Here is a 913,922-nt window from a genome sequence, read left to right as displayed (position 1 = left end):
AGATGCCTCGACCAGTGACCGGAGGCTGGCGTCGTCGATGCCGCGCGCTTTCGCCACGCGCGCAATCTGGAAAAAAGCCGCCTCGGGGCTGATGTGGGGGTCCAGCCCCGAGGCGGAGGTCGTCACCAGGTCGGGCGGGACAGGGCGGCCCGGTGCCGTTGCAGTGAGCGCCTTGACGTCGGCGGCGACGCGATCCGCAAGCGCTTTGCTCGCCGGACCGAGATTCGACCCCGAGGAAGCGGCGGCATCATAACCAACGGCGCCGGCGGCCGAGGGGCGCCCGTGGAAATAGGCGTCGGCCAGGAATCGCTGGCCGATCAGCTTCGACCCCACGATCTTTGAACCGTCGCGGACGAGGCTGCCATTGGCTTGCTCCGGAAAGACGAGCTGGCCCATAGCCGTCAGCGCAAGCGGATAGACCAGCCCGAGGAGGAGAGCGAAAAGCGCGGTCAGCACGAGCGCGGGACGAAGGGCGGATTTGAGTTCGGAAAGCATGGAATTGTCCTTACGCAAGCTGGAGGCCGGACACGGCGAGGTCGATCAGCTTGATGCCGACGAATGGCGCGACCAGTCCGCCTAGGCCGAAGATCGAAAGATTGCGCGCGAGCAACGGGCCGGCAGGCATCGGCCGGTAGCGCACGCCCTTGAGCGCAAGCGGGACGAGGCACGGAATGATCAAGGCGTTGAAGATGATCGCCGACAGTACCGCGCTTTCGGGCGTGGCAAGGCGCATGACGTTGAGAACGCCGAGCTCAGGATAGAGAAAGACGAAGATCGCCGGGATGATCGCAAAATATTTGGCGACATCGTTAGCGACCGAAAAGGTCGTCAGCGCGCCGCGCGTCATCAGCAATTGCTTGCCCAGGCCCACAACCTCGATCAGCTTGGTCGGATCACTGTCGAGATCGACCATATTGCCCGCCTCGCGCGCCGCCTGCGTGCCGGTGTTCATCGCGACGCCGACATCGGCCTGCGCCAGCGCGGGGGCGTCGTTGGTGCCGTCGCCGCACATGGCAACGAGCCGTCCCTCGGCCTGCTCGCGGCGAATGAGGGCAAGCTTGTCCTCGGGCGTCGCTTCGGCCAGGAAATCGTCCACCCCGGCTTCGGCGGCGATCGCCGCGGCCGTCAGCGGGTTGTCGCCCGTAATCATGACGGTGCGGATTCCCATTTTGCGCAATTCGCCGAAGCGTTCGCGAACGCCCGCCTTCACGACGTCCTTCAGGTGGATGGCGCCGAGCAGACGTCCGTCCCTGACCACCGCGAGCGGCGTGCCGCCGGCGCGCGCAACTTCGTCCGTTATGCGGCGCAACTCCTGCGCGGCAGGCGAGGATACGGTGTCGGGGTGAGCCTTGAAGATCGAATCGACCGCGCCCTTGTGGATCGTCACCTCGGCGACCGTGACCCCCGAAAGGCGCGTTTGCGCGGTGAAGGGGATGACGTCGGACCCGACCGGAAGCGCCACCACGCGGATCGCATAGCGTTCGCGCGCAAGCGTCACGATCGAACGGCCCTCGGGGGTTTCGTCGGCCAGGCTGGCGAGTAGTGCGGCCTCCGCCAGAGTCTCGTCATCGACGCCCGCCAGCGCGCGGAACTCGCTGGCCTGGCGGTCGCCGATCGTGATCGTGCCGGTCTTGTCGAGCAGGAGAACATCGACATCGCCTGCGGCCTCGACGGCCCGGCCCGACTTGGCCAGCACGTTGAAGCGCACGAGGCGGTCCATTCCGGCAATCCCGATGGCGGAGAGCAGTGCCGCAATGGTCGTCGGGATCAGCGTGATGAGCAGGGCCGCGAGCAACGCGACCGGGATCGATCCGTCGGCATAGGACGCGAAGCCCGGAATGGTCGCGACGGCGATCAGGAAGATGATGGTCAGCCCGACGAGCAGGATCGTCAGCGCAATCTCGTTGGGCGTCTTGCGCCGCTCGGCGCCTTCGACGAGTGCGATCATGCGGTCGAGAAAACCCTGGCCCGGCTCGGCAGTGACGCGCACCTTGACGCGGTCGGAGATGACGCGCGTGCCGGCTGTCACGGCGCTACGATCGCCGCCGGCCTCGCGGATCACGGGGGCGCTTTCGCCGGTGATCGCCGCTTCGTTGACCGATGCGACGCCTTCGATCACCTCGCCGTCGGCGGGGATGAGGTCGCCCGTCTCGACCAGCACGATCTCGCCCTTTTCGAGCTGGCTTGCGGCGACGATTTCATAAGTCTCGCCGACGCCGAGCATCAGCTTGGCGCGCAACTCGGCCTTCGTTGCGCGAAGCGAGGCCGCCTGGGCACGCCCGCGTCCCTCGGCCAGGGCTTCGGCAAAGGTGCCGAAAAGCACGGTGAGCCAGAGCCAGGCGACGAGCTGGATTTCGAAACCCAGCGACAGGCCGGGGTCGCCGAGCGCGAGCAGCACCGTCAGGAGCAGGGCAACGCAGGCGGTGGTGAACATCACCGGGTTGCGCATCAGCTCGCGCGGATTGAGCTTCCTTACCGCATCACGCATCGCCGGAACGACCAGTGCGGGGCTGAACATCGAGGTTGGAGTCGTCATGTTGCTGATCCCTCAGAAGCGCTGGCCGGCCATCATCGAGAGATGATCGGCGACGGGACCTAGCGCGAGGCTGGGAAGGAAGGTGAGGCCGCCCATGATCAGGATGATCCCGATCAGCAGGCCGATCCACAGCCCCCCGGTGGTGGGGAAAGAGCCGCTGGTAGCGGGGGTGTGGCGCTTTGCGGCAAGGCTGCCCCCGATGGCGAGCACCGGCACGATCACGAAGAACCGGCCAAGCCACATCGCGATCCCGATCATGGCATTGTAAAAGGGAGTGCCCGCGCTCAGGCCCGCAAAGGCCGAGCCATTGTTACCGGCCCCCGAGCTGAACGCGTAGAGAATCTCCGAGAAGCCGTGCGGCCCCTTGTTGAGCGGCCCGGCAAGCCCCACGGGGAGCACGCTGGCAATGGCGGTGAAGCCGAGGATGACCAGCGGCAGGATCGCAATGGCTAGGACCGCGAGCTTGACCTCGCGCGCCTCGATCTTCTTGCCGACATATTCGGGTGTGCGCCCCACCATGAGGCCCGCGACGAACACCGCGAGGATGGCAAAAAGCAAAAAGCCATAGATGCCCGCGCCGACACCGCCGACCACAACCTCGCCGAGCTGGATGTTGAGTAGCGGGATCAGGCCGCCGATTGCGGTGAAGCTGTCGTGCATGGCATTGACGGCCCCGCAGGACGCCGCCGTGGTGACAACGGCGAAGAGCGAAGAGGCGGCGATGCCGAAGCGAACTTCCTTCCCCTCCATATTGCCGCCGCCAGCGCCGAGGTAATGAAGTGCGGGGTTGCCGGCAGCCTCCTGCCAATAGGCAATGCTGGCGCCGGCGATGAAAATAAGTCCCATCGCCGCGAGGATTGCCCAGCCTTGGCGCGTGTCGCCAACCGCCTTGCCGAAGCACCACGTCAACCCGGCGCCAATCAGGAAGATCGAGACCATCTGGATCAGATTGGTGAGCGCGGTCGGATTTTCGAAAGGGTGCGCGCTGTTGGCGTTGAAGAAGCCGCCGCCATTGGTCCCCAGCATCTTGATCGCTTCCTGGCTTGCGACCGGACCGAGCGCGATCGTCTGTCGCACGCCTTCGAGCGTCGTTGCGTGGACCGATCCCGCCAGCGTCTGCGGCACGCCGCTCGCGATCAGGAACAGCGCGTAGACCGTGCAGATGGGAAGCAGCAGATAGAGCGTGATGCGCGTCGTATCGGCCCAGAAATTACCGATCGTTCCCGTTTCGCGCCTTGCGAAACCGCGAAACAGCGCGAAGGCAATCGCGATACCGGTGGCGGCGGAGAGGAAGTTCTGGATCGTAAGCCCGAGCATCTGCGACAGGTTCGACAGCGTCGTCTCGCCCGAATACCATTGCCAGTTGGTGTTCGTCGTAAAGCTGACCGCCGTATTAAAAGCGCCGTCGGCGCCGACCGCGCCGAAGCCTTGCGGATTAACGGGAAGTACCCCCTGCAATCGCAGCACCGCGTAGGTGAAAAGCAGCAGCGCGAGGTTGAACAGCAGCATGTGAAGCGCGTAGCGCCGCCAGCCCTGCTCTTCGGTCGGGTCGATCCCGGCCATCCGGTAGAAGCCCCGCTCGACTGGCCCCAGGATGCGATGAAGCGGGGTCGTGCGCCCTTCGTAAAGGGCAAAGAGCCAGAGGCCCATCGGTTTGGCAAGGACGGCAAGGATCGCGACGAAGGTGAAAATGAGCATCCATCCGGACAAGGTCATGGGATTGCCTCCGGTCAGAAACGTTCGGGGCGCAGCAGCGCCACCACGAGATAGACGAACAGCGCCGCAGCGACGGCGCCAGCGAGCATCGACGAAGCGCTCATGGTCAGGCCTTGTCGCAGATGCGCGCGTAGCCGAGCGTGGCTGCGAACAGCAGCGCGGTAAGGGCGAGCCACATCAGATCGGTCATCATAGGTCTCCGGCAAAGGGCGACTCCCGAGGGAGCCGGACTGAATGCGACGCCGCTACGCCCCTTCGCCGTAAAGTTTCGCGGTCGATTTTCGCCGGGCGCATAAGGATTCCATAAAGATCGCCGATTGTCGCTTGGCCCTGTGTCCGCGACCGGGGTAAGCGGGCGCATGGTATCGGCCACCAAGAGACCCTCACCCGAAGCCCTGTTGCGGCAGGCAAAGCGCGAGGCGCGCGGGCGGCTGAAGATTTTTCTCGGTGCGGCGCCGGGCGTGGGCAAAACCTATGCGATGCTCAGCGAAGGTGCCGCGTTGCGGCGCGACGGACAGGACGTCGTCGTCGCCGTGGTGGAAACGCACGGTCGGGCCGAGACCGAAGCACTGCTCGACGGGATGGAGGTCGTGCCGCGCCGCGAAGTCGCCTATCGCGGCCACCAACTGACCGAGATGGACATCGATGCCGTGCTCCGCCGCGCCCCGACACTCGCGCTGGTGGACGAATATGCCCATACCAATATGGACGGCAGCCGGCATCCCAAACGCTGGCAGGATGTCGAGGAACTGCTGAACGCCGGGATCGACGTCTATACGACGCTCAACGTCCAGCATGTCGAAAGCCTGAATGACGTCGTCGCAAGCTTTACCCGGGTGCGCGTTCGCGAGACGGTACCCGACAGCGTGTTCGAAGGAGCCGAAATCAAGCTCGTCGACCTACCGCCCGACGAACTGATCGACCGGCTGCGCGATGGCAAGGTCTATGTGCCGCACGAGGCAAGCCGTGCCCTCGGCCATTTCTTTTCGAAGGCGAACCTTTCGGCGCTGCGCGAAATGGCGCTCCGGCGAGCTGCTTTGAGCGTCGACCGGCAAATGTTGCACGATCTCGATGCGACGGGCGAAGCGGGCACCTTCGCGGCCGGCGAGCGGATCCTCGTCGCGATCAGCGAACAGCCAGGCAGCGATATGCTCGTGCGCACCGCAAAGCGCCTTGCCGACGGGCTGAACGCCCCATGGACGGCGGTGCATATCGAGACGGCACGAAGCGCGGCCTTCGACGACGATGCCCGGCGGCGGATAGCCGCGTCGCTCGCACTGGCCGCTACCCTCGGCGCGACGATCGCTACCGTTCCTGCGGAGAGCGTTATTGCCGGACTGCGCGGCCAGATCGAGGTGATGCGCGCGACCCAGCTTATCATCGGCAGGTCGCAGCGTAGCTGGTGGTTCGAACTTCGCCACGGTTCGGTCGTCGAGGCGCTGATCCACGACGCGGGCGACCTTGCCATCCACGTCATCCCGTCACCCCGCGAATCTCCTGCCACGCGCCGGGGTCTCGACTGGACACGCGGCTGGGGGCGCCCGTCGAGCTATGCGGTCGGACTGGGGCTCATCGCGCTGATGACGGGCGCCGCGCGTCTGGCCGAACCATGGATCGGGACCGGGGCGGTCGACCTGCTGTATCTCGTTCCGGTGATTGTCGCCGCGACGCTTTACGGCTTGCGTCCGGGGCTGTTCGCGAGCCTCGTTGCGGCGCTGGCGTTCAACTTCTTCTTCCTCGAGCCGCGGCATACCTTCACGATCGCCGATCCGCAGAGCGTCCTCACCATGTTGATCCTTACCGGCGTCGCCGCGGTGGTCAGCAATCTTGCCGGCCGGCTGCGGACGCGCGCGCGGATCGGGGTTCGCAGCGCGCAGGAAAATGCGTCGCTTGCCGCCTTCGCGCAGATGCTTGCGCGCGCCTCCGATCGCGAAACCACCGCTGCGGTAACCTGCGAGGAAGTGGCGCGCTTGCTGGGCGTACGCAGCATCATTCTGGCCGAGCAGGGCGGGCTGTTGCGACCGCTGGTCGCGCGGCCCGTCGATGCGGCGATCTCGCCGATCGATCAGGCGGCGGCCGAGTGGGCCTGGACGAGCGGCGAACCTGCGGGACGCGGGACGAATACGCTCGTTGCGTCCGACTGGCAGTTTCATCCGCTCAAGACCGGGCTCGGGGTTCTTGCGATCCTCGGCATCGCGAGCGAGGACGGCCGCGACCCGATTTCGCCCGACCGCGCCGCGCTGCTCGCCACGCTCGTCGGCCAGGCGGCGCTCGCGCACGAACGCTTGCATCTGGAGGACGAGATGCGCAGCCTGTCGGTCCTCGAGGAACGCGACCGCCTCCGCGCCGCGCTGCTCTCGTCGATCGGGCACGACCTGCGCACCCCGCTGACCGGCGTGACCGCCGCGATCGAGGCGCTGGCGAGCGAGCACCCCGGCGCGTCCGCGCTGCCGCTCGCGCGCGCGGAGGTGTCGCGATTGCGGCGTTTTCTCGACAATCTCGTCGAGTTGGTCCGCCTCGATTCAGGCGGTCTCAACCTGGATGTGGCGCCCGTCGATCTGACCGACGCCGTGGCGGCTGTGGTCCACGATCTGAAAGATCTGCTGCGCGGACATCATGTCGATTTCCAGGTTCCCGCGGGTCTTCCGCTTGTCCGGGTCGATGAGCGGCTGCTCCATCACATTCTGCTCAATCTGCTCGCCAATGCGATCCAGCATGGCGGCAGCGCCGGGCCCATCGCCATCATTGGCCGCCGAACGCCCGATGCCGTAGCCCTGACCGTGCGCGACCATGGCGGCGGTCTGGAACCGGGATCGGAAGGCACAATCTTCGACACATTCGAGCAAGGGAAGGGCGGCGACCGGCACGGCGGCAGCGGGCTGGGGCTTGCGATCGTCAAGGGCTTTGCCGACGCGCTCGGCATCGCCGTTTCGGCGAGCAATCATCCGGACGGGGGCGCAGCATTTACGCTGACCTTCCCGTCCGCCTTGATCGCGACCATTTCCGATACCGAATGATCGCATCAAGGCGCGCGGTCGCCATCGCTCATCCTATGCTGTTCTCTAATGGGTCAAGGTCTGGCTACTCGGTCCTGAGCGGATGATGCCTTTGGGTGCCTGCGTTCTCTGCGTGCTCAATATCGGCACTTGATGGGGTCAGCTGGGTGCGAGCGTGGCTTGGTTGAAACCGCAGTCGGTCGACGGGTCGGCCGCATGCTACAGCATAGGCGCCATCATCTGCTCCCTCCCTCGGGCGTTCGCTCCCGCTCGGGAGCTCGGTGCGGCCTCCTGTCTTTGTATTGGGGCCGAAGGTCAGGCCGGCTGGAACTCAGTGCCATTTCGGAGCATGGCGTGCATGATGATGGCGAGGCGCCGGGCGAGCGCGATCCGCGCCATGCGCATGGTCGAGCGCGCGGCAATTGCGAACGCCCAGTTCTTCAGCTTCAATTCGCCTTTGCAGTCCGCCGGTATGGCCGCATCCGGATATTCGCCCCAATGCTGATCCTTCATCACCGCCAAGGCGCGCGTCATTTCCCGTTCCCCATTCGCAAAAGCTGATGCGATAGTGGTGGGGGCGCCTCATTGTAAAGTTGCGGATTTGGTATGCTAATTAAGGGTGGGGAGCAGAGGCCCTTTTTCCCCCGTCCGCCACGCTTGGCGGCCGCGACGGGGGAACAGGTTGTGTGTGCACAAAAAGAACAATAAGAGAACAAATATGGTCGGTCAACCCCCCGTGTGGCGATTTTCCGTCAGCCAGGGGCGGAAGGGCTTGCCATCGCTCGCCGTTGACGTAAGCGTCAACTTAACTGACGGTGCGGCCCTGCCGCCGCCCGCGCATCGCCCGTCCGGCGGCCAGAACAAGGGAGAGAAATATGGCTAGCGAACCGAAATTCGACCTCAGCGGGCGCGTCGCACTGGTGACCGGGGCGTCGTCGGGGCTGGGCGCGGGCTTTGCAAAAGCGCTCGCCGCAGCAGGCGCGAAGGTGGTGCTCGCGGCACGCCGCGCCGACAAGCTTGCCGAACAGGTCGAGACGATCCGCGCAGCGGGAGGCGAAGCGGTCGCGGTCAGTATGGACGTTACTGACGAAGCATCGACCAAGGCCGCCTATGACGCCGCCGAGGCTGCGTTCGGCACCGTCGATACGATCGTCGCCAATGCCGGCGTCGCGACCGAGAAGGTGGCGCTCGGCCTGTCGGTCCAGGATGTCGATTTCCTCCTCGCCGCCAATGTCCGCGGGGTCTTCCTGACCGCAACCGAAGGCGCGCGCCGGCTCGAGGCGGCGGGCAGTCGCGACAAGGAAAATGGCCGCATCGTCATCATCGGGTCGATAACGGCGGAAAAGATCTTTCCGGCGACCTCGGTCTATGGCGCCACCAAGGCCGCGGTTCGCCACATGGGCAAGGCGCTTGCCCGCGAATGGGCGCGGCGCGGGATCAGCGTCAATGTCATCCAGCCGGGCTATTTCGAATCCGAAATGACCGCCGAACTGTTCGCGAGCGAGGCGGGTACCAAATTCGTCGCGAGCTTCCCGCGCCAGCGGCTGCGTCCGCCGAGCGACCTGCACACGCCGCTGCTGATGCTGTGCTCCGACGCGGCGCGCGGCATCACCGGTTCGGTGATCACCATCGACGACGGCCAGACGCTGTGAGCGGCGAACTGCTGATCGAGGCGCGCGGCCAGATCGAGATCGCAACGCTCAACCGGCCCGCGCGGCTCAACGCGCTGAGCGAGGGGCTCGTCGAGGAGCTGAACGATTATTTCGGCGGGCTGGCGGCGCGGCCCGACGTACGCGTCGTCATCCTGCGCGGGGCGGGGCGCGGATTTTGCGCCGGGCTCGATATTCAGGAGGACCGGTCGAGCGACGAGACGCCGGTGCTGCGCACACTGCGCACCCAGACGAGCATCGGCAATATCTATCGCAAGATGCGCGCCTGTCCGCAGCCGATCATCGCGCTGGGGCACGGCGCCGCGGCGGGAGGCGGGCTGTCGCTGATGCTTGCCGCCGACGTGCGCTATGCGGCGCCCGGCTTCCGGTGCAACGCCGCCTACATCCGCATCGGGCTCGGCGGCTGCGACATGGCATCGAGCTATTTCCTGCCGCGTCTCATCGGCGCCAGCCTGGCGTCGGAGATGATCCTGACCGGCCGCTTCATCGAAGCCGAGCGCGCGCTGTCGGCGGGACTGGTGAGCGAGATCGTCGCCGAGGACGAATTGCTGGACCGCGGCCTGGCGCTCGCCGAAGAAATGCTCGCGACCAGCCCCTGGGGACTGCGCCTGTCGAAGCAGGCACTCAACCTCAACATCGACGCCCAGAGCCTCGACGCCGCCATGGCAATCGAGGATCGTCAGCAGGTCATCCTCTCCGCAACCGAAGACCATAAGGAAGCGCTCGCCGCCTTCCTCGGCAAGCGGCCCCCGGCGTATCGCGAGCGGTGAGGGTGTCGGGGTAGACGGGAGGTTGGCAGCTAACGACCGATTGTGGGCGTTCAGCCAAACAACCGGCCGCACAGATACAGCGACAGTTCGCGAGCATGCTGTCCCCAATGGAAGAATTGAAGCCGGAAGGCGAAATGCGCGTCATTGAGACTGACATGGTCAGCAAGCCATAAGACCTCGCGCATATCTAACGTAAGGTCAGCCAAGTCATCGATTGCGTCAGCGACCATCAGCGCGTCGTCTAAAGATCCAGTCGGGTCCACTACCGGATAAGCGCCATAAGTTGGAAAACGTGCCGCTACTTCGGCGTAGAGAGATGCGCCGTTTTGCATCGGCGCGTCCACGTCAGCATCTGACACATCTCCAACTGGGGTTACGTGATAAGCTGCGACTAAGCCGTCCAGCGCAGCGAGGAGCGTTTTGTCGCCTGGCCGATCGCCATCCCATACGACACTTAAGAAGTGTTTGGCGGCGCTGATGGCTGGCGAACTGTTCATCGCGAGCAAGTCGCACGAGCGGGCGGATGAGGCAATCGATCACCGCCGGTGTGGATCGAATGACTGCCAACGACCGATTGCGGAACTTACACCCCAATGCGAAGAGGGTCCGCATGGACCTAATTCACGAAATGATCAGTCCGAACGGTGAGAGGAAGGTGCGCGTCTACAAACGGACGGATGGCTTTTTCGAGTATGAAGAGGTTTTGAAGCGTTCGATCAGATCGCCGGGACCTACTGGTCGTCCGGATATCAATCCGGGATGTTCGGCACAGAAGGCGCCGCGATGGCGGAGATTACTGCAACGACGCCTTGGCTTCGGAGCGGCGCCTGACGACCGATTGCAGACATGTTTGGCCCCGGTAATGTCGATATGGAAATCTTGATCGTAGATCTTGCACAAACGGCCATTGAGCATGTGGACGACCGCCATGGTCGCGCGGCAGCTTGGATCGTCGCAATTTTAAGCATTTCGGTCCTGATTAGCGTACCCGTTTCAATCGTGCTGTATCTCATAAACTAACGTCCGCTGCCACCCCAAAGCGGTCCCTGGTCGATGACGAAAGAAGAAAAGGCCGCCGGTCCTCTCTCATTCTGAAACCACTGCGTGCTTGTCGCCCAGGTTACGCCGCCTTGCCATGAGTCACGTCCATGCTCACCGCGCTGCCGGCGTCGATCGCGGCGGCTTTGGCTTCGACCAGCTTGACGATGTGCGCGATCATGTCGGCGTCTTCGACATGGTGGTCGGTGACGCCCGAGAGATAGACCATATGCTTGCCGTTGCCGCCGCCGGTGATGCCGATGTCGGTTTCGCGCGCCTCGCCGGGGCCGTTGACGACGCAGCCCAATACTGAGAGCGACATCGGGGTCTTGATGTGCTGGAGCGCGTCTTCGAGCGCCTGCACCGTGCGGATGACGTCGAAGCCCTGGCGCGCGCAGCTGGGGCAGGAGACGACGCGGACGCCGCGGGTTCGTAGGCCGAGCGATTTCAGGATTTCATAGCCGACGCGCACTTCCTCTTCGGGTTCGGCCGACAGGCTGACGCGGATCGTGTCGCCGATCCCCGCCCAGAGGAGGTTGCCGATGCCAAGCGCCGATTTGACGGTGCCGCCGATCAGCCCGCCGGCTTCGGTGATGCCAAGGTGGAGCGGACAGTCGACCGCTTCGGCGAGCTGCATATAGGAGGCTACGGCGAGGAAGACGTCGCTCGCCTTTACCGCGACCTTATATTCGTGGAAGTCATGGTCCTGAAGCAGCTTGATATGGTCGAGCGCGCTTTCGACCAGCGCCTCGGGGCAGGGTTCGCCATATTTTTCGAGCAGATCCTTTTCGAGACTGCCTGCGTTGACGCCGATGCGGATGGCGCAGCCGTTCGCCTTGGCGGCGCGGACGACCTCGCCGACGCGCTCCGACGAACCGATATTGCCGGGGTTGATGCGTAGGCAGGCGGCACCCGCGTCGGCGGCCTCAAGCGCACGCCTATAGTGGAAATGAATGTCGGCGATTACGGGCACGCGCGCGGCGCGGACGATTTTGCCGAGCGCGGCGGTGCTGTCGGTATCGGGGCAGGAGACGCGGATCAGGTCGGCGCCTGCATCCTCGCAGCGGCGGATCTGGTCGATGGTCGCGACGGGATCGCTCGTCGGCGTGTTGGTCATCGTCTGCACCGTGATCGGGGCGCCGCCGCCGACAGGGACGTTGCCGACCATGATCTGACGGCAGTCGCGCCGCGCAATGTCGCGCCAAGGGCGCAGGCCGGGATTGTGATCGCTCATGAAACGGGTCCGGTGAGGAGAGGGAGGATGGCCTCCTTTAGCCGCCCGCGCCCGCCTTGGCAAAGCCTGTGGGCGGTGGCCGCGCTTGTGGCGGGAAAGACACAGTGTGGCGGCGAATGTAACATTTGTGCAGTTTTCAATTGTGCGCTGCCGCATATTGCGCGATTTTCGGCGCGTTCCTGACCACGCGCCGGCCGCAAGAGCATCGGGAGAGGATCGGGCGGGGACCGCAGGATGGACGGTTTCGGTTCAATATCGATGAGAGGGGGGGCTCACCCAATGAAATTTCTTACCAAGGCGTGCTTTTGCATGCTGCTCGCGACATCGGCGATGGCGACGCCAGCCATGGCGCAGGACGCGACCGACGCGCCGAGCGGTCCGATCACCGTGTCGGGCGGGGTCGACCTGGTGTCCGACTATCGTTTCCGCGGCATTTCGCTGTCGAACGAAAAGGTCGAGGTCCAGCCGACGATCACACTGACCCACGAGAGCGGATTTTATGCAGGCGTCTGGGGGTCTGGCCTGCCGAAGACCGATGAATATGGCAAGGTCGAGGTCGACCTCTATGCGGGCTGGGGCGGCGAAGTCGCGCCCGGCACGTCGGTGGATATCGGCGCGACCTATTACTGGTATCCCGATGGCAAGGATGCCTTCGGTCCGGTCGACTATGTCGAAATCATCGGCAAGATGTCGCACGACATCGGACCCGTGTCCGCTACGGGGACCGTTGCCTATGCGCCCAGCCAGAAGTCGCTCGGCAGCGATGACAATATTTATCTGAACTTCGGCCTGTCGTCGGGGATTCCGAATACGCCGGTCACGGTCGACGCGTCGCTCGGCTACACCAGCGGTTCGCTCGGCGCGTTGGCGCCCGGCGGCGACTATCTCGACTGGACGGTCGGCGCCACGGTTACGGCGGGCATCTTCAACCTGGGCGTCCATTATGTCGATACCGACATCAAGAAGACCGGGATCAAGGAAGTCGATACGCTGTATGACCCGACCGTCGTCTTCAAGGTCGGCGTCGCCTTCTGATAGCGCGGCCAGATCGAGCCGACGATAAAGCGCGGGCGCCGACCGAGGGTTGGCGCCCGTTTGCGTAATATTGTTTCCGTTGAAACCGGATATGCGCAACGACCTGTTGCATAAAAGTCGCAATCCGCGCCTTATTGTGCCCGATGCGGCTTTTTTGTTTGTGCGCCGCAGCAAATTGTCGGAGAGAGGCGCCACGTACGGCCGACCGGAGCAAAGACTTCGGCTGTCTTGCGGCAGGCAGGGACGATCCATTTTACCTTGTTAAGGGGATCAACCCATGAAGACTCTCTCCCGCGCGTGCTTGGGCCTTGCCCTTGCGGCTTCCGCTCTTCCCGCCACCGCTTTCGCCCAGAACGAAGCACCCTCCGATCCGATCACCATTTCGGGCAGCGTGACGCTGGTATCCGACTATCGCTTCCGCGGTTTCACCCAGAACAGCGAAGACCCGGCCATCCAGGGCGGCATCACCGTGACCCACGAAAGCGGCTTTTACGTCGGCACCTGGGGATCGAGCGTCAGCTTTGCCGGTAACACCGAGGTCGACCTGTTCGCGGGTTACAGCAAGGATGTCGGCGGCGTGACGGTCGACGGCGGTCTGCTGTACTATCTCTATCCGCAGCACGGCGGATCGGGCGCCGACTTCTTCGAACCCTATCTGAACCTGTCGACCGATGTCGGGCCGGTGAATGCGAAGGTCGGCGTCAACTATGCGTGGAAGCAGTCGGCGCTCGGCAATCTGCAGGACCCAAGCCGCGCGCCCGGTGCCAAATCGTCGGCCTTCTATCTGCACGGCGAACTCGCCGCCGACATTCCGGGCACGCCCCTGGCGCTGAACGCCCATGCGGGCCAAGCATGGAGCGACGCCTTCCCCGGCGGTTTCGACGGCAAGGTATTCGACTGGTCGGTCGGTGCGACGGCTTCGTACAAGATGCTGACCTTCGGCGTCAGCTATGTGAATACCGACGAGCCCAAGGCCGGCGGTTACAAGGATGCGATCGGCGCCGACGGCGCGGTGGTCTTTTCGCTCGGCGCGTCTTTCTGATGCCGGGCAGGGGCGGCCTTCGGGGGGAGGCCGCCCCCTCCTTCTTCTTCTATTCGGAATGCCAGCGCAGATTGCCGCGCCCAAGGTCGGCGAGGCTTTTCGCGCCCATCAGCTTCATGCCGCGCTCCATCTCGGCGCGGAGCAGCGCCACCGCGCGCGCCACCCCTACTTCGCCCGCCGCGGCGAGCGCATAGAGATAGAGCCGGCCGCCCGAGCAGGCTTTCGCCCCGACCGACAGCGCCTTGAGCACATGCGTCCCGCGGGTGATGCCGCCGTCGCAGATGACCTCCACCCGGTCGCCGACCGCATCGACGATCGCCGCCAGCGCGTCGAAGGGCGCGATGCTGCCGTCGAGCTGCCGCCCGCCATGGTTCGACACCATGATCGCGGTCGCGCCGATGTCGGCGGCGCGCCGCGCATCCTCGACCGCGACGATGCCCTTCAGGCAGAAGGGACCGTCCCACGCCTTGCGGATCGCCTCGGCGCGTTTCCAGTCGAGGCTCTGGTCGAGCATGGTGGTGAAATATTCGGCGACCGACTTGGGCACGCTCGACCCTTCGGACACGTGGGTCGCAAGGTTGGGCAGGCTGAATTTTTCGCGCAAGACATAGTTGAGACCCCAGCCGGGCTTGATCGCATAGCTCAGCATGTTCGATGCGGTGAAGCGCGGCGGCGAGGTAAAGCCCGAGCGCAGGCAGCGTTCGCGGTTGCCGCCGACGATCGTATCGACGGTGAGCGCGACGGCATCGAACTTCGCCGCGCGCGCGGCCTCGAGCATCGCATGGTTGAGCCCTTCGTCCTTGTGGACATAGAGCTGGAACAGCTTGGGGCCGTCGGTCAGCGCGCCCGCTTCGGCGAGGCCGATCGTCGCGAGGCTCGATATGCCGGCGACGGTCCCCGCATCGGCGGCAGCGCGCAACACCGCGCGCTCGCCCTGCCAGTGGAACAGGCGCTGGAGCGCGGTGGGGGACAGGAAAAGCGGCATCGCGACCTCGCGGCCGAAGAGCGTCGTCTTCATGTCGATCGATTCGACGCCGGCCAGCACGCGCGGGATGAGGTCGCACCGGTCGAAGGCGGCGCGGTTGCGGCGGCGCGTCACCTCATCATCCGCGGCGCCGTCGATATAGTCGAACACCGGCCAGGGCAGCCGCCGCTTCGCCAGCGCGCGGAAATCGTCGATATTGTGGCAGTCGGTCAGCTTCATGTCGTGGTCGCTCCAGTCAGGCGGGCGAGCGCCCAGCGCGGTTCGATCGCGCGCGCGGGGTCGGCGATGTGCGCCGCGATACGCGCGCCGATGGCCGGGGCGAGCGCGAAGGCACGCCCCGTCGCGCCGCCGGCGAGCCAGGCGCGTGCGTGGCCGGGCAGGCGGTCGAGCAGCAATTCGCCGCTGATCGTGCGGCAGTCGTGCGCGGCGGCGCTCGCGACGACCGGAGCCTCGGCCAGATGCGGGACGCGGCCCGCGAGCCACTGGCGCACCGCGGCCAGCGCGGCATCGTCGGCGCGGCGGTCGAAGCTGTCGGGATCGACCGTTGCATCGGGGGCGGTTTTCCACACGCGCACCCCGCGCCCCTCGATGTCGGGGAGCAGGGTGAAGCCGTAGGCGCGGTCGACCAGCGCGGGCATCGCGGGCGGGCGATACTGGACATCGCCCTGACCGGGGCCGACGTGAAAAAGCTGGTAGCGCACCGCCGACAGCCGTGCGGGCGTCAATATCTGCGGAAAAAGCTCGGTCAGCCACGCGCCGGTCGCATAGACGATGCTGCGGGCGGTACCGCCGTCGGGCAGGATATAAAGGTCGCGCTTCTTGTCGAACAGCGGCGCGGGCATGACGACGTCTTCTACATAGACCTGTGCGTCGAGGATGGTTTCGAGAATGGCGCGGCGGCCGGCGAGAAGCGCGGCCTTGTCAGCGACGAGAGCCGCTTCCTCGTCGCGCCAGCCGATCGCGCCGAAGCGGCTGCGCAGCTTGTGCCCGGTCGTGCGGTCGGTCCCCGGCGGCTCGTCGGCGCCGTCGGTCGGCAGCAGTGTGGTGACCGCTGCGCACTGGGTCACGATCGGCAGGCTGGCGCTGTCGGACAGGCGCTGCCACAGCGGCAGGCTGTCGTGCGCGAGGTCGGCGTAGAGCGCGTCGCCCCCCTGTGCGGGATCGTACAGCATGGTCGGGAGGTTCGAGGCGGCGCGGCCGTTCCCGGCGCCATAGGCATCGAACAGCCGGACATCGAGGCCCTGACGGACGAGATGCCACGCGGTCCATGCCCCGACCGCGCCGGCGCCGACGACCGCGACATCAACATGCTTGTCGGGCGATTTGACGCCCTTGCGCCGTTTCGATGCGCGCGGCTGCGGCGGATCCTTGCGCTTCGGTTCTTTCGTCGCCGCGCCGAGCGCCAGCGCGGCGGGCGCCGCGGCGAGCGCGCCGAGCAGACGCCGCCGATCCATCAGCCGCCCTTTTTGTAGTAGCGGTAGCCGCCGATCCAGGTTTCGAGCGGCACCATCTTGCGGATGTCCTCGGGGCTGGCGAGCAGCAGATCGGTGTCGACAATCAGGAAGTCGGCGCGCATGCCGGGCATCAGCGTGCCGAGCCGGTCCTCGGCGAAGGCGGCATAGGCGGCGCTGCGCGTGAAGCCGTCGAGCGCGGTCTCGCGCGATACCGCTTCTTCGGGATGCCAGCCGCCGAACGGCTGACCCTGTGCATCGGTGCGCGAGATGGCGGCGGCGATGCCGGGGAAGGGGTTGGCGCTTTCGACCGGCACGTCCGACCCGAAGGTGAGGCGGACGCCGGCATTTTCCATGCTGCGCCACGCATAGGCGCCCTTCAGCCGGTCGGGCCCGAGGCGGGCTTCGGCCATCAGGCGGTCCGACGGCTGGTGGATCGGCTGCATCGACGCGATGACGCCGAGCTTGGCGAAACGCGGGATGTCGGCGGGATCGACGATCTGCGCATGTTCGATCCGCCAGCGCCGTTCGCCGGGCAGATCGGCAGTGAGATCGGTGATTGCGTCGAGCGCCTCGGCATTTGCGGCATCGCCGATGGCGTGGATCGCGACCTGAAACTTGTCCATCGAGGCGCGGACCATCTTGTTGCGCAATTGCGCCGGGGTCAGCAGCGGCAGGCCCTTCTGGCCCGGCGCGTCGGCATAGGGCGCCTTGAGCCACGCGCCGCGCGACCCGAGCGCGCCGTCGAGATAGAGCTTCACCCCCACCATGCGCAGCTTGTCGTCATAGAGCCACGGCGTGGGCCCCGGACCCGCGATCAGCGCCATATTGTCGATGTCGCCGCCGTAGCTGAGGATACGGATCGCGAGCTGGTGCTTGTCGCCCGCGCGGCGATAGGCCTGCCATTCCTGGATCGTCGTGCCCATGTCGGCGATCGCGGTGATCCCCTGGGCGAGCAACTGCTGCTGCGCGGCGAGGAAGGCGCGGTCAAGGTCGCGCGCGAGCGGCTTGGGCTTGGCACTGTCGATCAGCGCGACCGCGGCATCGACGAAGACGCCAGCGGGCTTGCCATCCGCCATCTCGATCCGGCCGCCCTCGGGCGCCTTGGTCGCGGCGGTGATCTTTGCCGCCGTCATTGCAGCGCTGTTGGCCCATCCGGCGTGGCCGTCGACGCGTTCGAGCCAGACCGGCCGGTCGGGCACGACCGCATCGAGATCGGCCGCGGTCGGGAAGCGGCCCAATCCCCATTTTTCCTGATTCCACCCGCGCCCGATAATCCACGGCAGTTCGGGGTTTTCGTCGGCATATTTCTTGATCGCCGCCTGCGCCTCGGCCAGCGAGCGCGTGTCCGAGAGGTCGAGCAGCATGAGCGACAGACCCAGGCCCATCAGATGGCCGTGCGCGTCGATCATGCCGGGGATCAGCGTCCGGCCCTTGCCGTCTTCCTTGAAATCGGGGCGTTCGGGGCGCTTGTCCTTGCGGTCGAGGAGCTGCTTCACCTTGCCGTCGGTGCCGATCACCATGCCGGTGAATCGCACGACCTTGCCGTCCTTGTCGAGCGTGATGCCGTTGACATTGTCGACGAGCGTATCGGCCTGCGCGGGTGCAGCGAGGAGTAAGGCGATGACGGTTAAGGCTAGGCGCTTCATTTCGGCAACCTCGTCACGAGCGAGCTGGTGTCCAGGCGGCCGCCGCCTGCGCCCTGCACCTCGGCATAAAATTGATCAACCAGCGCCGCGACGGGAAGCGTCGCCCCGTTGACGCGGGCTTCGTCGAGCGCGAGGCCCAGATCTTTGCGCATCCAGTCGACCGCAAAGCCGAAATCATATTCGTCCTTCGCCATCGTGCCCCAGCGGTTGAGCATCTGCCAGCTTGCCGCGGCACCGCCCGACACTGCCTCGAACACCTTGTCGGTGTCGAGGTCCGACGCCTGGGCGAAGCGCAGCGCTTCGGAGAGGCCCTGAAGAACGCCGGCGATCGCGATCTGGTTGACCATCTTGGTCGTCTGGCCCGCGCCCGGTCCGCCAATATGCACGATGCGCGCGGCATAGGCGCGCATCAGGGGCTCGGCGGCGGCGAAGGCGGCGTCGCTGGCGCCGCACATGATCGACAGCGCCCCACTTTGCGCACCCGCCTGACCGCCCGAGACCGGCGCATCGACGCACAGCAGGCCGCGCGCATCGGCCTCTTCGGCCAGGCGCCGGGCGATTCGGGCGGAGACGGTCGTGTGATCGACAAAGACCGCGCCAGACTTCATCGCGCCGAAAGCCCCGTCGTCGCCGAGCGTCACCGCCGCGAGATCGTCGTCGTTGCCGACGCAGGCGAACACCGCATCGGCGCCCGCGGCGGCGGCGGCGGGGCTGTCCGCTGCCTGACCGCCATAATCCGCCGCCCAGGCGTCCGCCTTGGCGCGGGTGCGGTTATAGACGGTGACGGCATGACCGGCCTTGACGAGATGGCCGGCCATCGGGCCGCCCATGATGCCGGTGCCGATGAAGGCGATGCGCAATTTTTCTTCGCTCATGCCGCGGTCCATAACCATGGTTTGCGCGCGGCGCCAGATAGGGTAGGGGGCTTGCCGCTATGACCGATCAATCCATCCTGACCGCCGCCGCCGATTTTCCGGCGATAAACCTCGACGATGTGCGGGCGGCGGCGGGACGAATTGATGGCGCGGTTGTCCGCACCCCGACGCTGAAGTCGCAGACGCTGTCCGAGCTGGTCGGTGCCGAGGTGTGGCTGAAATTCGAAAATCTTCAATTCACCGCGGCCTACAAGGAGCGCGGTGCGCTCAACGCCCTGCTGCTGCTCAGCGACGAGGCGAAGGCGCGCGGCGTGATCGCGGCGTCGGCGGGCAATCATGCACAGGGACTTGCCTATCATGGCAAGCGGCTCGGCGTGCCCGTCACCATCGTCATGCCGAGCACGACGCCGCAGGTGAAAGTGTCGCAGACCGCGAGTCACGGCGCGCAGATCGTGTTGTTCGGCGAAAAATTCGACGATGCCTACGCCCATGCACGCGAGCTCGAGGCGGAACGCGGGCTGACCTTCGTTCACCCCTTCGACCATCCGCACGTCGCGGCGGGGCAGGGGACGGTCGCGCTCGAAATGCTCGAGGATGTGCCCGAACTCGACACGCTGATCGTGCCGATCGGCGGCGGCGGTCTGCTCGCCGGCATGGGCACCGCGGCGCGCGGGATCAAGAATGACATGCGGCTCGTCGGCGTGCAGGCCGAACTTTACCCGTCGATGTATGCCGAGCTGAACGGCGTCGACATGGCGTGCGAGGGCGATACGCTCGCCGAGGGCATCGCGGTCAAGGAGCCGGGAAGCTATACGCGCAAGCTGGTCGCCGCACTCAACGACGATATCGTGCTCGTCGCCGAACGCCATCTGGAGCGCGCGGTCAGCCTGCTGCTCCAGATCGAGAAGACGGTGGTCGAAGGCGCGGGCGCCGCGGGCCTCGCGGCGATGCTCGCGCATCCCGAGGAATTCGCCGGGCGCAAGGTCGGCCTGGTGCTGACGGGCGGCAATATCGACACGCGCCTGCTCGCGAATGTGCTGCTGCGCGACCTTGCGCGATCGGGCCGGATCGCGCGGCTGCGCATCCGGTTGCAGGACCGCCCCGGCGCGCTGTTCAAGGTGATGGAGGTGTTCAACGAAAAGCAGGTGAACATCATCGAAATCTATCACCAGCGCATCTTCACGACGCTGCCCGCCAAGGGCCTGATCACCGACATCGAATGCGAGGCGCGCGACAAGGAGCATCTCGACAGCCTCGTCTCGGCGCTGCGCGATGCGGGCTATATGGTCACGACGGTGGAGCTGGCCTGATTTTTCCGCTCTCGCAAGCGGGAGGGGCGGCGAGGCTTGGCAGCTTGCTGCCTAGCCGCAGCGAGGTGGGCCAGCCACACCGCGTTCTTGCCCACCCCGTTGCGACTAGCGGACAAGTTCGCAAGTCTCACTGCCCCTCCCGCTTGCGGGAGGGGATTGCTATGGTGCCGCGATGAAAGAATTCACCCTCGCCCTTATCGCCACGCCCGACGCCATCGACGAGCTGGGCCATGTCAACAATGCGGTCTGGGTCCAGTGGATCCAGCAGGTTGCGACGGGGCATTGGGACGCCGCGGCGCCGCAGAGCCACAAGGATGCCTATATCTGGGTCGTGGTGCGGCACGAGATCGACTATCTGCGCGCGCTCGGCCCCGGCGAGACGGTGACCGCGCGGACCTGGGTCGCCGACAAGCCGCAGGGCGCGAAGTTCGACCGCTTCATGGAATTCACCGGCGCGGATGGCACGGTGCATGTCCGCGCGCGCACCGTCTGGGCCCTGCTCGACAAGGCGAGCGGCCGCCCGCTGCGTGTCACCGACGCGATCGTCGCCCCCTTTCAGGCCGACCGGTGAGGCGCCCGGCGTTACCGCGCGGTCAGTAGGCGAGGGCGCAGCCGTCGGCGCGCATCTCGCTCGCCGCGGCATAGACGCGCGTGTCGCCGTCCATGCGATGTTCGACGCACTGGTAGCGGCCGAAGCCGCCGTCGGGATTGCCGATCGTCCAGCCGAGCGCCGCAAGCTGGGCCCGCGTCGCGGCGGGAACGCCGCTTTCGAGCCGCAGAAGTCCCTTGGGGCCGAGCCCCGGCGCATCCTCGCCCATCGATTGCGACGATCCTTCATGATGCCAGCGCGGCGAATCGCCGGCGGCCTGGATTTCAAGGCCGTAGTCGATGCGGTTGACCATGATCTGCGTCTGCCCCTGCGGCTGCATGTCGCCGCCCATCACCCCGAAGCTCATCCACGGCGTGTCGCCATGCGCGGCGAAACCGGGGATGATCGTCTGGAACGGGCGCTTGCCGGGGGCATAGATATTCGGGTGGCCGTCTTGCAGGCTGAACAACTGGCCGCGATCCTGGAACATGAAGCCCAGCCCGTCGGCGACAAGCCCCGACCCCATGCCGCGGAAGTTCGACTGGATCATCGACACCATCATGCCGTCCTTGTCGGCGACGCTGAAATAGGTGGTGTCGCCATGGCTCGGCGCCTGCCCCGGATGGACCGGGGTCAGGATGCGGTCGGGGCGGATCAGCCGGGCGCGCTCGGCCGCATAGTCCTTCGAGATCAGCCATTCGACCGGCACGTTCGAAAAATGCGGGTCGGCGTAGTAGCGCGCGCGATCCTCATAGGCGAGGCGCTTTGCCTCGGCCTGAAGATGGATCGACAGCGCCGACTGGAACCCCGCGCCCTTCAGGTCGAAATTTTCGAGGATGTTGAGCATCTGCAGCGTCGCGATGCCCTGCGTGTTGGCGCCGAGTGCATAGACGTCGGTGCCGCGGTAGGATGTGCGGTGCGGCTCGATCCATTCGGAGCGGTGCGCGGCCAGATCCTCGCGGCGCAGCCAGCCCCCGATGCGCCGGAAATAGGCGTCGATCGTCCGCGCAATCTCGCCATCGTAAAAGACGTCGCGGCCGCCCTCGGCGATCAGGCGGAAGGTGCGCGCAAGGTCGGGGTTGCGGAACACCTGTCCCGCTTGCGGCCCCTTGCCGTCGGCCATGCCATAGGTGCGCAGCGCATTGTCGACCTCTTCGATCCCGCGCCCCGGCTGGCGAAAACCGGCGAGGCTGCGGCGGATATAATAAGCGATCATGTCGGGGACCGGCGCGCCCGCCTCGGCATGGGCGATGACCGGTTCGAAAAGCTCCTTCCACGGCAGCTTGCCGTAGCGCTGGTGCATCGTCCACCAGGCGTCGACCGTCCCCGGCACCGACACCGCGATCGCGCCATAAGCCGGGATCGCGCCGCCCGTCGCGCGCGACCGCACGGTGGCGAGGTCAAGCGCGCGGGGGCTTTTGCCCGACCCCGCCAGCCCGACGACCTTCTTTGCCTTCGGATCCCAGATCATCGCATAGGCGTCGCCGCCGATGCCATTGGCGGTGGGTTCGAGCAAGCCGAGGCAGGCGTTGGTCGCGATGGCGGCGTCGACCGCCGACCCGCCGCGTTTCAGCATGTCGATCCCCGCCTGCGTCGCGAGGGGATGCGCGGTGCCGACCGCGCCGCTGAGGCCGTAAGCGGCGGTACGCGAGGCGAAGCTCGCACCGACCGGCCGGTCGCCGGCATGCACGTCGGGTCGCAGGAAGCGTTCGCTGTCCTTGTCCCACGCGGGAGGCAGCGCCGGATCGCCTTTTGGCGCCGGCTTCGCGGACTGGGCAAGCCCGGCGGTCGGTAACAGGGCGACGGCGGGGGCGGCAGCAAGAAGCGTGCGACGGCGCATGGCGATGTCCTTTGGAATTTTCTGTCGTCCCTTTGTTGCGCCATGCGGCAGGCTTGGCAAGGGGCGTGGAGACTCCCTACTCGAGTTCGGTAAGGTCGAGCGCCGCGAGCAGCTGGCCACGGGCGCGGCGGACGTCGGCGGTGAGCGCGGGTGAAGCGAGGTCGCCGGGTGCGATCGCTTCGGGCCAGTGCGCCGCGACGACGGCGGCGATCCGGTCGAGCTTGGCTTCGTCGGCCATGAACCGCGGATCGACGGTCGCCGGATCGGCGACGACGCGGAGGCGCAGGCAGGCGGGGCCGCCGCCATTGGCCATCGACTGGCGCACGTCGACCGGAAACAGCCGCCGGATCGGACCGTTGCCCGCGACATGCGCCTCGAGCCAGGTCCACACGCTCGGCGTTTCGCGCGCTTCGGTGGGGAGGATCAGCCCCATGCCGCCGTCGTCCGGCAGGCTGACGAGCTGCGCGTTGAACAGATAGGATTTGATCGCATCGGGCAGGCTGACTGCGCTCGCTGGGACTTCGACGATCTCGACCTCGGGAAAGGCCGCGCGGATCTGGGCATGCGCCGCCGCGCGGTCCTCGAAAGCGGTTTCGTGCGTGAACAGCACGCGCTCGTTGGCGACGGCGACCACGTCGTTGTGAAAGGCGCCGCCCTGGATCGCGGTGTCCGATTGCCGGATGAACAGCGTCCGGTCGGGATCGAGCCGGTGGTGGCGCGCGATCGCTTTCGAGGCGTCGAGATGCTGGCGCGCCGGGAAGCGTCCGCCGCCGACGCCATAGACGAAAATCTCGACCCCCGGCTGGTCATGGCCGGCGCACAGCCGCATGTGATTGGCGGCGCCCTCGTCGCCGAACGGCACGGGGACCGGACCGTGGACGGCGAAGGCCGAGTGCGCGAAGGCGAGCCGGAGCTGGGCGAGCGTGCCCTGCCACTCATGGCTGCGGTGCGGCATGGTGACGAGATTGGCGACGGTCAGATGGCATTTGCCGTCGCCGCTGTCGGGCGCGGGCGAGACGGTGGCGGCATTGGCGGCCCACATCGACGAGGCCGACCAGGCCTGCGCGCGCAGATGCGCCTCGGCGCTGTCGAGATCGGTCGCCAGCGCCGCGAGCCACGCCGCATCGGGGCGGTCGAGCGGCGCGAAAAAGCCCTGCGGCAGCCCGAGCGCGAGGTTGTGGCGCATCTTGTCGATGCCCTGCAGCGCCGCGGCGCGCGGTTGCGACACGTCGCCGGCATTGCTGGCGGAAGCCATGTTGCCGCGGCTGAGGCCAGCATAATTATGCGTCGGGCCGATGATGCCGTCGAAGTTGATTTCGGTGATCATGGCTCAGCGCCCGATCCAACTGATGGTATCGCCGGTGCCGATCTGCAGCAGCCGTGCCGTCTCGGCATCGATGCTGCCGCCCTCGCCGACCTTGCCGAAGCAGCAGCGGAAATCGGCAAGGCGGCCCGTCGCGATCAGCGCGTCCGCGCCATCGTCCAACCGGTCGGCGACCCGCGTCACCTCGACATGCTGCGCGTCGCGGATGCTCGACACCTGATCGGTGCGCGCGGTCATCGTCGGGCCGCCGTCGAAGATGTCGATGTAATTTTCGAAGGCGAAGCCCTCATTCTCGAGCATCCGCATGGCGGCGCGGCCAGTGGGATGGGGAACGCCGATCACGCTGCGCGCGGTTTCGGGCAGCATCGCGATATAGACCGGATGCTTGGGCATCAGGTCGGCAATGAACTGGTTGCCGTGAACGGCATTGAACTGGTCGGCTTCCTGAAAGCTCATGCCGAAGAATTTGCCGGCGACGCCGTCCCAGAAGGGCGATCCGCCCGCTTCGTCGATCACCCCGCGCAACTCGGCCAGGATGCGGTCGCCGAAGCGCGCGCGGTGCCGCGCGATGAACAGATAGCGCGAGCGTGCGAGCAACAGGCCAAGCCCGCCGGCGCGCGCCGCGGGATGGAGGAACAGGCCGCCGACCTCGCTCGACCCGTTGAGATCGTTGCTGAGCATGAGCACCTGCGCGTGGAAGGTCCGTCCCAATTGCTCGCTGTGCTTGCTGTCGGTGCCGATGCGATAGCTGTAGAAGGGCCAGCGCTGGCCGACCTGGCCGAAAATCTGGCAGGTGCCGCGCACCTCGCCCGTTTCGGTGTCCTCGAGCATCATCAGGTAAAGCTCGTCGGACGGATACTCGCGGTCGCTGGCGAAGCTGGCCTCGGCGCGATCGAGCTTGGCGCGCAGCGCCTTGCGGTCGGGCGGCAGATTGGTGAAGCCGCCCCCCGTCAGTTTCGCCATTTCGTAGATGCTTTGCAGGTCGCTCGGTTTCGCCGAGCGGATCACATAGCTCACACAGTCCCCCGTTCCGCTATTTTCGTTAGGGTCAGCGCTGACAGCTGCGCGCGTTCAGCGAGACTGTCGACGATCAGAAATTCGTCCGACGAATGGATGGCGCCGCCGCGCGGGCCCATCGTGTCGACGACGGGAATGCCGCAGGCGGCGATATTGTTGCCGTCGCACACGCCGCCGGTCGCGTTCCAGCCGATCGACAGGCCCAGCGCCGCGCCGCAGTCGCGGACCAGTTCGAAGAGACGCGTCGCCGCGGCATCGAGCGGCTTGGGCGGACGGTTGAAGCCGCCGTAGAGATGGCAATGGACGTCGTGGTCGTGCTGGATCGCGGCGATGGCGTCGCGCAGCGCCGCTTCGGCGGCGGCCATCGCGTCGGGGGTCATCGGCCGCATGTTGACGCGCAGGATCGCCTGATCTGGGACAACATTATTGGGGCCGCCCCCGTCGATCTTCGCGGGATTGACCTTGAGGTCGGGAGATTTCAGCGCATTGAGGCGGAGCGCGAGATCAGCGGCGGCGACGAGCGCGTTGCGGCCGTCCTCCGGGTTGCGTCCGGCGTGCGCCGAGCGGCCGTGGATCAGCACGGAGAAATTGCCACTGCCCGGGCGCGCGCCGGCGAGCGTGCCGTCGGGCAGTGCGGGTTCGTAGGTAAGCGCCGCGGTCTTGCCGCGCGCCAGTTCGGCGATCAGCGCGGCGGAGGCGTGGCTGCCCGTTTCCTCGTCGCTGTTGATCATCACGTCATAGCCGACGCGCTCGGCCAGCGGCGACGCCTCGAGCGCCGACAGCGCGGCAAGGATGACGGCGATGCCACCCTTCATGTCGGCGGTGCCGGGGCCGTTGAGCACGCCCGGCTCCAGCCATTTGAGCGACTGGAAAGGGTGATCGGCGGCGAACACCGTGTCCATATGGCCGGTCAGCAGCAGCTGGACCGGCGCCTCGGGGCGCACGCGAAGATGGAGATGCGCGCCGCGCTCGATCGTCTGGACGCGGCCCGCGGCATCGACGCTTTCGACAGGATCTGGCGCGACGAGACACAGGGTGCCGGGGAGCGCCGAAAAGGCGTCGCCGAGCAGGCCGGCGACGGTCTTCAGCCCGGCAAGATTACCGGTGCCGCTGTTGACCGCGGCCCAGCGTTCGACCTGCGCCAGCATCGGCGCATCGGCCGCACGCTCCAGCGTGGCGGTTTCGCTTGGCTTCAGGATGGTCATGCGCAGCCTATAGCCGCCCGCGCCCGGCTTTGGCACCCCCGGCGCGAAACAATCTTTCACGCGATACGGTAAATCACTGACATCGCTGGACGAGGCAGGCGATGTCGCGCGCGAAAGCGTCCGAATCGCAACGCGTTAACCGAAACTTCGTCTGCCGGGGCATAGGGCCTTGGCATCGCGCCAACGAGTGGGTCCATGACAGCCGCCTTCGTCCTCGTCATCAACATGTGCATCGCCGGGATTTTCGCGGTGGCATTCGGCGTGATCGCGGCGACCAACCGAATGGCGCGCGGCGCCGCCTTCATGGCGGCGGGCTATGCGCTGGGCATCGTCGATGTCGCGCTGGAATTCCTGCTGCCCTTCCAGACCGATCCCACGCCGGTGGCGGTCAGCATCTTTGTCGTATTCCTGCTCGCGCTCAGTTTCTGCCTCATCGGCATCTCGCGCCACTATCGCGTGCCGACGCCGCGCGGCGCGATGATCGCGATCTGGGCGAGTGCGCTGCTGTTGGCGCCCTTTGCCTTTTCGCTGCCTTACGGGTCACCCGCGCGCGGCATGATCTATCAATTTTCCTATTGCCTGATGCAGGGGCTGGCGGGGGTCGTCATCCTGCGGTCGGGACGGCGCCAGGCGCTCGACCTGCTGCTGATGGGGATGCAGTTCGTCGCGGCGCTGCTGTACCTGGTGAAACCCGCGATCGGCATGCTGGTTGGAACCGCCGCGGCGCCGCAGGCCTATATGGCGACAACCTATGCCGCGATTTCGCAGACGATGGGCGCGGTGACGCTGGTCGCGGTGGCAATGGTGCTGCTGCTCGTGATGATCCGCGATGCGACCGCCGAGATGACCGCGCGGTCCGAAACCGACCCACTGTCGAGCGCGCTCAACCGGCGCGGCTTCGAACTGCATGGGGAATCGGCGCTGGCGGGCGGTACACGCGGCGTTCTCGTCGCCGCGGACCTCGATCATTTCAAGCAGATCAACGACAATTACGGCCATGCGGCGGGCGACGGCGTGATCGCCCATTTTGCCGCTCTGTTGCAGGACGCGGCGCCCGAGGGGGCTATCGTCGGACGCGTCGGCGGCGAGGAATTTGCGGTGCTGCTGCCCGATGCGCTGCTGTCCGACGGTCGACTCTATGCCGAAACGGTGCGCGGCCGCTTTGCGGCGCAGCGGCTTCCGGTGCTCGGCGTCGATCGCTGTTTCACCGCGTCGTTCGGCGTCGCGCAGGCGGGGCGCGGCGACACGCTGCATGACCTGCTCCACCGCGCCGACGCCGCGCTTTACAGCGCCAAGGCCGGGGGACGGAACCTTGTGCGTGTGGCGCTCGGCGAATTGCCGCCGCTGCCCGCGATAGGCGCTGCCTGACGCGGCCCTATGGCGCGATTGGGGCGCGAAGGGCGGTTGCCATCGCGCCCCAATCGCGCCATAGGGCGGCGGCCCTTTCCTCCCCGGGTCCATCCGCGCAATCGCGCTGACCAAAGGGTGCTTGAATGATTGATTTCCTCGACCGCAGCGGCCTGTCCGTCGATTCGCGTCTCGTCTCCTTCCTCGAGGAAAAGGCGATTCCGGGAACCGGCGTCGATACCGCCAAATTCTGGTCGGATTTAGCAACGTTGCTCGGCACCTTCGCGCCCGAAAATGCCGCGCTGCTCGCGAAGCGTGAGGATTTGCAGGCACAGATCGACGCTTGGCATCGGGCTCGCGAGGGGCAGGCGCATGACGCCGCAGCCTATCAGGATTTTCTGCGCGAAATCGGCTATCTCGTCCCCGAACCCGCGCCGTTCGCGGTCGGCACTGTCAATGTCGATCCCGAAATCGCGACGATGGCGGGGCCGCAGCTCGTCGTGCCGGCGCTCAATGCGCGCTTCGCATTGAACGCCGCCAACGCGCGCTGGGGCAGCCTTTACGATGCGCTGTACGGCACCGACGCGCTCGATGCGCCGCCGGCCAAGCCCGGCGGCTACGACCCTGAACGCGGCGCGGCGGTGATCGCGCGGGCAAAGGCGTTTCTCGACGAAGCCGCGCCCTTGGCGTCGGGAAGCTGGGCCGACTGGCAGGGCGGCGATCCGGTGCTGGGCGATCCGTCGCAGCTTGTCGGGCGCCGGCCGGGCGGGCTGCTGCTCCGCCACAACGGGCTGCACATCGAACTCGTGATCGATTCGAAGAGTCCGATCGGCGGCGGCGACCCCGCCGGCATCGCCGACGTCGTGCTCGAGGCCGCGCTGACGACGATCATCGATCTTGAAGACAGCGTCGCGGCGGTCGATGGCGAGGACAAGACGCTGGGCTACACCAACTGGCTCGGCCTGATGCGCGGCGACCTCACCGAAAGCTTCGACAAGGGCGGCAAGACGATGACGCGCCGCATGGCGGACGACCGCGAATGGACCGCGCCCGACGGCACGCCCTTCACGCTGCACGGGCGCAGCGTGATGTTCGTGCGCAATGTCGGCCATCTGATGACGACGCCGATGATCCGTCTCCCCGATGGATCGGAAGCGCCCGAGGGGCTGTGCGACGCGGTCATCACGAGCCTGTGCTCGCTGCACGATCTGAAGGGGCTCGGCAGCCGGACCAACAGCCGGGCGGGCAGCATCTATATCGTCAAGCCCAAGCAGCATGGGCCAGAGGAATGCGGCTTCACCGACCGGCTGTTCGACGCGGTCGAGGATATGCTCGGCCTCGCGCGTCACACGATCAAGGTCGGCGTGATGGACGAGGAGCGCCGCACCAGCGCGAACCTTGCCGCCTGCATCGCGGCGGTGAAGGACCGGATCGTCTTCATCAACACCGGCTTCCTCGACCGCACCGGCGACGAGATCCATACCAGCATGCGCGCGGGGCCGATGATCCCGAAGGGCGAGATGAAGGCCTCGGACTGGATCGCCGCTTATGAGGACCGCAACGTCCGCATCGGGCTGGCCTGTGGGCTTTCGGGCAAGGCGCAGATCGGCAAGGGCATGTGGGCGATGCCCGACCTGATGCGCGGCATGCTCGACGCGAAGATCGGCCATCCGAAATCGGGCGCGAACACCGCCTGGGTGCCGTCGCCGACCGCCGCGACGCTGCATGCGCTGCATTATCATATGGTCGACGTGTTCGCGCGGCAGAAGGACATTGCGGGCGAGGCCGTGCCGTCGCTCGACCGGCTGCTGGCGATCCCGGTCGCGACCGGGCGCAACTGGAGCGAGGCCGAGGTCGCGCGCGAACTCGACAATAATTGCCAAGGCATTCTGGGCTATGTCGTGCGCTGGATCGACCAGGGCGTCGGCTGTTCGAAGGTGCCCGACATCGACGACGTCGGCCTGATGGAAGACCGCGCGACCTTGCGCATTTCGAGCCAGGCGCTCGCCAACTGGCTGCTCCACGGTGTCTGCACCGCCGAACAGGTCGATGCGGCGCTCGCGCGGATGGCGGCGAAGGTCGATGCGCAGAATGCGGGTGATCCGCTGTACGAAAAGCTGACGCCAGAGGGCATCGCCTATCAGGCCGCGCGGGCGCTGATCTTCGAAGGCGTGACGCAGCCGTCGGGCTATACCGAGCCGCTGCTGCACAAATACCGGCTGGCGAAAAAGGCTGCGTAACGGCAGCGCCGCACCGAAAAGCCGCAGCGGTTGAATTGCCTGGCGAGTCCCCTATGCTTGGCGTGGGTCGAGAAGGGGGAATCATGTTTCGATCCATTCTGTCGCTGTGCGCAGCGGCGGGTCTGGCGTCCGCAGCGACGTCGGCCGAGAGCGTGCCGGTCGCCAAGCGCAGTGTTCAAGCGCTCGAAGGCGAATGTTCGGGCGGCGCGGTGCCGAGCTGCGAAGAACTGTATTGGCGGTACTATTTCGGGCGCGTGGTTGCCGCCGATCCGGTGAAGGCGGCGTCCTATCATCTGCGAATGTGCGATCTGGGCGATGCCGCGCAATGCGGGCGCTATGCAGGCAAGGTGTGGCTGAGCAAGCCGGGCTATCCGAAAAATGATACCGCGACGGTCGCTCGTTATGCGAAACGCGGCTGTATGGGCGGCGACAGCATGAGTTGCGGCCTTGCCTACACGATGTCGAAGAAGCCCAATTCCTATGGCGCGGCGGAACGCGCGACCGTCTATCGCAAGCTGTGCCAAGTCGGAAAGCCGGCGGATTGTTCGCTTGCCGCCGATTTCGAGGGCGAGGCGGGGAACAATGCGTTCGCGATGGAATTGGCGCGCAAGGCCTGCGGCCGGGGCGATTCGCGCGCCTGCATCAATGCCGATGTTTATGCCGTGCGGTTGGGCAACAGCCAGCGCCGCTCGGCTGCGGCCGCCAGGCCGACGCCGCCCGTTGCGAACCGGCAGGCACCGCCGAGCGATGCCGGCATGTATCAGCCGAGCAGCGGACGGCGAAGCAACGCACGCGACACCAGCCGTTCGGGCACTGATTCCTGTACCAAGAGCAATGGTACCGCGGGCAAGCGTTATTGGTACTATGGCTTCGACAACCAGAGGAAATACGGCCCCTGTCTCTGATTCACGGGCAGCGCCGGCGCGGTTGCTGCTGCGCAACGAAAAAAGGCGCCGCCTGAGATTGGCAACCCCCGATCCGCGGGTTAAGTAGCCCGCGGGTCGCGATTTTTTCGGGGGAAAATTGCCATGCGTCATTCCGTTTTTTCTGCCTTGCTGGCGTCCGCAGCACTGGCACTAGCAGGGCCGGCTACCGCCGCGCCCGACAGCACGCCGTCGAGCGGCGTGTTCAAGACCGGGCAGGAGGTCCACGATCTGTGCGTGTCGAAGGATGACGCCGATGTGTCCGCGTGCGACTATTTCATCATGGCAGTTCACGACGCGATCAAATTGTACGGCGACACGAAGATGGCCGACAGCAATCTGTGCCCGCCTGAAGGCGTGACCGCCCTCGAACTGCGCAACACTGTTCTCGCGTACTGGAACGGCCGGACGACCAGCCTCAAATATTCGGCGGTCAGTTCGATCCGCAATGCGTTGTTCCAGAAATATGGTTGCAGCGAATAGGAGCCGCCGCGACCGTGGGTGAGGGCGAACACCGGCACGATTTCCTGGGCGCGTCGCATGACGCCAATGCCCGGCGCACGCTGTGGGTGGTGTTGCTGACCGCGGTGATGATGGTCGGCGAGATCGTCGCCGGTTATCTGACCGGATCGATGGCGCTGCTCGCCGATGGCTTTCACATGGCGACGCACGCGGGCGCGCTGGGGTTGGCGGCGATCGCCTATCGCTATGCGCGGACGCACCGGCACGACCCGCGCTTCAGCTTCGGGACGGGCAAGGTCGGCGATCTGACGGGCTTTGCCTCGGCGCTGATCCTCGGCATCTTCGCGCTGGGCATCGCGGTCGAATCGACGATGCGGCTGATCGATCCAGTGGCGGTCGATTTTTCGGCCGCCGCGCTCGTCGCGGTGATCGGGCTGATCGTCAATATCGTCAGCGCGCTGCTTCTGATGGGCGGGCATCACCATCATCACGATCATCATCATGGCCATGACGACCATGCGCACGGCCATCATGCGCACCATGGCGCCGACAATAATCTGAAGTCGGCCTATTTCCATGTGCTCGCCGATGCGCTGACCTCGGTACTGGCGATTGCGGCGCTGCTGGCCGGGCGCTATCTGGGGCTGGGGTGGATGGACCCGATGATGGGGATCGTCGGCGCGCTGGTGATCGCGCGCTGGTCCTGGTCGCTGATGCGCGATACCGCCGAGGTGCTGCTCGATACGACCGATGCGACGATTGCGGCCACGCTGCGCAGCCGGATCGACACAGCCGCGGGCGTGCGGCTGACCGACCTGCACGTCTGGCGCGTCGGCCCCGATGCCTGCGCGGCGATCGTCGAGGTCGAAGGGGCGATGAGCGCGGCGGACCTGCGCGCGCGGCTGGCCGATATCCGCCAGCTCGCCCATCTGACCGTGGCGGTGCGCTGACGGGGGTGTGGCAGGGTTAATGCGGCGGCAATTCGGCGCTTGCCATCGCCGGGTTTTGGCGGATGATCCGGGGCGGCTGAAGCGGGGGACGGGCGATGTCGGCACCTTTCAATTTCGGGCAACTCAAATTTCTGAAGGCGCTGACCGAGGCGCTGTTCCACGGCGCGCCGATGGTCATCTCCGCCGATCAGGTGGTGGCGAACATTACCGAATTGTTCGCGAAGGTCGGCGGCACCAAGCTCGACGAAATTCGCCTGTCGCTGACCGCGACCGAACTGGTGCTCGGCCCGCTGTTCGCGGCGGTCGATGTCGAGACGCGCGCCCACCGCATCCGCAACCGGCTGCAGAACAGTCAGATCGACCTGTTTCAGGACATGGCCCGGCTGCGCGGTATCGTTTACGCCTGCTATTACGGGCATTGGCAGCCGGGGGTCGAGGCAGGCGACCAGCAGGCGAACGCCGCCAATCCGGTGCACCAGCAGATCGGCTTCACGCTGCCCAAATTCCGCGTGCGCGGCCCCGCCGACATGGCGATCACTCGCGTCGAGGGGCGCGAGATCGATCCCGCGCATATATTGGATGCGGATACGCTGGGCGACGAATATGACGTCGTCGTCGTCGGATCGGGCGCAGGCGGCGGGGTCGCTGCGCACAATGTCGCCGCGCGCGGCTACAAGGTGCTGATCGTCGAGGCGGGGCCCTTCTATCCCTCGCCGCGCATCACGCACCACGAACTCGACATGGTGGCGCAGCTTTACAAGCATGGCGCGCTGCAAACCTCGACCAACCGCGACTTCATCGTCTTTCAGGGGCGCTGCGTCGGCGGATCGTCGACGATCAACAACGGCATCTGCCTGCGCGTCAACGAGGCGGGGCGGACACACCCCGATGCGGTTGATGTGCTGGCCCGATGGGCGAGCATCGGCGCGCCGATTGATGCCGACGCCTTTCACGCGAGCTATGACGCGATCCGCGACCGGCTGCATATCGGGACAATCGAGGCGCGCGCCGGGCGGCATAATGGCCCCCATCTGATAAACGGCTGGCACGCCTATGCCGCCGGATCGTCGGACCCCAAGGAACAGCGCGCGGTCGCCGACTGGTTCGCGAAGAATTTCGGGCCGCCGCACACGCCGGAAGCCTGCGCCTATTGCGGCTATTGCAATTCGGGCTGCGCCTATGGCCGGCGGCTCGGCATGGCGCAGACCTATCTGCCCGATGCGTGCCGCGACCATGGCGCGCGCATCGTGCCGGAAACGAAGGTCGACCGGATCGTCTGGCAGACGAGCATCGACGGACGGCGCGAGGCCGAGGGGGTGAAGCTGATCCTGCCCGACGGCAGCCGCCGCACGGTGCGCGCGCGGGTCGGCGTCGTCGTCGCGGCGGGCACCATCGCCTCGTCGAAGCTGCTCGACCGCAGCGACATCGACGGCACCGGGCATAATGTGTCGCTCAACATCGCCTCGCCGGTCGTGGCGCTGATGCCCGAGGGCGTCGGCTGCAATGCCTGGGACGAGGACCAGATGTCGAGCTACGTCGATTGCGGCGATTTCCTGCTCGAAAGCCATTTCCAGCCGCCGATGGCGATGGCGTCGCTGATGCCGGGCTGGTTCACCGACCATAGCGAGCGGATGCGCAACTATGGCCGCGCCCATTCGGCGGGCATCCTGTTCCCCGCCGACCGGCGCGGACGGGTCAAGGACGGCAAGCTGAAATTCGAGCTCGACCGCGATACCGACCTGCCGCTGCTGCGCCGCGCGATGGCGACGCTGACCAAGGTGCATTTCGCCGCCGGAGCGATCGAATGCTATCCGGCGCTGACCAAGGGGCAGCGGCTGACCCCCGACATGGACATCGACGGCTTCTTCGAAACGGCGATCCGCGAATCGGACGATGTGACGCTGTCGAGCAGCCACCCGCACGGTGGCAATGCGATCAACGTCGATCCCGACGCAGGCGTGGTCGATCCCGATTGCCGCGTCCACGGCACGACCAATGTCATCGTCACCGACGCCAGCGTCTTTCCGACCTGCATCCGCGTCAATGCGCAGTGGACGACGATGGCGATGGCGCATTACGCGACCGCGCGGCACGATCCGTTCGGTTAAGGTCTCCTCGCAATGACGGCGGCTTTTGTTTATGGGGCGCGCCGATGACCTTCACTGTTGCCGCTCTCTATCGTTTCGCGCCGTTCGACGACCCCGCCGCGCTGCGCGCGCCCTTGCTTGATCTCTGCGCGGCCCAGGGGGTGAAGGGCACGCTGCTGCTCGCGCGGGAAGGGGTGAACGGGACGATCGCGGGGAGCGCCGAAGGTATCGCTGCAGTCATCGCGCATATCCGCGCGCTGCCCGGCTGCGCCGAGCTCGACGTCAAATATTCATCCGCCGCAGCCATGCCCTTTCAGCGGCTGAAGGTGCGGCTGAAAAAGGAAATCGTGACGATGAAGGTGCCGGGGGTCGACCCGGCGCGCGAGGTGGGTGCCTATGTCGCGCCGGCCGACTGGAATGCGGTGATCGACGATCCCGACACGATCGTCATCGACACGCGCAACGATTTCGAGGTCGGCTATGGCAGCTTCGCGGGCGCGGTGAACCCGCAGACGAAAAGCTTCGGCGATTTTCCCGGCTGGTGGCGCGACCATGCCGCCGATTTCGCCGGGAAGCGCGTCGCGATGTTCTGCACCGGCGGCATTCGCTGCGAAAAATCGACCGCCTTCCTGAAAAGCGAAGGCGTCGCCGATGTCGTTCACCTGAAAGGCGGCATCCTCGCCTATCTGGAGCAGATACCGGAGGCCGACAGCCGCTGGCAGGGCAGCTGTTTCGTCTTCGACGAACGCGTCAGCGTCGGCCACGGCTTGGTCGAGGTCGGCGACAAGGACTGACCGGCCCGGCCGCCGAAGCCTCCCCTGCGGGCCGCAATCAGTCGGCGTCGAGGCCGTAGGCGGTGTGGAGCACGCGCACCGCGAGTTCGGTTTCATCCTCGTCGATCAGCACGCTGACCTTGATCTCGCTGGTCGAGATCGCCTGGATGTTGATGCCGCGATCGGCGAGCGCGCGGAACATCGTGCTGGCGACGCCCGCGTGGCTCTTCATGCCGACGCCGACGACGCTGATCTTTGCGACCTTGTCGTCCGACAGGATGCGGTTGAAGCCGATCTTGTCCTTCGCGGCTTCGAGCAGGTCGATCGACCGCAAGAGGTCGGCGGCGGGAACGGTGAAGGTCACGTCGGTCTCGCCCTTGTCGCGGCCGACGTTCTGGATGATCATGTCGACGTTGATCCCCGCGGCGGCGAGCGGGCCGAAGATGTTGGCGACGCCGCCCGGACGGTCGGGGACGCGCGTCACGATGATCTTCGCTTCATTCTTGTCGTGGGCGATGCCGGTGATCAGCTGCCGTTCCATCTGATGTTCCTCTATTTCCTCGTCGCTGACGATCATCGTGCCTCTTTTGGGTGCCTCGTCGCCCTCGACGAAGCTGGAAAGCACCTGCAAGCGCACGCCCATCTTCATCGCGAGGCCGACCGAGCGCGTCTGGAGCACCTTGGCGCCGACGCTCGCGAGTTCGAGCATTTCTTCATAGGTGACATAATCGAGCTTCCGGGCGCGCGCGACGATGCGCGGGTCGGTGGTATAGACGCCGTCGACATCGGTGTAGATGTCACAGCGATCGGCCTCGACCGCCGCGGCGACCGCGACAGCGCTGGTGTCCGATCCGCCGCGCCCCAGGGTCGAGATGCGACCATCGTCCATCATCCCCTGAAAGCCCGGGATCACCGCGACTTCGCCGCGGCCCATCGCGGCGAGCAGCGCGCCCGTTTCGATATCGAGGATGCGGGCGCGGGCATGCGCCTCTTCGGTGCGGATGGGGAGCTGCCAGCCGAGCCAGCTGCGCGCGGGAACGCCCATCGCCTGCAGCGTGAGCGCGAGCAGACCCGACGTGATCTGTTCGCCCGCCGCTACCACGACATCATATTCCGCCGGGTCGTAACGCGGGTTCGCCTCGCGGCAGAAATTGACGAGCCGGTCGGTCTCGCCAGCCATCGCCGAGACGACGACGGCCACCTCGTTGCCCTGTGCCACTTCGCGCGCGACCAGTTTCGCGACGGTGCGAATCCGCTCGGTGCCCGCCATCGACGTGCCTCCGAATTTCATCACGATCCGTGCCATCTCGTCCCGCCTTTTCGCAAACTGGTTTCGGCCGCAACTTCCAAGGATTTCCGCGGCGACCGCGCTGTTAGGGAAGGGGGAGCGCGATGGCAAGGCCGACAGATTATACCATCAGGATATTTTTTCTTGTCCGTTCGCAACAGGAGCGCCGGTATCCGCCGAACGATTATTCTATCCCGATAAGTCTTGTGCCGCGCCGGACGGGGTGCCAAATCGCGCTCTATGAGCGCTACGACAATCAATCCGCACGAAGCCGCCCATTTCGGCGCGCTCGCCGCCGACTGGTGGGATCCGCACGGCTCGTCCGCCATGCTGCACAAGCTCAACCCGGTGCGCCTGTCCTATATTCGCGACCGGATCGACGCGCATTGGCTGACCGACAGCCGCGATCTGAAGCCGCTCGCCGGCAAGCGCGCGCTCGACGTCGGATGCGGTGCGGGCCTGCTTGCAGAACCGCTTGCGCGGATGGGGGCGGCGGTGACGGGGGTTGATGCCGCACCCGAAAATATCGCCGCGGCGCGCGCGCATGCGGCCGGGCAGGGGCTGGGAATCGACTATCATGCGGGCGAACTGGCGGCACTGCCGCCCGCGACCTTCGACCTCGTCACCTCGATGGAGGTGGTCGAGCATGTGGCCGATCCGGCGGCCTTCATCGCCGAACTTGCCGCGCGCCTGGCGCCCGGCGGACTGATGATCCTGTCGACCCCCAATCGCACCGCCCTGTCGAAGCTGCTGCTCGTCGAGGCGGCCGAGCGGATCGGCGCCGTGCCGCGCGGCACGCACGACTGGGACCAGTTTCTGAAGCCCGAAGAATTGACCGCGCTCCTCGCGGCGGCGGGGCTTGAAGTCGTCGATCGCACCGGCCTCGCGCCATCGGCAGCGCGCGGGTTCAAGCTCGGCGGCAGCGAAGCGCTGAACTATCTGCTCGCGGCGCAGCGCGCGGGCTGATCGCGCGCTTGATCGCGGCGCCGGCGCCTGATAGGCACCGCTGCGATGACCAACGACCGATCCCTTCGATTCAAGGCGTATTGGCGCTCCTTTACCTAAGGAGCGGCATGGCATCATTCATCATGACCATGGCCGCCGTGTCGGAAGGCGAATGGTCATCATCATGAAACCGCACCCCCTCTGTCACGGCGCGCCTTTTAGAAGAGACGCTTGCGATGACAGAGACTTTGATCCGCCTCACCACCCCGCGATGCCGCATCGACCGGCTGGTCGCCGATGATGCCGCCGACCTCTGGGCGATCACCGATGCGTCGGTGACGTCGCAGGTCCATTTCCTGCCCGAACCCTTCACCAAGGACGAAGCCGCCGCGCTGATCGCGCGGTCGCGCGGCGACGATGTCTTCCACGCCGTGCGCGACGCGGCGGGGCTCGCCGGGGTCATCGGCGTCCACCGCCGCGGCGCGGGCGAATATGAGGTCGGATACTGGTTTGCGGCGCGCGCGCGCGGGCAAGGGCTGGCGCGCGAAGCGGTCGGTGCGACGGTGCGCGAGATTGCGGCGGCACGGCGCGGCGCGACGGTCGTCGCCGAATGCCGGCCGGGCAATGCGCGGTCCGAAGCTTTGCTGCGCGCGGTCGGCTTCGTACCGACGGGGACCGCGGGACGGCGCCCCGGGCGCGCGCTGTTCGTGTGGCGCGCGGCGCCGGGCGAGCGGATCGATGTTTGCTGAGGGTGCTGAGGGTGCTGAGGGTGCTGAGGGCCGGTTCGATCAGGATCCGAGCGCGGCAAGGCGGCGGCGGTCGACCCAGCCGGTAGCGCAGGTCGCCCCGCGCGCGGGAACGCAACTGTTGCGGCGGCTGGCATAGGCGACCCACGCCCAGCCGCCCTGTTCGCCGCACACCATGACGCGCGTTCCCGCGCGCAGCCGGTCGGTCTTGCGCGCGGCCAGGCTGGGCGAGCGATAAACGGCGACGCGGGCGCTCTGCGCGTTGCCCGTGACGACCGCGGGCGGACAGGCGGCGGGCGCGGCGGCGCCCTGCATCGCGAGCGCGAGTGTTGCAAAGATCGTCAGCATCGGTGCATTCCTTTGGCTAGCTCTGTCGCCGGCCTATCACACATCAGCCTATCTCTTCGGTTAACGCCTTGGCAATTGCGGCGACCGAGGTCGGGGCATAGGCAAAGCCCATATGTGCGCATTCGACCTCGATCTGCCGGTCGCTTTCGTGCGGCAGGCCGCGCGCGCTGTTCACCGCGACGACGCCGTCATGCTTGGACCATAAGGCAAAGGTCGGCATTTCCGGGCGCGGCGCCGGGTGGAAGTCGATGGGGGGATTGTCGACCGGGTGGCGCGCGATCAGATGATAGAGCCGCCAGGCGCGATTGGCGCGGCGGCTGCCTGAAAAGGGCGAACCGAGCGTGACGACGCGCGCGACCTTGTGTGGGTGATGCTTGGCATATTCGCGCGCATAGATGCCGCCGAGGCTCCAGCCGACGAGTGCGGGCGGCCGCCCGGTGCGCGCGATGATCCATTCGACGCGCGCATCGATACGGTCGATGATGTCGGCGGTCGCGCCGCGGTTGAAGCCGAGGCCCCAGGCATAGCAGCGAAAGCCCGCGCGGCGCAGGTCGGCGCGCAGCGCCTTCGTCGACCAGTCGCCCGACAGAAAGCCCGGCAGCACCATCACCGGCGGGTGGGCACTGTCGGGATTGGGTTCGGGCGGCATCGGCCGGACGCGTCCGCCGAGCGCGCGCAGCAGCGATCCCGCCTCACGCCAGAGCAGCGCCAGCCGCGGCGGGGCGTCGGGGTCGGGCACGCGCGCCGGCCAAAGGGCGCGCCTCGAGAGATAGCTGCGGATCATCGTCGGCGCGGCAGTCAGGCCTTCGGGACCAGCTTCAGCAGCTTGCCGTCCTTGCCGTCGGTCAGCAGCCAGACGCTGCCGTCGTCGCGCACCTCGACCTCGCGGATACGGGCGCCGAAGTCCCAGCGATCGGACTTGTGCAGCGTGTCGCCGTCGATCGCCATACGGATCAGCCCCTCGCCCGACAGTGCGCCCATCAGCATGCTGTTCTTCCAGCCGGGATAGGCGTCGCCGCCGTACCAGACGAGCCCCGCGGGCGACACCGAGGGGTTCCACCACAGCTTCGGCGCGGCAAATTCGGGGCGGGTCGGATGATCGGGAATGTCGCGGCCGTCATAATGATCGCCGTTCGACACGATCGGATAGCCGTAATTGGCCTTTGCCGCGACCAGATTGACCTCGTCGCCGCCCTTCGGCCCCATTTCCTGGTTCCAGAGCCGGCCTGTCCCATCGAACGCGAGGCCCAGGATATTGCGATGACCAAGCGACCAGATTTGCGCGGTCACGCCGCCTGCGGAAGCAAAGGGGTTGTCGGCGGGGACGCTGCCGTCTGGGTTCAGGCGCAGGATCTTGCCGAGATTGGCCTGCATGTCCTGCGCCGGATCGAACTTCTGCCGCTCGCCCGAACCGATGAACAAATATCGGCCATCGGGCGAGAAGGCGAGGCGGTGCGAATAATGGCCGCGGCCGGGCACTTTGGGGTCCTGTTTCCAGATCACTTCCAGCCCGTCGAGGCGCGGCGCGGCGCCCTGGACCAGCTTCGCCCGGCCGACCACCGCGCCGGCGGTGTCGCCGGGGCCGGCTTCGGCCCAGCTCAAGTAAATGGTACCGCTCTGCGCGAAATCGGGGGCGACGATTACATCGCCGAGCCCGCCCTGACCGGCGTAGAGAACCGGGGGTGTCCCCGCGACATCGCGCGCGGCGCCGCCTTCTTCCCAGAGTTTGAGTTTGCCCGACTTTTCGGTGACGAGCGCGAGGCGCGTTCCGGGCAGGAAGGTCATCGCCCAGGGCTCGTTGAAGGCCGCTGCCTCCTGCACCGTGAAGGGCGCATCGGCGAGCGCGGTCGCGGGCTGCGCGCCCGAGGTGTCGAGCGCGGCGCTGTCGGTGGCCGCGTTGCTGGGCGTTCCGGTCGAACAGGCGGCGACGGCCAGTGCGGCCGATAGCGCAAGGGCGGGGATTTTCTGCATGAAAAGGCTCGCTTTGCTGGGGAGGTGGGCGGCCAGTCTGGCGCGCCCGCCCGGAAAAGTCGAGAGGATGCGTGGCGCGCTAGCGGTTCGCGGCTTCGCGGCGCGCGGTGATTTCCTCGACGCTGTCCATGATTGCATCCATCGCCTCGCTCGCCGGTACCGCGTCGGATCGGCGCTGCGAGAATTGACCGCGATCCATGATTTCTTCGAGCGCGGTGCGCGCGCGCGAGACGCGGCTTTTCATCGTGCCGAGCGCGCAGTCGCAAATCTGCGCCGCTTCCTCATAGGACAGACCGCCGGCACCGACGAGGATCAGCGCCTCGCGCTGGTCCTGCGGCAATTCCATCAGCGCGCGCTGGAGATCCGCCATCTCGCCCGAATCTTCCTGCGACGCCGGGGTCGACAGCGTGCGTTCGACGGTTGTTTCGTCATATTCGCCGTGAAATTTGTTGCGGCGCATCTGCGAAAGGAAGGTGTTGCGCAGGATGACGAAGGTCCACGCCTTGATCGAAGTGCCGCGTTCGAAGCGCGCACGCGACGCCCACGCCTTGACCATCGTGTCTTGCGTCAGATCGTCGGCCAAATCGGGATTGCCCGACAGGCTGCGCCCATAAGCGCGCAGATGCGGGATGACGCCAGCGAGAAGCGCCTTGAATTCGCCGTCCGACAGGCTGTGATTTTCCTGCGAACGCGGCGCAGCAGCAGGGCGGGTCATCAGAGTTTAGGGCTTTTCTGATCGAGTTGGGCCAAAAGATCGAGCATCTGGTCGGGAAGCTTTTCGGCGACGACGCTGCCATAGATCATGCGCAGCTTCGCACTCACCGGCTCGGGCGACTGCCGACCGGTCAGCGTGCGATGCCACTGGTCGCTGTCCGTCCCCGGAAAGCTGCCATTCGTGCGGCGCACGACTTCGGCTTCCTCCGCCGGGTGGGGCGGCTTGCCGTTGATCCTGTTGTCACCATGCGTAGCCATGCCGAAGCAACGAGGAAGATCGCCGCTGGTTCCCGGCAATTTCGATTTTGCGACGAATGCGTTGCCAAGGTGCCACACGCGCCCTAAGCAGGCAGGGCAGGCCCGCAGGGGTTTGCGGATGGGGTCACAACGCTCCTTGAATGGGGAAGCCGGGAGTCACGTGACTTGCGATCGATTATTTATGTCAGCGTTGCGGACCCGCTGATAACGCCCGACGACATTGCCGATATTCTGGGTACGGCACGCCGCAACAATGCTCGCGACGCGCTGACCGGCGCCCTGATCTTCAACGGGCATAATTTCATGCAATTGCTGGAAGGTCCGGGCGACAAGGTCGAGGCGTGCCTCGCCGCGATCCGCGACGACCGCCGTCACAGCGGCATGGTCGAGGTGCGGCGGCGCGACATCGACCACCGCGAATTCGGCGACTGGTCGATGCTCTACGAACCCAATTTCGACGGGCATGAGGACAGTCTGAGGCGGCTGGCCGCCAACGGCCGGCTCGACCCCGTCGACGAACAGATGATGGCCAATTTCATCGCGCTTGGACGTCGCCGGCCGGCGGCCGCGGTTCCCGCCTGAGCCATTGCGGCGGGGATCGCCGCTTTCCATCGACGTTTCAACGCGCTAAGCCCGGTGTCATACGCATCGAGAGATTGCCCAGATAAAGGCCCGATTATCAGCGACGACACGCCCCGACCGCTCGACGACGCCAGCTTCAAGCAGGAGCTGGCGGCGATGCTGCCGCATCTGCGCGCCTTCGGCCGCAGCCTGACCGGCAACGCCGACCTGGCCGACGATCTGGTGCAGGAGACGATGCTGAAGGCATGGAAGGCGCGCGCAAGCTATATTCCGGGGCCGTCGAGCATGAAGAGCTGGGCCTTCGTCATCCTGCGCAACTGTTTCCTGTCGCAGATGCGGCGCAAGAAATTCACCGCCGAATATGACGAACTCGCCGCCGAGCGCCTGCTCGTCGCGCCCGACGATCAGGACGACAGCCTGCACCTGTCGGACGTGCAGCGCGCGCTGATGATGCTGCCCGTCGACCAGCGCGAGGCGCTGATCCTTATCGGCGCAGGGCAATTATCCTATGAGGAAGGCGCCGACATCTGCGGCGTCGCGGTCGGCACGATGAAAAGCCGCGTCTCGCGCGCCCGGGCCGCCTTGCAGGCGATCCTCGACGGCGGCGAGATGCCGCTGCGCAGCGAAGACCCGCTGCCCCCGAGCGAAGCCTTCGCGACGATCATGGGCAGCGTCGACCAACTGACAGGCGGGGGACCCTCGCCGGATTGACGGCGCCTGCGTGGCGGTTTGGGAGTGGACGACGCACTTTACTCGCGAATTGCCCTCAATGTGGACGCGGTAGACCGAAAATGTCTCGTTCCAGTCCGTCGGGAAACTTTTCGCGCAAGATTTTTGTGCCACCAAGTTTTTGGACAAGCGCTCGCGCCGCGACGTTATCATCATTCATGTGGGTCTCGACCAAGTCCCAACCCAGCATATCATATCCAAATGCAATGGCTGCACGCGAAGCCTCCAGCGCATAGCCGTTTCGGCGGGCCGATGGAACAATCCACCACGTCAGCTCCGATCTCGGATAGCCTTCAGGCCACCAAAGTCCGCACCCGCCGATCATTAATCCACTCGCGCGCTCTACAACCGACCAGCGGCCATATCCACGCAGTGACCAATGGCCCAAGTCCGTTGCAAGCACACGCCAGGCGCGGTCCGCTTCCATCGGCCCTCCGTAGAAGTGCGATGCCGCGGCATCTGCAAAGAAATCACGATAAACCGGGAAATCCTCGCTTCTCGGACCTCGCAGATCGAGATGTTCTGTTTTCAGGGTGGGGATATGCTCGTGGATTGTCATAACGAGCTGCAGCTTATGACGAACCTCAACTTGCGGGTAAACTTCCGAGAATGGTCGTTTGCCGGATTGCCGGCACATCGGAAGCGAAGGGCTTAGAGGGCGGTTCGGTCTGGAGCGCCGCCCCTCGAGCCGTTCCTCCGACCCAGAGGCCAACGAAGCCTTATGCCGCGAGTTGGGGGGTGAAGAGCAGGCTCTGGCTGATCGCGGCGCGGACCATGTTCTGGCGGAAGGGCTTGGAGATCAGGAAGGTCGGCTCGACGCGGTTGCCGGTGAGCAGGCGTTCGGGAAAGGCGGTGATGAAGATCGCCGGGACGGGGGCGATCGCCAAAATGTCCTGTACCGCGTCGATCCCCGACGATCCGTCGGCAAGCTGGATGTCGGCGAGGACTAGGCCGGCCTCGGTGCGTTCGAACGCCGCGACCGCATCGTCGTGCGTTGTCGCGATTCCGGCGACCTCGTGGCCGAGTTCGCGGACGATCTGTTCAAGCTCCATCGCGATCAGCGGCTCGTCCTCGATAATCAGGACCGAGGTGCGCGATTCGCGGTCGAGGTCGCCGACCGCTTCGGCGAGCAGCGTTTCCACGGTGGGGATGTCGGTGCCGGTGATCGCCGCGGCCTCGTCGGCCGAGAAGCCTTCGAGCGCGGTAAGGAGGAGGATCTGACGGCCGAGAGGGGTGATCCGGCGCAGCCGGTCGTTCGCGGCGCGTAGCACCGGGTCGAGTTCGGCGTCGCTGCCTTCGCCATCGTCGATATAGGCGCTTTCCCAGATGCGGTGAAAGCTGCGGTAGAGGTCGATACGCGTATCGCGACAGGTGCGAAATTCCTGGGGCGCCGCGACGATGACTTCCAGCGTGGTGTGGACAAAATTGTCGCCATGTTGCTGACTGCCCGTGAGCGCGCGCGCATAGCGGCGCAGGAACGGCAGATGGCCACGGATTTCTTCGCCCAAGCTCATGCAGGAACCTCCCTCTTTGAACCGATCATACGCGCCCCGCGGAGGCAGGTTCCCGCATTGAGGCAAAAAAGCACCCCCATTTTCTGCAACCACCACGCGCCTGATGCGTAGAGTCTGCCGGGACGCTACCGGATCGCCGCGTAAGTAGCAGAAAGATGGTCTTTTTCTTGCGCGCTCATTCACAAGCTTTTGCAGGGACCAGATTCATGGCACAGCGCCCCACCACGGCAATCGATGCGACGGCATCGAGCGAGGGCGCTTCGGAGAAGAGCGCGGCGGGAAAAGACGGAGGGCGGGCTTTGGCCGACGGGGGCGACGAAGGGGGTTCGAGGGACATGCGCGAGCGCGAACGCCGCCGACTCGAAACGCTTCGCGAATACCGGATATTGGACACCGCGCCCGAACCGGCGTTCGACCGCGTCACCAAACTTGCCGCCGACTTGTTCGACACCCCGATCGCGCTCGTGTCGCTGGTCGACGATTGCCGGCAATGGTTCAAATCCTCCTATGGCCTCGACGTCCCCGAAACGCCGCGCGAGATCAGCTTTTGCGAAAAGGTGGTGAAGAGCGAGCGGCCGATGATTATCGCCGACACGCTGGAGGACACCCGATTTCGCAGCAATCCGCTCGTCACCGGCGAGCCGCTGATCCGGTTTTATGCCGGTGTGCCGCTGCGCGCCTATAATGGCGCGGTACTGGGGACTTTGTGCATCATCGACCGGCGGCCGCGCGTCGATTTTGCGGACCGCGAGCGCGAACGGCTCGAGGATCTGGCGGCGATCATCATGGCCGAGGCAGACCTGCGGCGCACCGTGATGGAGCGCGACGAGGCACGGCACATGCTGGAACGCGCGCTCGACTTTTCGTGCATTGCGACCTGGCAGTTCGACCCGCGCACCGACGAGCTCAAATGGCGCGGGGCCACCGCCGAGCTATGGGGCGCCGATTTCGAAACCGCATTGAGGAACGGCGAGGGGTTTTTCGCGCGCGTCCATCCCGAGGATCGCGACGCGGTGCGCCGCGTGCTCTATGCCTCTGTCGACAGCGGCGCGCCCTATTCGATGGAGTACCGCATCGACCATCCCGAACGCGGTGTGCGTTGGATCGCGGCGCGCGGGGACTGGGATGTGCGCCGCGACGATGCCATTCTGACCGGGATCAGCGCCGACATTACCGAACAGAAGAGCCGCCAGGAAAATGCGACGCTGCTGATGCGCGAGCTGCACCACCGGATGCGCAACCTGTTCGCGACGGTCGGCGCAATCATTTCGCTCACCAAAAATTCGGCGCGCGATGTTGACGATTATGTCGAGCGGATCAGCAGCCGGCTCGACGCGCTTAACCGTGCGCAGAACGTCCTGCTCGGCGCAAATTTCATGACCGGATCGATACACGCGCTGATGCGCGAGGTCGAAGCTGCCTTTCCGCGCGTGCGCTGGTCGGGCCCCGACCTGCTGCTTCCCGAAAATGCGTTGGTGGCGATGGCGCTGCTGTTCAACGAGCTGGCAACCAATGCGGTCAAGCATGGCGCGTTGACCGGCGCGCGCGGGCAGGTCGATGTCAGCTGGAGCCAGGACCCCGAAGGCAGCGAGCCGCGCCTGTTCCGGCTCGACTGGACCGAAAGCGGCGGCGATGCGCCGATCGGTCCGCCCGATCGCACCAGCTTTGGCACGCTGCTGATGGAACGCAGCGTCCGGAACAATTTGGGGGGCACGATTACGCGGCACTGGAACCCCGAGGGCCTGCGGGTCGAAATCGCGCTGCCCGCCAAATGGCGCGAAGCCTGAAACGCGACGAGGTGATTTGTTCCTTAAATGTTCTCGTGTTAAACGGGTGGCATGTCGGGAAAATCGATTCTGCAAAAGCTCGCGATCCTCGCCGATGCGGCGAAATATGATGCCTCCTGCGCCTCCTCGGGAACGGTGCGGCGCGATTCGACCGCGACCAAGGGCATCGGATCGACCGAAGGCATGGGCATATGCCACAGCTATGCGCCGGACGGCCGCTGCATTTCGCTACTCAAAATCCTGCTGACCAATTTCTGCGTTTATGACTGCCGCTTCTGCATCAACCGGGCGTCGAGCAATGTCGCGCGCGCGCGTTTCGATCCGCGGGAGGTCGTGCGGCTGACGCTCGATTTCTACAAGCGCAACTATATCGAGGGGCTGTTCCTGTCGTCGGGGATCATCCGGTCCGAAGATTATACGATGGAGCAGCTGGTCGAGGTCGCGCGGCTGCTGCGCGAGGAGCATCGCTTTCAGGGCTATATCCATTTGAAGACGATCGCGGGCGCCGATCCCGCGCTGATCGCGCTTGCCGGCATCTATGCCGACCGGCTGTCGACCAATGTCGAACTGCCGACCGAGGCAGGACTGGCGAGCTTTGCGCCTGAAAAGAAGCCCGGCGTCATCCGCAAGACGATGGCATCGGTGCGCACGCGCGAGGCCGACGTCCTCGACGCCGCGAAGGGGCGGCTGATCGGCAAGGCACCGCCGCCGCGCTTTGCGCCTGCCGGGCAGTCGACGCAGATGATCGTCGGCGCCGACGGCGCGCGCGACGACGACATTCTGCACGCGGCGACGAACCTCTATTCGGGCTATCGGCTGCGCCGCGTCTATTATTCGGCCTATAGCCCCATTCCCGACGCGAGCAGCGACCTGCCCCCCGTGCGCCCGCCGCTGCTGCGTGAGCACCGCCTGTATCAGGCGGACTGGCTGCTGCGCTTCTATGGCTTCGAGCGCGCCGAAATCATGGCGGGCGGGCGCTGCGGCATGCTCGACCTGGCGATCGATCCCAAGCTTGCGTGGGCGCTTCAGCAGCGCGAGAGCTTTCCCGTCGACATCAACCGGGCGCCGCGCGAACTGCTGCTCCGCGTGCCCGGTCTTGGCACGCGCGCGGTCGACCGCATCGTGGCGGCGCGGCGGCTGGGCAAGGTGCGGCTCGGCGACCTCGCCAAGCTGACGGCGTCGGTCAAAAAGCTGCTGCCCTTCATCGTCACGCCCGACTGGCGGCCGGGCAAGCTCACCGACAGCGCCGACCTGCGCGCCCGCTTCGCGCCGCCCGCGGAACAACTGACGCTGGCGCTGTGAGGGAGGTCGTCCTCGAAACGCCCGGCGATTTCGGCGAATGGCGCCGCGCCGCGCGCAGCCTGCTGGCGGACGGGATTGCGCCCGAGGACATCAGCTGGCGCGGCGGCGGCGAGGGCGCATCGCTGTTCGGCGAGGCCGCAGCGGTACCACCGCCGTCCGGCGCGCTCAGCCTGCCGCGCGAACTGGTTGCGATCGCCGAGCGGGTGATCTGTTACCGCGATGCTGCGGTGCCCGCACGTCTTTACCGTGTGCTTTGGCGCGCGTTGCAAGACCGTCGGCTGCTTGAACGGCGCACCGACGCCGATGTCGACTGGCTGATGAAGGCCGACAAGGCGATCCGCCGCGATGTTCACAAGATGCACGCCTTCGTGCGGTTCCGGCGGCTGGGCGAGGATGGCGAGCGCGAGCGCTTCGCCGCGTGGTTCGAGCCCGCGCACCGCATCCTGCGGCTGACCGCCCCCTTTTTCCAGCGCCGCTTCACCGGCATGGACTGGGCGATCGTAACCCCCGACGCGCGTGCGATCTGGGAGGACGAGGCGCTGCGTTACGGTCCCGGCGGGACGCGGGACGAAGTGCCGGAGAGCGATGTGGTCGAGGATCAGTGGCGCACCTATTATGGCGCGATCTTCAACCCCGCGCGCGTCAAGATCGCCGCGATGCGCGCCGAAATGCCGAAAAAATACTGGCACAACCTGCCCGAGGCGCAGGATATCGCGCCGTTGCTGGCAGGCGCCGAGGCGCGCGTGGAACGGATGCGCGCGGTGGCCGTTTCGGCTGCGAATGCGCGAACGGAGAAATGGCGCAAACGCGTGACCGACGACGACGCCTCGACCGAAGCCCTTGATACGCTCGACACGATCGCGCGTGCGCTCGATCGCTGCACGCGCTGTCCGCTCTATTGCGACGCGACGCAGGCGGTCGCGGGCGAGGGACCGGCGACGGCGCGGATCATGCTGGTCGGCGAACAGCCCGGCGATCAGGAGGATTTGCAGGGACGGCCCTTCGTCGGCCCGGCAGGGCAGGTGCTGAACGAAGCGCTCGACGAAGCGGGCATGGACCGGCGGCGGCTGTTTCTGACCAACGCGGTCAAACATTTCAAATTCGAACCGCGCGGCAAGCGAAGGCTGCACCAGAATCCGACGGCTGCCGAGATCGATATCTGCCGCTGGTGGCTCGACAAGGAGCGCGCGCTGGTCCGGCCCGACGTGATCGTGACGCTGGGCGGCAGCGCGCTGCGAGGGGTGACGGGGCGAAGCGCGACGATCGCGTCGATGCGCGGGTCGGTGCATGACCTGGAGGACGGCACGAAGCTGATCGCGACGGTCCATCCGTCGTTCCTGCTCCGCCTGCCCGACCGCGAACGCGCGGCGAAGGAGCGCGACATGTTCGTCGCCGACCTGATCCGCGCGCGAAAGCTGGCTGCCTGATGCCCGGCGCTAGCTGGATCGAGCCGCACCCGAGCGGTATCTATGTGAAGCCCGCTGACTTGTGGATCGATCCGTCGCGCCCCGTTGCGCGCGCAGCGGTCACCCACGGCCACGCCGATCATGCGCGCAGCGGGCATGGCGCGGTCTTCGCGACGCCGGAGACGCTCGCGATCATGGCGCTGCGCTATGGCGTCGATGCCGAGGCGAGCCACAATCAGGCCTTTGCCTATGGCGACGGGTTCGAGCGCGGCGGGGTGCGGTTCAGCTTCCATCCCGCCGGCCATGTGCTCGGCAGCGCGCAGATATTGATGGAGTATCGCGGCGAGCGGATCGTCGTCACCGGCGATTACAAGCGCCGCGCCGACCCGACCTGCGCACCGTTCGAGGTGGTTCCGTGCGATATCTTCGTGACCGAGGCGACCTTTGGCCTGCCGGTGTTCCGGCACCCGCCGACTGGGGACGAGATCGCCAAGCTGATCGGCGCGGTGCGTGCCGAGCCCGACCGCGCGATACTCGTCGGCGCCTATGCGCTCGGCAAGGCGCAGCGGGTGATCGCCGAACTGCGCGGCGCGGGCTGGGATGCGCCGATCTATATTCACGGCGCGCTCGAACGGATGTGCGCGCTCTATGCTGCGCACGGCGTCGATCTGGGCGAATTGCGGCTGGTATCCGAAACCGACAAGGCGGCGATGGCGGGGCAGATCGTCATTGCCCCGCCGTCTGCGCTCAACGACCGCTGGTCGCGGCGGCTCCCCGATCCCGTCACCGCGATGGCGTCGGGCTGGATGCGGGTGCGCCAGCGCGCGCGGCAACGGATGGTCGAACTGCCGCTCGTCATCTCCGACCATGCCGACTGGGACGAACTGACGGCCACGATCGCCGAAGTGAACCCCAAGGAGAGCTGGATCACCCACGGCAGCGAGGACGGCCTCTTGCGCTGGTGCGAACTCACCCAGCGCAAGGCGCGCGCGCTGCACCTCGTCGGCCGCGACCTGGAGGAGGAGGTGTGAAGCGCTTCGCCGCCCTGATCGACCGGCTGATCTACACGCGCTCGCGCAACAGCAAGCTGGCGTTGATCGTCGATTATCTGAAGCATACGCCCGATCCCGATCGCGGCTGGGCGCTCGCGGCGTTGACCGAGGCGCTCGACTTTTCGGCGGTGAAGGCGGGGACGGTGCGGACGCTGCTCGCGACGCGCGTGGATGAAGAGCTGTTCCGGCTGTCGCGACATTTTGTTGGCGATACGGCGGAGACGGCGGCGCTGTTGTGGCCCGATGCGCCCGGCAAGAGTGCGGATCTCAGCATATCCGAAGCCGTCGATGCGCTGGCCGCCGCAAGCCGCAGCGATGCGCCCGCGGTCGTCGCCGCACTGCTCGACCGGCTCGACGCCGACGGGCGTTATGCGCTGCTCAAACTGGCCTTGGGCGGAATGCGCGTCGGGGTGTCGGCGCGGCTCGCGAAGCAGGCGTTCGCGCAGGCGTTCGGGGTGCCGGTCGACGATGTCGAGGAGCTATGGCACGCGATCCCGCCGCCCTATGCGCCGCTGTTCGCCTGGGGTGAGGGACGGGCGCCGCGTCCCGACCTTGCCGACGTCGCCTTTTTCCGGCCCTTCATGCTCGCGCACCCGCTCGAGGAAGAGGTTGTCGACCTCGCCGACTTCGCCGCCGAATGGAAGTGGGACGGCATCCGCGTCCAGATCGTCCATGCCGCCGGCGCGACGCGTATTTACAGCCGCGGCGGCGAGGAGATCAGCAGTGCTTTCCCCGAACTGGTCGCGGCCTTCGATCGGGAGGCGGTGATCGACGGCGAGTTGCTGGTGCGGGGCGAGGTTCAGGGCGGCCCAGAAACACAGGGTGGGGCGGCGAGTTTCAATGCGCTGCAACAGCGGCTCGGGCGCAAGACCGTCTCGAAAAAGATGCTTGCCGATTATCCGGCTTTCGTGCGCGTCTATGACCTGCTGGCCGTTGCCGGCGACGATCTGCGCGGGCTGCCGTGGTCCGAACGGCGGCGCCAACTGGAGGCCTTCGTGCCGCGGCTGGCCGCCAGCCATTTCGACCTGTCGCCGCTGATCGCGGCGGCGGATTTCAATGCGCTCGCCGATCTGCGCGCCGGCGCGCGCGACGCCGCGATCGAAGGCGTGATGCTCAAGCGGCGCGATGCCCCCTATGTCGCCGGGCGGCGGGCGGGGCTGTGGTATAAATGGAAGCGCGATCCGCTGAGCGCCGATTGCGTGATGATGTATGCGCAGCGCGGCAACGGGCGCCGCGCCAGCTTCTATTCGGATTATACCTTCGGCTGCTGGACCGAGACGGGCGAATTGCTGCCGGTGGGCAAGGCCTATTCGGGCTTCACCGACGAGGAGCTGAAGTGGCTCGACAAGTTCGTGCGCGACAACACGGTCGATCGCTTCGGCCCGGTCCGCGAGGTCGAAAAGACGCTGGTGCTCGAGGTCGCCTTCGATTCGATCCACGCATCGAAGCGCCACAAATCGGGGCTGGCGATGCGTTTCCCGCGCATCGCGCGCATCCGGCGCGACAAGCCGGCGGAGGAAGCCGACCGGATCGCGACGCTGCGCGGCATGGTGACGTAAAAATAACGCCAGAATTCGTCGTCACGGGGTTGCAACTCGCGTCAAACATACCGAGTTACACCCCCGAACACCAAAAAAGGAGACTGCCATGACAATCGCTTTTCCGCCGCTGCCCTATGCCGAGGACGCGCTGGCGCCGCATATTTCGGCCGACACGCTCGCGACGCATCATGGCAAGCATCACAAGGCCTATGTCGACAAGACCAATGCCGCGATCGAAGGCACCGACCTCGCCGGCAAGAGCCTGGAAGAAATCATCCACCATGCCGAAGGGTCGGGCAACAAGGGGCTGTTCAACAACAGCGCCCAGTCGTGGAACCACGCTTTCTACTGGAACTGCCTGTCACCGACCAAGACCGCCCCGTCGGGCGATCTCGCCGCGGCGATCGACCGCGACTTTGGGTCGCTCGACGATCTCAAGAAGAAGCTGAAGGACACGGCGGTCAACCATTTCGCCTCGGGCTGGGCGTGGCTGGTCGCCAAGGACGGCAAGCTGTCGGTCACCGACACGCATGACGCCGGCACCGAAGTGACCGCGGGTATCAAGCCGCTGCTCGTCATCGACGTGTGGGAACATGCCTATTACATCGACCGCAAGAATCTGCGTCCGGCCTACGTCGACGCGGTGGTCGACGAGCTGCTCAACTGGGATTTCGCCGCTGAGAATCTGGCGCGCGACGGTGCTTGGACTTATCCGGCGTAATTTCCCGTCAAAGAAAAGGCCGTGCGTCCCCGCGAATGCGGGGACCCATCTCCGGTCGGTGCTATTTTTCGCCCACGGATGATGGACCCCCGCCTTCGCGGGGGGACACGGCTTTAGACGTCAAGGCATTGGCTTCTGTCATAAGGCTATTTCCTCGCCTATAGGCGCGGCATGACGATCAGCCTCTTCGAACTTTTCAAAATCGGTGTCGGGCCATCGAGCTCGCATACTGTCGGACCGATGGTTGCGGCGCGGCGCTTCACCGTCTGGCTCGACGAACGCGGCCTGCTCGGCAAGGCGGCGCATGTCGAGGCCGATCTCTATGGCTCGCTTGCGCTGACGGGGAAGGGGCACGCGGCCGATACCGCAGTGGTCGCCGGGCTGGCGGGCGAAATCCCGGCCGAAACCAGCCTCGCCGCGATCAAGGCGCATTGGGACCGCGCCGAGAATGAGGGCTTTCTTTATCTACTCGGCCGCCAGCGCGTCCGCTTTCAGCCGGCGCGCGACCTGCATTTCCAGATGAAGCAGCGCCAGCCTTTTCATAGCAACGCCTTGAGCTTCACCGCGCGCGATGGTGACGGAGAGATACTGGCCAAGCGCATGTATTTCTCGATCGGCGGCGGTTTCGTCGTCGACGAGGAGGAGGCGGGGCGCAACAGCCGCGGGGCCGAGGACGAAGTGGCGCTGCCTTTCGCCTTCACCTCGGGCGCCGACCTCCTCAACATGGGCGCGGCGTCGGGCAAGAGTTTCGCCGAAATGATGCTCGACAACGAGCTGGTGCACCGCAGCCCCGAACAGGTCGAGGCGGGGCTCGACCAGATCGCCGCGGCGATGGACGCCTCGATCGATGCGGGCTGTTGCAGCACCGGCACGCTGCCCGGCGGCCTCAAGGTCAAGCGCCGCGCGCCGCAGATCGCCGCCGACATCCGCGAACGGCACGAAGCCAATTTGTCGGACCCGATGGCGATGATGGACTGGATCAACCTGTGGGCGATGGCGGTGAACGAGGAAAATGCCGCGGGCGGCAAGGTCGTCACCGCGCCCACCAATGGCGCGGCGGGGATCATCCCGGCGGTGATCCGCTATTACCGGCGCAGCTATCGCGGCGACGCGGCGGGGGTGCGCACCTTCCTGCTCGCCGCGGGCGCGGTCGGCGCGCTCTACAAGCGCAACGCCAGCATCTCGGGCGCCGAGGTCGGCTGCCAAGGCGAGGTCGGCGTCGCCTGCTCGATGGCCGCCGCGGGGCTGACCGCGGCGCTCGGCGGCACCAACGCGCAGGTCGAAAATGCCGCGGAGATCGGCATGGAGCACAACCTCGGCCTCACCTGCGATCCGATAGGCGGGCTGGTCCAGATCCCGTGCATCGAGCGCAACGCGATGGGCGCGATCAAGGCGATCGACGCGAGCCGCATCGCGATGATCGGCGACGGCACCCATGTCGTCAGCCTCGATACGGTGATCGCGACGATGCTGCAGACCGGCCGCGACATGCGCGATAAATATAAGGAAACGTCGAAGGGCGGGCTGGCGGTCAGTGTGGTGGAGTGTTGAGCTTCAACTGTTGGCTGCTAGCGCACTGAACCTTTTTTGCTAAAAGGCGAGATGCTCGAAAGGTCAGACTGCCCATTCCTATTGGACGTGCTTGATTGCCTTAAACGCCGTGGAAAAGCGCTCAAGCATCGTAACGCAACTCCGATAATTGAGCGCTTCATCGAGCTTCGCGAGGGAAAGACCGAAGAGCGGGTGGAAGTTACATTCAAGGTGCGCAAACGGCAGATCGTGGCTCTGACGGTCTGGGGTGATCGGTGGATTTCGATCCGCGCCGCAGAGTCAATTCCGCAAGCTGGGTGGAAGTTTCAGTATACGCACTCCGGACGCTTTCTCGGCACCGAGGGCGGTCGCGATCTGGTCAAAGCGACGGAGGCTTCGCTTTCCGAGATGTACGAATTGACCGATACGACCGTCGAAAGGCTCGACCTCATCTGGAGACCATTGTTGGCCAACGGCCCGCAAGTCGCTTGATGGCGGCGGGCTGCCACCTCCCCACGGCTTCGCAGCAGGGAGGATCTGCAGTATCTTGCATTGCCGGGCGCTTTGCCTGATTGGAGCGGCGAGAAGGAGACCTGCCATGAAGACCCGCGCCGCCGTCGCATTCGAAGCGAAGAAGCCGCTCGAAATCGTCGAACTCGATTTGGAAGGCCCGAAGGCGGGCGAGGTGCTGGTCGAGATCATGGCGACGGGCATCTGCCACACCGATGCCTATACGCTCGACGGCTTCGACAGCGAGGGCATCTTCCCGAGCGTACTGGGACATGAGGGTGCGGGCGTGGTGCGTGAGGTCGGCGCGGGCGTGACGAGCGTGAAGCCCGGCGACCATGTCATCCCGCTCTACACCCCCGAATGCCGCCAGTGCAAAAGCTGCCTTTCGGGCAAGACCAACCTCTGCACCGCGATCCGCGCCACGCAGGGCAAGGGGCTGATGCCCGACGGCACGACGCGGTTCTCGTACAAGGGCCAGCCGATCTTCCATTATATGGGCTGCTCGACCTTCTCGAACTTCACCGTGCTGCCCGAGATCGCGGTTGCGAAGATCCGCGAGGACGCGCCGTTCCAGTCGAGCTGCTACATCGGCTGCGGCGTGACCACCGGCGTCGGCGCGGTGATCAACACCGCGAAGGTGCAGGTCGGCGACAATGTCGTCGTCTTCGGGCTCGGCGGCATCGGCCTCAACGTCATCCAGGGCGCGCGGCTGGCCGGTGCGAACAAGATCATCGGTGTCGACATCAACCCCGATCGCGAAGAATGGGGCCGCAAGTTCGGCATGACCGATTTCCTCAATTCGAAGGGCATGAGCCGCGAGGATGTCGTCGCGGCGATCGTCGCGATGACCGACGGCGGCGCCGATTACACCTTCGATGCCACCGGCAATACCGAGGTGATGCGCATCGCCTTGGAAGCCTGCCACCGCGGCTGGGGTACCTCGATCATCATCGGCGTCGCCGAGGCGGGCAAGGAGATTTCCACGCGGCCGTTCCAGCTCGTCACCGGCCGCAACTGGCGCGGCACGGCCTTCGGCGGCGCCAAGGGCCGCACCGACGTGCCCAAGATCGTCGACATGTATATGCAGGGCAAGATTGAGATCGACCCGATGATCACCCACGTCATGGGGCTGGAAGAGATTAACAAGGGCTTCGACCTGATGCATGCGGGGGAAAGCATCCGCAGCGTTGTCGTGTATTGACGCGGAAGGACGCGCAGCATGTTCAGCCATGTCACGCTCGGCGCCAACGATATTGCGGCGACCAAGCGCTTTTACGATGCGGCGCTTGGTGCGCTCGGCATCCCCGTCGGCCGCGTCGATGAGCGTGGCCGGTTGATCTACGCGCATGACGGCGGACGGCTCGTCATCACCAAGCCGGTGAATGGCGAAGCGGCGGCGTGCGGAAACGGCCATACGCTCGGCCTGCTCGCGGCCTCGCCCGAGGCGGTCGATGCGTGGCACGCCGCGGGCCTTGCCAATGGCGGGACGAGCGCCGAGGACCCGCCGGGCATTCGCAACGCGACCGAAGGCCGGGTGCTGTATCTGGCCTATCTGCGCGATCCGGCGGGCAACAAGCTGTGCGCATTCCACAAGATTTCGGGCTGACATGACGACCGAACGTCCGGCCGCTTTCGTCCTGACCTTCAGCTGCGTCGATGCGGTGGGCATCGTCGCGGCGGTGACGGGGCTGCTTGCCGAAACCGACGGCTTCATCCTCGACAGCCAGCAATATGCCGACCTCGATTCGGGGCGCTTTTTCATGCGCGTCGAATTTCGCGGCGCAGGTCCGCGCTTTCCGCAGACGCTGGACGCGGTGCGCGCGGCCTTCGCGCCGATCGTCGAGCGGTTCGCTTTGGAAGCGCGGATCAGCGACGCGGGGGCCAAGCCGCGCTTCGTGATTGCCGTGTCGCAGGGCAGCCATTGCCTCAACGACCTGTTGCACCGCTGGTCGACGGGCAATCTGGCGATCGACATCGTCGGCGTGGTGTCGAACCACGACCATTTGCGCCGCCTGACCGAATGGCACGGGGTGCCGTTCCACTACCTGCCCGTCAGCGCCGCGAACCGCGCCGAACAGGAAGCCGCGATGCTGGACGTCATGGCACGCGGCGGCGCCGATTATCTGGTGCTCGCACGCTATATGCAGGTGCTTTCGGCCGATCTGTCGGCGAAGCTCGTGGGGCGCTGCATCAACATCCATCACAGTTTCCTGCCCGGCTTCAAGGGCGCCAAGCCCTATCATCGCGCGCACGAACGCGGGGTGAAGCTGATCGGCGCGACGGCGCATTTCGTGACGAGCGACCTCGACGAAGGCCCGATCATCGAGCAGGCGGTCGAGCGTGTCGACCACCGCGACGGGATCGACGACCTGATCCGTATCGGCCGCGATGTCGAGGCGCAGGTGCTCGCGCGCGCGGTGCGCTGGGTCGCCGAACAGCGGGTGTTGATCGACGGACGCAAGACGGTGGTCTTCCGTTAGTCACGCGAACAGGATAAGTCCCGATTCGCAACCAAATCAGGAGGAGCCAAGGGCTATGTACAGTCACAATATGGTCGGATCGAACGACCTCGACGCATCGAAGAAATTCTACGACGCGACCTTTCAGGCGATCGGCGGCAAGCCGGGCATCGTCGATGACAAGGGGCGCCTTATCTACATGCACAATGGCGGACTGTTCCTGGTGACGGCACCGATCGACGGCCAGCCAGCGACTGCGGGCAATGGCTGCACCATCGGTTTCGCGATGGAAGGGCCCGAGCAGGCGAAGGCGTGGCATGACGCCGGCGTCGCCGCGGGCGGCACTTCGATCGAAGACCCGCCGGGCGTGCGCGAAGGCGGCTTCGGCAGCCTGTACCTCGCCTATCTGCGCGATCCGTCGGGCAACAAGCTGTGCGCGCTGCACCGCGTCGTCTGACTTTCTGAGGGCTTATGCGCGGTGAGGCGGGATTGCTGGCGGATCTGGATGCGCTCGCCATCCCCTTCACCGCGCACGAGCATGTCGCGGTGTTCACTGTCGCCGAAAGCGACACGGTGAATGCTGCGATTCCCGGCGCGCACACCAAAAATCTGTTTCTGAAGGACACGGGCGGGGCCTTCTGGCTCGTCACCGTGCCGGGCGAAGCGCGCGTCGACCTGAAAGCGCTGCCCGCCGCGATCGGATGCAAGCGCGTGAGCTTCGGCAAGGCCGACGACATGCAGCGGCTGCTCGGCATCGCCCCGGGATCGGTGACGCCGCTTGCCGCGATCAACGCCGCACCGGGAACCATCACGGTGGTACTCGATGCCGGGCTTGCGGCTGCGGAGCGCGTCAACGTCCATCCGCTGCGCAACACGGGAACCATCGGCCTTGCGGGCGCAACGATCCTCGACCTCTTGCGTCATTGGGGGCATGAGCCGTTGATCGCTTCCATACCCGTGCAGGACAATCCATGACCCTCGAAACGCTATCGACCAATCGCAGCCATGGCGGCACGCAGGGCGTCTATCGCCATGCCAGCGACACCACCGGCACCGACATGACCTTTGCGCTGTTCGTTCCCGATCATGCGCCGGGCGCGAAGCTGCCGGTGCTGTGGTATCTGTCGGGGCTGACCTGCACCCATGCCAATGTGATGGAAAAGGGCGAATATCGCGCCGCCTGCGCGCAGCATGGCATCATCTTCATAGCTCCCGACACGAGTCCGCGCGGTGAGGGCGTGCCCGACGATCCGGAGGGCGCATGGGATTTCGGACTCGGCGCCGGCTTCTATGTGGATGCGACCGAGGCGCCATGGGCAAAGAATTACCGCATGCGCTCCTATATCGAGGATGAGCTCCCGTCGGTGGTGCTGCGCAATTTCCCGATGGCCGACATGACGCGGCAGGGGATCAGCGGTCATTCGATGGGTGGCCATGGCGCGCTGACGGTGGCGCTGCGCACGCCCGACCGCTTCCGCTCGGTCTCGGCCTTTTCGCCGATCGTCGCGCCGCTGCAATGCCCGTGGGGCGAAAAGGCGCTGTCGAACTATCTCGGTGCCGACCGCGAGCCGTGGAGTCACTATGACGCCTGCGCGCTGATCGAAGGCGGCGCGCGCGTTGCCGACTTGCTCGTCGATCAGGGAGAGGCGGACAGCTTCCTGGAAGATCAGCTCAAGACGCATCTGCTGGTCGAGGCGTGCGAGAAGGCGGGGCAGAAAGCCGAAATCCGCATGCAGCCGGGCTATGACCACAGCTATTATTTCATCTCGACCTTCATGGCCGAGCATATCGGCTGGCACGCCGAACGGTTGAAGGCTTAGTCGCTCCCCTCCCGCCCGCAAGCGGTAAAGATCAGGGCATCAACAGCGTCGACCCCGTGGTCCGGCCCGCTTCCAGATCTTCGTGTGCGCGAGCCGCGTCGCGGAGCGGGTAGCGCTGACCGATGGTGACCGCGACTGCGCCGCTTTCGAGCATCTCGAACACGCGCGCGGCGCCGGCGGCGCGTTCGCCGGGATCGAGATAATAGTCGAACAAGGTCGGGCGCGTGACGAACTGCGACCCATGCTGCGCCAGGATGCCGAGATTGACGCCGGTCACCGGCCCGCCGGCATTGCCGTAGCTGACGATCAGCCCGCGGCGCGCGGTGGCCTCGAGCGAGGTCGCCCAGGTCGCCATGCCGATGCCGTCGAAAGTGACGGGAACGCCTTGGCCGTCGGTGATTTCGCGGACGTGCGCGGCGACATCTTCGTCCCGGTAGCGGATGACATGGTCGGCGCCGGCGTCGCGCGCGGCCTGTTCCTTGGCTGCGGTGCTGACGGTGCCGATCACGGTGGCGCCGACGGCTTTCAGCCATTGGACGAGGATCAGACCGACCCCGCCGGCGGCGGCGTGGACGAGCACCGGCCAGCCCGCCTCGACCTTGGCGCAGCGTTCGACGAGCGCTTCGACCGTGCAGGCCTTGAGCAGCGCGGCGGCGGCGGTCTCGTCGTCGATCGCCGCGGGCAGCTTGAACAGCGCGGCTACGGGGACGAGCCGCGCGGTCGCATACGCCGTGCGGCGGGGGCCGAAAGTCGCGACGCGGTCGCCGGGCTTTAGCCCGTGGACGTCGGTACCGATCGCCACGATCTCGCCCGCCGCCTCGAGCCCCAGACCGCCAGGAAGGTCGACCGGGTAGGTGCCGTCGCGATGATATGCATCGATATAATTGAGCCCGACCGCGGTCTGGCGGACCAGCACCTCGCCCGGGCCGGGCGCGCCGAGCGTGACGCTGCGCCACTGGATGACGTCGGGACCGCCCTGCTTCTCGATAAAGGCTTCAACCGCTTCCATGCGTCCTCTCCTGCTGCTCGCCCGATTTGGGGCGGCGGCGGAGAGGGCGCAAGGGCTCTACGCCTTAATATTTCCCGGTCTTGCGCGGGTTGCGCTGGCCGTAGGGTTTGGGCTTGTAACGGTCGGTGCCGCCGCCGGGGGCGCCGGGGCCGCGCGGTTTGCGCGGACCGTCGCCGCGGGGGCCGTCGTGGCGCGGGCCAGCGTCGCGGCGCCCACCCTTATGGGGGCGCGTGTCGCGGCGCGGCGGATAGGTGCTGCCTTCGGGCGCCGGGGTGATGGCGACGCCGCTATCGTCTTCGCCATCCTTGTTCGCGGTGCGCGAAACGGCTTCGGCGAAGCGATCGGCGATCGCGAGCGGGATGTTGAACAGCGTTTCGCTGGGGCCGATGCGGATCGCGCCGATTTCGTGCTTGGTCACATGGCCGCGGCGACAGAGCAGCGGCAGGATCCAGCGCGGATCGGCGTTCTGGCGGCGGCCGATGTTGAGCCGGAACCAGACGCTGTCGTCGAACTGTTCGCGGTCCGCCCCACGATCGGCGCGCTCGAGACGCTCACCGCGCTCGGGGCGCTCGCCGCGCGGGCGCGGGCCGTTATCGATCAGATCCTCGGGCGGCGGCATCGTCGCACGGTGCGCGCGGACGAGCGCGGCGGCGATGTCTTCGGCGCTGCGCTCGGCGAGCAGGCGCTGGCCGAGTTCGATGTCATCAGCCTCATGTTCGACCGGCGCGAGCAGCGCCTCGATCAGCCGTTCCTTGTCGCGCGCGCGCACGTCGGTCGCCGTCGGCGCGTTCATCCACTGCGCGTCGATCTTCGCACCGCGCAGCATACCGTCGACGCGGCGGCGGCGCGGATAGGGGACGATGAGCACGGCGGTGCCCTTTTTCCCCGCGCGACCGGTGCGGCCCGAGCGGTGCTGAAGCGTTTCGGCATCGCGCGGGATTTCAACGTGAATGACGAGGCTGAGGCTCGGCAGGTCGATACCGCGCGCGGCGACGTCGGTCGCGACGCAGACGCGTGCGCGGCGGTCGCGCAGCGCCTGCAGCGCGTGGTTGCGTTCGGACTGGCTGTGCTCGCCCGACAGCGCCACCGCCGCGAAGCCGCGCTCGAGGAGGCTGGCGTGGAGGCGGCGGACATTGTCGCGCGTGGCGCAGAACAGCATTGCCGTGTCGGCCTCGTGCAACCGCAGCAAATTGACGACCGCGCCCTCGATATCGGCGGGTGCGACGGTGACGACCTGATAGGCGATGTCGCCATGGCCGCGATCTTCGCCGACGGTCGAGATGCGCAGCGCGTCGCGTTGATAATGTTTGGCAAGCTGGGCGATCGGTTTAGGGATCGTCGCCGAAAAGAGCAAAGTGCGGCGCGCTTCGGGGGTCGCGTCGAGGATTTCCTCAAGGTCTTCGCGAAAGCCCATGTCGAGCATTTCGTCGGCCTCGTCGAGCACGGCGACGCGCAGCGATTCCAGGTCGAGCGCGCCGCGTTCGAGATGGTCGCGCAGGCGGCCGGGGGTGCCGACGACGATGTGCACGCCCTGGCTGAGCATCCGGCGCTCGCGGCTTGCATCCATGCCGCCGACACAGGTCGCGATGCGCGCGCCGGCCTTCGCGTAGAGCCAGCTGAGTTCGCGGCTGACCTGCAACGCGAGTTCGCGCGTCGGTGCAATGATCAGCGCCAGCGGCGCGGCCGCGAAGGGCAGGCGCCCATCCTCGAGCAATTCGCCGGCCATGGCGAGACCAAAGGCAACGGTCTTGCCCGAGCCGGTCTGCGCCGAGACGAGCAGGTCGCGGCCGATGGCTTCGGCCTCGACGACGTGGGTCTGAACGGGGGTAAGTCCTTCATAGCCGCGCGCGGCAAGGGCGTCCGCAAGGACGGGCGAGAGATTTTCAAAGGGCATTTTATTCTTCTATCCTGTGCAGCAAAGGCGCCGCGGTTTGGTCCTCGCTGCCCAGTCTGCGTCCCGGGGTCGGTCGCCCGCGATCGAAACACTGGTCATGGATGCCGAACCCCGTTCGGCATGACGAAGAAATATCTGGGTTTTTTTCCTAAAGGGCCTGACCCGCCGCGTATCCGCTGGCCCAGGCCCATTGAAAATTGTAGCCGCCCAGCCACCCGGTGACGTCCACGGCTTCGCCGACCGCATACAGTCCCGGCACGCTTTTGGCCATCATTGATTGCGACGAAAGATTCGCGGTCGAAATGCCGCCCACCGTCACCTCGGCCTTGGCAAAGCCTTCGGTGCCGTTCGGATGGAAGGTCCAGCGCGCGAGCCGCGCCTCCGCATCGGCAAGCCTGCGGTCGGTTTGCGCGCCGAGCTCGCCGGCCAACTCCAGCCGCTCGGCGAGCGTCTGCGCCAGCCGATCGGGCAGGGGCAGCGTTGCGGCGAGCGTGGCGCGTGGACGCGCGCGCTTTGCGTCGATCAGCCATCCGGGCGTGGCGGCGGGCAGGAAGTCGATCGTCACCGGATCGCCGGGACGCCAATAGCTGCTGATCTGGAGGATTGCCGGACCCGACAGACCCTTGTGGGTGAACAGCGCCGCTTCACGGAACGCCGCCTTGCCCGCGCGCGCCTCGACCGGGGTTGCGACGCCCGACAGTTCGCGGAACAACACATCGTCACCGCCGAGCGTCAGCGGGACGAGCGCGGGGCGCGGCTCGACGATTTTCAGGCCGAACTGGCGCGCCAGATCGTAAGCAAAGCCGGTCGCACCCATCTTCGGGATCGATGGGCCGCCGGTAGCGATGACGAGGTTGGGCGCGCGGACATGCCGGTCGCCGAAGGCGACGGAGAAGATGCCATCCGCATGCTTGACGGCGCGCACCGGCTGGCCGCAGCGGACTTCGACGCCGCCCTTTGCACATTCCTCGAGCAGCATCGCGACGATCTGTTTCGCCGACCCATCGCAGAACAGTTGGCCGAGCGTTTTTTCGTGATGCGCAATGCCATAGGCATCGACCAGCGCGATAAAATCGGCGGGCGTGTAGCGCGCGAGCGCCGATTTGGCGAAATGCGGATTCGCTGAAATATAGCGGTCGGGCGCTGTATGGATATTGGTGAAATTGCAGCGGCCGCCGCCCGAGATCAGGATTTTCTTGCCCACCTGCTCGGCATGGTCGAGCAAGAGAACGCGGCGACCCCTTTGCCCCGCGACCGCGGCGCACATCAGCCCGGCCGCGCCGGCACCCAGCACGATGGCATCATAATCGGTGGCGGTCATGCGGGGTGGTCAGCGCAGCTTTGCGATCGACAGGCCGTCGGCCTTGGCCCGGATTTTTACCGACTCTTCGCTCCGCGTCAGGGCCTTGGCGATGGCTTTGAGCGCCATGCCCTTTTTCGCCAGCGTGTGGAGCTTGTCGATTTCGGCGGCGGTCCACGGCTGCTTGTGGCGTTCGAACTTGTCCTTCATGCCATTTCCTCCGCATCGGGCGCGGCGGCAAGGACGGTGATGGCATCCTCGCGGCCCTGGAATTCGACGTTCTCGCCGACCTCGGCGCCCATCAGGGCGCGGCCGAGCGGCGCGGTGAAGGCAATCCGCCCTGCCGCCGGATCGGCTTCGTCATGCCCGACGATCGTCACGGCGCGCTCGGTACCTGCGAGCCGATAGCGTACCGCGCTGCCGACCCCGACGATCCCGTCCGCGGGCGCGGCCTGCACCTCCGCGGTCGCGTGGCGCGTGGCGACATAGCGCTGGCGGCGCTGCAATTTCTTGCGCGCATCGTCGGTTTCCGCCGCCGCGATGGCGGCTTCGATCTGCGCGAATTCTTCGCCGAGCAGACGGTGTCCGCGCGGGGTTACCAGATTGGCGCCCGGCGGGATCGGCCATTCGAAGACCGGTTCCATATGTTCGTCATCGCTTTCGCGGCGGAACGCTACGCTCACGTTTCTCTCTCGGTATCGGGGAGGGGAAAGGCTCCTTTGCCGTGCGAAGGTGGCGACAAGATGGCGCGCTGTAACCTTGCCGGGCGGCGCGGCGAATTTCCCTTCGATGCCATCCCCCCGCATCCCCCTTTGTTGTGAATGGAGTGAAGAATGAGCAATGTCGTGAAACTGTCGCTGGCCGCTTCGGCCGTTCTGGCCATGGCCGCCGGCGCGATGGCGCCGGGAACCGCTGCTGCGGCTGGAAAGACCGAAAAATGCTTCGGCGTCGCGCTGAAGGGCAAGAATGATTGCGCCGCCGGTCCGGGCACGAGCTGCGCGGGCACCTCGACGGTCAATTATCAGGGCAATGCCTGGAAGTCGGTTCCGGCGGGCACCTGCGTCAAGATGGGCGGCACGCTGACCGCGCATGAGGGCAATGCCAAGCCGGTGCCGCAAAAGAAGAGCTGAGCCCCCGCCGTGTCCGCCTCCACTACCCCCCGGCTGCCCCGACGCGCCGGCATAGGACTGAAATCTCAGCATTATGCCGCGCTTCTTGCCGCGGTGGAGGCGGGCACGGCACCCGCCTGGGCCGAAATCCACCCCCAGAATTATTTCGGCCCGGGCGGGCCCCCGCATCGCTGGCTGACCGCGATCGCCGAGCATATGCCGCTCAGCTTTCATTCGGTCGGCCTGTCGCTGGGGTCGTCGGGCGGCGTCGATCGCGGCGAGCTCGATGCGCTGGCGGCGCTGTGCGCGCGCTATATGCCTGCCATGGTGTCGGACCATCTGAGCTGGAGCAACGGCCCCGGCGACAAATTTCCCGACCTGTTGCCAATCCCCTATACCAGCGCCGCGCTCGCGCATTTTGCGGGTGAAGTGGCGCGCGTGCAGGACCGGCTCGGCCGCGCGATCCTGATCGAAAATCCGTCGCGCTATCTTGCCTTTGCGGCAAGCAATTGGTGCGAGGTCGATTTCCTGCACGAACTGTGCCGCCGGACCGGCTGCGGCCTGTTGCTCGACATCAATAACATTCTTGTTTCCGCCCATAATCTGGGCCGTGACCCCGAAGCCTGGCTCGACGCATTCGACCCGCGGCTGGTCGGCGAAGTTCATGTGGCGGGCCATGCGGTGAAGCCCGATGGCGAGGGCGGCATGGTCGCCATCGACGATCATGGATCGCCGGTCGGCGCGGCCTGCTGGACCTTGCTCGACCGCTTTCTGCGCCGGGCAGGGCCGACGCCGGTACTCGTCGAATGGGACAGCGACGTTCCGGACTATGCGGTGCTGCACGCCGAAGCCGCGCGCGCCGACACGCTCATCGCGGCCTGTTCACCCGTCACCGCCGATGCTTGAGCGCGATCAGGCCGTCATCGCCGCGGCGATCAACGGCGGGCCCGACCATTTGCCCGACTGGCTGTTCGCGGGCGATCCGGCGCAGATTCTGCGCGGGCTGCGCGTCCATGCCAATACGATCTCGCACGCGCGGCTCGTCGCGCTGGAGGAAACGTTTCCGCTGTTCCGCGATCTGCTGGGCGCCGAAACATTCAACCGGCTGTCGCGGCATTATGTCGAAACGAACGGCGCGCGGCGTCGGGCGTTGGCCGATATCGGCGCCGACTTCGCCGACTGGCTGCGCGAAAAAGCACCGCCGCCCGCGCAGGACCTCGCCCGGATCGAATGGGCGTGGCTCGAATGTTATCACGCCGCGGACGCGCCCGCGCTGACCTTGGCCGAACTGGCGGGGCAGAGCGAGGCGGCGCTGCTGTCGCTGGCGGTCCGGCGGCATCCCGCTGCGCGGATCGTCCGCTTGTCGAGCGATGCAGCGGCGGCGCTCGACCCCGCGCTCGCGGCGGCGCGGCTCGTGCTCCTCGCCCGGCCCGATGCGGAGGTGCGCGTTCACGCGCTTGCCCCGGCCGAAGCCGCGGCACTGGCGCTGGCCGATGATTTCGGCCCGCTGCGTAACCTGATCGCGCTTCTTGCCGAAAAGCATCCGGGCGGCGGCGCGGCGATCGCGTCGCTGATTGCCGCCGGGGCGCTCGAGATGGCGCGGGAAGAAGGATAGCATGAAGCAGATTGTCGCATTTTACGATCGCGGCGTGGCGATCGTTTCGGGCCGGTTCGTCGAAAGCGTCGCCCTGCTGCTGCTGCGCGTCGCGCTGGGCGGCGTCTTCTGGCGATCGGGGCAGACGAAGGTGGTCGAAGGGAGCTTCCTTGCCATCGATCCCAACACTTATGACATGTTCCGCAACGAATTTTCCGGCCTGCCGCTCGACGCATCGATCGCGGTGCCGCTGACGACCTGGGCCGAGCATCTCTTCCCCGCGCTGTTGATCATCGGCCTTGCTACCCGCTTTTCGGCGGGCGCGCTGCTGGTGATGACGCTCGTCATCCAGATATTCGTCTTTCCCGACGCGTGGTGGCCGGTCCATTCGCTGTGGACCGCGATGGCCGCGATCCTGATCGTGCGCGGCGGCGGTCTGTTTTCCCTCGACGCCTTGCTTGTTAGGATGCGCGGGAAATGAGCCTCGACGAACCTTCGCTCGCGCGCCTGATGGCCGCTTCGCAGCGGGGGGATCGTGCGGCCTATCGCGCGCTGCTCGGCGATTGCCGGACATGGCTCGCGCGCTATTTCGCGCGGCGGATCGCGCCGCATCAGGTCGATGATCTGATCCAGGAAACTTTGGTGTCGATGCATCGCAAGCTGGCGACCTGGGACAGCGATCGCGCTTTTCTGCCGTGGCTCGCCGCCATCGCGCGCTATCGCTGGATCGACATGTTGCGCCGCCAGCGTGACGAGGCCGAACTCGGCGACAATGACGCCGCCGTGGGCGCCGAGGACGAGGCGGTCCATGCGCGGCTCAGCCTCGATCATCTGCTCGCGCTGTTGCCGCCGAAACAGGCGCAGGCGATCACGCTGGTCAAGATCGAGGGCGCGTCGATCGCCGAGGCATCGCGGATTTGCGGGCAGAGCGAATCGCTGGTGAAGGTGAATATTCATCGCGGCTTGAAAAAGCTCAGCCAATATATTGAAAGCGAATGACATGACGGACGTATCGATCGACGATCTGATCGACGGCCTGGCCGATGATCTGAAGCCGATCCGGCCGCGCCGGCTGCTGCGCGGCGGGGCCTGGACCGCGGCGGCGTGGCTGATCGGCGGCGGCACCCTGCTGTGGCTGCTGGGTATGCGGCACGATCTGGCTCATGGTGCCTCTATGGCGCCGATGCCGATGTTCGCCTTCTGGCTGATCGTCGCGCTGGGATTGGCCGCAACCTGGAGCGCCTTGCGCATGGGGCTGCCCGGGGTCGGGCGCGACTATAGCGGTTGGCGCTGGGCCGGGCTCGCGGCGCTCGCGCTGCCGCTGACTGCGCTCGTCGTCGGGCTGGGCGATACCCATGCGGCGATGCACGGGATGGACCCGCACGGCGGGATGCGCTGCACGCTCGACGGGCTGCTTGCCGGGCTCGGCGTCGGAGCGGCGCTGTTCGCATGGCTGAAGGGTGGGGCGCCGACCTCGCTCGAACGCGCCGGCTGGGTTGTCGGGGTGGCGGCAGGTGCGGCGGGTGCGGCGGTGCTCGCGCTTCATTGTTCGTCGGACAATATGGTCCATATCGCGCTGTGGCACGGGCTTGTCGTCATCCTGTCGGCGATTGCCGGGCGCCTGATCCTGCCGCCGCTGCTGCGCTGGTAGGCCTGACTGGACAGTGTGCCTCCTCTGTGTTAGGCGACTAATACAGAGGAGATTGATGATGCGAAACCGGTTGATTGGCGTTTTGCCGCTGGCGCTTGTGATGGCGACCGCGGCCTGTGGCGGATCTTTCACGATCGACAGCGACAAGGACAGCAAGTCGGGTGCCCGCGATGCGGGTCCGGTTACCTCCCGCGGCTTCGAGCTGAACGGCTTCACCGGCGTCAAGGTCACCGGCCCCGACGACGTCACGATTCGCCAGGGCGACGCCTTCGCCATCACGGCCAAGGGGCCGCAAGGCGAGCTCGACCAGCTCGAGATCGTCACCGACGGTTCGACGCTGTCGATCGGCCGCAAGCGCGACGGTTTCAGCTTCGGCGGGCGCGACCATGAAGGCGTCGAAATCAGCATCACCATGCCGAAACTGTCGATGCTGCGTCTGACCGGATCGGGTTCGATCGACGCCGACAGTGTCGATGGCGACGCGCTGGAGGCGACGGTGACCGGATCGGGCGACCTCAAGGTCGCGAAGATGACCGGGCAGAGCGCGAAAATCGCGATTTCGGGATCGGGCGACGTCGATATCGGCGGCGGTACGATCAATTCGGGCGCGATCAGCGTGACCGGATCGGGCGATGTCGATGCCAAGGGGCTTGCGGCGCAGACGCTCGACGTGTCGGTCGCGGGATCGGGCAATGTCGAAGGACAGGCGAGCGGTACCGCGGCGATTAATATCCTGGGGTCGGGCGATGTGACGCTGACCGGCGGTGCGACCTGCACCTCGCGCGAGATGGGATCGGGCACCGCGACCTGCAAATGATCGCGCGCTGGTGCCGCCGCCGCGAACCGGTTAAGGCGGCGGCATGACCAGCATCATGCGATGGGCCGCGATCGCGGCGACCGCCCTCTTGTCCGCTGCGTCGGCGCACGCCGCCGAAAAGCGCTTCGGCCTCACCAGTTTCGCGGCGATCGAAGTCGGCGCCGATGTCGATGTCGAGGTGGTGACACGCGCGCCGGTGAGCGCGGTGGCAACGGGATCGCAGGATGCGCTCGACCGGCTGACCGTCGAAAATCGCGATGGACGGCTGGTGATCGGGATGCGCCAGTTCGCGGGTGACGACCGCCGCGGCAGTTCGCCGGGCGCGGTGCTGCTCCGCATCAACGCCGCGACACTGCAATCGGCAACGCTGGTCGGCGCGGGGTCGCTTCACATCGACGGGATGAAGGGCCAGCGCGTCGCACTCGGCCTGCGCGGTCCCGGCAAGCTGAGTGTCGATGCGGTCGATACCGACCGGTTGGCGGTTGCGATGATCGGCAACGGCACGCTGACGCTCGCTGGCAAGGCGAAGCAGGCGCAAATGACGCTGTCGGGTTCGGGAGTCGTCGATGCCGGCAAGCTGGCGGTCGACGGACTGATTTCGGACAGCGAAGGGACGGGCGACCATATCTTCAACGCGGTCAAATCGGCCGCGATCACCGCGCGCGGCAGCGGCAAGACCGTGGTGCTGGGGCGCCCGGTCTGCACCGTGCGCAACGTAGGCACCGGCACGGTGGCGTGCGGCAGGGCGCGCTAGGCCGCGCGGCGGAAAGCGGAAGGGAAGCTGGCGTGAGCGATGATTTTCTTCAGGGCACCGTGCATGAGGCGGCCGACGATATGCAGGCCGCGATATGCGCCGATCCGGCGGTCTTCGCGCTATGGCAGGGACTGACGCCGCTCGGGCGCAATGAATTCATCTGCTGGGTGGATGATGCGAAACAGGCGGCGACGCGCGCCCGGCGCATCGGCCGCACCGTCGAGGAGTTGCAGGAAGGCAAGAAGCGCCCCTGCTGCTGGGCCGGCTGCATCCACCGCACCGACAAGGCGCCAAGCCGGTGGCAACAGGCGGTGCTGATCGACGGCAAGGCGAAGGCGCGCTAGGCGGAGCCGCAAGCGACGCGCATTGCGCCGCCACTAGCCCGCCGCCGCGCTCCCTAGCTGGCGCTTTTGAAGCTTTCGGTGCCGGCCCAGCCGCGTTCGGACACGTCCACCATCACATTCTCCGGCCCCGTCATCTTATATTCGGCATTGTCCTTGGCGGGGTTTTTGCCGAGGCCTTGCGCCAGATTGACGTCGTGGCGCGGCGCGTAGCCCGAATTTTCGAAGCGTTCGACCACTTCGGCGATATCGTCGCACTGGAAACCGATGTGGTGCAGCCCGGTATAGCCTTCGGGAAATTCCATTCCCGCGGCGGGGCGGTTCTTGAAACACAGCAGCGCGATGTTGATGTGGCCGTCGGTGACATAATAGCCGCGCGCGTTGCGGCTATCGATCTTGCCCGCGACGGTCCAGCCGAGGACTTCGGTGAAGAAGCCGACCGAATTGTCGGGGTCGGCCGAGGCGATTGCCACATGGCGGAGGCGCGTGGTCATCGGGGAAACCTTTCTATGTTCCGATACGAATGGGGCTGACGAGATCGTGCAACGCCGCGACGATGCTCTGTGCGGTGATGCGGCCGGTGCCGGGATTTTCGTCGGTGGGGATATTCTCGATCGCGAGTTCGAAGCGCGCGCTATCCGAATCGACGACGATGCGGTGCGTGTTGCGCGTAAGGGCCGGGTCGGCCCAGATTTCGAGCCGCGTCTGGTCGGGGCCTGTCCCGGCTAGGCCCAATGCAGCGGCGACATTGACGTTGGCCGGAAAGGCGATGGCGCCCTCGCGCGCGCTGCCTTCGAATATCTTCAGCGGTTCGTCGATTTCAGTGAGATCGATGCCGTTGTGCACGACATGGTCGGCCTTGATGAGTGATTTGACCGGTTTGCGCGTCACCATTGTCACCGAATTGATATGGCCGATCGCCGCCGCGCGCACCGCATCAAGGCCCAGCAACGCGCCGGTCGCAAGGATGATGCGGCCGCCATGGTCGCGTGCGAACTCGGCCGCCCCGGGCCATTGCATCAACGCCGCGCCGCTGACCGTAACCAGCGTCTTGCCTGCGCATAGCGTCGCTTCGGCGATGTCGCGGAACGCCGCGGTCGGCGCGCTGTCGACGATGACATCGGACAAGGCGACGAGTTCAGCGGTATCGACGACGGGAACCGGCCGTGCGAGCTGTGCCATGGCGACTTCGGCGCGAGCGCGATCGCCTGCCGATACCGCGGCAAGCGCCAGCGGCAGATCGCTATTCTCTATATGGCGCGCGACGACGCGGCCGATGGTGCCGAACCCGGCGATGCCAATGCGTTTCATGATCCTGCGCTAAGGGGGCATTGCTATATACGATAATATCGATTTCCCGTTTCGCTATCTGCGAACGGCTATAAAGGTGCTTGCGCCACTGCTATCTATTTTTGATTATAGATAGGCGCATTTTCTATCTTTGACTGCATATCGTCTGCCCCGCACAAGCAGGATCGAACTGTTGGGGGAGGCCATGCAGGCGCTTTTGAATCCGGATATGGCGATGCTTGCGGCGATGATGCTGTTGACCGGCGCGGTCGGCGGCGTGATCGCGGGGATGCTGGGCGTCGGCGGCGGGATCGTGATCGTCCCGGTACTCGACCTCGTGCTCGCGGCGCTGGGCATAGATTCCTCCGTGCGCATGCATGTCGCCGTCGCGACCTCGCTTGCGACGATCATCCCCACCGCTATCTCCTCATCGCGCGCGCACGAAGCCAAGGGCGCGGTCGATCATGACCAGCTCAGGCGCTGGGGCGTCGCGATCTTCCTCGGAGCGATCGCGGGCGTGCTGCTCGCGAGCCGCGTCAGTGGCGACGTGCTGTCGGCGGTGTTCGGCATCGTCGCTTTGCTCGTCGCGGTGAAGATGCTGCTCCCGCTGGAGGGCAAGCATATTGCCGAGACGATGCCGGACGGCGTGGTCGGGCAGGCGATTCCCTTCGCGATCGGCGGCATTTCCAGCATGATGGGTATCGGCGGCGGTACGCTCAGCGTGCCTGTGATGACCTTGTTCAACGTGCCCATTCACCGTGCGGTGGGCACCGCGGCGCTGTTCGGGTTACTGATCAGCGCGCCCGCCGCGGTTGCCTTCGTCGTTACCGGCTGGCACGTCGAAGGCCTGCCGCCGGGCAGTCTCGGCTATGTCAACCTGATCGGCCTCGCCGTCATCGGCCCCGCCACCTTCCTCACCGCGCCGTGGGGCGCCCGCATCGCGCATGCGCTCTCCAAACGCCAGCTCAGCATCCTGTTCGGCCTCTTCCTCACCGTCGTTGCGGTGCGGATGCTGATCCGGGCGTTCGGGTGAGGGCGGCATGGCCTGCGCTCGAACGCCGCACCGTGCTGGCTGCAATCGGCTCCGTCCTGGCCCTCGGTCGCACCGCCCCCGGTTTTGCCCGCAATTTTACAAAGGATGATCGACGCATGACCCGCTTTGCTCTTGCCACCCGCGCCACACCGGACGGTGACCGCCCGACGATCCGGGTCGGCAACGCTTTTCATGATCTGCACGATGCGGCGTCAATGCACGGCTTTGCCGCGGTGGCGGGCGATATGACCACGATCATCCGCGACTGGGATGCCCGCCGCGAAGGGCTGTTCGCGCTCGCCCGCGCTTTGGAAGGTGCAGCGGCTTCCGTAGAAACGCCCGCGCTTGCAGCACCGTTCGAACCGCGGCGCATCTTCGCCGCCGCCTCGAACTTCATCGAACATGCCCAAGAAATGCAGACCAAGCTCGCCGCCAAGGCCGAGAGCGAACCCTATATCTTCCTGAAGACCGTCGAAAGCGTCGTCGGCCCGAACGAAACGGTCGTCGTCCCGCCGCAGGTTTCGCGCCCCGACTGGGAGGTCGAACTCGGCGTCGTACTCGGCCGCGCAGGCAAGAATGTCGCCGCCGCCGATGCGCATGACCTGATCGCGGGCTATACGATCGTCAACGACGTTTCGGCGCGCGACCGCACCCGGCGCAGCGACTTTCCCTTCTCGCACGACTGGTTCCGCGGCAAGAGCTTCGACAGCTTCACGCCGCTCGGCCCGGTCTTCGTGCCGCGCGACTGCCTCGGTGATCCGCACGACATCCGCTTGGGCCTCAAGATCAATGGCGAGGCGATGCAGGACGGCAACACGTCGGAGATGATCTTCAACATCTACGAACAGATCGCCTATCTCTCGACGATCCTTGAACTCAAGGCCGGCGACCTGATCGCCTCGGGAACCCCCGCCGGGGTCGGCATGGGGCGCGGCGTCTTCCTGAAGGACGGCGATGTCATGGACGCTTGGGTCGAAGGGATCGGCGATCTCCGTAATCCCGTCTCGGCACCGCATTTGCCGCGCGCATGACGCAAAGCACCGCCTTTTCGCGCCGCGCGCTGATTGCGCCGCTGCTCGTCGTCGCAGCGATCGCCGCGTTGACCTTGTGGAGCGCGTTCGGCGGCAACGCGCCGCAGGCCGCGAAGCAGGCGGACGGCGCGCGAACCGTGCGCTTCAACATGGCGTGGCTGCCGCAGGGCAGCATGGCGGGCATTTTCGTCGCAATCGACAAAGGCTATTTCGCCGATGCCGGACTCAACGTCGAACCGGTGCGCGGTTTCGGCGGCATGCGAACCGCGAACGAGCTCGACCAGGGCATGTTCGAATTCGCCTATATCGACCCGCTGTCGGTCGCGCTCAGCCGCGCCAAGGGCGGCAAGGTCCGGATGATCGGCGGCATCAACATGCGGCTTCCTGCCGGCGCTTGTTTCGTCAAGGAACGCCATCGCATCTCTGCCCCCGCCGACCTTGCCGGTCTGCGTTTCGGCGCCGGGCAAAGCTCGATGATACAGGCGCTGCTCCCGGCGTGGCTCAAGGATAATGGCGTCGACCCGGCGCGCGTCGAGCAGATCCAGCTCGACCCGGCGATCGTCGTCTCTTCGCTCGTCGAGGGGCGGATCGATGCCGCCGAATGCTGGCTCGGCAATTCGATGGCACTGTTCGACAAGGCGGCGAAGGCGAAGGCGGTGACGATCGGGCGCATCGCCTATGCCGACTTCGGGCTCGACGTTTACGGCAGCGGTTTCGCGACGCAGGACGCGCTGATCGAAAAGCAGCCCGATCTCGTGCGCGCCTTCCTGAAGGCCGCCTATCGCGGCTATGCCGACGCCGCGCGCGATCCGAAGGGCGCGCTCGCGATCATCCGCAAATCCTATCCCTTGCTCGACGAGGCGGTGACCAAACGCCAGATCCGCGAGACTGCCGACCTGATGGCGGCCGAGGGCGGTTCGCATCGCCTGACGCCCGAAAAGGTCGCGCGCACCGTCACCTATCTGCAGGCGAGCGGCCAGCTTCGGGGCTTTGACCAGACGCCGCAGCTCTTCACCAACGTCTTCGTTCCGATGGGGAATCAGCCATGACCGATCCCGCTTCCTACCGCCCGCGCCCGACGCGGCTCGGCCACCTCGTGCTCAAGGTGCGCGACATCGACCGGAGCCTCGCTTTCTATACCGAGGTCGTCGGGCTCAGCGTGTCCGACTGGATCGACCATCATATGGTATTCCTGCGCGCGGGCGAGGATCATCACGACCTCGCGCTGCTCCAACTGCCGCCGGGGCACAGCGCGATCCCCGAAGGCCATTATCCCGCGGTCGAGCATTTCTCCTACCGCCTCGAAACGATCGAGGAGATGGAACAGGTCGCCGAGATGCTCGTCGCGCGCGCCATCCCGATCGACCGCGGCATCGGCAAGCATGGCCCGGGGGCGAACAGCTTCCTCGTCTTCCGCGACCCCGACGGCAACAATGTCGAATTCTACACCGACATGACGCAGATCACCGCCGACAGCCCCTATGAACCCTCGGTTTGGGACGGGAAGGACCTCGAAACCTTCGACCGCTGGCACCTTGATCGCTTCCTCGTACCGCCACCAGCGCGCATCGTCGCCTTGCTGGGCAAGGACGGCGACGCGTGAGCAGGTGGTTCAATCGCGACGCCGCGATCAGCATCGCCTTCTTTGCGGCGCTCGGCCTCGCATGGGAATATGGCGTCCGCTGGTCGGGGGTACAGTCCTACCTGCTGCCGCCGCCGACCGCGATCCTCGGCGAGCTTTGGCAGTCGCGCGGGCCGATCCTGTCGCAGAGCCTCGTCACGCTGACCGAGGTGTTCTGGGGCTTCATCATCGCGGTCGCGCTCGGCGTCCCAATCGCGGCGCTAATCTATTTCTCGCGTACCGCGAAAAGCACGGTCTATCCGCTGTTCGTTGCGTTGCAGAGCATTCCCAAGATCGGGCTCGCGCCGCTGATCGTCGTCTGGTTCGGCTACGGCCTCGCGTCGAAGCTGATCATGGCGTTCCTCTTCGCCTTCTTCCCGATCATCATCGCGACGCTCGGCGGACTGGCGAGCACGCCCGCGCATCTCGAAGAGCATTTCCGCGCACTCCGTGCCTCGCCGATCCAAAGCTTCTGGCGGCTGCGCGTGCCCGCCGCCTTGCCGAGCTTCCTCGACGGCTGCAAGGTCGCGATGCCGCTTGCGGTGATCGGCGCCGTGGTGGGCGAGTTCGTCGGATCGAACGACGGCCTCGGCAACCTCATCCTCACTGCCTCGGGTTCGGGGCATACGACATTGACCTTCGCGGCGCTGATCGCCGTGACGATCCTGTCGCTCCTCCTATTCTACGGCGTCGCCTATTGGGAACGCTTCATCTGGTGGCGCGCGGCATGAGCGCGGTGATCTCCATGGCCGGCGCCGGCAAGGCATTCGATGGCCGCAACGTGCTGACCAATGTCAGCGCCGAAATCGGCACGGCCGAATTCGTCTCGGTGCTCGGGCCTTCGGGCTGCGGCAAGAGCACACTTCTGCGCCTGATCGCCGGGCTCGAGCCCTTCGACGACGGCGGTATATTGTTCAACGGCGCGGTGGTGCAGGCCCCGTCGCCCGATATGGGCTTCGTCTTCCAGACCTCGAACCTGCTGCCCTGGCTCAATGTCCGCGACAATCTGCTGCTCGGGGTCGATCTCGACCCGGCGGCGAAACGTCCCGACGCGGCGGCGCTGGCCGAACTGGTGGAGACGCTGGGGCTGACAGGCTTCGAGGACAGCCATCCGCACCAGCTTTCGGGCGGGATGCGCCACCGCGTCGCGATCGGTCAGGCGCTCGCCCGCGGACCGCAGGTGCTGCTGATGGACGAGCCCTTCGGCGCGCTCGACGCGTTGACCCGCGACCGGCTCAATATGGAGCTGCTGCGCATCTGGCAGCGCGACCGCAAGACGGTGCTGCTCGTCACTCACAGCATTTCGGAAGCCGTACTGCTCTCCGACCGCGTGCTGGTGATGTCGGAGCGGCCGGGGACGATTATCGAGGATGTCCGCATCGACCTGCCGCGTCCGCGCGATCCGAGCATGACGCGCGAGGATCCGGCGTTCGGCGATTATGTCGTGCGGCTCAGCAAATTGATGGGAGTATCGTGATGGACAGCGGTATGCTGGCGACGGCGGGTGCCGAAATATACTGGCAGGCGCTTGGGGAGGGTCCCGCGGTCGTACTTGCGCACGGCATCGGCGGCAATCATGCGATCTGGTATCGCCAGATCGATGCGCTCTCGCGCTCGAACCGCGTTATCACCTTCGATCACCGCGGTTTCGGCCTGTCGCGCGACCTCGACGGGCGCGGACGCGATGCTTTCGTCGAAGACCTGACCGCGCTGCTCGACCATCTGGGGGAAACGAAGGTGGCGCTCGTCGGTCAGTCGATGGGCGCCGGCACCTGCATCGGTTTCGCGCACCGCGCGCCCGAGCGTGTTGCCGCGCTTGCCATCTGCGACAGCCTGCACGGGATCGCCGAAAGCGCCGAGATCAGGACGATCATGGACGCCGCGCGCGCGAACACCGCCGACCTCGCGCAGATCGAGCGCGTGCTTGGTGCCAATGCGCCGCGCGAGCTGGCGGCGCTCTATCGCCAGATCGCAAGCTTCAACATCGCCGATCGCCACAATCTGGCGGGCCGCTTCGACGCGCGTCCCGCGGCCGATCTCGGGGGTAAGGGGTTCCCGATTCTCTTCCTTTGCGGGGTCGAGGATCGGCTTTTTCCGATCGAGGCGGTGCGCGTCGCGCAGGCCGAGGTTGCGGGTTCCTTCCTCGTCGAGATCAACGACGCGGGCCATTCGGCCTTTCTCGAAGCACCAACACAGTTCAACGACACGATCCTGTCGCTGCTCCAGATGGCAGGCCATGTCGGCAAGGCTGGTGCGGCGCACAGCAATGCGGCGGGCTATGTTGCGGTCGGAGGGGCGGCATGAGCGCCTATCCTTTTGCTGAACGCCCAGTGCTGAATTATGTCGATGGCGCTTTCGTCGAGGGCGAAGGCTGGTTCGACAATGTGAACCCGGTCGATGGCAGCGTCGCGGCGCGCGTCTCGCAGGCGAGCCGCGATCTGGTCGATCGCGCCGTCGCAGCCGGGCGCGCCGCGCTCAAGGGACCGTGGGGCAAGATGTCGCAGGCCGAGCGTTGCAAGCTGCTCGTCCGCATCGCCGAGGGGATCGAAGCACGCTTCGAAGAATTCGCGGCCGCTGAGATCGCCGACACGGGCAAGTCGCTGCATCAGGCGCGGACGATCGACATTCCGCGCGGCGCCGCCAATTTTCGCGCCTTCGCCGCACTCGCCGAGGCGCGCGCGATGCCGAGTTTTCGTACCGACCTCGCCGACGGGCGCAGTGCAATCAACTATGCGATCGCGCGGCCGTTGGGGGTCGTCGCGATCGTTTCGCCGTGGAACCTGCCGCTGCTGCTGATGACGTGGAAGGTCGCGCCCGCGCTCGCCTGCGGCAACGTCGTCGTCGTCAAGCCGAGCGAGGAAACGCCCTCGACCGCGACCCTGCTCGCCGAGGTAATGGATGCGGCGGGAGTGCCGCCGGGGGTGTTCAACCTCGTCCACGGCTTCGGCGCCGACTCCACCGGCGAATGGCTGACCGCCAACCCCGATATCGACGCGATCACCTTCACCGGCGAATCGGCGACCGGCGGCGCGATCATGCGCGTTGCCGCGGCCGGGGTGAAACCCGTGTCGTTCGAGCTCGGCGGCAAGAATGCTGCGATCGTCTTCGCCGACTGCGATTTCGACGAGGCGGTCGCGGGGACGGTGCGCTCGGTCTTCTCGAACTGCGGACAGGTGTGCCTGTGCACCGAGCGCATCTATGTAGAGCGGCCGATCTTCGACCGCTTCGTCGCCGCGCTCGCCGAACGCGCGAAGGCGCTGACCGTCGGCGATCCGTGGTCGGGTGCCGACATGGGGCCGCTGATCTCGCATGGCCACCGCGAGAAGGTGCTGTCCTATTATGCGCTCGCGCGCGAAGAAGGCGCGACGGTCGTGACAGGCGGCGGCGTTCCCGAACTCGATGGTGCACTCGCGGGCGGCGCCTTCGTGCAGCCGACGATCCTGACCGGTCTCGCCGACGATGCGCGCTGCGTGCGCGAGGAGATTTTCGGCCCCGTCTGCCACATCGCGCCTTTCGACAGCGAGGAAGAGGCGATCGAACGCGCCAACGATACCGATTATGGCCTTGCCGCGGCGATCTGGACGCGCGACGTCGGTCGTGCGCACCGCGTTGCGGCACAGATGGAAGCGGGCATCGTCTGGGTCAACGAATGGTTCCTGCGCGACCTTCGTACGCCCTTCGGCGGTATGAAGCTGTCGGGCATCGGCCGCGAAGGCGGCGAACATTCGCTGAATTTCTATTCCGAACCGACCAATATCTGCGTGAAGCTGTAAGAGGATCTCATGGCCGACATTGCCGCCATCGCCGCAAGGCTCGACACCGCCGCCCGCGAGGCCAAGGCGATCCCGCAGATCACGGGGGAGGCGGGCGATCTGCCGCTCGCCGACGCCTATGCCATCCAGCGCGCCGCGATCGATCATCGCCTCGCGCGCGGCGCGACGCTGGTTGGCGTCAAGATGGGCTTCACCAGCGAAGCCAAGATGGCGCAGATGGGGCTCAAGGACCAGATCTGGGGCCGGCTGACCTCCGACATGGTCGTCGTCAACGGCTCCACGATCGAGCGCGCACGCTTCATCCACCCGCGCGTCGAGCCCGAGGTCGCTGTGCTACTGAAGGCGCCGCTCGCGGGCGAGGTCACGCGTGCGGAAGCGCTCGCGGCGGTCGATGCGGTCGCCGCAGCGCTCGAGATCATCGACAGCCGCTACGAGAATTTCCGCTTCGCGCTCGGCGACGTGATCGCCGACAATGCGTCGTCGTCGGCCTTCGTCACCGGGCCGTGGCTTGCCGCCCATACCGACGTGTCGGACGTCGCGATGACGATGCGCGTCGATGGCGAGGTTGTGGAGACGGGGACGAGCGCGGCGATCCTCGGCGATCCGATCCGCTCGCTCGTCGCCGCGGCGCGGCTTGCGGGGGCGGCGGGGCTGGTGCTTAAGCCGGGCTGGACCATAATGCTCGGCGGCGCGACCGCCGCGGCCGCGATTGGCGTTGCGCGCAGCGTGTCGCTCGACGCCGGTCATCTCGGCCGCGTCGGCTTCACGATCAAGGGAGGGGCGGCATGAGCGAGAACGCCGAAAATAGAGGGGGCAGGGTGATCCCTGGCAAGGCGCGCCCGCGTGGCCGCTTTCCGCATTATCGCCGCGCCGGCGATTTCGTCTTCGTCTCGGGCACCAGTTCGCGCCGCGCCGACAACAGCTTTGCAGGCGCTTCGGCTGACGAATATGGCACGGTCACCCTCGACATCGCGCAGCAGACGCGCGCGGTGATCGAGAATATCGGCGCGATCCTTGCCGACGCGGGCGGCTCGCTAGCCGACGTCGTCGACGTAACGAGTTTCCTCGTCAGCATGAACGATTTCGGCGGCTATAACGCTGTCTATGCCGAATATTTCGACGAAGCCGGTCCCGCGCGGACGACCGTCGCGGTCCACCAGCTTCCCCACCCGCATCTGCTGATCGAGATCAAGGCTACCGCCTTCATCCCGCGCGCGCCCAAAGGATGACGCCATGCTGACCTATGGACTGCCCTTCAACTTTCGCGAATGGATCGAAGATCATCGCGAGGTGCTGCAACCTCCGGTCGGCAATGCGCAGATCTGGGAGGATGCCGACTTCATCGTCACCGTCGTCGGCGGTCCGAACCAGCGCACGGACTATCACGTCGATCCACTCGAGGAGTTTTTCTACCAGATCGAGGGCGACATGAACCTGCGCCTGTGGACCGATGACGGACCGAAGGACATGCCGATCCGCGAAGGCGACATTTTCCTGTTGCCGCCGAACGTCCCGCACTCGCCGCAGCGCCCCGTCGCGGCCAGCGTCGGCCTCGTTATCGAACGCAAGCGCCCCGACGGGTTGATCGACGCCTTCCAATGGTATTGCGACGATTGCGGCCATATCGTCCATCGCGTCGAGGTGCAGCTCCAGAGCATCGTCCGCGATCTGCCGCCCTTGTTCGAAGCCTTCTACGCCAGCGAGGAACTGCGCACCTGCGGCCACTGCGGCGCCGTCCATCCGGGCAAGGCGCGATGACGGCAACCCACGAAGCCGTCGCCCGTCGCCTGCGCGATGCTTATGGGGGCGGGGTTGTTCCGCCGCTCCGCGATGCGCTGGAACCGATCGATGTCCAGGGCGCCTATGCGGTGCAGACGATCAACACGCGCTTCTGGGAAGCGCAGGGCCGGCGGATTGTCGGGCGCAAGGCGGGGCTGACCGCGAAGGCGGTGCAGGCGCAACTCGGCGTCGACCAGCCCGACTTCGGCGTCCTGTTCGACGACATGCGCGTCGCCGATGGCGGACGCCTCGATCCGGCACGGACGATCCAGCCGAAGGCCGAGGCCGAGATCGCCTTCATCCTTGGCGGCGACCTGTCCGATCCCGATACGACCACCGAACAGGTCGCGGCGGCGGTCGCGAGCGTTCACGCGGCGATCGAGATCGTCGACAGCCGAATCGCCGACTGGAAAATCACCTTCGCCGACACCGTTGCCGACAATGGCTCCTCGGCCTTCTTCGTGCTGGCCGACGAGGGATCGCCGCTCGCCGGACTCGACCTCGAAGGCGCCGCAATGGAGATGACCGTCAATGGCGCGGTCGCATCGACCGGCGTCGGCGCGGCCGCGCTCGGCAACCCGCTCAACGCCGCCGCCTGGCTCGCGCAGACGCTCGCGAGTCGCGGCGAGCCGCTGAAGGCGGGCGATATCCTGCTCGCGGGTGCGCTCGGGCCGATGGTCGCGCTGACCTCCGGCGATCAGGTCGAGGCGCGCATCGCCGGCATCGGCACTTGCAGCTTCACCTATGGAGCCGGACAATGACGAAGACCAAAGTCGCGATCATCGGGTCGGGCAACATCGGCACCGATCTGATGATCAAGATCATGCGCCTGTCGGACGTGCTCGAAATGGGCGCTTTCGTCGGCATCGACCCCGAATCTGATGGTCTCAAGCGCGCAGAACGCCTCGGCATTCCGGTCACCGCCGAAGGACTCGATGGCCTGATCGCGCTGCCGGGATTCGCCGATATCGCAATCGTTTTCGATGCAACCTCGGCGGGCGCCCATAAGCACCATAGCGAGGCACTGATCGCCCACGGCAAGCGCGTCGTTGACCTGACACCGGCGGCGATCGGTCCCTATACGATCCCGCCGGTCAACGGGGTCGCGCACCTCGATGCCGATAACGTCAACATGGTAACCTGCGGCGGGCAGGCGACGATCCCGATCGTCGCGGCCGTGAACCGCGTCGCCAAGGTGCATTATGGCGAGATTGTCGCCTCGATCGCGTCGAAAAGCGCCGGCCCCGGCACGCGCGCCAATATCGACGAGTTCACCGAAACGACGAGCGAGGCGATCGTAAAGGTTGGCGGTGCGACGCGCGGCAAGGCGATCATCGTCCTCAACCCCGCCGAGCCGCCGCTGATCATGCGCGATACCGTCTATTGCCTGTGCGACGACGGCGACCGTGCGGCGATCCGCCAGTCGGTCGAGGACATGGTCGCCGAAGTACAGACCTATGTCCCCGGCTATCGCCTCAAGCAGGCGGTCCAGTTCGAAAGCATCGGCGGCAATGCGCCCTTACGCATTCCCGAAATGGGCGGCAGCTTCACCGGCCTGAAGGTCAGCGTCTTCCTCGAGGTCGAAGGCGCGGCGCATTATCTGCCGGCCTATGCGGGCAATCTCGACATCATGACCTCGGCGGCACTCAAGACCGCCGAGAAGATCGCGCTCCGCATGAACGAAGGAGTGGCCGCATGAGCTTCGACCCGACCACGACCAAACTCTATATCCAGGACGTCACCCTTCGCGACGGAATGCACGCGATCCGCCACCAATATGGGCTCGACCATGTCGGCGCGATCGCGAAAGCGCTCGACGCCGCAAAGGTCGATGCGATCGAAGTGTCGCACGGCGATGGTCTGCAGGGATCGAGCTTCAACTATGGCTTCGGCGCCCACACCGACTGGGACTGGATCGGCGCAGTTGCCGAGGTGCTCGAGCATAGTGTGCTGACGACGCTGCTGCTGCCGGGCATCGGCACGGTTCACGACCTCAAGCGTGCATACGACCTTGGCGTTCGCTCGGTGCGGATCGCGACCCACTGCACCGAGGCCGACGTCGCGAAACAGCATATCGAGGCGGCGCGGGGGCTGGGTATGGACGTATCCGGCTTCCTGATGATGAGCCACATGTCGGAGCCCGACGCGCTCGCGAACCAGGCGAAGCTGATGGAGGATTATGGCGCACATTGCGTCTATGTCACCGACAGCGGCGGCGCGCTGACGATGGACGGTTATGCAGCGCGCCTCGCCGCCTACGACCGCGTCCTCAAGCCCGAGACGCAGCGCGGGGTCCACGCGCACCACAATCTCAGCCTCGGCGTCGCGAACAGCATCGTCGCGGTGCAGAATGGTGCGATCCGCGTCGACGCCAGCCTCGCCGGCATGGGGGCAGGGGCGGGCAATGCGCCGCTCGAAGTCTTCATCGCCGCCGCCGATGTATATGGCTGGAACCATGGCTGCGACCTGTTCGCACTGATGGATGCGGCCGAGGAACTGGTGCGCCCGCTGCAGGACCGCCCGGTGCGCGTCGATCGCGAGACACTGACGCTCGGCTATGCGGGGGTTTACTCCAGCTTCCTCCGACATGCCGAAAAAGCGGCGGCCGAGCACGGCCTCGATACGCGCGCGATCCTCGTCGAACTCGGCCGCCGCAAGATGGTCGGCGGACAGGAAGACATGATCGTCGATGTCGCGCTCGACATGGCGAAGCAATAGGCGCCGGTCGCCGAACTGCGCAGCCGACCTAGGGGCGGGGAGACAGCGCGTCGATCAGCGACGCCGTGCCGCTGCCGCGGCGGGCGGGACGGGGCTGGTCGGGGTGCGGCGCCCAGCCGCTGAAATGGATGATACGGAATTGCTCGGCAATGCGGCCGTCGGGGTCGGCGCCTTCGGCAAAGGCGGCCGCGATGCGCGCGGCTTCGGCGCGTGTGAGCGGCAGCGGCGTCGGCGTGAGGCGGCTCGTGAGGCCCGCCGCGCGCAGATCGCGCACGAGCCCCGGCAGCGCCGCATAGCGCACGGTCAGCGCCTCGACATCGACGACGGGCAACGCAAAGCCGGTGCGCTGGAGCAGATTGCCCATCGCGGCGAGGTCGATCTGCGGATGCATCCGCGCGATGGTGCGCACCCCCTCTGCCATCGTCGCACGGCGCAGGCGCGGCAGGCTGCCGTCGCCGACAAAGGCGCCGAGCAGCAGGCCATCGGGCGCCAGCAGCGCGCGCAGCCGTACAAGCGCACCCGGAACGTCGTTCACGGCGTCGAGACCGCCGGGCCAGAAGATCAGATCATATTGGCCGAGCGGCAGGTCGATTGCATCCACCTCACCCACCATCGCGCCGGTCGCCGCGGCGAGCCGCGGTCCGGCCTCGAAGAGGTCGAGCGCCCGCCCGCGTGCGCGCAACGCGTCGGCAAGTGCGGCATCATGGGCGCCGATCAGCAAGATGCGGTCGAAGTCGCGTGTGACCATTTCCAGCCGGTCGAGCAGCGTTTCGGCCAGGATCGGCGCAAGGAAATTGGCGTCGGGGGGCAGGCGCGCCAGCCGGTCGCGCTGGGCGCGGTGGCGGGCGGCGGAAAAGAGCGGCGGCGGCTGCGACATGGGCGCGCTTGTGCCGCCGGGCGCGATGTTTCACAAGAGGCCGCTGGCGACGATGGCCGAAGACAGCGAGGATGATGCGCCGGCGCCGGCGGCGCCCGTCCTGTCGCGCGGCATTCGGCGACTGGGCACGGCGCTGCTCGATTATGCGCTGCCGCCGCGTTGTCCGGGGTGCGGCCTGGTAGTGGGTGAGGTCGGGCAGTTCTGCCTCGATTGCTGGAATTCGCTGCATTTTCTGGATGGCCCTGCATGCGCCTGCTGTTCGGTGCCGCTGCCGACGGCGCTCCCCGGTGTCGCGAGCGAATGCGGCGCGTGCCTGGCCGATCCGCCCCCGTTCGACGGCGCGCCAGCGGCTTTGGCCTATGGGCCCGTCGCGCGGACGGTGGCGCTACGGCTCAAATATGGACGGCGCTTCGGCCATGCCCGGCTGATGGCGCGCCTGATGGCGCGGCCTTTCGAGGCGCTGGCGGGCGAAGCCGAACCGCTGCTCGTGCCCGTTCCGTTGCACCGCTGGCGGCTCTGGTCGCGCGGCTTCAATCAGGCCGCTGATCGCCGACGAACTGGCGCGGCTGACCGGCGCGGCGCATGATCCGCATCTGCTGGTCCGGCGCAGGGCGACCGCGGCGCTGCGCGGCAAGGGGCGCCGCGAGCGTGAGAAGATCGTCGCGGGGGCCTTCGCGCTGGCGCCCGATGCCAAGGCGCGCGCGGCGGGTCGGCACCTCGTCCTCATCGATGATGTGCATGCGAGCGGGGCAACGCTGCGTGCTGCGGCGCGGGCGCTGCGCCGTAGCGGTGCCGCGCGCGTGTCGGCGCTCTGCTGGGCGCGCGTCGTCCACGATGTGCCGGACAATGCCGCGCCATTTGACTTTGCGGCGCTCGATTCCGATATGCAGCGGTGAAAGGATGAAATCAGTCCCATGGCCAGGATCGAAGTCTATACCAAATTCCTCTGCCCCTATTGCACGCGGGCGAAGGCGCTGCTCGAGAACAAGGGCGCCGCGTTCGAGGAGATCGACGTGACGATGGACCGCGCCGGGTTCGACGCGATGGTCGCACGGGCTGGCGGTCGCCGCACGGTGCCGCAGGTGTTCATCGATGGCCAGCATATCGGCGGCAGCGACGATCTGGCGGCGCTCGATGCACGGGGCGGGCTCGACCCGCTGCTCGGCGCGGGCTGACTCTTGATCGTCTTCGATCTCTGCTGCGACGCCGGGGATCACCGGTTCGAGGCCTGGTTTGCGAGCAGCGACAGCTTCGCCGACCAGCAGGCGCGCGGCCTGATCGCCTGCCCGATATGCGGCGACAGCAGGGTGAAGAAGGCGGTGATGGCGCCGCGCATCGGCGCCAAGTCGAACCAGCAGGCTGTCGCCGCGCCGACACCCGCACCGGCACCCGATGCGCCGCCGTCCGCCGAAATGATCCGCACCGTCCTGGCCGCGATTGCCGCGAAGCAGGCCGAGATGTTGCCGCAATCGCGCTGGGTCGGACGCGATTTTGCCGATGCTGCGCGTGCGATGCACGAAGGCCGCGCGCCCGAAGACCTGATCCACGGGCAGACCTCGCCCGAAGAGGCGCAGGCGCTGCATGACGACGGGATCGCCGCCATGCCACTGCTCGTCCCGATCGCGCCGCCCGACGCCATCAACTGACCGCGCCGATTGACGCTGCGCGCCTTGCCCCGCTAAACGAGCGCCGACGCGCCCGTAGCTCAGCAGGATAGAGCATCAGATTCCTAATCTGGGGGCCACAGGTTCGAATCCTGTCGGGCGCACCACTTCGGAACAAGGCTGGGCACAGTGCGCGCCTTTTTTTGGCGGCTCCCGCGACCAGCGCTTGGAGCAGATTGCTTTTCAATCCGAGATCCGAACCTCGCCGGTATCGACCCACACGCGCTGTGCAAGCGCGCGCGTGTTTATCGACTTTTTGATCGAGAACATGCGTTAATCCGTGCCAGCCAGTGATCGTGAACGAAGCAAGAGCCCGGGGCTGTTTTCGACGAGCCGATCTGGGTCGCTTAACGCTCGCCGTGTCGGCGATGGCCGGTCTGCCAAAATCGAGAGAGGGCCCGCGCCATACCGCCGCGCTGGGAAGGGCGATGCAAATCGGGCGCAGCATGACGCGCCGGCGGGATGGATGGCATCATAATTCGTCAACAAAGTGGTATGACAAAAAGAAGGATATTTTCGCTGCCTTGTTGACAATATAGGTATGAAGATTATGCCTAGCCGAAATACCAAGCCAATTGGGGAGAGGCATGATGCGGGATTATGTTGGGCTGCGCCGCAAGGCGCGGGCGTCGCGGCTGGTGACGGCATGGGTTTCCGGGGTCGCGCTCTGCGCGCTGCTCGCGCCCGCCAGCGCCCTGGCTCAGGAGCAGGTGCAGTCGGACGATGCTGCGGACGACAATGCGATCGTCGTGACCGGCATCCGTAGTTCGCTGCAGAGTGCGCTCACTGAAAAACGTAACGCCGACAATCTGATCGAAGTCATCCAGGCCGAAGACATCGGGAAATTGCCTGACCAGAATCTCGCCGAGGTGCTCGAGAACATCACCGGGGTGCAAATCACGCGCGAAGCCGGGGTCGGTACTGGCGTGCAGATTCGCGGCACCAACGACAATCGCGTCGAGATCAACGGCGTTTCGACCGTCGGCTCCGGGTCGGGGCGGGGCGGCATCAGCTTCGAGGATGTCAGCGCGTCGATCATCGCGTCGGTCGAAGTGACCAAGGCTCCCGAGGCAAAGACGATCGAGGGATCAGTGGGCGGCACCATCAACCTGCGCACCATTCGCCCGCTCGACCTGAAGGAAATGCTGCTCGCGGCGCGCGTTCAGGGCGAGCATAGCGAACTGTCGAAGAGCGTCCGCCCGCGTATCTCGGCAACGTTCGGCGACAAATGGTCGACGGGTATCGGCCAGATCGGACTGGTGGTAAGCGGCAGCTACACCCAGCAGGAGGCGACGTCCTTCCGTCCGCGCGTCGATCGCGACGGCGGGCTCGTCGAAAATGTCAACGCGACCGTCGTCCGCAGCGGCGTCGCTGAAAATCAGCCGACGCGCCGCCCGGCCGCCCAGGACTTCGACTTCGTCGGCATCCAGTTCCTCAACCAGGAGCTCGAAAATTTCGAATATGAGACGAAGAATTTCGCCGGAACGCTCGAATGGGCGCCGAGCGATCATGTGAAATTCTATTTCGATACCATCTATAACGACCAGCAGCGGCGGCAGGACAGCTCGCGCGTTCAGGGGTCGGGGGTCAACGCGCTGCTCGACTACAGCGTTCCGACATCCTTCCAGACCGTGGATTTCGGCTCGCTCGACGGCGTGAAGCTCGGCAGTATCCGGGTCGCCGAGACGGGCACGATCGAGCCCAATATCGCGGTCGATCGCGACGACCCCAATCTGCGCTTCTCGAGCGATGTCGGGGCCCGCCTGACCAAGAGCGAAATCTACCGGCTCGGCTCCGAGTTCGACGCCGGGCGGCTGACCGGACGCGTCGAGGCATCGCGTTCGATTTCGAACACGCGAAATCCCGATCTCAGCACGACGCTGAATTTCCTCAACCCTAATGCTCCGGTCTTTACCGGGAACGACAATGCGGTCCCCTTCATCTACGACCTGTCGGGCGGATCGCTTGCCTTCGGGATCAATTTTGACTCGCCCTTTGCGCCGACGGTCGAACAATTGCTCGACCCCGCCAATGTCGTGTTGCAGCAGGTGTCGATCGGCAATGACAGCACGCGCAACAAGGAAGACGCGGCGCGCATCGATCTGTCGCTCGATGTCGCGGACCTGACGCCCTTCTTCACCTCATTCGACGTCGGCTATCGCTTCAACCGGTCGTCCAGCACCTTCAACGATGTCGGCTCGACGCTCACGCTCAGCAGCCTCAACGACAGTCCGCGCGGCACCTTGTTTGCCGATCTGCTGGTTCGCGGTCCGAACAATTTCGGCGACGCCGACGGCCGGACGCTTTTCTTCAAGGACTTTCTGCTTATCGACCCCAACCGCGCCTTCAGCGATCGCGAGGGTACACTCGACATCCTGCGCGCCGCCTTGCTGGCGGCGCCCGGCCAGCGCGCACTCAACGACGCATCGGCCAATTCGGCGGGCTATTTCTCGATCAACGAGACGACCAACGCGGTCTATGGTCAGGCCAATTTCGAGATCGGCCCGGTACGCGGCAATTTCGGTCTTCGCTGGCTCGACACCAGCCTCGATTCGATCGGCAATTCGATCACCGGCGCCAATGTGACGCAGGTCGTCACCCGGGGCGGCTACAGCAAGCTGTTGCCGCGGCTCAACCTCGTCGCCGATGTTGCGGACAATATCCTGCTGCGCGCCAGCTGGGGCCGCGACATCAACCGCCCCGATTTCGACCTGTTGTCGACCTCGGTATCGTTCGTCACGAGCGAAAACGCGGCGGTCTCGATCGGCAATCCGAATCTGCGCCCCGAAACCGTCACCTCCTATGACGCCTCGATCGACTGGTACTTCGCGCCTTCGTCGGTGCTTAGCGTCGGGGTGTTTCACAAGAAGCGTACTGACCTTTTCGTCACCCAGCTCGAAGATGCGCCGCTTGACGCCAATGGCTATCGCGACATCACCGCGCCGTGCGAGGGCGGCGGCATCTATAATCCGATCGGGTTTCGCAACCAGCTATCGCCGATCGGCGGATCGGGCATGTGCGTCCCGATCCTGACGACGATCAACGACAGCGGCAGTACGACGCAGACCGGCGTCGAAGTCGCGCTGCAATATGATCTGTCGCAGTTCGAGGAAACATTGGGCTTCGCATCGGGCTTCGGGATCGTCGCCAACTACACCTATCAGAAATTCGGCGGCGGCCAGGCGGTCAACAGCTCGGCGACGCGCGGCACGGATATCTTCAATGCTATCAACGGCATCTACGATGATGCCGATTTCGTGCCGGTAACCGCGAAGCAAGGGCTGCTCGACTTTTCCAAGCACGCCTATAATCTGACGCTCTATTACGAAAAATACGGGCTGTCGGCCCGTGCGCGCTACACATGGCGGAGCGCATTCCGGACGCTGGACACCGTCGGCGGCGCGACGCTTGCGAGCACCTTCGGCTTTCCGGTCGTGACCGCGGCGCGGGGACAGCTCAATGCGAGCATTTCGTACGACATCAACAGCTTCCTCAGTGTCGGGGTCGAAGGGGTCAACCTCTCCAAGTCGAAAATCTCGCAATATTGCGTCAATGACGGGGCACTGCTGTGCTTCGAGGGGCTGCCCGATCGCCGGATCACCTTCGGCGCGTCGGTGCGTTTCTAGGGCGCTCGGGGTGACGGCGCAGGGCAAGATAAAAGGATGAGGCATTGAAAATCGGTTCGGTTCTGATCCTAGCGCTTCTCGCGTCCGCCGCGGCGCCGGCGAACGCACGCGACCTGCTCGTGTCCGATCCCGCGCAGTTCCGCGCGGCAGTCAAGGCGGCGAAACCCGGCGACGCCATCCTGCTTGCCGACGGCGAATGGCGCGATTTTCAGGCGCTGTTCGTCGGCACCGGTACCGCGACGAAGCCGATCACCCTCGCGGCGCAAACCAAGGGCAAGGTCGTTCTCACCGGTCAGTCGAACCTGCGACTGGCGGGTCGCCACCTCGTCGTGTCGGGCCTCGTCTTCAAGGACGGCGCGAGCCCGACCGCCGAGGTCATCTCCTTCCGGCGCAATTCGTCCGACCTGGCGCGCGATTCGCGCGTCACCGAGGTGGTGATCGACGGTTTCAGCAAGGCCGACCGCCGTGCAGAAGATATTTGGGTCGCGCTCTATGGGACCGGGAACCGCGTCGATCATTCGCATTTCGAGGGCAAGACAAACAGCGGCGTTACCTTGGCGGTTATCCGCAAGGCGGGCGATCCGCTCGATAACCGGCACCGCATCGATCATAATTATTTCGGACCGCGCCCGCCGCTCGGATCGAATGGAGGCGAGACGATCCGCATCGGGACGAGCGAGGAATCGCTGTCGGACAGTCACACGCTCGTCGAGCGCAACATCTTCGATCGCTGCAGCGGCGAAGTCGAGATCGTGTCGGTCAAATCGGGCGGCAATATCATTCGCGAGAATCTTGTGCTCGCCTCGCAGGGCGCTTTCGTGCTGCGGCACGGCAACGGCAACATTGTCGAACGCAACATCTTCTTCGGCCAGGGGGTTCCCGACACCGGCGGCGTGCGCGTCATCAATCGCGATCAGGTCGTGCGCGACAATTATCTGGAGGGGCTTGCGGGCACCTCGTTCAAGAGCGCGATCAGTGTGATGAACGGCGTCCCCAATTCGGTGATCAATCGCTATCATCAGGTCGCCAATGCGCGGATCGAGGGCAACAGTATCATCGACGCCGCGCGCATCACATTTGCCGCCGGTGCCGATGCCGAACGCTCGGCCCCGCCCGTCGACAGCCGGTTCGATCGCAACCTGCTCGTCGGGGCTAAGGGACAGGACCCCTTCCGGGCGGAAGGCGCAATCGACGGCATTGCGTTCGCCGACAATGTCGAGGCGCGCGTGGCGACGCCGCTGCTTGGCGCAGGGGTCGAGCAGCGCGAGGTCACGCTCGAACGCGGCGCGAACGGCCTGCTGTATCCGACCGACCCGGCGCTCGCCGCCATTGGCGCACCGCGCGATCTTCGTCCGGTGACGCGCGACGAAGTGGGTGCCAGCTGGTATCGAAGCACAGCGCCCGAAGCGGCGTTCGGCGCTGGCGTCACGCGCCGCGTTGCCGCGGGCGCGTCGCTCGCCGCGGCGGTCGCAGGCGCGCAGCCCGGCGACACGCTGACACTTGCGACTGGCACCTATGATATTCCAGCGCCGCTGACGGTGCGCCACCGGCTGACCATCGCCGGCGCCAAAGACGCAAAGCCCGTGCTCCACATCGTCTCGCAGCTTGCGCGGATCGTCGGCGGCGGTGGTTTGCGGGTAGAAAATCTGGCGATCGACGCGCACGCCGCCGAAGGCGCCGGGCCGTTGATCGCGATCGAAGCGGGCGCTGCCCCCAATTATGCGGTCGCCCTCGACGGCGTGTCAGTGCGGGGACCGGCCAAGGGGCGCCTCACCGGGGTCTCGATGGCGCCGGGAACCTTCGCTGACGACATCATCATTGCGAACAGCAGCTTCGCCGACATGGGTGTCATTATCGACGGGACCGGCGAACAGGAGCCGAAAGGCTGGTATCCGATGGAGCGGCTGACGATCGCGGACAGCAGTTTTGCCGCCGTCGGCATGATTGCCGATCTGCTGCGCAAGGGGACGGACGAAAGCACCTTCGGTCCGTGGTTTGCGATGACCGGGTCGAATGTGGTCGACAGCGGCACTGACGGCGTGGCGCTGCGCATTTCGGGTGCGCAGCATGTCCGTATTGCGGCCAATGCGTTCGCGAAATCGGGCGCGATTGCGATCATTCATTCGGTCGGCGCGCCCGACACACGGATCAGCGGCAACAGCTTTGCCGCCACCCCGGCGCCGCGGGTGGAAGAACTTGTTTATAAAGGCCCGCTGCGCGCAGATCTGTCGAACAATGCCATGGAGGCGCGGCCATGATGCGATCCCTTGCGCTTCTGCTCGCCGCTGCCGTCCCAGCCACGGCTGCCGTCGCCGCGCCGCCGCCTTCCGCAGAGCACACCCGATCCTATGCGCCGTTGTTCGCGGCCGAAGTCGAAGCGGCGAAACGCGATGTCGAGGCGTCGATCCGGGCGGGGATCAATGTGCCCGTGCCGAAGGATCCGGGCGGCGGCTTCACCCACGAACAGCATAAGCGCAATTACCGGATCATCTTCGAGGGCGGTCAGCTCTACCGGCATACGGGCGACGTCCGCTACCGCGACCATGTTCGCGACCTGCTGCTCGCCTATGCCAAGCTTTATCCGACGCTCGGGCCGCACCCGGCGGCTGCGAACCAGGCGGCCGGCCGGCTGTTCTGGCAGAGCCTCAACGACAGCGTCTTCCTCGTCAATGCGGTGCAGGGCTATGCGCAGATCCGCGATGCGCTGACCCCCGCCGAGCGCGCGCGCATCGACGATGGCGCGATCCGTCCGATGGCGAAATTCCTGTCCGATGGGTCGCCTGAGGTGATCGGCCGGATCCATAATCATGCGACCTGGGCCTGCGCCGGCGTCGGGCTCGCGGGCTATTTGCTGGGCGACCGTGATCTGGTCGACAAGGCTTTGCTGGGGCTCGACAAGAGCGGCAAGACGGGCTTCCTGCGCCAGCTCGACCTGCTCTTCTCGCCGGACGGCTATTACGCCGAAGGCCCCTATTATCAGCGCTATGCCTTGATGCCCTTCGTGGTCTTCGCTGCCGCGATCGACGCCAACGAACCGCAGCGCAAGATCTTCGACTATCGCGGCGGCATCGTCCTGAAAGCCGTGCGAACCGCCATCGACGTCACCCACGACGGCTATTTCCTTCCGATCAACGATGCGATGCCCGACAAGAGCTTGCGCACCGATGAGCTCTATCAGGCGGTTGCAATAGCCTATGCCGCGACGCGCGATCCCGTCTTTCTGTCGATCGCCGAGCGGCAGGGGCATACGGTGCTGACACCCGCGGGCGAAGCGCTGGCGGTGGACGTTGCGGCAGGCAAGGCAAAGCCGTGGCCCTTTGCCTCGCGGCTGCTGTCGGACGGGCCCGACGGCAAGGGCGGGGCGCTTGTCCTGCTGCGCGATCGGCCGACGGCGACCGGCCCGCTGCTCGTCGTCAAAAATACCGTGCAGGGCATGGGGCACGGACATTTCGACCGCCTGAACTGGCTCTATTATGACGAGACCGGCGCGGTCGTCACCGATTATGGCGCGGCACGCTTCCTGAATGTCGAGGCGAAGCGCGGCGGACGTTACCTCCCCGAAAACGACAGCTGGGCGAGTGCGACGGTGGCGCACAATACGCTCGTCGTCGACGAACAAAGCCATTTTGCGGGCGACTGGAAGGTGGGAGAGAAAGTTCCCACCCAGCAGCTCGCGAGCCGCCTCGATGGTCCCACGCGCTATTCGATCGCGGCGATCGACGGCGCATACAAGGGTGTCGCGATCCGCCGCGCGCTGTTGCTGCTCGACATCGACGGGCTCGGCAATCCGCTTATTCTCGATATCCTCCGTGGAACTGGCGGCGGCAGGCATCGCTTTGACCTGCCGCTGCACTTTTCCGGACAGATTATCGACAGTGATATCGTTTTCGATCGCAAGCTGGCCGAGCGGCCGGTGCTGGGCACCGCAAACGGCTACCAGCATCTGTGGATCGATGGCGTGGGCAGCGCGGCGGACAAGGTGGCGGGCAAGGCAGCGCGGCTCACCTTCATGCAGGGCAACCGCTTCTACAGCTACCATATGGCGCCGCCCGCGGGCGCCCGCTTCATCCTCGCGGAAAGCGGCGCAAACGACCCCGAGTTCAACCTGCGCCGGCAGCCTGTGCTGATCCAGCGTATCGACGGCGCCGATAGCGCGACCTTCGTCAGCCTGCTCGAACCGCATGGGTCCTATGACGCATCGGCCGAGACAGTCGTCGGCAGCCGCGCGCGGGTTGTGGAACTCGACCACCGCCGCCTCGGCAATGTCGACCTCGTGGCCATCACGCTGGCCGGCGGCCGCCGTCTGGCGGTCGCGGTGGCCGATAATGTCGCGGCGGACGCACTGCACAGCGTCACGATCGACGGTGCCGCGCATTCATGGACCGGCCCCGTCGGCCGCTTCGATCTTGCCAAGGGAGGCGCAAAATGAAGGGCGGCCTGCGCTGGTGCGTGATCGGCCTCATCGGCCTCGCCACCGTCATCAACTATATCGACCGTAACGCGCTCGCGGTGATGTGGCCCGAAGTGTCGAAAGACATTGGCGCCACCAAGGAAGATTATGCGCTGCTCGTAACAATCTTCATGATCGCCTATGCCTTCGGTCAGTCGCTGTTCGGGCGCGTGTTCGACGCGATCGGGACACGGATGGGCTTCACCATCTCGATCCTTTTCTGGTCGCTGTCGATCGCGGCGCACGCGCTTGTCCGATCGATGCCGCTGCTCGGCGTGCTGCGCGCGACCTTGGGGCTCAGCGAAGCGGGGAACTGGCCAGGCGCGGCCAAGGCCAATGCGCTCTGGTTTCCCTCGCGCGAACGCGCGCTCGCCCAGGGCATATTCAACGCCGGTGCGTCGCTGGGCGGGATCGTCTCGGCCCCTCTCGTCGCATTGCTTTTCGTCCAGTTCGGCTGGCACGGCACCTTCCTGATCGTCGGTATCTTGGGCTTCGTCTGGCTGGTTCCGTGGCTATGGTTCTACAAAGGCGACCCTGAAAATCATCCCTGGCTCAGCGAAGCGGAGCGTCAGCATATTCTGACCGGCCGTGCCGAGGCCGGGCCGGGCGATGATCGCCGCGTGCCGCTCGGCGAACTTCTCCGCCATCGGCAGAGCTGGGGCGTCATCCTGTCACGCTTCTTCCTCGATCCGGTGTGGTGGTTGTTCGTATCGTGGCTGCCGATCTACCTTGCGGAGACCTTCGGCTTCGACGTGAAGCAGATCGGGCTATTCGCCTGGGTTCCCTTCGTCGGCGCCATGCTGGGCAGCCTGTTCGGCGGTTGGCTGGCGGGGCGGATCATCGCTTCCGGCGGGAGCGTCCACAAGGCGCGCACGCTGACGATCGGCATTGGTTGCGCGATCATGCTCCCCACGCTGCTTGCGACGATCGGTGCGGACGATCCGCTCAGCGCAGTCCTGCTGATCGCGGGGATATTGTTCGGTTTCCAGATGGCGATCGGCAATATCCAGACGCTGCCGAGCGATTATTTCGGCGGCGGGGCGGTCGGTAGCCTTGCCGGGATAAGCGGCACCGCCGCGGTCGCCGGGACGCTGATCACCACCTGGCTCGTGCCGGTCCTCACAAAGAATGGCTATGCGCCGATCTTCGCGCTGTCGGCGGCGATCGTTCCGCTCTCCTTCCTCGCATTTCGACTGATCGGCGGCCGCGTCGAACCCGTCGCGACTGCGCCCCGCAACACCCAAGAATAAGGAAAAGAATTCGATGAATCTCCAAGGGAAAACTGCGCTCGTCACCGGCGGTGGCCGCGATATCGGCCGGTCGGTGTCGATCGCGCTCGCGCGCGCCGGAGCGCGCGTTGCGATCAATTACAACAGCGGCCGCGAAGCCGCGGAAGCAACGCTGCAGGCGATCCGTGACGCGGGCGGCGACGCCTTTCTGGTCCAGGCCGACGTGACCGACAGCGGCGCGGTGCGCGCAATGCTCGACGAGGTCGGCGTCGCGTTCAGCGGCCGCCTCGACATTCTCGTCAACCTTGCCGGCGGCATGGTCGCGCGCAAGACGCTGGGCGAGATGGACGAAGCCTTCTTCGACCATGTCATGACGCTCAACCTCAAATCGGCTTTCCTCGTCCTCCAGGCTGCCCTGCCTTTCCTCGGCGAGGGATCGGCGGTGGTCAATGTCTCGAGCCAGGCGGGACGCGACGGCGGCGGCCCCGGCGCATCGGTTTATGCCACCGCGAAGGGCGCCTTGATGACCTACACGCGGTCGATGGCAAAGGAATTGGGGCCGCAGGGTATCCGCGTCAATGCGGTTTGCCCCGGACTGATCGGTACAAGCTTTCACGACATTTTCTCGAAGCCGGAGGGCCGCGCGGCGACCGCCGGAAACACACCGCTGCGCCGGGAAGGCCATCCCGACGAGGTCGCGGATACCATCGCCTATCTTGCATCGCCTGCGGCGAGCTTTCTTGCCGGCGTCTGCCTCGACGTCAACGGCGGGCTCTATTTTTCGTGACGATGTAATCCATAGCAGAAGGGACAGGATATGCGCTGGTTAGCCATTCCGCTGTTCGCCGCCGCGCTTGCCGGCGGCGCGCAGGCCAAGGAGCGCGAGCGGACCGATGCCGAGCCGCTTTCGCCCTACAAGATCATCCTCGTCGGCGATTCGACGATGGCGCCGCACAGCGGCTGGGGCGGCGCCTTCTGTGCCGGCCATGTCAAATCGTCGGTGGCGTGCGTCAACGCCGGGCGCGGCGGTCGCAGCACGCGCAGCTACCGCCAGGAGGGAAGCTGGGACATCGCGCTCGGCGAAGCGAAGGTGCCGGGTTATCGCGCAACCTATGTGCTCATCCAGTTCGCGCACAATGATCAGTCGAGCAAGGCCGAACGCTGGACAGACGAGACGACCGAATTTCCTGCAAATTTACGGCGCTTCGTCGATGACGTGCGCGCGGCGGGGGCGGTCCCGGTGCTCGTGACGCCGCTGACGCGCCGCGAGTTTCGCGATGGCGAGCTTCGCAACACGCTTGCAAGCTGGTCGGATCAGGTTCGCAACGTCGCCAAGGCGATGGACGTGCCGCTGGTCGATCTCAATGCGTTGAGCGCGGCGCAGGTGCAGAAGATGGGCGCCGAGACGGCGACGCAGCTGGCACAGGAGCCGCCGAGCGACGAGGAGCTTGCCGCAGCCAGAGCGGGGACCACGCTCGCGGCGCGTCCCGCGCCGCCACCGCCGCCGCCGATTACCGGCAAGGGCGCGCGGGGGCAGGTGACGCGCAAGTTCGATTATACGCATCTGGGCGCCGTTGGCGCTGAAGTCACGGCGCGCCTTGTGACGCAGGCCCTCGCTGTCGCGGTGCCGGGGCTGGCGAGCCAGCTCGTCCCCTGACAGGGGTTCGATTGCGGGGCGTAAAATTGGTCATACCAATTTAGCTTACACAATGGTTGACAAAATATATGTAATGTTCGACCATATTGGTCAGAACAGAATCAAGATATTCGAGGGAGAGACGGCGTGAAGGTTCAGCACCAGGTCGATAATCGTGCGCTTCGCGCGGCTTTGCTGGCGGGGGTCGGGCCGCTGCTGCTGCTTGCGGCCCCAGCGGCGGCGCAGGATGCGACCGGTTCTGCTGAAGGCGCGGCGACTGATGATGATGCGATCGTCGTCACCGGCATCCGCGAGACGATCCAGAATTCGATCAGCGTAAAGCGCCGCGAGACGGCGATCGTCGACGCGCTGTCGGCGGACGATATCGGCGACTTGCCGGCGCTGTCGGTGGGGCAGGCGATCCAGACGATCACCGGCGCCACGACGCACCGCGAAAAGGGCGATGCGTCCGAAATCGCGCTTCGCGGCCTTGGCCCTTTCCTGTCCAACGCAACCTTCAACGGCCGCGATGCGACCAATGGCAGCGGTGACCGTTCGGTGAACTTCAATCAGTTTCCGTCGGAACTCGTCAACAATATCAAGATCTACAAGACCCAGCAGGCCAATCTGGTCGAAGGCGGCGTTGCGGGCACGATCGAGATCGGTACGCTGCGTCCGCTCGATTTCGGCAAGCGTCGCATCCAAGGGGAAATCAAGGGGCAATATAATCCCTATGGCAACCGGATCGTCGGATCGGGTGGGACCGGCTGGCGCGGCACGCTTAGCTATGTCGATCAGTTCGCGAACGATACGATCGGCATCTCGATCGGCTTTCAGCGCAACGACACGAACAACCCCGAAGAAACCTATGCTGCGAGCACCACGTGGAGCGCATGCCGCGCCGACATCGTGGTGACGAACAACAACTGCACCGAACTCGCTCGCGAGGATTATGGCAGCGACATCCCCTATTATCTGGTCCCGAACAGCTATATTTTCCGCCAGATCAGCGAGACCGACCAGCGCGACGCCGCTTTCGGTGCGATCCAGTGGCGCCCGTCGGAACGGATCAACGTCAATCTCGACGTCCAATATTCGGACCGCACCTATGTCGAGAGCCGGCGCGATCTGACGCTGTCCGAAGCGCGGCGCAGTCTCGTCAACGTCGAATATGACGCCAACGGTATCGTTCGCTATCTGGAGGGCCAGAGTTCGCTCGAATCCAATGGGTCCGAACTTTCGCGGTCGGAAGAATATCTGGGCGGCGGCCTGTCGGTCGAGTGGAAGCCGAACGACCGGCTGACGCTGACGGCCGACGGCAGCTATTCGCGAACGATCCGCAAGGAAATCGAGCGCAACTTCCGCCTCCGCACCGATCCGACCGACGTCAACGGCGTGCGCACCGTCTTCAACAATATGCGCATTCCCTACACTTATGATCTTGCGCCGGGCAGCTTCGTCCCGACGATCACGATCGATCCGCGCTTCGATCTCGACAACCACGACCTCTTCTGGGACGATGCCCGCTTCCGCCGCGACGAGGCCAAGCGCCGCAACGAGATTGTCGCAGGGCGCGTCGACGCGATTTATGAAATGGACGGCTTTTTGCGGAGCATTTCGGCGGGTGCGCGCTGGGCGCGGCTGACCTACCGGGACTATGATGTCCGCAACGGCGACTTCAACCAGAATCCGGCCCGGACCGAGGATCAGCGGATCAACAATCTCTGCCGTCAGGCCTTTCCGCAGCGCGATTATCTCACCGCCGCCGACGGCAATGACATTCATAGCTGGGCGACCTTCGATGTCGACTGCCTGTTCCGCGAATATCTCGGCACCGAAGATCCCGGGCTTCCCGACGATATCCGTTCGGTCGCGAACCGCGACGTCACCGAACGCACGCTCGCGGGCTATGTGATGGCCGAATATGAAGGCGATCTCGGTAATCTTCCGGTTCGGGGCAATTTCGGCGTTCGCGTGGTCAAAACCGATGTGACCTCGAACGGGCTGCGCAGCGACCTGGTTATCGTCGACAATGGCGACGGCACCATTCGCCTCGACGACAGCGGCGAGTTCGACACGGTCACGATCAAGAGCGGGACGACGCGCATCCTGCCCAGCGTCAACGCGATTTTCGAGGTCGCGCCAAACATGCTGCTGCGTCTCGCCGGCTACCGCGCGATGTCGCGCCCCGCACCCAGTGCACTTGGCGCCGGGCGGACCTTCACGCTCGAGGATGGCGGTAGCTTTACCTCGGTCCAGGATGCGATCGAAAATGCGCGCGCAAACGGCAGCCCGCGCCTCAAGCCGCTGATGTCCTGGAATGCCGATGCGGCGATCGAATGGTATCCGAACAAGGATAGCCTGTTATCGGCGACCGTCTACTACAAGCAGTTCACCGGCGGCTTTCAGCCGGTGGTTTATGACGAAAGCTTCACCGTCGACGGGCAGGACGTGACCGTTCCGGTGATCCAGACGCGCAACAGCCCCGACAAGTCGCGCATCTACGGCATCGAACTGACCGCTGCGACGCGCTTCAGCTTCCTGCCCAAGCCGCTCGACGGTCTGGGGGCAAAGGTCAGCTATAATTATGCCGACGCCAATTTCGAAAATCAGGATGTTCGCCTCGGCGACGTCTATGATCCCGAATCCGAAACGGTATCGCCGGGGTTGATCGCGCCAGCCGGTCTGTCAGGCTATTCGAAGCACGTACTTTCGGCGCAGGCCTATTATGAAATCGGCCCCGTATCGCTTCAGGCAATCTATAATTACCGGTCGAAATATTATCAGGACTTCGTCGGCGGCAACAGCCAGCTGCGCTACGTCGGGCCCAGCGAAACCCTCGATTTCCGCGCTTCGCTGGCGCTGATGCGGGGTGTTTCGCTGCGCTTCGAGGCGATCAATATCTTCAACGAACCGAAGGCGACCTACATGCCGGTCTATGGCAGCAGCCGCCAATATCATTATTACGGGTCGAAATATTTCATCGGCATCCGGGCGCGGATCTAGCTTGTCCCGCCGGCTTGTCCTCTCCGGCGTTGCCGCGATGGCGGCGCTCCTGGCACCGGGAGCGTCGGCCACGGATGAAATCGCGCCCGGTCGCGTCGTCAAGGACGCCGTTTACCGCACGGTGGGTGGCAGGCCGCTGCGTCTCGACCTCTATGTTCATCCAGCCGTCCGCAAGAAGCCGGGCCCTGTCCTCATCTATTTCCACGGCGGCGGCTGGGCCCGCGGCGCGCGCCCCGAAAGCTGGACCGGCTTTCGTCCCTATATCGCCGCCGGCTTTTCGGTGGTTACGGTTGAATATCGCCTCGCCGGCGCGGCGCGGGCACCGGCGGCGGTCGAGGACGCGCGCTGCGCGCTCCACTGGGTCGACGCCAACGCCGAGCGCTATGGCTTCGACCGCGCCCGGATCGTCGTCTCGGGCACGTCGGCGGGTGCGCATCTGGCTTTGATGGCCGGGCTGCTGCCTGACGGAAATGCCATCGATCCTGCCGAATGTCGCGGCGCGGGCCGCGCTGCGGCGGTCGTTGATTTCTACGGCCCGACCGATCTGACAGCGACGAAGGACGCTTCGGGCGCGCGCCACGCCACGGTTGCAAACTGGATCGGGGAGGGGGATGGGGCCGATAAAATGGCGCGTCGCATGTCGCCGATTGCCTGGCTTCGCAGCGATGTTCCACCGGTCTTTATCGGCCATGGCGATGCCGACCCTGTGGTTCCGGTTACACAGTCGATCGACCTCAAGCGGCGGCTCGATGAACTCGCGGTTCCGGCCGACCTCTTCATCGTACCTGGCGGCGGGCACGGAAAATTCGATGCGGGCAGCCAGTGGATGATGACGGCGCGCGTCCTGGCCTTCCTCTGCGGCCGCCGGATTCCCGACCTGCGCGCGTGCGCCGAGAAAAACTGAAACGGCGGACGGTGATGGGCTTCAAACTTGTCCTACCTGATTGTATAGACTTCCTGACATTGGAGCGGGGAGTATTTTGACGATGGCCGAACGCCGCCTTTTCGAAGAGATTGCCGATACGATCCGCCGCCTCATTCACGACGGAACCTATCCGCCGGGAACCCGCCTCCCCGGCGAACGCGAATTGTCCGAACAGTTCGAGGTCAGCCGCGTGACGATCCGCGAAGCCGAGATTGCGCTGCAGGCAACGGGGTGGATTCACATCCGGACGGGCGCGGGGGCCTATGTCGCGACGCCGCTTCCCGACGACAATTCGATCCTGCCCAAGGTCAGCGCGTTCGAACTGACCGAAGCACGCTCGCTGTTCGAAGCGGAGGCGGCGGCGCTGGCCGCCCCGACGATCTCGGCCGAAACGCTGGCGAAGCTCGACGAACTGCTCGCGGCAATGGCCGACGATGGCAAGAGTGAAGAGGAAGTGAGCGCGATCGACCGCGAATTTCACATGACGATTGCCGCGGCGTCGAACAACAAGGCGATCATCCACGTCATCGAACGACTGTGGCGGATGCGTCTGGAACTGCCCGAGGTCAAACAGAGTCACTCGCTCGTCTGCCGCAAGGATGGCAGCGCGCGGCAGGCCGAACATGCCGATGTGGTCGAGGCCTTGCGCCGCCGTGACGCCGCGGGCGCGCGGCTCGCGATGCGCCGGCACTTCAATCGCCTGCTCGAATCGATGCTCGACGAAACCGAAGAGCGCGCGCTCGACGAACTGCGCCGCCGGGCAGCCGAAAGCCGCGAGCGCTATCTGCTGAGCGCGAAGCTCGCCTGACGATGGGACGCCCGCCCGGATGACCGTTCAACTTCGCGCCGACGATGGGACGGCTTCCCTTGCAAACGCCCGCCGGCGCGGGACGGCGCTGCCAGCTTTTCCCCAGCCGCTCCCCGCGTCACTCGACGAAGCCTATGCCATGCAGAACCGGATCCTGATGTCTTTGGAGATGCCGGTGCTGGGCTGGAAAGTCGGTCGTATCCCTGCGCCTATGGTAGCCACGCTGGGCGCCGAGCGTCTCGCTGGGCCGGTTCTGCGCTGCACTACGCTCACAGTATCGCCGGGGGAGGCCCGGGTCTTTCGCGGCGGTGCGGGGGCGATCGAAGCCGAGGTGATATTGCGGCTCGACGCGGTGCCCGGCCATATACCGCCCGCCGATCGCGTGCTCGACTATATCGGCGAGATTCGCGCAGGGTTCGAAGTGGCCAGTTCGCCCGCGCCCGACGTGCATGATCATGCGCCCTGGTCGATCATCGCCGACCTCGGCATCAACAATGGACTGTTGCTGGGGCCATTGCTCGACCGGGGCATATTCGACCAGCTCGACGTCGAAACGATGGTCGCAGGAACGGTGGTCGGCCGCGGGCGCGCGCGCGATGTCCTCGACGGGCCGCTGGGATCGGTGCGCTTCCTGATCGAGCAGCATCTGAAGGGGCGTATCGCACTCGAGCCGGGGCAATGGCTGTCGGCGGGCGCGATAACGGGCGTACACCCGATCCGCGTCGGCGAAACCGCACATGCGACCTTCGGCTGGGCGATTGCCATTGGCTGCACCGCGATAGCCGAAACCGGACTGGAATAATGACAGCAAAACCCTTTACCGTCGCCTGCTTCGGCGAAATCGTGATGCGCGTGTCGGTGCCGGATGGTGAAATGCCGCTGCAATCCCCGCGCTTCGATGCCTTTGTCGGCGGGGCCGAGGCCAATGTTGCCGTGGCGCTTGCATCGCACGGCTTGGCAGTCCGCATGATCAGCGCTTTGCCCCGGGGCCCCATCGGCGACGCGGCAATCCACGCGGTTCGCGCGCACGGGGTCGACACGACCCGCGTCGAACGGCGCGAGGGACGGATGGGCCTTTATTATCATATCCCCGGCGGACCCGTACGGCCGGCAGAGGTGCTGTATGACCGCGCAGATTCCGCCTTCGCGGCGATGGCGGCAAGCGACTGGAATTGGGCCGAACTGCTCGCCGGCGCCGACTGGCTGCACCTTTCCGGCGTGACCCCCGCGCTGGGCCCGCAATCGGCGGAGGCCGCCCTGGCGGCGGTGGAGGCGGCCAGTGCGGCGGGCATCGGCGTCTCTTTCGACGGCAATTGGCGCGGCCGCCTGTGGGAGAAATGGAACGACGATCCGGGCGCGATCCTCCGCCGGATTGTGTGCAGAGCGAGCATCCTGTTCGGCAACCATCGCGACGCATCCCTGCTTCTGGGCCGCGCGTTTTCGGGCGACGGCGAAAGCCGGCGCCGGGCCGCCGCGCTGGCGCTTCTCGAAGAATATCCGTCGCTTCAATATGTCGCATCGACGGCGCGGCGTATCGTCGGCGCGACCGATCACCGCATCGCGGCCCGGGTGGACGCCCGCGACTGTTTCGCAGCGACCCCTGAAATCCGGATCGAACCCATCCGGGACCGCGTCGGCACGGGCGATGCGTTTGCCGCAGGTGTTCTCGATGCGATCTGGCAAGGCAGCGGGGCAGAAGGCGCGGCGCGGTCGGGCCTCATTCTGTCGGCGCTGAAACATGGCGTGCGGGGCGATTTTGCGCCTTTTCCCCGCGCCGTGACGGACGCGACGTTTTTCGAAGCATCCGATGTGGTGCGCTAAAATCGCTAGGTGCCCGCTTTACCGCCTGCTTCGGGCATCTAAAATGCGGATCGAGGCAGTAGCCAACTGACATCCGCTTCCGGATCACCCTCGATCTAGATGCGACGGCAGGAAACGACTGATTGCGGACCTCTGGATATTAAGTAAAGCTCAGGACCTGTGACAGACTTTTGGCCTTTGGGACTGGCAGCCCTTGAGGCGATCGGGACAGAGTCTGCCGAATGGGCAGCGATTGTCGATCAGCTTTCCAAGCGCGGTAAGGTGCGTTCACGGGACAACACAGGTGGCGGGATCTTCGTGGAGATAGAGCCTGGGCCCGGTGGTACTGAGATTGTCCGGAAACTTCAGGCTTCTCAGAAAGATGTGTGGCTCAGCGTCGAGCGGCTGGATCACGGCCTCGGGATTATCCTTCATCTGAAGGGTGATGGCATAGCACTCCTGGAGGGGTATGCGGTCGGTCTCGAGGACACATTGAAGATCGATTTTGAGCGCGCCCGCTTCGAAGTCACTAACAAGCCCGGACCGCTAGCAACGAACGACAGCTAACCACCCCATTTAAGACGCCAAGTAGCGGAGATGGGACGCGAGGCGCAATCGGCGAGCGATAGCGAAACGGCATGGCTCATCATTGCTACGCCGGGCGTGCCATGCCTCCATGCTCATTTCCACGCTGTCAGCCCGATCGAGCGCGTCCCGGCGCAAGGGGTTTGTGCCGCGTGACATGTTGCTTCGATGCGGGCGGGATGGCCGGCATCCGCATATGTCTTTCAAAAAATGGCATCTTCGGGCGCGGGCGGTCGTGTCGTCGGCGGCGGCTGGTGGTCTGCGCAACAAGCGACATCCCTGATATGGCCATTTTGGAATAGTGATGCGTGCATAATCTATTATATCGATATAATGTGGCGACCTATCCATACCCGGCGATCAACAAGGCCAGTGTCGACAGTGCCGCATTTGAAGGCAAAGGCGCATGGCTGCTCGGGAGGTAGAAAATGGGATCTAGGTGGAATCTGCGCTGGGCGCTTCTGGCAACCGCGGCGGCACAATTGACGCCGGCGACGGCATTTGCGCAATCGGCACCCGACGAGGCTGCGGCCGCGGCACCGGGCGACGAAATCGTGGTGACCGCGCGCAAGCGCGAGGAGAGCCTGCAGGATGTGCCCATCTCGGTTCAGGCGTTCAGCAGCGCGGCGCTCGAACGCGCCGGAATCAAGGATTTCTCCGAAGTCGCTTACCGCGTTCCGGGCCTGAAGCTCAGCGCCGAGCGCGCGGTCGATACCGAACTCTTCATTCGCGGCATCGGCTCCGATATCCAGGGCGCGGGCGCCGATGCGGCGGTCGGCATCTTCGTCGACGGCGCCTATCTGTCGCGCGGCACGGGATCGCTGCTCGACCTCTATGACCTTGAACGCGTCGAGGTGTTGAAGGGACCGCAGGCGTTGCGCTTCGGCAAGAGCGTCGTCGGCGGCCTGATCAATTATGTGACCAAGAAGCCCGGCGATACGTTCGAGGGGCGGTTCGAGGCGACCTATGGCAATTACAACCGCCTCGACGTCGCCGGATCGGTGCGCGGGCCGGTGTCCGACACGTTGAGCCTGGGCCTTGTCGGCAGTTCGCGCAGCCATGACGGTTATGCGAAGAATCTGCGCGGCGGCGACGAGGAAGACCAGAATATGCAGTCGGTGCGTGCCCAGCTCCGCTGGCGACCGACGCCATCGCTCGACGTCAATCTGGCTGCCGACTACACCCGCCACCGCGACGGGGCGCGCTGGGTCGATATCCTCATTCCGGGCGACAGCGAGGAAGTGACCTATCTCAGCTATTATGCGCCGACGATCGACAGCCTGCCGGGCTTCGTGCTGCCGGACCGCAACGCGCCCTTCAAGAGCGCCGATCCGCGGTCGGGAAATCATAATTTCACGGGTTTCCAGAACAGCGACATGTACGGGGCCAGCGGCACGATCGACTGGCAGGCCGGCGGAGGGCTCAGCGTCACCTCGCAGACCGTCTATCGCGACAGCTCGCTGAAGGCGCGCGAAGACGGGTCGGGGATGCTTTTCAACTTCCCGATCGATCCCGCGACCAATGCGCCCGACATCACCTCGGCGATGGTCGCCGGGCTCGATACTTATCTCGCCACCGTTCCCGACAGCTATTTCGACAGTGGCAAGGGCGAGGATGTGACGCAATTCTCGCAGGAGCTGCGCCTGCGCTGGGACAATGGCGGTCCACTGCGCGTCGAGGGCGGCGCCTATTATCTGCACGAGAATATCCGCCGCGCCGAGGATGTGAACTTCCTCTTCCCCGACTATCAGGCGATCGAGGAATTCGCCTTCGCCATGGCCTATGGCGGAACGCCCGCGACGCCATCACCGGGATCGAACCACACCGTCACCACCTCGCGCAACGATAATGTCGGCGTCTTCGGCGAGCTCAGCTACAGCATCACCGACAAGCTGACCTTCGAGGCCGGGCTGCGCTATGCCTATGACCACAAGCGCTATTCGAACAACCGCTCCGGCGTGTCGTTCGAGGGTGAGGCGGTCAATTTCGTGGTCGGCGAAACGCGCAGCTGGGATGCATGGTTGCCGAGTGCGACGCTGCGTTTCGAACCGAGCAACGATGTCACGCTCTACGCCCGCTATGCCAAGGGCTACAAGCCCGGCGGCTGGACCGGCGAGGATGCAAACACGCCCGCAGAGGCGCTGGTATCGTTCGACCCGGAAACCGCCAACAGCTTCGAGGTCGGCGCAAAGCTCGCGCTGGCAGGCCGGCGCCTGTTCATCAATGCGGCGGCCTATTACACCAACTATGACAATCTGCAGACCAACCAGTTCCTGTCACCGGGGCCGGGAATGCCGCCTGACAATTTCGTCTTCAATGCGAAGAATGGTACGCGCGCCTATGGCCTGGAACTCGATTTCCAGGCCCGTATCACCGACGCCTTCACCCTGTCGGGCAATTATGCCTATTCGCGCTGCAACTTCACCGGCGAACTGATCATCGACGACGAGGGAACCGATCTCGACGGCAACACCTGCCGCCGGACGCCCAAACATGCCTTCAATGTCGCCGCCAATCTCGACCAGCCGATCGCCGATAATCTGGTGCTCGTTCTAGGTAGCGATTTCCAATACACCGGCGCGAATTTCTTCGACAATCCGAACACGCCAATCCTGAAGTTCGACTCCGAAATCCTGCTCAATGCACGGATCGGCCTGCGCGATGCCGACGACAAATGGGAAGTGACGGCGTGGGCGAAGAATCTCACGAACGAGCTCAATTTCACCAGCAAGCTCGAACTGTTCGGAACGATCTATTCGACCTACATCCCGCCGCGCACCTATGGCGTGACGGCCCGGTTCCGCTTCTAGGGTCGATGCGGACAACAACGATCGTCATTGCGAGGAGCGAAGCGACGCGACAATCCAGAGCTCGCGTAAGCCGCCTTGGATTGCTTCGCTTCGCTCGCAATGACGATGTGGGTCAACGAGAAGGAGGAATCATAATGAAGCGCGGTATCAAGATCATGGCGGGGACCAGTCTGGCAGTCGCCGCTCTGCTCAGCGCGACCGCGCCTATGGCGGCGGATTGGAGCGGCAGTCATGCCGACGCGCCGATCGACGTTCGCGATCCCTGGCTGAAAGCCTGGATCGCGGCGACGCCCGACAATCCTCCCAAGGATCCGGTGCCGGGCGTCGATTATGGCATGAATCCCGACGGCAGCTTCCGGCATCCGGTCGCGACCCGATTGACTAACGATCCGCCGTCCTTTCCGGGGCAGCTCGATCATTGGGACCAGAACAGCTACGCCAAGAATGTGAATGTCATCGCCTTCTATCCTACGGTAACGTCGCCCTGGCATGCGTGGGCGAATGTCGTCGATTTTTCCGGCCGCCGCTATCTTTACACCCACGACCGCGACTATCTGCGCATCCTTGACGTCACCGATCCGCGCAAGGCGAAGATCGTCTGGTCGAAGGGCGGCGTATGGAGCGCCAAGGGATCGAGCGAGGCGTGGGATCCGTCGGCGGTCACCGATTATTTCGGCGGCGTCACGGTGGCTTGGAGCAAGAAGCTGCAACGAAATGTCCTGGTCGCCTCCTACGAGATCGGTCGTTTCGGCCTGATGGAGGACAAGCGCCGCGAGCCCGACAAGGTCGCCGCGCAGCGGCACTATAATTCGCTCAAGGGTTTCAAGGTCTTTGTTATGAACGGGCCGACGCCCGACAAATGGAACCTGATCGCGACGCGCACCACCGACTACAAACATCCCGATGCGCCGGTGGGTGAACAGCAGGGATCGGGCGCGCTCGACGCGGCGACATGGTTCGGGGGAAAATATATGCTTCTCTCGTCGGCGCCCGACGACAGCTATTCGCTCACCGAATATCCCGACTATCTCTATTCGCCCGGCTATCAGGTCTGGGACATGGAGGACCCCGCCGATCCGAAGTTCGTTTCGCAGATCACCGTCCCTGGCCAGCGCCTCGGCGATCCCGAGAGCGAGGCTGCGTACCGCGCCAATCCGCGCGCGGGCAACCGGGCGAGCTGGATGGGCTCGCGCTATCCGATCGTGACGTCGAAGCCGGTCGAGGCGGGTGGCAAGATCGGCTTCGGCGGCATGGGCGGCCTCGGCTTCTACAGCTTCGACCTCAGCGATCCGGCGAACCCGAAGACGCTCGGCCATCTTTCGGTGCCGCCGAGCTACGCGGGGACCGAGTTCGACAATGTCGATGTCAGCCAATATGACCGCACCGGCTTCGTTTTTTCCAACGGCTATCCGATGAACGAAAGCTGTTACGAGCCGTTCAAGCCGATCTATTCGATCGACGTGCGCGATCCCGCGCATCCTAAGATCGCGGCGACTTTCCCGCGCCCGACGCCGCCGCCCGAGGCCTCTTTTACCGATTTTTGCCAGCGGCGCGGCAGTTTCGGACCGAAACGGTCGGGCGGGCTGACCCAGCCCCAGCGCGGCCGGCAGGGCCTTGCCATCTATGCCTTTTACAACGCCGGCATCCAGATTTTCGACGTCAAGGATCCGGCAAAGCCGGCGATCGCAGGCTATTTCGTTCCGCGCTTCGCCAATGAAAAAGAAATGCCAGACTATACGTTCGGCAATTCGACGTTTGCGGTCTACACCGAATATGACCGCAACATCATCTGGGCCTTTTCGGTGAACGGCGTCTACGCGCTGTCGAGCCCGCTGCTCGGCAAGCCGAACCTCGGCGCGCCAAAGAATATCTGGCCCGTGCGGAAATAGAGAGTTGTTCGTCACCCCGGCGAAGGCCGGGGTCTCGCCGGGGCGGTGAGACGCGAGGTCGGGATCCCGGCCTTCGCCGGGATGACGGAAGAAATGTTTTAGAAGGACAAACCGATGCGCACAGCCACGATGGGGCTGGCGGGGGCCTTGCTCCTTGCCGGATGCTCGAACACGCCCGGTGAACAGGCACCGGAGGCTCCCGCCGAACCCGCGGGCGACAATATCCTGCATATCAGTTGGGGCGGCATCGCCGAAGCCGACGGGAATGAGGCGAAGCGCCACTGGTCGACCTGGGCGATCAACCTTGTCGACGGCGGGCCTGCCTATGGCTGGCTGTCGGACAAGGGCGTCACGCTTCCGCACGCGCTGAATTTCGAGCTGGCTGGCACCGCAAAGATCGATGCCGTCGCCCTCGACAACCGGTTCGAGCCGGTGGTGCGCGAGGACGGATCGATGTCGCAGACCGCCGAAGGATCGCCGGTCCGGCGTTTCGCGCTGCTCGGCTCGAACAAGGGGCCGGAGGGACCCTATGAAATGCTGGTCGAGGGGGAAGCGAAAGCGGACGCACGAACCGTCGTGAAATTGCCGACGCCAGCATCGGCGCGCTGGCTCCGACTGCGCATCGACAGCAATTGGAAGGGCCGCGGGCCGACGCGGCTTTCCGATCTTGCCGTGCTCGGCGCGCTCGATCGCCGCGGCGACGCGGCGGTTGCCGATGCCGATGCGAGCGGGGTCTATTCGCACGAATATGGCCCGATCCTGTTGCGGCAGCAGGGCAATGAGATATTCGGTTGCTACAACGACGGGCTCGGCACCCTGCGCGGGACGGTATTCGGGCGCATCATGCGGCTTGCCTGGTATTCGAAGGAAGAGGGCAGCATCGGCGCGGCGACGCTGGTCGCGGCGAACGGCAAGCTCTATGGCTTCTGGTATCGCCCCGAAGACAAGATGGGCAGCCCGTGGAATGCGGTGAGGGAAGGCGGCCTTGCGGGCGCCGACCTCGGCAAGTGTCGCGCGGCGCTCTATCCGTCTTCCTGATATCGAGGACGCCCTTTTCATGACCCTGCCATTTGCCGTTGCAGCACCTACTGCCGAGATTGCCGGCAGCGCCGATCGCTTTCCCGTTCGCCGTATTTTTTGCGTGGGCAAGAATTACGCCGATCATGCGCGCGAAATGGGCGGCGATCCGACGCGTGAGCCGCCCTTCTTCTTTTCGAAGCCCGCCGACGCGCTGGTCGGAGCGACCGCCGACATCGCGATGCCGCCGCGCACCGACAATCTGCATCACGAGATCGAGCTGGTGGTGGCGCTGGGCAAAGGCGGTGCGAATATCGCGGCGGCCGACGCTCTGTCGCACGTCTTCGGCTATGCCGTCGGCAACGACCTGACGCGCCGCGATCTTCAGGCCGAGGCCAAGGCGGACGGGCGGCCGTGGGACATGGCGAAGGGTTTCGACCACAGCGCCGTGCTGTCGCCGATCCGTCCCGCGGCCGCGGTCGGCCATCCGGCAAGCGCGCGTATCTGGCTGTCGGTCAATGGCGAGCCGCGGCAGGAGGGCGACATCGCCGACATGATCTGGCCGGTGGCCGACATCATTGCCGAACTGTCGGCCTATGTCGAACTGCGGCCCGGCGACCTGATCTACACCGGCACGCCCGCGGGGGTGGGCCGTATCGTCGCGGGCGATGTCGTCGAAGGCGGTGTCGACGGCATCGGGACCATCGCCAACCGCTTTCTATAACCGCATCGATATATCATGACGGCCATTCGGTATTTTTTGTGTATGGCTTCGGCGCCTAGGCCGGTCGCGAAACTGGCTCTCGGATGAAGGATCGCACATGACATCGACCACAGTCGCCCGCAACGTCGTAACGGGGCTGCGCGATCTGGGCGTCCGCCATATCTTCGGCGTGCCGAGCGGCGGCTGGGTCGATTATATGGAAGCGATCCGCACGACCGACGGTATCGATTTCGTGCTGGCCAGCCACGAAGGCGGGGCGGGCTTCATGGCCGACGTCTGCGGGCGACTGACCGGCGTCCCGGGAGTGTGTTTCGGCACCTTCGGTCCCGGCGCGACCAATCTTGCGACCGGCGTCGGCGGCGCGACGCTCGACCGATCGCCGATGATCGCGCTGACCGACGAGATGCCGGCGCCGCTGCGCGGCCGCACGGTCCAGATGGGGATCGACCATCAGGCGCTGTTCGCGCCGCTGACCAAGGCGACGATGCGGATCGCGGCGGACAGCGCGGCCGACACGCTGGCCGAAGCGGCGCGTATCGCGCTGTCGGGGCGCCCCGGCGCAGTGCATGTCGGCCTGCCGCAGGGAATGAGCGCGCAAGCGGTCGAAGCGCAGGCGATCGGAACGGTCGAGGCCGACCCGCTGCCGATGCCCGACCCCGCCGCGACCGACGCGCTGGTCGCCGCCTTTGCCGCCGCCGAAAAGCCGGTCCTCGCGATCGGTCTCGGTGCCGTTCATGCCGGGGTGCAGGATCGCATCGCCGCGCTCGCCGAGCGCTTCGGCCTGCCGGTGCTGCTCACCCCGATGGCGAAGGGCATGATCGCCGAGGATCATCCGAATTACGCCGGGGTGCTCTTCCATGCGCTCTCCGATATGGTCGGCCAGACGCATGCCGAGGCTGATCTGGTCGTCGCGATCGGTTACGACCCGATCGAGTTCAATTACGAAAGCTGGATGAAGGACGGGCTGGCGCTCGCCAGCGTCGACGTCGCGCCCGTCGATATCGACCGCGACAAGCATCCGGTCGCCGCCGAGGTCGTCGGAGCGATCGCGCCGGCGCTCGACGCGCTGCTGGCGCTGCCCGCTGCCAGCAAGGACTGGGATCTCGCCGGGCTCGCGGCACGCAAGGCGGAGATGTTCGCGAAGCTTGCGGGGCGGGACGGCGCCTTCGGGCCTTGCGCGGCCCTCGACGTGCTGCGCGACGTGCTGCCTGACAACGGCATCATGACGTGCGATGTCGGCGCGCACACGCATCTGATCGGCCAGCACTGGCGCACGCCGAAGCCCGGCACGCAGATCATGACCAACGGCTGGTCGGCGATGGGATTCGGCCTTCCCGCAGCAATTGCTGCGAAGCTCTGTCGCCCCGATACGCCGGTATGCTGCGTGCTCGGTGACGGCGGTTTCCTGATGACCGCGGGCGAACTGGCGACCGCGGTGCGCGAAAAGCTGCCGCTGGTGATCGTGATCTTCACCGACAACGACCTTGCGCTGATCCGCATCAAGCAGGAAAAGAAATCCAATCCCATCTATGGCACCCCGGTGCGCGCCGAGGGAACGATCGGCGGCCCGTCGCTGTTCGGTGTGCCGGTAACGGTCGCGCGCGATCCGGCGGAATTTCGGGCGGCACTCGACGCGGGCTTTGCCGCGGACGGGCCGGTGATCGTCGAGGCCCTGCTCGACAGCCGCGAATATGACGATCTGGTGCTGCGCAAGGATAAGCCATGATGCACGCCGCCTTGGGCAGCGAACGGTCGCTGCTGATCGGCGGCCGCTGGGAAACGGCGGAGCAGGTGATGCCGGTGTTCGCCCCTTGGTCGGGCGAAGCGCTCGGCGCGGTCGCTTGCGCCGATCCGTCGCACGTCGCGCGCGCGGTGGCGAGCGCGCTGCGCGGCGCCGAGGCGATGCGCGATCTGTCGAGTGGTGCGCGGTCGCGCATCCTCCACGTCGCTGCGACCGCGCTGGAGGCGGAAGCCGAAAGCTTCGCCGCCGCGATCACTGCGGAAACGGGCAAGCCGATCCGTGCCGCGCGGCGCGAAGTGGCGCGCGCGGTCAACACGCTGCGATTGTCGGGCGAGGAGGCGGTGCGGCTCGCTGGCGAGACGCTTGCCTTTGACAGCTTTCCCGGCGGCGAAGCGCGGTCGGGCCATTATGTCCTGGAACCGGTCGGGGTGATCGCGGCGATCACGCCGTTCAACGATCCGCTCAATCTTGTCTGTCACAAGCTCGGTCCCGCCTTCGCCGCGGGCAACGCGGTTGTGCTCAAGCCCGCGGAGCAGGCGCCACTCGTCGCTATCCGGCTCGCGCGCCTGCTGCTCGCCGCCGGCCTGCCCGGCGAAGCGCTCAACCTGCTCACCGGGCGCGGCGGCGATTTTGGCGACGCGCTGACCGGCCATCCGGACGTCGCGATGGTTAGCTTTACCGGCGGGGCAAAGGTGGCGCAGGCGATCTGCCGCGCGGCCGGAATCAAGCGGCTGGCGATGGAGCTTGGCGGCAACGGTCCGGTGATCGTGATGGACGATGCCGATGTCGGGAGGGCTGCGGCCGCCTGCGCGGCGGGCGCATTCGGCGCGGCGGGGCAGAATTGCGTCGGGGTGCAGCGAATCTATGTCCATGATGCGATCCATGACGTCTTTCAGGCCGCGCTCGTCGCCGCGACCGAAGCGTTGCGCGTCGGCGATCCGCTGGACCCGGCAACCGACATCGGGCCGATGATCGGCGGTGACGAGGCGGCGCGCATCATCGCCTGGGTCGACGAAGCGGTCGCGCGCGGCGCCACCCTGCTTACGGGCGGCGAGCGGGCCGGGGCGCTGGTGCGGCCGACGCTGCTTGCCGATGTTCCGGGCGACGCGCCGGTGGTCTGTCACGAAGCCTTCGGTCCCATCGCGAGCCTGTTTCGCTTCACCGATCTGGACGAAGCCATCGACGCCGCGAACGGCGCCGACAACGCGATACACGCGGCGATCTTCACCGAATCGCACCGAACCGCCCGCCATGCGGCGCGGCGCCTGCGTGCGGCGGGGGTGATGATCAACGATTCGACCGACTACCGCCTCGATGCCATGCCGTTCGGCGGTGCCGGACGCGGGAATATGGGGCGCGAGGGGGTGCGCTTTGCGGCGCGCGAAATGTCGCAGACGAAGGTGATTTGCTACCATGACGCTTGATAGTCTCGATCGCGCCGCCTGTGCGGCCATGGATGCCGCCGATCCGCTCGCTCCCTTGCGCGATCGCTTCGATATCCCGACGGGGATGATCTATCTCGACGGCAATTCGCTGGGCGCGATGCCGAAGGGCGCGGCGGCGCGCGCGCACGAATTGGTGACCCGCGAATGGGGCGCTGACCTGATCAAGAGCTGGAACAGCGCGGGCTGGTTCGACCTGCCGGTGCGCCTCGGCGACAAGCTTGCCCCGCTGATCGGTGCGGGGGACGGCGAGGTAATCGTCTGCGATTCGACAAGCCAGAATCTGTTCAAGGTGCTGTCGGCGGCGGTTGCGCTACGCGCCGAGCGACGGGTGCTGATCCTCGAAGGCAGCAATTTCCCGACCAATAATTACATTGCCCAGGGCGTCGCAGCCGCGACCGGCGGGCGCGTGGAGGTGCGGCTCTGCGAAAAGGACGAGATTGCGGGGGCGATCGACGAGGACACGATCGCGGTCGCGATCACCCACGTCCATTACAAGACCGGGCATATCCACGACATGGCAGCGATCACCGCGTCCGCGCAGGCGGCGGGGGCGCTCGCGATCTGGGATTTGTGCCACAGCGCGGGCGCGATGCCGGTCGACCTGGATGGCGCGGGCGTCGATTTCGCGGTCGGCTGTACCTATAAATATCTGAACGGCGGTCCGGGCTCACCCGCCTTCCTGTTCGCGGCAAAGCGGCACCAGGGTCAGGCGCTGCAGCCCGTGACCGGCTGGTGGGGTCATGCCGCGCCCTTCGCTTTCGAGCCCGGCTATCGGCCGCAGCGCGACATTCGCCAGTTCCTGATCGGCACGCAGCCGATCCTGTCGATGGCGCTGGTCGAGGTCGGTCTGGACATCCATCGCGCCGCTGACATGAACGCGATCCGCGCCAAGTCGATGGCGCTGACCGACCTGTTCATCCGGCTCGTCGAGGAGCGTTGCGCCGGCCATGGCTTCACCCTTGCGTCGCCGCGCGAAGCGGCGGCGCGCGGCAGTCAGGTGTCCTTTGCGCACGCCGATGGTTATCCGATCATGCGCGCGCTGATCGCAGCGGGCGTGATCGGCGATTTCCGCGCGCCCGATACGGTGCGTTTCGGCTTCACGCCGCTCTATGTCGGCTATGCCGATGTCTGGGATGCGGTCGACCGGCTGGTGACGATCATGGATGACGGGATATGGAAACGACCCGAGCATCAAATCCGCGACGCGGTGACCTGAGCGCGGGGGCAGGGGGAATGACGATGGACGAACAGGCCTATCTCGACCGTGAGGCGGGGCTCGAGCGCGGACTCAGCAAGGCGCAGATCATCATGATCGGCCTTGGCGGGGCGATCGGCACCGGCCTGTTCATGGGATCGGGCATCGCGATCGGCTACGCCGGGCCGGGCGTCCTGATCAGCTATCTGATCGCGGCACTGGTCGCGGTCATCATGGTCTTCAGCCTGTCGGAAATGGCGGTCGTCCATCCCACCGCGGGTTCGTTCGGCACCTATGCCGAAATCTACCTTGGCCCGATGATGGGATTCATCGTGCGCTATACCTACTGGATCCAGCAGGTGCTGTTGATCGGCAGCGAGGCGGTTGCGGTCGGCATCTATATGGGATGGTGGTTGCCCGACACGCCGGTGTGGATGTGGGCGCTGGGCAGCGCGGCGACGGTCGTCTGGGTCAATACGCGCGCGGTGCATAATTTCGGGTCGGTCGAATATTGGCTGACCGTCATCAAGGTGTCGGCGATCGTCGGCTTCATCATCGTGGGCCTGAGCCGCATCTTCGGTATCGTCGGCGATCCGGTCGGGCTGCACAATGTCACGGGACTCGCTGGCGGTTTCCTGCCCAACGGCTTTTCGGGCGTGTGGATGGCGGTGCTGATGGCGCTGTTTTCGTTCATGGGGCTGGAGTTCGTCGTCGGCACCGCGAGCGAGGCGAAAGACCCGAAAGAGGCGATACCGGCGGCGCTGCGCACGATGGCGGCGCGGCTGTTCCTCTTCTACATCCTCGCGCTGTTCATCATCGTCGCCTTCCTGCCGTGGACGGAGTCGGGGGCGAAGGTCGTTACCGAAAGCCCGTTCGTGAAGATGTTTGCCAGCGCGGGGATCCCCTATGCCGCCGGCATGATGAACTTCGTTGTCGCGACCGCGGCGCTGTCGGCGATGAACACCAGCATCTATCTGGGATCGCGCATGCTCTTTTCGCTCGCGCGCGGCGGCTATGCACCGCGAAAGCTGGGTGAGCTGAATGCCCAGCATGTCCCGATGCGCGCAACGATCGTCACCGGCGTCGGCATCCTCCTCGCCGCCTCGCTGTCGATCCTCACCCCGCTCGCCTATAATTATCTTTTCGGGATCGTGCTGTTCGGTGGTTTGCTCGTCTGGGGTGCGATCCTCGTCAGTCACCTGCGTTTTCGGCGGCGCCATCGCGGCGCCGATTTGCCGGTGCAGACGCCCTTCTTCCCTTATGCCCAGCTTCTGGGGCTGGCGCTGCTGGGGGCGATCGGTGTGACGATGGCGGTCGATGCCGACTGGCAGGTCGCCGTCTTTGCGGGTGGTCCCTGGCTGTTGCTAATCGCTGCTGCCTATTTCGTCTGGCGGCGTGTGTCGCCCTCGGCGGAAGCCGGCTGATCCTGCCCCAGTTCGCTGCGGATCTCCGCGGCGACCTCGTGTACGACGTCCATGAAATAGGCGGCGGCCGCCGACAGTTCGACATTGGCATGCGTCGTCGCGCCGATCCGCGAACTGGCGCCTTCGAGTGTCACGGGCAGCGCGACGAGACCCGCCTGACCGATCCCGACCTGATGCGGCATCGCCGCCACCATGTCGGTGCTCATCAGCAGGGCGTGATTGGTCAGGATCGACACCGATTCGATCACGTCGAGCGGCGGTTCCAGATCTTCGTGGCGAAAGGCCTGGTCGATCTGGCGGCGCAGCGATGTCTGCGTCGGCGGCATCACCCACGCCTGATCGACCAGGTCGGCGAGCGTCAGCGCGTCACGCTGCGTCAGCGGATGGCCCGCGCGCACCATGATCGATACGGTATCGAGGTACAGCACATCCTGCCTCAACCCCTCGCGCTCGCGATATTCGGGCAGGCGGCCGAGCACGACGTCGATGTCACCGGTGCGCAGGCCGGGCATCAAGCGGTCGATCGTGCCTTCGGCGACCGTCACCGCGATCCCGGGACGCCGCTCGCGCAGCCGCGCCAGCGCGCGCGGTAGCAGCGATGTCGATGCCGCAAGCAATGTGCCGACATGGACGCGCCCCGACAGACCTTCTTCCAGCGACTGCAGTTCCTCGCCGGCATGGCGAAGCTGCGCAAGGATCAGCTTGCCATGCTTGATCATGACCGCACCGAAATCGGTCGGGGTGACGCCGCGCGAAGAGCGCTCGAAGAGCTGGACGCCCAAGGCGTCCTCCAACTCCTTGATGCTCTTCGTGGCCGCGGGCTGGGCGATGTTGAGCGCCTGCGAGCCTTTCAGCACCGTGCCTTCGTCGGCGATGGCGGTCAGCAGCCGCAACTGACGCAGCTTCAGGCGTCCGAGCAGGAAATTCTCGTGAAATTTTGGCATGATGTATCTCCCACCCGGTTCGGACTGGATATAGCCATTTTGTAATAGCGAGGGCAAGTCTCGGGATTATTGTTGATAGCTACCCGTCGTTACTCAACCGCATGGCCCGCGCGCTTCGGCGACCCGCGGGGTGTTTGAAGGACAAGGGTGCGGCGACAATCATGATGGACAATCCAGCGCAACGGGCGGCCGTGATCGACATGCACAGCCACTTCTTTCCGGCGATGGATGCCGCCTATCGCGCCCGCGCCGAAGCCGACGGCCTGCCGTGGCTGCGCGATGACGGCGATGGCAGCGGCTTCATCATGTCGGGCGCCAAGATGTTCCGCCCGGTCGACGATATATTGTGGAATCCCGCGCGCCGCGTCGAAGCGCTCGACCAGCAGGGGATCGACCTGCAAATCATCTGCGCGACGCCGATCATGTTCGGCTATAGTCGGCCCGCCGGGCAGGCGCTCGAATGTGCGCAGCGCTTCAATGACGCGGCGCTCGAATTTTGCGGCCACGCGCCGCATCGGATGAAGGCTCTGGCGCAGGTGCCGTTGCAGGATATCGACCGCTCGTGCGGCGAGGTCAGCCGCGCGATGGAATGCGGCCATCTTGGCGTCCAGATCGGCAATCATATGGGGCTGCGCAACCTCGACGATGAAGGCATCCTGACCTTTCTCACCCACTGCGCCGAAGTGGGGGCGGCGGTACTCGTCCATCCGTGGGACATGATGGCGCGCGAACGCATGCCCAAATATATGCTGCCCTGGCTCGTCGCGATGCCCGCCGAGACGCAGCTTTCGATCCTGTCGCTGATCCTGTCGGGCGCGTTCGAGCGCCTGCCGAAAAGCCTGCGCATCTGTTTCGGTCACGGCGGCGGCAGTTTCGCCTTTCTGCTCGGCCGCGTCGAAAATGCCTGGAAATATCGCGACATCGTCCGTGTCGATTGCCCGAACCCGCCCTCGACCTATGTCGATCGCTTTTTCGTCGATTCAGCGGTGTTCGACCCGCGCGCGCTGACCCTGCTCGTCGAAGTGATGGGCGATGACCGTGTGTTGCTCGGTTCGGACCACCCGTTCCCACTCGGCGAACAGGACATCGGCCAGCTCGTTCGCGATCACAGCGGTCTGTCGGGCGCGCAGAAGGCCAAGATATTCAGCGGCAATTCGCGCAGGTTTCTGAATCTGTAGCGCACACCGTCTTTCGCACCCGACCGGCGCGTCAATGCGCCGCCGCGCCGCCGAGGCCGTCGATCTTTTTCGATTGCTTGGCGATCAGGCCGGGGAAGAAGCGCGCGAGGCGGCCGAGGCGGCGCGCCATCTTGCCGACGGGGACATGCACGCGGTCGCCGTGAACGGCATCCCACGCTGCCTTTGCGACATCCTGCACCGGCGAGATTTCGAAGCCGCTCGCCGACAGGCGGTCGCGGGCCGGCTCGTTGCTGTCGGCGCTGACCTGATCGAGCAAAGGCGTGTCGATGAAGCCGGGCATCAGCGAACGCACCTTGATCCCATATTTGGCGAACTCGATCTCCAGCCCCTCGGTCAGCCCGCGCACCGCGAACTTCGTCGCCGAATAGACGGCAAGACCGGCGACGCCATAGAAGCCCGACGCCGATCCGGTGTTGAGGATCGCCGATCCGGGGGTCGCGCGCAGCAACGGCATCGCCATGTAGATGCCGTTGACGACGCCGCCGAAATTGATCGCAATCAGCCGGTCCGCCTCTTCGGGCGGCATGTCGATGAACTGGCCGCCCGATCCGATACCGGCGTTGTTGAACAGGACGTCGAGGCGGCCGTCGCTCGCGGCTGCGAATTCGGCAAGGGCAGCTTTCCATTGGTCGCGGTCGCGTACGTCCATGACGTGGCGCGACGAGGCGCCGTCGGGAAGCAGCGCGGCGGTTTCGTCGATGCCCTGCTTGTTGACGTCGGCGATCCCGACGAACCAGCCCTGCGCCGCGAAATATTGCGCGGTGGCACGGCCGATGCCCGATCCGCCGCCGGTGATGAATATCGCCTTCCGTGCCATCCCGTCCTCCCTGACATGTTTGTCAGTAGAGAACAGGCGAAGTTGACGCGCCCGTCAAGCGCAATCGCGGCGCGCGGCGCAAACGGGCTTTGACAGCGATGCGCGCGGCGATATGGAGCAAGTGGGGTCGCAGGGGAGTATCAGACGATGAACAAGCTGTTTTTGGCCGCCGCACTGGCGGTCGTTTCGATGCCGGCGGCTGCAACCGCACAGGCTCCGAATGCGGCGCCGACGATCGGCGACTATGTCGCGGCCATGCGAACGACAATCGGAACGGTATTCGAGGGCGGTATCCAGATTCAGGCCGTGGATGCCGAGGACAATACGCTGGTGATCACCGTAACCGGTCCCGACGGATGGCGAGCCGACGCAACGCCGCAGCAGGTTTCTGATGCCCTCGTCATAGGCTTCTGCGAAACCTCGCCCGAATTCTTCCGGTCCAGCCACATCACGATGCGTGTCGATTCGATCGATACGAAGGCGAAGCAAAAGGGACCGCTGGTGTCCGACTGTCCTTCGGGCGGCGCGTGAAGGCGGCACGGGCCGTCACGCCGCCTCTGGACCTTCGCCCCTTTTCACCCTATGTTCATGGAGCAGCGCGTTATATGCAGCGCGTTGGATTGGAATAGGGGCGATTCTTGCGGTTATTGCTGACCCTTTTGGCGCTGCTCACCGGCTTCGCGACCGCGGACCGGGCGATGGCGGCGCCTGCCACGCCCGTGGCAATGGGGTCGCTGGTCCTGCTCGCCGAAAGCGCGAACAAGGCCGAGGCGAGCGACAGCGAACGCCGACCAACCACCGCTACCCCGACCCGCCGCACGACGAGCGGCGGCAGCGGCAAGCCGCGCAAGGCGGCTCCGCCGCATCTTCCCGGCCTCCTCACCGGCAGCGACCGCGCGCTCGAATAGCCTTTTGGCGATGCCCTGACGGGCCAGGCTCCGAATGATCGGGGCCTTTTTCTGCATATTCGTGCGGCGCGTCCGCCACCCTTTTCGATAATCCAAGGAAATCCGCCATGTTCGGCAGCATTGCCAAGAGCCTGTTCGGCTCGTCCAACGACCGCTACGTCAATTCGATCCGCAAGACCGTCGCCAAGATCAACGCCTTCGAGCCCGAAATGGAGGCGAAGAGCGACGAGGAATTGAAGACGCAGACTCCGAAGTTCCGCGCCCGGCTCAATGCCGGCGAAACGCTCGACGACATCCTGCCCGAAGCCTTTGCGACGGTTCGCGAAGCGGCAAAGCGCACGCTTGGCATGCGCCATTTCGACGTGCAGATGATTGGCGGCATCGTCCTCCACCGCGGCGAAATCGCCGAAATGGCGACGGGCGAAGGCAAGACGCTGATGGCCACTTTGCCCTGCTATCTGAATGCGCTCGAGAGCAAGGGCGTTCACGTCGTCACCGTGAACGACTATCTCGCCCGCCGCGACGCCGAATGGATGGGCACCGTTTATGGCTTTCTGGGGCTGACGACCGGGATCATCGTTCCCAACCTCAACGAAACCGAACGCCGCGCCGCCTATAACAGCGACATCACCTATGCGACGAACAACGAGCTGGGTTTCGACTATCTGCGCGACAACATGAAATATGACCGCGGCCAGATGGTCCACCGCCCGTTCAATTTCGGCATCGTCGACGAAGTTGATTCGATCCTGATCGACGAAGCGCGTACGCCGCTGATCATCTCCGGCCCGACCGACGACAAATCCGAACTCTATATCCGCGTCAACGAAGTGGTCCTCCAGCTCGGCGAAGAGGATTATGAGAAGGATGAAAAGGCGAAGTCGATCAGCCTGACCGAAGAAGGCACCGAGCATGTCGAGCGATTGCTCGAAAACGCCGGGCTGCTCCAGGGCAGCAACCTCTACGATATCGAGAACACGCAGGTCGTCCATCACGTCAATCAGGCGCTGAAAGCCATCGTGATGTTCCGCCGCGACACCGACTATATCGTCAAGGACGGCAAGGTCGTCATCATCGACGAATTCACCGGCCGCATGATGGATGGCCGCCGCTGGTCCGACGGCCTGCACCAGGCGGTCGAGGCGAAGGAGGGCGTGAATATCGAGCCCGAAAACCAGACGCTCGCCTCGATCACTTTCCAGAATTATTTCCGCATGTATCCCAAGCTGAGCGGGATGACCGGCACCGCGGCGACCGAGGCGGCCGAATTCTTCGAAATCTACAAGATGAACGTCGTCACCATCCCGACGAACCGCCCGATCGCGCGCATCGATGAGGAAGATGAATTCTACAAGAATATCACCGACAAGTTCGGCGCGATCGCACGCACGATCCGCGATGCGAACGAGCGCGGCCAGCCGGTGCTGGTCGGCACGGTGTCGATCGAGAAGTCGGAGCTTCTGTCCTCCTATCTCGAAAAGGAAGGCGTGCCGCACAGCGTCCTCAACGCGCGCTTCCATGAAAGCGAAGCGCATATCGTCGCGCAGGCCGGCCGCGCCGGCGCGGTGACGATCGCGACGAACATGGCGGGCCGCGGCACCGACATCAAACTCGGCGGCAGCGAAGAATTCCGCATCGAGGACGAGCTGAAGGACATGCCCGAAGGCGCCGAACGCGACGCCGCCGAGGCGCGCATCCGCGAGGAAGTCGCCGCCGAGCGTGAGGCGGTGAAGGCCGCCGGCGGGTTGTTCGTGCTTGCTACCGAGCGCCACGAAAGCCGCCGCATCGACAACCAGCTGCGTGGCCGTTCGGGCCGTCAGGGCGACCCCGGCCTGTCGAAATTCTACCTCTGCCTCGACGACGATCTGCTGCGCATCTTCGGTCCCGACACGCTGTTCGCTAAGATGATGAACAAGAATCTCGAGGATGGCGAAGCGATCGGATCGAAGTGGCTGTCGAAGGCGATCGAGACCGCGCAGAAGAAGGTCGAGGCGCGCAACTACGACATCCGCAAGCAGGTGGTCGAATATGACAACGTCATGAACGACCAGCGCAAGGTGATCTACGAACAGCGCGGCGAGATCATCGACAGCGAAACGGTCGATGACGCGATGACGGCGATGCGTGCCGAAACGGTCAATGCGATCGTCGCCGATGCGTGCCCGCCGGGCAGCTATCCCGAGCAATGGGACATCGAGGCGATGAAGGAGCGGGTGGCGAACATCCTCGACCTCAGCCCGCCGTTCGATGAATGGATGCAGGAAGATGCGGTCGATGCCGAAATCTTCGAGGAGCGCATCCAGCAGATGGCCGACGCGGCTGCGGCCGAAAAGGCGGCGCAGGTCGACCAGGAAAGCTGGCGCGGTATCGAAAAGTCCATCCTGCTCCAGACGCTGGACCATCATTGGAAGGACCATCTCGCGACGCTCGACGCATTGCGGCAGGCGATCTTCCTGCGCGCCTATGCGCAAAAGCAGCCGATCAACGAATATAAGGCCGAGGCTTTCGGGCTGTTCGAACGGATGCTGCAGAATATCCGCGAGGATGTAACGCGCACCGTGGCGCGGATCGATTTCCAGTTCCAGGAACCCGAACCGATGCCGCTGCCCGACCTGCCGGACTTCCTGACCACGCACATCGATCCCTTCACGGGCGAGGACAACAGCGCCGATATCGACGGCGGCTCGCTGGGCGTGATCGCCGACACGCTGCCGCCGATGCAGGTGCCGCGCCCCGATCTTCCCGAAGGCGAAAATCCCTATGCCGCGCTGGAGATCAGCCGCAACGCGCCGTGCCCCTGTGGTTCGGGCCGCAAGTACAAGCACTGCCACGGGCAGCTTTGACGGCATAGGACGGCGGGGCCGCGCGCCGATGCGCGCGGCCCTTCGCGCCGTGATGAGGCCGCTTGCCATCGCGCGGCGGCGCGATTAGCATCTTTCCCATAAGCTTGGTGGCCGTGTAGCCGCCGGGCGACGTAGCAGGTCGGAACAGGGCGCCGCGTTTATCGTGCGCGGTTGGCGTGGCTGTTGCGTGGAAAGGGTCGGAGCATTTCCTTCTTCGACGAGATGATAACCGGGGATGGCGGGACCAGGCCGCCCTATCGCGAATATTGCGAATGGTTCGATGCCGAGGATGCCCAGCGCATCCAGCGCAAGACGCAGCAGGCCGAAGCCTTTTTTCGCACCACAGGCATTACCTTCAACGTCTATGGCGAGGCCGACGCCGACGAGCGGCTGATCCCGTTCGACGTCGTGCCGCGGATCATCGCGGCGGGCGAATGGCGGCGCCTGTCGCGCGGGATCGAGCAGCGGGTGCGCGCGCTCAACGCCTTTCTCTACGATATCTATCACCGGCAGGAGATTTTGCGCGCCGGCCGGGTGCCGACCGCGTTGATCGCGCGCAACGATGCCTTCCTGCCAATGATGATGGGCATGGATCCGCCCGGCGGCGTTTATACCCATATCAGCGGCATCGATATCGTCCGCACCGGCGCCGACGAATTCTATGTGCTGGAGGATAATGCCCGCACCCCGTCGGGGGTGTCCTACATGCTCGAGAATCGCGAAACGATGCTCCAGATGTTTCCGGAGCTGTTCGCGAAAGTACCGGTGCGCGAGGTCGGCGACTATCCGATCAACCTCCTGAAATCGCTGTCGGCCTGTGCGCCGCCGATGTGCGGCGGTACGCCGACCGTCGCGGTGCTGACGCCGGGCATCCACAACAGCGCCTATTTCGAGCACAGCTTCCTAGCCGATCAGATGGGCGCCGAACTGGTCGAAGGGCATGACCTGCGCGTCGTCGATGGCCGGGTCGCGATGCGCACGACGCAGGGCTATCGCGCGATCGACGTCCTTTACCGCCGCGTCGACGATGATTTCCTCGACCCGCTGAATTTCCGTCCCGATTCGATGCTGGGGGTGCCCGGGATATGGGACGTCTATCGCGCGGGCGGCATCACGATTGCCAATGCGCCGGGGACCGGGATCGCCGATGACAAGGCGCTCTATAGTTACATGCCCGACATCATCGAATTCTACACCGGCGAAAAGGCGCTGTTGCCCAACGTGCCGACGTGGCGATGCAGCGAGCCCGAACATCTGCGCGAGGTGCTCGACCGGCTTCCCGAACTGGTGGTGAAGGAAGTGCACGGGTCGGGCGGCTATGGAATGCTCGTCGGACCGACCGCAAGCCGGAAGGAAATCGCAGCGTTCCGCGCCAAGCTGGAGGCAAACCCCGGCAATTATATCGCCCAGCCGACCCTGTCGCTTTCGACGGTCCCGATCTTCACCAAAAAGGGCCTTGCGCCGCGGCATGTCGATCTGCGTCCCTTTGTCCTGATGTCGCCGCAGGGCATCACCATCACCCCCGGCGGCCTGACGCGCGTCGCGATGACCAGGGGATCGCTGGTCGTAAACAGCAGCCAGGGTGGCGGCACCAAGGACACCTGGGTGTTGGAGGACTGACGGCGATGCTAGGCAAAACCGCAGGCAGCCTCTTCTGGATGGCGCGCTATCTCGAACGAAGCGAGAATAATGCGCGGCTGATCGACGCGGGCTTTCGCATCGCGCTCACGCGGTCGCAGACGGCGCCCGCCGAATGGCGCTCGATATTGGAGACCGCGGGGGTCGATCAGGCATTCCTGGCGACGCACGATGATTACAGCTCGGCGCGCGTCGTCGATTTCCTGCTGCGCGACCCGGCCAACCCGTCGAGCATCCTGTCGATCGTCAAGCACGCGCGCGACAATGCGCGCACCGCGCGCACCGCGCTGACGCGCGAGGTGTGGGAGGCGGTGAATACGAGCTGGATGACGTTGACCGACCTGCTCAAGCGGCCGGTGCGCGAAGACGATCTGCCCGACGTGCTCGCCGCGATCCGCCAGCAGAGTGCGCAGGTGCGCGGTGCGCTGACCGGCACGATGCTGCGCAACGATGGTTATAATTTCGCGCGGCTGGGCACCTTCCTCGAACGCGCCGACAACACGGCGCGCATTCTCGACGTAAAATATTATCTGCTGCTGCCCTCGGTCGCGCATATCGGCACCTCGATCGACAATGTGCAGTGGGAAACGATCCTGCGGTCGGTCTCGGCGCACCGCGCCTATCGCTGGCTTTACGGGGCCGAGATCAGCGCGCTCAAGATCGCCGAATTCCTGATCCTCTATGGCCAGATGCCGCGCAGCCTCGCCTTTTGCTGCGCCAAGATGCAGGACAATCTTGCCTGGCTCCAGCGCGGCTATGGCGAAGAGACCGAGGCAGGGCGGATGGCCGATGCCCTGTGCCGGCAAAAGCTCGCGGGGCCGATCCAGGCGATCTTCGATGGTGGCCTGCACGAATATCTGACCGATTTCCTGTCCGCCAATTCGGCGCTCGCGATGCAGATCGAGCGCGATTACCGTTTCGTGGAGTGACGATGTTCCTGCGTGTCGATCATACCACCCATTATCGCTATGACGCTCCCGTCGGCTATGCGCTGCAACAACTGCGCCTGACCCCCAAGGACCGGCCGGGCCAGCAGCGGATCCACGACTGGACGATCGAGGTCGAGGGCGGGGAAAAACAGCTCCATTATGTCGATCATCACGGCAATGGCGTCGATCTGATCGCGGTGCACGGCGGCGATGCCGAACTTGTCATCCGGTGCCACGGCGCGGTCGAACTGCTCACCACCGACGGGGTGATCGGGGCGCATCGCGGGGCGATGCCGCTGTGGATATTCCTCCGCCCGACGCCGCTCACGCGTGCGGGACGGGGCGTGCGAGCGCTAACCGCCGGATTAGGCCGCGACTTCGCGAACGATATCGAACGCGCGCATGCGCTGTCGGCGGCGATCCTCGACCGGCTGGCCTATCGCATCGGCGTCACCGATGCCGAGACGACCGCCGAACAGGCGCTGGGGGGCGAGGGCGGGGTGTGCCAGGATCACGCCCATATCTTCATCGCCGCGATGCGCCATCTGGGCCACCCCGCGCGTTATGTTTCGGGCTATCTCAGCATGGACGACCGCACCCATCAGGATGCCACCCACGCCTGGGCCGAGGCGCATTTCGACCATATCGGCTGGATCGGCTTCGACGTCAGCAACGGCCATTCGCCCGACGAGCGCTATATCCGCGTCGCGACGGGGCTCGATTATCGCGATGCCGCCCCGGTTCGCGGCATGCGCTATGGTGCGGCGCAAGAAAATCTGGTTGTCCAATTGCAGGTGCAGCAATAATCGGGACATCACAGGGGCGGGACGGGGATTCGATGACCTATTGCGTGGGCATGCGTTTGAACAAGGGGCTGGTGTTCATGTCGGACACCCGCACCAACGCCGGCGTCGACGACATATCGCAGGTGCGCAAGATGCGCAGCTGGCACGTGCCGGGCGAGCGTGTGATCACGCTGATGTCGGCAGGCAATCTGGCGACCACGCAAGCGGTCGTCAGCCTGCTCGACGAGCGCACCAAGGCACCCGAGGAACGCCAGCCGTCGATCCTGCAGGCGCCGTCGATGTTCCAGGTTGCGACGATCGTCGGGGAAACGCTGCGCCAGATCGTGCTGCGCTACGGCGCCGAAGGGCCGGCCGCCGAATCGATCTTTCGCGCCTCGTTGATCGTCGGCGGGCAGATTGCCGGCGCCGAACCGCGCCTGTTCCTGATCTATCCCGAGGGCAATTTCATCGAAGCGGGGGAGGATAATCCCTTCTTTCAGATCGGCGAAACCAAATATGGCCGCCCGATTATCGTGCGGTCCTACGATCCCGCCATGTCGTTCGAGGATGCGGTCAAGCTGCTGTGCGTCTCGTTCGATTCGACGATCCGCGCCAACGCCGGGGTCGACCTGCCGATCGACCTGAAGGTCCACGAACGCGACGATTTCCACGGCGTCCACGAACGCCGCTTCGAACGCGACGATCCCTATTTCCACAATGTGTCGCACGGCTGGGCCGAAGCGCTGGGCATCGCACTAGCCGAACTGCCGGACTTCCATTTCTAAATCCCCCTCCCGCTTGCGGGAGGGGTTAGGGTTACCGGTTCTTCCGCCCTTCGATCAGCCCGTCGACCAGGCTCGGGTCCGCCAGCGTCGAGGTGTCGCCGAGCGAGCCGAAGTCATTTTCCGCGATCTTGCGCAGAATCCGCCGCATGATCTTGCCCGACCGGGTCTTGGGAAGGGCGGGGGTCAGGTGGATATGGTCGGGCGTCGCGATCGGGCCGATTTCCGTGCGCACCTGCTGCCGCAGCGCGGCGGCAATCTCTTCGGTCGGCTCGACCCCGGCGTTGAGTGTGACATAGGCGTAGATGCCCTGGCCCTTGATGTCGTGCGGAAAGCCGACGACCGCGGCTTCGGCGACCAGATCGTGCAGCACGAGCGCGCTTTCGACCTCGGCGGTGCCCATGCGGTGGCCCGAGACGTTGATGACATCGTCGACCCGCCCGGTGATCCGCCAATAGCCCTCGGCATCGCGGCGGCAGCCGTCGCCGGTGAAATATTTGCCCTTGTAGGTCGAAAAATAGGTCTGGATGAAGCGGTCATGGTCGCCATAGACCGTCCGCGCCTGCCCCGGCCAGCTGTGCGTGATGCACAGATTGCCCTCGGTCGCGCCGCCGACCTGTTCGTCGGCAAGCACCGCGCCATCCGCATCGACGAGCTGCGGCCGAACGCCGAAAAAGGGGCGCCCCGCGCTGCCCGGCTGCATCGGATGCGCGCCGGGAAGCGTCGTGATCATGATGCCGCCGGTCTCGGTCTGCCACCAGGTATCGACGACGGGGATGCGGCCCTTGCCGACGAGATGGTGATACCAACGCCATGCCTCGGGATTGATCGGTTCTCCGACGCTCCCGAGCAGCCGGAGCGTCGAGAGGTCGTGGCGTGTCACATAATCGTCGCCTTCGCGCATCAGCGCGCGGATCGCGGTCGGCGCGGTGTAGAGGATGTTGACCCGGTGTTTGTCGACGACCTGCCAGAAACGGTCGTGGTCCGGATAATTGGGTACGCCTTCGAACATCAGCGTCGTCGCGCCATTCTGAAGCGGGCCGTAGACGACATAGCTGTGCCCCGTGACCCAGCCGATGTCGGCGGTGCACCAGAAGATTTCGCCCGGCCGATAATCGAACCCGTACCAGAAGGTAGACGCGGTCCACACGCTGTAGCCGCCGACGGTGTGCAGCACGCCCTTGGGCTTACCCGTCGAGCCTGAGGTGTAGAGGATGAACAGCGGGTCCTCGGCGCCCATCGGCTCGCACGGGCAGTCCGCGCCGACATCGGCCGACAGCGCGTCGTACCAATGGTCGCGGCCTTCGCGCATCGCGACGTCGCCGCCGGTGTGCGCGATGACGAGCACGCCCTTTACCTCGACGCGCTCGAGCGCCTTGTCGACATTGGCCTTCAATGGGATCGTCTTGCCGCCGCGCAGTCCTTCGTCGGCACAGATCACCCAGTCGCTGCCGCAATCCTCGATCCGCCCGTGGATCGCCTCGGGCGAAAAGCCGCCGAAGATGACGCTGTGGATCGCGCCGATGCGCGCGCAGGCGAGCATCGCCATCGCGCCTTCGGGGATCATCGGCATATAGATGGTGACGCGGTCGCCCTTGCGGACGCCCATCTTCTTGAGCGTGTTCGCCATGCGGATCGTGTCGGCGAGCAGCGCGGCATAGCTGATGTGCCGCACCTCGCCATCGGGGGCGTCGGGTTCGAAGATGATCGCGGTGCGCATCCCATGGCCCGCGGCGACATGGCGGTCGAGCGCATTGTGGCAAAGGTTGAGAACGCCGTCCTCATACCATTTGATGCTGACGGGATCGTAGGACCAGCCCGCGATCTTCGTTGGCGGCGTCATCCAGTCGATGCGCTGTGCCTGATCGGCCCAGAAACCGTCGGGATCGTCAATGCTGGCGGCGTAGAGCCGGTCATAGTCGGCCGCGCTGCAATGCGTGTTCGCGGCGGCATCGGCGGGCACGGGGACGAAGGGTTCGGAGGGGGGTAGTTCGGACACTGCATCTCTCCTCTATTTGCTATCCCCTTAGCCGTTCGCATCGAGCGAAGTCGAGATGCCCTATCGTCCTTGCGCGCCGTCGTGGTGTCTCGACTTCGCTCGACACGAACGGGGGAGGAGTATTATGCGGCTGCCCGATGGCGTGGACGAAAGGACGAAGGATGGCCTGGATCGAGAAAATGACAGCAGGCCTGCTCGATACGCTCGGCGTGGAGCACGCGCTGTACACCCAGGGTTCGATGCCGTCCCATTCGCCGCTGACCGGTGAGCAGATCGCGGCGGTGCGGATCGCCGATGCCGCCGACACCGACGCCGCGCTCGCGGCCGCCGGTGCGGCGTTCCGCGCGTGGCGCGACGTGCCCGCCCCACGCCGCGGCGAGCTGGTGCGGCTGTTCGGCGAAGAACTGCGCGCCGCCAAGGATGATCTTGCGACGCTGGTGACGATCGAAGCCGGCAAGATTCCGTCCGAAGGCGCGGGCGAGGTGCAGGAGATGATCGACATCTGCGACTTTGCGGTCGGCCTGTCGCGCCAGCTTCACGGCCTCACCATCGCGACCGAGCGGCCGGGGCACCGGATGATGGAGATATGGCACCCGCTGGGCGTCGTCGGCGTCATTTCCGCCTTCAATTTTCCGGTCGCCGTCTGGGCATGGAATGCCGCGCTCGCGCTCGTCTGCGGCAACAGTGTGGTTTGGAAGCCTTCCGAAAAGACGCCGCTTACCGCCTTGGCGACGCAGGCGATTTTCGAGCGCGCGTTGCGGCGGTTCGGCGATGCGCCCGCGGGATTGTCGCAGGTTCTGATCGGCGGGCGCGAGACGGGCGAGGCGCTGGTCGACGATACCCGCGTCGCGCTCGTTTCGGCGACGGGGTCGACGCGCATGGGCCGCGCGGTGGCGCCGCGCCTCGCGCAGCGGTTCGCGCGCGCGATCCTCGAACTCGGCGGCAACAATGGCGTGATCGTTGCGCCATCGGCCGACCTCGACCTTGCGCTGCGCGGCGTCGCCTTCGGCGCGATGGGCACCGCGGGGCAGCGCTGCACGACGACGCGGCGGCTGTTCGTCCACGACAGCATCTATGACGGCTTCGTCGCACGGTTGAAGGCGGCCTATGCCAGCGTCGGCGTCGGCAATCCGCTGGAAAGCACGGCTCTGGTCGGCCCGCTGATCGACCGCGCTGCCTATGAGGCGATGCAGGCAGCGCTGTCGGCGGCCAAGGCCGCAGGCGGCGTCGTGCATGGCGGCGAGCGGGTCGGCGACGGCGCGAGCTATTATGTCCGCCCCGCGCTCGTGGAAATGCCCGGCCAGGTCGGCCCGGTGCTGGAGGAGACGTTCGCGCCGATCCTCTATGTCATGCGCTACGACGATCTCGACACCGCGATCCGCCTGCACAATGATGTGGGGGCGGGACTGTCATCGGCGATCTTCACCACCGACCTGCGCGAAGCCGAGCGCTTCCTGGCCGCGAGCGATTGCGGCATCGCCAACGTCAATCTCGGCACATCGGGCGCTGAGATCGGCGGAGCGTTCGGCGGCGAGAAGGAAACCGGCGGCGGACGCGAGAGCGGGTCGGATGCGTGGCGGCAATATATGCGCCGCGCGACGAACACGGTAAACTATTCCGACGCGCTGCCGCTCGCGCAGGGGGTGTCGTTCGACGTCGGCTAGCGCTGTGGAAGCGGCGCAGTCAGGTCGATCCGCGCGATCTCGCGGATCTTGTCGCCGTCGATCCGGGCTTCGACCAGGCTCGTGCCCATGAGGCCGAAGATGCGGCCGTTCAGAAACACCGGCCGTGAATTGCCGTACCAGTCGATGCACGAAACTTCGCATATATAGCTGGCGTCGGTTTCGACCTGATCGGCCGGCGTTGCGGCAAGCGCACCGGCGTCGGCAAGCTGTCCGGTTGGTGATTTGGTCAGGAAGCTGAGGTCGGAGGTATCCGAGCGCCACCACCATCGTCTCGACTCCGCGCTCAGCTTGACGGTCGGCAGGCCGATGATCCCATTGCCCGCTTCGTCGACAATGCTGTTGAAGGCATGGCTGCGGCCTTCGCTTTCGTATCGGTCCGGCAGGAAGGCAGACGAGAGGATATGCGCGTCCTTGCCGAGACCGATCAGCGTCAGATTCAGGCCGCGGTCGTCGCGATAGCCATTGACGATGACGTCATTGCCCACGCGTTCGGTGCGAACGATATTGTGGGGAACGTCGATCACCAGCGCGTCCTTCGGGCGCTTGACCGGCACGGCAACGACCTTGCTCGATTGCGGGGGCGTGTCGGGGTCGGGCGGATCGCCGCTCCAGCCATTGCGTCCGCCGAACACGAGCCAATCGTCGGCAAACCGATTTTCGACAATCGCCTTGCCCGTCGATGGAAGCGGCGTGAAGGCGCTGTCCGCTACGGGTTGGAAGATCGTGTCGAAGACGCTGGTACGGATTTTCAGAAAGGCGTTTTGCGCGGGCTCAGCATAGCCTGAACGGCAGCGGATGCTGCGCCAGTCGACCAAGGCGCGAAATTCCCCGTCGCGTTCATCCATCGAAAGATGATCGTAGGGCGCGCCCGAAACGCCGACGACGCCTGGCGCGCGGCTGCCGATCGGCAGGCGATAGAGCGCGCCCGGAGCAACGTCGCGGCGGTCGGCGCGCGGCCGATCTAGGGGGGCGCCATCCTCGGCCTGATCTTCGTCGCAACCGGGCAAATGCCACCACTCCCGATCGCCGAACGCCGATGTCCAAAGATAGACGGCTTGGGGCGACACGAACATTTCGGCCTTTCGAGGCCCCACAAATCCGGTCGTGCGGCATTCCAGGCTGCGCTTGCTGTCGAAGCCGCCAAGCGGACAGAGCGAGATTGCGTGGACGGTCGGGTCGTCCGTCCGCAACACCGGTTTGTAGATCGATCGCGCATCGAGCAACGGGGTGCCGCGCGCTTGGCGCGTCTTGCGCTCCGCTTCGGGCAGCCACCGCCTCAGTATCGGGCGTGCGTCGCGTTCCTCGAACTGGTCGAGCGCATAGGGCGTGTAGACGACGAGCGTGTCGCCGACGATGCGCGTGGCATAATTGTCGACGTCGTAATAATCGTCGGACGTGATGAGGAAGACGCCTTTGCTTGCCACCTTGCCGCTCGCCTGATCGAGCTTGAAGATCGACATTTCGGTCGCATCGTCCTTATAGCTGTAGGCAGTGACGATGATATGATCGTCCTGAACGAGCATCTCATCGTACCAATCGGCACCCTCGAAATCGTTATCCCACCGCTGTTTCCCGGGCCGGTCCGGCGGCAGGTGCCGATAGACGTCGGCCCGGTCGGTAAGCTGCATCGTCTTCACATTGATCGCAAAGATTCGACCGTCCTGCAAAACGAGCAGATAGTCTCCGATCTGCTTGACGATATCGCCCTCGTCAACGCCAGCGGTCTGGACGTTCGTGATCGACGTCGGCGCCGCGGCGCGCGACCCGGTCACGATAACGTCTCTCACGCCACCTTCGCCGGGGCAGTCCTCGGGCTTTTCGCATAAGGGGTCGCCGCCTTGCATCGCCGCCGCGACGACGATTTCCGAGGATCGCGCGGTATAGCGTTCACGTCGGTCGCGCAGCCGTTCGAGCGACCGGAGATACGCCCGGAATTCGCCTTCGCTCGCATAAGGGGCGAGCTCGGGCGAAGTTATCTGATCGAGCCGCTTGTCGTCGATCGCCGGGAGTGGCGCGGAGGCGGTTTGGGGCGTTGCGGGCGCCGAAGCGCAGGCCGCGAGCGATGCTGCCATGCCGATCGTCAACAGACCACGCACCATATCGCTTCCCCCTTGCCCGGATGAAGGATATCATCAACGCTGGCGAGGGTTTAGCGCAAATATGTACTAGTCAGAGGCTCTGCCAGCCGAAGCGGCCGTCGCCCAGCGCCACGACTTCGCCCGCCGTCCCCACCGGTTCCTTCGCGCCATCGGTCAGGAACGCCAGCATCGCGGTGTCGCCGACATCGACATGCGCCAATGTGCGCCGACCCTCGGGCGTGCGCGCGACCACGACGCCCGCCCTTGGCGCGCCATCGCGGCCGTAGAAGACGGTATAGCTCTCGATCGTTGCCGGCCCCGCATAATCTTCTACCAGATCCGGCACCGGTCCGCGCTTGGCCTCGGCTTCGGCCTGATAGTCGAAATCCTGCGGGAAGCTGGCGGCGGCGATTGGCTCCTTGCCCAGCACGATGCAATGATTGTCGGTGGCGAAGCCGCCATTGGCGAAGAGGAAGCCGTAGCGGCCTTCGCGGCGGAGTTTTTCCACCATCGAGACGATTGCGTGGCTCATATAATTGGCGATCGGGCCGCCGCCGAAGGTCAGCCCGCCGAACACCGTCGCGGGGCGGTCGACCGGCCAGCCGAGCGTGCGGCGTGCCATCTTCGGCACGCAGGGGAAGCAGCTGTAGAGCTCGACGAAATCGAAATCCTGCGCGGTCATGCCGTTGAGCGCTAGCGTGCGGTTGATCGAGGTTTCCATGCTGACGCTGCCGTTATAGCGGTCGCGGCGGAGGATACTCGGCGGCTCCTTCGCGGCGGCGCCCATGCCCACGTAAATCAGCCGGTCCTCGGATATGCCGCGGCGGCGCGCTTCGGCCAGGCTGGCGACGAGGAAACCCGCCCCCTGATTGACCGACGAATTGGCGACCATCAGCTTGGAATAAGGAAAGGCGATCGGCCGGTTGCGCTCGTCAACGCGCAGAATGTCGGCGGGGGTTGCGGGCTTGCGGATCCAGGCGCCTTCGTTTGCCGCCGCAACCTCCGAAAAGCGCGACCAGATTTCGGCGCTCTCGCCCTGCGCTTCGGCAAGGCTCTGGCCCCATGCGGCGCGCGTCGCATTTTCATAGAGCGGATAGACATCGACCGGCGCGGCGAGGCCGTGCTTTTGCGCATAATCGGGCTCGCGCCGCGTCGCGACCTTGCGGATCGCGTTATAGCTCTTGTCCTCGCCGCTCGCGGCCTTGGCGGCGCGGCCGGCGGCGGTGCGTAGCGCTTCGGCGCCGACGATGGCCGCGAGCTTTACCTCGCCTGCGCCGATGCGGTTCGCCGCTTCGTTGAGCAGGCGTACCGGCGTGTCGCCGTGCGGCGCCGCCGACTGGTAATTGATCGCCGGGCTGGCGCCGATGGCGGCGGCCAGCGGTTCGGGCAGTTTGCCGAGGCTGTGAAAGCTGATCTGGTCGACGATCGCGAGGCTGTCGATCTCGGCGAGCGGCACGCCGGCGTCTTCGGCGGCGACCCGCAGCGCCGCGACCATCAGCCCGAGCGAGTCGAGCCCTTCGTCGGGGTCGGCGGGGCGGTCGTTGACCTGGCCAACGCCGATGATGACGGGAATGCGCTCGGGATCGGTCATGGTCATATCAGCGTGCTTTCCATTCGGGCTTGCGCTTTTCGGCAAAGGCGCGCGGGCCTTCGCGCGCGTCTTCGCTGCGCATCAAGGCGCTGCGTTCCAGTGTGTTGTGCTCCCAATAGGGCGCGTCGGCGGCGATGCGGCCGTCCTGGATGCCAAGTGCGACGCGCTTCGATGCCTGCACCGATAGCGGCGCGTTGGCGGCAATCTTGTCGGCTAGCGCAAGCGCGGTCGGCATCAGTTCGGCGAGCGGGACGACATGGTTGACGAGGCCGAATTGCGCGGCGCGCGCGGCGGGGATCGGGTCGCCGGTCAGCATATGCTCCATCGCCAGCTTGCGCGGCATCTGCTGCGCAAGGCGGAAGGCACCGCCCGCAGCGGCGAACAGCCCGACCTTGACTTCGGGCAGGCCGAATTGCGCATGATCGGCGGCGACGATGATGTCGCTCATCAGCGCGATCTCGCAGCCGCCGCCGAAAGCGAAGCCGTTGACCGCGGCGATGATCGGCTTCGAGATCGGGTGCGACACCATGCCCGCGAAACCCCATGCAAGCTGATCGGGGTCCGACGGCGCGAGGCTCTCGCCGCGCGACAGGGCGACGAGGTCGGCACCGGCGCAAAAGCTCTTGTCGCCCGCGCCGGTGATGATGACGGCGCGGATTTCGGGATCGGCCTCGGCGGTTTCGAGTGCGGTGCCGATGCCGACATGGACCGCGGCATTGACCGCATTGCGCGCCTCGGGCCGGTTGATCGTGACGATCAACACATGGCCGCGGCGCTCGGTAAGAATGGTGGTGTCGGTCATCGCGAATCTCTCCCTTTCGGACGAGTATCGCGGGAGGTTGACGTTTACGTCAACTGGAAAGCAGAGCCAAATAACGGTGTGCTCCCGCGAAGGCGGGAGCCCATCTCCGGAAGGTGCCATTTTGAGCCGACGGGAGATGGATCCCCGCCTTCGCGGGGACACACGACTGTTTTGGGTTTTGTAGGGGTCAGATCGACTGCCCGGTCTTGGCCCAGTCGGCCAGGAAGCCTTCGATGCCCTTTTCGGTCAGGACATGCTTGAACAATCCCTTGATGACCGACGGCGGCGCAGTCATCACATCGGCGCCGATCTTGGCGGCTTCGAGCACGTGGATGCCGTGGCGCACGCTCGCGACGAGGATTTCGGTCTCGAAGGCATAATTGTCGTAGATCAGTCGGATGTCGGCGATCAACTGCATGCCGTCAAAGCCATTGTCGTCGTGGCGGCCCACGAAGGGCGAAACGAAGGTCGCGCCGGCCTTCGCCGCGAGCAGCGCCTGCGTCGCTGAGAAGCAGAGCGTGACATTGACCATCGTGCCGTCGCTGGTCAGCGCCTTGCAGGTCTTGAGTCCGTCGATCGTCAGCGGCACCTTGATGCAGACATTGTCGGCGATCTTGCGGAGGATTTCGGCCTCCTTCATCATCGTTTCATGATCGAGCGCAACGACCTCGGCCGAGACCGGGCCATCGACGAGTGCGCAGATTTCCTTCGTCACTTCCTTGAAGTCGCGGCCCGACTTGGCGATCAGCGACGGGTTGGTGGTCACGCCGTCGAGCAGCCCCGTTGCTGCCAGTTCCTTGATGTCGGCGATTTCGGCGGTGTCGGCGAAGAATTTCATGGCGCGGGGTTCCTTGCGGGCAGGGTGATTCGGGTTTGAAGCTGCCGTAAAGCGGTTTGATCGTCATTGCGAGCGAAGCGAAGCAATCTCCCGCCATCGGCCTTGCGCAAAGTCGGGAGCGGGAGATCGCCGCGTCGCTACGCTCCTCGCAATGACCGAGAGGAAAGCGCTGGCGTTCCATCTTTGTTCCGATTATGCGAGCCGCATGGCCAAAGCAAAGCGTCAATATGTCTGCCAGAATTGCGGATCGGTCTCGTATCGGTGGCAGGGGCAATGCGCCGATTGCGGCGAGTGGAATACCCTGGTCGAAGAGGCGAGCGAAACCGTCTTTTCGGCCAAGCACGATCTGTCGAAAGGCGGGCGGTCACTGGCGCTCGAGACGCTGGGCGAGCATAGCCCGATGCCGGAGCGGATGCTGTGCGGCATCGCCGAATTCGACCGGGCGCTCGGCGGCGGCTTCGTCGCCGGATCGGCGACGCTGATCGGCGGCGATCCGGGGATCGGCAAGTCGACCTTGTTGTTGCAAGCGGCCGGGCGGCTCGCGAAGGCGGGCAAGTCGGTCGTCTATATCAGCGGCGAGGAAGCGGCGGGTCAGGTGCGGCTGCGCGCGCAGCGGCTGGGGCTCGGCGACGCGCCGGTCGCGCTGGCGAGCGCGACGTCGGTGCGCGACATATTGGCGACGCTCGACAGCCGCGACGCCGATTTCGTGGTCATCGATTCGATCCAGACGATGCACAGCGACCTCATCGACAGCGCGCCGGGAACGGTGAGTCAGGTCCGCGCGAGCGCGCAGGAACTGATCCGCTATGCCAAGGACGGCGGCGCCGCGATCGTCCTCGTCGGGCATGTCACCAAGGATGGCACGATCGCAGGTCCGCGCGTCCTTGAACATATGGTCGATACGGTGCTGGCGTTCGAGGGCGAGCGCAGCCACCAATATCGCATCCTGCGCGCGGTGAAGAACCGCTTTGGCGGCACCGACGAAATCGGCGTCTTCGCGATGGGCGAGGAGGGGCTGGGCGAGGTCAGCAACCCGTCGAGCCTGTTCCTGACCGACCGCAGCCGCGACGTGCCGGGATCGGTCGTCTTCCCCGCGCTGGAGGGGACGCGCCCGGTGCTGGTGGAGGTGCAGGCGCTGACCGTGCGGCTGGCGAGCGGCGCGACGCCGCGGCGCGCCGTCGTCGGCTGGGACAGCGGGCGCCTGGCTATGGTGCTTGCGGTGCTCGAGGCGCGCTGCGGGCTCCAGATGGGCGGCGCGGAAGTCTATCTCAACATCGCGGGCGGCTATCGTCTGACCGATCCCGCCGCCGATCTGGCGGTCGCGGCGGCGCTGATTTCGGCGTTCAGCGAGCGGCCGGTTCCCGCCGATGCGATCGTTTTCGGCGAATTGTCGCTGTCGGGCGAAATTCGCCCTGTCGCGCACGACGCGCTGCGCCTGCGCGAAGCCGCGAAGCTCGGTTTTTCAAGGGGCTGGGGACCGAAGGGGATGAAGGCTGTGAACGGCATCGGCGTTACTGGCTTCACGCGGCTCGGCGAACTCGTTGACCTGATGCTCGGGCGCGACTAGCGACCGGCAGATGGGAAGTCTGACGGCTCTGGATGTCATCGTGCTGACGCTGGTCGGTGGCGGCGCAGTGCTCGGTTTTTCGCGCGGGCTGGTGCAGGAGGTGACGACGCTGCTCGCCTGGGTGCTGGCGATCGCGGCGGTGCGCTTCTTTCATCCGGCAGTGACCGAGTTCGTGTCGCGTTGGGTCGGGACGGCGGGTGGTGCGGCGATGCTCGCCTTCGTTCTTCTCTTCGGTATCGTCTTCGGCCTCGCCAAATGGGGTTCGCGGGCGATGGGGCAGCGCAGCCGCGCCTCGATCGTCGGCGGTATCGACCGTGGGCTCGGCGCGGGTTTCGGGGCGGTGAAGGGTCTGTTGATCGCCGCGATCGGCTTCATGCTCGTCACGCTTCTCTATGACATCGGCTATGGCAATGCGCAGCGTCCCGAATGGATGGAGCAGAGCCGCACCTATCCCGCACTCAACGCGACGAGCGCCGCGCTGAGCAAGGTGATCGCCGAGCGGCGGGCCGAAGCGCGCGCCGCCGAAAGCACGACCGTGAAGCAGGACGCGCCCGACGCGGCGGCGAAATGAGCGCGCCGCTGTATAACCGCGACATATTGGCACTCGCAGTCGCCAATGCCGATTACCCGCCGCTGCCCGAGGCGCGCCATCATATCTCGGCGCGCGCGCCGCTGTGCGGCAGCGCGATCATCCTCGACCTCGACACCGACGAGCGCGGACGGGTGACGAAGGTCGGCTTGCACGTCGAAGCCTGCGCGCTGGGGCAGGCGTCGGCGGCGCTGGTCGCTCGCCACGCGCCCGGCCGCGCGCTCGATGACATTCGCGCTGCGCGCGCCGCCATCGCCGCCTGGTTCGCGGGCGAGGGCGCGATGCCCGACTGGCCCGGCTTCGACCTGCTTGCGCCGGCGCGCGACTATCCGGCGCGGCAGGGCGCTATACTGCTGCCTTTCGATGCCGCCATCGCCGCGCTTGAGGATGACGAGGTGACGGCATGACTTTGCTCCTCGCGGCAACGGCGCCGGCCGTCACCGAGGTGGCGGCGCGCACCCCGACCGATACGCTGTTGTTCGAAGGCGCGGTGCTGCTGGGCGTCGCGACGTTGTTCGTGTTGATCTTCCGCCGTTTGGGGCTCGGCGCGGTGCTTGGCTATCTGATCGCCGGCGCGCTCGTCGGGCCGCACGGTCTGGGTCTCGTCGGCGGCGGCGAGTCGAAGCTGCAGATCGCCGAGATCGGCATCGCCTTCCTCTTGTTCCTCGTCGGCCTCGAACTGCATCCGCGGCGGCTTTGGCAGCTTCGCCGTGCCATCTTCGGGCTCGGCCTGGCGCAGGTTGTCGTCACCGGACTGATCCTGACCGGGCTGATCTTCGTTACGCTGGGCTTCAGCCCCGCGGCGGCGCTCGCGCTCGGCCTGCCGCTCGCGCTGTCGTCGACGGCGCAGGTGCTGCCGAGCCTCAAAAGCTCGGGCCGGATCAACTCGCCCTTCGGCGAGAAGGCCTTTTCGATCCTGCTCTTTCAGGATCTGGCGATCGTCCCGATGATCACGATCATCGCCGCGCTGTCGCGGGCGCCCGCCGATCCGTCGGCGCCGCCGGGCGCGCTGCTGGCGCTTTATACGCTGCTTGCCATCGCGGGGCTGGTCCTCGCCGGCCGGTTCGTCGTCAATCCGCTGCTGCGCCTCGTCGCGCGCTATGGCGAGCGCGAGCTGTTCGTCGTCGTCGGCCTGCTCGTGGTGCTGGCGAGTTCGGCGCTGATGCACAGCCTGCATGTTTCGACCGCGCTGGGGGCTTTCGTCGCGGGCGTGATGCTCGCCGATTCGCCGTATCGCCACGAGATAGAGGCCGATGTCGAACCCTTCCGCCTGATCCTGCTCGGCCTGTTCTTCCTGGCCGTCGGCATGGTGCTCGACGTCAACGTGATCCTCGCCGATCCGCTGCGCGTCCTGCTGCTCGCGGCGGGTCTGGTCGCGGTCAAGGTGGTGGTGCTGACGCTGCTAGTGCGCGCGTTCGGCAAATCGTGGAAAACCGCGCTCGGCCTCGCGCTGTTGCTCAGCCAGGGCGGCGAATTCGGCTTCCTGCTCTTTACCCAGGCCGCCGACGCGCTGCTTATCGCGCCCGAGGCGGCGAGCCTGTTCAGCGCGGTGGTAACACTTTCGATGGTATCGACGCCTTTCCTGATGCTGTTCGCCCGCAACCTCGAATTCTCGCCCGATCGCGATGGCGACGAACTCGAAGGACCCGACGATGCGCCGCGCGGCTCGGCGCTCGTCATCGGCTATGGCCGCTTCGGCCAGATCGTCGCGCAGATGCTCCACGCCGTCGATTGTTCGGTCACGCTGATCGACAAGAAGCCGAGCCAGATCGAATTGTCCGGCCGGTTCGACACCAAGGTCTATTTCGGCGACGGGCTGCGGCTCGACCTGCTCCGCCGCGCGGGCGCGGAGGAGGCGCGGGTCATCATCTATTGCATCGACGACGCCACGGTTGATGCCGAAGTATTGCGTCCGATCGTGGAAGCCTTCCCGCAGGCCAAGATACTGACGCGCGTTTTCGACCGGCGCCAGTTGATGGCGATCGAGGGCGCGGGAACGGCAGGCGCGGTGCGCGAGGTTTTCGAAAGCTCGATCGCGTTGGGGCTCATGGCGCTCGAAAAGCTCGACGTCGATCCGCGCCAGATGGAAGATGTCGAGGCGGCGCTGCGCCAGCTCGACGCGACGCGCCTCGCCGCGCAGATGGACGAAGGCGACCTCGCGGCGGGCAAGGATCACCGTTTCAAGCCCGGCGGCGGCCGCGAGTCGGCAAGCGTGCTGGAAAAATTACGCCAGCGGCGTCAGGAGGCAAAGGCCGCCGCGCGCGACGAGGAAGCGATGCAGGCGGCCGACCCCGAGTCGGCGTGACGCGTCCGCGGGCAGCGGCGTCTGGCGCCTAAGCCGCCTGCGCGTCGAGAAAGTCCGCCACGCTGTCGAGTCCATATTCGTCGGTGACGAAACTCTGCCCGATGCCGCGCGTCAGGATGAGCGGCAGTTTGCCGCCGCGTACCTTCTTGTCATGCGCCATATGCGCGGCAAGCGCGGCGCCGCCGGTGTTGATGCCCGCGCTGGCCAGGCTGTGCGGCAGGTCGACGCTCGCCAGATGCGCGCGCACGCGTTCGGCATCGGCGGCGGAGCACAGGCCCTTCGCCGCCGAAAAACGATGCGCGAGGACCATGCCCGCCGCAACCGCTTCTCCGTGCAGCAGCCGCGCTGAATAGCCCGTTTCGGCCTCAAGCGCGTGGCCGAAGCTGTGGCCCAGATTGAGCAGCGCGCGGATATCCTGCGTCTCGCGTTCGTCAGCGGCGACGATCCGGGCCTTCGCCGCGACGCTGTGCGCGATGGCATAGGCGCGCGCGGCGGTATCGCCGGCCAGCAGCGCGGCGCCGTTCGCCTCACACCAGGCAAAGAAGTCCGCATCGTCGATCAGGCCATATTTGACGACTTCGGCATAGCCCGCACCGAGTTCGCGGCGGGGGAGGGTGGTCAGCGTCGCGGGGTCGATCACGACCAGCGCCGGCTGATGAAAGGCGCCGATCAGATTCTTGCCGGCAGGGACGTTGATCGCGGTCTTGCCGCCGACGCTGCTATCGACCTGCGCGAGTAGCGTCGTCGGCACCTGGATGAAGGCGCAGCCGCGCTTGACGATGCTGCACGCAAAACCGACGAGATCGCCGATCACGCCGCCACCGAGTGCGATCACATGATCGCTGCGTTCGACGCCTTCGCCGATCAGCCATTCGGTCAGCCGCGCCAGTCCCTCCCAGCTTTTCGTTGCTTCGCCTGCGGGCAGGACGAGCGAGGAAAACGAGATGCCCTCTGCACCCAGCGCGGCACCGACCTTGGCCAGATAGGCATCGGCGACATGGGTATCGGTGACGATCATCGTGCGCGGACGCTTCAGTAGCGGGGCGACATGCGCGCCCAATTCGTCGAGCAGTCCCTCGCCGATCAGGATCGGATAGCTGCGCGCGCCAAGTTCGACGGTCAGTCTGGTCATTGCGGTTTCCATTGCGACAGCGCCTCCAGGATCGCGCGCACCGTATGTTCGTGCGGATTGCTTGCCGAGCTGACGCGGATATGCGCTTCGGCATAAACGGGATTGCGGATCGCGGCGAGTTCGCGCAGCACCTCGCCGGGATCGCGGTCCTTGAGCAGCGGGCGATGGCTGCGGCGTCCGACGCGCTCGACCAGGGTCGCGACGTCGGCATCGAGCCAGATGCACAGGCTTTTGTCCAGGATCAGCGCGCGCGTCTCGTCGTTCATGAAGGCGCCGCCGCCGGTTGCAAGCACCAGCGGCCGGCCGGTGAGCAGGCGCGCGATCACGCGGCGTTCGCCATCGCGGAAATGCGCCTCGCCGAAGCGCGCGAAAATGTCGGATATCGTCATGCCGGCGGCGCGTTCGATCTCGTCGTCGGCGTCGGCGAAGCGCATGCCGAGGCGCTGCGCCAGGCGGCGGCCGATCGTCGATTTGCCCGATCCCATCAACCCGACGAGCACGATCGGCCGCGCGCGAATTGCGGGCGCGATGTCCGGGGCCGGGCTTTTCGGGTTTCGCGACATGGTGCGCGCGGCTATACCGCAGGAACCGCGCGGAACAATGATTTTGCTGCGCCGCGCAAATTTGGGTCGAGCCGGCACGGGTGGCACAGGATATTGCGCGCAACGCAAGGATCGGGAAAAGGGCGCTGGGTCGCCGGGATTTTCGCCCTGGCGCTGCTGCTGGCGTTCGGTCTGTTCCTCTATTGGCTCGGACGACCGATCGAGGCGAAGATGATTGAGGTGGACGTGACCGACAAGATTGCCGAAAGCGCGGCACGATGACAAAGAAAATGCTCGCGCTGACCCTTGGATTGTCGGGAACCGCACTCGCGGCTGCGCTCGTCCTTCCGGCGGTCGCGCAGGAATCGCTCTTGCCCGAAGGCTTTGGCAAGCCCGCCGACACGCCGGCACCGCGTCCAGCACCGACGCCATCGCCGACCCCGGCGCCCTCTTCGACCGCAGCGCCGAAGGGCGGACCCGCTGGTGCGACCACCCTTGCGCCGCCGACCGTCGCGACGCTCGACGGCGGCGACACCGACGCGGGCGATGAGGCCAGCGATGGCGAAGAAGGCACCTCCGGCCAGCTCAAATACGACCTGCCGCCCGGCGCGCGCCGGCTGTTGACGCGGGTCGGGCCGCTGACGCCCGAAACCGGCGGGATGGCGCCCGATGCCTTTGGTGTGCGCGGCCAATATGCGGCGGCGATCATGCGCAGCATGCGCGGTCAGGTCGCCTCGCGCTGGGGTCAGATATTGCTGCGCCGCGCGCTCGCGTCTGCGATCGACACGCCCGATACGATCAGCGGCGCCGACCTTGCCGCCGACCGCGCGGGGCTGCTTTTGCGGCTCGGCGAATCGACCACCGCGCGGATGATCGTGCAGTCGGTCGATTATGACCGCGCGACCCCGCGGCTCGTCGCGACCGCCCAGCAGACCTATCTGGCGAACGCCGATCCGTCGGGGCTTTGTCCTTATGTCCCCGCAGGGCTTGCCCATGGCGACGAACAAAGCTGGCGGCTCGCCGCGGCGATGTGCGCCGGGATGTCGGGCGAGGCCGGACCCGCGGGCTGGGCGATCGGCCGGGTACGGTCAAGCGGCAAGATCAGCAATTTTGACATTCTGCTCGCCGAACGTGTGCTCGGCGCAACGGGCGCCGGCCGCCGTTCGACAACGATCGAATGGGACAAGGTCGCGCGCCTGACGAGCTGGCGCTTTGGTCTGGCGACCGCGACGGGAATCGACATTCCGGCACCGCTGCGCGCCACGGAGGCCGGTTCGATCCGAAGCTGGACGGTACTCGCGCCGATGACGCCGATGGGCGACCGCATCGCTGCCGCTCCCTATGCCGCATCGCGCGGCGTGCTATCGAGCGAAGCCTATGTCTCGCTGCTCAGCGCCGCGTCGAGCGAGGAGGAGCCCCCTGAAGCGCTCGCGGCGCAGACCGATCTGCTGCGCAGCGCGTTCAGCGGCGCCAATGCCGCCGATCGCTATACCGCGATGGCGGAATATTGGTCCGCGGGCACCGGCGCGACGGCGCGCTATGCCGCGCTTGTCGCCACCGCGCGAGCCGCCGCCGCGCTGCCCACCGGCGCCGATGTCGGCGCCGATCCGTGGCAGTTGCTGGGATCGATGCTGACCGCGGGATATGACAATCGCGCGGTGCAATGGGTGTCGAAACTGTCGGTCGGCGGCCACGGGTGGGGCATCATGGCGGTCGGGTCGCCGCGCCCGCTGACCGGTGTCGGCGCCGGGTCGATCGGCAGCTTCGCCAGCGACGACGACAGCGCCGAAACCTTGCGGTCGAAATTCCTGCTCGCGGGTCTCGCGGGCCTCGGCCGCATCGACGCCGGGCAGGCGTCATCGGCGGCCAGCGATTTGGGGGTCGATCTGGGCAAGCAGACGCGATGGACGCGTGCGATTTCCGAAGCCGCCCAGCGGCGCGAACCCGGCATGGTTGCGCTGCTTGCCGCGGCCGGGATGCAGGGCGAATGGGACAAGATACCGCCCTATCACCTCTATCATATCGTCCGGGCGCTCCACGACGTCGGGCTCGACGCCGAAGCCCGGATGATCGCGGCCGAAGCGCTGGTGCGTGTCTGACGCGCGCCTGATCGACCGCTTTCTGGAGATGATGTCCGCCGAACGGGGGGCATCGCGAAACACCATCCTCGCTTATCGCCGCGACCTCGAACAGGCGGCAGAACTGGTGCGCGGTTCGCTCGGCGATGCCGACGCCGCCGCGCTGCGCGCATTGATGGCCGCATATCGGACGCTGGCGGCGAGCAGCGCCGCACGCAAATTGTCGGCGCTGCGGCAGTTCTTCGCGTTTCTGGAGGATGAGGGCGAGCGCACCGACAATCCGGCGCTCGACATCGCGCGTCCCGCCACGCGCCGTCCGCTGCCGCGCATTTTGTCGCACGATGATGTCGACCGGCTGTTCGCGCAGGCTAGCGAGGAGGCAGCGGGGGAGGCAGCGCCCGCGAACGCCATGCGCATGCTGCTGCTGCTCGAACTGCTCTACGGCTCCGGACTGCGCGCGAGCGAGCTGGTGTCGCTGCCGCGCCGTGCGGTTGCGGGCGAGCGGCAATTTCTGATCGTGCGCGGCAAGGGCGACAAGGAACGGCTGGTGCCGCTGTCCGACCGGGCGCGCGAAGCGCTCGATCGCTGGCTGCCGCTGCTCGCCGATGGAACACCCTGGCTGTTCCCGTCGGGCAAGGCGCATGTGTCGCGCATACGGCTGTTCCAGATGCTGCGCGAACTGGCGGCGCGCGCCGGGGTCGATCCCGCGGGGGTCAGTCCGCACGTCCTGCGCCACGCCTTCGCCACCCATCTGCTGGAGGGCGGGGCCGACCTGCGCGCGTTGCAGATGATGCTGGGCCATGCCGACATCGCGACGACCGAAATTTACACCCATGTCGATAGCCGGCGGCTGGTCGAGCTGGTCAACCGGCGCCATCCGCTGGCGCAGATGCGGGCCGTTGACGTTGCGGCGCCTTCGGCCTAGCGCTCCCCTATGACAGCCTTTCTCGATTTCGAAAAACAGGTCGCCGCGCTCGATCGCCAGATTGCCGAATTGCGTGAAATGGGGGACGATCCGTCGCTCAATATCGACGGCGATATTGCCCGGCTGGAGGACAAGTCCTCGAAGATGCTGCGCGATATCTATGCCAAGCTGACGCCCTGGCAAAAGACGCAGGTCGCGCGTCACCCCGACCGGCCGCATTTCAAACATTATGTCGCGGGTCTGTTCGACGACTGGATGCCGCTCGCGGGCGATCGCAACTTCGGCGACGATCAGGCGATTCTGGGCGGCCTCGCTCGCTTTCGCGGTCGGCGCGTGATGGTGATCGGGCATGAGAAGGGCGACGATATTCCGTCGCGCATGAAGCATAATTTCGGCATGGCGAAGCCCGAGGGCTATCGCAAGGCGATCCGCCTGATGCAGCTTGCCGATCGTTTCGGTTTGCCGGTGGTGACGCTGGTCGACACGTCGGGGGCCTTTCCCGGTATCCAGGCCGAAGAGCGCGGCCAGGCGGAAGCGATCGCGCGGTCGACCGAACAATGCCTTGCGCTCGGCGTGCCGATGGTCGCGGCGATCGTCGGCGAAGGCGGTTCGGGCGGCGCCATCGCGCTTGCCGCCGCTAACCGTGTCCTGATGTTCGAACATGCCGTCTATTCGGTGATCTCGCCCGAAGGCTGTGCGTCGATCCTGTGGCGCACCGCCGACAAGGCGCCCGACGCGGCAACCGCGATGAAGATGTCGGCGCAGGATCTGCTCGGGTTGAAGGTCATCGATCGTATCGTGACCGAGCCCGTCGGCGGCGCGCACCGGGTGCCCGAAGTTGCCATCCAGTCGCTCGGCGATGCGCTCGCGCAGGAACTCGACGGCTTGCAGGGCCAGTCGCGTGAGCGGCTGCGCACCGACCGCGAAGACAAGTTCCTTGCGATGGGGCGGGCCTGAACGGAACCGCCCGCGCCTGCTTCGCGTTCGACTCCCGACCGGCGGGCGTCCCATGACCGCTTGTCTTGATCCCGCGACGGGATAAGCCGGCGAGAACGGACCAAAGGGAGGCAAATCGATGACGAAACGGATCACGGCGCGGCTGGCGATGCTGCTGGCGGCAACGGCGCTGGTCGGTGGCGGGGTGGCCGAAGCACAGCTCAAGGCAATCCGCACTGCGACCAGCATTTCGCCCGCCGAGCGCAAGCAGGGCGATGAGGCGCATCCGCAGCTGCTCGCCGAATTCGGCGGTGCCTATGCCGGGCCGCAGGCCGCCTATGTGAACCGCATCGGTCAGAATATCGCCGTGCAGTCGGGCCTGTCGCGCAGCCCGAGCGACTTCACCGTGACGCTGCTCAATTCGCCGGTGAACAACGCCTTCGCGATCCCCGGTGGCTATGTTTACGTCACGCGCCAGTTGATGGCGCTGATGAACGACGAGGCCGAACTCGCCGGCGTGCTCGGCCACGAAGTCGGCCATGTCGCTGCGCAGCACAGCAAGAAGCGCCAGTCGGCGGCGACGCGCAACACCATCCTCGGCGTCCTCGCGTCGGTGCTCGGCGGCGCGATCGGCGACAATGGCGGGCTGCTCGGCGGGCTCGGCGGCCTGTTGCAGAATAATGCAATGCAGGTGGCGCAGCTTGCGACGCTGGGCTTTTCGCGCTCGCAGGAACTCGAGGCCGATCAACTCGGCGTCCAATATCTGAAGCGCGCGGGCTATGATCCGATGGCGCTGTCAACGATGCTGGCGAGCCTTGCGAACCAGACCAACCTCGAGGCGCGACTGTCGGGCGGCGACGCGCGATCATTGCCCGAATGGGCGAGCACCCATCCCGATCCGGCGTCGCGCGTGCGCAATGCGCAAACGCTCGCCTCGCGGGTGGGCACCGGCGGCGTGCGCAACGCCGACGCTTTCCTCGCGTCGGTTGATGGCGTGCTCTATGGCGACGACCCGGCGCAGGGCGTAGTCGAGGGCAGGGACTTTCTGCATCCCGACCTGCGTCTGCGCTTCACCGTCCCGAACGGCTTTGCAATGCAGAACGGCACCAGCGCGGTGTCGATCAGCGGCAACGGTGGGCAGGCGCAATTTTCGACCGCGGCGTATAGCGGTGACATGACCGCCTATATTGCCAATGTGTTCAAGGCGGTTGCGGGCGACGCCAAGATCACGCCCGGCACCGTTCAGCGCACGACGGTGAACGGCATCCCCGCCTATTTTTCGTCGGCGCGCGCCAATAGCCAGTCGGGACAGGTCGATGTGACCGTCTTTGCCTATGAATTTGCACCCAACAGCGCCTTTCACTTCGTGACCTTGGCCAAGGCCGGCGGGTCGGGCGTCTTCAACCCGATGTTCGTAAGCGTCCGGCGGTTGAGCGCAAGCGAGGCTGCTGCGATCCGGCCGCGACGCGTCGATGTGGTGACGGTGAAAAGCGGCGACAGCGTCGCGGCGCTGGCGAAGCGCATGGCCTACAGCAATTATCAATCGGAGCGGTTCCAGGTGCTCAACCGCCTGCCGGCCACGAGCCGGCTCGCTCCGGGGCAAAAGGTAAAGCTGGTCGTCTACGCCAATCGCTGACGATCCGACGCAAAAAAGGGCGGTGGCTTGGCCACCGCCCTTTCCTGTTTGATCTCCATCGCCGAAGCGGTGGATGTCGGCTCGATTAGGTGCCGGCGTTCTTCAGACCGCTGTCGACCTTTTCGAACGTGCCCTTGACGCTCGTGCCGACGTTGCCCATCACGGTGATGCCCGCGACGGCGATGAGAGCGGCGATCAGGCCGTATTCGATGGCGGTCGCAGCCTGATTGTTGCGAACGAGCTTCTTGAAGAATTTCATGTCTGGTCTCCTGACAAGTCACTTACCCTGTTGACGGTCTGGTCGTGGTCAACGGAGCAAGATTAGGATCAATTGGTTTTGAATTTCTTAATGCCGACGCGCCGAAATGCTGTTTCGGGAGTCCCGTTTCAGCACATCAGGCTCCATCCATCGCTGCGACGGATTTTTCCGACACGTTGGTCCACATCGCGTTGGTCGATTTGCCGACGGCGGTGATGGTGACGATCGCGGCCAGAAAGATCAGCGCAAGGATAAGGCCATATTCTACGGCTGTGGCGGCCCTGGTCGACCGCAGCAGCCCATGAAACTTGTTCATTGTTCCGCCCCTGACTGAAGTTATAGTTCCCGAGGATCGGGAAAGTGTCACAGGAAGGTTAACAATTTGGCCGCATCGCATGGCGGAAATACCGCGTCCGACAGCCTCGTGGTGGTCGCCGCGGCGCTGGTGGATCGCGACGGACGCTTGCTGGTTCAGCAGCGCCCCGAAGGCACGTCGATGGCGGGGTTGTGGGAGTTTCCCGGCGGCAAGCGCGAGGTCGGCGAAACGCCCGAGCAGGCGCTTGTTCGCGAGCTGGCGGAGGAACTGGCGATCGACGTCGATCATAGCTGCCTCGCGCCCGCCTGCTTTGCGAGCGACATGCTCGGCGATCGGCATCTGCTGCTGCTGCTCTATGTCTGCCGCAAATGGCGCGGTGCCCCGGTGGCACGGCATGCGACCGCGCTGCGCTGGGTGCGGCCGGTCGAGCTTTACGCGCTCGATATGCCGCCTGCCGACAAGCCGCTTATCGGCCTCCTCGAAGCGCTGATCTAGCGGCTATAGGAGCGGCCGGGCGCCGGCAGTTCGCCGTTTGCCGGTTCGTCCCATGCGACGAAGGCGATATCGTCGATCTGGACCGGCTTTCCATCGATTTGCAGCAGCGGACGCAGGGGCAGTTCCTCGTCACCGGGCGCAAGGTCGACGTCGAAGCGGAAATCGGTCCATGCGCCGCCGGTCAGCGCGGCCGTGCCGATCGGCTGCCGCGGTGCGCTTTCGATCGCCTTGGTCATGCCGCTGCCCTTCGGTTGCAACTGGACGAACGCCGCTAGCGTCGCGGCGCTATCGCTGCGCGCGCGGCCGACCAGCGTGTAGCGGCGCGCATTCCCGTTGCGGAAGAAGGTCGTCGGCGCGACGGTGGCCGATGACGCCGCCGCGTCGGGACGCAGCGCGAGCGCATGTCCGCCGCCAAAGCCGCCGGCGACGAAATCGATGCTGCCATTCTCGCTTGTCCAGCTCCGGTCGGTGGCGTCGTCGTACCGCGCTGCCTCGAAATCGCCGCGCAGGATCAGGTCGCCGCCGGTCATTGCGCCGGTGGCGGCGGCGCATGGAGCGGCCGGGTCGAGCGCATAGCGGTAGGCGATGACCCCGGAAATCGACGTCGCGGCGCATTCGCGCGGCGGCGCGGGCTGCCGCTGCGGGTTGATTACGCCATGTCCGCCGGACAGGGCAATCCGCGTACCGCGCTCTGCCGACAGGTGGATGATGCGGTGAAGCGCTGCTTGGCGGATCGCGCCCGTCGCCGGAACGGGACGATAGTCGAGGAGCTGGATCGGCAGAATTTCGACGCGAAACAAGGTGCCGCCGTCCATCCAGACTTTCAGCGCAAAGGTCGCCTGCGTTTCGGGGAAATATTGGTCGAAGACGAAATTGCCGAGCGAATAGGCGATCAGCCGCCCCTTATAGAGTTCGAGCCCGTGCGAAACATGCGGGTGATGCGATACGACCAGCACCGCGCCCTTGTCGATCGCCAGCTTCATCCGCCGCTCGCTGATGTCGGTGGGGCGGTCGCTATATTCGCTGCTGCCGTGGTACTGGACGATGGGAATGCGCCCGGCTGCGACTTCGCAGGTGACGGCGGTCTCGATATTCTCGTCGCTGCCGAAGGCGGCCCCGCCCTTGGCGCTTTCGGCGACCTGATTGGGTTCGACGCGTCCCTTCCAGCCGACGAAACCGAGCATCGCATAGGGTTGTCCGCCAACCTCGATCCGGGCAGCCTTCAGTGCTTCCGCTTCGTTTCGGCCGGCACCCGACCAGGGGAGTTCCGCCTTGTCGAGCGCCGCCAGTGTCGAGGCAAGGCCCGGTTCGACATAGTCGTAGACATGATTGTTGCCGAGCGTGACATAATCGATCCCGGCATCGGCGAGCACCTGCGCCGCATCGCGGTGGGTATAGAAGACCACCGTCTTGTCGGGTGCGTCGCCCAGATCCTCGGCTGCGAGCACCGTTTCAAGATTGACCGAGGCAAGGTCGGCGCCTGCGAAATAAGGACGCATCGGCGCGAGCAGCCGCGCCATGTCGGCGGCGCGGGTCGCGGGATGGATCAAGGTGCGCTCGCCCCAGATCGGCTTTTCATAGCGGCGCGCCATCATGACATCGCCGCCGAAGAAAAATTCGACACGGCCCGGCGCGCGCGCCACGACTTCGACTTGCGGCAGCACGCGCTTGCCGTCCTTCGTGCCCAGTTCGGCGGCGGCGAAAGCGAAATCGGCATCGAAGATCGCCGGGCCACGCAGGCTGATCCGATAATCGGCGGCGTCGGGCAGCGATGCCGCGAGGCTGCCGTCGCGCGCAATCGGTACCGGCTGGCCATTGATGCGCGCTTCTATCGCCTGGACATCGACCGTGCCCCCGACGACCGCGACCGTTCCGTCGATGCCGCGGATCGACGCGGGCGCTTCGGCGGCTGCAGCGAGAGGTGCGGTGAGCGGCACGCCCGCGGCGAGCGCGGCGGCGGCGCCCAAATGTCCCCAGAAACGCATCGGTCGCGCCATCACAAATCCTTATTTGGCGAAGAGTTGGTCGAGATCGGCAAAGGCCTTGAACTCGAGGGCATTGCCCGCCGGATCATGGAAGAACATCGTCGACTGTTCGCCCGGCTGGCCGGGAAAGCGCGTGTGCGGTTCGATGACGAAGCGGACGCCCTGATCCTGGAGCCGCGCCGCGAGCGCGCGCCATTCGTCGGGCGGCAGGACGACGCCGAAATGCGGGACCGGCACATCATGGCCGTCGACCGGATTATGGCCCGCCACCGCATCGCGCTGCGCGACCCGGTGCGCGACGATCTGGTGCCCATAGAGGTTGAAGTCGATCCAGTCGCTGTCGCTGCGCCCCTCGGGGCAACCGAGGACGGTGCCATAGAAATGCCGCGCCGCGTCGAGATCATCGACGGGAAAGGCAAAATGAAAGGGCGTAAGCTGAGCCATATCACTCATCCTTCAAATTTTTCGCCAGAAAGGCGAGGACGTCGCTTTCCGTCGCCGACTTGGCTGCGGCATTGGCGGCAACCGACTGACGCGATTCGGTGGGGGTGTCATAGCCGTGCGTCGCGCCCTTGAAACTGGTCAGCGTGATGTCGCCGCCCTTGTCGCGGCTGCGCGCGACCAGCTTTTCGCAGGAAGCGGGCGACACCTCCTCGTCGGCGGTGCCGATGAAGACGCGCACCGGCGCGTAGGGGCGATAGCCCTGCTTGTCGAAACGGCGCTTGAGCCCGCAGCCGGGGTAAAGCGCGATGCCGACGCGAAAGCCGATCCTGCGCATGTCGCCCGGCTTGTCGTCGGCCATGGCGGCGAGCGTCGCGCTCGCGCCGTTCGACCAGCCGAGGAGCGCGACGCGCGTACCCGCCACATCGGCGCGCTGCTGAAGATAGCGCAGGGCGCCATAGGCGTGGAGGGGGCGGTAGGTTACCTCGTTCACTTCGGCGGGGCGATCCTTGTAGGTGCCGGCCCGGAAGCCCGTCGGATAACCGAGCGGGCCGAAGTCATCGACCATCAGCGCCACATAGCCGCTACGCGCGAGCAGGCGCCCCCATGCCCGATGCCGCGATGCGAGGGTCGCCGCATCATATTTCCCCTTGGCAAGCGACGAATAGGCGCCGGCGCGTCCGTGCATCATCACGACGGCGGGCGATTGCGCGGGGGCATTGTCCGCCTTGAAGACATAACCCTTGATCATCGTCTTGCCGTCGCGGCTGGGGAATTCGACCGCCTCGACCGACACGCGCTGCGCAGCCGCGGGAACGGCGAGGGTCATGCTGGCGGCAAGCGCCGCGAGCGGGATGAAACGCATCATCGTCATTTCCTTTCGAGCGTGATCGTTCGCGCGACGCCGTCGCGGCGCGGGTCGGCGGCGCCATCGAAGCGGCCATCCCAGATCATGACGCCGTGGAGTCCCGAATCCTCACCCGATCCGGCACGGACTTCGACGCCGCGCCGCGCCATTTCGGCGCGCATTGCGGGCGGAAAGCGGCTTTCCTCACCCGCGAAGGTTGCGCCGCGCGCGACCAGATTGGGGAGCGCGACCGCCTTTTGCAGCGGTAGTCCCCAATCGATTACGCCGACCAGCGCCTTCGATACATAGGCGAGGATCGCGTTGCCGCCCGGCGACCCGATCGCGCCGGCAAGGCTAAGGTCACGGTGCAATATCACGAGCGGGGTCATCGAAGACCGCGGCCGCTTGCCCGGCGCGATGGCATTGGGACCAGTGGGGACGAACGAAAAGTCGGTCATCTGGTTGTTCAGGAAAAAGCCGTCGACCATGCGCCCCGACCCGAAATAGCTTTCGACCGTGGTGGTCATCGACACCGCATTGCCGTCGCCGTCGATGATCACGAAGTGCGAGGTGCCCGGGACTTCATCGGTGGCGTCCGCCGCCGCGACGATTGCACCGGGCGGGGTTCCGGCAGACGGCGGCGGCCCGGCCCGGTCCTTGATGAGCGCGGCGCGGGCAGCGACATAGGCGGGATCGAGCAGCCCCTTGACCGGGACGTTCGGCACATCGCCGACATAGGCGTCGCGGTCGGCATACATCAGCCGGCTCGCTTCGGCATATTCGACCCAGGCGACCGCGTCGTCGGGGCCGCGCGCCGCGATATCGCTATGTTCGATCATCGCCATAAGCTGCAGCAAGCCCACCCCGCTCGACGGCGGCGGCGGCGCGCAGAGCAGATAGACGCGATAGCCATTGCACAGCGCCTGCCGGACCACGGGGCGATAGCCGGCAAGATCGGCTGCGGTCATGCTGCCCGGCAAGGCGCCATCGTGCAGACGCGCGACAATGCGCGCGGCAGTGGCGCCGCGATAGAGGGCGTCGGCGCCCTCGGCGGCAAGGCGCTGGACGAAGGCGGCATAGGCGGGATTGCGCAGCGTGTCGCCGGCGCGAACCTTGCCGCCATGTCCGTCGCTGAAATACCGCACCACATCGGGCGCGCTCGCCTGCGGATAGGGGCCATGAACGAAGCGTTCGAGGCGAGCGGTGACGGTGAAGCCTTCGCGTGCCGTCCGCTCGGCACTGCCGAAGAGGTCGCGCCAAGCCAGTTTTCCGCGGTCGTGCTGCGCCATTGCCAGCATCGCCACCGCGCCCGGCACCCCCGTCGCGCGGCCGCTGAGCACCGCGGTCCGGAAGGGCAGCGGTTTGCCGTCCGCATCGAGGAACATGTCCGAGGTCGCACCGGCGGGTGCGGTTTCGCGCCCGTCATAGACGGTGACGCCGCGTGTGGCGGCGTCATAATAGACCATGAAGGCCCCGCCACCGAGCCCCGAGCTTTGCGGTTCGACCAGCCCGAGCATCGCCTGGACTGCGACGGCTGCGTCGACGGCGTTGCCGCCGCGACGCAGCACGTCGAGTCCCGCTTCGACCGCGAGTGGATGCGCGGCCGCGACGAACGCCTGTTCGTCGGCGGAAGAGGGAGCGGGCGGTGGAGCGACCGTTTGCGGCGGCGCGACCGGCGCGCAGGCCGCGAGCAGGCCGGCGGCGAGCAGGATCAGGCGGCGGCGCATCATGGTTCCACTGCCAGCGCGCCGGGGCGCCGCGGATCGGCGGCGCCGAGGAACAGGCCCTTGTCGATCATGATCGATTGTTCGCTGCCCATTGTCTCATCGCTGGTGATCGGATGGCCCATCGCCTTCAGCGCGGCGACGGTGTCCGGGTTGAAATTGGGTTCGACGCGCAGCGTGTCGCTCGCACCCTGATAGATGCGCGGTTGGTGCGTCGCTTCGGCGATGTTCATGCCATGATCGATGACGTTGACGAGAACCTGCACGACCGAGGTGATGATCGTGCTGCCGCCGGGGGTTCCGGTGACGATCCACGGCTTGCCGTCCTTCATCACGATCGTCGGCATCTGCGTCGACAACATTCGCTTGCCCGGCTCCATTGCGTTGAGCGGTGGCGGTGTGCCGGTTCGCTGTGCCTCCCAGGCCTGTTCGTGGCTGAAATTGTTCATCTCGTTGTTGAGGAGGATGCCCGTTCCCGCGATCATTACCCCCGATCCGAAGTCCGAACCGAGCGTGAAGGTCGTCGAGACGACATTGCCGTCCTTGTCGGCGACCGAGAAATGCGTCGTCGAGGGGCTTTCGTAGCGGAGCGGGTCGCCGAAAGGCATGGCGTCGATCGGCTTGGCGCGCGCAGGGTCGATCAGTTTCGCGCGCTCGGCGGCATAGGCTTTCGAAATGAAACCGCCGACCGGCGCGGTGACGAAGGCGGGATCGCCCAGCGCGCGGTAGCGGTCAACATAGCCGAGCTTCATCGCCTCGGCCATCACATGCAGCGACGCCGCCGAATTGGCGCCCATCGCCTTGATGTCGAAATGTTCGAGCTGGTTGAGGATATTGAGCAGCGTTGCCCCGCCCGCGCTCGACGGCGGCGCGGTGTAGATGGTGTAACCGCGGTAGCTGCCGACCAGCGGGGCGCGCTCCTGCGGGCGATAGGCGGCGAGGTCGTCGAGCGTGATAAGCCCGCCATGCGCCTTCATGTCGGCGGCGATCCGGCGCGCGACTTCGCCCTTGTAAAAGCCGTCGGCGCCATGCTGCGCGATCTCGCCCAGCGTCCAGGCGAGGTCGGGGCGCTTCATAACCTCGTCCTTTTGATACAGACTGCCGTCGGGCTTGTAGAAGGCGGCCTTGCCCGCCGCGCTCTTCGACAGCCGCTCCTTGCCCCAGCTGAAAACGAAAGCCTCGTCGGCGCTCAGCCGCACGCCGTCGGCGGCCAGCGCGATGGCGGGAGCGACAATCTTGTCCCACGACAGCTTGCCCCATTTGCGATGGGCATAGTCGAAACCCGCGACCGTTCCCGGCACCGCGGGCGCCAGATAGCCGTAGCTGGTGACCGCGCGCTCCTTGCCGCGATTGTCGACGAACATGGCGGGGGTCGCGGCGCGTGGGGCGACCGAGCGGAAATCGATCACGCGCACCTCGCCCGAGGCGGCGTCGTAGACGCTCATATAGCCGTCGCCGCCGATATTGCCCGCGCGCGGCAGCGTAACCGACAGGGCGAAGCCGACCGCGATCGCGGCATCGACGGCATTGCCGCCTTCGCGCAGGATCTTCGCGCCGACCTCGCTGGCGATGGCGTTCTGGCTGACCACCATGCCGCGCGTCCCCACCGTCGGCGAATGGATCGACGGATATTCGAGGAGGTGGCGGCTCTGCGCGACGAGCGGCGCCGGAAGCGTCAGCGTCAGCGCGAGCGAAGCGGCGATCAGGCGGCGGAAGATCATCGGCGGACCCTTTTCTTATTCTCTGACGGCCGGTCGGGAAGACGGCGCGGGAGGGGGAGCCCCCACGCCGCCTGTCCCGGCGACCCGGCGGCGGTCAGAAACGCTTGCTGATCGAAGCGTAGAACTGACGGCCGCGGTTGCTGTACAAATCGCCGATATAGCCGAAGCTCTGATCGGCGAGCGGCGCGAGCTCGTTGAACAGGTTGCGCACCCCGATGCGGAAGCGCGTATCCTTGAGCGGGCCCTTCTCGGCCTCATATTGCACATAAACGCTGTGCGACATGTAATCCTTGACGCGGAACAGCGTCCCGTCGGCCAGCGCCGCCGAGGTGTCGTTCACCGGTCCGACATAGCTGCCGTACCAGCCCGCGCCCCAGCCCTTGTAGCGCCAGGTCAGGCTGGCCGATCCGCGCCACTTCGGACGGCCATTCTGTTCGACGAGGCTTTCGGCGCCCGAGATGATGATTGTCGGATCAATGTCGCCCGACGTCTGGGCATCGAGCAGCATCTGCTGCATGTCGCCCGGCACCTGATAGAATTCGAGCAGGCGCGCCGCGTTGACGCGCAGGCTGATGTCTCCGATGCCGGTGTTGCGCACCTGATAATAGAGGCCGAAGTCGATACCGCGGACGCGGCGCGGGCTGAGGTTGGTGTAATTGTCGATCACCTGGATCACGTCGCCGACTGGCGCGATGCCGGTGCCGTCGAAGTCGTCGACATCGGCGGGGGTCGGGTCGGCCCGCTGAACATTGGGGTTCGACGAACCCTGCAAACGGAGCAAATAGTCGAGGATGAGTGCATTGGAGTCGCCAAACAGGCCGATCACTTGCTTTTGCCGGATTTCCCAATAGTCGGTGGTCAGCGTCAAACGACCCGCCGCGCCGAAATTCATCTGGAAAGTTCCGCCGACCGACAGGTTTTGAGCCGTTTCGGGTTTCAGCTCCTTGCTGCCCGACCGGTTGCTGACGATGCCCTGTGCCTGACCGCACTCGTCGAAATTGGCGATGCGCGCCGCGCGCAGGTCTGCCTCGCAGCGGATCCAGTCGGTGCGCGTGTTTGACCGCTGGATACCATTTTCGAACAATTGCGGCAGGTTCGGCGCGCGGAAGCTTTCGGACCAGCTGCCGCGCAGCTGGAAGTTGCGCACCGGATACCAGGACAAGGCGATCTTCGGCTTCGCAACCGATCCGAAGCCCTGATAGGATTCGGCGCGGCCCGCAAGTTGCAGGTCGAGTGCATGGACCAGCGGCACATTCATCTCGGGCGAGACCAGCGGCACCGCAAATTCGAGGAAGGCCGACAGCACATCGCGCGACCCGCTGCTGTCGGGGGTCGGGCTCGCGCCCATCGCGTCGCTGCCGTTCGACGAGCCGTCGGGCGCGACATAGAAGATCGTGCCGTCGAGCCGGTCGTCGCGATCGTCCGCAAAGGTTTCGTGACGGAATTCGACGCCGGTCGCCATCCCGACCCGGCCGCCCGGCAGTTCGAACAGGTCGTTCTTGCTGAGCTTGAAGTCGGCGAGGTAAAGCTCGGTCGTGCTGATGCGGCCGATATCGACCATGAAGCTGTCGATCACCTCCTGCGGATTGGGCGAGGAATCGAGCGTGCCGGGATTGAGCGGATCGCCGCCGTTGAACGGGTTATAGGCGGTCGCATCGGTACGGCTCAGCGCTTCTTCGAACAGCGTCATCGAAATCGTGTGCATGCTGTCCTTGGTCCGGGCGCGCGAGTAAAGCGCCGCGGTGTCGAAATCGAAGCCGAGCAGCTTGCCGCGCAGCCCGCCGAGGAAGCGGGTGGTGTCGTTCTTGACGTTGACGATCGTCGGGCCAGCATCGACGGGGCGATAGTCGATCAGTTCGATCGGCACCCCGGCATCGGACACGCCGGTCAGACCCGGAATCCGGTTCGGGCTGCCGACCGGACCGAAGGGGTTCCAATAGCCGTTGGCGGGGATGATGAGCCGCTGGCTCGACAGGTTGGTTTCGGTATCGCGGTAGGCGCGATAATCCGAATGATACCAGCCTGCCTCGGCGTAGAATTCCAGCCCCGAATCAAATTCATGATTCAGGAAGCCGAACAGGTTGAAGCGATTGTTGCGTCCCAGGATCGTGCGCAGATAGTTGGTGTCGTACCGCAGATTTTCGTCGCTCGAGACGGTCGAGAGCGAGCTGTTGTCCCAGCAGGTGCCGGCATATTGGGTCGGTGCGATGCAGCCGTCGTTGGTGTCGGGCTGGACATGGAAGATGCCGCTGGTGGTCAGCGCGACGCCGTCGATGCGCGCCGTCGTGGTCGAGGGGGCGTAGCTGTTCGTCAGACGCTGGAATTCGCCCCAGATCGTATCGACCGATGTGTTGCGGAAATCGGTATCGCCCTCGAACGCCGTCCCGACGAGCAGCGGCCGCAGATCCGACGAGCGCGAGTTGTAGCGTTCGCGCGCATAAAGCGGGTCGCGGTGGTTGAACGACCCGAACAGCGAAATGTTGGTGCGGCCGTCATTGAACGTGTGGCCCGCTTCGAACGACAGTTCATATTCGCGCTGGTCGCTGTCATCGGTCAGGCTATATTCGCCGGTGACGCGCAGCCCCTTGAAATTGTCCTTGAGCACGGTGTTGATGACGCCGGCAACCGCATCCGATCCATAGATGGCGGCGGCGCCGTCGAGCAGAACCTCGACGCGGCGGACCCCCGTCACCGGGATGGTGTTGGTGTTGACGCTTTGCACCGGCACCAGATTTTCGGACTGGGTGCCGGGGTGCAGCACCATGCGGCGCCCGTTGAGGAGGACGAGCGTGTTGCCCGTGCCCAGCGCGCGCAGGTTGATCGACGCGACGTCGCCGCGCGCGTCGTTGATGCCGCCGGCCTCGCGGCTTTCGTTGAAGGCGACATCGCCCGCCTGCGGAATGGCGCGGAACAGATCGTCACCGCTCGTCGCGGCAATGGCGTCGATATCCTGTTCGTTGAGCAACGTCAGCGGCAGCGCCCCGGCGACGTCGGCGCCCTTGATCTGTGATCCGGTGACGACGATCGCTTCGCCCGAATCCTGTTCGATATCCTCGGCGATTTGCGGTTCGGGTTCGGCGCGGTCCTGCGCCATGGCGGCGGTTGCACTGGCGAGCAGCGAAATGCCGCCCATCAGGCTGATGAATTTTTGACCCCTGTTCATGCTATTGGCCCTTCCCTGAGATTTGGCAGATAAGCGATTGTATTTTTGTATTAATCCTCTCGATCGATAAGCGCGGCGACGCGCGCGGCCGACCCGGCGGCATAGGTCCAGCCCAAGGCCCCATGTCCCGTGTTTGCGATCACCCCCGGCGCGATCGGCCGCGTGATCGGCAGCGAATCGGGGGTCATGGGCCGCAGCCCCGCCCAGCTCGATTCGATCGCGTCATAGGTCGCCGCTTCGGGCAGCGCGGCGCGGGCGCTGGCGATCAACGTGGCGAGCCGCCGCGGATCGACCGCGGCGTCGCGCTGCGCCAAGTCGGCGAGGCCGGCAATCCGCATGCGATTGCCCAGCCGGGCGAAAACGACGCGGTTCGCAGCGTCGGTGATGCTGACCGTCGGCGCCGCGTCGCCCGGCGCGGCGGTGATCGAATAGCCCTTCATCGGCACGATCGGCAGGCGGACGCCGAAACTCTGCGCCAGCGCGAGCGATCCCGTGCCTGAACATAATAGGATCCGGTCGGCGGCGAACCGCCGACCGTCCCGCGCGACGATCGCGGGGCGCCGCGCGTCGGGCTCGATCGCGGCAATGTCGGTGCGGAACCAGCTCGCGCTTCGTCCATGCGCCGCCAAGGCAGCCCGTGCGCCGTTGCAGAAGCGATAGGGGTCGCCCACTTCCTCGCCGCGGTCGAACACCGCGCCGGCGATTTCCGGCCGGATCGCGCCCAGCGCGGGTTCGATCGCCACCGCTTGGCTGGCGTCGATCAGGCTTTGCCGAGCACCATGTTCGGCCTTCATCGCGGCGACACGCGCGGCCGCCGCAAAGCTTTTGGCGCTGCGATAGAGGATGAGCTTGCCGGGGGCGCTGCGCGCGAATTCGATGCCGTGCCGCTGCGTCAGCTGATCGAGCGCCGCGCGCGATTCGATGGCGAGCATCATGCCGGCCAGCGTGTTGCGGCGGAACCGCCCCGCCGAGGCGTTGCGCAGAAAGGCGATACCCCAGCGCAGGAAATCGGGATCGAGCGACGGTGAGAGGCGAAAGGCCGGATCGAGTCCCATCAGCAGCCGTGGCAATTGCGCGACGGTCGACGGGCTCGCGAATGCGTCGGTATAGGCGTAGCTCAACTGCGCGCCATTGGCGAAGGAGGTGCCGAGGCCCGGGCCCTCGGCCGCGTCGACGAGCGTGACCCGGTGCCCGCGGTCGGAAAGGGTCAGCGCGGTCGCCATGCCGACGACGCCGGCGCCGATCACGATCAGCTCCTGCGGCCGCCTTGTCTGCGGCGGTTCGTCCAGTCCGAACGTGGCCCGCATCGATCAACCCGATCCCCCTGTGGCAGGGCGAAAGGGAAAATTTCGCCGCCTGCTCTCGGGGCAGAATATCGAAGGGTCACGCCGCGCAAATATGCAATATTTGTGACATCCATAGCCAAAGGCTATGGGTGGTCGGCACGGATCCCCTCGAGCGTGTCTTCGAGCGTGCGCAGGAACTGGCGCGCGATCTTCGACGGCGGCCGGTCCTCCAGCGTGACGTAGGAGACGGTGAACCCCAGTGGCGGGTCGGTCGGTAGCCAGCGATAGCCGGGCGATTGCCAGGCGCGCGCGGTGAATTCGTCGATCACCGTGACGCCGCCCTCGAGCTGGGCCAGACGCGCCGCGATGAAGAAGGTCTGGACCGACACCGATTCGCGATAGGTAATGCCGCGATCGCGCGCCGCGCGGGTGAGGACGTCGCCGATCGGCCCCGTTGCCGCCACGCCAATGACGTCGCGATCGGCCAGCTGGTCGAGTGCAAGGCGCGGGCCGGCATCGGCGAAGGCGCCGTCGGGGAAGAAGACGACCAGCTCGCCTTCCGCCAGCAGCGAGCGCGTCAGGCGCGGATGGCGCGGCGGCGTATAGGCGATCGCGATATCGGTTTCGCGCTCGATCAGCGATTGCACCAGATCGTCATGATGATGCGTATGCACCTCGAAGGTCACGCGCGGCCATTCGCGGCGGAACTGGGCCATCGCCTGCGGTACGACGTCGAGCGCCAGGCTGGGCACGATGCCGAGCCGGATATGCCCGCCGCCCGCTTGCGACAGATTGCGCGCGGTATGCTGGAGCGAGGTGATGCGGTCGAAAATATCGCCCGCCTCGTGCATGAGCGCATGCGCCTCGTCGGTCGGGACGAGGCGGCCGCGGGCGAGCTGGAACAGCGCAAAGCCCAGGCCGTCCTCGGCGTGACGCAGCGTCTTCGATACCGAAGGCTGCGACACGCCAAGCGCGCGCGCGGCGGCGCTGATCGACCCGTGCGTATAGACGGCGTGAAAGACTTCGATCTGGCGAAAGCGCATGCCGCGACTGTACTCCCGCAAAAGCTGGGGTCCAGTGCCCTTTACGCTCATGCGCGCTGCGCGATCGCCTCGACCTCGATGAGGGCACCGTCGGCGAGCAGTGCCGAGACCACCGTGGAGCGCGCGGGGAAGGGCGCGCCGAAATGGCGGCGATAGGCCGCGTTGAACGCGGCGCCGAACCGCGCGTCGGTCAGCCAAGCCGTCACCTTGACGACATCGGCGGCGGTGCAGCCTTCGGCGGCGAGCACGGCGATCAGATTGGCGAGCGCCTGCTCGGCCTGCGCTTCGATTCCTCCGGCGACGATCTTGCCGTCGTCGCCGCGCGCGAGCTGTCCGGATGTGAAAACGAGCGACCCAGCGCAGCGGGCAGGGGAAAGCGGCGGTCCCGACATGATGATCCTCTCCTGTTTGGTTGCGACAGGTTCCTAGGCGCAGACCATTGAGCAAAATATCGCCGATCGGCGGGTGATCCATAGCTATGGGTTATGGCGTGCAACTTTCGGCGGGAGCGCGGCGCCGATGGCGCAACCGGAAGATTTTGCTGGCGGCTTGTCCGGTCTCGCGAGCGCCCAAACGGTCGCCGTAGCGTAAACTGTTGCTTTTTGGTCACGAATTTCGGGAAAATCCGCCATTGTCACCGCGATGGCGTTGACGCGGCCCGCCGCCGTATTACAGCGACCAGTCACCGCCAGTGCATCCCCTCCTTAGGCCCGATGGGTCACCTCTGGCGGTATGGAGAGAGAGACTATAATGACTTTGCGCAACATTTTGTTGGGCGCCACGATGCTGTGCGCCGCGACCACCCCCGCCATCGCTTTCGCTCAGGACACCGCTGAGGCGCCCGCAAGCGACACCGACTATGGCAATGACATCATCGTCACCGCGACCAAGCGCTCGCAGACGCTTCAGGATACGCCGATCGCCGTTTCGGTGACCTCGGCCGCCGATATCCAGAACGCGCAGATCCGCGACCTTATCGACCTGCAGTCGGCGGTCCCCAGCCTTCGCGTGTCGCAGCTCCAGTCGAGCGCGAACACCAACTTCATCATCCGCGGCTTCGGCAACGGCGCGAACAATCCGGGCATCGAGCCCTCGGTCGGCGTCTTCATCGATGGCGTCTATCGTTCGCGTTCGGCCGCCCAGATCGGCGACCTTCCGAATGTCGAGCGCATTGAAGTGCTGCGCGGTCCGCAGTCGACTTTGTTCGGCAAGAATGCGTCGGCGGGCGTAATCAGCATCGTCACGCAGAAGCCGCAGTATGAATTCGGCGGTTCGGTCGAGGCGAGCTACGGCAATTACGACGCCTTCGTCATCAAGGGCGACATCACCGGCCCGATTAGCGACAAGATCGCCTTCTCGCTCGGGGGCAACTACAACCGCCGCGACGGCTATGCCCGTGACGTCAACCTCGACACCGACGTCAACGATCGCAACCGCTGGGGCGTGCGCGGCCAGCTGCTGTTCGAACCGACCGAGGCGCTGACGATCCGCCTGATCGGCGATTATGACAAGATCGACGAGAATTGCTGCATCGCCGGCAACGTCATCGCCGGCCCGACGGTCGCGATCACCAATGCCCTCGCGGGCGGCCCCAGCGTCGATGCGAACAATCCCTTCTCGTATCGCGTCTACAACAACTTCCTGTCGTCGAACCTGATCAAGAATTACGGTGGTTCGGGCCAGATCGACTATGATCTCGGCAACATGTCGCTGACCTCGATCAGCGCCTATCGCGAGGTTCGCTCCAACACCAACCAGGATTCGGACTTCACCAGCGCCGACCTGATCGGTCAGAAGTCGGACGATACCGCGATCAACACCTTCACGCAGGAACTGCGTCTGGCCTCGGATTTCGACGGTCCGATCAACTTCCTGATCGGCGGCTATTATTTCAACGAGAAGATCAAGCAGCACAGCCAGATCTATTTCGGCGACGATTTCCGCGCCTATGGCAACGCGCTGATCCAGGCGGCAAGCGGCGGGGCGCTGAGCGTTCCGGTGCTTGAAGGTACGCTTGGCACGCTCGAAGGCGACCCGGCCAAATATGTGGGCACCTTCTTCCGCGCCGGTGACGGCATGGACGAATATTACGGCATGAAAAACACGGCTTGGTCGATCTTCGGCACGGTGGATTTCGACGTGACCGATCGCCTGACGCTGACCCTCGGTGGCAACTACACCAAGGACAAGAAGCGCTTCACGACCGACGTGACGAGCACTGACGTCTTTTCGGGCATCAACCTCGATGCGCCGGCCTATGCGCCGTTCCGCAACCAGCTGATCCTCGGCGGCGCGCTGCAACAGGCGGGCGTCAATCCGAACGATCCGGCGGCGGTCCTCGCATTTGCGACCAACCCCGCAACTGCGGCGACCTTCCAGCAGTTCCAGGCCTTCGCGACCGCGAACCAGAACAACCCGGCGGCGAACCCGCTGAACCCGCTGAAGGCGTTCCAGTTCCTGCCGCCCTTCCTGAACGTTCCGAACAGCGTCGAGCCCGGCAAGACCAACGACGGCGACTTCAGCTACAGCGCGCGTCTGGCCTATAAGCTGACCGACACGGTCAACGTCTATGCGACCTATGCGACGGGCTTCAAGGCAAGCTCGGTCAACCTGTCGCGCGACAGCCGTCCGCTCGCCAGCGACCTGCCGGCGATCATCGCAGGCGGTCTCGGCACCGCGAACCTGGTGTCGGGCACCCGCTTTGCGGCGCCCGAGGAATCGACGGTGTACGAAGCCGGGCTGAAGGCGCAGTGGTCGGTCGCGGCCTTGAACCTTGCGGTGTTCAAGCAATCGATCAAGGGCTTCCAGTCGAACGTCTTCACGGGCACCGGCTTCGCGCTCGCCAACGCGGGCAAGCAGTCGACCTGGGGTCTCGAATTCGACGGTTCGGTCCGTCCGGTGCAGGGGCTGAACCTGTCGCTGGCGGTGACTTGGCTCGATCCGAAGTACGACAGCTTCGTCGCCTCGGCGTTCGGCGACCTGTCGGGCAAGAAGCCCGCGGGCATCCCCGATCTGTCGGTTTCGATGGGCGGTACCTATACCTATGAATTCGCGGGCGGGACGAAGGCGATCGCGCACGTCGACTATCAGTATGAAAGCCCGACGCAGATCGTCGACGGCCTGTCGGGCTTCCCCGCCAGCGTCGCGCAGAATCTGAAGCGTGAAGTCAACCAGCTCAACGCGTCGTTCACCGTCGCGCTGACCAACGGCTTCGAACTGGGCGTGTGGGGCCGCAACCTGACCAATGCGCAATATCTGACGACGATCTTCAACGCCGTCGCGCAGGCGGGCAGCGTGTCGGGCTATCCCAGCCAGCCGCGCACCTATGGCGTCACCGGCCGCTTCAAATTCTGATCGGTCCCGGCGGCGCCAAGCGCCGCCGGATCGGCCATTCGGGCAAAAGAAAACCCCGGCCTCTCATGCGAGAGGCCGGGGTCTTTTTTTCAGGCGTTGCCGCCCGCCGGGTTCAGAATTTCACGCCGGCCGCGATGCCGTAGCGACGCGGTTCGAGCGTGAAGATATTGGTGTAGTTACCCGACGACTGGTCGGTCACATACAGGCCGGTCACGCTGTTCGCGTTGAACAGGTTCTGGATGAAGCCCTTGATGAACCATTTGTCGTCGGCGCCGTTGAGCTGAAGCTGGGCATTCACCTGGGCATAGCCTTTGATCTTGTTGACATTGCCGTTGAAGATGTTGCCGTAGCTGTCGCCGGTGTAGGACAGGTCGAAACGCGGGACGAGCGTCATGTCGCCACCCAGATGCACCGTGTGCTGCGCGCCGACGCTGAACTTGACGTTCGGCGCCTGCGGCAGGGCGTTGCCCTTGATGTTGACGGGGATGCCCGCCGAAAAGACCTGGATGCCCGCGGGATCGAAGTTGGTTCCCGCTGCCGAAGCATAGGCCTGGAGCGCCGCGCAAACGCTGAACGCACCGGTCGATGCGATGCCGCCGTCGGCCGGGAAGGCCGTCGTAGGCTGGAGTCCGGCGCCCGCAGCCAGACCCGGAACCGCGCCGGCATTGATCTGACTGTTGACGAAGTTGACGAAGGCATTGCTGCCTGCGGCATTGCCGGCGGTTCCCGGTGCAACAGCGCAGTTGGCCGCATTGGTGATATCTTTGATGATCACCGCGTCCGCCCGTCCGCCGCCGAAGTCGCGCGGATTGCTGAAGAAGGAGTCGCCGGCCACCTTGGTCTTCAGATAGCTGAAGCCCAGGTTGATCATCCAATCCGGATCGGGACGAACGATGCCTTCAACTTCGACGCCGTAGATATTTGCATCGACGTTGTCGTTGACCGAGGTACGGGCAACGATGCGGCTGAGCTGCAGATCCTTGTATTTGTAGTAGAAGCCGGTCACGTTGAGCTGAAGCGCGCCGTTGGCGAAGGTGTTCTTCGAACCGATTTCGAACGCGTCGACCTGTTCGGGCTTGAACGATTCCGGCACCGAGAAGATCGGCGAAAGCGGCGGGTTGATGCCGCCCGACTTGTAACCGCGCGAATAGCTCGCATAGACCAGATTGTCCGGCGTGATCTTGAAATCGAGAACCGCGCGGCCGGTTAGCTTGTTGAAGCTGACCGAACGAGTCTGGAACAGCTGGTTCCCGGCCGTGCCCGGATCGGCGTCATAGGTGACGACGAACGGCGAATCGAAAGCCGTTCCGGTCTGTCCGAACGGCGTCAGGAAGCTGGCCAGCGAGGTGCGGGCGATCACGTCCTTTTCGTCGTGGTTGTACCGCAGGCCGAGAGTCAGCTTCACCCGGTCGTTGAACTCGAAATAGGTTTCGCCGAAGATCCCGTAGGACTTGATCTTCAGATCGTCGGTATTGTTGCGGTAGAAGGGCGTCGCGAGGAACGACGGCGGCAGTCCGTTCGCGTAGGAATTGAACGCACCCAACACGCCCGACAGATAGTCGATCGGGAAGGCGTTCACATAATAGCTGTTCTCGGTCAGGTGATATTTGGCGAAAATGCCGCCGAGCAGGAAGTTGAACGGCCCGTCGAGGTCGCTCGACAGAATGCTTTCGACCGACCAGCTGCTGTTATACTGGTTCGAGCGGTCGAACTGCAGCGACTGGTCGTTGCAGAATTTATTGCCGCCATAAGAGCCGAAGCCCGTATCGTCGGCCATCGAGGTGCAGAGCTGGCCGGTGGGGCCGTTGGGGATGATGGCCGCGGCGACCGGCGCGAGATAATCCGAAAAGCCGGGAAGAACGCCGTCGAAAGCGCCGCCGGCACCCGCCTGCAACGTCGCGAGACCGCCTGCATACAGCGCACGGTTGCCGATATTGCTGTTGTAGTCCTGCATCGAGTCCAGCTTGACCCTCTGGTACTGGCCCGAAATCTGCAGCGATACGGGGCCGAAATTATGCTGGATTTCGCCCTGCAGCGTCAGTTCGCTGGTGAAATATTGCGGCGTGAACGCCGTATTCACCGTCCGCGGGTCCGACGGGATAGTCGTGTTCGCATAGACATCCGGCCCATAGAGGCTGCCGAGCGCGAAAGCGGTCGGGATGCCTTGCGTTGCCAGGAATTCCTTCGACGTCAATGCGGCGGTGAAGGTCGCGTTGCCGTTGAAAGGCGAATTGTCGAGGCGGTTGTTGAGGCAGCCGAGGATGCCGGTCGGATCGCGCTGGCAGAGCTGCTTCTGGATACGCGCGCGATTGTCCTTTTCATGGAAATAGGACGCCATCAGGTCGATGGTGGTGTCGGGCGTCGGTTCCCAGCGCAGCGAGCCGCGGACCGAGTAGAGGTCGCGGTCGTCGATGCGATTGCCGAGATAGAGGTTCTTCGTATAACCGTCGCGATTCAGATAGATGCCCGCGACGCGGATCGCGGCGGTATCGCCGAGCGGGATGTTGACCATCCCTTTGCCCTTGATCGAATTATAATTGCCATATTCGCCTTCGGCCGAGGCTTCGAACGTGTCGAGCTTGGGCTTGGCGGTAATGACGTTGACCACGCCCGATGTCGCGTTGCGGCCGAACAGCGTTCCCTGCGGGCCGCGCAGCACTTCGATGCGTTCGAGGTCGAAAAATTCCGTTTCAAAAAGGCGGGTCGAAAAGAGGGGGTCGCCGTTGAGGTGGATCGCGGTCGCGCTGTCGCAGGTCGTGCCGACGCAAAGATCGCCGATGCCGCGAATCGTAAAGCTGGCGCTGGTGAAGTTCGTCTTGGTGAAGGTGACGTTCGGCAGCGTGAGCTGAAGGTCCGACGGCGTCTTGATCTGCTGCGCTTCCAGCGCTTCGGACGAAAAGGCGCTGACGGCGATCGGAACGTCCTGCAGACGTTCGGACTGGCGCTGCGCGGTGACGACGATTTCGCCATAGGGGTCGGAGCTGGAGCCGCCGCTCTGCGCATGGGCGGGCGTTGCCACCGCCATGGCCAGGACGGACGTTCCAATCAGTGCCTTGAACTTCATCTATTCCTCCCTTTTTCGACCCCGCAATCCACGGGTTCGCCCAAATTCAATTTGTGGTCAGGGGAGGGGATTCGACCGGGCACGCCAGAAGGCGCCGGGCCGCGGGGGCCAAGCGCCAGTGAGTATCCCACCTGCCAGCGATGCTGGTCATCGTCCTCTCCCACCGGCGTCGGGGAAAACGCCGGCCTCTCCGGATTACGGTCCGCTTGAGCGAACTCTGTAATGTTTGAAAACTGCGCTGACTTTACCAAAGCGTCAAGTGGCTTGTTGGCAGGAAAATTCGAAAGGAAATTGCGGCTCTGCACAATCGGAAAAGGGTTGGATTCCGCAACGTAAAGCATCGGCGACCGAACAAAAACTTGCGTGCGCGCTCTTGCTTATCCGGGCAATCGTCCCGAAATGTGCGGCAAGAAAGCAACAGTGAAAGCGGGGATATGACGAGCAGCACGACCGAAATCGGACCCGACGGCAAGGTCGTGGTCCCCGATCATGTCGCCGCGGCGGTGCGGACGCTGATCGAATGGGCGGGCGACGATCCGGCGCGTGAGGGCCTGCTCGACACGCCCAAGCGGGTCGCGCGGGCGTGGAAGGAATATTGCAGCGGCTATGGCGAGGATCCAGCGGTCCATCTGTCGCGCACCTTCGAAGAGGTCGGCGGCTATGACGAGATCGTCCTGCTGCGCGACATCCCCTTTCAGTCGCACTGCGAGCATCATATGGCGCCGATCACCGGCAAGGCGTCGATCGCCTACCTGCCGCGCGAGCGCGTGGTCGGCATTTCCAAGCTGGCACGCGTCCTGAACGGCTATGCCCGCCGCCTGCAGGTGCAGGAACGGCTGACCGCCGAGGTCGCCAAGTGCATCTGGGACAATCTGCACCCGCATGGCGTTGCGGTGGTGATCGACGCGCAGCACGGCTGCATGACCGGCCGCGGCGTGCGTACCCCCGGCGTCGGCATGGTCACCAGCCGCGTCCTCGGCTGCTTCCTCGAAGATCAGCGCAGCCGCAAGGAAGTGCTCAGCCTGATGGGCTATTGATGCGCGTCGCGATCGTCAGCGTGATTGGGAAGGCGGCCGATTAGGACCGATTGCGGACGTTGTTGCACTTTTTCACATCGTCATTCCCGCGAAAGCGGGAACCCAGTGTGGAGTTAGCTGACGCGAGCTTTGGGTTCCCGCTTTCGCGGGAATGACGAAAGAAGGTGAGGACCGCTCCCGACCCCAAAACCGTCGTCCCGTCAGCGGAGCAGCGCTTCCTCGACTTGTCCGAGCCGGTCCTTGCCGAAGAATATCTCGTCGCCGACGAAGAAGGTCGGGATACCAAAGGCGCCGCGCGCGACCGCGGCTTCGGTGTTGGCGGCGAGCTTGGCCTTGATCGCATCCTCCTGCGTGCGCGCCAGCAGCGCGGGACCATCGAAGCCGTTTGCGGTCAGGAAGGCGGCGGCGACCGCGGGATCATCCATCTTCAGCCCGTCTTCCCACATCGCGCGGTTCACCGCATCGATATAGTCGTCGAGCACGCCTTCGTCTTCGGCGACGACCGCGCCGCGCATGATGAGCAGCGTGTTCACCGGAAAATGCGGGTTGAGCCGGAATTTGGTGAGCCCGTGGCGCGCGATGAAGCGCCGCATCTCGAGATTTTCATACGCCATCTTCGCCGGCGCGTCGGCATATTGGATCATCGGCGCCTTGTTGCCGGTGGCCTTGAAAATGCCGCCGAGCAGGCAGGGGGTGATGATCAGATCGGCGCCTGTGCGGTCGAGCAGGTCGGGTAGTATCTTCATCGCCAGATAGGCGTTCGGACTGCCGAAATCGAAGATGAATTCGAGGGACTTTCCTGCGCTCTTGCTCACCATTTTTCTCCCCAGGGGCGAAGGTCGAGTTCGTGCGTCCACGCGCTTTTCGGCTGGCGGTGGAGCATCACATAATTGGCGGCGATGGCCTGCGGGTTGAGGATCAGATCCTGCGCCTTCGCATTGTCGAAATCGGGATGACGTCCCTTGATGAAATCGGTGTCGATCGCGCCGTCGATCACGACATGCGCAACATGGACGCCCTGCGGCCCCAGTTCGCGCGCCATCGATTGCGCCAGCATTCGCAGCGCCGCCTTGGCGCCCGAGAAGGCGGCATAGCCCGATCCGCCGCGCAGGGATGCGGTGGCGCCGGTGAAGATGATCGTGCCGCGGCCGCGCGGCGCCATGCGCTTTGCCGCCTCGCGCCCCATCAGGAAGCCGCCCAGGCACGCCATTTCCCAGACCTTGGTGTAAACGCGCAGCGTCGTCTCGGCGATCGGGAAGTTGACGTTCGCGCCGATATTGAAGACCGCGACCTCGATCGGTCCGACCTCGGCCTCGACTCGGTCGAACAGGGCGATCATCGCCTCTTCGCTACGCGCGTCGCCGGGAAAGGCGCGGGCATCATGGCCGTCTTCGCGGATCGACTGCGCCAGCGCCTCGAGCGCATCGGCGTTGCGCTCCCGGCGGTTGACGCAGGCGGTGAGGCCTTCGGCGGCCAAGGCGCGGGCAATCGCGCCGCCGGTGGCGTCGCCGGCTCCGATGATGACGGCTGCGGGGTTGGGCATGCGCGACTCTCCTCTTGCAGCAGATTGTAGCTATGATAAACATAGTGACAAGAGGTTTTTGTCGGTGGGATGAGAATGCCGATGAAGAGAATGACAAGGGTATAGGGACATCATGCCCAAACGCGCTGATCTTTCGGATACATTTTGCCCGGTCGGCCGCTCGGCCGAAATCCTGGGCGACCGCGCCGTGCTGCTGATCCTGCGCGACCTATTCTTCGGGCGCCGGCGGTTCGAGGCGATCGCCGCGAACACCGGCCTCGGGCCGCAGCTCGTGTCGGCGCGGCTCAAGCTGCTGGTGCACGAGGGTGTGGTCGAGCGTCATGCCTATCAGGATCGGCCCGTTCGCCACGAATATCGGCTGACCGCGAAGGGCAAGGATCTGTTCGACGTGCTGTACGCGATGCGCAATTGGGCCGAGCGCTGGGCTTATGCGCCGGGAGAGACGGGAGGCGGACCGGCGATGCGCTATATTCACCGCGCCTGCGGCGCCGATGTCGGCACCGCGGTCGTCTGTCCGGGGTGCGGCGAAGCGCTCCATTATGGCGATTTGAAGGGCGAGCCTTCGGCGCCGCTTCAGGCCGAGCAGGCGGCGCGGAGCAGTTAGATCAGGCCTTTTCCAGCGTGCATTGCAGCGGGTGCTGGTTCTGCCGCGCGGCGTCCATCACCTGATTGACCTTGGTTTCGGCGACTTCGTAACTGAACACGCCGCACACTCCGACGCCCTGCTGGTGCACATGCAGCATCACCTGCGTCGCGCGTTCGATGTCCATGTTGAAAAAGCGCTGCAGCACCATCACGACGAATTCCATCGGCGTATAGTCGTCGTTGAGCAGCAGCACCTTGTACATCGAGGGTTTTTTGGGTTTGGCGCGCGTGCGCGTTGCAATGCCGACACCGGGGGTACCGGACACGTCTTCGTCCTTGCCCGCCATGGCGCGGACGACGTGAGGGATCGAAGCGGGAAGCATCATGGTCCGGAATATCGCATGCCGCGGCCGATGCGCAAGAGGGCGGCCGCGATGATTTTAACCTGTCGTTCGCCACGAGCGGGCCGAAGCGGGCGTCCGTGAAAACAAGAGCCGCCCGTTTCGCGAAGGAAACGAGCGGCCCTGTATGTGTCGGCGCGGGGTCGGGAGGAGGGGAGAGAGAGCCCGCGCCAACGAGGGAAGAAAAAGGCCCTTAGGCTGCCTTCATCTTCGAGCTGATGACCGACACGCGGTTCGAGATCGGCGCGAAGCTGTCGTTGGCGAGCTTCACGACCATTTCGCTGGTCTTCGAGGTCTGCGCAACGGCGGCGTCGAACGCCTTCTTGCTGTTTTCGGCATAGAGCTTGAAGAACTCGGCCGGCGACTTGACGGCGGTGTAGCCCTTCAGCGCGGCGGTGGTGTCTTCGAAGCTCTTGCGAGCGAAGGCGACGCCTTCCTGGCCGAGCGTTTCGAAACCCTTGGCCGCGATCTTGCCCGATTCAACCATGGCTTCGATGTTCGCCTTGTTGAATTCGACGGCTTCCTCGGCGAGCTTGCTGCTCTTGCTCATGGCTTCCTTCGCCTTTTCGTTGAATTCGGCGGTCATCGCTTCGGCGCGGGTCTTGGCGTCTTCGGCGAACTTCTTGACGGTGTCGTTCATGGTCTTGAATCCTTTGGAGGCGGCGGCAACCGGCTTCGGCGCGGCCTTTGCTTTGGGGGTGATGGTCTTGGCGGCCGCCTTCTTGGGGGCGACCTTCTTGGCGGCCGGCTTTGCTGCCTTCTTTTGGACCGGCTTGGCCTTGGCCTTCACGGTCTTGGTCTTTTCGGGCGCCGGAGCGGCAACCGCAGGCGCCACGGGAGTCGCAACCGGCTTGGCGGCGGTTTCCAGCGTCGCGGCTTCGAAAGCCTTTTCGGCACTATCCATCTTGGTAGCCATCGGAACAACTCCTTTATGTTGCACTGCACAATATAGGAGTGGATCGGCGATTTCAAGGATATTTTTGTGCAGCGCACAAAAATTGTCGATGAACCGCCGCAGCCGATGGATAATCCCGCGATGTTACCGCTGTTTGACGTAGCGTCCGGGCGCGTCCTCGATCGCCTTTTTCTTGCCCTTTCCGGGCACGCGCGCGCCTTTGGCGGGCGTCTTGCCGCCGTCCTGATCGGCGATCCAGCCGATCCAGTGCGGCCACCAGCTTCCCTTGGTTTCGGTCGCGCTTGCCTCGAATTCGGCGAGCGAGGCGGCGTCATTGTCACCGGTCCAATATTGATATTTGCCCGCAGCGGGCGGGTTGACGACGCCGGCGATGTGGCCCGATCCCGCGAGCAGGAAGGTCTTTGGTCCCGACAGATGGTCCATCAGCCGCCAGACGCTGGCCAGCGGGGCGATATGATCTTCGCGTCCGGCCTGGATATAGGCGGGGGTGGTGATCTTCTTGAGGTCGATCGGGGTGCCCATCACCGTCAGGCTGTTCGGAATGACCATCCGGTTGTCGCGGTAGAGGTCGACCAGATATTGCCGGTGCCATTTCGCCGGCAGGTTGGTCGTGTCGCCGTTCCAGTAGAGCAGATCGAAAGGCGGATAGTCGTTGCCGAGCAGGTAATTGCTCACGACATAATTCCAGATCAGGTCGCGGCCGCGCAGGCTGTTGAAGGTTGCGGCCATATAGCGGCCGTCGAGAAAGCCGCCGGCCGACAATTGCTGGAGCAGCGCCAGATAGCCGTCGTCGACGAACAGCTTGAGTTCGCCCGCCAGTTCGAAATCGACCTGCGCGGTGAAGAAGGTGACCGACCTGACCTTGTCGGCATCGCCCTGCGCAGCGAGCATCGCGAGCGTGGCGGCGAGCGTCGTCCCGGCGACGCAGTAGCCGATCGCGTGGACATGCGGCACGTCGAGCAGGTCGCGCACCGTGTCGATCGCATCGACCTGCGCCGCGATATAATCGTCCCACACGACATCCTTCATCGACGCGTCGGCCGATTTCCACGACACCATGAAGACGGTCAGCCCCTGTTCGACCGCCCAGCGCACAAAGCTTTTCGCGGGATTGAGATCGAGGATGTAGAAGCGGTTGATCCACGGCGGGAAGATGACGAGCGGGACGGTGAAGACGTCTTTCGTCGTCGGCTCATATTGGATGAGTTGATAGAGATCGGTTTCGTGGATCACCTTGCCCGGGGTCGTCGCGATGTTCACGCCGACCTCGAACGCATTCTTGTCCACATGGCTCAACTGTCCGCGCGCAAGGTCGGCGAGCATGTGCCGTAGCCCCTTGAGCAGGCTTTCGCCGCGCGTTTCGACCGCGCGCTTGATGACTTCGGGATTGGTGACGGCAAGGTTCGTCGGCGACAGCGCGTCGGCCATCGACTTTGCGGCAAATTCCATCTTGGCCCGCGCATCAGCGTCGAGCCCCTGAAGCTGGCGCGTGGTCTCGAGCAACTGGTCCGACAACAGGCCATAGGTCTGCCGGATCAGCGCGAAGGCGGGGTTTGCGGTCCAGTCGGGGTCGGTGAAGCGGCGATCCTTGGGCGCATCGGCCGCCGCGGAGGGCATGAAGGACGGCTGGATCGCGGCGAGCGACGACCAGAAATGCACGCCCTGTTCCCACATCTTCGCGCCCTGTTCGGCCCAAAGCTGGGTCGCCGGATTGTCGATCCATCTGGCGGGATCGAACAGCGGCCGCGCATCCTTTTCCTCGTCGGCCTGACCCAGCGCGAATTCGAGCATCATCTGCTGCGCGCGCGCCATCACGCTGGCCCAATGCTGCATATCGTGGGGGGACGGGAGAAAGGGATTCGGCGCCTCGACCGCGGCGCCGCCATTCTTGTCTTTTTCGCCCGCGTCGCTCATGCCGGTTCCCGCTGGTCAGCCTCTCGTCCGATGCGTATAACAGCCGCCGACGCGGCTGGCGAGGTGCCGATCGCGTTTCGACCGACTAAACGCTTACGAAAAGGAGTTGTTCTAGTTCCCCATGTCCGACGATGAATTCTACCGCATCAAGCGCCTGCCGCCCTATGTCATCGCCGAAGTGAATGCGATGCGAGCGGCCGCGCGTGCCGCGGGCGAGGACATTATCGACCTGGGAATGGGCAACCCCGACCTGCCGCCGCCGCAGCATGTGATCGACAAGCTGTGCGAAGTTGCGCAGAAACCCGACGCGCACGGCTATTCGCAGTCGAAGGGCATTCCGGGGCTGCGCCGGGCGCAGGCCAATTATTATGCCCGCCGCTTCAACGTCGAACTCGATCCCGAAAGCGAAGTTGTGGTGACGATGGGGTCGAAGGAAGGGCTTGCCAGCCTCGCGACCGCGATCACCGGCCCGGGCGACGTCGTGCTGGCACCGAATCCCAGCTATCCCATCCACACCTTCGGCTTCATCATCGCCGGTGCGACGATCCGCAGCGTGCCGACGACGCCGGACGAAAATTACTGGCGCGCGCTCGACCGCGCGATGGCGTTCACCGTGCCGCGTCCGTCGATCCTGGTCGTCAACTACCCGTCGAACCCGACCGCCGAAGCCGTCGACCTCGCCTTTTACGAGCGGCTCGTCGCCTGGGCGAAGGAAAACAAGGTCTGGGTCCTCAGCGACCTTGCCTATTCGGAGCTTTATTACGACGGCAATCCGACGCCCTCGATCCTGCAGGTGCCGGGCGCGAAGGATGTGGCGATCGAATTCACCTCCATGTCGAAAACCTATTCGATGGCCGGGTGGCGCATGGGTTTCGCGGTCGGCAACAAGCGGCTGATCGCGGCGATGACGCGCGTCAAATCCTATCTCGACTACGGCGCCTTCACCCCGATCCAGGCGGCGGCCTGCGCCGCGCTCAACGGGCCGCAGGACATCGTCGCGAAGAACCGCGAGCTGTACCAGAAGCGCCGCGACGTGATGGTCGAAAGCTTCGCGCGCGCCGGCTGGGATATTCCGAGCCCGCCCGCCTCGATGTTCGCCTGGGCGCCGCTGCCACCCGCGCTGAAAGAGATGGGCAGCCTCGAATTTTCCAAGCAGCTTCTGACCCATGCCAAGGTCGCGGTTGCGCCCGGCGTCGGCTATGGCGAGGATGGCGAGGGCTATGTCCGCATTGCGATGGTCGAAAACGAACAGCGCATCCGTCAGGCGGCGCGCAACGTCCGCAAATTCCTCCAGATGCATGGTGTGAACACGCCGTCGGTCGCGGCAGGATAGACGCGATGTTCGAAGGGGCGCCGACAATCGCCCAGACGATCCAATTGTCCGTCGCGCCGGTGTTCCTGCTGGTCGCGATGGGCAATTTGCTCAACGTCTTCACTGGCCGCCTCGCGCGCGTCATCGACCGGTCGCGCAAGCTGACCGAACGTCACGCGACGACGACGGGCGTCGAACATAGCCGGCTGGTCGAGGAACTGCGCGTGATCGCGCGCCGGATGCGCGTCATCAACACCGCCATCCTGTTCGCCGTATGCGGCGGGCTGGTGGTGTGCATCCTCGTGTCGCTGCTGTTCCTGCAATATGCGGCGGGCTTCCATCTCGGCGTCGCGGTATCGCTGGTCTTTGTGCTGGCGATGCTGTTCCTGCTGCTCTCGCTCGGCATGTTCCTCTACGAAGTGCGCCTCGCGACGCACGCCATATTGATCCCGACCGAATATCTCGAGCGCAACTAGCGTCAGGGCGTAACGCTGGCGCGATAGGTTGGCGCTACGCGTTTGCGGCTTGCCTGTTCATAGGCATATCCGGCCGCCAGAATATCGCCGTCGCTCCATTTGGTGCCGATGAAGGAGAGGCCGACGGGCAGCCCTTCGACCGCGCCCATCGGGACGGTGAGGTGCGGATAGCCGGCGACGGCGGGAAGCTGGCTGACGCCGGGGCCGGTATAATGGTCGCCGTTGACAAGATCGGTGGTCCAGGCGGGGCCATTGGTCACGCCAACCAGCAGGTCGGCGCCGCTTTCGCGCAGCAGCCGGTCGATGCCCTCCGGCCCCGCTAGCCGCGCCGCCTTGGCCTTGGCGTCACGATAGGGCTCGCTGTCGAGGCCGCCCTTGCTTTCGGCAAGTTCGAACAGCGACTGGTCGAACCAGCGCATCTCGGCGGGCGTCGCCTTGTTGAAGGCGATCAGGTCGGCGAGCGAGCGCGGCGCGCCCTTCCCGGGTAGCCCGGCCAGATAGGCGGCCATGTCGGCCTTGAGTTCGGTCATCAATATCTCGAACTCGGCATCGCCCAGGCCGTCGAGGCCGCTACGGCTATCCTTGATCTCGACGATCGTCGCACCGGCGGCGCGCATCGTGTCGAGCGCGGCATCGAACAGCGCGCCGATGTCGGCGCGGCCGCCGATGCGATCGCGCAGCACGCCAATCGTCTTGCCGCGCAGTGCGTCCGGCGACAGCGCGGCGGCAAAGTCACGGCGGTGCGCGTCGGCCTCTGCCGTGGCCGGATCGGTGGGATCGCTGCCCGCCAGCACCGACAACAGCGTGGCCGCGTCGCGCACCGTCAACGTCATCGGTCCCGCCGTATCCTGACTGTGGCTGATCGGGACGACAAAACTGCGGCTTACCAGGCCGACGGTCGGTTTGAAGCCGACCACGCCGTTCATGCCTGAAGGGCAGGTGATCGATCCGTCGGTCTCGGTCCCGATCGTCAGCGGCGCAAGGCTGGCCGCCGTCGCTGCACCGCTACCCGCCGACGAGCCGCATGTGTTGCGGTCGAGCGCGTGCGGATTGCGCGTCAGCCCGCCGACGGCGCTCCAGCCGCTGGTCGCGTCGTTCGAGCGGATATTGGCCCATTCGCTGAGGTTGGTCTTGCCCAGGATCACCGCGCCGCCTTCGCGCAGCCGCGCGACCAGCGGCGCATCGCGGCCGGTGATATTGCCTTTCAGGGCCAGCGAACCGGCGGTCGTCGCAACCGGCCCCGCCGCCTCGATATTGTCCTTCAGCAGCACCGGAATCCCGTGGAGAGGGCCGCGCACATGCCCCGCCTTGCGCTCCTGATCGAGCCGATAGGCCTCGCTCATCGCGCCGGGAAACACCGCGATCACCGCGTTGAGTGTCGGGCCCGCCTTATCGATATTCCGGATGCGCTCCAGATAGGCGGCGGTGATGACCTCGCTGCTCGTTTCGCCCGCGGTCATCTCCGCCTGCAGAGTCGCGGCATCCTTGCCGGCGACATCGGGAAGCGGCGGCGGCATGGCGGCGGCGGGGACGGAGGCGAGCAGAGCGGCTGTCAGCAGCGAAATTTTTTGCATGGCGCGAATGCTGGCAGCCGTAACGGCAATTGCAAGTGCCATTTTACGCTGTGCCGCCCCGGCGTTGACAGGGTGCGGCCGGGTCTGCACCTTCGCCCCCATCGGGAGAGAAAAATGTCGGAAAAGCCAGCTCTTGCCCTTGGTGCAGGGTCGCAAGCATCAACCAGCGTCGCCGCGAAAACGCGCACGATGCTGTGGGTGCTCTTGATCGTCTATATCCTCAATTTCCTCGATCGGCAGATCGTCAACATATTGGCCGAGCCGATCGCACGCGATCTCAAGCTGTCCGATTCCGACATCGGCCTGATGACGGGATTGGCCTTCGCGCTCTTTTACACCTTCCTGGGTTTGCCGATCGCGCGTTATGCGGACCGTCCCTCAACCAATCGCGTCGGGCTGATTTCGGTGTCGCTGGCGATCTGGTCGGGGATGACCGTGCTGTGCGGCATGGCGCAGAATTTCGTCCAATTGCTGCTTGCCCGCATCGGCGTCGGCGTGGGCGAGGCCGGGTGCACACCCGCGGCACACTCGCTCATCACCGATGCCGTCGAACCCGCCAAACGATCGTCCGCCATTGCCTTTTACGGGCTCGGGATTCCGATCGGCAGCCTCCTCGGTCTGATCGTCGGCGGCATCGTCAACGATCTCTGGGGCTGGCGTGTCGCCTTCATGGTCGTCGGCGTGCCGGGATTGCTGCTTGCCTTCATGGTCCCGATGTTCATCAAGGAGGTTCGCGCACGCGGCGCCGATACTCCTGTGACGACGGGCGCGAGCGGCGCCCTGTCGATCGGGCAGGCGCTGCGTGAAGTGTTCAGCACCCGGGCCTTCGTCTACATCGCGATCGCGGCGTCCTTCACCGCCTTCCTGGGTTATGGCAAAGGCGTCTGGGCGCTGATCCTGTTTCAGCGATCGCACGGGCTGAGCGCGGGCGAAACCGGACTGTTGCTGGGCGTAGCGCTGGGCATCGCGGGTATTTTGGGAACCTGGCTCGGCGGCTATTTCGCCGACCGGTTCGGCAAGACCGACCGTCGGCACATGCTCACCACGCCGGCGATCGGCATGGCGGTCGCGGCGCCGATCCTGTTTCTGGGCTACGCCGTCACCGAATGGCACGTCGCGATCGCGTTGCTGTTCGTGCCGACCGTGCTCAACGCCGCTTATTACGGCCCGACCTTTGCCTGCGTCCACGGGCTGGTGCAGCCGGAGGCGCGCGCGATGGCCAGCGCGGTGATGCTGTTCCTGCAGAATCTGATCGGCCTCGGACTTGGGCCGCTCCTTTTCGGCATGGCGTCGGAAGAGCTCAAGCCCACCCTCGGCACCGAAAGCGTCCGCTATGTCCTTTATGGGGCGGCGTGGCTCGGGCTGATCCCGGCCTTCTTCTTCTGGCGCGCCAGCCTGCGGCTCGGGAAGGAGCTCAAATCGGGTTAGAAGGGCGGCGGCGCTTGTTCGCGCTGCGCCTTCGCGGCGTCGGTCCACCAGGCAAGGTCGTCGGCGAAGCGCGGAAAGGCCCGTGCCAGCCGCTCGCCGTCCTCGCCCGCAGGCCCGCCGTCGGCATCGAAAGCACCGCCGATGCGCGCGAGGCTGAGCGGGGTCGCGGTGACCACCATGCCCATCGCGCCAAGCGTCGTGCGCCACGCGGTCGCGGCGCGGATGCCGGCGAAGGGGCCAGCCGAATAAGAGGCGATGGCGGCGGGGCGCCACGCAAATTGGGGAAGATAATGGTCGACCAGATTCTTGAGGCCCGGTTGCAGCCCGCCATTATATTCGCCGGTCACGAAGACGAAGCCGTCCGCCGCGGCGATCCGGTCGGCGAGCGCGTCCATCGCGGCGGGGGCCCCGCCCGCTGCGAAATCGCTGTGCCGCCGGTCGAGCATCGGCAGGTCCACCGCCATCGCATCGACCAGTTCGGCGTGGTCGCCGCGCGCAGCAAGAGAATCGATGATCCAGCGGGCAAGCTTGATGCCCTGCCGATCGCGGCGATAGCTTCCGTAGAAGACCAGGATAGTGCGGCTCATCGGCCGACCGTGCCACGCCGCGCCGCCGAACGAAAGCGCGTCTTGCGCCGCACCGCGCGGCAATTCTAGAGTGATCGGGACCAAGGGGGGGATTATGCGGGTTTATCGTACACCGGACGAATGTTTTGCGGGCCTGACCGACTGGCCTTTCGCGCCGCGATATGCCGAGATCGCGGGCGGCCTGCGCGTCCATTATGTCAACGAGGGCGCCGCCGATGCACAGCCGGTGCTGATGCTGCACGGCGAGCCGACGTGGAGCTATCTCTACCGCCACATGATCGGCCCCGCGGTGCGCGCGGGCTTCCGGGCTGTTGCGCCCGACCTCATCGGCTTCGGTCGCTCCGACAAGCCGCTCGACCGGTCGGCGTACAGCTATGCGCAGCAGGTCGCGTGGATGCGCGCCTGGATCGAGACGCTCGACCTTCGGAACATGATCCTCGTCTGCCAGGATTGGGGTTCGCTGATCGGGCTGCGTCTCGTTGCCGAAATGCCCGAACGGTTCGCGGGTGTCGCACTGTCGAACGGCGGACTGCCCGAGGGGCAGGCGGCGCCGCGTGCCTTTGCGATATGGCGCGCCTTTTCGCGCTACAGCCCGCTGTTCCCGATCGGCCGGATCGTCAAGGCGGGAACGAAGCGCCCGCTCAGCGCCGAAGAAATCGCGGCCTATGACGCACCCTTTCCGACGCGCGCGTCGAAGGTCGCGGCGCGCATCTATCCGTCGTTCGTGCCGCTGGGCGACAATGTCGCGGTGCCCGATCAGAAGCGCGCATGGGCCGCGCTCGAACGCTTCGACAAGCCCTTCCTCTGCTGCTTTTCGGACGGCGACCCGATCACGCGCGGCGGCGATGCCCTGTTCCTCGGCCGCGTGCCTGGAACCGCCGGCATGCCGCACCGCACGCTGAAAGGCGGGCATTTCATCCAGGAGGATGACCCGGCGGGCTTCGTTTCTGCAATCGAAGCCGTCGCCGCGGCGGGGCGCGGGGCGTCAGCCGGGTAGCGGCAACACGCGGCTCTGCTTGACGACGCCGTAGGCGAGGCTGGTGTCGATCGACGCGATGCCGTCGATTGCGTGCAGCCGTTCGCGCACGAAGCGTTCGTAGCCGTCGAGGTCGGGTGCGACGACACGCAACAGATAGTCGATATCGCCCGTCATCAGGAAGCAGTCGAGAATATCGTCGATAGCGCCGATCGCCCGCTCGAACGCCTGCACGGTCGCCTGATCATGCTTGCTCAGCCGGATGCCGACGAAGACGGTGATCGGATAGCCCATCGCCTTTTGATCGACGAGCGCGGCATAGCCGGTGATCACGCCGCGCTCTTCGAGCAGACGAACCCGGCGCAGACAGGGCGACGGCGACAGGTTCACCGCCGCGGCCAGATCCTGATTGCTCAGCCGGCCGTCGTGCATCAAGGCGCGGACGATCTGGTGATCCTTGCGATCCATGGGGCAGTCCTTGGCAGAATATTCCAATATTCGTTCTGCTAGTGGCATATATTGGAAGCACCTGCCACCGGCCATTTGATACAAGCGGCGCTCGTTCACCGCAGGAGTCGCGCCCGTCATGTCGTCCTTTCCGCTTTCGGGTTTTGCGACCCGCGCCATTCATGCCGGCTATGACGCAAAGGCCAATGACGGCGCGCTGGTGCCGCCGCTGCATCTGTCGTCGACCTTCGTGTTCGAAACCGCCGAGGCGGGCGCCGAGATTTTCGCGGGCGAGCGCGAAGGATATTTCTACAGCCGCATCGCCAATCCGACGGTCGACCTGCTCGAACGGCGCATGGCCGCGCTCGAAGGCGCGGAAGCCGCTGTCGCGACGGCGTCGGGCATGGGCGCGATAACGGCGGTTTTCTGGTCCTTTCTGAAGCCCGGCGACGAAATTATCGTCGATCAGACGCTGTACGGATGCACCTTCGCCTTCATGCGCCACGGCCTTGCGCGCTTTGGCGTCCGCGTCACCCATGTCGATCTGACCGATCCGGCCAATCTCGAAGCCTGCATCTCCGCCGCGACGAAGATCGTCTATTTCGAAACCCCCGCCAATCCGAACATGCGGCTGGTCGATATCGCCGCGGTGTCGGCGATCGCGCGCGACCATGGCGCGCGCACCGTCGTCGACAACACCTATGCGACCCCGGTGCTGACGCAGCCGATCACGCTCGGCGCGGATATCGTGGTGCATTCGGCGACCAAATATCTGGGCGGGCATGGCGATCTGGTCGGCGGCATCGCGCTCGGCACCGGCGCCGATATGCAGCAGGTGCGTCTGGTCGGGGTCAAGGACATGACCGGCGCGGTGATGGCGCCCTTCAACGCCATGCTGGTGCTGCGCGGGCTGAAGACGCTGAAGCTGCGCATGGCGGAACATTGCCGGTCGGCCGCCGCGATTGCGACGACGCTGAACGATCATCCCGCGGTCGCCGCGGTCCATTATCCGGGGCTGGCATGTTTCCCCCAGCATGATCTGGCGCGGCGGCAGATGCCGGGGTTCGGGGGCATGATCGCATTCGAACTGAAGGGCGGCTATGCCGCGGGCGTGGCGATGATGAACCGGCTGACGCTTGTCCAGCGCGCGGTGTCGCTCGGCGATGCCGAAAGCCTGATCCAGCATCCGGCGAGCATGACCCATTCGACCTACACTGCAGAAGAACGGCGCGCGCACGGCATCGCCGACGGGCTCGTGCGGCTGTCGGTGGGACTCGAGGAGGCCGACGAAATCGCCGCCGATCTGACGCAGGCGCTCGATGCAGAGGTCAGGGCGTCCGTCGACGCCTGATCGCTTCGCGGGGTCAGTCGCTGAACGGATCGCGGATCAGGATCGTGTCCTCGCGCTCGGGGCTCGTCGACACGAGCGCGATGGGGGTTTCGATCAGTTCCTGAACGCGCTGGATATATTTGATCGCCTGCGCCGGCAGGTCGGCATAGCTGCGCGCCCCTGCGGTCGATTCGCTCCAGCCGTCCATTTCCTCGTAGATCGGTTCGACCTCGGCCTGATCGGCGGCGTGCGCCGGGAAATAGTCGAGGATCTTGCCGCGCAAACGATAACCGGTGCAGATGCGCACCTTGTCGAAGCCGTCGAGCACGTCGAGCTTGGTCAGCGCGATGCCGGTGACGCCCGACACCGCGCAGCTCTGACGCACCAGCACCGCGTCGAACCAGCCGCAGCGGCGCTTGCGTCCGGTGACGGTGCCGAATTCATGCCCGCGTTCGCCGAGTCGCTGGCCCGTTTCGTCCTCGAGTTCGGTGGGGAAGGGGCCGCTGCCGACGCGCGTCGTATAGGCCTTGGCGATACCGAGCACGAAGCCGACCGCCGACGGGCCGAGGCCAGAGCCGCTGGCGGCGGTGCCGCTGACCGTGTTCGAGCTGGTGACGAAGGGATAGGTGCCGTGATCGACGTCGAGCAGCACGCCCTGTGCGCCTTCGAACAGGATGCGTGCGCCCGCCTTGCGGACCTTCTTCAGCCGCTTCCACACCGGCTGGGCATATTCGAGCACGAAATCCGCAATCTCGGCGAGGTCGGCCTTCAGTCGCTCGCGATCGATCGGCGGCTCGCCGAAGCCGGCACGCAGCGCGTCGTGATGCGCGGTCAGGCGGTCGATCTGCGGATCGAGCTTGTCGAGATGCGCAAGGTCGCACACGCGCAGCGCGCGGCGGCCGACCTTGTCCTCATAAGCCGGGCCGATGCCGCGACCCGTCGTGCCGATCTTGCCCGCGCCCGCGGCGGTTTCGCGCAAGCCGTCGAGGTCGCGGTGAAAGGGCAGGATCAGCGCGCAATTGTCGGCGATCGCGAAATTCTCTGCGTTGATCTCGACGCCCTGGCCGCGCAGCTTGGCAATTTCGTCTTTCAGCGCCCAGGGATCGAGCACGACGCCGTTGCCGATGATCGACAGCGTGCCGGTGACGATGCCCGACGGAAGCAGCGACAGCTTGTAGACCTGTTCGCCGACGACCAGCGTGTGACCGGCGTTATGGCCGCCCTGAAAGCGGACGACCGCATCGGCGCGGCTGGCGAGCCAGTCGACGATCTTGCCCTTGCCCTCGTCGCCCCACTGCGACCCGATGACGGTAACATTTGCCATGACGCTGTCCTGCTGAACGGGGCCCTTTCGACCCGGCGCGGCCTTAGCGGATTTGGCTGTCGAGGCAAGGGCGAAGGCCGTAAAATCGTGCCGCGCCGCGCCGATCGCGGCTGTTACATCTTGTCATAACATCGCGGTGCGCGGTCACATCCTCGCGACAATTGCAGGCTAGTGACCCGACGGACAGCATGATGACGGAGGCGATGATGACGCGGCGATTTTCGACCGGATGGGCCGCCATGGCGGCGTTTGTCGCGGCGAGCCTGATGGTGCCGGGCCCCCTCGCCGAGGCGCGGGAACGGCTGCGCGAGCGGATTGCCGAACGCATGGCGGAGCGCATGGGCGCCGATGCCGGGGCAAAGGTCGCGGGCAGCGAAACGATCGCCTATGGCCGCGATCCGCTCCAGACGCTCGACATATGGCGCGCAAAGGGCGCGGCCGGTCCGGCGCCGCTGATCGTCTTCGTGCATGGCGGCGGCTGGAAGCGCGGCGACAAGGACAATGCGACCGGTCAGTTCAAACCCGAACATTATCCTGCCGAGGGCTATGCCTTTGCGTCGATCAACTACCGCCTTGTCCCCGCCGCGACGGTCGAGGAGCAGGCGGCCGATGTTGCAGCAGCGGTGCGGGCGATCGTCGAGCGTGCCGACGCACTGGGCGTCGACCGGCATCGCATCGTGCTGATGGGGCATAGCGCGGGCGCGCATCTGGTCGCGCTGGCCGGCACCGACCCGCGCTATCTGAAAGGCGCCGGCCTGTCCTTTGCCGATATTGCGGGTGTCATACCGATCGACGGGGCGGCCTATGACGTGGCGGCGCAGATGAAGGACGGGCCGCAAATCATGCAGTCGACCTATACGCAGGCCTTCGGCACCGATCCGGCGCGCCAGCGCGCGCTGTCGCCAACGGCGCAGGCGGCCGCGCCCAACGCCCCCGCCTTTTTGCTGCTGCACGTCCAGCGGCCCGACGGCGTGCGCCAGGCCAGGGCGCTCGGCGCCGCGCTCGAGGCCGGCGGCAGCCGCGTCGCGTTCGGCAGCTTTCCGGGCGAAGGATTGAAGGGCCATGCTGAGATCAACCGCCGCCTCGGCGATCCGTCCTACGCGGCGACCGCGACGGTCGACGCGTGGCTGAAGCGGGTATTCGGGCGATAGCTTCTGGGAGGCGACCAACCGCTCACGCCTTCCAACATTTCGTCATCCCGGACTTGATCCGGGATCCACTATTCCGGCGCTGCGTGAATGGATCCCGGATCAAGTCCGGGATGACGAGGGGAGAAGGGGCCGCTATCGGTCGTGGGTTGACTCTGCGCGGAGCCGTTTGTCGCAGGGCCAATGAGGCGGGTCAGCTGATGCCCGCCAAAGAGGCGCCAATGACCGATCCCGACGCACCCTATCACGCGCATATCTATTATGACCCTGCCGAGCGACCGGCAGCGGCGACCTTGCGCGACGCCTTCGGTGCCGATCCTGCAATCCTGTTTGTCGGGGCCATGACCGATGGCGCGGCCGGGCCGCATCCGATCGCGCAATATGAGGTGCATTTCCTCGCGCGCCATCGCGCCGCCGTCGTGGAGGCGATCGAGGCGACGGGGCTGCGCGCGCTCGTTCACCCGCTCACTGACGACGATCTCGCCGATCACACCCGCCTTGCGCACTGGATCGGCGAGCCGATCGAGCTCGACGTGACCGTGCTCGACCCGCCGGGCGTCAACCAGGGGATTCCGCGTTTCGGCGTTTCGGATTTTTAAGCGGCAACCGGCCCTTCGGGGCCGAGCGTGAAGCCGCACCCGAGCCGCACCGCTTCGTCGGCATCGGTGAGCGCCGCGACCGTTTGCCATCCAACCGCGCGCAGGCTGGCGGCGAGCGCCGGATCGTGGCCGAGCGGCAGGAATATCCGCCGATCGCTGTCGCGCTCGACGCCCAATCCTTCGTCGATCAACGGGTCGGGGTAGAGCGAAAAGCCTACCGCTGGTTCTTCCTGATCGTCGCCGACCGGGATCGCATAACCGCCGCCGCGGCCGATTGCGTCGCCCTGGCCGGGAACGAAGATCTGGAAGCCGAACCAGCTTTGATAGGCAAAGCCGTGACGTTCGGTCGGATCGAGGGTCAGATCGGCGCGGCCGCGAATCGGCGCCGCGATTTCTTCCAGCGCATTGATACGACTGGTGAGTACGCCCGCGGTGTCGAACGCGCGCAGATCGGCGATCGCGCGGTCGAAAGGCCCCGTCGCGCGCAGCAACGGCAGGTAGGCTTCGGCTCCGATGCGCGCGAGCGCGCCGGCATCCTTTGCGTCGAGTTCGTCACGCAGCATCTGCAGATCGGCCGTAATGGGCAGCGGACCGGCGGCGAGCAGGTCGACGACATCGGGCAGGGTGAAGTCGATCGTAACCCGGCCGATGCCCGCCGCGTCGAGCGCGTCGATCGCGACCGAGACAATCTCGCGCGCGGCTGCGACGCTGTCGCTGCCGATCAGTTCGGCGCCGACCTGCAGCATTTCGCGCGCCGGGCGGAGCTGGCTCGCGCGCAGCTTGACCACCTGGCCAGCATAGCACAGGCGCAGCGGCCGCGGCGCATGCGCGAGCAGCGAGGTTGCGATGCGACCGACCTGCCGCGTGATGTCGGGTCGCAGCGCGAGCGTGCGCTGCGACACCGGGTCGGTGAAGCGGAGCAGATCGCGCGCGGCGCGTTCGTCATTGCCGCCCAGCGTTTCGCGAAATTCGGCGAGCGGCGGCGAAACGCGGCCATAGCCGTGCGCGCGCATCGCATCGACGAGCGCGCGGGTCACGCGCGACGCGGCTTCGGCCTGCGCGGGCAGGCGGTCGCGGAGGCCTTCGGGCAGCAGGGCAGGGGCCTTGGTCATGGGGGTGGCCTTAGAGCGGGAAAAGCGAGGTTTCAATCAACGCCGTATCCCCGAGCGGAGACGAGGGGCTTTGCCGAGCGAAGTCGAGGCAGCTACCTCGCTGGTTCTCGCGACGCTCGAACGGGTCCCTCGTCTTCGCTAGGGAACACGGATTTCCTTGGAGCGATCAGAACTTCAGTCCCTTCACCATCTTGACGCCGGGCAGCTGGCAGACCTGCCACAACAACGGTTCGGGCATGGCCGAGTCGAGGCTGAGCAGCAGCACCGCCTCGCCCCCGGCGGCGCGGCGGCCGAGGTGGAAGGTGCCGATGTTCAGCCCCGCATCGCCCAGCGTGCTGCCGATACGACCGATGAAGCCGGGCGCGTCCTCGTTGACGATATAGAGCATGTCGCCGTCGAGATCGGCCTCGACCTTGATGCCGAACATTTCGACGAGGCGCGGTTCGTTGTTGCCGAACAGCGTCCCCGCGACCGAACGGTCGCCGGCTTCGGTGGCGACGGTGACGCGGACGAGGGTGTGATAATCGCCCTCGCGATCATGGCGCACCTCGCGCACGTCGAGGCCGCGTTCGCGGGCGAGATGCGGCGCGTTGACCATGTTCACGCTGTCCGAATAACGGCGCATCAGCCCGGTCAGGACCGCGGCGGTGATCGGCTTCAGGTTAAGCTCGGCCGCCGCCCCCTCGACCTCGATCGAGATGGTGGTGAGGTTGTCGTGGGCGAGCTGACCCACCAGACTGCCCAGCTTTTCGGCGAGGCTCATATAGGGGCGCAGCTTCGGCGCCTCTTCGGCCGACAGGCTGGGCACATTGAGCGCGTTGGTAATGCCGCCGGTGAGCAGATAATCGGAAAGCTGTTCGGCCACCTGGATGGCGACATTGACCTGCGCTTCGTCGGTCGATGCGCCGAGGTGCGGCGTGCAGATGAAGTTCGGCGTGCCGAACAGCGGATGATCGGCGGCCGGCGGTTCGGTCTGGAACACGTCGAGCGCCGCGCCCGCGACATGGCCGCTGTCGAGCGCGTCCTTCAGCGCCGCCTCGTCGATCAGGCCGCCGCGCGCGCAGTTGATGATGCGCACGCCCCGCTTGGTCTTCGCAAGATTTTCCTTCGACAGGATGTTGCGCGTCTGGTCGGTCAGCGGCGTGTGCAGCGTGATGAAATCGGCCTTGGCGAGCAGCGTGTCGAGATCGGCCTTTTCGACGCCGAGCTCGATCGCGCGTTCGGGGGTCAGGAACGGGTCGAAAGCAACGACCTTCATGCGCAGCCCCAGCGCGCGTTCGGCGACGATGCTGCCGATATTGCCGCAGCCGATCAGGCCCAGCGTCTTCGACGTCAGCTCGACGCCCATGAAGTCGTTCTTCGGCCATTTGCCTGCTTGCGTCAGCGCATTGGCCTCGGGAATCTGGCGCGCGAGGGCGAACATCATCGCGATCGCATGTTCGGCCGTGGTGATGCTGTTGCCAAAGGGCGTGTTCATCACGACGACGCCCTTCTTCGACGCCTCGGGAATGTCGACATTGTCGACGCCGATCCCGGCGCGGCCGACGACCTTCAGATTGGTTGCGGCGGCGAGGACGTCGGCGGTGACCTTGGTGGCCGAGCGGATCGCAAGGCCGTCATAGGCGCCGATCATCGCGATCAGCTCGTCCTTGGTCTTGCCGGTGATGACATCGACGTCGATGCCGCGTTCCTTAAAGATCGCGGCGGCTTTGGGATCCATCTTGTCGGAAATCAGAACTTTGGGTGCGGTCATTTCGGTAGCTTTCAAAACTCCGTTCGTCCTGAGCTTGTCGAAGGACAGTTCTTCTCTTGGGCGCCGGAAAATAAGAGCGGCCCTTCGACAAGCTCAGGGCAAACGGAAGAGGGGAGGCGTCAGGCCTTGAGCGAGGCGTAAGCCCAGTCGAGCCAGGGCCCGAGCGATTCGATATCGGCGGTGTCGACCGTCGCGCCGCACCAGATGCGCAGCCCCGGCGGGGCATCGCGATAGCCGGCGATGTCATAGGCCGCACCCTCGGCTTCGAGCAGCCCGGCGAATTTCTTGATGAAATCCGCGTCGGCCCCAGCGACCGACAGGCACACCGACGTCTTCGATCGGCTGGCGGGATCGGCGGCGAGATGGCTCAGCCATTCGCGTTCGGCGACGATCTTGTCGAGCGCCGCGGCGTTCACATCGCTGCGCGCCTTCAGCCCGTCGAGGCCGCCCAGCGACTTCGCCCATTCGAGCGCAAAGATCGCGTCTTCGACCGCGAGCATCGAGGGGGTGTTGATCGTCTCGCCCTTGAACACGCCTTCGGCAAGCGTGCCCTTCGACATCAGGCGGAACACCTTGGGCAGCGGCCAGGCCGGCGTATGGCTTTCGAGCCGTTCGACCGCGCGCGGACCCAGGATCAGCACGCCATGCCCGCCTTCGCCGCCGAGCACTTTCTGCCAGCTGAAGGTCGCAACGTCGATCTTGTCCCACGGCAGGTCATAGGCGAACACCGCGCTGGTCGCGTCGGCGAAGCTCAGCCCCTCGCGGTCTGCCGGAATCCAGTCGCCGTCGGGAACACGGACGCCGCTGGTGGTGCCGTTCCAGGTGAAGAGCACGTCGTTCGACCAGTCGACCTGGCCCAAATCGGGAAGCTGGCCGTAATCGGCGCGGATCACCGTGGGATCGAGCTTGAGCTGCTTGGCGACATCGGTGACCCAACCTTCACCGAAGCTCTCCCAGGCCAGCGCCGTCACGGGGCGGGCGCCCAGCATCGTCCACATCGCCATTTCAAAGGCGCCGGTGTCCGATCCCGGCACGATGCCGATGCGGTGCGTATCGGGCAGGCGCAGCATCTCGCGCATCAGGTCGATGCAATATTGGAGGCGCGTCTTGCCGATCTTCGCGCGATGCGAACGGCCGAGCGATTCGGTGTTGAGCTTTTCGGGGGACCAGACCGGCGGCTTCGCGCACGGACCGGAGGAAAAATAAGGACGCGCAGGCCGTGCCTGCGGTTTACGCACTTCAGTCATGTCAGACTCTCCTTGCAGAGAGCTCGCGCGGCGTTGGGACCGCGTGGCCCGGCGCCGCGTTTAAGGCGGTGCGCGCAACTGTCAAACAAAATGCGCGGGACGTGCGAAATTTCCGGCAAGCCGCGCCAAAGCTTTACGCCCTGTTAACCAAGATGTCGGTAAATTGACGCCATGCCGATCCCGCCGTTCCTGAAGCCCCGGATCCTGGTCGCCGCAACCGCGGCGCTGGCGCTCTCGGCCTGTTTCAGCACCCCCGACGTGATGAAACGGAGTGATGCCAAACGCCCCGCCGCGACCAAGCAGCAGCGGCCGCAGCCGATCGGCGCCGCGTCCTTCAGCAGCCCAGAGGCGCAGCAATGCGCCTTCGATCTCAAACAGGCGGGGGTGCGCTTCACGCCGCTGCCCGATCAGGATCATGGCGGCGGCTGTACCTCGATCGATTCGGTCAAGCTGCTCGACATCGGCACCCCGGTGTCGAACCTTGGTCCCATGACCTGTCCGCTGGCGAAGAATTTCGCCGCCTGGGCGCAATATGCTGTCCGGCCCGCGGCGCGGAAATTCTTCGGGCAAGAGGTGGTGAAAATCGAAACCTTCGGCACCTACAGCTGCCGCAACATCTATGGCGGCCGGTCGGGCCGTCTGTCGCAGCACGCCTATTCCAACGCGATCGACGTGTCGGGTTTCGTCCTTGCCGACGGACGCCGGATCATGCTCGATGGCGGATGGAAGGGCGACCGGGCGTCGCAGGACTTCCTGCGTGCGCTGCACAGCTCGGCATGCCGCCGCTTCGGCACGGTGCTCAGCCCCGATTATAACGCCGCGCATTACAATCATTTCCACATGGACATGAGCGGCAACGGCTTCTGCCGCTGACCAAGCCCGCGCGCGGGCGTCTTGGCAAAGTCAACCGAAGCGGCTAGCCGTCCGCTAATGACAAAAGATAAACAGACCCATCGTTCGCGTTTTCACAAAGCCAAAGACGACGCCCAATTCGCCCAGCAGGCGACCTCGACCCCGCAGACCGCAAGCGAAGCCTATAAGCTCGCATTTCAGGATACCGACTTCCTGTTGCGCGAAGACCTGCGTCCGGTGCGCTTCCAGCTTGAACTGCTCAAGCCCGAACTGCTCCTCGACGAAGCGAAGATCGAATCGACGCTCGTCATCTACGGCTCGGCGCGTATTCCCGAACCCGATCAGGCCGACGGCCTCGAAGCAGCGGCGACCGACGATGCGTCGCGCAATATCGCGCGGCGACTGAAGGCCAAGGCGCGCTATTATGACGAGGCGCGCAAGCTGGCGCGGCTGGCGAGCCAGGTTCCCGTCGATGCCAATGGCGACCGCAATTTCGTCGTTTGTTCGGGTGGCGGCCCGTCGATCATGGAAGCCGCCAACCGCGGCGCGGCCGACGAGGGGCGCGAATCGATCGGCCTCAACATCGTGCTGCCGCACGAACAGGCGCCGAACCGTTACGTCACCCCGTCGCTGAGCTTCCAGTTCCACTATTTCGCGCTGCGCAAGATGCACTTCCTGCTGCGCGCGCGCGCCGTCGCGGTCTTTCCCGGCGGTTTCGGGACCTTCGACGAAATGTTCGAGCTGCTGACGTTGATCCAGACCGGCAAGATCAAGCCGATCCCGATCGTGCTGTTCGGCAAGCAGTTCTGGAACCGCGTCGTCGATTTCGAGGCGCTGGTCGAAGAGGGCGTGATCAGCGCCCGCGACCTCAAGCTCTTCACCTTCGTCGAACATGCCGAAGAGGCCTGGGACGTCATCCAGAGCTTCTACGCCAACGCCGATCATCACTAGGACCAGGAACCCCGAGGGCTTGGCCCTCGGGAAGCGAACGCCGAACGGATCGGGCTATTTCGACTGGTCTTCGAGGTAGAGGATCAGCGCCTGGCGATCGGCGGCGTCGATGACCCCGGCAAAGGCCATGCGTGTGCCGGGGACGGTCTTCATCGGATCGGCAAGATAGATATCGAGTGCGGCGGCGTCCCAGACGCCGCCCTTTGCCTTCATCGCGCCCGAATAGGCAAAGCCCGGATGCGACGCGACCGGGCGGCCGACGATACCGTGCAGGTTCGGGCCGATACCGTTCGGGCCATCCTTGTCGATCGTGTGGCAGGCGGCGCAGCGCTTGAAAATCTGTTCGCCCATCGCCGCGGTCGGCGCGACGGCGGGCGTAGCCTGAGCCGCGGTTTCAGCCGCTCGCGCATCGCTCGCCGCCGTGTCCGCCGGCGGTGCGGCCTTGCCGCAACCGGCAAGGGCCAAAACGCCCGCCAGAAGGACGGGCGCGCGGCGCATTATTTCTTGGCTTCGGCGGGCGCGGGAGCCGCGCCTTCGGCCGGGGCGGCGGCCTTGTCGCCTTCGGCGGCCGGTGCCGCGCCATCCTTGCCCTCCGCCGGAGCGGCGGCATCGGCAGCCGGTGCCGCTTCGGGCGCGGGCAGCGGCAGGTTCGAACCTTGCGCGTTCAGATAGACGATCAGGTTGGCGCGATCCTCGGGGCTCGACAGGCCGGCGAACGACATTTTCGTGCCTGCCGCGAACTTGCGCGGGCTGGTCAGCCAATGGTCCATCTTTTCGAAGTCCCAGTTGCCGCCGACGCTCTTGAGCGCGTCGGAGAAGGCGAAGCCGCCCTTGCCCTGACCGATGGCTTCACCCATCGTGCCGTAAAGATTGGGGCCGATGCCATTGGCGCCGCCCTGATTGATCGTATGGCAGGCGGCGCATTTCGCGAACACCGCTTCGCCCTTTGCCGGATCGGCGGCTGCGAGCAGGTTGGGCAGCGGCACCGCCGCCGCGCCGCCGCCGCCACCGGCTTCGGCATCTTCGATAGGAAATCCGGGCTTTTCAGGGGCATGGCTCGCACCCAGCATGCCGGTGCCGATCGTCAGGCCCAGCGCGCAGATACCGGCGAAGAGAGCCCAGCCGGCGATAGTATTGTTGCGGTCGTCCATGTCAGGCCCCGTTCGCTGGCGCCCACCCCGGGCGCATCGATTGATTTGGACGCTCCCTTACTTGGGCATGGGCGGGGGCGCAAGGGGATGAAATGTCCCGGCGGCATGCGCACGTTCGGTTGCCTCCGCATCGCGGGGCCGCTATGCGCCGCGGCGCGGTTTTCTGGAAGGCGTTCATGGGCAGCTATTCGGCTTCGGCACAAAGACTGGTTGACACGATGACGGCGGCGGCGCTCGCCGATCCCGCGCGAGGGCTGGCCTTTCAGGGCGCGCCCGGCGCGAACAGCGACCTTGCGGCGCGCGAATTCGACCCGCAGGCGCTGCCGCTGCCCTGCTACAGCTTCGAAGATGCGATCGAGGCGGTGCGCGACGGGCGCGTCGACCGCGCGATCATTCCGATCGAAAACAGCCTGCATGGCCGCGTCGCCGACATTCATTTCCTGTTGCCCGAATCCGGCCTGTCGATCGTCGGCGAACATTTTCTGCGCATCCGCCACGGATTGATGAGTCGCAATCTTGGCCCCGTCACGCGCGCGATGAGTCACGAACAGGCGCTGGGACAGTGCCGCCACTGGCTGCGCGCGCACCATATCTCGCCGATCGCGCATAGCGACACCGCGGGCGCGGCAGCCTGGGTCGCCGACAGCGACGAGGTCGGGCTGGCCGCCGTCGCGCCGCCGCACGCCGCCGATCTTTACGGGCTGACGCTGCACGAATCGGGCATCGAGGATGCCGATCACAATATGACGCGCTTCGTCGTGCTGGCGCGCGAACCGCTTGCCGACATGCCTGCCGATGTGCCTCGGATGACGACCTTCATCTTCGAGGTGAAGAATATTCCGGCTGCGCTCTACAAGGCGCTGGGCGGCTTTGCGACCAATGGCGTCAACATGACGAAGCTCGAGAGCTATCAGGACGGCGGCAGCTTTGCCGCGACCAAATTCTATGCCGATATCGTCGGCGCGCCGGGCGAGGAAAATATCGACCGCGCGCTGGAGGAACTGGATTTCCAGACCAAGACGCTGCGTCTGCTCGGTACTTACCCACAGGCGCGCGTCCGCGGCTGATCGGCCTCAGGGTTCGCGGCGCGACAGGGTGCGCGCCAGCGTCAGGCTCTGGATCACGAACAGCGTCACCAGAATGCTCGCCACGCCGAGACCAAAGAGGTCGAGCGGCGAGAAATGGCTGCCGAGAACGCGCTCGTCGCCGAGCGCAGGCATCGCGAGCGTCAACGCCATCAGCATCAGCCGCAATTCGGTCGGCCCGCCCGCAAGGTAGGAAAGGCGAAATTCGCCGACGACCTTCGCCGCAAGGAAAGTGTGGATCGACAGCAGGAAATAGCCAACAACCCCAAGCAGCGCGACATCGAAGCGCATGAAAGGGCTCATCCCCATGCTCGCGACCATCAGGAAGGTCGCGATCGCATCGACGCTATGGTCGACGAAATAGCCATAGGTCGGCCGCTCGATCTTGCGCCACCGTGCAAGGCTGCCGTCGAGCGAGTCGCCGAACCAGTTGACGACATAGCCGGCGAGCGACAGCGCCAGCCAGCCGCTGCCGAGCCAGCTCAACAGATAGCCGCCCGCGACCATCAGGGCCCCCGCAAAGCCGAGCGCCGTGAGCTGGTCGGGCGCTACCCAGGCGGGCAAACGCGCGCATAGCCAGTTGAGCAGGCGGCGCTCGCCACGCGCGAGGATATTCTGCTGGATACGCGTTGCCACCGGCGCGCGCTTGTCCGCATTGCTCATTGGATGTCCGCCTTTTCCGGCCCCATCACATATCTGCGCCCTGTCATCAAATTGTCATAGGCTCCGCGCCGCTACGCGCAAGCCTTAACCCGCGCGGCCGGGCGCAGGCGAAGCGCGTTTCGGCGCCCGTATCGCGCGGTCAGTGCAGTCTCAATCCTGCCAAGGGCCGATTTCGCCGACGTCGCCGACGGTGCGAAAGCGCACCGCGCCATCGACCCATGCCACTTCCCACATCGGTGCCGGGCGCGCCCATTCGCCGATCACGAACAGCGGCAGCCGGTTCGCGGCGACGAACGCCAGATCGTCCGCAGTCGGCCCGGGAATGATCGTTTCCATCCGTTGGTGCAGCCGCACCACCGCCAGCGTCCCCGCCGGCGGCGCGGGCAGCGACTGCCGCGCCGGAAAGGCAAGACTCGCCATGACCGCGGGATAGCCTTTGCCGTCGCGCGTAAGGAGCAGGATCTTGTCGGGATTGGCATAGGGCCCGCCGGTCGGCCGCCCTGCCACCTTGCGCCCGTCGATCGCCGCAAATTCGCGCAGATCCTGATCGGCGACGGGGGACGGGGCCGCCGTCTCGACGCCCGGGGCTGCGGCTGCAGGACCGGCTGCCTGCACCGCGAAAAACAGGAGCGCAGCGATCAATGCGCGTCGCCCCAGCTCTTGCCGGTTCCGACCTCCACCTCCAGCGGCACCGACAGCGTCAGGACCGGCTCGGCGGCGGCGGCCATCACGCGGCGGATCACGGCGCCGGCGGCTTCGGCCTTGTCCTCGGGTGCCTCGAAGACGAGTTCGTCATGGACCTGGAGCAGCATCTTCACCTCATCCAGCCCCGCCTCGGCGAGCGCTACGGGCATGCGCGTCATCGCGCGCTTGATGAGGTCGGCGCTGGTGCCCTGGATCGGCGCGTTGATCGCCGCGCGTTCGCTGCCCTGGCGTTCGTTCTGGTTCGCCGCCTTGATGCGCGGGAACCAGGTCTTCCGGCCGAACAAGGTCTCGGTATAGCCGCGCTCGCGCGCGCGCTCGAGCGTGCCCTGGATATAGTCGGAGATGCCGGGGAAGCGCTCGAAATAGCGGCTGATCAGCGCTTGCGCCTCGTCGGGCGTGATTTCGAGCCGGCCCGCAAGCCCCCAGCGCGAAATGCCGTAGAGGATCGAGAAGTTGACCGTCTTCGCCTTGGCGCGGGTGTCGCGATTGACCTCGCCGAACAATTCGATCGCGGTCGCGGCGTGAATGTCCTGCCCCTGCGCGAACGCCTCCTTGAGTTCGGGGACATCGGCCATATGCGCCGCGAGCCGCAGTTCGATCTGGCTATAGTCGGCGGCGATCAGCACATGGCCCGGCGCGGCGATGAAGGCGTCGCGGATCTGGCGGCCGATCTCGCTGCGGATCGGGATATTCTGCAAATTGGGATCGGTCGACGACAGCCGCCCGGTCTGCGCGCCGACGAGGCTGTAGCTGGTATGGACGCGCCCGGTCTTCGCATTGATCTGTTGCTGCAGCGCGTCGGTATAGGTCGATTTGAGCTTGGCGAGTTGCCGCCATTCGAGGATCATGCGCGCGATCGGCACGCCGTCGCGTTCGAGCCTTTCGAGTTCATTCTGGTCGGTCGACCAGTCGCCCGACTTGCCCTTGCGCCCGCCCTTGAGGCCGAGCTTGTCGAACAATATCTCGCCGAGCTGCTTGGGACTGCCGATGGTGAAGGGCTGTCCTGCCTCGGCATGGATCGCGGTTTCCATCCGCGCCATTTCCTGCGCGAATTCGCCCGACAGGCGCGCCAGATAGTCGCGGTCGACCATGATGCCCGCGCGCTCCATCGTCTCGACGACGCCGGCAAGTGGCCGGTCGACCATCTCGTAGACGCGGGTGCCGCCTTCGAGCGGCAGGCGCAGCTTGAGCAGCCGCCACAGTCGCAGCGCGACATCGGCATCCTCCGCGGCATATTCGGTCGCGCGGGCGAGCGGGACTTCGGCGAAACTGATCTGCGATTTGCCGGTGCCGCACACCTCCTTGAACGACAGGCAGACATGGTCGAGATGCAGCTTTGCCAACTCGTCGAGGCCGTGACCATGTTGGCCCGCATCAAGCGCGAAGCTCATCAGCAGCGTGTCGTCATAGGGCGCGACGCGGACGCCATGCTGGGCCAGCACGCCGATATCATATTTCAGATTATGGCCGACCTTCAGCACCGCATCGTCGGCGAACAGCGCGCCGATCCGCGCGACGGCGTCCGCCATCGCAATCTGGTGGGGCTTTTCGGCGAACATGTCGGTGCCGCCATGGCCGAGCGGGATGTAGCAGGCCTGCCCCGGCACGATCGCCATGCTGACGCCGACAAGCTCGCCGGTGACGCTGTCGAGGCTCGCCGTTTCGGTATCGATCGCAACGACATGCGCCGCCTTCGCCGCCGCGATCCAGCGGTCGAGCGCGTCGAGGTCGGTCACGCATTCATAGGCCGCGCGGTCGATCGCCGGCATGGCGGGCAGCACCGGCGTCGTCGGGCCGGTAGGCGCCGCCGCAGCGGGCACGGCGCCGGCGCGCGGCAGCGTGGGCGGCCCACCGGGGGCGACGCCATTGTCGAGCTTGGCGGAAAGCGAGCGAAAGCCATGTTCGTCGAGAAACAGCTTGAGCGGCGCCGGCGGAATCGCGTCGAGCTTCAGACTGTCGAGCGTGTCGGGCAGCGGGCAATCGCGCTTCAGATCGACCAGTACGCGCGACAGTTCGGCCATGGCGCGATGCTCGATCAGATTTTCGCGCAGCTTCGACGCCTTCATCGTCTCGGCCCCGTCGAGCGCCGCAGTCAGATTCCCATATTCCTGGATCAGCTTGGTCGCGGTCTTGGGTCCGACCCCGCGCACGCCGGGCACATTGTCGACGCTGTCGCCCATCAGCGCGAGCACGTCGCCGACAAGGTCGGGGCAGACGCCGAACTTCTCGTGCACCGCGTCGATCCCCAGCCGGACATTCTTCATCGTGTCGAGCATGTCGACATGCGGTCCGTCGGCGGGTTCGCGGATCAACTGCATCAGATCCTTGTCGCTGCTGACGATGGTCACGTCCCACCCTTCGCGCACCGCGGCCTCGGCATAGGAGGCGATCAGATCGTCGGCCTCGAATCCCTCCATTTCGATGCAGGGCAACGAAAAGGCGCGCGTCGCGTCGCGGATCAGCGGAAATTGCGGGCGCAGATCCTCGGGCGGCTCGGGACGGTTCGCCTTATACTGATCGTAAATCTCGTTACGGAACGACTGGCTCGAATGATCGAGGATGACCGCAAGGTGCGTCGGCCCGTCCGCGTCGTGCAGATCCTTCGCGAGCTTCCAGAGCATCGTGGTGTAGCCGTAGACCGCACCGACCGGCACCCCGTTCGGGTTCGTCAGCGGCGGCAGGCGATGATAGGCGCGGAAGATGTAGCTGGACCCATCGACCAGATAGAGATGATTCTTCTGTGACATGGCGCGGGGTGTAGCAGGGGGAAGGAAGGCGGCCTAGCTATGTCGGGGTGCCGGGTTGGGAAAGGTCTGCTTTGGGGTAGGAAGCGGACAAAACTGAAAGCCGGCTGCCTTTAAAAAGAAGCGTGCCGACGAAATGATCCCTCATAACTTTTAATCGCGGCCGATAGTTCGCGCTTCCTTCGCGCCAATGTGCGGCTCCTTAGGAATGCGATTGCGGCGAAAGTCAGCCCTACGCTGCCGAAGGTGCCGTCAAATCGGCCCAGTTTCGAGTAAGAATAGGCTTCGCCGACAATACCGACAAGCGCCGTTGCCCATGCGGCCCAAATCATGAAGCGCTCTCGATGCCACGAAATCGGCTCTTCTGGTCGGCCACTCCGAGGATTACTTACATAGCCCTCGAACCCGAACAATGATGTCACAATCTTGAACATGGCTTTGAATTAACCGGGACCACGCACGTCCGCAACCGGTCACAACCCGCGCCCCACTCACCCCGGATATCGGATCGCCAGCCTGTCCGCCGCCGCGACAGCGGCTGCCCGCGCGTCGTCAGTGGTGCCGCCCGCCACCTTTGCCAGTGCCACCCCCATGCGGCGATAGGGCCGCGTGACGGGTTTGCCGAAGAGGCGCGCGTCAACCGAGGTTTCGGCGTTCGGCGGCGTCAGGGCTTCGGCGAGGCCGGTGATCGCGAAATCACTTGCGTCGCGGTCGGCGAGCAGCACGGCGCTGGCGCTGGGGTGCGGCACGTCGACCGGCGGAATCGGCAATCCCAGTATCGCGCGCGCGTGAAGGTCGAATTCCGAATACTGCTGCGAGATCAGCGTCACCATGCCGGTGTCGTGCGGACGCGGGGAGAGTTCGGAGAAGATGACGTCGTCGCCCTTCACGAAAAATTCGACCCCGAAAATGCCATGGCCGCCGAGCGCATCGACGACCTTCGTCGCCATCGCCTGCGCGGCCTGCAGCGCCGCCGCCGACATGGCCGCGGGTTGCCAGCTTTCGCGATAGTCGCCGCGTTCCTGCCGATGTCCGATCGGCGGGCAGAAGGCGACACCGTCTTTGTGGCGCACGGTGAGCAGCGTGATCTCGTAATCGAAATCGATGAAGGCTTCGGCGATCACACGCAGCCGGTCGCCGCGCATCCCGGCGGCCGCATAATCCCATGCCGCGTCGACCCCGGCGGCGTCCTTCACCGTGCTCTGCCCTTTGCCTGAGGAGGACATCACCGGCTTCACGACAAGCGGAAAACCGATCCGCGCGGCGGCGGCGGCGAGCTCTTCGCGACTGGTCGCATATTCGAAGGTCGAGGTCGTCAGGCCCAGCTCGCTTGCGGCAAGGTCGCGGATCGCATCGCGGTTCATCGTGAGCTGGGCCGCGCGTGCCGACGGGACGATGTGAAACCCTTCGGTCTCGAGTTCGGCCAGCACCTCGGTCCGGATCGCTTCGATCTCGGGCACGACATGATCGGGGCGGTGCTTTTCGATCGCGGCACGCAGCGCGTCGCCATCGAGCATCGAGAAAACCTCGGCCTCGTCCGCGACCTGCATCGCGGGGGCGCCGGCGTAACTGTCGCACGCGATCACATGGCAGCCGAGCCGCTTTGCCGAAATGACAAACTCGCGGCCAAGCTCGCCGGAACCGAGCAGGAGAATCTTTGCGGTAGGGGTCATTCGGGCCAGCTTTCGGTATCGTGGTCGGGATGTTGATGATTGGTCGCCGCGATCGCCGCGACAAGATCGGCCATGGTTTCCTCGGTCGTGCCTTCGGCCTGGATCGGCAGATCGGCAAAGACCGGCAGGCGGGCCTCAAGCCCGAACTGGAACCGCGGCGCGAAACGGCGGGGGTCGTCGAACGACCCCGTGGTCAGATTGATATGCTTACTCTCGAAATAATCATAGAGCAGCGGCGTGCCGCAATCCGCGCAGAAGCCGCGCGCCGCCTTGTCCGAACTGTTGAAGGTCGCGGGCATCCCGCGCGTCCAGACGATGGCATCGCGCGGAACGCCGATCAGCGCGATAAAGAAATTGCCGGCGGCCTTCTGGCACATGCGGCAGTGGCAGATGTGCGACGTGTCGAGCACCGCGCTGACGCGATAGCGCACCGCACCGCACTGGCAGCCGCCGGAGGCATCGACCTCAAGTCGTTCAGGGCTACCCATGATGCGTCACTCCCATGCAAATATTTATCGCTCCGTGAGGCGCCGATAAATATTTGAAAAAAATTGGTCAGAGTTGACCGACAGGCGCCTCGTCAGATTCTTATGCTTTTGAAAATGAGCAAAAATTTGCCGATCTTTAAGTCTCGCTTTCAAGGGCGATCGGTAGAGCTAGATGATGAATCCGGCTTTTTTTTCCGGTCTCCGCCCTTCCAATCGAATCGCTGATGCCGGAGTTATTCTCTTACATCGACCAGTTCAATTGTTGCTTCACTGCCGGACTTGGGCAGCGATACCGCACATACCGTCAGTCGATCTGCCTTCCCCCAACTATTCTGGCATGCAACGTCCGCTTCGTGCCTCATGTCGGCCGTTCCGACATAGATTGGTGAGCGTCCGAAGGTGGACTTTGCACATGCGGCGGATTCAAAAGGTCCCTTCGGTCGGCCATATGAACGAACGAGCCGGTAGTATCTTAAAGCTCCAGCGGCGCCCTCTATGGATGTGCGGAAGGCGCGGCGTACGTTGTCGCAGGCCTGAATCGCAAGGAGATGAGGACGACTTTTGGGGCTGTTCGACCTCACAGGGAAGGTCGCGCTGGTGACCGGCGGCAATGGCTGTATCTGGCTCGGTGATCCACCGCATTGCCGAGGAGGGCTATCGCATCGTGCTGGGCGGAGGGCATGTCAAAACCATTTGAGCAGCTTGTGGCTATCCGGACGAAGACCGGGAGCTTCGCCAAAAGCAGCGGCAGCGCGGCCTTGACGGGGCCTAAGATCAGGGAACATTCGTTCGCCTCGATATTTGCCACGCAATTTTCCTACGTGCCAAGGGGTTGGCGCGCGGTTCGCTGCGACGATCCGCGTGCTCTGCCAATCCACCCGGTGGCGAGGCAAAATTGATCATAATCGCGTGCTGCCTGCCCGCCGATCCAGGTGCATGGCGACAACGTGGCGGGACGCGGTCATGTGGCGCAGCTCCTACCCTACCGATATTATATGGGGAGTCCGGCCTGACGTCTTGCGCGCTGCTGTCAGCCTTGGCGCCCTTGCTTGGTCGCCCCCGCGGCCAGTCCACCGGCAACGGCGCTGCGCAGGCAGCGCTCGATTGTCTCGAGCCCCGCCTCGGTCAGCGAGAGGAGAACGACGCGGGCATCGCTCGCAGCGCGTCGGCGTTCGATCAACCCCAGTTCGGTAAGCTTGCCGATCCATCGCAGCGCCGTCGTCGCGGGTACGGCTGCGGCAATGCACAGGCTGTGCACGCTGACCGCGCGCCGTTCGCCGCGCTGGATATAGAGATCGAGCAGCATGTCCCACGCCGGCTCGGCAAAAATGTCGAGACCGAATATCTGCTCGCGTCGCCGCCTGAAGGCATATTGCGCTTTGGCAAAGGCGAGTAGAGGGGCGTCGATGTCGCACTCGACGAGGCGCAAGGTCGGCGTCTCGCGCTGCCAGCTCATAGCAGCCCCCTTGCGCGCATGCTGACGACACGGCCCCCGCCGACGATCAGATGATCGTGCAAGCGGATGTCGACCGCGGCAAGTAGAGCGCCCATCTTGGAGGTGAACGCCTCGTCGGCAGCGCTCGGCTCGCTCGACCCCGACGGATGATTGTGCGCGAGGATCACCCCGTGCGCTCCGGCCTCGAAGGCATGCGCGAGAAGCGTCCGCAGCGACGGGGAGACATGCGTAATCGTCCCTTCGGCGATCTGTTTGTCAGCTATATAGTCGGAGGCGCTGTCGACAAAGATCGCATGAAGTCGCTCGGTCGGGGCGTTGGCCAGTTGGAGCAGCAAATAGTCGTGCAGTCGTGGATCGCCGGCCTTTACCGGGCTGCGCGCGATTTGTTCGCGCAGCCCGGCCATGACAAGGGCGCGCGCTGCGGCGATCGAGGCGGCAAGGTGCTCGTCACCATCAAGAACGCCTGACAGCTGTCGCGGCGAAGCAGCGAGGGCGCGGCCCAGACCCCCGAAATGCGTGATCAGCTGCTGGGCGGCCGTGGACGCGCGCTCGGCGGCGAAGGGGGCGAGGAGCTCCGCCAGGACGGATACGGCCCGTGGCGCCGCCGCCGCCGCGCGTGGCGCCAGATCCCGAACCCCAGGATCGGCAAGATGATATAAAAGGGGCCATAAATCATCAGACCGTAGGCGAGCTTTGGAAAGCTGCTCGTCAGTTCGCGTGAGAAATGCCCGATCACCGAGACGAGCTGGAAGGCGGCTAGCCATAAAGGATATATCCTATTCGCCCAGAGCGCGACGGCAATGAAGCCCGCCGCCATCATGAGGTCGAATGTCAGGTGACCGAGGTCGACCGATCCGTAGATCGCGCCATGGCCCGCCAGAAGGTGATAGACGGGGTCGGCAAGGGTCACGAAGCCAAGAATCGCCACGCAGATCCGTTCGGGTGCCGCTCCCCAGCGCAGTGCTGCTGCACCGAAGAGAAGCATCATCACCAGATTTGCTATTTGAAGCCGGTCCATCGGCACAGCGTGGCGCGGCGCGGCGGACGGGTCAACGCCCGGGCGGCTGTACGGCGCGCTGACGTCTCGTCGGCGGCGCGAACCTGGTGACGAGACCGCCCCATAAACTGAGTGTTGCGTTCATTGTCTTTCCCCTCGCATCGGCGCCCGCGGCCGATGCATTCCAATAGACAGGGGATCGGTCAGCCGTTCACGATATCCGCAAGCGCTCTGGCGACGCCAAGGCCGACCGCCAGACTGGCAAGGATCGCGAGCAGAATGATCGCGATCGCCGCACCGCGGGATAGCATGGCGTTGCTGCCATCGAGCATCCCCGGGACGACGCGCGGCTGCGGCATCTCCTCGGCCCAGGGCGCATCCACCCGAACGGCGATGCTGTCCCGAAGCCTGGCAGCCGTCTCGCCCGCATCGCTCCCGTCCCCGGTCTTCCCGAATGCAGCGCGTGCGCCTAGCTGTATAAATCCGTCATCATTTTCTACACATGGTACGGAGGCCTCCGCAACTGGCGCGATGCGATCGCGCCAGTTGCGATAGCGCCGCACAAGCTCGTGTCGCGTAATGCCGCCGAGGCGCAGACGCAGCACTTCGATGCGCCGGTTGATCGCGGGCTCGCTGACCGCGAGTGCACCCGCGATCTCCTTGCTGGTACGATTATTGGCGAGCAGTTCGAGCACGGCCCGCTGCTTTTCGGTCGCAAATGTAAAATCGTCTTCGCCGTCGCCCACGCTTTTCCCTCATCGGTGTTGAACCTAGCATAACCATCTGCGCAGATCGCAATCAATGGTCGGGAGTTTTTTGGTTAAATCGGGGCGTCGAAGGGCGGGGATGCCGATTATGAACCGCTGCACCTGTCAGGATATGAAACGCGTTGCGTGAAGGCGCTGGCTGCCTTCGGGTCACGCTTTTTTGTTGGGCGCTTGACGGATAGCCGCCGACGATCCACATTCCCCTTATCGTTCAACAACGGAAAGGAGGTGGTCTGATGTCTCATTGTCATATGCCGCATGCGGCAACGCTGGTGAGCTTGGCCTCCGCCATGGAGCGGCCGCTTATCTGAGCAAAGCCCCTGTTGGCTGACAATGGAAAGGCCGTCCCGCAAGGGGCGGCCTTTCACGTACCGCGATCAGCGAGCACGACCGAGATGGGAGATAGCGCGCGCGGCGCGCGCCGCGAGATCGGGCCCGCGGCCGATGTCGATGATCGCGAGACCGTCAACCGCCGCGACGATCATCGCGGCGACGGCCTGCCGATCGGCGGCCTCGTCAATCGCAAGATGCGCCTCGACCCATGCCAGGAAGCCGGCCAGCATCGCTTCGGCGATGGCGGGGAAAGGGGCTTCGCCGCGGCCCGCCGCTGCAATCATCTGAACCCATAGTCGCATATAGGGCCGGATTTCGGCGCGCGTGACGAGTGCCCCGGCGCGTTCGAGGAGGGCAAGCGGTGCGAGCCTCTCGCCTTCGCCGACCGCTTCGCCAATATGCTCGGCAAGGTCCGCGGCGATCCGCTGCGCGGCGCAGCCCAGCACCTCGGCCTTGTCGGCGAAATAATAAAGCAGCATCCGGTCGCTGACCGCCGCCGCGCGCGCGAGCTCGCGCAAACTCGTCTGCGCGAGCCCATGGTCGAGCAAATGCGCTGCCAGAGCGGCCTCGACCCGTGCACGCTGTTCTTCGCGGCTGACCATCTTCACCTCTTGCGCCCGCTGCTAGCGATCGATATGAATGTAGCAACTGCTACATGGATTCGCATCTGATGATGTACGGACCTGACCATAAGCTGTTCGAGCTTGCGCCCATTGGCGCGGCGCTGGTCTTTGTCGCCTTCATCTTTGTCAAAATCGCGCGCCCGGCCAGAGCGCGCGGTAGCTGGCTGCTGGCGGCGGCAGCGTCATCGCTCTTCGCGATCTGGAGCGGTTACGCTGGGTTTACCGGCGGCTGGGCCGGCTTCTGGCCGCTTCATCAGGCCGGCGTCTGGGGCAATCAGATCTGGTTCGATCTGCTGCTCGCGGTCGGCGCCGCCTGGTCGCTGCTCCTGCCGCGCGCGCGATCGGTCGGGATGCGGGTGGTTCCTTGGACCCTCTTCGTCCTTGCGACCGGCAGCATCGGCCTTTGTGCGATGCTCGCACGCTGCCTTTATCTGGAAGCATCGCCGCAGGGCGAATCGGGAGGGGATTTGGCATGACCTTGTTTCGGCTGTTTCTGGCGATCTGTTTGGTCGTCATCATCGCCTATACCGGCGTCACCATCGCGCATCACGGCTGGAATCTGCTGCCGGTCTTTTTCGGCGACATGGCGGCGATGAGTTGGCCCGGCCAGTTCAATCTCGACTTCTTCTGCTTCCTGCTGCTCTCCGGCCTCTGGACCGCGTGGCGGGGGCATTTCAGCGCGGCGTCGCTTCTGCTGGGCCTCGTCGCGGTTTTTGGCGGGATGCTGTTCCTGTCACTCTATCTCTTGTGGCTGAGCTACCGATGCCGCGGCGATGCGCGGGCGATGCTGCTCGGTCCGGTGCGCGCGCAAGGCTGAACCATGACGCTGATGCTTTACGTCTCGCTCCTGCTCAACGTCGCTGTCCTCATACCGGTTTGCCTGGGTCTTGCGCGCGGCGCCCGCTGGGCCGATGAGGCATGGGGGCCGCCGAGTCCGGCGCGGGGCATATTGCTAAGCATCTATGCCGCGATCCTGATCCTGTCGGTGCTGCTGCTGTTGCTCGGCCAGCCGTTGCTCGCCGCGCCACTGCTCGCAGTGCAGATACTTTACAAGCTGATGGCGCCCTTCATCGTGCGAGACTGGCGCAATCCTGTCATCCTGAGCAATCTCGCTATCGCGGCGGTTCATTGCGTAACGCTTGCCGGGCTTTGGTCTGGCTTGCGCCTCTGAACATCGCTTCACTGTAAAGAGCGCCCCCGCCGCGCGGCGCGCAGCGGGGGGCGCCTCGCTTCACGGCATCAGGACCGCGTCGATGACGTGGATGACGCCATTCGACTGCAGAACGTCCGCGGGACCGATCTTTGCCTTGCTGCCCTTGGCGTCGCTGACATACCAGCTTCCGTCCTTCTGCCAGACGGTAAGGGCTTCGCCCTCGACGGTCGTCAGAACGGCCTTGCCGCCGTTGGCCGCCGCCTTTGCCGCAATGTCGGCTGCAGTCAGGCGTCCGGGTACGACGTGATAAGTCAGGATCCCGGTAAGCTTTGCCTTGTTTTCCGGGAGAAGCAGCGTGTCGACCGTACCGGCGGGCAGCTTTGCAAACGCCGCATCGGTTGGCGCGAAGACCGTGAAAGGCCCTGGCGAGGCGAGCGTGTCGACGAGACCGGCGGCCTTCACCGCCGCCACCAGCGTCTTGTGATCGGCTGATGCCGCAGCATTTTCGACAATATTCTTGGTCTCGTACATCGCGGCGCCGCCGACCATGGGATTTTTGGCGTGGGCGCCGGTGGTCGCGAGCGCAGCAGCGGCAAGGGCAAGAGTGATGTGCGAAACCTTCATCGAACATTCCTTTCCTGAATTTTTCGCCCCGGATGGGGGAGGGGCAGTGAAGCTACGGAATGGCTCGGCGGGCGGATGCACCCGCTAGACAAAAATTATCGCGCCGCGCGCGAGTGGCGGTCCGCTGGGCCGGAGGTGCGGCGTCGTCGAAGGTGCCTCGATCGTGATCGCGAACTCGCTGCCGCTCTGAACGAGCGGCCTGAGCGCGCGCGGCATGATCATTTCCGAACGTCCTTGCGGTGCAAGCTGGCCGAGCGAAACCGGCGCCATGCCGGGCCGCAGGATCCAAAGTTCCGGGCGCCCCGGCCCCGGCAGTGCTCCCGCTATCTCGACGCGCATCCGGCCCGACTTGGCCGCATAGCGCGCTCCGACCACCAGGTCGGGACCGACCAACGTCGCGACCGCAAGGTTCGGTGCACGGCGCGCCTCGGGGGAAGGCCAGACCAGAACGGTCAGCATCAGCAGGGCGGCGGCCCCTACCATCGCCATCGAAGCGCGCGGCCAGCGGCTCTGCGAAGCTTTCCGCGCTTCAATCGCGGCGGCGATGCGGCCCCAGACCTCGCGCGGTGGTAATTGGTCTTCGACCTGCCAGGCAAGCGCGCCGAAATGCTCTTCCCAGGCCGCGACCTCGGCGGCAAAGCGCGCGTCGCTTGCAAGGCGGGCGGCGGCGATTGCCTGCTCATCCCGCGATAACAGGCCGAGCACCAGCTCCGCGGCGAGCACGTCGGTGGTGGCGGAACGATCGTCAGACATCGCCGAGGCAGGCGCGCAAGCGGACGAGCGAGCGCCGGATGATGCTCTTGATCGTGCCGAGTGGCAGCGCTTCGCGCGCCGCAAGTTCGCGGTAGGAAAGCCCCTCGAAAAAGGCAGTGCGCAGAAAGCCGGCCGCGCGCGCATCGAGCGCCGCGAGGCAGCGGTCGATGGTCGCGCGGCTGTCGCGCTGGTCGAGCAGCGCGTCCGGACCTGCGCCTTCGTCGGGGCGCAGGCTCAGCGCATCGTCGATCGGTTGCTGGCGCAGCAGGCCGCGTGCTTCGGCCGAGCGGCGCCAGTCTATCGCGGCATTGCGCGCTATCGCGGCGAGCCAGCTGATCGGGCTCGCGCGCCGCCGGTCGAAACGCGCCGCATTTTCCCAGATCTTCAGATAAGCGCTCTGCAGCACATCTTCCGCCTGCGCCCTTTCGCCGCAGATTCTGAGGCAGATGCCGAACAGCTTCGCCGAGGTCAGCCGGTAGAGCGTGCGCATCGCTTCCTCGTCGCCGCGGCCGACCGCCTCGATCGCACGCACCAGCCGCGCGCGCGCAATATCGACGAGCGTCTCGCGGTCAGCCTGCACCAAAGGGATCGCGGTTGCCACGGCGTCAATCCGCAACCGCGAGTGCGGCGGCATCGAGCATCAGCCCGGCGGTGGCCTTGGCGCTCGCGACGACGCCGGGAATCCCCGCACCGGGGTGGGTGCCCGCGCCGACAAAATAGAGATTGTCGATCGCGTCGTCGCGATTGTGCGTCCGGAACCACGCGCTTTGCGTGAGTGAGGGCAGCAGGCTGAAGGCGCTGCCGTGATGCGCGGCCAGATCGGCCGAAAAATCGCGCGGCGTATAGTGGAAGCGGGTGACGATCCGTTGAGAGAGATCGGGCAGCAGCCGTTCTTCGAGCTTGGCGATGATCTTGCGCGCGAGCGTCTCGCCTTCGCTGTTCCAGTCGATCGCGGCGTGGCCGAGATGGGGGGCCGGGACGAGCGCATAAAATGTGCTGCGCCCCGGCGGCGCGAGCGAGGGGTCCGTCGCGCTTGGGTGATGGAGGTAGATTGCGAAATCGTCGCTAAGCACGCCGCGGCGATAGATATCGTCCAGCAGTTCGCGGTAGCGCTGCGCGAACAGGATCATGTGATGGGGAACGCCGGGATAATGGCCCTCGACCCCGAAATGCAGAACGAACAGGCTCGGCGACCATTTCTTGCGGCCGAGCCGTCGCGCCATCTTTCGCCCCCGCCCGCCAGCGAGCAGGTCGCGATAGCTGTGCATGACGTCGGCGTTCGAGGCGATGGCGTCGGCGCGCAGCGAATGGCCGCTCGCGAGCGTCACCCCCGTGGCCCGGCGGCCTTCGCTGTGAATGCGCACCACCTTGTCGCCGAGACGAAGGCGGCCGCCCAGTCGCTCGAACTGGCGGACCAGTCCCGCGACGAGCGCGTTGGTCCCCCCTTGCGCGAACCAGACGCCGCCGTCTTTTTCGAGCTTGTGGATGAGCGCGTAGATGGCGCTTGTCGCCATCGGATTGCCGCCGACAAGCAGCGTATGAAACGAAAAGGCCTCGCGCAGCCGCGCATCCTTTATATGCGAGGCGACGGTTGCATAGACCGATCGCCAGGCGCGCTGTCTGGCGAGCGCGGGCGCCGCCTTGAGCATCGAGGCGAAATCGAGAAACGGCACCGCGCCCAGCTTCACATAGCCTTCGGCATGAACCGCTTCGGAATAGCGCAAGAAGCGCTCGTAGCCTGCGACGTCGGGAGGGTTGAAGGCGGCAATCTCGCGGCGCAGCGCGGGTTCGTCATTGCCATAATCGAAATGGCTGCCGTCGGGCCATTGCAGGCGGTAGAAGGGAGAAACGGGCAAGAGCGTGACATCGGCCGCCATATCGGCGCCGGTGAGCCGCCAAAGCTCCGCAAGGCAGGCGGGGTCGGTAATGACCGTCGGTCCCGCGTCGAAGGTGAAGCCGTCGCGCTCCCAAACATAGGCGCGGCCGCCCGGCCGGTCGCGCGCTTCGACAAGGTCGACGGCAACGCCGGCCGACTGGAGGCGAATGGCCAGCGCCAACCCGCCTATTCCGGCTCCGATCACGATTGCGCTGCGCACAGATAATCTCCTTGGATGGTCGAAGCCTAGGCCGCGATGGCGCGCCGGGCGACCTGTCCTTTGGGCGGTATGTGCCTCAAAGGGCAGCTTGCCGCCGCGCGCGTCCCATGCTGGACGGCGCGCATGAAGCTGACCGCAATCACTGTGTCGCCTGCTACGCGCCGTCTCGGCTTCGCCGGACTGCTTCCTGCCGCGGCATGCCTGGCGCTCATGCTCGCCGGCGGTGAGGCCTGGCGCTGGACCGCTCTCACCATCGGCTATCTCTATGCCGTGCTTATCTTCTCTTTCCTGGGCGGCGTCTGGTGGGGACTCGCCGTTCTGTTCGCGGACGCGCCGCGCTGGACTCCGCTCGCGGCGGTGATGCCGAGTCTCATCGGGCTCGCGAGCTTTGCCCCGTGGCTTTTCGGCTACCCTTGGCCGCAGCCTTCGCTGATTCTGGTCGGACTTCTGCTGCTGGTTTCGCCGCTGATCGATCGCGCCATCGTCGGCGCCGCGCCCGGCGGTGACGCGTGGATCATTTTGCGCGTCCAATTGTCGACCGGGCTTGGCGTACTCAGCCTGTTGATCGCGCTTCTCTGACCACCTCGGATGTCAACTCGCTGCGCTCGGCGAAGGACGCAGCGATATGGCATCCCAGCCGATCGCCGCGCTCCCACGCGGCTTCGACAAAGCCGTGCGCGAGCCAGTCGCCGCACGCACCGAGGCCGATCGCCGGATTCCACAGATCGACGGGATCGCGGCCGGACGGCTGGCCGAACAGCCAGCGATGCGCGTGGCTATGGATGGGCTGCGGGAGAATGAGGTCGTGCGCGCGCGCGAGGTCAACCAGCAGCGCTTGGCAGATTTGATCGGCCGGCCGCGTCAGATTGGCCTCGCTCCATTCCCAGCTGGCCTGAACCACCCAGCATTCGGCAGAGCTGCGCCCAGGGCGCGTGCCATTGCGCATCGCGAGCGTGATGGGACCGTCGCCGCGTATCAGATCGGTCGCCGCGCCGATCGGCCGCGCGAAAAGGAACATTGCCGACCATATGGGGTGCGAGCGGATCGCCATTGCCGCGCGGGCCATGGTGAAATCGTGCAGCGACAGAAGCGGAGCGGCCTGTTCTGCGGGAATGGCGACGACGGCGGCATCAAAAGGCGCGAAGCGCCTGGTCTCGCTGTGTACCGTCCAACCCGCAGGGCTGCGCGTCAGCGCCGTGACAGGGGTCGACCAATGAATGGCATGTGCGGCGCCATAGGCTTTGAGCGGCGCGTTCATCGTCGGCACCCCGATCCACGCATCGCGGCCGGCCGCCGGCCAGCGGGCGGCAAGCCCGGCGGCCTCCCACTGGCCGACAAGCGCCGAAAAGCCTGCCGACCGCGCAGTAAAATGCGTCGCGCCCTGATCGACCGCGATGGTGCCTTGATCCGTGTCGATGCGGCGCGTCGACATGCGCCCTCCGGCCCCGCGCGCCTTGTCGAACAGCACGGCTTCGTGGCCCGCCGCACGCAGCGCCGCGGCGCACGCCAGCCCGGATATTCCTGCCCCGACGATCGCGACGCGCATCAATAGCCCATCAGGCTGAGCACTTCCTTGCGGCTGCGCTGGTCTTCGAGGAAGCAGCCGAGGACGCGGCTGGTGACCATGCCGACGCCGGGGGTGCGCACGCCGCGGCCGGTCATGCAGCCGTGCTGCGCGTCGATCACCACCGCAACGCCATGCGGGTGCAGATTGTCCCAGATGCATTTGGCAACCTCGGCGGTCAGCCGCTCCTGCACCTGCAGGCGGCGGGCATAGCCATTGAGCACGCGCGCAAGCTTCGAAATGCCGACCACGCGCTCGCGCGGCAGATAGGCGATCGAGGCCTTGCCGGTGATCGGCGCCATATGATGCTCGCAGTGCGACTGAAAGGGGATGTCGCGCAGCAGCACGATCTCGTCATAGCCGCCGACCTCTTCGAACGTGCGCGACAGATGGACCGCCGGATCCTCGCCATAGCCGCTGCAATATTCCTTCCACGCCCGCGCGACCCGCTTGGGCGTGTCGAGCAGGCCCTCGCGCGCCGGATCGTCGCCGACCCAGCGGATCAGCGTTTCGATCGCGCGCGCGACGTCGGCGGGAACCGGAAGTTTGCCATCATCCGAAACCGGAGGCACGTCCGGCGTGTCGAGAAAGGGAGGACGGGCGACGAAGTTCATGATGCGGTACCTCGGGTGGCGGCCCGGAGGGGAGGTGAGGGAAGAGGGCCGCCGACTATGACTTGCATTGCGGCGCTGCTTTGTCGCAACATGTCCATTGGGGCAGGTCGCTCCCCGAAGATGAAAGTCCGAATTGCATGTCCCTCAAAGCGATGATCGCAACCAGCCCGATCGCGGCGGTCATCAGCGATCCTCGGCGCCCCGACAATCCGATCGTCGAATGCAACGATGCCTTTGTCGCGCTGACCGGCTATTCGGCCGCCGAGATCATCGGCCAGAACTGCCGGTTTCTGACCGGTCCGGGAACCGAAGCCGAGCTCAGCCAACAGTTGCGCCGCGCCATCCGCGAACGGCGTCCCGTGCTCGTTGAAATCCTCAATTACAAGAAGGACGGCACGCCTTTCCGCAACGCCGTTCTCGTCGCGCCGATCTTCGGAAGCGATGGCAGCCTCGAATATTTTCTGGGGTCGCAGATGGAAGTTGACGATGGTGTGCTTCTGCGCGGCGAGCGCCAGGCGGAGGCGCGCGCGCGCATCGACGCGCTTTCACCGCGGCAGCGCGAGGTGCTGCTGCTGATGGCCGAAGGCAATCTCAACAAGCAGATCGGCTACAGCCTCGGCCTTTCGGAGCGGACAGTGAAGATGCACCGCGCCGCGCTGCTGAAGGCGCTCGGCGTGGCGACCACGGCCGACGCGATTCGCGTTGCGGTCGAAGCCGGTTTTTGATGACCACAAGGGCAGACTGCACCAAAGGCGGTATCGCCTGAGCGCCGCCATCGTGCAAACCGCCGCGCGATGAACGAAAGAGGCGGGAGAGGGACGCCGCGCCGGGCCTGTGTGCTCGGCGCGAGCGGTGGTATCGGTTCGGCGCTGGTCGCGGCGCTTGAGCGTCGGGGTGTCGAGACAATCTATGCCGGTTCGCGGCGCGCGACCTTGGCGAGAAGCCCGGCGGTGACGTCCTTCACCTTCGACTTCGCCGATGAAGCGAGCCTTGAAGAGGCTGCAACGACAATCGCCGCCGAAGGGCCGCTCGACCTCATCCTGGTCGCGACCGGCCTGCTGCACCGCGCCAATGCCGTAAGGCCCGAAAAATCGATGCGGCAGCTCGACCCAGCATCGCTTGCTGAACTTTTCCACGTGAACAGTATCGGCCCGGCGATTGCGGCGAAGCATTTCCTGCCGCATCTCGCGCGCGATCGCCGCGCGGTCATGGCCTTTCTTTCGGCACGCGTCGGTTCGATCGGCGACAACCGGCTCGGCGGCTGGTACGGCTACCGCGCGTCGAAAGCGGCGCTCAATGCCTTCGTGCGCGGCTTTGCGATCGAGGCAAGCCGTATGAACCGCGAGAGCATCGTCGTGAGCCTGCACCCCGGCACCGTCGACACGCGGCTTTCGATGCCGTTTCAGCGCGGTTTGGCGGCGGGGCAATTGCAACGCGCCGAACAAAGCGCCGATCATCTGTTGCAGGTGATTGAGCGCCTGACCAGCGAAGATAGCGGCGGCTTCTTTGCGTGGGATGGACAGAGGATCGCCTACTGACCCTGATTGTCGTCCATTGCTGCTAGAAACCGGCTTGCCTGATTCCGGATTTGCGCCTGTTCAAATTCGGCAAAACGGCTCCAGCCGCGCAGAACAGGCTGCATGCGGGCATTGGCGCCAAGCCGATCCGCGTGCCGCGCGATGAAACTCCAATAGAGAAAATTGAAGGGGCAAGCTCCCGCACCGGTCCGCTTTTTGACATCGTAGTGGCAGCCGCGGCAATAGTCCGACATGCGGTTGATATAGGCGCCGCTCGCCGCATAAGGCTTGGAAGCCAGCAGTCCGCCGTCGGCGAACTGGCTCATGCCCAGCGTATTGGGCAGCTCGACCCATTCATAGGCATCGGCATAAACGGCGAGATACCAGCGATGGAGCTCGGCGGGATCGATCCCCGCCAGCAGCGCGAAATTGCCGGTGACCATGAGCCGCTGGATGTGGTGCGCATAGGCCTCATCGCGCGTCTGGCGCACGCAGGCGGCAACGCAGGCCATATCGGTATCGGCGGTCCAGTAGAATGCGGGGAGCGGCCGCGTAGCGCCGAGCCGGTTCTCATCGGCATAGCCGGGCATGAAATGCCAATATATGCCGCGTACATATTCGCGCCATCCAAGGATCTGGCGGATGAAGCCTTCGGCGGCGTTGATGGGTACGCGTCCCGCGCGGCAAGCCTCGTCAACGCGCGCGCAAACCCGGCGCGGATCGAGCAGCCCGCAATTGAGATATTGCGCGATCACCGCATGGTAGAGAAAAGGCTCACCTGAGAGCATGGCGTCCTGATTGTCGCCGAAGCGCGCGAGCCGATGCGCGACGAAATCGTCGAATGCCGCTTCCGCATCGGCACGGGTGACGGCAAATCCGAATGGCGATAGCGTACCGAAATTATCGGGGAATCGGGCTTCGACCATCACCATGACATCGCGTGTGATGACGTCGGGTGGGAAAGCGTGCGGGCGGGTCATCAGAAGATCGCGCTCGGCGGGTTTGCGGTTGTCGGCATCGAAATTCCAGCGGCCGCCGAGCGGGGCTTCGCCATCCATCAGGAGTCCCGTCTCGTGGCGCATCATGCGATAGAAATATTCCATCCGCAGTTTCTTGCGGCCTTCGGCCCACGCCGCGAATTGATCGGGCGTAGAGAAAAACCGATCGTCGGCGATGATGGTGCAATTGGTCCACGAACGCATCGTCTCGGCGAGGCGCCATTCGCCCGCTTCGGTCACGCGCAAGGGAAGGTCGCCATGGCGCTTGCGTGCACGCGCAACCTCGCCGCCGAGCGATCCGCTATTGTCCGGATCGTCGAGGCGGACATAGTCGACGCGCCATCCCTGCGCGCGCATCTCCTCGGCAAAATGGCGCATCGCGGAAAAGAGAAAGGCGAGCTTCTTGCGGTGGTGCGGAACGTAACCCGCTTCTTCGGCGACTTCGGCCATCAGCAGAATCGTTTCGGCAGGCGACGCATCGCGCAGCGACGAGATGGCGGGAGTTAACTGGTCCCCCAATATCAGGACGATCTCGCTGGCTCTGGTCATGGCACCGCGCGGCGGCCTTCGCTCGGCCCTCCGGGACGGAACAGGGCTGACGGATGTGGGTGATGGTCCATGAAACAGGCGATGCAGCGCGCTTCGGGCTCCGCCAATATGGACTTTCGGCCAGCCATTTTGGCAGAGCAGCGTGTCTGGTTAGAGGCATCCGGCTAGAGCGCACCAGCCGGTTCTATGACCGGGAAAGCCATCCATTATGCCGTTCGTCGACGGGTGTCAGCCTTCGTCGGCGGCGCTGGTTACGCATTTTTCCGTTCCAAAATGAGTGGATTCTAGCCGAAATCATTTGAGCGGACTGCCTCACCAATTTCCATTTTCCGTCGGGAACTCCGACCCGATAACCCGCGTATTGCCGCCGAGCTTCAAAACAACATTGGGTTGAATGCTTTTCACCGGGCTGCGCCGTCTGGCGCGGTCCGGACTATCTCGTCAGCCCTGCATCGTTATCGATTGCAAAAGGCCATTCCGCCGCGACGTCCAGAGCGACCAAATCGACGGCGGCGCGCGCGCTATGTCGCGGCTGCGATTCCCACCCGAAAACGGACAGACCGCGATCCGCCCCAGGCGGCAACGCCTGTTTCCCCCAGGCCGCCTCACTGCGATCTCGGCTATTTTTCCGAGCGGACTTCGTTGATCGTTTTGCCGGTCCACCTGCGGACGGCGCGGCGCAGGTTGGCGCTGTCGCTGAAACCGACCTTCCAGGCGACATCATCGACGCTCATGCGTGTTGTCTGCAGATATTCGATGGCGAGTTTCCGGCGGACATCGTCAACGATCTCGCCATAGCTCGTGTCTTCGGCGGCCAGGCGTCGGCGCAGCGTACGTTCCTGCAGCCCGATTTGCTCGGCGATCGCCGTCATCGAGGGGAAGTGGTTCGGAGCGAGGAGCAGGAGTTGATAGACTTCCCCCGACAGTCCCGATGATATTCGCGATTGGCCGATCAGCCGGTCGCATGTTTCTTCGAGCATCGTTCGCGTCAACCGATTGCCCAGCTCCGGTGTCTGTTCGAGGATGCCGATCGGATAATGCAGCTCATTGGCATCCGCGGCATAGAGGCAGGGGCAGGACAGTTCGCGTTCGTCCTCCGCCGAGCGCGCCTCTTCGGGCAGCGCGAACCGCGCGCGGACCGGGACATTGTCCGATCCCGCCGCATCGCGAATATGGGTATAGGTCATCTTCATCTGTTGGCGGATGAGGAAAGTGCGCACGTCGTTGCTCATCACGTCGCGATAGATTTCCTGAAATTGCCATACTGCGACCTCACCTTCCGTTCGCCAGCCCAGCCGTACAGTGGGGGTGGCGAGCGGCTGGTAGCGTACGGCGAAGTCGAAGAAATCGCGCATCGTCGGCGAGCACATCAACGCATAACCGTACATCCCATAGGCCGACAGATGCAGTCGCGACCCGATCGCGAAGGCATCCGCGAATCGTGCGCCCGCCGCGACGATATTCTCGCATGCGGTCAGATATTGGCCGATCGAGGTCAGCGTATGCGGATCGCGCACTTCGGCGAGCGTCAACCCCGTCCGGTCAAGTACGGTTGCCGGATCGATTCCGCGCCCGGCGACCGTATCGATGACGGTCGCTAACTTGAACGGGGCGAAGATGCGTTGATTGAGCGAAGGGAAGCCGGCGCGCGGATTGCGGCCAGTCAGCATGCTCTGATCCTCGTCGACGGTCATAGCAGCCCCTTCGTGCGATGCTGTCCTCCAGAGACATAGCGATGTCCGCCAATGCTCTTACCAACGGCTGTGGCAAACCATAAGCATCATGGCAAGCCGGCAACGTCCGGCGGCGGCGATGTCCGTGAGCAAGACAAGAGCAGCAGGGAAGAGGATCATCATGTCGACCAGATTCATTCTTACGGGGAGCCGCGCGCGCATGTTGTGCGGCTCGGCCATCTTCGCGGTCATGCTGGGTGCGGCTACCGCCGCTCAGGCGCAAAGCGCCGGCTCGAAAGATCCGGTGGAGGAAAGCGCGGCGGAGAGCGATTCCGAGATCATCGTCACGGGCTCGAGCATTCGCGGGGTCCCGCCCACCGGCTCCGGCCTTATCAGCGTGTCGCGCGATGATGCCAAGTTGATCGGCGCCGCGAGCACCCCCGAACTGCTCGCGACCGTGCCACAGCTCAACAGCTTCAACACCGCTCCGCGTACAAGCAACGGCGGGCTCGGTTCCTTTGCGCCCGGCCTGCGCGGCCTGCCGCCGGCGGCGACCTTGCCGCTGATGAACGGCCATCGCCTGATCTCGGGCAGCACTCAGCAGACAAATCCGGACTATCCGTTCCTGCCCGAACTCGCGATCGAGCGCGTCGAGATCGTCGCCGACGGCGCATCGGCAATCTACGGGTCGGATGCGGTGGCAGGGGTCGTCAATTTCATCACCCGCAAACGCGTGTCGGGCTTCGAGGCCAATGTTCGCTATGGCTTTGCGGACGATTATCATGCCTTCAACGCCGGCGCGATTTTCGGGCATGCCTGGGACAGCGGTTCCTTCGTCGCCGCGTATCAATATTCCGAAAACAGCAACGTCACCGGGGCCGACCGCCGGTATCGCTCGCTCGATTTTCGTGCTGCGGGCGGCATCGATACGCGCTCGACCGTCTGCCCGGACGCGAACGTCAATCTGTTCACCGGCACCATCTATGCTGCGCCGAGCCTGACGCCGGGGATCAACACTTGCGATCCGCGCGGACCCGTCGACCTGGTACCGCAGAACCGCACGCACAGCCTTTTCGTGTCGGCGCGGCAGGAGCTCTCCTCCGCGGTCACCGTGTGGGCCGATCTTCTCTATTCGGACCGCAAGGATATTGTCCAGGCGGCATTGCCTGGTCAGACGTTCGTTCTGCTGACGGCGGCCAACCCGTTTTTCCGCCCTCCACCGGGAACAGGAACGACCTATGAATATGTCGATTTCAGGCCCGACAAGCTGGTTGGCGACGATCATTTCGACCAAAGCTACCGAGTCCGGACGGGGAATGCGACGGCCGGCCTCGACGTCAAGCTGCCCGGCGATTTCAAGGCCAGCGTCTATGGCACCTTCAATTGGTCGCGGAACGACACGTTCCAGCCGGGCATCAACACCACGGCGCTGGCGGCGGCGGCCGCCGGAACGACGGCCGCGACTGCGCTCGACCCGTTCGGTACCGGAACGAGCCCCGCTGTCGTTGCGGCCATCCTGGATAATCCGACCGACTTCACCAATCACCAACGCACCCGGATCGGCGCGGTGAAAGTCGATGGCCCGCTGGCGGATTTGCCGGGCGGTGCGATCAAGGTCGCGCTCGGCGCCGAATATCGGCGCGAGACATATGATCAGCGCGGATCGAGCGGCGGTGTGGGCTTCCCCGAGGACCTGAAACGCAGCGTCCAGTCGCTTTATGGCGAGCTGTTTGTGCCGATCGTGGGCGAGGGCAATGCATCGCCGATGATGCGCAGCCTCACGCTGTCGCTTTCGGGGCGCTACGATCACTACAGCGATTTCGGTTCGACGACCAATCCCAAGGTCGGCCTGACTTGGGAACCGGTCGAAGGGCTGAATTTCCGGGGTAGCTATGGCCGCTCGTTCCGCGCGCCGGGGCTACGCGATCTGGGGTCCACCGTGGGGTCCTATTATGCCGCGGCGGCGCTGGTCGATGCGTTCGGTGCGCGCGACCCGTCGCGCGGGGCGACGCAAGTAAACACAATTCTCCTCTACGGCGGCAATCAGGCGCTCAAGCCCGAAAAGGCGCGGACCTTCTCCTTCGGCGTCGATCTGCGGCCGCGATTCGCGCCCGATTTCAGCGCGAGCGCGACCTTTTATGATATCAAATATGATGATGTCATCGGAACCCCTTCGGGACTGGGAGCCATCCTGTTCAGCGACCCAACCTTCGCATCGCGGGTCATCCGCAATCCGACTGCGGGACAACTGACCGACGCGATTACCGACACCGTGCCCTTTTTCTACACCTTCGCGGCCATCCCGACGATCGGCAACATCCTCGACCTGCGTCAGGGCAATTTCGGCATCCGCAAGACCAACGGGATCGATTTCGATCTGCGCTATCGGCACACGGCGGGTTTCGGCACCCTCTTCGGCGGCATCGCGGGCAATTATATCCTGAAGTATCGCAACCAGCTCTCGCCGACGTCGGCGGTCAGCAACTCGCTCGAGGCCGGGATACCGCGAACCACGCTGCGCACGACATTGGGTATCGCTGCGGGGCCGGTGACGCTTGCCAATTTCGTCAACCATCGCAGCGGCGTGACGGCCGCCTATGCGACGCCAACCGGGTCGAGCCTCTACAAGGCCAAAGGCTATACGACGGTCGATCTGCGACTCTCGCTGAAGCTTCCCGACCTGCCATTCGCCAAGGGAACCGAGGTCGCGCTGCAGATCAACGATCTGTTCGACAAGACGCCGCCCTTCTTCCCAGGCACCGACGGCATCGGCGGCGCCTATAATGCGATCGGGCGTTATGCCGCGATGAGCCTGCGCACATCCTTCTGATGCGGATGGCAGCGCGTCCGTGAGGTCGCGCTGCCGTTCCTTTTGGTCGATGTTCGTGAGCGCGCGCGAAACTCGGCTTCCTTCCGACATGAATAAGGTTCGCCATTCGATGCCAATTGCCAGCAACAGCGCGGCCATCGCGGCTCCCGTCCCGCAGATCCGCCTGTATCTCGAAGAGCTCAAGGCCACGCGCGACCTTGAGTTCGCGCATTATGACGATTTGCACCGCTGGTCGGTGACCGATCTCGAAGGCTTCTGGCGCAGTATCTGGGACTATGACCGGATCGAATCGCGGACGCCCTTCTCCGCGATGCTCGGCGCAGACACGATGCCGGGTGCGCGCTGGTGCGAGGGCGCCGAGGTCAGCTATGCGCGCCATGTTTTCCGCCACGCCGCGGCTGCGGATTCTGCCGGGCAGCCCGCCATCGTGGCGGTGAACGAACGGGGGGAGCAACGAACCCTCGGTTGGGCCGAGCTCAAGCGGCAGAGCGCCTCACTGGCCCTGGAACTGCGCCGGCGCGGGGTAGGGCGGGGCGATCGCGTTGCGGCCTACCTTCCCAATATAGCCGAGGCGGTGGTGGGCCTGCTCGCGTGCGCCAGCCTGGGGGCGATATGGAGCCTTTGCTCGCCCGACATGGGGACCAATGCGGTGCTTGATCGGCTGCGGCAAACCGAGCCCAAGGCGCTCATCGCTGTCGATGGCGTCTTCTACGCTGGCAAAGCCATGGATCGTAGCGCCTGCGTCGCCGAAATTTGCGCCGCACTTCCCTGTATCGAGGCATTGTTCGTCATCGAAAGCGGGTTCGGCGCTGGGGCGGTGTCGGGGGCGGTGGCGTTCGAAGCGGCCATCGCGCGCGACGATGCCGAGGTCGCCGGCTTTGAGCCCGAATGGCTACCCTTCGACCATCCACTGTGGATCCTCTATTCGAGCGGCACAACGGGACTTCCGAAGGCGATCGTGCACGGGCACGGCGGGGTGCTGCTGGCAACCGCCGCGGGGCGACTCCATTTCGATCTCGGACCGAGCTATGAGTCTAATAATTTCGGCGACCGCTTCCACTGGTTCAGCGCCACGGGCTGGGTGATGTGGAACATTCAGGTGGGCGGACTGCTCAGCGGAACGACGATTTGCCTGTTCGACGGATCGCCGAGCGGTACCAAGGCCGAGCCCGACTGGACCCGGCTCTGGCGCTTTGCGGCAGAGGGCGGAGTGACCTGGTTTGGCGCCGGCGCTGCCTTCTTCGCGAGTTGCCGCAAGGCCGGGCTCGACGTCGCCGGACTCGACGGGTTGCACCGGGTGCGCGCGCTCGGCAGCACCGGCTCGCCGCTACCGCCCGACGTCCAGCGCTGGGGTTCGGCGCAGTTCGCCGCCATCGGACGACCCGATATCTGGTGGTGCAATGTCAGCGGCGGTACCGAGATCGCCGCCGCCTTCCTGGCCGGAAATCCCGAGTTACCCGACACGCCGGGGCGGCTTCGGTGCCGCCACCTCGGCGCCGCCATCGAGGCCTGGGACGGGCGGGGACGGGCTGTGATCGGCGAGGTCGGCGAACTTGTCTGCACCCGTCCCTTCCCCAGCATGCCGCTCTATTTCTGGGGCGACGAAGACGGCAGCCGCTATCGCGACTCCTATTTCGCCGAATGGCCCGGCATATGGCGTCACGGCGACTGGCTCACGATCAGGGCCGACGGCAGTTGCACCATTTCCGGCCGCAGCGACGCAACGATCAACCGCCACGGCCTGCGCATGGGAACCGCCGAAATCTACGCTGCGGTCGAGTGTCTGCCTGAAATCGTCGACACGATGATCATCGACGTCGAGCGTGAAGACGGCGACAGCACGCTGATCATGTTCGTCGTGCCGGCGAAGGGGCGAGCCGTCGACCCTGCGATGGAGCAGGCGATTGCATCGGCCATACGCTCGAGTCTCTCGCCGCGCTTCGTTCCCGATCATCTGATCGAGGCACCCGGCATCCCGCACACGCTTTCTGGAAAGAAGCAGGAACTCCCGATCAAGCGGCTGTTCGCCGGATGGCCCGTCACCAAGGTCATCAGCGCCGACGCGACCGCGACGCCTGAGGTCTTGCCTTGGTACATCGATCGGGCACAGCGCTGGAACGGGGCGGGAGACAGGATGTGATAACGCAAATGGTCTGGGAGAGGACGCGATATGGACAATAGGACATTTGCGGACAGGTCTGACCTGGAACGATCGAAGCCGACCGGGCATCGCGGCCTTGTGCTCGGCATGCTGTGCTTCGTCTACGTGCTGAACTTCCTCGATCGCCAGCTTGTCTCGATCCTCGCCAAGCCGATTCAGGACGGCTTGCACATCACCGACAGCGAACTCGGCCGGATCACCGGTTTCTATTTTGCGCTCTTCTATTGTTTTATCGCGATTCCTGTTGGTTGGCTCGCCGACCGCACCAATCGCGTAAAGGTGCTTTCGATCGCTTGCGGCCTGTGGAGCGCCGCGACCGCGGCATGCGGCATGGCGGCGAACTATGGGCAACTTGTGGCGGCACGTATGGCGGTTGGTGTCGGCGAAGCCGGCGGCGTTCCGCCGTCCTACGCGATCATATCGGACACGTTTCCGCGCGAGCAGCGCGGCACCGCGATGGGCATCTTCAACCTCGGCCCGCCGATCGGTTCGGCGCTCGGGGTCGCGTTCGGCGCGTCGCTCGCGGCCGCCTATGACTGGCGCGCGCCTTTCCTCATCGTCGGCGCGATAGGCGTCGTTACCGCAGTCCTCGTCTATATCATCGTGCCCGAACCCGCGCGCGGTCGCTTCGACCCGCTTCCTGCGGCCGCGGCGGAACCGGCGCACAGCTTCGGGCAGGCGATCCGCGCCTTTTTCGGCAACAGGATATTGACGCTCGCGGCGCTAGCCAGCGGTGCCGCCAATTTCATCACCTATGGCCTCAGCAATTTCGCCACGCTTTTTCTCATGCGCGAAAAGGGCATGACGCTTGAGGAGGTGGCAATATGGTACGCGCTGGCGGTCGGCCTCGGAATGGGGGCGGGCATTTTCGTCTCAGGGCGGCTGATCGACCGGTTTGGCGTTACCAACAAGGCGGCCTATGCGAGCATCCCGGCCTGGTCGCTCGTTCTCGCCTTGCCCTTCTTTCTCGGCTTCGCTGCTGCCGACAGCTGGCAGGTCGCGCTCCCCCTCTTGTTCATGCCGCTCTTCCTCAATTCCTTTTTCCTCCCTGCCACGGTGACGTTCGTGCAGAGCGAGGTCGATCCGGGCGCGCGCGTGATATCGGGCGCGCTGCTGCTGCTGGTCATGAACCTGATCGGCCTCGGCCTCGGGCCAACTTTCGTCGGCATGGCCAGCGACTTTTTCCGGCCGCAATATGGCGAGCACGCACTCCGCATGGCCTTTTATGCGCTGGCGCCAATGTATCTCGTCGCCGCGCTGCTCTTCGCCTGGCTTGCGCGAATGATCAAACGGTCGTCGCCAGCATCCGGCGAGCCGCGGCAGGCCAGCGATTAGACGAAAAATGCGCTTGGCGCGCAGCGGGGGTCGCGCGGCGGACCCGGGCACCGACAAGAAGACGGGAGACAGATATGACGCGGAAATATGGCGCCGCCTTTCTGACGGCCTTGGCGGCCGGATCGCTGGCCCCTGCGACGGCAGCAACAGCGGCGGAAACACCAACGTCCGCCGACGCCGCACGGCGCTGCACCAGCCTCGCCGGATTGCGCCTTGCCGATACGACAATCGAAAGTGCGGCGCTTGTCCCGGCAAAGGCCGCCGAGCTTGGCATAGCGGGCGACAAGCCTGGCTATCGAAGCTTCTGCCGCGTGGTTGCGCGCGTGCGCTCGGCGCCGGATTCCGACATTGGCGTCGAGATATGGCTGCCGACCGAGCGATGGACCGGCGTCTTCCATGGCAATGGCAACGGCGGCTTTGCCGGTGACCTTGCCGGCGGCTATTCGGGAATGGTCGATGGTCTGCGCCGCGGATTTGCGACCGCGACGACCGATGCCGGAACCGCACCGGCGTCGCCGCTGGAAGGTGAGGCCCTCATCGATCACCCCCGCAAATGGAGGGACTGGGGCCGACTTTCGACGCATGTGATGACGATCACCGGGAAGGCGATCACCAAGGCTTTCTACGGCCGCAATGCAAGGCGTTCCTTTTATACCGGATGTTCGACGGGCGGGCAGCAGGGGCTCATCGAATCGCTCTACTATCCTGAAGACTATGACGGGATTCTGGTCGGAGCGCCGGTCATTAACCGCACATGGGGGCACGCCGCGGTGCTCTGGGACTATGCCGCTGCGCACCGCACGCCGGACAGCCTGTTATCTGATGCCAAGCTCAAGCTGCTCAACCGGGCGGCGGTCGCGGCGTGCTGGCGGCAGGGCCATGGCCTCGCGGGCGACCGGTTTGTTTCGGACCCGCTGAATTGCAAGTTCGACCCGGGGGTGCTGCAATGCAGGGGCGCGGCGGGCAACGCTTGCTTGACCGAAGCCGAGGTTGCAACCGCGCGGGCCTTTTATTCGGGGCCTACGAACCGCGCGGGCAAGGCCAATTACTTCGGCTGGTTGCCGGGAAGCGAAATGCCCGACACCTTCGGCTGGTCCTTCCTTCAAAAGCCGATCAGGGATCAGCCACCCTTCGGCGCGCTGTTCAAATGGGTGTTCGGCGCCGATTGGGACTGGAAGGGTTTCGATTTCGACCGCGACATGCCGGCGGTCGATGCGCGCCTCGACCCGATCGTCAACGACGCGACGCGCGGGAGCCTTGCCGATTTTGCCGCGCGCGGCGGCAAGCTGATCATATTCCACGGCCTTGCCGATACGCTCGTGGCGCCCGGCCAGTCGATCGCATTTTTTGATCGTCAGGCGGCCGAGGTCGGCGGCGATCACCGGCTTGCGGAGAGCGCGCGCCTGTTCCTCGCGCCCGGCATGATGCATTGCGGCGGCGGGACCGGGCCGGACAGCTTCAACGCCACGCTCGGGATCCCACCCCAGCCGCCCGGCTATGACGCAGAGCATGATCTATTTTCGGCGTTGATCGAATGGGCGGACGGGGGCGATGCGCCCAACCAGGTCATCGCTACGAAGTTCGCCAGCGACGACGCCGGCAGGATCGAAATGCAACGCCCGCTCTGCGCCTATCCGCGGAAGGCCGAATATCGCGGTTGGGGGTCGACGCTGTCGGCGAGCAGCTTTCGGTGCGTCGCGCCGGACGATCGCTGAGCTGCCCGTTTCCGCCGGGCGTATCGTCTGCCGACAGGAGGTACGGATGCTGAATCGCAGGGAGTTCGCGGGCCTTACCGCCGCAGGGGCGGCCACCTCGCTGGCCACGCTATCGGCTCCTGCACTGGCGGCAGGCACTATCACCTATCATTCGCGCGCATCGTCGCTCGTCCCGGGCGAGGCGCGTGTCGCCATCTACCTGCCGCCGGGCTATGACGCCGATCGAACCGACCCCTATCCGCTGCTGCTGCTGCTCCACGGCGGAAACGGTAGCGAGAAGGATCTCGCCTTCTTCAAGGACGTTTTCGACCGCGAGATTGCGGCGGGTCGGCTGCCGCCGCTCGTCATTGCCACGCCGACCGGGCGTCGCTCGCTCTATATGGATTTCCGGGACGGGTCGGAGCGATGGGAGAGTTTCGTTCTTTCGGACGTCCTGCCGTTCGTGCGCCGAAGCGCCCATGTCTCGCAAGGGCGCGAGCGCACCTTCATCGGCGGCTGGTCGATGGGCGGCCTCGGCTGCCTGCGCATCGCCTTCAAACATCCCCAGCTTTTCGCTGCGGTGGCAGCACTGGAGCCTGCGATCGAGCCTGCCCTTGCGTGGAAGGGTGTGGGGCCACACACGCGCTTCTGGCGGCCCGAAGAGGTTCTCCATCCGATATTCGGGAATCCGGTCGATGCCGAATATTGGGCGCAGAACAATCCCGCATCGCTTGCAAGCCGGGCGCCAGACCGCCTGCTCGGTCTTGGCGTTTATCTCGAGGTCGGCGACCAGGACATGCTCTATCTTTATGATGGTGCGGAGTTTCTGCACCGCGTCCTGTTCGACGCCCGGCTCGCACACGAATATCGGCTGGTTCATGGCGCCGAGCATATCGGCCCTTCGCTGCTACCGCGCATCGCGGATGCCCTGGGCTTCATTGCGCGCCAGATCGCACCGCCCGGCTGGATTGACCAAAATGTCCTGAACGTCCGCGCCATGCTCGATCGTAGCAAGCGATCGGCCGGGCTCCCCGTTGAGCCGATCGACCCTCGGCGCCTCAAGAACAGGTAGGCGGACGTCCGATCTGGGCGGATGACGAGACCTTCATGTCCTGACCGATTCTCTCAGTAGAAAGCCGAAAGCCGCGCGAGCCTGGCGGCCACAAGGCGACAGCGAAAGGCGGTGGCCATTCGCTGTCGCCTTCGATAACCCGGTTCAGAACCGGCGCTGGCCGTTGCCCCAGTTGCCGACGTCGCATCGCCCGGAAAAGTCGGTCATCGCCTTGACCGTGATGAGCCCGGTCCGGCGATCGACGGTGATCTTGGGCTTGTTCATTCCGTTGAGGCGATAGCTGGCGGTGATCTGGTCGCGGCCGACCACGAGATTTTCGAGGTTCCACCAGCCGTGATCGCCGCCCGAATGGATGGGCGGAACCAGCTTCGGGCCGAGGTGGATCCGGCCGTGATCGCCGTAGAGTTCGATCTGAACGTCGCTGTTGAACCCTTCGGTGCCGCTCGTCACCTGGTTGCGCCACTCCCATTTATGACTCGAATCGTTCCAGACGTAATTGGGCTGCGAGTTCACCATGGGGCGGTTGCCCGAGCCATAGCAGACCAGGACCAGCGATTGCGGATCGCTCGCCTCTGCGGCATGCGGCGCTGTACTGTGCTCGGCAGGTTCATTTATACCCGGACTGTCGGAACAATTGGCCTGCGGAACGCCGAGGATCGCGGCGTAACGGCCATCGACGGTCGAAACCGAGATGCAGCGCTGCATTCGCTCGTTCCAACAGAAGGTGAAGCGCTGGTCGCGAACAACGGTGGAGTGGCGCGAGACATAGCCTCGCGAGAGAAGCTGGGTTTCTCCGCCTGCGGCGCGGGCACCGACGAGATCCTCGACGTCGGGGGCGCTCTGCGCGACCGCTGAACTGCTGGCGAACGCTGCGGCGAAGGCGGCAGGGATGAGAGCATGACGCATGTTCGATTCCTCCTCTCGCGGCGCAACGCTCTCATCCCCCGGAGCGCCCGCAAGGTTAAACTATGGTCAACCAGACCCTTCACCTGCCGGCAGTATCAGTGACGAGAAGCGCCTCTTCGAACAGACTCCCGCGCCAAAAGGCTAAGGCAACTGCATAGGACAGGACTCATGAGCGGCGGGGATCGTTAATGGCGTATCGAACATGCCTTGTAAGAGCTTATGCGAGGGCCCATTTATAGATCATCGCTTGCTTACTTTGGCATGCCGGCGACTGAGAGACCAACGCGCTCCCGCTGAACGGGAGCTGGCCATGGATCTCAATCAACTTCTCTATCATCACCAGATGGCGCTGATGGCCGCGAACCGTGCCCACCGCGATGGGCACCCCGCCTCCAATTTCGACCTTCCGCGCTATTATGCGAAGCGGATCAGCGAGTATCGCGCGCGGCGCGGCATCGGCGTCGGTCCGGCACCTATGGCCGATCGAGAGGGCAGCAACCCGCGGTCAGATCCCCCGACCTCGGGACAGCGCAACTCTTATCCGCTCTTTCTTGGTGATACGCTGGTCGCCGAACTTCTCGTCAACAGGGCGCTGGCTATGACCGAGGCCGAGCGCAACGCATGCGCGCTGGACGGCATCGCCGAGCGCTTGGCCGATCTTCACGAAGCGCTGTGGGTCATCGGGCACGATATCTATCAGGCCCTCGATCTTGATGAAGAAAAACTCGCGGTGCTGGCTGCTGACCTGCCTTCGCCTACCTCCGACGCGCGGCAGGCGGTGCATTTGCGGCCGTTACCCTCGCAGTCGGACGAAGGCATCTCCCACAGCTATATCGAGCAGTTCAGCGTAGGCACATTTCGCTATACCAATATCGAGGATGCCCGCGCCGCTCTGCGCCGTCAGCACATTAGCAGTGCGACTTCCGGCAGGCAGATCAATGATGTCTGACAGACAAGAGATGCCGACGCGCGCGCGTACCAATCCGTTCAGGCGACGACGGTCCTTTGCGCCGCTTGCCCCGCAAGAAGCAAGGCGCCAGGGTGCGATCAGCACGCTCGCTTTCCAACTGCTCGGCGGGCGCGATCCAGCGTTGGCGTTCCTCAACGGCGAGTGCGCGGAACTGCTCGGGCGGCCGATCGCCATCGCGACGCTTAGCGACGCGGGCTATGCGATCGTCGAGCGCGAGATACGTTCGCGCGCGATGACTGTCGGAGCCAGGCATGCCGGCTGACCGCGAAGTCGAACGGCATATCATCCGAACCTGGTTCGAATGGGGGATCGACGGGCTGGCGCGCAAAGTCATCCTCATTGTCGAAACCGATCTGCCCATGCAGCCTACGAGCAGGGGTATGACCTGTTGACGCTCGATATGTTGCGGGCCGCGGCGATCGCCCGGTCGCGGGCCTCGCGGGGCGCGATCGACCGGATCCGTATCGTGCCGGTGCGTTACTGAAGCCCGGTGGGGGCAGGAGAAGCGGCGATGGCCGATTATGAAATCACGGGCATCCGGCAGGGCGGTGTCGATGGCCGGCTCCACCATATCGAAGCGGTGAAGGTGGGCGAAAGCCTGTTCCATGTCGATCAGATCATCGAATGGACACGGGACGGCGTCCATCGTTTCTGGATATGGTTTCAGGACGAAAAGATCGGCATTGTGGCGCTATCCCACGGCTCGTCGCGGCGCTTCTATCTCACTGTCGAGGGGGGAGGATTCCCGCCCGTAGCCTTGCTTTCGCTTCCGCGCGTTTAACAAGGAGAGCGTGACTGTCCCGACTTACGGACGGCACCGGAAATTCGCGCAAGGGCAGTCGCGCGGTTCAATAGAACCCCACCGCAAAAGAGCCTCGCATCTGTATGCGAGGCCCTTTCATCCTCTGCGGTCGTGACCAAAGGAAGCCCCATTGGCTTCCCGGGTCGCAGGGAAGCCTTTGTCATGGAGGCATAGGCCAATGCTATGTGATGTCGAGCGTTATCGCAGCCGATCCCGTCTAAATCGCTGTGACCTGCTGCTGTGCATGCGCGCTGCTATAGCCGACAAAATCAGGTTGGAGCCCGCGTTTTTCGCGAAACATATTGATCCGCTGCGCATAATGGTTCGGCAGATCGAAGTGGGCCGGTGCTTCGCCTTTGTGGTGTGCTCGGTCGGCAGCGATCACGGCAAGTTGGTGGTGGTAGAAGAGCTGGTTCATATCCATTGAAATTATCCGGGTTCGGGTTCGTCAGTAATCAGGCGCGAACATCGCGCCTCGATTTTTTGCATCGCGCGACATTATCCGAGGCATTGGGCGCGGACCGCATCTGCGAGCTGCTCTTTGACGGCACGGGCCTGTTCGGATTTGAACTGGCGGTTGGCCAGCGCGTGCCAGGCGGCAGCCGAACGAAGGTTGCGCTCTCGAACCAGCGTCAGGTCCGCTGCGGCCGCTTCGGCCTCGCATCGCTCGGCCTGCTCGCGATAATTGTCGCTGCTTGCTGCCACGGCGTTTTCCTCTCGTTCAATCGACCGCGCGGACGTCGCCGATCGCTGGAGGGACGCGAAAGCATCGCATCCGTCCAGCGGTATGGGCGGTCGGGCGATGCCCATTTTCCAGGGTGACGCGGAAACCGCCGGTCGGGCAGAATTATCGCGATCGAGCCCTCGAAGATGAGACCTTCCTCCATGCCATTGCGGAAGGTCCGGGTCAGGCCGCTTCTAGATTGACCGCGGAGATCTTGCCGTCGCGACCGGTTTCCAGCGCGTACGAGACCCGCTGGTCCTTGCCCAGCGTCGCCATTCCGGCGCGCTCGACCGCGGTCACATGGACGAAGCTGTCGCCCGAGCCGTCCTCGTTCGAGATGAAGCCGTAGCCCTTGTCGCTGTTGAAGAATTTGACTGTGCCGATCGGCATTAGATGTTTCCTTTCACGAAAACAGAGTGTCCGCCGGCACAAGCGCCGACAGAGCTGGAAGCGTGAGAAGGGAAGAATCGCCCCGATTGGGGTATCAAAATTCCGTCGCAGGCGACGTTAGCAACTGGAACATGGGGTATCATTTTTGAAAAGTCAAGGATTTTCAATATATTTCGACATGGACTCTCATAGTATCCGGAATTATCTTAATTTCGAAATAGTGGAAGAGACTTGTCGGATTGGGTTTGACAAATCATTTTATTGATATGTTTGTTCGCGTTATTTCCGATCCGGATAGATCATTCGACGCACATGAGCGCACGCCAGTATTCGCGGCTTATCGGCGAATGGATGAGGGCGAGCCGCCCTGGATCGATCACCGCATTGCGGATCGGAATGGGCGGCGCGGTCGGGCCTCATCCTGTCGGCGCTTAAACATGGTGGGCGAGGTGATTTCGCACCCTTTCCCCGTCCGGTTGCTGAAACGGCGCTTTTCGAAACGTCCGACGTCATGCGCTAAAGTCGCTGGGCACGCGCTTTTTCGTCGGCTGCCGTGCGCGGCGGTAGTTTGACAATCGTCTGCTGCGCGCTGATGTCGTCTAGAGCCGGCGTATTTTCGTGCCCGGAATCATTCCCACTCGATCGTGCCCGGCGGCTTCGAGGTATAATCGTACACCACGCGGTTGATACCCTGCACCTCGTTGATGATCCGCGTCGCGCAGCGGCTGAGGAAGCTTGCGTCGAAGGGGTAGATGTCGGCGGTCATGCCGTCGGTCGAGGTCACGGCGCGCAGCGCGCAGACATGGTCGTAGGTGCGCCCGTCACCCATCACGCCGACGGTCTTGACGGGCAGCAGCACCGCGAAAGCCTGCCAGATCGCATCGTAGAGACCGGCATTGCGGATCTCTTCCAGATAGACGGCATCGGCCTTGCGGAGGATGTCGCAGCGCTCCTTCGACACCTCACCGGGGATGCGGATTGCGAGGCCGGGGCCGGGGAAGGGGTGGCGGCCGACGAAGATGTCGGGGAGGCCGAGTTCCTTGCCGAGCAGGCGGACCTCGTCCTTGAACAGTTCGCGCAGCGGTTCGACGAGCTTCATGTTCATCCGCTCGGGAAGGCCGCCGACATTGTGATGGCTCTTGATCGTAACGCTCGGCCCGCCGGTGAAGCTGACGCTTTCGATGACGTCCGGATAGAGCGTGCCTTGGGCGAGGAAGTCGGCGCCGCCGATCTTCTTCGCTTCCTCCTCGAAGACGTTGATGAATTCGGCGCCGATGAATTTGCGCTTCTTTTCGGGGTCGGTGACCCCTGCGAGGCCCGCCATGAAGCGTTCCTCCGCATCGACGACGACAAGCGGGATGTTGTAATGGTCGCGGAACAGCCGTTCGACCTGCTCGCGCTCGTTCATGCGCAGCAGGCCATGGTCGACGAAGACGCAGGTGAGTTGCTCGCCGATCGCTTCGTGGATCAGCACCGCGGCGACCGCGCTGTCGACGCCGCCCGACAGGCCGCAGAGGACGCGCTGGTCACCGACCTGCGCCCGGATCTCGGCGATTTTCGTCGCACGGAATTCCGCCATCGTCCAGTCGCCGCTGCACCCGCAGACGTGGCGCACGAAATTGGCGATCAGCTTGGCGCCGTCGGGTGTATGGACGACCTCGGGGTGGAATTGGGTGCCGTAATAGCGCCGCTCGTCGTCCGCGATCAGCGCGAAAGGAGCGCCATCGCTGACCGCGACGATGCGGAAGCCGGGAGCGAAGCGGGTAACGCGGTCGCCGTGGCTCATCCACACCTGATGCCGTTCACCGACCTCCCACAGCCCGTCGAAGAGCACGCAGGGTTCGGTGACGGTCAGGAAGGCGCGGCCGAATTCGCCGTCGCGCTCGCCATCGGCGCCGCCCGGTTCGACCTGCCCGCCGAGCTGCTGGCTCATCACCTGCTGGCCGTAGCAGATGCCGAGGATGGGAAGGCCGCTTTCGAATACCGATTGCGGGGCGCGCGGGCTGCCCGCCGCAGGGACCGATGCCGGTGAGCCCGAGAGGATCACGCCCTTGGGCTTCATCCGTTCGAGCGCGGCCTCGGCGGCGTTGAACGGAACGATCTCGCTGTAGACGCCGGCTTCGCGGACACGGCGGGCGATGAGCTGGGTGACCTGGCTGCCGAAATCGACGATCAGGATCGATTCGGGGGCGGCGGAAGAGGCTGGAGTCGGCATGGCTGGCCGATACGGATGCCGGCGCCGACTGTCTAGGGTCAAGCCGGGCGCTCGGGCGCTTCGTCGGTCCAGAACGGGCGTTGGTGGAAGCGCCCTCGCGATGCCATAGTGTTGCGACAATTGGCGAATAGCTGCCCGGCAAGACCGAAATTCGTTTCATCGTCGGTTCAATCGGGTCCGGCATGATGACCAAAAGACAAGATAAAGGTTCTCCCCACCATGTATGTTCGACCGCTCCTTCCCATGCGCGCCCTGTTGCTGACCGGCGCCGCGATTGTGGCTGTCCCGGCCGCGATGGCGCAGGATCAGGCGACCGTCCCCGCTGTTTCGAGCTCGGGCACCCCGACCGACGACGATATCGACTATGCCGACGAGATCGTCGTGACCGCGCCGCGGATCGCGGGGCAGATCGACACCGATATCGCGGCCGAGGCCGAACTCGATGAAGCCGCGATCGCCAGCTACGGCGCCTCGTCGATCGAGGAATTGCTGACGGCGCTCGAACCGATCACGCGGTCGGGACGCGGGCGCGGTAGCGGGCGGCCGGTGATCCTGGTCAACGGGCGCCGGATCGGCGGCTTCGGCGCGGTGCGCAACCTTCCGCCCGAAGCGATCGCCAAGGTCGAGATTTTCCCCGAGGAAGTCGCGCTGCAATATGGCTATGCCGCAACCGACCGCGTGGTGAATTTCGTGCTCAAGCCCGATTTCAAACAGGTGTCGGTGGAGGGCGAGGCAGGCCTGCCGACGCAGGGCGGGCAGTTCAAGAGCGAGCTGGAACCCGCGGTCGTCGCGATCGGACAGAATGGCCGCTTCAACCTCAACGGGGGGTGGGAGCAGCAGACGATGCTGCTCGAGCGCGAGCGCGACCTTGGCGACACGGGGCGCAGCCTGTTGCCCGCCAGCGACACCTATATCATCGACGGCACGATCGTCCGCAATCTTGACAAGGTCACCGACCTGTCGGCAAGCCTGCGGTTCGACCAGACCGACAGCCTCAGCCTCCTTGGCCCTGGCGCGGGCGGTGTCAGCGATCCGCTGCGCCGCGACAGCCGGACGCAGAACTGGACGGGTTCGGCAAGCGCCAACGGCATGCTCGGCGCGTGGCGCTGGTCGGTTACGGGCAATTATGCCGACAGCGATCAGCGCATCTTTACCGAACGCCTGAGTGGCGGGCGCGACCGTTTCGACAGCAGCCAGCAGAGCTTCGGCGGCAATGCCAATATCTCGGGGAGCGTGGTCGAGGGATGGGCCGGCCCGATCCGCGCATCGATCACCGGCGCTTATACCGGCCTGCGTTATGATAGCCGCGCCGACCGCAGCGGCGGCATCACGACGAGCGACCTCGCGCGCGACACGCCGAGCGTTTTCGGATCGCTGACGGTGCCGATCCTCGATCCCGACTATGATGTCGGCAAGATCGGTCGCATTTCGCTGACGCTGAACGGCCAGGTCGAAAACCCCAGCGATTTCGCCGCGCTCAAAAGCTGGGGCGCGACGCTCAATTGGGGGCTGACCGACAATCTGTCGTTGCTCGCAAGCTTCAACCGCGACGAGGCGGCGCCTTCGGTGACGCAGCTCGGCGCGGCGCCGCTGGTTACCGACAATGTCACCTACTACGACTTCCGCACCGGCCAGACGGTGCAGATCCAGACGACGACCGGCGGCAATCCTTTCCTCCTCGCCGAACAGCGCCGCGATGTGAAGCTCGGGCTCAACTGGTCGCCGCCGATGGTCGAGGGGTTGAACCTTTCGATCAACTACAACAGCAACCGTAGCGACGACACCAGCAACGGCTTCCCGCTGTTGACGCCCGAGATCGAGGCCGCTTTCCCGGATCGCGCGACGCGCGTCGGCGGCGTGCTTGTCGCGCTCGACCAGCGCCCGGTGAATTTCGACCGCGCAACCAATTCACAAATTCGCTGGGGGATCAATTTCGGCCGCAGTTTCGGCCAGTCGCAAGCGGGTCCGGGTGCGGGCCGCTTCGGTGGCGGTCGTCCGGCTGGCGGCGCCGAGCGACGTCCGCAGCCGGCGCAGGGCGACGCCCCGCCGCCGCCCGACGGGCAGGCCGCTAAACCCGCCGGATCGGGCGATGCGCCCGCCGCAGCGCCTGCACGCCCGCGTGGCCCCGGCGGCGGCTTTCGCGGCGGGCGCGGTGGTCCGGGCGGCATGTTCGGCGGACCGCAGGGCGGCCGCTGGCAATTGTCGCTCTATCACACGATCAAGCTGACCGACCGCGTGCTGATCCGGCCCGGCGTCCCCGAACTCGATCTGCTGAACGGATCGGCGACCGGCAATGGTGGCGGCAGCAACCGCAATCTGGTCGAACTCGACGGCGGCGTCTTTTACAAGGGCATCGGCGCACGGGTCAGCGCCAAATATGACAGCGGCAGCCGCGTCGTCGGCGGCGCCAACGGCGATCTGACCTTCCACGATCTTGCAACTTTCAATCTGCGCTTTTTCGTCGATTTCAACCAGAAGCCCGAACTGACCAAGGCGCTGCCGATCCTGAAGGGGTCGCGCCTGCGCCTGTCGATCGACAATCTGTTCGATGCGCAGCGCAAGGTCACCGACGCCAGCGGCGTCGTGCCGCTCACCTATGCGCCGGGCTATATCGACCCGCTCGGCCGCTATATCGAGCTGGAGTGGCGCAAGGCCTTCTAGAGTCCTGGCTGACTCTAAACCAGGCGGGCCGAAACCGTGGCCGGCGTCGTCGCGGATTCGGCGGGTACGAAGGTCAGTGCGCGCAGAAACTGCCGCGTGCAGTTCGGCCAGCTGTAGCGTTGGCCCAAGGCCGCGGCGCGGGCCGGATCGCGTGTCAGTGCCAGCGCGATCGCACGATCGAGATTGGTATCGAGAGCGCCAGCGTCGTCGGTGACGATGTCGGCCGGGCCGGCAACGGGATAGGCCGCGACGGGCGTGCCGCACGACAGCGCTTCGATGACGACAAGGCCGAAGGTGTCGGTACGGCTGGGGAAGACGAAGACGTCAGCGCCGGCATAGGCGCTGGCAAGACGCTCGCCGCCGAGCTTGCCGAGGAAACGGACATCCGGGAAGCGGGCGCGCAGATCATCGAGCGCCGGACCGTCCCCTACGATCACCTTCGTTCCCGGATGTCGGGTTTCGAGAAATGCCTCGATGTTTTTTTCGACCGCGACGCGGCCGACATAGAGCTGGATCGGGCGGGCGAGGCCGGCGAAATCGGGATGGGACGTGCGATCGGGATGAAAGAGGGCGTGATCGACGCCGCGTTCCCACATCATCGTCTGCCCAAGACCCTGCTCCGCAAGCTCGCGTTTCAGCGAGCGCGTTGCGACCATGATGTGCTGCGCGGGGCGATGGAACCAGCGGATAAAGCGCCACACGAACTGCGGCGACACGGGGATGCGCGCCGCGACATATTCGGGAAAGCGCGTGTGATAGGCGGTGGTGAAGGGAAAGCCGGTATCGATGCACCAGCGCCGCGCCGCAAGGCCGAGCGGCCCCTCGGTCGAGATATGAATCGCCTCGGGTGCGAAGGCGCGTATGCGCCGTGCGACGGCGCGCTTGCCCGCGAAGGCCAGGCGGATCTCGCCATAGGTCGGGCAGGGGATTGACCGGAACAGATCGGGCGAGATCACCCCCACGACATGCCCCTGCGCGCGCAACTCGGCGATCGTCGCCTGCAGCGTGCGCACGACACCGTTGACCTGTGGCTCCCAGGCGTCGGTAACGATCAATATCCGCATGCGGCGCTCACGCGGCCTTTGCGGCAGCAGGAAGGCCGAGCGGGGCCGGCGCGTCGCGTGCGGCGACCTCTTCGGCCCAGTGCAGGATTTCCATGCGGCCGTCATGATGTTCGACCAGCGCGGTGCAACCCTCGACCCAGTCGCCGTCGTTGTAATAATCGACGCCGTCGATCGCGCGCATCTCTGCGCTGTGGATATGCCCGCACACCACCCCGTCGACCCCGCGTGAGCGCGCCGCATGGGCGACCACCTCTTCATAGTGGCCGATGAACTGGACGGCGTTCTTGACCTTGTGCTTGGCGACCATCGACAGCGACCAATAGGGGAGGCCGAGGCGGCTGCGGATCGCGTTGACGACCACATTGCACTTCATCAGCGCGGTGTAGGCTGCGTCGCCGACAAAGGCGAGCCAGCGGTGCGCGAGCATTACCGCGTCGAACTCGTCGCCATGGACGATCAGCAGCTTGCGGCCATCGGCGGTCTGATGAACCGCCTCGCGCCGGATTTCGACCCCGCCGAAATCGAAGCCGTCGAACGGCTTGACCATCTCGTCGTGATTGCCGGGGACATAGACGACGCGCGTGCCGCGCTTCGCGCGCTTCAGTACGCGCCAGACGACGTCATTATGCTCGGGCGGCCAGAAATGCCGCTTCTTCAGCCGCCAGCCGTCGATGATGTCGCCGACGAGATAGAGCGTCTCGCAATCGACATGGTCGAAAAAGTCGATCAGCAGCCCGGCGTTGCAGCCGCGCGTGCCGAGGTGGATGTCGCTGACCCACACGGTGCGGTAATTGCGCCGCTCGCCGATCACCCGCTCGGGCACATGCGGTTCGGTGGTGAAGGGATCGGGAAAGCGGTTCGGGATCGGCAGGGTCGAGATCGAGGCCATGTCTCACTCCGTAGGCAGCCTTGGCTGCCCACGGCCTAGACACGAGTTTTGTTACATGCGGCGAATCAAAGCCGCGACAGTTTGAAGAATGTTTTGCGGCGGTTCGGTGACTATTGGCCGTTTCCAGACGCAGTTTATCGAGGATCAGACGCGCCGGATCACCAAGTTGCGGATTTCGCTCATATCTTCCATCGCGAAACGGATGCCCTCGCGCCCGAGGCCCGAATCCTTGACCCCGCCATAGGGCATATTGTCGACGCGGTAGGAGGAGACGTCATTGACGACGATGCCGCCGACGTCGAGGTCGTCCCACGCTTCCAATATCTTGTGAATGTCGCGGGTGAAGATCCCGGCCTGCAAGCCGAATTTGCTGTCGTTGACCTCCGCCAGTGCGGCGTTCCAGTCGGTGAAGCGCGACAGGACGACCACCGGGCCGAAGGCTTCCTCGCGCACCACGTCCGTCCCCTCGGGTACATTTTCGAGCAGCGTCGCCTCGAGCATATTGCCCTCGCAGCCGCCACCGGCGAGCAACGTCGCCCCGGCCGCGACCGCGTCGTCGATCCAGCCCTTGAGCCGCTCTGCTTCCTTTGCCGAAATCATCGGGCCGATGAAGGTGTCGCGGTTTTTGGGATCGCCCGATTTGAGCGTCTTCACCTTGGCGGCAAGCATGTCGCGGAAACGGTCGTAGATGTCGGCGTGGATGATGACGCGCTGCACATGGATGCAGCTTTGCCCCGACTGGTAATAGCCACCGAAGATGATCCGCGCGAGCGCATGATCGAGGTCGGCGTCCTTGTCGACGATCACGGCGGCATTGCCGCCGAGTTCGAGCACGACCTTCTTCTTGCCGGCCTTTGCCTTGAGGTCCCAACCGACGCCGGGCGAGCCGGTGAAGCTCAGCAATTTCAGCCGTTCGTCGGTGGTGAACAGATCGGCGCCGTCGCGGCTCGCGGGCAGGATGCTGAACGCGCCTTCGGGCAATATGTCGCACTCGGCGAGGACCTCGCCCATGATAATCGCGCCCAGCGGCGTCATCGAGGCGGGCTTCATCACGAAGGGGCAGCCCATCGCGATCGCCGGCGCGATCTTGTGCGCCGCAAGGTTGAGCGGAAAATTGAACGGCGAGATAAAGCTGCACGGGCCGATCGGCACCCGCTTCCACATCCCCATATAGCCCTTGGCGCGCGCCGATATGTCGAGCGGCTGGATCTCGCCATAGTTGCGCGTCGCCTCTTCGGCGGCGATGCGGAAGGTGTCGATCAGGCGCCCGACCTCGCCCTCGCTGTCGGCGATCGGCTTCCCTGCTTCGACGCACAGCGCATAGGCAAGCTCGTCGAAGCGTTCCTTGAAGCGCGCGACGCAATGATTGAGGACATCCTGCTTCTCGTAACTCGCGAGCCGCGCCATCGGCTCGGCGGCGCGCACCGCGCCGGCGATGGCTTCATCGATGACGTCGGGGGTCGCAAGTGCGGTACGGAAAGCGATTTCGCCGGTGAATTTGTCGATCACCTTGAGGTCGGTGTTCGGCTGCACCGCCTTGTTGTTGAGATAGAGCGGGTAGACGTCCTTGAGTTTCACAATCATTCTCCACCATGCTGGCGCGCGCTCCGCCACCCACCATTGTCATCCCCGCGAAAGCGGGGACCCAGGGGCAGTATGCTCAGCCGTTAATCCGATCATATAGGTCGAGCCATTGCGGATTGCCGCGTTCGATGAGTTCCAGCTTCCATGCCCGGCGCCATTTCTTTACCGCTTTTTCGCGGGCGATCGCCGTGTCCACATCAGCAAATGCTTCGACGTGCACCAGACGAGTAACGCCGTATTTCGTTGTAAAATTTGAACCTTTGCCGTCGCGATGCTGTTCCATCCGCTGCGCCAGATCGCCCGTCACACCAGTATAGAGCGTGCCGTTGCGCCCGCTGGCGAGGATATAAACATGATAGGTTCGGCTCATCCAACTCCTGGGTCCCCGCTTTCGCGGGGATGACAAGAAAAGCGAGTGTTCGCGACCGTCAGAGTTCCTTCGACAGCTTCTTGATGTCGATGTTCAAAATCTGGTCATTCTCCGAATAGTCCACTGGGCAATCGATCAGGTGCACACCGGGAGTATCGCGCGTGTGGGCAAGAAGTTCCTTGAGGTGCGCGGCGCTTGTCACACGGTGGCCGTGCGCGCCATAGCTTTCGGCATATTTGACGAAATCGGGGTTGCCATAGGTCAGTCCCCAATCCTTGAACCCCATATTCGCCTGTTTCCAGCGGATCATGCCATAGCTTGAATCGTTGAGGATCAGCACGGTCAGGTTGAGCCCCAGGCGAACCGCGGTCTCCATTTCCTGACTGTTCATCATGAAGCCGCCGTCGCCGCAGATCGCCATCACCTTGCGGTCGGGGTAGACCATCGCCGACATCATCGCGCTGGGCAGGCCCGCCCCCATCGTCGCGAGCGCATTGTCGAGCAGCACGGTGTTCGGGCGGTAGGCGGTGTAGCCGCGCGCGAACCAGATCTTGTAGACGCCATTGTCGAGGCAGATGATGCCGTCGTCGGGCATCGCGTCGCGGACCTGCTGCACCAGATGCGGCGGAAAGATCGGGAAGCGCGTGTCGGCGGCGAGCGGGGCGGTATGCTCGACCTCGGCCTTGCGATAGGCGAGCATATGGTCGAACGACCAGCCGCCGTTCGGCACGATATCCTCCTTCATCTGCCAGATCGCATTGGCAATATCGCCAATGACCTCGATGCCGGGGAAATAGACCGGATCGACCTCGGCGGTCTTGGTCGATACATGGATAACGGTGGGCCCGCCGGGCTGCATGAAGAAGGGCGGCTTTTCAATCACATCGTGGCCGATGTTGACGATGCAGTCCGACGCCTCGACCGCGCGGTGCACGAAATCGCCGGCCGACAGCGCCGCGCACCCGAGGAATTTCGGATGCCGTTCGTCGATCACGCCCTTGCCGAGCTGGGTGGTCAGAAAGGGTATGCCGGTCTTTTCGATGAACTGCAGCAGCATCCGGCTGGTCATCGTGCGGTTCGCACCCGCGCCGATTACCAGTACCGGCGCCTTCGCATTTTCGAGCGCCTTCACCGCCTCGCGGATCGATTTGACGTCGGCGGTCGGGCGGCGCGAATGGCTGCGCTTCAGCGGCAGGCTTTCGGTATGTTCGTCGGCGATATCCTCGGGCAGTTCGATATGCACTGCGCCGGGCTTTTCTTCCTCGGCCAGGCGAAAGGCCTCGCGCACGCGGCTCGGGATATTGTCCGACGAGGCCATCTGGTGCGTATATTTGGTGATCGGCCCCATCATCGCGACGACGTCGAGGATCTGGAACCGGCCCTGTTTCGATTTCTTGATCGGTTTCTGCCCCGTGATCATCATCATCGGCATGCCGCCAAGCTGGGCATAGGCGGCGGCGGTCACGAAATTCGTCGCGCCGGGGCCCAGCGTGGCAAGGCACACGCCGGTCTTGCCGGTGTGACGGCCATAGGTCGCGGCCATGAAGCCCGCGCCCTGCTCGTGGCGGGTCAGGATCAGCTTGATCTTTTGCGACCGCGACAGACTGTCGAGAAAGTCGAGATTTTCCTCCCCCGGAACCCCGAAGATATATTCGACGCCTTCTTCTTCCAGACATTCGATGAACAGGTCAGATGCTTTTTTCACGGTCACTCGCCCCCTTCAGCAGCGCACCTCCTATCGGTGCGGCCCAAGCCCGTGCCGGCGACCATCGGCCCGTCAATCGGCGCAGCGAGTCCCGTCGTGGGGCTGCGAGTCCCTGCGGCGCCGGCGGCAATGTGTAACCGGCGGCGAAGGGGTTGTCACCTCCACGAAAAACGGCCCCGCAACATATGCGGGGCCGCGATATCGGATAGGGATGGGGCTATTCGGCTTTCGCCGCTTCACCTTCAGGATTCGGCAGGACCGTCGACCCTGCATCGTCGGCATCGACATATTTCAGCTTATGGCTGTCCTTGTCGAATTCGTCCTGCGTCGACGGCGCGATATTGGGTCGGCCGACCATGATCCCCATTTTGATCTTGCACTTCACAAAATATGTTTCGCCGGGTTCGACTTCCAGCGTCAGGAGGTCAGTGGCCTCGCTCTTGACCGTATAGCTGTGCGATCCGGGATCGACTGGCAGGATGAAATATTTTCCTGCGCCCAATGCGCTCAATCGCACGCCATTTTCATTTACTCCGCACCCAAGCGCAAAGCCCATGCCTCCGGGCCGGAAGAAGACGATCTGTCCCTTGCCCTCGGCCGGAGCGGGGATGACCTTCTTAGCGCCCTCGTCGGCCGCGCTCTTCGCTTCCTTGGCCGCCGCGGGTCCCATCGTTGCGGTGCAGGCTATTCCGGTTGCCGCAAGCAGCGCGGCTCCGATCAGCTTTTTCATTGTTTCGGTTCCCCCATTTCCCCTGTCGGGTTCGTGTCGATTGCGTCTCCGGGGGCAGCCGACACCGCCGCCGCCGGATCGACCGTCGCTTGCGCGGCGGTGGATGGCTCGCCGGTCAGGGCAACCGCTAGCTTGGCGGTTGCATACATGCCGGCCGGAATATTGGCATTTTTGCCGTTCAAGGCGAAAACCAGCGGCATCGCCACCAGTCCGCCAGCGATTGTGGCGCCAAAGGCAAGACCTTCATTATTACCGCCGACACCGCCCAACTTCATGCCGCGCAAGGGAATCTGCTGTCCCTGATATTCGAGGTACCGCGCGCCGAGGATCAACTCGCCAGCCTTGCCGCCCCAGCCGGACTTCGCGGCATGAACCACCTGGCCGCGTCCCGGCGTCCCAGCGGGAACGATTGTCCGCTCGCCCAGCATGATCGGCTCCAGCAGGGTGATGGCGTACCAGTCGCCGGTCTTGTGCGTCTTGCTGTTGACGTCCTCGTCGATGCGCAGATGCACGAGTGTCCCGGCCGGCACTTCGTCCGGCGTCGCTGTCGGCACATCTGGCACCCTGTCATCGGTCGCGAGGGCGTCGGGAGCAGGCAATGCCGGCTCGACCTCCTGCGCTGGCGTTATGCCTGCACTCAAGGCAAGCGCCATGGCCCCCGCGCTCGCTGCACGGCGCGCAAATTGCAATATCGACATTGATTGCGACCCTCCCCCAAGCGCGAGAGTTATCGCCGGAATTTTGCTTGGCAAGCAGGAATTTGCACCGGACTCGAGGAGAGTCGAAATCGCTCCGAAGTGCCTATTCTATGTCGAACAACCCCGCCAATTGTTCAACCATCGTGCCGCCCAGTTGCTCGGCATCCATGATCGTGACCGCGCGGCTGTAATAGCGCGTTACGTCGTGGCCGATGCCGATCGCGCACAGCTCGACCGGCGATTTCTTTTCGATCCACTCGATCACCTGGCGCAGATGCTGGTCGAGATAGGCGCCATGATTGACCGACAGCGTGCTGTCGTCGACCGGCGCGCCGTCGCTGATCACCATCAGGATGCGGCGTTCCTCGGGGCGATTGACGATGCGGGTGTGCGCCCACATCAGCGCTTCGCCGTCGATATTCTCTTTCAGCAGCCCCTCGCGCATCATCAGGCCGAGCGACTTGCGGGCGCGGCGATAGGGTTCGTCGGCGGGCTTGTAGATGATGTGCCGCAGGTCGTTGAGGCGGCCGGGGTGCGGCGGGCGTCCGGCGGCGAGCCAGTCCTCGCGGCTCTGCCCGCCCTTCCACGTCCGCGTCGTGAAGCCCAGAATCTCGGTCTTCACGCCGCAGCGTTCGAGCGTGCGGGCCAGAATGTCGGCGCTGATCGCCGCAATGCTGATCGGCCGCCCGCGCATCGACCCGCTATTGTCGAGGAGCAGCGTGACGACGGTATCGCGAAAATCGGTATCGCGCTCGATCTTGTAGGACAGTGAATGGCCCGGCGACACGACGACGCGGGCAAGGCGCGAGGCGTCGAGCTGGCCTTCCTCCTGATCGAAGTCCCAGGCGCGGTTCTGCTGCGCCATCAGGCGGCGTTGCAAACGGTTGGCGAGCTTCGTCACCGCGCCCTGCAGATGCGTCATCTGCTGGTCGAGATAGGCGCGCAGCCGCGTCAATTCCTCTTCGTCGCACAATTCGGTCGCGGCGACGATCTCGTCATGCTTCTCGGTGAAGCGGACATAGTTAAAATCGGGAACGTCGGTGGGCAGGCGGTTGGGCCGCACGGGCAACATGCCCTCGTCGCCTTCGCCGCCCATCTCGGGCTCGCCGTCGGCTTCCATTTCCTGCGCGTCGGGATCGCTTTCGCCATCGTCGGCCTGATCGCCCGACATTTCGGCGCGCGCGTCGACCTGACTCTCGCCGGTGCCGCCGTCCTCGCTTTCCTGTTCTTCCTGGCTCTCTTCGGCTTCGGTCTGATCGTCCTCGCCGCCGTCCTCGGCGCCTTCCTCGAGCGGATCGTCGGCCTGCATCAGGTCGAGGTGGCGTAGCGCAAGCCGCGCGGTTTCGGCAAAGGCGGCCTGATCGTCGATCAGCATCGCGAGCGCGGTCAGGTCGGCGCCGGCATCCTGGCTGATCCATTCGCGCACCAGCGACAGCCCGGTTTCGGTGCCCTGCGGCGCCTGTTCGCCGGTCAGCGCCTCGCGCAGCATCAGTTCGAGCGCGCTCGATATCGGGACTTCGCCGCGATCCTGCGCGCGGCTGATCGGGTCGCTGCGCATCCGCATCGCCAGGCTGGCGCGCAGATTGGCGCGCATTCCGGCCATGTTGCGGGCGCCCAGCGCCTCGACTCGCGCGCGTTCCATCGCATCGAAGGCCGCGGCGGCGAGCGGTTCGACCGGGCGCGCCGCGGCGTGCACCGTGTCGCTGTGATGCTTCATGCGCAGCGCATAGCTGTCGGCAAAGCCGCGCGCTTCGGCCACCTGATCGGCGGGCAGGGTACGCGACGGGGTCGGCACCTTGATCTGCTTGCCGATCTGTACCGGCGCGTCGGCAGTGAACCCCACCTCGACCTCGGCATCGCGCGTCACGGCGCGCGCCACGCTCGACAGCGCGGTCTTGAAATCGTCGAGGGGAGACTGGCCGGACATCGAATCGGCTCTAACGGGCTTTCACCGACGAAGGAAGAGTATCCCCGCTAATCCTTTTCACCATCGGGAATGCGGTTGCAGATCGTCTTGTCGAGGCTGCTTGGCACCTGCGGATCGGGCGGAAGGCGAAAGACATGGGCAAGATGCGTGGGCGTGCGTTCGGGCCGGCTGCGCTTGCCGCGGATCATGTCGACAAAATCCATGCAGGCGAGCGCGCTGCGCAGGAAATCGCTGTGCCCCGTCGATCCACGCGAAATGTCGGTGGTGTCGACGATCGTCAGGCCGGGAATGGCGGCGGCGTAGCAGCGTTCAGGCAGGCCCTTCGCCCGCAAATCGGCCGCCTCGAACGGATCGAAGCAATAGGGCGAGCCGAGCCGCGGATAACCGTGCAGCGCGCGCGACGCCGCCAGCGCCTTGTCGCTGCGCGACACATAGGCGGTGATCCGCCGGTCGCGCGCGACCCGCGCCGGGGACAGCACATCGTTCGCAATATCGCGCTCGAACGTCTCGCGGTCGAAATCGGGCGAGGCGAGGATGATGTTGGAAATGTTGCTGCTGTCCGCGCTCGGCGCCGTCCGGTCGACATAGGCGATTGCGGGTATCACCAGCCGCGCGCCGAGCGAGTGCGAGACGACGACGATTTCCTTCACCCACGGACGCTCCGCGAGCGCCTTCAGGAACAGGCGGAAATTGCGCACGTCATGATACATGTTGGTTTCGTCGACGGCATAGCTCAGCAGCTTGCCCTGCGATGGCCAGCTATATTCGACAATCGGCCCGTCGAATCCCGTCATCCGCGCGATCTGCGCCGCATCCTTCGACGTCGTTTCGAACGTCTCGCGATAACCATGGACATAAAGGAGGACGCGGCCTTGGCGGCGATCGGTTTCGGCCTGCAGACCCGCCCACCAGTCGCCTGCCTCCTGAAACGCAAGCGGGGTCAGAAAGCGCGTCTTGCCGTCGACCTTCCTGTCGTGCGGCGCTGCAAAGCGGCCATAGCGGATGCGGTCGCCGCGATGGTTGGTCAGCCGGATGTCGGGCATCCGGCAATCGGGAAGGCGGCTCGTGACGAAGAAGAGCGGCAGCGCCGCGGTATCGACCGCCGCCCCGGCCTGCGCGGTGCAGCGTGCGTCGGCGACATAGGCCGAATGCGGAACCTTGCCATAATCGACCGCGGTCGCGCACCCTGCAAGCGGGAGGGCGAGAGCGAAAGCGAGCAAGCGCTTGGGGGGGAGGGGCATGCGCGGGAATCGCCGGATCATGGCGGCGACGCTGGCAGAGCGCGGGGGGCTTTGGAAGTGCGAAGTGCGGCTTCAGGCTGTATTGATGAATTAATACACGTTGGTATAGTGGCTCCACTGCGCGCGGTCAGCCGTGCAGCGACAGGGAAGGAAAATGATGTTCGCACTTGCCGCGTTGATGCTTGCTGCAACCGCCGTGCCCGCGGCTCCCGCCTATGAGCCGAGCTTCGACCCCAGCCGGCTCAAGCAGACTGTCGCGGGAGAGGCCGGGCAGGCGCTCGTGCTCGGGTCGCCGCACCTGTCGGGCTTTCCCAAGGATTTCGATGCCAAAGCCCTCGACCCGCTGCTGACCAGGCTCGCCGCGTGGCAGCCGCAGATCGTCACCATCGAAGGGCTCTCGGGTCCCGATTGCGAGATGCTGTTGCGCTACAAGCCGATCTATCCCGGCGTGTATGACGATTATTGCTGGAACCCCGAACCGGCGCGCGCGGCGACGGGGCTCGACGTTCCGGCGGCGACGGTTGAGGCGGCGCGGCTCCTCGCCGACTGGCCCGCCGAGCCCACCGCGGCGCAGCGCCGGCATCTCGCCGCGGTTTTCCTGGCGGGCGGCGAGCAGGCATCGGCGCTGGTCCAATGGCTGCGCTTGCCTGCGACCGAACGGCGCGCGGGCGATGGGCTCGATGCGGTGCTGGTCGAGCGCCTGACGATGCTGACAACACGCCGCAACGAAAATTTCCTGATCGGCGCGGCGCTGGCCGCGCGGCTGGGACTCGACCGGGTCTATTCGGTCGACGATCACAGCGCCGATGCGACGACCAACCGCGTTGCGGGCGAAGCGGGTTATGGCGAAGCGATCCAGCGCGCTTGGGACAATCCGGTGGTCAAGCAGCGCGCAGCGAAGGATGAGGCATTGATGAAGCGGCTCGACGGCGACGGCGTGCTCGCCCTCTATCGCGCCTGCAACAGCCCGGAGGCGATGCGGATGGCGTTCGACAGCGATTTCGGCGCTGCGCTCGCCGAACCCTCGCCGCAGCATTACGGCCGCTACTACACCGGCTGGTGGGAAACGCGGAACCTGCGCATGGTCGCCAATATCCGCGCGGCGATGGCGGCGCAGCCCGGTGCGCGAGCGCTCGTCATCGTCGGCGCGTCGCACAAGGGCTATTTCGAAGCCTATCTGAACATGATGCACGATATCCGGCTCGTCGATGCCGAGGCGGTGCTGCGCTGAATGCGAAGGGAAGGGCGCGGCGCGCGCGCTCGCCTTATTTGCCGACGACGCCTTCGGGCAGGTCTTCGCCGAACACGCGCTGATAATATTCGGCGACGATCATCCGCTCGGCCTCGTCGCACTTGTTGAGGAACGACAGGCGGAAGGCGAAGCCCAGGCTGTGGAAGATCGCCGCATTCTGGGCCCAGCTGATGACGGTGCGCGGCGACATGACGGTCGAGATATCGCCGTTGACGAAGCCCTGACGCGTCAGATCCGCGACCTTCACCATATTGGCGACGGTGGCATCGTCGGTGCCCGGCACCTTCTTCAGGATGATCTCGCTCTCGATCGCCGCGGGCAGATAGTTCAGCGTCACGACGATGTTCCAGCGGTCCATCTGGCCCTGGTTGATCTGCTGCGTGCCGTGATAGAGCCCGCTCGTGTCGCCCAGCCCGACGGTGTTCGCGGTGGCGAACAGGCGGAAGTGCGGGTTCGGACGGATGACGCGGTTCTGATCGAGCAGCGTCAGCTTGCCTTCGGCTTCCAGCACGCGCTGGATCACGAACATCACGTCGGGCCGCCCCGCGTCATATTCGTCGAAGACGAGCGCGGTCGGCGTCTGCAGCGCCCAGGGAAGCAGGCCTTCGCGGAATTCAGTCACCTGCTTGCCGTCGCGCAGCACGATCGCATCGCGGCCGACAAGGTCGAGGCGGCTGATATGCGCGTCGAGGTTGATGCGGATGCACGGCCATTTCAGCCGCGCCGCCACCTGTTCGATATGCGTCGATTTGCCGGTGCCGTGATAGCCCTGCACCATGACGCGGCGGTTATATTTGAAGCCCGCGAGGATCGCGAGCGTGGTGTCGCCGTCGAAAACATAGGAGGGGTCGAGGTCGGGAACCCGCTCGTCGGATTCGCTGAACGCCGGCACCTTCATGTCGATGTCGACCCCGAACAGCTCGCGCGCATCGACCTCGGTATCGGGCGCTGCCAGGAGCGTCGAACCATGATGGTCGGGAAGGCTGTTCGGAATATCGGTCATGTCGCAAGGTCCAGCAAAACGCATCGGGAGAGAGTCGCCGGACGTGCCGACGCTTCGGCTAGCGCGGTATCGCGATGGGTTGCCCCTTGCAACGCCTTATTCAGAACAGATCAAGCGCCTTCATCACCGCCGACTGGTCGTAATAGGGACGCTCGCAGACGATCCGGTCGCTGCCTGGTGCGAATTCGAAACTCGCTGCCATACGGATACGAAAGGCCTTGCCCGTCGGCTCGACGGTGCGCAGCCCCAGCTTCAACGGGCCGAGGTGCGTGCCCGTCAGCCAGAATTCGACGAGCACCGTGTCGGTCGCCGCGTCGGCGGCGATCGCGATGATCTCGTTCGCCTGATCGGGGAAGGGTTCGCGCGACGCGGCGAAATAGGATCGCACCGCCGCCTCGCCGTCAAAGACCGTGCCGGGGCCGAGCAGTTCGTAACGTGGATGATCGAATGTCGCGATCACCCCGTCCCAGTCGTGGGTGATCTCCAGTGCCATATGGCGCTTCACCGTTTCGATCCGCGCCGCGTCGAGTTCGCTCATCCGTTCCTCTCCTATGCAAATGGCCTGGCCTTGCGCAGCAATTGATAGGCCGCGACGACTTCGCCCAGCCGCACCTCATGGCTGCGGTCGCCGCCGTTGCGGTCGGGGTGATATTTGCGCACCAGCTCGCTGTAGCGGCGGCGCAGCGCGGCGCGGTCGGCGTCGGTGGCGAGCCCCATCAGCTGCAGCGCGCGATGCTCCTCGCGGGTGAAGCGCGGGTCGGCGGCTTCGCGCCGCGCCTCGTCCATGCGCTGGCGAAAGCGCGCGCCGAGCGCATCCATCGGATCCTTGAAATCGGCCCAGCGCGGCGGCAGGTCGGCGCTGCCGGCGGCGCGAAAGGTGCGGCTTTCGGTCTCCCAGCCCGCGGTCGGCGACTGCGCGGCCATGATCTGGTCGGCGTTCATGCCCTCGAAATAATTATAGCCCGCGTTGAATTCGCGAACATGGTCGAGGCACAGCCAGCGATAGGGTGGCGGTCCGTCGGGCGAGCGGCGCGGCGAAGCGGGCGCGCGAAATTCGCCGGGCTCTTGGCAGCCGGGAACGGCGCAAGGGGCCTCACGCGGAACGCGGCCGTGGAATCGGGGGGAGCGGGGGCTTGTCATGCTGGGTATCTGCTCCCAACATGGGGGCATGACGCAAAAAGGTCCAGCCCAACGCGAAATGGAAGCGCTGCTCGCCGCGGCTTTCCCCGACGCCGATTTCACCCTGAATAACGACAGCGCCCAGCATCACGGCCACGCCGGCGATGACGGCAGCGGCGAATCGCATTTCAGCCTGACGATCCGATGGGCGGGCTTCGCGGGCCAGACCCGCGTCGCGCGCCAGCGGGCAGTGAACACGGCGCTCGGCGACATGCCGGGCAACCGCGTTCACGCGCTGGCAATCCGCGCGCTCGCGCCGGGCGAATAGGCCGTGCCGACCTGGCCCTGGAGAAAATCGCGTCCGGGGGTCGATAATTATGGGCGCAGCCCCCTATGGTATCAGGCCGCTGAAGGGGACGTCGCGGCGATACAAAAGAGCTTGAAAGCGGGGATGGATGCGACCGCTGCTGACAAGGACGGATTTTCTGCGCTTCATGTGGCGGCCGAATATGGGCATGGCCCGGCGATCAAGACGCTCATCGCGGCGGGCGCGGATGTGAACTGCATCGACCGATATGGCAACGGCCCGCTCTGGGTGGCCAGCCGGTGCGCCAACGCCCCGGGCTACGATCTGGGCATCGTGACGGCATTGATCGAGGCCGGCGCCGACATGAATCACCGTAACCACGTTGGCAAGACGCCGCCGGGTTGGGCAATGAAAGAGAATTTGCAGGCTATCTATCGCGGTGCAGGCTATACTGGAGACTTCGAGTTATGACGATCGGCAAGGTCAACCTCGCCGCAGCCTTTGCGACCTTCCACGATCACTGGAACCCGCGTGTCGCCGGCGACATCAATGATTTTCAGGTCAAGCTGGCGAAATTCGAAGGCAAGTTCGACTGGCATCACCATGAAACGGAAGATGAATTATTCCTGGTGGTACAGGGCCGGATGAAGATGGGCCTGCGCAGCGGCGATGTGATCGTCGGTCCGGGCGAATTCATCATCGTGCCGCACGGAACCGAACATTGTCCCGAGGCGCTGGACGGCGAGTGCCATGTGCTGCTGCTCGAACCAGGCACGACGCGCAACACCGGCACGGTCGAAACCGACAAGACGCGCCACAGGCTGGAAAGGATTGGCTGATGTTCACGGTCATTACCCCCTCGACCCACGATATCGGGGCCTTCGATGTGCGGCGTACGCTGCCGAACAAAGAACGGACGATGGTCGGCCCCTTCATCTTCGTCGATCAGTTCGGACCGGCGCATTTCGACATCGGGCAGGGGATGGACGTGCGCCCGCATCCGCACATCAACCTCGCCACCGTCACCTATTTGTTCGAAGGCGCGATCGACCATCGCGACAGCCTTGGCACTTGGGCGACGATCCGGCCGGGCGCGTGCAATCTGATGACCGCCGGGCGCGGCATCGTCCATTCGGAGCGCACGCCCGCGGCCGAACGCGCGACCGGATCGCCGATCTCGGGCATGCAGACGTGGCTGGCGCTGCCCGACGGCAAAGAAGAGATCGACCCGGCGTTCGAACATGTCGCCAAGGAAGATCTGCCGCTGATCGAGGACGGCAAGGTGTCGGCACGCGTCATCATGGGGACGCTGTGGGGCGCGACATCACCGATCACCCAGCATGCCGCGACCATCTATGCCGATATATTGATGGCGGCAGGGGCAAGCCTGCCGATCGAAGCGGAGGCCGACGAGCGCGCGGTGCTGGTCGCGATGGGCGATGCGACCCTCGATGGCGAAGCGCTCGACCGTTACAGCCTCTATATATTGAAGCCGGGGCAGGCGATGACGCTGCGCGCCGCCACCGACGCACGCGTGATGCTGCTCGGCGGCGAAGCCTTCCGCACCCCGCGGCACCTGTGGTGGAATTTCGTCAGCTCGTCGCGCGACCGGATCAATCAGGCGAAGCACGACTGGAAGAATGGCAATTTCCCGCTGGTCGCGGGCGACAGCGAAGAATTCATTCCGCTGCCCGACGCGCCCAAGACGCCGGGCTATCCGTGATCGATTGCGAGCTTGCAGGGCCTATCTTTCGCGAGTCGCGCCGAACGACTTTTTTCACCGTCATCCCGGACTTGATCCGGAATCCATTGTTCCGACGCTGCGTGAATGGATCCCGGATCAAGTCCGGGATGACGAAAGGCGAATAGGCTCGCCTACCCCACTCCGTTCACCCTTCTACAAGCTCAGGGTGAGCAAATGGGGAAGTGGCAATGTCCGCATTCGGTCCCAAAGCCGCCGTCAGCGCAGCCGTTCCAATATTCTTGCAAAAAGCCAATCCGCGTCGCCGCCAGCGAAGCTGTGCGATGCGCTGTCGAGATGTTCGACCGGGATGTTTGCGGGCCGGCAATGCGCGATGAATGCCTGCGCGGTGCGGTCGCCGGTCGCGAGCAGGATCGTCGCGGAGCAAGCCAGCGCGGTCATCGCCGCGTCGAGCCGCGCGGCGAGGCTGTCGGGTGCGGCGGCTTGCGGCGTCCGTTTCATCGCCGACAGGCCGCGGACCAATTTTCCGAGATCGATCTCGCCCTTCAGCAGGCGCAGCAGGCTTTTGGGATCCTTGAGCCGCGCCAGATAGCGTGCGCGGATCGCCGAGGCCAGGGGCAGTGCCGGCTGCTCGCCCGCATCCCATTCCGCGTCGTCATAAGTCCATGGATTGGCGAGGATCAGACCGTCGAGCGCGAGCGGCTGGTGCAGCAGCAGCGCGCTCGCCGCGTCGCAATTGCCGAAGGCAAGGATGCGGGTGACGTGCGGCGCAGCCGTGCGAAACGCGGCGATCGCGGCGGCGATGTCGGCGCCGCTGCGCGTATAGCCACCATTTTCGCCCTCGCTGTCACCGATCCCGCGGCGGTCGAAGCGAAAGACCGGATGGCCCGCCGCCGCGACCCGCTGCGCCAGCATCGCCATGCCGCGATGCGCGCCGCTGCGGATCTCGTTGCCGCCCGACACGATCAGCAGCCCGGTCGTGCCCGGAGCGTCGTCGAGGCTCGCGGCGAGCGCCGCGCCTTCGCAGGGGAAGCTTAGCTGATGCCGCATGCCCGGCTCCATGCGGCGATGTCGGCGGCCATCGCCTCAGCCATGGCGGCGTCTTCGCCCGGTTCGGCGCGCAGCCACAGCGGCGTACCCCCAATCGCTTCGTCGCCGCTGCCCAGCGCCACAGTGCGCAGCGGCGTCACCGCCTGCGGCTCGCTCGTCGCGAGGGACGCGATCATCGCCGGTGACAGACAATTTCCGGCGAGCAACAAGGGCTCGCTTTTCGCTTGCTCCTGAAGGCTGTCGAGCGAAGATGTCACGCCCGCCTCGCGATCGGCACTGACGCGCGCGCGCAGCAGGGTGCGGAGCAGCGAGCCGCCGCCGACGGGCGCCAGCCGCCACCATGCTGCGGCCGCGGCCTGATGGTCGATCAGCGCGCCGCCGCGCAGCGCGGCGATAATGATCGGCCCCTCTATTTCACCGGCCGTCTCGGCAAAGGCGCTCTGCCACCGGTTCAAATCGACATCGGCGAGCGCGACGGGGCTTTCATTCTGGCCCGGCAGGTCGGGAAGCACGGCGGCGAAACCTTGCGCGGCCAAGGCGCGCATCGCGCGTACGATAGTGCGGCGGCTGCGGTTCGCTTCCTCGAACAAGGGGGCCGCGAACAGGATCGTCGCGCGGGGCGTGCCGTCGGGCGCGATGCGAAGCCTATGCTCGTCCATCCGCCCCTCGCATGCCGGTCAGCCCTGAACCTTGCGTTCGGCGAAGCGCAGCAGATTGCCATAGGTTTCGAAGATTTCGCCGTCGACGTCGTCATCGTCGATCAGGATGCCGAGACGGTCCTCCATCTCGGTCAGCACAGTTGCGACCGCCATCGAATCGAATTCGGGCAGTTCGCCGAACAGGCCGCTGTCTTCGGTCAGCGCCGCCGCGCGTTCGGCGCCAAGGCCGAGGACGTCGGCGAGCAGGGCGCGAAGGGTGGCGTCGACGTTATGGACTTCGGTCATGGGTCTTTCCTGAGCAGCGAACGGGCAAAGGCCTTCAATGCCGGTCCCCATGCCGCGATGCGCCCGCGATTGAAAGCCTCCAATCGCCACAAGGGCTCGTGCCGGTTCATCCAGTCGCGCTTGTAGGCGTCGTTGCCCGTGCCGAAATCGATACGGCGCACGCCATCGACCGCGATGACATGGCGGAACAGAGCCGCCGAAAGCAGGGTGCCGGGCGATGCCTTCAGACTGTCCTCGACATGCGCGAGCTTGTGGATGAAGGCGGTGCCGTCCTCCACTGTCCAATATTGCGCCGCCACCGCTTCGCCGTCGATCCGCGCCAGCCCCATGCGAAAGGTGCCGCGCGCGCTTTCTTCTTCGGCAAAGGCGCGGAGCAGGGCGGGGTTGCCCTCTTCGGGCTTCCAGCTCGCGGCGTAGATATGCTCATAGGCCGCCCAGGCATCGGCGTCGAATGCGGTCAGAATCTCGATCGCGACAATATTCTTTTTCGCCTTGCGCTGGACCGTGCTGCGCAGCGCGCCGGGGCGGGTGGCCCACCAGCCGTCATGATCGAGCCCCGTCAGGTCGAGCCAGTGGCGATCGCCCGCCGGCACCGCGCGCACCCACCAGCCGGCGGCGCGCATCGCGGTTGCGATGCTGTCCTTTTCGGCATCGGGCACGGGATAGAGCGTCAGGCGTGCGGCCTCGGCGCGGGCGCGTGCGAACAGATCGCGCAGCGCCGCCATATGGTCGCCCTGGCCGGTATAAAGCGGGCGGATTGCAAAGCTGTACCAGTTGGCAAGCCCGGAAACCGCGCCCGATTTTTCACGCCGAAGCGGCAGCCACGCCGTGGTTTGGCCTTCGGAGCCCACCGCATCGATTCGGCCTTCTCCGGCAAATCCGTGCGCGGCGAGCAGGTCGAACCATTGGGGACGGTCGAACGGCGAAGCATGGCCCATGCCGCGCGCTGCGGCGGGCAGCTTGGCATCATTAGCGTGATGTTCACCGTTCCCATCCATGGTGCGGCGCTCTATCACCACTGTCCTAACAGCCGATGACCAAAGCCGAAAACCCGCCCTCATACCCCCTCGACCATCTCGCGCTGCGCGGCGCGGCCGATGCGCCTGCGCTGCTCATCGGCGACGCGCCGATGTCGTTTGCCGATCTCGATGCGGGTGTCGGCCGGCTAGCGGCATGGCTGCGCGCCGCGGGCGCCCGGCCCGGCGACCGGGTGGCGAGCTGGAGCGCAAAGACGCGCGCTGCCTGCCTGATGCCGCTCGCCGCGGCGCGCGCCGGGCTGATCCATGTGCCGGTCAATCCGCTGCTGAAGGCACCGCAGGTCGCGCATATTCTGGCCGACAGTGGCGCAGCGCTGTTGCTGACCAATCGCGCGCGGGCCGACATGCTGGGCGACGGCCTTCCCGGCGGCTGTGCGCTGCGCGATCTGACTGCGGTCGAGGCGGCGATCGACGGCCATCCGGAGCGCTTGCCCCCTTCGGCGGGCGATCCCGGCGATCTGGTCGCCATTCTCTATACCAGCGGATCGACCGGACGGCCCAAGGGCGTGATGCTCAGTCACGCCAATCTGTGGCTCGGTGCCGAGAGTGTCGCGACCTATCTGGCGCTTGGCGCCGATGATCGCGTGCTGGCGGTGCTGCCTTTCAGCTTCGATTATGGCCAGAACCAGCTTCTTTCGGCCTGGTATGCAGGTGCGGCGGCGGCGCCGCTCGATTATCTGGCGCCGCGCGATGTGGTGAAGGCGGTGGCGCGGCACGGCGCGACGACGCTCGCCGGGGTGCCGCCCTTATGGGTGCAACTGGTCGAGGTCGATTGGCCGGTGGATGTCGCCGCATCGCTGCGCCGCCTTACCAACAGCGGCGGCGCACTGACGCCGTCGCTGATCGACGCGATGCGCGCGACTTTTGTCGAGGCCGATATTTATCCGATGTACGGCCTGACCGAAGCGTTCCGGTCGACCTGGCTCGACCCGGAGTTGGTCGCGGCGCATCCGACCTCGATGGGCCGTGCCATTCCGCACGCCGAAATTCTCGTCTGCCGCCCCGATGGCAGCATCACCGCCGATGGCGAAGCGGGCGAGCTCGTCCATTGCGGACCCCTCGTCGCGCAGGGCTATTGGCGCGATGCCGAACGCACCGCCGAGCGGTTCCGCGCAGCGCCTGCGGCATCGACGTGGGGCGGCACCGCTGTCTGGTCGGGCGACACGGTGCGCCGCGATGGTGACGGCCTGCTCTATTTCGTCGGCCGCGACGATGCGATGATCAAGACCGCGGGCAACCGGGTCAGCCCGACCGAGATCGAGGATGCCGCCGTTGCCACCGGCATGGTCTATGAGGCCGTCGCCTTCGGCGTGCCCGACGCGCGGCTGGGCGCTGCGATCCAGTTGATCGTGCGCGGCAAGGCCGATGCGGACCGCGAGGCGTTCGCCGCCGAACTGCGCCGGAGGCTCCCCAACTTCATGCAGCCCAAGGCCGTGGAGTGGCGCGAGGCGCTGCCGCGCAACCCCAATGGCAAGCTCGACCGCGTCGCGATCGCGGCCGAATGGGGTGCAGGGGTGGCGGCATGAAGCCGCACGGCCCGATCCCGCCCGGCTTCGCGGCCGACGCCGACGGCATGCTGCGCATCGGGGGCCGGCGTGCCGATGCCCTCGCCGAGGCGGCGGGCGACACGCCGCTCTTTGTCTATGACCGCGCGATGCTGACCGCGCGCGCCGCCGAATGGCGCGCCGCAATGCCCCGTGAGGTGCAGCTCCATTATGCGATGAAGGCCAATCCCTTCGCGCCGCTGCTTGCGCATATGGCGACCATCGTCGACGGGTTCGACGTGGCATCCGGCGGGGAATTGGCGCTGGCGCTCGCGAGCGGCATGGCGGCCGAACACATCAGCTTCGCCGGCCCCGGCAAGCGCGACCGCGAACTGGAAGCGGCGATTGTGGCGGGCGCGACGCTCAATCTCGAATCGGCGGGGGAGGGGGCACGGGCGCTGGCCATTGCCGACCGTATCGGAACGCGGCCCCGGCTCGCAGTGCGCGTCAATCCCGACTTCGATCTCAAGGGATCGGGCATGAAAATGGGGGGCGGCGCCAAGCCGTTCGGGGTCGATGCCGACGCGGCTCCGGCGCTGGTCCGCACGCTGATCGATGCCGGCGCCGATTGGCGCGGTTTTCATATTTTCGCGGGATCGCAGGCACTTGATGCCGATGCGATCGCCGATACGCAGGCGCAGACGGTCGCGCTCGCGGCGCGGCTTGCGGAGGCGGTCGGCGCCACCCCGCCGCTCGTCAACCTGGGCGGCGGCATGGGGGTTCCCTATTTCCCCGGCGACCGCGCGGTCGACGCTGCGACGGTCGGCGCGCGGCTCGCCGAAACGCTCGGCGCGCGAGGCGCCGAGCTGGCTGAGAGCGGCTTTGCGATGGAACTCGGCCGCTGGCTCGTCGCCGAGGCCGGGGTCTATCTCATGCGCGTCGTCGACCGGAAAGTCAGCCACGGCGAAACTTTCCTCGTCACCGACGGAGGACTGCATCACCAGCTCGCCGCGAGCGGCAATTTCGGGACGGTGATCCGGCGTAACTATCCTATCGCGGTTGCCGGCCGGTTCGGCCGCGAGGCCGTCGAAACCGTGTCTGTCGTCGGCTGTCTGTGCACCCCGCTCGATCGGCTGGGCGATCAGGTTGGCTTGCCGCGCGCCGATGTCGGCGATCTGGTCGCGCTGTTCCAGGCGGGCGCCTATGGCGCCTCGGCGAGCCCCGCTGCGTTCCTCGGACAGGGGCCGGCGCGCGAGATGCTCGTCTGAACCTTACCGAACGCGGTTAAATTTTGTGCCGAAGCGGCACAATGTGCGACAAGCGCGGACACAACTTATCCCAATACTAACGGTATGTTCACCCTTTTCCAGCATGGCTGACCCTGACGCATTGGCTGTTGCTGCGGGGATTGGCGCCGCGGCGGCACCCGTCCGCTCGAAAGGTGAATTGAACATGACGTCCTTCCCCTCGCTTCGCGCCGCCCGCGCCGCGCTGATTTCCGGCATCGCCGCGACCGCGCTGACCGGGTGCATGGGGGCCGGCACTACCGCGCCGCAGCTTCCCAGCGCCAATTTCGTCGCGAACCAGGAAGGGCCGGGCGAGGAATATATCATCGGGCCGCTCGACGAGCTGCAGATCTTCGTGTGGCGCAACCCCGAACTTGGCGGCAAGGTCCAGGTGCGCCCCGACGGCCGGATCACCACGCCGCTGATCACCGACATGCCCGCGGTCGGCAAGACGCCGACGATGCTCCAGCAGGACATCAAGCTCGCGCTCAGCCAATATATCACCGACCCCATCGTCAGCGTGATCGTCACCAGCTTCAACAGCACCTTCTCGCAGCAGGTGCGCGTCGTCGGCGCCACCGAAAAGCCGGCGTCGATTCCGTATCGCGCGAACATGACCGTGCTCGACGCGATGATCGCGGTCGGCGGTCTCGGCGATTATGCCGCTGGCAACAAGGCGCGGCTCGTCCGCTTCGACAAGGGCAGCGGCAAGCAGCATGAATATGGGCTTCGCCTCAACGACCTGATCAAGCGCGGCGACATCAAGGCGAACGTCAAGCTTCAGCCGGGCGACGTCATCATCATCCCCGAAAGCATGTTCTGACGGCGTTTGCGCGCCCCCGACCGCCACTGCCCAGCAAGGACTGACGACAAGCGATGAACGGCCTTTACGACGAATTCCGGGTTGCGGTGCACAGCGTCTGGACGCGGCGCTGGCTCGTGCTCGCGGTCGCCTGGGGTATTTGCATCCTCGGCTGGCTGGCGATCGCGTCGATCCCGAACCGCTATGACAGCCGCGCGCGCCTGCTCGTCGATGTGAACCAGATCCTGCCCGACGATGCGCAGGGCGGATCGTTCGGCGGGCGCCAGCAGATCGACCAGATTCGCGAAACTCTGACCAGCGCGCGCAATCTGGAGAAGGTCGCGACGACCACCGGCCTGATCCCGGCGGGTGCGGGCGAGCGCGAGAAAGCGGGCGCGGTCGCGATGCTGCAAAAGAATATCAAGATCGTGCCGCAGCAGGACAATATCTTCGAAATCACGTCGAGCGTCGGCATCGGCAGCCTGTCGGACGCCGACAATGCCAAGCTGGCGAGCGGGGTGCTTGACAGCCTGATCACCGTCTTTCGCGACGATCAGCTGCGCGGGGGCCGCGTCGATGCGCGCGAGGGGCTGAAATTCCTCGATTCGCAGATCGCCGACCGCGAAAAATCGCTGCGCGAGATCGAGGCGCGGCGCGCCGCGTTCGAGGCGCAGAATATCGGTCTGATTCCGGGCGGCGCCGGATCGCCCGCCCAGCGCGTCGATGCGGCGCGCGCCGAACTCAGCCAGATCGAAACACAATTGGTTGCGGCGCAGGCGGCGCTGGCGGCCGCCAACGGCCAGCTCGCCTCGACCCCCGCGACGGTGCCGGGCGCAGGCGGTGTCGGCGGCGGCGTCGCGCGGCAGCAGCTTGCGGGCGCGCAGAACGAGCTTGCATCGATGCGCGCACGCGGGCTGACCGACGCGCACCCCGATGTGATCGCGCTCAAGAGTCAGATCGCCTCGCTCAAGGCGCAAGCCGACCGCGAAGGCAATGGCGGTGGCGGCGGGATGCAGAACCCCGCCTATTCGTCGCTGGCCGCGATGCGCGCCGAGCGGCAGGCCACCGTCAGCGCGCTGTCGGCGCGCAAGGCGCAGCTCACTGGCGACATCGCGCGCATCACCTCGCAGCAGATCCAGAACCCGGGCATTGCCGCGGAATATGACCGGATCAACGGCGAATATACGGCGCAAAAGGCACAGTATGACAAGCTGCTCGCGCAGCGCGAACAGGTCCGGCTGCGCGGCGACGTGCAGACCGAAACCGACGCGATCCGTATCGAGTTGCTCGATCCGCCGTCGAAGCCGACCAGCCCTGCGGCGCCCAATCGCCCGCTATTCCTGACGCTCGTCCTGCTCGCCGGCATTGGCGGCGGCATCGGCGCGGCTTTCGGCCTGGCGCAGGTGCGCACAAGCTATGCCACCGCCGCGAAGCTCGAGCGCGCGAGCGGACTTCCCGTCATCGGATCGATCACCGAGGTCGTGACGCCCGACCGGCACGTCGAGCGGCGCAAGCGGCTTGTCTGGCTTGCCAGCGGGGGGGCGGCGCTCGTCGGCCTCTATGCGCTGCTGCTGGTCGCCGAGTTCGTCCAGCGTGGCATGGTCGCGTGAGCGAGGAAAAGGACATGAACGACCAACGCCCCGTCAAGCGCCAGCCCTCGCTGCTCGAACGCGCGGCCGACATGTTCGGCCTCGATCCCGCGAAGCATGCACCGACGATCGACGTGTCGCAGCTTCCGCCCGAACCCGAGCGCAAGGCGAAGAAGGCGAAGCCCGCTGCCGAAGCGCCGCAGCCCGAAATTCTGCCGCCCGAAGCGCCGGCACCGGCGGTCGAAGCGATGCCCCCATCCACCTCCACGCCCGCGGCAAAGGCATCGCCGCGCAAGGAGGTGGCGCGCGCCGCCCCGGCGATCGTCGCGAACCGGCAGGGCAAGATCGATCGCGAGCGGCTCGCCGCGCGCGGGATGGTGGTACCTGGCGCGCCGGTCACCGGCATCGCGGAAGAATATCGTATCGTGAAGCGCGAGATCATTCGCAACTTCGCGGGCACCGCCAACCGTCCCGTCGTGCCGCGCGGTCACCGCGTGCTGATCGCATCGGCCAATCCGGGCGAGGGAAAGACCTTTACCGCGGTCAATCTGGCGCTCAGCCTTGCGGTCGAGGCCGATCACGACGTGTTGCTGATCGATGCCGACATCGCCAAACCCAGCGTCCTCGAAACGCTGGGGCTGCCCGATGGGCCGGGCCTGATGGACGCGCTCGCCGATCCGCACTTGCCGCTCGGCGACTGCCTGATCCAGACCGATATTCCGGGACTGAAGGTCATGCCTGCCGGTACGCAGCATATGCACGACACCGAACTGCTCGCATCGGCCCGAACCGAGACGCTGCTCGCGCAGCTCGAACAGGGTGCGCCGGGGCGGATCATCATCCTCGATTCACCGCCGGTTCTCGCCGCCTCGCCGGCCGCGGTGCTCGCGGGGCATGTCGGCCAGCTCATCATCGTGGTGCGCGCCGATCAGACGCTCGAATCCTCGCTGCGCGATGCGGTCGGGCTGATGGGCGGTTGCCCGCATATCCAGCTGCTCCTCAACGGAGTGAAATTCTCGCCGGGCGGCCGCCGCTTCGGCACCTATTACGGACAGGGAGGCGCGTCATGATGCGCGACCGGACTTATTTGCGCGGCGTGGCCGCGATCGCGGCGTTGTTGCTCGCCGGCACGGCGACGGGCGCGCAGGCCCAATGGTCGCAGGACAGCGGTTCCGGCTCGGGCTCGGGCGCAAGCGATGCTGCCCCGGCTTCGGGTGCGGCGTCCGGCGAAAGCGACCGCAAGGGCGGCAAGCGCGCCGAGAAGCAGAAGAAGCGCCGCCAGGTCGACGTCAGCCCCTATCTCGAGATCGGCCAGGTACTCACTGCCGAGCTCAAGAATGGCGGCGACGTGCTCACCTACACGACCGTAGCGGCCGGCGTCGATGCGGTGATCGCGACGCGCCGCGCCGAGGCGGCAGCCACGATTCGCTACGAACATCGCTTTGGCGAATCGGGCGGTCTTGGCGATGCCGACGTGCTCAGCGGTCTCGCGCGGGCGCGCCTCGAACTGATGCAGGGCTTCAATATCGAAGGCGGCGCGCTTGCGACCCGTGCGCGCGCCGACGGTCGGGGCGCCGACAGCGGCCTGTTCATCGGCGGCGCGAACAATGTCGCCAATCTCTATTCCATCTATGCCGGTCCGACGCTGACCAAGCGCATCGGCAACCTCGACTTCGGAGCCGGCTATCGTTTCGGTTATACGAAGGTCGACATCGATACGCCCGCGGTGCTCGCACCGGGCGTTCCGGTCGGCGATGCCTATGACAGCTCGACCAACCATGTCGCTTGGGCCAGCCTCGGCCAGCGTCCGGGCGATCTGCCCTTCGGCTGGCAGGTTTCGGGCGGCTATGAGCGCGAGGACAGCAATCAGCTCGACCAGCGGTTCGAGGGCAAATATGCCCGCGCGGACGTTACGGTGCCGATCAGCCCCAGCGTCGCCTTGCTGGGCGGCGTGGGCTATGAAAAGGTCCAGATAAGCCAGCGCGACCCGCTGCTCGACACCAATGGGGTGCCGGTGCGCGATTCGAACGGCCGCTTTGTCACCGACACGTCGCAGCCGCGACAGCTCTCTTTCGACACCGACGGACTGATCTGGGATGCCGGCGTGATGTGGCGCCCGAGCCCGCGCACCTCGCTGACCGCGCGCGTCGGTCGCCGCTATGGCGACACGGTCTATACGGGCAGCTTCGCTTATCGTCCCGACGACAGGACGCTGTTTCAGCTTGGCGTTTATGACGGGCTTTCCAGCTTCGGGCGCGGGCTGACCACCGGGCTGTCGGCGCTGCCGACGCAGTTCGATCCGACACGCAATCCGATCAGCGGCGATGTGAACGCCTGCGTCTTCGGGCAGCAGAGTGGTGGATGCCTCGCGCCGCAGCTTGCCAATACGACGACCGCGCAGTTCCGCAGCAGCGGCGTGCAGGCGATCCTGTCGTCGCGCTATGGCCGCTGGAGCTATGGTGTCGGTGCGGGATACGACCGCCGCAAGCTGCTGGTGCCGACCGGATCGGTACTCGGCGCGATCAACGGCACGGTGGACGAGGCCTATTATCTTTTCGTCTCCGCCGGGCGCCAGCTCGATTCCTCTTCGGACCTCAGCATTTCGGGCTACCTCAACTATTTCGACAATGGTTCGCCCGGTGCGTCCGACGTCCAGTCGGCCGGCATCTCGGCGGCCTATTCGCGGCGCTTCTGGCGCGGCCTGACGGGGACGGCGGCGGCAGGGCTCAATGCCTTCGACCAGGACGGCTTCAACAGCCAGCTTATCGGATCGGCGCTTGTCGGTCTGCGTTACAACTTCTGATCCAGCACAACGGGATTACTGCGATGTACGATCAATTTTACGGCTTCACCGGACGCCCGTTCCAGCTGACGCCCGATCCCGCTTTCTATTTCGAGAGCGGAACGCACCGCAAGGCGATGTCCTACCTTGGCTATGGGCTGGCGCAGGGTGAAGGCTTCATCGTCATCACCGGCGATGTCGGCGCGGGCAAGACGACGCTGGTCGGCCATCTGATGAACACGATCGATCCGAACCGGCTGACCGCCGTCAAGCTGGTGTCGACACAGGTCGAGGGCGACGATCTGCTGCGCCTTGTTGCCGAACAATTCGGCATCGAATGGGAAGGGCAGAGCAAGGCCGAACTGCTGCGCGCGATGGAGCAATATCTGCGCGAACAGGCGCGCGCCGGCCGCCGCACGCTGCTGATCGTCGACGAGGGGCAGAATCTTGCGATCTCGGCGCTCGAAGAGCTGCGGATGCTGTCGAACTTCCAGCTTGGCGGCCATTCGCTGCTGCAGATTTTTCTGCTCGGCCAGCCCGAATTCCGCCAGACGCTTTTCCATTCGCCGACGCTCGAACAATTGCGCCAGCGCGTGATCGCGACGCACCATCTCGATCCGATGGAACCCGAAGAGGTCGAACCCTATATCCTCCACCGCCTCGGCAAGGTGGGCTGGACGGGCAACCCGAGCTTCAGCCCCGACAGTTTCGAGCTGATGTATGATTATAGCGAAGGTGTACCGCGCAAGCTCAACGTCCTCGTCAGCCGCCTGCTGCTGTTCGGAGCGGTGGAGGAACTCAACCGCATCAACGCGCAGCATGTTCGCAACGTGATTGCCGAGATCGAATCGGACCGCGGCATCGACGAGGCGAGCCTTGCGCCGTTGCCCGTCGAGGAAGTGGTGGCGCATGCTGCATCGGCGCGCGCGCCGCACGCCGCCCCACCGCCCGAATGGCCGGTGGCAAGCGCAGAGCGCGCGCCCTTCGCGGCGCCGGCGACGGACGCCGCTGCGCCGGTAGTTGCGGCTCCGCAGGATACGGCGCAGTTCGATGCGCTGCGCGCGCAGATTTCGGCGCTCGAGACACGCATTGCCGAACAGGATGAAGCGCTGCGGCGGGTTCTCGACCTGCTGATCGAATGGGTCGAGCGCGATCCCGAAAACGCCCCCAACCCCGCAAAATCGCAGGTTTGGGCGGCCTGACGGCAGCGCCGATTTCGGCTATGCGACCGGCAGAGGTGATGGACGATGCAGAACGGCCTGTCGGTCGATGTCGAGGACTGGTTCCAGGTCGGCGCCTTTGAGCGCACGATCGATCGCGCCGACTGGCCGGCGCTCGAATGCCGGGTCGAGGCGAATTGCGATGCGGTTTTGCACCTGTTCGCCGAGGCCGGGGTTCGGGGCACCTTCTTCACGCTCGGCTGGGTCGCCGAACGCTATCCCGCGCTGATCCGACGGATCGTCGATGCGGGGCACGAGCTGGCGAGCCATGGTTATGACCACAAGCGCGTGTTCCAGATGACGGCGGGCGAATTTGCCGCCGACCTTGAAAAGACGCGGGCCATCTTGGAAAATCTGGGCGGCCAGCCCGTGCGCGGCTATCGCGCACCCAGCTTTTCGGTCGATATGCGCACGCCCTGGGCGCATGCCGTCCTTGCCGAACAAGGCTATGCCTATTCGAGCAGCGTCGCGCCGGTGGTGCATGATCATTATGGTTGGGCACAAAGCCCGCGCCATGCGTGGCAACCGCTTCCCGACAGCGCATTGATCGAATGGCCGGTGACGACTGCGCGCTTCGCGGGCCGCACGCTTGCTGCCGGCGGGGGCGGCTTCATGCGACTGCTTCCCTATGGTTTCACGCGCTGGGCGATCGAGCGGATGAATCGCGAGGGGCATCCCGCGATCCTGTATTTCCACCCTTGGGAGATCGATCCCGGTCAGCCGCGCGTCGCCGATGCGCCGCTACGGTCGAAGGTCCGGCATTATACTGGCCTCTCGGCGATGGCGGGTAAGTTGAAGAAGCTGCTCGACGATTTCGAATGGACGCGCGCCGATGCATTGCTCGCGGCGCAGCGGAATCGCGCCCGGCCGTGGCGCGCGGCGGCGTGAACGCACCGGTCAAAACGATGAGCGACGCCTTTGCCGGTGCGCCGCTTGCGGACACGGCGGCGTGGGACGCCTATGTCGCCGCGCACCCCGATGCGACGCCCTTTCATACGCGCGCCTGGTGCGAAGCGATCACCAAGGCGACGGGTCACCGCTGCCATCTCGTCACGGCGCGCGATGCGCGCGGCGCGCTGACCGGCCTCGTCCCGTTGCACCACGTCCGCTCGCCGCTGTTCGGACAGGCGCTGGTCGGCAGCGGCTTTGCTGTCGACGGCGGACTGCTGGCGGACGATGCAGCGGTTGCCGACACCCTGGCCAAGGGTGCCGCCGACTTGGCCCGCGCGCTCGGCGTTCCGTCGGTCGAACTGCGCGGCGGCCCGCTGCCCGCAGGCGAGGGCTGGCGCTGCGAAGGCGACGTCTACGCCGGCTTCACGCGCGACCTCGCCGCCGATGACGAAGCCGAATTGCTCGCCGTCCCGCGCAAGCAGCGCGCCGAGGTGCGCAAGGCGCTGGCGGGCGATCTGTCGGTGACGACGGGGCGCGATGCCGCCGAGCGGCGCGATCATTACCGCGTCTACGCGACGAGCGTTCGCAACCTCGGCACGCCGGTCTTTCCGAAGGCGCTGTTCGATGCGGTGCTCGACGCCTTTGGCGAGGATGCCGACATATTGACCGTGCGCGTCGACGGCCGGCCGGTGGCGAGCGTGCTCAGCCTCTATTGGCGCGGCACGGTGATGCCCTATTGGGGTGGCGGGACGGCGGCAGCGCGCGGGCTGCGCGCCAACGAGCTGATGTATTTCGCGCTGATGGGGCATGCCCGCGCGCGCGGCTGCACCCGTTTCGATTTCGGCCGCTCGAAGCTTGGCACCGGTCCCTTCGCCTATAAGAAGAATTGGGGTTTCGAACCCCGCCCGCTGACTTATGCGCGCTGGCTCGCGCCGGGCGAGGCGCCGCGCGACACCAACCCGAACAGCGCCAAATACCGGTTGCAGGTCGATCTGTGGAAGAAGCTACCGCTGTGGGCGGCCAACCGCATCGGGCCGATGATCGCCCGCGGATTGGGTTGACCCGCGCGATGGCCGAAATCCTGTTCCTGGTCCACCGCGCGCCCTGGCCGCCCGACCGCGGCGACCGGATAAGAAGCTGGCACATGTTCGAGGCGCTGCGCAAGTTGGCCCCCGTCCATGTCGCCGCGCTCGCCGACAATGCGGGCGAGGCGGAGACGGCGCGGAAGAAAATGGCGCCGCTTTGTAAAAGCCTGTGCATCGACGCGCGCCGCGCTGCGCGGCCCATCGCGCTCGCGCAGGCGGTGCTGCGCGGCGAGCCGGTGTCGAACCGGCTGTTCCGCAGCGGTGTGGTCGCCTCCTACGTCGATGCCTTGCTGGCGACCGGGCGCATTACCCATATCGTCGCCTTCTCGGGCCAGATGGCGCAATTTCTTCCGGCGCGTTTCGACGGACCGGTCATCATGGATTTCGTCGACGTCGATTCGGCCAAATTTGCGACCTATGCCGAACAGGACAGGCGCCAGCCCATGAACTGGGTTCACCGGCGCGAAGCGGCAAAGCTCGGCGCCTATGAAGCGAAAGTCGCACGTTCGGTCGATACCAGCCTGTTCGTCAGCGAGGCGGAGGCGGCGCTGTTCCGGACGCGCAGCGGCCTTGGCGGCGACATCGCCGTCGCGGTCGAAAATGGCATCGACACCGACCGTTTCGACCCGGCGCAGGATTTCGCGGCGGTGGATGAAGGCGATGGACCGCTGGCGGTGTTCACCGGACAGATGGACTATCGCCCCAATATTGACGCGGTGAGCTGGTTTGCGGCGGCGGTGCTGCCGCTGCTGCGCCAGCGCGAACCGCGCGCACGCTTTGCGATCGTCGGCCGCGCGCCGACCGAAGAGGTGCGGCTGCTCGCCCGGCTGCCCGGCGTCACCGTCACCGGCGAAGTCCCCGACGTGCGCCCGTGGCTCGCCGCCGCCGATGTCGTCGTGGCGCCGCTGCTGCTCGCGCGCGGGGTGCAGAACAAGCTGCTCGAGGCGATGGCGATGGCGCGGCCGGTCGTCGCGAGCGCCGCCGCCGCGACCGGGATCGACGCGGTCGACGGCGACCATCTGCTCGTCGCCGATGGGGCCGCGGCCATGGCGGACGCAATCGCGCGCCTGTTCGCCGATCCGGGACGGGCCGCGCAGATGGGTGCCAGCGCGCGTGACCGAATGATCGCGCGCTATGGGTGGGACGCGCGGCTGGAACCACTCGGCGACTTGCTGGGGCTTCCCGAATGACCGCCCGGCCGATCGCGGCGCTGCACGGCTGGTCGCCGTGGCAGCGGCATCTGGCTGCGCTCGGCGCGCTCGCGGCGGCGATCCTGCTGCTGTTCGCGCGCGATGCCGCCGACATGGCAGGCATCTGGTGGCACAGTTCGACATTCACCCATTGCCTGTTGATGGTGCCGATGATCGGCTGGCTGGTGCAGCAGCGCTGGCCGCAGCTTCGCACTCTGGCGCCGGTCTGGTGGTGGCCCGGCGCCGTATGGCTGGCGGGCGGCGGCTTCGTCTGGTTGGTGGGCGAAGCGGCGGGCGTCGGCCTGTTCAGGCAGTTGGGGCTTGTCCTGATGTTGCAGGGCGCGGTCGGTGCTGCGCTCGGCGAAAACCTCGTGCGCGCGCTTCTCTTCCCGCTTGGCTATGCGCTGCTGCTCGTTCCTTTCGGCGAGGAATTGGTGCCGCTGCTCCAGACGCTGACGGCGCGGATCAGCGTCGTACTGCTTCATCTCTCGGGGCTCGACGCGGCGATCGAGGGCGTGTTCATCACCACGCGCGCCGGCTTCTTCGAGGTGGCGGAGGCTTGTTCGGGGGTCAATTTCCTGATCGCGATGCTCGCCTATTCTGTGTTCGCCGCGAACCTCTGTTTCAAAAGCTGGACGCGGCGGATCGTCTTCGTCGCCGCGGCGCTCGCGACGACCGTCGCCGCCAATGCGCTGCGCGCCTATGGCACGATGGTCGCCGCCGAAATCTGGGGGATCGAGGCCGCGGGAGGCATCGACCATGTTTTCTACGGCTGGATATTCTTTGGGATCGTGATCCTGATCGTGATGCTGGTCGCAAAGCGATGGTTCGACCGGCCGGCGAACGATGTGGCGGTCGACATCACCGGGCTGGATGCGCCGCGGCGCTTTGTCGGTCCGGCGCCGGCGATATTGGCGCTCGCTTTCGCGCTCCCGCTCGCCTTTTCGGGGTGGGCCGCGCTGATTGGGGGCCGCGCAGCGCTGCTGCCCGCGACGATGGCGGTGGCGCCGCCGCCGGGCTGGCACGACGCAGCGAGCGAGGGCGCCGCGTGGCATCCGCGCTTCGACGGTGCCGACCGCCGGTTGGTCCGGCATTTCGTCGATGCCGCGGGACGCCGCGTCACGGTCGCGATCGGAGGCTATGAACGGCAGGCCGAAGGCCGCGAGGTCGTCGGCTTCGGGCAGGGCGCGATCGACCCCGACAGCAAATGGGCGTGGAGCGCGGCGCTGCCCGCTGTCGATGGCGGCAAGACCGAGCGGCTGCTTTATCCCGGTCCGGTGCTGCGCGACGCCGCAACCTGGTATGTCGTCGATGGCCGCGCGACGGGCAGCGCGCGCGCCGCGAAATTGGCCGAACTCAAGGCGCGGCTGCTCGGCGGGGATCCGCGCGCGCTGGCGCTGATTCTGACGGCGGAGGAGCGCGCGGGCGGCCGCGATGCGATCGCCGATTTCCTTTCCGCGTCGGGCGGAGCGCAGGCGATGGCTGACCGCGCGCTGAAACTGCGCTAGGGCTGCTTCCTATATGTGTGGGATCGCGGGCATTTATCATCTGGAGACGGCCAAGCCCGTCGATCCCGCGCGGCTGCGCGCGATGCTGCATCCCATGAGCCATCGCGGTCCCGACGGATCGGGCGAATGGACCGCGCCGGGTGTCGGGCTGGGGCATCTGCGGCTGTCGATCATCGATATCGAAGGCAGCCCGCAGCCGATGGCGAGCGACGACGAGGCGGTGACGATCAGCTTCAACGGCGAAATCTATAATTTCCGTCAGATGCGCGCCGAACTCGAAGACCGTGGCCACCGCTTTCGCACTAGCGGCGATACCGAGGTGATTCTGGCGGCGTGGCGACAGTGGGGTCCGGATTGCCTGTCGCGGCTCAATGGCATGTTCGCCTTTGCGATCCACGACCATCAGCGGGGCTGCCTGTTCCTGGCGCGCGACCGGTTGGGCGTGAAGCCGCTGCATTTCGCGCGGCTGTCGGACGGATCGATCGCCTTTGCGTCCGAACTCAAGGGCCTGCTGCGGCATCCGCTGCTGCGGCGCGAGGCCAATCTGTCGGCGGTCGAGGACTTTCTGGCGCTGGGCTATGTGCCCGACGACAATTGCATCATGGCGGGCGTCAGCAAATTGGGCGCGGGCCATTATCTGCTGCTCGAACGCGGCAAGCAGTTTCCGGCCCCGACCTGCTGGTGGTCGCCCGATTTTTCGAACCGCATCCGCGCCAGCGAAGGCGAGGCGGCCGAGCATCTCGTCCATCTGATGCGCGCCGCGGTCACCGACCGGATGGTCGCCGACGTGCCGCTCGGCGCCTTTCTGTCGGGCGGCGTCGATTCGAGCGCGGTGGTGGCGCTAATGGCCGAGGCGAGCGCGAAGGCGGTCAAGACCTGCACCATCGGTTTCGATCAGGCGGCGCTCGACGAAACGGCCTATGCGGCGACGATCGCGGACCGCTTCGCCACTGACCACCGCACCCGCACCGTCGCGGCCGCCGATTTCGCGCTGGTCGATCGCATCGCCGACATGTTCGACGAACCCTTCGCCGACGCGAGCGCGCTGCCGACCTACCGCGTCTGCGAACTGGCGCGCGAAGAGGTGACGGTCGCGCTGTCGGGAGACGGCGCCGATGAGGCGTTTGCGGGCTATCGCCGGCTGGTCTTCCATCATCAGGAGGAACGGTTGCGGTCGCTGATCCCCGCCGTGCTGCGGCGCAATCTTCTGGGGCCGCTCGCCCGCGTCTGGCCGCAGATGGACTGGGCGCCGCGCCCGCTGCGCGCCCGCGCGACATTAGCCAGCCTGTCGAAGAGTGGCGCCGAAGGCTACGCGGAAGCGGTCGGCGTCACCGGCCCCGACCAGCGCGCACGATTGTTCAACGATGCCGCGATCCGCGCGCTCGGCGATCATGTCGCGGAAACGCGCTATTGGCAGGCGATGGCCGAGGCGCCGGCGCGCGAACGGCTCGACCGCGCGCAATATGCCGATCTCAAGATCTGGCTGCCTGGCGACATTTTGACCAAGACCGACCGGATGAGCATGGCGGTCAGCCTCGAGGCTCGCGAGCCGCTGCTCGATTACCGGCTCGTCGAATTCGCCGCCTCGCTCCCCGCCGCGATGCGGGTGAAGGGCGGGACGGGGAAAGCGATCCTGAAACAGGCGATGGAGCGCTATCTGCCGCACGACATTTTGTACCGGCCCAAGATGGGGTTCGTGACGCCGGTGTCGCACTGGTTCCGCGGCGCGCTGACCGAACAGGCGCGCGCGCTTGCCCATTCGGGAACACTTGCGCGGACGGGATGGTTCGACATGGCGGAGATCGAACGCGTTGTCGCCGCGCACCAGTCGGGCCGCCGCGATCATGGGCGGCTGATCTGGCAATTTTTCATGCTGGAAAAGTCGCTGGCGAAGCTTTTTGGTATCTAGTTTCTCGGCAGGCGCGCGTGGTGCGAAGCCGCTGAATCGCCACCGCTTCTTAACAACTCGCTGCTAGGCTCGCCGCCGATGACGGTGCATCCCGCCTTTCCGACCCATGCCGCCGAAGCCGCGCCGCTGACCGTTCGCGTCGTCGATCCGCTCGCGCTGTCGGACGATCTTGCCGCGGCATGGGACGGCCTGGCCGCGGCGGCGAGCGAGCCCAATCCCTTCGTCGAACGCTGGTGCCTGCAATCGGCGCTGCACCTGCTCGATCCCGAGCGGCAGGCGCGGCTGGTGATGGTGATGACGGGCAGCGACGGGCCGCTGATCGGAGTGATGCCGCTGGCGCCCGCCGCGCGCTACGGCCCGTTGCCGCTCCGCCATGTTGTCGGCTGGGCGCATCCCAATCATTTTCACGGCGCCCCGCTGGTGCGCGCGGGCTGCGAAACGCTTTTCTGGTCGATCCTGCTTGGCTGGTGCGATGCTGCGCCGTGGGCGCAAACGCTGGTTCAGGTGCCGCGATTGACCGAAGACGGCCCGCTGCATCGCGCGCTGGCCGAAGTCGTGCGCGGGCGCGGCGACAAGGCCGAAGCGGTCCACCGCGAGGAGCGCGCGCTGCTCGAAAGCGACCTGTCGCCGGCCGCCTATTGGGAAGCCGCCATGCGCGGCAAGAAGCGCAAGGAATTGCGGCGTCAGGCCAACCGCCTTGCCGAACTGGGGCCGCTGACATTTCGCCAGTGGCGCAGCGGCGACGCGATCGAGGGCTGGATCGATGCTTTCCTCGACCTCGAAGCGCGCGGCTGGAAGGGGCGCGCGGGGTCGGCGCTCGCGAGCCAGAGCGAAACCGAGGCCTGGTTCCGCGCGATCCTTGCCGCAGCGGCCGAGGCGGGCCGGCTCGACATGCGTGCGCTCGATCTTGGCGAGCGGCCGATCGCGCTGCTGATCAATTTCGTGACGCCACCAGGCGCCTTTTCCTTCAAGACCGCCTTCGACGAGGAATATGCCCGCTTCTCGCCCGGGGTGCTGCTTCAGCAGGCGAATCTCGACATCCTCGCCGACGCGCGCGTCGCATGGGTCGACAGCTGCGCGGCGCCCGATCATCCGATGATCGACAGCGTCTGGCGCGAACGGCGCCGGCTGGTGTGGATCAACGCGCCCCTGTCGGGCGCCTCGGACCGCTGGCGCTTTCGCGCGCTGGCGCGTGCCGAGAAAATATGGCGCCGCCTGAAGCGCGCCGCCCCCAAACCGCCGATCGAACAGGATCCGTCATGACCGCGCAATCCACCGACCAAGTTCGTGTCTTTCCGCCCGAAACGCTGGAGCGCATGGCCGCGCTCTATCCGGCGCAGGCGGGGCTGCTGCACCACCACCTGCCCGACCATCCCTTGCTCTCGCTCGATGCGCTGGCGGCGCTCGCCGACACTTTGCCGGGGTCGCAGGTCGAATATAATCCGGGCGATCTGCCTGTCGGTATCCGGCCCGAGGATGTGCCATCGAACGGGCTGTCGATTGCCGAAACGATCCGCACCATCGATAGCAACCGCAGTTGGGCGGTGCTCAAGAATATCGAAACGGTCGATGCCTATCGCGCGCTGTTGATGGATCTGCTCGGCGAGCTGGAACCCGTTGTTTCGCCGCGGACCGGCGCGATGCTGACACCGCAGGGGTTCGTCTTCATCTCGTCGCCGGGATCGATCACGCCCTATCACTTCGATCCCGAGCACAACATCCTGCTCCAGCTTCGCGGCAGCAAGGTGATGCACGTCTGGCCTGCGGGCGACGAACGCTTTGCCCACCGGATTGAGCACGAACGCTACCACACCGGCGGTCACCGCAACCTGCCGTGGGAAGATGGCTTTGAAGGCGCCGAACAGGCGGTCCCGCTCGCGCCGGGCGATGCGGTGCTGATGCCGGTGATGGCGCCGCATTATGTCCGCAACGGCGACGCGCCCTCGATCTCGCTCTCGATCACCTGGCGCAGCGAATGGAGCTACCGCGAATCCGAAGCCCATGCCGCCAACGCCGCGCTGCGCCGGATGGGATTGAACCCCGCAATGCCGCCACGCTGGCCGAGCTATGCCCGGGCAAAGACCGTCGGCTGGCGCGTCGCGCGCAAACTGAAACTCGTGTCCTGACGCCGCCGCGACAGATGGCTTTCAATTGCGCGCATTTGGAGCTATGGGCGCGCATCCTTAAATTTCGAGCCCATAGAGGATAGATGGCGAAAGAAGAACTTCTCGAAATGCGCGGCCAGGTGGTCGAACTTCTGCCCAATGCGATGTTCCGCGTCCGGCTGGAAAACGACCATGAAATTCTGGGCCATACGGCCGGCAAGATGCGCAAGAACCGCATCCGCGTTCTGGTGGGCGACGAAGTGCTCGTCGAACTCACCCCCTATGACCTGACCAAGGGTCGGATCACCTATCGCTTCAAGTGAGCGGGGCGGCGATCTTGCCCGCACCGTCGCTCGTGCTCGCATCGACGTCGCCGCGTCGGCGCGAGCTGCTGGCGCGCATCGGTCTCGAGCCGGCGCGCATTGCGGCTCCCGACATCGATGAAACCCCGCTGAAGGGCGAACTGCCGCGCGCCTATGTCGCGCGCCTCGCCGAGAGCAAGGCCCGCGCCGTCGACCGCTCGGCGGACGAGGTGGTGCTGGCGGGCGACACGACCGTCGCGGTCGGGCGCCGCATTCTCGAAAAGCCAGCCGACGAGGCCGATCTGCGCCGGATGCTCGGCCTGTTGTCGGGACGGCGCCATCATGTCTATTCGGGGGTTTGTGTTGTCGGAGCGGATGGCCGCCCGCGCGTTCGCGTCGCCGATACCGTCGTCGCCTTCAAACGGCTGACGCCCGCCGAGATCGACTGGTATGTCGCGAGCGGCGAGGGGATGGGCAAGGCCGGCGGCTACGCCATCCAGGGCAAGGCCGAGATGTTTGTGCGCTTCCTTTCGGGCAGCCATTCCAACGTCGTCGGCCTGCCGATCTTCGAGACGTGCGCGCTGCTGACGAGTGCCGGAGTGCCACTTGGCTGAGTGGCTATACGAAGCCGGCATCGGCGAGGCGCGGGCCGCATTGATCGAAGACGGTCATATTATCGAGGCGCGGATCGAACGCGAGGGCGAGCGGCCGCGTGTCGGTGCTATTGTCGCCGGGCGGTTGATCGAACCGGGGGTGGTGCGGCTCGACCTGCCGGGCGATCCCGTCGCAACCGTGGCGGCGAAGGGCGTTCCGCTCGGCACGCGGCTGGCGGTCGAGATCATACGCATGGCGCTGCGCGAGCGCGGCCGCGACAAGCCCGCGCGCGGCCGGCTTAGCGACGCCGCGCCAGATGACGGCCCCGACCTGCGCGCGCGCATCGCCGCGAGCGGCCTGCCGGTGACCGACTTGGCGCCGACCGGCCCCGACCGGCTCGAGGACGCGGGCTGGTCCGATCTGATCGATCATGTCCGCACCGGCCACTGGCCGTTCGCCGGCGGCGCGCTGTGGGTCGATGCCACGCCCGCGATGCTGCTCATCGACATCGACGGCGATGGCGATCCGCTGGCGCTGGCACAAGACGGCGCCGCCGCTGCGGCGCATGTGGTGCGCTGCTGCGACATCGGCGGTTCGATCGGCATCGATTTTCCCTCGCTGCCCGGCCGCGCCGAGCGGCAGGCGGTCGATGGCTGGGTCGATGCGTATTTCCCGCAGCCGTTCGAGCGCACCGCGACCAACGGGTTCGGCTTTCTGCAGATCATCCGGCGCCGCGAGCGTCCGTCACTGATCGAGCAGGTTCGCTTCGATCCCGTGGCGACCGATGCCGCGCTGCTCTTGCGTCAGGCCGAGCGCGCGGTTGGTGCCGGACCGCTGCAACTCACGGCGCGACCGGCCGTTGCCCAATGGATCGGCGCGCACCCGCACTGGGTCGCGATGCTCGAACGGCGCGCCGGGCGCGCGGTCGCGATCGCCGCCGATGCGCAAGTGAAAGGAACGGGCCATGCCCAGTAATGCCGCCGCCCGATCGCGCCGCTGCCCCTTGTGCGGCAAGCCGCGCGACGAGACCTACAAGCCCTTTTGCAGCCGCGGTTGCCGCGACCGCGACCTCAATCGCTGGTTCGACGAAGGCTATCGCGTACCGGTCGATCAGGCGCCCGACGGGGGCCTCGACGGCGACCGTTTCGAGGATGAATGACAGGACAAAATTTGCGCAACAAAGGCTCTGGACAGGATCGAAACCCCTGCCTATAGCCGCCGCTCCCGAACAGGCCGCACGGCCTTGTGGAGCCCGTGCCCGGGTAGCTCAGTTGGTAGAGCATGCGACTGAAAATCGCAGTGTCGGTGGTTCGATCCCGCCCCCGGGCACCACGGTCCCTCGGCGACCGTTCCGGAACATCTTGAAACCGGGATAATATTCCTGCGATGGCTCGCGTGGCTCGTCGGCGCGGCGTGGCGCGCCATGCCGCTCGGTTCCGATCCGAAAATTCCCGGCCAGCTTTCTGTGGGCGCGTGCATGGCGCGATATCCCGGGCCGGGGCGGGGTGCCATGCGGCAATCGCTTGCCAAGGCTCTGGCGCGCGGCTAAAGGCCGCCCATTCGGACAGATGCGCCGTTTTCCTTCCGCCTTTCGCCGACATGCTCGGGGAGGGTGGGCGGACTATTGCCTGAAGCCGTGCTTGACGCGGCGGGGGCGGCAACCCATCTGGCCGTGAACTGAGACGCATGAAGGACGGGACGATCGATATGGCGAGGCCCAAAATTGGCGAATTCGTCAACCAGGTAAAGGCGGAAGCCGGCAAGATCGTGTGGCCGACGGGCCGCGAGACGATGCAGACGACGATCATGGTTCTGATCATGACGATCCTGCTGTCGCTGTTCTTCTTCGGCGTCGACACGGTATTCAAGCTGATCGTCGGCTGGCTGACGTCGCTCGCGGGCTGATCCGCGCTTCACACCCAATTTCAGGACAGGACACGCACAGATGGCGCGCTGGTACATCATTCACGCCTATTCGGGTTTCGAGAACAAGGTTCGCGATTCGGTCGTCACCGAAGCCGAGCGCCTTGGACTCAGCGATTTCGTCGAGGCGGTCGAAGTGCCCGTCGAAACGGTGACCGAGGTCAAGCGCGGCAAAAAGGTTCAGTCCGAACGCAAATTCTTCCCCGGCTATGTGCTCGCCAAGCTGACGATGACCGACGATGTCTATCACCTCGTCAAGAATACGCCGAAGGTTACGGGCTTCCTGGGGTCGTCGGGCAAGCCACAGCCGATCAGCGAAGCCGAAGCCGCGCGTATCCTGAACAGCAAGGAAGAAGCCGCTGCGCGCCCGAAGACCGAGATTCGCGTCGATTACGAAATCGGCGATCAGGTCAAGGTGCTCGAAGGCCCGTTCGCGAGCTTCAACGGCGTGGTCGAAGAACTCGATTTCGACAAGGCGCGCGTCAAGGTCAGCGTATCGATCTTCGGCCGTGCAACGCCGGTCGAGCTCGATTTCGAGCAGGTCGAACGGATGAAGTGATGGCCGTCGGCCGTCGCTCTTCGCAGCACGGGATAATCGCATGAGTCTGAGTCAGGACGAGATTCAGGCTCGCATTGCACGCGCACGCGAAATCAACGCTGGTGTTTCGGCCGAGAAGGTCGTCGCGGCGGTCGCGCGGCTGTTCGATCTCGACCCCGTGCCCGGCGTCGAGGACGAATTTACCTATCCCGCCCTTGCGACCACCGCGCGCGACCGGATTTTCGGCGGGCAAGTCATCGCGCAGGCGATGTTCGCGGCTTCGCGCACGGTCGAGACCGGAAAGCAGGTGCATTCGCTCCACGCCTATTTCCTGCGCGGCGGCGACGAAACCAAGCCGCTGCATTTCCGCATCCACCGCGATTTCGACGGGCGCAGCTTTTCGAACCGTCGTGTCGTCGTGCGCCAGGACGGCAAGGTGATCTTCAACCTGACCGCATCGTTCCAGATTCCGGCGAAAGGGCTGTCGCATCAGGTGCCGATGCCCGACCTGCTGCCGCCCGAGCAGTGCTGGGACTTCACCGATTTCATCGCTGCCGATCCCAATATTTCGGACCGCCATCTTGCCCATATGGCGCGGCGGCGGCCGTTTGAGGTGCGCAGCTATCGCCCGCCGGCGTCGGCCAAGGCGACGCAGCATTACCAGTGGTTCCGCGTCGCCGCGCCGATCGGCGACGATCCGCTGCTCCATCGCGGTTTCCTCGCTTTCGCATCCGACATGGGGCTTTTGTCGTCGGCGATGCTGCCGCACGGCGTCAACTTCTGGACGCCTGGCATGGTGTCGACCAGCCTCGATCATGCGATGTGGTTTCATGACGATATTCGTGTCGACGACTGGTTCGTGTTCGTGATGGACAGCCCGTGGACCGGCGGTGACCGCGGGCTGTGCCGCGGGTCGATCTATCGCCAGGACGGCACGCTGATCGCAACCGTGGTGCAGGAAGGCCTGGTGCGCTATCGCCCGGATGCCGTGCGATAGCGATTGCGCGCGCCGCAGAAGGGGGCTGCTTTTCGAATGGGAACGGACGGCACGGCCATCGGGCGACTGAAGCAGCTTGACGGGGTGCGTGGGCTTGCCGCCTGCGCCGTCGCCTTCGGATATCATTCCAAGATATTGTTCGAACGCGCTGTTTTCGAAGACGGCTGGGGCGGTCCGGTAGCAGCGTGGCTGCGTGACAATGGCTGGACTGCAGTCGATCTGTTCTTCCTGCTATCGGGTTTCGTGTTCGCGCATGTGTATCGTTTCGGCGAATCGCTGCAGTCGACGCGCGCTCTTGCCGATTTCACCGTGGCACGCATCGCGCGCCTATACCCGCTTCACCTGTTCATGCTCGTCTGCTGCGCTGCAACCTTCTGGTGGATGCCGTATAACAACGTCGGTACCTTCATTGCGCATCTGTTCATGCTGCAGGTGTTTACGGAGCCGGTCGCGCGCACCTTCGATGGCCCATCCTGGTCGATCTCGGTCGAGGTTTTTTGCTATATTCTTTTCGCGGCGGCGGCTTTCGCGGGGCGACGGGCGGTCCTTACGGTCGCCTGCACCGCGATTCTGGCGAGCGGTATAGTGCTTCTTTTCGACGGGCACGCTGGCCAGCCGCTCACCTCCGCCAACAGCATCGCGCGTGGCGGCTTCGGCTTTTTCATCGGTGTGCTGCTGTGGCGCTACCGCGGCCGGTTTGCGCGCGTTCCGGCGCTGGTGCTCGTGGCGATCGCCGTGGCGGGACTCCTGATCCCGACCGGCACAGCCAATCCGGTGCTGCCGCTCACCGCGCTGACCTGGCCGGCGGCGCTAATCCTGGCGCTGCGGACGCGCTTCATGGGAACAGCGCCGCTCGTGTGGCTCGGCGATCGCAGCTATTCAATCTATCTCGTCAATATTCCCGTCGCGGACGTGCTGTTGCGCGTCGCCGGCAAGTTCCGTGATTGGGACTACGGCCTGTTTTCGGCGCATATCCTCTTCGTCGCGATCGTCATGCTGCTGTCCGAATTCACCTATCGCTACATCGAACGTCCTGGCCAGCGGATGATCCGCGATCGCTGGAAGATCCGGCGCGGCCGGCAGGCGGCGGCCGCCGCCTGATCGCGCCGCGCGGCGCGTCTTTCCTTGCATTTCGGGCGAAAGCCCGCTAACGGCCGCGCTTCGCGATCGCCCTCCTTTGGAAAGGCGGCGTGATTCCGCGCGGGAGGAGGGCTGATAACCCTCTGCTTGACCGCTTATTTTGAGCCCCGGATCCGTCCGGGGCGACAGAAAGAAAGGAGGCCATCATGGCCAAGAAGATCAGCGGCTATATCAAGCTGCAGGTGCCCGCCGGCACTGCCAATCCCTCGCCGCCGCTCGGGCCGGCGCTGGGTCAGCGCGGCGTCAACATCATGGAATTCTGCAAGGCGTTCAACGCCGCGACCGACGGCATGGACAAGGGCACGCCGACCCCGACCATCATCACCGTCTTTGCGGACAAGAGCTTCTCGTTCGTCACCAAGACGCCCCCGGCAACCTACCTCATCAAGAAGGCCGCGAACCTGAAGTCGGGTTCGAAGGAGCCCGGCAAGATCAGCGGTGGCAAGATCGCGCGCTCGAAGCTCGCCGAAATCGCCGAGATCAAGATGAAGGATCTGAACGCCAACGACATCGAACAGGCGACCAAGATCATCGAAGGCAGCGCCCGCTCGATGGGCCTCGAAGTGACGGAGGGCTGAACCGATGGCAAAGCTGACCAAGAAGCAGAAGGCCCTCGAGGGCAAGGTCGACGCGACGAAGCTGCACAGCATCGAAGACGCGCTGAAGACCGTCCGTGAACTCGCTTCGGCGAAGTTCGACGAAACGCTCGAAATCGCGATGAACCTGGGCGTCGATCCGCGTCACGCCGACCAGATGGTCCGCGGCGTGGTCACGCTGCCCGCCGGTACCGGCAAGGACGTCAAGGTCGCGGTTTTCGCGCGCGGCGACAATGCCGAAAAGGCGCTCGCCGCCGGTGCCGACAAGGTCGGTGCCGAAGACCTGATGGAAGACATGCTCGCGGGTAACCTCGACTATGGCCGCGTCATCGCGACGCCGGACATGATGGGCATCGTCGGCCGCCTCGGCAAGACGCTGGGTCCGAAGGGCCTGATGCCGAACCCGAAGCTGGGCACCGTCACCCCGAACGTCGCCGAAGCCGTCAAGGCAGCCAAGGGCGGCCAGATCGAATTCCGCGTCGAAAAGGCCGGGATCATCCACGCCGGCCTCGGCAAGCTGTCGTTCGGCGAGGAAAAGCTCCGCCAGAATTTCGACGCGTTCGTCGACGCGATCGTCAAGGCCAAGCCGGCCGGTGCGAAGGGCAAATATGTCCGCAAGATCGCGCTGTCGTCGTCGATGGGCCCGGGCGTCAAGATCGACACCGCGGACGTCGCCGGCGCCTGATTTTCAGGCAAAGCAATTCAAGGAAAGGGCTGGGGGAAACTCCGGCCCTTTTCTTATGGGCTGAAGGGATGGATTGGGATGGGAAGCGGGCGTTGCCGCTAACCGCATGGTGTTCCCCGGCGAAAGCCGGGGCCCAGGGCTTTACAGTATCAACATCAGCGTTCGACACTCTGGACCCCGGCCTTCGCCGGGGAACACAATGACGACGTGGAGCTCTATTCGTTCGTCATCCCGGGCTTGATCCGGGATCCATTATTCCGACGCTGCGTGAATGGATCCCGGATCAAGTCCGGGATGACGATGAGGATCAGATGCCCCTTTCCGCTCGAAACCCGCTATTCCCGCAAGCCTCGCAATGCCGCCCCCGCCGCGAAGGGGCCTGTCACCGTCAGCAGCAGGCTGGCAGCGGCGAGCAGTTTCACTGCACCGCGGCCCGATGGATCGAGCATTCCGGCGCCGAAGATCAGTAATGGCACCGCGAGCGGCAGGACGAGCAGGCCGCCGATCGCATTGCCGCCCTTGAGGTTCGCCGTGAGCGCGGCGCTGAGCACCGCGAGCGAGGCGAGGGCCGGGATGGCGATGGCGAGGCCGAGGGCAATCGTCGCGACGCGTGCCGCATCCTGTGCAAGCAGCGCCGCGGCTGGCAGCAGTGCAATCAGCAACGGCAATCCGAAGCCGATCGCATGGGCGGCGATCTTGATCGCCGCGACGACTTCGTCGGCGATGCCGCGCACCGCAAGCTGATCGAGCACGCCCGCATCCTTGTCGGGGCGCACCAGCCGGTCGATCGGCAGCAGCGCCGCGAGCAACGCCGCGACCCACAGCATGCCGCCCCCCGTGCGCGCGAGCAGCGGCGCGTCGGGGCCCACCGCGAAGGGAAAGGCGGTCGCGACGAGCAGGAAGAAGACGACGGGCAGCCATAGCGCGCCGCTGCCCCAGGCACGGCGCAGGTCGCGCCAGAAGAGCGCGAGCAAAGCCGTCATGCGCGCGCTCCCATGTCCAGTTCGGCAAGGTCCGGGATGTCGAGCGCGAAGTGCGAGGCAAGCAGCACCGCGCCGCCGTTCGCGCGGTGCGCGGCGATGGCCGCGACGAGACGCGCCCGCGCAGCGTCGTCCATGCCATTGGCGGGTTCGTCGAGCATCCAGATCGGCGCCGCGCTGCCGATGATGCGTGCCATCGCGGCGCGTTTGCGCTGGCCCGTCGACAGCATAGCAACCGGTACTTCGGCAAGAGCGCCGAGCGCCATCGCCTCCATCGCGCGCTGCGTCATCGGGCCGTCGATGCCGTCGATGCGCGCCCAGACGTCGAGTGCCCGGCGCAGCGGCAGTTCGGCATCGAGCGCCGCGGCTTCGTCGATCAGCGCGCAGCGTTCGTGCCGCGTCACCGTGCCCGCGGCGGCGCGGAGCAGGCCCGCGGCAACGCGGATCAGGCTCGATTTGCCGGCACCGTTGGGACCACGAAGCCACAGCGCCTCGCCGCGCGCAAGCGCCAGCGACAGGCCTTCGAAGAGCAGCCGGTCGCCGCGGATGCAGGCAATGCGGTCGAGCTGAAGCAACAGCGTCACGCCATGTCTTCCAGCGCGTGCATATCGTCGTCCGAAAAGCCGAAATGATGTCCGATTTCGTGGATCAGGACGTGGCGCACCAGCCAGTCGAGCCGTTCGCCGCCTTCGATCCATTCGACCAGGATCGGTATGCGATAGAGCGTCACCCGGTCGGGCATGCCGCCGCTCATGTCGATGCTGCGCTCGGTCAGCGGCCGGCCTTCGTAGAGGCCGGTCAGATCATAGGGATGTTCGATACCGAGCGACGCGAGCGTTTCGTCGTCGGCAAATTCCTCGATCGCGACGACCACGCCGCGGATGTGCGGTTTGAAAATATCGGGCAACGCGGCCAGCGCCGCATCGGCCATTGCGTGAAAGGCATCGGCATCGGGGGCGCCGCCGGTCCAGCCGTCGGGCAATCGGGAAAGGGCGGCCTTGTCGCTCATCGCGCCCTTCCTTATGGCGGGGATACGGTCTTTACCAGCGGGAGAAAGCGGATGGTCCAGAAACTCGACGATGCGGCGCGTGCGGCGCTGCTCGCGCGCTTTCCCGAATGGACGCACGAGCCGCAGCGCGACGCGATTACGCGCCGGTTCCGGTTCGACGATTTCGCGCAGGCCTTCGGCTTCATGGCGAGCGTCGCGATTATTGCCGAAAAGATGGATCACCATCCCGAATGGTCGAACGTCTATAATCGCGTCGACATCCTGTTGACCACGCACGACGCCGACGGGCTGTCCGAGCGCGACGCGCGCTTGGCGGAAGCGATCGAAGCCTTGCTCTGATCCGCCAATGATCCGTTTCGATCAGGCTTATCGCACGCTCGCCGTAGGGATCGCGATTCTGGCGGGCTTCGTCGATGCGATCGGCTTCGTCGAATCGGCGGGCTTTTTCGTGTCGTTCATGACGGGCAATTCGACCCGCCTCGCGGTCGGGGTGGCGGAGGGTCATCGCGCCGCCCTGCTTGCGGGCAGCATCATCGCGATTTTCGTCACCGGCGTCGTCGCCGGATCGTTGATCGGCGCGCGCGCAGGGCGGCGGCGCACGCCGGCGGTGCTGCTGTGCGTGACGCTGCTGCTGGTCGTCGCGGCGCTGCTGCGCGTGGCCGATGCCGGCTGGGTCGCCATTCTCGGGCTCGCTTTTGCGATGGGCGTCGTCAATGCGGCGATCGAGGGCAGCGACGGCACTGTGGTCGGCGTCACCTATATGACGGGCACGCTCGTCCAGATGGGGCAGAAGATCGCCAACGCGCTTCGCGGCGAGGGCGACCGGCGGTGGCGTCATCATCTGGGGCTGTGGGCGGGACTGGCGGGCGGTGCCGTCTTGGGTGCGCGCGCCGTTCTGTGGTCGGCGCCGCTGGCTTACGGGCTCGCGATCGCGCTTGCCGCGGGGCTGGGGGGGCGCGCGATGTGGATGGCGCGCCAGGCGCCCTAAGGCGGCGCTTGCCTTCCCCGGCCGACCGTTCCAAAAGTCGGCAATAAAGTAACACGCCATATCGTGACACAGGGGAGTGTGCCGCATGTCCGACAGCCTATTTCGCCGCAAGGCGATCGTTCCCGACGCGCATGAGCACAAGCTCGCGCGCACGCTCGGCTGGCCGCATCTTGTCGCGCTCGGCGTCGGCGCGATCGTCGGCACCGGCATATTGACGCTGATCGGCGTCGGTGCCGACAAGGCTGGGCCCGCGGTTATCCTTTCGTTCGTCATCGCCGGACTGATCTGCGCCTGCGCGGCGCTCGCCTATGCCGAAATGGCGACGATGATCCCCGCGTCGGGCAGCGCCTATACCTACAGCTATGTGGTGATTGGCGAACTGATCGCGTGGATCGTCGGGTGGAGCCTGATCCTCGAATATTCGCTGGTCGTCAGCGCGGTCGCGGTCGGCTGGTCGGGCTATGCCGCGCCGCTGCTCCACGAATGGGCGCGGGTGCCGCAGGAATTGATGCAGGGCCCCGAACTCGGCGGGATCGTCAACCTGCCGGCGATCGCGATCATCGCGGTGGTCGCCGGCATGCTGCTCTATGGAACGCGCGAGAGTGCGACCGTCAACGCTATCCTCGTGCTCGTGAAGATCGTCGCCCTCGCGGTGTTCGTGGCGGTCGCGCTGCCCGCCTTCGACGCCGCCAATCTCGAACCGTTCAGCCCGTTCGGCTTTGCCAAGCATATGGGGCCTGACGGCGTCGAGCGCGGTGTAATGGCGGCGGCGGCGATCATCTTCTTTGCCTTCTATGGCTTCGACGCGATCGCGACGGCCGCCGAAGAGGCGAAGAATCCCGACCGCGACCTCAAGATCGGGATCGTCGGATCGATGATTGCCTGCGTCCTGATCTACATCGCCGTCGCGGTCGCCGCGGTCGGCGCAATTTCCTACAGCCGGTTCGCGAACAGCCCCGAGCCGCTGGCGCTGATCCTGCGTGAACTCGGCCAGCCGCTCGCTGCCCATTATCTGGCGATTTCCGCAGTCATCGCGTTGCCGACCGTGATCCTGGCCTTCTTCTACGGTCAAAGCCGTATCTTCTTCACCATGGCGCGCGACGGCCTGTTGCCCGCCAGCCTAGCGAAGCTGTCGGCGCGCGGGACGCCGGTGCGGATCACGATCTTCACCGCCGCGGTCGTCGCGGTGCTGGCGGGCTTCATCCCGCTCGGCGAGCTGGCGGCGCTGGCCAATGCGGGAACGCTCGCGGCCTTTACCGCGGTGTCGGTGTGCATGCTCATCATGCGTCGCCGCGCGCCCGACGCACCGCGGACCTTCCGCGCGCCGATGCCGTGGGTGGTCGGCGGCATCGCGGTGCTGGGGTGCATCTATCTTTTCTTCAGCCTGCCGGCAAAGACGCAGCTGTGGTTCCTCGTCTGGAACATCGGCGGTCTGGCCGTCTATTTCCTTTATGCGCGGGGCCGCGCCGTCGCCGGCTGACCAATAGATCCATGCTGGCATGGAATGGCGGTTGCATCGCGCCGTCAGCCCATGCAGGCTGGAATTTATTTTGGGGCATTTGATTAGGGGAAAAGGCCGATGGCCGGATGGGGACGTGTTGCTGGTGTAGTTTTACTGATTGGTCCGGCCGGGTCGGCGTTGGCGGGCGAGCAACCGCTCTATCAGCCTGCCCCCGACTGGGCGCAGGCCACGACCTTGCCCGACGCTGCACCGGGCGGTGGGTTGCAGGTGCTGGATATCGAACAGCGTGTCGATGGCGCGACGGTCTGGAACTACACCGACACCGTCATCAAGCTCAACACACCCGAAGAACTGGCGCAGAACAGCAATGTGACGGTCGGCTGGGCGCCGGACAAGGGCGATCTGATCGTCCACGAACTGTCGATCATCCGCGACGGGCAGGTGATCGACGCGCTGGCGGGCGGCCAGAAGTTTACCGTATTGCGCCGCGAAGAAGCGCTCGAACAGCGCGAGCTGACCGGCATCCTGTCGGCCAATCTGCCCGTCGAGGGACTGCGCGTGGGCGACATGTTGCGGCTGCGCATGTCGATTACCAACAAGGATGACGCGCTGGGCGGCCGCGCGCAGCTGGCGGTGCCGCTGATCGCCGAACCCGCGCGCATCGGATCGGGCAGCTACCGCCTGTCCTGGCGCGCCGACGACAAGCTGCAATGGAAATCCTTCGCCAATGGCGTCACGCTGAAGCCGGTGCGCAAGGGCGCCTATTACGAGCTGCCGGTCACCCTGCCGATCGCGAAACAGGCGGAAATGCCGTCGGACGCGCCGATGCGCTTTCGCAGCCCGCCGCTGATCGAGGCATCGACCTTTTCGGGCTGGTCCGACGTGTCGAAGGTGATGGCGCCGCTGTACGCGACGGCCGGCACCATCGCGGACGACAGCCCGCTCGCCGCCGAAGTGGCGGCGATCAAGGCGGCGACGACCGACCCGCTCGAACGCGCCGCCAAAGCCTTGCAACTCGTGCAGGACAAGGTCCGCTATCTGGCGGTGGGCATGGACGGCGGCAATTATGTGCCGCAGACGCCCGCGAAGACATGGGACGTCCGCTATGGCGACTGCAAGGCGAAGACGCTGCTGCTGCTCGCGATGCTGCACGCGATGGATATCGACGCCGAACCGGTGCTTGCGCATGCGCAGCTCGGCGATGCGGTGGCGAGCCGCCTGCCCACCGCGCTGGCTTTCAATCATGTCATCGTCAAGGCGACGATCGGCGGCGAGCCGCTGTGGCTCGACGGGACGGGCCTTGGCACGCGGCTCGCCGATATTCGCGATACGCCGGCCTTTGGCTATGTCCTGCCGGTGCGCGCCGAAGGGGCGGAGCTCGAGAAGATCGCGCTGCGCCGTCCGGCGCGTCCGACGATCGACCTCGCGCTCAATGCCGACGAAAGCACCAGCATCGACCTGCCGTCGGTTATCAAGGTCGACATGGTCGTGCGCGGCCAGCTCGCGAGCCTGCTTACCCTGTCGACCGCGCAGCTCGGTCCCAAGGAGCAGGAGGATATGCTGAACGGCCTGCTCCAGAATTTCGTCGGGCAGGCACAGTTCGACAAGCTGGAAGCCAAACCCGACGCCGCGGACGGCAGCGTGACGATCACCGCGCGCGGCGTGTTCGGATCGGGGTGGGAGCGCGAGGATAATCACAGCGAGCGCTGGCTATCGCGCGTCGGCAATCTGATCGAATTTTCGCCCGACCGCGCGCGCGCTTCCTGGGCGAATATCCCCGTTGCGACGGGCGCGCCCGACTATGCGCATTATCGTTTGCGCGTCCGGCTGCCCGACGGCGGCCGTGACTACAAGATCGAGGGCGAAGGTGCGCTCGACGCGCGGCTCGCCGGCGTCGATGTCAAACGCAGCGTGACGATGGCCGACGGCTATGTCGTCGTCGACGAGGTGCTGGCGAGCAGCGGCGTCGAAATCGCGCCGGCGGATGTCGCGGCCGAGCGCGACCGCGTTGCCACCGTCATCAGTCAGACCCCGCGACTGGTCGCGCCCGAGGATGCGCGGCGGCGCTGGAACCTGAAAGGCGCACCATCGACGTCGCAGCTCGACGCAGTGCGGTCGATTTATGCGGTCAACGCCGCCAAGGCCGATGAGGAAAATGTGTCGGCGCTAATCAGCGAAGCGTCGTTCCAGCGCGGCATCGGCGATTACAAGGCAGCCGAGCAGACGCTGACCCGCCAGATCGCGCTGCAGCCGTCGGAGGACGCCTATCTGTCCCGGTCTGGGGTGCGCAAGGAATTGGGGAATATTGCGGGCGCGCTTGCCGATGCCGAAGAGGCGCGCAAGCTTGACCCCTCGTCGCTGGGCGCGATCGGGGCTGTCGCGATGCTGACCGCCGAAAAGGGCGATGTCGCCGCGGCGACGCGGATGTTCGACGATCGCATCGCGCTTGGCGGCAAATCGAAAAGCGACCTCCGGCTCGCCAAGGCTGCGATGGTGGGCGAATTCGGCGATCCCAAGGCCGCGATCGACGAACTCGATGCGCTCGTTGCGACAAAGCCCGGGTCGCCCGACCTGCTCAACGCGCGCTGCTGGGTGAAGGCATCGCGCGAAGTCGCGGTCGACAGCGCCCTCAAGGACTGCACCTCGGCGATGGAGCTGGCGGACAGCACGGCGCATATTCTGGACAGCCGCGCGCTGGTGTGGCTGCGCCTCGGCCGCAACGACGATGCGCTGCGCGATCTCGACGCGGCGCTACTGCAGGTGCCGTCGCTCGCATCGAGCCGCTTCCTGCGTGCGATCGTCTACCAGCGGCTGGGCCGCGCCACCGATGCCGCGGCCGATCTTGCGATCGCGCGCCAGCTGTCGCCGTCGACCGAACGCGATTATGCGCGCTTCGGGCTGAAGCCGTAACAACAGCGAAATCGATGCGGGAAATGCATCCGGGGGGCGGGGCCTGAAGGCCGCTCCGCCCCCCGTCTGCGTCGGGGGCAAGTGGGGATGTCCCGGTGGGGGCAGGGGGCATCAGGGACCAGACCGATGCCCCCCACCGCTCCATTGAGCGGAACACTCGGGAACATATCTTACTATACAAGTGCCGTGCCATTTTCGGGCCGGCGCGCAAATCGGCGGGTTGCGCTGGTTAGCGATTTCTTACCGCGCCGCAGACTTGTCAAAAATCCCGACACCGGCCGTAAAAATCCCGTTCATCGACCGTTCAGTCAATTGACTACATTTGTAGTCGCATAGATTGTCGCAGCCGAAGGGAGGGGTTCACCGTGGCGGAACGACCAAGCGAATCCGAAATGCAGGTGCTGGCCGCACTGTGGGACGACGCCCCGCAGACCGCGGCCGATCTGACCGCGCGCGTCGGCCGGGCGAATGGCTGGACGCAGGCAACGGTCAAGACGCTGCTCGCGCGGCTCGTACAGAAAGGCGCCGTTGCGGCGGAGGCCGACGGCCGGCGTTATCTCTATCGTCCGGCGGTCGATCGCGACGCGGCGGTGGGCGACGAGTCGCAGCGTTTCGTCGACCGCCTCTTCGGCGGCCGCGTCAGCCCGCTCATCGCGCATCTCGCCGACCGCGAAGCCCTGACCGACACCGACATCGCCGAGATCGAGGCGCTGCTCCGGAAGCTCAAATCATGAGCGGCGCGACCATCCTCCAGATATGGGGCGACACGCTCGTCACCACCGCTCTGCTCGTCTTCGCGGTGCTGCTGGTGCGCAAGCCCTTCGCGCGCCAGTTCGGTCCGCGCCTGACCTATGCGCTCTGGCTCGTGCCGGCGCTGCGGCTGGTGCTGCCGCCATTGCCCTTGGCCGATCCGGTGGCAGCGCCGGCCGCGGCCAACGTCCCGGCCGATGTGATGCTGATCGAGGCGGCCGACGCGGCGCGGACAATCGGGACGCCGGCGGCGATGCCGCAGCCGAGCTGGGGGCTGGCCGACGCGCTGCCGCTGCTGTTCACCTTGTGGATGGCGGGCGCGCTGTTGCTGATCGCGACGGCGATCGTGCGGCATATGCGCTTCCGGCGGCTGGTACTGGAGCAGGCGGTCGCGCTCGAACCGATCGGATCGATCCGTCTCGTCATGAGCGGCGCCGTCGATGGTCCCGTCGCCTTTGGCCTTTTCAGCCGATATGTGGCGGTACCCCACGACTTTTTCGCCCGCTACGCCGCCGAAGAGCGCGCGCTGGCGATCGATCATGAACTTGCGCACCATCGCCACGGCGATCTGTGGGCAAACAGCGCCGCGCTGCTGCTGCTCGCCTCGCAATGGTTCAACCCGCTCGCGTGGCGCGCGATCCGGGCGTTTCGTTTCGACCAGGAGGCGGCGTGCGACGCGCGCGTGCTGACGATAGCCGATACCGCCGAACGCCGCGTGCGCACCGCCCATTATGCCGCCGCGATCGCCAAGGCGGCGGTCGGTGCGCGCCTGTCACTTGCCGCCCCGATGGCGGTTCACGATAATCTGCAGGAGAGGCTGACCATGTTGACGCAGCAGGATATTTCGAAAAAGCGACGCCTTGCCGGAAAGCTTCTCGTCGGCAGCGCGACGCTGGCCGTGCTCGGCGCGACCGCGACGCTCGTCCCCGCCGGGACCGCCACCGCGCATATCCAGGACGCCGGCGTGATCGCGCCGCCCGCGCCGCCGGCTCCGCCCGCCGCGCCCGAAGCGCCGCCGGCCCCTCCCGCACCTCTTGAACCGGTTGCGGACGGTCCGCACCATATCATGATCGTCACCACCAAGGGCGATGGCGAGAGCGAAACCGTGACGACCTCGGCCGACGGCACGCGGCGCGAAGTGAACCGCGTGGTCGTGCGCCAGATCGCGGATGGCGACGGCAAGGCGGCGCGTGTCACGCTGGCGCCCGGTACCGGAGAGGGACGGCGGTTCGAGCTTCACTTGCCGGGGAATCTGTCGCGCGAGGACATTCTGGCGACGCTGAAGGAACAGGGCATCAGCGGCGCGCGCGCCGAGGCCATAGCGGACAAGCTGGAAGCCAAGCGCACCGAGCGCTTCCGCACCGCGCTGGCACCGATGCCGCCGATGCCGCCACTCCCGCCGATGCCTCCGATGGGCGAAGGCGCCTGGCGCTCGAAGGATGGCAAGGCGATGGCGACGGCCACCTGCAAGGACGGGCAGAAATCGGTTCGGCTGTTTTCCAGCGACGAACAGGAACAGGGCGGCCGCAACCGCATGGTGATGATGGTGTGCGGCGATGCCGGGGCGAGCAAGGCCGATCGGGTCGCGGCGCTCAAAAAGGCGCGCGACCGGTTGGCGGCCGACAGCCGTAGCGCGATGTCCGGCGAAATGCGCGCCAAGGTGATCGCCGACATGGATCGCGCCATAGCCGAGGCCGAAAAGGGCCAATAACCGGATCAGCTTTGACGCCGGTCTTTGCTCCCCGGTTGGGATCGGCGGCAGGGGCGGGGAAAGGGAGCGCGGTTCTTCCCCGCTTCCTTTCTCCGCCCCCCCTTTGCCCTTCTTTCGGCGGGCGCGGGCTTTTCCTTTCGCCCGCGCGATGCCACATGGGAAGGGTGAGCGAAGAAAAACCCTGGCCCGACACGATCCGTGCCGGCGACTGCGAACAGCATGAGCCGCTGGTGCGCCGCGTGCTTGCGCCCAATCCGTCCCCCTATACCTTCACCGGCACCCAGACATGGATCGTCGGTGCCGGGCGCGATGTTGCGATCATCGACCCCGGCCCCACGGGATCGGGGATGAGCATCGGCGATCCGCCCGACGCGAATGGCGCGGGCCATGTCGATGCGATTTTGCGCGCTGTTGAAGGACAGCGCGTGGCGGCGATCCTCTGCACCCACACGCACCGCGACCACAGCCCGGCGGCAGCGCCGCTGAAAGAGGCGACGGGTGCGCCGATCATCGGCTGCGCACCGCTCGCGCTTTCGGACGATGGCCCGCGCGCCGATTCGGCCTTCGATCCCGATTATGCGCCCGACCGGGTGCTGACCGACGGTGAGCATATCGCGGGCGACGGCTGGACGATCGAGGCGGTGGCGACACCGGGCCATACGTCGAACCATTTATGCTATGCGCTTGTCGAAAGCGGCGCGCTGTTCACCGGCGACCATGTCATGGCCTGGTCGACGAGCGTCGTCAGCCCGCCCGACGGCGACATGGCCGCCTATATGGCGAGCCTTGCCAAGCTCTATGACCGCGACGACCGCGTCTATTATCCGGCGCACGGCCCGGCGGTCGCAAAGCCCAAACAGCTCGTCCGCGGCATGCTGGGGCATCGCAGGCAGCGCGAGCGCCAGATATTGCGGGAACTGGAAAAGGGGCCGCGCGTCGTCCCTGATATGGTGAAGCATATGTACAAGGGACTCGACCCCCGCCTGACCGGCGCCGCGGGCCGATCGGTCCTCGCCCATCTTCTCGACCTCGAAAGCCGCGGCCGGGTGGCGCGCGACGCGGACTGCTGGCGTCTGGTGGCATGACCAGGGGATCGTTCCGCGTCCTGATCGTCGCGCTGCTGGCGCTCGCCATCTTTCTGGGATGGCGCGCGTGGGATGGGTGGCAGAAGAGCTATGATCCGCAAACCGTGGTCGCGGCGAGCCTGCAGGGGCTTCAGGAGCAAAATGTCCTCGTGCCCTTCACCGCGCGCTATGTCGCGGTCGTGACCTCGACGCAGAACCGGCTGGGGCTGGAGGCCAAGAAGACGCTGATCATGCCGGGGACGGTGCGGTACGAGGTCGATCTTGCCAAACTGAAGCCCGCCGATCTCGACTGGGACGCGGCGACCAACGCGCTGACCGTCACCTTGCCGCCGCTGCGCCTAGCAGGGCCGGAAATCGACATCGATGCGATCAGCGAATATCGTGACGGGCTAATCCTTCTGACGCTCACCGATGCCGAACAGGCGCTCGATGCCGCCAATCGCAAGGCGGGGCAGGCCGAATTGATCAAGCAGGCGCGCGGCGACACGCCGATGCGGCTCGCCGAAAATGCTGCCCGGACGGCGATCGAACAAAGCTTTGCGATGCCGCTCAAAGCCGCGGGGATCGACGCCAAGGTCACGGCGCGCTTCGGGCGCTGAGCCTCACCGAAATTTCGGCTTTCGTCCGCGCGGGCTTCACGCTAGCTTCCGCCGCCTGTCCGGCCGGAGGGGGGTATGGCATGGCAACGACCGCAAATCGCGCGCTCGCCGGCGAGCGTTTCTGGCAGCGTATGGCAATCGGCCTCGCGCTTTTCATCTTCGTCGCATTCGCCCAGTTCGCATTTCGCGGGCTGGCCGATCCGGTAGCCGCACCGATTTGGGTGCATCTGCACGCGCTGGCGATGTTCGGCTGGCTCGGGCTTCTCGTCGTCCAGCCTCGCCTGGCGGCGGCGGGCAACCGGACGCTGCACCGCCAGCTCGGCTGGACCGGCGCCGCGCTGGCGACGATCATCGTCGGGCTTGGCATCTTCACCGGCTTTGCCGCGGTGATCCTGCACCGCCAGCCGCCCTTTTTCACCGCACCCTATTTTCTCGCGCTGACCGCAATCGAAGCGATCGCGTTCGGGTTGCTTGTCTATGCTGCGATCCGCCGCCGCCGTGCCACCGACTGGCACCGGCGCCTGATGCTGGGGGCGACGATCATCGTCCTCGAACCGGCGCTTGGGCGCGTCTTGCCGCTACCGCTGATGATCGGCTGGTCCGACATTCCGATCGGCCTCGTCGAACTCGCGGTCGTCGGCCTGATCGCGTTCCATGACCGCCGCACGATCGGGCGCGTGCACCCGGCGACGATCCGGGTCGCGCTCGCGGTGGTGCTAACCCGCATTGCGGTCTACTCGCTCGCATTGGCACCGCCGGTCGAGGAGCTTGCGCGGCGCCTTGGCGGCGGCTGACCAGCCGCGGCCGGCATAAGCCGCGGCGGGCGCGTTTGCCCTCGCGCTGACGGCGGTGTAGGGAGCGCCCGACAAGCACCGACAAGGAACCGCCATGACTGCTCCCGTCCGCGAAAATCTCTCCGGCCTCGACCTGCGCGCCGAGATCGATCGTCTGCGCAAGGAGCGCAATGCGGTGATTCTGGCGCATTATTACCAGAAGCCCGAAATTCAGGATCTTGCCGATTTCGTCGGCGATTCGCTCGAGCTTTCGCGCAAGGCGGCCGAGACCGATGCCGATGTCATCGCCTTTTGCGGGGTCAAGTTCATGGCCGAGACGGCGAAGATTCTCAGCCCCGAAAAGATCGTGATCCTGCCCGATCTCGACGCCGGGTGCAGCCTGGAGGACAGCTGCCCGCCCGAACAATTCGCGCGGTTCCGCGCCGCCCATCCCGACCATATCGCGCTGACCTACATCAACTGCTCGGCGGCGGTGAAGGCGCTCAGCGACGTTATTGTGACCTCGTCGAGCGCCGAGACGATCATCAGCCAGATCCCGCCCGAACAGAAGATCATCTTCGGCCCCGATCGCCACCTCGGCGGCTATCTGAACCGCAAGTTCGGGCGCGACATGCTGCTCTGGCCCGGCGTGTGCATCGTCCACGAAGCCTTCAGCGAAACCGAGCTGCTGAAGCTGAAGGCGCAGCATCCGGACGCGCCGGTCGCGGCGCACCCCGAATGTCCGCCCTATATCGTCGATCATGCCGATTATGTCGGATCGACCAGCGGCATCCTGCAATTCGCCAAGACCTTCGACGGCGATACGCTGATCGTCGCGACCGAACCGCATATCATCCACCAGATGCAGCTCGCGCTGCCCGGGAAGAATTTCATCGGTGCGCCGGGTGCGGACGGCAACTGCAACTGCAACATCTGCCCCTATATGGCGCTCAACACGATGGAAAAGCTCTACATCGCGCTGCGCGACCTGAAGCCGCAGATCGAACTCGACGAGGACCTGCGCCTTGCCGCGCGCAAGAGCCTCGACCGGATGCTCGAAATGGCGTCGGGAACCGTCGGCAAGGGCGATCTGGGCGCTCGCTGAGTCGCGAGTCGGCGTCGCGCGGGGCGAGTCGGATCGGCGAGTCGTCGCTCAAACCGCCTCTAGGCGAATCCGAAAATGCTGCAGCGCTGTTACAAAAATGCTGCCCCGAATCCGCTTGTTGCTAATGCCGGACTTATCCACAGAAGGCGGCGTGTGCTGCGCGCGAAAGCGCGTTTTTTATTTGGCGCTCCGCGGCCTTCATGTCAGCTTCAAATCATCGGACGACAGAGACGTCGGACCGCCGGGACACGAAGGGTGGTTGCAAGACTAGCCAGAAGAGAACGGGCCGGTTGACGAGGAAATTGACCGATAGCTCGATCACGGAACGCCGCGATTCCCACGAGTTGAGGCGAACCTGATCGGGTACGGGAAAGCAGACCGTCGCTTGGACGGCGACCGCTTCGGCGGACGCGCAGACCGGATGACGAAGGGCTTTCCGGGTGAGGCCGGCCCCCGAAAGGGGGCCGACCGAACCATCGCCGGATCGAGCCGGCGCGCGCCGCGACGCATCGTTTGGCGGGCTGCTGGTCGCCAGGCCAGCGGTTCGGGATGAAGCGGAACGGACGCGCAACGATCGAAACCGGATAGTGGGGGTTGGCAGCGATGTCGGCCCCCATTTCGTTTGCGCGGTGCGCATTTCGCTGCCGCTGCCTGCCTTCGGCACTTTTTTTGGCGCCTGTGATGTCTGTCACAACCGCGGCGCACCAATCCCCCTAAATCCCGTCCTGCGACCCGGAGCAGTTCCCCGACCGGAACTGATCCCACTGTCCCGGCCGTGACCTTTCGGGGAAGCGGCCGGGAACTTTTCGCCCTCCATCGACATTATGATCGCATCGTTGAAGCGATGTCGCACCGCGACCGGCCGAGCGTCGGAACGGGTGCCGCATCGATGTTCGACTGTGTCCAAGGAGGAGATTGCAACATGATCGGCATTATCATCTGGCTCGTTGTCGGCGGTGTGGTCGGCTGGCTGGCAAGCATCGTCATGCGCACCGACGCGCAGCAGGGCATCCTGCTCAATATCGTTGTAGGCATCATCGGCGCCTTCATCGGCGGCCTGCTGATCGGTGGCGGTTCGATCAACAACGCGATTACGCTGTACAGCTTCCTCGTGTCGCTGCTGGGTGCGATCATCCTGCTGGCGATCGTGAATCTGGTGCGCCGCGGCAGCGTCCGCTGATCCCTATGGCGGCGTCCTTCGGGCCGCCGCCAATTCGTTAGGCAATCGGGGCTGTTCGCGTTATCAAGCACATACCCGCAGACTGGCGGGCAACAATGATCGTAGGGGGTCAATGTCATGATCGATTTCATCATCGCTATCGTCGTGGGCGGCATCATCGGCTGGCTTGCCAGCATCGTAATGCGTACCGACGCACAACAAGGCATTTTCCTGAATATCATCGTGGGCTGCATCGGCTCTATTCTGGGTCGGTTTCTGCTCGGCGGTCTGATCGGCGGCGGCCATTTGCGTGGTGACGCGTTCGATCCGAAGACGTTGCTGACGGCCTTTCTGGGCGCCGTGATCCTGCTTGCCATCGTCAATCTGGTCCGGCGGGGCAGGGTGCGCTGAAGCGCTGAAACCGACATAGCTCCAAAGCGGAGCGAAGGCTCGAAAAAGGGTGGTCTGCGGCAGCAGGCCGCCCTTTTTCATGGGCATAAACGCTGGAAAAGACGGATGATTTCGCCTAGTCGCGCGCAGCTGTGTGCGGGGTGTGCACGGGCTCAATCGCCTCTTGTATGTGGTGATGTAATAGGGTAATACACCTTCGACATATTTGTCCTGCCGTTCGGAAGAGGGGGCGGTCGTCGTTGACGGCTGCGGCACACGCCGGCGCGGAGGGATGGGGAGTTCGATGTGAACTACGAGCGGAAAGTGGATTCGATGGATAGCCTGGCGGGTTCGACCCAAAGCTTTTACGAAGAGGCGGACAATCGCCGCAAGCGTACGATCCTGATCGTCGCGCTGGTGTTGACCGCGATCGTGCTTGCCGTCGCCTGGTTTGCGTTCGGTTCGGGCAAGGCCGGCGACGGCGCGGCCTCGGGCGGCGCCGCGGGCGCCGCTGCGGGCGCCAGCACGCCGACCGTGACGGTGATGATCCCGGGCCGACAGTCGGTCGAAGCGGTCATCGCCGCCAATGGCACCATCGCCGCACGGCGCGAGATGCCGGTCGGTGTCGCGGGCGAGGGCGGCCAGGTCGTCAGGGTTCTGGTCGAACCCGGTCAGTGGGTCGGCGCGGGCCAGACGCTCGCGGTGATCGACCGCTCGGTGCAGGCGCAGCAGGCCGCAAGCCTTTCCGCATCGATCCGCGTCGCCAGGGCGGACGCCGATCTGGCGCAATCCGAGCTCGATCGCGCCGAAGCGCTGATCAGCCGAGGCTTCATCTCCAAGGCGGATCTCGACCGCAAGCGCGCGACGCGCGACTCCGCGAATGCGCGGGTTCGCGTTGCCGAGGCGCAGTATAAGGAAGCCGTTGCGCGCAACGGCCGTCTGAACATCGTCGCGCCTGCGGCGGGTCTGGTGCTTACGCGCCAGGTCGAACCGGGTCAGGTCGTCGGCGCCGGCAGCGGCGTGCTGTTCCGCATGGCCAAGGGCGGCGAGATGGAAATGCTCGCGCAACTGGCCGAGGGCGATCTCCAGCGTGTCCGCTCCGGAACGCGCGCGACCGTGACCCCGGTCGGCACCAATCTGCAGATTGCCGGACAGGTGTGGCAGGTGTCGCCGGTCGTCAATCCCGACACGCGGCAGGGCACCGTGCGCATTGCCGTCCCCTACAGCGATGCTCTGCGTCCCGGCGGCTTCGCCGACGCCCGCCTGGTCTCGGGTTCGGCCGAGGCGCCTCTGCTTCCCGAAAGCGCGGTGCAGAGCGGTCCCGAGGGCAATTATGTCCTGATCGTCGGCAAGGACGACAAGATCGAACGGCGCCCGGTCAAGGTCGGCACCGTCACCGATGGCGGCGTGTCGATCGCGTCGGGTCTGACCGGCAACGAAAAGGTCGTCGTGCTGGCGGGCGCCTTCCTCAACGTCGGCGACAAGGTGAAGCCGACGATCCAGAAATCGTCGCAATAAGCCTCTCCCCGGACCGACTGCGCACAAGGGCGTTTGAATCATGAGCTTTCGCAACATCTCCGCCTGGTGCATCCGCAATCCGGTGCCGCCGATCGTCCTGTTCGCGCTGCTGCTGCTGGCGGGGATCGTCAGCTTCAACCGGATGGACGTCAACGACAATCCCGATATCGAATTCCCGGCGGTGCAGGTCATCGTCGCGCAGCCGGGCGCTGCGCCAGCGGAACTCGAAACGCAGGTGACGCAGCGCGTCGAAGCTGCGGTGCGCAGCGTCAGCGGCGTCGACGAATTGTCCTCCTATGTCAGCGAAGGCAGCAGCCGTACGATGGTGCAATTTGCGATCGGGACACCGATCGACCGCGCCTATAATGACGTCAATCAGGCGATTTCGCAGATTCGCAGCAATCTGCCCGACGGGATTCTCGAGCCGCAGGTGATCCGTGTCGATATCGCCGGCGGTCCGATCACCTATTTCTCGGTCGAGGCGACCGACATGACGCTCGAGCAATTGTCGTGGTTCGTCGACAATACCGTGGCTAAAGAGCTGCTGTCGGTCCCGGGCATGAGCCAGGTGCGCCGTTCGGGCGGGGTCGACCGCGAAATCCGCGTGATCCTCGATCCCGCGCGGATGCAGAGCTATGGCCTGACCGCGAGCCAGGTGAACCAGCAGCTCCGTCAGGTCAATCTGAACGCGGCGGGCGGGCGCACCGAAATTGCCGGGTCGGAACAGGCGGTCCGCGTCCTCGGCAACGCGCAGAATGCATTCCAGCTCGGCGAAACGCGCATTTCGATCGGCAACGGCCGGACGATCCAGCTTTCCGACGTGGCCAAGGTGACCGACGGTTATGCCGAACAGCGTAATCTGGCGAAGATCAACGGCCGTCAGGTGCTGTCCTTCTCGATCGAAAAGGCGAAGGGCTCGTCCGACGTCAGCGTCCATGACGAGGCGATGAAAAAGCTGGCGGAGATCGAGAAGAACAACCCCAAGGTGAAGTTCAAGATCCTCTTCACCCGCACCGAATATACGAAGGAACAATATCGCAGCTCGATGGCCGCGATGATCGAAGGCGCGGTGCTCGCCGTCGTCGTCGTCTTCCTGTTCCTGCGCGACTGGCGCGCCACGATGATCAGCGCGATGGCGATCCCGCTGTCGGCCATTCCGACCTTCTGGTTCATGGATCTGATGGGCTTTTCGCTCAACAGCCTGTCGCTGCTGGCGCTCAGCCTTGTCGCCGGGGTGCTGGTCGACGACGCGATCGTCGAGATCGAGAATATCGTCCGACATATGCGTATGGGCAAGACGGCCTATCAGGCTTCGATCGACGCCGCCGACGAAATCGGCCTCGCGGTTGTGGCGACGACGATGTCGATCGTCGCGGTCTTCCTGCCCGTCGCGTTGATGCCCGGCATCTCGGGCCAGTTCTTCATCCAGTTCGGGATGACCGTGGTGTTCGCGGTGCTGATGAGCCTTGCCGTCGCGCGTATGATAACGCCGATGATCGCGGCCTATTTCCTGGCCGCGCACGGCGAACAGGCGCACGCCGAAGGGCCGTGGATCGATCGTTACGAGCGCGTGCTGCGTTGGACGCTCGACAATGGCAAGCATCACGCGGTGCGCGCCCGCTACGAAGCGGTTCCGACCCGGCTCGCCTTCCTCGCTGTTCCCCTGATCCTGTCGGGCATCTTCGTCCTCTATTCGGCCTACGCCTATTTCCAGCCGGTGCCGGTCGGTCAGGATGCGCCGAATACCGCGCTCTATTTCCTGCTGCGCACGCCGGCGCTGACCGTGATCGTCTTCCTTGCGACCAGCTTGCTTGCGATCTTGCTCGGTGCGCTCGCCTGGTTTGTCGGTATGCGCCAATGGGCCTTTACCGGCTGGGCCAAGTTCATGCTGCAGCGCGCCTGGGCACGGCTGTTCGATCACCGCGTGTGGATCGTCGGCATCGGCGCCGCGGCCTTCGTGCTGAGCATCGTCCTGTTCGCCACGCTGCCGCAGCAGTTCCAGCCGACGATCAACAGCGATTACAGCCAGATCAAATATGAACTGCCGCCGGGATCGACGCTGGCGCAGAGCGAGCATATCGCGAACCAGGTTTCGTCGATCCTCAGCGCAAGCCCCGCCGTCGATACCGCCTTTTTCGACGTCAATGTCGGCGGCGGCAATGCCTTCCTGACGCTCAAGAAGGACCGCGATATCAGCAGCGTCGAATGGGAACGCAGCCTGCAGCCGAAGCTGACGGCGATTCCCGATGCGCGCGTGTCGTTCCAGAGCCAGTCGGGCGGCTTTTCGGGCCGCGACATCACGATGATAATCGGCGGCGACGATCCGGTCGCGCTGGAAAAGCACGCGCTCAAGATCGTCGACGAAATGAGCAAGCTCAAGGAACTGCGCGCGCCGCGGATCGAGGGCGACATTCCGCGGCCCGAGATCATCGTCAATCCGCGCATGGATCTGGCCGCCGAGCTCGGCGTGACCACCGCGGCGCTCAGCCAGACGATCCGCATCGCGACGCTGGGCGATATCGATCAGAATGCGGCGAAATTCTCGCTGTCCGATCGCCAGATTCCGATCCGCGTGCTGCTGTCAGAAGATTCGCGCCGCAGCCTCGCGACGATCGAGAATCTGCCGGTGCCGACCTCGCGCGGGACGACCGTGCCGCTGAAATCGGTGGCAGAAATCGGCTTCGGCGCCGGTCCGACCGAATTGCGTCGCTACAATCAGACGCGGCGTATCGTCATCGGGGCGGACCTTGCGCCCGGCCTTGTCACGGGCAATGCGCAGCAAAAGATCGATGCGCTGCCCGCGGTCAAGAACATGCCGCAGGGCATCCGCAAGGTCATCCAGGGCGACCAGAAGTGGCAGGCCGAGCTGATCAAGAACTTCCTGATCGCGGTCGTGTCGGGCCTGATGCTCGTGTTCTCGACGCTCGTGCTGCTCTATCGCCGCTTCCTGTCGCCGCTGGTCAACATGTCGTCGCTGCTGCTGGCACCGCTCGGCGGGTTGCTCGGCCTGCTCGTGACCGGGATGCCGATCTCGATGCCCGTCTATATCGGCCTGCTGATGCTGCTGGGGATCGTCGCCAAAAACTCGATCCTGCTCGTCGATTTCGCGATCGAGGAAATGGACAAGGGGATCGGCAAGGTCGAGGCCCTCGTCGATGCAGGGCGCAAGCGTGCGCAGCCGATCATCATGACGACCGTCGCGATGGTCGCGGGCATGGTGCCGACGGCGCTGTCGCTGTCGGGTGACGGTGCATGGCGCGCGCCGATGGGCGTCGTCGTCATCGGCGGCCTGATCCTGTCGACGATGCTGACGCTGCTGATCGTGCCCGCAGGCTTCAGTCTGGCCGACAGCATCGAAAAGCGCCTCGGCCGCTTCTTCTCGAGCAATCTGCTCACCTACAAGAAGGGCGACGATACGCGGCCGCACGGCGATGCCGCGCCGCAGCCCGCCGAGTAACCGGACGCGACCGGCGACCGCGCGCGCGGTCCGTCGGTTGCAACCTTTGGCGGGCTGCCCCATTTGAACGGCATGACCAGCGTATCGCCCCCGACCGAAAGCAGGCGCGCCCACCCCGCCGGAGTGGGCGTCGCCGTTCCGACCGGCGGCATCAATGTCCGCATTGTGGCAACCGGACTGCTGCTCTTCATGGCTGCGGTCTTCGTGACCGCGAAATATTATCAGGATGTGCATCCTGCGGTCGGCTTCGTCCGCGCCTTTGCCGAAGCGGCGATGGTCGGCGGGCTGGCCGACTGGTTTGCCGTGACCGCGCTGTTCCGTCACCCGATGGGGCTGCCGATTCCGCACACCGCGATCGTGCCGCGTAACAAGAATCGCATCGGCGACACGCTGGCGCGCTTTCTACTCACCAATTTCCTGTTGCCGCGCCTGATCGCGCGCAAGATGCAGACGGTCGATGTTGCGGGCGCGGTCGGCAAATTCCTCTCGCAGCCTGCCGAGGGCGGCGGGCGGCTGAGGCTCGGCGCGTCGCGAATTATCGCCGACGGGCTCGGCGCGCTCGATCAGCAGCGGCTCGGCGGCATGGTCAAATCGGCGATCGCGGACCGGCTGCGCGAACTCGACGTCGCGCCGCTGCTCGGGCAGGCGTTGCAGGCGGCGCTGGCCGAGGGGCGGCATCAACCGTTGCTCGATGCGATGGTCAAATGGGGGTCGAAGACGCTCGACCTCAACGAGCATCTGATCCACCAGATGGTCCACGACAATTCGGGGGCCATCGTCCGCTTCACCGGCCTCGACGAGAGCATTTCGAACCGCATCGTCGCCGGCCTGTCGAAGCTGCTCAGCGAAATGGCGGTCGATGAAACCCATCCGATCCGCATCCGCGTCGAAGAGGGGCTCGCAAAGCTGGCGCTCGATCTGCAGCATGACCCGGAAATGCAGGAAAAGGTTGCGCGGGTGCGCGACGAACTGCTCGATAACCCGGCGGTCAAGCGCTGGCTCGACGGATTGTGGGAACAGGGGCGGGGCGCCTTGCTGCGCGCGGCGCGCGATCCCGAGACGATGCTCGCGGGCCGGATCGGCGAGCTGGTGACGCAGTTCGGCGCGATGCTGGGCGAGGACCAGGCGATCAAACGCACGCTCAACCGCTACGCCCGCCGCGCCGTCGTCGGCGCGGTCGACAGCTATGGCGAGACGGCGCTGAAGCTGGTGTCGGACACGATCCGCGGCTGGGATGCGAAGACGATCACCGACAGGCTGGAGAATGCCGTGGGCGACGATCTGCAATATATCCGCATCAACGGCACGCTGGTCGGCGGACTGGTGGGCGTTTTGATCCACGCGATCGATATCTGGATTTGACCGTCGCCCCTCGAAGGGTGGAGCCGCTGGCTTAAAGACAGGCCGCCAGTCCCTCGCGAAAACTCGGGTAGCGCGGAATCCACCCCAGCTGCCGTTTCGCCTTGCCGTTCGCAACGCGGCGATTCTCGGCATAGAAGGCACGCGCCGCGGGCGACAGGCCGGCGGCGTCGAGCGACTGCAGCGGCGGCAGCGGCGCCCCCAGCAGCGCGCAGCCCCATTCGACGAGGCGGTTCTGGTGACAGGGCGCATCGTCGGCGAGGTTGTAGACGCCCGCCGGGCCGCGGAAGGCGGCGATCACGCCGCCCGCGATATCGTCGACATGGACGCGGCTGAAAACCTGGTCGGGTAAATCGATCCGGTGCGCGCGGCCTTCGCGGATACGATCGAGGATGCTGCGGCCGGGACCATAGATGCCCGGCAGCCGAAAGACGCACATGTCGCCGCGCAGCGCGGCCCACGCCGCATCGGCGGCGTTGCGGTCGGGACGGCGGCCCTTCACCGGTGCGCTTTCGTCGACCCACGCGCCGCCGGTATCGCCATAAACGCCTGTCGAGGAAAGATATCCGGTCCAGGCCGCCGGCGCGAGCGCCACCGCCTCGCCATAGCGGGCGAGCACCGGGTCGGTGCCGTCCGCCGGGGGAACCGACGACAGGATATGCGTCGCCGATCGCAGCGCGCCCAGCACCGCGGCCTCGTCGGCGAAGGCGATGCTGTCGCCGCGTCCGTCGCGCGTCGTCCCGCTCACCTCCCACCCGCGCGCGCGCAACCGGTCGGCGATATGGCCCGCCGCATAGCCCATTCCGAAAATCAGCATATGTCCCATCGCCGCCCTTATTGCGCGGCGCGCGGCGCAAGCCTAGACCCGCATTATGACCGACGCTTCTTCCTCCCCCGTTCCGCCCGTCACCATCCACCGCAGCGATTATCGCCCGCCCGAATGGCAGGTGCCCGACATCGCGCTCGATTTCGCACTCGGCCTTGACACGACGCGCGTCGGTGCGGCGCTGTCGGTCGTGCGCCATGCCGATGCGCCGGCGCCGCTGACGCTGCGCGGCGACGGCCTGACCCCGCTCGCGGTGCGCGTCGATGGCGAAAGCTGGAACGATTGGCATATGGAGGGCCCCGACCTGATCGTCGATCTCGGCGACCGGGCCCGCGCTATCGTCGAGGTCGATACCGCGATCGATCCCACGGCCAATACCCAGCTCATGGGCCTTTATGCCTCGAACGGCATGCTCTGCACCCAGTGCGAGGCCGAGGGGTTCCGGCGGATCACCTTCCATCCCGACCGTCCCGATGTCCTCAGCCGCTACAAGGTGCGGATGGCGGGCGACAAGACGGCCTTTCCCATCCTGCTGTCGAACGGCAATTGCGTTGCAAAGGGTGCGGGTGACGACGGCAGCCATTGGGCTTTGTGGGAAGATCCCTGGCCGAAACCTTCCTATCTTTTCGCGCTCGTCGCGGGCGATCTTGTCGTCAACCGCGACAGCTTTACCACCATGTCGGGGCGCAAGGTCGAACTGGGCATCTGGGTGCGCGCGGGCGACGAGGGCCGCACCGGCCACGCGATGCAGGCGCTCAAGGACAGCATGGCGTGGGACGAGCGCGTCTATGGCCGCGAATATGACCTCGACCTGTTCAACATCGTCGCGGTCAGCGATTTCAACATGGGGGCGATGGAGAACAAGGGCCTCAACATCTTCAACACCCGCTATATCCTGGCCGATCCCGACACCGCGACCGACCTCGACTATGACGGGGTACAGGGGGTGGTCGCGCACGAATATTTTCACAATTGGTCGGGCAATCGCGTCACCTGTCGCGACTGGTTCCAGCTCAGCCTGAAAGAAGGCTTCACCGTCTATCGCGACCAGAGCTTTTCGGCGGACATGGGATCTGCACCGGTCAAGCGGATCGAGGATGTCCGCCTGCTCCGCGCGGCGCAGTTTCCGGAGGATGCGGGGCCGCTTGCGCACCCGATCCGGCCCGACAGCTATCAGGAGATCAGCAACTTCTACACGGCGACCGTTTATAACAAGGGCGCAGAGATCATCCGGATGATGGCGACCCTGCTCGGTCCGCAGCGCTTCCGCGCCGGCACCGACCTCTATTTCGACCGCCACGATGGCGAGGCCGCGACGTGCGAGGATTTCGTGCGCGCGATGGAGGAGGGCGGGTCGATCGACCTGACCCAGTTCCGCCGCTGGTACGAACAGGCGGGGACGCCGCGGCTCAAGCTGACGCTTTCAGAGGATCAGGGGCAATGGGCGCTCGATGTGGTGCAGACCGTGCCGCCGACCCCCGGCCAGCCCGAAAAACTGCCGATGATGATGCCGCTGCGTATCGCGGCCTTCGATAGAAGCGGCGGTGCATCGCTGCCCGATACGCTGGTGACGCTCACCGGTGCGACGCAGCGGATCGCGCTCGGCGCCTTCGACGGGCGCCCTGCCTTGTCGGTCAACCGCGGCTTTTCGGCACCGGTCATCGTCGATTTCGATCGCGCGCAGGGGGAACTCGCCTGGCTTGCGGCGCATGATGACGACCCCTTCGCGCGCTACGAAGCCTTGCAGCAGCTCATGCTCGACACGCTTGTCGCGGCAGCGGCGGGGAATGAAGTCGATCATCGGGCGGTGGTCGATGCGGTGGCGCAGACGTTGCGTGGGCGCGGCGAAGATCCGGCCTTCGTTGCCGAGGCGGTGCTGCTGCCCAGCGAGGCGTTCATCGGCGACCAGATGCTCACCGTCGATCCCGACGCAATCCGCCGCGAACGGCTGGCGCTGCAGGCCGCGATCGGCCGCGCGCTCGAGGAGGAATGGCGCGCGATACTGGCGGGCAAGGCACCGCCGGCGACCGACCTGTCGCCGCACGCCAAGGGCGAACGGCGCCTGCGCGGCGTCGCGCTCGCCTATCTTGCCGCGACGGGGATCGCCGATATCCCGGCGCTTGTCTTCGGGGTGTTTTCGGATGCCGACGGCATGACCGAGCGTCAGGCGGCGCTGGCGACGCTCGCGAATGGCGACAGCGACGAACGCGCCCATGCGCTCGACATCTTCTATCAGCGCTACCGCGACAATCCGCTCGTGCTCGACAAATGGTTTCAGGTGCAGGCCTGGTCGATGCGCCCCGACACGGTGGAGGCGGTGCGCCAGCTGGCCGAGCATCCCGATTTCACCCTGTCCAATCCGAACCGGGTGCGATCGCTTTATGGGGCGTTCACGGGCAATCAGGCGGCCTTTCATCAGGCCGATGGCGCGGGCTATCGGCTGATCGCCGACCTTGTCATCGCGCTCGATCCGCGCAATCCGCAGACCGCGGCGCGAATGATCCCGCCGCTCGGGCGGTGGAAGCGCTTCGACGAGGCGCGCGCCGCGATGATGCGCGCCGAACTCGAACGCATCCTCGCCCAGCCTGGCCTGTCGCGCGACACGACCGAGCAGGCGTCGAAGAGCTTGCTGGGCTGAGCGATCAGGCCGGCGCCGACAGCTTCGTGCCGACGACGCCGATCACGATCAGCGCCATGAAGCCGATCTGCACGGTGCCGATTTTTTCGCCGAACAGGACGATACCGCCGATGATGACGCCGACCGCGCCGAGGCCGGTCCAGATTGCATAGGCGGTGCCGGCTGAAATCTCGCGCATCGCAAAGGCGAGCAGCGCCATGTTGAGGAAGCTGAGCGCGATCGGCACCGTCGAGGCCTGCCACGTGCCCAGCGTTGCAGCCCATTTCAGGCTGAGTGCCCAGCAAATTTCGGTGAAAACGGCGATTGCCAGGATGAACCATCCCATGCGCGAGTCCTTTCGTCAGGCGGGCTCGTGCGGGAGGCGCACGCCGGAAACCCGAAAGAGGCGATGCGCGAAAGAGGCGGCTATCGCGGCCGCGGCTCGCCCCTAAGGGGCAGGAGCGCAAAGCGCAAGAGCGGAGCGGCCGCGAGCCGGCGCGGCCCGCGTCAGCCGGCGAGCCAAGCGGCGACGTCGGTAGCGACCTTGTTGGCGGCGCGGGTCAGCGCCTCGCCGACCGGCTTTGCCTCGATCTTGCCGCCGATCGGTTCGCGCACCTCGAAGCGGCGCTGCGTCACCGTCTTGCCGCCCGCCGCGACGCGCATCGCCTGGAGCGAGACGACCGCTTCGTTGGTGCGCGCATCGACGCCGAATTCGAGCAGCTGGCTGGCAAGCTGTTCGCCCGGTGCGGTCAGATACTGACCTTCGTCGAGCACAACCAGCGGGGTTTTTGCCGCGACGGTTTCCGACAGGAGCCGCTGGAACAGGCGCTGCGGCGCCTCGACCCACTGGGCGTCCTTGACATAGGCGACGCTCGCATCGTCCTGCTGCACGGGGATGCGCGTGGTGCGCAGCTTTTGCGGCGCATTCGGGATCAGGATCGTCAGCGTCTGCGCTTCGCCCGCCGAGCGCGCCTCGCCGACGACCGGGGCGACATCGGAATCGAGCGTGAGCAGAAAGGGCGGCGCCTTGCCGCCGAAACTGACACAGGCCGAGAGCGACAGCGCGCCCAGCGCGAGCAGCGCGGGGGTGCGAAGACGGCGAAGCGGGTGGGGCATGGCGGTCGTCATCCTCATTTCTTGTAATCGGGCAGCTTGCTGCCGCCGAGCACCGCGCCCGCGCCTTGCTGATCGAGCTTGTCGGTCAGGCTCGAAAGCGAGGAGGAGGTGCGGCGCAGGTCGCGGATCAGCGCATTCGCTTCGGGGATCGTCGTTTCGCTGAAGGTCTTGAGGCCGGGCCGGGCGTCCGAAATCGCCGATTCGAGCGTCTGCATCGACTTGTTTGCGGAGGCGAGCGTGTCGCGCAGATTGCGCATCGCAGGATCGACATTGCGGTCGATCGTGCCCTGCGTCGCGGCGGCAAGATTGCCGATCTGTTCGGCCGCGGTCCCCGTCTGCTGGATCGCAACGCGCGTGTCGGCGAGCGCGGCTTCGATCGCCGGTCCGTTGCGCGCGAGGATCGCGGTCGATTGCTCGACATTCTTCAGGATCGCCGCGAAGCTCGCCTGATTCTTGTCGTCGGCCAGTTCGGCCAGCCGCTCGGTCAGCGTCGACAGGCGCTGGAGAAGCTGCGGCGCGGTGTTGAGCAGTTCACCGAGCCCACCGACGCGCGTCGGGATGACCGGTTTGCCGGCGGGGCCCTTGTCGGCGATCGGCGGCGCGCCCTTGACCGCGCCGTCTAGCGAGATTTGCGATACGCCGGTGAAGCCGACGCCTTCCAGCGCCGCGGTCGTCCCCTGCAGCACCGGCACATGCTCGTCGACTTCGATACGCACGCGGACGAATTGCGGATCGTCGGGCCACAGCGCGATCTGCCGCACCTGGCCGACGGGGACACCGGAGAATTGCACCTGTGCGCCTTTGTTCAATCCGTCGACAGACTGTTTGAAAAATATATCATATTCCTGACGCTTGCCGCCGCTGTCGTTCGCCAGCCAGACCACGAACAGCGCGAGCGCAACGGTGAACAGCAGGACGAAGGCCCCGACCAGAACATTGTTCGACCGCGTTTCCATCAGCTCTTCCTATCTGCCCGCGTCAGCGCGTCGTTGCTCCCAGAGGCGGCGCGTCCGCGCGGTCCGTTGAAATATTCCTGTATCCAAGGATGCTCGGTGGCAAGAAGTTCCGGAATCGTGCCGACCGCGATCACTTTTTTCTCGGCCAGCACCGCGACCCGGTCGCAGGTCGCGTAGAGCGAATCGAGGTCGTGGGTGATCAGGAACACGGTCAGCCCCATCGTGTCGGCCAGTTCGCGGATCAGCTCGTCGAACTTCGCGGCGCCGATCGGGTCGAGCCCCGCGGTCGGTTCGTCGAGGAACAGCAGCGCCGGATCGAGCGCCAGCGCCCGCGCCAGCCCCGCACGCTTGACCATGCCGCCCGACAGCTCGGCCGGATATTTGGGGCCGGCATCGTTTGGCAGGCCGACCATCGCGACCTTGTAGGCCGCGATTTCGTCGAGCAGCTCTGAGTCCATGCGCGGATAGAACTCGCGCAGCGGCACCTGGATATTCTCCGCAACGGTGAGGGTCGAGAACAGCGCGCCGCCCTGGAACATCACGCCCCAGCGACGGCGCAGGTCGCGCGATTCCTCTTCGTCGACGATCGTGTCGAGCGTCTTGCCATAGACTTCGACCTCGCCCGCGGTCGGGATCTGCAGCCCGATGATCGACCGCATCAGCACCGACTTGCCAGTGCCCGATCCGCCGACGACTCCCAATATCTCGCCCGACCGCACGTCGAGATCGAGGTCTTCGTGGATCACCGCATCGCCGAACTGGTTGCACAGCCCGCGCACCTTGATCGCAATGTCGAATTTTTCTGGTTCGATCAGCTCGGCCATCAGTTCCAGCCCAGCGAGGTGAAGAAAACGGCGAAAAAGGCGTCGAGAACGATGACGAGGAAGATGGCGGCGACAACCGCCGAGGTCGTCCGCTTGCCGACTTGCTCGGCATTCTGGCGCACCTGCATCCCTTCGTAACAGCCGGTGACGCCGATCAGGATGCCGAAAACCGGTGCCTTGATCAGCATGATCCAGAAATCGGTCATCGGGATGATTTCACGGATGCGCTGGACATAGGTCAGCGGCGGGATTTCCAGCCCGACCCAGCAGAAGATGCCGCCTCCGATGATCGCGCAGATGCTGGCATAAAAGCCGAGCAGCGGCATGGTGATCGTCGACGCCGCGACACGCGGCAGGACGATCGCCTCCATCGGCGACACGCCGATCGTGCGCATCGCATCGACTTCCTCGGTCAGCTTCATCGTTCCGATTTGCGCGGCGAAGGCCGAACCCGACCGGCCGGCGACCATGATCGCGGTCATCAGCAATCCCAGCTCGCGGATCGACGCACGGCCGACGAGGTTGATCGTGAACACTTCGAGCCCGAATTGCTTGAGCTGCACCGATCCCTGCTGCGCGATGACGATGCCGATCAGGAAGCTCATCAGCCCGATGATGGGCAGCGCGTCGACGCCGACGGTCTGGAACCGCGTGACGATCGCATTCCAGCGGATCGCGCGGCGGGCGCGGATCTGGTTGAACAGCGCGACGACCATCGCGCCGAAAAAGCCGATGATGCCAAGCAGTTCGTTCCAGATCGCCACACTTGCGGTGCCGAGCTGTTCGAGCATACGCACCCAGGCAGGGCGCCGGTCGCCATGGATGCGATACTCGCTGGTGTCGTTCGCCAGCGCGTCGAGCAGCCGCTGCGCATCCTGGCTCGCGCCGACGACCTTCGCGTCGTGGCGATGCATCGTGCGCGTCACGATCCACGCCCCGACGGTGTCGATGCGGGTAATATTTGAAAGATCGAGGAGCGAAATCGGTCCAAGCTCGTCGAGCCGCTGCGGCAGGTCGCCCATCCGGGCGAGCGTCAACCGGCCCGAGAAGCGGACCTCTGCGCCGTCAGCGCCATCGTTCGTTTCGAAGTCCGCCCAAACCGCCATGACGCGGGCGACATTGGATTATTTGCCAGGGCACGGCAAGCGAATTGGCCGCGCTTGCGGCAGGCTGCGCTCTTGGCCGGCGGTGGGCGCGCGGTTATAGCGGGAGTATGGAGGTTCCGACGCTCGATCCCGTCCGCGACTATGCGCATCGTGTTGCGATGTACGACATGGACCGCACGATCACGCGGTCGGGGACGTATAGCGGCTTTCTGATGCACGTTGCGCGGCGGCGCCAGCAATGGCGGCTGCTGTTGCTGCCGCTGGTGGCGCTTGCCGCCGCTGCCTATTCCTTGCGCCTGATCGACCGGTCGCGGCTGAAGGCGATCAATCTGCGGCTGCTGGTCGGAAAGAGTTTCAACCGCGCCGAGATCGCTCCGCTCGCTGAAAGCTATGCCGATCAGGTCATTGCGCGCGGCGTGCACGCGGCGGCGCTCGACCAGATCGCGGCCGACCGCGCGGCGGGTTACCGCGTCCTCCTCGCGACCGCGTCCTTCCATCTCTATGTCGATGCGATCGCGCGGCGGCTGGGCATCGACGATGTGCTGGCGACCCGCCTCGACGCACCCGACGGCGCCGATCATATCCACGCGCGGCTGGCGGGCGACAATTGCTATGGCGCGGCCAAGTTCGCGCGCATCGGCGAATGGCTCGCCGATAATGCCATCACCCGCGAAGACGCGCACATCCGCGCCTATTCGGATCACGTCTCCGATCATCCGATGCTGGGCTTCGCCGACGAGGCGGTGGCGACGACGCCGTCGCGCGCGCTGAAGAAGCTGGCGCCGCAGCGGGGATGGGCCGTCGTCGACTGGCGGCAGAAGACATAGCCCTCCCGGCGGTGCGGGAGGGCTTGCCTCGCTTCCGCTCAGACCGCGTCCAGTGCCTGCGCGAAGTCGGCGATCAGATCGTCGGCATCCTCGATCCCGATAGAGATGCGGACGAGATTGTCGGTGATGCCCAACGCTTTCTTGCGTTCGTCGGGGACCGACAGATGCGTCATCGCCGCCGGATGGCTCGCGAGCGTTTCGGTGCCGCCGAGGCTGACCGCGAGCTTCGCGATCTTGAGCGCGTCGAGAAAGCGGAAGCTCTCTTCCTCACCGCCCTTGATGAACAGCGAGAAGGTCGATCCCGCGCCGCTGCAGTGGCGGTCGAAGATGTCCTGCTGGCGCGGGTCGGCAATGAAGCCGAGATAGCCTAGTCCTTCGACCTTGGGATGATCGCGCAGGAAGGTGCAGACCTTCAGCGCATTCTCGCCCGCCCGGCTCATGCGCAGTTCGAGCGTCTCGAGGCTGCGCAGCAGCATCCACGCCGTGTTGGGATCGCAGATGGTGCCGATCGTGTTCCGCATCGGCCGGATGATGTCGATCAGCCGCTGATCGCCCGCCACGCCGCCCGCGACCAGGTCCGAATGACCGCCAGCATATTTGGTCAGGCTGTAGACGACGAGTTCGGCGCCCTGCTTGAGCGGCTGTTGCCAGAGCGGGCCGAGGAAGGTGTTGTCGATCGCGATCGCGGGCTTGTGGTCGCCGGGGAAGGCGGCATCGCGTGCGCCGCGCACCGCCTCGACATCGACGAGCGCGTTGGTCGGGTTGGCCGGGCTTTCGAGATAGACGAGCGCGACCTTGCCGCCCTTTTCGTCGGCGAGCGCCTGGGCGCGGGCGAGCACGTCGTCGATCTGCTCGCGCGTCGCGCCGGCCGGAAAATCGACGAAGCCGACGCCGAAGCGCGAGAGGATGCGCGCGATCAGCGTCTCGGTCGCGGCATAGAGCGGCCCCGAATGGACGACCACGTCATTCTGTCCGACGAGCGCCAGCATCAGCGTCGCGATCGCCGACATACCGCTTGAAAAGACGAGCGCATCGTCGGCGCCGTCCCACAGCGCCAGCCGGTCCTCGACGATTTCCTGATTGGGGCCGTTGAAGCGCGAATAGACAAGGCCATCGGCGGGCCCCTGTCGTTTGCCGGTGATATGTTCGAAGAAGCGCTTGCCCGCCGCTGCGCTTTCGAACGCGAAGGTCGAGGTCAGGAAGATCGGCGGCTTCAGCGCGCCTTCGGACAGAAAAGGGTCATAGCCGTGCCCCATCATCTGCGTCGCGGGGGTCAGCTTCTTGCCGCCGACTGCTTCGATATTCGCCTTGTTCTTGCCGCGCGTGGCCATGACATGCTCCTGAAAATGATCACGCAGCTATAGCAAGGCTGGTTACGATTGAAACCGGTTCGCGGTCAGCCGGGTCAGGCAAGCGCGGCGATGGCCCAGATAATGCCGATGAGCAGCGGTACGCCGAGCAGATCGAGCGCCAGCCCCGCCTTGAGCATACGCGGCAGAGCGATGTTGCCCGTCGCCCAGGCAAGCGCGTTGGGGCCCGTTCCCGATGGCAGCATGAAGCCCCAGCTTGCCGCCATCGCGACGGGCAGGGCAAGGAGGACGGGATCAGTGCCGGTGGCCGCGATCAGCGCGGCGAGCACGGGCATGATGCCGCTCGCCGTTGCGACATTGCTGGCGAATTCGGTGATCAGGATCGTCAGCGCGACAATCACCGCCGCAAGGAGGATTGTCGGGATCGAACCGAGCGGTGCGAGAACCGCGCCCAGCCAGGCAGCAAGTCCGCTCTCGGTGATTGCGGCAGCGAGGGCAAGCCCGCCACCGAACATCATGATGACGCCCCAGGGCGCGCGATCGGCTTCCTTCCAGACGAGCAGCGGTCGGCCGGTGCCGTCGGGCACGACGAACAGCAGCAGGCTGCCCGCCACCGCGACGGTGCCGTCGGTCAGCGCGCCCTTCGGGAACAGCGGTTCGAGCCAGGGCTGCATCACCCAGGCGATCAGCACGAGCAGAAACACGGGCACGACGCGCCGCTCGGCGGTCGACCAGATTGCCTGGTTGCCGAGCGCGGCCGCCGCCGCGCGCCCGTCGAACGGATGCTCGGCAAGCCGCTGCACCCGCGCAAGGACGATCATCGCAAAGGGCACCGACACAAGCACCACCGGCACGCCATAAATCGCCCAGTCGAGGAAGGATATGTGCAGCCCGAGCGTCCGCTCGATCAGGCCCGCGGCGATGGCGTTGGTCGGGCTGCCGACCAATGTGCCCAGTCCGCCGAGCGAAGCGGCGAAGGCAATCCCCATCATCACGGCGCCGGGGAAACCCTCGGTATCGCCCTCGCGGGCGCCGGCGGCTCCGACGACCGCCAGCGCGATCGGCACCATGATGAGCGCGGTCGACGTGTTGGAAATGAACATGCTGAGCAGCGCGGTCGCCGCCATGAAGGCGAAGAGCAGCCCGGTCGCGGTCGGCGACGCGCGCTTGAGCAGCGCCAGTGCGAGCCGGCGGTGCAGCCCGACGCGCTCGATCGCGAGTGCGAGGAAGGCACCGCCCAGGATCAGAAACAGGATCGGCGAATAATATTCCTTGGCGATGGCATTGGCGTCCATCACCCCGAAGGCCGGGACGGTCAGGAAGGGAAGGAGTGCGGTGACGGTCAGCGGCATCGCTTCGGTCATCCACCAGATTGCCATCAGGACGGTCAGCGCCGCAACGCGCCACGCCGTCGGTTCCATGCCCGCGGGGGCCGGCAGCGCCAGCATCGCGACGAAAGCCAGCAAGCCGCCGATCAGCCCGAGCAGGCGCGTGCGCGTCATCCGTCCCCCAATCCGATCACCGAAAGCTGCCGGCCATAGCTGTTCTCGCTTTTATGGCAGGCGCGGCGATAGCTGAAATATTCCTCTGCTTCGGCGTAGGTGTCCTGCCCGCCGATGGCAACCTTGGCGACGCCCGCGGCCGCGAGGCGCGCCGCGACATAGGCGGCGATGTCGAACATGGCGTGTCCCGGCTTGCCGGCCGCGAAGAAGCGTTCGTTGGCGGGATCGTCGGTGACGAAGCGCTGCACGAAACTGTCATCGACCTCATAGGACGCGCGGCCGATACAGGGGCCGATCGCGGCGACGACATTTCTGCGCCGCGCGCCGAGGCTTTCCATCGCGCCGAGCGCCGCGTCGGTGACCCCCGCGATTGCGCCTTTCCACCCGGCATGGGCCGCCGCGACGACGCCGGCCGAGCGATCGGCAAACAGCACCGGGACGCAATCGGCAGTGAGGATGCCGAGCAAGATGCCCGGCGTGCGCGTCGCCAGCGCGTCGGCTTCGGGTCGGGCGGCAAGGTCGCTGTCCGCATCGACGATATGGCAGCGATTGCCATGCACCTGATAAAGCCCTGTCAGAGTAGCGCCGGGCAGCACGGTGGCGCCGACGCGGCGGCGATTTTCCGCAATCAGCGCGGCATCGTCGCCCGATCCGACGCCGCAGTTGAGCGAGGCAAGGTCGCCGGTCGACATGCCGCCGCGCCGTCCGAAAAATCCGTGCGCGACCCCGGCGAGCGGGGCGGCGGTGGTGAAAGGCGGGGTCACAGGTCGAGCCTCCAGATCCGGTCTTCGTCGATATGATTGCCGACGCGGAATGCGTTGCGGCCGACATCGACGAAGCCATAGCGGCGGTAAAAAGCCTGCGCGCGCGGGTTCTCGGTGAAGACCGACAGATAGAGGATCGATGCCCTTTGGCGCGCCCAGTCGATGCCCCATTGCATCAGCGCCGCGGCAACGCCCGTCCCTTTGGCTTCGGCGGCGACATAAAGCTGGTGGAGTTCGGTCGCGCCCTCCGCCGGCTGCCCATCGGGCAGATCGAAATCGATGGGGCCAAGCTTGATATAGCCGAGGATCGCCTCGTCGGCGCCGCGGACGAGCGCGACTACCATCGCGGGATCGGCGATCTGCGCGCGCAGTTTCTCGGGCGGATTCCAGTCCGCGAGAAAGCTCGCCAGGTCGGCGGGATCGTAGATATGACCGAAGGTCTGCACGAAGGCGGCTTCGGCAAAGCGCGACAGCGCGTCGGCGTCGGCAGCGGTGGCGAGCGTGACGTCGGTCATGCAATCTCTCCCGAACTATCGAATCCGGCGGGCTGCGGCCAGCCGGCGCCGGTCAGCGCCATCGCCTGGAACAATGTTCCCATCTGATCACCCGCGACCAGCCGGTCGCGCTGTCTCTGCAAATCGCCCGCGCGTGCGGGCGAGGCAGCGACCAACGTCTGCAAGCGGGCGTCGATGCCCATCGCCTGCAACCACGCGCCCTGATCAACGGGGCCGAAGACGTTCGTGCCGGGGCGCCGCGCGGCATGGGCAAGCGCCGCGAAGTCGACATGGGCGGTCAGGTCGACCTCGCCCGGATCGGCGAAGGGATCGGCGAAACGATGCGCCTTTACCGCCTGCAGCGTGTCGCCGGTGGCGGGGCCGCAATAGCCATAGTCGATTGCGAGCAGCGCACCGCCCTGCCGTGCGAGCCTCGCGCTGCACCGATGGATCACCGCGGCGGCGGCGGGCGCGGTTTCGACGATCGTGCCTTCGGTGCGGTCGCGCAGCGCTGGCGGTATGGCCTCGTCGGCTGGAACCGTGTCCGGAGCAGCAGTTATGCTGTTGCCCCCACGCACGACGATGCGCTCGCGCCAGCCGTCCTTCGTTGCCACATATTGATGGACGGGCAGCGCGTCGAAAAATTCATTGGCGATGACGATCAGCGGCAGGTCGTCCGGCAGGCTGTCGATCTCGTCATGATGCTCTGCGTCCGGCAGGCGCGCCGATTGCGCCGCGCGCAGCGCGGGGCTCGTCTCGACGAGGTGGAGGCCCTGCGGCTTGCAGTCGAAGCGGGCGGCGGTGCGCAGCGCGTCGGCGGCGAGTGTGCCGCGCCCCGGCCCCAGTTCGACATAATGAAAGGCGGGGCCGCCCGCACGGGTCCACAGGTCGGCGATCCAGATGCCGACCATTTCGCCGAACATCTGGCTGATTTCGGGCGCCGTGGTGAAATCGCCCGCGGCGCCGAGCGGGTCGCGCGTCGCATAATAATGCGCGTTCGCCGCCGCCATATAATCGGCGACCGTCACCGTCCGCGCCGCGGCAATTTCCCTCATCAAATCGTCGGGGGTCGGCGGTCCGTCAGGCAATGCTGTCGGACCCCGCGACGGGTTCGACGCGCTGGCGCCGGCCCTTGGCGGTGGCAACGAGCCAGATGCCGGCGAGCAGCATCGGCACGGTCAACCACTGGCCCATCGACAGGCCGGTCATATCGACGACCCACTGGCGCTGGACATCGGGCTCGCGGAAATATTCGACGACGAAACGGCTGACGCCATAGAGGATCGCGGCCATGCCGAACAGGAATCCGGGCTTGTAGCGCGCATCGGTGCGCCAGAAGAACCAGGCGAGCACCGCCATCATGACGATGCCTTCCAGCCCGGCTTCGTAAAGCTGGCTGGGATGTCGCGGGTCCATCGTCCCGCTTTCGGGAAAGATGATCGCCCACGGCACCGTCGTGGCGCGACCCCACAGCTCTCCGTTCACGAAATTGGCGAGGCGGCCGAAGAAGAGGCCGAAGGGCACAACGCACGCAACATAGTCGCAAAAGCGCAGAAAGCTGAGCTTCTCCTTGCGCGTCACATACCAGATCGCGACCAGCACGCCGAGCACGCCGCCGTGCAGCGACATGCCGCCGTCCCAGAGGCGAAAGACCGCGGCGGGGTCGCGAATGTAGGATTCCAGATTGTAGAACAGGACATAGCCGATGCGTCCGCCCAGGATGATTCCCAGCATCGCATAGAAGATCATGTCGTCGGCGTGACGGGGCGCCATCGGCGAGCCCGGCTGGTCGATCAGCTTGGTAAGATACCAATAGCCGACGAAAATGCCCGCGAGATAGGCGAGGGCGTACCAACGGATCGGTAGCCCGAATACCGAAAAGGCAATCGCGCTATTGTCTCCCATCAGGTCATGGAAGTTCACATATTGCGTTGCTTCGGCTAGGGTTGCAAAAAGAAACATATATTCTCGGAACCTTCCCCAGGAGAGGGCTTCCCCATAAGGGGTAAGCGCCACGAGACCAAGAGGAGAGATACAGGATGCCATCCGCGCTCGATCTGCGCCTGGACGCCGCATATGAACTGATCACCGGCCCGGGCGGGCCGATCCAGGTCGGATCCATCGAAAAGGACGGGCGTTCGCTGCCCTTCATCACCAATGCGCCGACGAATCTGGGCGACTATGTTGCGTTTTTTTGTGCGCAGCATGGCGACGCCACCTTTCTGGTCGAAGGCGATGAAAGGCTGAGCTTCAAACAGGTCTATGCCGCCGCGCGGAAAGTTGCGGCGGGACTGATCGAAACGCACGGCGTCGCGCGCGGCGACCGTGTCGGGCTGGCGATGCGCAATGCCAATGTCTGGTGCGTCAGCTACCTCGGCATCCTGCTTGCGGGCGGCTGCGCGACCCTGCTCAACGGCTGGTGGCAGGGCGGCGAGCTGGCCGCGGGAATCGAGGATGCGGAGGCGAAGCTGGTGATCGCCGATCCGCAGCGCGCGGCGCGACTGGCCGAACCCGGCGTGACGCACAGTGCCAAGGTCGTGACGCTCGACATCACGCGCCCGATCGCCGAAGCGATCGCGCCGGTCAGCGGCAGCGCCGACACCGCCTTGCCCGCGCTGACGGGTGATGATCTGGCGACGATTCTCTTTACCTCCGGTTCGACGGGTCAGTCGAAGGGCGCCTATTCGCGTCACCGTTCGGTGGTCCAGGCGATCTTCAACTATGTCACCCAGACCGCGAGCATCGTCCATCTTCTGACCGAAGACGGGCAGATGTCCGATATTCAGCCCGCGACGCTGATCTGCACCCCGCTGTTCCACGTCACCGCCGAAATCCCGGTGTTCCTGCAAAGCTTCGCGCTCGGCCGGAAGCTTGTGCTGATGCCGAAGTGGAATGCCGAAGAGGCGATGCGGCTGATCCAGGACGAACAGGTCAATTATTTCGTCGGCGTGCCGCTGATGAGCTACGAGATTCTCGTCCATCCGAACCGCAAGAATTACGATCTGTCGACGTGCAAGAGCTACGCCGGCGGCGGGGCGCCGCGCCCGCCCGAACATGTGAAGCGCCTGGCGACCGAAATGGGCGAGGGCAAGCCGCTGCTCGGCTATGGCCTTACCGAAACCAACGCCGTGGGCTGCGGCATCATCAACGAAAATTACGTCGAAAAGCCGCTTTCGACCGGCCCGGCGTCGAAACCGCTCGTCGATCTTGCGATCCTCGACGACAATGGCGCGGCGCTCGCGCAGGGACAGGTCGGCGAAGTATGCATCCGGTCGATCTGCAATTTCGAAGGCTATTGGAACAATCCGGCGGCGACCAAGGCGGCCTTTTTCGACAATGGCTATTTCCGCACCGGCGACCTCGGCTATCTTGATGCCGACGGCTATCTGTTCATCGTCGATCGCAAGAAGGACATCATCATCCGCGGCGGCGAGAATATCAGCTGTCAGGAGGTCGAGGCGGCGATCTACGAACATGCCGACGTCAACGAATGCGCGGTGTTCGGCCTGCCCGACGAGCGGCTGGGCGAAGTAGTCGGCGCGGTCGTGTGGCTGAAACCCGAGAGCAGCGTCGATGCAAACGAACTGACGGCCTTCCTGCAGGAGCGGCTGGCGGCGTTCAAGGTGCCCTATCGCATCTGGATGGCAACCGATGCGCTGCCGAAGCTGGGCAGCGAAAAGATCGACAAGGTCAGCCTGCGCAACAAATATCGCGAGGAATTTGCGGCTCAGCCCGCGGCATGATCGCAACGACGGCGTAACCGGAGAGGGAGCGGGAGCGAATGAGGGATATGGAAGAGGACCAGTCCCCCGTCGCCCCCGCGGCCGCCCCGCCGCCGCGCGTCTATCGCCATCGGCTGCCGACGCGGCTTTGGCACTGGATCAACGCCGCGACGCTGCTCGTCATGCTGATGAGCGGGCTGATGATCTTCAACGCGCACCCGCGCCTCTATTGGGGGCAATATGGCGCGAACTACGACCAGCCGTGGCTGTCGATCGGGTCGAAGGCGAATCGCGGCTACCTCCGCATTGCCGCGGTCGAGATCGACACGACGGGTGTGCTTGGCCGCTGGACCGACGCCAATGGTGCGACGAAGACCTGGGCCTTTCCGGGCTGGGCGACGATTCCCACCAGCTACAGCCTTGCCGACGGGCGGCGCTGGCACCTCTTCTTCGCCTGGGTGCTGGCGATCAGCCTGACGCTCTATATGCTGTGGACCGCGATCGGCGGGCATTTGCGCAAGGATCTGCACGTCCGGCGCCCCGAATGGTCGCCGGGGCATATCTGGCAGGATATCAAGGATCACGCCCGGCTGCGCTTTCCGACGGGCGAAGCGGCGGCGCGGTACAATATCCTGCAAAAGCTCAGCTATATCGGCGTGATCTTCGTGCTGCTGCCGCTGATGATCGCAACCGGGCTGACGATGTCGCCGGGGATGAACGCCGCGGCGCCGTGGCTGCTCGACCTGTTCGGCGGGCGCCAGTCGGCGCGCTCGATCCATTTCATCCTGGCCTGGGCGCTCGTCGCCTTCTTCCTCGTCCATATCGCGATGGTGCTGCTCGCCGGGCCGGTCAACGAACTGCGCTCGATGCTTACGGGCTGGTTCCGTCTGCCGGCCGACAAGCCTCGCGTGGGAGAAAACGCATGACCGGCCTGATCCTGCCGCGACGCGAACTGATCGTCCGCGCGGGCGGTATGGCGGCCGCGCTGCCGCTGCTCGCTGCGTGCGATCGGGTCAACGAGGCGCCCGCAGTGCGCAAGATCCTGTCGATGGGCGAGGAGATGAACCGCGCCAGCCAGCGGGCGCTGACGGATCGCGACGCCCTCGCCCCCGAATATGGCCGCGCCGACCTGTCGCCCGTCTTTCGCGCCAACGGCACCCGCCTGCCCGAAGGGGCAGACTATGCCGCGCACGCCGCGAACGGCTTTGCCGACTGGCGTGTTCGCGTATCGGGGCTGGTCGCGCGGCCCTTGTCGCTGTCGCTCGCCGATTTGCGGGCGATGCCGCAACGTCGGCAGATCACCCGCCACGACTGCGTCGAGGGCTGGAGCGCGATCGCCGAATGGATGGGGCCGCAACTGCGCCAAGTGTTGGCAGCGGCAGGGGTGCGCGATGCGGCGCGCTATATCGTCTTTCATTGTGCCGACCGGATCGGAGGCGCGGCTTATTATGAAAGCTGCGACATGGTCGATGCGCTTCATCCGCAAACCATCCTTGCGTGGGCGCTCAACGGATCGGTATTGCCGATCGCCAACGGCGCGCCGTTGCGGCTGCGGATCGAGCGGCAGCTCGGTTACAAGCATGCCAAATATCTGACCGGCATCGAAGCGGTCGCCAGCCTCGAAAAGGTGGGGGCGGGGAAGGGCGGCTTCTGGGAAGACCGCATTGATTATGAATGGTATGCGGGTATTTAGGGGGCCGCAGGGGGCAGGCAAGACGCAAAAAAAGGTCGCACCCATGTCCATTCTCCGCCCGTTCCTGGCCCGCGTCATCCGTCACGGCCAGCTGACCGTCCTGTCGCCGGACGGGAGCAGCGAAAGCTTCGGCGCGCCAGCCGCCGGCTATCCCGAAGTGACGGTGCGTTTTACCACGCGAAAGGGGATGCGCCGCATCATCCTCGATCCGCGGCTCGGCGCCGCCGAAGCCTTCATGGACGGCGAGATGGAGATCGTTCAGGGCGATATCATGGAGCTGATCGGCCTGCTGCGCGCGAACACGCCGTGGGACCGCGGCGCAAAGCTCAAGGACAAGACCGCGCTCGGCGAATGGATCGAGGGGATGAAGACGCGGCTCAATTCGATCAACCGCCGGCGCTCGTCGCGCGCGAATGTCGCGCATCATTACGACATCGGCAACGACCTCTACCGCCTCTTCCTCGACAGCGACATGCAATATAGCTGCGCCTATTGGCCGCGCCCCGACATGACGCTGGAGGATGCTCAGGCGGCGAAAAAGGCGCATATCGCGGCCAAGCTGGCGCTCGCGCCGGGGCAGCGCGTGCTCGACATCGGCTGCGGATGGGGCGGCATGGCGATCGCCCTCGCGCAGCTCGAACGGGTCGAGGTGCTGGGGATCACCCTGTCCGAAGAACAGCTCGCGCTCGCCCGCGAACGCGCCACGGCGGCGGGTGTGGCCGACCGGGTGCGCTTCGAACTGATCGACTATCGCGACCTTGCCGAGCGCGAGGTCGGGGGTTTCGACCGGATCGTGTCGGTGGGCATGTTCGAACATGTCGGCGCCGCCAATTTCGAAACCTTCTTTCGCGCCTGCGCCAATCTGATGACCGCCGACGGCGTGATGCTGCTCCACACCATCGGCCGTTTCGGTAAACCCGGCGCGACCGACGCCTTCACGCGCAAATATATCTTCCCCGGCGGCTATATCCCCGCGCTCAGCGAAACGGTCGCGGCGAGCGAAAAGAGCCGGCTGATCGTCACCGACGTCGAAACGCTGCGGCTGCATTATGCGCTTACGCTGCGCCAATGGTATGCGCGCACGCTGGCGCATCGGGGCGAGATCGTCGCCATGATGGACGAACGCTTCTATCGCATGTGGACCTTCTACCTGGCCGGCGCCACCGCGGCCTTCGAAAGCGGCGGGATGGGCAATTACCAGATCCAGTTCGCCCGCAGCCGCCACGCCCTGCCGCTGACCCGCGACTATATGGCTGAAGCCGAGGGGCATTATCTTTAGCCTCGCGATGGGAAGGGCGACAGGGGTCTGCTTCGGGGTGGAAGGGGACTTCGCCGCTCACCGCTTCGTGTTCCCCGGCGAAAGCCGGGGTCTAGGGCGTCGAACGCTGACGTCGGTGCCGTAAAGCCCTAGGCCCCGGCCTTCGCCGGGGAACACATATAGATGCTGGGCTCCACCTCAGTCGTCATCCCGGACTTGATCAGGGATCCATTATTCCGACGCTGCGTGAATGGATCCCTGATCAAGTCCGGGATGACGAAGGAAAATAAGTCCGCAACCGGTCGGATGCCGCCATTTCATCCCAGAAAGTCGCTGTCCTACAAAACCGGGTCGCGCTAGCCTCCTGTTTATGCCGTTTATTTCCACCCATATTGATCGCTTCGCCGCTTCGCCGCTTCGCCGCTTCGACCCGATCGCCCCTAAAGCGAAGAGGGAGATAGTTTGACCCTGCGCCTCGGTTCTCTTGTCGCGTTTGGGCTGCCGTTGAGGCCGCCAGCGGCTGCGCGACTATGATTTGCGCGTGAAGTTTCGCAGTTTTCCGTCTCTTTTTCCGATCGGGCCGTTGCGCCGCGTCGGCAGTCCTGCTAGCCGCGCCCGCGTCATTTCCCGCCAGAAGGTGCTGCCATGTCCGAATCCATCAAGCGCGTCGTCCTTGCCTATTCAGGGGGACTCGACACCAGCGTCATCCTGAAATGGCTGCAGGTCACCTATGGGTGCGAGGTGGTGACCTTCACCGCCGATCTGGGACAGGGCGAGGAACTCGAACCGGCGCGGGCCAAGGCCGAGCTGATGGGGATCAAGCCCGAGCATATCTATATCGACGATGTGCGCGAGGAATTCGTGCGCGACTTCGTTTTCCCGATGATGCGCGCCAATGCGCGTTATGAAGGCGATTATCTGCTCGGCACGTCGATCGCGCGGCCGTTGATTTCGAAGCGGCTGGTCGAAATCGCGCGCGAAACGGGCGCCGACGCGGTGGCGCACGGCGCGACGGGCAAGGGCAATGACCAGGTGCGCTTCGAACTGTCCTGTTATGCGCTCAACCCCGACATCAAGGTGATCGCGCCGTGGCGCGAATGGGATCTGACGAGCCGCACCGCGCTGATCGACTTCGCCGAAAAGAACCAGATTCCGGTGCCGAAGGACAAGCGCGGCGAAAGCCCCTTCTCGACCGACGCGAACCTGCTGCACACGTCCTCGGAAGGCAAGGTGCTCGAGGATCCGTGGCAGGAAACGCCCGATTACGTCTATTCGCGCACCGTGAATCCCGAGGATGCACCCGACGCGCCCGAATATATCACGATCGATTTCGAACGCGGCGATGGCGTCGCGCTCAACGGTCAGGCGATGTCGCCCGCGACGCTGCTTGCGGCGCTCAACGACCTTGGCCGCAAGCATGGCATCGGCCGCCTCGACCTCGTCGAAAACCGCTTCGTCGGCATGAAGTCGCGCGGTATGTACGAAACGCCGGGCGGCGAAATCTATGCCCGGGCGCATCGCGGGATCGAAAGCATCACGCTCGATCGCGGCGCGGCGCACCTAAAGGACGAGCTGATGCCGAAATATGCCGAGCTCATCTACAATGGCTTCTGGTTCGCGCCCGAGCGCGAGATGCTGCAGGCCGCGATCGACCACAGTCAGGAAAAGGTGAGCGGCACCGTCCGCCTGAAGCTCTACAAGGGCAATGCCAGCGTCGTCGGCCGCAAGTCGCCGAACAGCCTCTACAGCGAAGCGCATGTAACGTTCGAGGATGATGCCGGCGCTTATGACCAGAAGGATGCGGCGGGCTTCATCAAGCTGAACGCGCTGCGTCTCAAGTTGCTCGCGAAGCGCGATCGGTGACGCAGACGGGCAAGACGGCGATCCGGCGGGCCCGGGTGCCGTGGCGCTTTGTGCTGTTCACCGTCCTGCTCGCCGACATACTGCTCTTTCATCTGCGCTTCGCTTGGCCCGAGGCGGCGCTGCTCGGCTTCGTCACCGCAGCACTGGTCTTCTTCGCAACGCTGGTGCCGCTGTTCCGCGACGGCAATGGCGCGATCCGCGAACAGGCCCAGCGCAACGATCCCGATCAGCTCATCTCGCTCGCGATCACCGTCGCGGTGCTGATGCTTGTGCTGTTCGGCGTCGGCTTCATTCTCCACGGCCGCGCCGACGCGCCGCTGCTCTGGCAGAAGATTTTGGTGCTCGGCACGCTGCTCGTCGCCTGGCTGTTCTTCAACATGGTGTTCGCGCTGCACTATGCGCATCTGTTCTACGCGCCCGATCGCAAGGGCGAGTATCGCGGCGGCATCGAATTTCCCGGCGAGCGCCAGCCCGGATATTGGGATTTCGCCTATTTCGCCTACACGCTGGGGATGACCTTTCAGACCAGCGATGTGGAGATCCACAGCCCGCATTGGCGCCGCATCGCGCTGGTCCAGAGCTTTGCCGCTTTCGTCTTCAACATCGGCGTCATCGCTTTCACGATAAACAGTCTCAGCGGCGGTTGAACCGGATTGCCGGGCCGATGGTCGCGCGACATGCCGTTTCCGGTCTTCATTTCCGGTCGCCTATGCTAATTTGCGGCATGGGGCGGACTCGGAGAACAGCATATGGATGCGCCGCCCGCCCATGATTCCGCCCGTCACGAATGGATGCCCTCCCTTGTCTGGCTGCCACGCTTTGCCCTGATCGTAACGACGCATGGCATCGCCACGCGCCTGCTACTGCCCGGCGCTTATTATGTGCGCTGGTCGCGCTCGCTGGGCCGGAAAATCTATCGCCGTCGCCATTAACTTCCTTTGGAAAGTATATTGTCTCGATTTCGCGAACGAATGGCACTGAATTTCACAAATAACGGCTTAGCATGACGTCACATCCTGCGCTAAGGGCGACGTCATGACCGCCATGCGCTTTTTTTCGGACAATGCCGCCGCCGTCCATCCCGCCGTAATGGAGGCGCTCGTCGCCGCCAATCATGTCGACACCGCCTATGACGGCGACGCGATCAGCCGGTCGCTCGACGCGGCCTTTTCAGACCTGTTCGAAACCTCTTGCGAGGTGGTGTGGATCGCGACCGGCACCGCGGCGAACAGCATCATCCTCGCCCATTTCGTGCGGCCGTGGCAGGGCATCCTCTGCTATGAAGAGGCGCATATCGAAGTCGACGAATGCGGCGCGCCGACCTTCTATTCGGGCGGCGCCAAGCTGATGACGCTGCCGGGCGCGGGCGCGAAGATCGACGCCGATGCGCTGAAGGCGCGGATCGCCGGTATCCGCAGGGATGTGCATCAGGTGCAGCCCGCCGCGATCAGCATCACCAACGCCACCGAATATGGCCTGGCGTGGCGGCCGGACGAAGTGCGCGAAATCAGTGAAATAGCGCGCGCCAATGGCATGAAGCTGCATATGGATGGCGCGCGTTTTGCCAATGCAGTCGCCTTCGCCGGCTGTTCGCCCGCCGATGTGACGTGGCGCGCGGGAGTCGATGCGCTGTCGTTCGGTTTCACCAAAAATGGTGCGATGATGGCCGAGGCACTGGTTTTCTTTGGTGGCAGCGGCGGGGCGGGGGTGCGCGAGCTCAAGAAGCGCGGCGGACATCTGCTCAGCAAGGGACGCTTCGTCGCAGCGCAGATTCGCGCGATGCTGAAGGACGATCTGTGGCTCGCCAATGCGCGCGCCGCCAACGCCGGCGCGCAGGCGCTCGCGCAGGCGTGCGGCGACCGGCTGATGCACCCCGTCGAGGCGAACGAACTCTTCGTGCGGCTGAGCGCCGAGGAAGCCGCCGACCTGCGCGCCCGGGGCTTCGACTTTTACGATTGGGGCGAGGGCGCCGCTCGTCTTGTCACGAGCTGGGACCAGGATGCCGCCGCAGTGGCGCCGCTCGCCGCCGCGATCGCGGCGCTATGACCGCACCGTCGGCGTCGCTGCTCAGCCCGCGCGTCCTGCTTCCCTTTGCGCTGGTAACGCTGATCTGGGGGTCGACCTGGATCGTCATCAAGGGACAGCTTGGCATCGTACCGCCGAGCTGGTCGGTCACCTATCGTTTTGCGGTTGCGGCGGCGGCAATGTTCGCCTTTGCCGTCGTCCGCCGTGAGCAATTGATGCCGGGTCCGCGCGCGCTGGCATTTGCCGCCATGCTCGGCGTCGCGCAATTCGCCTTCAACTTCAATTTCGTCTACCGCGCCGAACAGCATATCACGTCGGGGCTGGTGGCGGTGCTGTTCGCGTTGCTGATCGTTCCCAACACGTTGCTTGGCCGCCTGTTCCTCCGCACGCCGGTCGAGGGGCGCTTTCTGGCGGGGGCGGGGATTGCGATCGTCGGGGTGGCGATGATGATCCTGCACGAATATCGCGCCGCCGCGCTCGACGCGCACGCCGTGCTGATCGGAACCGCGCTCACCCTGTCGGGGGTGCTCAGCGCCTCGATTTCCAATGTGATGCAGGGGACGCATTTCGCGCGCGCGCAGTCGATGATCGTGATGATCGCGTGGGCCATGCTGTTCGGCGCGCTTGCCGACGGCGCCTTTGCGTGGATCACCACCGGTCAGCCGCAGATCGAGGCGACGCCGGCCTATATCGGCGGCGTCTTCTATCTCGGCGTCATTGCGAGCGCAGTGACCTTTCCGCTCTATTTCGGCGTCATCCGCGCGGTGGGGCCGGGCCAGGCGGCGTGGTCGAGCGTGCTCATACCGATCATCGCGATGGGCTTTTCGACCGCGCTCGAGGGGTATCACTGGGCGCCGCTGTCGATCGCGGGCGGCGCGGTCGCGCTTGTCGGACTGGTGATCGCGGTCGCGAAACGGCCTGCCAAACCCTCCGTCAGCGGCAATATGGTGTCGATGCCGGTCGAGAGCGACTAGCCCGCGCTGATCCGTTCGATATCGGCGCCGACCGCCTGCAGCTTTTCCTCCAGCCGCTCATAGCCGCGGTCGAGGTGATAGACGCGGTTGACCTCGGTCTGGCCCTGCGCCGCCAGCCCCGCGATGATCAGGCTCATCGATGCGCGCAGGTCGGTCGCCATCACCGGCGCGCCGACCAGATGATCGACGCCGCGGACGATCGCGGTGCGGCCCTTGACCTGGATGTCGCAGCCCATGCGCGCGAGTTCGGGGACGTGCATGTAGCGGTTTTCAAAGATCGTCTCGGTGAACAGCGAGGCGCCCGTACCGAGCGTCGCCATCGCCATGAACTGCGCCTGCATGTCGGTGGCAAAGCCGGGGTAGGGCGCGGTCGATAGCGTGACGGGCTCGGCGCGGCCGTCCATAGCGACGCGGATCCCGGCCTTGGTCGTCTCGACCGTCGCACCGGCTTCGCGCAGCGCGGCGAGCGTCGCTTCCATCTCGTCGGCCTTGGCACCGACCAGTTCGACATCGCCCTGGGTGATCACCGCGGCGCAGGCGTAGCTGCCCGCCTCGATGCGGTCGGCCATCACGCGATAGGTCGCGCCATGCAGGCGGTCGACGCCTTCGATCGTCAGCGTTTCGGTCCCGATGCCGTCGATATGCGCGCCCATCGCGACCAGGCAGTTGCACAGATCGACGATCTCGGGCTCGCGCGCGGCGTTTTCGAGAACGCAGGTGCCCTTGGCGAGAACTGCCGCCATCACCGCATTTTCGGTCGCGCCGACCGAGACGACGGGGAAGGTGAACTTGCCGCCGGCAAGGCGCCCGCCGGGGGCGACGGCCTTCACATAGCCCGACGCGAGCTCGATCTCGGCGCCGAACGCTTCCAGCGCCTTCAGATGCAGGTCGATCGGGCGATTGCCGATGGCGCAGCCGCCCGGCAGCGACACGGTGGCTTCGCCCGCGCGCGCGAGCAGCGGGCCGAGCACGAGGATCGACGCGCGCATCTTGCGGACGATGTCATAGGGTGCGACGGTCGAGGTCAGCGTCGTCGCGCGCGCGGTCATCACGCGGCCGAAATCCTCGGGCCGCGATCCTTCGATCGTCGTCGAACAGCCGAGCTGGTTGAGCAGATGCCCGAAGCCATCGACGTCGGCGAGCCGCGGCAGGTTGCGCAGGGTCAGCGGCTCGTCGGTCAGCAGCGCACAGGGTAGAAGGGTGAGCGCGGCGTTCTTGGCGCCCGAGATGGGGATACGGCCCTTGAGTCGCTGGCCGCCGCGAATGACGATCTGATCCATCGGGCGTCTTTAGCGGATGCGTGGGTGCGTGCAAGCGGATGCGGTGGTCGGGTTGCGACCGAAGTACGATATTTACGGCATCGTCATCCCGGACTTGCACCCCGGCTTGCGCCGGCGAACGCAAGGCGATTTGCCGCAACGTCCGCTCTCCAACCCAATGCCGCCAATCCGCCAAACGCCGCCGCAGTCGCCACCGACCCGCCATTTGTTGCAGCTTGCCAGCGGCGCCGCGCTCGGCCAGACGGTTTTGAAATGAAACCAGAGGAGCGATGCATGAGCGGCGATTTCGATCAGGTGCGGGTCAGGCTGGCGACGGGGGTCGAACTCGACGTTGTTGATATGGGGCCGCGCGATGCGCCGGTGCTGATATTCCTCCACGGCTTTCCCGAATCGCACCGCACCTGGCGCTTTCAGCTGCCGCATTTCGCGCAGCATTTCCGCTGCATCGCGCCCGATCAGCGCGGCTATCGCGGGTCGTCGAAGCCGCAGGACGCCGCCTCCTACACCCCCGACAAGCTGATCGCCGATATCTTTGCGCTCGCCGACGCGCTGGACGTCGGCGATTTTACGGTCGTCGGGCATGATTGGGGTGGGGCGATCGCGTGGGGCGTGGCGCTCGGCGGTCAGCCAGGAGGGCTGCATCCCGAATGGTCGGGCCGCGTCACGCGGGCGGTCATCGCCAATGCGCCGCACCCTGCGATCTTTCAGCGCCTGCTGCTGACCAATGCCGAGCAGCGCGCCGCGAGCCAGTATATCCGCACCTTCCGCGATCCTGCCAGCGATGCGATTATCGAGGAGCATGGCATCGCGGGCATCCTTGCCCATGCCTTTGCGGGCAGGGTGCCGAGCGGCGGGATCCAGCCGCCCGACGAGATCGCCCGGCTGCTCAAGGATTGGGAGGATCGCGACACCTGCCGCGCAATGATCAACTGGTATCGCGGTTCGCCCGCCAATGTGCCCGCAATGGACGACCCCTATGCCGAGCCGCCCGCGATGCCTTTTCCGAAGCTGACGATCCCGACGCTGGTCGTCTGGGCGCTCGACGATGTCGCGCTGCCCCCGTGCAATCTCGACGGGATCGAAGAACTGGTGCCCGATATCTCCATCGTGAAGGTGCCGGGCTGCGGCCATTTTGTGCCTTGGGAAGCGCCCGATGCGGTCAACGCCGCGATGGACGAATTTCTCGCCGCAAACTGACCCGCGTCGCCGTTTAGCGGAGCCCGAAAAACGGCGGACGACTATAACAGTCGCCCGCCGGAGGGGTCGGTTTTGGGGTGCACCTTCAGTCCGTCCACTGGTTTGCGACCCAAAAACTGAAGGTGCGATTTAACCATAGATTTGGCCTATATTGCAGGCTTTCAGATTCTCCCGCATTCGGCATATTCGCTGGATGAACGCGGGAGAAGTCAGGGCAATCGCCAAGGTCGACCGGATCGACGGCCCGAGCAGTTGGACGGTGTCTGGCGATTGTCACATGCTGATCCTTTACGAAGCGGGCAGCTACCACTGGCTCGAGACCTGGCTCGACGGACGGCGAACATCGCTTGGCGATCCGATCCCCGGCGAAATGTGGCTGGCGCCCTTCGGTCACGAATATCGTGCGACGGCGCAGGGCGGCGCGGTGCGTAGCATCGAGGTCGAAATTCCGCACCACCGGCTCGCCGTTTCGCCCCATGCGCGGGCGATCGCGGGGCATGACGATCCGGCGATGGCGGCGCTCGCCCGCGCGCTCGCGGCGGGCGATGCCCAGGCGGGCGACGCGCTCATCGCCGCGATCGCCGAACGGCTCGCAACCACGGCAACGCTTCCGGTACAGCCGGGCATCGCGCGGCGCATCGACGATCTGATGCGTTATATCCAGAAGGGCCTCGAAACCCAGCTGTCGGTGCACGAACTTGCCGAGGAAGCCGGCATGTCGGTCAATAATCTGATCGTCCAGTTCGCGCGCGCGACGGGGCGCACGCCGGCGCAATATGTGCTGCATCAGCGGCTGCGCCGCGCCTGCTGGTTTCTGCTTAACCGGCCGCTGAGCGTCGCCGAAATCGCCTTTGCAACCGGCTTTTCGAGTCACGCGCATCTTTGTTCTGTGTTTCGGCGCAGGCTTGCTATGTCTCCCGGCCAGTGGCGCAAACTTATGAAGGGGAGGGCGAGCGTCGATGGCGAGGACCAATCTGTTTCGGGCGCGTGACGCGCACGGCCATGCGCCAGTCACCTATATCGAGCTGTTCTTCGACCTCGTTTTCGTCTTCGCGATAACCCAGCTTTCGCACGGTCTGCTCGCGCATCTGTCGCTGATGGGGGCGTTGCAGGCGCTGATCCTGCTGTTCGCGGTCTGGTGGGTGTGGATTTACACGACCTGGGTTGCGAACTGGCTCAACCCCGACCGCGCCAATGTCCGCCTGATGCTGATCCTGCTGATGCTCGCGGGGCTCGCGCTGTCGAGTGCCATTCCCTACGCGTTCGGCAAGAATGGCTGGCTGTTCGCCGCCGCTTATTGTTCGATGCAATTGGGGCGGTCGCTTTATGTCGTCTGGGCAAGCTGGGGGATCCACGACGGGCGCGCACGCAATTTCGCGCGCATCGCCTTCTGGTCGCTGCTCACCCTGCCCCTGTGGATCGCGGGCTGCTTCGCCGATGCCGAGGTGCGGATGCTGTGCTGGGCGGCGGCGCTCGCCATCGAATATGCCGGTCCCTTCGCCTTTTTTGCGACGCCAGGGCTGGGCCGGTCGAACGCGGCTGACTGGGACATCGCCGGGGCGCATATGGCCGAACGCTGCGCGCTGTTCATCATCATTGCGCTGGGTGAGGGGGTGCTCGTCACCGGCGCGACCTTTGCGACGTTGCCACAGGACGCGCTCCACTGGACGGCTTTCGTGACCTGCTTCCTGGGCAGCGCGGCGCTGTGGTGGCTCTATTTCGACACCGGCGCGGTGCGCGGGAGCAAGCTGATCGAGGTGAGCGGCGACGCCGGCCTTCTCGCGCGCAACGCCTATACCTATTGGCATATCCCGATCGTCGCGGGGCTCGTCGTCTCGGCGGTCGCCGACGAAATGCTGCTCGCCCACCCCAAGGGGCATATCGAGCCGGCCTATCTCGCCGTTGCCGTCGGCGGCGCGCTGCTCTTCCTCGTCGGCAATATGGGGTTCAAGCGCGCGACGAACGATCGGCCGCTGCCGCCCTTTTCGCATATGCTCGGCTGCGCGCTGCTGCTCGCGATCGGCGCCGCGGCCTGGTTCGGCCATTGGCAGCCGCTGACGCTCGGCATGGGAATTTTCGGCGCGCTGTTGTTCACCGCGATCTGGGAATGGGGATCGCTCAACGGCGGCTGGCAGCGCTGGGCGCCCGGGCTCGGCCGCTTGTTCGGCGCCGATCCCGATGCCTAGCCGGATGTTTCAGGGGAGGAATCCATGTCGCACACCATGATCATGCTCATCGCCGCGCTGGCCCTGCTGGTCCTGCTACGCCTGTCCATTCGCGATGCCGCCCGCGCGACCCGGCTTTTTCTGGTCCTGTGGTTGGTCGTATCGGTCGCCAATCTGCTCTTCGGCGTGCTTTCCGCCGGCTATGGCTGGGACGAGGAGGCGACGGTGTGGCTGCTCGTCTTCGGCGTCCCCGCGGCTTTCGCGCTGATCACGAAGCGGTTCAGGGTGCGGGATTGATCAGGCAGCCATTGGCGCCGGCATAGCGCGCGCTGCGTGATGCGAGCAGCGGCACGCTGCCCGTCACCGTCTTCGTCGCCGGATCGTCGCTGAGCGACACCAGTTCCATGCCGGGTTCGAAGTCCGTCTGGCAACTGTCGAGGCTGCGTCCCTGGACATAGCGGCACGAACAACCGACGCGCGCGGCATAGGCCGAGCCGAGTTCGGCCTGCGCCTTGAACGACGGAAATTGCCAGATTAGGAAGATCAGCAACAGGGCGCCGAACCCCGCAGCCCACGGCAGGCAGCCGCCCCAACGGCTCGCCCGGCGCTTGCGGCCGCGCAGGCGGCGCGGCACGTCGGGGCGCTCGCCGGTCGGTGTCGGCGCCGCGGCAGGTTCGCCCGTTGCCGTTTCGGGTGGGTTGGTGTTACTCACGGGCGGCCATGATCACGAAAAAACTCTTGCTGGCAAGTGCCGCGCTCGCGCTTCTGGGTGGCTGGTCGCTGACGCACGCCGCCGGTCAGGGCAGCATGGCGCCGCCCGCACCAGCACCGCGGCTGGGCGCGTCGATCGACGATGTCGTGCCGGTCGCTGCGTCGCCCGCGCTCCCGGCGCTCGATCCGGTGGTGAAGGCGAAGGCCGATGCGCTGTTCGACGATGCCGGCGATGTCGGCGAGACGCGCGCGCTGTTGGTCCTGCGCGACGGCAAGCCAATCTACGAACGCTATGGCGCCGGCTTCGGCCCCGATACCAAGCTTATCAGCTGGTCGATGGCCAAGAGCATCACCGCGGTGCTGACCGGTTTTCTGGTCGCCGACGGCCAATTGTCGCTCGATGGCCCGGCGCCAGTCGCGGCGTGGCAACGCAGCGGCGATCCGCGCGGCACGATCGCGCTCAGGGATCTGTTGCACATGTCATCGGGCCTTGAGCATGTCGAGGAAGGCGACCCGGTGTGGCGCGGCGACACGGTCGACATGTTGTTCGGCAAGGGCGCGCAGGATATGGCCGCCTTTGCCGAGGGCAAGCCCGCTATCGCCAAACCGGGTGAAGTCTTCAACTATAGTTCGGCGACCAGCGTCATCCTTGCCGATATCCTGACCGATGCACTGACCCCGTCCTCGAACCCCGACGCGCGGCGCGACGCGATGCTCGATTTCATTCACGGCCGTTTGACCGAGCCGCTGGGGATGACCAGCCTGACCCCCGAATTCGATGCGCATGGCACGATGGTCGGCGGATCGATCATGCACGCGACCGCACGCGACTATGCGAAGTTCGGCGAATTCCTGCGCAATCATGGTGTTGCGAACGGCCAGCGCCTGCTCCCCGAAACCTGGATGCGCTTCATGCTGACGCCGTCGCCCAACGATGCCGGCTATGGCGGGCACATCTGGCTCAATCGCGCGCGGCCCGCGGGCGTGGGGGCAGCGCTATGGCCCGATCGCGGGCCGAACGACCTGTTCGCCTGCATCGGGCATCAGGGGCAATATATCATCGTGTCGCCGTCGCAGCGGATCACGATGGTGCGGCTCGGCATAACGAAGGACAAGCAGTTCCCGGCGCTCCGCCGCCATCTCGCCGATCTGACTGCCGCGCTCTAAGGCGCTACGCCGCGATCGTCAGAGCAGGAATTCGCCGGTCAGCGTCGTGACGCAGCGACCCGAAAGCTCGACCTGATCGCCGTCGATATGACAGCCGACTCGCCCGCCGCGCTCGCTCGCCTGCCAGGCGGTAAAGCGGTCGCGCGCCAGTCGGCGCGTCCAATAAGGGGTAAGGACGCAGTGCGCCGACCCGGTGACGGGATCTTCATCGATCCCCGCGCTTGGCACGAACACGCGGCTCACGACATCGGCGCCTGCTGGGTCGCCCGCGCCGTCGGCGGTGGCGATCGCCTGTACGTCGCCCAGCGCCTTGAGCGCCGCCATGTCGGGCGCCAGCGCGCGCACCTCGCGCGGATCGGCATAGACGAGCAGCGCATAGCGCCCCTCATGCCACAGCGTTTCGACCGGCGACCCGCCGACCGCGGCCGCGATCTTCGCCAGCGGCTTGGGTTCGGGGCGATAGGCGGGCAGGCGCATGCGATATCCGTCCTCGTCATCGCGCGCGACAACGAGGATGCCCGCGTGGCGCGTGCGAAAACGCATGTCGCCGCGCCACTGGGCGGTGGTCAGCAGCACATGTCCGCTCGCCAGCGTCGCGTGGCCGCACAGCGCGACCTCTTGCTTGGGCGTGAACCAGCGCAGTTCGTAATCGGCCTCGCTCGTTTCGTCGGGAACGACGAAGGCGGTTTCGGACAGATTATTCTCCGCCGCGATCGCCTGAAGCATCGCGTCGCTCATCCACTCATCAAGCGGCATGACGGCCGCCGGATTTCCCTCGAACGCCCGCTCGGCAAAGGCGTCGACGCGCGTGATCGGCAGGCGGCGCCAGCTCATGGGTAGAGCAGTCCGCTCGTCCAGCCATCGCCCGCGCGCACGAACAACGTGCGTTCGTGCAGGCGATGCGCCCGGTCCTGCCAGAATTCGATTCGCTCGGGCGTCACGCGCCAGCCCGACCAGCGTGGCGGACGCGGCACGTCCTGTCCTTCGAAGCGCGCCTGCATTTCGGCAAAGCGGCTTTCGAAGCTTTCACGCGCGTCGAGCGGACGCGACTGCTGGCTGGCCCAGGCGCCGAGCTGGCTGTCGCGGCTGCGCGTCGCGAAATAGGCATCGGCGGTTGCGTCGTCGACGGTCGATACCGGGCCTTCGATGCGAATCTGTCGGCGCAGCGACTTCCAGTGAAAGAGCAGTGCGACATGCGGGTTCGCCGCAAGTTCGCCGCCCTTGCGGCTGTCGAGATTGGTGTAGAAGACGAACCCGTCGGGGCCATGCCCTTTCAGCAGGACCATCCGCACCGACGGATGGCCGTCCGCCGTCGCGGTCGCCAGCGCCATCGCATTGCTGTCATTGGGTTCACTCGCGCGTGCCTCGCCATACCATAGGTCGAATAGCGCGAAAGGATCGGTCGTCGTCATGCCGGCTCAATACTCCGCGTCGCGCCTCTGGTCGAGCAAAAGCGTCGGGAACTTGACCCTCTGCGCGGCCATTACCACATGGCTCGCAATCGGCCCTTCACGGCCAGTCACTTATCGGGCTACAGGAGACAGATGGCAGATCCCTATTCCACCCTCGGCGTGGCGAAAAACGCGAGCGAAGCGGAAATCAAATCCGCTTATCGCAAGCTTGCAAAAGAGCTGCATCCCGACCGGAACAAGGAAAATCCGAAGGCGTCGGAGAAATTCTCCGACGTCACCAAAGCCTATGACCTGTTGTCCGACAAGGAAAAGCGCGCGCAGTTCGATCGCGGCGAAATCGATGCAGAGGGCAATCCCGCCATGCCGTTCGGTTTCGGAGGTGGCGGCGGCGGCTTTCGGGGCGACCCGCGCGGCGGGCCGCAGGGGGGCTTCGGCGGTTTTGGTGGCGAGGGCGCCGACTTCGGCGACATATTCGAAGGCCTGTTCGGCGGTCGCGGTGGTGGCGGCGGATTTGGTTTCGGCGGGGGACGCAGCGCACCGCCGCAAAAAGGCGCCAATGTCGCCTATCGGCTGAGCGTTTCGTTCGTCGACGCGGCGACCCAGGCGATGCAGCGGATTACGCTTGCCGACGGCAAGACGATCGACCTCAAGCTGCCGGCCGGGGTCGAAACCGGAACGCAGATGCGCCTCGCGGGCAAGGGGCAGCCGGGGCCCGGGGGCAATGGCGACGGCATCGTAACTATCAGCGTCAAGGATCATCCCTTCTACGAACGCGATGGCGACAATATCCGGCTCGACTTGCCGATCACGCTGAACGAAGCGGTCAAGGGCGCGAAGATCAAGGTGCCGACCGTCGACGGACCGGTGATGTTGTCGATCCCAGCGGGTTCCTCGTCGGGCAAGGTGATGCGCCTCAAGGGCAAGGGGTTCAGCAGCAAGGGCGGCGGCCGCGGCGACCAGCTCGTCCGGTTGATGGTGGACATTCCTTCGGGCGACACCGCGCTCGAAAAGGCGCTCGAAGGTTGGACCGATACGCGGCCGGTGCGGGCCGATCTTGGCGTGTGATGTGTGGTTGAACGTCCCGGGCAGCAAGACGCCGCAGCGCTCGAACGTCAGGTCGCCGAAGAGGTCGGCAGGGAATTTCTGGCCGAAGGCCACTCGCCCCATTCGCCCGAGGCACGCGCCGAGCGCGCCAAGCGCATGCACCTTCGCGGGCGGGCGCAGGGCGTCATCGAACGCGGACGCGAAACGCTCGGCCCCGGGACGCGTATCTTTCGCGTCGCGCGCCGGGTGGTGGTCGGCACATACACCGACGGGTTCATCCACGCCGGAAATCTTGCCTATCTTGCGCTGATCGCGCTCTTTCCCTTCTTCATCCTGCTCGCTGCGGTGCTCAGTCTCGTCGGTGGCGCTTATGGCAGCGAGCGGGCGATCGAAGCCGTCTTTTCGACGATGCCGCCGTCGGTTGCGCGCGCGCTCGCGGGGCCGATCGCCGAGGTGATGAGCGCGCGGACGGGCATTTTCCTCTGGCTCGGCGCGCTCGTCGCGCTGTGGACCGTCGGCAGCCTGATCGAAACGATCCGCGACATCTTGCGCCGCGCCTACGGCACCCATTTTTCCAAAGGCTTTTTCCACTATCGGCTGGTGTCGATCGGCATCATCACCGGCGCGGTCGTGCTGATGCTGATCTCGTTCAGCTTGCAGGTACTGATTGTCGGCATCGAACAGTTCGTCGAACGCGTCCTGCCCTCTGCCTATCAGTCGGCGGGCGTCGTCGCCATTTCGCGCGGCGTATCGGGGCTGGGGCTGTTCGCCGCCATCTATTTTCTCTTCCTGTCGCTGACGCCGTCGAAATATCGCGGGCGACAATTTCCCAAATGGCCCGGCGCGCTCTTCACCACCCTGTGGTGGATGGCGGTCACTCTGGCGCTTCCGCCTTTGCTCGCCAGCCTGTTCCGCTATGACGCGACCTACGGCAGCCTTGCCGGCGTCATGATCGCGCTGTTCTTTTTCTACCTCGTCGGATTGGGTATGGTGATCGGCGCCGAACTCAATGCAGCGCTCGTCGAGGTTGAGGATTTGGGCCACGACGCTATTGGGCGCGTCGATGATATTGTGGTCGGTAACGACAAGACCGGAGAATGACATGGGGCTGATGAAGGGAAAGCGCGGGCTGATCATGGGGCTTGCGAACGACAAGTCGCTTGCCTGGGGCATCGCGAAGGCCCTGCATGCGCAGGGCGCCGAACTTGCCATTTCCTATCAGGGCGAGGTGATGGAAAAGCGGGTGAAGCCGCTCGCCGACCAGCTCGGCTGCGATTTCCTGATCGATTGCGACGTCAGCGACATGGCCAATCTCGACCAGGCGTTTGCCACGCTCGCGGCGCGTTGGCCGACGATCGATTTCATCGTCCACGCGATCGGCTACACCAACAAGGAGGCGCTGCGCGGTGCCTATGCCGATGTCGGGCTCGAAGATTTTCTGATGACCATGAACATCAGCGTCTACAGCTTCACTGCGGTCGCCAAGCGCGCGGCGGCGATGATGACGCCCTATGATCCCGAAACGGGGCAGGGCGGCGGCGCGATGCTGACGCTCAGCTATTATGGCGCCGAAAAGGTCATTCCGCATTACAATGTGATGGGCGTCGCGAAGTCGGCGCTCGAAACCAGCGTCAAATATCTCGCCAACGACTATGGGCCGCAGGGCATTCGCGTCAACGCGATCTCGGCGGGACCGATCAAGACGCTGGCGGCGAGCGGAATCGGCGATTTCCGCCTGATCCTGAAGTGGAACGAATATAACGCGCCGCTGCGCCGCAATGTGACGATCGACGACGTCGGCGGCTCGGCGCTCTATCTGCTCAGCGACCTGTCGAGCGGCGTCACCGGCGAAACGCATCATGTCGATGCGGGCTACCACACTATCGGCATGAAGCAGGAAGACGCGCCGGACATCGCGCTTGCCTGATGCAATCGCGGTCCGCCGCGCCCGCGCTAAGGACGCGGCGGCAATCGCGGCGGTGCATCGGGAGGCTTTCACCGCAACCGGCTTCGGCTATCAGGACGAGGCCGAACTCGTCGCGATGATCGAGGCCGATGGCGATGCGCTCGTTTCGCTCGTTGCCGAGCGTGCTGGTACGGTCGCCGGGCATATCCTCTTCAGTCGCATGAGTGCGGTCGCAGACGACCGGCCTCTTGCTGCGGCCGGACTCGCGCCGGTAGCTGTGCTTCCCGATTGGCAGGGACAGGGCGTCGGCGGCCTGCTGATCCGCGGGGGACTCGCGGCGCTGCGCGATCAGGGGATAGCGTTGTGCGTCGTGCTTGGCGATCCGGCCTACTACACGCGCTTTGGCTTTTCCGCCGATCTTGCGGCGCGCTTCGCTTCGCCGTTCGCGGGCGAGCATCTGATGGCGACGATGCTCGATCCGGCGGCTGTCTGGCCGGTCGCGGGCCGGGCCGATTATGCCCCTGCCTTTGCGCGGATGGGCTGAGCGCGCTTGAATTGCGGCGCGATTCCCGCCATCGGCGGGGCATGGATTTCGCGCTTGCCCTCGATCATGTCCAGATCGCCATTCCGGTGGGCGGCGAAGCGCGGGCGCGCGCTTTCTATGGCGCGCTTCTCGGCCTCGCCGAATTGCCCAAGCCCGCCGACATGGCGGCGCGCGGGGGCTGCTGGTTCGCGCTTGGCGACCGGCAATTGCATCTGGGGGTCGAGGGCGATTTCCGGCCTGCCAGAAAGGCGCATGTCGCGCTCGCCACCGACGGGCTCGACGCGTTGCGCGCACGGGTCGGGGCGCATGGGCATCCGACGAAGGATGACAGCCCCGTCGATGGGCGTTACCGTTTTTTCACCGAAGATCCTTTCGGCAACCGCATCGAGTTCATGGACAGGACGCCGCGCACATGAGTTTCAACAGCTTCGGTCGCGTTCTGCGCTTCACCACCTGGGGTGAGAGCCACGGGCCGGCGCTCGGCGCGGTGGTCGATGGCTGTCCGCCGCGCCTCGCGCTGTCTGAAGCCGATCTTCAGCCTTGGCTCGACAAGCGCCGCCCGGGCCAGTCGCGGCACACGACGCAGCGGCAGGAGCCCGATCAGGTGCGCATCCTGTCGGGGGTGTTCGAGGGCAAGACCACCGGCACGCCGATCAGCCTGATGATCGAGAATGTCGACCAGCGGTCGAAAGATTATGGGGAGATTGCCCAGGCCTATCGCCCCGGCCACGCCGATTATGCCTATGACGCCAAATATGGCATCCGCGACTATCGCGGCGGTGGCCGGTCGAGCGCGCGTGAGACCGCCGCGCGCGTCGCGGCCGGCGGGGTCGCGCGGCTGATCCTGCCCGAGGTGCAGATCCATGCGTGGGTCGCCGAAATCGGCGGCGATGCGATCGACCCGGCGAACTTCGATCTCGAAGAGATTGATCGCAATCCCTTTTTCTGTCCCGACCCGGCCGCGGCGCAGCGCTGGGAAGGGCTGATGGACGCCGCGCGCAAGTCGGGCAGTTCGCTCGGCGCGGTAATCGAATGTGCCGCGAGCGGCGTTCCGGCGGGCTGGGGCGCGCCCATCTATGCCAAGCTCGATGCCGACCTCGCCTCTGCGATGATGGGTATCAATGCCGTCAAGGGCGTCGAAATCGGTGCGGGCTTCGGCGCGGCGCGGCTGCGCGGCGAGGAAAATGCCGATCCGATGCGCCCCGCGAGCGACGGCAGCAACCGCCCCGATTTCCTCTCGAACAATGCCGGCGGCATTGCGGGCGGCATCTCGACCGGCCAACCCGTCGTGGTGCGCGTCGCCTTCAAGCCGACCAGTTCGATCCTGACCCCTGTGCCGACGGTGAACAAGGCGGGCGAGGCGACCGACATCGTCACCAAGGGGCGCCACGATCCCTGCGTGGGTATCCGCGGTGCGCCGGTGGTCGAAGCGATGATGGCGCTCGTCCTCGCCGACCACAAGCTGCTCCAGCGCGCGCAGTGCGGATAGTCGCCGAATGATCGCCGCGGCGCAGGCCTTTATCGCCCAGCATCAGGCGATCATCGGCCTTGTCGTACTCGCCCTGATGTTCGTCGGCTTCGTGATGGAGCGCTTCCCGGCGACCGTCGTCGCGATCCTCGGGACCTGCACCTTCCTCTTCCTCGGCATCCTGTCGGGCAAGGATCTTTTTTCGGTCTTTTCCAATTCGGCGCCGGTGACGATTGGCGCGATGTTCATCCTATCGGGCGCCTTGCTGCGCACCGGCACGCTCGACGCGATCGCGAACCGCATCATCGCCCGGGCGCAGCGACACCCGAAGCTGGCGCTCGCGGAGATGTTCTTCGGCGTCTATGTCGCCTCGGCCTTCCTCAACAACACGCCGGTCGTGGTCGTGATGATCCCGATCATGCTCAAGCTGGCGAGCGCGCTGGGGATCAGCGCCAAGCGGCTGCTGATGCCGCTGTCCTTCGTCTGCATCCTCGGCGGCACGACGACGCTCATCGGCACCTCGACCAACCTGCTCGTCGCCGCGGTGGCACAGGATAATGGCCTCGATCGCTTCGGCATCTTCACCATCACCCCGGTCGGGCTCGTTGCGGGGGTAGCGGGGACGCTGGCGCTGCTGCTGATCGCGCGCCGCTTTCTGCCCGACGATTCACCGTCGCAGATCGCGCTCAGCCAGGAACATCGCACCTTCCTCTCCGAAGTGCGCATCCTGAAGGACGGCAATCTGGTCGGGCGGCGTGTCGGCGACGTGCCCTTCGTCAAGCGCGCCAATGTGAAGCTCGTCGCGATGAAGCGCGGTGCGACGCTGCGCCGGTCGAACCTTGCCGACGATATATTGGAGCCCGACGACCGCCTCGTCCTGCGGCTTGAGCTTGCCGAACTCCTGTCGCTGCGCGCGAACAAGAATGTCGCTATCGGCCTGACCGCCGGGCACGACAATGCCGACCAGAATGACGAGGCGATCGTCGAGGCGATGATCGCCCCCAGCCACCCGGCGATCGGTCGCCGGCTGATCGAAATACCCTTTCTCTCGTCGCTTAAGGTCCGCATCCTCGGCATGGCGCGCTTTCGCAAGACGCCGGGCCCCGACCTCCCCAATGCGCGCGTTCAGGCGATCGATCGTGTGCTGGTAACGGGGCCGGCGGACCAGATCGAACAGCTCTACGGCCATCCGCACCTCTATGGCGTGGGCTCGACCAGCGAGCGCGAGTTTCGCCGCAACAAGGCGCCGATCGCCATCGGCGCGCTCGTCGGCGTCATCCTGCTGGCGACCTTCAATGTCATGGACATCGGCGTCGCCGCGATCATCGGGGTCGGGCTGATCTTGGTGACGCGCTGCATCGACGCCGACGAGGCGTGGGATTCGATCGATGGCAATGTCCTTGTCCTGATCTTCGCGATGCTCGCGGTCGGGCTGGCGCTCGAAAATTCGGGTAGCGTCGAACTGGTCGTCGGCGAACTGACGCCGTTGCTGCGCAGCGTACCGCCGTGGGGGCTGGTCGTTGCGACCTATATCCTGTCGGTGCTGCTCACCGAAATCGTCACCAACAACGCGGTCGCCATTCTGGTGACGCCGCTGGCGATCGCGGTGGCGCGGCAATTGGGGGTCGATCCCTATCCGCTGGTGATCGCGGTCATGTTTGCCGCATCGGCCAGCTTCGCCACACCGATCGGCTATCAGACGAACACGCTGGTCTATGCGGCGGGCAATTACCGCTTCATCGATTTTTTCCGCGCGGGCATTCCGCTGACGCTTGCCGTCGGCGCCGCAACCTGCGCAGCCATTACTTTTCTTGTGTAGGCTCTGAAGATTCTGGCGATTGCTCCGCGGGCACCGGGCTGTTAGGCCCCCCATTTACATTCGGCGGGGACCGGAACAGGGGAGCGAATTGATGGCGAAACGCCTCACAATTTACATTTTGATCGGCATGGTTCTGGGGGTCGTCGCCGGCTATCTGGTGCGCGTTATGGTGCCCGCGGGCAGCGAGGCCTTCGATAATTGGCTGCGCGGCTTTTCGATGCTCGCCAATATTTTCCTCAATCTGATCAAGATGCTGGTTGCGCCGCTGATCCTGGGCACGCTTATCGCGGGGATCGCGCATATGGGCGACAGCTCGGCGCTCGGCCGCATCGGGGTCCGCGCCATTTCGTGGTTCATCATCGCCAGCTTGATCTCGATCAGCCTCGGCCTGATCATGGTCAATGTGCTCGAACCGGGCGCCGGGCTGCATCTGACCGTCGGCGCCCATTCGGCGGCCGAAGTCGGCGAGGTCAAGAAACTCGACCTGTTCGAATTCGTCGAACATATCTTTCCCAAGAATATCGTCGCCGCGATGGGCGAAAATAACGTCCTCCAGATTCTGGTCTTTGCGCTGTTCGCGGGCGTCGGCCTGTCGGCGATCGGCGAGAAGGGCGCGCCGCTCGTCCGCGGGGCCGAGGCGCTTGCCGAGCTGATGCTCCAGATCACCGGCTATGTCATGCGCCTCGCGCCGCTCGCGGTGTTCGGCGCGCTCGCCAAGGTGGTGGCGCAATATGGGCTCGGCATCCTTGCGACCTACGCCGAACTGCTCACCGAATTCTACATGTCGCTCGTCGTGCTGTGGGCGCTGCTGCTCGGCATCGGGGCGATCTTCCTCGGCAAGCGGATCGTCGAACTGATCCGCTATATCCGCGAACCGATCCTGATCGCCTTCTCGACCGCCTCATCCGAAGCCGCGATGCCGAAGCTGTTCGAACAGCTCGACCGCTTCGGGGTTCCGCGCCGCATCTCGGGCTTCGTGCTGCCGCTCGGCTACAGCTTCAACCTCGACGGATCGATGATGTACGCCAGCTTCGCGACCATCTTCATCGCGCAGGCCTATGGCATCGAACTGTCGATCACGACGCAGATCCTGATCCTGCTGACGCTGATGGTGTCGTCGAAGGGGATTGCCGCGGTGCCGCGCGCCAGCCTGGTCGTCATCACCGCGACGCTCGCCATGTTCGATCTTCCGGTCGAGGGGGTCGCGCTCGTCTTCGCGATCGACCAGTTCCTCGACATGGGGCGCACCGCGACCAACGTCGTCGGCAATGCGGTGGCGACCAGCGTCATCACCAAATGGGAAGGCATGCTGGAGGTCGAGGATCCGGCGTTCGACGACCGTCCGCATGCGCCGGCGCATACGTCGCATCACGGGATGCGGGGGCTGGACCTTCAGGAAGATATGGTCGAGGATAGGACCACGCCCCCGGCCGACCGCGCCTGACGCCCAGCTTTTCGGCCGCTCCCACCCACGGGCGCGCAAGGAGCTGAGCCATGACCGAAACCAAAGCCCCGCCCGGCGGGGATGAGGAGGCGCGCGCCAAGCAATTGCAATGGCGTATGCTGTTCGGTTTCGTCGGTGGCCTGATCGCCGGACTTGCCGCCCATTATGGTGCGGCGGGCGCCGGCTGGGTCGACAGTGCAACGACTTACGTCACCGGTCCGATCGGCCAGATTTTCCTGCGCCTGCTGTTCATGCTCGTGATCCCGCTGCTGGTGTCGGCGCTGATCGTTGGTGTCGCCGAAATGGGCGAGATGCGGGCGTTGAAATCGGTGGGCATCCGGACGCTGCTCTACACGGTCGTCGTCTCGTCGATTGCCGTCGCGATCAGCCTGCTGCTCGTCAATCTAATCCAGCCCGGGGCGGGGGTCGATCCGGCGCTGGCCCGGAATCTGATCGCCGAGGGCGCCGAAGGCGCCAGGGCGATTACCGACCGCGCGGGCGAGGCGAAGTCGGGGATGGATGCGCTCGTTGCGATCGTGCCGAGCAATTTCATCGGCGCGATGAGCGAGAATGATGTGCTCGCCGTGATGTTCTTCGCACTCTTTTTCGGTATTGGCCTGATGCTCGTCCGGACGCCGCAGACGGCGGCCCTCAAGACCGCGATCGAGGGCGTGTTCGAAGTGTCGATGAAGCTGATCGGCCTCGTCATCCGGCTCGCACCGATCGCCATCTTCTGTTTCATGTTCAATCTTGCCGCCCAGTTCGGCTGGGATCTGATGGTGCGCCTGTCGGCTTATGTCGGGGTCGTGCTGCTGGCGCTCGGGCTCCAGATGTTCATCGTCTTTCCGGTGATGTTGCGGCTGCTTGCGAACAAGTCGCCGACGGCCTTCTTCCGTCAGACGCAGGAAGCGTTCGTGATGGCGTTCGCGACATCGTCGTCGAACGCGACGCTGCCCACCGCGCTGCGCGTTGCGCACGACCGGCTGCGCCTGCCCGACCAAGTGGCGCGCTTCGTGCTGACGCTCGGCGCTACCGCAAACCAGAACGGCACCGCCATGTTCGAAGGCGTGACCGTGATCTTTCTTGCGCAATTCTTCGGCATCGACCTGACACTTCAGCAGCAGCTGATGGTGATGCTCGTCTGCATCCTCGGCGGTATCGGCACCGCGGGGGTACCGGCGGGGTCGCTGCCGGTGATCGCGCTCATCCTCGCCTCGGTCGGGGTGCCGCCCGAAGGGATCGGCCTCGTGCTCGGCGTGGACCGCTTCCTCGACATGTGCCGCACGACGCTCAACGTGATCGGCGACCTCGTTGCGGCGACCGTGGTGTCGGCGGGCACGAAGGACGAAGCGCGGCCATCACCCGCCTGATCGGGGCCGGCAGCCCGGCATCGGTCAGTTTTCGCGAACGTGTCCGGACCGGTCGCCACGGCTCCGGCGCGGTGCATCGCCTGTGGGACGCGTCGGCGGCGGTGCGCTTACCGCAGGCGGCCGCGGGGGCGGCGTCCGCAAGGCAGGTGAAGGTCGCTGCGGAGCCGGGGTCGTGCGGTTGGCAGGCGGCGCGGTCACAACCGGAGACGAGCGTTGCCTGCTTCCTGTCCATTCGCCCGTAGGCGCCGGTCGCGTGCGGATTACACCCGGGCCACCCGCGGGGCGCCGCGGTACAGTGAATTGATCGCCAGGCTCTGTCGTCGGGGGGCTGCCCACCGGCGGACGCGGGCGGATGACGCCCGGACCGCGATCGGGGCGTCCGGGGTTGCCGCTGGTCGGCGGGGTACCGGCGCCGGGCCGACCGCCGGGCGGGCGCGTCCCATGCTGGCCATGCTGGCCGTCGCCGTCCCGATCATGCCCCTGCCAACCGCCGGGGCGATGGGGGCGTCCACCGTGATCGCCGCCGCTCGACGGCGGGCGGCCTTGCCAGTGGCCGTCGCCGCGGTCGCCGCGATGCTTCCACCAGGCGCGGCGCCCGCCCCAATAGTTCAGATACTGGCCGCGCAGCGGGTAGCGGTTGCGATAATTGTCGAACATCCACATGCCGTAGCCGGGGTAATAATAATTGTCGTACCAGCCGCCGCCGAAACCGATCTGGACGAAGCCGCCGCTATAGTCGGTCGGATCGTAACAGTCGTAGCCATAGCCGTCCGAATAGGCATAGGGATCATAATCATAATAGTCGTTCGCGCAGACCCCCGCCGAGGCATAGCTCGGGCCATAGAGATCGCCGTCATAGTAGCAGCCGCCGAGCGTCGCGGTGGCGAGAGCGCCGAGCGCGAGGGAGAGGGGCTTTTTGAGGCTGTTGGGCATGATGCCATCCTTCCTTGGCGCCGCGATGGAGGCGCCATATCGGAATCGAAACTGCACGAAGCGAGTTGAATTTGCGGTGAATGGTCGCCGCCGCCGGAATAAGACTTACTTGCAACAATGTCAGTAAGCCGATAGTCTGCGCCGACATCGGACAAAATGAAGGATTTGCCGCGATGAATGCCCCCACGACGATCGAATGGTCGGAACGCCGCTTCGGACCCGAGACCGCGCACTGGATGCCGCGTAACGCGGAGACCGCGCTCGATCATATTCCCGGCGACGACGGGATTCCCGTGCTCGGCACGACGCTGGCGCAGCTCAAGGATCCGGTCGGCTTCACCAACCGCATGGTCGCGCAGCACGGCAAGGTCTATCGCGCCAAAAGCTTCGGCGGCCGCGGCGTGTCGCTCGTCGGGCCCGAAGCGAACGAGCTTGTCCTGTTCGATCGCGAAAAGATCTTCTCGTCCGAACAGGGGTGGGGGCCGGTGCTCAACCTCCTGTTCCCGCGCGGCTTGATGCTGATGGACTTCGAAAAGCATCGCGCCGACCGCAAGACGCTGTCGGTCGCCTTCAAGCCCGAACCGATGCGGCATTATGCCGGCGCACTGAACGAGGGTATCGGCAGCCGCATCGGCGCATGGAGCGGCAAGAGCTTCAAATTCTATCCGGCGATCAAACAGCTGACGCTCGACCTGGCCGCGACGAGCTTTCTCGGCATCCCCTGGGGGCCGGAGGCGGAACGGATCAACAAGGCGTTCGTCGACATGGTGCAGGCGTCGATCGGCATCATACGCGTGCCGATGCCCTTCACCGCCATGGGCCGCGGGGTCGCCGGGCGCAAATTCCTCGTCGATTATTTCACGCGACTGGTGCCCGAACGCCGGGCATCGGAAGGCGAGGATATTTTCACCCAAATCTGTCACGCCAAGGACGATGACGGCGAATATCTCAGCGTCGAGGCGATCGTCGACCACATGAACTTCCTGATGATGGCGGCGCATGACACCATCACCAGTTCGATCACCTCGCTCGTCTGGCTGCTCGCCCGGCATCCCGAATGGCAGGACCGGCTGCGCGACGAAATGCTGTCCGTCGCGCCGGCGGGCGAGGGTGTAGGGCACAACAGCCTCGGCGAGCTTGAACTGACCGAAATGGCGTTCAAGGAAGCGTTGCGACTGATCCCGCCGGTGCCCGCCATCCCGCGCCGCGCGCTCCGGGATTTCGAATTCGGCGGCTACCATATTCCCGCCGGCACCAATGTCGGGATCAACCCGAGCTATACGCATATGATGGCCGAATATTGGCCGGACCCCGAACGCTTCGACCCGCTGCGCTTCGCGCCCGAAGCGGTGCGGGGTCGCCACAAATATGCATGGGTTCCTTTCGGCGGCGGCGCGCATATGTGTCTGGGGCTGCACTTCGCCTATATGCAGGCGAAAATCTTCTTCCACCATGTGCTGACGACGCATCGCATCCGTATCGCCGACGGCTATGCCCCCGACTGGCACATGTGGCCGATCCCGCGCCCGAAAGACGGGCTGACGGTCACCTTCGACCCGCTCTGATCTTGCTCCGCAGGGCGCGGTGCCCCACCCTGCGGTAGTGACAGCTTTCCGCACCTACCTTGTCCGCTTCTGCGTGATGATTTTGCTCAGCATCGTTGCAATTCGCGCGATGATGTGGCTGCGCGCGCATCCCGAACATGATCCCTTTGCGCCCTTCGACCTCGCGCAGCCGAGGGGCTGGGCAACGCATCGTAAGCTCGTGCGGCTGGCGGGCGAGGATGAGGCCTGTTTTGCGGTGTTCGACCGCGCGGGCGAGCGATACGCGCGGCGCCCTGCGGTCGGCGAGGGGCAATGCCTTGCGAGCCAGCGCATGATCCTCGCCGGCAATCGCCTTGTCCCCTCGATGCGTCCCGCGAACGCCGCACCCGGCTGCGCCATGACCGCGGCGCTGGCGCTATGGACGCGCGATGTGGTTCAGCCCGCGGCGCAGGATCATTTCGGACAGAAGGTTGTCGGCCTTGAAAATCTGGGCAGCTATAATTGCCGCAAAATTGCCGGGCGACGGGCGCAAAGCGAACATTCGACCGCCAATGCAATCGACATTTCGGCCTTCATCCTTGCTGACGGGACGCGTGTGGCGCTGCGTGCCGACTGGGACGATCGCGGTGCGAAAGGAGCTTTCCTGCACGCGGTGCGCGATCGGTCGTGCGGGCTGTTCAGTACGCTGCTGTCGCCCGATTATAATCGGGCGCACGCCGACCATTTCCACCTCGATATGGCGGCGCGGACGGCGGGGTGGACGGTCTGCCGCTAGGGTCCCTGACCCTAAGATCGACCGTCAGACCGTAAAGCTCTCGCCGCAGCCGCACGCGCCCTTGGCGTTGGGGTTCTCGAATACGAAACCCGCTGCGAAATCATCCTCTACCCAGTCCATGGTGCTGCCGATCAGATAGAGCACCGATGCGCCGTCGATGTAAAACACGCCGCCGGGCGTTTCGATCTTCTCGTCGAATTTCTGCTCTTCGGTCACATAGTCGACCGAATAGGCAAGGCCTGAACAGCCGCGCCGCGGCGTCGACAGCCTGACCCCGATCGCGCCGTCGGGCGCGGCCGCCATCAGCTTTGCGATGCGCGCTTCGGCGCCGGGCGTCAGCGTGACGGCGGCGGGGCGGGCTGTCCGCGTCTTCTCGGGTGTCTTGGCTTCAGTCATCACAGCATTCCCAATTCGAGCCGCGCCTCGTCGCTCATATTGGCGGGCGACCAGGGCGGATCCCAGACAAGGTTCACTTCAGCATCGCCGACGCCGGGCACCGCGCCGACGCGCAACTCGACCTCGCCAGGCATCGATTCGGCGACGGGGCAGTGCGGGGTGGTCAACGTCATGGTGACGACGACATGGCCTTCGTCGATCTCGACATTGTAGATCAGGCCAAGGTCATAGATATTCACCGGAATTTCCGGATCGTAAATATCCTTGAGCGCCGCGACGACGGCTTCGTACAGGTCGCCGCCGACGCCGTGCGGATCGACCGCGGCGGGCTTGGCGGCCAGAAAGCCCTCCAGATAATCGCGCTTGCGCTCCAGCTTCTCGGGCGCGGTTTCGGCATCCTCGACGCGCGCCTTGGGCGGCGGCGCGACGCTTTCCACTTCCTCGATCCTGATGCTGTTTTCTTCGCTCATCCGAAAATCCTCTCGACGCGCGCCAATCCTTCGACCAGCGCCGTCACATCGTCTGCATTGCTGTAGAGCCCGAAGCTCGCGCGGGCGGTCGCCGGTACGCCCAGATGCGCCATCAGCGGCTGCGCGCAATGATGCCCGGCGCGGATCGCGACCCCGCTTTTGTCCAAGATAGTGCCGATGTCGTGCGGATGAACCCCCGCCATCGCGAAACTGACGATCCCGGCGCTGCTGTCGGGGCCGAACAGCGTGATACTGTTCTTGCGGGCGAGCTGCTCGCGCAAACTGCCGACCAGCGCACATTCATGCGCGTGGATCGCCTCGACACCGATCGCTTCGACATAATCCACCGCCGCCGCGAGCCCCAGTGCCTCGACAATCGCGGGCGTGCCGGCTTCGAAACGCGTCGGGGCGGGTGCGTAGGTCGTCCTTTCGAACGTGACCCGGTCGATCATCGACCCGCCACCCTGCCAGGGCGGCAGCGCGTCGAGCTTGTTGCTCCACAGCACGCCGATGCCGGTCGGTCCGTAAAGCTTGTGCCCCGAGAAGGCATAATAGTCGCAGCCGAGCGCCGCGACATCGACAGGCAGGCGCGGCACGGCCTGGCACCCATCGATCAGCAGTTCGGCACCGAAGCGATGCGCAAGATCCGCGGCGCGCGCGGCGTCGAGCGGGCTGCCGAGCACGTTCGATACATGGGCAAAGGCGACCATAGTGTGATCGGGGGTCAGCAGCTTTTCGGCGGCGTCCAAGTCGATGCAGCCGTCGGCGGTCAGCGGGCAGACATCGACCTGCCAGCCCGCGAGCTGCCAGGGCACGATATTGCTGTGATGCTCGAGCGTGGAGAGCAGCACGCGCCCCTTCTTAGGGTGCGAATAAGCGACCAGATTGATCGCCTCGGTCGCGCCGCGCACGAAGGCGATCTGATCCTCCTTCGCGCCGATGAACCCTGCGATCCGCCGCCGTGCCGCCTCATAGGCGAGCGTCATGTCGGCCGAGCGCGCATAGACGCCGCGGTGCACGGTCGCATAATCGCGGCCCATCGCGTTTACCGTCGCGTCGATCACCGCCTGCGGCTTTTGCGCGGTCGCGGCGGTGTCGAGATAGTGCCAGCCGGGCGTCAGGCCGGGAAACTGATTTCTAATCCCGTTCGTGTCGAGCGAAGTCGAGACACCGTGAGGGCGCGCATGACCGATGGGCATCTCGACTTCGCTCGATGCGAACGGGGAGGAGGGATTGCTCACACCAATTCCCCCAATTTCGTGAGCGCGAGCGCTTGCAGCTTTTCCTCATCCTCGGCGCCGTCGAAAACGCCAGCCACGAAAGCCTGCAGCAAGATCTTCTTCGCCTCGGCCGGGGGCAGTCCGCGCGACTGGAGATAATAGAGGCTCATCGCGTCGAGTTCGCCGATCGCACAGCCGTGCGCACATTTGACGTCGTCGGCGAAGATTTCGAGTTCGGGCTTGGCATTGGCGGTTGCGCTGCGCTCGAGCAGCATCGCCTTCACATCCTGTTCGCTGTCGGTCTGCTGCGCGTCGCGCGCGACGGCAACCTTTCCGAGATAGGTGCCCGTCGCGGTACCGCCGAGGACCGAACGCACCATTTGCCGCGACGTCGCGCCGGGTTGGGCGTGGGTGACGGTAGTGACGATCTCGAGCGTCTGTGCACCCCCGCCGATCTGCGCCGCGCCGAGATTGAAGTCGGCGCCCTCGTGCAACGTCACCGCGAGTTCGATACGCCCATAGGCGCCGCCAATGTTGAGCACATGCAGCGACGCTGTCGCGCCCTTGCCGACGCTCATCTCGATCTGATGGATCGCGCCTGCATCCTGCACGATCGCACGCTTGAAGTCGCCGCCCGCGGGCACCATGATGCTTTCGGGCGCGGGCAACGGCCACGCCTCGGTCACCGCGTCGATGTCGCTGTAGCGCCACGCTTCGTCGCGCCGGGTGGGAAGGGCGGTGGTCGTCACTCGGCGACCTCCCACACTTCATCACCCCGGACTTGATCCGGGGTCCACGCGGTCATGGATGCCGGATCAAGTCCGGCATGACGAAGAAAGGAAAGGGGCGTATGGATGCTCACGCCGCGATCTCCGCATAGCCTTCGCGTTCGAGCTCAAGCGCGAGTTCGGGCCCGCCCGATTTGACGATTCGGCCGCCGGCGAGGACGTGGACGAAATCGGGCCGCACATAGTCGAGCAGGCGCTGATAATGGGTGATCAGCAGCACCGCCTTGTCGGGGCGCCGCATGATCGCGTTGATCCCGTCGCCGACGATGCGCAGCGCGTCGATGTCGAGGCCGCTGTCGGTCTCGTCGAGGATCGCGAGCTTGGGGTCGAGGATGCCCATCTGCACCATCTCGTTGCGCTTCTTCTCGCCGCCCGAAAAGCCGACGTTCACGGGGCGCTTGAGCATGTCCATGTCCATCTTGAGCAGCCCTGCCTTCTCGCGCGCCAGCTTCAGGAAATCGCCGCCCGACAGCGGTTCCTCGCCACGCGCCTTGCGCTGGGCGTTCAGGCTTTCGCGCAGGAACTGGACGTTCGACACGCCGGGGATTTCGACAGGATACTGGAAGCCAAGGAACAGGCCAGCGGCGGCGCGCTCGTGCGGGTCCATATCGAGCAGATCCTGTCCGTCGAAGGTCGCCGAACCCTCGGTGACTTCATACCCCGGCCGCCCGCCGAGGACATAGGAGAGCGTCGACTTGCCCGCGCCATTAGGCCCCATGATCGCATGGATCTCGCCCGCATTGATGGCGAGCGACAGGCCTTTCAGGATCGGCTTGTCCGCGACGGTGGCGTGGAGGTTATCAATATTGAGCATCGGTTTCTCTAAGTTTTGGAGAGTGTGTTGCCAGCCGGAATAGCCCGAAAGCGAACAACGGAAGGCCATAGACTCTAAAAAGGGCGCCAAGATGCACAGTCCCATCGACCATTCCAGTCCACGGGATGCCGTCGCCGAGAACGGACATTAACCAAAGGCCGAAAAGCCAATAGCCGAGCACGATTAGAATGGCGACAGCCAGAAGATAGCGCCACCAACTCACCCCACGCTCCCCTCAAGGCTGATTCCGAGCAGTTTCTGCGCTTCGACGGCAAATTCCATCGGCAGTTGCTGCAGCACTTCCTTGGCGAAGCCGTTGACGATCAGCGCCACGGCTTCTTCCTGCCCCAGTCCGCGCTGCATCGCGTAGAAGAGTTGGTCGTCGCTGATCTTGCTCGTCGTCGCTTCATGCTCGACGGTCGCGGTCGGGTTGCGGACTTCGATATAGGGGACGGTGTGCGCGCCGCACTGGTCGCCCAGCAGCAGGCTGTCGCACTGGGTGAAGTTGCGCACCCCTTCGGCATTGGGCGCGACGCGGACGAGGCCGCGATAGGTGTTGTTCGACTTGCCCGCGCTGATCCCCTTCGAAACGATGGTCGAGCGCGTGCGCTTGCCATTGTGGATCATCTTGGTGCCGGTGTCGGCCTGCTGGAAATTGTTCGTGACCGCCACCGAGTAAAATTCGCCGACGCTGTCGTCGCCGTTGAGCACGCAGCTCGGATATTTCCACGTGATCGCGCTGCCGGTTTCGACCTGCGTCCACGACACCTTGCTGCGCTTGCCTTGGCACAGCGCGCGCTTGGTGACGAAATTATAGATGCCGCCCAGCCCCTCGGCATTGCCGGGGTACCAGTTCTGCACCGTCGAATACTTGATCTCGGCATCGTCGAGCGCGACCAGTTCGACCACCGCGGCGTGGAGCTGGTTCTCGTCGCGCATCGGCGCGGTGCAGCCTTCGAGATAGGAGACGTACGCGCCCTTGTCGGCGACGATCAGGGTGCGTTCGAACTGCCCTGTATTCTCGGCATTGATGCGGAAATAGGTGCTGAGCTCCATCGGGCAGCGCACGCCCTCGGGAACGTAGACGAACGTCCCGTCCGAGAAGACCGCGCAATTGAGCGTCGCAAAATAATTGTCGTGCATCGGCACGACCTTGCCGAGCCACTTCTTCACCAGCTCGGGATATTCGCGGATGGCTTCGCTGATCGACAGGAAGATCACGCCCGCGCGCTTCAATTCCTCGCGGAAGGTCGTCGCGACGCTGACGCTGTCGAACACCGCATCGACCGCGACCTTGCGCGCGCCCTCGACGCCCGCGAGCACCTTCTGCTCCTCGATCGGGATGCCGAGCTTCTTGTAGACCTCGAGAATCTCGGGATCGACCTCATCGAGGCTCGCGAGCTTCGGTTTCGCCTTCGGCGCTGCATAATAGTACGCGTCTTGATAGTCGATCGGCGGCACGTTGAGTTTCGCCCAGTCGGGCGTCTCCATCGTCTGCCAGTGGCGAAACGCCTTCAGCCGCCAGTCGAGCATCCATTCGGGCTCGTTCTTCTTGGCGCTGATGAAACGTACCGTATCCTCGGTGAGCCCCTTGGGCGCGAAGTCGGTCTCGATCGCCGAGGACCAGCCATGCTCATAGTCGGCAACGCGCAGCGCGGCGTCGCGGGCTGCCTGATCCTTGACGGGGGTTTCGCTGTTATCGGTCATAATCTTATCTCGTCGCTCCCGCGAAGGCGGGAGCCGTTGGAGGGGGCAATCCGGCGCTGCCGCCCGGACGTCCAGCGCCCGGCGCGGGGGCACCGCTCAGGCTCGCGAGGCTGATCTGTGCCAGCGCGCCGCGCACGGCATTGTTGACGACGCCCCAATGCGGCTTGACGCGGCAATTGCCTTCGAGCGCGCAATCGTGGCGACCGTCCTCGACGCAGGTGGTGAGGGCGATCGGGCCTTCGACGGCTTCGATAATATCGGCGATGCTGATCGCCGCTGCGGGCCGCGCGAGGCGTACGCCGCCGCCAGTGCCCCGCGTCGACACCAGCAGGCCGGCGCGGGCGAGCCCGCTCACCAGCTTCTGCGCCGTCGGGCCGGGAATGCCCGTCTGTTCGGCCAGCATCGCCGCATGCAGCGGTACCGATCCGCACTGGCGCGCGGCGGCGCTCATCAGCACGACGGCATAATCGGCAAGGTTGGACAGGCGCATGGCTCTTTCCGGCGGAACTGCGAACGATTCTTAATTGGAGTAATTCGTTCCAATTAGATAGTCGCTGAGCGCCCTAGGCGCAAGGTCGCGGACCGGCAATAAAAAAAGGCACCCATCCAGCCGGAGCCGAATGAGTGCCGAGATGAAGGTCTCAGTCCTCGTCAAAGGAAGAGCTCTTCTGGGTCGCAGGTTCCGGATAGGTCGCGGGCCTGATTCGCGATTGTATCAAAACGCCAAATCGTCGCTCGGCGCCGAAAAAGACCGTCCCGTCGTGGGGCAGGGCGAATGGACTCAGGTTTCGGAAACGATCGGGCTGACCTTGCCCGCAAGCTGTTTGCGGCCCTTCGTCGTCGCCTCGGTATAAAGCGTGGGCTTGCCGAGCTGTCCCGGGGTTGCCCCGGCAAAGCGCTTGATCTCGCGGATCAGGTGCGACTGGTCGTAAAAGGCGTCGCCAAGCTGCGCCTGGTCGAGTGTCTCGCCGCGCGCCAGTGCCGCCGCGGCGCGCACGGCGCGATATTTGCGCGCCAGCATGCGCGGCGACAGGCCGTAATAATGTTTGGTCATCCGCTCGACCGAGCGGATCGACATGCCGGTTGCTTCGACCAGGTCATGCACCTGCGGCGACGCCGATCGCGTCAGCCATTCATCGACGGTGCGGATGAACCACATCGCGGGCGCCTCGGTCTGTTTCAGCACCGCGCGGACGAAATTATTACCGATAATCAGCCGCTCTTCGTCGTTCGCGGCGCCCAGTATCGCGTCGGCGACCTCGTTGATCCAGTCGCCGAACAGATCGGCCGCGTCGATCGCGCGGTCGGTCAGTTTCTCGCCATGGCTGCCCATCAGCGCGGCCCAGCCGGCGGGCAGCATGCCGAAGCCAAAGATGCGCGTCGGGCGGTTGCTGATCGCGCGGACGCGCCCGCTCGTCGGCCCGACGATATTGGCGCGCCGTACCGTGCTGCTGTGCCCGTCCGAAAAGACATATTCGCCGTCGGCGACGGTGATGAAGCGAAACTGCGGGCGGTCGGCGCGCTCATATTCGTCGAAGCGCGGCATGTTGATGCGCGCACAGTAAAAGCTCGACACCATGTCCGCCAGATCGGGATCGGGCGGAAAATAGTGCAGCTCGAACGGCTGCTCGCCGCTCATCTGCCCGGATGAGGCTGACGTATCCGACATGACGAGACCGACCCTTCGGTGGCTTTGTTGCCGCCTTTTGCTTCCCCGCCATAATTTCAGAACGCCCGGCTGCGTCAAGGCGCAATTTTGATTCGCACTATCAACGGCTGGCGGCGATCCAGGCATCGACGCGGCGCTCAAGGATGTCGAGCGGCACCGGCCCCGATTTGAGCACCACGTCATGGAAGTCGCGATAGTCGAAACGGTCGCCGAGCGCCGCCTGCGCGCGCGTCCTGAGTTCCATGATCTTGAGCTTGCCGATCAGATAGGCGGTCGCCTGCCCCGGATAGACGATATAGCGTTCGATCGCCTTTTCGATGTCGCCGTCGGGGTTGGGCGTATTGTCCTTGAGATACTGGATCGCCTGCTCGCGGCTCCAGCGCTTGTCGTGAATGCCGGTGTCGACGACGAGGCGGCACGCGCGCCACAATTCCATGCCGAGCCGCCCGAAGTCACTGTAGGGGTCGGTGTAAAAGCCCATGTCCTTGGCGAGTTCCTCCGAATAGAGGCCCCAGCCCTCGGTATAGGCGGTGAAGCCGCCGAAACGGCGGAAGGGCGGCAGGCCGGTCAGTTCGGTCTGCACCGCGCGCTGCAGGTGGTGTCCCGGAATACCCTCATGATAGGCGAGCGCCTCGAGCTCGGTCTTCGACATGTCGCGCAGGTCATAGAGGTTCACATAATAGGTGCCGGGCCGCGATCCGTCGGGCGAGGGCGACTGGTAAAAGGCTTTGCCCGCCGACTTTTCGCGGAACGCTTCGACCGCTTTCACCTGCAGGTGCGCCTTGGGCAGCGTATGGAAGAAGGCGGGCAGCCGCGCCTCCATCGCCTTCACCTTGGCATCGACATCGGCCAGATAATCCTCGCGGGTCGTATAATAATATTGCGGGCTGGTGCGCAGATGCTCGAAAAACTCGCGCAAAGTCCCTTTGAAGCCCACCTGCGCCATGATCTTCTTCATCTCGCCGTGGATACGCGCGACTTCGGAGAGGCCTAGCGCGTGGATCTGCGCCGCGCTCATGTCGGTGGTCGTGTAATTGGCGAGCAGCGCTGCATAATAGGCTTTGCCGTCGGGCAGGCGCCAGATGCCGTCCTGCGTCGGCGCGACCGCCTGCTGGCGCTTCATTTCGGCGAGCAGCCGGCCATAGGCGGGGCCCGCGCTTTCGGCCCATGCCGCCTTCGCGGCATCGGTCAGCCGTGTCTTTTCGCCGGCGTCGATGTCGAGCTTGCCGACCTTTGCGCCGATATCCTCGATCACCGCATTGTCCGGCTTCATCAGATTTTCGATGTCGCTGATGACATAGGCATAGACCCACTTGGGCGGCTGGACGCCCTTTTTGGCGCGCCGCGCCGATTCGGCCGACAGCGCGTCGAGCACCGGACCCATGCCGCGAATGCGCTCCACATAGGCTTCGGCTTCGGCAACATTGGCAACGCGGTGGATATTGATCAGAAAGGCGGGCATCTGGCTCTGCGCGCCGTTCATCTGGTCGAAGATATATTCATCGTCGCGGAACGGGAACAGCCGCTCTGCGCGCGCCGCCTGCGCGTTGAACAGCTCGAAGGACAGCGCCTCCTCCGGCGACAGTTTCGCGGGGTCGAAGCTCGCGCGCATCGCGGCGGCGGTCGCCTGTTGCAGTGTGTGGCTGGCAACCTCGGCATCGTCGCTCGGGTCGTTCCACTTGCCGTAATCGGCGTCGCGGATGCCGCGATAGGCCTTGCCTTGCGGGCTCAGCGACAGTTGCGCCTCGTCATAATTGTCGAAGAATTGCGCGAGGTCGGCGCCGGCCGGTGCGCTCGCCGCGGGCGATTGCGGTGCGGTCGCCACGGTCGCCGGCGTGCAGCCCGCTGTTGCCAGCAGCACAAGCGCGGTGGACAGGATCGCTGTGGACGGGCGGGCGGCGAAACGGCGATGCGACACAAATGTCTCCCTCTGTTGGCCGGCTGACTGAGGGTCCGGCAAGGCCCCTCATTTTGCAACGATTTCCGGCTGATCGGCAGGGGGCTTGCCATAGCCGCCGCCCCGGCGCAATGGCGGGGGCATGTCGCTTTTTGCCTCCGCCGCCGATGCCGCCTACGGCCTTGTCCGCCCCGTCGTTCACGCGACCGATGGCGAGGCGGCGCATAATCTGACGCTCGCCGCGTTGCAGCCCTTGCCGCGCGCACGCCGCGCGCTGACCAGCCCCGTGCTGGCGACCGAACTGGCGGGGCTGCACTTCCCGAATCCGGTGGGCCTCGCCCCCGGCTTCGACAAGGATGCGCGCGTGGCGCATGCGATGCCCCATTTCGGTTTCGGCTTTGTCGAGGTCGGGACGCTCACCCCGTTGCCGCAGGACGGCAATCCGCGCCCGCGACTGTTCCGGCTGGTCGAGGACCGCGCGGTGGTCAACCGCATGGGCTTCAACAACGGCGGACAGGCAAAGGCGGCCGACCGCATCGCCTGCCTGCGCCGCTACGGCCTGCCGGTGCCGCTCGGCATCAATATCGGCGCGAACAAGGACAGCGCCGACCGTATCGCCGACTATGCGAAGGGCACGGCGGCCATGGCGCCGCTCGCCGACTATCTGACCGTCAATATTTCTTCACCCAACACGCCGGGCCTGCGTGCCTTGCAGGATCGCGGCGCGCTCGAGGCGCTGCTCGACGGCGTCGCGGCGGCGCAGCCCGCGGGAGCGGCCAAGCCCGTCTTCCTGAAGGTTGCGCCCGATCTCGAACCCGCCGACATCGACGATATCGTCGCGGTGGCGATCGACAAGCGCCTCGCCGCGATCATCGTGTCGAACACCACGATCACGCGCCCGCCGCTCGCCTCGCGCCACGCGGACGAAGCGGGGGGGCTATCGGGCGCGCCGCTTCACGATCTTGCGCTGCAGCGCCTGCGCGACTTTCGCCGGGCAAGCGGCGGAACAGTGCCGCTGATCGGCGTCGGCGGTATCGCCAATGCCGATCAGGCCTGGGCGCGCATCCGCGCAGGCGCCAGCCTGATCCAGATCTATTCGGCGATGGTGTTCGAAGGGCCGGGGCTGGCCGCACGCATCGCGCACGGCCTCGAAGCTCGCGCCGCGCGCGACGGCTTTGCGCGGGTGAGCGACGCGGTGGGCGCCGACGCCTGACGCGCTCGCGCCGACGGGCGAGGGGAGACGGGCGGGGGGAACAGGGCTTGCACTCGACAGACCCCCGCGCCAATGTCGCGCCCATGCTTAAACGACTCTTTGCTGTCTTCAGCCTCTTCGTCCTTGCCGTTCCGTCGCTTGCCGCGGCGCAGGGCGTCACCTCGTCGGCCGACCCGCGCGCGACCGAGGCGGGGCGAGAGATATTGCATCAGGGCGGATCGGCGGCTGACGCCGCGATTGCCATGGTCGCGGTGCTCACCCTCGTCGAACCGCAATCGAGCGGCATCGGCGGCGGCGGCTTCATGGTCTATCACAATGCCAAGGACGACAGCATCTCGACCATCGACGGCCGCGAAAAGGCGCCGGCGGCGGCGAAGGGCGACCGCTTCCTCGGCCCCGACGGCAAGCCGCGCGGCTTCATGGACGTCGTGCCGGGCGGCTTGTCGGTCGGCGTTCCGGGCAATGTCCGCCTGATGGAAATGGCGCACAAGAAATGGGGCAAGCTCGAATGGAAGGCGCTGTTCCAGCCCGCGATCAAACTGGCCGAGGACGGGTATAAGGTCACGCCCGCGCTCTACACCTGGCTCGAGCAATTCCAGCCGGTGTGGAAGGATTTCCCGGCCGCCCGCGCCATCTATTATGTCGACGGCAAACCCGCGCCCGTCGGCACCGTGATCCGGAACCCCGCCTATGCCGCCATCCTGCGCGACATTGCGGCGCGCGGCCCCGAAGCCTTTTATGCGGGCGCCAATGCCAAGGCGATCAGCGACGCGGTGGCCAAGGCGCCGCGCAATCAGGCGCAGCTCACGCTCAAGGATCTCGCCGCCTATCAGGCGAAGGAACGCCCGGCGGTCTGCACCACCTATCGCATCTACAAAGTGTGCGGCATGGGGCCGCCCTCGTCGGGCGCGACGACCGTCTTCGGCATCCTCGGCATGCTCGAGGGTTATGACATGAAGGCGATGGGCAAGGATAATCCGATGAGCTGGCACCTGCTGGCCGAAGCGATGCAACTCGCCTATGCCGACCGCGCGGCCTATCTCGGCGACGCCGATTTCGTCGATGTGCCGGTGAAAGGCCTGCTCGACAAAGGCTATCTGGCCGAACGCCGCCAGCTCATCTCGCCCTATGGCGCCGCTGGCCATTATGAACCCGGCACGCCGCCGGGCGCGAAGCCGCGCGCTGCCGCGCCGCCGATTCCCGAACATGGCACGACGCATTTCGTCGTCGCCGACAAGGACGGCAATGTCGTCTCGATGACCTCGACCGTCGAAAGCATCTTCGGCAGCCAGCTCATCGCCAACGGCTATTTCCTCAACAATGAACTCACCGATTTCGACTTCGTGCCGGTCAAGGACGGGCAGCCGACCGCCAACCGCGTCGAAGCGGGCAAGCGGCCGCTTTCCTCGATGTCGCCGACGATCGTCTATGGGCCCGACGGCAAGGTGATCCTCGCGGTCGGCTCGGCGGGCGGCAAGCGGATCATCATGCATGTGACCAAGACGCTGATCGGCGTCCTCGACTGGGGCCTCAGCGCGCAGGACGCGATGGAACTGCCCAATATCTTCTTCGGCCAGCAGGGCGTGCTGATCGAGAATGACGATCTCGGCAAGGCGATCGCGGCGAAGATGAAGCCCTTTGGCTACAGCTTCACGCCGACCGATCTGGGCTCGAAGCTCAACGCGATCGAACGCGTCGGCGATGGCTGGCGCGGCGCCGCCGACCCGCGCGGGCCCGGCACCTCGTCGGTCGATGGCGCCCCGGCCCAGAACTGACCCGGAAGGGGGCTTCAACCGGAACGCCGTTCACCCTAAGAACGACCCAACGACAATAACCTCCCGAGGAGAGCGAGAGGCATGAAGCTGGACAACCCGCATCTCGACCATTTTCCCAGTCTGGTCGCGATGTTTTTCGACCGTGCCGAACGGGGCGGCGAAAGCCCCTTTCTCTGGCACAAGGCCGATCGCGCGTGGCAACCGCTGAGCTGGCGGCAGGTTGCGAACCAGGTCGCCGCGCTCGCGCATAATCTGCGCGCGCTGGGGCTGAAGGAGGGCGACCGCGTCGTCCTCGTCAGCGAAAACCGGCCCGAATTCTGCATCGCCGATCTCGCCATCATGGCGGCGGGGTGCATCACCGTGCCGACCTACACCACGAACACCGAACGCGATCACCAGCATATCCTCGACAACAGCGGCGCGCGCGCCGTCATCGTCTCGACCGCAAAGCTCGCGCGCACCCTGATGCCCGCGGTAATGCGGTCCGACGCGCATATCGTCATCAGCATGGAAAGCCTGCGCGTCGGCCAGCAGGGCGAGGTGGCGGTCCACGACTGGGCGCCGCTGGTCGAAGGCGGCGAGGCGCATCTGGCGGACGCGAAGGCGCGCGGGCTCGCGATGACGCGCGATGATACCGCCTGCCTTATCTACACCAGCGGCACCGGCGGCGCGCCGCGCGGAGTGATGCAGCATCATGGCGCGATCCTGCACAATGCGGCGGGCGCGGCCGAGGTGCTGGTCAATGATTTCGGAATCGGCGACGAAGAGGTGTTCCTCTCCTTCCTGCCCCTGAGCCATGCCTATGAGCATTCGGGCGGGCAGTTCCTGCCGATCATGGTCGGCGCGCAAATCTATTACAGCGAGGGCCTCGAAAAGCTCGTCTCGAACATCGAGGAAACGAAGCCGACGATCATGGTCGTCGTCCCGCGGCTGTTCGAAGTGATCCGCGCCCGGATGATCAAGTCGGTCGAAAAGCAGGGCAAGCTTGCGAACTGGATGCTCAGCCAGGCGCTGCGCGTCGGCGAAAAGGATTATGAGCGCCGCCTCGGCGTGCTCGACCGCCCGGTCGACCTCATCCTCAACAAGCTGTTCCGCCCCAAGATCCAGCAGCGCTTCGGCGGCCGGATGAAAGCGCTCGTTTCGGGCGGTGCGCCGCTCAACCCCGAAATCGGCGTTTTCTTCCACTCGATCGGCCTGACGCTGCTTCAGGGCTATGGGCAGACCGAGGCGGGGCCGGTGATCAGCTGCAACCGTCCCTCGGTCGGCCTCAAGATGGACACCGTCGGCCCGCCACTGATGAACACCGAAGTGCGGATCGCCGACGACGGGGAAATCTGCGTCCGCGGCGAACTCGTCATGAAGGGCTATTGGCGCAACAAGGAGGAAACGGCACGCGTCCTCGTTCCCGATCCGGCCGAACCCGACAAGGGGCCATGGCTCCATACCGGCGACATCGGCCATATCGACGATCAGGGCCGCATCGTCATCACCGATCGCAAGAAGGATCTGATCGTCAACGACAAGGGCGACAATGTCTCGCCGCAGCGGGTCGAAGGGATGCTGACGCTCCAGCCCGAAATCCTGCAGGCGATGGTCTATGGCGACAAGCGCCCGCACCTCGTCGGCATATTGGTGCCCGATCCCGAATGGATGGCCGAATGGGCCGAGGTCGAAGGGCTGCCCAAGGATCTGAAACTGCTGCGCGAGCATGAAAAATTCCGCACCGCGATCCGCGAGGCGGTCGACCGCGTCAACGGCCAGCTTTCGGTGATCGAGAAAGTACGCAAGTTCGACTTTGCCGACGAACCCTTCACGATCGAGAATGAACAGATGACCCCGTCGATGAAGATCCGCCGCCACATCCTGCGCAAGGTCTATGAGGACAAGATCGCGGCGCTCTACAAGGGGTAGGTTCGCGTCAGGATACAGGCGGGGGCGCGACCCGAAAAGCTCGGCGCAAACCGGAACCCCGCCTGTGACCGAACCTTTGGTTCAGCCGCCGTCCCCCGCCGGTTTGCGATAGGGGACGAATTCGCCAAAAACGCATGTCGGACCGCGAATGCCGCTGCTGCGATCAACCAGGTAAAAGAAGTCGCCTTCGCAGGTCGACGATCCGAACTGGCGCACGACCATGATATCGCTGTCGCGCGCGAGGCCGGGGCAACTGCCCTTCAGCGTGTTGCGGTAAACCAGATTGCGCCCCGATCGATAGAGCAGGATGTCGTCCGACACGCGAATGGTGTCCGACGTCCGGTAATTGGGCAGGCATCTAACCGGGGTGCCGGGCGTCTTGCCCGCGAGCTGCTTGTCGAGCGTCGCCGCCTGCTTGGGCGTCAGCGCTGCGGCACCGGGGGTGCCGCTTCCCGACGGCGCACAGCCGGCAAGCGAGGCGGCGGCGCCGATCAGTACGGTGCAAAGGGCAAAACGGGGCATGGTCATCATAGGGATCCTGACGGGCGTTGTTTGGCGGACGGACGCTGAACGAGGGCTGAAGCAACCCATGTCAGGCCGCGTCCTTCAGCGCGCGGATGCGGCCGAGTTCCGCTGCGCTGGGCGCGCGCAGAAAGGGGTTGGTCGCGCGCTCGTCGCCGATCGTCGTCGGCACCGTCGCCATGCCTTGCGCGCGCGCCGTTTCGACCGCGCTCAGGCGCTCTGCCAGTGCGCGGTTGTCGGGATCGACCGTCACCGCGAAGCGCGCGTTCGACAGCGTATATTCGTGCGCGCAATAAACGCGCGTCGTATCGTCGAGGGTGGCGAGGCGCTGCATGTTCGCGAACATCTGGTCGGCGGTGCCTTCGAACAGGCGCCCGCATCCCATCGCGAACAATGTGTCGCCGACGAAGATCACGCCGTCCCCGGCAAAATGATAGGCGATATGCCCGGCGGTGTGCGCGGGGACCGCCCAGACGTCGGCGACATGCGCGCCGAGCAGGACCCGGTCGCCGTCGGCGACGAGGCGGTCGGCGGTCGGAATGCGCTCGCGCTCGGCCGCCGGCGCGATGATCTCGCATCCGGTCTTTGCCTTGATGTCGGCGTTGCCGCCCGTATGGTCAGGGTGCCAGTGGGTGTTCCAGATCGCGGTGATCGGCCAGCCGCGCGCGTCCGCCTCGGCCAGCACCGGCTCCGCCACGGCGGGGTCGACGACCATCGTTTCGAAGCTCGCCGGATCGTGGACCAGCCAGACATAATTGTCGTTGAGGACGGGGATGCGGACGATTTCCAGCGCGCTCACGCTCTTCTCCTATGTCTCGCCGGCCTCATGCCTTCCAAGACGGACACGCGCGCGCGCCGCCTTGGTTGCACGATCTACCAGCTTCCCGTGTTGGGCATCGAGGCCCAGGGTTCGGCAGGTTCCAGATGGCCGTCCTGCAACAGCTCGACCGAAATGCCGTCGGGCGATCGCACGAAGGCCATATGGCCGTCGCGCGGCGGGCGGTTGATCGTCACGCCGGCGTCCATCAGGCGCTGGCAGGTTTCGTAAATATTGTCGACGCGATAGGCGAGATGCCCGAAGTTGCGCCCACCCGAATAGCTTTCGGGGGCGCTGCCATCCTCGGGCGGCCAATTATAGGTCAGTTCGACCTCGGCAATGCCGGCCTGTCCCGGCGGGGCCAGAAAGATCAGCGTGAAGCGGCCCGCTTCGCTGTCGAAGCGGCGGACTTCCTCAAGCCCGATCAGCTTGAAGAAGTCGATGGTGGCGTCGGGATCCGAAACGCGGATCATCGTGTGGAGATATTTGGTCATGCCCCCATATTAGGCACGAAGCGGGCGACCTTCAAACGCTTCGAACAGATTTACGAATTCATCGGGGACCGGGCTCGGCGCGCCCTGCGCTTCGGCGACATGGACGTTGACCAGAACGCCCGTCGCGCGCAGATCGTCCACGCCCGCGCCGTGCAGTTCGAAATGAAAGACCATCGAACTGCGCCCGACCCGCGCCGCGCGCACGCAGATGTCGATTTCCTCGTCGAGCAGGATGGGCGCACGATAGTCGATCTCGGCGCGCGCAACATGGAATTCGGGGCTGTCGTGGCCGGGCCAGCGATCATATACACCCGCCGCGCGCCAATATTCGGTGATGCCGATGTCGAAATATTCAAGGTAGCGGCTGTTGAATACGACGCGCTGCGCGTCGATCTCGGCATAGCGAACGCGTTTGCGCACATGGAATTTATAGTCGCTGCGGGCCATGATTGTCCTTCAGTCCGGATGGGTCGCGAGGCGCGCGACGGTATCGATCAACAGGGCGATGTCGCCATCGCGCGAAAGGCGGTGGTCGCCGCCCTTGACCAGCGTCACCTGCACATCGTCGCTGGCAAGCGCCGCGGCAAGGCGCAGGCTGATGTCGGGCGGCACGTCGCCATCCTCCTGGCCGTGGAGCAGTCGCACCGGACAGGCGAGGGGGATTTCACCGTCGAGCAACAAGTTCGCCTCTCCTGACTGGAAGAAGCCGCGCGTCGTCACATAGGGCTGATCGCCATAGGGCGTTTCTTCGATCAGCGCGCCTTCGGCGAGGATGATCGCCTTTTCTTGCGGCGAGAAACCCCAGCGGGTGAAGTCGGGCGCGGCGGCGATGCCGACCAGTCCCGCCACCCGCGCCGGCCCGTCGCGCGCAACCAGTTCGCGCGCCGCAAGCAGCATCAGCCAGCCACCCATCGACGATCCGACAAGGATCACCGGCCCCTCGACCTTTGCGTCGATCAGGTCGAGGACGTCGCCGCGCCAGTCGAGCAACGTCTGGTCGGAAAACAGTCCGTCGGACAGGCCGCAGCCCGCATAATCGAGCAGCAGGCAGGCCTGCCCTTCGGCCGCCGACCATTCGAGCAGCGCGGTCGCCTTGCCGCCGGCCATGTCGGACATATAGCCGGGCAGGAAAATGATCGTCGGCCCCGCGCCGCTGGCATGGCGATAGGCAAGCCGCGGGCGGCCGGGACGGTCCAGATAATCGGGCATTGCGGGTTCACTCATCGAACCGACCTCTCATTCCGTTCGTGTCGAGCGAAGTCGAGACACCCGTTGGGGCGACGCTTGGCCGAGGGGCATCTCGACTTCGCTCGATGCGAAGGGTATTTGGGTGCCAGATCGCCCCCACCGACGTCAGATCACCCAATCGACCGTGTTCATCTGCGCCACGGCCTGGCCCTTGGCGCGGCGCTGTTCGACCATGATCTTGTTGAGCCGCTGGATGGTGTCGCTGCCGGTGGTGATGCACCAGCCGGGCACGACCGCGTGGACCAGCGCGCACAGACCGCCCCAGATCATCGTGAAGCCGAAGCGCGCGGCGACCCCGAAATGCTCGACGTAATTTTCGTCTACGCTTTTCGGATGATCGACAAACAGGCGCTTGAACATTTTGGCGGCTCCTTTTGGGTTGCCGCCGCCCTAGCGAGCGGCCGAGGCGCAGGCAAGGGCGGTATCCGGATACTCCTCGCGGGGGAGCACTTACTTGTTCCAGCCGGAGATATGCCGACCTTGTGCTGAGCGCCTACCAGGCAGCCGAAGCCCGCTGCCGCCTCCCCAGGCCGCCAGCACAGGGAGGATCAACTTAATCTGAAAGGAACTTGTCGACCGCGTCGGCAAAGGCCTCGGGTTGATCGAGCATGATGAAATGGCGGCTGCCGTCGATACGCTTCAGCGTCACGGTCTTGGCCGCTGTAAAGGCGCCCTTGTAGAGTCCATCGACCATCGCTTCGGGCATCACGCTGGCATCCAGCGGATAGAGCATCGTGAACGGCGCAGCGATCGCGCGCAGCTCGGGTCGAAGATCGGTGGTCATGTCGTCATACATCAACTGCGCCGCGACCTTCGCGTTCGCCGCCTGCGTCCACGCCTTGACCTGCGCGCGGCCGGCATCGGTCGCCGACATCATCTGCAGCGTCCGCTCGTCGGCTTCGGCGCTATCCCTTGCGGCGAGCATCGTCTGCATCGCGGCGGCCTGCGGCTCGACGCTCGCGACGGTCGCGGTCGGGCCAAACAACATGCCGAAGAAGGACAGGCTGTCGACGACCATCAGCCGGCCGACTTCCTTGGGGGCACGGGCGGCGATCATCATGGCGGTCAGGCCGCCGAGCGAATGGCCGATGACCGCCGGAGCGGGGCGTCCCTGATCGACGATGCAATCGTCGATATAGTCGGCAATCTCGCGCATCATCGGCTCGAGTATCGGGCCCTCGGCATTCAGGCCCGGCGCATCGCCGCCGAATCCGCGCACCTCGACAAGGTGCAGGCGATGCGTCGTTTTCAGCCGTTCGGCAGTGGGCGCCCAGACCGCGCGCGGCGAGGAAAGGCCTGGGATCAGCACGACGTCGGGACCGTCGCCTTCGACCTCGACCGTGATCCGCTTGCCTTCGAGCAGGCCGGTACCGCATCCGGCGCCGGCCTCGGCGGCATTGGCGCGCGGTGCGATGGTGGCGATCAGGAGGACGAACAGCGCGGCGATGGAAAGTCGTTTCATGGGTTCAGTCTTTCAGGAATATGGCTTCAATCGGCAGGCCGAACAGGTCGGCGATGCGAAAGGCGAGGGGCAGCGACGGATCATATTTTCCCGTCTCGATCGCGTTGACCGACTGGCGCGATACCTCGAGCCGGTCGGCCAGGTCCTGCTGGCTCCAGTCGCGCTCGGCGCGCAGAACCTTCAGGCGGTTCTTCACAGGCCGCGAACCTTGCCGATGAAATGTCCCAGCCCCAGGCCAAGGCACCACACCGGGACGGCGGTCCACATCGGCACCGCCGGCGCAACGCCGAAGGTCGTCATGAAGCCCCAGAAAGTCGCCACCGCGAGCAGCAGGCCGGTGGCGATCAACGCCGCGTTGACCGTCCGCGCGCGCAGATATTCATCGTTCTCCTCGATGACATAGCGCGCCATCGCCCAGATCATCCCGAACACGGGCAGCGTCGGCAGCAGCGCGAGCAGCGCGGCGAAAGGCTTGGCTGCCTCCTGCTGTCGAAACAGGAGCAGCGCCCCGCCCAGTCCGATCACATATGCGAAGGAGGCGACCAGCATCCGGCGGTTGTAGCGGGTGGCGACGACCGATGCGCAGCCCGTTTCGCGCTGCATGCGCTCGGTTGCGCGCACCATCGGGATCAGCAGCAGCATCGGGAGGATCATGATCGCCAGCCCCCAGGGTGCCGCGATGGCCTTGCTCGTTTTCAGCAGCCACGCGGTTCCGAACATGCCGATCAGAAAGGCGATCGCCCAAAATCCTGCGGCACGCCGGGCGGAGGTTTCGGTTGCGCTTGCCACGGTTCAGGTCGCCGTCCGCTTGGCGCAGGCGCGGCCGTCGCGCGGCGTCGTTGCAATCATGATCGCGGGCAGCACGATGATCAGCATCGTCGCGATATTCTCGGGAATGATGTCGAGGATATGCGCAAAGGCGACGCACATGATGGCGAGGGCCCAGCAAAGAGCACGGAAAATCGGCGGCATCGGTCAAGCTCCCTTGTTAAACAGTAAAGGAACATTGACACAGGGATTCGCTCTTGTCAAGCGACATTGACACAATGACAAGCGAGCCAATCGCCCGCCGCGCGTCAGCCTTGCGCGTGCCGCAACCGCCAATTGACGATGTGTGCGCTGGCGAGGGCGAGCGCGCCCATGGTGGTGAACAGGCGGTCGCCGGTTTCGGGATCGAGGCCGCCGACCCAGCCTTCGTGCGCAGCCAGCCCGGCGGCGAGGAGGGCAAGGCCGATCGGTGCCGCGGCGACGGGATAGCAATGGCGGTGGTGTCGCCGGCCCTCGGCCAGCGCGAGCGCCGCCGCGGGCGCGGCGAGCAGCAGGATCACCGCATGAAAGCTCTCGGGCAGCGAGAGCCAGGCGCTCAGCGCGGGCGCCGCGAGCAGGAGCAGCGGCAGCGCGAGGCAATGGACAAGGCAGGCGAGCGACAGCCCGACGCCGATCAGGTCGGCGGCGCGCGAACGCAACGAGGGGCGGGCGGGGAGGCACATGGATCGGACTTTCGGCAGAGGGTGGCGCGGTTCACATAATGATACATTGTATCATTACAAGCCCTCGCGGTGAAAACGGCCCTTGCCGCTGCTTTCGCGCGCTGGCAAAGGGGCGCAGTTTATTCCGCCAGAAAGGCCCGATTTCCGATGTCCGAGATGATCCGCGTCACCCTTCCCGACGGCTCTGCCCGAGAAGTCGCGCGCGGCACTACTCCGGCGCAGATCGCGGCGGACATCGGCCCCGGCCTCGCGAAGGCCGCGCTCGCCGCAAAGGTCGACGGCGAACTGCGCGACATCATGCGTCCGCTGGAGGCCGACACCAACCTCGCGCTGGTCACGAGCCGCGACGAGGCCGATGCACTCGAACTCGTGCGCCACGACTATGCGCATGTGCTGGCGGAGGCGGTGCAGAATCTGTTTCCCGGCACGCAGATCACCTTCGGTCCCTCGACGAACGACGGTTTCTATTATGATTTCGCGCCGACCGCCGAGCATGGCGCCTTCCGCGATGACGAACTGCCGCTGATCGAAGAGGAGATGCGCCGTATCATCGCCGCCGACCTGCCGCTGACGCGCGAAGTGTGGCAACGCGACGATCTGATCGCCAAATGGCGGGCCGAGGGTGAGACGTTCAAGGCCGAATGGGCCGCCGAACTGCCCGAGGGCGAGGAACTGACCGTCTACCGCTCGGGAGACGGCTGGATGGACATGTGCCGCGGGCCGCACTTGGCCTCGACCGGCAAGCTCGACCCGGCGGCGTTCAAGCTGACGCGCGTCTCGGGCGCCTATTGGCGCGGCGACCAGAAAAATGCCCAGCTTTCACGCATCTACGGCACCGGCTGGCTTAACAAAAAGCAGTTCGCGGAGCATCTGGTGCGGCTCGAAGAGGCCGCGAAACGCGACCACCGCAAGATCGGTCGCGAGATGGACCTCTTCCACCTTCAGGAAGAGGCGCATGGGAGCGTCTTCTGGCACCCCAAGGGCTATCGCATCTACCGCGAGCTCGAGGCCTATATGCGCCGCGCGATCGACGGCGCCGGCTATCAGGAGGTCAAGACGCCGCAGGTGATGGACGCGCGCCAGTGGGAGCAGTCGGGCCACTGGGGCAAATATCGCGAGAATATGTTCGTCATCCCCGACGAAGTGCCGAACATCGAGGACGACGGCCCGCTCGTCTCGGACGATGCCGAGTGGATGGCGCTGAAGCCGATGAACTGCCCCGCGCACGTTCTCATCTTCCGGCAGGGGATCAAGAGCTATCGCGACCTGCCGCTGCGCATGGCCGAAATGGGCTGTTGCCACCGCAACGAACCGCATGGCGCGCTGCACGGCATCATGCGCGTGCGCCAGTTCACGCAGGACGACGGCCATATCTTCTGCCGCGAGGACCAGATCGTCGAGGAAGTGCGGTCTTTCTGCGAACTTCTCAACCGCGTCTACAAGCAGCTCGGCTTCGAAAAATATGCGGTGAAGCTCGCGCTGCGCCCCGATATGCGCTTCGGCACCGACGCCATGTGGGACAAGGCCGAACAGGAACTGCGCGATGCGGTCGCGCGCGCCGGCATGGCGAACGACGATTATGGTTGGGAAGAATTGCCCGGCGAGGGCGCCTTTTATGCGCCCAAGCTCGAATTCCACCTGACCGACGCGATCGGCCGGACGTGGCAGTGCGGCACGATCCAGTCCGACCGCGTGATGCCCGAACGACTCGATGCGTCCTACGTGGGCGAGGATGGCGAGCGCCACCGCCCGGTGATGCTCCACCGCGCGATCCTCGGCACCTATGAACGCTTCATCGGCATATTGATCGAGCATTTCGCCGGCCGCTTCCCGACCTGGCTCGCGCCGGTGCAGGCGGTCGTCGCGACGATCGTGTCCGATGCCGACGACTATGCGAAGGACGCCGCGGCGCAGCTCGAGGCGGCGGGCATCCGCGTCGAAACCGACCTGCGCAACGAAAAGATCAACTACAAGGTGCGCGAGCACAGCCTGCAGAAAGTTCCCTATCTGCTCGTCGTCGGCAAGCGCGAGGCCGACGAGGGCACCGTTGCAATCCGCACCCTCGGCCAGGACGGCCAGCGCATCCTGCCGCTCGCCGAAGCGATCGCGATGCTGAAGGGCGAAGCGACCCCGCCGGACCTGCGCCCCGCTTGACCGGCATCAAGGCTCTCGTCGGCCTGGCGCCGCTCACCTTTGCGGGCGCTGCGGCGATGACGTTCGGCGCGGCCTATGTGCGCGGGCTGACCGGCTTCGGCATGGCGATCATCCTCGTGCCGCTGCTCGGGATGATCGTGCCGCCGGGGCAAGCGGTCGTCGTGGCGATCATCCTGCAATTGCTGATCGGTCCGGTCGGGTTGCGCGTCATCCTGGCCGATGCCGACCGTCATACCGCGGTGCCGATCGGGCTGATCGCGATGGCGACGACGCCGCTCGGCATGCTCGCGCTGAAAGCGATCACCCCCGATGTCGCGCGCCTGATGATCACGCTCGTGGCGGTCGGTGCCTTCCTTGCGATCCTGATGCCCAAACAGCCCGAGGGACACCGGCCCGGCCGCGTCGCCATCGGCGGGACGGGGATTGCGTCGGGCCTGCTCACCGGCTTTGCCGCGATGCCGGGGCCGCCGGTCGTGCCCTTTTACCTGCGCCGCCGGCTCGATCCGCGGACCGCGCGCGCGTCGATGATGCTGATCTTCTTCGCCACCGCCATCGCGGGCACGCTCGCGGCGCTGTGGACCGGGCTCGCGACGCACCGCCTGCTCATCCTCGCGCTGCTGCTGTTCGTGCCGATGTGGCTCGGCAATCATCTAGGCGGCCGCCATTTCGGTCGCGTTCCGGCGCATCTGTGGCAGGCGATGGTCGCGGTCGTGCTCGGCCTCTCGGCGATTTCGGCGGTGGTGCGGATCTTGAACTAGAGGCTGCGCAGCGCCTGCGCGGGTTTCGCCGACAGCAAGGGCCAGCTTCCGGCGATGCCGATCAGGAAGGCGAGGCCCGCACCGCCGACCAGCGTCGCGCCGACGACCAGCGGATCGGGTGCGAAGCGGAAGTCGAACAGTTCGACCACCACATAATGCGCCGCGACCAGCCCGAGGCCGAGCGCGAGCAGCGCGAGGATTGCGGCGAGCAGCGCATATTCCAGTCCCTGCGCCCCCAGAATCTGGCCGCGCGTCGCGCCGAGCAGTTTCAGGATCACGCTGTCATAGACGCGCCGCTCGCGGCTTGCGGCAATCGCGCCGATCAGCACGGCGATGCCGGCCAGGATCGCGATGCTCGCCGCCGCAGCGGTCGCCTGGCTCATCTGCGTCAGCAGGCTCGTCACCTGGCTCACCACATCGCGCACCTGAATCAGCGAGGCTGAGGGGAAGGCGCGGGGGATGCTGCGCGCCAGCGCGGTTTCGGCCTGCGGCCCGACCGCGACGGTCGCGACCATGTTATGCGGCGCCGCGTCGAAAGTGCCGGGCGAAAAGACGAGTGCATAGTTGAGCCCGAAATTGTCCCATTCGACGGAGCGGAAAGAGGCGACGCGCGCCTGCACCTCCACCCCCAGCACATTGACCGACAGTGTGTCGCCGATTTTCAGCGCCAGCGATTTCGCGACATCAGCCTCTACGCTGACCAGCGGCGGGCCGTTGTAATCGGGCGCCCACCACTGGCCCTGGGTCAGGCTGCTGCCCTTGGGCAGCACGGGGCTATAGGTCAGACCGCGGTCGCCGCGCAGCACCCACGCGCCTTCGGGCAGTTCGGCAAGCTCGTCGACGCGCTTGCCGGCAAATTCGGTGACGCTGCCGCGCAGCGCGGGGATCATGTTGATTGCCGCCTTGTCGTCCGCCCCGGTCACCAGCGTGCGGAACGCGGCCGCCCGGTCGCGCGGAATATCGAGGACGAAAAAGCTCGGCGCGCGTTCGGGTACGGTGCGCGCGATTTCGGCGGTGATGCTCGTCTGGATCGCGGCGAGGGTGACGAACAGCGTCAACCCCAGGCCTAGCGCGACGACCAGCGCGCCGGTCGCGGCGCCGGGGCGATGCAGATTGGCGAGCGCAAGGCGCAGCAGCGGCCGCTTCGGGCGCGGCACCCGGCTCGCGATGCGGCGCACCAGCCAGCCAAGCGCGACAAGGATCAGGAGCAGCAGCACCGCCGCCCCGATGAAGCCCAGCGCAAACAGCGGTTCGCGCGCCGTGCCGACCGCGAGGGCGACGATGGCGGCGAAGGCGAGGGCAACGGCGGCCAGCACACGCTTTTCGATCCGGCCCGCGCCGTCGACCGTCGCGCGATAGAGGCCCGCGGCCGGAATATGGCGCGTCGCGGCGAGCGGTGGCAACGCAAAGGCAATCGCGATGAGCAGCCCATAGGCGGCGCTGACCGCGAGCGGCAGCGGATAGACGGCCAGTCCCGGCTTGACCGGCAGGACGTCGCCCGCGATTGCGCCGATCGCCGCGGGGGCCAAGGCGCCCGCGATCAATCCGGCGGCAATCGCGGCGGCGGCAACCGCCAATATCTGCAAGCCATAGATGCGCAGCACCGCCGCGCTGTCGGCACCGAGCACCTTCAGCGTCGCGAGCCCCGGGCGCTTGCCCGCAAGATAGCTGGCGACCCCGTTGCCGACCCCGATCCCGGCGATCACCAGCGCGGCGAGGCCGACGAGCGACAGGAACTGCCCCATGCGCTCGATAAAGCGCCGCGTGCCCGGCGCGCCGTTACTGCGGTCGGTCACCTCCCAGCCTGCGTCGGGGAAAGCCGCGCTCAGCCGCTTGCCCGCGGCCACCGGATCGGCACCCGCGGGCAGGCGGACGCGATATTTGCTTTCATAGAGGCTGCCGGGCTGGATCAACTGCGTGGCGGCAAGATCGCCGAGGCCGATGATTGCCACCGGGCCCAGCGTAAAGCCTTCGCCCAGCCGGTCAGGCTCGTCGGCGATGATGCCGTCGATGCGGAAGGATTTGTCGCCGAATTTCACCGCGCCGCCGACCGTCAGGTCGAGCCGTGACGCGAGAGCCTTGCCGATCCAGATCGCCCCCGGCGGCGGCGGGCCGCGGCGCGCGCCGCTTTCGAGCCGCATCGTGCCGTAAAGCGGATAGGCGGCATCGACCGCCTTGAGCTCGGAGAGCAGCGCGCTGCCGTCCGGCGCGTTCGCCATCGCACGCATCCGCACCGTCGCCGATGTCGCGCCGGCACCGCGCAGCCCGGCGAGTTCGGCCTCGCTCGCCTGCCGCTGCGGCAGGCCGAACTGCAGGTCGCCGCCCAGGATCGTCTGCCCCCGCGACGCCAGTTCGGCGGTGATGCCGCTCGTCAGGCTGCCAATGGCCGCGAGCGTCGCGACGCCGAGGAACAGGCACACCGCCAGCAGGCGCAGCCCGCGAATCCGCGCCGCCAGATCGCGCCGCGCGATACGCCACAGGGTCGCCAGCGGGATCATCAAATCCTCCCTGCCGCGTAGCGGTGGGGAGGGGGACCATCGGCGCTCATGCAGCTCGTTCCTCGATCCGCCCGTCGTGCATCACGACGACGCGGTCGCAATGGTCTGCCAGTTCGGGATCGTGGGTGATGATCAGCAGCGTCGCGCCGAGCGCCGCGCGCCGCGCGAAGATCAGTTCGATGATCGCATGACCGGTGGCGGTGTCGAGATTGCCGGTGGGTTCGTCGGCGAAGATGATCTGCGGCTCGCTCGCCATCGCGCGCGCGATCGCGACGCGCTGCTGCTCGCCGCCCGAAAGCTGCGCGGGATAATGAGTCATCCGGTGGCCGAGCCCGACCGCCTCCAGCTCGCGCGCGGCGCGCCCGAACGGGTCGTCGATCCCTGCCAGCTCCAGCGGCACGGCGACATTTTCGAGCGCAGTCATCGTCGGCAACAGGTGAAAGGCTTGCAGGACGATACCGATCCGCCCGCGCCGCGCGCGCGCCAGCGCATCCTCGTCCATCGTCGCAAAATCGAGCCCCGCGACCATGACCGTTCCGCCGCGTGCGCGTTCCAGCCCGGCGAGCACCGCCATCAGCGAACTCTTGCCCGATCCCGACGGACCGAGCAGCGCGACCGAGGTGCCGGCCGCAACCTCCAGATCGACGCCGCGCAAAATTTCGACGGGGGCCTTGTCGCTCCCCAGCGTCAGCGTCACATTATGGGCGGCAATCGCCATCGTCGGCGCGACGGGCGGTCGGGGGCTGTCGGTCAAGAAAGGACCCTTTGGAAATGAGAACGGCCGGATGGCGCTCTTTCGCCCTATATGGTTTTGCAATCGCCCTTTGCCAACCGCTTGCCGGATGCGGCTCGGCGGAGGCCCCCGCGGCGCCCGCAGCGGGCAAGGAAAATCCGGCGAAGGCGGTGCCCGTGCTTCCCGCCGACGCACCGCTCGTCATTGCCTTCGGCGATAGCCTCTACGCCGGCTACCAGCTTGGCCCCAGGGAAGGCCTCGCGCCGCAGCTTCAGGCGGCGCTCGCGGCGGACGGTCGCATGGTGCGCGTCCAGAACGCCGGGGTATCGGGCGATACCACCGCGGCGGGGCGGCAGCGGCTGTCCTATGTTCTCGACAATGCGAAGGCGAAACCCGCGCTCGTGCTGCTCGGCCTCGGCGGCAACGACATGCTGCGCGGCATCGGCCCCGATCAGACGCGCGCCAATCTCGACGCGATGCTTGCCGAGCTCAAGCGGCGCGGCATCCCCGTCCTGATGACCGGGATGATGGCGGCGCCCAATCTGGGCAGCGATTATGCGAGCAAGTTCAATCCGATATTTCCCGAACTTGCCGAAAAATATGGCGCGAGCCTCTATCCCTTCATCCTCGACAATGTCGTCACCGACAAATCGCTGATGCTCGGCGACAATATGCATCCCAATGCCAAGGGCGTGAAAATCGTCGCCGCATCGCTGGCGCCGCTCGTCGAACAGGCGCTGCCGACGCCGCGCTAACCCAGCAGCTTGTCGGCGCGGGCGCGCCAGTTGGCGGCGAGCAGGTCCATCGCGGCGAGCGCGCGCAGCGCCGCCGGTTCGCGCTTGCCCGCCCCGCCGATCAGCAGGTGAAAGACGCGCTCGACGCTCCAGTCGGGCAGCGGACGCTCCATCAGCTCCAATGCGTCGCCTGCGCCGACCGCACCATCCTCGATGACACGGTAATACCAGCCGCCGCGGCGAGAGCTGACGACGGTGGCAGGCAGCGTCGCGATGCCGAACCGGTGGCCGAGCTTCCAGCGCGGCTGGCGGCCCTGGCTGATCTCGACCAGCGCGCTGCCCAGGCGATAGCGGTCGCCGATGCACGCCGCGCTCTCGGTCAGGCCCGATGTCGAGATATTCTCGCCGAACGCGCCGGCGTCCTGCAACAGCGCATGGTCGCCGATCGTCTCGGCCCACCAGCCATAATGATCGCGCGGATAATGGTGGATCGCCTTGTCGGGGCCGCCATGGACCGAAAGGTCGGCCTGCTCGTCGCCCGCGATGCCCAGCGCGTCGACCACGCGCCGGCCTTCGACCGCGCGCTTGTCGATCGCGCTCGGCTCGCCCTTCGCGCCGAAGCGGCGGGCCTTGCCGGTCAACAGGGCGTCGATCGTGTAGCGCATCGCCCTGCTGTGGCGGCTTCCCGCGCAAAAGAAAAGGGGCGACCCCGCGGGGCCGCCCCTTTCCGTTCTTCTCGCTGACCGAAGGATCAGAAAGCGAAGCCGACGCCGACCGCGAACGCGTCGGTGTCGTCGAAGTTGTTGATGAACTGGTGGCGATATTCGACCTTGCCATAGACGTTCTGGGTCAGCTTGTGCTGATAACCGGCGCCAACATAGGGATCGTCGATCTGGCCGAAGGTGTAGCCGCCGGTCGCGTAGAGCTTGCCGTTCGTGCCGAGGTTGGCGCCCAGGCGCGCACCCGACGAGAACTGGACCTTGGCGCCGTCGATCAGCACCTTGTCGCCCGCGATTTCGACGCCGGCAAAAGCCTTGTCGCCCAGGTTGTAATCATAGCCGCCCGCAACGCCCAGGGTGGCGTCGTCCAGGCCGCTGCCGGTGATGTAACCGCCGCGCACTTCGACATGACCTTCGCCGTTCTGGGCGAGGGCAGGCGTGGCAACGACAGCCGAGAGGAGAGCGGCAGCAACTGCGAACTTCTTCATTGTCTTTTCCTTTTCTTTGACAGGGGGCGCCCTTTGGGTCGCGTCCCATGTGCAAAGATGGCGTTCGCACCTGTCGTTTCAATGAACGCATCGTTCAGAAAATGACAATTTTATTACCTGTGTTGTTTTTGCAACACAGCATAGCTATGCAAGCCGGCCTTAGCCCAGCGCCGCCTGCTTTTCTTCGGCGATACGGTCGAGTTCGGCGCGCGAGGGTTTGGTCGCCGCGCTCTTGAGCTGGCCGCACGCCGCCATGATGTCGCGCCCGCGCGGGGTGCGAATCGGCGCCGAAATTCCGCTTTCGAAGATGATGTTGCTGAACGCGCGCACCCGCTCGGGCGACGAGCATTCATAGATCGCGCCGGGCCAGGGGTTGAACGGGATCAGGTTGACCTTCGCCGGTAGCCTGTACTGCTTGATCAGCCGCACCAGCTCGCGCGCGTCGACGTCGCTGTCATTCTTGTCCTTCAGCATCACATATTCGAAGGTGATGCGCCGCGCATTGTTCGCGCCGGGGTAGGCGGCGCAGGCGGCGAGCAGCTCCTCGATGCCGTATTTGCGGTTGAGCGGCACGATCTCGTCGCGGATTTCCTTGTTCACCGCGTGGAGCGAGACGGCGAGGTTGACCCCGATTTCCTCGCCCGCGCGCGCCATCATCGGCACCACGCCGCTCGTCGACAGGGTGATGCGCCGCTTCGACAGCGCCAGCCCGTCGCCGTCCATCACGATCTTCAGCGCGCCCTTGACCTCGTCGAAATTGTAGAGCGGCTCGCCCATCCCCATCATCACGATATTGGTCAACATGCGGCCGTCCGCGGTATAATGGCCCGCGTCGTCATCCTCGTCGTCGACATCGGCGGTCGATGCCATCGTGCCCTTCGGCCATTCGCCCAGCGCATCGCGCGCGAGCAGGACCTGGCCGACGATCTCGCCGGCGGACAGGTTGCGGACGAGCCGCATCGTACCGGTGTGGCAGAAACGGCAGTTCAGGGTGCAGCCGACCTGGCTGGACACGCACAGCGTTCCCCGATCGGCGTCGGGAATGAACACCATTTCATATTCCTGGCCGTCCGCCGCCGCGAGCAGCCATTTGCGCGTGCCGTCGGTCGAAACCTGCGCGGTAACGACCGTCGGGCGGCCAACGATGAAGCGTTCGGTGAGCCAGGGGCGCATCGCCTTGGCGATATCGGTCATCGCGTCGAATTCGGTGACGCCGCGATGATAGATCCAGTGCCAGATCTGCTTGGAGCGCAGCTTCGCCGCCTTAGCGTCGAGCCCCGCGTCCTCGAGCGCGGAACGGATGCCCTCGCGCGTCAATCCGACAAGGTCGACGCGGTTGCCGCCGCGCAGGGGAACGGTGCCCGTCGTAACGGGATCGATGTGGCCGGGGATCTGCATGATGCGCGGCCCTATAGTCGCGATGCGCGCTTTGCGCAATTGCGCGCGTCAGCGCGGCCCTTCACGCGCCGTGATAGGGGTCCATCGCATCTTCGAAATCTTCGAGCGTCCCGACATGCTCCAGCGGCGGTTCGCCGGGGGCGGCGGGAAAGATCGCATCGATCCGACGGCGCAGCGTGTCGTCGAACGCGGCATGGTTCGAAATGCGCGCGTTGCTGCTGACCGTCAGCTCGGTGCGGATCGCGCCCTTGATGCGCTCCAGCCCCTCGGGGCTCAGCACCCCGCTGTTCAGCAATTCCTCGCAAAGCTGGATCAATCCGACCGTCGTCGCATGGGCACGCAGCCCGATGAAATCCAGCGCCCGGTGCCGCTCGCGTGCGGCGGCATCGCATCTGCCAATGGCATTCATTGGCCCATCTCCTCATCCCACTAACCTCGCCGTCGGGCGCGCCTCTGTCGGGCGTCGTCCTTTCGGGCCGGTCGATCATGCGCGCCGGGCGCCGCCTCGGCAAGAGCCGATGTGGCGTCCGGCGCATCATTTCGGGATGAGCGCGCTGGCGGCGATCAGAGGGTGGCCATCAGAGGGTGGCGAGGAACGCCAGCCGTTCGGCTACCGCGCCTTCGGCTTCGGCGTGCCGCAGCGGAAGGACATTGCGCACCAGAATCTCCGCCGGCGTCGGCGTTTCGGCGAACAGCGCCATGACCTCGTCGGCAAAGGCGTCCAGCGGCATATAGGCGTCGCGCGTCGACTGGCCGGGGGTCAGTTCGGTCCGCACCGCGGGCGGCGCCAGTTCGATCACGTCGACGCGGCCGGCAAGCTGGACGCGCAGCGCCTGCGTATAGCTGTGCAGCGCCGCCTTGGTCGCCGAATAGGTCGGCGCCTTGGGCAGCGGGACGAAGGCCAGCCCCGAGGTTACGTTGATGATCGCGCCATCGCCGCGCGCGACGATATGGTCGATCAACGCATCGGTCAGCCGGATTGGGCCGAGCAGGTTGGTGACGACCGTCGCTTCGGCGTCGCTCAGGTTGCGCTCGCCGTCCAGCGCTTCGTACATCATCACGCCGGCATTGTTCACCAGAACGTTGAGATCGGGGAAGCGCTGCACGACGTCGGCGGCAAAGGCGGCGATCGCGTCGGCATCGGTGACGTCGAGCGGCATCGCGTGCATGTTGGCCCGGCCTTCGATCGCGGCGTCCAGCTTGGCGCTATTGCGTCCGGTCACGATCACCACATTGCCTGCATCGTGCCAACGCTGTGCGAGTGCCAGACCGATGCCCGATCCGCCGCCGGTGATCAGGATGGTGTTGCCTGTCGTTTTCATCGTTTGTCCTTCGTTTCGGGGTTGGGGAGACGCTCAATTTATGCCAATACTCTCCAATGGAAAGTAGGCACCTGAAAGTGCTATACTTACTTGATAGAGACTATTGGGATTTCAGCCGTGCCCGCGATGCAAAATTATTCGGCCGCCGCCGATCCCGCGCCAGATCCGCGCGTCGAGCTGCTGGTCAACGACCTGATCGGTCGAGTCGCCGACAAATGGACGCTGCTCGTGCTCGAGGAATTGGAAGAGCATGGCACCTGCCGCTTCACCCGGCTGGCGAAGCTTGTACCGGGGATCAGCCAGAAGATGCTGACCCAGACGCTGCGCGCCATGGAGCGCGACGGGCTCGTTCGCCGCACGGTCTATCCGGTGGTGCCGCCGAAGGTCGAATATGCGCTGACCGATCTCGGCCACAGCCTGGGCGAAGCCTTTTGCGGCGTGTGGCATTGGGCCGAAGCGCATCTCGCCGCGGTCGAGGCGGCGCGCAGCGCGTTCGACGCTCGCGCCTGACCGCGGCGGCGGTGCGCTGCGCGCTTATTTGGCGCCTATTTGGCGCTTATTTGGCGAGCGTCACCCGGATCGGTTCGCCGCGCGTTGCGGCGCTGGCGATGACGCGGTCGGCGTCGGCCGATGCCTGCCGCATCGTGTCGCGGCGGCAATGGCGAACGTCATTCTTGCCTTTCAGGTCATAGTCGGGCGCGCTGCCGCACACAGTGACGACCGCGCGCCAGATACGGCGTTCCAGCTTGTCGGCGCCGCGTGCGGTGCTGAGGTCGAGGTCCGAATGGACGACGGCGACGCTGCGTGGCGCGGGCGCCGGTTCGGCGTGGGCGGGCAGGGCGGGCGCGACCGCGGCGAGCGCGGCAAGGGTCAACATCATCTTCATCATATGTCTCCGTTGACCGGCGGGTTGGGGGAGGGGAGGAAGCCGGTAAGGCCTAGATACGCCTGCGCGCGCCGCCGCAGGAGCAACGATGTTGCGCGATCATTCTGCATAATTGCAGAATGAAGCGTGGGCGATTATTCCCCACAAGACGCCATGTTCGACTGGAACGACCTTAAATATTTCCTCGCGGTCGCCGAAAGCGGCAGCACGCTTGCGGCGGCGCAGGCGCTGCGCGTCAGCCAGACGACGGTGGCGCGCCGCATCGCCGCGCTGGAGACGGCTACCGGCGTCAAGCTATTTGAACGGCGCCAGGCTGGCTATGCGTTGACGCCGACGGGCGAGGCGATGCTGGCAAGTGCGCTTGCGGTCCGCGACTCTGCGGACCGGTTCGGCGAAGCCGTGGGCGCCCAGTCGCGCGACGCGGGCGGGACCGTCAGCCTGACGACGATGGAGATTATTGCGATCACCCTTCTGCCGCCCATCCTGCGCGACCTGCGTGCGGCGCATCCCGGCATCCATATCGACCTCGACACCTCGGACGAGCCGCGCGACCTTGCAAGCGGCGCCGCCGATATCGCGATCCGCAGCAGCAAGCAGCCGACGGGGGCGGGTCTCGTCGGACGCCGCGTCGCCGATAATCCGTGGACGGTCTATTGCAGCCGCGACTATGCCGGACGCCACGGCATTCCGCACAGCCGCGAGGAACTGGCGACGCATCCCTTCATCGGCGGCGGCGGCCATATCTGGGAGCCGTATCGGGCGTGGCTGAAGCAATACCGGCTCGAGGATTCGGTGGTCATGCGTTACGATACCGCATCGGGGTTGCTCGCTGGCGTGCGTTCGGGAATGGGGCTGACGATCCTGCCGGCCTTCCTCGCCGACCGCGAACCCGATCTCGTCCGCTGCATCCCGGCACGGGAGGATGACACGACCGGCCTGTGGCTGCTCACCCACGAACGCCTGCGCCACGTCCCCCGCATCCGCGTCGTCCTCGATTTTCTGGCCGAGGCGCTGACGCGGCTTGCGCGCAATTGACCCGGCGGAGGCGCGGACCGGAAAGGCCTTTCCTACAATCGTTGGCTGTGGTTCAAACTGGCCGATGACGACCGGCGCCCCTCCACAACATGAAACGCGAGTGAAGTTGCGCGGTTTTCCGCGATTTTTCGATCGCACAAAATCTTCCACCTTCGTCACCCCGGACGTGATCCCGGGTCCATTCGCGCCGCGTCGAAGAAGTCCACCACGGATCAGGTCCCGTGCAGCGTGCTACCGTGAATCGCGAATGAAGTTCGGCAGTTTTCTGCCATTTTCCAAAACGGCATCAGCGGATGCTGGCGCACCCCAGCGCTGCCGCGTCGATCGCCGTCGCGGCGCCGCGCAGGCGATAGGTGTCGGCAATCGCGCCGCCGGTCGTCGACCGGCTCTCGACACTCATGCTCGGCGCCGCGCGCATCGCGGCGATGATCGCGGCGTCCATGCGGGCATCGCTGGCCCAGCCGTGGACGCCATTGCCGGTCAGCACGAAGCGGCGGCTGCCGACCGTCAGCCGCAATTCGCTCTGCGGTGCGCGCGGCTTCGACAGGCGGATGTAGAATTGACCGCGGATGCGCGCCTTGGGCCAATATCCGATACTGGCATAGGCTTTTTCCTGCGCCCGCCCGATCGTCGCGGCGGGGCTGGCGATCGCGTAGCAGCGGGGGGTCGCCGGATCTCGGAAGGCGCCCCAGCCATCGAAGATGCCGAGCGCGGTCGGCGCCGCCCAGGCGAGCGCGGGCAGGCCGATGCACAGCAATAGAAGGAATAGCGCCCGCCGCATCGCGCTTCCGTTGCGCGAAAGCCGCCGGAATGCAAGCATGGCTTGCGCGGCGCGGTGCGCGCGTTAAGGAAGGAAGACATTTCCAGGGGCAGGGAATCGGGGCGTCGCTGCGTCCGCGGCGCCGGCTCCATCAGGGACTTCTCCCGCAGAACACAGGATGGCGGATAAGAATGAAAGCGACGATTGAACGCGCAGTGCTTCTGAAGAGCCTCGGCCACGTCCAGTCGGTGGTCGAACGGCGCAACACGATTCCGATCCTGTCGAACGTCCTGATCGAAGCCGATGCGAGCGGCCAGCTCAAGCTGATGGCGACCGACCTTGATCTGCAGGTCGTCGAAACTATCGCGGCAAAGGTCGAAACGCCGGGTACCACGACCGTCTCGGCGCACACCCTGTTCGAAATCGCGCGCAAGCTGCCCGAAGGCGCTGAAGTCAGCCTCGCCGCCGCCGAAGGCAAGATGCAGGTCAAGGCCGGCCGCTCGAACTTCAATCTGCCGACGCTGCCGCGCGACGACTTCCCGGTGATTGCCGAGGGCGATTTGCCGACCAGCTTCGAACTGCCGGTCGCCGAACTCATCCAGATCATCGACAAGACGCGCTTCGCCATCTCGACCGAAGAAACGCGCTATTATCTCAACGGCATCTTCCTGCACGTCGCCGAAGATTCGACGGGTCCGGTGCTCAAGGCCGCGGCGACCGACGGCCACCGTCTCGCGCGCTATACGGTGACGCGTCCCGAGGGCGCCGCGGGCATGCCCGACGTTATCGTGCCGCGTAAGTGCGTCGGCGAAATCCGCAAGCTGCTCGACGAGGCCGAAGGCAATGTCGAAATCAGCCTCTCGGCGTCGAAGATCCGCTTCCAGCTCGGCAACGCCGTGCTGACCTCGAAGCTGATCGACGGCACCTTCCCCGACTATAGCCGCGTTATCCCGACCGCGAACGACAAGCTCCTGAAAGTCGATCCCAAGAGCCTGTTCCAAGGCGTCGATCGCGTCTCGACCATCGCCAGCGAAAAGACGCGCGCGGTCAAGGTCGGGCTCGACAAGGATCGCATCACGCTCAGCGTTACCAGCCCCGAAAACGGTACCGCGGCCGAAGAACTTCCCGCCGGCTACGACGCCGACGCGATGGAGATCGGCTTCAACGCCCGCTATCTCAGCGATATCCTGGGACAGGTCGACGGCGACACCGTCGAACTCCATCTCGCCGACGCGAACGCGCCGACGCTGATCCGCGAAAGCGAAAAAAGCCCGGCGCTCTACGTGCTGATGCCGATGCGGGTGTAGGTCGGCGTCCGCTTGATCTGGCGGATCAGCCCGCCTTCGCGACCCGCCAGATAATCCCGCCGGTATCGTCGGCGACCAGCGCGCTGCCGTCCTTGGCGACCTTGACATCGGCCGGGCGGCCGCGGGTCGTCTTGCCGTCCTTGGCGACAAACTGGTCGAGCAGGGTGACGGGCAGGGCGTCGAGCGGCTTGCCATTGTCGCCGAACTTGACGAACACGACGTCATATCCCGACACCGGATCGCGGTTCCACGACCCGTGCAGCGCGATCAGCGCGCCGTTTGCCCAGCGGTCGCCAAGGTCCAGACCGTTGGTGAAGGTCATGCCCAGCGGCGCGACATGGGCGCCCAGCGCATATTGCGGCCGCTTGACATATTGCCGCCGGTCCTCGGCTTCGGGGGCAACCCGCGGATCGGTGAAACCGCCCCAATAATACCAGGGCCAGCCGAAGAAATCGCCCTCGTCGACGTCGGTGAGATAGTCGGGAACGAGATCCGACCCCAGCATGTCGCGTTCGTTGACCACGGTCCACAGCGTGTTGCTGCCCGGATAGAAGGCCAAGCCCACGGGATTGCGGATACCGGCGGCATAGGTGCGCATATATTTATTCTCGGGCCGCACCTCCAGAATACGGGCGCGGCGGACCTCGTTGCCCATGCCCTTTTCGCCGATGTTCGAATCGGCGCCGACGCCGATGTAGAGCCACCCGTTGGGCGCCGCGACCAGGCTCTTCGTCCAGTGGCGGTTGGTGCCCTGGGCGGGCAGATCGACGATCTTGGTCGGCTTGCCGGCCATCGCCGTTGCGCCCTCGACGAACGGAAAGGCGAGCAGCGCGTCGGTGTCGGCGACGTAGAGCGTCTTTCCGACCAGCGCCATGCCGTAAGGCGAGTTCAGTCCGGTGATATAGGCGGTCTTCACTTCCGCCTTGCCGTCGCCATTGGCGTCGCGGAGCAGGGTGATGCGATTGGCCGACGGGCCGCCGGCGCCGGCCTTGCCCATCAGTGACTTCATCACCTTGCCTTCGATGCCGCTGTCCTTTCGCGGGGGGCTCTGCGCCTCGGCGACCAGTACATCGCCATTGGGCAGCACGAGCATCGAACGCGGATGGTCAAGCCCTTCGGCAAAGCGCGCGACGGTCAATCCCTCCGCGGCCCGAGGCGCTTCGCCGGCCGGCCAGCCCGTGGCTTCGAGCACCTTCATCGTCGGAAATTGTTCGGGGCGCTGCGATGCCATCACCGGCACCCGGCCGCTGAGTTCGGCAGTCGAAAAGCGCGCAATGTCGGGACGTGACGCGACGTAAAAGGCGATCCCGCCCGCAACGATCAACACGACAAGGGCGATGGCGACATATTTCAGGATCTTGCGCATGCCCCCTGCTTACACGCGCAGTGCCGCGCGGCAAAGAGGCGAAAGGCGAAGGCTATGGTTAAGCGCCAAGCCGCTTGCATTAACCTTACCCGATTGTTCATCACGGTTGGGAACGGCGCGGTCAGGCGTGCGCGCTAGGGGGGTGTTTCGAGGCAACGGACGGGGACTCCATGCAGCTTCCAGCACCATTTCTTGCCGACCGCGGTGCGGTCGACGACGCGTATGCGCTGATGACCGAGCATGGCGAGGAAGCCGGCTTCGCTGCGGCCGCGCGCGCCGAACAATATCGGGTGCTCGGCAATCATGTCCATTTCGCGCGCTGGCGGCAGATCGAGCGGCTGATCACCTATCTGTCGATCGATGCCGCGCTCGATACGGTGCACTGACGCCTAAAGCCGCAGCCCCGCCGTTTCGGGCAGGCCCGCCATGATGTTGAGGTTCTGCACGCAAGCGCCGCTCGCGCCCTTGCCCAGATTGTCGAGCCGCGCGACGAGCCGCGCCTGGCTGCCGTCGGCATTGGCGAAGACGAACAATGCGATGCGATCGTCGCCCTGGTCCGATGCGCGCAGCAGCATTTCGCCGTCCGCGGGGGCGTCGCCCATCACGACGATCGGGCTTGCCGCATAATAGTCGGCGAGCGCCGCGCGGAGTTCATCGACCGGCGCGGCGCCGGACATCGCGCCAAGCGGCAAAGGCACCTCGACCACCATGCCGCGATGCGCCGGCACGACAGCGGGGGAGAATAGCGGGGCGACCGTCAGCCCGCAGCGCGCCTGCATTTCGGGTACATGCTTGTGTCCCAGCGACAGCGCATAGCCGCGCCAGGCAATGTCGGGGTCGGCCTTGAAGCGCTCGATGAGGCTTTTGCCGCCGCCCGAATAGCCGCTGACGGCGTTGCAGCTATAGGGCCAGTCGGCGGGGAGGAGGCCATCGCGGACCAAGGGGGCGAGGAGCGCGATGAAGCCGGTCGAATAGCAGCCGGGGTTGCTCACGCGCATCGCTTCGGCCACCGCACCATGGCCGACGACCTCCGGAAAGCCATAGACCCAGCCGGGCGTGACGCGGTGCGCGGTCGACGCGTCGATGACGCGCGTGCGGCCATTGTCGATCATCGCCACCGCTTCGCGCGCCGCATCGTCGGGCAGGCAGAGGATGACGAAATCGGCGGCGTTCAGAGCTTCGCGCCGCGCGCCCGCATCCTTGCGCCGCGCCTCGTCGAGCTGGAGTAGTGAAAATTCCTGGCGCCCGGCCAGCCGGTCGGCGATTTCAAGCCCGGTGGTGCCGGCGGCACCATCGATAAACACGCTCGTCATGGCTCAACGCGGCCGCTTGCAGCCGGTGACGGCTGGTTCATGCCCCTTGGCGGCCGACCGCGCCACGACATCGGCGAGCGGCTCGGCCTGGACCGCCATCCAGCGGCGGCTCGAGTGGATGATCGTGTCGGCGTCGGCCATGATCCCGACATGACCGGGAAAGAAGACGAGGTCGCCGCGCCGCAAATCGCCCTGCGCTACATCCTTGTCGGCGCCGAGCGCAGAGAGTTGCAGGTCACTGTCGCGCGGAAGCTGCACCCCCGCCGCCGCCCAGGCGAGCTGGACGAGACCCGAGCAATCGATGCCCCGCTTTGTGCGACCGCCGAACAGATAGGGCGCCCCGATCATCGCTTCGGCGACCGCCGCGGCATCGGCAACCTGGCTGTCTGCATCGACCAGCGCGCCGAGCGGGAGGTAGCCGTGCGCGGTAGCGAGCCACTCGCCGGCAATTTCGCCCATCACGAGCGCGCCCATCGGCAGCACCGCTGAACCGCCGCTCGCGGCATCGGGGGCGGAGTGGAAGATTGCCTCGGTCGCGGCGACGCGGTGCGTCGGCGCAATCGGCGCGCCGAGCGCATCGGCGGCGAGATAGCCGACATAATGATCGGCTAGACTATAACCCCAGGCCCAGCCCCCGGTCAGGTCGAGCAGCGCGAAACCCTCGCCATAGAGCAATTCGCTCGTCTGTTCGGCATCGGGCGACGGCGTGCCGCGCAGTACGGCGGCGGGCAGGATGCTGCTCATCATCATCGGCGCCGCATAATGCGGTGCGAAATACTTGCCGGCGACCGCGATGTCGGCAAGGTCGGGACGGATCGCGACGATGCGCGGATCATAGCTTTGCGAGGTGCCTGCGAGCCCGAAGCGGTCGCGGCCCGCGCCCGCAACGCCGGGGCGCCCCATCCGCACGCGATTGGTCGCTAGATTGTCACCACTGTCAGCGTTCACTGGCTATCCTGTTTTCCGGTCGATCCGCCCACCGCGGACAATCGCGCGCCATTAGCGCAGCGCGCGGCGTTTTATCAAGGATGTTCAACCTTTGGCGCGCCGGTCATAGCGCGCCTGCAACATCGCCCAGGCTGCGCGCAGCCCCAGCGCCGCGCCACCCTTCGGCCGCCCGGGCTTTGCAGAAGGTCGCCACGCGAAGGTGTCGAAATGCGCCCAGGCGGCGCCGTCGGGCACGAAGCGCTTGAGAAACAAGGCCGCCGTGATCGAACCGGCAAACGACGAGGAACCGGCATTGCCAAGATCGGCGATATCGGTTTCGAGCAGATCGGCGTAGCCGTCCCACAGCGGCATGCGCCAGACGGGATCGTCGCGATCGATACCGCCGGCAAGCAGATCGTCGGCGAGTGCATCGTCATTGGCATAGAGCGCGGGCAGGTCGGGGCCGAGTGCGACCCGCGCCGCGCCGGTCAGCGTCGCGAAATCGACAAGCAGTTCGGGCGCTTCCTCACCCGCCTTGGTCAGCGCGTCGCCGAGCACCAGGCGGCCCTCCGCATCGGTGTTGCCGATTTCGATCGTCAGCCCCTTGCGGCTCTTCAGCACATCGCCGGGCCGGAAGGCATCGCCCGAGATGGCGTTTTCGGCCGCGGCGACCAGACAGTGGAGGCGCACCGGCAGGCCACTTTCCATAATGAGCTGCGCCAGGGCGAGCACATGCGCAGCGCCGCCCATATCCTTTTTCATCAACCGCATGCCCGATGCAGGTTTGATGTCGAGCCCGCCGCTGTCGAAGCTGATCCCCTTGCCGACCAGCGCAACGCGCGGGTGATCCGCCTTGCCCCAATGAATTTCGATCAGCCGCGGCGCATGATGCTTTGCCGCGGCGCGCCCGACGGCATGAATCATCGGATATCCCTGTTCGAGCGCTTCGCCCTTGGTTACGGTCAGCTTGCCGCCATGCGCCTTGGCGATCCGTTCGGCCACCTTTTCAAGCTCGGCGGGCCCCATGTCGGCACCAGGCGTGTTGACCAGATCACGGACGAGCGCGGTCGCGCGCATTTCGGCCACCATCGGCGCGATTGCGCCGACATCGGCGGTCAAAAGCACGCGCGGGCCGCTGCCTGCCTCTTCCTTGCTGCGATAGGCATCGAAGCGATACTGACCGCTCATCCAGCCGAACAGCGCCTTGCCGGGCTGGCGTCCGTCGAGCCGGTAGCGCCCCTCGGGCAAGAGGGGCGCCAGCTTGGCGAGGCACCAGGCCGACAGATTGTCGACATTGGCGACCGCAGTGACGACCGACCAGCTTTCGGCGTCGTCGCCCGGCAGGATAGCATGGGCGTAACCATCGGGCGTGTAACGGACGGCGGCGAGCGCGGCGCGTTCGCGCGCGCTGCGGCTCTTCAGCCAGTCGTCATAGCTCTTCTTGTCGACAAGGTGGATCGTGCGCGCATCCTGCCCCTTGTCGGGCTGGATCAGGTCGGAATAATCGGTCATGCAAATTCTGCTAGGCTTCCCCGGAAACTTTGTCGATTCCCCGCGTTGGAGCTGTCATGACAAGCAAAAGCCTTCCGATCGTCCTGATCGCCGCCACCCTGTGTTCCGCCTGCTCGAAGGAGCCCGAACCGACCCCGGCCGAAAAGGTCGCGGCGGCGTCGGTTCCGGGCGCGCCGCCGGGCGCCGCCGACGATGTGGCGGCGAAGGCTGCGACCGCCTCGGACGTCAAGGAAAGCAGCGACCTCATCGAATTCGCTTATAGCTATCCGCGCGAAGCCGCCGCGATTCCGGACCTTGCGAAATGGCTCGACAACGATCGCGCCAAGAAGCGCGAGGCGCTGATCGACGATGCGACGCGCGACCGCGACGCGGCGAAGAAGGAGGGCTTTCCCTATCACGCGCACAGCCATTTGCAGGCGTGGGAGCGGGTCACGAACACGCCGCGCTTCCTGAGCCTGTCGAGCGATATTTCGACCTATACCGGCGGCGCGCACGGCATGACGAGTTTCGACACGCTGATCTGGGACCGCAACCGCGCGATCCGACTGAAGCCGCTCGACCTGTTTACCAGCGGCGAAGCGTTCGACGCGGCGATCCGCAAGCCTTTCTGCGATGCGATCGTGCGCGCCAAGGCCGCGCGCGGCATTGCGCCTTCAGACGATCCCGACGGCATCTTCGAAAAATGTCCCGCCGCTTCGACTCAGACGGTGTGGCTCGGATCGTCGGACGGCAAATATCTCGACCGGCTGACGATCGGCATCGCGCCCTATGAGATCGGCCCCTATGCCGAGGGCAATTACAAGATCAACGTCCCCGTGACCGGCGCGCTGGTGAAGGTGGTGAAGCCCGAGTATCAGCGCGATTTTCTGCCGCTGAACTGAAACCGCCGGTCACGCGTTTGTCGGACGAGGGGGCAGGCAGGAGACATGTGATGCCAGCCAAGTCCAAGGCCCAGCAAAAGGCCGCCGGCGCCGCGCTGAGCGCGAAGCGCGGCGATACGCCGAAATCGGAGCTTCGGGGTGCGTCGAAGGAGATGTACGATTCGATGAGCGAAAAGGAACTCGAAGACTTTGCGTCGGGATCGACCAAAGGGAAGCCGGATCACGTCGATTAGAAGGCGCTCAAGGGGGTTCTGGAAGCGGCCGACGGCGGCTTTGGGGTCAGGAGGCGGACGCTGCCACTTCCTCAAGGTGGCGCTGTATGGTCCTTCTTTCGTCATCCCGGACTTGATCCGGGATCCATTCACGCAGCGTCGAAACAATGGATCCCGGATCAAGTCCGGGATGACGATGAAGAAGGTGACTGCAACCGGTCGCCACCAATCCTTTGATATGGCGAAAACCGAACCCGCCGATTACTCCGCGGCTTCGAGGGCCGGGGCCGATGCCTCCTTCGATACCGACGCCGCCTTGCCGAACTTGAGCACGCCGTCATCGACCGGGCCGGTGCGCATGTCGATGCGGTCCTGGACATAATTCTGGCTGAGCCGCCACGGCAGCTTGTCGGCATTTTTGGGCATGATGTGGAGCGCGCGCTGGATATAGCCTGACGAGAAGTCGAAGATATTCTCTTCGGTCAGGCTCGTCGGATCGGCGAGCAGCGGCGTCGCGACCGTCGTGCCGGTATCGCGCATATGGTTGAGGACGCGGCAGACATATTCGGACACGATGTCGGCGCGCAGCGTCCAGCTGGCGTTGAGATAGCCGAAGACGACCGAGAAATTCGGCACGTTCGAGAACATGCACGCCTTGTAATAGAAATGCTCGTTCCACGCGACCGGCTCGCCATCGACGCGGACGGGGATTTTGCCCGCGACCGCGAGCTTGAGGCCGGTGGCGGTAATGATGACGTCGGCGTCGAGATGCTGACCCGATTTGAGAAGGATGCCGGTCTTGTCGAAGCGTTCGATATGATCGGTGACGACGGAGGCCTTGCCCGCCTTCATCGCTTCGAAAAAGTCGGCATCGGGGACGAGGCAGAGCCGCTGGTCCCACGGATTATAGGGCGGGGTGAAGGCGACCGGATCGTAACGGTCGCCGAGCGCCTGCTTCAGCTTCTTGGTCAGGAAGTCCGCAACCTTTTCCGGCTTTTCGCGCGCGCGGCGGAAAACGATGTCCTGCAGGCGGATATTCTTGAAGCGCGTCAGCCGGTAGGCGGTCTTTTCGGGCAGGATCTTGCGCAGGAAATTGGCGAATCCGTCCTTTGCCGGACGGATGGCATACCAAGTCGGCGTGCGTTGCAGCATCGTCACATGCGCGGCCTTGTCCGCCATTGACGGGACGATCGTCACCGCGGTGGCGCCCGATCCGATGACGACGACCTTCTTGCCCGAATAGTCGAAATCCTTCGGCCAGAATTGCGGGTGGATGATTTGCCCCGCAAAATCCTCGCGCCCCGTGAAATTGGCGTCGAACGGCTCGTCATAATCATAATAGCCCGAGCCGAGGTAGAGCCAGCGCGCGGTCGTCGTGCTGACCGCGCCCTTGTCGTCCTCCATCGTCACCGTCCAGCGCGCGGCGGCGCTGTCCCAGTCGGCGCCGACAACCTTGTTGTTGAAGCGGATATGCTCGCGGATGCCGCGCTCGTCGACGATGCGGTTGAGATATTCGAGGATCGAAGGGCCGTCGGCGATCGACTTTTCGTGCCGCCACGGTTCGAAGACGAAACCCAGCGTGTGCATGTCGCTGTCCGACCGGATGCCGGGGTAGCGGAACAGATCCCAGGTGCCGCCCAGATTGGCCCGCCGTTCGACCAGCGCGAAGCTGCGGCCGGGACTGTGCATCTGGAGATGCGCGGCCATGCCGATGCCCGAAAGGCCGGCGCCGACGATCAGAACGTCCTGATCCACGGGGCTGTCCATGCCTGCCATCATTTCGTCTCCCATTTGTCTTTAAGGTCGCAGCTTACGCACAGCGTTGCATTTTGCAATCGAATTGACGTTTACGGAAAGGGCATCGCGGCCAATGCGCCATTGCCGCTGTCACAATATTGTCATAGGGGCGTCACCGAATGGCAATGAAACACCGCGGCTCCGGCGGTAGTTTAGGATTTCGGCCGGTTTATGCGTCAAATTGCGGTGCTTCCTTATCGATTCGCGGGCGTGGGCAAGGATGGCCCCACCGAGATCATGCTCATCACATCGCGCGGCACGGGCCGCTGGGTGATCCCGAAAGGCAATCCGCTGACCGGGATGGACCGCCACGCTTCGGCGGCGGTCGAGGCCGAAGAAGAGGCGGGGGTGATCGGCGCGGTCTGCCCGACCTCGATCGGCAGCTATGAATATCGCAAGCGCCGCGCGAACGGCGCCGCGATCATGTACAATGTCGAAGTGTTTCCGCTCGCCGTGACGCGGGAGCTTTCCGAATGGAAGGAAATGGACGAGCGCGAGCGGCGCTGGTTCACTTTCGACGAGGCCGCGGGGGCGGTCGACGAACCCGATCTTCAGGCCCTTATCCGGTCGTTCGGCGACAGCGGCTTTCGCGTCGCGGCGCAGCGATCGGGGGTCATGTTCAACGTTGCGGAAAAGACAGGGGTCAATCGCATGTTTGCCTGGTTCCAGCGCCTGCTCCCGAGGCAGGGCAATTTCTTCGACCTGTTCGAAGCGCATGCGGCGACGCTCGCCGCGGGATCGGAAGCGCTGGCGCGGCTGCTCCAGGGCGGCGAGGGCATGGCCGACCATATCCAGGAGATCGTCGAGCGCGAGCATGACGCCGACGCGATCACGCGCGAGGTGCTGCAGACCGTTCGCCGTACCTTCCTGACCCCCTTCGATCGCAGCGCGATCACCGACCTCATCGCCTCGATGGACGACGCGATCGACGAGATGCAGAAGACCGCAGGCGCGATCGACCTTTACGACGTCAAGGAGTTCGACCCCGAAATGCGCGACATCGCGGCGATCATCGTCGATGCCGCGCGGCTGACGGTCGAGGCGCTGCCGCTGCTGCGCAATGTCGCCGCGAACGGCACCCGCCTGCACGAACTCACCGAGCGGCTTGTCCGCATGGAGGGGCATGCCGACGAGATCCACGCGGCGGGGCTGAAGCGATTGTTCAAGGAACATGGTGCGTCGAACACGATCCACTTCATGATCGCGCGCGAACTCTACAGCCACCTCGAGCGCGTCGTCGACCGGTTCGAGGATGTCGCGAACGAAATCGACGGTCTGGTCATCGACCACGCGTAAGCGGGGCGGGCGCTCATGCACGAACTGGCATTTCCTCTTCTCGTCGGGCTGGTCCTCCTCGCGCTGGCGTTCGACTTTCTGAACGGCCTGCACGACGCCGCAAACAGCATTGCGACCGTTGTCGCGACGCGGCTGCTGAAGCCCGTGCAGGCGGTGATGTTCGCCGCCTTCTTCAACTTCGCGGCCTATTTCCTGAGCCTCGCTTTTCCGCAATTGCACAAGGTGGCAGAAACGATCGGCGCGGGGCTGATCGACAAGGATCTGGTCACGCCCGCGGTGGTGTTCGGCGCCTTGGTCGGCGCGATGTTCTGGAATGTCGTCACTTGGCTGAAGGGCATCCCGTCCTCGTCGAGCCATGCGCTCGTCGGCGGCATCGTCGGCGCGGGCATCGCTCATTCGGGATTCGAGGGCATCCAGTGGTCGGGGCTCAACAAGACGGTCATCGCGATCTTCTTGTCGCCGCTCCTCGGCATGCTGCTCTCGATGCTCGTGATGCTGCTCAGCAGCTGGGCGTTCCGGCGTTCGACCGCGAAATTCGCCGAGGTCACGTTCCGCCGCCTGCATCTCGTTTCGTCGGCCGCCTATTCGCTCAGCCACGGGCTCAACGATGCGCAGAAGACGATGGGCGTCATCACAGTGCTGCTTTATTCGACCGGCTATCTGACCGGCGATTTCCATGTGCCGCACTGGGTGGCAATCAGCTGCTATATCGCGATCGGTCTCGGTACCTTGTCGGGCGGGTGGAAGATTATCGAGACGATGGGCGGCCGCATCACCAAATTGTCGCAGCATCAGGGCTTTGCCGCCTCGACCGGCGGGTCGATCATGGTGTTCACCGCCAGCCTGCTCGGCATCCCGGTGTCGACGACCCATACGATCACCGGCAGCATCATCGGCGCCGGTGTCGCGCGCCGCGCCAGTGCAGTGCGCTGGGGCGTGGCGAGCAACGTCGTCGTCGCCTGGTTCATCACCATCCCGGCGAGTGCGATCGTTGCAGCACTCTTCTATTCGCTTACGCGCCTGTTCTGATCATTTTGCCGGGCGATAGTCGATGCTCGCCGCCCCGACCATGCGGACGGGGAGGTAGAGGCCGTTGCCATACGCCTTGATCTCGCCGGTTTCGAAATTGTCGATGCGGGTCCGGATGACGAAGTCGCCTTCGCGCCGCTGGTCGATCGCGCGGCGGATCTTGGCTTCGAGTTCGGTGAGATCGCGGGTGAAATTCTGGGTCAGCGCGTCGGCGATCATCGGCGCGAAATCGGGTTGCTGTGCCAACAGCACGAAGATGTCGCCCTTGATCCCGTTGGTGTCGCCCTCGACGTGCAGATCGGTGAAGCGAACCTCGGCCGATCCGGGCTTGTTCACCGGACGCGCGGTCAGCCAGACGCGGCCGCGGGTGGGCGCTTGCTTCGCGCCGACCGGTAGCACGTCCATGTCGATGCCTACCGCGATCTTGTGGTCGGGAGCGCCATAGACGGCGAGCTTGCCAAAGCGGGCATCGACGGGGCCGACGGCGGGCAGGTCGAACGGCCGCAGCGATCGTTTGGCGAGCGACCGCGCGATCACGGGTTCGAGCTGCGCATAATCGGCGATCACCGGCACGCGCACGTCGAAATGGGGCTTGGGCATTTCGCGCACCAGCTGCGGCAGCGGCGTCGGCGCCGGATTCTGCGGCCGGTTCGACACGAAGCTTTCGGTCACCGCCTCGACCCCGAGATTGAGGTCGAGCCGCAGGCCGTTGACGCGGAACCCGCCGAAGAGGATCCGCTGCGGCGTGACCCGCATCCACACCGGGGGATTTTCGCGGTTGAGCTCGATTGTCGTAAACGCCTGGCGCCAGATGTCGGCCGCCTGGGCGCGGATGTTGATGCGGGCGATCTCGCGATTCACTTCGCGCTCGACGTCGCGGATCACCGGACGGAGCTTTTCGTCGGCTTCGTCGGTGAAGGTGATACGCTGGCCCAGAAAGTCGATGCCCGGCGGATTGGTCCAGCCATAGCTGATCCGCGCCTTGCCCTGCATCCGCCAGTCGCTGGTCAGATCGACGCGGACGCGCGCATGCACCATCGCCGATCCGGTCGCGGTTTCGCCCTTCAGCACACCGCCGACATCGCGCGCGCTGATCCGCGCATTCAGGGGCACATCGACGACGATCTCGTTTCCTTCGCCCCGCATACGCAGTGCGCCGCGCGTGACCCGCCCGACGATGGTGCAGGGGATCGCCGGCGTCACCTTTACCTTCTTGCCGAACAGCTTCACGCGCTGCGGTTCGACGCAGGCCTTTTCGCGCCGGTTGATCGTCCACAGCGTCTTTGGAATCGCGCGTTCGAGTTCGCGTTTCAGTGGTGCGATGTCGGCATTGACCGGAACCGCTATCAGCGACGTCTGCGACGGGCTGGGCGCCGTGTCGGTGGCGTGCGGCGGCGCTTCGTCGCCGCCCTTCGCAGGGTCGCAGCCGGCGAGCGTAGCCGCCAGACATGATGCAACAATCAGCCCCTTGATCGCGTGCATGGCCCCATCCCGATCGTTATCTGTCAGATAACATCGATCGGCGAAAGCCGTTCCAACAATTTGTGCGCATCAGGAAGAGGGTGATCAGCCTGCGATGACCCCGAACAGGTCGTGCTCGTCGGCATCTTCGACCACCACATCGACGATGTCGCCGGCTTTCAGCGTCGCGGCGACGTCGCGCAGATAGACATGCCCGTCGATTTCGGGGGCGTCGGCCTGGCTGCGGCCGGTGGCGCCGATGCTGCCTTCTTCGTCGGCTTCGCCCACTTCGTCGATGATGACGGCAAGCGTGCGGCCGACCTTGGCTTCAAGCTTTGCGGCGCTGATCGCTGCGGTCTTCGCCATGATCCGCTGATAGCGTTCTTCCTTGACCTCTTCGGGGACCGGACCGGGCAGGGCGTTAGCCTGCGCGCCCGCGACGGGTTCGAAGCGGAAGGCGCCGACGCGGTCGAGCTGGGCCTCGTCGAGCCAGTCGAGGAGATACTGGAAATCCTCTTCGGTTTCGCCGGGGAAGCCGACGACGAAGCTCGAACGGATCGCGATGTCGGGTGCGATCGCGCGCCATGCCTTCAGCCGTTCGAGCACCTTGGCTTCGTTCGCCGGGCGCTTCATCGCCTTCAGAATCTTCGGGCTCGCGTGCTGGAAGGGGATGTCCAGATAAGGCGTCAACAGCCCCTCGGCCATCAGCGGGATCACCGCATCGACGTGCGGATAGGGATAAACATAGTGGAGCCGTACCCACGGCGCGCGACCTTCGCCGGTCTTTAACTGACCGAGCTCGCGCGTGAGGTCGGTCATGTGCGCACGCACCTCATGGCCTTTCCATTCGCGCGGCTGGTGCCGGATGTCGACGCCATAGGCCGAGGTGTCCTGGCTGATCACCAGCAACTCCTTCGTCCCCGCCGCGACGAGCTTTTCGGCCTCGCGCAGCACCGCGTCGATGCGGCGGCTGACGAGCTTGCCGCGCAGATCGGGGATGATGCAGAAGGCGCAACTGTGGTTGCAGCCTTCGCTGATCTTCAAATAGCTGTAGTGGCGCGGGGTGAGCTTCAGCCCGCCTTCGGGGATCAAATCAACGAATGGCCCCTGCGTCGGGGGCGCCGCCTCGTGGACCGCATCGACAACCTGTTCATATTGATGCGCACCGGTGACCGCGAGGACGTTGGGGAAACGCGCGCGAATGACCTCCGCCTCGTTGCCCATGCAGCCGGTGACGATGACGCGGCCATTCTCCGCCATCGCTTCGCCGATCGCCTCCAGGCTTTCCTCCTTCGCGCTGTCGAGGAAGCCGCAGGTGTTGACGAGCACGACGTCGGCGCCGGCGTAATCGGGCGACAGGCCATAGCCGTCGGCGCGCAATTTGGTCAGAATCCGTTCGCTGTCGACGAGTGCCTTCGGACAGCCGAGCGAAACCATGCCAACTTTCGGCTGGGCGGGGAGGGTCTTGATTGTCATGATCGGCCGCGCGCATAGGCGATTTTTGCGCCCTTGTCACGCGCCGGCTGCTTGGGCTTAAAGCCTAATCGGCTTCGCACGCCTCGCACGGGATGACTTCGACCAATATGTCGCCGCTCTGCAGGGATTTTGCGCCCGCTTCCCAGAAACCGATCGGCTGACCGCCGCGATAGATGCGCAGGCCGCGGCCGCCGCTGGCAAGTTCGTCGATGCTCTTGCCGATTTCTTCGGGGTGCACCGGACGTTCGTTGAGCTGCACCTTGCCCGATACCGAGGCCAGGTCGGCCATATAGTCGGCGATGTGCGCACCCTGCGCCGATCCGGCGAGCAGCAGTCCAGTGAAGCTGACCGGGTTAATGACGTCGTTCGCGCCGGCCTGGCGCGCGAGCAATTCATTGTCCTGGGTCCGGATGACGACGCTGATCGGTACCTGCGGTGCAAGATGGCGGACGGTCAGGACAATCAGGATCGAGGTGTCGTCGCGTCCCGCCGATACCAGCACCGAGCGGGCCTGGGCGATCCGCACATCAAGCAAGGTTTCGTCGCTCGACGCGTCACCCTCCAGCACGTTGCAACCCATCGCTTCGGCGGCATTGATGCGCTGGTGCGACGGATCGATGACGACAATGCAAGCGGGATCGGTGCCGCGCGCGATCAGTTCGTGAACCGCCTCGCCGCCGCTGACGCCGAAGCCCAGAACGACGATGTGATCGGTGAGTTTTGCCTGGATGCGAGCCATGCGCCATTTTTCCCATGTGCGTTTGATGACGAAACTATAGGCCGTGCCGACGAAGATGAAGAGCACGGCGATGCGGATCGGGGTCACGATCAGCGCCTCGATCAGGCGCGAGCGGTCCGATACCGGCGCAATATCGCCGAACCCGGTGGTCGTGACAGAAATCATCGTGAAATAGACGACGTCGAGGAAGCTGATGTGGCCGTCGTGGCTGTCCTTCAGTCCGGCGCGATCGATCCAGTGCACGAGGACGACGAAGGCGATCAGCAAGAAGGCGAGGCCGAGCCGCGCGGTGACATCCGCCCAGACGGGCCATTTGCTCGCGCGGCGCAGCGGTTGAAACCGGTGCTGGAGCTTCAGTCGGTCGGACGGACGACGGCTCATCGCGGCGGCAACTGCTTCATCGGATCGACGGGTATCCGATTCTTGCGGAGCTGGAAATGGAGTTGCGGCGATTGCACCTGCCCGGTGGCGCCGGCGAGGCCGATCACCTCGCCCGCCTTGACCGCCTGTCCGCGCTGGACGTCGATCTTGGCCGCATGGCCATAAGCGCTCATCCAGCCGCCGCCATGATCGATGAGGATCAGGCCGCCATAGACCGCAATCTGATCGCCGGCATAGGCGACGACCCCGGCCGCCGCGGCATGGATCGGCGTCCCGCGCGCGGCGGCGATGTTGATCCCGTCATTGACCTTGCCGGGTGCAAGCGGACCGAAACGTGCGATCAGCTTGCCCTGCAGCGGCCATTGGAAACGGCCCGAAAAGGCGGCGGGCGGCGCGATGGCGGTGGTGACGGGCGCGCGCGGCGCGGCGCTGGCGGCGGCGGGGCGCGTTCTGGCGGCGAGCGCGGGCTGGCTGCCGGTCATGATATCGTCGATGTCGAGACGGAAGGCGGCGGCGCGCGCGGCGACATCGACCTGCTCAGGGGTCAGCGGCCGGGCCGAAGCAGGCAGGCGCAAGCGCTGACCGACGCGCAGGATATAGGGCTCGGCAAGCGCGTTGATCGTCACCACCTCGCCCCAATCGACGCCATAGGCAAGAGCGATGCCGATGCCGGTCTCGCCCGCGGCGACGCGGTGGTAGCGACCCGCCGGAATCCGCAATTGTTGCCCCGGGTGCAGCGTATAGGGCGGCGCAAGGTCATTCTCCATCGCGATGCCCTCGGACCCCGCGCCGGTCATCGCGCCGATCGCGCGCAGCGTGTCGCCGGGACGCACAACATAGGTCGAGGCGGCAATATCGCGGGCGTTGGCCGCGACGCGCTGAAGCGCCCAGGTCGGGCGCGCGTCGCCGCCGACAACCTCGCCAAGTGAACCGCGCTCGAAGTCGGAAGCTCGGGCCTGCTGCGTCGGTGCAGCCGCACGCGGAGCCGGAGCGGTGGTGGCCGGAATACAGGCCGACAAGGCGAGGGCGCCGGTCAACGCGCCGATATAATGATGAATTTTCCCCACCGCGGTCCTTTGGCAGAGCCGCGCCGGGAAATCTACTATGGTTAATCCGACGCCAATCGCACGGCATAGGCGCCGCGCAGCGCGGCGAGCGAGGCGTCGTGGGTGAGGTCGAGTTGCAGCGGCGTCACTGCGATATAGCCGTCGTCGATCGCCTCGAGGTCGGTGTCGTGGCCGGGCGAATGTTCGATCCCGTGCAGCCCGAACCAGTAATAGCGATACCCGCGCGGGTCGGTGCCCTCGACGATCGAGCCGCGGCTGTAATCGTGGAAGCCCTGCCGCACGACGCGGATGCCCTTCACCGCTTCGGCGGGGATGGCGGGGAAATTGACGTTGATCAGCGTTCGCGGCGTCATCGCCATGGCGACGAGCGGGCGCAGCACCTTGGCGCCCCATGCCTCGGCCGCCTCGAACGGCACGGCGTCACCCATGCCTTCGCGCGCATAGACCTGGCTCAGCGCGATGGCGGGGATGCCGGCCAGCGCACCCTCGATCGCCGCCGAAACGGTGCCCGAATAGGTGATGTCGTCGCCAAGGTTCGCGCCGCGATTGACGCCCGAGAGGATCAGGTCGGGCTTTTCAGGCATCAGCTTGCCCATCGCGATCATCACCGAATCGGTCGGGGTGCCGGTGCACGACCAGCGCCGTTCGCCATGCTCGCGCACGCGCACCGGGCGCGAGAGGGTGAGCGAGTGGCCGGCGCCCGACTGCTCCTCTGCCGGGGCGCAGACCCAGATGTCGTCGGAAAGCTGGCGCGCGATCGCTTCGAGCACGGCCATGCCGGGGGCGTGATAACCGTCGTCGTTGGTCAGAAGGATGCGCATGTCTTTTCCAGGCTTTGTGTCATTGCGAGGGGCGCAGCGACGAAGCAATCTCCAGCGGAATATCTGCGCTTGGTCGAAGGCTGGAGATTTCTTCGCTGCGCCCGCAATGACGGATCAGGGCACCAGCCGCGTGATCCCGCCCATATAGGGCAAGAGCGCGGGCGGAACATCGACGCTGCCGTCGGCTTGCTGATAATTTTCCAGGATGGCGACGAGCGTGCGCCCGACCGCAAGCCCCGACCCATTGAGGGTATGGACGAATTCATTCGCCTTGACGCCGTCGCGGCGGAAGCGGGCGTTCATCCGGCGCGCCTGGAAATCGCCGCAGTTCGAGCAGCTCGAAATCTCGCGATAGGCGCCCTGGCCCGGCAGCCAGACTTCGAGGTCATAGGTCTTGCGCGCGGCAAATCCCATGTCGCCCGCACATAGCAGCATCTTGCGATAGGGCAGGCCGAGCGCTTCGAGCACGGCTTCGGCGCAGCGGGTCTTACGTTCGAGTTCGGCGTCCGCATCCTCGGGCCGGACGATCGAGACAAGCTCGACCTTCCAGAACTGGTGCTGGCGGATATATCCGCGCGTGTCGCGCCCCGCCGATCCAGCCTCCGACCGGAAGCAGGGCGTGAGCGCGGTCATGCGGACGGGAAGGTCGGCCTCGGGCAGGATCTCTTCGCGCACCGCATTGGTCAGGCTCATCTCGGAGGTCGAGATCAGCCAGCGACCGTCGGTGGTCTGGAACAGGTCTTCACGGAATTTGGGCAACTGCGTGGTGCCGAACGCCGCCTCGTCGCGCACCATCAGCGGGGTCGCACATTCGAGATAGCCCGGCTCGCCCGTTTGCATGTCGAGCATGAACTGGCCGAGCGCGCGTTCGAGCCGCGCCATCTGCCCTTTCAGAAAGGCGAAGCGCGCGCCCGACATCTTGGCCGCGGTCTCAAAATCCAGCCCCAGCGCGGGACCGAAATCGGCATGTTCGCGCGGCTGGAAATCGAAGCTGCGCGGGGTTCCCCAACGCGCGATTTCGACATTACCCTCTTCGTCGAGGCCATCGGGGACGTCGTCGGCCGGCAGGTTGGGCAGCGCCGCCAATATGTCTTGCAACGCGGCCAGCCGGTCGCGTTCGGCCTGTTCCTCTGCCGGGAGCTTTTCCTTGAGCGCGGCGACCTCGCTCTTGAGCGATTCGGCACGATCCTTGTCGCCCTTTGCCATCGCCTGGCCGATCAGTTTCGACGCTTCGTTGCGGCGCGCCAGCGATGCCTGGATCGCGGTCTGGAGCGCACGCAATTCGGCGTCGGCGGCGAGGATCGTCGCGGACATGGGTTCGAAGCCGCGGCGCGCGAGGCCGGCGTCGAAAGCTTGCGGGTTTTCCCGGATCAGGCGGATATCGTGCATCGCCGCGCTATGGCGTTGCTGCCTTCGCGGCGCAACCCTGCGCGGATATCATCGGGACGCAAAAAAGGGGGCCACCCCTAAGAGTGGCCCCCAGAAGGTGGTCTGGGTCTCCCCCCCCATGACCTCCAGTGGATCCGTTAGGCCGCGTCAGCTTCGTCGCCGTTGCGATTCGCGGCGCGGCGGCGCGCGACGAGCGCGGCTGCTGCTGCACCGAACAATAGCATCATCGGAGGCGCAGGAACAGGGGTTGGATCACCGGACGATCCGCTGCTCGTGCTGCCGCCGGAACTGGACGAGGAGGATGAGCTCGACGAGCTGCTGCTCGACGAAGATGACGACGACGAGCTGCTGCTCGATCCGCCGAAACTGCTGCTGCCACCGGTCGCGCCCGACGAGGTCGCGCCGCTCGACGAACTGCTGCTCGATGAAGAGGAACTGCTGCTCGACGACGAGCTTGAAGAGCTGCTGCTGCCCGAACCGCCCGAGCTTCCGCCGTGCGACGAGCTGCCGCCTTTCGACGAGCTGCCCCAGCCAGAGCTGCCATGCGAGGAGCCGCCTTTCGACGAACTGCCCCAACCAGAGCTGCCGTGCGAGCTGCCACCGCCCGACGACGACGAGCTCGACGACGAAGAAGAAGAGGAGGACGAGGAACTCGACGACGAGCTGCTGCTCGACGAAGAGGAGCTGACATTGCCCGATGAGGTTGAAACGCCGCCGGTCGAGGTGCTCACGCCGCCCGTGGAGGTCGATACGCCGCCCGTCGAGGTGCTGACGCCACCGGTCGAGGTCGAAACGCCGCCGGTGGAGGTGCTGACGCCGCCCGTCGACGTGGTCGAGCTGATGCCGCCCGTGGAGGTTGAAACGCCGCCGGTCGAGGTCGAGGTGCTCACCCCGCCCGTCGACGTCGAAACGCCGCCCGAGGTGCTGCTGGTAGTCGAGCTGAGGCCGCCGGTGGTGGTCGAGGTAACAACCACGCTGCCGCTGCTGCCACCCGAGCTGCCGCCGAAGAAGCCACCGAAGAAACCGCCGCCGAAGCCGCCGCCAAAGCCGCCGCCGATAACGGTCACGCCGCCGCCGCTGCTGCCGCCGCCAAAGCCTTCGCCGCGCGGGGGGAAGGGGGCATAGGGGATCGGGGGCAGGGGGATCGTTTGCGTGACGACCTGCTGCTGCGGGGTCACGGTACGGATCACGCGCTTGGTCGTGACGACGCGGCGGACGCGCTTGACGGGCTTCTTCGCCACGTAACGCTTGCGCACGACCTTCTTGCAACAGGAGCCCGATTTCTGGACCTGCGCAGCCGCCGCCGGCACGTCGGCGATCTGCATCGCGCCGCTACCGATGATCGCGCCGCCGCAGGTGCAGGCACAAAGCTTGGCGAGGGCCATTCGGACAGACATAGGTTACTCTCTCTTTCCCGTTGCAGGTGCGCCCCTTGTCGTTGACCGACACCCGTGCGCGCCTTCGCTAGCGCCAAAAGGCCAAAGCTTTGTGAACGCGGCAATTGCGTTAACCGCGTTTGACTGTCCGACAGCGGGAATTGATATGCGAAATCAACCGAAATGCGCGTAACTGTCCCAAAACAATACGTGTTTCACGCCAAATGGCCTCAACCGGTTAATTTGCAGCGGCATGCGGCGGTCGAGAGAGCTGGGGCGCGGCTTGTCGTGAGTGCGCCTCCGCCGGGCCGGTTCAGCACCGCTTCAGCCGCGCGCGGGCAAGCGGTCCGCTTCGCGCTTGTATCGCATCGGAGGGCTGGTTATAGGCCCGGCGCAATCCTTGGTTCGCCAAGCTCGGCGAGCCAGGCGATCAGGAAAGGACTTGGACGCTCCTCATGCCGACCAATGTTGCCGAAGTAGGCGCCGACGCTCTCCGCGAAGCCAAGTCCAATCTCGATTCGGATTATGTTCCCAGCGACGACGAGCCGTTCATGAACGAGCGGCAGCAGGAATATTTCCGTAACCTGCTGCTCGCCTGGAAGAAGTCGATCCTCACCGAATCCGAATCGACGCTGGCCCATTTGCAGGACGGTCCGCTGCGCGAACCCGATCTTGCCGACCGTGCATCGAGCGAGACCGACTGGGCGATCGAGCTGCGGACGCGCGACCGTCAGCGCAAGCTGATCGCGAAGATCGATTCGGCGCTGCGCCGCATCGACGAGGGCGAATATGGCTATTGCGCGGTGACGGGCGAACCGATTTCGCTCGCCCGCCTGCAAGCGCGTCCGATCGCGACGATGACGCTGGAAGCGCAGGAACGCCACGAACGCAACGAGCGGATCTCGCGCGAAGACTGATCCCAATCGGGACAGAAGCGCCGCTGTTTACGATTCGGTAAAGTACCGGGCCCTAGGGTCGCTCCGAACGCAATTCGGGGAACGGGTCGCCATGGAATCGCGCATACCATCAACGCTGGACGAAGAGGTCGCTTCGCTGTCGCGCAGCGCCGACCGCGACAGCCTGTTCATGCAGGCCAATCTTTTATTTCCGGGTCAGTCCAGGCCCGTAACGGTGCGTGTGCGCAACCTGTCGGCGGGTGGCATGCTGGCCGAGGCCGTCGTGCCAAGGCTCGCGCAAGGCGCAACGGCCGAGATCGAACTGCGCAATATCGGCTTTGTGCCGGGGCATGTCGTCTGGGTGGGCGAAGGCAAATTCGGGGTGGCTTTCGAGCGACCGATCGATCCGCACGCGGTGCGGCGGCAGGTGGTTCAGAAGATGGACGTCCCGGCCTATATTTCGGCGCTTGACAAGAAGGCTTCGCTCTACCGCCGACGCTGATGCGTTTCGCGTCGAAAGGCATCAGCGGGCGATAGCGCTCTGCTCGCCTCAGGTTTCGGCGAGCAGCTCTTCCTTGATCTTGAGTTTCTGCTTCTTCATTTGCGCCAGCAAGGCCATGTCCGGTGCGGGGCGGCGCTCTTCATTCGCAATTTTCGCGTCGAGGTCCGCGTGGCGGGACTTCAGGGCGGAAAGGTGCGAGCTGCTCATAGGCCATTCTCCTTTTCGACTCGGTTGGCAGCTCCGAGTAAAACATGATTCGACCCGCTTGTCCCGCCCGGATGGTCGCGTTTCGGCCAGATGGTCCCCGTTGCGGACGGGCCGTGATCGTGGCAGGGAAGCGGCGTGAACGCGGAAGAAATCGCCCAGCGCCTGGAACTGCTTCGGCTCGAGCATCGTGATCTCGACGCCGCGATCATCGCACTGGGCGACGCGACGGTTCCCGATCAGCTCCAGCTTGCCCGGATGAAGAAGCGCAAGCTCAAGCTGCGCGACGAGATCAGCTGGTGCGAGGATCAGTTGCTGCCCGACATAATCGCCTGATTCAAAACGGGACGCTCCCTAAATTCATGGTTAGCGTCCTTGCGGCGGCGCTGCGTGGCGTGGCATTCGATGCCGATGTTCAGGGGACCGATCCGGAACGGCATGGCGACGCAGCCGGTGCAGCGCGCGCAGGTCGAAAATCTCTATGTCGAGGCGATGCTGCTCGCCGACGAGGCGCATGCCGCCTTCCGCGCGCATCGCGATTTCGAGGCGGTGGCGCGCGATCCGATCCTGCAGGTCGGGCTGGCGTGCGAATCGCTGAAGACGACAACGCGGCTGATGCACATCATCGCCTGGCTGCTCCACCGCCGCGCCATGTTCGCGGGCGACCCCGGCGCCGGTCCCGAGGACAGCGCAGCGCACATCGGCGCGCCAGTTCCTGCCGACCATGCGCTGTGCGCGCATTTTGACGATAATCTCCAGAGGATCGTCGCGGCGAGCGAGCGCCTGTTCGACCGTATCGCGCGGATCGAGGCGGGATGGACCGCCGACGAAGCGGCGCGGCCGGTGCAGGCGCTGCTGGCCCAACTCGAAGCAAGGCTTTGATCGAACTGGTCCCGACCAAGCATTGACGCGGCGTTAACCAATGTGCGCCAAGGTTCGCCCGGAGTCAGAAGTGGGTGCGCCAATGAAATTCGAACCGATCAGTTCCGCCGCGCAGAATCTCGACCAGTCGGTTGCCAGCGACTGCGGCGAGCTTGCCGTCGGCTGCAGCGATGCCGCGGGCCAGATCCAGCGCGCCACCGACCAGATGCAGCGCCAGATTTCGGAGCTGGGCCGGCTGGAGGATTATGTCGTCAGCCTGGAGGCCGACCAGCGCCAGATTGCCGATTCGACCGACGAGGCGAAGCTGTTGTCGGCGCGCGCGTGCGAACAGCTCGACGCCGGGGCCGAGCGCGTCAACAGCGCCGTCACCGAATTCCGCTCGGTCATCGATCTGGTCGCGCGGCTGGGCACGCATGTCACCAATTTCGCGTCGGTGATGGAGCAGGTGCAGCAGGTCAGCCAGTCGATCGAGCAGATTGCCAAGACCACCAACATGCTCGCGCTTAACGCCGCGATCGAGGCCGAGCGTGCGGGCGATGCCGGCCGCACCTTTGCCGTCGTCGCCGCCGAGGTGAAGAAGCTGGCGCAGAATACGCGCAGCGCAACCGATGAAATCCGCCGTTCGATCGGCAGCCTGTCGACCGAAGCCGCCGGTCTCGTCACCGAAATCCAGTCGGGGGTCGAGCAGTCGGGGCGGGCGGAGGCGCAGTTCGAGACGATCACCGATGCGCTGCACGACGCGACGCATCTCGTCGCGCTGCTCGATGATCAGAGCGACCGTATCGCGCAATCGAGCGCGATGGTTCACGCCAATGGCGCCAAGGTACGCGAGGCGCTCGACCGCGTCGTCGGATCGGTGCGCGACAATGGCGCGACGCTGAACAGGACGCGCGATTCGATCCTGACGATGGAAAATGTGTCGAACCGCATGTTCAACGCGGTGATTTCCGCCGGCGTCAGCCCCCAGGACAGCGCGATCGTCGATCTGGCTGCGTCGGTCCGCGACGAATTCGTCGGCCTGGCCGAAGCAGCGCTCGCGCGCGGCGAGCTGACGATGGAGCAATTGTTCGACACCAATTATGTGCGCGTGCCGGGATCGAACCCCGAACGCTTCCGTACCAGCCTTTGCGACTGGGCCGACGCCCATTGGCGGCCACTGTTCGACCGCACCGTGGCGCAGCATCCCGAAATCAAGATGTCGTCGGCGGGCGACATGAACGGCTTTCTGCCGACGCATATCACCGAATGTTCGCGCGCGCCGACGGGCGATCTGGAACATGACACCGCGCATTGTCGCAACGGCCGCATCCTGTTCGACGATGTAGACGCGGCGGCAAAGCGCAGCAGCGCGCCCTTCTTCATGTCGGTGTATCGCCAGGAAGGCGACGGCACCAACTATGTGACGGTGCGCAACGTCTATATGCCCGCGGTCATCAACGGTCGCCGCTGGGGCGACGTCGAGGTTGCCTACCAGCTGTAACGGCGGTCTTTGCGAGCGAGGCTGGCTCAGCTACCCTGCCGGCGCGCCATGAAGGCAAGCTTTTCGAACAGCATCACATCCTGTTCATTCTTGAGCAGCGCGCCGTGCAGCGGCGGAATCGCTTTGCCGACGTCGCGGTTCTGCAGCACCTCGAGCGGCATGTCCTCGGCGAGCAGCAGCTTCAGCCAGTCGATGAGCTCGCTGGTCGAGGGCTTTTTCTTGAGCCCGGGCACGTCGCGCACGTCGTAGAAGATGTCCATCGCGCGGCTGACCAGCGTTTTCTGGATGCCGGGGAAGTGGACCTCGACGATTTCGGCCATCGTGTCGCGGTCGGGGAATTTGATGTAGTGGAAAAAACAGCGGCGCAGGAAGGCGTCGGGCAGTTCCTTTTCATTGTTGGAGGTGATGACGACAATCGGGCGTTCGCGCGCGGTCACCGTTTCGTTGGTTTCATAAACGTGGAACGCCATGCGATCGAGTTCCTGAAGCAGATCGTTCGGAAATTCGATATCGGCCTTGTCGATCTCGTCGATCAGCAGCACCGGAAGCTGTTCGGAGGTGAACGCCTCCCACAGCTTGCCCTTTTTGATATAGTTGCGGATGTCGTGGACGCGCTCTTCGCCGAGCTGTCCGTCGCGCAGACGCGCAACCGCGTCATATTCATAGAGGCCCTGCTGCGCCTTGGTCGTCGATTTGATGTTCCAGGTGATCAGCGGCGCACCGAACGCCTTGGCGACTTCCTCGGCCAGCACGGTCTTGCCAGTGCCGGGTTCGCCCTTCACGAGCAACGGGCGGCGCAGCATCGTCGCGGCATTGACCGCGACCTTCAGGTCGTCGGTTGCAATATAGGCGCTGGTTCCTTCGAAGCGCATGGCGGCTCGCCCTTTCCCTTAACGTGAACGTCAACCGGGATGGGCATAGCGAGCGCGAGGGAAGGGTGCAAGCGGAGCGTCGCCACGGCTGCCGCGGCGTGGACGTTCCCGGTCAGGCGTGCGTGCGGCTGGCGGCGCGGGCGGCCATCAGATCCCACAGGCCGGTGTGCTGTGCGATGAGCTGCTGCGCGCCAAAGGCCATCGCGCGCTCGACCGCCGGTGTTTCGGCGACGGCATTGGCAAGACGAGCGGTTTCGCGCAGGTCGGGCAGGGTGCAGCGTGGGACTTTCATGTCAAGCCGCTGGGCACTGATGTCGAGCAGGACGCGGATCGTCCGCCAATCGAGTGTCAGCGCGATCGCCGCGCCAATCGCGCAACCATTGCGATCGGATTCAGCGAGCATGTCGAGCGCCTTGCGCTGCGCGGCGACCGCCGCCTCGCACTGGGCTTGGCCTTGCGTGCTCGGCACCGGACCGACCGCGGCCGCGATTTTCGACAGGAAGGCGCGTTCCTGCGCAAAGGCTTGCGCGGTTTCGTCCATCCATTTGCGCGATGCCGCATCGACCGCCTTGCGCGCCGCGCTGTCGACGATGCCAGGATAGCGGCCGTGGAGCAGGCAGAGAAAATGGACCGCGTCGGCAAGGTTGCGCATCGCGTCGGGGCCGCTCGACAGCGCACCCGATTTGACATGGCCGTGCGCGCCCGTTCCCTCGCTCGCGACGAGCGTGTCGAGCAGTTCGGCAATGCCGCGCGGCTGGGCCTGGGGCTGGGGCGACTGGCTCAAGGCTGCATCCTCGTCTGTTGCGGCGGCTCTTGCGACCGGCGCCGTTGCAAATCAGGGATCAGCATTAGCCGAACGTCGTAAACGTCGCGTTTATGAGGGGCGAGCGATTTCAGGCGCTTCTGTCCCACTCCTGCACAGCGGGCCTCGGTTCGACGCGCAAAGGGACCGGCAGCGGGTTAAGCTGCCGGTCCCTGCGCTGTTGCGGTCAAGTGGAGCGCCGCAACATGGGCGGGGCCGGTGCAAGGGAGAGGGAGAGCCGGCCCCGGTTCGAATCAGGCGGCGAGCGCGAGTTCCTCGGCCTTTTCGGCCTTGGCTGCCGGCGCCGCTTCGGTGAGCGCCGGGGCGTCGGCCGTATCGGCAGCGCGCTGCGACGGGAAGAAGAAGCGCGACGCGAGCACGATCAGGCCGAGGCCGAAATAGGCCGCGAAGGTCTGCACCGGGAAGAAGAAGAGCGGTGCGACGAACGCGAGACGCAGATACAGGGGGTTGAAGCCGAAATCCTGGCCCACCGCTTCGCAGATGCCGAAGAAGGTGTCCTGGCGGGAGAAGATATTCTGGTTTTCGTTTGCCATCGTTCGGTCTTTCCTCTTGGCGGCGGTGGGGAGGCCGCTCCTGCCCATGACTAAGCAATGGGCGTGCCAATTGGTCATTCTCTCCATTTTCCGGGCTTTTTTGCATCCCTGCTCGAGGAATACGCCCGTATTTGTTGAAATTATTCCCATCAATCGGGACAATGTGCCAATCGGCGTGATCGCCTGAACCGAGGCTGAAGCGATACGCCAACGGCGTCTCATCTGGTTGGGAAAGATGAAAATTTTAAGATGCTGTGCCAGATTTTTGTGCGGTGCAGCAAAAATGTCACGCCGAGGCCGAAGCAAAACACCCCGCCGGTTGGGGCGGGGTGTCTGATTTTTCGGTACGGATCGACCTATTGGTCGAGGAAGCTGCGCATCTTGCGGCTGCGGCTCGGATGCTTGAGCTTGCGCAGCGCCTTCGCCTCGATCTGGCGGATACGTTCGCGCGTCACGCTGAACTGCTGGCCGACCTCTTCTAGGGTATGGTCGGTGTTCATGCCGATGCCGAAGCGCATGCGGAGAACACGCTCCTCGCGCGGCGTAAGCGAGGCCAAAACTCGCGTAACCGTCTCCTTGAGGTTCGACTGCACTGCGGCGTCGACCGGGATGACCGCGTTCTTGTCCTCGATGAAATCGCCGAGGTGGCTGTCTTCCTCGTCGCCGATCGGCGTTTCGAGGCTGATCGGCTCCTTGGCGATCTTCATCACCTTGCGGACCTTTTCGAGCGGCATCGACAGACGCTCGGCCATTTCCTCCGGCGTCGGCTCGCGGCCGCTTTCGTGGAGGAACTGACGGCTGCAGCGCACCAGCTTGTTGATCGTCTCGATCATGTGGACCGGGATGCGGATCGTGCGCGCCTGGTCGGCGATCGAGCGGGTGATCGCCTGCCGGATCCACCAGGTCGCATAGGTGCTGAACTTGTAGCCGCGGCGGTATTCGAATTTGTCGACCGCCTTCATCAGCCCGATATTGCCTTCCTGAATGAGGTCGAGGAACTGCAGGCCGCGGTTGGTGTATTTCTTCGCGATCGAGATCACGAGACGCAGGTTCGCCTCGACCATTTCCTTCTTGGCGATGCGCGCTTCGCGCTCCCCCTTCTGGACCATGTTCACGACGCGGCGGAACTCGGGCAGGCTCATACCCGCCGCCTGGGCGATTTCCGAAATCTCGGTCCGGATGCGGTCGACCGCCGCGCCCTCATTCTCGGCGAATGCCGCCCATTTCTTGTCGAGCTTGCCGACTTCGTCGAGCCAGTTTTCTTCGAGCTCGCGCCCGACATAATGGTCGAGGAAGGCCTTGCGCGGCACCTTGTGGCGTTCGGCAAGACGCAGCATCTGGCCGCCGAGCGCAGTCAGGCGCCGGTTGTAGCTGTAAAGCTGGTCGACCAGATATTCGATCTTGGTACCGTGGAACTGCACGCTTTCGACCTGCGCGGTAAGTTCCTCGCGCAGCTTGTGATATTTTTTTTCCTGCGCGTCGGGGAAGTCGCCCGCCGTCGACAGCGCCTCAAGCCGGGCGTCCTGAAGCTTCTGGAACGCCTTGAAGCTCTTGGTGATATTGGCGAATTTCTCGAGAGCGTCGGGCTTGAGCAATTCTTCCATCGCGGCGAGGCTCAGCGTGTTGTCCTCGTCGTCTTCCTCAAAGCTTTCGCGCTTGCCCGACGAGCCTTCGCCGTCCTCGTCATCGCCGTCGGCCGAAGGTTCTTCCTCGACCTCGTCCTCGTCCTTGAACGAGACGCCGGCGGTCTTTTCGCTGATTTCGCCGTCGTCGCCTTCGCCCTCGTCATCAAGGTTTTCGGGCGCCGGATCCTTTGACAGCATCGCTTCGAGATCGACGATCTCGCGCAGTTGCATGTCGCCGTTGTTGAGCGCGTTCGACCATTCGATGATCGCGTTGAAGGTCAGCGGGCTTTCGCACAGGCCGAGGATCATCGTGTCGCGGCCCGCCTCGATGCGCTTCGCGATCGCGATTTCACCTTCGCGGCTCAAAAGCTCGACCGCGCCCATTTCGCGCAGGTACATGCGCACCGGGTCGTCGGTGCGATCGACCGTTTCCTTCTTCTTTTCGATCGCGGGATTGGACACCGAACCGGTGTTGGCGCTGACGTCGATATCGTCATCGCTTTCCTGTTCGGCTTCTTCCTGCACATCCTCATCGCTTTCGACGATGTTGATGCCCATGTCGGAGATTGCCGACATGATATCCTCGATCTGCTCCGAAGACATCTGATCCTGCGGCAGGGCTTCGTTGAGCTCGTCGTAGGTCAGGTAGCCGCGCTTCTTGCCGCGCGCGATCAGCTTTTTGACGTCGGCCTCGTTGAGGTCGATCAGCGGCGCGTCGGTGTCGGCTTCGGTGTTCTTGGTGGCCATATGCTTCAGTCGTTCCTGCCTTGGGGCAATATATGTCAGCTCTGGCTGCTGTCGGACAGCGCGGCCAGGCGGCGGGTCAGTTCCTCATCCATCGCGCGCAGCTTTTGCTGTCGGGCATGGCCCTCGTCGTCCATCGTGCGCATATAGTCCGCGGTCGCCTCGGCAAGCCGAGCGCGGATTTCGGGCTGCGTCACGAGCACGCCGATATATTCGTCAAGGTCACGCAGCGCGATTTCCCGAGCCGCTTCAACCTCTTCGCCTTCGAGCCTTCGATTGAATGAGAAGTGCATTCCGTCGGCTCTGAGCAATGTCGTCGCCCTATTATACACTTTCATCGGCTCCAATATGGCAAGCAACCCCTCGGTATCAAGCCCTTCTTGCGCTGCCGCGCTGTCAAGTATTGCGCGGAGCAGTTCGGCGTCGGCAGAATCGGGCACAGCGAGCCGTATGAGCGCCTCTTCATTGCGGGCGATCGCCTGCGGATAGCGGAGCAGTCCGCCGAGCAACGCCGCGGCGAGCGGCGCCGCGATTCCGGCCTTGCCGATGGAACGCGTCTCGTCGGCCGGAGGTTGCAGGCGCGGGTCGGGCGCGAAGCGGCGCCCGCCCCCGCGTGATGCCTGCGGCGCCCAGGGCACGCGCCCGCCACGCTCGGCGCGCGGGCGCGCGAACAGCGCGTCGAGCCGCTCGCGAAACGCTTCGCGATAATGGTGCCGCACGTCGGCATCCTGGATCGCGTCGGCATGGGCGAGCAGCCGCGTCTTGAGCGCCGCGCGCTCTTCGGGGGTGGTGAGCGGCCCCGCCGCAACCTCATGCGCCCACAGCCGTTCGACGAGCGGCTGCGCTTCGTCGAGGATGGCGGCAAAGCCTGCGGCGCCCTTGGCGCGGACAAGATCGTCCGGATCCTGCCCCGCAGGCAGGGTCGCGAAGGCAAGGCTGAAGCCCGGGCGGAGCAGTGGCAGTGCCCGCGTTGCCGCGCGCATCGCGGCCTTTTGCCCGGCATTGTCGCCGTCGAAGCAGAGCAGCGGCACCGGTACCATCCGCCACAGCATGCCTAGCTGGTTCTCGGTCAGCGCGGTGCCGAGCGGCGCGACGGCGTCGGCGATCCCCGCCTCGGCAAGCGCGATGACGTCCATGTAGCCTTCGACGACGATCACCCGGTTCGTCTGCCGCGAGGCGGGGCTTGCCTTGTCGAGATTGAAGAGCGTGCGCCCCTTGTCGAAGAGAGGCGTATCGGGCGAGTTCAGATATTTGGGCTCGCCGTCGCCCAGGATCCGGCCGCCGAACGCGATCACGCGCCCGCGTGCATCGCGGATCGGGATCATCAGCCGGCCGCGGAACCGGTCATAGGGTTCCTTGTCGTCGACCGCGATGAGCATGCCGGACTCGACCAGCATCGCGGTGGGGAATTTCTTGAGCGCCTCTTTCAGCGCGCTGCGACTGTCGGGTGCGAGGCCGAAGGCAAAGGCGCGGCGGGTGGAGTCGGAAATGCCGCGCCTCGCCAGATAGTCGCGCGCTGGGGCGCCGTTGGTGCTTTCAAGCTGCTGCGCGAACCAGTCGGCCGCGCCCTGCACCACGTCGCGCAGACTCGCCTGCTCCTCTGCCTTTTTCGCGGCGCGCGCGTCGGGGGCGGGGACTTCCATGCCGACCTCGGCAGCGAGTTCCTTGACCGCGTCCATGAACGACAGGCCGCGCTGGTCGGTCATCCAGCGGATCGCATCGCCATGCGCCGAGCAGCCGAAGCAGTGGTAGAAGCCCTTTTCGTCGTTGATCGTGAAACTGGGGGTCTTTTCGTTATGGAAAGGGCAACAGGCCTTATACTCGCGCCCCGCGCGCGTGATCTTCACCGTCCGCCCGATCAGGGTCGACAGCGTGATCCGCGAGCGCAATTCGTCCAGCCATTGCGGGGTGAGGGTCATTCTTCTCCCCTCACTTGGCGAGCCATCATCCCAATCCCGTTCGTGTCGAGCGAAGTCGAGACACGTTTGCGCCCGGCCTCACGTCCCTCGACTTCGCTCGGGGCGAACGGAGTGGGAGAGTGTGTCTCGGCAGAAGCCGGCAGGGGAGGACGTTCTTTAGGCGGTTTGGCGAAATGCCCCACCATAGCCCAGTCGCCGCGGATCAGCGCTTCCTTCTTGGCTCGCGACCAAGGCTTGATGCGCCGTTCTGCCTCCAGCGCTTCGACGCGCGTCGCAAAATCTTGCGACCAAGCCAGAGTCACGGGCTTCCGTCGCGAGGTAAAATCGCAAAATCCGCCATGTTGATGCTCAGCGATGCGGCGTTCCAAATTATCGGTGTGTCCCGTGTAATAGCGACCGTCGGAGCAGCGCAGCATGTAGGTCCAGAACACCATCCCGCCACATAACCGTTCGTCCCGAGCGAAGTCGAGACACGTTGGCGTGGCGCAAGGTAGAACGTCCGTCGACTTCGCTCGGGAAGAACGGAGAAAAAGGCCGTCTTTGAGGTTTAACTCAGCGCCGCCTTCACCCATCCGCTTGCCTTGCTCATGTCGAGCTGGCTGCCGTGGCGGTCTTTCACCGCCGCCATCACCTTGCCCATGTCCTTGACGCTGGTCGCGCCGAGTTCGGCGACGATCGCGCGGATTGCGGCGGTGGCGTCGGCTTCGGAGAGCTGCGCGGGCAGGAAATCCTCGATCACCACGACCTCGGCGGCTTCGGCGTCGGCGAGTTCCTGGCGGCCGCCCTGTTCGTACATGGCGATCGATTCGCGGCGCTGCTTGACCATCTTCTGGAGGACGTCGGTGACGAGCACATCGTCGTCGGCCGGCGCCGTCCCGGTGCGCAGCTCGATGTCGCGGTCCTTGATCTTGGCCAGCATCAGCCGGATGGTGCCCAAACGCGCCTTGTCGCCGGCCTTCATCGCGGCAACCTGCGCAGCCTTGATGTCATCGCGAATCATGCGTGTCCCCATGTGCTGCAAATTTCGGAAAGAGCCTCTCTAGCGGGAAGATTCCAAATCCGATAGCTTGTGAATCACTTTTTTGCCGCCTACTTGGTCGGCCGTTTAGCCCCCCGTCCGGAGCAGTTTAAATGGCACCAGCCAATCCATCCGCCGCGCCTTCTGGAGCGACCGGCGTCCTCGTTCTTGCCGATGGCACGGTCCTGTGGGGCGTGGGCTATGGCGCCGCCGGGGCGGGTGTCGGCGAAATCTGTTTCAACACCGCGATGACCGGCTATCAGGAAATCCTGACCGACCCGAGCTACGCGGGCCAGATCATTACCTTCACCTTTCCGCACATCGGCAATGTCGGCGCGAATCCCGAGGATATCGAACGCAGCGCGCGGGCGGCCATCGGCTGCATCACCCGCGAACTGCCGACCGCGCCGAGCAATTTCCGCAGCGTCCAGACGCTGCCCGAATGGATGGCCGAACAGGGCCTGATCGGGCTGGCCGGCATCGACACGCGCGCGCTGACCCGCCGCATCCGCGATGCGGGCGCCCCCAATGGCGTGATCGCGCACAGCCCCGACGGCAAATTCGACATCGACGCGCTGCTGGCGATGGCGCGCGGTTGGCCGGGGCTGGAGGGCATGGACCTGGCGAAGGAAGTCAGCCGCACGGATGCCGGCGATTGGGATGCGGGGACATGGGCGCTGGGCCAGGGCTACGCTTCTCCCCTCCCGCATGCGGGAGGGGCCGGGGATGGGCCGACGTCTGCACCGGCATCTGGGAACATGCCCACCCCTAACCCCTCCCGCGAGCGGGAGGGGGATAGCAGACCCCATGTCGTCGCGATCGATTATGGCGCGAAGGACAATATCTTCCGTAACCTCGTGAAGGCCGGCGCGCGGGTCACAGTGGTCCCCGCGACTGCGACCCTCGACGAGGTGCTGAGCCACCAGCCCGCGGGCGTGTTCCTGTCGAACGGCCCCGGCGACCCCGCGGCGACCGGCGAATATGCGGTGCCGGTGATCCAGGGGCTGCTCGAACGCAATGTGCCGATCTTCGGCATCTGCCTTGGCCACCAGATGCTCGCCATCGCGGCGGGGGCCAAGACCATTAAGATGCACCAGGGGCACCGCGGTGCGAACCATCCGGTGCAGCGCGTCGGCGGCGACTTCGCCGACGGCGTGGTCGAGATCACCAGCATGAACCACGGCTTCGCGGTCGATGCCGCGACGCTGCCGGCGGGCGTGGTCGAAACGCACAAGAGCCTGTTCGACGGATCGAACTGCGGCATCGCGATCACGGGCAAGAACGCGTTCAGCGTGCAATATCACCCCGAGGCGAGCCCGGGGCCGCAGGACAGCTTCTATCTGTTCGAGAAATTTGTGGGCGGGCTGCGCCATGAATGAAAAGATAATTCCTTACTTAACGACATTTTACTTCTTAAATTCTAAAGGTTTTACTGACTTTCCTCCAGGATACAGTCGAGATAAAAAGATTGTGGAATATATAAGGTCGAAACTTTTGGAATATTATAGTGATTTTGTTGATGATTTCGGTTCTGAGATAGACAGAATTGCGCATATTCAATTTGAAAAGATGGTATCTACAAAATGCCTAAAAAAAGTTGAAGATGATTTCGCTGGATCATACTATAAATATCTGTCGGGTAATTATGATGGCTACCGGTCGTCCTCATTGAATCAGGCCATTGCGTCTAGGTATAATGAAATTGGCCCATCATTCATGACGGATGTTTTGTCTGCAATAATAAGAGAAGATAATTCGCAGGTTGTGGAGGCTGCGCCGGCGGCTGATCGAGTTGTTCCATTGAATCATAATGATCCCGCTGCATCTTCCTTAAAACAGCAGGCCGCTCAATTTGTCGAAGATCTCAAGTCTGCAAATGATTTGGGAAACTTAAACGCAGTTGAGCGGGATGTCGCCATATACGAGGCATTTCAATTAAGCGATTTGTTGCATCAGCCAGCGGTCCGAGCGAGCGAAGTTGAGGCTCGGTCGATAAGATTATTGAAATGGGTTGCTGAAGCTGCGGGAAGTGGGTTGATCGGAGCGGCCGCCTTGGCGCTTCTTGCTGCGATTGCAGCGTTCTTTGGCTTCCCGCTGTGAATCTCGCTCGTCACTTGACGCGGTGCAAATTGCACTCTGAACCAAAAAGAAACTGATCATGCCAAAAAGAACCGACATCCAATCCATCCTCGTCATCGGCGCCGGCCCGATCGTGATCGGTCAGGCGTGCGAGTTCGACTATTCGGGGACGCAGGCGATCAAGGCGTTGAAGGAAGAGGGCTATCGCATCGTCCTCGTCAACTCCAACCCGGCGACGATCATGACCGATCCCGAGCTGGCGGACGCGACCTATGTCGAGCCGATCACGCCCGAGATCGTCGCGAAGATCATCGAGAAGGAGCGCCCCGACGCGGTGCTGCCGACGATGGGCGGGCAGACCGCTCTGAACACCGCGCTGGCTTTGTTCAACGACGGCACGCTGACCAAATATGGCGTCGAGATGATCGGCGCCGATGCCGAGGCGATCGACAAGGCCGAGGACCGGCAGAAATTCCGCGACGCGATGGACAAGATCGGGCTGGAGAGCGCACGCAGCGGCGTCGCGCACACGCTCGACGAGGCATTTGCGGTGCTCGAACGCACCGGGCTGCCGTCGATCATCCGCCCGAGCTTCACGCTCGGCGGGACCGGCGGCGGCATCGCGTATAATCGCGAGGAATTCGAGCATATCGTCCGCGGCGGCCTGATCGCCTCGCCCACCACCGAAGTCCTGATCGAGGAATCGCTCCTCGGCTGGAAAGAATATGAGATGGAGGTGGTGCGCGACCGCAAGGACAATTGCATCATCATCTGCTCGATCGAGAATGTCGATCCGATGGGTGTGCATACCGGCGACAGCATCACCGTCGCCCCCGCGCTGACGCTGACCGACAAGGAATATCAGATCATGCGCAACGCGAGCATCGCGGTGCTGCGCGAGATCGGGGTAGAGACGGGCGGGTCGAACGTCCAGTTCGCGGTCAATCCGAAGGATGGCCGCCTGATCGTGATCGAGATGAATCCGCGCGTGTCGCGCTCGTCGGCGCTCGCGTCGAAGGCGACGGGCTTCCCGATCGCCAAGGTCGCGGCGAAGCTCGCGGTCGGCTACACGCTCGACGAAATCATGAACGACATCACCGGGGTGACCCCGGCGTCGTTCGAGCCGACGATCGACTATGTCGTCACCAAGATCCCGCGCTTTGCCTTCGAAAAGTTCAAGGGCGCCGAGCCCTTGCTGTCGACGGCGATGAAGTCGGTCGGCGAGGTGATGGCGATCGGCCGCACGATCCATGAATCGATGCAGAAAGCGCTGCGTGGGCTGGAGACCGGATTGTCGGGCTTCAACTTCGTCGACCGGCTGGTCGGCGCGAGCCACGAACAATTGAAGAGCGAACTGGCGCAGCGCACCCCCGACCGGCTGCTGATCGCGGCGCAGGCGATCCGCGAGGGCGTATCGCTCGCCGAGATCAACCGCATCGCGGGTTACGACATGTGGTTCCTCGATCGCATCGCAGAGATTGTCGAGGCCGAGAACGGCGTGCTCGAAAATGGTCTGCCACGCGATGCCGAGGGGCTCCGCCGGCTGAAGGCGATGGGCTTTTCGGACAAAAGGCTCGCCTATCTGGCGCTGCAGTCGGCGCATCTGCGGCCCGGCACCGGCGCGGCAGCGGCGCGCGGCAGCGGGCTGATCCACGAGGCCGTAAAGGCGATGACCGGCGGCGTCACCGAAGGCGAGGTGCGTGCGCTGCGCCACAAGCTCGGCGTGCGGCCGGTGTTCAAGACCATCGACACTTGCGCCGCCGAATTCGCCGCCAAAACGCCCTATCTCTATTCGACCTATGAAGCGCCGACCTTCGGCGAGCCCGAGAATGAGGCGAACCCGTCGGACCGCAAGAAGATCGTCATTCTCGGCGGCGGGCCGAACCGGATAGGGCAGGGTATCGAGTTCGATTATTGCTGCTGCCACGCCTGCTTCGCGCTCGAGGATGCGGGCTATGAAACGATCATGGTCAACTGCAACCCCGAAACGGTGTCGACCGACTATGACACGTCGGACCGCCTCTATTTCGAACCTCTGACCGCCGAGGATGTGCTCGAAATCTTGCACGTCGAGCAGTCGAAGGGCGAGCTTGTGGGCGTGATCGTCCAGTTCGGCGGCCAGACGCCGCTCAAGCTTGCGCAGGCGCTCGAGGAAGCGGGCATCCCGATTCTCGGCACCTCGCCCGACGCGATCGACCTTGCGGAAGACCGCGAGCGCTTTGCGGCGCTGGTCAACAAGCTGGGCCTCAAGCAGCCCGAGAACGGCATCGCGCGCAGCCGCGAGGAAGCCGTCGCGGTCGCGGCGCGCATCGGTTACCCGGTGCTCACGCGCCCCTCCTATGTGCTCGGCGGCCGCGCGATGGAGATCGTCGACGATCAGGCACAGCTGGAAAATTATATCGAGACCGCGGTGCAGGTGTCGGGCGATTCGCCCGTGCTGATCGACCGCTATCTGCGCGATGCGATCGAGGTCGATGTCGATGCGCTGTGCGACGGCACCGATGTCGTGGTGGCCGGGGTGCTCCAGCATATCGAGGAAGCGGGCGTCCATTCGGGCGACAGCGCCTGTTCGATCCCGCCGTACAGTCTGCCCGCCGACATCGTTGCCGAAATCGAGCGGCAGACCGACGCACTGGCGCGCGCCCTCAACGTCCGCGGGCTGATGAACGTGCAATATGCGGTGAAGGATGGTGAGGTCTACCTGATCGAGGTCAACCCGCGCGCGAGCCGCACCGTGCCGTTCGTCGCCAAGGCGGTGGGTTCGCCGATCGCCAAGATCGCGGCGCGGGTGATGGCGGGCGAGAAGCTGGCCGATCTGCCGAAGATCAACCGCGACATCGACCATGTCGCGGTCAAGGAAGCGGTTTTCCCCTTCGCGCGCTTCCCCGGCACCGATCCGGTATTGTCGCCTGAAATGAAGTCCACCGGCGAAGTCATGGGAATCGATAGCGATTTCAATCTCGCCTTTGCCAAGGCACAGCTCGGCGCGGGCGACCGCCTGCCGACCGACGGGCGGCTCTTCGTGTCGGTGAAGGACAGCGACAAGCCGCGCATCGTCGCGTCGGTGAAGCAGCTCGCCGCCTGGGGGTGGCAGGTGATCGCGACCGGCGGCACCGCCGACTATCTGGCGGGGCAGGGCATCGACGTCGAACGAGTGAACAAGGTCGCCGAAGGGCGCCCGCACATCGTTGACCGGATCAAGGACGGCGATGTGCAGCTGATCTTCAACACGACCGAGGGTTGGCAGTCGCTTCAGGACTCGCAGTCGATCCGGGCCTCGGCGCTCGCGGCCGACGTCGCCTATTATACGACGGCGGCGGGCAGCGATGCCGCAACCCATGCGATTGGCGCGCTGCGCTCGCACTCTCTTGAAGTAAAGCCGCTTCAGGACTATTATTGAGGGACCGCTTCATCTCCCTACATTGACGGAAACAGCGGCTCAGCCGCCCCGGCGAAGTTTCGCTGGCGGTGGATTATTGACGAAGGACAACAGGATAATGGCAAGCGTTGAAAAGGTTCCGATGCTGCAGGAAGGCTATGAGAAGCTGAGCGCACAGCTCGCCACTCTCAAAGCCGAACGCCCCCTCATCGTCGATGCGATCGAGGAAGCGCGCGCGCATGGCGACCTTTCGGAAAATGCCGAATATCACGCCGCGAAGGAACGCCAAGGCCAGGTCGAAGCGACCATCGGCGATCTGGAGGACAAGCTGTCGCGTGCGCAGGTCATCGACCCGACGACGCTGTCGGGCGACCGCATCGTATTCGGTGCGACGGTGACGCTCGCCGACGAGGACGACAAGCCGGTCAAATATCAGATCGTGGGTCAGGCCGAGGCCGACGCCAAGGTGGGCAAGATCAGCTATAATTCGCCGCTCGGGCGCGCGCTGATCGGCCGCAAGGTCGATGACGAGATCGAAGTCACCGTTCCGGCGGGCGACAAATATTATCTCGTCACGAAGATCGAATTCATCTGACGATCGCGCCGAAATGAGACCGCAGGACGCACCGCTGGTCACGGGAGTTTCCGTGCTATGCGCGGTGATCTTCATCCTGCTGTCGATCAGCGGCTATCAGGTCGAGGCGATCGTGCGCGCGGGTTTCATTCCCGCGCGCTTTGCGATGGAGCCGATTGCGGCGCCGGGCTTTTTCGTGCCCTTCGCGCTCACCCCGTTGACCTCCGCCCTTCTGCACGGCGGAATCCTCCACCTGGTGTTCAATCTGGTCGTCTTGCTGTTCATCGGCCGCCAGCTCGAAGCACCGCTGGGGTCGAAGGCGATGGCGGTATTGCTCGTCGCCGGCGCCTATGCGGGGGCCTTCGCGCAATATCTGGCCGATCCGCAATCGCCGGTGCCGATGATCGGCGCCTCGGGCGCGATTTCGGCGCTGATCGCGGTGTTCGCGCTGATTTTCAGTCGCTCCGAGACGCAGGCGCTGGGACCGATTCCGGCGCATTGGGTGCGCGCACTGTGGCTGGCGGCAGCATGGATCGGGGTGCAGGTCCTGATCGGCTTTGCGGGCGGCGCAGGATTCGGCCTCGTCGCGATCTGGGCACATGTCGGCGGCTTCCTCGCGGGGATCTTGCTCGCGCGGCCGTTGCTGCGCTGGCGCTTCGGCGCGCGCTGACCGTCAGGACAGCGCGAGCAGCCCGCCCGCGAGCAGCATCGCGACGCGCACGTCGATACCGCAGCCTTCGGCGCGCTTTGCGGCGATAAAGGCGGCGATTTCGGGCAGCGGGACGCGGTGGACCGCAATGTCCTCGCCATCGACGCCGCCGCCTTCGCCGACCTTGGTCAGCCCGGTCGCGCGGAGCAGGGTGAAGCTTTCGCTGACCATGCCGGGCGAACTGTAGAATTCGCCGACGGTCAGCCACTCGGCCGCGCGGTAGCCCGTTTCCTCTTCGAGTTCGCGCACCGCGGCAAGCTCGGGCGCCTCGCCCGCGCTGTCGTCCCCGACAAGCCCCGCGGGCAGTTCGAGGCAATATTTGCCGAGCGGGACGCGATATTGTTCGACCAACAGGATGTGCCGCCCGCCGGGGTCCTCGTCGATCGCCAGGATCACCGCGGCGTGAATGCCGCGCGACCGCGACACATATTCCCAATTGCCTTGCTGTTTCACCGTGATGAAGCGGCCTTCCCAACGCGTTTCGACGGGCGTGCCGGCTGCAGGGCGGGTCATATCGTCTCCGTCGGCGAAAGGGTAGGGATCAAAGCTCGATCAGCCGGTCGGGCAGCTCGTTGGGGTTGCCGTCGCTCTTCGGGAAATGTTCGGCCAGCACGATACCCATGCGGCGGACCGCCTCGGCCATGCCGTGGCCGGGGCGACCGGCGCGCACCTCGTCGATCAGCGCCTCCATCGCTTCGCCCCAAATCGAGGGCGCGACCTTGGCGGCGATCGCTTCGTCGGCGACGATGTCGGCGCGATGTTCGCGCAGGCTGACATAGAGCAGGATGCCCGTGCGGCCCATCGTCTTCGCCTCGGTCCCGACCTTGAACAGGTCGATGGCGCGGGCGCGGACGCGCGCGGCGCGGATCGCGCGCGGCGTCAGCCACAGGCGCAGCGGACGCCACAGCAGGACCAGCCAGACGCCGATCCATTTGAGCACCCCGACCGCGATGACGGTTCCGAGCCATTGATTGGCGGTCAATTCATGCCCCCAGCCGCCGCTCAGCCGGTAATAGAGACCCTGATAGAAATCGGGAAAAAGCGCGATCACCGACATGGCGATAAAGGCGATGACGCTCGCCCAGACGAGCGCGACATCGTCATAGTCGTTCGACTGCGCGGCGATCACCGTGACGATCTCGCCATCGGTGTGTCGTTCGGCCTCGGCGACCGCGGCGGTCACGATGTCGTGATCGGCTTCGCTGACATGGCTGACTTTCATTGCGCGTCCCCCTTACCAGCCGCCCGAGGCGCCGCCGCCGCCGAAGCTGCCGCCGCCGCCCGAAAAGCCGCCTCCGCCGCCGAAGCCGCCCCCGCCGCCCCAGGAACCACCGCCCCAGCCGCCACCCGAACCGCCGCCCCAGTCATTGTCGCCCCAGATGATGATCGGGGCGCCGCCCCATGGGCGATGCTTGCGATGCCGCCGTCCGCGACGCCCGAAGGCGCCGAGCATCGGCAGGATGAAAAAGAAGAAGATGATGAAGGCCACGAAGATCAGCCCGCCGATATTTCCATTGTCGGCGCGGTCGCGCTCGGCCTTCGCGGCCTTCGCGGCGCGCGCCGCGGCTTCCTCCGGCGGCAGCTGGATCTGCTCGGCGATCGCGTTCACGCCGTCCTGGATGCCGCCGGGCATGTCGCCGGCCTTGAATTTGGGCGTCACCACGTCGCGGATGATCCGGCCCGACAGCGCATCGGTCAGCACGGGTTCAAGCCCATAGCCGACCGAGATGTTCATTCGCCGTTCGTTGGGGGCGATCAGGAAGACGACGCCGTCGTTATTCTCCTTGCCGCCGATGCCCCACGCGCGGCCGAGCTTGTAGCCATAGTCGCTGATGTCATTGCCATCGAGGCTGTTCACCGTCGCGACGACGAGCTGATGCCCCGTGGTCTTTTCCAGCTGTTCGAGCTGGACCGTCAGATTGGCTTCCTCGGCCGCCGGAATGATATCCGCCTGATCGACGACGCGCCCGCTGAGCTTGGGGAAATCCTGCGCCGCCGCGGGAAGGGCAAGCAGTGAAAAGCCCAGCGCCCAGCCGAGCAGGAGCGATTTCATGGCTTGTCTCCCGTCTCTGCGGCGATGGCGTCGATGCCCACGGATAGGCCGCCAGAATAGTCCGCCTTGGCAAAATAGGGCGTCATCCGGTGCACGATCGCGAGCGCCTTGTCGTCGGTCAGTATTTTTTCCATTCCAAAACCGGTGGCGATCCGCATCTGCCGTTCATTCGGTGCAATCACGACGATCACGCCATCGTCATGACCCTGCCGCCCAATCTTCCAGCGATTGCCGAGGCAGGTGCCAAAATTGTCGATGCGGACGCCGTGAAGACTCGGCGTGGTCACGATGACCATCTGATGCTGCGTATCTCTTTCGTAGCGAGCAAGGCGCCCGGACAGGCGCGCCTCGTCTTCGGCGGGCAATATATTCGCCGCATCGGTCACTCGGCCGGCCAGCGCCATTTGAGGAACGCCGTCGCATGCCGCCGTTTCCTTCGCAGCCGCTGGGCCGGATCCACCGTTGCAGCCGCCCACGATGATCAGCATCGTGAGCGAAGCTGCGATGGCGGCTGCGCGCATATTATTGACCGAAATCGACCTTGGGCGCGACGTTCGCGTTGGGATCGACCGCCTTATAGGGGGTCATCGGCTTGGCGCCGTGGACGATCTTGGCACCGATTATGTCGGGGAAGGTGCGGATCGTCGTGTTATAGTCCTGCACCGCGGCGTTATAGTCCTGGATCGTGACGTTGATGCGGTTTTCGGTTCCCTCGAGCTGGGTCATCAGGTCGGCAAAGCGCGCCTGGCTCTTGAGCTCGGGATATTGTTCGACGGTAACGAGCAGGCGGCCGAGTGCGCTCGACACATTGCCCTGCGCTTGCTGGAAGGCCTGAACCTTCGCGGGGTCTTCCAGGTCGTCGGTGCTCAGCTTCACCTGCGTTGCCGATGCGCGCGCCTGGATAACGCCTTCGAGCGTCGATTGCTCGATCTTCGCGGCACCCTTGGCGGTTTCGACGAGGTTGGGGATCAGGTCGGCGCGGCGCTGATAGGCGGCTTCGACATTGGCCCATTTGGCCTTCGCGGCTTCTTCCTTGGTCGGAACGCTGTTGATGCCGCAGGCCGACAGGCTCATCGCGGCGGCCGGAACAATCAGCCAGCGGGCGGAACGATAGGACATGGTCATCAGGCTCCCTCAGGCGGCGTTTTGCCGCAACAATACACATAATAGGATGCCCCTTGCTTTTGCGCAATGACCGGCGCACCACCATGACGGCAGGATCAGCAGTTCGGGGAGCAATAAGATGCTGAACGAGTTCAAGGAATTTATCGCGCGCGGCAATGTCATCGATCTGGCCGTCGGCGTCATCATCGGCGGCGCGTTCGCGACGATCACCGGATCGCTGACCGAGGACGTCATCATGCCGATCGTCGGCTGGCTGTTCGGCGGAGTCGATTTTTCGAGCAAATTCATCCTGCTCGGCAGCATTCCCGACGGCATCGCCGCGACCGACTATGCGGCCTTGAAAAAGGCGGGCGTCGCGATGATCGGCTATGGTGCCTTCATCACCGCGGTGATCAACTTCCTGATTTTGGCATGGATCATCTTCCTGCTCGTGCGCGCAGTGAACAAGGTGGTACGCAAGGAAGCGCCGGCCGAAGCGCCCGCGGGACCGAGCGAGGTCGATCTGCTTACCGAAATCCGCGACGAACTGCGCAAGAAATAGCATTTCATCGCGCGCCGGCGTGGGTCCGGTGTCGATTCAGGACGAAAGGCCCGCCTGCGCTCTTCCAAAGTGCGGGCGGGCTTCCTATATGGGAAGGGCCGGTTTCGACCGGCTATGAGGATAAATGGTGTCGTGGAATAGACACAGCGGACCCGGGGGCAGTACCCGGCGGCTCCACCACAAGCCCGCGTCCTTTTCGAAGGGGTGCGCGGGCTTCTGACGGGGCCGAACCAGGATCGACGTGTGTTCAAAGACGATGTTTTCTTCCGGGCTGAGTAACCCGTTAAAGGCTCAAAACCAATAGGTGCTAACGATAACGAAGCACTCGCTCTTGCTGCCTAACCGATAAGCCTCACGGCCTAAGGTTAGACAAATAGAACGCGGTTCGGACCGAACCGGGCAACAGAATCGGATACCAGCGGCTGGGGACGAGCCGGGCAACAGAATCGTCCCACCTTTCCCTTTTTCAGCTGCCGCCTCTCGCGTCGCCCCTGCGACCGTGTCTCATCAATGCGCGCCGTCGCATTGACCATGATCGCCCAGCGCCTCGATCACCCGGCAATCGCCCGCGAGCCCGCCGCGGCAGCGGCCGACGATGCGGGTCAATTCATCGCGTAGCGCCGAAAGCTGTGCGATCTTCGCCTCGACCTGTTCCAGATGCGCGGACGCGATGCGGTCGGCGTCGGCGCAGTCGCGTTCGGGATGATCGGAGAGGTCGAGCAGCGAGCGGATTTCGTCGATCGTGAAGCCCAGTTCGCGCGAATGGCGTACGAAGCGCAGCCGCGCGCGATGCGCGTCGCCATAGCTGCGGTAATTGGCATCGGTCCGCGCCGGGGCGGGGAGGAGGCCGATCCGCTCGTAATAGCGGATGGTTTCGATGTTGGTGCCGGTGGCACGCGACAGTTCGCCGATCTTCATCGCTTGACCCTGTAGTTGCTACAGGGTGCATATAGGATGCCGACTCGAAGAACCAAGCGGCCGCCCGGCAATTCCTGCGGCGGCCGAGACGGAAGGAGATGCAGGCGATGGCCGATCAATGCTGCGCCGGAAAAAGCGGAGCGACCGCGCTGAACGACCCCAAGTGGCGGCGCATCCTGTGGATCGCGCTGCTGATCAACGGGGCGATGTTCCTCGTCGAAATCGTCGCGGGCGTCGCAGCCGATTCGCGCGCGCTGCAGGCCGATGCGCTCGATTTTCTGGGCGACAGCGCCAATTATGCGATCAGCCTGACGGTCGCCGGCATGGCGATCGCCTGGCGCGCACGCGCGGCGATGCTGAAGGCTGCGACGATGCTGGCGTTCGGGCTGTGGATATTGGGCTCGACGATCTGGGGCTTCATCGGCGGCAGCGCGCCGCACGCCGAAACGATGGGGATGATCGGCGTCGTCGCGCTCGCCGCCAATGTCGCGGTTGCGCTGATGCTCTATCGCTACCGGACCGGCGACGCCAATATGCGCTCGGTCTGGATATGCTCGCGCAACGATGCGATCGGCAATCTGGCGGTGATGGGGGCGGCGCTCGGCGTGTTCGGCACCGGGCAGGGTTGGCCCGACCTTCTGGTCGCCGCGATCATGGCATTGCTCGCCATATGGGGCAGCGCCGAAGTTTTCCGCCACGCGCGCCGCGATCTCGCCGCCGCCTGACGCGCGCCGCCCTATAGGTGCCATTCGTATGCGCCGCGCGGAACCGAACTGGCGGCAAAGCATTTCCCCGCTTTGCCTTCGCCGGTCAGGAGCATATTGTGGCGCACAGGATGCGGATCAGGGGCGCCTTGCACTTCGGCCCGGCGCGCGCGTGCCGACGGCCGCGCGCGGGATGGAGGCACGCGCGTGGCTGATCCCGCAGCGCCCGCGGCAGCTGGCGGCGCCTATGTGTTCAAGCCGCACGAACGCCCGATCATGCCGGGGTCGCCCGCGTCGCCGGACCATCCCGTCGGGCGCAAGATCGGCTATTTCGTCATCGGCCTGTATCTCGCGATCGTCGGCGGTTTCCAGAATGGCCTGCTCATCGCCAATCTGACGGTGCTGCAGGGGCATCTCGACCTGACGCCCGCAGATGCGGGCTGGGTCACTGTTTCCTATAACATGACCAATGCGTGCATGAGCATCCTGCTCTACAAGTCGCGCCAGCAATTCGGCATTCAGCGTTTCGTGCGCGCGACGATGATCGCGCTCCTGATTGCCAATTTCGTCCAGCTTTTCGATGCCGGTTACCGCATGGAACTGATCGCGCGCGGCGTGTCGGGGATCGCCGCGAGCGGGCTGTCGACGCTTGCTGCCTTCTACATGATGCAAGGCTTGCCGGCGAAGATGCGGATTGCGGGCTTCCTGCTCGGCATCGGGCTGGGACAGGTAGCGATTCCGCTCGCGCGCGCCATATCGCCGCTGTTGCTCGCCGACGGGGACATCGGCAATCTGTTCGTACTGCAATTCGCGCTCTCGCTCGTCGCGGTCGGCGCGGTCAACATATTGCAGCTCCCGCCGGGCGAAACGATCCGTTCGTTCGAAAAGCTCGACCTTATCACCTTTCCGATCCTGGCGGTCGGCGTCGGGCTGCTCTGCGCCTTTCTGGTGCAGGGGCGCATCATCTGGTGGTCGACGCCGTGGCTCGGCGGCGCGCTGGCGGCGTCGGTGGTGCTGATCGGCACCGCCTTTCTGATCGAACATTACCGGCGAAATCCAATGCTCCACACGCGCTGGATCGGCAGCCGCAACCTCATTAAATTTGCGCTGACCGGTGCGCTCGTCCGTGTGCTGACGTCCGAACAGAATTTCGGGGCGAGCGGGCTGCTGTCCGCCACCGGCCTCGTCAACGATCAGCTTGTCACCTATTATGCGGTGCTGTCGTTCGCGACGCTGATGGGGGCGGTGCTGTCGATCGCGCGGCTCGATCCGACCGACCTGCGGCGGCCGATCCTCGTCGCGCTTGCCGTCATCACCGTCGGCGCGTTCCTCGACACCCATTCGGGTCTGCGCACCGGGCCGGTGAACCTGTATTTCTCGCAAGGCGCGATCGCCTTTGCCGCAGTCTATGTGATGGGTCCATTGCTACTCGAAGGGCTGCTGCGCGCCATTTCGCGCGGCCCGGCCTATATGGTCAGCTTTCTGGCGGTGTTCAGCCTGTCGCAGACGATCGGCGGGCTTGCCGGGGTTGCGGCGTTATCGGCCTTTCACACGCTGCGCACCAAGGCGCATCTGATGACGCTGGGGCAAAGCCTGTCGACGACCAACCCCGAACTGGCGCAGGGGATCAACGCGATCGCGGCGAGTCTGACCGGCAGCATCGCCGACCCGGCGCTGCGCAGCGCGACCGCCGCGGGGCAGGTGGTGCGCGAGGCGGCGCGCGAAGCGACGATCCTGGCATTCAACGACGTGTTCGTCGTGATCGGCAGCCTGTCGGCGATCGCCTTCGTCGCGATGTTCGCGCGCTGGGTTTATGATCGACGCCGCGGAATCAATCCATTGGCACGGGAACTTGAAGTCTTGCAGAAACTGAGGGCGCAAAATCAATGAGCGACGACAAACAGGAAGGCGCGCCGCCCGCGCCCGAAACGCCGGCACCGGCTCCGACGCCGGACCCGATGCCGACCCCGGCACCGGCTGCTGCCGATCCGACCCCGGCGGAACGGCCCGCCGACGCGCCGGCCGATGGCTGGGCGCCGCCGCGTTCGCGCGGACGGATCATCCTGTTCGGCGCGATCATCCTCGTCGGCGCGCTCGCCATTCTCTACGCCTGGGGACTACCGCCCTTCCGCGCGAACAGCCAGACGACCGACAATGCCTATGTGCGCGGCCAGACGACGATCATCGCGCCGCAGGTGGGCGGCTATGTGACCGCGGTGCTGGTGCAGGATTTCCAGACTGTCGCGGCGGGGCAGGAACTGGTGCGGATCGACGACCGCATCTACCGCCAGCGCGTTGCGCAGGGCAGCGCCAATATTGCCGCGCAGACCGCCTCGCTCGACAATAGCGCGCAGAGCAGGCGCTCGGCCGAAGCGCAGGTGAAGGCGCAGGAGGCGGCGGTCGCCAACGCCCGCGCGCAGCTCGCCCGTGCCCAGGCCGATATGCGCCGCGTCAACGATCTGGTCGGCGAAGGATCGGTGTCGATCCGCGAACGTGACCAGACGCTCGCGGGGCTCCGCCAGGCCGAAGCGGCGGTGCGGCAGGCCGAGGCGCAGCGCGCGATCGCCGAGGAGCAGGTGCGATCGGTGAGCGTTGGGCGCGGCGGTCTGGAGGCCGGGGTAGCCAATGCAAAGGCGGCGCGCGGGCTGGCCGACATCGATCTTCAGAACACGATCGTTCGCGCCCCGCGCGCGGGCAAGCTGAGCGAAGTGTCGGTCCGCGTCGGCCAGCTCGTCAGCCCGGGCACCCAGCTCATGTATCTCGTGCCCGAGAAACATTGGGTGGTCGCCAATTTCAAGGAAGCGCAGACCGCGAACATCCGCGTCGGCCAGCGCGCGACGCTGCGCGTCGATGCGCTGGGCGGCGCCGAGCTGAAGGGGGTGGTCGAAAATATCGCCCCCGCGGCGGGCAGCGAGTTCAGCATCATCAAACCCGACACCGGATCGGGCAATTTCGTCAAGGTGCCGCAGCGGATCGCCGTGCGTATCCGCATCGATCCGAAGCAGAAGCTTGCCGAGCGGCTCGGCCCCGGCATGTCGGTGGTGGCGACGGTTCATACCGGACGCGGCGAATGAGGCCGCTCCCCTTGCCGCTTGCCGGTCTGGCGCTGGCATTGGCGGGCTGCGCGCCCGCGCTGACGCCGCCGCCCGCCGCGAGCGCGGTTGCGCCGCCCGCCGACTGGCGCACTGCGCTGTCGACGGACGGTGCGGCGATCGACGGCCGCTGGTGGTCGGCATTCGGCGACCCGCGGCTGACCGCGCTGGTCGAACAGGCGCGCGCGAACAACAGCGACCTTGCCATCGCGGCCGCGCGCGTTGCCGAAGCGCGGGCGCAGGAGCGCGTCGCACGGTCGCTGCTGTTGCCGAACCTGTCGCTGAGCGGGCAGGGGGCCGAGGCGCGCAACGTCAACGCCTTCGGCCAGCCGACCGAAAGCTTCGCCGCGCAGCCGGTGTTCCAGGCGAGCTACGAGATCGACCTGTTCGGCCGCAATGCCGCGACGCGCGAGGCGGCGCGGGCCCATGCGGCGGCGGTTGCGGCGGCGCGCGAGGCGGCGACGCTGTCGGTCAGTGCGGCGGCGGCGAGCGGCTATATCACGCTGCTCGCGCTCGACGCGCGGCGGCAGTTGCTCGCCGAGACGCTGACCTCGCGGTCGGAGGCGCTACGGCTCGCGCGCAGCCGCGCCGAGGCCGGCTATACCTCGCAGCTCGAACTGCGACAGGCCGAGGCCGAATATCAGGCGACGGCGCAGCAGATCCCGGCGATCGAGGCGGCAATCGCGCGGCAGGAAAACGGCCTGTCGCTGCTCGTCGGCGATACGCCGCATGCAATCGCGCGCGGCGAAGGTTTTGCCGCGCTCGCGGTGCCGCCGGTGCCTGCGGTGCTGCCGTCTGAACTGGTGCGGCGGCGGCCCGACATCGCGCAGACCGAATATGCGCTGGCGGCGACCGACGCCAATCTGCGTGCCGCGCGGGCACAATTCCTGCCGCAAGTCCGGTTGGCGGCGTCGGCCGGGGCGGTAATTTCGTCGGCTTTGGGCGATCCGATCAGCATATGGTCGGTCGGCGGCAGTATATTGGCGCCGATCTTTTCGGGCGGGCGACTGCAAGGCCAGTTCGACGCCGCGACGGCGCAGCGCGATCAGGCGGCTTTCGCCTATCGCAAGACGGTTCTCACCGCCTTTCGCGAGGTGGAGGACCAAATGGCGGTGATCGACCGGTTCAACGCGCAGGAACAAGCGCTGATGGCGCAGCGCGCGGCGGTGGCCGATGCGCTGCGGCACGCGACCAACCGCTATCGCGCGGGCTATTCGCCCTATCTGGAACAGCTCGACGCGCAGCGGTCGCTGCTCGGCGTCGATCTCGCGCTGATCCAGCTCCGCGCCGACCGCCTGAACGCATATGTCGCCCTCTATCAGGCGCTCGGCGGCGGCGCCCCGGCGGTTTAATCGCCAGCGAGGATCTTCTCGATCCCCGATGCCACCGCCGGGTGATAGGTGGCGCGCGAGCGGGCGAACAGGTCGCGCGCGATCGTATCGCCCCACGCGCCCTGACGCTTGAGCCCGGTATAGAGCGGCCGGATCAGCAGGCCGCGCCCGACGGTGCCCGCGAACTGGCGCAGCGACGGCAGCGCGGGTTCGTAGCGGTTGGCAATGGCAAGCTCGAGCCAGGCCGAGCGGACATAGGCGTTGGTCGACGCCGACAGACCCAGCGTTTCGTCGAGTTCCTTGAGCCGCGCCGCGCTCTGCGCCCGCGGGATGCCGTTCAGGAAACGCAGCCATTGCTGCGTCGTCCATCCTTCGGGCGCGATGGCGCGCGCCGGACCGCCGGCGTTGAAGGCGGCAAGCTTGGCATCGACCGCGGCCAGCGTCGCGCTCTTGTGGTGCACCGCATTGTCGGGCAGGCCCGCGGCATAGGACCAGCGGTCGAGTTGCAGCGACAGTTCGAGCGCCGGGTCGCCCTTCAGCAGATTTTCGCGCAGATCGGTCAGGAAACCCGCGGTCGTCTGTGGCTGAAAGGCATGGCGGTTGAAATAGGATTTGAGATAGGCGTCCCAGCGCGCGCGGCCGACCGTCGTTTCGATCATGCGCAGGAAGTTGGACCCCTTGGTATAATCGAGCGTGCCGTCGCCGGGTGCACCGTGCAGCCGGGTCTTGGCGCCGGTCTGGCCGCCATTGGCGTCGATGTCGCGCATCATATTGTCCCAGTCGAGATCGGCATACATCGCCGCGCGCTCCTTGCCGTAGAGCGCCTCCATGATCCGGTTCTCGAAATAGGTGGTGAAGCCTTCGTTGAGCCAACTGTCGGACCAGGTCGCATTGGTGACGAGGTTGCCCGACCAGCTATGCGCCAGTTCGTGCGCGACGACGTCGGTGTTCGACCGGTCGCCGGTGATGATCGTCGGCGTGAGAAAGGTCAGCATCGGGTTTTCCATGCCGCCATAGGGAAAGGAGGGCGGCAGGACGAGCATGTCGTAGCGGCCCCAGCGATAAGGGCCATAGAGCGCCGAGGCCGCGTCGATCATCTTTTCGACATCGCCGAATTCGCGCGCCGCGGCGTTGAGCATCGTCGCTTCGGTCCACACGCCCGAGCGTGGGCCGAGCGAGCGGAATTTAAGGTCGCCGACCGCGAAAGCGATCAGATAGGGCGGCACCGGCTTGTCCATGCGAAAGCGAAAACGGCGGCGACCGTCGGGCAGCGCTTCGCCCTTGTCGCCGCTCAGCTTCTCGCCGCTCATCACCGCGACGAGATCGCCCGGAACGGTCAGCGTCGCATCCCATGTCTGACGGATACCGGGGCTGTCCTGCGTCGGAATCCAGCTCCTGTTGAGGATCGCCTGGCCTTGGCTAAACAGATAGGGCTTGGTCTTTCCCGCAGTCATTTCGGGCGGCAGCCATTGTAGCGCATTGGCTCCCGGCCGGCTGCGATAGGCCAGGACGATGCGCTGCGCGCCATCGAGTTCCACCGTCAGCGCCGAACCGAGTTCGGGATCGGCATCGCCGACCGCCCATTTGAGCGGCTTGCCATTTGCATCGGTGACCGACGAAATCGCCAGATTGTCGGCATCAAGAACGATCGACTGCGCATTGTTGGCGGTGAGCAGATCGAGCGTCGCGGTGCCGCCCAGCGTGCGGGTCGCGAAATCGACATCGAGGTTCAGCGACACGTGGGTGACGCGGGCGACCTCGGGATCGGCGTGGGTCCACACGTCCTTCGCCTCGGGCGTCGTCAATATGGGGGCAGGGGCGGTCGCCGTCTGTGCGGCGAGGGGCGAGGCGCCGGCGAGCAGCGCGGCGGCGAGCAGGATCATACGCATGGGAAGGCGGCGTAGGCGGCGGCGCACGAAACTGCAACCGGCAGGTGGCCCGAAGCAATCTTGGAGAACGCGAAATTGTCGGTGGAGATTGCGGCCGATCCGGCGCAAGGTGCGCGCCGTTCCCGCACGGCCATTCTCCGCGCGGGATGTCGATGATTCAAATGATGGATTTTGCCAATGACCCAATATCGCCCCATTTCATTCGCCGCGGCCGCGCTCGCCGGCGCTGCTCTGCTTGCCCCTCCCGCCCTCGCCGAAGAGGGGATGTGGACCTTTGATGCCTTTCCGGCGCAGCAGGTGAAACAGACGTATGGCTGGGCGCCCGACCAGGCGTGGCTGGGCAAGGTGCAGGCGGCCGCGGTGCGTCTGACCGGCGGCTGTTCGGCAAGCTTCGTATCGGCCGAAGGCCTGATCCTGACCAACCACCATTGTGTCGCAAGCTGCCTGTTCGACAATTCGAAGGCGGGCGCCGACTATCTCAACGACGGTTATGTCGCCGACCGCCGCGACATGGAACTCAAATGCCCCGGTCAGCAGGCCGAGGTCGTCACCAGCATCGGCGACGTCACCGGGGCTATCAAGGCGGCGATGGGATCGCTCGCGGGTGAAGCGCTGACCAAGGCGCGCGACGCGAAGATCGCCGAAATCGAAAAGAGCGGTTGTCCCGACACCGACAAGACGCGCTGCCAGGTCGTCACCCTGTTCGGCGGCGGTCAGTACAAGCTCTACAAATATCGCAAATATTCCGACGTGCGGCTGGCATGGGCGCCCGAGGATCGCGCCGCGACCTTCGGCGGCGATCCCGACAATTTCAACTTCCCGCGCTATTCGCTCGATGCAAGCTTCCTGCGCGCGTACGAGAATGGCAAGCCGGTCGCAACGCCCGCGCACCTGCAATGGAACCCGCGCGCGCCGCGTGAGGGCGAGATGACCTTCGTCGTCGGCAACCCCGGTTCGACCAGCCGACTCTACACGACCAGCCAGCTTGCGTTCGAGCGCGAACTGCGCCTGCCGATCACGGTGACGACCTATTCCGAACTGCGCGGGCGCCTGCTGCGCGCGATGGAGGAAAGCAAGGATCATGAGCGCGAAGGGCTCGATCTTCTCAATGGGCTCGAAAACAGCCTGAAAGTCTATATCGGCCGCCAGAAGGCGCTGAACGACCCGGCCTTCACCGCGACATTGGTCGCCAAGGAGGACGAACTCAAGGAGAAGAGCGCGGGGAATGCCGCGATCGGCGATCCCTGGGCGTCGGTCGACAAGGCGGTCGGCGCCTATCGCTCGCTCTATTTGCCGGCGCGCTTCACCAATCCGATGAGCGATCTTTATGGCTATGCCGAAACGCTCGTCTATGCGGCGCAGGAGCGCTCGAAGCCCAATGGCGAGCGGCTGCCGGGCTATACTGACAGCGCATTGCCGCTTACCAAGAAGAGGCTGCTCGATGCGAAGCCGGTCTATCCCTGGCTCGACGAACTGACGCTCGAATGGAGCCTGTCGAAGGCGCGTGAATATCTGGGTGCCGACGATCCCGACACCAAATTGCTGCTCGGTCAGGAAAGCCCCGAGCAGCTTGCTAAGCGGCTCGTCGAAGGATCGAAGCTCGCCGATCCCGCCTATCGCCAGACATTGTGGGACGGCGGACTTGCGGCGATCGAGGCCAGCGACGATCCGATGATCCGCTTCGCGCTGCGCCTCGCGCCGCGCCAGCGCGCGCTAAAGAAGGCGGTCGACGAGGCCTATGGTGGTCCGCTCGCCATCGCCGGCGGCAAGATCGCCGACGCGCGCTTCGCCGCCTATGGCGACACGCTCTATCCCGACGCGACCTTCACGCTGCGCATTTCCTATGGCCAGGTGAAGGGCTGGATCGAGCGCGGCAATGCGGTGCCGATCGCAACCACGATGGGTGGCACGTTCGACCGCGCGACGGGCAACCCGCCGTTCGACGTCGCCCCGGCTTTTGCGGCGAAAAAGGCGGCCATCGATCCGGCGGTCACCTATGACTTCGTGACGACCAACGACATCATCGGCGGCAATTCGGGCTCGCCGGTGATCGACAGGGCCGGTACCGTCATCGGCGCCGCGTTCGACGGCAATATCCACTCGCTCGGCGGCAATTACGGTTACGACGGCACGCTCAACCGTACCGTGGTCGTTTCGACCGCTGCGGTGCAGGAAGCGCTCGAAACCATCTATCCGGCGCCGGCTCTGGTGAAAGAGCTTGCGGGCAAATAGCGGCGCCCGCTTCGCCGCGGAGGTGATGCAGACAGGTTGCGGCGGGCGGCGGACTAACCGTCGCCCGTCGCAGCGGACTCATCTCGATGGTCGGGCTTAAGCGCGACAACAATGGCCGAAAGCGCCGACGCTAACGGCGCCCCCCGCGGGGTAATTCCAGGTGAATGCCAATTTTTGAAGTCCCGCAGGACTGTATGGTGCGGTCGAGAAGACTCGAACTTCCACGGCCTTTCGGCCACAACGACCTCAACGTTGCGCGTCTACCAGTTCCGCCACGACCGCACATCATGATGGTCCGGATCGGGTCCGGCACCAGGTAGGAGCGGGCGCCTAGCAAAGCTTTGTTGGCGATGCAAGCGAGCACCGCGCAATTATTTTTCGGGATCGCGCAATCGGCGCGGCGGCGCAGAGGCGCAGGTTCGCGCCATGTCATCGAAACGACTCCGAAGAGTCACTCAACTGTCATGGCTCTACCGTCAGACCGTCATCGAATCACCCTAGTGGCGGCGTCACCGGGGGCGAGGGTCGATTCCTTTTCTCGTTCGCGGATGAATGTTCAGCAGCGTGCCGAGGGCGCGCACACGGGGAACGGAGATTTTCATGGCGGCTTTTGCGCGCGTTCGTTTGGTCATGCTTAGTGGCGTGGCCTGTTCTGTCCTGGCAGCCTGCGGCGCCGACAATATTGCGTCGCCGGGCGAGGGCGGCACCATCATCATCAATCCCACGCCCACCCCGACTCCGACCCCCACGCCGACGCCGACCCCGACGCCCAGCGTGACCCCGGCCGCGGGCTGTCCCACGATTTCCGATCCGCAGGGCCTGACCGACAGCGGCACGATCAAGAATCCGACCGTCGGCGAATTCCGCGTCTGCACGCTGCCGTCGCGCATCAACAAGAGCGTTACGCTGCCCAAGATCGCCGGTCTCGTCTATCGCATGAACGGCCGGGTCGATGTCGGCACCGATCAGGGCGCGGCGACGTCGGGCACGACCAACGTCGTGCTGACGATCGAGCCGGGCGTGATGCTGTACGGCGAATCGGGACCGTCGTGGCTCAACGTCAACCGCGGCAACTCGATCCAGGCGGTCGGCACCCCGACGCTGCCGATCATTTTCACCAGCCGCGACAACGTCCAGGGCCTGAACACCGAAAATTCGTCGGGCCAGTGGGGCGGCGTCGTGCTGAGCGGCCGCGCGCAGATCACCGATTGCGGCACCAGCGGCGCGACCCCGGGCACGACGGCGTGCGAACGCCAGACCGAAGGCGCCGTCGATCCGGCGCTCTATGGCGGTGCGAGCAACAGCGAGAGCAGCGGCCGCATGAGCTATGTCCAGATCCGCTATTCGGGCTACATCCTGTCGTCGAACAGCGAGCTTCAGTCGCTGACGCTGCAGGGCGTCGGTTCGGGCACCCAGCTCGACCATATCATGTCGTACAACAGCTCGGACGATGCGGTCGAAGTGTTCGGTGGCCACGCGCACATGAAATATTTCATCGCGATCGGCGCCGAGGACGATAATCTCGACACCGACGTCGGGACCAAGGCGAACTTCCAGTACGGGATCGTCGTCCAGCGCGCGAACATCGGCGACGCGATGATCGAGGCTGATACCGACAACGCGCTCGACGGCGACAATCCGCGCCAGAACACGCGCGTTGCCAACTTTGTCTTCTACCAGAATTCGCCCAACGCCTCGGCCGACCAGGCGTCGATCCTGCTGCGCGGCGGCACCGACTATGGCATCTACAACAGCGTGCTGCTCAGCCCGAACAACCCCTGCCTGCGCATCAGCCGCGCGCAGACCGCTTCGGCGACGCAGAATGCGGCGATCGACGAATTTGGCGCGCCGGTATTCCAGTCGGTGCTGATGCAGTGTGCGGCGACCAAATATATCGGCAGCGGCGTGACCGCGGCCGAGGTGCAGGCGATCTTCGGTGCCGGCAGCAACGGCAACAGCGACACCTATGTTCCGACGCTGACCAGCCTGTTCGTCAACGGCGCGACTGAAACGGCGGTGACGCCGTTCGATATGTCGACGCTGAACGGCCAGACCTTCAACAGCATCGAACTGACCCGCGCCGGCTTCTTCGACAAGACGACCTATATCGGCGCGGTCAAGGACGCCAACGACACCTGGTACCAGGGCTGGACCTGCAACAGCGGCACCGCCAGCTTCGGCACCGGCAACAGCGGACTCTGCACCTCGCTGCCGACCAGCTGAGATTGAAACGTCGACCAGGAGGGGGCGGCGTGTGCCGTCCCCTCCCGCATATCTGATCCGGATTCTGGGGAAACCGCCATGTCCAAGCCGTACCGGCTCGCCAGCCTGCTTTTGATCACCACGGCGCTCGTCGCGCCCGCCACGGCGATGGCGCAGACCGACCCCGCTCCGGCCGAACCCGCGGCCGAAGTTGCCTCGGACGCGGCGCCTGCGGATGCCGCCGAACCGGCGCCACAGGACGATACCGACATTTCGATCCCCGGCGCGGAGATCGTCGTCACCGGCCGCCGCAGCGCCAATATCGAGCGCACCGCGCCGCAGGTCGTCTCGGTGCTCGGCGCCGCCGACATCGCGCGTACGGGTGAAGGCAATATCGCCGGCGCGCTCGGCCGCGTCACCGGCCTCAGCGTTGTCGGCAACGGCTTCGTCTATGTTCGCGGCCTTGGTGATCGCTATTCGCTCGCACTGCTCAACGGTTCACCACTGCCAAGCCCCGAACCGCTCAAGCGCGTCGTCCCGCTCGACATTTTCCCCAGCAGCATCATCGCCTCGTCGCTGGTGCAGAAAAGCTATTCGGCGAATTTCCCCGGTGAGTTCGGCGGCGGCGTGATCAATTTGACGACCAAGGCGGTTCCGCGCGAGCCGTTTCTGACCATCGGCGGCAGCATCGGCGGCAATTCGGAAACCACCGGGCAGCTCGGTTACACCTATTATGGCACCGGCAGCGACTGGACCGGCTTCGGCGACGGTGGCCGCAATCTGCCGCCCGCCTATGCGGCGTGGCGCGCATCGGGGCTGCGCATCAACGATCCCAGCGTCAATCAGCAGGCGATCGCCGGCCAGTTCGTCAACGCCAGCAATGCGGTGCTGCAACAGAACAACAATATGCCGGTCAATTGGGGCGTCAACGTCACCGGCGGCAAGTCGTGGACGATCGGCGACGCCGAGCTCGGCCTGATCGCGACCGCGGGCTACACGACCAAGTGGCGCACGCGCGATATTGCGCAGCAGACCGCGAACGCGCTCGACCTGTCGTCGCTCAACACCAATGTCCGCCGCGTCGTCACCGACAACCGCATTGTTGCCAACGCGTTGCTCGGTCTCAGCCTCGAATTCGGCGATAACAAGATCCGCTGGACCAACCTTTATATCCGCGACACGATCAAGCAGGCGCGCCTCGGCGCCGAAGACCGGCCCGACACCGCCGACGCCAACCCCGGCGTCAGCTTCCAGTATCAGGACACCGCCTGGTACGCCCGCCAGCTGATCGACACGCAGTTCGTCGGCGAGTTCAAGCCGATGGACGGCCTTGATGTCGATATCCGCGCCGGCTACGCCAATTCGCAGCGCGAGGCGCCGTTCGAGCTGAGCTTCGTGTACAGCCGTTCGAACAGCCCGACCGATCCCTATGGGCAGTTCTTCACCAACACGCTGAACACGGGCCAGCGCCCGGGCAGCGCGACGATCGCCTTTTCGGATCTCAACGAAGACCTCTATTCGGCCGGTATCGACGTCACCTACGATCTGGCGGCGCGGGTCAAGCTTATCCTCGGCTATGCCTTCAGTGATACCAACCGCGTCACCGAACGCCGCGACTTCCTGTTCCAGGGCAACAACAACATCCCGCTCGGCATTTCGCTGCTGCGCCCCGACCTGCTGCTCTCGCAGGCGGTGATCTGCTTCCCTGGCGTCGATGCGACGGTTGCGCCCGATTGTCCGGCGAACCCCGTTGCGACGGGGATCGCGCTCGTCGACAGCACCGGGTCGAACCCGACTTTCAAGGCGACGCTGCGCAACCATGCGGGCTATGTTCAGCTCCAGGCCGATCTGACCGACCAGCTCAATCTCAACATCGGCGCCCGTTACGAAAGCGCCAATCAGGGCGTGAGCGCGGTGCAGGTCTATACGGTCAACCCGACGCTGCCGCCGGCGACCAACCTCAAGCGCGACTATCTGCTTCCTGCCGCGACGCTGACCTACGAAATCTCGCCGCAGCTGCAATTCCGCCTGAGCGGGTCGAAGACGATCGCGCGGCCGCAGTTCCGCGAGCTGGTATTCCAGACCTATTATGATCCGGACAGCAACCGCACGTTCCAGGGCAATCCGCAGCTCGTCGACAGCCAGCTCTATAACGCGGAAACGCGCCTCGAATGGTATTTCGCACCCGAACAGCGCGTGTCGCTCGGCGGCTTCTGGAAAAAGATCAAGAATCCGATCGAAACCTACGCCAGCTTCGACGGCAACAGCGTGACGACACGCTTTGCCAACGCGCCCGAGGCGACGCTTTATGGCGTCGAGTTCGAGGCGCAGAAATATTTCGACCTCAGCGGTATGAACGGGGCTTTCTGGGCCAGCCGCCGCGCGGTGCTGATCGGCAACTACACCTGGTCGCAATCGAAGCTGAAGGTCGGGCCGAACGATCCGGTTCAGGCTTATCCGTTCACCGGTGCGACGCTGGCGAGTCAGTTCTTCCGCGACGGCGCGCCGCTGACCGGCCAGTCGGATCATCTGGTCAATCTGGAATTCGGCCTCGAAGACACCGACAAGCTGTCGCAGCAGACTTTCCTGATCTCTTATGCATCCGATCGCGTCACGCGGCGCGGCCCGTCGGGTCAGCCCGACATCTTCGAACGGCCGGGCATCCAGGTCGATTTCGTCGCGCGCCAAGGCATCCCGCTGTTCGGCAAGGAACTCGAACTCAAGTTCGAGGCTCGCAACATCTTCGGCACGAAATACAAGGAAATGCAGGAAAGCGGCGACAACCGCATCTATTATAACCTGTACAAGACCGGCACGACCTTCTCGCTCGGCGGGTCGCTGAAATTCTGAGGCATCCCTTGCCAGCCGCCCCGGCCGCAGCGCCGGGGCGGCACTGGCGGGTGCCGGCGCCAGCCCGGACTCGCCCCTCTGACAAAAAACTGTAATCTTCCCGTCAACTGATTGTCACGGACGGCGCCTAGGCGATTCGCGAGACATGTTTCAGCTGGGGGACAGATAGGGTCATGGCGACGCTGATGAGGGGATCGGCCGTTCGGCTGCCGCGCTGGCTGCGCGCCGGCAGGCGGGCGCCGCGCGATGCCGCGCCGCTGATCGGCGTCGTCATCCTCGGCGCGCTGCTGATCTGGCAATGCGTCAATCTCCTCTGGGCGCTGATCGTTCCGCTCGCCCCGCTCGGCGCGTGGCAGCCGCAGACCGCGGTCATCGCATCGCCGGCCGAACGCCGCGCGATTTTCTCGAGCTTCGACCCCTTCTTCCGCAGCGGGCCGCAAGGGCCGGCCAGCGCGACGGTCACCTCGCTCGGCCTGACGCTGTTCGGGATCAATCTCAACGAAGCGACCGGCGGGGGCTCCGCGATCATTGCGGGCGATGACGGTCTGCAGAACAGCTATGCCGTCGGCGACGAGATCGCGCCGGGCGTCAAGCTGGTCGGCGTCGCCTTCGACCATGTGCTCCTCGACCGCGGCGGCACGCGCGAAAGCCTGTTTCTCGATCAAAGCGGCGACGCGCCGGTCGCCAATCCCGCGACGCCGCTGCCCGCCCCGACGCCCGAGGTTGGATCCCCCGGTGCGGCGGCCAACGGCACCACGGCGAGCGGCGAGATGTCGCCCGCCGCGCTCAAGGCCGGCATCGGCTTCGCGCCGCGCACCGAAGGCGGCAAGGTCACCGGCCTTTCGGTCCAGCCGCAGGGCGACGGCGCCGTCTTCCGCGCCGCGGGCCTGCGCCCCGGCGATGTCATTCGTTCGGTGAACGGCCGTCCGATCGGATCGGCCGCCGATGCCGCCGCGCTCGCCAGCCAATTTGCGCCCGGTGCGCGCGTTTCGCTCGAGGTCGAGCGCGGCGCGAGCGTCGTTCCCGTCGCCCTGTTCCTTTCGAAACAATAGGTTTTATGCGCCTCAAACTCTCTCTCATGCTGGCCGCCGCCCTTGTTTCGGCGACCCCCGTGCCCGTGCTGGCCCAATATACGCTGAACGTCCGCGACGCCGACGTTCGCGCCTTCATCCAGGATGCGGCGCGGATCACGGGGCGGACGTTCGTGATCGACGGGCGTGTCAACGGCAAGGTATCGGTCGTCACCGACCGGCCACTGTCGCGCAGCGAATATTTCGAAATTTTCCTCTCGACGCTGCGTGCCAACGGGCTGGTCGCGGTGCCTAATCCCAACGGCAGCTATCGCATCCAGCCGATCGACGGCGCGGCGACGCAGCCGACGCGCATCGGCAGCGGCGGCGCAGCGCAGAACCAGTTTGTCACCGAAATCATCCGGCTGCGCCATATCGACGCGATGGCGGCTGTCGAAACGCTGCGCCCGCTGGTCAGCCCGCAGGGCTCGCTGACCGCAAACCGCAATGCGAACAGCCTCGTTGTCGCGGATTTCGCCGACAATATCCGGCGCATCCGTGCGCTCGCGTCGAGCATCGACCGCGACACCTCGACCAGCGAGGTCGTTGCGCTGAAGAATGCCGGCGCGCGCGAAATTGCCGCCGCGCTTCAGGCGCTGGTCCCGACGGCGGGCGAGGGTGCGCAGGCGCCGGTCGCGATCGTTCCGATCGACAGCAGCAACGCGGTGGCACTGCGCGGCGATCAGGCAATGGTGGCGCGCTTCGTATCGATGGCGCGCGACCTCGACATGCGCGCAGCGGGCGGCACCGAATTGCGCGTTTACTGGCTGGAACATGCCAATGCCGAAACGCTGCTCCCGACGCTGCAACAGCTTGTCGGCGGCGGCAGCGACCCGGCGCAGAAGGCGGGATTGCCGCCGGCATCCTCATCGTCTTCGTCGGGTGGCAGCGGCGGCACTCCGGCCCCCGCGGCCACGACCACCGCCAGCGCCGCGCCGACCACGGTCAGCGGGGCAGGCGGCAGCATCGCGACGCGCGGTCCGGCGATCGTCACCCGCTACGAAGGCGCGAACGCGATCATCGTCGCCGCCAATGCCGATGTGCAGCGGATGCTCGGCGAACTGATCCGCCAACTCGACGCGCGCCGTCCGCAGGTGCTTGTCGAGGCGATCGTGGTCGAAATCGGCGACGATGCGGCAAAGCGCCTCGGGGTCCAGTTCCTGCTCGGTGGCAAGAATATCCCCTTCGCCGCGACGAGCTATGGCAATGCCCAGCCCAATATCCTGACGCTGGGGGGCGCTTATGCAGCAACCAAGCTGACGCAGGATTCGACGACCGTCGACGGCACGACCGTCGTCACCCAGACGTCGAGCGCGCTCGGCAGCAGCCTGCAGGAAGCCGCGGCGGCGTCGCTGCTCTCGGCCACCGGCGGCTTTGCCGGCTTCGCGGGCGACATCGGCAAGAACACGGTGTTTGGCGCGATCATCAATGCGGTGAAATCGGACACGACGTCGAACCTGCTCGCGACGCCGCACATCGTCACGCTCGACAATCAGGCCGCGAAATTCCTGGTCGGGCAGGAAGTTCCGATCACCACGGGCGAGGCGCTGAGCAAGAATTTCGACAATGCCTTCCGCACCGTCCAACGCGAGGAGGTCGGCATCAAGCTGGAAGTCACGCCGCAGGTCAACGGCGCGGGCGAGGTCAAGCTGTTCCTGCGTCAGGAAGTGTCAAGCGTCGCCGGCCCCGTGTCGTCGCGCAACAGTGACCTCATCCTCAACAAGCGCTCGTTCGAAACGACGCTGACCGTCGACGACGGCCAGATCCTCGCGATCGGAGGGCTGCTCAACGACGACGAACGCAAGACGATCGAGCGGATTCCGCTGCTCAGCGACATCCCGCTGATCGGCGAACTGTTCAAATCACGCAGCCGCAGCCGTGCCAAGACCAATTTGATGGTCTTCATCCGCCCGACGATCCTCAAAAATGCCGAGGACAACGCCGCACTGACGGCGCGCCGCTATGGCTATATCCGCGACTTCCAGCTGCGCCGGAATCCCGGCGAGGAACCCGCGATCGACACGCTGGTGAGGGATTATATGGGCACGACGCCGCCGCTGCCGAGCGCGGCGACGGCCGCCGACGTGACGGTCGGGCCGGGCGAGCCGCCTGCGCTGCGCCGTCCGGACGGCAGCGTCACGCCCGTCGATGTGCCGCCGTCCGAGGGAGGCCAGCCGTGACCGACGCTGTGCCGGCCGCCGCGCCGCAGACGGTGCCGGTCGACATCCCCTATGGCTTCGCGCGCGGTCACGGCGTCGTTATCGCACCCGACGGTGAAGGCTGGCTCGCGACGCTGCGCGAGGGGAGCGACCCGGCGGTGCTGATCGAGGTGAAGCGCTACCTTGCCGCCCCGCTGCGGGTCGTGACGGCAAGCGTCGCCGATTTCGACCGGCTGCTCTCGGACCATTATGCGGTCGACGCGTCGGCGGCGGCAATGGCGGGCTCGCTCGATGGCGGCGACATCGATCTGATTGCGAGCGGCATGCCGAGCGCCGAGGATCTGCTCGACAGCGCCGATGATGCCCCCGCGATCCGCCTCATCAACGCGATCATCGCCGAAGCGGTGCGCCAGGGGGTCAGCGATATCCATATCGAACCCTATGAAAGCGGCCTTGTCGTGCGGATGCGCGCCGACGGCGTGCTGCGCGAACATCTGCGCATGCCCCCGCATGTCGCGCCCGTCGTCGTCAGCCGCATCAAGGTCATGGCGCGGCTCGACATTGCCGAACGCCGAGTGCCGCAGGACGGTCGCATCGCGCTGACGCTGGCGGGCAAGGCGATCGACGTCCGCGTGTCGACGCTGCCCAGTCGCGCGGGCGAGCGCGTCGTCATGCGCATCCTCGACAAGGATACCGCGGGGATCGATTTCGACGTCCTCGGCCTGTCCGGCGAAGCCGACCGCATCCTGCGCGAGGCGCTGGCCGAACCCAATGGCATCATTCTCGTCACCGGGCCGACGGGTTCGGGCAAGACGACCACGCTCTATGCAGCGCTGAAGCAACTCAACGACGGTCAGCGCAATATCCTCACCGTCGAAGATCCGGTCGAATATGCGGTCGAGGGCGTCGGTCAGACGCAGGTCAATGCGAAGGTCGGACTTGATTTCGCGGCGGGACTGCGCGCTATCCTGCGCCAGGATCCGGACGTCGTGATGATCGGCGAAATCCGCGACCGCGAAACCGCCGATATTGCGGTGCAGGCATCGCTTACCGGCCACCTCGTCCTGTCGACCGTCCACACCAACGACGCGGTCGGCGCGATCACGCGCCTCAAGGATCTGAAGGTCGAACCCTTTCTGCTCGCTTCGACCCTGCGTGCCGTGCTCGCGCAGCGTCTGGTGCGCAAGCTGTGCCCGACGTGCCGCGAGCCGGTGCAGGCCGACAATGGCATTGCCGCGATGCTCGGCCTCGACATCGGCACCGTGATCTGGCGGCCCAAGGGCTGCGACGAATGCGGACATACCGGCTTCAAGGGCCGGATCGGCGTGTTCGAGGCGATCAAGGTCGATGAGACGGTGCGCCGCTACATCTATGCCGGCGGCGACGAGTCGATGATCGCGAAGCACGCCTTTCTGAAGGCGCCGACGCTCGCCAGCGCGGCCCGCGCGATGGTCGCAAAGGGGATCACGACGCCGGAGGAAGCGATCCGCATCGCGCGGCGCGAGGATGTCGATGCCTGATTATCGCTATGTGGCGATCGATCCCCAGGGCCGCGAGCGCAAGGGACGATTGACCGCCGCCAACGACGACGCTGCGCGAGCCAACCTTGCCGCGCGAAAATTCCATATCGTCGCGGTCGAGGAAGCGGGTACGCGCGCCGCGCCCGCGCGGTCGCTTTTCGCCTTTCGCAGCGCGCGGTTGAGCGCGAAGGAACTGGCGCTGTTCACGCGCCAACTTGCGACGCTCGCCGAAGTCGCGCCGCTCGAAGAGGCGCTGCGCACGTTGACGCGCCAGAGCGAGGCCGAAAGCGCGCGCGCGGTGATCGGCGACGTTCACGCAGGCCTGCTCGAAGGCCGCCGCCTTGCCGACGCGATGGCACGGCAGCCGGCCAGTTTCCCGCCGCTCTACCGCGCGATGGTCTCGGCGGGCGAAACCACGGGGAGTTTGACGACGATCCTCGCACGGCTGGCCGACCTGCTCGAACGCCAGGCGCAGGTGCGCGGCAAGCTGATCGCCGCGCTTGCCTATCCAGTCGTGCTCGCGATTGTCGCGGTCGGGGTTGTCGCGGCGCTGATGATCTTCGTCGTCCCGCGCGTTGTCGAACAATTCGACGACGTCGGGCAGCAACTGCCTTTCCTGACCCGCGCGGTCATCGCGGTTTCAAGCGTTGCGGCAAACTGGTGGTGGCTGATGCTGCTGCTGATCGCGGGAGCGATTTTCGGCTGGGTCAGCGCGATGCGCCGCCCGGACTTCAAGGCCGGGGTCGATGCCCGGTTGCTCCGCCTGCCGCTGCTCGGCCGCCTGCTGCGCGACCTCTATGCCGCCCGCTTCGCCCGGACGCTCGCGACGATGGTGTCGAGCCGGCTGCCGCTGGTCGAAGGGCTGCGGCTCACCGTGCCGACAATCCGCAACGCCGCGCTTGCCAGTGCAACCGACCGCATCGTCGATCAGGTGCGCGCGGGCGGCAGCCTGTCGTCGGCGCTGCGCGATGCCGGGGTGTTTCCGCCACTGCTCGTCTACATGACCGCAAGCGGCGAAAGCGCGGGTCGACTCGAACAGATGCTCGAACGCGCCGCCGATTATCTCGAACGCGAATTCGACCGTTTTACCGCCGCTTCGATGGCGCTACTCGAACCTGTCATAATTGTCATTATGGGGTCTTGCGTCGCGCTTATCATCCTTTCCATCCTGCTTCCGATCCTCCAGTTGCAGAACCTTGCAGGGCTATAATAGATGTCGCTGATGCAGCTTTTCCTTCGCCTGATGCTCGATCCCTCACGCCCGCCGCGGCGCCGCCGCAAGCGCGACGAGCGCGGCTTCACGCTTACCGAATTGATGGTCGTCATCTTCATTATCGGGCTGCTCGCAACGGTCGTGCTGATCAACGTCCTGCCCAGCCAGGACAAGGCGATGGTGACGAAGGCTAAGGCCGATATTGCGACGCTGGAGAATGCACTCGAACAATATCGGCTCGACAATCTGACGTATCCGGCGACGACCGACGGGCTGAACGCGCTGTCGACGCCGCCGCCGTCGCTGGCGCAGCCCGAACGCTACCGCCGCGGCGGCTATATCAAGAAACTGCCGAGCGATCCTTGGGGACGTCCCTATAATTATCAGGCACCCGCCGCGAACGGAAAGCCGTTCGACGTCTGGTCGCTCGGCGCCGACGGCGCGCCCGGCGGGACCGACGAAAATGCCGACATCCACGGGGACAGCTGACCGCGGTCGCCTCCGGCGCGGCAAGGCGCGTGGCTTCACGCTGGTCGAACTGATGGTCGTTCTGACGATATTGGCGCTGGCCGCGACCGCCGTCGTGCTGACCATCCCGGGCGAGGAACGCAGCGTGCGCAGCGAGGCCGACCGGCTGGCGGCGCGGCTCGCCGCGGCGCGCGACGTCGCGGTGGTCGAGGGACGCAGTGTCGCGGTCAATTTCGCGCCGTCGGGCTATGGTTTCGAACGCCGCGTCGACGGCGCCTGGACGCCCTTGCCCGGCCGGGCCTTTGCGCAGCGCAATTGGCCCGCCGATATCCGCTTCGCCGCTGGCGACGGGCAGGGTGCGGCGCGCATCCTATTCGACCGTGTCGGTACCAGCCCGACGCCGCAGGCGGTGGTGCTGGCGGGCGGCGAGGCGCGCGAAGTGGTCCGCGTTTCGGCAACCGGAGAGGTCAGCCGTGATCGCTAGGCCGTCGATCGCCGGCCAGCGCGGGTTCACCCTGCTCGAAATGCTCGTTGCGCTCAGCATCATCAGCATTGCGGCGCTGACGCTTGTCCGGCTCGATGCCTATGCGGTGCGAACCGCGGGCGATCTCGACGAAAGCACCGTCGCGGGCATCGTCGCGCAAAATCGTGCCGTCGAACTCTGGACCGATCCGGCGCCACCGACGATCGGCGCCAGTACGACCAGCGTGACCAATGCCGGGCGCAACTGGCGGATCGAACAACGCGTCGCCCCGACCGCCGACGACAGCCTGCTGCGTATCGACCTGATCGTCCGGCCCGAGGCGGGGCGCGGGCAGGCGGCGCTGACGATCATCCGGGTAGCGCGATGAGGCGCATTCGCATTTCTTCTCCCTTTGCCCTGAGCTTGTCGAAGGGTCGCCCTTTCTTCGGCGTCAAAGAAAAGAGCGGTGATTCGTCAGGCTCAGCACGAACCGAGGTTGCGATAGGTCAGCACGGCTTCACCCTCGTCGAAATGCTCGTTGCGCTCTCGCTCTTTGCCGCGATCGCGGCGATGGGGGTGAGCCTTCTACGCAGCAGCGTTGACACACAAGAGGCGGTGCAGACGCGGCTCAAGGCGATGAGCGGGATGAACCGCATCCGCGCGGTCATGGCGAACGATCTGGCGCAGGCGGTGCAGCGGCCGACGCGCGGCGCGGCGGGCGAGGCGGTTCCGGCCTTCACCGGCTCGGCGAACGGCTTCGCCTTCGTTCATGCGGGTACGGCTACGATCGAGGGGGGCGCGCGGCCCGATGTCGAACGCGTCGGCTATGCCCTGATCGGAGGTGAGTGGCGCCGCGCGGTGCAGCCGACGCTCGACGGCACGACGCTCGGCGACGGTGACCGGCTGGTCGGCGACGTTTCGGCGGCTGCGGTGCGCTACCGCGACGAGCGCGGCAACTGGAGCGAAAGCTGGTCGAGCGATCCCGACGACCGTTTGCCGCGCGCGGTCGAGGTGCGATTGACCCGAGCCGGACGGCCGCCGCTGACGATGCTGTTCCTGACCGCGCCGACGCTCCCACCGCCGCCGCCTTCGCCCACTGGGGCGACGCCATGACCGGGCCAACACGGGACGATCGCGGGGCGGCGCTGCTCAGCGTGTTGCTGCTCGTCGCGGTCATGGCGGTGATCGCAGCGACCGCGCTCGACCGGTTGACGCTTGCAACGCGGATCGCGGCCAGCGCCGCGACGGTCGATCAGGGACGCGCCTATGCCTTTGCCGCCGAACAGATTGCGCTGCGGCGCGTCGCCAATCTGGTGGCGCGCGATCCGTCGCGACTGTCGAATGACGGCGATTGGCTCGACCGCGATTTTATCCTGCCGCTGCCGGGCGGGCAGGGGAGCGCGCGGCTGAGCGATGCCGACAATTGCTTCAATCTCAACAGCCTGGCCGCCGAAACCGCGCCGGGAAAGCTCAGCCAGCGGTCGGGCGCTACCGCGCAATTTACCGAGCTGATGGTGCTGCTCGGTATCGACCGCGGACAGGCGATGGCGATTTCCGGCGCGGCCGCGGATTGGATCGACAGCGACGGCAACGACGGGCCGCTCGGCGCCGAAGATGGCGTCTATCGCGCGCTCCCCGGCGCCTACCTGCCCGCAAACCGCAAGATGGCCGATGTCAGCGAATTGCGCGCGGTGCGCGGCGTGACGCCCAAAATCTATGCGCGGCTGAAGCCGTGGATATGCGCCTTGCCGCGCGCCGAACCGGTGAAGCTGAACGTCAACACGCTGCGTCCCGAACAGGCGCCGCTGATCGCGATGCTGATGCCGGGGCAGATCAGCATCGCCGATGCGCGGGCGGCGCTGGCGGCCCGACCCGCTGGCGGCTATGGCAGCAGCGTGCGATTCTGGGAGGCGCGCTCGCTCGCCCGGCTTGATCCGCCCACCGACGTGGGCGAACAGGCCGCGGTGACCAGCCGGTGGCTCACGCTGACGACGCAAGTGACGATTGGGGACGGGTTTTTGACGGCACATTCGCTTATCGACGTCAATGGCGGCGCGCCGGGCGCCGGTCAGGCGCCGCCGGTCATCGTCCGCCGGGACTGGGGCGAGGCCGACTGACGTGGCGCGGACGCTGATCCTCTGGCTGCCGTCGGCGGCGGCGCTCGGTGGCGACGAAGCCGCACGGCCTGCCTGGCTGCGCGTCGACGATGGTGTGATCGTCGACAGCGGGCAGGACGACGGCTGGATCGACGCCTGGGAAAAGCCGCAGGACGACGCGGGCGACGATCGGCTCATCGCACTCGCCCCTGCAGGCGACGTGCCGATCCATTGGCGCGCCTATCCCGATGCGGCCCCCGCGCAGGCGGCAGCGGCGGCGCGGGTCGACGCGCTGCGCGACAGTCTGGGGGACGCAGCGGGGCTGCACATCGTCGCCGGTGAACCGGCCGAGACCGGACAGGCGGTGCCGGTGGCGGTCACCACCCACGCCGCGATGACGGCCTGGACCGGCTGGCTCGCGGCAGAGGGGCTGACCGCTGCGGCGATCCTTCCCGCCGCCGCCATCTTGCCGCCGCCCGACGCCGATCATTTGTGGACCGCCGAACTTGGCGGCGAAGCGATCCTGCGCTCGGCCGATCGGGCATGGCGCTCCGATCCGGAAATCGACGCGCTGATCGCGCAGGAGCGAACGATCGTCCCGCTGGGCGCCGATGCGGCGCGGGAAGCGTTGCTGATCTCGCTCGCCGCGCCGCCGCTCGATCTGCTGAGCGGAAGCTGGAAGCCGAAGCGCCGCTGGGCGGCCGATCCGGATCTGGTGCGGATCGGCAAGCGCCTGCTCGCGGCGTTGCTGATCGTCAGCCTGCTGGTCCCGGTCGTTTATGCGGTGCGCCTTGCCGCCGACACCCGCCGCGCCGATGCCGCAGTTGTTGCGGCTGCGGCAACGCTGGGGATCGAAGCTCCCGATGCGACCGCGGCGGAGGCCGAAGTCGATCGCCGGCTGGCCAGCGCGGGCGGCGGGCCGCTCGCCTTTTCGGTTCCGGCGTCGGCTCTGTTCGATGCGATGCGCGACACGCCGGGAGTGACGCTCAAGACGCTGTCGCACCGCACCGACGGGACGCTGACGACGACGCTGGCGGGGCCGCGCGTCGATGATCTTAACAAGGTGCTGCTGGCGCTGCAGGCGCGCGGCTATCGCGTGACCGCGCAGCCGATGGCGGGCACCGACGGCCAGCAGATGGCAAATATTACGGTTCGGGCGGTGCCATGATCGACAGGATGCGCAATTGGTGGGCGGGTTTGTCGCGGCGGGAGCATTGGCTTGTCGGCGTTGCCGCGGCGCTGGCGCTGACGGTGCTCGTCTGGGCGCTCGGCCGTCCGGCCTATGCGGCGCTGGTCGATCTTGGCAGCGACCATGCCGCGGCAATCGAGCGCGAAGGGCGCGTCGCGGCCAAGGTGCATCTTTTGTCGCAGCGTCCGGCGAAGGCGGTCGCCGCGGCCACCGATGCGGTAGCGATCGACCAATTTCTGGCGCAATCCGCGGGCGAGATCGGCCTGACCCTCGACCGTAACGAAGCGCGCGGAACGGCGCAGGCAACCATCGCCATCGCGACTGCGAAGGCGCCCGTCCTCAACGACTGGCTCGCGGCGCTCGAGACGCAGGGGTTCGTTGTCGATCAGCTCACCGTCACCCCCGCCGCCGACGGCACGGTGGGCATGACCGCCGAACTGCGCAAGGGCGGACAGTGATGGCCCGCTCGCACCGTCTCTGGATCGCCGCCGCGGCACTGCTCGCGCTGCTGCTGATCGCCGCGACCTTTCCGATGCGGCTGGCATTGTCGCTCGCCGGGGTCGCCGACGCGGGCTTCAGCGCGCGGACGGTGCGCGGCTCGGTCTGGTCGGGCGAACTTGTCGACGCGCGATTGGGCGCTCTCCCGCTCGGCACGGTCAAGGCCAGGTTGTCGCCGCTCGCGCTGCTGACGGGCGGCACCGAACTCGCCTTTGCGCGCCAGGACGATCGGCTGGGCGCCTTGTCGGGCCGACTCTACGGCACAAACCCGCGCGGCGCCGCCGACGTCAACGGCGTCACAACGCTCGCGGGCGGCCTCGGCGCGATCCCCGTCGACACCATCCGCTTCGAAGGCGCCACCACACGCTTCGACAATGACGGGAAATGCGTGGAGGCAAGCGGGCGGGTGCAGCTTTCGATCGCGGCGCCGATTGCCGGTCTGGATCTGGCGCGCGGGCTGTCGGGACCGCTGAGCTGTGCGAACGGGCGTGCACAGGCGGCGCTGAGCAGCCAGTCGGGGATGGAGCGGCTGACGCTGGGGTTTGACGGTCGTGGCGCGTGGCGCGCGCAGTTCGCGATCACCGTCGACGACGATCCGTCGATGGCGGCGGCGTTGACGATGCTCGGCTTCCGTCCGGCGTCGGACGGCTACGTGCTGGCGACCACGGGCCGATTCTGACATGGCGGCGTTCGACGCCTTGCCCTTTGGCATGGGCGTCGGCCTGGCCGCTTTGGCGGGGTTGCTGCTCGGTAGCTTCCTGGCGACGCTGGTGCTGCGCTGGCCGCTGGGGCGGCCGGTGTTGCGCGGGCGTTCGCAGTGCGATGCGTGCGGCACGGCGCTGACCGCGCGCGACCTTATACCCCTGCTGTCGGCCATCGCGGCGCGCGGTCGCTGCCGTCATTGCGGCGCACCGATTGACGCGCTGCATTGGCGGGTCGAATTGTTGTCGGCGGCGATCGGGGCAGCGGCGCTCGCGCTGATGCCCGGCACCGCGGGCTGGCTCTGGGCGCTGTTTGGCTGGCTGTTGCTGCCGCTCGCGCTGCTCGACGCGCGGCATATGTGGCTGCCCGATCCGCTCAACGTGGTGCTGGCGCTCGCCGGACTGCTGCTCGCCGGGCCGCTGCTCGAAGTAAGTCTGCTCGATCGCTGGATCGGCGCGGTGGCGGGTGGGCTGGTCCTTGCAGCCATCGCTGCCGCCTACCGGCGCGTGCGTGCGAGCGAGGGGATGGGGGGCGGCGATCCCAAGCTGGTCGCGGCGATCGGGTGCTGGATCGGGTGGCAGGCACTGCCGCTGCTGTTGCTGCTCGCCAGCCTGGGCGGGCTGGTCTGGGCGTTTGGCGCGCAACGAAAAGGGGACGGCCCGCTGTCGATGCGGGCCGTCCCCTTCGGTGTGTTCGCTTGCACCGCCGCTTGGGCGACGGTGCCGCTTTGGCCGTTGATCAGCGGCCGATAACGACCGTCACCGCGCGGCGGTTCTTCGCCCAGGCTTCCTCGTTCGATCCGAGTTCGGCCGGCCTTTCCTTGCCATAGCTGATGACATTCATACGGCTCGGGTCGATGCCGAGCGAGGCGAGATAATTCTTCGCAGCGTTGGCGCGGCGTTCGCCGAGCGCGATATTATAGTCGCGGGTACCGCGTTCGTCGGCATGACCTTCGATCGTCACGCGCACCGCGGGATTGCGCTGCAGCCATTGCGCCTGGCTTTGCAGCGTCGCCATATCCTCTGCATCGACATTATATTGATCGAAGCCGAAGAAGATGCGGTCCGAGGCGACGTTGGCGATGAAGTCCTGCTGCGAACCCGGAACGACCGCATTGGGATCAGTTCCCGTGCCGGTCCCGGTGTCGGTCCCTTCGGGGGCCGGCGGCAGCGTTTCGGGGGCTTTCTTCGAACAGGCACCCACAGTCAGCATGGTGATCGCCGCGATCATCGCGGTGGTTTTGCGTATCGTCATGTCGTCTGTCCTTTTTGTTGCGTTTTCAGTCGTGGCGAAATGCGATGAACGTCAATTTAACACAGGATTGAACCCCGCGGTTTTCCTTTGGTTCCGCGCGCGTCGGCGCGCCTCAGGGCAGGATCGGGCCCCAGCTCGGGTCGGACCCGTCCTGCGGCGTAGGCAACCGGCGCAGGTTCACGCCGGTCAGGTCGACCTGCCAGATCGTCGATTTGCCCTCGCGGCCCGATGTGGTGCGGAAGAACTGAATTACGCGGCCGTTGGGCGACCATGTCGGCGCTTCGTCCTGCCAGCTGTTGGTCAGCAGCCGCTCGCCGCTGCCGCTGGGCGTCATCACGCCGATGCGGAACTCGCCGCCGCCCATGCGGGTGAAGGCGATCAGGTCGCCGCGCGGCGACCATTCGGGCGTCGCATAGCGACCACCGCCGAAGCTGATCCGGCGCTGATCGGACCCGTCGACATTCATCGTGTAGATTTGCTGGCTGCCCGACCGGTCGCTTTCGAAGACGATCTTCTTGCCGTCGGGCGAAAAGCTGCCGCCGACGTCGATGCCCGGTGCGTTGGTCAGCCGCACCGGCGTGCCGCCTTCGGTCGAGATGCGATAGATGTCGGTGTTGCCGCCGACCGCCATCGAAAAGAGGATCTGCCGGCCATCGGGCGACCAGCGCGGTGCGAAGGTCGCGTTGCGGCTTTCGGTCACCAGCTTCTGCGTGCCCGCATTGACGTCATAGATGAAGACGCGGACGCGGTCGTTCAGATAGCTGACATAGACGATCTTCCTGTAATCGGGCGAGAAACGGGGGGACAGCGCCAGCGCTTGGCCGTTGGTGATGAAGCGGTGGTTGCCGCCGTCCGAATCCATGATCGCAAGGCGCTTGATCCGGTTCCCCTTCGGCCCGCTCTCGGCGATATAGGCGACGCGGCTGTCGAAGAAGGGCGATTCCCCCGACAGGCGCGAATAGATGGCGTCGGCGCATTTGTGCGCGGCGCGGCGCCAGTCGCCCGGCTGGATTTCGAAACCCTGCCGCACCAGCTCGCTGCCGAGCTGGGTGTCATAGAGATAGCAGCCGACGACGAAGCCGCCGGTGCTGTTCGTCTGGACGAAGCCATGGACGACATTTTCGGCGTTGCGCGCCTGCCAGTCGGCGAAGCGCGGCGCGCGTACTTCGGCCATGCTGATCGCGCGAACGCTGCCGGGGCCGAGCGGCGCGTAAAGCCCGCTGCGTTCAAGATCGGCGGCGATCACATCGGCGATCTGCCGCCCCAGATTGTCGGTGCGCAGCCCGGCGACGGTGGTGACGGCAGGCGTGGCGAAAGCGGGAACCGCGATGACCGTGCGGTCCTGGGACAGCGTGCCTTCGATCGTTTCGCGCGGTTCGGTGGGGATCGCAGGGGCGGGTGTGGGCGATGCGACCTGCGCCAACGCCGGGGCGACGGACAGCATGAGCGCGAGCGGGAGGGCGATGGAGCGAAGCGGCATCTCTCTTACCTCTTGATGAAATCGAGCGTGTAATTCTGCCAGAAGCTGTAATTTTCCTCGGGCAGGTCGAAGGGGGCGGCGAGTTCGATGGCACGCTTGGCGCATTCCTGATGCCGCTGGACCTGGAATTTGTTGCTGTCGTTCTGGCCGCTCGTCTCGACGCTGGTAAATCCGGCGAGCGCCCCCGACTGGGTCAGGCGGAATTTGACCACGGTCTTGAGTTGATCGACCTCGACGCCGCTGATGCGGCACCCGTTCCAGCGCGGACCGACGGCGGCCTTGATGCTGACGTCGATTGAGCGCTTGACCTCGGCCGCCGTCGCGGCGGCCGGTGTGCCCTTGGAAGCCGGTTCCTTTGGCTGTGATCGGCTCAGCCCGTCGACGATGCCATCGAGACGGCCAGTGGGCCGCGACGACTGTTTTTTCGGTTCGGCTTTTGGTGTCGGCCGCGGCGGCGCCTTTTGGGCCGCTGGCGGGGATTTCTTGGGCGTTGCCGGTACGGGTTTCGCGACCTGCTTTGGTGCGGGGGCGGGGGTCGGGCGGACGACGGGTTCGGGCAGCGGCGGGGTCGGCACCGGTTCGGGCGGCGCGGCGATATCGGCCGCATCCTCCTCGCCCAGCCGTGCGGCGGGGGGATTGGTGCTGATGACCGGCGCGGTCGATTGCGGCGCCGTCTCGGCGATCAGGTCGACCTCCATCGGCGGATTGTCGAAGCGGCGCTGGCCCGCGGTCCATTGCACTGACAACAGTACGATAATCACGACATGCGCGGCGACGGCCACGGCGATGCCGCGTCCCTGTGTTGCCCCATATGCCCGTGCTTCGGCCATGATCTTGACCCTATGGCTGCGTTTCTGAACCGTCCGTGACCGCGCTTTCGGCGGCAGCGGCGGTATCGGTGTCGGCGCCTGTCGTCACCAGCGCGATACGCGACAGGCCGGCGCGGTTGAGTTCGCCCATCACCCGCATTACCCGGCCATAGTCGAGCCCCTTGTCGGCGCGCAGCATGATCTGTCGCGGCTTGTCGCCGTCCTTCGTCTCGCGCGCGATGGCATCGAGACGGGCCGGCAGTTCGGCCTCGGGGACGACCTGATCGCCGATATACAGCGTGTCGTCGGCATTGATCGACAGTTGCACCGGCTCCTGCTCTTCGGTCTCGATCGGCTTGGCCCGGCTTTCGGGCAGGTCGATGGGCACCGCCGAGGCAAGCAGCGGCGCGGTGATCATGAAGATGATCAGCAGCACCAGCATAACGTCGACGAGCGGGGTGACGTTGATCTCCGACATCGGCGCCCGGCGCCCGCCGCGCCCGCGACGCCGGCCGCCGACGCCGCCCGAAGGTCCGGTCATCGCCATCAGGCTTCGACCTCCAGTTCGCGGCTGAAGGTCGCGTGCAGGCCATCGGCAAAGCGGCCGAGCCGCGATTCGAGCCGGTTCAGCCGCTGCGAAAAGGCGTTATAGGCAATCACCGCGGGGATGGCCGCGAACAGCCCGATCGCAGTTGCGAAAAGCGCCTCGGCGATCCCCGGCGCAACGACGGCGAGGCTGCTGTTGTTCGACGCGGCAATCGCGGTGAAGCTGCGCATGATCCCCCACACCGTCCCGAACAGGCCGACGAAGGGCGCAACCGAACCGATGGTGGCCAGCGTGCCGATCTTTTCGGCGAGGCGGTCGACCTCACCGGCAACGGCGCTGTTCATCGCAATGCCCAGCCGTTCGCGCGTTCCTTCACGGTCGATGACCTTGCTCCGCGTCGAACGGCGCCACTCGCCGATCCCCGCAGCCAGCACCTTCGCGCTCGGCAATTCTTCATTGCCATTCTTGTCATAGAATTTGTCGATATTGTCGGCGCGCCAGAAATCGCGCTCGAAGCTGTCCGACGCCTTCATCATTTTGCCGACGCCGCGGCCGTGGGTGAAGATCACCGCCCACACATAGATGGACGCGGCAAGCAACCCGATCATTACCGCCTTCACGATGATATCGGCCTGCAGGAACAGCGCGATGGGGGACAAGGTCGCCGCGTCGGCGGCCAGCTTGATATTGTCTAGCAAGGGATGGTCTCTCCATTCATGATCGCGGTAAAGCGGCTGGCCCACCCGGCGGGCTGGCGGCGCGGCCGGCCCTCGGGCGACAGAAAGGCTGCGGTAACACGCCCGTTGGTTAACTCGTCCTGACCGCGAAGGATGCGTTGCGCGATAATCACGCTCGTGCCGCGCACCGCCTCGACGGTGCTGATAACCAGCAAATCGTCGTCGAGCTTGGCCGGGCGTACATATTTGATCGCAAGGTCGGTGACGGCCCAGGCGCCTTCGCCCGCTTCCATCGCCGCGCGCTGGTCGATCCCGGCGATGCGCAGCATGTCCGATCGGGCACGCTCCATATAGCGCAGATAATTGGCGTGATAGACGATGCCGCTGAGGTCGGTGTCCTCGAAATAGACGCGCAGCCGGTAATGATGCGCGGCCCCGACAAAGGCGCCGGGGATGAAAGGAGGCGGAACGTCAACCATAGTTGCGAGCGATAGCGATGCTTCGACTCGTCGCAAAGCCCTCTTGAACGGTTCGTCGCAGCGCGGGGTCGGTTGACGGATTCAAAGCCGCACTTTTCCGTCCTATTTTGCCGCGCCGCCGCCAGAATCGAATAGTCCGTCCTGCACGCCCGCGGGCGGATTGAGGCCCAGATGCTTCCACGCGCTGGCGTTGAGGCAGCGGCCTCGTGCGGTGCGGGCGATCAGGCCGATCTGGAGCAGATAGGGTTCGATCACATCCTCGATCGTGTCGCGCGGCTCGCTGAGGCCCGCCGCTAGCGTTTCGACCCCCACGGGCCCCCCGCGATAGATGTCGGCGATCATGGTGAGGTAGCGGCGGTCCATCGCGTCGAGGCCCAGCGCATCGACCTCCAGCCGGTTGAGCGCCGCGTCGGCCACCCGCGCGTCGACGATCTGCGCCCCCGCCACTGTCGCAAAATCGCGCACGCGGCGGAGCAGGCGCCCTGCGATGCGCGGCGTGCCGCGCGAACGCTTCGCGATTTCGAGCGCGCCGTCGGGCGCGATGCCGAGGCCGAGCAGGCGGGCGGCGCGGCCGATCACCTGTTCGAGTTCGGCATGGGTGTAGAAATTAAGCCGCACCGGGATGCCGAAGCGATCGCGCAGCGGCGTCGTCAGCAGCCCCTGCCGCGTGGTCGCGCCGACGAGCGTGAATTTGGGCAGGTCGATCCGCACGCTGCGCGCCGACGGCCCTTCGCCGATCATGATGTCGAGCGCGCGATCTTCCATCGCGGGATAGAGGATTTCCTCGACTGCGGGCGACAGGCGGTGGATCTCGTCGATGAAGAGGACGTCGCCGTCCTCGAGATTGGTGAGCAGCGCGGCAAGGTCGCCCGCCTTGGCGATGACCGGGCCGCTGGTCGACCGGAAGCCGACGCCCAGCTCCTTCGCGACGATCTGCGCCAGCGTCGTCTTGCCCAGACCCGGCGGGCCGAAGAAGAGCACATGGTCGAGCGCGTCGGCGCGCGCCTTTGCCGCTTCGATGAAGATGCGCAGATTCTCGCGCGCCGCCGCCTGACCCACGAACTCGGCGAGCGACTTCGGCCGCAGCGCGGCGTCGGCATCCTCTGGGGTGCGGATCGGCGTCGTCAGGGCGGGCTCAGTCATAATGCTCTATTGCCTCGCCGGTGATCGAAACCCAAGGCTCCTTGCGCTCCTCATACACCGAATAGTCGGGGACGAAGCCGTGGCCGGGCGCGAAATTGCCGAGCGGGATGGCGTAGGCGTCGTGATAGGGGCGCGCGCGATACCAGACGCCCGAACCGCAGGTGCCGCAAAAGAAGAAGTCGGCGGTGTTGCCGCTCTCGCCGGTATATTGCCACATCTTCGCGCTCGCTTCGCCCTCGATGCGGACCTGCTCGGCGGGAAAGCGGACCTGTGCGGCAAAGGCGCTGCCGCTGCGCGCTTTGCACTCGCGGCAATGGCACACCGACACGCGGATCGGCTCACCCGTGCAGGCAATTCGGATCTGGCCGCAGCGGCAGGAGGCGTGGTGGGTGAGGGCGGTCATTTCGCCGCCTTTTTGAGCGCGACGCGAACCAGCGCATCCAGAGTGGCGCCCGCGCCCAGTTCCTCGCTCGCCGCGGCGACGGCGGCGCTCGCTTCGCCAGGTTTGAAGCCGAGGCCGGTGAGGGCGGTCACGGCATCGCCGAGCGGGCCGGCGGCCGGGACGGCCGCGGGACCGGTGCCGGCGATCCCGCCCAGTGCGCCCGCCTTGTCCTTCAGTTCATGCGCGATGCGTTGTGCGAGCTTCGGTCCGACGCCGTTGGCGCGCGCGATCATTGCGCTGTCGCCGCTGGCGAGTGCGCGCTGCAGGTCGGCGACTTCGAGCGCGGAGAGGATCGCGAGCGCGACCTTTGCGCCGACGCCCTGGACGCTGGTGAGCAGGCGGAACCAGTCGCGTTCCTCGGCGCGGGCGAAGCCGAGCAGGCGCAGGAAATCCTCGCCCACCAGCATTTCGGTGTGGATGGTGACATCGCCGCCGACCGGGCCGAGCGCGTCGAGCGTGCGTGCCGATGCCTCGACCAGATAGCCGACGCCGCCGACGTCGATCACCGCATGGCCTGCGCCGCTTGAATCGAGCCGTCCGGTGAGTTTTGCGATCATGGCGATGTGCTAGCGTGATAGGAATGAAAAGGGAACAGATTTGGTTCACGCGAAGACGCGAAGGCGGGAAGATGTTGCATTTGCCGCAAAGCGGCATTCATCGTCGGGTGGTGCGCGATGACGCGGCGTCAAGGAGAAAGGGGCCTGACGGTCCGAGCCAGCCTCTTCGCGCCTTCGCGTCTTCGCGTGAACCCTTCAAATACGCGGCCGGTGGTTCGCATGGCAGATCGCGACCGCCAGCGCGTCGGCCGCGTCGGCGCCCGCGACCTTCGCGCCCGGCAGCAGGATACGCAGCATCGCCTGCACCTGCTCCTTCGCCGCGCCGCCGGTTCCGACGATGGCCTTCTTGACGAGGCGCGGCGCATATTCGGCGACGGTCAGCCCGCCGCGCGCGCAGCCGAGCAGGACGACGCCGCGCGCGTGCGCGAGCTTCAGCGTCGATTGCGGATTGTCGTTGACGAACACTTCCTCGACCGCTGCCTGCGCCGGGGCATGGTCGGCGATCACGGCCGCGAGTGCAGTATCGAGATACGCCAGCCGGTCGGGCAGGGGCGCCTTTGCGTCGGTCTTGATCTGCCCGTTGGCGATGTGGCTGATCCGGCTGCCCTCGACGCGGATGATGCCCCAGCCGGTACAGCTGAGCGAGGGGTCGAGGCCGAGGATGATCATGTTAGAAGCCCCTCCCGCTTGCGGGAGGGGTTTGGGGTGGGCAAGCGGCGCGCCGTGCATCGGCCCACCCCCGGCCCCTCCCGCAAGCGGGAGGGGAGGGGTTTGTCATCCGAGCTTTTCCATCACCGCGTCGGGGATTTCATAATTGCCCCACACGGTCTGCACATCGTCGTCATCGTCGAGCGTGTCGATCAGCTTGAACAGCGTCTGCGCGACGCTTTCGTCGGCGACTTCGCTTTTCAGCGTCGGGCGCCACGCGAGTTTCACCCCTTCGGCTTCGCCCAGCTTGGCTTCGAGCGCCTTTGCGACTTCGTGCAAGGAATCGACGCTGGTCCAGATGTCATGGCCATCTTCGGTCGATTCGACATCGTCGGCGCCCGCATCGAGCGCGGCTTCGAAGACGGTGTCGGCATCGCCCGCGCTTGCCGCATAGCTGATCATGCCGAGCCGGTCGAAGCCGTGGCTGACGCTGCCCGACGTGCCGAGGTTGCCGCCATTCTTGCTGAACGCGGTGCGGACATTGGTCGCGGTGCGGTTGCGATTGTCGGTCAGCGCTTCGACGATCAGCGACACGCCGCCGGGGCCATAGCCTTCGTAACGGATTTCCTCGTAATTCTCGCCGTCATTGCCCGCGGCCTTGTCGATCGCGCGCTGGATATTGTCCTTGGGCATCGACTGCGCTTTGGCGGCGTTGACCGCCGCGCGAAGGCGGGCGTTGGCGTCGGGATCGGGCAGGCCCATCTTTGCCGCCACCGTGATTTCGCGGCTGAGCTTCGAAAAGAGGCTGCTGCGCTTTTTGTCCTGCGCACCCTTGCGGTGCATGATGTTCTTGAATTTGCTATGGCCGGCCACGGCCTACCTCCCTTAACGGAAAAATCTGGGGCCGCCCCTAGCGCGAAGCGCGGTCGCAGACAACTACGGGCGGCGGCGCCGATCAGACAACCACGGCGGTTCCCGAAGCGCTGACCATCAGCATCGACCCGTTCTGGCCGAGCACTTCATAGTCGAGATCGACGCCGATCACGGCATTGCCGCCAAGGCGCGCGGCTTCGGCTTCCATTTCCTGAATCGCTTCCTTGCGCGCGCGGGCGAGGACATCTTCATATTTGCCCGAGCGGCCGCCGACGATGTCGGTGATGCTGGCGAACAGGTCGCGGAACAGGTTCGCGCCGACGATCACCTCGCCGGTGACGATGCCCAGATATTCGCGGACCGGATGGCCTTCGACAGCGTTGGTCGTGGTGCTGAACATCGTCACTCTCCTTGGCTTGGGGCGGGCTCAGACGATGCCGAGCGCCGATTTGTAAACGTCGAGGATCGCTTCCATTTCCTTGCGGTCGTGGACCGGCATTTTGCGCAGGCGCACGATCTGGCGCATGATCTTGGGATCATAGCCCTGCGACTTCGATTCCAGATACACGTCGCGGATATCGTCGGCGATGCCCTTTTTCTCTTCTTCCAGCCGCTCGATACGCTCGATGAAAAGGCGCAGTTGTTCGTCGGCAGTCGTGGCTTCGCTCATTTTATGCTCCGATGGATTGGAATGGTTGTGGCGAGAATCGCCTTGGGCGTCCGATTAGCGGGGTCAGGGATTCTTGGCCATGCTTTCTTCCATGCGGGCAAGCTGCTGAGGTGTGGCGGCAACGTGAAAGCGCGCCTTCCATTCGGCGGTCGGCATGCCGTGGACGATGGCGCGGGCGCTTTCCTTGTCGAGGTCGCCCGCTTCGGCGATCCAGTCGCCCAGGCAATTGCGGCAAAAACCCGCGAGGCCCATCAGGTCGATATTCGCCGCGTCGCTGCGGTGGCGGAGCAGGCGGACAAGGCGGCGGAAGGCCGCCGCGGCGACGGCATCGTCGATGCTGTCGAGGGGGTCGGCGGTCATCGGTTGGTCATCGCTGCACGACATGACATTCTCCGGTCTGTGGATGAATAGCTATACGGCGGTTGCGCTTCGGCAGGCAACGCGCCATGCCACGCGGCCGTAGCGATATTGTAGATCAAGAGACAAGCGGAGCAATCGTGGTCCAGAGCTTTACCCCCCGCCAGCGCAAGGTGCGTATTCTTGCCACGCTCGGTCCCGCGAGCGCCAATGCCGAGATGATTGCGGCGCTGCACCGCGCCGGCGCCGACGCCTTTCGCGTCAACATGAGCCATGGCGACCATGAAGGCCATGCCAAGGTCATCGCGGCGATCCGCGCGCTGGAAAAGGAAACGGGGCGGCCCACGACGATCCTGGTCGACCTGCAGGGGCCGAAGCTGCGCGTGGGCACCTTTCGCGACGGGCCGGCCGAACTGGCGACCGGCGCCACCTTCGTTCTCGATACCGACAAGGCGCCGGGTGATGCCAGCCGCGTCCACCTTCCGCATCCCGAACTGTTCGCCGCGCTCGAACCCGAGACGCGCCTGCTGGTCGATGACGGCAAGCTGGTGCTGCGCGTCAAGAGCGTCGCGCCCGACCGCATCGAGACGCTGGTCGAGGTCGGCGGCAAGATTTCGGATCGCAAGGGCGTCAACGTCCCCGACGTGGTCGTGCCGCTCGCCGCGCTGACCGAAAAGGATCGCCGCGACCTTGCCTTTGCGCTCGACCAGCATGTCGACTGGATCGCGCTGTCCTTCGTCCAGCGGCCCGAGGATGTTGCCGAGGCGCGACGGCTGATCGGCGGCAAGGCGGCGCTGCTGGTCAAATTCGAAAAGCCCGCGGGGGTCGCGCGGCTGGAGGAAATATTGGAGATTGCCGACGCGGCGATGGTCGCGCGCGGCGACCTGGGCGTCGAATTGCCGCCCGAGGCGGTGCCGCCGCTGCAAAAGCGGATCGTTGCGGCGGCGCGGCGGATGGGCAAGCCGGTCGTGGTCGCGACCCAGATGCTCGAATCGATGATCGTCTCTCCGACGCCGACCCGCGCCGAAGTGTCCGACGTCGCGACGGCCATCTATGACGGCGCCGACGCGATCATGCTGTCGGCGGAAACGGCGGCAGGGGCGTGGCCGGTCGAAGCGGTGACGATGATGGATTCGATCGCGCGCTCGGTCGAAAGCGATCCCGACTATTACCGGCGGTTGCACTTCACCGAGACGCAGCCCGATGCGACCACCGCCGATGCGCTGGCCGAGGCCGCGGGCAGCATCATCGAGACGATCGCCGCCGATGCGATCATCTGTTTCACCGCATCGGGATCGACCGCGCGCCGCGTCGCGCGCGAGCGGCCGAATGCGCCCTTGCTCGTGCTGACCCCGAAGCGCGATGCGGCGCGGCGCATGGGGCTGCTGTGGGGGGCGCATGCGGTGCCGACCAAGGATATTGGCAGCTTCGAGGAGATGATCGCCAAGGGTAAGCGCATGGCGCTACGCCACGGCATCGGCAAGGCGGGGGCCAAGCTGGTGATGATGGCGGGGGTGCCCTTCGGGACGCCGGGTTCGACCAATGTGCTGCACGTCGCGACGCTGACCGGCGACGAACTGCGCGGCTATAGCTGAACCGGACGCCGGTGCGGCCGAGTCGATTCAAATCGAGACAAGAGTTAGCGGCGGATTCAGAAAATTTTCGCGCTGATTCAGTTCGAGACGCTTTAAAATGGTAAATGGACTTTGCACCATTGACCGTGCGCGGCATAGTCGCTGGAACGAAGGCGACGGCGCACCGCGGTGGGGGCGCTTCTGCAAATCCGGAGGTTGAGCCCGCGTGTCCGCACCGTTCCGTTTTCCGCGCTTTTTCGTGACCAGCCCGGCGCCGTGCCCCTATCTGGCCGGCAAGACCGAGCGCAAGGTTTTCACCGAACTGAGCGGCAATAATGCCAATGAGCTGAACGACGCGCTCGGCCGGATCGGCTTTCGCCGTAGCCAGTCGGTCGCCTATCGCCCAAGCTGCGCCGATTGCACCGCCTGTGTGTCGGTGCGCGTCTGTGCAGGCGAGTTCAAGCCGAGCGGATCGCAGAAGCGGACGATCCGCCGCAACGCCGATCTGGTTGTCACCGCTTGCAAGCCCTGGGCGACCGAAGAGCAATATGCGCTGCTGCGATCCTATCTCGGCGCGCGCCACCCCGATGGCGGCATGGCCGATATGGACGAACAGGATTTTGCCGACATGGTCGAGCAGACTCCGGTTGACAGCTATATGATCGAATATCGCGAGCCGACGACCGATGGTTCGCGCGGCCGGCTCGTCGGCTGCTGCCTGACCGACCGTCAGGGCGACGGCCTGTCGATGATCTACAGCTTCTTCGATGCCGCCCATCCGCTGCGCGAGGGGCTGGGCACCTTCATCATCGCCGACCATATCCGCCGCGCGTCCAAGGCGGGGCTGCCTTACGTCTATCTGGGCTATTGGATCGAAGGGTCTGCCCGCATGGCGTATAAGGCGCGCTTCCGCCCGCTGGAAAAGCTGGGCCCGGAAGGCTGGACGCGGTGCGAGCCCGTGGCGTCCGATCGCATTGCCGCGATGTTCGAGATCGCCTGACCGACCAAGACGCGTCTTTAGCGCTTCAATATCATGTTCGCCGGCCGCGGTGCGCGCGTCGCCGGTCGACCTTTTCCCGCATTGACCTTTTCCCGCATTCAAGGGCATAGCTACGCCTTCCAGGACATAAGTCCGGGTCGCATCCGTAAATTGATCGCCAAATGGGGCCGGCGAGAGGGGGAAGGGATGCTGGTGCGCATGGTCATCTGCAGCGACGGCGACGGGCGCGACGACGGGTCGCGGAGCCATCGCGCATGAGCGACGCGGTCAAGGTCGCGATCATCGGATCGGGGCCCGCCGGCCTGAGCGCGGCGGCGCGCGCGGCGCAGCTCGGGATGGCGCATGTGCTGCTGGAAAAGACCGACCATCTTTCGGATACGATCTTCAAATATCAGAAGGGCAAGCGCGTCCTTGCGACGCCCGAACGGCTCGATTTGCGGTCCGACTGCCGCTTCGCCGAGGGCGCGCGCGAAACGATCCTGGGCAATTGGGATCAGGATGCCGCGAACAACGGCGTCAATGTCGCCTATCAGGCGGAGGTCGTCGAGGTATCGGGGCAGAAGGGTGCCTTTTCGATCAAGACCGCCAAGGGCGCGGTGATCGCGGCGGAAAATATCGTCCTCGCCATCGGCACGCAGGGCAATCCCAATCGCCTGCGCTGCGACGGATATGATCTGCCGCACATCATCTATCAGGTCGACGATCCCGAGGATTTCAAGAACCAGCATATCACCGTGGTCGGATCGGGCGACGCGGGGATCGAGAATGCGCTCGGCGTTGCCGAGGAAGCGCTGGAAAACACCGTCACCATTCTGAACCGGTCGAAGGATTTCGCGCGCGCCAAGGCGAAGAATGTCTCCGACATGATGGAGGCGGGCGAGAACGGCTTTCTGTCGATCCGCACCGAAACGCAGCCCAAGCTGGTCGAGCCCGGCTGGCTGACGCTGGAAACGCCGAACGGCGACGAGCGGATCGAATGCGACGTGATCGTCGCGCGGCTGGGGTCGGTTGCGCCGCGCGGCTTTGTCGAATCGATGGGGATCGAATTCACCGGCCCGGACCGCGAAGCCTTTCCAAAATTGTCCCCGACCTTTGAATCGACCGTTCCGGGCATTTTCGTGATCGGCGCGCTCGCGGGCTATCCGCTGATCAAGCATTGCATGAACCAGGGCTATGACGTCGTCGAGTTCATCAACGGCAACAGCGCGCTGACCCCGGCCGACGAAAAGGATCTGGCGGCGATCTTTGCCGATTTGCCGCAGAAGAAATCGGTCAGCGAATGGCTCGACTATCTGCGGACGCGGGTCCGCATCTTCGCCGATGTCTCGCCGCTGCAGATGCGCGAATTCATGCTCGATTCGAAGGTTGCCTTCTATCGCCGCGGCGAGGTGGTGTTCGAAAAGGGCGAGCCGGGATCGTCGCTGTTCGCGATCGCCGACGGTCACGCCGAGGTGGAAGTGGCGCCCGGCGTCACGGTGCCGATCGAACAGGGGTCGATCTTCGGCGAGGTCGGGCTGATATCGGGCCGCAAGCGCGGCGCGACGATCCGCGCCGGCGAGGACAGCATCTTCGTAGAGGTGTCGCGCACCGCCGCGCTCAAGCTGATGGCCGCAGTGCCGGGGGCGAAACGCGTCATCAATCGCATCTCGCTCGAACGCCAGTTGCTGCAAATCTTCAAGGGCGGGCTGACCGTCGACGATCTGCAAGAGGTCGTCGATCAGGCCGAGGTCGTGCGCGTACCGGCGGGCAAGGTGGTCGTGACCGAAGGCGAGCAAGGCGACGATGTCTATGTCATCCGGTCGGGTTCGATGGTCGTCGAAAAGGATATCGGCGGCAAGCCGATCTTCCTGCGCTATCTGCCCGCCGGCAGCTATTTCGGCGAAATGGGCGTGCTCAGCGGCGAGCCGCGCAATGCGACGGTCAAGGCCGCGGTCGGCAGCGAGGTCATCAAGCTGACCGGCGAAAGCTTTCGCAAGATGCTCGCCGCGCGGCCGCAGGTGCGCGCCGCCACCGAGGCGGCGGTCGCCGAACGCGCGGCGATGAACGCCTTCATCGAATCGCGCAAGGCGAGCTATTCGAGCGCGGTCGACCTTTATTCGGACACCGCCAGCTTCATCATGAAGGAAGGGCTGGGCGAGGCGACCGACGCGCTGCTGATCGACGAAAATCTGTGCGTCGGCTGCGACAATTGCGAAAAGGCCTGCGCCGACAGCCACGAGGGACTGTCGCGGCTCGACCGCGAGGCGGGCAAGACCTTCGCGCATCTGCATGTACCGACAAGCTGCCGCCACTGCGAACATCCGCACTGCATGGCCGACTGCCCGCCGAACGTGATCCACCGCGGCCCCGACGGCGAGGTGTTCATGGAGCCGGGTTGCATCGGCTGCGGCAACTGCATGCGCAACTGCCCCTATGGCGTGATCCGCATGGAGGCCGCGCCGCCGCCGAAGCCGGGGCTGCTTAGCTGGCTGCTCTTCGGCAAGGGGCCGGGGCCGGGCGAACCGTCGCCCAAATGGACCAAGAAAAAGCTCGGCGACGAAAAGCCCAAGAAAATCGCGGTGAAGTGCGACATGTGCAAGGGCATTGCCGGCGGGCCGGCCTGCGTGCGCGCCTGTCCGACCGGGGCCGCGATCCGCGTGTCGCCCGAGGAGTTTCTGTCGATCGCGCGGCTCGAGGAGGATGCGGGCTGATGGCGAGTCTGTTTCCCAGAAGGCTTTTGGGCCGCCGCAACCGGGCCACCCAGACCGAACGCGTCCGCGAGCGCAAGCATGAGGGCTTTCTGCGCTACGCCAATTTCCGCTGGGCAAAGATTTCGGGCGGGCTCTGCCTGCTCGTCATCACCTCATATGCGCTGATCGATGTGACGCCGCGGCCCAATGGCGGAAGCTGGTACGGCTATACGCTCGGCACCATCGGTGCGCTGCTGATCCTCTGGCTCACCGCGCTCGGATATCGCAAGCGCAAGATGACGCGCGACGCCTGGTCGCTGAAGGCGTGGACGTCGGCGCATGTCTATCTGGGTCTGAGCCTGGTCGTCATCGGCACCTGGCACACGGGTTTCCAGCTCGGCTGGAACGTCCACACGCTCGCCTGGGCGCTGATGATGCTGGTCATCCTGTCGGGCCTTTATGGCGTGATCGTCTATGCGACGCTGCCCGCCGCGCTGTCGAACAATCGCGACGAGATGACGCAGATGCAGATGCTGGAGGCGATCCGCGCCTTCGACCGCCAGTTGCACGCCGCCGCGCAGCCGCTGTCGCCGGAGGACACGGCGCCGGTGCTCGCCTCGCTCGACGAAGATCCTTTCTCGGGGGGCATCAGGGCGCGGCTGACCGGGCGCTATCCGAAGGACGCGACGGCGGCGGCGCTGCGCGCGCTGTCGCTCGCGCACGGCGGTAACGCCGACGCGCGGCAGAAGGTCATCGGACTGCTTTCGCAAAAGGAAGCCGCACTGGCGCGTCTGCGCGCGCATTTGCGCATCCGGGCGATGCTGGAGATCTGGCTCTATGTGCATGTGCCGCTGACCTTCGCGCTGATCGCGGCGCTGTCGGCACATATCATCAGCGTCTTCTTTTACTGGTGAGGCGGGGATCATGAGCTTCATCCTGCGCCGCATCTCGACGACCAAGACGGGCAAGCAGATCGTTCGCGATCAGCCGCTGCCCGGTGCCAGCATCACGCTGGGCCGCGACGGCGGCAACACGATCCATGTCGCCGATCTGGCGGTGAACCCGCAGCATGCGACGATCAGCAGCGCCGACGGCCGCCATGTGCGGGTGCAGGCGAGCGAGGGGCTGGGGTTCGACCTCAACGGCCGGACGCTCGACATCGCCGACATCGACAGCGCGGCGGGGGCCGAACTGCGCTTTGGCGGCCACCGGCTGACGATCGCGCGCGAGGGGGAGAATATCATCCTGCTCGTCGAGCGGATCGACGAACTGTCGCAATCGTCGAAGGATGTCGACGAGGCCCGGGCCTTTTCGCTCGCCGCGGTAATGCCGGGGCGCCGCATGGGCGCCTGGGCCTTTGCGCTGGTCGTGCTGCTCGCCTTTCTGGTCGGGCCGATCTGGGCCTGGCACAGCTATCGCAGCGTCGATGTCCGGCCGCAGGGCTATCATGCCGACAAGGCGTGGCTGTCGGGGCCGCTGTCGAGCGCGCACGCCAGCCTGAAGAATGATTGCCAAGCCTGCCATGTCGATGCCTTCGTCGCAGTAACCGACAAGGCGTGCGTCGGATGCCATACGGGCGAGCATAAGGCGATGAGCGCGAGCCACGCCGATGCCTCGACCGCGATGCTGCTCGCCGCACGGCACCCGCCGGGTGTCGGCGAGAAAGTCCTCGCCGGCTTCGCCAAGGCTTTCAACAAGCCGCAGGGGCGCTGCGTCGAATGCCATACCGAACATGAAGGCGCGGGGCCGATGCCGCCGACGCCGCAAAAATTCTGCGCCGATTGCCACGACGGCATGGCTTCGCGGCTCAAGGCGGCGGGGTTCAAGGTCGATGTCGCCGATGCCGGTGATTTCGGCACCGCGCATCCCGAATTCCGCCCGCTCGTCCGCGCGGCGCCGGGCGCCAAGCTGGCGCGGGCGATGCCCGGCACGGGGCCGCTGGTCGATTATGACGGCCTGAAATTCCCGCATGACATCCATCTCGCCGCGAACGGCGGGGTGGCGCGGATGGCGGCAAGTTTCCGCGGTCAATATGACTTCGGCAAGAAGCTCGAATGTCAGAATTGCCACCGCCCCGATGCCGACGGGGTGCGGATCAAACCCGTCGTGATGGAACGCGACTGTGCGATGTGCCACAGCTTGGCCTTCGAAACCGTCGGCGGCGTCACCCGCACGCTCCGCCATGGCGAGCCCGATCAGGTCGTGGCGGACCTCTACGCCTATTATCGCTCGACCCCGCCGAGCCGGCCGCTGCAACTCGGCGGCATGGAACGGCGGCGGCCCGGCCAATATGCCGAGGGTCAGCTCTACAATATCTATTTCCGCGAGGTCGCGGTGCGGCCCAATCGCGCCGCCGATGCGGTGCGCGCGGTCTTTTCCAAGGGCGGGGCCTGTTACGACTGCCACACCATTTTCGCCCCCGTATCGGGCAACAATTGGCGGGTGATGGCGGTGAATCAGACCCCGCGCTATCTGGAAAAGGGCTGGTTCGATCACGATGCGCACAAGGCGACGAAATGCGCCGACTGCCATGCCGCCGCGCCGGGTTCGAAGGCGGCCAGCGACCTGCTGGTGCCGGGGCTGCGCCAGTGCCGCGACTGCCATGTGGGCGAGGGCGGCGCGCGGCTGGTGAAGGTCGAGACCGCGACCCAATCGCCGTGCGCCATGTGCCACGAATATCATTCGGACGGCGGCAAACCCTGGATGCCCGCCCGTCAGCGGAAGGTTAACAGCGCGGCAATCACGCATAAACCTCTGGCTGCTATCTATGATGTGAGCCTGATCACAGGCACCGAGGGGCGGGGCCTTTATGATGTGACGTGGCGCACACCTTCCTTGCACGGGGCAAGGCGGGGCGGGTGAGATATTGAAGGCCGCCAGAGGCCGAGCAGGGGACGGATATGCTGATCGCCCAGATCACCGATATCCATATCGGGTTCGATCCGGACAATCCGGCCGAATATAACCGCAAGCGGCTCGACGATGTGCTCGACGTGCTCATCGAGGGCCCGAACCGGCCCGACCTGTTGCTCGCGACCGGCGATATCACCGATCGCGGCGATGCCGACAGCTATCGCCGGCTCGCCACCGCCTTTTCGCGCTGCCCCTTTCCGGTCTGGCCGAGCGTCGGCAACCATGATTTGCGCGACAATTTCCACGCGCAGTTTCCGGGCTTCGACGACGGCAATGGCTTCGTGCAATATGCGATCGACCTGCCTGACGTGCGGCTGGTCACGATCGACACGCTGGAGGAAGGGCGCCACGGCGGCGCCTTTTGCGACGCGCGCGCCGCATGGCTCGACGCCGAGCTCGGCCGCGATACTGCCAAGCCGACCTATATCGTCATGCATCATCCGCCGGTCGAGAGCGGCATCGAGTGGATGAACACCCATCCCGACGAACCATGGGTGCATCGCTTCACCGATGTCGTGCGCGGCCATCCCCATGTCCGCGGCCTGATATGCGGCCATTTGCATCGCAGCGTTACCGTGGCGTGGGAGGGGCGAACGGTCGCGATCTGTTCGTCGACCGCGCCGCAAGTGTCGCTCGACCTGCGCCCTATCGACGAAAATCATCCCGACGACCGCCCGATGATCGTGGCCGAAGATCCGGCCTATGCGCTCCATCGCTGGAACGGCCGTGAGCTCGTCAGCTTTTATGACCATGCCGGCGCGCACACGATGCTCGCCAAATATGACGCGCGGCTGCAGCCGCTGGTGCGCGAGTTGAAGGCGGAAAGGCCGGCTTAGGCGAGGCCGGCAAGGGCAAGCACGCCCTCGATCCCCCGGCTCGTGATCGCCGGTTCGACGCCCAGCGGTTCGGCGGGGACGCCGAAGCGGTTGACCCAGGCGGTGCGATAGCCGAACCAGGTCGCGCCCACCGCATCCCACCCGCCGAACGCCGCAAAGCCGATCTGTTCGCGCGAAATGTCCCACGCGTCGAGCGCCATCGCATAGGCCTTGGGCGACGGTTTGAAGGCGCTCACGCGGTCGGTACTCAGCGGCGCGTCGAAATAATGGGCGATGTCGTTGCGCCGCATATTGGCGGTGAGCGAGTCGGCGCCGAGGTTCGACAGAAAGGCAAGTCGAATTCCGGCGCCGCGCAGCGTTTCGAGCGCCGGACGAACATCGGGCCAGACGTCGAGTGCATCGTACGCGCCGACAAGCGTCGCGCGTTCGGCGTCGCTCAGCGTTACCTGCATCGCTGCGGCGGTGTGCCGCAGCGCTGCGTCGGCGGTCGTGCGGAAATCGCGGTAACGGCCGGCGGCGGTTTCAAGCCAGCTATAGCCGAACAGCTTGGCCGACCATTGGGCCGCAAAGGCCTCTCCCTTGTCACCCACGATGGCTTTGACGCGCGCCGCAACGCCGCGCGGATCGAATATCGGAAAACCGTCGAAGCCGATCGCGCGGATCGGCGCGGCGGCTGCGGCGCGCGCGGGAAGCGCGGCCGCAACGGTCGAAGCCGCGGCGCCGATCAGCAACGTACGGCGAGGAAGAAGGGGAAACATGGCAATCCTTTGCGCGACGGGAGAGGTCTCTTCCCATTCGCGCGAAAGGATCGAAAGGTGACGGCGCGGGCGATCAATAACCCAGGGTCAGGTCGACCTGCGGTTCGACCGCTTCACCCTTGTGCCAGCGATCCAGATTTTCAAGGAAGCGCTGCGCCGAGCGGACGAACATCTTATCCTGCGCGCGGCCCGACAGGTGCATCGTTACATGCGCATTGTCGAGGCTCCACAGCGCATCGTCGGCTGGGAGCGGCTCGGGAGTCGTCACGTCGAGGAAGGCGGCGGCGATCTGCTTCGCGTCGAGCGCCGCGACCAGCGCATCCTGATCGACCACGCTGCCGCGGGCGATGTTGACGAGCGTGGCGGTCGGCTTCATCGCGGCAAGTTCGGCGGCGCCGATCATGCCATCGGTTTCGGGCGTCGCCGGAACCGCCAGAATCACCCAGTCGAAGTCGCCCAGTTTCGCGCGCCACTGGTCGGGCGTCAGCGTGTTGGGGTCACCTGAGTCTTTAGGGGGCGACCGGCGCACGATGGTCACATCGACCGCGAAGCCCTTCAGCCGCTCCTCGATCAGCTTGCCGATCGCGCCATAGCCGAGCAGCAGCGCCTTCGATCCGAACAGTTCGACCTTGCCCGGCGAATCCATCAGCCATTCGCGGCGATCCTGCGCCCGCACGACCTCACGATAGCCCTTGGCCACGGTCAGCATTCCCATCACGACATATTCGGCGATGGTGATCGCGTTGATCCCGGCGCCGTTGGTGACGACCGTCCCGCGCTCCGCGAGCAGATCGAGCGGCATGCCATCGACCCCGGCATAGATGGAGTTGAGCCATTTCAGCCGCGTCGCGGCGGTGATCGTTTCCGCCATGTCGTCCTTGTCGTACATATCGAACCAGCCGATTTCGGCCTCGGGCGCCATCGCCATCGCCTCGTCCTTCGTCGTGAAGAAGCGCGGCTCGACCCAATCGGGCAGGCGGCCTTCGACCAGCGGGCGGATCAGGCCGGACAGGACGGTGACGGTCTTGGTCATAGAATCTCCCCTCCCGCAAGCGGGAGGGGCCGGAGGTGGGCCAGTCCTGCACTGCGGGCGGGCCCTTCATGCCCACCCCTAACACCTCCCGCAAGCGGGAGGGGGACTTAATTTTCCAGCCGCCAGTCCCAACCGAGCGGATCGCCGTCCATGACCTCGACGCCCGCGGCGATCAATTCGTCGCGCAGCTTGTCGGACGTGGCGAAATCCTTTGCCGCGCGCGCTTCCTTGCGGCGGGCGAGGGCGGCTTCTATTTCCTCGTCCGTGATCGTCGCCGCTTTGGGGCGGATGCGCAGATCTTCGCGCAGCAGATCCAGAAGACCGATGCCCAGAACCGCGTCGATGGTCCCGATCGCGGCGCGCTTTTGTCCGGCGTCGATCTTTTTCATCGCGATGACGTCTTCGAGCAGCGTCAACGCGACCGAGGTGTTGAGGTCGTCCGAGATGGCGGCGTCGAACTTGTCGAGCAGGTCGGTCAGTCGGCGATCTTCGACCGCTGCGGCGGGAATGTCGCGCACGGGAGCGACGCCCATCACCAGCCGTTTGAGCCGTGTGAGCGCCGCGCCCAAACCCTCCCACGAAAATTCCAGCTCGCTGCGATAATGCGCCTGCAGGCACATCAGGCGGTAGGCGAGGGGGTGATAGCCCTTGTCGATCAGCAATTGCAGACGCAGGAATTCGCCCGAACTCTTCGACATCTTGCCGCTGCGTTCGACGAGGAAATTATTGTGCATCCACATCCGCGCGCCGCTGTCGGCCGAGCAGCTATGCGCCTGGTTCTGGGCGATTTCGTTCGGGTGGTGGATTTCGCGATGGTCGATGCCGCCGGTGTGGATGTCGAACGGAAAGCCGAGCAGCGCCTCCGACATTACCGAGCATTCGAGGTGCCAGCCCGGCGCGCCGCGGCCCCAGGGCGAATCCCATTCCATCTGGCGCGTTTCGCCCGGCGGCGTCTTGCGCCAGATGGCAAAATCGGCCGGATGCCGCTTGCCGTCGACGGGGTCGATCCGGCTTTCGCCTTCGTCAGTGCCGTGGCGCGCGAGGCGGCCGTAGTCGGCCACGCTCGTGGTGTCGAAATAGAGACCGCTGTCGAGTTCATAGCAATGCTTGTCCGCGATCGCCTTCGCGAAGTCGATCATCTGCGGCACGTAATCGGTGGCGATCGACCAATGCGCCGGCTGGCGGATGTTCAGCGCCTTGATGTCGGCCCAATAAGCCTCGGTATAATGGCGCGCGATGTCCCAGATCGACTGGGCGCGTTCGGCCGCGGCCTTTTCCAGCTTGTCCTCGCCCGCATCGGCGTCGTCGGTCAGGTGGCCGACGTCGGTGATGTTGATGACGTGGGTGAGCTTGTAGCCCTTGTAGGTCAGCGTCCGGCCCAGCGTGTCGGCGAAGACATAAGCGCGCATGTTGCCGATATGCGGATAATTATAGACTGTCGGCCCGCACGAATAGACGCGCGCTTCGCCGGGGTGGACGGGCGCGAAGGGCTCCAACTGGCGCGTCAGGCTGTTGAACAGCCGCAGCGGTGCGCCGGAAGCGGGGGCGGGGGTATCGGTCATGACCGCGCCCATGCCCCGGCCCGCCCGTCGACGTCAACTGTGCACACGCGCGTCAGGGCGTCGTTGGCGTCCACAGATCGTCGTTGCCCGCGCCGGTAACCGGATCGTCGAGCAGCGGCGCGCCGCTCAGCGGATCGATGCCGCGGATCGTGATAAGCGGCACGGGCAAGCCGGTGCCGCCGCCGTCGCCATCCTCATCGCCGCCGACTTCGTCCTCGACGACATCCTGCACGGGGAACTGATTGCCCGGATCGACGAAGGTGCAGCCGCCGGTACTGATGATCAGACAGCCGTTGAAGGTCGACCGCATGTCGATCGTGCCGCTGGTCGGGGCCGAACCGTTGACGGTGAGGAACGGGATGGTGTCGAGCCCGGTGACTTGCCCGTTGGCGCCGAGCCGGACGCCGTTGATGACGATCCGCACGCCCGAAGACGGCGCATCGACGTTCAGCCCGCCCGCGGCGAAGGTCAGCCCGCGCCGCTGTGCGTAGTCGGTCCCGGCACCGCTGTTCTGGACATAGAAGCCGCGTGACGTCGTGACGTTGATGCCGCCGGCGAACAAAGCGCCTTCGTCGCTGGTGACGCCGTCATTCTGTGCGAGGCGCGTGTCGATCGCGCTGGTCGAGGTCGCGGCTTCGACATCGGTGATGGCCGCCGCGGTGGCGACGAAGATATCGTTTCCGCGCAGATCCAGCACGCCTTCGGGAGCGCCATTCGCCGAAAGACGGATGCTGCCCTGACCCAGAATGATCTCGACTCGATCGTCGCCCGAAAGCGTCAGCCGGTTCGCGCTCGTCAGACCGGTCAGTTCGACCGCGCCGATCACGCGTGCCCGCCCGGGCGTCTGCAGCGTCAGCGAGCCCGCCGCGCCCAGATTGGAATTGCCCGCCAGCGTGAAGCTGTCGACGATCAGGTCGGTCGCCGCTGCACCGTTGGGCGCGTTGACGATGATGTTCGTCGCGAACAGCCGCGTCATCTCGGTCGCGTCGGCGTGATAGCCGTTCTGTGTGCCGTTGCCGCCGACGAAGGTGGGCGCGGCGCCATTGTTCGTTAGCGTCAGGCTCTGCGTGGTGCCGGCGGTCCCGACGCGGCCTTGTCCGGCAATCACGATGTCGTTCGACGCTAGCGCGATGCGCGGACCGCTTACGATGCCATCCACCTGAATGGCGCCGCTTGCGGTCGCGTTGAGGTCGCCGCCCGCCGACAGGTCGGTCAGGGCGATGCTGCCGCCTGTCGCCGCGAGATCGGCGCTGCCCGCCACGCTGCCGCTTGCGATCGAAAGATTGCCGGTCGAGCGGATCAGCGCGTTGCCGACATTGGCGGTAAGCGACGCAAATTGCATCGCGCCGCCGCGAATGTCGATGCTGTCGCCGCTTGCCGTGATCGGCCCGGCGGCGTTGAGCGCATCGACGCCGACCGCGCCGCCGCTGCTCGTGAGGGTGGTCGTCCCGCCCACGGTGATGGCGCCGAAATCGATGGCATCGACGGCCGTCAGCGCGAGATTGCGGCCCGCAGCGATGGCGTCGCCGCTGATCGCACCCGCCGAAGTCGCGACGATGTCGTCGAACGCGTCGAGGTTGGTGAGGACCGTATCGCCTCCCTGCGTGCGGATGCTGCTGTCGCCGCCGGTGATGCCGAGGCCCAGCGTCGTGCCGCCGTCAACGGCGATCGTCGTCGCCGCCGACAGCAGGATATCGTCGCCCGCCGAAAGGTTGGTGGCGTCGATCGAGGCCGCCGACGATGTGATATCGATGTCCGACCCGTCGATGCTCGACGTGCCTTCGCCCTGACCGATGGTAAAGCCGTTGCCTGGCACATAGTTGATCGTGAAGCCGTCGAGCCCGGCGCCGGTCGCGTCGAGCCCGTTCGCGATGATCGCGCCAGTGGCGCGGACGTCGATGTCGTCACCCGCCGTGACATTGGTCAGATTGGCGGTCGTACCGGCAAGGACGAGCAGATCCTCGCCGGCGGTCGCATTGGTGACCGTGGCCGCCTGTCCCGCGTTGACGCCGAACATGCGCGCCGCACCGCTGTCGGTCAGCGTGGCGTTGCCCGCCGCATCGGCGAAAACATTGCCGTCGGCGATCGCGCCGGTTGCCGGATCGGTATAGCCGCCATTGGCCGTCGCCGATGCGTTGATGTCGGCGTCCGAGGTGAGCCGGATATCGCCGCCCGAGACATAGCTGCCGCCGATATTGCCCACCGCATCGACGACGATCGAGCCGGCGACATCGGCGCCGCTGATGCTTACCGCACCGCCGGTGCCGGTCGCGAACAGCGGCCCGGCGCCAGTGACGGGACCGGTCAGTGCGATGCTGTTGCCGGAGAGGTTGATCGAGCTGCCCGCATCGATCGACCCGCCGGCGATCCCCTCCGCCCCCGGCGCGGTGCCCGAGGCGTTGAGCGTGACGAAGCCGCCCGCGCCGATATTCGCGAACTGGATCGACTCCCCGTCGACCGAGACATAGCCGCCCGCGGTGGAATTGCCGAGATCGACCGCGCCGGGCGCGGTGACGATGATATTGCCGCCGGTGATGATCGAATTGAGCCCAGTGCGGAAACTCGCCGCGCTGGCGATGAAATCATTGTCCGCTTCGGCATGTTCGACGGATCCCGCACCGCTCGCGGTCAGGAAAATATTGCTGCCCTGCAGGCGATCGACGCCGATCGGGCCATCGGTCGCGGTCAGCGACAGGTCGCCGCCCGCAACCAGGAACGAGCCGATGGCGCCGCTGATGCTCGATCCTGCGGTCGCAGTGAAGTCACCACCGGCGCGGATAGTCGGCGGCGTGCCTTCGCCGAAATCGTGGCGGATATCGATCTGGTCGCCAGCTTCGATGGTCAGATCGCCCGTGATGTCGAACAACCCCGCCGCCTGCCCATAGACGCCGACCGAGCCGTCGCTACGCAGCGATGCGTTGCCACCGACATTGATGGCGCCATCGGTCGTCGCGACGAAGATACCGCTTGTCGCAACGTCGGTGTCATTGTTCGTCGGATCGGAGATGCCGTAGGTTTCGGCGTCGAGGCTGGCGAAGTCGATGGTGCCGTCGGTGCGGATCTCGATCCGCCCGGCCAGCGCGCCGCTTGCGACCAGCGTCGTATCGCCAAGGTCCATCGCGCCGGGGCCCGACTGGGTTGCCAGTGCCTCGATGACGATACGCCCGCCGCGGTCGGCGAAGATCGCGCCGTTCGCGCCGTTGCCACCGTTGCCGCCCGCGTCGACATTGCCGTCGCCGCCGATGCCGCCGTTGCCCGATGTGCCGGCCACGCTGATGTTCACCGGCGCACCCGCCGAACTGACCGTGCCGCCATTGGCAAGCAGATGGACGACGCCGCCCGAACCCGCCCCGCCATCGCCGCCATCGCCGCCGGTGCTGCCCGGTATTTCGCCATTGAAAGCGCCGGTGCCGCCATCGCCGCCGGTGCCGCCGCTCGCGAGCGTGACCGGCCCGCCATTCGCGCCGGCGAGGGTGAGCGTCGCATTTTCGCTCGCGATGGCTTCGATCGTGCCGCCGGTGCCATCGCCGCCCTTGCCGCCATCGGGGCCGACGGGGTTCAGGAAGAAGGTGGAATTGCCGTCGCCGCCGCGTCCGCCGGTGCCGCTGGCCAGGAAGTTGGCCTGGGTGATCGACGCCGCGCCGTTGGCGCCCGTCGCCTCGACGCGCGCGGTGCCGCCGGTTGCCGCGCCGCCGTCTCCGCCCGCGCCGTCATAGCCGGTTCCGCCGCCGCCGCCGAGCGCCGTGGCGTCGAGCACGACGCCGAGCGGTCCGGCGTCGAAATCGGTCACGATCAACTGGGCAAGGCCGCCCGTCGCCGCGCCGCCGTCGTTACCGACCGAGCCATAGCCGCCAAGCCCGCCCGACGACGCCGCGCGCGCCGTCAGCGTGTCCGCGACCCCGGCCACCGAGGCGAGGTTGATCGTCGCCGTCCCGCCGGTGCCCGATCCGCCGCGGCCGCCGACGCTGATACCCGCAGGGGCGCCGAAGCTGCCCGAATCGTAACTGTTGCCGCCATTGCCGCCGATTCCGCCAGCGTCCGCGATCAGGTCGCCGGTGTCGATCGATCCGTCGGTTATGGTGATCGATGCCTGACCCCCCGTACCCGCGCCGCCATCGCCGCCGTTGCCGACCGCGACGCCGATGCTGCTGAAATCGCCGCCACTGCCGCCGCGGCCACCCGCATAAGCCGCCAACGTGCCGGTATCGATCGCGATCGGTCCGTCGATGACGATCGTCGCGGTGCCGCCCTGTCCATCGCCGCCATTGCCCGCAGGCTGAACCGGGTTCGAGAAATCGTCGTAGCCATAACTGCCTTCGCCGCCGAAACCTTCGGCGTAGGCGGCTGCGGTCGATGCGCCGAAGCTGCCGCCCGACAGGGTCATGGTCGCGGTGCCGCCGATACCGTTGCCGGTGCCGGTCAGCGTCGAGCCGCCATATCCGTTGGCGGTGATCGACATGTCGCCGAAGCTCGCGTCGCCGCCGGTCTGCGTATAGCTGATTGTGCCGCCCCGGCCGGTGCCGCTACCGGACCCGGGTTGGCCGCCGAAACCGTTGGCCGACAGGGCGAAGCGGCTTGCGCTCAGCGTGCCGTCGCTCAGCGTGATGACGACATCGCCGCCGACGCCATTGGCCGCGCCAGTGCCCGCTCCGCCGGGCGATTCGACATTGCCATAGCCGCGCCCCTCGGCATCGGCCGCAAAATCGCCGAGGGTCATCGTGCCGCCGTTCAGCACCTCGATCAGCGCATAGCCGCCAAGGCCCACCGGGATCGCGCCACCGGCGGGGTCGGTGTTGCCGCCCGAATAGCCGCCCATCGACAGCCGGATCGTTCCGGCCAGATCGATCGTCCCGCCGTCGGCGTGAAGCCCGATGAAGCCGCCGAAACCGTTCGCGCCGCCGACGCTGTAGCCGCTCTGTCCATCGGCATTGAAGCTGCTTAACTGGCTGGGGTCGGTGGCGCTGATGCTGCCGCCGCCCAGCGCAAAAAGGTCGATATTGCCACCTTGTGCGGCGCCGGTCGCGCCCGCCGAATTGGCCGAGCTGCCGTTGGCGGTCAGATAATAATAGCTCGCACCGACCGATCCGCCGTCGGCGTTGATGAGGATGTTGCCGCCGTCGCCCGTTCCGCCGCTCGTCGCCACCGTGAAGCCGCCGAAGCTGCCGCCGTCGGCGGTCATCTGCAGCATGCCGTCGGTGGTGATCGACCCGCCACTCGTCGCGTCGATGCGGACGCCGCCGCCCTGGCCGTTGCCGATATTCTCGCTGCTCGAAACGATGCCGCCGGCGTCGAGCTGGATATAGAAGGTGCTGGCGATCGTCGCGCCGTTACTTGCGGACAGGCTGACGGTGCCGCCCTGCGAGTCCCCCGAGACGCCCGTATCGCCGCCCGAACTCGAGGCGCCGCCATTTTCGCCGTTGGCGAGAACGATCAGCGAGTTGAGATCGAGTGTGAAGGCGCCATCGGCCGACACCGACGCGTCGCCGCCGGTGCCGTCGCCGCCCTGCGGCCCCGTGGCCGCATTGGCGCCCCCGCCGAGGCCGCTTGCCGACAGATAGAGGTTCCCCGGTGCGATCTGGGTCGAATCGTCACCGCTCGCGCTGAAGGACGCGGTGCCGCCGACGCCGTTTCCGGCGGAGGCGGAGAAGATCGATCCGCTAGAACTCGACTGGCTTCCGCCGCCAAAACCCTGAGCATTGATGTCGGTCGAACTCGATATGAAGGTCGTGCCAGGCCCACCAGCGGTGATCCGCGCCGTCCCGCCTGCGCCGTCGCCCGAGCGGACAAGGCCGGTCTCGCCCTGACCATCGGCGGTCACGCGAACGAAGTTGCTGGCCTGAACCGTGGCGCCGTCGGATATATCGAGCGTGGCTGTCCCGCCCTGACCGTCGCCGCTGTCGTCGGTGACGGTCGGGCCGCTTTGCCCGACATAGGCGCCGCCGCCGAGCGCGCCGGCATCGACGATCAGCGAGCCGACATTCAACGTGCTGCCGGGGCCGCTGACGCTGACGCTGGCGGTTCCACCGATCCCGGTTCCGCCGTCGCCGCCGTCGGTAAATCCGCCGAGGCCGCGCGCGCTGACCGTCACGCTGTTCGCCGAAACGCCGCCGCCGTTGAGGATGGTCAGACTGGCATTGCCGCCCTCGCCAACGCCGTTCACGTTATTGGCATCGCGCGAGGCCGTCACGAGGATGTCGGTGCCCGCGGCTAGCTGTCCGCCGTCGACGGTGATTGCCGAGGCCGCTTTCGAACGGACGATGAACTGACCGGTTGCACCGACCGCCTGAACCGCGCCGACGTTGATCGTCGCGCTGTTGTCGCCCTCGAACAGGGCATTGCCCTCGACGAGAATCCGGCCAAGCTGAGGCGGCGGGACGAAGGCTCCGCCGACCGGCGGAATCGTATCGATGGGCTGGCCCAGGAAATCGCCACTCGCGCGCGCGATCGTGCGGCTGCGGAACAGCGTGTCATTGACCGTGATATTGGCCCCGACGCTGTTCGCCGGTGCCGTGTCGATCGCGCCCCCGGTGATGTTATAGCCCGCCGACAGGATGACGGCGCCGTCGGAATCGGTCACCGCCGAAACGGCGTCCTGATAGCCGATCTGGCCCGACACGAGCATCGACACGGCGTCATTCTTGGGAATGGCGACCATATAGATGCGCTGGGCGCCGCCGCTGACCTGCTGTTCCGGCCCCGTGGTGATGCCGCTGTGGCTGATGACCTGACCGCCTTCGGCGCCGGTCAGCACGTTGATGTCGAACAGGCCCGCATTGATGCGGATGTCGGCCTGTTCGGCGGCGACATAGGCCGCTGACCCGTTGACGTTGACGATGCCGTCCTGGACGATGCGTGGGGCGACGAGCGCGACATAGCTGCCGCCCGCCGCGCCCATGTCGGCGGTGATCGAGGCGCCTGCGTCGATGCGGATCGCGGCGGTGCTGCCCGACGCGCCGCGAAAGCGAATTTCGCCCCCCGGTCCGAAAAGACCGCCGGTCGTGTCGATATCGTTGGCGGTGAGGAGAAGGCTGCCGACGTTGATCGCGCTGCCGCTGTTCAGCAGGATGCCGCCGGCGTTGTAGAACCAGATGCTGCCGCCCGGCCCGCTGACGGATGAATCGAAACTGTTGATCGTGCCGCTCAGCGCGATCTGCCGGCTCAGCGACCCACCCGATCCGTTCACGAAGCGGTTGAGCACGACATAATTGCCGTTGCCGCTGAAATTCCAGACGTTGCCGGCCGGCAGGAAGTCGATGTCGCCGCCGGTCGGAGCGTTGTCGGTCGGAACCCAATTGATGATCGTCTGCGATCCGCCGGTGGTCACGGTTGTCGCACCGGGTCCGGGCGGCGAGATGGTCGCACTTCCGCTCACGACGGTGCCCGTCCCGGCGACCTGCGCCAGCGCCGGCCCGCCATAGGCAAGCGCGGCAAGGCCCGCGGCAATCGCGCAGCCCTGCAACAAGTGGCGCTTCGCCGTCCGTGCGGCGGGAAGGCTGGTGTTTGCGGTTTTGCGCATGGCGGTCGTTTCCGGTTCGAATTGCATGATCAACGAGCCCTCACACCGAATTGCGTCGTCAGGGACAGCAGGAAGCGCGGGTCGGGCTTTTGCGCCATCAGCGCCGGCCGGTTCAGCGGCACCGCGACGGTCATGTCGAGCCGGCCGAGCGTGCCATAGGCAAGCCGCACGCCGCCACCGGCGGAGAACAGCTTTTGCGGATTCAGGCCGTTGAAGCTGCTGTCCTTGTTCCAGACCCATGCCGCATCGAAAAAGGCGAAGGGCTGGATGGCAAGCGCCTTGGTATTGGCGGGGACGAACGAGCCGTAGCGGGCCTCGGTCGTCACCGCGACGCCGCTGTCGCCGATCACCGTGCCGGGGTCGAAACCGCGTCCGACGGTGAAATTGCCGCCCGAAAATTCTTCATAGGCGACGAGCGGATCGCTCGCCCATTGCGCGCGCGGCGCCACCGACAGGGTGAATTTGGGCGTCGGTCGCCAGTCGGCCTGTGCGTTGGCGCGCAGCACGAAGGCATCGGGTTTCGCCTCGATCCGGGTAAGCGGAACCGCGCCGGGCAGGAAGCAGGCCGTGCCGCCGGGGCCGCAGTCCTTGCTGGCGCCCAGGAAATCGACGCCCTGGCGCGCTTCGAGCGAGGCGCCGAAGGCCCAGCGCGGCTCGGCCGGGGTGTAGCCGTGCCGGCCCGCGATCGATGCCGGATCGGTCCAGTTGCCATCTATGTGAAGGTTGAAGACGCGCACGCGATCGCGGTTGAGGGCGACGCCGCCGATGGCGATGTCCTGATCGATGATGTCGAGCCCGCCGCCGATCTGAATTCGCTTCGCCTGCGTCAGCACGAGCGGATAGCCGGCGAACAGGCTGATGATCTGCGTATGCGATTTCAGCGGCAGCGTCGCGACATCGGGGCGCGTCCAGGCATAGGTATAGCTGCCGCCAAGCCGCAGACCTTCGCCGCCGACACGCATTTCGTGCGACAGTTGCAGCACCTGCTGCTCTTCGAAATCGGCGGTCGAATACAGGCTGACGGTCGTCAGGTCGCCCAAGCCGGTCAGGCCGGCGGCGCGCGCGCGGACCATGCCGCCCCAGCGGCCGACGTCGTGCGACCCGAAATTCTGGATATTGGCGTCGAAAGCGAACGGCGTGCGCGTGACCGTGACCTCGCCGATCACTTCGCCGGGCGCATTGCCGGGACGCAAGGTCAGCCGGGCATCGAGGCCGGGGATGTCGCGCGCGAGCAGCAGATAGCGCTCGGCATCCTCGACGTTGAAGATCGGCGCATCGTCGAGATGCGCGAGATAGCGTTGCAGCAGCCGCTCGTTGCTGCCGGCATCGCCGCGCACTTCGACGCGCGCAAGGCGTGCCGAGAGAATGTCAAAGCGGACGATGCCGTCGCTGATTGTCTGAGGCGGGACGCGCACCGCGGCGAGATAGCCCTTGGCGCGCAGCAGCGTCGCGGCGCGGTCGCGGATGTCGCACACGACCGCGATCGGCAGATCCTGGCCGACCTTGTCCGACCAGGCGGGCGCCAGCATGGCGGTGTCGATCCCCGGCGCGGCGGAGAATTCGGCGCTGCGCAGCGTCACCCGGACATTGGCGAATTCGGGCGCGGCGAGCGGGCAGGGGGCGTGTTCGATGCTGTCGTCGGCCGACACGACGCGCTCGCCCGTCGGTGCAATCGGCGGCGGCGCGCTGCGGTCGATTTCCTCGCGCGTCGGGACTGGCGGCGCGCTTTGCGCCGATGCGGCGGCCGGCGCCATCAAGGCGGCAATCGCCACCGAACCGGCGAGCGCCGCACCGAAACCTGTCCTGTCGCCCTTGACCGTCATATTACCCCCAACCCCGAGCGCAGGCGTTTTCGAACGCGCTCCAGCGATCCTGCCGCCCCCACGGGCAGCTAGACCAATTTATCGACCCAAGGAAAGGACTTGCGGCTCTATCCGGCCGCATAGTCTGCAACAAATATCAGACCGGCGCGGCCCCTTCAATGCCCGCCAGCCGTGCGTTCAGCCGCCGCTCGCTTCGGCTTCCGCCATCGTGTCGACGAGCCGGTTGAGCTGCGGGGCGCAGCCCTTTGCCATCAGCGCATCGACCGACGCGTCGGGGGTCGCGGGCACCTCTCCCATCGGCTTGAAGCGGATCGTGACGGGGGCGCTGAGCCCACCGCCCGACAGGCGATAATCGACATCATATTTGACCGGCATCGCATCGGACGGCCATTTGCGGAAATTGGCGCCGACGACGAAAGCAACGGTCTGCGTCTTGCCGTCCTGTTCGATCTTCAGAAGCTCGTCGGTGTCCATATAGGGGCGCCACAGCATCAGCGTCGCGGGATCGGCGACGCAGAACGTGCCGGCTTCGCGATAGTCGATGAACCACAGGTTCGGCGCACGCAGTTCGGCGGGCTTGGGTTCGTCGGGACCGCGCGAAAACCCGCCGCGCGATCGCATCGACGGGCCGCTGGCGAGCATCCGCGTCACCGCGCTGCCCATCGTCTGGTTCGACTGGATCGGGCCGCTGGCGCCATAGGTGCCGGGCCCCGACAGGGTGCGCGTCTTGCCGCCCTGCATCAGCACGATCTTGTCGCCCGCCACCAGGGTCAGCTTGTCGCTGGCCTTCAGCTTTGCGCCGGTCGGATATTTGGACGCCGACGGACCGGTCGATCGCACGACCATCGATTGCGCTGCGGCGGTGCCGGCAACCGCGAAGGCAATGGCGGCTGCGGCGGTGGTCAGGCCCAGGCGGCGGGTCCGGAAGTCAGGAAAGGACATAGCTTTCTCCCTTGTCGGTATCGTTCAGGCGTTCGATCAGGAACATGATGGACAAATCCTTACCCCATTCGGCCGCCAATGCTGTGGCGCAGGTCACATAGGCCTTTTTATCGCCCGCCGCATGCGCGGCAACCAGCGCGGCGATCGCGGCGCGCTGATCGGGGCTGAGGTCGGCGCGCGGCGTGAAGACGTCGACCGGCTGCGCCCGCCCGCGCAGCGTCACCCGGCCCATCGGCACCAGATCGTTGCGCCCCGAACGCTCGGCGGCTTCGGCCGAGATGAGGACGCCGGTCTTCAGGCTCTTGTTCGCCGCCTCCAGCCGCGAGGCGGTGTTCATGCTGTCGCCGAGCGCGGTATATTGGATGCGGTCCTCGCCGCCGAAATTGCCGACGATTGCGTCGCCGACGTGCAGGCCGACGCGCGTCATGCCGATCGGCGGCACGCCCTCCGCCATATCGACACGAAAGGCTTCACCCGCCTGGTACATGGCGACCGCCGCCGCCGCGGCGCGCGCGCCATCGTCTGGGCGGCTGATCGGCGCGCCCCAGAAGGCGACGACCGCGTCGCCGACGAACTTGTCGATCGTCCCGCCATGTTCGAGGACGATGTCCGACAGGCGGTCGAGATATTCGTTGAGCAGCCGCGCCACCGTCTCCGGCGTCACCGCATGGCTGAGCTTGGTAAAGCCTTCGAGGTCGGTAAAGACGCAATAGATGTTGCGCCGTTCGCCGTGCAGCGAAAGCTGGTCGGGATCGCGCATGATCTGCGCGGCGACATCGACAGGCAGATATTTGCCGAGCGCCGACTGCGCGAAGGCGCGCTGACGCGAGCCGATGGTGCGCGCCGCGGTGCCGACCGCCGCATAGCCGAGCAGCCAGCCGACCGCCCAGCCGAAGGCCGGCAGCGTCGTCGTGTCGATGCCGTGGCGATGCAGCCAGAAAGGGAAGGCGACGAAGAAGGCAAGCTGCCCCAGAAAGGCGAGCGCGACCCAGCGCGCACGCATGTCGATCAGGCTGGTCAGTCCCCCGGCGACGACGACGAGGATGGCCAGCACCCACAGCGACGGCCCCGGCACCGGCGCTGGCCAGTCGCCGTCGAGTTGCTGCGCCAGCATATGCGCATGAACTTCGAGCCCGATCATCGTTTCGTGCAGCCCGGTGATCGGATCGACAAAGCGGCTCATTGGCGTGTTGAACTGGTCGTTGTCGATGATGTCGCCGCCGATCAGGACATAGCGTCCGCGCACCAGCTCGGCGAGGCCGGCGAGCATTTCATCGTCCATCGGCACCGCAAATGTGTCGATCGGGATGTTGGCGAAGACCGGCTCCTCCTGTCCGGCATTAGCGCGGGCGGGCAGGAGGAAGCGGATATTGCCCTGATAATCGGCGTGGGCGGCGTCGACCGGCGCCAGCGCATTCGCCATCAGCGGCGGCAGATTCTTCGGCCGGTCGGGCCAACGGCGGATCACGCCGTCGCCGTCGGTGCGGAACAGGACGCTCGTCGGCCGGGTCTTGTCGGTGCGCACGTCGGCGATGAAGGACTGAAGGAATCTCTGCTGTTCGTAGAAGATGGTGTTCGGATTGCTCGCCTGTTCGGCATAGGCGAGCCATGTCGGCGTCGTCATGGCGCGCAACTGCGTCTTGAGCAGATCGTCGTCGGGGCGCGGCGAATCGAAAGCGATATCGATGCCGATCGCTTTCGCGCCCATGCGGTCGATATTGGCGAGTGCGCGCGCAAGCAGCGTCCGGTCGAGCGGCGAGCGGATGCCGGTATTGAACAGCGTTTCGTCATTATAGGTAATCATGACGATGCGCTGATCCTGCGCGACGTGCGGCGCCATCAGCGTCGCGCGCGCATCGTAGAGCGCGCGTTCGGCATCGTTGACGAGCGGCATGTCCCAGCTGAAGCGCGCGAACAGCGTCGCGACGATCAGGAAGAGGATCGTCGCCGCCATTCGCGACGGGCCGAGCTGCATGACCAGCCGCCGGAGCCGCTTGCGCAGCGGGATCGCCGCCGGGCCGTTGGCGGCCGGCATTGCGTCGGGCGCGGCGTCCGGGGCGATGCTCGCGGTCATCGGGTCAGCGCGCCGCGCGTCGGGTCGAAACTCTGGTGGCGGGGGCGGTGGCCGTCGTCGTGGGGAGGCCGTGCAGCAGCGGCTGCGCACCATCGCCGATGATGGCGAACCCGGCCCAATAATAGGGATGCGAGGTTTGCTGGTCGTTCATCAGCTGGCTTTGCGTCGTCCACAGCGCATCGGCGACGCTTTCGCCCTGAGGGGCCGCGAACAGGCCGCCGATCAGCCGCTTGGTTGCGTCGAAATCGTCGGGCGCCGGCCAATGGCTTGCGATGACCGAACGCCCCCCGGCGCCGATGAACGATCGGACGAGACCGTCGAGCGCGCTGCCGCCGCCGCTGGCGACGCCGGCTTCGCGCGTTGCGGCGACCGAGGCGGCGCCCGCGGTATCGCAGGCCGACAGGATCACCAGGTCGGCATCGAGCTTTAGGTCGAAGATTTCCTGGAACGTGAGCAGGCCGTCCGAATCCTTGTCGCCGAACGAGGTGACGAGTGCGGGGCGCGCCGGGCAGGACGGCTTCGGTGCGGTGACGAGACCGTGGGTTGCAAAATGGATGATGCGATAGTCGCTAAGGTCGCCGCGTTCCTTAACCGCGGTATCGGTGAAGTCGCCGCCGGTGAGCAGGGTCGAGCTGTCGCGCCCGATGGTGCTGCTTGCGGTCACGAGTTCGGCGGCCGAGATCGGACGCGCCCATTGCGAGGCGCTCCACTGGCAGGTGCCGTCGACGCTGTCGCTCGCCGCGCCGCGGGTGCCGAGCGAGGGCAGGAAACCGCCGGCGAGCGGCAGATTTTCGCCAAGCCCGAAATATTGCCGCCGTGCGGTCGATGGCGGCGCCTGGCGCGCGTTGCGAAAAGCGAGCGCCGATACCGCGGTGCTCGGCCGGGTCGAGCGACCGAGCCAGGCGATGCCGCGCATGTCGAAGGGGTCGGCGGCGGGATCATTGACCCGCTGTTCATAGGCGGCGAGCCCGGTGTCGGAAGTGATGAGCAGGTTGACGGGAAGTTTCAGCATCGCGCCATCGGGTTCGAAGACAAGGTGCTTGATCGCCGGCAGGTGATCGGCGGCCGGGCCGAACAGCTGGACATAGAGTTTGCGCGCGGTGGCCGCGTCGAACGGATAAGTGACGCGGCGTCCGTTTTCGACCGTCGAAATCGTGGAGCGGATCGCATCAACGGCGTTTTCCAGGCCGTCGGCGTCGATGTCGGCGCGCCAGAGCTGCGCATTGCCCGGCTCGATCAGCATCGCATAGACGGCGTCGCCGACGACCAGCATCTTCAGATAGGCTTCGTCGGGGCGCAGTACCTGCTGCAATTCGCCGAGATCGAGCTTGCCCGACGATACGACGCGATATTGCGGGAACGCCGACAGTTTGGCGACGGTTTCGGCCTGCTGGAACGACAGATTGTCGATCTGTGTCTTCACATCGGCGAGCCGTGCGACGACCTCGCCGGTCGCGGGGAGCTGGATCAGGCGCGCTTCCTCGATCCGCGCGCGTTCGATGTCGCGATTGAGCGTCGTCGCCTGACGGAACAGCCGGGCGCCGTCGCCGTCGCCGCCCGACAGTTCGCGCGCCAGCACAGCCTGCGTATCGGCGACGCCGGGACGAACCTGGAGCTGGCTGGCGACGAAGAAATCGGCGACGGCGGCGGGATCGGTCGGCGCGCGTGCCGCAAGCAGGCGGTAATAGGGCGCCATGATATTCGCCATGCCGGTCGACGACCGCTGCGTGTCGGCGAGCGCCTTTACCACCGCGTGATAGAGGGCGAGCGCCTCGTTGTCGCGGCCCTGGCGGGTCAGGAAGGCGGCGTAGCGCGCGCGCGCCGAAGCGAGCGCATTGGTTTCGGGATATTCGATCGCGAGCGCATCGACCGATTCGCGGAAGCGCGCATCCGCCGCGCCCATGTCGCCCAGTGCCTCTTCGGTCAGTGCAAGCTCGCCGAGCATCTGCGAACGCAGCCGGACGATCGAAGTGACACGCCCCTGCCGCACGGCCAGCGCGTCAGTCAGACCCTTGAGCTGGAGCTGCTTGGCGGTTTTCGCATCGCCGCGGAGGCGATCGACGGTGCCGAGCAGATGCGTCGCCTGTGCGTCGATGATCTGCGCGCGCTCGAGCGGGCTCAGCCGCTCGCTGTCCGATGTCTGGCGGATGGCGCGGGCGTTGCTACCGCTGTTGACGCCGGCGGTGATCGCAGGGGTTAGCGTGACGCCGCCGTCGGCGGCTTCGATCGATGCGGTGGTCGGCGGCACCGGACGCTGCAGGATTTCGGCGGCGCGCGCATAGTCGCGCTGGTTGAGCGCATCGATCGCCTGAAAATTGCGCCGCAGCCGCAATTGCACCGGATCGCTCGTCGGGATCGCATCGACATTGGCGAACAGGCGCGCGGCTTCGGCAAATTCGCCGAGGTTCGATTTCTGGAGCGCGCGGTTAAGCGTGAATTCGCTCGGGTCGATGTCGCCGGTCGACGCATCGTTCCCGGTGCGGCGCGACAGCGCTTCGAAAAATTCGGCCGCTTCGGCATAGTCGCCGCTGTGGTTGCGGCGATAGCCTTCGGCGAGCGCCCGGTCGAGGTCGATCGTCCCGGCGAGCGTGCGCGCGAAGCCTTCGTCGCCGCCGCCAACCGATGTCGTTGCGACCTTGATGACGCCCGGTGCGACCTTGTGCTGGCGGATCGACTGGAGCGCGAGCGTCAGCGCGTCGCCATAAGCGGCAAAGCCTTCGGCGGTGTAGGCGGTCGCGCCGTCCATTTCGATGCGGCTTGCCCATTCGACGCTGCTGCCCTTGATCGTGCAGCGACCGTCGGCGCCGCAGACAATGTTGGGATCGCGCGCCGCCGCCAGCCGCTGCACCGCGTCGGCTTCGCTGGCACGCAGCGCGCGGATATAACCGACGGGCTGGCTCGCGTCGCGGCAGACGATCACCCAGGCGCGGTCGAACATGCCCTTGACGACGGCGTCGCGGACCGTTGCCTGCACTTCGCACAGCGAGCCGCCCTGGCTGCCGATCGAAAAGCTGTCGCGGAGCGTCGGGTCTTCGCCTTGCGCCCAGGCCGGGACAGGCGCCGATGCGGCGAGCAGCGCCAGCAAGGACAGGCGAAACGCAGGTCGTACGGTCATCACGATATTCCCCCAGGGTCACGGCATCGGGCACCTGGCCATCTGGTTGGCGGCAAGGCGCAGTCTGTTGCTGCGGTACGACCCATTCCCGTTGCGGCGGACCCTAAACCCCTTGTGGCGAAAAGGGAAGTGATCTGCCGCACAGGCGGCTTGCACGCCGGGGCGCGGCCACCTATCTGCCATCCCGACAGGGTCAATTTCCAAAAGAGGGTGAAATGAGCGGATTCGACGATCGTGAACGGGCTTTCGAGGCGAAGTTCGCCCGCGACCAGGAGGTGCAGTTCCGCATCACCGCACGCCGCAACCGCCTGCTCGGCGAATGGGCCGCCGAGCGCATGGGGCTGACGCCCGAGGAAACCGACGCCTATGCCAAGGCGGTCGTGCAGGCCGATTTCGAGGAGGCCGGCGACGAAGATGTGATCCGCAAGCTGGCTGGCGACCTGACCGCCGCCGCGGTCGAGATCAGCGACGCCGAAATCCGCTCGATGCTCAACGAAAAGACGGCCGAGGCGCGCCGCCAGTTCATCGACACGCAGAACTGATCGCGGAACCAGGCAGGACATCCGGCATGGGCATGCGCGAATCCGATTTGCGGGCGATGATCGAGGCGGCGCTTCCCGACGCGGAGGTGACGATCACCGATCTTGCCGGCGACAATGATCATTATGCGGCGCATATCGTCAGCGAATCCTTTCGCGGATTGAGCCGCGTCGCGCAGCACAAGGCGGTCTATGCCGCGCTCGGCGGGCGCATGGGCGGCGAACTTCACGCCTTGCAATTGACCACCGCCATCCCTTCATAGGGGTATGACCCCAATGCGGCGCGCCCGCGCCCGTGCCGGAGACCTGTTATGACCGAAGCCACTCACGACCGCATTGCCAAGCTGGTCGCCGACAATCCCGTCCTGCTCTTCATGAAGGGCACGCCGCTTTTCCCGCAGTGCGGCTTTTCGTCGCGCGCCATTGCGATGCTCGACCGGCTTGGCGTCGAATATGCCAGCGTCGATGTGCTGCAGGACATGGAAATCCGGCAGGGCATCAAGGAATTTTCGGACTGGCCGACGATCCCCCAGCTCTATGTGAAGGGCGAATTCGTCGGCGGCAGCGATATCATGATGGAAATGTGGGAAGCCGGTGAGCTGCATCAGCTCGTCAACGGTCTTCCCGCGCGCGCCGACTGACATGACGCAGGCCATCGGCTGACCGGCCGGGCCGGCGGTATAGACCGCGCGCCCGGCTCGACCTTGCCTATTGCCAGTCGAACGCAGCGGCGCTTCGCGAAAGGCGAAGCGGTCGAGATGACGCGCGACCGCGCCCTTCAGTGCCTCGAGCTGGCCTTCGGCGCTCGCATCGATGCGAACCGACAGCGCGGCTTCGCCGGCGTCGAAGGTCACCAGCCCGTCGCCGGGCCAGTCCGCTCCGCGCGCGTCGCGCGGAAAGGTGACGGTGCCGTGATCGGCGGTGAAGGCGACCGCCAGATTATGCTGCCAATGCTTGCAAAGCTGCTGCAGATATTTGCTCGCATGCGCCGTGGGGACCTGCGCGGTGGCGGTATGGGTCATCTGAGCCTCCATCAAAGCCGCTCGATCTTCTGTGCCGCTTCGTCGATCCGCGCCACAATCTCGTGGAGCGTGGCTTCGTCGAGCTCGCGGTCGCGCAGCCGGTTCATCAATACGGCACGCAAATTGCCCATCGCCCGGCGCACTGAAGCGCTGTCGGTGCGCTGCTGCTCATCGCCGACTTCCGCCAGCCGCGCCAGCAGTTCGTCGACGAGCGCGGCATTGGCGTCGAGTTCGGCCTGACCCTCCGGCGTGATCGCGAAGAGCTTCTTGGCGCCCTCGCTGTCGGCAGCGGCAATCTGGCCCATGTCGTCGAGCAAGGTGAGGGTAGGGTAGATCACGCCGGGGCTGGGCGCGTAGGCGCCGCCTGTCAGTTCCTCGATCCGCCGGATCAGGTCGTAGCCGTGGCGCGGTTCGTCGGCGATCAGCCGCAACAGGACGAGGCGCAGTTCGCCGCTGTCGAACATCCGGCGACGCCGGCCGCGGCCCTCGTCATCGTGGCCGTGACGGCCGCCAAAGCCGCGCCCGCGGCCGAAGCCGGGTCCGAATCCGCGCCCGCCGTGTCGCATGCCATGGCGCATGCCGCATCCGCGATCGCCTCTATGTCCATGAAAGTGCATGTCTTTATCCTTTAGACTGTTTTTAGATAGCTCTAAGATATATCTTAAATGAAATTGCGCAAGGGGATTTGCGCGATTTTGTGCGCGAACGCTCTGTGGCCGGAGCGGCTATTTTCCTTGACTCGCGGCGGCTCGCCGCTATTAGGCGCCCCCGTGTTGTCAGGGTTCCGATCCTGGCAATTCCGTCCGAGACAGTTGGTGCGGGGGATTTGCTCCGCTTAATTTCCAGCCTAGACGGGGAACAGTCTTTTTCGGTCGCCCGCCTGTATCCAGGCGCCCGCGGCTTGACCGACCCCATCGGACATCGCCACGCAACGGACAGACGGGATGCGTCCTTTCTGGCCTTTGCGTTCGTTAGCCGCCCGGCGGCGCGCCCTGTTGCGCGCATCCGGGCACAGAGTGGAGAAACAGGCATGGATCGTGCTCAAAAAGCCGATGCCGTATCCTCGCTGAACGCTACGCTGTCGAATGCGGCTTCGGTTGTGATCGTTCGCAACCTTGGTCTTACCGTCGCCCAGTCGACGGTGCTTCGCCAGCAGATGCGCGACGCGGGCGCGAGCTTCAAGGTCGCGAAGAACCGCCTGGCCAAGATCGCGCTCGAAGGCACGCCCTACACCGGCATCAGCGATTATCTGACCGGTCCCACGGCTATTGCCGCTTCCACCGATGCGGTGGCGGCTGCGAAGATCGCCGTGGAATTTGCCAAGACCAACGACAAGCTTGAAATCGTTGGCGGCGGCATGGGGGATGTTGTCCTCGACGTGGAAGGCGTGAAGGCGCTCGCTTCGCTGCCGTCGCTCGACGAGCTGCGCGGCACGCTTATCGGCCTGCTTCAGGCTCCGGCCACCAAGGTTGCCCAGATTGCGGCAGCCCCGGCTGGTCAGCTGGCGCGGGTCTTTGGTGCCTATGGCGCCAAGGAAGCGGCATAAACCCTACCTACCCTTACCAATTCACCGGGCTATCCCGGTTCTGATGGAGAATGAAAATGGCTGATCTTGCTAAGATCGTTGAAGACCTGTCGGCGCTGACCGTTCTGGAAGCTGCTGAACTTTCGAAGATGCTCGAAGAAAAGTGGGGCGTTTCGGCCGCCGCTGCTGTCGCTGTTGCCGCTCCGGCTGCTGGCGCTGGCGCTCCGGCTGCTGAAGAAAAGGACGAATTCGACGTCGTCCTGACCGGCGACGGTGGTCAGAAGATCAACGTCATCAAGGAAGTCCGCGCGATCACCGGCCTGGGCCTGGGCGAAGCCAAGGCGCTCGTCGAAGGCGCGCCGAAGGCCGTCAAGGAAGGTGTCAACAAGGCCGAAGCCGAAGACATCAAGAAGAAGCTGGAAGCTGCCGGCGCGACCGTCGAACTCAAGTAAGTTCGCTGTCGTTCGCAGCGGTTGCCGCCGGCTCCCGGCGGAACCATGGCGACAAGAAAAAGGGCGGTGCCTTGCGGCGCCGCCCTTTTTCCTTGCGCGACGAACGAACCGGACGCGCGCGGCTGGTCAGCCTCTGGCTCAGCCCTTGGCGAAACCGGGGCGCAGGCCCGGGCGCGCGGGGCGGGTGTCTGGACGATGCACGTCTTGCTGCGCCGGGGCCGGTTCGGGACGCTGGGCGATATCCCACGCGCTGGCGGGCTGACGGCGCATGTCCTTCTGTCCGGCAAGCAGCGCATCATAATCCATCCGTTCGCGGCGATCATAGAAGCGCGCACGCTTCAGCCGCTTCTTGAGCGTCAGGAACGGATTGTCTTCGCTCGGCCCGGCCATGGCCAGCGCCTCATGACGGCCCATGCTGCCGTGCGGCGCGGTGGCGAATGCGGGCGCCGAGCGCGGCTTGGCGGGCGGCACCGTAATGACGGGCGCGCGATAGGCTTCGGGCGCAGGGGCCGCGACCGGACCATCTTCGTAGCGCGTTTCCTCGGCGACACCATCGGTGCGACGGCGGCGCATCAAGGCGAAGGCTGCGCCGCCCGCGAGCAGCAGAGCGGCGGCGCCGCCAGCGATTTCCCAGGGGAAGGCGTCGCCGCCGGCATCGGCGCGCTGCGCGACCATAGGATCTGCGGGTTCGGCGACCGGCGTCGCAAGCGGCGGCGTCAGCGCGCTATCTTCGGCGAGCGTCGATGCGGTTGCGCTAGTCGGTGCGGCCGGTTCGGTTGCCGGGCTTGCCGGGGCGGCCGCGGGCTCGCGGGTCCGCTCGGCCGGCGCGGCTTTCGCCTGACGTTCGGCGCGCGGCGCGGGGAGCGCCTCGGCCTGCGGTTCCGCCACCTTCGGCGTTGCTTCGGTAGCGGGGGGCGCGACGTCGAGCGGCACGCGGATGACCGGCGCAGGTGCGGTCGTCGCAGGCTGCGTCGTCTGCGGAGCCGGTGCGGCGACCGGCGGGACCATCACAACCGGCGGCGCGACGGGTTCGGGCGCCATCGCGGGGGGCGTGGTTTCGGCCGGCGCGGTCTGCGCAAAGGCGGCCGGGGTGGACAGGACCAGGAACGCGGCCATCGCGCTCGTGGCAGGGCGGAGGAGGGGGAGCTTCTTCGTCATAGTGAAAGGAAAACGAACCGCGCGTGAAAAGCGCTGCCAAATGACAGCGCTTTTCACGACGAGCCGTGGCGGCCCGGCGATTGGACGAAGATTCGGCGCGTCGGCGAACCGAGTCGGGGTTGCGACCGGCCGCCGCGCCGTGGCTCAGTCAGCGATCCAATTGCCATGAAAGCCGGGCGGGATCCGGTGCGGCAGATGGATTACCGCTTGCGGCGCGCCGGTAAAATCGTCGGCGTTGAGGATGACGAGCTCGCTCGTCTCGTTGGTCATGTCGACCACCAGGCCGATCAGCCAGCCGTCATCTTCGGCCCCGGCGGCGCTGCGGGGGACGAAGACAAACTCGCCGGGATGGCGGCCGGGGCCGAAATCACGCGCCTCGGTCGCGCCCCTTTCCAGATCGTGGCGGAACAGCCGGGTATCGGCGATCGCCATTTCGACCGCGTCACCGCCCGGAATGGCGACGCTGTAGATATAGCGATAGGGGCGGGTGGTCAGGCGCTCGTCGTAGCGCGGAAATTCCTGCGGATGATCGTGTACAACTGCGCGCGTCGTGGTCCCCGCCACCGGGTCGATGGTCCAGCGTTCCATGCGCGACCGTTCGCTGTCGGGGCCGCGCTTCGAGCGCGCGAACATCGTGTCGTGCGCGACGACATCGACCACCACCTTGCCGTCGGTGGTTTCGAACGCATTGGCGGGGTGAAAGACATAGCAGGGATCGACCGGCACCCACACCACCTCGTCGCCACGGCCTTTCCTGGGGAGGAGGCCGACGCGCGCGGGATGGGCTTCGTTCCACGCATAGGGAAAGCGATAGCCGGCGAGCAGCGATTTCATCGAAAAGGTGACGGGCAGATCGAACACCAGCACGTAATGTTCGGTGATAGCGCAGTCGTGAATCGACGGACCGTCGCTCACTGCGACCGCTTCTTCACGGATCACCTGCGCCTTGTCGTCGAGCACGACGTGCCAGACCTTATTCATTTCGTCGCCGCGGTAGGTGATCGCATGCGTCTCGCCGGTGAGCGGGTCATGATGCGGGTGCGCCGTGTAAGGGCCAGCGAGGGTGCCGTCGAAGGGGTTGTGGGCGATCGTCATGAGTTGATCGTCGAGTTCGACGGGCTTGCCGCCCGCCTCGACGATCGCAAAGGTACGTCCCGCCAATCCGACGACATTGGTGTTGGGGGCATCGAAGCCGTCGGTGCGCGGGCCGGGGGGGATCGGCTCGCCGAGCTTTGCGCACGCCTCGGTCCCGCGCACCCAGCGGTTGCGATACCAGTGCGCCTTGCCGTCGCCGATGCGCAGCCCGTGGACCATGCCGGCGCCCGTGAACCAGTGGTAGCTCGCGGGATCGGGGGGGAGAGCCGGGTTGGGGCCATTGCGCAGATAGCGCCCCGAAAGCGCCGCGGGAATGTCCCCGTCGACGCGCAGGGCCTCGATCGTCAATTCCTCGGTCATCGGTTTGTGGATGCCGGTCAGATAGGGATGCGCTTCGGTGGGGCGGGGCAGGCGCTTGCGGTTGAAATCGGCGACCTTGCCGATGCCCTTGGTGACCGCGCCGCGGATCAGCGTTTCCATATTGCTCGCCATGCCCTTCTCCTTTCGCTTGCGCGACCGACTCGCGATGTTTACAGTGCAAACATGATCGACGAAGATAACAGTGTCAACATGGAAAATGTCGATGCGGTGGCGACGCCGCGTGGCAAGGGCTATCATCATGGCGACCTGCGCGCTGCGGTGATCGCCGCCGGGATGAAGCGGCTGACCGAGGGCGACGATGCGGAACTCGGCCTGCGCGCGCTGGCGCGCGACGTCGGCGTCAGCGCGACCGCGCTTTACCGGCATTTCCCCGACAAGGAGGCGCTGCTCGACGCGCTGGCCGACGAAGGATTGCGGCGGCTGGGGGCGTTGCAGGCGCAGGCGTGGCTCAAGGCGGGCGGCGGCAAGGCGGGCTTTCTTGCGATCGGTATCGCCTATGTCCGCTTTGCGCACGAAGACCCCGCTATCTTTCGGCTCAGCTTCACGCGCCAGATGCCCGAACGCTATCGCGAAGCGGGGACCGATGGCGGCGAAACCGCCTTCAACCTGCTGCGCGTCGGGGTGTCGCAGGCGCTGCCGCAGCTCGATGCGCCCGACGTCGCGGCGCTCCACGCTTGGTCATTGGTGCACGGGCTGGCAATGCTGATTCTCGACCGCCGGATCGAATGGGACGAAGCGCGGGTCGAACAGGTCGTCGCAATGACTTTCGGCGGGTTCGACTAACGCGATGATTTGCAGAGATTTCGCGCCCGTTCCCGGCTAAACAGGTGGCGATGTTAGCCATTTGTTTTCCAGTTTTTGCCAGATAACGGGCATGACGCGGACACTCCCCCCACGAGTAGAAGCGACGTTCTGGTCGCTGCTGATGGCGCTTGGCTATTTCATGCTCGCCAGCCTGTCGCTGCATGCGACGAAGGGGGAGGACAATATCGCCGCGATCTGGCCGCCGAGCGGCTATTTCCTGGCGTTGCTGCTGTTGATGCCGGGGCGCGCACGACCGGCGGCGATCGGCGCCGCAGCGGCGGCCAGCCTTGCCGCGAACATGCTGAGCGGGGCGCCCTTCCTGATGGCGGCGATTTTCACGCTCGCCAATTCGGTCGAGGCGGGGCTCGCCTTCTGGATCGTTCGCCGCCGCGAGGGCGAGGACCTCTCGTTCATGGTGCCGCGCGCCGTCGCCAGCTTCTGCCTTGCGGTGATCGTGGCCAGCATGGCCAGTGCCTTGATCGCGGGGGGCGGTACGATGCTGGCTTTCGGCGGCATCGGCCTCGACTTCTTCCTCTCGTGGATGACGACCGTGGCGCTCGGCATGCTGATCGTGGCACCGCCGTTGATCATGCTGACGCGGCTTGTCGCGTCGAAGGCGCTCGACAATGCGACCATGCGCATGAAGAGCGAAGCGATCTCGGTGCTCGCGCTTGCGGCGCTGATTACTGCGGTCAGCTTCGAACAATCGTACTTTCCGGCGACATTCCTTCCGGTCATCGCGGTGATCGTCGCCGCCTATCGCGTCGGTCCGTTCGGCGCCGCGGCCGGCATGCTCATCATCGCCGGCATCGCGGCCTGGCTGACCGGGCAGGGGCACGGGCCGGTCGCGGCGATGGAGGCCAGCGTCAAGGAGCAGGTCTTCTTCCTGCAATTCTATCTGCTGGCGCTTCAGTCGACCGCGCTGCCCCTCGCTGCATCGCTCGTCGTCCAGCGCCGGCTCGCCAAACGGCTCGAGCAGAGCAATCGCTGGCTGGTGCAGGCCGAAGCGGCTGCGCTGGTGGGCCATTGGCGCGTCGATCTGATGCGCTGGACGATCCACTGGTCGGACCAGACCTATCGCATCCACGGACTGGAACCCGGCGCGCCGGTCAGCGTGACGACCAGCGTCGAGCAATATGTCGAAGAGGATCAGCCCGCGGTGAGGGCGATATTGGAAGAGGCGGTGCGCACCGGCGAACCCTTCGAATATCAGGGACGGATCATCCGCGCCGACGGCGCGATACGCTATGTCAAATCGCACGGTTCGATCGAGCGCGGGCGCGGCGGGCGCAGCGTCGGCATTTTCGGTACGGTGCAGGATGTCACAGCAACGGTCGAAAATGCCCGCAGCCTGGAAGCCGCGCGCAGCATCGCCGAGGAAGCCGCGAACACCGACATGCTCACTGGGCTGCCCAACCGGCGCTCGACACTCGCGCTGCTCAATCGCGCCTTGCTGGCGGCAGGCGAGGGGCGGACGCAGCTCGCGGTGGCGATTTTCGACATCGATCATTTCAAGCAGATCAACGATCGTCACGGTCACGCAGTGGGCGACGAGGTGATCCGCTGGGTCGGGCAGCGCGCGAAGGCGACGCTGCGCGAGGAAGATGTCGTTGGCCGTTATGGCGGCGAGGAATTTGTGTGCATCTTTCAGGGGCCGAGCGCCCGGTCGGCGGAACTGGTCGCCGAGCGCATTCGGGCATCGATCGAAAAGGCCGATGTCGAGGCCGAAGGCCCGGCGCATGTCACGATCAGCATCGGCCTTGCGGCGTATGCCGCCGACGCCAGCGTCGAGGAATTGCTGCACCGCGCCGACAAGGCGCTCTATCTCGCCAAGCGCGAAGGGCGCAACCGGCTGCGCATGGCAGCCTGATCCGCGGACAAAAAGAAGGGCGCGAGGGATGTCCCTCGCGCCCACCTTTAACCAATCGTGCTGCGATCAGTTGGCTTCTTTTGCCGTCGCTTCCGCGGGCGCCGGATCGGCTGCCGCTTCGGCGGTCGCCGCGGGCTGCGCTGCAGCCTTGGCTTCGGCAATCGCCGCCGCAAACTGCTCGGCGGTGAAGCTCGTGGCCAGACCCTGCTGCGACTGGAAGAAAGCCGACTTCGGCAAGCGCATGTCGCCTTCGGCGGTCGTCAGAACGACAGCGTCGGCTTCGACAACCTTGACCTTGCCGACGATGGCGGTTCCCTTGGCACTGCGGATGTCGGCGCCGGGGACGAGCGCGGCGTTCAGCGCCGCCGTGGCGGCTGCGGCCTGCTGATCGAGCCAGGCGGTGAGCTGTTCGAGGGTCAGCGTGATCGCCGGGCCCTTGTCGGTTTCCATGAACGACGTTTTGGGCAGTGCGACCGACTTGCCATCGACAGTGATGACGACGTTGGGGTCGGCGACACTGGCAATCGGGCCGATCGCCTTGCCAGCAGAGTCATAGACCGTCGTGCCGGGCGCGAGGTTGATGGTCGGCGCCGCGGCGGGCGCGCTCTGCGCGAATGCCGGCGTGCCGGCGGCCATCGCGAGGCCGAGAGAGAGGGACGTGACAATGCCTGCGATCTTGCGCATAGCTTCTTTTCTCCTTGGTGGTTTTCGGATTGACATGGACCTTGAACGCATGCCGTGACGCGAAGGCCATGCCAAAGCTGCCGAACCGTGGCAGAGCCGGGACGAAGCGAGCCGCGGCGCGCAATCGGCACGGAATATTCGCTGATGGGCGACGTCATGGAGCCGGCGGGCCAGATGCAAAGCTTATATTGGGGGCCGCCAATTGACAGTGGCCAGCCCCGATCCTATATCCGCCTCACACCTTTCCGTCCGGGAAGCGGCCTGACTTTGCGCGGCAGGCAGCACGAATAGGGCGGTCGGGATTTCGAGATGCGTTGGAAAGCTGCGGTAAACCGGCAACGGTTGCCTGCGGCTTTTTTGCGTCTCTATCGCGCTCGCGAGTCGAATTTTTACAGGCGAGACAATCCTTTATGGCGACCAAGGCGAAGTCGGTGGGCAAGGCCCTCGAAGCAACCGCAACCAAGCGAATCCGCAAGCTGTTCGGCAATATCCACGAAGCCGTGGAAATGCCCAACCTCATCGAGGTGCAGCGCGAATCCTATGAACAGTTCCTGCGTTCCGATCCGTCGGTCGGTTACGTCTCGGGCCTTGAAAAGACGCTGCGCAGCGTGTTTCCGATCCGCGACTTTGCCGGGACCGCGGAGCTGGACTTCGTCCATTACGAGCTCGAAGAGCCCAAATATGACGTCGAGGAATGCCGTCAGCGCGGCATCACCTATGCGGCGCCGATGAAGGTCACGCTGCGCCTGATCGTCTTTGAAGTCGACAGCGAAACCGACACGCGTTCGGTTCTCGATATCAAGGAGCAGGACGTCTACATGGGCGACATGCCGCTCATGACCGAGAACGGCACCTTCTTCATCAACGGCACCGAGCGTGTCATCGTCAGCCAGATGCACCGTTCGCCGGGTGTGCTGTTCGACCATGACCGCGGCAAGACCCACTCGTCGGGCAAATATCTCTTTGCCGCGCGCGTCATTCCGTATCGCGGTTCGTGGCTCGATTTCGAATTCGACGCCAAGGACATCGTCAACGTTCGTATCGACCGCAAGCGCAAGCTTCCGGTGACCAGCCTGCTGTATGCGCTGGGCATGTCGGGCGAAGAAATCCTGAACTTCTTCTACGATCGCATGATCTTCGAACGCGCGGCAGATGGCTGGAAGATCCCGTTCGTCCTCGAAAACTGGCGCGGCGCGAAGCCGGCGTTCGATATCGTGGACGCCAAGACCGGCGAAGTCGTGTTCGCCGCGGGCCACAAGATCAGCCCGCGCCTCGCCAACAAGGCGGCGAAGGATGGTCTTGAAACGCTGCTGATCCCGACCGAGGAAATCTTCGGCCGTTACAGCGCCTATGACCTGATCAATGAATCGACCGGCGAGATCTACATCGAAGCAGGCGATGAAGTGACCGCGGAAAATCTGGAAAAGATGGACGCCGCCGGCATCGACAAGCTGGTGCTGCTCGACATCGACCACAACAACACCGGTCCGTGGATCCGCAACACGCTGAAGGCCGACAAGGCCGAGGATCGCGATCAGGCGCTGAGCGACATCTATCGCGTCATGCGCCCCGGCGAACCGCCGACGCGCGAAACCGCCGACGCGCTGTTCGCGGGCCTCTTCTTCGATCCCGAACGCTATGACCTGTCGGCGGTGGGCCGCGTCAAGCTCAACATGCGCCTCGGCCTCGACGCAGAGGACACGGTGACGACGCTGCGCAGCGAGGACATTCTCGCCGTGGTCAAGGAACTGGTGAACCTGAAGGACGGCAAGGGCGAGATCGACGATATCGACAATCTCGGCAACCGCCGCGTCCGTTCGGTCGGCGAGCTGCTCGAAAACCAGTATCGCGTCGGCCTGCTGCGCATGGAGCGTGCGGTCAAGGAGCGCATGTCGTCGGTCGACGTCTCGACGGTGATGCCGAACGATCTGATCAACGCGAAGCCGGCGGTTGCTGCGGTGCGCGAATTCTTCGGCTCGTCGCAGCTTTCGCAGTTCATGGACCAGACCAACCCGCTGTCGGAAGTCACCCACAAGCGCCGCGTCTCGGCGCTCGGGCCGGGCGGTCTGACCCGCGAACGCGCGGGCTTCGAAGTCCGCGACGTCCATCCGACGCACTATGGCCGTATTTGCCCGATCGAAACGCCGGAAGGCCCGAACATCGGTCTGATCAACAGCCTCGCGACCTTCGCGCGCGTCAACAAATATGGCTTCATCGAAACCCCGTACCGCCGCGTCGTCGACGGCAAGGTGACGAGCGAAGTCGTCTATCTGTCGGCGATGGAGGAATCGAAGCACACGGTCGCGCAGGCGAACGCCGATCTCAACCCCGACGGCAGCTTCGTCGAGGAGCTGATCTCGGCGCGTGAAGCCGGCGAATTCCTGATGGCGCCGCGCGAACAGATCACGCTGATGGACGTGTCGCCGAAGCAGCTTGTTTCGGTTGCGGCCTCGCTCATTCCGTTCCTGGAAAACGATGACGCCAACCGCGCGCTGATGGGATCGAACATGCAGCGTCAGGCCGTGCCGCTGCTGCGGGCCGAAGCGCCCGTCGTCGGCACCGGCATGGAAGGCACCGTCGCACGCGATTCGGGCGCGGCCATCGCGGCACGCCGCGGCGGCATCATCGACCAGGTCGATGCGACGCGTATCGTCATCCGTGCGACCGACCTTGTCGAACCCGGCAAGTCGGGCGTCGACATCTATCGCCTCCAGAAATTCCAGCGGTCGAACCAGAACACCTGCATCAACCAGCGTCCGCTGGTGAAGGTGGGCGACGTGATCCGCACCGGCGACATCATCGCCGACGGTCCGTCGACCGAGCTTGGCGAACTGGCGCTCGGCAAGAATGTGCTCGTCGCGTTCATGCCGTGGAACGGCTACAATTATGAGGACTCGATCCTCATTTCCGAACGTATCGTGAAGGACGACGTCTTCACCTCGATCCACATCGAGGAATTCGAAGTCACCGCCCGCGACACGCGCCTCGGGCCGGAGGACATCACGCGCGACATTCCGAACGTCGGCGAAGAAGCGCTCCGCAACCTTGACGAAGCGGGCATCGTCTACATCGGCGCCGAAGTCGGCCCGGGCGACATCCTGGTCGGCAAGATCACGCCGAAGGGCGAAAGCCCGATGACGCCGGAAGAAAAGCTGCTGCGCGCCATCTTCGGCGAAAAGGCCAGCGACGTGCGCGACACCTCGCTCCGCCTGCCGCCGGGCGTGTCGGGTACGGTCGTCGAAGTCCGCGTCTTCAACCGTCACGGCATCGACAAGGACGAACGCGCGATCGCGATCGAACGCGAAGAAATCGAGCGTCTGAAGCAGGACGCCGACGACGAGCGCGCGATCCTCAACCGCGCGACCTTCTCCAGCCTCAAGGAACTGCTGGTCGGCCAGGCCACCAGCGCAGTGCCCAAGGGCATGAAGAAGGGCGACGTGCTGACCGAAGATCAGCTCGCCGAACTCGATCGCGGCGACTGGTGGAAGCTCGCGGTCGTCGACGACAAGGCGCAGGCCGCGCTCGAAGCGATCAAGGCGCAGTATGACGACGCGATCAAGCGGATCAACGCGAAGTATGAAGACCGCGTCGAAAAGCTGCAGCGCGGCGACGAACTCGCGCCGGGCGTGCTCAAGATGGTCAAGGTCTTCGTTGCCATCAAGCGCAAGCTGCAGTCGGGCGACAAGATGGCGGGCCGCCACGGGAACAAGGGTATCATCAGCCGCATCCTGCCGATCGAGGACATGCCGTTCCTCGAAGACGGCACGCATGTCGACGTGGTGCTCAACCCGCTGGGCGTGCCGTCGCGTATGAACGTCGGTCAGATCCTCGAAACGCACCTCGGCTGGGCATCGCGCGGTTTCGGCCGCCAGATTACCGCGGCGCTCGAAGATTGGCGTGCGGCAAACCCGAACCCCGAAGCGGGCGCGCCGCCCGAAGCGGTACGTGAGGCGCTGCTCACCGCCTATGGCGACGATTATGCCGACGACATCAAGGGTCGCAGCAATGATCAGATTGTCGAGATGGCGGGCCACCTGTCGCTCGGTATTCCGTTCGCGACGCCGGTGTTCGACGGCGCGCGCGAAGGCGATGTGTCGACGATGCTGGAACGTGCCGGTCTCGACCGGTCGGGTCAGGTCGATCTGTACGACGGCCGCACGGGCGATCGTTTCGACCGCAAGGTGACGGTGGGATATATGTATATCCTGAAGCTCCATCACCTAGTCGACGACAAGATCCACGCGCGCTCAATCGGGCCGTACAGCCTCGTAACCCAGCAGCCGCTGGGCGGTAAGGCGCAGTTCGGCGGCCAGCGCTTCGGTGAAATGGAAGTGTGGGCGCTCCAGGCTTATGGCGCCGCCTACACGCTGCAGGAAATGCTGACGGTGAAGTCGGACGACGTGATCGGCCGCACCAAGGTTTACGAAGCGATCGTCAAGGGCGACGACACCTTCGAGGCAGGCATTCCCGAAAGCTTCAACGTGCTCGTCAAGGAAATGCGCTCGCTGGGCCTCAACGTCGAACTGTCGTCCTATACGGACGAAGACGACAAAGATGGTCCGGACGCTCTTCCCGAAGCCGCCGAATGATTTTCCTCACCCCCTTCCGCCGGCGGTGGAGGGGGAAGAGTGGAGCTAGAATATGAACCAGATTACCAACTTCATGAACCCGGTCGCGAAGCCCGAAACCTTCGACATGATCAAGATCGGCATCGCGAGCCCGGAGCGCATCCGCTCGTGGTCGTTCGGTGAGATCAAGAAGCCCGAAACGATCAACTACCGCACGTTCAAGCCTGAACGCGACGGCCTGTTCTGTGCGCGCATCTTCGGTCCGATCAAGGATTATGAATGCCTGTGCGGCAAGTACAAGCGCATGAAATACAAGGGCATCGTCTGCGAAAAATGCGGTGTCGAAGTCACGGTGACCAAGGTCCGCCGCGAGCGCATGGGCCATATTGAGCTCGCCGCGCCCGTCGCGCACATCTGGTTCCTGAAGTCGCTGCCCTCGCGCATCGGCCTGCTGCTCGACATGCAGCTGAAGCAGCTTGAGCGCGTCCTCTATTTCGAAGCCTATATCGTTCTCGAACCCGGCCTGACGCCGCTCGAGAAGTTCCAGCTTCTGACCGAGGACGAACTGCTCGACGCGCAGGACGAATATGGCGAGGACGCCTTCTCGGCCGGCATCGGCGCCGAGGCGATCCGCGTGCTCCTCGAAGGGCTCGACCTCGAACAGGAACGCGTCGATCTGATGGAAGAGCTGGCAACGACCAAGTCGGAGCTGAAGCCCAAGAAGATCATCAAGCGTCTGAAAGTCGTCGAAAGCTTCATCGAATCGGGCAACCGTCCCGAGTGGATGATCCTCGAAGTCATTCCGGTCATCCCGCCCGAACTGCGCCCGCTGGTGCCGCTCGACGGCGGCCGCTTCGCGACGTCGGATCTCAACGACCTGTATCGCCGCGTCATCAACCGTAACAACCGTCTGAAGCGCCTGATGGAGCTGCGTGCGCCGGACATCATCGTCCGCAACGAAAAGCGCATGCTGCAGGAAGCCGTCGACGCGCTGTTCGACAACGGCCGCCGCGGCCGTACGATCACCGGTGCCAACAAGCGTCCGCTGAAGTCGCTCAGCGACATGCTCAAGGGCAAGCAGGGCCGCTTCCGTCAGAACCTGCTCGGCAAGCGCGTCGACTATTCGGGCCGTTCGGTCATTGTGACCGGTCCGGAACTCAAGCTGCACCAGTGCGGCCTGCCGAAGAAGATGGCGCTCGAGCTGTTCAAGCCGTTCATCTACGCGCGCCTCGACGCCAAGGGTCTGTCGATGACCCTCAAGCAGGCGAAGAAGTGGGTCGAAAAGGAACGCAAGGAAGTCTGGGACATCCTCGACGAAGTCATTCGCGAGCACCCGGTCCTGCTGAACCGCGCCCCGACGCTCCACCGCCTCGGCATTCAGGCGTTCGAACCGGTGCTGATCGAGGGCAAGGCGATCCAGCTTCACCCGCTGGTCTGCGCCGCGTTCAACGCCGACTTCGACGGCGACCAGATGGCCGTGCACGTCCCGCTGAGCCTCGAAGCGCAGCTGGAAGCCCGCGTGCTGATGATGTCGACCAACAACATCCTCAGCCCCGCGAACGGCAAGCCGATCATCGTTCCGTCGCAGGACATGGTCCTCGGCCTCTATTATCTGTCGATGGAACGCGAAGGCGAACCGGGCGAGGGCATGCTGCTGGCCGACATGGCCGAAGTGCACCAGGCGCTTTACACGGGCGCGGTTACGCTGCACTCGAAGATCACCAGCCGCGTTCCGCAGACCGACGAAGCCGGCAATGAATATCTGCGCCGCTTCGAAACAACGCCGGGCCGCATGCTGATCGGCGAATGCCTGCCGAAGTCGCACACCGTGCCCTTCGACGTCGTCAACCGCCTTCTGACCAAGAAGGAAATCGGCGACGTGATCGATCAGGTCTATCGTCACACCGGCCAGAAGGAGACGGTGCTGTTCGCCGACGCCATCATGGCGCTGGGCTTCCGCCACGCGTTCCGTGCCGGCATCTCGTTCGGCAAGGACGACATGATCATCCCCGACGCCAAGGAAAAGCTGGTCGACGAGACCCGCGCGCTGGTGAAGGATTTCGAGCAGCAGTATCAGGACGGCCTGATCACGCAGCAGGAAAAGTACAACAAGGCGATCGACGCCTGGTCGCAGTGCGGCGACAAGGTCGCGAACGCGATGATGGACGAAATCCGGGCGACGCCGAAGCTCGACGACGGCCGGCTTGCTCCGGTCAACTCGATCTACATGATGGCGCACTCGGGCGCGCGTGGTTCGCCGGCGCAGATGAAGCAGCTTGCCGGCATGCGTGGCCTTATGGCCAAACCGTCGGGCGAGATCATCGAAACGCCGATCATCTCGAACTTCAAGGAAGGCCTGACCGTTCTCGAGTATTTCAACTCGACCCACGGTGCCCGTAAGGGTCTGGCCGACACCGCGCTCAAAACGGCGAACTCGGGTTACCTGACCCGCCGTCTGGTCGACGTGTCGCAGGATTGCGTCGTGATCGAGGATGATTGCGGTACGACCCGCGGCATGGAAATGCGCGCGATCATCCAGGGCGGTTCGACGATCGCCTCGCTGGGCGAGCGCATCCTGGGCCGCACGACGCTCGAGGATGTTGTCGACAAGGACGGCAATGTCATTGCCCCCGTCGGCACGCTGCTCGACGAACCCACGGTCGCCAAGATCGAGGAAGCCGAAGTGCAGGCGGTGAAGATCCGCTCGCCGCTGGTCTGCGAAGCCAGCCTGGGCGTCTGCGCCAAATGCTACGGCCGCGACCTTGCGCGCGGTACGCCGGTGAACATCGGCGAAGCGGTCGGCGTCATCGCGGCGCAGTCGATCGGTGAACCGGGCACGCAGCTGACGATGCGGACCTTCCACATCGGCGGTGCGGCGCAGGTCAACGAACAGTCGAACCTTGAAGCGATTTCGGACGGTACGATCGAATATCGCGACATGGAAACGATCGTCGACCAGCGCGGTCGCCGTCTGGCGCTGTCGCGTTCGGGCGAAATCGCGGTCATCGACAGCGAAGGTCGCGAACGCGCGACGCACAAGCTGCCCTATGGTGCGCAGATCATGCACAAGAATGGCGAGAAGGTGAAGAAGGGCGACCGGATTGCCGAATGGGATCCGTTCACCATGCCGCTCATCACCGAAAAGAACGGCATCGTGAAATATCAGGATCTGGTCGATGCCAAGACGCTGACCGAACAGGTCGACGAAGCGACAGGTATCGCCCAGCGCGTCGTGATCGAATATCGCACCACCGGTCGCGGCAAGAAGGAAGACCTTCAGCCGCGCCTGACCCTGCTCGACGATGCGTCGGGTGAAGCCGCGCGCTATCTGCTCGCGGTCGGCACGATGATCTCGGTCGAAGACGGTCAGGAAGTGAAGGCGGGCGACGTTCTGGCCCGTGTCACCCGCGAAGCGTCGAAGACGCGCGACATCACCGGCGGTCTGCCGCGTGTTGCCGAGCTGTTCGAAGCGCGCATTCCGAAGGACAATGCGGTCATCGCAAAGCTTTCGGGCCGCATCGAATTCGTCAAGGATTACAAGGCGAAGCGCAAGATCGCGATCGTTCCGGAAGAGGGCGATGCGGTCGAGTATCTGATCCCGAAATCCAAGGTGCTCGAAGTGCAGGAAGGCGACTATGTGAAGCGCGGCGACGCGCTGATCTCGGGCTCGCCGAACCCGCACGACATCCTCGACGTGATGGGTGTCGAAGCGCTGGCCGAATTCCTCGTCGCGGAAATCCAGGAAGTCTACCGACTGCAGGGCGTGAAGATCAACGACAAGCACATCGAGGTGATCGTTCGCCAGATGCTGCAGAAGGTCGAGATCACCGACGGCGGCGACACCACGCTGCTGCCGGGCGAACAGCTCGATTATCTGGAGATGATGGAATATAACGCCAAGCTGCCGAAGAACGGCAAGCCCGCCGAAGGGCGCCCGGTTCTGCTGGGCATCACCAAGGCGAGCCTGCAGACGCGCAGCTTCGTCTCGGCGGCATCGTTCCAGGAGACGACCCGCGTCCTCACCGAAGCGTCGGTGCAGGGCAAGGTCGACTCGCTGATGGGCCTCAAGGAAAACGTCATCGTCGGCCGCCTTATCCCGGCGGGTACCGGCGCGGCGATGAACCGCATCCGCGTCACCGCCTCGTCGAAGGACGCGGCGCTGCGTGCCGCCATGCGCGCCGCCAATGAAGCGCATCTCATCGCGCCGCAAACCGCGGCCGAAGAGCATGCCGCCGAACTGGCGCAGGGCCCCGAAGCGGCGATGGGCGACGATCCGCTCGGCGCGGTCGAAGGGGAAACCCACGGCACCGACGCCGATGCCGGCGATTATCTGATCCAGAGCGACGAGGACTAAGTCCTCGCGCCCTGGGGCTGCAGATACGCCACCGAAGAAAAGCCCCGCCGGAGCGATCCGGCGGGGCTTTTTCTTTATCCTTGAGGGTTTAGGCCGGGTGCCGCCTGCGCCGCTATCAGCTCGCGCCGACCTCCAGCCCGCGCTGGACGGCCGGGCGCGCAAGGCCGCGGTCGAGCCATGCCTGCACATGTTTGAAGCGATCGAAACCGACGATGTCGGCCGCATCATAGAAACCGATCAGGTTGCGCACCCATCCGAGCATCGCAATGTCGGCGATACTGTAATCGGCGTCCATCACCCAGCTCCGGCCGTCGAGCCGCGCGTCGAGGACGCCGAGCAGCCGCGCCGATTCCGCCGCGTAGCGATCGCGCGGACGCTTGTCCTCATAATCGCGGCCGGCGAATTTGTGGAAGAAGCCGAGCTGGCCGAACATCGGTCCCATGCCGCCCATCTGCCACATTACCCACTGGATCGCTTCGTAACGCCGGCCCGCCTCGGCGGGTAGAAACTGGCCGGTCTTGTCGGCGAGATAGATCAGGATCGCCCCCGATTCGAACAGCGCCAGCGGGGTGCCGTTCGGTCCGTCGGGATCGTAGATCGCGGGAATCTTGCCATTCGGATTGAGCGCCAGAAAGGCCGGGTCGTGGCTTTCGTTAGCCATGATGTCGATGCGATGCGCTTCATAGGGCAGGCCGCATTCCTCGAGCATGATGCTGGGCTTGACCCCGTTCGGGGTCGGCGCGGTGAAAAGCTGCAGCCGCTCGGGATGCTGTGCGGGCCATTTGGCGAAGACGGGATGCGCAGCGGTCATGCGCCGGCCTCCCGCTTCAGATGTTCGTGGTGGCGGATCACCTCGTCGATGATGAAGCGCAGGAATTTCTCGCTGAATTCGGGATCGAGGTCGGCCTCGCGCGCCAGTGCGCGCAGCCGTTCGACCTGCCGTGCCTCGCGGTCGGGGTCGGCGGGGGGCAGGTCGATCTTCGCCTTGAGTTCGCCGACCGCCTTCGTCACCTTGAACCGTTCGGCGAGCATATAGACGAGCGCCGCGTCGATATTGTCGATGCTCTGGCGGTAGCGGCTGAGTTGATCGTCCATGCGCGGCTCCTCTTGCGTCGGGCACGCTTGGCACCGGCGGGGGGCGGGTGGCAAGCCGAAAGTCGTTGCAAAATTGCAGGCGCACGGCCAAGGCAGCCCGTGTCATGACTGCCGAAATCCATCAGCTCCACGGCGACCGTCCGCCCTCGCTCGATCCGATGATGGCGCTTGTCGCCGCCGACATGAACGAGGTGAATTCGGTCATCCTCGACCGGATGCAGTCCGAAATTCCGCTCATTCCCGAACTCGCCGGACATCTGATCGCGGGCGGTGGCAAGCGGATGCGCCCGATGCTGACGCTCGCCTGCGCGCAGTTGCTCGACTATCCCGGGCGCCGCCATTGCAAGCTCGCCGCCGCGGTCGAATTCATCCATACCGCGACCCTGCTCCACGACGATGTCGTCGACGGATCGGACCTGCGCCGCGGGCGCAAGACCGCGAATATCATCTGGGGCAACAGCGCGTCGGTGCTCGTCGGCGATTTCCTGTTCGCGCGTTCGTTCGAACTGATGGTCGAGGACGGCTCGCTCAAGGTGCTCAAGATCCTCAGCCATGCTTCGGCGGTGATCGCGGAAGGCGAAGTGAACCAGCTTTCGGCGCAGCGCCGTGTCGAAACCAGCGAGGACCAATATCTCGCGATCATCAACGCCAAGACCGCCGAACTGTTTGCCAGCGCGTGCAAGATCGCCGCGGTCGTTGCCGAGCGCGACGAGGCGACCGAGGCAGCGCTCGACGCTTACGGCCGCAATCTGGGCATCGCCTTCCAACTCGTCGACGATGCGATCGACTATGTTTCGGACGCCGAAACGATGGGCAAGGGGGTCGGTGACGATTTCCGCGACGGCAAGGTCACCCTGCCGGTCATCCTCGCTTACGCGCGCGGCAGCGCCGAGGAACGCGAATTCTGGAAGCAGGCTATCGTCGGCCACCGCGCTTCGGACGACGATCTCGCCTATGCGACCTCGCTCCTGCTCAAGCACGACACGATCGCCGACACGCTGGCGCGCGCGCGGCATTATGGTCAGCGCGCGGTCGATGCCATCGGGGGGTTTCGCAGCAGCCAGGCCAAGGCGGCGCTGACCGAAGCCGTCGCCTTTGCGGTCGCCCGCGCCTATTGACGCGGCGATGACGACCGCCGGGCCCTTCCTGCCCATCGACGCGGTGCTGCCCGACATCATGGCGGCGCTGCTCTTGAAGCCCAACGCCGTCGTCGTCGCGCCGCCGGGCGCGGGCAAGACGACGCGCGTCGCGCCGGCCTTGCTGCGCGAGCCATGGTGCAAGGGCGCGGTGTGGCTGCTCTCGCCCCGGCGCCTCGCGGCGCGGGCGGCGGCCGAGCGCATTGCCGAGGAAATGGGCGAAGCGGTCGGCGGGACGGTCGGCTATGCGACGCGGCTCGACAGCAAGCAGTCGGCGGCGACGCGCCTTCTGGTGATGACGCCGGGGCTGTTCCGCAACCGCATTCTTGCCGATCCTGAACTGCAAGGCGTGTCGGCGGTGTTGTTCGACGAAGTCCACGAACGCAGCCTCGACGGCGATTTCGCGCTCGCGCTCGCAATCGATGCGCAGCAGGGGCTGCGTGACGATCTGCGGCTCGTCGCAATGTCGGCGACGCTCGACGGCGCGCGCTTCGGAGCGCTGCTCGGCGATGCGCCGGTGGTCAAGAGCGAAGGCAAGAGCTGGCCGCTCGATCTGCGCCATATCGGGCGCCGCGCCGAGGATCGGCTGGAAGCGAGCGTGCTTGCGGCGGTGCGTCAGGCGCTGGCCGACGAGAAGGAAGGCGACATGCTCGCCTTTCTGCCCGGCGCCGCCGACATCGAGCGCGCAGCGGCGGCGGTCGAGGCGGCGGGTCTGCCACTCGTGGTTCATCGCCTTCATGGGCAGATCGACCCCGCGATGCAGCGCAAGGCGCTGGTCCGCGACCCCGGCGGCGCGCGCAAGCTGATCCTCGCAACGAGCATTGCTGAAACCAGCCTGACCATCGACGGCGTGCGAATCGTGATCGATGCCGGCCTGTCGCGGCGTCCGCGCTTCGACAAGGCGGCGGGTATCGCGCGACTGGTCACCGAACGCGCGAGTCAGGCGTCGGCGACGCAGCGCGCGGGGCGCGCGGCGCGGCAGGGGCCGGGGGTTGCCTACCGGCTGTGGGAGGCGGCGGCGACCGCCGGGATGCCCCCCTTCGATCCGCCCGAAATCCACGAGAACGACCTGATGCCCGTGGTGCTCGACTGCGCGAGCTGGGGGATCGTCGACCCGCGCCAGCTCGGTTGGCTCGATCCGCCATCGCCCGCTGCGATCGCAGAGGCGAAGGCGCGGTTGCAGGCGATCGGTGCGCTGGGTGAGGATGGGCGAATTACCGCGCATGGCAAGGCGCTCGCGGCGGTGCCGCTGCCGGTCCCGCTCGCGCATATGCTGCTCGACGCGGCGGCGGCGGGCGAGGGCGATCTGGCAGGGGAACTGGCGGTCCTGCTGACCGAGCCGGGCCTCGGCGGCCGCGGCGCCGATGTCGAGGCACGGCTGGGGCGCTGGCGGGGCGTCAGGGGCGAGCGTGCCGAGGGTGCGCGGCGGCTCGCGCGACGGCTCGCCGGGGCTGGCGGGCGATTGGCGTCCGGCCCGCGAACGGACGAAACACGCTCGATCGGCGGCTGGATCGCCACCGCCTGGCCCGACCGCGTTGCGCGCCAGCGCGCCGGCCAGCGCGGCGAATATCTCAGCGTCGGGGGACGGGCCTACAAGATCGATCCCGTCGACCCGCTCGCCAATGCCGAATGGCTCGCCATCGCCGATGCGCAGGGCCATGCCGCCGGCGTCCGCATCCTCGCCGCTGCGCCGATCGCGGCGGCCGAGGTCGAGGCGATCTTCGCTGATCGCATCGTCCAGCAGAGCGCCAGCGTCTATGACGCCGCGAACGACCGCGTCGATCACCGGCGCGAGCGGAGACTGGGCGCGATCGCGCTGTCAAGCGGCAAGGCCGGGCGCGATGCGGGCGCGGAGGATGATGTGGCGGTCCGGCTTGCCGCGGTTCGCGACAAAGGGCTGGGGCTGATCGGCTGGGGGTCCGCGGCGCAGGCGCTGCGCCAGCGCGCGTCCTTTGCCGGGCTCGACGCGTTGTCGACGGGCGCGCTCGCCGACAGCCTCGACCTGTGGCTTGAACCGTTGCTCGATGGCGCGCGCGGGCTGCGCGATATTGGCGATCGCCGGCTTACCGATGCGCTGATGGGGTTGCTCGACTGGCCGGCGCGGCAATTGCTCGAAAAGCTCGCTCCCGCCGATTACACCACCCCTGCCGGCAGCCGTCATGCGATCGATTATGGCGCCGAGGGCGGCCCGACGGTCAGCGTGCGGGTGCAGGAAATGTACGGGCTGGCGCGCCATCCGACCGTCGGCGATCCGCCGATACCGCTTGTCCTGGCGCTAACCTCGCCCGCGCACCGTCCGATCCAGACGAGCCGCGACATCGCGTCGTTCTGGAGCGGAAGCTGGCGCGAGGTCGCGAAGGAAATGCGCGGCCGCTATCCCAAGCATAGCTGGCCCGACGATCCGGCGACCGCGCGCCCGACGTTGCTGACCAAGGCGGCACAGGCGCGGCGCGATGCGCAATAGCCCCCTTTTCGCGGCGCGACAGAGCCGCTAAGGCGACGGCATAGCAATCCAGTCAGGGACTCTCCGATGAAAGCGCGTATTTTCCAGAAGCCCAAGAATGCGATGCAGTCGGGCCGTGCCGGCACCCAGCGCTGGTTCCTGGAATATGCCCCCGCCGAAGCGCGGAAGGCCGATCCGCTGATGGGATGGGCGGGTAGCGGCGATACGCAGCGGCAGCTTCGTCTGAGCTTCGCAACGCGCGACGAAGCGATTGCCTATGCGGCGAAGAACGGGATCGAGGTCGAGGTCATGCCGACCCCGGTGCGCACGCTCAAGATCCAGGCTTACGCCGACAATTTCCGTTGATCGGTCGTCGTCCCCGGGTTTGCGGGGGCGACGCGGGCCATTCGCCTGTCGGCGCTTATTCCGCGTCGGGCTGCAAGAGCTTGTGCAGGTGGACGACGACATATTTCATCTCGGCATCGTCGACCGTGCGCTGCGCGGCGGCGCGCCATGCCTTTTCGGCCGACTTGTAATCGGGAAACAGGCCCACGACGTCGAGGTTTGACAGGTCGACGAAATCGAGGCCCTGCGGATCGCTGACGCGCCCGCCGAACACCAGATGCAGTTTGCTCATTTTCAGGTTCCTTGCCGCTACGGCGTGGGGAAGGGAGAGGCCGAGGCCCCTAACAGCACCGCGCCGTCCGGGCAAGTAGGCCCGGCATAGGCTTTAGTCGGATTTGCGACCCTTCGGAAGCAGCGAACCGAGCAGCGCGCCGACCGCGGCGGCACCGGCAAGCAGCGTCAGCGGCTGGTCCTTAGCGATGTCCTTGAGCTTGCCGTTGGCACGGGTCGCCTGCGCCTTGCCCTTTTCATAGGCGTGACCGGCGGCTTCGCGCGCGGCGTCGGCCTGTTCGTGTCCCTTTGCAGCAAGCTCGCTCGACGCGGCGCGGGTGCGGTCTGCGAGGTCGCTCGTCGCAGCACGGGCGCGGCCATAGCCTTCCTGGATGCGCGCCTTGGCCGCCTCGGCGGTCGCACGCGCATTTTCGGCGGTTTTCTCCGCAAGTTCACTCGCTTTTGCCTGCGCGTCGCGGGCGGTTTCACCGAAGGGCTTCATCATCTTCCTCCATTTGTTCGATATCTTCGGCCGCGCCCGCGGTAGCGGGACGCAGCCGGTCGGCAAGATCGCTCGCCACATTCTGGATGCGCCGCGCGAGGCGGGGGGCATGCTCCTTGATCGGCTCGCGCAGGAGCCACAGCGTACCGGCGACCGCGGCCAGCGCGATCGGCAGGCGGTTGCTGCGAAATTCATCGCGGACCGCCTGCGCGGTGTCGTCGACCTTTGCCTGCAAGCGATATTTGCCGCGATCGATGAGCGCACTCGGTTTGAAGGCGGCGCGCGCCGTGTCGGCCTGACGCCGCAAGGCCGTGCGCTGCAGCATCGACCGGCGCAGCGCGTTGACGAGGCGGTTGCGGGCGGCGGACATCAATCGTCACTCCCTTGCGGTGACAGGTCGCTGCGCAGGGCAAGCTTCACATCGCCCGCACTGCGCTTCGCGCGCCAGCCGGCGAAGCCCGCGAGCCCGATGAGCGCCGCGACCACGATCAGCGTCGCGAGCAGCGGGCCGACGTGCGGCGCGAGCACCAGGATCGCGCCGAAGGCAACCGCGAGCAACGCCACGAGCAGCGCGCAGGCCGCGACGAAGCCCCACGCCGACGCCCATTTGACCCCGTGCGAGGCCAGCGCACCGCGCGCTTCGAGAAGCGCCAGTTCGGCCTGCACCGTCTGCTTGGCATCGTCGACGAGATCGCGGACGATATCTTCGAGCGGTACCGGCGGCGGCGTGCTCGGCGGCCCGTCGGGCGCATAGCCGTGGCTGACGCCCCCGAAGCCGTGCGGATCGGACGCCGATGCAGAGGTCGGTGGAGGGGTCGGTTTCTGTGCGGGCAAGGGGCGATCAGTCGTTGCTCGACCCGCCCTTGAGCATACGGGCCAGCACGAAGCCGATCACCGCCGCCGCACCAACCGCGACCGCCGGGCTCTTCTTGACGAAATCGCGGGTCGCACCCGCCAGTTCGTCGAGATCCTTCTGATCGAGGGACGAGGCAAGGCCGGCCACCGTGGTCGCGGCGGAGCGGGCATAATCGCCATATTGCTTGCCGAATTTCGAATCCACCGTGTCGGCGCTATCCTCGAGCATCTTGGCCAGGCTGCCGACGGTTTCGGCCGCCTTGTCCTTGCCCTTGGTCGCGGCTTCGCGCGCCTTTGCCGATGCCTGATTGGCAAAGCTCGTCGCATCTTCCTTGATCGATGCGGCCTTCTTCGACGCTTCAGCCTTGATCGTGTCGCGGGTCACGGCGAGCTGGTCGCGGATCGGATGATCCTTTGCCGCCGCCTTCGCCTTCGCGGCCGGCGCTGCCTTGGTGGCGGCGGGCTTTGCGGGTGCCTTGGGGCGGGGAGCTGCCTTCTTGGTCGCGGGAGTAGCGGCTTTGGCCATCACATCGTCCTCTTCATTCTTGTTGGGGGCGCGCACACGTCGCGCCGTCCGCGGTCCTACCTCAATCTATATAGCAAGCGCGGCGATTTGGTTCCATAGCGCGCCGAAAATCCCGTGAAATTCCTATGCGACGTGTTGCTTTGGCGGCGGGGCGCCGATAACAGGCGGGCGCCTTTCCAATCGGCCGCCCTTCGGCCCCGCAGCAGGACCCGACCCATGACCGCCATCATCGACATTCACGGCCGCGAAATTCTCGACAGCCGCGGCAATCCGACCGTCGAAGTCGACGTGCTGCTCGAAGACGGCAGCTTCGGCCGCGCCGCGGTTCCCTCGGGCGCCTCGACCGGCGCGCACGAGGCGGTCGAACTGCGCGACGGCGACAAGGCGCGCTATCTCGGCAAGGGCGTGACGAAAGCGGTCGCCGCGGTGAACGGCGAGATCGCCGACGCGCTGATCGGCCTCGATGCCGAGGATCAGCGTGAGATTGACATGGCAATGATCGACCTTGATGGCACGCCCAACAAGGGCCGCCTCGGCGCCAATGCGATCCTCGGCGTCAGCCTGGCGGCGGCGAAGGCCGCGGCCGACGCGCGCGGCCTGCCGCTCTACCGCTATGTCGGCGGCGTCTCCGCCCGCACGCTGCCGGTGCCGATGATGAACATCATCAACGGCGGCGAACATGCCGACAACCCGATCGACGTCCAGGAATTCATGATCATGCCCGTCGGCGCCGGCAGCATCGCCGAAGCCGTGCGCTGGGGCAGCGAGATTTTCCACACGCTGAAAAAAGGCCTGTCGGCGAAGGGCCTTGCCACCGCGGTTGGCGACGAAGGCGGCTTCGCCCCGAACCTCGCGTCGACGCGCGACGCGCTCGACTTCATCGCCGCGTCGATCGATCAGGCAGGCTTCAAGCTCGGCAGCGACGTGGTGCTGGCGCTCGACTGCGCCGCGACCGAGTTCTTCAAGAACGGAAAATATGAGATCAGCGGCGAAGGCCTGTCGCTCAGCCCCGAACAGATGGCCGACTATCTTGCCGCGCTGGTCAAGGATTACCCGATCAAGTCGATCGAGGACGGGATGAGCGAAGATGATTTCACCGGCTGGAAGGCGCTGACCGACCTGATCGGCGACAAGTGCCAGCTCGTCGGCGACGATCTGTTCGTCACCAATCCGGTGCGGCTGGAGGAGGGCATCAAGACCGGCCTCGCCAACTCGCTGCTCGTCAAGGTCAACCAGATCGGCACGCTGTCGGAAACGCTCGACGCGGTCGATATGGCGCACCGGGCGCGCTACACCGCGGTGATGTCGCACCGCTCGGGCGAGACCGAAGATGCGACGATTGCCGACCTCGCGGTCGCGACCAACTGCGGCCAGATCAAGACCGGCAGCCTCGCGCGTTCGGACCGGCTAGCAAAGTACAATCAGCTCATCCGCATCGAGGAAGAACTGGGCGACATGGCGCGCTATCCGGGGGCGGCGATTTTCGGGTAAAGGGAGCCCGATCAGTCACCAGTCACGCGTCGTCCCGATTTTTGTTGGGATGGCGCGCCGGGACGACGCGAATGCGGCGATGCCGCCTTGACGCCGCGAATCAACTCTGATTCAAGAACCGAAATGACGCAGCGCCACAAATTCCGTAAATCGATAAGCCGGGCGGTCGGGCCGACGGTGGCGCTGATCGCGGTGCTGGCGATGATCGGCTATATCATTTTCGGGCCCACCGGCCTTTATGCGTGGGGCGATTACGGCCAGTCGGTCGAAAAGAAGCGCGTCATCCTGTCCGAGCTCACCAAGAAGCAGAACGAGCTGCAGAACCGGGTGAACCTGCTCGGGCGACAGCGCGTCGATCCCGATCTGGCCGACGAATATGTTCGCGAAAAGCTGGGCGTGATGCACCCCGACGAGATCGCCATTCCGATGGACCCCGCGGAAAAGCCCGCGGCCCCCGCGCCCAAGGCCGACGGCCAGCGCTGACCGGCGCTTTCCCAACGATAAATGCATAGGTAGCCACGCAGTCGCGCCATGCCCGCGGGGCGTTGCCAAGCGGGGCGTCGCTCTCCTATAGGGGCCTTGCCGTAACGGCCAAACGCAAAGGATATCGCCTTGGCAAAAGCACCCGCGCGCAAGACTGCCGCGCCAAAAAAGACTGCATCCACCCCAGCTGCCGCGAGCAATCGCGAAACTCCGCGCGAGCCCGTCCCCTATGCGGCGACGCCCGAAGAGCTCGAGAAATTCTATCGCGAGATGCTGCTCATCCGCCGCTTCGAGGAAAAGGCGGGCCAGCTTTACGGCCTCGGCCTGATCGGCGGCTTTTGCCACCTTTATATAGGGCAGGAAGCCGTGGCGGTCGGTCTGCAGTCGGCGCTCGACGGCGACAAGGACAGCGTGATCACCGGCTATCGCGATCATGGCCATATGCTCGCCTATGGCATCGATCCGAAAGTCATCATGGCCGAACTGACCGGGCGCGCGGCCGGCATCTCGAAGGGCAAGGGCGGCTCGATGCACATGTTCAGCGTCGAGCATAAATTCTACGGCGGACACGGCATCGTCGGCGCGCAGGTCGCGCTGGGCACCGGGCTTGCCTTCGCGCACAAATATCGCGGGGACGGCGGCGTTGCGATGGCCTATTTCGGCGATGGCGCCGCTAACCAGGGCCAGGTGTACGAAAGCTTCAACATGGCCGAGCTGTGGAAGCTGCCGATCATCTTCGTGATCGAGAATAACCAATATGCGATGGGCACCAGCGTCAACCGCTCGTCGGCCGAGGACCAACTCTATCGCCGCGGCGAGAGCTTCCGCATTCCGGGTATGCAGGTCGATGGCATGGACGTGCTCGCGGTGCGCGGCGCGGCCGAGGCGGCGCTCGAATGGGTGCGCGCGGGCAAGGGACCGATCCTGCTCGAACTCAAGACCTATCGCTATCGCGGCCATTCGATGTCGGACCCCGCCAAATATCGCAGCCGCGAGGAAGTGCAGGCGGTGCGCGACAAGAGCGACGCGATCGAGCATCTGAAAAAGGCGATGATCGACGCCGGCATCGGCGAAGATCGCATCAAGGACATCGACAAGGAAATCCGCGCGGTTGTCGCGGAATCGGCCGACTTCGCCGAAAGCGCGCCCGAACCCGATCCGTCCGAACTTTATACCGACGTGCTGGTGGAGCAATATTGAGATGGCCATCGAATTGAAGATGCCGGCGCTGTCGCCGACGATGGAAGAAGGCACGCTCGCCAAGTGGCTCGTCAAGGAAGGCGACGCGGTCAAATCGGGCGATATTCTCGCCGAGATCGAGACCGACAAGGCGACGATGGAATTCGAAGCGATCGACGAAGGCACGATCGCGCAGATTCTGGTTCCCGAAGGGACCGACAATGTGAAGGTCGGCACCGTGATCGCGACGATTTCGGGCGAGGGCGAAGAGGCCACTCCGGCTCCGGCGCCCGCGCCTGCTGCCGCTCCGGCGCCCGCCGAGGCTCCGGCTCCGGCCGCCACGCCCGCTCCGGTGGCCGAAAAGCCGGCGCCGGCCGTGCGCGCCGCCGATCCGTCGATCCCCGCGGGCACCGCGATGGTCAAGCTGACCGTTCGCGAGGCGCTGCGCGATGCGATGGCGGAGGAAATGCGCGCCGACGACCGCATCTTCGTGATGGGCGAGGAAGTCGCCGAATATCAGGGCGCCTACAAGGTGACGCAGGGCCTGCTCGACGAATTCGGCCCGCGCCGCGTGATCGATACGCCGATCACCGAATATGGCTTTGCGGGCCTTGGCGCCGGCGCGGCGATGGGCGGGCTGAAGCCGGTCATCGAATTCATGACCTTCAACTTCGCGATGCAGGCGATTGACCACATCATCAACTCGGCGGCCAAGACCAACTATATGTCGGGCGGCCAGATGCGCTGTCCGATCGTCTTCCGCGGCCCCAATGGCGCGGCGAGCCGTGTCGGGGCGCAGCACAGCCAGAATTATGCGCCCTGGTACGCCAGCGTCCCCGGCCTGATCGTGATCTCGCCCTATGACGCCGCCGACGCCAAGGGGCTGCTCAAGGCGGCGATCCGCAGCGAAGACCCGGTGGTGTTCCTTGAAAACGAACTGCTCTACGGCCGCAGCTTCGAGCTTCCCGACGTCGAGGATTATGTCCTGCCGATCGGCAAGGCGCGCATCATGCGTGAGGGCAGCGACATCACCATCGTCAGCTATTCGATCGGCGTCGGGCTTGCGCTCGAGGCCGCCGACGCGCTGGCGGGTGAGGGGATCGAGGCCGAGGTGATCGACCTGCGCACGCTGCGCCCGCTCGACACCGAAACCGTGCTCGCCAGCCTCAAGAAGACGAACCGCATGATCGTCGTCGAGGAAGGTTGGCCGACCTGCTCGATCGCCAGCGAACTTGCGATGGTGGCGATGGAGCAGGGTTTCGACGATCTCGACGCGCCGGTGTTGCGCGTGACCGACGAGGACGTTCCGCTGCCCTATGCTGCCAATCTTGAAAAGGCGGCGCTGGTCGATGTCCCGCGCGTGATCGCGGCGGCGAAGACGGTTTGCAATCGCGGCTGACATCCCGAACCTGCCCGAACTCCGCTCGTGCTGAGCCTATCGAAGCACCGTTCTTCGTTCGCAACGTCGAAGTGAAGAACTGCCCTTCGACAAGCTCAGGGCGAGCGGTTCTTATTTGGCGCCGTCTGTTCTATCGCGCGATCGCATGACGACCGAAACCTCGCCGATTCTCTACGGCTACCCCGACATCCGCGACCCGCGCGTGATGGTCGCGGTGCCGCGCGCGCGGCGCGAGGCGCTGGCGGCGCTGTGGGCGCTCGCGGAGCGGTTGACCAAATTGCTGGCAGACGCGCGCGAGCCGATGATCGGCCAGATCAAGCTTGCCTGGTGGCGCGACATGGCGGGGCTGCTCGCGTCCGATCCCGCCGCGCTACCGAAGGGTGAGCCGCTGCTCGCCGAATTGCAGCAGAGCTGGGCGGGGCAGGACGGGCTCGATGCGCTGGTCGATGCCGCCGAAGCGGTGCTGCTTGCCGAAGACGCCGCCGCACGGATTGCGGCAGGTGCAGCGTTCGGTGAGGCGCTGTTCGCGCTGTCGGGCGGCGCGGGCGGGGCGCGTTGGGGGCTGGTCTGGCTGGCCGGGCGGCAGGACACGGCAGACGCCGCGGCGCAGCTTTTTCGCGATGCCTGTAACCGGGCGGCACCGCCGCGCGGATTGCTCGGCAGCAAGGCTTTGCTGATGCTCGATCGCTGGTCGGCGGCCATCGCGGCGCGCGGCGGCGAACGACGCTGGCGCAGCGAAGGCTTGCTGCTTTTCCGGATCGGCCTGACTGGCCTTTGACGGGCCTTACCGGCCTTTGACCGGAAAGTGTTGTGGCGGGGGTGGAAATGCCGCCCCCGAGCCTCTATCTTGGCGCAAACGAGATAGGGTCGCAGGGGAAATTGCGATGTTTAACGGGCTCGTCGCCTATCTGGACTCGATCAAGGCGCGCGATCCCGCGCCGCGTTCGCGCTGGGAAATTCTGCTCTATCCGGGGCTGCTCGCCGTCGGCATGCACCGCATTGCCCACTGGTTGTTCGAGGCGGACCTGTTCTTCCTCGCGCGCTTCGTCAATCATCTGTCGCGCTGGCTGACAGGCATCGACATCCATCCCGGCGCCACGATCGGCCGCCACCTGTTCATCGATCATGGCTTTGGCGTCGTCATCGGCGAAACCGCCGAGATCGGAGACAATGTATCCATCTATCAGGGCGTGACGCTGGGCGGCACCGACCCCGCGAACGGCATCGGCGGCAAACGCCACCCGACACTGTGCGACGATGTGATCGTCGGGTCGGGCGCGCAGATCCTAGGCCCGGTAATCGTCAACCCGCGCGCGCGCGTAGGCGCCAATGCGGTGGTGACGAAGGATGTGCCCGAAGGCGCGGTGATGGTGGGCATCCCGGCGCGGTCGACCTTGCTCGACGCGACCGAATATGCGCGCGACTTCGTGCCCTATGGCACCCCGTGCAATGAAGCCTTCGACCCGGCGACGCAGAAGCTCGAAATCCTGCAATGTCAGCTCGAAGTGTTGCAGAAGCAGCTCAAGACGCTGCTCGATGAGCGCGCCACATCGGGTGAGGGCGATGATGCGCCGCGCCGCAAGGGAGGCCGGAAAAGCGCCTGATGGGGACGGTGACGCCCCTTCCATATGCGGGGCGGGCATTGCCGCAACAGACCGGCTTCGACCGCGACGAGCTGATGCGCATCCTCGATCTCTATGGCCGCATGGTCGCAGCGGGGAAGTGGCGCGACTATGCGATGGATTTCCACCGCGACGTCGCGATCTTCTCGGCTTTTCGGCGCACCGCCGAACGCCCCGAATATCGCATAGAAAAACGCCCCGCCTTGCGGAGCCGTCAGGGCATGTGGGCCCTTGTCTCCGAAGGCGGGGCAGTGCTCAAGCGCGGGGACGAGCTTTCTAACGTGCTCGCCCCCGTCGAGCGCAAGCTTATGAAGCTGGTTGGGGACGGATCGTAGCGGGCAACTGGTTCGCCACGTCCGCCGGCAGCATGCCGACGACCATCGCCCGCGCATTCTGCCAGAAGGCCGACAGCATGAGCAGCGCCGAACCGATGACGAAGGCCGTGAGCGCGACGTTGAGTTCGACTGCGCCGAAGGTGCGGAACAATTCGGTCATCGCGAACAGCACATAGGCGAGTGCCGAGACGAGCAGCGCGCGGCGATCGATCGCGAGCGCGATCAGCCCGAAGACGATATAAATGCCCACGACCATCACCGCGGCGCCGCTGGTGATATTGTCGCCGCTCGTGACGCCGAGCAGATGGAACACCGGGTGCGCGATCATCGGCGCGGCGAGCAGGTGAAGCCAGAAGGCAACGTCGCTGCGCCGCGTCGTGCGCGTCCGATCGCTGCGGTCCCACCACATGGCGAGCGTAAAGACGCCGACACCGGCGACGAGGATCAGTGCCATCAACAGCGTCTGCGACGGATCGGGCATTCCGACGGCCGAGAGGATCAGCCCGACCGCGGTGGCGGCAAGCGCGGCGGTGCCGGCGGCAATCGTCACGGGTACCATGAACCGCCTCCAGTGCAGCCATGTCGCGCTCGCGGTGACGAAGGCGATGACGCTGGCGATCAGCGCGCCGGTCGTTTCGCTCAGATGATTGCCGAAGATCGCCTCGCCATGCTTGACGAGGAAGCCGATCATCGTTGCGGCAACGCCGCCCGAAAAGGCGAGGACGAGCAGGATGCTGGGCAGCGCCATGCGGCGGCGGCGGGTGAAATATTCGGCGAGCAGCCACGCCGACCCGGCGACGAAGACCCCCGCGAGCGCCGGATGGATCGATTCGCCGATCCACGCCACGGCGACCAGCAGGATCACCGCGGCAATGCTGACGAAAATATCGTTGAAACCGGTAATGAGCCGGAAGGATTCCTCATCCGCTCCGGGGGCGTCGCGCCGCGATGCAATATGCGTCCGAAAGGCGGTGGCCGCCTCCGGCGTCAAGACTTTTGCATCGACCGCAGCTTGCAGGTCGCTTTCGCTATACATCGGGGTCGTCCTTCTTAGACCGATCCCCTTGCCCCATGCAGGGCATAGCGAAAGCGTATTGCTGTGTCAATACAGTGGGGCGCCATATCCTCCCTGTCGCTAAGCGATGGGGAGGGGGACCGCCCGAAGGGTGGTGGAGGGGCCGATGCGCCCTCGCCCCTCCGTCAGCCCTGCGGGCTGCCACCTCCCCACCGCTGCGCGGCAGGGAGGAGCAACCACTCAGCCGAGCGCCTGCAAGGCCTTCATCACCACCATCGACTGTTCGCTGCCCGACTGGGGCACGATTTCGCCGGTGCGGTCGATGATCTTGTCCCACGCCGCGGCGACGCCTTCGGGCGTGCGCTGGTCTTCGGGCAGGGCGACGCCGGGGGTCGCGGTGATATAGGCGGCGTGATAGGCGCCTGCGCCCGCGCCGACGATCATGTTCGACGGCGAATCTTCGCTCACCAGGAACAGCGCGGCCGGCGCAACATTTTCGGGGGTGAATTTCTCGAACAGTTCGGGCGGGAAAATGTCTTCGGTCATGCGCGTGCCCGCGACCGGCGCGATCGTGTTGCAGCGGATGTTATATTTCGCGCCTTCGAGGTGCAGCGTCTTGGTCAGGCCGGCAAGGCCGAGCTTCGCCGCGCCGTAATTGGCCTGGCCGAAATTGCCGTAGAGGCCGGTCGACGAGGCGGTCATCAGGATGCGGCCATAGGCCTGGTCGCGCATCAGATCCCAGCATGCCTTGGTGACGTTGGCGCTGCCGAGCAGATGGACCTGCACGACGAGGTTGAAATCCTCCATCGTCATCTTGGCAAAGCTCTTGTCGCGCAGGATGCCGGCGTTGTTGATCAGGATGTGGACGCCGCCCCATTCCTCTTTCGCCTTGGCCACCATTTCGACCATATGCTCATATTCGGTGACGCTGCCGCCGTTCGACATGGCGGTGCCGCCCGCGGCGCGGATTTCCTCGACGACCTGCAGTGCGGCGTCCGAATGGCCGGTGCCATCGCGCGCGCCGCCGAGGTCGTTGACGACGACCTTCGCGCCGCGCCGGGCGAGTTCGAGCGCATAGGCGCGGCCCAGGCCGCCGCCGGCGCCGGTGACAATGGCAACGCGGCCGTCAAATTTGATCGTCATGCTGATCTCCTATCGGGGGCATCCCGCAAAAGGTTGCCCAAGAAAACTGGCACGTCCTTAACCGCTCGCGGCGGGCAGGCAAGGGGGGAGGGGCAATTTTGGCGGGTGCAACAAAATGTCATCTGTCATCGAAATGTAACCGAAATGACGTGCGACTGTCATCTGACCGTCATAACAGCGCCACCGGATCGTCACCTTTTCGCAATGGAGCCTTCTGCATGCGTCCGACCCTGACCGCCGCCCTGTTGGCGACGACGATGTTCTGCATCCCCACGACCGCGCATGCGCAGGCGATGAGTGCGGAGGAAGCCGCCGCGCTGCGCGCCGAACTGGCTGCCCTCAAGGCCAAGGTCGAGACGCTCGAAGACCGCCTCGATGCCGCGACCGCGCCGGGCGCCGTTCCATCGGGCACGGTGACCGCAGCGACGCCAGCACTCGCCCCGGTAACGGCCGCGGCAGCCCCCGCGAAACCCGGCCCGGACATCGCGTGGAAGGGCGCGCCCGAGATCAAGACCGCCGATGGCTGGAGCTTCAAGCCGCGCGGCCGCATCCAGCTCGATCTTGCCAGCATCGACGCGCCGCCGGGCGTTACCGACACGCATGGCGGCCTCGCGACCGAATTCCGCCGCGTCTATCTGGGCGTCGACGGCAAGATTCCGGGCGGAATCAGCTACCGCGTCGAGGCCGATGTCGCGAACAGCTCGGTCGAACTGACCGACGTCTATCTGACCTATGGCACCGGCCCGCTCTCGATCACCGCCGGGCAGATCAAACCTTTCTGGTCGCTCGAGGAAATGACGAGCGACCTCTTCACCAGCTTTGCCGAGCGCGCCGCCTTTACCCAAGCGTTCGGATTCGAGCGGCGCGTCGGCCTGTCGGGCCAGTATAAGGGCAAGGCGCTGCTCGTGCAGGGCGGGGTGTTCGGCGACAATGCCAACGACCTGCTGAGCGATTCGGACAATAGTATGAGCGTCGACGGCCGGGTAGTGTGGATGCCCCGCTTCGGCGATACCCAGCTTCACCTCGGGGCATCGGCGCACTGGCGCAAGGCGAACGACGGACCGAGCGCGGTGCGCTATGCCGCGCGGCCCTTTGTCCACACGACGAACAGCCGGCTTGTCGACACCGGCACATTCACCGCGACGAGCGAGCGCGGACTGGGGCTTGAGGGGGCGCTGATCGCCGGCCCCTTCCACGTCGCCAGCGAAGGCTTCTGGCAGACCGCGCGCCGTCCGGGCCTTGCCGACCCGACCTTCTTTGGTGGCTATGCCGAAGTCGGCTATGTGCTGACGCGCGGCGATCGCCGCGGGTATAAGGACGGCAGTTTCGACCGGCTCGCACCGTCGCGCCCGATCACCGCGGGCGGCCCCGGCGCGATCGAGATCAACGCCCGGTACGACCATCTCGACCTCAGCGGTGCGGGCATCGCCGGCGGGCGCCAGCGCACGCTGGGCGTCGCGGTCGTGTGGGCACCGATCCCCTATCTGCGCCTGACCGCCAACTACGGCCATCTGATGTACGACGATGCCGCGATCGGCAGCACGAGCGGCGACCGCAACTATTCGGCCGACGCCTTCGGCCTGCGGACGCAGATCGACTTCTGATTGGGAGAGTCTGCTTTGGGGTGATGGGGTGGACGCCCCCCGGCGGCATCGATGTGCCATAGTGGAGGTGTTATCACACCACTAGAGGAGGCGTCCGTGTTGGAAGTTAGCATAATCGGATTGGATATCGCGAAGAATGTTTTTCATGCGCACGGCGTGGATGCGAGCGGGCGAGCACTGTTCAGCCGCAAGATCGGCCGAGGGAAGCTGCTGGAGTTCTTTGCTGGGCACCAGCGTTGTACGGTCGCGCTGGAAGCCTGTGGGGGCGCGCACCATTGGGGCCGAGAGCTGACACGGCTGGGATACAAGGTGAAGCTGATCCCGCCGGCGTATGTGAAGCCGTTCGTGAAGCGGAACAAGAATGATGCGGCGGATGCGGAGGCGATCTGCGAGGCCGCCCAGCGCCCGAGCATGCGGTTCGTGGCGATCAAGAGCGAAGAGCAGCAGGCGTCAGGCCTGGTGTTCCGGACCCGTGACCTGCTGGTGCGGCAGCGCACCCAGCTGATCAATGCCATCCGAGGTCATCTTACCGAATATGGCTGGGTAGCGCCCAAGGGTCCCTCGCATGTCGCGATGCTCGGCGATCTGCTTGAGGACGAGATGGCCTCGTCGCTACCCGAGGCAGCCAGGGCGATGTTCCGCACGATGCTCGACCTGCTGGAGGAGCTGAACGAGAAGATCGGCGATCTCGACAAGGAGATTGCGCGGCGGGCTCGTGAGGATGCCGTCGCGAGGCGGCTTATGACGATCCCTGGGGTTGGACCGATTACGGCCACCGCATTGGCGGCTCTGGCACCGCCGGCAGAAAGCTTCACCAAGGGACGGGACTTTGCGGCGTGGCTAGGTCTGGCGCCAAGGCAGATGTCGACGGGCGGCAAGCAGAAGCTGGGCTCGATATCCAAAATGGGCGAGCGCACACTGCGGCGATTGCTCATCATCGGTTGCAGTGCGGTGGTCCTGCAGGCCAGCAAGCGAGGCGCGCCTCAAGGCTCCTGGCTCGAGCAGATGATGGCGAGGAAACCGCGTATGCTGGTCACGGTTGCCCTTGCCAACAAGACAGCGCGGATCATCTGGGCCGTGCTCGTGAAGGAAGAGGATTACAGAGCTCCGGTCGCAGCCGCGGCGTAAGCCAAGGCGGACCAGAGGTCGCCGGAAGGCGTAGTCGGTCGAAGGAGAGTATGGCACAACAGTCGGCGAGACGGGGCCGGAAGAACCAGGGCTTTCCACTGTGCCGCGAGCACGCTGTGGGTGATGTGGTTCCGGTCCGCGAACTCCCATACGGGCCCGCAGCCTCCGATGCTGCATTGCAAGGCCGGACAGATGGCCGCATCCGACTACGTGCACTACCTCCAAAAATCGCTTGCGTCTTTTGGGGCGTCCACAGATGGGAAGCTGCCACCCTCTATTTTCGTCATCCCGGCGAAGGCCGGGATCTCTCCGGTGCGCTATTCCGTTAGGTAGAGATCCCGGCCTTCGCCGGGATGACGATGAAAGAAAGATCGGCCGACAGCCGCAACCGGCCGTTAGCCGTCAATCACAGAGCCGCCCCGCAAGCGAATCTTCTGCCCGATCAGACGCTTTTCCCCGCGTCGAGTGCGTAGCCTGCGGAGCGCACGGTCCGGATGATGTCGGCGGTGCCGGGCAGATTGATCGCCTTGCGCAGCCGCCGGATATGGACGTCGACGGTGCGCAGTTCGATGTCGCTGTCCTGGCCCCATACGCTGTCGAGCAACTGTCCGCGCGAAAAGACGCGGCCGGGATGCTCCATGAAGTGGCGCAGCAGGCGAAATTCGGTCGGCCCCATGCTCACCACCTGACCGCTGCGGACGACCTTGTGCGCCACCGAATCGAGTTCGATGTCGGCATAGGCCAGGATCTCGCCGGCCAGCGCCGGGCGCAGGCGGCGCAGCACCGCGGAAACGCGCGCCACCAGTTCGCGCGGGCTGAACGGTTTGGTGACATAATCATCGGCACCGGTTTCGAGGCCGCGGATGCGGTCCTCTTCCTCGCCGCGCGCGGTCAGCATGATGATCGGCACATTCGCCGATTTCGGGTTGCGGCGCAGGCGGCGGCACACCTCGATCCCCGGCAGGCTTTCGATCATCCAGTCGAGCAGGACGATGTCGGGCACGCGTTCCTCGACGAGGACGAGCGCTTGCTCGCCGTCGGGGGTCTGGCGGACCGAAAAACCTTCGCGGGCGAAATGCCAGACGATGAGTTCGGCGATCGCCTCGTCATCCTCGATCAGCAGCAGGTCGGGCTGCGGCATCAGCCTTGCTCCTTCTCCGCCGTCGCGCTGTCTTCGGGCGTTTCGCCGCGTTCGCGCTCCTCCATCCGCTCACCGGTGACGACATAATAGACCATCTCGGCGATGTTGGTCGCATGGTCGCCCATGCGTTCCAGATTCTTGGCGACGAACAGCAGATGCGCGCTCTCGGTAATATATTTCGGATTTTCCATCATGAAGGTGACGAGCGTGCGGAAGATGCTGTTGTAGAAATCATCGACATTCTTGTCGCGCACCGTGACCCGCACCGCGAGGTCGGCGTCGCGCGCAGCGAAGCTGTCGAGCGCGTCGTGGATCAGCTCGGCGACGATGGCCGACATCGACATCAGCACCGGGATCGATTCGATCGATCGCGTCTGGTCCATCAGCGCGACGCGCTTGGCGATATTCTTCGCATAGTCACCGATCCGTTCGACGACCGACACGATCTTGAGCGCCGCGATCATCTCGCGCAGATCGTCGGCCATCGGGGCGCGGAGCGCGATCGTCTGCACCGTGAGCTGTTCGACTTCGGCCTCGAGCGCGTCGATCTTCTTGTCGCCCTCCACCACCTGTGCCGCGAGGGCGAGGTCGCCCTTGCTGAGCGCGGTCATCGCCTGGAGCAGCGCCTGTTCGGCGCGCCCGCCCATTTCGCTGATCAGGCCGCGGAGGCGATTGATGTCCTCGTCGAACGCCTTGACCGTATGATCGTTCACAACTGCCATCGCTCTCGTTCCTGTCCTTCTTCGCCCGCGCCTTAACCGTAGCGGCCGGTGATATAATCCTTGGTGCGTTCCTGCTTCGGGTTGGTGAAGATGTCGGTCGTCTTACCGTATTCGACCAGCGTCCCGAGGTGGAAAAAGGCGGTGCGCTGCGACACGCGGGCCGCCTGCTGCATATTGTGCGTGACGATCACGATAGCATATTTGCCGCGCAGTTCGTGGATCAGTTCCTCGATCTTGGCGGTCGCGATCGGGTCGAGCGCCGAGCAGGGCTCGTCCATCAGGATGACTTCGGGGTCGACCGCGATCGCCCGCGCGATGCACAGGCGCTGCTGCTGGCCGCCCGACAGCGCGGTGCCGCTTTCACCCAGCCGGTCCTTGACCTCGTCCCACAGGCCGGCGCGGGTCAGCGCGCGCTCGACGATGACGTCGAGGTCGGCCTTGTTCGCGGCAAGCCCGTGGATGCGCGAGCCATAGGCGACATTGTCATAGATCGACTTGGGAAAGGGGTTCGGTTTCTGGAACACCATGCCGACGCGCGCGCGCAACTGCACAACGTCCATCGACGGCGCGTAGATGTCCTCGCCGTCGAGCTCGATCCGGCCGGTGACGCGCGCGCTGGCGACGGTATCGTTCATGCGGTTGAGCGACCGCAGAAAGGTCGACTTGCCGCAGCCCGAGGGGCCGATGAAGGCGGTGACGAGGTCGGTGCCGACGTCGATCGACACGTCCTTGATCGCCTGCTTGTCGCCATAGAAGACGTTGACGCCCTCGGCGCGCATCTTGGGATCGGCGATGATCAGATCGTCGTTGGTCATGGTCAGGGAGCTCATTTTCACCAGCGTTTTTCGAACTTGTTACGGAGATAGATGGCAAGCGCGTTCATCGACAGCAGCACGAACAGCAGCACGATGATCGCCGCCGAGGTCTTTTCGACGAAGCCGCGGTCGACCTCGTCCGACCAGAGGAAAATCTGCATCGGCAGCACCGTCGAGGGCGAGCAGAGGCCGCCCGGAACGTCGCCGATGAAGGCGCGCATCCCGACGAGCAGCAGCGGCGCCGTCTCGCCCAGCGCGCGCGCCATGCCGATGATCGTGCCGGTCAGGATGCCGGGCAGGGCGAGCGGCAGGACATGGTGGAACACCACCTGCACGGGACTGGCCCCGACGCCCAGTGCGGCGTCCCGGATCGACGGCGGCACCGACTTGATCGCGTTGCGGCTGGCGATGACGATGACCGGCATCGTCATCAGCGCCAGCGTCAGCCCGCCGACGAGCGGGCTCGCCTGGCAGAGGCCGAACCAGTTGATGAACACCGCGAGCGCGAGCAGGCCGAAGATGATCGAGGGCACCGCGGCCAGATTGTTGATCGACACTTCGATCAGGTCGGTCCAGCGGTTCTTCGGCGCATATTCTTCCAGATAGAGCGCCGCGAGCACGCCGGTGGGGAAGGCGATCAGAAAGGCGATGAAGATCGTCATCAACGATCCCTTGAGCGCCCCCCAGATCCCCGCGACGGCAGGATCGGTCGCGTCGGCATTTTTGAAGAAGGGCGTGTGAAAGCCCGTCGACAGCTTGCCTTCCGTTTCGAGCGCATCGACCCGTTCGCCCAGCGCGCCCTTCGCGCCTTCCTTGGCGGCGATGTCGACCGCGCTCGATGCGGGGAGTTCGAACAGCGACTTGCCGACGAGCAGTTCGGGATCGGCCTTGATCCGGGTGCGGACTTCCTTCCACGCATTTTCGCTGATCAGCTGCGACCCGTCCTTGCCCAGCGCCTCGTCGGCGGCAAAGGCGACGATGTCGGCGAGCCCGGCGTTGGCGATCACCTGATCGGCGTCGGCGTCCGACAATCGCGCCTTGTCGACCGTCAGCGGCATCGCCTTGAAGTCGATCGGCACCGCGACATGGGTGTAGGTAAAGCCGCGCGCGCCGTTGCCGACCATCACGAACAGCAGGAAGGCGAGGAAAAAGCCCGACAGCAGCACCGCGCCCAGCCCCATCGCCTTGAACCGGCGTTCGGCGGCGTAGCGGCCCGCGATGCGCTTTTGCATCGCCGCGCCTTTCCAGTCGGTCGGGGCGGTGTCTCTATTCATAGGCTTCGCGATACTTTTTGACGATGCGCAGGGCGACGATGTTGAGCAGCAGCGTGACGATGAACAGCACGAGGCCGAGCGCGAAGGCCGCGAGCGTCTTGGCGCTGTCGAATTCCTGGTCGCCGGTCAGCAGCTTGACGATCTGCGCCGTCACCGTGGTGACGCTGGCGAAGGGGTTGGCGGTGAGGTTGGCGGAGAGGCCCGCGGCCATCACCACGATCATCGTTTCGCCGATCGCGCGGCTGACCGCGAGCAAGATGCCGCCCATCACGCCCGGCAGTGCGGCGGGGATCAGCACCTGGCGGATCGTCTCGTTCGGCGTCGCGCCCAGCGCGAGGCTGCCGTCGCGCATCGCCTGCGGCACCGCGTTGATACTGTCGTCGGCCATCGACGAGACGAAGGGGATGATCATCACGCCCATCACGATACCCGCGGCGAGCGCGCTTTCGGTGCTCGCGTTCGGCACGCCGAGCATTACTGCGAAATTGCGCAGCGCCGGCGCGACGGTCAGTGCCGCGAAATAGCCGTAAACGACCGTCGGCACGCCCGCCAGGATCTCGAGGCACGGCTTCACCCATTTGCGCACCGTCGGCGCCGCATATTGGGTGAGGTAGACCGCGGTCATCATGCCGATCGGGATCGCAACGATCATCGCGATGATCGCGCCGATCAGTACCGTGCCCCAGAACAGCGGGATGCCGCCGAAGGTGCCGGGCTGCGGCGCGCCGCTCTGCGGGTTCCAATAGGTGCCGAACAAAAGCTCGGTCGCAGGGACGAGGCGGAAGAAGCGGATCGATTCGAACAGCAGCGACAGCACGATGCCGAAGGTCGTGAGGATCGCGACGAGCGAAGCGATGAGCAGCAGCGCCATCACGATCCGTTCGACCCGCGTCCGCGCGCGGAAATCGGGCTTGATCCGCGTAAAGGCATAAAGTCCGCCGGCAAGCGCCAGCGCGAGCATTGCTGCGATGCCGATCCACGCATAGCGGTGCGTCGCATCGGCATAGGGTTTGACGAGCGGTGCCGCCTCGGCGATGCGCACCGCCGCCTGCTTGCCCTGCGCGACGGCGCGCGCGTCGGACAGCATCGCGCCGCGTTCGAAGCCGAAGGCGGGCAGGCTCTGCGCCTCGGGGCTGGCGAGCACGGCGTTGGTGATCAGCGCCGGCGACATGCTCGACCAGACGGCAAGGAAGATCGCGGCGGGCGCGAACAGCCACAGCGCGACATACCAGCCATGATATTGCGGCCGCGAATGCAGCCGGGTGCCCGCGCGGCCCGCGAGCAGCGCCGAGCGCGCCCGGCCAGCCAGCCAGCCGATCAGCGCAAGCCCCCCGATCAGGAGCAATAAGGCGGCGGCGTTGAAAGTCACATCGTCCCCGTTATCGTCTGGCCCGCCGCAACCCAAAGCGGCCGCGCGTGGCAATTTGATGACTCGGCGTCATAATTTCCGATCCGCTCGCATTCTGGTCCGTTCGCATCGAGCGAAGTCGAGATGCCCCTCGACCATGCGCTTACCCGACGGGTGTCTCGACTTCGCTCGACACGAACGGGATGGGAGCGACCCAAAAAGCGGCGGCCGGGGGCAGGGGGATGTGGCCCCCCGCGTCCCGGCCGCCGGCGGGGGAGATTATTTAAGCTCCGAACCGTCGAGCGGCGTCATGTCCTTCGCCGCGGCGGCGGCCTTCGCCGACACGTCGGGGGGCGAGATCACCAGGCCCTTGGCGGCCAGATAGCCGTCCTTCGCCGCACCCTTCAGGAATTCGGCGACATATTCGGCCAGGCCGGGGATCACGCCGACATGCGCCTTCTTGACATAGATGAACAGCGGGCGCGCGCCGGGATAGCTGCCGCCGGCGATCGTGTCATAGGTCGGGCTGACGCCCTGCACCGGAACCGCCTTGATCTTGTCCTTGTTCGCATCGAGGTACGAAAAGCCGAAGATGCCCAGGCTGTCGGGATTCTTGTCGAGCTTCGAGATGATCAGATTATCATTCTCGCCCTGTTCGACATAGAAGGGCGCGCCGCGCAGGCCGGTGCACACCGCTTCATGCTTGTCCTTGTCGCTGTCCTTCAGCGCCTTCATCGCGGGGTCGGCGTCGCAGCCCTTGCCCATGATCAGTTCCTTGAACGCGTCATAGGTGCCGCTGGTCGACGGCGGGCCGAAGACCGAAATGCCGACCGCGGGCAGCGCCGGGTTGACGTCTTTCCACGTCTTGGCGGTGTTCGGCTTGCCATAGGGGTTCGCCGCGAGCGCCTTATAGACATCTTCCTCGGTCAGCTTGAAGCCGGGGCCGCGCTGCGCTTCGCCCAGCGCGATGCCGTCGATGCCGACCTGGATTTCGACGATGTCCTTGACGCCATTCTTGACGCAGGTGTCGAATTCCTTCTTCTTCATGCGGCGCGAGGCGTTCGAGATGTCGGGGGTGTCGCCGCCGACGCCCTGGCAAAAGCGTTCGAAGCCGCCGCCGGTGCCGGTCGAATCGATCTTCGGCGTCTTGTTGCCCGTCGCTTCGGCGAATTTTTCGCCGACCGCGGTGGCAAAGGGATAGACGGTCGAGGAGCCGACGGCGCTGATATAATCGCGCGCGGCGCCGCCCGAGGAGGCCTGATCCTGACACGCCGAAAGCGCCAGCGCGGCGGTCGCGGCGCAGGCGAGCAGGCCGGTGGTGCGGGCAAATTTCTTCACCATGAAATGATCCTGTCGGGGGTCGTTACCGAACCAAGCCGCCACCCCCGCGGCGACTCGCTGAGCCGCCAATGGGGGTTTTGTGTGACGCGTTTGTGACAGGGAGTGTCATGGAAGTGTCATGGGAGTCAGTCGATTAAGGCCGATACCTCTCAAAATCGAATTCTTCGGTCAACGCATCCAAGTCGTTGCTAGATATTGCGCTCTCTTTATAGAGAGCAGCTATAAATTCCTTAAACTTGTGACTACCCGGCAAGTCTGCGTTGCCATTTCTGGCTTGATCGAATATGTATCGTATGTGTTCAATATTGAATGTAGCAGCGAATGGTATTGCTACCATGTCGCAAGTTCATTTGCTTTATCCCAGTTTCGTGCCTCACAATAGAGATGTGCAGCTTTTTCTAGCATTTCGTCCGGCATTGCGGGATTGGTTCTGGAAAAATCCACAGCTGTCAGTGTACCTAACCGGGTTCGAGCAACCTCTTCGAGCCAATCAATTCTTAGGCCTTTTCTAACGGCATTTCCTACGTTCGTCGTGTCAGTGTGAAGAACCCAATTTCTGATAGCCGTCCTCGATGCTTGATCCGTCGCGGGCGGTAGGTCAGGACAGCGTAGAACAACGTATGAGGCAGTCTCAATTGCTTCATCAGAACCGGATGAAAGAAGTTTTCCGAGGTTTTGCGCGGCACGGCCTACGACAATGTCTTTATGGAGCTCAATCATTCCTTCGAGAGCAACGTACGGATAAATCTTCCTATAAAATATGTGATTGTTATCAACCAATCCAAAAACGATTTCGTCAACAGTGCCGCGAACCAAAGAATCTCTCGCATTGTCCAAACCGATGCCGGACAATGATACCGCTGCTTCTGTGCCATTTTTAGGAAAGTATTGAGAAGAAATAGTCTGACGAAATAGCTCTAGTGCTGCCTTTTCTTGGCGAGGTCGCTGCGTAAGTACAAGCAGAAGGGAATTACTAATATGAAGACGAGCTAACTCCGCAGTCGGCAAGTAGTTCTGCTCAGCAGCCAGAAATGTGGGATGAGCGCATCTGTTTCTATCTTCTCGGAGTCTCGCTAAATCGCGAAACTCGCTCGCGCCAAAAAATTCTAAGCTATCTCGAAAAAATTCGAGCAAGTCTCGTTCAAAATTCAGAAGGCCGGAAATCGCTTGAGCATTACCTCGATCATATTGCCCTTGATGTTTCGCTAGGTCGGCCAGCTTTGTCTGACAAGCACCATCGCCAATAGCCGCTAAGGCGCGCATCTTCTCGATTAAATCATAGCACACAGCAATATAGGCCATTAGGCCGTGTTGACAAAAGGGATTCCCAAGCCCGCCTCCTTCTGATTCAAGACTGCTTTTTGAGGAGCAGTCATGGGTCGCGGGGATTTGTCGGATGCGGAGTGGGAACTGATCGGGCCACTGCTGCCGCCTGAGCGCGGCCGTTGGGCGCGGCCCGCGGGCGATAACCGGCTCTTCCTCAATGGAATGCTTCACGTGCTGCGGGGCGGCTGCCCCTGGCGCGACATGCACGAGCGGTACGGCAAATGGAACTCGGTCTATGTGCGCTTCCGCCGCTGGGCCGAACAGGGTGTCTGGGATGCCTTGCTGCAAACGCTGGTCGATCTGGGTCTAACCGACGACTGGCAACACATGATCGACAGCACCAGCGTTCGCGGCCACGTCTCGGCAGCGGGCGGAAAAGGGGGGCTTGTGCGAACGCTCTTGGTCGATCACGCGGCGGCTTTACGAGCAAGATCCACGCCCGCTGCGACAATCAAGGACTGCCTGTCGGCTTCATCCTGACCGGCGGCGAGGCCTCTGATTACACGGCCGCCGAACCGCTGATGGCGATCCCCGTCGCCACACCCAAGGCGCTGCTCGCGGACAAGGGCTATGATGGTAATCGCTTCCGCGACAGCCTGCTCGTCCGGGGCATCCTGCCGATCATCCCGCCCCGCTCGAACCGCAAGGTGCCAGAGCATCCCGACTATCGACGCTACCGGGACCGCAACCGCGTCGAGCGAATGTTCGGCAAGCTCAAACAGCAACGACGGATCGCCACCCGATACGACAAGACACTTCTCTCGTTCGAGAGCTTCCTCAACCTCGCCGCCTCGCGCCTATGGCTGAAGTCTTTTGTCAACACGACCTAGGATCGCGGCGCGGTACGACCCAGCTTCGTAACATTTGATGGCCTCGATGATTTGACTTTTGCTCTCATCGTTTTGGCATTTCATGGAAAGTTGTTCGAAGTTTGCGAGCATATCCATCACTTCAATGAAAAAAGACGCAATTGTCTGACCATATATTCCTGCCGTCATAATCAGAATCATCCCTTATGGAAGGCGAAAGAATAATGATCCTCATCACCGGCCACGTCATCCTCACCCCCGAGCATCGCGAGCGCATGATCGCGCTCGGTGTCGAACATAGCGCGCGCTCGCGGGCTGAGCCGGGGTGTCTGGCGCATCATTGCCATATTGATGCCGTGCCTCGACAAGCTGAGGATGGCTCGGCTTATGAATGTCTGACGTTCGTCGAAGAGTGGGAGAGCGTCGATGCGGTGCGCGCCCATTTCGCGCTGCCCGCCGCGCGCGCCTTTCGTCGCCGACATGCGCGCCCTCTCGCCGCAGCCGCCCGCGATCCGCATCTATGCCGCCGAGGATATGACGGCGAAGCTGATGGGGTAAATCTCCCCTCCCGCTTGCGGGAGGGGTTGGGGGTGGGCCGCGCTTGGGTGCGCGCATCCGATGTTGATTGCCCACCCCGCTGCGACTAGCGAACGGGTTCGCAAGTCTCGCAGTCCCTCCCGCAAGCGGGCGGGGAGAGATCAGGCCGGGGGGCATATGACGGGGTTCGAATTCAGCTTTTCCTTTTTCGGCCTGATCCTGGGCCTCGCGCTGGCCGAGGGGCTGGGCGGGTTGGCGCGCGCGCTCAAGGCCAGCCACCGCGTCCGCATCGGCTGGCCGACCGCGCTGCTCGGCCTGTTCGTGTCGTGCGATGTCGTCACCTTCTGGATGTACGGATGGAGCCTGCGCGAGCTGTTGCCGCTGAACTGGCCGATCCTGTTCGGCGGCTTCGTCGTCACCGCGGTCTATTTCGTCGCGGCGAGCCTGGTCTTTCCCGACGATCCGGAGGCGTGGGACGACCTTAACGCCCATTTCGACAAACAGCGGCGGCTGGTGATCGGCAGCGTGTTGCTGTGCAACGTCGCATTGCTGGCCACCGTCGGCTGGCTGCACGGCGTACCGGCGCCCACCAGCGTTCGCACCTTCATTGTCGCATGGTCCTTCTTCCCCGTCGCGGCGCTCGCGATCGCGGCAAAGGACCGCCGCATCGTCGTCGCCTGCCTGATCTGGCTCCTAGCGCTCTATCCGCTGTCGGCGGTGTGGCATTGATTTCCCTCCCTCTTCCGCTTGCGGGAGGGGCAGCGAGACTTGCGAGCTTGCTCGCTAGTCGCAGCGGGGTGGGCATAGGCAAGGGCAAGGCTTGCTTCGCTCGCACCCACCCCTAACCCCTCCCGCAGGCGGGAAGGGGACGGGTCATTTTCCCAGCAACGGCGCCAGATATTGGCCGGTGAAGCTGCGCGGTTCCTTCACCACCTGTTCGGGCGTCCCCGCCGCGACGATCTCGCCGCCCTTGACCCCGCCTTCGGGGCCGAGGTCGACGATCCAGTCGGCGGTCTTGATAACGTCCAGGTTATGCTCGATCACCACCACGCTGTTGCCCTGATCGACCAGCGCCTGCAGCACTTCGAGCAGCTTGCGCACATCCTCGAAATGGAGGCCGGTGGTCGGTTCGTCGAGGATGTAGAGCGTCTGTCCGGTCGAGCGGCGCGAGAGTTCCTTGGCGAGCTTTACCCGCTGCGCCTCGCCGCCCGACAGCGTCGTCGCCTGCTGCCCGACCTTGATATAGCCGAGGCCGACGCGGACGAGCATCTCCATCTTGTCGCGGATCGCGGGCACCGCCTTGAAGAACTCCGCCGCATCCTCGACCGTCATGTCGAGCACGTCGGCGATGCTCATCCCCTTGAACTTCACCTCGAGCGTTTCGCGGTTGTAGCGTTTGCCGTGGCACGTCTCGCACGTCACATAGACGTCGGGCAGGAAGTGCATCTCGATCTTGATCAGCCCGTCGCCGGTGCAGGTTTCGCAGCGCCCGCCCTTGACGTTGAAGCTGAAGCGGCCGGGCTTGTAACCGCGCGCCTGCGCCTCGGGCAGCCCCGCGAACCAGTCGCGGATCGTCGTGAAGGCGCCGGTGTACGTCGCCGGGTTCGAGCGCGGGGTGCGGCCGATCGGCGACTGGTCGATGTCGATCACCTTGTCGCAACGCTCAAGGCCGGTCAGGCTGTCGTGCGGCCCCGCGACCATCCGCGCGCCGTTGAGCGTGCGCGCCGCGCTGGCGTAGAGCGTGTCGATGACAAGGCTCGACTTGCCCGATCCCGACAGGCCGGTGACGCAGGTGAAGGTGCCGAGCGGGATCGTCGCGGTGACATTCTGGAGGTTGTTGGCGCGCGCGCCCTTCAGCACCAGGTCGAACCCGTTGCCGGGGCGGCGGTGCGTCGGCACCTCGATCTTCTTCGCGCCGGTGAGGTAGGCCGCGGTCAGGCTCTTCTTGTTCGCCAGCACCTGTTTCAGCGTGCCTTCGGCGACGATTTCGCCGCCATGGACGCCCGCGCCGGGGCCCATGTCGACGACATAATCGGCGTGGCGGATCGCATCCTCGTCATGTTCGACGACGATCACCGTGTTGCCGAGGTCGCGGAGGCGCTTGAGCGTTGCGAGCAGCCGGTCGTTGTCGCGCTGGTGCAGGCCGATGCTGGGTTCGTCGAGGACATAAAGCACGCCGGAGAGGCCGCTGCCGATTTGTGACGCAAGACGGATGCGCTGGCTTTCGCCGCCGCTGAGCGTGCCGCTGGTGCGGTTGAGGTTGAGATAATCGAGCCCGACATTGTTGAGGAAGCCGAGCCGCTCGTTGATCTCTTTCAGAATCGCCTTCGCGATCTGGCGCTGCTGATCGTTGAGCTTCTCGTCGAGCGCGCTGAACCAGGCGAGCGCGTCGGCGACCGAGCGCTGCGCCGACATGCTGATGTCCTCGCCCGCGATCTTGACCGCGAGCGGTTCGGGGCGCAGGCGCGCGCCGTGGCACGTCTCACACGGCTGTGCGGTCTGATATTTGCCCAGTTCCTCGCGCATCCACGCGCTTTCGGTCTGGAGCATCCGGCGGTTGAGGTTGCCGATCACCCCCTCGAACGCTTTGTGCGTGGTATAGGTGCGCCGGCCGTCCTTGAAGGTCAGCTCGACCGGCTTGCCGCCGCTGCCGTAAAGAATGATGAGCTGCACCTCGCCGGGCAGATCCTGCCACGGCGTGTCGAGGCCGAAACCATAGGCTTTGCCCAGGCTTTCGAGCACCTGCATATAATAGGGCGAGGGCGGGTTCGATTTCGCCCATGGCACGACGGCGCCTTTTTTCAGGCTGAGCGCATGGTTGGGGACGACCAGCTCGGGGTCGAATTCCAGCCGCTCGCCAAGGCCGTCGCATGCGGGACAAGCGCCCTGCGGCGCGTTGAAGCTGAACAGCCGCGGTTCGATCTCGGCAATCGTGAAGCCCGAAACGGGGCAGGAAAATTTCTCGGAAAAGATGATGCGGTTGGCAGGGATGCCGGCGCCTTTCATGGCGCCGCCGACTTCGCCGTCGCGCCCCGGAACGTCGCCGTCGGCAAGGTCGACATAGGCGAGCCCTTCGGCGAGTTTCAGCGCCGTCTCGAAACTGTCGGCAAGCCGCGTCGCGATCCCCTCGCGCACGACGATCCGATCGACCACGACCTCGATGTCATGCTTGTATTTCTTGTCGAGCGCCGGAGCGTCCTCGATCTCGTAAAATTCGCCGTCGATGCGGACGCGGGTGAAGCCGTCCTTCTGCCACTGCGCGAGTTCCTTCTTATATTCGCCCTTGCGTCCCCGCACGACGGGCGCGAGCAGATAGGCCCGCGTTCCTTCAGGCAGGTCCATCACCCGGTCGACCATCTGGCTGACCGTCTGCGCCGAAATCGGCTCGCCGGTCGCCGGTGAATAGGGAATGCCGACACGCGCCCAGAGCAGGCGCATATAGTCGTAGATTTCGGTGACGGTGGCCACCGTCGAGCGCGGGTTACGGCTCGTCGTCTTCTGTTCGATGCTGATCGCCGGCGACAGCCCGTCAATATGTTCGACGTCGGGCTTCTGCATCATTTCCAGGAACTGGCGCGCATAGGCCGACAGGCTCTCGACATAGCGCCGCTGGCCCTCGGCATAGATGGTGTCGAAGGCGAGGCTCGACTTGCCGCTGCCCGACAGGCCGGTGATGACGATCAGCGCATCGCGCGGCAGATCGACGTCGACGCCCTTCAGATTATGCTCGCGCGCGCCGCGCACCGAAATATGGGTGAGACTCATGGGGTGGGTATGTTCCAGATTTGTTCCGGCCGCGCAAGAGGGCGCCGCTCGCTCGAACGCCTAGATAGGAAGCGGCTGCTTTGCGCGCAACGGGGCGTCGATTCCACCAACGAACGAGTGCGTTCGACCAGCGGCCTGCATCTTGCTTGACCTGCGATTGGCGCGGGCGGACAAGTCGCCATGGCCTGCGGCGGATCGGCCCTTGAACCGTGCGCGGGGGTAGGAGACTGGGGAATGAAGATGTTTTTGGGCGGCACCGCTGCCGTCGCTATCGCCGCCGCGCTGATCGCAGCACCTGTTCTGGCCCGCAATGCTGGCGCTGACGCTTCCTTGGTCGCTGCGACCGATGCTGCGGCCGGCGCGGAAGACGGGTCGCTCAAGCCGCTGACCTTCGGAAGCTGGGGCGTCGATCTGGGCGCGCGCGACACGTCAGTAAAGCCGGGCGACGATTTCGACAAATATGCCAATGGCGCATGGTTCGCGCGCACCGAGATTCCGGCCGATCAGGCATCGGCCGGCGTCGATTACGATGTCTATAATCTGACGCAGCGTCAGCTCCGCCAGCTCGTCACCGGCGCACCCGCGACCAGTCAGGTCGGCGGGCTTTATCAAAGCTTCATGGACGAAAAGCGCGTCGCACAACTCGGCACCAAGCCGCTGATGGCGGATATCGCAGCCGTCGCGGCGATCAAGGACAAGAGCGAGATGGCGCGCTTTATGGGCGCGTCGCAGGGAAGCTTCGGCGCCTCGATCGTCGGTGGCGGTCCCTATGCCGATCCCGACACGCCGACGGTCAACGTCCTGTGGCTCGGGCAGGGCGGGATCGGGCTTCCCGACCGCGATTATTATCTGAACGACAGCTTCAAGCCGCAGCGTGAGGCCTATCGCGCCTATATCGCGCGGACGATGAAAATGATCGGTAACCCCGATCCCGAAAAGGCCGCCGATGCGGTGCTGGCGTTCGAGACCGAGATCGCCAAGGTGAGCTGGGCGATCGCCGAGCGCCGCGATCTGGGCAAGATCAACAACCCGATGTCGTCGGAGGCGCTGGCCGCCTATGCGCCCGGGCTCGACTGGAGCGCCTGGTTCGCGGGCGCCGAAATTCCGGCGCAGAAGCGCATCATCGTCAACGAAAATACCGCGATCCGCGACATCGCAGCGCTCTATGGCAAGACGCCGCTCGACACGCTGAAGCTGTGGCAGGAATTCCATGTCGCCGACAATGCGGCCAATTATCTGTCCGATGACTGGGTCGACAGCCGCTTCGAATTCTCGAAGGCGCTGAGCGGCGTGACCGAGATGCGGCCGCGCTGGAAGCGCGGGCTGCGCCTTGTCGATAGCAGCCTGGGCGAGCTGGTCGGCGAGGAATATGCGAAGCAATATTTCCCGCCGAGTGCCAAGGCCAAGATGGAATCGCTCGTCGCCAATCTGAAGCTGGCGATGGGCGACCGCATCCGCGGCAACAGCTGGATGGCGCCCGCCACCAAGGAAGCCGCGCTCGCTAAGCTGGACAAGATGGACGTGATGGTCGGCTACCCCGACAAGTGGCGCGACTATTCGGGGCTCAAGATCGATCCCGCCGATCTCTACGGCAATGTGAAGCGCAGCGCGGCGTTCGAATATGCCTATCAGCTCGCCGACCTGGACAAGCCGGTCGACCGCAAGAAATGGTCGATGAACGCGCAGGAAGTGAACGCCTACAACGGCGGGCTTGAAAACAAGATCGTTTTCCCGGCCGGTATTCTGCAGGCGCCCTATTTCAGCGAGACGGTCGACGATGCGGTCAACTATGGCGCGATCGGCGCCGTGATCGGCCATGAAATCACTCATGGTTTCGACGATCAGGGGCGCAAGATTGATGCGAGCGGCGCCGTGCGCGACTGGTGGACCAAGGAAGATGCCGCGCGCTTCGATGCGCAGGCCAAGGGCTTCGGCGCGCAATATGCGACCTATGAGGCGGCGCCGGGTGCGTTCATCAACCCCGATCTGACGATGGGCGAGAATCTCGCCGACCTTGCGGGGCTCGAGGTTGCCTATGACGCCTATCACCGGTCGCTGAACGGCAAGGAAGCGCCAGTGATCGACGGGCTGACCGGCGATCAGCGCTTCTTCCTCGCCTTTGCGCAGGCGTGGCGCGACAAGGCGCGCGAGGATGCGACCAAACAGCAGGTGGCGAGCGACCCCCACAGCCCGGCGCGCTGGCGCATCATCGGTCCGCTGCGCAACGTCGATGCGTGGTACAAGGCGTTCAACGTCGCACCGGGGGCCAAATATTATCTGAAGCCCGAGGATCGCACGCGCATCTGGTAAGCCGGCGACGTCCCGTTACCCATCCCACGCAATGCCGCTGGCTGCGGAACGCATCTTGCGGCAAAGCGTTGGACGGGCAGGGTGCTCGGATTTAGGAGATTTCTCGATGACCAGATCGATTTTTGCCGCCGCGGTCGTCGCGGCGCTGATGAGTTCGGCGCCGGCGATGGCTCAGAAGCTGCCAGATGGCACGACCGTTCAGGAACGTGCGGATACTGCCAAGCTCAATGCCGAACAGCTTGCGAAGGCCGATGCCGAAACCGCGCGCTATCAGCAGAGCGTTTCGCAATATGAGCAGCAAAAGGCTGCGATTGCCGAGCAGACGGCCGCGGCGCAGGCGAAATATGCCGATGAAACCGCCGCTTATGAAGCGGAAAAGGCTCGCGTCGCGGCGATGGCCGCCGAAGAACGCCAAAAGTGGGAAGCCGATGTCGCGGCCTGCAAGGCGGGCGACACCAGCCGCTGTGCCAAGCCGCAGCCCAAGGAATAGTGCTGCCAATCGGCACGCGATCCCGTGAGATTAAAGGGGCTCCGACGACAAGTCGGGGCCCCTTTTTATTGGCGCGCTTCCGTTCGTCCGTTGGTCGCACTTTGTAGGCGCTTCATCTTTCAATCGACTCGTCGCTGGGGCTGATCGAAGCGCGTATGAATGGCGCAGAAAATTGGCGCATTCCGTGGGTTGCGGGATGCGAGGCGACCCGACTTCCCCGGTTACGGCGCAGCGTGTCTCGCATCCCATAACGGATGAGAGGACTCCCCCATGTCACACCGTATTGCCAAATATTTGCTCATGACAGGCGCCGCTGCATTGTCGGCAGGCGCCGCCGCGCCGGTCGCGACTGCCGCCGAGGCGCGCGTCGCGGATACCGATGATGCGCCGACGGTCATCGTGCCGTACGGCGATCTCAATCTGAGCAGCGTCAAGGGCCGCGCTCGGCTGGAAACGCGCGTACGCATCGCCATTCGCGGCATGTGTCGTACCGATCCCCGAGCGACCCTGTCTCAGCGGGCGCAGGAACGCGACTGCATTGCCCATGCGCGTCGCAGCGCCGAACCGCAGATGGCGGCGTTGTTCGGTGGCAGCGATATGAAATTGGCACTTGAACGTCCGGCGGAGGTTGCCGTTCGCTAACCGGCGGTAGAGGCGGTCATGCGCCGTGCATGATCGCCTTTACGTCGTGCAGGTAAGTGCGACCGATCCGGTGCTGTCCGCCTTCGCCCAAGTCCACGCTCCACGCCCCGTCGCCATGATGCTTGAGGCCGACGATGCCGTCGCGCCGGACCATCTTGGACCGGTGAATGCGCATGAACTGATCGGGGTTCATCCGCTCTTCCAGTGATTTGATCGTCTGGTGGATCAGCCAGCTTCGGCTGCCGACATAGAGGCGCATATAGTCGCGCTCGGCCTCGATCAGATCGACTTGCGCCGCATCGATGCGCAGCATCTCACCGCGGTTCTGAACCCAGAATTCGTTGATCCACCGGCTCTTCGGCGGGGCAGTTCGCCCAGCGCTGCGCCATTCGCGCACGCGCGCCAGTGCCTTGGCAAGACGATCGGGCGACACGGGCTTGAGCAGATAGTCGACCGCGGCGACGTCGAAGGCTGCGACAGCATAGCGATCGAACGCCGTGACGAAGACGATGGCTGGCGGACAATCGAGCTTTTCGAGCGCGGTCGCCACCTCCAGCCCGTCGAGGTCGGGCATGGCGATATCGCAAAGCAACAGATCGGGCGCGAGCGCCTCGACCATGCGCAGCGCCGATGCGCCGTCGCTGGCGGTACCGACGAGCGAAACCCCGTCCTGCTGCCCCGCCAGAATCTGAAGCCGTTCGATCGCGAGCGGCTCGTCATCCACGATCAGGGTGCGCAGCGTCTGCAGCATGTCAGTGTCCTTCCCCTGCGATCGGCAGCCACAGCGATACCGCGAAGCCGCCGCTGTCCGACCGTCCCCATTCGCAGCCTGCCACCGGGCCGTAGCGTGTGATCAGCCGTTCGCGGACGTTGCCGAGGCCGAGGCCGGTGCCCGATTCGGGCGCCGGTGCGGCCGGATCGATGTCATTTTCGATCCGGATCACGAGCAGCCCATATTCGCTGCTCGCCGACAGGCGGATCGCAATCTTTCCCTTGCTGGGGGCAACACCATATTTGATCGCATTTTCGATGATCGGTTGCAGGATCAGCACCGGAACGCGCGCATTTTCCAGCGCTTTCGGCATCGTCACCTCGACCTGCAGGCGGTCGGGAAAGCGCGCCTGCTCGATCTGCAGATAGAGGCGCTGAAGCGCCATTTCCTCGTCGAGGCTGACGAGTTGTTCGGGATCGATCGCGAGGCTCGATCGCAGGAAGGACGACAGATTCATGATCATCGTCTCGGCCTCCGCCTGCGATCCGCGCATGACGAGCGTCGACAGCGAATTGAGCGTGTTGAACAGGAAGTGCGGGTTCACCTGATAGTGGAGCGCGCGCAGCTGCGCCGCCTGCGCCTCGACCCGGTAGCTGTTGGCGCGGCGCTCGACCGCGCGCATTTCGTTGGCATAGCCGAAGGCGACATAGAGCGCTGCCCATACCGCGAAGAAGAAATACCAGCGGATCGAGCTGTCGAGGATCAGCACCGTTTCCCAGGCAATGGGGAATTTGGACTGCACCTCTTCGATGATCTTCTGGGTATCGCCTGATGGAAACCAGTAGAAGAAGACGAGCAGATTGATGCTCGCGTAGATGACGACAAGGGGCACCGCGGCTCCCATCGCGACGGCGAGCCGCGCGCCAAAGCTTTTGGGCTGGACCCGCTGGATGAGCTGATAAAGGGCGAAGGTGCACAGGATGCCGGCGATGACGACGATCGCGCGGCGGCCGATCGCACCCCATTGCTCGGCGGCCCCGGCCAGCAAGGCCAGCCCGGTCGTGATCAGGAAATAGATCAGCCACATCGCGATGATCGAACCGATCGCGACGCGGGGATTGACGCGGGCGTCCGACGCGCGCCAGCCCGGCGATGCGGCCAGCATGTGCGCTCGCTGGTCGCGCAGCGTCTCTTTGCGGATGGTCATGTTCATTGCCGTCGCTTTTGCGCGAATATGGCGCAAAAAACTAGGTGCGCGCGCTGCGTCAGTCGAAGCCGCGCGCCTTTTGGTCGAAACGCGGCCGGTCAGGCGCCGCGGGGTTGCGGCAGCGTGCGGCGCCAGTTGCCGCGGCGATAGACGATCCACGCCATGGTCAGCGACGCGAACGAGGACAGCGGAAAGCTCCACCAGATCGCATCGCCGCCGAGCGCCGGGTAACCCAGATAATAGATGCCGAGGCGGATCGGGAACATCGACAGGAACAGGATTACGAGCGGCGGCACGACCGATCCGTTGGCGCGGAGCGTTCCGATCAGCACGATCGTCGTGCCGAAGGGCAGGAAGGTCCAGGTCGCGAGCAACTGGATATGGCGCGCGGCATCGATTGCCGCGGTATCGCTACCGAGGAAAAGGGCGAGCGCAGCTCGGTCGAAAAGGAGCAGCAGCGCGATCAGCACCCCGGTCATCATCAGGTTGATCGCGATGCCGCTATTGGTGATGGTGGTGACGCGGTTCCACTTTGCAGCGCCGATATTCTGCGCGACCATGGCGCTGACCGCCGCGCCGACCGCGAGCGCGGGCATCTGGACATAGTTCCACAATTGTAGCGTCGCGCCATAGGCAGCGGCGGTGACGAGCCCTTCGCGATTGACCAGCCCGACCATCACCAGCCCGGCGCCCGAAATGACGAGCATCTGCGCGCCCATCGGCAGCCCCTTGCCGATGATGAAGCGCAGTTCCTCCATATTGGGGAGGAGATATTTGAGTTCGGGTCCGCGCAGCCGCAGCACATGGTCGCGGGCATAGAACCAGCCGAGCATCGCGATCAGGCTGATCGTCCCGGCAATCGCCGTCGCGAGCGCGCTGCCCGCGATGCCGAGGCGCGGGAAGGGGCCGATGCCGAGGATCAGCAGCGGGTTGAGCGCGATGTCGAGGACGACCGACAACAGCATGAAGCGCAGCGGCGTCACCGCGTCGCCGGCGCCGCGCGACGCCATCATCAGCGTCACCGCCAGCATGCTTGCCGGGATCGCGATGAAGGTCACGCGCAGATAATCATGTGCAAGGTCAAAGGCTTCTGGCGGGGTCTTGAGCCAATGCAGGATGGTGGTCGAGGCGAACCAGCCGACGACGGCGATGACGAGCGAGAAGATCAGCGCGAGGCCGACGACGGCACCGGTGGCGCGGCGCGCCGCGTCGGTATCGCCGCGCCCGATCGCCTGGCCGATCAGCACCGTCGCGGCCATGCCGAAGCCGAAGAAGGTCGCGAACATCAGGAACATGATGATGTTCGCATTGGCCGTTGCGGCGAGCGCGCTGCCGCCGAGGAACTGGCCGACCCACACCGAATTGATCGACCCAGACAGCGTCTGCAGCACGTTCGATGCGAGCGTCGGCAAGGCGAAGAGGATCAGCGACTTCGCGATCGGCCCTTCGGTCAGGTTCATGCGTCCGGCGCCGCGCGCGGTCTGGCGCGGCGGAACCGGCGCGGCGGCGGGGTCGGCAGCGGCGGCGACCGGCGTAACGGACGCGTCTTCGCTCACCCCAGCCGCGCCAGCGCGGCGGTCAGGCGGTCGGCCTCGGCCTCCTTGGCGGCATGGTCGGCGCGCGCTTTGTCGACGGCTTCGGGTTTGGCGCGTTCGACGAACGAGGGGTTGTTCAGTCGGCCGGCAAGGCTGTCGCGTTCCTTGGCCGCGGCGGCGAGCGCCTTGGTCAGGCGTTCGCGCTCGGCCGCAATGTCGATGACGCCTTCGAGCGGGACGGTGATCGTCTCACCTTCGACGACGAGCTGCGCCGAGGCGCCTGCGGGCGCGGGATCGAAGCTGATCGCTTCCAGCCGCGCGAGACGGTCGAGCTGTGCCGCGAGCTTGTCGGTGCGGCCCTTGAGCGACGCCGGGAAATGCGCGGTCAGGCGCGCGCCTGGCGGCAGGCCGAGCTCGGCCTTGGCGGTACGCAGCTCGCTGACGAGCTTGATCAGCCAGTCGATATCGGCGCTGGCGCCAGCATCTTTTTCAGCCGCCGGAGCGGGCCATTTGGCCGTGATCAGCGGATAGTCGGCGCGGTCGCCGAGACCCGTCCACAGCTCTTCGGTGATGAAGGGCATGAAAGGGTGGAGCATGACAAGGATCTGGTCGAGCACCCAGCCCGCGACCGCCTTTGTCTCGTCGTCGATCGCGCCTTTGATCAGTTCCAGATACCAGTCGCAGAAACGGTCCCAGGCAAAGCTGTAGATCGCATTCGCGGCCTCGTCGAAGCGATAGGCGGCGAAGGCGCTCTCCATCGCCGCGACGGTCGCGGCGACTTCGCCGATGATCCAGCGGTTGACGGGCAGCGTTGCGGCGGGCGCCTCGAAACTGGTCGAGGCCGAAATGCCATTCGCGTCGCAGAAGCGCGCGGCGTTCCACAGCTTGGTCGCGAAATTGCGATAGCCCGCGAGGCGCGCATCATCCATCTTGATGTCGCGGCCCTGGCTTTCCATCGCCGCCATGAAGAAGCGCAAAGCGTCGGCGCCATATTGGTCGATCAGCCCGAGCGGATCGACGACGTTGCCCTTCGACTTCGACATCTTCGCGCCGTCGGGCGCGCGGACGAGGCCGTGGAGATAGAGCGTCTTCCACGGCACGTCGCCCATGAACTCCATCCCCTGCATCGCCATGCGCGCATCCCAGAAGAACAGGATGTCGAAGCCCGAGATGAGGACGTCGTTGGGGTAGTGGCGTTTCAGCAGGTCCGTATTCTCGGGCCAGCCGAGCGTTGCGAAGGGCCAGAGCGCCGAGGAGAACCAGGTATCGAGGACGTCCTCGTCGCGGGTCAGAGCGACGCCTGCGCCAGCCTGTGCCTGCGCTTCCTCTTCGGTCTCGGCAACGAAGATACGGCCATCCTCGGCATACCACGCTGGAATCCGGTGCCCCCACCAGAGCTGGCGCGAGACGCACCAGGGCTGGATATTCTCCATCCAGTTGAAGAAGGTCTTTTCCCACGTCTTGGGGACGATGTTGATCCGCCCGTCACGCACTGCCTGCATCGGGGGCTGCGCGAGCGTTTCGGCGTCGACATACCATTGGTCGGTCAGCCACGGCTCGATCACCACGCCGCCGCGATCGCCGAAGGGGGTCTGGATCGTGCGCGGTTCGGCGTCGTGTTCGTTGCCGTCCTTGTCGACATGCGGGATCAGGAAGCCAGCTTCCTTCATCCGCGCCACGACCAGTTCGCGCGCGCCATCGACGCCATCGCGCTTGAAGCGGTGGAGGCCGAGATATTCCTGCGGCACCAGCCCGTCGGCGGTCTGGATGACGTTCGCATCGCCATCGAACATGTTGAGCATCTCGGCGGGCTTGAACCCCGCGCGCTTGCCGACCTCGAAGTCGTTGAAATCATGCCCCGGCGTGATCTTCACCGCGCCCGAACCGAGTTCGGGATCGGCATGTTCGTCGGCGACGATCTTGAAACGGCGGCCGGTGATCGGCTGGAGGATGTCCTTGCCGATCACGCTCTTGTAGCGCGCGTCATCGGGATGCACCGCGACCGCCATGTCGGCGAGCATCGTTTCGGGGCGCGTCGTCGCAACCTCGACATAGTTACGCCCGTCATCGAGCGTCACACCGTCGGCGAGCGGGTATTTGAAGTGCCAGAAGCCGCCCTTCACCTCGACCGTTTCGACCTCGAGGTCGCTGATCGCGGTCTTGAGCTTGGGGTCCCAGTTCACCAGCCGCTTGTCGCGGTAGATCAGACCCTTTTTGTGCAGGTCGACGAACACCTTGACCACCGCGCGGGTGAAGTGCGGGTCCATCGTGAACTGTTCGCGCGACCAGTCCATCGAGCAGCCGAGGCGGCGGAGCTGGCCGGTGATCTGGCCGCCGCTTTCCGCTTTCCACTGCCAGACCTTCTCGACGAAGTCCTCGCGGCTGTAGTTGGTGCGCTTGTCCTGCCGCGCTTCCATCTGGCGTTCAACCACCATCTGCGTCGCGATGCCGGCATGATCCATGCCTACGACCCACAGCGCATCCTTGCCGCGCAGCCGCTCATAGCGGACGAGAACGTCCTGCAGCGTGTTGTCGAGCGCATGGCCGATATGCAGCGCGCCGGTAACGTTCGGCGGCGGGTTGACGATCGTGAAGGGCTGCGCATCGGGGCGGGCGGGGCGATAGAGCCCGCGGCTTTCCCATTCGTGAGACCATTTCGCCTCGATAGCGGCGGGATCGAAGGTTTTTTCCATCGGCATAGCCGGGCGCCTTTGCCAGCCGGGACGCGCAGCGGCAAGGGGGGACACGCACTTACTGCAAGCCATCGCGTGCCCCCGCGAAGGCGGTAACCCATCTTCTGCCGGTTCCAACTTGCACCGGCCGGTGATGGGCTCCCGCCTTCGCGGGAGCACGCGGTCTTGCCTATTTCTTCAGATAGCTGTCCAACCAATTAAACACGGTCTGGTGCCACTGGACGCTGTTCGCGCCCTTCAGCACCCAATGGTTTTCATCCGGAAAGACGAGCAGCTGCGACGGAACGCCGCGGCGCTGAAGCGCGGTGAAGGCGGCGAGGCCCTGCGTGTAGGGGATGCGGAAATCCTTCTCGCTGGTGATCACCAGCATCGGGGTTTTCCATTTGTCGACATGGTTCACCGGGTTCCATTTTTCATATTCTTCGGGAACCTTGAAATAGGGGCCGCCATGCTCCCATTCGTCGAACCACAGCTCCTCGGTTTCATAGGCCATCGCGCGTGCGTCGAAGACGCCGTCGTGCTGGACGAGGCATTTGAAACCGTCGGTCCACTGGCCGGCGATCCAGTTCATCATATAGCCGCCATAGGACGCGCCGAGCGCGCACGCGTTGGCGATGTCGAGCTGTGCATCCTGCTTGCCCGCCGCCGCGAGGCCGAGCTTCAGATCTTCGAGCGGCTTGCCGCCCCAATCCTTATTGATGCTGTCAGTGAAGGCTTGCCCGTAACCCGTTGATCCGTGGAAATCGACGGTGACGACGCCATAGCCCTGCTGCGCGAACAGGCGGGGGTTCCAGCGCGTCGACCAGCTGTTGCCGAAGCTGCCCTGCGGACCGCCATGGACGATGAAGGCGACCGGCAGCTTCGCGGCGGCGGCGTTCGCGGGCTTCAGGATCATCCCCCACACCTTGTCGCCATTGGCGCCGGCGAACTGCATGCGATCGAGCCGCACCGGGTCGAATTCGGCCATGCGGTCGGCGTTGACCGCGGTGAGCTGCGTCACCTTGCCCTTGGCATCGCGGACATAGACGTCGGTGGGGGCTAGGGCGGTGTTGCGCGCATAGAGCAGCGCGCCGCCGGGCAGCACGCTGACGTCGCCGATATTGCCGTCGAAGGCTTCGTTCGACGCCTTCAGCCGTTCGACCTTGCCGGTCGCCGCGTCGACGCGGAACACCGGGTGATCGAGGACATCGTCGGCGGTGACGTAGAGCGCTTTGCCGTCGGGCGCCCAAGCGATCGAGGCGACCGAGCGATCCCACGCATCGGTCAGCTTCTTCGTCTCGCCGCTATCGAGGTTGCGGAGCATCAGCACCTGCCGGTCAGCCTCATAACCCGGCCGCGCCATCGCGACATAGGCCAGCCATTTGCCGTCGGGCGACGGGGTGGGCAGGGTGTCGGTCGCCTGATTGGCCTCGGTCAGATTGACCGGCATCACGCGGCTGTCGACGAGCCAGCGATAGATGTCGAGGTTGGTCGAGGTCGGCTCGTGGCGATCGGCCTTGCGCAGCGTGAAATAGACGGTGCGGCTGTCGGCGCCCCAGGCAAGCTCTTCGCCGCCGCCAAAGGGTTTCGACGGCGTGTCGCCGACCAGTCCGGCCGCGACCGGCCGCGCCGCGCTCGCCTTGCCGTCCGCCAGATTGAAGACGAAGGGGCGGCTGTGGGTGCCGGGGGTTTCCCATGTGTCCCAGTGACGGACGAAGCCGGTGCCGTCCTTGTAGAGCCGCCCGCTGCCGGGGCCGACGAGCGCGCCCTTGTCCTTTACGTCCTTCGCTTCGCAGCCGAAATCGGCGCACTCCATCGGAATGTCGCCCCATGCGAGCAGGCGCGCGCCATCGGGCGAAATCTTGAAGCCCGCGACATCGGCCTTGGTATCGGTAACCTGCGTCGCGGCGCTGCCTGCGCTGGGATTTATCCGCCAGACCTGATCGCTGCCCGAGGCGTTCGAGATGAAATAAAGGCTGCCGTCGGGCGCAAATGCGGGCGACGATTCATTCTTGCCGGGGGCATCGGCGATTTGTGCGGGCTCGGCCTCCTTGGCCTTGCGATCGACGAGCCAGAGCCCGGTCGAGCGCTTGTAGGTTTCGGGCGCTGTCTCGGTCATCTGGAACACGACCCACCGCCCGTCGGGCGAAGCCGTGGGCGCAGCGACGCGGTTGAGCGTCGCAAGATCGACCTCGGTCATCGGCCGGGCGAGAGCGGGCGTGCAAAGGGCGGCGGCGAGCGCGAGCGCGCCAGGGACGAGAATGTTACGCATGCCGTCGGTGTAGCGCTGCGGCGGGAAGGTTCAAGCCCCGAAGGCGGGTTTCAATATCTGCAATAAAATCCTCATGATGATCAAGGAGCATAAATAGAAAAGTGGCAATAATTTCCCAAGATAAACTATAAAATTATTCTTGCGCCGTCATTTTCTCTTCTATGTTAACTTTATAAATATCATAACTCATATAAAAATTTATTTTGCGGCATTTCTGATGAATTATGCGAATTCGACATGTCTACAAGTGCAATCATCATCTGTTTCAATGCGCGCAATGCTCTTGCGCAATAAGCTTTGAAGCGGTTCAGCCAGATTGAATCGCAGATTTTCACTTAAATCCGTACTGTCTGCCGCGATCCGAACGATTGGCGGAGCAGGCGCCTCGCCTGCTCTTCTAAGCATATGTTCTGCATCGACCGCGAGAATAAGCGCAGCTGCCGAGGCTAGATCCGGCAGCGTCGCCGGATTTGCATGGCCGCTGGCTCGGCAAAGTTGAAGATTGGAGAAGCGGGTGTGCAGCGTCCAGTGCGACGAGCTGATCTCGATTTCACGGTGAAGGATAAGGCCAGTTTTCAGCCGTTCGGTTGCGTTGACAAGCGCGACGGCCTTTCGGCCATCGAGTCTCGGCCTTTTCAAAAGCGCCGGCACCGACGGAGAGTGAAGCAAGGCGTCATCATCGGCGACAATGCGCAGACCGTCAGGAAAGTGGGGGAACAAGGCGCGCGCGTCGCGCGTCCAGCCTCGGAATATATGATATGGCGAAACCATGCCTGTTTCCGAGAAACCCGCAACCCAACGCGCGTCCATGGGTTGGATGGGGGCAGGCTCAAGATTCGGCATCTCAAATGGCGGACTGACATTATTGCTTCGACCGAGAGATTCAGGATGTCTGGGAAGGACGGGATCATCAACTCTTCCGCCTCGCGCTCGATCGTAGATCAGGCGGCAGGGTACCCCCAATGCCTGCAGATCGGCGGTACCGTATTGCGCTCCGGCGAGAAGGGGATGGCGCATTGCGCCATAGATCGCCCGCTTGAACAGCCACTCTTCCTTCGACCATGGCCCAGCCCAGTCGTGGGGGGCATCAGACATTTTTGCCACGAGCTGATTAACATGCCTCTGCCTGCCGTCATGATCATTCGCAAAGTGGGGGCTGCGCGACCTCGTCACCGCCACGTCAATGTCGCCAACGCTATCCGCGCCTCGCATGAGGCTGCCAAATAGCCAGACTTGATCGACGTCCTGCACGCCATCCGGATTGCACCTGAGAGCTTCTATCCGATCCAGAAAGCTGTTCAGAACTGCCTGCGCCTTCGCCAAGGGCGTTCGCGGGTTTGCCTTGGCGAGGGCGAGCGCCTCGCCGGTCTCGGTAAGTTTCGTTATCGTGGGATCGATCAACCCTCTGTCGAGGCATTCCTCGAATACGATGGCACCGTCGCTGCGTTCGGGAAACACGGTCTTCAGATCTATTGTCTTGCCTGGCGAGCGCGTTCGCGAGAAGCTGAGCAGCGCGCGCTTGAAAACCGAGGGCCGATAACCTGCTATCCGTGCGCTCCTGTCAAAGCTAATCCCCATGTCTTCAACTCCGGAGCTGCAACGCGTTCAGGGCAGATTGTTTTAACGATGGTCGCAAGGTGTTCGACCTGTCGCCGACGTGACGGCTGGAAGCATTGCCGTCCCGTCGCCTGATTATCCAGAACTGCGCTGGGCCTTTCCACACGACGTTTGTACGCCAAGGCCTGTTTTTCTACGCCAGTCTGCCGCAACTCGGCCCAGTGGAGGCTCTGCGTCGTGACCGGCCGGCTCAGCATGCGGGAGTATGGCCACGCGTTCTCAAACGCCGGCGGTGTGTCGAGAGATGTCGGCTATCACCCGGAGCGCGGGTCTACACGTCACCCCGACACCGGTTCAGCGCTTCCATTTTGCGCTCGACCGATCTGCCGCTCACGTCATTTTCGTCCGCCATATTCTCATCCGTCAAGAGGGCGGTGCGCTGCCTCGAAAAGTGTTAGATAGTCAGGGGCGAACTGAGGCGTTGGCTTCGAGTTCGGCAATCCGTTCTGAGCAAACCGCGTGAACCGCGCGACCGAGTTCCTCGACGCAGCCGCCGAGCCACGTCAGCTCCTCTTCGGTGATGCGGTAATGCTTCGAATAGCGGGCCTTCACGTAGGCCTCTTTCAGCTTCTCAAACCGCGCCCGATCTACGCGGTGGTCGCGCGGCCAGGCATCAACCAGCCGCATGTCAATCCGCTCGGCCTGGGTGCGCAGGAAGGCCAAGTTGTGGACGTGTGGCGTGTAGAAGGTGCAAACCAATAGGACGCAGTGGTAAAGGCGCTCCGTGGCTTGATGCGTGTCGAAGGCGGCGTCTTTCAAATAGCCCTTTTCGAGATCGAACTTGGAGATTTCGAACCGCTTCATCGCGGACGGAAACCACTCGTCGAAATACTCCCGCGCCATCGCCAACGCCTGCTCGGGCGTCTTCGGTTTGGGAGTGTGAAGCGGTTTGTTGTCGTATTCGTAGAGCGCGATGCCGTCGCGCGCGACGTCCATGAAGAAATAGCGGCCGTGGGCCAGCCCGTCGTTCACCTCCTGCAGGGTGTGGACGATGAAGTTGACGGGCGTCTTGAGCGTCTTGTCGATCGCGAGTTCGCGAATGAGCCGGTCTTCGAGCTTACCCCAGAAATCGACCTTCTCGGTTAGCCGCTTGTCGTTAACGATGATGAGAAGGTCGAAGTCCGAGCGATAGCCCTTGGCGGTATGAGGCTCATCGACCCAGCCGCCGCGCGCATAGCTGCCATAGAGAATGATCTTGTCGATCCGCCCCTTCTTCTTCCAGCTCATCGTACCGAGCGCCAATGCATCCTCGAACTCTTCGAAGATGATCTGTTTCACGCGATCGAGCTCGCGCTGCTTGTTGGCTGGAAGATGGTCGAGGTCGGTTTTCATCGCTGGCGGCACCCTGTCGGTGCGGCGGCTGCTTGGCAAGGTCGAAGCGGCGCTAACGCCGACAGAATTGCCGCCACCTGCGGTTCTTTCTGTGGGCGGCCTGCGCGGTGACCCGCAAACTGAGGTTCATCGCTTGCGCGCGCGACCTTGGCAACGCTGACGTCATGACGCTTGGTAAGCTCGATGACGCTTGGTAAGCTCGCGATAGCTCAGTTCCCCGACGCCCTGGCCGAGAAAGATCGCGCGATCCTTCTCGTCAATCCGATCGACGGCGCGCTCATATTGGTCGAGCAGGTGGCGCCGCGCGCGGGTGTAGCGGCTCCCTGCTTTCGCTCGTCGCGGTAGTTCGCCCAATCCGCCATCATCACCCGGAGCTTCTCACGGACCTTGCCCAGCCGGTAAGCCGCCTCGACCTTGTTGGCGACCGTGTCGGCGAGCGCGGCTTCGGCAACATCGCTCGGGCGGTTGGTTTCTTCGTTCACCCAATCCCCGAAGGACGAGCGGATACGAAGCGCCCCTCAAACCCGCAGCTAAGCTGGGGCTTTGGGGGCGGTTCGGCAGAGAGTGGGATTAGAACTTGGCGGAGCGGGAGGGATTCGAACCCTCGATACGCTTTTGACGTATACTCACTTTCCAGGCGAGCGCCTTCGACCACTCGGCCACCGCTCCGCATCTTGCACTGGAAGGCGCGCCCTAATCGCTTGGCGGGGCTTTCGCAAGTCGCATGGCCATGGCAGACAGGCGGCATGAAATATCTTCTGCTCGCCGCGGCTGCGGCATCGCTCGCCATTCCCGTTCAAGCCCAGGAAGCGACTGAGGTGCCGTCGCCGGGCGAGATTGCGGCCGCGGCGCCCGCGAAGGACTGGATTGCGATCCCGGCGTCGGACCTGCTCGTGATGGACCTTACGCCCGACGCCAAGGGCAAGGCGCGCCGCGTGGTCATCCAGCTGATACCCGCGCCGTTCAGCCAGGGCTGGATCGGCAATATCCGCAAGCTCGCCGCCGCTCACTGGTGGGACGGCACCAGCGTCAACCGAGTGCAGGATAATTATGTCGCGCAGTGGGGGGAGGCGACCGAGAAGAAGCCTTTGCCCGAGGGTTTGGTAACGGTGCCGGAGAGTGAATATTCGGTACTGCCCCACATCTTGGTGGCTCATGAAACCCGTAGTCCGGCCTTGCCGCCGTCCCCGCACCGACCGCGCGGCGATACGTACGCAGAGTTCACCGGTTTTGTCGCAGGCTGGCCTGTCGCCTATGATCATCAGAGCGAATGGCCTGTTCATTGCTATGGCATGGTCGGCGTCGGCCGTAACATGTCGCCCGATACCGGTTCGGGCGCCGAGCTTTATGCCGTCATCGGCCACGCGCCTCGCCACCTCGACCGCAATATCGCGCTCGTCGGCCGCGTGATCAGCGGGATCGAATATCTGTCGAGCCTGCCGCGTGGCACTGGACCGCTGGGTTTTTACGAGGATGAAGCCGAGCGCGTCGGGATCCGCTCGATCAGGCTTGTCAGCGACCTTCCGGCGGGGGACCAGCCGCGCTTCGAATATTTGTCGACCGACAGCGATGCCTTCATTAACTATGCCGACGCCCGCGCGAACCGGCGTGATCCCTTCTTCATCCGCCCTGCGGGCGGCGCCGATATCTGCAATATCCCCGTGCCGATCCGGCCCATCGCGGCTAAATAGGCGCGCGTGGAAGATTTCACCGTCACGACGCCGCTCTGGCGCTGGCAGTCGGCGACCGCGCCCGCAGCCTGGTTTTTCCTGACCATCGCGGGTGAGGCGGCAGACGGGATCCGCTTCGCAGCGATCGGCGGACAGTGGCTCGACGGCCGCAAGGGATTCGGGTCGGCAAAGGTGCGCGCGACCGTCGGTGATACCTGCTGGACTACATCGGTCTTCCCGCACAAGGAAAGCGGCGGCTGGCTGCTGCCGGTCAAAGCGGCTGTGCGCAAGGCAGAGGGCTTGGCGGAAGGCGACGCGGTAACGGTGACGGTCAGTCTTTAAGTGAGTCGCCGGACTTTTCGTCGTGCGTCCGGGCTTCGCGCGTCTGCGCCTTGCGCTTGCGCAGGTTCGCGCGCAGCGCTTCCGCAAGGCGGCGTTCGCGCTCCAAATCGGCGGGGGAAGGCGTCTTGGACATTGCCGCGTCCATGCCCCCGAATTCGGTAAAAGGTCAAGCCTCGCACCTTGACAGGCGCGGGCCACCCCGCCATAGGCCGCGCCTGCCCAGCGAGCGTGACGCCGCGATGGGCCCGGATGCTGCTGTAGCTCAGTGGTAGAGCGCACCCTTGGTAAGGGTGAGGTCGAGAGTTCAATCCTCTCCAGCAGCACCATTTCTTCCTGAGACTGATAACTGAGACCCGGTGCAAACCGGCGTCCGATAATCCCACCTATGCGGATGACCGCGTCGTCGCTAGGGAAGAGGGAAGCGCGGCAGGGGGTGATGGATCATGGCGAGTGAGGGTGAAGGGCGGGGCGCGGACGGGCGTTGGTCCTTTCTGGTCATCCTGATCGCCATTTCGGCCGCCTTTGCGCTTGTTTTGTGGCCGTTTCTGACGGCTATCCTCTGGGCGATAATCGCGGCGATCCTGTTCACGCCGGTCTATCGCCGCTTGCTCGCGCGCATGCCCGGCTGGCCGAACAGCGCCGCCCTGCTGACCCTGCTACTGATCGTCGGGATCGTCATCCTCCCGGCGGCTATCCTGAGCGTGGCGCTGGTCGGGGAGGCGACGACGGTCTATCTGCGCATTCAGTCGGGCGATATCGACATTGCGCGTATTTTCGCGACCTTGTTCGCCGGACTGCCCGGTTGGGCGACGACCCTGCTTGCCAATCTGGGAGTCAAGGATCTCGCCGACGCGCGCGACATCTTCGGATCGGGCGCGGCCGACGGCGTGCGCGCGGTGCTGGGGCAGGCGCTCCTGTTCGGCCAGAGCATCTTCGGGCTGCTCGTGAAGCTGAGCGTCGTGCTCTATCTCGCCTTCTTCCTGCTGCGCGATGGCGATGCGCTGCAGCGCCGTGTTGCGGCGGCCGTGCCGCTGCGCGCCGACCAGCTTGGCCTGCTCGTCGATCGTTTCATCGTGGTGGTGCGCGCGACGATTAAGGGCAGCATCGTTGTCGCGATCATCCAGGGGATGATTGGCGGGACGGTGCTGTGGATGCTGGGGATCGAGGCACCGTTGCTCTGGGGTGTGCTGATGGGCGCAGCATCGCTGATCCCGGCGGTCGGAACCGGGCTCGTCTGGGTGCCGATGGCGCTCTATCTCTTTTTCAGTGGCGCGATCTGGCAGGGGGCGGTGCTGGTCTTTTGCGGCCTCTTCGTCATCGGGATGGTCGACAATCTGCTGCGCCCGATACTGGTGGGGCGCGAGACGCGCATCCCCGATTATGTCGTGCTGATCACGACTCTGGGCGGCCTGCAATTGTTCGGGTTTCACGGCATCGTGATCGGTCCGGTGATCGCGGCGATGTTCATCGCGGTTTGGGACATCGCGGCGCAGATGCGTGGAGAGGCTCTGCCGCCGCCGGCCTAAATCTTCGCTTCGAGCAGCCAGTCGTGAAACAGCTTGACCGCGGGCTGGCGCAGCGCGCGGGGGCGGCAGACGAACCAATAACTGTAAGGGCTGTCGACGTCGAAATCGAACAGACGCACTAGCCTCGGATCCTGTGCGTCGTCGAAATGATGACCGTGCATGAAAGCGACGCCGATCCCCTGCGCCGCGGCCTCGAGCATCAACGGACCCGAATCGAAGAAGTCGGTTCCCATAGGTTCGAGATAGGGCATGCCGATTGCACTGCGCCATTCGTTGAAGGTTTCCGGCATTTCGCGGTGCAGCAGGATCGTCGCGCGCTGCAGCTGTTCGGGCACCGCAATCGGGCGCTCGCCATCGGTCAGCCCCCGCGCCGCGATCGGGAACACTTTGTCCTGATCGAGCCTGGCTGCATAAAGCGCCGGATCAATTGCGCGGGCAAGCGCGATCGCGGCGTCGATGCCTTCGCCGAGCCGCGATTCCCCGTGCGACAGCGTGTCGATGTCGATGTGCAATTCGGGATGCGCGCGGCGCAGTTCCGGCAAGCGCGGGAACAGGCGTTGCTGCGCGAAGAGCGGCAGCACATTGAGGTGCAGCCTTACCGACGCGTCGGGACTCCCGACCTGGCCGATAACGCTGCGTAGCTCGTCGAGGATGGGCGACAACTGGTCCTGCAGGTCGCGCCCTGCCTCGGTCAGTCGCAGCCCATGGTGATGCCGATCGAACAGCGGTCGACCGACCGCGTGTTCTAGCGTCTGGATACGGCGCGATAGGGCAGGCATCGAAAGGCCAAGCTCGCTCGCGGCGGCCTTCACCGTGCCATGACGGGCAACCTCCAGAAAGGCTTCCATACTGCTGAGGGGAGGAAGGCGTGGCATGATCTGTCTCGATGGCGATGATGACATGCGTGTCAATCCCGCGCCAGACTTTTGTGCAGTGCGGCATGATTGGTTGGGGCCCAGGGTCAGGACCCGCTAATTCCGCGATCGAGGTTTGAAGCGATTCTGCTCAGGGCGAGGAGAAAAGGCGAAGGAATATGTCGATATTTCGAGACTTTTCGACGACGCCATGGGCAAAATCGGTCAAATCCCGCAGGGACGCCGAAATGGCTTCGATCTCAGGCCCGTGCGGCCTTGCGGGTAGCGATGCTACCCGCTGCACCCGCCCAGACCCAATATCTTCGCCATTTCGACGCCTCGAACGTGGAATTAGTGGGTCCTGACCCTAGGGGTCGTAAATCTGGAACCGCCATCCTATCTTCGCCGTTCTGAACTCTTTGTGGGAGATTGGCGTTGGCCGACGCACCGGTAAAAGAAAAGCAGGTCAAGCTTCAGGTGGCGACGCTGCGGGCGGAAGAGAGCGGGGCCGGCATCGCCCGGATTCCGCGCACTGCAATGGCCGAGCTCGGTGTGACCGAGGGCGATGTCATCCAGATCAGCGGCAAACGCGACACCGCGGCGCGTGTCGTAACGCCCTATGCCGAGGATGAGGGGATCGAGGTAATCCGCCTTGACGGCTTGCAACGCGCCAATGCGGGCGCCGGCGCCGGCGATATGGTGCATCTGAGCCGCGTCGAGATGCGGCCCGCGACGCGCGTGGTTTTCGCACCTGCTCAGGAAAATCTGCGGCTTCAGGGCTCGGCCAATGCGCTCAAGCGCAGTTTCTTCGGCCGTCCGCTGGTCGCCGGCGACACAGTCGCGACCGCCGGGCAGCAGCGCGTTCCTGCAGGCGATATGCCGCCGCAACTGCGCCAGATGCTCAACGCGCCAGCCTATGCGCTCGCCGAGGTGCGCCTGCTTGTTGTCTCGGCGAATCCGAAGGGCGTCGTGTTCATCGATGAAAGCACCGAAGTCGAACTGCTTTCGGAATATCAGGAGCCGCAGGACGCGCGGCGCACCGACGTTACCTATGACGATCTGGGCGGGCTTGGTGACACGATCAATCAGCTGCGCGAGATGGTCGAGCTGCCGCTGCGCTATCCCGAACTGTTTCAGCGGCTCGGCGTCGATCCGCCTCGCGGCGTGCTGCTCCACGGCCCGCCGGGAACCGGCAAGACGCGGCTTGCGCGCGCCGTTGCGAACGAAAGTGATGCACAGTTTTTCCTGATCAACGGGCCGGAGATCATGGGCAGCGCCTATGGCGAGTCCGAGAAGCGCCTGCGCGAGATTTTCGAGGCCGCGACCAAGGCCGCGCCGTCGATCGTCTTCATCGACGAGATCGACTCGATCGCGCCGAAGCGCGGACAGGTAACCGGCGAGGCCGAAAAGCGCATCGTCGCGCAGCTTCTGACGCTGATGGACGGGCTCGAACCGCGCACCAATCTGGTGGTCATTGCGGCAACAAACCGCCCCGACGCGATTGACGAGGCGCTGCGTCGTCCGGGCCGCTTCGACCGCGAGATCGTGATCGGTGTGCCCGATGAGAGCGGGCGCCGCGAGATACTCGCGATCCATACCCGCGGCATGCCGCTGGGTGACGACGTCGATCTGGGCGAGCTTGCGCGCACAACCTTTGGTTTTGTCGGGGCGGACATGGCCGCGCTGACGCGCGAGGCGGCCATCGAGGCGGTGCGGCGGATCATGCCCAAGCTGAACCTTGAGGAAGGAACGATCCCGCCCGAAGTTCTCGCGGAATTGCGCGTGACGCGCGACGACTTTCTGAATGCGCTGAAGCGCGTCCAACCGTCGGCGATGCGCGAGGTGATGGTGCAGGCGCCGAAAACGCGCTGGAGCGACATCGGAGGGCTCGACGCGGCGCGCGACAAGATGATCGAAGGCATCGAACTGCCGCTCAAACATCCCGAGGCGTTCCGGCGGCTGGGTATCCGCGCGGCGAAGGGCTTTCTGCTCTATGGTCCGCCCGGTACGGGCAAGACCTTGCTGGCAAAAGCCGCAGCGCGCGAATCGGACGCGAATTTCATTGCGATCAAATCCTCGGACCTTCTGTCCAAATGGTATGGCGAGAGCGAGCAGCAGATTGCCCGGTTGTTTGCACGCGCCCGCGCCGTCGCGCCGACGATCATCTTCATCGACGAACTCGACAGCCTGGTGCCGGCGCGCGGCAGCGGAACGTCGGGTGAGCCGCAGGTGACCGAGCGCGTCGTCAACACGATCCTGGCCGAGATGGACGGAATCGAAGAGATGCAATCGGTGATCGTCATCGGCGCGACAAACCGCCCGAACCTGATAGATCCCGCGCTGCTCCGCCCGGGACGGCTCGACGAGCTGATCTATGTCTCGGTTCCGAATGCCGAGGGACGGAGGCGCATTCTGGAGATCCATACCGCCAAAATGCCGCTCGCCGACGATGTGTCGCTCGACACGCTCGCCGAGCGCAGCGACCGCTTTACGGGCGCCGATCTGGAGGATCTGGTGCGCCGGGCGGGGCTTGCCGCGCTCAAGCGATCGATCGCGAGCGATCTCGTCACCATGGCCGATTTTGAAGCCGCGCTGAAGGATACCCGCGCTTCGGTCACGGAGGCGATGGAGCGCGACTATGAAAAAATCCAGGGCGAGATCAAGCAGCAGGCGATGAGCATCGATCCGATCGGCTTTTTCGCGCCCGGCATGCTGAAACCCGTTCGCGAGCAGAAGCACGCCGATGATGCGAAGGGCTGACGCGAAGCGCTAATGCTCAGTTTGCGGGCTGGTCCTGTCGCAAGGCGGACCAGCCCCAGAGGACGAGCCAGCCGCAAAAAGCGGCCATCAGTCCATAGCTGATCATCGGGTGCCAATTGTAGAGCAGGACGCCGATGGCGGGCGAGATGATATAGGCCGATCCATTGATCGACGCGGTCATCCCGGCGACGCTGCCCTGGTCGCGGCGCGGGACGGAGAGCGAGGCGCCGGCGGTAAATCCGGGCCGGAACAGTCCGAAGCCGAGCGAGGCGAGGGCGAAACCGATGACGATCGCGTGCAGATCCTGCGCCAGCCCGGTCATGAGGATGCCGACGCCCCCAAAAGCGGCGCCGTACAGGACGGTGGTGCGCGGGGTCATCTTGAGCAGCGGGATCAGCCCCCATTGCGAGAGCAGCGTCGCAAAGGCGCCGGCCATCAGCACGATACCGGTAATAGCCGCGCCTTCGTCGGGCCGCAGACGCAGATGCAGCCGGTCGAGAATGAGGAAGCCGATGACGCCGAGCATCATCGCCTGCGCCTGGCCGCCGAAAAATCCCGCGAGCAGCCAGGGGCGCACGCGCCGGTCGCGCCAGCCGAGCGATTCCTGCTCGGCGGGGTCGAGTTCATTCTCATCCTCGGCGGTCGGTTCGCCCGGTCCTGCAGAGAGCGGATAGGAGGCGATCGCACCGCGTGCCGCGAAGCGCGGCATATCGTCGGGAAGCCGCCAGCGCAGCATCACAAGCACCGTGAGGCCGATCAGGGCAAAGACGAGCAACGGCCCTGCAAGGCCGAAGATCGGGAGGATGAAGAAGGGCGCAACCGCGGGGCCGATCACCGTGCCGAGCCCGAAGGAGGAGGAGACCAGCGACAGCGCCTGCGTGCGCTCCTCGGGATCGGTGCGTGCGGCAACATAGGCCTGGACCGCGGGCGGCGCGGCCGATCCGAAACCGCCATAAAGACTGCGGAACAGCGCGAAGAGAATGAAGGTCGCGCCGGCGGCGAGCCAGCCCTGGAGCCCGGCCCACAAGGTCACGCCGCACAGCGCCATCGACAGGAAAAAACCGATGATTCCGCGCGCCATCAGCACCTTGCGCCCGCGCTTGTCCGACTGGCGCGCCCAATAGGGAGCGGTAAGCACCCAGAGCAAGGCCGACCAGCTGAACGCCAGGCTGACCCAGACATCGGGGATGTGAAGCTTGGCGCCGATGGCGGGAAGGATCGACTGCATTGCGGTATTGCCCGCGGCGGCGACGAGCATGATGGCGAAGAGGACGGCCATGCGATCGGCCGGAATCGAGCGCGTCATATTGCTCAATTCGTCCTCCCCCTGTTTTCCAACCATTTACCGCAAGTGCCTGTTTCCCTACACGCCGCCGGGCGTCTGTCCAGTGTCAAGACAGACTCTTTTCTTGCGCCGCCGCCACGATTTTGCCACTCCACCAAGAACCGCAACAACGCGAAAGCCATCATGACCAATCCGCGGGCGCAGGCCCAAGAATCGAAAATCGCGATGTCCCGTCGGATCCGCGAGAGGCTGAAGCGATTTTTTGGCCCTTGGGGTATGTTCGTGAAGGGATTCATCAAGCATCCCGTCATGGTCGGGTCGATCGTGCCCTCCTCACCGACGCTGATCCGCCACATGCTGCGGCCCGTCGACTGGAAGAATACCAAGCTGTTCGTCGAATATGGCCCCGGCGTCGGCACCTTTTGCCGCCCGGTCCTTGAACGGCTGGCGGGCGATGCGATGCTGATCGCGATCGACACGAACGAGGATTTCATCGCCTATCTGCGCAAGGAGATCCGCGACAGCCGCTTCGTCGCGGTGCATGGCTCCGCGGCAGACGTTGAGGAAATCGTCAAGGCGCACGGATTCGACAAGGCCGATTATGTGCTGTCGGGTCTGCCCTTTTCGACGCTCCCGGCGGGCGTCGGGCCGGCAATCGCGGCCGCGACGCACCGCGTGCTGCGCCCGGGCGGGGCCTTCCTCGTCTATCAGTTCCGCGCCCGCGCGCGCGATTTTCTCGCGGCACATTTCAAGCGCATCGACAACGCCTTCGAATGGGTCAATGTCCCGCCCTGTTTCCTGTTCTGGGGCTGGAAAGACTGAGCCCTCAAAGCTCGGGATCGGGTTCGGCGAGCCCGAAATTCAGCCGCCGCGATACCGTATAATCGGCCATGCCCACCACGAACCAGGCAAGCGTCCAGCGCAGGCGGGTCAGCCAGCCGGCGCGGGCTTTGTGCGTTTCGGCGGTGATTATGTCGCAATCCTCTTCGAGCCCCGCAACGAAACCGCGCATGCGCTGTGCAAAGTCCGCATCCGCGATCCGCACCATGATCTCGACATTCACGAACAGGCTGCGCACGTCGAAATTGGCCGATCCGATATAGACGATGTCGTCGATGACGATCAGCTTCATGTGCAATTTGCACGGCCGATATTCCCAAACTGCGCCGCCTTTGCGCAGAAGATAGCCGTAGAGAAGGCGCGAGGCACCGATCGTCGCGGCATTGTCAGATTTGCTCGCCATGACGAACCGCGCGCGCCCGAAGCGCGCGACGCGTCCGAGCCGGCGCAACATCCCCTGCGTCGGCGAGAAATAGGCCATCGCCATGTCGAGTTGCCGCGCCCCCCCGAGATCGGCGCGCACGGCGCGCGCCCATGGTGAGAGGCGCTGCGTCGGTCCGCCGACAAGCCAGGTTACGGCGCTATTTTCGACCGGCCATTCGCGGATCAGCCGCCGGAGCATGAGGAGTTTGCCGTCGTGGTTGACGGCATAGTCGCGGATTTGCGCGAACCACTGGACGCCGCGTTCGACGCTCGGCCCGCGCAGGATCATCCCCAGATCGAACCAGCAGTCGGCACGCGGCGCGCTCAGATAGTCGTCGGATATGTTGAAGCCGCCGGTGATCGCGATTTCGCCGTCGATCAGGATCAGCTTTTGATGGTTGCGGATCAGATAGCTCGAACGCCAGCGGCGCGAGAAATAGGTCACTTCGCCGCCCGCGTCGCGCAGCGGCACGAAGATGCTGTCGGACGTGTTCGACGATCCGAAACTGTCGATGACCGCGCGCACGCGGACGCCGCGCCGCGCCGCGCGGGCAAGCGCGTCGAGCACGTCGGTCCCCGCGCTATCGCCCTCGAAGATATACATGACGAGGTCGATGCTGCGGATCGCGCCATTGATCAGGGCGAGCAACCGTTCGAGCCGCGCGGCGCCGTCGAACAGCAGTTCGATCCGGTGCCCCTCCACATCGGCGCTCCAATGCAATCGCTCGCGGGCAGGGGCAGGGGGCTCGGTCATCCTGCCCCTGTCATAAGCAGGAGCCGCGAAGCGCCGCAAGCACCCCGGTTTTGTTGACATATCGGGCGCTGCCTGCTAGCGCGCAGCGCTTGCCGCCATGCCCATCGGGCTGGCCTCTCCTCATCTAAGGAAACAAGATGGCCCGCGTTACCGTCGAAGATTGCGTCGACAAAGTCTCCAACCGTTTCGATCTGGTGCTGCTTTCGGCGCATCGCGCCCGCGAGATTTCGGGCGGCTCGGAGCTGACCATCGATCGCGATCGCGACAAGAATCCGGTCGTCGCGCTGCGCGAGATCGCCGAACAGACGATCCGCCCCGTCGACCTCAAGGACGCGCTCACCGGATCGCTGCAGAAGGTTGTCGTCGACGATGACGATACGCCCGATGAAATCAGCTCGATCGCCCGCTCGGCCGAGGCGCTTCGCCTCACCGCGGCTGCGCCGCCGCGCAGTCCCGCGGGTGGCGGTGCCGATTTCGACTAAGGTCGGCGAAAGCACTACCGAAAGGGGCTGCGGGAAACCGCGGCCCCTTTTCGTTTCCGGGGCGCCTTGGCGGCGCGCTCAGGGAAGCTGCGTGAGTTCGGCGACGCGGATCGCGCGCGAGGCGAGCATCGGTTCGATAATGATGCCGATGCGCCGTGCACGCGGTGACGCGACCTCGACATTATAGAGGCTGTTCGCGACGACATCGGCGATCTGCACGCCCTCCGAGCGGCGGCTGTCGGCGAGCGACGCGCGGCCCCAGCCGCCGAGCCCGGTCTGGATTGCCTCGCGGACATTTTCGAGAATTTTGGGATCGTAGCGACCGTCGTCGATCACCACGTCGCTGCACACGCCGCCGGTTTCGGGAAGCCAGCTTCCGATCGCGAGATCGAGAAGCGCCGCGTAGAGCGCAAGATCGCTTGTCGGCTGACCGTTGACCGGCGGCTGGAGCCGCGCGCGTTTGGCGACGGCTACCCAGGCGCGTCCGCCCGCCCGGTCGAAAAGTTCGAGCAGGTAAGCGCGCTCGGTCAGGCTGATACGGCTGCCCTTGAGTTCGCCGCGCAGGCCCGTCACGGCGCGAAAGCGGGCATGGATTTGCGCCGCGGCTTCGGGGGTAAGCATCACAGCGGCAAAAGTCATCGCGCCGGCGTTGAGGCCGCCCGATTCGTCGCAATATATGGTCATGCCTGCGCCGCGCCCCGTACGTCGATCATTTGACGCGGCCGAAAAAGGCAACCGAGCGCGATCCGCCTGCCGGTACGGCGGTGCTCCAGAGCCAGCGGACATGGGTTACGTCGGCATCGGTCGCCGCGCGCGGCGTTCCATCGGCGCCGGGGAGGGTGAGTCCCGCAAGATCGCCGAAAATCTTGCCGCCGTCGACCGAGACGCTGAAATCGGCGCGGTCGTCAGTGCCGTCGAAGACCAGCCCTGCGGGGATCGGGTTGACGATGCGAACCCCCGTCGCCGGGCTGGACCCGGGATTGGCGAACAGCAGCGTGACGCGCACGCGGTCGCCGGGAACGACGACGTCCGGGGCGACATAGGATTTGACGGGCTTGCCGCTGTCGGCGCCGCTGATCTTCTCGAGTTCCACCGTAGAGGTCAGCGCGCCCTGTTCCTGCGCGGCGGCCATGGGGCCGGCGGCGCCAAGGCCTGCCGCGAGAATATATGCGAAAAGCCTGCCGCGCATCATCTGGTCCTTCGAAAGGTGAAAATTGACCTGCTCAAGCAGGGCAGGGATAGCGTTTCCGCATCAGCCCGTCGAACGCCATGTTGATCGTCGTGCGGCTGCGGCTCTGCGGCGGATAGGTGCGAAGATGCGCGAGCCATTGCTCGGGGGTCAGCGTGCCGCTTTTCGGCGGACAGCTCGCCGATTTGCGTCCCGCTTTGCGGTCGGCCTCGATCCGCGCCTGATAGCGTTTGCCCGCCGCGATGACTTCGCCCTTGAGCTGGTCCGTCTCGGGCATGGCGAGTGCGAGCGGCCCAAGCCGCTGCAACGCTTCGGCGCGCTGCAGGAAGGTTGCGATGCTCATGTCGCCGGGCGACGCTGCGGTCAAAACCAGCCCGGCGGCCAGAGCCGCCGAAACCAGTCCCATGCGCCGCATCCTGCCGTTGATCATGTCGCCGAAATTCCTTCGGCGCCCTGAATACCGGCTGAATCGACGGTCGTCACGCGCCCTGAGGATGCGTGTCGCCGAAGGGGCGCGGCTTGCGCTTGATCTGCGGCAGGCCGCCGGCGTGACCCTGAATGGGGGCGCCGGGCTTGTTCGCATCGCTGTCGCGGCCAATGTCCTCGCCCTTGATCGCGCGGCGCGCCTCCTCGCCCGAGAGCGTCTCATATTCGAGCAGCGCTCCTGCAAGCAGATGCAGCTCGTCGAGATGGTCGGTGAGCACCTTGCGCGCCGTCTTCTCGCCGTCCTCGACGAGGCGGCGAACTTCGGCGTCGATCAGCTTGGCGGTCTCCTCGGACATATTCTGCGCGCGCGAGACGCTGTGGCCGAGGAAAACCTCGTCCTGATTGTCGCGGTAGCGCAGCCAGCCGAGCTTGTCGGACATGCCATATTCCATGACCATCGAGCGCGCCATGTCGGTGGCCTGCTGGATGTCGTTCGACGCACCGGTATTAAGCTCGTCCTTGCCGTAGATGAGCTGTTCGGCGATGCGGCCGCCGAAGCAGAGCGCGAGGCGCGCCTTCATCTGCTTCATGCTCATCGAATAGCGGTCGCGTTCGGGTAGGTTCCACGTCACGCCCAGCGCGCGGCCGCGCGGGATGATCGTCACCTTGTGCAGCGGATCATTATGCTCGACATGGATCGACACGAGTGCGTGGCCCGCCTCGTGATAGGCGGTCGCCTTCTTTTCGTCCTCGGTCATCACCATCGAACGGCGTTCGGCGCCCATGAGCACCTTGTCCTTGGCTTCCTCGAATTCGCCCGACGCGATCAGGCGCTTGCCCTTGCGGGCCGCAAGCAGCGCGGCCTCGTTGGCGAGGTTGGCAAGGTCGGCGCCCGAAAAGCCGGGCGTGCCGCGCGCGATGCGGCGCAGGTCGACGTCGGGCGCGAGCGGCTTCTTGCGCGTATGGACCTCGAGGATCTTCTGGCGGCCTTCGATGTCGGGGCGCGGGACGACGACCTGGCGGTCAAAGCGGCCCGGACGCAGCAGCGCGGGATCGAGCACGTCGGGACGGTTGGTCGCTGCGACGATGATGATGCCCTCGTTCGCTTCGAAGCCGTCCATTTCGACGAGCAACTGGTTCAGCGTCTGTTCGCGCTCGTCATTGCCGTTGCCAAGGCCGGCACCGCGATGGCGACCGACCGCGTCGATTTCGTCGATGAAGACAATGCACGGCGCATTGCGCTTGGCCTGCTCGAACATGTCGCGGACGCGGCTGGCGCCCACGCCGACGAACATTTCGACGAAGTCCGAACCCGAGATGGTGAAGAAGGGGACGCCCGCCTCGCCCGCGATCGCGCGAGCGAGCAGCGTCTTGCCGGTCCCCGGCGAGCCGACGAGCAGTGCGCCCTTCGGAATCTGACCGCCAAGCTTTGAAAATTTGGTGGGATCCTTCAGGAATTCGACGATTTCCTGCAACTCCTCGCGCGCCTCGTCGATGCCCGCGACATCGTCGAACGTCACGCGGCCCTGCTTCTCGGTGAGCATCTTCGCGCGGCTCTTGCCGAAGCCCATCGCGCCCGACCCGTTATTTTTCTGAACCTGGCGGAAAACGAAGAAAGCGATGCCGAGGATCAGCATGAAGGGCAGCGCCTGGATCAGCAGATAGACCCAGATATTGCCCTGATCGGTCGGCTTGCCGTCATATTTGACGCCATTGTCGTTGAGCAGCTTGAGCAGTTCGGGATCGCGGACGATATTGGCCGAAAAGCTTTCGCCGCTGTTCAGCTTGCCGGAAACGCGGTCATCGGAGAGGACGACTTCCTTCACGGCGCCTTCCTGAACCTTCTCACGGAATTCCGAATAGGCCATCGGCGAACCGGTGCCCTGCGAGGCGCCGCCGAACATCGACGCGACAAGGAGCATGGCAAGCAGGATGCCGCTCCAGATCATCACGCTCTTCATCCAGGGGTTGCCCTGCGGTTCCTTGTCGTCCTGCATTCGGAGAATATCCCAATCAACGCCAGCATCGCGAGAAGCCGCGACCATAGGCTGCAAGATAGGAATATCCGGTTAAATGACAATGCGCCAAGCGCGATAAATTCAGCTTTTCCGCCGCGGCGCCGAGGAAATGCGCCAGATTGAGCCGTCGCGCTCGCCCGCGGCGTCGATCAACAGGCTGCCGACCATTGCGCGCCGGCCCTCGCGCATCGCCGCGATGACCGTGTCGAGGGTGACGCCGCGCAGCACGAGTCGCGGGTCGGCATGCGACAGGCGGCGCATGACGATGCGGCGGAAAAGCTCGGGCGGATAGCCGAGATCGCGGATGACGGCCGTGTCGTCGACCTCGGGCCAGCTCGTGATCGCCTGGTCGACAGCCCAGTCGAGCGCCTCGTCGGCTTCGGCGAGCCAGCGCGCCGAGCGCGCGGCGGCTTCGGCGTCGATCGTCGACTGATAGCGCAGCGCATGGCGCAGCCGCGCCCGGTCGAAGCGCTCGTCACTGTTCGACGGGTCGTCGACGAACGGAATGTCCTGGTCGAGCGCGAGCCGAGTCAGATCCATGTGCCGCCAGCCGAGCAGCGGGCGCAAAACCTGGCCGTTGCGGGCGCGGATCGATGCGAGGCCGCCGACGCCGCTGCTGCGGTTGAGCCGCATGATCATCGTTTCGAGCTGATCATCGGCATGGTGCGCGGTGACGATGAAGTCGATTCCCTGTTCGCGGCGCCAGCCGTCGAGCAGATCATAGCGCGCCGTTCGCGCCGCGGCCTGCAGCGAGCCCGCGATTGGACGATCCGGCGTCAGCGTCGCGTGGGGAATATGTTCACGCGCGCAGAAGGCAGCGACCATGCGCGCCTCTTCGGCCGAACCGCTGCGCAATCCGTGATCGACCGTTGCCGCCCGGACCTGCCCGGGCAGCAGCGAAGCCATCAGCCAGAGCAGCGCCATGCTGTCGGGGCCGCCCGATACGGCGACGCCATAGTCACGGCGATGCCAGTCGGCGCCGACGAGCGCGGCGAGTTCGCCGCCGAGCCGCTCGACGGCGTCGCTGTCAACAGCCTGCTTTTGCTTTTGCGGCGGCAGCATCGTCGCGGACATCCTTCGGTGCCTTGTCGCCATAGACCTCATCCAGTTCGCGGAAGGCCTTGCAGGCGTCGGCTTTGCGCCCGAGCTTGTCGAGCGCTACTCCCATATACATCAGGCTGTGCGGCGCGCGGGGCCCGCTCGGCCGATCCTTGTAATTATTATAGAAAGCGACGGCGGCAAGGCTGGGCTTGCCTTCATCGAGATAGGCGCGCCCGAGCAGGTTCTGCGCATAGCTTGCCTGGTTGCTCTTCGGCCATTTTGCCACGACCTGTTTGAGCTGCGCCTGCGCCTCGGGATAGAGTTTGGCATCCCACAGGCGGAAGCCGTAGGTATAGGCATCTTCGGCTTCATTGCCGGTCGCCGGAATTTCGACCTTCTTGACGAGCGCGAGCCGGTTGGCGTCGGGTTTGCTCGCGGCGGGCGTCGTTGCAGGTTTCTTGGTCGTCGTGGTCGTCGACGCCTGTGTCACCGTGGCGGGCTTGGTGGTCCCCGATGTCGAGCTGAGCGGCAGGCTGGCCGGCGTTTCACCGCCGATGGCGGGGGCGGCAAGGCGCTTTTCCATTTCGGCCTTATAGGCAGTGAATTGTTTTTCGAGCTCGCGAAGCTGATAGCTGTTCTGCTCGGTCTGGCCGGTGAGCGTTTGAAGCTGGGCTTCGAGCGCGTCGACGCGCGCGGTGAGGTCGATGACGGGGGCATTGCCCTTCGCGCGTTCGCCAGGCTTGTTGTCGGGCGCGATCTCGCCCTCGAAGAAGGCGGGGCTGCCGCCCGGGAATACCGAGCGCTGGACCGCCCGCATTTCCTTTTCCAGTCGCTCGACGCGCTTGTCGATCCCGGCGTCCTGCGCCTGAGCAACAGGCGCCACTGTCAGCGCGAGCATCGCCGCGCCGATCAAAGACCCGTGTACCTTCCTCATCTGCCGTGCGGCCCCCACCAGTTAACTATCTTGTCTCTATGCTCTCATAACGCGGCAAACGGCGGATACGCAAACCCATTTCGGCGCGGGGCCGCGTCGATCCGTCGGGAACCGAGGGGAATCAGGGGCGCTCGGGGGCGCCTTTCGCCTTGGGCAGCGGCACCGTCGCGGTGCCGCCGCTTCCTTCGGCGCGTGCCACGAGGTCAGCGGGTTTGAGCGAGATTCCCTTGACGAGCGTATCGGCGGGGCCGGTCGCGCCGACGTCGCGGCCGCCGACGGTGATCTTGAGCGCCTGCGGGCGGCTCGTGCGCAGCGTGAACTGCTCGATATAGGCTGCGGGAACCTCATAGGTCTCGCCGGCGTCGAGCGTGCGCCAATTTTCGGTCTTGCCCGCGGCATCGTCGAACCCGATCCACACTTCGGAAAGGCCGGTAAGAACGACGGGGGCGTTCGCCGGCACTGCCGCGTTCGGCGCGCCCGCCTTGGGAGCGCCTGCCGCCGGAGTAGCGGCTGCAGGAGCTTCTGACGCGTCGGCGTCGGCATTTTGTGCAGCGATCAGCGCCTCGTCGGGTTCGACCGACAGGAAGCGCCACACGCCATAGGCCGAGACCAGCAAGAGCGCGACGATGACGAGCGTCCAGGTCAACCGTGCGGTCGGCAGGCGGGCGGGGTCGGTCGGCTCATAGGCTTCGTAGAGCGGCCGCGCGCCATATTCATCCTCGTCGAGTTCGCGGCGAAGCTCGGCGGCGATTTCGGCCTCGGGCAGATCAAGCGCGCGAGCGTAGGCGCGGGCGAAGCCGGTGACATAAGTTCGGCCCGGAAGTTCCGAAAATTCCGAGTTTTCTATGGCTTGAAGATGCCGCTGGGTCACGCGCGTACGCGTCGCGATGTCGGCGAGCGAAAGCCCTGCCGCCTCGCGCGCTAGGCGAAGCCGGTCGCCGGTGCGCGTGATCGCCAACTCGCCCTGCTGCGGGGCGACGTCCTCATCTGCCATTACTGTCTCCGTGCCGGTCGCTTGCAACCCGTTTCGACCGTGTCGCCTCGTTCTCGCATTGTGGACGCGCGAAAGTCAAATGAAGTTCCGCAAACAACAGGCCGAAAGGAAGCGGATTCCGGATTGGCGGAAAAGCCGACGTGCGGACGCGAGGACGGGGCGCGGAACATTCGCTGCCGCTCATTCGTTCAATTCTCAGTTCCCGCGAAACAAAGCGCGCGAATCCGGATGATTAGGTGTCGAAAGGAATTCAGCATGTTCAAATGGGCGTTGATCTTCGCCGTGATCGCATTGCTCGCGGCCGTTCTCGGTTTCTCCGGCGTGGCCGGTGCGGCAGCCGGGATTGCCAAAATTCTCTTCTTTGTCGGCCTTGCGCTGGTCGTTCTGTTCCTCGTTCTCGGTTCGGCCGCGGCGAAGAAGATCAGCTGACAGGTCACGACATAAGCGACAAAAGAGCGGGCGGTTTGAAACCGCCCGCTTTTTTCCGCGCAATTACGAGGGGCGGCTCCTGCCGCCATCCGACGGTGGGCAGCTAGTCGTCAAAGCACATATTTGCTGAGATCGGTATCGCCAACGACATCGGCGAGTTGCTTGTCGACATAGGCGGCGTCGATTTCGAGCGTGGTGTCGGGCATGTCTTCGGCAGTGAAGCTCACTTCTTCGACAAGCCGTTCCATGATCGTCTGGAGTCGGCGGGCGCCGATATTTTCAACCTTTTCGTTCACCTCGGCCGCGAGCCGGGCGACGCGTGCGATTGCATCGGCGGTGAAGCTCAGCGTGACCCCTTCGGTTCCGAGAAGCGCGGCATATTGCTCAGGCAGACCCGCTTTGGTTTCGCTGAGGATGCGAACGAAATCTTCCTCGCTGAGCGCGCCCAATTCGACGCGGATCGGCAGACGGCCCTGCAATTCGGGGAGAAGGTCGCTGGGCTTGGCGACGTGGAACGCGCCGCTGGCGATAAAGAGGATATGATCGGTCTTCATCGGACCATATTTGGTCGCAACGGTCGTGCCCTCGATAAGCGGCAACAGGTCGCGCTGGACGCCCTCGCGGCTGATCGAGCCACCGCGCACGTCGCTGACCGCGATCTTGTCGATCTCGTCGAGGAACACGATCCCATTGGCCTCGGCATCGGCGAGCGCGACGCGCGCGACATCGTCCTGATCGAGCCGCTTGTCCTGCTCTTCCTCGATCAGCCGGGTTGCGGCGTCGATGACCTTCATCTTGCGGCGCTTCTTGGGCAGGCCGCCCATCGCTTTGCCGAGCATGTCGGACAGATTGATCATGCTCATCTGGCCGGGCTGGCCGGGCAGATCGAAGGGCATGCCCGGCGCGTCGGAGACCTCGATCTCGACTTCGCTGTCGTCGAGATGACCTTCGCGGATGCGCTGGCGGAAGCTCTGGCGCGTGGCTTCGCTGGCGCCTTTGCCGGTCAGCGCGTCGAGGAGGCGCTCCATCGCGGCTTCCTCGGCGGCCGCGCGCACCGCGCCGCGGCGGCGATCTTTCTCGAGCCGCACTGCTTCTTCGACCAGGTCGCGCGCGATCTGCTCGACGTCGCGGCCGACATAACCGACTTCGGTGAATTTGGTCGCCTCAACCTTGATGAAGGGAGCATCGGCGAGCTTGGCCAGGCGGCGCGAAATCTCGGTCTTGCCGCACCCCGTCGGGCCGATCATCAGGATATTCTTGGGACTGACCTCATCGCGCAGATCGGGGGCGAGCTGCTGGCGGCGCCAGCGATTGCGCAGCGCGACGGCGACCGCGCGCTTGGCATCCTTCTGGCCGATGATGTGCGTGTCGAGCGCGGCGACGATCGCCTTCGGAGTCAAATCCTTGTTCATGATATTATGCCTGAATTTCGATGGTTTCGAGCGTGGTCTGGTCGTTGGTGTAAACGCAGATCTCGGCGGCGACCTGCATCGCCTTTTTTACCAGCACCTCGGGGTCATTTTCATAATCGGCGAGTGCGCGCGCGGCCGACAGCGCGAAATTGCCGCCCGAGCCGATCGCTGCGGTGCCGCCGAGCGGTTCGAGGACGTCGCCGTTGCCAGTTATGACGAGCGTCACTTCCTTGTCGGCGACGATCATCATCGCTTCCAGATTGCGCAGATATTTGTCGGTGCGCCAGTCCTTGGCGAGCTCGACAGCGGCGCGCAGCAACTGACCATTGTGGCGCTCGAGCTTGGCCTCGAGCCGTTCGAACAGGGTGAAGGCATCGGCGGTCGCACCCGCGAAGCCGCCGATCACACTGCCGTCGTGAAGGCGGCGGACCTTGCGGGCATTGGGCTTCATCACCGTCTGGCCCATCGACACCTGACCGTCGCCGATTACGACAACCTTTTCTGCATTGCGGGCGGAGAGGATGGTGGTTCCGTGCCAGGGCGCGTCACGGTGCGTGATCGATTGGGTCATGCGGCGCGATATGGGTAAAGCGGCGCCGGGCCGCAAGGGGAGGGGGCGATCAGGCGGCCCAGCAGAGCAGCGCGCGGGCGCCGGGCGCCATTTCGAGCGAAGATAAGTCTTCGAGCAGGCCGACTTCCCCGAACGGCAGCGGTTCGTCGCCTATCCGGCAGCCGTCCGCCAGCGGCACGAGCGTCAGGCTTTGCCCGGTCGGTCCCACAAAGTCGCGATCGAAAGGCGCCGCCAGATGCAGGAGATGGAAGTGGGGGCCATCGACAAGGCGCTTGTTCGCCGCCGGGTCGATCGCGCAGTGCGGCGCGCCGTGCGATGGCGCAGCGTCGACAACCGCAAGCCCGTCATCGAGGTGCAGTTCGCGCGGCCGGCCGTAATCGAAGAGGCGGTAGGTGCAGTCGGCATTCTGCTGCACCTCCACCAAGGTCAGCCCGCCGCCGATCGCATGGATCGTGCCCGCCGCATTATAGAAGAATTCGCTCGCCTGCGCCGGCCGCCAATCGATCATGTCGACGATCGATCCATCCTGCGCCGCGGCGCGAAGTGCGGCCACGTCGGCGGGGGCTTTCAGGCCGAGGCCAAGTTCGGCGTCCGGCTCGGCGCCCAGGATCAGCCAGCATTCGTCCTTGCCGCGCGCATAACCGGCGGCGCGCGCGCGGACATCGTCGGGGTGAACCTGAATCGACAGCCGCTCGGAGGTGAACAGGAATTTGATCATCAACGGCGCCGCATCGCCGTCGGGATGCGCGAACCATATCTCACCGATGCGCCGTTCGCCGAAGTCGCCGAATGCCGCGGGTATGTCGGTCCGTCCCCACGGCTTTTCTACGATATGCGGGGGAAGGCGGGTCAACATGACGATGTCATGTGTCGCGTGCGCGAGGACGTCAAGCGACCGCGCGCATCAAGCGGCGCGATTGAGCCGGTTAGGGGTGCTCCCGCCCGGCTGGTCGAGCCAGAGACCGCGCGTGTCATAGACAATCTTGTCCGACCGTTCTTCGAGCGGGATCGATTTGAACAGGTCGTGATCGACGAGCACGATCAGCAGGTCGCACTTCGCGAGTGCGGTATCGAGGTCGATGAGTTCGGATCCGGTACCGGCGAATTCGGCCGGCAGGCCGCGCGCATAGGGCTCGACGATGTCGACCTGCTTGCCGAAGCGGCGAGCGAGGGCTGCCGCCACCTCGACCGCGGGACTTTCGCGGAAATCATCGATGTTCGGTTTGAAGGCGAGGCCGAGGCAAGCGACGCGCGCCTGAGGGTGCTGCGACACCAGCATTTCGGCGGCACCGATGACATGCGCGGTCTTCGCTAGATTGACCTCGCGCGCGGTGCGGATCAGGCGGCTGTGATTGGGCGCGCCGTGGACGAGGAACCAGGGATCGACCGCGATACAATGGCCGCCGACGCCGGGGCCAGGCTGGAGGATGTTGACGCGCGGGTGGCGGTTGGCGAGGCGGATCACCTCCCAGACATCGACACCCATTTCCTCGGCCATCATCGACAGTTCGTTGGCGAAGGCGATGTTGACGTCGCGGTAGCTGTTTTCCACGAGCTTGACCATTTCGGCGGCGCGCGCCGAGGTCGTGATGCAGGCACCCCGCACGAACTGGCGGTAGAAGGTCATCGCACGGCGCGCGCATCGCGGCGTGATACCGCCGATGCAGCGGTCGTTGTCGACCAGCTCGACCAGAATCCGGCCGGGCAGGACGCGTTCCGGACAATAAGCGATGAAGATGTCGGCGGCACCGGCGCACGCGCCGGGCACCTTCAGGTCGGGGCGCAATTCGGCGATCAGCGCGGCAACCTTTTCGGTCGTGCCGACGGGCGATGTCGATTCGAGGATGACAAGATTGCCGGCTTGCAGTTTGGGCGCGATCGCGCGAGCTGCTGCCAGCACATAGCTGATGTCGGGGCGATGATCGGCGTCGTGCGGCGTCGGCACGGCGATCACGAAGCTGTCGCCGGGAGCGACTTCGGTCGAAGCGATGAGTGCACCGCGTGCAACGACGCCCTGGACGAGACCATCGAGATCGACTTCCTCGATATGCACCTTGCCGCTGTTGACCGTTTCAACGACCTTTTCGCTGACATCGACGCCGGTGACCTGGCAGCCCGATCGCGCGATCAGCGCCGCGGTCGGCAGCCCGATATAGCCGAGGCCGAGGACGGTAACTTGCTGGTCGGTATCAATGGGCACGCGCGACAATCTCCGCAATTCGCTGGGCAGCGAGGCCGTCGCCGAACGGATTGTGCGCTCGGGCCATCGCCGAATAGGCTTCGCTATCGTCCAAAAGGCTGAAAATTTCGGTAACGATACGGTCCTTGTCGGTGCCGACGAGCTTTGCCGTGCCTGCCGTAATGCCTTCGGGTCGCTCGGTCGTCTCGCGCATGACGAGCACTGGTTTGCCGAGAGAAGGCGCTTCCTCTTGCACGCCGCCGCTGTCGGTCAGCACGAGATCGGCTTCGGCGAGCAGGCGCACGAAATGCGGATAATCGAGCGGGTCGATCAGCGCGACGTTGGAAAGCGCGGCGAGCAGCGGCTCCATCGCGCTGCGGACCTGCGGGTTCGGGTGGACGGGAAAGATCACCGCGACGTCGGGGCGCGCGGCGATGGCTGCGATCGCCTCGGCGATCGCGCGCATCCCCTCGCCGAAATTCTCGCGCCGATGCGAGGTGACGGCGATGATCCGCTTCCTCGCATATCGTTTTACCAGCGGATCGAGGCCAGCTGCGAGCGACGGGTCTTCGTTGATGCGCGCGTTCGTTGCGAGCAGGGCATCGATGACGGTGTTGCCGGTGATGTGAATCCGCTCGTCCGGCACATTCTCCGAACGCAGCGCAGCGGCGGCGGTCTCGGTCGGGGCGAAATGCAGGTCGGCGACCGAGCCTGTGACCTTGCGATTTACCTCCTCGGGCCAGGGATGATAGATATCTCCGCTGCGCAGCCCCGCCTCGACATGGCCGACAGGTATCTTGCGGAAATAGGCGGCGAGCGTTGCTGCCATTGTTGTCAATGTATCGCCATGAACGAGAATGCGGTCCGGCCTTTCTGTGTCGAAAGTCTCGCCGAGTCCGGTGACCAGTCTCGCGAGAAGGGCATCGAGCGACTGGCTCGGGGTCATGATGTCGAGATCGACGTCGGGAATGATTCGGGCTATTGCAAGAACCTGGTCGAGCATCTCGCGGTGCTGGGCGGTCACGCAGACACGAACGTCGATGCCGTTGGTGCGCTGAAGCGCGTGAATCACGGGAAACATCTTGATAGCTTCGGGTCGTGTGCCGACCACGACAACGATTTTTCGCGCCGCTGAATGCTGTGATGAACGCAATTCCGGACTCATAAGGCAAAGGCTTTCTCGGCGATTCCTTCGCCCGCCTTAGCGCAAAGCTCTTGCCGCTGGCTTAACTTGCCACTATTCGCCCGGCCGTTCGCGGAATTCTGGTTCGAAACGATCGGATACGCCTCCCGTGGGCCGTAACACATGCCATCGAGGGGGGCGGCAGGTGATGCATTTGTCTGTAATTTCAGAGTTCTACTCGTAAAGCCCCATATGTCCTTACTTGGTTTTCTGAAGCGCCGGCGAGGCGAAGAGCGCGGTTCGCGCGCGGCGGAGCCGCGTGTGCCCGCTGGCGAGCGAGTTTATGCGATCGGGGACATTCATGGTCGTGACGATCTGTTCGAGCAATTGTTGGCGAAGATCGAGGCCGACAACGCCGGCCGAGGCCAGGCGAAAACGACGCTAATCCTGCTCGGCGACCTCGTCGATCGCGGACCCGATTCTGCATCTGTCATCGAGCGCGCGATCCGCCTCGGGGCTCCGTTCGACAAGGTGACTCTTCTCATCGGAAATCATGAGGAATGTTTTCTGTCCGCGCTTTCGGGCGACTTGCGGCGCGTGCGCTATTTTATCCGGATCGGCGGCGATGCGACCATAAGAAGCTATTGGTGCGACGATGCCGCCTATGCCGCAGCGGACTTTGAAGAGGTTGCCGAGCGCCTGCCGCATCTGGTTCCCCAATCGCACATCGATTTTCTGGGGCGCGGCGAAGATATGGTTCAGATCGGAGATTATGTGTTCGTCCATGCCGGCGTCCGGCCTGGCATCCCGCTCGATCGGCAGCAATTGTCGGATTTGCGTTGGATTCGTGACGAGTTTATCGATGGCGAGCATGATCATGGCGCAACCGTAGTTTACGGCCATACGATTTCGGATGGCGTCGATGAGGCGCGTGGACGCATCGGCATCGACACCGGCGCATATCTAACGGGCCGCTTGACAGCCGTTGGACTGGAGGGAAGCGAACGCTGGTTTCTCGACACCGCGGATATTGAACGCGAATAGTCTTTTGCCTGCTTTATTATGAAGCGATAGACTCTGAACCGGCTGGATCGCTCTTCCGGTTGCGCTAAGAACATTGGGACAGGATTTTAATGAGGCCGACCAAGTCGATGAAGCCGGTATCGGGCAATTTGCTGCGGAACCAATTGTCTCCAGCAGCGAGTGCTGTCATTCTCGCCCTATTCGTCTTTGCCGTCGCGCTGACCGGGGGGGGGTCGCGCAGCGATATTGCCTCGCTGCCTCTGCTGCGCGGGCTCGCCACGTTGACACTTTTCGCTATGCTTGCGTTCGTGCCGACCTATGCATGGAGGGGTATTCGTGTCCCGCTGATCCTACTCGGCCTGCTGGCGATGTGGATGCTCGTCCAGTTGATTCCGCTGTCTCCCAACATCTGGAGCGTGCTTCCGCTCCGCGATCGCATCTTTGCGATCGATGAGCTGCTCGGCACGGCAGAACGGTGGCGACCGATCAGTCTGACCCCGACCCAGACGGTGAATAGCTTGCTTGCGCTCATCGTTCCTGCGGCGGGTCTGCTCGTGGCTGCTGCGGTTCCCAACGACGAGCGGATACGCTTGTGGTGGGCGATTTGGTCCTTCGGCGTGGCGTCGGCGCTTTTCTGCCTGTTTCAGTTCGTCGCAGGGCCCCGAAGCCTGTTTTATCTCTTTCGTATTACCAACGAGGGCTCGCTCGTTGGCCTGTTCGCCAACCGCAACCACAATGCGCTGCTGCTGTCGCTGTCGATCCTCTCGGCCGGCTGGCTCGCCGCAAACGAGATTGCGAGCCGCACGAAGCGGCCACTGATCCTGCCTATGCTGGCCGGCAGCGTGGTCTTTTTCCTGTTGCTGATTCTGATCATCGGGTCGCGCTTCGGCTTGGTTTTCGGGTCTGCAAGCCTCCTTTTCTCGTATCTGCTCGTTAGGTGGAGCTATCGTTTCGAGCCCAAACCGCTAAATCAGGCGCGGGATCGCGCGCATCGCCGCACGTCGGCTGCTGCGCAAACAGCGAGGCCCTCGCGACGCATTCTTCTGAGCCTGTTTCCTTTCCTCCTTATCGCGGGGCTGGTTGCGGTCTTTTACTTCTCTGGGCGTGACAATACGGTCGGGCGCCTCGTGGATGGGGACGGTGCGGAAGAAATCCGAATCGCCGCGCTCGGGACTGTTGCTTCGCTCGCGAAGGGGCAGTGGCTGCTCGGTTCCGGTTTCGGGTCGTTCGCGAGCGTGTACCAGATAGTTGAACCCGACGCGCTTCTGCGGCAAGATTATTTCAATCAGGCTCACAACGATTGGCTGCAGTTGCCGATCGAGGGCGGATTGCCCGCTGTACTGATCTTTCTCGCCGGAGCGCTGTGGATCGTCGCAGGTCTGGTCGGTGCGTTGCGGCAACGCTCGCGACCGCTCGGGGTTGAATTTATCGAGCCGCTCGTTCTTGCCGGCGCCTTCTCACTGATCGCACTGAATTCCATCGTGGATTATCCCTTGCGAACTCAATCGCTTGCAATGGTCGGGGCGTTTTTGCTTGTCATTCTCGCTCGCCTTCATCCCATGAGCGGAGGTCAGGCCCGGCAGGGCTAAAGAAGCTTTCGTAACCTCGATTTTCTTCCTATGGCCGCTCAGTCCCCCCCCAATATTCTTGCTTGGAACTTTCTAATATGACCGGCCTGCGTTCCCTTGTTGTTTTTGTCTGCCTTGGCCTTGCAGCCTGCGGCGGGAGGGCTCCCGTGGCGAATGTCCCGACCAGCGGCGTCACCGTGCTTGAAGCTCTGCCAGAGCCGACCGGTGTCGATGTCCAGCAGGCGTCGCGCCAGACATTCGTCGGTCCTTTTAGCGAGCTCACAGTCGAAGTGTATGGGGTTCCCGATCTCACGCGCGAAGTGCTGACTGACGGCAACGGCCGCTTTTCCTATCCTTTCGCGGGGATAATTGACGGCGCAGGCAAGACGACGGCCGAGCTCGCCACCGAAATTGAAAGCCGGCTCGCTGGACGCTACGTCCGCAATCCACAGGTCACTGTTAATCTAAAAGCGTCGAGCAACCCGGCCTTGTTAATGTCGCAGGCGGTGACCATCGACGGCGAAGTGACCAAGCCCGGCCAATACCCCCTCGTTGGCAAGCAGACCCTCATGCGCGCGATCTCGCTTGCGGGCGGGATAACTGAGTTTGCAAAGCTCGATGATGTGCTTGTCTTCCGCAAGGTCCAAGGCAAGCAATATGTAGGAATCTATAATCTGAAGGCGATCCGCCGTGGTAACTATTCCGATCCCGAGATTTTTCCGAACGATGTGGTGGTAGTGGGCGATTCTCCGCAGCGCCGCCTGTTCGAGGACGTCATCAAGGCGGCGACTTTGCTCAGTACGCCGCTCGTCGTGATTAGCAATCTCTGAGGCGATCTCGGAGCACCCGCAATTTCTGAACGGATGAAGCTGAATATGGATAGCGTGAAAGACCGTCGACCGGTCGCGAATGCGGTGACCCTGGATGTCGATGCGGACGCACCGGCGTATCGAAGCGGCTTTTTTGACATGCATACGCTTGAGCGGGCCTTTGTAGCGGTCCTCAATTACAAGGTCTGGGTCGCGGCCGTGATTCTGTCCTGCCTTTCGCTCGGCCTGATTGCGACTTTCCTCATGACCCCGCTCTACACGAGCACATCGCGGATCGAGATTTCGCCGCAGGCGCCTGTGGAAACCGATGTCGAGGGCGCGCGCGAAAAGACAATTGCCAACGAAATCGCTTTTTTCAACACGCAGTACAGCTTGCTGGAATCGCGCTCGCTCGCTGCTCGAACTGTTCGAGCCGGAAATTTGTTGAATGACAAGGAATTCCTCGCGGTTTATGATTTGACCGAAGGAGATGAGGGCCGCGCACCTAACAGCGCGCAACGCACACAAATGGCCGAGCGCGCCGAGAAGATTCTGCTTGAAGCCGTGAGCATTTCACCCGTGCGCCAGTCGAGCCTTGTGGACATCAGCATCTCGACGCCCTCTCCAGGGCTCTCCGCGAAGCTTACCAACCTATGGGTGCAACAGTTTGTTGCTTCGAACCTCGACCGGCGTTTCGCCGCGACGAGTGACGCGCGCAAATTCCTCGAGCAACGCATCTCCTCGCTCCGCCGCAATCTTGAGGATTCTGAGCGCGAATTAATCACTTATGCTACGAATAGCGGCATCATTACGATTGAGGGGCGTGTAGATCCGGTTAGCGGCCGTACGGTTTCAGAGCGAACGCTTGCATCGGCCGATGTCGAAAAGATTAGCGAAGCGCTGGCCAAGGCGCGTGACGAGCGCATTCAAGCGGAAAGCCAACTCAACAACTCGACATCGTCAGCGGATAGCTGGAGCAACAATGCGGTCAGTGGGCTCCGGCAGAAGCGCGCCGAGCTGTCTGCCGACATCGCGCGACTTAGTGCCATTTTTGGCGACGATTATCCAGAGCTCGTATCGAAGCGGGAGCAGCTCGCGACCTTGACCCGCAATGTCGAAATGGAAACGAGCCGAGCAAAAAACATCAATCGTGAAACCTATTCTGCAGCGGTGAAGCGGGAAAATGATCTTATCGACGAACTCGACAAGATTACCGGAAAGTACCGCGATCAGCAGCGGAAATCGATTGAATATGCTATCCTCCAGCGCGAGGTCGACACGAACCGCCAGCTCTATGACGGCTTGCTTCAGCGCTACAAAGAAATCGGCGCGGCGGGCGTCGGTACTAACAATATCGCAGTTGTCGATACAGGCATTCCCGCTCGCAAACCGTCGAGCCCCAATCTATTCCTGAACCTTGCGCTTTCGCTGCTGGCAGGGATTGGTTTAGCTGCCGCACTCGTTTTCCTACTCGAGCAACTCGACCAGTCGATCCGCGATCCGAGCGAGGTTGTCGACCGATTCGGCCTGCCGCTGCTCGGATCGATTCCAAAGGTGGACGCGGACGCTTTCGAGAAATTACTCCTCGACAAGAAATCAATGATCTACGAAGCTTATCTCGCGGCGCAGACCAACCTAACCTTCCTGACGAACCATGGTGCCCCGCGCAGCTTTATGCTCACCTCTACGCGACCGGCGGAAGGCAAGAGCAGCTCCGCGATTAGCTTGGCGAGCGTATTCAGCCAGACGGAAAAGAAGATAATTCTCATCGACGCCGACATTCGCAGTCCTTCGCTGAACGAGTTACTAAAGATTGACAACAAGATTGGCCTCAGCAACTATCTGACTGGTTTCGACGATATTGAAAAGTTGGTCGAGAAGGCGCCAAAGTTCGGATTCGACTATATGCTCGCTGGCCCGATGCCGCCGAATGCCGCCGAACTTTTCAGCTCATCGCGTCTTGGTCAGCTGATTGAGGTCCTGCTGCGCGACTATGACCATGTAATCCTCGACGCGCCGCCCGTGCTCGGCCTTGCCGACGCGCCGCTCCTCGCGAGAGCTGTTGAAGGCGTTATGTTCACTGTGGACGCGTCGAGCAACAGCTCGCGGGCGATCAAGTCGGCGCTTGCTCGCCTGCGTCAAACTGGCGCGCAGATCTATGGCGCGCTCGTCACCAAGGTGGGTCGCCGCAACGAGATCTACGGATATGGCTACGGCTACGGTTACGGCTACGGCTATGGTTACGGTGCTGAACAGAAAAGCGGCGGCGAAAGCTGAGCGGTTTGGTCAAAGAAGATGCGACTGTCAGGCAAATCCTATCTGCTCCTTGGCATCGGCCTCGTCACAGGCGTGGCCGCCGCCCTACAGAGCTTTGCTATCGTCAATCAGAGGCGGGCGCCGGCGCGCTCCTTGGCGCTGGGCATGCCTTTCGACGGCGCTGCCCGTGCGTCGCTTGCAAGCCTGCTGCAGGCTGTGCGTATCGCGAAGAATCCTAACTCAAAGCCCTCGAGGCGTGAAGTCGAGCTGGCCAGTCAGGCTTTCGCTTCTGAGCCTCTCGCAAAAGGATCCTTGCCGATTCTTGTCCAATCGGAGGTGAGGCAGGGCAAAACAGGGCAGGCCGAACTGTTGCTCGGCTCCGCCGGCAGACTGACGCGGCGCGACAATCTGGTCAACGCGATGCTGATCGACGATGCCATGAAGCGCAACGAGCCGAAACGAGCCATTCTGCTGCTGGGACGGGCGATGGCGGTCAGCTACAAGGTTCGAGATCTTTACGTTGGACGCATGGCGGCGGCGACGGTGAACCCCGGCGCGCTTAGCGCGCTGCCGCCGCTGCTTGGTCGTAGACCCGAATGGGGACGGGAATATTGGACGACCGTTGCGGGCAACAGCGCGCTCGTTCTCAACGGCGCGAGGGTTCGTCAGAAGATTGCGGGCTCGCCTTGGAACCTTAACACACCGGAAGAGAGCGATTTTCTCCTGATACGCGAGCTGGCCAATCTTGATCCCGGCGCCGCGTTGAAGCTCTCGCAGGCGCTGGGTCTCAAGCGGGGATCGACCAGCGAAATCCTTGCAAATTCGGATTTCAGGCATGAGCCGCGCTTCGTCCCTCTAGATTGGGAGTTGCTACAATCGGGCGACATCGGTGCCGATATCGAACCGGAGGCGGGACGGCTCGTGCTGTCAAGCCTTCCGGGCTCTTCGGGTATCGCTGCGCGCCAGCTCGTTCAAATTGGTGCTCCCGGTCGCTATCGCCTGCGATGGAAGGTGTCGGGGCTGCCAGCAAATACTGATGCATCTCTGAAATTCCGACTTGCTTGCGCCGAACGGTCGAAGACTGCTGCGTCGATTGCTCCAGCTTCGCTTGGACGAGCAACGGGGAACGCGACGTTAGACGTTCGCGTTACCAGCTGTGGCTGGTATTGGGCGACGCTTGAATTCGACACGTCTACGAGCACGGAGGGTGTCGACGTGGAGGTCCACCAGTTGAGTCTACGTCGTGTGGGCGCCGCACCGACTGCAGCGGACTCTCTACGATCCTAGTTCTGATTTTTTTGCTGTGGAGAAACGCGTGGGCCGCAAAATTTTCGTGACCGGCACGGCCGGCTTTATTGGATTCCATCTGGCGAAACTACTTCTCGCCGAAGGGTTTGAGGTCGCCGGTTTCGACGGCATGACCGACTATTATGACGTCAATCTGAAGCGTCGCCGTCACCAGATCCTGCTTCAGAGCCAGGCGTTCCAGGCGACCGAGGCGATGCTTGAGGATCGCGAGCGGATCGACGAAGTCATCGATGCCTTCCAGCCCGACGCGATCGTCCATCTCGCGGCGCAGGCCGGCGTGCGCTATTCGCTCGAAAATCCGCATGCTTATCTGCAGGCGAACGTCATCGGGACCTTCAACGTCATGGAGGCGGCGCGCCGGAACAATGTCGGTCACCTGCTCATGGCGTCGACCTCGTCGGTCTACGGCGCAAACGAGGACATGCCGTTTCAGGAAATCGAAAAGGCTGATACCCCGCTCACCATCTACGCCGCGACCAAGAAAGCGACAGAATCGATGGGGCATGCACATGCGCACCTTTGGAACGTGCCGACGACGATGTTCCGTTTCTTCACGGTCTATGGGCCGTGGGGCCGCCCGGACATGGCGCTCTACAAGTTCGTCGATGCAATCCTCGATGGCCGTCCGATCGACCTCTACAACGGCGGCGACATGTATCGCGACTTTACCTACGTCGAGGATCTGGTTCGCGGTATCCGGCTGCTGATCGATGCCGTGCCGCAGCGCCCGGCGTCGGCCGGTGATGTCGAGGAAGGCGACAGCCTGTCGCCGGTCGCGCCGTTCCGCATCGTCAATATCGGTAACAACGACAAGGTCCGCCTGCTCGACTTCGTCGCCGCGATCGAAGAATCGCTGGGCCGCAAGGCTGAACGTAATCTGATGCCGATGCAGATGGGTGATGTGCCCGCAACCTGGGCCGACGCCAGTCTGCTTGAAAAGCTGACCGGCTATCGTCCGCAGACAGATTTCCGCGACGGCGTCGCGCAGTTCGTCGCTTGGTACAGGGATTATTTCCAAAAATGACCGCCATATCTTCCCTGCCTGATTTTGCCTCGGCGCCGATCGCCGTTATCGGCCTCGGCTATGTCGGCCTGCCGCTTGCAGTCGAATTCGGCCGTTTGCGCGACGTTACCGGTTTCGACATCAACCAGGAGCGCATCGCGGCGCTTCGCGAAGGTCGTGACGATACTCTGGAGACGACAGCCGAGGAACTCGCCGCAGCGGCGCGCCTCGGCTTTTCCTGCGACGCCAACGATCTGTCGGCGGCGCGCGTTTTCATCGTCACCGTTCCCACCCCGATTGACGCGCACAAGCGCCCTGACCTGACCCCGCTCGTCAAAGCATCGGAGACAGTCGGCAGGGCGCTGAAGCGCGGCGACATCGTAATCTATGAAAGCACGGTCTATCCGGGCTGCACCGAAGAGGATTGCGTGCCGATCCTCGAACGCGTGAGCGGGCTAAAGTTTAACGAGGATTTCTTTTGCGGCTACAGCCCCGAGCGGATCAATCCCGGCGACAAGGAGCATCGCCTGGCGACCATCCGTAAGGTCACGAGCGGTTCGACGGCGGAGGTCGCCGAGTGGGTCGACCGCCTCTACGCGGAGATCATCACGGCCGGAACCTTCAAGGCAGAGAGTATTCGCGTCGCCGAAGCGGCAAAGGTCATCGAGAACACCCAGCGCGACCTCAACATCGCACTGATGAACGAGCTGTCGATCATCTTTGGCAAGCTTGGCATTGACACGCACAGCGTCCTTTCCGCAGCGGGGACGAAGTGGAATTTCCTGAAATTCACACCGGGGCTTGTCGGCGGACACTGCATCGGTGTCGATCCCTACTACCTGACGCATAAGGCGCAGGCGGTCGGTTATCACCCCGAGGTCATTCTGGCCGGGCGGCGCGTCAACGACGGAATGGGGGGCTATATCGCTAGCCAGACGGTGCGGCTGATGATCAAGCGCGGGCTGCCGGTGCAGGGTGCACGCATCCTGCTGCTCGGCCTTGCATTCAAGGAGAATTGCCCCGACATCCGCAACACGCGGGTTGTCGACGTGATTAGCGAACTTGCCGAGTATGGGGCCGAGGTTGACGTTTACGACCCGTGGGTCGACGCCGAGGAAGCGCGGCACGAGTATAGCCTCGACGTGATCACAAAGCCGGGTGCCGGCTACGACGCGGTCGTCCTCGCTGTGGCGCATCGCGAATTCATCGAAGGCGGCGCCGCGGCGCTCCGCGCATTCGGTAAGGATGATGCGATCCTCGTCGACGTGAAGGGCGTGCTTCCCCTCGAAGATGCGGACCTGCGGCTTTAAGAAGCGGCTTGGCGCATTCTTCCTAGCGGCGGGAAGGGAGGGCATTTCGTGATCCGGGCTAGCGGTATCTACATGGTCGGTCGGGCACTCGCCGCCCTTCTCACTATCGCTTCGATTGCCATTTTCTCGCGGCTTCTCGGGCCTGCGGACTATGGCGTCTACACTCTGACGATCACGACCTCGGCGCTGTTCAACGCCCTGTTCTGCACCTGGGTGATCCAGTCGGTGTACCGCATGTACGCCGAAGTTCCCGACCGCGTACGGTTGCAGAGCAGCGGATTGTTTGCGCTGTTGCTGTCGGGAGTGCTGTCCGCGTCGGCCGCACTTGCTGTCATCCTGCTCTCAGGACGGTCGATTACAGCGGAGATGACGATCGGCATGCTGATGCTGCTGAGCGGTTATTCGGTGTACGAATACAGCAATGTGCAGCTGACGTTACAGCGCCGTCCCGCGCTGTTCGTCCAGCTCCAGATCGCCAAGCTGCTGCTGACGCTCGCGCTGCCGCTGGCGGCCTTTTTCGTGTCACGGCGCTTCGATCATTTCATGTTCGCGCTCGGACTCGCCTATTGGTTACCACTGCTGATTCCGCGCTTTCTGACGTGGGCCGACGGCGTACGCCCGCGCCATGTCGACCGCACGATCCTCGGGCATCTCGCGCGCTATGGTCTGCCTTTGTCCTTTTCGATCCTGCTGGTTCAGCTCGGAACCAGCCTCGATCGCTATATTCTTGGGGCCAAACAGGGCGTCGACGCTGTGGCAGGTTACGCTGCGGGCGCCGATCTTGCGATCTTTTCGATCGGAATGATGGCCTCCTCACTCAGCCAAGCCTTCTACCCCCGGCTGCTCGAACTGCATTCGGCGCAAGAGGGCCGGGAAGAGCGGAAACTCTATTCGCAATATATCCTGCTGTTCGTCGGTTTACTGTTGCCGAGCGCGGTCGGCCTGCATTTCGTCGCCGATGATTTGGCGTGGATGATCACCGGCAAGGCGATCCGCGCCGACGCTGCGATATCGCTCGGCCTGTTCGCGGCGACCGCATTTTTCATGAACCTGAAGTCGTTCGTTGTCGATCTCAGATACCAGATCGCCAAGCGCACGGTGCTGCCGATCGTCAACGCCGGGGTGATGATCGGCCTGCTCGTTGCCGGGTGTTTCGCGCTGATTCCCGCCTATGGCGGTGCAGGCGCGGCGTGGGCCAGCCTGATCGCGGCGGCGGCCGGCTGTACCATCGCGGCGCTCGTTTCGACCCGGTTGCCAGGGACGGTCTCGCTGCCGATTGCCGATCTCGGAAAGATAGTGGTGGCGGTAGCCGCTATGGCCGCAATCCTCCAGGGCATTGATCGATGGTCATATGGCGCCACCGGCTGGACTGTGGCATTGGTACGGCTCGGAGTTCAGATTTTCGCAGGGATAGCCGTCTATTGCGCGATCCTCGTCGCAATGAATTTCGGGCCCGCGCGTCTCGCGCTGAGCCGCGTTGTCGTTTTTCGGGCCCGCAGGCGCCCGCTTTGAGCTGATTTGAATCGTCTGCCTGCAAATGCGCGGGCCATGGAGCTTTTTTTAGAATGTCTGCAAGCCTGACCGATGTTTCGACCCACTTTGAATTCGGTGCAAACTGGAAGGATTATTCGGAGAAGATCGACGACGAGGCGATCCGGCACGCCGAAGCGGGTGTCCTCAAGCTGATCCCGAGGGAAGATATCGAAGGGCGGACCTTCCTCGACATCGGCAGCGGATCGGGGCTCCACAGCCTTGCGGCGCTGCGTCTCGGCGCCAAGTCGGTGATGGCGGTCGATATCGACGCCAACTCGATCGAAACGACGCGCAAGGTCTTGGCGGCGAACTGGGCCGGAAAGAACGTTGAGGGGCGGCTCGTGTCGATCCTCGATCCCCAAGCGCGCGATCTTGGAACGTTCGACATCGTCTATTCTTGGGGTGTGCTGCATCACACCGGCGCGATGTGGGATGCGATCGACAAGGCGGCTACTCACGTCGCCGCGGGCGGCCAGTTCGTCCTCGCCATCTATCGCAAGACGCCGCTATGCTGGGCGTGGAAGGTCGAGAAGAAGATTTTCACAAATGGTCCATCGATTTTCCGCTCGCTCATCCGCGTGCCTTATGTCGCGGGATACAAGCTACGCCTGCTGTTGACTGGAATACGTCCGTCGAAGTTCATCGCCGAGTACAAGAGCCAGCGCGGGATGAACTTCTATAATGACATCGACGACTGGCTCGGCGGCTATCCCTATGAATCGGCCTCCGAGCAAGAAATCATCAAATTCATGCGCGCGCGTGGTTTCGAACCTGAACTTGTGCTCGAACTCCATCCAAAGCTCGGGCTGTTCGGCACTGGTTGCTCAGAGTTCCGTTTCCGTCGCCAATCCTGAACGGACGACCTTCGCAAACAGGTCGTCCCACATCGCGAGAACATGATTCCTTGAATAGTCGGTGGCGGTTTCGAGCGCTGCGCGGCCAAGTTCGGCGCGCTGCTCTTCGTTAGCTAGCAGAGTCGAAAGTGTGGATGCGAGCGCGCTGATATGATTGCGGTCGGGCAGGAGGATGAGTCGCCGGCCGCCGGCGCTTAGGTCTGCTGGGCCAGTTAGCACATCGAAGGCTATCGAGGGCAACCCATGCGCCATCGCCTCCAGCAGGGCATTCGGAAAGCCTTCGTAGGAGGATGTCATGACGAACGCGCCCGCGCGCGCGTACCAGTCGATCAGGTTTCCCGCGAAGCCGGGAAGATGGATTCGGCCTTCCAGTGCATGACGCCTTGCGAGCGCAATAGCTGAAGAGCGCGCCGGACCGTCTCCGAGCAGGACAACGTCCCAGTCGGGTAAAGCGCAGGCGATGCGCGCAAAGGCATCGATCAGAACGTCGGCGCGCTTCGATTCCTCGAACCGGCCGGCCCAAAGGACGACCTTTCGGTCTGGGGCCAGCACCTCGTTCGGCCGAACTTCCGGGGGGCTCGAAGGAAGCGGATCGGCAACAGGATTTGGAATGACGCAAATTAGGGCTCGCCCACCGCGTGCGCGCAGCCATGCAGCGGTTGCTTCGGTTTGCCCAACAAGCGCGGTCGCAAAAGGATAGGTTAGTCGGCGTGCGATCCGATACAGCAGCGGGAGGGGCGGCAGAAGTTTGGGAGGATAGGTTCGCTCACAGGCGATAACGGGAATCCTGAGCCCTGCTGAAGCGGCGAGCGCGGCGCTATTCACGTGCGGCAGAAATGAGAGAATGACTTCAGGGCGCGCGCTCTTTATGAAGCTTCGGAGCGCTCTAAGGCGCGCAAGTTTGCTAGGATTTGAACCGACAACGTCGGATAAAAAACGTAGTTTTACCGAGGGAGAAAGCGGATAGGCGCAATTGCCGCCGCCCGAAAATGTCGGCATGAGGATCACATCGTCGCCGCGGTCGGCCCAAGCGCTGGCAAGTAGGGCTGCAACTCTCTCGGCACCGCCGGCCTCCATGGATGACAGAAGGAAGAGGATTTTCATCGGAAAAGAAGTGCCACAGTTTCAATCTTCGTCACAGCGGTGATATTCCCGCCATCCGGTCCTTCGTAGCGAGTCGCTTGGCGTGATGCTGCGATTCGGAACATCGGCGCCACCTTGTCTTGACCACGCTCCTATATTTCTGAGAAATGCGAATTGATGTCAATGCCGCTAGCGCAACAAGTGTTTATAGCTGTCGTCATTTTTGGCGCTATATTTCATATTTTTTCGCGGCGTGCGGTAGATTTTCTTTCGGCGTCCTTCTTTGGTCTCACGCTATATTTTCTACCCGGCTTCATCGGTTTCGTACTTGATCCCTATCTGCCCGATACGCCCCCTCTGGTACCGCTGATCCCCGAAACATACTGGGTCTTTTGCGCTGCGCTGGTCGGAAATATCGTATTTTCGATCATCTACCGGCCCAATTCGCATATTGTGGCGAAGCCGATCGAGACCTCGGCAACCTTCGATCTAGTGCTGTCGTTCGCCACGATTGTTTCGCTGGCGCTCGCATTCGCGGAATCAGGAAGTGCTCTGCTCGACCCGGACAAGAACAATGTCCTAGCATCACAGGGCCGATTCTGGATCCTATTCAGCGCCCTGTCGCAGATATGCGCCTTTGTCGGCGTCGCGTCTCGCCGGACTATCCCGCTGATATGCGGCTTGGGAACGGTGGCATTCGCCGTTTTCGTAGGTTTTCGTTCCTACCTAGCCGTCACGGGCGTCGCCATGATTCTTTATTATGTATCCATCATTGGAACGAAACGAATTTTTTCTCTCAAGACCGTCGTGCCGGCGATTATTCTCATCTTCTTCGTTTTCATCTATAAGCAAGTTTATATCGACATCAAATATGGCGAATATGCCCGCGCCCTGACGCGATTGTCGGATCCTGAGGTCTATGTGGGCTCGATCAAGAATTCGGAGCCATTTGCAACGCAGGCGATCCTTAACACCGTGCTGATGTACGACTATCGTGTGCCGTTTGAGTCGCTCATTAGCGTTCTTCTGTCGCTGGTTCCCTTCTTGTCGATTTTTTTCGATCTGGATCCGCGACTCGTTGGCTTCAATTTCCAGGAAATCCTCTTCCCGGGTCTTGAATATGGCCTTGCCTCCAACATCTATGCTAACTTCTATGGTCTGTTCGGTATGTTTGGGATATTCTTGTGGATAATTCTCCACAACGCGATACTGATGTGGTTCTCAAAGGCTATCTATCGCTGGAGCGGATATAAGCGGATACCGCTTTTCCTTTGTGGATCTCTCATGTGCTTCTATGTTATCCGGAGCGACCTAGTTTACAATATTTCATCTTTTAATCGGATAATTTATACTTTCTTGGGTATATTTATTGCGTACAGGCTAGTTGCTATCGTGACCGATGACGCACCGCGCGCGCGCATTCGGGTTCGCGGTCCTCAGTCCTGATGTGGTTAGGCTACACGGCAAGACGCCTTCCCTCGTGAGCGCACGCATTCTCCACATAATCACTGGGCTCGGCCAGGGGGGCGCCGAGCGTTCGCTGGTCAACCTGCTCGAAAGCGATCTTGGTCGAAGGTTCGACCATCGCGTCCTGTCGCTTGGAGGCGCTGGCCATTATGGGCCAGTACTGCGCAAGCAGGGAATTGCGGTTGATACGCTAGAGCTTGCGGGCGCAGGGTTCGCGATTTCAAGCATTGCGCGCTTGCGTCGCCTGATGCGCGATTTTCGGCCTAACATTGTGCAAGGATGGATGTACCACGGCAATCTCTTTGCGGAGCTAGCGGTAGGAATTTTCGAGCGTTCGGCGGCGACGTCGTGGAATATCCGACAGTCTCTTTATGATATCGGTACCGAGAAGAATGGAACGCGGGCTGTAATCCGTTTGCTCAGACGGCTGTCTTCGCGACCGCGTGCAATCATCTACAATAGCTATCAGTCGCGGGCACACCATGAGGGCTTCGGCTTTGTGGCCCCGCCCGGACGGGTGATTCCGAACGGGTTCGATACGACGCGCTGGCGTCCGGATGCGGCGGCGCGGTTGGCATTCCGGGCGGCGCTGGGGGTCGGGCCCGGGACGCCGGTACTAGGCTTCGTCGGTCGTCTCCACCCCCAAAAGGATGTTCCGACTTTTCTGGCCGCGGCGTCAGCTGCAATGGCAAAACAGCTGGACATGCATGTCGCTATGGTGGGCGAAGGGCTGGGACCGGACAGCGAAGCGCTCGCGCCTTGGCGGGAAAATCTTCCGCGCGCGCGTCTCCATCTGCTGGGCCGACGCAGCGATATCGAGGCGATCCTGCCCGGGTTCGACCTCTTCTGCCTGTCATCAACGAGCGAGGCGTTCCCGAACGTGATTGGCGAGGCGATGGCTACCGGCCTACCGTGCATCGCCACCGACGTGGGCGACTGCACGCGATTAATGGGCCAGACCGGCCGGATCGTCCGACCGGGCGACCCGTGCCAAATGGCTGCGGCGATATGCGAAATTGCCGCGATGGACCTTGCGCGCCGTGGCGAAATGGGCGAAGCGGCGCGCGCGAGGATTGTCGCCAAATACGAGCTCGGCGCCACTGTGGAAGCTTATGCCGAACTCTACGAATCGATGCTGAAAAGAGACGATTGATGTGTGGCTTTACGGGGTTCCTCGATCGGACGGGCTTTGCCGACGGTGAAGCGCAGCTGCGGCGAATGGCGGACACCATCGTCCACCGCGGACCCGACAGCGACGGCTATTGGGTCGATAGCGATGCGGGGATCGCGCTGGCGCATCGCCGCCTTGCGATCATTGACCTGTCGCCCGCGGGACACCAGCCGATGCTCAGCACCGACGGCCGCTATGTGCTGAGCTACAATGGCGAGATCTACAATCATCTCAACATGCGCCGCGAGCTCGAGACCGCGGGTGCTGTCGCGTGGCGCGGCCATTCGGACACCGAAACATTACTCGCGGGCTTTTCGGTGTGGGGTATGCTCGGCACGCTGCAACGCGCAAACGGGATGTTCGCCTTTGCACTGTGGGACCGCGCAGAACGCAAGCTCTACCTCGCCCGTGACAGAATGGGCGAAAAGCCACTTTATTACGGGATGCAGGGTTCGACACTTCTTTTCGGGTCTGAGCTAAAGGCGCTGCGCCAGCATGCCGCGTGGCGGGGCGGTGTTAACCGCAATGCGCTGGCGCTGTTTCTGCGGCACAATTATGTGCCAGGCCCCTATTCTATCTACGACGACATCCTGAAACTGCCGTCCGCGCATTATCTGGAAATCGGCCCCGACGACCGTACGCTTCCCGAGCCGGTCGCCTATTGGGACATCGCCGAAAAGGCGCGCGCGGCGCGCGCCAATCCCTTCGCGGGTTCGGCCGAAGCATCGGTCGATGCGCTCGACAGGCTGCTAAGCGATGCGGTCAATATCCGCATGGCCGCCGACGTCCCGCTCGGTGCCTTCCTGTCGGGCGGCTATGATTCGAGCACGATCGTCGCCTTGATGCAGGCGCAGTCGCGGCGGCCCGTGAAAACCTTCTCGATCGGCTTTTCGGAAGCCGAATATGACGAGGCCCATCATGCGAAGCGCGTCGCAGCGCATTTGGGCACCGACCATACCGAGCTTTACGTTACGCCGCAGGACGCGCTCGACCAGATTCCGTTGTTGCCGCATCACTGGGATGAGCCCTTTGCCGATTCTTCCCAAATCCCGACGCTGCTAGTCAGCAAGCTGGCGCGGACCGAAGTGACCGTCAGCCTGTCGGGCGACGGCGGCGACGAACTGCTCTGCGGCTATAATCGCTATGCGCAGGGTTATGATATCTGGCGCCGGCTCGGAAAGCTGCCGCGCGGGATGCGCAAGGCGGCAGCTGCTGCACTGCGACTGACCCCGGGGCGGGCAATCGACGCGATCATGAAGGTTGCCCCGTCGAAACTGCGGACGCTTGCGGTCGGCGACCGTCTACTCAAGCTTGCCGACGTCCTCGACGTCGAGCGCTCGGATGATTTCTACCGCTCGTTAATTTCGCATGCGAAGCACCCAGATCGGCTCGTTCCCGGCGCGCGCGAGCCAGAGACGCTCCTCACTGCCCACGACCCGGACTGGGAGGGTAGCGATTTCCGCGATCGCATGATGTATCTCGACATGCGGACCTATCTGCCCGACGACATCCTCGTGAAGGTCGACCGCGCGAGCATGGCGGTTAGCCTCGAATCGCGCGTGCCGCTTCTCGATCACCGGGTTGTCGAATTCGCTCTCGCGTTGCCGCTCGACTACAAGCTTCGAGAAGGGGCGTCGAAGTGGCCGCTGCGTCAGCTTCTATACCGTTACGTTCCACGCGAAATAATGGAGCGACCCAAGATGGGGTTCGGCGTGCCGATCGATCACTGGCTGCAGGGTCCGCTGCGCAACTGGGCCGACGATCTGCTCGCTGAAGACCGGCTGCAGCGCGAGGGCTTCTTCGACGTCGACGAGGTACGCCGTCTGTGGAGCGAGACGCGGAGCGGCCGGCGGCGCTGGCATTACCATGTCTGGGACATATTGATGTTCCAGGCGTGGCTCGACGCGCAGCGGGCGAATTGAGCGCGGCGCGATGCTGAAACGCGGGTTCGACCTGGTGATGTCGGCGCTGCTGTTGGTACCGGCGGTCTTCGTCTGCCTTCTCGCGGCGCTGTTTTCGGGGCTGGAGTTCCGCGCCAACCCGCTGTTCGTGCAATGGCGCGTCGGCCGCGATCAGCGACCATTTCGCCTCTACAAGATCCGCACGATGGCGCCGACGACCGGAGACCGTCCGTCGCACGAAGTCGCGGTCACGCGCATTTCGTGGTCCAGCGCGCTGATCCGCAAGCTGAAGCTCGACGAATTACCGCAGCTCATTTGCGTGCTGCGCGGCGACATGAGTCTGGTCGGTCCGCGGCCGTGCCTCCCGATTCAGCACGAACTGATCGATGCGCGCGAGCGTCATGGCGTATTTCGCGTCCGGCCCGGGGTGACTGGGCTGGCGCAGGTGCAGGGGGTCGATATGTCGGAGCCTGAGCGACTTGCGGCGATCGACGGCGATTATGTCGCGAACCAGAGCCTCGCGGGCGATATACGGATCCTGCTCCACACATTCGGCGGCGGCGGCCGCGGAGACGCCGCGAAGCGTTAAGGCGCGACCGCACGCTCGATCAGCGAATCCGCGGGGACGGGCCAATCGAGTGGACAGTCCTTGGCGAAACGCTCTCCCGAAAAGGCGGCGTCGCCGAACAGGCTGTCGCCGCGCTGGCCGATGAGCCGTCGCAGGAGCCCGCGTCCGACCCCGCCGATCGAAAACACCCGGGGCTTGCGGCCAAGCGCGCGCGATATGCGCGCATAGAATTCGGCGGTCGAGATCGGCGCGGAGTCGGTGACGATATAGGGTCCCGCGAGACCGGCTTTAGCGGCCGCGAGCAGCGCGGCGGCGAAATTGTCGACGTGGACGATACTGCGCCGGTTGTTCATGCCGCCGACCGGCAGCGGCAGGCCGCGCCGCGCCGCCGCACGCAGCATTGCAAAGGGGCCGCCCGCGTCGGCTCCGATGAGGATCGGCGGGCGTAGGATCGTAAGCCGCGTTGCGGGATGACAGGACGCGAGGTGCAAAAGTCTGTCGTCACCACGACGTTTGCTGATCCCGTAGGGTGTCGTCGGCCGGCCCCGATACTCGTCGGACACCGTCTCTCCGGCGCGCGTCACACCGGTCAAGGCGGCAACGCTGCTGACATGGACAAAGGCCGGAACGCTGGCAGCGGCGGCGGCGAGAAACAAGCTTTCGGGCAGCGCGACATTGGCGTCCTCGGCTGCGGGCCCGATTCCGCTCTTTTCACCGGCGCAGTTTATCAGCACATCGCATCCGGCAAGTTTTTGCCCAAGCGTCGCGGCATCCTCAGTACGCCCGAGCGGCACCATGCCGACATCTTTCGCCGCAAGACGACCGACCAGATGTCGTCCGAGAAAGCCCGTGGCGCCGGCGACCGCAATACGCATTATCTTTCATACCCTTGCAACGAGCCGCGAGTTCGCGTGCCGGCTCAAGTCCGCTCTTGACGCGTCGTGCGGGAAGGCGTCAAGCGGGCGCGCAGGACGAAACGGAAATATGGCCAGAATTCTGATCAACGGGTCCCACGCCCACTATCTCTACAACTTCCGGTCTGCGCTCGCCGAGGAGATGATCCGACGGGGGCACGAGGTGCATGTAGCGTCGCCCGAATTGCGAGGCGAATTCGCCGACCATTTCCGGCGGATGGGAGCAATCCCGCACGATATCGCGCTCAAGCGGACCAAGGTCTCGTTCACCGGCGACATTCTCTATTACCGCAGCATGGTCCGACTGATCCGCGAGCAGCGGATCGATTTCGTGCTCAACTATACGATCAAGCCCAATATTTGGGGCAGCCTCGCCGCGCAAAAGGCGGGCGCACGGTCGGCGAGTATGGTGACGGGCCTTGGCTTCGCTTTCATCGAGCGGAGCGGCGTGATTCGCAAACTGACGCAGAAAATCGCGCAGGGTCTGTACCGGCTGGCGACCAATGCCAACATCCATGTCATTTTCCAGAACCCCGACGATCGCGACGATTTCATCGCGGCGGGTTGCCTGAACGAAACCGCGAAGGTGGTGATGGTCAACGGATCGGGGATCAATCTCGATCAGTTCGCGCTGACCGCGCTCCCCGATCGACCGGTGTTCCTGACGATCGCGCGGCTGCTTCACAGCAAAGGGCTCTATGAGCTAGCCGAGGCAAGTCGGGCCGTGCGGGCAGCGGTTCCGGGCACGCGGATACGGATCGCCGGAATGCTAGATACCGGGCCAGATGCGGTGACGCGCGCCGAGCTCGACGAATGGATCGCCGACGGGATCGAATATCTCGGCCTGCTCGACGACGTCCGGCCCGCACTCGCCGAGGCGTCGGTCTTCGTTTTGCCGTCCTGGCGCGAAGGCACGCCGCGCACTGTGCTGGAGGCGATGGCCATGGGTCGGCCGATCGTCACGACCGACGCGCCCGGCTGCCGCGAAACGACGGTCGACGGGCTCAACGGCCGGCTGGTGCCCTTGAAAGATCCCGACGCGCTGGCGCGGGCGATGATCGAGCTGGGATCGGATGCAGGGCTTCGCGAGCGCATGGGCGCTGCAAGCCGCAAGATCGCGCAGGATAAATATGACGTCCATCAGGTGAACGCCCGGCTGCTCGATCAGATTGGGCTTTAAGCGCTGATCTTTCCGGTCTTCTCGGGTGCGAATTCGGGAACGAGTCGCGCGATGATCCGAACTGCCGCATCGGCATCGCCGAACTGGCGGATCGCTCCGTCGAGCTGGGCGAGCGCCTGCTCAAGGTCGGCCCAAGGCCACAGGATTTCACGCGCGCGCATGATTCGGGGATGATTCGTTGACTGCGGATTGTCGCCGATCAGCAACTCCTCATAGAGCTTTTCGCCGGGCCGCAGGCCGGTTTCTACGATCTCGATATCACCGTCGGGATTGTCGCTGTCACGGATCGAAAGTCCCGACAGGCGAATCATGGTGCGGGCAAGCTCGATGATCTTCACCGGCTGGCCCATATCGAGCACGAACACTTCGCCGCCCTTCGCCATCGCGCTCGCCTGTATGACGAGCTGCGCGGCTTCGGGGATCGTCATGAAATAGCGGGTGATCTCGCGGTCGGTGACGGTGACCGGGCCGCCGGCGGCAATCTGCGCCTTGAAGCGAGGGACGACCGACCCACTCGAACCGAGGACGTTGCCGAACCGGACCATGCTGAAGATCGTTTTCGAGCCCGGCTGTTCGGCACGCGCCTGAAGGATCAGTTCGCACACGCGCTTCGAGGCACCCATGATGTTCGTCGGGCGCACCGCCTTGTCGGTACTGATCAGGATGAAGTTCGAAACCCCTGCGGCCTCCGCCGCCTCGACGCTGTGAAGCGTCCCCATGATATTGTTGCGCAATCCTGACAGCGGGTTCGCCTCCACGAGCGGCACATGTTTGTAGGCCGCGGCGTGGAAGACCGTATCAGGCCGGTAGTGTCGATAGATGCGCGTCATCGACGAGCGTTCGGACACATTGGCAAGCTCAGGGATCAGCGGGACATCGACGCCAAGCTCTTGCATCAACTCGCCGAGTTCCTGCTCGATCGCGTAAAGCCCGTATTCGGACTGTTCAAGCAGGATCAATCGGGCAGGGCCGCAACGGACAATCTGGCGGCAAAGCTCACTGCCGATCGATCCCCCGGCGCCCGAGATCAACACAGTCTTGCCGACGATCGTCTTGCCCATCAGCAGCTCGTTCGCGGCGACGGTTTCGCGACCGAGCAGCTCCTCAATCTGGATTTCGCGTAGATCGCTTACGGTGATGCTGCCGTCGATAACGTTGGTCAGATTCGGCAGCGAGCGGACATAAATCCCTTCGTTCTGGAGGGTTTCGATAATCTCGCGCCGCCGCGTGCGCGACGCGCTGGGGATCGCAAGCAATACTTCATCCACATGCGTATCGTCGAGCAGACGCTCCAGCCGGGTGGAACCGAAGACGGGCGTACCGTCGAGGCGCTGTCCGTCGAGTCGCAGATCGTCGTCGATGAAGCCTACGAGATGGACCTTCGGTTCGTGTCGCAGCGACAGTGCGAGCTGCTGCCCGGCGCGGCCGGCTCCGTAGACGAGCACACGGCGGGCGTCGACATCGACGACCTTGAGCAGGTCGAGCAGGGCGAAGCGGACAAAGATACGGCTCGACGCCAGCAGCAGGAGGAAGATAATCGGGTGCAGGACGCCTAGTGTGCGAGGTACGTCGTGGATGCGGAAGGTTACGAGGATCGCGACCAGCGGCAGAGTAAGCAGACCGCAGGCGATAACGAGATCGGCAACAGTGCGAGCACCTGAATAGCGGACGAGTGAACGATAGACACCCGCTCTCCAGGCCATGGGATACCATAATGCCAGCGCGATGGCGCTAAAGATCAGGATCGGCCTTGACGCAAGGTCCCAGACGCCGAGCCGCAGCGAAAAGGCGATCACCACCGCTGCGAAGCAGAGCATCCCGTCAACGGCCACCGCCGTGAGCTGGCGCTGACGACGGGGCCGATCAACAATGAAGTTCAGGATGGCGGCGCGAAAATGACGCCAGTATTTATCGTCGGAGATCATCATTTATTGACCAATTTCAGATGAATATCCAACACCTCGAAGCACCCGATAGGTGCTAGCGAGGTTGCGCTCAAGGGAGCAGTTACGCTTCAGCAATCTGAAAGTCCCCGCTCCGGAGGAAAATATTAGGCGCATCGCGAAACACTCTCCGCTCCAAGAACGCAAACTCGGCCCGGATGCATTGGTTCCCGCTGTTAGGCTGTCAGTTATTTTCAAACCCACCCGGATTCTCCGACTGCCACCGCCAACTACTAGCACACATAGCGTCCGCAGCGAGGTAAGCGCGCCACCCGAGCCGGTCGAAAGCCTTTGTCGTTGCGGCAACGCTGCTTGCGACGTCACCTGGTCGACGCGGGGCGATTTCGAGGGCGATGGCGTGGCCGCAGGCGCGCTCGTAGGCGGCGACGAGTTCCTTGACGGTGATGCCGGTACCGGTTCCCACGTTGATCGCCTCGCAGCCGATGGCGCGCCCACTGTAGTCGATCGCCGCGAGATGCGCGGCGGCGAGATCGACGACGTGGATATAGTCGCGCTCGCCGGTGCCGTCACGGGTGTCATAATCGTCGCCGAAGATCGCAAGCTTTTCGCGCCGGCCCACCGCCACCTGCGCGATGAAAGGCATCAGATTATTGGGGATGCCCTGCGGGTCTTCGCCGATCCGGCCCGATTCATGCGCGCCCACGGGATTGAAATAGCGCAGCAGCACCGCCGATGCGTCCGGGGTCGCTTTGGCCCAGTCGCCTATGACACCCTCGGCCATCGCCTTGGTCCGGCCATAGGGGTTGGTGGGGGCGATCGGATGATCCTCGTCGAACGGCAGATAATGTGCCTCGCCATAGACGGTTGCCGATGAGGAGAAGACGATCCGCTTGCACCCGGCCGCATCCATCGCCGCAAGCAGATTCATCGTGCCGCTGACGTTGGTCTGATAATAGAGGAGCGGGAGATCGCTCGATTCCCCGACGGCCTTGAGCCCGGCGAAATGCACGACGGCGTCGGGCGCAAATGTGGTCACCGCATCGCACAGCGCGTCGGCGTCGCGAATGTCTGCTTCGACCAGCCCCATGTCGCGGTTGGTCAATTGCCGCACCCGGTCAAGCGCGACGGGCGAACTGTTCGCGAAATTGTCGAACACGCACACCTCATGCCCCGCCGCCAAAAGCTGAACGAGCGTGTGGCTGCCAATATAGCCGGCACCGCCGGTAACAAACACCTTCACCCATCGCCTCCTTGCACCGCCTGCCTAGCGCTTAGCGCGGCGCGGTCAATTCTGAAGGGCTTAGGCGCCAGAAGCAAAGGGTGCGTTACGTGCTTTGGCTGCGACGAAAATAGAGCGCGCTCGATCCGTCGCTGGCAAAGACGGGCTCGCGGATGAAGAGCGCCGGGACATGCTGCGCAAAAGCATCGTGGGTTGCGGGCGTTAGCGCAGCAAGCTGGCCGCCGCCGATCCACAGCACCGTGTCGGCAAATTGTGCGACCAGCGACAGGTCATGGAGCACCGCGACCACCGTGCGGCCATCGGCGGCAAGCGCGGCGAGGCATTCCATCACGCGATATTGATTGGCGGGATCGAGCGCCGCGACGGGTTCGTCGACGAGCAGGACCGGCGTTTCGGCGGCGAGGACGCGTGCGAGGCAGGCGAGGGCCGCCTCGCCGCCCGACAGGCTGGTAACGCCGCGGTGGGCCAGATCGGTGCAGCCCGTTGCCGCCATTGCGCGGTCGACGGCTGCCTTGTCCTCGGCCGAGAGCCGTCCCGGTGCGGCGCCATAGGCGAAGCGGCCGAGCGCGACCATGTCTGCAACGCTGATGTCCCAGGCGAGTTCGTGCACCTGCGGCAGATAGGCAAGCCGCCGCGCGCGTTCGGCGGGGCGCAGTGAAGTGACGTCGGCGGCGCCCATGCGAATCGTGCCCTGCGCTGGCACGACGCCCGCCACCGCGCGAAGCAGCGTCGATTTGCCTGCGCCATTGGGGCCGACGATCGCGGTCAGCTGCCCCGGGTGGAAGCGGGCACTGATATCGTCGATTAGGGGCGTTCCTTGCGCCTCGACGCGCAGCGCCTCGATGATCAGGTCGTCAGTCATGCGCACCTCCACGGCCGCGGCGCAGCACGATGAGCGTGAAGACGGGCGCGCCCGCGAGCGCGGCGACGACGCCGAGGCGCAGCTCGTTGTCTGTCGGCAGGATGCGCACAACGAGATCGGCAAGCACGAGGAGCAGCGCGCCCAGCCACGCCGACGGCGCCAGTGTCCGCCCCGGATCGTGCCCCGTCCACGGGCGAACCAAATGCGGCGCGACGATCCCGACGAAGCCGACCGCGCCGGCCAGCGCCACCGCAGCGCCGGTCGCGATTCCGGTTCCGGCGACGATCGCGATGCGGGTGCGGCGGACGTCAAGGCCGTGCGCCGCGGCAGCAGTCTCGCCAAGCGTGAGCAGCGACAGGTTCGCGCGCTGGGCGAACAGGAACAGCGCGCCGACGAGGATCAGCGGCGCGGTCATCGCGAGATCGGCGAGCGACCGGTTGGCGACCGACCCGAGCGTCCAGTTGACGAGATCGGAGAGCGAAAAGGGATTGGGCGCGAAGTTGAGGATCAGCGCCATCAGCGCGCCCGCGAGGCTCGAGAGGCCGACGCCGACGAGGATCAGGCTTGCCATGCCTTGTGTCCGCACCGCCGCCGAGGCGAGGAGCAGGGTCGCGAGCGCGGCGCCCGCGATGGCGCCAAGGGGAAGCGCCCAGGGGAAGAGTGCCGCGAGCCCGAAATAGAGCGTCAGCGTCGCCCCGAGCGTCGCCGCCGCCGAGACGCCAAGGATGCCGGGTTCGGCGAGCGGGTTGCGCGTCAGCCCTTGCAGCGCGGCGCCGCATAGGCCGAGCGACGCGCCGACGACCGCGGCGCTGAGCACGCGCGGCAGCCTGATGTCGGCAAGGATGATTGCCGCGGCGGGGTCATGCCCGCCGAGCCAGCCGGCGAGCAGCGATGGCGACACGCCATCGGGGCCGGTTGCGAGCGCGAGCAGCGCGGCGAGCAGCAGCAGCGCGGCAAGGGTCAGGTTGAGGCGCGTCATCGCATATCCCTTCGCGCATCGGCGAGCGCCCTGACCGCGTGCCCCGTCAACCAATTGCCACACGAGAGCCAGCCACCGGGCACCTCGACATCGCGGGCATGGCGCGTGGCTTCGGCTACGACGGGGTGGCGCGAGGCGGTCCAATAATCCTGCCGATAGCGCGCGCTGTCGAAAAAGGCACGGAACACCAGATCGGGCGGGCGGCGCACCATCGCCTCGATCGGCAGACTGCCCCAGCCGGGGCGGGTGCGATAGGGGGTGAAGCCCGCCGCCGCCATGACCTCCGCGACCAGCGAGCCCGGACCGGTCGTCACATCGCCCGGGGTAATGTAGAGCGCGGTTCCCGCGTGCCCGCCGCCTCGGCGCGCGGCGGCGACCTCGGCATCGAAGGCCTTGACCAGCCCCGCGGCGCGCGGGTCGGCGCCGAGCGCCTCGCCTGCCTGGAGCATCTGGCTTCGGACATCGGCGAGCGTGCCGGCATAGCCGAGCTGCACGACCTTTATCCCCATCGCCTCAAGCTGGCGGTCGAGCTTCGCGCTGCCGCCATAGGAGCGCACGACGACCGCGGGGCGCAGCATCGCAATATCCTCGAGCTGCGGGCGCAGCCGCGGCAGACCCGCGGCGCGCGGCGCGGCAAAGGCGCTGTCGCTCGCCGCCTCGAAGGAAACGGCGCGGATGCGCTCCCGGGGCACGAGCCCGAGGAGCATCTGGTCGGCGCAATAATCGATGCTGACGATGCCGTGAAGGGCGGGGAGCGGCCCGCGCGGCTGGCAGGCCGAAAGGGCCGCCAGCATCGCAAGGGCCGCTCCCGCGCGCATCAGAAAGCCCAGCGGACCCCGACATAGGCCGAGCGGCCCACAGTGCCATAGCCCGCCACAGTCTGATAATCGGTGTCGAACAGATTTTCGATGCGGCCATAGACTTCGATTCCGGCAACGAGCGGGTAGCTTGCGCGCAGATCGACCAGCCAATAATCGTCCAGCGTCACATTGTTCGCGCGATCGTCGAAGCTTTTGCCCGCATAGCGCGCGGCGACCGACAGGTCGGCGCCAGCAAAGGCGCCGCCGGGCGTCCAGCCGAGTTCGGCATTGGCAAGATGCTTGGGGCGCCGCGCCAGCCGGTTGCCCTCGTAGACCGAACCGGGGGTGCGGTCGGTGGCGACGACGAGGCTGTAGTTGGCGCTGAAGCGCAGTCCCGGCGACAGCTGTACCGCGCCTTCGACCTCGACCCCTTGGCCGCGCGCGCGGTTGATATTGTCGTAGGTGCCGAAAGGACGGTTGCCCGTCGCGCAGATGGGGGGCAGGGGATTGGGGCCGGCGGGGCAGCTCACGAAATCGATAAGATTGCGCGTGTCGCGGCGATACCAGGCGATGTCGATGACCGCGCTCGGAGCGGCAGCGATGCGCACCCCGACTTCATAGGCGCGGGCGCGTTCGGGCTGCAGATCGGGATTGCCATAGGCGCCTGCGGTGTCCGAAAGCTGGAACAGCGTCGGCGCCTTGAAGCCTTCGCGGTAGCTCGCGCGCAGCGCGACATGATCGCCGAGCTTCTGCCCCGCATCGAAGGCGAGGCTGGTCGCGCCGCCAAAGTCGCGGTGATCGTCGCGGCGCACCCCCGCGGTCAGCGACAGCGTCTGGGTCGGCTTGCCGACGATCATCGCCCAAAGTCCCGTGGTCGCGGTGCGGCCGCGGTCGCTCGAAAAGGCGTCGGCGGTCAGCGAGCGCGTCCATTCGCGCTCGGCGCCCGCGATCAGCCGCACTTGCTGTCCGCTCGCGTTGCCCGCGGTCAGCCAGTCGATGCTGTACGAAAGCCGCTCGCTGCGTCCGCGCGCCTTGAAGCTCGGATCGCTGCCGGCCGCCGGGTCGTAATTGTCGCGGTTGATGTCGGCAAAGCCGAAGGCGAGCTTGTGCGAAAAGCCGGTCGTGCTCGCGTTGCCGCCCGGGCGGTGTTCGACCGAGGCGGCGGCATAATGCTCGCGCGTCTTTTGATATTCGGCGGTGTCGCCGAAGCTGTAGGTCGGCGGCGCGAAGCCGTCGAGATCGACGCGGCTGTCGGCGTAAAGGCCGAAGGCGCGGACGGTCAGCGTATTGCCGATCACGGTCCGGTTGGTGAGGTTGAGCGCATATTGGCGGTAGCCGTCGCGTTCGGTGCCGACCGCGGCATTGCTGATCCCGTCGGTGCGGACATAGCCGCCGCCGAGGCCGAATTGCGACGCGCCGAGGTCGGCGCGGAACTGGCCGTTGACCCGCGCCGTATCGCGCGCGCCATATTCGGCGCCGATCCGGCCGCTTGTCGCGCCGCCGACCGCGCCGGGCTCGGTGGTCGAGATGGCGACGACCCCGCCGATCGCCTGGCTGCCCCACGGCAGGCTGTTCGCGCCGCGCAGCACCTCGATGCGGTCGATCGCGCCGAGCATCAGATTGGCGAAGTCGAAGCCGCCGCCCGGCGAGGAGGGGTCGCCGACGCGCACCCCGTCGATGACGACGAGCGTCTGTTCGCCCTCGGCGCCGCGGATGCGCACATTCGATACGCTGCCGAGCGTGCCATATTGGGTGATGCTGACCCCGGGCAACCGCGCGATCAAATCGGCGGCGGTGCCGTTCTGGGCGCGGCGGATGGCGGCGGCGTCGATGATCGAGACCGAGGCGTTGCTTTGGTCGGCGCCGAGCAGATCGCCGACGACGGTGATCGTCGAACCATCGGGATCAGCGTCCTGCGCCCATGCGGGCGAGGCTGCGGCAACGGCCACGAGCGACAAGGTGGATTTCCAGAAAAATGACTTCACGAGTACCTCCAGCGTAACGGCTTGCCGTCACGCGAGGATCCTCGCCTGCGCCCGGTACACCCCGCCCGCGTGCAGATAACGGCGACGCCCTGGCAGGTCTCCTGGCTCGCCGGGTCAGCGGTGGGATGCGGCCTTCCCGGAAGACAAGCTTCCAGTGGCATGATTGCATCCACCTCGCCGGACTACAGTTGCGGGGGCAGCGCCGGATCGACCGGTCTTCCCTTTTCATGCCTGTTTCCAGGCAACCCGAGGTCACGGTGCGGGCCGCTAGCAAAAGCGGAAGCGCGCTGCAATCGCCAATTCGCAGGCCGGGGTTGGACCGGCGCGCCGTGTTTCAGGTGAAGTCGGGGTTGGCCGCGGCCGGCTCGATAGCGGGCTCGGCCGGGACTTTCCTGTCGGCGGCGCCAGAACGGCGGCCGCGAACGGCCCGGGCAACGAGGAGGGTCGCGAGCGGCCAGACGATCGTGTGGAACAGGTCCATACGCGTGTCGGGCCAGTTCCAGTTGCCGAGATTGATCCGGTCGAGCACTTCGTTGCCGCAGGCGGCGATGATGACGATGCCCAGCGGCAATATGTCATCCAGGCCCCGGCGCATCACGAGCGCTGTCGCGAGGAAGATGAGCATTCCCGCATGCAAGTGCAGCATCGCATCGGGGAGGCCTGTCGTCGCGCCGATATCGAGAATGAGGCCGTGATAATCGGCGGCGGCTTGCTGCAGAATTTGCATTGATCTCTTTCAAATTGCGCGGAATTTCGAATCGGGCTGCTGCCCCTTGCCGCGCGCTGTCTGAACCTTGCTTGTATGCGTCGAGCTTGCGCGCATTGGCAGAAAAGTTGAAGGCCCCGCCATCCGGCGGGGCCTTCGAGGCTGGTGCAGTCCTATCCACTGGAGGTGCCCGGCCCTTGTTCAAACTTCGATCGGCAAGAGCTTTTTCACCGCTACAAATATTTGTCAACGAACGATAATTTATTTCGAGCCAAATTGGATGCTATTATGCATTCGTCGATCGACGAGGATTCAGCATCGCTTTCGCTGACGCGGAAATGGACTCCGTTTCAATATACTATCTTTTTGGCGATCACTGGCTGTGCTTTTGCAACTCGCTGCAAGGATTGAAATCCGCTGCGCGGCGAGTGGACGCTGCTTCGCGATATATCGCGTGGGGCGACGGATGCTGGCGTTCATCCTGTATTGGTCCGGGTTGCAATCGTTGGCGCTTCGACCGACATTGCTACCCTAGGATCCTGACCCTAGGGAGCCGGCCATGGATTTTGCGTTCGACAATAGTTTTCACGACGCCATGCCGGGCTTTTATGCGCCCGCGGAGGCGGCGAAGCCGTCGGCGCCGAAGCTGTTGATCTTCAACCATGCGCTTGCCGAACGGTTGGGGATCGATGCGGCGGGCGTGAGCGATGCGCAGCTCGCCCGGATCTTTTCGGGCGAGGAAATGCCCGGCGGCGCCAACCCGTTGGCGCTCGCCTATGCGGGGCATCAGTTCGGGCATTTCTCGCCGCAACTGGGCGACGGCCGCGCGCTGCTGCTCGGCGAGATCGTCGCCCCCGACGGGGCGCGGTTCGACGTCCAGCTCAAAGGCTCGGGGCCGACGCCCTTTTCGCGCAACGGTGACGGCAAGGCCGCGATCGGTCCCGTGCTGCGCGAGTTCCTCGTGTCCGAGGCGATGGCGGCGATGGGCGTCGCAACGACGCGCGCGCTCGCCGCGGTGGCCACCGGCGATCGCGTCCAGCGTGAGCAGGCACACCCCGGCGCCGTGCTGACGCGCATCGCGAGCAGCCATATCCGCGTCGGCACCTTTCAGTTCTTCGCCGCGCATTTCGGCGCCGACCATGTCGCGCAACTGTCGGACTATGCCGTGCGCCGCCATTTTCCCGAGCTTGCCGAGGCGGCCAATCCGCATCTGGCGCTGCTCGACCGGGTGATCGGCCTGCAGTGCGATCTCGTCGCAAGCTGGCTCGGCGTCGGCTTCATCCACGGGGTGATGAACACCGACAATGTCGCGATCAGCGGCGAGACGATCGACTATGGCCCCTGCGCCTTCATGGACCGCTTTGCGGTGAACACCGTCTTCAGCTCGATCGACGCGAACGGACGCTATTCCTATGGCCGCCAGCCGCAAATCTTGCACTGGAACATGGCGCGCTTCGCCGAGGCGCTGCTTCCGGCGATCCATGCGGTCGAGCCCGGCGATGTCGAAGAGGCGAAGGCGCTTGCCAACGCCATTCCCGAACGCTTTCGCGCGGCCTGGTTTGCGCGGATGCGCGCGAAGCTCGGGCTGACGCAGCCGGGCGAGGGCGATGCGGAGCTGATCGACGGCTTGTTCGATCAGCTAGAGGCGCATCAGGTCGATTTCACGCTGTTCTTCCGCGCGCTCGCCATGCTGCTCCGCGGCGAGGGCGATATGCTGCAGGCGCTGCTTCCCGCGCCCGATGCCATGGCGCCGTGGATCGCCGAATGGTGGGCGCTGATCGAGCGCGAGCCCGCAGGGCCGCTTGAATGCGCCGACGCGATGGACCGGGTCAACCCGCTCTATATCCCGCGCAATCATCTGGTCGAGGCGGCGCTCGCCGGCGCCGAGGCCGGCGATATGACGGCGTGGCTCGAACTGCTCGATGTCGTGCGCCAGCCGTTCGTGCCGCGGGGCGAGTGGGAGGCTTTTGCCCACCCGGCGCCCGAAGGCTTCGGACCCTATACGACCTTTTGCGGAACCTGACCGGCGTGCCGGCCGCTGTTGAGCGGTCGCCCGGCACTTGCTAGAGCGGCCGCCAACCCAATCGAGGATCGCATCTTTGTCCCAGACTGAATCGGCGGCGACCAGCTCGCCCAAAATCACCGTGGTCGGTACCGGCTATGTCGGCATATCGAACGCGGTGCTGCTCGCGCAGCGCAACCGCGTCGTCGCGCTCGATATCGATCAGCAGAAGGTCGGCCTCATCAACGCCCGGACCTCGCCGATCGCCGATCCGGAGATCGAGGAGTATCTGGCGAACCGTCCGCTCGACCTGGTCGCGACGACCGACAAGCAGGACGCCTATCGCGACAGCGATTTCGTGATCGTCGCGACGCCCACCGACTATGATCCGGACAATAATTATTTCAACACGAGCACGGTCGAAGCGGTCATCGCCGATGCGCTGGCGCTCGCGCCGCGCGCGCTGATCGTTATCAAATCGACGATTCCGGTCGGCTTCACCGACCGCATGCGCGCCGAATTCGGCAGCGACAATATCGTCTTCTCGCCCGAATTCCTGCGCGAAGGGCGCGCGCTTTACGACAATCTCTATCCCTCGCGGATCATCGTCGGCGACACGAACCCGCGCGCCGCCGATTTCGCGCGGCTGCTCGAGCAGGCGTCGCTCAAGGACAAGACCGATGTGCTGCAAACGGGCAATACCGAGGCCGAGGCGATCAAGCTGTTCGCCAACACCTATCTTGCGATGCGCGTCGCCTTCTTCAACGAACTCGATACCTATGCCGCGATGCACGGTATCGACAGCCGACAGGTGATCGACGGGGTGGGGCTCGACCCCAGGATCGGGCAATTCTACAATAACCCGTCCTTCGGCTATGGCGGCTATTGCCTGCCCAAGGATACCAAGCAGCTGCTTGCCAATTATCAGGATGTGCCGCAGAATTTGATCCAGGCGATCGTTGCATCGAACACCACGCGCAAGGATTTCATCGCCGCCGAGGTCGTGCGCCGCAAACCGCGTGTCGTCGGCATCCACCGGCTTGCAATGAAGGCGGGATCCGACAATTTCCGCGCGAGCAGCATCCTGGGCGTGATGAAGCGCGTCAAGGCCAAGGGGATCGAGGTTATCGTCTATGAACCGCTGATCGAGGAGGATCGGCTGTTCAACTCGCGGGTCGTGCGCGATCTTGATGCCTTCAAGGCCGAGGCCGACGTGATCATCGCCAATCGCGTCGCCGACGAACTCGCCGATGTGGCCGACAAGGTCTACAGCCGCGATCTGTTCGGCGCCGATAGCTGAGCGGTTGCCACGGGGCCGCCTTTTCGACGGACCGAGCCGGTTTCCCCGAAAACCGGGTTGCGTGCGTGCGGCAGGCAAGCCACAAGTGCGCATCGGTTGTGGACAGATGGCCAGCGAAAAAAAGCGTCACGAATTGAACGGCTTTGGCGTCGATGCTCGGCGGCGGTGGGGACTATTGTCCGCGTCGCTGCTCTCGCTCGCCTGCGCCAATGCGGTCGCGGCGCAGGAGCGCGAACCGGCCGCGCCGCCGGCTGCAGAGGCTGCGACCGCGGAGCCCGCTGCGGCCGATGCGCCTCTGCCTGACGATGATGCCCCGATCGCGAGCCCATCGCCGCCGCCCGAAGGGGTCGTCTTGCCCGAGGTGGCGCCGATCATTCCCGATGACGAATTCAGGAAGGCGATCCCTCCGATCAGTGCGGAGGATGATCCCGAACTCGACAAGCCGCTCGAATCGATTGCCGATTTCGAAAAGCGCGTCGCCGATGCGGCGAAGCAGAAGGCGAACGGTACCGCCGACGCCGTGCCGCAGGTCGATGGCACGCCCGTTCCCGCGCTCGCCGACGGGCAGACGGTCGAGCCGATCGGCGATGCGCCGATAACCGATGCCGAGCTCGCTGCGCCCTTGCCGCCGCTCGAAAGCTTTGACGTTCAGCCCGTCCAGTTCGTCGATGCCGAGCCCGAGGGCGAGAACCGGCAGGTCGCCTATTCGGTGCAGGTCAATGGTCTTGCCGCAGCCGACGACAGCACCGATGCCGACCTCTCGGGGTTGTTCGGCGACCTCTCGGCGCTCTATGACGGCGATGGCAAGGCCGACAATTTCGCGATGCTGCGCGCCCGGCTGAGCAACGATGCCGAGCTGATGCAGCGCATCTTGTCGTCCGAAGGCTATTATGACGGCAGCGTCGATACGCGTATCGATCGCGCCGGCCGCGAGCGCGGGCAGCCGGTTTCCGCGGTGATCGATGTAAAGCCGGGTCCGCGCTACAGCTTTTCGGACATCATCCTCGATGCCAAGCCGACGGTGCCGCCGGGGCTGATCGCCGACAATTTTCCGCTCGCCGTCGGCGAGCCGATCGTCGCCGAACGGGTTCAGGGCGCCGAAGCGGCGATCTCGCTCAAACTTCCCGAGGAAGGCTATCCATTCGCCAAGGTCGGCCAGCGCGACATCCTGCTCGATGGCGACAAGGCAACGGGCGTCTACACGCTGCCGATCAACATCGGCCCGCGCGCCCGTTTCGGCGGCTTTGCGAGTAGCGGCGAGGAGGCCTTTGGCGCCGACCATGTCGCGATCATGGCACGGTTCAAGCGCGGCGATCTCTACGACAGCCGCAAGGTCGACGATCTGCGGCAGGCGCTGGTCGCCACCGGCCTGTTCGCGACCGTGTCGGTCGAGCCGCAGGCGACGGGCGAGAGCGCGGGCGACGATACCGAATATGTGACGATGCTGGTCAACCAGCAGGCGGGACCGCCGCGCACGCTCGCCGCCAGTGCCGGCTATGGCACCGGCGAGGGGATTCGCGTCGAAGGAAGCTGGACCCACCGCAATCTCTTTCCGCCTGAAGGCGCGTTGATCGTGCGCGGCGTCGCGGGGACGCAGGAGCAGGGGCTGGGGGTCACCTTCCGCCGGTCGAATGCGGGGCGGCGGGATCGCACCTTTGAACTGGTCGGTGAGGCGACGCGGAGCAATTATAACGCGTTCGAGGCGCTGACGGGGCGCATTGCGGCGCGGGTCAGCTATGATTCGACGCCGATCTGGCAGAAAAAGCTGACCTATGCCTATGGCGTGCAGCTTATCGCGACGAGCGAGGATGATTACAGTTTCCTGCTCGCCGATCGCGAACGCGACCTATATTATATCGTCGGCCTGACCGGACAGATCGGGATCGATCGCACCAACAGCCTGCTCGATCCGACCAAGGGATTTCGCGTCACCACGCTGATCGAGCCCGAAGGGTCGATGAGCGGGCGCTTCTCGCCCTATGCGCGCGCGCGCGTCGATGTCAGCGGCTATTATCCGGTGGCCGAGAATATCGTGCTCGCGGGCCGCGTGCGCGTTGGCTCGATCCTGGGCGCCGCGCGCGAGCGGCTGGCGCCGTCGCGGCGCTTCTATGCCGGCGGCGGCGGGTCGGTGCGCGGTTTCGGCTATCAACAGCTTGGCCCCAAGGATCCCAACAACGATCCGATCGGTGGGCGCAGCGTCAACGAAGCGGCGTTCGAGGCGCGCTACCGGTTCGGTAATTTCGGGATCGTCGGCTTCGTCGATGCGGGACAGGTCTATACCGGATCGACCCCCGATTTTTCGAACCTGCGCTTCGGCGCCGGCATCGGCGGCCGCTTTTACACCAATTTCGGCCCGATGCGGCTCGACGTCGCGACGCCGATCGACCGCAAGCCGGGTGAATCGCGGATCAGCGTCTATGTCTCGATCGGGCAGGCTTTCTGATGGCCGGGGGCGCAGCCGAGCCGATGGAGGACACGCCGCCGCAGCGGAGCAATCCATGGCCGCGCCGCGTGCTGCGCTGGACGGGGATCGTCGTCGGCGGGCTGCTCGCGCTGATCGCATTGTTCGTCGTCGGTCTCAACAGCGACGCCGGGCGCCGCTTTGTCGTCACCCAGATCGAGAAATATGAATTTTCGAACGGGCTGAAGATCGGCATCGGCCGGCTCGACGGATCGCTCTATGGCGCGATGGTGGTGCGCGATTTCACGCTTTCGGACCCGAAGGGCGTGTTCCTGCGCTCGCCCGAGGTCAGGGTCGACTGGCGACCCTTTGCCTATCTCAATAACCATGTCGATGTCCGTTCGGCGACCGCCTCGACGATCGTGCTGCAACGGCTGCCCGCATTCCGTCCGACGCCCGACACTGGCGAACCCCTGCTTCCCGACCTCGATATCGACATCGGGCGGCTGCGCGTCGACCGTTTCGTTGTCGAGCCTGCGGTGACAGGAGCGCGGCAGGAACTCCGCATCGATGGCAAGGTCGCGATCGCCGACCGGCGCGCGCAGGTGACGGCGAAGGCCGAGACCATCGGCGGCAAGACGAAGGGCGACCGGCTCGCGCTGCTGCTCGACGCGGTGCCCGAAAAGAACCGACTGGCGCTGACGCTCGACGTCAACGCTCCCGCCGGTGGGGTGCTGGCGGCACTCGGCGGGTTCAAGGAGCCGCTGACGGCCAAGCTTGCCGGCCGCGGCGACTGGACGCGCTGGGACGGGCGCCTCGACGCGACGCTGGGCGCGGCGCCGCTTGCCGGGCTGGCGCTGAGCGCGCGCGACGGCACGTTCGCGGTCAAGGGTACCACGCAGGCGGCGCGGCTGTTCGCGGGCACGCCGGCGGCGCTGCTCGGCCGCGAGACGGCGGTCGATGTCACGGCGCGGCTCGCCCAGCGCAAGGCCGATCTCGACGGTCGGGTTTCGTCCGATGCGATGCGGCTCGGGATCAGCGGCGGCCTCGATCTCGGCGCCAATCGCTATGATGGCCTGCAACTGACGTTCGTGCTGCTGCGCCCCGCCGCGATCGCGCCGGCGCTTCGGGCGAGCGGCGGCCGGGCTTCGGCGCGGCTCGATGGCGCCTTCGCGACGCCGACGGTCGCGTATCGCGTCGATGCGGCGAGCCTTGCGGTCAATGATATCGTCGTCGAGGCGCTGAACCTGTCGGGCAAGGCGCGCGTCGATGTCGACCAGATCGTCATCCCGGTGACGGGGCGCGCGGCGCGCATCCGCGGGCTCGATACGGTAGCGGGCGGAACGCTCGTCGCGGTGCGGCTCGACGGTGATCTTGCTTACAAGAATGGGCGGCTGCTCAGCGATAACCTCCGCCTGCGGTCGCCGCGCATCGACGCCAAGGCGATCATCGTCGCCGACCTCAACCGCGGCTTCTACACCGGCGCCATCGACGGGCGGGTCAATAATTACCGCATCGAAAGCGTCGGCATCTTCGACATCGGCACCGAGGTCGATCTGAAGCGTGTCGGTACCGACGGGTTCGAGATTGCCGGCCGCATTCGCGCGCGATCGACCCAATTGTTCAATTCGGGCGTTCGCGACCTGCTCGGCGGCAATGCCGTGGCGACGAGCGACATTCGCTATGGCACCGACGGCATCGTGCGCTTCGCCAATCTGCGCCTCACCGCGCCGCGGCTGCGGGTGACGAGCGGGCAGGGCAGCTATGCGCCGGGCGGCCAGCTCCAGCTCGTCGCGCGCGCCACTTCGGTCGATTACGGGCCGCTTGGCGTCGAGGTGGCGGGCACGATCAGCGACCCGCGCGCGACGCTGCGCGCCGAGCGCCCCGGCCTCGGCATCGGCCTCGCCAATCTGGAAGCGCGACTGACGGGCGCCCCCAACGGATACCGGCTCGCGGCGAAGGGGGAGACGGATTACGGTCCGCTGACCGCCGATGTCGTCCTGCTGACCGCCGCCGGCCCGCTGACCATCGATGTCGAACGTGCCGACCTGTCGGGGATCGGCTTCAAGGGACGGCTGCAGCAAAGCGCGGCGGGGCCGTTCGTCGGCCGGCTCGACGCATCGGGGCAGGGGCTGGGCGGTATCGTGCGGCTGAGCGCCGACGGTCAATATCAGGCGGTCGCGGCGAACATCCGCGCGAATAATGTGGTGCTGCCCGGCGCCGCGCGGCTCGCGGTCGGCAGCGCGATCGTCGATGCCGACATGATCCTTTACGACAAGCCGCGGATCATCGCCGACATCCAGCTCGCCGACACGCGCATCCGCGATTATGACATTGCGGTCGGGCGGGTGAAGATCGACTATCGCGACGGGCGCGGCAAGGCGCAGGCGCTGGTCGAGGGGACGAGCGGCGTGCCGTTCCGCATCGCCGCCAATGCCGATCTGACACCCGAGCTGTGGCGCGCATCGGTGCAGGGCCGCGCCAGCGGCATCAACTTCCGCACCGCGTCGCCGGCGCGCATCGTGCCGCATACCGACGATTATGAACTGCTGCCGACAACCATCGACCTCGGCCGCGGCAGCAGCGCGCGCCTCGCGGGGCGCTTCGGCAAGGGCGTCGTCCTCCAGAGCCGCCTTGAGCGCGCCAATATGACGATCCTCAACGCCGTCTATCCGGGACTGGGGCTCGGCGGGCGCGCGACCGGCAGCCTCGACTTCGCGCAGGAAAATTCCGACGCTTTCCCGCGTGCCGACGCGCGGCTGACGATCAACGATTTCACGCGCACGACCGCGGCGGCGGTCAGCCAGCCGGTCGACGTCAATTTCGCGGGTAAGCTGCTCGCCGACGGGGGTGAATTGCGCGCCGTGGTGCGCAAGCGCGGCAGCGTGATCGGACGGCTGCAGGCGTCGCTGCGCCCGCTCGGGCCGGGCGCGGGCGACTGGATGACGCGCCTGCGCGCCGCACCGCTCGGCGGCGGGCTGCGTTATAATGGTCCCGCCGACACGCTCTATTCCTTCGTCGGTCCCGCCGATCAGGGGCTCGCGGGCCCGGTTGCGGTGGCGGCGGACTTCAGTTGCCAGCTTGCCGATCCCTGTCTGCAGGGCGTGCTCAAGGGCAATGGCATGACCTATGAGAACCAGACCTATGGCACCAAGCTGACCGACATGGTGGTCAGCGGCCGCTTCACCGGAAACCGGCTCGAAATCGATCAGCTTACCGCCAAGGCCGGCACCGGAAGCGTCGCGGCAAAAGGCTATGTCAGCCTGTCGTCGGCCGATGGTTATCCGATGAACATCGTCGCCACGCTCGACAATGCGCGGCTGGCGCGCAGCGAGAATATCGGCGCGCGCGCGACCGGCACGCTGACCCTCACAAAAGCAGCGGGAGAGGCAGCGCTGCTGTCGGGCGACCTGCGCCTGCCCGAAACGCGCTATCGCATCGTGCGCGAGGGCGCGGCGAGCGTTCCCGTGCTCACCGGCGTGCGCCGCAAGCCGCCGAGTGGGCGCCGCCGGATCAGCGGCGACGGGCTGGCGGCGGTCGGCGGCAGCCTGTTCGACCTGATCCGGCTCGACATCCGCCTGCGCGCCGGCGAACAGATTTATGTGACCGGCATGGGGCTCGAATCCGAATGGCAGGCCGACGTCACCTTGAAGGGAACCACCGTCGCGCCGCGCGTGACCGGCGAGATCGAACTGGTGCGCGGCACGCTCGATTTCGCGGGGCGCTCGTTCAACCTCGAACAGGGCAAGGTGACCTTCCCCACCGGCGATGCCTATGATCCCGCGATCAACCTCCTCGCCACCGACACTTTCGACAATGTGACCGTCAATGTCGCGGTGACCGGGCGCGCGAGCAACCCGCAGGTCGCCTTTTCGAGCGTGCCCGGACTGCCGCAGGACGAAATCGTCTCGCGCATCCTGTTCGGCGATTCGATCACCTCGCTGTCGCCGCTCCAGGCGGTGCAACTCGCGGCGTCGCTCAACACACTGCGCGGCGGTGGCGGGGGGCTCAGCCCGCTCGGCGCGCTCCAGTCGGCGGCGGGGATCGACCGCCTGCGCATTCTGGGGCCCGACGATACGACCGGACGCGGCACCGCGCTGGCGGCAGGGCAATATATCTCGAAGGACATCTATCTTGAGGTCATCACCGATGCGCGCGGTTATACCGCGACGCAGCTCGAGATCAGCCTGACGCGCGCGCTGTCGATCCTGAGCCAGGCGGGCGGTTCGGGGCAATCGAACTTCTCCGTCCGCTACCGCAAGGATTATTGATGCACCGCGCGCTGATGCTCTTGCCGCTGTTCGCGCTGGCGGCGTGCAAACAGCCGCCCGATTTCGACCAGCGGTACGACAAGGCTGCATCCGACATCGAAGCGCGCGCGCGGGCGATGGACAAGGATCTGTCGGAGGCGGACAAGGCCGCCGCCGCGGCCGCGCCGGGCAATGGTTCGCAGACGAAGGGCTTGCCAGCCGCCTCGACCGCGTCTAACGCACCCCCGTCATCTGGGGAGTAGCCAGCCGTCCTGCCGGACGGGCCGCAGCGTCAACATACTCGGTCGAGAGGCCGTGGCGCCGCGGAAGCGCGAAAGCGTTTGGGCGAGACCAATGGCGTCGCACCTTCGTCCGGGCCGGGCGGCGGGCGCGATCGCTGTTGGAGTTCGCTTGCCGCTCGGCCCCGGAGTAACTCATGGAAGCCTTGTTCACCTCGACCGCGGTCGTCGCGCTCGCCGAGATCGGCGACAAGACGCAGCTCCTCGCGATTCTGCTCGCGACGCGCTTCAAACGGCCGCTTCCGATCATCCTCGGCATTTTGGTCGCAACGCTCGCCAATCATGCGCTCGCCGCGCTGCTGGGGGCGCAGGCGGCCGCCTTCCTCGACAGCGATATCTTCCGCTATGTCATTGGCGCCTCGTTCGTCGCGATGGCGGCGTGGACGCTGATCCCCGACAAGTTCGAGGATGATGATGCGCCCAAATCGCATGCGGGCGCGTTCATGACGACGCTCGTCGCCTTCTTCCTCGTCGAGATGGGCGACAAGACGCAGGTCGCGACAATCGCGCTCGGCGCGCGCTTCCACGATGTCTTCACCGTGACGGCGGGTACGACGCTGGGGATGATGATCGCCAATGTGCCCGCAATCTTCCTTGGCCACGAACTGCTCAAGCGCGTCGATCTGAACAAGGTCCGCATGATCGCTGCGGCGCTGTTCCTGGTCATCGGCCTGTGGGTTCTGGCGCAGACCGCGGGACTGTTCGGCGCAGGTTGAACGCCGCGATCAGAACGGCTTGCAGGGCTTGCCGTTGTCGTCGAACCGGGCGGCGAGATCATATTCGCGGCCGTTCCAGCGCAGATAGGGGAAACAGAAGCCGGGAAGGCCGACCTGGATATCGGGATAATTGTCGACGCCGTGGCTTTTGAGGAAGTTTGCGAAGCCCTGGGTGGTCAGCATCACTTTCCAGCTTCCCGCCGGCGTTTTGGTCAGGACGATCGAATTGACGCCGGCCGATCCGTTGCAGAAGATGCCATTGTCGTGGATCATCGCTTCGGGTCGGCCGTCGCCATTGACGTCGCCAATGAAATCGACCTGTGCCTCCGAATGGCCGCTGTCGTCGTCGGTGCAGGCTGTCCAGCGGCCGCCCTTGACCGGCTTGATCTCGGCGGCGCGAAACAGCGCGAGGCGCTCGGTCGCCGGAAGCGCCTTGGCTTCGGGGGTTTGCGAGCCGTCCCAATCGAACAGATAGTCGCGCGAAATCGGCATCGGGCCGCTACGCGGCGGCGCGGCGCTTGCCGGGGCGGCTGCGGCCTTCCCGTCCTGGCTGCACGCCGTCGGCGCGCCGTAGCTGCCGCCCGCGAAATGGCGCGTGCCGGGGCAGGCCGAATAGCGCGCCTCGAGCGTCAGGTCGCGCCAGCCACCGGTACGCGTCTTGGCGAAGCCGACGATGCCATCCTCGGCGATCAGGCGGCGCCAGCGCCCGTCGGTGCCGAGCGTCAGCACCGCGAAATAGGCGCCGGGCTTGCCGTAGCATTTGGGATCGACATCGGCGACATGCGCCTCCGCCCGTCCGTCGCCGTTGAGATCGGCAAAGGCGACGCGCGGGTTCGACGCGCCGCCGCAGCGGTTGATCGCGCGCCCGTTTTCGACCCGGAAGCCCGCAGCTTCGAACAACTGGATGCTCTGTTCCCTGGTCAGGCTGGGCTGCGCCGTACCCTGCGCCGCGCTCTGCGCCGGACCGGCAAGCGGCAGCGCGGCCAGTGACAAACCCAACAGCATCCGGATGTCCGCCATGGTGGTCCCTCCCGTCGGGCCGAAGGCTATCACGAACCGGCCCCGCCTTGCCAACGCAAAACGCCGACGTCTTCTGCCCGGCCTCGCTTGCAATCGGGTGCGGTTTCGCGGAAGGCTGAAAGCGACAAGGCAAGCGACGACCCGCCCGGACGAGGCCGGCGCGCTTCGAGGAGAGGCTTATGGACTTCGATCTGGTCGTGCGCGGCGGGCTGGTTTTCGACGGGAGCGGCACCGCTCCCTTCGTCGGCGACATCGGCCTTCGCGATGGAAAAATCGCCGCAATCGGGCAGATAACGGGCCGCGGGGCCGAGGAGATCGATGCCAGCGACCGCATCGTAACCCCCGGCTTCATCGACATTCACACCCATTATGACGGGCAGGCGACGTGGGAGACACGCATGGCGCCCTCCTCGAATCATGGCGTGACGACGGTGCTGATGGGCAATTGCGGCGTCGGCTTCGCGCCGTGCCGGCCGCACCAGCGCGACATGCTCGTCAAGCTGATGGAGGGGGTCGAGGATATTCCCGAGGTCGTGATGGTCGACGGGCTGCCTTGGAATTGGGAGAGTTTCCCCGACTATCTCGACGCGCTCGATGCGCGCGAACTCGACATCGATATCGCGGCGCAGGTGCCGCATTCGGCGCTGCGCATCTTCGTGATGGGCGAACGCGGCGCGCAGCACGAGGCCCCGACCGCCGACGATCTGGCGCAGATGCGCGCGCTGGTCGCCGATGCCGTCGCCGCCGGAGCCTTCGGGGTCACGACGTCGCGCAACATGATGCACCGGACCAAGGCGGGCGAACTGGCGCCGAGCCTTTATTCCGAGGCCGACGAGCTGCGCGCGCTGATGGACGGCCTCGGCGATGCCGATGCAGGGGTGTTCCAGATCATCCCGGCACCGGCCAATGATGCCGAGAGCGAATTCGCCTTGCTGCGCGCGCTTGCCGAACATGGGCGGCGGCCCTTGTCCTTCACCCTGCTCGATGTGCCCAACCAGCCGGGGGCGGGGTGGCGATCGATGCTCGCGGGGCTCGAACAGGCGCGCCGCGACGGGTTGCAGATGCGCGGTCAGGTCGCGCCGCGTCCGGTCGGCATGTTCTTCGGCCTCGACCTCAGCCTCCATCCGTTCAGCTCGCACCCGAGCTACAAGGCGATCGCCGACCGCCCGCTGGCCGAGCGCGTGGCGGCTATGCGCGATCCGGTCTTCCGCGCGCGCCTGCTCGCCGAGACGGCCGAGGACAGCAATCCGGTGACGCTGGCGCTGATCGATGCGTTCCGCGCCGCGCATGAATGGAGCGACGGCCCCGACTATGAACCGCAGCGCGAGACGCGGATCGAGGCGCGCGCCGCGGCGGCGGGCCAGTCGGTTGCCGAATTCGCCTATGAGCTGCTGCTGAAGGACGAAGGGCGGCGGCTCTTCTATCTGCCTGCCGCCAATTATTCGGAAGGCAATCTGAACGCGGTGCGCGAAATGCTGGGTCATCCCGATACGGTGATGGCGCTCGCTGACGGCGGCGCGCATTATGGCTTGATCTGCGACGCGAGCTTTCCGACCTATTTTCTCCAGCGCTGGGTCCGCGATGCCGATCCCGGCGACCGGATCGCGCTCGCCGACGCCATCGCCGAGCTGACCGCGCGTCCCGCCGCGACCGTCGGCATGACCGACCGCGGTCGCATCGCCGAGGGGATGAAGGCGGACCTCAACATCATCGATTTCAACGCCTTGCGCCTGCATGTTCCGACGATCCGTTACGATCTGCCCGCGGGCGGGAAGCGCATGCATCAGGCCGCCGACGGCTATGTCGCGACCATCGTATCGGGCGCGGTCACCTATCGCGACGGGCAGCCGACGGGCGTGCTGCCCGGCCGGCTCGTGCGGCGGGGACGGGATGCGGCGCCAGCCGGCGCGGGCGATCCGGCGATCCCGCGTGCCGCCTAGGGTCAGCATGAAGGACGATACCGACTTCACCGGAAAGGCGGTGCTGGTGGTTGGCGGATCGAGCGGGATCGGCAACGGCATCGCCCATGGCTTTCGCGCGCGCGGCGCGGCGGTCCATGTCTGGGGGACGCGCGCGCAGGCGGCCGATTACGACCCGGACGATGGCTCCGATCTTGCGGGGCTCGGCTATAGCTGCGTCGATGTCGGCGACCCCGACGCGATCGAGGCGGCGGCAATGCCGTTCGACCGGCTCGATGTGCTGATCCTGTGCCAGGGCACGGTCGTCTATCGGCGCGGCGAGTTCGAGCGCGAGGGATGGGACCGGGTGATGGCGGTCAACCTCGACAGCCTGATGCATATATCGCGCAAGTTCCGCGCGCAGCTGTCGCAAAGCGCCGGATCGATCGTCATCGTCAGTTCGATTTCGGGGCTGAAGGCCAATATCGGCAATCCCGCCTATGCCGCGTCGAAGGCCGGGGCGATCAGCCTGACCAAGACGCTGGGGCAGGCCTTCGCCGCCGACGGTATCCGCGTCAACGGCCTCGCGCCGGGGCTGGTCGATACCAAGCTGACCAAGGTGACGACGCAGAATCCCGACCGGCTGGAGGGCGCACTCGCCCATATCCCGCAGCGACGGATGGGAACGCCCGAGGACATGGCGGGGGCGGCGATCTTTCTTGCCTCGCCGCTTGCCTCCTATGTCACCGGTCATACGCTGATCGTCGACGGGGGCCTCTCGCTCTGATCGGGCGCCCCATCAATTCCTGCAGGTGACGCGCCGCGATTTTCGCGGCAGGAGAGGGCGGCTACGCGATTTTGCAGAGTCGGTGCGGGAGAGACTATTGTGTTCGACACGCTGGAACCGAGCAGCCTGCCGCCCGAGGATGAGGCGCTGCGCAGCCGCGTCCGCGCGCTCGCCGCGGCGGCGACTGCGGCGCGGCCCGCCGACGTCCGCGCCCGGTCGTGGCAGGGCTTCGATGCCGATTTCAGCCGCAAGCTGGGCGCCGCAGGGCTGCTCGGCCTGACGCTTCCCACGGTCTATGGCGGCGGCGAGCGCGGCCCGTTCGCGCGGTTCGTCGTCGTCGAGGAATTGCTGTCGGCCGGCGCGCCGGTGGCGGCGCACTGGATCGCCGACCGGCAAAGCGCGCCGCTGATCCTGAATTACGGGACCGAGGCGCAGCGCCAATTTTATCTCCCGCGCATTTGCCGCGGCGAATTGTTCTTCTGCATCGGGATGAGCGAGCCGGGATCGGGATCGGACCTTGCGAGCGTTCGCACCCGCGCCGAGCGCACCGCGGGCGGCTGGCGGGTCAACGGGCAGAAGATATGGACGACCGGCGCGATGCACTGCGACTATATGATCGCGCTGCTCCGCACCTCGGGAAGCGCCGAGGATCGTCATGCCGGGCTGTCGCAGCTTATCATCGACCTGAAGGCGCCGGGGATCACCATCCGTCCGATCGTCGATCTGACCGGCGATGCGCATTTCTGCGAAATATTCTTCGAAGATGTCGATCTGCCCGCCGACGCGCTGATCGGCGCCGAAGGCGAGGGGTGGAAGCAGGTCACCGCCGAACTCGCCTTCGAGCGCAGCGGCCCCGAGCGTATCTATTCGAGCGTCGTGCTTCTGGATGCCTGGGCGCGGCATTTGCAGCATATCGGGCGCGACGATCCCGCGGTGCGCGCGCTGGTGGGGGATTTCACCGCGCGGCTCGCAACGCTGCGCGCGATGTCGATCGCCTGCACCGCGCGGCTTGCGGCGGGCGAAAGCCCGGTGGTCGAGGCATCGCTGGTCAAGGATCTGGGGACGGCGTTCGAACAGCACCTTCCGGTCGCGATCGGCGACGATCTTGCCGCGCATCCCGATGAGCCCGTCTCGGACGAGCTTTACCGCACGCTGACCTATGTCACGCATGTCGCGCCCAGCTTTTCGCTGCGCGGCGGTACCCGCGAAATATTGCGCGGCATCATCGCCCGCGGCATGGGCCTTCGGTGAGGAGCCATAGATGACCGATTTCCTCGACCCTTTCGAACGGATGATCGCCGCGCTTTTTAGCCCCGCCGCGGTGCGCGCGGCGGAGCGCGGCGAGCCGGACGACAGGGCATGGTCGGAGCTCGCGGCCTCGGGTTTCCTGGACGCGCTGGTTCCCGAAGACGCGGGCGGCGCGGGGGTGTCCTTTGCCGATATCGTCCCGCTGTGGCTGGTGCTTGGCCGCCATGCGGTACCCTGTCCGGTCGGCGAAACGATGATTGCGCGCGCGTTGCTCGCGCAAGCGGGGAGGGCCGCGCCCGATGGACCGATCGCGATCGCCGCGCAGGCGCCGGGCGCCGCCGGGCGGGTGATCGGCGCCGCGCTGGGGCGGCATTTGCTCGTCGAATGGGAGGGCAATCTCTATCTTGCCGCCGTGCCGGGCGAAGCGGATGGCGGCGACAGGGAACTCGCGGCATCGGTGCGCTGGGATAGCGAAGCCGCGACACCGGTGGGGCCGATAGTCCCCGGCGGATTACGCCGCGCGGCGGCGGTGCTGCGCGCCGCGCTGATCGCGGGCGCCGCCGACCGGCTGACCACGATGACGGCGGGCTATGCGAACGAGCGTATCCAGTTCGGCAAGCCGATCGGCAAGCAGCAGGCGCTGCAACAGCAGCTTGCCGTGATGGCGGAGGATATGGTCGCGGCGCGCATTGCGGCGCATATCGGCGGCGCAGGTTCTTTCCCGCCTGCGCTCGCGGCGGCCGCGACCGCCAAATCGGTTGCGAGCGGCGCAGCCGCGCGGGTCGCGGCGATCGCGCATGCGGTGCATGGCGCGATCGGTATCAGCGAGGAATATGATCTTCAGCTCTATACGCGCCGGCTTCAGGCCTGGCGGCTCGCCGACGGATCAGAAAGCTATTGGAACCGCCTGCTCGGCGCCGAACGGCTGGCGGCGCCGTCGGGTTCGGTCGATTTCGTCCGCACGGCGCTGGCACCGGCCTGACCGCCTGGCGCCGCCGAAGCAAGGCCGATAGGAGCCCGATATGAAGCGCCTGCCGCGGCTCGACCTCAACCTGCTCCAGATATTCGACGCCATCTATACCAAGGGCGGCGTGTCGGCTGCCGCGTCGCACCTCAATCTGTCGCAGCCCGCGATCAGCCATGCGCTGGCCAAGCTGCGCGCGATGCTGGACGATCCCTTGTTCATCCGTCAGGGCAATCGCCTCGTCCCCACCGGGACTGCACGGGCGGTCGCCGAACCGATCCATACGGCGCTGCGCGAACTGGTCGCGGCGCTCGACGGGGCGGGGAGCTTCGATCCCGCACAATCGACGCGCGAGTTTCGCATCGGGATAAGGCTGGCGGGCGAGATGTCGCGCTTTCCAGCGCTCGCGTCGCGCGTGCTGGAAGAGGCGCCGCATGTCCGGCTGACGTCGACCGCCTTTCGGCGCCGCGATCTGGTCGCTGCGCTGGCCAACGGCGATCTCGACGTCGCGATCGACGTCGACCTGCCTGTCGAGGATCGGCTGTGCCGCGAACCGCTCGGCGTCGAGCCGTTGCTGGTGGCGGCGCGGATCGGCAATGGCCGCATCGCCGGGACGCTCGACCTCGATCGCTATCTCGCGCTTGATCATGTGTTCGCGACGCCGCGTCCGCACGGGCCGGGGATCGAGGATATGGCGCTGGCGCGGCTCGGCTTGCAGCGCCGCGTCGCGGTGCGCTGCCAGCATGCGATCACCGCTTGGCAGATCGTGGCGAAGACCGACATGCTCTGCACCCTTCCGCGCAGCCATGTCCGCATGTTGCAGCACATCTGGCCGATGCAGTTGTTCGACCTGCCGATCGCGGTCGCACAGAGCAGCAGCTATCTCTATTGGCATCGCGCGGTTCAGGCGGATGTCGGCCTCGCTTGGCTGCGCGCGATCATCCTCGAGGTGATGCGCGACGAATAGGCGCCTATTCCTCAGACGAATAGACTTTATTCGAAGTTATCATTTTTCCTGATGCCGCAGGGGCACTAGCCTTGGCCCCAACCAAGGAGAATAGCGATGACGCCGATCGAACTCGAAGCCGAACTCAACGACCTCAGAATGTCAAAGGAGGCGCAGCCGCTGTTCGATGCGGTGAAACGCCACATCGCCGAAAATGTCGATCCCATCACCGAGGAGTTTTTCCGCTTGGGCGAAGGGCGCGCCGACCGCTGGAGCTGGGCGCCGGGGCAGCTTGAGCTGCTTGAAGGCGCGAAGGCCAAGGCGAAGGCGGCAGGGCTGTGGAATTTCTTCCTGCCCCACGGCGATACGGGAACCCCGCTCACCAACCTCGACTATGCCTATATTGCGGCCGAACTCGGCAAATCGCCGCTGGCATCCGAATCGCTCAACTGTTCGGCGCCCGACACCGGCAATATGGAGGTGCTGGAAATGGTCGGCACGCCCGAACAGAAGGACCGCTGGCTGAAGCCGCTCCTTAATGGCGAAATCCGCTCCGCCTATGTGATGACCGAACCCGGCGTTGCCTCGTCGGACGCGAGCAATCTGGAAACCAGCGCGACGCTCGAGGGCGACGAATGGGTCATCAACGGCGAGAAATATTTCATCAGCGGCGCCGGCGATCCGCGCTGCAAGATCCTGATCTGTATGGTCAAGACCAACCCGGAGGCGCCGCGAAAGGCGCAGCATTCGCAAATCCTGGTGCCGATGGACACGCCGGGGGTGCAGGTGCTCGGGCCGATGCGGGTGTTCGGGGCCGACCATGCGCCGCAGGGGCATATGCATATGCGGTTCGAAAATGTCCGCGTGCCGCGCGACAACATCCTGCTCGGCGAGGGGCGCGGGTTCGAGATTTCGCAGATGCGCCTCGGGCCGGGCCGCATTCACCACTGCATGCGCACCATCGGCAAGGCCGAGGTTGCACTCGACCTGATGGTCAAGCGCGGCAATTCGCGGACCGCCTTCGGCCGGCCGCTGTCGCAGCTCGGGAAGAATCTGGAAGTCATCGCGCGGGCGCGCTGCGATATCGAGGCGATGCGCCTGATCGTGCTCAAGGCCGCGAAGGCGATGGACCTGCTCGGCAATCGTGAAGCGCGCGTGTGGGTGAGCATGGCGAAGGCGATGATCCCCGAGCGCGTGTGCCAGATTATCGATCAGGCGATCCAGATCCACGGCGCGACCGGCATCTCGCACTGGACGCCGCTCGCCGAGCTTTATGCCGACGTGCGCCATCTGCGCTTCGCCGACGGCCCCGACGAGGTTCACTATATGGTCGTGGGCCGCGACGAACTCGCGCGCCACTAAGTCGCCGAAGGGCGGGGTGGGCGGCGCCGGAGCGCCGCTCGCCCCGCACCCGCCGACGTTCGCTTTCCGCGCCGCGACCGATCAGCTTTCGAGATAGCGCGCCCAGATGCGCTTGCCCAAGCGGTCGTAGCGCGTCATCGCGGCAATCAGCGCCGCGAGCGCATCGCTTGGACAAAGCCTTTCGGGTAGCAGCGGATCGCGCATGATGGCGCGGATGGCCTGCCGCCCCAGGAGCAGCGTTTCGGCCGCCGCCGCGGGCAGCCGGCTTTCATCGATGCTCGCCGCGCTCTCGTCGAGGCGGGCGGCGAGCCGCTGGTGCGACGCGCGCAGGGCATCACTCTGCCACAAGGTCCGGAACCGGGCGTCGCGGGCGGCGTCCAGCCCGCTCGCTTCGACGACGAACAGCGATGGCGCGGCATCGAGTTCGATCAAATCCTGCCGCATCCCCGCGGCCCCACGCTCCAGATTGTCGGGGCGCACCCAGATATTGGCGTCGGCGTCGGCAAATCCCTCAAGATGAAGCGCGCGCAGAGTCCGGCGCCAAGTGGTGCGGTCGGCGCGCTCCTGCGGCCCCGCGACCGCGACGAGCCAGCGTCCCTCCCAGGGCTGCCGCCGCTCAAGCCGGGAGCGCCAGCCGAGGATCCGCTGCTTCAACACCTCTGCATTCGCGCCGATCGTATAGCGACCGCGCGCGATTACCTGAACCCGGCCTTCCGACTTGAGGCGCGTCAACGCCGTCCGGATGCCCGGCGCCTCGATCCCGAAGGCCGCGCCGGCGCGCACCAGTTCGGCGACGGTGAACGCCGGCGGAGCGCCAGTGTCGAGCAGATCGAGAATGAGCATCCGCGCGCTCATCCCTCCGGCATCGGCCGAGTTTACTATATTGCGTTCTGTGTCCATATCCGACAATATATGCAACAAATAAGATGGGAGAGGAAGATGCTGCCCCTTGACGGCGTGACCGTAATCGATCTTACCAGCGTTGTCGCGGGGCCACTGGCGACGCAGATCATGGCGCAGCAGGGCGCCCGGGTATGGAAGGTTGAGCCGCCCGAAGGCGACCGCGCGCGTTTGCTCGGTGCGGTTGCGGCGCCGGGGTTCAGCTCGGCGCATGTCGCGCTCAACGCCGACAAGCAATCGGTCGCGATCGACCTTGCGCGTGCCGATGGGCAGGCGCTGCTGCGCCGCATGGTGCCACAGGCCGACCTCCTCATCCACAATTTCCGGCCCGGGGTGATGGAGCGGCTGGGGCTTGGCACCGACGTGCTACATGCGCTGCGCCCCGATCTCGTCATCGCGCGGATCAGCGGCTTCGGTCAGGACGGGCCGATGGCGGGCGGGCGCGCCTATGATCCGATCGTGCAGGCCGAATCGGGGATGGTCAGCTGGACCGCCGAAGGGCCGCTGCTCGCTCCGCAATGGATTTGCGACAAGACCGCGGGGCTTTACGCGGCGCAGGCGGCGACCGCCGCGCTCGTCGCACGGGCGCGCAGCGGAAAGGGGGCGGTCGTCGATATTTCGATGCTGGAGGCGGCTGTCGCTTATGGCTGGATCGACCTCCACGGGGCGCAGGCCTTTCCCGATGCCACCTCGCGCATGCCTGACATCGCCGCCGTCTATCGCCCTTGGGCGACCGGCGACGGCTGGATCGTCGTTGTCATGCTGTCGCAATCTGAATTCGAAGGCTGGGCGCGCGCGATCGGCGCGCCCGACCTGCTCGCCGATCCGCGCTTTGCCGACATGACGACGCGATTCCTCAACTGGGACGATCTGCGCGCGATTTCGGCGCCCCGCATTGCCGCGTTGACCACGCGCGAGGCTGTGGCCCGGCTGGCCGACGCGGGCGTGCCGTGCGGCGTCGCCAACCGGTCGGCGGCGCTGCCCGGCCACGCCCAGATCGTCCATGACGGCTTCGTCGCGCTGACCGACCACCCGCAGGCCGGTGCGGTGCGCCGGACCCGGCCCGTGGCGCGCTTCGACGGCGCGCGGCCGGGGTTCGAGACGCATGCGCCGCGCGTCGGTGAACATAGCCGGACGGTGCTCGCCGCGGCCGGCCTGACCGCCGAAGAGATCGAAGCCGCCATCGCAAACGGTGCCGCCTGCTGCCCTGAGGAGACCCTATGGCAACCTATCAGACCTTGACCTATGCCGCCGAAAATCGGGTGGCGACGATCACGCTCAACCGTCCCAAACATTTCAACGCGATCGCGCACGGCATGCCGCGTGAGATCCGCGCCGCGGTAGAACGGGCGGAGGCCGATGCGGACGTCCATGTCATCGTCGTACGCGGCGCGGGGCCGGGTTTTTGCGGCGGATACGATCTTAAACATTATGCCGAGCGCAAGGGCGAGATCAGCGGGTCGCAGGACATGCCGTGGGACCCGACGCTCGATTTCCAGATGATGTGGCGCAACACCCAGGATTTCATGGCGCTCTGGCGCGCAACCAAGCCGACCATTGCGCGCGTCCACGGCGCGGCGGTCGCCGGCGGGTCCGACATCGCGCTGTGCTGCGACTTTCTGATCATGGCCGACGATGCCCGCATCGGTTATCCCCCCGCGCGCGTCTGGGGCGTGCCGACCCCGGCGATGTGGGTCTATCGTCTGGGGCCGCAGATGGCGAAGCGCATGATGATGACGGGCGACCTGATCGACGGGCGCGAAGCCGAACGGATCGGGCTGGCGCTCGAGGCGGTGCCCGAGGCCGAACTCGACGATGCTGTCGAGCGGCTGGTCGGGCGGCTGCGCGGGGTGCCGCGCAACCAATTGATGATGACCAAGACGGTGGTCAATCAGGCCTATGACAATATGGGCCTCAACAATACCCAGATGTTCGCGACGCTGTTCGACGGGGTATCGCGCCATTCGCCTGAAGGCATATGGTTCCGCGACCGGGCGCAGGAGGTCGGCTTCAAGCAGGCGGTGGCCGAACGCGACAGCGGCGATCCGATCGCGAGCCAGGTGTCGAAGCGCCTGCCCGCCGACGATTGAGGAGACGAAGCATGACCGCACTCCAGCCGATCGACCGGCTCGACACGCATGATGTGTTCAACCAGGCGCCGCCGTTCGAGAATATGAACCTGTTTACCGGCGACCGGGCGCTGGTCGATGCGGTGAACAGCGCAGGCGCGGGCGCGCATGGCGCCCGGCTCGCCGCGCTCGGGCAGCGCTGTGGTTCGGCCGAGGTGATCGAATGGGGCGTCGAGGCGAACCGCCAGACTCCCGTGCTCGAAACCTATGACCGCTATGGTCACCGCGTCGACGAGGTGCGCTTTCACCCCGCCTATCACGACCTGATGCGGCTCGGGCTCGATAGCGGCTTTGCGGCATCGGCTTGGGACGGCAGCGCACGCGGCCATACGCTCCACGCGGCGATCCTCTTCCTGACCGGGCAGGCCGATTCGGGCACAAGCTGTCCGATGACCATGACCTATGCCGCCGTGCCGGCGCTGCGAGCCGAGCAGGCGGTCGCCGACGTCTGGGTGCCGCGCATCGCGGCGGGCCGTTACGATCCCTCCGTCCGCCCGGCTGCGGACAAGGCCGGGGTGACGATCGGCATGGCGATGACCGAAAAGCAGGGCGGCAGCGACGTACGCGCCAACACGACGCGCGCCGAACCGACCGGCGAAGCGGGCTGGTACAGCCTGACGGGGCATAAATGGTTCTGTTCGGCGCCGATGTGCGACGCCTTCCTGACGCTGGCCTATGCGCCAAGCGGACTGACCTGTTTCCTTGTCCCGCGCTGGCTGCCCGACGGCACCCGCAATGCGGGGTTCCGCGTTATGCGCCTGAAGGACAAGATGGGCGACCGGTCGAACGCCTCGTCCGAAATCGAATATCATGGTGCGCTGGCCCAGAGGCTGGGCGCCGAAGGGCGCGGCGTCGCTACGATCATCCAGATGGTCCAGCATACGCGCCTAGACTGCGTGATCGGTTCGGCGCAGCAGATGCGCGGCGCGCTTGCCCAGGCGCTGTGGCACACGGCCCATCGGTCGGCTTTTCAGAAACGGCTGATCGACCAGCCCGCAATGGCGGCGGTGCTCGCCGACCTTGCCGTCGAAAGCGAGGCGGCGACGGCGCTCGGCTTCCGGCTGGCGCAGGCGTTCGACGAAGAGGATGCGCTGACGCGGCTGCTGACGCCGATTGCCAAATATTGGGTATGCAAACGCGCGCCGGGGCTGGTTTACGAAGCGATGGAAGCGCATGGCGGCGCCGGCTATGTCGAGGCGGGGCCGATGCCGCGGCTGTTCCGCCAATCGCCGCTCAACGCGATTTGGGAAGGATCGGGCAATGTCATTGCGCTCGACGTGCTGCGCGCCATCGCGCGCGAACCAGAAGGGGTGGCGGCGCTTCAGGATTTTCTGGCGGCGCAGCGCGGACGCGACGCCCTTTATGATCGCTGGGTCGAGGACATCGACCTAACGCGCGCCGACGAAAGCAGCGCGCGGTTGCTCGTCGAGCGGCTGGCGCTTGCGGCGCAGGCCGCGATCCTGATCGGACAGGATAGTCCGATTGCCGAGGCCTTCTGCCGCCTTCGCCTGAGCCCACGTGGCAGCGCCCATGGCGCGTTCGATGCAGCCGTCGATGCGCGCGCGATCGTCGACCGTGCGATGCCCGCGGCATGAGCGTGCGGATCACCAACGACGGCGCGGTGCGCACCGTCACCATCGACCGCCCGGACTGCCGCAACGCGGTCGACCCGGCCACCGCCGACCTGTTGCGGCAGGCGTTCGCCGACTTCGACGCCGACGACAGCGCCGCGGTCGCGGTGCTGACCGGCGCGTCGGGCCATTTTTGCGCAGGCTTCGATTTGAAGGCGGTGGGCGCGGGCAACGAGCGATACCAACCCGAAGGCGTCGGGCCGATGGGGCCGTCGCGCATGTTGCTTTCCAAGCCGGTGATCGCGGCGGTCGAAGGCTATGCGGTTGCGGGCGGCCTTGAACTCGCGCTGTGGTGCGATCTGCGCGTGGCGTCCGCCAGCGCGATGTTCGGTGTCTTCTGCCGCCGGTGGGGCGTGCCGCTGATCGATGGCGGGACGGTTCGCCTGCCGCGCATCGTGGGACAGGGGCGCGCGCTCGACATGATCCTGACCGGGCGCCCGGTCGATGCGGCCGAAGCGCTCGCAATCGGGCTTGCCAACCGGGTCGTGGCGGACGGGCAGGCGCTGGCAGCCGCGCAGGCGCTCGCCGCCGAGATCGCGCATTTTCCGGCGCTGTGCATGCGTACCGACCGCATGTCGGCCTATCGCCAATGGGATTTCGACCTTGCCGACGCGCTCCGGTTCGAAGGGCGCGAAGGCGCCGCGCCGTTGCGCGCCGAAGCCCGGAAGGGGGCGGCGCGCTTTGTCGACGGGGCAGGGCGGAGCGGACGCTTCGACTGATCGCGTGACGGTCCGCCGCGCCTGCTATTTCCGGCATCCACAAAGCGACCGCACCGGTATAGATTGCCGCCGACGGCTATTCCGGCGCGGGAGGGTGAGCGATGCGGTTTCGGGTCTTTGCAGGTGCGGCGTTGAGCGCTGCCGTGATTCTGGCGGTGCCGGCGGCAGGCAAGGCGCCGCGCAAGGGCAAGGCGGTGGCCGACTGCCCCGCCGACCCCGCGCTGCCGCCCGATCTGGCCGATTGGGGGCGGATGAGTTCGGCCAAGACCATCTATGCCTATGGCGAGGCGCGCGCCGCCGACTGGCCGTCGCTCGGCGCGGCGCGAACGGGCCTGTTGCTCCATAAGGCCGAAAGCCTGCGCTACTGGATCGCGCCCGAGCGGCGGCAGGATGTGTTCAAATTCGGCGGCATGATCCCGGTCGAGGTGAAACGGGCCGGCCGGCTCGTGATCGCGCTCGACGCGGGCGCCTGGATCGATCTGGTACGCGACGGCAAGGCGCAGCCGGCGGCGGCGCACGGCCATGGCCCCGCCTGCTCGGGCATCCGCAAGATGGTCGAATATGACGTGACGCCGGGCCGCTACCTCGTCCAGATCGTCAATGCACCCGAACAGTCGATCCGCGCGATGGCGGTGCTGCGCGACTGATCGGGCATAGCGGAACCGGCGCGCGCGGTTTCGATCGCGTTTCGCAGATCAGCGTTGCGGCGCAAGACTTTCGAGCAGCGTGCCGCGCGCATCGCTTGGCAGCGGCTTGACGCCGATCAGGCGCATCAGAAGCGGATAGACTTCGATATTGTCGACCAGCCCCACGTCGCCGCGCAGGCCGCTGCCATAGGCGATGAACAGGGCGCGCATGTCGGGGTCGTCATTGTCATAACCATGCGCTCCGCCCATCACCGGGTAGGCCGGCTTGCCCGCGACGATCGTCCAGCCGTTCTCCGCGATGCAGATGATCGCCGCGACGCGCGGATTGTGCCCATAGTGAAGGCGTTCCGGCAGAGCCTCGCGGCGGCGGCAGGTCATATGGTCGTGCGGCTTCAGCAGCGCGTCATAGACCCGGTCGTCGGTGCCGGCGGCGGGTTCGATCGCGGCATAGGGGCCGGTCTCCACCGCGATGATGCTCGGCAAATCGATCAGGTCGGCAAGGTCGACGATCCGCGCGTCGCTGATCGCGTGCATGCCATGATCGGCCACGACCAGAAGCCGAACGGGCTGGTCGAGGTCTTTCAGCCTCGACAGCAGGTCGCCGATGCGGGCATCCACCTCGGTCACCGCGGCATTGAGTTCCGCCGAGTCCGGGCCGAAATGATGCCCGGCAGTATCGACGGCGTCGAAATAGAGCGTCACGAAGGCCGGGCGGATCGCGCGCGGGCGGCGCAGCCAGTCGAGGACCGCGTTGACGCGCTGCACATTGCTGATATTTTCATCGTAGCGCAGCCAATCGGCCGGACGCACCTCGTGGATCGCGACCTCGCTGCCCGGCCAGAACATCGTTGCCGTTCGCACCCCGGCCTTTTGCGCCGTCACCCACGCGGGTTCGGCCTCGTCCCACCAGAAGGGGTCGAGCGCCTGCTTCGCATTGCCCAGGCTGAAGCGTTCGGCGGGACGCCGCGGGTCGATCATGTTGTTGCCGACGATGCCGTTGGTGTCGGGGCGTTTGCCGGTGACGATCGCATAATGGTTGGGGAAGGTCTTGGTAGGGAAGGAGGGGCGGAGCGCGCCCCGCGCGCCCTCGGCGGCGAGCTTCGACAAATTGGGTGTGATTCCGCGGTCAAGATAGTCGGCGCGGAAGCCGTCGATCGAAATCAGGATGGTGACGGGCGCGCGCTGTTCGGTGTTCGCTTCGGCGGCATGGGCATAGGGTGACGCCAGCGAGCAAAGTGCGGCGATCAGGATCATCAGGCGAGTCATGGTCATCGCGCTAGGATGGCCGCGTGACAACCGCGCGACAAGCTCATTGCGCTTTGCCGCGCCGGTTCGGCCACATCCATGCTTGCAATCGCGCTCTTGCCATGGTGCACCCGGTTTCATCCGAAACCACGGACGAAATGAAGGGGACGCGTTCATGAACAGGGGTTTGATGGCGGCGCTGCTGGTCGGCGCAGCATGTCTGGCCGTGCCGGCGACCGGGCAGGGCGGCGACGACACCAATCGTATCATCGACGAAGGCTATAATCGCAGCCAGGTGATGCAGACGGCACAGGAAATGACCGACGGTATCGGTCCACGCCTGACCAATTCGCCCGCCATGCGCCGGGCCGAAGCCTGGGCGATCGGAAAGTTCGAAGGCTGGGGCCTGTCCAATGTCCGCCGCGATGGCTTTGAATTCGGCCGCGGATGGGAAATCCTGTCGGTCAGCGCACGTATGGTCGCGCCGCGCCCGCTCGCGCTGACCGCCATTCCGATTGCCTGGACGCCGTCGACCAACGGACCGGTGACCGCCCCGATCATCGTCGCGCCGATGTCGAAGGAAGAACATTTCGCCGAATGGAAGGGCAAGCTCGCCGGCAAGATCGTGCTCGTGTCGCTGCCGGGCGATGGTGACGAGCCCGACAAGCCGGCCTTTCGCCGCCTGAGCAGCGACGACATCGGCAAGCTCGACGAGTTTCGCCAGCCCAAATATGATCCCGATGCGCTCAATCGCCGGCTGGAGCGCGTGACGTTTGCCGAAAAGCTCGATGCCTTTCTGAAGGCCGAAGGCGCGCTGGCGATGGTCCGGCAATCCTATCGCGACGGCAAGCTCGTCCATGGCGAGGGCTATAATTACCGCGTCGGCCATTCGCCGACGCTGCCCGGCATCGAACTCGCCGCAGAGGATTATCGCCGCCTGGCACGGCTCGCGAAAAGCGGGGCGCCGCCGCAGCTCGAGATCGATTCCAACGTCCGTTACGACGACAGCGACACGCGCGCCTATAATATCATCGCCGAAATTCCGGGGACCGACCCCAAGGCCGGCTATGTCATGGCCGGCGCGCATTTCGACAGCTGGGTGGCGGGCGACGGCGCGACCGACAATGGCGCCGGCAGCGCCGTCGTGATGGAGGCCGCGCGCATCATTCGCAAGCTCGGCATCCGGCCCAAGCGCACGATCCGCTTCGTCCTGTGGAGCGCGGAGGAGCAGGGGCTGCTCGGGTCGCTCGCCTATGTCGACAAATATATAGCGGCGCGCCCCGGCCCGACCGAGGGCGAGGACGGCAACGCGCTCTATTATGGCTGGCCGAGCCGGTACCCGATCACGCCAAAGCCCGGTTACGGGGACCTCAAGGCCTATTTCAACATGGACAATGGCTCGGGCAAGCTGCGCGGCATCTATGCCGAGGGCAATGTCGGCGCGGTTCCGATCCTGCAATCCTGGCTCGCACCCTTTGCGAGCATGGGCGCGGGCAAGGTCGTTGCGGGGCCGACGAGCGGCACTGATCATGTCTATATGCAGTCGGTCGGGGTGCCTGGGTTTCAGTTCATCCAGGATCCGCTCGATTATGGATCGCGCACGCACCACAGCAACGCCGATACCTTCGACCATCTGAAAGCCGACGATTTGCGCCAGGCTTCGGTCGTGATGGCGGGGATGCTCGTCACGGCGGCGAACAGCGACAAGACGCTGCCGCGCTTCCCGGTGCCGACGCAGCCGACGCCCTATGATCCGTTCAAATACAAGGACCCCAACGACTGAGCGACGGGTATCCGCCGGGGTCAGGCCATCTTGATCCCGGCGATGCCGTTGTCGACGACGCCCGTCGCGCGTTTCGACAGCGTGCCCAGCGGCACCGTCACCTTGTCGACGACCATGAAGTGCGTCTGCCACGCATCGCGGTTCACATCGCACACGACATAGCCGCGCTGGTCATTGGCGAATTTGAGTTCGGGATTGAGCTTCAGAAACTGGTCGGTGCCGGCGCGCAGATCGCTGCCGTCGCCGCCGCTGCTGATCGAGGTGGCGACGAATTCGGCGCCGACGACCTTGTCCTTGAGCACCAGATCGCCGCAGAAATTCTGATGCTCGTCGCCCGTCAGTACGACGCAGTTCTTGAGACCGGCGAAGCGCGACAGGATGCGTTCGCGCGGCGCCTCATAGCCCGCCCAGCTGTCGAGATTGACGATCTTTTCGGGCTCGTCGGCCTTGCGCCGCCGGTCGAGCGACATCATCGTCACCTGCTGCGCGATCGCGTTCCACGTCGCGCCGCCATGCGCGAGATTTTTGGCGAGCCACTCTTCCTGGGCCTTGCCCAGAATCTGCGCATTCTTTGCAAAGACGTCGGGGCAGGCGGGCTTGAACCCGTCGCCGCACGGCTGGTTGTCGCGATACTGGCGGGTGTCGAGCACCTGCATCGCCATCAGGTCGCCATAGCGGAATTCGCGGTTCGCGGCGATGAAGCCGCCGCGCGGCAACAGCGCCTTGCGCACCGGCATATGTTCGTACCACGCCTGGAACGCGGCCTGCCGGCGCAGCATGAAGACTTCGGGCGGCGGGGCGTCGGGATCGTTGCCGTCGAGCCCCATCTTCCAGTCGTCATAGACCGATACCCAGTCGTTGCGGATTTCATGGTCGTCGAAGGTCGAGATGAAGCCATGCGCCGAGCGTGCCGCCTGCATGTCGATGTCGAGCAGCGTCTGGGTATAGGCGGTGCGGAAATCGCTCAGATCCTGAAGCCCGCGGAGCGCATATTTGCGTACCGGCCGGATCGGCAGGCCGCTGTCGTAAAGATAGTCCTGCTGATATTCGTAGATGAAGTCGCCATAATGGTAGACGAAATCCAGCTCTTCGCGGGCAAGATGGCGATAGGCGCCATAGAAGCCCGATTCATAATGCTGGCAGCCGCAAACCCCGAACTTGACCTGATCGGTGCGCGCGCCGGCGGCGGGCAGCGTGCGGGCGCGGCCGCGCAGGCTGCGTTCGCCGCCAGCGGTGAAGCGGTAATAATAGGGGCGGCTGGGCTGTAGCCCGGCAACCTCGACATGGACGCTATGGCCAAGCTCGGGGCGCGCCAGTTCGGTGCCGTGCGCGACGACCTTGCGAAAGCCGCCGTCCTCTGCGACTTCCCATTCCACCGGGATATTGACCAGCGGCATGCCGCCATGCGGCGCCATCGGGTCGGGTGCGAGGCGGGTCCAGATGACGAAGCCGTCGCTCGCGGGATCGCCGGCGGCGACGCCGAGGCTGAACGGGAAATCGCGAAAGAAACCGGCCTCGGCGCGCAATATCGCCGGGGCGGACAAGCCGGCAAGCGTGGCGGTGGCAAGGAAATTGCGGCGCGAGAACATGGCGGGACTCCGGGGGGAAACGAATCGTGCTCCCCAGATAGACTAGTCATGCGTCACATCAATGATCTTGGCAGCGGGATCAGAACCAGAAGCGGATCCCGGCAACGACGCTGGACCGCGACGGGTCGTTGCCGACGGCGCGCGCGAACTGCGCAGAGCGGCCGATCTTGCCTTCCCAGACATAGCCCAGATAGGGCGCGAATTCGCGGGCAATCTCATAGCGCAGGCGCAGGCCCAGTTCGGCACTCGACAGCCCGGCGCCAATGCCCTGTTCGCGCACGTCCTGAAGCGCGAAGTTCATCTCCGCCGTCGGCTGCAGGATCAGGCGCTGGGTGATGCGCTGGTCGTAGCTGCCTTCGATGCGGGTGGTGACATCGCCCTTGTCCGACAGGAACAGCGCCGCTTCGACGTCGAACCAATAGGGGGCGAGTCCTTCGACGCCGACAACCGCGTAAGTGGGCGAGGGGCCGGGGCCGACATCCTGACGCAGCCCGGTCTGGAGATCGAAATAGGGGCCGATGGCGCGGCTCCACAATAGCTGCCCCTCGCCGCGGTCGAACGCGCCGCCGAAGGCGCCTTCGCCCTCGCTTTTGATGACGAGCTTGTCGATGTCCCCCCCGAAGCGGGCTTCGCCGTCCCAGCTATAGGTGGTTTCGCCGGAGCCGACGCGGACTTCGGCTTGATCGAGCATGACCTTGGAAATGCTGCCGCCGCCATGCTCGGCGTAGAGCCGGGCGCGGACCGGTGCCATCGCGTCGGCGCCGAAGATCGCATCGGCGGCATCGACGCGCGGCGCGGGCGGCGGCGGCGCGTTGTCGACGGGCGGCGAGGGGGGTGGGGCTGTCGTGGGCTCGTCTGGCATGCAGTGCCCCATCGCGGCGTGTTCGGGCGGGCAGGCGGGGGACGGGGGCGGCGCAGGGATTGTGCAATGGCCCATCGCCGCATGCTCGGGCGAGCAAGGCGGCGATGGGGGCGGCGGCGGAGGTTCCGCCTTCGGCATCGTGCAATGGCCCATGGCGGCATGTTCGGCGGTACAGCCGGGCGCGGGGGCGGGATGCGCCATCGCGTCGGGTTGCGCGGCCAGCAGGAGAAGGGCGATCGGAATCATGCCACATCCTCCGCCGCGCGCACCGTCACGACCTGCATCATCCCGGCGTGCATGTGATAGAGGAGGTGACAGTGAAAGGCCCAGTCGCCCGGCGCATCGGCGGTCAGGTCGAAGGTTACCTTGCCGCCTGGCTGGACATTCACCGTATGCTTGCGCGGGGCATGGTCGCCCTTGCCCGTGACCAGTTCGAAGAAATGACCGTGCAGATGGATGGGGTGCGTCATCATCGTGTCATTGACCAGCGTCACGCGCACGCGCTCGCCCAGCGTGAAGGGAATGGGGGCGGTGACCTCGTTCATCTTCACCCCGTCGAACGCCCACATATAGCGTTCCATATTGCCGGTCAGATGGATCTGCATCTGACGCGACGGCACGCGGGTATCGGGGTTACGATCAAGCGCGACGAGATCGCGATAGGTCAGCGCGTCCGCGACATCCTCCAGCCCCTGTCCGGGCTCGCCGGTGCGATCGACCGGCATCGGCGAGATCGACTGGACGGTGGGCGTGTCCTTGACGGTCGGCGCGCTTTTCATGTCGCGCATGCTGTGCCGCATCGGTTCGCCCGGCGCGGTCATCCCATGCCCCATCGCGCCATGATCCATACCCATATCGCCCATACCCATATCGCGCATCGTCGCGAGCGGGCGGGCGCGCAGCGGCGGAACCGGCGCGGTCATGCCGGGGCGCGGCGCGAGCGTTGCGCGCGCCATACCCGATCGGTCGCTGTTCTCGGCGATGATGCTGTAGGCGCGGTCTCCCGGCTCGACGATCACGTCATAGGTTTCGGCGACCCCGATCTGAAATTCGCCCACTTTCACGGGACGGACGTTCAGGCCGTCGGCTTGCACCACGGTCATCGCAAGATCGGGCACGCGGATGTTGAAGGTCGTCATCGCCGATGCGTTGATGACCCGCAGCCGGACGCGTTCGCCCGCAGCGAACAACCCGGTCCAATTGTCGGCGGGGCCGTGGCCGTTGACGAGATAGGTATAGGCCGCCGCGGTCACGTCGCTGATGTCGGTCGGGTCCATCCGCATCGCGCCCCAGGCGACACGGTCGTTCAGCGGCTGGTCGCGGCCCGCGATCAACCCCGCAAGCGTCTGCTTGTTGTGGTTGAAATAGCCGCCCATCTGCTTGAGCTTTTTGAAGATCGCGTGCGGGTGCAGCGCGCTGTGGTCGGACAGGACGATCACATGCTCGCGGTCATAGGCGACGGGATCGGGCTCGGCGGGGTCGATGACGATCGGGCCGTAATGGCCCATCTGTTCCTGCAGCCCCGAATGGCTGTGATACCAATAGGTCCCCGACTGCCGCACCGGAAATTCATAAGTAAACGTCGCGCCCGGCGCGATCCCGGGAAAGCTGATGCCCGGCACGCCGTCCATATGAAAGGGCAGGATCAGCCCATGCCAGTGGATCGAACTATCCTCGTCGGGCAGGGCGTTGGTGACGTGCAGCCGCGCCGTGGTGCCTTCCTTCAGCCGCACCAGCGGGCCCGGGATCGTCCCGTTTATGCCGATCGCATGGCTGGTCTTGCCGTCGGCGGTCAGCATCCGGTGTGCGATGGTCAGGCGGATATCGGCGCCGCCGACCGTCGGCAGCCCCGACGCGATCGGTTGCGCCCAGGCTGGCAGCCACGGGACAAGCGCCGCCGCTCCGCCTGCCGCCAGCAGCGAGCGCCGGTCGATCGCGCCGCTCATGCGATGGCTCCGCGCAGCATCCAGAGCGCCATCGCGATCATCATCAGATTTTCGGTCAGCGACACGAAGCCCAGCGGAACCTTACTGCTGCCGCCGACGCAGGCGCATTTGATGTCGCGGCGGTCGATATAGACCGCCTTGAAGACCGACACTGCGCCGATGATGGCGATGAACAGCGCGACCGGGATCGACAGCCAGGGGAGGGCGTGCGCGGTCATCAGAACCCCGGCCAGCCCCTCGGCAAAGGGGTAGACATACGAATAGGGAACCCAGCGCCGCGCGAGCAGGTCATAATTGAGGAACATCGTCGAGAAGCTCTCGACGTCCTGCAGCTTGAGCAGCGCCAGAACGATCATGCTGAACGAAATGAACCATTCGGCGGCGCGCAGGGTGAAGGGGCTGCCGTAGGCGGCGAAGCTCGCGGCGAGCGCCATCAGCGCGGTCATCGCGAACAGTGCGATCACGGGCGTATAGCTCGTCGCTCCCGGATCGCGGACGGCAAGGCCGAAATGGCGGCGCAGATCGTCATAGCCGCCGATCCGGCGGCCATCGATAAAGGTCTGCGGCGTCGTCTTGACGCCATGTTCGGCCTTGAACGCGTCGGTTTGCGCGCGCGTCTCCAGCCAATGATCGTCGACGGTGAAGCCCTTTCGTTCGAGGAGATGCTTCGCTTTCAGGCCATAGGGACAGATATGCTGTGGCATGACCATGCGGTAGAGGGTTGCTGTCTGTGTCATGCCGCCTGTATAACCTCCGTACCATGGTACGGAGTCAAGCGATGCAGCTTTCGATCGGAAAACTGGCGGAAGCGGGCGGCGTCGGGGTCGAAACGGTCCGTTATTATCAGCGCCGCGGGTTGATGACGACGCCCGCGCGCAGTGGCGGCGAGGGGTGGGGCGCCGGCATCCGTCGCTATGATGCCGACGATGTCCGCCGGCTGAAATTCATCCGGTCGGCACAAGGGTCGGGCTTCACGCTCGAGGAAATCGCCGAGCTGCTGGAGCTTGAACAGAGCGACGATCGTGCGCGGGTCCGCAGCCTCGCCCGCCAGCGCATCGCCGCGCTCGACGCCAAGATTGCCCAGATGAGTGAAACCCGCGCCGCGCTCGCGCGGTTGGCGGACCAGTGCGCCGCGACCGACAAGGGTCCTTGCCCGATACTGGCGGCTTTCGAGCCCTGACGTCATCGCGCGGAGCGCAGCGACGACGCAATCGCCCGCTGTCGTCCGTACGCAGGGTCGATGGCTGGAGATTGCCTCGCTTAGCCCGCAATGACGAAGTTTCAGGGCGCAGCGCGGCCTAGCTGTGCAGGAAGTGCATGACGTCACCGTCGTGCACGACATAGGCCTTGCCTTCGGCGCGCAGCTTGCCGGCTTCGCGCGCCTTGGCTTCACCGCCCAGCGCGACATAATCGTCATAGGCGATGGTTTCGGCGCGAATGAAGCCCTTCTGGAAATCGCTGTGGATTTCGCCCGCCGCCTCCGGCGCGGTCGCGCCGGTATGGACGGTCCAGGCGCGCGCTTCCTTCGGGCCGACGGTGAAGAAGGTCAGCAGGTGGAGCAGCTCATATCCCGCGCGGATCACGCGCGCGAGGCCCGTTTCGTGCAGCCCCATTTCCTCGAGGAACATCATGCGTTCTTCGCCGTCCATGCCGACGAGTTCGCTTTCGATCGCTGCCGAGACGATCACCGCCTGAGCGCCCTCGGCCTTGGCGCGCGCGAAAACGGCTTCGCTGTGCGCGTTGCCGGTCGCGGCATTCGCTTCTTCGACATTGCAGACATAGAGGACGGGCTTGCTGGTCAGCAGCTGCGCCTGCCGGAGGATGCGCTCTTCATCGGCATCCTTCGGATCGGTCAGACGCGCGGGCTTGCCGTCGCGCAGCAGATCGAGCGCCTGGCCGAGCACCGATGCTGCGGCCTTGGCTTCCTTGTCGCCCTGCGCGGCCTTTTTCGCGAAAGCGGGAACACGCTTTTCCAGGCTTTCGAGGTCGGAAAGCAGCAGTTCGGTCTCGACCGTCTCGGCGTCGGCGACCGGGTCGACCTTGTTCTCGACATGCTGGATGTCGTCATCCTCGAAACAGCGCAGGACGTGGATGATCGCGTCGACTTCGCGGATGTTGCCGAGGAACTGGTTGCCGAGTCCTTCGCCCTTCGACGCGCCGCGCACGAGGCCGGCGATATCGACGAAGGCGAGCTGCGTCGGGATGATCTTCTGACTGCCCGCGATCGCCGCGAGCTTGTCGAGCCGCGCGTCGGGCACCGCGACATTGCCGATATTCGGTTCGATCGTGCAGAAGGGATAATTCGCCGCCTGCGCCGCCTGCGTCTCGGTCAGCGCGTTGAACAGCGTCGACTTGCCGACGTTCGGCAGCCCGACGATCCCGCATTTGAAACCCATTTTCCTACCCTTTTAATCAAGCCGGCGGGCAAAGACCCGCACCGGCTGCAAATCCCAGTCGAGGCGCTCATAGAGCCCCGCGGCGGGATTTCCATCCCGAACCATCAATTCCACCTTCGGACAGCCCCGCGCCCGCAGCCAGTCGCAGCCGGCATCGAGCAGACCGCGCGCGATCCCGCTGCCGCGCCGGTCGGGCTGGACGCCCAGATAATAGACCCAGCCGCGGTGGCCGTCGAAGCCGACCATGATCGTGCCGACGATCGCGCGTCCGGCTTCGGCGAGCAGGATCGTCGCGGCGTCGTGGCCGAGCGCGCGATCGAAGTCGGCGTCCGGGTCGTTCCAGGGCCGGGTGAGGTCGCAGCTTTGCCACAGGGCGACCGCGGCGTCGCGATCGGCGGGCGTCGCGGCGCGGATCAGCGTCATGGTTGCAGCCGCAGCGCCAGATCGTTCTGGAACCGCACGTCGTCGCCCTCGGCAAGCCAGCTCGCTTCGGCGGCGATCGCGCCAAGCAGGTCGGTCAGCGGTTCGATCTCGGTCTTGTGGTAATTGCCGAGGACATGGCCCGTCACGCGGTCCTTGTGCCCCGGATGACCGATGCCGATGCGGACGCGGCGGAAATCGTCGCCGATATGCTGGATCATGCTGCGGATGCCGTTATGTCCGGCCGCGCCGCCGCCCTGTTTGACCTTCACCTTCATCGGCGCAAGGTCGAGTTCGTCGTAGAAGGCGGTCACGTCCTGCGGCGCGAGCTTGTAGAAATCCATCGCGGCGCGCACGCTGCGACCGCTTTCGTTCATGAAGGTGCCGGGCTTGAGCAGCAGAATGCGGGTTCGGCCGATGCGGCCGTCCTGCAGCCAGCCCTGAAATTTCTTGGCGGGCGGCGCGAATTGATGAATGTCGGCGATTACGTCGATCGCCATGAAGCCGACATTATGCCGGTTCATCGCATATTGAGGCCCGGGATTGCCGAGGCCGACCCAGAGCTGCATTGCGGTGCCTTTCCCGGGTCCGATGGAAACGCCCCTCCCGCCGGGGAGGGGCGCATCCGGTAAGCGTTAGGCTTCGCCTTCGGCGGCTTCGCCTTCGTCCTTCGTCGTGTCGCCGTCGCTCGACTTGAGCGCCGACGGAGCGACGATGGTCGCAATCGTGAAGTCGCGATCGCTGATCGCGCTCTCGACACCCTTGGGCAGAGCGACGTTGCTGATGTGGATCGAATCGCCGACGTCGAAGCCGGTGACGTCGATGCTGATTTCGTCGGGGATCTTGTCCGCTTCGCAGACGAGTTCCAGCTCGTGACGAACGATGTTCAGCACGCCGCCGCGCTTCAGGCCGGGCGAGGCTTCTTCGTTGGCGAACACCACCGGCACTTCGACATGGACCTTGGCGTCCTTCGAGATGCGCAGGAAGTCCGCATGGATCGGGCGATCCTTGACGGGATGAAAGGCGACGTCCTTGGGCAAGGTGCGGACGGTCTTGCCGCCCACTTCGATCATCACGACCGAGTTCATGAAGTGACCCGTCATCAGCTGCTTCATCAGCAGCTTTTCTTCGACGTGGATCATCAGGGGTTCTTCGTTGCCGCCATAGACGACGGCGGGGACGCGGCCATTGCGACGCAGGTCACGCGAGGCTCCCTTGCCTGCACGTTCGCGCGTCTCGGCCGTCAGCGTCAGCTGATCGCTCATATCATTTCTCCGAGAAACAGTTGCACATATCCGTCACGCCTCCAGGGATGACCATGGCGGAAGCGGGGGCGCATAGCCGGGAACCGGCGGAAAGGCAAGCGCGATGCGGGAAAAGGGGATCGGGTCGGCGAAAAGGCGAATGTCGGTATCGCATCCCGTCTTGCCGCCCGGCTATTGCATCCTCACCACCCGGTATCCGGCCGCTTCCAGATCGGCGGGAACGCCGTCAGCGCCCACCAGATGTCCCGCACCGACCGCGATCAGCACCGTGCCGGGTTTCGCCATGCGCTGCTCCACCCACTTGGTCCAGCGCCGGTTGCGATCGGTGATGATCGCGGCGCGCGCGGCCGGGACCGCGTCGACGTCCTCGTTCACCACCTTTTCGAGTGCGGCGACGTCGCCGCGCGCCCAGGCGGCGTTCATCGCCTTCACGTCGGCGACGCCGCTTGCCGAATTGGCGAGCGCGCGCGTCAGCAGGCGGCGCTGCGTTGCGGCGTCGAGCGTTTCGAACAGCGTCAACTGCCCCCGCGCCGTCTCCAGCCCGCCGATCGGCTTTCCGGCGTCGGAAAAGCGCTGCGTCAGCCGGGCTTCGACGCCATTTTCGGGCGACAAATCGGCCTGCTGCGCGACACGCTGGCCCATCAGCACCAGGATTGCCCAGTCGTCGAGCGCATCGCCGCCGAAACCGCTGCCCGCGCCTTCTATCTTGCGATAGGCGGCAAGCGCCGCCGGATCGAGCCGGCGCTCCATCGCCAGCGGCGTGCTGCGCGGTGCGAGTTCGCGGAACACCGCGCCTGCAGCCGCGAGTTGATCGGGCGCCAGTTCGAGGACCAATTCGTCGGCCGCCGCAATCGCCGCGCCGACCTTCCCGCCGTCCCAGCGCGTGCCGGCGGGAAGCGCGTGCATCGAGCCGAGCAGGAAGATGCGCGTGTCGGCGTCTTCGACCAGCCACATCGCCGGATGCGCTTCGGTAACTGGCGTCGCAGCTTTGCAGGCGAGCAGCAGCAACGGCAAAAGGGCCGCCGCGGCGCGGCGACCCCAGGACCGAAAGGCAAGGGCGCCCCGCTGCCTCACTGGATGCGCGTCACCTTCAACCCGCGCTCCTTGAGATAATCCTGCACGCTCTTTGCTCCCGCCAGATGGCCCGCGCCGACTGCGACGAAAACCGTGCCCGGCTGCGCCATGCGCGCCTCGATCTGTTCGGCCCAGCGCGCGTTGCGAGCCCACAGCAACGTCTTGGCGACGTCGGGCGTTTCGGCAAGCCCCTCGTTCATCGTTTCGGCGAGCGCAGCCGGATCGCCGGCCCCCCATTGCCCGACCATCGTGTCGAGCTGCGGCCCCAGCTTGTCGAGATCGTTGACCATGACGTTGAGGAAGGCGATCTGGCTGGACATGGGCAGGGCATCGAAAAAGCCGAGCTGTTCGCTGAGCGTTTCGAACCCGGAGATCGGCTTGGCGGCCGCCTTTGCCGCATTGCTCAACTGCTTTTCGGCGCCCTCTTCGGGGTTGTAGCCCATTTTGGTCAGCGGCAGCACCGACAGGGTGATCCCCGCAAACCACGGCTTGAAGCCGTCGAAGCTGGCGGGCGGCAGGCCCAGGCTGGTCATCGCCGCCTGATAGGCCGCAAGCGCTTCCGGATCGAGCCGCGACGAAAGCGCCGTTCCGCTCTGGTCCAATGCCAGCGCCATGGTTTCCTTCGCCACCTCATTCTGATCTTCGGGCAGCACGAGTTCGAGTTTGAGTTCGTCCGATTTGTCGAACGCGTCTTTCACGGCGCCGTCGAACCAGCTCAATCCGGGCTTCAGCACATGCACGGTGCCGAACAGATAGACGGTGGTGTCGTCGTCCTTCACTGCCCACAGCGCGGGTTTGATCGCGGTCGTCGTTGCCGCGGCGGGCGCGGTGGCATCCTGCGCCGCGGCGCTATTGTGTCCCGGCACGACCGCGCATTGGGCGAGGGGAATGATCGCGCAGCTGAGCGCCAGTTTGCGGAAGAAGGAGGTCATCGGGCCTGCTTTCGTTTCAAAAAGGGGAGGGGCAAGAGGTTCGCTGATAATCAGCGATATTTGAACCAGAGATAGACGATCAGGTTGACGGCGAGCGTCAGGACAAAGAGCGCCATGGCATCGACCGGCGGCGCGAGGCTCGCTCGGGCGGCGACCCACCACACGGGGCAGGCGATCACAAAGGCATGGAAGCCGGCGACGCTTCCCAGATAATAGGCGTGGCGTTCATGATCGTCGACTGCGCGGAAATAGAATAGGCTGGCGACGCTCATCCCGACAACCCAGATCGCCGAGACGATGATCGCGGTTGCAGGGGTCAAGGGCGCATTGCTCGCCAGATCGCCCGACCCCTGCGCAACCTGGAGCGTCAGCGCAACCCCCGCGCCAAGGCTCATCGACGCGACCATCGTCACCCAATAGAGGCGCTTGCGCGGCGACCAGCCGGCCCAGGCTTCGCGGTTCAGGCGGATATAGAGCGCCATGCCGGCCAGTGCGAGGACGAGCGCCGCCACCGGGCCCGCCCATATCGGCAACGGCTGGCCGCCGGTTTCGGCCAGGCCGTCGCTATAACCGGCGAAAGCGCCAGCAACGGCTCCGGCTATCATGATGATGGCAACCGGCCACAGATAACCGGGACCGGCGCGGCGTTCCTTCGGCATGTTCGTCATCATTCCTGTCCTGCAAAGCCGTCGTCGAAAATGTCTTCGATCGGCATTTCGAATAGTCGGGCCAGCTTGAAAGCGAGCGGTAAAGACGGGTCGTATTTCCCTGTCTCGATTGCATTTACTGCCTGCCGCGACACGTCGAGCCGGTCGGCCAGTTCGGCTTGGCTCCAATTGCGCATTGCGCGGAGGACTTTCAGTTTGTTGTTCATCGGCGCCTCGCCAATAGGATCCCTTCGGGCCTGCATATAGTCACAATCGCTATCCTTTTGTCAGCCGATCGAAACGCGATGCTTGGCCGCCGGGATTTTCGGGATCAAGAGGCTGGAGCGCCGCCGCGTCGGCCGCGCTCCAGCTCAAGTCGCCTGCCGACACCGGGGAGCATCGACGCGGACGAAGCCCGAAGGAGGGGATCAGCGGCCGGGCTTGATCATCAGCAGCGCCAGCTGGGTACCGCCGTCGGCGCGGGCAATGGCGCGTTCAATCTGCGGCTTTGCGGCGGCGAGGGCAGTCGCCATGCAGGCATTTTCCGAATTGCGCGCGGCAAGACCGCGAGCCGAGGTAGCGCAAATCTGGCGGGCAGCGCTGTGAACGCGCGATTCCAGCCGCTCGCGCCCCTTGGCGCTCGTCAGCTTGAGGTCGTGGATGCGGACGGTGGCGGTGGGCGCTTCATCGGCGGTCGCGGCGAGCGCGGGCGTGCCGACCAGAGCGAGCGAGAGGGCGAGGATGATGGTGCGAGCGATCATAATGGGTCTCCTTGGATCATGTCCTGGTCACGTCAACCTGTCTTCATGTCAGGTATGCATGACTATATGTCGCAATTCGCTGACCATGTCAACAAAACATGACAAAAAGTTTTGTGACCGTGACAGGGCGCGCGATTTGATCGTCGACCAAATGGTACCGAGCCTTGACCCTGCGCGCCCGCTGCGCCAAGGGCGGCGGCGATTGTTGCACCTGCGAAAGATGTGGACTCGTGGCCGATACGGCAGAAAAGAAACCACTCAGCTTTCAGGACATGATCCTGACGCTTCACGATTATTGGAGCGCGCGGGGCTGTGCGATCCTGCAGCCTTATGACATGCGGGTGGGCGCGGGGACGTTTCACCCGGCGACGACGCTGCGCAGTCTGGGGCCGGAGCCGTGGAATGTCGCCTATGTCCAGCCGAGCCGCCGGCCTACCGATGGCCGCTATGGCGAGAACCCGAACCGCCTTCAGCATTATTATCAATATCAGGTGATCCTGAAACCGTCGCCCGCCGACCTGCAGGAGCAATATCTCGGCAGCCTTGCGGCGATCGGCATCGATCCGCTGCTCCACGACATCCGTTTCGTCGAGGATGACTGGGAATCGCCGACGCTTGGCGCATGGGGGCTGGGCTGGGAAGTCTGGTGCGACGGGATGGAAGTCACCCAGTTCACCTATTTTCAGCAGATGGGCGGCTTCGACTGTAAACCGGTTGCGGGCGAGCTGACCTACGGGCTCGAACGCCTCGCCATGTATATCCAGAATGTCGACAATGTGTACGACCTGCGCTTCTCCGACCCCGTCGGCGACGTGCCGGGTTTGAGCTATGGCGACGTCTTCCTCGAAAACGAGCGCCAATTCTCGAAATGGAATTTCGAGGTTGCCGATACCGATACGCTGTTCGCGGGCTTCAAGGCGGCCGAAGACGAATGCAAGCGTGCGATCGCGGCGAATGTTCCGCTCGCCGCCTATGACCAGGCGATCGAGGCGAGCCATTTGTTCAACCTCTTGCAAGCGCGCGGCGTGATCAGCGTGCAGGAACGCGCCAACTATATGGCGCGCGTCCGCGATCTTGCGAAGGGAAGCTGCAAGGCGTGGATCGATAGTCAGTCGGAACGATGGACCGAAAAATATCCGGGGTGGACGCTGTGACCGATTTTCTTCTCGAACTGCGCAGCGAGGAAATCCCGGCGCGGATGCAGGCGGGTGCGCGCGCCGAGCTGGAAAAGCTGTTCCGCGCGCAGATGGCGGCAGCGGGCATCGATGTCGGCGATCTGACCATCTGGTCGACCCCGCGCCGCCTTGCGCTGATCGCCAGGGGGCTTCCGCAAGCGACCGCTGCGGTCAGCGAGGAGCTCAAGGGCCCGCGCAGCAGCGCGCCGCCGCAGGCGCTCGAAGGCTTTTTGCGCAAGACCGGGCTGACGCAGGATCAGCTCGAAGACCGCGACGGCGTGTGGTTCGCCGTCATCGACAAGCCCGGCCGTGCGACGACCGAAGTGCTCGCCGAGGCGATCCCCGCGATCGTTCGCGGCTTTGCCTGGCCCAAGTCGATGCGCTGGGGGAAGGAAAGCGCGAGCAGCGAAAGCCTGCGCTGGGTCCGCCCGCTGTCTGGGATCGTCGCGATCTTCGGCGACGAGCTTGTGCCGTGCGAGATAGGCGGGATCGCCAGCGGTTTCGTGACGCGCGGCCACCGCTTTCATTGCCCCGGCGAAATCACCATCGGCTCGGCGGCGGATTATGCCGAAAAGCTGCGCGCGTGCCACGTCATCGTCGACCATGAGGAGCGGCAGGCGATCGTTCGCGAAGGTGCTGCGAAAGCCGCGGCCGACGCCGGGCTGAGCCTTGTCGAGGACGAGGCGCTGGTGATCGAGAATGCCGGCCTCACCGAATGGCCGGTGCCGCTGCTCGGCCGCTTCGACGAAGCGTTCCTGGAGGTGCCGCCCGAGGTCATTCAGCTGACCGCGCGCGTGAACCAGAAATATTTCGTCGTGAACGGCGCCGACGGCAAGCTTGCCAACGGCTTCGTCTGCACCGCGAATATCGACGCCAAGGACGGCGGCGCGGAGATCGTTGCGGGCAATCGTAAGGTACTGGCGGCGCGGCTTTCGGACGCGCGCTTCTTCTGGGAACAGGACCAGAAAAAGACGCTCGCGCAGCACGCCGAGAAGCTGGCGAACATCACCTTCCACGAAAAGCTCGGCACGGTTGCCGACAAGGTAGAACGCGTCGCGAAGCTGGCGCGCTGGCTGGTCGAGGAAGGAATCGTCGCCCCCGCGAAGGCGGGAGCCGCTGTAGGTAATGCGCCAAACGCAACGGCCCCCGCCTCCGCGGGGGCGACGGGGGAGTTGGCCGACCAGGCTGAACTTGCCGCGCGGCTGGCGAAGGCCGACCTCGTCACCGAAATGGTCGGCGAATTCCCCGAATTGCAGGGCCTGATGGGCGGCTATTACGCCCGCGCCCAAGGCCTGCCCGACGCGGTCGCCGACGCAATTCGCGATCATTACAAGCCGGTCGGGCAGGGTGACGACGTGCCGACCGCGCCGGTGACGGTGGCTGTGGCGCTGGCAGACAAGCTGGATACGATTTCTGCCTTCTTTGCGATCAGCGAAAAACCCACCGGATCAAAGGATCCTTTTGCCCTTCGCCGCTCGGCACTCGGTACTATCTCGCTAATCTTAGCGAACGGAATCCGGGTGCGACTGAGCCACCTAGTTGGGCAGGCCGCAGTGGGCTTGTCGGCAATCGCTGCCGTAAAGCAGCTGCTTGATGCTGCGGGCGAGTATAATGGCAAGCCAATCGATGCCCGGGAGGCCGGTGTTGGCGTTATTGATTTCTTCGCCGACCGCCTCAAGGTCCAGCAACGCGAAGCCGGCGTCCGCCACGACCTGATCGACGCGGTGTTCGCGCTTGGCGGCGAGGACGATCTCGTCCGCCTGCTCGCTCGCGTGAAAGCGCTCCAAGCCTTCATGGCGACCGAAGACGGCAGCAACCTGCTCGCGGGTTACAAGCGTGCGGCGAATATCCTGAAGCAGGCGGGCGAGGTGAGGGGTACCGCCGCCACGACGCCGCCGACCGAAGCCGACGCGGCATTGCTCGCCGCGCTCGACGTGGCCGAGCCCGCGGCGTCCGCTGCGGTCGCTGACGAACGCTTTACCGACGCTATGGCGGCGCTCGCCAGCCTGCGCGCGCCGATCGACGCCTTTTTCGACGGCGTGATGATCAACGATCCCGATGAAGCGGTGCGCGCCTATCGGCTCGGCCTGCTCGCGCGATTTACCGGCGCGGTGCATGGCGTTGCCGATTTCTCGAAGATCGAGGGCTGACGCGCCAGCTATCCGCCAGAGCTTATAACGAACGAAGTAAAACTGAATCGACCAACCGCGATTGCATACCTATCCAGCCGCGACCTCCTCCCCGGGGCAGCAGGAGTAAGACATGACGAAGATGGTGCATTTGTTCGGCGGCGCGGCCACGACGGCCGAGCGTTCGAAGGAATTGCTGGGCGGCAAGGGATCGAATCTTGCCGAAATGGCGTCGATCGGCCTGCCGGTCCCGCCGGGCTTTACGATCACCACCGACGTCTGCACCGCCTATTACGCCAATGGCGAAGCGTTTCCCGACGGGCTGACCGCCGACGTCGAAAGCGGCATCGCGCATATCGAGGGGATCACCGGCAAGCGTTTCGGCGACGCGGCGAACCCGCTGCTCGTTTCGGTCCGGTCGGGCGCGCGCGTGTCGATGCCGGGGATGATGGACACCGTCCTCAACCTCGGGCTCAACGATGCGACCGTCGCGGGGCTTTCCGAAGCCTCGGGCGACCCGCGTTTCGCGTGGGACAGCTATCGCCGCTTCATCCAGATGTACGCCGACGTCGTCATGGGCCTGGACCATGCCGAGTTCGAGGAAGCGCTGGAAATCGCCAAGGAAGACAAGGGCTTTTTCCTCGACACGGAGATGTCGGCTGAAGACTGGCAGGCGCTGGTCAAGGAATATCAGGCGATCGTCGAGCGCGAGACCGGCGCACCCTTTCCGCAGGAACCGAAGGACCAGCTGTGGGGCGCGATCGGCGCCGTCTTTGCGAGCTGGGAAAGCGACCGGGCGAAAGTCTATCGCCGCCTGAACAGCATTCCCGGCGAATGGGGCACCGCGGTCAATGTGCAGGCAATGGTGTTCGGCAATATGGGCGACACCTCGGCGACCGGTGTGGCGTTCACGCGCGACCCCGCGACGGGCGAGCGCGCCTGGTACGGCGAATGGCTGATCAACGCGCAGGGAGAGGACGTCGTCGCCGGCATCCGCACCCCGCAGTATCTGACGAAAATCGCGCGCGAAAAGGCGGGGGCCAAGCCGCTGTCGATGGAAGAGGCGATGCCCGAAACCTTCGGGGAACTGGGCCGCGTCTTCGACACGCTCGAAACCCATTACCGCGACATGCAGGATATCGAATTCACCGTCGAACGCGGAACGCTGTGGATGCTGCAGACGCGCAGCGGCAAGCGCACGGCCAAGGCGGCGCTGCGCATCGCGGTCGAAATGGCGGCCGAAGGGCTGATTTCCGAAGAGGAAGCGGTCGGCCGTGTCGATCCTGGCGCGCTCGACCAACTGCTCCACCCGACGCTCGATCCCAAGGCGCCGCGCGACGTTCTGACCAAGGGGCTGCCCGCCAGCCCCGGCGCCGCGTCGGGCAAGATCATGTTCGACGCCGACAGCGCCGAAAAGGCCGCTGGCATGGGCGAGGCGGTGATCCTCGTCCGCGTCGAGACGTCGCCTGAGGATATCCACGGCATGCACGCCGCCAAGGGCATCCTGACCGCGCGCGGCGGGATGACGAGCCACGCGGCGGTGGTTGCGCGCGGCATGGGGCGCCCCTGCGTCTCGGGCGCCGGCGGGCTGGCGATCGACGGCAATGCGCGCGTGCTGCGCGTCGCGGGGCGCGAGCTTCGCGAAGGCGATGTCATCACGCTCGACGGGTCGACCGGCGAAGTGATGGCGGGCGAGGTTCCGACGCTCCAGCCCGAGCTGGTCGGCGATTTCGGCACGCTGATGGGCTGGGCCGACAAGGTGCGCCGCATGAAGGTGCGCACCAACGCCGAAACCCCCGCCGACGCGCAGGTCGCGCGCGATTTCGGCGCCGAGGGTATCGGACTTTGCCGCACCGAGCATATGTTCTTCGACGCCGCGCGGATCACCGCGGTGCGCGAGATGATCCTGGCCGACAGCGAGGACGGCCGCCGCGCCGCGCTCGCCAAGCTGCTGCCCGAACAGCGCGGCGACTTTGCCGCAATCTTCGGCGTGATGGCGGGGCTGCCGGTCACGATCCGGCTGCTCGACCCGCCGCTGCACGAATTCCTGCCGACGCGCGAGGAGGATTTTGCCGATGTCGCCGCCGCGGCAGGGGTGGGGGTCGAGGCGCTGAAGGCGCGGGCGAACGAACTCCATGAATTCAATCCGATGCTCGGCCACCGCGGTTGCCGCCTTGGCGTCACTTACCCCGAAATCTACGAGATGCAGGCGCGCGCGATCTTCGAGGCGGCGTGCGACGTCGCCGCCGAAACCGGCGCGGCGCCGATCCCCGAGGTGATGATCCCGCTGGTCGCGACGCGCCGCGAATTCGATCTGATGAAGGCGGTCGTTGACGCGCAGGCAAAGGCGGTGTTCGCCGAAAAGGGGCGCGAGATCGCCTATCTTGTCGGCACGATGATCGAGCTGCCGCGCGCCGCGCTGATGGCGGGCGAAATCGCGGAAACGGCCGAATTCTTCAGCTTCGGCACCAATGACCTGACCCAGACGACGATCGGTATCAGCCGCGACGACGCCAGCCGCTTCCTGACGCAATATGTCGACAAGGGCATCTTCCTGACCGATCCGTTCGTCAGCCTTGACGTCGAAGGCGTCGGACAGCTGATCGAGATCGCCGCCAAGCGCGGCCGTGGTGCCCGCGCGGGGATCAAGATGGGCATTTGCGGCGAGCATGGCGGTGATGCACCGAGCATCCACTTCTGCGAACAGACCAGGCTCGACTATGTCAGCGCCTCGCCCTACCGTGTGCCCATCGCACGTCTGGCAGCGGCACAGGCGGCGCTGAAGAGGGGATAACGCCATGAAGAGCTGGCACCGCTATGCGATCACCCTGGTGGGCGGGATAGCGGTGGGGCTTGGCGGCGCCTGGGGTCTGACCCGTGGCGGGCTCGGCGATGGCGCGATCCGCAACGGCCCGTGGACGACCTCGCTCGGCTATGGGACGAAGGCGACCGATCCGCTGACGCGCGCGATGGTCGCGCGGTCGGGGCTGCTCGCGCTGCCGGCAAAGGAGACGCTCTACTGGATGGCGCGCACCGACGCCTCGGGCGCGCGGCTTGACGGCAATTGCCGCTACCGTCTGTCGGGAAAGCCGCTCGATGCGCGCTGGTGGAGCGTGACCGTTTATGATGCCAAAGGCTATCTGGTCGCCAATCCCGCGAATATCTGGTCGGTCAATGGCGCCAGTGTCCCGCTCGACGACAAGGGCGAATGGCACGTCACCATAGCGCCCGACCGGTCCGCCGATGGCGCTTGGCTTCCCGGGATCAAGGGGCAGCCGTTCGACCTGACGCTGCGCATGTACAACCCGGGCGCGGACTTCCGCGCCGCGCCATCGGCGGCCGCGCTGCCCGCGATCGTCAAGGAGGGGTGCTGACATGCGCCGCTGGATCGGACCGCTCGCTTTTGGCCTGATCGCCGCGCTCGCGGTCGGCTATGCGGCCATCGCCGCCATCCCCTATGGCATGATGAAGATCGCGATGAACCGGCTTGGCCGCGGCGGCATCAACCAGATGTCGCAGGGACCGCTCGCGACGCCCGCGCGCCAGCCTGTCGTGCGGCCGAGCCCCGATCTTGCCTATTCCAGCTGTCCGTTCGACCTTGCGGCGGGGCCGCTCGAGATTATGGTCGTGCCGGTCCCTGGGCGCTATTCTTCGCTCAGCATCTTCGATGCCGCGACCGACGTCGCCTACGTGCGCAATGACGTCGAAGCGGGCGGAAAACCCTATCGAATCATCGTCGCGCGCGACGGGCAGGCGGTGCCGCCGGGCGCCGAGGTGGTGCGCGTCGGCCACGATCGCGGGATTGCGCTGATTCGCCTGCTGCTGAAGGATCCTGCGGAAATCGGTTCGCTCGACGCAATTCGCCGTCAATCGACCTGCCGAACCGTCACAAAGTCGAAATAGGGGGTTGCACGCCCCGCCGACTGCTCCTAAAGGCACCGCTCCACGCACCCGTAGCTCAGCTGGATAGAGCATCAGACTACGAATCTGAGGGTCGGACGTTCGAATCGTTCCGGGTGCGCCATTTCCCTTCGGCATCGAAATTCAGGCTTCGCGGGCGCGACCGTGCATAGCTATGCCCTGTTGCATCGCTGCCGGGCCTGCGACATTCCGGACGCGATCCGGCCATGATGGACCGGCAAGGGAGAGTCATGAGCGAAGCCATCGTCACGGTCGATATCGGCGGCACGCACGCACGTTTCGCGATCGCCGAGGTGGCGGCCGGCCGCGTTGTCTCGCTCGGGCCCGAGACGACGCTGCATACAAAAGACCACGCCAGCTTTCAGACCGCCTGGCAGGATTTCGAGCGGCAGCAGGGCGGTGCGCTCCCGCGCGCCGTCGCCATTGCGATCGCGGGGCCGACGCGCGGCGAGATCATTCGCTTCACCAACAATCCCTGGATCATTCGCCCGGCGCTGATCGGCGAGAAGCTGAATGTCGACCGCTATACGCTGGTCAATGATTTCGAGGCGGTCGGCCATGCGGTCGCGCAGGCCGATGCGGGGTATTTCGAGCGGCTGACAGGTCCTGACGAGCCGCTTCCCGCAATGGGAACGGTCAGCGTTATCGGCCCCGGGACCGGGCTTGGCGTTGCGCATGTATGGCGCGACGGGACCGACTATCGCGTCCAGGCGACCGAAGGCGGACATGTCGATTTCGCGCCGCTCGACAGCATCGAGGACGCCATCCTCGCGCGGCTGCGCAAACGCCATCGCCGCGTGTCGGTAGAGCGTATCGTATCCGGTCCTGGCATCGTCGATATTTATGAAACGCTGGCGGCGATCGAAGGGCGACCGATTGCGCCGCTCGACGACAGGACGATATGGGGCCGGGCGATAGGCGGCGAGGATGCGCTGGCGGCTGCGGCCGCGGATCGCTTCTGCCTCTCGCTCGGCAGCGTTGCAGGCGACCTTGCGCTTGCGCAGGGCGCCAGCGGCGTCGTGATCGCGGGGGGGCTTGGCTTGCGTATCCGCGACCAGCTCGTCCGGTCGGGTTTCCCCGAACGCTTCGTCGCCAAGGGGCGGTTCGAGAATTTCATGGCGGCGATCCCGGTCAAATTGATCACCCACCCGCAGCCCGGCCTTTTCGGCGCCGCCGCAGCATTCGCGCGCCAGCATCGCTGAAAAAATCCGCTGGCGCGAGGACGCAAAACGCGGCAGCAAGGGGGCATGTCCGCGCGCCCCGTCCTCGGTATTATCGCCTGCAACCGCACCGTCGGGACAGAGGTCGCGCAAACGGTGATCAACCGCTATGCGACCGCCGCGATGCGCTACGCAGATTGCGCGGCGCTCATCATCCCGTCGCTTCCCGATCATATGCAAGCGCGCGAGATCGTCGGGCGGCTCGACGGCGTGCTGCTCACCGGAACGCCGTCGAATGTCGCGCCGGCGCTCTATGGCGATCCGGCGGAAGGCGAGGGGCCGTTCGATCCCGATCGCGACCGGATGATGATCGAGCTTGTCGAAGCGACGATCACCACACAGCGCCCGCTCTTCGGCATCTGCCGCGGTTTTCAGGAGATCAACGTGGCGCTGGGCGGAACGCTGCGCCGCGATACGTCGGCGAGCGACGAACTGCTGCACCATCACGCGCCCGACGATGCCGCTTTCGACGCGATGTTCGATCATCGGCACAAGGTCGATCTCGTCGAAGGCGGCCTGCTTGCGTCGGCCTATGCCGCGCCCTCGCTCGAGGTCAATTCGGTTCATTATCAAGGCATCGGTGCGCTCGCCGACAGCCTGGCGGTCGAGGCGCGCGCGCCTGACGGGCTGGTCGAGGCCTATAGCGCGCGGCCGAACGGCGCGCCGCTGCTCGCGGTGCAATGGCACCCCGAATGGGCGACCGACGGCAATGATCAGAGCCAGACCTATTTCCACCTTCTCGGCCGCGCGCTAAGAGGCGAACTATGAACCGCCGCGTCACCCGATATGATCGCTATCTCGCGCGGATCAGCTTTTCGCCCTGATTGGAGAACTCCCCTCCCGCTGGCGGGAGGGGCGGGGGTGGGGTGAGCCACAGGCGAACGTCCATCCTCTCGTCCTTCGGAGCGCGCTTGCGCGTGCACACCCTCAACCCCTCCCGCCTGCGGGAGGGGAGTTTCAGGATCAGAAACATGCCCCGTAATCACGACATCGCCGAACTGCGCCGTCTCGACGTCGCGCACCATCTTCCCGCGCAGGCCGACTGGGCCGAAATCGAAAAACTCGGCGGCAGCCGCATCATCACCCATGCCGAAGGCTGCACGATCGTCGATGGCGACGGCCACCGTATCCTCGATGGCATGGCGGGCCTCTGGTGCGTCAATGTCGGCTATGGCCGCGAGGAACTGGTCGAGGCTGCGGCAGCGCAGATGCGCGAACTGCCTTTCTATAATACCTTTTTCAAGACCGCGACGCCGCCGACGGTGACGCTCGCGGCGAAGATCGCCGAGCTCACCGGCGGGCGCCTGCCGCACATCTTTTTCAACGCCTCGGGCAGCGAGGCGAACGACACGGTGTTCCGCATGGTGCGCCATTATTGGAAGCTGAAGGGCGAGCCCAAACGGACCGTCTTCATCAGCCGCTGGAATGCCTATCACGGTTCGACCGTCGCGGGCGTATCGCTCGGCGGGATGAAGGCCATGCACGCGCAGGGCGACCTGCCGATCCCCGGTGTCGAACATGTCCGCCAGCCCTATTTCTACGGCGAAGGGCAGGGGATGACCGAGGAGGAATTCTGCGATGCCTGCGTGGCTGCGATCGAGGACAAGATCTTGGAAGTCGGTCCCGAAAATTGCGCCGCCTTCATCGGCGAGCCGATTCAGGGCGCCGGCGGGGTCATCATCCCGCCCAAGGGCTATTGGCCGAAGGTCGAGGCGGTGGTGCGCAAATATGGACTGCTGCTCGTGGCCGACGAAGTCATCTGCGGCTTCGGGCGCACCGGGAAGATGTGGGGGCATGAAACGATGGGTTTCACGCCCGACCTGATGCCGATGGCGAAGGGGCTTTCGTCGGGCTACCTTCCGATCTCGGCGACCGCGGTGGCGAGCCATGTCGTCGACGTGCTCAAGACCGGCGGCGATTTCGTCCACGGCTTTACCTATTCGGGCCATCCGGTCGCTGCGGCGGTCGCGCTCAAGAATATCGAGATCATCGAACGCGAAGGGCTGGTCGAACGCACCGGCAGCGTGACGGGTCCGCATCTGGCGAAAGCGCTTGCGCCGCTGGACGATCATCCGCTCGTCGGTGAAACGCGCTCGATCGGCCTCCTTGGTGCGGTCGAGATCGTCGCTGACAAGGAGACGCGCGCGCGGTTCGGCGGTGCCGAAGGGACCGCCGGCCCGATGGCGCGCGACGCGTGCATCGCGAACGGGCTGATGGTGCGCGGTATCCGCGACAGCCTGGTCATGTGCCCGCCGCTGGTCATCACCACCGAACAGATCGACGAGATGGTGACGATCATCCGCAAATCGCTCGACGAGGTGATGCCGAAGCTGCGGGCGCTCTAGCGATTTCTTGCCATTCCCGTTCGTGCTGAGCTTGTCGAAGCACTGTTTTCTTCTCTAGACGTGAAGAGAAGAACGGTCCTTCGACACGCTCAGGACGAGCGGGTTGAGGGCATATATATCCAGTAAAAGGATCGACCCCCATGCCATCCGGCCTTTTTGCGCTGCTCGATGACGTTGCCACGATCGCCAAGGTTGCTGCGGCGAGCATAGACGACGTCGGCGCCGCGGCGTCGAAGGCCGGCGCCAAGGCCGCGGGGGTGGTGGTCGACGATACCGCGGTGACGCCGCGTTACGTCACCGGCTTCACGCCCGATCGCGAATTGCCGATCATCTGGCGGATCACCAAGGGATCGCTGTTCAACAAGCTGGTGCTGATCTTGCCGGCGCTGCTGCTGCTGTCGACGTTCCTGCCCTGGGCGATCACGCCGCTGTTGATGATGGGCGGCGCCTATCTCTGCTTTGAGGGTGCGGAGAAGGTCATCCACGCACTGCAGAAGGACAAGACGAGCCTTGCCGAGGACGCCGAGATCGTGGCCGACAAGGATCATGAAGAGACGATGGTGAAGGGGGCGGTGCGCACCGATCTCATCCTGTCGGCCGAAATCATGGTGATCGCGCTCAACGAAGTGCTGGACGAACATCTCGTGATGCGCGGCGCCACGCTTGCGCTGGTTGCGGTGCTGATTACCATCGCGGTCTATGGCGTGGTCGGGTTGATCGTGAAAATGGACGACATCGGCCTGCATATGGCCAAGCGCGGATCGGCGGCGCGGCAGGCGATCGGGCGCGCGCTGGTTAACCTCATGCCCAGTCTGCTGGCGGCGCTCGCGACGATCGGCACGGCCGCCATGTTGTGGGTCGGCGGGCAGATCGTGCTGCACGGCCTGCACGAATATCATATCGGCGGCATCGCCGAAGCGCTCGAATCGCTGGCTCATTCGGTCGCGGGCGGACTTCCGCTCGAAGGGCTTTGGACGTGGCTCATCAAGGCGACCGGCGACGGTATCTTCGGATTGCTGCTCGGCAGCGTGATCGTCGGAGTGCTGCACTTCGTGCCGGGCAAGAGGGCCCATTGATTTCGTCATCCCGGACTTGATCCGGGATCCACCGCGGCGCCGGAAGTCATGGACCCCGGATCAAGTCCGGGGTGACAATGGTGCAAGGGTTGCCGTCAGCCCAGCAAAACCACCGGACTGTCGGCGCGCCAGTGCATGCTGACCTTGTCGTCCCAGGTGAAATCCTCCTGGTCGTGGCGCGACAGATTGGGGCGCGACACGCGTAGCCGCGCGCCCGATTCGAGTTCGATGTCGTAAAGGGTGATATCGCCGAGATAGCTCATGCCCTTGATCGTGCCGCGCGCGAAATTATGCCCCTCGGGGGCGTCCTGCGCCGCGGCGCGCACCGCTTTGCCTTCGCCCGGAACGTGCAGATAGATCTTCTCGGGCCGCAGCGCGACCCAGACGTCGGCGCCATGCGGGCCGGTCACGCCATGATTCAGATAGACGCGCCCCAATCCGGGGCAGTCGACCGCGGCGCGATCGGGTTCGTCGAGCGTCAGCTTGCCTTCGAAGATGTTCACCGAACCGACGAAATCGGCGACGAAGCGATTGGCGGGATATTCGTACAGGTCCGAAGGCCCGGCGAGCTGCGCCACGTCGCCCTTGTTGATCACCGCGATGCGGCTCGCCATCGACAGCGCTTCGTCCTGGTCGTGCGTCACGGTGACGAAGGTGATGCCGACCTGATCCTGAAGATCGGCGAGCTCGAACTGCATCTGCGCGCGCAATTTGGCGTCGAGCGCGGACAGCGGTTCGTCGAGAAGCAGCACCTTCGGCCGCATGATGAGGCTGCGCGCCAGCGCGACGCGCTGCCGCTGGCCGCCCGACATCTGGTCGGGCATCCTGTCTTCGAAGCCGCCGAGCTTTACCAGCTCGAGCGCTTCGGCAACGCGGTCCTTGACCTCGCCGCCGCGCACGCCAGCGATCTTGAGGCCGTAGGCGACATTGTCGGCGACGCTCATGTGCGGAAAGACGGCATAGCTCTGGAACACCATGTTCACCGGCCGCTTGTTCGGCGGGATACCGGCCATGTCCTGCCCGTCGATCAGGATATGGCCTTCGGTCGGCAATTCGAAGCCGGCGATCATGCGCAACAGCGTCGTCTTGCCGCAGCCCGACGGGCCGAGCAGCACGAAGAATTCGCCCGCCATGATGTCGAGGCTGACGTTATCGACCGCAGTCACCTTGCCGAAGCGTTTGGAGATATTCTGGATCTGGATGATCGGCTTGGGCGCGTCGGTCATGGTCAGTGGGTTTCCGCAATGGCTTTGACGCCCTGAAGTTTCAGCGCGACGGCGGTGAGCAGGATGGTGAGGAGGATGAGCAGCGTCGATGCCGCGTTGACTTCGGGCGTCACCGAGAAGCGGACCATCGAATAGACCTTTACCGGGAAGGTGATCGTGTCGGGGCCGCTGGTGAAATAGGTGATGACGAAATCGTCGAGGCTGAGCGTGAAGGACAGCAGCGCGCCCGCGATCAGCGCCGGGCGCATGTGCGGGATCAGCACATCGCGGAACACCGCCCATTCGCCGGCGCCGAGATCCTTTGCTGCTTCCTCCTGCTCGCGGTTGAAGGTGGCGAGGCGCGATCGCACCACCATCGTCACGAACGGAAAGCAGAAGGTGATGTGGGCAATGATGATCGCGCCGAGATTGAAGGGCCAGATCAGGTCGGTCGGCCATTCGAGCCATTTGGCGAAAAAGATCAGGAAGGCGACGCCCATGCATATTTCGGGAACGATGATCGGCAGCGAAATCGTTCCGTCCACCGCGCCCTTCAACGGGAAGCGGAAACGCCAGAGCATCACCGCCGCGACGGCGCCGAGGATCAGGCTGATAAGCGTCGCGAGCGCCGCGATGGTGAGCGAGTTGACGAGCGCTTCGACCAGCACGTCGTTGCCGAGGGCCTTGTCATAATATTTGAAGGTGAAGCCGCGCCAGACGACGTTGCGCTTGCTGTCGTTGAAGCTGAAGATCATCAGCACGACCAGCGGCGCGTAGAGAAAGACCATGACCGCGCCGACCCACAGCCGCATCCATAAGGTGCGGCTATATTCGAGCGGCGCGCGCGGGGTGCGGGAAAAGATCGCCATCAGCGCGCCTCCGGCACCTTGCGCCGCATCGATTGCAGCGCGATCAGGATGAACATCGCATAGATGAGGATGAAAGAGAGCGCAGCGCCGAACGGCCAGTCGTTCGCCTTCTTGAACTGCCGTTCGATAACGTTTGCGATCATCTGGCTGTCGGTCCCGCCCATCAGGTCCGGCGTGAGATAGGCGCCGAGCGCGGGGATCAGCGTGATCATCACGCCGGCGACGATACCCGGCGCGGCGAGCGGCACGACGATGCGCATGATCGTGCGGAAATGCCCGGCGCCAAGGTCGAGGCTTGCCTCGATCAGGCTGCGGTCGAGCCGGTCAAGCGCGGCGTAGAGCGGCAGCACCATGAAGGGCAGATGGACATAGACCAGCCCGAAGACGACCGCGAAATTGTTGAAGAGCAGTTGCACCGGCTCCCATGTCGGAAGCGGCTGCATCCCGACGAGCGTCTTGAGCCAGCTCGCACCGTCCCACAGCGCGCCGAGCCCCTTGTTGGCAAAGCCCTGGGTGCCGAGTAGCATCATCAGTGCGTAGGTGCGGATCAGCAAATTGGTCCAGAAGGGCAGCATGATGCCGAGCAGCAGCCATGGCCGCCATTTCTCGCTTGCGAAGGTGATCGCCATCGCCACGGGAAAGCCGACGATCAGGCAGATCAGCGTAACGAGCGCCGCAACCGCGAAGCTTTTGCCGAAGATCGACAGATAGAGAAATTCGGTCGCGCGCTTGTAATTTTCGAGCGTTCCCGAAAATTCGATCTCGGTCAGGCCGCGGTTCTCGCCGAAGCTGTAGAACCAGACGATCGCCATCGGGATGACGAAGAACAGGAGGGTCCACAGCAGGGTCGGAACCGACACCGCCGCGAAGACCCGCTTGTTCGCTTTCCAGTCCTGCTCGGCCATCCCCCCGATGCCCCTTTCAGACCGTTACGACGCCCGCACCTTCGTAAAGGCTTCCTCGTAGAGTGGCTGAAGCTTTTCGTTGAACTTCGCATATTCGCACTTGGCGAGCACGTCCGCGGGCGGGAAGATGACCGGATTGTCCTTGTAGCTGTCGGGCATCAGTGCCTTGGCGGCGGCATTGGGGGTCGGGTAGAGGATCGTTTCGGTGATCTTCTTGTCGACCTCGGCATCGAGCATATAGTTGATGAAAGCGTGGGCGTTCTTCGGGTGCGGCGCACCTTTCGGAATGCACAGCGTATCCGAATTGAGCTGGCTGCCTTCTTTCGGCACAACGAAATCGAGATCAGGATCCTCGGTCATCGCCTGTGCGATGTCGCCATTATATTCGAGCACGACATCGACGTCGCCCTTGAGCAGCAGATCCTGCCCGTCATCCTCGTGGAATTTCTTCACATAGGGCTTTTGCTTGATCATCATCGCCGAAATGGTCTGAATATCCTCCGGCGTCAGCGAATTGACCGATTTGCCGAGATATTTGCCATAGAGGCGGAACATGTCGCCGGCCTCCGACAGCCAGGCCATGCGGCCCTTATATTCGTCGCTGTCGAACAGGACCTTCCAGCTGTCGGGCGCGGTCTTCACCTTCGACTTGCGATAGCCGATGCCCAGAACCAGCCAGGTGTAAGGCATCGAGAATTTGCGGCCCGGATCATAATCGACGTTCAGGAAGCTGGGGTCGATATTCTTCATGTTCGGGATCTGCGCATGATCGAGCGGCATCAGCATGTCGGCGCGCGCCATGCGTTCGACAAAGTCGTTCGACGGCACGATGACGTCATAGCCGGGATTGCCCGCCTTGAACTTCGCGAACAGCGTGTCGTTGCTGTCGAACAGGTCCATCGTGACATCGACGCCCGTCGACGCCTTGAAATCGTCGAGCGTCGTTTCGCCGATATAGGTGTCCCAGTTGTAGAAGTTGAGCTTGGCCTCTTCGCCGTTGGCAAGTTTCTTGTCGCTGCCCTTGCTGCACGCGACGAGGCCGCCGAAGCTGATCCCGATTGCGGCGACGCCCATCGCCTGAAGCAGCGAGCGGCGATTGCGGCCCTGCGCGAGCAGTTCGTTCAAATCCATGGCTGGCCTCCCTGATTGTGACCGCAAGCTGACTCATTAATGTCGGCTTGAAAAGAGGCTTTTTTGCACCGCAACACGAATCCGTGACATTTTCGTGCGTCGTGGCCCAGGCAAGTCGCTATGCGTTGCGCAGATACCAGTCGTAGTCGATCGTCGGCACCGTCCCGAAATAGCGATCCTGTTCGACCCGCTTCACGATGCTGAACATGTCGACTAACCGGTCGCCGAGATAATCGCGCATCAGCGCCGAGGCGTGGAAGCGGTCGACGGCCGCGAACCAGTTCGACGGCGGCTTGTCGTCGCCCGAGGCGTCGCGATCATAGCCGTTGCCGACGACCGCCGGACCCGGGTCGGTCCGGCTTGTCATTCCGTGATGCATGCCGGCGAGCACGGCGGCTACCGCGAGATAGGGATTGGCATCGGCGCCGCAGGCGCGATGCTCGACATGCCGGCTTGGCGGCGGCCCGGCCGGGATGCGGAAGGACACGGTGCGATTGTTGACCCCCCACGTCGGCGCTACGGGGGCGTAGCTGTTCGCCTTGAACCGGCGATAGCTGTTGGCGTGCGGGGCAAAGAGCGCAAAGCCGTCGCCGACGCTGCCGATCATGCCGCCGATCGCGTGGCGCAGCGCATCGGTGCCCTCCGGATCGTCGCTCGCAAAGATATTGCCGCCCGCGGCATCGTTGACCGAGACGTGGATGTGCATCCCGCTCCCTGCCTGTTCGGCGAAAGGCTTGGCCATGAAGGTCGCTTCGAGCCCATGTTGCTGCGCGATCGCCTTGACCAGGCGCTTGTACATGATGGCGTCGTCGCAGGCGCGCAGCGCGTCCGGCTTGTGGCGCAGCGTCAGCTCGAACTGGCCCGGCGCAAATTCGCTGATCGCGCTTTCGAGCGGCAGGCCCTGCACGTCGGTCGCCGCATAGAGGGCGTCGAAGAAGGGACGAAAGTCGTCGAGTTCACGCAGGCCATAGACTTCGACATTGCGCGGCGTGTCGCGGCTGTAGCCGGGGCGGGCGGGGCGCACAGACCCGTCGCGCGCGCGGCGCGGGTCGAGCAGGTAGAATTCCAGCTCGACTGCAAGCACCGGGGTCAGGCCGTCGGCGGTGTAGCGGTCGATCACGCGGCCGAGCACATGGCGGGGATCGAGGTCGTGCGGCGTGCCGTCGAGTTCATAGAAATCGACAAGGAACTGCGCGGCCTGATCGCCGCCCCACGGGGTGCGGACAAGGGTGCCGGGGATCGGCTTCATCGATCGGTCGGCGTCGCCATCTTCCCAGACAAGGCCTGTTTCGACGGTGTCCTGCCCAGTGATGTCGACGACGGTGATCGAGCCGGGGAACATGCGTCCGCTTTCATAGACAGCGAGCACTTCATGTTGGCGCAGCCGCTTGCCGCGCGGGACGCCGCCCATGTCGGTATAGATCATCTCGATCGAATCGATGTCGGGATTGGCCCGGAAGAATTCCTCGGCCTCCGCCCGCGGCGCGATCACGCCCGACGACTTCGCCATTGCCCCACTACTCCTTCAGCGCCTTGATGCAGTCGGCGAAGCCGCCGACCAGCCGGTCGATCTGGTCGTCGCCGGTCACCGGGCTCACCAACATCATATTGTGAAATGGCGCCAGCAAAATTCCCCGGTTGGCGAGGAAAATGTGGATCGCGGCCTCCAGCGCGGGGTGCATCGCCGCCCTCGCCTCGCCGCCGCTGCGGGGCGGGACGGGACAGGTCAGAAACTCGACGCGGGCGCCGACCTGCGTGACGTGCCAGTCGAGCGACGCAGCGGCGATTTCGCGCTCCAGCCCCGTGACCAGCCGCGCGGCACCGCGCAGCATGGCGTCATAGGCGGTGGGGGTGATGACCTCGCCGAGCATGACGTCCATCGCGGTGATCGCAAGCGCGTTGGCGGAGAGCGTCGTGCCGATGCCGCTATGCCCCGGCGGGCGCGCCCGGTTGAGCGCCGCCATGCGATCCGCGACCGCGACGCTGAAACCATAGACGGCGCACGGCACGCCGCCGCCGATCGACTTTCCGACGACCATCAGATCGGCCATCGGGCCATGCGTGCGGGCATGGCCGCCATAGCCCGACGAGATGCTGTGCGTTTCGTCGAAAACCAGCAGTGTGCCCGTCTCGTCGCACAGGCTGCGCAGCGTTTCGAGGAAGCCCGGCGCGTCCTGCACCATGCCGACGTTGGTCATGACGGGTTCGGCGAGGACGCAGGCGATATCGCCGCCGCGCAGCGCGGCGGCAAGCGCGCCCGCATCGTTGAACTCGATCACCGTCGTCGTGCCGCGAAGATCGTGGACCTGGCCGATCAGGCTGGCGCGCATCACCGGCGCGCCGTCTTTCAGATCGACGAACACATCGTCGACGGCGCCATGATAGGCGCCGTTGAAGGTGAGGATTTTCGGGCGCCCGCTGATCCCGCGGCACCAGCGGATGACGGCGCGATTGGCTTCGCTCGCCGTGGTCGTCACCTGCCATTGCGGAAAGCCGAACATGGCCGAAAGCTTCGCGGCCAGCGCGGCACCGCGGGCGGTGGGCAGCATATAGCTCAGCCCCTCGGCCGCCTGCCGTGCGAGCGCGGCCGCGAGCGCGGGCGGCGAATGGCCGAACAGGCTGGCCGTGTCGCCAAGGCAGAAATCGTCATAGGTCCGCCCGTCGATGCTGGTCAGCGTCGCGTCCTTGGCCGAGGCGGCGACGATCGGGGCCGGGCTGGGCCAATCCTTCATCCAGTGGAAGGGCACCGACTGGAACCAGCCGGTCGCCGCGGCCTGATGCGCGAAAGCGTGCGGGTTGTCGGCGCGGAAACGATCGGCCTCGCGCGCGGCGACGCGGGCGATGGCGGCGTCGGCGATCATCCCAGCCTGTCTTTCAGTGCGTAATAGAGAAGGCCCAGCGTCGCGAGCGGGCGGCGCAGCCATTTGCCGCCGGGGAAGGGGCGCGACGGCAGGCTCGCGAGCACGTCGAAGCGTTCGGCGGTCCCCGCCAGCGCCTCGGCGATCAACTCGCCGACGGTCGTCGTGATCAGCGCGCCATGCCCCGAAAATCCGTGGGCGAAAAAGACGTTCCCGCGCCGCCCGATATGCGGCAGCCGGTTCATCGTCACCGCGACCGCACCGCCCCAGCCATAGTCGATCTTGGTATCGGCGATCTGCGGAAACACCGCGACCATGAACGGACGCACGAACGCGGCGATGTCGCGCGGCGGCGTCTGCGAATAACGCTCGCCGCCGCCGAAGATCAGGCGCTTGTCGGCCGACAGGCGGAAATAGTTGAGCACGAAACGGCTGTCGGCGACCGCGGCGTCGCTGGGCAGCAGTGCATCGGCGTTCGCGAGCGGCGCCGTCGCGATATTATAGTTCATGATCGGTACCGTGTAGCGCCCGAGGTCGGGCTCGACCTCGCCGATCCAGCTATCGGTGGCGTCGATGACGTAACGAGCTTCGATGATGTCCCGTGTTGTGAACAGCCCGCTCGATCCGTCGCTGAAGTTTACAATTTGTTCGACGCGTTCATTCTCCAGGATGCGCACCCCCATGGCCTCCGCCGCCTTCGCTAGGCCGATGGCATAATTAAGCGGGTGGAAATGGCCGCCCTGCGGATCATGGATTCCACCATGATATAAGGGGCTCGAGATATGCGCGCCCATCGCGGATTTTGTGACGACTTCGGTTGTATAACTGAAGCGTGTGTCGAGAAAGGCGGCTTCGCGTTGCATGGCGTCGAAGTCTTTCGGCGTCCACGCTGCCTCCAGATGGCCCGCTTTTAGGTCGCAATCGATGCCATGGTTTTCGATCCGCGCTTTGACGCGATTGTTGCGCCAGCACAGGTCGAACAGTGCATCGGCGCGCTCGCGGCCGAACTCTTCCTCCAACTCGGATGTAGTCCAGCGCAATCCCGGTATCAGCTGCCCGCCGTTGCGCCCCGAGGCCCCGAAGCCGACATGCTCGCGCTCGATTAGGATCACCGAAAAGCCGCGCTCCGCGCAGGCCAAAGCGGCCGAAAGGCCTGTGAAGCCGCCGCCGATCACAGCGACGTCGCACTCCAAATCGTCCGCCGTTGAACGAAGCGGCCGCCACGGATTCGCCGTCGCGGCATAATAGCTGTGGCTCAGCGGGTCGGTCATGGCGTCGCGCGCGTCAAACGCGCATCAGCAGATGTTCGCGCTCCCAGCTCGACACCACCGACTGATAGTTGAACAGCTCATAATCCTTCACGGCGTAGAAGATTTCGAAAAAATCGTCGCCGAGCAGGTTGCGGACCTTCTTGCACGAGCTGAACCGGTCGAGCGCGGCTTCCAGCGTGCGCGGCAGGGTGCGGGCGCGGTTATAGGCGCTGCCGGTGATCGGCTTGGGCGGAACCATGCGGTCGATCATGCCGATATAGCCGCAGACGAGCGAGGCCGCGATCGCCAGATAGGGATTGCTGTCGGCGCCGGGCAGGCGGTTTTCGACGCGGCGGTTATTCTTGTCGGACACTGGGATGCGAAAGCCGCATGACCGGTTGTCGACGCCCCACTGGACGTTGATCGGCGCCGCGCTGTCGGGACGCATCCGGCGAAAGCTGTTCACATTGGGCGCCCACATGGGCGAGATTTGCGGCATGAAGCGGATCAGCCCCGCGACATAGGATCGAAAGGCCGCGCTGTCGCGGCCGTTGGCGGTCGCGAACAGGTTGCGCCCCGTCTCGGCATCGACGACCGATTGGTGAATGTGCATCGCGCTTCCCGGCTGACCGGCCATCGGGTTCGCCATGAAGGTGGCATAGACGCTGTGTTGTTTCGCGACGTTGCGGACGACGCGTTTGAAGAGAAACACCTCGTCGGCGAGCCGCAGCGGATCGCCGTGCATGAAATTCACCTCGAGCTGTGCGGCGCCCATTTCGTGGATCATCGTGTCGATATCGAGCCCCATGAGCTCGCAATCGTCATAGATATGATCGATGATATCCTCATATTCGTTCATGGCTTCAAGGCCATAGGGCTGGCTCGCGGTTTCCGCCCGGCCCGACTGGCCGGTCGGCGGCGTCAACGGAAAGTCGGGGTCGGTGTTCTGCGAGACGAGATAGAATTCGACCTCGGGCGCGATGATCGGCTTCCATCCCTTGTCCTGGTAAAGGCCCAGCACCTTTTTCAGGATCGTCCGCGGCGCGATATCGACCTCGGTCCCGTCGCCATTATAGGCATCGGCAATGACGAAGGCCGTCGGCGAGGTGAAGCCCGGCGCGACGCAGATGGTATCGGGGTCGGCAAGCAGGATCTTGTCGGGATCCTTGTCCCAGATATCGTCGATATCCTCGGGATAATGGCCGTCGATCGTGCAGATGAAGACGCTGCCGGGGATACGCAGCGACTTGTCCTTGACCGAAGCGAGGAATTTCTTGGCGGGCAGAACCTTGCCGCGCTGGACCCCGTTGATGTCGGGAACGATACATTCGACTTCGTCGATATTATGGTCGCTGATCCATTGTTCCAGATTGACTGACATGCGCCCCCGATTGGGCCGAGGAGCCGGCCCGTTTGTGGAAGGTGCAGCGTATAGCGAAGTCCGCCGGAGCGCCAGAGGGGCCGTTATCGGTCATTTCGGGCATTGCCAGTCGCACGGTAGCTCGCCAGATTGCGCCCAGATTACGCATCGTCATTGCGAACGGATTGCCGCGTCGCCTTCGGCTCCTCGCGATGACGATTCTTGGGAAGAGGAACATGACGATGCAGGGTGACAACGACCAGCTGGCAAGCTTCTGGATGCCCTTCACCGCGAACCGTTCCTACAAGGCCCATCCGCGCCAGCTCGTCGCAGCGAGCGGGATGTATTATCAGTCGGGCGACGGGCGCCGGATCCTCGACGGCACCTCGGGCCTCTGGTGCAGCAATGCCGGCCACTGCCGGCCCGAAATTGCCGAAGCCATCGCCAAGGCGGCGACAACGCTCGATTTCGCGCCGACCTTCCAGCTTGGCCATCCGCTGCCCTTCGAGCTGGCGCAGCGTCTCGCGGCGCTGATGCCCGAAGGGCTCGACCGGATATTCTTTACCAACAGCGGGTCCGAATCGGTCGATACCGCGCTCAAGATCGCGCTCGCGGTGCAGCGCGCGAAGGGGCAGGGGACGCGCACGCGGCTGATCGGGCGCGAGCGCGGCTATCATGGCGTCGGTTTCGGCGGAATCAGCGTCGGCGGGATCGTCAGCAATCGCCGCACCTGGCCGGGGCTGCCCGGAACCGATCATCTGCGGCACACGCACGATCTGGCGCGCAACGCCTTTACGCGCGGTTTCCCGGCACACGGCGCCGAACTCGCCGACGACCTTCAGCGGCTCGTCGACCTGCATGGCGCCGAAACGATCGCGGCGGTGATCGTCGAGCCGATGGCGGGATCCACCGGCGTGCTGATTCCCCCGGCCGGTTATCTCCAGCGGCTGCGCGAGATCTGCGACCGGCATGGCATCATCCTGATCTTCGACGAGGTAATTACAGCATTCGGCCGGGTCGGCGCGGCGACCGCTGCCGAGGCGTGGGGGGTGACCCCCGATATCATCACCATGGCGAAAGGGCTCACCAACGCGGCGGTGCCGATGGGCGCGGTCGCGGTGAAGAGCGAGCTGCACGACGCGGTGATCGAAAGCGTGCCGGGCGGGATCGAGCTGTTCCACGGCTATACTTATTCGGGCCATCCGCTTGCGAGCGCGGCGGGGCTCGCGACGCTCGATCTTTATGCGCGCGAGGGGCTGTTCGAACGGGCGAACGAACTCGCCGGCTATTGGGAGGATGCGGCGCACAGCCTGAAGGGGCGGCGCCACATCATCGACATCCGCTCGATCGGGCTTGTCGCCGGCATTGAGCTCGAACCGCGACCCGGCGCCCCGACGGCGCGGGCGATGGAGTTGTTCCACGCCGCCTTCGACAATGGGCTTCTGGTCCGCGCGACGGGCGACATCATCGCGCTGTCGCCGCCGCTGATCGTCGAAAAGGCGGAGATCGACGCGATGTTCGGCAAGCTTGCCGAGCTTCTGGAGCGCATCGATTGACGGCTCCGCTCTGGCGGGCGCACAAAAAAGGGACCGCACATGCGGCCCCTTTCTGCAATCGGTTCTGAACCGGGACAGGCTCCCGGTCCGTCCTCAGCGCTTGTCGACCGGGACGTAGGCGCGCTGCGTCGGGCCGGTGTAGAGCTGGCGTGGGCGGCCGATCTTCTGCGCGGGGTCCGAGATCATCTCGTTCCACTGCGCGACCCAGCCGACGGTACGGGCGAGCGCGAACAACGCGGTGAACATCGTGGTCGGGAAGCCGATCGCCGACAGGATGACGCCCGAATAGAAGTCGACATTGGGGAAGAGCTTCTTTTCGACGAAATAATCGTCGTTGAGAGCCATTTCCTCAAGCTGCAGCGCGACGTCGAAGACCGGATCGTTGACCTTGAGCGCGGTGAACACCTCGCGCACGGTTTTCTGCATCACCGTCGCACGCGGGTCGTAATTCTTGTACACGCGGTGGCCGAAGCCCATCAGGCGGAACGGGTCATCCTTGTCCTTCGCGCGCGCGATATATTCGGGGATGCGTTCGGGGCGGCCGATTTCGCGCAGCATGTTGAGCGCGGCTTCGTTGGCCCCGCCATGCGCCGGTCCCCACAGGCAGGCGATGCCCGCCGCGATGCACGCGAAGGGATTGGCGCCCGACGAACCCGCAAGGCGAACGGTCGAAGTCGACGCATTCTGCTCATGGTCGGCATGCAGGATGAAGATGCGGTCGAGCGCGCGGACGACCGCCGGATCAACCTCATATTCCTCGGCCGGAACGCCGAAGGTCATGCGCAGGAAATTATGCGTGTAGCTGAGGTCGTTTTGCGGATAGATGAAGGGTTGACCCACCGAATATTTATAGGCCATCGCCGCGATCGTCGGCATCTTGGCGATCAGGCGGTGGCTCGCGATCATGCGCTGGTGCGGATCGTGGATTTCGGTCGAATCATGATAAAAGGCCGACAGCGCGCCAACGACGCCGCACATGATCGCCATCGGGTGCGCGTCGCGGCGGAAGCCGCGATAGAAGGTCGCAAGCTGTTCGTGCAGCATCGTGTGGCGCGTGATCGTGGTATCGAACTTCGCCAGCTCGTCGCCGCTCGGCAATTCGCCGTTCAGGAGCAGATAGGCGACCTCCATGAAGGTCGAATGTTCGGCAAGATCGCCGATCGCATAACCGCGGTGGAGCAGGACGCCTTCGTCGCCGTCGATATAGGTCAGCTTCGACTCGCAGCTCGCGGTCGAGGTGAAGCCCGGATCATAGGTGAAGGCGCCGGTCTGGCCGTAGAATTTGCGGATGTCGACGACGTCGGGGCCGACGGTGCCCTTCAGCACCGGACTCTCGACAATCTTGTCGCCCAGGGTGATTTTCGCGGTCTGGTCGGTCATATTTTTTCCCCTGATCTGCGGGCGGGAGAGTGAGTGGCTACGCCCCTGCCGGATAATTGTGCGCTGCGTCAAGTCGCGCCAGGCTCTCGTCGCGCCCCAATAGCAGCAAGACGTCGAAAATGCCCGGAGAAACGGTGCGGCCGGTCAGCGCGGCGCGCAGCGGTTGAGCCAGCTTGCCAAGGCCAACTCCGGCCGACTCGCTCGTCTCGCGCACCGCCGCCTCGATGGCATCGTGCGACCAGTCGCCGAGCGCGCGCAGGCGGTCGGTGACATTCGCCAGCAAGCCTTCCGGGGCTTCGGCGATCAGCGCGGCAGCTTTCTCTTCGACCGCCAGCGGACGCACAGCAAACAGGAAGACGGCGCCCTCGGCAATCTCGTCCAGCGTCTTGGCGCGCGGCTTGAGCACGTCCATCGCGCGCGCCAGCAATGCGCGGTCGTCGCTGTCGAGCGCGCGGCCGACCAGCGTCTCGATGCGCGGCGCCACCAGGCCCGCAAGCCGGGCATCGTCGGCCTCGCGGATATAATGACCGTTCAGATTCTCGAGCTTCTTGAAATCGAAGCGCGACGGCGAGCGGCCGACATTGGCAAGATCGAACCATTCGACCGCCTGCTCGCGGCTGATGATTTCGGCATCGCCATGCCCCCAGCCGAGGCGGAGCAGATAATTGTTCACCGCCTCGGGCAGATAGCCAAGCTCGTCGCGATAAGCATCGACGCCGAGCGCGCCGTGGCGTTTCGACAGCTTTGCGCCATCGGCGCCGTGGATCAGCGGGACGTGCGCATAAACCGGCTCGCGCCACGCCATTGCACGGATCAGCGCGAGTTGGCGGAAGGCGTTGTTCAGGTGATCGTCGCCGCGGATGACATGGGTGATCCCCATGTCGTTATCGTCGACGACGACGCTGAGCATATAGGTCGGGGTGCCGTCGCTGCGGAGCAGGATGAAATCGTCGAGCTCGGCATTCTGGACCGTCACCTCGCCCTGCACGCGGTCGTGGATCGTCACCGCACCGTCCTGCGGCGCGCGCAGGCGGAGGACGTGCGGCGCGGCGGGATCGCCGTCGTCCCGGTCGCGCCACGGGCTGCGGACGCGGAAGGGGATGCGCTTTTCCTGCGCTTCGGCGCGCATCGCGGCGAGTTCATCCTGCGTCAGATAGCAGCGATAGGCCGCGCCTTTGGTGAGCAGCTCGTGTGCAACCTCGGCATGGCGTGCCGCGCGCGCGAACTGATAGACGGTCTCGCCGTCCCAATCGAGGTCGAGCCACTGCATCCCGTCGAGAATCGCGTCGATCGCGGCGTCGGTCGAGCGTGCGCGGTCGGTATCCTCGATCCGCAGCAGGAACTTGCCCCCGTGATGGCGTGCGAAAAGCCAGTTGAACAGCGCGGTCCGCGCGCCGCCGATGTGCAGATATCCCGTGGGGGAGGGGGCGAAGCGGGTGACGACGGCGGCGCCCGTCGCTTCGGGGGTCGCTTTTGCCAATTCGGTTTTGTTTTCGGTTGCCACTCTGGCCTCTTTCACTCAGGCTGCCGGCCGCGAACAGGGACCGCGGCGGATTTCGGGGCTGCCCCTAGCATGGCGACAAGCACGCTTCAAACGCCCATTGCCGCGCAAACGCTTTCATGGTTCGGCGCCTTGCCGGCGGCGCTCGAGAGGCGCCTGGAGACCGAGTGCGAGCGGCTGCCGCTCTGGCTTCCCGTGGCCTTCGGCGCGGGGATCGCGCTGTGGGTCGCTTTGCCGACCGCGGCGCAATGGATCGGGCTTCTTTGTGCCATGGCGGGGATGGCGGTGCTGCTCGCACAGCCGCGCCCCGACCTGCTCGTGACCGGCGACGGGCGGCATATCGCGGCCGCCGTGCCGGGCGGCGGCTATGCCATGCTGCGCGATCGTGCCGGCGATTTCGTACGCGACGCGATGGCCGAAGCGGCGGGGATCGACACGCCGCTCGTTGCGCTCGGCGATCTCGACCATGTCGATTGCAATCGCGATTTCTGCCGCTGGACACAGGGCAGAGGCGATGCGCCGCGCGTCATCCTCGCCGCGCACGGCGCGACCGGATCGCGGGTGAGGAGATGGCGGCCGCCTGCGCCGCCGCCGATGTGGTCATCAGCGAACGCTGGCTACCGCGCGAATGCGTCGCGCGCTGGCTGACGATCGACCGCGATACGCTGGAACAAAGCGGCGGCCTTGTGCTCTATCTGGGCACAAAGCCGCGGCTCGTTTCGGCGCTGCGCGCGGGCGATACGCATCCATGGCGTCGCCCGCACGAGCTTAGTGGTAACGACGAAGCAGTCCCGACAGCCGACCTTGCACCATAACGCGATCGGCTTCGTAACGCTGCGGTTCATAGGCGCTGTTGGCGGGATCGAGGCGCACCATCCGGCCTTCGCGGTGGAAATATTTGAGCGTTGCGTCCTGTCCGTCGACGAGCGCGACGACGATATCGCCCTCGCGCGCGGTACTCGCCTTCTGGATCAGCGCATAATCGCCGTCGAAAATCCCCGCCTCGACCATCGAGTCGCCCGATACTTCGAGCGCATAATGTTCGCCCGCGCCGAGCAACGCGGCGGGAACGGCGAGCCGGTTATAATCCTCAAACGCCTCGATCGGGACGCCGGCGGCAATCTTGCCGTGCAGCGGCACTTCGATAATGTCGTTCGCGGCGATGGGCTTCAGCGCCGGTGCGGGCTTGCGCAGCGGCACCACATTGTCACTGTCGCTCCGCGTTTTGGGCTTGGCCGCATCGGGCAGCTTCAACACTTCGAGCGCACGCGCACGATTGGGCAGGCGGCGCAGGAAGCCGCGTTCCTCGAGCGCGCTGATCAGCCGGTGGATGCCCGATTTCGACTTGAGGCCCAGCGCCTCCTTCATTTCCTCGAACGACGGCGAGATGCCGCTGGCGTCGAGCCGTTCCTGGATGAAGTGGAGCAGTTCATGCTGCTTCGCGGTCAACATCGGTCGTTCTCCATTATGGCGTTGCCGGACATAAGGGGAACGATAGTGGAACAGACCGGAACTTGTCAAGCGATCGCGATATAGTTTGCAAGCTCCCCCGCCGCGCGGGGTGCTGCGCCGATATCGCGGACGATCAGCGCGTTGGCAGAGATCAGCGGTTGCGTCTGGCCGCTGTCCTGTCCGTCGCAGGGGGTGAGCAGTCCCTTGTCGAGGCGCGCGCGCAGATAATCGCGCCTTGCCCCGCCGGGCCCGAGTGGAACCGCGAGGGGGGCCTGGCTGACCTCCGGCAACGGCGCGGCCGCCCCGGCAAGGTAGCGGACGAGCGGTAGCAGAAAGAGCGTCGTGGTCACGAACGCCGAGGACGGATTGCCCGGCAGGCCGAGCAGGATCGCGTCGCCGATCCGGCCGGCGATCAGCGGCTTGCCGGGGCGCATCGCGATCTTCCAGAAATCGAGCAGCCCGCCCGCATCGTCGAGCGCGCCGCGGACATGGTCGTGATCGCCCACCGACGCGCCGCCAACGGTAACGATGACATCGTGCCGCCGCGCCATATCGCCCAATATATTGGCGAGAACGCCGCGATCGTCGCGCGCGCGCAGTGGCGGCGTGACGTCCGCGGGTTCGGCGGCGAGCATCGCGGCGAGCATGGTGCCGTTGCTGTCGGGTATCTGGCCGGGCGCGAGCGCACGCCCGGGCGCGACCAGTTCGTCGCCTGTCGTCAGGATCGCGACGCGCGGGCGTCCCCCGACGATCAGGTCGCCCGCACCGCCCATGATGGCGGCGGCGAGCGCGCCGGGAGAGAGGAGACATCCCGCCGTGAGCAAATGCGCTCCCGCTGCAAAATCGCTTGCCCGGGCGCGGACATGGCGTCCACGCGACGCGGGGCCATCGCCGGTGAGCGTCAGGCGCGCGCCATCGGCGATGACATCCTCTTGCACCACCACGGTATCGGCATTGGCCGGCAGCATCGCGCCGGTGAAGATGCGGATCGCTTCGCCGGGGCCGAGCGCGTGGGCGGGCGCGGTGCCGGCGGCGACTTCGCCGGCGATCGTCCACGGACCGGGCAGATCGGCAAAGCGGATCGCATAGCCGTCCATCGCCGACAGCGCCGCGGCGGGCTGGTCGCGCCCAGCGACGACGTCCTGTGCAAGATAGCGCCCGGCGCATTGCGCCACGCCGATATTGTCGGCGCCGAGCGGCGGCTTCAGCGCCAGCAGCCGCGCCTGGGCCTCTTCGACCGCGAGCAGCGCGCTCATGCGGCGCGCCAGTCGCCCGACCGGCCGCCGCTCTTTTCGAGCAGGCGGATATCGCCGATTACCATGGCCCGGTCGAGCGCCTTCGCCATGTCGTAGAGCGTCAGCAATGCGACGGACGCGGCAGTTAGCGCCTCCATCTCGACCCCCGTCGGCCCGGTCGTCGCGGCGGTCGCACGGACCGAAATGCCATCGGCCTCCCAGTCGAAGTCCACGGCGACGCTGGTCAGTGCCAGCGGGTGGCAGAGCGGGATCAGCTCGGCGGTTCGCTTGGCCGCCATGATGCCGGCGATGCGCGCGGTCGACAGCACATCGCCCTTGGGCGCGTCGCCAGCGCGGATCGCGGCGAGCGCTTCGGGCGTCATCGTGATGCGGCCGCCGGCGACGGCACGCCGACCGGTCGCGGCCTTCGCGCCGACATCGACCATATGCGCCGCGCCGCTTTCGTCGAGATGTGTTGGTCGGTTCGTCATCGATGCGGTCCTTTGTCAGTGCGCTTCGGACAGCGGGAAGGACACGGACACGCGTGTGCCCTTACCAACTTCGCTTTGAATATCGAGCTGGCCGTTATGCCGTTCGCTGATGTGCTTGACGATCGCCAGCCCCAGCCCGGTGCCGCCGACCGAGCGGCTGCGCGCTTCGTCTACGCGGTAGAAGCGTTCGGTGAGGCGCGGGAGGTGATCGGGCGCGATCCCTTCGCCTTCGTCCTGGACCGACAGACGGACGCGGCGGCCTTCGCGCGTCAGTTCGACCGTCACCGGGGTGCCGGGGCGGCCGTATTTCATCGCGTTGGAGACGATATTGTGGACGAGCTGGCCGAGCTGCGCCGCGTCGCCCAGCACCGGCTGTGCAGCGTCGCCGAGGCGATCGACAATGTCCTGCGGCCGCGCCTCCGCACTGTCCTTCATCTGGGCGAGCGTATGGCGGACGATGGCGGCGAGATCGACCGGGGTGGTCGGGCGGCGGAAGCGATCGGCTTCGACCCGCGAGATCGACAGCAGGTCGATGACGAGCTGCTGCATCCGCCGCGCCTCGCGCTCGATGATCGCGAGGAAACGGTTGCGCGTCGGGGCATCGGCCTCGTCGTTCATGTCCTGCAATGTCTCGACATAGCCGAGGATCGCGGCAAGCGGCGTGCGCAGTTCGTGACTGGCGTTGGCGACGAAATCGGACCGCATGCGGTCGGCGGCATCGATCGCCGAACGGTCGGACAAAAAGATGATGCGGCCGCCGTGCGACAGCGTCGCGATCCGCATTGTCCAGCGCTGGCCGGGCCGCGGATAGTCGGCGAGATCGACGGTCATCGCGCCCGTGTCGACGTCGCCAGCCGACAGCCATTCGGCCGCCACCGGATGGCGGATCGCGGTGCGGATGTCGGCGCCGACGATGTGGCGTCCGAGCAGGCGGACCGCTGCATCGTTGGCGATGGCGACGACATTGTCGATTACCCCCAGCACCGGTTCGCGCTCCTGATCGGCCCAGCGGGTGAAATCGGGATGGCGCAGCAGCAGCGGCGGTTCGGCGGGGACCGGAGAGGCGGCGGCAGGCGGCGTCGCGGCGGGCGGCGGCTGCGCGCCATAAACAAGGACAGCGCCGAGCGCCCCTGCGAGTGCCAGGATCGCGATCGAGGCGAGGTCGCCGCCGACAAGCGCCGCGAAAATCGCCGCGACGGCGACAAGCGTCAGCGCCGCAACCAGGCTGGACAGGCGGTCGAACATCGACGCTGCGCCTCGCACGAAGCGGCGCGGCGCGCAAGGCGCTTCGCGGGCCGGTGCATCGGGTTACCATCGCGGCGCAGCCTGTCCCAAAGCGGGAAGGGCGCGGGAGGCGGCCGGTCTTTTGCTTTTCCTAAAGGCTTCACTGGTTTAATGCGCGGCCATGGAAGACAGCGACATCCCGAACGAAGCGCCGGCGACCGGCGACGAAATCGTTCCCTCGCGGCGCAAGATGCTCGCGCTCGGCGCGGTCGGCGTGTCGGCGGCGCTGACCATCCGCCCCGCCTTTGCACAGACTGCGGTATCGGTGATGAACTGCCAGATTCCGGTGCCCGACGCATCGGCCGCCGGCCGCTATATCGACGCCGCCGGCAAGCTTGTCCCACCGGGGACCCAGGGGGCGTTTCCGGGCGCGCCGCGGCCGTTCACCGGCGAGGAAGTGAAGCGCGCCTTTCGCGGCCAGACGCTACCGGGCACCAGCTACAACCAGTCGCAGGCCTATCTGCAATATATCCGGCGCTTGCAGGCGGGGCAGAGCGGCTTTACCTGTTTCGCATCCATCCAGATGCCGCGCTGATCGTCGCTCCCCCCTTTGCGATGATGGTTCGCCGGCATCGCAGACAAAGGGACAGATGTGAAACTAGCTTCGCTGAAAGCCGGGCGCGACGGCCGGCTCGTCGTCGTTTCGGACGACCTCGCCTGGTATGCCGATGCGGCCCATATCGCGCCGACGCTGCAGGCGGCGCTTGACGACTGGGCGGAAACGGCGCCGCGGCTGAAGGCGCTCGCCGAGGACATCAATCACGAGGCGATCCCGCGCGAGCGCTTTCACGAGCGCGACGCTGCTTCGCCGCTGCCGCGCGCCTATCAATGGGCCGATGGCAGCGCCTATGTGAACCATGTCGCGCTGGTGCGGCAGGCGCGCGGCGCCGAAATGCCCGAAAGTTTCTGGCACGATCCGCTGATGTATCAGGGCGGCAGCGATGCCTTTCTGGCGCCGCGCGATCCGATCCCGCTCGGCGATCCGGCGTGGGGCTGCGACATGGAGGCCGAGGTGGTGGTCGTCACGGGCGACGTGCCCATGGGCGTCGATGCCGAAACGGCGCGGAGCCACATTCTGCTCGTCGGCCTGACCAACGACGTGTCGCTGCGCGGGCTGATCCCCGGCGAACTGGCCAAAGGCTTCGGCTTTTTCCAGTCGAAGCCGTCGAGTGCGATGTCGCCGGTGTTCGTTACACCCGACGCGCTCGGCGACCGGTGGCAGGACGGCAAGCTGCACGGCACGCTGTGCGTCGACCTCAACGGCCAGCCGCTCGGCCGCGCCGATGCCGGCGTCGACATGACCTTCGACTTCGGCCAGCTGATCGCCCATGCCGCAAAAACGCGCGACCTGCGCGCGGGGACGATCATCGGATCGGGGACGGTGTCGAACCGCGAGGCCGATGGCGGACCCGGCAAACCGATCAGCGAGGGCGGGCTCGGCTACAGCTGCCTTGCCGAGGTGCGGACGGTCGAGACAATCCGCGACGGCGAGGCGAAAACGCCCTTCATGCAGGCAGGCGATACGGTGCGGATCTGGATGGACGACGAGCGCCACCACAGCATCTTCGGCGCGATCGAACAGACGGTCGCCTGACGCGCCGGCGGCAAAAAAAAAGGGGCGGGAATGATCCCGCCCCTTTTTTGTTGGGTTTGCGATGCGGCGTTCGTCAGGGCTTGCCGCCGCCGAGGCTGCCGCCCGACATCGCATCGCTGAGCGAGCAGGCCGCCGGGCCCAGGATAACGATGAACAGCACCGGAAGGATGAACAGGATCAGCGGTACCGTCATGATCGCGGGCAGGCGCGCGGCCTTTTCTTCGGCGCGCATCATGCGTTCGTTGCGGAATTCCGCCGACAGGACACGCAGCGCGCTGGCAAGCGGCGTCCCGTATTTTTCGGTCTGGATCATGGTGGTGACCACGCCCTTCACCGATTCGAGATTCACGCGATACGCCAGATTTTCGAACGCTTGCCGCCGTTCGGTCAGGAAGCCGAGTTCGATCGAGGTCAGCGCGAATTCCTCGCCCAGTTCGGGATAGGCACGGCCGAGTTCCTTCGAAACGCGGGAAAAGGCCGAGTCGACGGTCAGACCGGCTTCGGCGCAGATGACCAGCAGGTCGAGCGCGTCGGGAAGGCCTTTGCGGATCGCGTCGGTGCGCTTTTGCCGCTTGTTCTGGATGAACAGGTCGGGCGCCTTGTAACCGAGGATGAGCATGGCCATCGTCGCGCCCGAACGCTTGAACGGCGTCAGGTCGGGCCACATGTCGACCCAATAGATGAGCAATGCCGCGATACCGCCGAAGACGATCGGCAGGACGAGGCGGCCGAAGATGACCGCGACGGCCAGATCCTTCGACCGGATGCCGGCCTGCGCCAGCTTTTGCTGCACTTCCTTGATCTGGCTGTCCTGCAGCACCTGCAGCTTGCCGAGGAAGGTGCGCATCTTGTCGGCGGTATGGTTCTTGCGGACGAGGCGCGCGCGGCGCTTGGCGGTCGAGGCGGTGATGCCGGCCTTCAGCTGTTCGCGGCGATCGTTGAGCGCCTTCACGCGCTTCGCCATCGGGTCGCGAACGGTCAACGCGCCGTAAATGGCCACCATGACCGCGAAGATGCCGACCGCAACGAGCATGGTCGAGGCCCAGACGACGTCGACGCCCAATAGCGTCGGGCCCTGCTGCGCTCCGGAGAAGGCGGTGAGGAGGAGGGTGCTGTTCATGCTGCGTCCTTCCTCAGATTTCGAACGAGATCATGCGCGACATGATGAAGGCGCCGATGCTCATCCACACCAAACCGCCCAGGCCAGCGACGATCAGCCGCTGTTCGAAGAAGAAGCCCTGCAGATAGCCGGGGTTCATCGACCAGACGACGCCGAAGACGAAGAACGGCAGGGCGCCGACGATATAGGCCGAAGCCTTGGCTTCCGAAGACATGGCCTTGATCTTCAGCTTCATCTGCGCGCGCTTGCGCAGCACGTCCGACAGATTGGCCAGCGTTTCGGCAAGATTGCCGCCCGTTTCGCGCTGGATCGCAATGGTGATGCAGAAGAACTGGAATTCGGGCGTGCCCAGCATTTCTGCCGATTCCTGCAACGCCTGTTCCATCGTGTTGCCGATGCGGATGCGTTCGACGATCCCGCGAAACTCCTCGCCGACGGGGCCGGGCAGTTCCTGGCTCACCACCTGAAAGGTTTCGGTCACGGGAAGCCCCGATTTCAGGCCGCGAACGAGCAGGTCGATCGCGTCGGGAAAACGCGCATTGAATTTGAGGACGCGCTTTTTGATGATCCGCCCGACCACCATATGCGGAAGCCCAACCCCGGCGAGCAGCCCGAACATCAGCGCCAGCATGAAAGGCGCACGCACGGACAGCATGCCGCCCGCAACGACGACGAACAATGCCATCGACGCAAACATATATTTGCTGAGCGTCCAGCCCTTGCCGGTCCGGCGAAGGCGCAGTTCCATCAATTCGCGCCGCGGCATCAGGCTGCTGATGCTGGCGTTGCCGCTATTGCCAGCGGCAGCGATCGTCTTGCGCATCTGGGCCGCGACGACCGCCTCGGTCGAGGCCGCGTGGCGATCCTTCACCGACGACAGGCGGCGGCTCTTGGCCTTGCCGGCAGAAGGTCCGGCGAAAGCCAGCGCCAGCATGCCGACCGCCAGCAACGCGGCGCCGAATGTTAGGATGATTGGCAGGTTCATGATCGCCCTTTGCCCCGTTCCCGCTGTGGTCGCGGCGGCGGCCGGCCTGCGCCGGCCCCCGTCACGTGCTTATTTCGCGCCTTTTTTGACGAGCGTACCCAGACCGCCCAGCTTGCCGAGCAGCGAGCCGCCCGATTTTGCTTTCGCCGGTGCCACCTCTTCGGCTTCGGCATCGGCCCCGTCGAGGACGACGCGCGTCAGATTGGCCCAGACCTGGCCGGCCTTGGTTCCCTTGCACACCTCGGCATAGGATTTGCCGAGCTTGGCCGCCTGCGCGACAAGCTTGGGGTCGAAGGGGACCACGATATCGATCGCGCGCTCGATCGACGATTCGAACTCCTTGCGCGACAATTCGCCGATCGTGGTCTGGAACTTGTTCGCGACGAGCACGACGCGCGCGCCCGGCACATTCTGCTTGAACCACGACAGGAGACGGATCGTATCGCGCGCCGAAGCCAGCGTGACGTCCGTGACGAGCAGGATCGTCCCGCATTCCGACACCAGGTGCGGGAAGGGGATGAGAACCTGACGCGGAATATCGACGATCGTCATCTCGAACGCGTTCCGCAGCTCTTCCTCGAGCTGATAGAAGGCCGAACCGTCGGTCATCACCGGCTGGTGGATCGGCGCTTCGGCCGACAGCAGGCTGAGCTTGTCCGAGGCGCGCACCATGGCGCGTTCGATGAACAGCCCGTCGATACGGCTGGGATTGTCGATCGCGTCGATCAGCCCGCGGCCGGGTTCGAGATCGAGCGTCAGCGCACCGGTGCCGAAATGCACGTCGAGGTCGAGCAGCGCGGTCTGGCGGTCGGCCTGTTCGCTGATCGCCCAGGCGAGCGAGGTCGACACCATCGAGGCGCCGACGCCGCCGCGCACGCCGACGACCGCCATCATGTGGTGCGGCTTGTCGTCATGCATGTCGGCATGCTTGGGGGCCGAAAGGATCGCCTGCGCATTGGTCAGCGCGTCGCGGACCTGATCGAGCGACAGCGGTTTCAGGAGGTAATCCTGAATGCCGCTCGACAAGAGATCGCGATAGAGGCGAACGTCGTTGACCTGGCCCGCCGCGATGACGACGGTGCCGGGTTCGCAGACCTCTGCCAGCGCGTTGATGTCGTTGATCGGATCGCCCGACTCGGACATGTCGACGAACAGGATGTTCGGGCTCGCCGAGACCGACAGCGACTGCACCGCGTTGCGCAGGCCGCCCTTGTTGCACTTCTCGATGGGCCAGCCCATGTCGGCGGCGGCGACGCGGATCAGCTCCAGCGTATCGTCGTCGCACACAAAGGCGTTGAACGGGTCACGCAGCCCGGCTGCTTTGAAAGGCGCGTTCACTGGCTTCCTCCGCTGTTGCTGGTCGCCTGTCCGCGCAGGTCGCCTGCGCCCGTCGGCGGTTTGTCGCGATAGGTCTTGATCGCTCGGGTGGCGGTCGTCGGATCATTGTCGCGCTCGCTGGTGCCCTTGATCAGATCGTTGGGATCGGCGACCATCGCGGCCAGATTGCTGTTCGTCGCGCAGCCATAGTTGGCCGAGGTCGCGTTGTTGACGTTGATCGCCGAACGGCTCGACCAGTTGGGGCAGCTCGGCACCGAGGCCGAAGCGCGCGTCACGATCACGCGAACATAGCCCGGCGCGACCGCGCCCGTCGTCACCGGTACATCGCCGCTGAGCAGCAGGCCGCGGCGTTCGACCATCTCGCGGATCGTTTCCTTCGCGCCGATGCTGCCATAGGCCGACGGGTCTTCGATCGCGATGCGGTCGCCGTAGCGGACGTTCATGGCATCGAGCCAGCCCTGCAGACGGCCTTGCTCGCTGGGGGCGAGGTCACCGCCTGCCGCCGCGACGTCGAACTGGTAGATATCGTTGCGCACGACCGGCTGATGTACCGATTCAAGGCTGCGATTGCTGTTCGCGGCGCCTGCGCAGCCGGCGAGAGTGGTTGCCAGCGCCAGGACGGTCCAAGTTGCGATTTTCTTCATCACGTTGCTCCTGTTTGCCAGCATCACTTCTTGAGGTTGAAGCCGGGCGCCGCATCGGGCGAGCCCGCGCGCGGCCGGTCGGCATCGTTCACCGACGTGTCGAGGCGCGGTTTGGGACGATCGCCGCCCGTCACGCCATCGGTCTGCTGATTGAGCAGCAGGCGCTGAAGGTCGCTTGCGTCCTGATAGCCATCGGTCGGCAGCTTGATCTCGTTCGCCGACACCGGCTTGACGAGATAGGGTGTGACCACGATCACCAGTTCGGTTTCGCCGCGGCGGAAGCTGTCCGATTTGAACAGCATGCCCAGGATCGGCACGTCGCCGAGGCCCGGCACCTTGTCGATGGCGCCGATCGAACGGTTGTTCATCAGGCCCGCGATCATGAAGCTTTCGCCCGAACCGAGTTCGACCGTCGTTTCGGCGCGGCGGATGGTCAGCGCGGGGATCTGGAAGCCGTCCATTTCGATCGCGCCTTCGGTCGACAGTTCCGACACTTCCGGACGGACGCGCAGGCTGATGCGGCCGTTCGACAGCACCGTCGGCGTATAGGCCAGGCTGACGCCATATTTGCGATATTCGATCGTCGTGCCGGCGAAGTTGCCGGGGATCGGGATCGGGAATTCGCCGCCCGCCAGGAAGTCGGCGGTTTCACCCGAAATCGCCGTGAGGTTCGGCTGTGCCAGCGTCACGACCATGCCCGAGCGTTCGCCGAGATCCAGCGAAGCCATCAGGTCCATGCCGAACAGACGGCCGGCGGCCCCAAAGCTGTTGGTGCCCGTGGGAACATTGAAATTATAGGCGGTCGTGCCAGGCGCAACCGGCGGTTCGCCTTCGCCGGGATATAGGATCGAGCCCGGCGAGCGACCGCGCACGATGCTGCCGAGGAAGCCGTTGCCCATCGCCCCGTCGCGATCGCGCGACAGCACGTTGCCGCTGATTTCCTTGACGAGCGTGCGGTTCACTTCGGCGATGCGGACCTGCAGGTTGACCTGCAGCGGCGTCGCGGTGCGCAGGCGCGAAAGCACCTTCGTCTGTTCACCGACAAACGCCTGGACGAGGCGTTCGGCCTCGGCCGCATCGTCGGGCGACTGGACGGTGCCGGTCAGCAGGACGAAGCCGTTCATCGTGTTCGACTGGATCTTCGCGTCAGGCATTGCGAGCGCGAGCATCTGGTCGATCGTTTCGATATTGTTGCCGACGCGGGCGACCGTCGAATAGACAACGCGGCCGTTGCCGTCGGTCGCATAGATGCTCGTTTCACCCGGCGCCTTGCCGAAGATGTAGAGCTGGCGCGCCGAGCGGACCTGAACGTCGGCAACCTGGTCGTTGGCGACGAAGACGTCCGACATGGCGGCCGGCAGGCTGACCAGGCGGCCGCGGCCGACCGACAGGTCGATGCTGCTGCTGGCGTTCTGAATGGCCTGCGCAACGGCTTGCTGCGCGGGGGCGGAGATCAGCGTCGCTGCAACCAGGCCGACGGCCAGGGTGCGGGCGAGGGCCGCCGCCTTGAAATTGGCTTTGCTGTGCATCTTACTTACCCCCAACCGGAACTGCGGTCACTTTATCGCCACGGGTCACGCGGACCACCGGGCCGATCGGCACGGCGGCGGCCTGCGGGCTGCCGGCTGCGATCGGCATGCCGGCGGGCGGACGCGGCGCCGAGACCCGGCCGCTGACCGGAATCCAGAAGCGCGAGACGTCGCCGCCCGTGGTAGCGGTGCGCGACGGGGTCGGACGACCGGCGGCATCGGCCATCATCCGGCGCTCGGCCGCGCTGCCGCCCTTGGTCGGCACGTTCACGTCGCCCGACGCGATCGCCGCTTCGAGTTCGCCGGTGTTTTCGGCGAGCGGACGCAGCGCGAGCGAGAGCTTGCCCATATTTTCGGCGACCGCGATGCGTTCGGCGATGTCGGGCGTTGCTTCCAGCGTCACCGAGCCGAAGGTGCGCACCGGCGTCTTGCCGGTTTCGTCTTCGGCGTCGTAGCGCTGGTCGGTGGCAAGGACGCGGACGTTCCGCACGATGGTTTCGGCGGTGTAGAGCTGGTCGTCGGGATAGGAACTGCCTTCCTTGACCGCGATCGTCTGCGCGAGCAGCACGTCGACGCGGTCGCCCGGGAAGACGAAGCCGGCAACGCCCTGTTCCTGCGAAACCTTGACCGTGACGGCGCGCATGCCCGGTGCGAGAGCGGCGGCGAGGAAGCCGCGGTCATCGGGATGGACGAGCGAACCCTGGGTCAGCGGCTGGCCGGCGGTGATCGGGTAGCGCACGACGGTGCCCACCAGCGTATTCACGTCGGTCTTGTCCTTCAGGAAGTAGGCCTTCTCGACCAACTCCTTCGGCCACGGCTGATAGCGGAAGCTGTCGGGGCCGATGATGGTGCCCGTCGGCAGCTGCCGCGTCGCGACGAGGATCATGGGGCCGTTGATTTCGGGCGCCGCTGCTGCGCGCGCCGTCGGTGCGGAGGAACCCCGCATCATCTGGTTGACCCCGAACGCCGCGCCGATCGCAATGATCAACGCGCCGACGATCAGCATAATCTTTCGCGTATCCATGACGGTTTTTCGCCTCCTACACCCACCGGACGCGGGGATGCTTGCCCTCAGGTCGATCCGATAAACTGAAACTGGTTAAGATAGTGTTGGTGAAGCGCCCAAAGGCCCCCGACGGCGATCGCAAGCCCGTAGGGAACCTCTATCGCTTTGTCCGTAGGACGAATTTTGGACTGAATCAGCATCACAGCCGACAGGATTCCGCCCCCGATCGCCATGATGGTCAGCATGGGAAAGTACAAATAAAGTGGAATCCAGAGCATCACGGCGCCGATCATCTTCACATCACCGCCGCCCATCGCTCCCAGAGCGAAGAGACCGGCGAACACCGCGAAGACAGCAAAAGCGGCGCCGAACTGCATCGGCATGTCGGGCCAGAATGCCATGCCCGACACGATCCAGAAGGGGATAGCGAAGAGGGCGATGGTCGCATTGAGGCCGTTCGAGATGGTGCGCGAGCGCAGGTCGCTGACCGCCGCGGCGATCATCAACAAGGCGAGCAGCGCCATCAGGCCCAATGCGATGATTTTCTGGTCCATCCCGCCGCTGTAGCGACTATGGCTTATCAAATAGTAACCATGAGCGTGCGCCCGCCGGGTTGCATTCCGCGGGCCAGCGGATATGCGGCGTCGCATGTCCGACCCGCGCCCATCCTCCACCGACGTGCTGATCGTCGGCGCGGGCATAGCCGGTGCAAGCCTGGCCGCCGCGCTGGCGCCGCACCGCCGCGTGCTGATGGTCGAGGCCGAGGAGGTGCCCGGCTATCATGCGACAGGCCGGTCGGCGGCCTTCTGGCACGAAAGCTATGGCGGCCCCGGCGTGCAACCGCTGTCCGCCGCGTCGTTCGAGGCGCTGGCGCGGCCCGCCCCCGATTTTTCCGACAAGCCTTTCCTGACGCCGCGCACCGCGCTGACCATCGGTCGCGGCGGTGCGGAGACCGCGGCGGTCGATGCCTTCGTCGCCGAATTTCGCGCCAAGGGGGTGGCGGTCGACCGCATGGGGGTCGACGCGATGGCGGGGCTGGTGCCCGGTCTGCGACCCGAATGGACCGCCGCCGCCTATGAAGCGGCGTGCAGCGACATCGACGTCGGTGCGTTGCACGCGGCCTATCTGCGCGCGGCGAAGCGCGGCGGCGCGGTGCTGGCGCCGCGCGCGCGCTTCGATGGGGCGCGCCGGGTCGCCGGCGGCTGGGAGGTGAGCGTCGGAGGCGAAACGCTGCGCGCCGAGCTGATCGTCGATGCGGCGGGGGCGTGGGCCGATATGGTCGCTGCGCGCTGCGGGATCGCGCCGGTCGGCATCCAGCCCTATCGGCGGACGGTGGCGCAGCTTCGCCTGGGCGTGCCCATCACCGCTGACTTGCCGCTGATCGTCCACGTCGGCGGCGACTTTTATTTCAAGGGCGCCGGAGAGGGGCGTGTCTGGCTGAGCCCGCACGACGAGACGCCGTCCGAGCCGTGCGATGCCGCGCCCGAGGAGTGGGACGTAGCGGTCGCGATCGAACGGATGCAGTCGGTGGTCGACTGGCCCGTCGCCGCGGTCGAGCGCAAATGGGCCGGGCTGCGCAGCTTCGCCCCCGATCGCCTGCCGGTCTTCGGCGCCGACCCGGCGGAGCCCGCTTTCGTCTGGTGCGCGGGGCAGGGCGGTTTCGGCATCCAGACGTCGCCCGCGATCGGCGCGCTGCTCGCCGCACAGCTTGGCGCGCCGGCGCCGGGCGGAGCGATCGGCGCGGTGGATGCCGCCGCCTATGCGTCGGGCCGGTTCGGCGCGCGCTGATACTCGGCGCTTGCGCGCGCAAATCAGGGGTTTAGGATGCGGGAGCCGCGTCGCCCGTGGCGCGGCTGACCAGTGGAGGTACCCGTGGCCCATTATTTCGAGATCAAGAAGAACAAGGCTGGCGAGTTCGTCGCCTATTTCAAATATAACAGCGAAACGATCTTCTGGACCGAAGGCTATAGCAGCAAGGCATCGGCGAAGAACGCCATCGAGTCGATCAAGAAGAACGGCCCTGCCGCGGAAACTCGCGAAGCCGAATGATCCCGGCGGCGCGGGCGCACGGTGCGCCCGCGCCAGCTGCTACGCTCGAGCGATCTACAGCTTGGGCAGCGTCACGCCCTGTTGCCCCATATATTTGCCGGCGCGGTCGGCGTAGCTCGTCTCGCACGGCTCGTTCCCCTGCAGGAACAGGAACTGGCAGGCGCCTTCGTTGGCATAGATTTTGGCGGGCAGCGGGGTGGTGTTGGAAAACTCCAGCGTCACATGGCCCTCCCAACCGGGTTCGAGCGGAGTGACGTTGACGATGATGCCGCAGCGCGCATAGGTCGATTTGCCAAGGCAGATGACGAGGATGTCGCGGGGGATGCGGAAATATTCGACCGTCCGGGCGAGCGCGAAGCTGTTAGGTGGAATGATGCAAACATCGGTTTCGCGGTCGACGAAGCTGTTCGCGGCAAAATCCTTGGGATCGACGACCGCGCTGTCGACATTGGTGAAAATCTTGAATTCGGGCGCGACGCGCGCGTCATAACCGTAGGAGGACAGGCCGTAGCTGATGCAGCCGTCACGCCGCTGCGCCTCCACGAAGGGTTCGATCATGCCCTGCGTCCGGGCGGCTTCGCGAATCCATTTGTCGGAAAGAATTGCCATGGCTAAGCCTCTAATCATTTCCTGCATGCATTGGGAAGATGGCTATGCCGATCCAATCCAAAGGTATTCCTGCATTGAGTGCAATGGTCCGTCAAAATGGGGCCGATCGGGCTCAGGCCATTCTGCATTTGTTTCTGTCCAGCGCGGGCTTTGAGATGGAATTTGTCGAAAACGACACAGGAAAGACCGAGGCAAAGTTTAAGCGAGATGGTGCTTGGCCATATGCTTTCATTGTCAACAGGGATAATCTCTTGTTTTATCTGAGAGATGTGACGGCGGGTGTTGTACCCAATCCGCCGTCTGTTCCTGTGGAGCAAGGCAAAAGTAAGGAGAGGTTGGTCAGGATCGCAACACTCCATGAAGCCGAACAGCTTACCGGTTTTCTTGCTCCGTTTATCAAATGAGCCCCAGATCCTTCGGCCCGAAGGCGGCGGGGAGCAGTTCGCTCAGGCGATAGGTGGCGACCGCGCTGCCGTCGCCCGAAGCGCAGTGGACGAGGATATCGGTTTTCGACCGTTCGGCGGCTTCGTTCAATATCTGGCGGCAGCGGCCGCAGGGGTTTACCGGATCGCTGCCGATCAGTGCATCGCCCTCGGGACGCCCGCCGATGATGGCGACCTCGGCGAGTTCGCCGATCCAGCCTTCGTTGGCGATCTTGGCGATGGCGGACGTTTCGGCGCAGAGCGTCAGACCGTAGCTCGCGTTTTCGACATTGGCACCGGTCACGACATCGCCGTTTTTCAGCAGCAGCGCAGCGCCGACATGAAAGCCCGAATAGGGGGCGTAGGCGCGGCTCGCGGCATCGCGCGCGGCATCAATCAGGGCGTCGCGGGTGTCGGTCATTGTTCCTGTCCTTCGGGTCGCAACACGTTCCAGCCCACCGTTCCGCCGGCGCCGGTCAGCCGGACATAGTCGTTCGCCTGCCACATCGCCCAAGGGTGGGCGCCATATTCGGGTTCGAAAAAGTCGCGGCGCAGCCAGGTGGTGCGCGCAATTCCAGCGGTGACGCGATAATCGGCCTCGAAGGCGGGGCCGGGCGCGATCACGCTGCGCTTGCCCGTATGCGCCTCGATCTGCGCGAGGAAGGTCGCGAGTTCGCTGAGCAGCAGCGCGCGCGTCGGCCGGTCGGGGCAGCGGTCGTCATAGTCGAGCCATACCACCGGCGGCAGCGCATCGGCGCGGCGCGCGACGTGGCGGATGAAATTGGCCGCCTGGTCGGTTGCCAGCTTGCACAGGCTGTAGCGATGGATCGCGCCGACCTGCACCCCGACGACGCGCGCCTGCGCGGCGTTGCGGGCATATTGCGGATCGATGCCGTCTGCGCCGTCGGTCGCCATGACATAGGCGAAATCGGCGCCCGCCGCCTTGATCGAGCCCCAATGGACCTTGCCATTGTCGGCGGAAATGGTGACGCCCTGAATCGGATAGAGCGCGCGGTCGGGCGTCCAGCGCGCCGCCCACCACAGTGCGAGACCGGCGAGCAGCAGGACAAGGACGAACCCGCCGCCGATCCGGCGCGCCAGCCGGGCGGCGCGTGCCCGCCAGTCGGACAGGCCTTTCGTTGCGGTTTTGCCCTTCGTTTTTGCCCCCGCGCGCATCGTCATCCCTTGATGTGAAGGACGCAGATCAGCGTGAAGAGACGGCGCGCGGTGTCGAAATCGACCGCGATCTTGCCGTCGAGCCGGTCCATCAGCATTTCGGCGGCCTCGTTGTGCAGCGCGCGGCGCGCCATGTCGACAGTCTCGATCTGCTGCGCGGTCGAGGTCTTGATCGCCTGATAATAGCTGTCGCAGATCGCGAAATAGTCGCGGATCGGACGGCGGAAGCGCCCGAGGCCCAGGATTACCGCTTCGAGCGGCGAGCCGTCCTCGCGGCTGATCTCGAAGATCAGGCGGCCGTCCTCGACGCGGAGCATCAGGCGATACGGGCCGGCATAGCCATCGGGGTGGCCGCGCTGCGGCACGAACTTGTTGTCCTCGATCAGGTCGAAGATTGCGACGCGCCGCTCCTGTTCGACATCGGGGTTGCGCCAGACGATCGAACCCTCGTCGAGCTCTACCGAGATGATGCGCTGTTTCGATGGGTCGGCGTCGGTCATGCTGTCCGTGCTTCTACTTGGCCGGGCGCGAAGGGCAAGGGCGACTTATTCACAGCATTCCACAGTTATGATAGGTTGATCGGTATCGTCGATTGCGCTGTGCCCTCCTTCGACGCATGAAAGCTGTTATGCCCGAGCTTGCCCTTTTTCCTGCCCCGGTCCCGACCGGGAACGAACGCCAATTGCCCCGCAATATCGAGGCTGAGGCCGCCTTTCTGGGCGCGATCCTGATCGACAACCGAGTCGTCGAGGATCTGCCGGTGCAATTGACCGCGGCGCATTTCTTCGAACCGCTGCACGGCCGCATCTATGGGCAGGCAATGGCGCTGATCGAGCGCAACAGCATCGCGACGCCGGTTACGCTGAAGCCCTTTTTCGAAAATGACGAGGCTATGAAGGCCGTCGGCGGGGTCGGCTATCTGGCGCAGCTGACCGGCAGCGGCGCGGGCCTCATCGGCGCGCGCGACTTCGCGCGGCAGATTTTCGACCTGGCGCTGCTGCGCGAATTGGTCGGCGTCGGGCGCGGATTGGTCGAGGGGGCGCTCGACACCAGCGAAAGCGTCGACCCGCATGCGCAGATCGAGGAAGCCGAAACCGCGCTTTACCGGGTCGCGGGCGGCGAGGCCGAAATGGGGTCGGTCAAGAGCTTCAGCACCGCGAGCCTCACCGCCTTGCAGGCCGCCGAGCGCGCGCTCAATTCGGGCGGTCACCTGTCGGGGATCACCACCGGCATTTCGAGCGTCAACGCCAAGATCGGCGGCATGCACAATTCGGACCTGATGATCCTCGCCGGGCGTCCGGGGATGGGCAAGACCTCGCTCGCGACCAACATCGCCTATAACGCCGCCGAACGCTGGCGACGCGACGAGGAGGACGGGATTCCGCCCGAAAAGAATATGGGCGCCAAGGTCGCCTTCTTCAGCCTCGAAATGTCCGCCGACCAGCTCGCGACGCGCGTGCTGGCCGAACAGTCGGGTGTATCGGGCGAAGCGCTGCGCATGGGCAAGATCAGCAAGGAGCAGTTCCAGCAATTGTCGCGCGCCGCGCAGGCGCTGCAAACGCTGCCGCTGTTCATCGACGACACGCCTGGCCTGACGATCGCCAGCCTGCGCACCCGCGCGCGCCGCCTGCAGCGCCGCCACGGCATCGGTTTCATCGTCGTCGACTATTTGCAGCTGCTGCAGGGCTCGTCGAAGAGCGGCGACAATCGCGTGCAGGAAATTTCGGAAATTTCCCGCGGATTGAAGACCTTGGCGAAGGAGCTTCACGTTCCGGTAATGGCGCTGTCGCAGCTCAGCCGTCAGGTCGAAAGCCGCGAAGACAAACGGCCGCAGCTCTCCGACCTTCGCGAATCGGGCTCGATCGAGCAGGACGCCGATATGGTGCTCTTTGTGTTCCGCGAGGATTACTATGTCGCGGCGCGCGAGCCCAAGCGCCCGGTCGAGGGCGACGACATCAAGATTCACGCGGCGCATGAGGAATGGGCCGCCGAAATGGAACGTGTCTTCGGCCTCGCCGAACTGATCGTCGCCAAGTCGCGTCACGGCTCGACCGGCAAGGTGCGCCTCCACTTCGACGCCAAGACGACGAAATTCCAGGATCTGGCGGACGAGAGCATGGCCTATGCGGATTATGAGTAGATAGCCGCGCCCTGTGCCCCTGCGAAGGCAGGGGCCCATCACGAGGTCTTGCAATCAAAAGCCTGCGTCTGACGAAGAGGCAGGAGATGGGCCCCCTGCCTTCGCAGGGGCACGCGGGTCTGTTCTCAGAACGCCGGATCGTTCGCCGGATTGTCGTCGATCGGCGTCACGGCTTCGTGGATGCCGCATTCGGTCTTGTCCCAGCCGCGCCAGCGGCCCGCGCGCGGATCTTCGCCCGGTTTGACCTTCGAAGTGCAGGGCGAGCAGCCGATCGAGGGATAGCCCTCGGCCTCGAGCGGATGGCGCGGCAAGTCGTGCTCGGCGAAATAATTGTCGAGCATTTCGCGCGTCCAGTTGGCGAGCGGGTTGAATTTCAGGCGGCCGGTGTTGCCGTCGAGCTCGAAGCGCGGCAGGCCGGTGCGCGTCGACGATTGGAAGCCCTTCCGGCCAGTGATCGACGTGTCGAAATCGGCGAGCGCCTTTTCGAGCGGTTTGACCTTGCGGATTTCGCAGCAGCCGTCGGGATCATACGACCAGCGCAGTTCGGTCGCGTCCTTTTCGGTGAGTTCGGCGGCATCGGGCGAGAGATTGACGAGATTGAGGCCGAGCCGCGCGGCAAGTTCGTCGCGATAGGCCAGCGTTTCGGGAAAGTGCTTGCCCGTGTCGAGGAACAGCACCGGCATGTCGGGCGCGACGCGCGTCACGAGATGGAGCAGCACCGCACTTTCGGCACCGAAGCTCGACACGATCGCAGTGTCGCCGATCAGCCCCGCGCCGATCACGCTTGCAACCGCCTCGCCCGCGTCCTGGCCGCGGAACAGGTTGTTGAGACGGATGACATCGGCCTGCGTGAAACGCGGCGCGACGTCGATCCGGTCGCGGGTGCGGGGTTCAGCCTTCACCTCAGCCATGCCGCAGCTTCCAGATCGGCACGGCGCCGTCGGCTGCTCCCTGATAATGTTCGGGCCAGCGGGTCAGCGCCGCCTCGACATCGGCATTGTTGAGCGGCTTTTCGGGCGCGAAACTGTCGAAGCCGCAGCGCTTCATATAAGCGATTTGATCGACCAGCACGTCGCCCTGCGCGCGCAACTCGCCGGTATAGCCCGCCTCGCGCAGGATGCGCGCCGACGAATAGCCGCGGCCGTCGCGGAACTTCGGGAATGCAATTTCGATCAGCGTCAACCGGTCGAGGTGCGGGATCAGCGCACGCGCATCCTCGTCGGGTTCGAGCCGCACCGCGGTCGCGTTCGATTGCGACAGGAAGGCGTCGAGCGTGACGCAGGGCTCTTCGCCGTCGGTGTGCCACCCTTCCGCTTGCGGAAGGGACTGATTATCGGCGCGTTCAACCATAGATCGCCTCCTTGAAGGGGGCCATGCCGACCCGGCGGAAGGTGTCGACGAAACGTTCGCCCTCGCTCCGTTCGGCCAGATATTTGTCGGTGACGCGCTCGATCGCATCGACGATGCCATCCTCGTCGAAGCCGGGGCCCGTGATCGTGCCGAGGCTGACGTCCTCCGCGCCCGATCCTCCGAGCAAAAGCTGGTAGTTTTCGGTGCCCTTGCGGTCGACGCCGAGGATGCCGATGTGGCCGGCGTGGTGGTGCCCGCAGGCGTTGATGCAGCCCGAAATCTTGAGCTTGAGTTCGCCCAGTTCCTTCTGGCGGCCAAGGTCCGAGAAGCGCGCCGCGATCTTCTGCGCGACCGGGATCGAGCGCGCATTGGCGAGGCTGCAATAGTCAAGGCCGGGGCAGGCGATGATGTCGCTGATCAGGTCGAGGTTCGGCGTCGCGAGTCCCGCTGCGTCGAGCTTTTGCCAGATCGCGTAGAGATCGGCCTTGCGAACGTGCGGCAGCACGATGTTCTGCGCGTGGGTGACGCGCAGTTCGTCGTGGCTGTAGGCTTCGGCGAGGTCGGCCATCAGGTCGATCTGCGCCGAGCTGGCGTCGCCCGGGATGCCGCCGACGGGCTTCAGGCTGATGTTCACGATCGCATGGCCAGCCACCTTGTGCGCGGCGACATTCTGGTCGACCCAGACCGCGAAGTCCGGGTCACTGCGGTCGATTTCGTCGGGCGCCGATGCATCGAGCGCAGGCGGCGCGAACTGCTTGGCGATGCGATCGAACTCGGCCTTCGGCGGATCGATGCCCAGCGACTTTACATGCGCGAATTCTTCCTCGACCTGACGACGATATTCGTCGGCGCCAAGCTCGTGGATCAGGATCTTGATACGCGCCTTGTAGATATTGTCGCGGCGGCCGTAGCGGTTGTAGACGCGCAGGCACGCCTCGGCATAGCTCAGCATGTCCTCGAGCGGCACGAAATCCTTGATCAGCGGCGCGATCATCGGCGTGCGGCCCATGCCGCCACCGACGTAGAATGCGGCGCCGTGGACGCCGTCCCGCTCGACGATCTGGATACCGATGTCGTGCAGCCGCATTGCGGCGCGATCTTCCTCGGCCGCGATGACGGCGATCTTGAACTTGCGCGGCAGATAGCTGAATTCGGGGTGGAAGCTCGACCATTGGCGCAGCAGCTCGGCCCACGGACGCGGATCGGTGATCTCGTCGGCGGCGGCACCGGCCCACTGGTCCGAGCTGATGTTGCGGATGCAGTTGCCGCTCGTCTGGATCGCATGCATCTCGACCGACGCGAGATCGGCGAGGATCGCGGGCGCGTCCTCCAGCTTGATCCAGTTATACTGAATATTCTGGCGGGTGGTGAAATGGCCGTAATCACGGTCATATTTGCGCGCGATATGCGCGAGCATCCGCATCTGGCGGCTGTCGAGCGTCCCGTAAGGCACCGCAACGCGCAGCATATAGGCGTGGAGCTGGAGATAGAGGCCGTTCATCAGGCGCAGCGGCTTGAACTGGTCCTCGGTGATCTCGCCGGCAAGGCGGCGTTTCACCTGATCCGAAAATTCGGCAACGCGGGCATCGACCATCGCTTGGTCATATTGGTCATATTTATACATGTCAGATCACCCAGTCGCCGGCATTGGGATCGGCGGGTTTCAGCGTCAGGTCGGGGCGCACGGTGGGGCCGAGCGCGCGGATTCGGTCCTTGATATGCGCGGGGCGCGGACCTTCGGGCGTCGCTTCGCCCGCGATGATATAGGGCGCGTTGACACGGCGCGCGCCTTCCTCGGCAGCGAGGATTGCCTCCCCATGCTCGCCGACATCGACGGCGTCTTCGATATGGAGCGACCAGTCGGCGCCGGTCCACCAGGTGACAAATCCCGTTTTCAGGTCGTTGCCGGTGAGCAATTTCATGTGAAGTCCCTTATCTGTTCGGCGATCCCCGGCGCGCCGAGGCAATCGAGCGCATCGGCGCGCGCCGCGACCATGCCCACGACGATCAGCGCCGGGCTTTGCACCGCCTCACGCGCTACAAGGTCGCCAAGGTCGGTGAGGAGGGTGCGCACAACGCGCGCATCGGCGGTCGTGCCGCGTTCGATCACCGCGACGGGCAGGCCCGGTGAAACGCCGTCGGCGATCAGCTTGTCGGCAATCGCATGCGCGGTCGCGAGGCCCATGTAGATGACGAGGGTGCGGCCGTGGCCGGCAAGCCCCGACCAGTCCTGATCGGAGAGATCCTTGCACTGGCCCGCAACGAAGCTGACCGCGCTCGCATCCTCGCGGTGGGTGAGGGGGAGGCCCGCCTGCGCGGCGCAGCCCGCCGCGGCGGTGATGCCGGGAACGACCTCGACTGCGATGCCCGCCGTGCGCGCGGCGTCAAGCTCTTCGCCGCCGCGGCCGAAAATGAAGGGATCGCCGCCCTTCAGCCGAACGACCTGCTTGCCGCTCTGCGTCTCGCGGACGATCAGCGCGTTGATCAGGTCCTGCTTCATCGTGTGGCGGCTGCGCTGCTTGGCAACGCTAATCCGTTCGACATGCGGCGGGATCAGCGCGAGCACGCCCGCCCCGACCAGCCCGTCATGAACGACAAGGTCGGCGCTTGCCAGCAGTCGAGCGGCGCGCAGCGTCAGCAATTCGGGATCGCCCGGCCCGGCGCCGACGAGCCACAGCTTGCCCGCCAAAGAAGGTTGCTTTTCCATGCCATCCTAATTGGTCGAGGGGCGCCGGAATCGCAAAGCAGGCTTTGTTGGCGAGGGTGAAGCTAAAATTGCCTCCGACTTGGCGGTCAGAGATATTTCTTCGTCACCAGCTTCGGCGTGTCGTCATCGCGCAGGCCGACCCCGATCGAGGCGCGCAGCGCATCGCTTTCGGAACTGGCAACCGGATAGGCGCAATAGTCGGCGGCGTAAAAAGCGCTCGGCCGATGGTTGCCCGACAGGCCGACGCCGCCAAAGGGCGCGGCCGACGAGGCGCCGTTGGTCGGCCGGTTCCAGTTGATGACGCCGGCGCGGGCATTGGCCCAGAACTGGTCGTAGAGCTGGGGCGTCCCGCCGATCAGCGCCGCCGAGAGGCCAAAGGCGGTGTTGTTCGCCTCGGCAATGGCGGCTTCGAAACTGTCGACGCGGATCACCTGGAGCAGCGGTCCGAACAGTTCGATATCGGGGCGTTCGGGCATCGCGGTGACGTCGATGATGCCGGGGGTGAGGAAGGGGCGGTTTGCATCGGGCCGCGTCATGTGGCGGATCACCTGGCCGCCGTTTGACATCAGGATCAGAAAGCTTTCGGTCAGGCCGTCGGCGGCCTCGTTATCGATTACCGGCCCCATATAGGGCGCAGGGTCGGCGTGGGGATGACCGACGATCAGCCGTCCCGAGAGCGTCTTGACCTCGGCGAGCAGTTGGTCGGCCAGATCCTGTTTGACGATCAGCCGCCGGGCATTGCTGCACCGCTGGCCCGCGCTCAGGAAGGCGGACTGGACAACGATCGTTGCCGCGGTCGCGATGTCGGCGGTGTCCCAGACGACGATCGGATTGTTGCCACCCATTTCGAGCGCGACGATCTTCCCCGGCTGTTCGGCGAACTGGCGGTTGATCGCGACCCCGGTGCGCGCCGACCCGGTGAACAGCAATCCGTCGATGCCGGGATGCGCGGCCAGCGCCTTGCCCGCGTCGGGTCCGCCGATGACGAGCCGCACGACTTCTTCGGGAACGCCGGCGCCGTGGAGCAGTTCGACAAGTCGCGCGCCAACCGCAGGGGTTTTTTCCGACGGTTTGAACAGCACCGAATTGCCGGCGATCAACGCCGGCACGATATGGCCGTTCGGCAGATGCGCAGGGAAATTATAGGGGCCAAGGACGGCAAGCGCGCCATGCGGCTTGTGGCGCACCGCGTTGCGCAGCCCCATCGCGCCTTCGATCCGGCGGTTGGGGGTGCGTTCGGCATAGGCCTTGATCGAGATATCGACCTTGTTCGCGACCGATTCGACCTCGGTCCGGGCTTCCCACAAGGGTTTGCCGGTCTCGCGCGCAATCAGATCGGCGAGCTGTTCGCCATCGGCCTTCACCCGGTCGGCAAAGCGGCGCAGCGTTTCGGTGCGGAAGGTGACGGGCTTCGCGGCCCAGGCGGGCCAGGCGGCGCGCGCGGTTGCAACTTCGGCGTCGATGTCACTGATACGGCCGCGCCATAATTCGGCGCCGGTTGCCGGCTCGAAGGACAGAAGGTCTTCGCTCATCCCCGTTCCCCCGTCGATTTGGGCGCGCAAAGGCGCCAGTGCGCTCGATCATTGGGGGGCGGCAAAAGCATTGTCGCCCTCTTATCTGCGAAAGCGTACGGCGGCAACCGCGATAGGCCCCGCAACAGCGAAAGCGGGCCGATTGTCACGGGCGCGACAGGGTGACTTGCACCGGCGCGCGCGGTTCGCGATAGAGGCGGATAGTATCGGCTTAAGGGGACGGGCAATTTTGGCGCGACAGGATGCACAGCGCGAATGGAGCGATCATTTTTGGTGGTCGGCCGACGGCGTTCGCCTGCACGCGCGCATCTATGACGGACCCCCGACCGCGGCGGAGGCGCCGCCGATCCTGTGTATGCCCGGCTTGGCGCGCAACGCCCGCGATTTCGAGGCGCTGGCACCGCATATAGCGGCGCAGCGGCGCGTGATTGTGATCGAGTTCCGCGGGCGAGGCGAGAGCGCCTATGCCAAGGATCCGATGACCTATGTCCCGCTGACCTATGTCCAGGATGTCGTCGCGTTGATCGACGAGCTGGCGATCGCGCGCTTCGCGACGGTCGGCACGTCGCTCGGCGGGCTGGTGTCGATGTTCCTTGCCGCCAGCCTGCCGGGTCGTCTCGTCGGCGCCGTACTCAACGACGTCGGCCCTGAACTCGAGGTGGCAGGGCTCGATCGCATCCGCGACTATATCGGAGCCGGCGGCAGCCAGCCGACGTGGATGCACGCGGCGCGCGCCTATGCCGAGCTCAACGCCGCGGTTTATCCGGACTATGACATTCACGACTGGCTGCGCATTACCAAGCGCACCCACCGGCTGACCCCCGAAGGACGCATAGTCACCGATTACGACAAGCAGATTGCGGCGCCGCTGCGCCTTGCCGGCGATCAAGAGGGTATCGACCTGTGGCCCGCCTATCGCGCGCTCGGCGATGCACCGGTGCTGATCCTGCGCGGCGCGCTGTCGGACATTCTCGCTGGAACGGCTGCCGCAAAAATGCAGGCCACGCTGCCCCATGCGACGCTGGTCGAGGTTCCGGGCGTCGGTCATGCGCCGACGATGGACGAGCCCGCGGCGCGCGCGGCGATCGACGCCTGGATCGCGGCGCTTCCCGCCGCGTGACCGAAGTCGGCGCGATCGAGGAGCGGGAGCATCCGGTGCGCATCCTTCACCTTCACTCGAGCTTTTCGCTCGGCGGCAAGGAGGCGCGGTCGGTTCGCCTGATGAACCTGATGGGCGACCGGGCGCAGCACACGATCCTGTCGGCGGTCCCCGATGCGCTCGGCGCGCGCGATGCGATCGATCCGGGGATCGACGTCAGCTTTCCAACCGATGCGCCGCCGCTCGCCGGGCGGCCGTCGCTGGCGCGTTTCCGCGATCTTGCGACCTATATCTACCGCTTCGACCTGGCGCTCAGCTATAATTGGGGCGCGATGGACGGGGTGATGGCGCACCGGCTCTACTGGCATCGCTGGTGGTATCAGATGCCGCCATGCCTGATTCATCACGAGGATGGGTTCAACGAGGACGAAAGCGTCCGGCGCAACTGGAAGCGCAACCTCTATCGCCGCTATGCGCTGCGTACTGCCGCGGGCGTCGTCGTTCCCTCGACACTGCTCGCCGGGATCGCGGCGGACGAGTGGAAACTGCCGCCCGATCGCATCCATCTGATCCGCAACGGGATCGACGTTGCCGCCTATGCCGCCGCGCCATCGGTGCCGATCCCGGGCTTCGTCCGCAGGCCGGGCGAGGTGGTGATCGGGACGGTGGCGGGGCTGCGCAAGGTCAAGGATCTGCCCCGCCTCGTGCGTGCGCTTGCGGCGCTGCCGCCGCATGTGCGGCTGGTAATCGTCGGGGAGGGGCCAGAGCGCGCTGCGATCGCCGACGAGGCGGCGGCGTGCGGCATGACCGACCGGCTGGTGCTTGCGGGGTTCATGCCCGAACCGGCGCGCTGGATCGGTCATTTCGACCTGCTCGCGCTCTCGTCGCGTGGCGAACAGGCACCGATTGCGGTGATCGAGGCGATGGCGGCGGGCCTGCCCGTCGTCAGCCCGGCGGTCGGCGATGTGACGGCGATGGTGGGCGAAGCGAACCGCCCGTTCATCGCGGCGGATGAGGCGGGTTTTCGCGCCGCGCTGGCGCGTCTCACGGGCGATGCGGCGTTGCGCGCAGCGGTCGGTGCGGAGAATCGGCGCGTTGCCGCCGAGCGCTTCACTGAATCCGGGATGGTCGCGGGCTATCAAAGCCTCTATGCTCGTGCGATGGAAGGTTATGACGTTTTTACGGGGCGTTTCCTGGGTTTCGACCCCGCCTTCGATTGACAAAGGCGGCCAGGTTCCGCTTACGGAAACGGCAAATGGGGGCTGGCGCGCGGCTGCGCAGCCGGCGGAGAGAAAGAGGTTTATAGTGTTCAAAGGTTTGAAGCCCATCCTTTACGGCGGACGCGAAGTCTGGCCGCTGGTCGAGGGCGGGAAGGGCGTGTCGGCGACCAACCATATGTCGAGCGGCGCCTGGGCCGCGGCCGGCGGGATCGGCACCGTTTCGGCGGTCAACGCCGACAGCTACGACGCCGAAGGCAAGATTGTACCGCAGGTCTATCGCGCCGCAACGCGCCGCGAACGGCACGAAGAACTGGTCCGCTACGCCATCGACGGCGCGGTCGAACAGGTGAAGCGCGCCTATGATCTCGCCAGCGGCAAGGGCGCGATCAACATCAACGTCCTGTGGGAAATGGGCGGAGCGCAGCAGGTATTGGAAGGCGTGCTCGAACGCACCAAGGGGCTGATCACCGGCGTCACCTGCGGCGCGGGGATGCCGTACAAGCTCAGCGAGATCGCGGCGCGGCACAATGTTCATTATCTGCCGATCATCTCGTCGGCGCGCGCGTTTCGCGCGCTCTGGAAGCGCGCCTATCACAAGGTCGCGCATCTCATGGCGGCGGTCGTCTACGAAGATCCGTGGCTCGCCGGCGGGCACAACGGCCTGTCGAACGCCGAAGACCCGCTCAAGCCCGAAGATCCCTATCCGCGCGTCAAGGCGCTGCGCGACACGATGCGCGCCGAGGGGATTTCGGACGAGGTGCCGATTGTGATGGCGGGCGGCGTCTGGTATCTGCGCGACTGGAACCACTGGATCGACAATCCCGAATTGGGCTCGATCGCCTTTCAATATGGCACGCGGCCGCTGCTGACGCAGGAAAGCCCGATCCCGCAGGCGTGGAAGGACCGGCTGCGCACGCTCGACGAGGGCGATGTGCTGCTCCACCGCTTCTCGCCCACCGGCTTTTATTCGAGCGCGGTGCGCAATCCTTTCCTGCGCGATCTCGAAGCGCGGTCGGAGCGGCAGATTCCCTATTCGAAGCAAGAAGCGGGCGACCATGTCGCGCAACTCGATGTCGGCGTGAAGGGCCGCAATTTCTGGGTGACCCCCCACGACCGCGACCGCGCGCGCGACTGGGTGGCCGAAGGCTATACCACGGCGCTCAAGACGCCCGACAATACGGTCGTCTTCGTCACCGAAGAGGACAAGGCCGTGATCCGCAAGGATCAGGCCGATTGCATGGGCTGCCTGTCGCACTGCGGCTTTTCGGCGTGGAAGGACCATGACGATTATTCGACCGGTTACCTCGCCGATCCGCGCAGCTTCTGCATCCAGAAAACGCTGCAGGACATCGCGCACGGCGGCGACGTCGACCAGAATCTGATGTTCGCGGGCCACGCCGCGTTCAACTTCAAGACCGATCCCTTTTATTCCAACAACTTCACCCCGACGGTAAAGGAACTGGTCGACCGGATTCTGACGGGGGATTGATGGACCCCGTCGCCCCCGCGCAGGCGGGAGGCGACGGGTCCTCTAAGCCCACCCCTCCAGCACCTGATCGGGCGGCCGGTGCCCGTCGCACCAGGCGCGGATGTTGGCGATGACCTTTTCGCCCGACGCCTCGCGGCCCTCGATTGTCGCCGAGCCGAGGTGGGGTAGCAGCACGACATTGTCGAGCGCGAGCAGGTCGGGGTCGACCGCGGGCTCGTGCGTATAGACGTCAAGCCCCGCGCCCGCGATGCGACCGGTCTTGAGCGCCGCGATCAGCGCCTTTTCGTCGATGATTTCGCCGCGTGCGGTGTTGATCAGATAGGCGGTCGGCTTCATCGCGCCGATACGCGCCGCGCTGACCATTTCATGGGTTTCGGCGGTGTGTGGGCAGTGGATCGTGACCACGTCGCTGATCCGCAACAGCGTGTCGACGCTCGCATGATAGCTCGCGCCCAATTCCTCTTCGATTGTTTCGGGTAGGCGGCGACGGTTGTGATAGTGGATCGACAGGCCGAAGGCGCGAGCGCGCCGCGCGACGGCGAGGCCGATGCGTCCCATGCCGACGATGCCGAGCAATTTGCCGCCAACGCGGTGGCCCAGCATCGCGCTCGGCGCCCAGCCCTGCCATTTGCCCGAGCGCATCAGCTTTTCGCCCTCGGCCAGCCGGCGCGGGACCGACAGGATCAGCGCCATGGTCATGTCGGCGGTGTCCTCGGTAAAGACTCCGGGGGTGTTGGCGACCATGATGCCCTTCGCGCGCGCCGCGGCGAGGTCGATATGGTCGACCCCGGCCCCGAAATTGGCGATCAGCTTGAGCCGATCGCCCGCCGCGCCGATGATCTCGGCGTCGATCTCGTCGGTCACGGTCGGCACCAGCACGTCGCAGTCGGCGACCGCGGCCTTGAGTTCGTCCTTGGTAAAGGCGTGATCGTGTGCCGACAGGGCGACGTCGAACAATTCGGCCATGCGCGCCTCGACCGCCGGCATCAACTGGCGGGTGACGATGACGCGCGGGCGTTTGGGGCGGGATGAATCGGGCATGGCGCCGATAGAGCGCGGCGGCGCGTGGGGGTCAAGAGGGCCAAGCGTGCGCCGACGCGAAAGCCGCTGTGGACGAACGGGGCGAAGGCTGCGGCGAACGGTTGAAAAGCGCCCCCGATTTTGACAAGGCAGGTGGATGACCAGCCGCACAATATTCGCCCTCCTGACGCTGGCCGTGGCGACCGGACCCGCCGCGGCGCAAAGCGACCCCGAACTGCCCTATTGGGCATCGATCAGCGTCGACGAGGCGCGGATGCGCAAGGGGCCGTCGCCCGATGTGCCCGTGGTGTGGGAATATCGGCGCAAGGATCTGCCGGTCAAAGTGGTCGCGCGCCACGATATCTGGCGCAAGATCGAAGATCCCGACGGGACGCAGGGATGGATGGCGGCGCGGCTGCTCAGCCGCACGCGCACCGCGATCGTCACCGGTGGCATCCGTCCGATGCGCGAAAAGCCCGACGCCGCCGCGGCGATCGCCTTTCGCGCCGAGGCCGGTGTGGTCGGCCGCATCACCGACTGCAAGGACGGCTGGTGCCTGTTCAACGTGAAGGGCCGCAAGGGCTGGATCGAAACCGACCACATATGGGGCGATTGATCACCCGCAACGCATGACCCCCGCAACGCATGACAAAGGGGCCGGCAATCGCCTGCCGACCCCTTCTCTCGTCACCATTGGCATTTAGCGCCAGCGGAAGTGGTTATAATAGACGCGAACCACCTTGCCCGAGCGCACATTGACCAGCAGCAGGTCGTTATAGTGGCGGACATAGGCCAAGTTGCGGCCCGCCTTCGGCACGCCCCAGCGCGCATCATAGTTCAGGCGATAGGTCGGGGCGTAATAGGTCGAACGCAGCGAATTGCCGACCGCGAAGCGGTGATAGCTGAACGGCGCACGCCAGTTCTGGTAGCGATTGTCGCGGCGCCAGTCGCGCTTGTCCTCGCGATATTCACGCTTCGCGTCGCGCACGTCGCGGTGGGCATCGCGCACATCATGGCGATCGCCATAGCGCTTCGCCTGGTTGAGGTCGCGCTGTTCCTGGCGAATATCCTGTCGATCGCGGGCGAGCTCGCGCGTCTGGGCCTGCGCCACGGCGGGGACCATCATCGCGGCGATCAGGCCGGCGGTGAGAATTTTGCTCTTCATAATGCCATTCCTTGTCTTGCCGTCAGGGGAGGGGATCTGCCCGATGACAGGGAAAGGATTAGGCGAGTCGAATTGAACGGAGCCGGAATGCCGCGTTTATTTTGAGGACATTAGTGTCGCAAAGTGTCGCGCGGGTTGAAAATGGCCGCGGCGCGACCGTCGTCATTGCGAGCGGCGGAGCCGCGCGGCAATCCAGAGCTGGCATAAACCGCTCTGGATTGCTTCACCCGGCTTTCGCCGGGTTCGCAATGACAGCATGGAGCTGCCTTAAACCAGCTCGACCGCGACCGCGGTGGCTTCGCCGCCGCCGATGCACAGGCTGGCGATGCCGCGCTTCTTGCCGTGGCGCTGAAGCGCGGCGATCAGCGTAGTGATGATGCGCGTGCCGCTGGCGCCGATCGGATGGCCGAGCGCGGTCGCGCCGCCGTGGACATTGATCTTGTCGTGCGAAATGCCAAGGTCGTGCATCGCGAACATCGCGACGCAGGCGAAGGCTTCGTTGACTTCGAACAGGTCTACGTCGCCGATCGACCAGCCGGCCTTCGCCAGCACCTTGTTGATCGCGCCGACGGGAGCGACCGTGAAATCCTTGGGTTCCTGCGCGTGCGCGGCATGCGCGACGAGCTTGGCGACCGGCTTCTTGCCCTTCGCTTCGGCGACCGACCGGCGCGTCAGCACGACCGCGGCGGCGCCGTCGGAGATCGACGAGCTGGTCGCTGCGGTGATCGTGCCGTCCTTGGCGAAGGCAGGACGCAGCGTCGGGATCTTGTCGGGGTTGCCCTTGCCGGGCTGTTCGTCGGTGTCGACGACAACCTCGCCCTTGCGGGTGGTCAGCGTGACGGGCGTGATTTCGGCGGCGAAGGCGCCGTCGGCGATCGCTGCCTGGGCGCGCTTCAGCGATTCGATCGAATAATCGTCCTGCGCCTGGCGGCTGAGCTGATAGGCGTCGGCGGTGTCCTGTGCGAAAGTGCCCATGGCGCGGCCGGCGTCATACGCGTCCTCCAGCCCGTCGAGGAACATATGGTCATAGGCGGTGTCATGGCCGATGCGCGCGCCCGAACGATGCTTCTTGAGCAGATAGGGGGCGTTGGTCATCGACTCCATGCCTCCTGCAACGACGAGGTCGATGCTGCCTGCGGCAAGGGCTTCGGCGCCCATGATGACGGTCTGCATGCCCGAACCGCAAACCTTGTTCACGGTGGTCGCCTGCACCGACTTGGGCAGGCCCGCCTTGATCGCCGCCTGACGTGCCGGCGCCTGGCCGAGCCCGGCGGGCAGCACGCAGCCCATATAGATGCGTTCGACATCGTCGCCGGCAACGCCCGCGCGCTCGACCGCCGCCTTCACCGCGGTCGCGCCGAGATCGGTCGCGCTCGCGTCCGACAACACGCCCTGCATGCCGCCCATCGGGGTGCGGGCATAGGAGAGGAAAACGACGGGATCGGTGGCGGTCATGGCAAAAGACTCCGTAGGGGAAAGGTCATCGGTGGCCCGATTAGCGCCTTTGCTGCACTTGCGAAAGGGGGTGGGGTAGGGGGATCGCCCTAAACAATGCGCGTTTCAACTTGAAACCCGCTGCAGAGCGTGGTCAAACAGGCGCAATCATATGGGGAGACGGGTCATGGCCACCGCCATCAAGGAAGATATCGCCAGCGAAACCGCGCGGATGCGGCGCGTGCTCGAAACGCAGCGGGCCAGCTTTACCGCCGCGATGCCCGAAAGCCTGTCGGTCCGCACCGACCGCATCGACCGCGCGATCGCGCTGCTGGTCGATCATGCCGAGGATTTCGCCAAGGCGGTGAGCGAGGATTTCGGCCATCGCAGCCGCGAACAGACGTTGATGACCGACATCATGCCGTCGGTCAGCGCCCTCAAGCATGCCAAGAAGCATATGGCGGCCTGGTCGCGCGGCGAAAAGCGCAAGCCCACCTTTCCGCTCGGCCTGCTCGGCGCGAAAGCCGAAGTCGTCTATCAGCCGAAGGGGGTCGTTGGCGTCGTGGCGCCGTGGAATTTCCCAGTCGGCATGGTCTTCGTGCCGATGGCGGGGATATTGGCGGCGGGCAACCGCGCGATGATCAAGCCGAGCGAGTTTACCGAGAATGTCTCCGACCTGATGGCGCGCCTCGTCCCCGACTATTTTGACGAGAGCGAAATGGCGGTGTTCACGGGCGGGGCCGACGTTGGCGTCGCTTTCTCGAAGCTGGCTTTCGACCATCTGATCTTCACCGGGGCGACCAGCGTCGGCAAGCATATCATGCGCGCGGCGGCGGATAATCTCGTGCCCGTGACGCTCGAACTGGGTGGCAAGTCGCCGACGTTCATCGGACGCAGCGCGAACAAGGATCTTGTTGGGCAGCGCGTCGCGCTCGGCAAGATGATGAATGCGGGGCAGATCTGCCTGGCGCCCGACTATCTGCTCGTCGCCGAGGATCAGGAGGGCGAGGTGATCGACAGCGTGAGCAAGGGCGTCGCGTCGCTCTATCCCACGCTGCTCAAGAATGATGACTATACGTCGGTCGTCAACGGCCGCAATTTCGACCGCCTGCAGGGCTATCTGGCCGACGCGCGCGAAAAGGGCGCCGAGGTGATCGAGGTCAATCCCGCGAACGAGGATTTCGCGAGCGCCAACGGCCACAAGATGCCGCTTCATATCGTGCGCGGCGCGACCGACGATATGAAGGTGATGCAGGAGGAAATCTTCGGCCCGATCCTGCCGGTCAAGACCTACAAGACGATCGACGAGGCGATCGATTATGTGAATGCGCATGATCGTCCGCTCGGCCTTTATTATTTCGGGCAGGACAAGAGCGAGGAGGACCGCGTGCTGACGCGGACGATTTCGGGCGGCGTCACGGTCAACGACGTGCTGTTTCATAATGCGATGGAAGACCTGCCCTTCGGTGGGGTCGGGCCGTCGGGAATGGGCAATTATCACGGCGTCGACGGCTTCCGCACCTTCAGCCACGCGCGCGCCGTTTATCGCCAGCCCAAGCTCGACGTCGCCGGGCTCGCCGGCTTCAAGCCGCCCTATGGCAAAGCGACCGCCAAGACGATCGCGAAGGAATTGAAGAAATAGCTTGGCAAGCGGCGGCGCTTCGCCCTAGGGGGAGCGCCGCGCTTTCGGGCGATGCGCCCGTGGCAGGCCCCTGTGGTGAAATTGGTAGACGCGCTCGACTCAAAATCGAGTTCCGCAAGGAGTGCTGGTTCGAGTCCGGCCAGGGGCACCATAACCCATAATCGACCTTCAGACGCGTAACGGCTCCGGCGGAACCCGCATGGCAGGCCGCGCATTGCATTCGCATTCCGCTATGGAGGTTTGCAGATGGTGCAACGCGCCTATTGGAAGGGTCAGATCCGCCTCGCACTGGTGTCGATCCCGGTCGAAATCTATCCGGCAACCAAATCGGGGGCCAGCGTCAGCTTTCGCCAGATCCACGAACCGAGCGGCAAGCCGGTCAAATATGAAAAGGTCGTGCCCGGCATCGGCGCCATCGATACCGATGATATCGTTAAGGGCTATGAGGTGTCTAAGGGCCAGTATGTCCTGCTCGACGAAGAAGAGATTGAGGCGGTCAAGCTGGAGAGCAAGCGGACGCTCGAGCTTGTCCAATTCGTCGACGCGAGCGACATCGACATCCTCTATTATGAAAAGCCCTATTATGTTGTCCCCGCCGACGATCTGGCCGAGGAAGCCTATATCGTCCTGCGCGAAGCGCTGCGGCGAACGAAGAAGGTGGGGCTGGGACAGCTTGCGCTGCGCGGTCAGGAACAGCTCGTTGGGCTGCGTCCTTGCGGCAAGGGGCTGGTGCTCGAAGTGCTGCGCTATGCCGAGGAAGTGAACAAGGCGGCCAGCTATTTCCGCGACGTGTCCGCGAGCAAGCCCGACGCCGACCTTCTCGATCTCGCCGAAACGCTGATCGACAAGAAGAGCGGCAAGTTCGACGCCGCCGACTATCACAATCACTACGTCGATGCGCTGAAGCGCGTCATTTCCAAGAAGGCGAAAGCCAAGGGCAAGCGCGTGCTCGAGGATGTCGGGGAACCCCCCGATGTGCGCGAAGGATCGAATGTCATTGATCTGATGGCAGCGCTCAAGGCGTCGGTCGACGGCAAGAAAACGGCCGCCGCTGCGACGAAGAAGAAGGCGCCAGCCAAAAAGGCGCCGGCAAAGAAGCGGGCATAGTCTCGTGAGCGCCGGATTGCCGCCGGCTGTTTTGTGCCCCTGCGAAGGCAGGAGTTCATCATCCGGCCTCGCGCCATTTTCCTACGGTTCGGCTCGCGTTGCCCGCATCGGTGATGGGCCCCTGCCTTCGCAGGGGCACAGCCAGGGTGGAACGCGATGACCCGTGCCGACCCTCTCGCCCGATATAACAAGAAACGCGATTTCACGCGGACGTCCGAACCTGCGGGCAAGGTTGCGAAGGGGGGCGGCAATCGCTTCATCGTCCAGAAGCACGACGCAACGCGCCTCCATTACGACTTCCGGCTCGAAGTCGATGGCGTGCTGAAAAGCTGGGCGGTGACGCGGGGGCCGAGCGCGAACCCCGACGACAAGCGGCTCGCGGTACGCACCGAAGATCATCCGATGGCCTATGCCGATTTCGAGGGGGTGATTCCCAAGGGCGAATATGGCGGCGGTTCGGTGATGCTGTGGGATCGCGGCACCTGGGCGCCGGTCGCGGGCAAGAGCACGAAAGATCTGGAAAAGGGCCACCTTCACTTCGCCCTCGACGGCGAGCGGATGAAGGGCGAATGGCTGCTCGTCCGCATGAAACCGCGCGCCGGCGAAAAGCGCGAAAACTGGCTGCTCCGCAAGATCGACGACGCCTATGCGGGGGGCAGCGACGACTTGACCGGCCGCTACCTCACCAGCGTCCTCACCGGCCGCCCGATGGCCGAGATTGCGGGCGACGAGGACGGCGAGCAATCGCTGAAGGGCGCGAAGGGCGGAGCCTTTGCCAAAAAGATGGCCGCCGCCGCCGCGCATAACCGCAAGGTCGCCAAAGGCTCAAAAGCAGGCGCCAAGCCGCCCAAATTCCGCAAGCTGCAGCTGGCGACGCTCGTCGACAGCGTGCCGGCGGGCAACAACTGGTTCCACGAGATCAAGTTCGACGGCTATCGCGCGCTCGTCGCCGCGGCGGGGAATCAGGTCGTCGTCTATACGCGCAGCGGGCTCGACTGGACCGACAAGTTTGCCCCGCTCGCCCGCCATATCGCCGCGCTCGACCTGCCGCCCTGCCTGATCGACGGTGAGATCGTCGCCTATGGCAAGGACGGCAACCCCGACTTCTCCTCGCTCCAGGCGGTCCTGAAACGCGGCCACGGCGCGCAGGACGAGGCGACCGACCTCCACTTCTTCGCCTTCGACCTGCTCGAAGAGCGCGGCAAGTCGCTCACCGTGCTCGGCAATCTCGAACGCAAGGAGCGTCTCGAGGCGCTGCTCCGCGATGCGGCGCCGCCGATTGCTATCGCCGATCATGTCATCGGCGCGGGCGAAAAGCTCTATGAGGCGATGTGCGGCGCAGGGCAGGAGGGCATCATCGCCAAGCGCGCCGATGCACCCTATGCCGGCCGCCGGTCGAAAAACTGGGTGAAGGTCAAATGCACCCGTCGCCAGGAATTCATCATCGTCGGTTGGAAGGAGAGTTCGGCGAAGACACGCCCCTTCGCCTCGCTCCTCCTCGCGCAGCGCGAAAAGGGCGAATTCGTCTATAAGGGCAATGTCGGCACCGGCTTCGATGCCGATACGATGGCGATGCTCGCGGCGAAATTCGCGGGCCGCGCGCGCAAGACTGCGCCGGTCGAGGTCGACAAGGAGGCGGCGCGCAAGGTCCATTGGGTAAGGCCCGACCTTGTCGCCGAGATCGCCTTCGCCGAATATACCGCCGGCGGCTCGGTCCGCCACGCGAGCTTCGTCGGGCTGCGCGCCGACAAGGAGGCGAAGGACGTGAAACCCGAAACCAAGGCCAAGGCTCCCGCCCCGGTCGGCGACGTGAAGATCAGCAGCCGCGAGCGCGTCATCTTCCCCGAGGCAAAGGCGACGAAGGGCGACCTCGCCGACTATTATGCCGCGGTGGCGCCGGTCATGCTCCCTCACCTCGCGCGCCGCCCGGTCAGCCTCGTCCGCTGCCCGCAGGGGCGCGCGAAGCAATGTTTTTTCCAGAAGCATGACTCGGGCAGCTTCGGCCCGCACGTCCGCCACGTCCCGATCGAAGAGAAGGACGGCGGCGTTGAGGATTATCTCTATGTCGAGGATGCGGACGGCATCCTCGCCTGCGTCCAGATGGGGACGATCGAATTCCATGGCTGGGGCAGCCACGCAGACGCCGTCGAACGGCCCGACCGCATGGCATTCGACCTCGACCCCGACGAAGGCCTCGATTTCGCCGACGTCAAAAAGGCCGCGGCGGATTTGAAGCGCCAACTCGCCGACATCGGCCTCGTCAGCTTCGCGATGCTCTCGGGCGGCAAGGGCGTCCATGTCGTCGTGCCGCTCGATCCGGGGCACAGCTGGGACGCGCACAAGGATTTCTCGAAACGCTTTGCCGAGGCAATGAGCCTTGCCGAACCCGAGCGCTTCGTCGCGACGATGAGCAAAGCAAAGCGCAAGGGAAAGATCTTCATCGACTGGCTGCGCAACCAGCGCGGCAGCACCGCAATCATGCCCTATTCGGCGCGCGCGCGGGCGGGGGCGCCGGTGGCGGTTCCCATCGATTGGGACGGGCTGGCCGCCATCGACAGCGCGCGTCACTGGACCATCGCAGACGCCCGCGCCTTGCTCGATCGCGCCGCGAGCCCCACGCTGAAGGGATGGGGATTTGCGCGGCAGGCGCTGCCCGCGATCTGACCCCGCATCGGCGCTGCGATCCTCCCGCTTTCGAGGCCCGCAAAATAACGATGCTTAGCCATTTAATGTTGCAATTCTGGCACCGTTAAAATGGGGAAAATGTGCAAATTATTCATAATCGGGATGCATGCTTATCGGGTGGTTCCGTCAACTTGTTGAAAGCAGGTTAACCTTACTCGGGACATGTTTGAATATTTTGCAGAATTCGGATATTCTTGCCCGACTAGGCGTGAATATTCTCCGTTAGTTCGATGCCATTTCCTTCCATCGGGATGGCATTGTGGATCAGGAGGATGGAATGATCGAACCCCGCTTTTCGGGCACGGCGCACGAACCCAGGGCCGCGACCGATGGCGATCGTCGTGGGGGGGACCGTTACCGGACGGTCTGGCGGATCGCAAAAGTCGTGCGCGACAATGATGTCGGGCTGTGGCGCGTGCGCAATATTTCCGATCGCGGCATGCAGCTTGCGGCCGACGTTCCCGTCCATGTCGACGAAAATCTGGACATCTATCTGTCCGACAGTGTCGTGCTGAAGGGCAAGATCGTATGGGCCGACGGTGGCCGCTGCGGCGTCGCCTTTCACGAGGAGATCGACGGCGCCGGCCTGCTCAAACAGCTTGCTGCCGAACAGCGCGCTTATGGCTATCGCGCCCCGCGCATCCCGCTCCACTCGCGCGCCAAGGCGCAGGTCGATGGGGTCGAAAGCATCATCGAGCTTGTCGACATGTCGCAAAGCGGCGCGGGCTTCGTCCATGGCGGACATCTTGAGGTCGGGCGCCATCTGCACCTGACGCTGGCCGACGGGCTGGAGCGCAAGGCGATCGTGCGATGGGCGCGCGGCGGCCGCGGGGGACTCTGGTTTACCGAACCGCTGAACCGCGTCGATCTGGAAAGCATTCGCCGCTTCGAGGGCTGAACCGTTCAGGCGATCGCCTTTGCCGTGCCGTCGCGGACGATCTTCGCCCAAGGGTTGAGATCGGCTTCGGCAACCTTGACCAGCCGGTTGTGGTCGCGGTGCCGGAAAGGCTCGTCGCGGCCATGCACCATCAGCATCGTGTCGGAGACATAGCTCCACGATCCGTCAGCATGGAATTCGACGTCGAGCTGATAGCTGTCGGTACGGAACGCCGCTTCCAGAAACGCGGTCGAGCAGATGCCATATTCGGTCTGGCCGCGCTCGGCGCGGACCGACAGCTTGCGCGCATCGGGCACCGCGTGCCCCGCCGCAATCGCGATCTGGCCGCGCGGGATCGCCAGCGTCTGCAGGATCAGCCCGGTCGCCGGTTCGTAGAGCCAGTAACCGACCTGGTCATGGAAGGTGATATCCTCTTCGGGCGTGTTGATGTGCAGATGGTAGCGCAGGCCATAGAATAGCTGCGGCCCGTTCGCTTGCGGGTCGATCGGCTGCATTTCGACCCGTTCGTAATAGTTGCGGGTTTCGGGGCCGTCGGCCTTCGGATTGACATCGACGCCGCGCTTTCCTTCCCAGATACCGGCGAAGTGGCGCAGCGGGCCGAGATTGGCGAGCGTGTCGGGATCGACATTCTCGGGCTCGGTGAAGATGTCGTTCGGCACGTCCATGCGTTATCCCCCCAATCCGCGCGGTCAGATGTCCTCGGCCAGCCGTCCGTAAAGCTGGGGCCGGCGGTCGCGGAAAAAGCCCATGCCCGCACGATGCTTCGCCGCGCGGTCGAGATCGATCGTTTCGACCAGCACCCCCGTTTCGGCGGCGCCGAACGCCTGCGTCAGATCGCCCCATTCGTCGGTTATGAAGCTGTGGCCATAGAAATTCGCGTCACCCTCTGCGCCGATGCGGTTGGCGGCGATCACCGGCATGCAGTTCGACACCGCATGACCCTGCATCGCGCGGCGCCACATGTGGCGGGTGTCGAGGTCGGCGTCATAGGGCTCGCTGCCGATCGCGGTCGGGTAGAAAAGCAGTTCGGCGCCCATCAGCGCCATCGCACGCGCGCATTCGGGATACCATTGGTCCCAACACACCCCGACGCCGATGCGGGTGCCAAAGACGTCCCACACCTTGAACCCCGTGTTGCCGGGGCGGAAATAATATTTCTCTTCATAGCCCGGCCCATCGGGGATGTGGCTTTTGCGATAGATACCCATGATCGCGCCATCGGGGCCGATCATTGCGAGCGTGTTGTAATAATGCGGCCCGTCCTTCTCGAAGAAGCTGGTCGGGATCGCGACCTTCAGCTTCGCGGCGAGCGCCTGCATCGCCTTGACGCTCGGATGCTCGGCGGTCGGGTGGGCGCTAGCGAACAGCGCCTCTTCTTCGACCTGGCAGAAATAGGGGCCTTCAAACAGCTCGGGCGGCAGGATGACCTGCGCGCCCTTGGCCGCCGCCTCCTCGACGAGCGCCGTGACCGCGTCGATATTGGGTTGCACGGGTCCGGGAAGGGGGAGCTGGAGCGCGGCGACGGTGATGGTACGGGTCATGAGGCGGATATAAGCAAGCCAGCGCATCTTGCCACCGCAAAAGCGGATGAGCGGTTGGCGTTGTTAGGATCGGGGGCGTCGGCTAGCGACCGATGGCGGTCATCGGGCCATCAAAGCTGTGACGCGTCCCACGGCGACAGCCGTAAAGGTTCTCTTTGTTGCACGATCGTCGAAGCCGCTTCCTGCCTTAACGTTGCCGCGTCCGATGCGAGGTTGGACATGCGCTCGGCCTTTAGACGAAGCACCGATGTTCGATCCCCGGGGCCATTCAACACACGCCCGAACATTTCGGCTGCTTCATCGTTACGCCCGACTAGCCCTGCTGCGACCCCGGCGTTGTAGAGCATCCAACTTGGGTGCGCCGGTGCCTGTCGCGCTTCGGTCCGTCCCTGTTCCAGGAGAATCTCGGCCGTATCGGGTAGGGAACTAAACATTGCCGCAAGTCGCCGTGCTCCATCGGCCGCTCTGTCGGCGAGGCGCGCGACTGCCACCGCAAATTGTTCGTCCGATAAGTATTCCTCGAAGCCTTCCAAGCGTCCGCCGAAGTCGAAGCTGATCGGCGCAACGTCCATCCCAAGCCAGTGTGCTCCGACGTTAAGATAGCTGCCCTTGCTCCAAGAGCTTGGCTGGAACTCGACAACAGTGAGCCACCAAGAATGATCGAAGAACCATAAGCGCGATTGCCCTTTGCGCTGAAAGCCTAAGGGCCTCAGCGCCGCTGTTGCGGCGTTGGCAATGATCTTGTCGTGTGGGCCCGGTATTCGTCCTCCGCGCCAAAACCTATTCGCGCTTTCGTCGGTTTCCTACCCCAACACCGACGCTTGCACCACCATCCGTGCCCACGCGTCGCCTCACGCCGGCACCTGCTGGCTCGAGCAATGGAAGCTGCCGCCGCCGGCGATGATTCCGCGCGCTGGAACGCCGACGGCGCGGCGATCGGGGAACAGCACCGCGAGTGCCTCGACTGCAGCAGCATCGTTGGCGACGCCATAGGTCGGGACGACTACAACCGTGTTGCCGATGTAGAAGTTCATATAGCTCGCCGCGACGATCTCGCCGTCCATCTCGACCCGGCCGGGCGAGGGGAGGTCGACGATCTCGATGCCACCGAACGCCGCGGCGCGCACGCGCGCATCCTCGTAAATATCGGCGTTGGGGTCGTCGCTGCCCGCCGCCACGGGCAAGGCAAGCCGCCCCTCGCCCACGAAGCGGGCGAGATTGTCGACATGGCCGTCGGTATGGTCGCCGACCAGCCCCTTGCCGAGCCACAGCAGGCGGTCGATACCGAGGGACTGGTGTAGCCTTACGGCAATGTCCGTGCGCGTCAGAGACGGGTTGCGGTTGATGTTGAGCAGGCATTCCTCGGTCGTGACGCAAAGTCCGGTGCCGTCGACGTCGATCCCGCCGCCTTCGAGCACCCAATCCTGCTCATCGACGGGCAGGCCGCTTTCGGTCGCCAGCGCGGCGCCGACTTCCTGATCGCCCGGCATGACGAATTTCTCGCCCCACCAGTTGAAACGAAAGTTGCGCGCGCGCCTTTTCAGGCCCGCTCCCACGATGATCGGTCCCGTGTCGCGCAGCCAGATGTCGCCGAGCGGCTGCACCAGGATGCGCACCCCGTGGTCGACGAGAGCCGCAGCAATCTGCGCCTGCCGCTCGTCATTGACCACTAGCCGCACCTCCTCGCCGCGGCCGCCGTCGTGGACAACGTTGGCAAAAGCAGCGACATCGGCACGCGCCGCATCGATTTGCCCCGCCCACTCGTCATCGAGGTGCGGAAAGCCGATCCACACTGCGGCGTGCGGCGCCCATTCGGCGGGCATATGGAGCGTCATGGGCGCCGCCTCGCTTATTTGCCTTCGCGCGATTTGTCGCGCGCGGCGCGGAACTCGTCGCCTTCGTTCCAGTTGGGCCAGCTATCGGTCGATGCGAGCATCCGGCCGGCGGCATAATAGAGGCGGAGATCGGCGAGCATGCCGTCCCAATTCTTTATCGCAGCATATTCGTCGCCGGGCGCGTGGTAACGGTTCTTCTCATAATCCTCGGCGGCTTTCTTGCCGGCGTCCTTGCCGCCCGCGAACAGATCCTCGCCGGCGCCGAAGTTGAAGAAGGGCACGCCGCGCTTGGCGAAGCTGAAGTGATCCGAGCGATAGTAGAAGCCCTTTTCGGGGGTCGGTTCATCGACAATCGTCACCTTCGCCGCCTTGGCGATCTTCTCCAGATAGGCGTCGAGCTGCGACTTGCCGCGGCCGACGACGACGATGTCCTTCGCGGGCCCATTGGGGTTGAGCGCGTCCATATTCACGCCGCCAACCGTTTGCGCGAGCGGAAACACCGGGTTCGCGGCATAATATTCCGATCCGAGCAGACCCGATTCCTCCGCCGTCACCGCCAGGAACACGATGCTGCGGTCGGGCGCGCCCGCCTTCTGATAGGCCTGCGCCAGCGTCACCAAGGCGGCGGTGCCGGTCGCATTATCGACGGCGCCGTTGCAGATGTCGTCGCCGTTCACCGGCGTGCAGCGGCCAAGATGGTCCCAATGCGCGGTATAGAGCACATATTCGTCGGGCCGCTTCTTGCCAGGCAGAATGCCGATGATGTTATGCGACAGCTTCTTGGAAATCTGATTGTCGAAGCTGAGCGAGGCCTTGACGCCGGTGAGCGGGACGGCCTTGAAACCCCTCTTGCCCGCCGCTTCGCGCAGCGCGTCGAAATCCTGCCCGGCGCTTGCGAACAATTCCTTCGCCTTGTCGAGCTGTATCCAGCCGTTCGCCGCAGTCTGATCGGCGCCGCCATCCTTCTTTTCGGCGAGATATTGGGTGCCGGTGTTGCTGCTTTCCACGACGTTCCAGCCATAGGCGGCGGGTTCGGTGTCGTGGACGATCAGCGCGGCGGCGGCGCCCTGGCGCGCCGCTTCTTCATATTTATAGCTCCAGCGGCCGTAATAGGTCATCGCGCGGCCGTTGAATTCGCCTTTGGTTTCCGGGGTTTGCCAGTCGGGGTCGTTGACGAGGATGACCACCGTCTTGCCCTTCACATTGAGCCCGGCATAATCGTTCCAGCCCTTTTCAGGCGCGTTGATGCCATAGCCTACGAAGACGACGTCGCTGTCCTTGATTTCGGTCTTCGGCTGCACGCGGTAGCTGAAGGCGACATAATCCTTCGCATATTGCAGCGTGACCGGCGCCTTGCCGCCGGTGAAGCGCAGCGGCGTCGCATTCTTCGCTGTGATCTCGACAAGCGGGACTTCCTGCGTCCACTGGCCGTTGTTGCCGGGCTTCAGCCCTGCCGCCGCGAACTGGCTCGTCAGATAAGCGATCGTCTTTTCCTCGCCCTTCGTCCCGGGTGCGCGGCCCTCATAGGCGTCCGATGACAATTCCTTGGTCACATCCTGCAAAGTCTGGAGCGACAACTCGGGGAACTGGACATCGGGCAGCACGGCAACAGCGTCGGCCGCCGTGGCCCCGGTCGTCGGCGCATCGGCATTGCACCCGGCAACGCCGAGCAGAACCGCAAGAGCTGCGGTGGTTCGGGGGAAGCGAAGCATGGAATTTCCTTGGGTTTTCGTGTTTGACGGGAGGCTTTTGCCAGCCGGGCCGCCCCGATGCAAGAAGGGCGGCCCTTTCGGACCGCCCCCTTGATGTCGCTTCGGTGGAAACCGGATCAGCGCGAATAGAATTCGACGACCAGATTGGGTTCCATCTTCACCGGATAGGGTACTTCGTCGAGCGTCGGCACGCGGACGAAAGTCGCCTTGGTGCCGTCGAGCGCCAGATATTCGGGCAGGTCGCGCTCGGGCAGGCTCTGCGCTTCGGCAACCAGCGCCATTTCCTGCGCCTTCTTGCCGAGGGTGACTTCGTCGCCCGGCTTCACGAGGCGGCTCGCGATGTTGCACTTCACGCCGTTCACATAGACGTGACCATGGCTGACGAGCTGGCGCGCCGAGAAGATCGTCGGCGCGAACTTGGCGCGATAGACAAGCGCGTCGAGGCGGCGTTCGAGCAGGCCGATCAGATTCTGGCCGGTGTCGCCCTTCATGCGCGCGGCTTCGATATAGTTCTTCTTGAACTGCTTTTCGGTGATGTCGCCGTAATAGCCCTTGAGCTTCTGCTTGGCGCGGAGCTGGATGCCGAAGTCCGACATCTTGCCCTTGCGGCGCTGACCGTGCTGGCCGGGGCCATATTCGCGGCGGTTGACCGGGCTCTTCGGGCGACCCCAGATGTTTTCGCCCATCCGGCGGTCGAGTTTGTACTTGGCGCTCTGGCGCTTCGACATATGTCGTCTCCAATTTGCTGTGTGCCGAAGGATTTCGGCGGATCCCGGATCGCACCACAGGTCCGCTGTCCTGTGCGACCGCCGCTTCACCGGGGTGCGGGGTCAATTTGCGAAGGCGCGCGGTTAGACCGTAGGCGCGGCCGAGTCAAGTCGTGCCGGACGCTGGACGGCGCGCAAAAAGGCGCTAAAGGCAGCGCGCATGACCTCTGCCAAACTTCCAGACCAATGCGAAACCATGGCCGACGTGCGCGCCGGCGTCGATCAGGTCGACCGCGAGCTTGTCGCGCTGCTGGTGCGCCGGTTCGGCTATATGGACGCGGCGGCGCGGATCAAGACCGAGCGGAGCGCCGTTCGCGACGAGCCGCGCAAGGCGCAGGTGCTCGACAATGTCGCGCGCGAAGCCGAAAGCGCGGGCCTCGATCCGCAGCGTATCCGCGCGGTGTGGAACGAACTGGTCGAACAGTCGATCGCCTATGAGGCCGTCCGCTGGGACCGCCTGCGCGCCGACTAACCGTCGCTCAATTGGTGGCGGCGGTACCGGGCTTGTCGCCATCGGCGTGGGCATCGTCCTTTGGCGGTGCCGATTCGACGACGGTGCGGCAGATGCGCTTCGGCACCGCGCTGCCGGTGCTTTCGACCTTTTCGCAAATCTTCTTCGGCTTGGCCGACTTTGCCGGCGGAGGGGCTTCGGTTCCCGCCGCTGCAAAGGCGAGCGAAAGCATCAGGCTCATCATCTTCAGTCTACTCCCGGGGAGAGCCGCGTCGCAATTCTGCGGCGGCGGGCCAACGATGCTGCACCGCAGCACGATGCGAAGAAATTGTCAATTCCGTTGCGGCGGACGACTTACCGCGCGCGGGGCGTGCGGCCCAATATGGTCACGATCCCGTGCATCATCCGGATGTCGTTGTGCGACCAGCCGGTCTTCGTCAGCGCGGTGCGCAGCGTCCGCAGCGTTGCCTCGGTCCGTTCCTCGGGAAAGAAATAGCCGGCCTTGTCGAGGTCGCGGACGAAATGCTGGATCAACTCCTCTAGCTCGCCGTGCGGGGCGGGGGGATCGAGCGGGACGTCCGGCGGGCTGGCGAGCGCGATGCCTCCCTTGCCCCCGCTCGGGACATGCTTCGACCATTCATAGGCGAGCAGGATCACCGCCTGCGCCAGATTGAGCGATCCGAACTGGGGGTTGATCGGCACCGTGACGATGCTGTGGGCCAACGCGACGTCGTCGGTTTCCAGTCCCGAGCGCTCGGGCCCGAAGATATAGGCCGACCGTCCGGCGCTGGCATGAACCTGCCTTGCCGCCTCTTCGGGCGTGAACACGGGCTTGGAAACCCCGCGCTTGCGCACGGTGGTCGCATAGATGGTCTGGCAATCGGCGACCGCATCGGCCAGCGTATTGAATACCTGCGCCTCGGCCAGCACCACGTCGGCCCCCGATGCGGCGGGCCCCGCATCGGGGTTCGGCCAGCCATCGCGCGGCGCGACAAGGCGCAGTTCGGTCAACCCGAAATTGAGCATCGCGCGCGCTGCCTTGCCGATATTCTCGCCAAGTTGGGGGCGCACGAGAACAATGACGGGGGGAGGGGCCAGATCCGTCACGGTCAGCCCTGCTTCGCTGCCTCGGTGATCGACGAGGCGAATTCCTCGAAATCCCGGGCTTCGGTAAAGTCGCGATAGACGCTGGCGAAGCGGATATAGGCGACATTGTCGAAGCCCTTGAGCGCCTCCATCACCATCGCGCCGATCTGCGTCGCCTGGACCTCGTTGTCGCCCGAGGTTTCGAGTTGGCGCTGGATGCCCGACACCAGTCGTTCGATCCGCGCGCCGTCAATCGGGCGTTTGCGGCACGCGATCTGGACGCTGCGCATCAGCTTTTCGCGGTCGAAGGGTTCGCGCCGCCCGTCGGCCTTGAGTACGGCGACCTCGCGCAGCTGGATACGCTCGAAGGTGGTGAAGCGCGCGCCGCAATCCTCGCACTGGCGGCGGCGGCGAATGGCGGCGCCGTCCTCGGTCGGGCGGCTGTCCTTCACCTGGCTGTCTTCATGTCCGCAATAGGGGCAGCGCATGGGCTATCGCTTCACCCGCGTATAGAGTGCGATGGCTGCGCCCGCGAACAACCCGACCGGCCAGGTCACGACGGGCAGCACCGCACCCGCGATCGCACCCACGACGCCGCCGGTGATGACCGGCCGCGTCGAGGGATGGTCGATCCCCTGCTTGCCCATCGCCTTGACCTCTTCGATCGTCAGTTCGACCAGCGTCGGTTCCTCGGGGTGCTGCCGCGCCATCGCCCTTATCCCTGATAGATGGGGAAACGTTCGCACAGCGTGCGGACGCGGGCGCGGACATTCGCTTCGACATCGGCATCGCCATGCTCGCCCTTGTCGCGCAGCGCTTCGAGCACGTCGGCGACCATGTCGCCGATTTCCTCGAACTCGGCGATCCCGAAGCCGCGCGTCGTTCCCGCGGGCGATCCGACGCGGATGCCGCTGGTCTTGACCGGCGGCAGCGGATCGAAGGGCACGCCATTCTTGTTGCAGGTGATCGCCGAGCGTTCGAGCGCCTCGTCGGCGTCGCGGCCGGTGATGCCGAGCGGACGCAGGTCGATGAGGGCGAGGTGCGTGTCGGTGCCGCCCGCGACGACGTCGGCGCCGCGCGCCTTGAGCCGATTGGCGAGCGCCTGCGCGTTGGCGATCGTCGCCTTCGCATAGTCCTTGAACTCGGGGCGCAGCGCCTCGCCGAATGCCACCGCCTTGGCCGCGATGACGTGCATCAGCGGGCCGCCCTGCAGGCCGGGGAACACCGCCGAGTTGATGCGCTTCGCAATCGCCTCGTCATTGGTCAGGATCATGCCGCCGCGCGGGCCGCGCAGCGTCTTGTGCGTCGTCGTGGTGACGACATGGGCATGTTCCATCGGCGAAGGGTGGGCGCCGCCGGCGACGAGGCCCGCGAAATGCGCCATATCGACCATCAGCAGCGCGCCGACATCGTCGGCGATGGCGCGGAAGCGCGCGAAGTCGAGCGTACGTGGATAGGCCGAGCCGCCCGCAATGATGAGCGCGGGGCGATGTTCCTTCGCCAGTGCCTCGACCTGGTCGAAATCGACCAGATGATCGTCGGCGCGCACGCCATATTGGACGGCGTTGAACCATTTACCCGACATGGCAGGCGCCGCACCGTGCGTGAGGTGGCCGCCGGCATCGAGGCTCATGCCGAGGATCGTCGCGCCGGGCTTGGTCAGCGCCAGCATCACCGCCCCGTTCGCCTGCGCGCCCGAGTGTGGCTGGACGTTCGCGAAGTTGCAGTCGAAAAGCTGCTTCGCGCGATCAATCGCGAGCTGTTCGACTTCATCCGACGGCGCGCAGCCCTGATAATAGCGGCGCCCCGGATAGCCTTCGGCATATTTGTTGGTGAAGACCGACCCCTGCGCCTCGAGCACCGCCTTGGAGACGATGTTTTCCGAGGCGATCAGTTCGATCTGATATTGTTCGCGTTCCAGCTCATGCTTCATCGCTGCGGCGACTGCAGGGTCGGTGGCGGCGACGCCGTCGGTGAAATAGCCGGCCGATTTGATGGGCTTGTCGAGCGTGTCGGTGGTCATTGGCTGTTCTCCAGGACGGGCGGGTGGGAAAGCTTGTCGACGCGGCGCGCGTGGCGGTCGCCGGCGAAGTCGGTGGTCAGGAAGGCGGTGACGCAGGCCTTGGCCATGTCGATGCCCGTCAGCCGCGCACCCATCGCGATGACGTTCGCGTCATTATGTTCGCGGGCAAGCTTCGCCGACAGCGGCTCGGACACCAGGGCGCAGCGGCACGCCGGATTGCGGTTGACCGAGATCGAGATGCCAATGCCCGACCCGCACAGCGCAATGCCTTTATCGGCGCTGCCATTGGCGACCGCAGCGGCGAGGCGGTAGCCATAATCGGGGTAATCGACGCTCTCGGGACCATGGGTGCCGAGGTCGGCAACCTCATGCCCTTCGCCGCGCAGCCAGTCGGCGAGCAGCGCCTTCAGGTCGGTGGCGGCATGGTCGGATGCAATGGCGATGCGCACGGCGCGTCTCCCGCTGGGGCGTTGAGGGAATCGGATGAGCGCGCTTTAAGCGAAGCGCCGCGGATTGGCCATAAGCGGCAGCGGCTTTTTCGCCGCTATTTTGTCACAAAGCGGGTTTGACCGGCCGGCCTGCCGCCCGTAGAGCGCCGGGCATGGGCGACCTATTGCTTTCTATCGTCATGTTGGGCGGAATCGCGCTGCTGGGCGGTGGGGTCATGGTGTTTCGCAGCGGCGACCGCCGCCGCGCGCTGCTGATGGTTGTCGCGGCGCTGATCATGTTCGCCAATGTCGCCATCTGGCTGGTTCCGGTGAAATGATATCGGTCCTCCCTGTCGCGTAGCGATGGGGAGGGGGACCGCTCGCGAAGCGAGTGGTGGAGGGGCGGCGGATTCGCGCTATTTGCCCCTCCGTCAGCCCTTCAGGCTGCCACCTCCCCATGGCTTCGCCACAGGGAGGATTTGAAGCTCAGCGGATCGGTGAATCGGGCGCAAGCCGCATGTCGAGATAATTGTCGAGCGACTTCATCAGCTGATCGAGTTCATGCTCGAAGAAATGGTTGGCGCGCGGAATCTCGTCGTGGTGGATGGTGATGCCCTTTTGGGTGCGCAGCTTGTCGACGAGCTTCTGGATCGCGCCTGGCGGGACGATTTCGTCCTGGCCGCCCGCGACGATGATACCCGACGACGGGCAGGGCGCGAGGAAGCTGAAGTCGTACATGTTCGCCGGCGGCGCGACCGACAGGAAGCCGCGAATTTCAGGGCGCCGCATCAGAAGCTGCATGCCGATCCAGGCGCCGAAGCTGAAGCCGGCGACCCAGGTCGTCTGCGCCTCGGGGTGGATCGACTGGACCCAGTCGAGCGCTGCCGCGGCATCGGACAATTCGCCGATGCCATTGTCGAACGTGCCCTGGCTGCGGCCGACGCCGCGGAAGTTGAAGCGCAGCACGGCGAAGCCGCGCGCGACAAAGCTCTTGTACATCGCCTGGGTGATGCGGTCGTTCATCGTGCCGCCACCCTGCGGGTGCGGGTGAAGGATCAGCGCAACCGGTGCGCGCGGACGCGGCGGGGGCGAGAAACGACCTTCGATGCGGCCCTCGGGGCCGGGGAAAATGACGTCGGGCATGGAAGCACCTCTTATCTTTTTTGAGCTCCCGGCCGAATCGCCGGTTGGCGGGGTGGCGGAGCGAAGGTCGCGCCTATATAGAAAATAGGTCTCAACTTGCAACTTTTGCGAATCGTTCGCAATAGAAGGCGATTCCTACTCTTGTTGGTCATCCGACGAGAAAGAGAGAGCGTCGCTCGACACCAACGCGATTAGCGGGCAAATGCCGCAAATGATCTACCTCGACTATCAGGCCACGACCCCGCTCGCTCCCGAAGCGCGCGAGGCGATGCTGCGATGGCTTGGCGATGACGGCGACAGCTTTGCGAACCCCGCGAGCACGCACAAGGCAGGGCGCGCGGCGGCGGCGGCGGTCGAGGTTGCGCGCGATCAGGTGGCGGCGCTGTTGCCGCGCGGGGGGCGCGTCATCTTCACGTCGGGCGCGACCGAGGCGCTGAACTGGGCGCTCTTCTGCGGTGCGCGCGCGATGCCCGGCGGGGTTGCGGGGCTCAGCATCGAACATGCCGCATCGCTCCAGTGCCTCGAGCGGCTGGACGCGGCGATCCTGCCGGTCGATGCGGCGGGGCTGGCGCTGCCGCCCGACGCGGCGCTGATTCCTGAAGGCGGTATCGTCGCGACGATGCTGGTCAACAACGAGGTCGGGACGATCCAGCCGGTCGCCGATTTCGCCGCGGCGGCGCATGCGAAGAACAGCCTGCTGCTGTGCGACGCGGTACAGGGGTTCGGCCGCATCGCGATCCCCGAAGGGCCCGACCTGATCGCCGTATCGGCGCACAAGATTCACGGGCCCAAGGGGATCGGCGCGCTGTGGATTCGCGACGGCGTCGATCTGCCGCCGCTGATGCTGGGCGGCGCGCAGGAACAGGGGCTGCGATCGGGGACCGTCTCGCCCGCGCTCTGTGCCGGGTTCGGTGCGGCGGCGGCGCTGGCGGCCGACCGTCTGGAGGTCGACGCTGCGCATGTCGAGCGCCTGTGGTCGCTCGCGATGGACATGCTGCCCGAGTGGACGATCAACGGCGCCGAAAGCCAGCGCTATCACGGCAATCTCAATATCCGACGCGAAGGGGTCAACGGGCTGCGGCTGATGTCCGATGCGCGCGGCGTCGCCTTTTCGCTGGGCAGCGCCTGTGGCAGTGGATCGGGCAAGGTCAGCCATGTGCTGCGCGCGATGGGCATCAGCGAAGCCGACGCGCGCGCCTCCATCCGTCTCGGTTGGGGACGCTATACGTCCGAACAGGCGTTGCGCGACGGGCTGAATGCCATCAAGGATGCGGTCCGCTTGCAGGGAGTGAATTGATGCGCGTCACCTTCATCCATGCCGATGGCAAGGGACGCACCGAAGTCGTCGCGGAACCGGATTCGATCCTGCTCGACGTGGCGCAGGCGCATATGATGCCGCTGGAAGGGACGTGCGAGGGGCAGATGGCCTGTTCGACCTGCCATGTCATCGTCGCGAAGGAGGATTTCGGCCGCCTGCCGCCCGCCAGCGAGATGGAGGAGGATATGCTCGATCTTGCCGCCGGGGTGCGCCGGACCAGCCGCCTGTCGTGCCAGATCGTACTGACCGAGGATCTCGACGGTCTGACCGTTCATATCCCGTCCGAAAGCCGCAACATGCAGGGGCCGCGCTGATGCGTCGCCGGCGCGCTGTGGGCTTTGCCCTGACGCTCGCCGCCGTCGTCACGCTGGCCGGGTGCGCGTCGTCGCCTGCCGCGACCAACAGCGCCCGCGACAGCGCGCAGGCGAGCGTCGCGAACCGGATCGCGGCACTGGAAAAGAAAAGCGGCGGTCGGCTGGGCGTTGCCGTTACCGACCAGTTCGGGAAGCTGATCGTCGGCCACCGCGCCGACGAGCGTTTTGCGATGTGCTCGACCTTCAAGCTGCTGCTCGCGGCACAAACGCTGACCGCGGCGAAGAACGGTGTGTCGCTGCGCACGCCGCTGCCCTTCACGCGCGCCGAACTGCTGCCGTACTCGCCGGGCGCCGAGCGCCTGCTCGATGCGGAGGGGAAGGGCGAATATCGTATCGGCTTCGCCGCCGAGGACGCCGTGGTGCTCAGCGACAATCTCGCCGCCAATCTGCTGCTCGATCATTTCGGTGGCCCGACCGCCTTCACCGATCATGTTCAGGCGACCGGCGATCTGGTCACGCGACTCGACCGGATGGAGCCCGACCTCAACGCCAATATTCCGGGCGATCCGCGCGATACCACCAGCCCCGCGGCGATGGCGAAGAGCGCGGCCGCCTATATCTTCGGCGACAAGCTCGACACCGCCTATCGCACGATGCTGCGCGATTGGCTGGTCAAGAGCGAGACCGGGCTTGCACGCATCCGCGCCGGGCTGCCCAGGACCTGGCATGTCGGCGACAAGACGGGGTCGTGTGGTACCGCCTATAATGACGTGGCGTTCGTCGAGGAGCCGGGGGGCGACAAATATATGATCGCCGTCTATCTCGACCGCCCCGCGCTGAAGGGCGACGCCGCCAACGCGATCATCGCCGATGTGGCGCGCGCGGTGACGGGCGACCGCACCGAATAGCCGCGCCGCTTGCAATTCGCGCCCACCGCCGCCATATGTGCGCCGGGAGTCGGGCGGACGCAGTCTTCGCCAACCCGGTCAGGTCCGGAAGGAAGCAGCCGCAACGAATTCGCTGCGGGTCGTTCCGACTCCCACCCCTCATGAAATTCAGAGCTGTCCGGACTGGCTTTATTCGTCCTTGCTCTTGTCGAAATGGCCCGCCAATCCTCTGTAGATTGGGGGAGGAATATATGCACCTGTGGGCAGCGATCGCGACGATTTTGGCGATGGCGACGTCTGGACAGACTTTCGCCGCGGAACCCGCGGCCACCGGCGCCTCCTTGTCGCGATTGTGCGGACTCCAGAAGGCCGGGCCATATCGGTTCGGAGTGCCGAGGTATGAAGCGCGATTGGGCGAATCTAAGCCGGGCGGCGAATCTTTTCCCGCCCCGTTCAGCCGCGTAAACCTTGTCACGACCAACTGGTCCGGCCGTGTGATGCTGGTCGAGTTTCGGGGCCCGATCGCCGATTCGGACGCGGGATCGGCAGCCGAGACGATGATGGTAGCGGGGTTCCAACGCGATGGCTGGCGTCCTCTGTTCGATGCGGCCGACGAGTCCGTGCCGACCGCTCCTGAGATCGCGGATGCCGATTATATTTTCACGCGGACAACAGACGAAAAGGGGATGTCGGGAACCCTATACGCGGGGTTGAGCTGGCGCGCCGGCCAACTCACGCTTGCTTGCGGGCGTGCCGATCTGCTGGCGCTCGACAGGCTCGAAGCTGAGGGGGTGCTGCCCGAGGATGCACGGCGGCCCCAGGAACCGGCGCCGGTTACAGCGGCACCGCTTACGTCTGCCCGATGCATCGATCTGGAGACGCAGGCGCAGGCAGCGGCAATGTTCGATGGCGGGACCGACGCCTATGTCGATCAGGTCGGCGATCAACAGGATTATTGGGATAGGCTGGCGCGGTGGCAGCGCTGGCGCCTTGAAAAGTCGGGCAAGGTCGATGCGGCTCGTCTCGACGAGCTGCAATATGCGGCGGAGGACGCCCGTAACGCAGCTGCGCAAGAGGATCCGCTGGCGGCTATGACCGGTGCACTTGAGGCGATGCCGGAGCTGGAAGAGGCCCGGAAATCGCGTGAGCCGCGACGGATATGCGAAGCCTATGCGAGGGTTGCAAATTTCGTGGCGAATGATCTGTGGCAGCGCGCGGAGCGTTCAAAGGCCGTGAGCGCGGCATGGGCGGCGGAAGCTGCGCGACTGGATATTCCGCTGGATTAAGCTCTTCGTTTTTCCTCCGGTCATAGCCAAGACTACGGCTTGACCGCCCGCAATTGCCCGCACACCCTGCGCGTCGCAGCAGGGGAGGATGGGCATGAGATATCTTGTTCCGGCCGGACTGGGCATGGCGGTCTTGCTCGTAATGGGGGCGGTGCAGACCTCGACGGCGTATGAGATCAAACCGAAACAGCCCAATCATGAGCGGCTGACCGCGCTGGCCGAGCGGTGCCTTGCTGCCGCCGCCGGTGCCTTGCCCAGCCATTGCCCGCTGCCCCGCACCGCGGCCGAGTTTGCGGCGACCGACATTGGCGGGTCGGTCTACGCCAATGCCGTCCGCTGGCCGGACGATCCGACGCGCCAGATCAGTGCGACGGGCCTGGGCAAGATTGCGGTCAATCTTGGCGCCGAACGCTGCAAGAGGCATGTCGGGCCGGGCAAGCCCTTTGGCGGCCTGATGTGCAACAGCCATTATGGCGCGCTGCAATTCCTGCACGCCATGCGCCCGACGGCGGGCGAGGCGCCATCCGAAACCCGCGCCAAGATCCTCGGCTGGACGCGCGCGGCCTTTGCCATCGCAACAGGGCAGGGCGTTGATGCGACGACGGGATATTGCACCTATTTCCGAAGCCAATCTCCCGCACTTGCCGAAGCTTTTGCGCCGCCCGGCTTTCCCTATTGCGACGACCGGACCGAAGGCGGGAAAAGCTATAAGGCGTGGCGCGTGCATACGCTGTTCACGCTCGAATGCCGCAATCCCTTCGCGTCGACCAAATGCAGCGAATTGACCGGCGATGTCGCAGCCGATCTGGCACGCAAGCGCGCGGCCGGGGCTTTGCTGCATCTCATCCAGGACAGTTTCTCGCAAAGCCATACGGCGCGGGGCGGCGTTTTTCCCGCCGGCCCCTACAGCGCCCGCGTCGTGTGCCTGCCGGTGCGCGAATATTATGATTATGCCCAGAATAGCGGCGTCCATCCGGCGGCCGACAAGGCGCCGACCTTCGACCTTGCCGGCTGCGCCGACGGGCCGGTGGCCGATCCGATCACCGCGTCGGCGCAGATGCTCTGGTTGATCGAGCAGCGCGCGAATCCCGATGCGGCGGTCAAGCTGATGGCGGAGGCGGTTCTGGGCGCGGCGACCTGACGCGCGGCGGCGCGCGCATACCCTTCGACAATCGGCGCGGCGCATCCTAAAGACCGGCTATGGACGATTCCGCCGACGACACTCCGATGCTGGGCATGGACTTGCCAGAGGCGCCGCCCGCGTCCGCCTCGAACGGGCCATACCGCGTCCTTGCCCGCAAATATCGGCCGCAGACCTTTGCCGAACTGATCGGGCAGGATGCGATGGTGCGCACGCTCGGCAATGCGATCGCGCGCGATCGGCTGGCGCATGCGTTCCTGATGACCGGGGTGCGCGGGGTCGGCAAGACGTCGACCGCGCGGCTGATCGCCAAGGCACTCAACTGCATCGGCCCCGACGGGCAGGGTGGGCCGACGATCGACCCGTGCGGGGTGTGCGAGCCGTGCCGCGCGATCACCGAAGGGCGTCATATCGACGTGATCGAGATGGACGCGGCGTCGAACACCGGCGTCGACGACGTCCGCGAGATTATCGAGGCGGTGCGCTATGCCGCGGTGTCGGCGCGCTACAAGATCTATATCATCGACGAAGTGCATATGTTGTCGCGTAACGCGTTCAACGCACTTCTGAAAACGCTCGAAGAGCCGCCGCCGCACGTCAAATTCCTCTTCGCGACGACCGAGGTGAACAAGGTGCCGGTGACGGTGCTGTCGCGCTGTCAGCGGTTCGATCTGCGGCGCATTACCCCCGACATGCTGTTCGCGCATTTCAGTTCGATCCTGCAGAAAGAGGGCGTCGAGGCCGAGGCGCCCGCCATCTGGCTGATCGCCAATGCCGCCGAAGGATCGGTGCGCGACGGGCTTTCGATCCTCGACCAGGCGATTGCCCACGCCGATCTGGAGGCCGATGGCGCGGGCGGCGGGCGGATTTCGGCCGACCAGGTCCGCACGATGCTGGGCCTGTCGGACCGCACGGCGATTGCGCAGTTGATGGCGACCGTGCTTGGCGGCGATGCGGGTGCCGCGATCGACCTTGCGCGCGCGCAATATGCGCTTGGGATCGAGCCGGTCGCGATGGTGCGTGGGTTGATGGACCTGACGCATGCGGTGACGCTGGCCAAGGTGGCGCGCCACGACGATCCGGCGCTGGCCGCCGCCGACCGCGAACGCATCGGCGATTGGGCGCAGAAGCTGGGCTTCGCACCGCTCAACCGGCTGTGGCAATTGCTGCTCAAGGGGCATGACGAGGTGCTGCGCGCGAACAATCCGCTCGAGCATCTGGAAATGCTGTTGCTGCGCGTGATCTATGCAGCGTCGCTGCCCGATCCGGGCGAACTGGCGAAGCTGCTCGAATCGGGCGGCGTTCCGGCGATGCCGCTTGCGGCGCCGCAGCCTGCGCCCGGCGGCGATACGCCCGGCGCGCCGGTTGCGGCCGCCACGCCGCCGGCGACGGTCGAGGCGGTGGAAGCACCGCCCCCTGCGGCGCTGACCATCGCGCAGATTCACCAGCTGCTCGAATCGACGGGCAATCATCGGCTTGCGGTCGACGTCTATGACCATATGCGCCTGATCGCGCTCGAACCGGGGACGCTGACGTTCGCGCCCGTGCCGGCGCTCGGCGAAGGCTTTGCCCGCGATCTGGCCGACGCGCTGCTCGCGGCGACGGGCAATCGCTGGTCGGTGCGCGCGGGCGAGGGTGAAGGCCGGCCCAGCCTGGCGCAAATGCGCGCCGCGAAACTGGCCGACAATGATGCGCGAATCCGCGAACTGCCCGTGGTAAGGGCCGTTTTGGCGGCATTTCCCGACGCAAGACTTGTCGAGGATGGCGACAATCGCCATAAGTCCGCCCCATGAAATCGATCGAAGAAATGATGAAGGCGGCGCAGGAAGCGGCTGCCACGGTGCAGGCCCAGATGCAGGAGGCACAGGCGAAGCTCGACAATGTCGAGGTCGAGGGCGTTTCGGGCGGCGGCCTGGTCAGGATTACCGCGACCGCCAAGGGCCGGATCAAGGCGATCGCGATTGACGACAGCCTGATGGTTCCTGGCGAAAAGCAGATGCTCGAAGACCTGCTTGCCGCTGCGTTCAATGACGCGCGCGAAAAGGCCGATCAGGCGAGCAACGAGGAAATGGGCAAGATGACCAGCGGCCTGCCGCTGCCGCCCGGGTTCAAGCTGCCGTTTTGACGAATTGATCCTCCCTGTGGCGGAGCCATGGGGAAGGGGGACCGCCGCCTCAGGCGGTGGTGAGGGGCGACGACATTGCGTCATTGGCCCCTCCGTCAGCCCTTCGGGCTGCCACCTCCCCATGGCTTTGCCACAGGGAGGAGAGATGCCCATTCACTGCACCGTCATTGAATGCGCGCCAAGTTACGCCATATTAGCGATAACCACCCTATTAAAAGGGCGGCGCGCGGTCTTGCGCCCGCTCAGGAGCCCTGATGAACCAGTCTTTTCCCCTTCTGCCCCTGCGGGACATTGTCGTCTTTCCGCACATGATCGTGCCGCTGTTCGTCGGCCGCGATCGCTCGGTCGCCGCGCTCGAAGCGGCGATGGAAGCCGATAAGGAAATTTTTCTCGTCGCCCAGCTCGATCCGGGCGAGGACGATCCTGTCCGCGACGATCTGTACGATACCGGCGTGATCGCGACGGTTCTGCAATTGCTCAAACTACCCGACGGCACCGTCCGCGTGCTGGTCGAAGGCAAGCAGCGCGCCAAGCTTCAGTCGCTCGACGATGACGGCAAGGCCGTGATGGCAACGGTCGAGCCGATCGCTGATGCCGTCGACGACAGTGTCGATACCGCGGCGCTGATGCGCTCGGTCGTCGACCAGTTCGAAAGCTATGCCAAGCTCAACAAGAAGATGCCGGCCGAAACCGCGGTGCAATTGTCGCAGATCGACGATTCGTCGCGCCTCGCCGACTCGGTTGCCGGCAACCTCAACATCAAGGTCGCCGACAAGCAGGCGCTGCTCGTCGAGAATGCGCCCGCAAAGCGGCTCGAAATGGTGTTCGCCTTCATGGAAGGCGAGCTCGGCGTGCTGCAGGTCGAAAAGAAGATCCGCGGCCGCGTGAAGCGCCAGATGGAAAAGAGTCAGCGCGAATATTATCTCAACGAGCAATTGAAGGCGATCCAGCGCGAACTCGGCAACGACAATGGCGAGGGCGGCGACGATCTCGCGGAACTGCAGGCCAAGATCGACAGCCTGAAGATGTCGAAGGAAGCCAAGGCCAAGGCGAACGCCGAGCTCAAGAAGCTGCGCGCGATGGCGCCGATGTCGGCCGAGGCGACCGTCGTTCGCAACTATCTCGACACGCTGATCGGCCTGCCCTGGGGCAAGAAGTCGAAGCTGAAAAAGGACATCGCGAAGGCGCAGGACGTTCTGGATGCCGATCATTTCGCGCTCGAAAAGGTCAAGGACCGGATCGTCGAATATCTTGCGGTCCAGGCGCGCACCAACAAGCTGAAGGGGCCGATCCTGTGCCTCGTCGGTCCTCCGGGCGTCGGCAAGACTTCGCTCGGCCGCTCGATCGCGAAGGCCACGGGCCGCGAGTTCGTGCGCCAGTCGCTCGGCGGCGTGCGCGACGAGGCCGAAATCCGCGGCCACCGCCGGACCTATATCGGCTCGCTGCCGGGCAAGATCGTGACCAACCTCAAAAAGGCCGGCACGATGAACCCGCTGTTCCTGCTCGACGAGATCGACAAGCTGGGTCAGGATTTCCGCGGCGATCCGGCGTCGGCGCTGCTTGAGGTGCTCGACCCCGAACAGAATGCGAAGTTCCAGGACCATTATCTGGAGGTCGACGTCGACCTTTCGGACATCATGTTCGTGACCACCGCCAACTCTCTCAACCTGCCGCAACCGCTGCTCGATCGCATGGAGATCATCCGGCTCGAAGGCTATACCGAGGACGAGAAGGTCGAGATCGCCAAGCGTCATCTGATCGCCAAGCAGGTCGAGGCGCACGGGCTGAAGGCCGGCGAGTTCGAGCTGACCGACGAAGGTCTGCGCGACCTGATCCGCTATTATACCCGCGAAGCGGGCGTCCGGACGCTCGAGCGCGAGATTGCGCGTCTGGCGCGCAAGGCGCTGCGCAAGATCCTCGAAGGGAAGGCGGAAAGCGTCGTGGTGACGCCCGAAAACCTCTCCGAATTTGCGGGCGTGCGCAAATTTCGCCACGGCGTTTCGGACCGCGAGGATCAGGTGGGCGCGGTTACCGGCCTTGCCTGGACCGAGGTCGGCGGCGAACTGTTGACGATCGAAGCCGTCACTGCGGCGGGCAAGGGGCAAGTACGCACCACCGGCAAGCTGGGCGAGGTGATGACCGAGTCGGTGCAGGCCGCGCTGTCCTTCGTCAAGGCGCGGGCGCCCGCCTATGGCATCAAGCCCAGCCTGTTCGCGCGCAAGGACATCCACATCCACCTGCCCGAAGGCGCGGTGCCCAAGGACGGGCCCTCGGCCGGCGTCGGCATGGTCACGGCGATGGTGTCGACGCTGACCGGCATCGCGGTGCGCAAGGATGTCGCGATGACCGGCGAGGTTACGCTGCGTGGCCGCGTGCTGGCGATCGGCGGCCTCAAGGAAAAGCTGCTTGCGGCTCTGAGGGGCGGCATCACGACCGTTTTCATTCCCGAAGAGAATGAAAAGGACCTGGTCGAGATTCCGGCGAACATTACCGCGGCGCTGAAGATCATTCCGGTGAGTCATGTCGATCAGGTGCTCGCCGAGGCGCTGGTCAGCCCTGTCGAGCCGATTGAATGGACCGAAGCCGACGAATTGGCCGCTTCGCCGCCGATTTCGGCGGGTGGAGACCCCGAATCGGCGATTCGGCACTGACCGGACCGCCGACGGGGCTTCCGCAAGAGCCTTTTCATCGCAAAATCGGCATTTTGGCCGGTTTCGCGCCGCTTTTTGCTTTGACAAGGCGGGGCGAAACATCGTTAGTGGCGCGCCATGGCTTCGGGCCATGAGAATCATTCAACAACCACACACAGGGGTTCCTTAGGCATGAACAAACAAGACCTGATCGCCGCCGTCGCTGACTCGAGCGGCCTCACCAAGGGCGATGCGAGCAAGGCTGTCGAAGCTGTGTTCGATTCGATCACCGGCGCGCTGAAGAAGGGCGGCGAAGTCCGTCTCGTCGGCTTCGGCACCTTCGCGGTCAGCAAGCGCAAGGCGTCGACCGGCCGCAACCCGCGCACCGGCGAAACGATGACCATCGCGGCGTCGAACCAGCCGAAGTTCAAGGCCGGCAAGGCCCTCAAGGACGCCGTCAACTAATCGCTGGCGCTTCTTGACGAAGAAACATCTCGGGCCGTGGCGCAAGCTGCGGCCCGATTTGCATTTCGGGGGTGCCGAGTCGCAAATCGGCGTTGCAATCGCGGCGCGAGCGGTTATGGACGACCCGCTTTCGGACGCGGCGCAGCCGCTTCGGTCCGGGACGGGCGCGTAGCTCAGCGGTAGAGCACACCCTTCACACGGGTGGGGTCACAGGTTCAATCCCTGTCGCGCCCACCATGGCCCGGTGGCATGGTCGGTGGTTGTCGCATTGCGACACATCGGCTGACGGGGCCATTCATCGCCTATTCAATGCATAGGGGCTAAATCTCCCGGCATGATCCGCACCCTAACCCTCTCGATCGCCTCGGCGCTGCTGCTTGCTGCAGCCGGCCCGGCGGCTGCGCGCGGCGATCGCAACCGCGACCAGGACAATTTGCGCGAAGCGGCGGCACAGGGGCAGGTGATCCCGCTCAACCGCCTGATCGCCGATGTCCGTTCGCGCGCGCCCTACAGCAATATGACCTATCTCGGCGGCCCACAGTTCGATGCGCGCCAGATGGTCTATGCCCTCAAGTTCATGGACGGCAGCCAGGTGGTCATCGTCTATGTCGACGCGCGCACCGGCCGGATCGTCGGCCGCAGACCCTGACATTTTTCGCTGCAACGACATTTTGCGATGATCGTTGCGTCTTGGTAGAGAGGCGTTCGGCCCGCCCTGTCCGGTGGGTTCGCAGACGAAAGGTGCCTGAATGCGGATTTTGATTGTCGAAGACGAACCCACGCTGGGTCCGCAGCTCAAGGCGACGCTGGAGGGGAACGGCTATGCCGTCGACCTTGCCACCGATGGCGAAGACGGGCACTTCCTGGGCTCGACCGAAGATTATGACGCCGCGATCCTCGACCTCGGCTTGCCCGAAGTCGACGGGCTGACCGTGCTTGATCGCTGGCGCCGCGAAAAGCGCAACTTTCCCGTTCTCGTGCTGACCGCCCGCGACAGCTGGTCGGACAAGGTGGCCGGGCTCGACGCGGGTGCCGACGATTATCTCGCCAAGCCGTTCCAGACCGAGGAATTGATCGCTCGTCTGCGCGCGCTGATCCGCCGCGCCTCGGGCAATGCGTCGAGCGAGTTGATCGCGGGCAAGGTGCGGCTCGATACGCGCTCGGGCCGCGTCACGCTCGATGGCGAGCCGGTCAAGCTGACCGCGCAGGAGTATAAGCTCCTGTCGTACCTGCTGCATCACAAAGGCAAGGTCGTGTCGCGCACCGAACTGATCGAACATATCTATGATCAGGATTTCGATCGCGATTCGAACACGATCGAGGTGTTCGTCACCCGCATCCGCAAGAAGCTGGGTGCCGACATCATCACGACGATCCGCGGCCTCGGATATCAGCTCGACGATCCGCAGGGCTGATCATGGCCGAGGCCGACGCCGCCTCGCCGATCGAGCCCGGCACCGGAACCCGCACGGAGCCGGCTGCGCTGGCGAGCCTGACGACGGGTTCGCTCGCGCGGCGCATGATTGCGATCGCGGCGCTGTGGATTTCGGTGCTGCTGATCGGCGGCGGCTTCGCGCTCGACCGGGTGCTGACCGGCGCGATCACGCGCAACTTCGATTCGAGCCTCGAATATGTGCTGATCGCGATGATCCGCTCGTCGGAGATCGGCCCCGATGGCGAGGTGCGGCTGATCGAGCCGTTGGGTGACCAGCGCTTCCTCGAACCCTATAGCGGCCTTTATTGGCAGATCAGCGGCGGCGGGCAGGAGCCTTATCGCTCGCGCTCGCTGTGGGAACGGACACTCAAATCGCCCAAACCGCACGTTGATACCGGGCTTCATACCTATGACAGCACGCAGTTTCCCGACGAACAGCTGCGCATATTGGAGCGCAACGTCATCCTCCCGGGCAGCAAGACCAACTGGCGTTTCCAGATCGCACAGTCGCGTCAGGCACTCGACGAGCAAATCCGCGCGGTGCGCGCGACGCTGATTCCCAGCCTGGGGCTGCTTGGCGTCGGGCTGATCGTCCTCGCCGCGCTGCAGACCTTTTACGGCCTCTGGCCGCTGCGCCACATCCGGCGCGCGATCGCGGCGATGCGCGGCGGTGAAAACCGCCGCGTCATCGCGCCGCTGCCGCTGGAGGTGCAGCCGATGGTCGAGGAATTGAACGCGCTGCTCGCGCATAACGAAAAGCAGGCAGAGGAGGCGCGGCTGCACGCCGGCAATCTGGCGCATGCGCTCAAGACGCCGCTGACCGTGCTGCTCAACAGCGCCGCGGGGTCGGACAGCGAACTCGCCGAAACGATCCGGCGCGAGGCGGCGACGATGCGGCGGCAGGTCGATCATCATTTGGCGCGCGCGCGGGCGGTCGGGCGCCGCGGGGCGGCGCAGGCGCGCGCCGTTGTCTGGGACAGCGTCGACAGCGTGCTGCGCGCGCTGACCCGCCTCCATCCCGACGTGCGTTTCGACGAGGCGGGCGACAAGACGCTGGTGGCACGGGTCGAGCGGCAGGATCTGGACGAATTGATCGGAAACCTGCTCGAAAATGCGGCCAAATATGGCGGCGGGAGCGTTTTCGTGACCGTGCAGCGCGCGGGCGGCATGGCCGAGATACTGATCGAGGACGACGGCCCCGGCATTTCGCCCGCCGACCGTCAGCGTATCTTCGACCGCGGCGTCCGGCTCGACAGCGGCAAGCCGGGGACGGGGCTTGGCCTCGCCATCGTCCGCGACGTTGCTGAAATCTATGGCGGCAGCGTCGCGCTCGAAGAGAGCGAGGATCTTGGCGGGACGCTCGTACGGCTCAAACTGCCCGCCGGCTAGGTGCGCCGCGCAAAAGAAAAGGCCCACCGGCGGACCGGCGGGCCTTCGATTGTGGAAATATGCGGGGCCGGTGCGACATGCCTGAAAGGCGGCCGGCCCGTGGCTGCGTTACGGCGCGAGGATCGCGACGGTCAGATAGACCAGCAGCGGCAGGCCGAAGCCCAGCAAAGTCAGTGCCACAAAGGCGACGCGCGTCCACAAGACGTCGAAGCCGAAGTGGTCCGCCATGCCGGCGCAGACGCCGAAGACCATGCCATCGCGACGATTCTTGCGAAAACCCTGTTTCATTTCTTTCCTTTCCGTCCCGGTCCCTCCGGGACCGGCGTTGTTCATGGGTGGGGGCGGCTGGTCAGATGACCAGCCGGCCGAGTTCCGCACCGTTCGGGCCAGCAGCGGCCAGGAACATGATCGAGCAGTAGAGCGTGGCAACCGCCGCGATGGCGTAGCTCTTGAGCGATTCGGTGTTGAAATGAGCCATGATATAATCCTTTCGTTCCTCCCACCCGGACCATCCGGTGGATGCCACAAGTAATGCAGGAGGCGTGCCAATTTCATTCATTGGCGGTTAACCGCGGTTTTTTCGACATTGAAACTATATTTCAGCGGGAAAAAATCAATGATGTGGTGAAAATTGCCTCAAATTGGAATTTTTTGCGTTTCCTCTTTGCCGGACAGCGATGATGCGCGGGACTCGCATCGCACACAGGGCTGGGGTAGGCGCAACGCAGATGACGCTGATCCGCCTTTCGTTGACCGATTTCCGCAATCACGCGGGGGCCGATCTGGCCGCCGGGCCCGGCCTTGTCGCTCTTCACGGCGACAATGGCGCGGGCAAGACCAATATATTGGAGGCGATATCGCTGCTCGCGCCGGGGCGCGGGATTCGGCGCGCGGCGTTGCCCGATATGGTGCGCGACGGCGCCGCCGGCGGCTTCGCAGTGTTCGGCGAGGTGCAGGGTGATCCCGCGCTCGCCCCCGTGGCGCTTGGTACCGGGGTCGAACCCTCGGCGCCGGGGCGCCGGATCGTCCGGATCAACGGCAGCGCCGCGGCCGCGACGGCACTCGGCGACTGGCTCGCCATCCTCTGGCTCACTCCGGCAATGGACCGTTTGTTCGTCGAAACGGCGGGCAATCGGCGGCGCTTCCTCGACCGCCTCGTCCTTGCCCTTGACCCGCGCCATGCCCAGCATGGCAATCGTTATGAAGCGGCGATGCGCGCGCGGGGAAAATTGCTCGCGGACCTTCCCGCCGCCGATCCGCAATGGCTGGCGAGCTTGGAGGCGCAGCTGGCCGAGCATGGTGCGGCGATCGATGCGGCGCGCCAGCGGACGCTCGCGGCACTGTCCGCCGAACTGGCGGAACAGCCCGAAGCGCCCTTCGCGCGTCCGCTACTCACCCTTGTCGATGCCGATGGCGCCCCGCGCGGCGCGGCGCACGACGCCGCGGCGCTGCGCGATCTGTTTGCGGCGCGGCGCCGGATCGATGCCGCCGCCGGGCGCGCGACGGCCGGCCCGCACCGCGACGATCTTGCCGCCGTCCACGCGGCGAGCGGCCGCGCCGCGGCGCGCTGCTCGACCGGCGAGCAAAAGGCGATGCTGCTCTCGCTCGTGCTTGCGCACAGCGATTGCGTGGCGCGCGACCGGGGACAGCGGCCGATATTGCTGCTCGACGAAGTCGCCGCGCATCTCGACCCGCTGCGCCGCGCCGCGCTTTACGCGCGCCTTGCCGGTCAGGGCGGGCAGGCGTGGCTCACCGGAACCGAGGCGGGGCTGTTCGTCGCGATGCCGGGTCAGGTGTCGCGCTTTCGGGTTGCGGGCGGGCGGATCGCGCCGGGCTAGGGCGTCGCCGCGCCGCGACGAACACTGCGCCTTTCCACGCTTCGCCCGCTTGTGCGGCCCGTCGTTCGTCCGTAACGCTGAGGCGAATCTCCGGCGCCCGACCGGACGGATATGGGAGCAATGCGCGTGACGAGTGACGTGATGATAGAGCCGCTGGTGGCGCTCGATCCGGCCTGGCCGAAGATGTCGATGGCCGATGCAACCGCGGTGCTGACCGCGCCAGGCGCGCGCTTCGAGATGGAGACGGTAACGATCCGCGGCGTCCCGACGCGCGTCTGGAAAAATGCCCCCAACGATCTGGGCGTCCTTCTGGACCTGTCGCGCACCCATGGCGCGCGGCTATTCTCAATTCTCGACGACGACCGCGTCAGCTTCGAGGCGAATTGGCGCGCCACCGCGGCGCTGGCGCATGCGCTGCAGGAGATGGGCGTCGGCAAGGGTGACCGCGTCGCCTTTGCGATGCGCAACCTGCCCGAATGGCCGATGGTCTTTTTCGCGATCACGACGATCGGCGCGATCGCAGTGCCGCTCAACGCGTGGTGGACCGGCGCCGAACTGGCCTATGGCATCCGCGATTCGGGGGCGAAGGTCGTGATCGTCGATGGCCAGCGGCTGGAGCGGCTGCGCGATCATCGCGAAGAACTGGGCGGCGTATCGCGCTGGATCGTCGCGCGCGGCGGCGCTGAAGGGGACACGACGGCGATCGAGGATATCGTCGGCGCACCCGCAAGCTGGGCGGCGCTTCCCGATATTGCGCGGCCTGTCGTTGCGATCGATCCCGATGACGAGGCGACGATCTTCTACACCAGCGGTACGACGGGCAATCCCAAGGGCGCGCTCGGCACCCATCGCAATCTGATGAGCAATATCCTCTCGGGCGGCTTTTCGGCGGCGCGCAGCTTTCTGCGCCGCGGCGAAGCGATCCCCGATCCGCAGCCGCGCACGACGCTGACCGTCATTCCGATGTTTCACGTCACCGCCTGTTCGGCCAGCCTGATGGGCAGCATGGCGGCGGGCAACACGACGATTTTCATGCGCAAATGGGACGTGGTGCAGGCGATGGAGATCATCGCGCGCGAAAAGGTCAATGTGACCGGCGGCGTGCCGACGATCGCCTGGCAGCTGATCGAGCATCCCGACCGCGCCAATTACGACCTCTCGTCGATCGAAGCGATCGCCTATGGCGGCGCGCCGTCGGCGCCCGAACTGGTCAAGCGCATCTACGAAGAATTCGGGGCGCTGCCCGGCAACGGCTGGGGGATGACCGAAACAATGGCGACAGTGACGTCGCATTCGTCGGAAGATTATCTCAATCGTCCGACCAGCGCCGGGCCGGCGGTTGCGGTCGCCGACCTTGAAATCCGCGACGATGACGGCGTGACGGTGCTGCCGACGGGAACGGTCGGCGAGCTGTGGGCGCGCGGCCCGATGATCGTCAAAGGCTATTGGAACAAGCCCGAGGCAACGGCCGAAACCTTTGTCGACGGCTGGGTGCGCACCGGCGATCTCGCGCGCCTCGATGACGAAGGCTTCGTCTATATCGTCGACCGGGCGAAAGACATGGTGCTGCGCGGCGGCGAGAATATCTATTCGTCGGAAGTCGAAAACGCGCTCTACGAACATCCGGCGGTCACCGATTGCGCGATCATCGGCATCCCGCATCGCACGCTGGGCGAAGAACCCGCGGCGGTCGTCCATCTGGCGCCGGGGATGACGGCAAGCGAGAGCGAATTGCAGGATTGGGTGCGCGCGCGGCTCGCCGCGTTCAAGGTGCCGGTGGCGGTGCATTTCGTCGCCGACACGCTGCCGCGCAACGCCAATGGCAAGATATTGAAGAAGGATCTGAAGGCGCTGTTCGCCGACCGCGCAAGCTGACGGACGTTTTGGGACGAGCGGGGAGTGCGGCTTTGCCGCCCCCGCGACGTCTTCCGGGCAAAGGATAGGCCTTTGCCAAAACTTCTATACGATTTTCCGCTCCATGTTCGCTCGCCGCGCGGCGCGATGATCCTGCCTCTGCTGACTCTCGCAGCCTGCGGCGCACCGCATTCGCCCTCCGATCAGGCGATTGCGACCTTCTCGCTGACGACGCGCGCGGGCATTACCGATTATGCGGTCGATCCCGATCCGCTCAAACATGCCGCTGCCGGCTATTTTCGCGATGTCGCGGTGGCGGCGCCGGACGAATCGGCCGGGCAGTTTCGCGCTCGCGTCGCTACCGCCATCTATTCCGAAAAAGGCGTCCACGCGTCGCTCGGGGCAGCGGCGCAGCAGGCGATCGTGCCGCGGCTCGCGGCGCTCGATGCCGCCGCGCGGCAGGACGACCGGCAGGGTGCCGGACTCGCCGCGCTCGAAATCTATCGCGCGCTGGTCGAGGATATGGCGACGGTGTCGAAGGCGACAACGGCAATGGCGCTGATTGATTATGCGCAATTGGCCGGGGCCGCGCGTCTTGCGGCGGCGCGGCCGGACTGGTCCGGGGTCGATGCCGCGATGACAATGGCCGGCCAGCATTGGGATGACATTGCGGGCGACGTCGGCGACCCGGCGCTGGCGGGCCAGATGGGTGCAGCACTGAAGGCGGCACGGGAGGGCGCGGCGCGGCGCGACGATGCCGCCACCGAGCAGGCGTTACAGGCTGCGCGGCCGTCGATCGATCGCCTGATCGCCTATTTCAAACGGACATAGCCGAGCGGGCCGCGTGCGGCGGTCGGCGCGAGCGGCCTCGCAAGGGGCGCGAGGCGATAGCGCGCGACATAGCCGATATGGTCGGACAGCATGCGGCCGTCGGCGCCGCGCCCGAACGGCACCGATATGGCTTCAGCGGTGAGCGCGGCAAAGCGTGTCGATGCAAATAATTGCCAGTCCTTCGAGCGGCGAAAGCTTTCGAGCGCGGCGCGGGGGAGGCCGCTTGTGCTGCGCGAGCAGGCGTGCATCGCATCGTCGAGCGCGCCGGTGCGGCCATTTCCCCACCAGCCGTCCGTTGCCGACGCGAAGGCGCGGGCGCGCGGCGCGATCTTGCCGACGTTGAAGTCACCGGCAAAGATGATCGGATAGCGATGCCATGGGCTTTGCGCCATGAACCGTCCGGCAGCGTCGAGCTGGCGGCGATAGGCATAGTCGGCGCGCTCATCCGAAACCCCCGACGCGCCGCGCGAATTGAAATGTGCGGTGGTGACGACGACCGGCGTTGCCGCGCCCGGCACCGCGACGAGCGCCATCAATATGCCCTTGTTGGCAAGGCAGTCATAACCGGCACAGGCATAGGCCGGAAAGGGCGCGCGGCGTACCGCGAGGATCGGATAGTCCGACAGCAGTTGCAGCCCGCTGCCGAGCAGCTTGCCCGACCGCTCGCCCTTGAACCACGATGCCGCGGCAGCGAAGCGGCGGTCGGCGTCGGTTGCGGGCAGGCTGCTTCGATCGGCGGCGGCCGGGCCGTCCACGACATAGCGATAGCCGCTTTCTGCGCCGATCCGCTGGGCGGAGCGGGTGAAGGCTTCCTGCAGCACGACGATGTGCGGCTGGATTCCCGCCTGCCGCATCGCGCGCAGCCGCGCCGCGATCTGTCCGAAATCATCGCTGCGCCCCCAGGCAAGCGGCCAGGGAAGACCATGGATATTGTAGGTGAGGACACTGATCGGCGTTGCGGAGGCTGGCGACGGCGCGGCGGTGGCGGTGCAACTTGCGGCAAACGCCGCCGCCAGCGTAGCGATCCGGAGCGCGCGGCGGGACAGGATTTGGGACATGGGGCAAGACTCCCGCTACGCAATTCGACCATCGCCCCTGTCAAATGGACGGCGCCGCGCGCGATTTTCCGCATCGGCACGAAAAAAGCGTCGCATTGCCGATCGATGGGCGCGATCCGATTGCGGCTTGCGCGCGGCATTGGTATGGGGCGGCGCATGATCGCCGACGGTCTGGATGGGGCGTTCCTGGCCCACCGCGCAGCGCTGGAACGTTTCGTGCGGGCCCGCTGCGGCGACGCGTCGGACGCCGAGGATATTCTGCAGGATTTGTGGATCAAGATCGGCGGGATCGCGGCGGTTCCAGACGATCCGTTCTCCTATCTCTATCGGGTCGCCGACAATCTGGTGATCGATCGCCGCCGCTCGGCGCAGCGCCGCGAGCGGCGCGACGATGCGTGGAGCGCGCTGGCAACGGGCGACGCGGGCGAGGCGTCGCCGGCTCCATCGGCCGAGCGCACGGCGATCGCGAAGAGCGAGCTTGCCCGCGTCGCGGCGCTGTTTGACGAACTGGGCGAGCCGACCACCGGCATCTTCCGCAGCTACCGCATCGACGGCACACCGCAGCGCGATATTGCCGCGCATTTCGGCCTCAGCCTGAGCGCTGTCGAAAAACATCTACAAAAGGCCTACAAGGCCGTATTGCAATTACGTGACAAACTCGATGCGGAAAATGACTGACCATACCGTCCTAGCTGCGAAGGGACGGTTTTAGGCATGGCAAACGGCGCGGCAGAAAAGGAAGCGGTGGGCTGGTTCGTCCGGCAGCGCGACCCCGCGCATGCCGATTGGCCCGCCTTCACCGCGTGGCTGGAGGCCGATCCGGCGCACGCCGCAGCCTATGACCGGGTAGCGATCGCCGATGCGGCGATGACCGAGGCCCTCGCCGCGCGCCCCTTGGCCGCGGATCGCCCCGACGCCGCGCCTGCCAACGACAATGCCCCCGGATTCTTCCGCCGCTCTGGTGCAGTCGCCGCCGCGCTGCTTGTCGCGGTGAGCGCATGGCCGGTCTACCGCGTCGCGGTGCCGACCTATGCGGTCGAGACCGCGCTCGGCGAGCAGCGCAGCGTGACGCTGGACGACGGGACGGTGATAGACTTAAACGGCGGAACGCGCGTGACACTCGACCGCCGCAATCCGCGCATCGCCACGCTCGAAAGCGGCGAGGCGGTGTTCCGCGTCACCCACGATCCGGCCGATCCCTTCACCGTCGTATCGGGCGATATGCGGCTGCGCGATATCGGCACGGTCTTCAACGTCGCGCGCGAGGACGGACGTGCCGAAGTGAGCGTTGCCGAAGGTGCGGTGATGTTCGATCCCGATCGCGCGGCCCTGCTGCTCCGCGCGGGGCAGCGGCTGCTCATCGCACATAGCGGCGCGGCGCCGGTCGTCACCCGCGTCGATCCCGCAACGGTGGCGGGGTGGAAGACGGGCCGGCTCGATTTCACCGCGACACCGCTGTCGGATATTGCACCCGACCTGTCGCGCGCGCTTGGCGCCCCGATCGCCGTCGATCCCGCCATCGCCGATCGCACCTTTACGGGCACGATCCTGATCGACGGCAAGGATAGGGCCGCTATAGAAAAGATCGCGATCCTGATGGGCGTTTCGGCCCGCAAGGTCGGCGAGGAGTGGCGACTGACCGCGAACTGATGGTGCAGCGTTACAGGCAATGGGCGGCGGCCAGCCTCGTGGCGGCTCTGGCCCCCGCGTCGGTCCATGCCGCCGAGACGCATCGCTTTGCCATCGCTGCCGGCCGGCTCGACCAGGCGATCCTCGACCTCGGGCGCCAGGGCGGCGTCAGCGTCGCGCTTGCCGATCCTGCGATGGGCGAGATCCGGGTGCGCCGCGTCGCCGGCACGATGGACGTCGAAACCGCGCTCGCGCGGCTGCTGCGCGGCACCGGGCTGGGCGTGACGATCATCGACGCGCGCAGCTTTCGCATTGTGCGCGTCCCCGTCCGGGCGCGCCCGGCACCGCCGCCGCGCCGCCCGGCGCCGCGCCCCGCGGCTCCGCGCCCGGCCGACTCCGCGCCGCCCGAAGAGATTATCGTCACGGCCAGCAAGCGCGACACCTCGCTCGCCGACTATCCCGCTGCGGTCACGGTGATGCGCCTCGATGACAGTTTCGCGGGCGCGCCCGGGCAGCATGGTTCGGACGTCATCGTGCGCCAGCTTCCGTCGGTCAATTCGACCAACCTCGGCCCCGGCCGCAACAAACTGTTCATTCGCGGCGTCGCCGATTCAAGCTTCACCGGCCCGACGCAGGCGACGGTTGGGCAATATTTCGGCTACGCGCGGCTCAACTATAACGCGCCCGATCCCGACATCGCGCTCTATGACATCGACAAGATCGAGGTGCTGGAAGGGCCGCAGGGGACGCTTTACGGCGCCGGATCGCTCGGCGGCATCATCCGCATCGATCCGGCAAAGCCCGATAGCGGCGGTTTCGCGGCGCGGATGCAAGCGGGCTATGCACTGACCCAGCACGGCGCCGACAGCCACGATGCGGCGGCGACGCTCAACCTGCCGCTGTTGACCGACCGTGCTGCGCTGCGTGTCGTCGGCTATCATCGCATCGATGGCGGCTATATCGACGACAGCGCCCGCGGGCTGAGCAACGTCAACCGCAGCCGCATCTTCGGCGGGCGCGCGGCGCTGCGTGTGACACCGGGCGACGGCTGGACGATCGATGCGGGCTGGGTGCGGCAGGACATCCAGACGCGCGACGGTCAATATTCGGAGGCCGGGCTGCCCGACCTGACGCGGCAGAGCCTGATCGCGCAGCCCTTCGACAATGATTATTCGCTGCTTTACGCGACGGTCGAAAGAAGCTGGGGTCCGCTGGTGCTGCGATCGACTGGTGCGATCGTGTCGCACGATCTGGCGAACCGCTTCGATGCGTCGGCGCTCGGCGGCGGGAACCCCTTGGCCTTTACGCAGGATATTGGGATCCGCCAGCACGCCAATGAAACCACGCTGTCGCGGCAGGGCGCGCACGGGCATGGCTGGATCGCGGGGATCGGCATCACCGACGGGAAGGACCGGACCCGGCGCGCGCTTGGCGACCCCGCCGCGCCCGCCCCGATTGCCGATATTCTGAACGAACGCAGCGAGGTGGCGCTGTTCGGCGAATGGACCTTCGGCCTGGCGCCGCGGCTCAGCGCCAGCCTCGGCGGCCGCTATGCCCATACGCGTTTTTCGGGCGAGTTGATCGATCCCGCCAACCCGAACCCGCCCGAACCGCGCCGCGCCGTCGACTATTTCGTACCCGCCGCGTCGCTGCGCTGGAAGCCGGGGGGCGGGTGGCTGATCTACGGGCGCTATCAGGAGGGATTCCGACCCGGCGGCTTGTCGGTGAGCAGCCCGGGAAGCGCGGTCGCCTTCCAGTCGGACACCATTGCGACGTTCGAACTCGGCGCGCGGCGGGGCGCGCCCGATCATGATCCGCTCAGCGTGGCGCTGTCGGGCTCATACGCGCGCTGGGAATCGATCCAGGCCGACCTCGTCGATGCGCAGGGTTTTCCCTACACGGACAATATCGGCAATGGTTCGATTCTCGGATTCAGCGCGTCTGCGACGTGGAACGCCACCCCGTCGCTGCGCCTCGACGGCAGCGCCTTTCTCAACCACAGCAGCCTGACCCAGGCCGCACCGGCCTATGCGCGGGCGGAGGACAATGATCTGCCCAATATCGCGCAGTGGGGCGCGCGGGTGGGCGCGCGCTGGGTGCAGAGCGTCGGCGCCGATGCCCGCCTGTCGATTGCCGCCGATGCGCGCTATGTCGGCAAATCCTATCTCGGCGTCGGCAATCTGCTCGACATCAGCCAGGGCCGCTATGTCGACACGGCTCTGAACCTGCGTCTCGAGCGCGGGCGTTTCGGCTTTGCGCTAGGTGTCACGAACCTGTTCAACGCCGATCGTAACCGCTTTTCCTATGGGAACCCCTTCACTGTGGTCGCCGGTCGGCAGGAAACGCCGCTGCGGCCCCGCACCGTTAGGATTGGCCTGGATGCAGCCTTTTGAACGGAGGTTCAGCCGCGCGCGGCGGCGGCGCCTTTGCGGGCGCGGCGCGGGTGCGAGGCGCCTTGTCCGCGTTGCGGCTGCCCCAGACGAGCAAGCGATAGACCATCGCCATCAAGGACATGTCAGTCATGCGGCCCTCCGATAAATCCTCGCGCAAATTCCTCGCCTCGATCCACGACGTCAGCCCGCGCTTCGCCGACGAGGTCGATCGCCTGCTCGATCAACTCGTCCGCCACCTTGGTGGGCCGAAGGTCGCGATGCTGGTCGTTCCCGACCATTGGGACAGCGCGCCGATCGCCGAAGACCGGGGCTTTCAGAGCCGCCTGCGCGGCTGGGCCGACGCGGGTGTTGAAATGTTTGTGCATGGCTGGGCGCATCGCGACGACAGCCGGCACAGCGGAGCGCTCGACGGCTTCCGCGCGCGCCACATGACGGCGGGCGAGGGCGAGTTCCTCGGCCTTGACCATGCCACCGCGCTGGCGCGGATGACGGCGGCCAAGAAACTGGTTGAGGACGTGACAGGGGTTGCCGCAACCGGTTTCATCGCGCCCGCGTGGCTCTACGGAGCTGGGGCTCTGTCCGCTTTGCCACAGGCCGGATTTACGATGGCCGAGGATCATATGAAGGTGTGGAATCCGCAAACCGGCGCGGTGCTCGCGCGCGGTCCGGTCATCACCTGGGCAAGCCGCAGCAGGGCGCGGATTGCCAGTTCCTTGTTGTTTTCTGCGCTCGCGCGGCATGCGCTGAAGCCGATGCGCGACGTGCGCGTCGCGTTGCATCCGGGCGATGCGCATGTGCCCAGCCTTGTGACCAGCATCGACAAATGCTGTGCCGCGCTGCTCGCCGGACGCCGGGTCGCCCGCTATGGGGATCTCGCGGCCGATCATGCCGCCACCCGCGACGAACGCGCGGCGATCAGCGCGTCATAATGGCGGAGCAGGTCCGCGACATGGTCGCGGTCCGACCGGACGGCGATGGCGGCACGGCGCGCCGCCTGACGGACCGCCGCGCGATCGCGCGCGCAGAAGCGGGCGATGGCCTGCGTCGCTGCGGCGGCATCGCGTGCGGCATAGGTTTCCGCAAAATCCTGGCGAGCGATCTCGGCACAGCCGCCCTCGTCGGGGACGATCAACGGCAGGCCCGACGCCAGCGCTTCCGACGCCACCAGGCCGAAGGTTTCGCCTTCGCATCCGTGGATCAGCGCGTCGCAGCTCGCCATCAGCGTTGCCAGTTGCGGCCGGTCATAGATTGGCTGGAACATGCGGATATGCGGATTGCCGCCGACCTGCTTGCGCAGCGCGGCGCTCGCCGGTCCCTTGCCGATCAGGATCAGGCCGACGGGTTCGCGGGCGGCGGCCGCCTGCACCGCGTCGATCACCATGTCCCATCGCTTTTCGCCATGGTGCCGCCCGATGCCGACCAGCAGCGTGGCGCTTTCGGGAAGGTCGCATTGCGCCAGCAGGTCGGCGCGCAGGCTGGCGTCGCGCAGGGTCGGTGAAAAGGCGGCGCGATCGATGCCCAGCGCGACGCAATGCGCCGGACCGATGTGGCGGTCGCTCAGCCGCTTGCCCAGCGAATCGCCGCAGACCACCAGACTGTCGAACAGCGGCATCGCGCGGCGCAGATAACGATTGAACCATTCGAAGGCGGCGTCGATCTTTTCGCGCGAGGCGATCCGTCCGAACCAGCGCTGCGGATAGGATACGACCGGGTCGCTGTGCAGGAAAAAGACCTTCGCGGCGTCGCCGGCCCATTTTCCGACGATCCACGCGGGGCGCCAGGGCGAAGAGGCTTCGACGACATCGGGGTGCAACCGGTCGAGCCAGGCATGGATCGGCGCCGCATCCCAGAACATGCGATAATTGGCATCGAACGGCAGCGGCGGCGCCTTGACCCAGATGATCCGGCCGCCGGTCGCGCGCACTTCCTCGCGATCCTCGGCGCCGGGCGCGAGGACGATCAGTTCGTGGCCGGCTTCGGCAAGCAACTGCATCTTGCGGTCGACATAGGAGCGGATGCCGCCGCCGGTGGGGGAATAGAATTCGCAGACGTCGACGATCCGCATCACCTCAATCCTTCTTGACCGGCGAAAAGCCCAGGCCGTGGAAATAATTCATCATCACGTGCATTTCCGTGACACCGCTGCCCAGCGTCACCGCGGCCTTTGCCGATTTGGGTTTGCTCCACCCCAATTTGGGATTGCCGGGAAAGCCGACGCCGTCGGAGGAAAAGCTGAACTTGTGCTTGCCGTCGCGGTCGTGGATCATCGCGAAGCTGAAGCGGCCAGGCCGCGGCGCCCGGATGCACACCGCGACCGGACCGGCGGCGGGGGCCGCAAATTCGATGCGGCGGAAATCCTTGCCCGCTTTCTGAAGGACGAAATCATCCTCCAGAAAATCCTTGTCGTTGCTCGGGAACAGCTCGACCCGGATCCGTCCCTTGCGGTCCTTCAGCCCGTCGAGCCAGACGAGCAGCGCCGGCGTTGTCGAACCCGCGGCGCAGGCGGGCGCGTCGCCATAGACCGCGGCGCGTGCGGACGGCACCATTGCGGCTGAAGCCAGCATGGCGGCGGCGAGGGCAGGGAAGCGGAAGCGGGTCATGCGGCCGCTCCCTTGCGCAGCGGCAGCCAGGTCAGCGCAAAGACGATGACGTGGCAGAGCAGGGTCAGCGCGACTGTCAGAGCCACGAGCCGCGTCACCGCGGCGTCGTTGCCGACCAGAAAGACCGCCAGATTGGCAAAGACGATGTCCTTGTTGGGGACGAGCGGCAGGCGCGCGACGAGTTGGCGTCCCGTCACGAGCAGCATCCAGAGCGCGAGCGGCACGAGCGGCAGCGCAAGATGCCAGCACAGCGCGAGCAGCCCGGTGTAGGCGATGGTGCGGACGAGGTGGATCAGGAACACCCAGCGCAGTTCACTCGCAGGAAGCGAGAACAGGCGGCCGCGGAAGAGCAGGATGGCGAGCGACAGGGCGAGCATGACCCCTACCGACCCCAGGATCGGGCGGATATGCTCGGCGGGCAGCAGCGAATAGGCGAAGGGCGTGGCGATAGCGAGCAGTGCCAGCGTGAAGATGTTGCCGACGACCGCCGACAGGATGCTGACATCCTTGATCGCCGCGAAAGGCGCCGCGACCATGTTGAGCCGCGTCCGGGCCCAGGCGTAGAAATAGGCTTCCCCCGAATAGCCGAGCAAAATCTCGTTCGCGACCAGCTTGCGCAGGATCGGCACGATGCCCGACAGCGGCAGGCCCCACAGCCGCCGGAAAATCACCAGATCGGACAGCGGCTGCACCGCATAGATGGCAAGGAAGACCAGATAGAATAGCGGGTTGGTGGGCAGCGCCTCGTGCAGCGCGGCCAGTCCGCCGCCCAAAAGCTCGCGTATCAGTCCGGCGAGCAGCGCCAGGCTGAGCAGGCCGCTGACCAGCGCCGGCCAGCGGCTGCGGATTGGTGTCAGCGGCTCAAGTGCGGCGAGGGGGGGCGTCGGTGTGGGGGCTGTGGCAACCGTCAATCCGTTCACGCTTTTATCCCGTTAGTATCGTTTCCAGCGATTTTTCGCTTCTTCAGCTTCAGACGCCGCGGCGCGGCCGATCCCGCATCGGCGCGGTGCGGAAAATCGACGCGCGCGGCGTCTTGTCGATGGAAGGGCGTCCGACACGGGCGCCGGTATGGCATCGGAAAGGCCTGCGGCGTGGCGCGAGCGCAGCACATCGTCATCATTTTCCACGATTTTTCGTTCGGAGGGACCGAGATGATCGCGCTGCGGCTGGCGCGCGAATGGGTGGCGCAGGGGCGCCGCGTCACCTTGCTTTGCGGCACATTCGATGGTCCGCTGCGCTCCGCCGTGCCGCGCGGGGTACACACCGAACGCCTCGAACCCGAAATTCCCAGAACGCCGCTTTCGCGCCTGCGCCTGCGGCGTGCGCTGTCGGCGGCGATCGCTCGCCTGCGGCCGGACGTCCTCTTTCTGCCGGGCAATTTTCATCATGTGCTGGCGGGCGCCGTGCGCGATTTGCCGCGGCGGCCGAAGGTCGTGGCGAAGATCAGCAATCCGCTGGCGCCTTCGGCGATCCCGGCGCTACGCGCGCTGCTTGCGCGGGCCTTTCGTTGGGCGGCGCGCGATGTCGACTGGTTCGCCGCCATGTCGACCGGGCTCGCGGACGATGTGCGTGCGCTGACGGGACGCGCGGAGGTCAGCGTGATCTTCGATCCCAATATCGACACGATCATAAATTTGCCGGCAGCCAGGAAGGTGCCGGGCACCGGGCCGCTGCATCTGCTGGCGGCGGGGCGACTCGTCGAGCAGAAGGATTTCGGTCTCGCGGTGCGCGTTGTCGCCGAACTGGCCAAGCATCGCGACGTGCGGCTGACCATTGCGGGCGACGGGCCCGACGCGCCGCGGCTGGCGCGGCTGGCGCGGCGTTTGGGCGTTGCGGACCGGATTGCGCTACCGGGGCGCCTGGCATCGATCGGGCCGGCGCTCGACCATGCCGACCTGCTGCTGATTACCTCGCGCTACGAAGGCGGGCCTGCCGTTGCGGTCGAAGCGCTCGAACGCGGCGTTCCGGTTATCGCCACCGACTGTTCGCATTTCCTGCGAGATTTGCTCGCGGACGGTGATTGCGGCGCGATCGTCCCCAGCCGCGAACCGGCGGCGATTGCCGAGGCGATGCTCGAATGGATCGACCGGCAGGATCGCCGACCCTTTTCTCCGGCGGTCGTTACCGAGCCTTTCGGCACGGCTTTCGCTGCGCGCCGCTATCTCGATCTTTTCGACCGTCTGGCCGGGGCGGGCGGTTGCGCCGCGGCGGTCAGCAGGTCAACGCCGCCGCGAACAGGCAGCGAAAGCGCTCGACGCACTCGGCCCCTTCTTCGGCATCGAGTTCGAAATTATCGACCTTCATGATCGTCCGCAGGACGCCGACGCCCATCAGGATCGCCAGCAGCATATTGGCGCGCATCTCGCCCTGATCGCCGCCGATCGTTCCGGCGAGCGGCTCCAGAACGTCGCGGTTCACCAGTTCGCGGATGATATCGCCCGCCTTGGGAGACGAGGCCGAGCGCAGCATGATGACGAACATCTCCATGCGATGATGGCGGTCGGCGTCGTCGTCTTCGGCGACGAGTTGCGCCAGAAAACCGGGTAATTCGTCGATGCTTTTGGGCTCGCGGAACAGATGCGGCTTTGCTTCGTCGCTGACGACTTCGCGGAACAGCCCTTCCTTGCCGCCGAAATAGCGGCTGATCAGCGCGACATCGACCCCGGCATCACCCGCAATGTCGCGCAGTCCGACATTTTCATACGCCTCGCGCAGAAAGCGTTGGTGCGCGGCCGCCAATATCGACGCGCGGGTTGCAACGGCATCGCGCCGCTTGATGGTTGAGCTTCTCTCCATTTTTGCGTCCATAATGGTGAATGAGAATAAATCAACAACTGTTGACTTACGATGAACGGCCCACTAGTTGACAGCGACCGTCATCGCGCAACTTCCCCCCTCCCTGTGGCGCGATGGCGGAACGCTTCAACAGAAAAGACAAGATCATGCAAAAGCGCTTTCTCCTCGCGCCCGTCCTGTGCCTTTCGTTCGCGCTGGCTGCCTGTTCGGGCGGCGGCGACCAAGGACAGGGCGGTCCGCCGTCGCTTCCCGTCACCGTGTCTCAGCCCCTCGTCCGCGACGTGACGGAGTGGGATGATTTTGTCGGCCGTTTCGAAGCGATCGACAGTGTCGAAGTGCGGCCGCGCGCCTCGGGATATTTGCAGCGCGTACACTTTGCCGACGGCCAATATGTGCGGGCCGGGCAGCTTCTCTTTTCGATCGATGCGCGCCCGAACCAGGCGGCGCTCGATCAGGCGCGCGCGCAGTTGGCGCGCGCCAACGCGACCTTGGCGAACGCAAAAACCGAATTCGCGCGCTCGGCGACACTGGCCGCATCGCAAGCGGCGAGTACCGAGGAGGTCGAGCAGCGCCGTGCCGCGGTGCGCGCCGGCGAAGCCGATGTGGCGGCGGCGCAGGCCGCGGTGCGATCGGCGCAGCTCAACGTCGGCTTCACGCGCGTGACCGCACCGATTTCGGGGCGTATTTCGCAGCGGCTGGTCGATCCCGGCAATGCGGTCACCGCCGATCAGACGGTGTTGACGACGATCGTGTCGACGAGCCCCATCCATTTCAGCTTCCAGGGTTCCGAGGCGAGCCTGCTCGGCTATGAACGCCGCGGCGACAAGCTCGACGGCGCGCCGGTGCGTATCCGCCTGCAAGGACAGCAGGATTATGCGATTTCGGGCCGGATCGACTTTGTCGACAACGCACTGTCGAACGGATCGGGGACGATCACCGTCCGCGCCGTCGTGCCCAACCCCGATGGCAAGCTGCGCCCGGGCATGTTCGGCCAGCTTCAGCTTGCGGCTTCGGCGCCGCACGCCGCCGTCATGGTTCCCGACACCGCCATCGTCACCGATGCGGCGCGGCGCCTGGTCTATGTGATCGGCGACAAGAATGTGGTGCAGGCGCGCCCGGTCGAGCTTGGCCCCGTCATCGACGGGCTGCGCGTGATCCGTTCGGGCATCACCGCCAAGGATCGCGTCGTCGTCGGCGGCATCCAGCGCGCGATGCCGGGCAAGCCCGCGAAGATCGAGGCGGGCCGGATCGGTGCCGATGGCAAGGTCGTGCCCGCCAAGGCGGCCGCGAAGCCTGCCGCGGCGGGCGCTGCAGCGGGCAAGGGCGGCGCACAGTGAATTTCAGCCGATTTTTCGTCGACCGCCCGATCTTCGCGGCGGTCATCGCCATCTTCATCACGCTGATCGGCGCCTTTGCCTATCCGCAGCTTCCGCTCGCCCAATATCCGGAGATCGCGCCGCCGACGATCAGCATCACCGCATCCTATCCCGGCGCCTCGCCCGACACGATCGCCGAAACGGTGTCGTCGACCATCGAGCAGGAGGTCAACGGCGTCGAGAATATGCTCTATATCCAGTCGTCCTCGACGCAGGGTCTGGCGCAGATAACGGTGACATTCCAGCCAGGCACCGACCTCGATGCGGCGCAGGTGCTCGTTCAGAACCGCGTTGCGCTCGCCGAACCGCGCCTGCCCGAACAGGTGCGCCAGATCGGCGTGCAGGTGAACAAGCAGGAAACCGGCTTCCTGATGATCGTCGCGCTGACGACGACCGATCCGGCGATCGACCTCGATTATGTCGGCAACTATGCCAATTCGACGCTGCGCGACCGGCTGCTGCGCCTGAAGGGCGTCGGCGGGGTGCAGATTTTCGGCGGCGGCTATTATTCGATGCGCGTGTGGATCGACCCCGACAAGGCCGCCGCGCGCAACCTGACCGCGACCGAGATTGTCGCGGCGCTGCAGAGCCAGAATGTCCAAGTCGCCGGCGGCTCGGTCGGCGCGCCGCCCTATGGCAAGGGCAATCCCGCGTTCGAGCTTCCGGTCGAAGTGCCGGGACGCCTCGTGACGCCCGAACAATTCGCCAATGTCGTGATCAAGACCGATACGCAGAATGGCGCGATCACGCGGCTGAAGGACGTCGCGCGGGTCGAGCTTGGCAGTCAGGATTATGGCGTGCGCGGCGTTTTCAACGGCCAGCCGGGCGTCGGCATGGCGGTGATCCAGCAGCCGGGCGCCAACGCGCTCGATGCCGCGAAGCTGGTGCTCGACGAGGTCAAGGCGGCGTCGAAGGACTTCCCGCCGGGGCTGGAATATCAGATCCCCTTCAACCCGACCGAATATGTGCAGGCGTCGGTGAGCGCGGTGCAGGAAACGCTGATCGAGGCGATCATCCTCGTCGTCATCGTCGTGCTCGTCTTTCTGCAGACCTGGCGCGCGGCGATCATCCCGATCATCGCGATTCCGGTGGCGCTCATCGGCACCTTTGCGGTGCAGCTGGCGCTCGGCTTTTCGATCAACTCGCTGTCGCTGTTCGCGCTGGTGCTCGCGGTCGGCATCGTCGTCGACGACGCGATCGTGGTCGTCGAGGCGGTCGAGAAGCATATTCGTCAGGGCCTCACCCCGCGCGAAGCCGCGCACCGGACGATGAGCGAAGTGTCGGGCGCGCTGATCGCGATCGGCCTCGTCCTTGTCGCGGTGTTCGTGCCGACGGCCTTCATCCCCGGCATCCCCGGTATCTTCTATCAGCAATTCGCGGTAACGATCGCGGCGGCGACGGTCTTTTCGCTGCTGACGTCGCTTACCCTGTCGCCCGCGATGGCGGCGCTGCTGCTAAAGCCACACGAGGAGCATCACGCCGAACCGAAAAACCGGATCATGCGCGTGGTCCGCCGCGCCGCGAACAGGTTCAACGACGGGTTCGACCGACTGTCCGAACGCTATGGCACCACCACCGCGTCGCTGATCCGCAAGACGGCGCTGATGCTGGGCATCTATGCGGTACTGCTCGCCGCGACCGGCTGGCGCCTCGCAGATACGCCGACGGGCTTCATCCCCGATCAGGATCAGGGCGTGCTGATCGGCGTGGTTCAGCTTCCGCCCGGCGCGTCGCTCGATCGCACGAGCGAGGTGCTGGCGCGCGCGCAGAAGACGGTGTCGCAGATCGACGGCGTCGAGAGCATCGCGACCTTTTCGGGGCTCGACGGCGCGAGCTTTTCGACCGCATCGAACGCGGGCACGATGTTCATCCGTCTGAAGGACTGGAGCGAGCGCGGCAGCGATCTGAGCGCCAGCGCATTGTCGGGCAAGCTGTCGGGCGTCCTCGCGATGGCGCTCCCTGAAGCAAACGCCTTCGTCATCGCGCCGCCCGCGGTGCAGGGCCTCGGTAACGGCAACGGCTTCACCATGATGCTGCAGGCGCGCGAGGGGCAAAACTATCGCGACCTTGAAAAGGTGACGCAGGCGATGATGGGCGGGGCGCAGCAGGTGCCCGACGTCACGCAGGTCTTTTCGCTGTTCAACACCGGAAGCCCGCGCATCTTCGCCGATGTCGATCGTGACAAGGCGCAGATATTGGGCGTCGACCCGAGCCAGGTCTACGCCGCGCTCGGCACCTATCTTGCCTCGACCTATGTCAACGACTTCAACTTCCTTGGCCGCACCTTCCGCGTCACGGCTCAGGCCGAACCAAGCGCGCGCAGCCGGATCGAGGATGTGGGCCGATTGCAGGTGCGGTCCTCGTCGGGCGAGATGGTTCCGCTCTCGTCGGTCGCGACCTTCCGCGACGACAGCGGTCCGACCCGCGTCGTGCGTTACAATCTGTTCCCCGCGGTCGAACTGCAGGGACAGGCGGCGCCGGGCGTCTCATCGGGTGCGGCGTTGACCTCGATGGAGGGACTGGCCGCGAAGACGATGCCGCAGGGCTTTTCCTATGAATGGACGGGCCTTGCCTATCAGGAAAAGCAGGCGGGGAGCAGCGCGGTGCTGATCTTCCTGCTCGCGGTGGTCTTCGTCTTCCTGGTGCTGGCGGCGCAATATGAATCGCTGCCGCTGCCGCTCGCGGTGATCCTGATCGTGCCGATGTGCATATTGGCGGCGATGCTTGGCGTGAACCTGCGCGGGATGGACAATAATATCCTGACGCAAGTCGGGCTGGTCGTGCTGATTGCGCTCGCGGCGAAGAACGCGATCCTGATCGTCGAATTCGCCAAGCAGGCGGAGGAAGAGGAGGGGATGGCTCCGCTCGACGCCGCGGTTCACGCCGCGCAGTCGCGCCTGCGTCCGATCCTGATGACCAGCTTTGCCTTCATCTTCGGCGTCATTCCGCTCGCGGTGGCAAGCGGGCCGGGGCAGGAAATGCGCCAGGCACTCGGCACGGCGGTGACGTTCGGCATGCTCGGCGTCACCATATTCGGGCTGATCTTCACGCCGATCTTCTACGTCGTGTCGCGCAAGCTGGGCTATCGCGTCCAGCAATGGTTCGCGCGCGGCCGCACCAACAAGGGCGGCGATGCGCCGCTGGAGATGCCATGATGAGCCGTAATGTCCTGCTGGCCGGTGCCGCCGCGCTTGCACTGTCGGGCTGTGCCGTCGGTCCGGCCTATGTGTCGCCGACCCCCGCCGCTCCCGGACAGACGCCTTTCCTCGAGGCAGGCAAATCGCCCGCCTTCACCGGCGAGCAGCCGGCGGGGCATTGGTGGAGCCTGTTCGGCGACCCGACGCTCGACGCGCTCGTCGAAGAGGCGCTCGCCGCCAATACCGATCTGCGCGTCGCCGCCGCCAATCTGGCACAGGCGCGCGCGGTGTTGAAGGAATCGCGAGCGGGGCGCCTGCCGACCACCGGAATAAGCGCCAGCGGCACCTACGCCCGCCAGCCGGGCAGTGTCACCGGCATCGGCCCGGTCGAGGGCGAAAGCTATGATGTCGGGCTCGACATCGGTTATCAGGTCGATCTGTTCGGGCGCGTCGAAAGTGCGATCCGCGCGAGCCGCGCAGATGCCGACGCGGTGCAGGCGGCCTTCGACCTGACGCGCATCACGGTCGCGGCGGAAACGACGCGCGCCTATGCTGACGTCTGCGCCTACAACCGCCAGCTTGCGGTGGCGGAGGAAACGCTGCGCATTCAGGAACAGACCTTCGACCTGACGCGCCGGCTGTTCGAAGGCGGGCGCGCGACGCGGCTCGACACCGGGCAGGCAGGGGCGCTGTTGGAACAGACGCGCGCGACCCTGCCGACCTTGAAGGCGCAGCGCGCCGGGGCGCTCTATCGCCTTGCGCTGCTGACTGGCAAGCCGCCCGCCGAAGCGCCGCAGGCCGCGTTGCAATGCCAGGCGCCGCCCGAACTCGACCGTCCGATTCCGGTCGGTGACGGCGCCGCGCTGCTCGCCCGTCGCCCGGATATTCGCCGGGCCGAGCGCCAGCTCGCCGCCGCCGCGGCGCGCGTCAATGTTGCGACCGCCGACCTTTATCCCAGCATCAGCATCGGCGGGTCTGTGGGATCGACCGCCGACGCGGTGTCGGGGCTGGGCAAGTCCGACAGCTTCCGCTTTTCGATCGGGCCGCTGATTTCGTGGAGCTTTCCGAACATCGCGGTCGCGCGTTCGCGGCTGAAGCAGGCGGAGGCCGGCGCCGACGCGGCGCTGGCGACCTTCGACGGCACCTGGCTCGGCGCGCTTCAGGAAACCGAAAGCGCGCTCGCCAACTATGCCGGCGAACTCGACCGGCTTGCCGCGCTACGCCGTGCAGCGGACGAAGCGGGCGAGGCGGCGCGGATCGCGCGGCTTCGCTATCAGGCGGGGCGCGAGAATTTTCAGGTCGTACTCGATGCCGAGCGCTCGTTGGCGCAGATCCAGGCGAGCATCGCCCAGTCCGAACAGCAGCGCGCGACCTATCTGGTCGCGCTGTTCCTGGCGCTGGGCGGCGGCTGGCAGGACGGCGCCGCCTAAGGCGCCGATCTCGTGAAAGAAAAAGGCCGGTGCAGCGTGGGCTGCGCCGGCCTTTTTCATGGCTGCTTTGCCGGTCAGAGCGTCGCGTCGTCGTCGGCGGGCGAGTGGAATTCGTGCCACAAGCCGTTCAATATGCCGAAGCCGACCGCGAGGCCGAGGCCGAGTACCCAGGTAAAATACCACATGGCGTGTTCCTCCGGTCAGTAGAAATCGAGGTTGGTGCGAACGTCGTCGAGCGTGACGCGGCCGAACAACACCTTGAGCACCCACGCCGTGTAGGCGAGGACGATGGGCAGGAAGATCAGGGTCACGACGAGCATGATCCACAAGGTGAGGTGGCTCGACGAGGCATTCCAGACCATCAGGCTCGAATGCGGGTCGATCGAGCTGGGCAGGATGAAAGGGAACATCGACAGGCCGACCGTCGAGATGATCCCGACCACCGCGAGCGCCGAGCCGACGAAGAGCAGGCTCTGCTTGCGCCCGGCGATCGCGACATAGGCGAGGATCGGGCCCAGGAAGCCGAGGATCGGCGCGAGCAGCATCCACGGGTGGCGCCCATAATTGTCGAGCCATGCGCCCGCCGCCGGGACTGACGTTGCCCACAGCGGGTTCGAGGGGCCGGCGGGATCGAGTTCGCCCTCCAGCCGGTAGCCAATGTTCGTCGTGGCGACCATCGCGCCGCCGATTGCGAACAGCGCGATGACGAGCAGCGCGGCGATCTTGCCCCAGCGGCGCGCCCGGTCCATCACGACGCCGTCTTCGGCCTTGAGCGCGAGCCAGCCGGCGCCGTGCAGCACGACCATCGCCACCGACAGCAGGCCGGTGAGCAAGGTGAAGGGCGAAAAGAGGCCGAGCAGCGAGCCTTCGTAAAAGGCGCGCAGGTCGCTATCGAGGCGGAAGGGTGCGCCCAGAAGGACGTTGCCGACCGCGACCCCGAACACCAGTGCGGGGACGAAACCGCCGACGAACAGCGCCCAATCCCAGCGGCTGCGCCAGGCGGGATCGTCGTGCTTCGAGCGATATTTGAATGCCACGGGGCGCAGGATCAGCGCCGCGAGGACAAGGAATATCGCGAGATAGAAGCCCGAAAAGCTGATCGCATAGACAAAGGGCCATGCGGCGAAGATCGCGCCGCCGCCTAGGATCAGCCAAACCTGATGCCCCTCCCAAGTCGGGGCGATGCTGTTGATTGCCAGCCGCCGTTCCTCGTCGGTCCGCGCGATGAAGGGCAGCAGCGCGGCGACGCCGAGGTCGTAGCCGTCGGTGAGCGTGAAGCCGATCAGCAGCACGCCGAGAAGCAGCCACCAGATCAGGCGGAGCGTTTCATAGTCGAAGGGAATCGCCATCGTCTGATCCTCCTTATTCGGCCGGCAGCGGGGTATAGCCCGCGTCGGTGGGTTCGATGCCCGAGGCAAGGTCGCGGCCGCGCTTGGACTCGGGGCCCTTGCGGATCGCCGCGAGCATCAGCCGCACCTCGATGAAAGCGAGCGCGCTGTAGAGCAGGGTGAAGGCCGCGATGGTCGTCCAGACCTGCGCCACCGTCAGGCTCGATGCGCCGAGGAAGGTCGGCAGCACGCCCTCGATCGCCCATGGCTGGCGGCCATATTCGGCGAGCACCCAGCCCATTTCGGCGGCCAGCCACGGCAGCGGCATGATGATCACCGCGGCGCGCAGGAACCACTTCACATCGAAGCGCCGCACCGTCGCATAATAGAAGGCGAGGGCGAAGAAGCCGATGAAGAAGAAGCCGAGCCCCGCCATGAAGCGGAACAGCCAGAAGGTGACCGGGACGTTGGGCACCGTGTCCCACGCCGCCTGCATGACCTGGTCGGCGGTCGCGTTGCGCGGATCGGGGACATAACGCTTGAGCAGCATCGCATAGCCGAGGTTGCTGCGGTTCGCCTCGAAGATCGCGCGCGCGGTTGCGTTGGTGCGATCGGCCTTCAGATCCTCGAGCGCGCCATAGGCGAGCTTGCCGCTTTCGATGCGTTCCTGCGCGTGGAGGACCAGTTCGTTGATCCCCTGGACCTGCCCGGTCAGGCTGCGCGTCGAAATCAGGCCGAGGACATAGGGTATCTTGATTTCATAGCGCGTCTCGCGGTCCTTGACCGACGGCAGGCCGAAGAGCGTGAGCCCGGCGGGCGCCATTTCGGTGTGCCACATTGCCTCGATCGCGGCGAGTTTCATCTTCTGATGATCGGTGAGCGCATAGCCCGATTCGTCGCCGAGGACGACCACCGACAGCGAGGAGGCGAGGCCGAAGGCCGCGGCGACGGTCAGCGAGCGCTTCGCGAGCGCGGTGTAACGGCCGCGGAGCAGATACCAGGCCGAAATGCCGAGAACGAAGACCGAGGCGGTGACATAGCCGGCGCTGACCGTGTGGACGAACTTCGCCTGCGCGACGGGGTTGAACAGCACCGAATAAAAGTCGACGACTTCCATGCGCATCGTGTCGGGATTGAAGCGCGACCCGACCGGATTCTGCATCCAGCCGTTGGCGATCAGAATCCAAAGCGCCGAAAGATTGGAACCCAGCGCGACGAGGAAGGTGACGAGGAGATGGAGCTGCTTGGACAATTTGTCCCAGCCGAAGAACATCAGCCCGACGAAGGTCGCCTCGAGGAAAAAGGCCATGAGCCCCTCGATCGCGAGCGGCGCGCCGAAGATGTCGCCGACATAGTGCGAATAATAGGACCAGTTCATCCCGAATTCGAACTCCATCGTCAGGCCGGTCGCGACCCCGAGGACGAAGTTGATCCCGAACAGGCGGGCCCAGAAACGCGTGATGGTACGCCAGATTTCCCTTTCGGTGATGACATAGATGCTCTCCATGATCACCAGCATGAAGGAAAGCCCCAGCGTCAGCGGAACGAAGAGGAAATGGTACATCGCCGTAAGGGCGAATTGCAGGCGGGATAATTCGACTACGGCCAGGTCCATGGCGCCACTCCTGAACAGCGACTCGGCGGGGTGCCGCACGGCTTGCGGCATCGTCATTTAATGAATATGGGAATGTGTGAATATTAGAAAAATGTCAAGTAGAGATAACGCCACATCTGCAGCACCCGCCGCCAGCCGCGGTGCCTTGGCCGCTTGGCTTGGCGATGCCGTTGCCGCGGTGCTCTTCGCGCTCGCGCTCGCGCAATTGCTGGCGCTCCACGTCGCGCGCGACCTTCGCGGCGGCGGAGGGGGCGACGCGGGATTCGGCATTGCGGGCTGGGCGTGGATGCTGCTGCTGATTGGCGCGGCGCTGGCACGCGGCGCTTTGCAGGGCGGCGCCTTTGCGATCGGCCTGCGCCACGCCGCGCGCTTTGCCGCCGAGCTGCGCGCGCGCGTCGCGCCCGCGCTCATGGTGAGCGCGGCGGGGCGCGGACGCCTGATCGGTGAAGATGCCGAACTAGCGGTGACCGCGATCGACCGCATCGAGCCCTATGTTGCGCGTTTCCTGCCGCTGCGCCGCGCCGCGATGCTTTCGCCGCTGCTGATCGCGCTGGCGGCGCTGCTCGCAAGCAGCGTCGCCGCGGCGATCCTGTTCGGCACGCTGTTGCCCTTCGCGATCGGTATGGCGCTCGCCGGCAGCGCCGCGGCGCGGGCGAGCGAGGCGCAATTGGGGGCGCTGTCGCGGCTCGGCGGCTTGTTCGTCGACCGGGTTCGCGCGCTGCCGCTGATCCTCTCCTATGGCGCCGAGGATCGCGTCACGCGTCAGATCGGCGGGGCGGCGCGCGATCTGGCGGAACGGACGCTGGGCGTGCTGCGCATCGCCTTTGCATCGAGCGCGATCCTCGAATTTTTCAGCGCGCTCGCGGTCGCGCTCGTCGCGGTTTATTGTGGCTTTTCGCTGCTCGGCCTGCTGCCCTTTCGCGCGCCCGAAAGCCTCGACTTCGCCGAAGCCTTTTACGTTCTTGCGCTCGCGCCCGAATTTTATCTCGGCATGCGCCGCCTGGCCGCGGCCTATCACGACAAGCAGCAAGGCGAAGCGGCGCTGGCGGCGCTTGCCGCCGCGGAGGCACCGATCGCCGATCACGCAGTCGCACCGCCGTTACCCGGCGCACCGGCGGCTCTTGTCGTCGATGCGTGGGTTGTTCGGCACCCCGAAGGCGCGGCGATCGGACCGATCAGCGCGCGCTGGATCGGCCCCGGCCTTCACCTGATCGTCGGGCCGAGCGGATCGGGCAAGACCAGCCTCCTCCGCGCGTTGATCGGGCAGGTGTCCGTCGAGTCGGGGCGCCTTTACGCCGACGATGCCGCGGTCGACCCACGCGCGCTCGCCTCGCTGTGCGGCTGGGCGGGTCAGCGGCCCTTGCTGTTGCCCGGGAGTCTCCGCGCCAATCTGCTCGTAGGAGAGGCGAAGGCGCGCGATGCTGCGATCATTGCCGAACTCGACGTGCTCGGTCTTTCGGCGCTGATTACCGCGCGTGGCGGCGGGATCGACTGGGTTGTCGATGACCGCGGCAGCGGGTTGTCGGGCGGCGAACGGCGACGGATCGGGCTGGCGCGCGCGCTGCTGTCGCCCCGCCCGCTGCTGCTGCTCGACGAGCCGACTGCCGACCTCGACGCCGCGAGTGCGGCGCGCGTCGTCGCGGTGTTGCAGGCCGCTGCGACGACCCGGACGATCGTCGCGGCGACGCACGATCCGGCGCTGATCGCCGCGGCGGACAGCGTGGTGGAAATCGGATGATCGCGGCATTGCTCCGATCCGCGCGCGCGGGCCAGCGCCGCGCGGTGTTGCTCGGCATGGCGGCAGCTGCAGTCGCTGCGCTGTCGGCGATCGGCCTGCTCGCGGTGTCGGGCTGGTTCCTGACCGGTGCGGCGATTGCCGGCCTGACCGGCGCGGCGGCGGTCAAGGCGTTCAATTATCTGGTGCCCAGCGCCGCCATCCGCGGGCTGGCGATCTTGCGCACGCTGTCGCGCTATGGCGAGCGGCTGTTCAGCCATCAGGCGATGCTGTTTGCCCTTGCCGAGGTGCGTGCCGTGCTGTTTGCGCGGTTGATCGCGGCACCGCCGGCGACGGCGCTTCTCCACAATCGCGGCGATGTCACGGCGCGGCTTGGTGGCGACGTCGAAACGCTGGAGGAGGCACTGCTGCGCACGACGCTGGTACCGTCGGGCATCGCAACGCTCGCGGGGACGATGCTGTTGATGGCACTCGCGGGCTGGGCTGCTGCAGCGGCCTTGCTGGGCGCAGCGGGGGCAAGTTTTGCAGTCGCGCGCCGGATCGGGCGCGACCGGATCGCCCCGGCGCTCGACGCCGAAAGCGCAGCGCTCGGTGCGCTCAAGCGATGCTATGTCGAACTGGCGGCCGGGGGCGACGATATTGCGGTCTATGGGCTTGCCGCCGACGTGCGAGCGGCAATCGCGGCGGCCGAAGCGCCGCTCCACCGCGCCCGCGCGGCGATGGCCGGCGCCGACACGCTGGTGTCGATCGTGCATTGGGGGCTGACCGGTGCGGCGGTGGCCGCGATCGTCGCGCTGTCGCCCGCTAGCGCCCCGGTTGTCGCGCTCGCAGCGCTTGCTGCGACCGCTGCTATGGAGATCGTCGGCGGCCTCGCCCGGCTCGACATTCAACGCTGGAAGAGCCGCGGTGCGCGCGCGCGGCTCGATGCGATGTTTCCGGACGTCGCCGCCCCGGCGAGCGATGGTGCGCCGGCGCAGCCGATCGTCGAACTGGCGGTCGCGGGCGCCCTGTACCGCATTGTTCCGGGCGACCGCGTTCTGCTCGCCGGGCGGTCGGGGAGCGGCAAGACGCGGTTGCTCGAAACGCTGACGGGGCTGCGCGACGATGCGCCCGAAGATGTGCGGATCGGCGGATTGCTTGCGGTAGGCTTGCCGCTCGCGGCGCGGCGGTCGCTGTTCGCGCTCGCGGCGCAGGACGCGGCGATGATCGCGGGCAGCGTGGCCGACAATCTGTCGCTCGCACGGCCGGGCATCACGCGCGACGAGATGCAGGCGGCGCTGACCGTTGCCTGCCTTGACGATGTCGTTGCGCAATTGCCCGGTGGGCTCGACTGCCGGCTGGGCGACGACGGCGCGCGGCTGTCGGGCGGACAGCGCAAGCGGCTGTCGCTGGCGCGAGCGCTGCTGGCGCAGCGGCCGTTCCTGCTGCTCGACGAACCGAGCGAAGGGCTCGACGGGGCGACCGAAGCGCGGCTGATCGTGCGACTGGGCGACTGGCTTGCGGAGGCGGGAAGCGGGTTGATCCTCGTCAGCCACCGCCCCGCAATGCGGGCGCTTGCCACGCGGCAGATCGAGATGGACGGCGATCCCGGCTAGCGCCAGGATCCTAGCGCAAGATTCTCGCGAAATGGGCGGCGCTGGCGGAGGCGTCGCGGGTGCTCGTCGTCGCGGCGGGACTGACGCCGAACTGGTCGGCGAACGCGCGGACGGGCGCGAGCGCTTCGGGTTTCAGGCGGTAGAAAATCTGCTTCGCCTCGCGCCGCGTTTCGACGATCCGCGCGTTGCGCAGCACGCCGAGTTGCTGGCTGAGCAGCGGCTGGCCGATGCCGGTCGCGCTTTCGATCTGCCCCACAGCAAGTTCCTGATCGCGCACGGCGAAGATCAGCTTGAGCCGCACCGGATGCGCCAGGACGCGCAGCAGTTCGACCAGATCGTCGTCGATGAGCGCCTCACCGGTCATTGCGCCCTGGCATCCTTCGCGAGCGTGTAGAACCAGCCGGTCGGATTGTCGGCCGCGAGCACGCCTTCGGTGGCGAGTTCGGGCGGGACGAGGAGGTCGTCGCCGGGCTGCCAACCCGCGGGCGTCATCGCCGACCCGTCGCTCGTGCGCTGGAGCGCCGCGACGGTGCGCACCATCTCGTCGACCGAGCGGCCGACGGTCAGCGGATAGATGGTCAGCGCACGGACGACGCCGTCGGGATCGATGAAAAAGGCCGCGCGCACCGTCGCGGCGCTGAAGGACTGGGCGTCGACCATGCCGAAAGCGTGCGCGATTTCGAGCGAGGGGTCCTCGACGATCGGAAAGGGGATGGCGACGCCCAAGTCGTCGCGCAGCGCGCGGATCCACGCGAGATGCGAAAAAAGGCTGTCGACCGAATGGGCGAGCAGCGCGCAATCGAGCGCGGCAAAGCGGTCGGCGGCACGTGCGATGGCCAGAAACTCGCTGGTGCAGACAGGGGTGAAATCGCCTGGGTGCGAAAAGAAGAGCAGCCACCGGCCGCGATAATCGCTGAGCCGCACCGGTCCGGCGGTGCTGCGCGCGATGAAATCGGGCGCGGTGTCGCCGATGCGGATCGGGCGCGCAGCGGGCCGGTTGTCGCTGTTGTCGGGCATCGGGATTCCTCTGGGAGCTTCCTCTCGCTCGACAGCGATCATATATAATTCATAATATCGTGTAAATGTGATATGCGCTCAGCCGAGCATGGCCCCGGCGCTGTGGTAGAGCATATAGGCGGCCACGACGAGAACGAGCAGCGCGAACAGCGTGTTGAGCCGTCCAGTTCTGGCCGACAGGCGCTGCGCACCCTTGAGCCCCAGCCAGCTTCCCAGCGCGCCGCCCGCGATGAACAGCCCGGCAAGCTGCCAGTCGACGAGGCCCGACCAGGCATAGTTGGCGGCGGTGGTGAGCCCGAAGGCGGTTACCGCGACCAGCGAGGTGCCGACCGCGTTGATCATCGGCATTCCCGTCGCGGCGACGATGCCGGGGACGATCAGAAAGCCGCCGCCGATGCCGAAAAAGCCGCTGAACGCTCCGCTGCCGAGGCCGTAGCCGAGCAGGCGCGGCGCATTTTCCCGGCTGATCCGCACCGCGGGATCGCCGATCTGGCCGCGCTTGCGCAGCATGATGACCGCGATGACGACCATCAGCAGCGCGAAGAGAAAGAGCAGCTTGGCGCCGTCGAAGCTCTTGCCGAGGGTCGATCCGGCGAAGGCGCCGACGATTCCGGCGCCGGCGAAGGTCAGCCCGCACGGCCAGCGCACATTGCCAGCGCGCGCATGGTTGGTCAGCCCAACCGCCGCATTGGCGGCGACGGCGAGTGCTGCGGTCCCGATCGCGACATGCGGCTGCGGCACCCCGACGAGATAGACCATCAGCGGCACCGCAAGGATCGACCCGCCGCCGCCGACGAGCCCGAGCGTGAAGCCGACGAGCACGCCGGAGAGCGCGCCGAGGATCATCTGGGCGAGGCTGATCGTCATGGGATCGGTCATCGCGCGCGCTATCCTACAGCTTATCGAGCGGCAGCTTCAGATATCGGGTGCCGTTCGCTTCAGGTTCGGGGAAATGACCCGCGCGCATATTGACCTGGATCGACGGGAGGATCAGCCGCGGCATCGACAGCGTCTTGTCGCGCGCCTCGCGCATCGCGACGAACTGATCTTCGTCCACGCCTTCGTGGACATGAACGTTGGCGGTGCGCTCGGCCGCGATCGTCGTTTCCCAAGCAAAGCTGTCGCGATCCGGCGCCTTGTAATCGTGGCAGAGGAACAGCCGCGTTTCGCCGGGAAGCGACAGCAAGCGCTGGATCGAGCGATAGAGGGTGCGCGCATCGCCGCCGGGAAAGTCGGCGCGCGCGGTGCCATAGTCGGGCATGAACAAGGTATCGCCGGTGAACAGCGCATCGCCGATGATCCACACCATGCACGCCGGCGTGTGGCCGGGGGTGTGGAGGACCATCCCCTCGATCTCGCCGAGCATGAAGCGCTCGCCGTCGGCCATCAGCCGGTCGAACTGCGAGCCGTCGCGCGCGAAGCGCTCATCTTCGTTGAAAATGGCGCCGAACACCGTCTGCACCGTTTCGATATGCCGACCGATGACGATCTGGCCGCCGAGCTTCGCTTGCAGATAGGGGGCAGCGGAGAGGTGGTCGGCATGGGCGTGGGTTTCGATCTGCCATTCGACGGTCAGCCCTTCGCGGCGGACATAATCGACGATCGCGTCGGCCGACGCATGGCCGGTGCGGCCCGAAGGCTGGTCGAAATCGAGTACCGAGTCGATGATTGCCGCCTTGCGCGTCGCGGGGTCGTGGACGACGTGCGTCGCGGTGAAGGTAGGTTCGTCGAAGAAGCTTTTGACGACGGGGATAAGGCCGGTTGCCCGCGCCTTGTCGATCAGCGCGGCGGCGGAATCGCGGTGAAGGTCGTCCATGCGATCATTCCTTCGTTTAAAATATTAGATAAAACTAATATAGTGAGGCGGCGCCGTTTGTCCAGTGGAGGAGGAGGCCTATTCGATACCGCAGAGCAGGCGGAGGCGCCACGCCGCGGTCTGCACCGATGCCTGCGCTTCGGCGAGCCGCGCGGTCGCGGCGATCGCTTCGCGTTCGGCATCGAGCTCGGCGAGCGGGGGGCGGGCGCCCGAGCGCACTTCGAGGCGGGTGCCGCGTAGCGCCTCGCGCGCCGCGGCGTCGCCATCGCGCGCGGCATCGAGCGCGCGTTCGGCGCTGTCGAGCCCGCTCCACGCCTCGATCACCGCCTGGGTGACGTCGTCGCGCGCCTGACGCAGCCGCGCTTCGCTGGCCGAGAGTTTCGATTGCGCCTCGCGGACGCGCGCGCTGCCCGCGCCGCTGTCGAAGAAGGTCCAGCGCCCGCGCAGCCCGACGGTGACACTGTCGGCGCGATAGTCGGGGAAAAATTGGTCGCGGATCCGCGCGCCCTCGGCAAAGACGCCGAGCTGCGGGCGGTTGGTCGCCTTGGCGGCGCGCACTCCCGCGGCGGCGCCGTCGACGCCGGCATCGGCCTGCGCGAGCAGGACATTCGCGGCGACGGCGGCCTCGACCGCTTCGCCGAGCGTCGCGGGAACCTCGGGGCGCGGGGGCAGGGGGGCGAGATCGCCGACAGGCTTGCCGGTCAGCCGCTCGAGGCGGGCGAGCGCGGCGGTGAGGCGGCCCTGGGCCTGGACAAGACCGGCCTGTCCCTCGGCGCGGCGTGCTTTCGCCTGGGCGACCTCGCTGCTCGTCGCATCGCCGACGTCGTAGCGCAGGCCGGTATGACGAACGATCTCGCCCAGCGCATCGACTAGCTTGCCATAGCTCGCGACAAGATCGCGCGCGGTGAGCACTTCGGCATAGGCGCCGACAGTCGCGAGGGTCAGATTCTGGCGCGCCATATCCTTGCCAAGCGTCGCAGCGCGGCTGCCCGCTGCGGCCTGATCGATCGCGGCGCTGATCCGTCCACCGGCGTAGAGCGGGTATTCGCCGACCAGTTGCACGGCGCTGGGGGTCACGTTTTGCGCGGTTAGACCGAAATAGCCGCCAGGGTCGAGCCGGCCGGTGCCGACGCTGCCCTCGACACTGGCGGTGGGACCGGCGGCGGCGCGCGCCTGCGCGAGCCGCGCAGCGGCGGCATCGGCATCGGCTGCCGCCGCTTCGAGCGCGGGCGAGTGCGCGCGCGCGTCGGCGATGGCGGTCGCCAGATCCTGCGCCGCCGCGGGGTGCGGCAGCGCGAGCGCGGCAAGGCATGCCGCCGTCAGCAGGGTCGCGGCGCGCTTCACTTAAAGGCGGCTCCCTGCCGCACGCCGAGACGCTTGAAAATGGCCGCCGCGGGACAGAAGCCGGTGAAGCTTGCCTGGATCATGTTGAGCCCCGCAAAGGCGGCGAGTCCGATCCACCAAGGATGGACGAACCAGGCGAGCAGCACGCTCGTCAGCACGACGAGGCCCGCGAAGCGCAAAACGGCACGATCGAGGTTCATGGGTCTTCCTTTCGTCAGAAGCGGAGTTTTTTGATCCCGAGCGCATGCATCGCGAGCTTTTCGTAAAAGGGCTCGCTCTCGCCCTTGCGGACCTTGCGCAGGAAATATTTTTCGAAGCCGATCTTCGCGAGATGGACCCACTTGCCTGACGACGACCAGTTGAGGTTGCGTGGCGGGATCTGTGGCTGCGCGACAAAGGCAACGCCGCCGTCGCCGAAGTCGGCGAGGCAGACGGCGTTCCACGTCGCCTCATGCTTCGGTGGCTGACCGGCGAGTTCGAGTTTCAGATTCTGCGCGATCGCGGTGACCATCGATTCGATCATGAAGCCCGTCTTGGGCACGCCCACCGGGACCGGGGTCGGGCCGACCGGCGGAATCGCGACGCAGACGCCGAGCGAATAGATGTTGGCGAAGGTCGGATTGCGCTGATGCTTGTCGGCGATGATGAAGCCGCGCGGATTGGTCAGTCCTTCGATGCCGAAGACGGCATCGACGCCGCGAAAGGCGGGCAGCAGCATCGAATAGCCGAAGGGCAGGTCGTGCTTGGCCTTGACGCTGCCGTCCTCGGCGACTTCCTCGACATGCGCCATGCCGGCCTCGAAGCTGGTGACGCGCGCATTGGTGATCCATTTGATGTGACGGTTGCGCAGCTCGCTTTCGAGCAGGCTCTTGGTATCGCCGACGCCATCGAGGCCGAGATGGCCGATATAGGGTTCGGCGGTGACGAAGGTCATCGGCACCCGGTCGCGCAGCTTGCGGCGCTTGAGTTCGGTGTCGAGGATCAGCGCGAATTCATAGGCCGGCCCATAACAGGAGGCGCCCTGTGCGGCGCCGACGACGATCGGCCCCGGATTTTCGCAGAAGCGGTCGAAGGCATCGGCCGCGGCGGCGGCATGATCGGTGGCGCATACCGATACGGTGTTCGCCTCCGGCCCGAAGCCCTCGATCTCGTCGAAGGCGAGTTTCGGCCCGGTTGCGATGACCAGATAATCATAATCGATGAAGGCGCCGTCGTTCAGTTCGACCCGATTTTCCTTGGGGTGGACGCGCTTCGCGCCGACCGCGGTGAAATCGATGCCCTTGCGCTTCATGACGGGGGGCAGGTGAACGCAGATCGCTTCGGGTTCGCGCCAGCGGACCGCGACCCAGGGGTTGGAGGGGACGAACCAGTAATTTTCCTGGTCGGAAATCACCATCACCTCGGCCTTGCCCTTGGAAACCTCCCGTATTTCGTAAGCGGCAATGGTGCCCCCGAGTCCGGCGCCCAGAACGACGATCCGCGGTAACGACATGCTTTCTCTCCTTGTTCCGGCGCTGGCTGGCTCCGGCTTTTTCAAATGGTTCGGTGTGCGGCCAGTTCGGTGAGTCGGACCCGATTGCTGTCGGCATAATATTAGATATTGCGAATATTACAACTAAGTAATATTATCAGTGTCGAAATCTGGCCGCGCCGGTTAGCGTGCCGGTCAACCGAGGAGTTTCGTCATGCTGAGCCTATTCCGCAAACCGCGCCATAAGGAGATTCCCGCACAGCAGCTTGCGGCTTTGCTTGACCAAAAGCGTGCGATTCTGGTCGATGTCCGCGAATCGGACGAATTCGCGAGCGGCCATGTCGCGGGCGCGCTGTCGATGCCGCTGTCGCGGTTTCAGGCAAGCGCGCTTCCGGCGGGCGACAAGCCGGTCATCCTGACCTGCGCCGCGGGTCGCCGTTCGGCGATGGCGCTCGACAAGGCGGCGGCGGGGCGGCCCGACATCGACACCCATCTTGCGGGCGGCATGGGCGCCTGGCGCGCGGCCGGCCTGCCGGTCGTGACGGGGAATTGACGATGCGCCCATCATCCCTGCTCACCTCTGCGCTGCTCAGCGCCGCCCTGTTTGCGGCATCGCTGTCGCTCGCCGGCTGTGGCGGCGAGACGACTGCGCCCGCCGAAAAGAGCGCGGCCGTGACGGGCGAAAGGCTGGCGTTGCAGCCGGTGACGATCACCGACTGGAAGGATGTTGGCGCGCTGGTAACGAGCGTCGATATGGCCGACGCCCGCGCGCGTATTCCCGGCATCCTCGACAGTCTGAGTGTTCGCGAAGGCGACATGGTGCGCAAGGGACAGGTGATCGGCCGCGTCGTCGACAGCCGCCTCGGCTATGAAGGCGCGGCCTATGGCGCGCAGGCGGCGGCGGCCCAGGCGCAGGCTGCACAGGCCGATGCCGAGCTGGAGCGCGTGCGCTACCTCCATGCCAATGGCGTCTATGCGCAGGCGCGGCTCGATCAGGCCGAAGCGCAGGTGCGTGCGGCGCGGGCACAGGTTTCGGCGGCGCGGGCGCAGCAATCGGCGGTCGGTGCGGTCGCCGGGCAGGGCGCGGTGGTCGCCCCCTCGACAGGGCGCGTGCTGATCGCGCAGGTTCCGGCGGGTTCGGCGGTCGCGCCCGGCACGTCGATCGCGACGATCACCTCGGGACCGATGGTCCTGCGCCTCGAACTGCCCGAAACCTTGGCCGACAAGGTTCATGTCGGAAGCGCGGTGCTGGCGACGGGGCTTTCGGACGACAAGGGCGCGGCACCGCCGCGCGCCGGCGTCGGCCGCGTCTATCCCGCGGTCAGCGGCGGGCAGATGTCGGCCGACGTTCCGATCCCCGGACTTGCCAGCACGATGGTCGGTCGCCGCGTCGCGGCGCGCGTTGCGGTCGGCGAGCGGCAGGCGCTCGTCGTTCCGCGCCGCTTCGTCGAAACCAGCTATGGCATCGACTATGTGACGATCATCGTCGGCAAGGATGCGACGTCGCGGGTGCCGGTCCAGATCGCGCCGACCGACGATCCGGCGCGGGTCGAGATATTGTCGGGCGCGGGCAAGGGCGACACGCTGATCGCGGTGGCGCGCGGGGCGGCAGGCAAATGAGCCTGGGCCTGTCGGGGCGGCTGACGCGCGCGACGATCCGCAGTCCGCTGACGCCGCTGATGCTGCTCGCCGCCATAATGGTGGGGCTGCTCGCGATCATGACGATCCCGCGCGAGGAGGAGCCACAGATCAGCGTGCCGATGGTCGACCTGATGGTCGCCGCGCCCGGCCTGTCCGCGAGCGATGCAGTCGAGCTGATCGGCAAGCCGCTGGAGACGATCGTCAAGAGCGTCGACGGCGTCGAACATGTTTATACCCAGGCCGAAGACGACGGGGTGATGGTCACCGCGCGCTTCCTGGTCGGGTCCGATCCCGACGACGCCGCCATCCGTATCAACGAGCGGCTGTCGGCGAATATGGACAAGCTGCCGCAGGGCATCCAGCCGCCGCAGGTGACGGTGCGCGGGATCGGCGATGTGCCGATCGTGGTGCTGACGCTGTCGCCCAAGGCCGGCGCGCGCGGCGACTGGAACGAGCAGGCGCTGCGGTCGCTCGCCGCCCGGTTGCGGACCGAGGTTGCGAAGGTCGACAATGTCGGCCTGACCTTCATCACCGGCGGACAGGAGGAACAGCTTCGCGTCGTTCCCGATCCGGCGAGACTCGCCGCGCATGGCGTCTCGCTCGGCGCGCTGATGGACGCGGTGGGACAGGCAAACCGCAGCTTCCCGCTCGGAACGGTGCGCGAAGGCGGCGCGGCGACCGCCGTCGTTGCCGGACAGACGGTCCGCAGCGCCGAGCAACTGGCGACGATCACGGTGCGCGCCGCCAACGGCAATCCCGTCTATCTGCGCGATGTCGCGACGGTCACGCAGGGGCCGGGTGAGGATCAGGCGCGAGCATGGCGCTGGGCCAAGGGCGCGGGCGATCGCTGGTCGATGGCGCCCGCGGTCAGCCTGGCCATCGCGAAGCGTTCGGGGGCCAATGCCGTCAATGTTTCGGACGCTGTGGTCGCGCGGGTCGAGGCGCTGCGCGGCAGCCTGATCCCGCCGGGCGTCGAGGTCGCGGTGACGCGCAATTATGGCGAAAGCGCCAATGAAAAGGCGAACGAGCTGATCTTCCACCTCGGACTCGCGACGGTGTCGATCGTCATTCTGATCGGCTTCGCGATCGGCTGGCGCGAGGCGGGGGTGACGGCGGTGGTCATCCCGACCACGATCCTGCTCACCATGTTCGCGTCGAACATCATGGGCTTCACGATCAACCGCGTCAGCCTGTTCGCGCTGATCTTTTCGATCGGCATCCTGGTCGATGACGCGATCGTGATGATCGAGAATATCGCGCGCCACCGGGCGATGGCCGACGGGCGCAGCCGGATCGACGCGACGGTCGATGCGGTCGCCGAGGTCGGCAATCCGACGATCATCGCGACGCTGACCGTCGTCGCGGCGCTGCTTCCCATGCTGTTCGTATCGGGACTGATGGGCCCCTATATGGCGCCGATCCCGATCAACGCCTCGGCGGCGATGCTCTTTTCCTTCTTCGTCGCGGTGATCATCGCGCCGTGGCTGATGGTGCGCTTTGCGCGCGATACGCTGGCGCAGGGCGCGCACGACCATGCGGGCGGGGGCAAGCTCGGCGCGCTCTATGGCCGCGTCGCCATCCGCGTGATCCGCGATCGCAAGAGCGCGCGCAATTTCCTGATTGCCGTCGGCGCCGCGACGCTCGTCGCCTGCTCGATGTTCTATTTCAAGGCGGTGACGGTGAAGCTGCTGCCCTTCGACAACAAGTCGGAGGTGCAGCTTGTCCTCGACATGCCCGAGGGCACGTCGCTCGAGACGACGGGGCGCACGCTCGACGCCGCCGCGGCGGTGGTGCGGCAGATTCCCGAGGCGCGGTCGATGGAAGCCTATGCGGGCACCTCGGCGCCGTTCAATTTCAACGGCCTCGTGCGGCACTATTTCCTGCGCAATCGGCCCGAGATGGGCGATTTGATGGTGACGCTGACGCCCAAGGGCGAGCGCGACCGGTCGAGCCACGCCATTGCGCTCGATCTGCGCCAGCGGCTGAAGAAAGCGCTGCCGCTGCCCGCCGGTGGGTCGATCAAGGTCGTCGAAACCCCGCCGGGACCGCCGGTGCTCGCGACGCTGCTCGCCGAAATATATGGTCCCGACGAAGCGACGCGGCGCAAGACCGCCGCGCAGGTCGAGGCGCTGTTCCGCACCGTCCCCTATGTCGTGGATGTCGACAACAGCTTCGGCGTCCCGCGCCCCCGCCTGCGGCTGATACCCGATCGGGCGCGGATGGACGCCTATGGCATTTCGGAGCGCCAGCTTTTCGACAGTATCGGCGCGCTGCTGGGCGGGCAGACCGTCGGCTATGCGCCGCGCGGCGACGGGCGCGATCCGCTGCCGATCCGCATCGCGCTCGATCAGTCGCAGCGCAGCTGGAGCGCCGACCTTGCCGCGACGCCGGTTGCGACGATGGGACCGGGCGGGCGGCTCGTCCAGCTCGGCGAGATCGTCGATGCGCGCGAGGAGGCAGGATCACCCGCGCTGTTCCGCCGCAACGGCCGCGCCGCCGATATGGTCACCGCCGAACTGGCGGGCGAATATGAAGCGCCCATCTATGGCATCTTCGCGGTCGACGATGCGATCGAGGCGTTCGACTGGAAGGCGCACGGGATGGAAAAGCCGGTGGTCCGCTTCAACGGTCAGCCCGACGATGAACAGGTGCCGACCCTGCTGTGGGACGGCGAGTGGGAGATCACCTGGGTGACCTTCCGCGACATGGGCGCCGCCTTCATGGTTGCGCTCCTGGGCATCTATGTCCTGGTCGTCGGGCAGTTCCGCAATTTCAAGATTCCGCTCGTCATCCTGACGCCGATCCCGCTGACGCTCGTCGGTATCGTGCTGGGGCATATGCTGTTCGGCGCGCCCTTTACTGCGACGTCGATGATCGGCTTCATCGCGCTGGCCGGGATTATCGTCCGCAATTCGATCCTGCTGGTCGACTTCATCAACCATGCGAAGGGCGAGGGCAAACCGCTGCGCGATACGCTGCTCGAAGCGGGGATGATCCGCTTCAAGCCGATCGTGCTGACGGCGGCGGCGGCGATGATCGGGGCGGCGACGATCCTGACCGACCCGATCTTTCAGGGCCTTGCGATTTCGCTGCTCTTCGGACTCGCCTCCTCGACACTGCTCACCGTGCTCGTTATTCCCGCGATTTACATCGTCCTGCGCGACGATGGCCGTGAAGGAACTCTCTCCCCATGACCAAGCCGACCGACCTTTCGATCCTGAAACGCGATGCGCGCGAGATGGCCGACTATTTGAAGCTGCTCGCGCATCCCGAGCGGCTGCTGATGCTGTGCCAGATGGACGAGCGCGAAGTGTCGGTCGGCGAACTCACCGAACTCAGCGGGCTGTCGCAATCGGCCGTGTCGCAGCATCTGGCGCGCTTTCGCGACCAGGGCATCGTGTCGGCGCGCGGCGAGGCGCAGACGCGCTATTACAGCCTGTCCGACGCCAAGATGCAGCGCATCATCGCGGCGCTGTGCGAGGCATGTCACGGGCACGAAGCGGCTTAACACTTGACCCGGAGCCGCCGCCGCGCTTGGAGCGCCGACGTGTTCCGGATACGCAAAACCCGTCTGCTGATCGCCGCCGCGCGGCAACGCCGGCGGCTGCGCGAGAGCGAAGCCGCGTTCATCCTGCTCGCCGCGCTGGCGGGGCTGGCGGCTGGGGTGCTGACCAACATCCAGCAATTTCTGGCGCATGGCATACAGCAGCTTCTTTACGGCGTCACGATCAACCGGCTGAGCGCGCTCGGTGAGATCCATCATCCGTGGAAGCTGATCGCGCTGCCCATCGGCGGCCTTCTGCTCGTCCTGCTCGCGCGCGGCCTGCGCAACCGCAAGCGCATGCCCGTCGACGTGGTCGAGGCGAACGCGCTGCACGGCGGACGCATTCCCTTTGCCGACAATCTGGTGATCGCGTCGCAGACGATTATCTCGAACGGTGCTGGCGCGTCGGTGGGGCTCGAAGCCGCCTATGCGCAGATGGGCGGCGGCTTCGCCTCGCAGCTCGGCCAGTGGTTCGCACTGCGCCGCAACGATCTGCGCACGCTGGTCGGCGCCGGGGCGGGCGGGGCGATCGGCGCGGCCTTCGGCGCCCCGCTGACCGGCGCCTTCTATGCGTTCGAGATCGTCATCGGCAACTATACCCCCGCCGCGATCGCCCCGGTGATGGTCGCGGCGCTGTCGGCCGTGTTCGTCAGCCGCGCGCTCGGCGTCGATCCCTATCTGATCGCGACGACCGTCGACCGCGCTTTTTCGACCGCCGACTATCTTGCCTATGCGTTGCTCGGGCTGGTTGCCGCGCTGTTCGGCATCCTCATCATGCGGCTCGTCACCTTCGCCGAAATTCGCGTTCAGGGATGGCAAAGGATCGCAGGCTGGCGGCCACTGATCGGCGGCTTGCTGCTGATCCCCTTGGCGCTGGTGTCGCCGCAGACGCTGTCGGCGGGGCATGGCGCGCTGCACCTTGATCTGGTGCTCCGCCCGGCGCTGTCCTTCCTCGCCATCGTGCTGCTGCTCAAGATCGCGGCGTCGGTCGTGTCGCTCAGCTTCGGCTTTCGCGGCGGGCTGTTCTTTGCCTCGCTGTTCCTGGGGTCGCTGATCGGACAGATCTTTGCGGGACTCGTCAACATGAGCCCCCTCGGCATCGCACTCGATCCCAATGACGCGGCGCTGGTCGGCATGGCGGCGCTCAGCGTCTCGGTCGTTGGCGGGCCGATGACGCTCGCGGTGCTGATGCTCGAGACGACGCATGATTTCGCGCTGATGGGCGTGGTGCTGACCGCGACGCTGGTGTCGAGCGCGCTGACGCGCGAATGGTTCGGCTACAGCTTCTCGACCTGGCGCCTGCATTTGCGCGGCTCGAAGATCCGCAGTCCGCGCGACATTGGCCGGTTGCTGACGCTCACCGCCGGACGGATCATGCGCACCGACTGGACCGCCGTCCCCGCCGCCATGACCGTCGCCGATTTCCGCCTGCGCGTGCCGCTCGGTTCGACGGCCAAGGCCGTACTCACCGATGGCGAGGGCCGCTATGGCGGGATCGTCGTCACAGCCGCGGCCTATCATCCCGACATTGCGGGCGACGCGCCGATCGCCAGCCTTGCGACGCTCACCGACGACACGCTGCACCCCGCAACCGGGGTCGAGGCGATGATCGCAGCCTTCGATGCCGCCTCGGCCGATGAACTCGCGGTGGTCGACGATGGCGGAAAGGTGATCGGCGTCGTCACCGAAAAACATGCACGGCGCCGCTATTTCGAGGCGCTCGAAGAGGCGCAGCGCGACCTGTTCGGAGAAAGCTGAAAAATTTGCGCCGGCGGATGGGGCCGCCGGTGCACCTCCCTAAGGGGGGAGGGAGAGGAGAACAGCGTATCGTGCTTTGCCCCGCCGCTGTGGGCGCAATCGGCGGTCGGCGCGCCTGCGCTGCGCCGAAACGCGATTATCGCGCCACGAAGGTTGCGGGAGATAGTGCGGGAGGCCGGGGGGCGCCGCGCCGGTGTTAGCGGGTGGCGCTCGCCGCCATCACCTGCCGCCCGTCGCTCGCGAAAGCCCCAAGAACGATATCGTCGCCGTCTCCGCGCAGCGCCAGATGCAATTGCTCGCCGCAGATCGCCGGAGACGTGCCGCGGAAATCGAAGCGGGTGAGGGCGTTGTCGCCAAAGTGCCGCGCCGCGAGGTCGAGGAGCAGCGTTGCGGTGAGCGGGCCGTGGACGACGAGGCCGCGATAGCCCTCTTCTTCGGTCGCATAAGGTAGGTCGTAGTGGATGCGGTGGCTGTTGAAGGTCAGCGCCGAGTAGCGGAACAGCAGCGCCTCCGACGGAACGAGCATGCGGTTTGCGTCCCAGCCCGTCGGATCGAAGCGGCCCTCGCCCGGCGGCGGCGGGGCTGGTGGGGCGCCGGCGGGCGCGGGTTCGCGGAAAACGATGGTCTGCGTCTCGCGCACCGCGAGTTCGCCGTCGCCATGCGTTTCGTGCGCGACCTCGGCAAAGACGAGCGCGCCGCTGCCGCCCTGCTTTTCGGTGATCGCGGCGACGCGCGAGCTGCGCATTACCGTCTGGCCGGGGCGCAGGGGATTGAGGAATTCGATCTTGCTTGAGGCCCACATGCGGCGCGGGAGGGGGATGGGGGGCAGGAAGCTGTCGTCGCTATCCTCGCGCACGGGGTGGCCGTCGGCGCCCAGGATCGCCGTCGGTGCACCGGGGAGGCAGAGGCACCAGTGATAGGCTTGCGGAACGCTATCGTCGGCGGGCGCGGAGCGGTCGAGCGTCGCGAGCCAGCGCTTCACCGCGCCGCCATCGACATGATCGTGGCGGATATCCTCGCGGCCGATCCAGGCGCTCCAATCATTCATCAATTGCGTCCTCCGGTCAGCCCGCGCGCGATCACCTGCGCCTGAATCTCGGCCGCGCCCTCGAAGATGTTGAGGATGCGGGCATCGCAGAGCACCCGGCTGATCTCATATTCAAGTGCATAGCCGTTGCCGCCGTGGATTTGCAGCGCGGCGTCGGCGTTCGCCCAGGCGGCGCGCGCGCTGAGCAGCTTTGCCATACCGGCTTCGATGTCACAGCGTTTGCCGCTATCCTTGGCGCGCGCGGCGGCGTAGCTGAGTTCGCGCGCCATCACGAAGTCGACAAGGCTCATCGCCAGCTTGTCCGAAACACGCGGAAAATGGAGGATCGCCTTGCCGAACTGCTTGCGGGTGCGCGCATAGTCGAGCCCGAGTTCGAGCGCGCGGCGCGCGACGCCGACCGCGCGCGCGGCGGTCTGGATGCGCGCGCCCTCGAAGGTGCGCATGAGCTGCTTGAAGCCCTGACCTTCCTCGCCGCCGAGCAGCGCGTCGGAGGGTGCGGTCATGGCGTCGAATTGCAATGCATATTCGCGCATCCCGCGATAGCCGAGCACCTCGATCTCGCTGCCGGTCATGCCGGCGGCGGGGAAGGGATCGGCCTCGCTCCCGCGCGGCTTCGGGACGAGCAGCATCGACAGGCCGGCATAGCCTTTCGCGTCGGGCAGGGTGCGCGCGAGCAGGGTCATCAGGTCCGATCGTGCGGCGTGGGTGATCCAGTTTTTGGCGCCGTCGATGACCCAATGGTCGCCGTCGCGGCGGGCCCGGGTTTGCAGCGCGCCGAGGTCGGAGCCGACATCGGGTTCGGTGAACACCGCGGTCGGCAGGATTTCGCCGCTCGCGATCCGCGGCAGCCATTCGGCCTTCTGCGCATCGGTGCCGCCATGAACGATCAACTCGCCCGCGATCTCGGACCGGGTGCCGAGCGAACCGGTACCGATCCAGCCGCGCGATAGTTCCTCGGTGACGATGCACATGACGAGCTTGCCGAGGCCGAGGCCGCCAAATTCCTCGGGAATACAGACGCCAAAGGTGCCTAGCTCAGCCATCGCTTGAACCGTCGCATCGGGGATCAGCTCATTGGCGAGGTGCCAGCTATGCGCGTGCGGGATGATCGCGGCGTCGGTGAAGCGGCGATACTGGTCGCGGATCGCGTCGAGGTCGGCGTCGTGGAGCGTCTCGCTTGGCCATTGATTTTCGGCTAGCGCGGTGGCGACTTTAGCGCGGGTGGCGGCATGGTCGGCGTCGAGCAGGTTCGCGCAGGCGTCGGCGAGCACGCGCGCCGCAGCGCTGAGGCCAAGATCGGCGGGGCGGAAAATCTCGTTCTGGCCCATCGGCAGGCCGCCGGTGAGCTGGCCGATGCTCTCGGCGAAGGCGAGGGTGGCGATCTGCGCGTTGAGCGGGATCGAGTCATTGCCAGCGCCAAGCCAATCGAGCGTCGCTTCGAGCGCCGCGACCGTCGTTGCGACCCACGCGAAGCCATGCGCGGCGCGCTGCTCGCTGTCGATTGGGGTGGCCGCCAGCCGCTCGGCGAGCGCGGCTTGCGCCGCACCGCGATACGCCTGCGCGGCAAGCAGCGCGGCGTTCAGATTAGCGTGCATCACCAAAAATCCGTTCGCCCTGAGCCTGTCGAAGGGCTGTTCTTCTCTTCAACGCGGCGAAGGAAGGACGGTGCTTCGACAAGCTCAGCACGAACGGCTTTTTGCGGAGAGGCCGCTCCAATGTTCATTGGTCGGATATCCTTCAAGCCGCGCGCTCGAAGATCGCGGCGATGCCTTGGCCGCCGCCGATACACATGGTTTCAAGGCCGTAGCGGCCATTCCTGCGAACGAGTTCGCGCGTCAGATTGGCGAGGATGCGGCCGCCGGTCGCGCCGATCGGATGGCCGAGCGAGATGCCCGAGCCGTTGACGTTGAGGATTTCGTTCCGGCTGTCGTCGTCGGACCAGCCCCAGCCCTTGAGCACCGCGAGCACCTGCGGCGCGAAGGCTTCGTTGAGTTCGACAAGGTCGATGTCGCCCCAGCCGAGGCCATTGCGCGCGAAGAGGCGTTCGACGGCCGGGACGGGGCCGATGCCCATGCGGCTGGGGTCGCAGCCCGCCGCAGCCGAGCTGTGATACCAGGCGATGGGGGTCAGCCCGAGTTCGTCGAGCTTGTCTTCGGCGACCACGAGGCACGCGGCGGCGGCGTCATTCTGTTGGCTGGCGTTGCCCGCGGTGACGACGCCGCCTTCGAGTGCGCGCAATTTGCTCAATGTTTCCATCGTCGCGTCGGCGCGGTAGCCTTCGTCGTGGGCGAAGACGACCGGGTCGCCCTTTTTCTGCGGGACCGAGACGGGGACGAGTTCGTCATCGAACAGGCCATTCGCCCAGGCGGCGGCGGCGCGCTGGTGGCTGCGCACGGCATAGGCGTCGCAGGCCTCGCGGCTGATGTCATAATCCTTGGCGAGATTTTCTGCGGTCTCGATCATCCCGGTGATGACGCCGAAGCGTTCGACGGGCTGCGACATCAGCCGCCCGCGGGTCAGCCGGTCGTGGAGCGTGAGGTTCCCCGCCCGCACGCCCTTGCGGATATCGGTCGAATAATGCTCGACGTTCGACATCGATTCGACGCCGCCCGCGACGACGACGTCGGACATGCCGGTCTGGACCATCATTGCGGCGTTGACGACCGCCTGCAGTCCCGAGCCGCAGCGGCGGTCGAGCTGGTAGCCCGGCACGTCGAGCGGCAGCCCTGCTGCAAGCCACGACCAGTGGCCGATCGCCGGCGCTTCGCCATTGCCATAGCCCTGCGAAAAGACGACGTCATCGACGCGCGCGGGGTCGATCTTCGTGCGCTCCATGAGCGCCTTCAGAATGACCGCGCCGAGGGCGCCGGCGGTCATGGAGGACAGCGAGCCGCCGAACTTGCCGACGGCGGTGCGGATCGGGGCGACGATGGCGGCGCGGCGAAGGGTCATTTGGGGTCTCCGGTTTGTGTTCGTTCAAAATGCCACGTGCCCCCGCGAAGGCGGGGGCCCACAGAGAGAAGAAGGGAAGGCTAGGCGACACCGACGATACCGGCATCAATCAGGCGGGCGATTTCGCCCGAGGAGAGCGAAAGGCGCGAGGTCAGCACTTCTTCACTGTGCTGGCCGTTGAGCGGGGCAGGGCGCGGGGGTTCGCGTTCCGCCTGCGGGATGGTCGCGAAGGCGCCCGCGGCGGGGTAGGCGAAGCCGCTGGGGTTCTGCGCCGCGCCGAAGATCGGGTTGTTCGCGACGAGCGCCGGGTCCTGAACCGCATCAAGCATCGTGCGGTAGAGCGAATAGACGATCCCGCCCGCATCGAAGGCGGCGGCGAGATCGGCATGGTCGCGATTTGCGATGGCTTTCTCGAACAAGGGGTAGAGCGCATCGCGGTGGTCGAAGCGGAGGCCGTCGTCCTTGGCGAACGAGACGCCGCGCGCCGCCTCGATGCTCGCGATGGCGTCGCCGAGATTGAGCGCCGCAATCAGGTTCGCCCATTGGCGCGGCGTGACGACGACGATCATCGTCCGCTGGCCGTCGCGGGTCACGAAGTCGCGACCGAACAGGCCGTAAACCGCGTTGCCGAGCCGCGGGCGGCTTTCGCCCGAATAGAGGACTTCGGCGACACCGCCGAGGTTGGCGACGGTGCCGATCGCGACGTCCGACAGGGGTATGCGGACCTCGCCGCCTTCGCCGCTGACGCTGCGCCGCTGGATCGCGGCGAGCAGCGCAAAGGCGGCATAGGCACCGGTGAGCAGGTCCCAGGCGGGCAGGACATGGTTGACCGGCTCGGGCCCGGCGCCGGTTAGCATCGGATAGCCGACGCTGTTGTTCACCGTATAATCGAGCGCGGGCGAGCCGTCGGCCCAGCCCATGACGCGGACGGTGATGAGGTCGGCGCGGCCTTCGGCGAGCGTGTCGTGCGACAGGAAGCCGCCCGCCGGAAAGTTGGTGATGAACTGGCCGGTCGCGCGGACCAGTTGCTGCAGCAACTCGCGTCCCTCTGGCCGGGACAGATCGAGCGCCACCGACTTTTTCGCCCGGTTCAGATTTTCCCAATAGAGCGAATTATTCTCTGCGGTCACCGGCCAGCGGCGGAAATCGGGGCCGCCGCCGATCTGGTCAACGCGGATCACCTCGGCGCCGAACTGCGCGCAGTAGAGCCCGGCCGTGGGCGAGGCGACGAAGGAGGACGCCTCGATGACCGAGAGGCCGGAGAGGAGGTTATACATGGCGTGTTCCGTCGTCCCCCGCTCCCGTCATCCCGGCGAAGGCCGGGATCTCGCCGGTGCATTCAAACGCTACGGCGAGATCCCGGCCTTCGCCGGGATGACGATAGGGTGTGAGGCGGCGCTCCACCCTCAATTCGCCGCCGCAAACTCGCGCAGCATATGCTTGGCGATCTGGAGCTGCAGGATCTGCGTCGTCCCTTCGTAGATGCGATAGATGCGCGCATCGCGGAAGAAACGCTCGGCGTCATATTCGGCGAGATAGCCCGCGCCGCCATAAACCTGCACGCACGCATCGACGACGCGGCCGCACATTTCGCTGGCGAAGACCTTGAACGCCGCCGCCTTGCGCAGGACATTCTCGCCCGCGTCGGCGCGGCGGGTGACGTCCTCCATCATGCATTCGGCGCCATAGATATCGATCTCGCTCTGCGCGAGCATCTGCTGGATCAGCTGGAAATTGGCGATCGGTTCGCCGAACGCCTTGCGTTCGGTCGCATAGCGTACCGCGCTGTCGAGCGCGCGGCGGGCATAGGCGGTCGCCGCGGCGCCGACCGACATGCGGCCGTTGTCGAGGCTCATCATCGCATAGGCAAAGCCTTTGCCGAGCTCGCCGCCCAGCAGCGCTTCGCCGCCAACGCGAACATCCTCCATGATCACGTCGGCGATGTGACTGCCCGCCTGGCCCATCTTCTTGTCCGACTTGCCGATCGATACACCGGGGGCGTCCATTGGCACGACGAACGCCGAGACATGGGCGTTCTTCGGCAGATTTTCCTTGCTTGTCCGCGCCATGATCAGGCCGACCTTGGCGAAGGGCGAGTTGGTGATGTAGCGTTTGGTGCCGTTCAAGACCCAGCCATTGTCGGTCTGCGTCGCGGTCGTCTGGAGCCCCGCCGAGTCCGATCCCGAGCCGGGTTCGGTGAGGCCGAAGCAGGCGATCTCGCCCGCCGCGACGCGCGGCAGCCATTCGGCCTTCTGCGCCTCGGTCCCGCCATTCTTCAATGCCGAGGCGAACATGCCGATGTTGATCGAGATGATCGAGCGGAACGCCGGCATCGCATAGCTGATCGTGTGGATCGTGCGGATATACTGGCTGACGTTCATCCCCGCGCCGCCAAATTCCTCCGGGATCGTCAGTCCGAAGAGGCCCATGTCGCGCATCTCGGACAGGATATCGTCGGGGATCGCGTCGCTCTCGATGATCTCCTTCTCGGCGGGGAGAAGGCGATCGCGGACATAGCGTTCGAGTTGTTCGATGAACTGTTCGAAGACGTCCGCGTCCATGCCGGGATTGCTCATCTTGAAGTCCTCAGATCGGGTCGTAAGGGAAAACATGCGCCGACACCTCGTCGGCGCGCGCGAAAGCTGGGCGGAAGGCGGGGATCAACTCGTCGGCAATCGCTTCGGCGGTCCAGCCTTCGAGCTTCGCCATCGAGCGGACCGGGCGCGGCTTCGAGAAAAGCAATATCTCGTTCTTGCGCACGCTGAAGATCTGGTTGGTCACATCCTTCGACAGGTCGGACGCGAGATAGGCGACGAGCGGCGCGATCTTGTCGGGCGACATTTCCTGCAACCGCTTGACGCGCTCTTGCTCTGCCGGGGTCGTCGCCGGGATCGAACTGGTCATGCGGCTCCACGCGAAGGGCGCGATGCAGTTCGAGCGCACCCCGACGCGCGCCATGTCGAGCGCGATCGATTGCGACAGCGCGACGACGCCGAGCTTGGCGGCGGAATAATTGGCCTGGCCGATGTTACCGATAAGCCCGCTGGTCGAGGTGAAGTGGATAAAGCTGCCCGACTGCTGCTCGCGGAAGTACGGCGTCGCGGCCTTCGAGACGTTGAAGACGCCGGTGAGGTTGACCTCGATGACGCTCTTCCAATCCTCGTAGCTCATCTTGTGCCAGATGGTGTCGCGCAGGATGCCGGCGTTGTTCACGACGGCATCGATGCGGCCGAACTTTGCGACCGCATCCTCGATGATGCCGGCGGCTTCCTTGGGATCGGCGACATTGCCGAAATTGGCGGCAGCCTTGCCGCCCGCGGCGACAATGTCGTTCGCGGTGGTCTCCGCCGGGGCAGCGTCGCCGCCATCGCCCGCCTGCGCGACGCCGGGGTCGTTGACGATGACCGCTGCGCCTTGCGCGGCGCAGTGGAGCGCCAGTTCGCGCCCGATGCCGCGTCCCGCGCCGGTAATCGCGACCACTTTGCCGTCCAGACAACCGCTCATGTCACTCTCCCGTCGAATCAATCGATAGCGCGATAGGGCGGGCAATGCATCATTTCAACATTGGGAATTGTTCTTTCATATATATGAAAATATAGAAGAGCCATGACTGGTCCCGTGCGTTCCGTTTCTCTGGCTTTCGCGATTCTGCGCCTGCTCGCCGACGCGGGACCGCTGACGCTGTCGGACATCGGGCGTAGCCTCGGCCTCAGTCCGTCCAGTTGCCTCAATCTTCTCAAGACGCTGGCGGGTGAAGGCGCGATCGAGCGCGCCGAGCCGGGCAAGCGGTACCGGCTGACGGCGGCCTGGCAGGCGGCTGCGCTGCTGCGCGACAATGGCGGCGCCGCGGCGCTTGCCGAACGCGCCCGCCCCCTGATGCTTCGCTTTGCGCAGCGCAGTGAGGCGGCGGTCGGCCTGTGGGCGGCGGTGTCGCGCGAGCGGATGCAATTGCTCGCGCATGCCGAAAGCGATGCCGGAATGCGGCTGCGCCTCGCCGACGAACAGCGCCAGCCGCTCGGCGGGGGCGCGGCCGGCCGGGCGCTCGCGGCGGCGCAGGGCGTCGATGCCCCTGAACTTGCGCGTCGCTTTGCACCGGTGCGCTGGCAGGCCGCGCTCGATTTCGAGACCTATGCCGCGCAGGTGCGCGAGGCGGCGGCGAAGGGCTTTGCCGTCGACGAGGGCTTCGCGCATCGCGGCGTCGTGACCGTGGCCGCAGGGCTGGCCGAGCCACGCCCCGGCTTTTGCCTGTCGGCGTCGATCGTCGCGGGGTCGCGCAGCGCGGCAGAGATCGAAGCGCTTGGGGATGCGCTGCGGCAATTGCGCGATGCGCTCGGCGCAGGCGGGGTCGCCGACGCAGGGCGATAAGCTCTGGAGTTCATGCAATGGCGGGACCATAGTGGGCGTCCAATCGCTCGGGATACGACCATGGCCGAAGGCAAGCCCCGCTACACCCCCTACAAGCAGCCCGCGGGCGGATGGGGCGCCGCCGCGGCCACCGCAAAAGTGCTGCTCGAACAAAGCGTCGTTACCAAGGGATCGCGCGCGCTGCTGTCGATGAACCAACCGGGCGGTTTCAAATGTCCGAGCTGCGCCTTTCCTGATGCGAGTTGCACCAAGAAGCTGGAATTCTGCGAGAATGGGGCCAAGGCGCTCGCGCATGAGGCGACGAAATTCCGGGTCACGCGCGACTTCTTCGCGGCGTACAGCGTCACCGAGCTCATGGCGCAGTCGGACTATTGGCTCGAGATGCAGGGGCGGCTCACCGAGCCGATGCGCTATGACGCCGCGACCGACCATTATGTGCCGGTGAGCTGGGACGACGCCTTTGCGCTGATCGGCCGGCACCTGCGCGCGCTCGACGATCCCGACCAGGCCGAATTCTATACCTCCGGTCGCACTCCGAACGAGGCGGCGTTCCTTTATTCGATCTTCGTGCGCGAGTTCGGCACCAACAATTTTCCCGATTGTTCGAACATGTGCCATGAGCCGACGAGCCGCGGCCTGCCGCCCGCGATCGGGGTGGGCAAAGGGACGGTGATCCTCGACGATTTCGACCATGCCGAGGCCATCTTCGTGATCGGACAGAACCCCGGCACCAACGCGCCGCGCATGATGACCTGCCTCGTCGAAGCGCGGCGGCGCGGGGTTCCGATTGTCGCGGTCAATCCGATGCCCGAACGCGCGCTGATCCGCTTCACCGAGCCGCAGGACATCGCGCAGATGGCGACCTTCGGCTCGACGCCGATCGCCAGCGAATTCGTGCATGTGAAGATCGGCGGCGATCTTGCGCTGATCAAGGGCATGATGCGCGCGATGTTCGAGCGCGAAGCCGCGGGCGAAACGATCTTCGACCATGATTTCATCGCCGAGCATACCGAAGGCTTCGAGGAACTGCGCGACGATATCATGGCGCAGGACTGGGGCGAGATGGTCGCGGTGTCGGGCATTTCGGAAGAGCAGATTCGCCGATGCGCCGAAGTCTATATCCGCTCCAACGCCACGATCATCTGTTACGGCATGGGGCTGACCCAGCATCAACTTGGATCGCGGCTGCTCCAGCAAGTTGCGGCGCTGCTTCTGCTCAAGGGCAATTACGGCAAGCCCGGCGCCGGCATCTCCCCGATCCGCGGCCATTCGAACGTGCAGGGCGATCGCACCGTCGGCATCGACGAAAAGCCGACCGAGGCTTATCTCGATCGCGTGCGCGATGTCTTCGGCTTCGAGCCGCCGCGCGCACACGGCCATCACACCGTCGAATCGGTCGAGGCGATGATGGCGGGCACCGCGAAGGTCTTCATCGGGCTGGGCGGCAATTTCGTGCGCGCGGTGCCCGATACCGACCGCGCCTATGACGCGATGCGCAAGCTGGACCTGACCGTCGGCATCGCGACCAAGCTCAACCGCGGGCATCTGGTGCATGGCAAGGATGCGCTCATCCTGCCGGTCATCGCGCGATCCGAACGCATCGAAACCGCGGCGGGCGAGCAATTCGTCACGATCGAGGATTCGATGTCGAACGTCACCGCCTCGGGCGGGGTGCTCGATCCGGCGAGCGAACATCTGTTGCCGGAGGTCGAGATCGTCTGCCGCATGGCAATGGCGGCCTTGCCCGACAGCAAGGTCGATTGGGCGAGCTATATCGACGATTATGCCCGCATCCGCGACCGGATCGCCGATGTCTATCCTGCCGTCTACGCCGATTTCGGCGAGCGCATCAAAGCGCCCAAAGGCTTTCATCTCGACATCGCGCCGCGGCGGCGCGCGTGGCTGACCCCGAACGGGAAAGCCAACTTCCTGCCGCTGCCCGGACTGCACGTCGATGCGCCGGTCGAGGATCCCGGCATGCTGCGGCTGGCGACGGTGCGATCGCACGATCAGTTCAACACGACGATCTACAGCTATAATGATCGCTATCGCGGCGTGTACAACGACCGGATGGTGGTGTTCATGAATGCCGAGGACATGGCGGCGCGCGGCTTGGCCGAAGGCGCGAAGGTCACGCTGGAAACGATCAGCACCGACGGCATTGTGCGGCGGGTCGAGGGGCTGACCGCGATCGACTATCCGATGCCGGCAGGTTCCATCGCGGGCTATTATCCCGAACTCAACCCGCTGCTGCCGCTCGCCTATTATGACCCGATCAGCGGCTGTCCGGCGGCAAAGTCGATCCCGGTGCGGGTCGTCGGCGACTAAGCGAAACGATCGAGATCGGACGGGTGGTTGATGTTCGGCAGATCGACATCGCTCTCGACCGCACGCGCACCGATGCGGCGGGCGAAGCCGCGTACCGACCGGTCGTCCTCTTCGCTGAGGAGCGCGTCGAGCAGCAGAAGTGCCCGCACCGGCCACAGACCGATAACCGGCTGCGCGGCGAGAAAAGCCGGCGGCGGGGCGAGCAGATCGCGCATATTCGCGGGCAGCCGCAAGCAGTCGACCGGCACCGTCAGCACCGCATCGAAGCCTTCGTTTGCGGCATAAGCAAGCGCCCCGGCGATGCCGCCGAGCGGGCCGAGGCCGGGCCGCGGCCGGTCGAGTATCGCGGCGACGGGCCCGTTTTCGCGCCCGACGATGACGATCCGGTCGCATTGGGGCTTCAGCGCCGCGACGGCATGATCGAGGAGCGTTGTGCCGCCCAAGCGCGCCTGCGCCTTGTCGGAGCCGAAACGGCGCGACTGCCCGCCGGCGAGCACCGCGCCGAGCAGCCTCATGCGATCATGCCGTGCGCGTCGCAGATGATGAGGGCATTGTCGGCGCGCGCCAGCGAGACGAGCGTCAGCCCTACCGACGCGGCGCGCTCGGCGGCCAGGCTGGTGGGCGCCGAGATGGTGACGAGCATCGGGCAACCCGCGCGCACCGTCTTTTCAACCAGTTCGTAGCTACAGCGCGCCGACAGCAGGATGAAGCCGCCCGCCGGATCGGTAGCGCCGCGTGCGAGCGCACCGACAAGCTTGTCGAGCGCATTGTGCCGGCCGACATCTTCACGAACGAGCAGAATGTCGCCATCGGGGTCGCAGAAAGCGGCGGCATGGGCGGCGCCGGTCGCACGCCCGAGCGGTTGCCGCTCTGGAAGCGCCGCAAGCGCGCGCGCGATCGCCGCGCGCGGCACGGTGACGCGCGCGGTCACGGGGGGCAGCGGGCGCAGCACCGCATCGATATTTTCGAGGCCGCACAGGCCGCAACTGCTCTCGCTCACGCGCGTCCGGGCGCGGTCGAGCGCGCGCGCAGCGCAAGCGGGGGAAAGCCAGAGCCGCAGCGCATGGCCGCCGGGAACGGGCTGCGCGTCGATCCGGTCGATCTGCGCTGCCGTATCGACGAACCCCTCGGCCAGCGCGAAGCCGACGCCGAAATCTTCGAGATCGGCGGGCGTCGCCATCATCACGGCATAGGCGAGCCCCTGAACCTCGATCGAGACCGGCATTTCGACCGCGATCATGCGCTCGATGTCGGCATCGCCCGCCACCCCCAGACCCATCCGGCGCACCGGGCGCGGAAGGAAGGGCGGGGTATCGGCCATCAATAGGACCGCGGCATGCCGAGGACATGCTCGGCGAGGAAGGAAAGGATCAGGTTGGTCGAGATCGGCGCGACCTGATAGAGTCGCGTCTCGCGGAACTTGCGCTCGACGTCATATTCCTCGGCAAAGCCGAAGCCGCCGTGGGTCTGGATGCAGACATTGCCGGCTTCGACCGATGCGTCGGCGGCGAGCATCTTTGCCATATTGGCCTCCGCGCCGTTGGGCTGTCCCGCTTCATAAAGCCGGGCGGCTTCGTGAACCATCAATTCGGCGGCGCGCATATTGGCATAGGCGCGCGCGATCGGGAAGGAGATGCCCTGGTTCTGGCCGATCGCGCGGCCGAAAACATGGCGTTCGTTCGCATAGTCGGCGGACTTCCGGATGAACCATTTGGCGTCGCCGACACATTCGGCGGCGATCAACGTCCGTTCGGCGTTCATGCCCGAGAGGATGTAACGGAAGCCTTTTCCTTCCTCGCCCAACAGGTTGGCGGCCGGAATGCGCATATTGTCGAAGAAGACCTCGGTCGTCGCATGATTCATCATCGTGCGGATCGGACGGATGGTGAGCGACCCGTCGGCGAGCGCCTTTTTCATGTCGACGATGAAGGTCGAAAGGCCGTCGGTCTTTTTCGCCGCCTGATCTTTCGGCGTCGTGCGCGCGAGCAGCAGCATCAGGTCGCTATGCTCGGCGCGGCTCGTCCAGATTTTCTGGCCGTTCACGACATAATCGTCGCCATCGCGCACCGCGACGGTGCGCAGCGCGGTCGTGTCGGTGCCGCTAGTCGGCTCGGTGACGCCGAAGGCTTGCAGGCGCAACTCGCCGGTTGCAATTTTGGGCAGATAGGCTTGCTTCTGTTCTTCCGACCCGTGGCGCAGGATCGAACCCATGATGTACATCTGCGCGTGGCAGGCGCCGCCGTTGCAGCCTTCGGCCTGAATCGTCTCGAGGATCGCCGCCGCCGCCGACAGGCCGAGCCCCGATCCGCCATATTCTTCGGGGATCAGCACCGAGAGATAGCCCGCGTCGGTCAGCTCCTTGACGAATGCGGTGGGATATTCGCGCCTTACGTCGAGTTCGCGCCAATATTCGCCCGGAAACTCGGCGCACAGCCGCCGCACGCCCTCACGAATCTCGGGAAAATGCTCGCTGTCATAGGGGCTGAGCTGCATCGTCGCTGGTCCAATCCTCTCTTTGCTTCGCGCCGCTTATGCCGAAGCACCGCGCCGCCGCAACCATCAAGCGTGAGAGCGCGGGCGGCCGATCACTCGGCCTCGGTGCTCAACCCCAGCGCCGGGATGCCGATCGACCGGCGTCCGCCGAAATCGGACCGCACCACCACCGCGCCCTGCCGCTCCATATATTCGACGAGGCGGCGGACCCGGCCCGGCGAGCGCGTGCCATAAGCCGCGCCGAGCGCATCGTCGTCGGGGCAGGGCGATCCCTCCATCGCGGCGCGCCCGATCAGCAGGAAGGGCGCGAGCATGTCGTCGGGCAGGCGCGCCGCCGCGTCGAGCAGGTCGTGCCATTGCGGCTCGGCGGGATCGAAGATCCCCGCCTTGGCGAGTGCGAAGCGGCGCCGGAACTGCGCAAGGTCGAGCGGCACCTGCCGCAGCTTCTGCATCCGGCAGCGCACCGAAAAATCCTGATAGAGAAAGGATTCGGCATGGAAACCGCACGCCGGGTCGGCGAGCATGTCGCGCAGCGCCGCGATGACCACGGGTTCGGGATCGATCGCCGGTGCCGGCTCCGACGGCGGGCCGTCGTCGATGGGCGATGTGGCGGCTTCGGCGGGGACGACGAAGCGCTCCATCAACTCCTGCGCCGCGACCGGGCGTGGGGCCGGGGCGGGGGACGGCGCGGGTTGGGCGTCGAGATTGGCGAAGAGCATCGTCTGCATGTCGGCCGGTTCGGCGCTTGGCAGCGGCAACAGGCTGTGCGTGCCCGCGCGCGTGGCGGTACGGGTCGACCCGATGCGGATCGATACCGGCCGCCGCGTGATCGCGGGACCAAGGCCGAGGAAGCAGCCGCGGTCGAGGTCGCGTATCTGCTCGGCCTGGCGGCGCTCCATGCCGAGCAGGTCGGCGGCGCGCGCCATGTCGATGTCGAGGAAGGTGCGCCCCATCAGGAAATTGCTCGCCTCCGCGGCGACATTCTTGGCGAGCTTTGCGAGCCGCTGCGTCGCGATGGCGCCGGCGAGGCCGCGCTTGCGGCCGCGGCACATCAAATTTGTCATCGCCGACAGCGAGGCGCGCCGAACCGCGTCGGACACTTCGCCCGCCGCGCTCGGTGCGAACATCTGGGCTTCGTCGACGACGACGAGCGCCGGGAACCAGTGCGCGCGCGGCGCATCGAACAGGGCGTTCAGGAAGACCGCGACGCAGCTCATCTGCGCCTCAATCTCCAGCGTGTCGAGGCTGAGGACGACCGAGGCGCGATGTTCGCGGATGCGCGCGCCCATCGCCGCGATTTCGGCCTCGCTATAATCGCCTGCGTTGACGACGATGTGCGAATATTGGTCGGCGAGGGTGACGAAATCGCCCTCGGGATCGATCACGATCTGTTGGACGAGTCCTGCGCTTTCTTCGAGCAGGCGGCGGAGCAGGTGCGATTTGCCCGATCCCGAATTGCCCTGGACCAACAGGCGCGTCGCCAGCAATTCCTGGACATTGACATGAACGGGCCGCTGCGCGCCGTCGATTCCGATTTCGATGCTGTTGTCCACTGCGCAGCCCCTAACGAGGCGTCCGCGCCGTGACAACCGGGCTCGGCGCTCCGCGACGGCGCGCGCCGCGTCAGCGGATGATCGTCCCGCCTTTCATCACATGATCGATCCGTTCGAGGACGCGGATATCGGTCAGCGGATCGGCCTTCACCGCGATCAGGTCGCCATAGCGGCCCGGTGCCACCGCGCCGACATCGCTACGGCCCATTTCTTCCGAAGCGCGGCCAGTCGCGGCCTGGATCGCCTGCATCGGCGTCATGCCATAACGGACCATATAGGCGAATTGCCGCGCGTTGAGCCCGTGCGGATAGACCCCCGCGTCGGTCGCGAAGCCGATCTTGATCCCCAGCTCGACGGCCCGCTTGAACGCCGCGCGCTGCGTGTCGGTGGTTTCGCGATTCTTGCGCAAATATTCCTCGGGCCAACCCTCTTTCGTCCCGATGTCGTTGATGTAATCGCCGTTGTAGATGTCCATCGCGAGCCAGGTGCCGTGCGCCTTCGCCATTTGCAGCGCTTCTTCGTCGGCGAGGCTTGCATGCTCGATGCTGTCGACCCCGGCACGGATCGCATTTTTGATCCCTTCGGCGCCATGCGCGTGAGCCGTGACGCGTTTGCCGCGTGCGTGGGCGACCGTCACGACGGCGCGAAGCTGATCCTCGGTGAGTTCGGGTGCACCGGGTTCGGTGCCGATCGCCAGCACCGCCCCGGTCGCAATCGTCTTGATGAAATCGGCGCCATGATCGAGCAGAAAGGCGGTCTTGGCCGCCGCCTCTTCGAGCGTCGCGGCGACCCCCAGCCGCATATCGGGCGGGAGCTGGTCATTGGGGACCACGCCGTTGAGTTCGCCGCCGCCGCCGGGGATGGTGATATAGGCGCCCGCGACCCACATGCGCGGCCCCGGTATATCGCCGCGGTCGATCGCATTGCGGAGTGCGACATCGGTCAGCCCGCGATAGGTGCCGACGTCGCGCACGCTGGTGAAGCCGGCGTCGAGCGTCACGCGTGCGTTGCGCGCGCCGACGAGCGCTGTTTCGGCGGGCGAGGCCTTCATCGGTGCGGCAAGATCGGCGCTCTGCCCCAGATCGGCGAGGTGCGTGTGCAGGTCGATCAGCCCGGGCAGCACGGTATAGGCCGACCAGTCGACGACCTGTGCGCCGTCGGGCGCCTTGCCGCACGGCGCGACCGCGACGATATGCTCGTCGGCGATGGTGATGCACTGGCCGGTGCGAACGGTGTCGGTCAGCCCGTCGATCAGGCGCCCGGCCTTTACATAGATGCTTGCCGCCGAAGCGGGCGCGGATGCCGCCGCCAGCGCGGCGATCAGCGCGAAGCGTTGAAGGTGTCGCACTGGCGCGGATCTCCGGTTTCCAGGCCGCGGCGCAGCCAGCTCATGCGCTGTTCGCTCGTGCCGTGGGTGAAACTTTCAGGAACGGGACGCTGCCCGGCCGAGCGCATCAGCGTATCGTCGCCGATCGCGTTGGCGGCGCGCATCGCTTCTTCCATATCGCCGGGTTCCATCACCGGCTGACCGTCCTTCGTCCGCGCGCGATTGGCCCAAACGCCGGCGTAGCAGTCGGCCTGCAGCTCCATGCGAACCTGCAGTGCATTGCCCTCGGCCTGCGACGATCGCGCCTGCATCTGGCGAACCTTGTCCGAAATGCCGGTCAGCGTCTGGATGTGGTGACCGACCTCGTGCGCGACGACATAGGCCTGCGCCGCATCGCCGGCGGCGCCGAAACGGCTGGCCAGTTCGTTGAAGAAGTTGGTGTCGAGATAGACGCCCTGATCGGCGGGGCAGTAGAAGGGCCCCATCGCCGCCTGCGCCGCGCCGCAGCCCGACCGGTTTTCGTCGGTGAAGAAATTGAGCGTCGGCTTGCGATAGCCGTCGACGAGCTGACCCCAGACCTGATGCGTCGAGCCGAAGACGTTGCAGGCGAATTTCTCCGCCGCCGTGTCGCAGGCAACCCCCTGCGGTGCGCCGCGGCTTTGTGCCATCGGGTCGGCGCTTCCGCCCCCGGTGCTGAGCAGGCTGGCGCCGGGACCGAGAAAGACGAAGGCGAGCACGCCGAGCAGCAGGATGGTCCCGCAGCCCATCTTGCGTCCGAGCAGCATCGGCAGCAGGCCGACGAGCAATCCGCCCATGCCGCCGCCCCCGCCGCCGAATCCGCCTCCGCCGCGACCGAGATCGCGAATGTCGTCGCCGGGATCATAATCGTCGAGGCGCATGCCTGTCTCCGCCGTCAAAGCCTTGTCGTAAAACGGTTGTGGCAGCAGCACCCCGCAATTGGAAGGGGATTCGCGCTGCACAGCACCCTTGCATTGTTCGCTGTTGCGGCGCACAAAAGACGCGGGTGCCGACCCAGAAGAGGATCGTTTCCGAGTCCATGCCTCGCCGCGCTGCCCGAGCCGCCCTGCCGCTTCCCGACCTTGTGGTGCTTGTCCTGCAGGGGGGCGGTGCGCTTGGCGCCTTTCAGGCGGGCGTTTACGAAGCGCTGATCGATCTGGGGATCGAACTCGATTGGGTCGCGGGCATTTCGATCGGGGCGATCAACGCCGCCATCATCGCGGGCAATCCGCGCGACGAGGCGGTCGGAAAGATGCGCGCCTTTTGGGAGGGCGTGTCGTCGGCGCTGCCCTCGCTACCGGTGGTCGACAATGATGCGGTGCGTGAGTGGGTGCATCTGGGCGCTGCCGCGCAGGTCGCGAGTTTCGGGGTGCCGGGATTTTTCGTTCCGCGCATCCCGCCGCCGCTTTTCGCCGAACGGCAAACGCCTGCCGCGGTCAGCTATTATGACACGACGCCGCTGATCGCGACGCTCGACCGGCTGATCGACTGGGATCGGCTCAACACGGGCAATGTCCGGCTTTCGGTCGGCGCGGTCGCGGTCGAGACGGGCAATTTCCGCTATTTCGATACCCGCACCGACCGGATCGACGCGCGGCATATCATGGCGTCGGGCGCCTTGCCGCCGGGACTGCCGCCGATCGAAATCGACGGGCATTGGTATTGGGATGGCGGGCTGGTGTCGAACACGCCGCTCGAGCATGTGGTCGAGGCGGCGCACGAGGATATGCTCGTCTTTCAGGTCGATCTTTTCCCGGCGCGCGGCGATCGTCCGCACGATCTGGAAGAGGCCTGGTCGCGCGAAAAGGATATCCGCTATTCGAGCCGTACGCGGCGCATTTCCGACGGTCTGGTACGGCGGCGCAAGGAGCATGCGTTGATCGATCGGATGCTGGCGAAGCTGCCGCCCGAGGCGCGCGATCTGCCCGAGGTCAAGGCGGTCCAGAAGATGGTCGATTGCAAGGCGCTGAACGTCGTGCAGCTCATTCATCAACCGCCCGCCTGGCAAACCGGTGCGCGCGATTTCGAATTCTCGCGCTCGACGATGGAGGCCAATTGGGCGCTCGGCCGCGCCGCGGTCGAAGCGGCGATGAAGGACGGGCATCTTCTTGCCGAAAGCATCGCCGAAGGGCGATCGGACAGTTTCGCGGTGCAGGCCGACCTGCTGCGGCCCAAGGCCGGCTGACCGCCATCATTATCTCCCCCCGAAGAAAGGATTATTTATGCGACTGCAAGGCAAGACGGCTCTCGTCACTGGATCGACGTCGGGCATCGGCCTCGGCATTGCCAAGGCGCTCGCCGCCGAGGGCGCGAACATCATCATCAACGGCTTCGGCGAAGCGGCGGCGATCGAAGCCGAACGCGCGGCGCTGCAGGTGCTGAACAGCGGCAAGGCCGCCTATGATGGTGCCGACCTGACCAAGCCCGACGAGATCGAGGCGATGTTCAAGCGCGCCGACAAGGACATGGGCGGCGTCGACATCCTCGTGAACAATGCGGGCATGCAATATGTCGCGCCGGTCGAGGATTTCCCGGTCGAAAAATGGGACATGATCATCGCGCTCAACCTGACCGCGGCTTTCCACACGATCCGCCATGCGGTTCCGGGGATGCGCAAGAAGGGATGGGGGCGGATCATCGGGACCGCATCGGCGCACTCGCTCGTCGCCTCGCCGTTCAAATCGGCCTATGTCACCGCGAAACATGGTCTGGCTGGCCTGACCAAGACGGTTGCACTGGAAGTTGCCGATGCGGGCATCACGGTCAATTGCATCAGCCCCGGCTATGTCTGGACGCCGCTCGTCGAAAACCAGATCCCCGATACGATGAAGGCGCGGCATATGACGCGCGAGCAGGTCATCAACGACGTGCTGCTCGCTGGTCAGCCGACCAAGCAGTTCGTGACGGTCGAGCAAGTGGCCGCGATCGCCGCCTTCCTGACCCGCGACGAGGCCGCGAACATCACTGGCGCCAATCTGAGCGTCGATGGCGGCTGGACCGCCGCCTGAGGGCGCTTGCGCGCGTCCCGCCCTTGAGCATTCGTCCGTCGCCTCCTAAGGGTTAACCAAAGCCGATCAGGAGAGACGGAGAATGCGGGGTCGCACTACGCTTGTTTCTACCCTGGCGCTGGGGTTGACCCTTGGCGCCTGCCAGACCGTGCCCGCCGTGCCGCCTTCGGCGGCCGACGCCCTTGCGTCCGCAGGAACGTGGCGCGCGACGGCGACCGATCAGGACAAGGAACGCATACGCAGCTGGTACAAGAGCTGGCAGGCGGCGCTGACCGATGCGCGCGCGAAAGGCTACGGCGCCGAAATCGAGCGCGAGGGCGTTTTGCTCGAGCCGATGGCGGCGCTGCCCAATCCGCACATTCCCGCCGGCGATTACCGGTGCCGGACGATCAAGCTCGGTACGCAGGGGCGCAGCACGCTCGCCTATATCGCTTATGACCGGTTCCGGTGCCGCATCGCCGACGAGCAGGGCATCGCGAGCTTCGTCAAGCTGACCGGATCGCAGCGTCCCGTGGGCCTGATCTTTCCCGACAGCCTGAACCGGCAGGTCTTTCTGGGCACGTTGCAGCTTGGCGACGAACGGCTGGCCATCGATTATGGTACCGACCGCATGCGCGATATGGCGGGGCTGCTCGAACGGATTGGCGACAATCGCTGGCGGCTGGTGCTGCCGGCGCCGGCCTATGAATCCTTGCTCGACGTGATCGAGCTGGTTCCCGCAAACTGACGGAAAAATTTGACGGACGAGATTGACGGACAAAGGGGGATTTATGCGGATTTTGTGGACGGGCGTTGCGGCACTGGCGCTGACGATGCCGGCGGCGGCGCAATCGCTGGGCGATCAGGTGCAGCAGCAGATGCCCTCGTTGATGGCGATCTACAAGGATCTGCACGCCAACCCCGAACTCAGCTTCATGGAGGTGCGCTCGGCCGGTATTCTCGCCACCGAAGCGCGCAAGCTCGGCTTCGATGTCACCGAAAAGGTTGGCGGAACCGGCGTCGTCGCCGTGATGAAGAACGGCCCCGGTCCGGTGGTGCTGGTGCGCGCGGACATGGACGGATTGCCGGTGACCGAACAGACGGGCCTGCCCGGTGCGTCAAAGGTTCGCGTGACCACCAAGGAAGGCGTCGAAACCGGCGTGATGCATGCGTGCGGCCACGATACGCACATGACGTCGTGGATCGGCACCGCGCGGCTGATGGCGGCGAACAAGGATAAATGGTCGGGAACGCTGGTGATGATCGGCCAACCCGCCGAGGAGCGCGGCGCGGGCGCGCGGATGATGCTCGAGGATGGGCTCTATACCCGCTTTCCGAAGCCGGAATATGCGCTCGCCTTCCACGACGCAGCGCAGTTTCCGGCCGGAGCGATCGGCTACACGCCGGGCTATGCGCTCGCCAATGTCGATAGCGTCGACATATTGGTAAAGGGCGTCGGCGGTCATGGCGCCTATCCGCAGGCAACCAAGGATCCGATCGTGCTGGCGAGCCGGATCGTCACCGCGCTGCAAACGCTCGTGTCGCGTGAAATCAGCCCGCTCGACAGCGCCGTCGTCACCGTCGGCAGTTTCCATGCCGGCGCGAAGCATAATATCATCCCCGACGAGGCGCGACTGCAGTTGACGGTTCGCAGCTATACCGACGAGGTGCGCAACCATCTGCTCGACGGCATTGCGCGCGTGGCCAAGGGCGAAGCGATCGCCGCAGGCCTCCCCGACGACAAATTGCCGGTGGTCAGCGTCGAAAAGGACGAATTCACGCCCTCGACCTTCAACACCCCCGATTTTACCGAGGATATGGCGGCGTTCCTGACGACGCGCTTTGGCGACAAGCGCGTCATCAAGATGCCGCCGGTCATGGGCGGCGAGGATTTCGGCCGCTTCTCACGCGATGACAAGGACATCAAGAGCCTGATCATCTGGGTCGGCGGCGTGCCGCAGGCCGAACTCGATGCGGCGAAGAAGGAAGGGCGGACCCTGCCCAGCCTTCACTCGCCCTTCTGGGCGCCCGACGCGCCCGCGGTCATCTCGACCGCGACCGAGGCGCTGACGTCGATGGCGATGAAGCTGATGCCGAAGGGGTGATCGGCGGATTGGGGCCGACGCGCTGACCTGATTCGGGCGGCTCGGTCGCAGGCATGATCGGCCTGGCCCTAGCGCCATTTCCCAAATAAATTGGGATGGACCTGTCGGTGGCGCTGTGGTGAGCAAAATCCATGTCTGCGAATGACCCGTTTCCCGGCTTGTCTGCGCGTCTTACCGACCGGGAAGTGGAGGTTTTGCGCCTGTTGGTCGCCGGGCATACCGTCAAGACCATCGCGGCGCGCCTGGGGCGTTCGGAAACCTCGATCAATGAGCGCCTGCGCTCCGCCCGCCGCAAGACGGGGGTCGGCAGCAGCCGCGAATTGGCGCGCCTTCTCGACCTCCAAGAAACTTGTGACGAAAATATCGATCTTCCGAAACCGCCCTCCGATGTGGAGCCGTTGGCGCACACCGCAACCATCGGGGTTCGCGGTTCGAAAGGATTGATCGCCATGCTCTTTGCAATATCCCTGGCCGCCGCCGGGTTGATGTTTGCGGCCGCCCCGTCCGATGACCAGCCGGGTTCATCGAACGCCGCCCATGATACGGCATCGCGTTCCTTGCCGCTGGTCGGAAGCTGGTCGCTGGACGCATCGCAGTTGCCCGAAAAAGAACGGCCCCGGCGAGTGACGATCAGCTTCCGGCCGGCGCAGGACGGCAAGTGGACAACGCGCGTCGAAATCGTCGCGCCCGACGGCTCGGTCAAATATTCGGAATCGACCGCCGCGCTCGATGGCGTCGCCGTGCCGATCACCGGCAATATGGGGTTCATCGACACCGTCGCCCTGCGTCAGCCGGCACCGGACACATTGGTCATGACATTGGGAAAGGCAGGCACCCGGGTATCGACGCGGGTCTATACCGTCGCCAAGGATCTGAAATCGATGACCGAAACGATCGTCTGGTCGAGCGACAATAGCCAGAAGCTGGAAACCACGCATTTCAATCGCGTCGAGTGATCGACGCGTAGCGTCCCGTCGCCGGCAGGCGTTCTCCCAAATGTCCCCGGGAGGACTTGCAAGCGGCGGGGCGCTATCCTACATTTGAAAAGTGCGGGCCGGGCCCCTCTGGCGTCGGCGGGATATTTCCCGCCACGTGATGTCGGACCGCATCGGGTGACACCGATGCCTTGGCGGCCCATCCTCCCCCCTACCAAAGGGCCCGGCATCGGCGTCACCTGTTTTGAGCAATCTCAATCAGGAGGCGCCTTATGTCCATGAATACCCACATTTATCGATTGACCGTGCTGCACCGCAAGCTCGACGACGCCGTGCGTCGCGAGCGCGGACGGCGTGGCGGCGATCCGTTTCGCCTGTTGCGGCTGAAGAAGCTGAAGCTGGCGGTCAAGGATCGCCTTGCCATGCTCGCGCGGCGCCCGGCCTTCGGCCGCTAACCATCGATAATCCATGATATGGGCGCGTCGCTTGCGAGCGGCGCGTCCCTTCTTTTGGGACGGACGCATATGGAATTTCTGTTTTCCGACTGGCTCGGCACGCCGGTCTGGTTCTGGGCCGCCTTCATCGTCCTTGTCGTCGCGCTGACCGCATTCGACCTTGGCATCCTGCACAAGGAGAACAAGGAGATGGGGATCGGCGAGAGCCTGAAGCTCTCGGCGCTCTATATCGGCATCGCGCTGGCCTTCGGCGCCTGGATCTGGGCGGAGAAGGGCGGCGAGGCCGGCCTGCAATATTATACGGGCTTCTTCATCGAGAAGGCGCTGTCGATCGACAATATCTTCGTTATCTCGCTGATCTTCGCGACTTTTGCCATCCCCGCGCGCTATCAGTATCGCGCGCTGCTGTGGGGCATCGTCGCGGTGATCGTGCTGCGCGGGATCATGATCGCGGGCGGCGCGGCGCTGGTTACCGAATATGAATGGCTGCTCTATGTCTTCGCCGCCTTTCTGGTCTTCACCGGCGTCAAGATGCTGTTCGCGAGCGACAAGCCGATGGACGTTGCGGGCAATCCGGTCGTCCGCTGGCTGTCACGGCACATTCCGATCACGCCCGACCTGCACGGCGAAAAATTCTTCGTCCGCACGATCGACAAGAAGAGCGGCAAGCTCGCGCTCGCCGCGACGCCGTTGTTCCTGGCGCTGGTGGTCATCAATCTGGCCGACCTCGTGTTCGCGTTCGATAGTGTGCCGGCGATCTTCGCGATCACGACCGACACCTTCATCGTCTATACGTCGAACATCATGGCGATCCTCGGTCTTCGCGCGCTCTATTTCGCGCTCGCCGCGATGGTGCACCGTTTCCACTATCTGAAATATGCGCTGGCGCTGGTGCTCGTCTTCATCGGGTCGAAGATCTTCGTCGCCGACTTCCTGCTCGGCGGGGCCAAATTCCCGCCGCTGATCAGCCTGGGCGTCACGGTCGCGTTGATCGCCGGCGGCGTGCTCTGGTCGCTCGTTAAGACGAAGGACGGCGACGCATCGGCATCCACATAGGAAGCGTGCGGGCCGTCTTTACCTCCCGACAGGGTGGAGGCGGCCCGAACTGCAGCCTGCATGGGAACTCCAGCAGAAAATGCCGGAGCGGCCAGCGGACCGGATTAGATCGACAGGACGAGCGTGTCTTCGTCCTTCGGCGCCACGGGCTCAAAGGCCGGGAGCGGGTCGAAGCCTTCGTCGACCAGCTCGGTCTGCGCCAGTCCATCGAGCTTGAAATGGCCGAGCCGGCGCTCGTCGTCGGAACGCCAATTCTTGTCGAGGTTGAGCGCGCTGACGAACAGCGCGCCGTGGCGTTCGAACATCAGATGCGGCGCGAGGCGCATCACATTGCCATTGTAGCGCGCAGTCACGGTTCGCTTGCGCGCGATGGCTTCCATCAGTTTCAGTCGGGTATCGTTCATGGGGAGATGCCGTTTGTGGGGAGAGGGATTTTTCTATTTCCCCCATAATGCACGCAAATCGGCGGGATACAAGGCCAATGGGGTAAGTCACCGTATCCAGACAAAAATGCCCGCCGGACATCGATCGACGTCCGGCGGGCAGGCTTTCCTCCCCAGGAAAGCTCGGAAGGCGCGGGGGGCAACGAAAACCCCCGCGCCAAACTGGGTCAGGCGGCGAACTGGTTCATCGTATTGTCCTTGCCCGCGGCCTTCAGAGCCGCTTCGCCGGCGAAATATTCCTTGTGGTCGTCGCCGATGTCGCTGCCCGACATGTTCTGATGCTTCACGCAGGCGATGCCCTGGCGGATTTCCTTGCGCTGGACGCCCTTGACGTAGCCGAGCATCGCTTCGTCGCCGAAATATTCCTTGGCGAGATTGTCGGTGCTGAGCGCCGCAGTGTGATAGGTCGGCAGCGTGATGAGGTGGTGGAAGATGCCCGCCCGCTTCGCCGCGTCGCGCTGGAAGGTGCGGATGCGGTTGTCGGCTTCGATCGACAGCTCCGTCTCGTCATAATCGGCGCTCATCAGCTTGGCGCGATCATAGGCGCTGACGTCCTTGCCTTCGGCCTGCCAGCTGTCGAACACCTGCTGGCGGAAGTTGAGCGTCCAGTTGAAGCTCGGCGAATTATTATAGGCGAGTTTCGCATTGGGGACGACTTCGCGGATGCGATCGACCATGCCGGCGATCTGTTCGATGTGCGGCTTTTCGGTTTCGATCCACAGCAGGTCGGCGCCGTTCTGAAGGCTGGCGATGCAGTCCATAACGCAGCGATCCTCGCCAGTTCCGGGGCGGAACTGATAAAGGTTCGAGGGCAGGCGCTTCGGGCGCATCAGCTTGCCGTCGCGGTTGATCAGGACGTCGCCGGGGTTGCCCGCGCCTTCGACCTCTTCGCAGTCGAGGAAGCTGTTATACCGGTCGCCAAGGTCGCCGGGTTCCTTCGAGAAGGCGATCTGCTTGGTCAGGCCCGCGCCGAGGCTGTCGGTGCGCGTCACGATGATCCCATCCTCGACGCCGAGTTCCATGAAGGCGTAGCGGCAGGCGCGGATCTTCGCGATAAAGTCTTCGTGCGGCACGGTGACCTTGCCGTCCTGGTGACCGCACTGCTTTTCGTCCGAAACCTGATTTTCGATCTGCAGCGCGCAGGCGCCGGCTTCGATCATCTTCTTGGCGAGCAGGTAGGTCGCCTCGGCATTGCCGAAGCCCGCGTCGATGTCGGCAATGATCGGCACGACATGCGTTTCATAATTGTCGATTGCGGCCTGAACCTGCTTGGCCTTGAGTTCGTCGCCCTCGGCGCGCGCGGCGTCGAGATCGCGGAACAGCATGCCGAGTTCGCGGGCGTCGGCCTGACGCAGGAAGGTGTAGATTTCCTCGATCAGCGCCGGGACGCTGGTCTTTTCGTGCATCGACTGGTCGGGCAGCGGACCGAATTCGCTGCGCAGCGCCGCAATCATCCAGCCCGACAGATAGATGTAGCGGCCCTTGGTGGTGCCGAAATGCTTCTTGACCGAGATCATCTTCTGCTGCGCGATGAAGCCGTGCCAGCAGCCGAGCGACTGGGTGTAGTTGGCGGGATCGGCGTCATAGGCGGCCATATCGGCGCGCATGATCCGCGCGGTGTAGCGGGCGATGTCGAGGCCGGTGCGGAACTTGTTCTGGGCGCGCATGCGCGCGACGCTCTCGCCGCTGATGCCGTCCCAGGTGCCATCATAGTCGCGGATGAGGCGGCCAGCCTGTGCCATGTCTTCCTGATAACCCATCGTCATATCCTTGTGAGAGGTGATGGGTGGATGGTGGCGAAAGTGCCGCCGAAAGTGAAAATCTTTGTCAATAATATTTGTGAAATATGGCCATCAGGTGTAAATCAGCATGTAAATCAGTAAAGAAAGTTACAATTATGGCGGAGCGGCGGGTGTTTGCGGGGCCGGCGGTGCGCAAGGTCCGGCGCGAAGCGGCGATGACGCAGGCGGCGATGGCCGAGGCGCTCGATATTTCGCCGAGCTATCTCAACCTGATCGAGCATGGTCAGCGGCCGTTGTCGGCGACGGTGATCGTGCGCCTGGCCGAGCGTTTCGGCTTCGATGCCGCAAAATTGGGCGCCGAGGACGTGCTCGGCGGGCTTGCAGGCCTGCGGCGGCGGCTTGCCGATCCGCGTTTCGCCGATCTCGGCATCGGCGCGCAGGAGGTCGATGAATGGCTGCAGACTGCGCCCACGACCGCCGCGGCCTTTGCACGGCTGTTCGACGCGGCGCCAGAGGGGCGCGCGGACGTGGAGGGCGATGCCCCCGAAGTGGCCGCGGTGCGCCGCGCCATCGAGAAATGGCGCAACCATTTCCCCGACCTCGACGCCCGCGCCGAGGAACTGGCCGATGAATTGCGCCTTGCGGGCGGTGACCTTTACGGCACGATTTCGGAGCGGCTGCGTACGCGCCACCAGCTCGGCATCCGCATCCTGCCCGCCGATGTCATGCCCGACCGGCTCCGCTGGCTCGACTGGCATGCGCGGCAATTGATGCTGAACGAACTGCTGCGCCCGGCAAGCCGGACCTTTCAGGCGGCGGCGACGCTGGCGCAGATCGAGGCGAAGGACGAGATCGATGCGCTGATTGCCGGCGCGGAATTTGCCGAAGCGGCAGCGGCGCGGCTGTTCGAGCGGCACCTGATCCAATATTTCGCGAGCGCGCTGATGATGCCCTATGGCCGCTTCCTGCGCGCCTGTGATGCGACGGGTTACGATCTGCTGTTGCTGCAGCGCCGCTTCGGGGCGAGCTTCGAGCAGGTGGCGCATCGGTTGACGACGCTGCAGCGCGTGGGTGCGCGCGGGCTGCCCTTCTTCATGCTGCGCATCGACCGCGCGGGGCAGGGGAGCAAGCGCTATGCCGGCGCGAGCCAGTCGCCGCTCGTCGACGGCGATGCGCGCTGTCCCTTGTGGGGCGTCCACGAAGCGTTCGCGCGCCCCGGCGAAGTGGTCGCCGATCTCGTCGAACTGGAAGACGGATCGCGCTGGTTCACGCAGAGCCGCAACGTGGCGGCGCCCGGCGCGACGGGGGGCGGGACGCCGGCGCGGTTCGCGGTGTGCGTCGGCGTCGATGCCAAGGTTGCGGCGCCGCTGATCGCCGCGCGCGGTCTGGACCTGATGCGCAGCGCCGCGACGCCGATCGGCCTTGGTTGTCGTCGCTGCACGCGGACCGGCTGCGTCCAGCGATCGGCGCCGCCGATCGGTCGCCCGCTGCGCTTTCGCGATGGCGAACGCGGCGTGAGCGCCTTCGATTTTGCGGGCGATTGAGTTTCCGTCCCAAAACGGGGCAGCGCATATACCCGCTTTTAAGAAAGTCTATGTAGCGCCGGAGGTTGGCATCGGGGGGATGCCAAGGACCTGTTGGGACCGCGCGTTATGTTGGTTCGGATAAAGCCCGAAGAGGCTCAGATCGGGATGTTCGTCCACGGCTTTGAAGGCTCGTGGTTCGATCACCCATTTTGGCGTCGGCATTTTCGCGTCGAAACGATGGAACAATTGCTGCGTATCCGCGCCTCCGCAATCGACGCGCTGATCATCGACAAGAGCCGCAGCGACATCGATGAAGCGACAGACGCGCCGTGGCCCGAGTCGGTCGCGGCGAAACTTCCTGCGCGTCCCCAGCCATCGCGCGCCGCGGCACGGCCGATCGCCTGGCCCGAGCCCATGGTGCCCCCGCCTCCGCCGCCGCGCGACGAACCGCGCCAGCGCAAGGGCTATGCCGCCGAATGTCGCCGCGCGCGCCGCGCCATCGAACGGTCGCGCGAAGCGGTCAGCGAAATGTTCGAGACGGCTCGGCTGGGCCGCGCGGTCGAGGCCCGGCGGATGGTGCCGCTCGCCAAATCGATCGGCGCGTCGATCGAACGCGATCCCAAGGCGCTGATCAATCTCGTCCGCCTGAAGGAAAAGGACCAATATACCTATCTCCATTCGGTGGCGGTGTGCGCGCTGATGATGAATTTCGCGCGGCATCTGGAACTCGATGAGCGCGTCGTGCAGGATCTGGGCGTCGCCGGACTGCTTCACGATGTCGGCAAGATTGCGATTTCGGACGACATTTTGACCAAGTCGGGGGCGCTGTCGGATCTTGAGCGCGATTCGGTGCGCGGGCATCCGGCGGCTGGCCACCAATTGCTCGCCAATTCGAAGGATGTTCCCGAGGCGGCGCTCGAAGTCTGCCTGCGGCACCATGAGAAGGTCGATGGCGCCGGCTATCCCGATGGCCTGTCGGGCGAGGCATTGTCGCTGTTCGCGCGGATGGGTGCCATCTGCGACGTCTATGACGCGGTGACGTCGGAGCGTCCCTACAAGGATCCGTGGACGCCGTGCGAGGCGCTGACCGAAATGCAGCAATGGCACGGGCATTTCGATAGCCGTCTGCTCGAACAATTCGCCGACAGCCTGGGCATTTATCCGGTCGGGACGCTGGTGCGGCTGTCGTGCGGCGAACTGGGCGTCGTGACGGGCAGCGCGGGCGACTATGCTGAGGATGTCATGGTGCGCATCTTCTTCGACTGCGAGACGCTGACCGAGATCGCGTTCCACGACCGCGCCATCGGGCCATCGGCAGATAATCCGCGTATTGTCGGACGCGACAGCCCGACCTTCTGGCGCTTCGCCGACTGGGACGCGATGCGCCAGCGGATATTGGCAGCGCAGGTCGATATCCTGCCCGCGGAGGAGAATGGCGCGCGCCTCGCGCCCTAACCGCGTGCCTTGGCCGCGGCACGGACGTCCTGCGAGCGGTCGAGCGGCATGACGAGAATGTCGTCGCCGTCGACGATGACCGCGACGCCTTCCATCCCGACGAGCGACACGCGCTTGCCGCCGGCACGGACAAGATTGCCGTGACTGTCGTGCAGGAACGCGTCGCCGCTGACCGCATTGCCGTCGGCATCCTTGCCGCCAGCCAGAGCGTGGACGGCCTGCCAACTTCCGAGATCCGACCAGCCCATCGCCACGGGAACGACGGCGACGAGGTCGTCCTTTTCCATCACCGCATAGTCGATCGAATCGGAGGGCGCGGCGGCAAAGGCGTCGGCGTCGGCATAGAGCGCGTCGCCGTCATATCGGCCCGCGGCGACGGCGCGGTCGGCGGCTTCGAAGATCGCGCGGCAATGGGTGAGCATCGCATCGCGCATGCGGCCAGCGCGAAACAGGAAAATGCCCGCGTTCCAGCTATAACCGCCTGCAGCCAGCATATGTTCGGCCTCGGCCAGGGGCGGCTTTTCCACGAAGCGGGCGACCGCGAAACCATCGTCGCCGAGCGCGGCGCCGCTGGCGATATAGCCGAAGCCGGTTTCGGGGCGGTCGGGGGCGATGCCGAAGGTGACGAGCCAGTCCTGCTGCGCCAGATGCGCGCCCTTGGCGATGGCGGCGTGGAAGGCGGAAACGTCGGCGATGATATGGTCGCTGGGCATGACGAGCAGCAAGCTGTCGGCGTCGGCGCGCGCCACCGCAAGCGCGATGGCGGCGGCGGTGTTGCGCGGCATCGGTTCGACGAGCAGCGCGGCCTCATGATCGCCCATCTGGTCGCGCACGGTCGCGACATGGCCTGTCCCGCACAGGATCACGGGCGGCGTGAAATGCGCCCCGGCTGGGGTGCGGGCGACGGTCTGCCGGAGCAGGCTTTCGGAGCCGGTCAGCGGCAGGAATTGCTTGGCGCGATCACCGCGCGATTCGGGCCAGAGACGGGTACCCGCGCCGCCGCACAGGATGATCGGTTGAATTTCGGTACTCATCCCCTGGCTCTATCCTCTGTCGGTCGCGCGGTCATCCCCGAATAGGGTCCGGCGCGAGTGTAAAATTAACCGACACTTCACGCCTCGACCTTAGGATGTCAGCCCGAAAGGGCCAGGCGCAACATGTTCCGTTTGTTCAAACATTATGTCCCGCACGCGGTCGTCTGGCTCGCGCTGCTGGAATTTGCGGCGCTGTTTGCGTCTGCCAATGCGGCGTGGGCGCTTTATGCGCATATCGCCGGCTTCGATGCCGGTGACTTCAGCGATCGCTGGTTGCCGCTCACCACCTTTGCCGTCGCCAATTCGCTCGCGATGATGGCGACCGGCATGTATGGCGCCGAAGCGCTGCGATCGATGAAATTCGCGACGGCGCGCCTGCTCGCCGCGGTGTCGCTGGGCGTCATTTTCCTTTCGGTGGTCGGCTTTCTTCTGCCGACCGCGACGCTGTGGCGCGTCAACAGCTTTTACGCGATGGGATTGGCGATCGCGGCGCTGTTTCTCATCCGGCTGGCACTGACGCAAAGTGCGGGCGCCGATGCGTTCAAGCGGCGCATCCTCGTGCTGGGCGCCGGCGCGCGCGCGGCGCGGCTGCGCGCGCTGGCCGAGGCGCCGGGAAGCGGCATCGACGTCGTCGGCTTCGTTGCGATGACCGGGAACGAGCGCACGATTGCCGAGGCGGTCCCACGCGAAGCGATCGCCAACCTGTCCGACCATGTCGTTGCGCTGCGCGCGGGCGAGGTCGTGCTCGCGATGGAGGAGCGGCGCAATGCGCTGCCGCTCGCCGATCTGCTGCGCGTCAAGACCACCGGCGTGCATGTCAACGACATCGCCAGCTTCATCGAACGCGAAACGGGCCGCGTCGATCTGGCGACGACAAACCCCAGCGTTCTGATCTTTTCCGACGGTTTTTCGGCGGGGCAACGCATCTCCAAGGTCGGCAAACGGCTGTTCGATATCGTTGCCAGCCTGATCGTGCTGGTGATCGGCCTGCCGCTCGCGCTGATCGCGGCGCTTGCCGTGAAACTCGATAGCAAGGGGCCGGTCCTCTATCGCCAGCCGCGCGTCGGTTTGTTCGGCGAACCTTATAATATCTTGAAGATCCGTTCGATGCGCACCGATGCCGAAGCGGCGGGCAAGGCGGTGTGGGCGGCGGAAAACGACCCCCGCATCACGCGCGTCGGCCACATCATCCGCAAGCTGCGCATCGACGAACTGCCGCAGCTCTGGTGCGTGCTGAAAGGCGAGATGAGCTTCGTTGGCCCGCGCCCCGAACGGCCGAGCTTCGTCGACGAACTCGAACGCCAGCTGCCCTATTATGCCGAACGCCATATGGTGAAGCCCGGCCTGACCGGCTGGGCGCAGATCAACTATCCCTATGGCGCGTCGGTCGAGGATGCGCGGGTGAAGCTGGAATATGATCTTTATTATGCAAAGAATTATTCGCCCTTCCTCGATCTTCTGATCCTGCTCCAGACGGTGCGCGTCGTGCTGTGGCCGGAGGGCGCGCGCTGACGATGACGCTTCTCGCCGGCCTTACGCATTTGTTCGCCGGGCTTGGAACCTTGGGCTTTTCGGGCGCCGCGATCTGGCTGCTCGTGCGGCCGCGCGCGCGCATGGCGGCCTTGCTCACCGCACCGCGCGCCACGATTGCGGCGGCGGCGGCGATGGCCGTGTGGTGCGGCGCCTTGTGGCTCGCGGGGCCGGACAGTGCGGCCGCGCTCGTCGTGCAACCGCTGCGCGATGCGGCGATCCTGCTATGGCTCGGCGCCAGTTTCTGGAGTGCGGCGGCGCCGATGGGGCGGCCGTTGCGGCTGGTTCAGCGACTGCTGCTGACCATCTGTTTCCTGATGTTCGGTATCGGCGCGCTGTCGATCTGGCAGGGCGGCGATGCGGCTGAATCCTGGGCGGCGCCGACGCTTGCGATTTCGGTGATGATCGTCGCGACGGGCGGGTTGATCGTCGTCGATGGCGGCGTGCGCCGCGCGAGCGCCGCGATCCGCACCCCGGTGCTGGCAATCGCCGGCGGCTTCGCGATGCTGTGGACCTATGAGCTCAATATCCAGTTCATCGGGGCGCTGACCGGCACCCGCGCGACGACGCTGATCGCGCTGCTTCCCGCGGTCGCGCTGTTGATCCTGCCGCTGTTCGTGCTCGCCGCGATGGACGTCGGGCGCGAGCGTATCCGCCTGTCGCGCAGCGTCGCGGCACGGGGGATGCTGCTGCTTGCGGCGGCCGCCTATCTGGTGCTGATCGGCGTCGTCGGGGCGGTCACGCGGCTGATCGGCGGCGATTATGGAGAGGCGGCGCAGGGGATCTTCCTGATCGCGGCGCTGGGTATCGGCGGGCTGCTGCTGCTGTCGGCGCCGACGCGTGCCTGGCTGTCGGTGATGATCTCCAAGCACTTCTTCGAGCACCGCTATGATTACCGCGCCGAATGGCTGCGCTTCACCGCGACGCTGGGCCAGTTCGGTGAACGCGCGGGCGATGGCGTGGAGGGGGGCGAGGATGGGGGCGATCTCCACCGCCGTGTCGCCAAGGCGCTCGCCGAACTGACCGGCAGTCCTGGCGCGCTGCTGCTGGTACCCGACGGGCAGGGCGGCTTTCGGGCCGCCGACCGGTGGCGCTGGACCGACGCGGGCGAGGGCGAGGGGCAGGGCGATGCGTCGCTGTCGCCGCGATCGGCCTATATGCTTCAGGAAACGCGGCACATCGTCGATCTCGACGCCGAACGCGCGGGCAAGCGGCAGGGGGCTGAGGATCTGGCGTTTCCCGACTGGCTGCTCTCCGACCCGCGGGCGTGGGTGGTGGTGCCCGTGCTGCATTTCCAGCGAATGATTGCGGTCGTGGTGCTCCACCGCCCGCCGGTGTCGCGCGCGCTCGACTGGGAGGATCTCGACGTGCTGCGCATCGCGGGCCAGCAGGCGGCGAGCTATCTGGCCGAAGCGCAGGGGCAGCAGGCGCTGTCGGAAGCCAAGCGCTTCGACGAATTCAACCGCCGCTTCGCCTTCATCATGCACGACATCAAGAATCTGGCGAGCCAATTGTCGCTGCTCGCGCGCAATGCCGAGCGCCATGCCGACAAGCCGGAGTTTCGTGCCGACATGATCGAGACGCTGCGCATTTCGGCGGGGCGCCTGTCCGATCTGCTCGAACGACTGTCGCCGCGCGGCCGCGGACCCGCGGGCGAGCGCGGACGCGTCCTGATCGAGCCGGTGCTAAACGACGTCGCAGCCGAAGTGCGCGCGCGCCGCGCGCTGTTCGTCGGGTGTCAGGCGGGGCTGACGGCGTGGGGCGATGCGGCGTCGATCCGGCAGATCGTCCAGCATCTCGTCACCAATGCCATCGACGCCTCGCCGTCCGATACGCCAGTGCAACTGATCGCAGTCGCCGAACAGGGCCGGGTGCGGATCGATGTCATCGACCAGGGCAGCGGCATGACGCGCGCCTTCATCCGCGACGAACTGTTCAAACCCTTTGTGTCGACCAAGGATGGCGGCTTCGGGCTGGGGGCGTTCGAGGCGATGGGGCTGGCGCAGGCGATGGGCGGGCGGATCGAGGTGACGAGCGAGCCGGGCAAGGGCAGCGATTTTTCGCTGTGGCTGCCGCTCGCCGACGGGCGCGACGCGGTGAATGACGATCAGGACGACAGGAAAGCAGTAAATCAATGAGCGACACCGGCGCGCCCCGCCCGAAACTGCTGGTCGTCGAGGACGATCCGGGGCTGCAGACGCAGCTCAAATGGGCCTATGAAGATTATGAGGTGCTGGTCGCGGGCGACCACGACAGCGCGATCGACCTGCTGCGCGCGGAAGAACCTTCGGTGGTCACGCTCGACCTCGGCCTTCCGCCCGATCCCGACGGAACGCGCGAGGGCTTCCGCATCCTGCAGGCGATCCTCGAGCTGAAGCCCGATACCAAGGTGATCGTCGTTTCGGGGCATGGCGAGCGCTCCAGCGCCCTTGCCGCTATCGCAAGCGGGGCTTGGGATTTTTATCAGAAACCGATCGACATCGACGAACTGGGCCTGATCGTCCGCCGCGCCTTTCACGTCCGCGCGCTCGAGGTCGAAAATGCGCGGCTTGCCGAGGCAGGGACGGGCGACAACCGCGTCCTCGGCGGCATGATTACCGGCGCCCCCGAAATGCAGAAGGTTGCGCGCACGATCGAGCGCGTCGCCAACCTCGACGTGTCGGTGATGCTACTCGGCGCCAGCGGCACGGGCAAGGAATTGCTCGCGCGCGGGCTGCACGAGGCGAGCGGGCGGCGGGACGGCGCTTTCGTCGCGATCAACTGCGCCGCCATCCCCGAAAATCTGCTCGAAAGCGAATTGTTCGGGCATGAAAAGGGCGCGTTCACCGGCGCGGTCAAGACCACCGAGGGCAAGATCGAGCTGGCGCACGGCGGCACGCTGTTCCTCGACGAAGTCGGCGACATTCCGCTCCCGCTGCAGGTGAAGCTGCTGCGTTTCCTGCAGGAACGCACGATCGAGCGCATCGGCGGCCGCAAGCCGATCGCGGTTGATACGCGCATCGTCTGTGCAACGCACCGCGACCTCGACGCGATGATCGCCCAAGGTGCCTTCCGCGATGACCTTTATTACCGGCTCGCCGAAATGGTGGTGAAGATCCCCGCGCTCGCCGAACGGCCGGGCGACGCGGTGCTGCTCGCACGGCATTTCCTGCATAAATATGCGCCCGAAATGAACCCGGCGGTGCGCGGCTTTGCACCCGATGCGTTGCAGGCGATCGATGCGGCCCGCTGGCCGGGCAATGTGCGCGAGCTGGAAAACCGGATCAAGCGCGCGGTCATCATGGCCGACGGCAAGCTGGTGACGAAGGACGATCTCGACATTGCGGGGCGCGGCGACGAGCCCGGGGAAAGCCACCTCAATCTGCGCAGCGCGCGCGAAGCCGCCGACCGCGTGGCGATCCGCCGCGCGATGACGCAAAGCGAGGGGAATATCTCGCTTGCCTCCAAATTGCTCGGGATCAGTCGCCCCACGCTTTACGACCTGCTCAAGCAATATCGGATTCAGGCCTGAATGGCATGGCGCGGGCCTTGGCTGGCCGTGCTGGTCGCGGCGTCGGCGCTCGCCGGCTGCGCCGCGCCGCAGCCGCCGGGTTCGCGCGCCGACCTGCAGGAGCGCCGCGCCGAACTGCAACGGGCGGTCGCTGACGATCCGCAATCGTTCGAACCGCGCATCCGGCTGATCCGCATATTGTTCCGGCTCGGCGACGGAGTGGCGGCCGAGGCCGCGGTCAAGGCGACGATCGATGCGGGCGGCAATCGCGCCGTGCTGCGCCCGCTGCTCGCGCGCGCCTATGCGATGCAGGGCGACGGCCGCCGCGCCTTCGAGGAACTCGACGGCGGTCCGATCGCACCCGAAATGATGGGCGAGGCGGCGTGGGTCGCGGGCAACGTCCATCTGGACAATGGCGACCTTGCGTCGGCGCGCGACGCCTATGACCGCGCGGTGCGCGAACTGCCCCGCGATTCAATGCTGTGGGTCGATGTCGCGCGCTTCCGCAATGCCAATGCCGATATCAAGGGCGCCCGCGATGCGGCCGACTATGCGATCGAACTCGATGGAACGAACAGCGCAGCGCTGGCACTCAAGGCCAATCTCGTCCGCACCGAGGAGGGGCTGCGCGCATCGCTGCGCTGGTACGACGCGGCGCTCGCCGCCGATCCCGACAATGCCGGGGCGCTGATCGATCAGGCCGCGACGCTCGGCGATATCGGCCGCTATCGCGACATGCTGGTCGCGTTGCGCCACGCCGCGACGCTGATCCCCGGCGATCCGCGGATCTATTATCTGCAGGCAGTGCTCGCGGCGCGCGCCGACGATTATCAGCTCGCGCGCAGCCTGCTCCAGCGCACACGCGGGCAGATGGACGACGAACCGGGCTTCATGCTGCTAAGCGCCATCGTTGAGCTGCAACTGGGCGGCGAGGCAGTCGGCGCGAGCTGGGCCGAGCGGCTGCTTGCCGAACAGCCCGACAATTTCACCGCGCGGCGCGTGCTGGCCGCGGCGAACTGGGCCGATGGCGACGACGACGGCGCGATGGCGGCGCTGCAACCGATCGTCGATCGCGGCGATGCCGATAGCTGGTCGCTGCTGCTTGCTGCACGCGTCGCTGCCGAAGAAGGCCGAGGCGGCGTATCTGCGGATTATCAGGCGCGCGCCGCCAGCCTGGCGCGCGGCGAGGCTGGACCCTTTGCGGTCGATAACGACTATGGCCTGGTCGCGATGGCGGCCGATGCCGCCCCGCTCGATCCGGCAAAGGCGATCCCGGCGATCGCGGCCGACATGGCAAGCGGCCAATATGCCCGGGCCATCGCGCGCGCGACGCGGCTGCGCGACGCCAATCGCGGCGTCGCCGACGCGCATATCCTGCTCGGCGACGCGGCGCTGGCGGGCGAGCGCTATGATCTTGCCATCGCCGCCTATCGTGCCGCGCGCGACCTCGACGCGGGGGAGCGCACGACGCTGCGGCTCGCCAACGCGCTCTATCGCTCGGGCGATCCGGCGGGATCGGGCGCGGCGATCCTCGCGCTGCGCAATCGCCAGCCATCGAGCCTCGCCGCCGAACGGCTGGCGGGGCATCTGGCGATGGACTTGCGGCATTGGCATCAGGCGATCGCCCATTTTGACCGGGTGCGGCAACGGATCGGCAACCGCGACGTAGTCATCCTGCGCGAACTGGCGCGCGCCTGGGCCGCAAAGGGCGACGACGCCCGCGCACTGCCGATGATCGCGCTCGCCTATCGCCTGCAGCCGCTGAACGCCGACATCATGCGGCTCTATGCCGATCTTCTCGAACGGCGGGGGAAGGATCAGGCGGCAGCCGACCTGCGCGACAAGGCCGATCAGATCGGGCGGTGATGCAGGGGAAGTTGGAGCGGGTAGCGGGAATCGAACCCGCCTAGCTAGCTTGGAAGGCTAGAGCATTACCACTATGCTATACCCGCTTCGCCAAGGTGCGCGCGATTGCCAGTTTGGGGCGGGGTCGTCAAGCGGAACGCGCAGCGGTGATTGAGAACATCGTGGCAACATGCTAGGAATCGGCGTGTGAGCGAGACCGGCGACAGTGAAGCGGACGGCGGCGAGGCGCCGGTTCGCAAAATCATCCATGTCGACATGGACGCCTTTTACGCCTCGGTCGAGCAGCGCGATGATCCGGCGCTGCGCGGCAAGCCCGTCGCGGTCGGCGGATCTTCGCGGCGCGGGGTGGTCGCCGCCGCATCCTATGAAGCGCGCAAATTCGGCGTCCGGTCGGCGATGCCGAGCATCACCGCGAAGCGCCAGTGTCCCGAGCTGATTTTCGTGCCGCCGCGGTTCGACGCCTATCGCGCGATATCGCATCAGATCCGCGCAATCTTTCACGACTACGCCGACGATGTCGAACCGTTGTCGCTCGACGAAGCCTATCTCGACGTGACGCGCGACAAGGCGGAACTGGGCAGCGCGACGGCGACCGCGCGGCTGATCCGGGAACGCATCCGCGCCGAAACCGGCCTGACCGCGTCGGCCGGCGTGTCGTACAACAAGTTCATCGCCAAGCTGGCATCGGATCAGAACAAGCCCGACGGGATGACGGTGATTCCGCCGGGGAAAGGCGCGACGTTCGTCCAGACGCTGTCGATCCGGCGGTTTCATGGCATCGGCCCCGTGTCCGCCGCGAAGATGGAGGGGCTCGGCATCTTTTCGGGCGCCGATCTGGCGGCGCAGGACCGCGCGTGGCTGGCGGCGCATTTCGGCAATAGCGCCGAATGGCTCTATAACCTGGCGCGCGGGGTGGACCATCGCCGCGTCCGGTCGAACCGGCCGCTCAAGTCCCTCGGCGGCGAGCGGACCTTCTTCAACGATCTGGTCAGCGACACCGAAATTCGCGAGGCGCTCGCCCATGTCTGCACCGTGGTATGGGACCGGGCGGCGAAGAAGCGCGCGCGCGGGCGGACGGTGACGCTGAAGCTGCGCTATGCCGACTTCCGCACGATCACGCGCGCAAAGTCGGTGGCAGCGCCGATCGCCGACGGGGCGGCGTTGCTCGCGGCGGGGGAGGCGATCCTTGCCCCCTTGCTGCCGGTCGAGCAGGGGATCCGGCTGCTCGGCGTGACGCTGAGCAAGTTCGAGGGCGAGGAAGAGGAGAGCGACGCGGCCGCTGCGCCCGCAGATTTGCTGAGCCTGCTCTGATGTAGGTCGCCCCAGCCTTCGCGGGGGCGGCGAGATTATTGGGCCGGTGCGAACACCCGTTCCTTGGTCGCGGTGAAGCGGATTGACGGGTTGCGCTGCGTCACATAGCCGACTTCCCACGCATCCTTGGCCATGAAGACCGGCGCGCCGTCACGGTCGGTGGCGGCGGCGCCGCGATTGTCGGCCTGGAACTGCTTGAGCGCGGCGGCGTCATCGCTGGCGATCCAGCGCGCGGTATCCCACGGGCTGGCCTCGAGCTTTGCCTCGACCTTATATTCGGCCTCGAGCCGACTGATCAGCACGTCGAGCTGGAGCTGGCCGACGACGCCCACGATCATGTTGGCCCCGATCTCCGGATAGAAGACCTGGATGATCCCTTCTTCGGCCATGTCGTCGAGCGCCTTGCGGAGCTGTTTGGTCTTGGTCGGATCGACGAGCGCGACGCGGCGTAGGATTTCGGGGGCGAAGTTCGGCAGGCCGGTGATCATCACGTCGCTGCGTTCGGAGAGGGTGTCGCCGACGCGCAGCGTTCCGTGGTTGGGGATGCCGATGATGTCGCCGGGCCAGGCTTCTTCGGCCATTTCGCGGTCCTGCGCGAGGAAAAGCATCGGGCGGCTGATCGCGATCGCCTTGCCGGTGCCGCCCTGCGTCAGTCGCATCCCGCGCTCGAACTTGCCCGAACACAGGCGCATGAAGGCGATGCGGTCGCGGTGCGCGGGGTTCATATTCGCCTGTACCTTGAAGACGAAGCCGGTGACGGCATCGTCGTCGGGGCGTACCGGCGCGGGTTCGGCAGGCTGCGGCTGCGGTCCCGGCGCATGCGCCGCGAGCCCGGCGAGCAGATCGACGACGCCGAATTCCTTGAGCGCGGAGCCGAAATAGACGGGGGTGAGGTCGCCGTTCCGATAGGCGTCAACGTCGAAGGACGCATAGCCCGCGGAGGCGAGCTCGATTTCTTCGTTGAACTGATCGAGCGCACGCGAATCGACCGCCGCCGCCAGCTTCGGATCGTCATGGCCGGTGAGCGCGATCCATTCGCCCTCGAACGCCCGCGAGGCTTCCTTGCCGGGGACCGCGAGCGACGGTTCGACCAGATCATAGAGGCCCGAGAAGGTGCCGCCCATCCCGACCGGCCAGTTCATCGGACAGACGTCGAGCGCCAGCCGGTCGGCGACCTCGTCGAGCAGTTCGAAGGGCGACTGGCCTTCGCGGTCGACCTTGTTGATGAAGGTGATGATCGGCACCGAGCGCAGGCGGCACACCTCGAACAGCTTGAGCGTCTGCGGTTCGATCCCCTTGGCGGCGTCGATCACCATCACCGCGCTATCGACCGCGGTGAGCGTGCGATAGGTGTCCTCGCTGAAATCCTCGTGCCCCGGCGTGTCGAGCAGGTTGAAGACAAGGCCCTGATGTTCGAAGGTCATCACCGACGAGGTCACCGAAATGCCGCGCTGCTGTTCGATCTTCATCCAGTCGGAGCGGGCGCGCCGCGCCTGTCCGCGTGCCTTGACCTCGCCCGCCATATGGATGGCGCCGCCCGCAACGAGCAGCTTTTCGGTCAGCGTCGTCTTGCCCGCGTCGGGGTGCGAGATGATGGCGAAGGTGCGGCGGTCTGGGTGGTTCTGGGACATGGCGCCGGGCGCCTAGCAGGTGGCGGCGTCAGTGGAAAGGGCTGACGCAGCATCGTGTCTTCCCGCAGCGGCGGCGCAGCGGCCCCGCTCGTCGCGTTCGGGAATGACGATTAGGCGTCGGTGAGGTCGAGCAGCGTCCGCGCGTCGAGGCCGATGCGGCGCATCTGCTCGGCGACCGGCGGCCAGACGTTGGTCAGGAAATCTTCGCGCATCAGCGTGCGCAGGCGATCGGTTGCACCCTCGGCGACGAACATGCCGACCCCGCGCTTTACCGTGACCAGACCTTCGTCCTGAAAGGTCTGATAGGCTTTGGCGACGGTCAGCGGGTTGGCGCCTTCCTCGGCAGCGAGCGACCGGACCGACGGGAGCATGTCGCCGTCGCGAAAGGTGCCGTCGAGAATCGCATTGGCGATCACGTCACGAAGCCGTTGATAAACGGGTTTGGTCTGATCGAGCATGCCGCCTTAATGCCATAAGACAGCAGCACAGTCAATTGAAGAAAATTAGTTTCTGCTGATATTAAGCGACACTAAATGTCCCAGGCGCTGACGATTTCGTCATAATCTGGACGCGGGCGTTCCGACAGGTCGGCGCAGGGGGTGCCGATAAAGAAATAGCCGACGATCGCGTCGCCTTCGCGCAGCCCGAATGCGGCGCCGACGTTCGGGCTGAACGCCGCCCAGCCGGTGAGCCAGCTGCCGACATAGCCGTGGGCGTGCGCGGCGTGGAGCAGGTTCATGCCGACTGCTCCCGCCGACATCTGCTGTTCCCACAGCGGGATCTTGCTGCCCGCGACGGGCGCCGAGACGAGGAGCAGCAGCGTCGGCGCCTGATGCGCAAACTGGTCGAGCGCAGAGAGATCCATGCCGGCCGCGCCGGGATTTTCGGCAACCCATGCCTGCTTGAGCAGCGCGGCAAAGGCATCGCGCTGTTCGGGCGCGATCGTGATGATGCGCCAGGGGGCGAGCTTGCCATGATCGGGCGTGCGCAGCGCGAGTTCGATGATCGCGCGCAATTCGTCCGCGTCGGGCCCAGGGGCGACCATGTCGCGCGCCTTGCCCGAGCGGCGCGTGGCGAGGTGGCTTTTCAGCGAAGAGGTGTCATTGAACATCGCGCGCCATGTGGCGTCTCGCCCGCATCCGCGCAACCCCGCCGCGTCGGGCGCTTTGGTTTCATGCGCAATTAGATTCTTCCCATACGCAATTTTCGCGCTAGGTTGCCCCATTCGCGCGGCAGAAGTCCGCGGCAAAACCATCCGGGAAAAGGGACGCATATAGATGAAAAATATGGCCTTATGGGACGAGGGGGACTGGATCGCGGTTATCGCGCTGGTCATCCTGGGGGTCTTTTTGAGCATCGGCGCTTTGGTCGCCGCCAGCAAGAAACCTGAATTCGCCGGCCATCCCAAGGGCCTCTACATGCTGTTCTTTGCCGAGATGTGGGAACGCTTCTCCTACTACGGCATGCGCGCGCTGCTGATCTTCTACCTGACGCAGCATTGGCTGTTTTCGGACGGCAAATCGAACCTGATCTACGGCGCCTATACCGCGCTCGTCTATATCACCCCCGTGCTCGGCGGATATCTTGCGGATCGCTATCTGGGGCAGCGCAAGGCGGTGCTGTTCGGCGGTGTGCTCCTCGCCTTCGGCCATTTGTTCATGGCCTTCGAGGGCGATCACGGCATCACCGATGCCGCGACGAAGCAGGCCGATCCCGCGATCAACATCTTCTGGCTCGCGCTCGCGCTCATCATCGTCGGCTCGGGTTTCCTCAAGGCCAATATCTCGGTGATGGTCGGCCAGCTCTATCGCCTGACCGACATGCGCCGCGATGCGGCCTACACCATCTTCTACATGGGGATTAACGTCGGCGCGGCGCTCGGCACGATCCTCGTCGGCTATCTCGGCCAGAAGATCGGCTGGGCCTATGGCTTCGGTCTTGCCGGCATCGGCATGGTCGCCGGCCTGATCGTCTTCGTGCTCGGCAAGAATGTCCTGCTCGGCGCCGGCGAGGCACCCGCACCGCTCGCGAAATCCAAGGAGTGGAGCATCTATGGCGTCGGCCTTGTCGCCGTCGGCGTGATGTGGGCGCTCGTCCAGTATCAGGACGTGATCCAGACGTTGCTCGTCATTTCGGGCCTCGGCCTGCTCGGCTGGGTGCTGTTGCAGGCCTTCAAGCTCGAGAAGGAACCGCGCGAACGCATTTTCGCCATTCTGTTCCTGATCGCGCTCAACCCGCTGTTCTGGGGTCTGTTCGAACAGGCCGGCGGCAGCTTCAACCTCTACACCGACCGCTATGTCGACAAGGGCGGCGTTCCCGCTTCGGTGTTCCAGTCGATCAACCCCATCTACATCATCCTCTTCGCGCCGGTCTTTGCGGCGCTGTGGCAGTGGCTGGGCAAGCGCGGGCTCGAACCCTCGGCGCCGGCGAAGTTCGCGCTGGCGCTCGCGCAGGTCGGGGCGGGCTTCCTCGTCTTCGTGTGGGGCGCGAGCAGCGTCGGACCCGAAGTCGCGACGCCCGTCCTGTTCGTCTTCCTGCTCTATCTTCTCCACACGACCGGCGAGCTGTGCCTGTCGCCGGTGGGGCTGAGCGCGATGAATCGCCTCGCGCCGTCGTTCATGGCCTCGCTCATCATGGGCGCCTGGTTCTACATGACCGCGGTCGGCAATTTCGTCGCGGGCAAGATCGGGGAAGCGACCGGCGGAGAAAGCGGCAACATGACCAAGGAGGCGACGCTCGCCATCTATCAGGAAATCGGCATCATCACGATCGGCGTCAGCGTCGTCGTGCTGGCGCTGTCGCCTATCGTGAAGAAGTGGATGCACCTCGACACGCTGCGCGACCGCGACGACAGCGTTGCCGGAGCTGGCGAACTTGCCGAACCGCAAGCGGCGGGGACGCATCCCGAACCGAAGGGGGCATAAGCACATGATCAGGGGCGTGAAGGGCAGTCTGCTGGCTGCCGTTTCGCTGGCGTTCGCGGGTTGCGCGGCGTCGGGCACCTCGGCGCAGTCGGCGGGCGACAAGCCCGCCGCGAGCGCCGAAAAGCCGGTGAAGTTCAACAAGGATCCCTATCCGTCGACCTATCACGCCTATGCAGGCCGCCCCACGGCGGTGCGCGGCGTGACGATCTTCGACGGCGAAGGCGGCCGCATCGACAATGGCGTCGCGCTGTTTGCCGACGGCAAGGTGGTGAGCATCGGCGGCCCTGATACGGCGACCCCCGCGGGTTATGACGTCGTCGACGGCAGTGGCAAATATCTCACCCCCGGCGTGATCGATATCCACAGCCACCTCGGCGTCTATCCGAGCCCGTCGGTCGATGCGCATTCGGACGGGAATGAGGCGACCAGCCCGACGACGCCCGAAGTCTGGGCCGAGCATAGCGTCTGGCCGCAGGATCCGGGCTTCAGCCGTGCGCTCGCCAATGGCGGGGTGACGAGCCTCCAGATTCTGCCGGGCAGCGCCAATCTGATCGGCGGCCGCTCGGTCGTGCTCAAAAATGTTCCGGCGCGCACGGTGCAGGGGATGAAATTCCCCGGTGCCCCCTATGGTATGAAGATGGCGTGCGGCGAGAATCCGAAGCGCGTCTATGGTAGCAAGGGGCGCATGCCCTCGACCCGCATGGGCAATTTCGCGGTCGATCGTGCGACCTGGGCCAAGGCCGCAGCCTATAAGAAGAAGCTCGACGAAGGAAAGCCGGTCGATCGCGATCTGGCGATGGAAACGCTCGCCGGCGTGCTGTCGGGCGAAATCCTGGTTCAGAACCATTGCTACCGCGCCGACGAAATGGCGCAGGTCATCGATATGAGCCACGAGTTCGGATATAAGGTGTCGGCGTTCCACCATGCGGTCGAAGCCTACAAGATCGCCGACGTGCTGGCGAAGGAAGGCATTTGTGCCGCCATCTGGGCCGACTGGTGGGGCTTCAAGATGGAAGCCTATGACTCGGTGCCCGAAAATATTGCGCTTGTTTACAAGGCGGGCGCCTGCACGATCGTCCATTCGGACGACGAAAACCAGATCCAGCGCCTGAACCAGGAAGCGGCGAAGGGACTTGCCGCCGGGCGGCGCATGGGGATGCAGATCAGCGACGAACAGGCGTGGACCTGGCTGTCGTACAATCCCGCCAAGGCGCTGGGCATCGCCGACAAGACCGGCAGTCTGAAGCCGGGCAAGATGGCCGACGTCGTGCTGTGGAACGGCAACCCGTTCAGCGTCTATACGCGGCCCGAAAAGGTCTGGATCGACGGCGCGCTGATGTTTGACGCGACCGATCCCAAGCGGCGACCGGTGAGCGATTTCGAGCTGGGGCAGCCCGGCGAGGGAGATGTGAAATGATGCGCGCGCTTCTGCTTTCCGCCGCCGCGCTGATCGCGGCCCCGGTCGCGGCACAGGATGTTGCGATCACCAACGCGCGGCTCGTCATCGGCGACGGCAGCGCCCCGATCGAGGGCGGCACAGTCGTCGTGCGCGGCGGCAAGATCGTCGCCGCCGGCGCGGGCGTTGCGGTCCCCGCAGGGATCGAGCGCGTTGACGCCGGCGGCCATTGGGTAACGCCCGGCATCGTCGCGGCGTTCAGCCGCGTCGGACTGGTCGAGGTCGATGCCGTGCAGGGCAGCAACGACCGCTCGGCGCGTCGTTCGCGCTTTTCGGCGGGTATCGACATCGCGCCCGCGCTCAACCCGATGGGCTCGCCCGTCGCGGTCAACCGCGCCGCCGGCGTCACCCGCGCGATCGTTGCGCCGGGCGACAGCAGCGGGCTGTTCGCGGGCCAAGGGGCGGTCGTCGATCTGGGCGACGACAATGACATGGTGACGCGCCCGCGCGCGCTGCAGTTCATCGAATTCGGCGAGGGCGGATCGTCGAACGCGGGGGGAAGCCGCGCGGCGACCTTCCTGATGTTCCGCGAACAATTGCTGGCGGCGCGCAGCTATGCCCGCAATCCCGCGACGCTTGCCGAATGGGGCAGCGACGCGCTGATCCAGCGCGCCGACGCCGACGCACTGGTCCGCGTGATCAACGGCACGACCCCGCTGTTCGTGCGCGTCGATCGCGCCGCCGACATATTGAACGTGCTGAAACTGAAGGGCGAATTTCCGGCGCTGAAGCTCGTGCTCGTCGGCGCGACCGAGGGCTGGCTCGTCGCCCGGGACATCGCTGCGGCGAAGGTGCCGGTGCTGGTCTCGCCGCTGAGCGACCTCCCCGCGAGCTTCGAACGGCTGGGCGCGACGCAATCGAATGCCGGGCGGCTCGAAGCCGCCGGCGTCGATGTTTCGGTTGGCGTGTTCGACGACGATGACGCGCACAAGATGGGTTATACCACGCAATATGCCGGCAACCTGGTTGCCCTGACGAAGCTGCCGGGCGCCAGCGGGCTGAGCTGGGATCAGGCGTTCGCCGCCATCACCAGCGCCCCTGCGCGGGCGGTCGGCATGGACGGCACGATCGGATCGCTGCGCGCCGGGCGCGTCGGCGACGTCGTGATCTGGGACAATGATCCGCTCGAACTCGGCAGCCGGCCGACCGCGGTGTGGATCGACGGCAAGCGCCAATCGCTCGTGACGCGACAAGACCGCTTGCGCGATCGCTATGCGACGCCGCAAGAAGGCGCATTGCCCAAGGCCTATGACCGGTAAGCGCCAGAGAGGCTGAGCGCGCCGCGAGATGAAGGAGGCGAGCCGATGAACCCCATGTCGCTGTTGATCGCAACCGCGGTGCTGTTTGTCGGCTCGCACCTCCTCCTGTCGCACCCGCTGCGCGACGGGCTGGCCAGCCGGCTCGGCGAGCGAGGGTTCCAAATCGTCTATTCGATCGTGGCCTTCGCCACGTTCATTCCGCTCGTTCAGGCGTGGCGCGCGATGCCGCCCGAACCGCCGCTGTGGATGGTCGACGATCCGCTATGGGCGCTCGCGACCTTGATCGTCCTCTTTGCGAGCATCCTGTTCATGGGGTCATTGATCGGCAATCCGGCGCTGCCGTCGCCGAAGGCGGCGTTCGCCGCCCAGGGGGCGCCGCGCGGGGTTTTCGCGATTACCCGTCATCCGATGATGTGGGGCTTTGCGCTGTGGGCGTTCGCCCACGCGCTCGTCATGCCGACGGGCGCGCAGTTGCTGCTGTCGGCGACGATCGCCTTCCTCGCGCTTGTCGGATCGGCGGGGCAGGATGCGAAGAAGGCGCGGTTGATGGGTGATGCGTGGCGCCACTGGGCGGCGCGGACGAGCTTCGTGCCGTTCGGGCGCCAGGTTGCGGGGGCGGCGCCGTGGGGCGATGCGATCCCGCGCGGCCATGCGCTGTTCGGCGGCATCCTGCTGTGGCTCGCGGCGACCTGGGGGCATGGCGCGCTCGGCTATATGGCGGCGGGCATCTGGCGCTGGATCGGCTGACCGTCATGAATGACGAAGCCCGGATCGCGGACATGGCGCTGCGCCTGCTCGGGCGCGCGTTCAACGAACTCGACGAACAGGAGCAGCGCGTCATCTGCGCCATCGCCGAACGCGCACCGACCAGCCGCAACGCGGGCGAGATCGACGATGAGGAAGCGAGCTTCGGTGACCGGCTGGCCGACCGGGTGGCGGCGGTCGGCGGTTCGTGGGGTTTCATCATCGCCTTCGGCGTCGTGCTCGTCGCGTGGATGCTGCTCAATTCGAGCGTCCTCGCGCGTGCGGGGCTCGTCTTCGATCCCTATCCCTATATCTTCCTCAACCTGATGCTCTCGATGCTCGCGGCGATCCAGGCGCCGGTGATCATGATGAGCCAGAACCGGCAGGCGGCGAAGGACCGGCTGTCGGCCCGGCTCGATTATGAAATCAACCTGCGCGCCGAACTGGAAATCATGCGCCTGCACGAAAAGATCGACCGCATGCGCATCGCCGACCTGGTCGAGAAGGTCGAAGACTTGAGCAAACGGCTCGATCGGAACGGGTAGGGGACGGTGGCGTTGGGGTGATGGGGTGGACGCCCCCCGGCGGCATCGATGTGCCATAGTGGAGGTGTTATCACACCACTAGAGGAGGCGTCCGTGTTGGAAGTTAGCATAATCGGATTGGATATCGCGAAGAATGTTTTTCATGCGCACGGCGTGGATGCGAGCGGGCGAGCACTGTTCAGCCGCAAGATCGGCCGAGGGAAGCTGCTGGAGTTCTTTGCTGGGCACCAGCGTTGTACGGTCGCGCTGGAAGCCTGTGGGGGCGCGCACCATTGGGGCCGAGAGCTGACACGGCTGGGATACAAGGTGAAGCTGATCCCGCCGGCGTATGTGAAGCCGTTCGTGAAGCGGAACAAGAATGATGCGGCGGATGCGGAGGCGATCTGCGAGGCCGCCCAGCGCCCGAGCATGCGGTTCGTGGCGATCAAGAGCGAAGAGCAGCAGGCGTCAGGCCTGGTGTTCCGGACCCGTGACCTGCTGGTGCGGCAGCGCACCCAGCTGATCAATGCCATCCGAGGTCATCTTACCGAATATGGCTGGGTAGCGCCCAAGGGTCCCTCGCATGTCGCGATGCTCGGCGATCTGCTTGAGGACGAGATGGCCTCGTCGCTACCCGAGGCAGCCAGGGCGATGTTCCGCACGATGCTCGACCTGCTGGAGGAGCTGAACGAGAAGATCGGCGATCTCGACAAGGAGATTGCGCGGCGGGCTCGTGAGGATGCCGTCGCGAGGCGGCTTATGACGATCCCTGGGGTTGGACCGATTACGGCCACCGCATTGGCGGCTCTGGCACCGCCGGCAGAAAGCTTCACCAAGGGACGGGACTTTGCGGCGTGGCTAGGTCTGGCGCCAAGGCAGATGTCGACGGGCGGCAAGCAGAAGCTGGGCTCGATATCCAAAATGGGCGAGCGCACACTGCGGCGATTGCTCATCATCGGTTGCAGTGCGGTGGTCCTGCAGGCCAGCAAGCGAGGCGCGCCTCAAGGCTCCTGGCTCGAGCAGATGATGGCGAGGAAACCGCGTATGCTGGTCACGGTTGCCCTTGCCAACAAGACAGCGCGGATCATCTGGGCCGTGCTCGTGAAGGAAGAGGATTACAGAGCTCCGGTCGCAGCCGCGGCGTAAGCCAAGGCGGACCAGAGGTCGCCGGAAGGCGTAGTCGGTCGAAGGAGAGTATGGCACAACAGTCGGCGAGACGGGGCCGGAAGAACCAGGGCTTTCCACTGTGCCGCGAGCACGCTGTGGGTGATGTGGTTCCGGTCCGCGAACTCCCATACGGGCCCGCAGCCTCCGATGCTGCATTGCAAGGCCGGACAGATGGCCGCATCCGACTACGTGCACTACCTCCAAAAATCGCTTGCGTCTTTTGGGGCGTCCACAGATGGGAAGCGCCACCCTCCATTTTCGTCATCCCGGCGAAGGCCGGGATCTTTCTGGTGCGCTACCGCGATAGGGTGAGATCCCGCCCTTCGCCGGGATGACGGAGTGTGATCGAAATCCGTTTTTTTCCCGTTCGTGTCGAGCGAAGTCGAGACACCCGTCGACACGGCGCCTAGTCCGAGGGGCATCTCGACTTCGCTCGATGCGAACGGGTTGGGGGAAGCATGAGTGTCCGCTTCAGGGTCGTTAGCGGACGTTGCTTCAGAACGTCGCCCCCGCGCAGGCGGGGGCCGCAATCGGCCTTTTTTTGCGGCGCTGCGTAAACCGACAGCGGCCCCGCCTTCGCGGGGGGCGACGGGACTTGTTCCGGCCGAAACCCGAAACCCTACAGCCGCACCATCCGCATTCCCTGTTCGCCATAGCGCGGGCCGCTGGTGCCGCCCTTCGGCGCTGCTGCGTCGATCGCCGCAATATCGTCGGCGCTGAGGGTCAGGTCGGCGGCGGCCATGCTGTCTTCCATCGTGGCGCGGCGCTTGGTGCCGGGAATGGGGACGATGTCGTCGCCCTGCGCGAGCAGCCACGCGAGTCCGACCTGCGCCTTAGACACGCGGTGCCGGTCGGCGACTGCGCCGATCGCATCGACGATGCGCAGGTTGGCGGGCAGATTTTCCTCCGAATAGCGCGGGTCGTTGCGGCGCCAGTCATGCTCGGGCAGCTCGTCGCGGCTGCGCACCGCGCCCGCAAGGAACCCGCGGCCGAGCGGCGAATAGGGGACGAAGCCGATGCCGAACTCGCGGCAGACCGGCAGGATTTCATCCTCCACGTCGCGCTCCCAGATCGAATATTCGCTCTGCAAGGCGGTGATCGGTGCGGCCTTGGCGGCGCGGCGCAGCGTCTCGGGGCCGGCTTCGGATAGCGCGATGTGGCGCACCTTGCCTTCCTTGACCAGTTCCATCATCCCGCCGACGGTTTCCTCGATCGGTACCGAGGGGTCGACGCGGTGCTGGTAGAAGAGATCGATCGTGTCGATGCCAAGGCGCTGGAGCGAGCCTTCGCAGGCGCGCCGCGCGTTGTCGGGGCTGCCGTCCACGCCGACGATCTGCTTGCCGTCGAAGCGGAAGCCGAACTTGGTCGCGATGACAAGACCGTCGCGCTTGCCCTTGATGGCTTCGCCGAGCAGTTCTTCATTGGTGAACGGGCCATAGATTTGCGCGGTGTCGAAGAAGGTGACGCCCATGTCGATCGCGCGGTGGATCGTCCGCGTCGCCTCGTCCATGTCGGCGGCTTCGCCATAGAGGATATTGCCGCCCTTGATCATCGGCATACAGCCGACGCCGATCGCCGAGACTTCGAGGCCGTGGCCGAGCTTGCGATATTTCATGCTGCTTCTCCTTCTGGTTCGTCGCGAACGCCGTCGGCGGCATATTTGGTCGCGGCGACGTCGGCGATAACATTGCCCAATGTCCGGAATATGTCGGGAAAGGTCTCGACCGCGACGAGCAGCCCCAGCGGCGCGACGGGCACCCCCATCGATACGGCAATCGGCGCGATCGATGTGACATAGCTGATCGATCCGGGCAGGCTGACCGAACTCAGCGCCGCGGCCATCGCGACGGCAAGGCCGACCGCCATCGTCCACGGCGACAGCGTCAGGCCGAACAGCCAGGCAATATAGACGACCACCGCCAGGTTCATCGCCGGGCTGGTAAAGCGGAAGAGCGCCACCGCGAGCGGCAGGACGATATCGGCCTTTTTGGGATCGACGCCCAGATCCTCGGTCGCGCGGAGCATCGCGGGCAGGCTGGCGAGCGAGCTTTGCGTTGACAGCGCGACGGCGAGCGTGGGCACCATCGCCCGGACGAAACGCGCCGGCGCGACGCCGACGACCAGCCAGGCGAGCGCGAGGCCGAGGAGAATACAGCAGACGCCAACGCCGGAGACGATCAGCACATAGTGGAGAAGGCCGCCGAACGCCGCGAGCCCGGCCTTGATTGCCAGCGCATAGCCGAGTGCGAACACCCCGATCGGGGCGAGCGCAAGCACCCAGCCGATGACGACGAGCATCGTGTCGCCCAATGCCTTGAACAGGCCCGACAGGCTGGCGCGCGCGTCGGGGGCGATGCGCGTCATGGCGAAGGCGAAGATGGTGGTGAAGACGATCAGCGGCAGGACAGTCGTCTCCGCCGCCGCGGCGATCGGGTTGGCGGGGATCAGGCCGAGGATGAAATCCGAAAAGGTCGGCGAGGGCGGCGCTTCGGTCGCGCCGCCGAGCCCGCCGCGCAGCGCCGCCGCGGCGCCCTGCGACAGCGGAAACAGGCGGAGCAACAGCGGCGTGACGAGCAGCGACATCAGGCCGGTGAGAAAAATCGATACCATGAAGATGCCGACCGACCGCGCCGCGAGCGTTCCCGCGCGCGCGGCGTCTGCGGTCGCAGTGATGCCGGTGATCAGCAGCGCGACGATTAGCGGGATGATCGTCATCGTCAGCGCCTTCAGCCACAACAGGCCGACGGTTTCGACATAGGGAAGCGACGCCGTGCCCGCTGTCGGGGCGGCCATGTCGAGCAGGATGCCGAGCAGCATGCCTGCAATCAGCGATGACAGGATGATCCATGCCGATTTCAAGTTCAAAACCTCCGGCCTGCTTGCCAAGCAAATATGGGTGACTTAGTGCCGTCCGGACTGCCGGGGTGGGCGAGCGTGAACCCCGAGGATTAGGAAGCGGAGACGGCATGCGCAAGTTTTTCGGAACCGACGGGATCCGGGGCCTGACCAACAAGGTGCCGATGACCGCCGAAGTGGCGATGCGCGTCGGCATGGCGGCGGGCGCGCATTTCCTGCGCGGCGGGCACAAACATCGCGTCGTGATCGGCAAGGATACGCGCTTGTCGGGCTATATGCTCGAAAATGCGCTGGTCGCGGGGTTCACCAGCGTCGGCATGGACGTGGTGCAGGTCGGCCCGATGCCGACGCCTGCAGTGGCGATGCTGACGCAGTCGATGCGCGCCGATCTGGGCGTGATGATCTCTGCCAGCCACAATCCCTTCCACGACAATGGCATCAAACTGTTCGGGCCCGATGGCTACAAGCTGTCCGATGCCGATGAAATGCAGATCGAGGCATTGCTCGAAGCGGCGCCGGCGCTTGCCGAACCCGCGCATATCGGCCGCGCCAAACGGATCGAGGACGCGCGCGGGCGCTATATTCACGCGGTAAAGCAGAGCCTGCCCGGCTCGGTGCGCCTCGACGGGCTGAAGCTGGTGCTCGATTGCGCCAATGGTGCCGCCTACAACAGCGCGCCGACCGTATTCTGGGAACTGGGCGCCGACGTGATCGCGATCGGCGTCGAACCCAACGGCACCAACATCAACGACCGCTGCGGATCGACCGCGCCGGCGCTGCTTCAGGAAACGGTGGTGGCGAGCGGCGCCGACATCGGGGTCGCGCTCGACGGCGACGCCGACCGGTTGATCGTCGTCGACGAAAAGGGCAACATCGTCGACGGCGACCAGATCATGGCGCTGATCGGGGCGAGCTGGGCGCGGCAGGGACGGCTCAAAGGCGGCGGCGTCGTCGCGACGGTGATGTCGAACCTTGGCCTCGAACGCTTTCTCGAGAGCGAGGGGCTGCGGCTCGAGCGGACCAAGGTCGGCGACCGTTATGTCCTCGAACGGATGAAGGCGGGCGGTTTCAACGTCGGCGGCGAACAATCGGGGCACATGATCCTGTCGGACCATGCGACGACGGGCGACGGGACGCTCGCCGCGCTTCAATTGCTTGCCGAACTCGTCCGCGCCGGACGACCGGCGAGCGAGTTGCTCCACCAATTCGACCCGGTCCCGCAGCTTTTGAAGAATGTGCGCTTCGCCGGCGGCAAACCGCTCGACGCGCCAACGGTGCAGGCGGCGATCGCCGAGGGTGAAACCATGCTCGACGGCCGCGGCCGCCTTGTCATCCGGGCCTCGGGCACCGAACCCGTCATCCGCGTCATGGCCGAAGGCGACGATGCGGGTGAGGTTGAACAGGTGGTCGACATGATCTGCGACGCGGTGCGCGCGGCGGCGGCGAATTGACAACCGAATAGTCTCATCCCGTTCGTGCTGAGCTTGTCGAAGCACCATTCTCTTCTCTATGAACCGAGCAGGAAGAACGGCCCCCCTTCGACAAGAGCAGGGCGAACGGCTTTTAAGGAATTTGTACATGCTTGAAATGCGACCCGATTGCGAACGCTGCGGCCGTGATTTGCCCGCGGACATTCACGGCGCCTTCATCTGCTCGTTCGAATGCACCTTTTGCGCGACCTGCGCCGACAAGCTCGACGAACGCTGCCCCAATTGCGGCGGCGACCTGCTCGACCGTCCGCTGCGCGAAGGCGCTGCGCTGGCGAAATTCCCCGCTTCGACGGAGCGAAAGTTCAAGCGTTGACCGCACGCGTTCTGATTATCGCCGGCTCCGATAGCGGCGGCGGTGCGGGCATTCAGGCGGATATCAAGACCGTCACCATGCTCGGCGGCCACGCGATGACCGCGATCACCGCGATCACCGCGCAGAATACGATGGGCGTGCAGGGCGTCCACGCGATCCCGGCCGAGATGGTGCTGATGCAGATCGACAGCGTCGTCGCCGACATCGGCGTCGACGCGGTGAAGATCGGCATGATCGGCAGCGCGGCAACCGCGGCGGCGGTCGCCGAACGGCTTCGCCGGCCCGACATGGCCGGGGCCGCGGTGGTGTTCGACCCGGTAATGGTCGCCACCAGTGGATCGGTGCTTGCCGACGCCGACACAATCCGCGCGTTCGAGGCGCTGCTGGACCGGGCGGCGGTGGCGACGCCCAATCTCGGCGAACTGGCGGCGCTCGGCGGCGAGGCGGCGGTGCTGGCGCATGGCTGCGCGCTGCTCGCCAAGGGCGGGCATGGCGAAGGCGACACCGTGGTCGACCGGCTGATCGAGGCCGATGCGGGCGAAGTGGCGCGCTGGGAAGCCCCGCGTATCGCGACGATGAACACCCACGGTACCGGCTGCACGCTTGCCAGCGCAATCGCGACCGGGCTGGCGCAGGGTATGCCGCTCGAGCCCGCGGTGGCGCGCGCGCGCGACTTCGTGCGGTTGGCGCTAATGGATGCGCCCGGATTGGGCGAGGGGCATGGTCCGATGGGGCAACAGGGGGTGCGGAACGACGGGCTGTTTACCGGCCCTGCACTCAACCAGATCACCCTGCCGGCGACCGATTATGCGGCTTCGGTGGCCTTCTACAAACAAATGGGGCTGACCCAGATCGTCGATAGCAACGCAAAGGGCTATGCCCGCTTCGAGGCTGCGAACGGCGTCACCCTCTCGATTCATGTCGGCGACGGCGACGCGGGCGGGACGACCACCTATCTGGAAAGCGGCGCGCTCGACGCCTGGGTCGCCTATCTCGCGCGGCGCGGGGCGCGCTTCGACCAGATGCCGCGCGACGAGGAATGGGGCTGGCGCGAGGCGCGGTTGACCGATCCCGCGGGCAATCGTCTGTGCCTCTATCAGGCGGGCGAATATCGGCGTTATCCGCCGTGGCGGATATGATCGTCGTCGGCGTCGACGAGGCGGGGCGCGGACCGCTCGCGGGTCCGGTGGTCGCGGCCGCGGTGATCCTGTGCGACGACGGGATCGACGGTCTCGACGACAGCAAGAAATTGAGCGCGAAGCGCCGTGCCGCGCTGGAGATCGAAATCAAGGCGCGTTGCCGCTGGGGCGTCGGCGAAGCGAGCGTGACCGAGATCGACAGCATCAACATTTTGCAGGCGACTTTCCTTGCGATGACGCGCGCGGTCGAGGCACTGGGGGTCGAGCCCGGCGAGGTGCTGGTCGACGGCAATCGCCTGCCCAGATGGCGCTGGCGCGCGCAGGCGATCGTCGACGGCGATGCGCTGCACCCTTGTATTTCGGCGGCGAGCATCATCGCCAAGGAGCATCGCGACCGCTTCATGGCCGACGCGGCGCGCCGCTTTCCCGGTTTTGGCTGGGAGACGAATATGGGCTATGGCACCGCGCAGCATCTGGCGGCGCTGCGGCAATTGGGGCCGACGCCGCTCCACCGCGCGAGCTTTGCGCCGGTCGCACAGCTGACGCTGATCTGACGGACGGGAGAGGGCGATGAGCGGATTTACGGCAGAGCATGTATCCGCGCAGACCGGTCGCCGCTTCCTCGTCACCGGCGCCAATGCCGGCATCGGTTTCGAAGTTGCGCGCATCCTGGCGGCGCGCGGGGCGGCGGTGGTGCTTGCCTGCCGCGACGCAGCGCGCGCCGAGGCGGCAATGGCGCGCATCGCGGACGATGTTCCCGGCGCCGACCTGTCCTTCGTGCGGCTCGATCTCGCCGATCTCGATCAGGTTCGCGAGGCGGCGGCCGTGGTACGCGCCGGGCCGCGCATCGATGTCCTCGTCAACAATGCGGGCGTCATGATCCCGCCGCGGTCGCTGACCGCGCAGGGCTTCGAATTGCAGTTCGGGGTCAATTACCTCGGCACCTTTGCCTTTACCGGCTTGATACATGGTCATGTCGACGACCGGATCGTCGTCACCGCCAGCCTGGCGCACAAGAGCGGAACGATCGACTTCAGCGATCTCGATGCCCGGCGCGGCTATCATGGCTGGTCGCGCTATCAGGCGAGCAAGCTCGCCAATCTGTCCTATATGTTCGAGCTCGATCGCCGGCTGGGCGCGGCGAGGCGGGCGACGCAGGCGATCGGTGCGCATCCGGGTGTCGCGCTCACCGAGCTGACACGCCATCTGCCGTGGCCGCTGCGGTCGATGACGCCGCTGGCCACGCCCTTCTTCAACAGCGCGGCGCAGGGCGCCTGGCCGACCTTGCAGGCGGCAACCGGCGCCCATGTGCAGGGCGGCGACTATCTGGGACCGCAGGGGCTGGGCGAGATCAGCGGCGCGTCGGGACCCGCGCGCGCGACCAAGGCGGCGCGCGACCCGAAGCTGGGGCGCGAATTGTGGGAGCGTTCGGTCGACCTCACCGGGGTCGATCCGGGAATTTGAACACGAATGGCGCTTGGTTGGGCGCCAAATCGAAAAAAATCTGCCGCTGAGTCCTGACGGCCACACCACCAGTGGTTGAGTCCCCGAGTCGCGCGAGACTCCATATGTCGTGGCAGACTCCTTTCGTTCTCGGCGCGTTAACCATTTCGAGAGGCGGAATCCCTAGAATCCTGCGCTTGACGGCGGACTCCGCCGGACTCATCAGGGGCTTCTTTCGGACAAGGACAGGGGCGAAACATGGGTGTTATGGAACGGGTCAAGGCGCCGGCCGCAAAACAGCGGACGCCGAAAGCGGCCCCGCTCGATCTGCCACTGGACAGCATCCTGCAAGGCGACTGCATCGCCATGATGCGCAGCCTGCCGGCGGCATCGGTCGACATGATCTTCGCCGACCCGCCCTATAACCTCCAGCTCGGCGGGGATCTGCATCGTCCCGACGGCAGCCAGGTCGACGCCGTCGACGATGATTGGGACAAGTTCGACAGTCTCGCGGCCTATGACCGTTTCACCCATGCGTGGCTCAAGGAAGCGAAGCGCATCCTGAAACCCAATGGCAGCATCTGGGTGATCGGCAGCTATCACAACATCTTCCGCGTCGGCACCGCGCTTCAGGACAATGGCTATTGGATCCTGAACGATATCGTGTGGCGCAAGGCGAACCCGATGCCCAATTTCAAGGGCACGCGCTTCACCAATGCGCACGAGACGCTGATCTGGGCCTCGATGGGCGAAAAGTCGCGCTACACCTTCAATTATCGCGCGATGAAGACGCTCAACGACGAGCTTCAGATGCGCTCCGACTGGCTCATCCCGATCTGCGGCGGTCAGGAACGGCTCAAGAAGGGCGGCACGAAAGTACACCCGACCCAGAAGCCCGAGGCGCTGTTGTATCGCATCCTGCTCGCCTGCTCGAACCCCGGCGACGTGATCCTCGACCCGTTTTTCGGCACCGGAACCACCGGCGCGGTCGCGAAGCGCCTCGGCCGCCGCTTCATCGGCATCGAACGCGAGGACGGCTATATCGAAGCGGCAAAGGAGCGCATCGAAATGGCGCTGCCGCTCGACGAAAGCACGGTGCGGACGATGATGGCGCCTAAGGCCGCAACGCGCGTCGCCTTCGGCACGCTGGTCGAATGCGGCATGATTGCACCGGGAACGACGCTCACCGATACGAAGCGCCGCTGGAAGGCGGTGGTGCGTGTCGACGGCAGTCTGGAATGCGAGGGGCAACCCGCGGGGTCGATCCACAAGGTCGGCGCGGGCGTGCAGGGCACGCCGAGCTGCAACGGCTGGACATTCTGGCACGTCGATACGGGCAAGGAATTGCGCGTGATCGACACGGTGCGGCAGGACTGGTTGCTCGCGAACGAGGCATAAGCCTCGCCGCCCCCGCGAAGGCGGGGGCCGTGGGCTAGATCGCACTGCCGCGCCGCGGAAGGCCGACTACGGTTCCCGCCTCCGCGGGGGCGACGGGAAAGGGATTGCATGTTCGTTCCACTCACCAAGCCGGACTTCGGTACGACATGGGAGGATGCGCGTGTCTACCTCCGCCCGACCTGCTTCGTCGATCGGCCGCATGAACTTGACAAGCATTGCCTGCGGCTTGCCGACGCGATGATCTGGTTTGCGGCCTGGCATGTCAGCCTGCGCGATAATGACATGATCCGCTCGGCGGTGGTGCCGGTGGCCGAACTCGACGACTGGATTGCCGCGATGCCCAGCCGGCTCGCCGATGCAGCGCGCGCGCAGCGGGCCGCGACGGCACGACCGCGCGGCGCGCTGACGCTGGGCGCGCGGACAGTTCGGCTCGGCGAGCCGCAGATCATGGGCATCCTCAACGTCACGCCCGACAGTTTTTCCGACGGTGGCAAGACAATCGACGAGGCGGCGGCGATCGAGGCCGGTTTCGCCATGGCCTCGGCAGGGGCGGCGATCGTCGATGTCGGCGGGGAATCGACCCGGCCCGGCGCGCCGCTGGTCTGGGAAGGCGACGAGGTCAAGCGCGTGGAAAATGTCGTGGCGGCGCTCGCGCGCGGCGGAACCGCGGTGTCGATCGACACGCGCAAGGCGGCGGTCATGGAGGCGGCGCTCGCCGCCGGGGCGACGATCGTCAACGATATTTCGGCGCTGCGCTACGACGACCGCGCGACGGAGGTCGTGGCGCGCGCAGGCTGCGCCGTCGTGCTGATGCACGCGCCGTCGGCAAAGAGCGATCCGCACGAAGGCGGCACCTACGCGCATGTCCTGTTCGACGTTTACGACATGCTCGCCGAGCGTGTCGCGGACTGCATCGCGGCGGGCATCGACCCCGCAAAGATCATCGTCGATCCGGGCATCGGCTTCGGCAAGGGGGTCGCCGACAATCTGGCGCTGATCAATGGCCTTGCGCTCTTCCACACCCTCGGCTGCCCGCTGCTCTTCGGGGCGAGCCGCAAGCGCCTGATCGGGGCACTGGACAACGAAGCCCCTGCAGACCAGCGCCTTGGCGGCACAGTCGCGCTTCATTATCAGGCTGCGACGCAGGGCGCACAGTTGCTGCGGGTGCATGATGTGGCCGAAAACCGGCAGGCGCTGCGGGTGTGGCGCGGGCTGCGGGATGCGGCGCTGACCGCCTGAGTTCCTCCATCGGTCGCGGGAGAGGAAACCCTGCAGCACTGTCATGCGTCCCCTTCCTGAAGGCCCGCTCCGATTGCGGGCTCCGAAGGAGACTTCCATGCAGCTTCCCCATGGCACCCATGTCGCCGTCGCCGACGGCAACCGCTTCGTTCTGTTTCGCAACGATGGCGATGCAGACCTTATCAACCTTGTCGATGCGGCCAGCCCGGAGGTCGACGCCGGAAACCGTGGCGGCGCGAAGCCCGAACCCCGCGACCTTGACGAGCGTGGACACGCCGCGGGTGTCGCGGCGCTTCTTAACAAGCGCATCCTCGACAACGAAATCGAAAAGCTGCTCGTGATTGCCGATCCGCACACGCTCGGCGTGATGCGCGGGCATTATCACCGCGAACTTGAAAAGCGGCTGGTCGGCGAACTCGCCAAGACGCTGACCAATGCCGATACGGCGCAGATCGAGCAGGCGATCGGCGCGGCTTAGGCCGCGGTGTCGATCCCCAGATCGCTGAGCTTGCGATACAGCGTCGAGCGCCCGATCCCGAGCCGGCGGGCGACTTCGCTCATGCGGCCGCGGTAATGGCCGATGGCGAGGCGGATGACATCGGCTTCGATATCCTCGAGCGGACGAAGATTGCCGTCCGGGAGGTAGAGGGTGATGCCGATCGCCTCGCCGTTGATCGCGACATTGGCGTCTCCGCTCACGCTGCCACCGAGCGCAGCTTCGATCGCCTTGAAGTCGGCACTCGTCAGCACGTCGGTCTTGCTTTCGACCGCCGCGCGGAACAGCACGTCCTGCAACTGACGGACATTGCCCGGCCAGGCATAGGCGGCGAGCAGGCGTAGGGCATCGTCGGTGATGCCGATCGGCCCCATGCCGGGCAGGCCGCCGATGCGCGTGAGCAGATGGCGGGCGAGCGGCCCAACATCGCCGCGCCGTTCGGAAAGCGAGGGCAGGGTGAATTGCGCGGTCGACAGCGCGTAGAACAGGTCTTCGCGGAAGTGTCCTGCCTCGATCAGCTTGTCGAGCGGGCTGGCGCTGGTCGCGATGATGCGGACGTCGACGGTCTGGCGGATCGAGCCACCGATCATCTGCACTTCGCCGCTGTTCAGAAATTCGACGAGTTTTGCCTGCGTGTCGAGCGGGATACATTCGACATGGTCGATGATGATGCTGCCGCCGTCGGCCTGCACCAGCCGGCCGACCTGCCGGTCGAAGGCGCCGGGAAAGGCACCGCGTTCGTGGCCGAACAGTCCCGATCCGATAAGCCCCGGCGATACCGCCGAACAATCGACCATCACCAGCGGGCCGCGCGCACGCGGACTGGCGCTGTGGATCGCGCGGGCAAAGACTTCCTTGCCGGTGCCCGGCTTGCCGTTGATCATCACCGGCACGCGGGCGCGCGCGGCCTTGGCGGCGATCGCCAGCGCGCTACGGAAATTGGGCGACGAACCGATGATTTCTTCGAAGGCGAGCGGCGCGCGCAGCTTTTCGGTGAGCGGGCGCAATTCGCCCTGCGGGCCGGTCTGCGAGACGATGCGGTCGAGCGCGCCGAGCAGCCGGTCGGGCGCGATGGGCTTTTGCACGAAATCGCTCGCGCCAGCGCGCATCGCGGCAACCGCGACTTCGACGCCGTTGCGCATGGTGATGACGATAAGCGGCAGCGCCGGGCGCCAGCGGCGCAGTTCGGCGATGAATTCGGGGATCGGCACGCCCGGCGCGCCCTGATCGACGAGCACGGCGTCGAGCGCCATGCCTTCCTGGGTGCCGAGCTTCGCGAGCGCGGTGTCGGTGTCGGCGGCGACGATGCTGCGCCAGCCGCCCCGCGACACCAGCGCCGAAAGGAATCGCTGCTGCGCCGGTTCGCTGTCGACGATCATCACCATTCGCGTGTCGCGCGCGTTCGCCATCGCTTCCCAGTTGCCCCTTTTGTCGGCACGCAGGGTGCCGGTATCCGCGGTAGCCGCCATGTGTAACCGGGATGGGTAAAGGCCGGATTAAGGCCACCAGGCTTTTGCCCGCCGTGCGCCGCGGCGCAAAACGGGCTATTGAGCATCGGGGGGCGCATGGCTAAGACCGGCGCGATATCCGATTCTGGCGGGCGCCCGGCGCAGCGCCGGCGGGCAGGAAACAAGCGGATACAAGGCAAAGGGGAATGGCCATGGCGGAACAGGATATGAAAACGGCGAACCAGACCTATGAAGGCTTTCTGGGCCTTTTGAAGGTCGGCACGATCGCAACCGTGATCGTCGCCGTCGTCGTCGTCCTTCTGATCTCTTCCTAAGCGGCGCCGGTCATGCGCATCGCCGTGCTGAAAGACCTCGCCGCGGGCGAGACCCGTGTCGCTGCGACCCCGGAAACGGTGAAGAAATTCATCGGCCTGGGCGCTGAAGTCGCCGTCGAGAGCGGAGCAGGGGTTACGGCCTCGATCGCCGACGCCGATTACACCGCTGCGGGGGCGAGCCTGGGCAGCCGCGCCGATGTGCTGAAGGGTGCGAACATCATCCTCGGGATTCAGGGCCCCGATCCCAAGAGCCTGTCGGGCTTTGCCGACGGGGCGTGGCTGGCGGCGGGGCTCAACCCGTTCGGCGAGCGCGCCCGCGTTGACGACTATGCCAAGCTTGGCATCGAGGCGCTGGCGATGGAATTCATGCCGCGCATCACGCGCGCGCAGTCGATGGATATCCTGTCCAGCCAGGCAAATCTCGCGGGCTACAAGGCGGTGCTGATGGCGGCAAACGCCTATGGCCGCGCCTTTCCGATGATGATGACCGCCGCCGGCACCGTCAGCGCGGCCAAGGCGTTCATCATGGGCGTCGGCGTCGCCGGGCTCCAGGCGATCGCGACCGCGCGGCGCCTGGGGGCGCAGGTCAGCGCGACCGACGTGCGCTCCGCGACCAAGGAACAGATCCTCAGCCTCGGCGCCAAGCCGATCTTCGTCGAAAGCGTCGCGGGGATCGAGGGCGAAGGTGCGGGCGGCTATGCCACCGAAATGTCGGACGAATATCAGAAGGCGCAGGCCGAGCTGGTGTCGGGACATATCGCCAAGCAGGATATTGTCATCACCACCGCGCTGATCCCGGGGCGCCCCGCGCCGCGGCTGATTTCGGACGCGCAACTCGCGACGATGCGCACGGGCAGCGTGATCGTCGACATGGCGGCCGAAAGCGGCGGCAATGTCGAAGGCTCGGTGGCCGGCGAAACGAAGCAGATCCACGGTGTCACCGTGATCGGCGCAAAGAATATCGCCGCGCTGATGCCCGCCGACACGAGCGCGCTGTTCAGCCGCAACCTGTTCAATTTCCTGTCGGCCTTCTGGGACAAGGAAGCCGGCAAGCCCGTGCTCGACGAGGAAATCGGCAATGCCGTGCGGCTGACGCAGGGCGGCAAGGTCGTGAACGAGCGGCTGCTGGGGTAGGCGTTTCGCTGGACGCGTCCGGCTGACTTTCTTCTGAAACTTTCGCGCGCCAATGGCGTTGCGAATCGGGGTGCGGCGCGATGTGGCACGGGGCCGTTCAGGCCGTTTCAGCAAGGAGATCAGAGGTGACGAAATCCGGCTTGTTCATGAGTGCCATGGTAGCGGCGTTGGCGCTCGGCGGCTGCAACAAGACTCCCGAGCCGCCCAAGGCCGATACCGAAAGCGGCGCGATGAACGATGTCGTAACCGCGAGCGCCAATCCGCAGGTCGGCGGTGCCGCGATGGCGCCTGACAAGACGATCCTCGCCAATGCCGCTGCCTCTCCGATACTGAGCCAGTTGACCGCGGCGGTGAATCAGGCTGGGCTGGCCGATACGCTCTCGGGGCCGGGGCCTTTCACGCTGTTTGCGCCCAATGACGCCGCCTTTGCGCAGGTTCCCGCGGTCACGCGCGACGGCTGGGCGCGTCCGGCGCAGACGGTGGTGCTTGCCGGCGTGCTCAAATATCATGTCGTGCCGGGCAAGCTGACCGCCGCCGATCTCGCCGCGAAGATCGATGCGGGCGGCGGCAAGGCGGTGCTCAAGACGCTCGACGGGCAGGATCTGACCGCGACCAAATCGGGCGAGGCGATCATCCTGACGAGTGCGAGCGGCAACAAGGCCGCGGTAACGCAGGCGGACGTTGGACAGGCGAACGGTATCGTCCATGTCATCGACGCGGTGCTGCTGCCAAAGATGTAAATTGTCCTGACGCGTAATTATGTTTCACAAAGCGCCCGCCATTTCCGGCCTGGAGATGCGCGGGCGTGACTTTTTGACAGCTTTGGAGTCGACAGGCCTTCGCTCCCACGGCAAGAGGTGCCGACGCGGAATCAGCAGGGGAGCGCGCCGTGGATTTCATTTCCATCTTTTCGATTTTCGTCCTGGCCTGTTTCGTCGGCTATTTCGTCGTCTGGTCGGTGACGCCGGCGCTGCACACGCCGCTGATGAGCGTGACCAACGCGATTTCGTCGGTCATCATCGTCGGCGCGCTGATCGCCAGCGCGGCGGCGGGCTCGGCAAGCTCTAAATGGCTCGGCCTTGCCGCGGTCGTGATGGCGAGCATCAATATTTTCGGCGGCTTTGCGGTCACCGGGCGCATGCTCGCAATGTACAAGAAAAAAGAGCGTTAAGGCGCTGCGAACCAAGGATTTGACGGGCCATGGACGGATGGCCCGACGGGGGAATTAGCATGCACGAAGTAGCACCGATCAATCCCTGGGTGGCGCTGGCCTATCTCGCCTCGGGCATCCTGTTCATCCTCGCGCTGCGCGGCCTGTCGAGCCCGGCATCGTCACGGCGCGGCAACCGTTTCGGCATGATCGGCATGACGATTGCGGTCGTCACGACGCTGATTACCCACGCGCCGTGGAAAAGCGGCGACGCCGCGAACAGTTATGTCGGGATCAATGTCACGGCGATGGCGGAGATATTGGGCGCGATCGCGATCGGCGCCATCATCGGCATCGTCATGGCGCGCCGGATCGCGATGACCGCGATGCCGCAGCTTGTCGCGGCCTTTCACAGCCTCGTCGGGCTTGCCGCAGTCGCGGTGGCCGCGGCCGCCTACCTCAATCCCGGCGCCTTTCATATCGCCGACGAAATGGGTCAGATTTTCGCGGTCAGCCGGATCGAAATGGGGCTCGGCATCGCCATCGGCGCGATCACCTTTTCGGGCTCGGTCATCGCCTTTCTGAAGCTCAACGGCAATATGTCGGGCGCCCCGATCATGCTGCCCGCGCGGCACGTCATCAACCTCGGCACGCTCGCCGCGATCATCGGCCTTGTCGCCTATTTCCTGACCGACCAGTCGCCGTGGGTTTTCTGGACGATCACCGCATTGAGCTTCCTGATCGGTTTCCTGCTGATCATCCCGATCGGCGGCGCCGACATGCCGGTCGTCGTGTCGATGCTGAACAGCTATTCGGGCTGGGCCGCGGCGGCGATGGGCTTCACGCTCGGCAACACCGCGATGATCATCACCGGCGCGCTCGTCGGTTCGTCGGGCGCGATCCTTTCGTACATCATGTGCCGCGCGATGAACCGCAGCTTCATCAGCGTCATCGCCGGCGGTTTCGGCGCCGACGATTCGGGCGGCGGTGCGGGTGGTTCGAAGGAACAGCGCCCGTGGAAGCCTGGCAGCGCCGAAGACGCGGCCTTCCTGATGAGCCAGGCGGAAAATGTCATCATCGTTCCCGGCTACGGCATGGCAGTGGCGCAGGCGCAGCACGCGCTGCGCGAAATGTCGGACATGCTCAAGAAAGAGGGCGTGAACGTCAAATATGCGATCCATCCGGTCGCGGGCCGCATGCCCGGCCATATGAACGTGCTGCTCGCCGAAGCGAATGTTCCCTATGACGAAGTGTTCGAGCTTGAGGACATCAATGGCGAATTCGCGCAATGCGACGTCGCCTTCGTGATCGGCGCCAACGACGTGACCAACCCGGCGGCCAAGACCGACAAGTCGTCGCCGATCTATGGCATGCCGGTGCTCGACGTCGAAAAGGCGAAGACCGTGCTGTTCGTGAAGCGGTCGATGGGCGGCGTCGGCTATGCCGGCGTCGATAACGACGTCTTCTACATGGACCAGACGATGATGCTGCTCGGCGACGCCAAGAAGATGGCCGACGACATCGTCAAGGCGCTGAGCGGCAGCGGGCACTAGGGTCGAACGCGGCAAGCCGGCGCGCGACGGTGCCGATCGTCGCGATGCCATAGCCGTCGGGATCGGGCGCGGCCGCGCGAAAGCGGTTCGCGACATCGTCGAGATCGGCGAGCAGGCGGCCCAGATAGATGTGCGCATCCTCCTCGCCGGGGCGCGGATCGAGCGCGATGGCCTTCATCGCGCCGATCGCCTGCAGTTCGTCCAGCCTGACGTTGCGCCCGGTGCGGCTGTCGGTCCAATAGCCGTCGCCAAGGTGCCGGGCCGCTTCGGCTTCCTGCTCGGCGAGCTGCGCCAGAAAATAGTGCCGGATCGCGTCCATCGCGCCGGTCTGCCGCGTGCGGCGGGCCGCGTCAAAGAAAAGCAGGTGCGATGCCGCGGCGCGCCCGCCGCCTCCAGCCCTGCGGGGCATTGACCCGAATCGTCATCCCGGCGAAGGCCGGGATATCAACCTCGCGTCGGAAATGGACGGCGAGACCCCGGCCTTCGCCGGGGTGACGATGAAGGGATAGACGTCACCCATGCGCAAAATCGGTTTGATCGGAGGAATGAGCTGGGCATCGACCGAGCTTTATTATCGGCACCTCAACAAGGGGCTGCAAATGCGGGTCGGCACCGGCTGTTCGGCGCCGATCCTGATGGAAAGCCTGAATTATTGCGATCTGTCGCGGCTCTCGACACCCGAGCAATGGGATCATGCGAAGGAGGTGCTGATCGCATCGGCGCGGCGGCTCGAGGCGGCGGGGGCGACGGCGCTGATGATCGCGGCCAATTCGATGCACAAGGTGGCGGACGACGTCGCCGCGGCGATTTCGATCCCGCTGCTCCATATCGTCGACGAAACGGGCGAAAAGATGCGCGCCGACGGCGTGAAGGCGGCGGCAGTGGTCGGCACCCGCAACGTCATGACCGAACCCTGGTTCCGCCAGCGGCTCGTGCGCCACGGCCTGACGCTCGCCCCCTATGACGCGAGCCGCGCCGAGGAGATCGACCGCATCATCTATGACGAGCTGATGCAGGGCAAGGTGACCGAGGATTCGCGCCGGACGATGCGCACCTTCATCACCGACATCGCCAAGCAGGATATTCAGGCGCTCGTCCTGGCCTGCACCGAGCTGGTGATGCTTGTCGATCCCGACGCGAACCTGCTGCCGGTGTATGATACGGCGCGCATCCATGTCGCCGCAGGTGTCGACTGGATATTGGGCGACGCACCCTGATTGCCGGAGGCGCGCGCCGTTACGCGGCGACGCCGTCCGCCACTTTCATCCACTCGGCCAGCGCCGCGCCCGCGCGCTGCGTGTAGGCGAGCTTGCGGTCCTTCTTGCGGACATCCTCCGCAACCGGCGGGAACAGCCCGAAATTGACGTTCATGGGCTGATAGGATGCGGCGTCGGCGCCGCCGGTGATATGGCCGAGCAGCGCACCGAGCGCGGTTTCGGGCGGCGGCGGCGGTAGCGAACGACCGCCGAGCTCGGCGATCGCGAAGCGCGCGGCGACAAGCCCGATCGCGGCGCTTTCGACATAGCCTTCGCAGCCGGTAATCTGACCCGCGAAGCGGATATGCGGCGCCGATTTCAGGCGAAGCTGGCCGTCGAGCAGTTCGGGCGACCGGATGAAGCTGTTGCGGTGAAGACCGCCCAGCCGCGCGAACTCGGCCTTTTCGAGCCCCGGAATGGTGCGGAATAGCTCTACCTGCGCGCCATGCTTCAGCTTGGTCTGAAAGCCGACCATATTCCACAAGGTGCCGAGCGCATTGTCCTGGCGGAGCTGGACGACGGCATAGGGCCAGCGCCCGGTGCGCGGATTGTCCAGCCCGACGCCCTTCATCGGTCCGAAGCGCAGCGTTTCGATGCCGCGTTCGGCCATCACCTCAATGGGCATACAGCCCTCGAAATAGGGCGTGTCCTTTTCCCAGTCCTTGAATTCAGTCTTGTCGCCGTCGATCAGCCCCTGGACGAAGGCATAATATTGATCCTTGTCCATGGGGCAGTTGATATAATCCTTGCCGTCGCCGATCGGCCCGGCCTTGTCCCAGCGGCTCGCCATCCAGGCGATGTCCATGTCGATGCTGTCGCGGTAAACGATGGGCGCGATCGCGTCGAAAAAGGCAAGCGCGTCCTTCCCCGTTGCGACGCCGATGCTCTCCGCGAGGCTGGCGGCGGTGAGCGGTCCCGTCGCGACGATCGTCATGCCCTCGGTCGGCAGTGTGTCGACGCGTTCGCGCACGATCGTGACATTGGGATGCTCGGCAAGCGCTTTGGTGACGCCGCCCGAAAAGAGATCGCGGTCGACCGCGAGCGCCGATCCGGCGGGAACTTTTGTGGCATCGGCTTCGCGCATGATGATCGAGCCCAGGCTGCGCATCTCGCGGTGGAGCAGGCCGACGGCGTTGCTGTCGCCATCATCGCTGCGAAAGCTGTTCGAACACACCATTTCGGCGAGCGTGTCGCCCTGATGCGCCGGGGTCATGTCGCCGCCCCCGCGCATTTCGGACAGACGTACGCGGTAGCCCGCTTCGGCAAGCTGCCAAGCCGCCTCCGACCCCGCGAGGCCGCCGCCGATGATATGAATGTCGTGAGCCACTATACGCTATCCGTTGACTTGTACCTGATCCGCCGCGCAGTAGGCGCCTTGTGAGGAAGATGCAAAGGGGTGGGCGATGAGCGATGAACGGGGGCGGGATCGCGCGCGGTGGATTTGGTGGCTCGCGCTGGCCGGCGGTGTCAGCTTTTTCGTCGCGGTTCATCAGCATTGGCACGGCCCCGCGATCTGGGCGTGGAAGACGAGCGGGGTTGCGCTGCTCGCCTTGTGGGCCGCCGCGAACGCGCGCGGGACCGATGGCCGCCTGATCGCGCTGGCGCTCGGTTTCGGGGCGCTCGGCGACTATCTGCTCGACGCCAGGGGGCTGATCGTCGGCGCGCTGGCCTTTGCCGCGGGGCATGTCACCGCGATCATCCTTTACTGGCGGAACCGGCGCCCGGCACTGTCGGCCCCGCAGCGCGGGCTCGGCTGGCTGACCGTTCCGGCGGCGCTCGTCATCGCCTGGGGGCTGACGCGCGGTGCGCCCGACGGCGCGGCGGCGGTCGGCTATACCGCGCTCGTCGCGGCGATGGCGGCTGCGGCGTGGACGAGCCGTTTTCCGCGCTATCGCACCGGGATCGGCGCGATGCTGTTCCTCGCGAGCGACCTCTTCATCTTCGCCGGGGAAGGCGGTGCGCTTTCGAAGGACGTCACCCTGTGGCTCGTCTGGCCGCTCTACTTTGCGGGACAGGCGCTGATCGCCTGGGGCGTCGTATGGACGCTGGTCAAGGAATAGACGCGGTCACGAGGGCGGTGCCCCATCGCCGATAAGCAGCGCCTCGATATCCGACACCGGACGGTCGGTCATTTCCTTGACATGCTCACCCGCGAGGCGGCGCTGCACTTCCTTGTGCCACAGCGGTCGCAACTCGCCCATCGTGCGCGCGGGCGCGACGATGACGAGATCGTCGAATTCGCCCGCGAGCGCCATCGCGTTGACCTTTTCGCTAAGATCGCGCGCAAAGCGATCTTCCTCCTGCTGGTGGAAATCCGTTTCGTGCATCGTGTCCTGAAACGCCCCAGTAGCCGGAGCGCGGCCCGAGCGGCCCGCGGCGTCGGTCTTGATGTCGCTGTCCTTACGATCCTCGCGTTCGCGATGCGATGCGGTGCGCAGGTCGATCTGATGCTCATCGCCGCGATTGCGCAAAAATAATGCCTTGCGACCGTCTGCGACGAGGACGAGCGTGTCGTGGGGAATTGTCATACCATGGCTCCCTTCTCGGAAAAGCCAACTCATGGGTCTGCGGCGAAGATTCGCCAATCGGGGATATTCCCTAGGCGCGCGAACGGTGCGCGCCGGGCTCATCGCCGTCCCACGCAGCGATCGTCGTGCGGTGGAGCAGGCGGTCGTGACCGTCATAGCCGCCGGTCGCGCGGTGAAGCAGCGAGCGATTGTCCCACATCAGCAGCGTGCCCGCGTCCCACCTGTGACTGTAGCGAAATTCCTCGCGCCCCTGCCAGTGCAGCAGTTCGACGATCAGCGGCAGTGCCTCCGCGTCGTCCATATCCTCGATCCCGATGATATAGCCGGCGCAGCCGAACAGGCCCTCGCGGCCCGTTTCGGGGTGCCTGCGGATGATCGGGTGGGCCTGCGTCGCCATCGCCGCTTCGCCGGGGCGGATGTCCATGCTGCGGCCCTTGTCGTTCGCGCCATACATGCCGGAGGGGGCGTAGCCGCCGCGCGCGCTGTGGATCGCGCGGCGCCCCTCGATCCCGGCTCGCAGCGCGTCCGGCATCGCGGCGAGAGCCGCATGCTGGTTCGCAAATTCGGTGTTGCCGCCAATCGGCGGGATGGTGATGCCGTAAAGACAGGTTCCGGCGGGCGGCCTTGCCTGAAAGCTCCAATCGCTGTGCCAGTTTTCGGCGAACAGCGGCGCGGTTTCGTCGGCGCGGCGCTTGACCGCGATGACGTGCCGGCGCCCCGGAACCGGTGCGATGAAGGGATCGTCGCCGAAGCCGCCGAAATATTGGGTGAACCGCTCCAGATCATCGTCACCCAGCGACTGGCCGGGAAAGGCGAGGACATGATGGTCGAGCCACGCCGCGCGGATGTCGGCCACGACGTCGGCAGAAAGCGGCTGCGTCAGGTCGATGCCGGTGATCGCGGCGCCGCACGCCTGACCGCTGGGGGTGATCGTGAAAGCCATGGCGCGATGCTGCGCCGTTCGCCCGCCGCCGTCAATCGGTGTGCGAAACCGGTGCGCCATCGATCAGCGCGACGGCGCGGATCCAGCCGGCGCTCGCGCGCTCGATCTTCACCGGGAAGCAGGACAGCGTCCAGCCGGTCGGGGGCAGGGCGGCAAGGCCCGTCAGCTTCTCGATCTGGTAATAGGGCCGGATCCGCCCTGCCTTATGGCCTTCCCAGATGATCGTCGGATCGCGCGTTTCGGCCCAGCGTTTCGCCGTGTGGCTGAACGGTGCGTCCCAACTCCACGCGTCGGTGCCGACGACCTTCACGCCGCGCTCGGTGAGATAAAGCGTCGCCTCGGCACCCATGCCGCAGCCCTGATCGGTGAAATTGTCGGTACCATAGATCGCGCCCGACTGGACGAGCACGATGTCGAACGGCTGAAGGGTGTGGCCGATCCGCGCCAGTTCGGCCTCCACCTCGGCCGCGCTGACGACATGGCCTGCGGGACGATCCGAAAAGTCGAGTTTGACGCCGGGCCGGAAAAAGAGGTCGAGCGGCGCCTCGTCGATGCTGGGTGCAGGCGTGGCGCCCGCATCGGTCGTCGAATGGAAATGCCACGGCGCATCCATATGCGTGCCGTTGTGCGTGCTCAAAGTCAGGCTTTCGACCGCCCAGCCTTCGCCATCGGGAAGGTCCTCCTTCACGAGTCCCGGAAAGAACATCGCAATCTGTTCCCACGTCGTCTCGTGGGTCATGTAGCTGATTTGCGGGCGCATCACCGGCGGGTCGGAGATGACGTCGTTGGTGATCGGGATCGAAAGGTCGATGAACTGCATGGCCCGCAATCTGCCACCGATAAGCCGCCGCGCCAAGCGAAGGCTTGCGCGCCGTCGGACGCCCGCTAGAAACGGTGGCAAGCCCGAACCGGGGCAGGGGAGAGTATATGACCGACGCAGCCGCCGTCGCCGATCATGGTGCGGTCTATGAGCCGACCGCGAAGGATATTCGCATGGTCATCGCCGCATCGTCGGCGGGCACCATTTTTGAATGGTATGATTTCTTCATCTACGGTACGCTCGCCGCGATCATTGGCAAAGCCTTTTTCCCCAGCGACAACGCCACGCTGGAGGTGCTGCTGGTGTGGGCCGGCTTTGCCGTCGGCTTCGGCTTCCGGCCGCTCGGTGCGGTGCTGTTCGGCTTTCTCGGCGACCGGCTGGGGCGCAAATATACCTTTCTCGTCACCGTCACCCTGATGGGGATCGCCACCGCCGGGGTCGGCATGATCCCCTCGGCGGCAACGATCGGCATCGCGGCACCGATCATCATCATCCTGCTGCGCATATTGCAGGGATTGGCGCTCGGCGGGGAATATGGCGGCGCGGCGGTCTATGTCGCCGAACATTCGCCGCCCGAACGGCGCGGTTTCTATACCAGCTTCATCCAGGCGAGCGTCGTCGGGGGTTTCGTGCTCAGCCTGATCGTCGTGCTATCGTGCAAGGCGGCGATGCCCGCCGATGTCTGGGAAAGCTGGGGCTGGCGCGTGCCATTCCTGCTGTCGCTGCTGCTGCTCGCGATTTCGCTGTGGATGCGGCTCAAACTCTCCGAAAGCCCGGTGTTCCAGGCAATGAAGGAAGAGGGGGAGATCGCCAAGAATCCGCTGAAGGAATGCTTCACCTATCCCGGCAACCCCAATCGCATCTTCGTTGCGCTGTTCGGGATTGCGGCGGGGCTGACCGTCATCTGGTACACTGCGATGTTCTCCGGCCTCGCTTTCCTGAAGGGCCCGATGAAGGTCGACGATACCGCGGCCGAGGTCATCGTTGGCCTAGCCGCCGCGCTCGGTATGGGATTTTTCATCTGGGCGGGCAAAATGTCGGACCGGATCGGGCGCAAGAAGCCGATCGTCTGGGGCTATGCGGTGACGCTGTTCGTGCTTTTCCCGCTCTTCTGGATGATGGGCGCAGTTGCCAATCCTGCGCTCAAGGAGGCGGCGGCAAAGGCGCCGGTCGTCGTGACCGGCAGCCAATGTTCCTACAATCCCTTCGAACAGAAGCAGCAGACGACGGCTTGCGGCCGCACGATTGCCGAACTCACCAAGCTGGGCGTGCCCTATAAGGTGCAGCCGTCGGGAAGCGGCTTCGACAGCGTGAAAATCCATATCGGCGGCCGCGAGGTCGCCAGCGAAGATCCGGCGCTACTGCGGCCAGCGCTCGAGGCGATGGGCTATAGCTTCGACAAGCAGGTACCGGGGGTCGGCAGCCTCGCGGTGATCCTGCTCGCGCTGCTCGGCCTCAGCGCGCTGTCGGGCTTTACCTATGGCCCCGTCGCCGCCCTGCTCGCCGAGATGTTCCCGCCGCACGTGCGCTATTCCTCGCTGTCGATCCCCTATCATATCGGCACCGGCTATTTCGGGGGCTTCCTCCCGTTCATCGCCAGCCTGATCGCCGCAGTGACGGGCAATGCCTATGCGGGCCTGTGGTACACATGGGGCGTCGTGCTCGTCGCTTTCCTGGTCGCCGCCTTCATGCTCAAGGAGCCCGTGCCCGGCGAATGGGACAAGCGCGCCGCCGACGCCTGAACGGGCATTGGCGGCGGGTTCGTTCCGGGCTAGGGCGAAGCGATGATCGACATTGCTTCGCCGCTCCGGCTCCGTCTCGATTCAGCCGCGCTCGTCCATAACTGGCGCTGGCTGGCCGATCGCAGCGGCCCGGCGGCGTGCGGCGCGGCGGTGAAGGCCGATGGCTATGGCCTCGGTGCCGGCGCCATCGTGCGCCATCTTGCGGTGGCGGGATGCCGGCATTTCTTCGTCGCGACCTGGGCCGAAGCGGCGGCGCTGATGCCCTTGCCTGCGGGCGTGTCGCTATCGGTGCTGCACGGCGTTGGCGCGACCGACATGGTCGCCGCGCGCACGCTGCCCGCGCGTCCTGTGCTGGCGAGCGTCGAACAGGTGACGCGCTGGCGCGCGGCAGGCGAAGGCCGTCCGTGCGACGTGATGATCGACACCGGGATGAACCGGCTCGGCCTGCGTGTCGAAGAGGCGCTGGGCGGGGCGCTCGACGGGCTCGGCATCGTCAATCTGCTCAGCCATCTCGCTTCGGCGGACGAGGACAGCGCGCAAAATGCGCGGCAGCTTGCGGCCTTCCGCGCGGTGCGCAGCCAGATTCCGGCGCAGCGTTATAGCCTTGCGAACAGCGCCGGCATTTGCCTCGGCCTCGACTATGCCTTCGACCTGACGCGTCCCGGTCTTGCGCTCTATGGCGGTTTACCGCGCGGCGAGGCGGCCGGGCACATCCGGCAGGTCGCCTATCCCGAAGCGCGCGTGCTGCAGGTGCGGATTGTCCCGGCGGGCGAAACGGTGGGCTATGGCGCCACCTGGACCGCCCCGCGGCCCACGCGGGTGGCGGTGGCGAACCTCGGCTATGCCGACGGCTATCTGCGCTGTCACGCCGGAACCGGCGGTGCGACATGGGAGGGTAGCGCCCTGCCACTGATCGGCCGCGTCTCGATGGATCTCACCGCCTTCGACGCAAGCGCCGCCGAAGGCATAGGCGAGGGCGACTGGCTGGCGCTGGACTATGACCTGCCGGCAACCGCCGCCGCGAGCGGACTGTCGCAATATGAACTGCTGACGGGGCTGGGCGCGCGGTTTGCGACAGCTTAGGGGCATCCGTCGACGCTCGGAAGCATGCCCGGTGCTTATCTAAAAAAGGCTCCCCGGTGTAGCCGGGGAGCCTCATTGTTTACGGAGAAGGCGATCAGAACTTTACCGTCGCGCCTGCCCGCACATAGCGTCCAAGAAGCCCGCGGAAGTAAGTAATCGTACCGCCGCTCGCTGGATAAGGGTACGGCGGCTGCTTGTCGAACACGTTATCGACGTTCACCTGAAATTCGAAACGCTCATCCACATCGAAGTTGACGCCCATATTTACGAAGATCACGCTCGGAATGTTGTTGAGGCCATCCGGATAATAATCATCCGGTACCTGCGTATCGATCTTCGCCTTGCCGATGTATGACAGCTGTGTGAACAGGTTGAACGCCGGCTCCGAATAATTGATGGTCAGAACACCTTTGTGCTTCGAATAGCCGATGCTGCCGTCCGTACGCGACTTGGCCGAATTGGCGTCCGCGCGGGTACTCAACTCGTCAAGATATTGATACGACAGGTTGATCCCGATTTGACCGTCCGACGAGATCGCAGGGACTGGGAGGCGATAATCGATAGCTGCCAGATAGCCTTTGTAGCGAAGCTGCGCGGAATTGAAGTAGCCCGTCTCGATAAAGGTGATCTGGCCGTCGTTCTGCGATCCATCGCCAACGAACGGATTACGAGTGACGCGGTCGCAGAACTCATTGCTCGGAAAATCGGCCGAATCGTAGCAATTTGCAACGACTTGGTCACCCGACAACTCGCTGATCACGTCCTTGAGCTTGATATCGACATAGTCAACGCTCGCACGAAAACGCGGGATGAAGGAGGGTTCGAGAACGACGCCGACAGTCCAGCTGTTCGCTTTCTCGTTGTTGAGCGACGGATTGCCGGCAATCGCTTGCTTGAACGATCGGCTGCTCGACAACGAGCTGAAGTCGCCCGGCAGGCCTAGCGCAGCGCAATTTGCTGCGCGGGTCGCCGGATCCGGGCCGTTGTTCACATTGGCTTCGTCGCACGGATCATCAGCAAAACCGAAGAAATCACTCGACGGATTAAAGGCCTCGGTGATTGCGGGCGCGCGGATCGACCGCGTGAAGTTGCCGCGGATCGTGAAATCCTCGATCGGCTTTACGCGACCGCCAAGCGTCCACGTGAAATCACCGCCCGCGATCGAGTGATCGACCCAGCGGCCTGCCGCTTGAACTTCAAGCAGGTTAATAAAAGTTCCGGTCGAAGGGCTGATCAACTCGGCACGGATTTCACCGGAAACTTCGTCGGTATTGAATTTACCGATAACGGGCTGGATCGGAACCGAACGGCCGTAGCTTGCATAGGTGCCATCGCTCTGAAGCTCGCCACGGAAATAGGCTCCTGGATCGAAATTCTGTGACTCCTCGCGATGTTCATAGCCAACGGCGATTGAGAAATCGCCCCCCGGCAACCTGAACAGCGGACCCGAAAGAGAGGCGCTGAACACCTTCTGCTTGTTGAGCGAAACCGGTCGCGCGATCGCCGACACATAGTCCAGCGCCTCCTGAGATATACGTCCCGTGCCGAACAGATTCAACGGAGCGCAGGTGCTGCTGACCGTTTGGATAGTCGCATTGGTATAGCCCGGACGACAGACGATGTTGCCGCTACCATCAAGGACGGCATCGACAGCGTTTTCGAAATTCTGCTGCACGAGCTCTCGCGAATAGCCGGAGGTCTTCGACCGGCCGTAATTGCCAACAACTTCCCAGTTCCAAGTGCCTGCAAGCGCGTCGAACGATCCGTCGAAGCCAGCGACGAAGCGCATGACTTCGACCTCGCCGGTGGAGTTGCCGGTGGCCAAATCAGTATTTGCACGGCCGAGATAGAAATAATTCTGCGTCACACCCAGGAAATTTTGATCAGAGAACGGGTTGTTATCGATCGAGTTCTGGATTGCCGCGCGGGCCGCATCCGAAAGGAACGGGTTGTTGATGCTAACGATGATGTTGCCGTCGGGGGTGCCCGCCGCATCGAACAGTGCCGAGTTGTAGACGGGTTGATCGCGCAGGTTGCGACCCTTGCTATTCGAATACCACGCCTCACCGAAAAAGCGGACCGAATCGGACATCTGATACTTCGTCGTAGCGATACCGCTATAACGACGCGTTTCTGACAAGAGGTTCGAGGTGGGAACGAGGCTGAAGCCGTTGCCGCCCGCAAAGTCGATGCCAAACGAGCCCGGGCGACCGGCGTATGTACCGAAGTTGATCGGGATCAAGTTCCCGTTTTCGTCGAAGCGAAGCTGGTCGCCTGCACCATTCGAAACAGCACCGTTAAAACCGGCGGGCAGGCCGAACAACGGACCCTGATAATCGGGGAAATTGAAATCAAGGCCATAGTCAGCAAGGCCGACAATGGGCGTACCCGATTCCGAAATGGATGGAAGTCGACGATCGGCGTAAAGCTGCTGTGAGAAGCCCCGGCTGGGATCGCTGGCGTTGCGGAAGAAAAGGCCACTTGCAAAAAGCGGGCGGTCAACGCCGGTTAGGCCTTCACCCTTATTGTATTCCCCCGAAAGCGTGATGTTGCCGCGACCATCGGCAAAATTATATCCGGCAAGAGCGCGGAAGCGATAGTTGGCCGCGTCGCCACGCGTGGTCAAACCGTATTGGCCGTCGATTTCGAGGCCTTGGTAATCTTGCTTTAGGATAACGTTGATCGTGCCAGAGATGGCATCCGAACCATAAATTGGCGCGCCTCCGACGGCGATCGTTTCAACCCGCTCGATCAATTTGGTCGGGATTACGTTAAGGTCGACTTGGCTACCGGCGCCGGTCGGACCGAAAATGGAAGCGGTGTTCGAACCGACGAAACGACGACCATTGACGAGCGTCAGGGTGCGTTGCGATCCGAGCCCCAGGAAGTTTACAAAGCTTTGGCCTTGGCCGAATCCGGACTGGCCGCCGACAGGCGATGAGCCTGGAACACCGAAGGAGGGTTGTTCGTTGAGCGCTTGGCCCAGCGTTTCGAATCCGCGAGCCTCGATATCCGCAGACGAAACGACAACCGACGGTTCTACGGTGTCGAAATTAGCGCGCGCAATGCGCGAACCAGTAACGATGATCGCGCCGCCGTCATTGGCTGGCGTCGACGCCTCATCCTTGTCGCAGACTCCGTTATCGTCGGTGTCAGCGCAATTGGTGGACGTTTCCTGTGCGAAAGTGGGCTGGCTTGCAGAAATGGCCACTGCAAAGGCAGCGACACCCATAAGCAGGTGCGACTTATTCATAGATAACTCCCCGGTTGCCCGTTCACAAAATTTCGATGAACGGCTTGCGATCAAGAAAGACGGAAAGAGCAGCATGCACAAGCCCTTGAAGGCAATTTTCTTACACCCGCGGGGGGGAACATCATTAGTTGTGTCTTTTCAGCAACAGGCGCGCACGCATACACGATCCCGTTGATACTAATTTGCGTATCCGCGAACGAAATTTATCCCGCGCTTGCGGGAGCAAATTGGCGAATGATGACGAAAAATACGTAACTTTTGAAACTAAGTTGCCAATGGCGATCACGCGATGGATATAGGCGTAGTCGCACAATGCTGCGTTCTGTATCGATTTTTCAGCTATTAGAAACGGTGATGCGGCACCCTGACCTCGCGGCGTGTGACCGAATCATCCCCACCGACTGCACTTATGTTGCGGCGCGTCATGGATTGATGCTAATGCCGGACTTTGTCACATCGGTGCCGCGGCAAGCGATCGCGCGCCGCGCCGGAAGAGGAGCCGCCGCAGCATGGCCAAGTCCAAAACGACCGCCGAGGGCGACGTCGTTACGATCAAGAAATATGCGAACCGGCGGCTCTATGACACCGAACGCAGCTGTTACATCACGCTCGACGATCTGGGCGCCATGGTGCGCGAGGGGCGCGAATTTCGGGTCGTCGATGCCAAAAGCGGCGACGATATCACGCATAATGTGCTCACCCAGATCATCATGGACACCGAAACGCGCGGCGAAACGCTGCTGCCGGTCAATTTTCTGCGCCACCTGATCGGCATGTACGGCGACAAGATGCAGTCGATGGTGCCCCAATATCTGGAAGCGTCGATGACCGCGTTCCGCAAGAACCAGCAGGATGTGCGTGCCGCGTTCGAGGGCGCGCTGGGATCGAGCCCGCTCGCCGAGCTGACGCGCCGCAACATGGAAATGTTCCAGCAGGCGGCGGGCGCCTTCATCCCGGGTGTCGGCGGCGGCAAGGCCAGGGATGCCGAAATTGCCGCGCTCAAGGCCGAAATCGCCGACCTCAAGGCCGAGCTCGCCAAAAAGAAGTGACACATCGGGGCCTCTCCCGCCCCCAGCACAGAAAACAGGACAGATGATCAAGCATGCGCTCAGCGTAACCCGTCAGGCCGACTTCGCGGCCTGGTATCAGGATGTCATTGCCGAAGCCGACCTTGCCGAGGAATCGGGCGTACGCGGCTGCATGGTCATCAAGCCGTGGGGCTATGGCATCTGGGAACGGATCCAGACGGTAATGGACGCCGCGATCAAGTATGCGGGGGTTCAGAACTGCTATTTCCCGCTTTTCATTCCCTTGAGCTTCTTTGAGAAGGAAGCCGACCATGTCGATGGTTTCGCGAAGGAAATGGCGGTCGTCACGCATCACCGCCTGATCGGTGACGGCAAGGGCAAACTGGTCCCCGACCCCGAGGCGAAGCTCGAGGAGCCGCTGATCGTTCGCCCGACCTCGGAAACCGTGATCGGCGCCGCGATGAGTCGCTGGGTGCAGAGTTGGCGCGATCTGCCGCTCAAGGTCAATCAGTGGGCGAATGTCGTGCGCTGGGAAATGCGCACGCGCATGTTCCTGCGCACCAGCGAATTTCTGTGGCAGGAAGGCCATACGGCGCACGCCGACGAAGGCGATGCGATGGCCGAGACGCTGCGCGCGCTCGAAATGTATCGCAGCTTTGCGGAGGACGTCCTCGCCATGCCGGTGATCGCGGGTGAAAAGCCTGAGAACGAACGCTTCCCCGGCGCCGTCGCGACCTATTCGATCGAGGCGATGATGCAGGATGGCAAGGCGCTGCAGGCCGGCACCTCGCATTATCTCGGTACCGGTTTCGCCGAGGCGGCAAATATCCGCTATCAGGACAAGGACGGCGGCCACAGCCTTTGCCATACGACGAGCTGGGGTGTGTCGACGCGCATGATCGGTGGCGTCATCATGACGCATGGCGACGACGATGGCCTCCGCTGTCCGCCGCGCATCGCGCCGCACCAGATCGTCATCGTGCCGATGCTGCGCGACAATGAAGAGGATGCCGCGATCCTTGATTATTGCCGCGACCTCGAGATGAAGCTGAAGGCGCTCGACGCGTTCCGCGAACCGGTGCGCGTGCTGCTCGACACCGGCGCGAACAAGGCGCAGACCAAGCGCTGGGGCTGGGTCAAGAAGGGCGCGCCGATCATCGTCGAGGTCGGCCCGCGCGACGTCGCGGGCGGCAATGTCGCGGTCATCCGCCGCGACCGATTGTATCAGGAGAGCGGCAAGCTCGACACCGCCTTCGTCGCGAAAGACGCCTTCGTCGCCGAAGCCGCGACTATACTTCAGGCGATCCAGCAGGGGCTTTATGCCGACGCGAAGGCGCGCCTCGACGCCAACATCCGCCGGGACGTCACCGACCTTGCGGCGCATTTCGGCGGTGACGACAAATTCGTCGGCTGGGCCGAGGTGCAATGGTCGCGTCCGACGGGCGCCGCGCTCGAAGGGATCGTTGAGCAGTTGAAAGCGTTGAAGCTGACGATGCGTAACACTCCCCTCGACGCCGCGCCCGCCGACGGCGCCTGCTTCTTCACCGGCGAGCCCGCGGTCGAACGCGTGCTCATCGGGCGGACCTATTAATTGGCAAAGGCGCCGAAGCGGCCGCAGCCGACAGGTCTGCCCTCGCGCGAGCAGATATTGCGTTTCATCGAGGACAGCCCCGGTGCGGTGGGCAAGCGTGAGATTGCCAAGCATTTCGCGCTGCGCGGTGCCGACAAGATCGCGCTGAAGGCGCTGCTCAAGGACATGACCGACGAAGGCGTCGTCGACATGGCCCCGGGGCGGGCGTTCCACAAGCATGGCGGCCTTCCCAAAGTCACCGTGCTGCGCGTTGCCGCGGTCGAGGGCGATACGGTCTGGGCGGTACCCGACCGCTGGGAAGGCAGCGGCCCGGCGCCGCGCCTGCGCGTGATGGAAAAGGGGCGCCCCAATCGTTCAGGAACGCGCGCGCTCGGCGTCGGCGACCGTATCCTTGCCCGAACCGAGGAGCGTGGCACCGGTCATGTCGCGCATCCGATGAAAAAGCTCCAGTCGGGCGGTGAAAGCGTGATCGGCGTGCTCGTTGCCGATACCGGCCCCGGCGGCAAGCCGATGACCTGGCTGCGTCCCGCCGACAAGCGCGCGCGGTTCGACTTCGCCGTGGCCGACATGGGCGATGCGGCAATCGGCGACCTGGTCCGGGCGGAACTGTCGGGACGCGGCCCGGCGACCAAGGCGCGCGTGATCGACCGCATCGGCGACCCTTTCGCGCCGCGCTCGCTCAGCATGATCGCGATTGCGAAGCACGATATCCCGCATCTGTTCGGCGACGAGACGCTTGCCGAGGCCGAGCGCGCCGCGACGCTGCCACTGACGCCCGAGGGGCGCGAGGATCTGCGCGATCTGCCGATCGTCGCGATCGACCCCGCCGATGCGCGCGACCATGACGACGCGGTGTGGGCGATCCCTGACGAGGATCCCGGCAACAAGGGTGGGTGGAAGGCGATCGTCGCGATCGCCGACGTCAGCTATTATGTCCGCCCCGACGGTGCGCTCGACCGCGAGGCGCGGCGCCGCGGCAACAGCGTCTATTTCCCTGATCGCGTCGTTCCGATGCTGCCCGAAACACTGTCGGCGGGCGTCTGCTCGCTGAAAGCAGGGCAGGACCGCGCGGCGATGGCGTGCCACCTGACCGTCGACAAGCATGGCAAGGTGACGTCATGGCGTTTCACCCGCGCGCTGGTGCGGCTGCGTGCCAACATCGCCTATGAACGCGCGCAGGCGGCCTATGATGCGGACGCGCCCGACAAGGACTGGGACGCCGACGTGATGCCGGCGCTCCGCCACCTCTGGGGCTGCTGGACCTGGCTCGCCAAGGCGCGCGCGGCGCGCTCGCCGCTCGACCTCGATCTGCCCGAACGGCAGGTGATTCTCGACGCGCAGGGCAATATCGCCGAAATACGCGTGCGCGAACGGCTCGACGCGCACCGGTTGATCGAGGATTATATGATCGCGGCCAATGTCGCGGCGGCGAAGGCGCTCGAGGCGAAGAAATCGCCGGTGATGTATCGCATCCACGAACCGCCGAGCCGCGAAAAGCTGGTCAGCCTGAAGGAATATCTCAAAAGCTTCGAACAAAGCTTCGCGCTGGGACAGGTGATCACGCCGGCGGTGTTCAACCGCCTGATCGACGGCTTTTCGGGCGACGACCGATTGCCAGAAATCATGGAGGCGATCCTGCGCAGTCAGACACAGGCCTATTATGGCCCCGCCAATGCGGGCCATTTCGGCCTCGCGCTTGGCAGCTACGCGCATTTCACCTCACCGATCCGCCGTTATGCCGATCTGCTCGTCCACCGGGCGCTGGTCGACAGCTATCGTCTCGAAGTGCCCGGCAAGCCCAAGGGCCTGCCCGAGCGCAGCGGGCTCGGCGAGGCCGACCAAAAGGGCTTTTCGCGCATCGGCGAGGCGATCAGCGGGCTCGAACGCCGCGCGATGGAGGCCGAGCGCGAGACGGTCGACCGCTATGTTGCCGCCTATCTTGCGGGCAAGGTGGGCGAAATCGTGCCGGCGCGGATAACCGGGGTGCAGCCGTTCGGCTTCTTCGCGACCGTCGATGGCCTCGGCGGCGACGGACTGGTGCCCGTCTCGATGCTCGGCAGCGAGCGGTTTTTCTACGATGAAGCCGCGCGCACGCTCGACAGCGAGCATGGACGGGTCAGCTATAGCGTCGGCCAGCGGCTCGATCTCAGGCTGATGGAGGCGAACCCGGTCAGCGGCGCGCTGCGTTTCGAATTGCCCGACGCGCCCGAAGGCGGCTTCCGCAATCGACCGCCGCGCCGCGACGGTGTGAAGAAGGCGGGCAAGCATGCGGTCGGTAAACGCGGACGGCCCGGCAATATCCGCCATCAAGGCAAGCGCCGATAATCGTCCCTCGTCATTGCGAGGAGCGCAGCGACGAAGCAATCTCCAGCGTGCCACCTTCCGCAACGCGGAAAGCCGGAGATTGCCTCCTTGCCTTCGGCTTCTTGCACTGACGAAGCTTATGGCTCCGTCGCCAGTCGCTGCAGCAACGCCGCGCTCTCGGCATCGGCAGGAAAAAAGGCCTCGATCGCCAGTTCGGACAGGGTGATATCGACGGGCGTTCCGAAGATCGTCACGGTCGAGACGAGGCCGATCCGCCCGGCGGCGGTGTCGACGATTAGCGGGACCGCGATGCTGCTTGCGGGCGGGGCGGGCTGATCGCCCGGCCGCGCGGGGTAGCCGGCGATTTCGTCGCGCAGCGCGGCGAGCTCCGCATCGGCGCTCGCCTCGATCTGCTGATCCAGCCGGTGCAGGATATGCGCGCGCCATTCGGCATGGTTGACGATCCGCGGCGCCAGCCCTTCCGGATGGAGCGCGATGCGTAGCACGTTGACCGGCGGCTCGAGCAGGGCAGGGGACACGGCGGCGGTCAGGATCGCGATGGCATCGTTTGCGGCGACCATGTTCCAGTGCCGGTCGACTGCGAGCGCGGGATAGGGCGCGTGCCCTTTCAGCACATGGTCGACAATGGCCTTCATCCCGGTCATTTCGGGGCTGTCGAGCGGGCGCTCGCGATAATCGGGGGCGTATCCGGCGGCGAGCAGCATCGCGTTGCGCGCTCGGTGCGGCACCTCCAGACAATCGGCGATGCGCTGGATCATCGCGGCGCTCGGCTTCGAGCGGCCCGTTTCGATGAAACTCAGGTGGCGGGTCGAAATCTCGCTGTCGAGGGCGAGGTCCATCTGACTCATCCGGCGCCGCGCGCGCCATTCGCGAAGCTGCTCGCCGAGCGGCACCATCTGCATCGCCTGTCTCCTTTTGCCTCTGGTTAGCGATGGCAGTGCGCGATTTCCATTACCTGACGCATAATCGACGCGATGACGTCGCGGCGCCATTCAGGAGGGGTTCGAAAGGAGAATCCGTCATGTCCTATTTCAATCTCAAGAACAGCCTCGTCATCGATGCGATTACCTGCAGCATCCTGTTCCTGGCGTGCGTGTTCGCGACCGCGCCGGTCGCGGCGCTGCTCGGTCTGCCGACCGGGCTTGTCGCGGCCGCGGGCTGGATCGGGTTGCCGTCGGCGGCGCTGATGCTGTTCGTTGCCGGGCAGAAGAACCCGAGCCGCGCGCTCGCCAATCTAATCGCCATCGGCAATCTCGGTTGGGTCGCGGCGAGTTTTGCGGTGCTGGCGATGTTCGCGGGCCAGATGAGCTGGACCGGTATCGCAATCCTGATCGTGCAGGCGATTGTCGTTCTCGAACTCGCGCTGTTCGAAGCGAAGGGCGCAGCAGCGCTCCCGCGCGCTGCTGCGGCCTAACTAAGCGCGTCGAGCCGGGCGAGGTCGATCGCGCCCGGAACCAGCATCACCGGGCATGGCAGCGTTCCCGCGTCGTGCCCGGTGAAATGCGCCACCAGCGGGCCCGGCGCTCCGCTCGCGGCGGTGGCAAGGACGAGCGCCGCTATCTCGTCGTTCGCGCCGATCACGTCGCGCACGATCTCGGCGGGCTTGCCTGATTTGACCATGATCTGGGGCGTCACATTCGCTTCCTGCGCGATCGCATCGGCGGCGGCGGCGACCAGTTCTTCGGCATGTTCGCGCGCTTCGGCCTCGATCGTCGCCTGGACCCCGCCGAAAGCGACGAAATCCTGCGGCGGCACGATCGCCAGCACCATCACGCCGCCGCCCGTGCGCGCGGCGCGCCGCGCCGCAAAGCGCAGCGCCAGCGTCGCCTCCGGACTGTCGTCGATAACCACCAGATAGGTGCGCATGCCCCGGCCCCCGCTATGCCTTTTGCGGGCGGACAGTGCGTCACATTCGTATGAAAGGCAAGTTCCGCCCGATAGACCTTGACCCGCGATGCGCTTATGACGAGGACGAATCCGTAGCGGCAGGCCTGCGCCTGCGAGACTGACAGGGACAAAAGCGACGATGCCGATTGAACTGAAGATGCCCGCCCTTTCGCCGACGATGGAGGAAGGGACCCTCGCCAAATGGCTGGTGAAGGAGGGGGACAGCGTCCAGTCAGGTGACCTTTTGGCCGAAATCGAAACCGACAAGGCGACGATGGAATTCGAAGCGGTCGATGAAGGCACGATCGCGCAAATCCTGATCCCCGAAGGCACCGACAATGTGAAGGTCGGCACCGTGATCGCCGTTATCTCCGGCGAGGACGAGGATGCGGGCAGCGCCAAGGCTGCGCCTACGCCTGCACCTGCACCGGCGCGCGCCGCCAAGGCCGACCCCGCGCCTGCTCCCGCGGCTGCACCCGCCCCGGCGCCGACTGCCGCCCCGGTCCCTGCCGCGCAGGGCGAGCGGATCAAGGCGAGCCCGCTCGCCAAGCGCATCGCCGCTGACAAGGGCATCGATCTCGCTGCGCTGACCGGCAGCGGACCCGGCGGCCGCATCGTCAAGGCCGACCTCGAAGGCGCTGCTGCGTCGGCCGCCGCCCCGGCAAGCGCGGCCGCGCCCAGCCCCGCGCCCGCCGATGCGCCCGCCCCCGCGCAGCCGTTCGAAACCGACATTCCGCACAGCGCCGAAAAGCTCAGCAATATGCGCAAGACGATCGCGCGCCGCCTGACCCAGTCGAAGCAGGAGGTGCCGCACATCTATCTGACGGTCGATGTCCAGCTCGACAAATTGCTCAAGCTGCGCGGCGAACTCAACGCGGCACTCGAGCCGCAGGGCGTCAAGCTCAGCGTCAACGACCTGCTGATCAAGGCGCTGGCAAAGGCGCTGATCCAGGTGCCGAAATGCAATGTCAGCTTCGCCGGCGATCAGCTCATCAGCTACGAACGCGCCGACATCTCGGTCGCGGTCAGCGTGCCGGCTGGCCTGATCACCCCGATCATCGTCGGCGCCGACGACAAGTCGGTCAGCAAGATTTCGACCGAGATGAAGGAACTTGCGGGCCGCGCCAAGGAAGGCAAGCTCCAGCCGCACGAATATCAGGGCGGCACCGCCAGCCTGTCGAACATGGGCATGTTCGGCATCAAGCAGTTCGAGGCGGTCATCAACCCGCCGCAGGGCATGATCATGGCGATCGGCGCGGGCGAGAAGCGGCCTTATGTGGTCGACGACGCGCTCGCCATCGCGACCGTGATGTCGGCCACGGGCAGCTTCGACCACCGCGCCATCGACGGCGCAGACGGCGCGCAGTTGATGCAGGCGTTCAAGCAGATCGTCGAAAACCCGCTCGGACTGGTGGCGTAACATGGCTGAAAATTACGACCTCATCGTTCTAGGCTCCGGCCCCGGCGGCTATGTCGCGGCGATCCGCGCGGCGCAGCTTGGGTTGAAGACCGCGATCGTCGAGCGCGAGAATCTGGGCGGCATCTGCCTCAACTGGGGCTGCATCCCGACCAAGGCACTCCTGCGCTCGGCCGAGATCTTTCATTATATGAGCCACGCCAAGGATTATGGCCTCGCCGCCGCCGGCATCAGCGCCGATCTCGATGCGGTGGTCAAGCGGTCGCGCGGCGTCGCGAAGCAGCTCAATCAGGGCGTCACGCACCTGATGAAAAAGAACAAGATCGCGGTTCATATGGGCGACGGCAAGCTCGCCGGCGCGGGCAAGGTCGAGGTGAAGGGCGACAAGGGCAGCGAGACGCTGACCGCCAAGCATATCATCGTCGCGACCGGCGCCCGCGCGCGCGACCTGCCTTTCGCGCCAGCCGACGGCAAGCGCATCTGGACCTATCGCCATGCGATGACCCCGGCCGAAATGCCCAAGAAGCTGCTCGTCATCGGATCGGGCGCGATCGGGATCGAATTCGCGAGCTTCTACAACGATATGGGGGCCGAGGTGACGGTCGTCGAAATGCTCGACCGCATCGTCCCTGTCGAGGATGCCGACGTGTCGAGCTTCCTCGAAAAATCGCTGAAGAAGCAGGGCATGACGATCCTGACCGGCGCCGGCGTCGAGGAGTTGAAAGCGACCGCGAGCGGCGTTTCGGCGAAGATCAAGACGAAGGACGGCAAGGTTCAGGCGGGCGACTACAGCCACGCGATCGTCGCCATCGGCATTGTTCCCAACACCGAAAATATCGGCCTCGAAGCGCTCGGCGTCAAAACGACGAAGGGGCATATCGACACCGATCCCTATTGCCGCACCAATGTGAAGGGTCTGTGGGCGATCGGCGATGTCACCGCGCCGCCGTGGCTCGCGCACAAGGCCAGCCACGAAGGCGTGATCGCGGCCGAGGCGATTGCGAAGGAACTCGGCAACAAGGACGCGCACCCGCATCCGATGGACGCGAAGAACATCCCCGGCTGCACCTATTGCCACCCCCAGATCGCAAGCGTCGGGCTGACCGAGGCGAAGGCCAGGGAAGCGGGCTATGACGTCAAGGTCGGCAATTTCCCTTTCATCGGCAACGGCAAGGCGATCGCGCTCGGCGAAGTCGAAGGGTTCGTGAAGACCGTGTTCGACGCCAAGACCGGCGAACTGCTCGGCGCGCATATGGTCGGCGCCGAAGTGACCGAAATGATCCAGGGCTATACCGTCGGCAAGACCGCCGAGCTGGTGGAACAGGATTTCATGCACACCGTCTATCCGCACCCGACGATCAGCGAGACGATGCACGAAGCGGTGCTTGGCGCCTATGGGCGGGCGCTGCATATCTGATCGCGCTTGAACCCGTCGATCCTTCACTATGCGCGCGGCGGCAATAGCGGGAAGGCTCTGCTCTTCCTTGCCTTTGCGGTCGTGGCTTTCCTTGTGGCCGGGTTGATGTACGACGACGCCCACGCCCCGCCGCCGCCGCCAGTGCCTCTCGCCGGCGGCTTGTGGCCCGCGTCGGCGCCGCGGCGCGATCCGCTGGCACCGTTCCATATGATCGTGCTGATCGGGGCCGGATGCGGCTGCCTCTTCTATGCGGCGCGGCATGGGGGGCGGGCGGCCGCGGCGCGCGTTGCGGCCAGGATCGAGAACGGGCGCCTCTATTCCGATCTGCTGCACGATGCCGGGATCGGGTCGCTCGATGCGCGCGACATCACGCAGCTTCTCGTCGAACGCGCCGATCGCCTTCCGGGCGACCTCTCCGTATCGGTTGGATTGGGCGCGCGTTTCCGGCACGGACTATATCTCGCCTATCGCACCGATCAGGGGCCGGGCGTGCTGCGGTTGATGGACAATGACGTCGACGGCGGCACCGAGCAACTGCGCCGTTTTGCCGCCTATCTCGAGGCATGGCGCAAGCCCGCCGGCGACCGGATCAGGCAAGCCTGATCGTGGCGCAACCACCGGCGCGTTTGCGGAACAGGGCGGTCATCGTCGTGATGCTTGCTGTCGCGGTGCTGATGCTCGGCCTGCTGACCCGCGCTGATTATGGCGCGGCCCTCGACGCCGCGATCGCGCGGCATCTTACGTGGCCCGACGGCGCCGGTCCCGCACCGCTTATCGCCTTCATGCAGGCGATAAGCTGGATCGGCGGCGGCACGCCGCGTTGGGTACTGGTCGGCCTGATCGCGGCGGCGGTGCGCTTTTGGGGCGGGCGGCGTCCGGCGCTCGCGATCGTGGCCGCAGTGCTGTTCGCCAACATTGCGTCGAGCCTGCTCAAGGCGGCCTTCGACCGCCCGCGCCCCGACCTGATCGCGCATCTCGATCATGTCAGCAGCGCCTCCTATCCCAGCGGCCACGCCACCAGTGCAGCGGCGCTCTACCTGACGCTGGCGTTGCTCGCGCCAGTGCAATGGCGGCGGGCGACATGGACCCTCGCGGTGCTGATGATCGGCTTTACCGGCCTGTCGCGCATCATGCTCGGCGTGCATTGGCCGAGCGATATCGTGGGCGGCATCCTGCTCGGCGCGGCCTTCGCGCTGACGGCGGCGTGGTGGGCGCAACCGGAGCGCGCCGGGCTGGCATGACCGCTCGACAGCGCCGGCCAAGCAGCTAGGGTGGGGTGATGACACATGGCACGCATGACTTCGTCCCCGATCCGCGCAACGACGCGATCCTAATCAACGTCAACGGCGCGCTCGTTCCGCGCGCCGAAGCCAGCGTGTCGGTCTTCGACAGCGGCTTCATGCTCGGCGACGGAGTGTGGGAGGGGATCCGCGTCCACCGCGGCCGCATGGCCTTTCTCGACCAGCATCTCGACCGGTTGTGGGAGGGCGCGAAGGCGATCGCGATGGACATCGGGATTTCGCGCGAAGCGCTCGAACGGCGGCTCTACGACACGATCGATGCCAACCGGATGGACGCGTGCCATATCCGCCTGATGGTGACGCGCGGTATCCGCTCGACCCCTTATCAGGATCCGCGCGTGATCGTTTCACCCGCGACGATCGTCATCATTGCCGAACATAAGGACCCACTGCCCGCGACGGTCGAAAAGGGGCTGTCGCTCTTTACCGTCCACGTCCGCCGCGGCGATCCCGCGGTGCAGGATCCGAAGCTCAATTCGCATTCGAAGCTCAACTGCATCACGGCCTGCATCCAGGCGGCGCAGGCGGGCGCCGACGAGGGGCTGATGCTCGATCCGCACGGCTTCGTCGCGACCTGCAATTCGACCCATTTCTTCATCGTCCGCAAAGGCGAGGTGTGGACGTCGACCGGCGATTATTGCCTGGGCGGGATCACGCGCGGCAACGTCATCCGTATCTGCCGCGACAACGGAATAGCGGTCCATGAACGGAACTTCTCGCTGACCGATGTCTATGGCGCCGACGAGGCGTTCGTGACCGGCACCTTTGCGGGCGTCGTGCCTGCGCACACGATCGACGGGCGCACGCTGACCGATGGGCGCGGGCCGATGGTCGAGCGCCTGCAGGGCCTCTATCGTGCGCTGATCGAGGCCGATATCGCGGCGCGGGGACGACCGTGACCGATTGCATCCGCATCGCCATGTGGTCGGGGCCGCGAAACCTGTCGACCGCGATGATGCGCAGTTTCGGCAGCCGCGCCGACAGCATCGTCACCGACGAACCTTTTTACGGTGCCTATCTGCGGCAAACCGGCGACCCGCAGCCGATGAGGGAGCAGGTCATGGCGTCGATGGACTGCGATTGGCGCAGCGTCGCGCGCACCCTGTCGGGGCCGAATCCCGCCGCCACGCCGATCTGGTACCAGAAGCATATGGCGCACCATATGGTCGGCCCGATTGCGCATCACGATCTGCCCGGCCTTCGCCACGCCTTCCTGATCCGCGACCCGGCGCGCGTCGTCGCGAGCTATGCCGCCAAGCGCGTGATGGTCCGCCCCGACCATCTCGGCACCGCGCGTCAGGTCGAGTTTTTCGACCGCGAGGCCGACCGGCTCGGCCATGCGCCGCCGGTGATCGACAGCGCCGACATATTGCGCGATCCGGCGGCGATGCTGCAGAAATTGTGCGCAGCGCTCGGCATCGACTGGGATGCCGCCATGTTGCGGTGGCAACCCGGAATCCACGCCACCGACGGTATATGGGCCTCGCATTGGTATGATGCGGTCGCCGCCAGCACGGGCTTCGGTGCGCCCGACAAGCCGGCGGCGCCGCTGTTGCCTCAGGCCCAGGCCGTCGCGGACGCGTGCCGCGCCGACTATGCCTATCTTGCGCAGCATAAAATCGCCGCCTGACGCAATTTTCGCTGTCCTACACGGGCGCCTTTTGCCATCAAGTCTGCGGGCAGCAACAGAGGGTGGACGCGTGATGCAATCCAGTGTGAAGTTCGGCAGTTTTCTGCGGGGAATCGCGATCGGCGCGGCGGCGCTTTTCGCCGTTGGTACGGCATCGGCGCAGGACGCGGCGGCGACGCAGAAGACGGTGATTACCGCGGCGCGCTATCTCGACGTGCTGACCGGCAAGACCGTCGAGCATCCCGCGATCTTCGTCGGGCCAGACGGGCGCATCACCGGCATCGCCGATGCGCGCACCGTGCGCTGGGGCTCCGACGTCCGGCAGATCGACCTCGGCGATCGCACGCTGTTGCCCGGCCTCATCGACATGCACGTCCATCTGACCTCGCTCGCCGAAGTCGGCGGCTATCAGGGGCTGCGCTACACCGACAGCTTCTGGACCGTCGTCGGCGTCGCCAATGCGAAGAAGGTGCTCGACGCGGGCTTCACCACCGTGCGCAATGTCGGCTCGGCCGATTTCGAGGATGTCGGGCTGAAGCAGGCGATCGAGGGCGGTTTCATTCAGGGACCGCGCATCATTCCGGCGGGTTGGGCGATCGGCGCGACCGGCGGCCATTGCGACAGCGGCGGGCTGCCGCCCTCGATGGACCGCAAGGAGGCGTCGGTGATCGACAGCCCCGAAGAGGCGCGCGCGAAGGTGCGCTGGCTGCACAAATATGGCGCGCGCGTCATCAAGATCTGCGCGACCGGCGGCGTCTTTTCGCTCGGCGACAGCGTCGGCGCGCAGCAACTGACCTTCGACGAGATGAAGGCGATTGCCGACGAGGCGCATATGCTGGGGCTGAAGGTCGCGGCCCACGCGCATGGCGACGACGGGATCAAGACGGCGATCCTTGCCGGCATCGATACGATCGAACATGCCAGCCTTGCGAGCGATGCGGCGATCAAGCTCGCCATCGAGCACAAGACCTGGTTCGACATGGATATCTATAACGACGATTATATCCTCGCGACCGGGACCGCCAACGGCACCGAACAGGAAAGCCTCGACAAGGAAAAGGCGATCGGCCTTGCCCAGCGCCAGACCTTCCAGCGCGCTGTGAAGGCAGGAGTGCGGATACTGTTCGGCACCGATGCCGGCGTCTATCCGCACGGCGATAACGGCAAGCAGTTCGCAAAGATGGTCGAGTGGGGGATGACCCCGCTCCAGGCGATCCGCGCCGCGACGGTCAGCGGCGCCGAAGCGCTCGACATGACGAACGACCTCGGCGCGATCGCGGTCGGTCGCTACGCCGACATCATCGCGGTCGATGGCGACCCGCTCACCGATGTAACCCGGCTCGAGCATGTGGCCGCGGTCGTGAAGGGCGGGGTGGTGGTGAAGGGCGAATAATCTGCCCTTGAGGAAAGGGGCTAGACGACCAGCTTGTCGATCAGGGCCTCGCGCATCGCGGGGGTGAAATTCAGCACCGCCTCGGCATAGCTTGGAATATCCCCATGATCGCGGCGCACCGTCGCCAGCGCGGCGTCGAGATAGGCGGGATTGACCGACATCAGCGCGCGCACCGCCTCGTCCTTGATCTCCGCCCCATAGCGGGCGCGGATGTGCGCGGCGCCCTGCGCGATGCGTTCCTCGATCTTGCCCGCCGTGTTGGTGAGCAGATAGTCGTGCATCAGGTCATCTTCGTGCACGCCGACGAGCCGGTGGACGATCGCGACCGCAAAGCCGGTGCGGTCCTTGCCGGCGACGCAGTGCACCAGGCTCGGCGCGTCATATTCGGCGAGCGCCGCCAGATAGAGGCGCAGCGTCGCGACGAGCGCCGAGCGATAGGGCATGCCTGCATAGGTGTCGATCATTCGCGCCCGTGCCGTCTCGACATCGATCGCGCCGCCCGCCGCCTGAAGATGCGGTGCCAGGCCGGCGGTGACGCCGCCCGCGAACAGGACGCGCGCCGAAAAATTGTCGGAACGGCGACAGGGATGCATTTCGCGCTCGTCGTCGCCGCGCAGGTCGATCACGGTTTCGAGGCCCAGCGCATCGACCGCGCCCAGATCCGCGTCGGTCGCCTGTTCATGGTGCGCCGAACGCCAGAGCAGTCCCTGCCGTAGCCGCCCGCCATCCTCGACCGCATAGCCGCCATAGTCGCGGAAATTGTGGATGCCCGAAAGCGGCAGGACGCGGTCGGCGATCATGGCTATTCTCCGGTAAAGACGGGTGGGCGCTTTTCGACGAAGGCGTTGATCGCCTCGCGGTTGTCGGCGGTTTCGTGGACGATCGCCTGATAGGCGGCGCTGAGTTCGAGGATGTCGCTCATCCGGCTGTGCTGCGCCTCGCGGAGCAGCCGCTTGGTGAGCCGCAGCGCGCGCGGCGGGTTGCACACGATGCGCTCGGCGATCGCCACCGCACGGTCGAGCAGTTCGGCGTCGGGGACGACTTCGGTGACAAGCCCATAGTCCTTTGCCGTCTGCGCATCGAAGCGGTCGCCGGTCAGGAAGAGTTCGGCCGCGCGCGGATAGCCGAGGACGCGCTGGAGAAGCCAGGCGCCGCCGTCGCCGGGGACGATGCCGACCTTGATGAAGCTGCAGGCGAATTTGGCGCTCTCCGCCGCGATACGGATGTCGCAGGTGCAGGCAAGGTCGCAGCCGAGGCCGACGGCATGGCCGTTGACCGCGGCGATCATCGGGATTTCGCAGTCCATCAGCGCGCGGATCACCGCCTGCACGCCGCGGCGATAATTGGCGCGGGTTGAATCAGGCTGATCGAGCACGCCGATCCCCTTGCGATCCTGCATCGACTTGAGATTGCCGCCCGCGCTGAACGCCTTGCCGCTGCCCGTAAGGATGATCGCGCTGACGCTGCGATCCTCGCCCAGCGCGCGGAGCGTGTCGACGATATCGTCGCAGTCGGCATGGGTGCCGATGGCGTTCATGCTCTCGGGCTTGATCATCGTCAGGATGGCGATCTTTCCCCGCCGCTCGACACTCAGAAATTCGCCCATCATCACGTCTCCTGTACCGCGCACAGGCTATGCCCCGCGGTCTGTTCTGGCAAGTTGCAGATGGCGTTGCCGGGCGCGGATCGGCGCCCGGTCGCCGTATCGGTTCAGCGGACCGCGCCTCCGCTGCGCAGCGCAGCGATTCGCTCGGCGTCGTAGCCGAGCGCGGCAAGCACCGCGTCGCCATCGGCGCCCACCGCCGGAGCGGGACGCGGCGTGTCGGCCTTCGTCGCCGAATAGCGCGGAGCGGGGGCGGGCTGGGTGGCGCCGCCGACCGAGAGGAAGGTTTCGCGCTCGACATTGTGCGGATGCTGCGGCGCCTCGGCGAGCGAAAGGACGGGGGCAAAGCACACGTCGGTCATTTCCATCAGCGCGCACCATTCGTCGCGCGTCCTGGTCGCGAACAGCGCTGTCAGCTTGTCCTTGAGCGGTTCCCACTGCGACGGGTCCATCTGCGCATCGAAGGCGGGATCGGCGTCGAGCCCGGTCTTTTCGCGCAGCAAGGCATAGAATTGCGGCTCGATCGAGCCGATCGAGATGAACTTGCCGTCGGCGCACGCATAGGTGTCGTAGAAATGGGCGCCGGTATCGAGCATGTTCACCCCCGGCTCGTCGCGCAGCCGACCCATGGCATAAAAGCCCCAGCTCATCCCCGCGAGCAATGCCGACCCGTCGGTCATGGCGCAGTCGATGACCTGACCCTCGCCGGTCTTCGCGGCGTGCAGCAGCGCGCTTGCCATGCCGAAGGCCAGCATCATGCCGCCGCCGCCGAAATCGCCCACATAATTGACTGGCGGCACCGGCTTTTCTCCAGCGCGGCCAACGGTATGGAGGACGCCCGACAGCGCGATATAGTTGATGTCGTGTCCGGCCGCCTGCGAATAGGGGCCATATTGGCCCCAGCCGGTCATGCGTCCGTAAACAAGCCTGGGATTGTCGGCGAGCAGCACATCGGGGCCGAGCCCCAGCCGCTCCATGACGCCCGGACGATAGCCTTCGATGATGCCGTCGGCGCTCTTGCACAGATCGCGCGCGATCGCGACCGCATCGGGATTTTTCATGTCGAGCGCGATCGAGGTGCGGTTGCGCGACAGCGGATCGCGCGGGTCCATGAAACCGCCGGGACGATCGATGCGGATCACCTCCGCACCATGGTCGGCGAGCATCATCCCGCAATAGGGGCCGGGACCGATCCCCGCAAATTCGATGATCCTGATGCCCTTGAGGGGTCCGGCCATGTCGTGTCTCCCATGCCTGCATCGTCATTGCGAGGACCCCGGACTTGATCCGGGGGACGCTGCAATCCAGGGGGGCGTAAACCGCCCTGGATTGCTTCCCCCGGCTTTCGCCAGGGTCGCAATGACGATGATTGTCTTAGATGCGTTCGATGATGATGGCCGGTGCCATGCCGCCCGCGGCGCACATGGTGACGAGGCCATAGCGGCCACCCGAGCGTTCGAGTTCGTCGAGCGCGGTGCCGATCAGGATCGAACCGGTCGCGCCGATCGGATGACCGAGCGCCATCGCGCCGCCATTGATGTTCACCTTTTCGCGATCGAGGTCGAGGTCGCGGATGAACTTTTCGGCGACCACCGAAAAGGCTTCGTTGATTTCCCAGACGTCGATTTCGTCCTTGGTCAGTCCCGCTTTTTCGAGCACCTTCTTGGCCGCCGGAACCGGGGCGTTGAGCATCAGCGTCGGATCGTCGCCGATATTGGCATAGGCGACGACGCGCGCGCGGGGCTTCAGGCCATGCTTGTCGGCATAATCCTTGGATGTCAGCAAAATCGCGGCGGCGCCGTCGACAACGCCCGACGAATTGCCTGCATGATGGAAATGCTGGATTTCAAGGTCGGGATAGCGGCGGTTGATCTGCTTCCGGAAGGTGAAGCCGCCGCCCATGTCGAAATCGGCGAGCGCGGCAAAGCTGGGCTTGAGTGACGCAAGGCCCTCCGCGGTGGTTTCGGGGCGCGGGAATTCTTCATGGTCCAGCGCAACGCTGCCGTCCGGGTTCAGGACGGGCACGACCGACTTGTTGAAGCGGCCTTCCTTGATCGCCCTGTCGGCGCGCTGTTGGCTGACGAGCGCGAGCGCGTCGAGCGCTTCGCGGCTGATGCCCTCGATCGTTGCGATCGCGTCGCCGCAGATGCCCTGGTGCGATTGCGGGTGGATTTCGTCGAGCGCTTCATGGCCCGATCCCATCAGGCGCGGCGGCAGTCCCGCGTTCGCCTGCTCGGCGGCAAAGGCGGTGGTGTAGCTCATCATCTCGGTGCCGCCGGCGATGACGCAGTCTTCCATTCCGCTCATCACGCTCGCCGCGGCGAAATTGACCGAGCTGATGCCGCCGCCACAGAAGCGGTCGAGCGTCGTTCCACTGGCCTTGGTGTCATATCCTGCCGACAGCGCCGCCATGCGGCCAAGGTCGCCGCCCTGCTTGCCGTTCTGCGACGAGGTCGACCAGACGATATCGTCGACCGTTGCCGTGTCGAGATGATTGCGGTCGCGGATCGCCGCGAGGACGGTCGCGGCGAGATGCTGTGGGTGAAGATGCGACAACGCGCCCTTGCCGGGCTTGCCGATCCCGCGCGGGGTGCGGACGGCGTCGATGATATAGGCTTCGGCCATGATGATGTTCCTTTTTTGAAAGTCTTGACGCGGGGCCATGCGGCCACCCCGAGGTTTACCGAGGGGCCATGCGGATCGCGCCGTCGAGGCGAACGGCCTGGCCGTTGAAATAGGTGTTGCGGATCATTTCCATCGCCAGGCTGGCATATTCCTCGGCCTTGCCGAGCCGCTTGGGGAAGGGGACCGACGCTTCGAGGCTTTCCTTGACCTTGGGGTTCATATTGCCGAGCAGCGGCGTACCGAACACGCCGGGCATGATCGAATTGACCCGGATGCCGAGGTCCATCAGATCGCGCGCCATCGGCAGGACGAGGCCGTTTACCCCGGCCTTGGCCGACCCGTAGATGACCTGACCGATCTGCGCGTCCTGCGCCGCGACCGAGGCGGTGAAGATGATTGCGCCGCGTTCGCCGTCTTCGAGTTCGGGCAGGGTCGCCATGCCTTCGGCCGCGATCGATCCGATGCGGTAGCTTGCGGTCAATATGCCCGCGACACCATATTCATAATCCGCGGTCGGGGTCCGGCGAAATTTGCCCGTTTCCTTGTCATGGGCGAGCGTCTTACCGCGGCGCGACGTCATCGCGCAGTGGACCGCGATGCGTTCCTGACCATGAGCGGCGCGCGCCTTGGCAAAGCCGTCGAGAACCGACTGTTCGTCGGTGATATCGACATGGACGAACAGGCCGCCGATCGAATGCGCCACCTCTTCGCCCAGCGCGTCGTTGATATCGAAGATCGCGACCTTCACACCCGCGGCGGCAAGTGCTTCGGCGGTTGCGCGGCCAAGACCGGACGCGCCGCCGGTGACGACGGCCGCGGTCGAGGAATCGAGTTTCATGGGGAGGCTCCTCAGGCTGGAATCTGGTTGAAGGGGACGCCCTTGTCGGGGCGATGATCTTGCGGCAGGCCGAGGATGCGCTCGGCGATGGTGTTGAGCAGCGTTTCGTCCGAACCGCCGGCGATGCGTCCGGTCGGCGCATTGATCCAGCTCGATGCCCAATCGTCCTTGGGCGAGGCATGCTCGTCGAAGTGGAATCCGCCCACGCCTTGCAGGTCGATCGCGAGTTCGGACAGCTTCTGGCGCGAGCGCACCGCGACCAGCTTGTTGAGCGAGCCTTCGGGGCCCGGCGTCATACCCGCCTGCATCATCAATCGTGCGCGGACATTGATCGAATCGAGTCCCGAACGCATCGCATAGTTGCGGGCGATCTGCTGCCGGATGCGGCCATCCTCGATCGCCGGTCGGCCATTGATCATCAGGTCTTTCGCCAGATCGACGAACAGGTCGAGGTGCGGGCCGAATCCGGCGCTGTCGGTCGCGACATAGCGTTCGATCATCAGGGTCGCGAGCGCGACCGAGAAGCCGCCGCCGACCGGAGACATGCGGTGGTCGTCGCTGATCTTCACATCGTCGAAGAAGACTTCGTTGACGTGATTGTCGCCGCCGGCGAGCTTGATCGGGCGCACGGTGACGCCGGGCGCCTTCATGTCGACCCAGAAATAGGTAAGGCCCTTGTGCTTGGCGACGGTCGGGTCGGTGCGCACGACGATGACGCCATAGTCGCTATATTGCGCCCAGCTCGTCCAGACTTTCTGGCCGTTAATCTTCCATCCGTTGCCATCGGTTTCGGCGCGCGTGCGCAGGCCGGCAAGATCGGTGCCGCCCGATGGTTCGGAGAAAAGCTGGCACCAGATTTCTTCGCCCTGCAGGGCCTTGAGCACGCGCTCCTTCACAAATTCGCGGTCGGAGCCGAACTGCATCAGCACCGGCACCGGCATGCCGAGCGAGATGCCGAAATAGACGATGGGGAAGCCGTGCTTCATCTCCTCGGCTTCGAAGGTGATCTTCTCGATATGGCCAAGGCCCTGTCCGCCGAGGTCGGTAGGCCAGTTGATGCCGGCGAAGCCCGCATCGAATTTCGCCTTTTGATAGCGGCGTCCGAGCGCGAGATCCTCTTCGACGCTCAGGCCCTTGCGGGCCGCCTTGCCGAACGTGGGCGCGACGGATTCGCACCAGGCTGCGGCCTTCGCGCGATAGGCTTCGAGATCGCTCATGCTGCTTCTCCTGCCAGGCGGTCGACCAATATATCTTCCCAGAACAGGCTGCTTCCCTGTTCAAGCGCCAGCGTGCGGGCGCGGCGCATATGAAGGTGCAGGCCGATTTCCCAGGTCACGCCGATGCCGCCGTGGATCTGCACGCAATCGCGCGCCGCGGTGTCATAGGCTTCGGTCGCCGAAAGCCGCGCCGCGGCGGCCGCCGTCACGAAGTCGCTCTGCCCCTCGCGCGAGGCCGCGTGGATGCAATTGGCGCGCGCGAGTTCGACGAGGCCGTAGAGTTCGGCGATGCGGTGCTTGATCGACTGGAAGGCGCCGATCGGTTGCCCGAACGCCTTGCGCGTGACGGCATAGTCGCGCGCGATTTCCATCAGCGCCTCGGCTCCCCCCGTCTGTTCGTGCGCGGTGATGACGGCCTGCAATGCCAGAATGTGCAGCGCCGCCGCGCGCGCGGCGCTTCCGCTGACGAGCGTCTCGGTGGGCGTATCGGCAAAATGCAGGTCGGCGAGGCAGCGGCTGTTGTCGAAGCTGTCGGTCGCCGTCTTTTCGACCTTGGCAAGATCGACCAACGCGAGGACCGGCATACCCGGGCCATTGGCGAAGACAATGGCGACGTCGGCATGTAATGCGCCCGAAACGCCGTCCTTCACCCCATCGAGGCGATCATTGGTCAGCGTGACTTTGGGATGGGCGGGCAGGGCGTCAGGCCCCGATGCAATCGCGACCGCCCCGATGACGTCACCGCTTGCCAGTCCAGGTAGCCAGCGGTGTTTCTGATCATCGCTGCCGTATAGTTCGATCGCTTTTGCCGCACCGAAATTCGAGGTCAGAAAGGGTGCGCCGCTGAGCGTGCGGCCCGCCTGGTGCGCGATCAGGCCGAGTTCGACTAGGCCGAGCGCAAGGCCGCCATAGGCTTCCGGCAAGGCCAGCGCGGTCCAGCCTTGTTCTTTCGCGGTGGCCCAGAAGGCTTCGTGATAGCGCCCGCTTGTCTGGAGCAGCGGGAGCAGATCGTCCTTGTGCACGCGCGCTTCCAATATGCGGCGCGATTCGGTGGCGATCGCCTGTTGTCCTTCGTCGTACAAAATCGACATCGGTCCGAGTCCTCTACCCTTTATGTTTTCACCCATCATCCGGACGTTAACGTAAACGTCAAGTCGTTTTGACGCTACGGCTGGAGGATCGGGCGGCAAAGTGCAACTGACAGGGGCATCAGGTGCGTCCGGCCTTCCAGTCGCGGCGGATCTTCTTGGCAAGGCTCCATTTGTGGACCTCGGTCGGACCGTCGTAGATGCGGAAGGCGCGCACTTCGCGGAACACCTGTTCGACGATCGTGCGGTCGGTGACGCCGGTCCCGCCCATCACCTGAACGCAGCGGTCGGCGATCCGCATCAGCGCTTCGGAGACCGCAACCTTTGCCATCGAGCTTTCGACCGTGCCGAGCGATCCGGTGTCGAGAACGCCGGCGCACCAGTCGATCATCAGTTCGGCCTGCTTCAGATCGATCATATTCTCGGCGAGCATAAAGCCGACGCCTTCATGCTCGATCAGCGGCTTGCCAAAGGCTTCACGCCGGTTGGCATAGTCGGTCGCGATTTCGTGCGCGCGAATGCAGCAGCCGAGCCAGCGCATGCAGTGTGACAGCCGGGCAGGGGACAGCCGCGCCTGCGCATAGCGAAAGCCTTCGCCTGCCTGTCCCAGCATCTGATCGGCGGGGATACGCAGATTGTCGATGGTCAGCGTCGCGTGCCCGCCGGGCATCGAACTGTCGATCGTGTTCGGAATCTCGTCGATGCAGATCGCCGGATCGGGCAGATCGACGAGGAACATGCACGCGCCTTCTTCGGCCTTCGCCATGACGATGCCGACGCGCGCGCCTTCCGCGCCGGTGATGAAGGTCTTGCGGCCGTTCACCACCCAATGATTGCCGTCGGGGCGGCAGGTCGTCTTCATCATCGAAGGATCGGACCCCGCGCCGCCTTCTTCGGCGGGTTCGGTCATGAAAAAGGCCGATCGGACGCGCCCCTCCACCATCGGTTTCAGGAACCGTTCCTTGAGCTCCGGGCTGCCCTCCTTGCCGAGCAGGTACATATTGCCTTCGTCGGGCGCCATCGTGTTGCACGCGAGTGGACCGAGCGGCGACAGCCCTGACTTGATGAGGACGACCGCCGTCTCGCGCTGATTGAGGTGACTGCCGTCGGACAGGATATGCGGCGTTAGCACGCCCGCCGCGCGGGCATGGTCGCGCATTTCCATCACCAGCTCGTCGGTCGGCGCGCCATGATGGTCGCGGCGCGGATCTTTTTCATAGGGGACGACCGTTTCGCGGACGAAAGCCTCGACCTTCGCTGCAATCGCGAGCGCCCGATCCGATATGCCTTGGTGCGTCGCCGCCATTCCGATTCCCTTCGCTATCTAACTACCTACTCTCAACCCGACGTTGACGTAAGCGTCAAGTTAATTCAAGGGAGAAGCAACGGTGCCGTAACGGCAGAGACAGAAGGGAAGGATGGACCATGGCTTTCAAGACGCGCATCACCGAAATGCTGGGTGTCGAGCATCCGATCGTGCAGGGCGGCATGCAGAGCGTCGGCTATGCCGAACTGGCGAGCGCCGTCTCGAACGCCGGCGGCCTCGGCATCATCACCGCGCTGACCCAGCCAAGCCCTGACGCTCTGCGCGACGAAATCGAACGCTGCCGGTCGATGACCGACAAGCCCTTCGGCGTGAACATGACGGTCTTTCCGACGATCAACGCCCCCGATTACAAGGCCTATGCGCAGGCGATCATCGACGGCGGCGTCAAGATCGTCGAAACGGCGGGCACCCAGGCGGTGCGCGAGATATGGGAAATGCTCAAGCCCCATGGCGTTACCATCCTCCACAAATGCACCGCCGTGCGTCATGCGCTGTCGGCCGAAAAAGCGGGCTGCGATATCATCTCGATCGACGGCTTCGAATGTGCAGGCCATCCCGGCGAGGACGATATTCCGGGGCTGATCCTGATCCCGGCCGCCGCCGACAAGGTGAAGATCCCGATGCTGGCGTCGGGCGGCTTCGGCGACGGACGCGGGCTGGTCGCAGCGCTGTCGCTCGGTGCCGAAGGCATCAACATGGGGACGCGCTTCTGCGCGACCAAGGAAGCGCCGATCCACGACAATGTGAAGCAGGCCTATGTCGACAATGACGAGCGCGGCAGCTTCCTGATCTTCCGCAGCCTCAAGAACACCGCGCGCGTCGGCAAGAGCGCAGTGTCGGAGGAGGTGGTGCGCCGCCTTGCGCAGCCCGATGCGACCTTTGCCGACGTCGCCGAACTGGTCAACGGCAAGGCCGGCCGCGAACTCCTCGAAACGGGAGATCTGACGAAGGGGGTATTCTGGGCCGGGATGGTCCAGGGCCTTATCCATGATATTCCGAGCTGCCAGGAATTGATCGACCGCATCATAGCCGAGGCGGAGGCTGTCCTCGATCAGCGACTGGCCGGGTTTCGCGCCTGAACGGCCTTCCCAAAGAAATGCCCCGCCGGTGGGACGCCGGCAGGGCAGTTGGGGGAGGTGATCTGGGTGGCAACTGGTGCAGGGTTGCCGTGAACGCAGGTTCGATCACCGGAACCTGCCATCCGCTTTTGGCAATGGTGCGGTTCCCCGACTTTGACTTGCATCAACAAGCGAAAATAATCATGCCCGACCGGTCGCCGCCGCGGCACCGGACGAAAGAGATTTTCACGGCATGAGCATCGTTCATTATCAGGGCTTCGCAGGAATCCGCCTCGAAGCCGACGTCATCGGATCGGACAATGATCCGGCGGTGCTGTTGCTTCACGGCGCGGGCCAGACGCGCGCGATCTGGTCGAATGTCGCCGACGCGCTCGAACAGGCCGGCCGCCGCGTCATCAGCCTCGACCTTCGGGGTCATGGCGGTAGCGAGTGGCCCGAGGATGGGCGCTATGATTTCGATGCGTTGGTCGGCGATCTGCGCGCGGTGCTGGCACAGCTCGGCACGCGGCCGGTCGTCGTCGCCTCGACCCTCGGAGGATGGATCGCCGCTGCCGCGCTCGAACGCGACGCGGCGGTGCTCGCCTCGGGGTTGGTGCTCGTCGACCTGCCGGTCAGCGACGATGTCACGATGGCGCAGCGCATCGGCGACCGCCTGCGCGAAGCGGCCAATCGCGCGCCCGGCCAAGCGGCATGGGACGCCCGCCTGTTCGAGGCTTTCGACGCGGCGACGGTGACCGAGCGGCTTTCGGATATCGCCCGCAATATAGCCTTGCCGACGCTCTACGTCCGCGGCGCGATGAGCGAACTCGTCTCGCGCGCCTCGGCGGCGGCGTTCGTCGGCCAGCTCCCCGATGGCGAACTGGTCGAGGTGGAGGACGCCGCGCTGGTCGTCACCGAAGACCGGATCGATGCGCTTGGCGCGCATCTGATCGACTTTCTCGAGCGTCGCGCGCCGCGCGGCTGGCCCGAATATCGCGCTGGGTCGGATGCGCGGACCTTTCGCGACGCACTCGGCTGTTTCGCGACCGGCGTTACCGTCGTCACAGCGATCGATGCGGCGGGCCAGCCGATCGGCCTCACCGCCAACAGCTTCACCTCGGTATCGCTCGACCCGCCGCTCCTCCTGGTTTGCATCGCCAACAATGCCGGCAGCGCGGCGGTGCTGCGCGAAGCGGAGCATTTCGCGGTCAATGTGCTCCAGATCGGCCAGCAGCCGACGTCGAATCGCTTTGCGGGCAAGGGCGAGGACCGCTTCGCGGCAACCGGGTGGGAGATCGGCGAATTCGGTACGCCGGTGCTGTCGGGATCGCTCAGCAGTTTCGAATGCGCGCGCGAGGCAGTGCATCCGGGCGGCGATCATTTCATTCTTGTCGGCCGCGTCCTGAAAGCGATCTTCGAACCGCGCCGCGATCCCTTGCTCTACTTCCGCGGCAAATATCGCAAGCTGCACTTCGCCTGAGGTAAGGCGCCAATTCCGGCGGTTATGGTGAGCCCTGCTGGGTTCGAACCAGCGACCTACTGATTAAAAGTCAGTTGCTCTACCGACTGAGCTAAGGGCCCATCGCGGACCGCCGGGGGGGCAGTGTGCGAAAGCGAGCCGTCGCCCTAGTGCGCCGAAGCGCCGTGGTCAACCGGCTTTGCCCGCGAAAGACGCGCGGCGAGTTGGCGGACGCTTTGGCCGCTGAGTGGATGGCGCCAGGCGGGTGCGATCATGCGGAGCGGGCCGAGCACGAAATCGCGCATGGTCATCGCCGCGTGCGGCACGGTGAGCGCCGCATCGCTCCATGCGCCCTCCGACCACAGCAATATGTCGAGGTCGAGCGTGCGTGCGCCCCAGCGCTGGCCGCGCCGCCGTCCGAAAGCAGCTTCGATGGCTTTCAGCCGATCGAGCATCTCGGGCGGGCTGAGCGGCGAGGCGACGAGCGCGACGGCATTGGCGTAGCGGCGGCGCGAAGGGCCGATCGGCGCACTCGCGACGATCGGGCTCGCATCGACGGGTTCGATATCGTCGCTTTCGAGCGCGGCGAGTGCTGCGAGCAACACGCGCCGCGGATCACCGAAACGGACGTGGCGGCGGTTCGAACCAAGGCCGATGGCATAGAGGGGGAGGGGCGTTGCGCTGGTCATGCCCATGCGCCTATCGCAGCGGGGTGAAGATTGACAGCCCCTTGCCCGGTACCGAGCCGCCGCGCGATTGCCGGCGTTGCCCGCGCCTTGTCGGGTTGCGCGCCGCCTGTCGCGCCGAGCATCCCGATTGGTGGAATGCGCCGGTCTATGCTTTCGGCGATCCCGATGCGTGGCTCGCCATCGCCGGGCTCGCGCCGGGAAAGCACGGTGCCAACCGCACCGGGCGGCCGTTTACCGGAGATTATGCGGGCGACCTGTTGTTCGAAACGCTCGCCGCATTCGCGCTCAGCCGCGGCGTCTATGACGGGCGCATCGACGACGGGCTGCGCCTGAACGGAACGATCATCGTCAACAGCGTCAAATGCCTGCCGCCGCAGAACAAGCCGACGCCCGCCGAAATCGCCGCCTGCCGACCCTATTTCGAGGGACAGCTCGCGGCGCTGCCACGGGTCAGGGTGCTGATCGCACTCGGCCGAATTGCGCATGACGCGGCGGTTCGGGCTGTGGGCGGGCGGCTCGCCGCCTATCGGTTTGCGCATGGCGCGGTGCATCGCCTGCCCGACGGGCGCCATCTGGTCGATAGCTATCATTGCTCGCGCTACAACACGAACACCGGGCGACTGACGCCGGCGATGTTCGCCGACGTCTTTCGCACCGCCGTCGCTTTGCGCGATCAGACCAGTGGGCGGAATTCGTCGACGACGGCGCGGTAAAGCTGGCGCTTGAACGGGACGATCAGCCGTTCGAGCTCGTCGAGTTCGGCCCAGCGCCAGGCGCGAAATTCCTGATGCCGGGTCGCGATATCGACATCGCTATCCTCGCCCATGAAGCGCATCAGGAACCACGACTGGCGCTGACCGCGATATTTCCCGCCCCACATCTTGCCCATCAGATGGTCGGGCAGGTCGTAGAAATGCTCGGTCTTGCTGCGCGCGATGATATCGACCAGTCCGGCATGGACGCCGGTTTCCTCGCTGAGTTCGCGGATTGCGGCATCTTCGGCATCCTCGCCGGGATCGATGCCGCCTTGCGGCATCTGCCACGCGTCCTCGGCCGAATCGAGTCGCTGGCCGACAAAGACACGGCCATGACGATTGGCGAGCATCACCCCGGCGCAGGGGCGATAGGGAAGGGCGCTGGCGTCGATCATGCGGTCGCTTCGGCGACGATCGCCTTGAGGACGGTCAGATTGCCGCGGATGTCGTCCTTGGCACTCGGGATGCCCTGCGCCAGACAGATATAGCCGTGGATGGTGCCCGCGGCCTCGCGGTAGGTCGTCGGCACCCCGGCGGCGATCAGCTTGCCGGCATAGGCGCGGCCCTGATCGCGCAGGGGATCGAGCCCCGCGGTCACAAGCAGGGTCGGCGGCAGGCCGGCGGCGTCGAAATCGATCGGCGATGCGCGGCGATCGGCGGGATCGGCTGCATAATGATCGCCGAACCAGGTCATGCCGCCTTCGGTGAGCAGATAGCCATCCTTGAAATCGCGGTAGCTTTGCCAATCCTGATGCGTCGTGACCGCCGGATAGATCGGATGGATCGCGACCACGGACTTCGCGGCTGGCGTATCGCGCAGCGCGAGCGCGGTCGCGATGGTCAGATTGCCGCCCGCGCTGTCGCCCGACAGGACCAGCCCGGTGCAAGGAATATTGTCGGCGACCCAGCGCGTCGCCGCTTCGCAATCCTCGGGCGCCGCAGGGAAGGGGTGTTCTGGTGCGAGGCGATAGTCGACGGCGATCACCGGCATGTCGAGCTGACGCGCCGCTTCGGCGCAATAGGGATCGTGCGTGTCGAGATCGCCGATCACCCAGCCGCCGCCATGGTAGAAGACCATGACCGGGCCGGGCTCGCGATCGGGACGGTTGTCATAGATGCGGATCGGAATCTCACCGGCGGGTCCGGGAATGGTGCGATCCTCGACCTTCGCGATCGCGCCGCGCGGCACGTCGGCCATCTGGCCCATCACGCGCATCATCTCGCGCCCCGCCTCGGGCGGCATCTCTTCCATCTTGGGGCCGTCCTGGGCGTTGAGGAAAGCGAGAAAGGCCGCCACATCGGGGCGAACATAAGGAGTCGTGCCGTCGGTCATCCGTCAAATCCCTTGCTATGTTGTTGCCGCTGCTATTCGCCATCGGGCGGCATAATTCAATGGCAATTGGAAACTGATTGCGGCAGGCGCGCGCCGATCCGCTTTGCAGCGCACAAATTTTTCTGAATTGCGGGCGGCGTAAGACGGGCCTAGGCCCATTCCGGTAATTCGCAGGACTCTAAAGGCAGAACAGAAAATGGCGACAGTGGTCGAGGACCGGGCCGAAGATCGGCAGTCCCCCCTTTCCGACGCAGTGGTGGTTCGTTTCGCAGGCGACAGCGGCGACGGGATGCAGCTTACCGGTGGTCAGTTCACGCTTTCGACCGCGCTCGCGGGCAATGACCTGGCGACTTTCCCCGATTTTCCGGCCGAAATCCGAGCGCCGCAGGGGACGTTGTTCGGTGTTTCGGCGTTCCAGATCAATTTCGGGTCGAGCGAGATCACGACCGCGGGCGACGCCCCCGACGTGCTCGTCGCGATGAACCCCGCGGCGCTCAAGACCAATGTCGGCGTGCTCAAGCTGGGCGGCCTGATCATTGCCGACGAAGGCGAATTCAACGACCGCAATCTCGCCAAGGCGAAATATGACGCCAATCCGCTCGAGGATGGCAGCCTTGCGAAATGGCAGCTGCTGAAGCTCAACATCAGTCAGGCGACGATGGATGCCGTCAAGCCGTTCGGGCTCGGCAACAAGGAAGCGCTGCGCTGCAAGAATATGTGGACGCTCGGCCTTGCGCTGTGGATGTTCGACCGCGACCGCCAGCCGCTGACCGAGTGGCTGAAGGTGAAATTCGCCAAGGATCCCAATCTTGCCGAAGCGAATATCGCGGCGCTCAATGCGGGCCATGCCTATGGCGAAACCGCCGAACTCGCGGGACCGCTCAAGCAGCATCATGTCGCGCCGGCGCCCGCCGAACCCGGCCTCTATCGCACGCTGACCGGCGCCGAGGGCATCGCGCTCGGTCTTGTCGCCGGGGCGCAGCTTGCGCATCTGCCGATGTTCTTCGGCGGCTATCCGATCACGCCCGCATCGGCGATCCTCCACCATCTGTCGCGGCTCAAGGAATATGACGTCACGACCTTCCAGGCCGAGGATGAAATCGCCGCCATCTGTTCGGCGATCGGTGCGAGCTACGCAGGGTCGCTGGGCGTCACTAGCTCGTCGGGGCCGGGCATCGCGCTGAAGGGCGAGGCAATGGGCCTCGCGATCATGACCGAGCTGCCGCTCGTCATCGTCAATTCGCAGCGTGGCGGCCCGTCGACGGGCCTGCCGACCAAGACCGAACAGTCGGATCTCTATCAGGCGGTCTATGGCCGCAACGGCGATGCGCCGATGCCGGTGATCGCCGCGCGCTCGCCGGGTGACGCGTTCGAATGCGCGATCGAGGCGTGCCGGATCGCAGTGCAATATATGACGCCGGTGATGCTGCTGACCGACGGCTATATCGCCAACGCGGCCGAGCCGTGGAAAGTCCCCGACCTCACCGCCTATGAAGCCTTCCCGGTCGAATTTCTGACCCAGGTACCGGAAGGCGGCTTCAAACCCTATGGCCGCGACGAAAAGCTCGCGCGCCCCTGGGTGAAGCCGGGTACGCCCGACCTGCTGCACCGGATCGGCGGGATCGAGAAGGAAATCGACACCGGGCACATCAATTATGCGCCCGAAAATCACCAGGCGATGACCGACATTCGCAAGGCGAAGATCGACGGGGTCAAGGTTCCCGACCAGATCGTCGAACTCGGCGCCGAGGGCGGCAAGCTTGCGATCGTCGGCTGGGGATCGACCTATGGCCCGATCCATCAGGCGGTGCGCCGCAAGCGCGCCGAAGGGAAGGACGTCAGCCAGATTCACCTGCGCCATATCTGGCCGCTCCCCGCCAATCTGGGCGAATTGCTCAAAAGCTATGACAAGGTGATCGTGCCCGAAATGAACACGGGCCAGCTCAAGACGGTGCTGCGAGACCAGTATCTGGTCGATGCCAAGCCGCTCAACAAGGTGTCGGGCCAGCCCTTCCGGATTGCCGAAATCGAAGCTGCCATCGAGGAGGCGCTCCAGTGAACGAGATGACGACCATCGCCCGCACGACGACGCTCAAGGATTGGGAAACCGATCAGGAAGTGCGCTGGTGCCCCGGCTGCGGCGACTATGCGATCCTGAAGGCGGTGCAGCGCACCCTGCCGGAAATCGGCGCGGTGCCCGAAAGCACCGTGTTCATCAGCGGGATCGGCTGCTCGTCGCGCTTTCCCTATTATGTCGAAAGCTATGGCTTCCATACGATCCACGGCCGTGCGCCGGCGTTCGCGACGGGGCTGAAGCTTGCCAATCCCGAACTCGACGTGTGGATCGTCACCGGCGACGGCGATGGTCTGTCGATCGGCGGCAATCACACGATGCACCTCATCCGGCGCAACCTCGATTGCCAGATCATGCTGTTCAACAACGAGATTTACGGGCTGACCAAGGGCCAATATTCGCCCACCAGCCGCGTCGGCACCAACAGCCCGTCGACCCCGTTCGGCTCGGTCGACCGCCCGGCGCAGCCCTGCGCCTTCGCACTCGGCGCGGGCGCCCGCTTCGTTGCGCGCGGCTTCGACGTGTCGAAGGAACTGCCGAATGTTCTGAAAGCGGCCCATGCGCACAAGGGCGCGGCCTTTATCGAAATCTTCCAGAACTGCATCGTCTATAACAAGGACGTGTTCCAGGATTTCGCCGCGCCGAAGGGCGCTGAAGACCGCCAGCTCTGGCTCCAGAACGGGGAACCGATGCTGTTTGCCAAGGGCGCGAAGGGCATCGCGCTCGATCAGGAGGCGCTGACGCTTAAGGTCGTCGATGTCGTCGATGGCGACTGGCAGGCAGCGGGCGTGATCGTCCACGACGTCACCAACCGCAGCGTCGCGCACATGCTCGTGGAAATGCGCTTCGGCGAATTCCCGATGGCGCTCGGTGTCCTCTACGATGATCCGCGTCCGACTTTCGAAGCCGACGTATGGCGCCAGAACAAGGCGGCGGCTGAGGGCAAGAAGGCCGATCTGCAGAGCCTGCTCAAAAAAGGGCAGACCTGGACGGTCAGCGAAGGTGGGCCCGATCTCTGATCGCTTGCGGTCGATGCGCGCGTCGGCTTTATAGGGGCGCATGGACAATCTGACCCACAGCCTCGTCGGCGCGGTACTTGGGCAAATGGGACTCAAGAAAAAGACCGCGCTGGCGATGCCGACGCTGATCCTCGCCGCGAACCTGCCCGATATCGACGCAAGCTGCGCCTTTTATGGCGTCGAATCGCTCGCGATGCGCCGCGGGATCACCCATGGGCCGATCGCGCTGCTTTTGCTGCCGGTCCTGCTCTGGGCCGCGATGATTGCCTTCGACGGCTGGCAGACGCGGCGGGGAACGCGGCCCGCTACAAGGCCGCCCTTGCATCGCGGCTGGTTGCTCGCGCTCGCCTATATCGGGTGCCTCAGCCACCCGGCGCTCGACTGGCTCAACAACTATGGCGTGCGGTTGCTCGAACCGTTCAGCCACCGCTGGTTCTACGGCGATACACTGTTTATCATCGACCTGTGGATATGGCTGGCGCTCGGCCTGTCGGTCTGGCTGTCGCTGCGACGCGAACGTCGCGGGGCGCCTGACTGGCAACGACCGGCTTGGATCGGTTTCACCGCCGTTTGCGCCTATATCTTCGCCAACGGTGTCATGACGGGGCAGGCCGAGGCGCAGGCATCCGACCTGCTGCGGCGGAGCGGACAAGACGGCGCGCTGGTCGTCGCGAGCCCGCCGCCGATCGCCTTCTGGCGGCGCGATATCTTTTGGCGCGGCGGTGGACGCTATGGCAGCGGCGCCTACGCGCTGGGGCAGGGGAGCACGGTGGAGCCGGGGGTTCCGACGGGCATGGACGACATGCGCCTCCGCGAGTGGCTGAAGTCCGATCCGCCCGCGCGCGCCTTCCTTTTCTGGGCGCGGATGCCGGTCGCGACGCGCGACGGCGATGCGATCGTCCTGCACGATCAGCGCTATATGCAGCCGCTGGCGCGCGACCAGTTCACGGTGCGCGTGACCGCACCCGATACCGCCAGCTATCCCTGATGGCGCCGCCGACGATCCTGTGGTTTCGCCGCGATCTGCGGCTCGCCGATCAGGCGGCGCTTGTCGCTGCGGCGACGTCGGGTCCGGTCATTCCCGTCTATATTCTCGACGACGAAACGCCGCGGCACCGCGCGATGGGCGGCGCGTCGCGCTGGTGGCTGCATCACAGCCTCGCGCGGCTCGACGAAAACTTGTGCGCGCGCGGCTCGCGGCTGATCCTGCGGCGCGGCAAATGCGAAGAGGAACTGGCGAAGATTGCCGAGGAGAGCGGGGCCGGCGCCGTCCATTGCCTCCGTCATTACGAGCCATGGTGGCGCAATGCTGAGCGCGCGGTCGCGAAGCGGCTCGATCTTAGATGTCACGACGGCAATTACCTCGCGCCGCCGGGCTCGGTGAAGACCGGCAGCGGCGGTCTCTATAAAATCTACACCCCCTTCTGGCGCGCGCTGCGCGATCATATGCCGCCGCCTGCCCCCTTGGATGCGCCCGAAGGCCTCGATGCGCCCGACCGCTGGCCCGCCTCGGACCGGCTGGACGATTGGAAACTGCTGCCGTCCCGGCCCAATTGGGCGACTGGGTTCGAAGGCGAATGGACGCCGGGCGAAACGGGCGCGCAGGTGCGACTCGGCGCTTTTGCCGAGATCGCGGCGCGTTATGACGAGCAACGGAACCTGCCCGCGATCGAAGGCAGTTCGCGCCTGTCGCCACATCTTCACTTCGGAGAGGTTTCGCCCGCCGCGATCTGGCATGCCGTCGCAGACGCGGGGGGATCGGTCGATGTGTTCCTCGCCGAGATCGGGTGGCGCGACTATGCGCAGACGGTGATCTTGCAATATCCCGATTACGGCGGCCGCAGTGCCCGCGAAGCCTTCGATACCGCGCTGCCTTGGCGGAGCGGCAAGGAGGCCGACGCCGATTTCGCCGCCTGGCAACAGGGACGCACGGGCTATCCGATCGTCGATGCCGGCATGCGGCAGCTCTGGGCAACCGGCTGGATGCACAATCGCGTCCGGATGATCGCCGCGAGCTTCCTCATCAAGCATCTGCTCATCGACTGGCGGCGCGGCGAACAATGGTTTTGGGATACGTTGATCGATGCCGATTACGCGTCCAATGCGGTGAATTGGCAATGGGTCGCGGGGTCAGGTGTCGACTCGAACATGTTTCCGCGGATCATGGCACCGCTTACCCAGACGGAGAAATTCGATGCCGCCGCCTATATCCGCCAATGGGTGCCCGAACTGGCCGATATCGGCGATGCCGCAATCCACGATCCCGACGAATTCGGTCGCCGTCCGCGAAGCTATCCCCCGAAAATCATTGGGCATCGCGAAGCCCGCGCGCGGGCGCTGTCGGCATATGACGTCATGAAGGCCGACGACAACTGATTGTCATGCGGCGGGTTTTGCGGCAGGGAATGCTAATGAACACCCATGTCAGCCCCCGTCGCGGCAAAGCGCTTCTTCGCGCCGACAGGGCTTTTCGGTCGGGTGGTTTTATCGCGCGCCTCGTCGGCCGCGCCCCGGCGGGGCAGTTCCATCGCCTGCTCGACCGCATCGATGCGGGGCTGGGCAAGGGGACGCTCGAGGGCCATCTGCCCGACGGCAGCGTGCGCATCCTGGGCGGGCGTGGCAAGGGACCGACCGCGATCGTTCATCTGAAAAGCTGGTCGGCGTTGGTGCGCCTCGCGATGTCGGGATCGGTCGGTTGGTACCGGGCCTGGGACCTGGGCGAATGGAGTTCGCCCGATCCGGTCCCGCTGTTCGATCTGTTCATGCGCAACGGTGAAACACTGGGCAATGTCGCGCGCTCGCGCGGGCCGCTGCACTGGATCAATCGCGCCGCCCATATCGTCAACCGCAACAGCCGCAGCGGTTCGAAGCGCAATATTCTGGCGCATTACGATCTGGGCAATGATTTCTACCGGCTGTGGCTCGACAGCGGACTTAATTATTCGAGTGCCTTGTTCACCGACCTTAGCATGACGCTGGAAGAGGCGCAGGAGGTCAAGGTCGATGCGATCCTCGACAGGCTCGACCTGCGGTCGGGGACGCGGCTGCTCGAAATCGGCTGCGGCTGGGGCGCACTCGCCGAACGCGCGGTCGAGCGCCACGATGTTCTCTACACCGGTATCACCCTGTCTCCGTCGCAGGCGGAGGTGGCCGAGGCGCGATTGCAGGCGGTCGATCTTTCGGGACGCTCGCGTGTCGAAATCTGCGATTATCGGGACGCCAAGGGCCCCTATGACGCGATTGCGAGCGTCGAAATGGTCGAGGCGGTGGGGCAGGCCTATTGGCCCGCCTATCTCGACGCGATCGCGCGGCTGCTCCGCCCCGGCGGGAAGGCGGCGATCCAATATATCGCGATCAACGACGCGCTGTTCGAACGCTATGCGGCGAGCAGCGACTTCATTCAGGCCTATATTTTCCCCGGCGGTTGCCTGATTTCCGAAAGTCGCTTCCGGGCCTTGGCCGAAGCGCGCGGGCTGGCATGGGGCAATGTGCGTCATTTCGGCGGCGACTATGCCGAAACGCTGCGCCAGTGGCGCGAACGTTTTGACGAGGCGGTGTCGGCGGGGCAACTCCCGTCGGGCTTTGACGAACGCTTCATCCGTCTGTGGCGCTATTATCTGCAATATTGCGAAGGCGGCTTTCGCGGCGGTGGGATCGACGTCGCGCAGGTCACGCTGGAAAAGATCGACGGATAGTCGACTGTAATCGAGAAGAGGGAGAGGGGAATGCGACGACGATTGGCCGCCTTGCTATTGCCCGTGGCGCTGGCCGGCCTTGCCGGAACAGCCGCGACACAGACCACCGACGCCATGCCAAAGGATCAGAATGTGCTGTTTTGGAGCCAGGATCAACGCGACGCCGCTTTCCGTACGATGGAATCGGTGCCCAAGGTCGTCGTGCACACCATTGCGGCGGGCGGCCCGGTCTATCCGCTGCCCGAAGGACAGCCGCTCGATGTCGGGGTCGACATCGACGCGCATATGGCGCGCCAGCGCAATGCGGGGCTGATCATCGTTCAGGACGGCAAGATCCGGCTCGAAAAATATGCGCTCGGCTATGGTCCTGCGGGACGCTGGACGAGCTTTTCGGTCGCGAAGAGCTTTACCTCGACGCTTGTCGGTGCGGCGGTCAAGGATGGCTATATCAAGAGCCTCGACGACAAGGTGACGCAGTATATCCCCGGACTGCGCGGTTCGGCCTATGACGATGTCAGCGTGCGGCAGCTGCTCACGATGACGTCGGGCGTGCGATGGAACGAAGATTATACCGATCCCAAATCGGACGTGGCGCAGTTCAATCTGCAAAAGCCAGTCGCGGGCGAGGATATTACCGTCAGCTATATGAAGACCTTGCCGCGCGAGGCGCCCGCGGGGTCGAAATGGGTCTACAAGACCGGCGAGACCAATTTGATCGGCGTCCTCGTGTCGAGTGCGACGGGCAAGACACTCTCATCCTATCTGTCCGAAAAGATATGGAAGCCGTTCGGCATGGATCAGGACGCGGTCTGGATGCTCGGCCCGACGGGGCACGAGATCAGCGGTTGCTGCGTATCGGCCAGCCTGCGCGATTATGCCCGTTTCGGTCTGTTCATTCTCGGCGGCGGCGTGGCTGGTGGGGAGAAAGTTCTGCCCGATGACTGGCTCGCCGCCGCGACGACCAAGCAGGCCGCGATCGATCAGCCGGGGCGCGGCTACGGGTATCAATGGTGGACCAACGACGACGGCAGCTTCGCCGCGCAGGGCATCTTCGGGCAGGGCATCTTCATCGACCCCAAACGACGGCTCGTCATCGCATCGAACGGCAACTGGCCGACCGCAACCGACCCCGAAGGCGTGGGCGCGGCGCGCGAGGCCTTTTACAAGGCGGTGCAGGCTGCGGTCGACCGGGAAAGCAGCCGCTGATTTGTTGATGCGTCTAGCGCCACAGTGCCGTTCAGACGACCGGCGTAGCGGTAGCGCGCTGAGCGAGCCAGGCGGCTACAACCGGGATCAGGACGCCCAGCGCCATCACCCACCAGGCATCAGCCAAGGTGATCGAACGATAGATGGCTGCGCCCAGAATCGCTCCGGCAACAACCCAGCCGGCGCCGGTGCCGTCCGAAATGCGCATCGCGAGCCAGCTTCCGGCGAAGGTGCCGACGAACCAGCCGACGAGCAACGCAATTGTCGCGCCGAGCGGGATCAGGATTTCGCCGGTGTCGAGGTCATAGACTTCGGGAGCGAATTCGCCGCCCGCATATTGGGCGATCCACAACAGGCCGAAGGCAACCGCAATGCCGATAACCGCCGCGACCCCGGAACGCAGAATATTGCCGCCCATTTCCATGCCCTTGCTTCTCGAAACGCTTGAGAGCGCGTGATAGCCCGGGAAAGCAAATATCGCGTTAAGCCTCTGCCATCATCTTCGGCAGCGCGTGATAGGCGGTGCTGTCGAAGCCATCGACCATCATCCGAGCGACGAATTCGCCGACGACTGCCGGATCCTTGATGCTCTGCGGGTCTTCGCCGGGATAGGCGCGTGCGCGCATCTGGGTGCGCGTGCCGCCGGGGTCGAGAATTGCGGTGCGGACGTTCGAGATATTGCGCATTTCGGCGCCATAGCTCGACACCAGCACCTCAAACGCCGCCTTCGACGCGGCGTAGGCGCCCCAATAGGCGCGCGGCGTTCGTGCAACGCCGGTCGATAGCGCGACGAGGCGCCCTGCGGGCGCGCGGCGCAGCAGCGGATCGAAATTGGCGATCAGCGCCTGCTGCGCGACAAGATTGAGCGTCAGCAGCTTGTTGAATTCCTTGCTGTCGATCGCGCCAACCGGGGTCAGCGTGCCGAGCATCGCGGCATTGAGCACGAGCATGTCGAGTTGCTGCCACCGTTCGGCGATCGCGCTCGCCAGCCGGGCGATGCTGTCGCCGTCGGTCAGGTCGAGCGGCGCAATGGTCGCGCTGCCGCCCGCGTCGTGGATGCGGTCTTCCAGTTCCTCGAGCCCGCCCGCGGTGCGGGCGGTGATCACGACATGCGCGCCGCGTCGTGCGAGCGATTCGGCGATCGCAGCGCCGATGCCGCGGCTCGCGCCGGTGACGAGCGCCGTCTGGCCCGCCAGTTCTTCAGATTTCATCGTCATTTTGTCAGACAACCCGTTCGGCAAGCAGCGAAAATTGATCTTCCAGGCTGTTCTCGTCGAAATCGGTCAGCGTGGTCGGATAGTCGCCGGTGAAGCAGGCATCGCAATATTGCGGACAATCGTCGTTGCGTCGCGCCTCACCCAGCGCGCGGTACAGACCGTCGATGGTCAGGAAGGACAGGCTGTCGGCATTGATGAAATTGGCCATCTGGCCGACCGTCATCTGCGCCGCGAGCAGCTTGGCGCGTTCGGGCGTGTCGACGCCGTAGAAGCAGCTATGCGACGTCGGCGGGCTGGCGATGCGCATATGCACTTCGGCGGCGCCCGCGTCGCGCATCATCTGCACGATCTTGAGGCTGGTTGTGCCGCGCACGATCGAATCGTCGATCAGCACGATCCGCTTGCCGGCGATCAGGGCGCGATTGGCATTGTGCTTCAGCTTGACGCCGAGGTGGCGAACCTTGTCGCCCGGCTGAATGAAGGTACGGCCGACATAGTGCGAACGGATGATGCCGAGCTCGAAGGGAATGCCCGATTCCTGCGCATAGCCGATCGCCGCGGGGGTTCCCGAATCGGGGACCGGGATGACGAGATCGGCGTCGACCGGATTTTCGCGCGCCAGTTCGGCGCCGATCGCCTTGCGCACCGAATAGACGCTGGTGCCATCGACGATCGAATCGGGGCGCGAGAAATAGACATATTCGAAGATGCACGGCCGTGCCGCGCGATCGGCGAAGGGGCGGTGCGACGAAAGCTGGCCGTCGCGGATGATCACAAGTTCGCCGGGATCGACCGAGCGGACGAATTCGGCGCCGACGACGTCGAGCGCCACGGTTTCGGACGCGAGGATGTACGCATCGCCCAGCTTGCCGATGACCAGCGGACGAATGCCGAGCGGATCGCGGCAGCCGATCATGCCTTCCGCGGTCAGGCAGATCAGCGAATAGGCGCCCTCGACCTGTTTCAGCGCGTCGATGAAGCGATCGAGCAGGGTGCGATAGTTGGACGTGGCGACGAGGTGGATGATGACCTCGGTATCGCTCGTCGACTGAAAGATCGATCCGCGGCGCACCAATATCTTGCGCAGCGCCATCGCGTTGGAAATATTGCCGTTATGCGCGACTGCAAAGCCGCCGGTGGCCAGGTCGGCGAACAGCGGCTGGACATTGCGCAGCGCCGTCTCGCCGGTGGTTGAGTAGCGGACATGGCCGATCGCCGACGCGCCCGCGAGCTGGCGGATGATGTCGTCGCGGTCGAAATTGCCCGCAACATGCCCCATCGCGCGGTGGGTATGGAAATCCTTGCCATCGAAGGCGGTGATGCCCGCGGCTTCCTGACCGCGGTGCTGCAGGGCGTGAAGCCCCAGCGCCGCGACCGCAGCGGCACTTTCGGCGCCGTGAATACCAAAGACGCCGCACTCCTCGCGGAGCTTGTCGTCGTCAAAAGGATGGGTCGTCAGCATGTCAATCCAGGGGCAGGGGGCTGGGACTGCCGCGCATATAGGAGTGCCGAACCCAAATGTCGCCCCCCATATTTGACCTTTTGATGTCAACCCCACCCGCGCGGGGGGTGACAGCCGCTCTCGACCTGCTCTAAGGCGCGGACCATGGATGCTTCGCGCGACACCACCGACCGTTTCCTGCCGCGTTTCGACGCCGCCGGGCTGGTGACCGCCATCGTGACCGACGCCGACAGCGGCGTGCTGCTGATGGTCGCGCATATGAATGCCGACGCGATCGCGCTGACGCAGGAGACGGGGCAGGCACATTTCTGGTCGCGGTCGCGGGCCGCGCTGTGGCGCAAAGGCGAAACCTCGGGCAACGAGCTGGCGGTCGTCGAAATGCGCGTCGATTGTGATCAGGATGCGCTGCTCTTGCGCGTGAAGCCCGCCGGTCCCGCCTGTCACACCGGGCGCCGGTCCTGCTTTTATCGCCGGATCGAGCGCGACGGCAGCCTGACCTTCCTCGATACCGATGCCTAGCCCACGCGTCGCGGGCCTCCTCGTCGCGGTTCTGCTGCTCGTCGGCGGCTGCGACCGGGCGAAGCGCGACGGCGCCGATGCCGCGATCGATACGCGCAATCCGTTAGAAATCGCGGCGCGCGAACGCGGGGTGGTACGCGCCGATGCAAGCGATCCGACCGGCCTGTTCGAACGCACGCACGAGCTTGGCCGCGATGCGATGTGCGTTGTCCCCGATGGCGCCGGGCAGTGGCGCTTTGCGGTGAGCGCGTCTTTCGGTCCCGGCCTGTCGTGCAATGCGCGCGGCACCATCGTCCGCGACGGGGATGACTGGCGGATGCGCTTCGCCGGGGTCGAGGGATGCGAGGCACTTGTCCACGAAGAGGATGACGAACTGCGCCTGCCCGGACGCCTGCCGTCGCAATGCGACAGCCTGTGCCCGTCACGCGCCTCGCTCTCGGGCCTGCGCCTGCCGCGGGCGAGCTGGTCGGCGGACGATGCAAAGGGCTTGCAGTTGCGCGATGGACGCGGCAATATGGTTCGGCCTTGCGGATCGCCGTAAGCGGCGCTTTTCCTTATCTCCGACGGCCTTGACGTTCACGTCAACGGAAACTAGTCTTTCGGGATGACCGAAGAATACGGCCACGCCCATATCGACACGCCCGATCATCTGGGGCGCGAGCAATATAGCATCACCGATCTGTCGACCGAATTCGGCGTCACCGCGCGCGCGCTTCGGTTCTACGAGGACGAAGGGCTGATCAGCCCCTCGCGCAAGGGGCTGTCGCGTATCTATTCGAAACGCGACCGCGCCCGGCTGGCCTGGATTCTGCGTGCCAAGCGCACCGGATTTAGCCTGGCCGACATTCGCGAGATGATCGACCTTTACGACGTCGGCGATGGCCGCAAGCTCCAGCGCCAGGTCACGGTCGAAAAATGCGAGGAGCGCATCGCGCTGCTCCAGCGTCAGCGCGATGACATCGACAGCGCCGTCGAGGAACTGACACGTTTCATCGATATGGTGAAAAAGGTCGACGCTGGCGAAAAAGTCGGCTGAGCTTCGGCAACCAGAACCTCCCCGGGCAAGTTTGATTGCCAACACCTGATTTATCGGAAAGATTTCGCATGCCTGTCTACCGCGCCCCGATCCAAGATACGCTGTTCCAGCTCAATGATGTCCTCGGTATCGATCGCTACGCCGACCTGCCGGGCTTCGCCAATGCGTCGCCCGATATGGTCGAAGCGGTGCTGACCGAGGCCGGCAAATTCTGCGAAGAGGTGCTGTTCCCGATCAACCGATCGGGCGACCTCGAAGGCTGCACGCGGCATGAAGATGGTTCGGTCACCACGCCCGAGGGGTTCAAGGAAGCGTATAAGGCCTATTGTGAAGCGGGCTGGACGCTACTCAACCAGCCCGAGGAGTTCGGCGGTCAGGGGCTGCCCCACGTCCTCGGCTTTCCGGTCGAGGAATATCGCATGGCGGCGAACCAGGCCTTTGCCATGTATCCGGGGTTGACGCAGGCCGCAGTCTCGGCGCTGTTGGTCAAAGGGTCGGACGAGCAGAAAAGGCTCTATGTCCCCAAGATGGTGTCGGGCGAATGGGGCGGCACGATGAACCTGACCGAGCCCCAGTGCGGCACCGATCTTGGGCTGATCCGCACGCGCGCAGTTCCGAACGCCGACGGCAGCTATTCGATCACGGGGACGAAGATTTTCATCTCGTCGGGCGAGCATGACCTCACCGACAATATCATCCATCTCGTGCTGGCAAAGACCCCTGACGCACCCGACAGCGTCAAGGGAATTTCGCTGTTCATCGTCCCCAAATATCTGGTGAACGACGACGGTTCGCTCGGTGAGCGCAACACGCTGTCGTGCGGGTCGATCGAGCACAAGATGGGCATCCACGCCAATGCGACCTGCGTGATGAACTATGACGGCGCAAAAGGCTGGATGGTTGGCGAGGAGAACAAGGGCCTTGCCGCGATGTTCGTGATGATGAACGCCGCGCGGCTCGGCGTCGGCATACAGGGGTTGGGTCAGGCCGACATAGCCTATCAGAATGCCGTCCAATATGCGCAGGACCGCCGGCAGGGCCGGGCGCTGACCGGGCCTCAGGATCCCGCCCAGAAGGCCGACCCGCTGTTCGTCCATCCCGACGTGCGCCGCATGCTGATGGATGGCAAGGCGGTGGTTGAGGGGCTGCGCGGCCTGTGTCTCTGGGGCGCGCTGCAGGTCGATCTGGCGCATGGCGCCGCGTCCGAAGAGGAGCGGCAGCAGGCCGACGACCTCGTCAGCCTGCTGACCCCGGTGATCAAGGGCTATGGCACCGACAAGGGCTATGACGTCGCGACCAACGCGCAGCAGGTGTTCGGCGGCCACGGCTACATCGAAGAGCAGGGCATGAGCCAATATGTCCGCGATGCCCGCATCACGATGATCTACGAAGGCGCCAACGGCGTACAGGCGATGGACCTCGTCGGGCGCAAGCTCGCGCAGAATGGCGGCCGTGCCATCCAGGCCTTTTTCGCGATCGTCGACGCCGAATGTGCGGCGGCGAAGGACAAGCCGGCCTTCGCCGATTTTGCGGGGCAACTCGAAAAGGCCAATGGCGAACTCAAGGCCGCGACGATGTGGTTCATGGCCAATGGCATGACCAACCCCAATAATGTCGGCGCGGGCGCGCATCATTACATGCACATCATGGGTATCGTCGCGCTGGGCCTCATGTGGCTGCGCATGGCCGAAGCGGCACAGAAGACGCTCGACGAAGGGCGCGGGAACAAGGCGTTCCTCGAAGCCAAGCTTGTTACCGCGCGTCATTTCGGCGAACGCTTCATCCCCGATGCGGGCGCGTTGCGCCGCAAGATCGAGGTCGGCAGCGAAGCGATGATGGCGCTGACGCCCGATCAATTCTTCGCCGCCTGACGTGCAGGCTCGCAACCATCGCCGCCGCCCGTGCGTGTAGGCGGCGATGAGCGAGGATGCGCTGACCCCGATCGTTGAGGAAGGCCGCAATTGCTGGCGGATCGAACGCGCCAACAAGGCGCGGATGATCGTCGATGCGGCCGACTATTACGCGCTGCTCGTCCGGCTGATGGAGCGCGCGAAAGAGCGCATCCTGCTGATCGGCTGGGATTTCGACCCGCGGATTGCCCTGACGCCCGACGATGCGGGCAAGGGCGAATCGCTGGGGCATTTTCTGCTGCGTCTGGCCCATGCGAAACCCGACCGCGATATCGACATTCTTCGCTGGAATTTCGGCGGTCTGAAACAGTTTCTCATGCCGCGCATCGTCTCGATGGTGCTGCGCTGGAAGGTGACGCGCTCGATCAGCTTCCGGCTCGACAGCGCGCACCCCACTGGATGCAGCCACCACCAGAAGGTCGCGGTGTTCGACGATCATCTGGCGGTGTGCGGCGGCATCGACGTGTCCTCATCGCGCTGGGATACGCGGGGCCATCGCGACGGCGATCCGCGGCGCACCAATCCCGACGGCCAGCCCTATATGCCGTGGCACGATTCGACGATGATCCTGGCCGGGCCGGTCGGCGAAGCGCTTGCCGATCTGGGCAACGAACGGTGGCAGCGCGCAACGAACAAGCAATTGCGCGACGTAAAGGGCGACGGCGAAAACTGGCCCGAAAATCTCGAACCCGATTTTACGAACGTCGATGTCGCAATATCGCGCACGCGCGCCGAATATGACGGCTATCCCGAAATTCGCGAGATTGAGCAGCTCTATCTCGACATGATCGCCTCGGCGAAGCGCTTCGTCTATTTCGAAAATCAATATTTTACCTCGGCCAAGATCGCGGCGGCGATCGCCGAGCGGCTGGACGAGGACGATCCGCCCGAATTCGTCATGGTGATGCCGCGTACCGCCGACGGGTGGCTCGAACAGATGGCGATGGACGCGGCGCGCGTGAAGCTGGTGCGCGCGATTGCCAAGGCGCGGCACGGCGACCGCCTGCGCGTATATGTCCCGCACACCGCGGGCGGCGATCCGATCTATGTTCATGCAAAGACTGCGGTCGTCGACGATCGCCTGCTGCGTATCGGATCGTCGAACATGAACAATCGATCGCTGGGGCTCGACAGCGAATGCGATGTGACGATCGATGCCGCTTTGCCCGCGAACCGCGGGGTGGAGCCGACGATCCGGGCGCTGCGCGAATCGCTGATCGGCGAGCATCTGGACGTCGATCCGGCCGATGTCGGCCGCCTTTATGAAACAACGGGGTCGCTTATCGATGCGATCGAGGCGCTGCGCGGGCCGGGCCGCTCGCTCGAGTTACTCGATCTCGTCGAGCCCGGGCCGTTCGACGATTATATCGCCGAGCATGAACTGCTCGATCCCGAAAATCCCGACGCGATGTTCGAAGGGATCGCCGAGCGCGGGCTGCGCCGGAACTGGCACCGCGGCAAAGCCTGGATGAAGCGTCACCGCCCGTTCCGGCGGAGATGATAGCGCGGCCTCAGTCCGCCAGCGACAGGATATGCCGCGCCTGTTTGAGGTGCGGGGCATCGACCATTTTGCCGTCCACCTGAAGCACCCCCGAGCCCGGATTGGCGGCGAAGGCATCGACGATCGCCTGCGCACGCTGAACCTCGTCGGCCGACGGCGTGAAGGCGCCGTTGATCGGCGCGACCTGCGATGGATGGATCGCCATCATGCCGGTAAAGCCATCGCGCCGCGCGCGTGCGGCATAGGCGGCAAGTCCCGCCTCGTTCTTGATCGCAGGGAACACCGTATCGATCGCCGCGGCACCTGCGCCATGCGCGGCAAACAGCGTCAGCGCGCGCGCGACCTCATAGGGTTGGGTATAGCTGCCGTCGTCGTTCCGGCTTGTCGTCGCGCCGATCGCGGCGGGAAGGTCCTCGGCGCCCCACGTCAGACCGATCAGCCGGTCTTTCACTTCGCGATAGCTGCCGAGCGTGAAAATCGCCGCAGGCGTTTCGGTCGCGATAGGCAGGATCGGCGGCAGCGAGGCGTCGCGAGCAGATTCGCTGCGGAGGATCGTGTCGAGCTGCTGAATGCTCGGCGCCCCTTCGGCTTTGGGTAGCATGATCGCATCGGGCCGGGCATCGGCAATGGCGGCCACATCGGCCGCCGTCATATGTCCGTCGAGCGGATTGACACGGACCAGCGTGATGACTTCGCGTGTTCCTGACAGATATTCGGTCACGGCCGCGCGCGCAGCTTCCTTGTTCGCCAGAGAGACCGAATCTTCCAGATCGAGAATGATCGCATCGGCGCCCGATGCGGCCGCCTTGGCGAAGCGCTCGGGGCGGTCGCCGGGAACGAAGAGAAGCGAACGCAGGCGCATCAGGCAGCCTTTCCCTTGATCAATGCCGCCCGCTCGCACTGGCATACAATCTCCCCGCGCTGATTGATACAGCGATGGAGGAAGGTGACGATTCCCGAGCCCGGGCGAGATTTCGATTCTTTGAGGCCGATCACTTCGGTTTCGGCGCGCAGCGTGTCGCCGATGAACACAGGCTTCGGCATCACGAGCTTGTCATAACCGAGGTTCGCGACGAGCGTGCCGAGCGTCGTGTCGCCGACCGACAGCCCGACCATGAGGCTGAAAGTGAAGGTGCCGTTGACCAGGATCTGGCCGAACTCGGACGCCTTCGCCGCCTCGGCATCGAGGTGCAGCGGCTGCGGGTTATGCGTCATCGTCGAAAAGAGCAAATTGTCGGTCTCGGTCACCGTACGCCGGATTTCGTGCGTGATCGTCTCGCCGATTTGCCACTCGTCGAAAAACTTGCCTGCCATTTTCAGTCCCTCAAATGCAATTTCATGCCGACATGGCTCTGCACGAAGCCGAGCCGGGCGTAAAAGCGGTGCGCGTCGGTGCGTTTAGCCGAGGATGTGAGCTGAACAAGCTTGCAGTCGCGCGCGCGGCACTGCTCGACCGCCCACAGGATCATCCGCTCGCCCAGCCTTTGCCCGCGCAGGTCGCTCGCGATCCGCACCGCCTCGATCAACCCGCGCCAGCTTCCGACAAAGGAAAGCCCGGGCAGGAAGCTCAGCTGCATCGTCCCGACAACGCGGCCGCCCATTTCGGCTGCGATCAGATGCTGGTTCGGATCGGCGTCGATCGCCTTGAACGCCGCGAGATAGCGCGGGTCCGACGGATCGGCCTCGCGGTTCGCCGGAATCGTATCCTCCGCGAGCATGGCGAGGATGGCGGGAAGGTCCGCCACCGTCGCGTCGCGAAGGATCAACTCGCTCACTCGGCGGCCTCGATCTTCGCGAGCAGGGCTTCGACCTGCACCTGCGCGCCGGCGGTCGCGTTGAGTTCGGCGACGATACCGTCGAACGGCGCGGTCAGGCTATGCTCCATCTTCATCGCTTCGAGGGTGAGCAGCTTCTGGCCCTTGGTCACCTTGTCGCCCGCGGCGACGTCGACCGCTATGATCTTGCCGGGCATCGGCGACAGGATCGCCCCGTCGCCCGCTGCGCCGCCGGCACCGCCCGCGGCGCGCCAGGGCGTGAGCTGCCACACCGCGCCACTTTCGGCGACGAGCATGGCGGGGGCGGGCTCCTCGGCGCCGGGGCCGTGCAGCGTGACATCGACGCGCTTGCCGTCGAGCAGGAAGGGCGCGGTGCGCACATCGGGCGCGTTGAGACGGAAACCCGACTGCAGCGAGCGGGGAACCATCGCCATCGCGGCATTGGTCAGCGCCTGATCCGAGGGCATCGGCTCGGCCGTCATGCTGTCGCCATCGCGGCCGATCAGCCCGGTGTCGACCGTGCCTGCGACGAAATCGGGGTGATTGAGGGCGGCAATCAGGAACGCCGAATTGGTCTTCACCGGCCAGATCGCGCTGTCCTCCAGCATTTCGGCCAGCATTTCACGGGCTTCGCTACGATCGTCGCCGTAAGCGATGACTTTGGCGATCATCGGATCGTAGAAGGGCGACACCTGCGCGCCTTCGTAGACGCCGGTGTCGATGCGGCCGAGATGTTCGGGAAGCTGGAACAGTTCGAGCGTGCCGATGCTGGGCAGGAAACCCCTGGCCGGATCTTCGGCATAGAGCCGTGCTTCCATCGCCCAACCGTTGATCGCGAGCTCGTCCTGTGCCAGCGGGATCGGTTCGCCCGACGCGACACGGAGCTGCCATTCGACCAGATCGACCCCGGTAATCTCTTCGGTTACCGGATGCTCGACCTGCAGGCGCGTGTTCATTTCCATGAACCAGATGCGGTCGGCGCGCAGGCCTTCGCTGGCGTCCGCGATGAATTCGATCGTCCCTGCACCGACGTAGTCGACGGCCTTTGCGGCACGGACTGCTGCGGCGCAAAGGTCCGCGCGCGTCGCCTCGTCCATGCCGGGGGCAGGGGCTTCCTCGATCACCTTCTGGTGGCGGCGCTGGAGCGAGCAGTCGCGCTCGAACAGATGGACGACATTGCCGTGCGTGTCGCCGAACACCTGCACCTCGATATGGCGCGGGGTCAGGATATATTTCTCGATCAGCACGTGATCGTTGCCGAACGACGCCGCCGCCTCGCGCTGGCACGAGGCAAGCGCGTCGAGGAAGTCCGCCGCCGCATCGACCTTGCGCATGCCCTTGCCGCCGCCGCCGGCGACCGCCTTGATCAGTACGGGATAGCCGATCTGCGCGGCCTGTTCGGCGAGGAAGGCGGGATCCTGATTTTCGCCCATATAGCCCGGCGTCACCGGCACTCCGGCGTCGGCCATCAGCTTCTTCGCGGCGTCTTTCAGCCCCATTGCGGTGATCGACGAAGGCTTCGGCCCTACCCAGACGAGTCCGGCATCGGCGACCGCCTGTGCGAACTCGGCGTTCTCAGAGAGGAAGCCGTAACCGGGATGGATCGCCTCGGCCCCGGTCGCCTTGGCGGCGGCGATAATCTTCTCGCCGACCAGATAGGATTCGCGCGCCGGCGAAGGCCCGATATGCACGGCCTCGTCGGCCTCGCGCACATGCAGCGCCTTGGCGTCCGCGTCCGAATAGACCGCAACGGTCCGGATGCCCATCTCGCGCGCGGTACGGATGATACGGCAGGCGATTTCGCCACGATTGGCGATGAGGAGGGACTTAATCATTCGGGCGCGCTTCCATTGTCTCGCGGACTATCTGCCATTCCGGCCAAGGGTTCTCTAAATCTATGTCGGCATAGTCACGTTGGGCGGGGAGCTGCTCTCTCATGCTGATCGGCATCGCCATGCATACCGCGCCGTCGCGAACATCGATGACCTCTGCTTCGGTCAGAGGCGTTCCCTTCTTCGCTTCGAGATCGAAAAGAAGATTGAACAGCGGCGGAATGGGCACTGGCACAACCGGCTCCGCTGGTTCGTGAGGAGAGATGGCGGCGTTGCCATCTTTGCCGAAAATTTTCTTCAGAAAATCCATCGCCGCTACATCCTGAACACGCCGAACCCGCGGTCTTCAACCGGGGCGTTCAGCGTTGCAGCAAAGGCCAGCCCCAGCACGTCACGCGTCTGCGCGGGGTCGATGATGCCATCGTCCCACAGCCTCGCCGTCGCGTGATAGGGATTGCCCTCATCCTCATATTTCTGGCGGATCGGCGCCTTGAAGGCTTCGGCCTCCTCGGGCGTCCATTTGTCGGCGTCGCGGTGGACGGTCGCCAGCACGCTTGCTGCCTGCTCACCGCCCATCACGCTGATCCGGCTATTGGGCCAGCTGAACAGGAAGCGGGGGCTGTAGGCGCGCCCGCACATGCCGTAATTGCCCGCGCCGAAGCTGCCGCCGATCAGCACGGTGATTTTCGGCACCGTCGCGGTCGCTACCGCCGTCACCAGCTTTGCGCCATGCTTGGCGATCCCTTCGGCCTCATATTTGCCGCCGACCATGAAGCCGCTGATATTCTGGAGGAAGAGTAGGGGAATGCGCCGCTGCTGCGCCAGCTCGATGAAATGCGCGCCCTTGACTGCAGACTCACTGAACAGCACGCCGTTGTTCGCGAGGATCGCGACCGGTATACCCCAGATATGCGCGAAGCCGCAGACGAGCGTGGTGCCATAGTTCGCCTTGAACTCGTGGAACTCGCTGCCGTCGACGATGCGCGCAATCACCTCGTGCACGTCATAGGGCGCGCGGACATCCTCGGGGATGATGCCGTAGAGCTCTTCGGCGTCATATTTGGGCGGACGCGGGTCTTTCATCGCGACGTCGAAGCCATCGTCGGCCCCGAAGGTCGACACGATATCGCGCACGATGGTCAGCGCATGTTCGTCATTCTCGGCCAGATGATCGACCACGCCCGACTTCTTCGCGTGCAGGTCGCCGCCGCCCAGATCCTCGGCGCTGATCTCTTCGCCCGTCGCGGCCTTCACCAGCGGCGGGCCGGCGAGGAAGATCGTACCCTGGTTGCGCACGATCACCGTCTCGTCGGACATCGCGGGAACATAAGCACCGCCCGCGGTGCAGCTGCCCATCACGCAGGCGATCTGCGGGATGCGTTTCGCCGACATATTCGCCTGGTTGAAGAAGATGCGCCCGAAATGGTCGCGGTCGGGAAAGACCTGATCCTGATGCGGCAGGTTCGCGCCGCCGCTGTCGACAAGGTAGATGCAGGGCAGGCGGTTCGCCTCGGCAATCTCCTGCGCGCGAAGATGTTTCTTCACCGTCATCGGATAGTAGGTGCCGCCCTTCACCGTGGCGTCGTTGCACACGATCATCGTCTGCTTGCCCGACACACGGCCGATGCCGGCGATCATCCCGGCGCCCGGAACCTCGCCCTCATACATGTCGCCCGCCGCGAGCTGGCCGATCTCGAGGAAGGGCGAACCCGGATCGAGCAGCCGCTCGACGCGCTCGCGCGGCAGCAGCTTGCCGCGGCTGGTATGCCGCTCGCGCGACTTTTCGTTGCCGCCGAGCGCCGCTTCGGCGACGCGGGCATAGAGCGCGTCGCGCAGGCCGCGGTTGTGCGCGGCGCGTGCCTGGGTCTGCGGATCGTCGGGATTATATTGCGTCGAAAGGACGGGGGCGCTCACGGTTCACTCTCTCCCTGAAACTGTCTGCGCCCTAGCCGGTCGCTCGTCGATTGGAAAGCACCGCAGGCCGAAAATGGTTGGTATTGAAACGGGATTGTCACAGGCGTATCGCCGTCCGACACCCCCCAGAAAGCAAGGCAACGCCATGAAAAAGACCGTCCTCGCCATCCTCCTGTCCACCGCGACGATCATTGCCGGGCCGATCGCCTGCACCAGCGCCAACGGCGACAAGGCTGCTTACACGCTCGGCACCGACCTCGGCATCAGCAAGGAAGCGATGGACACCAGCGTCAAGCCGGGCGACGATTTTTACGCCTATGCGAACGGCAATTGGCAAAAGGCGACCCAGATCCCCGCCGACCGCTCGTCGATCGGCGCCTTCTACACCGCCTTCCTTGAAACAGAGAAGCGGACGCGTGAACTCGTCGATGCGATCGTCAAGAGCGGCGGCGATGCGGGCACCGACGACGGCCGCATTGCTGCCTTCTACAACGCCTATATGAACACCAAGGCGATCGACGCCGCCGGGATGAAACCGGTCGAGGCCGATCTGGCGCGCTTCGACACCATCGCCGACAAGGCGGCGCTGTCGACCATCCTGGGCGAACAGACGCGCGCCGACGTCGATCCGCTCAACGCCACCGACTTCAACACCGAGAATCTCTTCGGCATCTTCGTTTCGCAGGGACTGGCGACGCCGGGCGAGGTTATTCCCTATATGCTGCAGGGCGGGCTCGGCCTTCCCGAGCGCGAATATTACCTGTCGGCCGACCCGAAGATGGCGAGCATCCGTGACGCCTACAAAGCCTATATCGCCAAGCTGCTGACTCAGGCGGGGATCGCCGATGCCGATGCCAAGGCGCAGCGCATCTTCGATCTGGAAACCAAGATCGCCCGCGCCCATGCGACGCGCGAGGAGAGTGAGGATTTCACCAAATCGGCCGACGTCTGGACCAAGGCCGACTTTGCCAAAAAGGCGCCCGGGATCGACTGGGACGCTTATTTTGCCGCTGCCGGGCTCGACAAGGCGGCGAAGTTCGGCGCCTATCATGCGCGGGCGATCACCGGCCTGTCGGCGCTCGTCGCATCGCAGCCGCTCGAGGCGTGGAAGGACTGGCTCGTCTTCCATCAGATCAACAGCCATACCGATGTGCTGCCTAGCGCGCTCGACGATGCGCATTTCGCCTTTTACGGCACCACCCTGTCGGGTACGCCGCAGCAGCGCAGCCGCGACAAGCGCGCGCTCGACGCGCTCAACACCAATCTCGGCGATGCGGTCGGCCGCGTCTATGCCGAGAAATATTTCCCGGCGTCGGCCAAGGCCGAAGTTGGCGACATGGTGAAGGGGATCAAGGCCGCCTTTGCGAAGCGCGTCAACACGATCGACTGGATGGCGCCCGAAACGAAGAAGGAAGCGATCAAGAAGGTCGAAACCATCGTCGTCGGCGTCGGCTATCCTGAAAACTGGCGCGACTATGGCAGCTACACGATCAGCGCCGACGACGCCTATGCGAACGAAGTCGCCGGCGAGAAGGCCGAATATGCGCACCAGCTCGCCAAGATCGGCAAGCCCTTCGACAAGGGCGAATGGTGGATGACCCCGCAGACGGTCAACGCCGTCAATCTGCCGGTGCAGAATGCGCTGAATTTCCCCGCCGCGATCCTGCAGCCGCCCTTCTTCGACGCCAAGGCCGATCCCGCCTATAATTACGGGGCGATCGGCGCCGTCATCGGCCACGAAATCAGCCACAGCTTCGACAATAATGGCGCCGCCTTCGATTCGACCGGCGCGCTGCGCAACTGGTGGACGGCCGAGGATCTCAAGAAGTTCGAGGCGGCGGGGGCGGCGCTAGCCGCGCAATATGACAGCTACAAGCCGTTCCCCGATCTTGCGGTCAACGGCAAGCTGACGCTGGGAGAGAATATCGCCGACGTCGCGGGCCTGCAGACGGCTTATGACGCCTATCGCGCTTCGCTGAACGGCAAGGAAGCGCCGGTGATCGACGGCTTCACGGGCGATCAGCGTTTCTTCATCGCCTATGCGCAGACCTGGGCCACCAAGATGCGTGACGAAGCGATGCGCGCGCGGATCGCGACCGACGGCCATGCGCCGGGCAACTACCGCGCACTCACCGTCCGCAACCTCGACGCGTGGTACAAGGCGTTCAACGTTCAGCCGACCGACAAGCTGTATCTCGCCCCCGATCAGCGCGTCCGCGTCTGGGGGTGATGTCCGCTTCTCCTCGTCGCGAGGAGCGGAGCGACGAAGCAATCTCCAGTCATCGGCCCGAGGTTAACTCGGGACGCTGGAGATTGCTTCGCTGCGCTCGCGAAGACGCTATTTTTCTGATGCCTGCGGCGCCCCCGGCTTTTCCTTGAGGATCAAGTACCGGTAAACGCCGACGCAGTTGATGCACAGCAGCGCGATATTCTGCCAGCCGATGCCTTCGCTGTCGCTTTGCAGAAAGCCCCACGCGACGAGCGCGATGCTGCTGGTCACGAAAATGACGAAGGCCCAGCCGGTCGGGCGCCGCCCGAGATTGAGCGATACGATCAGCGCCGCGAGCGTTCCGGCCCCGGCGCCATAATATTGCAGCGCGTCGAGCAGCGTATCGCTCATCCGCCGGTCGCCCCGAACACGAACTCGAGCTTCAACCCGTCAGGGTCGGCAAAGAAAAGCGCATAATAGGTCGGTCCGTAGCGCGGATAATCGGCGGGGGCATCGAGGATCGTCGCGCCTATGCTGCGCAGCAAATCATGCAGCGCATCGACGTCGGCGCGGCTTTCGGCAGTCCAGGCAAGATGATGCAGTCCGGGCGAAAAGCGGTCGTGGCTCCGTAATGCGCCGGCCCCCTGCGCTTCGACGATCCCGATCGAATGGAACGGTTCGCCGTCGCGGTCCCAATCGCTGCCATGATCATAATCGGCGGCGCGCCGGTAGCCGAGAAAGCCCAGCACCGCATCATAGAAAATCCGCGACCGCGCCGCGTCGCGAACCGTCAGGTCGATATGATGGACAAGGCCGCGCGCGCTCATAAGGCCCCGGCAATCGCGAGCAGTCCGGATGCAGTCAAAAACGGCCAGCCGATGTGTCGGCCGCGCGTATATACGGCATCGAACAGACCGGTCGCCGTCCACGAGGCCCCGATCAGCAGGATCAGACCGCGCGGCGTTCCGGGCCACAGGACCGACGCGGCGGACACCAGCATCAGGAGCGAGAGCGCATGCCATGCCAGACGAAACACCCGGCGCGCCAAGTCGATCCCCATGATTCCGCTGTCGAGCGACATCAACGGCCTGACAAGTCGTCTTTCGCCCAGCAAGCCGTGCACCAGGGCGGTCGCCACCATGAAGGTGGCCGACAGCCCCAGCCAGATCACGCGCCTGCGCCAATCAGTTCGCGGCCGATCAGCATGCGGCGGATTTCGTTGGTGCCCGCCCCGATGTCGAGCAGTTTGGCATCGCGCCAATAGCGCTCCACCGGCCAGTCCTTGGTGTAGCCCGCGCCGCCAAGCGCCTGGATCGCTTCGCCCGCGACCCTCACCGCGCTTTCGCTGGCCAGCAGGATGGCGCCCGCGGCGTCGAACCGCGTCGTCAGCCCGGCGTCGCATGCCTTGGCGACATTATAGACATAGGAGCGCGCCGACTGGAGCGCGACATACATATCGGCGACCTTGGCCTGCATAAGCTGGAACGAGCCGATCGGCTTGCCGAACTGCTTGCGCTCGCGAAGATAGGGGATGACCGTGTCGAGGCAGCCCTGCATGATGCCGAGCTGGAGCCCGGCGAGCACGACGCGCTCATAGTCGAGGCCCGACATCAGCACGCCGACGCCGCCGTTGACCGGCCCCATCACCTGGTCCTCGCTAACTTCGCAGTCGGTGAAGACGAGTTCGGCGGTCGGGGATCCGCGCATGCCGACCTTGTCGATCTTCTGACCGATGCTGAAGCCCGGCATATCCTTTTCGATCAGGAAGGCGGTGATGCCGCGTGACCCCGCTTCGGGCGTCGTCTTGGCATAGACGACCAGCGTGTCCGCACAGGTGGCGTTGGTGATCCAGAATTTGGTCCCGTTGAGGACATAGCCGCCCTGAACCGGCTCGGCCTTCAGTTTCATCGAGACGACGTCGCTCCCGGCGCCGGCTTCCGACATCGCAAGGCTGCCGACATGCTCGCCCGAGATCAGCTTCGGCAGATATTTCGCCTTCTGCTCTTCATTGCCCCAGCGGCGGATCTGGTTGACGCACAGATTCGAATGGGCGCCATAGGACAGGCCGATCGCGCCGCTCGCGCGGCTGACTTCCTCGACCGCGAGAACATGTTCGAGGTAGCCGAGACCGAGGCCGCCCCATTCCTCCTCGACCGTGATGCCGTGCAGGCCCAGCGCGCCCATCTGCGTCCACAGCTCGTCGCGAGGGAACCAATCCTCGCGGTCGGCCCTGTCGGCCAGCGGCGCAATCTGCTCGTCGGCGAAGCGGGCCGTGGTGTCGCGGATCATCTCGGCGGTCTCGCCAAGGGCAAAATCGAAATCGGGTGTGGCGCGCATATCGTCCTCTGTTTCTGGTTTCGGATGCGACTAGCAGGAAGCGGGCGCGGTTTGAAGCGCAGCGGACAAGTCTGGCTTGCAAGGCGAAAAGGCCATACAGCTTGCGTGCCGCCATGGGGGTCGGCAAGGGCGGGGCATGATCGACACGCTTACCCATCTGGACCGTCTCGAGGCCGAGAGCATCCACATCATGCGCGAAGTGATGGCCGACGCCGTCAACCCCGTGATGCTCTATTCGGTCGGCAAGGACAGCGCGGTGATGCTGCATCTCGCGCGCAAGGCTTTCTATCCCTCGCCGCCGCCCTTTCCGCTGCTCCACGTCGATACCACGTGGAAGTTCCGCGCGATGTACAAACTGCGCGACCGCATGGCCGCGGAATCGGGCATGGACCTGATCGTCCATCAGAACCCCGAGGCGAAGGCGCGCGGGATCAATCCGTTCGACCATGGGCCGCTGCATACCGACATGTGGAAGACCGAAGGGCTCAAGCAGGCGCTCGACCTTCACGGATTCGACGTGGCCTTCGGCGGTGCGCGGCGCGACGAGGAAAAGAGCCGCGCGAAGGAGCGCATCTTTTCCTTCCGCACGGCGAGTCACGGCTGGGATCCCAAGCAGCAGCGCCCCGAGCTGTGGAATCTCTACAATGCGCGCAAGGCGAAGGGGGAAAGCATCCGGGTCTTTCCGATCTCCAACTGGACCGAACTCGACATCTGGCAATATATCGCGCGCGAGAATATCCCGATCGTGCCGCTCTATTTCGCCGCGCCCCGACCGACGGTGATACGCGACGGGCTGTTGCTGATGGTCGATGACGACCGCTTCCCGCTACGCGACGGTGAAGAGCCGGTGATGCGCTCGGTGCGTTTCCGCACCCTCGGCTGCTATCCGCTCACCGGGGCGGTCGAAAGCGAGGCGACGACGCTCAGCCAAGTCATCCAGGAAATGCTGTTGGCGACGACCAGCGAACGGCAGGGACGCATCATCGACAAGGATGGCGGCGATGCGTCGATGGAGAAGAAGAAGCAGGAGGGGTATTTTTGACCCGCCGCGTCAATCTTCAGATTGACGAAGGGTCAACCCCCGCGAAGGCGGGGGCCTCTTTCTGTATCAACGGACGAAGCGGGATTCCCGCTGTCGCGGGAATGACGAAGTAAGAATATGACCGACCCCATCTATGTCACCGACGCTCTGATCGCCGAGGATATCGACGCCTATCTCGCGAGTCACGAGCGGAAGTCGCTGCTCCGCTTCATCACCTGCGGCAGCGTCGATGACGGCAAATCGACGCTGATCGGACGCCTGCTCTACGACAGCAAGATGATCTTCGAGGATCAACTCGCCGCGCTCGAGGCCGACAGCAAGCGCGTCGGTACGCAGGGCGGTGAGATCGATTTCGCGCTGCTCGTCGATGGGCTTGCCGCCGAGCGCGAGCAGGGCATCACGATCGACGTCGCCTATCGTTTTTTCACGACCGAAAAGCGCAAGTTCATCGTCGCCGACACGCCGGGGCACGAGCAATATACGCGCAACATGGTCACCGGCGCGTCGACCGCCGACCTTGCCGTGATCCTCGTCGATGCGCGCAAGGGCGTGCTGACGCAGACGCGCCGCCACAGCTTCCTCGCGCACCTGCTCGGCATCCGGCATATCGTGCTTGCGGTGAACAAGATGGACCTTGTCGGCTATGACAAGGCGGTCTTCGATCGCATCACGCTCGCCTATCGTGCCTTTGCGAGCGAGATCGGTATCACCAATTTCACCGCCATTCCCATCTCGGGCTTTAAGGGCGACAATATCACCGCGCTATCGGCGAACACGCCCTGGTTCAAGGGGCCGGCGCTGGTCGACCATCTTGAAACGGTCGAGATCGGCGGCACCGCCGACCAAGCCAAGCCTTTCCGGATGCCCGTTCAATGGGTCAACCGCCCGAATCTGGATTTCCGGGGCTTTTCGGGCCAGCTTGCAAGCGGCAAGGTCAAGCCGGGCGACGCCGTCCGTATCCTGCCGAGCGGGAAGACGACGACGATCGACCGGATCGTTACGCTTGATGGCGATCTGAATGAAGCAGTCGCGGGCCAGTCGGTGACGCTGACGCTGGCGGACGAAGTCGATTGTTCGCGCGGCGATGTCATCGCGGCCGCAGATGCGCCCCCCGAAACCGCCGACCAGTTCGAAGCGACGCTCGTCTGGATGGCCGACGAGGCGATGATACCCGGCCGCGCCTATTGGCTGAAGCTCGCGACGCAGAGCGTTTCGGCGACCGTCCAGGCGCCGAAGTACGAGATCAACGTCAACACGCTCGACCGGCTGGCGGCAAAGACGCTCGACTTGAACGGGATCGGGGTGGTCGAGGTGTCGACCGACAAGCCCATCACCTTCGAAGCCTATGCCGACAACAAGACGCTCGGCGGCTTCATCCTGATCGACAAGCTGACCAACGCGACGGTGGCCGCCGGGATGCTGCACTTCAGCTTGCGCCGGGCACAGAATGTCCATTGGCAGGCCGGCGACATCGATCGCGATATGCGCGCGAACCTCAAGAACCAGCGGCCGGCGCTGCTGTGGTTTACCGGCCTGTCGGGGTCGGGCAAATCGACGATCGCGAACCTTGTCGAGAAGAAGCTGCACCGGATGAACCGGCACAGCTTCCTGCTCGACGGCGACAACGTCCGCCACGGGCTCAACAAGGATCTGGGCTTCACCGAAGCCGACCGGATCGAGAATATCCGCCGCGTCGGCGAGGTTGCCAAGCTGATGACCGACGCCGGGCTGATCGTCATCACCGCCTTCATCTCGCCCTTCCGCGCCGAGCGCGAAATGGTGCGCGCGATGCTGCCCGAGGGCGAGTTTCTTGAAATATTCATCGACACCCCGCTGGCCGAGGCGGAACGGCGCGACGTCAAGGGCCTCTACAAGAAGGCACGGGCGGGTCAGCTCAAGAATTTCACCGGCATCGACAGCCCTTACGAGGCGCCCGAGGCGCCGGAGGTTCGCATCGACACGACCGCGATGACGGCAGAGGAGGCCGCCGACCTCATCGTCGAACGGCTGCTGGGCTAACCGGTGCTGCTGTTCCGGGGCCGCGAGGCGCACAGCCGATCTTTCGCCAAGGCGGTCAGCTGGCGCGCTCTGGGCAGCATCGACACCTTCATCCTCAGCTACATCTTCACCGCCAATGTGAAGGCCGCCGGCGCAATTGCGAGCACCGAAGTGCTGACCAAGATGCTGCTCTATTATGTCCACGAACGCGCGTGGAGCCGGGTAACCTGGGGCATGGACAAGACGCCGCGCGATACGGGAACCGAAGGGCTTGACGAACGCGGCGGCGAGGGCTCTGGCACGCAGCCATGACCGAGAATGACGAACAATTGGCGACGCGGCTCGCCGATGCCGCCGGCCGCATCCTGCTCGACCTGCGCGCAGCGGGCGACCTCACGGGCAAGGCGCTGGGGCAGGCGGGTGACGAGGCTGCGAACGCGATGCTCTGCCGCGAGCTTCGCGCGGCGCGTCCCGACGACGCGCTTTTGTCCGAAGAGGAAAAGGACAATCCGGTGCGCCTCGCCAGCCGCCGGGTTTGGATCGTCGATCCGCTCGACGGCACGCGCGAATATGGCGAGGGCCGGTCCGACTGGGCGGTGCATGTCGCGCTCGCGATCGATGGCGTCGCCAGCGTCGGCGCGGTCGCGTTGCCAGGGCTCGGGCTGACGCTGACCTCGGGCGCGCCGACCGCATTGGCGCCTGCCAACGAGCCGCTGCGGATGCTTGTCAGCCGCACCCGCCCCGCTGCCGAGGCGGTTCAGGTCGCCGAACGGATGGGCGCGGAACTGCTTGCGATGGGCTCGGCCGGAGCGAAGGCCATGGCCGTGGTGCGCGGCGAGGCCGACATCTATCTGCACACCGGCGGCCAATATGAATGGGACAATTGCGCGCCCGTTGCGGTTGCGCAGGCTGCGGGGCTGCACGTCAGCCGCGTCGATGGCTCGCCGCTGCGCTACAACAATGCCGATACCTATCTGCCTGACCTGCTCATCTGCCGCCGCGAACTGGCAGACGAGGTGCTGCGCCTCGCGTCGGAATATTCGCCCGGCTGAACCGGGCGGCATTGCCAGCGGCGGCCCTTCGCCCTAACCCGTTGCATCGAGAAACCAAATTACGCCAAGGGAGACGTGCGATGACCGATTTGCCCGAAACCAATCTGACGATGCTGACGCTCGCCAAGCCGGAGGGCGAACTCGAAGTCTATTTCGAACGCCGCCCGATGCCCGAGCCCAAGCCGCACGAGGTGCTGGTGAAGGTTCTCACCACCCCGATCAATCCGTCCGATCTCGGCCTGCTGTTCGGCGGTGCCGACATGAGCAGCGCGCGCGCCGGCACCCGCAACGACTTGCCGATGATCACGGCCGATATTCCGCCGCCCGGCATGCGCGCGATGGCGAGCCGGATCGGCGATGCGCTCCCGATCGGCAACGAAGGGTGCGGCGTCGTCGTCAAGGCGGGGTCCTCGCCCGAGGCGCAGGCGCTGATGGGCAAGACCGTCGCGCTGCTTGGCGGCGAGATGTATGCCGAATATCGCTGCCTTCCAATTCAGATGACGATGCCGCTGCCCGACGGCACCGATCCGGTCGATGGGGCCTCCTGCTTCGTCAATCCGCTCACCAGCCTTGCTTTCACCGAAACGATGCGGATGGAGGGGCATAGCGCGATCGTCCACACCGCCGCGGCGTCGAACCTCGGCCAGATGCTCGTCAAGATCTGCGCCAAGGACAATATCCCGCTGGTCAATATCGTGCGCAGCGCGGCGCAGGTCGAATTGCTGAAGGGCATCGGTGCGACGCATATCGTGAATAGCAGCGACGATGATTTCGTCGACCAACTCGTCGCCGCGATCACCGAAACCGGCGCCACGATCGGCTTCGATGCGATCGGCGGCGGCAAGCTTGCGGGCCAGATTCTCGCCGCGATGGAAGCGGCGGCGGTCAAGCGCATGACGAGCTACAGCCGCTATGGCTCGGACACTTTCAAACAGGTCTATATCTACGGCGCGCTCGACCTCGGCCCGACGCTGCTCAACCGCAGCTTCGGCTTCAGCTGGTCGCTCTCGGGCTTCCTGCTCACGCCCTTCCTGCAAAAGGCGGGGATGGAGACGGCGATGCGAATGCGTCAGCGTGTCGTCGACGAGCTGACGACGACCTTCAAGAGCCATTACAGCCACCAGATTTCGCTGGCCGATGCGCTCAACCTCGACGTCGCGAACGCCTATAATGCCAAGCGCACGGGCGAGAAATATCTGATCCGCCCGCACGGTTGAGCGCTGGAGCCTTCAAACGGGCTGCAGCACTGCGAGCGAAGTGATCCGGGGTTAATTGAACCAAGCTGGATCGCTTCGCTCAGCGCTTCATGCACTGCCGCGTGTCGTCGCGCGCATATTCGCTGCAGTTCCACAGCGCCTTTTCAAAGCCCGATTTTTCGTCGCGCAGATAGGAAAAGCTCATCGCCGCGCGCTGCATGTCGTTCATCGCGTCGCTGTCGGGCTTCATGACCGGGTTGGTCCAGCCCATGAACTTACAATAGGGGCGTTCGCCGCAAAGGCGCAGCGCGAGCGTGACGAAACTTTCGGGCGTCGCGCGGCGGTCGAGCTGGACATAGATGGTATCGCGCCCGACCGCGTCTCCGGCGCCCGTTACCAACTTGACCGGGCCAATGATGGCGGCGCCTTCGGCCAGGTCGCTTGGCGGCGCGAGGGCAAGCGCATGGGCGGGGGACAGGCCCGCCATCTTCGCAATCGGCGCGTCGTTCGCCGAAACCGCGCCGCGGAACGCGCCGGGCGTTCCCCAGAAACCGGGCCAGCGGAAAAAGAGGTGCGTGCCCTCGCTCGCGATCTTTTCCAGACTGTCGCTCCAATAGGGGCGCACCCAGTCGGTGTGATAATGCGTCGCCAGCCCGACTTTCGGATCGATCAGTCCGGCGAGCATGCGATCGGCATTGCTGCGTGCGCGCGCCCATGCGGCATCCGGATAGCGGCGATTGAGTGCGCCGTCGCAGGTGAAGGTGAACTGACAGCCCGTGGTGCGCTCCGATCCCTGGAATACGACGCCGCAGATCGTCTTGGGGAAGGCGGGATGGCGGACGCGGTTGATGACAACCTGACCGACCGCAAGCTGTCCCTTGCTATCGTCGCCGGCCTCGTAAAGCATCGCCGCTGCCATGCAGTCGCGGGCGCGGTCGCGTGCCTTGCTTGCGCCGGGATAGACGAATGGGCGCGCTGCAACGAAGCCCTTGGTCACAAATGCTATGCGCGCATTTTCGGCACGCGCGTCCTGCTCGGTAACCGGGGCGAACTCCATCGGCTGGACGTCGGGCACGACGTTGGCGGGCGGCGCAACGGGGTGCGGCATCACCGGCAGCGGGCGGCTCGTCTGTCCGCTGAAATGCAGCACCGCCGCAATCGCCGCAAAGCTCAAAAGCGCGAACAGCCAGCCGCGCCATTCGCGCGGGTTCTGCGTCGTATCCGGATGCTCCATTGGGAGCATGGCTGCTGCTCAGATCTCCGGCAGGAAGTCGGGCACCGACAGATAGCGCTCGCCGGTGTCATAGTTGAAGCCGAGGACGCGGCTGCCCGCCGGAAGCTCGGCGAGCTTCTGCTTGATCGCCGCCAGCGTCGCGCCCGACGAGATGCCGACGAGCATCCCTTCCTCGGTCGCCGAGCGCCGCGCCATCTCCTTCGCATCGGCGGCATCGACCTGGATCACGCCGTCGAGCAGATCGGTATGCAGGTTACGCGGGATGAAGCCGGCACCGATGCCCTGGATCGGATGCGGAGCAGGCTGGCCGCCCGAGATGACCGGCGAAGCAACGGGTTCGACGGCATAGACCTTCAGATTGGGCCAATGCTGTTTCAAGAATTGCGCAACGCCGGTAATGTGTCCGCCGGTGCCGACGCCGGTAATCAGCGCGTCGATCGGCGTGTCCTTGAAATCGTTCAGGATTTCGGGGCCGGTGGTCCGGACATGGACGTCGATGTTCGCCTCGTTCTCAAACTGCTGCGGCATCCAGGCACCGGGGGTGGTCTCGACCAGTTCGATCGCCCGCTCGATGGCGCCCTTCATGCCCTTTTCGCGCGGCGTCAGATCGAAGGTCGCGCCATAGGCCAGCATGAGGCGCCGGCGTTCGAGCGACATGCTTTCGGGCATGACGAGGATCAGCTTGTACCCCTTGACCGCGGCGGCCATCGCCAGGCCGATGCCGGTGTTGCCCGATGTCGGCTCGACGATGACGCCGCCCGGTTTCAGGCTGCCGTCGCGCTCGGCCGCTTCGATCATCGCCAGCCCGATGCGATCCTTGATCGACCCGCCCGGATTGGCGCGTTCGGACTTCACCCAGACTTCGGCGTCGGGAAACAGCTTCGCGACGCGAATGTGCGGCGTGTTGCCGATGGTTTCGAGGATCGAATTGGCTTTCATCGTCTCTATGCACTTTCCTTGAAGTCGAAGCGCGGATCGCGGCGCACCCGGTTCGGCCAGTCTCCGGCGCGGACCCACAGCCTTTCGTCGGCCAGGGCGGGCGTCGGAGCGGGTTGTAACGACGCCAGCAGATACTGTCCATAAGGCCAGTCGCCGATCGCCGAGTCGGCGTTGATATGCCCGAAGGGGCCGGCATTGACGAAGCGCGCGTCCCACTTGCGCGACAGGCGCCAGACATGCGCGGACTTGGCGTAGGGATCATTGTCGCTCGCAACCACGATCATCGGAGCTCGCGCAGAAAAGGCCGGGGTATCATCGAATCCGGTGATGCGATTGCTACGGCGCAGCAAAGCGAGGTCGGGCGGCGCAACGAGCAGCGCGCCGACAATCCGCGTCCGCGCGAAAGCGCTGGCGCCGGCGAACCAGTGGGCGAAGGCATGGCATCCCAGGCTATGCGCCGCGACAAGCACGGGGGCGTCCTCGGTCGCGATCGTGTCGGCGATGCGGCGGACCCATTCGCCCTTGGTCGGCGCGTTCCAATTGCCAAGGTCGATGCGTTCGCAATCGGGGAATTTCTGTTCCCACAGGCTTTGCCAGTGACCCGGCCCGCTGTTGTCGAGGCCCGGGATGGTCAGAATTTTGTGGCGGATTGTCGAGCTGTGCATGGCGGTCGTTCCATCGAGAGAGGGAAGGGAAGCCGCGGTGACGGGTGCGTCCGTTTTAACTCAATTAAATACATTGACAATAGGTGCTGGACAAAGCGGGGCGATTTTGCGCCGAAACGCCATCAACAGCGCTCAATCATTCGCCGGATCGAACCGCGCCTCGAAAGTCCGGGCGTGCCTCAGTTCGGGGAATATCCTGGCCCACAGCGCAGTAACACCGATCGCCGCGACGCCGCCTACGACCACCGCACTCACCGGGCCAAGCACCGCCGCCATTGCGCCGGCGCGCATTTCGCCCAATTCGTTCGACGCGGAGATGGCGAGCCCCGACGCCGCGCTGACGCGGCCGCGCATATGGTCGGGCGTGTTGAGCTGAATCAGCGTCCCGCGCACGAAGACCGAGAACATGTCCGCGGCGCCCATGACCACGAGCAGCGCGAGCGACAGCAGGAAGTTGGTCGACAAGCCGAAAGCGACCGTCCCGGCGCCGAATGCCGCGACAGCCCACAGCATCTTGACCCCGACATTGCGCTCGATCGGCCGCCACGCGAGGCCCAATGCGATGATCGCGGCGCCGACCGCGGGGGCCGCGCGCAGAAAACCCAACCCTTCGGACCCCGTGTGCAATATGTCGCGGGCATAGACGGGCAGCATCGCCGTCGCGCCCGACAGGATCACCGCGAACAGGTCGAGCGTGATGGTGCCCAGCAGAAAGCGCTCGGTCCAGACGAACTGCAGCCCGTCGACCATCTCGCGCAGCGGGTGCCGGCGCACTTCAGCGGGCGGCGGTAGCACCGGGCGGACCCTGCTGACCATGAAGGCCGAAAGGACGAGCAAGGCGGCTGCGAAGATATACACCGATGTGGGATGGACGGCATAGATCAGGCCGCCCGCCGCCGGTCCGACGACCGACGCCGATTGCCAGGCGATGCTGCTCATCGCGATCGCGCGCGGCAGCACTGCCGGCGGCACGATATTCGGCGCGATCGCGCTCATCGCCGGGCCGGAAAAAACGCGGGCGACGCCGTGCAGTGCCGCGAGGGTGAAGAGCAGCGGAAGCGTCAGTCCCTCAGTCCAGGTGAACCAGCCGAGCGTCGCGGCGATCGTCAGGTCGATCATGTTGGAAAAGATCGCGACGCGGCGCCGTTCGAACCGGTCGGCGGCCCAACCCGCGACGGGGGTCAGCACCGCAAGCGGAATGAACTGGACGAGGCCGAGGAGGCCGAGCTGGAACGACGCTTCCTTGATCGACATGCCATAGCTGGAGCGCGCCGTATCATAGAGCTGATAGCCGATGACGACGACCATCGCGATCGTCGCCATGACCGCGGTGAAGCGCGCGAACCAGTAATAGCGATAATCGGCGAAGCTGAGCGGGGAGGGGGGCTTCGACGGGCCGTCGATGGAGGAGGAGGAGGCCATTGCGATTTGCCCTAACCGTCTTTTGGCGCCTGTCCAGCATGCTTTGTCGCCGCCGTTCGTCGATTATCGAGTGCAGCCCGTTGGACGCGGTGGCAGACAGTCGCCATCGATCAAGGGAGACGCATCGAATGACACGTAAATTTGCCCGCTTCGGCGGCGCGGCTATGGCCGGCGCGCTGCTCGTGCTTGCCGCATGCAGCGCCGAAAAGGCGCCGCAATCCGCCGGATCTGCCGCCAACTGGACCGAATTTCGCGACCAGTTCCTTGCCGGCTATTTCCCGCTGAATCCCAATTTTGCGGTCTATCAGGGCAAGCATGAGTTCGACGGTCAGCTTCCCGACTGGTCGGCGGACGGATTGCAGAAGCAGATCGCTTTCCTCGAAAAAACGATCGCCGATGCCCAAGCATTCGATGGCAAGATGAGCGATGCCGAGAAATTCGAGCGCGACTATCTCGTCCATGTTGCCCAGGGGCAGCTCTTCTTTTTGAAGGACGCCGATTTCCCGCATAAAAACCCGGCCTTCTACGTCGGGCAGCTCGACCCCAACGTCTATATCTCGCGCCCCTATGCCGATCCGGCGACGCGCATGAAGGCGTTCATTACCTACGCCGAAAAGGTTCCGGCCGCCGCTGCCCAAATCAAGGCCAATCTGAAACTGCCGATGCCCGCAACCTTCGTCAAATATGGCAGCGCCGGCTTCGGTGGCTTTGCCGACTATTACACCGGGGATGCCAAGGCCGCCTTTGCCGATGTGAAGGACCCGGCGCTGCAAAAGCAGTTCGATGAGGTCGCGGCCAAGGCGGCCGCGGCGATGAAGGATCTTGCCGCCTATGTGGCGTCGCAGCCGGGCAGCGCCGACGGCTGGGCGCTCGGCGCCGACAAATTTTCGAGGATGCTGCTCACGAACGAAGCGGTGGACACGCCGCTCGACGAACTCGAGCGGATCGGCCAGGCCGACCTCAAGCGCAATCAGGATGCGTTGAAGGCCGCGTGCGCGACCTATGCCGCGGGCATGACGATCGCCGATTGCATGAAGAAGATGGGGTCCGACAAGCCCGCCGATGGTCCGGTGGCCGAGGCGCGGCGCCAGCTTCCGATGCTGCGCGCCTTCCTCGTCGAAAAGGATCTGGTATCGATCCCGGGCACCGAACAGGCGCAGGTGGAGGAATCGCCGCCCTACAACCGGCAGAACAGCGCCTATATCGACATCCCCGGACCCTATGAGAAGGGCCTGCCGTCGGTCTATTACATCTCGCCGCCCGACCCGAGCTGGGACAAGCAGACGCAGCTCGACTTCGTGCCGGGCAAGAAGGATCTGCTCTTCACCTCGGTCCATGAAGTCTGGCCGGGTCACTTCCTCAATTTCCTGCACTCGAACCGCGCGGAGAGCATCTTCGGCAAGCTGTTCGTCGGCTATGCCTTCGCCGAGGGCTGGGCGCATTATACCGAGGAAATGATGTGGGACGCAGGGCTCGGCGATGGCGACCCCGAAACGCACATCGGCCAGCTGTCGAACGCGCTTTTGCGTAACTGCCGCTACCTGTCGGCGATCGGTCTCCACACCAAGGGAATGACGGTCGCGGATTCGGAAAAGCTGTTCAAGGAGCAATGCTATCAGGACGAGGGCAACGCGCGGCAGCAGGCGGCGCGTGGTACTTATGATCCGCTCTATCTCAACTACACCATGGGCAAGCTCATGATCCGCAAGCTGCGCGAGGATTGGACCAAGGGGGACAAGACGAAGTGGAAGGCCTTCCACGACGAATTCCTTTCCTACGGCGGTCCGCCGATCCCGATGGTGCGCGCAGCGATGATGAAGGAAGCAAGCCCGAAGGCGGTTTTCTGATCGCATTCAGCGCATAAGGTGTCGGCCGACCGTTGGTTGGCCGGCACCGACCTGCCCCAATTTGGGGCTGTCCGGTCATGGTTAAGCCAAATTGACGGCCCTGCCGGGCGCGGATAATGGCGAATCGATATCGTCCCAGCAGTTGCCCCAATCAGCTGACTGGCTTTTTGAAAGTCGGTCCACATGTCTGCATCGCGGCTCAGCGTCGTCATGCCCATGTATAATGCGGCACGCTTCGTCGAAGCGGCGATCGACAGCATTTTGGCCCAGACGACGGGCGATTTTATCTTTTACATCGTCGATGACGGTTCGACCGACGCGTCGGGGGACATCGCCGCGCGCAAGGCGGCGACCGATCGGCGGATCAGACTGATTCGCCAGTCCAATCAGGGCATCGTTGCGAGCATGAACCGGATGCTTGGGCTGGTCGAAACGCCCTTCGTCGCGCGTATGGATGCCGACGACATCTCGCTGCCCGACCGTTTCGCGCTGCAGCTGGCGCATTTCGATCGCACGCCGACACTCGGTGCGCTCGGTGGGCAATATGTCGAGATCGACAATGGCGGGCGCCGACGGAGCGGTCATTTCCGGCAACCGGTGGGCTGCGATGACGTGCGCGCCGAACTCGAACTGCGGCCTGCGGTCGCCAATCCGACCGTGATGTTCCGCACCGATGCGCTGCGAAAGGCCGGGCTCTATCGCCCGGCGTTCGGCTATTGCGAGGATTACGACCTCTTTCTGCGGCTCTCCGAGATCGCTGATATCGACAATTTGCCGGACACGCTGCTGCTCTATCGCCGGTCGCCCGAACAGATGAGCGTCGCCAACAACGCGCAGCAGACCGAACAGGCCGCCTATGCCCGGCTCGCGCATCTCGTGCGCAAGACGGGCGCCCCCGATCCCTTCCGCGACATGGCGCGGCTGCCGGCGCTCGCCGATCTCGATGCGCTGCTCAAAAAGCCCGGTATCGGACGGATGGTGGAGACCGATATCATCGCCGCGCGCCGCTATGCTGTCGCCAGCATGGCAGACAGTGAGTTCGTCGACTATTGCAAGCGGCTGGCGAGCGGCGTGCGGCTGGAGGCCGCGACGCGTACGGTGGTGCGCTGCCTCGTCAGTCGGCGCGTCGATCGGGCGTTCCGGCTGGCGAGTTCGCTCGTCGCCGGGGTTTTCGTCTGACGCGCGTCAGGTTGACGGCGCGCGCAGCCGCGCTACGAAAAAGCCGTCGAGCCCGCCTGCGTCAGCCAGCATCCCCGGCAAGGTTCTGACGCAGCTCATCGCATCCGGCGTTACGCCCTGCGGCAGTTCGTCAGGCCGTACGGGGTCGATCTGCCATGCCGGGTGGGCGTCCAGAAACGCCTTGATCTGCTCCTCACCCTCGGCGCGCTCCAGCGAGCAGGTCGCATAGACGAGCGACCCGCCCGGCTTGACCCAACCGGCGGCGCGCGCGAGCAACTCGCCTTGCAGCACCGCAAGCTCGTCGATCTGGCGGTCTTCGACGCGGTGCAGCACATCGGGATGGCGACGGAAAATGCCGGTTGCCGAACAGGGGGCGTCGAGCAGCACGGCATCGGCCTGTGCGTCCGGCTCCCAGCGCCGGATGTCAGCCTGAATGATCTCCGCGGTCTGCTGCGTCCGGCGCAAATTGTCGGTCAGTCGTTCGAGCCGGCGCGCGCTGGTGTCGACAGCCGTCACCGCCCAGCCCGCCGCCGCGAGCTGCATCGTCTTTCCGCCCGGCGCGGCGCACAGGTCGAACACCGATCGGCCATTGCCCTGACCAAGCAGGCGGGCCGGGATGCTGGCGGCAAGATCCTGCACCCACCAGCCGCCATCGCGGAAGCCGGGCAGGTCTTCGACCGCGCTGCCCCGCGGCAGGCGATAGTGCCGCGGTGCGAGCGATCGGGCTTCGGCCCATCCCGCGGCGTCGGGCTCGGCTGCAAAGCTCAGGTCGATCGGCGGCGGTGCGCTCCAGCCATGTTCGGCCGCGGCAACCGTCTCGGCGCCCCAGGCATCGTGCCAGCGCGCCGCCGTCGCGGGCGGCAGGCTCGCGCGCTCGGGTAGTTTCCACGCGTCTTGTTGTGCGCGCGACAGAAGCGCGTGAACCAGTCGCCGCGGCCCACCCGCTACGAGCGGCAGCGCGGTGGCAACCACCGCATGCGGCGGACTGCCGAGCGCGAGCAATTGGGCGAGCGCGAGCCGCAGCACGGCGCGCGACTTCACGTCCTCGGGTAGCGGCTGGGGCGTTGCGCTATCGATCAGCGCATCGAGGTCGACCATCCAGCGCAGCGTTTCCGACGCGATGGCAATGGCAAAGGCCCGATCGGACGGCGGGAGGCCCTGCGTGGCGGCATGCGCCGCAACGTCGAGCGCCTCGCCGCGGCGCAGCACTGCGTCGAGCAGGCGGAGGGCGGCGCGGCGCGGCGCGGTGCCGGCGGGCTCACTTTCGCCGCCTCGTGGCCGGCGTCCGCGGCGCTCGGGCATTTTCGGTCGGCTATCATTGGCGTTCTTCATCATAACGTCCTATATCGGATCCATCATGGCGCACGATCCTCAATCCGACCACATCGGCGGCACGCCCCGAGCGACCAAGCGTCCCGGCGATGTTAGACCGCCCGCAAACTGGACCAACGAACCGCTGCCCAAGCCGCAGCCGATTATCGAAGACGCCGCGGAGGCGCAGCCCGGCGGCCGCAACCCGGTACGCTATGGCGACTGGGAATTGAAGGGTCTGGCGATCGACTTCTGATCGGCCGCCGTGCGCAGGTCAGAAGGGGGTCATCCGGCCCATCAGGCGCGTACGGTCGACATATTGATGCTTCAGCACCGCCAATATGTGGATGACGACGAGCACGAGCATGGTGATGCCCAAAAGTTCGTGCCGTTCGTGCAGCGTGTCGGCGAGCGCTTTTGACGGCGCGGCGATCGACGGCACGGTGAACAATCCGAAGAAGTCGATCGGCCGATCGGCGGCGGACATCCAGACCCAGCCCGACAGCGGCAGCAGGATCAGCAGCAGATAGAACAGGAAATGCAGGATCTTGCTGACCGGACGCTGCCATGCGGGCGTTCCGGCGGGCAGCGGCGGGGGCTTGTGGCCGAGGCGCCACAATATGCGCAGCGCGGTCAGCACGAGGATCGTTATCCCCAGCGCCTTGTGGACGTTCATCGCTTCGCGGTGCGCTTCGCGCGGCAGACCTTCGGTCAGCATCGCAAGGCCGATATTGACGATGACCGAAAGGCCGATCAGCCAATGCAGCCATATGGCCACCTTCGTATAGCGCGGGTCGGCGGTCGATCCGGCATCGGCGAGGGTGGCCATATCGGTTCTCCTTAGGCGACGGGGGCGTCCGTCATTGCCGGCACCTTGCCAGCTTTTACCTGTTCGGCAAAGATGTCGCGCATCAGCTGGAGCGAAAGCAGGTGCGCATAGATGAGCGGCAACGTGCCGTTCTGCATCAGCTTGCGCAGCACATCGCCGCGCAGTTCGCGCAGCTTGTTTTCGTCGACCATCTGGAAACCGCGATAGACGAAGGGCTTGTCCGAACCGTCGGGCTGGATGGCGACTTCGCCGTCCATCAGCAGGTCGGCCTTCTTGAGTTCGTCGACCAACATGCCGGTGCGCTGCCCGGCTTCTTCGAAGTTGCGGCAGAAATCGAGCACGGCTTTGGTCTGCTCGCTCGGCTGGCCGTCAACGAACAGGGCGTCGCCCTCGTCGAACTTGCCGACCGCGCCAGAGGTCGGGTCGAAGCAGAGCGACAATTCTTCGCTGCCCGGGTTGAGGCGCGCGAGAAGGAAGGGGTAGCGGCGAATATATGCCGGAACATAAACCGGATTCTTCAGCTTGCCTTCGTCGTCAACGAAGACGTTGACGCCTTCGTTGAGGCCCATGAGCGCCAGCGGAACCGGATTGTCGCCAGCCGAAAAGATAATCGGAAAGAAGCGGCAAGCCGAGGTGAATTCGTCGGCGGTCAGCGGAATCGCATGCTGGCCGACGAGAAACTTCGCTTCGGCGAGCGGACGGGCGTGGAAATCGACGTGATCGACGCTCGAAAGCGGAACGAGGTCGCCATAGAAAAGCGGGAGGTTGTTGGCGGGCGCTGTGGCCATGATGAAACTCCGGATTGGCGCCCCCAAAGGGATCGAGGGCGAAAGGAATAATCGCGCGCCTTATTGGCAGGCGCGGCGCGGCGCAAGGGGCGTTAGGCCAAGGGCGCCTTCTGGGCGACCAACTTGCCGGGATTGAATAGCCCCCGCGGATCGAGTCCGTCTTTCACCGCACGCAGCGCGGCGAGGCGGGCGGGGCTGTCGAGTTCGGCGAGCATGTCGCGCTTCATCTGCCCGATACCATGTTCGGCCGAGATCGAGCCGCCGAGTTCGAGTACGTGGGTGTAGACGATCCGGCTTGCGTCCTCACCATGCGCCGCGAGCCATGCACGACCGTCGACGCCCATTGGTGGCTGGACATGATGGTGGACGTTTCCGTCGCCAAGATGGCCGAAGGACAGCGCCCGGGTACCCGGAAATGCGGCATCGAGGCGCGCGGGGTTTTCCGCAATGAACTGCGGCATCCGGTCGACTGGAACGCTGACGTCATGCTGGAGGGCCGGACCTTCGGCGCGCTCGGCCTCCGAGATCGAATCGCGCAGACGCCAGAATTGCTCGCTTTCGCTTTCGCTCTTGGCAATCGCGACGTCACGGATCAGCCCGTCCTCGAGTGCCTTTGCAAGCGATGATTCCAGCGCTTCGGTCAACGCATCACCATCATCACCGGCCAGCTCGACGAGCGCATACCAGGGATCGGAGGCAACGAGCGGCGCGCGGGTCTGTGGAATATGGCGCAGCACGGCCTGCAGGCAGGCGTCGGGGATGAGTTCAAAGCCTTCGAGCGTGCGACCGAGCGCGGCGCCGAGCCGGCGCAGGAGGCGCAGCGCATCGTCGGGCGAAGCAAGGCCGGTCCACGCCGTGCAGCGCGCGGCGGCGGCGGGGACGAGGCGCAGCGTCGCGGCGGTGACGACGCCGATCGTGCCCTCGGCGCCGCAAAACAGATGCCGCAGGTCATAGCCGCGATTATCCTTCTTGAGCGGGGCCAGCGCGTCGAGAAGCTCGCCGTCGGGCAGAACCGCCTCAACGCCTTCGACCAGCGCCCGCATCGTTCCGAACTGCAACACCTGCGTTCCGCCGGCATTGGTCGAAACCAGCCCGCCGACCGTCGCTGACCCCTTGCCGCCGAGGGTGAGCGGAAAGCGCAGTCCGTGCGCAAGGGCTGCACCATGCAGATGTTCGAGCACGACCCCCGCTTCGACGATCGCCAATCCGGCGGCGACGTCGATATCACGGATCCGGTTCATGCGCCGCAGGCTGAGCAGAAGCTGGTTGCCCGTCGCGTCGGGCGTTGCGCCACCAACCATGCCGCTGTTTCCGCCTTGCGGGACGATGGCAACCTGCTCCGCGGCGCAGAGCCTGACGACTGCGGCGACCTCGTCACGATTGGCCGGGGAAAGCATGGCGGCCGCTTGGCCTCGATAACGGCCGCGCCAATCCGTGAGCCAGGGTGCCATATCGTCCGGATCACGGCTGAACCCCTTGGGGCCCAGCAGATCGGCGAGGTGGTTGAGCAGGTCGGCGGAGGGCGGTTGGGTCATGCAGGGCGTCTCGTTGGGGCGCGGGCGCGCAATAGGGGTCGACATCAATTCATTTGCTGTTCAATCATGGTCGTTAAAGGGTTGGCAGATGAATTGCCACCTTATGGGGCTTTGCAGCGAACGGGAGTATCGGGTGAACGCCATGGCCTGGCACAGTGATGCGGAGCGGGCGCATCCATGGTGACGGCGCTGGCCGTGCTGGTCGCGGCGGCTGCGCCCGCGTCGGACGTGCCCATTGCGGCAACGCTGCCGCCGGTGGAGGCGTCCATGCCCGCCATTGTTCCCCCTGATGTCGGCTTTTTCCAGGTCGTGATCGAGCAGCAGATCATCATCCGTGTTCCGGCACAGCGTAGTCCGATCAATAATTTCGCAGCCCCCGCCCCGCCGCCACCGCCCGTTCGTCCGCGCGAAGCGCAGGTGGTCTGGAAGGAAAAGAAGGGGCCGCGCTGCGTCGCGATGAAGAACATCGTGCGGATGGAGGCGGTGCAGCGCGACAGCATCGACCTCATCACCCGCCAGAAGCAGTTGCTGCGTGCCCAGTTGAACCGTGGCTGCCGGGCGCTCGACTTCTATGCCGGATTCTACATGAAGGGAAACAAGGACGGGCAGCTGTGCAAAGGCCGTGACGAAATCCATGCGCGGACCGGCGCAAAGTGCGAGGTAGACGAGTTTCGCTTGCTCGTCCCGGTGGCGCGCGACGACGACTGAGCGGGGCGGCGCGCGATTTTTCGGCCAGATCGGTCGGCTTTTCTTGACTTTTCACCGCCACTTCCCCTAGGGGCGCGGCAGCAACGGCTGGCGTGGGAAGCCGTGCTACAACATTTTTCCGGACATGATGACCTTATGAAATTTGCCGACATCGGCCTTTCCGACGAACTTTTGCGCGCTGTGACCGAAGCGGGCTATGACGAACCGACACCGATCCAGGCGGGCGCCATCCCTTCGGTTCTGATGATGCGCGACATTATCGGCATCGCGCAAACGGGCACCGGCAAGACAGCATCCTTTGTGCTGCCGATGATCGACATTCTGGCGCATGGCCGCGCCCGCGCGCTGATGCCGCGCTCGCTGATCCTCGAACCGACGCGCGAACTTGCGGCGCAGGTGGCCGAGAATTTCGAAAAATACGGCAAATATCACAAGCTTTCGATGGCGTTGCTCATCGGCGGCGTCCAGATGGGCGATCAGATCAAGGCGCTCGAAAGGGGCGTCGATGTGCTGATCGCGACGCCCGGCCGCCTGATGGACCTGTTCGAGCGCGGCAAGATATTGCTCACCGGCTGCGACCTCCTCGTCATCGACGAGGCGGACCGGATGCTCGACATGGGATTCATTCCGGACATCGAGAATATCTGCACCAAGCTGCCGGCGAATCGCCAGACCTTGCTCTTTTCGGCGACGATGCCGCCGCCGATCAAGAAGCTCGCCGACAAATTCCTGTCGAATCCCAAGACGATCGAAGTCGCGCGGCCCGCGAGCACCAACGTCAATATTACCGAGTTCCTGGTCAAGACCAGCGAGCGCGGCAAGCGCGAAACGCTGCGCGGGCTGCTCGAGGAAGAGGATATCAGCACCGCGATCATCTTCTGCAATCGCAAGACGACCGTGCGTGAGCTCGCCAAATCGCTCCAACGCTACCGCTATCGCGCGGGCGAGATCCATGGCGACATGGATCAGTCGAGCCGCATTGCCGAACTCGATCGCTTCAAAAAGGGCGATATCAACATCCTCGTCGCGTCCGACGTCGCGGCCCGGGGTCTCGATGTGAAGGGCGTCAGCCACGTCTTCAACTTCGACGCGCCTTGGCATCCCGACGACTATGTCCACCGCATCGGACGTACCGGGCGGGCAGGGGCGAAGGGCCGGGCCTTCACGCTCGTCAGCCCGTCCGATGCGGAGGCGGTTGACAACATCCAGAAGCTGACCGGCCACAAGATCGATATCTTTGCGGGCGGCGAGCGTCAGGAACCCACCGAAGAGATTGAGGAAAAGCAACCGCCGCAAGCGAAGAAGAGCCGGCGCGGCGGTGCGAAACCGAAATCGAAGGACGATGCACCCCGCGCGGAATCCAAAAGCAGCGTATCCAGGCGCCCCGAACGCAAGACACCTGATGCGCCGCGCCAGAAGCCGGTTCGCGACGACGAACCCGACGACGGCTGGAACGGCCCGATGCCGGGCTTCCTTTCGGTCGGTTTCGGTAGCTAAAACCGGGCCCGGATCGGCGGTGCGTTCGCGTCAGACGCGGACGAGCATCTTTCCGATATTCGCGCCGGAAAA

The 913,922-nt window shown here is 65.3% G+C and carries 845 protein-coding genes, 10 tRNA genes, 2 other RNA genes, 4 pseudogenes and 2 riboswitches (2 of these 863 only partly in view); of the genes and pseudogenes, 457 read left to right on the top strand and 404 right to left on the bottom strand.

Going from position 1 to position 913,922, the window contains the following annotated elements; all coding sequences use genetic code 11:
* The 4 genes in view from kdpC to kdpF are tightly spaced (at most 14 nt apart) and all read right to left on the bottom strand, a layout consistent with a single transcriptional unit that may run on beyond the window.
* A protein-coding gene (gene kdpC, locus ACT17R_RS15245) for a potassium-transporting ATPase subunit KdpC (RefSeq protein ID WP_444809748.1) crosses the window boundary here: on the bottom strand, positions 1-495 show its 5' portion. Its footprint begins 93 nt before the window's first position; only the first 495 of its 588 coding nucleotides appear in the window; it begins with the start codon at positions 493-495; its stop codon lies beyond the left edge, outside the window.
* A gap of 10 nt (positions 496-505) precedes the next feature.
* The gene (gene kdpB / locus ACT17R_RS15240; RefSeq protein ID WP_186401053.1) at positions 506-2,536 is read right to left on the bottom strand and encodes a potassium-transporting ATPase subunit KdpB; all 2,031 of its coding nucleotides are present in this window, start codon (positions 2,534-2,536) and stop codon (positions 506-508) included.
* 12 nt (positions 2,537-2,548) lie between these two features.
* A complete protein-coding gene (gene kdpA, locus ACT17R_RS15235; RefSeq protein ID WP_234180975.1) occupies positions 2,549-4,252 on the bottom strand; it encodes a potassium-transporting ATPase subunit KdpA in 1,704 nt (567 codons plus the stop codon).
* A 14-nt stretch (positions 4,253-4,266) separates the two neighbouring features.
* A complete protein-coding gene (kdpF, locus tag ACT17R_RS15230; RefSeq protein WP_040590286.1) occupies positions 4,267-4,356 on the bottom strand; it encodes a K(+)-transporting ATPase subunit F in 90 nt (29 codons plus the stop codon).
* Between the two features lie 255 nt (positions 4,357-4,611).
* Here kdpF and ACT17R_RS15225 point away from each other — a divergent pair, with 255 nt between their 5' ends.
* The gene (locus tag ACT17R_RS15225; RefSeq protein WP_062900900.1) at positions 4,612-7,269 is read left to right on the top strand and encodes a sensor histidine kinase; all 2,658 of its coding nucleotides are present in this window, start codon (positions 4,612-4,614) and stop codon (positions 7,267-7,269) included.
* Positions 7,270-7,563: 294 nt separating this feature from the next.
* Here the strand turns inward: ACT17R_RS15225 and ACT17R_RS15220 are convergent.
* Positions 7,564-7,710 (bottom strand): annotated as a pseudogene (locus tag ACT17R_RS15220) (IS110 family transposase); the annotation flags it as partial.
* Between the two features lie 413 nt (positions 7,711-8,123).
* Between ACT17R_RS15220 and ACT17R_RS15215 the strand changes: the two are divergent.
* Both ACT17R_RS15215 and ACT17R_RS15210 read left to right on the top strand, forming a co-directional pair.
* Complete coding sequence (locus tag ACT17R_RS15215; RefSeq protein WP_444809747.1) at positions 8,124-8,900, top strand: SDR family NAD(P)-dependent oxidoreductase; 777 nt, start codon at positions 8,124-8,126, stop codon at positions 8,898-8,900.
* The gene (locus tag ACT17R_RS15210; RefSeq protein WP_186401050.1) at positions 8,897-9,688 is read left to right on the top strand and encodes an enoyl-CoA hydratase/isomerase family protein; all 792 of its coding nucleotides are present in this window, start codon (positions 8,897-8,899) and stop codon (positions 9,686-9,688) included. Before ACT17R_RS15215 ends, ACT17R_RS15210 begins: the two co-directional genes overlap by 4 nt.
* A gap of 50 nt (positions 9,689-9,738) precedes the next feature.
* On the opposite strand, the gene ACT17R_RS15205 is transcribed toward ACT17R_RS15210, so the two are convergent.
* Positions 9,739-10,185: a hypothetical protein gene (locus ACT17R_RS15205; protein ID WP_186401049.1), complete on the bottom strand. Its 447-nt coding sequence runs from the start codon at positions 10,183-10,185 to the stop codon at positions 9,739-9,741.
* 623 nt (positions 10,186-10,808) lie between these two features.
* Positions 10,809-11,960, bottom strand: coding sequence for a flavodoxin-dependent (E)-4-hydroxy-3-methylbut-2-enyl-diphosphate synthase (gene ispG / locus ACT17R_RS15200; protein ID WP_444809746.1), 1,152 nt, complete (start codon positions 11,958-11,960; stop codon positions 10,809-10,811).
* A gap of 279 nt (positions 11,961-12,239) precedes the next feature.
* Here ispG and ACT17R_RS15195 point away from each other — a divergent pair, with 279 nt between their 5' ends.
* A complete protein-coding gene (locus ACT17R_RS15195; RefSeq protein WP_062900894.1) occupies positions 12,240-12,995 on the top strand; it encodes a TorF family putative porin in 756 nt (251 codons plus the stop codon).
* Between the two features lie 277 nt (positions 12,996-13,272).
* A complete protein-coding gene (locus ACT17R_RS15190; protein WP_444809745.1) occupies positions 13,273-14,037 on the top strand; it encodes a TorF family putative porin in 765 nt (254 codons plus the stop codon).
* Between the two features lie 49 nt (positions 14,038-14,086).
* On the opposite strand, the gene ACT17R_RS15185 is transcribed toward ACT17R_RS15190, so the two are convergent.
* From ACT17R_RS15185 to ACT17R_RS15170, 4 genes are read right to left on the bottom strand one after another with little or no spacing between them, the layout of a single operon-like run.
* Positions 14,087-15,241 carry an alpha-hydroxy acid oxidase gene (locus tag ACT17R_RS15185; RefSeq protein WP_444809744.1) on the bottom strand — a complete coding sequence of 385 codons (1,155 nt, stop codon included), beginning with the start codon at positions 15,239-15,241 and terminating at the stop codon, positions 14,087-14,089.
* Positions 15,238-16,476, bottom strand: coding sequence for an NAD(P)/FAD-dependent oxidoreductase (locus ACT17R_RS15180; RefSeq protein WP_444809743.1), 1,239 nt, complete (start codon positions 16,474-16,476; stop codon positions 15,238-15,240). Before ACT17R_RS15180 ends, ACT17R_RS15185 begins: the two co-directional genes overlap by 4 nt.
* Positions 16,476-18,122, bottom strand: a complete 1,647-nt coding sequence (locus ACT17R_RS15175; RefSeq protein ID WP_444809742.1) for an amidohydrolase — start codon at positions 18,120-18,122, stop codon at positions 16,476-16,478. Before ACT17R_RS15175 ends, ACT17R_RS15180 begins: the two co-directional genes overlap by 1 nt.
* A complete protein-coding gene (locus ACT17R_RS15170) occupies positions 18,119-18,997 on the bottom strand; it encodes an NAD(P)-dependent oxidoreductase (protein ID WP_444809741.1) in 879 nt (292 codons plus the stop codon). The genes ACT17R_RS15175 and ACT17R_RS15170 overlap by 4 nt, the downstream gene beginning before the upstream one ends.
* Positions 18,998-19,056: 59 nt before the next feature.
* On the opposite strand from ACT17R_RS15170, the gene ACT17R_RS15165 reads away from it, so the two are divergent.
* Together ACT17R_RS15165 and ACT17R_RS15160 are read left to right on the top strand one after the other, a co-directional pair.
* On the top strand, positions 19,057-20,307 hold the full coding sequence (locus ACT17R_RS15165) for a threonine ammonia-lyase (protein WP_444809740.1): 1,251 nt from the start codon (positions 19,057-19,059) through the stop codon (positions 20,305-20,307).
* A gap of 172 nt (positions 20,308-20,479) precedes the next feature.
* Positions 20,480-20,878: an acyl-CoA thioesterase gene (locus tag ACT17R_RS15160; RefSeq protein ID WP_062900887.1), complete on the top strand. Its 399-nt coding sequence runs from the start codon at positions 20,480-20,482 to the stop codon at positions 20,876-20,878.
* 22 nt (positions 20,879-20,900) lie between these two features.
* Here the strand turns inward: ACT17R_RS15160 and ACT17R_RS15155 are convergent, their stop codons facing one another.
* The 4 genes from ACT17R_RS15155 to ACT17R_RS15140 all read right to left on the bottom strand — a co-directional run bounded on the left by ACT17R_RS15155 (position 20,901) and on the right by ACT17R_RS15140 (position 26,282).
* Positions 20,901-22,736, bottom strand: a complete 1,836-nt coding sequence (locus ACT17R_RS15155) for a gamma-glutamyltransferase family protein (RefSeq protein WP_444809739.1) — start codon at positions 22,734-22,736, stop codon at positions 20,901-20,903.
* Positions 22,737-22,812: 76 nt separating this feature from the next.
* Positions 22,813-24,063 carry an N-succinylarginine dihydrolase gene (locus ACT17R_RS15150; protein ID WP_444809738.1) on the bottom strand — a complete coding sequence of 417 codons (1,251 nt, stop codon included), beginning with the start codon at positions 24,061-24,063 and terminating at the stop codon, positions 22,813-22,815.
* A 3-nt stretch (positions 24,064-24,066) separates the two neighbouring features.
* Positions 24,067-25,077, bottom strand: coding sequence for an arginine N-succinyltransferase (locus tag ACT17R_RS15145; protein WP_062900884.1), 1,011 nt, complete (start codon positions 25,075-25,077; stop codon positions 24,067-24,069).
* Complete coding sequence (locus ACT17R_RS15140) at positions 25,074-26,282, bottom strand: hydrolase (RefSeq protein WP_444809737.1); 1,209 nt, start codon at positions 26,280-26,282, stop codon at positions 25,074-25,076. Before ACT17R_RS15140 ends, ACT17R_RS15145 begins: the two co-directional genes overlap by 4 nt.
* 195 nt (positions 26,283-26,477) lie before the next feature.
* On the opposite strand from ACT17R_RS15140, the gene ACT17R_RS15135 reads away from it, so the two are divergent.
* The 7 genes from ACT17R_RS15135 (at position 26,478) to trhO (ending at position 35,085) form a co-directional block, all read left to right on the top strand.
* A complete protein-coding gene (locus tag ACT17R_RS15135; RefSeq protein WP_444809736.1) occupies positions 26,478-27,650 on the top strand; it encodes a GGDEF domain-containing protein in 1,173 nt (390 codons plus the stop codon).
* Positions 27,651-27,775: 125 nt separating this feature from the next.
* A complete protein-coding gene (locus ACT17R_RS15130) occupies positions 27,776-29,869 on the top strand; it encodes a malate synthase G (protein ID WP_062900882.1) in 2,094 nt (697 codons plus the stop codon).
* Between the two features lie 83 nt (positions 29,870-29,952).
* Positions 29,953-30,774 (top strand): hypothetical protein, encoded by an 822-nt coding sequence (locus tag ACT17R_RS15125; RefSeq protein WP_062900881.1) that lies wholly within the window; start codon positions 29,953-29,955, stop codon positions 30,772-30,774.
* A gap of 123 nt (positions 30,775-30,897) precedes the next feature.
* Positions 30,898-31,275, top strand: coding sequence for a Rap1a/Tai family immunity protein (locus ACT17R_RS15120; RefSeq protein WP_062900880.1), 378 nt, complete (start codon positions 30,898-30,900; stop codon positions 31,273-31,275).
* Between the two features lie 14 nt (positions 31,276-31,289).
* Entirely contained in the window at positions 31,290-32,204 is a 915-nt protein-coding gene (gene dmeF / locus ACT17R_RS15115) for a CDF family Co(II)/Ni(II) efflux transporter DmeF (RefSeq protein ID WP_234180517.1), read from the top strand.
* A 95-nt stretch (positions 32,205-32,299) separates the two neighbouring features.
* Positions 32,300-34,312: a GMC family oxidoreductase N-terminal domain-containing protein gene (locus ACT17R_RS15110; RefSeq protein WP_062900879.1), complete on the top strand. Its 2,013-nt coding sequence runs from the start codon at positions 32,300-32,302 to the stop codon at positions 34,310-34,312.
* Between the two features lie 44 nt (positions 34,313-34,356).
* Positions 34,357-35,085, top strand: coding sequence for an oxygen-dependent tRNA uridine(34) hydroxylase TrhO (gene trhO / locus ACT17R_RS15105; protein ID WP_186401035.1), 729 nt, complete (start codon positions 34,357-34,359; stop codon positions 35,083-35,085).
* 37 nt (positions 35,086-35,122) lie between these two features.
* On the opposite strand, the gene ACT17R_RS15100 is transcribed toward trhO, so the two are convergent.
* Positions 35,123-36,370: an aspartate kinase gene (locus ACT17R_RS15100; RefSeq protein WP_444809735.1), complete on the bottom strand. Its 1,248-nt coding sequence runs from the start codon at positions 36,368-36,370 to the stop codon at positions 35,123-35,125.
* A gap of 222 nt (positions 36,371-36,592) precedes the next feature.
* Here ACT17R_RS15100 and ubiG point away from each other — a divergent pair, with 222 nt between their 5' ends.
* Both ubiG and ACT17R_RS15090 read left to right on the top strand, forming a co-directional pair.
* Positions 36,593-37,318, top strand: coding sequence for a bifunctional 2-polyprenyl-6-hydroxyphenol methylase/3-demethylubiquinol 3-O-methyltransferase UbiG (ubiG, locus tag ACT17R_RS15095; protein WP_062900878.1), 726 nt, complete (start codon positions 36,593-36,595; stop codon positions 37,316-37,318).
* A 215-nt stretch (positions 37,319-37,533) separates the two neighbouring features.
* Entirely contained in the window at positions 37,534-38,046 is a 513-nt protein-coding gene (locus ACT17R_RS15090) for a GNAT family N-acetyltransferase (RefSeq protein WP_062900877.1), read from the top strand.
* A gap of 39 nt (positions 38,047-38,085) precedes the next feature.
* Here ACT17R_RS15090 and ACT17R_RS15085 read toward each other — a convergent pair whose 3' ends face one another.
* The 5 genes from ACT17R_RS15085 to ACT17R_RS15065 all read right to left on the bottom strand — a co-directional run bounded on the left by ACT17R_RS15085 (position 38,086) and on the right by ACT17R_RS15065 (position 41,412).
* A complete protein-coding gene (locus ACT17R_RS15085; RefSeq protein WP_062900876.1) occupies positions 38,086-38,391 on the bottom strand; it encodes a hypothetical protein in 306 nt (101 codons plus the stop codon).
* A gap of 43 nt (positions 38,392-38,434) precedes the next feature.
* Positions 38,435-39,130, bottom strand: coding sequence for an esterase/lipase family protein (locus ACT17R_RS15080; RefSeq protein WP_238929723.1), 696 nt, complete (start codon positions 39,128-39,130; stop codon positions 38,435-38,437).
* A 59-nt stretch (positions 39,131-39,189) separates the two neighbouring features.
* Complete coding sequence (locus ACT17R_RS15075) at positions 39,190-40,362, bottom strand: PQQ-dependent sugar dehydrogenase (protein ID WP_444809734.1); 1,173 nt, start codon at positions 40,360-40,362, stop codon at positions 39,190-39,192.
* A gap of 79 nt (positions 40,363-40,441) precedes the next feature.
* Entirely contained in the window at positions 40,442-41,077 is a 636-nt protein-coding gene (locus ACT17R_RS15070) for a sigma-70 family RNA polymerase sigma factor (protein ID WP_062900873.1), read from the bottom strand.
* The gene (locus ACT17R_RS15065; protein ID WP_062900872.1) at positions 41,077-41,412 is read right to left on the bottom strand and encodes a NepR family anti-sigma factor; all 336 of its coding nucleotides are present in this window, start codon (positions 41,410-41,412) and stop codon (positions 41,077-41,079) included. Before ACT17R_RS15065 ends, ACT17R_RS15070 begins: the two co-directional genes overlap by 1 nt.
* Positions 41,413-41,499: 87 nt before the next feature.
* Here ACT17R_RS15065 and ACT17R_RS15060 point away from each other — a divergent pair, with 87 nt between their 5' ends.
* Entirely contained in the window at positions 41,500-41,916 is a 417-nt protein-coding gene (locus tag ACT17R_RS15060) for a BLUF domain-containing protein (protein WP_003038631.1), read from the top strand.
* Positions 41,917-42,012: 96 nt separating this feature from the next.
* On the top strand, positions 42,013-42,627 hold the full coding sequence (locus ACT17R_RS15055; protein ID WP_412072836.1) for a sigma-70 family RNA polymerase sigma factor: 615 nt from the start codon (positions 42,013-42,015) through the stop codon (positions 42,625-42,627).
* Positions 42,628-42,682: 55 nt separating this feature from the next.
* Here the strand turns inward: ACT17R_RS15055 and ACT17R_RS15050 are convergent, their stop codons facing one another.
* Both ACT17R_RS15050 and ACT17R_RS15045 read right to left on the bottom strand, forming a co-directional pair.
* Positions 42,683-43,204: a GNAT family N-acetyltransferase gene (locus tag ACT17R_RS15050; protein ID WP_082819813.1), complete on the bottom strand. Its 522-nt coding sequence runs from the start codon at positions 43,202-43,204 to the stop codon at positions 42,683-42,685.
* A 160-nt stretch (positions 43,205-43,364) separates the two neighbouring features.
* Positions 43,365-44,159: a response regulator gene (locus ACT17R_RS15045; RefSeq protein WP_062900871.1), complete on the bottom strand. Its 795-nt coding sequence runs from the start codon at positions 44,157-44,159 to the stop codon at positions 43,365-43,367.
* Positions 44,160-44,365: 206 nt separating this feature from the next.
* Between ACT17R_RS15045 and ACT17R_RS15040 the strand changes: the two genes are divergently transcribed.
* The 14 genes from ACT17R_RS15040 (at position 44,366) to fghA (ending at position 58,287) form a co-directional block, all read left to right on the top strand.
* A complete protein-coding gene (locus tag ACT17R_RS15040) occupies positions 44,366-45,946 on the top strand; it encodes a GAF domain-containing protein (RefSeq protein ID WP_238929722.1) in 1,581 nt (526 codons plus the stop codon).
* Between the two features lie 51 nt (positions 45,947-45,997).
* Positions 45,998-47,248, top strand: coding sequence for a putative DNA modification/repair radical SAM protein (locus tag ACT17R_RS15035; RefSeq protein WP_062900870.1), 1,251 nt, complete (start codon positions 45,998-46,000; stop codon positions 47,246-47,248).
* Positions 47,245-48,675: a UdgX family uracil-DNA binding protein gene (locus tag ACT17R_RS15030; protein WP_062900869.1), complete on the top strand. Its 1,431-nt coding sequence runs from the start codon at positions 47,245-47,247 to the stop codon at positions 48,673-48,675. Before ACT17R_RS15035 ends, ACT17R_RS15030 begins: the two co-directional genes overlap by 4 nt.
* Complete coding sequence (locus ACT17R_RS15025; RefSeq protein ID WP_062900868.1) at positions 48,675-49,685, top strand: ligase-associated DNA damage response exonuclease; 1,011 nt, start codon at positions 48,675-48,677, stop codon at positions 49,683-49,685. The genes ACT17R_RS15030 and ACT17R_RS15025 overlap by 1 nt, the downstream gene beginning before the upstream one ends.
* Positions 49,682-51,265 (top strand): cisplatin damage response ATP-dependent DNA ligase, encoded by a 1,584-nt coding sequence (locus ACT17R_RS15020; RefSeq protein ID WP_062900867.1) that lies wholly within the window; start codon positions 49,682-49,684, stop codon positions 51,263-51,265. The genes ACT17R_RS15025 and ACT17R_RS15020 overlap by 4 nt, the downstream gene beginning before the upstream one ends.
* An 88-nt stretch (positions 51,266-51,353) precedes the next feature.
* Positions 51,354-51,968 carry a superoxide dismutase gene (locus ACT17R_RS15015; RefSeq protein ID WP_062900866.1) on the top strand — a complete coding sequence of 205 codons (615 nt, stop codon included), beginning with the start codon at positions 51,354-51,356 and terminating at the stop codon, positions 51,966-51,968.
* Between the two features lie 171 nt (positions 51,969-52,139).
* Positions 52,140-53,519, top strand: coding sequence for an L-serine ammonia-lyase (locus ACT17R_RS15010; protein ID WP_062900865.1), 1,380 nt, complete (start codon positions 52,140-52,142; stop codon positions 53,517-53,519).
* Between the two features lie 81 nt (positions 53,520-53,600).
* The gene (locus ACT17R_RS15005) at positions 53,601-53,990 is read left to right on the top strand and encodes a hypothetical protein (protein WP_444809733.1); all 390 of its coding nucleotides are present in this window, start codon (positions 53,601-53,603) and stop codon (positions 53,988-53,990) included.
* Between the two features lie 106 nt (positions 53,991-54,096).
* Complete coding sequence (locus ACT17R_RS15000) at positions 54,097-55,209, top strand: S-(hydroxymethyl)glutathione dehydrogenase/class III alcohol dehydrogenase (protein ID WP_062900863.1); 1,113 nt, start codon at positions 54,097-54,099, stop codon at positions 55,207-55,209.
* Between the two features lie 18 nt (positions 55,210-55,227).
* Positions 55,228-55,614 (top strand): VOC family protein, encoded by a 387-nt coding sequence (locus tag ACT17R_RS14995; RefSeq protein WP_003052594.1) that lies wholly within the window; start codon positions 55,228-55,230, stop codon positions 55,612-55,614.
* A gap of 1 nt (position 55,615) precedes the next feature.
* The gene (gene purU, locus ACT17R_RS14990) at positions 55,616-56,488 is read left to right on the top strand and encodes a formyltetrahydrofolate deformylase (protein ID WP_062900861.1); all 873 of its coding nucleotides are present in this window, start codon (positions 55,616-55,618) and stop codon (positions 56,486-56,488) included.
* Between the two features lie 55 nt (positions 56,489-56,543).
* Entirely contained in the window at positions 56,544-56,924 is a 381-nt protein-coding gene (locus ACT17R_RS14985) for a VOC family protein (protein ID WP_003052600.1), read from the top strand.
* Positions 56,925-56,938: 14 nt separating this feature from the next.
* Positions 56,939-57,442, top strand: coding sequence for a prolyl-tRNA synthetase associated domain-containing protein (locus ACT17R_RS14980; RefSeq protein WP_062900860.1), 504 nt, complete (start codon positions 56,939-56,941; stop codon positions 57,440-57,442).
* On the top strand, positions 57,439-58,287 hold the full coding sequence (fghA, locus tag ACT17R_RS14975; RefSeq protein WP_062900859.1) for an S-formylglutathione hydrolase: 849 nt from the start codon (positions 57,439-57,441) through the stop codon (positions 58,285-58,287). Before ACT17R_RS14980 ends, fghA begins: the two co-directional genes overlap by 4 nt.
* Before the next feature lie 31 nt (positions 58,288-58,318).
* On the opposite strand, the gene ACT17R_RS14970 is transcribed toward fghA, so the two are convergent.
* The 5 genes from ACT17R_RS14970 to ACT17R_RS14950 form a co-directional block, all read right to left on the bottom strand.
* Positions 58,319-59,296 (bottom strand): quinone oxidoreductase family protein, encoded by a 978-nt coding sequence (locus ACT17R_RS14970; protein WP_062900858.1) that lies wholly within the window; start codon positions 59,294-59,296, stop codon positions 58,319-58,321.
* A gap of 64 nt (positions 59,297-59,360) precedes the next feature.
* Positions 59,361-61,190 carry a DEAD/DEAH box helicase gene (locus tag ACT17R_RS14965; protein WP_062900857.1) on the bottom strand — a complete coding sequence of 610 codons (1,830 nt, stop codon included), beginning with the start codon at positions 61,188-61,190 and terminating at the stop codon, positions 59,361-59,363.
* A gap of 148 nt (positions 61,191-61,338) precedes the next feature.
* Positions 61,339-62,511, bottom strand: coding sequence for an NAD(P)/FAD-dependent oxidoreductase (locus tag ACT17R_RS14960; RefSeq protein WP_444809732.1), 1,173 nt, complete (start codon positions 62,509-62,511; stop codon positions 61,339-61,341).
* 9 nt (positions 62,512-62,520) lie between these two features.
* Complete coding sequence (locus ACT17R_RS14955) at positions 62,521-62,700, bottom strand: hypothetical protein (RefSeq protein WP_003052619.1); 180 nt, start codon at positions 62,698-62,700, stop codon at positions 62,521-62,523.
* Positions 62,697-63,173 (bottom strand): GreA/GreB family elongation factor, encoded by a 477-nt coding sequence (locus ACT17R_RS14950; RefSeq protein WP_062900855.1) that lies wholly within the window; start codon positions 63,171-63,173, stop codon positions 62,697-62,699. Before ACT17R_RS14950 ends, ACT17R_RS14955 begins: the two co-directional genes overlap by 4 nt.
* A 150-nt stretch (positions 63,174-63,323) precedes the next feature.
* Here ACT17R_RS14950 and ACT17R_RS14945 point away from each other — a divergent pair, with 150 nt between their 5' ends.
* The 9 genes from ACT17R_RS14945 (at position 63,324) to ACT17R_RS14905 (ending at position 68,759) form a co-directional block, all read left to right on the top strand.
* Positions 63,324-63,620, top strand: coding sequence for a BufA1 family periplasmic bufferin-type metallophore (locus tag ACT17R_RS14945; RefSeq protein WP_062900854.1), 297 nt, complete (start codon positions 63,324-63,326; stop codon positions 63,618-63,620).
* A 9-nt stretch (positions 63,621-63,629) separates the two neighbouring features.
* The gene (gene bufB, locus ACT17R_RS14940; protein WP_062900853.1) at positions 63,630-64,505 is read left to right on the top strand and encodes an MNIO family bufferin maturase; all 876 of its coding nucleotides are present in this window, start codon (positions 63,630-63,632) and stop codon (positions 64,503-64,505) included.
* Complete coding sequence (locus ACT17R_RS14935; protein WP_062900852.1) at positions 64,498-65,214, top strand: HvfC/BufC N-terminal domain-containing protein; 717 nt, start codon at positions 64,498-64,500, stop codon at positions 65,212-65,214. The genes bufB and ACT17R_RS14935 overlap by 8 nt, the downstream gene beginning before the upstream one ends.
* Position 65,215: 1 nt before the next feature.
* Entirely contained in the window at positions 65,216-65,674 is a 459-nt protein-coding gene (locus ACT17R_RS14930; protein ID WP_062900851.1) for a DoxX family protein, read from the top strand.
* On the top strand, positions 65,671-66,192 hold the full coding sequence (locus tag ACT17R_RS14925) for a sigma-70 family RNA polymerase sigma factor (RefSeq protein ID WP_003052645.1): 522 nt from the start codon (positions 65,671-65,673) through the stop codon (positions 66,190-66,192). The genes ACT17R_RS14930 and ACT17R_RS14925 overlap by 4 nt, the downstream gene beginning before the upstream one ends.
* 1 nt (position 66,193) lies before the next feature.
* Positions 66,194-66,844, top strand: a complete 651-nt coding sequence (locus tag ACT17R_RS14920; protein ID WP_062900850.1) for an NrsF family protein — start codon at positions 66,194-66,196, stop codon at positions 66,842-66,844.
* A 100-nt stretch (positions 66,845-66,944) separates the two neighbouring features.
* A complete protein-coding gene (locus tag ACT17R_RS14915; protein ID WP_444809731.1) occupies positions 66,945-67,661 on the top strand; it encodes a head GIN domain-containing protein in 717 nt (238 codons plus the stop codon).
* Between the two features lie 43 nt (positions 67,662-67,704).
* On the top strand, positions 67,705-68,415 hold the full coding sequence (locus ACT17R_RS14910; protein WP_058812416.1) for a head GIN domain-containing protein: 711 nt from the start codon (positions 67,705-67,707) through the stop codon (positions 68,413-68,415).
* Positions 68,416-68,447: 32 nt separating this feature from the next.
* Positions 68,448-68,759: a YdeI/OmpD-associated family protein gene (locus ACT17R_RS14905; protein WP_062900847.1), complete on the top strand. Its 312-nt coding sequence runs from the start codon at positions 68,448-68,450 to the stop codon at positions 68,757-68,759.
* A 53-nt stretch (positions 68,760-68,812) separates the two neighbouring features.
* On the opposite strand, the gene ACT17R_RS14900 is transcribed toward ACT17R_RS14905, so the two are convergent.
* Positions 68,813-69,250 carry a VOC family protein gene (locus ACT17R_RS14900; RefSeq protein ID WP_003052658.1) on the bottom strand — a complete coding sequence of 146 codons (438 nt, stop codon included), beginning with the start codon at positions 69,248-69,250 and terminating at the stop codon, positions 68,813-68,815.
* Between the two features lie 13 nt (positions 69,251-69,263).
* Positions 69,264-70,067 (bottom strand): aspartate dehydrogenase, encoded by an 804-nt coding sequence (locus ACT17R_RS14895; RefSeq protein ID WP_062900846.1) that lies wholly within the window; start codon positions 70,065-70,067, stop codon positions 69,264-69,266.
* A 208-nt stretch (positions 70,068-70,275) separates the two neighbouring features.
* On the opposite strand from ACT17R_RS14895, the gene ACT17R_RS14890 reads away from it, so the two are divergent.
* From ACT17R_RS14890 to dmpG, 14 genes are all read left to right on the top strand, one after another.
* Positions 70,276-71,079 carry a sulfite exporter TauE/SafE family protein gene (locus ACT17R_RS14890; RefSeq protein WP_444809730.1) on the top strand — a complete coding sequence of 268 codons (804 nt, stop codon included), beginning with the start codon at positions 70,276-70,278 and terminating at the stop codon, positions 71,077-71,079.
* Between the two features lie 116 nt (positions 71,080-71,195).
* Positions 71,196-72,110: a fumarylacetoacetate hydrolase family protein gene (locus ACT17R_RS14885; RefSeq protein ID WP_062900845.1), complete on the top strand. Its 915-nt coding sequence runs from the start codon at positions 71,196-71,198 to the stop codon at positions 72,108-72,110.
* Positions 72,107-73,159, top strand: a complete 1,053-nt coding sequence (locus ACT17R_RS14880) for an ABC transporter substrate-binding protein (protein WP_062900844.1) — start codon at positions 72,107-72,109, stop codon at positions 73,157-73,159. The genes ACT17R_RS14885 and ACT17R_RS14880 overlap by 4 nt, the downstream gene beginning before the upstream one ends.
* Positions 73,156-73,713: a VOC family protein gene (locus ACT17R_RS14875; protein WP_062900843.1), complete on the top strand. Its 558-nt coding sequence runs from the start codon at positions 73,156-73,158 to the stop codon at positions 73,711-73,713. Before ACT17R_RS14880 ends, ACT17R_RS14875 begins: the two co-directional genes overlap by 4 nt.
* Positions 73,710-74,462, top strand: a complete 753-nt coding sequence (locus tag ACT17R_RS14870) for an ABC transporter permease (RefSeq protein WP_062900842.1) — start codon at positions 73,710-73,712, stop codon at positions 74,460-74,462. The genes ACT17R_RS14875 and ACT17R_RS14870 overlap by 4 nt, the downstream gene beginning before the upstream one ends.
* A complete protein-coding gene (locus ACT17R_RS14865) occupies positions 74,459-75,208 on the top strand; it encodes an ABC transporter ATP-binding protein (RefSeq protein ID WP_062902988.1) in 750 nt (249 codons plus the stop codon). Before ACT17R_RS14870 ends, ACT17R_RS14865 begins: the two co-directional genes overlap by 4 nt.
* On the top strand, positions 75,208-76,035 hold the full coding sequence (locus tag ACT17R_RS14860; RefSeq protein ID WP_444809729.1) for an alpha/beta fold hydrolase: 828 nt from the start codon (positions 75,208-75,210) through the stop codon (positions 76,033-76,035). The genes ACT17R_RS14865 and ACT17R_RS14860 overlap by 1 nt, the downstream gene beginning before the upstream one ends.
* Complete coding sequence (locus ACT17R_RS14855; RefSeq protein WP_062900840.1) at positions 76,032-77,504, top strand: 2-hydroxymuconic semialdehyde dehydrogenase; 1,473 nt, start codon at positions 76,032-76,034, stop codon at positions 77,502-77,504. Before ACT17R_RS14860 ends, ACT17R_RS14855 begins: the two co-directional genes overlap by 4 nt.
* A 9-nt stretch (positions 77,505-77,513) precedes the next feature.
* Positions 77,514-78,293: a 2-keto-4-pentenoate hydratase gene (locus tag ACT17R_RS14850; protein ID WP_062900839.1), complete on the top strand. Its 780-nt coding sequence runs from the start codon at positions 77,514-77,516 to the stop codon at positions 78,291-78,293.
* Positions 78,290-78,733: a RidA family protein gene (locus ACT17R_RS14845; RefSeq protein WP_062900838.1), complete on the top strand. Its 444-nt coding sequence runs from the start codon at positions 78,290-78,292 to the stop codon at positions 78,731-78,733. Before ACT17R_RS14850 ends, ACT17R_RS14845 begins: the two co-directional genes overlap by 4 nt.
* A 4-nt stretch (positions 78,734-78,737) precedes the next feature.
* Positions 78,738-79,262: a 3-hydroxyanthranilate 3,4-dioxygenase gene (locus tag ACT17R_RS14840; RefSeq protein ID WP_062900837.1), complete on the top strand. Its 525-nt coding sequence runs from the start codon at positions 78,738-78,740 to the stop codon at positions 79,260-79,262.
* Positions 79,259-80,044, top strand: a complete 786-nt coding sequence (locus ACT17R_RS14835; RefSeq protein ID WP_062900836.1) for a 2-keto-4-pentenoate hydratase — start codon at positions 79,259-79,261, stop codon at positions 80,042-80,044. The genes ACT17R_RS14840 and ACT17R_RS14835 overlap by 4 nt, the downstream gene beginning before the upstream one ends.
* Entirely contained in the window at positions 80,041-80,982 is a 942-nt protein-coding gene (locus tag ACT17R_RS14830) for an acetaldehyde dehydrogenase (acetylating) (protein ID WP_062900835.1), read from the top strand. Before ACT17R_RS14835 ends, ACT17R_RS14830 begins: the two co-directional genes overlap by 4 nt.
* A complete protein-coding gene (gene dmpG, locus ACT17R_RS14825; RefSeq protein ID WP_062900834.1) occupies positions 80,979-82,001 on the top strand; it encodes a 4-hydroxy-2-oxovalerate aldolase in 1,023 nt (340 codons plus the stop codon). The genes ACT17R_RS14830 and dmpG overlap by 4 nt, the downstream gene beginning before the upstream one ends.
* A gap of 28 nt (positions 82,002-82,029) precedes the next feature.
* Here dmpG and ACT17R_RS14820 read toward each other — a convergent pair whose 3' ends face one another.
* The gene (locus tag ACT17R_RS14820; RefSeq protein ID WP_062900833.1) at positions 82,030-82,878 is read right to left on the bottom strand and encodes a methyltransferase domain-containing protein; all 849 of its coding nucleotides are present in this window, start codon (positions 82,876-82,878) and stop codon (positions 82,030-82,032) included.
* A 52-nt stretch (positions 82,879-82,930) separates the two neighbouring features.
* Between ACT17R_RS14820 and ACT17R_RS14815 the strand changes: the two are divergent.
* From ACT17R_RS14815 to ACT17R_RS14700, 24 genes and pseudogenes are all read left to right on the top strand, one after another.
* A pseudogene (locus tag ACT17R_RS14815) lies at positions 82,931-83,774 on the top strand (double zinc ribbon domain-containing protein).
* Positions 83,775-83,792: 18 nt separating this feature from the next.
* The gene (gene grxC / locus ACT17R_RS14810; protein WP_062767121.1) at positions 83,793-84,053 is read left to right on the top strand and encodes a glutaredoxin 3; all 261 of its coding nucleotides are present in this window, start codon (positions 83,793-83,795) and stop codon (positions 84,051-84,053) included.
* A gap of 3 nt (positions 84,054-84,056) precedes the next feature.
* A complete protein-coding gene (locus ACT17R_RS14805) occupies positions 84,057-84,524 on the top strand; it encodes a DUF1178 family protein (protein WP_062900831.1) in 468 nt (155 codons plus the stop codon).
* A gap of 48 nt (positions 84,525-84,572) precedes the next feature.
* A tRNA-Arg gene (locus ACT17R_RS14800) sits at positions 84,573-84,649 on the top strand.
* Positions 84,650-85,129: 480 nt separating this feature from the next.
* A complete protein-coding gene (locus ACT17R_RS14795) occupies positions 85,130-88,168 on the top strand; it encodes a TonB-dependent receptor (protein WP_202988241.1) in 3,039 nt (1,012 codons plus the stop codon).
* Positions 88,169-88,212: 44 nt separating this feature from the next.
* A complete protein-coding gene (locus tag ACT17R_RS14790; protein WP_444809728.1) occupies positions 88,213-90,426 on the top strand; it encodes a chondroitinase-B domain-containing protein in 2,214 nt (737 codons plus the stop codon).
* Positions 90,423-92,597 carry a heparinase II/III domain-containing protein gene (locus ACT17R_RS14785; RefSeq protein ID WP_444809727.1) on the top strand — a complete coding sequence of 725 codons (2,175 nt, stop codon included), beginning with the start codon at positions 90,423-90,425 and terminating at the stop codon, positions 92,595-92,597. Before ACT17R_RS14790 ends, ACT17R_RS14785 begins: the two co-directional genes overlap by 4 nt.
* A complete protein-coding gene (locus ACT17R_RS14780; protein WP_202988243.1) occupies positions 92,594-93,868 on the top strand; it encodes an MFS transporter in 1,275 nt (424 codons plus the stop codon). Before ACT17R_RS14785 ends, ACT17R_RS14780 begins: the two co-directional genes overlap by 4 nt.
* Positions 93,869-93,881: 13 nt before the next feature.
* Positions 93,882-94,634, top strand: coding sequence for an SDR family NAD(P)-dependent oxidoreductase (locus ACT17R_RS14775; protein WP_444809726.1), 753 nt, complete (start codon positions 93,882-93,884; stop codon positions 94,632-94,634).
* 30 nt (positions 94,635-94,664) lie between these two features.
* Complete coding sequence (locus ACT17R_RS14770; RefSeq protein WP_444809725.1) at positions 94,665-95,504, top strand: rhamnogalacturonan acetylesterase; 840 nt, start codon at positions 94,665-94,667, stop codon at positions 95,502-95,504.
* Positions 95,505-95,630: 126 nt separating this feature from the next.
* Complete coding sequence (locus ACT17R_RS14765; protein ID WP_444809724.1) at positions 95,631-98,489, top strand: TonB-dependent receptor; 2,859 nt, start codon at positions 95,631-95,633, stop codon at positions 98,487-98,489.
* A 37-nt stretch (positions 98,490-98,526) separates the two neighbouring features.
* Positions 98,527-99,393 (top strand): alpha/beta hydrolase fold domain-containing protein, encoded by an 867-nt coding sequence (locus ACT17R_RS14760; RefSeq protein WP_444809723.1) that lies wholly within the window; start codon positions 98,527-98,529, stop codon positions 99,391-99,393.
* An 82-nt stretch (positions 99,394-99,475) separates the two neighbouring features.
* Complete coding sequence (locus ACT17R_RS14755) at positions 99,476-100,222, top strand: FadR/GntR family transcriptional regulator (protein ID WP_062767146.1); 747 nt, start codon at positions 99,476-99,478, stop codon at positions 100,220-100,222.
* A 19-nt stretch (positions 100,223-100,241) separates the two neighbouring features.
* Positions 100,242-101,024, top strand: coding sequence for a 2-keto-4-pentenoate hydratase (locus ACT17R_RS14750; RefSeq protein ID WP_444809722.1), 783 nt, complete (start codon positions 100,242-100,244; stop codon positions 101,022-101,024).
* A complete protein-coding gene (locus ACT17R_RS14745) occupies positions 101,024-102,043 on the top strand; it encodes a sugar kinase (protein ID WP_217373226.1) in 1,020 nt (339 codons plus the stop codon). The genes ACT17R_RS14750 and ACT17R_RS14745 overlap by 1 nt, the downstream gene beginning before the upstream one ends.
* A gap of 159 nt (positions 102,044-102,202) precedes the next feature.
* Entirely contained in the window at positions 102,203-102,589 is a 387-nt protein-coding gene (locus ACT17R_RS14740; RefSeq protein ID WP_062901879.1) for a hypothetical protein, read from the top strand.
* Between the two features lie 446 nt (positions 102,590-103,035).
* Positions 103,036-105,417 (top strand): TonB-dependent receptor, encoded by a 2,382-nt coding sequence (locus tag ACT17R_RS14735; RefSeq protein ID WP_444809721.1) that lies wholly within the window; start codon positions 103,036-103,038, stop codon positions 105,415-105,417.
* Positions 105,418-105,551: 134 nt separating this feature from the next.
* A complete protein-coding gene (locus ACT17R_RS14730; protein WP_444809720.1) occupies positions 105,552-107,306 on the top strand; it encodes a hypothetical protein in 1,755 nt (584 codons plus the stop codon).
* A 114-nt stretch (positions 107,307-107,420) separates the two neighbouring features.
* Complete coding sequence (locus ACT17R_RS14725; protein ID WP_444809719.1) at positions 107,421-108,344, top strand: discoidin domain-containing protein; 924 nt, start codon at positions 107,421-107,423, stop codon at positions 108,342-108,344.
* 19 nt (positions 108,345-108,363) lie between these two features.
* Positions 108,364-109,047 (top strand): fumarylacetoacetate hydrolase family protein, encoded by a 684-nt coding sequence (locus ACT17R_RS14720; protein ID WP_062901883.1) that lies wholly within the window; start codon positions 108,364-108,366, stop codon positions 109,045-109,047.
* 97 nt (positions 109,048-109,144) lie between these two features.
* Entirely contained in the window at positions 109,145-110,773 is a 1,629-nt protein-coding gene (locus ACT17R_RS14715; protein WP_217373228.1) for a thiamine pyrophosphate-binding protein, read from the top strand.
* Positions 110,770-112,212, top strand: coding sequence for an aldehyde dehydrogenase family protein (locus ACT17R_RS14710; RefSeq protein WP_444809718.1), 1,443 nt, complete (start codon positions 110,770-110,772; stop codon positions 112,210-112,212). The genes ACT17R_RS14715 and ACT17R_RS14710 overlap by 4 nt, the downstream gene beginning before the upstream one ends.
* Entirely contained in the window at positions 112,202-113,449 is a 1,248-nt protein-coding gene (kynU, locus tag ACT17R_RS14705; protein WP_444809717.1) for a kynureninase, read from the top strand. Before ACT17R_RS14710 ends, kynU begins: the two co-directional genes overlap by 11 nt.
* A 17-nt stretch (positions 113,450-113,466) precedes the next feature.
* Complete coding sequence (locus ACT17R_RS14700; protein WP_202988246.1) at positions 113,467-114,852, top strand: amino acid permease; 1,386 nt, start codon at positions 113,467-113,469, stop codon at positions 114,850-114,852.
* Here the strand turns inward: ACT17R_RS14700 and ACT17R_RS14695 are convergent.
* Positions 114,807-115,796: a LysR family transcriptional regulator gene (locus ACT17R_RS14695; RefSeq protein ID WP_217373229.1), complete on the bottom strand. Its 990-nt coding sequence runs from the start codon at positions 115,794-115,796 to the stop codon at positions 114,807-114,809. The two genes, ACT17R_RS14700 and ACT17R_RS14695, sit on opposite strands and share 46 nt — an antisense overlap.
* 161 nt (positions 115,797-115,957) lie before the next feature.
* Between ACT17R_RS14695 and ACT17R_RS14690 the strand changes: the two genes are divergently transcribed.
* Positions 115,958-116,974, top strand: coding sequence for an amidohydrolase family protein (locus ACT17R_RS14690; protein ID WP_444809716.1), 1,017 nt, complete (start codon positions 115,958-115,960; stop codon positions 116,972-116,974).
* Positions 116,975-117,005: 31 nt separating this feature from the next.
* Here ACT17R_RS14690 and ACT17R_RS14685 read toward each other — a convergent pair whose 3' ends face one another.
* Positions 117,006-117,812, bottom strand: coding sequence for an SDR family oxidoreductase (locus ACT17R_RS14685; protein WP_444809715.1), 807 nt, complete (start codon positions 117,810-117,812; stop codon positions 117,006-117,008).
* A gap of 147 nt (positions 117,813-117,959) precedes the next feature.
* Between ACT17R_RS14685 and ACT17R_RS14680 the strand changes: the two genes are divergently transcribed.
* The 7 genes from ACT17R_RS14680 (at position 117,960) to ACT17R_RS14650 (ending at position 125,700) form a co-directional block, all read left to right on the top strand.
* Positions 117,960-118,343, top strand: coding sequence for a hypothetical protein (locus ACT17R_RS14680; RefSeq protein WP_440513253.1), 384 nt, complete (start codon positions 117,960-117,962; stop codon positions 118,341-118,343).
* 116 nt (positions 118,344-118,459) lie between these two features.
* Positions 118,460-118,720, top strand: coding sequence for a hypothetical protein (locus tag ACT17R_RS14675; RefSeq protein WP_003052741.1), 261 nt, complete (start codon positions 118,460-118,462; stop codon positions 118,718-118,720).
* A 107-nt stretch (positions 118,721-118,827) separates the two neighbouring features.
* Positions 118,828-121,563: a preprotein translocase subunit SecA gene (gene secA / locus ACT17R_RS14670; RefSeq protein ID WP_444809714.1), complete on the top strand. Its 2,736-nt coding sequence runs from the start codon at positions 118,828-118,830 to the stop codon at positions 121,561-121,563.
* Between the two features lie 222 nt (positions 121,564-121,785).
* Entirely contained in the window at positions 121,786-123,183 is a 1,398-nt protein-coding gene (locus ACT17R_RS14665; RefSeq protein ID WP_058813207.1) for a circularly permuted type 2 ATP-grasp protein, read from the top strand.
* Positions 123,184-123,188: 5 nt separating this feature from the next.
* Positions 123,189-124,130, top strand: coding sequence for an alpha-E domain-containing protein (locus ACT17R_RS14660; RefSeq protein ID WP_058813208.1), 942 nt, complete (start codon positions 123,189-123,191; stop codon positions 124,128-124,130).
* Positions 124,131-124,132: 2 nt separating this feature from the next.
* Complete coding sequence (locus ACT17R_RS14655; protein ID WP_186403483.1) at positions 124,133-124,936, top strand: transglutaminase family protein; 804 nt, start codon at positions 124,133-124,135, stop codon at positions 124,934-124,936.
* A 32-nt stretch (positions 124,937-124,968) separates the two neighbouring features.
* Positions 124,969-125,700, top strand: coding sequence for a proteasome-type protease (locus ACT17R_RS14650; protein ID WP_003052754.1), 732 nt, complete (start codon positions 124,969-124,971; stop codon positions 125,698-125,700).
* A gap of 31 nt (positions 125,701-125,731) precedes the next feature.
* On the opposite strand, the gene acs is transcribed toward ACT17R_RS14650, so the two are convergent.
* Complete coding sequence (acs, locus tag ACT17R_RS14645; protein ID WP_444809713.1) at positions 125,732-127,696, bottom strand: acetate--CoA ligase; 1,965 nt, start codon at positions 127,694-127,696, stop codon at positions 125,732-125,734.
* A gap of 179 nt (positions 127,697-127,875) precedes the next feature.
* Between acs and amaB the strand changes: the two genes are divergently transcribed.
* Positions 127,876-129,360, top strand: a complete 1,485-nt coding sequence (amaB, locus tag ACT17R_RS14640) for an L-piperidine-6-carboxylate dehydrogenase (protein ID WP_444809712.1) — start codon at positions 127,876-127,878, stop codon at positions 129,358-129,360.
* Here the strand turns inward: amaB and ACT17R_RS14635 are convergent.
* The 4 genes from ACT17R_RS14635 to fsa all read right to left on the bottom strand — a co-directional run bounded on the left by ACT17R_RS14635 (position 129,357) and on the right by fsa (position 134,690).
* Positions 129,357-131,480, bottom strand: coding sequence for a beta-propeller domain-containing protein (locus ACT17R_RS14635; RefSeq protein WP_444809711.1), 2,124 nt, complete (start codon positions 131,478-131,480; stop codon positions 129,357-129,359). The genes amaB and ACT17R_RS14635 overlap by 4 nt on opposite strands.
* Before the next feature lie 70 nt (positions 131,481-131,550).
* Complete coding sequence (locus ACT17R_RS14630; protein WP_444809710.1) at positions 131,551-133,056, bottom strand: acetyl-CoA acetyltransferase; 1,506 nt, start codon at positions 133,054-133,056, stop codon at positions 131,551-131,553.
* Between the two features lies 1 nt (position 133,057).
* Complete coding sequence (locus ACT17R_RS14625; protein WP_058813214.1) at positions 133,058-133,852, bottom strand: enoyl-CoA hydratase-related protein; 795 nt, start codon at positions 133,850-133,852, stop codon at positions 133,058-133,060.
* A 187-nt stretch (positions 133,853-134,039) separates the two neighbouring features.
* Complete coding sequence (gene fsa / locus ACT17R_RS14620; protein ID WP_086456122.1) at positions 134,040-134,690, bottom strand: fructose-6-phosphate aldolase; 651 nt, start codon at positions 134,688-134,690, stop codon at positions 134,040-134,042.
* Between the two features lie 205 nt (positions 134,691-134,895).
* Here fsa and radA point away from each other — a divergent pair, with 205 nt between their 5' ends.
* From radA to ACT17R_RS14600, 4 genes are read left to right on the top strand one after another with little or no spacing between them, the layout of a single operon-like run.
* Positions 134,896-136,257, top strand: coding sequence for a DNA repair protein RadA (gene radA / locus ACT17R_RS14615; protein ID WP_058813236.1), 1,362 nt, complete (start codon positions 134,896-134,898; stop codon positions 136,255-136,257).
* Positions 136,258-136,267: 10 nt separating this feature from the next.
* On the top strand, positions 136,268-136,828 hold the full coding sequence (locus tag ACT17R_RS14610) for a CvpA family protein (RefSeq protein ID WP_444809709.1): 561 nt from the start codon (positions 136,268-136,270) through the stop codon (positions 136,826-136,828).
* Positions 136,825-137,253 (top strand): iron-sulfur cluster assembly scaffold protein, encoded by a 429-nt coding sequence (locus ACT17R_RS14605; protein ID WP_444809708.1) that lies wholly within the window; start codon positions 136,825-136,827, stop codon positions 137,251-137,253. The genes ACT17R_RS14610 and ACT17R_RS14605 overlap by 4 nt, the downstream gene beginning before the upstream one ends.
* Positions 137,250-139,151 carry a cation:proton antiporter domain-containing protein gene (locus tag ACT17R_RS14600; protein ID WP_444809707.1) on the top strand — a complete coding sequence of 634 codons (1,902 nt, stop codon included), beginning with the start codon at positions 137,250-137,252 and terminating at the stop codon, positions 139,149-139,151. Before ACT17R_RS14605 ends, ACT17R_RS14600 begins: the two co-directional genes overlap by 4 nt.
* A 28-nt stretch (positions 139,152-139,179) precedes the next feature.
* Here the strand turns inward: ACT17R_RS14600 and aroB are convergent, their stop codons facing one another.
* Positions 139,180-140,283: a 3-dehydroquinate synthase gene (gene aroB / locus ACT17R_RS14595; RefSeq protein WP_444809706.1), complete on the bottom strand. Its 1,104-nt coding sequence runs from the start codon at positions 140,281-140,283 to the stop codon at positions 139,180-139,182.
* Complete coding sequence (locus ACT17R_RS14590) at positions 140,280-140,846, bottom strand: shikimate kinase (protein ID WP_444809705.1); 567 nt, start codon at positions 140,844-140,846, stop codon at positions 140,280-140,282. The genes aroB and ACT17R_RS14590 overlap by 4 nt, the downstream gene beginning before the upstream one ends.
* Before the next feature lie 93 nt (positions 140,847-140,939).
* On the opposite strand from ACT17R_RS14590, the gene ACT17R_RS14585 reads away from it, so the two are divergent.
* The 5 genes from ACT17R_RS14585 to ACT17R_RS14565 all read left to right on the top strand — a co-directional run bounded on the left by ACT17R_RS14585 (position 140,940) and on the right by ACT17R_RS14565 (position 146,400).
* Positions 140,940-141,107, top strand: coding sequence for a hypothetical protein (locus tag ACT17R_RS14585; protein ID WP_288989316.1), 168 nt, complete (start codon positions 140,940-140,942; stop codon positions 141,105-141,107).
* Entirely contained in the window at positions 141,104-142,924 is a 1,821-nt protein-coding gene (locus ACT17R_RS14580) for a hypothetical protein (RefSeq protein ID WP_444809704.1), read from the top strand. The genes ACT17R_RS14585 and ACT17R_RS14580 overlap by 4 nt, the downstream gene beginning before the upstream one ends.
* Positions 142,917-143,828: a tyrosine recombinase gene (locus tag ACT17R_RS14575; protein ID WP_062768955.1), complete on the top strand. Its 912-nt coding sequence runs from the start codon at positions 142,917-142,919 to the stop codon at positions 143,826-143,828. The genes ACT17R_RS14580 and ACT17R_RS14575 overlap by 8 nt, the downstream gene beginning before the upstream one ends.
* A 9-nt stretch (positions 143,829-143,837) precedes the next feature.
* Positions 143,838-144,785: an acetyl-CoA carboxylase carboxyltransferase subunit alpha gene (locus tag ACT17R_RS14570; protein WP_444809703.1), complete on the top strand. Its 948-nt coding sequence runs from the start codon at positions 143,838-143,840 to the stop codon at positions 144,783-144,785.
* 118 nt (positions 144,786-144,903) lie between these two features.
* On the top strand, positions 144,904-146,400 hold the full coding sequence (locus ACT17R_RS14565) for a M48 family metalloprotease (protein WP_444809702.1): 1,497 nt from the start codon (positions 144,904-144,906) through the stop codon (positions 146,398-146,400).
* A gap of 85 nt (positions 146,401-146,485) precedes the next feature.
* Here ACT17R_RS14565 and ACT17R_RS14560 read toward each other — a convergent pair whose 3' ends face one another.
* Together ACT17R_RS14560 and ACT17R_RS14555 are read right to left on the bottom strand one after the other, a co-directional pair.
* Positions 146,486-146,659, bottom strand: coding sequence for a Flp family type IVb pilin (locus tag ACT17R_RS14560; protein ID WP_062901905.1), 174 nt, complete (start codon positions 146,657-146,659; stop codon positions 146,486-146,488).
* Positions 146,660-146,795: 136 nt separating this feature from the next.
* Entirely contained in the window at positions 146,796-146,975 is a 180-nt protein-coding gene (locus ACT17R_RS14555) for a Flp family type IVb pilin (RefSeq protein ID WP_062901906.1), read from the bottom strand.
* A gap of 66 nt (positions 146,976-147,041) precedes the next feature.
* Here ACT17R_RS14555 and ACT17R_RS14550 point away from each other — a divergent pair, with 66 nt between their 5' ends.
* Positions 147,042-147,470, top strand: a complete 429-nt coding sequence (locus ACT17R_RS14550; protein ID WP_444809701.1) for a (deoxy)nucleoside triphosphate pyrophosphohydrolase — start codon at positions 147,042-147,044, stop codon at positions 147,468-147,470.
* On the opposite strand, the gene ACT17R_RS14545 is transcribed toward ACT17R_RS14550, so the two are convergent.
* The 9 genes from ACT17R_RS14545 to ACT17R_RS14505 all read right to left on the bottom strand — a co-directional run bounded on the left by ACT17R_RS14545 (position 147,467) and on the right by ACT17R_RS14505 (position 160,072).
* Complete coding sequence (locus tag ACT17R_RS14545; protein WP_444809700.1) at positions 147,467-149,467, bottom strand: CapA family protein; 2,001 nt, start codon at positions 149,465-149,467, stop codon at positions 147,467-147,469. The genes ACT17R_RS14550 and ACT17R_RS14545 overlap by 4 nt on opposite strands.
* Positions 149,468-149,476: 9 nt before the next feature.
* Entirely contained in the window at positions 149,477-149,899 is a 423-nt protein-coding gene (locus ACT17R_RS14540) for a VOC family protein (protein ID WP_062901909.1), read from the bottom strand.
* 1 nt (position 149,900) lies between these two features.
* Positions 149,901-150,764: a dienelactone hydrolase family protein gene (locus ACT17R_RS14535; protein WP_444809699.1), complete on the bottom strand. Its 864-nt coding sequence runs from the start codon at positions 150,762-150,764 to the stop codon at positions 149,901-149,903.
* Between the two features lie 2 nt (positions 150,765-150,766).
* Entirely contained in the window at positions 150,767-152,473 is a 1,707-nt protein-coding gene (locus ACT17R_RS14530; protein ID WP_444809698.1) for a gamma-glutamyltransferase family protein, read from the bottom strand.
* A complete protein-coding gene (gene ggt / locus ACT17R_RS14525; RefSeq protein WP_444809697.1) occupies positions 152,470-154,188 on the bottom strand; it encodes a gamma-glutamyltransferase in 1,719 nt (572 codons plus the stop codon). Before ggt (ACT17R_RS14525) ends, ACT17R_RS14530 begins: the two co-directional genes overlap by 4 nt.
* A 94-nt stretch (positions 154,189-154,282) precedes the next feature.
* A complete protein-coding gene (locus tag ACT17R_RS14520) occupies positions 154,283-157,351 on the bottom strand; it encodes a TonB-dependent receptor domain-containing protein (protein ID WP_444809696.1) in 3,069 nt (1,022 codons plus the stop codon).
* Between the two features lie 50 nt (positions 157,352-157,401).
* Complete coding sequence (locus tag ACT17R_RS14515; protein WP_444809695.1) at positions 157,402-158,658, bottom strand: FAD-dependent oxidoreductase; 1,257 nt, start codon at positions 158,656-158,658, stop codon at positions 157,402-157,404.
* Positions 158,659-158,780: 122 nt separating this feature from the next.
* Entirely contained in the window at positions 158,781-159,680 is a 900-nt protein-coding gene (locus ACT17R_RS14510) for a LysR family transcriptional regulator (RefSeq protein WP_444809694.1), read from the bottom strand.
* A 47-nt stretch (positions 159,681-159,727) separates the two neighbouring features.
* Positions 159,728-160,072, bottom strand: a complete 345-nt coding sequence (locus ACT17R_RS14505; protein WP_003052835.1) for a RidA family protein — start codon at positions 160,070-160,072, stop codon at positions 159,728-159,730.
* A 358-nt stretch (positions 160,073-160,430) separates the two neighbouring features.
* Here ACT17R_RS14505 and ACT17R_RS14500 point away from each other — a divergent pair, with 358 nt between their 5' ends.
* Positions 160,431-163,034, top strand: a complete 2,604-nt coding sequence (locus ACT17R_RS14500) for a TonB-dependent receptor (protein ID WP_058813232.1) — start codon at positions 160,431-160,433, stop codon at positions 163,032-163,034.
* A 112-nt stretch (positions 163,035-163,146) separates the two neighbouring features.
* Here ACT17R_RS14500 and ACT17R_RS14495 read toward each other — a convergent pair whose 3' ends face one another.
* Entirely contained in the window at positions 163,147-166,098 is a 2,952-nt protein-coding gene (locus ACT17R_RS14495) for a TonB-dependent receptor (RefSeq protein ID WP_444809693.1), read from the bottom strand.
* A gap of 434 nt (positions 166,099-166,532) precedes the next feature.
* On the opposite strand from ACT17R_RS14495, the gene folE (ACT17R_RS14490) reads away from it, so the two are divergent.
* Entirely contained in the window at positions 166,533-167,135 is a 603-nt protein-coding gene (gene folE / locus ACT17R_RS14490) for a GTP cyclohydrolase I FolE (RefSeq protein ID WP_062768919.1), read from the top strand.
* 200 nt (positions 167,136-167,335) lie between these two features.
* Here the strand turns inward: folE (ACT17R_RS14490) and ACT17R_RS14485 are convergent, their stop codons facing one another.
* Complete coding sequence (locus ACT17R_RS14485; protein WP_058812793.1) at positions 167,336-167,953, bottom strand: 2-hydroxychromene-2-carboxylate isomerase; 618 nt, start codon at positions 167,951-167,953, stop codon at positions 167,336-167,338.
* Positions 167,947-168,678 (bottom strand): SDR family oxidoreductase, encoded by a 732-nt coding sequence (locus tag ACT17R_RS14480; protein ID WP_444809692.1) that lies wholly within the window; start codon positions 168,676-168,678, stop codon positions 167,947-167,949. The genes ACT17R_RS14485 and ACT17R_RS14480 overlap by 7 nt, the downstream gene beginning before the upstream one ends.
* A gap of 112 nt (positions 168,679-168,790) precedes the next feature.
* Here ACT17R_RS14480 and ACT17R_RS14475 point away from each other — a divergent pair, with 112 nt between their 5' ends.
* Positions 168,791-169,282, top strand: a complete 492-nt coding sequence (locus ACT17R_RS14475; protein WP_444809691.1) for a winged helix-turn-helix transcriptional regulator — start codon at positions 168,791-168,793, stop codon at positions 169,280-169,282.
* Position 169,283: 1 nt separating this feature from the next.
* Here the strand turns inward: ACT17R_RS14475 and clpS are convergent, their stop codons facing one another.
* The 3 genes from clpS to ACT17R_RS14460 form a co-directional block, all read right to left on the bottom strand.
* Positions 169,284-169,649 (bottom strand): ATP-dependent Clp protease adapter ClpS, encoded by a 366-nt coding sequence (gene clpS, locus ACT17R_RS14470; protein ID WP_381386995.1) that lies wholly within the window; start codon positions 169,647-169,649, stop codon positions 169,284-169,286.
* A gap of 208 nt (positions 169,650-169,857) precedes the next feature.
* Positions 169,858-170,580 carry a phasin family protein gene (locus ACT17R_RS14465; protein WP_003048931.1) on the bottom strand — a complete coding sequence of 241 codons (723 nt, stop codon included), beginning with the start codon at positions 170,578-170,580 and terminating at the stop codon, positions 169,858-169,860.
* Between the two features lie 123 nt (positions 170,581-170,703).
* On the bottom strand, positions 170,704-172,494 hold the full coding sequence (locus tag ACT17R_RS14460) for a PHA/PHB synthase family protein (protein ID WP_444809690.1): 1,791 nt from the start codon (positions 172,492-172,494) through the stop codon (positions 170,704-170,706).
* A 121-nt stretch (positions 172,495-172,615) separates the two neighbouring features.
* Between ACT17R_RS14460 and ACT17R_RS14455 the strand changes: the two genes are divergently transcribed.
* Positions 172,616-173,827 carry an LL-diaminopimelate aminotransferase gene (locus ACT17R_RS14455; protein WP_058812797.1) on the top strand — a complete coding sequence of 404 codons (1,212 nt, stop codon included), beginning with the start codon at positions 172,616-172,618 and terminating at the stop codon, positions 173,825-173,827.
* Between the two features lie 5 nt (positions 173,828-173,832).
* Positions 173,833-174,282, top strand: a complete 450-nt coding sequence (locus ACT17R_RS14450; RefSeq protein WP_003048937.1) for a DUF2721 domain-containing protein — start codon at positions 173,833-173,835, stop codon at positions 174,280-174,282.
* 2 nt (positions 174,283-174,284) lie between these two features.
* On the opposite strand, the gene ACT17R_RS14445 is transcribed toward ACT17R_RS14450, so the two are convergent.
* Positions 174,285-175,856 (bottom strand): amidase, encoded by a 1,572-nt coding sequence (locus ACT17R_RS14445; RefSeq protein WP_444809689.1) that lies wholly within the window; start codon positions 175,854-175,856, stop codon positions 174,285-174,287.
* Positions 175,857-175,970: 114 nt separating this feature from the next.
* On the opposite strand from ACT17R_RS14445, the gene ACT17R_RS14440 reads away from it, so the two are divergent.
* Entirely contained in the window at positions 175,971-177,284 is a 1,314-nt protein-coding gene (locus ACT17R_RS14440; RefSeq protein WP_444809688.1) for a spinster family MFS transporter, read from the top strand.
* Here ACT17R_RS14440 and ACT17R_RS14435 read toward each other — a convergent pair.
* Positions 177,281-177,871 carry an NADPH-dependent FMN reductase gene (locus tag ACT17R_RS14435; protein ID WP_444809687.1) on the bottom strand — a complete coding sequence of 197 codons (591 nt, stop codon included), beginning with the start codon at positions 177,869-177,871 and terminating at the stop codon, positions 177,281-177,283. The genes ACT17R_RS14440 and ACT17R_RS14435 overlap by 4 nt on opposite strands.
* Positions 177,872-177,965: 94 nt before the next feature.
* On the opposite strand from ACT17R_RS14435, the gene ACT17R_RS14430 reads away from it, so the two are divergent.
* Positions 177,966-178,868, top strand: a complete 903-nt coding sequence (locus ACT17R_RS14430) for a haloalkane dehalogenase (RefSeq protein ID WP_444809686.1) — start codon at positions 177,966-177,968, stop codon at positions 178,866-178,868.
* Here the strand turns inward: ACT17R_RS14430 and ACT17R_RS14425 are convergent.
* Positions 178,857-179,315: an Lrp/AsnC family transcriptional regulator gene (locus ACT17R_RS14425; protein ID WP_003048946.1), complete on the bottom strand. Its 459-nt coding sequence runs from the start codon at positions 179,313-179,315 to the stop codon at positions 178,857-178,859. The two genes, ACT17R_RS14430 and ACT17R_RS14425, sit on opposite strands and share 12 nt — an antisense overlap.
* A 118-nt stretch (positions 179,316-179,433) precedes the next feature.
* Here ACT17R_RS14425 and ACT17R_RS14420 point away from each other — a divergent pair, with 118 nt between their 5' ends.
* On the top strand, positions 179,434-180,645 hold the full coding sequence (locus tag ACT17R_RS14420; protein ID WP_444809685.1) for a methionine gamma-lyase: 1,212 nt from the start codon (positions 179,434-179,436) through the stop codon (positions 180,643-180,645).
* Positions 180,646-180,658: 13 nt separating this feature from the next.
* On the opposite strand, the gene ACT17R_RS14415 is transcribed toward ACT17R_RS14420, so the two are convergent.
* The gene (locus tag ACT17R_RS14415) at positions 180,659-181,948 is read right to left on the bottom strand and encodes an adenylosuccinate synthase (RefSeq protein ID WP_003048950.1); all 1,290 of its coding nucleotides are present in this window, start codon (positions 181,946-181,948) and stop codon (positions 180,659-180,661) included.
* A 188-nt stretch (positions 181,949-182,136) separates the two neighbouring features.
* Between ACT17R_RS14415 and ACT17R_RS14410 the strand changes: the two genes are divergently transcribed.
* The gene (locus tag ACT17R_RS14410; protein WP_444809684.1) at positions 182,137-183,099 is read left to right on the top strand and encodes an alpha/beta hydrolase; all 963 of its coding nucleotides are present in this window, start codon (positions 182,137-182,139) and stop codon (positions 183,097-183,099) included.
* 218 nt (positions 183,100-183,317) lie between these two features.
* Entirely contained in the window at positions 183,318-183,695 is a 378-nt protein-coding gene (locus ACT17R_RS14405; RefSeq protein ID WP_440515238.1) for a DOPA 4,5-dioxygenase family protein, read from the top strand.
* On the opposite strand, the gene ACT17R_RS14400 is transcribed toward ACT17R_RS14405, so the two are convergent.
* From ACT17R_RS14400 to ACT17R_RS14390, 3 genes are all read right to left on the bottom strand, one after another.
* Positions 183,692-184,807, bottom strand: coding sequence for an ATP phosphoribosyltransferase regulatory subunit (locus ACT17R_RS14400; RefSeq protein WP_444809683.1), 1,116 nt, complete (start codon positions 184,805-184,807; stop codon positions 183,692-183,694). The two genes, ACT17R_RS14405 and ACT17R_RS14400, sit on opposite strands and share 4 nt — an antisense overlap.
* Positions 184,808-184,973: 166 nt before the next feature.
* A complete protein-coding gene (serA, locus tag ACT17R_RS14395; RefSeq protein WP_444809682.1) occupies positions 184,974-186,560 on the bottom strand; it encodes a phosphoglycerate dehydrogenase in 1,587 nt (528 codons plus the stop codon).
* A gap of 119 nt (positions 186,561-186,679) precedes the next feature.
* Positions 186,680-187,807 carry a phosphoserine transaminase gene (locus ACT17R_RS14390; RefSeq protein WP_444809681.1) on the bottom strand — a complete coding sequence of 376 codons (1,128 nt, stop codon included), beginning with the start codon at positions 187,805-187,807 and terminating at the stop codon, positions 186,680-186,682.
* A 171-nt stretch (positions 187,808-187,978) separates the two neighbouring features.
* On the opposite strand from ACT17R_RS14390, the gene ACT17R_RS14385 reads away from it, so the two are divergent.
* Both ACT17R_RS14385 and ACT17R_RS14380 read left to right on the top strand, forming a co-directional pair.
* Positions 187,979-188,680 carry an extensin family protein gene (locus ACT17R_RS14385; protein WP_003048959.1) on the top strand — a complete coding sequence of 234 codons (702 nt, stop codon included), beginning with the start codon at positions 187,979-187,981 and terminating at the stop codon, positions 188,678-188,680.
* Between the two features lie 57 nt (positions 188,681-188,737).
* Positions 188,738-189,610: an LOG family protein gene (locus ACT17R_RS14380; protein WP_003048961.1), complete on the top strand. Its 873-nt coding sequence runs from the start codon at positions 188,738-188,740 to the stop codon at positions 189,608-189,610.
* A 54-nt stretch (positions 189,611-189,664) separates the two neighbouring features.
* On the opposite strand, the gene ACT17R_RS14375 is transcribed toward ACT17R_RS14380, so the two are convergent.
* Both ACT17R_RS14375 and ACT17R_RS14370 read right to left on the bottom strand, forming a co-directional pair.
* Complete coding sequence (locus tag ACT17R_RS14375) at positions 189,665-190,108, bottom strand: c-type cytochrome (RefSeq protein WP_234180623.1); 444 nt, start codon at positions 190,106-190,108, stop codon at positions 189,665-189,667.
* Positions 190,108-190,761 (bottom strand): c-type cytochrome, encoded by a 654-nt coding sequence (locus tag ACT17R_RS14370; protein WP_058812808.1) that lies wholly within the window; start codon positions 190,759-190,761, stop codon positions 190,108-190,110. Before ACT17R_RS14370 ends, ACT17R_RS14375 begins: the two co-directional genes overlap by 1 nt.
* A 176-nt stretch (positions 190,762-190,937) precedes the next feature.
* Between ACT17R_RS14370 and ACT17R_RS14365 the strand changes: the two genes are divergently transcribed.
* Positions 190,938-191,828, top strand: coding sequence for a prephenate dehydratase (locus ACT17R_RS14365; RefSeq protein ID WP_062768893.1), 891 nt, complete (start codon positions 190,938-190,940; stop codon positions 191,826-191,828).
* Between the two features lie 6 nt (positions 191,829-191,834).
* Here the strand turns inward: ACT17R_RS14365 and ACT17R_RS14360 are convergent, their stop codons facing one another.
* The 11 genes from ACT17R_RS14360 to ACT17R_RS14310 form a co-directional block, all read right to left on the bottom strand.
* Positions 191,835-192,509 (bottom strand): CDP-alcohol phosphatidyltransferase family protein, encoded by a 675-nt coding sequence (locus tag ACT17R_RS14360; RefSeq protein ID WP_444809680.1) that lies wholly within the window; start codon positions 192,507-192,509, stop codon positions 191,835-191,837.
* A 150-nt stretch (positions 192,510-192,659) separates the two neighbouring features.
* Positions 192,660-193,151 carry a hypothetical protein gene (locus tag ACT17R_RS14355; protein ID WP_444809679.1) on the bottom strand — a complete coding sequence of 164 codons (492 nt, stop codon included), beginning with the start codon at positions 193,149-193,151 and terminating at the stop codon, positions 192,660-192,662.
* A complete protein-coding gene (gene polA, locus ACT17R_RS14350; RefSeq protein WP_444809678.1) occupies positions 193,148-195,961 on the bottom strand; it encodes a DNA polymerase I in 2,814 nt (937 codons plus the stop codon). The genes ACT17R_RS14355 and polA overlap by 4 nt, the downstream gene beginning before the upstream one ends.
* Positions 195,962-196,071: 110 nt before the next feature.
* Positions 196,072-196,392 (bottom strand): hypothetical protein, encoded by a 321-nt coding sequence (locus ACT17R_RS14345; protein WP_444809677.1) that lies wholly within the window; start codon positions 196,390-196,392, stop codon positions 196,072-196,074.
* A gap of 57 nt (positions 196,393-196,449) precedes the next feature.
* On the bottom strand, positions 196,450-197,631 hold the full coding sequence (purT, locus tag ACT17R_RS14340) for a formate-dependent phosphoribosylglycinamide formyltransferase (RefSeq protein ID WP_444809676.1): 1,182 nt from the start codon (positions 197,629-197,631) through the stop codon (positions 196,450-196,452).
* Entirely contained in the window at positions 197,628-198,119 is a 492-nt protein-coding gene (locus tag ACT17R_RS14335) for a GFA family protein (RefSeq protein WP_444809675.1), read from the bottom strand. The genes purT and ACT17R_RS14335 overlap by 4 nt, the downstream gene beginning before the upstream one ends.
* A gap of 1,030 nt (positions 198,120-199,149) precedes the next feature.
* Positions 199,150-199,575 (bottom strand): winged helix DNA-binding protein, encoded by a 426-nt coding sequence (locus ACT17R_RS14330; RefSeq protein WP_353846158.1) that lies wholly within the window; start codon positions 199,573-199,575, stop codon positions 199,150-199,152.
* Positions 199,572-199,979 (bottom strand): JAB domain-containing protein, encoded by a 408-nt coding sequence (locus tag ACT17R_RS14325; RefSeq protein ID WP_444809674.1) that lies wholly within the window; start codon positions 199,977-199,979, stop codon positions 199,572-199,574. The genes ACT17R_RS14330 and ACT17R_RS14325 overlap by 4 nt, the downstream gene beginning before the upstream one ends.
* Positions 199,980-200,095: 116 nt before the next feature.
* Positions 200,096-200,566: a hypothetical protein gene (locus ACT17R_RS14320; RefSeq protein WP_444809673.1), complete on the bottom strand. Its 471-nt coding sequence runs from the start codon at positions 200,564-200,566 to the stop codon at positions 200,096-200,098.
* A gap of 209 nt (positions 200,567-200,775) precedes the next feature.
* Positions 200,776-201,267, bottom strand: coding sequence for a LuxR family transcriptional regulator (locus tag ACT17R_RS14315; protein WP_444809672.1), 492 nt, complete (start codon positions 201,265-201,267; stop codon positions 200,776-200,778).
* A 449-nt stretch (positions 201,268-201,716) separates the two neighbouring features.
* A complete protein-coding gene (locus ACT17R_RS14310; protein WP_444809671.1) occupies positions 201,717-202,274 on the bottom strand; it encodes a TetR/AcrR family transcriptional regulator in 558 nt (185 codons plus the stop codon).
* A 68-nt stretch (positions 202,275-202,342) separates the two neighbouring features.
* Between ACT17R_RS14310 and ACT17R_RS14305 the strand changes: the two genes are divergently transcribed.
* From ACT17R_RS14305 to ACT17R_RS14295, 3 genes are read left to right on the top strand one after another with little or no spacing between them, the layout of a single operon-like run.
* Positions 202,343-202,771: a hypothetical protein gene (locus ACT17R_RS14305; protein ID WP_156416793.1), complete on the top strand. Its 429-nt coding sequence runs from the start codon at positions 202,343-202,345 to the stop codon at positions 202,769-202,771.
* Positions 202,768-203,112, top strand: a complete 345-nt coding sequence (locus ACT17R_RS14300; protein WP_058812931.1) for a hypothetical protein — start codon at positions 202,768-202,770, stop codon at positions 203,110-203,112. Before ACT17R_RS14305 ends, ACT17R_RS14300 begins: the two co-directional genes overlap by 4 nt.
* A 3-nt stretch (positions 203,113-203,115) precedes the next feature.
* The gene (locus tag ACT17R_RS14295; protein WP_444809670.1) at positions 203,116-203,466 is read left to right on the top strand and encodes a hypothetical protein; all 351 of its coding nucleotides are present in this window, start codon (positions 203,116-203,118) and stop codon (positions 203,464-203,466) included.
* Between the two features lie 60 nt (positions 203,467-203,526).
* Here ACT17R_RS14295 and ACT17R_RS14290 read toward each other — a convergent pair whose 3' ends face one another.
* The 4 genes from ACT17R_RS14290 to ACT17R_RS14275 all read right to left on the bottom strand — a co-directional run bounded on the left by ACT17R_RS14290 (position 203,527) and on the right by ACT17R_RS14275 (position 206,921).
* On the bottom strand, positions 203,527-204,072 hold the full coding sequence (locus ACT17R_RS14290; protein WP_444809669.1) for a fasciclin domain-containing protein: 546 nt from the start codon (positions 204,070-204,072) through the stop codon (positions 203,527-203,529).
* Positions 204,073-204,156: 84 nt separating this feature from the next.
* The gene (locus ACT17R_RS14285) at positions 204,157-204,825 is read right to left on the bottom strand and encodes an anti-sigma factor (protein WP_444809668.1); all 669 of its coding nucleotides are present in this window, start codon (positions 204,823-204,825) and stop codon (positions 204,157-204,159) included.
* On the bottom strand, positions 204,818-205,426 hold the full coding sequence (locus tag ACT17R_RS14280) for a sigma-70 family RNA polymerase sigma factor (protein WP_444809667.1): 609 nt from the start codon (positions 205,424-205,426) through the stop codon (positions 204,818-204,820). The genes ACT17R_RS14285 and ACT17R_RS14280 overlap by 8 nt, the downstream gene beginning before the upstream one ends.
* A 4-nt stretch (positions 205,427-205,430) precedes the next feature.
* Complete coding sequence (locus tag ACT17R_RS14275) at positions 205,431-206,921, bottom strand: phytoene desaturase (protein WP_444809666.1); 1,491 nt, start codon at positions 206,919-206,921, stop codon at positions 205,431-205,433.
* 123 nt (positions 206,922-207,044) lie between these two features.
* On the opposite strand from ACT17R_RS14275, the gene ACT17R_RS14270 reads away from it, so the two are divergent.
* Entirely contained in the window at positions 207,045-207,500 is a 456-nt protein-coding gene (locus ACT17R_RS14270) for a DUF3429 family protein (RefSeq protein ID WP_231737386.1), read from the top strand.
* On the opposite strand, the gene ACT17R_RS14265 is transcribed toward ACT17R_RS14270, so the two are convergent.
* Together ACT17R_RS14265 and folE (ACT17R_RS14260) are read right to left on the bottom strand one after the other, a co-directional pair.
* The gene (locus tag ACT17R_RS14265; protein ID WP_444809665.1) at positions 207,475-208,467 is read right to left on the bottom strand and encodes an NAD(P)/FAD-dependent oxidoreductase; all 993 of its coding nucleotides are present in this window, start codon (positions 208,465-208,467) and stop codon (positions 207,475-207,477) included. The two genes, ACT17R_RS14270 and ACT17R_RS14265, sit on opposite strands and share 26 nt — an antisense overlap.
* Positions 208,467-209,099: a GTP cyclohydrolase I FolE gene (folE, locus tag ACT17R_RS14260; protein ID WP_062901947.1), complete on the bottom strand. Its 633-nt coding sequence runs from the start codon at positions 209,097-209,099 to the stop codon at positions 208,467-208,469. The genes ACT17R_RS14265 and folE (ACT17R_RS14260) overlap by 1 nt, the downstream gene beginning before the upstream one ends.
* A 137-nt stretch (positions 209,100-209,236) precedes the next feature.
* Between folE (ACT17R_RS14260) and ACT17R_RS14255 the strand changes: the two genes are divergently transcribed.
* Entirely contained in the window at positions 209,237-209,824 is a 588-nt protein-coding gene (locus ACT17R_RS14255) for a PAS domain-containing protein (protein WP_444809664.1), read from the top strand.
* A gap of 69 nt (positions 209,825-209,893) precedes the next feature.
* Positions 209,894-210,637: an SDR family NAD(P)-dependent oxidoreductase gene (locus ACT17R_RS14250; RefSeq protein ID WP_444809663.1), complete on the top strand. Its 744-nt coding sequence runs from the start codon at positions 209,894-209,896 to the stop codon at positions 210,635-210,637.
* Here ACT17R_RS14250 and ACT17R_RS14245 read toward each other — a convergent pair.
* Both ACT17R_RS14245 and ACT17R_RS14240 read right to left on the bottom strand, forming a co-directional pair.
* Positions 210,631-212,163: a cryptochrome/photolyase family protein gene (locus ACT17R_RS14245; protein ID WP_444809662.1), complete on the bottom strand. Its 1,533-nt coding sequence runs from the start codon at positions 212,161-212,163 to the stop codon at positions 210,631-210,633. The two genes, ACT17R_RS14250 and ACT17R_RS14245, sit on opposite strands and share 7 nt — an antisense overlap.
* 620 nt (positions 212,164-212,783) lie before the next feature.
* On the bottom strand, positions 212,784-213,857 hold the full coding sequence (locus tag ACT17R_RS14240) for an AraC family transcriptional regulator (protein ID WP_444809661.1): 1,074 nt from the start codon (positions 213,855-213,857) through the stop codon (positions 212,784-212,786).
* A 160-nt stretch (positions 213,858-214,017) separates the two neighbouring features.
* Between ACT17R_RS14240 and ACT17R_RS14235 the strand changes: the two genes are divergently transcribed.
* The 5 genes from ACT17R_RS14235 (at position 214,018) to ACT17R_RS14215 (ending at position 222,928) form a co-directional block, all read left to right on the top strand.
* Entirely contained in the window at positions 214,018-216,666 is a 2,649-nt protein-coding gene (locus tag ACT17R_RS14235; protein ID WP_444809660.1) for a TonB-dependent receptor plug domain-containing protein, read from the top strand.
* Positions 216,667-216,775: 109 nt separating this feature from the next.
* Positions 216,776-218,806, top strand: a complete 2,031-nt coding sequence (locus ACT17R_RS14230) for an acetoacetate--CoA ligase (protein WP_444809659.1) — start codon at positions 216,776-216,778, stop codon at positions 218,804-218,806.
* A 30-nt stretch (positions 218,807-218,836) separates the two neighbouring features.
* Complete coding sequence (locus ACT17R_RS14225; RefSeq protein WP_444809658.1) at positions 218,837-220,162, top strand: spinster family MFS transporter; 1,326 nt, start codon at positions 218,837-218,839, stop codon at positions 220,160-220,162.
* 74 nt (positions 220,163-220,236) lie between these two features.
* Entirely contained in the window at positions 220,237-221,877 is a 1,641-nt protein-coding gene (locus ACT17R_RS14220; protein WP_444809657.1) for a tannase/feruloyl esterase family alpha/beta hydrolase, read from the top strand.
* 46 nt (positions 221,878-221,923) lie between these two features.
* Positions 221,924-222,928 carry an alpha/beta hydrolase gene (locus ACT17R_RS14215; RefSeq protein ID WP_444809656.1) on the top strand — a complete coding sequence of 335 codons (1,005 nt, stop codon included), beginning with the start codon at positions 221,924-221,926 and terminating at the stop codon, positions 222,926-222,928.
* A gap of 144 nt (positions 222,929-223,072) precedes the next feature.
* On the opposite strand, the gene ACT17R_RS14210 is transcribed toward ACT17R_RS14215, so the two are convergent.
* Complete coding sequence (locus ACT17R_RS14210; RefSeq protein WP_444809655.1) at positions 223,073-223,834, bottom strand: hypothetical protein; 762 nt, start codon at positions 223,832-223,834, stop codon at positions 223,073-223,075.
* Between the two features lie 310 nt (positions 223,835-224,144).
* On the opposite strand from ACT17R_RS14210, the gene ACT17R_RS14205 reads away from it, so the two are divergent.
* From ACT17R_RS14205 to ACT17R_RS14190, 4 genes are all read left to right on the top strand, one after another.
* Positions 224,145-224,783: a hypothetical protein gene (locus tag ACT17R_RS14205; RefSeq protein ID WP_444809654.1), complete on the top strand. Its 639-nt coding sequence runs from the start codon at positions 224,145-224,147 to the stop codon at positions 224,781-224,783.
* Between the two features lie 10 nt (positions 224,784-224,793).
* Positions 224,794-225,066, top strand: a complete 273-nt coding sequence (locus ACT17R_RS14200; protein ID WP_444809653.1) for a hypothetical protein — start codon at positions 224,794-224,796, stop codon at positions 225,064-225,066.
* Positions 225,056-225,196 carry a hypothetical protein gene (locus tag ACT17R_RS14195; RefSeq protein ID WP_444809652.1) on the top strand — a complete coding sequence of 47 codons (141 nt, stop codon included), beginning with the start codon at positions 225,056-225,058 and terminating at the stop codon, positions 225,194-225,196. The genes ACT17R_RS14200 and ACT17R_RS14195 overlap by 11 nt, the downstream gene beginning before the upstream one ends.
* Positions 225,197-225,315: 119 nt before the next feature.
* Positions 225,316-225,585 carry a hypothetical protein gene (locus ACT17R_RS14190; protein WP_186401751.1) on the top strand — a complete coding sequence of 90 codons (270 nt, stop codon included), beginning with the start codon at positions 225,316-225,318 and terminating at the stop codon, positions 225,583-225,585.
* Positions 225,586-225,823: 238 nt separating this feature from the next.
* On the opposite strand, the gene ACT17R_RS14185 is transcribed toward ACT17R_RS14190, so the two are convergent.
* The 4 genes from ACT17R_RS14185 to guaA all read right to left on the bottom strand — a co-directional run bounded on the left by ACT17R_RS14185 (position 225,824) and on the right by guaA (position 228,935).
* Positions 225,824-226,024, bottom strand: a complete 201-nt coding sequence (locus tag ACT17R_RS14185) for a hypothetical protein (RefSeq protein WP_186401750.1) — start codon at positions 226,022-226,024, stop codon at positions 225,824-225,826.
* Positions 226,025-226,104: 80 nt separating this feature from the next.
* Positions 226,105-226,311 carry a hypothetical protein gene (locus ACT17R_RS14180; RefSeq protein ID WP_440512165.1) on the bottom strand — a complete coding sequence of 69 codons (207 nt, stop codon included), beginning with the start codon at positions 226,309-226,311 and terminating at the stop codon, positions 226,105-226,107.
* 202 nt (positions 226,312-226,513) lie between these two features.
* Positions 226,514-226,720 (bottom strand): cold-shock protein, encoded by a 207-nt coding sequence (locus ACT17R_RS14175; protein WP_186401748.1) that lies wholly within the window; start codon positions 226,718-226,720, stop codon positions 226,514-226,516.
* A 628-nt stretch (positions 226,721-227,348) separates the two neighbouring features.
* Positions 227,349-228,935 carry a glutamine-hydrolyzing GMP synthase gene (gene guaA / locus ACT17R_RS14170; RefSeq protein ID WP_186401747.1) on the bottom strand — a complete coding sequence of 529 codons (1,587 nt, stop codon included), beginning with the start codon at positions 228,933-228,935 and terminating at the stop codon, positions 227,349-227,351.
* Between the two features lie 243 nt (positions 228,936-229,178).
* On the opposite strand from guaA, the gene ACT17R_RS14165 reads away from it, so the two are divergent.
* Positions 229,179-231,596: a TonB-dependent receptor plug domain-containing protein gene (locus ACT17R_RS14165; protein ID WP_444809651.1), complete on the top strand. Its 2,418-nt coding sequence runs from the start codon at positions 229,179-229,181 to the stop codon at positions 231,594-231,596.
* A gap of 14 nt (positions 231,597-231,610) precedes the next feature.
* On the opposite strand, the gene ACT17R_RS14160 is transcribed toward ACT17R_RS14165, so the two are convergent.
* From ACT17R_RS14160 to ACT17R_RS14120, 9 genes are all read right to left on the bottom strand, one after another.
* Complete coding sequence (locus ACT17R_RS14160) at positions 231,611-232,660, bottom strand: glycosyltransferase family 4 protein (RefSeq protein WP_062765698.1); 1,050 nt, start codon at positions 232,658-232,660, stop codon at positions 231,611-231,613.
* Positions 232,661-232,667: 7 nt separating this feature from the next.
* Positions 232,668-233,549, bottom strand: coding sequence for a UDP-2,3-diacylglucosamine diphosphatase (locus ACT17R_RS14155; protein WP_444809650.1), 882 nt, complete (start codon positions 233,547-233,549; stop codon positions 232,668-232,670).
* Between the two features lie 144 nt (positions 233,550-233,693).
* On the bottom strand, positions 233,694-235,133 hold the full coding sequence (locus ACT17R_RS14150; RefSeq protein ID WP_444809649.1) for an aldehyde dehydrogenase family protein: 1,440 nt from the start codon (positions 235,131-235,133) through the stop codon (positions 233,694-233,696).
* A 76-nt stretch (positions 235,134-235,209) separates the two neighbouring features.
* Positions 235,210-235,503, bottom strand: coding sequence for a GIY-YIG nuclease family protein (locus tag ACT17R_RS14145; RefSeq protein ID WP_086456084.1), 294 nt, complete (start codon positions 235,501-235,503; stop codon positions 235,210-235,212).
* A 58-nt stretch (positions 235,504-235,561) separates the two neighbouring features.
* On the bottom strand, positions 235,562-237,208 hold the full coding sequence (locus tag ACT17R_RS14140) for an acetolactate synthase large subunit (RefSeq protein WP_444809648.1): 1,647 nt from the start codon (positions 237,206-237,208) through the stop codon (positions 235,562-235,564).
* A gap of 217 nt (positions 237,209-237,425) precedes the next feature.
* Positions 237,426-237,938, bottom strand: a complete 513-nt coding sequence (locus ACT17R_RS14135) for a DUF2846 domain-containing protein (protein WP_444809647.1) — start codon at positions 237,936-237,938, stop codon at positions 237,426-237,428.
* A complete protein-coding gene (locus tag ACT17R_RS14130) occupies positions 237,935-238,591 on the bottom strand; it encodes a hypothetical protein (protein ID WP_444809646.1) in 657 nt (218 codons plus the stop codon). Before ACT17R_RS14130 ends, ACT17R_RS14135 begins: the two co-directional genes overlap by 4 nt.
* Positions 238,592-238,739: 148 nt before the next feature.
* Positions 238,740-240,563, bottom strand: a complete 1,824-nt coding sequence (gene cobT / locus ACT17R_RS14125; RefSeq protein ID WP_444809645.1) for a cobaltochelatase subunit CobT — start codon at positions 240,561-240,563, stop codon at positions 238,740-238,742.
* A 47-nt stretch (positions 240,564-240,610) separates the two neighbouring features.
* Positions 240,611-241,804, bottom strand: coding sequence for an alpha/beta hydrolase (locus tag ACT17R_RS14120; protein ID WP_444809644.1), 1,194 nt, complete (start codon positions 241,802-241,804; stop codon positions 240,611-240,613).
* A gap of 154 nt (positions 241,805-241,958) precedes the next feature.
* Here ACT17R_RS14120 and ACT17R_RS14115 point away from each other — a divergent pair, with 154 nt between their 5' ends.
* Entirely contained in the window at positions 241,959-243,035 is a 1,077-nt protein-coding gene (locus tag ACT17R_RS14115; protein WP_444809643.1) for a DUF5694 domain-containing protein, read from the top strand.
* 34 nt (positions 243,036-243,069) lie between these two features.
* On the opposite strand, the gene cobS is transcribed toward ACT17R_RS14115, so the two are convergent.
* The 3 genes from cobS to ACT17R_RS14100 all read right to left on the bottom strand — a co-directional run bounded on the left by cobS (position 243,070) and on the right by ACT17R_RS14100 (position 245,199).
* Complete coding sequence (gene cobS, locus ACT17R_RS14110; protein ID WP_444809642.1) at positions 243,070-244,059, bottom strand: cobaltochelatase subunit CobS; 990 nt, start codon at positions 244,057-244,059, stop codon at positions 243,070-243,072.
* A 100-nt stretch (positions 244,060-244,159) separates the two neighbouring features.
* Positions 244,160-244,597 carry a nuclear transport factor 2 family protein gene (locus ACT17R_RS14105; protein ID WP_003049016.1) on the bottom strand — a complete coding sequence of 146 codons (438 nt, stop codon included), beginning with the start codon at positions 244,595-244,597 and terminating at the stop codon, positions 244,160-244,162.
* Between the two features lie 11 nt (positions 244,598-244,608).
* On the bottom strand, positions 244,609-245,199 hold the full coding sequence (locus ACT17R_RS14100) for a DnaJ domain-containing protein (protein ID WP_086456078.1): 591 nt from the start codon (positions 245,197-245,199) through the stop codon (positions 244,609-244,611).
* Positions 245,200-245,227: 28 nt separating this feature from the next.
* Between ACT17R_RS14100 and ACT17R_RS14095 the strand changes: the two genes are divergently transcribed.
* Genes ACT17R_RS14095 through ACT17R_RS14080 form a run of 4 tightly spaced genes read left to right on the top strand, consistent with a single transcriptional unit; the run spans position 245,228 to position 247,208 of the window.
* Positions 245,228-245,506, top strand: a complete 279-nt coding sequence (locus ACT17R_RS14095) for a BolA family protein (protein ID WP_444809641.1) — start codon at positions 245,228-245,230, stop codon at positions 245,504-245,506.
* A gap of 3 nt (positions 245,507-245,509) precedes the next feature.
* On the top strand, positions 245,510-245,956 hold the full coding sequence (locus ACT17R_RS14090; RefSeq protein WP_086456076.1) for an ankyrin repeat domain-containing protein: 447 nt from the start codon (positions 245,510-245,512) through the stop codon (positions 245,954-245,956).
* Complete coding sequence (locus ACT17R_RS14085) at positions 245,953-246,324, top strand: cupin domain-containing protein (protein ID WP_207558942.1); 372 nt, start codon at positions 245,953-245,955, stop codon at positions 246,322-246,324. Before ACT17R_RS14090 ends, ACT17R_RS14085 begins: the two co-directional genes overlap by 4 nt.
* Positions 246,324-247,208, top strand: a complete 885-nt coding sequence (locus ACT17R_RS14080; RefSeq protein WP_440514279.1) for a pirin family protein — start codon at positions 246,324-246,326, stop codon at positions 247,206-247,208. The genes ACT17R_RS14085 and ACT17R_RS14080 overlap by 1 nt, the downstream gene beginning before the upstream one ends.
* Positions 247,209-247,445: 237 nt before the next feature.
* Here ACT17R_RS14080 and ACT17R_RS14075 read toward each other — a convergent pair whose 3' ends face one another.
* From ACT17R_RS14075 to ACT17R_RS14060, 4 genes are read right to left on the bottom strand one after another with little or no spacing between them, the layout of a single operon-like run.
* Positions 247,446-248,237 (bottom strand): hydrolase 1, exosortase A system-associated, encoded by a 792-nt coding sequence (locus ACT17R_RS14075; protein WP_444809640.1) that lies wholly within the window; start codon positions 248,235-248,237, stop codon positions 247,446-247,448.
* Positions 248,222-248,896: a hypothetical protein gene (locus tag ACT17R_RS14070; protein WP_444809639.1), complete on the bottom strand. Its 675-nt coding sequence runs from the start codon at positions 248,894-248,896 to the stop codon at positions 248,222-248,224. Before ACT17R_RS14070 ends, ACT17R_RS14075 begins: the two co-directional genes overlap by 16 nt.
* A gap of 18 nt (positions 248,897-248,914) precedes the next feature.
* Complete coding sequence (locus ACT17R_RS14065; RefSeq protein ID WP_058812843.1) at positions 248,915-249,181, bottom strand: acyl carrier protein; 267 nt, start codon at positions 249,179-249,181, stop codon at positions 248,915-248,917.
* On the bottom strand, positions 249,178-250,179 hold the full coding sequence (locus tag ACT17R_RS14060; RefSeq protein ID WP_444809638.1) for a GNAT family N-acetyltransferase: 1,002 nt from the start codon (positions 250,177-250,179) through the stop codon (positions 249,178-249,180). The genes ACT17R_RS14065 and ACT17R_RS14060 overlap by 4 nt, the downstream gene beginning before the upstream one ends.
* 35 nt (positions 250,180-250,214) lie before the next feature.
* On the opposite strand from ACT17R_RS14060, the gene ACT17R_RS14055 reads away from it, so the two are divergent.
* The 25 genes from ACT17R_RS14055 to rplA all read left to right on the top strand — a co-directional run bounded on the left by ACT17R_RS14055 (position 250,215) and on the right by rplA (position 274,844).
* Positions 250,215-251,744, top strand: coding sequence for an acyl-CoA ligase (AMP-forming), exosortase A system-associated (locus ACT17R_RS14055; RefSeq protein WP_444809637.1), 1,530 nt, complete (start codon positions 250,215-250,217; stop codon positions 251,742-251,744).
* Complete coding sequence (locus ACT17R_RS14050) at positions 251,741-252,970, top strand: pyridoxal-dependent decarboxylase, exosortase A system-associated (RefSeq protein ID WP_444809636.1); 1,230 nt, start codon at positions 251,741-251,743, stop codon at positions 252,968-252,970. The genes ACT17R_RS14055 and ACT17R_RS14050 overlap by 4 nt, the downstream gene beginning before the upstream one ends.
* Before the next feature lie 184 nt (positions 252,971-253,154).
* Complete coding sequence (locus tag ACT17R_RS14045; RefSeq protein ID WP_058812850.1) at positions 253,155-253,811, top strand: XrtA/PEP-CTERM system exopolysaccharide export protein; 657 nt, start codon at positions 253,155-253,157, stop codon at positions 253,809-253,811.
* A gap of 53 nt (positions 253,812-253,864) precedes the next feature.
* Positions 253,865-255,400 (top strand): XrtA system polysaccharide chain length determinant, encoded by a 1,536-nt coding sequence (locus ACT17R_RS14040; protein ID WP_186403344.1) that lies wholly within the window; start codon positions 253,865-253,867, stop codon positions 255,398-255,400.
* A gap of 14 nt (positions 255,401-255,414) precedes the next feature.
* Entirely contained in the window at positions 255,415-256,449 is a 1,035-nt protein-coding gene (locus ACT17R_RS14035; protein ID WP_444809635.1) for an AAA family ATPase, read from the top strand.
* Positions 256,446-258,182, top strand: a complete 1,737-nt coding sequence (locus tag ACT17R_RS14030) for a hypothetical protein (protein ID WP_062765647.1) — start codon at positions 256,446-256,448, stop codon at positions 258,180-258,182. Before ACT17R_RS14035 ends, ACT17R_RS14030 begins: the two co-directional genes overlap by 4 nt.
* A 23-nt stretch (positions 258,183-258,205) precedes the next feature.
* The gene (locus tag ACT17R_RS14025) at positions 258,206-259,363 is read left to right on the top strand and encodes an XrtA/PEP-CTERM system-associated ATPase (RefSeq protein WP_444809634.1); all 1,158 of its coding nucleotides are present in this window, start codon (positions 258,206-258,208) and stop codon (positions 259,361-259,363) included.
* 45 nt (positions 259,364-259,408) lie between these two features.
* Positions 259,409-260,269 carry an XrtA system polysaccharide deacetylase gene (locus ACT17R_RS14020; protein WP_444809633.1) on the top strand — a complete coding sequence of 287 codons (861 nt, stop codon included), beginning with the start codon at positions 259,409-259,411 and terminating at the stop codon, positions 260,267-260,269.
* Positions 260,270-260,286: 17 nt separating this feature from the next.
* A complete protein-coding gene (locus ACT17R_RS14015; RefSeq protein WP_444809632.1) occupies positions 260,287-261,333 on the top strand; it encodes a FemAB family XrtA/PEP-CTERM system-associated protein in 1,047 nt (348 codons plus the stop codon).
* Positions 261,334-261,341: 8 nt separating this feature from the next.
* On the top strand, positions 261,342-262,547 hold the full coding sequence (locus ACT17R_RS14010) for a TIGR03087 family PEP-CTERM/XrtA system glycosyltransferase (protein ID WP_444809631.1): 1,206 nt from the start codon (positions 261,342-261,344) through the stop codon (positions 262,545-262,547).
* Positions 262,544-264,055 (top strand): exosortase A, encoded by a 1,512-nt coding sequence (xrtA, locus tag ACT17R_RS14005; RefSeq protein WP_444809630.1) that lies wholly within the window; start codon positions 262,544-262,546, stop codon positions 264,053-264,055. Before ACT17R_RS14010 ends, xrtA begins: the two co-directional genes overlap by 4 nt.
* Positions 264,056-264,068: 13 nt before the next feature.
* Positions 264,069-265,964 (top strand): XrtA/PEP-CTERM system amidotransferase, encoded by a 1,896-nt coding sequence (locus tag ACT17R_RS14000; RefSeq protein WP_444809629.1) that lies wholly within the window; start codon positions 264,069-264,071, stop codon positions 265,962-265,964.
* Between the two features lie 78 nt (positions 265,965-266,042).
* Complete coding sequence (locus ACT17R_RS13995) at positions 266,043-267,227, top strand: GNAT family N-acetyltransferase (RefSeq protein WP_186403352.1); 1,185 nt, start codon at positions 266,043-266,045, stop codon at positions 267,225-267,227.
* Positions 267,224-268,090, top strand: coding sequence for a cupin-like domain-containing protein (locus ACT17R_RS13990; protein ID WP_444809628.1), 867 nt, complete (start codon positions 267,224-267,226; stop codon positions 268,088-268,090). Before ACT17R_RS13995 ends, ACT17R_RS13990 begins: the two co-directional genes overlap by 4 nt.
* An 83-nt stretch (positions 268,091-268,173) precedes the next feature.
* Complete coding sequence (gene infA / locus ACT17R_RS13985) at positions 268,174-268,392, top strand: translation initiation factor IF-1 (RefSeq protein WP_003049127.1); 219 nt, start codon at positions 268,174-268,176, stop codon at positions 268,390-268,392.
* Positions 268,389-268,985 (top strand): Maf family protein, encoded by a 597-nt coding sequence (locus tag ACT17R_RS13980; RefSeq protein ID WP_444809627.1) that lies wholly within the window; start codon positions 268,389-268,391, stop codon positions 268,983-268,985. Before infA ends, ACT17R_RS13980 begins: the two co-directional genes overlap by 4 nt.
* Positions 268,978-269,940 (top strand): ribonuclease, encoded by a 963-nt coding sequence (locus tag ACT17R_RS13975; protein ID WP_444809626.1) that lies wholly within the window; start codon positions 268,978-268,980, stop codon positions 269,938-269,940. Before ACT17R_RS13980 ends, ACT17R_RS13975 begins: the two co-directional genes overlap by 8 nt.
* Entirely contained in the window at positions 269,930-270,124 is a 195-nt protein-coding gene (locus ACT17R_RS13970; protein ID WP_003049134.1) for a DNA gyrase inhibitor YacG, read from the top strand. Before ACT17R_RS13975 ends, ACT17R_RS13970 begins: the two co-directional genes overlap by 11 nt.
* A 97-nt stretch (positions 270,125-270,221) precedes the next feature.
* Positions 270,222-270,297, top strand: a tRNA-Phe gene (locus ACT17R_RS13965).
* Between the two features lie 375 nt (positions 270,298-270,672).
* Entirely contained in the window at positions 270,673-270,870 is a 198-nt protein-coding gene (gene secE / locus ACT17R_RS13960; protein ID WP_040590458.1) for a preprotein translocase subunit SecE, read from the top strand.
* Positions 270,871-270,910: 40 nt separating this feature from the next.
* Positions 270,911-271,447 carry a transcription termination/antitermination protein NusG gene (nusG, locus tag ACT17R_RS13955; protein ID WP_003049140.1) on the top strand — a complete coding sequence of 179 codons (537 nt, stop codon included), beginning with the start codon at positions 270,911-270,913 and terminating at the stop codon, positions 271,445-271,447.
* Between the two features lie 40 nt (positions 271,448-271,487).
* On the top strand, positions 271,488-272,423 hold the full coding sequence (locus tag ACT17R_RS13950; RefSeq protein ID WP_320249086.1) for an acyl-CoA thioesterase: 936 nt from the start codon (positions 271,488-271,490) through the stop codon (positions 272,421-272,423).
* 36 nt (positions 272,424-272,459) lie between these two features.
* A complete protein-coding gene (locus tag ACT17R_RS13945; RefSeq protein ID WP_444809625.1) occupies positions 272,460-273,524 on the top strand; it encodes an acyltransferase family protein in 1,065 nt (354 codons plus the stop codon).
* 185 nt (positions 273,525-273,709) lie between these two features.
* A complete protein-coding gene (gene rplK / locus ACT17R_RS13940) occupies positions 273,710-274,141 on the top strand; it encodes a 50S ribosomal protein L11 (protein WP_003049146.1) in 432 nt (143 codons plus the stop codon).
* Positions 274,142-274,145: 4 nt separating this feature from the next.
* The gene (rplA, locus tag ACT17R_RS13935; RefSeq protein WP_003049148.1) at positions 274,146-274,844 is read left to right on the top strand and encodes a 50S ribosomal protein L1; all 699 of its coding nucleotides are present in this window, start codon (positions 274,146-274,148) and stop codon (positions 274,842-274,844) included.
* Positions 274,845-275,179: 335 nt separating this feature from the next.
* Here rplA and ACT17R_RS13930 read toward each other — a convergent pair whose 3' ends face one another.
* The 3 genes from ACT17R_RS13930 to ACT17R_RS13920 are packed head-to-tail and all read right to left on the bottom strand — an operon-like array spanning position 275,180 to position 276,833.
* Entirely contained in the window at positions 275,180-275,827 is a 648-nt protein-coding gene (locus ACT17R_RS13930; protein ID WP_444809624.1) for a heme exporter protein CcmB, read from the bottom strand.
* Entirely contained in the window at positions 275,824-276,408 is a 585-nt protein-coding gene (gene ccmA, locus ACT17R_RS13925; protein WP_444809623.1) for a heme ABC exporter ATP-binding protein CcmA, read from the bottom strand. Before ccmA ends, ACT17R_RS13930 begins: the two co-directional genes overlap by 4 nt.
* A complete protein-coding gene (locus tag ACT17R_RS13920; RefSeq protein ID WP_058812887.1) occupies positions 276,405-276,833 on the bottom strand; it encodes a metallopeptidase family protein in 429 nt (142 codons plus the stop codon). Before ACT17R_RS13920 ends, ccmA begins: the two co-directional genes overlap by 4 nt.
* A gap of 51 nt (positions 276,834-276,884) precedes the next feature.
* Here ACT17R_RS13920 and ACT17R_RS13915 point away from each other — a divergent pair, with 51 nt between their 5' ends.
* The 15 genes from ACT17R_RS13915 (at position 276,885) to ACT17R_RS13845 (ending at position 296,102) form a co-directional block, all read left to right on the top strand.
* The gene (locus tag ACT17R_RS13915; RefSeq protein WP_062901993.1) at positions 276,885-277,172 is read left to right on the top strand and encodes a 4a-hydroxytetrahydrobiopterin dehydratase; all 288 of its coding nucleotides are present in this window, start codon (positions 276,885-276,887) and stop codon (positions 277,170-277,172) included.
* Positions 277,173-277,179: 7 nt separating this feature from the next.
* On the top strand, positions 277,180-277,821 hold the full coding sequence (locus tag ACT17R_RS13910; RefSeq protein WP_444809622.1) for a YoaK family protein: 642 nt from the start codon (positions 277,180-277,182) through the stop codon (positions 277,819-277,821).
* Positions 277,822-277,906: 85 nt separating this feature from the next.
* Entirely contained in the window at positions 277,907-279,301 is a 1,395-nt protein-coding gene (locus tag ACT17R_RS13905) for an amino acid permease (RefSeq protein ID WP_341682446.1), read from the top strand.
* 159 nt (positions 279,302-279,460) lie between these two features.
* Positions 279,461-282,193 (top strand): DUF3857 domain-containing protein, encoded by a 2,733-nt coding sequence (locus ACT17R_RS13900; protein WP_444809621.1) that lies wholly within the window; start codon positions 279,461-279,463, stop codon positions 282,191-282,193.
* A gap of 365 nt (positions 282,194-282,558) precedes the next feature.
* Entirely contained in the window at positions 282,559-282,927 is a 369-nt protein-coding gene (locus ACT17R_RS13895; RefSeq protein WP_286750758.1) for a BlaI/MecI/CopY family transcriptional regulator, read from the top strand.
* Positions 282,924-284,654, top strand: coding sequence for a M56 family metallopeptidase (locus ACT17R_RS13890; protein WP_444809620.1), 1,731 nt, complete (start codon positions 282,924-282,926; stop codon positions 284,652-284,654). The genes ACT17R_RS13895 and ACT17R_RS13890 overlap by 4 nt, the downstream gene beginning before the upstream one ends.
* A 155-nt stretch (positions 284,655-284,809) precedes the next feature.
* Positions 284,810-285,739, top strand: a complete 930-nt coding sequence (locus tag ACT17R_RS13885; protein ID WP_444809619.1) for an MBL fold metallo-hydrolase — start codon at positions 284,810-284,812, stop codon at positions 285,737-285,739.
* The gene (locus ACT17R_RS13880; protein WP_341680446.1) at positions 285,736-286,338 is read left to right on the top strand and encodes a DUF4230 domain-containing protein; all 603 of its coding nucleotides are present in this window, start codon (positions 285,736-285,738) and stop codon (positions 286,336-286,338) included. Before ACT17R_RS13885 ends, ACT17R_RS13880 begins: the two co-directional genes overlap by 4 nt.
* Before the next feature lie 80 nt (positions 286,339-286,418).
* The gene (locus ACT17R_RS13875) at positions 286,419-287,132 is read left to right on the top strand and encodes a hypothetical protein (RefSeq protein ID WP_058812895.1); all 714 of its coding nucleotides are present in this window, start codon (positions 286,419-286,421) and stop codon (positions 287,130-287,132) included.
* 94 nt (positions 287,133-287,226) lie between these two features.
* The gene (gene nadA, locus ACT17R_RS13870; RefSeq protein ID WP_058812896.1) at positions 287,227-288,216 is read left to right on the top strand and encodes a quinolinate synthase NadA; all 990 of its coding nucleotides are present in this window, start codon (positions 287,227-287,229) and stop codon (positions 288,214-288,216) included.
* Between the two features lie 925 nt (positions 288,217-289,141).
* Complete coding sequence (locus ACT17R_RS13865; protein ID WP_058812925.1) at positions 289,142-289,396, top strand: GlsB/YeaQ/YmgE family stress response membrane protein; 255 nt, start codon at positions 289,142-289,144, stop codon at positions 289,394-289,396.
* Positions 289,397-289,513: 117 nt separating this feature from the next.
* Positions 289,514-289,786: a GlsB/YeaQ/YmgE family stress response membrane protein gene (locus tag ACT17R_RS13860; protein WP_058812897.1), complete on the top strand. Its 273-nt coding sequence runs from the start codon at positions 289,514-289,516 to the stop codon at positions 289,784-289,786.
* Between the two features lie 312 nt (positions 289,787-290,098).
* A complete protein-coding gene (locus ACT17R_RS13855; protein ID WP_058812898.1) occupies positions 290,099-291,283 on the top strand; it encodes an efflux RND transporter periplasmic adaptor subunit in 1,185 nt (394 codons plus the stop codon).
* 40 nt (positions 291,284-291,323) lie between these two features.
* Positions 291,324-294,740: an efflux RND transporter permease subunit gene (locus tag ACT17R_RS13850; RefSeq protein WP_444809618.1), complete on the top strand. Its 3,417-nt coding sequence runs from the start codon at positions 291,324-291,326 to the stop codon at positions 294,738-294,740.
* Between the two features lie 72 nt (positions 294,741-294,812).
* Positions 294,813-296,102 carry a DUF445 domain-containing protein gene (locus ACT17R_RS13845; RefSeq protein ID WP_234179420.1) on the top strand — a complete coding sequence of 430 codons (1,290 nt, stop codon included), beginning with the start codon at positions 294,813-294,815 and terminating at the stop codon, positions 296,100-296,102.
* Between the two features lie 31 nt (positions 296,103-296,133).
* Here the strand turns inward: ACT17R_RS13845 and ACT17R_RS13840 are convergent, their stop codons facing one another.
* Complete coding sequence (locus ACT17R_RS13840; RefSeq protein WP_444809617.1) at positions 296,134-296,925, bottom strand: SDR family NAD(P)-dependent oxidoreductase; 792 nt, start codon at positions 296,923-296,925, stop codon at positions 296,134-296,136.
* Between the two features lie 46 nt (positions 296,926-296,971).
* Between ACT17R_RS13840 and pepN the strand changes: the two genes are divergently transcribed.
* Positions 296,972-299,563: an aminopeptidase N gene (gene pepN, locus ACT17R_RS13835; protein WP_444809616.1), complete on the top strand. Its 2,592-nt coding sequence runs from the start codon at positions 296,972-296,974 to the stop codon at positions 299,561-299,563.
* A 4-nt stretch (positions 299,564-299,567) separates the two neighbouring features.
* Here pepN and ACT17R_RS13830 read toward each other — a convergent pair whose 3' ends face one another.
* The 5 genes from ACT17R_RS13830 to ACT17R_RS13810 all read right to left on the bottom strand — a co-directional run bounded on the left by ACT17R_RS13830 (position 299,568) and on the right by ACT17R_RS13810 (position 303,544).
* Entirely contained in the window at positions 299,568-299,888 is a 321-nt protein-coding gene (locus ACT17R_RS13830) for a DMT family transporter (RefSeq protein ID WP_003049205.1), read from the bottom strand.
* Between the two features lie 161 nt (positions 299,889-300,049).
* Entirely contained in the window at positions 300,050-300,658 is a 609-nt protein-coding gene (locus tag ACT17R_RS13825) for an ABC-type transport auxiliary lipoprotein family protein (RefSeq protein ID WP_444809615.1), read from the bottom strand.
* Between the two features lie 14 nt (positions 300,659-300,672).
* Positions 300,673-301,614: an MlaD family protein gene (locus ACT17R_RS13820; protein WP_003049211.1), complete on the bottom strand. Its 942-nt coding sequence runs from the start codon at positions 301,612-301,614 to the stop codon at positions 300,673-300,675.
* On the bottom strand, positions 301,614-302,438 hold the full coding sequence (locus tag ACT17R_RS13815; RefSeq protein WP_003049215.1) for an ABC transporter ATP-binding protein: 825 nt from the start codon (positions 302,436-302,438) through the stop codon (positions 301,614-301,616). The genes ACT17R_RS13820 and ACT17R_RS13815 overlap by 1 nt, the downstream gene beginning before the upstream one ends.
* Complete coding sequence (locus tag ACT17R_RS13810) at positions 302,438-303,544, bottom strand: ABC transporter permease (RefSeq protein ID WP_003049217.1); 1,107 nt, start codon at positions 303,542-303,544, stop codon at positions 302,438-302,440. The genes ACT17R_RS13815 and ACT17R_RS13810 overlap by 1 nt, the downstream gene beginning before the upstream one ends.
* 107 nt (positions 303,545-303,651) lie before the next feature.
* Between ACT17R_RS13810 and ACT17R_RS13805 the strand changes: the two genes are divergently transcribed.
* Positions 303,652-304,371 (top strand): HAD family hydrolase, encoded by a 720-nt coding sequence (locus tag ACT17R_RS13805; protein ID WP_003049220.1) that lies wholly within the window; start codon positions 303,652-303,654, stop codon positions 304,369-304,371.
* Positions 304,372-304,409: 38 nt separating this feature from the next.
* On the opposite strand, the gene ACT17R_RS13800 is transcribed toward ACT17R_RS13805, so the two are convergent.
* The 6 genes from ACT17R_RS13800 to lgt form a co-directional block, all read right to left on the bottom strand.
* The gene (locus tag ACT17R_RS13800) at positions 304,410-305,702 is read right to left on the bottom strand and encodes a cystathionine gamma-synthase family protein (protein ID WP_003049223.1); all 1,293 of its coding nucleotides are present in this window, start codon (positions 305,700-305,702) and stop codon (positions 304,410-304,412) included.
* 74 nt (positions 305,703-305,776) lie between these two features.
* Entirely contained in the window at positions 305,777-307,183 is a 1,407-nt protein-coding gene (locus ACT17R_RS13795; RefSeq protein ID WP_058812904.1) for an SLC13 family permease, read from the bottom strand.
* Positions 307,180-307,947 carry a peptidoglycan editing factor PgeF gene (gene pgeF, locus ACT17R_RS13790; RefSeq protein WP_062902009.1) on the bottom strand — a complete coding sequence of 256 codons (768 nt, stop codon included), beginning with the start codon at positions 307,945-307,947 and terminating at the stop codon, positions 307,180-307,182. Before pgeF ends, ACT17R_RS13795 begins: the two co-directional genes overlap by 4 nt.
* Positions 307,944-308,462, bottom strand: coding sequence for a GNAT family N-acetyltransferase (locus ACT17R_RS13785; protein WP_062902010.1), 519 nt, complete (start codon positions 308,460-308,462; stop codon positions 307,944-307,946). The genes pgeF and ACT17R_RS13785 overlap by 4 nt, the downstream gene beginning before the upstream one ends.
* The gene (locus tag ACT17R_RS13780) at positions 308,459-309,496 is read right to left on the bottom strand and encodes a class I SAM-dependent methyltransferase (RefSeq protein WP_062902011.1); all 1,038 of its coding nucleotides are present in this window, start codon (positions 309,494-309,496) and stop codon (positions 308,459-308,461) included. The genes ACT17R_RS13785 and ACT17R_RS13780 overlap by 4 nt, the downstream gene beginning before the upstream one ends.
* A gap of 25 nt (positions 309,497-309,521) precedes the next feature.
* Positions 309,522-310,403, bottom strand: a complete 882-nt coding sequence (gene lgt, locus ACT17R_RS13775; protein WP_062902012.1) for a prolipoprotein diacylglyceryl transferase — start codon at positions 310,401-310,403, stop codon at positions 309,522-309,524.
* A gap of 77 nt (positions 310,404-310,480) precedes the next feature.
* Here lgt and ACT17R_RS13770 point away from each other — a divergent pair, with 77 nt between their 5' ends.
* From ACT17R_RS13770 to ACT17R_RS13730, 9 genes are all read left to right on the top strand, one after another.
* Entirely contained in the window at positions 310,481-312,184 is a 1,704-nt protein-coding gene (locus ACT17R_RS13770; protein WP_062902013.1) for a class I adenylate-forming enzyme family protein, read from the top strand.
* Positions 312,185-312,231: 47 nt separating this feature from the next.
* On the top strand, positions 312,232-313,089 hold the full coding sequence (locus ACT17R_RS13765) for a cytochrome b/b6 domain-containing protein (RefSeq protein ID WP_062902014.1): 858 nt from the start codon (positions 312,232-312,234) through the stop codon (positions 313,087-313,089).
* The gene (locus ACT17R_RS13760; RefSeq protein WP_234179433.1) at positions 313,086-313,856 is read left to right on the top strand and encodes a molybdopterin-dependent oxidoreductase; all 771 of its coding nucleotides are present in this window, start codon (positions 313,086-313,088) and stop codon (positions 313,854-313,856) included. Before ACT17R_RS13765 ends, ACT17R_RS13760 begins: the two co-directional genes overlap by 4 nt.
* A gap of 43 nt (positions 313,857-313,899) precedes the next feature.
* Positions 313,900-315,135 carry a class I SAM-dependent methyltransferase gene (locus ACT17R_RS13755; RefSeq protein ID WP_444809614.1) on the top strand — a complete coding sequence of 412 codons (1,236 nt, stop codon included), beginning with the start codon at positions 313,900-313,902 and terminating at the stop codon, positions 315,133-315,135.
* A gap of 624 nt (positions 315,136-315,759) precedes the next feature.
* A complete protein-coding gene (locus ACT17R_RS13750; RefSeq protein WP_062765536.1) occupies positions 315,760-316,977 on the top strand; it encodes an argininosuccinate synthase in 1,218 nt (405 codons plus the stop codon).
* Positions 316,974-317,624: a DUF1345 domain-containing protein gene (locus ACT17R_RS13745; protein ID WP_444809613.1), complete on the top strand. Its 651-nt coding sequence runs from the start codon at positions 316,974-316,976 to the stop codon at positions 317,622-317,624. The genes ACT17R_RS13750 and ACT17R_RS13745 overlap by 4 nt, the downstream gene beginning before the upstream one ends.
* A 102-nt stretch (positions 317,625-317,726) precedes the next feature.
* Positions 317,727-317,909, top strand: coding sequence for a hypothetical protein (locus ACT17R_RS13740; RefSeq protein WP_444809612.1), 183 nt, complete (start codon positions 317,727-317,729; stop codon positions 317,907-317,909).
* Positions 317,910-318,021: 112 nt separating this feature from the next.
* Positions 318,022-319,023 carry a threonine aldolase family protein gene (locus ACT17R_RS13735; RefSeq protein WP_062903144.1) on the top strand — a complete coding sequence of 334 codons (1,002 nt, stop codon included), beginning with the start codon at positions 318,022-318,024 and terminating at the stop codon, positions 319,021-319,023.
* On the top strand, positions 319,020-319,976 hold the full coding sequence (locus ACT17R_RS13730; RefSeq protein ID WP_062902019.1) for a DMT family transporter: 957 nt from the start codon (positions 319,020-319,022) through the stop codon (positions 319,974-319,976). Before ACT17R_RS13735 ends, ACT17R_RS13730 begins: the two co-directional genes overlap by 4 nt.
* On the opposite strand, the gene murA is transcribed toward ACT17R_RS13730, so the two are convergent.
* Positions 319,973-321,256 (bottom strand): UDP-N-acetylglucosamine 1-carboxyvinyltransferase, encoded by a 1,284-nt coding sequence (gene murA / locus ACT17R_RS13725; protein ID WP_003049268.1) that lies wholly within the window; start codon positions 321,254-321,256, stop codon positions 319,973-319,975. The two genes, ACT17R_RS13730 and murA, sit on opposite strands and share 4 nt — an antisense overlap.
* 28 nt (positions 321,257-321,284) lie before the next feature.
* On the opposite strand from murA, the gene ACT17R_RS13720 reads away from it, so the two are divergent.
* From ACT17R_RS13720 to ACT17R_RS13700, 5 genes are all read left to right on the top strand, one after another.
* Positions 321,285-321,512 (top strand): hypothetical protein, encoded by a 228-nt coding sequence (locus ACT17R_RS13720; protein WP_202988254.1) that lies wholly within the window; start codon positions 321,285-321,287, stop codon positions 321,510-321,512.
* A 17-nt stretch (positions 321,513-321,529) separates the two neighbouring features.
* Positions 321,530-322,453: an alpha/beta fold hydrolase gene (locus ACT17R_RS13715; RefSeq protein ID WP_062902020.1), complete on the top strand. Its 924-nt coding sequence runs from the start codon at positions 321,530-321,532 to the stop codon at positions 322,451-322,453.
* Between the two features lie 193 nt (positions 322,454-322,646).
* Entirely contained in the window at positions 322,647-323,444 is a 798-nt protein-coding gene (locus ACT17R_RS13710; protein ID WP_062902021.1) for an AraC family transcriptional regulator, read from the top strand.
* Entirely contained in the window at positions 323,413-324,639 is a 1,227-nt protein-coding gene (locus tag ACT17R_RS13705) for a low temperature requirement protein A (protein WP_062902022.1), read from the top strand. Before ACT17R_RS13710 ends, ACT17R_RS13705 begins: the two co-directional genes overlap by 32 nt.
* Positions 324,640-324,663: 24 nt before the next feature.
* Positions 324,664-324,915, top strand: coding sequence for a hypothetical protein (locus ACT17R_RS13700; protein ID WP_234179438.1), 252 nt, complete (start codon positions 324,664-324,666; stop codon positions 324,913-324,915).
* Here ACT17R_RS13700 and ACT17R_RS13695 read toward each other — a convergent pair.
* The gene (locus tag ACT17R_RS13695; protein WP_444809611.1) at positions 324,899-325,330 is read right to left on the bottom strand and encodes a hypothetical protein; all 432 of its coding nucleotides are present in this window, start codon (positions 325,328-325,330) and stop codon (positions 324,899-324,901) included. The genes ACT17R_RS13700 and ACT17R_RS13695 overlap by 17 nt on opposite strands.
* 8 nt (positions 325,331-325,338) lie before the next feature.
* On the opposite strand from ACT17R_RS13695, the gene ACT17R_RS13690 reads away from it, so the two are divergent.
* Positions 325,339-326,496, top strand: a complete 1,158-nt coding sequence (locus ACT17R_RS13690; RefSeq protein ID WP_062902023.1) for a serine hydrolase domain-containing protein — start codon at positions 325,339-325,341, stop codon at positions 326,494-326,496.
* 18 nt (positions 326,497-326,514) lie between these two features.
* Here ACT17R_RS13690 and ACT17R_RS13685 read toward each other — a convergent pair whose 3' ends face one another.
* Both ACT17R_RS13685 and pdxH read right to left on the bottom strand, forming a co-directional pair.
* Positions 326,515-327,330: a PhzF family phenazine biosynthesis protein gene (locus ACT17R_RS13685; RefSeq protein WP_062902024.1), complete on the bottom strand. Its 816-nt coding sequence runs from the start codon at positions 327,328-327,330 to the stop codon at positions 326,515-326,517.
* Positions 327,327-327,908: a pyridoxamine 5'-phosphate oxidase gene (pdxH, locus tag ACT17R_RS13680; protein WP_003047963.1), complete on the bottom strand. Its 582-nt coding sequence runs from the start codon at positions 327,906-327,908 to the stop codon at positions 327,327-327,329. Before pdxH ends, ACT17R_RS13685 begins: the two co-directional genes overlap by 4 nt.
* A gap of 132 nt (positions 327,909-328,040) precedes the next feature.
* On the opposite strand from pdxH, the gene ACT17R_RS13675 reads away from it, so the two are divergent.
* The 9 genes from ACT17R_RS13675 to ACT17R_RS13635 all read left to right on the top strand — a co-directional run bounded on the left by ACT17R_RS13675 (position 328,041) and on the right by ACT17R_RS13635 (position 337,503).
* Complete coding sequence (locus tag ACT17R_RS13675; RefSeq protein ID WP_003047962.1) at positions 328,041-328,973, top strand: DnaJ C-terminal domain-containing protein; 933 nt, start codon at positions 328,041-328,043, stop codon at positions 328,971-328,973.
* Positions 328,974-328,976: 3 nt separating this feature from the next.
* Positions 328,977-330,053 carry a YihY/virulence factor BrkB family protein gene (locus ACT17R_RS13670; protein WP_062902025.1) on the top strand — a complete coding sequence of 359 codons (1,077 nt, stop codon included), beginning with the start codon at positions 328,977-328,979 and terminating at the stop codon, positions 330,051-330,053.
* A gap of 1 nt (position 330,054) precedes the next feature.
* On the top strand, positions 330,055-330,879 hold the full coding sequence (gene fabI, locus ACT17R_RS13665) for an enoyl-ACP reductase FabI (protein ID WP_003047958.1): 825 nt from the start codon (positions 330,055-330,057) through the stop codon (positions 330,877-330,879).
* The gene (locus tag ACT17R_RS13660; RefSeq protein WP_444809610.1) at positions 330,872-331,402 is read left to right on the top strand and encodes a GNAT family N-acetyltransferase; all 531 of its coding nucleotides are present in this window, start codon (positions 330,872-330,874) and stop codon (positions 331,400-331,402) included. The genes fabI and ACT17R_RS13660 overlap by 8 nt, the downstream gene beginning before the upstream one ends.
* A gap of 41 nt (positions 331,403-331,443) precedes the next feature.
* Positions 331,444-331,818: a VOC family protein gene (locus ACT17R_RS13655; RefSeq protein WP_062902026.1), complete on the top strand. Its 375-nt coding sequence runs from the start codon at positions 331,444-331,446 to the stop codon at positions 331,816-331,818.
* On the top strand, positions 331,815-332,891 hold the full coding sequence (gene aroC / locus ACT17R_RS13650) for a chorismate synthase (protein ID WP_062902027.1): 1,077 nt from the start codon (positions 331,815-331,817) through the stop codon (positions 332,889-332,891). The genes ACT17R_RS13655 and aroC overlap by 4 nt, the downstream gene beginning before the upstream one ends.
* Before the next feature lie 7 nt (positions 332,892-332,898).
* Complete coding sequence (locus ACT17R_RS13645; RefSeq protein WP_444809609.1) at positions 332,899-334,689, top strand: SLC13 family permease; 1,791 nt, start codon at positions 332,899-332,901, stop codon at positions 334,687-334,689.
* A gap of 91 nt (positions 334,690-334,780) precedes the next feature.
* Complete coding sequence (locus ACT17R_RS13640; protein WP_003047950.1) at positions 334,781-336,133, top strand: dicarboxylate/amino acid:cation symporter; 1,353 nt, start codon at positions 334,781-334,783, stop codon at positions 336,131-336,133.
* A gap of 50 nt (positions 336,134-336,183) precedes the next feature.
* A complete protein-coding gene (locus ACT17R_RS13635) occupies positions 336,184-337,503 on the top strand; it encodes a dicarboxylate/amino acid:cation symporter (RefSeq protein ID WP_288987245.1) in 1,320 nt (439 codons plus the stop codon).
* A gap of 24 nt (positions 337,504-337,527) precedes the next feature.
* Here ACT17R_RS13635 and ACT17R_RS13630 read toward each other — a convergent pair whose 3' ends face one another.
* Positions 337,528-338,436 (bottom strand): hypothetical protein, encoded by a 909-nt coding sequence (locus ACT17R_RS13630; RefSeq protein WP_234179452.1) that lies wholly within the window; start codon positions 338,434-338,436, stop codon positions 337,528-337,530.
* 173 nt (positions 338,437-338,609) lie between these two features.
* Here ACT17R_RS13630 and ACT17R_RS13625 point away from each other — a divergent pair, with 173 nt between their 5' ends.
* Positions 338,610-340,001 (top strand): cytochrome P450, encoded by a 1,392-nt coding sequence (locus tag ACT17R_RS13625; protein ID WP_062903147.1) that lies wholly within the window; start codon positions 338,610-338,612, stop codon positions 339,999-340,001.
* 37 nt (positions 340,002-340,038) lie between these two features.
* Positions 340,039-340,755 carry an extensin-like domain-containing protein gene (locus ACT17R_RS13620; protein WP_234179457.1) on the top strand — a complete coding sequence of 239 codons (717 nt, stop codon included), beginning with the start codon at positions 340,039-340,041 and terminating at the stop codon, positions 340,753-340,755.
* A gap of 24 nt (positions 340,756-340,779) precedes the next feature.
* Here ACT17R_RS13620 and ACT17R_RS13615 read toward each other — a convergent pair whose 3' ends face one another.
* The 9 genes from ACT17R_RS13615 to ACT17R_RS13575 form a co-directional block, all read right to left on the bottom strand.
* A complete protein-coding gene (locus ACT17R_RS13615; RefSeq protein WP_058812758.1) occupies positions 340,780-341,151 on the bottom strand; it encodes a HesB/IscA family protein in 372 nt (123 codons plus the stop codon).
* Positions 341,151-341,621 carry an SUF system Fe-S cluster assembly protein gene (locus tag ACT17R_RS13610; RefSeq protein ID WP_062902032.1) on the bottom strand — a complete coding sequence of 157 codons (471 nt, stop codon included), beginning with the start codon at positions 341,619-341,621 and terminating at the stop codon, positions 341,151-341,153. Before ACT17R_RS13610 ends, ACT17R_RS13615 begins: the two co-directional genes overlap by 1 nt.
* Positions 341,618-342,820 carry an aminotransferase class V-fold PLP-dependent enzyme gene (locus tag ACT17R_RS13605; RefSeq protein WP_444809758.1) on the bottom strand — a complete coding sequence of 401 codons (1,203 nt, stop codon included), beginning with the start codon at positions 342,818-342,820 and terminating at the stop codon, positions 341,618-341,620. The genes ACT17R_RS13610 and ACT17R_RS13605 overlap by 4 nt, the downstream gene beginning before the upstream one ends.
* Positions 342,821-342,858: 38 nt before the next feature.
* Positions 342,859-343,590, bottom strand: a complete 732-nt coding sequence (locus tag ACT17R_RS13600) for a SufD family Fe-S cluster assembly protein (RefSeq protein ID WP_062902033.1) — start codon at positions 343,588-343,590, stop codon at positions 342,859-342,861.
* A gap of 109 nt (positions 343,591-343,699) precedes the next feature.
* Positions 343,700-344,443, bottom strand: a complete 744-nt coding sequence (gene sufC, locus ACT17R_RS13595; RefSeq protein ID WP_062902034.1) for a Fe-S cluster assembly ATPase SufC — start codon at positions 344,441-344,443, stop codon at positions 343,700-343,702.
* Positions 344,444-344,662: 219 nt separating this feature from the next.
* On the bottom strand, positions 344,663-346,150 hold the full coding sequence (sufB, locus tag ACT17R_RS13590) for a Fe-S cluster assembly protein SufB (RefSeq protein ID WP_062902035.1): 1,488 nt from the start codon (positions 346,148-346,150) through the stop codon (positions 344,663-344,665).
* A gap of 4 nt (positions 346,151-346,154) precedes the next feature.
* The gene (locus tag ACT17R_RS13585; protein WP_062902036.1) at positions 346,155-346,640 is read right to left on the bottom strand and encodes an SUF system Fe-S cluster assembly regulator; all 486 of its coding nucleotides are present in this window, start codon (positions 346,638-346,640) and stop codon (positions 346,155-346,157) included.
* A 291-nt stretch (positions 346,641-346,931) separates the two neighbouring features.
* Positions 346,932-347,789, bottom strand: coding sequence for a helix-turn-helix domain-containing protein (locus ACT17R_RS13580; protein WP_003047907.1), 858 nt, complete (start codon positions 347,787-347,789; stop codon positions 346,932-346,934).
* A 130-nt stretch (positions 347,790-347,919) separates the two neighbouring features.
* Positions 347,920-349,737: a DUF885 domain-containing protein gene (locus ACT17R_RS13575; protein WP_062902037.1), complete on the bottom strand. Its 1,818-nt coding sequence runs from the start codon at positions 349,735-349,737 to the stop codon at positions 347,920-347,922.
* Positions 349,738-349,858: 121 nt separating this feature from the next.
* Between ACT17R_RS13575 and ACT17R_RS13570 the strand changes: the two genes are divergently transcribed.
* The 3 genes from ACT17R_RS13570 (at position 349,859) to ACT17R_RS13560 (ending at position 354,615) form a co-directional block, all read left to right on the top strand.
* Positions 349,859-350,929 (top strand): quinone-dependent dihydroorotate dehydrogenase, encoded by a 1,071-nt coding sequence (locus ACT17R_RS13570; protein WP_062902038.1) that lies wholly within the window; start codon positions 349,859-349,861, stop codon positions 350,927-350,929.
* An 83-nt stretch (positions 350,930-351,012) separates the two neighbouring features.
* Complete coding sequence (ggt, locus tag ACT17R_RS13565; protein ID WP_062902039.1) at positions 351,013-352,704, top strand: gamma-glutamyltransferase; 1,692 nt, start codon at positions 351,013-351,015, stop codon at positions 352,702-352,704.
* An 81-nt stretch (positions 352,705-352,785) separates the two neighbouring features.
* On the top strand, positions 352,786-354,615 hold the full coding sequence (locus tag ACT17R_RS13560; RefSeq protein WP_062902040.1) for an AMP-dependent synthetase/ligase: 1,830 nt from the start codon (positions 352,786-352,788) through the stop codon (positions 354,613-354,615).
* An 81-nt stretch (positions 354,616-354,696) separates the two neighbouring features.
* Here the strand turns inward: ACT17R_RS13560 and ACT17R_RS13555 are convergent, their stop codons facing one another.
* From ACT17R_RS13555 to ACT17R_RS13505, 11 genes are all read right to left on the bottom strand, one after another.
* Positions 354,697-355,146 carry a hypothetical protein gene (locus tag ACT17R_RS13555; protein WP_062902041.1) on the bottom strand — a complete coding sequence of 150 codons (450 nt, stop codon included), beginning with the start codon at positions 355,144-355,146 and terminating at the stop codon, positions 354,697-354,699.
* 61 nt (positions 355,147-355,207) lie between these two features.
* The gene (gene gloB / locus ACT17R_RS13550; RefSeq protein ID WP_062902042.1) at positions 355,208-355,936 is read right to left on the bottom strand and encodes a hydroxyacylglutathione hydrolase; all 729 of its coding nucleotides are present in this window, start codon (positions 355,934-355,936) and stop codon (positions 355,208-355,210) included.
* A 74-nt stretch (positions 355,937-356,010) separates the two neighbouring features.
* A complete protein-coding gene (locus tag ACT17R_RS13545; protein ID WP_062902043.1) occupies positions 356,011-356,448 on the bottom strand; it encodes a VOC family protein in 438 nt (145 codons plus the stop codon).
* Between the two features lie 9 nt (positions 356,449-356,457).
* The gene (locus tag ACT17R_RS13540) at positions 356,458-356,895 is read right to left on the bottom strand and encodes an acyl-CoA thioesterase (RefSeq protein ID WP_058813425.1); all 438 of its coding nucleotides are present in this window, start codon (positions 356,893-356,895) and stop codon (positions 356,458-356,460) included.
* 9 nt (positions 356,896-356,904) lie between these two features.
* Complete coding sequence (locus ACT17R_RS13535; RefSeq protein ID WP_062902044.1) at positions 356,905-357,672, bottom strand: alpha/beta fold hydrolase; 768 nt, start codon at positions 357,670-357,672, stop codon at positions 356,905-356,907.
* A gap of 129 nt (positions 357,673-357,801) precedes the next feature.
* The gene (locus ACT17R_RS13530) at positions 357,802-358,056 is read right to left on the bottom strand and encodes a DUF6356 family protein (RefSeq protein ID WP_062902045.1); all 255 of its coding nucleotides are present in this window, start codon (positions 358,054-358,056) and stop codon (positions 357,802-357,804) included.
* A gap of 193 nt (positions 358,057-358,249) precedes the next feature.
* Positions 358,250-359,158 (bottom strand): alpha/beta fold hydrolase, encoded by a 909-nt coding sequence (locus ACT17R_RS13525; RefSeq protein ID WP_062902046.1) that lies wholly within the window; start codon positions 359,156-359,158, stop codon positions 358,250-358,252.
* Positions 359,159-359,162: 4 nt separating this feature from the next.
* Positions 359,163-359,354, bottom strand: coding sequence for a helix-turn-helix transcriptional regulator (locus ACT17R_RS13520; RefSeq protein ID WP_011541000.1), 192 nt, complete (start codon positions 359,352-359,354; stop codon positions 359,163-359,165).
* A complete protein-coding gene (locus tag ACT17R_RS13515; protein WP_234179470.1) occupies positions 359,351-359,947 on the bottom strand; it encodes a hypothetical protein in 597 nt (198 codons plus the stop codon). Before ACT17R_RS13515 ends, ACT17R_RS13520 begins: the two co-directional genes overlap by 4 nt.
* A gap of 3 nt (positions 359,948-359,950) precedes the next feature.
* The gene (locus ACT17R_RS13510) at positions 359,951-360,130 is read right to left on the bottom strand and encodes a hypothetical protein (protein WP_202988257.1); all 180 of its coding nucleotides are present in this window, start codon (positions 360,128-360,130) and stop codon (positions 359,951-359,953) included.
* Positions 360,131-360,234: 104 nt separating this feature from the next.
* Entirely contained in the window at positions 360,235-360,648 is a 414-nt protein-coding gene (locus ACT17R_RS13505; RefSeq protein ID WP_444809608.1) for a MerC family mercury resistance protein, read from the bottom strand.
* Positions 360,649-360,795: 147 nt separating this feature from the next.
* On the opposite strand from ACT17R_RS13505, the gene thrS reads away from it, so the two are divergent.
* Positions 360,796-362,802: a threonine--tRNA ligase gene (gene thrS, locus ACT17R_RS13500; protein ID WP_234179473.1), complete on the top strand. Its 2,007-nt coding sequence runs from the start codon at positions 360,796-360,798 to the stop codon at positions 362,800-362,802.
* Positions 362,799-363,560 carry a sulfite exporter TauE/SafE family protein gene (locus ACT17R_RS13495; RefSeq protein WP_062767915.1) on the top strand — a complete coding sequence of 254 codons (762 nt, stop codon included), beginning with the start codon at positions 362,799-362,801 and terminating at the stop codon, positions 363,558-363,560. Before thrS ends, ACT17R_RS13495 begins: the two co-directional genes overlap by 4 nt.
* On the opposite strand, the gene ACT17R_RS13490 is transcribed toward ACT17R_RS13495, so the two are convergent.
* Both ACT17R_RS13490 and ACT17R_RS13485 read right to left on the bottom strand, forming a co-directional pair.
* Entirely contained in the window at positions 363,557-366,058 is a 2,502-nt protein-coding gene (locus ACT17R_RS13490; RefSeq protein WP_234179475.1) for an ABC transporter permease, read from the bottom strand. The genes ACT17R_RS13495 and ACT17R_RS13490 overlap by 4 nt on opposite strands.
* A 46-nt stretch (positions 366,059-366,104) precedes the next feature.
* Positions 366,105-366,776 carry an ABC transporter ATP-binding protein gene (locus ACT17R_RS13485; protein WP_062903149.1) on the bottom strand — a complete coding sequence of 224 codons (672 nt, stop codon included), beginning with the start codon at positions 366,774-366,776 and terminating at the stop codon, positions 366,105-366,107.
* A gap of 53 nt (positions 366,777-366,829) precedes the next feature.
* Between ACT17R_RS13485 and ACT17R_RS13480 the strand changes: the two genes are divergently transcribed.
* A complete protein-coding gene (locus ACT17R_RS13480) occupies positions 366,830-367,546 on the top strand; it encodes an arylesterase (RefSeq protein WP_234179477.1) in 717 nt (238 codons plus the stop codon).
* Here the strand turns inward: ACT17R_RS13480 and ACT17R_RS13475 are convergent.
* From ACT17R_RS13475 to ACT17R_RS13455, 5 genes are all read right to left on the bottom strand, one after another.
* Entirely contained in the window at positions 367,543-368,190 is a 648-nt protein-coding gene (locus ACT17R_RS13475; protein WP_444809607.1) for an MOSC domain-containing protein, read from the bottom strand. The two genes, ACT17R_RS13480 and ACT17R_RS13475, sit on opposite strands and share 4 nt — an antisense overlap.
* 86 nt (positions 368,191-368,276) lie before the next feature.
* Positions 368,277-368,732, bottom strand: coding sequence for an outer membrane protein (locus ACT17R_RS13470; RefSeq protein WP_003047453.1), 456 nt, complete (start codon positions 368,730-368,732; stop codon positions 368,277-368,279).
* 159 nt (positions 368,733-368,891) lie between these two features.
* Entirely contained in the window at positions 368,892-370,130 is a 1,239-nt protein-coding gene (gene rlmN / locus ACT17R_RS13465) for a 23S rRNA (adenine(2503)-C(2))-methyltransferase RlmN (protein WP_062903150.1), read from the bottom strand.
* Positions 370,131-370,191: 61 nt separating this feature from the next.
* Entirely contained in the window at positions 370,192-370,539 is a 348-nt protein-coding gene (locus tag ACT17R_RS13460; protein WP_058813415.1) for a hypothetical protein, read from the bottom strand.
* A 169-nt stretch (positions 370,540-370,708) separates the two neighbouring features.
* Complete coding sequence (locus tag ACT17R_RS13455; protein WP_062902054.1) at positions 370,709-371,452, bottom strand: SDR family oxidoreductase; 744 nt, start codon at positions 371,450-371,452, stop codon at positions 370,709-370,711.
* Between the two features lie 126 nt (positions 371,453-371,578).
* Between ACT17R_RS13455 and ACT17R_RS13450 the strand changes: the two genes are divergently transcribed.
* Positions 371,579-371,962, top strand: a complete 384-nt coding sequence (locus tag ACT17R_RS13450; protein WP_444809606.1) for a winged helix-turn-helix transcriptional regulator — start codon at positions 371,579-371,581, stop codon at positions 371,960-371,962.
* A 46-nt stretch (positions 371,963-372,008) separates the two neighbouring features.
* On the opposite strand, the gene ACT17R_RS13445 is transcribed toward ACT17R_RS13450, so the two are convergent.
* Positions 372,009-372,341 (bottom strand): UrcA family protein, encoded by a 333-nt coding sequence (locus ACT17R_RS13445; protein ID WP_062902056.1) that lies wholly within the window; start codon positions 372,339-372,341, stop codon positions 372,009-372,011.
* A 123-nt stretch (positions 372,342-372,464) separates the two neighbouring features.
* Here ACT17R_RS13445 and ACT17R_RS13440 point away from each other — a divergent pair, with 123 nt between their 5' ends.
* Entirely contained in the window at positions 372,465-373,373 is a 909-nt protein-coding gene (locus ACT17R_RS13440; RefSeq protein ID WP_444809605.1) for a LysR family transcriptional regulator, read from the top strand.
* 286 nt (positions 373,374-373,659) lie between these two features.
* On the opposite strand, the gene ACT17R_RS13435 is transcribed toward ACT17R_RS13440, so the two are convergent.
* The gene (locus tag ACT17R_RS13435) at positions 373,660-374,154 is read right to left on the bottom strand and encodes a hypothetical protein (protein ID WP_062903151.1); all 495 of its coding nucleotides are present in this window, start codon (positions 374,152-374,154) and stop codon (positions 373,660-373,662) included.
* Positions 374,155-374,324: 170 nt separating this feature from the next.
* Here ACT17R_RS13435 and dnaN point away from each other — a divergent pair, with 170 nt between their 5' ends.
* Complete coding sequence (dnaN, locus tag ACT17R_RS13430) at positions 374,325-375,440, top strand: DNA polymerase III subunit beta (protein WP_058813473.1); 1,116 nt, start codon at positions 374,325-374,327, stop codon at positions 375,438-375,440.
* A gap of 25 nt (positions 375,441-375,465) precedes the next feature.
* Here the strand turns inward: dnaN and ACT17R_RS13425 are convergent, their stop codons facing one another.
* Positions 375,466-376,806: a PQQ-dependent sugar dehydrogenase gene (locus ACT17R_RS13425; RefSeq protein WP_062902058.1), complete on the bottom strand. Its 1,341-nt coding sequence runs from the start codon at positions 376,804-376,806 to the stop codon at positions 375,466-375,468.
* 170 nt (positions 376,807-376,976) lie between these two features.
* On the opposite strand from ACT17R_RS13425, the gene ACT17R_RS13420 reads away from it, so the two are divergent.
* The gene (locus ACT17R_RS13420; RefSeq protein WP_003047427.1) at positions 376,977-377,192 is read left to right on the top strand and encodes a hypothetical protein; all 216 of its coding nucleotides are present in this window, start codon (positions 376,977-376,979) and stop codon (positions 377,190-377,192) included.
* Between the two features lie 3 nt (positions 377,193-377,195).
* Here the strand turns inward: ACT17R_RS13420 and argC are convergent, their stop codons facing one another.
* The 3 genes from argC to ACT17R_RS13405 all read right to left on the bottom strand — a co-directional run bounded on the left by argC (position 377,196) and on the right by ACT17R_RS13405 (position 380,558).
* A complete protein-coding gene (gene argC, locus ACT17R_RS13415; RefSeq protein ID WP_062902059.1) occupies positions 377,196-378,119 on the bottom strand; it encodes an N-acetyl-gamma-glutamyl-phosphate reductase in 924 nt (307 codons plus the stop codon).
* A gap of 3 nt (positions 378,120-378,122) precedes the next feature.
* Positions 378,123-379,067, bottom strand: a complete 945-nt coding sequence (locus tag ACT17R_RS13410; protein WP_238929650.1) for a C40 family peptidase — start codon at positions 379,065-379,067, stop codon at positions 378,123-378,125.
* Positions 379,068-379,151: 84 nt separating this feature from the next.
* Entirely contained in the window at positions 379,152-380,558 is a 1,407-nt protein-coding gene (locus ACT17R_RS13405) for a leucyl aminopeptidase family protein (protein ID WP_062902061.1), read from the bottom strand.
* Positions 380,559-380,614: 56 nt separating this feature from the next.
* Between ACT17R_RS13405 and ACT17R_RS13400 the strand changes: the two genes are divergently transcribed.
* Both ACT17R_RS13400 and ACT17R_RS13395 read left to right on the top strand, forming a co-directional pair.
* Positions 380,615-381,439, top strand: a complete 825-nt coding sequence (locus tag ACT17R_RS13400; protein ID WP_062902062.1) for a DUF3298 and DUF4163 domain-containing protein — start codon at positions 380,615-380,617, stop codon at positions 381,437-381,439.
* 50 nt (positions 381,440-381,489) lie between these two features.
* Positions 381,490-381,672, top strand: coding sequence for a DUF3008 family protein (locus ACT17R_RS13395; protein ID WP_058813468.1), 183 nt, complete (start codon positions 381,490-381,492; stop codon positions 381,670-381,672).
* Between the two features lie 240 nt (positions 381,673-381,912).
* On the opposite strand, the gene ACT17R_RS13390 is transcribed toward ACT17R_RS13395, so the two are convergent.
* A complete protein-coding gene (locus tag ACT17R_RS13390; protein WP_062902063.1) occupies positions 381,913-383,442 on the bottom strand; it encodes a flavin-containing monooxygenase in 1,530 nt (509 codons plus the stop codon).
* Positions 383,443-383,619: 177 nt separating this feature from the next.
* Here ACT17R_RS13390 and ACT17R_RS13385 point away from each other — a divergent pair, with 177 nt between their 5' ends.
* The gene (locus ACT17R_RS13385; protein ID WP_162928274.1) at positions 383,620-384,744 is read left to right on the top strand and encodes a DUF47 family protein; all 1,125 of its coding nucleotides are present in this window, start codon (positions 383,620-383,622) and stop codon (positions 384,742-384,744) included.
* Between the two features lie 15 nt (positions 384,745-384,759).
* Complete coding sequence (locus ACT17R_RS13380) at positions 384,760-385,773, top strand: inorganic phosphate transporter (RefSeq protein ID WP_062902064.1); 1,014 nt, start codon at positions 384,760-384,762, stop codon at positions 385,771-385,773.
* On the opposite strand, the gene ACT17R_RS13375 is transcribed toward ACT17R_RS13380, so the two are convergent.
* The 6 genes from ACT17R_RS13375 to serS all read right to left on the bottom strand — a co-directional run bounded on the left by ACT17R_RS13375 (position 385,774) and on the right by serS (position 393,107).
* A complete protein-coding gene (locus tag ACT17R_RS13375) occupies positions 385,774-387,255 on the bottom strand; it encodes a DUF4403 family protein (RefSeq protein ID WP_444809604.1) in 1,482 nt (493 codons plus the stop codon). It abuts the gene before it with no gap.
* A gap of 84 nt (positions 387,256-387,339) precedes the next feature.
* Positions 387,340-388,710, bottom strand: a complete 1,371-nt coding sequence (rimO, locus tag ACT17R_RS13370; RefSeq protein WP_444809603.1) for a 30S ribosomal protein S12 methylthiotransferase RimO — start codon at positions 388,708-388,710, stop codon at positions 387,340-387,342.
* A gap of 64 nt (positions 388,711-388,774) precedes the next feature.
* Positions 388,775-389,830, bottom strand: a complete 1,056-nt coding sequence (locus tag ACT17R_RS13365) for a potassium channel family protein (protein ID WP_062902067.1) — start codon at positions 389,828-389,830, stop codon at positions 388,775-388,777.
* Positions 389,827-390,897 (bottom strand): M23 family metallopeptidase, encoded by a 1,071-nt coding sequence (locus ACT17R_RS13360; RefSeq protein ID WP_062902068.1) that lies wholly within the window; start codon positions 390,895-390,897, stop codon positions 389,827-389,829. Before ACT17R_RS13360 ends, ACT17R_RS13365 begins: the two co-directional genes overlap by 4 nt.
* A gap of 41 nt (positions 390,898-390,938) precedes the next feature.
* On the bottom strand, positions 390,939-391,718 hold the full coding sequence (gene surE, locus ACT17R_RS13355) for a 5'/3'-nucleotidase SurE (RefSeq protein WP_062902069.1): 780 nt from the start codon (positions 391,716-391,718) through the stop codon (positions 390,939-390,941).
* A 114-nt stretch (positions 391,719-391,832) separates the two neighbouring features.
* On the bottom strand, positions 391,833-393,107 hold the full coding sequence (serS, locus tag ACT17R_RS13350) for a serine--tRNA ligase (protein WP_444809602.1): 1,275 nt from the start codon (positions 393,105-393,107) through the stop codon (positions 391,833-391,835).
* 162 nt (positions 393,108-393,269) lie between these two features.
* Between serS and ACT17R_RS13345 the strand changes: the two genes are divergently transcribed.
* From ACT17R_RS13345 to ACT17R_RS13335, 3 genes are all read left to right on the top strand, one after another.
* Positions 393,270-394,232, top strand: a complete 963-nt coding sequence (locus ACT17R_RS13345) for a hypothetical protein (protein WP_444809601.1) — start codon at positions 393,270-393,272, stop codon at positions 394,230-394,232.
* Positions 394,233-394,938: 706 nt separating this feature from the next.
* On the top strand, positions 394,939-395,400 hold the full coding sequence (gene dksA / locus ACT17R_RS13340; RefSeq protein ID WP_003047377.1) for an RNA polymerase-binding protein DksA: 462 nt from the start codon (positions 394,939-394,941) through the stop codon (positions 395,398-395,400).
* A 91-nt stretch (positions 395,401-395,491) separates the two neighbouring features.
* On the top strand, positions 395,492-395,881 hold the full coding sequence (locus ACT17R_RS13335) for a PilZ domain-containing protein (protein WP_062902072.1): 390 nt from the start codon (positions 395,492-395,494) through the stop codon (positions 395,879-395,881).
* A 48-nt stretch (positions 395,882-395,929) separates the two neighbouring features.
* On the opposite strand, the gene ACT17R_RS13330 is transcribed toward ACT17R_RS13335, so the two are convergent.
* Entirely contained in the window at positions 395,930-396,088 is a 159-nt protein-coding gene (locus ACT17R_RS13330) for a YdcH family protein (RefSeq protein ID WP_003047371.1), read from the bottom strand.
* A 135-nt stretch (positions 396,089-396,223) separates the two neighbouring features.
* Between ACT17R_RS13330 and ACT17R_RS13325 the strand changes: the two genes are divergently transcribed.
* The 3 genes from ACT17R_RS13325 to ACT17R_RS13315 all read left to right on the top strand — a co-directional run bounded on the left by ACT17R_RS13325 (position 396,224) and on the right by ACT17R_RS13315 (position 398,447).
* Entirely contained in the window at positions 396,224-396,421 is a 198-nt protein-coding gene (locus ACT17R_RS13325; RefSeq protein ID WP_062902073.1) for a YdcH family protein, read from the top strand.
* 75 nt (positions 396,422-396,496) lie between these two features.
* Positions 396,497-396,967 (top strand): DUF1465 family protein, encoded by a 471-nt coding sequence (locus tag ACT17R_RS13320; protein ID WP_238929651.1) that lies wholly within the window; start codon positions 396,497-396,499, stop codon positions 396,965-396,967.
* A gap of 82 nt (positions 396,968-397,049) precedes the next feature.
* Positions 397,050-398,447, top strand: a complete 1,398-nt coding sequence (locus ACT17R_RS13315) for a methyl-accepting chemotaxis protein (RefSeq protein WP_062902075.1) — start codon at positions 397,050-397,052, stop codon at positions 398,445-398,447.
* Positions 398,448-398,473: 26 nt separating this feature from the next.
* Here ACT17R_RS13315 and ACT17R_RS13310 read toward each other — a convergent pair whose 3' ends face one another.
* The 7 genes from ACT17R_RS13310 to ACT17R_RS13280 all read right to left on the bottom strand — a co-directional run bounded on the left by ACT17R_RS13310 (position 398,474) and on the right by ACT17R_RS13280 (position 405,963).
* The gene (locus ACT17R_RS13310; RefSeq protein WP_003047362.1) at positions 398,474-399,319 is read right to left on the bottom strand and encodes an AAA family ATPase; all 846 of its coding nucleotides are present in this window, start codon (positions 399,317-399,319) and stop codon (positions 398,474-398,476) included.
* Positions 399,320-399,431: 112 nt separating this feature from the next.
* Positions 399,432-400,103 (bottom strand): DUF6975 family protein, encoded by a 672-nt coding sequence (locus ACT17R_RS13305; protein WP_062902076.1) that lies wholly within the window; start codon positions 400,101-400,103, stop codon positions 399,432-399,434.
* Positions 400,104-400,375: 272 nt separating this feature from the next.
* Positions 400,376-400,675 (bottom strand): PspC domain-containing protein, encoded by a 300-nt coding sequence (locus ACT17R_RS13300; protein WP_062902077.1) that lies wholly within the window; start codon positions 400,673-400,675, stop codon positions 400,376-400,378.
* 356 nt (positions 400,676-401,031) lie between these two features.
* The gene (gene rpoD, locus ACT17R_RS13295; protein WP_058813480.1) at positions 401,032-403,047 is read right to left on the bottom strand and encodes an RNA polymerase sigma factor RpoD; all 2,016 of its coding nucleotides are present in this window, start codon (positions 403,045-403,047) and stop codon (positions 401,032-401,034) included.
* Positions 403,048-403,082: 35 nt separating this feature from the next.
* Complete coding sequence (gene dnaG, locus ACT17R_RS13290) at positions 403,083-404,963, bottom strand: DNA primase (protein ID WP_062902078.1); 1,881 nt, start codon at positions 404,961-404,963, stop codon at positions 403,083-403,085.
* Positions 404,960-405,397 (bottom strand): GIY-YIG nuclease family protein, encoded by a 438-nt coding sequence (locus ACT17R_RS13285; protein WP_082813317.1) that lies wholly within the window; start codon positions 405,395-405,397, stop codon positions 404,960-404,962. The genes dnaG and ACT17R_RS13285 overlap by 4 nt, the downstream gene beginning before the upstream one ends.
* Positions 405,398-405,510: 113 nt before the next feature.
* Complete coding sequence (locus tag ACT17R_RS13280) at positions 405,511-405,963, bottom strand: GatB/YqeY domain-containing protein (RefSeq protein WP_058813483.1); 453 nt, start codon at positions 405,961-405,963, stop codon at positions 405,511-405,513.
* Positions 405,964-406,094: 131 nt separating this feature from the next.
* Here ACT17R_RS13280 and carA point away from each other — a divergent pair, with 131 nt between their 5' ends.
* From carA to ACT17R_RS13255, 5 genes are all read left to right on the top strand, one after another.
* On the top strand, positions 406,095-407,360 hold the full coding sequence (carA, locus tag ACT17R_RS13275; RefSeq protein ID WP_444809600.1) for a glutamine-hydrolyzing carbamoyl-phosphate synthase small subunit: 1,266 nt from the start codon (positions 406,095-406,097) through the stop codon (positions 407,358-407,360).
* A complete protein-coding gene (locus tag ACT17R_RS13270; RefSeq protein WP_444809599.1) occupies positions 407,353-408,081 on the top strand; it encodes a hypothetical protein in 729 nt (242 codons plus the stop codon). The genes carA and ACT17R_RS13270 overlap by 8 nt, the downstream gene beginning before the upstream one ends.
* 58 nt (positions 408,082-408,139) lie before the next feature.
* Positions 408,140-411,460, top strand: coding sequence for a carbamoyl-phosphate synthase large subunit (gene carB, locus ACT17R_RS13265; protein ID WP_444809598.1), 3,321 nt, complete (start codon positions 408,140-408,142; stop codon positions 411,458-411,460).
* Between the two features lie 97 nt (positions 411,461-411,557).
* Complete coding sequence (gene greA, locus ACT17R_RS13260) at positions 411,558-412,034, top strand: transcription elongation factor GreA (RefSeq protein WP_003047342.1); 477 nt, start codon at positions 411,558-411,560, stop codon at positions 412,032-412,034.
* Positions 412,035-412,098: 64 nt separating this feature from the next.
* A complete protein-coding gene (locus tag ACT17R_RS13255) occupies positions 412,099-412,683 on the top strand; it encodes a rhomboid family intramembrane serine protease (RefSeq protein ID WP_444809597.1) in 585 nt (194 codons plus the stop codon).
* A 3-nt stretch (positions 412,684-412,686) separates the two neighbouring features.
* Here ACT17R_RS13255 and ACT17R_RS13250 read toward each other — a convergent pair whose 3' ends face one another.
* Genes ACT17R_RS13250 through ACT17R_RS13230 form a run of 5 tightly spaced genes read right to left on the bottom strand, consistent with a single transcriptional unit; the run spans position 412,687 to position 415,900 of the window.
* Complete coding sequence (locus ACT17R_RS13250) at positions 412,687-413,235, bottom strand: NUDIX hydrolase (RefSeq protein ID WP_003047337.1); 549 nt, start codon at positions 413,233-413,235, stop codon at positions 412,687-412,689.
* A gap of 28 nt (positions 413,236-413,263) precedes the next feature.
* Positions 413,264-413,944 (bottom strand): TPM domain-containing protein, encoded by a 681-nt coding sequence (locus ACT17R_RS13245; protein ID WP_003047334.1) that lies wholly within the window; start codon positions 413,942-413,944, stop codon positions 413,264-413,266.
* A gap of 12 nt (positions 413,945-413,956) precedes the next feature.
* Complete coding sequence (locus ACT17R_RS13240; protein WP_062767972.1) at positions 413,957-414,775, bottom strand: TPM domain-containing protein; 819 nt, start codon at positions 414,773-414,775, stop codon at positions 413,957-413,959.
* Positions 414,772-415,296 carry a TPM domain-containing protein gene (locus ACT17R_RS13235; protein ID WP_062767975.1) on the bottom strand — a complete coding sequence of 175 codons (525 nt, stop codon included), beginning with the start codon at positions 415,294-415,296 and terminating at the stop codon, positions 414,772-414,774. The genes ACT17R_RS13240 and ACT17R_RS13235 overlap by 4 nt, the downstream gene beginning before the upstream one ends.
* A gap of 1 nt (position 415,297) precedes the next feature.
* Entirely contained in the window at positions 415,298-415,900 is a 603-nt protein-coding gene (locus ACT17R_RS13230) for a LemA family protein (RefSeq protein ID WP_003047327.1), read from the bottom strand.
* Positions 415,901-416,018: 118 nt separating this feature from the next.
* On the opposite strand from ACT17R_RS13230, the gene mscL reads away from it, so the two are divergent.
* Entirely contained in the window at positions 416,019-416,441 is a 423-nt protein-coding gene (gene mscL, locus ACT17R_RS13225; RefSeq protein WP_062767978.1) for a large conductance mechanosensitive channel protein MscL, read from the top strand.
* A 58-nt stretch (positions 416,442-416,499) separates the two neighbouring features.
* Positions 416,500-416,858: a transfer-messenger RNA gene (gene ssrA / locus ACT17R_RS13220) on the top strand.
* Positions 416,859-416,948: 90 nt separating this feature from the next.
* Here the strand turns inward: ssrA and ACT17R_RS13215 are convergent.
* Positions 416,949-417,359, bottom strand: a complete 411-nt coding sequence (locus tag ACT17R_RS13215; protein WP_288990520.1) for a MerR family transcriptional regulator — start codon at positions 417,357-417,359, stop codon at positions 416,949-416,951.
* 107 nt (positions 417,360-417,466) lie between these two features.
* Here ACT17R_RS13215 and ACT17R_RS13210 point away from each other — a divergent pair, with 107 nt between their 5' ends.
* From ACT17R_RS13210 to ACT17R_RS13195, 4 genes are all read left to right on the top strand, one after another.
* Positions 417,467-418,084 carry a cation transporter gene (locus ACT17R_RS13210; protein ID WP_444809596.1) on the top strand — a complete coding sequence of 206 codons (618 nt, stop codon included), beginning with the start codon at positions 417,467-417,469 and terminating at the stop codon, positions 418,082-418,084.
* A gap of 186 nt (positions 418,085-418,270) precedes the next feature.
* Positions 418,271-419,953 (top strand): MFS transporter, encoded by a 1,683-nt coding sequence (locus ACT17R_RS13205; protein ID WP_444809595.1) that lies wholly within the window; start codon positions 418,271-418,273, stop codon positions 419,951-419,953.
* Positions 419,950-421,137, top strand: a complete 1,188-nt coding sequence (locus tag ACT17R_RS13200) for an HlyD family secretion protein (RefSeq protein ID WP_444809594.1) — start codon at positions 419,950-419,952, stop codon at positions 421,135-421,137. The genes ACT17R_RS13205 and ACT17R_RS13200 overlap by 4 nt, the downstream gene beginning before the upstream one ends.
* Positions 421,134-422,507, top strand: coding sequence for an efflux transporter outer membrane subunit (locus ACT17R_RS13195; protein WP_444809593.1), 1,374 nt, complete (start codon positions 421,134-421,136; stop codon positions 422,505-422,507). Before ACT17R_RS13200 ends, ACT17R_RS13195 begins: the two co-directional genes overlap by 4 nt.
* On the opposite strand, the gene ACT17R_RS13190 is transcribed toward ACT17R_RS13195, so the two are convergent.
* Complete coding sequence (locus tag ACT17R_RS13190) at positions 422,504-424,375, bottom strand: M1 family metallopeptidase (RefSeq protein WP_444809592.1); 1,872 nt, start codon at positions 424,373-424,375, stop codon at positions 422,504-422,506. The two genes, ACT17R_RS13195 and ACT17R_RS13190, sit on opposite strands and share 4 nt — an antisense overlap.
* Before the next feature lie 177 nt (positions 424,376-424,552).
* On the opposite strand from ACT17R_RS13190, the gene ACT17R_RS13185 reads away from it, so the two are divergent.
* A complete protein-coding gene (locus ACT17R_RS13185; protein WP_444809591.1) occupies positions 424,553-426,607 on the top strand; it encodes a S46 family peptidase in 2,055 nt (684 codons plus the stop codon).
* A gap of 195 nt (positions 426,608-426,802) precedes the next feature.
* On the opposite strand, the gene ACT17R_RS13180 is transcribed toward ACT17R_RS13185, so the two are convergent.
* Positions 426,803-426,889 (bottom strand) — tRNA-Leu (locus tag ACT17R_RS13180).
* A gap of 318 nt (positions 426,890-427,207) precedes the next feature.
* Here ACT17R_RS13180 and ACT17R_RS13175 point away from each other — a divergent pair.
* From ACT17R_RS13175 to ACT17R_RS13105, 15 genes are all read left to right on the top strand, one after another.
* Positions 427,208-428,830 (top strand): hypothetical protein, encoded by a 1,623-nt coding sequence (locus ACT17R_RS13175; RefSeq protein WP_062902102.1) that lies wholly within the window; start codon positions 427,208-427,210, stop codon positions 428,828-428,830.
* A 78-nt stretch (positions 428,831-428,908) separates the two neighbouring features.
* A complete protein-coding gene (locus tag ACT17R_RS13170) occupies positions 428,909-431,659 on the top strand; it encodes a TonB-dependent receptor domain-containing protein (RefSeq protein WP_444809590.1) in 2,751 nt (916 codons plus the stop codon).
* Positions 431,660-431,832: 173 nt separating this feature from the next.
* Positions 431,833-432,711, top strand: coding sequence for a type II secretion system protein N (locus ACT17R_RS13165; RefSeq protein ID WP_341681730.1), 879 nt, complete (start codon positions 431,833-431,835; stop codon positions 432,709-432,711).
* Between the two features lie 5 nt (positions 432,712-432,716).
* Positions 432,717-434,909 (top strand): type II secretion system secretin GspD, encoded by a 2,193-nt coding sequence (gspD, locus tag ACT17R_RS13160; protein ID WP_444809589.1) that lies wholly within the window; start codon positions 432,717-432,719, stop codon positions 434,907-434,909.
* Positions 434,906-436,408, top strand: a complete 1,503-nt coding sequence (locus tag ACT17R_RS13155; RefSeq protein ID WP_263588364.1) for a GspE/PulE family protein — start codon at positions 434,906-434,908, stop codon at positions 436,406-436,408. The genes gspD and ACT17R_RS13155 overlap by 4 nt, the downstream gene beginning before the upstream one ends.
* Complete coding sequence (gene gspF, locus ACT17R_RS13150; RefSeq protein WP_444809588.1) at positions 436,401-437,618, top strand: type II secretion system inner membrane protein GspF; 1,218 nt, start codon at positions 436,401-436,403, stop codon at positions 437,616-437,618. The genes ACT17R_RS13155 and gspF overlap by 8 nt, the downstream gene beginning before the upstream one ends.
* Positions 437,619-437,630: 12 nt before the next feature.
* Positions 437,631-438,110 carry a type II secretion system major pseudopilin GspG gene (gene gspG / locus ACT17R_RS13145; protein WP_040589238.1) on the top strand — a complete coding sequence of 160 codons (480 nt, stop codon included), beginning with the start codon at positions 437,631-437,633 and terminating at the stop codon, positions 438,108-438,110.
* The gene (locus ACT17R_RS13140) at positions 438,085-438,573 is read left to right on the top strand and encodes a type II secretion system protein (protein WP_444809587.1); all 489 of its coding nucleotides are present in this window, start codon (positions 438,085-438,087) and stop codon (positions 438,571-438,573) included. Before gspG ends, ACT17R_RS13140 begins: the two co-directional genes overlap by 26 nt.
* A complete protein-coding gene (gspI, locus tag ACT17R_RS13135) occupies positions 438,563-438,940 on the top strand; it encodes a type II secretion system minor pseudopilin GspI (RefSeq protein WP_320249858.1) in 378 nt (125 codons plus the stop codon). Before ACT17R_RS13140 ends, gspI begins: the two co-directional genes overlap by 11 nt.
* Before the next feature lie 113 nt (positions 438,941-439,053).
* The gene (gspJ, locus tag ACT17R_RS13130) at positions 439,054-439,665 is read left to right on the top strand and encodes a type II secretion system minor pseudopilin GspJ (RefSeq protein ID WP_255265976.1); all 612 of its coding nucleotides are present in this window, start codon (positions 439,054-439,056) and stop codon (positions 439,663-439,665) included.
* Complete coding sequence (gspK, locus tag ACT17R_RS13125) at positions 439,662-440,669, top strand: type II secretion system minor pseudopilin GspK (RefSeq protein WP_320249860.1); 1,008 nt, start codon at positions 439,662-439,664, stop codon at positions 440,667-440,669. The genes gspJ and gspK overlap by 4 nt, the downstream gene beginning before the upstream one ends.
* A 1-nt stretch (position 440,670) precedes the next feature.
* The gene (gspL, locus tag ACT17R_RS13120; RefSeq protein WP_444809586.1) at positions 440,671-441,816 is read left to right on the top strand and encodes a type II secretion system protein GspL; all 1,146 of its coding nucleotides are present in this window, start codon (positions 440,671-440,673) and stop codon (positions 441,814-441,816) included.
* Entirely contained in the window at positions 441,813-442,295 is a 483-nt protein-coding gene (gene gspM / locus ACT17R_RS13115; protein ID WP_062902108.1) for a type II secretion system protein GspM, read from the top strand. The genes gspL and gspM overlap by 4 nt, the downstream gene beginning before the upstream one ends.
* The gene (locus ACT17R_RS13110) at positions 442,295-443,014 is read left to right on the top strand and encodes a type II secretion system protein N (protein WP_444809585.1); all 720 of its coding nucleotides are present in this window, start codon (positions 442,295-442,297) and stop codon (positions 443,012-443,014) included. The genes gspM and ACT17R_RS13110 overlap by 1 nt, the downstream gene beginning before the upstream one ends.
* A 1-nt stretch (position 443,015) precedes the next feature.
* Positions 443,016-443,789 carry a prepilin peptidase gene (locus ACT17R_RS13105; RefSeq protein WP_444809584.1) on the top strand — a complete coding sequence of 258 codons (774 nt, stop codon included), beginning with the start codon at positions 443,016-443,018 and terminating at the stop codon, positions 443,787-443,789.
* On the opposite strand, the gene pal is transcribed toward ACT17R_RS13105, so the two are convergent.
* From pal to ACT17R_RS13035, 14 genes are all read right to left on the bottom strand, one after another.
* Positions 443,776-444,291 (bottom strand): peptidoglycan-associated lipoprotein Pal, encoded by a 516-nt coding sequence (gene pal, locus ACT17R_RS13100; protein ID WP_174531846.1) that lies wholly within the window; start codon positions 444,289-444,291, stop codon positions 443,776-443,778. The two genes, ACT17R_RS13105 and pal, sit on opposite strands and share 14 nt — an antisense overlap.
* Positions 444,292-444,403: 112 nt before the next feature.
* Positions 444,404-445,771, bottom strand: coding sequence for a Tol-Pal system beta propeller repeat protein TolB (gene tolB / locus ACT17R_RS13095; protein ID WP_444809583.1), 1,368 nt, complete (start codon positions 445,769-445,771; stop codon positions 444,404-444,406).
* 5 nt (positions 445,772-445,776) lie between these two features.
* Positions 445,777-446,601, bottom strand: a complete 825-nt coding sequence (locus tag ACT17R_RS13090) for a hypothetical protein (RefSeq protein ID WP_444809582.1) — start codon at positions 446,599-446,601, stop codon at positions 445,777-445,779.
* A gap of 10 nt (positions 446,602-446,611) precedes the next feature.
* The gene (gene tolR, locus ACT17R_RS13085) at positions 446,612-447,127 is read right to left on the bottom strand and encodes a protein TolR (protein WP_086456699.1); all 516 of its coding nucleotides are present in this window, start codon (positions 447,125-447,127) and stop codon (positions 446,612-446,614) included.
* Positions 447,127-447,825 carry a protein TolQ gene (tolQ, locus tag ACT17R_RS13080; protein ID WP_003039244.1) on the bottom strand — a complete coding sequence of 233 codons (699 nt, stop codon included), beginning with the start codon at positions 447,823-447,825 and terminating at the stop codon, positions 447,127-447,129. The genes tolR and tolQ overlap by 1 nt, the downstream gene beginning before the upstream one ends.
* Positions 447,819-448,283 (bottom strand): YbgC/FadM family acyl-CoA thioesterase, encoded by a 465-nt coding sequence (locus ACT17R_RS13075; protein WP_444809581.1) that lies wholly within the window; start codon positions 448,281-448,283, stop codon positions 447,819-447,821. Before ACT17R_RS13075 ends, tolQ begins: the two co-directional genes overlap by 7 nt.
* A gap of 102 nt (positions 448,284-448,385) precedes the next feature.
* The gene (ruvB, locus tag ACT17R_RS13070; protein ID WP_217373280.1) at positions 448,386-449,426 is read right to left on the bottom strand and encodes a Holliday junction branch migration DNA helicase RuvB; all 1,041 of its coding nucleotides are present in this window, start codon (positions 449,424-449,426) and stop codon (positions 448,386-448,388) included.
* On the bottom strand, positions 449,419-449,829 hold the full coding sequence (locus ACT17R_RS13065) for a GFA family protein (protein WP_444809580.1): 411 nt from the start codon (positions 449,827-449,829) through the stop codon (positions 449,419-449,421). Before ACT17R_RS13065 ends, ruvB begins: the two co-directional genes overlap by 8 nt.
* Positions 449,826-450,425: a Holliday junction branch migration protein RuvA gene (ruvA, locus tag ACT17R_RS13060; protein ID WP_234179606.1), complete on the bottom strand. Its 600-nt coding sequence runs from the start codon at positions 450,423-450,425 to the stop codon at positions 449,826-449,828. The genes ACT17R_RS13065 and ruvA overlap by 4 nt, the downstream gene beginning before the upstream one ends.
* A gap of 195 nt (positions 450,426-450,620) precedes the next feature.
* A complete protein-coding gene (gene ruvC / locus ACT17R_RS13055; RefSeq protein ID WP_444809579.1) occupies positions 450,621-451,094 on the bottom strand; it encodes a crossover junction endodeoxyribonuclease RuvC in 474 nt (157 codons plus the stop codon).
* Positions 451,095-451,199: 105 nt separating this feature from the next.
* Positions 451,200-451,946, bottom strand: a complete 747-nt coding sequence (locus ACT17R_RS13050; protein ID WP_003039229.1) for a YebC/PmpR family DNA-binding transcriptional regulator — start codon at positions 451,944-451,946, stop codon at positions 451,200-451,202.
* An 82-nt stretch (positions 451,947-452,028) separates the two neighbouring features.
* Positions 452,029-452,346 carry a YbjQ family protein gene (locus ACT17R_RS13045; RefSeq protein ID WP_003039226.1) on the bottom strand — a complete coding sequence of 106 codons (318 nt, stop codon included), beginning with the start codon at positions 452,344-452,346 and terminating at the stop codon, positions 452,029-452,031.
* Between the two features lie 27 nt (positions 452,347-452,373).
* Positions 452,374-452,616 carry a DUF2312 domain-containing protein gene (locus tag ACT17R_RS13040; protein ID WP_003039223.1) on the bottom strand — a complete coding sequence of 81 codons (243 nt, stop codon included), beginning with the start codon at positions 452,614-452,616 and terminating at the stop codon, positions 452,374-452,376.
* 63 nt (positions 452,617-452,679) lie between these two features.
* Positions 452,680-453,000, bottom strand: coding sequence for a DUF1244 domain-containing protein (locus ACT17R_RS13035; protein ID WP_003039221.1), 321 nt, complete (start codon positions 452,998-453,000; stop codon positions 452,680-452,682).
* Between the two features lie 113 nt (positions 453,001-453,113).
* Here ACT17R_RS13035 and pyk point away from each other — a divergent pair, with 113 nt between their 5' ends.
* From pyk to ACT17R_RS13005, 6 genes are all read left to right on the top strand, one after another.
* The gene (gene pyk / locus ACT17R_RS13030; RefSeq protein ID WP_003039219.1) at positions 453,114-454,568 is read left to right on the top strand and encodes a pyruvate kinase; all 1,455 of its coding nucleotides are present in this window, start codon (positions 453,114-453,116) and stop codon (positions 454,566-454,568) included.
* Positions 454,569-454,773: 205 nt separating this feature from the next.
* A complete protein-coding gene (locus ACT17R_RS13025; RefSeq protein WP_003039216.1) occupies positions 454,774-455,547 on the top strand; it encodes an arginyltransferase in 774 nt (257 codons plus the stop codon).
* Positions 455,548-455,801: 254 nt separating this feature from the next.
* Positions 455,802-458,237, top strand: a complete 2,436-nt coding sequence (locus ACT17R_RS13020; protein WP_444809578.1) for a cyclic nucleotide-binding domain-containing protein — start codon at positions 455,802-455,804, stop codon at positions 458,235-458,237.
* On the top strand, positions 458,237-459,130 hold the full coding sequence (locus ACT17R_RS13015; protein ID WP_341681692.1) for a hypothetical protein: 894 nt from the start codon (positions 458,237-458,239) through the stop codon (positions 459,128-459,130). Before ACT17R_RS13020 ends, ACT17R_RS13015 begins: the two co-directional genes overlap by 1 nt.
* Positions 459,131-459,140: 10 nt before the next feature.
* Positions 459,141-461,078: a cytochrome c3 family protein gene (locus tag ACT17R_RS13010; protein WP_444809577.1), complete on the top strand. Its 1,938-nt coding sequence runs from the start codon at positions 459,141-459,143 to the stop codon at positions 461,076-461,078.
* A 38-nt stretch (positions 461,079-461,116) separates the two neighbouring features.
* Positions 461,117-461,965 carry a metallophosphoesterase gene (locus tag ACT17R_RS13005; protein WP_062769284.1) on the top strand — a complete coding sequence of 283 codons (849 nt, stop codon included), beginning with the start codon at positions 461,117-461,119 and terminating at the stop codon, positions 461,963-461,965.
* Here ACT17R_RS13005 and ACT17R_RS13000 read toward each other — a convergent pair.
* The 8 genes from ACT17R_RS13000 to ACT17R_RS12965 all read right to left on the bottom strand — a co-directional run bounded on the left by ACT17R_RS13000 (position 461,962) and on the right by ACT17R_RS12965 (position 480,788).
* Positions 461,962-462,723 carry a haloacid dehalogenase type II gene (locus ACT17R_RS13000; RefSeq protein ID WP_444809576.1) on the bottom strand — a complete coding sequence of 254 codons (762 nt, stop codon included), beginning with the start codon at positions 462,721-462,723 and terminating at the stop codon, positions 461,962-461,964. The two genes, ACT17R_RS13005 and ACT17R_RS13000, sit on opposite strands and share 4 nt — an antisense overlap.
* 73 nt (positions 462,724-462,796) lie before the next feature.
* Positions 462,797-463,756, bottom strand: a complete 960-nt coding sequence (locus ACT17R_RS12995) for a D-2-hydroxyacid dehydrogenase (RefSeq protein ID WP_003039200.1) — start codon at positions 463,754-463,756, stop codon at positions 462,797-462,799.
* 107 nt (positions 463,757-463,863) lie between these two features.
* Entirely contained in the window at positions 463,864-465,318 is a 1,455-nt protein-coding gene (gene cysS, locus ACT17R_RS12990) for a cysteine--tRNA ligase (RefSeq protein ID WP_444809575.1), read from the bottom strand.
* Between the two features lie 52 nt (positions 465,319-465,370).
* Positions 465,371-472,861, bottom strand: coding sequence for a hypothetical protein (locus ACT17R_RS12985; RefSeq protein ID WP_444809574.1), 7,491 nt, complete (start codon positions 472,859-472,861; stop codon positions 465,371-465,373).
* A gap of 2 nt (positions 472,862-472,863) precedes the next feature.
* Entirely contained in the window at positions 472,864-474,657 is a 1,794-nt protein-coding gene (locus ACT17R_RS12980) for a ShlB/FhaC/HecB family hemolysin secretion/activation protein (protein WP_444809573.1), read from the bottom strand.
* Between the two features lie 177 nt (positions 474,658-474,834).
* Complete coding sequence (locus tag ACT17R_RS12975; protein ID WP_444809572.1) at positions 474,835-475,599, bottom strand: hypothetical protein; 765 nt, start codon at positions 475,597-475,599, stop codon at positions 474,835-474,837.
* A complete protein-coding gene (locus tag ACT17R_RS12970; RefSeq protein WP_444809571.1) occupies positions 475,586-477,673 on the bottom strand; it encodes a CHASE2 domain-containing protein in 2,088 nt (695 codons plus the stop codon). Before ACT17R_RS12970 ends, ACT17R_RS12975 begins: the two co-directional genes overlap by 14 nt.
* A gap of 4 nt (positions 477,674-477,677) precedes the next feature.
* Positions 477,678-480,788: a CHAT domain-containing protein gene (locus ACT17R_RS12965; protein ID WP_444809570.1), complete on the bottom strand. Its 3,111-nt coding sequence runs from the start codon at positions 480,786-480,788 to the stop codon at positions 477,678-477,680.
* A 215-nt stretch (positions 480,789-481,003) separates the two neighbouring features.
* Here ACT17R_RS12965 and ACT17R_RS12960 point away from each other — a divergent pair, with 215 nt between their 5' ends.
* From ACT17R_RS12960 to grxD, 3 genes are read left to right on the top strand one after another with little or no spacing between them, the layout of a single operon-like run.
* A complete protein-coding gene (locus tag ACT17R_RS12960; protein WP_003039183.1) occupies positions 481,004-481,330 on the top strand; it encodes a DUF1476 domain-containing protein in 327 nt (108 codons plus the stop codon).
* Between the two features lie 26 nt (positions 481,331-481,356).
* Positions 481,357-481,590 carry a BolA/IbaG family iron-sulfur metabolism protein gene (locus tag ACT17R_RS12955; protein ID WP_062769264.1) on the top strand — a complete coding sequence of 78 codons (234 nt, stop codon included), beginning with the start codon at positions 481,357-481,359 and terminating at the stop codon, positions 481,588-481,590.
* Positions 481,591-481,638: 48 nt separating this feature from the next.
* Positions 481,639-481,968, top strand: a complete 330-nt coding sequence (gene grxD, locus ACT17R_RS12950; protein WP_003039178.1) for a Grx4 family monothiol glutaredoxin — start codon at positions 481,639-481,641, stop codon at positions 481,966-481,968.
* 67 nt (positions 481,969-482,035) lie between these two features.
* On the opposite strand, the pseudogene ACT17R_RS12945 reads toward grxD, so the two are convergent.
* Positions 482,036-482,349 (bottom strand): annotated as a pseudogene (locus ACT17R_RS12945) (DUF2218 domain-containing protein).
* 11 nt (positions 482,350-482,360) lie between these two features.
* On the bottom strand, positions 482,361-482,927 hold the full coding sequence (locus ACT17R_RS12940; RefSeq protein WP_003039172.1) for a PadR family transcriptional regulator: 567 nt from the start codon (positions 482,925-482,927) through the stop codon (positions 482,361-482,363).
* Positions 482,928-483,379: 452 nt separating this feature from the next.
* On the opposite strand from ACT17R_RS12940, the gene rplJ reads away from it, so the two are divergent.
* Positions 483,380-483,895: a 50S ribosomal protein L10 gene (gene rplJ / locus ACT17R_RS12935; protein ID WP_003039169.1), complete on the top strand. Its 516-nt coding sequence runs from the start codon at positions 483,380-483,382 to the stop codon at positions 483,893-483,895.
* 56 nt (positions 483,896-483,951) lie between these two features.
* A complete protein-coding gene (rplL, locus tag ACT17R_RS12930) occupies positions 483,952-484,326 on the top strand; it encodes a 50S ribosomal protein L7/L12 (protein WP_003039166.1) in 375 nt (124 codons plus the stop codon).
* A gap of 138 nt (positions 484,327-484,464) precedes the next feature.
* On the opposite strand, the gene ACT17R_RS12925 is transcribed toward rplL, so the two are convergent.
* Together ACT17R_RS12925 and ACT17R_RS12920 are read right to left on the bottom strand one after the other, a co-directional pair.
* Entirely contained in the window at positions 484,465-485,484 is a 1,020-nt protein-coding gene (locus tag ACT17R_RS12925) for a hypothetical protein (RefSeq protein ID WP_444809569.1), read from the bottom strand.
* Positions 485,485-485,628: 144 nt separating this feature from the next.
* On the bottom strand, positions 485,629-487,071 hold the full coding sequence (locus ACT17R_RS12920; protein ID WP_444809568.1) for an 8'-apo-carotenoid 13,14-cleaving dioxygenase: 1,443 nt from the start codon (positions 487,069-487,071) through the stop codon (positions 485,629-485,631).
* Positions 487,072-487,122: 51 nt separating this feature from the next.
* Between ACT17R_RS12920 and ACT17R_RS12915 the strand changes: the two genes are divergently transcribed.
* Positions 487,123-487,743, top strand: a complete 621-nt coding sequence (locus ACT17R_RS12915; RefSeq protein ID WP_003039152.1) for a TetR/AcrR family transcriptional regulator — start codon at positions 487,123-487,125, stop codon at positions 487,741-487,743.
* A gap of 91 nt (positions 487,744-487,834) precedes the next feature.
* On the top strand, positions 487,835-489,634 hold the full coding sequence (locus tag ACT17R_RS12910) for a diguanylate cyclase (RefSeq protein WP_444809567.1): 1,800 nt from the start codon (positions 487,835-487,837) through the stop codon (positions 489,632-489,634).
* 66 nt (positions 489,635-489,700) lie between these two features.
* On the opposite strand, the gene ACT17R_RS12905 is transcribed toward ACT17R_RS12910, so the two are convergent.
* On the bottom strand, positions 489,701-490,318 hold the full coding sequence (locus ACT17R_RS12905; RefSeq protein ID WP_444809566.1) for a hypothetical protein: 618 nt from the start codon (positions 490,316-490,318) through the stop codon (positions 489,701-489,703).
* Between the two features lie 410 nt (positions 490,319-490,728).
* Between ACT17R_RS12905 and rpoB the strand changes: the two genes are divergently transcribed.
* Both rpoB and rpoC read left to right on the top strand, forming a co-directional pair.
* Complete coding sequence (gene rpoB / locus ACT17R_RS12900; RefSeq protein WP_058812019.1) at positions 490,729-494,907, top strand: DNA-directed RNA polymerase subunit beta; 4,179 nt, start codon at positions 490,729-490,731, stop codon at positions 494,905-494,907.
* Between the two features lie 52 nt (positions 494,908-494,959).
* Positions 494,960-499,240 (top strand): DNA-directed RNA polymerase subunit beta', encoded by a 4,281-nt coding sequence (gene rpoC, locus ACT17R_RS12895; RefSeq protein ID WP_058812020.1) that lies wholly within the window; start codon positions 494,960-494,962, stop codon positions 499,238-499,240.
* A 115-nt stretch (positions 499,241-499,355) separates the two neighbouring features.
* Here the strand turns inward: rpoC and ACT17R_RS12890 are convergent, their stop codons facing one another.
* Together ACT17R_RS12890 and ACT17R_RS12885 are read right to left on the bottom strand one after the other, a co-directional pair.
* On the bottom strand, positions 499,356-500,051 hold the full coding sequence (locus ACT17R_RS12890) for a glutathione S-transferase N-terminal domain-containing protein (protein WP_444809565.1): 696 nt from the start codon (positions 500,049-500,051) through the stop codon (positions 499,356-499,358).
* Positions 500,048-500,335, bottom strand: a complete 288-nt coding sequence (locus tag ACT17R_RS12885) for a chorismate mutase (RefSeq protein WP_058812022.1) — start codon at positions 500,333-500,335, stop codon at positions 500,048-500,050. Before ACT17R_RS12885 ends, ACT17R_RS12890 begins: the two co-directional genes overlap by 4 nt.
* Before the next feature lie 104 nt (positions 500,336-500,439).
* On the opposite strand from ACT17R_RS12885, the gene ACT17R_RS12880 reads away from it, so the two are divergent.
* The 3 genes from ACT17R_RS12880 (at position 500,440) to ACT17R_RS12870 (ending at position 504,280) form a co-directional block, all read left to right on the top strand.
* Positions 500,440-501,453 carry a polyprenyl synthetase family protein gene (locus tag ACT17R_RS12880; protein ID WP_003039135.1) on the top strand — a complete coding sequence of 338 codons (1,014 nt, stop codon included), beginning with the start codon at positions 500,440-500,442 and terminating at the stop codon, positions 501,451-501,453.
* Between the two features lie 7 nt (positions 501,454-501,460).
* Entirely contained in the window at positions 501,461-503,935 is a 2,475-nt protein-coding gene (gene hrpB / locus ACT17R_RS12875) for an ATP-dependent helicase HrpB (protein ID WP_444809564.1), read from the top strand.
* Between the two features lie 66 nt (positions 503,936-504,001).
* Positions 504,002-504,280 carry an ETC complex I subunit gene (locus ACT17R_RS12870; protein WP_003039130.1) on the top strand — a complete coding sequence of 93 codons (279 nt, stop codon included), beginning with the start codon at positions 504,002-504,004 and terminating at the stop codon, positions 504,278-504,280.
* A gap of 55 nt (positions 504,281-504,335) precedes the next feature.
* On the opposite strand, the gene ACT17R_RS12865 is transcribed toward ACT17R_RS12870, so the two are convergent.
* From ACT17R_RS12865 to ACT17R_RS12845, 5 genes are all read right to left on the bottom strand, one after another.
* Positions 504,336-504,551 (bottom strand): DUF4170 domain-containing protein, encoded by a 216-nt coding sequence (locus ACT17R_RS12865; RefSeq protein ID WP_003039127.1) that lies wholly within the window; start codon positions 504,549-504,551, stop codon positions 504,336-504,338.
* Positions 504,552-504,644: 93 nt separating this feature from the next.
* Positions 504,645-505,034 carry a hypothetical protein gene (locus ACT17R_RS12860; protein WP_444809563.1) on the bottom strand — a complete coding sequence of 130 codons (390 nt, stop codon included), beginning with the start codon at positions 505,032-505,034 and terminating at the stop codon, positions 504,645-504,647.
* A complete protein-coding gene (locus tag ACT17R_RS12855) occupies positions 505,015-505,401 on the bottom strand; it encodes a hypothetical protein (protein WP_444809562.1) in 387 nt (128 codons plus the stop codon). The genes ACT17R_RS12860 and ACT17R_RS12855 overlap by 20 nt, the downstream gene beginning before the upstream one ends.
* Positions 505,401-505,865 (bottom strand): phage holin family protein, encoded by a 465-nt coding sequence (locus tag ACT17R_RS12850; protein ID WP_003039121.1) that lies wholly within the window; start codon positions 505,863-505,865, stop codon positions 505,401-505,403. Before ACT17R_RS12850 ends, ACT17R_RS12855 begins: the two co-directional genes overlap by 1 nt.
* 7 nt (positions 505,866-505,872) lie before the next feature.
* Positions 505,873-506,448 carry a hypothetical protein gene (locus ACT17R_RS12845; protein ID WP_040589091.1) on the bottom strand — a complete coding sequence of 192 codons (576 nt, stop codon included), beginning with the start codon at positions 506,446-506,448 and terminating at the stop codon, positions 505,873-505,875.
* 180 nt (positions 506,449-506,628) lie between these two features.
* On the opposite strand from ACT17R_RS12845, the gene eno reads away from it, so the two are divergent.
* From eno to ACT17R_RS12810, 7 genes are all read left to right on the top strand, one after another.
* Complete coding sequence (gene eno, locus ACT17R_RS12840) at positions 506,629-507,903, top strand: phosphopyruvate hydratase (protein ID WP_320249935.1); 1,275 nt, start codon at positions 506,629-506,631, stop codon at positions 507,901-507,903.
* 123 nt (positions 507,904-508,026) lie between these two features.
* On the top strand, positions 508,027-508,386 hold the full coding sequence (locus tag ACT17R_RS12835; protein WP_058812028.1) for an FtsB family cell division protein: 360 nt from the start codon (positions 508,027-508,029) through the stop codon (positions 508,384-508,386).
* 129 nt (positions 508,387-508,515) lie between these two features.
* A complete protein-coding gene (gene pdhA / locus ACT17R_RS12830; protein WP_003039108.1) occupies positions 508,516-509,586 on the top strand; it encodes a pyruvate dehydrogenase (acetyl-transferring) E1 component subunit alpha in 1,071 nt (356 codons plus the stop codon).
* 1 nt (position 509,587) lies between these two features.
* Positions 509,588-510,964: a pyruvate dehydrogenase complex E1 component subunit beta gene (locus tag ACT17R_RS12825; protein ID WP_444809561.1), complete on the top strand. Its 1,377-nt coding sequence runs from the start codon at positions 509,588-509,590 to the stop codon at positions 510,962-510,964.
* Between the two features lie 145 nt (positions 510,965-511,109).
* A complete protein-coding gene (locus tag ACT17R_RS12820) occupies positions 511,110-511,742 on the top strand; it encodes a hypothetical protein (RefSeq protein WP_444809560.1) in 633 nt (210 codons plus the stop codon).
* Positions 511,743-511,848: 106 nt separating this feature from the next.
* Complete coding sequence (epsC, locus tag ACT17R_RS12815) at positions 511,849-512,568, top strand: serine O-acetyltransferase EpsC (protein ID WP_444809559.1); 720 nt, start codon at positions 511,849-511,851, stop codon at positions 512,566-512,568.
* Complete coding sequence (locus tag ACT17R_RS12810) at positions 512,568-512,921, top strand: DUF2794 domain-containing protein (RefSeq protein WP_003039097.1); 354 nt, start codon at positions 512,568-512,570, stop codon at positions 512,919-512,921. Before epsC ends, ACT17R_RS12810 begins: the two co-directional genes overlap by 1 nt.
* Here the strand turns inward: ACT17R_RS12810 and ACT17R_RS12805 are convergent.
* On the bottom strand, positions 512,893-513,957 hold the full coding sequence (locus ACT17R_RS12805) for a hypothetical protein (protein ID WP_444809558.1): 1,065 nt from the start codon (positions 513,955-513,957) through the stop codon (positions 512,893-512,895). The genes ACT17R_RS12810 and ACT17R_RS12805 overlap by 29 nt on opposite strands.
* Positions 513,958-514,176: 219 nt before the next feature.
* The gene (locus ACT17R_RS12800; RefSeq protein ID WP_444809557.1) at positions 514,177-515,079 is read right to left on the bottom strand and encodes an SDR family oxidoreductase; all 903 of its coding nucleotides are present in this window, start codon (positions 515,077-515,079) and stop codon (positions 514,177-514,179) included.
* A 218-nt stretch (positions 515,080-515,297) separates the two neighbouring features.
* Between ACT17R_RS12800 and ACT17R_RS12795 the strand changes: the two genes are divergently transcribed.
* Positions 515,298-516,683, top strand: a complete 1,386-nt coding sequence (locus ACT17R_RS12795) for an OprO/OprP family phosphate-selective porin (protein ID WP_444809556.1) — start codon at positions 515,298-515,300, stop codon at positions 516,681-516,683.
* 96 nt (positions 516,684-516,779) lie between these two features.
* The gene (locus ACT17R_RS12790) at positions 516,780-517,811 is read left to right on the top strand and encodes an IS110 family transposase (protein ID WP_444809475.1); all 1,032 of its coding nucleotides are present in this window, start codon (positions 516,780-516,782) and stop codon (positions 517,809-517,811) included.
* A 442-nt stretch (positions 517,812-518,253) separates the two neighbouring features.
* Here the strand turns inward: ACT17R_RS12790 and phoB are convergent, their stop codons facing one another.
* The 7 genes from phoB to ACT17R_RS12755 form a co-directional block, all read right to left on the bottom strand.
* A complete protein-coding gene (phoB, locus tag ACT17R_RS12785) occupies positions 518,254-518,952 on the bottom strand; it encodes a phosphate regulon transcriptional regulator PhoB (protein ID WP_058812037.1) in 699 nt (232 codons plus the stop codon).
* Positions 518,952-519,665 (bottom strand): phosphate signaling complex protein PhoU, encoded by a 714-nt coding sequence (phoU, locus tag ACT17R_RS12780; protein WP_003039083.1) that lies wholly within the window; start codon positions 519,663-519,665, stop codon positions 518,952-518,954. The genes phoB and phoU overlap by 1 nt, the downstream gene beginning before the upstream one ends.
* A 41-nt stretch (positions 519,666-519,706) precedes the next feature.
* Entirely contained in the window at positions 519,707-520,489 is a 783-nt protein-coding gene (pstB, locus tag ACT17R_RS12775) for a phosphate ABC transporter ATP-binding protein PstB (protein WP_058812153.1), read from the bottom strand.
* Between the two features lie 17 nt (positions 520,490-520,506).
* Entirely contained in the window at positions 520,507-521,763 is a 1,257-nt protein-coding gene (gene pstA / locus ACT17R_RS12770) for a phosphate ABC transporter permease PstA (protein WP_444809555.1), read from the bottom strand.
* The gene (pstC, locus tag ACT17R_RS12765) at positions 521,756-523,132 is read right to left on the bottom strand and encodes a phosphate ABC transporter permease subunit PstC (RefSeq protein ID WP_444809554.1); all 1,377 of its coding nucleotides are present in this window, start codon (positions 523,130-523,132) and stop codon (positions 521,756-521,758) included. Before pstC ends, pstA begins: the two co-directional genes overlap by 8 nt.
* Before the next feature lie 258 nt (positions 523,133-523,390).
* Complete coding sequence (locus tag ACT17R_RS12760) at positions 523,391-524,452, bottom strand: substrate-binding domain-containing protein (RefSeq protein WP_058812041.1); 1,062 nt, start codon at positions 524,450-524,452, stop codon at positions 523,391-523,393.
* Positions 524,453-524,782: 330 nt separating this feature from the next.
* Positions 524,783-525,754, bottom strand: coding sequence for a hypothetical protein (locus tag ACT17R_RS12755; protein WP_444809553.1), 972 nt, complete (start codon positions 525,752-525,754; stop codon positions 524,783-524,785).
* A gap of 72 nt (positions 525,755-525,826) precedes the next feature.
* Between ACT17R_RS12755 and ACT17R_RS12750 the strand changes: the two are divergent.
* The 3 genes and pseudogenes from ACT17R_RS12750 to ACT17R_RS12740 all read left to right on the top strand — a co-directional run bounded on the left by ACT17R_RS12750 (position 525,827) and on the right by ACT17R_RS12740 (position 527,853).
* Positions 525,827-526,608, top strand: a pseudogene (locus ACT17R_RS12750) (IS5 family transposase).
* A 203-nt stretch (positions 526,609-526,811) separates the two neighbouring features.
* The gene (locus tag ACT17R_RS12745; RefSeq protein WP_444809552.1) at positions 526,812-527,234 is read left to right on the top strand and encodes a putative quinol monooxygenase; all 423 of its coding nucleotides are present in this window, start codon (positions 526,812-526,814) and stop codon (positions 527,232-527,234) included.
* Between the two features lie 67 nt (positions 527,235-527,301).
* Positions 527,302-527,853: a hypothetical protein gene (locus tag ACT17R_RS12740; RefSeq protein WP_444809551.1), complete on the top strand. Its 552-nt coding sequence runs from the start codon at positions 527,302-527,304 to the stop codon at positions 527,851-527,853.
* Between the two features lie 144 nt (positions 527,854-527,997).
* Here ACT17R_RS12740 and uvrA read toward each other — a convergent pair whose 3' ends face one another.
* Complete coding sequence (uvrA, locus tag ACT17R_RS12735) at positions 527,998-530,889, bottom strand: excinuclease ABC subunit UvrA (protein WP_444809550.1); 2,892 nt, start codon at positions 530,887-530,889, stop codon at positions 527,998-528,000.
* Between the two features lie 234 nt (positions 530,890-531,123).
* Here uvrA and ACT17R_RS12730 point away from each other — a divergent pair, with 234 nt between their 5' ends.
* The 3 genes from ACT17R_RS12730 (at position 531,124) to ACT17R_RS12720 (ending at position 534,331) form a co-directional block, all read left to right on the top strand.
* A complete protein-coding gene (locus ACT17R_RS12730; protein WP_444809549.1) occupies positions 531,124-533,199 on the top strand; it encodes a M13 family metallopeptidase in 2,076 nt (691 codons plus the stop codon).
* A 106-nt stretch (positions 533,200-533,305) separates the two neighbouring features.
* Positions 533,306-533,689, top strand: a complete 384-nt coding sequence (locus ACT17R_RS12725; protein ID WP_003039050.1) for a hypothetical protein — start codon at positions 533,306-533,308, stop codon at positions 533,687-533,689.
* A 300-nt stretch (positions 533,690-533,989) separates the two neighbouring features.
* A complete protein-coding gene (locus tag ACT17R_RS12720; RefSeq protein WP_058812048.1) occupies positions 533,990-534,331 on the top strand; it encodes a UrcA family protein in 342 nt (113 codons plus the stop codon).
* Between the two features lie 16 nt (positions 534,332-534,347).
* On the opposite strand, the gene ACT17R_RS12715 is transcribed toward ACT17R_RS12720, so the two are convergent.
* The 9 genes from ACT17R_RS12715 to ACT17R_RS12675 form a co-directional block, all read right to left on the bottom strand.
* Positions 534,348-535,082 (bottom strand): LytR/AlgR family response regulator transcription factor, encoded by a 735-nt coding sequence (locus ACT17R_RS12715; protein WP_003039043.1) that lies wholly within the window; start codon positions 535,080-535,082, stop codon positions 534,348-534,350.
* 1 nt (position 535,083) lies between these two features.
* Positions 535,084-536,250, bottom strand: a complete 1,167-nt coding sequence (locus tag ACT17R_RS12710) for a sensor histidine kinase (RefSeq protein WP_444809548.1) — start codon at positions 536,248-536,250, stop codon at positions 535,084-535,086.
* 98 nt (positions 536,251-536,348) lie between these two features.
* Positions 536,349-537,710 (bottom strand): MATE family efflux transporter, encoded by a 1,362-nt coding sequence (locus tag ACT17R_RS12705; RefSeq protein ID WP_444809757.1) that lies wholly within the window; start codon positions 537,708-537,710, stop codon positions 536,349-536,351.
* Positions 537,711-537,802: 92 nt separating this feature from the next.
* Entirely contained in the window at positions 537,803-540,484 is a 2,682-nt protein-coding gene (locus tag ACT17R_RS12700; protein ID WP_444809547.1) for a valine--tRNA ligase, read from the bottom strand.
* A 163-nt stretch (positions 540,485-540,647) separates the two neighbouring features.
* Entirely contained in the window at positions 540,648-542,729 is a 2,082-nt protein-coding gene (locus ACT17R_RS12695) for a prolyl oligopeptidase family serine peptidase (protein WP_444809546.1), read from the bottom strand.
* Positions 542,730-542,951: 222 nt separating this feature from the next.
* The gene (locus ACT17R_RS12690; RefSeq protein ID WP_444809545.1) at positions 542,952-544,307 is read right to left on the bottom strand and encodes a hypothetical protein; all 1,356 of its coding nucleotides are present in this window, start codon (positions 544,305-544,307) and stop codon (positions 542,952-542,954) included.
* 441 nt (positions 544,308-544,748) lie between these two features.
* The gene (locus tag ACT17R_RS12685) at positions 544,749-545,678 is read right to left on the bottom strand and encodes a HEPN domain-containing protein (protein WP_444809544.1); all 930 of its coding nucleotides are present in this window, start codon (positions 545,676-545,678) and stop codon (positions 544,749-544,751) included.
* Positions 545,679-545,887: 209 nt separating this feature from the next.
* Entirely contained in the window at positions 545,888-546,160 is a 273-nt protein-coding gene (locus ACT17R_RS12680; RefSeq protein ID WP_444809543.1) for a hypothetical protein, read from the bottom strand.
* Between the two features lie 96 nt (positions 546,161-546,256).
* Positions 546,257-546,347, bottom strand: a tRNA-Ser gene (locus ACT17R_RS12675).
* Positions 546,348-546,424: 77 nt separating this feature from the next.
* Here ACT17R_RS12675 and ACT17R_RS12670 point away from each other — a divergent pair.
* Together ACT17R_RS12670 and ACT17R_RS12665 are read left to right on the top strand one after the other, a co-directional pair.
* Positions 546,425-547,369, top strand: coding sequence for a peptidylprolyl isomerase (locus tag ACT17R_RS12670; RefSeq protein WP_444809542.1), 945 nt, complete (start codon positions 546,425-546,427; stop codon positions 547,367-547,369).
* Between the two features lie 6 nt (positions 547,370-547,375).
* Complete coding sequence (locus ACT17R_RS12665; protein WP_444809541.1) at positions 547,376-547,690, top strand: DUF1905 domain-containing protein; 315 nt, start codon at positions 547,376-547,378, stop codon at positions 547,688-547,690.
* On the opposite strand, the gene ACT17R_RS12660 is transcribed toward ACT17R_RS12665, so the two are convergent.
* Positions 547,680-547,823, bottom strand: coding sequence for a hypothetical protein (locus ACT17R_RS12660; RefSeq protein ID WP_444809540.1), 144 nt, complete (start codon positions 547,821-547,823; stop codon positions 547,680-547,682). The genes ACT17R_RS12665 and ACT17R_RS12660 overlap by 11 nt on opposite strands.
* A 118-nt stretch (positions 547,824-547,941) precedes the next feature.
* Here ACT17R_RS12660 and ACT17R_RS12655 point away from each other — a divergent pair.
* Together ACT17R_RS12655 and ACT17R_RS12650 are read left to right on the top strand one after the other, a co-directional pair.
* A tRNA-Thr gene (locus ACT17R_RS12655) sits at positions 547,942-548,016 on the top strand.
* Positions 548,017-548,133: 117 nt separating this feature from the next.
* Positions 548,134-549,216: an AI-2E family transporter gene (locus ACT17R_RS12650; protein ID WP_444809539.1), complete on the top strand. Its 1,083-nt coding sequence runs from the start codon at positions 548,134-548,136 to the stop codon at positions 549,214-549,216.
* On the opposite strand, the gene ACT17R_RS12645 is transcribed toward ACT17R_RS12650, so the two are convergent.
* The gene (locus ACT17R_RS12645) at positions 549,213-550,091 is read right to left on the bottom strand and encodes a LysR substrate-binding domain-containing protein (RefSeq protein ID WP_444809538.1); all 879 of its coding nucleotides are present in this window, start codon (positions 550,089-550,091) and stop codon (positions 549,213-549,215) included. The two genes, ACT17R_RS12650 and ACT17R_RS12645, sit on opposite strands and share 4 nt — an antisense overlap.
* A 414-nt stretch (positions 550,092-550,505) precedes the next feature.
* Here ACT17R_RS12645 and ACT17R_RS12640 point away from each other — a divergent pair, with 414 nt between their 5' ends.
* Entirely contained in the window at positions 550,506-552,830 is a 2,325-nt protein-coding gene (locus tag ACT17R_RS12640) for a CDC48 family AAA ATPase (protein WP_444809537.1), read from the top strand.
* Between the two features lie 16 nt (positions 552,831-552,846).
* Here the strand turns inward: ACT17R_RS12640 and ACT17R_RS12635 are convergent, their stop codons facing one another.
* Positions 552,847-554,136: an MFS transporter gene (locus ACT17R_RS12635; protein ID WP_231292898.1), complete on the bottom strand. Its 1,290-nt coding sequence runs from the start codon at positions 554,134-554,136 to the stop codon at positions 552,847-552,849.
* Between the two features lie 204 nt (positions 554,137-554,340).
* On the opposite strand from ACT17R_RS12635, the gene ACT17R_RS12630 reads away from it, so the two are divergent.
* Entirely contained in the window at positions 554,341-554,937 is a 597-nt protein-coding gene (locus ACT17R_RS12630; protein ID WP_051066408.1) for a class I SAM-dependent methyltransferase, read from the top strand.
* A 4-nt stretch (positions 554,938-554,941) separates the two neighbouring features.
* On the opposite strand, the gene ACT17R_RS12625 is transcribed toward ACT17R_RS12630, so the two are convergent.
* A complete protein-coding gene (locus tag ACT17R_RS12625; protein WP_444809536.1) occupies positions 554,942-556,132 on the bottom strand; it encodes a phospholipase D-like domain-containing protein in 1,191 nt (396 codons plus the stop codon).
* 137 nt (positions 556,133-556,269) lie between these two features.
* Between ACT17R_RS12625 and rpoZ the strand changes: the two genes are divergently transcribed.
* A complete protein-coding gene (rpoZ, locus tag ACT17R_RS12620; protein ID WP_186403148.1) occupies positions 556,270-556,614 on the top strand; it encodes a DNA-directed RNA polymerase subunit omega in 345 nt (114 codons plus the stop codon).
* A gap of 78 nt (positions 556,615-556,692) precedes the next feature.
* Here rpoZ and ACT17R_RS12615 read toward each other — a convergent pair whose 3' ends face one another.
* The 7 genes from ACT17R_RS12615 to ACT17R_RS12585 form a co-directional block, all read right to left on the bottom strand.
* Positions 556,693-557,298 (bottom strand): DUF3800 domain-containing protein, encoded by a 606-nt coding sequence (locus ACT17R_RS12615; RefSeq protein ID WP_444809535.1) that lies wholly within the window; start codon positions 557,296-557,298, stop codon positions 556,693-556,695.
* A gap of 25 nt (positions 557,299-557,323) precedes the next feature.
* Positions 557,324-557,806, bottom strand: a complete 483-nt coding sequence (locus ACT17R_RS12610) for a hypothetical protein (RefSeq protein ID WP_444809534.1) — start codon at positions 557,804-557,806, stop codon at positions 557,324-557,326.
* A 31-nt stretch (positions 557,807-557,837) separates the two neighbouring features.
* Positions 557,838-558,233, bottom strand: coding sequence for a hypothetical protein (locus ACT17R_RS12605; protein WP_444809533.1), 396 nt, complete (start codon positions 558,231-558,233; stop codon positions 557,838-557,840).
* A gap of 49 nt (positions 558,234-558,282) precedes the next feature.
* Entirely contained in the window at positions 558,283-560,226 is a 1,944-nt protein-coding gene (gene ftsH, locus ACT17R_RS12600; RefSeq protein ID WP_234180038.1) for an ATP-dependent zinc metalloprotease FtsH, read from the bottom strand.
* A 102-nt stretch (positions 560,227-560,328) separates the two neighbouring features.
* Entirely contained in the window at positions 560,329-561,321 is a 993-nt protein-coding gene (gene tilS, locus ACT17R_RS12595; RefSeq protein WP_234180040.1) for a tRNA lysidine(34) synthetase TilS, read from the bottom strand.
* Complete coding sequence (locus tag ACT17R_RS12590) at positions 561,275-562,222, bottom strand: tetratricopeptide repeat protein (protein WP_234180042.1); 948 nt, start codon at positions 562,220-562,222, stop codon at positions 561,275-561,277. Before ACT17R_RS12590 ends, tilS begins: the two co-directional genes overlap by 47 nt.
* Before the next feature lie 121 nt (positions 562,223-562,343).
* Positions 562,344-563,216: a helix-turn-helix domain-containing protein gene (locus ACT17R_RS12585; RefSeq protein ID WP_234180044.1), complete on the bottom strand. Its 873-nt coding sequence runs from the start codon at positions 563,214-563,216 to the stop codon at positions 562,344-562,346.
* A 255-nt stretch (positions 563,217-563,471) separates the two neighbouring features.
* On the opposite strand from ACT17R_RS12585, the gene ACT17R_RS12580 reads away from it, so the two are divergent.
* Positions 563,472-563,645 carry a DUF1328 family protein gene (locus ACT17R_RS12580; RefSeq protein WP_003044814.1) on the top strand — a complete coding sequence of 58 codons (174 nt, stop codon included), beginning with the start codon at positions 563,472-563,474 and terminating at the stop codon, positions 563,643-563,645.
* Positions 563,646-563,755: 110 nt separating this feature from the next.
* Here ACT17R_RS12580 and hslU read toward each other — a convergent pair whose 3' ends face one another.
* The 5 genes from hslU to wecB are packed head-to-tail and all read right to left on the bottom strand — an operon-like array spanning position 563,756 to position 568,888.
* Positions 563,756-565,057, bottom strand: coding sequence for an ATP-dependent protease ATPase subunit HslU (hslU, locus tag ACT17R_RS12575; protein WP_058812083.1), 1,302 nt, complete (start codon positions 565,055-565,057; stop codon positions 563,756-563,758).
* Between the two features lie 4 nt (positions 565,058-565,061).
* A complete protein-coding gene (hslV, locus tag ACT17R_RS12570) occupies positions 565,062-565,628 on the bottom strand; it encodes an ATP-dependent protease subunit HslV (protein ID WP_234180046.1) in 567 nt (188 codons plus the stop codon).
* Between the two features lie 49 nt (positions 565,629-565,677).
* Positions 565,678-566,484 (bottom strand): class I mannose-6-phosphate isomerase, encoded by an 807-nt coding sequence (locus tag ACT17R_RS12565; protein WP_444809532.1) that lies wholly within the window; start codon positions 566,482-566,484, stop codon positions 565,678-565,680.
* Positions 566,485-566,532: 48 nt separating this feature from the next.
* Entirely contained in the window at positions 566,533-567,828 is a 1,296-nt protein-coding gene (gene wecC, locus ACT17R_RS12560; RefSeq protein ID WP_234180050.1) for a UDP-N-acetyl-D-mannosamine dehydrogenase, read from the bottom strand.
* Complete coding sequence (gene wecB, locus ACT17R_RS12555) at positions 567,818-568,888, bottom strand: non-hydrolyzing UDP-N-acetylglucosamine 2-epimerase (protein ID WP_275261199.1); 1,071 nt, start codon at positions 568,886-568,888, stop codon at positions 567,818-567,820. Before wecB ends, wecC begins: the two co-directional genes overlap by 11 nt.
* 225 nt (positions 568,889-569,113) lie before the next feature.
* Here wecB and ACT17R_RS12550 point away from each other — a divergent pair, with 225 nt between their 5' ends.
* The 9 genes from ACT17R_RS12550 to ACT17R_RS12510 all read left to right on the top strand — a co-directional run bounded on the left by ACT17R_RS12550 (position 569,114) and on the right by ACT17R_RS12510 (position 580,594).
* A complete protein-coding gene (locus ACT17R_RS12550) occupies positions 569,114-569,974 on the top strand; it encodes a metallophosphoesterase family protein (protein WP_326490191.1) in 861 nt (286 codons plus the stop codon).
* Positions 569,975-570,081: 107 nt separating this feature from the next.
* On the top strand, positions 570,082-571,542 hold the full coding sequence (locus ACT17R_RS12545; RefSeq protein WP_234180053.1) for an O-antigen ligase family protein: 1,461 nt from the start codon (positions 570,082-570,084) through the stop codon (positions 571,540-571,542).
* A gap of 77 nt (positions 571,543-571,619) precedes the next feature.
* Positions 571,620-572,351 (top strand): polysaccharide biosynthesis/export family protein, encoded by a 732-nt coding sequence (locus ACT17R_RS12540; RefSeq protein ID WP_156001137.1) that lies wholly within the window; start codon positions 571,620-571,622, stop codon positions 572,349-572,351.
* A 33-nt stretch (positions 572,352-572,384) separates the two neighbouring features.
* Positions 572,385-574,607 carry a GumC family protein gene (locus ACT17R_RS12535; RefSeq protein WP_234180055.1) on the top strand — a complete coding sequence of 741 codons (2,223 nt, stop codon included), beginning with the start codon at positions 572,385-572,387 and terminating at the stop codon, positions 574,605-574,607.
* Between the two features lie 18 nt (positions 574,608-574,625).
* The gene (locus tag ACT17R_RS12530) at positions 574,626-575,873 is read left to right on the top strand and encodes a hypothetical protein (protein ID WP_234180057.1); all 1,248 of its coding nucleotides are present in this window, start codon (positions 574,626-574,628) and stop codon (positions 575,871-575,873) included.
* Positions 575,874-575,919: 46 nt separating this feature from the next.
* Positions 575,920-576,918 (top strand): NAD-dependent epimerase/dehydratase family protein, encoded by a 999-nt coding sequence (locus ACT17R_RS12525; RefSeq protein ID WP_234180058.1) that lies wholly within the window; start codon positions 575,920-575,922, stop codon positions 576,916-576,918.
* Positions 576,915-578,207 (top strand): Vi polysaccharide biosynthesis UDP-N-acetylglucosamine C-6 dehydrogenase TviB, encoded by a 1,293-nt coding sequence (gene tviB / locus ACT17R_RS12520; protein WP_234180060.1) that lies wholly within the window; start codon positions 576,915-576,917, stop codon positions 578,205-578,207. Before ACT17R_RS12525 ends, tviB begins: the two co-directional genes overlap by 4 nt.
* 48 nt (positions 578,208-578,255) lie before the next feature.
* Positions 578,256-579,719: a lipopolysaccharide biosynthesis protein gene (locus ACT17R_RS12515; RefSeq protein ID WP_234180062.1), complete on the top strand. Its 1,464-nt coding sequence runs from the start codon at positions 578,256-578,258 to the stop codon at positions 579,717-579,719.
* A gap of 53 nt (positions 579,720-579,772) precedes the next feature.
* Positions 579,773-580,594, top strand: coding sequence for a class I SAM-dependent methyltransferase (locus ACT17R_RS12510; RefSeq protein WP_234180064.1), 822 nt, complete (start codon positions 579,773-579,775; stop codon positions 580,592-580,594).
* Here ACT17R_RS12510 and ACT17R_RS12505 read toward each other — a convergent pair.
* Entirely contained in the window at positions 580,565-581,698 is a 1,134-nt protein-coding gene (locus ACT17R_RS12505) for a glycosyltransferase family 4 protein (protein ID WP_234180066.1), read from the bottom strand. The genes ACT17R_RS12510 and ACT17R_RS12505 overlap by 30 nt on opposite strands.
* Positions 581,699-581,854: 156 nt before the next feature.
* Here ACT17R_RS12505 and ACT17R_RS12500 point away from each other — a divergent pair, with 156 nt between their 5' ends.
* Genes ACT17R_RS12500 through ACT17R_RS12485 form a run of 4 tightly spaced genes read left to right on the top strand, consistent with a single transcriptional unit; the run spans position 581,855 to position 586,805 of the window.
* Positions 581,855-583,123: a hypothetical protein gene (locus ACT17R_RS12500; RefSeq protein ID WP_444809531.1), complete on the top strand. Its 1,269-nt coding sequence runs from the start codon at positions 581,855-581,857 to the stop codon at positions 583,121-583,123.
* Between the two features lie 34 nt (positions 583,124-583,157).
* Complete coding sequence (locus ACT17R_RS12495) at positions 583,158-584,297, top strand: glycosyltransferase (protein ID WP_234180070.1); 1,140 nt, start codon at positions 583,158-583,160, stop codon at positions 584,295-584,297.
* Entirely contained in the window at positions 584,297-586,237 is a 1,941-nt protein-coding gene (asnB, locus tag ACT17R_RS12490) for an asparagine synthase (glutamine-hydrolyzing) (protein WP_234180071.1), read from the top strand. The genes ACT17R_RS12495 and asnB overlap by 1 nt, the downstream gene beginning before the upstream one ends.
* Before the next feature lie 10 nt (positions 586,238-586,247).
* Positions 586,248-586,805, top strand: coding sequence for a sugar transferase (locus tag ACT17R_RS12485; protein ID WP_003044755.1), 558 nt, complete (start codon positions 586,248-586,250; stop codon positions 586,803-586,805).
* Here ACT17R_RS12485 and ACT17R_RS12480 read toward each other — a convergent pair.
* Positions 586,802-587,659 carry an NAD-dependent epimerase/dehydratase family protein gene (locus ACT17R_RS12480; RefSeq protein WP_003044752.1) on the bottom strand — a complete coding sequence of 286 codons (858 nt, stop codon included), beginning with the start codon at positions 587,657-587,659 and terminating at the stop codon, positions 586,802-586,804. The two genes, ACT17R_RS12485 and ACT17R_RS12480, sit on opposite strands and share 4 nt — an antisense overlap.
* Positions 587,660-587,768: 109 nt before the next feature.
* Between ACT17R_RS12480 and ACT17R_RS12475 the strand changes: the two genes are divergently transcribed.
* Positions 587,769-588,878: a glycosyltransferase family 4 protein gene (locus ACT17R_RS12475; protein WP_003044750.1), complete on the top strand. Its 1,110-nt coding sequence runs from the start codon at positions 587,769-587,771 to the stop codon at positions 588,876-588,878.
* On the opposite strand, the gene ACT17R_RS12470 is transcribed toward ACT17R_RS12475, so the two are convergent.
* The 7 genes from ACT17R_RS12470 to ACT17R_RS12440 all read right to left on the bottom strand — a co-directional run bounded on the left by ACT17R_RS12470 (position 588,875) and on the right by ACT17R_RS12440 (position 597,375).
* A complete protein-coding gene (locus ACT17R_RS12470; RefSeq protein WP_267960694.1) occupies positions 588,875-590,806 on the bottom strand; it encodes a nucleoside-diphosphate sugar epimerase/dehydratase in 1,932 nt (643 codons plus the stop codon). The genes ACT17R_RS12475 and ACT17R_RS12470 overlap by 4 nt on opposite strands.
* 199 nt (positions 590,807-591,005) lie before the next feature.
* Positions 591,006-592,022, bottom strand: coding sequence for a UDP-glucose 4-epimerase GalE (gene galE, locus ACT17R_RS12465; protein WP_234180077.1), 1,017 nt, complete (start codon positions 592,020-592,022; stop codon positions 591,006-591,008).
* Positions 592,023-592,107: 85 nt separating this feature from the next.
* Positions 592,108-592,884 (bottom strand): ABC transporter ATP-binding protein, encoded by a 777-nt coding sequence (locus tag ACT17R_RS12460; RefSeq protein WP_234180079.1) that lies wholly within the window; start codon positions 592,882-592,884, stop codon positions 592,108-592,110.
* Positions 592,877-593,863, bottom strand: a complete 987-nt coding sequence (locus ACT17R_RS12455) for a FecCD family ABC transporter permease (protein ID WP_234180081.1) — start codon at positions 593,861-593,863, stop codon at positions 592,877-592,879. The genes ACT17R_RS12460 and ACT17R_RS12455 overlap by 8 nt, the downstream gene beginning before the upstream one ends.
* Entirely contained in the window at positions 593,860-594,657 is a 798-nt protein-coding gene (locus tag ACT17R_RS12450; RefSeq protein ID WP_234180084.1) for an ABC transporter substrate-binding protein, read from the bottom strand. Before ACT17R_RS12450 ends, ACT17R_RS12455 begins: the two co-directional genes overlap by 4 nt.
* A gap of 23 nt (positions 594,658-594,680) precedes the next feature.
* Positions 594,681-596,648 carry a TonB-dependent receptor plug domain-containing protein gene (locus ACT17R_RS12445; protein ID WP_444809530.1) on the bottom strand — a complete coding sequence of 656 codons (1,968 nt, stop codon included), beginning with the start codon at positions 596,646-596,648 and terminating at the stop codon, positions 594,681-594,683.
* A 74-nt stretch (positions 596,649-596,722) separates the two neighbouring features.
* A riboswitch (cobalamin riboswitch) is annotated at positions 596,723-596,912 on the bottom strand.
* 70 nt (positions 596,913-596,982) lie between these two features.
* Complete coding sequence (locus ACT17R_RS12440; RefSeq protein ID WP_234180088.1) at positions 596,983-597,375, bottom strand: hypothetical protein; 393 nt, start codon at positions 597,373-597,375, stop codon at positions 596,983-596,985.
* Between the two features lie 538 nt (positions 597,376-597,913).
* On the opposite strand from ACT17R_RS12440, the gene ACT17R_RS12435 reads away from it, so the two are divergent.
* From ACT17R_RS12435 to ACT17R_RS12410, 6 genes are all read left to right on the top strand, one after another.
* Positions 597,914-599,377: a protein adenylyltransferase SelO gene (locus ACT17R_RS12435; RefSeq protein WP_234180090.1), complete on the top strand. Its 1,464-nt coding sequence runs from the start codon at positions 597,914-597,916 to the stop codon at positions 599,375-599,377.
* Positions 599,378-599,453: 76 nt separating this feature from the next.
* Positions 599,454-600,656 (top strand): nucleotide sugar dehydrogenase, encoded by a 1,203-nt coding sequence (locus ACT17R_RS12430; protein WP_234180092.1) that lies wholly within the window; start codon positions 599,454-599,456, stop codon positions 600,654-600,656.
* A 106-nt stretch (positions 600,657-600,762) separates the two neighbouring features.
* The gene (locus ACT17R_RS12425; RefSeq protein WP_234180094.1) at positions 600,763-603,099 is read left to right on the top strand and encodes an autotransporter assembly complex protein TamA; all 2,337 of its coding nucleotides are present in this window, start codon (positions 600,763-600,765) and stop codon (positions 603,097-603,099) included.
* Positions 603,099-607,328, top strand: coding sequence for a translocation/assembly module TamB domain-containing protein (locus ACT17R_RS12420; protein WP_444809529.1), 4,230 nt, complete (start codon positions 603,099-603,101; stop codon positions 607,326-607,328). The genes ACT17R_RS12425 and ACT17R_RS12420 overlap by 1 nt, the downstream gene beginning before the upstream one ends.
* Positions 607,328-607,570 (top strand): hypothetical protein, encoded by a 243-nt coding sequence (locus ACT17R_RS12415; RefSeq protein ID WP_062902189.1) that lies wholly within the window; start codon positions 607,328-607,330, stop codon positions 607,568-607,570. Before ACT17R_RS12420 ends, ACT17R_RS12415 begins: the two co-directional genes overlap by 1 nt.
* A riboswitch (yybP-ykoY riboswitch) is annotated at positions 607,549-607,727 on the top strand. It overlaps the preceding gene by 22 nt.
* A 16-nt stretch (positions 607,728-607,743) precedes the next feature.
* Positions 607,744-608,322 (top strand): TMEM165/GDT1 family protein, encoded by a 579-nt coding sequence (locus ACT17R_RS12410; protein WP_003044711.1) that lies wholly within the window; start codon positions 607,744-607,746, stop codon positions 608,320-608,322.
* Positions 608,323-608,331: 9 nt separating this feature from the next.
* Here the strand turns inward: ACT17R_RS12410 and ACT17R_RS12405 are convergent, their stop codons facing one another.
* A complete protein-coding gene (locus ACT17R_RS12405) occupies positions 608,332-609,342 on the bottom strand; it encodes a hypothetical protein (protein ID WP_263588410.1) in 1,011 nt (336 codons plus the stop codon).
* Between the two features lie 179 nt (positions 609,343-609,521).
* Here ACT17R_RS12405 and ACT17R_RS12400 point away from each other — a divergent pair, with 179 nt between their 5' ends.
* From ACT17R_RS12400 to ACT17R_RS12375, 6 genes are all read left to right on the top strand, one after another.
* Positions 609,522-611,282 (top strand): N-acyl-D-amino-acid deacylase family protein, encoded by a 1,761-nt coding sequence (locus ACT17R_RS12400; protein ID WP_062902191.1) that lies wholly within the window; start codon positions 609,522-609,524, stop codon positions 611,280-611,282.
* A 7-nt stretch (positions 611,283-611,289) separates the two neighbouring features.
* Positions 611,290-612,027: an SDR family NAD(P)-dependent oxidoreductase gene (locus ACT17R_RS12395; protein WP_086457678.1), complete on the top strand. Its 738-nt coding sequence runs from the start codon at positions 611,290-611,292 to the stop codon at positions 612,025-612,027.
* Positions 612,028-612,126: 99 nt separating this feature from the next.
* Entirely contained in the window at positions 612,127-613,278 is a 1,152-nt protein-coding gene (locus ACT17R_RS12390; protein ID WP_444809528.1) for an acyl-CoA dehydrogenase family protein, read from the top strand.
* 10 nt (positions 613,279-613,288) lie between these two features.
* Positions 613,289-614,257 (top strand): acyl-CoA dehydrogenase family protein, encoded by a 969-nt coding sequence (locus ACT17R_RS12385; protein WP_444809527.1) that lies wholly within the window; start codon positions 613,289-613,291, stop codon positions 614,255-614,257.
* Between the two features lie 40 nt (positions 614,258-614,297).
* A complete protein-coding gene (locus tag ACT17R_RS12380) occupies positions 614,298-615,206 on the top strand; it encodes a LysR family transcriptional regulator (protein ID WP_062902195.1) in 909 nt (302 codons plus the stop codon).
* A gap of 96 nt (positions 615,207-615,302) precedes the next feature.
* Positions 615,303-616,547 (top strand): acyl-CoA dehydrogenase family protein, encoded by a 1,245-nt coding sequence (locus ACT17R_RS12375; protein WP_003044690.1) that lies wholly within the window; start codon positions 615,303-615,305, stop codon positions 616,545-616,547.
* Between the two features lie 81 nt (positions 616,548-616,628).
* Here ACT17R_RS12375 and ACT17R_RS12370 read toward each other — a convergent pair whose 3' ends face one another.
* Positions 616,629-617,447: a hypothetical protein gene (locus ACT17R_RS12370; protein WP_444809526.1), complete on the bottom strand. Its 819-nt coding sequence runs from the start codon at positions 617,445-617,447 to the stop codon at positions 616,629-616,631.
* Positions 617,448-617,486: 39 nt separating this feature from the next.
* Here ACT17R_RS12370 and ACT17R_RS12365 point away from each other — a divergent pair, with 39 nt between their 5' ends.
* The 5 genes from ACT17R_RS12365 to ACT17R_RS12345 all read left to right on the top strand — a co-directional run bounded on the left by ACT17R_RS12365 (position 617,487) and on the right by ACT17R_RS12345 (position 622,573).
* A complete protein-coding gene (locus ACT17R_RS12365; RefSeq protein WP_062902196.1) occupies positions 617,487-618,689 on the top strand; it encodes a CaiB/BaiF CoA transferase family protein in 1,203 nt (400 codons plus the stop codon).
* Positions 618,668-619,537 (top strand): crotonase/enoyl-CoA hydratase family protein, encoded by an 870-nt coding sequence (locus ACT17R_RS12360; RefSeq protein WP_444809525.1) that lies wholly within the window; start codon positions 618,668-618,670, stop codon positions 619,535-619,537. Before ACT17R_RS12365 ends, ACT17R_RS12360 begins: the two co-directional genes overlap by 22 nt.
* An 11-nt stretch (positions 619,538-619,548) precedes the next feature.
* Positions 619,549-621,171 carry an acyl-CoA dehydrogenase family protein gene (locus ACT17R_RS12355; RefSeq protein ID WP_444809524.1) on the top strand — a complete coding sequence of 541 codons (1,623 nt, stop codon included), beginning with the start codon at positions 619,549-619,551 and terminating at the stop codon, positions 621,169-621,171.
* Positions 621,168-621,926 (top strand): crotonase/enoyl-CoA hydratase family protein, encoded by a 759-nt coding sequence (locus ACT17R_RS12350; RefSeq protein WP_062902199.1) that lies wholly within the window; start codon positions 621,168-621,170, stop codon positions 621,924-621,926. The genes ACT17R_RS12355 and ACT17R_RS12350 overlap by 4 nt, the downstream gene beginning before the upstream one ends.
* Before the next feature lie 101 nt (positions 621,927-622,027).
* Positions 622,028-622,573, top strand: coding sequence for a hypothetical protein (locus ACT17R_RS12345; RefSeq protein WP_062902200.1), 546 nt, complete (start codon positions 622,028-622,030; stop codon positions 622,571-622,573).
* Positions 622,574-622,621: 48 nt separating this feature from the next.
* Here the strand turns inward: ACT17R_RS12345 and ACT17R_RS12340 are convergent, their stop codons facing one another.
* The gene (locus ACT17R_RS12340; protein WP_202988488.1) at positions 622,622-623,839 is read right to left on the bottom strand and encodes an alkaline phosphatase family protein; all 1,218 of its coding nucleotides are present in this window, start codon (positions 623,837-623,839) and stop codon (positions 622,622-622,624) included.
* A gap of 154 nt (positions 623,840-623,993) precedes the next feature.
* Here ACT17R_RS12340 and ACT17R_RS12335 point away from each other — a divergent pair, with 154 nt between their 5' ends.
* Positions 623,994-625,601 (top strand): M20/M25/M40 family metallo-hydrolase, encoded by a 1,608-nt coding sequence (locus ACT17R_RS12335; RefSeq protein WP_062902202.1) that lies wholly within the window; start codon positions 623,994-623,996, stop codon positions 625,599-625,601.
* A 20-nt stretch (positions 625,602-625,621) separates the two neighbouring features.
* Here ACT17R_RS12335 and ACT17R_RS12330 read toward each other — a convergent pair whose 3' ends face one another.
* The 4 genes from ACT17R_RS12330 to ACT17R_RS12315 form a co-directional block, all read right to left on the bottom strand.
* Positions 625,622-627,190: an alkaline phosphatase D family protein gene (locus ACT17R_RS12330; RefSeq protein WP_444809523.1), complete on the bottom strand. Its 1,569-nt coding sequence runs from the start codon at positions 627,188-627,190 to the stop codon at positions 625,622-625,624.
* Between the two features lie 79 nt (positions 627,191-627,269).
* Positions 627,270-628,298 (bottom strand): copper resistance protein B, encoded by a 1,029-nt coding sequence (locus ACT17R_RS12325; RefSeq protein WP_263588411.1) that lies wholly within the window; start codon positions 628,296-628,298, stop codon positions 627,270-627,272.
* Positions 628,295-629,998 (bottom strand): copper resistance system multicopper oxidase, encoded by a 1,704-nt coding sequence (locus tag ACT17R_RS12320; RefSeq protein ID WP_263588412.1) that lies wholly within the window; start codon positions 629,996-629,998, stop codon positions 628,295-628,297. The genes ACT17R_RS12325 and ACT17R_RS12320 overlap by 4 nt, the downstream gene beginning before the upstream one ends.
* Positions 629,995-630,735, bottom strand: coding sequence for a glutaredoxin family protein (locus ACT17R_RS12315; RefSeq protein ID WP_263588413.1), 741 nt, complete (start codon positions 630,733-630,735; stop codon positions 629,995-629,997). Before ACT17R_RS12315 ends, ACT17R_RS12320 begins: the two co-directional genes overlap by 4 nt.
* A gap of 41 nt (positions 630,736-630,776) precedes the next feature.
* Here ACT17R_RS12315 and ACT17R_RS12310 point away from each other — a divergent pair, with 41 nt between their 5' ends.
* Complete coding sequence (locus ACT17R_RS12310; protein ID WP_003044661.1) at positions 630,777-631,178, top strand: MerR family DNA-binding protein; 402 nt, start codon at positions 630,777-630,779, stop codon at positions 631,176-631,178.
* 118 nt (positions 631,179-631,296) lie between these two features.
* Here the strand turns inward: ACT17R_RS12310 and ychF are convergent, their stop codons facing one another.
* The 9 genes from ychF to ACT17R_RS12265 form a co-directional block, all read right to left on the bottom strand.
* The gene (gene ychF / locus ACT17R_RS12305) at positions 631,297-632,394 is read right to left on the bottom strand and encodes a redox-regulated ATPase YchF (protein ID WP_003044658.1); all 1,098 of its coding nucleotides are present in this window, start codon (positions 632,392-632,394) and stop codon (positions 631,297-631,299) included.
* A 12-nt stretch (positions 632,395-632,406) separates the two neighbouring features.
* On the bottom strand, positions 632,407-632,817 hold the full coding sequence (locus tag ACT17R_RS12300; protein WP_234180128.1) for a GNAT family acetyltransferase: 411 nt from the start codon (positions 632,815-632,817) through the stop codon (positions 632,407-632,409).
* The gene (gene pth, locus ACT17R_RS12295; protein WP_234180129.1) at positions 632,814-633,383 is read right to left on the bottom strand and encodes an aminoacyl-tRNA hydrolase; all 570 of its coding nucleotides are present in this window, start codon (positions 633,381-633,383) and stop codon (positions 632,814-632,816) included. Before pth ends, ACT17R_RS12300 begins: the two co-directional genes overlap by 4 nt.
* 66 nt (positions 633,384-633,449) lie before the next feature.
* Positions 633,450-634,079, bottom strand: coding sequence for a 50S ribosomal protein L25/general stress protein Ctc (locus ACT17R_RS12290; RefSeq protein WP_003044652.1), 630 nt, complete (start codon positions 634,077-634,079; stop codon positions 633,450-633,452).
* A gap of 171 nt (positions 634,080-634,250) precedes the next feature.
* Positions 634,251-635,093 (bottom strand): TraB/GumN family protein, encoded by an 843-nt coding sequence (locus ACT17R_RS12285; RefSeq protein ID WP_234180131.1) that lies wholly within the window; start codon positions 635,091-635,093, stop codon positions 634,251-634,253.
* Between the two features lie 56 nt (positions 635,094-635,149).
* The gene (locus ACT17R_RS12280; RefSeq protein WP_234180133.1) at positions 635,150-636,085 is read right to left on the bottom strand and encodes a TraB/GumN family protein; all 936 of its coding nucleotides are present in this window, start codon (positions 636,083-636,085) and stop codon (positions 635,150-635,152) included.
* Between the two features lie 50 nt (positions 636,086-636,135).
* Complete coding sequence (locus tag ACT17R_RS12275) at positions 636,136-636,756, bottom strand: hypothetical protein (protein WP_444809522.1); 621 nt, start codon at positions 636,754-636,756, stop codon at positions 636,136-636,138.
* Positions 636,753-636,959 (bottom strand): helix-turn-helix transcriptional regulator, encoded by a 207-nt coding sequence (locus tag ACT17R_RS12270; protein ID WP_062766601.1) that lies wholly within the window; start codon positions 636,957-636,959, stop codon positions 636,753-636,755. The genes ACT17R_RS12275 and ACT17R_RS12270 overlap by 4 nt, the downstream gene beginning before the upstream one ends.
* A gap of 201 nt (positions 636,960-637,160) precedes the next feature.
* Positions 637,161-637,493, bottom strand: a complete 333-nt coding sequence (locus ACT17R_RS12265; RefSeq protein ID WP_234180137.1) for a UrcA family protein — start codon at positions 637,491-637,493, stop codon at positions 637,161-637,163.
* A gap of 272 nt (positions 637,494-637,765) precedes the next feature.
* Here ACT17R_RS12265 and ACT17R_RS12260 point away from each other — a divergent pair, with 272 nt between their 5' ends.
* The 10 genes from ACT17R_RS12260 to ACT17R_RS12215 all read left to right on the top strand — a co-directional run bounded on the left by ACT17R_RS12260 (position 637,766) and on the right by ACT17R_RS12215 (position 649,359).
* Entirely contained in the window at positions 637,766-638,647 is an 882-nt protein-coding gene (locus ACT17R_RS12260) for a glycine--tRNA ligase subunit alpha (RefSeq protein ID WP_234180357.1), read from the top strand.
* A complete protein-coding gene (gene glyS / locus ACT17R_RS12255; protein WP_444809521.1) occupies positions 638,644-640,818 on the top strand; it encodes a glycine--tRNA ligase subunit beta in 2,175 nt (724 codons plus the stop codon). Before ACT17R_RS12260 ends, glyS begins: the two co-directional genes overlap by 4 nt.
* 112 nt (positions 640,819-640,930) lie before the next feature.
* Entirely contained in the window at positions 640,931-643,591 is a 2,661-nt protein-coding gene (gene ppdK / locus ACT17R_RS12250; protein WP_263588418.1) for a pyruvate, phosphate dikinase, read from the top strand.
* Positions 643,592-643,595: 4 nt separating this feature from the next.
* A complete protein-coding gene (locus tag ACT17R_RS12245) occupies positions 643,596-644,171 on the top strand; it encodes a DUF1214 domain-containing protein (RefSeq protein WP_234180143.1) in 576 nt (191 codons plus the stop codon).
* 1 nt (position 644,172) lies between these two features.
* A complete protein-coding gene (locus ACT17R_RS12240; protein WP_444809520.1) occupies positions 644,173-644,700 on the top strand; it encodes a DUF1254 domain-containing protein in 528 nt (175 codons plus the stop codon).
* Positions 644,701-644,744: 44 nt separating this feature from the next.
* Positions 644,745-644,821 (top strand) — tRNA-Arg (locus tag ACT17R_RS12235).
* A 127-nt stretch (positions 644,822-644,948) separates the two neighbouring features.
* Positions 644,949-645,920, top strand: a complete 972-nt coding sequence (locus ACT17R_RS12230; protein WP_234180147.1) for a glucokinase — start codon at positions 644,949-644,951, stop codon at positions 645,918-645,920.
* A gap of 45 nt (positions 645,921-645,965) precedes the next feature.
* Complete coding sequence (locus ACT17R_RS12225; RefSeq protein WP_234180149.1) at positions 645,966-646,706, top strand: gamma-glutamyl-gamma-aminobutyrate hydrolase family protein; 741 nt, start codon at positions 645,966-645,968, stop codon at positions 646,704-646,706.
* Positions 646,707-646,909: 203 nt separating this feature from the next.
* Positions 646,910-648,283, top strand: a complete 1,374-nt coding sequence (locus ACT17R_RS12220) for an aspartate aminotransferase family protein (protein WP_444809519.1) — start codon at positions 646,910-646,912, stop codon at positions 648,281-648,283.
* A 140-nt stretch (positions 648,284-648,423) separates the two neighbouring features.
* Positions 648,424-649,359, top strand: a complete 936-nt coding sequence (locus tag ACT17R_RS12215; RefSeq protein ID WP_234180153.1) for a DUF808 domain-containing protein — start codon at positions 648,424-648,426, stop codon at positions 649,357-649,359.
* 95 nt (positions 649,360-649,454) lie between these two features.
* Here the strand turns inward: ACT17R_RS12215 and ACT17R_RS12210 are convergent, their stop codons facing one another.
* The 8 genes from ACT17R_RS12210 to ACT17R_RS12175 all read right to left on the bottom strand — a co-directional run bounded on the left by ACT17R_RS12210 (position 649,455) and on the right by ACT17R_RS12175 (position 658,958).
* Positions 649,455-650,585 carry an ABC transporter ATP-binding protein gene (locus tag ACT17R_RS12210; RefSeq protein WP_263588443.1) on the bottom strand — a complete coding sequence of 377 codons (1,131 nt, stop codon included), beginning with the start codon at positions 650,583-650,585 and terminating at the stop codon, positions 649,455-649,457.
* 2 nt (positions 650,586-650,587) lie between these two features.
* Entirely contained in the window at positions 650,588-651,433 is an 846-nt protein-coding gene (locus tag ACT17R_RS12205; protein ID WP_058813279.1) for an ABC transporter permease, read from the bottom strand.
* Positions 651,433-652,338: an ABC transporter permease gene (locus ACT17R_RS12200; protein WP_062766636.1), complete on the bottom strand. Its 906-nt coding sequence runs from the start codon at positions 652,336-652,338 to the stop codon at positions 651,433-651,435. The genes ACT17R_RS12205 and ACT17R_RS12200 overlap by 1 nt, the downstream gene beginning before the upstream one ends.
* Before the next feature lie 24 nt (positions 652,339-652,362).
* Positions 652,363-653,469 carry an ABC transporter substrate-binding protein gene (locus tag ACT17R_RS12195; RefSeq protein WP_234180159.1) on the bottom strand — a complete coding sequence of 369 codons (1,107 nt, stop codon included), beginning with the start codon at positions 653,467-653,469 and terminating at the stop codon, positions 652,363-652,365.
* Positions 653,470-653,587: 118 nt separating this feature from the next.
* Positions 653,588-654,979, bottom strand: coding sequence for a glutamine synthetase family protein (locus ACT17R_RS12190; protein ID WP_444809518.1), 1,392 nt, complete (start codon positions 654,977-654,979; stop codon positions 653,588-653,590).
* A 7-nt stretch (positions 654,980-654,986) separates the two neighbouring features.
* Entirely contained in the window at positions 654,987-656,330 is a 1,344-nt protein-coding gene (locus ACT17R_RS12185; RefSeq protein WP_444809517.1) for a transaminase, read from the bottom strand.
* Positions 656,327-657,598, bottom strand: coding sequence for an NAD(P)/FAD-dependent oxidoreductase (locus ACT17R_RS12180; RefSeq protein WP_234180165.1), 1,272 nt, complete (start codon positions 657,596-657,598; stop codon positions 656,327-656,329). The genes ACT17R_RS12185 and ACT17R_RS12180 overlap by 4 nt, the downstream gene beginning before the upstream one ends.
* Before the next feature lie 13 nt (positions 657,599-657,611).
* Complete coding sequence (locus tag ACT17R_RS12175) at positions 657,612-658,958, bottom strand: glutamine synthetase family protein (RefSeq protein WP_062902220.1); 1,347 nt, start codon at positions 658,956-658,958, stop codon at positions 657,612-657,614.
* 215 nt (positions 658,959-659,173) lie between these two features.
* On the opposite strand from ACT17R_RS12175, the gene ACT17R_RS12170 reads away from it, so the two are divergent.
* Entirely contained in the window at positions 659,174-660,493 is a 1,320-nt protein-coding gene (locus ACT17R_RS12170) for an aspartate aminotransferase family protein (RefSeq protein ID WP_234180167.1), read from the top strand.
* A 93-nt stretch (positions 660,494-660,586) separates the two neighbouring features.
* On the opposite strand, the gene ACT17R_RS12165 is transcribed toward ACT17R_RS12170, so the two are convergent.
* Together ACT17R_RS12165 and gltX are read right to left on the bottom strand one after the other, a co-directional pair.
* Positions 660,587-661,873 carry a citrate synthase gene (locus tag ACT17R_RS12165; RefSeq protein WP_062902222.1) on the bottom strand — a complete coding sequence of 429 codons (1,287 nt, stop codon included), beginning with the start codon at positions 661,871-661,873 and terminating at the stop codon, positions 660,587-660,589.
* 37 nt (positions 661,874-661,910) lie between these two features.
* Entirely contained in the window at positions 661,911-663,377 is a 1,467-nt protein-coding gene (gltX, locus tag ACT17R_RS12160; protein WP_234180168.1) for a glutamate--tRNA ligase, read from the bottom strand.
* A 69-nt stretch (positions 663,378-663,446) separates the two neighbouring features.
* Here gltX and ACT17R_RS12155 point away from each other — a divergent pair, with 69 nt between their 5' ends.
* Entirely contained in the window at positions 663,447-664,022 is a 576-nt protein-coding gene (locus ACT17R_RS12155) for a hypothetical protein (protein ID WP_234180170.1), read from the top strand.
* 120 nt (positions 664,023-664,142) lie between these two features.
* Here ACT17R_RS12155 and lexA read toward each other — a convergent pair whose 3' ends face one another.
* The 4 genes from lexA to ACT17R_RS12135 all read right to left on the bottom strand — a co-directional run bounded on the left by lexA (position 664,143) and on the right by ACT17R_RS12135 (position 667,797).
* On the bottom strand, positions 664,143-664,826 hold the full coding sequence (gene lexA / locus ACT17R_RS12150) for a transcriptional repressor LexA (protein ID WP_058813269.1): 684 nt from the start codon (positions 664,824-664,826) through the stop codon (positions 664,143-664,145).
* Positions 664,827-664,891: 65 nt separating this feature from the next.
* On the bottom strand, positions 664,892-666,082 hold the full coding sequence (locus tag ACT17R_RS12145) for a molybdopterin molybdotransferase MoeA (RefSeq protein WP_444809516.1): 1,191 nt from the start codon (positions 666,080-666,082) through the stop codon (positions 664,892-664,894).
* The gene (gene moaC / locus ACT17R_RS12140; protein WP_062902226.1) at positions 666,079-666,552 is read right to left on the bottom strand and encodes a cyclic pyranopterin monophosphate synthase MoaC; all 474 of its coding nucleotides are present in this window, start codon (positions 666,550-666,552) and stop codon (positions 666,079-666,081) included. Before moaC ends, ACT17R_RS12145 begins: the two co-directional genes overlap by 4 nt.
* 15 nt (positions 666,553-666,567) lie before the next feature.
* Positions 666,568-667,797, bottom strand: coding sequence for a sensor histidine kinase (locus ACT17R_RS12135; protein ID WP_444809515.1), 1,230 nt, complete (start codon positions 667,795-667,797; stop codon positions 666,568-666,570).
* Positions 667,798-667,957: 160 nt separating this feature from the next.
* Between ACT17R_RS12135 and ACT17R_RS12130 the strand changes: the two genes are divergently transcribed.
* Positions 667,958-668,371 (top strand): hypothetical protein, encoded by a 414-nt coding sequence (locus ACT17R_RS12130; RefSeq protein WP_444809514.1) that lies wholly within the window; start codon positions 667,958-667,960, stop codon positions 668,369-668,371.
* Between the two features lie 57 nt (positions 668,372-668,428).
* Positions 668,429-669,430, top strand: a complete 1,002-nt coding sequence (locus ACT17R_RS12125; protein WP_234180179.1) for a fumarylacetoacetate hydrolase family protein — start codon at positions 668,429-668,431, stop codon at positions 669,428-669,430.
* 73 nt (positions 669,431-669,503) lie between these two features.
* Here ACT17R_RS12125 and ACT17R_RS12120 read toward each other — a convergent pair whose 3' ends face one another.
* From ACT17R_RS12120 to ACT17R_RS12090, 7 genes are all read right to left on the bottom strand, one after another.
* Positions 669,504-670,550 carry a type II secretion system F family protein gene (locus tag ACT17R_RS12120; protein ID WP_217373288.1) on the bottom strand — a complete coding sequence of 349 codons (1,047 nt, stop codon included), beginning with the start codon at positions 670,548-670,550 and terminating at the stop codon, positions 669,504-669,506.
* A 13-nt stretch (positions 670,551-670,563) separates the two neighbouring features.
* Positions 670,564-671,535, bottom strand: a complete 972-nt coding sequence (locus ACT17R_RS12115) for a type II secretion system F family protein (RefSeq protein WP_062902231.1) — start codon at positions 671,533-671,535, stop codon at positions 670,564-670,566.
* A 69-nt stretch (positions 671,536-671,604) separates the two neighbouring features.
* Entirely contained in the window at positions 671,605-672,873 is a 1,269-nt protein-coding gene (locus tag ACT17R_RS12110; RefSeq protein WP_186403072.1) for a pilus assembly protein CpaE, read from the bottom strand.
* Positions 672,870-673,517, bottom strand: a complete 648-nt coding sequence (locus ACT17R_RS12105; protein WP_234180184.1) for a CpaD family pilus assembly protein — start codon at positions 673,515-673,517, stop codon at positions 672,870-672,872. The genes ACT17R_RS12110 and ACT17R_RS12105 overlap by 4 nt, the downstream gene beginning before the upstream one ends.
* A gap of 23 nt (positions 673,518-673,540) precedes the next feature.
* A complete protein-coding gene (locus ACT17R_RS12100; RefSeq protein ID WP_217373290.1) occupies positions 673,541-675,046 on the bottom strand; it encodes a type II and III secretion system protein family protein in 1,506 nt (501 codons plus the stop codon).
* 1 nt (position 675,047) lies between these two features.
* A complete protein-coding gene (gene cpaB / locus ACT17R_RS12095; protein ID WP_062902234.1) occupies positions 675,048-676,070 on the bottom strand; it encodes a Flp pilus assembly protein CpaB in 1,023 nt (340 codons plus the stop codon).
* Between the two features lie 47 nt (positions 676,071-676,117).
* Positions 676,118-676,606: an A24 family peptidase gene (locus tag ACT17R_RS12090; RefSeq protein ID WP_186403069.1), complete on the bottom strand. Its 489-nt coding sequence runs from the start codon at positions 676,604-676,606 to the stop codon at positions 676,118-676,120.
* Positions 676,607-676,700: 94 nt separating this feature from the next.
* Here ACT17R_RS12090 and ACT17R_RS12085 point away from each other — a divergent pair, with 94 nt between their 5' ends.
* Entirely contained in the window at positions 676,701-677,840 is a 1,140-nt protein-coding gene (locus tag ACT17R_RS12085) for an NAD(P)/FAD-dependent oxidoreductase (protein WP_444809513.1), read from the top strand.
* 84 nt (positions 677,841-677,924) lie between these two features.
* Positions 677,925-678,101 (top strand): YegP family protein, encoded by a 177-nt coding sequence (locus ACT17R_RS12080; RefSeq protein WP_082657463.1) that lies wholly within the window; start codon positions 677,925-677,927, stop codon positions 678,099-678,101.
* Between the two features lie 54 nt (positions 678,102-678,155).
* Here the strand turns inward: ACT17R_RS12080 and dcd are convergent, their stop codons facing one another.
* A complete protein-coding gene (dcd, locus tag ACT17R_RS12075; RefSeq protein ID WP_444809512.1) occupies positions 678,156-678,710 on the bottom strand; it encodes a dCTP deaminase in 555 nt (184 codons plus the stop codon).
* A gap of 44 nt (positions 678,711-678,754) precedes the next feature.
* On the opposite strand from dcd, the gene ACT17R_RS12070 reads away from it, so the two are divergent.
* Entirely contained in the window at positions 678,755-679,114 is a 360-nt protein-coding gene (locus ACT17R_RS12070) for a hypothetical protein (RefSeq protein ID WP_444809511.1), read from the top strand.
* On the opposite strand, the gene ACT17R_RS12065 is transcribed toward ACT17R_RS12070, so the two are convergent.
* The 3 genes from ACT17R_RS12065 to ACT17R_RS12055 are packed head-to-tail and all read right to left on the bottom strand — an operon-like array spanning position 679,107 to position 680,808.
* A complete protein-coding gene (locus ACT17R_RS12065; protein WP_444809510.1) occupies positions 679,107-679,553 on the bottom strand; it encodes a cytidine deaminase in 447 nt (148 codons plus the stop codon). The two genes, ACT17R_RS12070 and ACT17R_RS12065, sit on opposite strands and share 8 nt — an antisense overlap.
* Positions 679,550-680,308, bottom strand: coding sequence for a glycoside hydrolase family 25 protein (locus ACT17R_RS12060; protein ID WP_217373295.1), 759 nt, complete (start codon positions 680,306-680,308; stop codon positions 679,550-679,552). Before ACT17R_RS12060 ends, ACT17R_RS12065 begins: the two co-directional genes overlap by 4 nt.
* Before the next feature lie 2 nt (positions 680,309-680,310).
* On the bottom strand, positions 680,311-680,808 hold the full coding sequence (locus ACT17R_RS12055; RefSeq protein ID WP_003044535.1) for a UPF0262 family protein: 498 nt from the start codon (positions 680,806-680,808) through the stop codon (positions 680,311-680,313).
* Between the two features lie 128 nt (positions 680,809-680,936).
* Here ACT17R_RS12055 and ACT17R_RS12050 point away from each other — a divergent pair, with 128 nt between their 5' ends.
* Positions 680,937-682,448, top strand: coding sequence for a replicative DNA helicase (locus ACT17R_RS12050; RefSeq protein ID WP_217373296.1), 1,512 nt, complete (start codon positions 680,937-680,939; stop codon positions 682,446-682,448).
* A 125-nt stretch (positions 682,449-682,573) separates the two neighbouring features.
* On the opposite strand, the gene ACT17R_RS12045 is transcribed toward ACT17R_RS12050, so the two are convergent.
* The 6 genes from ACT17R_RS12045 to astD form a co-directional block, all read right to left on the bottom strand.
* On the bottom strand, positions 682,574-683,359 hold the full coding sequence (locus ACT17R_RS12045) for a phosphoadenylyl-sulfate reductase (protein WP_444809509.1): 786 nt from the start codon (positions 683,357-683,359) through the stop codon (positions 682,574-682,576).
* Positions 683,352-683,798 carry a DUF934 domain-containing protein gene (locus ACT17R_RS12040; RefSeq protein ID WP_217373298.1) on the bottom strand — a complete coding sequence of 149 codons (447 nt, stop codon included), beginning with the start codon at positions 683,796-683,798 and terminating at the stop codon, positions 683,352-683,354. Before ACT17R_RS12040 ends, ACT17R_RS12045 begins: the two co-directional genes overlap by 8 nt.
* Positions 683,791-685,422, bottom strand: a complete 1,632-nt coding sequence (locus ACT17R_RS12035) for a nitrite/sulfite reductase (protein WP_217373299.1) — start codon at positions 685,420-685,422, stop codon at positions 683,791-683,793. Before ACT17R_RS12035 ends, ACT17R_RS12040 begins: the two co-directional genes overlap by 8 nt.
* A 1-nt stretch (position 685,423) precedes the next feature.
* Complete coding sequence (locus ACT17R_RS12030; protein WP_217373300.1) at positions 685,424-685,720, bottom strand: DUF2849 domain-containing protein; 297 nt, start codon at positions 685,718-685,720, stop codon at positions 685,424-685,426.
* Positions 685,717-686,505 carry a uroporphyrinogen-III C-methyltransferase gene (cobA, locus tag ACT17R_RS12025; RefSeq protein ID WP_444809508.1) on the bottom strand — a complete coding sequence of 263 codons (789 nt, stop codon included), beginning with the start codon at positions 686,503-686,505 and terminating at the stop codon, positions 685,717-685,719. Before cobA ends, ACT17R_RS12030 begins: the two co-directional genes overlap by 4 nt.
* An 86-nt stretch (positions 686,506-686,591) precedes the next feature.
* The gene (astD, locus tag ACT17R_RS12020; RefSeq protein ID WP_217373302.1) at positions 686,592-688,037 is read right to left on the bottom strand and encodes a succinylglutamate-semialdehyde dehydrogenase; all 1,446 of its coding nucleotides are present in this window, start codon (positions 688,035-688,037) and stop codon (positions 686,592-686,594) included.
* A gap of 229 nt (positions 688,038-688,266) precedes the next feature.
* Between astD and ACT17R_RS12015 the strand changes: the two genes are divergently transcribed.
* From ACT17R_RS12015 to ACT17R_RS12005, 3 genes are all read left to right on the top strand, one after another.
* Positions 688,267-689,157, top strand: coding sequence for an alpha/beta fold hydrolase (locus ACT17R_RS12015; RefSeq protein WP_444809507.1), 891 nt, complete (start codon positions 688,267-688,269; stop codon positions 689,155-689,157).
* A complete protein-coding gene (locus ACT17R_RS12010; RefSeq protein ID WP_217373304.1) occupies positions 689,154-690,356 on the top strand; it encodes a glycosyltransferase family 4 protein in 1,203 nt (400 codons plus the stop codon). The genes ACT17R_RS12015 and ACT17R_RS12010 overlap by 4 nt, the downstream gene beginning before the upstream one ends.
* Positions 690,357-690,441: 85 nt before the next feature.
* Positions 690,442-691,845, top strand: a complete 1,404-nt coding sequence (locus tag ACT17R_RS12005; RefSeq protein WP_234180205.1) for an NAD(P)H-dependent flavin oxidoreductase — start codon at positions 690,442-690,444, stop codon at positions 691,843-691,845.
* A 42-nt stretch (positions 691,846-691,887) separates the two neighbouring features.
* Here the strand turns inward: ACT17R_RS12005 and ACT17R_RS12000 are convergent, their stop codons facing one another.
* Positions 691,888-692,886 (bottom strand): 2-hydroxyacid dehydrogenase, encoded by a 999-nt coding sequence (locus tag ACT17R_RS12000; RefSeq protein WP_186403057.1) that lies wholly within the window; start codon positions 692,884-692,886, stop codon positions 691,888-691,890.
* A 136-nt stretch (positions 692,887-693,022) separates the two neighbouring features.
* On the opposite strand from ACT17R_RS12000, the gene ACT17R_RS11995 reads away from it, so the two are divergent.
* A complete protein-coding gene (locus tag ACT17R_RS11995) occupies positions 693,023-693,481 on the top strand; it encodes an SH3 domain-containing protein (protein ID WP_003044512.1) in 459 nt (152 codons plus the stop codon).
* Between the two features lie 84 nt (positions 693,482-693,565).
* Here the strand turns inward: ACT17R_RS11995 and ACT17R_RS11990 are convergent, their stop codons facing one another.
* The gene (locus ACT17R_RS11990; protein ID WP_217373306.1) at positions 693,566-694,030 is read right to left on the bottom strand and encodes an RcnB family protein; all 465 of its coding nucleotides are present in this window, start codon (positions 694,028-694,030) and stop codon (positions 693,566-693,568) included.
* A gap of 267 nt (positions 694,031-694,297) precedes the next feature.
* Positions 694,298-695,485 carry an acetyl-CoA C-acyltransferase gene (locus ACT17R_RS11985; RefSeq protein ID WP_217373307.1) on the bottom strand — a complete coding sequence of 396 codons (1,188 nt, stop codon included), beginning with the start codon at positions 695,483-695,485 and terminating at the stop codon, positions 694,298-694,300.
* 166 nt (positions 695,486-695,651) lie between these two features.
* Here ACT17R_RS11985 and ACT17R_RS11980 point away from each other — a divergent pair, with 166 nt between their 5' ends.
* The 5 genes from ACT17R_RS11980 to ACT17R_RS11960 all read left to right on the top strand — a co-directional run bounded on the left by ACT17R_RS11980 (position 695,652) and on the right by ACT17R_RS11960 (position 701,796).
* The gene (locus tag ACT17R_RS11980) at positions 695,652-697,106 is read left to right on the top strand and encodes a coniferyl aldehyde dehydrogenase (protein WP_444809506.1); all 1,455 of its coding nucleotides are present in this window, start codon (positions 695,652-695,654) and stop codon (positions 697,104-697,106) included.
* A 66-nt stretch (positions 697,107-697,172) separates the two neighbouring features.
* Positions 697,173-697,257: transfer RNA gene (locus tag ACT17R_RS11975), tRNA-Leu, on the top strand.
* A 95-nt stretch (positions 697,258-697,352) separates the two neighbouring features.
* Complete coding sequence (gene ku / locus ACT17R_RS11970) at positions 697,353-698,213, top strand: non-homologous end joining protein Ku (RefSeq protein ID WP_444809505.1); 861 nt, start codon at positions 697,353-697,355, stop codon at positions 698,211-698,213.
* A gap of 156 nt (positions 698,214-698,369) precedes the next feature.
* Positions 698,370-700,877, top strand: a complete 2,508-nt coding sequence (gene ligD / locus ACT17R_RS11965) for a DNA ligase D (protein WP_444809504.1) — start codon at positions 698,370-698,372, stop codon at positions 700,875-700,877.
* Positions 700,878-701,175: 298 nt separating this feature from the next.
* Positions 701,176-701,796: a PilZ domain-containing protein gene (locus ACT17R_RS11960; protein ID WP_234180212.1), complete on the top strand. Its 621-nt coding sequence runs from the start codon at positions 701,176-701,178 to the stop codon at positions 701,794-701,796.
* 5 nt (positions 701,797-701,801) lie between these two features.
* Here the strand turns inward: ACT17R_RS11960 and ACT17R_RS11955 are convergent, their stop codons facing one another.
* The 6 genes from ACT17R_RS11955 to rpsD all read right to left on the bottom strand — a co-directional run bounded on the left by ACT17R_RS11955 (position 701,802) and on the right by rpsD (position 707,612).
* On the bottom strand, positions 701,802-702,461 hold the full coding sequence (locus ACT17R_RS11955) for an FABP family protein (RefSeq protein ID WP_186403050.1): 660 nt from the start codon (positions 702,459-702,461) through the stop codon (positions 701,802-701,804).
* 24 nt (positions 702,462-702,485) lie between these two features.
* The gene (gene aguB / locus ACT17R_RS11950; RefSeq protein WP_186403049.1) at positions 702,486-703,337 is read right to left on the bottom strand and encodes an N-carbamoylputrescine amidase; all 852 of its coding nucleotides are present in this window, start codon (positions 703,335-703,337) and stop codon (positions 702,486-702,488) included.
* 110 nt (positions 703,338-703,447) lie between these two features.
* A complete protein-coding gene (locus ACT17R_RS11945; protein ID WP_186403048.1) occupies positions 703,448-703,909 on the bottom strand; it encodes a hypothetical protein in 462 nt (153 codons plus the stop codon).
* A 279-nt stretch (positions 703,910-704,188) separates the two neighbouring features.
* Positions 704,189-705,172, bottom strand: a complete 984-nt coding sequence (locus tag ACT17R_RS11940; protein WP_444809503.1) for an agmatine deiminase family protein — start codon at positions 705,170-705,172, stop codon at positions 704,189-704,191.
* A 14-nt stretch (positions 705,173-705,186) separates the two neighbouring features.
* Positions 705,187-706,884, bottom strand: coding sequence for a M28 family metallopeptidase (locus tag ACT17R_RS11935; RefSeq protein WP_217373313.1), 1,698 nt, complete (start codon positions 706,882-706,884; stop codon positions 705,187-705,189).
* 116 nt (positions 706,885-707,000) lie between these two features.
* Complete coding sequence (gene rpsD, locus ACT17R_RS11930; RefSeq protein ID WP_003044490.1) at positions 707,001-707,612, bottom strand: 30S ribosomal protein S4; 612 nt, start codon at positions 707,610-707,612, stop codon at positions 707,001-707,003.
* Positions 707,613-707,811: 199 nt separating this feature from the next.
* On the opposite strand from rpsD, the gene ACT17R_RS11925 reads away from it, so the two are divergent.
* The gene (locus ACT17R_RS11925) at positions 707,812-708,123 is read left to right on the top strand and encodes a chorismate mutase (protein ID WP_058811316.1); all 312 of its coding nucleotides are present in this window, start codon (positions 707,812-707,814) and stop codon (positions 708,121-708,123) included.
* Between the two features lie 7 nt (positions 708,124-708,130).
* On the opposite strand, the gene ACT17R_RS11920 is transcribed toward ACT17R_RS11925, so the two are convergent.
* From ACT17R_RS11920 to rpiB, 6 genes are all read right to left on the bottom strand, one after another.
* On the bottom strand, positions 708,131-708,346 hold the full coding sequence (locus ACT17R_RS11920; protein WP_186403045.1) for a hypothetical protein: 216 nt from the start codon (positions 708,344-708,346) through the stop codon (positions 708,131-708,133).
* 110 nt (positions 708,347-708,456) lie between these two features.
* Positions 708,457-709,209 (bottom strand): RNA methyltransferase, encoded by a 753-nt coding sequence (locus ACT17R_RS11915; protein ID WP_186403044.1) that lies wholly within the window; start codon positions 709,207-709,209, stop codon positions 708,457-708,459.
* 2 nt (positions 709,210-709,211) lie between these two features.
* Positions 709,212-709,676: a transcriptional regulator NrdR gene (nrdR, locus tag ACT17R_RS11910; protein WP_062902257.1), complete on the bottom strand. Its 465-nt coding sequence runs from the start codon at positions 709,674-709,676 to the stop codon at positions 709,212-709,214.
* 3 nt (positions 709,677-709,679) lie between these two features.
* Positions 709,680-709,898 carry a hypothetical protein gene (locus ACT17R_RS11905; RefSeq protein ID WP_062766734.1) on the bottom strand — a complete coding sequence of 73 codons (219 nt, stop codon included), beginning with the start codon at positions 709,896-709,898 and terminating at the stop codon, positions 709,680-709,682.
* A 5-nt stretch (positions 709,899-709,903) separates the two neighbouring features.
* Complete coding sequence (glyA, locus tag ACT17R_RS11900) at positions 709,904-711,211, bottom strand: serine hydroxymethyltransferase (protein WP_186403042.1); 1,308 nt, start codon at positions 711,209-711,211, stop codon at positions 709,904-709,906.
* Entirely contained in the window at positions 711,208-711,660 is a 453-nt protein-coding gene (gene rpiB, locus ACT17R_RS11895; protein WP_062902259.1) for a ribose 5-phosphate isomerase B, read from the bottom strand. Before rpiB ends, glyA begins: the two co-directional genes overlap by 4 nt.
* A gap of 152 nt (positions 711,661-711,812) precedes the next feature.
* Between rpiB and ACT17R_RS11890 the strand changes: the two genes are divergently transcribed.
* The gene (locus ACT17R_RS11890) at positions 711,813-711,977 is read left to right on the top strand and encodes a hypothetical protein (protein WP_186403041.1); all 165 of its coding nucleotides are present in this window, start codon (positions 711,813-711,815) and stop codon (positions 711,975-711,977) included.
* 148 nt (positions 711,978-712,125) lie between these two features.
* On the opposite strand, the gene ACT17R_RS11885 is transcribed toward ACT17R_RS11890, so the two are convergent.
* Complete coding sequence (locus tag ACT17R_RS11885) at positions 712,126-712,782, bottom strand: alpha/beta hydrolase (protein ID WP_003044467.1); 657 nt, start codon at positions 712,780-712,782, stop codon at positions 712,126-712,128.
* 211 nt (positions 712,783-712,993) lie between these two features.
* Between ACT17R_RS11885 and ACT17R_RS11880 the strand changes: the two genes are divergently transcribed.
* From ACT17R_RS11880 to ACT17R_RS11815, 14 genes are all read left to right on the top strand, one after another.
* Positions 712,994-714,079, top strand: a complete 1,086-nt coding sequence (locus tag ACT17R_RS11880; protein WP_062903180.1) for a cysteine desulfurase family protein — start codon at positions 712,994-712,996, stop codon at positions 714,077-714,079.
* Positions 714,076-714,414 (top strand): 2Fe-2S iron-sulfur cluster-binding protein, encoded by a 339-nt coding sequence (locus ACT17R_RS11875; RefSeq protein ID WP_444809502.1) that lies wholly within the window; start codon positions 714,076-714,078, stop codon positions 714,412-714,414. Before ACT17R_RS11880 ends, ACT17R_RS11875 begins: the two co-directional genes overlap by 4 nt.
* The gene (bla, locus tag ACT17R_RS11870) at positions 714,414-715,322 is read left to right on the top strand and encodes a class A beta-lactamase (RefSeq protein WP_444809501.1); all 909 of its coding nucleotides are present in this window, start codon (positions 714,414-714,416) and stop codon (positions 715,320-715,322) included. Before ACT17R_RS11875 ends, bla begins: the two co-directional genes overlap by 1 nt.
* Positions 715,323-715,363: 41 nt before the next feature.
* An RNA gene (gene ffs / locus ACT17R_RS11865) (signal recognition particle sRNA small type) lies at positions 715,364-715,461 on the top strand.
* A gap of 337 nt (positions 715,462-715,798) precedes the next feature.
* Positions 715,799-716,587 carry a hypothetical protein gene (locus tag ACT17R_RS11860; RefSeq protein ID WP_444809500.1) on the top strand — a complete coding sequence of 263 codons (789 nt, stop codon included), beginning with the start codon at positions 715,799-715,801 and terminating at the stop codon, positions 716,585-716,587.
* A gap of 94 nt (positions 716,588-716,681) precedes the next feature.
* Positions 716,682-717,728, top strand: coding sequence for a hypothetical protein (locus ACT17R_RS11855; protein ID WP_202988273.1), 1,047 nt, complete (start codon positions 716,682-716,684; stop codon positions 717,726-717,728).
* 59 nt (positions 717,729-717,787) lie between these two features.
* The gene (locus ACT17R_RS11850; RefSeq protein WP_444809499.1) at positions 717,788-719,521 is read left to right on the top strand and encodes a DNA polymerase III subunit gamma/tau; all 1,734 of its coding nucleotides are present in this window, start codon (positions 717,788-717,790) and stop codon (positions 719,519-719,521) included.
* Entirely contained in the window at positions 719,518-719,853 is a 336-nt protein-coding gene (locus tag ACT17R_RS11845) for a YbaB/EbfC family nucleoid-associated protein (RefSeq protein ID WP_444809498.1), read from the top strand. Before ACT17R_RS11850 ends, ACT17R_RS11845 begins: the two co-directional genes overlap by 4 nt.
* Before the next feature lie 254 nt (positions 719,854-720,107).
* Positions 720,108-722,504 (top strand): endopeptidase La, encoded by a 2,397-nt coding sequence (gene lon, locus ACT17R_RS11840; protein WP_003044448.1) that lies wholly within the window; start codon positions 720,108-720,110, stop codon positions 722,502-722,504.
* 171 nt (positions 722,505-722,675) lie between these two features.
* Positions 722,676-722,948, top strand: a complete 273-nt coding sequence (locus ACT17R_RS11835) for an HU family DNA-binding protein (protein ID WP_003044445.1) — start codon at positions 722,676-722,678, stop codon at positions 722,946-722,948.
* A 162-nt stretch (positions 722,949-723,110) separates the two neighbouring features.
* Positions 723,111-723,185 (top strand) — tRNA-Val (locus ACT17R_RS11830).
* A 97-nt stretch (positions 723,186-723,282) separates the two neighbouring features.
* A complete protein-coding gene (locus tag ACT17R_RS11825) occupies positions 723,283-723,597 on the top strand; it encodes a PepSY domain-containing protein (RefSeq protein ID WP_062902264.1) in 315 nt (104 codons plus the stop codon).
* Between the two features lie 100 nt (positions 723,598-723,697).
* Positions 723,698-724,363, top strand: a complete 666-nt coding sequence (locus tag ACT17R_RS11820) for a response regulator transcription factor (RefSeq protein ID WP_003044440.1) — start codon at positions 723,698-723,700, stop codon at positions 724,361-724,363.
* Between the two features lie 104 nt (positions 724,364-724,467).
* The gene (locus tag ACT17R_RS11815) at positions 724,468-725,772 is read left to right on the top strand and encodes a sensor histidine kinase (RefSeq protein ID WP_040590107.1); all 1,305 of its coding nucleotides are present in this window, start codon (positions 724,468-724,470) and stop codon (positions 725,770-725,772) included.
* 108 nt (positions 725,773-725,880) lie between these two features.
* Here ACT17R_RS11815 and ACT17R_RS11810 read toward each other — a convergent pair whose 3' ends face one another.
* Both ACT17R_RS11810 and ACT17R_RS11805 read right to left on the bottom strand, forming a co-directional pair.
* A complete protein-coding gene (locus ACT17R_RS11810) occupies positions 725,881-726,060 on the bottom strand; it encodes a PspC domain-containing protein (protein ID WP_003044434.1) in 180 nt (59 codons plus the stop codon).
* A gap of 61 nt (positions 726,061-726,121) precedes the next feature.
* Entirely contained in the window at positions 726,122-726,250 is a 129-nt protein-coding gene (locus tag ACT17R_RS11805) for a hypothetical protein (protein ID WP_255265911.1), read from the bottom strand.
* 250 nt (positions 726,251-726,500) lie between these two features.
* Here ACT17R_RS11805 and recF point away from each other — a divergent pair, with 250 nt between their 5' ends.
* The 3 genes from recF to ACT17R_RS11790 all read left to right on the top strand — a co-directional run bounded on the left by recF (position 726,501) and on the right by ACT17R_RS11790 (position 730,295).
* The gene (gene recF, locus ACT17R_RS11800; protein ID WP_444809497.1) at positions 726,501-727,610 is read left to right on the top strand and encodes a DNA replication/repair protein RecF; all 1,110 of its coding nucleotides are present in this window, start codon (positions 726,501-726,503) and stop codon (positions 727,608-727,610) included.
* A 120-nt stretch (positions 727,611-727,730) separates the two neighbouring features.
* Positions 727,731-729,485 (top strand): class I adenylate-forming enzyme family protein, encoded by a 1,755-nt coding sequence (locus tag ACT17R_RS11795; RefSeq protein WP_202988274.1) that lies wholly within the window; start codon positions 727,731-727,733, stop codon positions 729,483-729,485.
* Positions 729,486-729,557: 72 nt separating this feature from the next.
* Complete coding sequence (locus ACT17R_RS11790; protein ID WP_444809496.1) at positions 729,558-730,295, top strand: hypothetical protein; 738 nt, start codon at positions 729,558-729,560, stop codon at positions 730,293-730,295.
* On the opposite strand, the gene ACT17R_RS11785 is transcribed toward ACT17R_RS11790, so the two are convergent.
* Entirely contained in the window at positions 730,277-731,353 is a 1,077-nt protein-coding gene (locus ACT17R_RS11785) for an endonuclease/exonuclease/phosphatase family protein (RefSeq protein WP_444809495.1), read from the bottom strand. The genes ACT17R_RS11790 and ACT17R_RS11785 overlap by 19 nt on opposite strands.
* A 156-nt stretch (positions 731,354-731,509) precedes the next feature.
* On the opposite strand from ACT17R_RS11785, the gene ACT17R_RS11780 reads away from it, so the two are divergent.
* The 4 genes from ACT17R_RS11780 (at position 731,510) to ACT17R_RS11765 (ending at position 736,304) form a co-directional block, all read left to right on the top strand.
* Positions 731,510-732,031 carry an RNA polymerase sigma factor gene (locus ACT17R_RS11780; RefSeq protein WP_263588512.1) on the top strand — a complete coding sequence of 174 codons (522 nt, stop codon included), beginning with the start codon at positions 731,510-731,512 and terminating at the stop codon, positions 732,029-732,031.
* Between the two features lie 36 nt (positions 732,032-732,067).
* Positions 732,068-733,003, top strand: coding sequence for a FecR family protein (locus tag ACT17R_RS11775; RefSeq protein WP_444809494.1), 936 nt, complete (start codon positions 732,068-732,070; stop codon positions 733,001-733,003).
* Entirely contained in the window at positions 732,982-735,375 is a 2,394-nt protein-coding gene (locus ACT17R_RS11770; protein ID WP_263588514.1) for a TonB-dependent receptor domain-containing protein, read from the top strand. Before ACT17R_RS11775 ends, ACT17R_RS11770 begins: the two co-directional genes overlap by 22 nt.
* Before the next feature lie 128 nt (positions 735,376-735,503).
* Positions 735,504-736,304 carry a DUF2334 domain-containing protein gene (locus ACT17R_RS11765; RefSeq protein WP_444809493.1) on the top strand — a complete coding sequence of 267 codons (801 nt, stop codon included), beginning with the start codon at positions 735,504-735,506 and terminating at the stop codon, positions 736,302-736,304.
* Here ACT17R_RS11765 and ACT17R_RS11760 read toward each other — a convergent pair.
* Genes ACT17R_RS11760 through ACT17R_RS11750 form a run of 3 tightly spaced genes read right to left on the bottom strand, consistent with a single transcriptional unit; the run spans position 736,259 to position 738,895 of the window.
* Positions 736,259-737,440 carry a glycosyltransferase gene (locus ACT17R_RS11760; RefSeq protein WP_062903183.1) on the bottom strand — a complete coding sequence of 394 codons (1,182 nt, stop codon included), beginning with the start codon at positions 737,438-737,440 and terminating at the stop codon, positions 736,259-736,261. The genes ACT17R_RS11765 and ACT17R_RS11760 overlap by 46 nt on opposite strands.
* 4 nt (positions 737,441-737,444) lie before the next feature.
* The gene (locus tag ACT17R_RS11755; RefSeq protein ID WP_062902273.1) at positions 737,445-737,975 is read right to left on the bottom strand and encodes a DUF2141 domain-containing protein; all 531 of its coding nucleotides are present in this window, start codon (positions 737,973-737,975) and stop codon (positions 737,445-737,447) included.
* Complete coding sequence (locus tag ACT17R_RS11750) at positions 737,972-738,895, bottom strand: hypothetical protein (RefSeq protein ID WP_234180225.1); 924 nt, start codon at positions 738,893-738,895, stop codon at positions 737,972-737,974. The genes ACT17R_RS11755 and ACT17R_RS11750 overlap by 4 nt, the downstream gene beginning before the upstream one ends.
* A 171-nt stretch (positions 738,896-739,066) precedes the next feature.
* On the opposite strand from ACT17R_RS11750, the gene ACT17R_RS11745 reads away from it, so the two are divergent.
* Positions 739,067-740,281, top strand: a complete 1,215-nt coding sequence (locus ACT17R_RS11745; RefSeq protein ID WP_444809492.1) for a glycosyltransferase — start codon at positions 739,067-739,069, stop codon at positions 740,279-740,281.
* Here ACT17R_RS11745 and ACT17R_RS11740 read toward each other — a convergent pair.
* A complete protein-coding gene (locus tag ACT17R_RS11740; RefSeq protein WP_165760685.1) occupies positions 740,187-740,771 on the bottom strand; it encodes a TetR/AcrR family transcriptional regulator in 585 nt (194 codons plus the stop codon). The genes ACT17R_RS11745 and ACT17R_RS11740 overlap by 95 nt on opposite strands.
* Positions 740,772-740,917: 146 nt before the next feature.
* On the opposite strand from ACT17R_RS11740, the gene ACT17R_RS11735 reads away from it, so the two are divergent.
* From ACT17R_RS11735 to ACT17R_RS11725, 3 genes are read left to right on the top strand one after another with little or no spacing between them, the layout of a single operon-like run.
* A complete protein-coding gene (locus ACT17R_RS11735) occupies positions 740,918-742,108 on the top strand; it encodes an efflux RND transporter periplasmic adaptor subunit (protein ID WP_238929669.1) in 1,191 nt (396 codons plus the stop codon).
* Positions 742,105-745,302: an efflux RND transporter permease subunit gene (locus ACT17R_RS11730; RefSeq protein ID WP_062902277.1), complete on the top strand. Its 3,198-nt coding sequence runs from the start codon at positions 742,105-742,107 to the stop codon at positions 745,300-745,302. The genes ACT17R_RS11735 and ACT17R_RS11730 overlap by 4 nt, the downstream gene beginning before the upstream one ends.
* A complete protein-coding gene (locus tag ACT17R_RS11725) occupies positions 745,299-746,714 on the top strand; it encodes a TolC family protein (protein WP_318153200.1) in 1,416 nt (471 codons plus the stop codon). Before ACT17R_RS11730 ends, ACT17R_RS11725 begins: the two co-directional genes overlap by 4 nt.
* A 74-nt stretch (positions 746,715-746,788) precedes the next feature.
* Here the strand turns inward: ACT17R_RS11725 and cydX are convergent, their stop codons facing one another.
* The 3 genes from cydX to ACT17R_RS11710 are packed head-to-tail and all read right to left on the bottom strand — an operon-like array spanning position 746,789 to position 749,657.
* Positions 746,789-746,899 carry a cytochrome bd-I oxidase subunit CydX gene (gene cydX / locus ACT17R_RS11720; RefSeq protein WP_003044383.1) on the bottom strand — a complete coding sequence of 37 codons (111 nt, stop codon included), beginning with the start codon at positions 746,897-746,899 and terminating at the stop codon, positions 746,789-746,791.
* 15 nt (positions 746,900-746,914) lie between these two features.
* A complete protein-coding gene (cydB, locus tag ACT17R_RS11715; protein ID WP_263588521.1) occupies positions 746,915-748,063 on the bottom strand; it encodes a cytochrome d ubiquinol oxidase subunit II in 1,149 nt (382 codons plus the stop codon).
* A gap of 13 nt (positions 748,064-748,076) precedes the next feature.
* The gene (locus ACT17R_RS11710) at positions 748,077-749,657 is read right to left on the bottom strand and encodes a cytochrome ubiquinol oxidase subunit I (RefSeq protein ID WP_062903186.1); all 1,581 of its coding nucleotides are present in this window, start codon (positions 749,655-749,657) and stop codon (positions 748,077-748,079) included.
* A 91-nt stretch (positions 749,658-749,748) separates the two neighbouring features.
* On the opposite strand from ACT17R_RS11710, the gene ACT17R_RS11705 reads away from it, so the two are divergent.
* Positions 749,749-751,395, top strand: coding sequence for an ATP-binding cassette domain-containing protein (locus tag ACT17R_RS11705; protein WP_412072816.1), 1,647 nt, complete (start codon positions 749,749-749,751; stop codon positions 751,393-751,395).
* Positions 751,392-752,987 (top strand): amino acid ABC transporter ATP-binding/permease protein, encoded by a 1,596-nt coding sequence (locus ACT17R_RS11700; protein ID WP_217373332.1) that lies wholly within the window; start codon positions 751,392-751,394, stop codon positions 752,985-752,987. The genes ACT17R_RS11705 and ACT17R_RS11700 overlap by 4 nt, the downstream gene beginning before the upstream one ends.
* A 10-nt stretch (positions 752,988-752,997) precedes the next feature.
* Here the strand turns inward: ACT17R_RS11700 and ACT17R_RS11695 are convergent, their stop codons facing one another.
* From ACT17R_RS11695 to ACT17R_RS11665, 7 genes are all read right to left on the bottom strand, one after another.
* A complete protein-coding gene (locus ACT17R_RS11695) occupies positions 752,998-753,351 on the bottom strand; it encodes an ArsR/SmtB family transcription factor (protein ID WP_062902280.1) in 354 nt (117 codons plus the stop codon).
* Positions 753,348-754,004 (bottom strand): peroxiredoxin, encoded by a 657-nt coding sequence (locus ACT17R_RS11690; protein WP_217373333.1) that lies wholly within the window; start codon positions 754,002-754,004, stop codon positions 753,348-753,350. Before ACT17R_RS11690 ends, ACT17R_RS11695 begins: the two co-directional genes overlap by 4 nt.
* A 78-nt stretch (positions 754,005-754,082) precedes the next feature.
* Complete coding sequence (locus ACT17R_RS11685) at positions 754,083-754,883, bottom strand: sulfite exporter TauE/SafE family protein (protein WP_412072817.1); 801 nt, start codon at positions 754,881-754,883, stop codon at positions 754,083-754,085.
* A gap of 13 nt (positions 754,884-754,896) precedes the next feature.
* Complete coding sequence (locus ACT17R_RS11680; protein ID WP_062902282.1) at positions 754,897-755,820, bottom strand: MBL fold metallo-hydrolase; 924 nt, start codon at positions 755,818-755,820, stop codon at positions 754,897-754,899.
* Between the two features lie 78 nt (positions 755,821-755,898).
* A complete protein-coding gene (locus tag ACT17R_RS11675) occupies positions 755,899-757,164 on the bottom strand; it encodes a TolC family protein (protein WP_263588523.1) in 1,266 nt (421 codons plus the stop codon).
* Positions 757,161-757,364, bottom strand: coding sequence for a YgaP family membrane protein (locus ACT17R_RS11670; RefSeq protein ID WP_058811342.1), 204 nt, complete (start codon positions 757,362-757,364; stop codon positions 757,161-757,163). The genes ACT17R_RS11675 and ACT17R_RS11670 overlap by 4 nt, the downstream gene beginning before the upstream one ends.
* A gap of 14 nt (positions 757,365-757,378) precedes the next feature.
* A complete protein-coding gene (locus ACT17R_RS11665; protein WP_263588524.1) occupies positions 757,379-758,656 on the bottom strand; it encodes an NAD(P)/FAD-dependent oxidoreductase in 1,278 nt (425 codons plus the stop codon).
* Positions 758,657-758,849: 193 nt separating this feature from the next.
* Between ACT17R_RS11665 and ACT17R_RS11660 the strand changes: the two genes are divergently transcribed.
* From ACT17R_RS11660 to ACT17R_RS11640, 5 genes are read left to right on the top strand one after another with little or no spacing between them, the layout of a single operon-like run.
* The gene (locus ACT17R_RS11660; RefSeq protein WP_062902285.1) at positions 758,850-759,188 is read left to right on the top strand and encodes a rhodanese-like domain-containing protein; all 339 of its coding nucleotides are present in this window, start codon (positions 758,850-758,852) and stop codon (positions 759,186-759,188) included.
* Positions 759,189-759,190: 2 nt separating this feature from the next.
* Positions 759,191-760,255, top strand: coding sequence for an efflux RND transporter periplasmic adaptor subunit (locus ACT17R_RS11655; protein WP_444809491.1), 1,065 nt, complete (start codon positions 759,191-759,193; stop codon positions 760,253-760,255).
* Complete coding sequence (locus tag ACT17R_RS11650; protein WP_444809490.1) at positions 760,252-763,470, top strand: efflux RND transporter permease subunit; 3,219 nt, start codon at positions 760,252-760,254, stop codon at positions 763,468-763,470. The genes ACT17R_RS11655 and ACT17R_RS11650 overlap by 4 nt, the downstream gene beginning before the upstream one ends.
* A complete protein-coding gene (locus tag ACT17R_RS11645; RefSeq protein WP_062766819.1) occupies positions 763,467-763,784 on the top strand; it encodes an ArsR/SmtB family transcription factor in 318 nt (105 codons plus the stop codon). The genes ACT17R_RS11650 and ACT17R_RS11645 overlap by 4 nt, the downstream gene beginning before the upstream one ends.
* 39 nt (positions 763,785-763,823) lie before the next feature.
* Entirely contained in the window at positions 763,824-765,578 is a 1,755-nt protein-coding gene (locus tag ACT17R_RS11640) for a chloride channel protein (RefSeq protein ID WP_062902288.1), read from the top strand.
* Positions 765,579-765,774: 196 nt separating this feature from the next.
* Here ACT17R_RS11640 and ACT17R_RS11635 read toward each other — a convergent pair whose 3' ends face one another.
* From ACT17R_RS11635 to ACT17R_RS11610, 6 genes are all read right to left on the bottom strand, one after another.
* Positions 765,775-766,626 (bottom strand): FAS1-like dehydratase domain-containing protein, encoded by an 852-nt coding sequence (locus ACT17R_RS11635; protein WP_263588528.1) that lies wholly within the window; start codon positions 766,624-766,626, stop codon positions 765,775-765,777.
* Entirely contained in the window at positions 766,626-768,221 is a 1,596-nt protein-coding gene (locus ACT17R_RS11630; RefSeq protein WP_263588529.1) for an acyl-CoA dehydrogenase family protein, read from the bottom strand. Before ACT17R_RS11630 ends, ACT17R_RS11635 begins: the two co-directional genes overlap by 1 nt.
* Positions 768,222-768,363: 142 nt before the next feature.
* Positions 768,364-769,578 carry an acetyl-CoA C-acetyltransferase gene (locus ACT17R_RS11625; RefSeq protein ID WP_444809489.1) on the bottom strand — a complete coding sequence of 405 codons (1,215 nt, stop codon included), beginning with the start codon at positions 769,576-769,578 and terminating at the stop codon, positions 768,364-768,366.
* An 80-nt stretch (positions 769,579-769,658) separates the two neighbouring features.
* Positions 769,659-770,855, bottom strand: coding sequence for a CoA transferase (locus ACT17R_RS11620; RefSeq protein WP_062902292.1), 1,197 nt, complete (start codon positions 770,853-770,855; stop codon positions 769,659-769,661).
* A 129-nt stretch (positions 770,856-770,984) separates the two neighbouring features.
* Positions 770,985-772,154 carry an acyl-CoA dehydrogenase family protein gene (locus ACT17R_RS11615; RefSeq protein ID WP_062902293.1) on the bottom strand — a complete coding sequence of 390 codons (1,170 nt, stop codon included), beginning with the start codon at positions 772,152-772,154 and terminating at the stop codon, positions 770,985-770,987.
* A 10-nt stretch (positions 772,155-772,164) separates the two neighbouring features.
* On the bottom strand, positions 772,165-773,082 hold the full coding sequence (locus ACT17R_RS11610) for an SDR family NAD(P)-dependent oxidoreductase (RefSeq protein WP_062902294.1): 918 nt from the start codon (positions 773,080-773,082) through the stop codon (positions 772,165-772,167).
* 114 nt (positions 773,083-773,196) lie between these two features.
* On the opposite strand from ACT17R_RS11610, the gene ACT17R_RS11605 reads away from it, so the two are divergent.
* Both ACT17R_RS11605 and ACT17R_RS11600 read left to right on the top strand, forming a co-directional pair.
* On the top strand, positions 773,197-773,943 hold the full coding sequence (locus ACT17R_RS11605; RefSeq protein ID WP_263588531.1) for a helix-turn-helix domain-containing protein: 747 nt from the start codon (positions 773,197-773,199) through the stop codon (positions 773,941-773,943).
* Positions 773,944-774,003: 60 nt separating this feature from the next.
* Entirely contained in the window at positions 774,004-776,271 is a 2,268-nt protein-coding gene (locus ACT17R_RS11600) for an FdhF/YdeP family oxidoreductase (protein WP_444809488.1), read from the top strand.
* On the opposite strand, the gene mobA is transcribed toward ACT17R_RS11600, so the two are convergent.
* The 6 genes from mobA to ypfJ form a co-directional block, all read right to left on the bottom strand.
* Positions 776,268-776,786 carry a molybdenum cofactor guanylyltransferase gene (gene mobA / locus ACT17R_RS11595; RefSeq protein WP_444809487.1) on the bottom strand — a complete coding sequence of 173 codons (519 nt, stop codon included), beginning with the start codon at positions 776,784-776,786 and terminating at the stop codon, positions 776,268-776,270. The genes ACT17R_RS11600 and mobA overlap by 4 nt on opposite strands.
* Positions 776,783-777,592, bottom strand: a complete 810-nt coding sequence (fdhD, locus tag ACT17R_RS11590) for a formate dehydrogenase accessory sulfurtransferase FdhD (RefSeq protein ID WP_444809486.1) — start codon at positions 777,590-777,592, stop codon at positions 776,783-776,785. The genes mobA and fdhD overlap by 4 nt, the downstream gene beginning before the upstream one ends.
* Positions 777,592-778,764, bottom strand: coding sequence for an acyl-CoA dehydrogenase family protein (locus ACT17R_RS11585; protein WP_444809485.1), 1,173 nt, complete (start codon positions 778,762-778,764; stop codon positions 777,592-777,594). The genes fdhD and ACT17R_RS11585 overlap by 1 nt, the downstream gene beginning before the upstream one ends.
* 92 nt (positions 778,765-778,856) lie before the next feature.
* The gene (locus ACT17R_RS11580; protein WP_444809484.1) at positions 778,857-780,317 is read right to left on the bottom strand and encodes a helicase HerA domain-containing protein; all 1,461 of its coding nucleotides are present in this window, start codon (positions 780,315-780,317) and stop codon (positions 778,857-778,859) included.
* A 70-nt stretch (positions 780,318-780,387) separates the two neighbouring features.
* Complete coding sequence (locus ACT17R_RS11575; protein ID WP_444809483.1) at positions 780,388-781,665, bottom strand: Xaa-Pro dipeptidase; 1,278 nt, start codon at positions 781,663-781,665, stop codon at positions 780,388-780,390.
* Entirely contained in the window at positions 781,638-782,543 is a 906-nt protein-coding gene (gene ypfJ, locus ACT17R_RS11570; RefSeq protein ID WP_003044292.1) for a KPN_02809 family neutral zinc metallopeptidase, read from the bottom strand. Before ypfJ ends, ACT17R_RS11575 begins: the two co-directional genes overlap by 28 nt.
* 158 nt (positions 782,544-782,701) lie before the next feature.
* On the opposite strand from ypfJ, the gene ACT17R_RS11565 reads away from it, so the two are divergent.
* The 7 genes from ACT17R_RS11565 to ACT17R_RS11535 all read left to right on the top strand — a co-directional run bounded on the left by ACT17R_RS11565 (position 782,702) and on the right by ACT17R_RS11535 (position 789,200).
* A complete protein-coding gene (locus tag ACT17R_RS11565) occupies positions 782,702-783,847 on the top strand; it encodes a patatin-like phospholipase family protein (protein ID WP_062766861.1) in 1,146 nt (381 codons plus the stop codon).
* A 37-nt stretch (positions 783,848-783,884) separates the two neighbouring features.
* Entirely contained in the window at positions 783,885-784,670 is a 786-nt protein-coding gene (locus ACT17R_RS11560) for a 3-hydroxybutyrate dehydrogenase (RefSeq protein ID WP_062902303.1), read from the top strand.
* Between the two features lie 82 nt (positions 784,671-784,752).
* On the top strand, positions 784,753-785,397 hold the full coding sequence (locus tag ACT17R_RS11555; RefSeq protein ID WP_062902304.1) for a DUF4893 domain-containing protein: 645 nt from the start codon (positions 784,753-784,755) through the stop codon (positions 785,395-785,397).
* A 43-nt stretch (positions 785,398-785,440) separates the two neighbouring features.
* Positions 785,441-786,754: an amidohydrolase gene (locus ACT17R_RS11550; protein ID WP_062766867.1), complete on the top strand. Its 1,314-nt coding sequence runs from the start codon at positions 785,441-785,443 to the stop codon at positions 786,752-786,754.
* A 158-nt stretch (positions 786,755-786,912) separates the two neighbouring features.
* Positions 786,913-787,710 carry a helix-turn-helix domain-containing protein gene (locus tag ACT17R_RS11545; protein ID WP_444809482.1) on the top strand — a complete coding sequence of 266 codons (798 nt, stop codon included), beginning with the start codon at positions 786,913-786,915 and terminating at the stop codon, positions 787,708-787,710.
* Between the two features lie 257 nt (positions 787,711-787,967).
* On the top strand, positions 787,968-788,144 hold the full coding sequence (locus tag ACT17R_RS11540; protein WP_003044272.1) for a DUF465 domain-containing protein: 177 nt from the start codon (positions 787,968-787,970) through the stop codon (positions 788,142-788,144).
* Positions 788,145-788,213: 69 nt separating this feature from the next.
* Positions 788,214-789,200, top strand: a complete 987-nt coding sequence (locus ACT17R_RS11535) for a TerC family protein (protein ID WP_444809481.1) — start codon at positions 788,214-788,216, stop codon at positions 789,198-789,200.
* Positions 789,201-789,304: 104 nt separating this feature from the next.
* Here ACT17R_RS11535 and ACT17R_RS11530 read toward each other — a convergent pair whose 3' ends face one another.
* Together ACT17R_RS11530 and ACT17R_RS11525 are read right to left on the bottom strand one after the other, a co-directional pair.
* Positions 789,305-789,604 (bottom strand): hypothetical protein, encoded by a 300-nt coding sequence (locus tag ACT17R_RS11530; protein ID WP_003044268.1) that lies wholly within the window; start codon positions 789,602-789,604, stop codon positions 789,305-789,307.
* A gap of 206 nt (positions 789,605-789,810) precedes the next feature.
* The gene (locus ACT17R_RS11525; protein WP_062902306.1) at positions 789,811-791,403 is read right to left on the bottom strand and encodes an isocitrate lyase; all 1,593 of its coding nucleotides are present in this window, start codon (positions 791,401-791,403) and stop codon (positions 789,811-789,813) included.
* 137 nt (positions 791,404-791,540) lie between these two features.
* Between ACT17R_RS11525 and ACT17R_RS11520 the strand changes: the two genes are divergently transcribed.
* Complete coding sequence (locus ACT17R_RS11520; protein ID WP_062902307.1) at positions 791,541-792,929, top strand: helix-turn-helix domain-containing protein; 1,389 nt, start codon at positions 791,541-791,543, stop codon at positions 792,927-792,929.
* Between the two features lie 108 nt (positions 792,930-793,037).
* Positions 793,038-794,366, top strand: a complete 1,329-nt coding sequence (locus tag ACT17R_RS11515) for an HD-GYP domain-containing protein (RefSeq protein ID WP_082819944.1) — start codon at positions 793,038-793,040, stop codon at positions 794,364-794,366.
* Here the strand turns inward: ACT17R_RS11515 and ACT17R_RS11510 are convergent.
* On the bottom strand, positions 794,363-795,400 hold the full coding sequence (locus tag ACT17R_RS11510; RefSeq protein WP_444809480.1) for a mannose-1-phosphate guanylyltransferase: 1,038 nt from the start codon (positions 795,398-795,400) through the stop codon (positions 794,363-794,365). The two genes, ACT17R_RS11515 and ACT17R_RS11510, sit on opposite strands and share 4 nt — an antisense overlap.
* A 123-nt stretch (positions 795,401-795,523) precedes the next feature.
* Between ACT17R_RS11510 and ACT17R_RS11505 the strand changes: the two genes are divergently transcribed.
* Genes ACT17R_RS11505 through ACT17R_RS11490 form a run of 4 tightly spaced genes read left to right on the top strand, consistent with a single transcriptional unit; the run spans position 795,524 to position 802,286 of the window.
* Positions 795,524-796,912 (top strand): TIGR03013 family XrtA/PEP-CTERM system glycosyltransferase, encoded by a 1,389-nt coding sequence (locus tag ACT17R_RS11505; RefSeq protein ID WP_062902310.1) that lies wholly within the window; start codon positions 795,524-795,526, stop codon positions 796,910-796,912.
* 2 nt (positions 796,913-796,914) lie between these two features.
* On the top strand, positions 796,915-799,068 hold the full coding sequence (gene prsK / locus ACT17R_RS11500) for an XrtA/PEP-CTERM system histidine kinase PrsK (protein ID WP_444809479.1): 2,154 nt from the start codon (positions 796,915-796,917) through the stop codon (positions 799,066-799,068).
* Positions 799,065-800,441, top strand: a complete 1,377-nt coding sequence (gene prsR / locus ACT17R_RS11495) for a PEP-CTERM-box response regulator transcription factor (protein WP_217373355.1) — start codon at positions 799,065-799,067, stop codon at positions 800,439-800,441. Before prsK ends, prsR begins: the two co-directional genes overlap by 4 nt.
* Complete coding sequence (locus ACT17R_RS11490) at positions 800,442-802,286, top strand: tetratricopeptide repeat protein (RefSeq protein WP_062902312.1); 1,845 nt, start codon at positions 800,442-800,444, stop codon at positions 802,284-802,286. It abuts the gene before it with no gap.
* A 12-nt stretch (positions 802,287-802,298) separates the two neighbouring features.
* On the opposite strand, the gene ACT17R_RS11485 is transcribed toward ACT17R_RS11490, so the two are convergent.
* Positions 802,299-802,372, bottom strand: a tRNA-Gly gene (locus tag ACT17R_RS11485).
* A gap of 100 nt (positions 802,373-802,472) precedes the next feature.
* Between ACT17R_RS11485 and dinB the strand changes: the two genes are divergently transcribed.
* Complete coding sequence (dinB, locus tag ACT17R_RS11480) at positions 802,473-803,597, top strand: DNA polymerase IV (RefSeq protein ID WP_444809478.1); 1,125 nt, start codon at positions 802,473-802,475, stop codon at positions 803,595-803,597.
* 35 nt (positions 803,598-803,632) lie between these two features.
* Here dinB and ACT17R_RS11475 read toward each other — a convergent pair whose 3' ends face one another.
* The 3 genes from ACT17R_RS11475 to ACT17R_RS11465 form a co-directional block, all read right to left on the bottom strand.
* On the bottom strand, positions 803,633-805,228 hold the full coding sequence (locus ACT17R_RS11475; RefSeq protein ID WP_444809477.1) for a peptide chain release factor 3: 1,596 nt from the start codon (positions 805,226-805,228) through the stop codon (positions 803,633-803,635).
* Positions 805,229-805,338: 110 nt separating this feature from the next.
* On the bottom strand, positions 805,339-805,686 hold the full coding sequence (locus ACT17R_RS11470; protein WP_003043532.1) for a GntR family transcriptional regulator: 348 nt from the start codon (positions 805,684-805,686) through the stop codon (positions 805,339-805,341).
* Positions 805,687-805,757: 71 nt separating this feature from the next.
* Positions 805,758-806,339 carry a nitroreductase family protein gene (locus ACT17R_RS11465; protein ID WP_062902314.1) on the bottom strand — a complete coding sequence of 194 codons (582 nt, stop codon included), beginning with the start codon at positions 806,337-806,339 and terminating at the stop codon, positions 805,758-805,760.
* A 166-nt stretch (positions 806,340-806,505) separates the two neighbouring features.
* On the opposite strand from ACT17R_RS11465, the gene ACT17R_RS11460 reads away from it, so the two are divergent.
* The 6 genes from ACT17R_RS11460 to ACT17R_RS11435 all read left to right on the top strand — a co-directional run bounded on the left by ACT17R_RS11460 (position 806,506) and on the right by ACT17R_RS11435 (position 813,281).
* Positions 806,506-808,152 carry a peptide MFS transporter gene (locus ACT17R_RS11460; RefSeq protein ID WP_444809476.1) on the top strand — a complete coding sequence of 549 codons (1,647 nt, stop codon included), beginning with the start codon at positions 806,506-806,508 and terminating at the stop codon, positions 808,150-808,152.
* 4 nt (positions 808,153-808,156) lie between these two features.
* Entirely contained in the window at positions 808,157-809,569 is a 1,413-nt protein-coding gene (locus ACT17R_RS11455) for an amidohydrolase (protein ID WP_202988275.1), read from the top strand.
* The gene (locus tag ACT17R_RS11450; protein ID WP_003043520.1) at positions 809,566-810,867 is read left to right on the top strand and encodes an amidohydrolase family protein; all 1,302 of its coding nucleotides are present in this window, start codon (positions 809,566-809,568) and stop codon (positions 810,865-810,867) included. Before ACT17R_RS11455 ends, ACT17R_RS11450 begins: the two co-directional genes overlap by 4 nt.
* Positions 810,868-810,912: 45 nt before the next feature.
* Entirely contained in the window at positions 810,913-811,614 is a 702-nt protein-coding gene (locus ACT17R_RS11445) for an NnrU family protein (RefSeq protein WP_062902316.1), read from the top strand.
* A gap of 5 nt (positions 811,615-811,619) precedes the next feature.
* Positions 811,620-812,156 (top strand): DUF1003 domain-containing protein, encoded by a 537-nt coding sequence (locus ACT17R_RS11440; RefSeq protein ID WP_062902317.1) that lies wholly within the window; start codon positions 811,620-811,622, stop codon positions 812,154-812,156.
* Between the two features lie 93 nt (positions 812,157-812,249).
* Positions 812,250-813,281, top strand: a complete 1,032-nt coding sequence (locus ACT17R_RS11435) for an IS110 family transposase (RefSeq protein ID WP_444809475.1) — start codon at positions 812,250-812,252, stop codon at positions 813,279-813,281.
* A 640-nt stretch (positions 813,282-813,921) separates the two neighbouring features.
* Here the strand turns inward: ACT17R_RS11435 and ACT17R_RS11430 are convergent.
* Together ACT17R_RS11430 and ACT17R_RS11425 are read right to left on the bottom strand one after the other, a co-directional pair.
* Positions 813,922-814,917, bottom strand: coding sequence for an aldo/keto reductase (locus ACT17R_RS11430; RefSeq protein ID WP_062902318.1), 996 nt, complete (start codon positions 814,915-814,917; stop codon positions 813,922-813,924).
* Complete coding sequence (locus ACT17R_RS11425; RefSeq protein WP_234179124.1) at positions 814,914-816,161, bottom strand: dicarboxylate/amino acid:cation symporter; 1,248 nt, start codon at positions 816,159-816,161, stop codon at positions 814,914-814,916. Before ACT17R_RS11425 ends, ACT17R_RS11430 begins: the two co-directional genes overlap by 4 nt.
* 107 nt (positions 816,162-816,268) lie before the next feature.
* Here ACT17R_RS11425 and glmM point away from each other — a divergent pair, with 107 nt between their 5' ends.
* From glmM to ACT17R_RS11385, 8 genes are all read left to right on the top strand, one after another.
* Entirely contained in the window at positions 816,269-817,609 is a 1,341-nt protein-coding gene (gene glmM, locus ACT17R_RS11420) for a phosphoglucosamine mutase (protein ID WP_062902319.1), read from the top strand.
* 127 nt (positions 817,610-817,736) lie between these two features.
* Positions 817,737-817,961 (top strand): DUF1272 domain-containing protein, encoded by a 225-nt coding sequence (locus tag ACT17R_RS11415; protein WP_003051183.1) that lies wholly within the window; start codon positions 817,737-817,739, stop codon positions 817,959-817,961.
* Positions 817,958-819,100: a bifunctional hydroxymethylpyrimidine kinase/phosphomethylpyrimidine kinase gene (gene thiD, locus ACT17R_RS11410; RefSeq protein ID WP_062902320.1), complete on the top strand. Its 1,143-nt coding sequence runs from the start codon at positions 817,958-817,960 to the stop codon at positions 819,098-819,100. Before ACT17R_RS11415 ends, thiD begins: the two co-directional genes overlap by 4 nt.
* Positions 819,097-819,654 (top strand): ribonuclease HII, encoded by a 558-nt coding sequence (locus tag ACT17R_RS11405; RefSeq protein ID WP_058811756.1) that lies wholly within the window; start codon positions 819,097-819,099, stop codon positions 819,652-819,654. Before thiD ends, ACT17R_RS11405 begins: the two co-directional genes overlap by 4 nt.
* A gap of 16 nt (positions 819,655-819,670) precedes the next feature.
* Positions 819,671-820,564 carry an oxidoreductase gene (locus ACT17R_RS11400; protein WP_217373361.1) on the top strand — a complete coding sequence of 298 codons (894 nt, stop codon included), beginning with the start codon at positions 819,671-819,673 and terminating at the stop codon, positions 820,562-820,564.
* A gap of 237 nt (positions 820,565-820,801) precedes the next feature.
* Positions 820,802-821,941, top strand: coding sequence for a site-specific DNA-methyltransferase (locus ACT17R_RS11395; protein WP_062902323.1), 1,140 nt, complete (start codon positions 820,802-820,804; stop codon positions 821,939-821,941).
* A 108-nt stretch (positions 821,942-822,049) separates the two neighbouring features.
* Positions 822,050-823,180 (top strand): dihydropteroate synthase, encoded by a 1,131-nt coding sequence (gene folP / locus ACT17R_RS11390; RefSeq protein WP_062902324.1) that lies wholly within the window; start codon positions 822,050-822,052, stop codon positions 823,178-823,180.
* A 97-nt stretch (positions 823,181-823,277) separates the two neighbouring features.
* Positions 823,278-823,658, top strand: a complete 381-nt coding sequence (locus ACT17R_RS11385; RefSeq protein WP_217373362.1) for a baeRF12 domain-containing protein — start codon at positions 823,278-823,280, stop codon at positions 823,656-823,658.
* On the opposite strand, the gene ACT17R_RS11380 is transcribed toward ACT17R_RS11385, so the two are convergent.
* Complete coding sequence (locus tag ACT17R_RS11380) at positions 823,655-825,085, bottom strand: sigma-54-dependent transcriptional regulator (protein ID WP_062902326.1); 1,431 nt, start codon at positions 825,083-825,085, stop codon at positions 823,655-823,657. The two genes, ACT17R_RS11385 and ACT17R_RS11380, sit on opposite strands and share 4 nt — an antisense overlap.
* Before the next feature lie 251 nt (positions 825,086-825,336).
* Between ACT17R_RS11380 and ACT17R_RS11375 the strand changes: the two genes are divergently transcribed.
* The 5 genes from ACT17R_RS11375 (at position 825,337) to ACT17R_RS11355 (ending at position 829,296) form a co-directional block, all read left to right on the top strand.
* The gene (locus ACT17R_RS11375; RefSeq protein WP_003051210.1) at positions 825,337-825,459 is read left to right on the top strand and encodes an aa3-type cytochrome c oxidase subunit IV; all 123 of its coding nucleotides are present in this window, start codon (positions 825,337-825,339) and stop codon (positions 825,457-825,459) included.
* Between the two features lie 12 nt (positions 825,460-825,471).
* Positions 825,472-826,593: an NAD(P) transhydrogenase subunit alpha gene (locus ACT17R_RS11370; protein WP_062902327.1), complete on the top strand. Its 1,122-nt coding sequence runs from the start codon at positions 825,472-825,474 to the stop codon at positions 826,591-826,593.
* Positions 826,594-826,718: 125 nt separating this feature from the next.
* On the top strand, positions 826,719-827,333 hold the full coding sequence (locus ACT17R_RS11365) for a fasciclin domain-containing protein (protein ID WP_444809474.1): 615 nt from the start codon (positions 826,719-826,721) through the stop codon (positions 827,331-827,333).
* Between the two features lie 149 nt (positions 827,334-827,482).
* Complete coding sequence (locus tag ACT17R_RS11360) at positions 827,483-827,764, top strand: proton-translocating transhydrogenase family protein (protein WP_003051219.1); 282 nt, start codon at positions 827,483-827,485, stop codon at positions 827,762-827,764.
* A 59-nt stretch (positions 827,765-827,823) separates the two neighbouring features.
* Positions 827,824-829,296, top strand: a complete 1,473-nt coding sequence (locus ACT17R_RS11355) for an NAD(P)(+) transhydrogenase (Re/Si-specific) subunit beta (protein ID WP_217373364.1) — start codon at positions 827,824-827,826, stop codon at positions 829,294-829,296.
* Here the strand turns inward: ACT17R_RS11355 and ACT17R_RS11350 are convergent.
* Positions 829,268-829,705, bottom strand: a complete 438-nt coding sequence (locus ACT17R_RS11350; RefSeq protein ID WP_444809473.1) for a hypothetical protein — start codon at positions 829,703-829,705, stop codon at positions 829,268-829,270. The genes ACT17R_RS11355 and ACT17R_RS11350 overlap by 29 nt on opposite strands.
* A gap of 109 nt (positions 829,706-829,814) precedes the next feature.
* Here ACT17R_RS11350 and ACT17R_RS11345 point away from each other — a divergent pair, with 109 nt between their 5' ends.
* Positions 829,815-830,513 (top strand): aspartate/glutamate racemase family protein, encoded by a 699-nt coding sequence (locus tag ACT17R_RS11345; RefSeq protein ID WP_444809472.1) that lies wholly within the window; start codon positions 829,815-829,817, stop codon positions 830,511-830,513.
* A 19-nt stretch (positions 830,514-830,532) separates the two neighbouring features.
* Here the strand turns inward: ACT17R_RS11345 and trmFO are convergent, their stop codons facing one another.
* Positions 830,533-831,882, bottom strand: coding sequence for a methylenetetrahydrofolate--tRNA-(uracil(54)-C(5))-methyltransferase (FADH(2)-oxidizing) TrmFO (gene trmFO / locus ACT17R_RS11340; RefSeq protein WP_234179121.1), 1,350 nt, complete (start codon positions 831,880-831,882; stop codon positions 830,533-830,535).
* A gap of 73 nt (positions 831,883-831,955) precedes the next feature.
* Between trmFO and ACT17R_RS11335 the strand changes: the two genes are divergently transcribed.
* Entirely contained in the window at positions 831,956-832,612 is a 657-nt protein-coding gene (locus tag ACT17R_RS11335; protein ID WP_234179087.1) for a lysoplasmalogenase, read from the top strand.
* 6 nt (positions 832,613-832,618) lie between these two features.
* Here ACT17R_RS11335 and ACT17R_RS11330 read toward each other — a convergent pair whose 3' ends face one another.
* From ACT17R_RS11330 to ACT17R_RS11320, 3 genes are all read right to left on the bottom strand, one after another.
* Positions 832,619-833,080, bottom strand: coding sequence for a host attachment family protein (locus ACT17R_RS11330; protein WP_234179086.1), 462 nt, complete (start codon positions 833,078-833,080; stop codon positions 832,619-832,621).
* 70 nt (positions 833,081-833,150) lie between these two features.
* Positions 833,151-834,023, bottom strand: a complete 873-nt coding sequence (locus ACT17R_RS11325; protein ID WP_234179085.1) for a TauD/TfdA dioxygenase family protein — start codon at positions 834,021-834,023, stop codon at positions 833,151-833,153.
* A gap of 31 nt (positions 834,024-834,054) precedes the next feature.
* Positions 834,055-834,843 (bottom strand): cyclase family protein, encoded by a 789-nt coding sequence (locus tag ACT17R_RS11320; RefSeq protein ID WP_234179084.1) that lies wholly within the window; start codon positions 834,841-834,843, stop codon positions 834,055-834,057.
* 107 nt (positions 834,844-834,950) lie between these two features.
* Here ACT17R_RS11320 and ACT17R_RS11315 point away from each other — a divergent pair, with 107 nt between their 5' ends.
* Positions 834,951-836,585, top strand: coding sequence for an MFS transporter (locus ACT17R_RS11315; RefSeq protein ID WP_444809471.1), 1,635 nt, complete (start codon positions 834,951-834,953; stop codon positions 836,583-836,585).
* A gap of 42 nt (positions 836,586-836,627) precedes the next feature.
* A complete protein-coding gene (gene alr / locus ACT17R_RS11310) occupies positions 836,628-837,668 on the top strand; it encodes an alanine racemase (protein WP_444809470.1) in 1,041 nt (346 codons plus the stop codon).
* A 94-nt stretch (positions 837,669-837,762) separates the two neighbouring features.
* On the opposite strand, the gene ACT17R_RS11305 is transcribed toward alr, so the two are convergent.
* Positions 837,763-840,996: a TonB-dependent receptor domain-containing protein gene (locus ACT17R_RS11305; RefSeq protein WP_444809469.1), complete on the bottom strand. Its 3,234-nt coding sequence runs from the start codon at positions 840,994-840,996 to the stop codon at positions 837,763-837,765.
* 434 nt (positions 840,997-841,430) lie between these two features.
* On the opposite strand from ACT17R_RS11305, the gene phaR reads away from it, so the two are divergent.
* The 3 genes from phaR to ACT17R_RS11290 are packed head-to-tail and all read left to right on the top strand — an operon-like array spanning position 841,431 to position 845,865.
* Entirely contained in the window at positions 841,431-841,970 is a 540-nt protein-coding gene (gene phaR / locus ACT17R_RS11300; RefSeq protein ID WP_186403202.1) for a polyhydroxyalkanoate synthesis repressor PhaR, read from the top strand.
* Between the two features lie 43 nt (positions 841,971-842,013).
* Positions 842,014-843,540 carry a proline--tRNA ligase gene (proS, locus tag ACT17R_RS11295; RefSeq protein WP_234179079.1) on the top strand — a complete coding sequence of 509 codons (1,527 nt, stop codon included), beginning with the start codon at positions 842,014-842,016 and terminating at the stop codon, positions 843,538-843,540.
* Positions 843,541-845,865 (top strand): ribonuclease R family protein, encoded by a 2,325-nt coding sequence (locus ACT17R_RS11290; RefSeq protein ID WP_444809468.1) that lies wholly within the window; start codon positions 843,541-843,543, stop codon positions 845,863-845,865. It abuts the gene before it with no gap.
* Between the two features lie 116 nt (positions 845,866-845,981).
* Here the strand turns inward: ACT17R_RS11290 and ACT17R_RS11285 are convergent, their stop codons facing one another.
* The gene (locus ACT17R_RS11285) at positions 845,982-846,767 is read right to left on the bottom strand and encodes a helix-turn-helix domain-containing protein (protein ID WP_234179075.1); all 786 of its coding nucleotides are present in this window, start codon (positions 846,765-846,767) and stop codon (positions 845,982-845,984) included.
* Between the two features lie 119 nt (positions 846,768-846,886).
* Between ACT17R_RS11285 and ACT17R_RS11280 the strand changes: the two genes are divergently transcribed.
* Complete coding sequence (locus ACT17R_RS11280) at positions 846,887-847,279, top strand: hypothetical protein (protein WP_444809467.1); 393 nt, start codon at positions 846,887-846,889, stop codon at positions 847,277-847,279.
* On the opposite strand, the gene ACT17R_RS11275 is transcribed toward ACT17R_RS11280, so the two are convergent.
* On the bottom strand, positions 847,276-847,731 hold the full coding sequence (locus ACT17R_RS11275) for a universal stress protein (RefSeq protein WP_003051267.1): 456 nt from the start codon (positions 847,729-847,731) through the stop codon (positions 847,276-847,278). The genes ACT17R_RS11280 and ACT17R_RS11275 overlap by 4 nt on opposite strands.
* Positions 847,732-847,891: 160 nt before the next feature.
* Here ACT17R_RS11275 and ACT17R_RS11270 point away from each other — a divergent pair, with 160 nt between their 5' ends.
* The 7 genes from ACT17R_RS11270 to ACT17R_RS11240 all read left to right on the top strand — a co-directional run bounded on the left by ACT17R_RS11270 (position 847,892) and on the right by ACT17R_RS11240 (position 854,910).
* On the top strand, positions 847,892-849,172 hold the full coding sequence (locus tag ACT17R_RS11270) for a pyruvate dehydrogenase complex dihydrolipoamide acetyltransferase (RefSeq protein ID WP_444809466.1): 1,281 nt from the start codon (positions 847,892-847,894) through the stop codon (positions 849,170-849,172).
* A 1-nt stretch (position 849,173) separates the two neighbouring features.
* On the top strand, positions 849,174-850,586 hold the full coding sequence (lpdA, locus tag ACT17R_RS11265) for a dihydrolipoyl dehydrogenase (protein WP_234179070.1): 1,413 nt from the start codon (positions 849,174-849,176) through the stop codon (positions 850,584-850,586).
* 6 nt (positions 850,587-850,592) lie between these two features.
* On the top strand, positions 850,593-851,189 hold the full coding sequence (locus ACT17R_RS11260; RefSeq protein WP_444809465.1) for a hypothetical protein: 597 nt from the start codon (positions 850,593-850,595) through the stop codon (positions 851,187-851,189).
* 50 nt (positions 851,190-851,239) lie between these two features.
* Positions 851,240-851,827 (top strand): phosphatase PAP2 family protein, encoded by a 588-nt coding sequence (locus ACT17R_RS11255; protein ID WP_444809756.1) that lies wholly within the window; start codon positions 851,240-851,242, stop codon positions 851,825-851,827.
* A gap of 38 nt (positions 851,828-851,865) precedes the next feature.
* On the top strand, positions 851,866-852,786 hold the full coding sequence (locus ACT17R_RS11250) for an aminotransferase class IV (protein ID WP_234179065.1): 921 nt from the start codon (positions 851,866-851,868) through the stop codon (positions 852,784-852,786).
* Entirely contained in the window at positions 852,783-853,517 is a 735-nt protein-coding gene (locus ACT17R_RS11245) for a sulfotransferase (protein ID WP_234179063.1), read from the top strand. The genes ACT17R_RS11250 and ACT17R_RS11245 overlap by 4 nt, the downstream gene beginning before the upstream one ends.
* A gap of 73 nt (positions 853,518-853,590) precedes the next feature.
* Positions 853,591-854,910: a Xaa-Pro dipeptidase gene (locus ACT17R_RS11240; RefSeq protein ID WP_234179120.1), complete on the top strand. Its 1,320-nt coding sequence runs from the start codon at positions 853,591-853,593 to the stop codon at positions 854,908-854,910.
* Between the two features lie 20 nt (positions 854,911-854,930).
* Here ACT17R_RS11240 and ACT17R_RS11235 read toward each other — a convergent pair whose 3' ends face one another.
* From ACT17R_RS11235 to ACT17R_RS11200, 8 genes are all read right to left on the bottom strand, one after another.
* Complete coding sequence (locus ACT17R_RS11235; RefSeq protein ID WP_058811709.1) at positions 854,931-855,710, bottom strand: tyrosine-protein phosphatase; 780 nt, start codon at positions 855,708-855,710, stop codon at positions 854,931-854,933.
* A 2-nt stretch (positions 855,711-855,712) separates the two neighbouring features.
* Positions 855,713-856,516 carry a crotonase/enoyl-CoA hydratase family protein gene (locus ACT17R_RS11230; protein WP_003051289.1) on the bottom strand — a complete coding sequence of 268 codons (804 nt, stop codon included), beginning with the start codon at positions 856,514-856,516 and terminating at the stop codon, positions 855,713-855,715.
* 104 nt (positions 856,517-856,620) lie between these two features.
* Positions 856,621-857,751 (bottom strand): CaiB/BaiF CoA transferase family protein, encoded by a 1,131-nt coding sequence (locus tag ACT17R_RS11225; protein WP_444809464.1) that lies wholly within the window; start codon positions 857,749-857,751, stop codon positions 856,621-856,623.
* A 136-nt stretch (positions 857,752-857,887) separates the two neighbouring features.
* Positions 857,888-859,138: an acetyl-CoA C-acetyltransferase gene (locus tag ACT17R_RS11220; protein WP_444809463.1), complete on the bottom strand. Its 1,251-nt coding sequence runs from the start codon at positions 859,136-859,138 to the stop codon at positions 857,888-857,890.
* Positions 859,139-859,193: 55 nt separating this feature from the next.
* Positions 859,194-859,976, bottom strand: a complete 783-nt coding sequence (locus tag ACT17R_RS11215) for an SDR family NAD(P)-dependent oxidoreductase (protein ID WP_444809462.1) — start codon at positions 859,974-859,976, stop codon at positions 859,194-859,196.
* Between the two features lie 11 nt (positions 859,977-859,987).
* Positions 859,988-861,193 carry an acyl-CoA dehydrogenase family protein gene (locus tag ACT17R_RS11210; RefSeq protein WP_444809461.1) on the bottom strand — a complete coding sequence of 402 codons (1,206 nt, stop codon included), beginning with the start codon at positions 861,191-861,193 and terminating at the stop codon, positions 859,988-859,990.
* Positions 861,190-862,284: an acyl-CoA dehydrogenase family protein gene (locus tag ACT17R_RS11205; protein ID WP_444809460.1), complete on the bottom strand. Its 1,095-nt coding sequence runs from the start codon at positions 862,282-862,284 to the stop codon at positions 861,190-861,192. Before ACT17R_RS11205 ends, ACT17R_RS11210 begins: the two co-directional genes overlap by 4 nt.
* Positions 862,285-862,402: 118 nt before the next feature.
* Entirely contained in the window at positions 862,403-863,587 is a 1,185-nt protein-coding gene (locus ACT17R_RS11200) for an acyl-CoA dehydrogenase family protein (protein WP_217373385.1), read from the bottom strand.
* 119 nt (positions 863,588-863,706) lie between these two features.
* On the opposite strand from ACT17R_RS11200, the gene ACT17R_RS11195 reads away from it, so the two are divergent.
* Together ACT17R_RS11195 and ACT17R_RS11190 are read left to right on the top strand one after the other, a co-directional pair.
* Positions 863,707-864,687: an NAD(P)H-dependent flavin oxidoreductase gene (locus ACT17R_RS11195; protein ID WP_444809459.1), complete on the top strand. Its 981-nt coding sequence runs from the start codon at positions 863,707-863,709 to the stop codon at positions 864,685-864,687.
* 232 nt (positions 864,688-864,919) lie between these two features.
* Complete coding sequence (locus ACT17R_RS11190) at positions 864,920-866,146, top strand: alpha/beta fold hydrolase (protein WP_217373387.1); 1,227 nt, start codon at positions 864,920-864,922, stop codon at positions 866,144-866,146.
* A 25-nt stretch (positions 866,147-866,171) separates the two neighbouring features.
* Here the strand turns inward: ACT17R_RS11190 and ACT17R_RS11185 are convergent.
* Together ACT17R_RS11185 and folK are read right to left on the bottom strand one after the other, a co-directional pair.
* Positions 866,172-866,247, bottom strand: a tRNA-Lys gene (locus ACT17R_RS11185).
* A 45-nt stretch (positions 866,248-866,292) separates the two neighbouring features.
* Positions 866,293-866,820: a 2-amino-4-hydroxy-6-hydroxymethyldihydropteridine diphosphokinase gene (gene folK / locus ACT17R_RS11180; protein ID WP_444809458.1), complete on the bottom strand. Its 528-nt coding sequence runs from the start codon at positions 866,818-866,820 to the stop codon at positions 866,293-866,295.
* Positions 866,821-866,837: 17 nt separating this feature from the next.
* On the opposite strand from folK, the gene ACT17R_RS11175 reads away from it, so the two are divergent.
* Entirely contained in the window at positions 866,838-867,527 is a 690-nt protein-coding gene (locus ACT17R_RS11175) for a uracil-DNA glycosylase (RefSeq protein ID WP_444809457.1), read from the top strand.
* Here ACT17R_RS11175 and ACT17R_RS11170 read toward each other — a convergent pair.
* Positions 867,488-867,964 (bottom strand): RNA pyrophosphohydrolase, encoded by a 477-nt coding sequence (locus ACT17R_RS11170; protein WP_058811700.1) that lies wholly within the window; start codon positions 867,962-867,964, stop codon positions 867,488-867,490. The two genes, ACT17R_RS11175 and ACT17R_RS11170, sit on opposite strands and share 40 nt — an antisense overlap.
* Positions 867,961-868,902 carry an alpha/beta hydrolase gene (locus ACT17R_RS11165; protein ID WP_444809456.1) on the bottom strand — a complete coding sequence of 314 codons (942 nt, stop codon included), beginning with the start codon at positions 868,900-868,902 and terminating at the stop codon, positions 867,961-867,963. Before ACT17R_RS11165 ends, ACT17R_RS11170 begins: the two co-directional genes overlap by 4 nt.
* Positions 868,903-869,098: 196 nt before the next feature.
* Between ACT17R_RS11165 and ACT17R_RS11160 the strand changes: the two genes are divergently transcribed.
* From ACT17R_RS11160 to ACT17R_RS11135, 6 genes are read left to right on the top strand one after another with little or no spacing between them, the layout of a single operon-like run.
* A complete protein-coding gene (locus ACT17R_RS11160; protein WP_444809455.1) occupies positions 869,099-870,961 on the top strand; it encodes a 2-oxoacid:acceptor oxidoreductase subunit alpha in 1,863 nt (620 codons plus the stop codon).
* Positions 870,958-871,995: a 2-oxoacid:ferredoxin oxidoreductase subunit beta gene (locus ACT17R_RS11155; RefSeq protein ID WP_003051331.1), complete on the top strand. Its 1,038-nt coding sequence runs from the start codon at positions 870,958-870,960 to the stop codon at positions 871,993-871,995. Before ACT17R_RS11160 ends, ACT17R_RS11155 begins: the two co-directional genes overlap by 4 nt.
* Before the next feature lie 40 nt (positions 871,996-872,035).
* Entirely contained in the window at positions 872,036-872,983 is a 948-nt protein-coding gene (locus ACT17R_RS11150) for a metal-dependent hydrolase (RefSeq protein ID WP_444809454.1), read from the top strand.
* Positions 872,983-874,371: a cryptochrome/photolyase family protein gene (locus ACT17R_RS11145; RefSeq protein WP_444809453.1), complete on the top strand. Its 1,389-nt coding sequence runs from the start codon at positions 872,983-872,985 to the stop codon at positions 874,369-874,371. The genes ACT17R_RS11150 and ACT17R_RS11145 overlap by 1 nt, the downstream gene beginning before the upstream one ends.
* A gap of 35 nt (positions 874,372-874,406) precedes the next feature.
* A complete protein-coding gene (locus ACT17R_RS11140; protein WP_217373525.1) occupies positions 874,407-875,690 on the top strand; it encodes an SAM-dependent methyltransferase in 1,284 nt (427 codons plus the stop codon).
* 30 nt (positions 875,691-875,720) lie between these two features.
* Positions 875,721-876,896, top strand: a complete 1,176-nt coding sequence (locus ACT17R_RS11135) for a serine hydrolase domain-containing protein (RefSeq protein ID WP_444809452.1) — start codon at positions 875,721-875,723, stop codon at positions 876,894-876,896.
* Positions 876,897-876,927: 31 nt separating this feature from the next.
* Here the strand turns inward: ACT17R_RS11135 and ACT17R_RS11130 are convergent, their stop codons facing one another.
* The 3 genes from ACT17R_RS11130 to purF all read right to left on the bottom strand — a co-directional run bounded on the left by ACT17R_RS11130 (position 876,928) and on the right by purF (position 879,575).
* On the bottom strand, positions 876,928-877,314 hold the full coding sequence (locus ACT17R_RS11130; protein WP_254535900.1) for a hypothetical protein: 387 nt from the start codon (positions 877,312-877,314) through the stop codon (positions 876,928-876,930).
* A gap of 64 nt (positions 877,315-877,378) precedes the next feature.
* Positions 877,379-878,107 (bottom strand): SDR family NAD(P)-dependent oxidoreductase, encoded by a 729-nt coding sequence (locus ACT17R_RS11125; RefSeq protein ID WP_217373397.1) that lies wholly within the window; start codon positions 878,105-878,107, stop codon positions 877,379-877,381.
* A 10-nt stretch (positions 878,108-878,117) separates the two neighbouring features.
* Positions 878,118-879,575 (bottom strand): amidophosphoribosyltransferase, encoded by a 1,458-nt coding sequence (gene purF, locus ACT17R_RS11120; RefSeq protein ID WP_003051348.1) that lies wholly within the window; start codon positions 879,573-879,575, stop codon positions 878,118-878,120.
* A 144-nt stretch (positions 879,576-879,719) separates the two neighbouring features.
* Between purF and hisI the strand changes: the two genes are divergently transcribed.
* The 5 genes from hisI (at position 879,720) to ACT17R_RS11095 (ending at position 884,541) form a co-directional block, all read left to right on the top strand.
* Entirely contained in the window at positions 879,720-880,094 is a 375-nt protein-coding gene (gene hisI, locus ACT17R_RS11115) for a phosphoribosyl-AMP cyclohydrolase (protein ID WP_003051351.1), read from the top strand.
* A complete protein-coding gene (locus ACT17R_RS11110) occupies positions 880,087-880,635 on the top strand; it encodes a hypothetical protein (protein ID WP_186403233.1) in 549 nt (182 codons plus the stop codon). The genes hisI and ACT17R_RS11110 overlap by 8 nt, the downstream gene beginning before the upstream one ends.
* A 63-nt stretch (positions 880,636-880,698) precedes the next feature.
* Positions 880,699-881,130 carry a MerR family transcriptional regulator gene (locus ACT17R_RS11105; RefSeq protein ID WP_003051357.1) on the top strand — a complete coding sequence of 144 codons (432 nt, stop codon included), beginning with the start codon at positions 880,699-880,701 and terminating at the stop codon, positions 881,128-881,130.
* A 68-nt stretch (positions 881,131-881,198) separates the two neighbouring features.
* Entirely contained in the window at positions 881,199-883,001 is a 1,803-nt protein-coding gene (locus ACT17R_RS11100; protein WP_217373398.1) for an acyl-CoA dehydrogenase C-terminal domain-containing protein, read from the top strand.
* Positions 883,002-883,047: 46 nt separating this feature from the next.
* Positions 883,048-884,541, top strand: coding sequence for a phospholipase D-like domain-containing protein (locus ACT17R_RS11095; RefSeq protein ID WP_217373399.1), 1,494 nt, complete (start codon positions 883,048-883,050; stop codon positions 884,539-884,541).
* A gap of 10 nt (positions 884,542-884,551) precedes the next feature.
* On the opposite strand, the gene ACT17R_RS11090 is transcribed toward ACT17R_RS11095, so the two are convergent.
* The 6 genes from ACT17R_RS11090 to ACT17R_RS11065 are packed head-to-tail and all read right to left on the bottom strand — an operon-like array spanning position 884,552 to position 890,062.
* Positions 884,552-885,403 carry an HpcH/HpaI aldolase/citrate lyase family protein gene (locus ACT17R_RS11090; protein WP_444809451.1) on the bottom strand — a complete coding sequence of 284 codons (852 nt, stop codon included), beginning with the start codon at positions 885,401-885,403 and terminating at the stop codon, positions 884,552-884,554.
* Positions 885,403-885,855 (bottom strand): MaoC family dehydratase, encoded by a 453-nt coding sequence (locus ACT17R_RS11085; protein WP_217373401.1) that lies wholly within the window; start codon positions 885,853-885,855, stop codon positions 885,403-885,405. Before ACT17R_RS11085 ends, ACT17R_RS11090 begins: the two co-directional genes overlap by 1 nt.
* Positions 885,856-885,857: 2 nt before the next feature.
* Positions 885,858-886,316 carry a GNAT family N-acetyltransferase gene (locus ACT17R_RS11080; protein WP_217373402.1) on the bottom strand — a complete coding sequence of 153 codons (459 nt, stop codon included), beginning with the start codon at positions 886,314-886,316 and terminating at the stop codon, positions 885,858-885,860.
* Positions 886,313-888,151 carry an acetyl/propionyl/methylcrotonyl-CoA carboxylase subunit alpha gene (locus tag ACT17R_RS11075; RefSeq protein ID WP_217373403.1) on the bottom strand — a complete coding sequence of 613 codons (1,839 nt, stop codon included), beginning with the start codon at positions 888,149-888,151 and terminating at the stop codon, positions 886,313-886,315. The genes ACT17R_RS11080 and ACT17R_RS11075 overlap by 4 nt, the downstream gene beginning before the upstream one ends.
* Positions 888,144-888,458 (bottom strand): hypothetical protein, encoded by a 315-nt coding sequence (locus tag ACT17R_RS11070; protein ID WP_444809450.1) that lies wholly within the window; start codon positions 888,456-888,458, stop codon positions 888,144-888,146. Before ACT17R_RS11070 ends, ACT17R_RS11075 begins: the two co-directional genes overlap by 8 nt.
* Before the next feature lie 5 nt (positions 888,459-888,463).
* Positions 888,464-890,062, bottom strand: a complete 1,599-nt coding sequence (locus tag ACT17R_RS11065; RefSeq protein WP_217373404.1) for a carboxyl transferase domain-containing protein — start codon at positions 890,060-890,062, stop codon at positions 888,464-888,466.
* 145 nt (positions 890,063-890,207) lie between these two features.
* Here ACT17R_RS11065 and ACT17R_RS11060 point away from each other — a divergent pair, with 145 nt between their 5' ends.
* Positions 890,208-892,292, top strand: a complete 2,085-nt coding sequence (locus ACT17R_RS11060) for a M13 family metallopeptidase (protein WP_444809449.1) — start codon at positions 890,208-890,210, stop codon at positions 892,290-892,292.
* 108 nt (positions 892,293-892,400) lie between these two features.
* On the opposite strand, the gene ACT17R_RS11055 is transcribed toward ACT17R_RS11060, so the two are convergent.
* From ACT17R_RS11055 to ACT17R_RS11040, 4 genes are read right to left on the bottom strand one after another with little or no spacing between them, the layout of a single operon-like run.
* Complete coding sequence (locus ACT17R_RS11055) at positions 892,401-892,682, bottom strand: hypothetical protein (RefSeq protein WP_062902375.1); 282 nt, start codon at positions 892,680-892,682, stop codon at positions 892,401-892,403.
* Entirely contained in the window at positions 892,679-893,098 is a 420-nt protein-coding gene (locus ACT17R_RS11050; RefSeq protein WP_062902376.1) for a VOC family protein, read from the bottom strand. Before ACT17R_RS11050 ends, ACT17R_RS11055 begins: the two co-directional genes overlap by 4 nt.
* Positions 893,095-893,442 carry a hypothetical protein gene (locus ACT17R_RS11045; RefSeq protein ID WP_062902377.1) on the bottom strand — a complete coding sequence of 116 codons (348 nt, stop codon included), beginning with the start codon at positions 893,440-893,442 and terminating at the stop codon, positions 893,095-893,097. Before ACT17R_RS11045 ends, ACT17R_RS11050 begins: the two co-directional genes overlap by 4 nt.
* The gene (locus ACT17R_RS11040; RefSeq protein ID WP_062902378.1) at positions 893,439-894,608 is read right to left on the bottom strand and encodes an isovaleryl-CoA dehydrogenase; all 1,170 of its coding nucleotides are present in this window, start codon (positions 894,606-894,608) and stop codon (positions 893,439-893,441) included. Before ACT17R_RS11040 ends, ACT17R_RS11045 begins: the two co-directional genes overlap by 4 nt.
* A 136-nt stretch (positions 894,609-894,744) precedes the next feature.
* Between ACT17R_RS11040 and cysD the strand changes: the two genes are divergently transcribed.
* From cysD to ACT17R_RS11015, 5 genes are all read left to right on the top strand, one after another.
* Positions 894,745-895,650: a sulfate adenylyltransferase subunit CysD gene (gene cysD / locus ACT17R_RS11035; protein ID WP_444809448.1), complete on the top strand. Its 906-nt coding sequence runs from the start codon at positions 894,745-894,747 to the stop codon at positions 895,648-895,650.
* A gap of 117 nt (positions 895,651-895,767) precedes the next feature.
* Positions 895,768-897,669, top strand: coding sequence for a sulfate adenylyltransferase subunit CysN (cysN, locus tag ACT17R_RS11030; protein ID WP_444809447.1), 1,902 nt, complete (start codon positions 895,768-895,770; stop codon positions 897,667-897,669).
* Between the two features lie 3 nt (positions 897,670-897,672).
* Complete coding sequence (locus ACT17R_RS11025) at positions 897,673-897,960, top strand: DUF2061 domain-containing protein (RefSeq protein WP_062902381.1); 288 nt, start codon at positions 897,673-897,675, stop codon at positions 897,958-897,960.
* Positions 897,957-898,700 (top strand): 3'(2'),5'-bisphosphate nucleotidase CysQ, encoded by a 744-nt coding sequence (locus ACT17R_RS11020; RefSeq protein ID WP_217373408.1) that lies wholly within the window; start codon positions 897,957-897,959, stop codon positions 898,698-898,700. The genes ACT17R_RS11025 and ACT17R_RS11020 overlap by 4 nt, the downstream gene beginning before the upstream one ends.
* 80 nt (positions 898,701-898,780) lie before the next feature.
* Positions 898,781-899,917, top strand: a complete 1,137-nt coding sequence (locus tag ACT17R_RS11015; RefSeq protein WP_062902383.1) for a zinc-binding dehydrogenase — start codon at positions 898,781-898,783, stop codon at positions 899,915-899,917.
* A gap of 79 nt (positions 899,918-899,996) precedes the next feature.
* Here ACT17R_RS11015 and ACT17R_RS11010 read toward each other — a convergent pair whose 3' ends face one another.
* The 4 genes from ACT17R_RS11010 to ACT17R_RS10995 all read right to left on the bottom strand — a co-directional run bounded on the left by ACT17R_RS11010 (position 899,997) and on the right by ACT17R_RS10995 (position 904,156).
* Entirely contained in the window at positions 899,997-901,130 is a 1,134-nt protein-coding gene (locus tag ACT17R_RS11010) for a cell wall hydrolase (protein ID WP_444809446.1), read from the bottom strand.
* 18 nt (positions 901,131-901,148) lie between these two features.
* The gene (gene cysK / locus ACT17R_RS11005; RefSeq protein ID WP_003051422.1) at positions 901,149-902,069 is read right to left on the bottom strand and encodes a cysteine synthase A; all 921 of its coding nucleotides are present in this window, start codon (positions 902,067-902,069) and stop codon (positions 901,149-901,151) included.
* Between the two features lie 5 nt (positions 902,070-902,074).
* The gene (locus tag ACT17R_RS11000; protein WP_058811676.1) at positions 902,075-902,734 is read right to left on the bottom strand and encodes an RBBP9/YdeN family alpha/beta hydrolase; all 660 of its coding nucleotides are present in this window, start codon (positions 902,732-902,734) and stop codon (positions 902,075-902,077) included.
* Between the two features lie 132 nt (positions 902,735-902,866).
* Entirely contained in the window at positions 902,867-904,156 is a 1,290-nt protein-coding gene (locus tag ACT17R_RS10995; RefSeq protein WP_444809445.1) for an MFS transporter, read from the bottom strand.
* Positions 904,157-904,284: 128 nt separating this feature from the next.
* Between ACT17R_RS10995 and ACT17R_RS10990 the strand changes: the two genes are divergently transcribed.
* On the top strand, positions 904,285-906,003 hold the full coding sequence (locus tag ACT17R_RS10990) for a DUF885 domain-containing protein (protein WP_217373411.1): 1,719 nt from the start codon (positions 904,285-904,287) through the stop codon (positions 906,001-906,003).
* Between the two features lie 183 nt (positions 906,004-906,186).
* Positions 906,187-907,182 (top strand): glycosyltransferase family 2 protein, encoded by a 996-nt coding sequence (locus ACT17R_RS10985; protein ID WP_444809444.1) that lies wholly within the window; start codon positions 906,187-906,189, stop codon positions 907,180-907,182.
* Positions 907,183-907,188: 6 nt separating this feature from the next.
* Here ACT17R_RS10985 and ACT17R_RS10980 read toward each other — a convergent pair whose 3' ends face one another.
* Positions 907,189-908,484: an RsmB/NOP family class I SAM-dependent RNA methyltransferase gene (locus tag ACT17R_RS10980; RefSeq protein WP_217373412.1), complete on the bottom strand. Its 1,296-nt coding sequence runs from the start codon at positions 908,482-908,484 to the stop codon at positions 907,189-907,191.
* A gap of 55 nt (positions 908,485-908,539) precedes the next feature.
* Here ACT17R_RS10980 and ACT17R_RS10975 point away from each other — a divergent pair, with 55 nt between their 5' ends.
* Positions 908,540-908,749 carry a DUF1674 domain-containing protein gene (locus tag ACT17R_RS10975; protein ID WP_062903200.1) on the top strand — a complete coding sequence of 70 codons (210 nt, stop codon included), beginning with the start codon at positions 908,540-908,542 and terminating at the stop codon, positions 908,747-908,749.
* Between the two features lie 18 nt (positions 908,750-908,767).
* Here ACT17R_RS10975 and ACT17R_RS10970 read toward each other — a convergent pair whose 3' ends face one another.
* From ACT17R_RS10970 to ACT17R_RS10960, 3 genes are all read right to left on the bottom strand, one after another.
* The gene (locus tag ACT17R_RS10970) at positions 908,768-909,322 is read right to left on the bottom strand and encodes a cytochrome b (RefSeq protein WP_217373413.1); all 555 of its coding nucleotides are present in this window, start codon (positions 909,320-909,322) and stop codon (positions 908,768-908,770) included.
* Between the two features lie 11 nt (positions 909,323-909,333).
* On the bottom strand, positions 909,334-910,110 hold the full coding sequence (locus ACT17R_RS10965) for a SapC family protein (RefSeq protein WP_003051455.1): 777 nt from the start codon (positions 910,108-910,110) through the stop codon (positions 909,334-909,336).
* A gap of 92 nt (positions 910,111-910,202) precedes the next feature.
* Positions 910,203-911,645 (bottom strand): FAD-binding oxidoreductase, encoded by a 1,443-nt coding sequence (locus tag ACT17R_RS10960; RefSeq protein WP_444809443.1) that lies wholly within the window; start codon positions 911,643-911,645, stop codon positions 910,203-910,205.
* 177 nt (positions 911,646-911,822) lie between these two features.
* Between ACT17R_RS10960 and ACT17R_RS10955 the strand changes: the two genes are divergently transcribed.
* Complete coding sequence (locus ACT17R_RS10955; RefSeq protein ID WP_217373415.1) at positions 911,823-912,353, top strand: hypothetical protein; 531 nt, start codon at positions 911,823-911,825, stop codon at positions 912,351-912,353.
* Positions 912,354-912,488: 135 nt separating this feature from the next.
* Positions 912,489-913,850 carry a DEAD/DEAH box helicase gene (locus ACT17R_RS10950; protein WP_217373416.1) on the top strand — a complete coding sequence of 454 codons (1,362 nt, stop codon included), beginning with the start codon at positions 912,489-912,491 and terminating at the stop codon, positions 913,848-913,850.
* Positions 913,851-913,880: 30 nt separating this feature from the next.
* Here the strand turns inward: ACT17R_RS10950 and ACT17R_RS10945 are convergent, their stop codons facing one another.
* Positions 913,881-913,922, bottom strand: partial view of an NADP-dependent oxidoreductase gene (locus ACT17R_RS10945; RefSeq protein WP_082819950.1) — the 3' portion only. The gene runs 975 nt beyond the window's last position; only the last 42 of its 1,017 coding nucleotides appear in the window; its start codon lies off the right edge, out of view; the stop codon is at positions 913,881-913,883.

Origin of the sequence: Sphingopyxis sp. Q841, assembly GCF_052384365.1 — a bacterium.
Taxonomy (GTDB): Bacteria; Pseudomonadota; Alphaproteobacteria; order Sphingomonadales; family Sphingomonadaceae; genus Sphingopyxis; species Sphingopyxis terrae_A.
This window is presented reverse-complemented; position numbering and strand designations above follow the sequence as displayed.

Bases quoted from the DNA above. Each gene is read 5' to 3' on its own strand.
- kdpB (WP_186401053.1), bottom strand. From the start codon at position 2,536: ATGACGACTCCAACCTCGATGTTCAGCCCCGCACTGGTCGTTCCGGCG.
- kdpA (WP_234180975.1), bottom strand. From the start codon at position 4,252: ATGACCTTGTCCGGATGGATGCTCATTTTCACCTTCGTCGCGATCCTT.
- kdpF (WP_040590286.1), bottom strand. From the start codon at position 4,356: ATGAGCGCTTCGTCGATGCTCGCTGGCGCCGTCGCTGCGGCGCTGTTC.
- ACT17R_RS15225 (WP_062900900.1), top strand. From the start codon at position 4,612: ATGGTATCGGCCACCAAGAGACCCTCACCCGAAGCCCTGTTGCGGCAG.
- ACT17R_RS15215 (WP_444809747.1), top strand. From the start codon at position 8,124: ATGGCTAGCGAACCGAAATTCGACCTCAGCGGGCGCGTCGCACTGGTG.
- ACT17R_RS15205 (WP_186401049.1), bottom strand. From the start codon at position 10,185: ATGAACAGTTCGCCAGCCATCAGCGCCGCCAAACACTTCTTAAGTGTC.
- ispG (WP_444809746.1), bottom strand. From the start codon at position 11,960: ATGAGCGATCACAATCCCGGCCTGCGCCCTTGGCGCGACATTGCGCGG.
- ACT17R_RS15195 (WP_062900894.1), top strand. From the start codon at position 12,240: ATGAAATTTCTTACCAAGGCGTGCTTTTGCATGCTGCTCGCGACATCG.
- ACT17R_RS15190 (WP_444809745.1), top strand. From the start codon at position 13,273: ATGAAGACTCTCTCCCGCGCGTGCTTGGGCCTTGCCCTTGCGGCTTCC.
- ACT17R_RS15185 (WP_444809744.1), bottom strand. From the start codon at position 15,241: ATGAAGCTGACCGACTGCCACAATATCGACGATTTCCGCGCGCTGGCG.
- ACT17R_RS15180 (WP_444809743.1), bottom strand. From the start codon at position 16,476: ATGGATCGGCGGCGTCTGCTCGGCGCGCTCGCCGCGGCGCCCGCCGCG.
- ACT17R_RS15175 (WP_444809742.1), bottom strand. From the start codon at position 18,122: ATGAAGCGCCTAGCCTTAACCGTCATCGCCTTACTCCTCGCTGCACCC.
- ACT17R_RS15170 (WP_444809741.1), bottom strand. From the start codon at position 18,997: ATGAGCGAAGAAAAATTGCGCATCGCCTTCATCGGCACCGGCATCATG.
- ACT17R_RS15165 (WP_444809740.1), top strand. From the start codon at position 19,057: ATGACCGATCAATCCATCCTGACCGCCGCCGCCGATTTTCCGGCGATA.
- ACT17R_RS15160 (WP_062900887.1), top strand. From the start codon at position 20,480: ATGAAAGAATTCACCCTCGCCCTTATCGCCACGCCCGACGCCATCGAC.
- ACT17R_RS15155 (WP_444809739.1), bottom strand. From the start codon at position 22,736: ATGCGCCGTCGCACGCTTCTTGCTGCCGCCCCCGCCGTCGCCCTGTTA.
- ACT17R_RS15150 (WP_444809738.1), bottom strand. From the start codon at position 24,063: ATGATCACCGAAATCAACTTCGACGGCATCATCGGCCCGACGCATAAT.
- ACT17R_RS15140 (WP_444809737.1), bottom strand. From the start codon at position 26,282: ATGACCATCCTGAAGCCAAGCGAAACCGCCACGCTGGAGCGTGCGGCC.
- ACT17R_RS15135 (WP_444809736.1), top strand. From the start codon at position 26,478: ATGACAGCCGCCTTCGTCCTCGTCATCAACATGTGCATCGCCGGGATT.
- ACT17R_RS15130 (WP_062900882.1), top strand. From the start codon at position 27,776: ATGATTGATTTCCTCGACCGCAGCGGCCTGTCCGTCGATTCGCGTCTC.
- ACT17R_RS15125 (WP_062900881.1), top strand. From the start codon at position 29,953: ATGTTTCGATCCATTCTGTCGCTGTGCGCAGCGGCGGGTCTGGCGTCC.
- ACT17R_RS15120 (WP_062900880.1), top strand. From the start codon at position 30,898: ATGCGTCATTCCGTTTTTTCTGCCTTGCTGGCGTCCGCAGCACTGGCA.
- ACT17R_RS15110 (WP_062900879.1), top strand. From the start codon at position 32,300: ATGTCGGCACCTTTCAATTTCGGGCAACTCAAATTTCTGAAGGCGCTG.
- trhO (WP_186401035.1), top strand. From the start codon at position 34,357: ATGACCTTCACTGTTGCCGCTCTCTATCGTTTCGCGCCGTTCGACGAC.
- ACT17R_RS15100 (WP_444809735.1), bottom strand. From the start codon at position 36,370: ATGGCACGGATCGTGATGAAATTCGGAGGCACGTCGATGGCGGGCACC.
- ubiG (WP_062900878.1), top strand. From the start codon at position 36,593: ATGAGCGCTACGACAATCAATCCGCACGAAGCCGCCCATTTCGGCGCG.
- ACT17R_RS15090 (WP_062900877.1), top strand. From the start codon at position 37,534: ATGACAGAGACTTTGATCCGCCTCACCACCCCGCGATGCCGCATCGAC.
- ACT17R_RS15085 (WP_062900876.1), bottom strand. From the start codon at position 38,391: ATGCTGACGATCTTTGCAACACTCGCGCTCGCGATGCAGGGCGCCGCC.
- ACT17R_RS15075 (WP_444809734.1), bottom strand. From the start codon at position 40,362: ATGCAGAAAATCCCCGCCCTTGCGCTATCGGCCGCACTGGCCGTCGCC.
- ACT17R_RS15070 (WP_062900873.1), bottom strand. From the start codon at position 41,077: ATGACCCGCCCTGCTGCTGCGCCGCGTTCGCAGGAAAATCACAGCCTG.
- ACT17R_RS15050 (WP_082819813.1), bottom strand. From the start codon at position 43,204: ATGACAATCCACGAGCATATCCCCACCCTGAAAACAGAACATCTCGAT.
- ACT17R_RS15045 (WP_062900871.1), bottom strand. From the start codon at position 44,159: ATGAGCTTGGGCGAAGAAATCCGTGGCCATCTGCCGTTCCTGCGCCGC.
- ACT17R_RS15040 (WP_238929722.1), top strand. From the start codon at position 44,366: ATGGCACAGCGCCCCACCACGGCAATCGATGCGACGGCATCGAGCGAG.
- ACT17R_RS15035 (WP_062900870.1), top strand. From the start codon at position 45,998: ATGTCGGGAAAATCGATTCTGCAAAAGCTCGCGATCCTCGCCGATGCG.
- ACT17R_RS15025 (WP_062900868.1), top strand. From the start codon at position 48,675: ATGCCCGGCGCTAGCTGGATCGAGCCGCACCCGAGCGGTATCTATGTG.
- ACT17R_RS15015 (WP_062900866.1), top strand. From the start codon at position 51,354: ATGACAATCGCTTTTCCGCCGCTGCCCTATGCCGAGGACGCGCTGGCG.
- ACT17R_RS15010 (WP_062900865.1), top strand. From the start codon at position 52,140: ATGACGATCAGCCTCTTCGAACTTTTCAAAATCGGTGTCGGGCCATCG.
- ACT17R_RS15000 (WP_062900863.1), top strand. From the start codon at position 54,097: ATGAAGACCCGCGCCGCCGTCGCATTCGAAGCGAAGAAGCCGCTCGAA.
- ACT17R_RS14995 (WP_003052594.1), top strand. From the start codon at position 55,228: ATGTTCAGCCATGTCACGCTCGGCGCCAACGATATTGCGGCGACCAAG.
- purU (WP_062900861.1), top strand. From the start codon at position 55,616: ATGACGACCGAACGTCCGGCCGCTTTCGTCCTGACCTTCAGCTGCGTC.
- ACT17R_RS14985 (WP_003052600.1), top strand. From the start codon at position 56,544: ATGTACAGTCACAATATGGTCGGATCGAACGACCTCGACGCATCGAAG.
- ACT17R_RS14980 (WP_062900860.1), top strand. From the start codon at position 56,939: ATGCGCGGTGAGGCGGGATTGCTGGCGGATCTGGATGCGCTCGCCATC.
- fghA (WP_062900859.1), top strand. From the start codon at position 57,439: ATGACCCTCGAAACGCTATCGACCAATCGCAGCCATGGCGGCACGCAG.
- ACT17R_RS14970 (WP_062900858.1), bottom strand. From the start codon at position 59,296: ATGGAAGCGGTTGAAGCCTTTATCGAGAAGCAGGGCGGTCCCGACGTC.
- ACT17R_RS14965 (WP_062900857.1), bottom strand. From the start codon at position 61,190: ATGCCCTTTGAAAATCTCTCGCCCGTCCTTGCGGACGCCCTTGCCGCG.
- ACT17R_RS14960 (WP_444809732.1), bottom strand. From the start codon at position 62,511: ATGACCGCCACCGATTATGATGCCATCGTGCTGGGTGCCGGCGCGGCC.
- ACT17R_RS14955 (WP_003052619.1), bottom strand. From the start codon at position 62,700: ATGAAGGACAAGTTCGAACGCCACAAGCAGCCGTGGACCGCCGCCGAA.
- ACT17R_RS14945 (WP_062900854.1), top strand. From the start codon at position 63,324: ATGAGCAATGTCGTGAAACTGTCGCTGGCCGCTTCGGCCGTTCTGGCC.
- ACT17R_RS14935 (WP_062900852.1), top strand. From the start codon at position 64,498: ATGCTTGAGCGCGATCAGGCCGTCATCGCCGCGGCGATCAACGGCGGG.
- ACT17R_RS14930 (WP_062900851.1), top strand. From the start codon at position 65,216: ATGAAGCAGATTGTCGCATTTTACGATCGCGGCGTGGCGATCGTTTCG.
- ACT17R_RS14925 (WP_003052645.1), top strand. From the start codon at position 65,671: ATGAGCCTCGACGAACCTTCGCTCGCGCGCCTGATGGCCGCTTCGCAG.
- ACT17R_RS14920 (WP_062900850.1), top strand. From the start codon at position 66,194: ATGACGGACGTATCGATCGACGATCTGATCGACGGCCTGGCCGATGAT.
- ACT17R_RS14915 (WP_444809731.1), top strand. From the start codon at position 66,945: ATGGCGACCGCGGCCTGTGGCGGATCTTTCACGATCGACAGCGACAAG.
- ACT17R_RS14910 (WP_058812416.1), top strand. From the start codon at position 67,705: ATGACCAGCATCATGCGATGGGCCGCGATCGCGGCGACCGCCCTCTTG.
- ACT17R_RS14900 (WP_003052658.1), bottom strand. From the start codon at position 69,250: ATGACCACGCGCCTCCGCCATGTGGCAATCGCCTCGGCCGACCCCGAC.
- ACT17R_RS14895 (WP_062900846.1), bottom strand. From the start codon at position 70,067: ATGAAACGCATTGGCATCGCCGGGTTCGGCACCATCGGCCGCGTCGTC.
- ACT17R_RS14890 (WP_444809730.1), top strand. From the start codon at position 70,276: ATGGCGATGCTTGCGGCGATGATGCTGTTGACCGGCGCGGTCGGCGGC.
- ACT17R_RS14885 (WP_062900845.1), top strand. From the start codon at position 71,196: ATGACCCGCTTTGCTCTTGCCACCCGCGCCACACCGGACGGTGACCGC.
- ACT17R_RS14880 (WP_062900844.1), top strand. From the start codon at position 72,107: ATGACGCAAAGCACCGCCTTTTCGCGCCGCGCGCTGATTGCGCCGCTG.
- ACT17R_RS14875 (WP_062900843.1), top strand. From the start codon at position 73,156: ATGACCGATCCCGCTTCCTACCGCCCGCGCCCGACGCGGCTCGGCCAC.
- ACT17R_RS14865 (WP_062902988.1), top strand. From the start codon at position 74,459: ATGAGCGCGGTGATCTCCATGGCCGGCGCCGGCAAGGCATTCGATGGC.
- ACT17R_RS14860 (WP_444809729.1), top strand. From the start codon at position 75,208: ATGGACAGCGGTATGCTGGCGACGGCGGGTGCCGAAATATACTGGCAG.
- ACT17R_RS14855 (WP_062900840.1), top strand. From the start codon at position 76,032: ATGAGCGCCTATCCTTTTGCTGAACGCCCAGTGCTGAATTATGTCGAT.
- ACT17R_RS14850 (WP_062900839.1), top strand. From the start codon at position 77,514: ATGGCCGACATTGCCGCCATCGCCGCAAGGCTCGACACCGCCGCCCGC.
- ACT17R_RS14845 (WP_062900838.1), top strand. From the start codon at position 78,290: ATGAGCGAGAACGCCGAAAATAGAGGGGGCAGGGTGATCCCTGGCAAG.
- ACT17R_RS14840 (WP_062900837.1), top strand. From the start codon at position 78,738: ATGCTGACCTATGGACTGCCCTTCAACTTTCGCGAATGGATCGAAGAT.
- ACT17R_RS14835 (WP_062900836.1), top strand. From the start codon at position 79,259: ATGACGGCAACCCACGAAGCCGTCGCCCGTCGCCTGCGCGATGCTTAT.
- ACT17R_RS14830 (WP_062900835.1), top strand. From the start codon at position 80,041: ATGACGAAGACCAAAGTCGCGATCATCGGGTCGGGCAACATCGGCACC.
- dmpG (WP_062900834.1), top strand. From the start codon at position 80,979: ATGAGCTTCGACCCGACCACGACCAAACTCTATATCCAGGACGTCACC.
- ACT17R_RS14820 (WP_062900833.1), bottom strand. From the start codon at position 82,878: ATGTCGCAGCCGCCGCCGCTCTTTTCCGCCGCCCGCCACCGCGCCCAG.
- grxC (WP_062767121.1), top strand. From the start codon at position 83,793: ATGGCCAGGATCGAAGTCTATACCAAATTCCTCTGCCCCTATTGCACG.
- ACT17R_RS14795 (WP_202988241.1), top strand. From the start codon at position 85,130: ATGATGCGGGATTATGTTGGGCTGCGCCGCAAGGCGCGGGCGTCGCGG.
- ACT17R_RS14785 (WP_444809727.1), top strand. From the start codon at position 90,423: ATGATGCGATCCCTTGCGCTTCTGCTCGCCGCTGCCGTCCCAGCCACG.
- ACT17R_RS14780 (WP_202988243.1), top strand. From the start codon at position 92,594: ATGAAGGGCGGCCTGCGCTGGTGCGTGATCGGCCTCATCGGCCTCGCC.
- ACT17R_RS14775 (WP_444809726.1), top strand. From the start codon at position 93,882: ATGAATCTCCAAGGGAAAACTGCGCTCGTCACCGGCGGTGGCCGCGAT.
- ACT17R_RS14770 (WP_444809725.1), top strand. From the start codon at position 94,665: ATGCGCTGGTTAGCCATTCCGCTGTTCGCCGCCGCGCTTGCCGGCGGC.
- ACT17R_RS14760 (WP_444809723.1), top strand. From the start codon at position 98,527: ATGGCGGCGCTCCTGGCACCGGGAGCGTCGGCCACGGATGAAATCGCG.
- ACT17R_RS14755 (WP_062767146.1), top strand. From the start codon at position 99,476: ATGGCCGAACGCCGCCTTTTCGAAGAGATTGCCGATACGATCCGCCGC.
- ACT17R_RS14750 (WP_444809722.1), top strand. From the start codon at position 100,242: ATGACCGTTCAACTTCGCGCCGACGATGGGACGGCTTCCCTTGCAAAC.
- ACT17R_RS14745 (WP_217373226.1), top strand. From the start codon at position 101,024: ATGACAGCAAAACCCTTTACCGTCGCCTGCTTCGGCGAAATCGTGATG.
- ACT17R_RS14735 (WP_444809721.1), top strand. From the start codon at position 103,036: ATGGGATCTAGGTGGAATCTGCGCTGGGCGCTTCTGGCAACCGCGGCG.
- ACT17R_RS14730 (WP_444809720.1), top strand. From the start codon at position 105,552: ATGAAGCGCGGTATCAAGATCATGGCGGGGACCAGTCTGGCAGTCGCC.
- ACT17R_RS14725 (WP_444809719.1), top strand. From the start codon at position 107,421: ATGCGCACAGCCACGATGGGGCTGGCGGGGGCCTTGCTCCTTGCCGGA.
- ACT17R_RS14720 (WP_062901883.1), top strand. From the start codon at position 108,364: ATGACCCTGCCATTTGCCGTTGCAGCACCTACTGCCGAGATTGCCGGC.
- ACT17R_RS14715 (WP_217373228.1), top strand. From the start codon at position 109,145: ATGACATCGACCACAGTCGCCCGCAACGTCGTAACGGGGCTGCGCGAT.
- ACT17R_RS14710 (WP_444809718.1), top strand. From the start codon at position 110,770: ATGATGCACGCCGCCTTGGGCAGCGAACGGTCGCTGCTGATCGGCGGC.
- kynU (WP_444809717.1), top strand. From the start codon at position 112,202: ATGACGCTTGATAGTCTCGATCGCGCCGCCTGTGCGGCCATGGATGCC.
- ACT17R_RS14700 (WP_202988246.1), top strand. From the start codon at position 113,467: ATGACGATGGACGAACAGGCCTATCTCGACCGTGAGGCGGGGCTCGAG.
- ACT17R_RS14695 (WP_217373229.1), bottom strand. From the start codon at position 115,796: ATGCCAAAATTTCACGAGAATTTCCTGCTCGGACGCCTGAAGCTGCGT.
- ACT17R_RS14690 (WP_444809716.1), top strand. From the start codon at position 115,958: ATGATGGACAATCCAGCGCAACGGGCGGCCGTGATCGACATGCACAGC.
- ACT17R_RS14685 (WP_444809715.1), bottom strand. From the start codon at position 117,812: ATGGCACGGAAGGCGATATTCATCACCGGCGGCGGATCGGGCATCGGC.
- ACT17R_RS14680 (WP_440513253.1), top strand. From the start codon at position 117,960: ATGAACAAGCTGTTTTTGGCCGCCGCACTGGCGGTCGTTTCGATGCCG.
- secA (WP_444809714.1), top strand. From the start codon at position 118,828: ATGTTCGGCAGCATTGCCAAGAGCCTGTTCGGCTCGTCCAACGACCGC.
- ACT17R_RS14665 (WP_058813207.1), top strand. From the start codon at position 121,786: ATGATAACCGGGGATGGCGGGACCAGGCCGCCCTATCGCGAATATTGC.
- ACT17R_RS14660 (WP_058813208.1), top strand. From the start codon at position 123,189: ATGCTAGGCAAAACCGCAGGCAGCCTCTTCTGGATGGCGCGCTATCTC.
- ACT17R_RS14655 (WP_186403483.1), top strand. From the start codon at position 124,133: ATGTTCCTGCGTGTCGATCATACCACCCATTATCGCTATGACGCTCCC.
- ACT17R_RS14650 (WP_003052754.1), top strand. From the start codon at position 124,969: ATGACCTATTGCGTGGGCATGCGTTTGAACAAGGGGCTGGTGTTCATG.
- amaB (WP_444809712.1), top strand. From the start codon at position 127,876: ATGACAGCAGGCCTGCTCGATACGCTCGGCGTGGAGCACGCGCTGTAC.
- ACT17R_RS14635 (WP_444809711.1), bottom strand. From the start codon at position 131,480: ATGGTGCGTGGTCTGTTGACGATCGGCATGGCAGCATCGCTCGCGGCC.
- ACT17R_RS14630 (WP_444809710.1), bottom strand. From the start codon at position 133,056: ATGACCATGACCGATCCCGAGCGCATTCCCGTCATCATCGGCGTTGGC.
- ACT17R_RS14625 (WP_058813214.1), bottom strand. From the start codon at position 133,852: ATGACCGACACCACCATTCTTACCGAGCGCCGCGGCCATGTGTTGATC.
- fsa (WP_086456122.1), bottom strand. From the start codon at position 134,690: ATGAAATTCTTCGCCGACACCGCCGAAATCGCCGACATCAAGGAACTG.
- radA (WP_058813236.1), top strand. From the start codon at position 134,896: ATGGCCAAAGCAAAGCGTCAATATGTCTGCCAGAATTGCGGATCGGTC.
- ACT17R_RS14610 (WP_444809709.1), top strand. From the start codon at position 136,268: ATGGGAAGTCTGACGGCTCTGGATGTCATCGTGCTGACGCTGGTCGGT.
- ACT17R_RS14605 (WP_444809708.1), top strand. From the start codon at position 136,825: ATGAGCGCGCCGCTGTATAACCGCGACATATTGGCACTCGCAGTCGCC.
- ACT17R_RS14600 (WP_444809707.1), top strand. From the start codon at position 137,250: ATGACTTTGCTCCTCGCGGCAACGGCGCCGGCCGTCACCGAGGTGGCG.
- aroB (WP_444809706.1), bottom strand. From the start codon at position 140,283: ATGACCAGACTGACCGTCGAACTTGGCGCGCGCAGCTATCCGATCCTG.
- ACT17R_RS14590 (WP_444809705.1), bottom strand. From the start codon at position 140,846: ATGTCGCGAAACCCGAAAAGCCCGGCCCCGGACATCGCGCCCGCAATT.
- ACT17R_RS14580 (WP_444809704.1), top strand. From the start codon at position 141,104: ATGACAAAGAAAATGCTCGCGCTGACCCTTGGATTGTCGGGAACCGCA.
- ACT17R_RS14570 (WP_444809703.1), top strand. From the start codon at position 143,838: ATGACAGCCTTTCTCGATTTCGAAAAACAGGTCGCCGCGCTCGATCGC.
- ACT17R_RS14565 (WP_444809702.1), top strand. From the start codon at position 144,904: ATGACGAAACGGATCACGGCGCGGCTGGCGATGCTGCTGGCGGCAACG.
- ACT17R_RS14560 (WP_062901905.1), bottom strand. From the start codon at position 146,659: ATGAAATTCTTCAAGAAGCTCGTTCGCAACAATCAGGCTGCGACCGCC.
- ACT17R_RS14555 (WP_062901906.1), bottom strand. From the start codon at position 146,975: ATGAACAAGTTTCATGGGCTGCTGCGGTCGACCAGGGCCGCCACAGCC.
- ACT17R_RS14545 (WP_444809700.1), bottom strand. From the start codon at position 149,467: ATGGCGCGACCGATGCGTTTCTGGGGACATTTGGGCGCCGCCGCCGCG.
- ACT17R_RS14540 (WP_062901909.1), bottom strand. From the start codon at position 149,899: ATGGCTCAGCTTACGCCCTTTCATTTTGCCTTTCCCGTCGATGATCTC.
- ACT17R_RS14535 (WP_444809699.1), bottom strand. From the start codon at position 150,764: ATGATGCGTTTCATCCCGCTCGCGGCGCTTGCCGCCAGCATGACCCTC.
- ACT17R_RS14530 (WP_444809698.1), bottom strand. From the start codon at position 152,473: ATGATGCGCCGCCGCCTGATCCTGCTCGCCGCCGGCCTGCTCGCGGCC.
- ggt (WP_444809697.1), bottom strand. From the start codon at position 154,188: ATGATCTTCCGCCGCCTGATCGCCGCTTCGCTCGCGCTGACGCTGACG.
- ACT17R_RS14520 (WP_444809696.1), bottom strand. From the start codon at position 157,351: ATGAACAGGGGTCAAAAATTCATCAGCCTGATGGGCGGCATTTCGCTG.
- ACT17R_RS14515 (WP_444809695.1), bottom strand. From the start codon at position 158,658: ATGCGGGCCACGTTCGGACTGGACGAACCGCCGCAGACAAGGCGGCCG.
- ACT17R_RS14510 (WP_444809694.1), bottom strand. From the start codon at position 159,680: ATGCGCTTTCGCCAGATCGAAGTCTTTCACGCCGTCTATACGCACGGG.
- ACT17R_RS14505 (WP_003052835.1), bottom strand. From the start codon at position 160,072: ATGTCGGGACCGCCGCTTTCCCCTGCCCGCTGCGCTGGGTCGCTCGTT.
- ACT17R_RS14500 (WP_058813232.1), top strand. From the start codon at position 160,431: ATGACTTTGCGCAACATTTTGTTGGGCGCCACGATGCTGTGCGCCGCG.
- ACT17R_RS14495 (WP_444809693.1), bottom strand. From the start codon at position 166,098: ATGAAGTTCAAGGCACTGATTGGAACGTCCGTCCTGGCCATGGCGGTG.
- folE (WP_062768919.1), top strand. From the start codon at position 166,533: ATGACGAGCAGCACGACCGAAATCGGACCCGACGGCAAGGTCGTGGTC.
- ACT17R_RS14485 (WP_058812793.1), bottom strand. From the start codon at position 167,953: ATGGTGAGCAAGAGCGCAGGAAAGTCCCTCGAATTCATCTTCGATTTC.
- ACT17R_RS14480 (WP_444809692.1), bottom strand. From the start codon at position 168,678: ATGCCCAACCCCGCAGCCGTCATCATCGGAGCCGGCGACGCCACCGGC.
- ACT17R_RS14475 (WP_444809691.1), top strand. From the start codon at position 168,791: ATGCCCAAACGCGCTGATCTTTCGGATACATTTTGCCCGGTCGGCCGC.
- clpS (WP_381386995.1), bottom strand. From the start codon at position 169,649: ATGATGCTTCCCGCTTCGATCCCTCACGTCGTCCGCGCCATGGCGGGC.
- ACT17R_RS14465 (WP_003048931.1), bottom strand. From the start codon at position 170,580: ATGGCTACCAAGATGGATAGTGCCGAAAAGGCTTTCGAAGCCGCGACG.
- ACT17R_RS14460 (WP_444809690.1), bottom strand. From the start codon at position 172,494: ATGAGCGACGCGGGCGAAAAAGACAAGAATGGCGGCGCCGCGGTCGAG.
- ACT17R_RS14455 (WP_058812797.1), top strand. From the start codon at position 172,616: ATGTCCGACGATGAATTCTACCGCATCAAGCGCCTGCCGCCCTATGTC.
- ACT17R_RS14450 (WP_003048937.1), top strand. From the start codon at position 173,833: ATGTTCGAAGGGGCGCCGACAATCGCCCAGACGATCCAATTGTCCGTC.
- ACT17R_RS14445 (WP_444809689.1), bottom strand. From the start codon at position 175,856: ATGCAAAAAATTTCGCTGCTGACAGCCGCTCTGCTCGCCTCCGTCCCC.
- ACT17R_RS14440 (WP_444809688.1), top strand. From the start codon at position 175,971: ATGTCGGAAAAGCCAGCTCTTGCCCTTGGTGCAGGGTCGCAAGCATCA.
- ACT17R_RS14435 (WP_444809687.1), bottom strand. From the start codon at position 177,871: ATGAGCCGCACTATCCTGGTCTTCTACGGAAGCTATCGCCGCGATCGG.
- ACT17R_RS14430 (WP_444809686.1), top strand. From the start codon at position 177,966: ATGCGGGTTTATCGTACACCGGACGAATGTTTTGCGGGCCTGACCGAC.
- ACT17R_RS14425 (WP_003048946.1), bottom strand. From the start codon at position 179,315: ATGGATCGCAAGGATCACCAGATCGTCCGCGCCTTGATGCACGACGGC.
- ACT17R_RS14420 (WP_444809685.1), top strand. From the start codon at position 179,434: ATGTCGTCCTTTCCGCTTTCGGGTTTTGCGACCCGCGCCATTCATGCC.
- ACT17R_RS14415 (WP_003048950.1), bottom strand. From the start codon at position 181,948: ATGGCAAATGTTACCGTCATCGGGTCGCAGTGGGGCGACGAGGGCAAG.
- ACT17R_RS14410 (WP_444809684.1), top strand. From the start codon at position 182,137: ATGATGACGGAGGCGATGATGACGCGGCGATTTTCGACCGGATGGGCC.
- ACT17R_RS14405 (WP_440515238.1), top strand. From the start codon at position 183,318: ATGACCGATCCCGACGCACCCTATCACGCGCATATCTATTATGACCCT.
- ACT17R_RS14400 (WP_444809683.1), bottom strand. From the start codon at position 184,807: ATGACCAAGGCCCCTGCCCTGCTGCCCGAAGGCCTCCGCGACCGCCTG.
- serA (WP_444809682.1), bottom strand. From the start codon at position 186,560: ATGACCGCACCCAAAGTTCTGATTTCCGACAAGATGGATCCCAAAGCC.
- ACT17R_RS14390 (WP_444809681.1), bottom strand. From the start codon at position 187,807: ATGACTGAAGTGCGTAAACCGCAGGCACGGCCTGCGCGTCCTTATTTT.
- ACT17R_RS14385 (WP_003048959.1), top strand. From the start codon at position 187,979: ATGCCGATCCCGCCGTTCCTGAAGCCCCGGATCCTGGTCGCCGCAACC.
- ACT17R_RS14380 (WP_003048961.1), top strand. From the start codon at position 188,738: ATGACAAAAGATAAACAGACCCATCGTTCGCGTTTTCACAAAGCCAAA.
- ACT17R_RS14375 (WP_234180623.1), bottom strand. From the start codon at position 190,108: ATGCGCCGCGCGCCCGTCCTTCTGGCGGGCGTTTTGGCCCTTGCCGGT.
- ACT17R_RS14370 (WP_058812808.1), bottom strand. From the start codon at position 190,761: ATGGACGACCGCAACAATACTATCGCCGGCTGGGCTCTCTTCGCCGGT.
- ACT17R_RS14365 (WP_062768893.1), top strand. From the start codon at position 190,938: ATGGGCAGCTATTCGGCTTCGGCACAAAGACTGGTTGACACGATGACG.
- ACT17R_RS14360 (WP_444809680.1), bottom strand. From the start codon at position 192,509: ATGAGCAATGCGGACAAGCGCGCGCCGGTGGCAACGCGTATCCAGCAG.
- polA (WP_444809678.1), bottom strand. From the start codon at position 195,961: ATGTCACAGAAGAATCATCTCTATCTGGTCGATGGGTCCAGCTACATC.
- ACT17R_RS14345 (WP_444809677.1), bottom strand. From the start codon at position 196,392: ATGTTCAAGATTGTGACATCATTGTTCGGGTTCGAGGGCTATGTAAGT.
- purT (WP_444809676.1), bottom strand. From the start codon at position 197,631: ATGACCCCTACCGCAAAGATTCTCCTGCTCGGTTCCGGCGAGCTTGGC.
- ACT17R_RS14335 (WP_444809675.1), bottom strand. From the start codon at position 198,119: ATGGGTAGCCCTGAACGACTTGAGGTCGATGCCTCCGGCGGCTGCCAG.
- ACT17R_RS14330 (WP_353846158.1), bottom strand. From the start codon at position 199,575: ATGAGCTGGCAGCGCGAGACGCCGACCTTGCGCCTCGTCGAGTGCGAC.
- ACT17R_RS14325 (WP_444809674.1), bottom strand. From the start codon at position 199,979: ATGGCCGGGCTGCGCGAACAAATCGCGCGCAGCCCGGTAAAGGCCGGC.
- ACT17R_RS14310 (WP_444809671.1), bottom strand. From the start codon at position 202,274: ATGGTCAGCCGCGAAGAACAGCGTGCACGGGTCGAGGCCGCTCTGGCA.
- ACT17R_RS14305 (WP_156416793.1), top strand. From the start codon at position 202,343: ATGATGTACGGACCTGACCATAAGCTGTTCGAGCTTGCGCCCATTGGC.
- ACT17R_RS14300 (WP_058812931.1), top strand. From the start codon at position 202,768: ATGACCTTGTTTCGGCTGTTTCTGGCGATCTGTTTGGTCGTCATCATC.
- ACT17R_RS14295 (WP_444809670.1), top strand. From the start codon at position 203,116: ATGACGCTGATGCTTTACGTCTCGCTCCTGCTCAACGTCGCTGTCCTC.
- ACT17R_RS14290 (WP_444809669.1), bottom strand. From the start codon at position 204,072: ATGAAGGTTTCGCACATCACTCTTGCCCTTGCCGCTGCTGCGCTCGCG.
- ACT17R_RS14285 (WP_444809668.1), bottom strand. From the start codon at position 204,825: ATGTCTGACGATCGTTCCGCCACCACCGACGTGCTCGCCGCGGAGCTG.
- ACT17R_RS14270 (WP_231737386.1), top strand. From the start codon at position 207,045: ATGAAGCTGACCGCAATCACTGTGTCGCCTGCTACGCGCCGTCTCGGC.
- ACT17R_RS14265 (WP_444809665.1), bottom strand. From the start codon at position 208,467: ATGCGCGTCGCGATCGTCGGGGCAGGAATATCCGGGCTGGCGTGCGCC.
- folE (WP_062901947.1), bottom strand. From the start codon at position 209,099: ATGAACTTCGTCGCCCGTCCTCCCTTTCTCGACACGCCGGACGTGCCT.
- ACT17R_RS14255 (WP_444809664.1), top strand. From the start codon at position 209,237: ATGTCCCTCAAAGCGATGATCGCAACCAGCCCGATCGCGGCGGTCATC.
- ACT17R_RS14250 (WP_444809663.1), top strand. From the start codon at position 209,894: ATGAACGAAAGAGGCGGGAGAGGGACGCCGCGCCGGGCCTGTGTGCTC.
- ACT17R_RS14245 (WP_444809662.1), bottom strand. From the start codon at position 212,163: ATGACCAGAGCCAGCGAGATCGTCCTGATATTGGGGGACCAGTTAACT.
- ACT17R_RS14240 (WP_444809661.1), bottom strand. From the start codon at position 213,857: ATGACCGTCGACGAGGATCAGAGCATGCTGACTGGCCGCAATCCGCGC.
- ACT17R_RS14235 (WP_444809660.1), top strand. From the start codon at position 214,018: ATGTCGACCAGATTCATTCTTACGGGGAGCCGCGCGCGCATGTTGTGC.
- ACT17R_RS14230 (WP_444809659.1), top strand. From the start codon at position 216,776: ATGCCAATTGCCAGCAACAGCGCGGCCATCGCGGCTCCCGTCCCGCAG.
- ACT17R_RS14225 (WP_444809658.1), top strand. From the start codon at position 218,837: ATGGACAATAGGACATTTGCGGACAGGTCTGACCTGGAACGATCGAAG.
- ACT17R_RS14220 (WP_444809657.1), top strand. From the start codon at position 220,237: ATGACGCGGAAATATGGCGCCGCCTTTCTGACGGCCTTGGCGGCCGGA.
- ACT17R_RS14215 (WP_444809656.1), top strand. From the start codon at position 221,924: ATGCTGAATCGCAGGGAGTTCGCGGGCCTTACCGCCGCAGGGGCGGCC.
- ACT17R_RS14210 (WP_444809655.1), bottom strand. From the start codon at position 223,834: ATGCGTCATGCTCTCATCCCTGCCGCCTTCGCCGCAGCGTTCGCCAGC.
- ACT17R_RS14205 (WP_444809654.1), top strand. From the start codon at position 224,145: ATGGATCTCAATCAACTTCTCTATCATCACCAGATGGCGCTGATGGCC.
- ACT17R_RS14200 (WP_444809653.1), top strand. From the start codon at position 224,794: ATGCCGACGCGCGCGCGTACCAATCCGTTCAGGCGACGACGGTCCTTT.
- ACT17R_RS14195 (WP_444809652.1), top strand. From the start codon at position 225,056: ATGCCGGCTGACCGCGAAGTCGAACGGCATATCATCCGAACCTGGTTC.
- ACT17R_RS14190 (WP_186401751.1), top strand. From the start codon at position 225,316: ATGGCCGATTATGAAATCACGGGCATCCGGCAGGGCGGTGTCGATGGC.
- ACT17R_RS14185 (WP_186401750.1), bottom strand. From the start codon at position 226,024: ATGAACCAGCTCTTCTACCACCACCAACTTGCCGTGATCGCTGCCGAC.
- ACT17R_RS14175 (WP_186401748.1), bottom strand. From the start codon at position 226,720: ATGCCGATCGGCACAGTCAAATTCTTCAACAGCGACAAGGGCTACGGC.
- guaA (WP_186401747.1), bottom strand. From the start codon at position 228,935: ATGCCGACTCCAGCCTCTTCCGCCGCCCCCGAATCGATCCTGATCGTC.
- ACT17R_RS14165 (WP_444809651.1), top strand. From the start codon at position 229,179: ATGCGCGCCCTGTTGCTGACCGGCGCCGCGATTGTGGCTGTCCCGGCC.
- ACT17R_RS14160 (WP_062765698.1), bottom strand. From the start codon at position 232,660: ATGCGGATATTGATCGTTACCGACGCCTGGGAGCCACAGGTCAACGGT.
- ACT17R_RS14155 (WP_444809650.1), bottom strand. From the start codon at position 233,549: ATGGCCTCGATCTCGACCCTGCCGATCCCGAACCGCTTTCCCGATCCC.
- ACT17R_RS14150 (WP_444809649.1), bottom strand. From the start codon at position 235,133: ATGATTGTGAAACTCAAGGACGTCTACCCGCTCTATCTCAACAACAAG.
- ACT17R_RS14145 (WP_086456084.1), bottom strand. From the start codon at position 235,503: ATGAGCCGAACCTATCATGTTTATATCCTCGCCAGCGGGCGCAACGGC.
- ACT17R_RS14135 (WP_444809647.1), bottom strand. From the start codon at position 237,938: ATGAAAAAGCTGATCGGAGCCGCGCTGCTTGCGGCAACCGGAATAGCC.
- ACT17R_RS14130 (WP_444809646.1), bottom strand. From the start codon at position 238,591: ATGGCGCTTGCCTTGAGTGCAGGCATAACGCCAGCGCAGGAGGTCGAG.
- cobT (WP_444809645.1), bottom strand. From the start codon at position 240,563: ATGTCCGGCCAGTCTCCCCTCGACGATTTCAAGACCGCGCTGTCGAGC.
- ACT17R_RS14120 (WP_444809644.1), bottom strand. From the start codon at position 241,804: ATGCCCCTCCCCCCCAAGCGCTTGCTCGCTTTCGCTCTCGCCCTCCCG.
- ACT17R_RS14115 (WP_444809643.1), top strand. From the start codon at position 241,959: ATGATGTTCGCACTTGCCGCGTTGATGCTTGCTGCAACCGCCGTGCCC.
- cobS (WP_444809642.1), bottom strand. From the start codon at position 244,059: ATGACCGATATTCCGAACAGCCTTCCCGACCATCATGGTTCGACGCTC.
- ACT17R_RS14105 (WP_003049016.1), bottom strand. From the start codon at position 244,597: ATGAGCGAACTCGACGCGGCGCGGATCGAAACGGTGAAGCGCCATATG.
- ACT17R_RS14100 (WP_086456078.1), bottom strand. From the start codon at position 245,199: ATGACAAGCCCCCGCTCCCCCCGATTCCACGGCCGCGTTCCGCGTGAG.
- ACT17R_RS14095 (WP_444809641.1), top strand. From the start codon at position 245,228: ATGACGCAAAAAGGTCCAGCCCAACGCGAAATGGAAGCGCTGCTCGCC.
- ACT17R_RS14085 (WP_207558942.1), top strand. From the start codon at position 245,953: ATGACGATCGGCAAGGTCAACCTCGCCGCAGCCTTTGCGACCTTCCAC.
- ACT17R_RS14080 (WP_440514279.1), top strand. From the start codon at position 246,324: ATGTTCACGGTCATTACCCCCTCGACCCACGATATCGGGGCCTTCGAT.
- ACT17R_RS14075 (WP_444809640.1), bottom strand. From the start codon at position 248,237: ATGCGGCATCAGCTAAGCTTCCCCTGCGAAGGCGCGGCGCTCGCCGCG.
- ACT17R_RS14070 (WP_444809639.1), bottom strand. From the start codon at position 248,896: ATGGACGAGCATAGGCTTCGCATCGCGCCCGACGGCACGCCCCGCGCG.
- ACT17R_RS14065 (WP_058812843.1), bottom strand. From the start codon at position 249,181: ATGACCGAAGTCCATAACGTCGACGCCACCCTTCGCGCCCTGCTCGCC.
- ACT17R_RS14060 (WP_444809638.1), bottom strand. From the start codon at position 250,179: ATGGATGGGAACGGTGAACATCACGCTAATGATGCCAAGCTGCCCGCC.
- ACT17R_RS14055 (WP_444809637.1), top strand. From the start codon at position 250,215: ATGACCAAAGCCGAAAACCCGCCCTCATACCCCCTCGACCATCTCGCG.
- ACT17R_RS14050 (WP_444809636.1), top strand. From the start codon at position 251,741: ATGAAGCCGCACGGCCCGATCCCGCCCGGCTTCGCGGCCGACGCCGAC.
- ACT17R_RS14045 (WP_058812850.1), top strand. From the start codon at position 253,155: ATGACGTCCTTCCCCTCGCTTCGCGCCGCCCGCGCCGCGCTGATTTCC.
- ACT17R_RS14040 (WP_186403344.1), top strand. From the start codon at position 253,865: ATGAACGGCCTTTACGACGAATTCCGGGTTGCGGTGCACAGCGTCTGG.
- ACT17R_RS14035 (WP_444809635.1), top strand. From the start codon at position 255,415: ATGAACGACCAACGCCCCGTCAAGCGCCAGCCCTCGCTGCTCGAACGC.
- ACT17R_RS14030 (WP_062765647.1), top strand. From the start codon at position 256,446: ATGATGCGCGACCGGACTTATTTGCGCGGCGTGGCCGCGATCGCGGCG.
- ACT17R_RS14025 (WP_444809634.1), top strand. From the start codon at position 258,206: ATGTACGATCAATTTTACGGCTTCACCGGACGCCCGTTCCAGCTGACG.
- ACT17R_RS14020 (WP_444809633.1), top strand. From the start codon at position 259,409: ATGCAGAACGGCCTGTCGGTCGATGTCGAGGACTGGTTCCAGGTCGGC.
- ACT17R_RS14015 (WP_444809632.1), top strand. From the start codon at position 260,287: ATGAGCGACGCCTTTGCCGGTGCGCCGCTTGCGGACACGGCGGCGTGG.
- ACT17R_RS14010 (WP_444809631.1), top strand. From the start codon at position 261,342: ATGGCCGAAATCCTGTTCCTGGTCCACCGCGCGCCCTGGCCGCCCGAC.
- xrtA (WP_444809630.1), top strand. From the start codon at position 262,544: ATGACCGCCCGGCCGATCGCGGCGCTGCACGGCTGGTCGCCGTGGCAG.
- ACT17R_RS14000 (WP_444809629.1), top strand. From the start codon at position 264,069: ATGTGTGGGATCGCGGGCATTTATCATCTGGAGACGGCCAAGCCCGTC.
- ACT17R_RS13995 (WP_186403352.1), top strand. From the start codon at position 266,043: ATGACGGTGCATCCCGCCTTTCCGACCCATGCCGCCGAAGCCGCGCCG.
- ACT17R_RS13990 (WP_444809628.1), top strand. From the start codon at position 267,224: ATGACCGCGCAATCCACCGACCAAGTTCGTGTCTTTCCGCCCGAAACG.
- infA (WP_003049127.1), top strand. From the start codon at position 268,174: ATGGCGAAAGAAGAACTTCTCGAAATGCGCGGCCAGGTGGTCGAACTT.
- ACT17R_RS13970 (WP_003049134.1), top strand. From the start codon at position 269,930: ATGCCCAGTAATGCCGCCGCCCGATCGCGCCGCTGCCCCTTGTGCGGC.
- secE (WP_040590458.1), top strand. From the start codon at position 270,673: ATGGCGAGGCCCAAAATTGGCGAATTCGTCAACCAGGTAAAGGCGGAA.
- nusG (WP_003049140.1), top strand. From the start codon at position 270,911: ATGGCGCGCTGGTACATCATTCACGCCTATTCGGGTTTCGAGAACAAG.
- ACT17R_RS13950 (WP_320249086.1), top strand. From the start codon at position 271,488: ATGAGTCTGAGTCAGGACGAGATTCAGGCTCGCATTGCACGCGCACGC.
- ACT17R_RS13945 (WP_444809625.1), top strand. From the start codon at position 272,460: ATGGGAACGGACGGCACGGCCATCGGGCGACTGAAGCAGCTTGACGGG.
- rplK (WP_003049146.1), top strand. From the start codon at position 273,710: ATGGCCAAGAAGATCAGCGGCTATATCAAGCTGCAGGTGCCCGCCGGC.
- rplA (WP_003049148.1), top strand. From the start codon at position 274,146: ATGGCAAAGCTGACCAAGAAGCAGAAGGCCCTCGAGGGCAAGGTCGAC.
- ACT17R_RS13930 (WP_444809624.1), bottom strand. From the start codon at position 275,827: ATGACGGCTTTGCTCGCGCTCTTCTGGCGCGACCTGCGCCGTGCCTGG.
- ACT17R_RS13920 (WP_058812887.1), bottom strand. From the start codon at position 276,833: ATGAGCGACAAGGCCGCCCTTTCCCGATTGCCCGACGGCTGGACCGGC.
- ACT17R_RS13915 (WP_062901993.1), top strand. From the start codon at position 276,885: ATGGTCCAGAAACTCGACGATGCGGCGCGTGCGGCGCTGCTCGCGCGC.
- ACT17R_RS13910 (WP_444809622.1), top strand. From the start codon at position 277,180: ATGATCCGTTTCGATCAGGCTTATCGCACGCTCGCCGTAGGGATCGCG.
- ACT17R_RS13905 (WP_341682446.1), top strand. From the start codon at position 277,907: ATGTCCGACAGCCTATTTCGCCGCAAGGCGATCGTTCCCGACGCGCAT.
- ACT17R_RS13890 (WP_444809620.1), top strand. From the start codon at position 282,924: ATGAGCGGCGCGACCATCCTCCAGATATGGGGCGACACGCTCGTCACC.
- ACT17R_RS13885 (WP_444809619.1), top strand. From the start codon at position 284,810: ATGGGAAGGGTGAGCGAAGAAAAACCCTGGCCCGACACGATCCGTGCC.
- ACT17R_RS13880 (WP_341680446.1), top strand. From the start codon at position 285,736: ATGACCAGGGGATCGTTCCGCGTCCTGATCGTCGCGCTGCTGGCGCTC.
- ACT17R_RS13875 (WP_058812895.1), top strand. From the start codon at position 286,419: ATGGCAACGACCGCAAATCGCGCGCTCGCCGGCGAGCGTTTCTGGCAG.
- nadA (WP_058812896.1), top strand. From the start codon at position 287,227: ATGACTGCTCCCGTCCGCGAAAATCTCTCCGGCCTCGACCTGCGCGCC.
- ACT17R_RS13860 (WP_058812897.1), top strand. From the start codon at position 289,514: ATGATCGATTTCATCATCGCTATCGTCGTGGGCGGCATCATCGGCTGG.
- ACT17R_RS13855 (WP_058812898.1), top strand. From the start codon at position 290,099: ATGGATAGCCTGGCGGGTTCGACCCAAAGCTTTTACGAAGAGGCGGAC.
- ACT17R_RS13850 (WP_444809618.1), top strand. From the start codon at position 291,324: ATGAGCTTTCGCAACATCTCCGCCTGGTGCATCCGCAATCCGGTGCCG.
- ACT17R_RS13845 (WP_234179420.1), top strand. From the start codon at position 294,813: ATGACCAGCGTATCGCCCCCGACCGAAAGCAGGCGCGCCCACCCCGCC.
- ACT17R_RS13840 (WP_444809617.1), bottom strand. From the start codon at position 296,925: ATGGGACATATGCTGATTTTCGGAATGGGCTATGCGGCGGGCCATATC.
- pepN (WP_444809616.1), top strand. From the start codon at position 296,972: ATGACCGACGCTTCTTCCTCCCCCGTTCCGCCCGTCACCATCCACCGC.
- ACT17R_RS13830 (WP_003049205.1), bottom strand. From the start codon at position 299,888: ATGGGATGGTTCATCCTGGCAATCGCCGTTTTCACCGAAATTTGCTGG.
- ACT17R_RS13825 (WP_444809615.1), bottom strand. From the start codon at position 300,658: ATGCCCCACCCGCTTCGCCGTCTTCGCACCCCCGCGCTGCTCGCGCTG.
- ACT17R_RS13820 (WP_003049211.1), bottom strand. From the start codon at position 301,614: ATGGAAACGCGGTCGAACAATGTTCTGGTCGGGGCCTTCGTCCTGCTG.
- ACT17R_RS13815 (WP_003049215.1), bottom strand. From the start codon at position 302,438: ATGGCCGAGCTGATCGAACCAGAAAAATTCGACATTGCGATCAAGGTG.
- ACT17R_RS13810 (WP_003049217.1), bottom strand. From the start codon at position 303,544: ATGGCGGTTTGGGCGGACTTCGAAACGAACGATGGCGCTGACGGCGCA.
- ACT17R_RS13805 (WP_003049220.1), top strand. From the start codon at position 303,652: ATGGAGGTTCCGACGCTCGATCCCGTCCGCGACTATGCGCATCGTGTT.
- ACT17R_RS13800 (WP_003049223.1), bottom strand. From the start codon at position 305,702: ATGGCCACGCGCGGCAAGAACAAGGCGAATATCGAAGCAGTCGGCGGC.
- ACT17R_RS13795 (WP_058812904.1), bottom strand. From the start codon at position 307,183: ATGACGCGCACGCGCCTGCTCGGGCTGATCGGCGGCTTGCTGGCTTTC.
- ACT17R_RS13785 (WP_062902010.1), bottom strand. From the start codon at position 308,462: ATGACCGACGTCACGCTCGCCACCGCTGCCGACGCCGACGCGCTGTCG.
- ACT17R_RS13780 (WP_062902011.1), bottom strand. From the start codon at position 309,496: ATGAGGGAAATTGCCGCGGCGCGGACGGTGACGGTCGCCGATTATATG.
- lgt (WP_062902012.1), bottom strand. From the start codon at position 310,403: ATGTTTCTTTTTGCAACCCTAGCCGAAGCAACGCAATATGTGAACTTC.
- ACT17R_RS13770 (WP_062902013.1), top strand. From the start codon at position 310,481: ATGCCATCCGCGCTCGATCTGCGCCTGGACGCCGCATATGAACTGATC.
- ACT17R_RS13765 (WP_062902014.1), top strand. From the start codon at position 312,232: ATGGAAGAGGACCAGTCCCCCGTCGCCCCCGCGGCCGCCCCGCCGCCG.
- ACT17R_RS13760 (WP_234179433.1), top strand. From the start codon at position 313,086: ATGACCGGCCTGATCCTGCCGCGACGCGAACTGATCGTCCGCGCGGGC.
- ACT17R_RS13755 (WP_444809614.1), top strand. From the start codon at position 313,900: ATGTCCATTCTCCGCCCGTTCCTGGCCCGCGTCATCCGTCACGGCCAG.
- ACT17R_RS13750 (WP_062765536.1), top strand. From the start codon at position 315,760: ATGTCCGAATCCATCAAGCGCGTCGTCCTTGCCTATTCAGGGGGACTC.
- ACT17R_RS13740 (WP_444809612.1), top strand. From the start codon at position 317,727: ATGGATGCGCCGCCCGCCCATGATTCCGCCCGTCACGAATGGATGCCC.
- ACT17R_RS13735 (WP_062903144.1), top strand. From the start codon at position 318,022: ATGCGCTTTTTTTCGGACAATGCCGCCGCCGTCCATCCCGCCGTAATG.
- ACT17R_RS13730 (WP_062902019.1), top strand. From the start codon at position 319,020: ATGACCGCACCGTCGGCGTCGCTGCTCAGCCCGCGCGTCCTGCTTCCC.
- murA (WP_003049268.1), bottom strand. From the start codon at position 321,256: ATGGATCAGATCGTCATTCGCGGCGGCCAGCGACTCAAGGGCCGTATC.
- ACT17R_RS13715 (WP_062902020.1), top strand. From the start codon at position 321,530: ATGAGCGGCGATTTCGATCAGGTGCGGGTCAGGCTGGCGACGGGGGTC.
- ACT17R_RS13710 (WP_062902021.1), top strand. From the start codon at position 322,647: ATGAACGCGGGAGAAGTCAGGGCAATCGCCAAGGTCGACCGGATCGAC.
- ACT17R_RS13705 (WP_062902022.1), top strand. From the start codon at position 323,413: ATGGCGAGGACCAATCTGTTTCGGGCGCGTGACGCGCACGGCCATGCG.
- ACT17R_RS13700 (WP_234179438.1), top strand. From the start codon at position 324,664: ATGTCGCACACCATGATCATGCTCATCGCCGCGCTGGCCCTGCTGGTC.
- ACT17R_RS13690 (WP_062902023.1), top strand. From the start codon at position 325,339: ATGATCACGAAAAAACTCTTGCTGGCAAGTGCCGCGCTCGCGCTTCTG.
- ACT17R_RS13685 (WP_062902024.1), bottom strand. From the start codon at position 327,330: ATGAGCTGGCGCCGCCTGCCGATCACGCGCGTCGACGCCTTTGCCGAG.
- pdxH (WP_003047963.1), bottom strand. From the start codon at position 327,908: ATGACGACGACCGATCCTTTCGCGCTATTCGACCTATGGTATGGCGAG.
- ACT17R_RS13675 (WP_003047962.1), top strand. From the start codon at position 328,041: ATGGCAGATCCCTATTCCACCCTCGGCGTGGCGAAAAACGCGAGCGAA.
- fabI (WP_003047958.1), top strand. From the start codon at position 330,055: ATGGGGCTGATGAAGGGAAAGCGCGGGCTGATCATGGGGCTTGCGAAC.
- ACT17R_RS13655 (WP_062902026.1), top strand. From the start codon at position 331,444: ATGGATTTCGCGCTTGCCCTCGATCATGTCCAGATCGCCATTCCGGTG.
- aroC (WP_062902027.1), top strand. From the start codon at position 331,815: ATGAGTTTCAACAGCTTCGGTCGCGTTCTGCGCTTCACCACCTGGGGT.
- ACT17R_RS13645 (WP_444809609.1), top strand. From the start codon at position 332,899: ATGATCGCCGCGGCGCAGGCCTTTATCGCCCAGCATCAGGCGATCATC.
- ACT17R_RS13640 (WP_003047950.1), top strand. From the start codon at position 334,781: ATGGCGAAACGCCTCACAATTTACATTTTGATCGGCATGGTTCTGGGG.
- ACT17R_RS13635 (WP_288987245.1), top strand. From the start codon at position 336,184: ATGACCGAAACCAAAGCCCCGCCCGGCGGGGATGAGGAGGCGCGCGCC.
- ACT17R_RS13630 (WP_234179452.1), bottom strand. From the start codon at position 338,436: ATGCCCAACAGCCTCAAAAAGCCCCTCTCCCTCGCGCTCGGCGCTCTC.
- ACT17R_RS13625 (WP_062903147.1), top strand. From the start codon at position 338,610: ATGAATGCCCCCACGACGATCGAATGGTCGGAACGCCGCTTCGGACCC.
- ACT17R_RS13615 (WP_058812758.1), bottom strand. From the start codon at position 341,151: ATGACTGAAGCCAAGACACCCGAGAAGACGCGGACAGCCCGCCCCGCC.
- ACT17R_RS13610 (WP_062902032.1), bottom strand. From the start codon at position 341,621: ATGAGCGAAGAAAACAGCATCAGGATCGAGGAAGTGGAAAGCGTCGCG.
- ACT17R_RS13605 (WP_444809758.1), bottom strand. From the start codon at position 342,820: ATGCCCATCGGTCATGCGCGCCCTCACGGTGTCTCGACTTCGCTCGAC.
- sufC (WP_062902034.1), bottom strand. From the start codon at position 344,443: ATGCTCAATATTGATAACCTCCACGCCACCGTCGCGGACAAGCCGATC.
- sufB (WP_062902035.1), bottom strand. From the start codon at position 346,150: ATGACCGATAACAGCGAAACCCCCGTCAAGGATCAGGCAGCCCGCGAC.
- ACT17R_RS13585 (WP_062902036.1), bottom strand. From the start codon at position 346,640: ATGCGCCTGTCCAACCTTGCCGATTATGCCGTCGTGCTGATGAGCGCC.
- ACT17R_RS13580 (WP_003047907.1), bottom strand. From the start codon at position 347,789: ATGAGCGGCGAGCAGCCGTTCGAGCTGCACTATTTTCCGCCCGATCCC.
- ACT17R_RS13570 (WP_062902038.1), top strand. From the start codon at position 349,859: ATGTCGCTTTTTGCCTCCGCCGCCGATGCCGCCTACGGCCTTGTCCGC.
- ggt (WP_062902039.1), top strand. From the start codon at position 351,013: ATGCTTAAACGACTCTTTGCTGTCTTCAGCCTCTTCGTCCTTGCCGTT.
- ACT17R_RS13560 (WP_062902040.1), top strand. From the start codon at position 352,786: ATGAAGCTGGACAACCCGCATCTCGACCATTTTCCCAGTCTGGTCGCG.
- ACT17R_RS13555 (WP_062902041.1), bottom strand. From the start codon at position 355,146: ATGATGACCATGCCCCGTTTTGCCCTTTGCACCGTACTGATCGGCGCC.
- ACT17R_RS13545 (WP_062902043.1), bottom strand. From the start codon at position 356,448: ATGACCAAATATCTCCACACGATGATCCGCGTTTCGGATCCCGACGCC.
- ACT17R_RS13540 (WP_058813425.1), bottom strand. From the start codon at position 356,895: ATGGCCCGCAGCGACTATAAATTCCATGTGCGCAAACGCGTTCGCTAT.
- ACT17R_RS13535 (WP_062902044.1), bottom strand. From the start codon at position 357,672: ATGAGTGAACCCGCAATGCCCGATTATCTGGACCGTCCCGGCCGCCCG.
- ACT17R_RS13530 (WP_062902045.1), bottom strand. From the start codon at position 358,056: ATGTTCAAGCGCCTGTTTGTCGATCATCCGAAAAGCGTAGACGAAAAT.
- ACT17R_RS13525 (WP_062902046.1), bottom strand. From the start codon at position 359,158: ATGAAACGACTTTCCATCGCCGCGCTGTTCGTCCTCCTGATCGCCACC.
- ACT17R_RS13510 (WP_202988257.1), bottom strand. From the start codon at position 360,130: ATGCCGCCGATTTTCCGTGCTCTTTGCTGGGCCCTCGCCATCATGTGC.
- ACT17R_RS13505 (WP_444809608.1), bottom strand. From the start codon at position 360,648: ATGTGCCTCCCCGCCCGCCCCTCGTTGCGTTCGCGCGCCGCCGACCTG.
- thrS (WP_234179473.1), top strand. From the start codon at position 360,796: ATGTCCGAGATGATCCGCGTCACCCTTCCCGACGGCTCTGCCCGAGAA.
- ACT17R_RS13490 (WP_234179475.1), bottom strand. From the start codon at position 366,058: ATGATCCCGCTGGCGACCCTGTGGCGTATCGCGCGGCGCGATCTGGCG.
- ACT17R_RS13485 (WP_062903149.1), bottom strand. From the start codon at position 366,776: ATGGCGATTGCCGCCCATAATGTGACGCTGACGCTGGGGAGCGACAAG.
- ACT17R_RS13480 (WP_234179477.1), top strand. From the start codon at position 366,830: ATGAGAACGGCCGGATGGCGCTCTTTCGCCCTATATGGTTTTGCAATC.
- ACT17R_RS13475 (WP_444809607.1), bottom strand. From the start codon at position 368,190: ATGCGCTACACGATCGACGCCCTGTTGACCGGCAAGGCCCGCCGCTTC.
- ACT17R_RS13470 (WP_003047453.1), bottom strand. From the start codon at position 368,732: ATGAAGAAGTTCGCAGTTGCTGCCGCTCTCCTCTCGGCTGTCGTTGCC.
- rlmN (WP_062903150.1), bottom strand. From the start codon at position 370,130: ATGCAGATCCCCGGCCACATCGATCCCGTTACGACGGGCACCGTTCCC.
- ACT17R_RS13460 (WP_058813415.1), bottom strand. From the start codon at position 370,539: ATGAATGCCATTGGCAGATGCGATGCCGCCGCACGCGAGCGGCACCGG.
- ACT17R_RS13455 (WP_062902054.1), bottom strand. From the start codon at position 371,452: ATGAAAACGACAGGCAACACCATCCTGATCACCGGCGGCGGATCGGGC.
- ACT17R_RS13450 (WP_444809606.1), top strand. From the start codon at position 371,579: ATGCAAAATTATTCGGCCGCCGCCGATCCCGCGCCAGATCCGCGCGTC.
- ACT17R_RS13445 (WP_062902056.1), bottom strand. From the start codon at position 372,341: ATGATGAAGATGATGTTGACCCTTGCCGCGCTCGCCGCGGTCGCGCCC.
- ACT17R_RS13435 (WP_062903151.1), bottom strand. From the start codon at position 374,154: ATGCGGCGGGCGCTATTCCTTCTATTGCTGTGCATCGGCCTGCCCGCG.
- dnaN (WP_058813473.1), top strand. From the start codon at position 374,325: ATGAAAGCGACGATTGAACGCGCAGTGCTTCTGAAGAGCCTCGGCCAC.
- ACT17R_RS13425 (WP_062902058.1), bottom strand. From the start codon at position 376,806: ATGCGCAAGATCCTGAAATATGTCGCCATCGCCCTTGTCGTGTTGATC.
- ACT17R_RS13420 (WP_003047427.1), top strand. From the start codon at position 376,977: ATGCAGCTTCCAGCACCATTTCTTGCCGACCGCGGTGCGGTCGACGAC.
- argC (WP_062902059.1), bottom strand. From the start codon at position 378,119: ATGACGAGCGTGTTTATCGATGGTGCCGCCGGCACCACCGGGCTTGAA.
- ACT17R_RS13405 (WP_062902061.1), bottom strand. From the start codon at position 380,558: ATGACCGATTATTCCGACCTGATCCAGCCCGACAAGGGGCAGGATGCG.
- ACT17R_RS13400 (WP_062902062.1), top strand. From the start codon at position 380,615: ATGACAAGCAAAAGCCTTCCGATCGTCCTGATCGCCGCCACCCTGTGT.
- ACT17R_RS13395 (WP_058813468.1), top strand. From the start codon at position 381,490: ATGCCAGCCAAGTCCAAGGCCCAGCAAAAGGCCGCCGGCGCCGCGCTG.
- ACT17R_RS13390 (WP_062902063.1), bottom strand. From the start codon at position 383,442: ATGGGAGACGAAATGATGGCAGGCATGGACAGCCCCGTGGATCAGGAC.
- ACT17R_RS13385 (WP_162928274.1), top strand. From the start codon at position 383,620: ATGCGTCAAATTGCGGTGCTTCCTTATCGATTCGCGGGCGTGGGCAAG.
- ACT17R_RS13380 (WP_062902064.1), top strand. From the start codon at position 384,760: ATGCACGAACTGGCATTTCCTCTTCTCGTCGGGCTGGTCCTCCTCGCG.
- ACT17R_RS13375 (WP_444809604.1), bottom strand. From the start codon at position 387,255: ATGCACGCGATCAAGGGGCTGATTGTTGCATCATGTCTGGCGGCTACG.
- rimO (WP_444809603.1), bottom strand. From the start codon at position 388,710: ATGACAATCAAGACCCTCCCCGCCCAGCCGAAAGTTGGCATGGTTTCG.
- ACT17R_RS13365 (WP_062902067.1), bottom strand. From the start codon at position 389,830: ATGAGCCGTCGTCCGTCCGACCGACTGAAGCTCCAGCACCGGTTTCAA.
- surE (WP_062902069.1), bottom strand. From the start codon at position 391,718: ATGCGCATCCTTCTGACCAACGACGACGGTTATCACGCCCCCGGCATG.
- serS (WP_444809602.1), bottom strand. From the start codon at position 393,107: ATGCACGATATCCGCCTGATCCGGGAAAACCCGCAAGCTTTCGACGCC.
- dksA (WP_003047377.1), top strand. From the start codon at position 394,939: ATGCCGACCAATGTTGCCGAAGTAGGCGCCGACGCTCTCCGCGAAGCC.
- ACT17R_RS13335 (WP_062902072.1), top strand. From the start codon at position 395,492: ATGGAATCGCGCATACCATCAACGCTGGACGAAGAGGTCGCTTCGCTG.
- ACT17R_RS13330 (WP_003047371.1), bottom strand. From the start codon at position 396,088: ATGAGCAGCTCGCACCTTTCCGCCCTGAAGTCCCGCCACGCGGACCTC.
- ACT17R_RS13320 (WP_238929651.1), top strand. From the start codon at position 396,497: ATGTTCAGGGGACCGATCCGGAACGGCATGGCGACGCAGCCGGTGCAG.
- ACT17R_RS13315 (WP_062902075.1), top strand. From the start codon at position 397,050: ATGAAATTCGAACCGATCAGTTCCGCCGCGCAGAATCTCGACCAGTCG.
- ACT17R_RS13310 (WP_003047362.1), bottom strand. From the start codon at position 399,319: ATGCGCTTCGAAGGAACCAGCGCCTATATTGCAACCGACGACCTGAAG.
- ACT17R_RS13300 (WP_062902077.1), bottom strand. From the start codon at position 400,675: ATGGCAAACGAAAACCAGAATATCTTCTCCCGCCAGGACACCTTCTTC.
- rpoD (WP_058813480.1), bottom strand. From the start codon at position 403,047: ATGGCCACCAAGAACACCGAAGCCGACACCGACGCGCCGCTGATCGAC.
- dnaG (WP_062902078.1), bottom strand. From the start codon at position 404,963: ATGACCCTCACCCCGCAATGGCTGGACGAATTGCGCTCGCGGATCACG.
- ACT17R_RS13285 (WP_082813317.1), bottom strand. From the start codon at position 405,397: ATGGTGTTCTGGACCTACATGCTGCGCTGCTCCGACGGTCGCTATTAC.
- ACT17R_RS13280 (WP_058813483.1), bottom strand. From the start codon at position 405,963: ATGATTCGCGATGACATCAAGGCTGCGCAGGTTGCCGCGATGAAGGCC.
- carA (WP_444809600.1), top strand. From the start codon at position 406,095: ATGGCACCAGCCAATCCATCCGCCGCGCCTTCTGGAGCGACCGGCGTC.
- ACT17R_RS13270 (WP_444809599.1), top strand. From the start codon at position 407,353: ATGAATGAAAAGATAATTCCTTACTTAACGACATTTTACTTCTTAAAT.
- carB (WP_444809598.1), top strand. From the start codon at position 408,140: ATGCCAAAAAGAACCGACATCCAATCCATCCTCGTCATCGGCGCCGGC.
- greA (WP_003047342.1), top strand. From the start codon at position 411,558: ATGGCAAGCGTTGAAAAGGTTCCGATGCTGCAGGAAGGCTATGAGAAG.
- ACT17R_RS13250 (WP_003047337.1), bottom strand. From the start codon at position 413,235: ATGACCCGCCCTGCAGCCGGCACGCCCGTCGAAACGCGTTGGGAAGGC.
- ACT17R_RS13245 (WP_003047334.1), bottom strand. From the start codon at position 413,944: ATGAAAGTCAGCCATGTCAGCGAAGCCGATCACGACATCGTGACCGCC.
- ACT17R_RS13240 (WP_062767972.1), bottom strand. From the start codon at position 414,775: ATGAAATCGCTCCTGCTCGGCTGGGCGCTGGGCTTTTCACTGCTTGCC.
- ACT17R_RS13235 (WP_062767975.1), bottom strand. From the start codon at position 415,296: ATGCGCGCAGCCGCCATCGCAGCTTCGCTCACGATGCTGATCATCGTG.
- ACT17R_RS13230 (WP_003047327.1), bottom strand. From the start codon at position 415,900: ATGACCATGTCCTATCGTTCCGCCCGCTGGCTGATTGTTCCGGCCGCC.
- mscL (WP_062767978.1), top strand. From the start codon at position 416,019: ATGCTGAACGAGTTCAAGGAATTTATCGCGCGCGGCAATGTCATCGAT.
- ACT17R_RS13215 (WP_288990520.1), bottom strand. From the start codon at position 417,359: ATGAAGATCGGCGAACTGTCGCGTGCCACCGGCACCAACATCGAAACC.
- ACT17R_RS13210 (WP_444809596.1), top strand. From the start codon at position 417,467: ATGGCCGATCAATGCTGCGCCGGAAAAAGCGGAGCGACCGCGCTGAAC.
- ACT17R_RS13200 (WP_444809594.1), top strand. From the start codon at position 419,950: ATGAGCGACGACAAACAGGAAGGCGCGCCGCCCGCGCCCGAAACGCCG.
- ACT17R_RS13195 (WP_444809593.1), top strand. From the start codon at position 421,134: ATGAGGCCGCTCCCCTTGCCGCTTGCCGGTCTGGCGCTGGCATTGGCG.
- ACT17R_RS13190 (WP_444809592.1), bottom strand. From the start codon at position 424,375: ATGCGTATGATCCTGCTCGCCGCCGCGCTGCTCGCCGGCGCCTCGCCC.
- ACT17R_RS13185 (WP_444809591.1), top strand. From the start codon at position 424,553: ATGACCCAATATCGCCCCATTTCATTCGCCGCGGCCGCGCTCGCCGGC.
- ACT17R_RS13175 (WP_062902102.1), top strand. From the start codon at position 427,208: ATGGCGGCTTTTGCGCGCGTTCGTTTGGTCATGCTTAGTGGCGTGGCC.
- ACT17R_RS13170 (WP_444809590.1), top strand. From the start codon at position 428,909: ATGTCCAAGCCGTACCGGCTCGCCAGCCTGCTTTTGATCACCACGGCG.
- ACT17R_RS13165 (WP_341681730.1), top strand. From the start codon at position 431,833: ATGGCGACGCTGATGAGGGGATCGGCCGTTCGGCTGCCGCGCTGGCTG.
- gspD (WP_444809589.1), top strand. From the start codon at position 432,717: ATGCGCCTCAAACTCTCTCTCATGCTGGCCGCCGCCCTTGTTTCGGCG.
- gspF (WP_444809588.1), top strand. From the start codon at position 436,401: ATGCCTGATTATCGCTATGTGGCGATCGATCCCCAGGGCCGCGAGCGC.
- gspG (WP_040589238.1), top strand. From the start codon at position 437,631: ATGCAGCTTTTCCTTCGCCTGATGCTCGATCCCTCACGCCCGCCGCGG.
- ACT17R_RS13140 (WP_444809587.1), top strand. From the start codon at position 438,085: ATGCCGACATCCACGGGGACAGCTGACCGCGGTCGCCTCCGGCGCGGC.
- gspK (WP_320249860.1), top strand. From the start codon at position 439,662: ATGACCGGGCCAACACGGGACGATCGCGGGGCGGCGCTGCTCAGCGTG.
- gspM (WP_062902108.1), top strand. From the start codon at position 441,813: ATGATCGACAGGATGCGCAATTGGTGGGCGGGTTTGTCGCGGCGGGAG.
- ACT17R_RS13110 (WP_444809585.1), top strand. From the start codon at position 442,295: ATGGCCCGCTCGCACCGTCTCTGGATCGCCGCCGCGGCACTGCTCGCG.
- ACT17R_RS13105 (WP_444809584.1), top strand. From the start codon at position 443,016: ATGGCGGCGTTCGACGCCTTGCCCTTTGGCATGGGCGTCGGCCTGGCC.
- pal (WP_174531846.1), bottom strand. From the start codon at position 444,291: ATGACGATACGCAAAACCACCGCGATGATCGCGGCGATCACCATGCTG.
- tolB (WP_444809583.1), bottom strand. From the start codon at position 445,771: ATGCCGCTTCGCTCCATCGCCCTCCCGCTCGCGCTCATGCTGTCCGTC.
- ACT17R_RS13090 (WP_444809582.1), bottom strand. From the start codon at position 446,601: ATGGCCGAAGCACGGGCATATGGGGCAACACAGGGACGCGGCATCGCC.
- tolR (WP_086456699.1), bottom strand. From the start codon at position 447,127: ATGGCGATGACCGGACCTTCGGGCGGCGTCGGCGGCCGGCGTCGCGGG.
- ACT17R_RS13075 (WP_444809581.1), bottom strand. From the start codon at position 448,283: ATGGTTGACGTTCCGCCTCCTTTCATCCCCGGCGCCTTTGTCGGGGCC.
- ruvB (WP_217373280.1), bottom strand. From the start codon at position 449,426: ATGACTGAGCCCGCCCTGACGACGCCGATCCGCACCCCAGAGGATGCC.
- ACT17R_RS13065 (WP_444809580.1), bottom strand. From the start codon at position 449,829: ATGACCGCCCTCACCCACCACGCCTCCTGCCGCTGCGGCCAGATCCGA.
- ruvA (WP_234179606.1), bottom strand. From the start codon at position 450,425: ATGATCGCAAAACTCACCGGACGGCTCGATTCAAGCGGCGCAGGCCAT.
- ruvC (WP_444809579.1), bottom strand. From the start codon at position 451,094: ATGATCATCCTCGGCCTCGACCCCTCGCTCAGCTGTACCGGCTGGGGC.
- ACT17R_RS13045 (WP_003039226.1), bottom strand. From the start codon at position 452,346: ATGTTCAGCACCACGACCAACGCTGTCGAAGGCCATCCGGTCCGCGAA.
- ACT17R_RS13040 (WP_003039223.1), bottom strand. From the start codon at position 452,616: ATGAGCGAAGCCACGACTGCCGACGAACAACTGCGCCTTTTCATCGAG.
- ACT17R_RS13035 (WP_003039221.1), bottom strand. From the start codon at position 453,000: ATGTCGTGCAGCGATGACCAACCGATGACCGCCGACCCCCTCGACAGC.
- ACT17R_RS13020 (WP_444809578.1), top strand. From the start codon at position 455,802: ATGAGCGACGCGGTCAAGGTCGCGATCATCGGATCGGGGCCCGCCGGC.
- ACT17R_RS13015 (WP_341681692.1), top strand. From the start codon at position 458,237: ATGGCGAGTCTGTTTCCCAGAAGGCTTTTGGGCCGCCGCAACCGGGCC.
- ACT17R_RS13010 (WP_444809577.1), top strand. From the start codon at position 459,141: ATGAGCTTCATCCTGCGCCGCATCTCGACGACCAAGACGGGCAAGCAG.
- ACT17R_RS13005 (WP_062769284.1), top strand. From the start codon at position 461,117: ATGCTGATCGCCCAGATCACCGATATCCATATCGGGTTCGATCCGGAC.
- ACT17R_RS13000 (WP_444809576.1), bottom strand. From the start codon at position 462,723: ATGTTTCCCCTTCTTCCTCGCCGTACGTTGCTGATCGGCGCCGCGGCT.
- ACT17R_RS12995 (WP_003039200.1), bottom strand. From the start codon at position 463,756: ATGACCAAGACCGTCACCGTCCTGTCCGGCCTGATCCGCCCGCTGGTC.
- cysS (WP_444809575.1), bottom strand. From the start codon at position 465,318: ATGACCGATACCCCCGCCCCCGCTTCCGGCGCACCGCTGCGGCTGTTC.
- ACT17R_RS12985 (WP_444809574.1), bottom strand. From the start codon at position 472,861: ATGCAATTCGAACCGGAAACGACCGCCATGCGCAAAACCGCAAACACC.
- ACT17R_RS12980 (WP_444809573.1), bottom strand. From the start codon at position 474,657: ATGACGGTCAAGGGCGACAGGACAGGTTTCGGTGCGGCGCTCGCCGGT.
- ACT17R_RS12975 (WP_444809572.1), bottom strand. From the start codon at position 475,599: ATGTCCTTTCCTGACTTCCGGACCCGCCGCCTGGGCCTGACCACCGCC.
- ACT17R_RS12970 (WP_444809571.1), bottom strand. From the start codon at position 477,673: ATGACCGCGAGCATCGCCCCGGACGCCGCGCCCGACGCAATGCCGGCC.
- ACT17R_RS12965 (WP_444809570.1), bottom strand. From the start codon at position 480,788: ATGACCGTACGACCTGCGTTTCGCCTGTCCTTGCTGGCGCTGCTCGCC.
- ACT17R_RS12960 (WP_003039183.1), top strand. From the start codon at position 481,004: ATGAGCGGATTCGACGATCGTGAACGGGCTTTCGAGGCGAAGTTCGCC.
- ACT17R_RS12955 (WP_062769264.1), top strand. From the start codon at position 481,357: ATGGGCATGCGCGAATCCGATTTGCGGGCGATGATCGAGGCGGCGCTT.
- grxD (WP_003039178.1), top strand. From the start codon at position 481,639: ATGACCGAAGCCACTCACGACCGCATTGCCAAGCTGGTCGCCGACAAT.
- ACT17R_RS12940 (WP_003039172.1), bottom strand. From the start codon at position 482,927: ATGCGCCATGGCATGCGACACGGCGGGCGCGGATTCGGACCCGGCTTC.
- rplJ (WP_003039169.1), top strand. From the start codon at position 483,380: ATGGATCGTGCTCAAAAAGCCGATGCCGTATCCTCGCTGAACGCTACG.
- rplL (WP_003039166.1), top strand. From the start codon at position 483,952: ATGGCTGATCTTGCTAAGATCGTTGAAGACCTGTCGGCGCTGACCGTT.
- ACT17R_RS12925 (WP_444809569.1), bottom strand. From the start codon at position 485,484: ATGACGAAGAAGCTCCCCCTCCTCCGCCCTGCCACGAGCGCGATGGCC.
- ACT17R_RS12920 (WP_444809568.1), bottom strand. From the start codon at position 487,071: ATGGCGAGCAATATGGAAACGCTGATCCGCGGCGCGGTCACCAAGGGC.
- ACT17R_RS12915 (WP_003039152.1), top strand. From the start codon at position 487,123: ATGATCGACGAAGATAACAGTGTCAACATGGAAAATGTCGATGCGGTG.
- ACT17R_RS12910 (WP_444809567.1), top strand. From the start codon at position 487,835: ATGACGCGGACACTCCCCCCACGAGTAGAAGCGACGTTCTGGTCGCTG.
- ACT17R_RS12905 (WP_444809566.1), bottom strand. From the start codon at position 490,318: ATGCGCAAGATCGCAGGCATTGTCACGTCCCTCTCTCTCGGCCTCGCG.
- rpoB (WP_058812019.1), top strand. From the start codon at position 490,729: ATGGCGACCAAGGCGAAGTCGGTGGGCAAGGCCCTCGAAGCAACCGCA.
- rpoC (WP_058812020.1), top strand. From the start codon at position 494,960: ATGAACCAGATTACCAACTTCATGAACCCGGTCGCGAAGCCCGAAACC.
- ACT17R_RS12890 (WP_444809565.1), bottom strand. From the start codon at position 500,051: ATGACCGCTGCGCATCCCGTCTTCGCCAAATGGCCCGCACAGCATCCC.
- ACT17R_RS12885 (WP_058812022.1), bottom strand. From the start codon at position 500,335: ATGGACGATCAACTCAGCCGCTACCGCCAGAGCATCGACAATATCGAC.
- ACT17R_RS12880 (WP_003039135.1), top strand. From the start codon at position 500,440: ATGACTGCCGAAATCCATCAGCTCCACGGCGACCGTCCGCCCTCGCTC.
- hrpB (WP_444809564.1), top strand. From the start codon at position 501,461: ATGACGACCGCCGGGCCCTTCCTGCCCATCGACGCGGTGCTGCCCGAC.
- ACT17R_RS12870 (WP_003039130.1), top strand. From the start codon at position 504,002: ATGAAAGCGCGTATTTTCCAGAAGCCCAAGAATGCGATGCAGTCGGGC.
- ACT17R_RS12865 (WP_003039127.1), bottom strand. From the start codon at position 504,551: ATGAGCAAACTGCATCTGGTGTTCGGCGGGCGCGTCAGCGATCCGCAG.
- ACT17R_RS12860 (WP_444809563.1), bottom strand. From the start codon at position 505,034: ATGATGAAGCCCTTCGGTGAAACCGCCCGCGACGCGCAGGCAAAAGCG.
- ACT17R_RS12855 (WP_444809562.1), bottom strand. From the start codon at position 505,401: ATGTCCGCCGCCCGCAACCGCCTCGTCAACGCGCTGCGCCGGTCGATG.
- eno (WP_320249935.1), top strand. From the start codon at position 506,629: ATGACCGCCATCATCGACATTCACGGCCGCGAAATTCTCGACAGCCGC.
- ACT17R_RS12835 (WP_058812028.1), top strand. From the start codon at position 508,027: ATGACGCAGCGCCACAAATTCCGTAAATCGATAAGCCGGGCGGTCGGG.
- ACT17R_RS12825 (WP_444809561.1), top strand. From the start codon at position 509,588: ATGGCCATCGAATTGAAGATGCCGGCGCTGTCGCCGACGATGGAAGAA.
- ACT17R_RS12820 (WP_444809560.1), top strand. From the start codon at position 511,110: ATGACGACCGAAACCTCGCCGATTCTCTACGGCTACCCCGACATCCGC.
- epsC (WP_444809559.1), top strand. From the start codon at position 511,849: ATGTTTAACGGGCTCGTCGCCTATCTGGACTCGATCAAGGCGCGCGAT.
- ACT17R_RS12810 (WP_003039097.1), top strand. From the start codon at position 512,568: ATGGGGACGGTGACGCCCCTTCCATATGCGGGGCGGGCATTGCCGCAA.
- ACT17R_RS12805 (WP_444809558.1), bottom strand. From the start codon at position 513,957: ATGTATAGCGAAAGCGACCTGCAAGCTGCGGTCGATGCAAAAGTCTTG.
- ACT17R_RS12800 (WP_444809557.1), bottom strand. From the start codon at position 515,079: ATGACGATCAAATTTGACGGCCGCGTTGCCATTGTCACCGGCGCCGGC.
- ACT17R_RS12795 (WP_444809556.1), top strand. From the start codon at position 515,298: ATGCGTCCGACCCTGACCGCCGCCCTGTTGGCGACGACGATGTTCTGC.
- phoB (WP_058812037.1), bottom strand. From the start codon at position 518,952: ATGCCGCAGCCCGACCTGCTGCTGATCGAGGATGACGAGGCGATCGCC.
- pstB (WP_058812153.1), bottom strand. From the start codon at position 520,489: ATGACCAACGACGATCTGATCATCGCCGATCCCAAGATGCGCGCCGAG.
- pstA (WP_444809555.1), bottom strand. From the start codon at position 521,763: ATGAATAGAGACACCGCCCCGACCGACTGGAAAGGCGCGGCGATGCAA.
- ACT17R_RS12760 (WP_058812041.1), bottom strand. From the start codon at position 524,452: ATGGTGAAGAAATTTGCCCGCACCACCGGCCTGCTCGCCTGCGCCGCG.
- ACT17R_RS12755 (WP_444809553.1), bottom strand. From the start codon at position 525,754: ATGGCCTATATTGCTGTGTGCTATGATTTAATCGAGAAGATGCGCGCC.
- ACT17R_RS12745 (WP_444809552.1), top strand. From the start codon at position 526,812: ATGATCCTCATCACCGGCCACGTCATCCTCACCCCCGAGCATCGCGAG.
- ACT17R_RS12740 (WP_444809551.1), top strand. From the start codon at position 527,302: ATGACGGGGTTCGAATTCAGCTTTTCCTTTTTCGGCCTGATCCTGGGC.
- uvrA (WP_444809550.1), bottom strand. From the start codon at position 530,889: ATGAGTCTCACCCATATTTCGGTGCGCGGCGCGCGCGAGCATAATCTG.
- ACT17R_RS12730 (WP_444809549.1), top strand. From the start codon at position 531,124: ATGAAGATGTTTTTGGGCGGCACCGCTGCCGTCGCTATCGCCGCCGCG.
- ACT17R_RS12725 (WP_003039050.1), top strand. From the start codon at position 533,306: ATGACCAGATCGATTTTTGCCGCCGCGGTCGTCGCGGCGCTGATGAGT.
- ACT17R_RS12720 (WP_058812048.1), top strand. From the start codon at position 533,990: ATGACAGGCGCCGCTGCATTGTCGGCAGGCGCCGCCGCGCCGGTCGCG.
- ACT17R_RS12715 (WP_003039043.1), bottom strand. From the start codon at position 535,082: ATGCTGCAGACGCTGCGCACCCTGATCGTGGATGACGAGCCGCTCGCG.
- ACT17R_RS12710 (WP_444809548.1), bottom strand. From the start codon at position 536,250: ATGACCATCCGCAAAGAGACGCTGCGCGACCAGCGAGCGCACATGCTG.
- ACT17R_RS12705 (WP_444809757.1), bottom strand. From the start codon at position 537,710: ATGAACCTGACCGAAGGGCCGATCGCGAAGTCGCTGATCCTCTTCGCC.
- ACT17R_RS12700 (WP_444809547.1), bottom strand. From the start codon at position 540,484: ATGCCGATGGAAAAAACCTTCGATCCCGCCGCTATCGAGGCGAAATGG.
- ACT17R_RS12695 (WP_444809546.1), bottom strand. From the start codon at position 542,729: ATGCGTAACATTCTCGTCCCTGGCGCGCTCGCGCTCGCCGCCGCCCTT.
- ACT17R_RS12690 (WP_444809545.1), bottom strand. From the start codon at position 544,307: ATGGGGATTAGCTTTGACAGGAGCGCACGGATAGCAGGTTATCGGCCC.
- ACT17R_RS12685 (WP_444809544.1), bottom strand. From the start codon at position 545,678: ATGAAAACCGACCTCGACCATCTTCCAGCCAACAAGCAGCGCGAGCTC.
- ACT17R_RS12670 (WP_444809542.1), top strand. From the start codon at position 546,425: ATGAAATATCTTCTGCTCGCCGCGGCTGCGGCATCGCTCGCCATTCCC.
- ACT17R_RS12660 (WP_444809540.1), bottom strand. From the start codon at position 547,823: ATGTCCAAGACGCCTTCCCCCGCCGATTTGGAGCGCGAACGCCGCCTT.
- ACT17R_RS12650 (WP_444809539.1), top strand. From the start codon at position 548,134: ATGGCGAGTGAGGGTGAAGGGCGGGGCGCGGACGGGCGTTGGTCCTTT.
- ACT17R_RS12645 (WP_444809538.1), bottom strand. From the start codon at position 550,091: ATGCCACGCCTTCCTCCCCTCAGCAGTATGGAAGCCTTTCTGGAGGTT.
- ACT17R_RS12635 (WP_231292898.1), bottom strand. From the start codon at position 554,136: ATGACGCGCTCGATTCCGGCCGATCGCATGGCCGTCCTCTTCGCCATC.
- ACT17R_RS12630 (WP_051066408.1), top strand. From the start codon at position 554,341: ATGTCCCGTCGGATCCGCGAGAGGCTGAAGCGATTTTTTGGCCCTTGG.
- ACT17R_RS12625 (WP_444809536.1), bottom strand. From the start codon at position 556,132: ATGACCGAGCCCCCTGCCCCTGCCCGCGAGCGATTGCATTGGAGCGCC.
- rpoZ (WP_186403148.1), top strand. From the start codon at position 556,270: ATGGCCCGCGTTACCGTCGAAGATTGCGTCGACAAAGTCTCCAACCGT.
- ACT17R_RS12615 (WP_444809535.1), bottom strand. From the start codon at position 557,298: ATGACCATATATTGCGACGAATCGGGCGGCCTCAACGCCGGCGCGATG.
- ACT17R_RS12610 (WP_444809534.1), bottom strand. From the start codon at position 557,806: ATGATGCGCGGCAGGCTTTTCGCATATATTCTCGCGGCAGGCCTTGGC.
- ACT17R_RS12605 (WP_444809533.1), bottom strand. From the start codon at position 558,233: ATGATCAACGGCAGGATGCGGCGCATGGGACTGGTTTCGGCGGCTCTG.
- ftsH (WP_234180038.1), bottom strand. From the start codon at position 560,226: ATGCAGGACGACAAGGAACCGCAGGGCAACCCCTGGATGAAGAGCGTG.
- tilS (WP_234180040.1), bottom strand. From the start codon at position 561,321: ATGTCCGCGACGATGCTGCCGCCGCAAAAGCAAAAGCAGGCTGTTGAC.
- ACT17R_RS12590 (WP_234180042.1), bottom strand. From the start codon at position 562,222: ATGAGGAAGGTACACGGGTCTTTGATCGGCGCGGCGATGCTCGCGCTG.
- ACT17R_RS12585 (WP_234180044.1), bottom strand. From the start codon at position 563,216: ATGGCAGATGAGGACGTCGCCCCGCAGCAGGGCGAGTTGGCGATCACG.
- ACT17R_RS12580 (WP_003044814.1), top strand. From the start codon at position 563,472: ATGTTCAAATGGGCGTTGATCTTCGCCGTGATCGCATTGCTCGCGGCC.
- hslU (WP_058812083.1), bottom strand. From the start codon at position 565,057: ATGAACAAGGATTTGACTCCGAAGGCGATCGTCGCCGCGCTCGACACG.
- hslV (WP_234180046.1), bottom strand. From the start codon at position 565,628: ATGACCCAATCGATCACGCACCGTGACGCGCCCTGGCACGGAACCACC.
- ACT17R_RS12565 (WP_444809532.1), bottom strand. From the start codon at position 566,484: ATGTTGACCCGCCTTCCCCCGCATATCGTAGAAAAGCCGTGGGGACGG.
- wecB (WP_275261199.1), bottom strand. From the start codon at position 568,888: ATGTTTCCCGTGATTCACGCGCTTCAGCGCACCAACGGCATCGACGTT.
- ACT17R_RS12550 (WP_326490191.1), top strand. From the start codon at position 569,114: ATGCCATCGAGGGGGGCGGCAGGTGATGCATTTGTCTGTAATTTCAGA.
- ACT17R_RS12545 (WP_234180053.1), top strand. From the start codon at position 570,082: ATGAAGCCGGTATCGGGCAATTTGCTGCGGAACCAATTGTCTCCAGCA.
- ACT17R_RS12540 (WP_156001137.1), top strand. From the start codon at position 571,620: ATGACCGGCCTGCGTTCCCTTGTTGTTTTTGTCTGCCTTGGCCTTGCA.
- ACT17R_RS12535 (WP_234180055.1), top strand. From the start codon at position 572,385: ATGAAGCTGAATATGGATAGCGTGAAAGACCGTCGACCGGTCGCGAAT.
- ACT17R_RS12530 (WP_234180057.1), top strand. From the start codon at position 574,626: ATGCGACTGTCAGGCAAATCCTATCTGCTCCTTGGCATCGGCCTCGTC.
- tviB (WP_234180060.1), top strand. From the start codon at position 576,915: ATGACCGCCATATCTTCCCTGCCTGATTTTGCCTCGGCGCCGATCGCC.
- ACT17R_RS12510 (WP_234180064.1), top strand. From the start codon at position 579,773: ATGTCTGCAAGCCTGACCGATGTTTCGACCCACTTTGAATTCGGTGCA.
- ACT17R_RS12505 (WP_234180066.1), bottom strand. From the start codon at position 581,698: ATGAAAATCCTCTTCCTTCTGTCATCCATGGAGGCCGGCGGTGCCGAG.
- ACT17R_RS12500 (WP_444809531.1), top strand. From the start codon at position 581,855: ATGTCAATGCCGCTAGCGCAACAAGTGTTTATAGCTGTCGTCATTTTT.
- asnB (WP_234180071.1), top strand. From the start codon at position 584,297: ATGTGTGGCTTTACGGGGTTCCTCGATCGGACGGGCTTTGCCGACGGT.
- ACT17R_RS12485 (WP_003044755.1), top strand. From the start codon at position 586,248: ATGCTGAAACGCGGGTTCGACCTGGTGATGTCGGCGCTGCTGTTGGTA.
- ACT17R_RS12480 (WP_003044752.1), bottom strand. From the start codon at position 587,659: ATGCGTATTGCGGTCGCCGGCGCCACGGGCTTTCTCGGACGACATCTG.
- ACT17R_RS12475 (WP_003044750.1), top strand. From the start codon at position 587,769: ATGGCCAGAATTCTGATCAACGGGTCCCACGCCCACTATCTCTACAAC.
- ACT17R_RS12470 (WP_267960694.1), bottom strand. From the start codon at position 590,806: ATGATGATCTCCGACGATAAATACTGGCGTCATTTTCGCGCCGCCATC.
- ACT17R_RS12460 (WP_234180079.1), bottom strand. From the start codon at position 592,884: ATGACTGACGACCTGATCATCGAGGCGCTGCGCGTCGAGGCGCAAGGA.
- ACT17R_RS12455 (WP_234180081.1), bottom strand. From the start codon at position 593,863: ATGACGCGCCTCAACCTGACCCTTGCCGCGCTGCTGCTGCTCGCCGCG.
- ACT17R_RS12450 (WP_234180084.1), bottom strand. From the start codon at position 594,657: ATGCTGGCGGCCCTTTCGGCCTGCCAGCCGCGCGGGCCGCTCCCCGCC.
- ACT17R_RS12440 (WP_234180088.1), bottom strand. From the start codon at position 597,375: ATGCAAATTCTGCAGCAAGCCGCCGCCGATTATCACGGCCTCATTCTC.
- ACT17R_RS12435 (WP_234180090.1), top strand. From the start codon at position 597,914: ATGGATTTTGCGTTCGACAATAGTTTTCACGACGCCATGCCGGGCTTT.
- ACT17R_RS12425 (WP_234180094.1), top strand. From the start codon at position 600,763: ATGGCCAGCGAAAAAAAGCGTCACGAATTGAACGGCTTTGGCGTCGAT.
- ACT17R_RS12420 (WP_444809529.1), top strand. From the start codon at position 603,099: ATGGCCGGGGGCGCAGCCGAGCCGATGGAGGACACGCCGCCGCAGCGG.
- ACT17R_RS12415 (WP_062902189.1), top strand. From the start codon at position 607,328: ATGCACCGCGCGCTGATGCTCTTGCCGCTGTTCGCGCTGGCGGCGTGC.
- ACT17R_RS12410 (WP_003044711.1), top strand. From the start codon at position 607,744: ATGGAAGCCTTGTTCACCTCGACCGCGGTCGTCGCGCTCGCCGAGATC.
- ACT17R_RS12405 (WP_263588410.1), bottom strand. From the start codon at position 609,342: ATGGCGGACATCCGGATGCTGTTGGGTTTGTCACTGGCCGCGCTGCCG.
- ACT17R_RS12400 (WP_062902191.1), top strand. From the start codon at position 609,522: ATGGACTTCGATCTGGTCGTGCGCGGCGGGCTGGTTTTCGACGGGAGC.
- ACT17R_RS12395 (WP_086457678.1), top strand. From the start codon at position 611,290: ATGAAGGACGATACCGACTTCACCGGAAAGGCGGTGCTGGTGGTTGGC.
- ACT17R_RS12385 (WP_444809527.1), top strand. From the start codon at position 613,289: ATGACCGATTTCCTCGACCCTTTCGAACGGATGATCGCCGCGCTTTTT.
- ACT17R_RS12380 (WP_062902195.1), top strand. From the start codon at position 614,298: ATGAAGCGCCTGCCGCGGCTCGACCTCAACCTGCTCCAGATATTCGAC.
- ACT17R_RS12375 (WP_003044690.1), top strand. From the start codon at position 615,303: ATGACGCCGATCGAACTCGAAGCCGAACTCAACGACCTCAGAATGTCA.
- ACT17R_RS12370 (WP_444809526.1), bottom strand. From the start codon at position 617,447: ATGGACACAGAACGCAATATAGTAAACTCGGCCGATGCCGGAGGGATG.
- ACT17R_RS12365 (WP_062902196.1), top strand. From the start codon at position 617,487: ATGCTGCCCCTTGACGGCGTGACCGTAATCGATCTTACCAGCGTTGTC.
- ACT17R_RS12360 (WP_444809525.1), top strand. From the start codon at position 618,668: ATGGCAACCTATCAGACCTTGACCTATGCCGCCGAAAATCGGGTGGCG.
- ACT17R_RS12355 (WP_444809524.1), top strand. From the start codon at position 619,549: ATGACCGCACTCCAGCCGATCGACCGGCTCGACACGCATGATGTGTTC.
- ACT17R_RS12350 (WP_062902199.1), top strand. From the start codon at position 621,168: ATGAGCGTGCGGATCACCAACGACGGCGCGGTGCGCACCGTCACCATC.
- ACT17R_RS12345 (WP_062902200.1), top strand. From the start codon at position 622,028: ATGCGGTTTCGGGTCTTTGCAGGTGCGGCGTTGAGCGCTGCCGTGATT.
- ACT17R_RS12340 (WP_202988488.1), bottom strand. From the start codon at position 623,839: ATGACTCGCCTGATGATCCTGATCGCCGCACTTTGCTCGCTGGCGTCA.
- ACT17R_RS12335 (WP_062902202.1), top strand. From the start codon at position 623,994: ATGAACAGGGGTTTGATGGCGGCGCTGCTGGTCGGCGCAGCATGTCTG.
- ACT17R_RS12330 (WP_444809523.1), bottom strand. From the start codon at position 627,190: ATGTTCTCGCGCCGCAATTTCCTTGCCACCGCCACGCTTGCCGGCTTG.
- ACT17R_RS12325 (WP_263588411.1), bottom strand. From the start codon at position 628,298: ATGATTCCGATCGCCCTTCTCCTGCTGGCCGCGCAACCCGACGCGATG.
- ACT17R_RS12320 (WP_263588412.1), bottom strand. From the start codon at position 629,998: ATGAGCGGCGCGATCGACCGGCGCTCGCTGCTGGCGGCAGGCGGAGCG.
- ACT17R_RS12315 (WP_263588413.1), bottom strand. From the start codon at position 630,735: ATGACACAGACAGCAACCCTCTACCGCATGGTCATGCCACAGCATATC.
- ACT17R_RS12310 (WP_003044661.1), top strand. From the start codon at position 630,777: ATGCAGCTTTCGATCGGAAAACTGGCGGAAGCGGGCGGCGTCGGGGTC.
- ychF (WP_003044658.1), bottom strand. From the start codon at position 632,394: ATGGGTTTCAAATGCGGGATCGTCGGGCTGCCGAACGTCGGCAAGTCG.
- ACT17R_RS12300 (WP_234180128.1), bottom strand. From the start codon at position 632,817: ATGACGCTGATCCGCGCCGCGACGCCCGCCGATCGCGACGCCGCGGTC.
- pth (WP_234180129.1), bottom strand. From the start codon at position 633,383: ATGCAGCTCTGGGTCGGCCTCGGCAATCCCGGGCCTCAATATGCGATG.
- ACT17R_RS12290 (WP_003044652.1), bottom strand. From the start codon at position 634,079: ATGAGCGATCAGCTGACGCTGACGGCCGAGACGCGCGAACGTGCAGGC.
- ACT17R_RS12280 (WP_234180133.1), bottom strand. From the start codon at position 636,085: ATGACCTCCTTCTTCCGCAAACTGGCGCTCAGCTGCGCGATCATTCCC.
- ACT17R_RS12275 (WP_444809522.1), bottom strand. From the start codon at position 636,756: ATGATGACGAACATGCCGAAGGAACGCCGCGCCGGTCCCGGTTATCTG.
- ACT17R_RS12270 (WP_062766601.1), bottom strand. From the start codon at position 636,959: ATGAACAACAAACTGAAAGTCCTCCGCGCAATGCGCAATTGGAGCCAA.
- ACT17R_RS12265 (WP_234180137.1), bottom strand. From the start codon at position 637,493: ATGATCGCTCGCACCATCATCCTCGCCCTCTCGCTCGCTCTGGTCGGC.
- ACT17R_RS12260 (WP_234180357.1), top strand. From the start codon at position 637,766: ATGATCCTGACGCTTCACGATTATTGGAGCGCGCGGGGCTGTGCGATC.
- ppdK (WP_263588418.1), top strand. From the start codon at position 640,931: ATGACGAAGATGGTGCATTTGTTCGGCGGCGCGGCCACGACGGCCGAG.
- ACT17R_RS12245 (WP_234180143.1), top strand. From the start codon at position 643,596: ATGAAGAGCTGGCACCGCTATGCGATCACCCTGGTGGGCGGGATAGCG.
- ACT17R_RS12240 (WP_444809520.1), top strand. From the start codon at position 644,173: ATGCGCCGCTGGATCGGACCGCTCGCTTTTGGCCTGATCGCCGCGCTC.
- ACT17R_RS12230 (WP_234180147.1), top strand. From the start codon at position 644,949: ATGAGCGAAGCCATCGTCACGGTCGATATCGGCGGCACGCACGCACGT.
- ACT17R_RS12225 (WP_234180149.1), top strand. From the start codon at position 645,966: ATGTCCGCGCGCCCCGTCCTCGGTATTATCGCCTGCAACCGCACCGTC.
- ACT17R_RS12220 (WP_444809519.1), top strand. From the start codon at position 646,910: ATGCCCCGTAATCACGACATCGCCGAACTGCGCCGTCTCGACGTCGCG.
- ACT17R_RS12215 (WP_234180153.1), top strand. From the start codon at position 648,424: ATGCCATCCGGCCTTTTTGCGCTGCTCGATGACGTTGCCACGATCGCC.
- ACT17R_RS12210 (WP_263588443.1), bottom strand. From the start codon at position 650,585: ATGACCGACGCGCCCAAGCCGATCATCCAGATCCAGAATATCTCCAAA.
- ACT17R_RS12205 (WP_058813279.1), bottom strand. From the start codon at position 651,433: ATGGCGATCTTTTCCCGCACCCCGCGCGCGCCGCTCGAATATAGCCGC.
- ACT17R_RS12200 (WP_062766636.1), bottom strand. From the start codon at position 652,338: ATGGCCGAGCAGGACTGGAAAGCGAACAAGCGGGTCTTCGCGGCGGTG.
- ACT17R_RS12195 (WP_234180159.1), bottom strand. From the start codon at position 653,469: ATGGATTTGAACGAACTGCTCGCGCAGGGCCGCAATCGCCGCTCGCTG.
- ACT17R_RS12190 (WP_444809518.1), bottom strand. From the start codon at position 654,979: ATGGCGAAGTCGTCGGGCGTGATCGCGCCGCGGGCGGAGGCCGAGGAA.
- ACT17R_RS12185 (WP_444809517.1), bottom strand. From the start codon at position 656,330: ATGATCGCCGACGCCGCCATCGCCCGCGTCGCCGCGCGCGAGGCCGAT.
- ACT17R_RS12180 (WP_234180165.1), bottom strand. From the start codon at position 657,598: ATGACCGACCCGCTGAGCCACAGCTATTATGCCGCGACGGCGAATCCG.
- ACT17R_RS12175 (WP_062902220.1), bottom strand. From the start codon at position 658,958: ATGTCAGTCAATCTGGAACAATGGATCAGCGACCATAATATCGACGAA.
- ACT17R_RS12170 (WP_234180167.1), top strand. From the start codon at position 659,174: ATGACGATGCAGGGTGACAACGACCAGCTGGCAAGCTTCTGGATGCCC.
- ACT17R_RS12165 (WP_062902222.1), bottom strand. From the start codon at position 661,873: ATGACCGACCAGACCGCGAAAATCACCCTGGGCGACAAGATTGTCGAG.
- ACT17R_RS12155 (WP_234180170.1), top strand. From the start codon at position 663,447: ATGGCGACAAGCACGCTTCAAACGCCCATTGCCGCGCAAACGCTTTCA.
- lexA (WP_058813269.1), bottom strand. From the start codon at position 664,826: ATGTTGACCGCGAAGCAGCATGAACTGCTCCACTTCATCCAGGAACGG.
- ACT17R_RS12145 (WP_444809516.1), bottom strand. From the start codon at position 666,082: ATGAGCGCGCTGCTCGCGGTCGAAGAGGCCCAGGCGCGGCTGCTGGCG.
- moaC (WP_062902226.1), bottom strand. From the start codon at position 666,552: ATGACGAACCGACCAACACATCTCGACGAAAGCGGCGCGGCGCATATG.
- ACT17R_RS12135 (WP_444809515.1), bottom strand. From the start codon at position 667,797: ATGTTCGACCGCCTGTCCAGCCTGGTTGCGGCGCTGACGCTTGTCGCC.
- ACT17R_RS12130 (WP_444809514.1), top strand. From the start codon at position 667,958: ATGGAAGACAGCGACATCCCGAACGAAGCGCCGGCGACCGGCGACGAA.
- ACT17R_RS12120 (WP_217373288.1), bottom strand. From the start codon at position 670,550: ATGAACAGCACCCTCCTCCTCACCGCCTTCTCCGGAGCGCAGCAGGGC.
- ACT17R_RS12115 (WP_062902231.1), bottom strand. From the start codon at position 671,535: ATGAACCTGCCAATCATCCTAACATTCGGCGCCGCGTTGCTGGCGGTC.
- ACT17R_RS12105 (WP_234180184.1), bottom strand. From the start codon at position 673,517: ATGAAGAAAATCGCAACTTGGACCGTCCTGGCGCTGGCAACCACTCTC.
- ACT17R_RS12100 (WP_217373290.1), bottom strand. From the start codon at position 675,046: ATGCACAGCAAAGCCAATTTCAAGGCGGCGGCCCTCGCCCGCACCCTG.
- cpaB (WP_062902234.1), bottom strand. From the start codon at position 676,070: ATGGATACGCGAAAGATTATGCTGATCGTCGGCGCGTTGATCATTGCG.
- ACT17R_RS12090 (WP_186403069.1), bottom strand. From the start codon at position 676,606: ATGGACCAGAAAATCATCGCATTGGGCCTGATGGCGCTGCTCGCCTTG.
- ACT17R_RS12085 (WP_444809513.1), top strand. From the start codon at position 676,701: ATGTCCGACCCGCGCCCATCCTCCACCGACGTGCTGATCGTCGGCGCG.
- dcd (WP_444809512.1), bottom strand. From the start codon at position 678,710: ATGGCAATTCTTTCCGACAAATGGATTCGCGAAGCCGCCCGGACGCAG.
- ACT17R_RS12070 (WP_444809511.1), top strand. From the start codon at position 678,755: ATGCCGATCCAATCCAAAGGTATTCCTGCATTGAGTGCAATGGTCCGT.
- ACT17R_RS12065 (WP_444809510.1), bottom strand. From the start codon at position 679,553: ATGACCGACACCCGCGACGCCCTGATTGATGCCGCGCGCGATGCCGCG.
- ACT17R_RS12060 (WP_217373295.1), bottom strand. From the start codon at position 680,308: ATGCGCGCGGGGGCAAAAACGAAGGGCAAAACCGCAACGAAAGGCCTG.
- ACT17R_RS12055 (WP_003044535.1), bottom strand. From the start codon at position 680,808: ATGACCGACGCCGACCCATCGAAACAGCGCATCATCTCGGTAGAGCTC.
- ACT17R_RS12050 (WP_217373296.1), top strand. From the start codon at position 680,937: ATGCCCGAGCTTGCCCTTTTTCCTGCCCCGGTCCCGACCGGGAACGAA.
- ACT17R_RS12045 (WP_444809509.1), bottom strand. From the start codon at position 683,359: ATGGCTGAGGTGAAGGCTGAACCCCGCACCCGCGACCGGATCGACGTC.
- ACT17R_RS12040 (WP_217373298.1), bottom strand. From the start codon at position 683,798: ATGGTTGAACGCGCCGATAATCAGTCCCTTCCGCAAGCGGAAGGGTGG.
- ACT17R_RS12035 (WP_217373299.1), bottom strand. From the start codon at position 685,422: ATGTATAAATATGACCAATATGACCAAGCGATGGTCGATGCCCGCGTT.
- ACT17R_RS12030 (WP_217373300.1), bottom strand. From the start codon at position 685,720: ATGAAATTGCTCACCGGCAACGACCTGAAAACGGGATTTGTCACCTGG.
- cobA (WP_444809508.1), bottom strand. From the start codon at position 686,505: ATGGAAAAGCAACCTTCTTTGGCGGGCAAGCTGTGGCTCGTCGGCGCC.
- astD (WP_217373302.1), bottom strand. From the start codon at position 688,037: ATGAGCGAAGACCTTCTGTCCTTCGAGCCGGCAACCGGCGCCGAATTA.
- ACT17R_RS12000 (WP_186403057.1), bottom strand. From the start codon at position 692,886: ATGCCCGATTCATCCCGCCCCAAACGCCCGCGCGTCATCGTCACCCGC.
- ACT17R_RS11995 (WP_003044512.1), top strand. From the start codon at position 693,023: ATGACCAGCCGCACAATATTCGCCCTCCTGACGCTGGCCGTGGCGACC.
- ACT17R_RS11990 (WP_217373306.1), bottom strand. From the start codon at position 694,030: ATGAAGAGCAAAATTCTCACCGCCGGCCTGATCGCCGCGATGATGGTC.
- ACT17R_RS11985 (WP_217373307.1), bottom strand. From the start codon at position 695,485: ATGACCGCCACCGATCCCGTCGTTTTCCTCTCCTATGCCCGCACCCCG.
- ACT17R_RS11980 (WP_444809506.1), top strand. From the start codon at position 695,652: ATGGCCACCGCCATCAAGGAAGATATCGCCAGCGAAACCGCGCGGATG.
- ku (WP_444809505.1), top strand. From the start codon at position 697,353: ATGGTGCAACGCGCCTATTGGAAGGGTCAGATCCGCCTCGCACTGGTG.
- ligD (WP_444809504.1), top strand. From the start codon at position 698,370: ATGACCCGTGCCGACCCTCTCGCCCGATATAACAAGAAACGCGATTTC.
- ACT17R_RS11960 (WP_234180212.1), top strand. From the start codon at position 701,176: ATGATCGAACCCCGCTTTTCGGGCACGGCGCACGAACCCAGGGCCGCG.
- ACT17R_RS11955 (WP_186403050.1), bottom strand. From the start codon at position 702,461: ATGGACGTGCCGAACGACATCTTCACCGAGCCCGAGAATGTCGATCCC.
- aguB (WP_186403049.1), bottom strand. From the start codon at position 703,337: ATGACCCGTACCATCACCGTCGCCGCGCTCCAGCTCCCCCTTCCCGGA.
- ACT17R_RS11945 (WP_186403048.1), bottom strand. From the start codon at position 703,909: ATGGACGTTGCGCCGATCAGCTTCGACTTCGGCGGACGCTTGGAAGGC.
- ACT17R_RS11940 (WP_444809503.1), bottom strand. From the start codon at position 705,172: ATGACGCTCCATATGCCCGCCGAATGGGCGCCGCACGCCGCAGTGTGG.
- ACT17R_RS11935 (WP_217373313.1), bottom strand. From the start codon at position 706,884: ATGCTTCGCTTCCCCCGAACCACCGCAGCTCTTGCGGTTCTGCTCGGC.
- rpsD (WP_003044490.1), bottom strand. From the start codon at position 707,612: ATGTCGAAGCGCCAGAGCGCCAAGTACAAACTCGACCGCCGGATGGGC.
- ACT17R_RS11925 (WP_058811316.1), top strand. From the start codon at position 707,812: ATGACCTCTGCCAAACTTCCAGACCAATGCGAAACCATGGCCGACGTG.
- ACT17R_RS11920 (WP_186403045.1), bottom strand. From the start codon at position 708,346: ATGATGAGCCTGATGCTTTCGCTCGCCTTTGCAGCGGCGGGAACCGAA.
- nrdR (WP_062902257.1), bottom strand. From the start codon at position 709,676: ATGCGCTGCCCCTATTGCGGACATGAAGACAGCCAGGTGAAGGACAGC.
- ACT17R_RS11905 (WP_062766734.1), bottom strand. From the start codon at position 709,898: ATGGCGCGGCAGCACCCCGAGGAACCGACGCTGGTCGAACTGACGATC.
- glyA (WP_186403042.1), bottom strand. From the start codon at position 711,211: ATGACCACCGACACGCTCGACAAGCCCATCAAATCGGCCGGCTATTTC.
- ACT17R_RS11890 (WP_186403041.1), top strand. From the start codon at position 711,813: ATGGGCGACCTATTGCTTTCTATCGTCATGTTGGGCGGAATCGCGCTG.
- ACT17R_RS11885 (WP_003044467.1), bottom strand. From the start codon at position 712,782: ATGCCCGACGTCATTTTCCCCGGCCCCGAGGGCCGCATCGAAGGTCGT.
- ACT17R_RS11880 (WP_062903180.1), top strand. From the start codon at position 712,994: ATGATCTACCTCGACTATCAGGCCACGACCCCGCTCGCTCCCGAAGCG.
- bla (WP_444809501.1), top strand. From the start codon at position 714,414: ATGCGTCGCCGGCGCGCTGTGGGCTTTGCCCTGACGCTCGCCGCCGTC.
- ACT17R_RS11860 (WP_444809500.1), top strand. From the start codon at position 715,799: ATGCTGGTCGAGTTTCGGGGCCCGATCGCCGATTCGGACGCGGGATCG.
- ACT17R_RS11855 (WP_202988273.1), top strand. From the start codon at position 716,682: ATGAGATATCTTGTTCCGGCCGGACTGGGCATGGCGGTCTTGCTCGTA.
- ACT17R_RS11850 (WP_444809499.1), top strand. From the start codon at position 717,788: ATGGACGATTCCGCCGACGACACTCCGATGCTGGGCATGGACTTGCCA.
- ACT17R_RS11845 (WP_444809498.1), top strand. From the start codon at position 719,518: ATGAAATCGATCGAAGAAATGATGAAGGCGGCGCAGGAAGCGGCTGCC.
- lon (WP_003044448.1), top strand. From the start codon at position 720,108: ATGAACCAGTCTTTTCCCCTTCTGCCCCTGCGGGACATTGTCGTCTTT.
- ACT17R_RS11835 (WP_003044445.1), top strand. From the start codon at position 722,676: ATGAACAAACAAGACCTGATCGCCGCCGTCGCTGACTCGAGCGGCCTC.
- ACT17R_RS11825 (WP_062902264.1), top strand. From the start codon at position 723,283: ATGATCCGCACCCTAACCCTCTCGATCGCCTCGGCGCTGCTGCTTGCT.
- ACT17R_RS11820 (WP_003044440.1), top strand. From the start codon at position 723,698: ATGCGGATTTTGATTGTCGAAGACGAACCCACGCTGGGTCCGCAGCTC.
- ACT17R_RS11815 (WP_040590107.1), top strand. From the start codon at position 724,468: ATGATTGCGATCGCGGCGCTGTGGATTTCGGTGCTGCTGATCGGCGGC.
- ACT17R_RS11810 (WP_003044434.1), bottom strand. From the start codon at position 726,060: ATGAAACAGGGTTTTCGCAAGAATCGTCGCGATGGCATGGTCTTCGGC.
- ACT17R_RS11805 (WP_255265911.1), bottom strand. From the start codon at position 726,250: ATGGCTCATTTCAACACCGAATCGCTCAAGAGCTACGCCATCGCGGCG.
- recF (WP_444809497.1), top strand. From the start codon at position 726,501: ATGACGCTGATCCGCCTTTCGTTGACCGATTTCCGCAATCACGCGGGG.
- ACT17R_RS11795 (WP_202988274.1), top strand. From the start codon at position 727,731: ATGCGCGTGACGAGTGACGTGATGATAGAGCCGCTGGTGGCGCTCGAT.
- ACT17R_RS11785 (WP_444809495.1), bottom strand. From the start codon at position 731,353: ATGTCCCAAATCCTGTCCCGCCGCGCGCTCCGGATCGCTACGCTGGCG.
- ACT17R_RS11780 (WP_263588512.1), top strand. From the start codon at position 731,510: ATGATCGCCGACGGTCTGGATGGGGCGTTCCTGGCCCACCGCGCAGCG.
- ACT17R_RS11775 (WP_444809494.1), top strand. From the start codon at position 732,068: ATGGCAAACGGCGCGGCAGAAAAGGAAGCGGTGGGCTGGTTCGTCCGG.
- ACT17R_RS11765 (WP_444809493.1), top strand. From the start codon at position 735,504: ATGCGGCCCTCCGATAAATCCTCGCGCAAATTCCTCGCCTCGATCCAC.
- ACT17R_RS11760 (WP_062903183.1), bottom strand. From the start codon at position 737,440: ATGCGGATCGTCGACGTCTGCGAATTCTATTCCCCCACCGGCGGCGGC.
- ACT17R_RS11755 (WP_062902273.1), bottom strand. From the start codon at position 737,975: ATGACCCGCTTCCGCTTCCCTGCCCTCGCCGCCGCCATGCTGGCTTCA.
- ACT17R_RS11740 (WP_165760685.1), bottom strand. From the start codon at position 740,771: ATGGAGAGAAGCTCAACCATCAAGCGGCGCGATGCCGTTGCAACCCGC.
- ACT17R_RS11735 (WP_238929669.1), top strand. From the start codon at position 740,918: ATGCAAAAGCGCTTTCTCCTCGCGCCCGTCCTGTGCCTTTCGTTCGCG.
- ACT17R_RS11725 (WP_318153200.1), top strand. From the start codon at position 745,299: ATGATGAGCCGTAATGTCCTGCTGGCCGGTGCCGCCGCGCTTGCACTG.
- cydX (WP_003044383.1), bottom strand. From the start codon at position 746,899: ATGTGGTATTTTACCTGGGTACTCGGCCTCGGCCTCGCGGTCGGCTTC.
- cydB (WP_263588521.1), bottom strand. From the start codon at position 748,063: ATGGCGATTCCCTTCGACTATGAAACGCTCCGCCTGATCTGGTGGCTG.
- ACT17R_RS11710 (WP_062903186.1), bottom strand. From the start codon at position 749,657: ATGGACCTGGCCGTAGTCGAATTATCCCGCCTGCAATTCGCCCTTACG.
- ACT17R_RS11705 (WP_412072816.1), top strand. From the start codon at position 749,749: ATGTCAAGTAGAGATAACGCCACATCTGCAGCACCCGCCGCCAGCCGC.
- ACT17R_RS11700 (WP_217373332.1), top strand. From the start codon at position 751,392: ATGATCGCGGCATTGCTCCGATCCGCGCGCGCGGGCCAGCGCCGCGCG.
- ACT17R_RS11695 (WP_062902280.1), bottom strand. From the start codon at position 753,351: ATGACCGGTGAGGCGCTCATCGACGACGATCTGGTCGAACTGCTGCGC.
- ACT17R_RS11690 (WP_217373333.1), bottom strand. From the start codon at position 754,004: ATGCCCGACAACAGCGACAACCGGCCCGCTGCGCGCCCGATCCGCATC.
- ACT17R_RS11685 (WP_412072817.1), bottom strand. From the start codon at position 754,883: ATGACCGATCCCATGACGATCAGCCTCGCCCAGATGATCCTCGGCGCG.
- ACT17R_RS11680 (WP_062902282.1), bottom strand. From the start codon at position 755,820: ATGGACGACCTTCACCGCGATTCCGCCGCCGCGCTGATCGACAAGGCG.
- ACT17R_RS11670 (WP_058811342.1), bottom strand. From the start codon at position 757,364: ATGAACCTCGATCGTGCCGTTTTGCGCTTCGCGGGCCTCGTCGTGCTG.
- ACT17R_RS11665 (WP_263588524.1), bottom strand. From the start codon at position 758,656: ATGTCGTTACCGCGGATCGTCGTTCTGGGCGCCGGACTCGGGGGCACC.
- ACT17R_RS11660 (WP_062902285.1), top strand. From the start codon at position 758,850: ATGCTGAGCCTATTCCGCAAACCGCGCCATAAGGAGATTCCCGCACAG.
- ACT17R_RS11655 (WP_444809491.1), top strand. From the start codon at position 759,191: ATGCGCCCATCATCCCTGCTCACCTCTGCGCTGCTCAGCGCCGCCCTG.
- ACT17R_RS11650 (WP_444809490.1), top strand. From the start codon at position 760,252: ATGAGCCTGGGCCTGTCGGGGCGGCTGACGCGCGCGACGATCCGCAGT.
- ACT17R_RS11645 (WP_062766819.1), top strand. From the start codon at position 763,467: ATGACCAAGCCGACCGACCTTTCGATCCTGAAACGCGATGCGCGCGAG.
- ACT17R_RS11635 (WP_263588528.1), bottom strand. From the start codon at position 766,626: ATGAATGATTGGAGCGCCTGGATCGGCCGCGAGGATATCCGCCACGAT.
- ACT17R_RS11630 (WP_263588529.1), bottom strand. From the start codon at position 768,221: ATGCACGCTAATCTGAACGCCGCGCTGCTTGCCGCGCAGGCGTATCGC.
- ACT17R_RS11625 (WP_444809489.1), bottom strand. From the start codon at position 769,578: ATGACCCTTCGCCGCGCCGCCATCGTCGCCCCGATCCGCACCGCCGTC.
- ACT17R_RS11620 (WP_062902292.1), bottom strand. From the start codon at position 770,855: ATGTATAACCTCCTCTCCGGCCTCTCGGTCATCGAGGCGTCCTCCTTC.
- ACT17R_RS11615 (WP_062902293.1), bottom strand. From the start codon at position 772,154: ATGAGCAATCCCGGCATGGACGCGGACGTCTTCGAACAGTTCATCGAA.
- ACT17R_RS11610 (WP_062902294.1), bottom strand. From the start codon at position 773,082: ATGAGCGGTTGTCTGGACGGCAAAGTGGTCGCGATTACCGGCGCGGGA.
- ACT17R_RS11600 (WP_444809488.1), top strand. From the start codon at position 774,004: ATGGCCGAAGGCAAGCCCCGCTACACCCCCTACAAGCAGCCCGCGGGC.
- mobA (WP_444809487.1), bottom strand. From the start codon at position 776,786: ATGAGGCTGCTCGGCGCGGTGCTCGCCGGCGGGCAGTCGCGCCGTTTC.
- fdhD (WP_444809486.1), bottom strand. From the start codon at position 777,592: ATGGCCGATACCCCGCCCTTCCTTCCGCGCCCGGTGCGCCGGATGGGT.
- ACT17R_RS11585 (WP_444809485.1), bottom strand. From the start codon at position 778,764: ATGCAGCTCAGCCCCTATGACAGCGAGCATTTTCCCGAGATTCGTGAG.
- ypfJ (WP_003044292.1), bottom strand. From the start codon at position 782,543: ATGCGCCTCGACGATTATGATCCCGGCGACGACATTCGCGATCTCGGT.
- ACT17R_RS11565 (WP_062766861.1), top strand. From the start codon at position 782,702: ATGCCTCGCCGCGCTGCCCGAGCCGCCCTGCCGCTTCCCGACCTTGTG.
- ACT17R_RS11560 (WP_062902303.1), top strand. From the start codon at position 783,885: ATGCGACTGCAAGGCAAGACGGCTCTCGTCACTGGATCGACGTCGGGC.
- ACT17R_RS11555 (WP_062902304.1), top strand. From the start codon at position 784,753: ATGCGGGGTCGCACTACGCTTGTTTCTACCCTGGCGCTGGGGTTGACC.
- ACT17R_RS11550 (WP_062766867.1), top strand. From the start codon at position 785,441: ATGCGGATTTTGTGGACGGGCGTTGCGGCACTGGCGCTGACGATGCCG.
- ACT17R_RS11540 (WP_003044272.1), top strand. From the start codon at position 787,968: ATGAATACCCACATTTATCGATTGACCGTGCTGCACCGCAAGCTCGAC.
- ACT17R_RS11535 (WP_444809481.1), top strand. From the start codon at position 788,214: ATGGAATTTCTGTTTTCCGACTGGCTCGGCACGCCGGTCTGGTTCTGG.
- ACT17R_RS11530 (WP_003044268.1), bottom strand. From the start codon at position 789,604: ATGAACGATACCCGACTGAAACTGATGGAAGCCATCGCGCGCAAGCGA.
- ACT17R_RS11525 (WP_062902306.1), bottom strand. From the start codon at position 791,403: ATGGGTTATCAGGAAGACATGGCACAGGCTGGCCGCCTCATCCGCGAC.
- ACT17R_RS11520 (WP_062902307.1), top strand. From the start codon at position 791,541: ATGGCGGAGCGGCGGGTGTTTGCGGGGCCGGCGGTGCGCAAGGTCCGG.
- ACT17R_RS11515 (WP_082819944.1), top strand. From the start codon at position 793,038: ATGTTGGTTCGGATAAAGCCCGAAGAGGCTCAGATCGGGATGTTCGTC.
- ACT17R_RS11510 (WP_444809480.1), bottom strand. From the start codon at position 795,400: ATGAGTACCGAAATTCAACCGATCATCCTGTGCGGCGGCGCGGGTACC.
- ACT17R_RS11505 (WP_062902310.1), top strand. From the start codon at position 795,524: ATGTTCCGTTTGTTCAAACATTATGTCCCGCACGCGGTCGTCTGGCTC.
- prsK (WP_444809479.1), top strand. From the start codon at position 796,915: ATGACGCTTCTCGCCGGCCTTACGCATTTGTTCGCCGGGCTTGGAACC.
- prsR (WP_217373355.1), top strand. From the start codon at position 799,065: ATGAGCGACACCGGCGCGCCCCGCCCGAAACTGCTGGTCGTCGAGGAC.
- ACT17R_RS11490 (WP_062902312.1), top strand. From the start codon at position 800,442: ATGGCATGGCGCGGGCCTTGGCTGGCCGTGCTGGTCGCGGCGTCGGCG.
- ACT17R_RS11475 (WP_444809477.1), bottom strand. From the start codon at position 805,228: ATGTCCCAGAACCACCCAGACCGCCGCACCTTCGCCATCATCTCGCAC.
- ACT17R_RS11470 (WP_003043532.1), bottom strand. From the start codon at position 805,686: ATGCTCGATCAGACCAAACCCGTTTATCAACGGCTTCGTGACGTGATC.
- ACT17R_RS11465 (WP_062902314.1), bottom strand. From the start codon at position 806,339: ATGTTCAATGACACCTCTTCGCTGAAAAGCCACCTCGCCACGCGCCGC.
- ACT17R_RS11460 (WP_444809476.1), top strand. From the start codon at position 806,506: ATGAAAAATATGGCCTTATGGGACGAGGGGGACTGGATCGCGGTTATC.
- ACT17R_RS11455 (WP_202988275.1), top strand. From the start codon at position 808,157: ATGATCAGGGGCGTGAAGGGCAGTCTGCTGGCTGCCGTTTCGCTGGCG.
- ACT17R_RS11450 (WP_003043520.1), top strand. From the start codon at position 809,566: ATGATGCGCGCGCTTCTGCTTTCCGCCGCCGCGCTGATCGCGGCCCCG.
- ACT17R_RS11445 (WP_062902316.1), top strand. From the start codon at position 810,913: ATGAACCCCATGTCGCTGTTGATCGCAACCGCGGTGCTGTTTGTCGGC.
- ACT17R_RS11440 (WP_062902317.1), top strand. From the start codon at position 811,620: ATGAATGACGAAGCCCGGATCGCGGACATGGCGCTGCGCCTGCTCGGG.
- ACT17R_RS11430 (WP_062902318.1), bottom strand. From the start codon at position 814,917: ATGAAATATCGCAAGCTCGGCCACGGCCTCGAAGTCTCGGCGATCGGC.
- glmM (WP_062902319.1), top strand. From the start codon at position 816,269: ATGCGCAAGTTTTTCGGAACCGACGGGATCCGGGGCCTGACCAACAAG.
- ACT17R_RS11415 (WP_003051183.1), top strand. From the start codon at position 817,737: ATGCTTGAAATGCGACCCGATTGCGAACGCTGCGGCCGTGATTTGCCC.
- ACT17R_RS11405 (WP_058811756.1), top strand. From the start codon at position 819,097: ATGATCGTCGTCGGCGTCGACGAGGCGGGGCGCGGACCGCTCGCGGGT.
- ACT17R_RS11400 (WP_217373361.1), top strand. From the start codon at position 819,671: ATGAGCGGATTTACGGCAGAGCATGTATCCGCGCAGACCGGTCGCCGC.
- ACT17R_RS11395 (WP_062902323.1), top strand. From the start codon at position 820,802: ATGGGTGTTATGGAACGGGTCAAGGCGCCGGCCGCAAAACAGCGGACG.
- folP (WP_062902324.1), top strand. From the start codon at position 822,050: ATGTTCGTTCCACTCACCAAGCCGGACTTCGGTACGACATGGGAGGAT.
- ACT17R_RS11385 (WP_217373362.1), top strand. From the start codon at position 823,278: ATGCAGCTTCCCCATGGCACCCATGTCGCCGTCGCCGACGGCAACCGC.
- ACT17R_RS11380 (WP_062902326.1), bottom strand. From the start codon at position 825,085: ATGGCGAACGCGCGCGACACGCGAATGGTGATGATCGTCGACAGCGAA.
- ACT17R_RS11375 (WP_003051210.1), top strand. From the start codon at position 825,337: ATGGCGGAACAGGATATGAAAACGGCGAACCAGACCTATGAAGGCTTT.
- ACT17R_RS11370 (WP_062902327.1), top strand. From the start codon at position 825,472: ATGCGCATCGCCGTGCTGAAAGACCTCGCCGCGGGCGAGACCCGTGTC.
- ACT17R_RS11355 (WP_217373364.1), top strand. From the start codon at position 827,824: ATGCACGAAGTAGCACCGATCAATCCCTGGGTGGCGCTGGCCTATCTC.
- ACT17R_RS11350 (WP_444809473.1), bottom strand. From the start codon at position 829,705: ATGCCCCGCAGGGCTGGAGGCGGCGGGCGCGCCGCGGCATCGCACCTG.
- ACT17R_RS11345 (WP_444809472.1), top strand. From the start codon at position 829,815: ATGCGCAAAATCGGTTTGATCGGAGGAATGAGCTGGGCATCGACCGAG.
- ACT17R_RS11335 (WP_234179087.1), top strand. From the start codon at position 831,956: ATGAGCGATGAACGGGGGCGGGATCGCGCGCGGTGGATTTGGTGGCTC.
- ACT17R_RS11330 (WP_234179086.1), bottom strand. From the start codon at position 833,080: ATGACAATTCCCCACGACACGCTCGTCCTCGTCGCAGACGGTCGCAAG.
- ACT17R_RS11325 (WP_234179085.1), bottom strand. From the start codon at position 834,023: ATGGCTTTCACGATCACCCCCAGCGGTCAGGCGTGCGGCGCCGCGATC.
- ACT17R_RS11320 (WP_234179084.1), bottom strand. From the start codon at position 834,843: ATGCAGTTCATCGACCTTTCGATCCCGATCACCAACGACGTCATCTCC.
- ACT17R_RS11315 (WP_444809471.1), top strand. From the start codon at position 834,951: ATGACCGACGCAGCCGCCGTCGCCGATCATGGTGCGGTCTATGAGCCG.
- alr (WP_444809470.1), top strand. From the start codon at position 836,628: ATGATCGACATTGCTTCGCCGCTCCGGCTCCGTCTCGATTCAGCCGCG.
- ACT17R_RS11305 (WP_444809469.1), bottom strand. From the start codon at position 840,996: ATGCTGCTCTTTCCGTCTTTCTTGATCGCAAGCCGTTCATCGAAATTT.
- phaR (WP_186403202.1), top strand. From the start codon at position 841,431: ATGGCCAAGTCCAAAACGACCGCCGAGGGCGACGTCGTTACGATCAAG.
- proS (WP_234179079.1), top strand. From the start codon at position 842,014: ATGATCAAGCATGCGCTCAGCGTAACCCGTCAGGCCGACTTCGCGGCC.
- ACT17R_RS11285 (WP_234179075.1), bottom strand. From the start codon at position 846,767: ATGCAGATGGTGCCGCTCGGCGAGCAGCTTCGCGAATGGCGCGCGCGG.
- ACT17R_RS11280 (WP_444809467.1), top strand. From the start codon at position 846,887: ATGTCCTATTTCAATCTCAAGAACAGCCTCGTCATCGATGCGATTACC.
- ACT17R_RS11275 (WP_003051267.1), bottom strand. From the start codon at position 847,731: ATGCGCACCTATCTGGTGGTTATCGACGACAGTCCGGAGGCGACGCTG.
- ACT17R_RS11270 (WP_444809466.1), top strand. From the start codon at position 847,892: ATGCCGATTGAACTGAAGATGCCCGCCCTTTCGCCGACGATGGAGGAA.
- lpdA (WP_234179070.1), top strand. From the start codon at position 849,174: ATGGCTGAAAATTACGACCTCATCGTTCTAGGCTCCGGCCCCGGCGGC.
- ACT17R_RS11255 (WP_444809756.1), top strand. From the start codon at position 851,240: ATGCTTGCTGTCGCGGTGCTGATGCTCGGCCTGCTGACCCGCGCTGAT.
- ACT17R_RS11250 (WP_234179065.1), top strand. From the start codon at position 851,866: ATGACACATGGCACGCATGACTTCGTCCCCGATCCGCGCAACGACGCG.
- ACT17R_RS11240 (WP_234179120.1), top strand. From the start codon at position 853,591: ATGCAATCCAGTGTGAAGTTCGGCAGTTTTCTGCGGGGAATCGCGATC.
- ACT17R_RS11235 (WP_058811709.1), bottom strand. From the start codon at position 855,710: ATGATCGCCGACCGCGTCCTGCCGCTTTCGGGCATCCACAATTTCCGC.
- ACT17R_RS11230 (WP_003051289.1), bottom strand. From the start codon at position 856,516: ATGGGCGAATTTCTGAGTGTCGAGCGGCGGGGAAAGATCGCCATCCTG.
- ACT17R_RS11225 (WP_444809464.1), bottom strand. From the start codon at position 857,751: ATGGCCGGACCCCTCAAGGGCATCAGGATCATCGAATTTGCGGGGATC.
- ACT17R_RS11220 (WP_444809463.1), bottom strand. From the start codon at position 859,138: ATGGCCGAAGCCTATATCATCGACGCCGTCCGCACCCCGCGCGGGATC.
- ACT17R_RS11215 (WP_444809462.1), bottom strand. From the start codon at position 859,976: ATGAAACTCGATTCCTCGACCGCGGCCGTCGTCACCGGCGGCGCGTCC.
- ACT17R_RS11210 (WP_444809461.1), bottom strand. From the start codon at position 861,193: ATGAGCGATCTCGAAGCCTATCGCGCGAAGGCCGCAGCCTGGTGCGAA.
- ACT17R_RS11205 (WP_444809460.1), bottom strand. From the start codon at position 862,284: ATGTCGATTTTGTACGACGAAGGACAACAGGCGATCGCCACCGAATCG.
- ACT17R_RS11200 (WP_217373385.1), bottom strand. From the start codon at position 863,587: ATGGCGGCGACGCACCAAGGCATATCGGATCGGGCGCTCGCGATTGCA.
- ACT17R_RS11195 (WP_444809459.1), top strand. From the start codon at position 863,707: ATGGCTTTCAAGACGCGCATCACCGAAATGCTGGGTGTCGAGCATCCG.
- ACT17R_RS11190 (WP_217373387.1), top strand. From the start codon at position 864,920: ATGAGCATCGTTCATTATCAGGGCTTCGCAGGAATCCGCCTCGAAGCC.
- folK (WP_444809458.1), bottom strand. From the start codon at position 866,820: ATGGGCATGACCAGCGCAACGCCCCTCCCCCTCTATGCCATCGGCCTT.
- ACT17R_RS11170 (WP_058811700.1), bottom strand. From the start codon at position 867,964: ATGATCGACGCCAGCGCCCTTCCCTATCGCCCCTGCGCCGGGGTGATG.
- ACT17R_RS11165 (WP_444809456.1), bottom strand. From the start codon at position 868,902: ATGACCGACGGCACGACTCCTTATGTTCGCCCCGATGTGGCGGCCTTT.
- ACT17R_RS11160 (WP_444809455.1), top strand. From the start codon at position 869,099: ATGGCGACAGTGGTCGAGGACCGGGCCGAAGATCGGCAGTCCCCCCTT.
- ACT17R_RS11150 (WP_444809454.1), top strand. From the start codon at position 872,036: ATGGACAATCTGACCCACAGCCTCGTCGGCGCGGTACTTGGGCAAATG.
- ACT17R_RS11145 (WP_444809453.1), top strand. From the start codon at position 872,983: ATGGCGCCGCCGACGATCCTGTGGTTTCGCCGCGATCTGCGGCTCGCC.
- ACT17R_RS11140 (WP_217373525.1), top strand. From the start codon at position 874,407: ATGAACACCCATGTCAGCCCCCGTCGCGGCAAAGCGCTTCTTCGCGCC.
- ACT17R_RS11135 (WP_444809452.1), top strand. From the start codon at position 875,721: ATGCGACGACGATTGGCCGCCTTGCTATTGCCCGTGGCGCTGGCCGGC.
- ACT17R_RS11130 (WP_254535900.1), bottom strand. From the start codon at position 877,314: ATGGGCGGCAATATTCTGCGTTCCGGGGTCGCGGCGGTTATCGGCATT.
- ACT17R_RS11125 (WP_217373397.1), bottom strand. From the start codon at position 878,107: ATGAAATCTGAAGAACTGGCGGGCCAGACGGCGCTCGTCACCGGCGCG.
- purF (WP_003051348.1), bottom strand. From the start codon at position 879,575: ATGCTGACGACCCATCCTTTTGACGACGACAAGCTCCGCGAGGAGTGC.
- hisI (WP_003051351.1), top strand. From the start codon at position 879,720: ATGGATGCTTCGCGCGACACCACCGACCGTTTCCTGCCGCGTTTCGAC.
- ACT17R_RS11110 (WP_186403233.1), top strand. From the start codon at position 880,087: ATGCCTAGCCCACGCGTCGCGGGCCTCCTCGTCGCGGTTCTGCTGCTC.
- ACT17R_RS11105 (WP_003051357.1), top strand. From the start codon at position 880,699: ATGACCGAAGAATACGGCCACGCCCATATCGACACGCCCGATCATCTG.
- ACT17R_RS11100 (WP_217373398.1), top strand. From the start codon at position 881,199: ATGCCTGTCTACCGCGCCCCGATCCAAGATACGCTGTTCCAGCTCAAT.
- ACT17R_RS11095 (WP_217373399.1), top strand. From the start codon at position 883,048: ATGAGCGAGGATGCGCTGACCCCGATCGTTGAGGAAGGCCGCAATTGC.
- ACT17R_RS11090 (WP_444809451.1), bottom strand. From the start codon at position 885,403: ATGCGCCTGCGTTCGCTTCTCTTCGTTCCCGGCGACCGCCCCGAGCGC.
- ACT17R_RS11085 (WP_217373401.1), bottom strand. From the start codon at position 885,855: ATGGCAGGCAAGTTTTTCGACGAGTGGCAAATCGGCGAGACGATCACG.
- ACT17R_RS11075 (WP_217373403.1), bottom strand. From the start codon at position 888,151: ATGATTAAGTCCCTCCTCATCGCCAATCGTGGCGAAATCGCCTGCCGT.
- ACT17R_RS11070 (WP_444809450.1), bottom strand. From the start codon at position 888,458: ATGGATTTTCTGAAGAAAATTTTCGGCAAAGATGGCAACGCCGCCATC.
- ACT17R_RS11060 (WP_444809449.1), top strand. From the start codon at position 890,208: ATGAAAAAGACCGTCCTCGCCATCCTCCTGTCCACCGCGACGATCATT.
- ACT17R_RS11055 (WP_062902375.1), bottom strand. From the start codon at position 892,682: ATGAGCGATACGCTGCTCGACGCGCTGCAATATTATGGCGCCGGGGCC.
- ACT17R_RS11050 (WP_062902376.1), bottom strand. From the start codon at position 893,098: ATGAGCGCGCGCGGCCTTGTCCATCATATCGACCTGACGGTTCGCGAC.
- ACT17R_RS11040 (WP_062902378.1), bottom strand. From the start codon at position 894,608: ATGCGCGCCACACCCGATTTCGATTTTGCCCTTGGCGAGACCGCCGAG.
- cysD (WP_444809448.1), top strand. From the start codon at position 894,745: ATGATCGACACGCTTACCCATCTGGACCGTCTCGAGGCCGAGAGCATC.
- cysN (WP_444809447.1), top strand. From the start codon at position 895,768: ATGACCGACCCCATCTATGTCACCGACGCTCTGATCGCCGAGGATATC.
- ACT17R_RS11020 (WP_217373408.1), top strand. From the start codon at position 897,957: ATGACCGAGAATGACGAACAATTGGCGACGCGGCTCGCCGATGCCGCC.
- ACT17R_RS11015 (WP_062902383.1), top strand. From the start codon at position 898,781: ATGACCGATTTGCCCGAAACCAATCTGACGATGCTGACGCTCGCCAAG.
- ACT17R_RS11010 (WP_444809446.1), bottom strand. From the start codon at position 901,130: ATGGAGCATCCGGATACGACGCAGAACCCGCGCGAATGGCGCGGCTGG.
- cysK (WP_003051422.1), bottom strand. From the start codon at position 902,069: ATGAAAGCCAATTCGATCCTCGAAACCATCGGCAACACGCCGCACATT.
- ACT17R_RS11000 (WP_058811676.1), bottom strand. From the start codon at position 902,734: ATGCACAGCTCGACAATCCGCCACAAAATTCTGACCATCCCGGGCCTC.
- ACT17R_RS10995 (WP_444809445.1), bottom strand. From the start codon at position 904,156: ATGGCCTCCTCCTCCTCCATCGACGGCCCGTCGAAGCCCCCCTCCCCG.
- ACT17R_RS10990 (WP_217373411.1), top strand. From the start codon at position 904,285: ATGACACGTAAATTTGCCCGCTTCGGCGGCGCGGCTATGGCCGGCGCG.
- ACT17R_RS10985 (WP_444809444.1), top strand. From the start codon at position 906,187: ATGTCTGCATCGCGGCTCAGCGTCGTCATGCCCATGTATAATGCGGCA.
- ACT17R_RS10980 (WP_217373412.1), bottom strand. From the start codon at position 908,484: ATGCCCGAGCGCCGCGGACGCCGGCCACGAGGCGGCGAAAGTGAGCCC.
- ACT17R_RS10975 (WP_062903200.1), top strand. From the start codon at position 908,540: ATGGCGCACGATCCTCAATCCGACCACATCGGCGGCACGCCCCGAGCG.
- ACT17R_RS10970 (WP_217373413.1), bottom strand. From the start codon at position 909,322: ATGGCCACCCTCGCCGATGCCGGATCGACCGCCGACCCGCGCTATACG.
- ACT17R_RS10965 (WP_003051455.1), bottom strand. From the start codon at position 910,110: ATGGCCACAGCGCCCGCCAACAACCTCCCGCTTTTCTATGGCGACCTC.
- ACT17R_RS10960 (WP_444809443.1), bottom strand. From the start codon at position 911,645: ATGACCCAACCGCCCTCCGCCGACCTGCTCAACCACCTCGCCGATCTG.
- ACT17R_RS10955 (WP_217373415.1), top strand. From the start codon at position 911,823: ATGGTGACGGCGCTGGCCGTGCTGGTCGCGGCGGCTGCGCCCGCGTCG.
- ACT17R_RS10950 (WP_217373416.1), top strand. From the start codon at position 912,489: ATGAAATTTGCCGACATCGGCCTTTCCGACGAACTTTTGCGCGCTGTG.